The organism is Arthrobacter sp. MMS18-M83 (genome assembly GCF_026683955.1).
Classification (GTDB): Bacteria; Actinomycetota; Actinomycetes; order Actinomycetales; family Micrococcaceae; genus Arthrobacter.
On sequence record NZ_CP113343.1, the window covers coordinates 287,561 to 1,210,306 of the forward strand.

Genomic DNA, 922,746 nt, shown 5'->3' on the forward strand with positions numbered 1-922,746 from the left:
GTCTCGGCAGCCGCCTGGTAGATCGGGTCGTAGTGCTTGGTTCCAAGCAGGCCGGCCCCGAGCGGGAGAGCGATGGCACCAAATACGTGCTCGGCGGCCCGGCGCCGGATTTCTGCCGCAGACCACCCCGGATCCCCTGGCTGAACAACGATGACTGGCACGTTGTTGCCCGAGGACCAGTTGTCGCGGGCTAATGAGTTGAAGCCGGACAGGAACTCGGTGGCGGCGACTCCGTCGGCCCACCCGTTCACGGTGAGCGCCTGGTGTGGCATCAGGAGAACCTTGTCCGCCCCGGGCAGTGCGGCGGCAGAGACGGGTTCGTCGCCGAACCTGCTAGACACGCGTATGTGATTGCTCGCCTCGGTCACGGAGCCAAGGAACTCTTTGCGTTCGAAGTGCTTTTGCCAGGACTTGTCCAAGTACGCGAGCACGTCGCGGTAGTCAGTGACGGCGACGTGCCTGTCAGTGTCGATGATCATGGTTAACTGTCTTTCCTGCAATGTCATGGCTCAGAGCGTGACCGCGGTACGGAAGATCTTGTCGCCGAACACACCGAGTGCGTTTTCGTAGCACACGGCGCGACGCAACCTTTCGGGGATTTTGTTGTGCAATACGAAGAAGGGGTCGTCGGTGTCGTAGTGGGGATAGTCGGAGCTGAAGAGCAACACGTCCGAGACGCCGGCGGGCGAGAAGAGGGCATCCAGTTCAGCCTGGGTCTCAACCTCATCGAGAGGCTGGGTGGTGAACGTGATGTGTTCGCGAATGTACTCGCTCGGCTTCTTCTGGATCCGCAGCGCGGCACCCGGGTCGCGCTCCCAAAAGAGGTCGAGGCGGTTCATCAAAGAAGGCAGCCAGCTGAAGCCCCATTCCACAAAGATCACCTTGAGGCTGGGGAACATCTCAAACGTTCCATTGACGATGAGGTCGGCGACGTTGGCCGCACCGACCTGGGTGAGCACCGAGTGCCGCTCACCATAAGACCGCGGCACGCCGCCTGCAGGTCCCTGGGAGAACGTGTAGCAGCCCTCGGACCCACTCTGGTGGACGGCGATGGGCAGCCCGGCTTCGACGGCCGCCTCGTAAATCGGGTTGTACCAGGAATCCCCCAGCATCCGCTCCATGACGAGCAGCTGCACGGCGACAACACCAGGCGTACCTGCATGGCGTCGGATTTCCGCTGCGGCCTGGGCAGGATCGTGCGGTGAAACGGTGATGGCGAGGCCGAAGCGGGGGTCACGGTTGATCCAGGTCTCAACGAAGTAGTCATTGGTGGCGTTGACAAAGGCGTTCGCGGCATCAATGTCACCCCACGCGGTGGTGCCGTACGGCTGTTGCGGGAGCAGGAGCGCCGTAGTGATGCCGTACGGGTCCAGGTGCCGTTCAATGACGAGTTCCGGGTCTGACCCCGCGGGACCCCCGTCGGCGGGGTAGGCGTCCAGCCGCTGCGTGTCGGCAGGATGGTTGTACCGGTCGCGTGCCCGGGCGTAGGTACGTACGCCACGCTCCTCGAAGTGTCGACGCCAATCCGCCGTCAAATACGCATAGAAGTCTTCGGTGGTGCGCGCCATCGGATGCACATCACAGTCCACGATGGGATCCCTGCCGGGTGGATTCAACGCCGTTGTCATGATCTCAACCTCCGTGATTAGTCTATGATCATGATTATATTCAAATGGTAGGGAATTGCAATCATCTGAGGTGCTCGTCCAACGGCGAACGGTCTCGTGTGGGGATCATGCTCGCTATCTGAAAGAAGGAACTGATGAGCCTGCCGTCGATTACCTTCACCGGTCACGCCCAAAAAGAAGCGTGGCAGAACAAGGTGCTGCCTCCCGTGGAACAGATCTGTGAGGACGTGTGGTCCGTCCCGGTTCCGTTCCCAGGTAGTCCGATGCGCTATACCGTGAGTTACCTGCTCGTGGGGGACGGTGACGTGGTGCTGATCGATCCGGGCTGGGACAGTGATGCCGGTCTGCGGCTGGCAGGCCTTGGCCTCAGCGACCTGACCGGCATTGTGGTCACCCACTATCACTCGGACCATCTGGGAATGGCAGCCCGCCTGCGGGCGGCCTCGGGAGCCTGGGTTGCACTAGGCGACCTGGAAGTGCGCCGGCTCAGCGCCTGCGAGGATCTTGACCTTGTCCTGCACAACGACCGCGAGAAGATGACTTTGTGGGGCGTTCCAGCAGGCAGGCTGTCTGAAGTGGCCATGGACAAACCCACCCTCGTCCATTTGCAGGACCTCGCGGATCCGGATCTGCGGCTGACAGACGGCAGCCTGGTGCCCGGCAGGGGGCTCGACCTGAAGGTGGTCACGACTCCCGGCCATTCACCAGGGCATATTTGCATGGTCGACGAGACGCATAGCCTGATTTTCAGCGGGGACCATGTCCTGCCGCGCATCTCCCCGCAGATAGCCCTGGAACTGCCAGGGCCGCCTAACCCGCTTGCGGACTATTACGATTCACTGGACCTGATCGCGTTCGAGGACGAGATGGAGGTCTGCCCTGCGCACGAGTACCGGTTCAGCGGCATGCAGCGGCGGGTGGCAGAGCTAGTGAAACATAACCGCGAACGCTCCGCCGAGGTGCTGAGAGTGCTCGACAGGCACCGGGCCGAAACCGTATGGGACATCGCCCGCCACTTGACGTGGTCCCGTGGCTGGGACTCCCTGCAGGCCGTCTCGCTGCGCCTGGCGGTCTCCGAAACTGCCAGCCACGTGGTGTACCTGCGCTCACAAGGCCATGAAATCAACGTGCCTGTGACAGAGCCACGCCTGGGTGCGCTTCGTTGACGCCCTTCGTGTAGGGGTCGGCGGCGGGAGGACATCATTGAATGGCGGCTCGCCCCCGGCACCGTCCTCGCCGAAGTGGAACAATCCGAACGCCCGGGCGTGTCCCGCACACCCGTCCGGGAGGCGCTGAGCCGGCTCAGCGCGGAAGGGCCGACGACGGCGGCAGGCGGCCGCGGCGTCGTCGTCAACGATATCTCCCTGGACGGACATCGACGAACTCTTCGAGCTGCGCGAAACCCTGGACGGCAAGGCTGCCGCCCTCGCCGCCGTGCGCGGTGAACGCCCGGTGTTCGAGCAGCTCTATGCCGAGCTCCTCCGGGCCCCGGAGATGCTCCGCGACAGCGCGTACATTTTCAGCTGGCGATTGTTTGAGCATTCTCGGTGGCGGGCACTAGCGATTTGATTTGAGTTCAGCCCTGAGTATCAGTTGTTCCGGGGATACCCTCAACTCGAATCCGCTTGCTCGCTCCAATAGGCGGCGGGGGCCTGCTGCATCGGCTGCGATCCAGGCAATGGTCGAGTCTTCGGTCGCCGCGTCTATGATGCCGGTTCGTGCCAGAGCTCCTCGGAGCCAAACTTGGACTTCGGCTCCGGGGAGTCTTCGCCAGTTGTCGAATCTGATGAAAGTCATTGGTTACCTCACCTGGGCGGAGACCCAGGGCGCGGAAGCGGTGCATCCGACGCCCTGGGCTATTGAAGCAACTGTCTAGCTTGCGGTGGAGAGCTGCACGGCGACGTCGATGATCATGTCTTCCTGTCCTCCGACGTAGCCGGCTTTGCCGATTTCTTCGAGGATCTGCCAGGCGGGGACGCCGTAGCGTTCGGCGGCGCGTTCGGCGTGGATCAGGAAGGAGGAGTACACGCCGGCGTAGCCCTGCATAATGGACGCCCGGTCCATGACGGGCATCCGGGTGATGAAGGGCTTGACCACGTCTTCGGCGGCGGCCATGACACCGTGCACGTCAACCCCGGTGCGGATGTTCAGGCGTTCGAAAGCCGCCGCGAGGACCTCGGTCGGCGAGTTCCCGGCTCCGGCGCCGAGGGCCAGCAGGGTACCGTCGATCTGCTTGGCACCGGCACGGACGGCGTAGATGGAGTTGGCGACGCCGAAGCTGAGGTTCTGATGTCCGTGGAAACCGACCTGAGCGTCGTTGCCAAGTTCCGCGACGAGGGCGGAAACCCGTTCGGAGACGTCTTCCAGGATGAGCGCCCCGGCGGAGTCGACGACGTAGACGCACTGGCAGCCGGCGTCCGCCATGATTCGGGCCTGCTTGGCCAAGTTCTCCGGACTGGTCCGGTGCGAGAGCATCAGGAAGCCGACGGTTTCCATACCGAGCTTGCGGGCGTGCTGGAAGTGCTGGATGGAGACGTCGGCTTCGGTGCAGTGCGTGGCGATGCGGGCGACGGAGGCGCCGGCGTCGTGGGCCCGGTTGAGGTCGTGGATGGTTCCAAGGCCCGGGAGCATGAGCACGGCAATCCTGGCGTTCCGTGCCTCCTCGACCGCAGCACGGACCAGATCCAGTTCCGGGGTCAGCGAGAAGCCGTAGTTGAAGGACGAGCCGCCGAGTCCGTCACCGTGGCTGACCTCGATGACCTCCACCTTGGCGTCGTCCAGAGCGCGGACCACGGAGCGGACGTGGTCTTCGGTGAATTTGTGGCTCATGGCGTGGGAGCCGTCGCGCAGCGTGGTGTCCGTGAGCCGGACGCCGATCTCTTGTGACGTGGTCATGGTTATGCTCCTACGGTTGCTGCCGGGGTGGCGGCGTCGATGCGGTCTGCGAGCAGGTCCGCGGTGCGGGTGGCGGCGGCGGTGATGATGTCCAGGTTCCCGGCGTATTCGGGGAGGTAGTCGGCGGCGCCCTTGACCTGGATCCAGATCCCGACGCGGCCGTTGCCGTTCCAGTCGTCCCGAGCGGTGTCGAACTGCGGCTCTACTCGCAGTGCGTAGCCGGGGACGTAGTCCTGGATTTTCGCGACGGCTTCGTCGATGGCTGCGCGGATCCTGTCCTGCAGCTCGCCGTGTTCGGCTGCTTCGGCGGGGATGGCGCAGTAGACGGTGTTGCGCATGATCATGGGCGGTTCCACCGGGTTGATGATGATGATGGCCTTGCCGCGCTTGGCGCCGCCGACAACTTCCAGGGCCTTGGCCGTGGTTTCGGTGAACTCGTCCACGTTGGCGCGGGTGCCGGGCCCGGCTGATTTGGAGGCGATGGACGCAACGATTTCGGCGTAGTCCACGGGCACTACGGAGGACACCGCGGCGACGATCGGGGTGGTGGCCTGGCCCGCGCAGGTGATCATGTTGACGTTCAGGACGTCCTGAAGGGAGTCCAGGTTCACGACCGGGCAGAGGTAAGGCCCGACGGCGGCCGGGGTCAGGTCGATGGCGTGGATGCCTGCGGCCTTGTACTTCGGTGCATTGACCTGGTGTGCCTTCGCCGAGGTGCATTCGAAGACGAAGTCCGGGAGGTCGTCCTGGGCCAGGAGCCAGTCCACGCCCTCAGCGGAGGTGGTGACGCCGAGCCGGGCTGCCCGGGCAAGGCCGTCGGAGGCCGGGTCGACGCCGATCATGTACTTGACCTCGACGTTCTTGCTGCGGCGCATCAGTTTGAACATCAGGTCGGTGCCGATGTTGCCCGAGCCGACGATGGCGGCTGTTTTCTTTGCCATGGGGGTGTCCTTAGTCTGTGAAGTGGATGGTGAGGGAGCCCAGCGACCCGAAGTCCGCCACGGCGGTGCTTCCCGCGGTCACGGGTTCGGCTTTGGTGAAGGAACCGGGGAGGATCAGCTGCCCGGCCTCCAGCGCAACGCCCTGTTCGCCCAGGACGTTGGCGAGCCAGGCGAGCGGGGCGACGGGGTTGTCCATGACGTCGGCACCGGTTCCGGTCCCGAGTACCTGGCCATCGATCACGAGGGAACATTCGATGTCCAGCAGTGCGGAGGGGTCGACGTCAAGAGGTTGGGTCCCGACGGCGATAGCACCGCAGGAGGCGTTGTCCGCCACAGTGTCCACGAGTTTGATGTCCCAGTCGGTGATGCGCGAATCGATGATTTCGATGGCCGGGTACACCCCGCCGATGGCGGCCGCGGCCTGTTCCAGAGTGACACCGGGGCCCTGGAGGCGGGATTTGAGTACGAAGCCGAATTCCGGTTCCACCTTGGGCTGGATGAACCCGGACGCCGGGATCCGGGCGCCGTCGTGGTGGACCATGTCCTCAAAGAAGAACCCGAAGTCCGGTGAGCCCACGCCCAGCTGCTTTTGCATGGCCAAAGAGGTCAGTCCGACCTTCCGGCCAGCCAGTACCCGCCCCGCTGCCAGGTGGTGCTCCAGCTGGGCGGTCTGAACGTAATACGCGTCCGCCAGGTCCATGCCGTCAAGGCGGTCGCGCAGCGGCGCGACCGGGACCAGCGTTGTGGTGGCGTCCAGCAGCTCGGTGGCGAGCTGGTCCAGCAATTCGCGGCGGATCGTTTCCGCGCGGGCCGCCATCACTTCACCACCGCGGTGGTCACGCCGAAGCCGGCGATGAATTCCGGGATGGGGCGGTAGTACTCGGAGGTCACGGTGTATTCCCCAGCTGCGCGCAGTGCGTTGTAGGCGGCTACCCAGGTGCGGACTTCGTGGGCGGAGTTGCCGGCCGACGCCGCCATTTCTGCAGCGGTCCAGGTGTCCAGCTTCTCGAGTTCGCCGGATGCCAGGATGTCCAGGAGCTGGCGGTCCCATTCGGGGTTCAGGTCCATGATGTTGGCCTTTCCTTTGGCGAAGGCTGCGGCGGTTTCGATGACCCGCTGCTGTCGTTCATTGCGGGCGGCTGCGGTGGGGTGCCGGCCGTTGAGGAGCGTGGCTTTCTGTTCGGGGGTGGCGGTGGCGATCTGCGGTACGGGCGGATCGTGGGACAGGCCGCCGGAGCCGATCAGGAGGACCCTTTTGTCCAGGGTCTTGAGGTAGTTTCCGACGGCGGTGCCCAGCTGCCGCACCCGGCGCATGGAGGCGAAGGGCGGCGCGACGGAGTTGATGAAGATCGGAATCACGGGCTTGGCGGCGATGGAGCCGAAGAGCACTTCAAGGGGCTGGACGGCGCCGTGGTCGATTTCCATCTTGAGCGAGATTGCTGTGTCGAGATCGGCGTCGATGATGGCTTGGGCCAGATCCTTTGCGACGGCGGTAGGCACGTTGAGCGGGCCTTCCTCGCTGCCGTAGTCCCCCACGCCGACGGCTTCGTAGCCGACGCAGAACGGCGGCATGAGTTCGTAGAAGAAGCCGTTGTAGTGGTCTGGTGCGAAGGAGACCACCAGTTCGGGGTCGAAGTCCTCCACGAATTTCCGGGCGACGGCGAACGCGGCGTCGACATCCTTCTGGATTTCCTCCGGCGGTGTGGTGACCTCCAGCAGCGGGCTATGCGACATGCAGACGAGTGCGAGCGTCATTGCTTGCTCCTTCCTTGAAAGACATTGCGGTGAGAATGGCGTTGAGGGTTTCCGAGGCGTCCTGGGCCAGGCACGCGCCGGCTATGAAGCGGTCCGGGCGGACGAACACCACAGGGGTGGGACGGTCGTCGAACCATTTCTTGAGCTGGCCACTCGTATCACCGGCGACGACGACGTCTGCCGGGTAGCGATCTTCGGACCAGGCTCGCTGGCTTTCTGGGACCAGGCACACCAGCTGCGCGCCGAGCTCCTCGAGCCTGGCGAGGTCTTCGGTGGAGAAGACGTCTTTCGGGTTGTTGCCCCAGACCAGCACGGTCCACCATTTGCCGGTCACTTCGTCGAGCAGGATGTTGGATTGCTCGCGGGTGGTGACGCGGGGTTGCGGGAACTGGACACCGACCGGGGAGATCTTGGTGTTGGCTGTCAGGCTCGGGATCAGCCTGCCGGTGATTCTGGCGACGGCGGATCCCGGTTTGTGGCTGGTGGGATCGACCACGACGCCGCGGGTGTAGCGCGGCATCGGTTTGAATTTCATGTCGGCGAAGTAGGACTTGACCTGGGGAAGCAGGTTCAGGGCCGCCGCGATGGCGTCCCTGGAGGCCACCAGGGCGGGGTTGGTGACCTTGATGACGTTGCCCAGGGTGAGGGACAGGTCGACCATGGCCTTGGCGTGGTCCCGGCGTTCGATGTCGTACGTCTCCAGCAGGTCATCGGTGGCTTGGCCGCGGAGGATCGTGGCGAGCTTCCACGCCAGGTTGGTGGCGTCGCGGACTCCGGAGTTCCAGCCCTGGCCCATCCAGACGGGCATGAGGTGGGCGGCGTCACCGGCGATCAGGACCTTGCCGCGGCGGAATGAACTGGCGATCCGGGCGTGGTGGGTGTAGACGCGGCGGCGGATGAAGTCCAATCCGGCGGGATCCGGGACGTGATCGGCCAGGAGTCTGTTCACGAAGTCGGGGTCAGTCACCATGTCATCGGTCTCGCCGTCGAACAGCATGAATTCCCAGCGACGGATGGCGTGCGGCAGGCCGATGGACACGTAGGGCCGTTTCGGGTCGGCACCGAGGAAGACGTTGGGGGTGCCAAGGGGGTCGTTGTTGACGTCGACAACCAGCCAGCGGGTGGAGGGGGATTTTCCGTCGAACAGCACGCCCATCCAGAGCCGGGTGGCGGAGCGTCCGCCTTCGCAGCCGACCACGTACTTGGCGTGGATCTGCTGCAGGTCGGTCGTGCCGTCGGCCTCCGTGACATTGATTGTGGCGAGGACGCCGTTTTCGGTCTCGCGCAGCGAGAGGACCTCGTGGTTGAACCTGACATCCACGCTTGCGTGGCGTGCAAGGCCTTCCAGCATCGCCTGGTCTACCAGGGGCTGGATGAAGGCGTTTTTGCGGGGCCAGCCGAATTCGTCGGTGGTCGGGGCGTTGTGGGTGAGGATGCGGCCCTTGCCGTTGACGAGCCGCATGATGTGCTGGGGCGTGGTGTGCGGCAGGACGGTGTCCGTGAGTCCGGCGGTCTGGACGGAACGCAGGGACTCGTCATCAATGCCAACGCCGCGGGGGTAGTCGATGAGCCCGGGCAGGGCCTCCAGCAGGGTCACATTCTGCCCGTAGGTGCCCAAAAGGTTGGTCAGCATCAGGCCGACGGGGCCCGCGCCGATCACCAGTACGTCGGTGTCAAACTCCATGGTGGTTCTCTGTTCTGTGAAATACGCGGTGGTGGGCTTGGGGAAAGCCGGCGGCTCAGGGGGCGAGCATGAAGTCCAGGAAGATGCGGTTGAAGGTTTCCGGGTCCTCGTACTGGGGCCAGTGGCCACAGTTCTCCATCACCGCGAGTTCGCCGTCTGGAATGAGCCCGGCGATGCGGCGGCCCTCGTCCACGGGGCCGGAGGGGTCCTTGGTCGTCCAGAGCACCATTGCCGGTGCCTTGATCCGGGCCAGTGTCTCATCGGTCAGCATGCTGCTGCTGCGGGTTTCCGGGTCCTGCAGTGCCATGTTGGCCTGGCAGGCTTTGAGCCAGTCGGGCTGCTGGAAGATTGCCTGGCGGGTGCGGATGAGATCGTCCGTGACCATGGCGGGATCGGCCATGAGCCATTCGAGCCGGGCTTTGACCCGCTCCCACGAGGGATCCTTGGCTGCCTCCATGGAGAGCGTGTACAGGCGTTCCATCACGGCGGGGTTGGCCATGGTGCCGCCCATGGTGTTCAGCAGGATCCGCTCCACCTTTTCCGGGTAGTCGATCGCGAACCGGGCGGTGACCCAGCCGCCCAGGGACTCCCCCGTGAGGTACGCCTTTTCGACGCCGATGGCGTCCATGAAGCCCAGCAGCTGGGCGATGTAGTGTTTGATTTCCAGCGGATGGTCCGGCTTGGCACTGTAGCCGTGCCCGATGAAGTCGATGGCCCAGACGTCAAAGTGCTCGGACAAGGCCTTCAGGTTGCGGACGTAGGCCTCGGCGTGGCCGGTGATGCCGTGCATCGCGATCAGCGTCGGCTTCGATGAGTCCCCGGCGTGAAGGTACCGGGTGCGGTACGGCCCGGCCTGGATGAAGCCCTGGCTGAACTCAACCTGGGCAAGGTCGGACCAGACACTGGTGTAGGGGCGCTCTGTCATTGGTGGTTTCCTTGAAGTTGGCGAGGTGTGGGTCACGGGACTGCGATGACGCTGACGGCCGTTTCGCGGCGGCCGGAGAGTTCCGGGACGTCAAGGCCTGACTTGTCCGTGGCCAGCACGAACCGGTCCGGGCGCAGTACCAGGACGCGGGCGCCGTGTTTGACCGCCCACGGGGTCAGGACGTTGTTGAAATCCACGAGGTCTGTGTCCAGCCGCGGGGCCTGTGTGGTGGCGCGGATGGTGTGGAATCCGGCACCGAGCTGTTCCCAGCCGGTGGCCTGTTCGGGTGTCATGACGTCCCGCGGATCGGTGTTGAAGCCCAGGACGGCGAACCCGTCGCCGAGGGTGTCATCGAGTTTCACCTGGGCGCCTTCTGTGGTGGCCACCACCGGCTGCGGGATCATTCGCCCGACGGCGCTGCCGCTTGTGACCGTTCCGTTGATCAGCCCGGCGGTCACGGCTGGCTTGGGCTTGAAGCGGAATTCACGGATGATCGTGCCGATTTTGGGCAGCTTCTGCAGCAGGGGCAGCCCGTGGTTGCGGATCGCAACCTTTACCGGGTTGCTTTCCTCAATCATGAAGCCAAGGGTCTCGGCGAGTTTGGTCATTTCCCGTACGTGCGGTTCGCGTTCGGCCTGGTAGAGGTCCAACAGCCCGTCGGGCATCTGACCGTTCAGGACGAGCCGCAGCTTCCAGGCGATGTTGTGGGCGTCCCGCACGCCGGACTGCATGCCCTGCCCTGCCCACGGCGGCATCATGTGCGCCGCGTCGCCGACGAGGAAGACCCGGCCCTGGCGCCACTGCTTGGCCATCAGCGTGTGGTGCGTGTAGAAGGCATGCTGGAGGATTTCGACCTCGTTAGCGGTCACCCCGAACGGTTCGAGCAGCTTCCACAGTGCTTCACGGCTCTGGAAGTCTTCCTTGTTCTCATGGGAGCGCAGCGGCAGTTCCCAGCGGTGATGGCCGAGGGCCAGCGGGATGTCCACGACCGGGCGGATGGGGTCGGACCAGAATGTCAGCAGGTCACGCTCGGGCCACCACGTCTTGACCTTGGCGTCGACGATGACCCATTCGGTGGTCTTGCTCTTGCCGTGCAGCTCCATTTTCAGGGCTTCCCGCACCCGGCTGCTGCCGCCGTCGCACGCGAGAAGGTACCGGGCCCGCACGGTGCGCAGGGCGCCGGTTGCCTTGTTCTGGACGGTGATGGTGACGCCGTCGTCATCCTGGCTGATGGCCGTCATTTCCTCGCCGAAGTTCACGTCCACGACGCCGGGGTAGCGGCCGGCTCCTTCGCGCAGGGTCTTTTCGACGGCGGGCTGGTAGATCTGGGGACTGGCGGGCTGTCCGTAGCCGGAGGCTGACGGAGTCATCCGGAGGAACTCCTTGCCCGCGTAGGTTTTCCAACGCAGGACGGACCGGGGGTCCATGTCTGCCAGCAGTTTTTCGTCCAGGCCCGCCTGCTGGAAGATCCGCAGGGTGTATTCGTCCATGGTCACGGCCCGGGCGCGGGGGTAGATGTCCATGGCGCGTTCGAACACGCCTGTGCTGATGCCGTACTGGCCCAGGAAGTTTGCTGCGGTGACGCCGCTGGGGCCGTAGCCGACGATAGCCACGTCATAGTCAAAGGAGTCGGTGCTCATGGGACCTTCCTCACTGAAGGGTCATGTCCTCAGCTGAGGACGAAGGACGGGGATGGTGCCGGGACCGCAATGGCGCGGTCCCGGCATAGCGGCTGCTAGGCCCGCAGGGCTGCGAGCGAATGAAGGGGTGCTGAGTTGGTGGTCGGTGCCATGGAGTTGTCGGGGCCCATCTGCAGCGGGTCCCCGTACCAGGTCAGGCCGTCACCGACCGTGTTGGGAGTCCACTCGATGGCTTCCCAGTCCGGGTCGAAGATCAGGTAGCCGCCGGCGTAGAGCTCCACGCGGTGGCCGGAGCCCGGGTCGCGGACGTAGAGGTAGAGCGCCTGGCCGATGCCGTGTTTGCCCGGTCCGACGTCGAACTGCACGTCGTGGTCTTTGAGGACGTCCGCAGCCGTCATCAGGTCGGAGAAGTTCTCCAGGTTGAAGGCCACGTGGTGCAGCTGTCCGGACTTCTCAAAGGGGTTCGCGACGAGGGCCAGGTCATGGACCTGGGGGGTGACGGACATCCAGGAAGCCAGCAGTGTCTGGCTCTCCGGGATGTGGATGAATTCGCGGCGTTTGAAACCGAGGGTTTCGCGGACCCACTTCTCCGCGGCGTTCATGTCGCCCGGGGCGCACTGGACATTGAAGTGGTCGATCCGGCGGACGCCGAGTCCGCGGCGCTTGGAGCTGTTGGACGGCAGGTGGGAACGGATCTCCTCCGGAGCCAGCGGCTTATCGATGCCGTAGTAGAGCTCCAGCGGGTGGCCGGCTCCGGGCCAGATGAACCGCAAGGCCTCGCCGCGTCCGACCTCGTGCCCCGCGGGCAGTTCGATGGCCTCGATCTCCTGGGCCCGGAGCTCGTTGTAGAACAGCTCCACGTCTTCCGGGCGCTTGACGCGGAAGCTGTAGGCATCGACAACCGCCTCGTCCGAGCGGCGCAGGATCAGCGAGTGGTGGGTAAGTTCCATGTAGCCGCGCAGGTAGGCGACGTCGGCCGTTTCGTAGACGACCTCCATGCCGAGCAGGTCACGGAAGAAGCCCAGGGACTTCTCAAGGTCAGGGGTGCCGAGGGTGATTGCGCCGGCTTGGGCAATCTGCGGTCCGGGGTTGTAGATCGTCATGATATTTCGCTCCTAAGGAACTCGCCGGTGAGTCTGTTGAATGAGTTGAGTTGTTCGTATTGAGCCCAGTGCCCGCAGCGCGGAAACACGTGCAGCTCCGAGTTGGAAATCGCCTCAAGCCAGAGGATGGCCCAGCCCGGGAGGAGGAACCGGTCTTCGCGGCCCCAGATGATCAGGGTTCGGGCGGTGATGTTGCCCAGCAGTTCCGTCAGGTCTCCCATGTGGGGGACGCCTTCAATTTCCGGGTTGTTCTTCGCAGCGGCGTGGTAACGCTGTTCGACAAGTTCGTCGGTAACGAGCGCCGGATCGTAAACCATGGCCCCGGTGAATTCCCGCAGCAGCTCCCGGTCGACGCCCTGGGTCATCGCTTTGACGATGAGCTGGATGCCGTACGGCAAGTCCTCGGACTTCGTGACGTGCTTCGGCGTCAGCCCGCCCGGGGCCATCAGGATCAGTGAAGTCACCCGGTCCGGGGCGGTCGCCGCGATCCAGGCTGCGACGCCGCCGCCGTAGCTGTTGCCGATGAGGCTGAACTCTTGCACGCCCAAGGCGTCCAAGGCTTTCAGGATCCGCTCGCCGCTGTAAGGAATCAGCGCGCCTTCGATGTGAGGCCGCCCCGATGCACCAAAGCGGGGGTGGTCGATGACAAGGTTCCGGAAGTCCGGAAAGGCCTCCAGATTGGCCTGGAAGTTGGAAAGTCCGCTCGCGCCGGGGCCGCTGCCGTGCAGCCAGACCAGAGGAAAGCCCTGGCCAGAGATGGAAACGTGCAGGGTGGTGTCACCGACATCGACCTGTTGCGACGTGATCTCCAGTGTTGACGTCATCGTTGATCGCCTTTCTGTGTGGGTCATTCCAGATAGTACACTAGTGGTGATCACAGTCACAAGCGACGGAATAGGATGCTTCTCAAAATGAGGAACCAAATGAATCTGGTAGTGGCGTCATCCGTGGCGGGGGAACGTCGTTCGGCTGAGCCACAGGCGGCAGCAGCGGGATATTCTTCAGTAATGCCCGCCAAGAGAATGCCAATGCATAACAAACGTAAAGAACTGGGCGAGGTATCGCGCCAGACGATTATCGATACAGCAGCCAGGCTGATGGCTGAGCACGGCTACGACGGAACCTCCATGTCGCAGCTCGCCAAGGAATCCGGATTACCGTCCAGCTCCATCTACTGGCATTTCTCCAGCAAGGAAGGCGTCCTGGAGGCGGTCATGGAACGCGGTGCCCGACACTTTTTCGGCGCTTTCGATGATCCTGACTGGTTTGCGGGAACCCCCAGTGAGCGGCTCCACCAGATGTTCCTGCGCACAGGCCTTTCCCTGATCGGAGATCCCGAGCACGCTCAGTTTCTCCAGCTGCAGCTGATGTTCCGCCTGAACAGCCAACGGCACCGCGAGAAGGCATCCCATGACGTCGCCACTGCGGTGCGGACCGAGGGAGTAGCCTTCATGCACCGCTGGATCAAAGGCGCCTATGAGGAGTACGGGGAACAGGTCTCCGAACAGATTGCCTCTGAACTGGATGAATTTGCCGTCGCGATGATTGACGGGATCTACCTCACCATCAAAGCTGGCTCGCCGGTTACGCCGGCCGTGCTGCTTGATCACGCGGCCACGGCCCTTGTCGGTCTGGCCGAGGACGCCCTACGAGGCATCAATAGTCAACACACCTGATTGCGAACGTCGGGATCGACTCAATGAAGCCCGGCAAATGGAAAGGACCGGTCAAGAGAAGTTTCGGCATGGGAGGAAGACCCGAGGCGCGCCTTCGTTGCACGGAAGATAGCGTCGGGAGAGGACTCCTTGTCGGACTCCTACAACGTCCGAAGGCCAATACCACATCCTTGGGTCTGGACAGCGATCATCCACACACAGGGGAACCTGACGCGACTCTACAGACAATTGAACGCGGCCCCGGCCGAAGCGAGACCACCAGAACCTCACAAGTCATGTAGCCACGTCCTCGGCACATCATGAAGAAGCAAGAACACAGACATACCGCCCACCCCAAGGAAAGAGGCACCCGGCCACACCAACGGCCACCAACAACCACGGCCCCGAAGGGCCCATAAAAAGCTGATTTGTGCACAGCCAGAGGGCCAAATAGGCCCCTGACCTGCGGAAACACTGTGCCCGAGGTGGGACTCGAACCGCATTCCAGGCCGCGGAAACACAGGGAACTCGCGGAAACATGCTGAGTACGGGCCAGTCCGGCCCCGGTACGGCCGAGTCCGAAGCCCAAAGTGTGTATGTTGTACGCACCCGGTTTTTGGCCGTCGAACTCCCCCACCGACCGCACATCGGGAATTCCGAGCCGTAAGCACCGTCCCAGCCGTTACGGGATCGTCCCATACGCGGGCCTGCTGTTCGCAGCCACCGGTTGCTCCCCTGTTGTCACCATCGCCGACATATGCCCAGACTGCGAAGCATCATCTTGAATACATGGCCTACGGCTCCTGTCGAGGCTCGCCGTTCGCGGTTTCGCCAACCGGGATGACCTGCTCACCGAGCTGAACATGGACTGGCTGCAGAACAGCATGAGCCAGTCCAGGTCTTCCACCACGGCTGTCTCCCTGGACATGATGCGCAACTGGATCCGCAACGGCCCAGACAACTCTGGTTCGTAACATCACGATTGGTCGGCTGGGTCGCCCCTTCGGCGGGTCCCTGGCGGTATGCTCTAGCCTCAACTGGCCGGTGTCAACAACCGGCTCAAGCATTGGGGACGGTCAATGGGCTTCAGCGACTTCTCTGGCAGGTCGGCTGCCGTGCGTCTCACCCTAGCCGTGGGAATGTGTCTGTCAGTGGCAGGATGCTCCGGCCCGGAGCCATCGGCCATCGTCGGCAGTGGAGGCGCTGAGTCGCACGCCAGCGGCAGCATCATCGCGTCGCAGGCGGGCGTCCAGCCGGCTTCGGGCCTCATCCTCACCTGGACTGACTCGAGCGGAAACGCAGAGGTGGACGCCATCGACCCGGCCACTGGAGCCGCCGGCACCGTCGCGACGTTCGTCTCGCCCGACACGTCCATCTCCATCGATCCGGAGATCGTGGAGATGACATACGGATCCTCTCCGATGGGGCGAGCCATGTTCTCCCCCGACTTCCACCGCGTGGTCGCTGTGAAGAAGACATCGGCCGCCGCCGTGCACGTTGGTTGGCTCGACACCACAGGGACGTTCACTGACGTCAGTGCAGCAACGAACACGACCTCCGGTTCCGCCACAGTCACCGCTGATGACACGCCGATGTTCGGCACCGACGGGACGTTCTACTTCGCCCGCCGCGAGGCCGGCGTCGGCCCAAAGAAACAGCCCACAATCGTGAAAGTCCCAAACGGACTCACCGGTCCGGCAACTGCTATGAAAACCCTCTCACCCGATGAAGGGGTGAACTACTTCGTCAACCCTGACGGGACGCTCGTAGGGGTCCAGTACGGGGGCGGTACGTTTCAGGAAAACGGTGCGGGCGTCGGAGGCTTCGTTGTCCAGGACTGGATCAACTCGACCGAGTATGTAGCGGTCGATTTCAGCCAAAGCGGGATCTACCGGGTCAAGGCGAAACCTCGCAGCAAGTCCGACCTGATGGACTCGCCCACGGATGGCATCGCCCTGTTCCAGCCGACGGACCGGACCCCCTCCTACACCGTCGTGAGCCCTGACGGCGCCTCCGTTGCCTTCCTCTCGATGGCCCCCAACTCAGGCAGCCACGAGCTGTACACCGTCGGCTCCGCAGGAGGCGGAACACCGAAGAAGGTTCCAGCCAGCGCTGTACCTAACAAAGCCAAACTCATCGGCTGGAAATGACGGACAGCTTCGAACGGAACTGGAGGGCGTTTTAGTTATGCCCGTCTGCGGCGAATGCGCTTACGCCTCCTGGGGTCTTTCTCCTCGACGAGCCGCCAGGCCACCATGTCCAAGGCCCGCAAAGGCGTTACTTCCGGACCACCGGCCGGTGCGAGCGCTGCGATGTCCGTCCAGTGCTGCAAGCCGTCTTTGAGGTCTTTCTGGATGTGGGGCAGCCACGCGGTCATGAACTCCCCATTGGTGCGCCCCTTCACGCTAGCCATCCTCTTAGCCCCGAGCTTGCCGTAGCAGCGCCAGATGTTGTCGTCGTAAAGCGGCAGCAGGCCCGGCCGCTTCAGTTGCAGGATCTTGGCCAGTTTCACCAGGCGCAGCTGCGGTGTCTTCCTGCCGTCCAGGACCCCGAAGAGCTTGGTGATGGCCGACAAGGTTTCCGGAGCGGCGTGGTCCAGGGTGCCGGTCAGGTCCTCGTTACGCAGGAGCGGGTTGACGTCCTCCAGGATCCCCAGCAACGAGTATTGGGTTTTGAGCGGGTTCTGTCCGGCGTTCAGGAGGCCGGCTGCCAAGGCATCCTGGGGACCGACGGAATCACGGTCGCCATTCCCGGGGTAGCTGTCGTAGGCAGGGTAGGACCATTGGCCGGGCTGGTTCATGTACCCGCACGCCAGCTCTTTGGCATGCTCGACACTGACTTCCAGACCGCCCACGATAAGAGTCTCCGTCATGCGCCTGAGCCTACCGCCGCACGCACCAGGACATGAGCACATTCACTGACGTGACGGCCGGCTTGTCGGCCGGCACCCGCAAAGGACTGATCCGGCGATCGCGGGCGGCCGCTGCGGAAAGCATTCCAGGGCGGCCGTTTTCATGCCCGGAGACTCTCGAAATGACCTCCTGCAATGACTCGTTTCATCGCTTCGGGCGGTTCGAGTCGGCCTGAGCTGCCGCCTGCCGACCGAAACCGGGACGACCCTACAGGTCTGATCACGGACGGGTTGTGCGGCGGTGCGTCGGCGGGATTTATGCTTGGCGGTTTGGCCAAGCCTGCATCGTGATTGCAATTGACGATCGAAACGGGAACATAACGATCGGGCCAACCGAAACGGTAGGTTTGGGGATGCAGACTCCAACTGCCGAAGCCGATCTATCTGCGCAATACAGCACAGCCCGAACAGTTGACCAGTTGGGTGGCGCTCTCGGAGACGGTGGGCTAACCGCAAGGGACGTCGTTTCGGCGGGGGTCGGGATCTTCGGCGGCAAATGTAGTGATGCTCCAGGCGCCGGACTTCTGGACCTGGTCCGCGGCGAAGCCTACGACGTCGCCGCTGACTGGGCCCTCCGGCCCGTCGAACTGGTCAAAGATGAGGACGGCCGGCACTGCCTGGAAACCGTAGACAACCCCGTCGTCTAGCCTGCCAGGGGCTGCTTACCGGTTGGGCAACGGGGGGTTCGGGTGTTCACGCGGCTTTGACGAGGGGCAGTTCGTCCCAGTGGGTGGTGTGCCGGGGTGAGAGCATGTCCCGTTTCATGGTCCAGTCCGGGCCTCTCCGGATCCCGGCGTGTCCGGGCCCGATCGACCCCCTCCCGTAGCGTTTGCTGACGTCTTCCAAGAGTGTGCCGATCTCACGCTCCTCGTGGACGTTCGCAAACAGTTCCAAGGGTTTCTGGTTCCCGCTGGGCCGCAAGGGTTGCCGACCTCTGTAGCTCGGACCGGTTCCACGCCCTATGTGTTCGCGGGTTCTTCGCGCGCTTCGCGGGTCTGACCGTAGGGGACATCCTGGCTTACAGCGACGGTGTAGCTGGTGTAGCTGTGTTGGGTAACGAGGATGCCGTGGCGGCGTTCCTTCTTGGCTCGTTCGCGGGCGATATCGACGGCGGCGTTCAGATCGTTTTCGAGGGTGTTGGGGTCGTGGGCGATGATTTCCAGGACGATGTCCGAATGGTTTTTGATCATCGTGGTCTCTTTCTGGGCAGGGTGTGCCGAGCTATCAACCCCTGCGGGGCTTCCGGGGCCTTCGTTCGGGACTCGGCTGTTTTGATGGTTTAGTCGGCGTAAGGGTCCGCGATGCCGACGTACTGCGTGGTGAGGTATTCCTCGATGCCTTCGAAGCCGCCTTCACGGCCCAGGCCGGACTGCTTCACGCCACCGAAAGGTGCTGCGGCGTTGGAGATGACGCCGGCGTTGAGGCCGAGCATGCCGGTCTCGATCTTTTCGCTGACGCGCAGTCCGCGGTTGAGGTCCTTGGTGTAGACGTAGGCGACCAGTCCGTATTCGGTGTTGTTGGCCAGTTTGATGGCCTCGTCTTCGCTCTTGAAGGTGATGATCGGGGCCACCGGTCCGAAGATTTCTTCCTTCAGGATGCGGGCGTCGGCGGACACGTTCTTGAGCACGGTGGGCTGGTAGAAGTAGCCCGGGCCGTCCACCGGGGCACCGCCGGTGACGGCGATCGCGCCGTTGGCGACGGCGTCGGACACGAGGGCGTGTACGCCGTTGCGGGCCTTGCCGTCAATCAGCGGGCCGACCGTGGAGTCCGGGTCGGTACCGCGCGCAGTGTTGAGCGCCGAGATCTTGGCAGCGAACTTGTCGGCGAAGGCATCAGCGATGGAGTCGTGCACAATGAAGCGGTTGGCTGCGGTGCAGGCCTCGCCCATGTTGCGCATCTTGGCTGCGACGGCGCCTTCGACGGCCTTGTCCAGGTCGGCGTCCTCGAAGACCACGAACGGTGCGTTGCCGCCGAGTTCCATGGAGCTGCGCAGGACCTTGTCCGCGGCTTCGCGCATGAGGGACTGCCCGACGGCGGTGGAACCCGTGAAGGAGATCTTGCGCAGGCGGTCGTCCTTGATGAGGGGCCCGGTGACTGCGCCTGCCGTGGAGGTCTGGATGACGTTGAGCACGCCTGCGGGGAGGCCGGCTTCCTGCATGACCTGGGCGAAGAGCAGGCTGGTCAGCGGGGTCAGGTTGGCGGGCTTGAGCACCATGGTGCAGCCGGCCGCGACGGCGGGGGCAATCTTGCGGGTAGCCATGGCCAAGGGGAAGTTCCAGGGAGTAATCAGCAGGCAGGGGCCAACCGGCTTCTTCTGGACCAGGATGCGGTTCTTGCCGTCCGGGGCCGCGGAGTAGCGGCCGCTGACGCGGACGGCTTCCTCGGAGAACCAGCGCAGGAACTCGGCGCCGTAGGCAACTTCACCACGCGCCTCAGCCAGCGGCTTGCCCATTTCCAGGGTCATGAGCAGCGCGAAGTCTTCGGCACGTGCCGTGACCAGCTCGAACGCGCGGCGCAGGATTTCGCCACGCTCTCGGGGAGCGGTACGGGCCCATGAGGCCTGGGCGGCGGCGGCAGCGTCCAGGGCGGCGGCGCCGTCCTCTGCTCCGGCGTCGGAGATGCTCATGAGCACCTTGCCCGTGGCGGGGTCCTCGACGTCGAACGTCTTGCCGGATGCCGCAGGCAGCCACTGGCCGTTGATGAGCAGCCTCGTAGGGGTTGAGGCAAGAAGCCGGGTTTCGTTGTTCAAGGGAGAGGTCATGGTTTTCCATTCGTTCAGGGGAACCGGCAGCCGTTGGCGTTTGCAGTGCCGGGTTTGGCGGCGCCCGAGTCGACACCTGTCGCGACTGCGGAGGGTTACACCTTTGCGTGGTTCTTTGCGGTGTCAGGCAAGTGCGGGTAGATGGGGAAGGCGTCGGCGAGCGTGGTCGCCCGGGCGGCCAACTCCGCCTCGTCGCCGCCGATGAGTGTTTCGGCGACTATGTCGGCCACCTCAGTGAACTCGTCCTGGCCGAATCCCCGCGTGGCCAGTGCGGGCGTGCCGATTCGAAGTCCGGAGGTGACCATCGGCGGACGCGGATCGAAAGGTACCGCGTTGCGATTCACTGTGATTCCGACACGGTGCAAGGCGTCTTCGCCGTCGCGTCCGGTCAAAGGTGAGTCGCGCAGGTCGACCATGGCGAGGTGTACGTCGGTACCGCCGGTGAGGACGGCGATCCCTTTGCTCTGCACGTCGGTCTCCGACAGACGGGCCGCGAGCAGCCGTGCCCCCTCGACCGAGTTGCGCTGCCTGGTACGGAACTCCGCGGTGGCAGCGATCTTGATCGCAACAGCCTTGGCCGCAATGGCGTGCATTAGGGGTCCGCCCTGCTGACCGGGAAAGACGTTGCTGTCTATGGCCTTTGCATGCTCCGCCGTCGTGAGGATAACCGCGGAACGCGGGCCGCCGAGGGTCTTGTGCACCGTGGTGGTGACGACATCGGCATACGGAATCGGCGACGGGTGAAGTCCCGCGGCGACAAGCCCTGCGAAATGTGCCATGTCCACCCACAGCGTGGCCCCCACGTCGTCGGCCACAGCGCGGAATGCCTCGAAGTCAAGTTCTCGTGGATATGCCGACCATCCGGCGATGAGGACCCGCGGGCGTTCGGCGCGGGCAATGGTGAGCACCTTGTCCATGTCGATCCGCGACGTCCGAGGATCGACCTGATAGGCCGCCGCGCGATAGAGCTTGCCCGAGAAATTGAGCCGCATGCCGTGGGTAAGGTGACCGCCATGTGCAAGGTCCAGACCCAAGATGGTGTCCCCGGGTTGGGCGAAGGTGCTCAACGCGGCTGCACTCGCCTGCGCACCTGCGTGTGGCTGGACGTTGGCGTGCTCAGCTCCGAACAGCGCTTTGAGGCGGTCTATCGCGAGTTGCTCAACGACGTCGACGAATTCGCAGCCGCCGTAATACCTGCGCCGGGGGTACCCCTCAGCATATTTGTTGGTCAGAACTGAGCCTTGGGCCTCCAATACCGCACGCGGTACGAGGTTCTCGGAGGCGATCATTTCGAGCGTCGAGCGTTGCCGCCCGAGTTCGCCTGCCATCGCAGCGGCGAGCTCGGGGTCGACGTCAGCGAGTGGCAGGTCCATCACGGACTGAAGACGCGTGCTCACGCTTCGTCGCCGACGGTCGTGAACGTTGTCACCGAGCGGCTCTGCAGACGCGGAATGACCTCGCCGAGGACGAGCGTTTGAAACGGCTCGGAGGCGCGGTGTTCCTCGTAGCCGGTCGCGTCGGTGTAATGCTCGTAGACGACGAAAGTGTTCGGGTCATCGTTACTGACCTGCGCTTGGAAGTGGACCGTCTTCTCTTCGGCGCGGTTGCCCGGGGTCATTTTCTCGAGGATTGACCGGATGTAGTCGGCCTCGCCTTCTCTTGCGGTCCAGGTGGCGATGATGACGTGTCCCATGATGTGTTCCTTCCGGTGGGTGATGTCAGATGGTGAATCCGATGGCCTGCAGTTGCTCGCGGCCGTCGGCGGTGATGTCGGACGGCTTCCATGCTGGAACCCATTGCCACTCGATGCGGAAGTCGGAGACGAGCCGATTACCTTCTGCCGGCAGCAGCTCGGCGCGCATCTGGTCGGACATGATCTCGGTCAGCGGGCAGGCCGCGGACGTCAATGTCATGGTGATGATGGCCACGCGGCCCTGCTCGACCGCCACGTTTCGAACGAACCCCAGGTCCACGATGTTGATCCCGAGGTCGGGATCGATGACCTCGTACAAGAGTTCACGGACGGAGTCGGCCAGCGGATCACGGTCGGCAGGACTGCGGTCCGCCACGTCATCCTCGCGGCGTGAAACAGTCGGCGACGGAGCCGGCGCGACGTCGGCACCGGTAGCCTCGTAGAGGCCTCTCGGGGTCAGGTCGAACCGGATGTCGCTGGTGACGCTGGCGATCCAGTCGGCTTTCCCGTGCGCCTTCCGTCGTACCCGCACGATGTCCTCACCCGCGGTCACGGTTGCGGCGGTGACCACGAGCTGTCGCGGGTCGAGGCCCGAAGAGCGCGCATCCGACATCGCTTTGTCGATGATGCGGGCGACCGGTTCGCAGGTGTGGCCAGCTGCGAAGCGGAGCTTCTCCCGCGCCTGGGGTGCGGTGAGCCCAGTGACGGTGTCGAGTGCCGCACGCGCCTCGTCGCACGGCACGCGCACTTGCGACTCGGTAATTGTCAGTGCGGTCACGAGAGTCATGAGGTCCTCTCCTCTGCTGTGGCGCTGGCGGGCATGCGTGAGCGCAGTCGGTTGAGCGGCATCGCCTGGTCTCGCAGTTTGTCGGCCGTCACATCATGGTCGACGAACAGCAACCGGCGCACCGCAATCACGTCGCGCGGCTGGTTGAGCGAGATTACGCTGCGAATGCGCCCGTCCCGCAAGGCGAATGCCGAGAATTTCAGGTCGTCGAGCGAGCCACGGATGACGACTTCGTCCGAGCCCTCGGCGCGCCCCGTCCGCTGCAGGTTGTGTTCGTATTGATCGGACCAGAACCAGTGCGCCTCGAGGAACGGCTCGTCGTGGCCGAGAAGATTGCGCGCTGCCGCCGCGCCGTGCCGGGTGGCGGTGTCGTGGTGTTCGACCCGCAGGTGCTGGTTGTAGAAGGGGTGATAGGAGGAGGCGACGTCGCCGGCGGCGTACACGTTCGGCACGTTCGTTCGGCAGAATTGGTCGGTGACGATGCCGTTGTCGGTGACGATGCCGGCCTCGGCGGCCAGTTCTACGTTGGGCAATGAGCCTGCTCCGACGACGACGAGGTCGGCCTCGATGGAACCGTGATTGGTTCGCACGACAGCCGACGAACCGGTGTCGTGGACGCCGAGGACGACACTGTTAAGATGCAGCTCAACCCCTTTGGCGCGGTGTATGTCGGTGAAAATGGCGCCGATCGAATGGCCGAGTGCTTTGTTCATCAAGACGTCGGCGCGTTCCACGATGGTGGCGCGCTTCCCAAGACCCACGGCAGTTGCCGCGACCTCGCAGCCGATGAATCCGCCGCCGAGAACTGCGACGTGTTCGGCTGATGCGAGCCGAGAACGCAACAACTTGGCGTCCGCGAGTGACCGCAGCGTGAGTATTCGGTCGCTCGCGTCGCCCGGTGCCGGCCGGGCGCGGACTCCGGTCGCCAAGACGAGTCCGTCGTAGGACAGCGATTCGCCGGTCGAGAGTTTCAAGCGCCTTGCTCGTGGGTCGAGGCGTTGAGCCTTTACCCCGAGAAGGGTCTGTACTTGGTGGTCGGCGTACCACTGTGGCTCGCGAATCAGCGTCGGTGTCGGGGGTGAACCAGGTTCCAGGAAGTCTTTCGACAGCGGTGGTCGCTCGTAGGGCACAGTGTCGTCGTCACTGACGAGGACGAGTTCGCCGTCGAAGCCGCCGGATCGAAGGGTGGCCACGGTTGAGGCCGCCGCCACCCCTCCTCCGACGACGACGTGTCGTACGGTGCTCATTCGACGTCGACCTGGATTATGCCGTCGGCATTGACCCTGCACGGGAACGACTTCAGTGTGGTGTCGTCCGGGTTGATACCTGCGCCGGTATCGGCAGCGAAGGTCCACATGTGCCGGAGGCAGGTGATCGATTCACCGTCGAAGTCGCCTTCGTCGAGGAGCCATGCCTGGTGCGGGCATTTGTTTTCGAAGGCACGGACTGCGCCGTCGACATTCACCACGAGAACCTTTGTGCCGTCGATCTCGACACCGACCATGTCGCCTTCCCACAAGTCGTCGATGTGCTGAGTGTCCTGCCAGCGCCGGGTGGCGTCGTCTGTCATCATGTCGTGCTCACTTTCGCCACCGCCTCGGCTGGTGCGAGGATGCCGCGCAGGAAGCCTTCGCGTGCGGCCTTGGCACCGGCAGTGACGGCGTCGGCGTTGCGTGGGATTTCGGGAGTCTCGGCGAGGATCGTCGCGAGCCCGTGTGCAGCGGCGTCGGCGATCGGGGACCACTTGGCCACCCATTTGTCGATTGCTGATGCGCTGGTGGGCTGCTGAGTGATCGCGAACTGCGCCAGGGCGATGCTCCACCGGTTTCGTCGCTGGTTGTCCGCATCGAGGAAGCCGTGCAGAAGCCAGGTCAGTTCGTCGCCGTTGTCACGGGCTATCTCACCGAATTGGCGGCTCAGAACGTCGTCCAACGTCGGCAGCAACACGAGGTTGAGCGCAGTGAATGCTTCGCCCCAGTCGTAGGTGGCGAGCACGCTCTCGACTGCCTTGCGGGCGGGTTGCCATCCGGGGTGTGTCTCCCACACTCTGCGTTCGTGATCGGTGCCGATGTCGGAGCTCGGTTGTGCTAGTTGCAATTCCCGAGTGCGGTACGCGATCGTGGTGACCCGACGCAGGAAGTCCGCGGTGGCGAGACCTGCCGCATTCGTGACGTAGGACGTCGGTGCCATGTGGCCGATGTAGGCCTGGATTTGTTGAAAACCGTGCACGGGATAGCGCGACGGTGTGTACAGGGTGGCGAGCGTCTCGACCCAGCCCGGAGCAAGCGCCGCGGCGGAACCGGCCGCCGCGTACTCCTCAAGCACGCCGTGCACCTTCGACTCGGACTCCGCCTGGGCGTTGACGTACGTCCGATAGGTGTACTGGTCCGGGTCGCGAAACTGCTCCCAGTCGTTGGCTTGGAGGGCCGAGTTGTCCCGGTACGTGTTGAACCACATGTTGGGCGCAGAGGATGGATTCTGTTCGAACGCGGACGTACGGTTCTGCCGCGTTGTCCAGTTCTGTCCGTGCGTCACGATCTCGTATTCGCTCGGCATCTTGCGAATTTCACCGAACGCACTGAATGTGCGGCGGGCGCGTAGTTTGCGAACTTGTTCAGTCATGAGCGAGTACTCCTTCGGGCGCGGTGCGTTTGATGTTCTCCCACACGATTTCGTCGCTGTTGTTGACGACACGGCCGACGAAAGACGACATCATCGTTCCGAAGGAACGAATCTCGTAGTCTGCGCCCAGATATCCGCGAAGTGTGTTCTGCGTGAGACGAATTCGGTCATGTCCTTGGATCCGCACATACGACCCGCGGTCGACGATCTGGATGTCTTGGTCGGGATTGTCATCGCGGATGGCGGCGATGACTTCTTCGATCTGGTCACCCATGCGCAGGATGGGACCGACAACATTGTTCATGACGCTCCCTTGGGGACGAGGTACTCGACCGCGATGTGGTCGAGGGGTGCGAAGCCGGCATCGGCGACGGTCATCTCCGCGGGGACGATCCGACCGTTGTGGATGACGACCTTCTCATACGGAAGGGCACGCACACGTTTGCCCTCGACGTGATGGGCGACCGCCGCCGCCACTTCGGTCATGGTGTCAGCGGTGGTCACCGGCACCAGGATTTGGACGAAGTCCGTTGCGAAGATCGCGTTGAGCGGTACCAGCTCCGGTGCCCGGTCCGCGGGCCCCAGCTCGATTGTTTCTTGAGACTGTGTCATTGCGTCGCCCCCTGAACGGTTGCGGCAGCGATACCCTCGACCGCGCGGCCGATATAGTCGCGGGTCCAGGCGCCGTAGTCGGGGTCGTCGCCCATGGCGTCGGGCGTCATACCCATGTAGTTCAGGATCCCGCCGACATCCATCGGCTGGATCTGACCGGCCAGGAACCGGTCGATGAGCGTCTCGTGATTGACGTTGTCACGGTCTTTCCAGAAGATCTGCCGGCAGGCGTTGGTGCAGAAGTGGTATTTCTTGCCGTCGTAGTCGAGCTGCCACGTGCGAACCTTCCACTCCCCGTTGCGCGACGGGGTCGCGTTGCAGCACGGGAGATGGCAGGTGCTGCACAGCCACGGCAGTGTTTCGGGCAATGTCGCCTCGACATTGTTTGCGTTGACCTGGTCGATCATCACGTCCCATTTGTCGCCGTAGACGTTCTCCCAGTTGGGGTATTTGGAAGCGAGCCAAGCGCGTTCGTCTTTGCTGACGCCGGCCTTCGGACGCCACCACACGGTGGGACGCCAGTACCACAGACCCATATGCAACCCGTGGTGCCAGGTGTCGAGTCCAGTGATGAACTCATCCCAGTACCACGGCTTCTTCAGGCCATAGTCTTCGATCGTGTGGATGTACTGGTCGATGATCCACTCCTCCATGAACTCCCGGTAAGACTGCTTGCGGTGTTCGAGAGGGGTGTAATAGTCCATCGCCGGTCCGGTGAGCGCGGCGAAGGCTCGGGCCGAGCCCCAGAAGCTTTTGTCGATCACCCACTGTGCGCGGACCGGATCGTGCTCGACCAGGATCTCCATCGTGGGGCCACCCTGTTGGGAGTGGCGAGCTTCGTCGGTCTGGATCGAGGAGATCATGTTGGCGAAGTTCACGTCGCCGGATTCCAATGCGTCCGCCGAGAGAGCAATGAACTGCAGATTGGTGAAGCCGGTCTCGAAGGTGAACGGCAGCTCGATCGCGAGGTCGACGACGTTGGGTGCAACCATCATGCCGTCGAACAGATTTCGTAGCGCTATAGGTACCCAGTCGTTGGTGTGGAACGTTTTCTGGGTCCAGTCGTACTGTGCGTCTTGGCCGACGAACTCGTGTCCGAAGAACGTGGTGATCTGCGCGTGCCGCATCTCGTCGAGCTGACCGAACGTCGCCATGTTGCGCCAGGATCCATTCAGTCCGAACCGTGCCATCTTCAGTTCACCGATCACCGCAGCGTATTCGACCAGTGCGACCCCGCCGAAATGCATTTTGGTGGCCGACTTCCACCCCTCGTCGAGGTCTTGAAATGTATTCGAGCGCTGCAATGCGGCCTTGACCGCGTAGGTGGATGATTCCTTTTCACGTTGGGTTGCCACATATTCGGGGTAGCTAACTTTGTAGGACTCCTCCCATCCCTGCCACGCCTCGCGCGGTACTTTCCCTGTACCGCAATGCCATTCAGGATAGATTGCCTCGTAGTCGACGTACGTGGGCGTCCAATCGACGTCGCGGACGAATCCCTGCCACTCTTCCCGCTTCAATAGGGTCATAATGTTGTGCTCCTCTAGTCGACTTCCATGTGGCCGAGCTGTTGGCTGATTCCGGCGTTGTTCCAATAACCGGTCACCGATTCGATGAGACCGTCGCTGTTGAGCCGGAAGATGAATATGTGTGGTTCGCTGAAGGTCTTGCCTGCGGGGAGAACCAAGCCCCATGGCTGCTGCTGAGTTCCGCCGATATCGACCTGGACGACGACGTCGCCCTCGTCGTTGGCGTCGACGGAATGCACGACATTGGACAGGTTGGGAAACGCGTTGATCAGGCCCGTCCAGATCGGCTTGCCGACTGTTCCCACCTTGCCGTCGCCACGCAGTACGCGCTGTTTACCCCACACTTCGAAGGGCGGGTAGGAGAAGTCTGCGTTGATCGTGCAGAGATCCACCATCCCGTCGACGTCGTGTGCGCGGTACCGGTCGAAGAACTCAGTCACCACCGCAGCGTTCTGTTCTGCAGTGCGCGACGACACAATTACTGATGCATTGGACATGGGTGAGCTCCTCAGACGATTGCTATTTGGTCGAACCGCTTGACCCCGAGGCGGCGGTAGAGCTGCTGTTGGCACCAGTACGCGTCGATCTGCGTGATGCGGTCCTCGGCGACGACGAAACGCCACACTTCGTCCAAGTCGACGTGTTTCTCCTGGTTGATCGCGCCGGCGTAGGGGGCGGCTTGGGTGCCCTGGACGTTGATCACGGTGGTGACCACGTTGCCTGCTGTGATGATCCTTTTCACGGTGACGATCAGATCGGGGAAGGCTTCGACAATGTCGGCGAGGACGGTGCGCATGGTGCCACGCCCGGTATCATGGCGACCGAGTCCGTAGACGCTGACGTTGATGTCTTCGGCTGTGTTGCCGAGGGCTCCGTCGATGTCACGTACGGCGAAGTCATCGAGAAAATCGCTGACGACTTTCTGCGGGCTGCGACTGTTCACAGGGGTACTCCTTCTGGTCTTGCGCAGGAACGACAGCACCTCATGCTGCCTTCGCCGAGGGCGCGGCTTTCAGCGCTGAGATGACGGCGGCGGCGACGGCCTCGGTCGAACCCGGGTTCTGGCCCGTGATGACGTGCCGGTCGACAACAACGTGGCTTGCCCACGCGGCCGGGCCGTCGTCGAACACGGCGCCGGCATTCTTGATCGCGGTATCGACGTACCAGGGCAGGCCGAGGAGGCCCGGTTCGGTTTGGTTCTCCTCCTCGTCGGTGAAGCACGTCATCCGGTAGCCGTCGAAAAGCCATTGACCGTCAGCCCGTTCGGGCGCCGAGAGCATCAGCGCGGGGCCGTGACACAGAGAGGCGATCGGCGCACGCTTCTCGTGCAAGGCAACCAGCAGTCGCCCGACATCGGGGTTGTCTGCCAGATCTACCATCGGTCCGTGCCCACCCGGGGCGAACACCGCATCGAAGCCGGCAAGTTCGTCGTCGCCGAGGCTGCCCAGATCCAGTGGGTAGTTGAATCCTTCGATCTCGTCGAGTCGTGCTTTTCGTTCGCCGGCAAGTTCTTCACTCGCTGCGCGTTGTGCCGCGACGGCCTGGTGAATCTCTACTGGGCTCAGCCCTGCGGTCAGGCCGTCCTCCACCATTACATCCGCGAGGTGTCGATCATGGCGCCACGCGATCTTGGCTGCCTTGCTGACCTGATCGTGCGCCTGCGCCGGTGTCATGCCCTTGCCTTCAAGTGCCGCCGCAATCCGGCGACTGGCGGCAAGTCCTAGTTCGGTGTTTTGGTGCAGCGTAAATCGGATGTCGTCGACATCGTGGGCGAAGGTGCGCACGACGGAGTTGAGATAGTCCTTGTCTTCTTCCGGATAGTGGAAGTACCAGGTCAGTCCGTAGGGATCGGCTGTGGGTTTCTTGCCGTCGGGCGTAATGACGGCGACGTCGAAACCAGCCGCGGTGAAACTTTCGAAGGGCTTGATCGCTTCCTCTGCGAAGTACCCTGTCGGATGGGTGGTGCCATCGGCCATGGTGATCTCGGTTGCGCTCGAGACCAGGTAGGCAATGCGCGTCATCGGGCTTCCTCCTGCGTCGTTGGATGGTGAGAATGTGACTGCAATTACATCCCTCTCAAAGCAAACCCCACCCGCAACCGCAGCGGTACCGCGTTCCGACTCGATGTGTGCCCATTCCGAGCGACTCTGGAATACCGATATCGCAGACCGACGGACTTGTATCGGAATCGAACTCAGTAGCGACGATCTCAACCGTCTCGGGACGTAGCCCTGGGGTTGCGCGGCCTTCGGCAGGCCGCGTTGTCACCTACACCTGACTTGGCTCACGCAGTGGCGACTCGGGAGCTGACCGCCTTCTGACCTGCGGCGATGTGTTCCGATGGGTGCTTGTTCACGCACTGATGAAGGTGTTCTAGTGTCGACCGCCAGCGGATCGTCGAGCACGTCGGCTCGGCGCATACGCAGGCCAGCTCGGAGTGCTGCTCGAGTGCGCCCGCGAGCTGTTGGAGGACCATCGTGTTCACTACCTTGGCCGTCTCCCGTTCCGTCCAGAACAGGACAGGGCTCGCGATCGCCAACGTCGTCAAACAGCTCCGGCCCCTACGATCGGCGACGGTCGCCATCAACGGCACCAACAGGCCTTCGCCCCCGACATCCCCGCAGGGAAGCAATCCGTCCTCGACGCAGGCAACCAGGGTCTCCCCAGGTGACAGGCCTATGACCGTCGGCACCGGAACTGCATTCGGGCAGAGAAAAAGCCCGCAGGCGCTACTGTCCTACGGACCTTCTCAGTCTCGCCGACGAGGGACCCTGTCCTCTCCTCCTCTACTGATAGGGTAGTTCCGCTTCGCATTTGGACGACGAATGACTTGTGCGGGGACGAGGCGTAGCATCGATTAATATCCACGAGGAAACTAGGACCCCAGATCTCAACGAAGCGGCTGCTGCGGGCCCATATGTTGCGCTGCGGCGTGTGCTCGCTGACGGAAGGTCGGATCAATGACTGTTATCACTCAAATCGAGCACAGAATCACGTCCGGTGATCTTATTGCTGCGCTCGCCACGCTGGCGCCGCGGGTCGGTGGCAACGACGGCGGATGGCCAGGACTGACTATCTATCGATTCACCGAACCGATGGAGCCGCAGTGGGAAGAAATCCAGTCACTATCTCTGGGCATCGTCGCGCAGGGACGCAAGGCAGTGATCGTCGAGGGTAAGCGCTACGTGTACGACCAGTTCAATTACCTTGTGCTAAGCAGTAATCTGCATTTTCAAGCAGAGATCCTCGAGGCGTCGCCACGTCTGCCCTTCCTGTCGTTCGTTCTGCAGATCGACCCAGCGCTCGTCCGCAAGGTGTCAACGGACATGCTCGAGCGTCGAGTGGCCTCATTCCCGCCGGTACGCTTCGACGCAGAACCCGACAAGTGCATGGTATCGGCACTAGACCAGGACCTAATGGGCACGGTGCTGCGTTTCTTGCAAGCGCTGTCGGCGGGACCGGATCGCCGCGTGCTGGCTCCGCTATACATGCAGGAAATGGTGTATCGCGTCCTGCAGAGGGAGCAATTCTCGCGAATGTTGCATATCGCCGCACAGCAGGCGGCAGGCAATCCGGTCGCGGCTGCGTTGACCTACATCCGTGCCCATCTCGGCGAACCGATGACTGTCACCGATATGGCTGAGCAGGTGAGTCTGAGCCCGTCGGCATTTTCGCACCTGTTCCGCGAGGTGACAGGCCGGTCGCCGTACCAGTTCGTGAAGGAGATTCGCCTCGACCGCGCACGCGAACTGCTCGTTGACGGTCGACTCGCTGTCACCGAGGTGTCGCGTGCGGTGGGCTACTCCAGCGTATCCCACTTCATCAAGGAATTCCGGGGGCGATTCGGGGTGACGCCCAGAGCCTATGCAGATGCACAGGCCCTGGGCGAGGAAATACGGGCGATTCGCTCAGACGCGAGCTGAGAGCAGCGCCGCAACCAGCGCCTCCGCCAACGGCCTCGATGATGCTGGATTCTGACCGGTGTAGAGGTTGCCGTCCAGGGTGACATGCTCCTGCCACGGCGAGCCGCTCTCTTCGAACACGCCTCCGCTCTCAATGAGCCGGTTCTGTAGGAGCCACGGCGCCTTGTCTGCGAACCCCACCTGAGATTCCTCGGCGTTACTGAATCCCGTGACACGGCGGCCTTTGAACAGCCATGATCCGTCTCCGTTGCGGGCCGGCAACAGCGCTGCCGGTCCGTGGCACACCGCGGCGACGGGTTTACTCTGTGCAACGAATTCGCCGATGAGTGCGCCAAAAGTATCCGACACCGCAAGGTCTTCCATGGGCCCATGCCCCCCTGGGACGAAGACCAGGTCGAAGTCCTCCGCACGGACACCATTCAGATCGGCTGGCACCGAAAGGATCTCGGCAATGCCGTCGAGGTAGGAACGAAATCGATCTCCGGGTTCGGTTGTGCCGCCGTTCATTTCCGGCGAAAACCCAGCCTCGTCTGCTGCCGGGCGGACGCCGCCCGGAGTAGCGATCGTGATCTCGAACCCGGCGTCGGTGAACACTTCGTGCGGGACAGCTAACTCTTCGGGCCAGTATCCACAGGGGTGCAAAGTGCCGTCGGCCAGTGTCCAACTATCTGATCCGGTCACGGCAAAAAGTATGCGGGACATTGATGATCCTCCGTCGTGTAGGTGACAACGCGGCCGAAGGCCGCGCAACCCCCACGTTAGGTCCGAGATGGTTGAGATAGTCGCTACTGAGTTCGATTCCGATACAAGTCCGTCGGTCTGCGATATCGGTATTCCAGAGTCGCTCGGAATGGGCACACATTGAGTTGGAACGCAGTACCGCTGCGGTTGCGGGTGGGGTTTGCTTGAAGTGAGAGACAGTCCGACGCCGACCGGCGCCGCCGCTGGAGGGAGGTAAATCCGATGATGTCCCGTCGTGTTGCACACCAGCATTGGGTGGACTTCCGTGAGCGCGAAGCGGCAGCCGCTGCAAGTGGAGCGCAAACGAAGCTCTACGGACTGCGCCCGGTCTTCCGGGCCCTGGGAGATCTCCCTGCCCTTGTCTACGAATACATAGAACGCGCTCGGACTTCCCCCACCACAGCTGAGATCACCCGAGCCACCGGCATCAAAGAAACCGCAGTCAGCAAGGCTCTGGGCGACATGGCGTCCCTTGGCATGATCTATCACGATGGGCGGCCATGGAAGATTACCGCAGCGGCAAACCTGACTGAACTTGCAATCCGGTTGGGCGGCGCTGACGACGTCGCGGCGTAAGCGGCTCGGCCAGTCTGAGCCCGCCCATCGGCCCCACAGGGGTCGAGCGCTCCAAGACCAAGCAGGCGAGTCTGGTCCCCCGGATAAGAGAGCGGAGCCATCAAGAAGCTCTCGCGTCAGCCGGAGTTGAGCGAGGTCTCGATCCAGGCGAACGCGAGCACGCCGAAGGCGACAGCCAGCCGGGCTGCTTGCTTGAGTTTGTCGACCATCTGTTGAGTTCCTTCGTGGTAGTGACTCGGGGCGAGCGGACGCGTCCGGGAGGGGTGTGCTGGGTCCGGCACTGGCTGGGACAGTAGGCGGCCCAGATGGCAGCCCGCTAGGTTCGGCGGACCGGTTCCGTCGTAACCCGCACACATTGGCGCGGATCCCTCTATCAGGCGTCGCTCGGCGCGGCATGGTCCGCTGGTGTACTTCACCTGCCATGACCGCGGTGGGATGATGGGGAGAGAAAGGTACCCCGCCGATGACGCCCTTCATGCTCGCCGTCCAAGCTCTGCTCGACGGCAACCAGCCCCCGGAACCAGCGACCAAGCCGAGCCGACCTCGCCCGGTCGCGAAGGCCACGGACACGCACGTGATGATCCGCTCTCTCGCCGAGCAACTGGTGAGCGAGGCCAACGCGGTCTTGCGCGGACGCGGTGTTGGTATCAGCCTGGTCGACGACACCGGTCCCGGTGAACTGACCTTCACTCTGCGACACGGCGACACAGCTGCGCGCGTGCGGACGGTGGTGTCGGGTCATACCGCTCTGGGGCAGCTGGTGCGGGCCGACACGCCCGTCGAGGAGCCGCGCGAGCTCACGTCGGAGGACGAACTGCAAGCGTTGGTGCTCAGTCTGCTCGGAGACTGACGAGGAACCACGGGACGAGGACACGATCGTGCAGTACGAGTTGCGGCATCAAGTCATCCCCGCCAAGCGACAGACGTACCAGAACGTCATCGATCGGCTCGGAGACCAGCCGGTGAGCAGGTATCTCGAAGGCACCCTGGACGTGCAGCCTCGCGAGAACTTCCACTACCGGCCAACCTGGATGTCGAACCGCGAGCTGTACGACGAGCGGTTCTCGGCCTTGCGGCTGACCGACAGCTACCGGTTCACCGACCCGCGGCAGTACTACTACACGACGTATGTGGCCGCACGCGCAGGGCTGCACGACGACTTCGGCAAGACGCTGAGCTATCTCGAGGAGCGCGACCTGCTGGCCAGGATTCCCGCGGGCTGGCAGGCGGTGCTCTCCTCGGTCGTGGTGCCGCTGCGCCACTACGAGGCCGGCGCCCAGCTGGTCAGCGTGGCCGGCGCCCGGTTCGCCTACGGCACCTCGGTGGAGCAGTGCTGCAGCTTCGCGGCATTCGACCGGATCGGGAACGCGCAGATGCTGTCCCGTGTCGGGATCGCGCTCGGCGGCGGCACGCGGGACAGGCTCGAGGCGGCCAAACGGATGTGGGTGGACGGTGCGCACCTTCAGCCGCTCCGCCGGTTGGTCGAGGAGATCATGGTGCTTGACGACTGGGCCGTGAGCCTGTTGGCTATCGATCTCGTCGACTCGCTCGTGTATCCCCTGGTCTACCGCGGGCTCGACGAGCACGCGCTCCTGGGCGGAGCCGTCGCCTACAGCTTGGTCGCCCAGCACTTCAGCGCATGGTTCGAGGACCAGCGCAAGTGGATCGACGCGCTGGTCGCCACGTGGGCTACGGACCCGGAGGCCGGGCTGGCCAACCGAGAGGTCTTGGGTCACGTCCTCGAGACGTGGGCAGTGCGTGCGTACGCGGCGGTCGCGGCACTCGCCGCCGCTGTCGACTCCCACCTGCCGGGGGCCGAGACCGGCACCGAGCTGGCCGCGACGGCTGAGTCCCGGCGGTCTCCGTGGGCCAGTCTGATCGGAGGTGCTGCCTCGTGAACGCTGCGCATCGCCAGGTGTCAATCGACGTCCAGGAGTCGGAGGAGAACCGTGTGCTCATCGAGGCAATCGAGGCGGACAACCCGGAGGTGACGATCCGTCATCTGCCGGGCCTGATCAAGCTGCAGGCGCCGGGTCAGATCGTCATCAACCGGGAGAGCGTGGAGCAGCGGCTGGGTCACGAGTGGGAGACCGGTGAGTTTCAGCTGGCCATCGTGTCGTACACCGGCAACGTCTCGGAGTGGGACGACGACCAGATCATCGTGAAATGGGAGCACTGACATGAGCATCGAGTCGCCGAGGGCGGCTCCGCGGAAGAAGCTGCCGCTGAAGGAACGGTATGCGCTGCTCACCCGCGACCTCGACTGGGAGCCCAGCTACGTCGACCGTGAGCAACTGTACCCGTTCACACGCTACGAGGGCATCAAGGTCCACGACTGGGACGGCTGGCAGGACCCGTTCCGGCTCACCGTGGACGCGTACTGCAAGTACCAGGCGGAGAAGGACAGGCGGCTGTACGCCGTGCTCGACGGGTTCGCGCAGGGCCAAGGACACCTGACCCTGTCCGACGCCAGCTACCTGAACTCGATCAAGCTGTTCATCCAAGCTGTGACCCCGCTGGAGTATGCCGCCCATCGACACTTCGCATTCCTGGCCCGCCACCTCGAGGGCCCGGCGCCCCGGTTCGCGGCGCTGTGCCAGAGCATCGACGAGCTGCGGCACACCCAGACCCAGATCCACACGATCAGCAACTACAACAAGTACTACTCGGGGTTTCACAGCTGGTCGAAGATGCACGACCGGGTCTGGTACCTCGCGATATCGAAGTCGTTCTTCGACGACGCCATGAGCGCCGGACCGTTCGAGTTCCTCATCGCGATCTCCTTCAGCTTCGAGTACCTGCTCACCAACCTGCTGTTCGTGCCGTTCATGAGCGGCGCCAGCTTCAACGGCGACACACCGACCATGTCGTTCGGATTCTCCGCACAGTCCGACGAGAGCCGGCATATGACCCTCGGCCTAGAAGCCATCAAGTTCCTCCTCGAGCAGGACGAGGACAACGTGCCGATCATTCAGGACTGGGTCGACAAGTGGTTCTGGCGGGCATACCGGCTGTCGGGACTGGTCGCCGCCATGATGGACTACATGCTTCCCAAGCCGGTGATGAGCTGGAAGGAAGCCTTCGAGCTCTACTTTGAGGACCAGATGCTCGGCGGCCTGTTCCCCGACCTGGACTTTTACGGCATCCGGCCGCCGCGCCATGTCGACGATGCGATCGCGGAGAAGGAACACCTGTCCCACCAGGTGTATAAGATCCTCCACAATTTCTCCTCCGTCGCAGCCTTCACCACGAAGACCCCGGACCATGTCCACCTCGACTGGCTCTCCGAGCAATACCCGGGCACGTTCGACACTTACTACCGGCCCACGTGGGAGAAGCACCAACGCATCGAGGCCGGCGGCGGCCGCATGTTCTTCCGGGGCCTGCCCCAGCAGTGCCAGGTGTGCCAGCTCGCGATCTCGTTCACCGAGCAGGACGACCGGCGGAAGATCTCGTTCAGACGAAGCGAGTTCCGCAGCGAGACGTTCCACACCTGCAGCAACGGATGCAAATGGATCTTCGACCGAGAGCCCGAGAAGTACGTGCAGGCATGGCTGCCTGTTCACCAGATCCTCAAGGGCGACTGCGGCGGGCCGACCATTCCGGATGTCCTGGCCTGGTACGGGATCCAGACGGGCGACAACGGTGAGTACAACGGCTCCCCGGACGAGCAGTTCTGGCGGGCCTGGCATAACCCTTCGCTGAGGCATGGAGAGTGATATGAGCGTAAAGGCGCTGTACGACTACGAGTTCCCATCGATGGACCGTGCCAAGTTGTTCGGCGAGGACCTGCTGGTCTACGTGCATTGGGAAGGCAACCCGATCTTCTGCTCCGCGGTCTGCTTCCGGGTCCCGAAGACCATGCGGTTCGGCGAGTTCGTCACCAGCTTCGTCGTCCCCTGGGCTGAATCAGACCCCGACTTCGACCACGAGGCAATGAAGCACTGGCGCATCTTCGACGAACCGCTCGACGTCGCCGACGACAAGTCCCTGGCCGATCTCGGCATCGGACACAAAGCACTGCTTACCTTCGCCGGCTAGCTACCCGCTGCGCGGGCGCCCGGGTCTGGTGAACCATCGGTCACACGTCACGAGGAGATGAGCTGCAACGACGACCTACACCGTACGCGTCGAACCGCTCGGCACCGAGATCAGCTGCCGGGATGACCAAGCGGTGCTTGACGCCTGTCTGCGCGAGGGCATCTGGCTGCCACACGCCTGCACCCACGGCACCTGTGGGACCTGTAAGGCCATTGTGCTGGAAGGCGATGTCGATCACGGCGACGCGTCGCCGTACGCCCTGCTCGACAGCGAACGACAGGAAGGCTGCGCCCTGATCTGCGTCGCCAGGCCGCGCAGCAACCTGGTCATCGAGGGAGAGATCGACGCTGAGGAGGGCGTCGCGGTCCATCCGGTGCGCGACTACACCGGCACGGTAGAGTTGCTCGACGAAGTGGCACCCAATGTTCGACGCCTCCTCATCGCGCTCGACCGGCCGCTGAGCTTCAATCCCGGGCAGTACATCCAACTCGTCATGCCCGACGGAGACTCGCGTCCGTATTCGGTCGCGAGCACGCCCGCGGCCCCTGATCGCATCGAACTGCATATCAAGCGCACACCCGGTGGGGTGTGTACCGACGGCTGGGTGTTCAAACACCTGGCCGTCGGCGACGGCGTCTCGCTCTCCGGGCCGTACGGCCGCTTCTCGTTCCGCCCGTTGCGGTCGGAACCCGTCCTGCTCCTCGGGAGCGGCACCGGCCTGGCTCCGCTGAAGTCGATGGTCCAGCACGTCGCGGAGACCGGCGGCGAACATTCGGTGATTCTCTACCACGGCGTCGCGACGCAGACGGATCTTTATGACCACGAGCTGTTTGAGGCGTGGGACGCTGAAAATGACTGGTTCAGCTACCGACCGGCTCTCTCCCGCGACGACTGGAACGGCCGCACCGGCCGTGTGCCGGCGCTGCTTGCCGAGGACTATCCCAGGGCTTCCGGACACACCGCCTACGTCTGTGGAAGCCCCGCGATGGTTAACGACACTCTGAGAGCGCTGATGAAGGCGCGCTTGTTCCCGCGTGACATCTTCCGCGAAGACTTCTTCGACTCGAGAGACAGGGCCAGTGGCGCCCACATCGTCCGAAGCCCTCTTATCCGTCGGTGAACGACACCGCCAAGAAATGCCTCGTGACCTCTGGGTCATGGGGTCGGGGAGCAGACTCGCGAAAAGTGGCGCTTCAGAGTTACGGCAGATAGTGGCGTACTATCTGCCGTAGAGCGGAAGGCGGTTCGGTGGGATCGGTGAGCACGCTCCCGGCCCGGGCGGCCGGGGTCCGGTTGGCGGACGCGGCGAGGGCATTCCTCGGCACGTCCTCGGGAAAGTCCCGCGGTCCGCTCGCCGCTACTGTGGCGGCGTCCAACGTCCCCGCTGATGCTGACGTCACGACCATCGTCTCCTTCACGAACTCACCTGACCGCCGTGGGCTCCCTCTCGGGCCGAGCACACAGCTCGTATCCGGCCGGTTCGACGCCACCCGGCCTGGAGGCGGCCGTTGTTGGTGGAGTCCTTCCCGTCGCCTTTCGGCGTACCGGCGTTCGCTTCTCGGGTCATCCTGTTCCCGGCTGGGGATTGTGCCTTCCTTGCGGTCGGCCTACCAGCCATTGGGCTGGACCCAGACGGGGTTTCCACGTTCCACAAGCGTCGGACACGAACGGAGTGGGCGCCCTCTATACCCCGGGGACGATGGTGCTCCTCCGACCGCTTGCAGATCAGCGGCCAGCATCTGCCGGCATGCCATAGTAACTGATCGCAGAAGCGAGCACGGCGATGGCGAGAAAGCCGGCAACAAAGAGGATATTGGTGAGGACCTTCGCGAACATGATCACGTGGCCATTGGCTGTGACGGCTAGGTGGGTGTCGACTCAGACTCCAGCCGCCAATACTTTCTCTTGGCTCTGCATCGAGCTGCCGAGCGCTCCTCCGGGTGGCGTGGTGTGTCCATAGAGGCTTGAATCGTCGGGGAACAGAACCTCCCAATTGGCCGTCGAGGACGCTCTGGCTCCGAAACCTTCGAATTATGGCTGGACCAGTGCAATGGACGGTGGCTCGCAACGACCATGACCACTTTGTCGTCAGAAACGTCAAATGACAAGGGCGTACGGACTCGAGGAGTGCCGCCGCTTTCATGGCCAGTTGAGGATAGGCCTCCGCGCCCATGACCGTCGTTGCGGGGCGCGCCAAGGCGGAAGCGAGCAACCCGATGTCACGGAAGTGGAACCCGTACCGATCGATCACCTGCAGAGCATCCTCGATCTCAAGGTACGAACTCATGCATCCTCAAGGCGTTTAAGCAGCTCCGCGTCATGGCTCATCACGAAATCCAGACCCTCACTGATCGCCCGGCGGCGGCCGTGCCGCTGGAGAACCAGCTCAGCCCCCTGGAGAAGCAGCGCGGACTTGGACGTGTGCTCCTCGGCGGCAAGCGCATCGAGACGGCGGTCGAGGTCCTCGGGAACGCGCAGATTCACGGCCATACCCCGTGGTACCAAACCAGTACCAAGGAATGAGGTGACGAGATCCGGACTCTTGGCCTCGTCTCGTGGGAACGGCACATTTCATTGTCTCCAACTCTCAGCGACCTGAGAATCCGCGGAATCTAGCCATTTTCCGTGGGAGCCAAAGACCATTCCGGTGGCGAGGTCAGCATATGGCGTGGATCCGTTGCTCGGCGGCCGGAACCACGTCGGTCTGGTGACTCTTTTGTCTCTGCTCCTGGGATTCTGGCAATTCCGGACGGCCATCCTGCTGGCGGCAGTTGAAGTCATTGAAGTACGACGTCGGCAACTCGCCTTCGGTCGGTGGGCTGCGGTCATCTCGTGCTCGGCAGTGACGGCAGGATTTCTCACGAGCCGCGCCGACGCCACTGATCCCAACTTGCCTCTGACCTACGGCGACCAACCAGGGATGGCGGTGTTCCTCTGGAGCGGGTCCGCGTTCATCATGTGGATTTGTCTCGATATCGCACGGGTGTGCCATGACAATGTCCCCAGCATGCGGGCGCGTGCATTCCGATCTGCCTTCGTCCTCATCGCCATCGGATGCGTCCTCTTTGCTTTGGTCCTCGTCGACCGTCTGGTCTATGGAGTCCTAACGAAGATCGACGGCGCTGCCAGCCCATCTGCGGCCGTTCTGACCGCCCTCTACTGGGTGGGCGAAACGTTCGCGGTTCTACTTGTCAGCATCGGGCTGCTTCTCCTCCGGCTCGCAGGCCACCTCAAACACGGCAGATTCCTACTCCATGTCCGGCTCCTGCTCCTGGAAATCAAGCCCATCTGGAACCGTGTGGCTTTCACCCACCACGACTTGATCCTCGAGAAGCGACGGGCCAGCGCGCTCATCGTCCTCAGCCGGCACGCCGAAACACAGCTCCATCGCCGCCTGGTCGAAATCCGCGACTGTGAAATGGCCAGCCCCGCAACAGGCAGGCGCCTCGACGCCCACGACCGATCCGTCGTCGAACGCGCCGAACTCGCGCTTGAAAGGCGCGCCGGCGCCCGCCTGCGCAAAAGGTTCCCCGGCCCGGGATGAGGGCACCGCGGACCACAGCACTCACAATCTAAGAATCTCAGGCGCAGCACACTAGGCGTCGTCGTGCCACCAGCCTTCCCAGGCGCTAGATGTCAATTGACCGCTGGGGAATTTGGTGCTGGAGATGCCGTCACCACATTCGTGATCGTCGTCATCCCGGCGGGACTCCAGAAAGAGCGTAAGACTACTCCAAGGCAACATCGTTGTGTCCTTCCGTGCGTCGCTCGGACCACGGTGTCCAAGTGTGCAACAGCCTAGTCTTCAAATATTTCGCGGATTCGACACGAAGTTTCAGATTTGTATCCGGAATCTATCCCGGACGACCAAGGGTCCGTGCGTGCCGGTGGCACGATCAACCGGCTTCGGAAGGGACGTCCACCCGGCTGCCCCTCGGGTTGCGCGAAGGTCACAAGACTCGCCGGGTCATGCCGCGCCGCAACAACCCAGCCATGAATAGCCAGAAGAATCCTCGCTGTTTGTCATTCTGATGGTCGATCATCGCTGGGCGGGGTCCTCCGCGCAACCAGGGCGCTTTGCGCCGGCCTCAATCCAAAACTTCGCTCGGCGCTCCGCTTATTTCCTCGCGAACTTTTGGAGCGTTGCCGGTTCCCCAAGTTGCACTCCGGCCCCTCATGCCCAGCAGTGAATCCTCTATCAGAACGACGCCGAAAACTAACGCCCACGGCCAACGCCGCCTCTGAGGGAGAAAGATCATGGAAACGCTCACCATCAAAACCCCTGCCGATGTCCTCAGTTTCATCGGCCACACCCTGGGCTTCTGGCCGCAGGAAAGTCTCGTGTGCATCACCCTGGACACCAACCACATCGGCGTGACCCTCCGCGTAGATCTCCCCAAGCACGACGGCGGCGAACGCGCCTATGCCCGAACAGTCGCCGGATATCTCGCCAACGACACGAATGCCACCAGTGCTTTGTTTGCCGTCTACACCTCGGCCGCTCCAACAGGCGGCCAGGACAAACCATACGCAGCAGTCATCGCTGCCCTGACCGGGGCGCTCGCCGAGCGACACATCACCATCCGGGACGGCCTCCTCGTCGGAGACGAGACCGTTTCACCGTACGACGACGATCCACGCCTTGATCGTGCCCTACCCCTGTCGATGGTCGACTCCAGCGAAATCAACGCCGAGCTCGTGTACCGCGGAAGTGCGGTCGCACGAACCGGCCGGATCACTTTGCCGCCGTCAAACAAGGAGTCGGCGTTTCATGCCGTCGAGGATCGCGTCAAATCAATCGGGCAGTGCCATGACCACAGCGCGATCGAAAAGGCGCGAACGCTCTGGGCCGGGATCCTCGAGGCCAAAACCTACCCGACCGACGATCAGACCATCGCTTTGATCGCAAACTTCCAGTTTGCAGCCATCCGCGACCAGCTCATGGCGGACATCCCAGGCGTCGACGGCCCCATGGAACAAATCCTTCTAGCCCAAACTCCCGGCAAGCCGCAATGGACCCGCGTCGAATGGGCCCAGCAAATACTCCTCCACGCCTACACGCACAAAAGCACCCACCACTCAGCCCCACTCCTCACAGCCATCGGGTACATCAACTGGTGGGAAGGCCGCGGCAGCAAAGCCCACCAGTACATGCAACTCGCCCTGGAAGCCGACCCCGGCTACCGCCTAGCCAAACTCAGCGACCAACTCCTCAGCTACGGAATGCTAGCCGGCTGGAACAGGGACTAGAACACTGCGTATCGGACCCGAGGGCTTGGGACTTCGGATTGACCAGCGTCCGTTATCGGCGTCAACAGAGTTGCGCTGGACCAGTCATCTGGGTTATGTCAGGCCAGCACGCTGTGGAATCCGGAGCACACTTTCCAACGACCGGAGGGCTCGACCGGTTCCGCGGTAGATGCGATTGTGCGATCGTCTGAATCCACCGTGAGACGCTTCGTTGAAAATGATCCCTACTTCAGCGCCCAGATGTTCACCGACTTGGGCCGGAGTTAGGTGAGCAATCGAGGTATCGGCTGTGCAATGCTGTGGCCGATCGTATTCCGTGTCATCGCGAACGACCTGCCGGCAACGCCGAATACAAACCCGCCATCGCGGTGGAGCGTCCGTTCGCCATTTTTGGTGTAACAACGAGGAACCTCACCGCACGCCCAACAGAGGCCTCCTCCACATTGATACCAAACTTCTGAAGACTGCGGTCGGCAGCGAGCCTGGGTCCGGTCGAATCATCCACGATCATCGAGTTCCCTAAGCCGAGGCATCCGCGGCATAGCCCAACTACTTGCACTCTCTTCAAAAGCGAATTCCCGCTCGCACTTGAAACCGTGGAGCCCCGCTTTAGTCGCAGACGCCTATTGGTAGGCCGGTAATGTGCTGTTTTGCCCGGAATCTAGGGCTAAAGGTCAATGACAACCGATGAATAGCTGTCACTTGCCGTTGATTCAGGTGAGTTAAGGTGAGTCGGTTGCAATGGCCGACTTGCTGTCGGCCCTGCAATCGACACGGGATCCGTCAGGCTTCCCTCTCCCGTCTGCGATTGGACCTAGATGGTCCATTTAGTCCTTCATTGCGAGGGGGGGCGTGCAGGAGTGCATGATTACCCCGACGTCACAGCCAAGGGAAGGCCTGCAGAACGAGGCATCCGTAGGCTTGGGCCTCCGTGGAGAGCCCGCCCGTGTCGTATGGAGCGTGCTCACGCTCTGTGATCACGGGGGCAGAGAAAAACCTTCATGTCCTTCAATTCTTATTGAATCCATTCTTACCCGTTCTAGTGAGCAGACGCTTCACTAGAACCGTAAGCAGTTGATTCAAGTCCACTTGAATCCTTCCCTGTGTGTTCTAGTGGAAGCGCTCACTGCGAGCATCGGCGGCCACAGCCAGCGCGTCGTCGTGACAGAAGTCGCTGCAAGCCTTCGGGAGCTCAACGTGGACGGCGTGGCCCCGGTCCAGGATCTTCCCGCCGGCGCCCAGCCGCCGTGGTGCGCAGGCTGGGGGTTGGTCCAGTAGCCAAACCGGGTGTCTGGAGGCGCGTGGAGCTCCGACCGCCCGCCGTCGAACCGATGACGGCACGCGCAGATGCCTTCAACAGCGGCGAAGGACTGCGCTGGCTGGAACCCGGGGAGGCCTGGGAAGCCAGTTGGGGAATCCGGTACCGGCTGCCCGGACAGGGCCAGAGGCCCTAGCGCCTACCCCTCCGGCGCCAGCGTGACCGTGACGCCGTCGAGGTTCTGGCTGAAGTCGACCTGGCAGGAGAGCCTGGAGCCGCATTCCTGGTAGCCTTCGGCTTCGACCAGCAGTTCTAGTTCGTCGTCGCTGCGTTCCCCCAGGTTTTCGAAGACGTCCTTTTCCAGGAACACATGGCAGGTGGCGCAGGATGCGGTGCCGCCGCAAGAGGCCAAGACCGGGAGGTCGTTGTCCCGGAGCGCCTCCATGAGTGTCTGGTCCGGCTCCCATTCAAGGTCATGGGTGGCGCCTTCACGGTCGACGACGGTTACTTTGTTGTTGCTCATGGTGGTTCCTCTAAAGTGAGGGCTGCAATGCAGCGTCAGTCAACGGAATGCTGGGGTCCGCGGCGAGCGCGGGATCAATTGCCGCCGCTTGGGCGATGAGTTTCTTGGCGGGGCGGAAGTCGCTGAGCCCGCCCACGGTGTCGACGGCGGAGAGCCGTCCGTTCCGGAGATAGACCACCGAGAACTTTCCTTCCGAGGGCGTTCCCCGGACGATGACATCGTCGTCGGGGTGGCGCACTCCTGCGGTCTGCAGGCGGACGCCGTGCTGAACGGTCCAGAACCAGGGGATCTCGGGATCCGACGTCGGCTGGCCGGTGATCTGCGCGGCGACGCTGTCCGCTTGGGACATGGCGTTCTGGATGCACTCGAGCCGCTGGCTCTGGCCATCGATCCTGCTGGTGAAGCGGGTGACGTCACCAGTTGCGTAGATTTCCGGGTCCGAGGTGCGTCCGTCGTCGTCAACAAAGACGCCGTCCTTGCAGTGCAGTCCGGCAGCTTCGGCGATTTCCTGGTTGGGAATCACGCCTATTCCGGCGAGGACGACGTCGGCGGGGAACCGCGCGCCGTCGGCCGTCACCACCTGCTCGGCCCGGTCCGTTCCCTCGATGGCAGTAACCGCGGCGCCAAAGACGAAGCGGACGCCCTTTTGCTCGTGGACTTTCTCGAAGAAGCGGGAAACGGGAGCCGAGGTCACCCTGCTCATGACGCGGTCCTGGAATTCGAGGACGGTGACTATGCAGCCCCGCGCGGCCGCTGCAGCGGCGACTTCCAGGCCGATGTAGCCAGCACCGATGATGGCGACGCGAGCGCCTGGGACCAGGACGCGCTTGAGTTCGAGCGCGTCGTCCTTGGTCCTCAAGGCAAGGACACCCGGGAGATCGGCGCCGGGAACGGTCAAGGCCCGGGCCCGTGAACCGGTGGCAATGACGAGGCGGTGGTAGGCGTGGCGGCTGCCGTCGGAGAGGAGCACGGTCTTGCCTGGACGGTCTATGGACTCGACCGTGAGTCCCCCACCCGTTCGATACCTTTGTCTTGGAAGAACTTTTCCTTGCGCAGTGGCGTGGACTCGTTCGGCGCACCGGCCTTCAGGAGTTCCTTCGACAGCGGTGGGCGCTCGTACGGTGTCTCCTTTTCGACGTCGAGCAGGAGGATCCGGCCCTGCCATCCCCTGGTGCGGAGTCCCGCCGCGACAGCGACCCCGGAATGGCCGGCACCGATGATGACAACGGGCTGGTTCTCGTGTGGGATCTGCTGTTCAGGCATTGAGCTTCTCCAGTTTCACGTGCAGGTGTTCCGGGCCCGAGTTCGTGAGGTTGTTTCCGCGAACGTATTCAATCGGTTTGTCCTGATCGAGTATCAGGGAACCCAGTTTCTGCGCCAGGATTTCGATCGTCACCTGGGTTTCCAACCGGGCCAAGGGGGCGCCGAGGCAGCTGTGCACTCCGTGGCCGAAGCCCAGGTGACCGTCGTTGTTGCGGTCGATATCGAACGTCTCGCCGTCGGGATACTTGGCGCTGTCCCGGTTGGCGGCCGCGGGCAGGAGCCGGACGATGGCCCCGGCTGGCAGGGTTACCCCGGCAACTTCGATTTCTTCGGTGGTGATGCGGCTCACGCGCTGCACCGTTCCCCGGTAACGGGCCAGTTCCTCGAGGAAGAGGCTCGCATCCTCGGGACGCTCGCGGATCCGGTCCAGCAATTCGGGGTGCTCGCTGAAGAGCCTGAAAGCGTTGGCGAGCAGGATCGTCGTCGTGTCATGTCCTGCAACGAAGACGAACGCGCACAGCTCCTTAGCCTCCTTCTCGCTGAGCAGTCCGTCCTTCCACATCCTCGCGATGTGGCCGCCCACGGACTCGCTCTCCTCGCGGTAGAGGCGCTCCATGGTGTCCTTCAGATAGGCGAAGAACTCGAAGGTGCTTTGTTCATCCGTGCCGGTTCCCTCCGCATTGCGGGCGAGCCTGCCGAAGTAGCTGAACGTCTCATCGGACCAGAACTTCATCTTGTCGAAGTCCGCGGCCGGCACATCAAGCAGTGCACTGATGGTGGACATGCTCAGTGGAATGGCGTAGTCGTCCACGGCGTCGCCGCCGCCGGCGGCGATCATGGGGTCCAGGTACTTGTGGGCGTTTTCCCGGACGCGCTCCTCGAAGCGGCCGATCGCCTTCGGGGTGAAGGCTTGCGCCACTACTTGGCGCAGCCGGGTGTGGTTCGGAGCGTCGAACAAGGTCAGGAAGGTCAGCGGAACCGGCTCCACCACCTGGGAGGAGAAGACCTTGGGTGCCCGCATGGCCTTGCGGACGTCGTCGTACCGGGAAATGAACCAGACATCGGAGACCGGCGAGTAGGCCCGGAGCACGGGGGCGTGCTCCCTCATCCATTCATAGTGCGCGTAGGGATCTCCCTGGGATCCGTCGTCGACTACTTTGAAAGGCGCCATTCCTTCCGGCCAGTCCAATTCATGGGAATACGGAGGCAGCGCCGCTGGTCGGCCGGTTTTTTCTGTGGTGGGAGCAGACATCATTGTCCTTCTTTCCGGATAGTGATCCATGTCTCACCAAGAATGACGACGGCGGCCCGCCCCCGCCCACAGGACTTCCGTTCATCGGCCCAAATTGTCGAAACCCGCTAGCGGCGCGGGGAAGACCCCGCGGATTTCAGCGCGCGGGAAATGCCATGGGCAGCCGTCAGCAGCGCAGGGACGGTAAAGGGAATGTCCGCTTCGTCCCTCGGAACAATCGCGTTCAACGCCGCGGCAATCTCGTTGTGCGCCCCGAAAACCGGCACGGCGATGCCCGTCCACTCGGTGACACCGATTCCAGGCAACGCCACGTAGCCTCGCTGGCGGATCTCTGCCAGGTGCTTCCGAATCAGCAAGGGATCCGTGATCGTCTCAGGGGTTACCTTTGCCAGCGGGGCAGAGAGCACCTCGTCCTGGAAGGCTGGCGGAGAGTACGCGAGCAGCACCAGGCCGGAGGATGCCGCGTGGATGGGCATTCTTTGGGCGATGTGCGCCGCATTGAGTTTGGAATCCGGCGATGACAGACGCTCCACGTACAGCACGGTCCCCTGGTTCAACACCGCCAGGGTGGTGTGCTGATGGACGGTGGCCTGGACATCTTCCATGAACGGAAGTGCCAGTTCCTGGAGGTTCAGGGCCCGTGAAGCTCGCGCGGCGAGTTCCCACATCCGCATCCCCGGCCGCAGGTCGCCGTCGGGAAGCCGCTCAATCAGGCCATGCAGGACGAGATCTTCGAGCAGCCGGCGGGTGGTGGTCAGCGGCAGGTCGGCGCGGCGCGCGAGGCCGGAGAGCGTCATGCTCGGCACATCCCGGTCGAACGCGCTCAAGAGACGCACGACGCGGCTGATCACGGACTCGCCGGTTGGGGAATTCGCCATGATGAAATTCTCCTACGCGGCGCCCGCGGGCGGCAGCACCCGGACCGCAACACCCACGGACGCCCTTGTCCTCAGCGCGCCGCCACCCTGGAGACCCCACGCTCGGCAGCTAGCACTGCGATGTCACGGCCAGCCCGGTACCCGAACACAAGGGCCGGGCCGATATGCGAGCCGTAGCCCGGGTAGCCGCCGCCGAAGACGCTGACCGCTGCCGCGCCGACGGCGATGAGGCCAGGAACGGGGGTTCCTTCTGCCGTCACTACTTCGGAGCGTTCATTGACGCCGACGCCGGCAAAAGTCCCTAGGTCACCCATCTGGATCTTCGCCGCGTAGTACGGCCCCTTGCCGACGGGAGCAAGGTTGGGGTTCGGCTTGTGTTCCATGTCGCCCCGGAAGTGGTTGTACAGAGTGGAGCCGCGGCCAAAGGCCGGATCCTCGCCACGTTCTGCCGCCGGGTTGAATTCGGACACGGTAGCTTTCAGGCCTTCGGCGTCGATGCCGAGCTTGCCCGCGAGTTCTTCCAAGGTCTTCCCCTTGACCAAATATCCGGTCCGGTAGAAATAGCCGCACGGCATGGGCCAAGGCTTGGCGTAGCCGATGCCGTACTTGTGCATTGTCTTGGCATCGCCGATCACATAGCCGAAGGTCTTCTCCTCGCCTTTGTTATGCGCGATCATCGCCCCTCCGAAGTCGTGATAGCTAAGGGCCTCGTTTCCGAAACGCTTGCCATAACGGTCGACGGCGATCAGGCCCGGGAGTCCGATGGCGCGCAGGTGCGGGAAGAGTCGCTGGGCACCGTTGAGGTACTTGAAGACGGTCACCGGCGCCCAGGATCCCACGCTGACCACGGAATCGTCGATGTGTCCGCCGGCGCTGATCGCCAGGTTCGCCGCGTCCCCGCCGTGGCCAATGGTCGGTGTGAAGTGATCATCGCCATTGGCGTCGTGCGGGAAGTGCTCCTGCCGCAGTTTCTTGTTGCCGGAGAATCCGCCGGCAGCGAGGATGACGCCCATGCGGGCTGTCACGGTGGCGGCATGTTCTCCCCCGATGACCGCGCCGGTGATGGCGCCGTCGTCGCCACGGGTCAGGGAAAGCGCAGGAGAGGCGTTCCACAACCGCACCCCCAGATCAGCGGCGCTCTTCACCATGCGGGTCATCAACGCGTTGCCGTTCGAGCGCAGGACCGGGCGCTTGTAGCGGGCCGCGTCGACCCATGTCCGCAACAGCTTTTTCGCCACATAGACGAAGGACTTGATCGATTGGTTGACGTGGAAGAACTCGTTGATGTCCGGCCCAACCTGCGGCATGTAACCGAACACGGTGTAAGAACTCATATACGGCTGCATCAGGAGGCGCGTGTCCCCAAGCACCCGGGCATCAACGTCCCGTGGCAGGATCGCACGTCCCGAAAGTTTCGCTCCCGGAAGGTCCATCTGGTAGTCAGGCGCCTTCTCCGGGTAGGTGAATTGCACCTCGGTCTCGTTCTCGAAAAAGGAGATCGCTTCCGGCACGGTATCCAGGAAGTCCCGGACCCCTGCCGCGTTGAAGGTCTCCGGGGCGAGGTTCCTCAAGTAGGTTTCCGCATCCTCGCGGGTATCCCCTTGCTCCAGGCCCTGCTTGTTTCCGGGGACCCACGCCCAACCGGCGGAAATGGCCGTAGTGCCTCCGAAGTACCGGTCCTTCTCGGCAACGATCACGTTCAGCCCTTGGGACGCGGCCTTCAGCGCCGCGGCCATTCCAGCGACGCCGGAGCCGACCACTAGGACATCACATACAACGGTCTTACTCATGGTTCTTGCTCCATTCGCTCGGCTGCGCACTTCAATAGGCCGCCGCTTCAATCGGCTGACCGCTTCGATGCGGCCAGCCGGGCAGATTGCCAAGCTTCAGGACATACCTTGGAGGGGCGGACGGGGAGCATGATTACCATTGAGTGGGAATCCGGTCAGGAGGAAGTGTGGCCAACTCGGCATCGGGCGAGTCGATCATCAGGCGGTTCATCACGATCATCAGCGCTTTCGACGACAAACACACGTCCATGAGCGTCGCCGAACTCGGCCGCCGTACCGGGCTTCCCGTGACCACAAGCTACCGGCTGGTCAACGAACTCCTGCTCGAGCGCCTCCTCGAACGCGACACCAGCGGGGACATCCAACTGGGAACCCGGATGTGGGAGCTCGCCTCCCGGGGATCCAAAACGCTGGGCCTGCGGGAAGCGGCGTTGCCTTTCATGGAGGACGTGCAATCGGTGGTCCAGCACAGCACCACCCTGGGCGTGCTGGATTCGGACGAGGTCCTGTATATCGAAAGGCTCGGCAGCACTTCGACCATCGTGGACATCACCAAGATCGCCGGCCGCCTTCCCGTGCACGCCACGTCCTCCGGAATGGTACTGCTGGCCAATTCCCCTTCGGCCTACCAGGACATGCTCCTGTCGCGTCCCCTCACCAAGTACACCGAAACAACCCTGACCGACCCCGCCGTGCTGCGCCGACACCTGGCCGAGGTCAGGCAACGCGGTTTCGCTGCCATGCCCGGGGTGATCGTGCCCGAATCCAGCGGCATCGCCGTCCCTGTCTACGGTCCAGACAATACTGTGGTGGCCGCACTCAGCGTGGTGGTGCCGCGGGACGAGGAAAATGTCTCCGCCCGCGTGCCTGTCCTCATGGCCGCCGCCCGCGGTATCTCCCGTGCCTTGGGCTGGCGCGGCAAACTCAAGGGCACCCTCCGCCAAAGCCACTAAGGGATACATTTTCCGTTCATCGGCAATCCCGTGGTTCCCGTCACAGCTCCCCTGCGACTCTGCTAGGACGCAGCAAGAGGCCGCAGTGTCGCGGCAGGAGGAGCACCACAATGAACCACACACCACACCGCGTGGCCGGGAAGACCGCCGTCGTGACCGGCGGACGCGGAGACTTGGGAAGCGCCACCGCGGCGCTCCTCGCCCATCACGGCGCGAAGGTCGCGAGCCTTGACGTGGCGGGAATTCCTGCCACGGTGCGCCACGAAAACATCAAAGAGTACGACGTCGATGTCACCAGCGAGGACAGCGTCGCCGAAGCAATCCGCCGGGTCAGCGACGACTTTGGCGCTCCCGACATCCTGGTCAATGCAGCCGGCATCATCGGTCCGGCCGGCGCATCCCACACTGCCTCAGTGCCAGATTTCGACCTCATTTTCAACGTCAACGTCAAAGGCGTCTGGCTCATGACCAAGCATGTGGTTCCGGGAATGATCGGCAACGGTGCCGGGAGCATCATCAATTTCTCCTCCATCCACGGCATCACCGGTGGCAGGAACGTGCCGCTCTACCACGCAACCAAGGGCGCCGTCCGGCTCCTGAGCAAATCCGACGCGGCGGCCTACGGCGCCTACGGAATCCGGGTGAACTCCATCCATCCAGGCTCGATGAATACCCGCATGAGCCGCCGCTCCGCCGAGCAATCCGACATCGGGCCCGAGGCCTACTACAAGCAGTTGGTGGGCTCCAACCCCCTGCCGCGGCAGGGCGAGCCGAACGAGATTGCCTACGGGGTGCTTTACCTGGCCTCGGATGAATCCCGTTTCACCACGGGTTCGGAACTCGTGATCGACGGCGGCTACACGGCCGTCTGATTGCCGCTGCGGCACCTCGAACAATTCCTCTTTGAAAGGCAACAAAATGAAATTCGTCCATGGGACCGAGTCGGACAGCTACGACGTCGTCGTGGTCGGCTCCGGCGCCGGGGCCCTCACCGCGGCGGCCACGGCCGCGCGCGCGGGGAAGTCCGTCGTCGTCCTCGAAAAAAGCGCCCTGCTGGGCGGAACATCCGCGGTGTCCGGCGGCATGCTGTGGGTGGCCGACAATCATCACGCCCGCGACGCCGGAATCACCGATTCGAAAGAGGCGGCCGCCGAGTATGTGCGCGCCGTGGCCCGCGGCCGCGGCCGCGCGGAACTCCTGGACGCTGCCCTGAACTACGGCGACCAGATGCTGCGCTTCGTCGAGGAGGAATGTGGCCTTCGCTTCATCTTCCTCAACAACTTCCCGGACTACCGCCAGGATTTGCCTGGCGCCGTGGAAGGCGGCCGCACCGTGGAGCCGCAGTTGTTCAATAAGCAGGACGCGCTCGGCACTCTGAGCGATCACGTCCGAACCGATGGACGCGCGCCATTCACGATGCAGGAATACGAAGCCTGGGGCGCCTTCACTAAGTTCCCTTGGGAGGAACTGAACCGCCGCCAGGGTGACGGACTGGTCGCCAAAGGCCAGGCCCTCGTGTCCATGCTGCTCGCCAGCCTGGTGCGCGACGGTGCCGCTCTCGCCACCGGCGCGCGAGGGCACCGGCTCCTTACGGACGGAATCCGGGTGACCGGCGTCGAGCTCGAATCCGGGGAGCAGATCCGCGCGAACGACGCCGTGGTCCTCGCCACGGGCGGTTTCGAATGGGACAAGGCGCTGGCGGACTCGATGCTCGCGTCGCGGCTGTACACGATGTGCTCGCCCCCTTCGAACACGGGCGATGGCCTGCGGATGTCCCAGCGCATCGGCGGCCAGACCCGAGGCACCCGCGAAGCATGGTGGGCGCCCATGTCGATCACCGGCGACACCCGCGACGGGCAGCCCATCGGGACGCTCCTTCGCTTCGAACGGCAAGGACCGGGCTCGATCATGGTGAACCGCCACGGCCGCCGCTTCGCCAACGAATCGCAGAACTACAACGATCTTGCCCGCTGCCTCCAGTCCTGGGACTCCCCCAGGAACCAGACACTGAACACTCCCGCGCACGTGATCGTCGACCACGCCTACATGGAGTCCTACGGCATCCTGTCCCACCGCGTCGGCCAGCCCACGCCCGCATACCTCATCGAGGCACCGACCCTGGAGGAACTTGCCGCGAAGATCAACGTGCCTGCCGAGAACCTGACGGCGACGGTGGCCCGCTTCAACGAGTTCGCCGTCAAAGGCGAGGATCCGGACTTCGGCCGCGGCGAAAGCGCCTACGACAAGTACTGGGGCGAGGACGACAGCCCGTGGCCGAATCCGTCCTTAGGTCCGCTGAAGAGCGGCCCGTACTATGCCATGGAAGTGGTCAACGGAGCTTTCGGAACCAACGGAGGCGTCGCCACGGATGGACACGCCAGGGTCCTCGACGTCGACAACCAGCCCATCCCCGGTTTGTTTGCGGCGGGCAACACCACCGAAAACGCCTACGCAGCCGGTTATCCGGGCGCCGGCGCCACCCTCGGCCCGATCATGACCATGGGCTACATCGCCGGACGCACAATCGCCGGCCAGGATTTGGACTATGTCCCCGCCGCCGTATCATCCGCGGCACCGATTGGAGCCTGACATGATCCGACACACTGTGCTCTTCAAGTTCAAGCCCGGATTCCCGCCTGCCGACAAGCAGAGCTGGATCGACGGACTCGACACCATGAGGGGCAGGATCCCCGGCATGGTGAGCCTGACCCACGGTCCTGACGTCCTCAACCAAGAGCGCTCGTTCGACTACGCCATTGTGGCCGACTTCGAAAAGGTCGAGGACATCGCGGTTTACAACACCCACCCGCTCCACGAGCCGCTCAAGGCATATTCGTTCCCCAACAGCGAGCAGATTTTGTCTGTGGATTTCGCGTTGTAAGGATTCCCTGGGGATGACCGGAAGGAGTTGAGATGTCTATTGGAATCGACCACCACGCATTAAGTTGGCAACGCAGTCCTGATGCTCTAGAAGGACCCCCTGTGGAGTGTCCCGCCGCCGCGACCAGGACCGAACAGCTCCGCGATGGTGAGGAGTTTGTTTCCGCACCGTGGATGGGGCTCCACTACAAAATCGAACCTTGATGGAACCGAAAAGTTCAGAGGCTCTCCTTTAGCGCCAATACATGAAACCCTCCTTCCTGAACAAGTGCAAGGGGCGGCCCTTTGGCTCTACTCACGCCGCGGCAAAAGCAGGGTGACGACGCGGAAACGGCTCGCTGACACGGAGAAGGCCTGACGACACCGGACGGATGCTCGGGCGACTGTCCATTTCTGTCGAATCGCAAGTTTGATCAGACCTTTGCAGAGGAAGTCTAGTCCCGCATTTCTGCAGCTGGCGTGTCGAGAACGGAAGAAAGCAGGACCCGCGCTGACTTCAACTCATCACGGACGCGCTACTCGCAGAATCTAGCCGTTATCCGTGCGATGCAGGAACAATGACGTGTCACCCTATTTCATCGTTTCCGTGGGGTAAACGTGTGGCGCACGTAGACCAGATCGAGTTTCACCGGAGTCTAACGCCGCGGCCCCGGGCTGAATATATTCACTCACGACCACCTGCACACTTTTTGGTCCTTCCTGGGAATCGCGCCTCCGAACCTCATCGGAGCTCGCATTAATTCGACGGCTGGGCCACAGCGGCAGCTACCGTCGCAAGCCTCTCCAGTGCTCTTTCCGCATTGTTTAGAAGTACGAGCAGGTCATGTTCCTGCCTCTTTTCCTGCCACGCAGCCACTGTTGCTGCACTAAGGGCGAGCAACAAATGGGCCAGTTCCATGGTCTCTACCGCGGAGGCCTCGGAGAATTCCGGGAAGAACGCAGTTTGAGGAGAATCCGGTCCTGCAACATTCGCTGCTGTTCGCCAGCAACCCTGTCAGCCACTTCAGGCGCCCTCGCCGAAGCTTGCCTAAAGAGCGAGTAGCCTTCCAACCCCGCTTCTTCCACCTGATGGGTCATCCTGACCCAACAGCGCCAAAGGTTATTCAGAATGCCGGGTTCATTCGGATCTATCGCATCAAATTCAGCAAGAATTCGGGCATTCTTGCTCCGCATGAAGATGAGAAGCAGGTCCTCCTTCGTCGGAAACAGCCGGGTGACCGTCCGGATGGAACAGCCAGCCGCAGACGCGACCTGATCCATTGTCACGTTCGAGAACCCATGCTCGGCAAAGAGAATCCAGGCTTTCGTCTCGATATCCTCGGCCTTCCGCCGACGTGCAGGCGAGATCGCCAACTCCGCATGCTGCATGCCCGCTCCTTCCATCCGCTTAAAGCCGACCATACCAGCTCTTGACAGTTTTGACCGAGTCGGTCATTCTAAACTGACCGAGTCGGTCACTGTGAACTGGCTCATACCAAGATTGGATTGTTATGAACGAATTGACATGGATGCCGGCTACGGAGATCCGCGAAAAAATCGTAAGCGGGGAAGTGTCCTCGCGTGAGGTGCTGGAACACTTCATTGAGCGGATTGAACGGCTGAACCCGACGCTGAAAGCCTTCGTCCACCTGGACCTTGACGGTGCCCGTGCACGCGCTACTGAACTGGACGAATCTCTGGCCCGTGGGGAAACTCCGGGGCCTCTTCATGGCCTTCCGATCTCCGTCAAGGAGAACCTGAGCGTTGCAGGGATGCCTTACAGCTTCCCCCGCATGGGTGAATACGGTGTCGCCTGCTACGATGCCATCGCTGTCGAACGGCTGCGCGCAGCCGGGGCGATCATTGTCGGCACGAACACCATGATGGGAACGTCGAGGCCTAAAGGTGTGACCGCCCGACCTGAAGCGCCGGACCTGGGCGCGTTCAACTGGGACGCTGAGACGCGGAGCCCTTGGGACATCGACCGGGTTCCTGGCTGGTCGAGCTCGGGCGGTGCAGCTACCGCTGCCGCTCGTCTCCTCCCCTTGGCAATCGGCAGTGACGGCGGCGGATCAACGCGCCTGCCGGCCGCGTTCTCAGGGGTCGTCGGCGTTCATCCCACCCGTGGACTTGTTCCCTATGTCGACTACCGGCAACCAAAATTCCGCGTGTCCGCGACAAACGGTGCCCTCACGCGCAACGTCAAGGACGCAGCTCTGGTCACGCAGGCCCTGGCCGGGCCCGACGCCCGTGATTACCTTGCAATCCAGACCCAGCCCCAGGACTACATGAAGGAAATCTCCGGCGGCGTTCAGGGATGGAAGTTTGCTTGGACAGACACGTTCGGCAACACCGAACAGTACGCCCAGCCCCACAGCAGCGCCATCATAGACCAGGTCCGCCAAGCCGCATGGAAGCTTGCCGACATCGGAGCCAGCATCGACCACGCTGACATCAGCTTCGAAGCACTGGGCCGTGGCGGCGGACCCGGCGAAGGGGAACCATTCGTGTACGAAATCGAGATAGCTCCTGTGAACAAGACACCCATGCCCAAGGTCGACCCCGAGGCCTACCGCGCCAACGCCGAGTGGCGGGCCAGCACATGGAATGAAATGCACCGGGCCTTCGACAACTATGACCTGGTGCTCTCCGTCACCAGCCAGGAGGTCGCCCCAACCTTCGAGGACTGGAAGCAGAACTGGGAAACCGACAAATGGGGCAACAAGCGCGGCGGATACGCAGGGGTCTACACGAGCCACACCAGCTTCCTCAACGTCATCGGGCTCCCAGCCGTTTCCATCCCGTGCGGACTCCACAACGGCCTTCCCATCTCGTTGCAGATCATCGGCCCGGCCTCCAGCGAACACCGGATCTTCCAGGCCGCATCAGCGATCGAAGGCGCCGTTGGCTTCTCCCACCGGCCGGCCATCAGCTAACGCAGCCCCTTCCCGCGCACCTTCCTCCTTCTAACATTGATTGAGAGAACCATGAGTACTGCAACAATTAACAGGACCGGCGGCAAGACCGCCAGGCTCCAGCTCTTGGCGGCCAGCGTAGGCACCGTCGTTGAATCGTTCGACTGGATCATCTATGCCGTTCTGGCACCGTATTTCGCAGGCCAGATGTTCGCCGGATCCAATCCAGCAGCGCAACTCCTCTCGACCTACCTGGTCTTCGCTATCGGCTTTATTGTCCGGCCCCTGGGTGCTGTTATTATGGGCCGGTTAGTTGACAGGCGCGGGCGGCGTTTCGGGCTGATTCTGTCGGTATGGATCATCTCGGTCGGGTCCGTCATTATCGCTTTGACACCCACGGCATCGGTCATCGGCATCTGGGCGGCCATCATCATCGTCCTGACACGGATGGGCCAGGGAATATCCGTCAGTGGTGAGCAGGCTGCCGCCGGAACCTACCTCGTGGAGACAGCCCCGCGTAACCGGGTATACCTCTTCGGATCCATAGGAAGCTCGGCAACTTACATCGGACAGATGCTCGCCCTTGGAACCGTGGCAACCCTGCTGTCCGTCCTCGGCCAGGAAGCCCTTCAAAATGGCGGCTGGCGCTGGGGCTTTTCGATCTGCGGACTGCTTGGCATCATAGCTTCTTGGATCCGGCGCATCGCCCCCGAAAGCGAAGTCTTTGAGAAGGAAGCAAAGGCTGATCCCCAGCCGGTCCTGCCCGTTCTCAAGGCGCACTGGCGCCAATCGTTGGCGGTATTCATGATGTTGATTCCGGCGACCATGGGCTTGTACTTTGTCACCTCCTACATGCCGGTCTACCTCAACTCGACCGGAGCGGCCACCAAGGAGCAGGTGGCCGTCATTCTTCCCTGGCTGACCATGTTCCTCATCGCAGTGATCATCGTTGCAGGAGCGGTGGCTGACCGCGTCGGAGGACTTCGCATGGCGAGAGCGTCCTACATTTTCCTGGCCGTCTGCACGGTTCCCATCATTCTGGGCATGAGCAGCCGCACGTTGCCGGTAGTCGGCGGGTCGATTGTCTACCTTATCGGGCTAGGCGCTGTGACAGCGCCCTTCGCGGTCTTGGCTCCCCAGCTGTTCCCCGCCCGCGTCAGGGCCATGGGAGCCGCACTGCCTTCGATGCTGGCGGTTGCCGTCTTCGGAGGAACATTCCCCCTCGTAGCCCAGGCAATGCTTACCAATAACGCCCTGGGATTCCTTCCCTACTACATCGGTGCAGGGGCTCTTGTAGGGCTCATCGGGTCCTTCGTCATCCGTCACAAAGACCTTAAAGACATTCAGGTCGCTCCCAAAACGGAATCGGCCGTGCCAACACTTCCCTGACCTCAACTCAGGACACAGAACTGAGGATGGAGCGATCAGGATGCCGGTCCGTTGCCCTGAATCGTGTGCGGTAGAGGTGACCGGGTCCTTCCGTGTTGCGATGCGGAAGGACCCGGCGGCCTTGGAGTGAGCCGAGCCGCCTATCTAGTAGGCCTTGATGCATTGTTCCACTATGAGATGGATAAGTGACCTTGTCGTCATCGATCGCTTGCAGCGCTCTGTTGCGCGCCGCAGGTACATCACGGTCGTGTTCTATCCTGATGGCGAATCCTCCGAAGGCCTGACCATGAGAGAGAAGTCCGGCGCTCCCTGGGTGCCTCGGAGTGCTCGCCCCCGAGACAGATCGTGGTCCCCGACCTGCGGCCGGCCCTCGCGATCATCCCGTTCATCAGCGCCTAGAACGAGTACCTCCGGCCGTCGCTCATCATGCCGAAGTCGACCGCGCTCATCCAGGTCGGTGTCTCGGGCTTCCTCGGGGCCGAGGGCAAAACCTGGGGCGCCATCATGGCAGCGTACTCCCTCGCAGGGCTGCCGATCTTCCTCATCTACGTCTTCCTGCAGCGCTTCGTGCGGTCGGGGTTGAAGTAGAGGGACGAAACGACACACGATGCGACTGTTTGGGCGCCGAAAGGGGCCTTTGCAGGCGCGACTTGTCGCTACCGACCGCATGGCCTTGGAGGCGAACGCGTGTAGGGCGCCCACTCCGGGGACTACGCGCCATCGCGCATTTGACGCTCTCTGGACGGCGGGCGCTCGGGTGGCGATCATGAAGTAAGGCGCGAGGATCCGGCCCCCTAGGACCGCCCTGGGCGGCTCCGCGCGCCGGAGGCACAAGAGCATGCCACGCGAAACGCCGGCGGAGGGCTCCGCCGCGGACGGTCTATCGCAGACCGACGAAGAGTTCCTCGCTGCCTATTACGAGCACGTCACTGCCGAGGACATCCACGACTATAGTGTCGAGACGCTTGAGCTCCGCGCGCGGGAGCACCTCGCTCTGGCCGCGGTCCGCCCGCCGGGGACGTCCAAGGTCGCAGTCGTCAATGAGCGGAATGCCGCGATGCTGTTCGTGGTGGCCGATGACATGACGCACGTAGTTCGCTCGGTCACCGCAGAACTGACGCGTGAAGCGGTGTCGATCCGGCTCGTCGTCCATCCCACGTTTGAGGTTCTCCGCGATCCCGCAACCCATGAGCTCATCGAACTCCGTCATGGGCCCCAGCGTGCAGGGTTCGCCGCCCGCAGCGACGCATTGCGCGACGGCGATGCAATGGACGCCACGGCGGTTGCGCGTAGCACGGCGGAGATCTGGATTGCGTTGGAGATCGGCGGGCTGCCGGATTCCTCCGGCGCCGAGGATTTCGTGGCGGGCTTGCAGAGGGTCCTCGCCGATGTCCGCGCCGTTGCAGAGGACGCCGGCGGACTCCACGCCCAGGTGGTAGCCGCCGTCGAGTCATTGGATTGGTACCCCAGCGGGTGCCTGCCGCCCGTCGAACAGCTCAGGGACTTCCTCCCGTGGTTGGAGGGGGGAAACTTCGAGTTCCTGGGCTACTGCGAGTACGGGCTGACGACGGCGGGAGGCAACGAAGTCCTTCAGCTGAGGCCGGGGTCTGAGCTGGGTTTCCTGCTTGCCCACCAGCTGTCCAAGGGCGCAGACGATCCGACGACCCGGGCCAAAGAGGTCCTGACGCTTTCCACCTCCGGCCTCCGCTCCACCGTGGAGCGGGCCTCATATCTGGAGGAGATCCGCCTGACGATATTCGATGAAACGGGTGCTGTGGCGGGGGAACGCTGCTTTGTTGGCTTGTTCGCCCCGGGCGCGGCGGGCCAATCGGTGCGGGGGATACCGGTGATCCGGGACAAGGTCGCCGCGGTGCGCGGGCGGCTCGGTTTCGTCCCGGCGTCGCATCGGGCGACTGAATTGGTGGCCGTCCTTGAGTCGTTTCCCCTCGACGAGCTTTTTCAGGTCGACGTTGAGGAACTGACCCGGCTCGCGGCGGAGATCCTGCGGCTTCAGGAACGCCGGCAGACGCGGCTGTTCCTTCGCGCGGACAGCTACGGCCGGTTTGTGTCCGCGCTGGTCTTCCTTCCGCGACACCGCTACAGCACGGCCGTTCGCCTTCGCCTTGAGCAGGAGCTCAAGCAGGCCTTCAACGCCTCCTCCCTCGAGTTCGACGTCCGGCTGGGCGATTCGCCGATGGCCCGCGTCTTCTTCCGGATCCTCCTGCCGGCAGGGCGACGGCCCGACGCCGTCGATCCGACCGTGCTGGAGAGGAGCCTGATCAGCGCCACGCGGACCTGGGCCGAGGGACTGGATGATGCCCTCCGCGGCCGCTTTCCCGCCGCGCAGGCCGCCCGGCTGTCCTCCCTCTGGTCGGCGGCGTTCCCGGTCGGCTACCGGGCCGATGTCGATCTCGAGGACGCGGTGGAGGACATTACGCGGTTCGAGCAGTTCGATCTGGACGGCACCGGCGGACGCCCCCTGAACGACCCCCTGCTGGCTCTCACCACGCGGCCGGAATCTGCCCCCGCGCCGCCCGAAGGCGCCCCGGCTCGTGACTCGCGGATCCGGCTATACCTCACGAGCCCCCGGAGCCTGACGCAGATCCTGCCGTTCCTCCACAACCTCGGCCTTGAAGTGCAGAACCAGCGACCCTTCGACATCCTGCGCGGCACGGACAGACCGCTGTTCCTGTACGACTTAGGCGTGACGTACCCGGCAGACGTGGATCCCGCTCGAACCGCCCCCCTGCTCGCGGACGCCTTCGGAGCAGCCATGCGCGGTGACACGGAGTCAGACCGCTTCGACGCACTCGTCCTGCAGGAGGGCATTGATTGGCGGCACATCGTGATCCTCCGCGGCTATGCCAAGTATCTCCAGCAACTGGGAACCACGAACTCGTACGACTTCATCGCGGATACTTTCCTGGCCAACCCCGGGGCGACACACGCGCTGCTGGGCCTGTTCCGAGCCAGGTTCCGCCCAGGGCTCGGCATCGCCGAGCGTCTTCGGGATACCAAGGCCGCCCGGGAGGAGGTGGCCGAGGCGATCGACGCCGTTACCTCCTTGGACGCGGACCGCCTGCTGCGCACGTTCCTGAACCTCATCGAGGCCACGACGAGGACCAACTTCTACCGCAACCGGCCATACCTGAGCTTCAAGCTCCAGCCCTCCCACCTTCCCGGCGCCCCGTACCCACGTCCGCAGTTCGAGATCTGGGTCTATTCGCCCCGGGTCGAGGGCGTGCACCTTCGCTTCGGGCCGGTGGCGCGCGGGGGCCTGCGATGGTCGGACCGGCGCGAGGATTTCCGCACCGAAGTCCTCGGGCTCGCCAAGGTCCAGATCGTGAAGAATTCCGTGATCGTCCCCACCGGCGCGAAGGGCGGCTTCTACGCGAAGCACCTGCCTGATCCCATAGCGGACCGCGCAGCATGGCTCGCGGAAGGCATTGAGAGCTACAAGGACTTCCTCCGGGGCCTCCTCGATGTCACGGACAACCTGGCCCCGCCCGACGTCACTGTGTCCCCTGCGGCCCGCGGCACACGGGGCCAGGTGGGGCGCGTTATCCCGCCGCCGAACGTGGTGCGGCATGATGACGACGACTACTACCTCGTAGTGGCCGCCGACAAAGGGACCGCGGCGTTCTCTGACATCGCCAACGAGGTGGCCAAGGAGTACGGCTTCTGGCTCGGTGACGCGTTCGCGTCAGGCGGCTCCGTAGGTTACGACCACAAGCGGATGGGCATCACCGCCCGGGGCGCCTGGGAGTCAGTCAAGCAGCACTTCAGCGAGCTCGGCATTGACTCCCGGCGCGAAGACTTCACGGTGGTGGGCATCGGGGACATGAGCGGGGACGTCTTCGGCAACGGCATGGTGCTCTCGGACCACATCCGCCTCGTGGCCGCGTTCGATCACCGGCACATCTTCCTGGACCCGACGCCGGACGCGGCGTCCTCCCTCGAGGAACGCCGTCGCCTGTTCGCGTTGCCCCGTTCCTCGTGGGCCGATTACGATCCTCGGCTGGTCAGCCCCGGCGGCGGGGTGTACCCGCGCGCCGCCAAATCGATCCCCATCAGCCCAGAGGTGCGTTCGGCCTTGGGGCTGACCGCGGAGACGACGACGGCGATGACCCCGCCCGATCTCATCCAAGCAATCCTGCGCGCGCCCGTTGATCTGATCTACAACGGCGGGATCGGAACCTACGTCAAAGCCTCCACGGAGACCAATACCGAGGTGCGCGACAAAGCCAACGACGGGATCCGAGTCAACGGTAACGAACTCCGGGCGAGGACCGTGGTCGAAGGCGGCAACCTCGGAATGACCCAACGGGGACGGGTCGAGGCTGCACTGAACGGGGTCCTGCTGATCACCGACGCCGTCGACAACTCTGCCGGAGTGGACTGCTCCGACCACGAGGTCAACATCAAGATCTTCATCGACCGCATGATCGCAGCAGGCAAGATGCCAGCCGTCGAACGCGCCGACTTCCTCCACTCGCTCAGCGACGACGTGGCACGCCTCGTGCTGAAGAACAGCCGCGACCAGAACACCCTGCTCCTCAACGACCGCCAGCTCGTCCTGAACTGGAGCCCCGGCTTCGAACGGACCATGGACTGGCTCGAAAAGGCCACCGACCTGGACCGGAATCGAGACGCATTACCCACCACGGACCAGCTCCATGCACGGCTGCAGGCCGGCAAAGGGCTCACTCCCCCCGAACTGTCAGTACTGGCCGCCTACGCCAAAATCGCACTCGCCAAGGAACTAAACGACAGCGACATCGCCGACGACCCCTGGTTCGACCGCGTCCTTCGCAGCTACTTCCCGCCCCGGATCACGGAGCGCTTCGGAACCGAGCTCCAAACGCACCCCCTGCGCCGGCAGATCCTCTCCACCGTGCTCGCCAACGACATGATCAACCAGGGCGGGATCACCTTCGCCTTCCGTGCCATCGAAGAAACCACCGGGACCGCGGCGGCCCTCGCAAGGGCCTTCGTGGCAGTGCGAGAAGCCTTTGACCTGCAGTGGGTCGCGGACAGAATCGCCGAACTTCCGCCGACTTTTCCGGCCGAGCACGGCGCGGAACTGGCCGTGTATGTGCGAAGGATCCTCGACCGGTCTACCCGCTGGTACATGACCCATGACCATCGGGACCAGCCACTGGAACACGCCATCAGCAGGATCACGCCCGCCATGGAACTACGGCAGAACAGAAGCGTCGTCTACCTGCGCGGCGACGACCTCGACATCGCGCAGGACCTGCTGGCCCGCTGGGAGGCCGCCGGGATCCCGCCCGACCTGGCGCGGCGCGGAGTCGACATAGTCCTGGGCTTCAATTTGTTGGATATCTCCCTGATCGCGGAACAGATCGATGAGCCCCTCGAACAGGTTGCGGACATGTATTCCACCGTGCTCGAGCGCATCGGCGCCCTCAAATTGTTTCTGAAAATCACTGACCTTCCACGGGGCAGGCACTGGGAGGCGCTCGCTCGGGCCGCACTGCGCGCCGATGTGTACTCAGTCGCGGCCGACATGGCCATCTCAGTGTTGCGGAGCACACGGAGCCGCGATCCCCAGCGGGCCGACTCCCTCGAGCGCATCGTGGAATGGGAACGCGGGCGCCAAGAGCAGCTCGCCCGGATCAAAGACACCTTCGCCGAAGCAATGGCGCCGGGTCCGGCGGACATCGCGTCAATCTCCGTCGTCCTCAGGCTCCTCAGAACCCTCGTCCGCACTTGACCGGTGCTGATCGCAAGGAGCGGCGACCGCTTGACGGGCCGGATCCGCTGCAGTCCTGACCGACGACGAGCAGCTCCCACGAGCCCGCCCCACCGCCCCAGCCCATGCCCACACCGAGCAGCCGACCCGCGTTGCCCAATCCTTCGTGGATCGGCGCAACGCCCGGAGGAAGCACCCCGTCGAGCCGGTGGACTCCAGCGAAGCTCTACCTCATCGGCATGAGCGACCCACGACCCGCAGATCCCAGGTGCACAATCTGGGCTCCCATCTTGAACGAGAATGTTGGGGCAGGCCCAGACGAACACGCCATCGCGGAGCTGACGAGGGTGATACCCGATGTTCATGCCGACCTGAAGCATCTCGCCTCGCCGTTGGGGGTCAAAGGGACTCCATGATCGAGTAACCCCGGCCGCGGAAGAGCGACCCCGGCTCAAAACGCAGACCGTTCGCCCGCAGGAGTGCATTCAACGATACGCGTGCGTTCGTGCCGAAACCCCGGCCCATTGCTAGACGCAGTCTCAGATCCGATACTCCCGGAGGTCGTGGACCTGGCCTTATTGACGCAGCCAAGAGCTGGGCACTGTCGCAAGGCTCCGCCCGCGTCTCGCTAGCCAGCCGTCATGCCAGCTTGTTCTACCTCGCCCCCCCATGTGAGAACTCGCGAACTTCTTCCTGAGCGGATTTTCGCTGCGTTGGAACTCACTCCTCGGCGCTTAACCGCCTAATGAGGTTTCTGCCCGTCTCCACCGCCACGCAAGGTGCCGCCCAGACCGAGGCAGTGCGATGGATGTTGGACTCGTTGTTGCCCGTTGCCCGGCATCGTGGACCAGGACACGGCACCCCAAGTAGTCGATCGGCTAATGTCGCCGGAGATGTTCAATGACTGGGGTGTGTGCGCACCTTGGCTACTGACATGGGGGCGTACGACCCAGCGAGCTGCCACAACGGCTCGGTCTGCCCCGACAACGCAGTCATCATCGTGGACCGTTGGGCGGAACTTGCCAACGGCCAGTTGCCTGAGCTCTTCTGCGGCTTCGAGCGCGAGCAATTTGTCCACCCTGTCCCCTAACCACAGTTGCTCTCCCCAGACATGGGCTGCGACAACTCCGACGTGACCGGCCTGATGAGTTGTGGCGTCCAAGTCTCCCTAGGCGAACACTAACCCAGCGCGGAGTGCCATGTGTCTCAAGGCCGGCCAGGAATTGGCTGGCCGGTGGTGCCGCAGCCTGCGGCACCACCGGCCAAGTCCTAGAGGAAGGCGCCTACATCAACGGGGCCGTCCTGGAGCAGCACCCGCTCCTTGGTGGCCGGATCCCACTTGGTGATGTACACCTTGGTGTTGCGGAGCGAGGGCTGCAGCTTACCGGGCTTGGTGAAGTCGATCGTGCCGAATTGGTCAGCGTTGAGGCTGCTGGATGCGTTCAGGGCAGCAATCAGCTTCGCCCCGGTGATATCGCCGTCGATGGTCTTCGAGAGCCGTTCAATGATCCTCGGCCCCACCCAGCCCTGCTGGTCGCTGCTCAGCATCCCCTCAAGGGCGGCATTCGCATCTCCGGAATCCTCTTCAGCCTTCAGGTCCTTAACGAATTCCGCTACGGACGGATTGCTGGTGGTCGTGAGGGGGATCCATCCCGTGTTGACGACGTTGGATGCCGCGTCCCCCAAGTCCGTCAGGGCCGGCGCCTTCATCGTTCCGTCGGGGGTACACACCTTAATATTCGAGCCCTGGTCACGGATGGTCTTGAGCATTTGCAGGGCCTGCCCGGAGGGGAGGATCATCGTCACCCCGTCGGCGCCGCTGTCCTTGAGCTGCTGCACATACGGCGCGTAGTCCGTGGCGGTGATCGGAATTTTGACGATGACGCCGGATGAGGTGAGGCCGGCGCCCTTGACACCAGTGTCGGTCAGGGGCACCAGAGCCAAGGAGGCAGCCAGGTCCAGGGACACCGTTGCGGTCTTGGTCACGCCCGCCGCCTTAAGCGCCGGACCGCATGCGGCGAACTCCGACGTCGTGCCGCCATCGATGCTGTATGACAGCCGGTTGGTGTAGTCGGTTTTCGTCACCGCTGTTCCGGCGATCACCGGGATGTTCGCAGGATCGAGAACGGCATGGATCTTGTCCGCCGACTGCGGCGCCACGTAGGCGACCACTGCAGCAACGTTTTGCGCGACGGCGTCCCGGGCACACTTTCCCCGGCCGCCGCATCAGCCTTCTCGTTGCAGTAGATGAGCTCCACCTTTCCGCCCTTGATGCCGCCCCGGGCGTTAATCGCCCGCACCGAGGCATGAGCCGCAGCGAGCAGACCGGGGAAGTTCTGGACGCTGGTGCCCTGGGGGGCAATCGACATCAGCTTCACCGGGGCACCGGCCAGTTCCGCACCGCTGGCCGTAGTAGCAGCACCGCCGCAGGCGCTCAACGAAAAAACGCCGAGCAGACCGAACGCGAGGGCGCCGGGGATTTTAGATTTCATGGGTCTTCCAGTTCTGTTGCAGGGATGTGGTTCGAAAAAGGATGCTCCGGCGGTTGCCGGAATCCTCAGGCTGTGGCAAGGTACAGCTCTTCGATGGTCTGAAGGTTCTCGGCGGCATCAGCGGCCGTTCCGGTGAAGGCGACGGCGCCATGGCGCAGCACGTAGACGCGGTCCGCCTTTGCCAGGGCCTTGCGCACGTGCTGCTCGACCAGCAGCACGGCCAGGCCCTCATCCGCTGCCGCGCGAACCGCCTGCAGCAGGCGTTCCACCACCAAGGGCGCCAGCCCCAGGGAAAGCTCATCGGCCAGAAGGACTTTCGGCTTCCGGGCCAGGGCGCGTGCCAGGGTGAGCATTTGTTGTTCCCCGCCGGAGAGTAAACCGGCTTTGCGGCGCAGCAGGGCTTTCAGTTCGGGGAAGAGGTCCAGGGCGAAATCCGCATCGCAACGGCCCACGCGCAGGTTCTCATGCACGGACATGCTCGAGATAACGGAGCGCTCCTCGGTGACGAAGGCCATATCGCGCCGGCACCTCCGGTAGACAGGAGCCTTCGAGACGCGCCCGTTCACCCGCACCTCGCCCTGGCGGGCAGGAAGGGCTCCGGCGAGACCCAGCAGCGTCGTCGTCTTGCCCGCTCCGTTGGGGCCGAGCAGGGCCACGACCTCGCCCGCCTTCAGCGTCAGGTTCAGGCCATTAATAACCGGGGCCGATCCGTACCCGAGGTGGAGCTCATGGGCTGAGAGAATTGCGGTCATGCCGGGAGCCTTTCGGTGCCTGAGTTGGTGGGCTTGGGGTCTAGTTCGGTGTCATCGACGCCCAGATAAGCGGCGAGCACGGCTGGATCAGCCCGCACCACGGCGGGGATGCCTTCGGCGATCTTGTTCCCGAATTCCAGCACCACCACCCGGTTGCAGATACCCATCACAAATGCCATGTCGTGCTCCACGAGCAGCACGGCGATGCCCCACTCGTCGGCGAGACGGCGGACCATCCGGGCCAGTTCCGCGCTCTCGTCCTCGTCGAGGCCGGCCGCCGGTTCGTCCAGTAGCAGGACCGAGGGCGAGGTTGCGACAGTGCGGGCGATGGCGACGAGCCGCCGCCGCCCGTAGGGAAGTTCCGAGGGAAGCCGGCTCAGCACATCTTCAAGGCCGAATTCCCGGATCGCAGCGACTGCGGCAGGGGCGAGGATCGTTTTGCCCGGATAAACGAGGTTGGTCGCAAACGCGCCGATATCGCGGCGGTCTGCCGCCGCTAGGAGATTCTCGCGCACCGTGACATCCTCAAACAGCTCCAGGCTCTGGAACGAGCGGGAAATACCCTTGCGGGCCCGCCGGTAGGCCAGCATTGAGTCAACCCTTTCACCCCCGAGGGTGATTTCACCGCCGGCCGGTGCCACAAACCCGGTGATCGCATCGATGACGGTCGTTTTCCCCGCGCCGTTCGGACCGATCAGGCCAACGACCTCTCCGGGTGCGACGTTTAAGGAGACGCCATTCACGGCGACCACGCCGCCAAAGCGGACGGTCAGGTTCTTGACCGCGAGGGAAGCCGGGCGCGGGCGATACTGCGCTCCTCCATCCAGTTTCAGCAGCGGTGCCGCCGAGACGCGCCCCACCGTACCGTTGCGCGACCACCGCACGGCCAAGCGCTTCACGGCCTCCGTATTCATATGCGCCATCCCGTCCGGGGACTGGATCAGCATGGCGATCACCGACAAGCCACCAATCAGGGCAAGATACTGGACCGTTTTGTCCGACTCGATGCCGAGGGCTTTCACCACGGAATCGCCGATCAGTGAACCCACGCCGCCGGCAACAAGGAGTGAGCCGAAGATGGGCCCGTTGACGAACGCGAGGCTGCCGATCACCACAAACGCCACCATCATGATCGACTGGAGGGGGGTGAAGGTCAGGAACTGTACCGAGTACGCCTGGAAGGCCAACAGCACTCCGCCCAGCCCTGCAATCGCCGAGGACAGGCCGAAGGCATAGAATTTCGCCCCCACAATGTCGATCCCCAGGGATGTGGCGGCACGTTCGTTGGTGCGTACCGCGATCAGCCGGCGCCCGGCACGACCCCGCCGCAGATTGGCAACTCCCAGCCCCGCGATGACAAAGCACAGCAGGCTCAGCACTGTGTAGCGGGCCGGGTACAGCACCGGATCCATGGCCATGCCAAACAGGGTCTGCGGGCCCACGGCAACGCCGTCGAGTCCGCCAGCCAGGATGACGTTGTTGAAGAGGATAGCCTGGACTGCCAGGCCGAGCGCCAGGGTGACCACCGCGAGGTTGATTCCGCGTGTGCGTATGGCGGGGATCGCGAACAATAAGCCGAGCGGGATGGTGGAAACGATGCCCGCGACGAAGGCGAGTTCGAAGGGCCAGTGCAGGTCGCTGACCAGGCGCGCCGCGACCCAGGCGCCGAAACCGGCCAGCGAAAACTGTGCCAGCGACAGCTGTCCCGAGTAGCCGGTCAGCACGACGACGGAAAGCATCACCACCGAGGCCGTGAGGCCGGCGGTCAGTGCCACATTCCAGCTGACCGGGAAGATCGCCATGATGGCAAAGACCAGCGCTGCGGTCAGGATCGCCACCAGCCAGGTCCGCACGCGTCCGCTGCCGAGCGTGGGCAGGCGTTCAAGGATGGCGCTGCGGTCCGGCAGGGAACGTCCGCGGAAAACGAGGAACACCACGATAATCAGCAGTGGAACGGTCGCCGAGCTGCCGGTAACGTACTTGTCCAGGTAACGGGAGACCAAGGATTCGGCGACGCCGACTACGAGCCCACCCACCAGCACCAGCGGGAATGATTTAAAGGCGCCGATCAGAGCGACGGCGAGTCCGAAGATCACCACAAGGGTCAGGCGGCCGATTTCCAGGCCGGCGAAGATGGGAATCGTCAGAATGCCCGCGAACCCGGCCAGCCCGGTGCCGATGGCCCAGTTGATGGTGCCGATGGTCGCCGGGGAACGACCAAACGTGGCAGCAGCCAGGGGGTTCTCCGCCGCCGCCGCCGTCGCCAGACCGAAGATGGTCTTGTTGTAGACCAACCAGAGAACGCCGGTTAGGGCCACGGCGATGGCCAGCAGCCAGAGCCTGTCCGTGCTGACCTTCGTGCCCAGAACTTCGATCGTCTTGGCCGGCAGGATTTCCTTGACATATGTCTTCACGTCGGTCCCCCACCGGAGCGTGGCCGCCGCGTTCAGGACGATCAGCACCCCCAGGGTCGCGATGACTCTGGTGATGGGTGCCGCCCGGCGCAGCGGCTGCATAACCACCAGATAAGTCAGCACGCCCAACAGTGCCGTCAGCGCCACGGATACCCCGACGGCGGCCCACGTGTCGAGCTTGTATTGGTTCCGGAGCTCTACGAATACGTAGGAACCGACCATGGCATAGGAGCCGAGCGCGAAGTTGAGGATGCCCGAGCCCCGGTAGATGATGACCACGCCCTGCCCCAGCAGTGTGTAGATCCCCACTGCCCCCAGGCCAAGGATCGCGAATGTTACTAGATCGCCCAATGTTGGAGCCTTCCGAATTTGAGATGCGAGAGATAGAAATCGGCACGGGCCGGCAGCACCTCCATACCGATTTTTGGCCGCGCTGGAAGAACTGAGGTGTTGTCTGTTTGAGTTGCTCAGCGCCACGCGGCAGTTGTGCTTGGCGTGCTGACCCTTCCCTGGCCAGCGGCGGACCCACCGCCTCGGTACAAGCACCCACTGTCATGGCTGCGGCTGCCGGCGGACATCATCGTCCGTCACACGCTGCGAACTGCGGTCGATCTGTCCGGAGCAGATCTATCCACCATGCGTATCGGCGCATATCCGGCTTCTCGGTTATCACCTATGGGATTTGTTGGTGAAATCTGAAAACGACTGCACTTTTGAGATCCTCATCACGTTGCAGTCGTCCGAACGTAACAGCCGCATTCTCTGCGCACAAGGGTTTGAGAAAAAATGTCGGTAACTAAAGTACTCACAGCATCAGCGGGTCCTGATTTCACTTACCGACCCACACAGGCGGGAAACAAATACAGGCACGGGAAAAGCTTTTTTACTAAGCAGACGTTAGATCACGGTAGAGGGGTGATTCATTACAGCAATGCATCGCGCCATGGAAAAGGATGTGCACATAACCAAACAGATTATCCACCAACAGGGGGGTATGCCGACCGCCTTTAGGGCTTGATCGGTCCAATGGCCTCGCAGCCTATCCGGCGCCGGGGCTCGTTTGCTGTCGGCCGCCTGGGCCGAGTAAAACTGCACTGTTGCAGGCCTTGTGATATCTGCTACAGTCTGACAAACAGTAATACTTACTGGCAGCCTGCTGGTAACTCTCCAGCGTTCTGCCCCCCAATGATCACGCGAAATCCACACAGGAGGCATGGTGATTTTCAGTTCCCCGTCGGGTGGCCTACGAGCTTCGACGGGAAGGACTCGCACAGATCATGGGCAGTAGCAATTGGGGGAGGCGTCCCCGGTAGGAGTGGAACTGGAAAGGACTCGATCCCCAGATGGCAAGCGGACCTTCCCGCCCGCCACTGGTCAGACACCGCGACTATTCCGGCGGCGACAGGTCAGGCCGATCCTATTACCCGGCTTGAATTGCGTTCCGTTAATGACCGGTTTTTGTTGACGGAGTTTAGCTTCAGGGTCATAGGCCTTGATCCATGCCAAGTGGCACGCTGCAGGGAAATATTGTTAATCAATAAAATGCCCTAAACATATGAAACGTATGCCCGGACAGGACCGTGATTCGCATTAGAGGCAATGCGTAGATGAATGACCGGCAAAACGCCGGAGCGGAAAATAAAGCAAAGGCAGCGAGCGCGTACATATTCGACTAATCCCCTCCCCGAAGAGTTTACTTCCCCCGGGGGACATCTATGGCGTCTACCGACCCACGCCCCCTCCCCCGGTGCAGCTTGACCCGCCAAGGGTAGATTCCCCTGCCAGACATCGCGAGGCCACCATTTCGTCACCTCCGTGGGAGGGGTGGCAGTTTCTGTCATCGCCTGCTAGATTTGCCGTGAGCTACACCACACCGACGTGGACAGGCGGTTGACGCCAGTAGCAAGCTCCGGAAGGAACAGGCTTGAACATTCAGACCGCCCTCGTAGTCCCGCTTGTATCAGGTCTCGGGATGAACACCGCACTTCAGGTCTCGACTGCCGTTACGGAACTCTTTCTTCGGAGTAGTAGTGGCACGGCATTCACGGTCAAGGAACTTGCGACCTATGCCGGTATTTCCGAGCGCACGTTCTATCGGTATTTCCCACATAAAGAAGATGCTGTTAAGCCCTTCGTGACGGCTGGCCTCGAAGAGCTGGTGCGGGCAGTATCTGCGCGGCCGATCGACGAGCCCTTCGAGACGTCGCTGGCGATTGCCTGGGAAGGCACATGGTCGGCAGGGAATATGGAACGCGTGCAGGTTCTGCACCGAGTCTTAGGGGAAACAGCAAGATTTCAGTCCGTCTGGCTGCAGGTGATCACCGAAACCGAAGCAACGTGGACCGAGGCGATTGCTCGGCGATTGGGCATTGAGCCGTCATCGCGGCAGGCGGCTCTGGCCGCCGCTGCCGTCGTCGCCGTCCTCCGGCTTTCCACCGAGACGTTTTGCGACGCCGACGCCAATGAGGACCCAGCCACGATCCTCGCTGCCAATCTTGACCTCCTAGGAAATCGGCTGTTCAAGATTCGCCGCTAAATATAAGCCGCGGATCTGGGTGGACCTAGATGTCCCTAGCTGGCTATAGGTCGCGTCAAGTGGATGCCCAGGCATGGCGCGGTACGCCCGGGAGGGCGGGCGTCCCGAAGGGTCTGTGTTTGGCTGGGCCGGTTTGGTGGCTGGACCCGTGGTTCAAGGGCGCCCACGCTGACACCCCAACTCCGCGCCACTGCTGTCGGCAGGGCGCCGATGGTGTTGGACTGGTCGACGATCACAAGCACCCTGCCGTGCTGCTGCAGGCTGGTGAAGAGCTCGCGCAGCCGTGCTTCGTCTTTTGGCTGCGAGAGACCTGGCCCCCGGGGAAGGGACCTGCCGTATCCCTCCCAACAGTCAATGTGTGTCTCCGAACCCGGCGACAACACCCCCGGATCATCAATGACAAGGCAGGCTAGGTAACAGGGTGAATCCCCACCTTGGGTATGCCGCCCCCAGCGCCCAGGAAGCACTTGCAGTCCCTGACCCGTTCTTGCGCCGCCGAGCGGAAGCAGTTCATGCGCCAGGGCCGGTTCGCCGAACGCCGGAGCCACAATCAGAAGGTGAGAGCCTGCGCCCGCTCTGCGATGAACCGGCGAGAAGCCTCCGGGTTCGTGTGGACGCGCAGTTCACCTCTGGCCACGCCGTCGAAGATGATCCGGGCAGCATCGAGTGGGTCGAGCCCTGTCTGCTCCATCGACGTGGCGAGGATCCGCTTGCTCTCTGCCCCCACGCCGTCTTCGTCGGTAGCAAATGCGCTCTCGAAGATCTGGCTCTTGACCGATCCAGGCAGTACCGCCGTGACCTTGATATCAGGCGTCACCGCTTCGAGTTCTTTGGCCAGGCACTCGGTCAGGGCGAGGTTGGCATGCTTGGTGGCAGCGTAGGCGGATGTTCCCGGATTCGTCCGCAGCGCGGCCACGGAGGAGACGTTGACCACGTGTGATCGTGTCCCGCCATTGATCATTCGGGGCACGAAGGCACGGATGCCGTGAAACACGCCGTTGAGGTTGATGTCGATGACTCGCTGCCAGTGCTCGACCGGCAGTTCCCAGGTATTGCCGTGAAGCTCGATGCCGGCGTTGTTGACCATTACTGTCGTCTCTCCCCAACGGCCATACACCTCGTCAGCCAGGGCTTCAAGATCCTCCGGCTTGCGCACGTCGACCTGGCGCCAAAGGGCGTCGACACCCGCTGCGATCAGGTCCTCGGTTCGCTTCGCGATCGCCTCTGCGTTGATGTCGGCGAGAGCAACCTTCATTCCCAGTTCCGCCGCCCTGGTGACCAGGCCGGCTCCGATCCCTGATCCGGCCCCGGTGATCACCGCTACTTTTCCTATGAATTCCAAGATCGTGTTCTCTGCGTTCATGTCATCCGTCTCTTCATGGCCGTCGTGGTCAATTGATCGCTTCCCAGAGGAACCTGTCGCCCGAATCCAGCACCCGGCCCCAGGACATCCCAGTGAAGTGGGCCGCGGAGCACGGGATGTTACGGTCGACCAGCAGTGTCCTGACTCGAGCGATCGCATCAAGCGCTGCGTGGCTGTCGTGGTGAACGGGAAACCGCCAGCCGAAGAGCAACTCGTGGATCGAGTGGACAACATCTCCGAGCAGCATGGCGCTTTCCCCGTCCGATTCCAGGAGGAAGGCATTCGTCCCCGGGGTGTGGCCCGCGGCGTCGATCGCCGAAATGCCGGGGAGGATTTCGGCGTCCCCCTCCCAAAATTCCATCCGGTCAGCCAGGGGCCCGAGACGGACCTGTGCTGCGTCGAACTCCGGGTGGGTCGACGCAGCTTCCCAAGGCTCAATCTCGTAGTCGGGCGACATGAAGTAGTCCCAGTCGCGTCGATCGCAGCGGTAGGTAGCGTTCGGGAAGAACGGAACTCCGTTCTGTGTCGCCCAGCCGATGTGATCCGCATGCAGGTGGGTGAAGATGACGTCAGTGATCTCGTCCAGCGCAATGTTGCGCGCGAGGAGGCCCGAGCGCAGGGCTCCTCCAACAAAGGATCCTGTGGGCCGAGAGCCAACGCCGGCATCGAAGAGGACCAGGCGGTCCCCATAACGGACGACATAGGACCCGATCGTCATCACCAGCTCTCCCGTGATGACATCGTTGAAAGCCTCGGCCTCCGACCTCTCGGCGGCGGGAGCGTCCGGGTAGAGAAAGTCCACAGTGCGCCGGGTCTCGCCGTCTACGACAGTCTCGACCGTCATCGATCCGATTCGCAAGCCGCCATCCCCTTTCAGTTCGCAGCCTGGAAGACGCTGCGGTCGGAGTGCGACGGCGCGAGACCGCTCAGCTCGGCGCGCAATTGCATGGCCAGCAACGGGCTGAAGGTGCGGCAGTACTGGAAGCTCCCTGAACCGAACCAGAGGCCGGGCTGAGCAGTGGGCCGCCAAGTGTTCTTCACCTCGCGCTCCTCGTCATATCCGCCAATCCGTCCGATCCGATCGGCGATCTGCTCACCCAGTTGCTCCCGCGTTGCCGTCTCCTGGTTCTTGAATCCCGTGGCCATAATGACAGCATCGAAGTCATGGGAGGCGCCTTCGCACATGATCAACTGCGAGCCTTCGAAGCGATCGACGCCATCAGCCTGAAGGACCTTGACACGCCCGTCGATGATGAGCTGGGAGCCACCCACGTCGATGTAGTATCCCCCGCCGCGACTGATGAATTTTCGGACCCAGCCGGTGTGGTCCTCGCCGTCGTCGAGGCGCAAGCCCCCTGCGGTCAGCCCGGCGAGAAGATCCCGATCCCGCTCGTTGTTGCGCTTCGTTGCCGCTTGGAGGGTTTCGCGCTGCACGGGCCCGACCCATCCCAGGGCGGAGATCGTGTCAGCCTCAAGAACCGGAATACCGGTGGAGTAAAGGCCGAAGATATCGTTGGCGCTCTCGAGGCTCGTCACCGTAACGGCGCCGCGTTGGAGCATCGTGACGCCCGCGGCTCCGTGCAGATCGAGGTTGTACGCGATGTCGTGCGCGCTCGTCCCGGCCCCGACGACGAGCACACGTTTACCGCTGTATTCACTGCCGGAGACGAAGTCCTTCGAGTGGAGAACCGCCCCGGAAAACGACTCAATACCCGGAAGGTCCGGGATGTTCGGGACGACGCCGGTACCACCAGTTGTCATCACGAGGTGCCGTGGGTGGAGCGTCCGAGACTGGCCATCCTGGTTCAGTTCGACATTCCAGCGGGCGGAGTCGGCATCGTAGCGGGCACCAATGAAGGATGTGCTTGTCCAAAAATTGATTTCGAGGGCGTCCACATAGTCCTCGAACCAGTTCGCGAGCTTGTCCTTCGGTATGTACTCCGGAAAAATGCTGGGAAAGGGCAAGTACGGAAACTGCACGACGTGAGTCTGGTTGTGCAGCTGCAATGAGTCGTAGCGGGTGCGCCAATTGTCCCCGACCCGTGCGTGCGTATCCACGACGAGGTTGTCCACGCCGAGCCGGTTGAGATGAGCGGCGAGCATGACGCCGGCCTGCCCGCCACCGACGATGAGCACATCTGGCTCGCGGTCGGCAAAAGCTTGCTTCCAGGCTCGACGGCTGGCCCAGGTCACCCTACCGCCTTGCTTGTCGTAGCCGACGCCGCCTGGACGCTCGCCACCCCTCACGCTCGGGGAGCCGGCCACGGACTCGATCTGGGTGAGCAGCATCCAGGCGCGCACGCCGGTGCTTGACTGGTCGTCAGGGATGAGGCGTACGAGGCCGACTGCCGAACCGTATGCGACATCGAATTCGAAGAAGGCCTCGATCACTTCCCGCCTCGTGCGCGACTGTCGGGACGGCGCGCTGTACCCCGGTGCGAGACGGAAGTTCCTGGGGGTCGCCCACTCCGTCGAGGAGATCAGCCGGTCCACGAGCTCTGACCGTCCGCTAACCTGGCGAGTGTCCCAAGTGAGGGCCACGAGATCCCGCCAGTGGCTATCGTCAATGAAGAGCCGAAGGAGGGCACTCTCGTCGGGTTCGCCTTCGAGAGCGTTTCCGAAGGCGGCAATCCATTGCGCCGCAATTCTTGTTTCGGGAGGCGTTTCCGCGCGCTCAGTCATCCTTGACTCCTTTTCGTACATCTCGTTACGTACTCTCGTCGATCCGGCTCTCAGGGTTCCCCAGTGGTATCACTGTTGCAAGTGATGCGTGCCACTGAGCGAAACAATGCGATCGCGGACACGTCACGTCTCGACCAATGGAACGCTTCCCTTGTTTAAGGGTGGCCGCTGGCCGATTCTCATGGGGAACAAGCTCAACAAAGAGGAAGCAACCCGTTCATGCGCCTGCAGGTCAAGTCCATCGAGAGCCGGGCAGCCGGCGTGCTCGCCATAGAATTCTCGGATCCCAACGGCGCACGCCTGCCCGCTTGGCAACCGGGCGCCCACATCGACCTGCTGCTCGACGACGGCCTGATCCGGCAGTATTCGCTGTGCTCAAACCCGACCGACCTTTCGAGCTATCGCATCGGGGTTCTCCTCGAAGAAACAGGTCGGGGCGGCTCGCGCCACGTGCATTCGCGTCTCGCCGTCGGCGACATCCTCACCGCGCTCGGGCCGAGAAACCACTTCGAACTCGAGCCTGCGGAACACTATTTGTTCATCGCGGGCGGCATCGGCGTGACCGCGATCTTGCCCATGATGCAGCGCGTGGATAGTGATGGCGGCGATTTCTCCGCCATCTACCTTGGCCGCTCCCGGGCATCGATGGCTTTCACAGACGAGTTCGAGGCCTATGGCGACGCAGCCCGCGTGGCACCGAAAGAGGAACTCGGAAGAACAGCTGTCAACAGCCTGATCGACGGGCTGGCCCCGGGAACCCTCGTCTACTGCTGTGGACCCGAATCACTCATCGCCGACCTCGAGACCGCCTGCCAGCCACTACCACCAGACACGCTGCACATCGAACGATTCACAGTTCTGCCGCTTATCGAGCTCGATAACACGGCTGGGGTTGCTTTCGAGAAGGAGACATCCTTCGAGGTATACCTCGACAAGTCCGACGTCACCATTACCGTTGGGGCTGACCAGACCGTGCTCGACGCACTTGAGGTGGCCGGGGCCGACATATACAGCGACTGCAAAGAAGGCATCTGCTCGACCTGCGAGACCGTCGTGCTCCAGGGGACCATCGAACATCGCGACCACGTTTTGTCCGCGAAGGAACGGGACTCAAACAAACTCATGATGGTGTGTGTCTCCCGAGCCGCGAGTCCTCGGCTGGTGCTCGACCTTTAGTACTAAAAAATAACGAAACAAATTGAAAACAAAGAACCCGTTCTTCCGGTGGGCCGTCAGCGTGGCCACAGCACAGACGCTGATCAGGGCCGCCGACACGAAGGTCTGCGCCTCGAGGCACCCTTTACCGTTGATGTTACAGTAATATGCATCACAGCTGGGGTGGACTTCGCAGTTGCAACACTTGACTGCCCCAAACCAGAACCACAGTGTCGTCCGTTTTGCCAGTTCAAGGAGGAACTCAGATGAAGACGGATTTTGAATCTCGTCCAAGCAGCACTGTGGATGACCAGGAAGACATTGAGCTCCCCGTCGAAGACAAGTCCGTCATGGGACGAGGCCTGAGTCTGCTGGAGGCGCTCAGCCGCGCCGGCAGGCCACTTTCGCTTGCAGAGCTCTCGCGGGAGACGCGGCTTCCCAAGTCGACAGTGCACAGGCTCGCGGCCCAACTCGTGCAGCTCCGCCTCCTCGACCGCGTTGCCGATGGCTTCTGTCTCGGCCTGCGAATATTCGAATGGGGCAGCCATGCAGAACGGCAGTGTCACCTCAGAATGGCCGCGATCCCCTTCCTTACCGAGATGCACTCCCGCTTGCGGGAAACCGTGCACCTCGCGGTGCTCGACGGGCGGGATATCCTCTACATTGAGAAGATCGAGTCGCACCGGGCTGTACATTGCCCTACCTACGTCGGCGACCGGAAGCCCGCTCACGCAACCGCGCTTGGCAAGGCGATGCTCGCCTTCTCCCCACGAGAGACCCTGCATACGACCTTCAACAATCCCCTTACCCTCAGCACTCCGCGCACGATCATCACACCTGGCATGCTCAACCAGCAGCTGCAGAAAATCCGGGAAACCTGTGTCAGCGTCGAAATCGAAGAGTCGTTCCTCGGCGTCGCGTGCGTTGCTGCGCCGATTGTCGATAGAGCCGGAGTCGTTCTCGGAGCGATCTCAATCGTCACCCCGACATTCAGATTCGATCCGAAAAGGCTGGCCCCAGAAGTGAGGACCGCCGCGCGCAAGATCGCGGAGCATCTCGAAGTAACGCATCCCGCGATCGCATATTGATGCGCGTGCCGCTCACTGGACCGTTTCGCTTGGTTTGACGACCCGCATCCGGCACCATCGCCTGAACAGATGTCAACCAACAGGGAGAACCCAGCCACATGGCAAGCACCACATCGCCGCTGAAATTCGGGGCCTTCATCTCGCCGACCCACTCCAATCGGGTAAATCCGACCCTTGCCATGCAACGGGACGTCGAGCTCATCGAGCACCTGGAGCGACTCGGATACGACGAAGCGTGGGTTGGTGAACATCACTCGGCCGGCTGGGAGATCGTCGGATCACCGGAGATCCTCCTGAGCTTTGCGGCGGCCCGAACCAACCGCATCCGCCTTGGGGCCGGCGTCGTCTCGCTTCCTTACCACCACCCGCTCAACGTCGTCGAGCGCTTCGTCCTGCTCGATCACCTCTCGCGCGGCCGCGTCATCCTGGGCGTTGGGCCGGAGGCCCTGCCTTATGATTCCGAGGCGATCGGCGTGAGCCCCCTGGATACCCGAACCCGCATGGAGGAGTCGCTTGAGGCGATCCTCGGGTTGCTCGACGGCGAACGGGTATCAATGACGACCGACTGGTTCAAGCTCGACCGTGCAGCACTGCAGCTCATGCCGTATAAGGCGACCGGACTCGACCTGGCCATCGCCGGGACCATCACGCCGAACGGTCCTCGTCTCGCCGGCCGGCTCGGTGTTCCGCTCCTTTCCATGAACCGCGCATGCCCGGCCGGCTTTCCAGTGCTCGCCGAACATTGGAACATCATGGAGGAACAGCACCAGCGCCACGGGACGCCCATCGATCGCAATGACTGGCGCGTGGTCGGGCCAATGTACGTCGCAGAGACCGAAGTGCAGGCCTACCGGGATGTCGCAGACGGCATCGAGAAGTGGGCCTACTACAACGAGAAGGTGAGCACGCAGCCAATTCTCCCCATCGGGGGAAAGTCCGGCACCTGGGCCAGGACGCTCGTCGAGTCCGGGTTCGCCGTAATAGGGACACCTGAGCAGGCAGCCGCGCAGATCCAGCGCCTGCAGGACCAGTCCGGGGGCTTCGGCACCTACCTCATCTGGGCGAACGACTGGGCGAACCCCATGAACACGCATCGCTCGTACGAGCTGATAGCGAGCGAGGTCTTTCCACGGTTCAATCCCGGCTCCAGGGCCTTAATCAGAGGCGGAGGAGTGGGCGATCCACCGGCGCCCGGAGCTTACACCGAGCGTCCTGGCCTCGAGGGAGAAGGCTCGGCTGGAGTTCGAGATCGAGCAAGTTTCGACTCCGGTTTCGTGAACGAGGCAGACGGCCCGGTGCAGCTTCTGCAAACGCGAGCTTCCGGACTCACACCCTGAAGACAAATTCAGGTGATCCCTGGCGCGAGCCAGGGACACAGTAAACCCGATTCAACCAATCCGTACTCGAGCATCCGTCTCGGGATGAAAGGAGCGTGTTGGCATGACACACACGTATGCAGCGAAGGGAACCGCCTCCGGCGCCGGAACGGCCACAAAAGCCCCGCTCGAAGCAGATCGAGCAGTCCCTTGCGGCGATGCCGGAAACGACGTGAGCACGCTCTGGGAATCGCTGCTCGGCAGCGAGATCCGCATGCTGGATGCCGGCGGGTGGCAAACCCGCATACTGGAAGCGGGAAGCGGCGAACCCATCATCCTGCTTCACGGCACGGGCGGACACGTCGAGGCCTGGGCAAAGAACGTGCGCGAACTGGCCAAGAACTTCCGTGTGATCGCGATCGACATGGTCGGGCACGGGCTGACGGCCAAGCCCGATCTTGAGTATGTGCTGCCCGACTACACGACGCACGTGCGTGCCGTGATGGACGCCCTCGGCATCGCCCGTGCACATTTCGTCGGGCTTTCACTGGGCGCCTGGGTAGCGTCCTGGCTCGCCCTCGAGACTCCGGAACGGGTGCTGCGCATCGTCAACTGCACGGGCGGCGTGTTCCGTTGGCCGGAGGGCCAGGACGAGAACGAAGCTGCCGGGCGGAAACGGTTTGTCGGCACCAGCTCCGGGCTCTCCGAACTCACCCTCGACAGCGTGCGCAAGCGGCTGCACCTGCTGTTCCACGACCCTGCAAAATGTCCGGAGGAACTCGTCGCCGTGCGGCTTAGCCTCTATACACAGCCCGGGGCGGCCGAGACGATCCCGCTGCTGCACCATATGCTCGCCTACGACTCGCCCGACCGGGTGACGTACAGCCTCACGAAGGAGCGTCTGCAAGCCCTGCGTTCGCCTGTGCTGTACCTATGGGGCGAGTTCAACCCGGGCGGCTCGGTCGAGAACGCTGCGCGTGCCGCTGATCTCACTCCCGACGGCGAGCTCCAGGTAATCCCGGGCGCGGGCCACTGGCCGCAGTGGGAGACCGCAAGCCAATTCAACCAATCCGTGCTCGAGTATCTGTCTCGGGATGATGGATGACCCGCACGTATGTCGTGACCGGAGCTGCCTCCGGCATCGGAGCAGCGACGAAAGCCCTCCTCGAAGATCACGGGCACCGCGTGATCGACGTCGACCTTCACAATGCCGACGTCACCGGCGACCTCGCCTCGCCGCTAGGGCGCGCCGCGATCATCAAGCGCATCAAGAATGCCGCCAGCGACTCGCTCGACGGCGTCATCACCTGCGCAGGGCTGCGCGCCGCAGCCCCGGACACAATCTCGGTGAACTTCTTCGGCACGGTGGAACTCCTCGAGGGCCTCCGCCCGCTGCTCGCGAAGTCCCCAGCGCCGCGCGCCGCGGTGGTCAGCTCGCTTTCGTCAGTGTCGCCACAGGATCCTGCAATCGTCGATGCCGCCCTTGCCGGCAACGAGCCGCTGGCCCGGGCCGCCGTTGAAGCATCCCGGCCTGACCACACAGGCCGGCCGAGGGTCTACTCGTCGTCGAAGACCGCAGTGTCGCGATGGGTGCGCCAGAACGCCATCAAGGCCGAATGGGGTGGAGCGGGCATCCTGCTGAATGCGGTCGCGCCAGGCACTGTGAAGACGGCTATGACGACTGATGTCACGGCTTCCCCCGAAGCCACGGCAAGCTGGCTGGCCAACTTGCCGAATCCGCAGAACCGCATCGGCGAAGCGCGCGAGATTGCCGCTGTGCTCGTCTGGCTCGCGTCAGCCGAGAACTCGATGATCCTCGGCCAGACGGTCTTCGCCGACCTCGGCACCGAGACCCTGCTTCGTGGCGATTACGTCTGGTAAAGACGACCATTCGAAACCTGAGAGGAACCAATCATGACGGACACAATGGCGTTCTGCGCCTCGCACAGCCCTCTTATCGACACCGTGGACGGAGGGGCTGAGGGCGAGCGCTTTCTCGCCGCGCTCGAGTCAGGGAAGTCTGCGATCCAGGAGTTCGACCCGGAACTCGTCGTATTCTTCGGCCCGGATCATGCCAGGGCCCTGGACAACCTCGTGCCGGCCTTCACGGTCGTCACGTCTGCAGATGGCTACGGCGACTGGGGCACACCGAAGGACGCCTATGATGTGCCGGCCGAGGAGGCGACCGCGCTTGCTACGGCACTTCTCGGCCAGGGCTTCGACATCGCGCTCGGCAGCAACATCCACCTCGATCACGGCTTCAGCCAGACTTTCCTTCAGCTGTTTGGCTCCCTCGGCGCTATTCCGACGCTTCCGATCGTAATCAACTGCGCCCGTGCTCCCCAGCCGCCGGTCGAGCGGGTCGTGGACTTTGCGCGCGCCGTCGGCTCGTCGCTCGCCACCTCCGGCAAACGCATCCTGTTCGTCGGTTCCGGCGGCCTTTCACACACGCCGCCGTCGATGAGCAAGGAGATGCTAAGTCTGTCCGAGGAGGAGCGCGAAGCAGTTTCCCGCCGCACCGTGGAGAAGGCCGGCGAGCTCATCCGCCCTGAATGGGATGCCGGGTTCCTCCGGCAGATGTCTGCGTCGGACTGGGACTCGCTGCGTGCGATCACAGGCGCCGAACTCGATTCGATCGGTTCGGGAACCCACGAAATCCGCACCTGGCTCGCAGCGTGGTCCGCCGCCGATGCGCCGTCGGGGTTGTCCACGTATGAGTCCGTCGTGCCATGGATCACCGGCATGGGCTTGATCTACAGCGAGCCGATCCCCGCCCGCTGACATGTCGCACTGCGTCTTTGTTCCAGCCGGTGGAACAGCTTTGTTGCCGACCTGGCCCGTTGCGCGTGATGGTTGGCTCCTCAGAACACGACTCAACGAAGAAAAGGAAGATAATGACCGCAGCAGCCAGCACGCCCGCGTCCCCCGTGGCAGACCCGGAGATCGGCCTGGCGCTGGGCCACGGCCGATTCGCGACGAATTACCATGACCTCGGTTCCGGACCGGTAGTGTTGCTGTTGCACGGCTCCGGTCCGGGCGTCTCCGCCTGGGCGAACTGGCGGCTCGTCATGCCTCGGCTCGCAGAGAACCACCGGGTGATTGCGCCCGATATTGTCGGCTTCGGCTACACAGAGATCGACCACGACATCGTGCCCACTCTGCCGGTCTGGCTCGAGCACATCACCAGCTTTCTCAGCGCTCTGGATGTCGACCGTGTGCTCCTCGTCGGCAATAGCTTCGGCGGAGCGATTTCGCTCTGGCTGGCATCAGAGCACCCAGAATTGGTCGAGAAGATCGTACTCATGGGGAGCGTCGGATCTGACTTCAAGATCACGGAGGGTCTCGAGGCCGTGTGGGGTTACGAGCCCTCTATTGAAGGCATGGCGAATCTCCTCGATGTGTTCACCCACGACACAGCGAAACTGCCATCGACCCTCGCGGCTGCGCGCTTCGAAGCATCGAACAAGCCCGGCGCGGCAAAGCGCTGGAATTCGCTTTTCCCGGCTCCCCGCCAGCGCTGGATCGAAGCACTTGCGCTTGGTGCAGATCGCCTCGGCCGCCTCAAGCAGCCGACGCTGCTTGTGCACGGGCGAGAGGACAAGGTCATCCCGCTCGAGAGTTCGTACCAGCTGCTTGAGCACATTGACGATGCTCAGCTGCATGTCTACCCTCATTGCGGGCACTGGGTGCAGATCGAACGCGCAACCGACTTTACCGAGCTCGTGGCCGACTTCTTCGCGGCCACGGCGTCGGCACAATCGTGACTGCTGCGGCCGCGATCTCCGGGGTCGGGCTCGTCGTCGCTGAGCGCGACGACTTCTCGAGCGCGACGACCCTCGCGCTCAGGGCCATCGACGAGGCATGTGCCGACGCCGGAATCGCCATCGGGGACATAGACGGCTTGCTCCTTAACCACAACGAGCTTCTCGCGGAGGACAAGGTCACCCTTGACATCGGCAGGCAGGGCGCCTTCGGCGAGCTGCGGCTGCTCTACGAACTGAACGCAAAGGGTACAACGTTCTCTGTCCTCATCGACCTCGCCCGTCAGGCAATCTCCGCCGGACGCGCTAACACCGTGGTTGTGCTGTTTGCGGATGCCGCGATGCGGCCTGGCGTAGGGTCCGGCGCCGCGTTCGCCGCCATGGGCGGTTCCCGCGGCCAGCGTGGGTTGGAGCGGGCCGGCGGAATGCTAGGGGCGGTTGCCGCATACGCCTTCCTCGCCGCCCACTACCTGCAGGAGACCCAGGCCACGGCTGACGACCTGCGCGCGGTCGCCGTCGCTCAGCGCGAATGGGCCAAAGGCAACACGTTCGCCAGAACCCGCACGACCCTCAGCAACGAGGAATATTACGCCAGCCCATTCGTTGCCGAGCCGCTGCGCCGCCTCGATTGCGCCCGCCCCGTCAACGGCGCGGCAGCCGTCATAGTCACGACGGCTGACCGGGCGGGCTCCGGGCGGCACCGCGCCGTGCACGTCGCCGGGGCTGCGCAGCGCTCGATCGAAAGGCGCCGCCACGCCCCGGTCTCGCCGTGGGAGCCAGTCGGCGCAGCCGAGGCCTTCGCCGACGCGCTCGGCCAGTCCGGCATGACCGCAGCGGACGTGGATGTACTGCAGGTCTACGATCCGTTCACCATCGTTCCTCTCATTCTGCTCGAAGCGTTCGGCTATGCGGAGCGGGGAGGCGCGGGCGACCTCGTGAATGCCGGCCAGACCGGTCCCGGCGGATCGATCCCGACCAACACTGGTGGCGGGCAGGTCGCAAGCTATTACCTGCAGGGCGTTACGCCCGTCATTGAGGCCATCACCCAACTGCGGGGCACAGGCGGAGCACGGCAAGTGCGTGACGCGAGCGTCGCCGCGATCGCGGCGATCGGCGGCCGGCTCGAGCACCATTCAACCCTTGTACTGGATCTCGAGGTGCCATGGTGAACGCGGCCCTGGAGGACTGGCTGGTGCTGGATGCCGCTGCTCCCAGCATTGAAGAGCCGTTGCTCACCTTTCTGGATGGCACAGCGCGCGGCGAACTGGTCTTGCCTTTCTGCACCAACGGGCATCCGCTCGATTTCGATCAGGGCCGCTGCGAGCAGGACGGCTCAACCGAACAACCGGTGTGGAGAACAGTATCGAGCCGGGCGACCGTGATCGCGTCGATCGTGATGCACCGCACCGAGAAGACCTTCGTGAAGGCCGTGGTGCCGTACCCGGTGATCGAGGTCGAACTCGGCTCCGGGCATCGCCTGTATGTATCGACGGACCGGGAGCCCGAGCGGAATTACCAAGCGGGAGACCAGGTCGAGCTGACCTTCGTCGTCGTCGGAGAGACGCGTATCCCGCGGATCCAAGTTGAAGAACCGAAGAATAAAAGGAGTGGACAATGACTATGCGACTGGAGCAGGACCGCCTGGCGGCGGACGCCATCGATTACGAGAAACTCATCCAGCGCGACCGTGTGCACGGTTCGCTTTACACAGATGCCGACATCTTCCAGAAAGAGATGCGCGACATCTATGAGAGCCAGTGGGTGTTCGTCGCGCACGAGAGCGAGATCCCCGAGCCCGGCGACTACGTGCGCCGCCGCATTGGCGAGCAGCCTCTTATCGTCGCCTGCGGCAAGGACCTCAAAGTGCGCGTGATGCTCAATCGCTGCACCCACCGCGGCAACATGCTCTGCCAGTCCGACGCCGGCAACGCGACATTGTTCCGCTGTTCCTTCCACGGCTGGACCTTCAGCAACGACGGGCGCCTCCAGGGCGTCTCGTTCCGCGGAGGCTACGAGCAGTCGCTGGGCGAGCTGCGCAGCGAACTCGGCCTCGCCGAAGCTGCCCAGGTCGGCACCTACGGTGGCTTCATCTTCGCGAACCTCAGCGGCGACGCGGGCGACCTCGAGCACTACCTCGGCAACGCCAAGGATGCGATCGACCGTCTCGTCCGGATGTCGCCGGCAGGCGGGATCGACCTTTCCGCTGGCTGGATGAAGCACGACAACAACGCCAACTGGAAGGTCGTCAACGAGGTACAGGTCGACGGATACCACCCTCTGTTCGTACACGAGTCGCTGTACAAGGCCATCAAACCGGCCAAGGTGGACTACAGCTCCGACGAACTGCGCGTCGCTGTGCGCGACCTCGGCGGCGGGCACAGCGAGGTCGACTACACGGCCGAGTACCAGGCGCAGGACCGCGAGTTCATCTGGTTCTCCAGCATCCCCCGCAGCCGGGTCCCCGACTACATCGAAGCCATGGAAGCACTGCACGGCCCGGAGAGGACCCACGACATCCTCGTCGATGGCCCCCCGCATACGTTTATCTGGCCGAATCTCTTCCTGGCCGAAATGCAGGTCATGTTTATCGAGCCGCTGTCTGTCGAGCAAACGATCCAGTACACCGCGCCGATCAAGCTGCTCGGCGCAGAGGAAATGAGTGCGCGCATCATCCGCCAGACCGAGGGCGCGATGGGGCCAGCAGGCTTCCTGATCGCCGATGACGCGGAGATGGGCGAGCGCAACCAGGTCGGCCTGCATGCCCAGGAGCCGGAGTGGGTACTGTTCGGCCGGGGCTTCGAGAGCGAGAAGGTCGAGCCCCGTGGGATCACTTCGTACGACCGCACCTCTGAGACATCGCAGCGCGGCATGTGGCAGCACTACCGCACCCTCATGACGGAGACCACCAATGACTGAGATCCAATCGATCGCTACCCCTGCCGGCTCCGTGTCCGCGGAACTCGTCGACTTCGTCGTCCACGAGGCACGCCTCGCCGACGAGAACCGCTACGCGGAGTGGGAGTCACTGTGGGCGGATGACGGCATCTACTGGGTTCCGACCGGTGATCAAAAAGACCCACAGACTCAGGTGTCGTTCGTCTTCGACAATCGCCATCGCATCGGCTCGCGCATCGCCCAGCTGCGCTCCGGCCGGCGCCACTCGCAGACCCCGCCATCCAAGATGCGGCGCCAACTCTCCAACTTCGAGGTGCTGTCCGACGACGGCGGCGAGGTCGAGCTCGCGGCAAACTTCTCATTATTCGAACACCGGTACACGACCACGATCTGGGCCGGGCGCTACCTCTACCGCCTGCGATACACCGCCGACGGACTCTCACTAGTGAAGAAGACCGTGCTGCTTATCAATAACGAGAGCGCCATCAGGACCATCGCTTTCATCCTCTAGATAGGAATAGTCATGCTGGTTGGAGACATCCCCCGTCTCAATGCTCGCCGGTACGCAGGCAAGACTGCCGTCATCTGCGGTGACCGGGAGCTCACCTGGTCCGCCGTGAACGAGCGCGCGAACAGGCTCGGCGCCTACCTGCTGGGCGCGGGCCTGCAGCGCGGCGATCGCGTCGCCGTGATCGCCTCGAACATCCTCGAGTGGCCGGAAATCTCGTTCGGAATCTCCAAGGCCGGACTGGTGCTCGTACCTGTCAATGTGCGTCTCGCCGTGCCGGAGATCATCTTCCTGCTCGACGACGCAGGGGCGAAGGCGCTGATCTTCGATTCGGAGAGCGCCAACGTCGCCAGTGAGGTGATCGCAGCCGGCAACGGACTCGGCGTCGTCCTGCAGATCGGCGGCAGCGACCTCGCGCCGGAGTATGAGCGCGAGATCGACGCCGTCGGGTCGGCCACCCTCTCGTCGGCGGGCCTCTCCCCGGACGATTTGCGGGCGCTCATCTACACCAGCGGCACAACGGGCCTGCCGAAGGCCGTGACAAACACCCACCGTGCCATGATCTATGGCGCCATGGACCACGTGCAGACCGTGAATGCGAAATCGACGGATGTCGGGCTCGCCATCACACCGTTCTTCACCTCCGGCGGCGCGATGCGCACCCTCTCATGGGCCTACCTCGGGCAGACCATGGTGGTGCTGCCGAAGTTCAACGAGGAACAGATCGTGCACCACTTCAAGCGGTACAACGTCACCAACACCATCATGGTCCCGACCATGCTCAGCAGGCTGTGCACATACCTTCAGACCCAGCCGCACCAGGACTTCCCGGCCCTCGGCTCGATCGGCTATGGATCCGCTCCCAGCTCCCCCGCCCTCATCCGCAACGCGATGGACCTGCTCGGCTGCGACTTCTGGCAGCGCTACGGCCAGAGCGAGGTGGCCGGATTCGTGACCCATCTGTCACCGCAGGACCACCGGGAAATCGTCGCCGGGCGGGCGGAGATCGCCAAGTCGTGCGGCACCGAGTCCGCGTCCTCGGACATCACCGTGCTCGACGACGACGGGCAGGAGCTTCCGCCCGGTGAGATCGGCGAGGTGGTGATCAAGTCCGACGCCGTGAGCAATGGCTACTGGAACCGCCCGGATGTCACCGCCGAAAGATTCTGGAGAGGTGAACTGCACACCGGTGACATGGCCTATCGCGACCAGGACGGCTACCTGTACCTCGTCGACCGGAAGAACGATCTCATCATCAGCGGCGCTTTCAACATCTACCCCGGCGAGATCGAGCGGATCATCAACACCCACCCCGCCGTACGCATGGCGGCCGTTTTCGGTGTACCCCACCCCGCCTGGGGTGAGACGCCGATCGTCGCAGTTGTGCCTAGCGACGACTGGGTGGCGGGAACGCCCGCCCTCGAACAGGAGCTCAAAGACCTGTGCAGAGCCAACCTGGCCGGCTACAAACAGCCGGGAGGATTCGAATTCCTGGACGAGTTCCCGGTGAGTGCCGCCGGAAAAATCCTCAAGACAGAACTAAAGAAGCCTCACCAGAAGCAGGGCTCCTGATGCCGGCGCCGGAAGCATCCGTCCCGAGGGACGCCACGATCGCCCTGGCCGCGGTGGAGTTGCGCCGCTCGGAAATCAAAGCCGTGCCCGTCGGCGCCGTCAGCGGGGAACCGTGGTTCGTGCAGCCTGATGAGGCCTACCGGGTGCAGCTCGCCCAAGCTGCGACCCGCACAGAGGCCGGCGGCGTCCGTCGCGGCTTCAAGGTCGGTCTCACGAGCAGCGGCATGCAGAATCTGCTCGGAGTGACGGAGCCTGATTTCGGCCACCTCTTCGCGGACATGGAGGTGAAGAACGGGGGCACCCTGAACCCGCGGGAATTCATCCTCCCGAGGGCAGAGCCCGAACTCGCGTTCGTCCTTGGGGCTCGTCTCGGTGCAGACCGGGTACTCCCCGAGGACGTCATCGCGGCGACCGACTACGTCACGGTCGCGATCGAGGTGGTGGACAGCCGGGTTCGCGATTGGAAAATCACCTGGACTGACACCGTTGCCGATAACGGCTCGTCGTCACGGTTCGTGCTGGGTGGCACGCGGGTGTACCTGGCTGACGCGGCCGGCACTTTGCACTCCTTGCGTACCGAGCTCGTCAAGAACGACGAGCTCGTCGGCAAGGCACCGCTGTCGGAAGTCATGGGTGATCCGATCGCCTCAGTCTGCTGGCTGGCGGAGACCTTGTGGCGATTCGGGATCCAGATGCAGCCGGGGGATGTGATCCTTTCCGGCAGCCCGTGCGCCGCGACGAACCTCCTTCCGGGGGACCACGTGCTGGCCACCATCGAGAGTATCGGCTCCGTCTCTGTGACGGTCGACGACGAGAGGAAGGGGACGCCATGAGCGACCTGGACGGCGCCGACGAGGCCCTCATTTGGAACGAGTTCGCCGAGATCCGCATCAGCCTCGACTTCAAAGGCATAACCCCGAGACTCTTCCTCGAGAACCTTGAAACCGGCGCCTCAACCTACCTCGACCCGCTCGAGCTCGCAACCATCATCGACACCCCCGACGAGCTCAAATTCCGCTGGCTCAACATCGGCGCGTACAGCAATAACGATTGAACGGGCGGCCTACCGTGCCCCGTGCAGATCGTGCTGAGGGCGAACCCACTGGCTGGAACGCAACGCTTGCCGGGGGCCGAGCCCACCGCGAAGCTGATGCACACAGGAGTGGGCAAAGAGGCGCACTCCTGAACTCTGGAAGGAAAGACAGATGCTCCTCACCCGGAAGAAGCTTCGCGTGCAACGCGCCGCAGTCATTACGGCAAGCGCCCTGGGCATCACCCTCGCACTCACGGCATGTGGGTCGAATAGCTCGACAAGCTCGGCCACTGCAAGTGACACCTCGCCGATCAGGATCGGAGTCGATCTATCCCTCACCGGCCCGATCGCCTTCGCCGGCGTTCAGGAATACGCCGGATTCAAGCTGGCTGTAGCGGCCATCAACGACTCGGAGGCAAAGGTCCTCGGCCGCAAGATTGAACTCGTGCCGCTTGACGACAAGTCGACGCCTGACCAGTCGGTACTCAACATCCGCAAGCTTGTCCAGCAGGAAAAGGTCGTTGCGATTGCCGGGCCCGGCAGCTCGAACTCCACCGTGGTAGGTGCGCAGACGGCGACGACCCTCAAGATTCCTCTCATGGCAAGTCCCTCGACAACCGGGGATATCTGGGAAGGCCCGAACGTCGCCAAGTGGGGCTTCGGCGCCGCCGGCAACGGTTCGGCTCTCGGTAACGGCTGCATCAACTCGGTGGCGGCCGCCGAGGCTAAGAACGGCACCAAGGTCAAGACGATCGCCATCGGGGAGGAGACCAATCCCGGTCCTCAGTCTTACGTAGCCGGCGTCAAGAAATGGGCGGCACAGAACAACGTCCAGGTGCTGACAACGGTCGACTGGGCCAGTGACTCGACCAACCTCACGACGCAGATGAACCAGCTCCTGGCAGCCAAGCCCGACGTCATTTCCATCTCGGCGCTGCAGGCGACTGACACCCTCGCAGTGAAGGCGCTCGATCAGCTCGGTGCCCTCGGCACAACGCCGGTCGCAAATTGTTCGGCGATCACCCTCGGTACGTTCTACCAGGCGATGGGTGCGACGGCGGAGAAGCCGCACTTCTACACGCAGATCCTCCTCGCCGATGCCTACCCCGCTATCAAGACCGGTCAGGAGAATGACGCAGAGCGACAGAAGGTCGTCGACGCGTTCGCCAAGTACCCGGATGTCGCGGGTGTGCCCAACCTAAGCAACTTCGCCCACGGCGGCTGGGACGTCATCCAGGTGCTCGCAAGGGCCATCGAGAGTGCCAAGTCGACCGACCCGGACAAGATCAGGCAGGCGCTCGAGAAGACGAACTACGTAGGCGCGCAGAACACGATGGTCTTCAGTGACACCCAGCACAGGTCCACGTACGAGGACTACGCGAAGATCGCCAGCGTCGTTGTCTTCGGCGCCAACGGCTCCCTCTCCATTCCGAAATAACCGGAAGAACAGGTAAGCATTCTCATGGACTTGGCATTCTTCCTCCAGTTGGCCGTCACCGGCGTGACAACAGGGGCGATCTATGCGGCCGTGGCCATGGGCTTCGTTCTGGTATTCCGGGTGACCGGGATCCTGAACTTCGCCCAGGGCGAGCTACTGATGGTCGGCGGCATGCTCATCATCAGCTTCCGAGGTGCAGGATGGCCGCTCATCGCGGCCATCCCCGCCACCATCGCGCTGGTTTTCCTGCTTGGGTGCGCCGTCTACGCATTCGCACTCGGGCCGGCGATCAAACGGGGAACGAACATCTCCCTCCTGCTGATCACCCTTGGTCTCTCCCAGATCATGCAGGGGCTCGCACAGCTCGGTTGGGGCAGCGATCCGCGCTATACGCCCGACTTCACCCCGACCGATCGCCCGCTGGCACTCTTCAACGTCTCCATCACGTCGCAGTCCATCTGGATCATGGGAGGCGTGCTGGTAGCCCTCGGTGTTACCTACGTTGTGCTGGAGCGCACCGGGATCGGGCGGGCGCTCCGGGCGTCATCGATCGATCCGATGATGGCCAGGCTCTCCGGGATCAACGTACGGCTGGTCTCGCTGATCGCGTTCGGAGCAGCCGGAGCGCTGGCGGCGGTCGGCGGCTTGCTGCTCGCCCCCGTGATCGGCATGACCTATGCGACGGGAAGCCTCATCGGGGTGAAGGGTATCGCTGCGGCCGTCATCGGCGGCTTCGGGAGCATTCCCGGCGCTATCGTTGGCGGCATCGCGCTCGGGCTGCTCGAGTCGATCGCCTCCCTTATCTCTACCGGGCTGCAGACGGGCATATCACTGCTGGCAGTAGTGCTCGTGCTACTCGTTCTCCCGAACGGCATCCTCGGTGACCGGCGCATCAAGACAGCTGAGGGGGTCTGAGATGAAATCACCGCTAATGCTCAAGCGGCGCCGCCAACATTTCATCTGGCTTGGCGCTGTCGTGGTGGTGGCCCTTATCCCGCGCATCTTCGGCGACGGGTACTCGCAGACGGTCATCCTCACCATAGGCCTCTACGCCATCTTCGGAATCGGCCTGCAGATGACGATGGGCACTGGCGGCATCCTCAACATGGGACACGCGGCGTTCATCGGCATCGGCGCATACTCGTCCGGGATCGTGACCGTCCACGGCGGCACTGCCTGGGCCGGCATGCTTACCGGCATTGTCGTGAGCGGGGCACTAGCCCTCATAGTCGGGCTGCCAATCCTGCGGCTGCGTTCGCTGTACCTGGCGATCGCCACACTCTGCATTGCTCTCGCCATCACCAATATCACCGGGTTCTGGACGCCGGTGACCGGCGGCCAGAACGGCCTGTTCGGCATCCAGCCGTTCGCCGTCGGGGATTTCACCTTCACCGAACTGCCTTCGCAGATCTATCTGATCTGGGGCTTTCTGCTCTTTGCGGTCATGATCAGGATCAATCTGCGATACTCCGTCGTTGGGCGCGAGTTCGAGGCCATCAAAGACAGCGACCTCGCCACGTCGTCCCTTGGCATAAACCACGGCGCGCGCAGGCTGCAGATCTTCGTGATTGGATCCGTGATCGGTGCAGTGGGCGGCAGCCTCTACGCGACCTATCTGTCGGCAATAACGCCCGATCTGTTCGGTTTCCAGCTCCTCATCCAGATCTTCGTGCTGGTGTCGCTTGGCGGCATGCTCTCGCTGTGGGGGGCACCTATCGGCGCCATCGCCGTCGTTTGCCTGCATGAATTCCTGATCCCGGCGATCTCGGGCGGCGCTCCCGGGCCGATCGAACTCGTCATCTTCGGTGTGATCCTCGTGGTTGTCATGATCTTCGCCCCGAACGGCGTCACAGACCAGATAGTCATCACGGGGCGCCAGCTCCTTTATCTCGCCCGTCGCAAGCGCAGATCGGACGTCCCCGCCGAGCCCGAGACCACGGCAGTCAGCCCAAACGCGAAGAAGGTCGTTGTATGAGCGTTGCAGCAGCCCAGCAGGTCGACACGGCACTCACCGTCCGCGGGATCACCAAGAGCTTCGGCGGAAACCATGTGCTTCGGGGAGTCGACATGTCCGTCGCCCCCGGCAGCCTGCACTTTCTGATCGGGCCCAACGGCGCCGGCAAGACGACGCTGTTCAACGTCATCAGCGGCTTCATCCCTGCCGACGACGGCGAGGTATCGTTATTCGGCAGGGACGTGACCGGCGACCATGCTAGGACCATCGCCCGGCAGGGCCTCGCGCGAACCTTCCAGAACCTGCAGCTGTTCGACAGCCTCACAGTGGCCGAAAACGTGCTCATGGCGCTGCACGCCGACATGAAGGTCGGCCTACTGCGCTCGATGAGCGGCCTATTCGTGGACCGAGAAGAGAACCTGGAATACGCAAAGGCCTTTGAATGGCTCGACCGGTTCGGCCTCGCGAAGTACGCTGCGTCGATGCCCGCCGATCTCGCCTACGGCGATCGCCGCCTGGTCGAGATCATCCGAGCCTTCGCCACCCAGCCGAAGGTAGTGCTGCTCGACGAACCGGCCGCAGGGCTTGGCGTCAGCGCACGCGCGAACCTTTTTTCCGTGCTGAAAGACCTCCGCGCGGAAAACATGACAGTCGTGCTAATCGAGCACGACATGAAGTTCGGGATGGCCTTGGCCGACGAAGTCACCGTTCTCGACATCGGTGCCCGAATCGCCCACGGATCCCCGGCAGCGGTGCAGCAGGATGACGCCGTCATCTCCGCATACCTTGGCAAGAGAGCGACAAACGATGACTGAGCCGGCCGACACCATCCTTGAGATCGACTCCGTCGTTTCGGGCTACGGCGAACTGGAAATCCTGCATGGAGCGACGCTCGATGTCCGCGCCGGCGAGATCGTGGCGCTTATCGGATCCAACGGCGCAGGCAAGACCAGCCTGATGAAGACCATAGCCGGCCTGCTGAAAGTGCGCGGCGGCGACATCCGTTTGCGCGGGCAGTCGATCAGGGGGACAAGCGTCGAGGCGATCGTGCGGAAGGGCATCAGCCTGGTGCCAGAGGGCAGGCATGTCTTCGCGGGAATGAAAGTCGAAGACAACCTGTTGCTCGGCGCGTACGGGCTCGCCAAGTCCGAGCGCGACGCCAGACTCGAGGAGACGCTGGAGCGCTTCCCGCTGCTGCAAGAGCGTGCGAAGCAGGATGCAGGCTCTCTCTCCGGCGGGCAGCAGCAGTTGCTCGTCGTTGCGCGAGCACTGATGCGTTCGCCCTCCGTACTACTGCTCGACGAGCCTTCACTTGGCCTCTCACCGCTCATGGTGCAGACGGTGTTCGAGGTCATCGCTTCGCTTCGGCAGTCGGGCGTGAGCGTGCTGCTCGTCGAGCAAAACGTCGTGGCAGGCCTCGAACTAGCCGATCGCGCCTACGTCATCGAAAACGGCGCGATCGCGCGCTCCGGGCTCGCAAGTGACCTGCTCGCAGACCCGACGCTATCCAGCTCTTTCCTCGGAAGCGCGGCCCTGTGACAGCTCGCTGCTGCCAGGGCGTCCAAACCCCTCCTCATCCCAGTAAGGAAACATGGTGAAAACCAAGATAGCCATTATCGGCTCCGGCAATATCGGTACAGACCTGATGTTCAAGGTCATGCACAACTCAGAGTCGCTCGAGGTCGGCGCACTCGTGGGGATCGACCCGGAATCTGACGGTCTGCTCCGTGCCCATCGTCTCGGCATCCCGACAGTGTCGACCGGCGTCGCCGGTCTCCTCGAACTCGACACTTTTGACGACATCGCCATCGTGTTCGACGCGACGTCTGCGCAGGCCCACATCGCGAACGCCGAGTTGCTCGCACCATATGGCAAGCGGCTGGTGGACCTGACTCCGGCCGCGATCGGGCCGTACACGATTCCCACAGTGAACCTCGAACAGAACCTGGACGCCCCGAACGTCAATATGGTCACGTGCGGAGGGCAGGCCACCATCCCGATCGTCGCGGCCATCTCCATGGTCACACCCGTGCATTACGCCGAGATCGTCGCCACCATCGCGTCGAAGTCCGCAGGCCCCGGCACCCGCGCGAACATAGACGAGTTCACCGAGACGACGAGCCTCGCCATCGAGCGTGTCGGCGGCGCAAAGCGCGGCAAGGCGATCATCGTTCTCAATCCGGCCGACCCGCCGGTAGTCATGCGCGATACGGTGCTTGCACTGATCGATCTCGCGGACGATGCGGTACGGGAGCAGGTGACGAAGTCGATTGCCCGGATGGCCGAAGAAGTAGCCCAGTACGTGCCTGGCTACCGTCTAAAGCACACCGTTCAGTTCGCACATTTCGCGCCGGAAACGCCGATGCACACGCTCGTCGACGGAATCCCCGCGGAGGCACTCACCCAAGTCTCGGTCTTCCTCGCAGTGGAGGGCGCCGGCGCGTATCTTCCGTCCTACGCGGGCAACCTCGACATCATGACATCGGCGGCATTGCGCGTCGGCGAGCGGATCGCCGAGCAGGCCGGCGCCGTGTCCATCTCAACAGAAAAGGCGACAGTGCGATGAGCGACAGTCACAAGCTCTATATCCAGGACGTTACGCTGCGCGATGGCATGCACGCCGTCCAGCACCGCTACTCCGTCGACCAGGTCCTGGAGATCGCCGCGGCGCTCGATGCGGCGGGGGTCGACGCGATCGAGATCGCCCATGGCGACGGCCTCGGCGGCTCCAGCCTCACCTACGGTCCGGCCGCCCATACAGACGAAGAGTGGATCGCGGCCGCGGCATCCGTCGTCAAGAACGCGAAGCTCACCACCCTGCTGCTGCCGGGCATCGGCACAATTCACGACCTGAAGCGTGCACACAGCCTCGGGGTCGCTTCGGTGCGCATCGCCACGCACGCGACGGAAGCAGACATAGCGGCCCAGCACATCGAAGCTGCGCGGAACCTCGGCATGGATGTCTCCGGCTTCCTCATGATGAGTCACATGAGCGAACCGGCCGACCTTGCAGCCCAGGCAAAGAAGATGGAATCGTACGGGGCACACTGCGTCTACGTGACGGACTCGGGCGGCCGCCTCACCATGGATGGCGTCCGGGCCCGGGTGCGCGCCTACCGTAATGTCCTAGACGAGCGAACCCAAATCGGCATCCACGCTCATGAGAACCTGTCCCTCGCCGTCGCCAACTCGGTCGTGGCCATCGAGGAGGGCGCATACCGGGTGGATGCCTCGCTTGCGGCCCATGGTGCTGGGGCGGGCAACTGCCCGATCGAGGCGTTCACCGCCGTCGCGGGCCTCTACGGCTGGGACCACGGCTGCAACGTCTTCGCACTTCAAGATGCTGCTGAAGACCTCGTGCGCCCGCTGCAGGACCGCCCGGTGCGGGTCGATCGCGAGACTCTCACGCTTGGCTTCTCCGGGGTCTATTCGAGCTTCCTGCGCCATGCGGAGCGGGCAGCCGCTGCCTACAGCCTCGACGCCCGCGACATCCTCGTCGAAGTCGGCCGCAGGGGATACGTCGGCGGCCAGGAGGACCTCATCGTCGATGTAGCCCTCGACCTCGCGCATTCCGGCCGGTGACCGCGGTGCCGACCTCGATCTACTTCGTGCAGACCAACGCCGTCAGCGGCGAAGATGAGGCCTTCAACCAATGGTACGACGCTGTGCATATCCCGCAGATCCTGCAAATCCCCGGCTTCGTCGCCGCCCAACGGTTCGAGTTCGACCCCAAAGCGACGACGGCACCGGCGCCCGATTACCGGTATGCTGCGGTCTACGAGGTTGAGGGTAGTGGAGCGGATGCCGCTGCCGCTCTCCGCCGGGCGATCCCGTATCTGCAGATGAGCGAGACTCTCGACGCTAGCCGCTCCCTCGTTCTCTACAAGGCCATCACCGATCGAATAGTAGCGCCGTAAGAATTCGGTGAATCGTGTGCCGGCCTCTGGGACGGTGATGCGAATCACCGTGAACGGCCGGGCACAAGACGGTCACCGAGGATTGGTCCTCGATGTACCTGTTAAGTCCTAGCGGCACCCTGCTTCAGCAATGGAAACAGGCCACAAAATGGCACTGGGAACTGCGGGCGCACAACCACGCCCTACGATGCGTCCTTAGCGGTGGTCGATGGTGCGGCAGGCACGAGGTGACAGCGACGGCCCGCAGGACCGCGCAACGGTCGCAATGCTGCGCGCTGCGGCGCGCTGCGGCGCGCTGCGGCGCGCGGCGGCGCGCGGCGGCGCGCGGCGGCGCGCGGCGGCGCGCGGCGGCGCGCGGCGCAGGCCGAACCACCATAGCAAGACATATCGGAATCTGAAACCAGCAGGTCCGATTCTGCCTCGCGTATCTGTGGCGCATCCTCGTGCGGACGGCGCGGGGTCAAGGCCTCCCCCGGCTCATTACAGTAACGCTTACGGGTTGTTGTTAGACTGGCTGGAATATAAGGTTCTGCGCGCACATACGGGCCGCCCCATGCGGGGCTGTTGCAAGATTCAGGAGTTAAACATGAGCCAAAGCACGGTGAAGACAGGTGTCCGTCAGCGGCGCGAACGCGGATCGATCACCCCTGAGGAGATCATCAAGGGTGCCTTTGCCGTGGCCGACCGCGACTCGCTGGACAACCTCAGCATGCCGGAACTCGCGCGCCACCTCGGCGTGGGCGTAACCAGCGTTTACTGGTACTTCCGCAAGAAGGACGATCTGATCCAAACCATGAGCGATCAGGCCATCCGAACAGTGCACAGCCAATTGCCGGAACCAGAGGACCCCGCTCAATGGCGGGCCTATCTTGCAGGTTATTTCCGCAGGATGCGGCAAGTCTTCCTGGCGAACGACACGATTTCAGACTTGGTGCTTGTCCGGACGCGCTCGTACTCTCTCCCGGCAACACACCTGACGTACCAGGGGGTCGAGGACGCACTGGAGATGCTCGTCCGGGCAGGATTCACGCCGCTCACGGCATGGAACCTCTACAGCGCCCTGTCGATTTTCACGCGGGGAATAATCATCTCCGAACGGATCCAACGTATGAACAATGCACCCTCGCTGGACGACCGGCAGATCAAGCTCCTTGAACCTGAAAAGATGCCGCTGCTGACCACGCTGGTCGGAGAAGAGTCCATCTCCCTGTCCATGGTCGGCGACGACAACTTCGAATACGGGATTGAGGCCATGCTGGAGACGTTCGAGCGGCAGCTTCAGTCCGAGAAGTAGGCATCCGCCTCCCCAGACAGTCCCTCAGGGTATCGAAACTACTTTTGTAGGTCATACTGTAAGGCTTTCGGTTATGATGTGGAAACCATCCCAGTAAGACCTATCAGTAGGAGTGGATATGACCAGTACCGGAACGACCGAAACCATCGAGATCTTGCAGGACGTCATCGTTGAACGAGTCGGCCAGGTCAGCCTGATCACCATTAACCGGCCCAATGCCCGCAATGCCGTCAACCAGGCAGTCTGTATTGGTGTCGGCGAGGCCTTGGAGGCAGCGGAGCAGGACCCGGACATTCGCGCCATCGTCATCACCGGTGCAGGCGACAAAGCCTTCTGCGCCGGGGCTGACCTGAAGGCGATTACCCGCGGCGAGGCAATCCTCCCCCCGGGCCGGGAACACTGGGGACTTGCCGGTTTTGTGAACCATCCGGTCAGCAAACCCACCATTGCGGCCGTCAATGGGGCCGCACTCGGCGGCGGAACGGAAATCGTCCTCGCTGCTGATCTGGCAGTCGCCGCCGATACCGCTTCGTTCGGACTCCCCGAAGCAAAACGCGGCCTGGTGGCCGGTGCCGGCGGCGCGTTCCGCCTGCCGCGCCGGATCCCGCCGCTGGTGGCCATGGAACTCTTGCTGACCGGGGAACCGATCGACGCCAAGGCGGCCCTTGAGCTGCATCTGGTGAACAAAGTGGTGCCGGCGGCAGATGTAGTCGCTGCTGCCTTGGCCCTTGCCCAGACCATCGCGGCGAATGCCCCCCTGTCGGTTCGGGCCCATAAGCGGATCGCGCTGGGGCTCGACGGAAACAGCCGGAGTACTGCCGACGCCAGCGGGTGGGCCGTGACCTCCGAGGAAATCGCCCGCACCTCGGGCTCCGAGGACGCCAAAGAAGGTCCCCGCGCCTTCGCCGAAAAGCGCGCTCCCCGGTGGACTGGCCGCTAAACAAAAAAGTTCGTGCTGCCCGCCGAAAGCTGTTGCGGCTTCGGCGGGTAGCACGAACCTGTCGCACCTGGACCGCTAGATATTGAAGCGCAAACCGGCATCAATACGGATGACTTCACCGTTGAGGTAGTCGTTCTCCGCAATGTTCAGGGCCAGCTGGGCGTATTCGTCCGCCCGGCCCAGCCGCTTTGGGTTCGGAATACCGGCGGCAAAGCGTGCGTGCGCATCCTCTTCGGACATTCTGTAAGCGGGCGTGAAGAATGTTCCGGGAGCAATGCACATGACACGCACACCGATCGGAGCCAGGTCCCGGGCCGCGGTCAGGTTCAGGCCGATGACCCCGCCCTTGGCCGCGGAGTAATCGCTCTGGCCCACCTGTCCCTCATATCCGGCAATCGACGCCGTCGTGATGATCACGCCGCGCTGGTTCGAATCGAGGGGATCATTCTTCGCCATTTCGGCTGCAGCTTGGCTCAAGACGTTGAATGTACCTGTCAGGAAGATCTCCACCGTCCGCCTGAAAGTATCCAGTGAATAAGTCTTTCCTTCGCGGTTGACAATCCGCGCACCTGCCGCGGGCCCGCCATGGACAATCACCGTTGTCCGCAGCGGCCCCAGCTCGCTCGCAGCCTGGATCGCTGCGGCGACAGACTCCTCATTGCAGACGTCGGTTTTGATGTAGGTGACTTTGTCGCCCAGCGCCTCCGCCAGCGCCTGTCCCTTCTCGTCAGCAAGATCGGCGATGACGACCTTGACTCCTCTTTCGACCAGGCGCCGCACCGTTGCTTCGCCAAATCCTCCAGCGCCGCCGGTAACGAGGGCCGAACTTCCGGTCAGATCCATAGTCTCTCCTTCAAGTTGGTGTGTGCATTTCCTACCATATAGCCTACTGTTGGGTTTACGGTATAGACTTCAAGCGATCCATCGAGAACATCAGTGCAGCGTCACGGCAATCATCCGGCGTTGACCCGACGAGGAAGAGTGAAAAGACATGAGCAACCCGGTCATCGTCGGAGCGGCGCGCACCGCCGTCGGCACCGCAAACAGAGGCACCCTTGCCAACACTCCCGCGGAGGAACTGGCTGTCGCGGTCCTTAAGGAGACGGTCCGCCGGTCCGGCTTGGACCCGCAGCGATTCGATGATGTCATCTTCGCCGAGTCCATGTACGGCGGAGGCGTCCTGGCGCGCCACGCCGCCGTCGCGGCCGGCATGTTGTCGGTACCCGGCCAGGCCGTCAACCGCCACTGCGCCGGCAGCCTCACCGCCATAGGTGCGGCCGCCGCATCGGTCAAATCCGGAATGGAGAGCGCAATCATCGCCGGCGGCGTGCAGTCGAGTTCCCTGAGCCCGAAGCTGCGCCAGCGGGTGCCCGGGACGACCAACCACTTCCAGGACCCGTGGATGCCCGTGACCCACCCCTTCCAGGAAAATGCTCCGGCTGACGACATGTCCATCTCTGTGGGATGGAACACGGCTCAGCACGTCGGCCTCAGCCGGAACCAGATGGATGAATGGGCCTTCCGCTCGCACCAACGCGCCATCGAAGCCATCGACGGGGGATATTTCGAGGACGAGATCTTCCCTATCACCGTGAAGAACGCGCGGGGCGAACTGGTCCAGTTCTCGGTGGATGAGCATCCCCGCCGTGGGTCGTCGCTGGAGAAACTCGCATCACTGCGGCCCATCCATCCGGAAATCGAGGGCTTCTCCATTACCGCCGGCAACGCCAGCGGCGTGAACGACGCCGCGGCGGCAGTGGCCGTTACCAGTGCAGAACTGGCCAGGGACGAAGGACTCAGCCCCTTGGCCACCATCCGGGCCTGGACTGCGGTGGGCGTCGACCCGGCACTGATGGGCATGGGCGGTGTCCTCGCCATTCCCCGCGCCCTGTCCAAGGCGGGGCTCGAAGTAAAGGACGTCGACGTGTGGGAAATCAACGAGGCGTTCGCCGCTGTGCCGCTGGCAGCCTGCAAGGAACTCGGCATCGACGACGCAATTGTCAATATCCACGGCAGCGGATGCTCCATCGGCCATCCGGTCGCGGCCTCGGGCGCACGCATGGTCAATACGCTGATCCGCGATCTGCAGCGGCGCGGCGGCGGCATCGCCGTTGCTTCGATGTGCGCCGGCGGCGGCATGGGCGGTGCCCTGGTCATCGAGGTCTGAGGATGTCCATCCTGGCATCAGCCGCCTCCGGGACGACAGAGGACAGCGCATCATTCGCGGGACGCCTGACCGGACACTCTCCTCTGTCCCTGTTCGGAATCACCCGCACGTCAGCCGACGGGCAGCACGGCACCGGCATGAATCCAGGTCCGTGGATGACGGATGACGGCGGAAGCCTGCGTCCCGGATCGCTGGCGGTCCTGCTGGACCTGGAGCTCAGCTCACCTCTGTTCACCGGCCGGCCCTCGGCCCGGGCCGGACTCGCAACCTCTGAACTGTCCATCGATTTCGTGGCGGACGCCGCGCTGCTGGAGGGTCCTTTGACTGCTACGGCGTCCGTAATCCAAAAGGATGAGGACGGTGGACTCGTCCGAGGGCAGGCAGCCAACGACGGCGGAATCGTAGCTATCGCCACACTGGCCGGGCGGTATCTAAAGATGGCTGAGGATTACCGCGGTGCGGTTGACCTCAATCCGGGTAGACCCGATCCCAGCCTGACGATGCGGCAGGTCTTCACCCATCTGCCACATGTGACGGCGCAGGGGGCGGCCTTGAGCGTGCTGTCATCCCCGTGGCTGGCCAATCCCCGAGGGGTCATGCACGGCGGCATCCTGGCGGTTCTTGCAGAGTACGTCGCCTCAAGCGCCCTCGACGGCGGCGGCGGCGCATGGCAACCGTCATCGCTTCGGATCAACTACCTTCGGCCCTCGCCACTCGGTGAAGTCGTGTCGGTACGCGCGGTGCGCATCCAACAGGGGCGCAAACTGGCGCTCGTGAAGGTTGAGACGCTCAGGCCCGATGGCAAACACATCACCTCAGCACAGGTGTCCTTCACCAGGAAATCGGTGCCCGCAGATTCCCCGGGGCGGTCTCGGAATTGAAAACCCTAGAGCTGTATGAGGCAATCAGCCTCCCCAGCATGAACCCCTATTCCATCTTCGGAATAGACACGACCAAAGGAGCGATTCAATGAAGATCATCGTGCTTGTGAAGCAGGTGCCTGATACCTACGGAGAACGAAAGCTTTCCCCGAGCACCGGTGTGCTCGACCGTGAGGCGAGCGATACCATCGTCGACGAAATCAACGAGCGCGCCCTGGAAGTAGCCTTGCGCTACAAGGACAAGAACAAGGGCACGGAAGTTGTTGCTCTCTCCATGGGCCCCGCGTCCGTGACCGCAGCCCTGCGCAAGGCCCTCTCCATGGGCGCGGACTCAGCGGTCCACGTACTCGACGACGAGTTGACCGGATCCGATTTGGGGTGGACCTCTATCGCGCTGGCCGCGGCCGTGGCCAAAACCGGCTATGACTTGATCATTGCGGGCAACGAGTCCACCGACGGCCGCGGGGGCGTGGTCCCGGTGATGCTGGCCGAGCACTTGAACCTGCCGCACCTGAGCTTCCTCGATTCCGTTGATTTCAACGAGGACGTCATAAGCGGCGAACGCGGCACCGAAAGCGGCAGCCTGGCTGCGCATACACCCCTCCCCGCGGTAATCTCTGTAACCGAACGCGCTGCGGAAGCCCGCTTCCCGAATTTCAAGGGCATGATGACTGCCAAGCGGAAGCCGCTGGCCGTCCTGACGCTCACCGATCTCGGACTCGACCCGGCCCGGGCGTTCGCCGGAGTCGGGCGTTCAGTTATCAAAACCACCATCGAGCGCCCGGCGCGCACCGCAGGCAAGAAGATCATCGACGAGGGGAACGCGGGCGTCGAGCTCGCGGAGTTCCTCGCCGCTGGCCGCCTGATCTAAGGGAGGAACCGACATGTCAAACATCCTTGCATTCATCGAGATCTCGAACACCGGCCAGATCAGGAGGAGCGCACGCTCTCTGCTTACCGCGGCGGCCGCGCTCGGCAGACCGGTGGCAGTCGTGGCCACCGCACCCGGCACGGGCAACTCGCTCGTCGACGAGCTCGGCGCCCTGGGTGCCGAACAGGTCTACCTCGCCGAAAGCGACCAGCTCGGCACCTTGCTGGTCGCCGCACAGCTTGAGGCGCTCACCGCAGCCGCCGCCGAGCTGGCACCGACCGGCATACTGCTCTCGAATTCGATTGAAGGCCGCGACGTCGCCGGCCGCCTGGCCGTGCGGCTGCGCGCCGGACTCGTGGTCGACGCCGTCGATGTCCAGCTGGACGCCGGACAGATCCTCGCCACTCAGTCCGTCTTCGGCGGCGCATACACGGTGAAGTCGGCCGTTGAAGGCGGCCCGACCATCGTGACGGTCCGCCAGGGTGCAATAGAGGGACAAGCCCCCGCCGCGACCCCAACTGTGACCGCAACATCCGTGGCAACGAATGCCACCCAGTCGGCTGTGATCGACGCCGTCAACGACGCAACCACCACCTCGACCCGCCCGGAACTGCGGGATGCCCCGAAGATTGTCTCCGGTGGCCGCGGCCTGGGTTCGAAAGAGAAGTTTGTACTCGTCGAACAGCTCGCCGACGCGCTCGGTGCAGCAGTGGGTGCCTCGCGTGCCGCCGTCGACTCTGGTTTCATCCCGCAGACGTCCCAGGTAGGGCAGACGGGCGTGACGGTGTCCCCGCAGCTATATGTAGCTCTTGGGATTTCCGGTGCCATCCAGCACCGGGCGGGCATGCAGACCGCGAAGACGATTGTCGCAATCAACAAAGATGCCGACGCCCCGATCTTTGAGATCGCCGACTTCGGCGTCGTCGGTGACGTTTTCACCGTAGTACCGCAGCTCATCGAAGCGATGGCGGCACGCGCCAACTAAGTCCTATTCCCGGCCGGACCCTGCCCGGCCGGGGCGGGCGCCTCACCGCCTACCATCATCTAGTGGAGAAAACATGCAGTCACCAACGTCCACAGCGACAAAACCGCCGGCACGCGCCAAAAACAGGTGGGCCAAACTCGTATGGATCGTGCCCGCTGCTCTCGTGCTGCTCGTAGCACTGGTCCTCGCGGCCCGCTGGCTCCGCGAGCTGCCGTCCGTGCAGTCGTTCCTGACTGACTACCCGGGGGAATCACACCTCCCGGCGACCGCGCCGGTTGGGTTCCCGGCATGGCTGGCCTGGCAGCACTTCATGAATTCATTCTTGATCCTGCTGATCATCCGCTCCGGATGGCTGGTCCGCACCAGGAGCAAGGCACCTGCGCAATGGACGCGAAAGAACCAGGGCCTGATCAAAACCAAGGGCAGCCCGGTCAAGATCAGCTTGGACCTCTGGTTCCACTTGAGCCTGGACGCCCTCTGGGTGCTCAACGGGATTATCTTCTTCATCCTGATCTTCGCGACCGGGCAGTGGATGAGACTAGTCCCGACCAGCTGGGATGTATTCCCCAATGCCCTCTCTGCCGCGCTCCAGTACGCCTCTCTGGACTGGCCGGTCGAGAACGGCTGGGTCAGCTACAACAGCCTCCAGCTACTCGCGTACTTCACGACGGTCTTCATCGCCGCCCCGCTGGCTTTGGTCACCGGCCTGCGCATGTCGGGGGCCTGGCCGAAGAACGCCGAGAAGCTGAACAAGCTCTACCCGATCGAGGCGGCCCGGGCCATCCACCTGCCGGTCATGCTCTACTTCGTCGCCTTCATCCTGGTCCATGTCACCCTGGTGATGGCAACCGGGGCACTTCGGAACCTGAACCATATGTACGGGGTGCAGGACGGGGACAGCTGGGTGGGCTTCTGGTTCTTCGCAGGCTCACTGGTCACAATGGTCCTCGCCTGGACACTGGCCCGGCCGCTCTTCCTCCGTCCGGTCGCTTCCCTCACCGGGTCAGTGACCAAGAACTGAGTTATCGACAGACCCGGACTAGCCGCTGTCCTGGTGGCTGGCACCGCTGGCAGCCACCAGGACTGTCCCAATATGATCAGCACCCCATTCCAGATCTGCAGCGGCGAGGACGCGGCACCGGCGCTGCCATCATTTGCGCCGGCGCCAGGCCTGCGTCGTCATCGAAGCGCCGGGACCGTTCTTGCCGTTGCGCTGGCCGTCGTTGCCTCCGCCAAGGTCGGCTCCGCCATCACCAAGCGGGAACCCGGCGAGCAGTGAACGCCCGCAGTCTTTCCAGACCGAGCGGGCCGTACTCAAGCGCGCCTACCTTGGCGCTCATGAGTCTGTACCCCACCGGGACAGGCTGAGAACGCTGGTCAAACCAAGGCGGCGTTGAACGCATCCGAATCATCTGTGACGAACACGTGCCCACCAGCCGGAGATGAAAATCAGTTAAACCCATAACTTGACAGACCCACATCCTGCGTCCTGGGCACCTCGCTTTGTCTGCGTAGAAGCGATTGGGGGTCAGCGCACCATGAGTGTGCCGCCGTCGATGGAGATCACCTGGCCTGTTACGAAGCCGGCACCCTCGGACGCGTAGAAAGCCATGACGGGGACAAAGTCTCTGATGGCGTCGCCGAGCCGGCCACCAAGCGGGATGGCTTTGGAGAGCTGCTCGTCATGCGCGGCAAGCAGCTCAGGCGTCATTTCGGAACGGGTCTTGTCGTACATCGGGGTCCAGATAGCGGGGGCGATCGTATTGACCGTAATACCGTAGCGGGCCCATTCAGCGGCGATTGTACGGCTGAATGCCGCCACGGCGCCCTTGCTGGCGGCGTAGGCGGCTTTGTTCCGAAGCCCTGTGATACCGGCCGCGGAGGCGAAATTGATGATGGCGCCTCCCTTGTCCTTCAGCGCCCGGAACGCAGCCTGGTTGGTCAGGAGGGTTCCGAGCGAGTTGACCGTCAGGACCCGGTTCCACAGCTCGACGCCGGTGTCTTCGGCCGGAGACGAGGGGGCGATGCCGGCGGCGTGGACCAGGACATCGAGCCCGCCGAGGTCCTGGACGCCGGTGTCGAAGGCTGCGTCGACGGATTGCTTGCTGGTGACATCCACCTTGATGAACCGGGCGCCGGCTTCCGCTGCGATCCGGGTTCCGGATTCCTCGGCGACATCAAGGGAGACGACCTTTCCCCCGAGTGCGGGAAATGCGCGGACGAGTGCCTCGCCCATGCCGCTGGCACCTCCGGTAATGATGATGCGACGACCGTCGAGACGTGTGGTGCTCATTTCTGTTCCTTCTTTCTGCGCACTTTCTGGAAGGCATAGTGGTCATGCCCGTGATGGTTGGTGTGACCTGACGGGAACTGATTGTCTCCTCCGGGAGGAGCGGCCGGGCTGAAACTCCGTCGCCTGGCATTGGGGCGCTCTGCCGGGTCACGGTGTTGCGGACCGCCGCGATGCTCAGCGGTTCATTGCTGTTCGTGCACCACATCAATGATCGTTTTGCCAACTGACATCCGGTTTTCCACATTCCGCAAGGCCTCGTCGGCCTGGGAGAGCGGGAAACGCCGGTGGATCAGCGGACGGATCCGACCGGCATTCCAGAGAGCAGTGAATTCCTTGCGGTCGCGCGCCGCGGAGACCGGGTCATGGGCGGCAAAAGTGCGCATCTCCATCCCCTTCACTTCGGCACCTTTGAGCAGCACAAGGTTCAGGGGAATCCGCGGGATCTCACCGCTGGCATAGCCCAGGGTGATGAAACGGCCGCCCCAGGCCAATTCCCGCAGGGCGGACTCGGCATGGGGTCCGCCGACAGGGTCAAGAACGACGTCGAGCTTTCCCTGGCCGATCGCATCGCGCACCTTTTCGCGCAGATCGCCTTCGCGGTAGTTCACCGTCGCTGCAGCCCCCTTCAGGCGGGCCGCCTCCAGTTTGTCCTGCGATGACGCCGCCGCTATGACCTTGGCGCCGAGCAACGCGGCAATCTCCACCGCCGCAAGCCCCAGGCCGCCGCCTGCGCCGAGCACCAGAACGTTGTCACCCGGAGAGATGTTCGCTGCCGAACGGCAGGCGTGATAGGCGCCGAGGTGGCAAACCCAGGTTCCCGCGGCCTCGGCGAAGCTCACTTCTTCGGGAATCGGGACAGTGCTGGCCGCGGCCACGGTGACATACTCGGAAAATGCTTGCGCGCCGAGTACCGCCACGCGATCTCCCTCGCTGACGTCCTCGACCCCGCTTCCCAGTGCGACGACGATGCCGGCTCCCTCATGGCCGGGGATAAACGGGAGCGGCTGCTTCACCTGATACCGCCCGGCAATTGACAGGACATCCGGAAAGTTCACGGCCGCGGCGTGGATGGCCACCAGCACCTCACCGGGGCCCGGCCTCGGGATCGCGATCGAATCGATTCTGATGACTTCCGGGCTCCCGTAGCGGTGGACCCGTGCGGCGGACATCAAGGTAGGGGAAGGATGGAAGCAGGTGGCCATTTCGGCGGCTCCTCAAGGTCGTGTTGGGGCAGCAAAGGACGGCGATCAGAGAACGGCACCGGCATCTTTCATGGCGGCGATCTCCGTCCAGCTCAGGCCCAGCTCAAGCAGGAGCTCCTCGGTGTGCTCACCGTGTTCGGGTGCCCGGCCGATTGTCGCCGTCGACTCGTTGAATTGGATAGGCGGGGCGACCAGGCGGTATTCCTCGCCCGCTGCGTCGGACGTCGATGCAAGGTAACCGTTGGCTGCTGCCTGCGGATCGGAGAGGACACCCTGGGGTGAGGCGATGACGGACCACACGCCCGGTTCGTCGTGGAGGGACTGAACCCAGTGCTCTAGATCCTCGGCGGCGAAGGTCTCGCTCAGCAGCTTGACCGCTTCCTCGGCGTGCCCCACGAGGTGCTGGGCCGGGGTGAACCGGTCATCGTCGGCCAGCTCGTGCCGGCCGATCCGGGCGCAGAATCCTGCCCAGAACTTGTCTGGCTGCAGGAAGACCAGCTGGACCCAGCGGTTGTCCTTTGTCTGATAGGCATTGACCACAGGATTCATCGCTGAACCTGGGAGCGCCTTAGGGATCATGTCGATGCCGAAGAAATCGGCCGCGACAATGTCCGGGGCCATGGTCCACATGCCCTGCGCCATCAGCGACACATCCACGGTGGCCGCCTCGCCCGTGCGTTCGCGGTTGTACAGCGCACCAAGCACGCCGCCGGCGAGGGTCAGCCCACTGGGCAGGTCGCCGAAGGCCGGCCCCTGATTCAGCGGGAAACCGCTGTCGGGGGGAGTCAGCGCGTAGGACACACCGCTGCGGGCCGTAAAGCTGGAGGAGTCGTAGCCACCTTTGTTGCGGTCCGGTCCACGGGTGCCTTGGCCGGTGCCGCGGGCCACGATGATGTTGGGGTTGATCGCGCGGACTTGATCCAGAGCCAGATTGGCACGTTCCAACGGACCTGGCAGCCAGTTCGTCAAGAAGACATCAGCCGACTTCAGCAGTCCGGCCAGGACCTCAAAACCGGCTTCGGACTTCAGGTCCAAGCCGATGCTCCGCTTGCCGCGGTTGCCGATCTCCAGCATGTAGTTGGCATCGACCCTGGACTTGTCCCGGGTCAGGCCGGAGATCACCAGGGCTCGTCCGGGATCCCCTGCCCGTGTGTCCTCCACCTTGATGACATCCGCACCCCAGTCCGCCAGGGCTGCCCCTGCCGCCGGAACGAACGCCCATGACGCCAGTTCAACGACCCTGACACCATCCAAAATTCCTGCCATGTCCATCCCTCAGCTTCTGCCCCGGAACCGGGCGCCAACAACGGCCCCGCCTCCGGGACCTACCAATATCGTCATCCTTTGCGTGCCGACGCTGCGGCGGACGGCGTGTTTGCGGTTTGTCCGCCGGTTCCGGAGTGGCGGCCCGGACCCGGCGAACAAACTTAGCTCTTCGTCGCGAAGCCCAGGTCCGGCTCGTTGACGGCGTCCCCGGGAAGCATTGTCCGCGGCGTGCCGAAGCGCTTGCTGAACGGCAGGAGGATCACGACAGCCAGACTCAGCGCCCCGCAGATGCCCCAGATCACGTAGAACGACGCGAGGCTCGCGATCTTCGAGCCGGAGACGAACATGGCCCCCATGATCCCTGCGAACACGGATCCGCCGACGGCACCCGCCAGCGTTCTGGTCGTGTTGTACATCGCCCCGGCGATGCCCGAGGCACTCAAGGGCGCCAGTTGCACCACGATAGCCGGCAGCACGGCGGTGAAAACTCCCACCCCCAGTCCGCCAAGGCCCTGGACCGCGATAAAGAGGGGCAGATTGGTGGAGAACACGATGAGCAGGGCGAATTTGAGCACCACCAGCACGTTCGAGCTGATGAGGGTCGTCAGCTGGCCGAACCGGCGCACCAGGTGATAGCCAATGAACGAGCCAACCATCGACATGAGCACCCACGGCACAATCGTGAGCGACACGCCGAGGGAATCAAGGCCGAAACCGTACCCCACTTTCGCGGGCTTGGAAGCCGCGAACAATGAGGCGATCGGTCCGGACCCGAGCTGCTGGGCGCCGAACAGGAGCATCAGGATCAGGAAATAGCCGACCCCGCCGCGGGTGACCAGACTGATATCGATAAGAGGCAGACTGACCCTCTTCTCGACCTGGACGAAGACGATAAGGGATCCGATCCCGACAATGAACATGCCCAGGATGACCGATGAGAGCCAGCCCCATGAGTTGCCGTTCATGATGGCGTAGAGGGTGAGCGCGAGGCCCATCGCCAGCAAGGCGGCACCCTTCCAGTCCACGCGGCCCTCGCCGCGGACCGTCGTCTCCGGGACCGTGAAGATAATGAGTACCAGCGAGATGAACACGACCACGCCCGGGGCCAGCAGCACCCAGGTCAGGTCCAGGAAGGTGCCCATATACCCGGAGAGCAGAATACCGGCCACCCCGCCGGCACCCAGGCACCCAATGAGCAGCCCTATCCCCTTGGTGGCATGTTTCCCGGTCCGATCCCGGATAATGGCCATCTCCAGCGGCAGCAAAGCCCCTACGGCGCCCTGGACCAACATTGCGGCAAGGAAGACGGGGAAGGTGGCGGCGAACGCCGCGATGACCGCACCGACTGTCACGATGGCCAGCGAGATCACCACCATCCGCTTGTGCCCGTAGAGATCACCGAGCTTGGACAGCACCGGGATGAGGATGACAGAGGAGAGCAGATAGCTCGCACTGATCCAGTTCAGTTGGGCAGTATCTGCCTGAAGCCGGACTCCCAACTGGCTCAGCAGCGGTCCGTACACGGACTGCATATACGCACTGCCGAACTCGGAGAACGCCAGCCCCCCCACCAGCGCCACGAGCCCGGTACTAGCGCCGGCTCCCCCGGTCTTTTCCTTGCTACGTTGAAGACTCATTGCATATCCGTTCGAAGAGAGCCGGTGAAAGCGGCTGCGGTGAACTAAACAACTGGAGATATTTCATTGATGCGGGTGCTGGCTACGAGTTTCCAGGGCCCGGGATCATCACCATGTGCCTGGGGGCGGGTGGTCAGACGGCGGCCGGGGACAGCAATTCGGCCTCGGCTGCGGCGCGCCGCGTCGGGATGTGCATCGAGGGCCACATTCCCTCCGCGGGCTTGTAGCTGCGCAGGAGCTGGCGCGCGACAGTCATCTGGTGCACCTCGGTCGGTCCGTCCGCCAGGGCAAGCATGAGCCCGCTGGAGAACATGCGGGTGAGCGGCAGGTCGTAGGTGACTCCCAGGGCGCCGTGGATCTGGATCGCCCGTTTAGCCACGGCCTCCATGACCCGCGGTGTCTGGACCTTGATGGCGGAAATGTCCTTACGGACCCGCTTGTAGTCGTTGTACGTATCGATCTGCCAAGCGGTGTACATCACCATCAGCCGGAACTGGACAATGTCGATATACGAGTCGGCCAGCATGGCCTGCACGGCCTGTTTGTCAGCGAGCGTCTGACCCTTGGTGGTGCGTGACAGGGCACGCTCGGCCATCATGTCCAGGCACAGCTGGGCGTTGCCCACGGTGCGCATCGCGTGATGGATGCGCCCGCCGCCGAGCCGCGTTTGGGCGACACCAAAGGCATTGCCCTTTTCGCCCAGGAGCGCGGAGGCAGGCACGCGGACGTTGGCGTAGCGAACAAGGGCCTCGGAGCCGTCATGCTCCGGTTCGCCCAGATGGGCAAGATTGCGAACAATCTCGATGCCTGGCGTCTCGGCCGGGACCAGGAACATCGACATCCGATTCACGACAGGGGCCTCAGGATCGGTCACTGCCATCACGATGAAGAAGGAGGCCCACCGTGCATTCGAGGAGAAGAACTTCTCCCCGCTGATGACCCAATCGGAACCGTCACGAACAGCCTCTGTGGTGAAGATTCCGGGGTCAGCCCCGCCCTGTGGTTCCGTCATCGAAAAACAGGAGACAATCTCCCCGTCGAGGAGTGGCTGAAGGTACGCCGCTTTCTGCTCTGGCGTGCCGTAATGAGCGATGATTTCCGCGTTGCCGGTGTCAGGGGCCTGGGTGCCGAAGATCCGCGGACCCCAGATGGACTTGCCGAGGATCTCGTTGAGCAGCCCAAGCTTGAGCTGGCCGTAGCCCTTGCCGCCGAGTTCGGGGCCTAGATGGCAGGCCCACAGGCCCTGGTCGCGCACGGCCTGCTTGAGCGGGTCGACAATGGCCCGCTGCTGGTCGGTCATCGGCCGATAGACGTCATGCGGCCAGAGCAGGTCCACAGGCCAGACCTTTTCCCTGATGAAGGTATCGGTCCAGTCGAGTAATTCCTGGAATTCGGGTTCGACGGAAAAATCCCAAGCCATAGTGGTGCTCCTAATGAGAAATGTGAGGAAATACTGACAGAAAGTCCGGAGCCGGCTACTTCAGGCCGCCGTCGACCCGGATGGTCGCCCCGGTGGTGTAGCTGGACGCATCGGATGCCAGATACAGGGCCGCACCAACGATTTCGTGCGGCTGTCCGGCCCGCTGCAACGCTGTGGTCTTCTGGATCGTGGCGTTGAATACGTCCATATCCCAGGCCTTGGAGACGTCGGTCAGCATTGTCCCGGACATCAGTGTATTGACGCGCACAGTGGGACCGAACGCCTGGGCGAGGCCCTCGCTCATCGAGTTCAGCGCAGCCTTGGCTCCCGCATACGGGATGATGCCTTTGCTCGACCGGATAGAACCGCTGGAACTGACGTTGATGATCGATCCGCTGCCCGCCTTGACCATGCGCTCCCCCACCAGCGCGGAGAGCCGGAACGGACCCTTGAAGTTCAGATTGACCACGCTGTCGAAGAGTCGCTCGGAGACGTCGGAAAGTTCCCCATAGAGCGGAGACATTCCTGCGTTATTGATGAGCACATCGATCTTGCCAAAGCGCTCAAATACCGCATCGACCAGACCGTCGAGCTCATCCCAGCGTCCCACATGCACACCGTAGGCCAGTGCCTGCCGCCCGGTAGTTTCCTTGACCTCCTTGGCCACCAGCTCGCAGGTCTCGAGATTGCGGCTGGCGATCACCACGTCCGCACCCGCCCGGGCTGCGGCCAGGACGATCTTTTTTCCCAGGCCGCGGCTTCCGCCGGTAACCAGCACCACCTTGTCGGTGAGGTCGAACAATTCATTTACGTAACTCATGTCAGTTTCCTCTTGGTGTGAGCGTCCGCGACAGTTCCGCCGCTTTGCGCATAAGTTCCAGGATCATGGCGCCGAAGCTCTCGAATTTGGGATCGACAGTCCCGTCTGAGGCGTTACGCGCGTAACTCATTTCCAGCACAATGGCGAGCTTCCACCGCGCCAATATCACGTAGTAATCAATGTCTTCGGTGGAGCGTCCGCTGATCCGCTCATAGTGTTCAAGGAGATCATCGCGCGCGGGCATCCCGTCCAGGTTCAGGTAGCGGGAGGCGGTCATGTCATCGCCCTCCGGCCCCCAGGACATCAAAGCCCAGCCCAGGTCAAGCAGCGGGTCGCCAATCGTGGTCATTTCCCAGTCGATGACGGCCGCCAGGCTGGTCGGCATGTGATTGCTGAACATCACGTTGGCAAACTGGTAGTCGCCGTGCATGATGCCCGGTTCCCACTGCCGCGGACGGTTGCGGCGCAGCCACTCCGAGGTCTCCTCGAGCCCTGGCAGCTCACGAAACTGGTATTTCTTCAAGAAGGCCAGCCAGCGGTCAACCTGCCGATCGTGGAACCCATCCGGCCGCCCGAAGTCCGCGAGGCCACGTGCTTTCCAATCCACCCGGCTCAGCAGCGCGGCACCCTCAACCAGGCCGAAGGCCAAAGGTGCCTTGGCGTTTGAGTCCGAATTGAACGACGCCGGCCAGCCCTCAGATCCGCTGGGCGACCATCCGTCGATCTCCTTCATGAGGTAGAACGGAGCTCCCAGCACATCGGCATCATCGCAGCCGGCCACCAGTTCCGCATGCGGGACATCAGTGCCCTTCAAGGCTCGCAGCAGCGCGATTTCCCGCCGCAGCCCATCGTGGCGTTTGGCATCCGATCCCGCCGGCGGGGTGCGCAGTACGACCCGCTGGTCACCCTGGGTGACCAGATACAACTCGTTCTGCGAGCCGCCGCTAAGCCTAGAAAGATGCGGAACTTCGCCTGCACCGGGGAGGTTCTGTTCATTCATCCAGCGGGCGAGCCGTTGCGGCTCCACGGCCGGCGGGGCGGATGTTTCCAAGTCGTTGGTTGTCATAAGGACAGAATGACATTCTCGTTGTAAAGAATCAAGATCTGCTTCTAAAGAATATCTTTCTGAATGTCCCTGTAGACTGTTCTTCATGAGAGTGAATGACGCACCTTTTCCGGTCCGGGCAGCAGTGGATCGTGCACTAGCGAAACAGACGCAGGAAGCGACGCGGGATGTCGAGTCGATTCTTGATGCCGCACTCCGCGTGGCGCAGCGGTGTGCGCCCGAGGCCCCGCGCGTAGCGGATATCGTTGCCGAGGCGGGTATTTCGAACCAAGCCTTCTACCGGTACTTCGCAGGCAAGGACGAACTCCTGAATGCCGTCTTTGAACGCGGGATCCAGCGACTGCACACCTATCTGGTCCACCAGATGGAAAAAGAGTCGGATCCGCGGGAGCAGATCACAGCTTGGATCCGAGGGATTCTGACCCAGGTGACGGATCAGACGGCAGCCCATCAAAGTGCCGCAGTCGTCCGGCAAATCAATCGGGGCGGCCAGCCAGACAACGGGTCCGGGCCACTCACCGCCCTCGGCGGGATGTTGGTGGACCCGATCAGGCAAGCTGGCAGCCGGGAGCCAGAGCTGGACGCGCAGGTCATCCTGGAGGCTGTCACCGGCACTCTCCGCCGGCACCTGAGTGCACTGACCGCACCGGACCAGGCCGAGAGCGCCCACATCGTGGCCTTCTGCCTGCGCGGACTCGCCGTCTGAGCCGCAGTTGAAAAGGAACCGGCACCCCGATCCGGAATAACATCACAGCCGGCCCGGCTCAGCCGCACAATCCACAGAACCATGGCCAGGAGCACAATGAAAACGGTTGGAAACACCGTGCCGGCACCTATGGCACTGACGAATCTTCGTGACCTGGGGGGCCTGCCCGTCGAGGGCGGAATCACCGCACACGGGGTGGCCTGGCGGTCCGACGACGTATCCTGCGTCCCAGGCGATGAAGCAACCGTGCTCCATCGGAATGGGTTGCGTACCGTCATTGACCTGCGGTCCCCGCGGGAAGCGTCCTTTACCGGGCGTGGGCCGCTGGGGACACTCTCAGCAGTTTCTTACCACCACATACCGTTAACGGCCGACGTAGCTGTACCCAGACCGGGTGACAGCTCGGCGATGAGTCTAGCCAGCGGGGCGCAGGCCTTCGGCCGATGGTATGCCGCTCTGGTCGAAGAGCGGGCGGCAGAAATTGCCCTGGTCCTGAACATTATTTCCGCAAGCCGGGGCGCAACCCTGTTTCACTGTGCAGCCGGCAAGGACCGGACCGGCGTCGTGGCTGCCGTGCTCCTGAGCGCCATCGGCGCATCGGATGAGACCATAGTCGCGGACTACGTCCGGACCACCGACAATCTGGACGCCCTGCATGAGCGCCTGACCGTTGTCCTGGGTCCGCTCCTCGCCGCACTGCCGGGCAAGCGGCTCGCGCTTGGGGGCCGGGGTAGCGCCAGGATGGGCGCGCATGCAGAGACCATTATGGCCATGCTCACGACGTTGCGGCAACGGCACGGCAGCATTCTGGAACCCATGCATGCCGCCGGACTGGACCAATCAACCGTCCAAAGGCTACGATCGCGGCTGCTGATCGGGCAACCATGAGGGCCATAATCGGAGTACCCAGGTCACTGATTAGCGGAGACACAAACGCTGTTGATCAACATCGCCTCGGTGCTCTGGGCCATCGCGACGGTCGTCTTTGAGGACGGAACAGCGCTTGACTGATGGCAGACCGACGCACGGGGCAGCCTTTCGTTGAACCAACCTGTCACGGCTTCCGGGACTGTCCCCGGTTGCACTTCGGCATCCGACCGGTCAACGGTCACCGGACCGGGATGTCTTGGCCACCGAATCCGGGCAGCAGTCACCAGTCTCGATTTGGCGATGTTCTGGGCCATACAAGGGTCGCTCCGGCTCGGTGGCCGGACAGACTGGGATGAACACGAATATTGAATTCCCGCACCAAGCCGACAACAGATCCAGAATAAAGCGAGATTCATTCGGCACGGTGCAAAACTTTCCCTGGAACTGCAGAGTCAAATGCTGCGACCACCAGCCTCCGAACAAGACCGGCCCATCGATCCACCGCATGGAAATCGGACGGCACTACTGTTAACCATGGATAGTCACCGATGAATACAGGCAGCGAATACGTTGGACCGTCGGCAATAAGCACCACCTCAATGGCGGCATCCAGGTCCCGTAATTCCGAAAGCAGCACGGCGAGGGACCAACGCTCCTCCGGATCGTAACCAACCAGCACGACGCTTGGCAGCGGTACGCCTTGGCTCGCAGGCTGACCTTGCGCGGCATTGAGCCACTCCCGAGCAGCGTAGGTATCCTTGGCATCGATCAACGCCACGGGCCGGGACCGGCCCCCTATCCCCTGATTTACCACTGACTGCTGTGCGGCATCCGTATTTACGCAAAGGATATTCGAACCCTGCGGAAAGAACGGCGGAAGGCGTTCGACCTCGGCCATAGTGAACCCCGTGTTCTGCGTCAGCAAAGCTGTCTCATTTCGTTTGTGCCGAAGCGGGAGCCGGGCGCCAGCTCACGGCCAGCAGCACGGCCGCGCCGCCCACACCCAGGACGGCCGCTATGCCCGCGCCGACCCAGCCGGAGGACATGGCATCGATGCCCATCACATGGTCAACCGACAGCAATCCGGGACCGGCCACCGCGACGGCCGTGCAGGTCAACGCAAGGAGAAGAACGTATTCATACCCGTCCTTGAAAACAAAGAACCCGTTCCTGCGGTGGGCCGTTACCGTGGCCACAGCACAGACGCTGATCAGAGCAGCCGCCATCAGCGGCGTGAGCAGACCCAGGACCAGTCCCAGCCCGGCGGTAATCTCAACGGCCGCGGACAGGAACGCCTGCACCGCGGCGAATTTCATGCCCATGCTGTCAAACCAGCGGGCCGTGCCAGCCAGCCCACCAGGGCCGAAGGCGTGATTGTAGCCGTGGGCAATGAAGGTCCCCCCGACGGCCACACGCAGGATCAGCATAGCGACGTCCATGTCGTCCAAAGGGATCAGCTCCTCAATTTCTGTATCCGTGCGGTGGCACGGGGTGCAGTCGGGTTCGACAAAAACGGAATGACCGAATCGTGTCTTACCGTTGCCCTTACTGTAATATACTTCACAGCCAAGGTCCAATAACCAGGGCCGGAATATGTTAAGGAGATATTTGAATGACCATCATCGAAGTCGAAACACCGTTGTACGCATCTTCAGCTGTTCCGGTCGGCGCGCTAGGCATGGACCGGACTGCCGCCACGGCGGCTGTCGCAGACTTGATCAGGGCGCTTGGGCGTGATCCGGAAAGCGCGCACCAGGCTGAGACGCCGCGGCGCGTGGCGGATGCCTTCATTGAGCTCCTGACCCCCAGGCCCATGGTGCTGACCACCTTTCCCAACGACGAGGACTACGATGAGCTGGTACTGGTCCGTAACATCCCGTTCCGGTCACTGTGCGAGCATCATCTCCTACCCTTTTCCGGCGTCGGGCATATCGCCTATCTGCCCGGTGAGCGGATTGTCGGTCTGTCAAAGCTTGCGAGGATCCTGGAGCATTTTGCCAGTGACTTCCAGGTCCAAGAACGCCTCACTAAGCAGGTCGCCGATCTACTGCAGGAACGGCTGGCACCCCGCGGTGTCGGCGTTGTGCTGGAGGCCGAGCATATGTGCATGACACTGCGGGGTGTCCGCTCCAGCGGTTCAAGCACCGTAACCAGCGCCTTCTACGGAACCCTTCGGGAAGACGCCCGCACCCGGGCCGAATTCATGTCACTCGCCGGCGTCCGGAACTGATGAACCCGGAACTGGACAGCCGGCCCGGCATCAGCGGACCGGGGCGGGCTGCCAGGTGGAAACTATGTACTGGACCCCGTAGGGGTCACCGGCGTAGAGCAGCTCCGCTTCGAGCTGCCCCGGCAAGGTTCCGGCAGCCCCCGCGAGCGCCTGCCACGCGGCTCGGCCCTGGACCAGCAAGGCCACGGCAAGGTCCTCGTCCAGACTCAACAGTGCTTCCGCGTCGCCTTTACCCAGTGCGATGGTGACCTGATCGTCGTAGGAGGCTGCTCTCGGATCCAGATACCCCGGTGCTTTCGGTCCCCGCCGGGCACTTCCATCACCCATCACCAGCAGTGCTGTGCGCCCTGGTTCTTCGACCAGGGTCCGGCCGATCTTGGCATTTTGTTCGGCCGGCCGGTCAGAGCTGAGCGCCTGGAATCGGCGGGGCCCGTCCCATCCTGCTTCATCGAGCAGTCTCGCGCCGATGCCCAGGCTAAGTGGCAATCCTGGAGTCACCATGACCGCCTCCCGTTCGCGGGATATGCCGATGCTCCGGGCATAGCGGTCGACGAAAAACGGTGTTGATGCGCCGTATTGCTGTGTGGCCTCGCCACCCCCGATGACGACGACGAGATCCGGCGACTGTCGTAAAAGCCATTGCACTGCCCGCACACAGGCGTCCGAGACCTCCACGACGGGCTCCGGGCGGCTGCCAGACGGTAGCAGCTCAGTGATCAGCAGCGGCGGGTGCGGACACACGGCCGCGGCGATCATCATGCCAGGCCCCGCAGTGTGAGGGCAGGCTCCCGGGTCCCTCGTATTGCACCAACCATATCCAGGACCTGGCGCGTCGGAGCGACCTGGTGAACCCGGAAGACACTGGCACCGAGCCAGGCGCAGATGGCTGTGGCGGCAAGGGTTCCGGTCAACCGCTCTCCCACCGGCAGATTCAGTGTTTCCCCCACGAAGTCTTTATTGGACAGGGAGACCAGCACCGGCCAACCCGTCGCCGTCATCTCCCCGAGGCGCTGCGTCACTTCCAGGCTCTGCCGGGTGTTCTTCGCAAAGTCGTGTGCAGGGTCGATCAAGATGCTGCACGGGTCAACGCCCAAAGCAACACCCCGCTCCGCCAGCGCCACGGTGCGCTGGAGCACGTCCGCCATGACGTCGCCATAGGCGACGCGGTGGGGCCGAGTCCGCGGGCTGACGCCGCCCGCGTGGGCGCAGACCAACGCCGCACCGTACTCTGCGGCGACCTCGGCGAGCCGTTCGTCATACCCGCCCCACGCGTCATTGAGCAGATCCGCCCCAGCTTCGCAAACCGCACGGCCCACCTCATGGCGCCAGGTATCCACGCTAATGACGACGTCGGGGTGGGCCTGGCGCACGGCCGCGACAAATCCGACCGTGCGCCGCAGTTCCTCAGCCACGTCCACCTCGTCTCCGGGAGCCGCTTTGACGCCGCCAATGTCTATGATTTCCGCCCCGGCCGCCACCACCTCGTGCACGCGCTCCAGTGCAGCCTCAAAGGCATAGGTGGCCCCCCTGTCGAAAAAGGAATCAGGGGTGCGGTTGACGATAGCCATGATCAGCAGCTGGTCTCGGTCGAACTCCCTGTGCCCCAGCCTGAGCACGGCCCGGCCGCCGCTCAACTGAGCGCCGCCGACTTGCCGTAGGCAGGCATACTGGCTGCGGCGGGACGCTCGGCCAGCGGAATCGGCCGCGCGGCAGGAAGGACATCCTGCCCGTCGGCAGACCGTGTGTACTGGAGCAGCTGGCCAGTCGGATCCGTCCAGGCGCGGTCCGGCCGGCGTCGATCGCCGACGGCGAGCAGTTCCGCCGCCATCAGGGCCAGATCATGGTTGCTCTGGTGCTCATGCGCCCTGGACCCCAAATCAACCTGCGCTATGGCATCCAGACCGGAAATCGCATAGGCGTCAAGGACAGTAGCGAGTTCCACACCGTAGCCCACTGGGACCCGGATTGATTCCATCAGGCTGCGCCGCACCGCCCATTCACCGGCGAGGGGTTGAACCAGTCCGGCCAGATCCGGCCACCAGAGGTTAAGTAACGGGCGCGCCACCAGCTCCGTGACTCGGCCGCCGTCGGTCCCCGCCGGCTGCCCGAATGAGGCTGAGACGCGGTCGTAGAAGCCCTTGACCAGCCGGATATCCGTCCCATCTAGAAGAGGCCCCAGCAGCCCGGTGACGAAATGAGGTCCCCACAGCGTCAGATCCGCGTCCATGAAGACGATGATGTCTCCCGAAGTTACAAAGAGCGACTTCCACAGCGCCTCGCCCTTGCCCCGGAGGGGCGCCACGTCCGACAGGATGCCGCTCGCCGCATAGACCTCGGCGCCGGCGCTGGCCGCAATGGTGGATGTTTCGTCGGTGGAGTCTGAATCGATGACAACCAGCTCATCAATCAGCGGCACCCGCTCCATGAGCTCCCGCCGCAAAGTCAGGACTACGTCCGCAATCGTTCGTTCCTCGTTGTGGGCGGGGATCACGACGCTGATCCTGTGGTTCCCCGCTGCCTTTGCAGCCATCAGGGCCGGTAGCGGCCAATCGCTGCTGCGCGAAGTCCGCCGGCTGAACCATGCGGAGGCCTTGGGGGTCATATGGTCCATTGCTTCTCTTTCAATAGGGACACCAGCATGGCAAGTGGTGCCGCTAAAGACGTCCCTGTCCGCAGCGACACCACCCATTTAGAGCGTTATTAGTCCGTCAAACTCGAGCCGGGGCCGCTGTACCGCAGGAAGCCGGAGGAAATTTGGTCGTTAGCTGCAGCGCGGGAATTTCGGGCCGCCGATTCCTGCAGGCTGTTCAGCCGCGTGGTGGCGGATTCAATCAGGGCCAGCTTGGCGCCGTCGTCGGTGTCCGACTTAGCTAGCAGGTCAGCAAGGACCATCTGCGTTTTTTCAATCTCTTCCCGCAGCCGCGCGGCCGACTCATTGTACGTGAGCAGATCGTGATCGTCTTCAACTTCGCGCCCAAACAGCTCTTCGGTGTTCATGATGCCCCTTAATCCCGTTAGGTCTTCCACTATCGAAAGGTTATCTGTAAGCTCCACGGTATCTGATTTGGAGAATCAAATCTAGACAAATTAGCACTGCTACCCAGTGATAGGAGCCGAAGCAATGCCGCTTCAGGACCATATGCAGATCATCTCCGTCGATGACCACCTGATTGAACACCCGAAGGTCTTCACGGACCGCCTGCCCAAAAAGTTCATCGACCAGGGCCCCCAAATCATTGAGAACGAACAGGGGCACCATGTCTGGAAGATGGAAGGGGAAATCTACCCCTACATCGGCCTGAACGCGGTTGCCGGCAAGACTCCGGAGGAATTCGGGATGGAGCCGCTGCGCTACGAGGACATGATCCCCGGCTGCTACGACCCCATCGCCCGCGTCAAGGACATGGACACCGACGGCGTGCAGGCTGCTTGCTGCTTCCCGTCCTTCCCAGGGTTTGGCGGAGGTGTCTTCCACCGCGGCAAGGACAAGGCACTGATGCTCGAATGCGTCAAGGCGTGGAATGACTTCAGCATCGATGAATGGTGTGGCTCTGCGCCTGAGCGCTATGTGCCGCTGTCTATCCTCCCGACCTGGGACGTCGATCTGTGCGTTGCTGAAGCGCGCCGGACCGCCGAGAAGGGCGCCCGCACCATCTCCTTCCCGGACAGCCCGATCCCGCTAGGCCTACCGTCCTTCGCGAGCGACAAATGGGGACCCCTGTGGGACGTCTTCGAAGAGTATGACATCCCAGTCAGCCTACATTTCGGTTCAGGCAGCTTCGTCCCAGGCTTCCCGTACTCCGCCTCCGCGCTCTCCCCGGTCCCGTTCACCCCCGATGGTCCGTACGCCGTGGCCATCGCTTCCTTCGCCACTAACCTGATGTGGTCCGCCACGGAATGGCTCTTCTCCGGTCAGCTCCAGAAGCACCCCAACCTGAAGATCATGCTCTCTGAAGGCGGCATCGGCTGGATCCCCTACATCGCCGAGCGCGCGGACTACACCTGGGAACGCCACCGCTACTACCAGGACATCGACCGCACGACCCGCCCGTCGGATCTGCTCAAGAAGCACTTCTGGGGCTGCTACATCGATGACAACTTCGGCATCGAAAACCGCCACAAGATCGGCGTGGACCGGATCTGCCTGGAGGTCGACTACCCGCACTCCGACTCCAACTGGCCGAACAGCCGCAAGATCGTGGCCGACAGCCTGGTCAACGTTCCCGACGATGAGGCACACCGCATCGTGGAACTGAACGCCCGCGAAGTGTTCAACTTCCCGCGCTGACACCAACCAATAGCCGGGGGGCTTCTGGTCATCGAGACCAGGCGTCCCCCTTGTTATTGTCCCGGACCTGTCACGGATCAATGCGGGCGTGGGCGCTCCTGTCCCCGACTGTGACGCAGCTGTCATCCGGCAAGACAGCACCTGGGAATCTTCCCCTGGAAGATCGGCACTTCACTCAGCCGAATTCATCGGCTCTCTTCGAACGGATATTCAATGAGTCTTAAAGTTGGTAAAGACAAAGCTGGAGCAATCGGGGCCGGCTTCGGCATCATGACCATTGTGGGTGGGCTGGCCTTCTCGGAATTGGCCAGCGCCTACCTGCAGTCGACGTACGGTCCGCTGCTGAACCTGCTCGGGGTTCGTCTCGGTGCCGACGCCGCGCAACTGAACTGGATTAGCGCCGCATATTTGCTCTCCTCCGTCGTCTGTGTCCCGGTCCTGGCGAAACTCGGTGATCTTTATGGGCACAAACGGATGGTGATCATCACGCTAGCGATCGTGATCACCGGCACGGTAACCGCTGCCTTTGCCACGACATTCCCCCTTTTCCTATCCGCCATGCTCGTGCAAGGCGCGGTCAGCGCGCTGCTTCCCCTTGAAATGGCAATCGTCCGCGAGCGAGCCGGGGACCAAGCAAGCAAGGGAATCGGCCTCCTGATAGGGTTTCTGGGCGGCGGAGCCGTCGTGGGCATCCTCCTCACCGGGTTCTTGGGGACCTTCTTGGATCTCACCTTGGTCATGCTCGTCCCGGCCGCACTCTTGGTTCTCTCGCTGCTGATCATCATCCTGACAGTGCCGGAGACTGAGATCCGCAGCGAAGGCCGAATCGACTGGAAAGGCGCATCCCTGCTCGGTATTGGTCTGGCACTCGTGCTATACGCCATCGGCAACGGCAAGACGTTGGGCTGGCTCTCACCGGCGGTCCTGGGAATGATCGTTGTAGGGCTGGCTTTGCTGTTCCTCTTCGTGCGGGTCGAAAAAACGATGCGTCACCCGCTGATCGATATCAAACTCGTGACCCGTGGTGGGGTGGGCTTTTACCTGATCCTGATGCTCCTGTTCGGGATTCAGCAGTTGGGCTCCGGACCGGTCAATTCCCTCTACGTCGCTTCCAGGCCGAGCAAGGTCGGATACGGCTTCGGTCTTGACTCCATGGGCGTTTCCCTGACGCTCGTGCCCTACGCACTTATGTTGATGATCGGAGCCGTGGTCGGCCATGCCCTCGTGCGCCGCATGGGACAGATGCCGACCCTGATCTGGGCCAATGTCCTGGTCATAGCCAAGTACGCCATGCTCATAGTTTTCTCAAACAATCTGGCGATCTTCACGGCTGCCCAGTTCGTCGGCGGCTTGGGTGTGGGCATCTTTATGGCGGTGCTTCCTGCCATCATCCTCAGCCTTGCGCCGAAGGATGCCTCGGGCATAGCCGGCGCAATGTACAACACAACCAGAACGCTCGCCGGCGCCCTCGGCGGAACAGTATTCGCCGCCATAATGTCAGCGATGATCATGCCCATCAAGGTTCCCAGCTTGGATGCATTCCTCGTCATCTGGGCCGTCTGCGGCGGTCTGAGCGTCGTGATCATGGCGTTCCTGCCCTTCAGCAGGCACCTTGGACGAGTCCAGACGACGCTGTCCGATGAGACCCTTCAGGACCCGGATCTGGGACTCGTTTCACAGGATTAGGCCGGCAATCCTGTCCACCAGGTTCGTCCCCCAAGATCTGGAAGGGGCCTGAGCCAATCCTGATGATTCGGCCTTGTTGATGCACCGTTGGCGGCGGACCCCGCACTCGCAGTGTCCTGGCCCGCCGCCAACGGCGCGTGCATACAGAAAGCAGCCTTCGGGGCGGATGCCTCCTGCGGCTGGTGGGCGGTGGAGCTGCCAGAAGGTGTCCGGGGCGGTCCTCTGCAATTCCGCGGTCCGCGCGGTGAGCGCGGCTCAGTGCTACCGAGACACGTCGATAACCACTCGCCCCCGGACACTTCCCGCCAGAATATCTTCGGCAAGCTGCGGCAATCGGGACATCGGTTCGACAGTGGTGATAGATTCCAAGGATTTCACGTCCAGGTCGCGGGCCAGGCGGCTCCACGCCGAGCGGCGTTTCCCCATCGGAGCCATAACAGAATCGATGCCGAGCAACGCTACGCCGCGAAGAATATGCGGCAGTACGGTTGCCGGAAGGTCTGTGCCGGATGCCAGACCGCAGGCGGCAACGGCGCCACCGTATTCCGTCTGGGCCAAAGCGTTGGCCAGGGTGGTGCTACCGACTGAATCGACCACTCCGCTCCAGGTCTCCCGGTGGAGCGGCCCCGCTGGCTTCAGCAGGTCCGCCCTGTCAATGATCTCCGCCGTCCCGAGCTGCTTCAGGTATTCGTGGGTAACAGGACGCCCCGTGGACGCAGTGACCTGGTATCCGGATTGTGCAAGGAGGGCAACAGCTACCGAGCCGACCCCTCCTGCTGCGCCAGTGACAAGAACCCTCCCCTGGCCTGGCCGGATGTGTCCCCACTGTTCGAGCGCATCAACGCACAGCGCGGCGGTATAGCCTGCCGTGCCGATCGCCATTGCTTGAAGGGGCGTGAATTCCGCGGGCACTCGAAGCAGCCACTCGGACTTCACACGCTGGAAGCGGGAGTAACCGCCCCAGTGCACTTCCGAAAGTCCGAAGCCGTTCAATAGAACCTGGTCTCCAGGGCGCCAGAGGGGCGAGTCCGACTCTACAACCGTGCCGGCCAGATCTATTCCACCGACCATCGGAACTCGTCTGACCACCCTGTTCAGGTTCCCTGAAAGGGCCAAGCCGTCCTTGTAATTGAGCGAGGAATAAGCGACCTCAACCAGCACGTCATCATCGGGGAGGTCCGCCAGGGTGAATTGGCGGAAGACCGACACCGCCTTGCCGTCAATTTCATCGATCACTACGGCGCTAAACTCATTCATCGACTGTCACGTGCCCTCCCATGACCCAGTACGCCTGAGGGGACCCGGGACGAATCCATGCTTCGACCCCGTCAGACCTGAGGACCAGCTGCCTCTCGAAGACGCCGTCCCTGGCCAGCCATAGCACAGTTCCATCATCCGCCACCATATCTACCTGGCCCTCCCTCAGCGTACGACCACCTTCGGTGATCTGTACGTGCATGCTATGCAGCCTGGACCAGTCCTGAACCATGACTGGGGCCTGCGTTCCGCCATCGTCCAGCCCAAGGTCCCATAATGGGCTGGCCTGCTGGCCGGCGGCCGGATCAAGGTACTCCGTGTCTTCAGTCAATTCGCCCTCCTGGAGGCTCCACAGCATGTTGGTATGGACCGCGCGGTTCACACCGTCATGCCAACAAGCTTCACGTCCAGGTACTCGTCGATTCCCTGGGCCCCACCCTCCCGGCCGATGCCGCTGTTTTTCACCCCACCGAACGGTGCTGCCGCGGAGGTTGGGTTGATGTCATTTATGCCGACGATACCGAACCGCAGTCTTTCCGATACCCTCGTGGCCCGGGCCAGATCCGTGGTGTACACGTAGGATGCCAGGCCGTATTCGGTACTATTTGCCATCCGGATAGCCTCGTCCTCGTTGTCGAAGGGGATGACCGCGGCTACGGGACCGAACGTCTCCTCGGTGTAGATCTCCATGTCCGGGGTGACGTCGGCGAGCACGGTTGGAGCAAAGAAGTTTGTTCCGGTCAGGCCGTCGACGCTCACCCTGCTGCCGCCGGTCAGCAGTCGAGCACCCTTGCCCCGGGCATCGGCGACATGTCGTTCCATCTTCTTGGTGGCGGCGGAATCAATGAGCGGACCGATACTGACCCCGTCCTGGTGGCCGGCACCCACGGTGAGCCGACTGGCCCGTTGTGTGAACGCCTCGAGGAAGCGCTCGTAGCCGGATCTGTGGACGTAAATACGGTTTGGGCAGATGCATGCCTGTCCCGTGTTGAGGAACTTCGCCAGGACCGCACCCTTGGCCGCGTGGTCTATGTCCGCGTCTTCGAACACGAGGAAAGGCGCATGTCCGCCCAGCTCCAGGGAAACTCGCTTCATGGTCGACGCGGCGCGGGATGCGAGTCCCTTGCCCACGGCCGTAGAACCGGTAAACGTCAGCTTGCGGACGTCGCGGGACTCCAACAGAACACCTCCAACCGCTTCGGCGTCTGCCGTGGTGATGAGGTTTACCACTCCAGGAGGAAACCCGGCTTCTTCGAAGATCTCGAACATGGCAATGGCGCACAGGGGTGTCTGCTCGGCCGGTTTGAGCACAACGGTGCAGCCAGCCGCAACAGCCGGGGCGACCTTCCGGGCAATCATGGAAATCGGGTAGTTCCACGGCGTGATGGCAGCGACAACGCCGACCGGGTGACGCAGCACGGTCAGTCGCTGATTGGCGCGCGCCGAAGGAATCGTGGTGCCGTAGACCCTCTTGGCCTCTTCAGCGAACCAGCTGAGGAAGTCGGCCCCGTAAAGGACTTCGTTCTTCGCCGCTCTCAGCGGTTTACCCTGTTCCAGCGTCATCAACGCTGCGAGCTCATCCGCACGGCGGAGCATGATCCGGTGGGCCCGTTCCAAGGCTGCGGCCCGCTGGTACGCCGTCTGGTTTGCCCAGCCTTCGAAGGCCGCAGAGGCGGCGGCCACAGCGGCTCGGGCGTCGGCCGCATCGCCGTCGGACGCCCTCCCGATAACGGATTCCGTGCTCGGATCCAACACATCGAACAAAGAGCCGTTCGCTGCCGACGTCCATTCTCCGTTGATGAATAACGTCCGATCATCTTCTCGGGTCACCGCGAACAACCTTTCCCTGCGCCATTACTGGCAATCTGTTATCGTGTGCTTTACAGTAACACTTACTGGTGAGGCATTACCAGAGAATTAGCACCGGGCCAAGACAGCCTGATCATCACCCCGCGGCTCTTCAGCACGCTGCAGGCAACCGTCCCGCCGGTGCGGTCATGAGATACCCCCGAAGGAGAAAACGGCAAATGCAGATCAAGCGAGTGGCAGTTGTAGGGTGTGGCACCATGGGTGGCGGTATTGTTCAGACCGCGGCCCAGAACGGCTTCCAGACCGTGGGGGTTGAAACGTCCGAGCAGGCTGCGGAAGCCGCCCGCGCCCGAATCGCAGCGGGTTTGAACCGTTCCTTCACCCGGGGAAAGATCACCGAAGCCCAGCGGGACTCGGCCTTGGCCAACTTCACCGTCAGCTCGGACCTCTCCGACATCACTGACGCGGACCTGGTCATCGAGGCCGTCTTCGAGGACGTGGAACTGAAGAAGGAGATCCTCGGCCGGATCGACAAGCTCGTCGCCCCCGAAGCCTTCATCGCCTCCAATACCTCTACGATTCCGTTGGTCATCCTGGCCGCGGCGACGACCCGGCCGGAGCAGGTAGTCGGAGCGCATTTCTTCAATCCCGTGCCGTCCATGAAGCTGGTTGAGGTCATCAAGACGCCGGTGACCCTGCCCGAGAATGTCCAAACCTTTGTCGACTTCGCCAAGGCGCTGGGCAAGAGCCCCGTCGTCGTCAATGATGTCCCGGGGTTCATCGGCAATCTGCTGATTGTCCCCTACCTCACTGATGCGATCCGCGCCTTTGAACGCGGCGTCGCCGATATGGAATCGATCGACGAAGTGATCAAGCTGGGCTTCAACCACCCCATGGGCCCCTTCGCACTAAGCGATTTGATTGGCCTGGATATCGTTCACGATATGGCCGCATCCATGTACGAGGAGTACAAGGACCCGCGCTACTTTCCACCGACCCTGCTGAAGCAGTATGTGCGCCTGGGCTGGCTGGGACGCAAGACCGGGCGCGGCTTCTACACGTATGACGAAAACGGCGCGCGGTCGTGACGCAGGTTAGTGAACGGCTCGCCGAAGCTGCCGTGTCCCTCTCCTTCGCCGAAGAGTGGGATACGGACCTGCGGTCCAACAATCCGCTTTCGTTTGTGGGGTACGAACCACCGCGTGCAGAAGAGGAATCCGTCCGGGCAGGCCTTGTGGAGGGTGAGCTGGGTTCCTACGTTCTGATTTCCTGCGATTTCAGCAAATCTGGCGGCACCATGGGTGCCGTCGCCGGCGAGCGGATCGTCCGCGCCTACCGCCGGGCCACGGAACGCGGACTTCCCGTTGCCCAGCTGGTCGGCAGTGGCGGTGCGCGCCTGCAGGAGGGCATGGTCTCCCTGGTGCAGATGGCCCGCACTTCTTCGGCCGTTTCTGCTCACCGTGCGGCCGGACTCATGAGCGCCAGTGCCCTCCGCTCCCCTACCACCGGCGGTGTCTACGCTTCGTGGGCCTCCCAATCCGATGTCCGCACCGCGTCTCCTGCGGCCGTAATCGGATTCGGCGGACCCCGCGTGGTGGAACAGGTAACGGGCTCGCTGCCGCCCAAGACTTCGCATACGGCGGAATCGGCTTACCGCCACGGGCTCATCGACGCAATTACCCCCCTCACCGACCAGCGCACGTGGTTGGAGCAGGCGCTGGGGGTGACCGCGGCGCCGCCGCTTCAGGTCACCGCGGCGGCTCCCACGGGCTCCACGGCTCAACACACCGACGCCTGGCAGCTGCTGCAGGAAGTCCGCTCCCCTTTCCGTCCGTCCGGACTGGACTGGGCCGCCTGGCTGACGGATTCATGGGTTGAGCTGCGGGGCAGCGATCCGCGTATCCGTGCCGGGCTAGCCACCATGGACGGTCAGCGGCTGGTTGTCATCGCCATGAACCGGGCACGGTCGGAAGGGGAACACGCCCTCGCCGGGCCAGCGGCCTTCCGGTTGGCCCAGCGCGCGATCGAGCTTGCACGACGGCTGGGGTTGCCTCTGTTGACCATCATCGACACCCCGGGCGCGGACCCGTCCGCCCCCTCCGAGGCGGACGGTCTGGCGCGCGAGATTTCGGGGACCATCGGTGCGATGGCTGCGCTGCCAACCGTCAGCGTCGCGCTTTGTGTCGGCGAAGGCGGAAGCGGCGGTGCGATGGCGCTCGCCCACGCAGACAGTTTCCTGATGCTGAACGGCTCGGTCTTCTCCGTGATTGGACCGGAGTCGGGCGCCGCCGTGCTCTACCGGGACAACACCCGGGCGGCCCAGTTGGCCCGCGATCTGAAGATTTCTGCCGCGGACCTGTTCAGCATGGGGGCTATCGACGCCGCCCTGCCGGAGTCGATTCCGGCGGTTCGGGCCGCCGTGCTCAACGCGATCACAACAACACCGGCGGGCAAACGAAATGTCCGTGTCGACGTGCTTACCGCGCGCGCGCTGGCTATCTAGCCTCGCGCCTTCATCAGAAAAGGATCCGACCATGGCGAAATCATTGTTCATTGCCCTCACCAGCCCCGCTAGTGCCGACAGCGTGGAGGACTTCACCACTTGGTACGAAGAAACCCACATTCCCGAAGTACGTGCCGTCATTCCATCCGTCACCGAAGTTAGCCGTTATGTACTGGCTGGAGCCGACACCGCCGGAAACGAAATACCGCGCTTTCTGGCGGTTTATGAGATTGACGACGCCGACCCCACCGCGGCAGAAGCCGCCCTCGGTGCAGCCATGGAGGCCGGCCGGCTCACCATGACCAGCGCACTGGACGGCACCGTCAATCCCCCTGTCCTGCAGTTTTTCCGGGGCATCTAGCCGGCGCATACACGAATCACCACAACCGAGGAGAACCAGATGGAAAAGATAGTCAAGAAAACCGGTGATCACGGCATCGGCCTCATGATCCACATGGTCCACATGACCGACGATGTCCCCGCGCTGAACGCCTTCTACGAAGACGTCTTCGGCGGACTGATGTACATGGGAGTCGACGAACCCAACTTCCTGCCCGTGGAAGACCGGCTGGCCGGACTGCTCATGGTCTCGGACCTCTGCGTTGAAACCATGGCACCGAAGTTGCCGGTCAACGTGGAGAAGCCGGTCGGCAAGTTCTACGCCAAGTTCGGCCACCACCTGCACTCCGTGGGCTACAAGGTGGACGACCTCGAAGCGCTGGGCAACCGCCTGATCAACCAGGGCGTATACATCGGCAAGCCGGGCGGCGGAAAGCTCGACGTCATGGATCCGGACGAGATGTACTTCTACCCGAGCCCGCGCGACACCGCCGGCCTGATGGTGGAACTCTGCCGTATTGACATGCCCAATGATCCACGCCAGAACGAGACCTGGACCTCCCAGGTCAAGCTGTGGCGCACCCACCCTCTGACCATCGAGCGCCTGAGCTACATCACGCTCGGCGTCAAGGACCTCGAGGCTGCCGTGCACGCCTACGTCGATGTCATGCAGGCCGTTCCGGTAGACAAGGGAATTGACGGAGATACGCAGTTGCAGTACCAGACGGTCCAGCTCGGCGACAGCCTGCTCCAGCTGGCACAGCCGCTCGAAGATAGCTCCCCACTCGGCAAGCATGTCGCCAAGTGGGGCAATATGATCTACAGCGCGACGTTCAAGATCACTGACATCGATTCCGCCGAGAAGTGGCTCAAGTCCAAGGGCGTCCGGACCACCCGGATCCGCCCCACACTGCTGGCGGCCAACCCTGAGGACACCTTCGGCGCACCGTACTTCTTCAGCGTTGAAGACATCCTGAACGATCCCTTCGCCGGCTGACCTGCCCGGAGACAAAACGGCGGCGGCAGGACCCCTACGGTCCTGCCGCCGCTTCTGTTCGCCCGGTTGTTGGTCTGCTACCTAAAACCGGTGAGGTGCCAACTGCACCGTGGCCTTGCCCGGGGCAAGCTTCGCCCCGGATTCGTCCACGGTCCAGAGTTCCAGCTCCGCGTACTGCCCGTCCGCCTCGTCCCGCACCGCAGTGACAGTGCCGTGGGCGGTCACCGTTCCCTTGAGGTTTGGTTTGCGGAATTGGCAGGACAGTTCCACGATCCGGGCATCGTCCCCTGCCCAGTCCCGTACCAGGTTGTGCAGGTACGACCACTGAAGGTTGCCCATCCCGAAGGAGCCCGGCTGCCCGGCCGCCTTTCCGGCCTCGTCGTCCATGTGAATCGGTACGAATTCATCATTGACGGCCGCGAACCTGTTCCAGGCCGCAAACCCTGTTTCGCGCACAAAGGGACCGAGCTTATCGCCGACGCGGACCGTACGTACGTTGGTATCAGTCATGTGGTACTCCCTGCTTCTTGTTCATTTGTAAGTGGAGCCGTGTCCACGGCTAGTAGCGGATCAAAGTGAAGACGGTGCGCTTCACCAGCTCGTCATTCTGGTTGGTCCACACATCCTCGGTGGTGCTGAGCAGCATCTTTCCCAGCGACCCGGAGCGCTCGGTGTAGCTGCCGAGCCGGGACACGCTGGTGATGACGTCGCCGGGGCGGATGCGCGCTCCGTAGGAAGTGCTGAGCCCGCCGTTCATCTGGAAGCCCAGGCCGGGGCCCTGGATGCCCACCGTCCGCTCCGTTTTGTCCGGGTCATTCGCATCGATCGGCTCGGTGGCGGCCGAGCTCTGCGCGGCCACGGCCCAGGCGAACGGATTGAATTCCTCCGGAGCCACGATTCCGCCGTGGACCGTCGCGGCCGCGTAGCCGGGATCGGTGAACAGTGCTGGCGGCTCTGCCGGCCAGTACACCGCGATGGCCCATCTGCGGATATCCGATTCGGAGACGGGGAAGCTGGTCCGGCGTCCCATTTCGCGTCCCACGGCCGCTTCCATCGCTGCCGAGATGTTACTGTCAACTTCCTTGACTGTTTCAGTCATACCCTGCTCCTGTCGTGATTCATGATGCGGTGGTTGGTCTTTGGTATGGCCGAGCGGCGGAGGGTGCCGTCCGGCTCAGGCGAGCGACTCGACGAAGTTCTTCAGGTCGTTGATGTTGCGGCACTCGAACACTCCGTCGCAGTGCTCGGCATATTCGGCCACGACTGAATCGCCTTCGTTCCAGCTGACTCGCCGCTCGGGGTTCAACCAGAACACCCGGGCCGCGCGCCCATGCAGCCCGGCGAGGACCTCGGCGTGCGGCTCGCGGTAGTTCCCGCGGGCATCGCCAAGCAGCAGGACGGTGGTGCGCGAGTCGACGGCGTCGGCGTACTTCTCCTGGAACAACTGAAGGGCGTGGCCGTAGTCGGAGCGGCCGTCGAACCAGAAGCCGCGGCGTTCGTTGTTGATCCGCGCCGATGCGTCCCGGATCGTGGGGCCGGCGGTCAGCAGGTCCGTCACCTCGTCCATCCCGTCGATGAAGACGAAGGAGCGCAGCGAGGAAAACCGCGTCTGCAGCGCAGAGGTCAGCTGCAGGGTGAACTGCGCGAACGTGGCTACGGACCCGGAGATGTCAGCGATGACCACCAGCTTGGGCTTGCACGGACGCGGCTTGCGCAGGTGGAGCCGGATAGGGACACCGCCGGTGGACAGGGAGTCCCTGATGGTCGCCCGGAAGTCGAGGTGAGCGCGGCCGCTGCGCCGGCGCTTGGCGGTCAGCGCGTGGCCCAAGGCCCGCCCCAGGGGGTCCACCACCCTCCGCATGTGCTCAATGACGGGGGTCGATGCCGTCAGGAAGTCCGCGTCCGCCGGCAGCGGGGTGCGCAAGGTGGCCGCAACGGCTTCCGCGCCGCGGTCCTCCACAAGACGCCGCCGCACTTCGGTTTCGACCATCCGCTCGAAGCCGACGACGGCCCGGCCCGCACGCTCGCGGGCCAGCCGCAGGCTCAGCGACCGGGTGGGACCTTCGGCCGGTGGGTCCAGGGCCACTACATCGTCCGCCAGGGTATCGGCCTGGACCGAACGCAGGGCTCGGAAGACGTAGAACGTGCCCGCCACCGCCCGGCCGGGTTGTATGCCGGCATTGCGGTCCACAATCACCCGTGCCACCTCGCGCATGGCCGAGGTGCCGTCCTTGGCGAGTGACTGGAGCAGGATCCTCCGCAGCTCGTCGTCGGGCAGCTGCTCGAACAAACTCTCGCCGTCGGCTAGCCGCCTCCCCTCGGCATCATTCCGGGGCCAGAACAGGTCAAAGACAATGCCGAAGGCGTCTTGGTGGGGAACGGACTTGGCCAGGCAAGCGCCGACGGCGGCCCTCACGGCCTCGCGGTCCGCCAGCGGAACCGTGCGCAGGCTCCGGGCCGCGTCGATCAGTTCGCTGGTGGACACGGGGACGTTCATGCGGCGCAGTTCCGCCGCCACCCCTTCAATCACGTCCAGCATCGATCCACCCTTTCAAGGGATTTACGGTAATACATACCGAGCTACTTACAGTTTGTTCTAAACTTCGGGCATGAAACCAAAAATCGTGTTTGTCCATGGACTGGCCTCGAACTACGAATCCACTTGGGCCCGCTACGGCTGGCCGGAGCTCATCGAAGATCTGGGCGGCGAAGCGGTTCCGTTCGAGCTTCCCGGCCACGGCACCTCGCCCATTGAACCGGGCGACGACGACGCCGCCGTCGACGGCCTTCTCGCCTTCGCCGCCGAGAACGACGCGGACACCGCCGTCGGATTCTCGGCCGGTTCGCTGCTCCTGCTGCGCGCCGCGGCCCGGAAGCCCGACGCCTTTGCCCGACTGGTCCTCACGGGCGTGGGTGACGGAATGTGGAACGGCGGCGAGGGCCTGCGCCGCATCGCCGACGCCTTCGAGTCCAGTGAACCCATCGCGGATCCGGGCCTGCGGATGCTGGCCACGATCGCCCGCGCTGCCGGCAACGATCCCAAAAAGGTCGGCGCCTTCACCCGAGGAGTGCCGCGGCAGCCCTCCCCCGAGGCCCTGCGCGCCATCGAAGCCTCTGTACTGCTCGTCCTCGGCGACAAGGACGACGTCGGTCCCGCCGATGCGCTGCTGGGGAACCTGCCGACGGCGCGCCTGGCGAGCCTTCCCGGGACCGACCATTACAAGACTCCCTCGGATCCGCGGGCGTTCGACGCGGTTTCGCGATTCCTGTCCGAGTAGCCGGACCGCAGCCGGCCGGGCCGCCTGCGTGCTCACGAGCCGCCGATGCCCAGTTCGGCGGTGGCCCGTTCGATGTCGCTTCGGTGCTTGAGCAGCACCGGCAGGTGCTCGACGACGGCACCGGCGTCGAGCTCTTCGATGCCGAACAGCGCCAGGGTCCGGGCCCAGTCGAGAGTCTCGGAGACTGACGGGCTCTTCTTCAGCTCCATCGCGCGCAGCGATCCGACCGTCGCGCTGATCTGGCCGGCAAGGAAGTCCGAGATGCCGGGAACCCGCGACGCCACGATGTCACGCTCGCGGTCCATATCCGGGTAGCCCATATGCAGGAAAAGACAGCGCCGCTTCAGCGCTTCGGACAGCTCGCGGTTGTTGTTGGACGTCAGGAAGACCAGCGGACGCTGCGCGGCGGCCACGGTGCCCAGTTCCGGGATCGAGACCTGGAAATCGGACAGGATCTCGAGCAGGAGCGCCTCAGTCTCGACATCCAGCTGGTCAACCTCGTCGATGAGCAGTACCACGGGCCCCTCGGCCCGGATCGCCGCCAACAGCGGGCGCTCCAGCAGGAACTCCTCCGAGAAAACGTCTGCAGTCCTGTCCTGCGCTGCGGAGGACTCGGACGCCTGGATGGCCAGAAGCTGCTTGCGGTAGTCCCACTCATACAGAGCCCGCGATTCATCCAGCCCCTCGTAGCACTGCAGCCGGATGAGCCGGGCCCCTGTCATGGCGGCCACAGCCTTGGCAAGCTCGGTCTTGCCCGTGCCGGCGGGGCCCTCCACCAGCACCGGCTTCTGGAGCGCCGCGGCAATGTAGACGATGTTAGCCGTGGCAGCATCCGAGAGGTAGCCCTGTTCGGCCAGCGCCTGCCTGACCTGGCCGGCCGAGACCAACGCTTCCGTACTCCCGGTATCGATCACCGTTGTGTCGCTCATCCCAGACTCCCGCTCCAGCTATCGCCATTGGTTAACGTTTGATATACCGTTTAGCTTACCGTAAGCCGTTTGACATCGCGAGGGTTCGGGCGCATCCTGTTTTACGGCGACCTATGTGAGTCCGGCGTTGCCGGGACCAAGAACCACTTCGATACAGGAGGATCCGTGATGACGGTAGACACCGCGGCGGAACAGAAACTGTTCCGCGACACCACCGCTGATTTCATTTCAAGTGAAACCCCGCTGGCGATTCTCCGCGCGCTGAATGCGAGCGGAGAATCGTTCAACCGGGAGTGGTGGCAGCGTGCCACCGAGATCGGTTGGGCCACCCTGCTGGTGCCGGAGGAACTCGGCGGCGGCAGCGTCTCGGGCGAAGGAGTCCGCGACCTCGTCGAGGTAGCCACGGAACTCGGCAAATCGGTGGGACCGGGACCACTGCACCCGGTGAATGTTGTCCTGGCCGGACTGGTTGATGCCACCGACGGCCCCGACCACGGCGAGCTCGTCGACGCGCTCGTGTCCGGGGCCAGCATCGCAACCTGGGCGGTGTACGAACCCGGGTCCCCGTGGAATCCGACAGCACCGAGCCTGACGGCTTCGGCTTCCGGCGCCGGCTATGTGCTCAGCGGCGTGAAGGACCGCGTCGAAGCGGCTCCGCAGGCCGACGTTTTCTTGGTCACTGCCTCAACCGAAAGCGGTCCGCTGCAATTCATCGTCACCACCAGTTCCCCCGGCGTCAGCATCGAACTTTCCGGCTCGCTGGACTCCGTCAAGCAGTACGGCAGGGTGACCTTCGACAATGTGGAGGTATCCGCCGACGCCGTGGTCGGAAGCACCGCTTCAACGGCCGCGCTGATCGAACGGCAGGGCCAGATTGCCAACCTGCTGCAGGTTGCCGAGACCGTCGGCGCCCTCGACACGGTCTTCAACTTCACCGTCCAGTGGGCATTCGACCGATATTCCTTCGGCCGCCCGCTGGCCTCCTATCAGGCCCTCAAGCACCGTTTTGCGGATATGAGACTGTGGATCGAGGCCAGCCGCGCCACACTCGACGGCGCGACCCAGGCCGTCCAGGACCGGGCGGACAACGCGCCTTACGTGGTCAGCGTGGCCAAGTCTTATGTCGGCCAGCGCTCCGTCGAAATCGTCCAGGACGCCGTCCAGCTCCACGGCGGGATCGGTGTGACCTGGGAACACGATCTCCATCTCTTCCTCCGCCGGGTCACCGTGAACCGCCAGCTCTTCGGAACCCCCGGCGAACACCGCCGCCTCATTGCCTCCCAGCTCGGTCTGTGAAAGGAAACAACATCATGACGGAAACGGCTATCGAGACTGTTGAAGAATTCCGCCTGAGGGCCAGGACCTGGCTGGCGGCCAATGTGGCGCGCGTCGACCCGGAGGCCCCGCCGCCGTCGTCCGGTGACGACGACGCCGAATGGCTGCACGCGCGCGAGTTGCAGAAGCGGCTTTACGCCGGCGGTTTTGCCGGCATCTGCTTCCCGAAGGAATATGGCGGCCTGGGGCTGTCGCACGAGTACCAGGAGGCCTTCACCGAAGAAGCCGACGGCTACGAGATGCCACTGCTGCTGAACATCCCGACCTTCAGCATCTGCGCCCCGACCATCCTTGACATGGGCAGCGAGAAGCAGAAGAAGGAACACCTCGGCGCCGCTATCCGGGGTGACGAGGTCCTGGTCCAGTTTCTGTCCGAGCCCAGCGGTGGATCCGACCTTGCCGGCGTCCTGACACGGGCGGACCGCGACGGCGACGAGTGGGTCATAAACGGCGCCAAGATCTGGAGCACAAGCGCCTATGCCGGCGACTACGCACTGTGCCTGGCCCGGACCGACTGGAACGCGCCCAAGCACCGCGGCTTGACTATGTTCCTGATGAAGATCGATTCCCCCGGTGTTGATCTGCGCCGCATCAAGCAGGTCAACGGTTCGACCGAATTCTGCGAGGAGTTCTTCGACAACGTGGTGCTGCCAGCGGACGCCGTTGTCGGAGAGGTCAACGACGGCTGGACAGTCGCGTCCCGCCAGCTGTTCCACGAGCGCACCGCCGTCGGCGGCGGCTCGCAGTACACTAGCGGCCGTGGCGTGCGGGACACCCGCAAGGCATCCGACGACTTCGTGGCGCTGGCCAGGGAAACCGGCCAGGCGGACGATGTCCACGTCCGCGAACTCGTGGGCCAGGCCTACGCCCACCGCACCGTGCAGGAACAGCTGATCAAGCGCGTCGCGGCCGCCGTCGCGAGCGGCGAATTACCCGCTCCGGCCATGTCCCTGATCCGCCTGTTCCACGCTGAAACGGACTGGCTGAACACCGACATCGGGCTAGAACTGGCCGGCAGCTACGCCGTGGCAGGACCTGTGGGCCGCGGACCGCTGGAGCTGGGCACCGGGTACCTCTCCCGCCAGGCCGCCAGCCTAGGCGGCGGCAGCTCGGAGATGTCCCGCAACCTCATCAGCGAGCGTCTGCTCCAGATGCCGCGCGAGTACGCCGCTGACCGCGACGTGCCGTTCAGCGAGGTCAAGCACAGCGGCTGACCCGCGGCACGAACGAATGGCAGGCCCGCTCCGGCAGGCCTGCCATTCGTTCGTCTGTGGTCAATTGTTCAGGGCCATTTGTGAGGGCGCCGCCGTCGAATCCCTGCACGGCGCAGCAGACACAGGAAGACCGCCTGTTGCGGCAGGGGCCGTAACAGGCGGTCTGTGCGTCGGGGACGCTAGGAGGCTCCGGGCCTCTGTTGTGGCGTGTCTTCAAGCTGGTCCAGGAACGCCCCCACTGCATCGGCGAAACGGTCGTTGTCATCCCCGGCGACCATATGCCCGGCATTCTCCACCTCGACGACGGCGCTCTCTTGGAGTGCGTCCTGAAGTTCTTCGATTCCCGAAGCGTCGACGACGTCCGAGAGCGCCCCCCAACGATCAGTACGGGAACCTTGATCTTCGCGGCCAGCCGCAGCAAGTGTTCCGGATCAGGTGCGCCCGACTCCCGGTCGGCGCGCGTCATCATGGCCGGATCCCAGTGCCAGTACCATCGGCCGTCCTCGGACAGGCGCACGTTCTTGCGCATCCCCTCCGGGTTCGGCCGCCGCTTCCGGCCCGTGTAGGCAGCCACCGCTTCCGAGGCTTCCATCAAAGAGCCGAAGCCGCCCAGGTGGCCGGTCATGAACGCCCGGATGCGCTTCACTCCCGCGAGGCTGGTGCGCGGGACGATGTCGACCAGAACCAAGGCCCGGGCAAGTTCCGGATTCTCTGCCAGGGCCGTGAGTGCCGTGAGCCCGCCCATGGAAGCGCCGACCAGCACTGCTCCTTCTCCGAGTTCCCCTATGACCCGCCGAAGATCCGCCGCATGGGCCGGCAGTCCGTAGTCCGCACTGCGCGACCATGAACTGTCGCCGTGTCCGCGCAGATCTAGCGTCGTGCAGGTCCACCCCCGGGCAGCAAGTTTCTCCGCCGTCGCCCCCCACGAATGCCTGGTCTGGCCACCTCCGTGCAGGAAGACGACGTGGCGCGGCGGACCTGACGGGTCCGCGGCGGTCCACTGCTCGCCGGCGATTACGACGTCGCCGCAGTCAAAGTTCAGCTGCCTGCCGGCCATCTCCTCACCTGGCCGCTTCCATGGTGAGCGACCGCACCAAATCGCGACGCAGGATCTTGCCTGTGGGCGTTGTCGGCAACTCGGGGACGAAGTGCACCAAATCCGGGGTCTTGGAACTGCGCAGCTGCGAGCGGACCCAGTCTTTAAGCTCGTCCCCTTCCTCCGTGCGGCCCTCTTTCAGGACAACGAACGCGCCGATGCCCTGGCCCCATTCCTCGTGCGGAATCGCGGCGACGGCAACTTCGGCCACCGCCGGGTGCCGTGCAAGGACGTCTTCGATTTCCGCAGGGGCGATGTTCTCGCCGCCCCGGATGATTGTGTCATCCGAGCGGCCCTGAACGAAGATGAAACCCTCTTCGTCTACATGCCCAAGGTCGCGGGTGTGGAACCAACCCGCGGAATCGACCAGGCTTCCGGACTCCTTGTATTCCCCGGCAATCTGCGGGCCGCGGACGACGATGTCGCCGACCACGTCCGGGGCACACGGCTGGCCGAAGGGATCATGGATCTCGATTTCGACTCCGGGCAGCGCCCGGCCAACTGATGCCAGGCGGGCCCGGACATGCGGGTCCTCGCTGGCCAAGGCGTCGCGGTGGTCCTCAGGTCCGAGCACGGCAATCGATGATGCCGTCTCGGTGAGTCCGTAGGCGTTGACGAATCCGGTGGCGGGGAACAGGCGAAGGGCGTCGGCCAGGACGGTGGCAGAGATCTTGGCGCCGCCGTAGGACAGCCCGCGCAGGGTGCCGGGGCCAAGGGTTCCGCGCTTGTCGAGTTCGCGCACAATCCGGACGAGCATCGTCGGAACCACCATGGCATTGGTGATCTGTTCCTTGGTGACAATATCCAGCCAGTCGGCAGCTGTGAAATGGTCCAGATAGACCACCCGGCGGCCGGCATAGAGGTTGGAGATCAGGTTCGCCACAGCCGCGATGTGGTACGGCGGAACACAAACAATCGTTGCATCACCAGGTTCGGCCGAGGCAAACTCGACGGAGCCGAGCACATAGGACGTCAGGTGGCGGTGGCGCAGCACAGCGCTCTTCGGCGCCGCCGTGGTTCCGCTGGTCATCAGGAGGACAGCGATGTCCTCGCCGTCGGCCCCGCTCGGGCCGTGGGGGGCGCCGCCGGGTGCCGCACGGTTCAGGAACTCCTCGAGGGAGACCGCTCCGTGCCCGATCCGCATCGGGTCGTCGCTGATGAGGAAGGGTTTGGGCTGCCGGGCCAGGATCTCGTCAATCTGGTCCGCACTGAGCCGGTAATTAAGCGGCAGGAAGGGCACACCGGCATAGGCCGCTGCGAACAGGGCGACAGGAAATGCCGGACCGTTTCCTCCCAGATAGACCACTGTCTGGGACCCGGCATCCTGAATCAGCTTGGCACCGGCGCTCGCCCGCGCACGCAGCTCTTCTCCCGTGAGTCCCTGCTCTTTGCTGCCGATCAGCACGGTCTCACCGTTTCCGGAAGCGACCATCTCAAGCAATGTCGTGAGATTCATCTGTCCCCCTCAGTCCGACGCAGGGAGAGCTTTGGCTGCCTTCAGCGACAGCTCCCGCCCGTCGAAGCTCAAGGGGCCGGCACCTGGCTTGACCACCAGCACTTCAACACCGGATTCCGTATCGGTATAGCGCTTGCCAACAGGCAGGATGCTCCCGCCCGCGTCACCTGATGCGGGCTGTGCCGGGGTTTCCGTAACCATCTGCCCGCCGGCACACAACAGCGTGCCCTCCGCCTCGGTCCCCCGAACCACCACAACTTCGCAGCCGGAGGCGGACGTGCGCAATTGGCTTCCTGTCTTCAACGCCATCGAATTTTCTCCTTTTGAGTCACCGGGAACGCTTAGCAGTCTCCACTAAATTGTTTACCGTAAGCCATACCGTACCACTATACTGGGGTTTGCACGACGGGTTCTTTTGTACGCGTTTTCGGGAACCCCGGCGCAGCCGCGCCGACACGAATCACACACTAAATCTGTTCTTAGGAGAGCACATGGGTCTGGCGATCAATGAAGAGCACCAGCAGCTGGCTGAGGTAGCCCGGGTCTTCCTGAAGGATGCAGACGCCCACGGCGTTGTCCGGGGCGCCTTGGACGGAGACATGTCCGGTTTCGGCCAGCTCTGGTCGGGGATGGCCGAGCAGGGCTGGCAGGGTCTGCACCTTCCCGAAGAATACGGCGGCGAGGGGTTCGGCATCCCCGAGATTGCCATCGTTGTGGAGGAACTTGGCCGGACCCTGGCCACTGGAGCATTCACGGCCACCGTCGTTACCTCGGCGGTCATTGCTGCCCTGGGTTCCGACGAGGTCCGGTCCGGGCACCTGCCCGGACTGGCCGACGGCGGCACCGTAGGGTCCATAGGGCTGAGAGGATCACTGATCCGAAGCGAAGATTCGTATACCGGATCCACCGGTCCGCTGATCGGCGGACAGCTGGCATCGCTCGGCCTGTTCATTGCCGGCGAGGATGCAGTCCTGGTTCCGCTGGACGCCCCGGGTGTGACTGTCGCCCCAGTCCAGTCCTTTGACCCCACCATGGCCGTCGCCGAGGCCCGGTTTGAGGATCTGTCTGCCGCTTCCGTTGCCATTTTCTCCGGTGGCGCGCGTCTTGTCCGGCAGCTGGCCCGCACACTGGCCGCCGCCGAAGCCGCCGGCGCAGCCCGCGCTTCGCTAGACCTTGCGCTGGATTACGCGAAGATTCGCCATCAGTTCGGCCGAGCCATCGGCTCGTTCCAGGCAATCAAGCACCATCTGGCCAATATGTTAGTGCAGTCCGAGCTGGCCGTGGCCGCGGTCTGGGATGCGGCGCGGACAGGAGTCACCGATCACCAGGCGGAGCTTGCAGCCGACGCGGCTGCCGCCGCGGCGTTCAAGGCGCTGATCTTCAACGCCCAGCAGAGCATGCAGATCCACGGCGGAATCGGCTTCACCTGGGAACACGACGCCCACCTCTACATGCGCCGCAGCCGAGCCCTCCCCGCACTGCTCGGCCCCGAGCACGTCCTCAGCGACGCCATCTACGACCGCATTGCCACCGGCGAACACCGCAAGTTCACCTTGGACCTTCCGGAGGAAGCCGAGGAGTTCCGCGCTTCGTCCCGCGCCTTCCTTGCGAGCTACCGCTCGACACCGGAATCGGAGCGCCGGGAACTGCTCGCTTCCTCCGGATATCAGGTCCCGCACTGGCCACCCCCCTTCGGCCGCGGCGCGGGCGCAATCGAACAGCTCGTCATCGAAGAAGAACTCGTCGACGTCGAACTGCCCAACCTAGGTATCGGCGGCTGGGTTCTGCTCACGCTGGTGCAGCAGGCCAACCCCGAGCAGATCGAACGATGGATTCCGGCCAGCCTGCGCGGCGAGCACCAGTGGTGCCAGCTGTTTAGCGAGCCCGGCGCCGGCTCGGATGCGGCAGCCGTCAGTACTCGCGCCGTCAAGGTCGATGGCGGCTGGAGAGTCAACGGGCAGAAAGTGTGGACCAGCGGCGCACAGGACTGCAGCCGCGGCCTGGCGACGGTGCGCACCGACCGTGACGCCCCCAAGCACAAGGGCATCACGGCTATGGCGGTGGATATGCACGCCCCCGGCGTCACTGTCCGGCCGCTGCGCGAAATCACCGGAGAATTCCTCTTCAACGAAGTCTTCTTCGATGACGTGTTCATCCCCGACGCCGATGTAGTCGGTGCCGTCAACGAGGGCTGGACCGTGGCCCGGGCAACCCTGGGCAACGAGCGCGTCTCCATTGGCGCAGGCAGTCGGGAGGGCCTGACCGCCCAGTCGCTCACTGACATCCTCGCCAAGGAGAATCTGGCCGACGACGCCTCGTTCACCCGCCAGGTCAGCGAGCTGATCGTGGAGGAGCATGCGATGCGCCTGCTGAACCTCCGCAGCGTGGTCCGGGCCGTCATCAACGCCGGGCCGGGACCGGAGGGCAACCTCAGCAAGCTGTTGTCGGCCGAGCATGCCCAGCGCGTATCGGAGCTGGCGATCAAAGCAGGCGGTGCGACGGCAATCGTGGGCGGCCACGCGGAGACCACCTTCGAGTATCTCTTCGACCGCGCGCTGACCATCGCGGGCGGAACCTCGGAGATCACCCGGAACGTGATCGCCGAACGCCTCCTCGGCCTCCCGAGGGATCCGCTGAACAAATAGCGGGAAACAGCCTCAAGAGGAAAGGGGCGGCAATCCAAAGATTGCCGCCCCTCCTACGTTTGGGTCAGTGAGCCCCTAGGTCAGTTAGAGGACTGCGCCGGATTCCTTGGCAGCGGCGATCTCTTCGCTGCCCAGACCGAGTTCGAGCAGGAGCTCGACGGTGTGTTGACCGTGTCCGGGTGCCCGGCCGACGGGTTCCGCCGATTCACCGAATTGGATAGGCGGGGCGACCAGCCGGTATTCGTTGCCGTGAGGATCGGCAGAGCCGACCAGGTAGCTGTTGGCTGTGGCCTGGGGATCGGAGAGCACTTCCCGTGGGGACGCGATGACGGACCATACGCCGGGCTCGTCCTTGAGCGCCTCGGCCCAGTGATCCACGTTCTCCGAAGCGAAAGTCTCCTGCAGCAGCTTGATCGCTTCGTCGCCGTTGGCAACGAGGTTCTGTACCGGAGTGAACCGCTCGTCCACGGCCAGGTCGATGCGGCCGATCCGGACGCAGAAGCCGGCCCAGAACTTGTCCGGCTGGAGGAAGACCAGCTGGATCCAGCGGCCGTCCTTGGTCCTGTACGCATTCACCACCGGGTTCATAGCCTTACCTGGTGCGGCCTTCGGGATCCGGTCGATGTCGAAGAATTCGGCCGCGACGATGTCCGGGGCCATGGTCCACATACCCTGGGCCAGCAGGGACACATCCACGGTGGTCGCCTCGCCCGTACGTTCCCGGTTGTACAGGGCACCGAGCACGCCGCCGGCGAGGGTCAGGCCGCTGGGCAGATCGCCAAACGCTGGTCCCTGGCTCATCGGGTATTCGCTGTCGGCCGCGGTCATGGCGTACGAGACACCGCTGCGGGCCAGGTAGCTGGCCGCGTCGAAGCCGCCCTTGTTGCGGTCCGGGCCGCGCGTGCCCTGGCCGGTGCCGCGGGCAACAATGATGTCGGGGTTGATGGCGCGAACCTGCTCAAGGCTGAGGTTTGCGCGCTCCAGCGGGCCGGGCAGCCAGTTGGTCAGGAAGACGTCGGCGGTCTTGAGCAGCTTGACGAGAAGGTCGTGGCCCACCTCTGACTTCAGGTCCAGGGCCACGCTGCGTTTGCCGCGGTTGCCGATCTCCAGCATGTAGTCCGCATCGACGTTTGCTTTGTCCTTGCTCAGGCCGGATACGACCAGATAGCGGCCCGGATCCCCGCCACGGGTATCTTCGACTTTGATGACGTCGGCACCCCAGTCCGCGAGCGCAGCGCCAGCTGCCGGCACGAATGTCCAGGAACTCAGTTCAATAACCCTGATGCCTTCAAGGATCTTTGTCATGTCAACCTCTCACTTCGGCTCCGCACTGGGCGGGACGTAGGACTCCGCCGTTGGGGTCCATTCAATACCGTAACCCTTACCGTTACACTTACGCTAGTCCCCGGCAAGGCAACAGTTCCCGGACGCTGCCGCGGTACACGATCGTTCCAAAAAGGCTTCCCGTATGATAAACAGTATCCGGGAGCCGAAGCTCGACGATGACTCGGCGTTCCGCGAAAACTACGTGAGGTCAATCGATCGCACAACGAAGGGGTGACAATGGAAAAGCCAATGCCTGTACCCGACAGTTACAGCGCCTTCTACTGGGAACATGCGGCCAAGGGGCAGCTCGCGATCCAGGGTTTTGAAGGCAGCGATTACGTCCAGTACCCGCCCAACGCCGTCGCCGAGACACCGGACGTGGACGGGGCACCGATTCCCGTCGTCGTCGCCGGAACCGGCGTCCTGTACACCTACACCGTGCTTCATCAGGTGTTTCACCCGGCCTGGGCCGACTCGGTTCCCTATGTCATCGGACTGACTGAGCTCAGCGACTACCCCGGGGTCCGGATTCTGACCAACATTGTTGAGGCCGATCACGACAAACTGCGATCCGGCATGCCCATGGAAGTCACATTTGAAGAACGCGGGACAATGCGGCTGCCGCAGTTCCGCCCGGCAGAAATTGGAGACCGCGCATGAGCGCCGGACGTGCAACCGCCATTGTTGGAGTGGGGTACTCGCCCGTCTTCCGCGAGAAGGGAATCGACAGCCGGCCGCTGGCCGCCCAGGCAGCAAAGCAGGCAATAGCCGACGCCGGCCTCAACTCCGCGGACATTGACGGCATCTTCGAATATCCCGGCCTGCCGAACGAAGTATCAATCGCCATGCAGCGCATGCTCGGCATCCAAAACCTTGCCTCCTTCGGAGACTATGCCGGCTCCGGTCCCTCCGGGATGGCTGCCGCCCTGGGCGCCCACATGGCGGTCGCCTCCGGCGCCTGCGACGTGGCACTCGTGTACCGCTCCATCAGCCGGGAATGGGGTCAGCAGAGCGGACAGGTGGTGTTCCCGCCCGCCGATGGTCCCTCGCAGTACCAACTGCCTTACGGCGTCGCCGGCGCCGTCATCCCGGTCATGGGGATGAAGAAGCAGCGGCGGATTGCCGAGTTGGGCGGCAGCGAAGAGGACTACGGCTACATCTCGATCAATGCCCGGAAATGGTCCGCCCTGAACGAGCGTGCGGCGCTGCGTCAGGAGATTACGATGGACGACTACCTCTCTTCACGGTACGTAGCCGAACCCTTGCGACTGCTCGATTGCGACTATCCCATCACAGGAGCATGCGCCGTCATCATTACGACGGCCGAGCGCGCCGCCAGCCTGCAACAGAAGCCGGTGCTGATTGATTCGACGTCCTTGGGCACTGGCTCGAGGCCGGACTGGACCTTCACGGACGATTTCATTTTCGGCGGCACCCGGGATGCCAGCGACTTGCTCTGGAAGCGTTCCTCGGTGTCCCCCGCCGACGTGAACGTCGCCCAGCTGTACGACGGCTTCACGCACATCGCCATTTCATGGGTGGAGGCCCTGGGACTGTGCGGCATCGGGGAATTCGGCGACTGGGTGGACGGTGGCCGCACCATTGGTCCCGGCGGGTCCATGCCGATGAACACCACCGGCGGCCAGCTGGCCGAAGGCCGCATGCATGGGCTGAGCTTCGTGGCCGAGGCCGTGCTGCAACTCCGCGGCCAGGCCGGCGCTCGCCAGGTTCCGGACGCGAACGTGTCCGTCGTCGCCAACGCCCACGGCCCGCAGTGCGGCGCTATGGTTCTCACCACCTAGCCACACCATATAGTCTCCCGCCGCCGGTATGGACGTGATCCTGCTGGCGCCGGGCTCCAAACCAGCACTACCCCGAACGCCCGGCCGGAGACTTCCGGCCGGGCGTTCGGCGTGCCCGGCGGCCGAGGGATCCGCGGACAGGGCCTCGGGGGCTCAGGGCCTGCTTTCAATCCCGTCGATCAGGCCCCACCGCAGTGCCGTCGCCGCGTCCAAGGTGGCCCCGCTTACGCACAAGTAGAAGGTCCGCCAGCGGCCGATCCGCCGCGGAAGGCTCGTCGCCCCCCGGCTGCGGGGATCAGCCCCATGCCCACTTCCGGCAACCGGAAAAGCGTGTCCGGATCGGCGATCACCCGCCCGGCCAGTGCCGGGATTTCAATGCCTGCTCCCACGCAGTGTCCATGAAGACGGACCTCCGTCCGCCCTGCCAGCACATGCATCAGCCGTCCGGCACCACCTCGAGTCCGGATCAGATGGGCCGTCGCCGGATCCGGCGTCGTGCCGAACTCAGCCAGGTCCCCTCCGGCGCAGAATGACGGGCCGGCCCCGTCCAGCACCAGGTGGCGGACCGAGGGATCTGCAACGGCCACCTCCAGCGCGGCCACTAGCGCATCCCTGACTTCGGCCCCGTAGGCATTGCGCCTTTCGGGACGGTTCAATGTCACTATCAGGCGGTCGCCCTCACGCCGGATGAGGACGGCGTCGTGGGGAGCCGGCAGCGGCAGCGGCCGCGGTCCGCGGTGCTCCAGCCAGCGCCGGAATTCCGAACCGCCCAAAAGCGTGGAATAGGCCAGGGATTCGACATCCAACGCTGCCGGCACTGGCAGGGTTTCGGATGCCCTCAACGTCTGGCCGAGAATCATAGATGCCTGCGGATTCGCCCGCACGCGGGCGCAAAGCGCCTGCAACGCTTCCTCGGGGTTCACGGCCGGGACGACGGCCAGCGGTACGGTGGCTTCATCCCGCATCGCTGCGCTGCTGGCTGGCCCGATGGTGGCGTCAAACGCCCACAGCAGTTCCTGCAGTGCCGGCGAGGCCGCCTCGTTCGGTGCAGCCGACAAGATCCCGACCAGCAGCCTGCTGCCCTCGCGGGACCTGGCCGCCGCGCTTGTCAGCACCGCCTCATCAGCCGCCGGGTCGATGCGGACCACGATGAGCGGAGAATCCACTTCGCCGGCGCCCGATAACAGGGGGTAGTCCGCCTCTCCGTCGGCGAGTCCCTCGACAGTAATCCAGTCCGAATCCACAGCCATCACCGAATAACACCGTCCACTGTTTGAGATACCGTAGGAGCAACTAGTGACCTAGCGTAACATCAATGATGTGCCCGTCCATCCCTTCCCAAACGCCTCCGCCGGCGCGGCCGACGGGCTGGAATTCAGCCGGGATTGGGCCCAAAGCGGGGTCATGGCCCTGACCGGCCAACGCGGCGGTCCGCCAGTGCTGCCGCCCGGCAGCGCGGCCACCCTGGCCCGGAGACTGTCCACCTACATCGACGCGGCCGGCGCCCTGGGCGGCAGGCCCGTCCGGCTGGACGGGGCCAAGCTGCTCTCCGAGCGGGCGGCGTTCACCGGGCACCGCCCGAGCGGCCGGATCTCCCTTGGTGGCACCTGCAGGCTGCTGCCGACGGCGGACGGCTGGGCGGCGGTCTCCTGCGCCCGCGAGGACGACCCGTCCCTGCTCGGAGCCCTGGTGGAACAGAAGCTCGGCGACGATCCGTGGCCGGAGGTGTCCGGCTGGCTGCTGCGGCACCTAGGCCGGGAACTTGCGGAGCGGGCCGAACTCCTTGGAATCGCGGCGGCCCCCCTCGCGGAACCCGGCGACTCCGGCGCCGGTCCTTGGCTGGACCACACGGTCTTCTCCCGGCCGCCGCGGCCCGTCGCTGACCTGTTGGTCGTGGATTTCAGTTCGCTCTGGGCCGGGCCGCTTTGTGCCCACCTCCTGAGCCTGGCTGGCGCCCGGGTGGTAAAAGTGGAAACTCCCCAGCGCCCCGACGGCGCCCGGCGCGGAAATGCCGAGTTCTACCGGCTGCTTCACGCAGGCCACGCCTCCGTGGTGCTGGATCCGGAAACACCGGGCGGGCGGGCGGCCCTGGCCCGGCTCGTGGAGCAAGCGGACATCGTCATCGAAGCGTCCCGACCTCGGGCCCTGGCCCGGTTTGGCCTGGACGCCGATGCCGCAGCGGCGGCGGGACGCACCTGGATCTCCATCACGGCCAACGGGAGGGCCTCCGATCGCGTTGGGTTCGGCGACGATGTTGCGGCCGGAAGCGGGTTGGTGGCGGTCGATCCCGGGGGTCTCCCCCTCTTCGTCGGGGATGCCCTGGCCGATCCCCTCACCGGGCTCGCCGCGGCGGCCCTGGCCATGACCGCACCCGTTGCCGGGCGGGGAATTCTTCACGATGTGGCCATGTCCAGGGTCGTGGCATCCACGCTGCCGGCCGCCCCGCGAGTGGAATCCGCCGGGGCCGGGTACCCAATTGAGTCAAAGTATCCGGGTGCGGTACGCACTGCGGTGGTCCGGACCGCCGCCGGACGCTGGCTGCTGGACACCGGCTCCGGAAGCTACCCGATCGAAGAGCCGGCCGGCCGCAAGGTGGTTGGTGACGCACCGGCGAGCGGGGCCGATACGGCGACCGTGCTGCGGTCCCTCGGAATCGGCGTCCCGTGACCGCGCTGCTGATCCGCAACGTCGCCATCTATGGCACCCGGGGCACGGATGAGCGCACGGACGTGCGCATCGCCGGCGGCAGGGTCAGCGAACTGGGCACCAATCTGGCCGCTGCGGGCGACGATGTTATCAACGGACGCGGGGGCACCTTGCTGCCGGGCCTGTGCGACCACCACCTACATTTGCACGCGATGGCCGCGGCAGCCTCCTCGGTGTCGTGCGGTCCACCCAACGTGCGCACCGCCGTCGAACTGGCGCAGGCACTGGGAGCCGCCGGCGGCAGGCAGCAGGGCTGGATCCGCGGCACCGGCTATTTTGAATCGGTCGCCGGTGACCTGGACGCCGTTGCCCTCGACCGTCTGCATGATGCCGGGCCCGTACGGATCCAGCACCGCAGCGGCGCCCTCTGGATGCTCAATACGGCCGCGGTAGCAGCAGTCGGGCTGGACGCCGGGGAGCACCCCGGCATTGAACGGGACGCAAGCGGCCGCGCCACCGGCCGGCTTTGGCGCGCGGACGAGTGGCTGCGTTCCCGCCTGCCCGCTGCCGACCCGCCCTCTCTGGCCGGTGTCGGGGAGGCCCTGTCCAGGTTCGGGATTACTTCGGTCACCGATGCGACGCCAGAGCTCTCCGCATCCTCCGCCGCCGTCATCGCGGCGGACATGGCCGCAGGCAGGCTGCCGCAGCGGGTCCAGTTATTGGGCTCACCCGTGGCTGCCTCCACATCAGGCGCGGGCGCATTCCCGCCGCGACGAACGCCAACCCCCGGGCCTTACAAGATTGTCATCGCGGATTCCCAACTTCCGGCACTGGATGACCTTGCCGCACTTATTGCGCGTGCGCACGCTGCCGACCGGCCGGTCGCTGTGCATTGCGTCAGCCGCGTCGCGCTATTGCTGTTGCTGGCCGCGTTGGACGCATCAGGCGTCATGCCCGGGGATCGGCTGGAACATGCTGCCGTGGTGCCGGCAGAGACCATAGTGTCCCTGCGGCGGCGCGGACTCCGTGTAGTGACCCAGCCGGGCTTCATCGCCCAGCGTGGGGATGACTATCGGCGGCTGATGGAGCCCGAAGACCTTCCCGATCTATACCGCTTCCGGACCCTGCTGGCAGGTGGAGTGCGCGTTGGCCTCTCGAGCGACGCACCCTATGGGCCGCTGGACCCCTGGGCCGTCATGCAGGCTTCTGTCGACCGTCTGCCGTTGGGCGGCGGTCGCCCCCTTGGGCCCCACGAGCGGGTCACCGCTTCTGAAGCGCTTACAGGCTATCTTTCCGGACCTGCGGATCCGGGCGGCGCCCCGCGGCAGATCCGGGTCGGCAGCGCCGCGGATCTGGTCCTGCTTCACTGTTCTGAGCAGGAGCTGCTTGCCGGGCCGGATGCGGCCATGGTGCGGATGACCATCATCGCCGGAGAACCGGTCTTCGGACAGTAACAAGGTTGTGCCGGCAGCGTCAGCGGCTGCGCACATAGCGGAGCATCAACATATCCCCGGCGGTGAGGACATGGGCCAGCCGCATGGCGTGCAGCCCGGGCTCTGAACCTGCGGTGATCCGCCCGGCTCCTCCCCCGGCGAGGACCGGCGATAGGGTCAGGCACAGCTCATCCACCGCATCGGCCGCCACGAGGGAACCGAACAGGTGCGGGCCGCCTTCTGTTAGCACCTGGGTCAGGCCCCGGCGGATCAGGACAGCCCACATCGCAGCCACATCCAGGCTGCGCTCACCGCAGATCTCGACATCCGCGACAGCAGCCAGCCCCTCAGGGGGCCCATCGTGGAAGCCGCCCTGCGTGAAAACTAAAGGGCGGACCGGAGCCCGGCTGAAAACATCCGAGCTGTGATCCAGCTCCAGCCGGGCGGAAACGATCGCAAGCACAGGCTGCGGCGCCAGGCCATGCTCCACACGCCAGGCAACGGCGTCGTTGTCGAGGATCAGCGGACCGTAATCTTCCGTCCGCAACGTTCCCGCCCCGACCAGGACCACGTCGCTGAGCATCCGGAGCGTGTCAAAAACCTGTTTGTCGGCGGTATCGTTCAGTGGGCCGCTCACGCCGTCGAAGCTGGCCGCTCCATCCAAACTGGCGATGAAGTTGGCGCGCAGGTGGGGGGTGCCGCGGTCAACTACGATGTAGTTGCGGATCAGTTGCGAACGGTCGAACATGTGGTCCCCTCTCGATGCAGTTACGTTATACGCGGAGCGCTTTACCCAAGACATCCTCCCTGAAGTCAGGATGGATCTAAGACAGCGATTTCCGGTGGAAGGTCAGTAATTCAAATGTCACATATGCAGGGTTCCCCGAGCCTGCGCAGGCTTGTCCTCTGGCGGCACGGGCAGACCGATTGGAATGCACAGGATCGCGCGCAGGGGCATGCGGACATCACCCTCAATGAAACCGGCAGACAGCAGGCGAGGGAAGCGGCTCCGCTGCTGGCTAGCTACGCACCCGCTTTCGTCTGGTCCAGCGACCTGGCGCGGGCATGCCATACGGCCATGGAGCTGGTGGCCCTTACCGGGAGTCCGCTCGTACTCGACCGAAGGCTGCGCGAGTACAACGTGGGCATACGGCAAGGGAAGACCCTGGAGGAATTCCGGAACGAACATCCCGATCTGCATCAGCTGTTTTTCGCCGGGGACGATTTCCGAATGCCCGGCGCGGAGCTGCCCTCAGAAGTCAGTGCCCGCATGGGCTCTGTCATGCGGGACGCCGTTGACGCATTGGGCGAAGGGGAAACGGGTGTTCTGGTCGGCCACGGCGCGTCCCTCGCCAGCGGTCTCCTCGCATTCTTCGACGCCCCCGCACATATGCGTGAGATGTTCGCGGGGATGGCGAATTGCGCTTGGACAGTACTGGCGGAAAGCCCGGAGCGGGGCTGGCAGATCGTCGACTTCAATGCGCAGACCCTGACGAATTTTTCCGCACTGTCCGCCGACCGGCCGTCCGGCTAAGGATTTCACCGGGCGGTTCCCACCCGGGCTCCATCCCGCGGCGCCCGCGCCCGCTGTCCATACCGGTGGCGCTACACAGTGTGCGCATCGGCAATGTCCAGGACTTCATCCAGAATATCCAGGCCCTGCTGTGCCTCCGCCTCGGAGATGTTGCACGGGGGGACCACATGAATCCGGTTGACGTTGGAGAAAGGCAGCAGACCCCTGGCCTTGCATTCGGCGACCAGTTCGTCCATGACCGGGCTGGAGCTTCCATAAGGCGCCATCGGTTCCTTGGTCAAGCGATTCCTGACAAGCTCAACGGCCCAGAAAACACCGGTTCCGCGGACCTCACCTACCGATATGTGACGATCAGCGAAACGCCCCAGGGCGGGGCCGATGACAGACTCACCAATGCCGGCCGCGTTCTCCACCATTTTCTCGTCCCGCATCGTATTTATGGTAGCTACGGCTGCGGCCGTCGCCAACGGGTGCCCGGAGTACGTCAGGCCGCCGGGATAGATCCTTTTGCTGAAGGTTGCTGAAATCTCCGGGGAGATGGCGACGCCGCCCAACGGCACGTAGCCGGAGTTGACTCCCTTGGCAAAAGTCAACAAGTCCGGCACTACGTTGGAATGCTCGACGGCGAACCATTTTCCACTGCGTCCGAAGCCCGACATCACCTCGTCGGCGATGAAGACGATGCCGTGTCTTGTGGCCAGTTCACGCACACCGGCCAAATATCCGGGTGGGGGGATCATGATGCCGGCAGTGCCGGGGATGGCCTCAAGAATGATGGCCGCGATGTTGTCCGGACCTTCAAAAGCGATCAGCTGCTCCAGATGCTCAAGCGCACGGTCGGATTCCTCCCGCTCAGTCCCGGCGTGGAATGCAGTCCGGTACAGGAATGGGGCAAAGAAATGGACGGCCCCAGAATCGCCGTGGTCATTGGGCCAACGGCGTGGATCCCCGGTCAGATTAACGGCAAGGTGCGTCCCTCCGTGGTAGGACCTGAACGCGGACAAGACCTTGTAACGTCCCGTGTGAAGCCGTGCCATCCGCACGGCGTGCTCGACGGCGTCGGCCCCACCATTAGTGAAGAAGATTTTATTGAGATCGCCGGGCGTGACTTCGGCAATCAGTCTGGCTGCCTCGGACCGCGCATCATTGACGTACTCCGGCGCAATGGTGCACAGTTTTGCCGCCTGGTCCTGAATCGCTTGGACTACATGCGGGTGTTGGTGCCCAATGTTGGTATTGACGAGCTGTGACGAAAAATCAAGGAGCCGGTTCCCCCCGCCGTCCCAGACATATGAGCCCTGCGCCGCGGTTATGGTCATCGGCGTGATCAGGTCTTGCGCTGCCCAGGCGTGGAAGACATGCTGGCGGTCCAGCTCATAGGCTTGCGCTGCCGCGCGCAGGCTCGCTTCGCTGAGGGGCACGGCATCTGCCGTGGGAGAAGTCATGGTCATTTCCTTCTGATCCGTCCCTTTGGATCCAGGCAGGCGCTGCTACGTCGTACGAGACGGCGCGCATCTGGTCGAGGCCGTCGTCGGTGATCCGATCAGGACCCCACGGAGGCATCCACACCCAATTCAGCCGCCACTCGTTGACAATCCCCGCGAGGGCCCGTGCGGCCTGCTCCCCGATGACATCGGTGAGTTCGCATGCCGCCGTGGTGAGCGTCATATCGATCAGCAGTGTTCCGTCCTCACCAAAGCGGAGGCCATAGATCAGCCCTAGGTCGACAACGTTGACGCCGAGTCCGGGATCAACCACATCCCTCAGGGCCTCTTCGACATCCCCGAGGCTGGCTCGGACCGGGTCCGCGGCATTCACGACGTTTGACGCTGTCTCACCGGTATCGTTCATGATTCCCCCGAAGCTTGGGACTCGGCAGATTTTCAACTAGTCATTGCACCGTATCCGGCGCCCCGACGGCTCACTACACATCGCCAACGGACTGAGGGGCCGCCGCGGTATCCGGTGCCGTGGCTCGTTCCGTGCCACCTCCGTGACAAAGAAGCCAGCCCAACTGCCATACTTGCGATATCTATTATCGTAGACCAAACAGTAACACTTACTAGCGACATGTTAGTAGCCTCCTAAGTTGTGCCCCACCCCGTTGCCATGTGGATTCCAGCGACGCCGAGTGGCATGGTGGCTTGCAGGTCCAAGACGGACCACCACGAGCTGCGGCACGAAGGACTCATGCAGATCATGGGAATGGCAGCAGCGAATGCCGCGAGCCCGTCATCTCCGGCGGAGGGTGGCAGTTTCTGTCATAGCCTGCTAGATTTGCGCGTGAGCTACACCACACCGACGTGGAAGGGCGGTTTACTGCCAGTAGCAAGTGCCGAGAGGAACAGGGTTGAACATTCAGGCAGCCCCCGCAGTCCCGTTTCTGCCAGCTATCCGGGAGCAGACCGTGCTTCAGGTCTCAAAATCCGTCATAGAGCTGTTCCTTCACAGTAGAGGGACGGCCTTCACTGTCAAGGAACTTGCCACCTATGCCGGTATCTCCGAACGCTCCTTCTATCGGTACTTCCCTCGGAAAGAGGACGCCGTCAAGCCCTTCCTGACAGCCGGCGTTGAAATGATGGTGCAGGAAGTATCCGAACGGCCGATCGACGAACCCTTCGAGACGTCGCTGGCGATGGTCTGGGAAGGTTCATGGTCGGCAGACAATATGGAGCGCGTGCAGGTTCTGCATCGAGTCCTGGGCAAAACAGACAGATTTCGGTCCATTTGGATGCAGGTGATTACCGAAACCGAAGCCGCGTGGACGCAGATAGTTGCTCAGCGCCTGGGCATTGAGCCATCATCGCGCCAGGCGGCCCTCGCCGGGGCAGCCATCGTCGCCGTCCTACGGCTTTCCACGGAAACCTTTTGCGATGCCGAACCCGATGAGGACCCGGCCACGATCCTCGCCGCCAATCTCGACCTCCTGGGCAATCGGCTCTTTACCGTTCGCCACTAGAGATTTAAGGCAGCCGGGTCGCTGGAGCTGGAACCTCCTTTTCAAAACTTCACGGGGTTGCCTGCCACTTTTGGACCGGTAGGACCACAATTGAATTTTGAGGTTCTAGCTATGTTCGAGCGAGCAGGCGCCGGCCTGGATGTCCATGCCGGCTCCGGAGCCGCATGCGCTGAACGCGTAGACCGGCGAAATCATCGCATACCGGATAGCTCCGACCACGCCGAGATTCCTGCCTGGATCGCATCCATTCCCTCGCCGGCGCGGGGTGTCAGTGCCGCCCGGTTTCGGGTTGCGCAGGTTCCTCGAAGTACCGGCAACGGAAACCTCCAAGATCGGAGACGTTGCCACATAGAGCGCGGCCCCTGTTGTGGCCAGAATTCTTTTGGAGAGACTGCGAGAGAGTCCCCGCGAAGGCTCGTCGTCGTCAGGACTTGGCCCATTAGGGGCGGCACCGTGGGATGAATTGCCCACTAGAGCGTGCCCGCCATTTGGAATCTATGTATACACAGCACCCCACTTTCTCCTTAAACTAGAGTCATCTTGGATGATATCGCGATGCATGTATACACTGAGGACGTCCACCCAGCGAAGGAGGGTCCATGCGTGCCAGCGAGAGAGCCTATGCTGCCCTGCGCGAGGACATCATTGAGTGGCGTCTGGCACCCGGAACGGTCCTCGCGGAAGTGGAACAATCCGAACGCCTGGGCGTGTCCCGCACGCCGGTCCGGGAGGCGCTGGGCCGGCTCAGCGCGGAAGGGTTGACGACGGCGGCAGGCGGCCGCGGCGTCGTCGTGACCGATATCTCGCTGGAGGACATCGACGAACTGTTCGAGCTGCGCGAAACCCTGGAAGGCAAAGCCGCCGCCCTCGCCGCGGAACGCGGTGAACGCCCGGTGTTCGAGCGACTCCACGCCGAGCTCCTCCGGGCCCCGGAGATGCTCAACGACAGCGATCCCGCACGGCACGACTATTACGCCCTGGTGGGAAGGCTCGACGAAGCGATCGACGAGGCCATCTCCAATTCCTACCTCGCCCAGGCCATGCGCAGCCTGCGCGTCCACCTGGTGCGGGTCCGCCGCCTCGCGGCCGACGACGCCGAACGCCTCCACGCTGCCGCGGCCGAGCACGCCGCGATCGCCGAGGCCATCGCGGCGGGCAACCCCCGGCTCGCCGAAGCCGCCACCACCCTCCACCTCCACCGCAGCCTTTCCCACGTCAAAGCCACCCACACACCTCACTAGAAGGAGCACCATGGTGAAGAACAACCACGTCCGCGTCTACAAGAGCGAAGAGAACCTTGCCCGCGAGGAGCAGCTGGCTCACAAGATCGCCACGGTCGCCGCCGACCCCGTCGAGGTCCTTCCCCTGGTCACGGAGATGGTCATCAACCGCGTCATCGACAATGCCTCCGTCGCCATTGCCTCCCTTAACCGTGCTCCGATCATCGCGGCCCGGGCACAGGCCCTGACGCACGCGCCGACCACCAACGGCAAGGGCTCCAGTGTTTTCGGGATCAGCGACAAGGTCTCGACCGAGTGGGCTGCCTGGGCCAACGGCGTCGCCGTACGCGAACTCGACTACCACGACACCTTCCTTGCCGCGGACTACTCCCACCCGGGCGACAACATCCCGCCGATCCTCGCCGTGGCCCAGCACGTCGGTGCCAGCGGCAAGGACCTGATCCGCGGCATCGCCACCGGCTACGAGATCCAGGTGGACCTGCTCAAGGCCATCTGCCTGCACAAGCACAAGATCGACCACGTAGCCCACCTCGGCCCCTCCGCCGCCGCCGGCATCGGCACCCTCCTGGGCCTGGACGTCGAGACGATCTTCCAGTCGGTCGGCCAGGCCCTGCACACCACCACGGCCACGCGCCAGTCCCGCAAGGGCGAAATCTCCACCTGGAAAGCCCACGCCCCGGCGTTCGCCGGCAAGATGGCCGTGGAGGCAGTGGACCGGTCCATGCGCGGCCAGACCTCCCCCGTGCCGATCTACGAAGGCGAAGACGGCGTCATCGCCTGGATGCTGGATGGCCCGGACGCCTCCTACGAGGTCCCGCTGCCCGAAGCCGGGGAGCCCAAGCGGGCCATCCTGGACACCTACACCAAAGAGCACTCCGCCGAGTACCAGGCCCAGGCCTGGATCGACCTCGCCCGCAAACTGAACAACGAGCACCCCGAAGCCACGGACCCGGCCAACGTGGCCTCCGTCCTGATCAAGACCAGCCACCACACGCACTACGTGATCGGCTCCGGCGCCAACGACCCCCAAAAATACAGCCCCACTGCGTCCCGGGAGACCCTGGACCACTCCATCCCGTACATCTTCACCGTCGCCCTGCAGGACGGTTCCTGGCACCACGTCGACTCCTACAGCCCGGAGCGCGCCGGACGCCCCGACACCGTGGAACTATGGCACAAGGTCACCACCGTGGAAGACCCCGAATGGACCCGCCGCTACCACTCCCTGGACATCGCGGAAAAGGCCTTCGGCGGCACTGTTGTCATCACGCTCAACGACGGCACCGTCATCACGGATGAGATCGCCGTGGCCGACGCCCACCCGCTCGGTGCCCGGCCGTTCGCCCGCCAGCAATACATCGACAAGTTCCGCACCCTCGCCGCGGGGCTCGTCGAGGAAGCCGAGATCGAAAGGTTCCTCGCCGCCGCCGAAGCCCTTCCGGACCTGGGCCCGGGCGAGCTGGACCAGCTGAACATCACCGCCGCGCCCGGCATCATCGACCTCGCCGCCGCACCGAAGGGACTCTTCTAGATGCTCTACTCCAAGACCACCCCGGAACAGAAGCGCCTCGCCCTGCGCGGGATGCTCGCTTCCGGAACGATCCAGCAGTTCCCCGGCGCGTTCAACCCGCTCTCGGCACGCCTGATCGAGGAGAAGGGCTTCCCCGGCGTCTACATCTCCGGCGCCGTCCTCGCCAACGACCTCGGCCTGCCGGACATCGGACTCACCACCCTCACCGAGGTCGCCACCCGCGCCGGACAGATCGCCCGCATGACCGAACTGCCCTGCCTGGTGGACGCGGACACCGGCTTCGGCGAACCGATGAACGTGGCCCGCACCATCCAGGAACTCGAAAACGCCGGACTCGCCGGCTGCCACATCGAGGACCAGTTCAACCCGAAACGCTGCGGGCACCTGGACGGCAAGAACGTGGTCGACACCGACACCGCCGCCAAGCGCATCCGCGCGGCAGCCGACGCCCGCCGGGACCCGAACTTCCTCATCATGGCCCGCACCGACATCCGCGCCGTCGACGGCATCGAGGCCGCCCAGGAACGCGCCCGGGCCCTCGTGGAAGCCGGCGCCGATGCCATCTTCCCGGAAGCCATGAAGGACCTGTCCGAGTTCCAAGCCATCCGTGATGCAGTGGATGTGCCGATCCTGGCCAACATGACCGAGTTCGGCAAAAGCGAGCTATTCACCGTCGAGCAGCTCCAGGGCGTCGGCGTGAACATGGTGATCTACCCCGTCACCCTGCTCCGCATTGCCATGGGGGCTGCGGAATCCACCCTCGAGACGATCAAGAGGCTGGGCATCCAGGAAGTCCGGGTCCCGGCGATGCTCACCCGTGCGCGCCTCTATGACCTCGTGGACTACGAGGCCTACAACCACTTCGATACAAGCGTTTTCAACTTTGTGGTCCCAGGTGTCCGCTAAAGCCGTTGCCACTCCCTCAATCCCAGACAAGGACGTCTTATGAACACTGCAACCGTCGAAATCCGCAAGGGCCTGGCCGGCGTCGTCGTGGACTACACCGCCATCTCCAAGGTCAACCCCGACACCAACTCGCTGCTCTACCGCGGCTACCCCGTGCAGGAACTCGCCGCCAAGTGCAGCTTCGAGGAAGTCGCCTACCTGCTCTGGCACGGCGAACTTCCCACCGCGGAAGAGCTGGAGCAGTTCCGGACGGCCGAACGTGCCGGCCGCGCCCTGGACCCCAGCGTGAAAGCCGTGATCGACGCCCTCCCCGTCACCGCCCACCCCATGGACGTCTGCCGGACCGCAGCCTCAGTGCTCGGAGCACGACACCCGCTGGCCGAGGTATCCTCCCCCGAAGCCAACCTGGCCAAAGCGAAAGACCTCTTCGCTGCCTTCCCCGCCGTGGTCGCCTACGACCAGCGCCGCCGCCGCGGCCAGGAACTCGTCGAACCCCGCGGCGACCTTGGCTACTCCGCGAATTTCCTCTGGATGACCTTCGGCGAAGAACCCGCCGCCGAGGTCGTGGAAGCCTTCGATGTCTCGATGATCCTCTACGCCGAGCACTCCTTCAACGCCTCCACCTTCACCGCCCGGGTCATCACGTCCACCCTTTCGGACCTGCATTCCGCGGTCACCGGAGCGATCGGCGCCCTCAAGGGCCCGCTGCACGGCGGCGCCAACGAGGCCGTCATGCACACCTTCGAGGAAATCGGCATCCGCACCGAGGAATCCCTCGAGGAAGCCGCTGGCCGGGCGAAGACCTGGATGGAACACGCCCTGGCGCAGAAGAAGAAGGTCATGGGCTTCGGTCACCGCGTCTACAAGCACGGCGACTCCCGCGTGCCCACCATGAAGGCAGCACTCGACAAGATGATCGCCCACTACGGCCGGCCCGAGATCCTGGGCCTGTACAACGGGCTCGAACAGGCCATGGACGAGGCCAAGGCGATCAAGCCCAACCTCGACTACCCCGCCGGGCCCACGTACCACCTCATGGGCTTTGACACCCCGACCTTCACCCCGCTGTTCGTGGCCAGCCGCATCACCGGCTGGACGGCCCACATCATGGAACAGGCTGCTTCCAACTCCCTTATCAGGCCCCTCAGCGCCTACAACGGCACCGAAGAACGTTCGTTGGAGCGGGAACGAAACTGACGCCGCCCTAATCTGCGGTGGAGCACTGGATGGTCACACGGATCATCAATTATCGCAACGCTAGAGGTGCTCCACCGCACCCCCGTCAATCCAAGGGTCACCCTGCGGGCCCGGATGCCTACTGGCTCAAGATGGTTCGGCCACTCGATCCCCGCAGCAACTCAACAGCGAAAGGCATCTACTATGACGAGAATGTTGATCATCGGACCTCCGGGTTCAGGCAAAGGTACGCAGGCGGAACGCATTTCTGCACGCTTGGGCGTCGTTGCCATTTCCACCGGCGACATCTTCCGAGCCCACGTCGAAGGTGCGAGCCCGCTCGGCGTCAAAGCCAAGAAGTATATGGATTCCGGGGACTTCGTCCCGGATAGCGTCACCAACAAGATGGTCCGTGACCGCCTGAGCCAGAGCGACGTCAGCGGAGGCTTCCTACTGGACGGCTACCCGCGCACCGCTGCGCAGGTTGATTACCTTGACGAGGTTTTGGCCGAAGCCTGCCAGAAACTCGATGCCGTCCTCCAGTTGACGACCGAGGACGAGGAACTGGTTACACGCCTGCTCCGCCGCGCCAAGGAAACCGGCCGCAGCGACGACACCGAAACCGTTATCCGCCACCGCCTCGACCTGTACCACGAACAAACCGAAGCCGTTGTGGCCAGGTACGCCGAGCGCGGCATCCTCACTACAGTGGATGGCATGGGTTCTGTAGACGAAGTCACAAACCGAGCTGTCCTGGCGGGTCCAAGGCAGTTGTCCCGGGACTGAGAAACGGAACGTCGCTGATTCCTCCCCAATCAACGGCTGTGCCTACTGCCGGCCTGATCCACCGGAATGCGCTACAGGGACACTGTGGCCGGTAACCGCTCAGGAGACAGCGGCCTGCACGGCGTTCGTGGGCATATTCACGCCAGTCGTGGAGGGCCTTCCGTTCGACTCGACGGAGCCGGGAAATTTGCGACCCCGTGGGATGAGGGCGGTGCCAAGTGCGTTCTTCAGCGGCCGAGAATTCAGATGAAACCCCAGCGGGCCATCACATGCCGAGCCTCGAGTCGAAGGCACGCCGTATCCCATAGAACCTGCAAACGAAACCTTTGAAAACTCGTTGGCCCCCGGACACGGTCCAAATTCTGCTGGGCTGCCGTCCTCAGCCCGGCCGTCATGGTCGCCGCCATCTGGCTGGTACAGGCCCGCCGCCGTCGTGCGTGGCTTCTGGAAGCCAACGCCAAGTGGGGTCTCTTCGACGGAGGCTTTGCCGAGTATTGCCCATTGCCCGCCGGCAAGCTGGTGCGAGTACCCTTACAACGTCGACATTGCCTGTGCCGCAGTCGCGGCTGATTCAATTAAGACCGCCTATCCCACGGTGACACCTGCCGTGCGGGTGCGGTCAGGAGAGAGCGTAGCCATCATCGGCTTGGGCGAACTCGGGACGGGATATCGAAGTCATACCTTTGCAGACGTCAACGCTGGATATGATCGCCTGCGCAAAGGAGAAGTTAGGGGTCGACTCGTGGTTCATCCTTCGACGCTTGTCTGAGCAGGATGTTCTTGGCGCGCTCAGTCACCGGTCGGTCGACGAGCTGCCCTCGCACTTGCGCCGCCCCACCCTCGCTGTTCAGCACCTCGACCGCCCAGGCTATTTCTTCAGCCGACGGGGCGAAGCCCGTTACGATCGGGCCAATCTGCGCCGGATGGATCGCGAGCATCCCTCCGAAGCCGTTGCGCCTGGCGCGCCTTGCGGCCGAGAGCACCTTGTCTGCGTCTGCGATCTCCGTCGAGGGCGAGTCGATTGGGGCCGAGCCGCTACCGACGCGTGCCGCGATGACGAGGCTGGCGCGCGCATAATCGAGTATTTCAGCACCTAGCTCGGCGCCGACATCGAGCGAGAAGTCTACGGCCCCGAAAGCCAGCCTGGTGACACCTGGCAGTGCCGCGATGCTCTTGGCTGCTCGCAGTCCGCGGGCACTTTCGACCAGCGGGATGAGCGCGAGTCCGCCGGGCAACCGCCGTCGAACCCCACGTATCGCCACAGGATCCTCGGCCTTCGCCACCATGAGTCCCAGCAAACCGTGGCCGGTGACGCAAGACAGGCTGAGCAGAGCTGATAGCTGCGGCTCGAACATTTCCGAGTCGGTCGAGTGCACGCGAACCACCGCACGCACGTCGCCGCCTGGAACCAGCGCAGACAGGGCATTTGCAAGGGCCGCTTCGGTGTTTCCCGGTGCGACGGCGTCTTCGAGGTCGATAATGACCTCGTCCGCACCGGCAGCCATGGCCTTGCCGAAGCGCTCGGGCCGATCTCCGGGCACGAACAGAAAAGTTGTAGCATCGCGCGGTTGCGGACCAAATGAATGCTTCACACAACTACTATACATGGCTAACTATTTTTACTAGATTACAAGGTGGTACTGCTCTGCAGTCCGGATGCTCCAGCGCCGGTGCATTCAAACGGATACAAAGAGGGTGAGCCGCAGTGGCACAATCTGTCGTCGTAGTGGGGGCCAGCGGGCTGATTGGTTCAACGACCGTTCAGGAGTTCGCCGATCACGGCTGGCACGTTACCGCAATTTCGCGGCGCCGGCCGAACGTAGCTCCGGGGACTCCCTTCACCCACCTGCCGATAGACCTGCTCGATTCAGGCGCGACCACCGAGGCGCTCGAGCGGCTGGCACCGGTCACTCATGTCGTCTACGCCGCGGCTTTCGAAAAGCCGGGGCTGGTTGCTGGATGGTCGGACCCCGAGCAGATGGAGACGAACCTGCTCATGCTGCGAAACGTTCTCGAACCCCTCGCCCGATCGGGAAGTCTCGAACACGTCACGACAATGCAAGGCACGAAGGCGTATGGCGTGCATCTGCACCCTATCCCCATCCCCGCTCGAGAACGCTATCCTCGCGACGACCACCCGAACTTTTATTGGTTGCAAGAAGACTTTCTGAAACAATCGGCCGAGCAGTACGGCTACAACTGGACCATCTTCCGACCGGTTCAGGTCGTTGGGAGCGCATACGGCGTCGCGTATAGCACCCCGTCGGTCATCGGCGCGTACGCCGCGGTCTGCCGCCAGGAGAACTTGCCGTTCGGGTTTCCCGGCGGCCAAATCAACCCTGTGAGACAGTCAGTGGACGTCGCCCTGGTCGCCGCGGCGATACGGTGGGCAACCCACGCGCCGTCGGCCTGGGGAGAGCATTTCAACCTGACCAATGGCGAGGTGTTCTCGTGGCAGGAGTTGTGGCCGACATTCGCCGATATATTTCGGATAAAGGCGGCCGAACCGACTCCCGTCAGCCTCGCGCGCTTTCTGCCCGAGCACGATCAGACGTGGAAGCGCATCGTTGAGCAGTACGATCTTCTGCCCTTGTCAATACTCGATGTCGTTGGCAAATCCCACATGTACGCCGACTACACGTTCGGGTACGGCGTGGAGACACCCCCACCGCCCACACTCGTGAGCACTATCAAGGTGAAGCAGGCAGGCTTTACCGAAGTCCGCGATACCGAGGCCACCTACCGAAAAGCGATCGAATCGCTGATCGATCAGAGGGTTTTGCCTGGCGTCTCGCATCGTTCTGCGTAACGATGGCCGAGGCTGAAGGGTTCGCATCGCCTGACACTCCGCCATCGCCGCTCGGACCGATCTTGCGTCAGCTAACACCGTCGGTATTTCTGCCCGCCATGATCTACGAGATCGGGAACGGCGCAATCGCCCCAATCATCGCGCTGACAGCGATCGGACTCGGTGCCTCTCCCGCACTCGCGGCGCTGCTCGTGGGGCTTCTTGGTATCGGCCGCGTACTCGGCGACATTCCCGCCTCGTGGCTTGCGGAGCGCTTCGGCGACCGTCGGGCAATGGTGATGGCGGCAGGGCTCGAAACCGTGGCTCTGCTGGGCTGCTATTTCAGTCCATCGATTGCGATCTTCGCTGTCGCTCTGTTGCTCTCGGGCATGTCAACGGCGACATTCTATTTGGCCAGACAGTCGTACCTGGCCGACGTAGTGGCTCTCGCCCACCGGGCACGCGCGATGTCGACCCTCGGAGGATCTCATCGTATCGGCCTCTTCGTCGGACCGTTCATCGGTGCTTTGGTCGTGAGAGCAGTAGGCCTGAACGGCGCCTATCTCGTGGCCATCGCCGCGACGGTGTGCGCCGCTGTGCTGTTGCTGACGATCGCAGACATCGCCCCTCCACGAGGCCAGGGGGCAGCGATTCGGGGCGAGAAGTCCAGTCGAGCCGTTCTCGTCGAGCATCGAATCATCTTCTCCACCCTCGGCGTGACGATGATCGGCTGCGGCGCGGTGCTGGCTGCCCGGCAGACGGTTGTTCCCTTGTGGGCCGAGCATCAGGGAATCGGGGCCGCTGAGACGAGCCTGATCTTCGGCACGGCGGGAGCAGTGGAGATGCTCCTTTTCTATCCGGCCGGCAAGATCGCCGACCGTTTCGGCAGGCTAGCCGTCGCACTGCCTTGGATGCTCGTGCTCGGCGGCGCCATCGCGGCTGTTCCTTTCACCTCTGATCCCCCTTCTCTCACCGCCGTGGCGATCATCATGAGCATTGGCAGCGGCATAGGAGCGGGAACCCTCATGACGCTCGGCGCCGACGCGGCCCCTCTCGTGGGTCGCCTCCGCTTCTTGGGAATCTGGCGCGTGCTCAGCGATTCCGGATATGCAGCCGGGCCGGCTGTCCTGTCAGCCATCGCGGTCGGCACATCGCTCTCCGTCGGAATCACGGCGCTCGGCGCCATGGGCCTCGGCGCCGCCGCGGCCCTGAAGGTGTTCGTGCCGAAACACGCGGCCACTCGACCGAACTAAGGGCTATATCCCGATCCCCCACCCGTCGAAATCACCAGCGCGAGCGACTCCTAGTGTCGAGATGAGTCGGTTCGGGATGCACCCTCCCTCGATTGACCCCTATTGGAAAGTCGAGAGACGTCAGAAGGAGTGCTCGGGGCCGGGGAACTGGCCCGAACGCACTTCTTCTCCGTACGCCTTGGCGGCGTCGCTGAGTGCGGTCCGAACGTCCGCGTATTGCTTGACGAATTTGGCCATCTTTCCGCCGCGCAGGCCGGCCATGTCCGGCCACACCAGAACCTGCCCCGTGGTCGCATTCCCGGCGCCGATGCCGATCGTCGGAACCGGGACGGCGGCATCAACGGCCGCGGCGGTTTCCGCCGGCACCATTTCCATGAGTACACCGAAAGCGCCCGCCTCCGCCAAGGCCACGGCGTCCTCGATCAACCGCTGAGAGTCGTCCCCCGGCCCTGAACGCGGTAGCCGCCAAGAGCATGTTCGCTTTGCGGAGTGAAGCCGATGTGTGCCATGACCGGGATGCCGGCCTGGACCATTGCCCTGACCGTCTCCGCGTAAAAGCCGCCGCCCTCGATCTTCACCGCGTGGGCGAGACCCTCCTTCAGGAACCGGACACCCGTGGCCACTGCCTGTTGCGCGGAGACCTCATAGCTGCCAAACGGCAGGTCGGCGACCACGAGGGCGCGCTTTGCCGAACGCGCAACGGACCGGCACAACGGAAGCAACTCATCGACGGTGACGGGCAGGCTGGTCTCGTTTCCGAACACGTTGTTGGACGCCGAATCGCCAACGAGCAACACCTCAATGCCCGCCTGGTCGAAGATCTCGGCACTGTACTGTTCGTAGGCCGTGAGCATGGCAAAGCGCTTCCCGTCGGCCTTTGCCTGCTGCAGGTGATGGATGCGGATCCTGCCCACCGGCTTCTTAGCCTCATCCGGCCCAGGAAGGCCGGCCCCGGAAGGACCGTTTCCATAGGGGGCCGGAACTTCGGCGGACGGGCTTGGGCGAGGGTTGTTCCTTATCTCCATGATTAGTTCACCGAGCCGTTGTCTAGAGCGAAGGGCGGACGCATCATTCCTGGGGTGATGGCTTCGGCAGGGTCGGTGCCAAGCTGGACGATCCTGTTGTGATGATCAACGTGGACCACTCTGGGGTCGTAGGCCCCGGCTTCTTCGGTGGTCATGCTGGCGTAGCTGATGAGGATGACGACGTCGTTTACGTCGACTAGGTGTGCGGCGGCGCCGTTGATGCCAATCACACCGGAGCCGCGTTCACCGGGAATGGTGTAGGTCTCCAGACGGTTGCCGTTGGTGACGTCCACGATCGCGACGAGCTCGCCGGCCAGGATATCGGCCGCTTCCAGCAGATCCAGGTCCACTGTGACTGAGCCGACGTAATGCAGGTCCGCGTGAGTGACGGTGGCACGGTGGATTTTGGACTTGAACATTGTGCGGTTCATTTGCTGCTCCAGATCGAGATTTCGTTCATAGTCTTAGGAAGGCACGATCAGTGACTGCTTCTATGGGCACGCCGCCATCAATCGAAACGATAATGCCTCGCGTTGGAGTTCGTGTCAGCCGCTGCATCGCTCCAGTGTCCACTGTGCCGCTGGATTCACGGACAGTCTTTCCGCCAAGTCGTATCTCAACGTACTGCCCAAGGGCACGTTGCCAGTCCGGTTGCAGATGAAGGTCCATGCTTGATCCCCTTCTGTTCCCCGTGGCTCCTCGCCACCCCGCCATGTCCGGGCCCGCGTGGGCACCGGCGGCGGTCGCTGTCAGGCCGTTCACGCCACTCGTGTCATTCGGGCACCCTGTCTGATACCTCGCCGAGCCGACGGAGCTCGTCGGCCGTGAGTTCGATGTCAGCCGCCGCCAGCAGATCGGGCAGCTGTTCGACCGTGCGCGCCGAGGCAATCGGTGCCGCGATGTCCGGCTGGGCCAGCAGCCACGCGAGCGCGATCGAGCTGAGTGCGCACTCGCGCTCCGTGGCGATCTTGCGTAGTTCCGACACCACCATGAACGATTCGTCGCTGACGTAGCCGTTCAGGAAGCTTTGCCGCGATGTGCCGTGGATGTCGTCGGCGTTTCTGTATTTGCCGGTGAGCAGCCCGGCTGCGAGGGCGAAGTACGGGGTGACCGCGAGGTGATGCTGCGCCACGCGAGGCGCCAGTTCTCGCTCGTAGGGCACCCGTCTGACCAGGTTGTATTGCGGCTGCAGGACCACCGGCCGAGCGAACCCGTTCGCCTCCGCAACGGCGAACCACTCGTCGATTCTGTCGCCGCTGTAGTTCGACAACCCGATATAACGCACCGCGCCGCGCCTGACCAGCTCATCGAACGCGCCTGCCGTTTCCTCGAGTGGCACCGTAGGGTCGTCGTAATGCGCGTAGTAGATGTCGATGTAATCGGTGCCGAGCCGTGTGAGAGACGCGGCAGCGGCGGCGAGAACGTTGCTGCGGGACAGCCCTGGGAATGACGGGTGTCTGCTGACTTTAGTTCCGATGACAACGCTTTTTCTGTTGATCCGCTGCGCCATCCATTCGCCGATGATCGTCTCGGATTCACCGCCGGAATGCCCCGGCGGCCAGGCCGAATACACGTCGGCAGTATCGATGAAGTCGCCGCCGGCCTCTCGATAAGCATCGAGTACCTCGAACGATTGTTCTCGATCAGCGGTCCAGCCGAAGACATTGCCACCGAGAGATAAGGGAAATACGTCGAGCGTGCTCGAACCGACCAGCGCCATTTTGCCCTGCTTTCTTCCGAAAATATTACACGTAGCTAACTAATTTCTGTACACTGACTTACATGCCATTCCTCAACACCCACGGCGCCGAGCTCTACTACGAGACAGCCGGAAACACCCACCACCCGGTACTCGTTCTGCTCCACGCGGGCGTGGCGACGCTTCGCATGTGGGATGCCCAGATCGATGCACTGGCGACCGACCATTTCGTCGTCAGGTTCGACGCGCGCGGGTATGGCCTCACGACGAGCGACGGCACCCCGTTCACGAACCATGGTGACGTCGTCGCTCTGCTCGATCACCTCGGCATGCCGGCCGCAACTCTGGTCGGATCGTCAAGGGGCGGCATGATCGCCGTCAATACGGCTCTGGAGCACGCTGACCGGGTTGACGGCGTCGTTACGATCGGATCGGGCATCGAGGGTTTCCCACCCACCACCCCGACCGATTCCGAGAGCGCCCTCTTCGCAGGAATATCCGAACTGACTGCCGTCGGAGACAGGCCGCAAGCGAAGCGGCTCGAGGTGGAGCTGTGGGTCTTCGGGCCCCAGCGTGATGCGAAGGACCTCGACCCCGCGTTCGTCGCGCGCGCTTTCGAACTCAACCAGCCCAACGTCGAGCTGGGCGAGGAGCCTCCGAACTCAGTGCCGCTCCACCCTTCGGCATATAGCCGGCTCGCCACGATGACCGCACCGGCGCTGATCACGGTGGGTGACTTTGACGTGTCGCGCATGACGATCATCGCTGATGCTCTCGTCGATGCCCTTCCGTATGCTGAAGGGCATCGGTTCGCGAATTCCGCGCACTTGCCGAACGTCGAGGAGCCGCACGAGTTTCTCCGTGTGCTCAGGTCGTGGCTCGGGCGCCACTCCTTATGAACGGAGCGTTCGCCTGGCCAGGTCACCGCGCCTGCCAGACTGGCTGGCGCTTCTCGACGAATGCTTGCGCACCCTCGCCGGCATCCTCCGAGTCGAAGATCTCTGCCACCGTGGCACCGATATTCAGCCACGACTCATCCATCGTTCCAGACAGACTGATTGACGTTCTCATAGACCAATCGCTTCGACGCCTGCACGGCGAGCGGTGCATTGCCGGCGATGCCACGGGCGAGGTTCATCGCCACGTCCACGTGGGTTCCCGCGGGCGCAACCTTGTTCACTAGCCCCCAGCTCTCGGCGGTCTCGGCCGAAATGGGCTCGCCCGTGAGCAAGAGGTGAAGGGCTACCTTCTGCGGCAGCTGCTGCGCTATGCGCGGTGCCCCGCCTCCGGCAGCGAACAATCCGCGTGTCACTTCGGGCAGACCGAGTCGCGTGCCCTCTTCGGCAACGATCAGGTCGCAGGCGAGTGCGATTTCGAGCCCTCCGCCGAGGGCGAAGCCATGCACCGCGGCGATGATCGGCTTCGCTGAGAAATGCCGGACGAAGCCGGCGAAACCCCACTCGGGATGCTCGGGCAAAACCAGGCCCTCTCCGGCCGTGAGGGCCTTGAGATCTTGGCCGGCGCAGAACGCCTTGCCGGCGCCGGTGATGACGGCGACGCGAAGCTCATCGGTGTTGTTCAGCAGCTCGATGGCAGAGCCGAGTGCCGCAGCAAGCTCGAAGTTCACCGCGTTGCGTGCCTCGGGGCGGTTCAGGGTGATGAGCAGTACGTGACCGAGGTTCTCGGCTCGAACCACCCCGTCGAGCAAGACGGTCGAATCCGGAGTCTGGTCAGGCATGTTCGGCTTGTTTCGGGACTCGTATGATGAGCGCATCACCTTGGCCGCCTCCGCCGCAGAGCGCGGCGGCGCCGATTCCGCCGCCGCGTCGTTTGAGCTCGAGGGCGAGCGTGAGCAGAATGCGGGCTCCTGACATTCCGATGGGGTGACCGATCGCAATCGCTCCCCCGTTCACATTCACCCGGTCCAGGCCGATGCCGAGCTCGGCGGCGGAAGCAAGTGCGACGGCGGCGAACGCCTCGTTGATTTCGATGAGATCGAGATCGGCCGGTTTGATTCCCTCGCGTTTGCACGCCAGCGCTATCGCATTCGCAGGCTGTGACTGCAGGCTCGAATCCGGGCCGGCAACCATGCCGTGGGAGCCGATCTCGGCGAGCCAGGTGATTCCGGCGGCCTCCGCCTTGTCTTTGTCCATGATGATCAGCGCGCATGCGCCGTCAGAAATCGGCGAAGCGTTGCCTGCGGTGATGGTGCCGTCTGCCCTGAATGCCGGGCGCAGCTCTCCCAGCGTGGCGGTTGTGGTGTCGGGCCGGATGCTCTCGTCTCTGCTGAGGAGGATGGGTTCGCCCTTTCGCTGCGGTATCTTCACCGACACCACCTCGTCATCGAAGAGTCCGTTCTGCCACGCGGCTGCCGCACGCTGATGCGAGGCGGCCGCGAAGGCGTCTTGTGATTCGCGGCTCATCGGGTCCTCGTCGTTCACCCGCTCCGTGAGCAGCCCCATCGCTTCGGCCGTGAATGCGTCTTCGAGACCGTCGACGGCCATGTGGTCGACCATCGTGATCGGGCCGAACTTCGTGCCCTGGCGGGAGCCTGTCAGCAAGTGCGGCGCCTTTGTCATCGACTCCTGCCCACCTGCGACGATAACTCCGAAGTCTCCTGTACGAATGAACTGGTCTGCCATGATCACCGCCTGGATGCCCGAAAGGCACACCTTGCTCACCGTGGTGGAGGCGACCGACATGCTCACGCCGCCTTTGTTGGCTGCCTGTCGCGCGGGCAATTGACCCGCCCCTGCGGTGAGAACCTGGCCCAGGATGACATAGTCCACGGCTGAGGCCGGCACGGCTGCCCGCTCGAGGGCTGCAGCGATGGCAATCCCGCCCAGGTCGGCCGCGTCGAACGACGACAGGCCGCCGAGGAGTTTTCCGATGGGAGTCCTCGCTCCCGCCACAATGACCGAGCTGCTCATGCACGTACCTCTTTCACGTCTTGCGTTGATTCCCCTTGGGGCCTGACCGGTGACCCGAAGCTCACTGCGGCGCCATGCGCAGTGCGCCGTCCATGCGAATGGTCTCGCCGTTGAGGTAGTCGTGCTGCGCGATCATGACCACGAGTTGTGCGTACTCATCAGGGCGGGCGAGACGGTGCGGAAAGGGCACCCCGGCCGCGAGCGAGGCGTTGACCTCTTCGCCGAGCGCGGCCAGCAGCGGAGTGTCGACGATTCCCGGTGCGATCGTATTCACGCGAATTCCGTAACGGGAGAGGTCGCGCGCGGCGGGCAGCGTCATCGCGACGACGCCGCCCTTCGACGCCGCGTAGGCGATCTGTCCGATCTGGCCCTCATAGGCAGCCACCGATGCGGTGTTCACGATCAGCCCGCGTTGCCCCGTGTCGTCCGGCTCGGTGCCCGCGATCACCTCGGCCGCGAGTCGAAGCACGTTGAACGTACCGATGAGGTTGATCGAAATGGTCTTCTCGAAGAGGCCGAGTTCGTGGGCGCCCTTCGATGAGATGATCCGCCGGGCGGGTGCAATGCCCGCGCAGTTGACGGCAAGCCGGAGTGGTGGGTCGTCGTCGCGTATGGTCGATAATGCAGCGAGAACCGCTTCTTCGCTCGTGACGTCAGCCCCGACCATCCTGATGCCGGGTCGATCTTCACCAGCGTTCGCTTCGACCGCTCTCGGCAAGTCGAGGCCGATGACCGATGCGCCCTGTTTGGCGAGGGCCGAGGCTGTCGCCGCGCCCAGTCCTGATGCCGCACCTGTGACCAGCGCAGTGATTCCCGAGATCTGCATTTCTTCTCCATTTCAGTTCAGTGGTGTCACGTCGCCGCGAGCCACAAGGGTGCCCAGTGCATCCACGACCCGCACGCAACCGCTGCCGTGCTCGCCGGGCGGCTCGCCGATCGTGAGCGTCTGCGAAGCTGTCGCCGGCTTCAGCAGCCGATACGAGAACTCAGCACCGAATACATCTGTGCCGCGAGCACGGAGGGCCTCCGCCATCAGCAGAATCTGCAACGGACCGTGGATCACCAGGCCTGCATGCCCCTCCGATAACGCAAACGCCTCGTCGTAGTGGATTCGATGCGAGTTCGAGGTGTACATCGAGAAGAGGAACAGGGCAACCGGGTCGGCGGCGAAGTGCAGCTCGGGCGTGATCGATTCGTCAGGCGGCGCGGATGGGGCTGGCCGCGTGAGCTGCGGCGACGCGGCCGGCGTTGAGTCCCCCGGTTTCGAATCGACCGGCTTCGACGTCAGCGGCCTGTATACGATGTCGTGCTCCTCGCTGACCGCGAGTTCGCCGTTTTGCTCGAAGTCGTGCCGAACGGTCACGAATGTCAGCGGGCCCGAGGAGCCAACCTTCTGGGCCGTCCTTACCACCTGGCTCATCTTGGTGGTCTCGACGCCGAGTGCCAACGGCCGCAGGTTCCGCGTGCGGCCGCCGGCAAACATGCGCGAATGAGCTCCAAGCGGCGGTTCGGGCATTCCGTGCAGCGGATGTCCGTCGACCCCGAGCTCGTCTCTGCGCCACCTTTCGAGCAAATACACCGCGTGCCACATCGGCGGCAACCCCTTGCCGAAACCGCCCGGTTCGACACCGAGCAGTGCGCCAAGAGCGACAGCAGGCCCTTCCTCGAGCACCGCGTGGCGCGTCACAACCCGCGAGTGCATTTACAGCACGACACGCATCTCTAGGGGGGCACGCATTTTCACGCCTTCTTCGACGGGAACGAACCCGTCGGCGAGACGCATGCCGGGAAAGCGGTCGAGCAGCGCATTCATACCGATCTCGAGCTCGTTTTTCGCCAGCATCGCACCGACGCAGGCGTGCACACCGAACCCGAACGCGAAATGCTCCCCGGAGCCGCTGAAGGCCTTGTCGTGCTTGAAATCGGTGCGGTAGGGGTCGAAGGTCTCCGAGTGCGCGAAGCGGCGTTCGTCACGATTCGCTGATGCAATGACGAGGTGAACCAGCGAGCCGGCGGGAATGTGGATTCCCGACACCTCGACGTCTTCGGAGACGACCCGGCCGTTCATCTGCGACGGCGGGGTGACCCGCAGCGTCTCACTGATGACCGGGGTCACGAGGGAACGGTCATCCCGAACCGCTTCGAAGAACGAACGCTCAGAGAGAATGTGCCGAAAAATACTTCCGAAGGTCTTGTCGGTGGTTTCGGCGCCAGCGTTGAGCAATTGCGTCACGTGCGTCTTGACCTCCTCGTCTTCGAGCCTTTCTCCCTCGACCTCAGCGGTGGCCAGTGTCGAGATGAGATCGGTGCCGGGATTCGCGCGGCGCTCCTGGATGATCGGATCGAGGTATTCGCGCAATTCGACCCGTGCCTCGATGCCCTTGCGGTGCACCTCAGGATCTTTCGTGAGGTTCGCCAAGAAGGCGATCATGTGTCCGTACCAGTTGAGAAACCGGCTCTCGTCTTCCTTGGGCAGATCGAGCATCGCCGTGATCACCGAAACGGGCAGGTGGTGCGCGAAGACCTCGAGCAGATCGACTTCGTCGCCTGGTTTGAGCGGTTCGATCAGGCCGTCGACGCTCTTCTGAACGCCGCCGTCAAGGATCTGCCTGACATTCTGCCTGATCAGTGGCATCCAGCTCTCGAGGCCTTCGCCACGAAAGTTGGGGCTCACAAGGGCGCGCTTTCGGGCGTGCTCGCGGCCCTCGAGCTGCAGCAGGCTGCGACCGAAAACGGGCTCGAGTTGCCATTCGTAGTTTCTCGAAGTGAAAAGGGGATTTCGGTAGGCGGCGGCGACGTCTGCGTGCCGTGTGATGAGGTAGGACTCGGTGCTCTCGTCATAGTGCACGGGGTCCTCGGCCCGTAGCACGCGGTAAACGGCATACGGATCGGCCGACCCCTCAGGCGAGAGCAGCAGTGGAACGTTCGAAGCAGTGTTTGCCATGATCCCCCGATTCAGAATGCGGGAAGGAGCTTGATGTCTTCGCCCGAGCTGACGAACCACCGCGTGACGTGACGCTTGGAGAAGCGCCATTTGCCGTCGGCGCGGCGCTCGTACTCGTCGTCGTACGTTGCAGCTACGAAGCTGACCTTGCCGTCGTGGTGCTCACAGATCGCGAAGCAGTCGCTGCGGCCGGTCGCCGCGTCAGCCGACGTGAACTGGACCACGTGATTCGTCGTCCAATGGTTTGTGCTCTTCCAGGCCGCGTCGATGACGACCAGCGACTGGCGAATGCCATCGGTGTTGAAGAAGTCACCCCGGCCGCCCGGAATCAAGTAGGAGGCGTCATCGTGCCAGAGTGTCATGAATTTCTCGACGTTCTGGCGATCGACTCCCTCACAGTATGCCGCCACCAATTCGCTCAGTTCGGTGCGGCTCTCGAGCTCATCGAGGCGCTGTTCGAGGGTCTTCTGTACTGTCGTGCTGCTCATCTCATGCTCCCTTGTACTTTGCCGTGGTCCGCGGTGCGAGGATTCAGCGCAGACGGTCCGGGTAATCCGCCGGAAGGTCTTCGGCGTCGAGTGGTTCGATGCGACGATCGACCACGTAGCGGTCCTCACCGAGAGCCTTTTCCTCGTCGTCGAACTTCCAGAACACAACCGTTCGGCCCGACAGCATGTAGTGCCGGCTGCTCTCGTCGTCTTCTGCGACGAAGCCCAGTTCTTTGGCCACGGCCGAAGTGAGAATCTGACGGTAACTTCCATCAGACATGATCTCGTCGTCGGAGATCATGAGCCGGTCTTTGATCGACTCGATCACGTACGACCCGCTCTCGACCATGTGCTCATAGTTTGCCACGACCGCTTCCATACCCTTGGGCCCGGTGTCCCCGAGCACATTGGCGAACACGCCGTACTCGTGGTACTGGGGGTCGGCGCACAGCGACGGGATGACGAGTGACAAGTCCGCGAGGACCTCGCCCTTCGCGTGCAGAACGACGGCGTCGAGCTGGCGCCGTTGCCGCTCGTTCTGTGCCTTGTGCATGTGTGGTTCATAGCTCGTGTAGGTCAGACTTGCGTCAAAATTCATCATTGAACACTTCCATTAGAGGAGAAACCCAGGTGGTTTCTCGAACCGGAACTTACGGGGCCACATTCTCGCCTTGAGAACCTGGCTTCGATAAATACATTACGATGTAAACTAATTTTCATCAAGCCATTTGCATAGATTTTTATCGCAATTCAGCACGATCCCCTCGCGACGATTCCAGCGCCGATTCAACTCCTTCAGAGCGGAGCTCGCGCAAGAAGTTGTACTCGCCAGGCTGGAAGTGGATGTTGCTGAGCGAGGCACTCACGACCGTCGTGGCCGCGAACGAAAGGTCGACACCCATCTTCGCCAGCGAGGCGAAAACGGCGTACTTCTCACTCACGATTCCGTCGCGCATGATCGACGCGCACATGGTCGCAAGTTCTTCGACCTTGCCACTGCGGTCGGCCGACGAACCTGTCCAGTCGATCAGACCGTAGGCCAGGGCATCCTGAGCCGGCCAGTTCAGACCGAGAAACATGAGGTCTTTGGCGCGCTTGAGCCCGACCAGGGCGATCAACAGCGACAAGTCGCCATCGGCACCGATATTGCGCCACCTCGGGTTGCCGAACCGCGCATCGTGTGAGGCGACCACCAGATCACAGCACAGAGCAAAGTACAACCCTGTCTCGAGGCAATCTCCCTTCGCCTCGAGAATGGTGACCTTGCGACATTTCAGCAGCCGGGAGTAGAGCCCCTTCGGCCCCCACCAGTTCTCGTCGAGCGCAATGAGCCTGGCGCGCTGACTGGGGTGCTTGCGGACCGAGCCGCCCGGCGCGTCGAGGTACTGCCGCCAGACCTCCTCGACATCCCACCCCGTGCTCAGGTGATCGCCTTCTCCGCTCAGAACGACGACCTTGATGTCGTCTTCGCTCTCGACCTCATCGAGGTAGGTGCAGATTGCGGCAGCCATCTGTGCGTCGATGGCATTGCCCGCCTCCGGCCGGCGCAGAGTGATGCGCGCGATGTGCGATTCCCGGTCCAGATCAAGGGTGACGCGCGACTCACTCATGGGTTTCTCCGTGGCTCACGAGCAGGCCCGCCGAATAGAAGCTCGCCATATCAAATTCCCTTCCTACGCCCGATGCATCGAGCACCGCCTGTTGCAGCATTTTTGTCATGACCACGCCGTCGAGCGGCATCAGCGCCACCGAGGCGGCCATACCGAGCGCCGTTGCGCTCAGGTCATCGCGGTCGACGACCCGGTTGACCAGCCCGAACGCATCGGCTTGGGCCGCGTCGATCCCATAGTCGCGAATCACCCAGGCTTTGGCCCTGTTCAAACGAATGGTGAGCGCCGCCAGCACGAAGTTGGCTTCCGGATGATCTGCGAACGGCGAAGCGAACCGCGCGTCGCTGGCTGCCACCGTGAGGTCCGACGAGAGCACCAGCAGGCTGCCCGCCCCCGCGCATTCCCCCGCGACCTCGGTGAGAATCACCTTCTTCGAGAAGGTCATGCTCTGGTACAGCGCGGCCGCACCCGCGAAGTTGCGGCTCCACTCCGTGAAGATCACGGCGGCGCCAGGGTCGGGCGCCGGCTGGAAGGGAGCGAAGTCACCGCGGGCGCGCAGAACGATGACCTTCACCAAGTCGTCGTCGGAAAGGTCGACCACGGCGTTGCGCAGTGCGGCCGCGAAGGCCGCGTCGCCACGTGAGAGCGGTGAGAAGTCCTCAACCTCGATGACGCCCACCCAATTCTTGATCGTGATGTCCACGGCTCAGCTCCTCTCTGCTGCGGTGGTTGTGGCGGACGCGGCAGGTGCCGCCTTCGTGACCCGGGGATCGGCCGCCCCTTGCCGCTTCTTGTCGGCGTCGAGCGCGCCGCCCACACCGACCTCCTTCGCCGTTTTCCAGAAATCCAGCTCGTCAGGTGCGGTCTGCAGAAAGTGCGACACCAGAAGGCCCGTAATCGATGGCACGCTCGTGTCCATCACTCCCTCGGCGGCCTTGATTCGTGCCTTCAAATAGAGCAACTTCTGCAGAGGGTTCTGGGCAATCTCTTCGGCAACGCTCTGCGCGGCCGAGCCGAGGTCAGCCGCGGCGGCCGTCTGGTGCACCAAGCCGAGGCTTTTTGCCTCGATACCGGACATCGGCATGGCTGTGAATCCCGTGCGCCTGGCGGCCTTCGTGCCCAGAATACGGTTGATGTGCACACTCGCGACCGCGCCGGCCGGACCGAGAAAACGGGCCTCAAGAGCACCGATTTTCGCATCGTCGCTCGCAACCACCACGTCGCACTTGCAGGCGATCATGAAGTAAGCGGCAGCGGCGCAAAAGCCGTGGATCTGGGCGATCGTCACCTTCGACGAGCGCGATATCGCCTGGCTGAAACCGAGACGCCCCCACGCCATGTCTGCTCCGTATCGGTAGCCGACATTCAGCGTTCGACGCCGTTCGTGCGGCCGACGCTGGCCCCACTCTTCGTTGATCTCGTTGCCACTGCAGAACGACCGGCCATTGCCCCGAAAGATGATGACCTTGACGTCGGTATCGGTCTCGGCCTCTGCCATCAGGTCGACGATTCGATCACGCATCGGCACACTCATCGCGTTGTGCTTCTCGGGCCGGTTGAGCGTGATCGTCGCCACGCCGGTTCGTCGGTCAACCTCATAGAGCACAAGCTGCGGCGCGGCCGCGATACTCTCTTTTGTGCCGTAACGCGTCATCTGCCTTCTCCTGTTTCATTATCGTGTGAATGGATCTCGACGACGCCACGGGCCGCAAGGTCCGCGATCTGCTCGCGGGTCAGCCCGGCAATGAGGAGTTCCTCAATCGTGTCTTCACCGAGTTCAGGCGTCACGGTTCCCACCCTGCCCGGCGTTCGCTCGAGATGGAATGGCAGTCCCACCGTTTTGACGGAGCCCCATTTTCTGTCTTCTTGTTCCACGATGTACCCGTTGGCCAGGGCATCCGGGTCATCGGCAAGGTCGAGAAAGCTGTTCACGGGAGCCACTGGAACGTTGTTCGCCCGCAAGATCTTGACCCACTCGTCACGACTCTTGGTCAGAAATGTCTCTTCGATCATCGGTTCGAGAATGTCGCGTTGCTTTTCACGCACCCGGCTCTTCGCGAACCTCTCGTCGTCGAACAGGTCTTGGCGGCCGAGCGCCGCGGTGAGATGCACCCACAGCTTCTGGTCGGTCGCCGCGATCACCAGCCATTTGCCGTCGCCGGCCTTGAACGCGCCCGATGTGGAAGTGACTCGGCTGCCACCGAGCCTGAATACCTTGTTCTGGTCCAGTGCAATCGTCACTTCGGCCGTGTGCAGGCCGATCGCCGCACCCATCAGCGACGCATCCACTCGCTGGCCTTGCCCCGTTCGTTCGCGCACGAACAAGGCGGTGAGCACCGCCATGGCGAGAAACATGCCACCGGCTGTGTCGGCGAGGCCCCTGGTAGCGAGCCGGGGCTCGCCCTCGGTCCCGCGGTTGAAATCGGAGACCCCCGAAACCGCCTGTGCGACCATGTCAAACATCGGCTCGGCTGCGTTCGGCCCGTGCGGACCGTAACCCGATGCCGCGGCGAAAATGACCTTCGGATTCACGGCCCGCACCTGCTCGTAACCGAGCCCGAGCCGCTCCATCACACCAGGGCGAAAATTCTCGATCACGACATCGCAGGTGGCCGCCAACTTCAGAATGAGTTCACGCCCCTCGTCGGTGGTGATATCGACCGCCATCGAACGCTTACCCCGGTTGAGGCTGTGGAAGAACCCGCCGAAGCCGGCCGGTGAAAGGCGAAGGCGCCTGTCCCACTCGCCACCCGGGCGCTCTACTTTCACGACTTCGGCACCGAGGTCTGCGAAGATGCGCGTCGCATAGGGCCCCTGCATGAAGCGCGTGAAGTCGAGAACCCGGACGCCGTCGAGTGCCCCGGCAGGCAGCGAGCCGATTTTCGGGGCCTCGGTCGTTTCTTCAGTGGCCCCTTCGGCGATCTGTTCAGGCCTGGACACGGTCGACCTCCACGGCCTCGATCGTCGAAACCAACACATCGAGCCCCTCGACCCCGCGACTTGTGATGCGCAGCGGATTGACCTCGAGCGCCTCGAGCTGGTCGCCCAGGCAGAGGCCGGCGCGGCTGATCGCGAGAATGGCCTCGCTAAGCGCCTCGAGGTCGACCGGCGCCGTTCCCCGAGCGCCCTTCAGCAGAGCAGACCCCTTGAGTTCGTCGAGCATCTCGACGATGTCAGAGGCGACCACGGGAAGAACCCGGATGCTGCTGTCTTTAAGTGTCTCGACCCAGATACCGCCCAGGGCCACCGTGAGGACCGGGCCGAACGTCGGATCTGCCGTGACACCGACCAGCAGTTCGAGCCCCGGTTCGCGCATCGGTGACACCAGCACACCCCGGATGTCGGAGCCCGGTACGTTGACTGAAGACGACTCGATGATGCGGCCGAAAGCCGAGCGCGCGGCATCGGCATCTGTCACCCCGAGCACGACACCGCCGACGTCAGACTTGTGCGGAATGTCGCTCGAGCATACCTTCATCGCGACGGAACCGGTCATTTCCGCGACGGCCGACGCCGCCTCATCTGCGGTCGTCACGAGTCGCGCGGGCACCATCGGCACACCGGCCGATTCGAGAAGGGCACGCCCCGCCGCTTCGTCCCACGGGCCAACCGGGAAGACCTGCTGCGGGCGTTCGGGAACGGCGTCTGGAGCCTGCCGCCCGAGAATGCGCGCGCTCTGGTCGATCCAGCGCATCATGTAGCCGATCGAGGACATCGCCAGATCGACTCCCGGCAGAAGGTAGATGCCGTTCTTCTGCAGGAGGTCGCGCGGATACTCGTGAACATCGAGCGCGGTGTTCGAGGAGAAAAAGATGGGTACGGGCGATGCCTTCGCGATCTGTCCGATGATCTCCATGCGACTCTCGATGAAGACAGGATCACTGGGTTTCACCTGCGGCAGAGGCGTCATCATGGTGAAAATGAAGTCCATTCCGGGGTCTTCGGCAGCGATCTCCATCAGATCGTCTTCGGCTTTGGTGTGCCGCGGCCGTTCGCGAGCATGCCCGAAACCGGTCGTGTCCAGCGGATTGAGGGTCGAGGCGAACGGCGGAAGCATTTCCCTTAGACCGTCGACCGTCTCTTGCCCCCATGCGGGCAGGACCAGGTCATGGTTGCTCGCCAGGTCAGCGATCACGTTGCAGCCGCCGCCCGAGGACGTGACGACGCCCATGCGCCTGCCCTTGGGTCGACGGTCGGTGTAACCCAATAGCCCGACTGTTGAGACGAGCTGTTCGAGACTCTCGACACGCACGATTCCCGCCTGCTTGAAGGCAGCATCGACGACCGCATCATTCGTCGCCATCGCGCCCGTGTGGGCCATGGCCGAGCGCATCCCCTCTTCGCTTCGACCCGCCTTGTAGACCACGACCGGTTTACCCGCCTCGAGCGCCCGGTGAGCGACCTTGATGAAACGGTCGGGGTCGCGCACGGTCTCGAGAAAGAGCGCGATGGATTTCGTCGATTCATCGTCGATGAGGTAGTCGAGAACGTCCAGGGTGTTCATGACTGCGGAGTTGCCGAGCGAAGCCCATGTGCTGATGCCGACGGCATGCGCCTGAGCGAACTCGTAGGTGGCCCGTGAGATGGAGCCGCTTTCGAATACGGCGCTCACCGGCCCGGCGACCGGCGCATAGTGCGAGGCCACCGCCCAGGGCGCGATGCCGAGGGTGCCGTTGATGAAGCCGATGGTGTTCGGGCCCATGATCGTGATGTCGAGCTGTTCGGCCGTGCGCTGCAGTTCGAGCTGGCGCAGCCGGCCTTCTTCGCCGGTTTCGCCGTACCCGGCGGCGAGAACCACGGCATTGTGGATGCCCGCGACCGCCGCGTCTTCGAGAATCTCGATGACCCGGCCCGGCCCCACCATGATGAACGCCATGTCGACCGGTTCGGTCAGATCGCGCAGCGTCGGCACTGTGCGGTGCCCGAAGAGTTCAGGGTATTTCGGATGCACGAAAACAAGCTTTTCCACCCCGCCTCCGAGACGGAGGCTGTTCATCAGATTGATGGCCCAGCTTGAGCTGTTCGAAGCGCCGACGATGGCGATGCTGCGAGGCTCGAGGAACGCTCGAATGCGATCGGGGGTGACAAGTGCTCGGCGTGCGGTGAGTTCAGCGATGGCCATCAAGGCCTCCTTAGTGTGAATGCGCTTGTTCAATGGAATTTAGTTTACCATGTTCAGTATTTTTGTAAAGGAAAGCCCGCCCAGTGTTCGAGCGGAGGCGGGCTTTCCGTTTGGGGGCTGGTTACGGCTTGAAAGCGACCAGCAATTGTGTCGACGGGTCGTATTTCAGCGTGACCATTTCGTCTTTGAACGCCTGCGGACTGTTCGCGAACGACATGGTGCCGCCCGCTTTTCCGGAGACACCTTCGAACGGGGCGATCCCCTTGAGTGCGGCACTCAGGGCGTCGCCGTCAGTGACGCCCTTCGTCACATCGAGCGCCTTGGCGAGTGAGATGAATCCGTCGTAGGTTTGGCCCGCGGCTTCGGAAAGTCCCCCCGCCGCCTGGGCTGCGGTTCCACCGTACGCAGCAGCGTACTTCGCGGCGAAGTCGGCATAGAGCGGCTTGTCGGGCTGCTTGTTCTGGATGCTGTAGACGGGAACGGTGTTGTACGCGGCACCACCGATTCGAAGCGCATCGGGTGCAACGGGCGATGAAAAACCGATGAGGGGCACGACGAGTCCCTGTTCGTTCATCGTCTTCACCATCAGCCCGGCATCGGCGGCCGACGATCCGATGATGATCACTCCATCGGGCTTTTCAGCCTGCATGGCCGCCACCGTCGACGCGAGATCAGTCGCGTTCAGCTTGTAGCCGACAGGCGCCGCGGCGGTGATGCCCTTCGCCGTCAGAGCCTTGTCCACCGAATCGAACAGGGTCGACCCCGACGGTGAATCATCGTGTACGACGAGAACGTTCTTCAGCTTCAGGTCTGACGCCGCCTGGGCCATTTGGTTCGGATAGTCGGACTGGAGGTGCGTCGTACGGAAAACGTACTTCGATCCGTCAGTCAACGCAGGCGAAATGGTCGAGGTCGACATGTAGATGATTTTGCGCGGGTCGGTCAATTGCCGAATGGCCAGACCTTCGATTGTCGTGTACGCACCCGCGAAGATTTCGGCGCGATCGACAGTGAGGGCGCGCTGGGCCACCTGGGCTGAGGCGTCGGCGGTGAGCTGGTCGTCGTAGACCTTCAACTGCAGCTCACGACCACCAGCGCCGCCACCGGCGTTAATTTTGGAGACCGCAAGGTTGGCCGCGTTGACCATTTGCTGTGCCGTTGCCTTGTTTCCGCTCGTCAGCGGAACGGGGAACGCCACGACGAGAGGTTTACCCGTGAATGCAACGCCCCCGGATGAGCTCGATGCAGGGCTTCCCCCGCCGCAGCCGGCGAGCATCAACGCAGCAGCGACTGCCATCGCTGCTGGTACGAATGACTTCTTCATGTTCTCTCTTTTCTGAATGTGCAGTGCGGTGGTGGCGCGAGGTGAAGTTCTGGGGAATCAGCCGAAATAGGCTTTGTTCAGCGCGGCGCCGGTCAGGGTCTCGGGACTTCCTTCAGTCGAAATGCGGCCATCGCGCAGAACGATCAACCGCGAGCAGGCACGGGCGACCCGCTCGCTGTTCTGCTCGACGATCAACATCGACATGCCTCGTTCCCGGAGCGCTCCAAGGGATTGGTATATGCGGTCGATGATGAGGGGTGCGAGTCCCAGTGACGGCTCGTCGAGCAACAGCAGTTTCGGGTTCTGGACGATTGCCCGCGAAACCGAGAGCATCTGCTGTTCTCCGCCGGAAAGGAGGCCGGCGAGTTGGTTCCTGCGCTCAAGAAGCACTGGGAACAACTCATAGATGAGGTCGCGCACTTCGGAGAGGCGCTTTCGCACCTCGGCCGGGCGAAGCAACATCGTGGAAATCTGCAAATTCTCATCAACCGTCAATGGGCGGATGACGCGGTGCCCCTCTGGCAGAAGAACGATGCCTTTGCGCGCGAGCGCCGCCGTGCCCTTGCCCGCGATGTCTGTTCCCTCGAACAAGATCTGGCCCGAACTCGGCTTCAGTGCCCCGCTGATCGATGACATGAGCGTCGACTTGCCAGCCCCGTTCATCCCGACCAGGCCAACGACATCGCCGGCATTGACGGACAGCGAAATTTCTTTGAGCACGGGACTGTGCCGCCCGTACGCGACGGTGATGTTCTGAACGTCAAGCAACGGCGCGTTCACTTGGGCACTCCTAGGTAGGCAGAAATGACTTCGTCCTGCGCGAAGACCTTGGCGGGCACTCCGTGAGCGATGATCTTGCCCGTCTGCAACACGTAGATGCGGTCGCACGCTGCAGTGATGAGCGGCAAATTGTGGTCGACGAGCAGAACACCGATCTCTCGTTCCGAAAGCAACCTCACAATGGCGGCGACTTCGTCTCGTTCGAACTCAGTGAGCCCTGCCCCTGGCTCGTCAAGAAGCAGGAACGACGGCTCGAGCATCAGGTTGCGCGCGATCTCGATCATGCGCAGAACACCGTACGGCTGCGCGCCTGCCGGATGTTCGGCTCTGCCGGCGATGTTGAAGTCGGCGAGCAGTTCCATCGCCCGTGCCTGGATTCTCTTGTCATCGCGCCTTGCCTGGGGCGAATAGACCGTCTGGCCGAGCGCACCCGCCTTTGCCCGCCCGTCGCCACCCAGCATCACGTTCTCGATGACAGAGAGGTCGGGAATGTACTTCGGACTCTGGAAGGTTCGCCCGATGCCACGCCGGACGATGTCCGCCTGGCGTCTGCCGATCAGTTCCATTCCGTCGAGTTCGATCGAACCGCTCGAGGTGGGTACATCACCGGTGGCGGTGTTGAGAAGAGTGGTCTTGCCCGCTCCGTTCGGGCCGATGAGCCCAACGACCTCGCCGGTCGAGACTTGAATACTGGCATGATCGACAGCAGTGTTGCCACCGAACTTGACGCTGATGTCTGTCAGTTTGAGTTGCCGAACCGTGCTCGCTCGCTCGGTGAGAATCAAGCGCTCCACCCGCTCGATGACTGAAGCAGCCGCAGTCGCCAACCCCGCCGGTGTATCCGACGCGGTCACAACGGGTTCGACCAACCCGATCCTGCCCTTGATTCGCGCCCATTGATCGCTGAATGCACCGGCTATGCCGCCACGCGTCAAGATCACGAGAACGAGGATGCCGATGCCATATACGAGGTCTTGCGCAGAACTCGTCGCAAGTGAGACTTCATCCATCACCACCAGCGCAACGACGCCGAAGAGCGGCCCCCAGAAATAGCCGGCACCGCCGAGAATGACTGCCAGAAGCAAGGCGATGAGGCGGGTGAAGCTGAAGGTGTCCAGATCCATGACGAGCTGGAAGTGGGCGAAGAGCACTCCTGCAAGTCCGGCGAGTGCACCGGAGATCGCGAATGCGACGAGGCGGGTCGAACTCGATGAGATTCCGACTGCTGACAGGATGCGCGGCCCTTCCCGAAGGGCTGTGAACTTGCGTCGCATCGCCGAGCGCTGGATGCGCAGCATCAGCTCGAACACCAACCAGGCGAAGACAGCGATCAGCCAGTAGTACGTCGGCAGTCCGCCGATCAGCAGAACCCCGAAGAAATCCGGCGGCGGAATGAGAAAGATGCCGATCGTTCCGCCGCTGAAATCCTTCCAGTTCACAAGGACCTCCGCCAGCGCGAGGGCGAAGGCAAGAGTCTGGATGGCAAGAAAGACTTCGCTCAGGCGCCGGGTCGGCAGGGCGACCAACACCGACAGAATCGTCGTGGCCACCACGGCAACGACTAGCGCGATCCAGAAATTGAAACCGAATTTGACTTCAAGGAACACACTGGTGAACGCGCCAAGGCCATATGTCATGACCAGAGCCATGTTGAAGATTCCGGCGTAGCCATAGGTCAGGTTGAAGGACACGGTCAGGATGTAGGCGATCAGGCCCGCCGACGCGATGTGCATCAGATAGGCATCGCCCGAAACGCTCAAGCCGAGCAGCGCGAGGACAATCGGTGCGGCGATGCGCAGAGTCGCGGGGCCTGCCAGACGACGGGTGAACCTTGCGGTTTTCATACTCGTTCCGCCGTTCCTCTAAAGGTGAAAAGTCCATTGGGTCTGAACGTGAGCACGACGGTCAGAACGATGAAGAGGCCCGTCAGCTGCAGCCCGGGGCCGATGAATGTGTCCATCGCGGTGGCCGCGGCTCCCGCGACCACCGCCCCGCCCACGGCGCTGAACAATGAGCCGAGACCACCGATCACCGCACCCACCAGCGAGAAGAGCAACAGGGTCGGGGCTACTTCGACGGAGACGCTGGCCAGGCTGGCCTGAAACATTCCCCCGATGGCGAGGCAGATGCCCGCAACCACCCAGGCGAGCAGTTGGAACCGCTGGCCGTGAAGGCCGTAGATCGCGGCGAGTTCTTTGTCGTGCGAAACGGCCGTCAGCGAACGCCCGACAAGCGTGCGGTCGAGAAGGAACCAGAGCACCAGCAGCAGCAGCACTGCCAGTACGATCACGAGAATTCGTTGGGTGGCGGTCCGGTACCCAAAGATGTCGGTCGTGCCCGAAATCCACGGTTGTACGACCGTCGGCGCTCCGCCGAAGATCGAGCGGGTCACGAAATTCAGAATGAGACCCACTCCGAGCGACGCGAGCGTCAACCCGATCGGGGAGACGCCGCGCTTCTGCGCGGGCCGGATGGCGAGGTAGTAGGTAACCGCCCCGACGACGGCGCCCGCGATGAGGGTCATCAGAGCCCCGACGAGCGAATTGGTCGCCGTCGTCCATGACGCGCAGGCCGCCGCGGCGAAAACAGCGACATAGCCTGCGCCGAAATTGACGACGCCACCAACTCGATAGACGAGGCTCACAGATGCCACCAACGGCACCAGTACCGCCGAAACCGACAGCACGGCGATCACAAAAACGACCATTGACACTCACTCCTTTGTAAGTTCAAAACACTCTCCGACAAAACAGTTAGCGTCGTTAAGTGTTTGAGCAAATCTACATCAAAAAGATCCGGAGTCAATAGCCTTGGCGAAGGATTTTCGATATCAATCCGGGGGCAAATTCATGTCGACAGCCGCGTCGATCCATGTATAGTTAACCTAGTATACGAACGGTTCAGCGCGACACAAGGAGGTATCTCGTGGACTCATCCCAACGGGCCGCGGACGGACCCCTCGCCGACCTGCACATCGTCGATCTGTCGAGTTATGTAGCCGGCCCCTCCGCGACGATGACGCTGGCCCAACTCGGTGCCGACGTCATTCGCATCGACCCGCGAGGCGGCGCTCCCGACACCCGGCGCATGCCGCTCGCTCCCGACGGGAGCAGCCTCTACTGGGCCGGCCTCAACCGGGGAAAGAGGTCACTCGAACTCGACCTACGTTCAGAAGAGGGCAAGTCCACCGTGCGCCGGCTCTTGGCCGTCGGCGGGCAGGGCCATGGCATCGTCGTCACCAACGCGGTAGGGCAGAACTGGCTCTCGTACGAGGAGCTGCGCCGGGTTCGCCCCGATCTCATCCACGTTCACCTCGCCGGCCGAAGCGATGGATCCTCGGCAGTCGACTACACCATCAACGCCGAAACTGGCCTGCCCTTCATCACCGGCCCCGTGAACATGAAAGAGCCGGTCAACCATGTTCTACCCGCTTGGGATCTGCTCGCCGGGCTGCATGCCGCCCTCGCAGTTCTCACCGCTGAGCGAATGCGGCGCGCTACCGGACTCGGCCAATCGGTGAGCCTAAACCTCGCAGACGTCGCCGCGACCACCCTCGCCCAGCTCGGCTATGTGGCCGATGTGGTCGTGAACGGGGCCCACCGGCGTCGCGAAGGGAATTCCTTGTACGGCTCCTACGGCTGCGACTTCGCGGCGAGCGATGGCGGCCGATTCATGATCGTCGCCCTCACCGCTCGGCACTGGAAGGCGCTCGTTGCATTGACGGGTACTCAGCATGCCATCGCCGGCATCGAATCGAGTCTCGGCATCAACTTCGCCGACGAAGCCGTTCGGTACAAGTACCGCGATCTCGCCTCCGCGCTCTTTGCGCCTTGGTTCGCCCGCCTGAACAGCGACGAGACCCGCGCGCAGCTCAAGGCGAGCTCGGTGCTCTGGAGCGAGTACCGTTCGGTGGAACAGATGGCGACAGCCCCAGACGGCATCGTGCGGCAAAGCGCCCTTTTCGACGATGTCGACCACCCCGGCATCGGTGTCTACCCGGCGCCTCGCTCGGCCACCACGATGAGTGGATGGTCGGCCCCCGCCAGTCGCCCGGCGCCGCTGCTCGGCCAGCACTCCGACGAGATTCTTGCCGAGTGGCTCGGCACAATGACAACCGAAGCCGCAGCCGCATCCGATGCGCTGCAACTCAGCGCTGACGGATCCGGGAGATGAGTCCAATGTACGCCGTGCAATTCGACTTTCCGGGCGGCCGTGAAACGCTCAGCTACAGAGAGGCGCCTGAGCCGACCCTGGGCGCCGGTGAGGTGATGATTGGCTTCGAAGCCTCGAGTATCAACCCTGCCGATTTGAAAATCAGCGGCGGCCGCATCGCACCTCGGGCCGGAACGTCACCGTTCACGCTGGGCTGGGACGTGGCGGGAATCGTTGACCAGGTGGCGCCCGGCGTCGAAGGATTCAGGGTGGGCGACCGGGTCATCGGAATGTCGACGATGGCCTCGACCGGTCGGGGAACCTGGTCGCAGCTCGTCTCGCTGCCCGCGACCTCACTCGCCCTGGCACCCACAAGGATCGACCCCACCGTGCTCGCCCAGCTGCCCCTGGTTGGTCTGACCGCGCTGAAGGCGGTGGACGAACTCGGACCCCTGCCGGATCAGACTGTCCTGGTCGTCGGCGCGGCCGGGGCGGTCGGCAGTTGTGTCGTGCAACTGTTGGCAAGGCTCGGCGTCGAGGTTCATGCTCTGGTTCGAACCCGCGAGCGGGCCGACGCGCTCGCTTCGGAAGGACAGGTTACGGCGGTCTACACAGGCGAAGCTCCGACATCCACTTTCGACGCGATTATCGACGCGGCTGGAATCGACGCCGCCTATGCCCTTCGGCCGGGCGGAAGCTACGTGACCTGCGTTCCCGGCACGCTGCCCGAGAGCGTCGGAGCGGGCGGATCGATTGGCGCGACCGCGATCGTGCCGGAGTCGGGCGCGAACCTCGCCACGCTTCTCGGTTTCCTGGCCGACGGAAGCCTAAGCCTCGGCGAACCCTCCGTGTTCAGGCTCAGCGACATCGACGCCGCCTTGACAGCGTTCGAGAACCGACGCGCGCGTCGAACGGTGCTGATCGCATGAGCGGCGTTTCGCCGGCGTCACTGGAGTGGGGTATAAGGCGCACGTTCATCGAATACGTCTCGGGCCTCGACGACGGCGAGATCACCGCCGAGGAGCCAGCCACCGTTTCCGGGCTGGGCCGCTTTTCGTTCCCCGCGCAGCCCGGTTCAGAGCTCGACCCCAAAACTGGATTTGGTGTGCTCAAGTTCAGCGGCACGGCGCACGCCAGCGGCCATTTCGGCCTGATGAGCGTGACCATCACCGACCCTTGGATCGAAATCGGCCTCGATTGCGCGGCGCTGACTATTCCCGATCCCGACCGCGATCCCGTATCAGGAAAGCGCATCGCCTTGGCCACTCTGACTCTCAAGACGGAAGACGGATCAAACGTCTGGGTAGACATCGCCTCGACCCTGGCAGTCGAGGCGATCGGCATCTTCAATCGGCAATACGAAAGCGGCAGCGCGATGGACCCGGTCACCGTGGTCTACCCCCAGCGCTGAACTCACCACGAAACACCAGTCACATAGGAAGTAGGAATGATGGCAACTCTGGCAGAACACAGCACAGAGCGAGAGGCTCCGAACGACCCCAACGCCCGACTCACGCTCGTCGTAGCGGCCCGAACGGTCGAAGCAGACGGCGTCGTCTCGCTCACCCTCGTCGACCCCGAGAGGGGGGCCCTGCCAACGTGGACTCCGGGGTCGCACATCGATCTGCACCTCAGCGACGACTTGGTTCGGCAGTATTCGCTGTCGTCGAGTTCGGGCGACACTGAGAAGTGGCGGGTAAGCATCCTCAAGGAGAGTGAAGGACGCGGGGGTTCGCACGCCGCGCACGAGCGCATCGCCGTGGGCTCGCCGGTGACGGTCAGCATGCCGCGCAACCACTTCGTTTTGCATCCCTCAAAGAACTACGTCTTCGTCGCCGGCGGCATCGGCATCACGCCGATCGTTTCGATGATCGAAGCGGCCCAGCAGAGCGCCTCAAGCTGGAACCTCGTCTACGCGGGCCGCTCACGTTCGTCGATGGCGTTCGTCGAAGAGCTCGCCCACCACGGCGACAGAGTAAAGGTCGTGGCCGGTGACACCGATGGCCGCATGGACTTCGCCGCCTACTTCGCCGAGGTGCAGCCCGACACCCTAGTGTATGCCTGTGGCCCCGAGTCACTTCTCACCGCCCTTGAGGCCGCGATCACCCACTGGCCGGTCGATAGCCTGCACACCGAGCGCTTCGTAGGCAAAGGGGTCGACGAGTCAGCTGACGTCGACTTCGAGGTTGAATTCGCCGACAGCCACCTGAAACTGACCATTCCCGCCGGAAAGTCGATTCTCGAAATCGCCGAGGAGAATGACCTGCCGGTGATCTCGTCGTGCGGCGAGGGTACCTGCGGCACCTGCGAGACCGTCGTTCTGGCCGGGTTGCCCGACCATCGCGACTCGATTTTGACCGACAGCGAAAAGGCCGCCAACAAATCGATGTTCATCTGTGTGTCACGTTCGATCGCGGGATGCCCACTGAAGCTCGACCTATAGGGATTGGACAGACGATGGACATCTTCATATATTGTGGCCATAGCTACGCGGCCACGCGGGCACAAAAGTGAGTAAAACACCTTATGAACTATGGCGTGATCCAATGACACCCGACGCTCCGACCAGTGCGCACCCCGTCTCGCAGACGAACCTGATTCGCCTGCGCATGGCCCTCGGGCGGCTCGGCAGACTGCTACGCCAGCAGAACAACGACGGGCTACCCTACGCCCTGATCTCGCTGATCATGACCATTCACCGCCTGGAACCGGTCACAGCGAAAGAACTCGCCGAAAGCGAAGGTGTCACCCCACCCGCCGTCACGCGCTCCCTCAACCGCCTCTTCGAACTCGGCCTCATCTCACGCGAGGAGCAGGCCACGGACCGCCGCGCGCAGTCGATCCGCTTGGCAGACCTGGGCGAAGCCAAACGCATCGAACTGCTGCAGAAGCGCGAGATCTGGCTCACCGAACACATCGATCAACTCACTCCCGACGAGGTCGACAAACTCATCCAGGCTCTCCCCGCCCTCGAAAAGCTGACGACACTTCAGGTGAGTTCCCCGCCCTCCTCTGACGATTTACCGAAGACGGCATAACGACGATTACCGAAGATGGCATAACCCTCATTTGGCGTTATGTCTTCATCTCGCTGATCATGACCATTCACCGCCTCGAACCGGTCACAGCGAAAAACTCGCCGAAAGCGAAGGTGTCACCCCACCCGCCGTCACGCGCTCCCTCAATCGCCTCTTCGAACTCGGCCTCATCTCACGCGAGGAGCAGGCCACGGACCGCCGCGCGCAGTTGATCTGCTTGGCAGACTTGGGCGAAGCCAAACGCATCGAACTGCTCGAGAAGCGCGAGATTTGGCTCACCGAACACATCGATCAACTCACGCCCGACGAGGTCGACAAACTCATCCAGGCTCTCCCCGCCCTCGAAAAGCTGACGACACTTCAGGTGAGTTCCCCGCCCTCCTCTGACGATTTGCCGAGGATGGCATAACCCTCATTTAGCGTTCAGCACCAGCGGCAGCGTCAGGGGCGTCCTCAGCGATCGGCCGCCCCATTCGAACGAGTCTTCGGCCAGCGTCGCGTCGGGGAAGCGTTCCGCCATCTGGCGGAACAATGCGACGGCCTCCATGCGGGCCAGACCCGCCCCGAGGCAAGAGTGCGTTCCCATACCGAACCCGATGTGCATCCGGCTCTCTTTTCGCTGGATGTCGAGCGAATCCGGGTCAGTGAACACAGAGGGATCGCGGTTCGCCGCCGCGAGTACTCCAATGACCGTATCGCCGACCTCGATCTGCACCCCGTCGATGACCCTCGACTGCGCAGCAACGTACGGCAAGAAGTGGGCGGGTGTGACGAACCGGGTCAGCTCTTCGACTGCTTTCACGGCCAGGTCGGGTTCTGCGACGAGGGCGTCCCACTGGTCGCGGTGGGTCAGCAGGCTCAGCATGCCGATTGTCAGCAGATTGCTGGTTGTTTCGTGGCCGGCGAAGATCATCAACGCGACCATCGCCTTCGATTCGTCGTGGCTCATCAGACCCGAACGCTCGGAATCGATCAGCGCGGCGATGAGACCGGTGGTTGCCCCTGATTCCCTCTGGCGCTCGAGCAGTACCTCGATGTAATCCATCAGCCCCGCATACGCCTGGGCCCCCTCGATCGCCGACTCTTCCGAATCGGCGTTGAACTTGTTCTCTGCGATCCGCTTCGCCCACTCATGAATCTGCTCGAGATCGCCAAGCGGGATGCCCAGGAGGTCGCCAAGCACGGTGAGGGGCAGCGTGTACGCGAATCGTTTGAAGTCGACGACGCCATCGACAACAGCGAGTTCGTCGAGACCCTGCATGACGCGCGCCGTTACTTTCCCATCCATCTCAGCCTTCAGCGAGCGAATCGCGAACGGCGGCTGAACGAGCGCCTTGATGCGCGGATGATCGGGCGGGTCGAGTCGCACCAGCTGCTGGAACTCCTGGTCGAGCACGGAGTCGAATGCTTCACGCCCCTCAGGCGAGAACCGCTCGCGAGCCTCTTCGTACCGTCGCGAGTGCTTGGTCGCCGCCCTGCTGTAGAGCACGTTGTCGTCACCCAGCAGCTCACGTACATCCTTGTATCGACTCAAGACCACCGCATCGTGGAGTCGCCAGACCGGATGCTCCTCACGAAGCTGGTTCCAGGTGGGAAAGGGGTCGGCGAGCATTTCGGAGTCGCCAGCCAGGAGCAACTGGACTCGTTCGAGAAGCGGCAGACCTGATTTGGGAGTCATCCCTGACTTGAGTGTCATCGCCTGAACCTCATGCCGTCTTCGCGGGCAACGCAAACGGGTCTTGGAAGGGAACGCCGTTCGCCTCGGCTGCCTCGCGGATCCAGTCGCCGATCTCTGCGGCGATCTCGTGGGAAACGAGCTCGATCCACATACCGGGCGCTTCGTCGTTGTAGTGGAATGTCGCTCTGGCGATTCCGCCGTTCTCGTCGACGCCCGACAGCTCGCGACGGTATCCGCGGCGCTCGAGATCCGCGGCCGCACCCACCAGGTCATCGGTGAAGTAGCCGAGGTGGTGAACGCGCCGACCACCGGTGAGATTGAGGTAGGGTGTTGCGTCGATCTGCTCGAGAAGCTCGATGTAATGCGGGCCCTGCAGTGAATAAGTGAACCGCACCTCACGCCCGACGACGCCGTCAGGGCAGAGCATCGGGACCGTCGATGTGCGCGGCGGCGCCCACATCAGATCGAGTGCCGGTCCCATCGTGTCCATCGCATTCTGCAGATTGTCGACGATGATTCCGGTGTGATAGAGCTTCAGCATCGGCTTTGATGACATTGCTTCCTCCTGTGAAAAGCGCACGCTTAGTGGAGCGATAGACAAATACTACACATAGCTAACTAATACTTCCAGAGTGAGATTGCCGATCATCCGCGCACCAGCTGATTGAACGGCAGCCGGCGGTTGTCGTCCTTGTCGGCGGGCAACCCGAGAATCCGTTCGGTAATGATGTTTCGCTGACTCTCTGGGCGACCCTCGCGCGCCAACCCGACAAGCCGAGCAGCCTCGAGCCCCGGTTCGGCGCCGATCGAAACCCGCTCATTGCTGAGGGTATCGCTCACAACGCTCCATCCGCCCCCACACAACGCCGTCGAGGGGCAGTACAACGTCGTCGAGGAAGACTTCGGGGAAGTGTGAATCGCCCGTCATCTGGCGAAGCGGTCGAAGGGCCACCCCCGGAGCGGCCATGTCGACACCCCGCAAAATAGCGGACAATACGCGCGTTTCTACTCGGCGGCGCCATGGGCCAGAAGCACAGGGCCTATGCGAACGTGAACCACATGCACGCCGTGCGCCACGATCAGGGTTGGTGGGGTTCGCGAGCTTCGCGGCATCCGTCGTAGTCATCGCTGCAGCATGGGCCAGACTGCGACCAATCACCCTGCGGTGACTGGATTCGCTCGGGGCAAGGTCTCGCGCTGACCCCGAGACTCCGCAACCGCGGTGCGCCTAAGACCGCAACTCGGCGAATGCCGCATACGACGGATCGTCTGCGGTACGAGAGCTGCTCTCACCAATGGTGATGTCAGCGACCTTCTGTTCGTAGAAGAAGTCGCGGCGGTAGAAGCGACTGTCGATAGCCCAGCGACCATCGCGCTTGGAAAGCTTGTCGATGTAGCGGCCATAGACGCTGCGCACCATGTAGTCCCCGCCCTCCTGGCGAATGAGAGTGGCATTGACGTAGGTCTCACTCGCAGCAAGGTCGCCATTCACCTCAATCGTCGAGTTCGACATCTGATGATGACTCGTAATGAGGGTGCGGTTGTAAACATTCAGCCATTCGATGAGCTCGCGGCCAGGCCCCGAGAAGATACCCGGCCCGTAATCTCCAACCCCGTCATCGTGAAAGATCGAGTAACCGATCTCATTGCCCACGCGGTCCATGGCCCGAAAATAACGGAGCAGCACATTCTGAATTTCCTGCTGTGCGATCACATCGTCGAGAGTCATCACAGAATCCTTTCATCATTGTAAGGAGAGATGGTTCAGATCACACAACTACTTTACCTAGCTAACTACTGTCGGTAGAGTTATCTCCACACGCAAGTGGGACAACTGAGTTGCCTGGGTCGGCACGGGCGACAGAACGAGGAGACTACCCTAATGGGTTTGTGCGACAATTTTCCGGCTGAGGTAATAGCGATGGGCTTCCCCGGCTTGAGCGATCGCACGTCGAACGCGTATCTCGTCGAAGGCAGTCGATCGGAATATCACCTGATCGACTGCGGACCGGACACCGACGCAAATTGGGCACGGCTGGAGTCCACTCTTGCACGCCGTGGGGCGAGCGTCGCGAATGTCGGCAGCGTGACGGTCACCCACGGTCACTTCGATCACTCCGGCATGGCCACTCGGATCAGCAGAGCCTCGGGCGGGACGATCCGCGTCCACGAGGCCGATCTCACGCTCATGACACTGGGCCGGAGCTACGGCGGCAAGGACCCCGAGCGACTCTTGCGCGACTGGGGAGTCCCCTCCGACCGGCTCGCTGAGCTGATCTCTGTGAGCTCTTCGCATATCCCCCAGGGACCACCTGCTAACATAAAGCTGCTCCGCGACGGCGAGGATCTCGGAATCTCCGGTCGGACCCTCATCGTCCTCGCCACCCCCGGGCACACGCCCGGCCACGTATGCGTGATCGACCGTGAACATTCCATCGCATTTGTAGGCGACCACGTGTTGCCGGAAGAGAACCCGGGCGTCGGATTGGGAGGCATCTCGGACCGCAATCCCATGGTCGACTATCTCCGCGCTCTCGACGCTCTGGATGCTGAGAATGTGCGTCTTGGCCTGCCGGGCCACGGTTCGCCCATCAACGATCTCCCGGAGCGGACAGAAGCGATCCGCGCCCACCACTTGCGTCGAGGACGAGAGGTGGCGGCAGCATCGAAAACAACGGCCTCCGTATGGGAGATAGCACAGCGAGTGAGATGGTCTCGCGGCTGGTCGGCGCTTGGCGGCGTTCATCTGTTCTCCGCACTTCACCAGATCGCACAGCATATGGCAAGGAGCTCCGGAAACGCAGACGTCTACAACGCCACGCCAGCTTTGGACGAATTCTCGGATCTCGTCTCCCGGCGCACGCAAAATTTCTCTGATCAGCGCAAGTTTAACCGAAGTACCTCAGCAACCAGCGCGGACTGACGGTGCTGCCGACAGTGCACTCGCGCACGGAGCCGCTCCGGCTTTTCACCGCTGGGCCCAAGATCAATTGGGTTCCAGCGGCCTCCGTCGACTCGAGCACGCGCCCGTATCGCCATGCCTAGACTGCTTCACGAGCTCGCTCGAGCCGTCAATGAGGCCAGATACACACCGGTAGTCGCAATCCCCCACCCGTATGGGGCGTGACCGTCCCAACGTTCGCGACACTCTTTACCAATGAACTCGCACTCGGCTCGGGCAGCACCTCGGGCGCAAGCTCCTGAGGCTGGGCGGGGCGGAAATATTCCGTTTTTCGCAGCGCAGAGCTTCAGATTCGTCCAACGTGTTTTGCGGTGCGTCCTACCAAATCCTGGTAGCCGGCAACTAACATCGAGTCATTGGAACCGGATTTCCGAGGGAAAACCCTGTCGTCTTGCGCCAGCTCCGGCCGGACGCAAAGTCTGGCTGCTCCAATATTGGCCAACGCGGGCGCCGATATTTATGGACGTAGATGGAGTTCTGAAGTGGTCAGAAAGCAGTGCACGACTTACTCGTAGCTCGTCCCGGCGCCAGCCACGAAGCAGACAGCCAATGTCACGCGGGGAGCTTGCCAAGATGCATGGGCTATTGCAGCCGGACAGCAACCAGCCTCATCCCGCGGACGGATTAGTCAATCGATCCTCGACGCCCACTCTGCGGGCAAACACCCAAGTTTTCGCGGAAGGCCCGATCTGTGCAAGGCCGCTATCTCCGATTGCTACCAGAGTGAGCCCTGCGCCGGTACAGTCTCGACGTAGGCAGCCCTGCCGGGCGAGGGCAGAAGCCGGTCCAAGGGCAGGGACCCGATAAGTTTACCCGCAATCATTCCCAGCCCGTCTGCAGCACCCCGGTGTGACGCGAGAGAACGGCGCTCAAAGGATGCATCGTTTGCGCCGCTTTGCCCAGAGACCCGACGCCTCCCATATGCCAGCACCCCACCGCTGCACATTCTGGCGGCTCCCGCTCCTCTACAAAATGTCAGTTTTCGAAGTCGTCTGCATGGAATGTCCGAAGCCGACTGCACAACTTCGACACCCCTCAGCAGGTTCCTTTTTGGGACCCTTAGCTTCGATCCACCCGCGAGGCCGTGGCTGAGCGGCCACCGGTGCGTGGACCGCAGGCAGCGCACGACGGCGCTCCCGTCACCTGACCGACAGCACCCTGGTTTTTGTCGGCGTGTCGTTGACCGGCCGGCGATTACCAGCTTCTCTGTATCCACTGGTGTGTGCCGCGGCGGGCGTACCTCAACCGGCGGGCGTTCGTGATGCATCTGCGGCCTGGCGGCCTGTGGCAACCCCAGTTATATAACCAACTTATATAACTGTGGTATGTTGTGTTCATGCCTGCAGAAGATGCCGCCCTGATCACCCAGCTCATCAGCACCACCCACCGGGTGACCCGCATGGCCGCAACGCTCACGGGCGAGCCACGCAACTCCACGCACTACCGCACCTTGGGCCTCCTGCGCCAGTTCGGCCCCTCGCGCATTGGTGAAATAGCAGCCTACGAACGGATCACCCAGCCCGGCGCCACGAAGATTGTCACAGCACTCGAGGCGGAAGGTTTCGTCGCCCGTGAGAACGACCCCGAGGACGGCCGCGCCTCGGTGATTTCGATCACGCCCGCCGGAAACACCGCGGTAGAGGCCTGGCAGGAGCAAATCTCCGCCGTCCTCGTCCCGCGCTTCGGCAAATTCTCCGATGAAGACCGGGCCGCAATCGCACGGACCCTCATGCTTCTCGAATCCAGCCTCCAGAACTAATCCGGTCCCACTAACACCTCCCAAGAATTAAGGAAGCCCGAGTGAAATCAGCCCAGCTAGAAACACACCCCGACAAGGGATCCATCTTCCAGCAGCCCAAGGCCGTGTGGGCCCTGGCCTTCGCCTCGGTCATCGCCTTCATGGGGATCGGCCTGGTCGGCCCGATCCTCCCGTCGGTGACGAAGTCCCTGGGCGCCACCCAGACCCAGACCTCGTTCCTCTTCACGAGCTATCTGGTGATCACCGGCATCGCGATGTTCTTCACCAGCTGGGTGTCATCGCGCATCGGGGCCCGCAAGACCCTGCTCCTGGGCCTGGTCATCATCGTGGTCTCCTCCGGGCTGGCCGGCTTCGCCTCCTCCATCGAGGCGCTCATCCTTTACCGCGCCCTGTGGGGCCTGGGAAATGCCCTCTTCATTTCCACGGCTTTGGCCGCCATGATCAGCGCCGCCCGCGGCAGCACCGGCACCGCCATCATCATCTACGAGGCGGCCCTCGGCCTTGGTATCGCGGTGGGACCGCTGGTCGGCGGCCTGCTCGGCCAGATCGGCTGGCAGGCTCCATTCTTCGGCACCGCCACCTTGATCTTCATCGCCTTCATCTCAATCCTTGCCTTCATGCCCAAGCAGGAGATTCGTCCGGCCCGCGCCTCGGTCTCCGCCGCCTTCCGGGCCCTGGCGAACCCGGCGATCCTCGTTTTCGCCCTCGTGGCGTTCTGCTACAACATCGGTTTCTTCGTCCTGATGTCATACACGCCGTACGCGCTTGGCTTCACGGCCCTTGGTATCGGCATGGTCTTCACCGGCTGGGGCATCAGCGTGGCCATCACCAGCGTTGTCGGGGCACCTGTGCTCACTAGGCGCTTCCCCCGCGCCGGGTGCTCTGGATTCTCCTCATTCTGTTCGCCTCCGCCCTGGTGACCGCAGGCCTTGTGGTGCACAGCCCCACGGCCCTCGTGGTGATGGTGGTGGTCGGTGGCCTGATCATCGGCATGATCAACACCGTGCTGACCGAGTGCGTCATGGAGGCCAGCGATCTTCCGCGAGCGGTGGCTTCCTCGGCCTATTCGGGCGTGCGCTTCATCGGCGGCGCCATCGCACCGCCGATTGCCGCCTCGCTGGCCGCCACGTTCTCGCAGACCGCGCCCTTCCTCTTCGGCGCGTTCGGCGTGCTGGTTGCGGCGGTACTCGTGATCACCTTCGCCAGGCTCCTGAACAGGGCGGACCGCCGTTTCACCGAAGGCGCGGAGGTTGAAGCAGAGGCAATTACGCTCGGCGAGTAAGCTCCCGCCAGGGCGAGTGAATTGGTCCAGCGATTAAGGTCCGTCGACACCTCAAGGTGTCTGTTTGAAGACAACGCCAATATCAGTTCCGGTTGTCGGCCGTAGTGCGCAGTTTTCGTGCCACAAGAGGTCGGTAGATGCCCGCGTCAGCAACACACCTGGGTTCCTTACCGCGGGCTGGGTTGCATCCCGGAAAGCATCCCGTCCGTGCCATACGTGCGGCACGGACGGCACGGACGGCACGGACGGCCCCAGCATGCCGCCGGAATCCGTCTACTTCGTCTTGTGAACGAGGTAGATGGCGCCGGTGGTGACGTCTTCCTCAAGCGCTTCGAGCGTGCGCCCGCGGGTCTCGGGTACCTGCGTGTAGATGAACACGAGGGCAAGGATGCCGACCACGCCGAACATGAAGAAGGATCCGGTGATGCCGACGGCTGCGACGAGAGTGGGGAAATAGAGGCCCAGGAAGGCGTTAACGATCCAGAGGCAGAAGACCGAGACGCCGATCGCAAACCCGCGGATGTGAAGGGGAAAGATCTCGGACAGCATGACCCACACGGCGATGTTGGGGAAAGTCTGCACGGATCCGACGAACGCGACCACGAGGAAGAGGATAACGAAGGGACGGGCCGGGTTCCCGACGGGCAATGCAATTGAGGCGATACCGATAAGGAAATGGCAAACGGTGGTCAGAGCGAACCCTGTCAACAGGGTCCTACGGCGGTTCATGGTCTGCATAAGTCGAAGTGCGATCAGGCCGCCAATGACTGCAATGACGCCGGGAGCAATGTTGGCGACAAGCGCGGCGCTGGAGCTGAAGCCTGCCTCGACCAGCACGGACTGGCCGTAGTACATGATCGAGTTGATGCCGGTGAGCTGCTGGGCGACGCCGAGGCCGATACCGACGAGCAGGATGCGCAGCAGCCACTTGCTCCGAAGCGCACTCCAGCCCGACCACTTGATTTCCTTCTCCTCGTCGGCGAGGTGCTTGACGTCGGCAAGCTCAGCAGCCGCCCGCTCAGCAGAGCGGATCGACCTGAGGACGGCAAGGGCCTCCTGAGAGCGGCCTTGGGAGATGAGCCAACGAGGCGATTCCGGCATCCGCAGCATGCCGAAGAACAGCGCGAGAGCAGGCAGAGCTGCGACGGCGAGCATGATGCGCCAGACGCCGCCGAACTCGCTCCAGACATTGCCGATGATCGCGTTCAAGACGAATGCGGCCAGCTGGCCGATGACGATCATAAGTTCGTTGCGGCCCGCGAGCGAGCCGCGGATCTCGTAGGGAGCAAGCTCGGCGAGGAACACGGGAACAACGGTGGACGCGCCGCCAACGGCAAGGCCGAGGATAATACGGCCGAGGACCATTACCTCGAAGTTCGGTGAGAAAACGCACGATAGAGTTCCGACGAGGAACATGAGGGCAAGAAGGATTATGGTCTTTCGGCGCCCCCAGACGTCGGATAGCCGGCCGCCCCCGATTGCACCGACGGCAGCACCGAACAGGAGTGAACTGGTCACTATCCCCTCGGTGAGAGGGGTAAGGCCGAGTTCCGTGGTCATCGGCCGGAGTGCACCGTTGATGACACCGGTGTCGTAGCCGAAGAGCAGGCCGCCGAACGTCGCAGTGAGGGCCACCAGACCCAAGCGCTTGCGGTGTGGCCCGTCGGTCAGGGGCGGGAGCGGTGCCGGATTGGGTGCTCCGCGGTGAGCTTGGACAGTTGCCATGAAGACTCCTTTGTCGGGTGGGGCAGGTGATGCTCGCAGTGTCGAAAACAATGCGCAAATTCAGGAATGAAGGCGGGATTCGCTGATCGCTGGATAAAGGTCGACTGGTCCGAGGGGCGATTACCGTCCCTCCCCGGTCCGGTGGTCAGCGGTAAAGGTCAGGTTTAGCTTGCAGTTTCACGGTGACCTTTTCGCCCGACTTCTGGGCTTCGACGCCGGCTTCGCAGCAAACAGCGGTGGCGTAGCCATCCCAGGCGGTGGGGCCGCCGATTTCGCCGCGGCGGGCGGCGTCAACCCAGGCCTGGACCTCGACGTCGTACGCGGCACCGAAGCGCTCCTCGAAACCAGGGGTGACCTTGCCGCCCCAGCGGCCGGCGCTGCGGACGTAAGGACCGCCGTCGCCACCGATGCTCACGATGCCGTCCTCGAAGGACGCCTGGGTGGCGACTTCGTAGCCGAACTTGGCGTTCACGTAGATTTCGACGTCGGCCAGGACACCGGACTCGGTCTCGATCAGGACGTGCTGGGGATCGTGCTGGCTGTTCGGGGCGTTGCGCGTCGCCTTGCCCAGACGGACCTGCACGGAGGTGATTTCCTCGCCGGTGAAGAAACGGATGGCATCGAACTCGTGGACCACGGAGTCGTTGATGAGCATCTCGTTCGTGAAACCCTGGGGCGTGTCCGGGTTGCGGTGACATTTGACGCCGCGCTAGAACAGGCTGAACAGCTATCTACCGCCGCATCGACCGTCGGGACAGCTACCCAACCGATACTTCTGTTTTACGGGTTGTCGCAGCTGGGAAGGGCGATCGCCGCGGTGTCGCCCAAAATCGGGAATGACGAGTACCGACTGAGCGGACACGGAATAAAGGACGGGGATCTGCAGGGGGTGGCCTCGCAGGGCCTGGCTTCGCTCATGGTCCATGGGGAGCCTACGGGCGCGTTTCCCGTTGTGGCTCAAGCGCTTGAGTCCTCTCCTATGAGCGAGCCGGTTCCTCTCGGCACCATCTGGGGTCTACTTCCCGAGGCTGAGAAATTCCGTTTATCTGGCGGTGGCGGTCTGCAGCGTCTCATACTCGTTCCGGAGGATTCATACATTGTGGGGCCCCGGCGCCGGCCCGTGACAGACTTTACCCCCTCCCCGTCGACTTGCAGGTGAGCGCCAACGATCCTTCCGCGACCCGCGGCGTGGTCGAAGGCGAAGGCATCGAGAAAGAAAGAGAACTTCTCCGAGAGCACCTGGCCGATTACCCTCTCTAGCTGGATGGAGTCTGATAAATCCGGTCCAACCCATCCCGTACCAACATGGGTTCAACGGTTCGGAAAGGTGGCTGGACGTCCCACTCCAATTCCCCAAACCCGACACCGTGGCCGAAACAGTTACCTTGGCCGAGCGGGCTTCGGAATATCACGGGGTTCGCTATCTCTACCCCAAACTCGACGACACCGGTCTGCCCGCTCACCCGTTTCTGTTGTGGTGGGCCGTCTTGTTCAGCTCTCCCGTCTGGCCAGGTACGAGCCGAATGGATGGATGCAGCTCACATCTGTTTCGAGAGACGCCAGTGCTGTACCCGTCGAATACATTCTCGGCGAAGCAATCAAGGCGGTGCCGGAACTCGCACTTCACGCCATCACCCGCTCTGTCCGCGAGAAGATGACGTCTAACCATGGGTAGTCCGGTGCTGACTACGCTGGCAAACTACCCCACTTGCGGACAAGGGACATGCGCTCTTTCTGCGAAACACGATTCCGATAAGGCTGTGAGCCCGATGGCCATGGCTTGGCTCGCCCAGGCGCTCGGCGATAGCTACCTCAACGAATGGGGCTTTCAATACGCCGATCTATTTCGCAGACCTCCGCCTGGGACCCCCAAGCCATCCCAGCTCCCGAAAATCTGTACCCCTCGTTCTAGAATTGTCCTTGTGCGGAACACCGCCCAAGATCGCCGAGGAAAGGACCATCCAGATGGCCGACGAAGAGACCCGCCCTGCCCCGACTTTCGGACTCATCGAAAAGGGCTTCCTCACCGTCTCCTCCCATACGGAGATAGCGTCAAACCAGTCAGTCGCGGATATTATCGCCACCCTGACCAGCACCGCAGACACGAGCACCTCGGCGGGCTCTGACAACGACTAGTGCCAACTTCGGCATTCGGCGTCCTCGTATTCATCCTGGCCGTCGCACCCGGATTCTACTACGAACTGGTCCGCGGCCGGCGATACACTCGGACTAAAGAATCAGCCTTCTACGAGGCCAGCCGGGCAGTTGTCGCCTCCGTTGTTCTTGGTGTCTTCGCAGGAGCGCTGGCGTTCTTGTTTTGGCTCTATATCCTGAGCCCGGAAGACCCTCCCGACGTCACCGCCCTACTTAAACGCGACCCCCAGTACCTAGGCGCCCACACTCGACAACTAGTCGGCGGTCTGGCCGTCTACCTAGTGGCAAGCTTCCTATTTGCCCGCCTCTGGATGAAACTCCACGGGCTATACGACCGGGCCAAGGCAAAGTTCCCTTGGCTTTCCCAAGGGGTCACATCCTCTCACTCCCTTTGGACCGAAGTCCTCCAATCACGCGCGCCGAAAGGCCACATTTCGGTGGCAAGGGTCCGAATGAAGTCGGGTGAGATCTGGGTCGGCCCCGTCTTAGGTTTCAGTACTGAGCACGAGTTGGCTGATCGGGAACTGGTCCTCCACCAACCGATCCATTTCGCCAGCTCAAAGACCCCTACCGCTCTCTCCCCAACACCGTTTAGCTCCATCATTCTTAAGGGTCCCGAAATCGAGATGATCGCCGTCGTAGGTTGCGCGCTAGACGAAAAGCTTCCCAAAAGCCATCGGCGAAAACGCGGCAGAGCCAACCTACAGACTCCAGCTGCGGCGGCAAACGAAGCCTCCAATACTGCGGCCAACACACCTTGACTCATGCCAATCCCGTTAACCGCTGCCGCGACCGTCGGATGAATAACAACCTTGAACATATTCAAGGGCTCCGAGCTTGCTGATAGTCGCGAGCCCTAACCCGGGGTTTTCGTGGCCAGCTGGCGCGAGTGGCGCGTTAAAGCAGTGAAAGGGTGCTCTGAGCTGGGAAAATAGTGGTATTCGACGCCATATTTTCCTGATCGTGAGGAGCACCCTTTCGATGCATCATTTTACCCGGCTTTTCCCTGCTGCAGCGGTTGGCTTCACCGGCCAGTCACTGGTGTCCCACGCCGGAACGAAGATTCTGACGGAATTGATCGACGCGCTGGGTTTCCGCGGACTCTGCGAGGACCGGCTTGGCCAGTTCGCTCCTTCCGGCGCCCGACACCGGCCCGGCCGGCTCATCGCTTCCCTGGCCCTGATGCTCGCTGGCGGCGGCGAGCACGTCAGCGACCTGGACATGCTGCGTTCCTCGCCCGGGATCTTCGGGCCGGTGCCCTCGAACGCGACCGTGTCCCGGTTTTTCGAACGCACCGTCGCCAACCCCGAACTGTTCAGCTACGGCTTCGAGACCCTGACCCGGGAACTGCGGTCCAGGGCCTGGGACGCTGCAGGGAACTTCGAACCCGGCGGCCAGGCAACCGCCGCCGATCCCTTGATCGTTGACTTGGATGCCACGTTGGTGACCTCGCACAGTGACAAGGAACTGGCCGCGGGCACGTACAAAGGCGGGTACGGTTTCTCCCCGTTCATCGCCAGCATCGATTACGGCACGGGCAACGGCACCGGGGAAATCCTCGCCTGCGTGTTGCGGCCCGGCAGCGCGGGGGCGAACAGCGCCGATGACCATATCCGTGTCTTCGAGACCGCCACGGCCCAGTTGCCCGAGAGCTTCTTCCCCGATGGGAAGCTGGACGGGCAGAGGATCCTGGTCCGCACCGACAGTGCCGGCGCCTCGCGGAAGTTCCTCTGGCACCTGCACTCCTTGGGCGTGCAGTTCTCCGTCTCGTATCCGGTCCCGGCAGCCAAAGCCCACATGATCGACTGGATCAACGACAAACAGTACTGGCAACCGGCCCTGGACCAGCACGGGACCGACCGCACGAACGCGTGGGTCATCAACGCCACCGAAGTGATCCCGCTGAAGGACTACCCGCCGGGCACGAACATCTACCTGCGGGCCGAGCCGCTGCACCCCGGCGCGGCCCCGACCCTGCTGGATCTGGACGGGCACCGCATCACCGCGTTCCTGACGAACGCACCGCGCTGGCACGGACCGTTCCTGGATGCCCGGCACCGGGCCCGGGGCCGGTGCGAGAACCGGATCAAGACCCTGAAGAACACCGGCCTGGGCAAGCTGCCGTTCTACGATTTCGCCGCGAACCAGGCCTGGGCCAACATCGCCGCCCTGGCATTGAACCTCACCTCCTGGCTGCAGCTCACCGCCCTCCCGGAAGGCCACCACGCCAGGTCCTGGGACATCAAACGCTGGCGCTACCGGCTCTTCGCGACCGCCGGGAAAATCATCACCCGCGCCCGCCGGAGGACCTTGCTCCTGCCAGACAGGGCACCGGAGAAACAGCTCATCACCGTCCTGCTGGACCGGATCAAAGACCTCCCAGCGCGACTGAAAAGCGCCCCGGCAAAGCCTACGTAGCCAGGTCCAAGGTTCCAACCGCCACGACACAGAACAAACACCCAACGGAGAAGTGGAAATCCGCGCCGATCCCGGCGGCACCAGGGCCACTCCAGCCCCGCCAAAATCCAGATCACAGCCGATCAGCGATCAACGCCGCCCCCGGCCGGCCCACCAGCGGCAGATGAAAAATCTGGGCTAATTCCCAAATGCAGACAATTGGATCCACCTTGTGCCAATCAATCAAAAATCTGGTCGACGCATCCAGTGAAATTCATGATTCTCGGGCTTTGGTCGTTCCAAGTTGCTCGACTACAGTCACCCAAGTCTCTTGCGAAACCCATTCCCCTCCCGGTCAAAGGCCCGAAGCGCCGCCGAGCGGAGTTGGTCATCGTGCCAAAATAGAGCCATGTCCTCTCGCCTCTTCGACCTCAGTTCCAAATGGCACCTCCCCGCCACCCCTGAAGCCGTGTGGGCCATCATCGCAGACATCGACATGAGCTGGCCCAAGTGGTGGCCGCACTGCAGCTTCGCGGCACCGCTAGTCCGAACCGAGGCCAAGAGCAACTCTCAGGAGGACATCCTCAAAGCAACTACCGCCTACCTCAACTTCAAGGCATCCCTGGGTTACACCCTCACCATCAGCATCCACCCAACTGAGGTCACCGCCCCAAAGGAAATTGAGTTCGACGCCGGCGGCCATCTCGAGGGCACCGGCAAGGTCACCCTTATCCCGGAAGCAAACGACAAAGCCACGCGTTTGGACATCGAATGGCGGGTGCGCCCCACCCACCGTTGGATGCAGCTACTCACGCCGATCGCGGCCCCGGCCTTCACAGCAGCCCACACCCTCATGATGCGCCAGGGCGAAAAGGGCCTGCTCCGGGCCTTGGGCGAAGGTGCCCCAAAAAAGACAAAGTAGACCCGTCTACACGTTAACTAGCCACGCGATAGCAACGGTTCTACCATGGAATAGGTCCGCTTAGCTGGGGAGCTGGAGCCCAGCTTCGAACGCGGACTTCGGACACGGCGAACGGGGGCACTGTGAACATCAACACCACCCTCGCCGCGAGCCTCCACCGCCAGCAAACCGCCTCCCCCAGCGACTGGGAGACCACATTCCGCCAGGTGGCGCTCTTCGATCTCGCTGCGGACATGGAACTCGGGTTCTTCCTCGCGTACTACCGCAACTTCGCCATCCCAAGCATCGCAGCGACCCTCCATACCAATGCCGAGATCCAGCAGCGCCCCATGAAGCGCTCGTACGACACGGCCATCGTCATCTACGAGCTCATCGCCAGCGGCCTGGACAGCGACCGCGGCCGCACCATGGCCGAGTTGCTCAACCGTGTGCACCGCAACGTACCCGGAAGCAAGGACGACTTCCTCTACGTCCTCCTCACACTGCTGGTCGTACCGATCCGCTGGATCCAAAAACATGCCTGGCGTCAAGCCACAACAGCTGAGCTCGCGGCCGCCTCACACTTCTTCACGGAACTGGGCACCCGCATGAATATCACCGACATGCCGGCCACCTACGCGGAAGCCGAGGAATTCTTCGACCACTACGAGGCCACCCATATCGCTCCGTCGGCCGAAGGCCAACTCCTCATGGACAGCACAGTCCGGGTTTTCCAGAGCCGGCTACCAGCTCCCCTGCGCCCCCTGGCGAAACCGCTCATAAGCACAATGCTCGACGACGACCGCCTCACCGACGCGCTCGGCCTCCCCCGAGCGGGCCGGATCTCCCGAACAGCCCTCAAAACCGGACTCGCCGCACGCAACGCGATCCACCGCAGCCGTCCGCTGAAAACCAAACCACATTTCACCCCCGGTCACGCCGGCTCGAGCCTGTACCCCAGCGGGTACACACTGGACCAGATCGGCCCGGTCAACGTTCCGTCCTCACGTGTCCCGTCCGGCAATGAACTACCGTGAAGCCCGCAAAATAGCGAGGAAGGCAGAACACGCGTTCAGCTTGCCCAACGACGCCACGCTGCAGCTCATCCACGAGAAACTTGAGCAAAAACGCGGCAGGACCATCACGGTGGAAGAGCTTCCCGAATTAGCCGGTGAAGAACTCTGCGGGATCTGGCTTATCTGCGAGGACCAGGACATCGTCCTCCACGCACCGACTAGGTCCGACTGGCACCGGCAACAGATCATCCTCCACGAATTCAGCCACATGATCCTCGACCACGATCTTGATGGCCAAAGCAGCGAATTGGCCAAAAGCCTCCTCCCCGACCTCGACCCCGAACGGGTGCTGCGCGCCCTCGCCCGTAGCAGCTACACCGACAACGCAGAACTCACCGCTGAAGCCCTCGCCGATCAGCTGGCAACACGCATCATCAACAGCGACGCCGGTACGCCGCCGGAGCCGTTGGCGTTCCGCAAAGTGTTCGGCTGATGGAGTACGTCCCGGCAGCCACCCTCTGGGTATTGACGATCCTCCGGCTGCCGGCAGCGCTCGATCCACACCGCGGCAGCGTCTTCCGTGCGACCATCCTCGCTGCAGTCGCCTGCACCCTGTACATCCCGGCGGTCTACTACGGCGTGGATCCGTTGCTCGGCGGCCGGAACCACGTCGGTCTGGTGACTCTTTTGTCTCTGCTCCTGGGATTCTGGCAATTCCGGACGGCCATCCTACTGGCGGCGGTTGAAGACAGTGAAGTACGACGTCGGCAACTCGCCTTCGGTCGGTGGGCTGCGGTCATCTCGTGCTCGGCAGTGACGGCAGGATTTCTCACGAGCCGCGCCGACGCCACTGATCCCAACTTGCCTCTGACCTACGGCGACCAACCAGGGATGGCGGTGTTCCTCTGGAGCGGGTCCGCGTTCATCATGTGGATTTGTCTCGATATCGCACGGGTGTGCCATGACAATGTCCCCAGCATGCGGGCGCGTGCATTCCGATCTGCCTTCGTCCTCATCGCCATCGGATGCGTCCTCTTTGCTTTGGTCCTCGTCGACCGTCTGGTCTATGGAGTCCTAACGAAGATCGACGGCGCTGCCAGCCCTTCTGCGGCCGTCCTGACCGTCCTCTATTGGGTGGGCGAAACGTTTGCAGTTCTCCTGGTGGGCCTCGGGCTGCTTCTCCCCCGGCTCGAAGGCCAGCTAAAACACGGCAGATTCCTACTCCATGTCCGGCTCTTGCTATTGGAAATCGGGCCGATCTGGAACCGTGTGGCTTTCACCCACCACGACTTGATCCTCGAGAAGCGACGGGCCAGCGCGCTCATCGTCCTCAGCCGGCACGCCGAAACACAGCTCCATCGCCGACTGGTCGAAATCCGCGACTGTGAAATGGCCAGCCCCACGATAGACGGGCGCCTCGACGCACACGACCGCTCCGTCGTCGAACGCGCCGAACTCGCCCTCGAGAGACGCTCCGGCGCACGGCTCACACCATAGATTCCGTTCGTACGTCACGAGGCTCGAGCGTCATGCCGCGCTGCCCCGACGCAGCTATGAATAGCCAGAAGATTCTTCGCTGTTTGTCATTCTGATGCTCGATCATTGCTGGGCGGGACCTCCGCGCAACCAGGGCGCCACGCGCCGCTCCCAATCCAAAACTTCGCTCGGCGCTCCGCTTATTTCCTCGCGAACTTTTGGATCGTTCCCGGTTCCCCAAGTTGCACTCCGGCCCCTCATGCCCAGCGGTGAATCCTCTACCAGAACGACGCCGAAAGCTAACGCCCACGGCTGACGCTGCCGCCTCTGAAGGAGAAGGATCATGGAAACGCTCACCATCAAAACCCCTGCCGATGTCCTCAGCTTCATCGGCCACACCCTCGGCTTCTGGCCGCAGGAAAGCCTCGTTTGCATCACCCTGGACACCAACCACATCGGCGTGACCCTCCGGGTGGACCTCCCCAAGCACGACGGCGGCGAACTCGCCTACGCGCGAACCGTCGCCGGCTACCTCGCCAACGACACGAACGCCACCAGTGCTTTGTTTGCCGTCTACACCTCGGCCGCGCCAACAGCCGGCCAGGACAAACCATATGCATCAGTCATCGCCGCCCTGACCGGCGCGCTGGCGGAGCGACACATCACCATCCGCGACGGCCTCCTCGTCGGAGACCAGAAAGTTTCACCGTACGACGACGAGCCAAGCCTTGATCGTGCCCTACCCCTGTCGATGGTCGACTCCAGCGAGATCAACGCCGAGCTTGTCTACCGCGGAAGTGCGGTCGCACGAACCGGTCGGATCGTTTTGCCGGCATCGAACAAAAGGACAACAGCGTTTGATGCCGTTGAAGGCCACATTGAATCGATCGGAAGGTGCCACGACCACAGCGCAATCGAGAAGGCACGCACTCTCTGGGCAGGCATCCTCGGGGCCAAAACCTACCCGAGCGACGACCAAACCATCGCCCTGATCGCTAACTTCCAGTTCGCCGCAATCCGCGACCAACTCATCGCCGACATCCCAGGCGTAGACGGCCCCATGGAACAAATCCTTCTGGCTCAGACTCCTGGCAAGCCGCAGTGGGACCGCGTCGAATGGGCACAGCAAATACTGCTTCACGCCTACACCCACAGCAGTACCAAACACTCAGCACCTCTGCTCACCGCCATCGGCTACATCAACTGGTGGGAAGGCCGGGGAAGCAAAGCCCACCAATTCATGCAACTCGCCCTGGAAGCAGACCCCAGCTACCGCTTGGCAAAGCTCAGCGACCAACTCCTCAGCTACGGAATGCTCGCCGGCTGGAATATGGACAAGAACACGGCCTACCGGACTCGGGGGCTGGGAACGTCGGATTGACGAAAGGTCCATTACCGGGCCAGTTGACCAGGACGAGTTTCGTTTAATGCAAGAACTCGTGTCCGTTGTGGATTGCCACTCTAGTTGGCGAAGTGCCGGATGATTCTGCGGACCTTATCAGCTATCTGGCAACTCATCCTTGGATTGTCGGTCACATCTGGCACCGGCGGCTCTCTGTTGATCTCAACGAGCATCTGAACTTCGACACCGTCGCTAGGACAGTTCCCCAATCGACGCGCCTGGGCGACCTGTTGACTTGGCAGAACGAGGGATACGTCGTCATCGCCGTCCGGCCACACGGGCCGATGCTGCGCCGCCTTGCCGATACCGACACCGTATGGGTGGACGTGCCCTCCCTTACCCACGAAATCACTGTGGCTGACCGACCTGAGCCCGGTGACCAAGACCGATTTGGAAACCGCCTGCTGGTGGGTCGGACTCCGATGCATCGGGCGCAGTCCCCCGCCCCGGCTACGGTTCTGGCGCCTCCAAACAAAGCCGCGAAGCCCTCAAGGTCAGCGAGCTATCTGTCGCCGGCTATAAGGCATCCGTGCGTAGCGTTCAGCGGAAACAGCAGCAATATGCGAGGCACGGTGTCGACGGACTCACCGACCGCCGGATCCACACGCGGACTGATGATGGCCACGTCCACTCAAACAAGGGGCACCTGTAGAGCGTTCGGCCGGGCCGATAATGGACCTCAGCGCCGGCCAGGAGGCCGGGACGCCGCGTTAGCCATCTGCCGCGGCGACGCACCCCTGCCGGGCGTCCCGGCCTGACCCGGCGACAAGGTACGCATCGGCAGGACCCGAACCTCTCACGACAGAACTGTCTGCCGAACCTCCCGCGAACCTTGCATCCTCGGCAGTAGCTGGAACTTCCACACCTTCAAATGTGGCTCCAGGCCCTGATCGAGGGCCAGAACGACCCGGCAGCGCTGGCCGATCTCGCGAAACGGAGCACGCGACGGAAGATCCCCGCGCTGACGGAGGCGCTGACCGGCCGCTTCAACGCCCACCACGCATTCATGGCCCGGCTGTTCCTGAACCGGATCGACGCCCCCAGCAAGGACATCGCCACCCTCGACGCGCGGATCGATGAGCTCATGCAGCCTTTTAGCGCCGCCCGGGAACTGCTGGCGACAATCCCGGGCATCATCAGCCGAACCGCCGAGGTCATCATCGCCGAAACCGGGGCGGACATGTCCGTTTCCCCGCTGCTGCGCACCTGGCATCCTGGGCCGGCACCGCGCCGGGGGCCAACGAATCCGCCGGGCGGGTCAAATCGACCAAGACCAGGCCCGGGAACCGCTACCTGAAACGGGCCCTGGGCACCGCCGCAATGACCGCGGCCCGATCACAGACCACCTATCTCGGCGCGAAATACAGGCGCATCAAGTCCCGGCGCGGGCCAATGAAAGCACTCGTCGCCGTCGAGCATTCCATCCTCATCGCCATCTGGCACATGCTCAACACCGGCGAATGCTACGCCGATCCGGGCCCGGACTATTACACCCGACGCCAGCCCCTACGCAGCAAGGAAAGAGCCATCCAACAACTCGAAAGTCTCGGCTACCAGTTCACCCTCGAACCGCTCCAGCACACCGCATAACCCGCACACTGACGTCCAACCCCGGGCCACAGCCGCGACCACACAATTTTCGCGTCAGCTGACGGGGCTCAATTCGCTCGACAGGGCAGTGAATGCTTCGTGCCACTTGGCGACTGGTCGGCCGACCTCGTTGGCGACGTCAATGACCTGCTGCACCATCTCTGCGTTTGTCGTGCCGACTACGCGGAGCGGGTCTTCCTGGCCGGTGCGGATGTTGCCACCCTTTTCGATGGCGTACTTCAGCAGGTCGCTCTTCAGTATTTCTCCGCCCATTAAAGAGACGAACCAGGGGATGTTTGCTCCATCGATAAGGTCGAGGTAAAGGTCCAGGGCCTCTTTGGTGGGCGGCAGTCCGAAGGTTGATCCGGACCCCTTGGCGCCCCAGGCGGGCCCTCCCGCAAAGTAGAACTTCGCCACGGTACCAGGGGTGAATTTGCCGGCGGCTCCCAGCGAGCGTACCCAGGTCAGGAATCCTGGGTTGAAGATGCCGAGAGAGACCGGGACGCCGAACTTATGGGATAGTTCGACCATCTTGGTGGCTTGGCTGAATGTGGTTCCGCTGACGATGGACCCCGTCATTAGCCCTTCCTTATCGGCCCTGCCGTGTTCGGTGGTGCCTGGGTCGAAGGCAAACATGGTCATCTGTCCCGACTCGTGAAGCGGGCGCAGGTGGCGCATCTGTTCCTCGACTTTGTGTCCAGGCATGTACGCGGGGTAGAGCAGGGCGCCGGGGTGCTCGGAGAGGACGCGTCGGTTGATATCGATAACCTGGGCAATCGCGTCGTCCAGGCCGAGGCTGAAGTCGTGATGGATGTGGACGATCCCGGCTCCGGCTGCCAAGCAGTTCTTGGCCTCGGTTACGATGCCCGCGGTGGTCTGTTCTTCGCCGCCGGTGTTGGCGACGACGCCTGACATTGCCGTTTCGATGACGAGCGGGCGCTCGAGTTGCACGTTCTTGGACATGACTCATTCCTTACTTGTTATTCCGGGTGGACCGACGTTGGCCCATTATCGGGGTTGTTCTTATGGACAGGTTTGAGAGGTGGCGCCAGGTCCTGGTCGGCTGAGTCATCCAGCCCGAGCAGCTTGAGCCTCAGGCGTTAGCCAGCGCCCGCAGCGGGGGAGCGACCGTGCCCTCCGGGATGGGGCACAAGTATGGGGTACGGGCCGTACGTTCGGTGAACTCGTTTTGAGCCTGGGCCAATGCTTCGGGTGAGAGGAACAGCGTCAAAGCGGTTCCTGCCATAATCTTTGCCGCATGGATGAGGCCCTTGTGGGCGGCGGGGAGTTTGCCCTGCGCCACCGTTTGCCACGCATGGAACGGGGTGCCCACGGCACAGGTCGCGGAGTACATCTGCACAGTGGGGGCGATCCAGCTCACATCACCGACATCCGTGGAGGCAGTGACGATCCGTCGCGGGGAAGTGAACGACGGTGCAGGGAGCCCATCGTGCAGCGACTTCCCGGAGAGGGGGTCCATGCCGACAGCTTCCTTCTGAACCTGAATCTCGCGGGGTTCAAGGCTGGAGGCAATCACGGCGCCTCTCCTCTGATCCTCTGCGTCGAAGGGCACCGGGCCCACTTCTCGGACTACGTCGTACTGGAGCAGCTCCAGGGCGTCATTGTGCAGGATCTCCGAGCAGGCTCCGTCGAACTCTACGGTGAGCTCTGTGTCAGTCATCAAGGCTGCTCCTTGGGCGATTCGAAGTACACGTGCGTAGAGGTCGCGCATCTGTTCACCTTCCGGGGCGCGAACGATGTAGTAAACCGAGGCGTTGGCCTGGACCACGTTGGGGGAATGCCCGCCGCTGTCGGTGATGGCGTAGTGGATCCGCGCTGCATCCGGCATATGCTCGCGAAGGAAGTTCACGCCCACGTTCAGCAGTTCCACAGCATCGAGAGCGCTGCGTCCCAAGTGTGGCGAGACGCCGGCGTGGGCCGCGAGTCCCTTGAAGTGGAAGTACGCCTGGGTGTACGCGAGCGTCGAGTGCTGCCGGAACTTGGTGGCTGTGCCGGGGTGCCAGGAGATGGCCGCGTCGATTCCCTCGAAGGCTCCGCCCGCGACCATGTAGGTCTTGCCGGCAGCCGCTTCCTCGGCAGGGCAGCCGTAGAAGCGGACCCGGCCCGGCAGATTGTTCTCCTTCAGGTAGTTCGCAGTGGCGACTGCGGCCAGAAGGGAACCGGCGCCGAGGAGGTTGTGCCCGCAGCCCTGACCGTTCCCTGTTTGGTTTGCGTCGTCGGGTTCCGGAACCGCCGAACCCGAGGATTGGCTCAGGCCAGCGAGGGCATCATATTCCCCGAGGAACGCAATCACCGGGCCTCCCGTGCCCGCCTCAGCGGTGAACGCCGTGGGGATGCCTCCCACACCCCGCGTGATTTCCAGGCCGTGCTGCTGGGCAAGGGCCGTTAGCTTGTCCACGGACTTGTATTCCTCCCAGCGGAGCTCGGGCTCGTCCCAGATGGAATCGGAGGCCGCGATGAACTCGGGTGATAGCTCCTCCACTTGCCTGATGATGTCGCCGATGTGGGTCATATTGTTCCAATCTGTGAGATCGTTACCGCTGCTGGCCAGCCGGAGCTAGTGGCTGCTCTTCATCAATTCAGTGCTGTCGGATCTCTGGGGCTTGTTTCTGTAGATGACCATGGTGACGGCGACGGTTAGGACAACGCCGAAGAGCGGCACGTAGGGGGAGAACAATGGAAAGTGGTCCAGCAGCCCGAAGACAACGAGGCAGCCAACTGCCGCGCCGGCAATGAGTATGGGGTAGTTCTTCAGGTTTGTGAGCACTGCCTGGACTATGAATGCGCCCAGGATGGCCGGCACGACGAACGTGCTGACGGTGGAGAGCAAGGCGGGCGGCAAAACGCTGACGAGCAAGGTGCCGAAGATCCCCACAACTACGATGAGTGAGATCACGTGGACGATCGCCGCCGCGCAGATGGCGATCACTGCCGTCAACTGGGCCTTGGGCGTACCGGTCTTGGCGCCGATCCGGTTCTGGGCTGTTAGGACGGCTGGCAGCAGTTTGGTCGAGACGTTGCCGATCAGGAACGCCTGATACATGGAGGCGGGTCCGAGGATGGGGAAATAGGAGACAGGCTCCACGACCCACAGCACGCCCACCGCGATGGCGAGTGCGACGAATGCTACGAGTACCTGCTCGATTCGAACCTCAAATCCCCCGAAGATGGCGAGGAGCACCGGTCCGACAAACATGGACGCCATACCGGCGACCAAGGTGACGGGTCCCCAAAAGGACGTGGTTCGGTTGAATGCGGCCAGCGGTACCGCGATTGGGGGCGCCTCAGAGGCATCGATCTTCATAATTTTCGTTCCGTTCAGCGGTGGGTCGGTCAGCGGGTGAAGTACGCGGCAGCGATGGCCGCAATAATGGCCAGTCCGAGCGCCCATTCCAGGAACGCCGGTTTGTTGAACCTGCGGGCGACAAAGGTGCAGAGACCCATGACCCCGGCGGAAACAAGGAACACCATCAGGCTGGGACCTGAATGTGCAACTTCCTTGATACTCATGGTGAAGAAGACACCCACCAGGGCAGCAGTCGGAAGGAGCGCAGCCAAGGCCGAGGACTTGCGTTTCTTGGCGGATGTTGCCGTCCCGAGCCCCCGCTTCATGATTGGCGTGATGATGAGCGCAGTGAGCATCCAGCCGCAGGCACCGAGCGAAAGGACAATCAGAACCGTCACCAGAACCTCGGGGGTAAAGGTCTGGCCGCCCAGCTTGGCTCCCATCGTTTCTGCGCTGATCTTGGCGCCCACGGCGTCGAAGGCAGCGGAACCCACGAGACCGAAGCGCGCCATGGTGCTTGGAGCGCCGAAGATCGCCAGGAGGGCCATTGCCACGAGGCAGACCGCCAGCGAGGGACCTACAGCAGCCAAGCCTCCGGTGCGGAATGCTGTCCGGAAGTCTGTTGAGGTCATTTCGGCTTCGGGTGCGGCCCGGCGGGCGGCTTTGAGGTAGATGACGCATTGAGCGATGATGACGGCGAAGACCGCTGCCGCGCCGATCCACAGCACCGGCATCACGGCGACCTGTGAGGTCGTAGGAGCTTCATTCATAGTGGGACCTGTTCCAGAGTGGATTTCACAGCGGGAGATTCTCTCCCGATGACCGCGACGACGAGTGCGATGCCCAAGAGACTAGGGAAAGGGGATATCCGATGTGTAAAATTGCAGCAATTGTGGAAAAGAAGCACCAGGGATGAATGAATCTATGCTCGATGATCTAGATCACAGAATAATTAGTGCCCTCCAGATTGACCCCCGTATACCTTGGTCATCACTTGTGCCCGTGCTGGGTGTTGACGCCGTCACGCTCGGCCGCCGCTGGCGGAAGATGACGGAGGAGGGGGTGGTCTGGACGACGGGGCTCCCGGTGAACTTGCATCAGAGAATCGGCGCTATCCTCATCGTCAAGTGCAACCCGAGACATGTCACTGGCGTGGTGAGCGCCTTTTCGCGTATGCCGCAGGCGATGACCATTGATATAGGCATGGGAAATCTGGAGTTGGTGGTTACTGTCGTTGAACGGAGCGAGGAGCGTCTGGCAGGCTTCCTGTTCGATGTGGCACGGACTACTCGGCATGTTCGTTCGGTTCAAACTCATCTGTTGACCAATCCATGGAAGCACGGAGAGCAGTGGCGGCTCGGAGCGCTGACCCCTGAAGAGGTTAAGTCCATCCCCCCGGCGAAAACGGCCAGAAAGCGGGCCGCAAAATCGATCTCGCCCGAGCTGGAGAATGCCGTCTACCAGGCGCTTGGGCCCGACGCCCGGACACCGGCCACCCGGGTGGCTGAATTGGGGGGCGTCTCGGTCCAGCGCGCCCAGGACGCGATTGATGTCATGCGCAACCGCGGCCAGATCCAACTCCGCACGGATCTGGACAGGGCGTTTTCCGGCTGGCCGGTCCACCTCTGGTACTTCATGGACGTCCCGCCGGCAATGCTGGAAAAAGTGGGCACGGCTGTGTCAACCATGCAGGAGGTCCGTTTCGTCTCCTCCGTGGCAGGAAGCTACAACCTCATCTTCTCCGCCTGGATGCGACGGTTGGCTCAGGCACATACCTTCGAGCGCCTCCTGGATCAAAAGTTTCAAAACGTAGCGGTTGGCAGGCGGTCAATCATCCTCAAGACACCCAAACACTTGGGTCACCTATTCGACGACAACGGCCGGTGTACCGACACGTTTGTGCCGATGCCAACCTCAAAGATCGCCGACTTGGCTCCGTAGATACACTCCATCCGGCCTGGATTAATGGGACCTGCGCACGCAAGGCACCCCGCCAGGGGTTCGCCCGGGCTGGGTGCACTGTTGAGAGGGCAGGGTCAGGCCGCCGCGTCCTCGAGCGAGTTGGGGGCACGGCTGCGGCGTATGGTTGCACTCGTGATGGTCAGCATGAAGGTGAGGACCGGGGGAACTGCGGCCAAGAATGGGTGCTCGTGCGTTTGGCAGGTGTGTTTGGGCCGCGCGGCTCGTTTATCCGCAGGGGCGTGCCTCGAGGCAAACGTGCCGCGTTCTGACAGCCCACCTTCGGTGGCAACAGGACCACCGGCCCGGAGCGATCCATCCGCCTTCCCAGAGCATCCCTGGGATGACATACCGCAAGGAACGAGCACGATGCCGGACACAAAGCCGAAACCGTGCATCCCACAGGTGTTTGTGCAGTCCCTAAGTAGCGGCAGAGCGCACGAAAAGACACCCCAGCCGCTAATTGAATTACAAAGGTAACAAGGGCGTCCACCACCTCGTGTGGTGGACGCCCTTGCCGACCGATCCGCTTGTCATTGTCAATGGTGAACATCCAGGTTGGTGTTGCCGTGACCCGGAAGCACTGGTCACCTATCTGAGTCTGCATCTTGGGCGCAGCAACCCCGAAGAAACCTGGTACTACTTCCACCTTGCCGCCGATTTCCGCCCCGACCTGCGCAGGCTCGCCAACACGGACCTCGAATCTATTCTCCCGGAGGCATCTCGTGACATCCGATGACTTCTTGCGTCTCGTCCGCACCTGGTTGACCGTCCACCTTCCCCGATCACGAAGGGGCAGTCCGCACACCATCCGCCCCTACAAGACCGCGCTGAACATGTTGCTCGCCTATCTCCGCGAAACACGGCACCTGGAGCTTGCCGAGGTCACCTTCGACGCCATCAACCACACCACCACCATCGCCGGGTTCACCACCCGGCTGCTTAATACCAAGCACATGGCAGCCTCCTCAGCGAACCAACGGCCGGCCGCGATCAAGTCCTTCCTCTCCTACCGCGCCGCAGAGGACCCGGCACTCGTCGCGATCTGGCTGGACGTCAAATAAGTCCGGCCAGCACACGCACCGGTCCATGCCCCGACGCACTGACCATGCCCGCCGTCGAGGCGCTGATCCGAGCGCCAGGACAACATACCGGCCGTGGTCTGAGAGACACCACGATCATCCTGCTAATCTTCGATGCTGCCACGCGCGTCCAGGAAATCCTCGACCTGACACCTGCAGACATCGATACCACCCCCGGCCGCGGCCGCGTGACACTCACGGGGAAGGGCCGGAAGACCAGAACGATTCCCATCATGGACAATACCTGCCGCCACCTCGACCAATACCTGAACGCGTTCCACCCCGGCACGCCCGAACCGGACGTGTGCCTTGCGTCGGGTGCTGCTTTCATGGATTCGTTGGAGGTGGTGTGCGCCCAGGTCTTCGAAAACGGTCCCGTTGGTGAGCATGTACCAGATCGCCGTGATCAGTGAGTGCTCGACCGCTACCAGTGCTCTCATCGGTCCCCTGCTTGAGGTGAGCCTCTTGTAGCGGGCCTGGAAATAGGTGCCGTCGGTGCGTGATGCTGCCATCGCGGCTATGCCGAGGGCGGCTTTGAGATGGGAGTTTCCGGGCCGGGCGTGACTGGATTTCACTTTTCCGGCGGACTCGTGCCCCGGACACACTCCAGTCCACGATGCCAGCTGGGCCGGGGTGGGGAACTGTTTCATGTCGGCCCCGGTTTCAGCGATGATGATCTCGGCAATCCTCCGGCGCACCCAAGAACCCCGCGTCATACACTTCTACGGGCTCACCCGCACCAAAGTGAATAGACGTCGCCAAGCGGCACCACAATTCTCATCCCTCGGCCCGCGGAAGGAACTTCCGCATCAGTTACAGACCCGTGAATAACCCGATCAGGGCGTAGGTGACCCTCCGGAGGTGTGGCTCCGGGCAAATAGGTGGTCTGGATGTCAGGCGGCCGGGTCTATGACGACGGTGTGCCCGAGCCGTTCGAGTTGGGTGACCAAGCGCCGGGTTTGGGCCTGATCGTAGCGGCGGTGCATCCACTCCGGTCCTAGGTCCCGGTAGGGCTCGTTGCGGCTGAGCATGTAATAGGCGCTGTCCAGGATTGAATGCGCGGCCGCGACCTGTGCCCGTTTGGCGCCGCGGCGGGAAGCGATCCGGGCCTGCTGCGCCGAGAGGTAGGTGTTTTTACTGCGTGCCGCCGACGCGGCCGCCTCGACCAGTGCCGAGGTGAGCCACTTGTTTCCGTGCCTCGCACCAGCCGGAGTCCTGCGCCCAGCCGACTCGTGGATCGCCGGCGCGACACCTGCCCACGCCGCCAAGTGCGCCGCCGACGGGAACCGCGACATGTCACCGCCTGTTTCGGCGATGATGACCTGCGCGACTTTCAGCCCCACCCCCGGAATCGTCTGCAGCAACTCAACCTGATGGGCCCACGGACGTGAAGCGTCCGCAATGGCCGCATCAAGTGTCGCCAACGCGGCCTCGACCCGGTCAAGGCGACCCAGCATCGCCGCAGCCAGCCGGGCATGATCGGCATCGAAGTGGCCCGTCAACGCCTCGATCAGGTCAGGGATCTTGGACCGCATCTTTCCCTTCGCCAGTTGCGCCAAAACCTCCGGATCAGCTTCCCCGGCGATCAGCCCCGCGAGCATGGCGCGTGCGGAGACGGTGGTCACGGATGAGGCCACCGAGGAGATCTTGATGCTGGCATCTTCGAGCATCTTCTCCAACCGGTCGGCGTCCCTGGTCCGGTCTCCCATCAACTGCACCCGGTAACGCGTCAGCAGGCGCAGATGGCGGATCGGCGGAGGCGGCACGAACGAAGGCCGGAGCAGGCCATGCTCGAGCAATTGTGCTATCCACTCAGAGTCTTTGACGTCAGTTTTGCGGCCCGGAACCGCCTTCAAATGAGCGGCGTTGAGCAGCCAGCACTCCATCCGCTCTTCCAAGGCGTAAAACACAGGCTTCCAGTACGTGCTCGTGGACTCCATTGCCGCCAGCGTCACCCCCTGCCCGACCAGCCAATCCCTCATCAGCTCTAGCGAGCGCGTCATTGTCCGAAACGTGCGCGTCTCGCCGTGACGACCACCGTCCGGCCGGGGCGTGCGCACGCACACAGTCACCGATTTCTTCCCGATGTCCAGCCCGGCGACGCGTTCGAACATCACGTCCATCAGAATCACCCACCCTTTGAAGCGAGAATCAATATCAGCGCCGCTTGGAGGATCCTCTGATCAGGAAACAGACCCACGTGCTCTACGGCAACAATCCGGCTCACCCACGGACCCCGCGTCATACACGTCTACGGGCTCACCCGCACCAATGTGAATAGACGTCACCAAGCGGCACCACAATTCTCACCCCTCGGCCCGCGGAAGATACTCCCGCATGAGCTACACCTCTGGCATCCAAGGCGTGACTCACGCCTATAGACGGAAAAGTGACAGCCCAGCACCGGGGCCTGGGGTCTATTCTCTTATGTCCTGGTGCGGGGCCCGCGCGGTGATAGGCCTTCCTCGATCATGGTAACTTAAAGGTGACATCGTAAGATTTACGTATACACCATTGGGGGTAGGAGTGACCGAGGCTCCGGGATCGGCGCGGTTGATCCTCGTGGACGGAATCACCCACCTTGACGAGGAAATGGCCGTGTTCGAGGCGATGCTGACCGGGTGGGAGCGGCAGCAGAAGTCCCGCTTGCTGGCAGATACGACGATTGCTCCCCGGATGGCGTTGCTGCGGCGGTTCACGGAATTTTCCGGCTCCTATCCGTGGGAGTGGACCGCCGGCGATCTCGAGGATTTCACGGTCTCGCTGATGTCCGGCAGCGCCCGCCTGGCCCCCTCGACGATTCGCGGCTACCACTTCACCTTGCGGCTGTTTTGTGACTATCTGATCGACGGGCGCTACGGGTGGATCCAAGCATGCGCGGACCGGTTCGAGCAGATCCCCTCCCAGGTATGTCATGACTTCAATACCGTCGCGCATCTGCATGACTACGAAGGCCGGCCGGAACGGCGTCCGTTCACCTATGACGAGCTGCAGCACCTGTTCGATTTCCTGGACACCCGGGTGGAGCAGGTGGCACGCTCGGGCCGCAAGGGCGCATTGGCCGCGTTACGGGATGCGCAGATGATCAAAACGACCTACGCGTTCGGGTTGCGCCGCAACGAGTTGTGTCAGCTCGATGTTGCGGACCTGCGGCCGAATCCGCACATGCCGCACTGGGGAACCTACGGGTCCATCCACGTCCGCCACGGCAAATCGTCCAAGGGCGGGACCCCGAAGCGACGCACGGTGCTGGCCGTTCCCGAGTTCGATTGGGCGATCGAGGGTCTCAAGCAGTGGGTCGAGCAGGGCCGCCCGATCGTGCGCCCGAGGAACCATGCCGCGCTCTGGGTGAGCGAGCGGCTGAGCCGGGTCTCGGCCAAGCACCTGGACAAACGGTTCAGCCGGCTCCGTGCCGAGGCAGGCCTGGATGAGGCGCTGACGCTGCATTGCCTGCGGCACTCCTACGTGACGCATCTGATCGAGTTTGGCTACCCGGAACGCTTCGTCCAGGAACAGGTCGGCCATTCCTATGCCTCGACCACCGCGATCTACACCTCGGTCAGCAACGATTTCAAAAACAAGGCCCTCCAGGCCGCATTGAAACGCGTTTACACCCCGACCCCGACAAAGGAGCCGTAGATGGCACGGAAACTGAGCATGCAATGGAACCTGCGCCAGCTCATGGCCGCCAAGGGCCTGTTCCAGACCAGCGACCTGATCCCGCTGCTGGAAGAACGGGACGTCCACCTGAGCAGGCAATACGTCCACCGGTTGGTGACCAAGCCCCCGCAACGGGTCAACATCGAGCTGCTCGCCGCGCTCTGCGACATCCTCGGATGCACCGCCGCTGACCTGCTCGAGTTCCGCATCGAGGAAGTCCGCGAGTTGCGCCACGTCGCCGGCGAGGCCGGGCCCGGCATCGGTGAGCTCCGACCGATCCGGGCGAGGATCCGCAGGCCCCACGAGCCACAGTGACCGGCCCCGCACGGACGCCCGCCCCGTGTTCGCGATGCGGTATCAACCGGCCCGCGGCCATCAGCGTGCAAGGCAAAAACATCTGCCAGGGCTGCCGCACCCGGCTGCAACGCAACCCCGGGCCGTGCCCGGGCTGCCAGCAACACCGGGTGCTCGCGTTCCACGACCGGCAGAAGAGGCAGATCTGCGCCGGCTGTGCCGGAGAAAAGCCCACCTACTCCTGCCAGCGCTGCGGCCGGGAGGACAACTGCTACGGGCGCAACTGCGGCCCCTGCACGCTCGCCGAGCGTGCCACCGAGCTGCTCACCGACCCGGACACCGCCCAGATCCACCAGCAACTGCAGCCGGTGTTCAACGCGCTCATGACCGTGGACCGCCCGCAGACCACGCTCTACTGGTTCCGCCGCTCCGAAGGACCCCTAATCCTGCACCGGATGGCGACCGGCGAACTGCAGATCAGCCACAAAACGTTCCAACTGCTGCCCTCGAACAAGACCACCAACTACCTGCGCGACTTCCTCACCGCGCTCGGGGTCCTCCCCCACTACGAGGCCAGGATCGAGCGGATGCTGCCCTGGCTTGAGGACCAGCTGGACACCATCCCGAAAGCCGATGCGGACATCGTCCGGCGGTTCGCCCAATGGCGTGTCCTGCGCCACCTGCGGCAAAAGGCCGCGCGCGATGAACTCACCAAATCCATGGTCCTGCAAGGCCGTGCGCAGATCAAAGGTGCGGCCCGATTCCTGGACTGGCTGACCCGCCACGACACCACGCTCACCGGCATGGGCCAGGCCGATCTGGAACGCTACCTGATCACCCACCCAGGCAGCGAAACATCACAGCATGCCTTCATCGGCTGGGTCCGTACCAGCGGCATCAACACCAGCCTGCGTATCCCCAAGCAGCCCCGGCGCTTTTCCTCCGTCACGATGAGCGAGGAAGAACGGTGGGGCCACGTCCAGACCCTGCTCCACGACCAAACGATGCGCCATTACACCCGCATCGGCGGCCTGTTCATGCTCCTGTTCGCCCAGCCCCTGACCACGATCTGCCGCATGCACGCGGACCAAGTCACCCTCACCGACGACGGCCAGGTCACCGTCACGTTCGAGCGCACGCCGATTCTCATGCCCGAACCCCTCGACCGGATCATCATCGAGCACATGAACCGGCGCGGCCAGGCCTCCTACGCCAGCCGGAACAGCCGCTGGCTCTTTCCGGGCGGGATCCCGGGCAACCACCTGGCCACCGAAAACATCCGCGGACAACTCGTTGACCGCGGCATCAAACCCTACAACTCCCGCAAAGCAGCCCTGTTCCAACTCGCCGCCGAAATCCCGACGCCCATCCTGGCAGAGCTGCTCGGCATCTCCACGACCACCGCCCTCCGCTGGGCCGCACTCTCCTCCCGGAACTGGAACGCCTACATCGCGCAACGCTGAACTCGACCCAGCAGAATACGACCCCTCCGCCAGTACGCCGTGAGTAACAGCTCACGGGATGTCATGTAGCAGTTGTATCCAGCGTTGATGAACCGACGTGAGTAGAAAAGCTTGCGTCGAATGTCTTGAAGGCTTCGAGCCGTCTCGCGCCTCTCAACGGTTCTGCACGAGCCGGTGCGCCAACAGGCAACGTGACCGTCGACGGCGACACCGGATGCGGGGTGCAAGGGTCCAGCTGGCGACCAGCAAAGGCGCCGAAACGGAGTGCGTTTCGACGCTCACCACCCTCCAACCTGCCGCGAGCCAAGATTACGACGAACTCATCAATATCTACCTAAAGCGCATCGACACAGTTGAAACAGCCCTCCGATCCCAGTCTTCAGAACTCGAGTGCCTCGAAGAGCAGAACGCAGCACAACACGACCGCATCAGACTCCTCCAAAGCGAGCTTGCCCGCCTCAAACGCGCCCAACGAACGAATATCCAGGATCTGGCGCACGTCGCCGCCCGATTGGTTGCCGTCTCACACGCACAACGCGTCGCACTAGACCGCGCAACGTTGGACATCCTTCGCCGTCGCGGATGGAAACCAGCCCGTAAGCAATCCCCCGTCCCCCGGCCATGACCATGTCGATCGCCCGGCTCTCCGCACAGTCCGGCCTAAAGTACCTGTTCAAGACAACGATGATGGACGACGTCTCTCCCACTCCCAGGGACGCAACCACCTACTACTTGAAGGCCGGGACACCGCAAGGCCGCTGGCTCGGCTCCGGACTGGACGGCATCGGCCGAAGAACCGGTGACCTCGTCACGGAAACCGACGCGAAGGCCGTTTTCGACGACGTCATCAACCCGGATACCGGCGCTCCGTTGGGCCGGGCACATGGCCAACCCAGCATCGTCCAAAACAGTAGTGGGCAAACCGTTACTCGCCGCGCTGTTGCCGGATTTGACCTCACGTTCAGCGTCCCCAAGTCCGTGTCCGTGCTCTGGGCGCTGAGCCCGCGGACCCTCCAGGACCAGATCCTTCAAACCCACCATGACGCCGTCACTGCCACCCTAGAATGGTTGGAAGAGTCCGTCATCCACACCCGCGCGGGCCGCAACGGCGTCGCCCGCATCGGCACTCGCGGGGCCATCGCGGCCGCGTTTGACCATTGGGAGTCACGTTCCGGGGATCCGCAGCTGCACACGCATCTAGTCATGGCCAACCGCGTCCAGCGGATCACCGACGGCTCCTGGGTCACCATCGACTCCAGGACCCTCTACAAGACCGCCGTCGCAGCCAGCGAACACTACAACGGCCTGCTCTTCGACGCCCTCCACCGCAGCCTCGGGACCGACACCGACATCCGTCAGCCCACCGCAGCCACGCACAACCCCAGCCCGCAGCTCACGGGTGTCCACGACGCCCTGATCCGTGAATTCTCCCACCGCTCCCGCCTCATCGAGGCGGAAACCGACCGCCTCGTCGCCGAATGGACCACAATTCACGGCACTCCCCCGACCGCGACAACCACCATCAAACTCCGCCAACAGGCAACCCTCTCCACCCGCACCCCCAAACCGGACGCCATCGCGCCCCTGCATGAGCTGTCCGCCCAGTGGCGGGCACGCGCAGCGGCCAAGGGCTTCGAGCCCCGCTTCGTGCTGGCCAACACCATCCGGAGGTCACGGACCAATCCTTTCCGCTCGTCAGACTTCACCGCCGAGTGGGTGGACGCCGTCGCGTCGCTGACCAGGGAACAGGTTGCGGCGAAGCGCGCCACCTGGAACCGATGGAACCTCCTCGCCGAGGCCGAACGGGTCTGCGTCGCGATCCGCTGCCACACACCGGAGGATCGCAACGCCCTGATCGACGCCGTCGCTGACTCCGCCGAGGCCCAATCGGTCCCCCTCAACGAGTACCGCTACAGCGTCCCCGCGGACGCGCAGCCGGATCTCCGCCTCGGCAAGCAGAGCATCTTCGACTTCCACGGGTCACGTCTCTACACAGACGCGACCACTCTTGCCTGCGAGGAAGCCGTCATGGGGGCAAGGAACGACGACGGCGGCCCCGTTATCCGCGCAACCCTCGCCATGGAGGTACTCGCCGGATACAACCACCACGGTCGGTTCGGACTGCATGAGGACCAGCGGACCGCCGCGATCAAGGTGCTGCTGAGCGGGAACCGGCTCGACGCTGTCGTCGGTCCGGCCGGCACAGGCAAGACCACCACCCTCGGCGCAATCAAGGCAGCGTGGGAAGCAGAATTCGGACCCGGAAGCGTTGTCGGCCTCGCTCCCGCGGCGGCGAGCGCCGAGGTCCTGGGACGGGAACTCGCCGTGCTCACCGAGAACGTCAGCAAGTGGCTCTACGAGTCTGTCGGCGAGGGAGCCAGCCACAGGGCTGAGCGCTTCCTCGCGACCGAGGCGCGCCTGGGCAATTCAGTGGCTCCAAGCACCCTCCTAGCGCAGGAAGCTACCCGGCTGGCCGCAGAGCAAAATCAGTGGCGGTTCCATCGGAACCAGTTGGTTGTCGTCGATGAAGCCTCGATGGTGTCCACCGTTCAGCTTTCGGCCCTTGTGCACCAGGCCCGGGATGCCGGAGCCAAGGTCCTATTGGTGGGCGATCCCGGGCAACTGGACGCGATCGACGCCGGCGGCGTCCTCGGCTGGCTGGACCGACAAGGCAAAACCAGCCGGTTGAGCACCATCTGGCGCTTCGAACACGTCTGGGAACGCGAGGCTTCGTTGAAACTCCGCAGAGGGGACATCGCTGCGATCACTGACTACGACCAGCATCAGCGCATTCGGCACGGCGCTTATCTGGACATGGTCGACCAGGCCTACCTGAACTGGCAAGCCGACATCCTGGCCGGAAGGTCGTCCATCCTCATCGCAGCGGACAACGACACCGTCGGCATGCTCAACGAACGCGCCCAGGCAGACCGCGTGATCCAGGGTCATGTGGACGCCGAACATGCGGTACTTCTGGGCGACGGGATGCGTGCCGGGCGCGGTGACACGATCATCGCGCGCCGCAACGACCGCACCATTGACGACAGCAATGGCGACTTCATCCGCAACGGCACCCTGCTCGACGTCGTACGTGTCGGCAGGCGCGACGGCTCCCTTACCGCGGTCCGCAGGGACACCGGCGCCACCGTCATGCTGCACCGGGACTATGTTGAGTCTGCAGTGGAGCTGGGATACGCGACGACCGCCCACCGCTCCCAAGGGCTCACGGTGGAGGCCGGCCACAGCGTCGTCACACGGGGCCGCCTCACGCGAGAGCTTCTGTACGTGAGCATGACCCGGGGACGCATGGGAAACTACGCCTATGTCTGCGACGCTGACCCTACCGACGCCGAGCCTCTTGATCCCCCATTGCATGCGTCGTGGCGAGAGATCCTGGGAGAAGTGCTCGCTGCCGAAGGAGCCGAACGGACCGCTCACGAAGTCCGCGACGCCGAACAGCTCAGCGCCGACAGCTTGGAACGGCTCAGCGCCGAATACGACTACCTCGCACAAATCGCATCCGCCGAAGACCTGACTAAATTCCTCCAGGTGCACAGCCCCGGCAATGTTGGCGAACTCCAGCAATCCGCTTCGTGGGGCGCGACCGTCGCAGCGTGGCGCCGATCCACAGAAATCAGCCGATCAACTGCTCGGCGGATCGTTGCAAATGCGTTGGAGACAAGCACGAGAGCGAAAGACGCCACTGCCGTCATCCATGCCCGGCTCCGTAACTTCGTGGCAGGAATGCCCGAACCTGAACCTGCCCTTATCCCAGACCCGGTTCAAGCTGATCGGCCCGATCTCGCCAACATGCTCGGGCAGGTGACGGAACGGATCAACCATAGGGCCGATGAGGTTAACAGAAGAGCACTCATTACGGAACCCGAATGGAAGCGAAACCTCCTCGAGATTCTGCAGGCGGCAGGCGTGGACGACATACTCCACGTGGTTGGCAGAGTCGCTGTCTACCGAGACAGATGGGGCATCGAAAACTCGCCGCTTCCGCTCGGACCTATTCCAGTCGACTACGAGTGGGAACAGAAATCGCAGTACGAGAACATTCGGCGCTCAATTGACCAGGCGAGGTTCAGCTCCGTCGCGCACCACCAGCCTGGTCCGTGGGTGGAGGACTCGGTTTCCCGAGGGGCCAGCCTTATCAATGTCGGTTGGCAACTCTAAACTGGTCGGGAAGGCATGCCATGATCTCGAACCCAGTCATCAAGCCGAAGGTTGCGACGCCCGCTCTGATTCTCGCCAGTGCGGTGGTGGCACTCTGCGCCGAATACCTTCCTGGAAGGTTGGCGGCCGGTTGGCAACTTGATCCGGCCTATGTGCTTGGCTGGGCTGCTGTACTCAGCGCCGCCGTCATCGTCGGCAGAGTATGGATGATACGGTCCAGTCGCCGTCGTACGTGGATTCTGGAAGCCGATGCAAAATGGCGTCACCTCGAGGATGCGAAGCGAACACACGGCACGACCGCAGAAATCACAGTCCTCAGCGTCGACGCCCTCGAACCCACCGGCTCGTGGATCACAATCAATTGGAACCGCTTCGGTCACGTTCAGAGTGCATGGCTCGAAGCCCTGGCAGAACCCATCTGGGCAGGGTCCGTTCTGTTGATATCACCGGATCCAACCCAGATCAGGCCTGGTTCGCCATGGCCGGCCCTGTACTACGTACGGGCTTCGAATTTTCTTGCCTGGGCCCCCATAGCGAAACTCTCTCAAGATCGGATATCGGACCGGGCGGTAAATCGGTGAGCTTCAAGTAGCCAGAATCCCTTTTGCGCCCAGCTAAATTGATCGGAAGGCTTCTCGCCGGATCGGCTGGCTCTTGGCGCTCCCAATTAGAGTCCCTTGATCCTGTCCATCCTTTGCCGCCATTTCCGAAGCCCGTGTCCGCCGAGGCGTCACGGCGTCCAGGATCCGCCCCACTCACGACGGCGCATGGTGGCGCCCGACGCCGCAGGCAGTTGCGCAAGCGGCGTCGGGCGTTCCAGCCATAGCCGACATGGGACGTTATTTGTACCAGATGGCCACGCCTCCGTGGTGCGAGCACGTTCCGCTGTGGTTCGCGGAGAAGGACAGCGTGCCGTCGTTGCACAGTGCGGTCGCACCCCCGCCAGGAACCGGAACCGGAGCCGGAGCAGGGGCAGGAGCAGGAGCCGCCGGCGGTGCGGGCACTGGTGCCGCAGGAACTACCGGGGCCGGCGCTGCGGGCACCGGTGCAGGTACGGGAGCCTGCACTGGTGCTTCCGGTGCAGGTGCGGCGTCCTGTGCCGGGGCGGAAGGGGTGGGTTCAGGTGTTGCCGGTGGCTTCTGGTTGGTGGGGGCTGTCTCGTTCGGGCAGTCACCCAGGACGCGTGCCATGGCGTCGTGTTCGGCTTGGGTGACCCACAGGTTGTAGGTGGCCTTGACGGAGATCTGCCGGGCGACGTAATCGCAGCGGAAGCTCTTGTTCGGGTCGCGATTGAGGATGTCGTTGCGGGTGTCGCAGCCGTTGCGGTCGACATCGGCCCAGGCCTGGCCGAACTGGTCCCTGTCATACCCGGTCATCGGTGCCCGGCCCTTCACCGGCAGGGTAGCCAGCAGATCTACGGCTTTGGTGGAATAGCCCGGCTGGGATTTGGGCGCCGTGTAGCTGGCCGATCTGGACAGCTCGGTCACGCTGTCCGGATCCAGCGGTGTTCCTGTCTCGGTTACCGTCGGGGTAGGGGTCGGGCTGGAACTCGGGGAAGCTGCCGTTCCCGCGAGTTTCTGGCTGTCGGCGCTGGTCGGAGACGCTTGAAGGCCGTCGTTCGGCTTCGCCGGTGTAAGTGCGCCGCCGGAAATGAGGAGCACGAGCGCACCAGTCAGGACGATAGCCCCGGCTTTGCGGTCCCCGGGCACCATCGCCCAGGAACGCCGGCCCGTCACAACGACATAGAGACCTGTCAGGAAAGAGAAAATTCCGGCCATAATCAGGACCCCGCCGATCCCGGACCCGAAGGCGGCAGGAACAAGGAAAAAGAGCAGGAGGATGCCCACGACAATCGTGGACACGGGCAGCCGGAACCGGCGCTTTCCCGGTGGCGTGTGATTCGTCAAGACAAGATCCCCATTCAAATATCAAGCGGCGCATCTCGGCGCCGTCCGCCGGCGCTGCGGTTAGCGCTAACGGGGATTCTAGGTATTTGAATTACAAGGTTGTAATTCCCTTTGGATTATTACGTTCCGCGTTGGGCAGCGGTGGTCATGCACTAGTGGCCCATTGGCCTCAGTCTGGCCGGCGGATCTTACGGAACTGGCACCTTCGTTGAGAAGGCCACGACCGTTCTTCGCCCGGTTCAACCTGCCAATTCCCACGTCGGAACTCAACATTGCTGAGACCGGACACATTTCCTCGGCTCTCAAAACAAGCAACAAAGGTGTTCCCGCGCCCGGTCCCATCACCAATCCAGACGAGTTGCCCGTGCTAGTAGCTCATCTCACTCCCCTGTGCTGCCCCAAAAGGGGGCACCACCACCGGGCTCTTAGTCGCAATGTTGTACACGGGCGAGGCGGCTTCCGCTGAAGCCGACGCCTGCAGATCTGCCCCAATGCCAGCATCCGGCCCAGCAACGGCAGTGTGCGCCGATCGCTGATAGATAGCGGTGCCGAAGCGCAGGTCCGGGCCGATCGTGTCGGCCACGATGCGGCGCGCCTCTCGCTTCTCACCGTCCTTCTCGTAGGAGCGGAATTCGAGGTCGCCCGCCACAGTAACGGGATCGCCCTTTTTCAGTGAGTTCGATGCATTCTCAGCCAGAGCGCGGAAAGCCGAGACGTTGTGGAAGACAGGTTCGCCGTCTTGCCAGGTCCCGTCGGCTCCCTGGATTCGCTGGTTCACGGCGACGCGGAGCTTGGCGTGGGCCACTCCGGACTCGCCATAGGTGAGCTCAGGGTTGGCGACGAGGTTGCCGGCGATGCTGATTGGGATTTTGGTGCTCATTGTTTTTTCCTTTCCGGTCCCGGCAGGACTCTCCCGCCGGACAGATGGCTTGAGTCAGATTCCAGGGCCCGCGATTGTGGGCCCGTCTACGGACGCCGCGGGCTGCCCCACGCCGATGTAGGACACCGTCTGGTTGAGCCGAGGATCGGCTTCAACGGCGGGAACCTTGCCCCCGAAGCCAGGTGGATGGGTGACTTCGAGGATCCCCTGCGATGCTGCTGTGACTCGTCCGAGGACGGACTTCGCAATGTCAACGCGGGAGGCAGGAAGTTTGCGGTGGTCCTCGTCCTCCGCCAAAACACCACTTTCGGTCTCGATGACGGCATCTGCCCATCCGGCTAGGTAGGAGGCCGATTGTGGTCCGCGGTCGATCCCGTGAGCCCGCAGCACTGTGTAGGCGACAGACTCGGCTTCGACTTCGGCCAGCCCGCGGTGATCGGCACTGCTGCCGTAAAGCCGCCCGACGGCGTCGTCCGGGCCGTGGAGCAGCACGTGCCCGAGCTCGTGGGCGAGCACCGCGGTGCGCTCCTCGGTGCTCAGCCACGCTCCAACTTGGACCCGGTGTTTGGCGAAATCCGTGTAGCCGCTGGTGAGTCCGTATTGGGCGGCGTCGATGTGGACTTCGAAGCCGTGCCGGTGAGCGACCTCTGCCAACGATCCGAAAAGCTTTGAGGCGTCAACGCCGGGCCCGGCGCCGTCCCGCGGCACGAGCAGCGGAGTCCCTTGGGTTTGCGAGACATCAAAGACTGCCTGTCCGCGCCACCCGGTGATGACCGTCTTCTTTCCGTCGTCGACGGCGCCACGGGGAACCTTCTCTCCGACCGGTATCCGCTGCCGGGTTCCATCGGGAAGCGTGAATTCCTGGATGCGTGCTGTGCGCGGCGCAATCACCCACAGGGCGTGCTCACCCTTCAGCACTGCGCGGCCGTGGCGTTCCCATTCCCTGTACCCCGCGACGAGCGTGGGCTCTTCCGTACCGCGCTGTGCCATCTGCATCATGAGGAGGGCCACGTTCCCACCGGAGTATCGCCACAGCGTGGCCGAAGCGTCCAGCAGTACCTGCCAGTGGGAAGGTGATTCAACGGCTTGTTCCAGGATCGTGTGGAGGCCCTCCGTCAGGACGGAGATGCGTTCCCCCGGTGTCATCCGCGACTGGCCCAAAGCCACCAAGGCGGCCGCAGGATCCTGCGCCTCGGAGCGCGATGCGCCCTCACCTCTAGGAGCCACGACAGCCACCTCCATGCTTCTTGGAATCCGTAAACACGGATATCTGTTCATGTCCTCAGATGCGCGGACGGCATGACTTCAGAATTCGGCCCCGAGCTGATGGTGAGCTGCCTGCCACGCGATGAACTCTGGCCCATCCACCGTGAGGATTCTTGGAGTGGGTTCTTTGTGCGCCTGCAGGCCAACGCAGCCGGCCGTTCGGGTCTGGGTTCTGAGGCGTTCGACGGCGTGTGGGAGCCGCTCGTGAAAGGCCAACGGTCCGAAGCCAGCATCGTCGGCGGTGTAGGACGCCTGTTCTGCCTGCTGCAGGGCGTAGAGCTCGGCGACAATCTCTTGGTGCTTCCACCAGCAATCGGGCACCACTGACGTCGTCAGCTGATAGGTGGCCACCAGCCATCTCACCCAGTCTGCGAGCGCGGCCCAGACGCTTTCGGCCTGCTGAGGACTCATGTCCCGCCAGCGATAGGTCGTGCCCTGCGAACCGTTCGGGGCTCGGAAGGCCGAGCGGAACAGCTCGGCTGTCAGCTCGTCGTCGTCAGCTCCGGCCGAAGGGATGTCAAAGTGTTCGACGTCGTCATAGTTCCCCATCGCTGGTTCCTTCGGCTATTTGCTGTCGCAGCTTGTGCGCCTCGGTGAGGGCCCGTTCGGTCTCTGCCTTGGAGCGTCCAAGTTCGGCCGCGTCCTTGCGCTTGTGCCATTCGCGTAGGTCCAACAGGATCGGTCTGGTACGCCGGCCAAGCATGAGGGCCGTGCCGGCCGGCAAGCGGCGGATCTCATCGAGTGCGATGACCGGACTCTCCCGGATCTGCTCACCGTCCTGACGGCCTTGCGACGACCACGATCGGGTCGTCAGCGTGAGGCTCCGTTCCCCCAACAGCCCGGCGAGCGAACGGAGGTCACGTTCGTCGGAGCCGCCGCCGAAGATCACCTTGATGATGGCCGAGTCCCAGATAGTGGCGGCCTCATCAATGGACCACCCAGTCCGGGCCTGGGACAGCGACTGCAGCACGACGAGCGTTGAGATGCCGATTCCGCCGCCGTCCGAAAGGGCAATGGGCAAGCCGGGCCAGGGAGCAAGGTTGGCAATCTCGTCGAGGATCAAAGACAACGGTGGATCGAGCCGACCGCCCGGCGAGACGAATGCCATTTCCCGGGCGGCGTAGTCGATGTCGTCTATCAGCGCCGACAGATAAGGACCTGCCGCTGCGGCTCCTGCTCGCGTGCCGATCAGATAGAGCGTTCCGCGATCACGGATGAAGCTCTTCGGATCGAATTCCTCCGACTCGTCCTGAGGGTCCAGCGCAGCCAGGACTTTGGGCGAGGACAGCGGAGCCACGGCCGCCGAAACACCAATCCAGGAGTTGGATGTGTTCCTCGGGTCGTCTTCGAGGATTCCCATGAGGTCGGCCTGCCACCCAAGTGCAGCCCCCGGGCGGCTGAGAACTTCCAGAGCCTCACGGGCGAGCACCGGACTTGAGGACCAGCGCCGAAATGCGCGGACACCTTCGCCGCTCAATGCCGCCGCGTGGAGAAGGCACTGCAGGACTATCAAGGAGCGCTTCTGCCACGCCGCGTTATCACCCTTCATCTCCGTATCAGCGGTGATGACCAAGGCCCGGCGTGTGGCGATATCCGGATCCTGGCAGCCACGTACCGGAGACCAACGCAGCGTGGATGGCAGCCCCGACATTCCCTGCGGATCGAACACGGTCACAGGCCTGTCCCCCGTGGCGCGGGCTTTCATCGTGACCACGAGATTGTCGGCCCGGGTGGACGTCGTCACCACGGCGCCGGGCGCGTCCAGAATGGCATTGATCACCACGTAGAGTCCCTTACCCGAACGAGGTGCCCCCTGGATCACCATCGATTCTTCTGTTGAGACGTGAATCGTGATGCCGCGTGAGCGGCCGAGCGTCCAGGCCACGTCCTGAACAGTCGGGTTGCGCACTGCGGGACGGGTGAACTTCCCGCGCCTCCGAACCGCCCTGGCCCCGAAGTCATGCAGAATCTCGGAGCGGCGCGCGATGCCATCCCGGTTCAAGATCTCTTGCCGCAGCCAAGCCCCCGATTGCTCCCATCTTCGCCAAGCCGCGACCCCACTTAAAGCGAGCGCGGCGACCGCGACCAGTACCGGGGCGACCAACCACCAAACATCGCCCGTGCCGACGTCGCAGTCGGGAGTTCGGCGCACGATCCAATCGATCCGGCCAGTGAAGAGCCCGACGGCGGCCGCCGGGTTTGGGGGCGACGGCGGTGTGGCGCCGCACCGCCAAATGACGACGAGACGGGCTGCTCCCTGAACCAGGAAAGAAAGGCTGACGAAGCCAGAGAGCGTGACGAGTCCGGCGGTGGTGAGGGGGCCGGTGTTTCCTGCGCGCGGGTGCGTGAACATCAGATCATCCGGTCGTCGGTGCCGAAGACTTCCAGCTCGTCGGTGGTGACACGGTTGGCAACGATGAAGGAGCGGTTTCCGACTTTCCAGAGCCCTACGCCCTTGGGAAGGTTCTCCACGTGTTCGCATTCGGCTTCCGTTAGGCCGAGGGCTTCCTTGGTCAGGCGCATGGCGTCGTGCTTCTGGCGGTAAATGATCCGGGTGTCGGCCTCGGTGAGGAGCCCAAGGGCTTTCTGGCGGTGTCCGCTGGTGCTGTCACCGATCTCGTTGAGATCGGCCACCTTATGCATGATGAGCAGGTTCGCGATCCCGTAGGTGCGCGCTAGTCGCCACTGCTCGCTCATTTTGGCCAGCATGTAGGGATCGGCAAGCATCCGCCAACCCTCGTCGTAAACCACTAGCCGCTTGCCGCCATCGGGATTGGTGACCGCCGCCTCCAGCCAGGTCGCCCCACACGCGGCGGCGAGTGACAGCGCCTGCTCAGAAGCGCCAATCAGCGCCGATGTATCCATCACCATCATCGGCGCATCGGCGTCGAAGGCGACGGTGGAAGGAGCATCAAACATGCCCTCCAAGTCGCCTGACACCGTTCGCCGCAGCGAGTGGCTGACAGCCGTTCCGCCGTCCCTGCCGACGAGCCCGATCGTTTCCTTCGACGGGTTCAGCAGATGATCCAGGACCATGGGCAGCGTCGGGTTCGAGTTCTGCGCCACCGTCTCCATCAGCGCCATATCCAGCGCTGTGTGCTCCACAGGCCGGAGCGGCATCCCCTGCCGCATGAGCGACACCAAAGCCACCAGAAGATAGCGACGGCGCTGGCGGACCACGGCCTGCCACTGCGCCTCACTCAGCGCGCTGGAACGCGGACCCGCATCGAGGGGGTTCACGCGGGCTGAGCGGCCGGGGCCGACAGAAATGACTTTTCCACCAACAGCTTTTGCCACGGCAACCCATTCACCCTTGGGGTCAGAGGCTACAGCGGCCTTCCGCCCCAGCGTGATCGACCGGGCCACCAAGGATTTGCCGCACATGGACTTACCTGTGCCGACGGTGCCGATGACAACGATCGACGGGCCGCTGATGACGCCCTTGTCATAGAGAATCCACGGATCGTAGGAAAAGGCTCCGGATCCGAAGACGTCCGTGCCGATGTACGTTCCCTCGTGGCCCAGACCCGATTCCGTGATGAACGGATAGGCCGCAGCAAACGTCAGCGTGGAAGCGCGGTGCGGTGCCGGACGCAGCCGGTGCGGACCGCGCAAAGAGTTTGGTTCCCTACTTCCCCAGTCCCCACCGTGTTCGGTACCTTCCAGTCGGCCGTCGAGCCTCTCTCCGAAGCTCTGGAAGGCAGACAACCATGGTCCGCTCTCCCCCGCTCCGTCGTGCCGTCGTCGTTCCTTCCTTTGCCGGCGGTTCCCGCCCGACGGGAGGTATTGAACATTTTGGATGGTCCGCTTCATCGGAGCCCCCTCCCGAGCGGAAGGGCACCGGCAACGAACGCCGCCCATTGCTGCCCGGCCAGCAACCGCAATTCAACGAAGGCCCCTGCAGCCGCCGATTCAAGCTCCTGCCTGTGTCTCGCCAGATCCTCGAGCGTCGCTGCCGTAATCGTGACGTATGCAGCGGGCCGCACGTCACCGTGGCCTGCGACGATCTCTTCCTCCCGCTGGGCCACCTCCTCTTCTTCCGCCTTTTGCTCACGCGTGAGGGGCCTGTCGAACCTTGTGTTGATTCGACGCCGCGTTTCATGGGCTTCCTGGGCCGAGCGGATATCCCGCAGTGCCTCGGTTGTGGGCACTGCTCGGATCACTTCAGTCACCGTATGGCGGAAATCTCCCACGTAGATCAGTGGATGCAGGAAGCCCGGAAAGACCTTCTGCCGCGGCCACTCGGCGATCCAGAACGTTTGATGAAACCCGGAGTCGGTGCGCACATAGGTCCAGTGCTCCTCAACGGCCATAGGCCCCGACGGCAGTTTGGAATCCGAATCACTTTCAGGGTCAGGGTGCGCGCCAACTGGCGCCGGCCGCCGAACGGGAGCGGCGACTGCTGCCGGGTCGAAGGCACCGCGCAGGACGTCAAGGATTTCGCCCTCGGGGAGCCACTCCTCGACCTTGACGTTGTGTGTTCCCACTGCGGTGGTCATGGCCTCCACCTCCAGCCGGAGCACACGTTCAACGCCCACCAGTCCCCCGCCGGACTCCTTGATCCGCCGTCGGGCCTTGGCAGTGTCCACAACAAGAGTCAGAAGCAGATCGTGGCTCATCGCCGACCCAGCTGCGGAAATCAGATCCTCATACGAACGCTCGCCCCAGGTCAGTTCTCGTGTGTCTTCAATCCGGTGCAGTACGGCGTGTTCGTAGAAGTCACGCAGCGCCTGCGACGGATACGGCACCGTGTAGTCCTGGACAGCGATTCTCGCGACGGTGCTGCGCTGGGCCATCCCTGCCTGAACTCGGGACCAGGCCTGCACAACCCAGGCCTTGTCGTCCGTGTCCAAGAGCGCAAACGACCTTGTGCTGCACCGCAGTACCGCGATGGCCTCCTTGCCCCGGGCGTCAATGATGAAGGACTCGCCCCGCGAGGTTCGACGCAGCTCGAGGTTTCCCAATCCGCCCGGGAGTGCCAGACTGCCCGCAAGGACAGCCCGCTCGGGCCGGACGAGAAAGCGAGTCTGACTGACTAACGATCGATGGAAGAACAGGACAGCATGACTGGCCCATACCGGATAGGGAATACGTGAGTACTGCAGCAATCCGAGCAGCATTAGCCCGAGCCACATCGGTCCCGATGCGAATAATCCGACCGGTCCGTTAGTGGCCGACGCCACACTCGCCACAAGGGCGCCGCCCCCTAACAGGAGCAACTGATACCACTTCAAGCCCATGAACAAGCCGCGACGTTCGTAACGAGGAAACTTAACAGCCTCGAGGGTTCGCGAATTCTCAGACACGGGAATCACCGTCCTTCGGGGGCTGGACAATCGTTTGTGAGCGGACCGATGGTGGCACCGGCGGTACTATCGCTGGAGAGGTCTCAGGAACGGGCGAGGGACGGGACGCCGAAGGCCTCTGTCGATCGTCGATGATGCCGTGAGTTGATCCGTGGGCCTGCGCCCCAGACGTCGCGGGCGACGCATTCGTGCCACGCGCCCGAGGCGAGGCTGGACTGGGAGCCGATTTGCCGACGTCGAGCATCAAGGTAGGACCGCTTCCGACGGAAGCTCGCGGCGCCGTCGTGCCGGTCGACGTTCCCGGAAGTGGCACTTTGGGCGGCAACGTGGTGGTCGGAAATTGCGGACGACTTGACGGGATCGGGCGAGTTATCGACGAACGGGCAGCCATGCCAGCAAGCGTGAATCGGCCACCCGTTTGTCGGCTGATCTGCCTTGCAGTGAAGCTCGAGCTGCGCGAAAGAATGTGACCGCCGCCGGCAGTTTGGGCAGCCGCCGCCAGTTCCCCGCCGGCGAAACTTACAAGCCGCAAGGCCATCAGCGGAGCGCCACACGCCAGCGTCATTCCGACGACGCCGGCAGCCAGCCCAGCGAACGACTTCGACTCGGCGAAGAGCTTGATAGCGACCGCCAGAACGGTCGCGGCCAGAGGTTTGGCGAGGAGCAGAGCGACGACGATCTCGCACCACCGTCGTGCCCAGGATTTCGTCTTCTCCCACGGCATAAGCATGAGGGCGACCGGGGCGACGGCGGCAAGCACGATGAGCGCGAAGGACCGGAAGATCATCGAGCACATCAGGATGAACGCCAAAATCCAGACCACGACGACGGCCATCGCCGTCACGATCACTGCTCCGGCCGCACCACTACTCGAGCCCGGAGCCAAGGACACAACGTTCCAGTCCCGGCCCGATCCCGCAGGTGCCCGCTCGAAACCGAAGAGCCGCATGAACACCACGTAGGGATCCGTCCCCATCGAGTCGAGGATTGATTGCGACGCGGAGTCGCCGATGTGAGTGAGCTGGCGAGCTAGGAAAACGGCTCCTGCAACCATGGGAATGGCGGCTGCTCCGCCTACCAGCGCCCTCACCAAGCGGCGGGGTTGTTGGCTGATCAGGCCCGATAGAAGCTGAAGGATCATTGCCACGACGAGCGGCGTCATCATGACGACCACCCACCAATTCGTCAGCCCCTGCACGGCGATCCACTGCGAGTCATCAACGTTCGAGACGCTGAATGCCCCGGTGATAAATGACCAAATCCAGGAGGCGATGTTCTGGAGAATAATCGCAAAAAGGGCCGTGACAGCTCCGAGGAAACCATCGTTCGCCTGGGAGACGAGCCCGCACCCGGGCGGCCACCACCCATCCAGGTCACACTGAACCGGCATAACAGATCGGACCTAGAATCCGAGCGGGAATGCCGATTGGGACCAGAGAATGTAGCCGTTGATCCCACCCAGGATCGCAGCCACCGGGCCGGTCCAGAGCAAGATCATGCCACCGCCGGAGGCCAACCTCGACGACTGACTCAGCTTGCCGGCCAGAAGCATCGCCGCTCCGACGATCGCCACGATAGCGATCACAATGAAGGCACCGACGAGGATGCCACCACCGATCTCCTTCAGCGATGCAAGAAAAGGGAAGTTAGGATTCGGGGTAATCCCGGGATCTACCGCTGCTAGCAACATCGAATGCTCCGTCCGTCGACTTCCAGAGGAATGAGCTGCGTGGGCTCACGACTTCATGGAGGCGGACGGGTGGAGCGACATGACAATCTTTTCTGGCAGACGACACCCTCTCGAAGAAAGGCGTCGTTAGTCGAATGCAGCTATCGGACCAGTCAACGCTCCAGGCGGTTTGAGACGGCTGAGATATGACGAAAAGGCAAAGCTTCAAGCAAATGGAGGGAACTCACCGTCACCGAATCAAGCGTCACCGTCGGCTAGCGCGACCACAGTTACGAATGTTTCAATAATGACTACCTGCCGGGATCTCATAGGCACGGCCAATGACGGGCCGCTCTACAGAATGGTCAAGTTTGTCTCGACGATAACTGCCCAAAGCGCCCCGCCGAGTGCAGGTGATGTTGAGACTGCAAATGCGCTTGCCGAGTCGCTCGACCGTATCAACGCCACGGCAGACTCGAGCCTCAAATCTGATCTCGAGAGTTTTTCTGCGCCCGCGGACGATCTCGTTCGCCTCTCGAAGACCGGTGGTCAATACAACATACGTAACGCCAAATGGAAAACCGCTGCGACATCCGCCCTACCCCGATGTGCGACGGAGGCATCCACTCCGACTCCGACGCCAACTCCTGACCTCGCATCCACCATCAGCGCGAAGTTCCTTGGCTACCCCTTGATCGTGGACGTTTCAAGCCTCGACTACAGGGTCGCGAATTGGTATTCGGGGAAGCTGAATAATGGGAAAGTCGTCGCGTTGGTCCCAGGCGTTTACGCCCTCTACAACCCGAATGTGCCCGATCTGAAGAAGTACTACACGGCCGGCTCGGCCGATGGCGATACCACGATGAAAGATACCTATCTGCCTGATCTTGGAGGAGCCGGGTGGTCTGGTGTTCAATCTGGTTCACAGGAGCCAAAATAAGAGTCGTATCCCCCTTGCACTATGGTAGGTCTTTGCCCGTCGACGCGAACCCCCAATTGCGTCGACGGGTCTTGTTTTGCAGGACAAGTAGCTCACGTTCGCTCTGAGTAATCACCGATCCATCCCGCGTAGCCGACTCTCTAGCGTTTCGATAAACCCAGCGCCTTAATCATCGTCATGAGTGCCCAAATCAAGACTGTCCTCATCAAGACGGTAGAGATGCTTGACAGCTGGTCCGAAGGCCGTCGCCCGAGTCCAGTTGATAGTCGCCACATGATCGGTTCATGGGCCGCCAAGAGCCTGATTCAATACTTCGCCATCGAGTACATTGTGCACCTTACGATTGAGCACTATAGCTACTGGAACGATGTCGTAAGCAAGCTGGGTGCTTTGGCGTGCACCGGGACTGGGGACAAATTTACATGTCATGAGGCATCTGTCGTGACTGATTTGTCGTTCATAGGCATGGGCATCGGCGTCCTTGTCGCAGCCTGCCTCATAACGTCGACGGTCCTTCGGGTAGGCGGTAAGTACGACTGGTTCCTCAAAGAGTATGAAGACTCGATGAACGAATCCCGGAAAGGCCTAACTTACGAGCAGCGGCTGATCCGGCACCTTAACGGCGAGCACCGAGGGCGCGAGCTCACGAAAGCTCATAAGCAAGCTACTGTCGTACGCATTCTGTTGGGTATCACCGGCATCGCCCTAATCGGCATAGGCGCAATGCCAGACGACTTCGCTGGTATTGGGCACAATATCGTCACTGGGACGTTCGTTGTCACCTCGCTTCTGAGCATGATTGTTTTGGCCGATCTGTGGCGGCCTGAACGCAGGAAGGTCGCCGCGTTCCTCGACATCATCTCCGGCATAGGAATTTTCGGAGGAGTTCTATTTGGCATCAAGGCGCTTGGCGATGCTTATCAGTGGTCGATCGCCTCAGCCATTCCCATCGGTATTACTGAGCGACTTGTAATCTACGGCTTCATCGTCAACCTTGCCACAATGGGTTTCACGCTCAGCAGCGGCGCCCGTCGACATGCTCGGCGTCGTCTGCCGGCCAAAGCACCGCAAATGAGTCATCCCTGACGAACTTGTAGTGGTGGCTTCCTGGACTCCCGGATCCACCGGTAAAAGCGGCTCGCGGAGTGACGGATTGAATCATCTCTTCCGGTTGTCAGACCTGTGCCACGCACTGCAGTCATGGCAGGCCTCAACGAAGACGACGGTCTCATCCTTCAGCCGATCTCTATCCCCTCTGAGTCGGTTGACTTGGCGCACGCGAGCCGCCCAAAGGAGTCCCTCCCCGTCTGGGTTCGTGTGTCAGTTGACGACGGCTCCGAGAGAACCTAGCCAGGTTTTGCACAGGCCTGGACAAGCGCACATGTCCTGGTTCAGGTGCAGTGGCAGGCGGAGTACTACAAAGCGGCTCGTGAGTTCCGGGTCGAGGCAGAGCGGGTGAAACGACGCGTCATTGAGCCAACACGGTTCTGATAGACAGTTGGACGCTGGGGTCCATGTGATGGCTGGCAGAGGCGATATGTAACCGGCACGGCGTAGCGCAGCGAGTACTGTAAGGCGGTAACGGAGCAAATGAAAGGTGCGTGCGATGGGGGAACGCCTCACACTCGGTTCCTCCATGTCTGGGTTGTTGGTTGATGGCGTGGACGGCACTCCCTGGACGGCGGCGACGCTCTCAGTAACAGACCAGGGCGTTCAGCTCACCGTCCCGTTCGTCTACGGAGATTCGCAGTTTCAAGAAGTCTCCCGATGGCTTGATGCCGAAGACGGTAGGACCAATCTGATCTTCCGGTCGCATGAACTTAATGTCTCGCTGTTCGGTCTTCGAATCTCTAGCCGGCAAGTGCAGTTTGGGGGCGTATCTGAAGGCCAGCTCATTGCTGACGATGCGGTCATGATGCATCGCGACGGAGCGGTCGCTGATATCCTTTCCGTCGAAGAATTGCGATCTGAAATTGATGGACTCCTCGAATGGTCACGGCTTAGCTCCGTGAAGTTCGTCCCAACGAGCCTTGGTGAGAGGCGAGAGCGCCGGAACACCGTCACTGCAACGATCGAACAAGCTGAAGGTATCGAATGGAACCAGTCCGATGCACATATGCAGGTGGCAACCTCCTGGCAAGTCCGACCAAGTCGAGGTTTTCAAGTAGATGAATTCGGTGCGCTGACGACTGTCTTCTCCGACGCAAGACCAATCAAGGATCACCTGCACGAGCAGCGTAAGTTTGTACACCTCCTATCAATCCTGTTTGGTCACGGAATGTCGTTCCGCCGCCACGAGGTTCGCGACAAGCGATTCAACAATCGAATCAACGGGCAAGTGATTAGTGAGCCGTTTGTTGACCTGATCACCAGTTCGACGTTCAGGGAGACGCAGAGCGATAAACCATCACAAAAGGATTTGCTTTACCCGATGGTCTTCATGGGTCATCTCCAACCGTTCCATCTCGCTGCCTGGAGCAAGTCATATGAACAGATCGGCAGGGCTCTCCATCCGATCCTTGAGATCTTCCGATCACCAAATGCCGTTCTGGAGAACCGTGCCATCAACGCGGCGATGAGCCTGGAGGCCCTAGGCAAAGGGTTAGTTTCAAAGGTCGACGGTGAAGAGGCGACGTACCGCAACGGTAGGTACCCCAGCACGGGGACGTACGTTCTCCGGTGTCTCTCATATGCCAACCGGCCGTGCAAGCCTGAAACTCTTGAGAGACAAATTGCTTTTGCAAGAGCGATCGCAAGGAACTACAACTCGATCAAACACCCCGGCGAGATTGAATTCCCAGAGTTCCTGCACACCTTCATGCTTAGCCAACTTGCCGTATCCATTGCGCGCTATAGCATCGTAAGGCTCACCCTTGGTGACGACATCTATACCAATGTCGATCCCGACGCGCCGTTCCAGGAAGCCGAGGGGCTGCTTACCGCAAACGGCTTGACTATGGATTCCGATGGCAAGATATCCATTGTGGTCCCTGACCGCGAAGGAGACAGCGCCGAGGCATAAAAGGTGATCCAGCCCTTGCATGTCGCATCGCGGAAGTCGTCATTGATCGCGTTTCACCCATCGCTGATTTCCACGCTGGCACCGATTGTTTGTCCGGAAGAAGACGTGTAGCCCGCTCATCTCATAGCGTCGGCTGACACCGTTGATGTGCCATTCAAGGCGGCATTTCAGTCTCAATACTTCTCTCATGATTGCCTCCTCACCTCTTACGAGCTCTCGCCCATGAACTTCCGTACACGCCACGGGTGTGCCCGATGTGGTCGTTGTGACACCACTGGCACTTGAACGCGCCGATCCGCCCTCCTGTCTTCGCGGTCGCACGGGTAACTACATTCGCCAAAGAAGCCGTCCATCTGTTCGATGAACAGTTCGGTCAAGCGGAGATGGAGTCATGACCCACGAAACCACCTGGCGCATCGCCGCCGCGGCCGCCATCTCACTGGCACTGCTCAGCTCTGCCGCCCTGGCGATCACCCTGGTCGTCGCCTTCGAACGGTCGATGAGGCGATCCATCGGGCGACGACGGACTACGCGGCCACGGTGAGCGCCGACGCACCATGAGCAGCACGACAGCTGCTTACCGTAGGCGATGGATCATGATGATCAAGAACGGCATCGAAGTCCGTTGCGGGATCTGCGGCAAACCGATACTCCACAAGAAGAGTGATCCAAGTGGTCGCCTCTCCGTTGACCACATCGTCCCGGAGTCATGGTGTGGCAGCGATGACGCTAAGAACCTGCAACCATCGCACGTCAGGTGCAACGCAGTGAAGGGGAACAACACCGACAGGGTTATCGAGAGGGCGTGAGCTGTGTGGCAGCGCGCTCGGTTGATCCTTGAACATACAGGCTTTGACCCCACGCACCGGGATATGGTTGGACAAGTCTGATCGGCCCAAATGGGGGGAACACAATTGAAGAAGCTTGGTCTCATCGTTTCGTTGACATGTGTCGTTGCACTGACAGGTTGCGGGACCACGCAGACCCAGTCAGCGACCACTCCGACAGCGACACCCTCGACCGCATCGCCGTCACCGACACCTACTCCGACCCCGACCCCGATGACCAATCAGGCAGCCGGGAAGTACTACCTCGACACCATCTGTCCCGCGAACAAGCTCAGCGTTCCTCTCGACGCGGCGTTCCAGGCCAATCCTGTTGACCTTCAGACAGGCAAGGCGGCTGCGGCAGCGAACCGCGACGGACTCGCAAAATCGGCGAAAGAGCTTGCCAATCCGGCGCATCCGTGGCCGCCACTCGTCAAAGAGGACGTCGATGCGTTCGTCAACGACCTCTACACGGATATCTCAGAGGCCGACAATATAGCCGGCCAAGCGAACGTGAATGGTCTCGTCGCTGCCGCAAAGGCGTGGAAGGATTCGGGTGGTGCAGCGAAGGCCCAGGCGGTGCGAGTCAAGCTCGGACTTCCCTCTGACGCCAGAGCATCCTGCGGCATGTGATCAGGCCAGCACCTTTCCACTTATCCACATCTTGAAAATTTGAGGCCAATATCGCACACTAAACGCCAGGAGGCCAACTATCAATTTATGCGGCAAGGGGTTCAAATAGTCAACGCGAATGTTTATAATCAAGAGATAGATGAACAAAGCATTCGACATTGCAAGATATATGAAGAAAAGTACGCAATCAAGTGGAACTTCAATACATGCATCCGATCATGCGACCCTGATTAGGGTTCGTGAACTTGTTCTCCCTCACCTGAAGTAACTTTATAGACGATATCTCTGTATTCAGAGTTTGGAATCGTCAAAACAGTGGAAGCCATCTCTTTCGCTTTTCCGGGAAGTTCCACGCTAGAAGTTACGACTAGCTGACCGTCGGCGGCTGTCACAGTAGCCGAGGGATCATACATATTCACATAGGTCTGGACTACAGAGGACGGGTCACTGTTGTAGGCCTCCATGAGCGCCAACCAGGCTGCACCAACAGTCGCCACTTTACCCAAGGTTGACCCAACCCTACGCCCGAGAGTCGGTTGAGCCGAGCCCCGCTTCTGGATGTCCCGAACGATGTCGAGAACCTCTGCGACTACTTCGTCGACATCGCGCTTCGGCTGTGTGGGCGCAGGCTTCGCCTCATGGACTTCTTGGATCTTGGCGTCAAGCCTCTCCCACCAAACGTCGAATGTCTCCGCTACATCGCTATGCGTCTTTGGCTCGAGCAGGCTGTCGTTGATAGTGTTCGCCAACTCGAGCAGACCTTCTTTGTTCAGAAGGCAGAGGTGAAACTCGCGGAGTGGCCCGCTGTAGTCCGTCTTTTCAGCGAAGTCGATCAAGATGGGCGCCACTTTGGTCTCAACACCGTCTACCGCCTTGGAGATCGCGCCAGCTTCGAAGTTGATCCATGGTGCGTTCTGGTTGTCAGGTGTTATGCAGATGATCCCAATTTTGGTCTCTGCAAGCTCGTTTGTGATGCGATCAGACCATCGTGTGCCGACCTTGATATCGCTCTCGCTCACGAAGGCAGTGCTAGTCTGCGAAGTCTTTTCAATCCACCACTTCAGCACCTTGGCGATCTCTTTGCTCTTAGGACCTGACCAACTGATAAAGATCTTCAAGGCCCACCCCTGCTCGCTCCGATACTCAGGCAAGGGTACCAATGAAGCGCCACAGGACCCCGTTCATATCAGTCAGACAACGACACACCAGGGTGCTTGAATCGCCAGCTGCCGGGCGTCCTGCCTCCAGGGACAGCATCATCGTGAGCGCCCATGTTGCTTTCGCTGTCTCGCATCAGGGCCACGTTTATCTTCATGGGCTTGATTGAATGAAGAACCTCCAGTGCGACTTCGAGTTCGATCTCGTCTGATGCATGAAATAGAAGCATGTCCTGCGGCGTCAGCCCTCTTGCTGTTAGCCCAAGCGGTACTGCGCGTGGCCCGCTGATGATGACACCGTCACTTGGTCTCTGGAAGGAGACCGTCTGAAGTCCCGATGGAGCGGTCGCTGTTTCCATGGGAGGTACGACGTCCAGTTCAAACGTCTCACCCATAACCGTTATCCGTCCGCTCATTCCATGTGCCGGCAGCGTGACAATGTCACTACCGTTGTGTTCGATGTAGATCTTCAGCTGTCCGGTACATGTCAAAGATTCACCCCGGCCTGGGTAGGCGTTTATTGGAGGCACCGCTGGATGGGCCGCAGCGTAAAGGTCCGCTTCCAACACGACGATCTGCGGCAGACGAACAGCCGGTATCAACATGCGAAGTACCTCGTCCCGTCGTGCTGTCCTAGTACTGGTGCCTTCGCGGATCGGTATCTCAAGGGTGGGGTTCCCAAGGCCTGTCTTCACGACATACGGTGCTCGATCAGAGGCAAAGGCGACCGCTACGACATGCTCTCCCTTGTCACCTACTGGCACAGACAAGTGCCGAACCATCTCAGGAGGTGTCTGGTCGAATTTAGGGGTAATTTGTCCCCACCAGTCGCTGACCTCAGTACCAACAACTTCGAAGATCTCAGCAGTCTTCTCATCGATTCCGATTATGTAGATAACCGGATCTCCACCGGCCCGATTGAGGCTGGCAGCCAATTGGCGTGCCTTGCTCTCCTGAGGCCAGTCACGCTTGCACTCGATAAAGTCGTGCTCGACTTGCTGACCGGCACGAATTTGATCAACAGCTGTGATTACTTTGGTTTCCAGGTCGATCGCGCGCATGAACCAACGCTACCCGCCGTTAGCGCAAGAAGCGGGTTTCTAACTCAGTTCAGCACGGAAGAACTCACGGCCTGAGGCATAGCGCCATATGACGTGATCTAAGCGTCTCGCTTCAGTCGGGTACAGCTCGGCTACCTTCTTGATCAGTTCGGCAGTCTGCGTGGGCGTTACGGCCGTCGTGAGGCCCGCGTGTTCCTCAACGAAGCGGATCACCATGCGGTCAGGCTTTACTGACTGGAAGCCAGCCAAAATCAGGAAGTAGTTGAAGGTCACGCCAGAGGACTGACTCGGAAGCTTAAGCCAGGCCTTCTTCACGGGTGTGAGGTGATCGTCCACTGCGTGCAGCTCATGGAGCGCGGCAACCGTCGTGATGCCGAGATCATCAAGCACCTTCGTAGCCCGGTAGATGACTTCTGTCTTCGGTAGCGCACCAGGCTTCGTGTGAGCCGGCTTGTGGTTGTCTACCAGCTTCGCCCACCCAGCACTGCCGCCGACCTCTTCGAATGTCGCCAGGAGTTCCTTAGTGCCGTCGGTGTAAGGATCAGCGCCCTGATCTTTCCGGTACTTGCAGTACTCCGCCACGACGTTGATGACGCTCTGGTAGTGAGATCCGGTCGAGAAGATGGAATCGATGATGCAGAGGGCCAAGCTGTCCGGGTACCCGCCCGCTGCGATCCACATCGTCTGGTCACCGAAGATCTCTCGGCAAACCTCAGTCAGTTTGTTCACTTCTACGGTAAAGTCAGTCGTCATGGTTGGACTGTAACAAGATCCAGCGACAACCTGTCGAGATGCCACCGAAAGTTCGCATTTGGAGGCCGGTCACAACCCGGACTTCAGCCGCCGAGCGCTCCTAGGAGATAGCGTGGTGTGTCCCTATAGGCTTGAATCGTCCAGGAACAAGAGGCCACGGTGTGCCCGTGATGCCGCCCCGGGCCGCGGCAGGCCGGATCCACCGCCGATGATTGCTGCGGCGGTCGCGCTGTGATGGGAATTCTCAAAGGGCGGGCGACGCAAGAGCCGTACCGAGTCATCGTGAACAGCCGACAGCGAATGGATTGCCGTGACCTCCATGGCTTGCCGGTCCCCCAAATCCGGCAAGAGCCCCGGGAGCCGCTCGGCAAGCATCGTCTTGCCCGCACCGGGCGGACCGCAAAGCAGCACATGATGTGCCCCGGCTGCCGCGACCTCCAAAGCACGGCGGGCATCGCCCTGCCCCGAGACATCACAAAGATCCGGAACCACCGCGGCACCGACGTCCTGATCCCCCGTAACGTCACCGTCGGCCGGGTCATAATCCAGGGCCAGGTCCTGCGGAGCGGCCCCGAAATCAAACGCAAGACGAGCCAGGGTCTTGTAACCACGAACCACCGCCCCGGGAACCAACTCTGCCTCGGCGACGTTGGCCTGAGCCACAACAATCTCGGAGTGGCCTGCCTGAACAGCCGCCATGACCGCCGGCAAGATGCCGCGAACCGGCCTCAACCTGCCATCCAGCCCCAACTCGGAGATGAAGACCGTGCCTTCGGTAGAACGGATATCACCAGCAGCGCGCAACACTGCCATGGTGATCGCGAGGTCGAACCCCGAGCCGCGCTTCGGCAGCGAGGCCGGAATCAGGTTTGCAGTGATCTTTCGGCGACTCAGCGAGATGCCGGAATTCTGCACCACGAGACTAATGCGTTACTTGGTTTCGTCTGCGGAAGCCTGGGCACCTCTGGCTTCGGGCCAGAAGGCGGCCTTCCTACTCGACACCTGCCGACTCTAAGGCCGCCTTGACGCAATCGTCCACGCCGAGGAAGTGACGGTTGCTGTCCCCCGGCGCGCTAAGGCTCACCTGACTATCGTCGAAGGACGCCCGAACAACCCGCTGCTTTTGTCTAGCATATGCGCCGCATGACTGACGGCCACGACGTCAAGAGACCAACGCCAGGGCCGCCCCTGCGGAAATCCTTCTCCGGACCGATCAGGAACGAAAGAACAATCAGGAGCACGGCAGACACAGACAATCTTCAATACCTGGATGGCCGTCGTCGGCGCGCCTTGGCAATGGGTGAATCGTCGTTACGCTCGTCATTGAAGCCCTCAAAACGTTGGAGGAGCCGATCTGACCCATCTATTGAAAGGCTTAGACGGCCATCCCTCTGCAGGCGTCATTGACGCATAATCCCACCGCTGCGTTGGTATCGCCAATTGAGGTTCAAGGGGATCCGGTGTCGGCCGGCGTATCTTCGAGAGGCTCGGCTTGAAATTATCCCAACAAATCAAAGTAAGCCGTCCCCGCGTTCCAGTCGACAGGATGCCTCAACGTCCCAACAGCTGGGTTGAGTGCGCTGTACATCATGCCATCAGCGGCATAGATGCCGACGTGTCCCCAGTTGTTGGGCCCCTGCGGGTTCTGCACCACCAAGTCCCCTGGCTGGGGATTGTCAGTTTGGTGGCCCACGGTCCACTGATCTACTCGTGGGAGGTTGATCCCCGCCTGCCTATAGATCCATTGAACATAGCCCGAGCAGTCCCACGCTTTGAACGCCGTTCCACCCCACACGTAAGCCCCGCCGAGCCCTTCTTGAGCAAAGTGCAGAATGTCCTTCCGGATCTGACTCAAATTTTGCGGTATCCCCGGCGGCGCCGAACCGTTCGGAGGGCTATAGCAAGAAGCTGGTGCAGTGCCACCTGCGAGTGCGTCAACGATGGCCGTTGCCTCCGGTTCCCACCACGCGTACAGCTCAGGAAAGGCCGATACTTGAACAGCTTGGGCAGCCTTGCCTTTATCCATGGATTGCCAGGTAGGGACATCAAGCAGCCCGGGCGGGCTGCCGTGATTGGGACCGCTCGGGCCGCCGTAGAAGGCCCGGGCGTTGTAGTTAGGGTCCATCAGTTGATCGATGGACCCCCAGCCGACGGCTGGACGTTGCTGGGCGGTGCCAAGCGAGTCGTGGTCGCTGCCGACGCCGTCGTGCGGAATCAGGAGCGAAGCGGGAACGTTTGTGTTCGCCAGGACTCTTAATCCGGATTCCTGGAGGGCCACCATGATCGCGATGATTTGGCCGTCCCTCGAGATGCCCATTTGCTTTCCGACTGCAATATAGATCCGGGCGACTGACACCTGTCCCGAAGTTAGGGTGGTCGGCGCCTTGCTGTGTGGCTGAATCTCCAGACCACCGTCAGCTGGCGGCCGGCCGTTGCCCATCGCGCCGAACGAGCAAGCACCAGGAGTGGTCGCCGAGTTGGCGGCAAACACTGCCACTCCAGCGCAAAACGCGAAGGCACAGATCAGGATCAGTGCCATAATCGCAGCCGTCGACGCCCGCAGAATAGCTCGGCGCTTCGCCAATCCGGTCAGAACCGCGGTTGCAGGCATCAGTAGACGATCCTGCTCGGGGTCGCGTAGAAGCCAACGACTGCGCAATGATCGATCGGGGCTGTAGTGGCCGGTGGACAATTCACCATGACGCTCACGGGAGCGGCATAGGCGTTGCGGTCCGAGTTCGATTGATCCACAACGCGCAGAGTGGCTGTGCAGACGTGGAGGCCAACCCAGGGCGCCGGGTGGTCGCGCACCTTGGCCAGCTCGCCGTCGCACACAAGGGACTGGACCGTCGCCGAACGGCGTGCCTGTTCCCCCGCCAAGGTCGCAAAGGTTCCGGCGTTAACACCGGTCGCTTCGAACTCCTGCACAAACACCGTTAGTGGGTTGGACCCGTCCGGCAGAACGTCCCACCAGTCCCGGAGCCGGGAGTAGACCTCAGAGTACGACGCCGTTCGCGTATCCCAGGTATATATCGCCGTCGCTGCCGCGCCAGCGAGTCTGCGGAAGTCCGATGTGCGTGGTTCGCCGATCGCCTGTGGAGTTACCATCGCGGAAGCTGAGGTCGGCGATGCGGCTGGCGAGAAGGTCGACGACGTCGCGGCGCCGGTGGTTGCAGGGCCCGCCGTCGAAGGTGAAGCCGGCTCCGTTCGGGTCCCGCCTGCGGGAAGCGCAAGAATGAAAATCGCCGCCACCACGCTCAGAATTGCCAGGACGCCGATCCACCAGGACCGCCGTCTCCCTGAGCCAAGCGGTGTACGCCTCTGCAACAGCCCCATGTCTGCCTCCTTGTCCCCTTCATTGCAAGCAGTGCGGGCTCACGACATGACTCAAGAGGCCGTTGTCATTCCATTCCGGAGAATCCTCCACGACGCCTGATACAGCCGCCGGGCGAATCCAATCTGCACGGCCACATAGCGTTCGGTGACCCCGAGCTCCGCGGCCAAAGACTCCAGGGCTCGGTTCCTCTCCGGCCCACGAACACCTCGACGAACGATGCTGACCGCAACTCGGCGGAGCACTAGCGTCGGCAAGCATTCAGCTGCGGACTGGCAGAGATCTTCCATGCTGCGGATGTCTGCCGGCTCCACTTCCAAGGCACTTTGAACAGTCTTCGCGGTCTGGCGCACCACTGTCACCGCATGCCACCGGCGGCGATCCTGTGGCGAGGGCGGACCGTATCGACGCGGCGCAGTAAGACTCTCCATGGCTAGGCCCCAAACGCTTTCATTCACACTGGCTCGGGTCAGGGCAATAATCGCTCGCGCCCATTGCTGGTCTATTACCCCGTCGGCGCCTCTGTCCCAGTTCCGGTCGATAGCCAAGAGAGCGAGCGCGTCAGACGAGGCCGGGCAGTCACCGCAGCTTGGTTCGAGCAGTAGCGGCAGCGTCTGATGGGACAGCTCACGACGAATGTGTGCGGCGCATAGGTTGCCGGTCACTCCCTGTACCCACGCCTCAAAGCGAATACCGGGGAGTTGGCGATAGTGGCCGCGTGCGACTCCATCCCAGACGGCCAACCGGACGTCTTGCATGACATCGTCCACATCGCATGCTCGGCCGATCCTGGAGAGATGTGAAACGACGTAACGTCGTACTCCCTCGACGGCCACCATGATCTGGTCAACCGGGATTGGCACCGGATCGAGAGGCCTGGTCAGAGATACATCTATGGTCGCTGGTGTTGGTTGTTTTTGTTGGGCTTGATTCGCCCCGTCTTCGACACTCATTGTCTTCACCGCTTCGACAAAGCAGACTCCTGTAGTCCGACGCGGGTAACCCCGCACACGAGGGTGTCAGCCCAGAATCGACTCCACCCACAGTCGCAACAAAGCTATGCAAACTATTGTCAAGAATAATTAAAGTATCGTCAAGACTGCGAGTCTTACTTTTCTAGACTCGTTCGGTAAGAATGGTTCCATGCCAAGGATTACTCAGCCTCACGACGACGCCTGGTCGTCCGACGTCGAGGCTGCCGTCGCGACTTTTGGCAATAGGTCGCGGAACGAAATCCTCCGCTACCTTTCGGCGCACGGCCCGGCAACCCGCGGAGACATCGTGGATGCAGTGAGTGCCGGCGAGCCAAGCGTGGCCAAACACCTTTTAGCCCTCGAAGAGGCTGGAGCGATCAAAGTCGACGTCGAACCCGGCCGGAGGCACGGACGGTCACCTCGCTATTCAGCAAACTCTGTCCGCATTAAGGAACTTCTGGATGCTCATCTTCAGTATCTGATGGAGAGTTAGCGGCAGCCTCCTCGGCGGCGGGATGTCGGCTGATGTCCTTGTTGAGATACTCGGAGATCACTCGAAGGGTCTCCGGCGAGACATCTCCTAGAGTTCGGGCCGCGAAGGACTTCACCCGTGCCGCACGGAGGGACTTGACGAACTCAAGCTGGGAATCGATGCGCTCGGGCAAGTCAGCATTGCCGCCAACAAGAAGGTATGAGCGATCGACATTGAAGATGTCGCACAATGCGGTGAGCAATTCAGTATCGCTAACGAGGCGACCGCGCCCGTCCTTCATGTAGAACCAGCGGGCTCTGGAAAGCTTGATACCCCTTCCGGCTAGTTCATCCTGGACTTCGCGGAACGTGACCGGCTTCCCTCGCTCCGCTACCACCACGTCGAGGAGCAGATTCAGGCGCCGCGCAAGTTCCGCCTGAGGAGTCAGTGTCCCAGTCGAGCCCGTCTCTTCACTTGGCATGGACACCCCCTCGGGACTTACTGACGCGGTACGGCGGGATCAGAATTCGCGGCATTCACTGGTGTCCCCAGTATTTCGCGGGTGACCCTGCAGGGCAATGAGATACCCACGTCCACGAAGGCCTTCCCAACTTCAGAAAGCCGGCGTAGCCTGCTGCTGTAGACCCGTCTACAGCAGCACTTCTAACATTTCCCAGGCTATGGTCTCCATGTCGAACATCTTGATGAACCGAACACGAAGCCAAATCATCCGTTTCCTCCTCAGGAATGGGCCCACTACCTGCAGTGAAGTCGGAGCCGAACTCCGAATCTCGTCCTCAGCCGTCCGCCGGCAGATCGCACTCATGCGTCACGCCGGGCTCGTGGAATCGACGGATTCATCGAGGATTTCAGTCTCTCCCCAGAACGTCCAAGCGGCCGCCGAAGCCTTTTCGGCGACTTTGTGCAGCGAAGGTCTGCCCCAGACTCCCCGAATGCCCGCGAATTGACCGGTCAATGCGGCCACTTGGGCTTGGTCATGTCTATTCCTGCGTCCAGGATCATGAACTGCCAACTCCACTCACGAAATCGGGGACGGCAAATGGACCTTGAATTCTTCGAGCCGGCAGAGGCAGCTGCCCTTATGCGATGCACTGAGGCTTGGCTCCGCGACGGCGCTGCCACAGGCCGATTTCCTCACACATGCTGGGGCAAAGGAAAAATCATCTTCACCTCCGAGCACATCCTGGAAATCGCCCGACTGAGCGAGGTTCCGGCGCAGGCTGCACCGACGGCGGCCGCACGGCTCATCGGAACTCGCGCGAAAGGCCGACTGTCCCCGGTGAACTAATACACGAACCGCGCGGCTTCAGCGGCGCATTTCATCAGTGAACGAATCCGGTGATCGAACGCTCTGTGGCGTCAGCACCTGCCTGCAGCGCTTGTGGCATCAGGTGACCGTATACCTGTTCCGTTGTCCGGGTTGAAGCGTGGCCGAGGCGCCGTGAAATGGTAAATAGCGAGACTCCGTCTTGGATTAGCCACGACGCATGCGTGTGCCGGAGATCGTGAATACGTGGCGTCTTGCTCAGCCCAATCGCCTGCGCCGTCCGGACCGCCGGCACCCAGTAGTGATGCCAATACAACTTATGGACAATCCGCTGCCCTTTTGGAGTGGTGAACAGGAGTTCCTTTCCGGGGCGGCTGGCAACCAGAGGGATCAATATTTCTACAAGTGCCGGATTGAGCCCGATGGTGCGCTTTCCGGCGCCGGTCTTCGTGGCTCCAACGTAAAACTGCGACTGCCCGTCCCGTTTCCAGGCCTTGTTGATCCGTACCGTGGGCGGCTTGGACAAAAGGTCGACATCACCCACGGTTAGCGCTGTAGCTTCTCCGAACCTAGTCCCAGTCATGACCAGGAAGTTCGTAAACGCCTTGTACCGCTCCCCCATGCCTTCCATGATCAAGCTGAATTCGGCGTGAGTGAGAAACATCGCTTCATCCTCAGCCCGGTCAAGGCTGGGCAGCTGCACGCCGCGACAAGGGTTCCGCGGGATGTATTGCAGCATCTCGGCGGTGTTCATCGCCGCAGAGATAAGACCGTGAACGTTGTGGATGGTCTTTGGGGAACGGCCCTTGGCCAACATCGACTTCACCCAGTGATTCATGTGCCGGTAATCGAGCTTGTCCACCGGGATGTGACCGATGACGTTCCGCACATGAAGATCGAGCATCGTCTGGTAGGTCCGGGTGGTTCCACTTGATGGTCGAATCAGGAGGTCGATATGCTCCTGAATCACTTCGGCCACAGTTGGTACTTTGGACTTGTTCGCAAGGATTGCTTGCTGGGCAATTTCGAAGGATTGTCCGTTCGCATCCAACAAGCGTTTAAGGGTCTCGGCTTCGGATTCGGAGGTGACAGTCAGGCCTTGTTGCTCGCGGCTCTTCGGGTCGCGCCAAAGCACCATAAAGGAGGATGTTCCGTCCTTTTTCGTGCGTTTGCGGATGCTGGCCACACAAAAATGTTAGATCCGTGTCAACACTTTTGGGGTTTTTGTCAACAGTCAGGGGCCAAATAGGCCCCTGACCTGCGGAAACACTGTGCCCGAGGTGGGACTCGAACCCACACACCTTTCGATACCGCATTTTGAGTGCGGCGCGTCTGCCAATTCCGCCACTCGGGCGCGGAAACACTGGAACAAGACTATCCGACGTCGAAGTCTTTCCAGATCTCAACGCTCCCTGTTGCAGTGCGCGAAACTACTCTACATGCAGATAGGCTATTTTCCAGAACCGGCTCGGCCGAGCAATAAATCATACGCAAGGACCGGGTGCAACTAAGATGGTCATGAACCCGCCGTACGTCTTGAAGGAGATCCCGTGTCAGAACAGACGGAGACCAAGCCCGCATCCCAGCCGGCACGCCGTGTAGTTGTCGCAGAGGACGAGACCCTCATCCGCCTGGACATCATCGAGATCCTGAAGGGCGAAGGCTACGACGTCGTCGGCGAGGCCGACAATGGTGAGAAGGCAGTTCAGCTGGCCGAGGAGTTGAAGCCGGACCTGGTCCTCATGGACGTCAAGATGCCCGTCATGGACGGCATCTCGGCCGCTGAGAAGATCGTCAAGGCCAGGATCGCTCCTGTGGTCCTCCTCACGGCTTTCAGCCAGAAGGAACTCGTGGAGCGCGCCCGCGACGCCGGAGCCATGGCCTATGTGGTCAAGCCCTTCACTCCGGCCGACCTGATCCCCGCTATCGAGATCGCGTTGTCCCGCCACGAGGAGATCAAGGCCCTTGAAAACGAGGTGTCCGACCTCCAGGAGCAGTTCGCCACGCGCAAGCTCGTAGAGCGTGCCAAGAGCCTCCTGACGACCAAGATGGGCCTTACGGAGCCGGAAGCATTCCGTTGGATCCAGAAGACTTCCATGGACCGCCGCCTCAGCATGCGAGAGGTCGCCGAGACCATCATCAACCAGGTCAACTAGCCGCTGCCGCGAAGGGCGCCTGCTTTCCCATGGGATAGCAGGCGCCCTTCGTCGTCCCGGGAAGCGCGCTGCGGCGCCCTTCGCGGCCCTCGAGGCATCCGGAACCCGGAACCCGGAACAAGCTTCCCAAGCCGCCAAAAAGGAGGCCCCGCCAAAACGGCGGGGCCTCCTTAGTTGAACCGAGAGAGATCAGGCCTTGCCCGACTTCTTCTTCTTTTCCGGCCAGGGACCGACCTTTTCCTTGCGCGCGGACTCTTCCACGCGAGACGTGTCAGCCAGGTCGCCCACCCTGTGGACCTTCAGGGAGTTCGTCGAGCCGGCCTGTCCGGGAGGCGAACCGGCAGCAATGACCACGAGGTCACCGTTCTCGACGATCTTCATTTCCAGAAGGCTGCGGTCAACCTGGGCAGTCATGGCGTCGGTGTGCCCCACCATGGGAACCAGGACCGGCCGGATGCCCCACGTCAGCGCCAGCTGGTTCCAGACCTGCTCCACCGGGGTGAAGGCGAAGACCGGCTTGACTGGGCGCAGACGGGACAGGCGGCGGGCTGAGTCACCGGACTGCGTGAACGTACAGATGTACTTTGCGTCCAGCTGGTCGGCGATTTCGACGGCGGCACGCGTGATAGCGCCACCGCGGGTCTTGGGCTTGGTACCCAGCGGAGGAACGCGTTCGAGGCCGTGTTCTTCAGTGGACTCGATGATCCTGGCCATCGTCTTGACGGTTTCGATCGGGAACTTGCCCACGCTGGTCTCGCCGGAGAGCATGACCGCATCGGCGCCATCGAGCACGGCGTTGGCGCAGTCCGATGCCTCGGCGCGGGTCGGACGGGGGTTGTCGATCATCGACTCAAGTACCTGGGTAGCAACGATGACGGGCTTCGCCCAACGGCGTGCCAGCTCGATCGCGCGCTTCTGCACGATCGGCACTTCCTCAAGCGGAAGCTCCACGCCCAAGTCGCCACGGGCAACCATGATGGCGTCGAAGGCGTCGATGATTTCGTGGAGCTGGGCCACTGCCTGCGGCTTCTCGATCTTGGCGATCACCGGCACGCGGCGGCCTGCTTCGTCCATGATTTCGTGAACGCGCTTGATGTCCGATGCATCACGAACGAACGACAGCGCAACCATGTCGACGCCGCGCTTCAAGGCCCAGCGGAGATCGTCCTCGTCCTTTTCACTCAGCGCGGGGACGTTGACGGCAACGCCAGGCAGGTTGATGCCCTTGTTGTTGGAAACCCAGCCACCAACCGTCACCTTGGCAACTACCTTGACATCGTCAACCTCGATGGCACGAAGTGCAACCTTGCCGTCGTCGATCAGCAGTGCGTCGCCGACGTTGACGTCTTCCGTAAGGCTCTTGAGCGTCGTGGAGCAAATGTCCTTGGTCCCCGGAACGTCCGCGGTGGTGATGGTGAACGTGTCACCGACAGCGAGTTCGTGGGGACCGTCGACGAAGCGGCCGAGGCGGATCTTCGGGCCCTGCAAGTCGGCCATGATGGCAACGGGCTTGTGGAGCTGGGCGGCGGCTTTGCGGACGTTCTCGTACGTGTTGTCGTGTACCGAGTAGTCGCCATGGCTCATGTTCATGCGGGCGACGTCGACGCCGGCTTCCAGCACCGCGAGGGTGTTGTCAAAGCTGGAAATTGCCGGTCCGAACGTTGCCACGATTTTCGCGCGTCTCATATACCTACCCTAATAGTGTGCTGCAGTTGGAGTTGGGAAAGCGTCGTGCGCCGGCCCTTAGAGGACCGATATAGCCCGGTCGGTGGGAGCCACCGGCGCGGGGAGAATAGTGCTGCCCATCAGGAACTTGTCGACGGCGGCAGCGCAGGCGCGGCCTTCGGCGATAGCCCAGACAATCAAGGACTGCCCGCGGCCGGCATCGCCGGCCACGAAAACGCCCTCGGTGTTGGTCATGTAGTACCCATCTCGGGCCACGTTGCCGCGGCCGTCGAATTCTGCGCTGACCTGTTCGGTGATACCGGCAGGTTCCGCGCCCGTAAAGCCAAGCGACAGCAAGACCAGATCAGCCGGGATGACGCGTTCGGTGCCGGCCTTCGGCAGTCGCTTGCCGTCCACGAATTCGGTCTCGGCAACCTTGACCCCTGTGAGCTTGCCGTTTTCTCCGACAAATTCAACAGTGGAAGCAAGGTATGTGCGTTCGCCGCCCTCCTCGTGCGCGCTGGCAACCTCGAAGAGCGTCGGGAACGTCGGCCATGGCTGGTGCGAGGCACGTTCAAGCGGGGGCTGCTTGCCGATCGCAAGCGTGGTGACAGACGCGGCGCCATGTCGGTGTGCCGTGCCGAGGCAGTCGGCGCCAGTGTCGCCGCCACCGAGGATTACCACATGCTTGCCCTTGGCATCGATCTGGCCTTCCACGGTTTCACCCGCAACCACGCGGTTGGCGGGCACCAGGTAATCCATGGCGAAGTGGATGCCTTCAAGCTGGCGGCCGGGAATGGGAAGATCGCGCGGCACGGTAGCACCGGTGGCAATCACCACGGAATCGTAGCGTCGGCGCAGTTGCTCCCACGTCACGTCGCTTCCGACCGCCACACCGGTACGGAACCGGGTGCCCTCTGCCTTCATCTGCTCGACTCGGCGGTCGACCTGTTCCTTCTCCATCTTGAAATCGGGGATGCCATAGCGCAGCAGTCCCCCGATCTTGTCGTCGCGCTCATAGACGGCTACGGTGTGTCCGACGCGCGTCAGTTGCTGTGCAACTGCAAGCCCCGCGGGGCCCGAGCCGACGACGGCGACCGTCTTACCGGAGAGGCGCGTCGGCGGAAGCGGCTGTACCCAGCCGTTCTCAAAGGCGTCGTCAATGATGGAAACTTCAACCTGCTTGATGGTCACAGCGGGCTGGTTGATGCCCAAAACACAGGATGCCTCACAGGGTGCGGGACACAACCGGCCCGTGAACTCCGGGAAGTTGTTCGTAGCGTGCAAGCGCTCGATCGCTTCCTCGCCCTTTCCGCGCCAGGTGAGGTCGTTCCACTCAGGGATGAGGTTCCCCAAGGGGCAGCCTTGGTGGCAGAACGGAACGCCACAGTCCATGCAGCGGCCGGCCTGGCTCTTGAGCACGCCCTTGTCCTGGGCCTCATAGACTTCCTTCCAGTCCATGATGCGGACAGGAACGGGACGGCGTGGCTGCGTCTCGCGCTGCCGGACTTTCAGAAATCCGCGTGGATCAGCCACCGGTTACCTCCAGGATTCGAGACCATACTTCTTCGCCGTCGGGGTCAAGGCCCTCTTCGATAGCGTCGAGACGGGTTTGCAGGACTGCGGCGTAGTCGCGCGGCAGAACTTTGGTGATGCGGGCAGCTGTGTCGTCAAAGTTTTCGAGCAAGCGGCCTGCGAGGACGGATTCGGTTTCTTCCAGGTGCTTGACCAGGAGGCCGTGGACGATGGTGCGGTCCTCGTCGTCAAGCTCAAGCAACTGCAGCTCGCCGGTGTCCAAGGCTTGCTTGTTGACCCGGGCAGGCTGGAGGTCCAACACGTAGGCAGTACCACCGGACATGCCCGCACCGAAGTTGCGGCCCGTGCGCCCGATGATGAGCGTCTGGCCGCCGGTCATGTACTCGCAGCCATGGTCACCGATGCCTTCGACGACGGCGGTGGCACCCGAGTTGCGCACCAGGAATCGTTCGCCTACCTGGCCACGCAGGAACATTTCTCCGCTCGTGGCGCCGTAGCCGATCACGTTGCCGGCGATCACGTTCCGTTCCGCCTGGAAAACGTTGGTGCGGTCCGGACGGACGATGATGCGCCCACCGGAGAGGCCCTTGCCGACGTAGTCATTCGAGTCACCGAACATGCGGAGGGTAATGCCAGCGGGAAGGAATGCTCCCAGCGACTGCCCGGCGGTCCCCTTCAACGTGATATCGATAGTGTCAGTAGCGAGCACATCGATGCCGAACGTCTTGGTCACCACGTGCCCCAGCATGGTGCCCACCGAACGGTCCGTGTTGATGACGTCGACGGCGATCTTCACCGGCGTGCGGTCGCTCAATGCCTCCGCGGCCATCCCGATGAGGCGCTGGTCGAAGTGCTTGTCGAGTTCGTGGTTCTGGCCGGTGAGGTTCCGCAGGGGAACGTCGTCGTCGAACTCGAGGCCGTGCAGGATCGGGTCCAGGTCGAGGCCTTCGGCCTTCCAGTGGTCGATCGCTTCGCGGGTGTCCAGGAATTCTGCGTGGCCGATCGCCTCTTCGAGGCTGCGGAAGCCAAGCTCGGCCAGCAGTTCGCGGACTTCCTCGGCAAGGAACTCGAAGAAGTTGACCACGAATTCCGGCTTGCCGTTGAAGCGCGAACGAAGCTCAGGGTTTTGCGTCGCCACACCGACCGGGCAGGTGTCGAGGTGGCAGACGCGCATCATGATGCAGCCGGAAACCACCAGGGGCGCGGTCGCGAAACCGTACTCCTCAGCACCCAGCAAAGCGGCGATGACGACGTCGCGGCCGGTCTTGAGCTGGCCGTCCACCTGGACCACGACGCGGTCGCGGAGCCCGTTGAGCATCAGCGTCTGCTGGGTCTCGGCGAGGCCGAGCTCCCACGGGACACCCGCGTGCTTGAGCGAGTTCAGCGGCGAGGCGCCGGTTCCGCCGTCGTGCCCTGAGACGAGCACGACGTCGGCCTTCGCCTTGGTGACGCCGGCGGCCACCGTGCCGATCCCGACTTCGGACACAAGCTTCACGTGCACGCGTGCCGACGGGTTGGCCCGCTTGGCATCGTAGATGAGCTGCGCGAGGTCTTCGATCGAGTAGATGTCGTGGTGCGGCGGCGGGGAAATGAGCCCGACGCCGGGGGTCGAGTGACGCGTCCGGGCTACCCAGGGGTATACCTTCTGCGCCATCAGCTGGCCACCTTCACCGGGCTTGGCGCCCTGGGCCATCTTGATCTGGATGTCCTCGGCGTTGGTCAGGTACAGGCTGGTCACACCAAAACGGCCTGAAGCGATCTGTTTGATGGCGGAGCGGCGCTCAGGATCCAGCAGCCGGTCCACGTCTTCGCCGCCTTCACCGGTGTTGGACTTGGCGCCCAGGCGGTTCATGGCGATTGCAAGCGTTTCGTGGGCTTCCTTGGAGATGGAGCCGTAGCTCATGGCTCCTGTGGAGAAGCGCTTCACGATGCTGGAAACGGGCTCTACTTCCTCGAGCGGCACTGCGGGGCGCAGGCTGTCCTTGAACTTCAGGAGCCCACGGAGGGTCATCAGGTTCTCGGACTGATCGTCAATGCCCTTGGTGTAGGACTTGAAGATGTCGTAGCGGCGTTCGCGGGTTGCGTGCTGCAACCGGAAGACGGTCTCCGGGTTGAACAGGTGCGGCTCGCCGTCGCGGCGCCATTGGTATTCGCCGCCGCCGAGCAGCGGGCGGTGCGGCAGCTCGATGCCGCCTTCCGGGTAGGCCATCTGGTGGCGTGCGGAAACTTCGGCAGCGATGACATCCAGGCCCACGCCGCCGAGCTGCGAGTGGGTGCCGGAGAAGAATTCGTCCACGAGGTCCTGGGACAGGCCCAGGGCTTCGAACGTCTGGGCGCCGGTGTACGAGGCCACCGTGGAAATACCCATCTTGGACATGATCTTCAAGACGCCCTTGCCGAGGCCCTTGATGAGGTTGTAGACGCCGTCTTCCGGGGTCACACCCACTACCTCGCCAGTGCTGATCAGCTGCTCCACGGATTCCATGGCCAGGTACGGGTTCACCGCGGATGCGCCGAAGCCGACGAGCACGGCCACATGGTGCGTTTCGCGGACATCACCGGCCTCGACTACCAGGGCGGTCTTGGTGCGGTTGGCGCTGCGGAGCAAGTGGTGGTGCACTGCACTGACGAGCAGAAGGGACGGGATCGGTGCCCACTGGGCGTTGGAGTCGCGGTCGGACAACACGATGTACTGCACGCCACGGTTGATCGCGCCGGAAACCTGCTCGCAGATTTCGGTGAGGCGGCTGCGCAGGGCTGCTTCGCCGCCTTCCGGACGGTAGAGGCCCCGGACCTTCATGGCGACCTTGTCGCCGTCGGCGTTTTCGATATTGGCGATCTTGGCGAGCTGGTCGTTGTTGATCACCGGGAACGGCAGGGAGATCTGCGGCTGGCGCACCTGCCCGACGTCGAGAAGGTTGCCGTTGGGACCGATGGCGCACTTCAGCGAGGTAACGAGCTCTTCGCGGATGGCGTCCAGCGGCGGGTTGGTGACCTGGGCGAAGGACTGCACAAAGTAGTCGAAAAGCAGGCGCGGGCGCTTGGACAGGACGGCAACCGGGGTGTCGGAGCCCATGGCGCCGAGCGGTTCGGCACCGGTGCGGGCCATCGGCCCGAGGAGGATCTTCAGTTCTTCGGTGGTGTAACCGAAAGTCCGCTGGCGGATGTTCACGGACGCAGCCGTGTGCAGCACGTGCTCGCGCTCAGGGAGATCGTTCAGGTCGATCAGGTTGTCCTTGACCCACTCAGCCCAAGGATTCGCCGCGGCGACCTCGGCCTTGACCTCTGCGTCGTCGATGATGCGACCGGCTTCGGTGTCCACCAGGAACATCTTGCCCGGCGAAACGCGGCCCTTCTTGACTACCTTGGCGGCTTCGACGTCGATCACGCCGACTTCGGAGGCGAAGATGATCAGACCATCTTCGGTGATCCAGTAGCGGCCAGGGCGCAGGCCGTTGCGGTCAAGGGTCGCACCAACAAGATTGCCGTCGGTGAAGGACACGGCTGCGGGACCGTCCCACGGCTCCATGAGCAGCGAGTGGTACTCGTAGAAGGCACGGCGTGCGGGATCCATGGTGGCATGGTTTTCCCAGGCCTCCGGGATCATCATCATGATCGAGTGCGTAATGGGGCGGCCGGAAAGCCAGAGCAGCTCGGCAACCTCATCGAAGGACGCGGAGTCCGAAGCACCCGGAGTACAGATGGGGTACAACTCTTCAGGTGAATCGCCCAGCAGGGGGTTCGCGAGCTGGGACTGGCGGGCCCGCATCCAGTTCCGGTTGCCCTTGACGGTGTTGATTTCGCCGTTGTGGGCAATGGTGCGGAAGGGCTGGGCGAGGGGCCACGAGGGGAAGGTGTTCGTGGAGAAGCGCGAGTGCACGATCGCCAGCTTGGTCTTGAAGCGCTTGTCTGAAAGGTCCGGGTAGAACGGCTCGAGCTGGGCGGTGGTCAACATCCCCTTGTACACGATGGTGCGCGAGGACAGGGACGGGAAGTATACGCCGAACTTGTTCTGTGCGCGCTTGCGGATACGCCAGGCGCGGGAGTCCAGTTCGTTGCGGTCCAGCACCTCGCCCGTAGCGGAGGCAAAGAAGGGCTGAGAGAAGTAAGGCATGCAGGCACGGGCCATGGCGCCGACCAGGTCCCCTACTACCGGTACCTCGCGCCAGCCAAGGACCGTCAGGCCCTCGTCCACTGCAAGCGCCTCGATGCCGGCCTTCGCGGTCTCGGCTTCGCGGGTTTCGGCCGGCAGGAAGGCAGTGCCAACGACGTACTGGCCCGGTGCAGGCAGCTCGAATTCGGCGACGGCCCGGAAGAACTCGTCCGGAACCTGCATCAGGAGGCCGGCGCCGTCGCCAGTGCCTTCGTCGGCGCCGACGGCGCCGCGGTGTTCAAGGTTGCGCAGGGCAGTCAGGGCCGCTTCCACGATGTCGTAGCCGGGTTCACCACGCAGGGTGGCGATAATGGCCAGGCCGCAAGCGTCCTTCTCCTGCTCAGGGTTGTAGAGTCCCTGGGCTTCCGGGAGCGCAGCGAAACGCTTGAAGGGCGAGATGGCCCCCTGCGGTTCGACTGTTTCGGACCAACTTGGGTTATGAAGATGGGTCATTGAAGACGTCCTTCCTCGAGATCGTGCGAATGGAAGGGACAACGTTGGCCCCACCTTGCCTGCCGTGTGACGGGCATAACAAAGCGCTAGTTACTTGAAATTGTAGGTCAGCGGGCAAGACGCAACGAACAGTTACGCTTGTCCCTGACCCAAGCTTGACCGCGGAGCCTCTGTGTGCTGCCGGGCGACTGCCAAGGGGTGCCACGACGCTGTGGCCGGGGGCCTCTGGGCGGTAGCCCGGTTCCCCTGTGCCGTAGCGCTGGCTACTTGGTGCTGCCAGCTTCCGGCCCGGATCCGGGGGCGCTGCTGGCGGTGGTTTCGGTGGACGCGGAGCCGGAATCCGACGTGACGCCGGCGTGTGACTCCTCGGCCGTTTCCGTTGGCTCAGCAGTATGGCCCAGATCGCTTTGGTTATTCCGGAGATTACCATGCGCACCGGTATCTGAGACAGATCCGTCCGCATCATGGTCCGTTGTACCGGTCACAATTGTGCTGTTGGTCTCATCGTCCACGTCGCCGGAGTCATCCGTGCTTGAGTCATCTGCGCCGACGGCCACGGCAGCAGGTTCGCGGCCGGGAAGGTACGCAGTATCCGGCACTGGCCTGCCACGCAGGCTCAGCACGATAAAGACGATAACCGCCGCGACGAACACGAAGATGCTCGTCCATACGTTGAGCCGCGTGGTGATGCCGAAGAGGTTGATCTGCTCTGCGTCGTCAATCCGCAGGGCTTCGATCCACACTCGACCAAGCGTGTAGTAAATGGCGTACAACCAAAAGAGACTGCCGCGGCGGAATTGGAAGCGGCGGTCCAGAACAAGCAGGATCGCGACACCGATGAGGTTCCACAGGGATTCGTAAAGGAACGTCGGGTGGAACAGAGTGCTGCTGGCCATCCCGGCCGGGAAGTTCGGGCTATTGGGATCGATCTGCAGACCCCACGGCAAGGTGGTGGGGCCGCCGAAAAGTTCCTGGTTGAACCAGTTCCCCCAACGCCCGATTGCTTGCGCCAGCAACAGACCCGGGGCCGCGGCGTCGAGGAATGCAGTGAGCTTGACGCCGGAGCGGCGGCAGCCCAGCCAGGCACCGAAAACGCCGAGAACCACGGCACCCCAGATGCCCAGGCCGCCCCGCCAAATCTGCGGTATCAGGGAGAGGTCGCCGGTGCCGTTGAAACCAGGGCCGAAATACGCGTCGGGCGAGGAGAACACGTGGTACAGACGGCCGCCCACAATGCCGAACGGGATCGCCCAGATGGCGATATCCCACAGGCTGCCTTCTGGCGTGCCGCGACGCTTCCAGCGCACGGCTGTGAGCCACAGTCCCAGGATGATTCCCAGGAGAATGCACAGGGCATACGCGTGGATGCGGAGAGACCCCCACGGAAGCGGAATATCGAATCCGGACCATGAGGGGCTCGGAATGCTCATGGGAGCCATTGCCGCGGCGTGGAGGAGACTCTGCATTGTCTACGCTTTTCCTTTTCTAGGCCTGCGCTGTTGCCCGGCCGAGGCCGGCGCTGAGGTTCTTGGTGAGTTGCGCGACGGCGTCAACGCCGCCGTCGCGGATGGCCGCAACCAGTGCGGTACCGACGATCACGCCGTCCGCGTATGCCGCAATCTCGCGGACGTGGTCCGCGTTGGAGACTCCGAGCCCGACGCAGACCCGTTCGGCGCCGGCTGCATGGGTGTCCGCGACGACCTTCTCGGCGCTGCTGCTGACCGACTGCCGGGTTCCGGTGACACCCATGATGGACACGGCGTAGACGAAGCCGCGGCTCGCCTCCACCGTCATGGCCAGGCGTTCCGGCGTGGACGATGGTGCCACGAGGAACACCCGGTCCAGTCCGTACTTGTCGGATGCCGCAAACCATTCGGCCGCTTCGTCCGGAATGAGGTCCGGCGTGATGAGTCCGGCTCCCCCGGCTTCGGCCAGCCTGCGGGAAAACTCGTCAACACCCATGCGCATCACGGGGTTCCAGTAGGTCATGACCAGCACTGCGGCGTCCGTGGCTGCGGTGATGCCAGCCACGACGTCGAAGACACTGGCCACGCGGAATCCATTGGCGATTGCCTCCGTTGTCGCAGCCTGGATGACAGAGCCGTCCATGACAGGGTCCGAGTAGGGGACGCCGATTTCGATGAGGTCTGCGCCGTTGCGGGCCATGGCAATGCCGGCATCGATGCTTGACTGAACGTCCGGGTAGCCTGCGGGCAGGTAGCCGATCAACGCGGCCCGGCCTTGTGCCTTGGCGCGGTCGATCGCGGCCGCGGACTTGCTGGTCATCTGCTCAGTCATCAGTTCTGGTCCTTGCTTGCTTCTTCAATGCTGATCTCAAGGTTGCTGCGTTCCGCCGGACCCTTGGGCTTGCGGGTGGAGAGCGTGGTTCCCTTGACGTTGCCGTTTTCATCCAGCATGTCGAACCATGCCGCCGCCGTTTCCACGTCCTTGTCACCGCGTCCAGACAGGTTCACGATGATAATCGTGTCCGCCGGGTTCTCCTTGCCCTCAGTGAGCTTCTTGCCCACCTTGATGGCCCCGGCGAGGGCGTGGGAGGACTCGATGGCGGGGATAATGCCCTCTGTCCGGCAGAGCAGGCGGAACGCGTCCATGGCTTCGGTGTCGGTAATGGGCTCGTACGTCACGCGGCCGATGTCCGCGAGGTAAGAGTGCTCAGGTCCGACGCTCGGGTAGTCCAGGCCGGCGGAAATCGAGTGCGATTCGATGGTCTGGCCGTCCTCGTCCTGCATGAGGTAGGACCGGGCGCCGTGCAGCACACCGGGGCGTCCGAGGGTGATGGCGGCTGCGTGACGGCCGGTTTCCACCCCGTCTCCGCCGGCCTCAAAGCCGTAGATCTTCACGGAAGCGTCGTCCAAGAAGCTGTGGAAGATGCCGATGGCATTGGAACCGCCGCCGATGCAGGCGCAGACGGCGTCCGGCAGCCTGCCTGCCTGCTCGAGGATCTGGGCGCGGGCTTCCTCGCCGATGACTTCGTGGAAGAAGCGGACCATCGCCGGGAACGGGTGGGCTCCAGCCGCGGTGCCCAACAGGTAGTGCGTGTTGTCCACATTGGAGACCCAGTCGCGAAGGGCGTCGTTGATTGCGTCCTTGAGGGTCTGTGAACCGTTGGTCACAGGAACCACAGTGGCGCCCAGGAGTTGCATGCGGGCAACGTTGAGGGCCTGCCGCCGGCAGTCCTCAGCGCCCATGTAAACCACGCATTCCAACCCCAGGAGCGCAGCGGCCGTGGCGCTGGCAACGCCGTGCTGGCCGGCACCGGTCTCAGCGATGACGCGCGTCTTGCCCATGCGCTTGGCCAGCAAAGCCTGGCCCAGGACGTTGTTGATCTTGTGGGATCCGGTGTGGTTCAGGTCTTCGCGCTTGAGGAAAATGCGTGCCCCGCCAGCATGCTCGGAGAAACGCTTCGCTTCCGTGAGCAGTGACGGACGTCCCGAGTAGTTCTTGTTGAGATCCTTCAGCTGGGCGAGGAACTCAGGATCGGCCTTGGCTTTCTCGAACGTGTCCTGGACTTCGTCCAGCGCGGCGATGAGGGACTCAGGCATCCAGCGTCCGCCGTATGAGCCAAAGTACGGCCCTGCGGCGTTGCGCAGCGAAGCTCCGCCTTGTAGGAATGCGTCGGCCGCATTCTCTTCCGAGTTGGCTGTTGGTGCGTCCACCATCAGTCTCACCGTCCTGTTCAGTTGGTAGTTGAGTTTTTCCAGGAGCCGCAGGACAGCCGCCAGCCGCGTTGTCCGTTCCAGGCCGCGAATCAGGACAGTCTCAGGTCCTGACCGCCATGGCGGCAGCTCCAGCCGCCTTGAATTCGCCGATTCGCTCCCGCGGGGTGTTGTCGCTCACGAGTGCCTCGCCCACAAGAATCGCGTGGGCACCATTTCTTGCGTAATGCGCGACGTCGTCGGCGTTCCGCACCCCGGATTCCGCCACGACAACCGCTCCCGACGGAATGCTTCCGGCGAGAGAGGCAAACAGTGAGCGGTCGACGTCGAGCGTCTTGAGGTTGCGGACGTTCACCCCGATGATGCGTGCTTGGGCCGCGGCCGCACGTTCGATTTCCTCGGGTGTGTGCGTTTCCACGAGGACGTTCATGCCGAGTTCGTGGCTCAGCTCGCTGAACTCCCGCAACTGTGCATCGGAAAGCGCCGCGACGATCAGCAGGATGAGGTCCGCACCGTGGGCACGGGCTTCCCAAATCTGGTACTCGTCAACCGTGAAGTCCTTGCGCAGCAGCGGAATGTCGACGGCGGCCCGGACAGCGTCCAAGTCCGCCAAGGAGCCGTTGAAGCGCCTCTGTTCGGTGAGGACACTGATCACGGAGGCGCCGCCGTCGGCGTATTGGACTGCGAGTGCCGCCGGGTCCACGATGCTCGCGAGATCGCCCTTGGAGGGGCTGCGGCGCTTGATTTCAGCGATGACCTTCAGGTCGTCGCGGCTGGCTGACGGGCCACCCAGGGCAGCCCACGCGTCCAGCGCGGGCGCCGTGGAGGCGGCGCGCTCTTTCAGCTCGTCGAGGCCAACAAGGCGCCTGCGAGCCTCCATGTCCTGCCTGACACCGCCGATGATGTCATCAAGAACCGTCACAGTCAGTGGCCGGCGTTCTTCAGCTTGCTGCCGTCGACGCCGTAGCCGGCCTTGCGCATGGCCCAGCCCGCAATCAAGCCGGCCCCCATCACGACGATGCCGGCGATGAAAATGGGGGTGCTGGCAATAACAAAGGCGATGGAGGACACCAAGGCCCCTACCAGCATGACAATCACGCAGGTCCACGCGGCCGGGCTGTTGCCGTGGCCGATGGCGTCGCTGTGGCTCGCAGCGGTCACAGGGGCCTTGCTCGCGGACACTGTGGTTTTGCTCATGTGAAAATCTCCTCAGGATGAATACTGCTTACATTCTGCCATTTATTGACGGCGCCCGGGACATCGTCCGACCTCCGGACAGTCGAGTCTTACGTGGGGTCTTCTCCACGCGAAAGGCTGTCCCAACTGTCGATCTCGTCGACCGGACCGGAACCCGCGCGCGCTGTCCGGCTGGCGACGTCATACTTGGTGCGCGCCTTCCAGCGCCTGCCGGCGAGCGGCAGCAGGCCGCCACACAGGGCCAGCAAACCGGCAGCTACGACGGCGAGAATCGGGAACGCCGTGGACGACGCAGCTGCTCTACCACCCGAGATCCCGGTGGTTGCCGCAATGGTTCCTTGCGCCGCACCAAGGGGGTCTGCCAGGACCGTCACCGCGGCAATGATGATGCCTGCCGAGGCAAGCACGATGATCGTGGCGATGATCCAACGCGAAACCTTGCCCGCAATGGAAGATGCCAGTCCCCCGGCAAGGGCGACGAGCGCGAGTGCGGTCACCGCAGTGGCGGCCTTGCTCCCCTGAACGTGGAGGTCGGCATTCGCTGCGGCAGCGGGGTCGAGCCGGACGTTGATCCAAGTCTGCGTGGTGGTCCCGAAGACGGCGAGGGCAAGAATTGCCATGGCGAGCACGACATTGCCCTTCCGTGCCCACACGGGAGGCTTCTGAGGGGCAGCAGCGCTCACGGGGTGGGGTTCCCGTCCGCAGTTTCGGCCGACACCTCGGCGGCGGACACCGCGTCCGGTGAAATGTTGTGGAGCGATCCGGCGGTGTGCACAGCACGCAAGGGGGCCGCCGCCTTGTTGACGCTTTCCAGTGCCTCGGTTGGCTTGTGGGAATCGGCCACAATGCCGCCCCCGGCCTGGACATAGGCCCGCCCCTCGCGCAACAGAGCCGAACGGATGGCGATCGCCATATCCATGTCGCCTGCGAAGTCCAGGTAACCCACCACTCCGCCGTAAATGCCGCGGCGGTGCGGTTCGAGTTCGTCCAGGAGCCGTAGTGCGCGCGGCTTGGGCGCACCGGAAAGCGTGCCGGCGGGGAAAGTCGCCTTCAGCACGTCGTATGCCTTGGCGCCGGGAGCCAATTCGCCGACCACCGTGGACACGAGGTGCATGATGTGGCTGAAACGTTCGACTTCCATGAACTGCGTGACGTCCACGGTTCCGGCTACGCAGACCTTGGAGAGGTCGTTGCGTGACAGATCCACGAGCATCAAGTGCTCGGCACGTTCCTTCTGGTCCGCGAGCAGCTCGGTGGCCAGGGCCTTGTCTGCCTCAACAGTCTTGCCGCGGGGCCGGGACCCGGCAATCGGGTGCGTGATGACTTCATTGCCGGTCACTGTCACAAGCGCCTCAGGAGAAGAGCCGACAATCGTGTATTCACGGCCGTCCGCGTCTTCAAGGCTGAAGAGGTACATGTACGGGCTCGGGTTGGTGTTGCGCAGCACGCGGTACACATCCAGCGGGTCCGCGGCGCACTCCATTTCGAAGCGGCGCGAGATGACCACCTGGAAGACTTCGCCATCTACGATCGCTTCCTTGCCGCGATCGATCGCGTTCAGGTAATCCTTCTCGTCCCAGCGTTCCTGCACGCTCGAGGCGAAGTCGAGGGCCTCGGATTGCAAGACGGACACCGGCTGCTTCACGGGCGCGCTGATTTTGTCCAGCAGCCCCTTAACCCGGGCGACGGCGTCGTGCCAGGCTTCGTCCACGCGCTCCGAGCTGTTGTCGAAGTTGATCGCGTTGGCGATCAACAGGACGGTCCCATCCATGTTGTCGTGGACGGCCATGTCCGTGACGAGGTTCAAAGCCATTTCCGGTAGGTGGAGGTCATCCTCCGGCGGGCTGGTCAACTTCTCCCAATGCCGGACCGTTTCCCAGCCGAGGAAACCTACCAAGCCCGAGGTGAACGGAGGAAGATCCGGAAAGCGGTCGGTCTGCAGGGCCGCTACGGTGTCCCGGACCGCATCGACGGGGCTGCCGTCTACAGGCACGCCGACGGGAGGCTCGCCGATCCAGTGGGCCTGGCCGTCCTTGCTGGTCAGCGTGGCACGGGAACGGGCACCGATGAACGAATAGCGGGACCACGCTCCCCCGACGGCCGCCGATTCCAGGAGGAAGGTGCCCGGCTGGCCCTGGGCAAGCTTGCGGTAGAGCCCGATGGGAGTCTCGGCGTCGGCGAGTACCCTGAGCCGGACCGGGATGACCCGGCTGTGTGCGGCGAGTTCGCGGAACTCCTCCAGGCCCGGGCTGATGATTCCAAGGTCCTGCATGGTTTGTGTTCTCCGCCTCTTCTTGTTTTGCCTAAAGTGGATGGTGGGTTGTGGCCTAGTCCCGCTCGCCGGTCACGGCGCCAAGGCTCCGGTCATCGAAACATGTGCGCGTACCGGTGTGGCAAGCAGCTCCTACCTGATCGACGCGGACCAGGAGGGCGTCGCCGTCGCAGTCCAAAGCCACCGACTTGACGAACTGGACGTGCCCGGAGGTGTCTCCCTTGCGCCAGTATTCCTGGCGGGAGCGCGAGAAGAAGGTCACGCGGCCAGTGGTCAGGGTCCGATGCAACGCTTCGTCATCCATCCAACCGAGCATCAGCACTTCATCGGTGTCGAACTGCTGGATGATCGCTGCCACAAGGCCGGCAGAATCGCGCTTGAGCGCGGCGGCCAGCTCATGAGGGAGCGGACTTCCGGGTTCGACGACGGGCTCCGCGGCGGAAGCGGCAGCGGGCGTGGCTTGGGGTGTTGACTGCTCAGACATCAGATCAAGTCTAGTGCCTCCTGTAGACCCGAAATTCAGTGGCGGTTCCACTGCGCAACAGAGGGCGTCTCGTGCTAGTTTCACAAGTGATGCATTTCGTCGATCCCTCCCGCGAAGTACTGGCCGAAACACTCCTGGCGGCCGGACCTGACTCCCCCACGCTCTGCGAAGGGTGGCTGACCAGGGACCTCGCGGCGCACCTTTACCTGCGAGAACGCAAAGCGGCCGCCGGTATCGGCTTGTTCGTCAAGAGCCTTGCGAGGGCTTCGGACAAGGCCACGGCCAAACTGGCCTCGAAGCTCAAGACCACGGAAGATTACGCCGAGCTGGTCAACACTTTCCGCTCGGGGCCTCCTGCCTTGTCCCCCTTGAAAATCAAAGCCCTCGACGAGTCCTCCAACCTCATTGAATATTTCGTGCACACGGAAGACATTCGCCGGGCTGGAGACCGTTGGGCTCCGCGGGCCCTCGATGAGGAATACTCGGACGCCCTGTGGGACGAATTGATCAAGCGTGCTGCCATTCTCTACCGGGGCGTGGACCTCGGAATCGTCTTGGTACGCCCCACCGGTCCCCGCCATGTCGCCAAGCGCGCTCCCGTGTCCGTCGCCATCGTGGGCGAGCCCGGCGAACTGCTGATGCACGCCCATGGCCGCACGCATCACGCCTTGGTCACCTTTGAAGGCCAGCCGGACGCCGTCGCACTGCTCCAGTCAGCCGAAGTCGGCCTCTGACCCGTCCTTTAAACCCCAACTGACTCGCAGTTGTGGTCGTTATGAGGGCTCAAAACGACCTTAACTGCGAGTCAGTTGGGATGGACTGGGTTGGGCCCGCTAGCGGACCAGGAAACCTGCTTCGCGAATCGCGGCCTTGACCTGGGCGATCATGTCGTCCGGACCGAAGTGGAACACCGAGGCTGCCAGAACGGCGTCGGCACCTGCTTCCACTGCGGGCGGGAAATGCGCCGGCTCTCCCGCGCCCCCGGATGCGATGATCGGGATGTGCACCGCCGCCCGGACCAGGCGGATGAGCTCGAGGTCGAAACCGTCCTTGGTGCCATCGGCGTCAATGGAGTTCAGGAGGATCTCCCCCACACCACGGTCCGCGGCTTCCTTGGCCCAGGCAATGGCGTCAATTCCGGTGCCCTGGCGTCCACCGTGCGTGGTCACCTCGAAGCCGGAAGCCGTGGGCTCGGAGCCGGGCCTCGTCCGCCGGGCATCCACCGACAAGACAAGCACCTGCGATCCGAAGTGGCGGGTGATCTCGTCGATGACGTCCGGGCGTGCGACGGCCGCCGTGTTGATGGAGGCCTTGTCCGCGCCGAAACGCAGGAGCTTGTCCACTTCGGCCACGCCTCGGACACCACCGCCGACGGTCAACGGGATGAAGACTTCCTCGGCGGTGCGGCGAACGACGTCGAACGTGGTTTCCCGGTTACCGGAAGAGGCCGTGACGTCAAGGAAAGTGAGCTCGTCCGCCCCGGCGTTGTCATAGCGGTGCGCCAGCTCGACGGGGTCTCCGGCGTCGCGAAGGCCCTCGAAATTGATGCCCTTGACTACACGGCCGGCGTCGACATCTAGGCAAGGGATGACCCGTACTGCTACAGCCATTGCTACTCCTGGAATTGTCTCGTGTCAGATGCGGCAGGCGTGGATGCTGCCGACCAGGATGGCGCGGGCGCCGAGGTCGTAGAGCTCGTCCATGATGCGGTTGGTTTCCTTTTTCGGAACCATGGAACGGACGGCAACCCATTCGGAGTCGCGCAGCGGAGACACCGTGGGCGACTCGAGACCCGGGGTGAGGGTGGCTGCTTCTTCCACGAGGTCCTTGCGGATGTCGTAATCCATGAGCACGTACTGGCGGGCGACGAGCACGCCCTGCAGGCGCCGGATGAGGACCTCGATCTCCTTCGCGGTACCGTTCGCGGCGCCGCCCTCGCCGGTGCGGCGGATCAGGACGGCTTCGGACTTGAGGATCGGCTCGCCGAAGATCTCCATGCCGGCGGCTTTGAGCGTGTTGCCGGTTTCGACGACGTCGGCGATTGCGTCAGCGACGCCGAGACGCACGGAAGACTCCACGGCGCCGTCGAGACGGACTACTTTGGCTTTGACGCCGCGCTCGGCGAGGTAGTCGCGCAGCAGGCCGTCGTAGCTGGTCGCGAGGCGCTTGCCCTCGAGCTGCTCGACGGCGGAGAAGTCACCGACGGGACCGGCGAAACGGAAGGTGGACGCAGCGAAACCCAGGGGAAGCAGTTCTTCGGCTTCCACCTGGGCGTCCAGCAGGAGGTCGCGGCCGGTGATCCCGACGTCGAGGGTTCCCTGGCCGACGTACACGGCGATGTCGCGGGGACGGAGGAAGAAGAACTCAATGTCGTTGTCAGGATCGACCATGACCAGTTCGCGCGTATCACGGCGCTGGCGGTATCCCGCCTCAGACAGCATCGCGGAGGCGGCTTCGGACAGGGATCCCTTGTTGGGGACGGCTACTCGCAGCATGAGGGGACTTTCTTGGGGAGTGGAAGGGGATGTTTCAGGCATTGTGCCCACGGCTGTGTTCTCACACGGCACCGTGGGCGCGGGGGCCACGCTGGTGCTTCGTCAAACCTTTTCAGGCCCCGACGGAGCGGACGTGGCTAGAGATGCTTGTAAACGTCTTCCAGGCCCAGACCCTTGGCGAGCATCAGGACCTGCAGGTGGTAGAGCAACTGGGAGATTTCCTCGGCCGCGGCCTCGTCGGACTCATATTCCGCAGCCATCCAGACTTCGGCGGCTTCCTCCACGACTTTCTTGCCGATGCCGTGGATTCCGGAGTCCAACTCGGCGACGGTGCGGGAGCCTGCCGGACGGGTCGCTGCCTTTTCGCTCAGTTCTGCGAACAGCGTCTCGAAATTCTTCACGCCCTACAGCCTACTTGCTCGGGGCCGGAGACCGCCTGTCGGGGCATTGCATGACGAAAGGATGTGAGCGAACGCACTATGCAGTCCGGTACGCCCACACCCCTTTCGTCGATTTGCTACGCGTACTGCTTGAGCGTCAAAGCCGTGACCAGAGCGGCAGTCACGGCTTCGTGCCCTTTGTCCTCGGACGAGCCTTCCAGTCCGGCGCGGTCCAGTCCTTGCTGCTCGGTGTCACACGTGAGCACGCCGAAGCCCACCGGCACGCCGGTGCGGACGCTGACTTCAGTGAGTCCCGACGTCGCGGCCTGGCACACATAGTCAAAGTGCGGCGTACCGCCGCGGATGACGACGCCCAAGGCAACTACCGCGTCAAAATGCGTTGCCAGACGTGCTGCCGCTACGGGAAGCTCAAAGGCCCCTGGGACGCGCAACACCGTGGGCTCGGCGATGCCGGCTTCCTTCGCCGCGCGCAGTGCTCCGTCGAGGAGCCCGTCCATGATCTGGGTGTGCCAGCTCGCAGCCACAATGGCGAGCTTCAGCTGGTGGGTTTCCTCCGGGTTGAAGGTGGTGAGGTCGATGGTGGGCGCGCCGTGTCCGCTCATGGGTGTGTGGTAATCCATTCAGTCTTGTTAGAACAGTCAAGTCTTGTTAGTGCAGTTCAGTCTTGTTCGAGTTCAAAAGTGCCGGCACTTATATGGGTACCGGCCGGTTCGGTGTCGCCGAGTGTCAGCCGGTGGTCCATGCGGTCCTTCTTGGTTTGCAGGTACCGCAGGTTTTCTTCACGCGACGGGACCTCGGTGGGCACCATCTCGACCACCTTCACGCCAGCCGCTGCAAGCCGGTTCTGCTTGTCCGGGTTGTTGCTCAGGAGGCGGATTTCGTGAAGGCCCATTTCGGCCAGGATCTGGGCGGCGGCCTTGTAGCAACGGGCATCAACGGGCAGTCCGAGCTGTTCGTTGGCCTCAACCGTGTCGAATCCGGCCTCTTGCAGCGCGTAGGCCTTGATCTTGTTGGCCAGCCCAATGCCGCGGCCTTCCTGGCCTCGCAGGTAGAGCAGGGTGCCGCCCTCTTCGCGAATCAGTTCAAGGGCATAGGCCAGCTGTTCGCCGCAATCGCAGCGGTACGAGCCGAAGACATCCCCGGTAAGGCACTCGGAATGCAGGCGCACCAGTGGCGCCTTTCCTGCGCGCGGCGTGTTCGGGGAACTCACCGCCAAGTGCTCCGCCCCGGTCACATGGTCGGTCCAGGCCTGTGCCACGAACTCGCCGAAGGCAGTGGGCAACTGGACTATCGGCCCGCCGCTCACCGGATGGGGTGTGCGCGCCGCCCTGCCGCCGTCGTGCGTTGTCGATGTGGTCATCGCTGCTCCTCGTTTCCTGCTGGACTTGCAACCTGGTGTTCGCCCTCCGACGCCGCCACGTAAGCCACGAGGTCCTCGATCGAAATCAAAGGGCACCCATGCTCGGCAGCGAACTCCCGGAGGCTGTCCAAACGCATCATTTCACCATCGTCATGAACCAACTCAGCGATCACGCCCACCGGGGCAAGCCCCGCAAGCCGGCAGAGATCAACTGCCGCCTCGGTATGTCCCGGACGTTCACGCACTCCCCCTTAACGGCCCGGAGCGGAAAAATATGCCCGGGCCGGGTGATCGAGGACGGGGTGCTGCTGGAATCGGCCAGGATCCGGGCCGTAAGTGCCCTGTCCGTGGCGGAAATACCGGTACTCACTCCTACGGCGGCATCACAGGACACCGTGTAGGCCGTGCCCTTGGCATCTTCGTTGACTACGACCATGGGCGGCAGCGCGAGGGCGTCAGCCCTCGACTCCTCAAGGGGAACGCAGATCACTCCCGAGCTGTGGCGGATGGTCCAGCCCATGAGGGCAGGCGTCGCATGCTCGGCGGCGAAGATGATGTCGCCTTCGTTTTCGCGGTCTTCATTGTCCACGACAATGACGGGACGGCCTGCTGCCATCGCCTGCACGGCCTTCTCAACGGGATCCAGCCCCTGCCGGACCGCCGTCGCGCTGCCGTTGTGTTCGGCGCTCACAGGGCTACCTCCCCGGTCGCTGCCGGAATGCGGAAGGACAGCAGTCGCTCGGTGTACTTGGCGAGCACGTCCACTTCGAGGTTGACGCGACCGCCGGTGGCCTTCGCCCCAAGTCCCGTTTCGTCCAGCGTGGTGGGGATGAGGCCAACCTCAAACCATGGATTCTCTTCTTCCGCGGGACTGACGGCAGTGACCGTCAGCGAGACGCCGTCGACGGCGATTGATCCCTTTTCGGCGATGTACCGTGCAAGCGGGGCCGGGACAGCGAAGCGAAGGCGGTCCCAGTTGCCCAGCGACTCGCGCTCAAGAAGCTGCCCGACGCCGTCGACGTGTCCCTGCACGACGTGGCCGTCCAAGCGGCCGCCGGCTTCGACGCAACGCTCAAGGTTCACGGTGTCGCCGACGGTCAGCTCCCCAATCGTGGTCCGGACGAGGGTTTCGCCCATGACGTCAACGCTGAACTCCTGGCCGTCGATGTCCGTTGCGGTGAGGCACACACCGTTGACTGCGATCGAGCCGCCCAGGCCCAGTCCTTCGGCGGTCGTGGGGGCCATCAGGCGCAGCGTGGCACTGGCCTCGCCGTCGTGCTCGACAGACAGGACCGTGCCTTGTTCAGCAACGATTCCGGTAAACATCAGTGTCCTCCTATGGTGGTATCCGAGGCGTCCTTGCCCGGAAATGGTTCATGGTGTTCGGTGGGCGACTTAGTCCACGCCGGCTTGTTTCCGTCCGATGGTCCGGACCTCAAATGCAACCGGAGGTCACGGCCCAGTGCATGGACGGCGCCACCACCGGCGTCGTCCCAATTCCAATGCTGGGCGTCAGCCAGGGTGATGATCCCGAGGTCCATCAAGGCAGGTGTACCGGCGCCCAACAGCGTGGGCGCAAGATAGACGATCAATTCATCAACGAGACCCGCGGCGAGGAAAGCGCTTAGGATGCGGGAGCCGCCTTCCACCATGACGTGCCGGACGCCTTCGGCGAAGAGCAGTTCCAAGGCCTCGGCCGGGACGCGGGTTGGCAGCTGGATAAACTTGCCGTCGGTCCCCCGCACCGCCGCGTCAGCGGGAACTTCGCGCATCCCCATGACGGCTCGGAGCGGCTGGCTTTCCGATTCCTGGCCATCCGTTTCCCGTGCCGTCAGCCGCGGGTTGTCTACCAGGACGGTTTCCGTCCCTACCAGAATGGCGTCAATCAGGCGGCGCAATCCGTGATTGTCGGCCAGCGATTCCGGACTGGAGATCCATTGGCTGGTCCCGTCCGTGGCGGCAATCCTGCTGTCCAGGGTCTGTGCAATGTGAAGCGTGACGAACGGGCGCCTGGCCTCGACAGCCCGGAACCATTCGCGGTTCAGCTTCAGGGCCTCCGCCGCGGCCAGCCCGGACTGCACGTCCACTCCGGCGGCGCGCAGCGTGCCGGCACCTCCTGCGGCGGGATCGTGGGGATCGTCCACGGCGTAGACCACGCGGGATATCCCGGCGTCAATGATTGCCTTGGTGCACGGCCCCGTACGCCCGACGTGGTTGCATGGCTCCAAGGTCACCACCATGGTTGTCCCGGTGAGGTCCAAGCCCTTTGCCTGAGCCTTCGCGATCGCATCCGCCTCTGCATGCGCCGTGCCGGCGCCGCGGTGGTAGCCGGTGATGAGCTGCTGCCCGTTGGGCCCGAGCACCACGGCTCCCACCAACGGATTGGCGCCGCGGTGTCCCCGGAGGGCCACGTGCAAGGCAATGTCCATGGCTGCGGACTCAGCGTCAGAGAAGTCTCGGTTCGTTGCGTCACTCATGGGAGGGCTCCTACTGGTTCGGGCTCGGCCGTTGGCATGATTGCTTGGCTTTCACGTCGCTCTGCCCGCCACCACACGAAGAATCCAGCAAGCGTGAAGAAGCCGTAAAAGAGGTACATGAAAGCGCTGGCGAAGTAGCCTGCGCTGAAAAGCAGCGGGACTCCCACGATGTCCACGGCCACCCAGATCAACCAGAATTCGGTCCAGCCGCGTGCCATGCCGTAGGTCGCCAGGAGTGAACCCATGAAGGTCCAAGCGTCGGCCCATACGGGCGGGTAGGAACCCATGGAATCGAAGACGGGAGTCAGGGCGGCGGTTCCGGCAAACATGGCTGCCACCATGCCGATGCGGACTTTGGGGCTTGCCCAGCTGGGCACAATGGCCCGTCCTTGGGTGCCGGTTTGAAGGCCTTGGCGCCAGCGATACCAGCCATAGGCGGCGACGCTGATGAACATGATCTGGCGTCCTGCCTGGCCCCAGAGTGTTGCTGGCGAGGCCGCACCGAAGACGTTGCCAAGAAAGACCGTCAGCAGGAGCAGGTTGCCTGCGATCCCGATGGGCCATGCCCAGACTTTGCGGCGCATACCGCCCAGGGCGCTGGCGAGCCCGAAAATATTGCCTAGCACTTCGCGAAGAACCAGTACAGATCCACCTACGGGGATCTGTGCTTCGAAGAGCCATCGCAGAAAGTCCATGTCGTTCCTTCCCTCGAATGCCGCGATGGCTCCGGGGGTGTACGACAGCGCAATGCCGGGCGCACGAAACGCCAAGGCATGACTGTACGTGCTTCTCCCATCCAGACTTTAACTGTCGGTACCGGAATTCCACCAGTTCAACCGTCCGCCGTCGTGATTCCCGTGAAGGAAACGCGATGGCTCGCGGGTCGCGGACTATAACCGCCGGTTCGGAATTACACCGACCCCGGAGCACGTATGTGTGTTGCTATTCTGTCACAACTGGGGGCATTGCCGATGTATTCCCGGACCTATACGTAAGCAATTGCGTCATTGTTGTCACATTGCCGCCAGGCCCGCGGCGCGCAGCCGTTCAATAGCGGCAGCGGGGTCTTTATGGCCGTAGACGGCGGATCCGGCGACGAACACATTCGCACCTGCCTCGGCTGCCCGGACAATGGTTTCCTCCGTGACGCCGCCATCAACCTGGATTGCGACGCCAATTCCGGATCCGTCGATCGCGGCACGCGCCCGCCGGATCTTGGGCAGCGTAACGTCCAGGAAGGACTGCCCACCGAAACCCGGTTCCACGGTCATAATGAGGAGCATGTCGAGTTCGCTGAGCATGTCCAGGTATGGCTCCACGGGGGTCGCCGGACGAAGGGCCATGCCTGCCTTGGAACCGCGCGCGCGGAGCTCGCGGGCGAGCTTGATGGGAGCCATCGCCGCTTCCGCGTGGAAGGTCACGGACGCCACACCGGCGTCTGCGTAGGCCGGCGCCCAACGGTCGGCGTCGGCGATCATCAGGTGGGCGTCCAGCGGGACCGGGCTCACAGCCTGGATCCGCTCCACAACCGGCAGGCCGAGCGTCAGGTTGGGGACAAAATGGTTGTCCATCACATCGACGTGGACGGCGTCGGCGTTGCTGATTCTCTTCAGCTCGGCTTCCAGGTTCACGAAGTCCGCGGACAGGATGCTCGGGTTGATACAGCACTCGGTCAAGGCAGTTCCCTCAGTGTTGGTGGCGATCTGGTGGTTTTGGCAATTCTCCAGCTTAGGCACGCGGGGTCGTTTGGCCGGGGAACGGCCTCGAAGGTTACGGCTTCTTCCGGATCAGAGCAAGGAACATCGCGTCTGTTTGGTGCACGTGTGGCCACAGTTGGGCTGTCAAATCGTGACCGGCGCCTAGGCTGCCGGTCAGGCTGACAGCGTCCAAGGCCGCGCCGGCGTCGATCTGCTCCAAATCGTCCCGCTTACGCAGGACATCGCTGACGACGGCGGTGGTTTCGGCAGGGTGCGGAGAGCAGGTCACGTACGCCACCACTCCGCCCGGTTTCACGGCGTCGATGGCAGAGTTGAGCAGTTCACGCTGTAGCGGACCGAGATCGGCGAGGTCCTTCGGGGTCCTGCGCCAACGTGACTCCGGACGGCGGCGCAGTGCGCCTAGTCCGCTACAGGGAACGTCGACCAGCACACGGTCGAAGGTCTCCGCTTGTTCCTTGCCGACGTCGCGGCCGTCGCCGACCCGGACGGTCCAAGCATCGTCCGGAATCGCAGAAAGTGCCTGGCTGACCAGCCTTGCCCGGTGTTCGGCCGGTTCGTTGGCCAAGAGAGTCGCGCCTTCCTGATGGGCGAGGGCGGCCAGCAACGCGGCCTTGCCACCTGGGCCGGCGCAAAGGTCCAGCCATTTCTCGCCACCCTTGGCGACGTGCCCGAGGTCCACGCCCACGACGGCGCGGGCTACCAACTGGGATCCAACGTCCTGAACGCGCATGGTGCCTTCGCGGATGGAAGACATCCGGCCGAGATCGCCGCCGCTGGACAGCGCCGAGTCGATCACGAGTTCGCCGGGAGTAGCCCCGCTCTCAAGTGCTTCATCCAGGCTGCCGATGCCGGGCAGCGCCACCAGGTTCACCACAGGGGCTGCGTTGTCCGCTTCGAGCAGTTCGGTGATTTCACTCGCGGGGCGGCCGTGCATGACGAGCGACTGGCGCAGCGCCCTGACAATCCACTCCGGGTGCGCGTGGCGTATGGACGCGATCTTGGTTTCGTCGGTCTCGCCTTCCAGCAGGAAGTCGAGCCACTCCGGCAGCGTCCTGGCAGTGACTTTTCGGAGCACTGCGTTAATGAGCGACGACGGGCCCGCTCCGATGACCGCGCGGGCCAGCCCGACCGTCTGGTCGAGTGCGGCGTGGGCCGGAACGCGCATGGCGAGCAGCTGGTGGGCACCAAGGCGCAACGCATCAAGGACTGCCGGATCGAGTTGGTCGAGGGGTCGATCGACACATTTGGCGAGGACGGCGTCGTACATCCCCTGGCCGCGCAACGCGCCGTAACTCAGCTCGGTGGCGAATCCGGCGTCGCGCTTGTCCAGGTGATGATGGCGGATACGCGATGGCAGCACAAGGTTGGCGTATGCGTCTTCCGATGCGACCGCGCGCAGAACTTCGAAGGCAACCAATCGTGCCGGATCCGCGCGCCGCGTCCGCTGGGACGGTGCGTTTGCGGAGAAACCGCGCTGCGGACCCCGGTTGCGTTCGCGGCCCTGGGCGTCGCGTTTGCTCTCGCCGCGGGGACCGCGGTTGCCGTGACCTCCGCCGTCCCTGTTCCCACTGTTGTTAGGGCCGCGCCGGCCGGACTCACTCATTCGAATTCCACGCTTTCTGGTGTTGCCAAACCACGGGCCCAATCGGCCGACGGCATCATCTTCTTGCCTGCTGGCTGGATCCGCCCTAGCTGGACTGCATGGGATCCGGTCCCGACCAGGACGTTCTTACCGTCAACCCGGATCTGACCCGGCGCAAGATCGCGCGTGTCCGGGCGCATACCCACCGGCTCGAGCTTAACCCGTTGCCCATAGAGCATGGTCCAGGCTCCGGGTTCCGGCGTGACGCCGCGGGATCTGCGGTTAATGGCGAGGGCCGGTTGCGTCCAGTCGAGCCGGCCGTCGTCGAGCGTTAGTTTGGGGGCCAGCGAGACATCACCTTGTTGGGGCTGGGGCGTCGCTTTCCCGGCGTCGACGGCCGAGAGCGTCTGGCCCAGCAGGACCGCGCCGCTGAGCGAGAGCCGCTCCAGCAAGTCGCCCGCGGTGTCATCGGGCCTCACGGATTCCGTCAAAGTCCCGAAAATAGGTCCGGTGTCGAGTCCTTCCTCGAGGAGAAAAGTCGCGGCCCCGGTGATGTCGTCACCGGCGATGAGTGAACGCTGCACGGGTGCGGCACCCCGCCACGCAGGGAGGAGGGAGAAATGGAGGTTGATCCAGCCATGGCGCGGCACCCCGAGCGCGGCCTTGGGGACAAGGCCACCGTAGGCGACTATCGCAGCGACATCCGGCTCATAAGAAGCGATCCGCTCCGTGGTCTCGGCGTCCACCTTGGAGGCGTGGATGATGTCGATGCCAAGTTCGGCCGCACGTGCTGCCACGGGAGACGGCGTGAGGATGCGTTTACGACCCGTAGGAGCATCCGGCCTGGTCAGCACTGCTACGATCTCGAAGCCTGCCTTGATCAGCGCGTCAAGGGAAGGGACGGCGACAGCCGGGGTGCCGGCGAAAAGCACCCTCATTCAGCGGCTCCGAAGCTGCCGAAGCTGGAGCCCACAGTGTTGGCCCTCTTGGCGGTGGTCCGTTCAGTCACGGAGTGGTAGTTCGCCGCACGGATGGCCCGGAGTGCGGTTTTCCGGTCCTCACCCTCCAGGCGGTCGGTGAACAGAATCCCATCCAAGTGGTCGGTCTCGTGCTGGAAGCAGCGGGCGAGCATGCCCTCCGCCTCAACGGACACGGGGTTGCCGTTCAAGTCCACGCCGGTGGCGCGGGTAGTCCTGCGGCGGCGAACCGGGAAAGCGAGTCCGGGAATGGAAAGGCAGCCTTCTACTTCGTCAGGCTGGAAGTCATCGCTGTTCTCGAGGACAGGGTTGATGATGTGGCCTTCCACACCGCCGATCCGATAAGTGAAGACCCGCTGGCTGACGCCAATCTGCGGTGCTGCGAGCCCTGCGCCGTCCACGTCCTCCATGGTCTGGGTCATGTCCGACACGAGTTTGGCGAGCTCAGGCCCGAATTCCGTGACTGGATCGGCAACCGTGCGGAGCACGGGATCGCCGATGATACGGATACTCAAAATGGCCATGTGCTGTCTTTCCTCACGATCGGCGAAGCTTCGGTCCCAGCAAAAGGGGGCCTAGGCAAGTTTAGTTGAGCCGGCGGGCGCCGGGGCGGCAGGGTACGACGGCGGAGCTACAGGCAGCAGGGCTGTTCCGGCTGCGGCAACGTCGGCAGACATCTCCCACACCCTCTTCAAGGCGCAGAACTTCCACCAGTGGTGCTTGAGAACGTCCGGATTTGCCCGCTGGGGACGCACTTCGGTTTCGCCGATGGCCACTGCAAGCAGAACAGGGTTCTCTCCGTATTTCCACGGCTCCCACTCCCCTGCCACCGGGTCCACAAGGCTTTCCTCGGCCTTCATCCCTGCCACCAATTGCATCACCACTTTGTCGTCGAGGGGCTTAACGGTTCCATCCCGGGTGGTGCCTTTGGTTTTGTAGTCAATCAAGCAGATCCGGCCGTTGATTTCGGCCACGAGGTCAAGTGTCCCGGCGTAGCCGACGCTTGAGTTCCACACCGTGATTTCAGGTGCAATGGGCTCCACCCGGAACAACTCCCACCATTCGTCGAAGCGGGCCGCGAAGGCTTCTTCGCCGTTTGAGGCAAGCTCTTCGCGGGTTTCCTTCGCTCGGTGCGGGCGTCCGAGGGCACGGAGGGCTACTTGTTCGCAGTAGCTATGCACGCGGTCACCGCGGCGTGCGGCGTCGTCCCGGTAAACCTCGGCCGCTTTGGCTGCTTTGTTGACGGCCTGCCGCATCTTGGCAGGACTGGAGAGATGCTGCGGAAGTTCCGGGTCCTTCGCCAGACTACTTGCACCCATGTAGCCGAACCAGCCGTCCAAAGAGTGGGCCTGCTGGCCGATCACCGTGGTGATGGAAGGGACCGAGAAGGACTCAGACGTGGACCGGGCATACATCCGGCCGTATTCAGTGGCGTGGGCAAGCAGTGGATCTGTCATAGGAAAACTCTTTCACACACCACCGACAGGAAAATGCGGATCCGTCGTGACTAAACCGTGTAACGAACAAGGCACTCCTGCATGGCGCGCCGGGTTCCTTGACCCGCGATGCCATAATTGGTCACGTCCTCGGATACGGGAGCGAACAATGGGCCTCGATATAACAACACTGCGAGTGGCTCTTGGCGTGGTCGCTCTTACCCTGCTCCTCCTGTTCTACGCATCATTTCGGCGCACGCGGTCGTCCTACAACGGTTGGTGGTGCATCGCCCTCCTTCTCTTTCTTTCAGGGAACCTGGCCTTCCTTCTCAACGGGACACCGCATCAAGTCTGGGCAAATCCATCGGGAAACGTCCTCTTGGTGGGCGGAGCGTTCGGTGTGTGGACCGGTGCCCGTTCCTTGAGGAAGTTGCCGCCGCCAAGGTGGCAATTTGCCGCAGCATGCGGCGTCACCGCCCTCGCCTCTGCATTGGAAAGCCCCGGTTACAACACGTGGTCCGGAGGCTTGGTGTATCTGGGATTCATGACGCTGGGCATCGCACTGGCGTCCCGTGATCTGTGGTTGCTGGATTCCAGCTACTCCCATGTTCACAAATCGATGGCGCTGGCCGCGGCGTTCATGGCTGCATACTACTTCTGCCGCCTGTCCATGTACCTCGTCGAAGGTCCAACCGGCCCAAGTTTCCGCCTTTATTTTGGCCCGGCCATTGCCAGCCTGGTCACGCTGGTACTCCTCGTTGCCGTGTCCTTCAGCATGACCGCCCTCAGCAACGACCAGTTGATCAACCGGCTAAGCGAACGGGCTGCCCGTGACAACCTGACCGGGCTCCTCAACCGCGGCACCTTCCTGGACTTGGCCACCAAGGAACTGAAGCGCCTACACACCACAAGTTCAGTTGCTTCCCTGATCTTGGCTGACCTGGACCACTTCAAATCGATCAATGATGAGTACGGCCATCCTGCCGGTGACGCCGCGCTCCAAGCCTTCGCGGCTGCCTGCACGGAATCGGTGCGGTCCACCGACCTGGTCGGACGATACGGCGGGGAAGAGTTCATCCTTCTCCTGCCTGGGGCGAACCAGGAACGGGCTGAAAGCATAGCTGCCGACATCAGCCGCGCCCTTGCGGAAACCAAAAGCCTCCCCAGCATACAAATTCCAACGGCGAGCTATGGCGTTACTGCCAGCTCGCTCGCCCGTGTAGATCTGTCGGCGATGATTGCTGCCGCAGATACAGCCCTCTACCAAGCCAAGTCGCTCGGACGGAACCGCGTGGTCGGCGCAGCCCCTCATTCATGAGCGGGTCAGGTTCATGAGCGCGTCAAGGAACTCGCGGACAACGACAGGAGGCCCTGCTTGCAACATTGTTGATGTTGCAAGCAGGGCCTCCCTTGGTGGGCGATACTGGGTTCGAACCAGTGACCTCTTCGGTGTGAACGAAGCGCGCTACCACTGCGCCAATCGCCCGTGCACAAGAAGACTAACCGACCCCGGCCGGAATTCAAAAATCGGGAAAACGGAAGGAAAAGTCACTCGGAAACTCATCGGTCTCCATGACGCATCGGACGAGGCAAGCCAGCTTCTCCACCGCTCAACACAGCCCTCGACGAGCGCGAAACTGCCGATGAATCACAGTCATGTAACTCGATTAATCCGCGCCAATTCAAGGAACTTGGGTCCATTGCTTACGATTCGGACCAAACGATTTGGAGTTTCCCGGAACCTCCTATAGAGTTTTTACTCGTCGGAAAGCGACGGAATGCCCCCTGCGGGCAGCCCGCCGAATAAGGCTATGCGGACGTAGCTCAGCTGGTAGAGCACCACCTTGCCAAGGTGGATGTCGCGAGTTCGAATCTCGTCGTCCGCTCGCAGGACACTGTCACGGCACTGACTTCTTGGAACCCCAGGAATCGTGCTTACACGGTGGGTTGGCCGAGAGGCGAGGCAGCGGCCTGCAAAGCCGTATACACGGGTTCGAATCCCGTACCCACCTCGGTGAAAACCTTGGTTTCCGGTTCAGGCCGGATAGCATTTGGGCGATTGGCGCAGCGGTAGCGCGCTTCCCTGACACGGAAGAGGTCACTGGTTCGATCCCAGTATCGCCCACCAAGGCAAGGCAACTTGCTTGTTGATGAACGTCCGGCCCAGGCCGGAGTGGACATCATGTGCGGACGTAGCTCAGCTGGTAGAGCACCACCTTGCCAAGGTGGATGTCGCGAGTTCGAATCTCGTCGTCCGCTCTCGTATTTTAAGGTCCCGGCAACGGGCCGGCCGGCACATGCCGGATCCGGGCGATTGGCGCAGCGGTAGCGCGCTTCCCTGACACGGAAGAGGTCACTGGTTCGATCCCAGTATCGCCCACCAAGGCAAGGCAACTTGCTTGTTGATGAACGTCCGGCCCAGGCCGGAATGATCATCATGTGCGGACGTAGCTCAGCTGGTAGAGCACCACCTTGCCAAGGTGGATGTCGCGAGTTCGAATCTCGTCGTCCGCTCCAGTCCTTCGATCGCCGGCATTCAAAACCGCACCACCATCCAAGCAGCTCCGCGGAGCTGCTTTTTGTGCCCGCAGCCGCAGTCCGCGGCAGCCTCGCAGTGGAAAGATCGGCAGAACTGATCAATATCATTCAGCAAAAATCACTTTATCCAATGTGATTGAGATCGCATACTTTTCTTCAGGCCCAATTCGTCCACGCCAACAGCCAGGAGTACACGGTGAATCAACAAACACTCGTCCGTTCGATCATGAGGAAGAAACCGATTGACGACATCGAGGAGGAAAGCAAGCACAGCGGGCTCTTCAAGAGCCTGGGTCTCTGGCAACTGACGGCCATCGGCGTCGGCGGCATCATCGGCGTCGGGATCTTCTCCTTGGCCGGCCTGGTGGCCCATGGAAGCAAGGACACGCCAGGGGTGGGCCCCGCGGTGCTGATCTCGTCGTAGCAGGTCTTGCCTCGGCAGCCGCGGCACTTTCCTACGCAGAATTCGCCGGCATGATTCCTCGCGCCGGCTCGGCCTATACCTACGGCTACGTTGCCCTGGGCGAGGTCATCGGCTGGTTCATCGGCTGGGACCTCCTGCTTGAGTACATCGCGATTGTCGCCGTCGTCGCGATCGGAATTTCTGGCTACTTCGATGCGTTCCTTTCCGGGATCGGTATCCACATGCCCACCTGGATGACCTCAACGGTGGACGAAGGCAAGGGCGGCGTGATCAACTTGCCCGCCATCCTGGTGTGCCTGCTGGTCACCTGGATCCTGAGCCGTGGAACCAAGGCATTTGGCCGTTTTGAACTAGTGGCCGTGGCCATCAAGGTCGTCCTGATCCTCTTCATCATCGGCTTGGGCATTTTCTACATCAACACCAACAACTACAACCCGTTCATGCCCAGCGGCTTCGGTCCGGTCCTCGCCGGCTCCGCCACCGTGTTCTTCGCGGTGTTCGGGTACGACGCCATGAGTACCGCGGCGGAAGAGGCCACGGATGGCAAGAAACACATGCCGAAGGCCATTGTGCTATCGCTTGTCATCGCCATGCTCCTCTACGTTGCGGCGACCTTGGTGCTCACCGGAATGCAGAACTACAAGGACATCAACCCCACCGCAGGTTTCGCTTCCGCCTTCACCGGCGTGGGCCTGCCCGTCATAGCCACCATCATCTCGGTCTTCGCAGTCCTGTCCATCCTGACGGTGATGCTGACCTTCCTGTTGGGCGTCACCCGCGTCTGGTTCTCGATGAGCCGCGATGGCCTGCTCCCGGGCTGGTTTGCCGGAACAGACAAGCACGGAACCCCACAGCGCGTCACCTGGATCGCAGGCATCGCCTCGGCCTTGCTCGCGGGCGTTTTCCCCATCAAGGCTGTTGCTGACCTAACGAATATCGGCATCCTCGCAGCATTTGTGGTGGTGTGCTTGGCTGTGATCGTCTTCCGCTACAAGAAGCCCGACGCGCCCCGCACCTTCAGGTTGCCCCTTATGCCACTGGTTCCGGCCTTCGGCGTCCTCGCCTCAGCCTTCCTCATGATCCAGCTGCATTGGGAAACCTGGCTGCGCTTTATTGTGTGGCTGGTCATCGGTCTCGTGATCTACTTCAGCTACGGTCGGAAGCATTCGCTCATGAATCCGGACAGTCCCCGCCACCAGCAGGTGTGACCCCTTCGAAGAATCGTTGACATTCCAGTCAAATTATCCCTTGGCACCTCCAAAGATCTCGGGTTAGGATCGACAACGGAGGAGCGAACTGGCTCCGCGATTGAAGGGAGGTGCCCGTGGGATTACTTGACGATCTGAAGGGCAAGGTTCAGGACCTCATTGGTGGCAAAGAAGAAGCCATCAAGGACGGCATCGAATAGGTCGGCGAATTCATCGTCGACTAGATGCGGTTCATCGAGCCGCTTCCGATTTCGTGGGCAACCTCGACGGGGACGCTGACAAGGCTCCGGCCTAGACAGCACCCTCCACTAATGAGGCTCCGTAGCCGGTTTCACCGGCTCGAGTTCCCGAATACAGTTACGTCAACGGGGCACCGGTCCCGCCGCGAGGCGCCGCCGGTGCCCTTGGCGTTTAACCGCTGCTGCCTCGGCCGGGGGCTCGGCTCCGGTAAGCCCGATCCCTAGGAGGGTTCGTGGTTTTGGCCCTCACGCGCCAGGGCGGTCAGCCGGGACACTGCGCGGAAGTACTTCTTCATGTACCCGCCGGTCATCATGTCCTCGGTGAAGAGCTTGTCGAAAGGCACACCGCTGGCAAGGATCGGGACGTCCTTGTCGTACAAACGGTCTGCCAGCACCACGAAGCGCAGGGCAACGGCCTGCTCGGTGATGGTTTCCACATCCCGCCAGACGACGGCATCGATTCCTGCGATCAGCTTGCGATAGCGGCTGGGGTGGACACCGGCAAGATGGTCGATCAAGCCGCGGAAGTCGTCTACGGCCACGGTCTGGCCGTCGAATTCGGCGTGCATCTGACGCTTGAGGTCCTCGGTCTTGAGTGGTGCCGGCGCAGCGGGCAATCCGCGGTGCCGGAAGTCTTCGCCGTCGATCCTCACAACATCGAACTGATCGGCGAGGACCTGAATCTCCCGCTGGAAGTCGACGGCAGCAAATCGTCCCTCGCCCAGGGAACCCGGCAAAGTGTTGGACGTGGCCGCGAGCTTGACGCCGGCGTCGGCGAGTTCACGCATGAGGCGGGACATCAGTACCGTGTCGCCTGGATCGTCGAGCTCGAACTCGTCAATGCAGACCAGCTTGTAGCTGCTCAAGGCCTCCACGGTCTTGCGGAAGGACAGGGCGCCCACCAGGTTGGTGTACTCCACGAACGTTCCGAAGGCCTTCGGCCCCGGAGCCGAGTGCCACAGGGAAGCCAGCAGGTGGGTCTTTCCGACGCCGAATCCGCCGTCGAGGTAGATGCCGGCCCGGCCGTCGACCTTCTTGCCGAAAAGCCGCTTGAACAGCCCGTCGCCATCCCCGGCTCCTACCGTCGCCCCAAACGCCTCCAGGGCCTTGACTGCCGCCGCCTGGCTCGGCTGGTTAGGATCCGGCCGGTAGCTGTTGAAGGACACCTCTCCGAACCGCGGCGAAGGGTAGAAGCCCTTGAGAATCTCATCCACTGAGACCGCCGGGGTGCGCGCGGCGAGCTGTTCGATCTGTACCAAAGCGGTCCGTTCTTCGTGTCGTAAGTCCAGAGCAAGAATACCGGCAATGCCATGGCCCGGGCGGACACGTGATCAAGGCCATATTTCACCATATGAACGGGGTAGAGCTTTCCTCCCCTGCCCTCGATAATGTGGGATCAGTGCCGGGCACGTCCTATCGCCCGGCGCCGCCCGGTGTCAGTGAAAGTGTCAGTGAAAGGCCATACCAATGTCCTACCCCCTTGAGCAGAACGAGAAGTTCGCCGCGTACGCCCACCCCGAGCGCCTGGTGTCCACCGAGTGGGTCGCCGCAGCCATTGAAGGCGGTGCGCTCGGCGACGGCAAGCTGGTGGTTGTCGAATCCGACGAAGACGTCCTCCTGTACGAAACCGGCCACATTCCGGGCGCAGTCAAGATCGACTGGCACACGGACCTGAACGACCAAGTCACCCGCGACTATGTTGACGGTGAAGCATTCGCAGTGCTGGCCGCCGCCAAGGGAATCTCACGCGACACCACCGTGGTGATCTATGGCGACAAATCCAACTGGTGGGCCGCCTATGCCCTCTGGGTTTTCACGCTCTTCGGCCACGAAGACGTGCGGCTCCTGGACGGTGGCCGTGACAAGTGGATCGCTGAAGGCCGCGATATCACCACCGATGTCCCTCAGCCCACCCCGGGCGAGTACCCGGTGGTGGAACGGGATGATGCCCCGATCCGGGCATTCAAGGATGACGTCCTGGCTCACTTTGGAAAGCCGCTGATCGATGTCCGCTCCCCCGAGGAATACACGGGCCAGCGCACGCACATGCCGGCCTACCCCGAAGAAGGCGCCCTGCGCGGCGGCCACATTCCCACCGCGGCTTCCATCCCGTGGGCACGCGCCGCGGCCGAGGACGGCACGTACCGCAACCGCACGGAACTTGAGGCTCTCTACCTCGGCGAAGCAGGCCTCACCGAGGGCGACGACGTCGTGGCATACTGCCGCATCGGCGAGCGTTCCAGCCACACCTGGTTCGCCCTGAAGTACCTGCTCGGCTTCGAAACGGTCCGCAACTACGACGGTTCCTGGACCGAATGGGGCAATGCCGTCCGAGTCCCGATCGTCAAGGGCACCGAACGGGGCGCCGTCCCTGCTCTCGCCGGAAAGTAGTCCGATGTCTCCGGTCCGGCGCCATATTGAAGTAACCGGCGCCGGACCGGCCCGGACTTGCGTAAGCTGGAAGTGATGAGTACCAATACCTTGCCCGCCGCATTGGCGGAAATTGTCGATGACTTCCAGGCGCTGACCGAGCCGGACCGCCTGCAGCTGTTGCTCGAGTTCTCCCGTGGACTCCCGGCCCTGCCGGAACGGCTGCTGGACCACCCTGAGCTCCTGGAGCAAGTGGTGGAGTGCCAGTCGCCACTTTTCCTGACCATTGAACAGGAAAAGAACCCCGACGGCGTCGCTTACCGCTTGTTCTTCAAGGCACCGCCCGAAGCGCCAACCACGCGTGGTTTTGCGGGCGTCCTGCACGAAGGCCTGGACGGATTGACGGCCGCCGAGATCTTGGCAGTCCCGGATGACATGCCCGAACTGCTGGGCCTCACCCGCGCCATCACGCCACTGCGGATGCGCGGCATGACCGCCATGTTGGGACGCATCAAGCGCAAGGTCGCCGCGGCGGACCGCCTACTGTCCTGATCCGGGATACCGCCGAGAATGGCCAGGAAACAGACTTCACAGGGAACGCCGGCCACAGCCGTACTGGCTGCGGCCGGCGTTCCTTTCACGCTGCACCCGTACACGCACGATCCGTCGGCGGCCAGCTACGGACTTGAAGCGGCCGAGGTCCTGGGAATCGATCCCGACCGGGTGTTCAAAACCTTGATGGTGGACGTCGAAGGCAAGCTTGCAGTGGGCATCGTTCCGGTCAGTGGAAGCCTTGACCTCAAGGCGATCGCCGCCGCATTGGGATCGAAGAAGGCCACCATGGCCGATCCCAAAGCGGCCGAGCGACGCACCGGCTACGTACTCGGCGGGATTTCGCCGCTTGGCCAACGCCAGTCTTCACCTACGGTGCTCGACGAATCCGCATTGGCCTTCGGGACAGTCCTTGTTTCCGGTGGACGGCGCGGCCTGGACATCGAACTGGACCCTGCGGACCTCATCCGGCTCACGAACGCCCGGACTGCCCCGATCCGTAGCCACTAGCAAACGCTCGGGCACCCAAAGGCGCCTGAGCTCCCGGCTGCAGGTCAACCGGAGGCCGGCCCACCCCGAGGCGCGAGCCTCGGCGCCAACCACGAGCGCACCAGCCGCTCCCACTTCTGCGGATCCACATTCCACTCTTTGGTGTGTCGGGCCCCTTCAAACGCTTCAAAAGTGACCATCTCCGGATTCTTTTCGGCGAGACTGGCCGAAGGTCCGTACGGAACGTACTCATCGTCCACACTGTGGATCACCAGCGTCGGCGTCCGAAGTTCGACAGCACGTGAATCCCAGTCCATTGCCTTCAAGTCAACGGGAGCGGCCAGGCCGGTGAGGCGTCGGCCAAGGGGGTGCGCCAACATGAGCTGCCCATAGCGACCCACCGCGTAGGGAATCCTGTTGATTTGTGCGTGGTGCGCAAGGACGTTGACCCAATTGATCACCGGCGCGTCCAAAACCATGGCCCTGATGACATGGCGATGGTGGGAAAGGTCGGCCGTCTGCAGGCAGATTGCACCGCCCATCGACCACCCGAACAGGACCACCTCGTCCGCTCCACGGGCGAGTGCGTACTCAATGGCGGCATCGACGTCGCGCCACTCCGTAGACCCCAAGCCGTAACGCCCGTCCGGGGCAGACGGTGCCAGGCCGTCGTTCCGGTAGGAAACCAGCAGGCTGTCGAGTCCGAGTTCGCGCGCGCTGCGCACTGCACGCAAGCCTTCGAGGCGCGTAGCACCACGGCCATGGACCATGATGGCCCACAACTTCGCGGGCTTCCCCGCTCCGGAAGGGATCAACCATGCCGGGGCTTGGCCGCCCTCAACGTCAATCTGTACATCTTCGAAGTCCAAGCCAAGTGCCGCCGGGGAGTTGTAGACGGCACCGCTCCACCATCCACGACGGGCCGTACTCAGATCCCCGCTGTAGACTTCCTCGACTTCGCGCTGCACGGTGCGCTCTGCGGGCGAATATGACACGATCCGGCCGATCCGCGCGAACCCTGTCCCCCCGGCAAAAAAGAGGCTGAACACTCCGTCGATAGTGGTATCCGGGGTTGCTGCGAGGATGATCTGAAGTCCGTTGTCACCGCGCACCACCGCCAGTACTTCCTGATCCGCCTCGCGCACTGAAGGGGTGATGACGCGCCGGGCGAAATAGGCTGCGAGCGCCGAAGATCCCGCGCCCAGCAGGCCCGCAATACCGCTTCCAGCAATAATCCCCCCGACAGCCCATTTGGCGGAGGCAGACATTTTCGCACCGTTCACTACGGCCGGGGCAGGTGGGGTCTTGGATGCCATGTGACCATTGTCCCCGTTGCGGGGCTTTCACTTGAACAGCACCAACTGTCAGCGTTGCGTCCCGGCTGGCCCAGCCGCCGCGACGCCACGGCCAGAACAGAATTGCCGGCGCGAATCCGTGCCACCCCGCGCGCCTCAGGTCTACGCTGTAGCCATGAGTGATCCAATCGTCATCCTTACCGAAGAGCCGCTCGGCCCGGACGACCGCGTCAATATTGCCAAACTGATCGACGGCGGCGACTCGCCCCTGGTGGTGCTCGTACCGGCGAACACCGAAAGGCATTTGCTGGTCGATTTCCTCGAAAACCTTTCGATGCTCGAGGTAGCCAAAGCCTTTCGGGACCTTGTCGCGGAGGCACCGGATCCCCAGACGAAGCGGGCGCAGGCCGCGGAAGCCTTGTCGGCGTCGCTCGCTACCTTGGAGGGGCTAGGTGGCGGGGTAACAGGTGAAATCGTCGACGGCGGTGCGGTTGCCGGCCTGGTGTCCAAGGTCAAGGCGCTGAATGCGGCACAGGCAGTGGTGGTCACACGTCCACACGCTATTGCCGATACTTTTCACACAGACTGGGCGAACAAGGCGCAGGACCAGTTGGGCTTGCCCGTGCTGCATCTTTACGCGGGCTCGGGATTTATCGGTGACTCGTGAACGTTGAGAGAACATGAGCACTGCAGATAACAGGAAGTACTTCCAAGCCGCGGACCCCTTGGCCGGGGTTCCTCTCCAGGAAGTCCCGAAGGACGGGCAATGCGTGGAGAAAACAGAGGCGGAGTGGCGCGAAGAGCTGACCCCCGAAGAGTTCAGGGTCCTGCGCCAGGCCGGTACGGAACGCCCGTATACGGGTGAATATTGGGACACACATACCGCCGGCGTGTACCAATGCCGGGCCTGCGGCGCGGAGCTTTTCACCAGCAACGAGAAATTCGATTCGCATTGCGGTTGGCCGTCGTTCTGGGCACCTCTCGCCGAAGGCACCGTCCGGTACATCCATGACCGTACTTTGGGCATGGAACGCGTAGAGGTCCGTTGCGCCAATTGCGATTCTCATTTGGGCCACGTTTTCGACGGCGAGGGCTACGGTACGCCGACTGACCAGCGGTACTGCATTAATTCCGTTTCGCTCAAGCTCGTCGAGTCCCCCGCACCGCAGTAACGTCGGACACAGTGCAGTAAGGCGCCGGCGGTCCCCACGGCCAGCCCTCCCCGGGCTTGATCTTCCGGGGGCCGTCGGAACCACTTGCACAAGAGTTTCTTATGCTCGGGTTACTTTTGAATTAGTGACTCTGACCGCTTGCTACGCTCACCTCAGAACAACATTTCTTGAGGAAGGCACCGTCGACGATGACCACCACCGCTACCACCGCCCGTCCACGCATCACGTCCGATAACCGGGACTGGATCTCACTGAAGACCGCGGCGACCGCCCTCCAGGCGTTCCAGAGCCAGGACGGGTCCATTCAGGATTCCGGGCACCACCATGTTGCCCGGGAGTACACGGCCACCATCATCGAGGCCATCAAGAGCCTGGCTCCCGCATTCCCCCACGACTCTGCCTACCTTGAACTCCTGGTCACGGATTTCGGCCGCTGGGCCGACGCCGGCTTCGGAGTCCCGGACTTCCTCGACTCCCTCTTGGCTTTCCAGCCCCAGGAACACCGCGAAGACGGGCTTCAACACCTCGTCGTGTTCCCCATGTACACGCAGAACGGCAGCACCAGCCGCCTCGTGGAAGCTGTCCTGATCGAAGTGATCTGGCCTGAGTTCATCGGCGCATTGGAAGCCGGCGAGTACTCCAACAAGCTGTTCGTGCCCATCCGGTTCCTGGACTTCACCCCCGGCTACAACACCAATTCGGCCGTGCTGTTTCCCGAGACCGTCGCCGTGAGGCAGACGCCTGCCTTCACGTGGGGAGCCATCTTCGCCGACCGCGAGGCCGCACGCTTCCGCCGCGTCCTCAAGGCAGCCGCGGCAACAACATCGCTTGAGCTGCCAGCAGATGCAGCAGAGCTGTTGGATGACCAGGAACTCACGCAGCGGACTTTCGTCATGTGGGACCTGATCCATGACCGTACCCACATGCGCGGCGACCTCCCGTTCGACCCGTTCATGATCAAGCAGCGGATGCCGTTCTTCCTCTATTCGCTCGAAGAGCTCCGATGCGACCTGACAGCATTCCGTGAATCCGTCCGGATCGAGAAGGACGAGGAAGCTTCCCCTGACGCCCGACGCCACGCGAAGCTCGTCCAGTACGCCGTCATCTTCGACCGGATTTTCCGCTTCGCCATCACAGGCAACCGGGTCCGCAACTACGACGGGCTGGGTGGCCAGCTCCTCTTCGCCTGGATGCACCAGCACCACGTCCTGCACTGGACCGACAGCAAGCTCAGCATCGACTGGGACGAGGCCGCCGCCGTCGTCGTCGAGCTCGGCGCCCGGATCGAGGAACTGTACTGGCGTTCCATCGACCGGCCCAAGGCTGCCCACTGGCTCGCGGCGTATAAGCTCATTTCCGGTACGGTTACTCCGCACCCGGCTTCGGTCTGGGCGAAGGGACCTGAGGCACTGCCACTCGACGGGCCGCCCCGCGGCCTTACCGACCAGGTCCTCGACGACGAATTCCCCCTGTCCATGTTCTACGAAGCGCTGGAGAAGAAAATGCGTCCAATCATCGAGTCAACCAGCGGCATCACCGGAATGACCACAGCCTGATGGCCGAGGAAACGCTGACGGTCGTCGTCACAGGTGGCAGCAACTCTTCCGGCATTGCAGTGGCCCGCGCCTTCGCGGCCGCCGGGCACCGGGTCTTCACCGTCGGTTCGGATGAAACGCGTATCAAGGCCGCGGCGGCTGAAGCGGGCGACGGCGTCGTCCCGCTCGTCTGCGATCTTTCCAAGCTGGAGTCCGTGCGGGAGCTCGCCTCGACAATCCACGGGAGCACGGAACGGATCGACGGCGTCGTCCACCTTGTGGGCGGATGGCGGGGTGCCAAGGGTATCGAGGACCAGCCCGACGAGGACTGGGACGCCCTTGAACAGAGTGCCATCACCACGCTGAGGAACGTTTCGCGGATCTTCTACAAGGATCTTGAGGCCTCCCCCGGGGACGCTTTGCCATGGTGAGTTCGACGGCGGTCGCCGCACCTACTGCCGCAGCCGCGAGCTACGCGGCGGCCAAGGCTGCTGCAGAGACGTGGACCCTGGCCATGGCCGACGGATTCCACCGCGCCCAGTCGGGCAACAAGGACGAACCGACGAATCAGCACAGCGCGGCCGTCGTCTTTGTGGTCAAGGCACTGCTGGACGCGGCGACGCGGAGGGAACATCCCGAGCGGAAATTCCCCGGATACACGGACGTGGAGGAACTGGCGGCGGCCGCCGTCGGGCTCTTCGACAAGCCGGCAGCGGAACTGAACGGACAGCGCCTCCTCCTGGCCAAATAGACTGAAAGCGTGAATGAACAAGTGACGAGCACCACAGAAGAATTCCCGGCTGCCCTGGAAACGGAAGCCGCAGGGCGTCTCCACGATCCCTCCGTACGCGGTTTCGCCTCGGACAACTACTCCGGAGTCCACCCTGAAATCCTGGCCGCCCTGGCAGCAGCCAACGGCGGCCACCAGGTCTCCTACGGCGAGGACCAGTACACGGAACGCCTCCAGGAAGTCATGGAGCAGCACTTCGGCTCAGGGATCGAGTGTTTCCCCGTGTTCAACGGCACCGGGGCCAATGTCTTGTCCCTGCAGTCGCTGCTGCCGCGCTGGGGTGCCGTCATCTGCGCCTCGACCGCCCACATCAACATGGACGAAAACGGTGCCCCCGAGCGCATCGGCGGCATCAAGCTCCTCCACGTCCCCACCCCGGACGGCAAGCTGACTCCCGAGCTGATCGACCGCGAGGCCTGGGGCTGGGGCGACGAGCATCGTGCGCAGCCGCTTGCGGTTTCGATCACCCAGACAACTGAGCTCGGCACCTGCTACACGCCCGAAGAAATTCGGGCGATCGCCGACCACATCCACGCCAAGGGCATGAAGCTGCACATGGATGGTGCCCGTCTCGCCAATGCCGCCGCCCACCTAGGCGTGCCGCTGCGGACCTTCACCCGCGACGCCGGCGTGGACATTTTGTCCTTCGGAGGGACCAAGAACGGGTTGCTGTTCGGCGAGGTGGTGGTTGCACTGAACCCAGAGGCCGCACATGGGCTGAAGTTCCTCCGCAAGATGAACATGCAGCTGGCCTCAAAGATGCGCTTCATTTCGGTCCAGTTCATCGCGCTCCTGGAGTCCGGGCTGTGGCTGCGTTCGGCGGAGCACGCTAACGCCATGGCCGCCCGGCTGCGTGCCGCGGTAGATTCCATCGACGGTGTGGAGCCCACTCAGGCCACCGAGTCCAATGGGGTTTTCGCAGTGCTTCCGGCCGGCGTCGCCGACCGCCTGCGTTCCTCCTTTAAGTTCTACGACTGGAACGAAGCGAACCGCGAAGTGCGCTGGATGTGTTCTTTTGACACCACGGAAGAGGACATCGATTCGTTCGTTGCCGCAATCAAGCGCGAGCTGGCCTCGGCGTAGGCCGTGGGACGGGGCGGCGTGGCTTCAAGCTTTCGCCGCCCCGGACGCATAATCTGCGAAGGTGAACGCACTCGCACAGGTTCCCGCGGATTTCTTGCATGCGTTGGGAACGCTACGAAAAGCACAGTGCCGGAGTGAGCTGCGGCTCGCGGAGATTCCGGCGCCCTCCCGCTTGGCTCCCTATGCCGTGGCCTTGGGGGCAGAAGTCTTCAGCCGCTCGACGCGTCCTGGCCGAACCCCTGTCCATGGCCCCGCGGCCATGGCATTCACCAAAGAAAACACTCCCGGCGCCTACGGTTCCCCTGGTGCTGCCGATGACGAAGACGATGAACTCGCGACAGGCAGATTCATCCTTCTCCATGATCCGGACGGCTCGGCAGTGTGGGACGGGGAATTCCGGATCGTCACCTACATCAGGGCCCAGCTGGAAGCCGACATGGGCAACGATGCCATGCTCGGTTCCGTGGCCTGGACGTGGCTCGTGGACGCTCTCGAGAGCCATTCGGCCCAGTACCGGGCGGCGGGCGGGACAGCCACCCGGATCCTGTCAGAGAGCTTCGGCACCTTGGCCGAAAGGCCGGAAACCATCGACATCGAACTCCGCGCCTCGTGGACACCGGCGTCTTCCGACGCCCAGGCGCACCTGGAGGCGTGGTGCGACATGGTGTGCACGTTCGCGGGGCTCCCTCCCCTGCCTCCCGGCGTCACACCGTTGCCAAATAGGCGGCTCACATGAAAACCGTGGGAGCCCGTTGGAACCCCGGCCGGACCGGCCCCAACAGAGTCGGTAAACTGAAGGCACCATGACCCCTGAAAATCTGGAACCCACCACAGCCGGCGCCCCGGCTGCTGATCACACCCCACACATCACGGTGGACGGCTTTGAGGGCCGGATACCCGAAATAATCGATTTAGATGCCCCACGCGAAGGCGTACCCCTTGTCATCGACACCATCTCCGGCCTGGAGCGGTGCGCAGCAGCCATCGCGGCAGGAACCGGCCCCGCCGGGGTCGACGCAGAGCGTGCCTCCGGCTTCCGTTACGGACAGCGCGCCTTCTTGGTACAGATCCGGCGTGACGGCGCAGGTACCTGGCTGATCGACCCCGAGCCCTTCGATGACTTGAAGATCGTCAACGAAGCGCTCAGCGGCGTCGAGTGGATTCTGCATGCCGCGACTCAGGATCTTCCGTGCCTGGCCGAACTCGGCATGTGGCCGGACAAGCTCTTCGACACCGAACTCGCCGCACGGCTTGCCGGACTGCCCCGAGTCGGTCTCGCAGCCGTCATCGAGCAGCTCCTGGGCTTTGGCCTCGCCAAGGAACATTCAGCGGCTGACTGGTCCACCCGTCCCCTCCCCGAACCGTGGCTGCGATACGCAGCCCTCGACGTCGAGGTCCTCGCTGAGCTGCGCGAAGAACTCATCGAACTCCTGGAAGCGGATGGCAAGCTCGAATTCGCCGAACAGGAATTCGCCGGCATCCTCGCGGCAGGGCTCCCGGCCCCCCGGGTCGATCCGTGGCGCAAGACCTCCGGCCTGCACCAGATCCGTGATCGCCGCCAACTGGCAGCCGTGCGCGAGCTGTGGCATGAGCGGGACCAGCTGGCACGCAAGCGGGATGTTGCTCCCAGCCGCCTGATTCCCGATTCAGCCTTGGTCGCCGCCGCAAAGGCCATGCCGACCACCGTTCCGCAGCTGCTGGCCACCAAGGGCTTCCACGGACGGGCCGCACAGCGGGAAGCACCGCGCTGGCTGCGCTGCATTGCCGCTGTAAGGAATGCCGAAGATCTTCCCCCGCTGCATCTTCCAACGAATGCTCCTCCGCCACCGCGCGTCTGGACGGACCGCGACCCCGAAGCCGCAGCGCGCCTCGGGACTGCCCGGCCACGACTTCAGGCAGCCGCCGACGAGCTCAAACTTCCCGTGGAGAACCTGCTCACTCCGGATTACATGCGGCGCGTGCTGTGGCGGCCGCCGTCGGACATCACAGTCGAGTCCATAGCGGAAGAACTGCGCACCCTCGGCGCCCGGGAATGGCAAATCGCTATTACGGCACCGATCATCACCGAGGCCTCATTGAGTCCGCAACCGCTCCCGCCTAAAGAACCCAAAGAGCCGCGGATCCCGGCCCCGAAGTCCCAGGACCAAAGCCAAGATATCAACCGAGACCAGCAGGACAGTGCAGGTTCCTGATCAACTTGCCCGCCGAGGGCGCGGAAGGCCTGCCGCCGGACCGAATGGTCCGGAGGCGGGCCTTTTCCGTCCCCTTCTGACGCTCGCTCACATATCGGCCCCTCTGGCATGACCCTCGCTCACATAAGTGCTCTTGCAAAGGCATTCGGTGAGTGATCCGAGCGAGGATCGGTCGAGGGCCGGTCATATATGAGCGAGGATCCGGCGGCGAGGCGCTATATGCGAGCGAGCATCGGAAATGGATCGCCTTGCGCTCTAAGTTACCCGCTAGTAACATAGCCGTAATCGACACCGGCCTCCCGCACGCGGGCGTCCGGCATTCATGTCTCAACGAGGAGCCACACATGAGCCATACCGGGAACAGCGCCAGGCCGCGGGCAGTCCGCGAGGTCGTCTTCGTGGACGGCGTCCGGACGCCCTTCGGCAAAGCGGGCGAAAAGGGGATCTATGCAGGCACCCGTGCCGACGACCTCGTGGTCAAGTGCATCCGCGAACTGATGCGGCGCAATCCGGCCTTGCCTGCCGATCGGGTTGACGAAGTCGCCATCGCGGCCACCACACAGACCGGCGACCAAGGCCTGACTATCGGACGCACCGCCGCGCTTCTGGCTGGCCTCCCCCGCAGCGTGCCCGGCTTTGCCATCGACCGCATGTGTGCCGGGGCAATGACCGCTGTTACGACGACGGCGAGCGGCATCGGTTTCGGCGCATACGACGTCGTGATTGCCGGTGGCGTGGAGCACATGGGCAACCACCCCATGGGGTCCGGCGCCGATCCGAACCCGCGGTTCATGTCCGAGCGGATCGTGGATCCAGCCGCGCTGAACATGGGCAACACGGCCGAAAACCTTCACGACCGCTTCCCCGCGATAACCAAAGAGCGCACCGACACCTATGCGGCGGTATCCCAGGCGAAGCTTGCGGCCGCCTACGGCAAAGGCCAGATCCAGCCGGACCTGGTCCCTGTCGCCACGATGAAGCCCGGACAAGGCTGGACAGTGAACACTGTTGACGAGCCGCCGCGCCCGGGGACCACAGTGGACGATCTCGCGGAGCTGCGCACACCGTTCCGGGCCCACGGCCGCGTCACCGCGGGAAATGCCGCCGGCTTGAACGACGGCGCGACCGCGGCACTCCTGGCCTCGGCGGAAGCTGCCGAAGAACTCGGCCTTTCCGTGAAGATGCGGTTGGTCTCCTTTGCCTTCGCCGGCGTCGAACCCGAAGTCATGGGTATCGGACCGGTCCCGGCCACTGAGAAGGCCCTCAAGAACGCTGGACTTAGCATTGAGGACATCGGTCTCTTCGAGATCAACGAGGCCTTCGCCGTGCAGGTCCTGAGCTTCCTCGACCACTTCGGAATCGCCGACGACGACCCCCGCGTCAACCGGTACGGCGGGGCGATCGCCGTCGGGCATCCCCTCGCATCCTCCGGTGTGCGGCTCATGAACCAACTGGCGCGCCAATTCGAAGAAGATCCGTCAGTCCGTTACGGCATCACCACAATGTGCATTGGCTTGGGCATGGGCGCCACGGTGATCTGGGAGAACCCGCGTCACGTCAACTACAACAGCTACGGCAGCGAAACAGAGACCTCCGCTGTCACCGAAACCAAGGGAGCCGCAGCATGAGCGCCGCCGAATTCCAGAAACTGGCTGGACTTTTCCCGGATGAGACCGTGACCCACTCCTACGTCCAGGACATCGACCTCCCCGGCAACGCCGGAACGTTCGCCCTGATCACCCTGGACAACGGACTGGACCACTCCAAGCCCACCACTCTTGGACCCAATACCCTTGTGGAGCTCGGCACGGTCCTTGAAGGACTCAAGGGGCGCGCTGGGCGCGGCGAGATCGTCGGCGTCGGCATCACTGGGAAGCCGTACTTCCTCGTGGCCGGCGCGGATCTCTCCGCGGTCAAGCAGCTCGAAGAGCGGGACCACGGCCTGTGGATGGCACAGCTGGGCCATGACGTCTACGCGACGCTCGCCGATCTGGGTGTCCCCGGCTTTGCCTTCATCAATGGCCTCGCCCTCGGTGGTGGCCTCGAGATCGCGCTCCAGTCCACCTATCGCACGGTCTCCACCGGCGCTGGCGCTCTCGGCTTGCCTGAAGCGTTCCTCGGGCTTGTCCCGGGTTGGGGCGGCGTCTACATCCTGCCGCGCCTCATCGGCCCGGAAAACGCCGTCAAGGTCATGATCGAGAACCCGCTCAGCAACAACCGGACACTCACCGGTCCCCAGGCTTTTCAGCTCGGTATTGCCGACGCCATCTTCGAGCCAGCGGATTTCGTGGAGCAATCCATCGCCTGGGCAGCGAAAGTGATTGCCGGCGAGACCGTCCTGGAGCGGAGCAACGCAGTGGATCCCGCGGATCCCGCCGTTGCCGAACGCTGGGCTGGGGCCGTGGCGGCAGGACGTGCCTTCGTGGAAGCCAAGACCTCGAACGCTTCGCCGGCACCCGCGAAGGTGCTTGATATCCTCGAGGCCAACCGCACCATGAGCAAAGCCGAATCCGCAGCCTTGGAATGCGAGACGCTCGCTGAGTTGATGCAGACGGACGAGTTCCGTTCCACTGTCTACGCTTTCCTGGACCTCGTGCAGAAACGGTCCAAGCGGCCCGCGGGCGCGCCGGACCGCAAGCTCGCGCGCCCGGTAACGAAGATCGGCGTCGTGGGTGCCGGGCTGATGGCGAGCCAGCTCGCCCTGCTGTTCGCGCGCCAGCTCAAGGTGCCCGTTGTCCTGACGGACATCGACCAAGAGCGCGTGGACAAAGGTGTCGCCTACGTCCACTCCGAGGTGGACAAGCTGCTCGGCAAGAAGCGGATCAGCTCCGACGCCGCCAACCGGACCAAAGCCCTCGTCAGCGGCTCTGTCTCCAAAGAGGCATTCGCCGACGCCGACTTCGTCATCGAAGCCGTATTCGAGGAACTCAACGTCAAGAAGCAGGTCTTCGCCGAAGTGGAGGCGATCGTCTCCCCCGAGTGCATCCTCGCGACCAACACCTCCTCGCTGTCCGTGACAGCGATGGCTGAAGGCCTGCAGCACCCGGAGCGCTTGGTCGGTTTCCACTTCTTCAACCCGGTTGCGGTCATGCCGCTTCTGGAGATCGTGCGCGCCCCAAAGACCGACGACGCCGTGCTGGCCACCGCGTTCGAGCTCGCCAAGGGCTTGAAGAAGACAGCCGTTTTGGTCAAGGACGCCGCCGCATTCGTGGTCAACCGGATCCTTCTGCGGCTCATGGGCGAGGTCATTGCCGCGTTTGACGAGGGAACCCCGGCGGAAGTCGCCGACTCGGCGCTGCGCCCCATGGGCCTGCCGATGAGTCCGTTCACCCTCAGCGCGATGGTGGGCCTTCCGGTGGCCCAGCACGTCCAGGAATCGCTGCGCGCAGCCTTCGGTGAGCGTTTTGCGGTATCCCAGAACCTGCAGAAATTGGTTGACAACGGTGTCAAGTCCCTCTGGGTCCCGGGCCCTGACGGGAAGCCGGTCATCCCTGCAGAGACGCTGGCGCTCATGTCCTTCGGCACCGAGCCGTCCACGGCCGAGGAAGTACTGCGCCGAACCCAGGACGCCCTCGCCGAGGAAATCGGATTCATGCTCGCCGAAGGCGTGGTGGCCGGGCCGGAAGACATCGACCTCTGTGTGATCCTCGGTGCCGGCTGGCCGATGTTCCTGGGCGGGATCACGCCTTATCTGGACCGCGTGGGCGCTTCCGAGCGCGTCAACGGCAAACGCTTCCTGGCTCCCGGAATTGCTTCTAGGCCGGCCACGAGCTAGCTAACCGGCTTCAGGGGCGTTCCTGTCGTACCGGTTTCCCAGCCGACGGCCGAGGCCGCCCAGCGAGCGCACCAATTCGGCAAAAGCCTCCTCTGGATGGTTCTCCGAGACGATGCGCGCGTTGGGCGGCTCGCCCCAGAGCCCGCGAAAATCCGCCACGGTGGTTCCAATGAGCCTGGGGGCCGCGGTCTCGACGTGCACGGTGGCAGTGCGGGTGCGGAATCCGGCGGTCCCGGCGGCGACGGACGCGGCGAAGTAATCGTGGATGTGGGCCACGTAGCCCTGGCCGTAGCGGCGGTGGAACTCGAAGTAGAAGCGCAGCATGTCACTGACATGCCGAACGAGTTCGTTGGAAGCGGTGCTGCGCCGCCCTTCCGGCTGATCCGGCAGGATAAGTTCGGGCTCCGTGCAGCCTGCCTCCACGGCCAAGGCGGCCACGTGTTCGGGCTTCATTTCGATCCGTTCCGTGGTTTCCAGGGCGCACACCACGGGCAGCCGATCCTCAGGAAGTCCGGAGAAAGCAGCGAACACTTCGGCCGCGGCGTGAGGATCAACGTGGGTGTTCCACTCCGCGGTGGGAGTCGTATTGCCTTGGTAGTAATAACTGCCGCCCATGATCACGACGCCACGTAGCAGTTCCGGCAGCCGCGGTTCGGCACGCAGGGCAAGTGCAAAGTTGGTGAGCGGCGCTGTCAGCAGCGCAGTCAGCTCTCCCGGCCGTGCGCGGGCTGCTTCCACCCAGAGTTCGACGGCGTAGCGACCGTGCACCTTCCCGCGCGGTTCCGGCAGCTCGGCGTAGCCGATGCCACAGGGACCGTGCGTTTCGGGCGTCGTGACCAGAGGGATCCGCAGCGGCGCCAGGGCACCGATGGCAACGGGCACCTCAGGGCGGCCGCATAGCTCGAGCAAAGACAGGTTGTTGCGCGCAACTTGTTCCGCAGCGACGTTGCCCGGGGTGCAGCTTACGGCCACGAGTTCGACATGTGGCTGGCTGCACAGGTAGGCCAGCGCCAGGGCGTCGTCGATTCCCGTGTCACAGTCCACCAGCAAGCTCACGGGCTCCCTGAAGCCAGCCACAGGCGTCGGATCCTCCCTCACGGCGAATTCCTCAGAAAAGGGCAACCTTGGGCGAACGCGGGAAGATGTCATCCAATTCGGCGCGCTCTTCCGCCGTCGGCGCCCAGCGCACTGCTTGCGCATTTTCTGCGATTTGCTCGGGGCGTGTAGCTCCTGCAATGACGCTGCTGACGGCAGGCTGGGCGGCCAGCCAGGAGAACGCCAGCTGCAGTTCGCTCAGGTCCCTTTCCTTGGCGAATTGGCTGAAGCGTCCCAACTGGACCCAATCGGCGTCGTTGACCAAGTTGGTCCTGGTGTGGCTGAGGCGCGAACCCTCCGGGGCACTGCCTGGCGCATACTTGCCGGTGAGCAGGCCGTTTGCCAGAGGGAAATACGGCAGGACACCGAGCCCAAAGGCTTGGGCGGCCGGCAGCACTTCGAGTTCTGCGCGGCGATCCAGGAGGTTGTAGTGGTTTTGCGTCGAAATGAACCGGGCACCGCCCCGGATCCGGGCGACGTATTCGGCCTCGGCGATTTGCCAGCCGGCACGGTTAGAGTGGCCGATGTACCGGACCTTGCCGCTCGTGACAAGGTCATCGAGGGCCGCGAGGGTCTCCTCCACAGGGGTGAGCGGATCCGGGGTGTGGTACTGGTACAGGTCAATCCAGTCGGTGCCAAGGCGGCGCAGCGACGCCTCTGCGGCCTGGATGATGTAGCGTCGTGATCCGCGGGCACCGAAGTCGTTGCCGTTGGCGCCGCGCATGTCCATGCCGAACTTCGTGGCCACGATGGCGTCGTCCCGGCGGCCCTTCAGTGCGACGCCGAGCATGGTCTCGCTGAGGCCAGGCTCGCGGCCGTAGGTGTCGGCAACGTCGAAAAGGGTGACGCCGGCATCCAAAGCGGCATGCACCACCGCGTTCGTGCCATCTTGCGATTCTGTGGCCGTATTGGCCCGCCCGAGGTTGTTGCACCCCAAACCGACTACTGAGACGGTCAATCCGGAATTTCCAAGACGGCGATATTCAGTCATGATTTCACCCTACAATGCCCGCGGAGGACAGTTGGCAATTCTTTGGCCACTCAAGATCCGAACGCGATGCCTGCCTCTTCCATCGCGTCGTGCAACTGGGCCATGACCTTCGGACCCATGCCGTGCAAAGCTGCCACCCGCAGCTCACCGAAATCGGCGAGCTGCTCCAAGGTTTCCAGCCCTTCGTGGGCAAGCGCCCTGCGCGCCGGAGCGGACAAGCCCTTCGGCAGCGGAGTGTGCCCGGGCCAGTTGCTCTTGGGCGCCATGGTTGTCCCTTCCAAGCGGTGGTGTGGTCTTTAGAGGGTAAAGCCCGCGCCGGTTTTCGGCGAGTGTTTTACTTTGAAGGAAGTAGGTTCGGCATGGGGTGCCGCTGCGACGCTCAGCTTGGTGAAGTCGAGGTCTTCTCCGCGGATACACACCTTGATCGCGTTGACGGCCTTGTTGACATCCGGGCACAAGCAATAGATGTTGAGCTTCGAATCGCCGATTTCGGAACGGTCCACGGTCCCCAGGCCCCGCCAGGCCAGTTCGCTGGTCAGAGCAGCCTTGGCCTTCCGTTCAAGGTAGCGGTCGCGCTCGGTGCCGTCCTTCGTCTTCAGCGCGATCTGGGCGACCACCCAGAACTGCTCAGTCTCCGGGATCTCCGCGTAGCCATCCTCTTCGCATTGCGCTGCAAAGGCCGTCATGAGTCCTTCGACGGCGGCCTCGTCTTCGACGTCGGATTCGTCACTGCTGCTCTGGTGCCCGACGACTCCGTGGTTGATCACGAACTGCTTGAATTCGTCGTCGTACCAGGCCTCCCGGAAATGCAGGACTGTTTCGTCGTCGCGCTTGTAGGTGCGAATAATGCCGCTCATGCCCGTCCTTTTCTGAACCATTCGACGCAGGTACTGCTGGGTCCTGTGCCGTCGAGGGGTGCCTGCTTATTGAATACTGCCTTGTGAAGCACACCGCATTCTCGCCGCGATGCGTCCCCTATCAAAGCTTGGGAAGGCTGCCTGTGGTGGGGTGTTCCTGTCCCGGCAGGGGACGCGCGAAAGGTACCTTTGTCCCTAGAACCTGCGCGACGACATCGTGCGTTATCTGTTGGGCGGTAAGCCCGACGCGCTCAAGCACTTGGCTTCTGGTTCCATGGTCGAGGAATTCGACCGGAAGGCCCACCTCGTTGAGGGCAGTGTCCACACCGGCCGCCCGCATCTCCTGGCGAATCCGGGATCCGACGCCACCCGCACGCACGCCGTCTTCGATGCAGATCACCAAACGGTGCCGGGCGGCGAGGGCAATGATGGATTTGCGAACCGGTAGGACCCAGCGCGGATCCACCACTGTGGAACTGATGCCTTGGGAACCGAGCCGGGATGCGACGTCGAGGGCGAGCTCGGACATGGCGCCCACGCTGACAATCAGGACGTCGTTCTCGGTGGAGCCTCCGGGGCGGCGCGCCAACACATCGACGCCGTCGGAAAGCCGTTCGATCGCGTCGATCTCGCTTCCGACGCTGCCCTTGGAGAAGCGCACCACGCTGGGCGCGTCGCCGATCGCGACGGCCTCGCGGAGCTCTTCGCGCAGGCGGCTGGCATCGCGCGGAGCCGCGAGATGAAGCCCGGGAACAATCTGGACCATGGCCATGTCCCACATGCCGTGGTGGCTGGCGCCGTCCGGGCCGGTCACGCCGGCGCGGTCCAAGACAACCGTGACTCCGGCCTTGTGAAGGGCAACGTCCATGAGGAGCTGATCGAACGCGCGGTTGAGGAAGGTGGCGTACACGGCGACTACCGGGTGCAGTCCCCCGAAGGCCATCCCTGCGGCCGAGGTGAGGGCGTGCTGTTCAGCGATGCCGACGTCGATCACCCTTTCCGGGTGCCGTTCGGCGAACTTGTGCAGGCCAACGGGGATCAGCATGGCCCCGGTGATGCCCACAATGTCCTTGCGTTCGTCGGCAATATCCGCGATTTCCTCGCCGAATACCGACGTCCAGGAGCGGGCTCCACCGGCCTCAGTGGGTTCGCCGGTCTCCGGGTCGATGATGCCGACGGCGTGGAACTGGTCTGCCTCATTGGCAAGGGCGGGCGCGTAGCCGTGGCCCTTTTCGGTCATGGCGTGGACGATCACCGGTCCGCCATAATTGCGGGCCGTGGTGAGAGCGTGCTCCAGGGCGCGCATGTTGTGGCCGTCGACTGGGCCGATGTACTTCATGCCGAGGTCTTCAAACATGCCTTGCGGAGCCCACCAATCCTTGATGCCCTTCTTCATGGCATGCAGGCTCCTGTAGGTGAACTGGCCGATCGGACCGCCGTTCTGCAGCTTCTTCTTCCACCAATCCAACACAACCTCATAGGTGGGAGCAGCCCGGAAGGAGTCGATCGTGGGACGCAATGAAGCAAGGTAATCTGCCAAACCGCCGACGGTAGGGGCATAGGAGCGGCCGTTGTCGTTCACCACGATCACCACGCGGCGCCGTTTGTCCGCGGCAATGTTGTTGATCGCTTCCCAAGCCATGCCACCCGTCAGGGCGCCGTCACCCACGACGGCGACGACGCAGCGATCGCCTTCCCCTGTCAATTGCCGGGCGCGGGAAATGCCGTCGGCCCAGGACAGCGAGGATGAGGCGTGGGAGCTCTCCACGATGTCGTGCTCGGACTCGCCACGATCGGGATACCCGGACATGCCGCCTTGCTGCCGAAGGGTGCTGAAGTCCTGCCGTCCTGTCAGCAATTTGTGGACGTAGGACTGGTGGCCGGTGTCGAAAACGATGCTGTCGCGCGGTGAATCGAAGACCTTATGGATGGCCATGGTGAGTTCCACCACGCCAAGGTTCGGCCCGAGGTGTCCACCCGTTTGAGCGACGTTGGTGATGAGGAAAGTCCTGATCTCGCCTGCAAGCTGCTCCAACTGGTGAACGGTGAGCTTGCTCAGGTCCTGCGGGTTCCGGATTGTCTCCAAAAGTCCCAACGGCCCCTCCTTAGGGTGATTGACGTGCTATACAACTCTAACGCCTTGGCCGGCACCAAGCCGCAGGAAAGGCTACAGCCCCGGTTGGTCAATGACCATCCGGGGCTGTAGCTGTTGCCTTTTGGCTCAGGCGGAGTCTGCGCTAAATACCGCTAGTGCGCGGAGATCTGGCGCAGGACATACTGCAGGATTCCGCCGTTGCGGTAGTAGTCGGCTTCGCCCGGGGTATCGATGCGCAGCACGGCATCGAAGGACTTGGTGCTGCCGTCCTCGGCCGTTGCAGTGACCTTGAGCGTCCTCGGCGTCGTGCCGTTGTTCAGCTCGGTGACGCCCTCGACGGAGAACGTTTCCGTGCCGACCAGGCCTAGGGACGCTGCGGATTCGCCGGCCGGGTACTGCAGCGGGAGGACGCCCATGCCGATGAGGTTGGAGCGGTGGATACGCTCGTAGCTTTCGGCGATGACAGCCTTCACGCCCAGCAGCGCGGTGCCCTTGGCAGCCCAGTCGCGGGACGAACCGGAACCGTACTCCTTGCCAGCCAGGACAACCAGCGGTGTGCCGGCGTCCTGGTAGTTCTGGGCGGCGTCGTAGACGTACGCCTGGGGGCCGTCCGCCTGGGTGAAGTCCCTGGTGAAGCCACCCTCGACGCCGTCAAGCAGCTGGTTCTTGATGCGGATGTTCGCGAACGTACCGCGGATCATGACCTCGTGGTTGCCACGGCGTGAGCCGTAGGAGTTGAAGTCCTTGCGCTCCACACCGTTGGCCAGAAGGTACTGGCCAGCAGGGGTGTCTGACTTGAAGGAACCGGCCGGGGAGATGTGGTCGGTGGTGACGGAGTCGCCGAGCTTCAGTAGGACGCGGGCGCCGGTGATGTCCGTTACCGGATCCGGCTGTGCCTTCATGCCTTCGAAGTACGGGGGCTTCCGGACGTATGTGGACTTGGCGTCCCAGGCGAAGGTGTCGCCTGCCGGGGTGGCGAGCGCCTTCCAGCGGTCGTCGCCGTCAAAGACGCCCTCGTAGCCGCGGGCGAACATTTCCTTGTCGATCGAGGAATCGATGACCTTCTGGACCTCGACGGGGTTCGGCCAGATGTCCTTCAAGAAGACATCGTTGCCGTCCTGGTCCTGGCCCAGCGGGTCAGCCTCGAAGTCGAAGTCCATGGTTCCGGCCAGGGCGTAGGCGATGACCAGCGGCGGGGAGGCCAGGTAGTTCATCTTGACGTCCGGGTTGATGCGCCCTTCGAAGTTGCGGTTGCCCGAGAGGACAGCGGTGACGGAAAGGTCGTTGGCCTGGATCGCCTCGGAGATTTCGGCGTCGAGCGGCCCGGAGTTGCCGATGCAGGTGGCGCAGCCATAGCCGACAATGTAGAAGCCGAGCTTCTCCAGGTAGGGAGTCAGGCCGGACTTCTCGTAGTAATCGGTGACAACCTTGGAGCCGGGAGCGACCGAAGTCTTGACCCACGGCTTGGAGGCGAGTCCCTTGTCCACGGCGTTGCGGGCCAGCAGCGCGGCAGCCAGCATCACGGAGGGGTTGGACGTGTTGGTGCAAGACGTGATCGAAGCGATCGAGACGGCACCATGGTCCAGTTCGAATTCGCGGCCGTCAGCTGTTGTGACGCTCACCTTGTTCGACGGACGACCGTTGGACTTCGGGCCGTGTGCGTGCGGCGCTACGTCAGCCACGTGCGTCGCGGAGGCAGTGAACGACGGCGAGTCCGAGGCCGGGAAGCTCTCGTCAATCGCTTCGTCCAGGCTTCCGTCGGCCAGGTCTTCCTTCACGTAATTGCGCAGGTCCTCGCGGAACTGGGCCTTGGACTCCGTGAGGATGATGCGGTCCTGGGGACGCTTCGGGCCCGAGATCGAGGGAACAACCGTGGACAGGTCGAGCTCAAGGTACTCGGAGAACTTGATCTCGTGCGAGGGATCGTGCCAGAGGCCCTGTTCCTTCGCGTAGGCCTCGACCAGGGCGACGTTCTGATCGGAGCGGCCGGTGAGGCGCAAGTACTCGAGCGTGACGTCGTCGATCGGGAACATCGCTGCCGTGGAGCCGAACTCCGGGCTCATGTTGCCGATGGTGGCGCGGTTGGCCAGCGGCACCGCCGCAACGCCTTCGCCGTAGAACTCCACGAACTTGCCGACCACGCCGTGGTTGCGCAGCTGCTCGGTGATGGTCAGGACGACGTCCGTGGCGGTGGCACCGGCAGGGATGGAACCAGTGAGCTTGAAGCCGACGACGCGCGGGATCAGCATGGAGACGGGCTGGCCGAGCATGGCAGCCTCGGCTTCAATGCCGCCCACGCCCCAGCCCAGCACGCCCAGGCCGTTGACCATGGTGGTGTGGGAGTCGGTGCCGACGCAGGTGTCCGGGTACGCACGGAGGACGCCGTCAACTTCGCGGGTCATGACGGTGCGAGCCAGGTATTCGATGTTGACCTGGTGGACGATGCCGGTTCCCGGGGGAACAACCTTGAAGTCGTCAAAAGCAGTCTGACCCCAGCGCAGGAACTGGTAACGCTCGCCGTTGCGCTGGTATTCGATCTCCATGTTGCGCTCAAGGGCGCCGGAGTTGCCGAAGGCATCGATCTGGACGGAGTGGTCGATGACCATCTCGGCCGGTGCCAGCGGATTGACGCGCTTGGGGTCGCCGCCGAGGTCCTTGACGGCTTCGCGCATGGTGGCCAAGTCGACGACACACGGAACGCCGGTGAAGTCCTGCATGATGACTCGAGCCGGCGTGAACTGGATTTCGGTGTCTGGCTGGGCATTCGGGTCCCAACCGGCCAGGGCGCGGACGTGATCGGCCGTGATATTGGCGCCGTCTTCCGTCCGCAGGAGGTTTTCAAGCAATACTTTAAGGCTGAACGGAAGGCTGTCAGCGCCTTCAACGGAGTTCAACCGGAAAATTTCATAATCGGTGCCGGCTACATTCAGTACGCCTTTGGAACCGAAGCTGTCCACAGTGCTCATGGCAGGACTCCTCTCGCAACAGCTTTCATCTTTGTCGCGCGGTTGACCGCTAGCCAGTTAGGCAAGCCTAATCTGAGCGGCTGCCGTTGGTCGGTGGAGAAGTGAAGCGCGACTTGGAACTTCTCCACCATCGTAGTGGCGGCTACGCCGCGGGCACCAGCAACGCAACGGTCTCCAAGTGGTGCGTGTGCGGATACAGGTCAAAGGCCCGGAGTGCTTCAAGCCGCCAGCCGCCGTTGCGGAAGTACCCCAGATCACGCGCGAACGAGGCCGGATCACACGACACATAGGCGATTGCCCGCGGTCCGGACTCAATCAGCTGGCTGACAACGGCTTTGCCCGCACCGGCCCGTGGCGGATCGATCACCAAGGAGTCGAAGTTGCGGGGCCGTTGCCGCAGGACGCGTTCCACCCGGCCCTGGACGATCTCCACATGCGGTTCGCCGTGCAGGTTCTTCCGGGCATCCCGGCTGGTGCCGGGCGATCCTTCCACGGATAGTACCGAACCGGTAACCCCCACCGCGTCCGCCAGGGGCGCCGTAAACAATCCGGCTCCCGCGTAAAGATCAGCCACGGCCGATCCCGGAAGAAGGTAGCCGCCGTCGCGCAGGAATCCCGTCACCGCCCCCACCAGAGTGTCCGGAGCGTCTTTATGGATCTGCCAGAAGCCCTCTCCTGTGACTCGGTATTCATGACCGGCTGCCGACTCCTGGACCCAGGTCCTACCGCGCAACTGCAACACTTCGCCGCGGGCCGGGTCGAAGCTCGCCACGGAAACATCGTGCGGGAGCTGCCCTAGTATCCGGTTGAGGCGCCGGGCGTCGGTCCCCTCCTCCGGGGCGAGGAGGACCAGCGGACGTGATCCGTTGGCAGGTGCTGCAACTTCCACCCGTGAAATACCGTGCAAATCGATGTCCCACAGCCGCAAGTCATTGATGCCCGGAAGCGCGAGCGGCATCTCGCGAACCGGAATGACGACGTCGGAGCGGTGGGCGTGCATTCCCAGGCGGCCGCCCGGGGTGACGGTAAAACTGGCCCGCGTTCGCCAGCCGAGGCCTGGACCGCCGTCGGAAGTTGGATCATGTCCGGCGGCGGGCTCCACCTCGACGTCCAGCTCGACGCCGGCGAGCCGCTTCAGCTGCTCGGCGAGGACTTCGGATTTGAGCAGGCGCTGCCGTTCCAGCGTCACGTGGCCGAGTTCGGCACCCCCCACCGGCGGTCCACCCTTCCGCCAGGCGGCAAGGGAGTCGGCGATTGGCCAGAAATGGCGTGTCCGGTCGTTCGACGCCTCTAGGACGTCGACGACGTCGGCGCGCCAGAAACGGGAAGACTCGCCGGAATCCGTCAACCGGACCCGGACCTTCTCCCCCGGGATGCCGTGCCGGACGAAGATGACCCTGCCTTCGTGCCGAGCGACAAAGTGGCCGCCGTGGGCGATGGGACCGACGTCCACCACCAGTTCCTTGGCAGCTCCGTCCTGGGCCGCGGGCGTGCTGGATTCGGTGTTGCTGGGGTGGGTCATCAGGTATCCTGCAGTGCCTTTGCTTCTTCGGACGACTTCAATTGCCAGGGAACACTTGCCACCATCACGCCGGGTTCAAAGTGAAGCCGGGCCTTGATGCGCAGCGCGGTCTGGTTGTGGACAAACTGTTCCCACCACTTGCCGACGACATACTCCGGGATGTACACGACGATCAAGTCGCGCGGCGAGTCCCGGCGCATGTTCTTGACGTAGTCCAGGATGGGCGTGACGGTTTCCCGGTATGGGCTCGCCAACACGGTCAACGGGACCGGGATGTCGAGCTTGTCCCAGGCCTGCACGGTGTGGGTTGTCTCTTGATGGTCGATATCGACAATGATGGCGTCCAACCTGGACGGCCGCGACGCCCTTGCGTAGGCGAGTGCGCGCAGCACCGGTTTGCGGACATGGGACACCAGCAGCACGGCGTGGACCCTGGTGGGCAGCGCCCGCGGGGAGGAGTCCTCGTCAACGGCCAGTTCCTTGGCCACGTTGTCGTAGTGGGCGCGGATGCTCCACATAATGAGGAACAGCACGAACATGGCCAGGAGTGCGATCCAGGCGCCCTGTTCGAACTTGGTGATGAGCACGATGGTCAGCACCAGCGCCGTCATGCAGAAGCCGAGCATGTTGATAGTGCGGGACTTCAATATTCTGAGCCGGACGGCTGTGTCCTGGGCAAGTTTGAGTTCCCTGCCCCAGTGCCGCACCATGCCCAGCTGGCTCATTGTGAAGGAAATGAAGACACCCACGATGTAGAGCTGGATCAGCTTGGTGACGTCGGCATTGAAGGAAATGATGAGGACCAGGGCCCCGCCCGCAAGCGCAAGGACGCCGTTGCTGAAGGCGAGGCGGTCTCCGCGTGTGCGCAGCTGGCGGGGCAGGTATCCATCCTGGGCGAGGATGGAGCCCAGGACGGGGAACCCGTTGAAGGCCGTGTTGGAAGCGAAGACGAGGATGACGCCCGTGGCTGCGACGACGATATAGAACGGGAGGGATCCCGAGCCGAAAATAGTTTCCGCGATCTGGCTGATGGCCGGGTTCTGGATGTAGTCGTCCGCCAGCGGTTGGCCGTTGAGGAGAAATTCCTTGGCCGGGTCCAGCACGATGTGGACCTTGGTGGCGTTGGCAAGGTAGATGATGCCCGCGAGCATGGCCGAGGCGATGACACCCAACAAGAGAAGGGTCGTGGCAGCGTTCTTGCTCTTGGGCTTCTTGAAGTTCGGCACACCGTTGCTGATGGCCTCCACGCCGGTCAGGGCGGCTGCCCCTGAGGAGAAGGCCCGAAGGAGCAGGAACGCCCCGGCCAAGCCGACCAGCCCTTGGTCGAATCCCTCTTGCGGGACGATCGTAAAAGCGGCCGACGGCGCTTCGCCCAGTTGGCCTGTGACCGCCTGGAAGATGCCTACAGCCGTCATGCCCAGGATGGAGAACATGAAGATGTAGGTGGGAACCGCAAAGACACTCCCGGCCTCCTTGATGCCGCGAAGGTTCACCAGGGCCAAGATCACGACGCCGACTGTGGCAATGAGTGCCTGCTGCCCATGCAAAGAGGGGATCGCAGTGGTCAGGTACGCCGCCGCGGAGGACATCGACACGGCGACCGTGAGGACGTAGTCCACCAACAAAGCGGCCGCGACGGTCAGGCCCGCGAACTTCCCGAGGTTGACGTTGGCGATTTCGTAGTCGCCACCGCCGGAAGGATAGGCGTGGACGTTTTGCCGGTACGAGGCAACAACCGTGAGCAAGACCACCATGACGGCGAGGCCGACCAGCGGCGAAATGGCCACGGCACTCACGCCCGCGAGGGCCAGCGTCAGCAGGATTTCGTCGGGGGCATACGCCACAGAGGACAGGGCATCCGAGGCGAAAATCGGCAGCGCAATGCGCTTGGGAAGCAGGGTATGGGCCAGCCGATCGTTCCGGAACGGCCGCCCCACCAACACCCGCTTCGCGGCGTTGAGAATTGTCAGCACTCCGCAAAGCTACTCTGAATCCAACGCGATGTCATGACGGCGGACTGGCTTCCACGACTTGCCCCGGTAGAGTCTTACCGAGCGGCATGCATAAGAGTGAAGGAGAAACCGTGGCTCACTTTGTGATCATGGGTTGCGGACGAGTGGGCGCAACGTTGGCGCACACCTTGGAAGACGCCGGCCATTCAGTGGCAATCATCGACCAGGACGACCGTGCTTTCCGTCGCCTGCGGAGCGGATTCACCGGCCGGAAAGTCACCGGCGTCGGCTTTGACCGGGACACGCTGAAGCAGGCGGGTTGCGAAGAAGCGTACGCCTTCGCCGCCGTTTCCAGCGGTGACAATTCCAACATCCTCGCCACCCGGGTAGCCCGTGAAACTTTCCATGTTTCACATGTAGTTGCCCGCATCTACGATCCCGGCCGCGCCGAAATCTACCAGCGCCTGGGCATCCCCACGGTTGCCGCGGTGCGCTGGAGCGCGGACCAGGTCCTGCGCCGCATCCTGCCCGAACAACACCTGGCTGGCGATTACCGCGAGCCTTCCGGCCGACTGGTCTTGTCTGAAGTTGACCTGGACGAAGGCTGGATCGGGCACCCGCTGACTGCCATCGAAGCAGCTTCCGGGATCCGCATCGCTTTCCTCACCCGTTTCGGAGAGGGCGTCCTGCCCCAGGCCGGAACGGCGTACCAGGAAGGTGACACTGTGCACGCCATGTTGAGCCTGGACCGCAGCGCCGAGGTGGCACGCGTCCTCGCCAGCGCACCTGCCAAGGAGTCTGAGTGAAAGTCGTTATTGTCGGCGCGGGCAGCGTCGGTTCATCGATCGCGCGCGAATTGCTCGCCCACAACCACGAGATCATGCTGATCGACCTCAAGCCTGAGGTCATCGGGCGGAGCGGCCTCCGCGGGGCGCGTTGGCTGGTGGGCGATGCTTGCGAATTGAGCACGCTCCAGGAAGCGAAACTGGAAGGGGCCGACGTCGTCGTGTCCGCGACCGGTGACGACAAGGTCAACCTTGTGGTGTCCTTGCTGGCCAAGACCGAGTTCGGCGTGGGCCGTACGGTGGGCCGTGTGAACAACCCCAAGAACGACTGGATGTTCAACGATTCCTGGGGAGTCGACGTCGCGGTCAACACTCCGCAGCTCATGACGGCCCTCGTGGAAGAAGCCGTGGAAATCGGTGACCTCGTCCGCCTGCTGACTTTGCAGACGGGTGTGTCCTCGCTCGTGGAGTTCACGGTCCCCCACGATTCGCACATCATGGGCAGCACGGTAGGCGGCATTGAATGGCCCGAAGACGCCACCCTGGTGGCGATCCTGCGCGATCACGCACCCATCACGCCCAGCCGTGATGACGTGATCGACGGCGGCGACGAGCTGTTCTTCGTCACAACCATTGCTGCCGAGGATGGGCTCAGGGCCCTCTTGTCCCCCTCCGCGGCCGACCACGGATCAGTTGGGGTCGAGGAAGAGTTTTCGGATCAGTCCGACGACGACGGCTTCGACGGCTGAGGATCCTTGTTTGGCTCCTCGCTTGGCGTCGGCCGGGTCAGGAGCCAGGCAATCCAGAGGCCAAGGATGTACAGCGGGGCGCCCATGATCAGCCTCATGGTAGCGAGCGCGGCCAGTCCGGGCTCGCCCATGAAGTACAGGGGAACCTGCACCACAAGCCGTAGAGCCAGGACAGCGATGACCACCCAGGTGCCGATGGTGTAGGCCCGCAAGCGCTCCGGCTCCTTCCGCCAATCGAAGCCTTCGTTGCGGACAAAACCGAAGAGCAGGCCGGCAATGGGCCACTTGAGCACAACGGACAGCACCATTCCCACGATGTAGGCGATGTTCGTGTAAAAGCCCAGGACGTAGAAGTCCTCGGCCTTGCCTGTGGTGTTGGCGAGCCAAGCGGAAATTGCGACGCCGGCGATCCCGGCAAGTGCCTGGGTCAACGGACGCCGCTGGACAAGCCGCACCACGGTAAAGACAGCCGCCGCCGCGAGGGATGCAATCAGGGACGCTGGAAGGTCGCGGGTGACCATGAAGGCGATCAGGAATACGAGGCCCGGCACGATGCTCTCGGCTATCCCTTGGATACCCCCTGCCGACTTGAGGATATCCACGTGCCCGTGGCTGTTCCTTTGGAGTCCGGCCTTTTCCGCGTAGCCTGCGGCGATGTCCGCAATACTTGGCCCCTGCGTCTCCTGGCGGAACCCCTCTGCCTGGCCCGGCTTTTCCTGCGCTGGTTTTTCGTGGGGACCGGGTCCGTTGGCGACGGTCATTGGTGCTCCTGACGGGAGAGGATTTCATAGCGCGGATTAAACATGGTGGGCAGCCCGTCCCGCAGCGTGACCATTCCTTCGAGGCGAAGGACGGTCCCGGGTTCGATGCCCGGAACCTTACGGCGGCCCAGCCAGATGACGCGCAAGCGGGCCAATGGACCGGTTTCTCCCCTGTGCGCGATCCGGTCGACGACGATTGCCGAGAAATATGCTTGCTCGTTGGCCGGTTGGTAGGTTACGGACTCAATAAAACCCGTGCAGTTGACTCTGCCACGCAAAGGGAGCTCAGTCAGGGGCAAGGATGCTCGGCTACCATCGGCGGCAGCGGCGCGGGGCGCTTTATCAGCCAATCTGGGTGATCTCCGGGCCGCGTTCGGGTTGCTGAAGTTCCGGTGTTTCCTGCGGAGCGCCGTGGTGTCCGGGGGCTGCGGCGTCCTTGGGGAGCCTCAACTGGAGCAGTTCACGTGGCGGCATGGGGTTGTCTCCGCGAATGACCACGACCTTGCGGAAGAGATTCTCCAGGCCTTCGGCAGCGACCCTGTCCAAGGCTGCCTGGCCACCGATGACGCCGCGGAGGAACCAGCGGGGCCCATCCACCCCCATGAACCTGGCCGCCCGGAAGCCGCGTCCGCCGTCGGCAGATTCGGTAGGAAGCTTGGCGATGAGTTCGGTGCCGAAGGTGCCGGGGATCTCCTCAACTTCGCCTCCTTGGCTGGACACCGACTGGCCGATCTGTTCGCGGATCTCGTCCCAAAGTCCTTCGGAACGGGGAGCGGCGAAAGCTTGGAGCTGAAGGCTCGAGCCGTCCAGGTCCATGGTGACGGCCACTACCCGCTGGGTCGCTTCTTCCACCTCGAGACGCAGTTGAAGGCCCTCGGAAGGCTCTATGAGCAATGCGCCAAGGTCCACGTAGCCGTCTTGGCTATCGATTTCGCTCGCATCGAATGGCCCCTTGGACAGCCGGAAGTCGCCCTTGGCGATTCCACTGGCTACCGTTCCGGCATCCTGCCGCGACGTCGCGGCTTTGGCCTGCTCGGTATTCTTGTCTTCCGGCTGCTCGGCCTTGGACTTCTTTCCGCGCCCAAAAAGCATCGGGTTGTCTCCTTAGTAGTGGTCTATCCCCCAGTAAACCGCAGACTGCCCGTCAACTCGCGGGCAGCATGGCAATCAGCTCCATGTGGCGTCGATTGCCGAGGGTTGTTAGCTCACGGCCGGCGCGAAGCCTCCGGTGGATCCAAAACCGCCGGTACCGCGTGCGGTGTCGGACAATTCCTCCACCGCCACGAACTGCGCATATTCGACGCGCTGGATCACCATTTGGGCAATTCTATCGCCGCGCTTGAGTTCGATTGCCTGGTTTTGGTCCGTATTCAAAAGCGTCACGGAAATTTCACCTCGGTAGCCGGCATCGACCGTGCCCGGGGCATTGACCACGGTGAGTCCGTGCTTGGTGGCCAGCCCCGATCTCGGGTGGATCAATGCGACAAAGCCGTTTGGCAGCGCGATTGAGACTCCTGTAGGAACCAGCTTCCGCTCCCCCGGGGCGAGGGATACGTCCGTGCGGGCCCGCAAGTCGGCACCGGCGTCCCCCGGGTGGGCGTACGACGGCGCTTCCAGGCCGCCGTCGAGCATTTTCAGTTGGATCTGAAGGGTCGGCGCGCCATATTCGGCGGAAATGTCTGCGGGGCTGGCTACTGCTGTCTCATGGCTCACAGTCAGATATTCTATCGTCCGCGGGATGCTCCCATGGTTGCTGGCGCAAGCGGCTGCCGCGGCAATTGCTGCGCGTTAATTCCGGGGGTCGCTGTCCCGATAAGCTGGTTGCATGCCTGAATCGACTGCATCCGTACCCACGCCGAACCACTCCTCAAGTGGAACGGGCGTCCTGTATGCGGAAAAGCTCTGGCCATCCCCTTGGATCTGGATTGTTGTGGTCGGCTTGTCTGCCGCCGGCATCCTGATGTTTGCGCCGATCAGCATCACCGCCGGCATCATCGCCGCGCTGGTTCTCTTCGCGATCATGACCACCATGCTGGTGTTGTCCACCCCGGCCATTGTGGTGGACCGGGATACCGTCCAGGTGGGCCGCGCCAGCATTCAGCGCGAATTCGTCGGCGCCGTCACGGCATTCCGTAAGGAGGAAGCCACGGCAGAGCGTGGAATCCGGCTTAATGGCCTCGCGTTCATGTGCCTCCGTGGCTGGATCGACCCCGTGGTGCGCATTGAAATCACCGACCCTGCTGACCGCACCCCGTACTGGCTGACGTCTACCCGCCGCCCTGAAGAACTGCTGGCGGCCCTGTCCAAGTAGGCAGGTCCGTTCCCCCAGGTCAGCTCTCGCACTCCTTGCAGTAAAGATGCCCGTCTTTCTCCCTTGCAATCTGGGAGCGGTGCTTGACCAGGAAGCAGTTGAAACAGGTGAATTCGTCCGCCTGCGGAGGCAGCACACGGACCAGCAGCTCTTCGCCAGACAAGTCCGCCCCGGGGAGCTCGTAGGCGTCGGCCAGGTCAGTCTCGTCGATGTCAACCGCCGATGACTGCTTCTCGGTGCGATGCGACTTGAGTTCCTCGATCGAGTCCTCGGTGTCTTCTTCTGTCTTCCGAGGGGCATCGTAGTCCGTTGCCATGGTCCCTTCTTCGTTCTCCCTTGTGCTTCACGCAGGGCTCGCGGTCCTGTCAACCGGAACCTGCTCCGGTCTAAGGATGTAACGCAGCAGGCCGCATTTTTGTGCCCGATATCGGGCAGATTGTCCTCCCAGCCGCACCAAATGTCCATAGCCCCGTGGGAACGGTTGCGCGGGAAAATCGCGGAAAATCGCGGAATATCGCGGCGCGCCCTTTGTCCTAGTAGGAAAAGGCTGCACCGGGTGGCAGAGTTTCGAATGTCAGATAGGCCATGGTGGAGGATTTTATGCGGGATCTACGGCTGGTTGGCGTCCACGACGACGGCGGACATCTCCTGTTGAGCGGTACCGGCGGCGAAATGTTCCAGCTTCCGATTGACGAGGCGTTGCGTGTTGCCGCGAGCCGGACACCGGCCCAGGTGGCCGCCCGCGCTTCGATCACGCCCGTCGCCATGTCCCCGCGTGACATTCAGTCGCGTATCCGTAGCGGTGCGACGGCCGCGGAAGTAGCAGAGCTGTCAGGATTGCCGCTCGCCAACGTGCAGCGCTATGAGGGCCCGGTGCTGGCCGAGAGGGAATACATCGCGCAGCAAGCCCGCAAAGTGGAAGTCGCTTCCCCCGCACCCGGCCACGATACGTACCGCGCAGCATTCGGCGACGAGCCTGCCAGTCTTGGCGAGATGGTTGCGCACCGACTTACGGCCCACGGCATTGACTCCTCAGCGGTTGAGTGGGACTCCTGGCGCCGCAGCGATGGTGCGTGGACCGTCGTCGCGCGCTTCGAAACCAAGCCAGGCAGCCTGGAAAGCATCGGCGAAGAGCCACCGGCGATGTGGACCTTCAATCCCGCCCGGAAATCCCTCCAGAACGCCAACCGCTGGGCCCAGCAGCTCAGCGAACTGGAGCCGCTTGATGGCCCCGTACCGGCGCGGCGGCTCGCCGCCGTTTCCGACCGGCCTTTTGATTTTGAGGCCGACGGCGGCGCCGCGGCCCGTGCGGCCGCCGCAGCCACCAAGGAAGCCGATGGACTCCTGGACATGCTGCGCTCTCGCCGCGGACAACGGCTGGGCCTCGACGAAGACAGCGACGACGCTTTGGCGCTGCTTCTGAGCAGCGGTGTTCCAGCCGCCCATCCCCGGCCCAGCGACGTCGAAGACGGCCATTCGGATAAAGAGTCAACCGACACGGACGAACCGACCGAGGCCGACCCCGCCGCGACCCGTCGTGACGCTCGCGCCTCCATGCTGTCGCGACTGAGCCTGGCTCCGCAGCATGACGACAAGGAAGACGATTCCCTCCGGCTGCACGACGGCGTCAGCACGGATACCCGGGAAATCACCGTGATCCCGGGCCCGCTTCGCCCCGTGACCCTTCTGCGCGGCAGGCCTGACAACGATGCGCAGGCCCCCAAGGACGAGACGCAATCCCAGGAAGCGGCATCACCGCGGGCCGGCCTGGACGAATTGCTCGGCGGAGCTCCCCGGCGGGAACGCGAGGAGCCAAAAGTCACCCGTGCCGGGCTGAAGGATTCCTGGTACAAGGCCACACCATCCACTTCGTCGGAGCGCGTGGTTTCAGAGTCTGACAACCGGCCCCACGGTGACGAGTCTTCCGACGCAGCGCCTGCCGAACGCCAGCCGTCACGGCCCAAGCGCTCCAGCATTCCCAGCTGGGATGAAATCGTCTTCGGAACGCGCGGGGACTAGCGGTTCAAATTCGCGCAGCTTCGGTTCGCGGAAGGCTTCAGTTCGCGCCGTGCCAGAGGCAAGCGTCGACGTCGAACGGCAGCAATTGGTCCCGGCTCGCCATGAGATTGGCCCCGTGGGCAGTGACCCGTCGCATGTAGTGCCGCCGGCAGAGGGTCTCGTATCCGACTGCGGGTAGCAACGCATCGGCTGGGTCGCGGACCGCCTCTCGACCGCCGTCGCCCGCGGGCCCGCCTTCAATGCGGCCGTCCTCGATGCGTCCATCCATCGCGACGTCGCCCACCACCACTTGCTCGCCTTCGACCACCATGATGCCGTCCACGGTCCGCGCATTGTGTGTTGCGCGGCGGCCGCACCAACAGAGCGCTTCGACCTGCAGGACCTGGACCCTGTCCGCGAGTTCCACGAAGCGCTGGGATCCAGGAAACAGCCTGGTACGGAAGTCCGATGTGATCCCGAAGGCGAACACGTCGACGTCCATTTCATCGACAACGCGCGCCAGCTGTTCCACTTGCCCCGGCGAGTAGAACTGGGCCTCGTCACAGATGAGGTAGTCCACCCGGAGGCCGGTGGTCCGGCGTCGGACCACTTCGTCCCAGAAATCGGTGGTGTCAACAACCTCAACGGCGTCCGTCTGGAGACCGAGCCGGCTGGAGATGACGGAGCCTCCGGCGCGGTCGTTGCAGCTGAATCGGACGCCGCCGCGGCCACGCGCACGATGGTTGTGGTCCATCTGCAAAGCAAGTGTGGACTTGCCGCAGTCCATGGTTCCAGAGAAGAAGATGAGCTCAGCCACGGCGGCCTTTGGGACCTCCGGACTGGAAGCAGAGCAGCGGAACTTCGCGCTCCGCCTTGGTCAGCGAACCATGCTGCCCGACGACTTCCATGGCGGTGGGGCGGACCCGGCGGACATCGTAGAGTGCCAATGTGTCCCGGGCGGCAATCATGACGTCTCCGATCCGCGGGGAGACCTCTGGGCGCAGCCGGCCGAAGAGACCTGCCGCAAGGCCCTGCTCCCGGGTGAAGGCCCAGATCCGGTCGCCGAAGCGGGCACGCCAGGCGTCCAGCAGGGCTTCCCGGTGAAGCTCTCCGGCGTCGGGTTCCAGGTACAGGTGGACCATGCGTGGTTCGCCTGCTGTATGCCGGACACCGGCAATGAGAGCGGCATCGGCTGAGTAGTCGATCCGCTGTGACTCCGGAACGTCAAGCATCCCGTGGTCCCCGGTGACCAGGATCGTGGTACCTGCCGGAAGTGAGGCGGATAGCCTCTTGACCGTTGAATCTATCTCTTCGAGCTGGTGTTCCCAGCGATCGGACTGGCAGCCGTAGCGGTGGCCGGCTTTGTCGAGCTCGTTGACATAGAAGTACATGAGCGAACTGGTTCCTGGTGCCATCGCTTCCCCCGCAGCTGCCGTGCGGGAATGCAGCGAGCTGCCTCCCACGAAGCGGCTTCCCCGAAGCGCCGCCCGGGTCATGGGTGACGAACCGAACTGAGGCAGGCTCACCGTAACCACGTCAGTCTCAGCAGCAACGCGTTCGAAGATCGTCGGGAACGGTTGCCAGCTCAGGGGATCGACTCCGGCGTCCCAATTGCCGAGCAGGTTGACCACCTTGTCCTGGGCCGGATCCAGGACGTCGTAGCCCACCATGCCGTGTTCGCCAGGCGTACGGCCCGTGCCCAGACTTGCCAAGGACGACGCCGTGGTGGAAGGGAAGGCTGAATCCAGCCAGACTGGAACGGCTCCCTGCCCCGAATTCGCAACGGACCTCAGGAACGGCGTGTGGGCGGCTTTCTGCTTGAGCAGGTTGCGGCCCAGACCATCGGCGAGTACCACGCACACGCGTTGCGACGCGGGCAATTGGAGCTTGTTCTCAAAGCCCGGCAGGCCCATGCTCGCGGCGGCGCTGGTGAAGACCTCGGCGATCGACTTGCTGCCATACAAGGGAGCGCCGGGAAGCTCGGGGACGGTGCTGGCGGCGGGGGCGGTTTCCTGGGCGAGATGTTCCGAGGTCACCATCAGCGCTGGTGCCCGCGGCTCAACCGGTTTCCGAAGACGCCCGAGCGGAGCCGCGGTGCGGGGATGGAACCCGAATGTGCAGCAGGCCCGGGACCCCCTGTGTTCACGGCCCGCAGCGCTCGGGCAAAGATCTTCGCATCCTGCACGGCCCTGGGGCCGTCTGCCTCCGAGCTGATCCGAAGGACGATGTCCTCCTGGGAAATAGTGCCTGTATACCCATGATCGGCTTCGCATTGCGGGTCCCCGCAACTGGCCGGTCCCACATCCAGGCGTTGGCCACCAGACCAGGCGATGGACAGGGTCAGCTCCCTGACGGGGTCGCTTGGAGTGTAATTCTGCGGCTGTGCATACATGTAGCTGAGCACCACCGAGCGGATTTGTGCCACCGGCACGGACTCGGTGGAAATCTGGGCGACAATCTGCTCGCCGGCCTCGTCAAGTTGCTGGTCGTCAACGTGGGTGATCACCAGCATGTCCTCCGTGAGGACCAGGACGGTGATGTGGCGCCGGACCTCGGCACGGTCGAAATGTGTTTCCAAGTGCACCAGGTGTGCAAGGCAGTCCCGCCCGTCCAAAGCGTCGGCCACAACATCGGCAACGAGGACAGGGTAGAACCCGGCCCGCTGTAGAGCCTGGTCCAGGCTCTGCCCCTGCGAGCTGTGGTTGTGCGCTGCATGGTGCCCGGTGGTAGCCGGACCGGACGGAGGCGTCGGGGACTTCGAGCTCATTCCCCCATTTTCACAGATCGGCTGTGGACTTCATAACCACCCGGTTCCCCGCCCGGTCAGCTGAGCATCGCGCGACGGGCGCTGTCCGTACGCCGTGCAGCGTTCCCGATCCATACCTCGGCGGCAAGGATCTTCGCGCCCCGCGGTCCCGCGAGGACGGGATTGAATTCCACGAGGGCAATCCCGGGGTGTTCATCCTTAAGGCGGACCAGCCGTGCGCCGAGGTCCTCAAGGGCCGCCACGTCGACCGCCGGCAGCCCCTGGTAGCCAAAAAGTTTCAGCGACGCCCGGGGCGCCCTGATGAAGTCGTGAAGATCGGCTGCGGACAAAGGGGGGACCCGATGGGCCCAATCGTCCAGCAGGTTCACGGCGTCGCCTGCCAAACCGAAGGAAACCACCGGGCCCAGGAGCGGATCTTCGATGGCGCGGAAAGTGCAGGCCTGTCCCACAGGTGCCATCGCCTGTACCTCGATGGCCGGTGACCCATAGGGTTCAAGGACCCGCCGCATCTGTTCGATGTTGCGTCGCAACGAGTCCGCGTCCTCGATGTCCAGCCGCACGCCACCTAAGTCCAGGCGGTGCCGGAGCGCAGGATCCGTGGTCTTGAGCACTACGGGCCAGCCAAGCCGTTCGGCGGCGGCCACCGCCTCGTCGTCGCTCTCGACTGCGGCTGATGGCACCACCGGGATGCCGTACCGGGATAGCAGTGCGGCGCCTTCGGCGTCGTCGAGCCGGACCAGCTGCTCCCCCGGGACGGAAGACAGGAGCCGCTCGATGTGTTCCCGCGCTCCCTCCCGGTCGCAACCCCCAGGCTCCACGAACATGCCCTGGTCCCGGTCCAGCCACTTCGCGTAACGGACTACGGCCGCCAAAGCTGCCACGGCGCTCCCGGCGCTTGAGTAGCAGGGAAGGGATGGCCCGGATTCTCCGCTTGGAGCAAGCAATCCGTCCAGCTGCACGGAACTGTCAAGGATCCCCGTGAAAGCCGCCACCACGGGCTTACCCGCCTCTGCCGCGCATTCGGAGAGGACTCCGGCGATCGCCTCCATCGTGAGGCTCCGGGACGGCACCATTGCCGCCACCACCGCGTGCACGGCGTCGTCCGCAAGATTCTGCCGGAGGCTGCGCCGCAGTCCTTCCAAGGCCACCGACATCCCCACATCCAGGTCGACGTCGGTGACGATCCTGTCGACGACCAGTCCCTGGGGGGCCGCGTTGTCGGCCACGACCTTCCCAAAGGCCGCGGAATTGCTGTAGACCGCGAGCGCGGGACCCTTGGGCAAGGGCTGGCTGGAAACGATCTGCGCCACATCCATGAGCTGCTCGATGGTTTCGACTGCGATGACCCCGGCCTGGCGCATCATCGCGTCCAGTGCCGCCGCCGGCGCCAGAGTCGTCCTGACCACGTGTCCTGGCGGAAGTCGCAACCCGGTGACATCGGACTTGGCAACGATGACGGGCTTGCTGCGCGACAAGCGGCGGGCCAGGCGGGAGAACTTGCGCGGGTTGCCGATCGACTCCAAATAGAGCCCGACGGCGGCGGTATCGGGATCGTCTTCCCAGAACTGCATGACGTCGTTGCCGGAGACATCGGCACGGTTGCCGGCGGACAAGAACGAGGAAAGGCCTAGGCCCCGGCGGCTCGCTGCGGCGTAGACGGAAACACCGATGGCGGCAGATTGCGAAAACAGTCCCAGTCCCCCGCGCCGGGGCAGGCTCGGGGCCATCGACGCATTGAGGGAGACCTCGGGATTCGTGTTCACGATCCCCAACGACTCGGGGCCAATCACGCGCATCCCATAGGACCTCGCCCGGCGCACGAGGTCCCGTTGCCTCCGCAGTCCTTTCTCGCCGTCGTCGGCATAGCCTGCAGTGGCGACCACCAGCCCTTTGACTCCCGCAGCACCGCACTCGTCCACGACTTTCGGCACTTCTTCGTAAGGCACTGCGATAATTGCAAGCTGCACCGGCCCGGGGACATCGGCGATCCGGGCGAAGGACTTCATCCCGGCCAGCTCGAACGCCTCGGGGTTGACCGCATAGACCGCGCCGGTGAAGCCTCCCTCCAGGATGTGCTCAAGCAACTGGTGCCCTACAGTCCCCCACCGGCGGCTTGCGCCCACCACCGCGATCGACGACGGCGCCAGCAAGTCCCGCACACTGCGGGCCTCGGCGCGGTGTTCCCGCGACTCCATGACTGCCAGGGATTTTTCGGTGGGGTCGATGTTGAACTCGACACTGACGACGCCGTCGTCGAATTTGCGCGCGAGCTCGTAGCCCGCGTCGGCGAAGACCCGGAGCATTTTGCGGTTCTCCGGCAGGACCTCGGCGGTGAACCGGCGGATGCCGTTTTCGCGGGCGGCCGCCGCCAGGTGTTCCAGCAGGATCGAACCGATCCCTCGGCCCTGCTGGACATCGGAGATATTGAACGCAACTTCGGCCTCGGTGGGGTCATCGAGCCGGTCGTAGCGTCCGACGCCAACGATTTCACCGCCGATGGTGATGACGAATGCCACCCGGTCTTTATGGTCCACTTCGGTGAAGCGGCGCAGTTCCTTGCTGGAAAGCCTCGATTTGAACGAGAAGAACCGCATGTAGATGGACGTCTCCGACTGCGCCGTGTGGAAAGCCTGGAGGGCGTCCGCGTCCTCGGGTGAGATGGGTCTCAAATGCGCCGTTCCGCCGTCACGAAGCACGACATCGGCCTCCCAATATTCCGGATATACGCCGGCGCCGGGCTGATCCACCATAGGCTTAGCCTAGCTAAGTCTTCCGCAGTACACGTTTAAGGATCCACCGACTCCATGGCACGCAGCCAAAGTCCCTCCCGCGCGAACGCAGCAACGGCCGCCGTCGACGGGGACTTCACAGAGAACATCATCGATATCGACGTCACTTCCGAGATGGAAGGCTCCTTCCTGGAGTACGCGTATTCGGTGATCTATTCCCGCGCGCTCCCCGATGCGCGCGACGGCCTGAAGCCGGTTCAACGGCGCATTCTGTACATGATGAGCGACATGGGCTTGCGCCCGGACCGCGGACATGTGAAGAGTGCCCGCGTAGTGGGCGAGGTCATGGGAAAGCTGCACCCCCACGGTGACGCCGCCATCTATGACGCCATGGTGCGCATGGCCCAGGACTTCTCCCTGCGCTTGCCCCTCATTGACGGGCACGGCAACTTCGGCTCGCTCGACGACGGCCCGGCCGCACCGCGTTACACCGAAGCCCGGCTCGCCGCGGCCGCCATGACGATGACCGAGCACCTCGACGAAGACGTAGTGGACTTCGTTCCCAACTACGACAACCAGCTCACCCAGCCGGACGTCCTGCCCGCCGCTTTCCCCAACTTGCTGGTCAACGGCACCACGGGCATCGCCGTCGGAATGGCCACCAACATGGCCCCCCACAACCTCGTGGAAGTCATCGCCGCCGCCCGGCACCTCATCGCCCATCCGGACGCCACCCTGGACGACGTCATGCGATTTGTGCCCGGCCCGGACTTGCCCACGGGCGGCAGGATCGTGGGTCTGGATGGAATCCGTGATGCTTACGCCACGGGGCGCGGGTCATTCAAGACCCGCGCCAAGGTGGAGATCGAGCAACTGACCGCACGCCGAACCGGCCTGGTGGTGACCGAGCTGCCCTACATGGTGGGTCCGGAGAAGGTCATCGAGAAGATCAAAGATGCGGTCAACGCCAAGAAACTGACCGGCATCAGTGATGTCATGGACCTGACTGACCGCAAGCATGGACTGCGGCTCGTGATTGAGATCAAGAACGGTTTCAACCCCAACGCCGTGCTGCAGCAGCTCTACCGGTTCACGCCAATGGAAGACTCGTTCGGCATCAACAACGTGACCCTGGTGGATGGGCAGCCGCAGACTTTGGGCTTGCTCCAGCTCCTTCAGGTGTACGTCGGCCACCGGATTTCGGTCGTGCGCCGTCGCACCGCTTTCCGCCTGGGCAAGAAGAAAGACCGCCTCCACCTGGTGGAGGGCCTCCTGGTCGCGATCGTGGACATCGACGAGGTCATTCAGATCATCCGTTCCTCGGACGAGGCCGCGGCGGCCCGCGAACGGCTCATGTCCATTTACGACTTGTCCGAGATCCAGGCCAACTACATCCTGGAACTTCGCCTGCGCCAACTGACCAAGTACTCGCGCATCGAACTCGAAAAAGAGCAGGAAGAACTGCGCCTCGAGATCGCCGAGCTTGAGGCGATCCTGGCGTCCGATGTTCTGCTGCGCGAGCTGGTGTCCGGGGAATTGGCCGAAGTGTCCGAGAAGTACGGCACGCCGCGACGCACCGTCCTTCTTGAGTCCGAGGCTGTCTCTCCCACTGTGGCCGCGGCGTTGGCCGCCGCCGTGCCGGCGGGCAAGGGCAAGGCTGCTGCGCTCCCGCTCGAAATCCCGGATGATCCCTGCTGGGCAATCCTGAGCACCTCCGGCCAGATCGCACGAACGTCCAACCAGGAACCGCTGGCGGAATCCGGTCCTCGGAGCAAGCACGACGTGTACCGCTCCGTGGTCAAGACAACCGCGCGGGGCGAAATCGGCGCGGTCACTTCGCAGGGCCGCATGCTCCGGGTACAAGTCATGGACATGCCGGCGCTACCACCGATGTCCGGGCTACCCAATCTTGCAGGTGGCGTGGCCGCGAAGGATTTCATCACCCTGCTCAAGGGCGAGACGCTTGTTGCGTTCGTACCGTTGGATGCCGTGTTGGCCATCGGAACGGTCCAAGGCGTGGTCAAGCGCGTTCAGCCGGATTACCCGCTGAACCGTGAAGACTGGGAGATCATTGCGCTCAAGGACAAGGACACCGTGGTGGGCGTCGAGCCTGCCCAAAACGACGACGTCGAACTCGTCTTCTTGACCCGGCTCGCGCAGCTTTTGCGGTTCAGCGCCTCTTCTGTTCGGCCGCAGGGCCGGACGGCCGGCGGCATGGCCGGAATCAAGCTTGCAGCCGGCGACGACGTCATCCACTTCGGCACGGTGCGCGCCGACGACCCCTCCGCCGTCGTCGTGACCATCGCGGGCAGCAACGGCGCGTTGCCGGGGACGGCTCCGGGCACAGCGAAGATCACGCCGTTCGAGGAGTATCCGGCCAAGGGCCGCGCCACGGGAGGCGTGCGGGCCCACCGCTTCCTTAAAGGCGAAGACACACTGCTGCTCGGCTGGGCAGGTCACGGCCCTGCGAAAGCAACGTCTAGCGCCGGGGTCGCGCGTGCCCTCCCGCAGGAGCACGGCCGCCGCGACGGCTCCGGTGTTCCCCTCTCCCAGCCCGTGGACGCGATTGGTGCGAGCATGACATGGCAAAACGGGAGCGGCGAGGAAAACTGACCGGACACCGCCGTTGAAGACTGGTCCGAATGCTCCCGTTACATCGTGGCGATGCTGAGGATATTTCCTTCCGAATCGAGGAACCAAGCTCCCCTTTCGCCGTCCGGCAAGGTGGCTATGCCGTTCTCGGTCTTCAGGCCAGGGAAGTCATACTCTTCGAAGACGACTCCGCGCGCCCTGAGGTCGGCCATGTCCTGGTCCAAGTCGGTGCTCTGGAATCCCAACTGGGTGTTCTTGGCGGTCCCTGCGTTGGGTGTCTCGTAGAGCAGGAATGCGGTGCCGTTGGCGCACTTGTACATCAGGTTGTCTGAGGCTTCCGGGTTGTCCGGTTCGAGGCCTAGCTTGTCGCGGTAGAAATCGCGGGCGCGAGCGATATCGCTGGCAGGGAGCACGCCGGCGACGTTTAGATCCTTAAGCATGGCAATTTCACTTTCCAGGCTTCCCCACAGCACCTAACTTTACTCCTGATAGGCCATTTGGAGGCGTGCACGGACGCCCGCATTCCGCGGTGCGGCCGGATCGCGAACGCGGGCCCTAGACTACTGCCATGCCGATCATTCCCGATGACAAGGACTGGACCTGGGTCCTGTCCAAGCCTTGCCCCGAATGCGGTTTCGACGCCGCCACCGTGACCCCCTCCACCGTGCCGGGAACGGTCCTGAACATGTTGCCGCGCTGGCGCGCCGTGCTGCGGCGCGAAGACGCCTCGGTCCGCCCGGACGACCACACGTGGTCGCCCTTGGAGTATGCCTGCCATGTGAGGGATGTCTTCGACCTCTTCGACCAGCGCCTGAACCTGATGCTGCGCGAAGACGACGCCCGTTTCGCCAACTGGGACCAGGACAAGGCTGCGATCGACGGCGACTACGCCAACGCGGATCCCGCCGAGGTGTCCGCGCAACTGGCTGCCGAGGGCGAACAGATCGCGAATTCCTTCGCCTCCGTCCAGGAAGATGAGTGGCCGCGCACGGGTGTCCGGAGCAACGGCTCCACCTTCACCGTGTTGACGTTTGCCCAGTACTTCCTGCATGACGTTGTCCATCACCTGCACGACGTCGACGGCTAGGCCCCGCCGTGACGTGGAAAGATACACGGGCCACCCGCCTCTTCAATATTGAACTGCCAATCGTCCTTGGCCCGTTCGGCGGTCTCTCATCGGTGGAGCTGTCGGCCACGGTCAGCGAGGCCGGCGGACTCGGTTCGTACGGGCTCTACGGCTACGAGCCGGAACGGATCGCCGCCACAGCCCGCGAACTCAGGGAAGCCAGCGGGAAACCATTCGCGCTGAATCTCTGGCTCCCCATCGAGGGCGAGGAACCGCCGTCTGCGGATGCTGAGCAATTCGCCGCCTACGTGGACGTCCTCCGGCCCTATTTCGAGCAGGTGGGCGTGGAGCCTCCTACGCAGCCTGAAATTTATCTCCCTGATCTGGACGGTCAGATCCAGGCGGCCATCGACGCCCAACCGGCCGTGTTGAGCTTCGTGTTCGGTGTTCCGTCCGAGTCTGTGATCGAGCAAGCCCACCGGAACGGCATTGTGGTGGTGGGTACGGCGACCACCGTGGACGAAGCCGTAGCCTTGGATGCGGGCGGAGTAGATGCCATCGTTGCCACGGGGATGGAGGCCGGCGGCCACCGGGTTTCATTCCTGCGTACTCCCGAGGACTCGCTCGTTGGAACCCTGGCCCTTGTGCCGCAGGCGGTGGATGCGGTCTCGGTTCCGGTCATCGCGGCCGGCGGTATCTCTGATGGGCGTGGGGTCGCTGCCGCCCTGGCACTCGGTGCTGATGCGGTCCAGATCGGTTCGGCTTTCCTTGCCACGCGCCAATCGGCCATCAGTCCAGCGCACCTGGCCGCGCTGCACGGACCCGACGCCGCCCACACTGTCCTGACCCGCGCCCTCAGCGGTCGTTTGGCGCGCGGCATCCCCAACCGGATCACCGCTGAGCTCGCCGACCCCGCCGTCCACGCCCCGTTCCCTATCCAGAACTGGCTGACGGGCAAGTTCCGGCCCGCTGCGGCCATCCAGGGAATCCCGGGTCTCATGTCCATGTGGGCCGGACAATCGACTCCGCTCATCCGGGAAGACGATGCGCGGAAACTCGTGGACAATATCGTGGACTCGGTGGACGCCATCTTTGGGCGGCTCGGCAGCTAGCCCTCCCCCGCTAGTTTCCGTGCACCAGCGCCGGGAGGCCCGATGGCGAGCCGAGGTCCAGCAGGGAGTCTCCGGCGCTGATATCGGCGGGGTTGTGGGTCACGAGAACTACTGTGACGTCTCCCAGTCCGCCACGAAGTTCGGCCATCATCAAACGGGCCGCATCGGCGTCGAGATGAGCCGTCGGCTCGTCCAGGAGGAGCACTGTTGCTCCGGTCAGGAGCGTGCGGGCCATGGCGAGACGCTGGCGTTCGCCGCCACTCAGGAACGAACCCGAAGGGCCTATGCGGCTATCCAGCCCGGCAGGAAGCCCCGATACCAGTCCGGATAGCCCGACGGCGCCCAGGGCCTGATGCATGTCCGTTTCGGAAGGTCTGCGGCCGGCCGGGCGGGCGAGCAGCAGGTTGCCGCGGATGGTGGAGTCGAAGAGGTGGGCCTCCTGCGGACACCACGCCGCGTTTCCGGTGACGTAGGCCGCGCCGGACGATGCCGGCAGGAAACCGAGCAGCACCGAGAGCAGTGTCGATTTGCCGGAACCGGACGGACCCGTGACGGAAAGCCACTGCCCGGGGGCAGCCTCGCCGCTCATTCCGCTGAACACCGCGGTGCCGCCGGGCCAAGACGCTTCGAGTCCGTCCAACAGCAGCCCCGGAGCACCGCCGGGGCGCTCCGGTAAGGCCAGTACACCGCCGTCGTACGCAGCTGACGTGTCAAACGCTCCCGACTCGGCGATTCGCCGCAATACCGCGGCCAAGGCGGGGGCCTGCCGTACGGCAGACACTACCGCCCCGTAAGGTTCCGCGAGCGCCAGTTGCATGAGCACGACGACGGAAAGCACGGCTGGCGCAACAGTTCCGGCTTGCACCGATGGTGCAGCGAGAATACCCGCGGCCAAGGCTCCGAGGGTGCAGGCGAGCACGGTCAATCCTTGGCCTACGCCCTCGGCCCATGCCGAACGCTGCGCCGCCGCTGTGGCTTCGTTGTCCCGCCGGGTCAGGGACGATAGCACGGCAGGGGCCACGCCGTTGGCGCTGAGTTCGGCACGGGCGTCGAGGGCGGAGGCAACGTCGCTCAGCACCAGTGAGCGCAATTGCTGCTCAGCGCGCGCGGCGTTGCGGTCGGCCAACAGGGCAAGCAGGGGGGCCAGAACAACCCCGGCCACGGCGGCCGCGATCACGGCCGGCACCGCTGCGGGCACGAGCAGTGCCGAGGCGGTCACCGCCGACGCCGCGACGGCAAGGGCCGAAAGCGGCGGAAGCACGACGCGCGGCAGCAAGTCCCGCAGCGTATCGACGTCGTCGACCACAGCCCCGAGTACGTTGCCGCCTTGCAGGAGCCGTCGGAGGGACAGTGCCCGCGCGCTGAGCGCCGCCCACAGCCCACCGCGGAGCCTTGTCATGGCGGCGAAGACGGCGTCGTGAACGAGGAGCCGTTCAGCGTAGCGGAGCACTGCGCGGCCAATGCCGAAGAACCGCACTCCCACGATGGCCCCAAGCAAGTACAGGATGGGCGGTTGCTCGCTGGCGCGGATAATGAGCCAGCCCGACAATCCGGACAGGGCCACGGCGAACAAGGCTGCGAGCGCGGCAACTAGCACGGCGCCGGCGAACTTGTAGCGAACGGGAGCGAGGATACTCGCCAGGGCCTTAAGGGTGGAGATGGCGGTGGGGGGTTCTAATCCCCCGGCCGGGCCGCCCCGAAGTTGGCTGTCCTGCTTGATCGCTGTTCCAGGTGCGGCTGCCGCGGGCTCGGGATTGGCCGTGCGGGCTTGCTGCTCTGCCGTCCCGCCGGCGAGCCGCACCACGTGGTCCGCAAGTTTCCGGGTTGCGGCATCGTGGGCCACCAGGATGACGGTCGCGGCCCCTTGCAGGCCCCGGATGGCCGCGCGGATGGCATCTGCGGAGGCGGCGTCGAGATGGGCGGTGGGTTCGTCGAGCAGGAGGACCGTGGCTCCGGCTTTGAGGCGCGCCAGGCCGCGGGCGACGGCAACGCGCCGCAATTCGCCAGGGCTGAGCTCCGCGGGGTGTTTGAGTGCGAGGTGTTCCGCGGCAGCCTTCTCCAGGCACTCCATTGCGGTCGTGCTGTGGGCCTCCGGCGTGGATTCGGAGTCGGTTGCCGGGAAGCCCCGGCTGCCGCCGTTGACGTAGAGGACGATCTCGTCCAGCACCGTTCCAGCCACCATGACGGGATGCTGCGGCACCCAGGCCACGGCACCGGCGCCCAGTCCGGCAACGGTACCGCTTACGCGCGCCTGCGGACTGTCGCCGATCGTTCCGGCCAGAACGCCCAGTACGGTGCTCTTTCCCGAACCGCTGCGGCCGTCAAGGGCTGTGATCTGCCCCGCGGGGGCGTGGAAGTCGATGGGCCCGACGGCGGCCGCGGCCCGTCCCGCATAGCTCACCGTTAGTCCGGTGACCACGACGTCGGCGAGCGGCTTGTTCGTGGCGTCCGCGCCGACGTCGTACGCCTCTGTGCTGGAAACTTCGCTCAGGGGGTGGCCCGCCGGCGACTCCAGCACGGCGTTAGCGGCAGCCAGTGCTTCGCGGCCGTCGTCGCTGGCGTGGTGGGCCGTGCCAAGCTCGCGCAGGGGAAGGTAGCAATCGGGGGCGAGGATAAGGGCCAGCAGGCCTGCTTCCAGGCCCATCTCACCTGCCACGAGTCGTACGCCGATGAAGACGGCAACCACGGCCACGGAAATGGTGGCGATGAGCTCTAAGGCGAGGGCGGACAGGAAGGCCGTCCGCAGGGTTCCCATCGTGCGGGAACGGTATTCCTCGGAGAGGTCTTCGAGCGCTGCGCGTTGTTCGCGGGCGCGGCCCAGTCCCACGAGCACCGGAAGCCCCTTGGCCAGCTCCAGGATGTGCCCCGAGAGCCTCCTCAGGGTGGATTGTGCCTCGTGGACCCTCTCCTCGGTGTGCCGGCCGATCAGCACCATGAAAAGCGGTACCAGAGGCAGGGTCAAAACCACAACCACGGCACTGACCCAGTCCGCGAAAAGGATCCGGACGCCCAGGAGCAAAGGTACCGCGGCGCAATTGACCAAGGCCGGCAGGAACTGGGTGTAGTAGTTGTCGAGCGCATCAAGTCCGCGCGTCGCGAGCACCGCCAGCGCGCCGTCGTTCACTCCGCCGACCCGTCCCGCGGCCCCGGCACCGAGGGATCGGCCCAGAAGCCTGGACCTCAGCTCTTCCTTGACCCCGAGGGCCGCCCGGCGCGCCGCGACTCCTTGGCCCCAGACCGTCAGCGACCGCAGGACCGCGCCGATGGCACCCCAGAGGAGTCCTTCCCGCCACCCCATGCCGCCCGCGGCAAGTCCGGACAGCATCCCCGCGACGGCCTGTGCAATCAGGACCAGGGACAAGGCCTTGAGCGATGACAACAAGCCAAGGGCGTACAGGGCGGATCGGGTGGCGGGTCCGGCTGGCAACTGGGGCTTCATCCGCTACTCTCTCGCGTTGTGGCGTGCGTGTTTTGCAGCCGGGCCGCCCGACGCCGCGTGACCGACCAGCACCTTGGCAGCGATGGCCGGCAGGAAACCATGTGCTGCCGGAATGTGTGCCGCGCTGACGCGCCGGCGGAACACCCAGTAGGTCCACGCCTGGTAGGCGACGACGAGGGGCAGGCCGACTGCCGCAACGATGCTCATCAGCCCCAAGGTGTAGGCGGAGGATGAGGCGTTGGAAATGGTGAGGTTGAAGGCGGGATCCAAGGTCGAAGGAATCACCACAGGGAAGGCTGCACCGAAGATGGATGCTGTGGCGCACACCAGGAACGCACCCAGGGCACCGAACGCCCTGCCCTCGGCTCCCTTGCGGGCGAGAACCCAGGCCGCTGCGGCAGCCAGGAGTCCCACGATCACGAGTGACCAGGTCCACGTCTTGCCGCTAATGAGTTGCACGGCCACCATCCATCCCAGCAACGGCAGCAATGCGACCGGCGAGAGCCGCACGAACCAGCGGCGTGCGCGGTGGCGCACCTCGCCGTCGGTCTTCAGGGCCAGGAACGCCAAAGCATGCACCAGAGCGAACGCGACGACGGCGAAGCCACCTAGCACGGCATAACCGCTGAACCAGGAAAAGGGGCCGCCCTGGCGGTCGCCGTTAGCGTTGAGCGGCAGCCCGGTAGTGGTCAGTGCCAGGGCTGCGCCGATACCGAACGCGGCCGTGAACGAACCAATGGCAATGGCCCAGTCCCAGATGGTCCGCCAGCGCGCGGTGTCCACCTTGCCCCGGTACTCGAATGCAACAGCCCGGAAGATCAAGGCCACCAGGACAAGCAGCAGTGGCAGGTAGAGGGCCGAGAACAGCGAGGCGTACCAGAGCGGGAAGGCCGCGAACGTGGCACCGGCCGCGGTCAGCAACCAGACTTCGTTTCCGTCCCATACCGGGCCGATCGTGTTCAGTAGAACCCGGCAGTCGGTGTTGTTCCTGGCGAAGAGCTTCATGAGCATTCCTACGCCTAGATCGAATCCCTCCAGGAAGAGGTAGCCGGTCCACAACACGGCGATGGCTATGAACCAGACGGTTGGCAACAGTTCCATGCGAAAGATCCCTCTGCTTCCTAGTAGGCGAATGCCAGGACGTCGTCGCTGTCGCCGGGCTGGCCCGGGGCACCCGGGGTCCCGCCGTCGTCCTTCTTTTCGTGCTTTTCGCCGTGGCGAGCCTCAGCGAGCTCCGGCATCGCGGAGGCCACGCCACCGCGGGCATATTTGACCAGCAGTCGGACTTCCACCACCAACAGGACCGCGTAGATCGAGGCCAACACCACCAATGAGGTAATGAGCTCAGCGGCGGACACTCCGGGCGAGACGGCCGCGGCCGTGAACATGAACACCTGGTCGATGCCGCTCGCGTCCGGATTGGGCGCGACGACGAATGGCTGCCGGCCCATTTCCGTGAAGATCCAGCCGGCGGCGTTGGCCCCAAAGGGAGCAAGGATCCCGAAGACTGCAAGGCGCATTATCCAACGGGATTGCGGCACCACTCCCCTGCGCGTCACCCACAAAGCAAGCAGCGCGGCAAAAGCGGCAAGCCCACCGAAGCCAATCATCATGCGGAAGCCCCAATAGGTGACTTCCATGACCGGCACGTACTGGATTTCCTGCCCTGCGCGATCGCCGTACAGGGGATCGTTGGGCAAGTGCGTGCCGTACTTGGCCTTGTACTCGTCCAGGAGGCTGTTGACGCCCTTCACCTCTGTGCTGAAGTCGCCCTTGGCCAGGAAGGAGAGAATGCCGGGAACCTCGATCACGGCCACAATGTCGTTGCAGTTCTTGGAGCCGACATTGCCGACACTCAGCACGGAGAATCCGGTGCCGTCGTGGCATGCGGCTTCAGCTGCGGCCATCTTCATGGGCTGCTGTTCGAACATCAACTTGCCCTGCAGATCGCCCGTGAAGGCGGTCCCGGCGAAGGAGATCATGGCAACGACGGCGCCGATCCGCAAGGAATTGATCCACACTTTGTAGTCTGCCTTGTCCCGTCCTGGGATGTTGGCTTCCCCGGGAATGGCGCGGCCGTCCGCATCGACGGTGTCAATGCCGTCGTGGCGGCGCCGCCAGAGGTGGTACCACGCGATGCCCAGAAGGAACGCACCGGCGACGCCCAAAGCACCGAAGAGCGTGTGCGGCACAGCCACCAAGGCGGTGTTGTTGGTGAAGACGGCCCAGGCGTCGGTCATGACGGGGCGCCCGTTGACCATCTCGATGCCGACCGGGTGCTGCATCCAGGAATTGGCGACGATGATGAAGTAGGCCGAGAAGAGCGAGCCGATCACTGCGATCCAAAGGCACGCGAGGTGGACGCCCCGCTTGAGCTGCTTCCAGCCGAAGATCCACAGCCCAAGGAAAGTCGATTCCACAAAGAACGCCAGAAGCGCTTCCAGGGCCAGGGGCGCGCCGAAGATGTCTCCAACGAAGCGGCTGTACTCACTCCAGGCCATCCCAAACTGGAACTCCTGCACAATGCCCGTGGCCACGCCCATGATGAAGTTGATGAGGAAGAGCTTGCCCCAGAACTTGGTCATCCGCAGGTATTCAACTTTTCCGGTGCGGTACCAAAGTGTCTGGATGACGCCCACAACGAGCCCCAGCCCGATGGTCAGCGGCACCATCATGAAGTGGTAGACCGTGGTGATTCCAAATTGCCAGCGTGCGATTTCCAAGGCGTCCATGGCTGTCCTTATTATCCGGCTGCCCGCGATGCGGCGTCCATTTTCTACGTTGTGTAGAAACTTCTTCTTCTACGCAGTGTAGAACAAATCCGTCCGATGTGGTCACCACTCTTCCAGCGGCGTAACAGTGCCGCAAGGACACGCCGCGCCGCATGTTCTACTTCACGTAGAATCGCGCTCCAAAAAGCGGTAGATTGATGGTGGAATGTTGGATCATCGCACTCCCCGGGCCTTATCGCGGCGGGGAACTGCGGAAAGTAGGGATGCATTGATGGCAAGTCTTGGTGAACTGGAACGGGCGGTCATGGATCTGCTCTGGGCAGGCCAGGGGGCTGCGACAGCCAACAAACTTCGTGACCTGCTGGCGCAGGACTCCGCAGCCGCCGATGGCATCGCAGGGCACCAGGGCAAGGACCTCGCCGTCACCACAGTGTTGACGGTCTTGTCCCGCCTTGAGAAAAAGGGTCTTGTGGAGCGCGAACGGGGTACCCGTCCGCACCGCTACCAGGCCGTGTCGAGCCGCGCTGACCACACGGCAGACCTCATGCATGAGGCACTGGGGTCGGCCCCGGACCGCGAAGCCGTGCTGGCCCGGTTCATTGGTTCCGTAAGCGAAAGTGAAGCTGCCACGCTGCGCAAACTGCTCGGCAAAAACTAAGCACCCATGTTCTGGACCTCATATTTTCTGGCGGTCCTTGCTTTGGTGCTGGCGTGGCCGGTTCCGGTTCTCTTGTCGCGCGCCGAGTGGCCGGCGCGCGCGCCTTTCATGGCCATGGTCCTCTGGCAGGCAATCGCACTTGCCGGTGGCCTCTCCATGATCGGGGCCATGCTCGTCTACGGACTTGAGCCCATCGGCGACAACCTCATTGCCGGGCTGCGTTCGTTGACCGGCATGGTGCTTCACAACGAGCCCACTACGGCGCTGGGCTTCTGGCATTTGTTCGCGCTGTCCGCAGCGGCGCTGCTGAGCGCCCATCTGGTGTTTACCTTGCTGCTGACCTACGTCAAGATTGAGCGGCAGCGGCGGCGGCACCGTGAACTCCTCGCGCTTCTGGCCTCACCCTCCGACGACGGTCCGGGCACCGTGGTCATCAACCATGACTCACCCGTTGCCTACTGCCTTCCCGGCGGAGCAAGGTCCGTGACCGTGCTGTCCGATGGCCTGATGGCCGCACTGGAACCTGCTGAGCTCAGGGCCGTCCTGATCCACGAGAACGCGCATCTCTCACAGCGCCACGACCTCCTCTTGTGGGCCTTCGCCGCGTGGCGCCAGGCGCTGCCCTGGTTCCCCACCACTCGGCTCGCCCAGGTGGCGGTCAACTCCCTGATCGAGATGCTCGCCGATGACGTAGCGCTGCGCACCGAGAGCAAGGGAACCCTCATCAAGGCGATCGCGATCGTGGCCAGCGGTTCCGCCCGTCCCGCTGAGCGGGTCTCGCTGCCCGGAACAAGCGCCCAGGACTCTTCCCCTGAAAGCAGCACGTTGAGCGGCACCGGCGGCGCCGATTCACCGCGTACGACGGCGTCGCGCGTCAGCCGGCTTCTTTCACCAAAGCCTCCGCTTCCGGCAGGGCTTCGCGCCTTGGTCCTCGCGGCGTCGGCCATGTTGCTTGCCGTGCCGACAGGCCTGCTGATCGTGCCGGGCCTGCTGGGCTGAACTGGACCTGCCGCACAGCGTGCGGCTAATCAGGCGTCGATGCGTTCCCGGTCCAGGTCTGCGGCGCCCGCAATGATGAAGTCCTTGCGCGGGGCGACGTCCGAACCCATCAACAGGTCAAAGGTGTCCTCCGCCATCTTGGCATTCTCAATCCCCACCTTGCGGAGAGTGCGGTGGCGCGGATCCATAGTGGTCTCGGCGAGCTGCTCGGCATCCATCTCGCCCAGGCCCTTGTAGCGCTGGATCGGTTCCTTGTAGCGCTTGCCTTCCTTGGCGAGCCTTGCCAGCAGGACGTGCAGTTCGGCCTCCGAGTACGTGTAGATCATCTCGTTGGCCTTCTGGCCCGCGTTGATGACCTCCACCCGGTGCAGCGGCGGTACTGCCGCGTACACCCGGCCCTCGTCGATCATCGGGCGCATGTACCGGAAGAACAAGGTGAGCAGCAGCGTGCGGATGTGGGCGCCGTCGACGTCTGCATCGGTCATCAGGATCACCTTGCCGTACCGGGCGGCGTCGATGTCGAAGCTCCTGCCCGACCCTGCACCGACTACCTGGATGAGGGCGGCGCACTCTGCGTTGGAGAGCATGTCCCCCACCGAGGCTTTCTGCACGTTCAGGATCTTTCCACGGATGGGCAAGAGCGCCTGGAAGTCCGAGGACCGTGCAAGCTTGGCGGTGCCAAGGGCGGAGTCACCTTCCACGATGAACAACTCGGAGCGTCCGACGTCGTCCGTGCGGCAATCAGCCAGCTTGGTTGGCATCGACGACGTTTCCAATGCATTCTTCCGGCGCTGCGTTTCCTTGTGGACCCGGGCCGAGATGCGGGACTTCATCTCGCTGACGATTTTCTCGAGCAGCAAGGTGGACTGGGCTTTGTCATTGCGGTTCGCCGAGTTCAGGCGTGCCGTGATCTCGTCTTCCACCACTTTGGAAACGATCGCCCTGACCGCCGATGTGCCCAGGATTTCCTTGGTCTGGCCCTCGAACTGCGGCTCTGCCAGGCGGACAGTCAGCACTGCCGTCAGGCCTGCCAGCACGTCGTCCTTCTCGATCTTGTCGTTGCCCGCTTTGAGTTTGCGTGAGTTCGTTTCCACGGCCTTGCGGAAGGTCTTCAGGAGTGCCTGCTCAAAGCCGGCCTGGTGTGTTCCGCCTTTGGGCGTGGCGATGATGTTGACGAAGCTCCGCATGGTGGTCTCGTAGCCGATCCCCCAACGCAGCGCGACGTCAACTTCACAATCGCGCTCCACTTCGGCGATCTTGCTGTGCCCATTCTCGTCAAGGACCGGAACGGTTTCCTTGAACTTGCCCGCACCATGGAGCCGCCAAATGTCAGTGACACCCGAATCTGCCGCGAGGAAGTCGACAAACTCGGAAATGCCGCCGTCGTGGTGGAAGACCTCTTCGTGCGGACCGTCCGCACCGGGCGTGCCGGGGAGTCGGCGCTCATCGCGCACGGTGAGCTTGAGGCCCGGAACCAGGAAGGAGGTTTGGCGGGCGCGGGCAGCGAGGTCCTCGTGCGAGAACTTCGCGTCCGGGGTGAAGATCTGACGGTCCGCCCAGTAACGGATGCGGGTGCCGGTGACACCTCGTTTGGCTTTGCCGACGACGTCGAGCACTGAATCTTCGACGAACGGTTCAAAGACCGACGTCGGGCTGGGCTTGGAACCGGTGTCCTTGAACCGCCCGGGTTCCCCCCGGCGGAAGGACATCTGGTAGGTCTTGCCGCCGCGGTCCACCTGTACGTCAAGACGGGCAGAGAGCGCATTCACAACGGATGCCCCAACGCCGTGCAAACCACCCGAAGCCGTGTAGGAGCCGCCACCGAACTTTCCGCCGGCGTGCAGTTTGGTGAAGACGACCTCGACGCCGGTCAGCCCGGTTTTGGGTTCCAAGTCAACGGGGATGCCGCGGCCGTCGTCGTGGATTTCCACCGAATTGTCAGCGTGCAGGATGATTTGGATGTCGTGACCGAAGCCCGCCAGCGCTTCGTCGACTGAGTTGTCGATAATCTCCCACAGGCAATGCATGAGGCCACGGGAGTCGGTGGAGCCGATATACATGCCCGGACGCTTGCGGACCGCTTCGAGGCCTTCCAGGACTGAAAGGTGCCGGGCGTTGTATTCAGAACTCGGTGCCACGGGCGGGGCGCTCCTTCGGGGTGTAACAGACGCAAATTAAGGCTTCTCCTAGGCTAGTCGCCTCGGAGCCAAGACGAGTGCTGCCACTCCCAATCGTGCCGGACGCCACTTCCCAGTGTTACGCACATGTGATACGCGGACAGCGAACGTGACCCATCCTTGCCATGGTTTCGCTTCGAATGCTGGTTATATGGATACACAGAACTACTAAGGAGGCCGAACATGACAACAGCAGTTGCAGACCGCACACTCAATGCACTCGACCGGTGCGACCGTTGCGGGGCCCAGGCATATGTCCGCGTTGTACTCGAGTCCTCCGGCGGTGAGCTGCTCTTCTGCGGCCACCACGCACGTGCAATAGAGGCCACGCTGCGGCCGATGACCTCGGACTGGCATGACGAAACGGGTCGCCTTCAGGAGAAGGAACCCGTCCTGGCCGACTAGCCATCCATGGCCGGCCACTGGCCCGCCCGGTTGACAAAATTTCACAGAGATAGCGAGGCCCCTCCGGATGGAGGGGCCTCGCTGCGTTAACCTCGCTGCGTTAACCTTGCTGCGTTAACTCAGTGGCGGCATAGAGGAAGCGCCGCTTAACAGGGAAGCTGTCTCCATGCCCTACGCGGAGCCGGCGTCCGGGCGCGATCTTTCCTGTCTGGCTCGCGCTACGTCGGCGGAGGCCTCTGCTTGCCCGCATGCCTCAAGGCCGGCAATCACGCCATCAATGTCCGTGTCAGGTCGGTTTTGGCTGAGTTTGGTTTTTGCTTCGATCCTCGTGATCAATAATTCGACGCCAACGATGGCCCGCAACTGACCTGCGACGTAACGCTCCGGCGCATCGTCCACGGACCACGGTCGCTCAAAGGGGGCTTCGTTGCGCTTGGTCAGCCGCCGCACCTGGTTGCCGAGCCAGGCCACGTCGTCATGGACGGCGAGCGTTCCGTAGACGTGGGCTGTTGAGTAGTTCCACGTCGGGACGACACGTCCGTGTTCGGCCTTCGAGGCGTACCACGAAGGCGAGACATAGGCATCCGCACCCTGGATGATGACAAGTGATTCTCCGATCGCCGGCTCGGACCATTGCGTGTTGGTTCGGGCGAGGTGTCCGTGCAACGCGCCGTGTTCGCCGATCGAAGGATCGTAGACGAAGGGCACGAAACTGGCGAGCAGGCCTCGCTGGGTCATGGTGACCAAGTTTGCAGCGCCCGGCCGCATGAGGAGGTCATGTATGGCGTCGGCGCCGGCTTGAAAGTGCGCTGGAATGTACATGGGTTTCTTCTTCTCCGGGGTAGGGGGATCTTGGTGTCCGTTGGTCGTTAGCGATTCTGGTTCGCAGGTTGCGGATTGAGTCGGACGCGGACAGCGACGCCGGCGCAAAGGATGACGGCGATTCCACCGACGATTGTGGTCCAGCCCAGGGTTTCGCCGAGCAGCAGTCCGGCCCAGCAGATGCTCAGCACGGGCTGGACGAGTTGTATCTGGCTGACCTTGGCCATGGGTCCAATGGCGAGCCCCCGGTACCAGGCGAAGAAACCGAGAAACATGCTAGCGATTCCGAGGTATGCAAAAGCAGCCCACTGAACCGGTGAAGCTGACGGTGGCTGCTGGGCCATGGAGAGCGCCGACAGGCCGGCCATCAACGGCAATGCCAGCACGAGCGCCCAGGATACGGTCTGCCATGCGCCGAGTTCGCGTGCGAGCAGGCCTCCTTCGGCGTAACCGATAGCTGCGGCAATGACGGCACCGAGGAGCAGCAAGTCCGCCCAGTTCAGTAGCCCGAGGCCGCCGGACTGCGCTGGGTGACCTGCCTGCGATAGGGCGAATGCAATGGCCGCAATGGCTCCCACGGCCGTGACCAGCCAGAAAGCGATTGGCGGTTGCTCACGTCCGCGCAGCACTGCCGCGGTTGCCGTCGCGGCCGGTAACAGAGCGATGACGACGGCACCGTGACTGGCCGGCGTCGTCATGAGGGCGAATGAAGTGAGTAACGGGAAGCCGACAACAATCCCGGCAGCGACCACCGCGAGACGCACCCATTGTTTGCCCCGAGGAAGTCGCTGCTCGGTGAGCGAAAGGGCACACGTCGCGAGAATCCCTGCGACGACGGCACGACCCGAGCCGATGAACAGGGGCGACAGGCCACCAACCGCTACTCGGGTGAAGGGAACAGTGAACGAGAACGCCGCTACTCCCAGAAGGCCCCACCAAAGACCCTTGGCGGAACGTGGCGGTATCACTGGGCGAATAAGTGTAGTAGCGCTACTATTGTCTCTCATGAACAACGATAGCAGTTCCCGGATTGCGACACGACTGCGCGAATGGATCGCAGGGGCGGCGCCGGGATCCCGGCTTCCGTCCACGCGGTCGCTGGTTGCCGAGTACCAGGCCAGCCCCGTGACGGTGCAGAAGGCCCTGCAAGCGCTCACTTCCCAGGGCTTGATTGAGAGCAGGCCAGGCGTCGGGACCTTTGTGCGGGCCGTCCGGACTGCGCGGCCTTCGGATTACGGCTGGCAGACTGCGGCGCTGCGCGCACCGCAGGCACCTCCCCGCTCGGCCTCCTCAACGATGCGCAGCACTTCGAACGACGTCATTGCTTTCCACTCCGGCTACCCGGACCGTGAACTCCTGCCGGAGCGCCTTGTGCGGGCCGCGCTCGCCCGGGCTGCCCGGGGGGACGCGGCGTTGTCTCGACCGCCCGCGGCGGGGCTTCCCGAGTTGCAGTCCTGGTTCGCGCACGAACTAGGCTCCGCGACTCCGGCAGGGCTCACCCCGCCAACGCCGAGCGACGTCATCGTGCTGCCAGGAAGCCAAGGCGGTCTCAGCTCGATATTTAGTGCGTTGGTGGGCCACGGGCAACCACTGCTCATGGAATCCCCGAGCTATTGGGGAGCCATTCTGGCCGCGACGCAAGCGGGAGTCCGCATAGTTCCGGTGCCCAGCGGGCCCGATGGGCCCGACCCGGAAGAATTGGCCAGGGCCTTTGAGGAGACCGGCGCACGTCTGTTCTACGCACAACCGAATTACGCGAACCCCACCGGAGCGCAATGGCCCGCCCGACGAGGCGAGCAGGTTCTGGACGTGGTGCGCGCGAACGGCGCGTTCCTGGTGGAGGACGACTGGGCGCACGATTTCGGCATCACTTCGGCTCCCATGCCCATCGCCGCACATGACGATTCCGGGCATGTCGTCTATCTGCGCTCCCTCACGAAAAGCGTTTCCCCGGCCATCCGCGTTGCTGCCGTCATCGCCCGCGGCCCGGCCCGCGAACGCATCCTTGCAGACCGGGCCGCAGAGTCGATGTATGTCAGCGGGTTGCTCCAGGCTGCAGCACTCGATGTCGTCACACAGCCGGCCTGGCAGACGCATTTACGCAGCCTTCGCCATCAGCTTCAATCCCGCCGCGACCTTCTGATCACGAGCCTGCGCGAACACGCCCCGCAGGCCCACATCAGCCAGATCCCCAAGGGCGGGCTGAACCTCTGGGCACGCCTGCCCGACGGGACCGACCTCGAAAAGCTGACCTTGGATTGCGAGAGTGCCGGCGTGATGATCGCCGTCGGCAACGAGTGGTTCCCGGCTGAACCGACAGGTCCGTTCATCCGGCTCAACTATGCCGGCCCCAACCCGTCCGCCTTCCCGGAAGGCGCAAGGATCCTCGGCCAAGCGCTCGAACGAAACAAACGTTAGGAACAAGAAAATGGACCCCCGGAAGATCTTCCGGGGGTCCATTTTCGTGAAAGCCTTGCGCCGCTTAGGGCAGGGCGTCCGTTGCTTTAGTCGAGGTAGTCCCGCAGAACCTGCGACCGTGAGGGGTGGCGCAGCTTGGACATCGTCTTGGATTCGATCTGACGGATGCGTTCACGGGTGACTCCATAGACCTTGCCGATTTCGTCTAAAGTCTTCGGCTGGCCGTCGGTGAGACCGAACCGCATGGCTACCACGCCTGCTTCACGCTCGGACAGGGTATCGAGTACCGAGTGCAACTGCTCCTGGAGCAGGGTGAAGCTCACGGCATCCGCCGGTACCACGGCTTCCGAGTCCTCGATGAGGTCGCCGAACTCTGAGTCACCGTCCTCGCCAAGCGGGGTGTGCAACGAGATGGGCTCGCGGCCGTACTTCTGGACCTCGACGACCTTCTCGGGGGTCATGTCCAGTTCGAGGGCCAGTTCTTCAGGCGTGGGTTCGCGCCCGAGATCCTGCAGCATTTGGCGCTGGACGCGTGCCAGCTTGTTGATGACTTCCACCATGTGCACCGGGATGCGGATGGTGCGGGCCTGGTCAGCCATGGCGCGGGTGATGGCCTGGCGGATCCACCAGGTGGCGTAGGTGGAGAACTTGAAGCCCTTGGTGTAGTCGAACTTCTCCACTGCACGAATCAGGCCCAGGTTTCCTTCCTGGATGAGGTCCAGGAACAGCATCCCGCGGCCCGTGTAGCGCTTGGCAAGGGAGACCACAAGGCGCAGGTTGGCTTCGAGGAGGTGGTTCTTTGCGCGCTTGCCGTCGTGGATGATGAACTCAAGCTCACGCTTGAGCTTCGGGTCCATGGAACCGTCGTCAGCGTTGATCTTCTCCTCTGCGAAGAGGCCGGCTTCAATGCGGAGCGCAAGGTCAACTTCCTGCTCCGCATTCAGGAGGGCGACCTTACCGATCTGCTTCAGGTAATCCTTGACGGGGTCGGCGGTTGCTCCGGCAGACATAACCTGCTGCACAGGAGCGTCGTCGTCATCGGCATCCGAGTAGACAAAACCCGAACCTGTCGGGGCAGGTTTCTTGCCCTCTTCGCCTTCTTCGACTTCCTCGGTGAGCTCTGCTTCATCGGGAACGACGGCGTCAAAATCCTCGGCTTCTTCGGAGTCCTCGTCGGCGCCGGCGGACTTGTTGGCTGCTTCGGCAGCGGCCTTGGCGCCGGGCTTGGGCCCGCGCTTCTTGGGTGCCGGCTTCTCTGCACCTGCAGTTGAAGCATTGGCAGCACGCGTTGCCGCACGCTTCGCAACTGTAGCCGCCTTCTTTTCTTCGGCGGACAGTTCGGCCTGGGCGGCGGGTTCCTTCTCGGCGGAAGACGGGGTCACAGAAAACCTTTCTAGCGGCGGTCTGTGGAATCACCATGGGGGCAACACCACTATGACCCTGTCAAGTCCGCGATGAATATCAAGTGCCATCGCCGACCGCAGAGTCTTTAGGTAGAACTCCCGACGACGCCTAAATGTTCCCTAGGTTCAGGGACATTCGGGGCACTTGAAACACGGACCCAACCGGGTCTCGGCAACCATTGTCTCACGGTTTTGGATTCCGGGGGTCGACATGGGCTTCCTTGCGGACAATTACGCGTCGGCGGATTTCCCGCGGTGACACGCCCCGGAGTCTTCAGGTCGGATGCCGGTCTTCACGTCGGGCCCCTTCTTCAGGTCGGGTCTGCCTTCACGCCGCGTCTTTGCATCATGGCTTCTCGTCACGCCGCCGCCCCGCCGAACTTCCGCCACGCGGAGGTCCTGCTTTTCGCCCAGCCGCACACTGTGCCGCGCTGCACCACCTCCGAAAGTAGTTCCGCGAGTCGATAGCCCTGTTGTTCGGCGTCCGCTCTGGAAAAGAACTCGTCGGCGAATGAACCGCTCCCCTGACACCATTGAATCCACCCCCGGATCGTGAGCGCGGCAGCGCGTCCCTCGCCACCGCCGCGCCGCGAGAGCCTCGCCAAAACCAGGTCCAAGGCGGTCAGCCGTTCCCAGTCCGGGTTATCCGGGTAGAGTCCCAGCAACACGTCTCCGTACCGCAAGGCGTTAATATCGGCAGCCGCGGTCCTCGGAGGCTTCCCTCCTGATGCCCCGTGACCCTTCCCTGCAGCCGGCGACGTCCCTGCTGCCTGCGAGAGGGGACGAAGTCCAGGCGGAATGAGCAAGGCCTCTTCGTCATCGCTCTCGGGAGAAAAGAAGCGGAAGGCCTCCGCACCGCCGCGGGCGACGCCTCTCCCGGCAGCTGCCAGGACCACTACGGCGTCGCGCCACGCCGGGACCCGCAGGCTCGCCCGGAGGAACGCCGCTGCCTCAAGGTCGATTTCTTCGGGAAGACCGGAGTCGAGGACACGTGTCCACACATCCAGCATTTCTTCGAAGGTCTTTTTGCTTTTCCACCTTCGAAGCATCTCCTCAAGGGTGGCGGCTTCCGCACTCAGGAACTCCGGATCAACGGCCGGTTGGTCCTCCGGCCGCAGCAACCGTGGTGACTCCTTGACGCTACTCCCCCTGAAAACCATTTCGGCGTTGAGCCGGCTGTCGAGGATCTGGTCCACGGGACGGCCAGGGATGGGGCAGCACGCGACGTCGGTGCAGAACGCGCTGCGCCAGTAGTCAGAACCAATAAACCAGGCGTCCCGGAGCGCTAGGCCGCGGCGGGCCAGCACGAGTTCCAGTGCCTCCAGCAGCGGAACGTTGCCCCTCACAACGCCTCCATCTTCCCAGCCATCGTCACTGAAAACTGCCAAGAGTGCTCCGTCGGCGTCATGGTCCGCGTCCAAATATTCGGCGATCCTCCGTGAGTACACCGCGAGCACCCTTTCGGATCTGTCAGGCGGAAGGTCCACTCGCAGGGTGGCGCCTAGCGTCTGGCCGCGCAAAGTGATGGCCACGAGACTCTCCTTTGGCCGGTGGCCCAAGGCATGGGGAATGAAGCCCAGAATGTCCTCGGGCAGGGAGATGGTTACACGGTTGTCTGCTGTCATGAATCCAGCATCGGCAGCAACAGGCGTCGACGGCAGGCCTCATTTGCCATATGTGGACAAAAGGTCCCAGTGACTGCCTGTGGAGGAACACTTCCGCAGTCCGCACTACGACGCCTCCCGACGAAAGGCGGGCCACCGCGAAAGGAAGCCAGGGCGGAAGCAGGCTATCCCGCTGAGCTTCGCTGCTTCGCGAGCCGTTCGCGTCGCAATTCCACGCGGCGCCGGCGCTGATTTGCCAATGACACGAGGAGCGGTGGAACGTGCACGCCCTGCGCCGCCATCTGGCGGCGCACCTTGCGGCGGGTCATGACGATCAAGACTGTACCCACAAGAAGGAAGAGGAATTGCACACTCAATGCGATGCGGAAGGACGCCAGGCCGTACAGCTCCCCGCCTGAGAAACCGCTGGTGTGGAGAATGTCGAGGATGAGCCCCACCAAGTAGATCGTCAGGAGCGCCGCAACGAAGCCGCCCACGTTGACGATGCCCGTGGCAGTACCGATCCTGTGGGAAGGATTGAATGTCCGGGCAAAATCAAAGCCGATCATGGACCCGGGGCCACCGATAGCGAGAGCGATCACCAACAAGGCAAGCAACCATAAGGGCGCCCGGTTTGGCAGCAGCAGAACCGCACCCCAGGCAAGTGCGGTGGCCGCAGTAATCAGGAGGACCATGGCCGAGCGCCGCATCGGGTGCCTGGCCACGAAGGTTCCAAACAGAGGCCCCACGAGAATGCTGGTGACCACAAAAAGTCCCATCAGGGCGGACACGGTGGCCGCGTTCAGGCCCTGCGCCGACACCAGAAACGGGTAGCCCCAGGACATGGCGAAGACGTTGCCGCTGAACTGGACAGTGAAGTGGCACCAGAGCCCCAAGCGCGTTCCGGGCTGCCGCCACGCACGCGCCAAGGTCACGCCCGTGGCGCGCAGGCCTTGGGCGCTCTCCCGGGGCGGATGACCGGGCGGCACGTCCCTAAGCAAGGCGAGGACAAGGACAACGGCGAGTGCGGACAGGGAACTCAGAGCCAGGAAGGCCGTATTCCATCCCGCGGAATGAAGGACCAGCGCGAACGGCACCACGCTGATCAGCTGGCCGAGCTGGCCCGACATTCCTGTCAGCTGGGTGACGAGCGGAACCCGGGCCGGCGCGAACCAGATTGGCACGAGCCGGATCACGGAGACGAAGGTCATGGCGTCGCCTGCGCCGACGAGCACCCGGCCGAGCACGCCGCCCGGAACAGTCTCGGCATAAGCCAGTTGGAGTTGGCCGAGCCCCATGAGCACGGCCCCGCTTGCAATCATGGCGCGGGAACCGAAGCGGTCAACAAGCAGCCCGACCGGTATCTGGAGGCCGGCGTAGACCAGCAATTGCAGCACGGTGAAGAAGGAAATAGCAGCCGCGCTGGCATGGAATCGCTCAGTCGCTTCAAGTCCGGACACACCAAAGGATGTGCGCTGGGCCACTGCCACCAGATAGGCGAGCACCCCGATCGTCCATATGAGCCAGGCGCGGGGTGCGTTCACCCTTCCATTATGCCCGGGGCTGCATTAAAGCTGCTTTATGGGCGCGCATCTTTACGCGCGAGGTACGCCTCAACCGCGGCGCCCAAGTCCTCGGCGTTGGGCAGCTCGTCGTTCTCGTCAGCGAGCAGGGATCGACGGACGGTCCCCTCGGCTTTGTCGTCATAGCGGGATTCCAGCTTCGACACCACCTGCTGGACGTCCTCGGATGCCTCCACCTGTTCTGCGATCTGCCGGCCCACTTCCCTGCCGGCCTCACGGAGGCGGTCCGTGGGCAGCATCAGGGACGTCGCCGCACCCAGGTATTCAAGACCTGCGACCGCTGCTGGCGGGTACTCCGCATCGGCGAGGTAGTGCGGAACGTGGATAACGTAACCGGCCACTTTGCGCCCGGCTTCGCTCAGCCGCAGTTCGAGAATGTGGCCAATGGCCGAAGGAACGTCGACAGTCGGCTTCCATGTTGAGATCCCTTCGATGAGTTCCGGGCGGTTGCCGTGCACCGTGACGCCCACCGGCCTGGTGTGCGGAACCGGCATGGGGATCGAGTGGATCCACGTCACCAGATTGACCTCGAGTTTTTCCACGATCCCGACGACGGCGCGCGAGAACCGCTCCCACTGGAGGTCGGGTTCAAAACCGGCAAGCAGCAGGAAGGGCTCGCCCAGACCGTCCTTCAGCATGTAAAGCGCCAACTGAGGAGCCTTGTAATCCTCCAAATGGTCCTCGACGAAGCTGATGTGGGGACGGCGCGTGCGGTAGTCAATGAGCTGGTCGGCATCGAAGACGGCCACGGTTTCGACCTCAAGGGTGTCCAGCAGTTCCCGGTTGATCTGGTGGACCACGTGGCCGGCATCGGCAAATCCCGTGAAGCCCATCAGCATGTTGAGCCCCCTGATTTCCGGGCCGTGGAAGAGCTCGGTGTTGCTCGCGTACAGCGACTCAGGGTCAAGGAGTGAGCCGGAAATCCGTTCAAACACGGCGTGTTCCTTTCGCAGTTGCAAATTCTAGGAGGAGCAGGCGGCTGCACACCGCGGCAAGTGCCTTCGGCGGCCGGCCACGCTCCATGTATTGGTACAACGCCCCGGACCGGCTAGGCATTCCTGTCTGCTTGTGTGCTGCAACTCTCACTTAATTGCTATCCGGCGCAACAGACAGACTACGATCGAGACGTGCCGCCATATGCGGACCGAAGCAACCACAAACGTTGTCACAAGCGGACAACCGACGGGTACCAGGGCCGGGCGCCTAACATGCAGCCCGGCCAATCCATGCAGAGAGAAATGAGGACGGATCCTCGTGGTGAAGACTACAGACATCACCCTTGGCACCATCGCCAAGGACCTGAAAAAGTCGCCCAGCGACGCACTCGTGATAGGCATCGGGCAGGGTCCTGACGGACCGGTTCTGCTCGGGAACCCGCTGAGCGCCAAGGCCGCGGAATCCCTCGCCGCCTCACTGGGACTCCTGGGCATCACGGGAGCACCCGATCAGGTTCACCGTCTGCCAGGTCTTCCGGAGACCGGCTCGGGCGTTCTTGTCCTGGCGGGTGTCGGCAAAGTGGCCGACGACGCTCCCCTCGCTGATGAAGCCCTGCGCCGCGCTGCGGGATCCGCCGTCCGCCAACTGGCTGGCCTGTCTTCCGTGACGCTCGCCCTCCCGACGGCGTCCCTCGCCGATGTCGCAGCTGTCGCCGAAGGCGCCGTGCTCGGTTCCTATTCCTACACCGAGCACCGCTCCAGCAAGGACGGCCTCAAGGATCCGGTCGGCAAGGTCCTGATCCACACTGCCCTTGACGGCAAGGAAGTCCAGACCTCGCTTGACCGGGCGTTGCTCGTGGGACGCGCGGTCAACGCCACCCGTACGCTGGTCAACCAGCCGCCAAGCCACCTTTACCCGGAGTCCTTTGCCGAAGCTGCCAAGGAACTGTCCAAGGGACTCCCCGTCAAGGTGACCGTGTGGGACGAGAAGCGCCTTGAGAAAGACGGCTTCGGCGGAATCCTGGGCGTCGGAAAGGGTTCAACCCGCCAACCGCGCCTCGTCAAGGTGGAGTACGCGCCGGCGAAGGCCACCAAGAAGATCGCGCTCGTGGGCAAGGGCATCACATTCGACACTGGCGGCATTTCGATCAAGCCGGCCCTCGGCATGGGCGACATGAAGAGCGATATGGCGGGAGCCGCCGTCGTACTTAATACTGTCTTGGCCGTCGCGGGACTCGGGTTGCCGGTCAAGGTGACCGCTTGGCTCTGCATCGCCGAGAACATGCCGTCCGGCGCTGCACAGCGCCCGGCGGATGTCCTCACGGTCTACGGGGGCAAGACGGTTGAGGTCCTCAACACCGACGCCGAGGGACGCCTGGTCATGGCCGACGGCCTGGTCGCGGCTAGCCTCGAACAGCCGGATGCCATCATCGACGTCGCAACGCTCACCGGTGCACAATTGATCGCCCTCGGCGACCGTACTGCAGGCGTCATGGGCTCGGATGCTGTCACCGGTGCGCTCAAGTCCGCCGCCGACCGCGCAGGCGAGCTCGTCTGGCCGATGCCGCTGCCGGAAGAACTGCGGGCAAGCCTCGATTCGCAAGTGGCGGACATTGCCAACATCGGCGAACGCCACGGCGGAATGATGACCGCGGCCGTTTTCCTGCGCGAGTTCGTCGGCAAGGACGCAGAGGGCAAACAAATCCCCTGGGCACACGTCGACATCGCCGGCCCGTCCTTCAACAACGGAAGCCCTTACGGCTACACGCCCAAGCAAGGCACCGGTTGCACCGTCCGGACGCTGCTCGCCTACGTCGAAGACGTGCTGGCAACCGCCTGAACCAGCCTCCACGTGGGGCCGGTTCATGACCGGCCCCACGGCCCGACGTGAGTCTGGCCACAAGCGCCCCACAAAAGCCTCGGCAGGGTGGAGCATGGATAAGTGGTTCGCTAAGGTGAACCACGGTAGTCACAAATGCAAGAGAACTTCGGTGCTGGCATAATCGCGGCAGTACAAGTTCCAAGACCAGATGACGCGTAGTCGCGTGTCATCGCTCACGCGAGGGAGCGTCCTAGTGGCCGATCAGGCAACTGCGCAAGAATTCGACATCCTGGTACTCGGTGGCGGCAGCGGCGGCTACGCCACGGCTCTGCGTGCCGTTCAGCTTGGTTTCACCGTTGGTCTCGTCGAGAAGGCAAAGCTCGGCGGCACCTGCCTGCACAACGGGTGTATCCCCACCAAGGCACTGCTGCACTCTGCCGAACTGGCCGATCACGCACGCGATTCCGCCAAGTACGGCGTCAACGTCACGTTGGACAGCATCGACATCACCGCCGTGAACGCTTACAAGGACGGAATCGTCGCCGGTAAGTACAAGGGCCTGCAGGGACTCATTAAGTCCAAGGGCATCACGGTCATCGAAGGCGAAGGCAAGCTCCAGGGCACCGACACCGTAGTAGTCAACGGCACTGCGTACAAGGGCAAGAACATCGTTCTCGCCACCGGCTCGTACTCCCGTTCGCTGCCCGGCCTCGAAATCGGCGGCCGCGTCATCACTTCCGACGAAGCGCTGACCATGGACTACATCCCGAAGAGTGTCATCGTCCTCGGCGGCGGCGTCATCGGTGTCGAATTCGCTTCTGTATGGAAGTCCTTCGGCGTCGACGTCACGATCGTTGAAGGCCTCCCTTCCCTGGTTCCCAACGAAGACACCGCCATCGTCAAGAACCTTGAGCGCGCCTTCAAGAAGCGCGGCATCAAGTTCAGCACCGGCGTCTTCTTCCAGGGCGTGGAGCAGGACGACAACGGCGTGAAGGTCACCTTGGTTGACGGCCAGACCTTCGAAGCCGATCTCCTCCTGGTTGCCGTAGGCCGCGGCCCGGTCACCGCCAACCTTGGCTACGAAGAAGCAGGTATCACCCTCGACCGAGGCTTCGTCATCACCAACGAACGCCTGCACACCGGCGTCGGCAACGTCTACGCCGTCGGCGACATCGTCCCCGGCGTCCAGTTGGCCCACCGCGGGTACCAGCAGGGCATCTTCGTCGCCGAAGAGATCGCGGGCCTGAACCCGGTGGTCGTTGAAGACGTGAACGTCCCGAAGGTCACTTTCTGCGAACCTGAAATCGCCACCGTTGGCTACACCGAAAAGGGGGCCAAGGAGAAGTTCGGCGAGGACCAGGTCCAGACCCAGGAATACAACCTGGCCGGCAACGGCAAGAGCTCCATCCTGGGCACCGGCGGTATCGTGAAGGTCGTCCGCCAGAAGGACGGCCCCGTCGTCGGTATCCACATGATCGGCTCCCGCATGGGTGAACAGATCGGCGAAGCACAGCTGATCGTCAACTGGGAAGCACACCCGGAGGACGTGGCTCAGTTCATCCACGCGCACCCGACGCAGAACGAGACCCTGGGCGAAGTCCACCTCGCCCTGGCGGGCAAGCCGCTCCACGGCTAAGTCTTCACGCAAGACACCCGGTCCTCCGCCCGCACGGACTGCGGGCGCAGGACCCCAGCAGGCACCACTCATCCGCACTAAAGATCAATAAGGAGAACGGGGACGACATGTCTGAATCCGTTAACTTGCCCGCCCTTGGTGAAAGCGTCACCGAAGGCACCGTCACTCGCTGGCTCAAGCAGGTTGGTGACCGAGTGGAAGTCGACGAGCCCCTGCTCGAAGTTTCCACCGACAAAGTAGACACTGAAATCCCGTCTCCTATTGCCGGCATCATCGAAGAGATCCTCGTAGCTGAAGACGAGACCGCCGAAGTCGGCGCTCCCTTGGTCCGGATCGGCAGCGGCAGCAATGGCGCAGCAGCTCCCGCAGCAGCACCTGTGGCAGAAGCACCGGCCGCCCCCGCAGCCGAGCCGGCTGCGGCATCCGCAGCAGCTCCTGCCGCCGCATCGGGCCACGATGTGACCCTCCCGGCCCTCGGCGAAAGTGTCACCGAAGGCACGGTAACCCGCTGGCTCAAGGCCGTCGGCGACACCGTCGAGGTCGACGAGCCCCTCCTCGAGGTGTCCACCGACAAGGTCGACACCGAAATCCCCTCCCCTGTTGCCGGTACCCTGCTGGAAATCCGCGTCAACGAAGACGACACCGCTGAAGTCGGATCAGTCCTGGCCGTCATCGGCTCCGGCGCCCCCGCCGCCGCTGCACCGGCACCCGAAGCTGCTCCCGCACCAGCCGCAGCCGCTCCGGCCGCCGCCCCCGCTTCTGCTGCCCCCGCGCCCGTTGTTGAGGCAGTACCGGCAGCAGCACCCGCCGCCCCGCCAGCTCCGGCCCCGGTTGCCGAGTCCGCAGCAGCCGCAGCTCCGGCCCCGGTCACAACAGAATCCGGATACGTCACCCCCCTCGTCCGCAAGCTTGCCAACCAGAACGGTGTCGACATCACCACCGTGACGGGCACCGGCGTCGGCGGCCGGATCCGGAAGCAGGACGTGCTCGCCGCGGCCGAGGCAAAGAAGGCAGCAGCTGCCGCTCCCGCGCCGGCCTCCGCAGCTCCTGCGGCCCCCAGCAAGCCTGCCGCCGCTCCCGTGGTTGCCTCTTCGCTGCGCGGGACCGTGGAAAAGGCTCCGCGCATCCGCCAGGTCATCGCCCGCCGCATGCGCGAGTCACTCGAAACCTCCACGCAGCTGACCCAGGTGCACGAGGTCGACATGACCAAGATCGCCAAGCTCCGGCTCAAGGCCAAGGGTTCCTTCGAAGCCCAGAACGGCGTCAAGCTCACGTTCCTACCGTTCATCGCCAAGGCCGTCGCTGAAGCACTGAAGCAGCACCCCAAGCTGAACGCTGCCTACGACGAAGCCAAGCAGGAAATCACCTACCACAACGCGGAACACCTCGCGATTGCTGTAGACACGGACAAGGGCCTCCTGGTCCCGGTTATTTCCGACGCCGGCAACCTGAACCTTGCAGGCCTGGCCAGCAAGATCGCCGACGTCGCCGGCCGCACCCGCCAGGGAAAGATCGGTCCTGACGAGCTGTCCGGCGGCACCTTCAGCATCACCAACATCGGTTCTGTGGGCGCCCTGTTCGACACGCCGATCATCAACCAGCCGCAGGTGGGAATCCTCGGCACCGGTGCCATTGTCAAGCGCCCGGTGGTGGTTGCCGACGAGAACGGCGATGACTCGATCGCCATCCGCTCCATGATGTACCTGTCCCTGACGTACGACCACCGCTTGGTTGACGGCGCCGACGCCGGCCGTTTCCTGCAGACCCTCAAGGCCCGCCTTGAGGAAGGTTCCTTCGAAGCTGACCTGGGTCTCTGATTCCAGTCATGACGTAGCGTCGAACCGCCTAACGGCGCGGATCACGACGACGGGGCAGGCTCCGGTGGGAAACCGCCGGAGCCTGCCCCGCTTTGTGCTCGCACTTTGCTCCGTGGCTTTGCTACGGCACGTAGAAGATTCTGGCTAAGCTGGAGCCATGAGTATTCTCTTCAACGTCCTGCTGTTCTTGCACATCGTCGGCGCAGCCATGATTGTGGGCTTCTGGATCGCCACCATGAAGCAGCCGACCGTCCACCCACGTCAGCGGGATGGCGCATTCGTGCAGCTGATCACCGGCATTGCCATGATGGGAATCCTGCCCATGCTGCCCAATGCCCACCCTGATTACTTCAAACTCGGTATCAAGTTCGCCATCGGCCTCGCCGTGGCCGTGCTCGCCGTCATTGGCTCGCGCAAGGTCAAGAAAGGCGAACCGGTCTCCACCGGCCTGGCACATGGCGTCGGCGGACTGGCCTTGATCAACATCGCCATCGCCACGATCTGGCAGTAGTTCCCGATCGATAAGCGGCCGTCTGGACCCACCGTCCAGGCGGCCGTTGCCGTTTGGCCGTGGCGGTCACAATCCTCTGAGAGCGGACAAGCGCTGCGCCGCCGTCGTCGAATCCTTAGGATTGAACCCGGTGGCATCCGGCATCCGGATGCCAATTCGCAACGACGCTGAGGAGTGGACATGGCTACAACACGCACCGCACACACCGTATGGAACGGCAACCTGATCGAAGGCGCCGGCAACACCACGCTGGACAGCTCCGGACTCGGAAACTTCGACGTCACTTGGAAGGCCCGCGCGGAGTCCGCAGAGGGTAAGACCAGCCCGGAAGAGTTGATTGCTGCAGCACACTCGGCATGCTTCTCGATGGCCTTCAGCAACGGCGTGGCAGGCGCAGGCTTCACCCCCGAAGAGGTCAACACCAAGGCCGACGTCACATTCCAGCCAGGTGTTGGCATCACCGGCGTCCACCTCACTGTGAGCGCACGCATCCCGGGTGTCTCCGAGGAAGAATTCCAGCGCCTGGCCGAAGACGCCAAGGTGAACTGCCCGGTCTCACAGGCACTCCGAGCAACCCCGATCACGCTGGAAGCCTCTTTGGCTTCCTAGCACTAAGCGCGAAAGGCCCCGCCAACTCCCCGTCTCAGGGGTTGGCGGGGCCTTTCGCGTTTGCCGATCCAGGGCCTTTGCCAGGCGGGTTGGTTCAGCCCTGTTGCGGCCTGGCGGGCAGTGCGCCCGGACGGACCTTACGGTAGCCTTCGCGCAGCGGAGGCCGGTCAGTGGGCAATTCCTGGACCATTTCCTTGAGCGCGCCGATCCCGTACTCCAACTGGGGATCCATGCCCGCTGCGTAAGCGTGCGGCGGGAACACTACTTCGATGTCGGGCTCAACCCCGAAGTTCTCCACGCTCCAGCCGATGCCGCCGGAGAACCACGTGGCATAACGCGGCTGGGTCACACCCGTGCCGTCAGCCAAGGAGAAGCGGTTGTCGATGCCCACAACGCCACCCCAAGTCCGCGTGCCGATGACGGGGCCGATGCCGCGGAGCTTGGACACCTGCGTGATGATGTCGCCGTCGGAGCCCGCGAATTCGTCGGCGAGGATAATGACCGGTCCCCGCGGAGCGTGTTGGGGGTACGTTCGTGCCTTTTCGCCCCGGGGCATGCTCCAACCCGTGACCTTGCGGCCGATCAGCTCAGCCACCAGTTGAGACGTGTGGCCGCCGCGGTTGCGCCTGACATCAACAATCAACCCGTCCAGGGCGGTCTCGGTATCGAGATCCCTGTGAAGCTGTGCCCAGCCATTGGCCATCATGTCCGGCACGTGCAGGTAGCCGAACTTTCCATCCGAGGCCTCGCGTACGGTACGCCGGTTGGCATGTATCCATTCCTGGTACCGCAGGCGTTCCTCGTCCTTCACCGGAACCACGGCAATACGCCGCTGCCGACCGGCCGCGTCCCCGTGTCCATCTCCATTGAGGAGCGTGAGTTCCACGGTGCGGCCAGCAGCGCCCACCAGTTGTTTTGCAGGAGTGCGGTCCGCTGAAAGCCCGACGCCGTCAATCGCCAAGACGACGTCGCCCACCTTCGCGTCGGCTCCGGGTCGCGTCAACGGCGAGTTGGACAGGGGGTCTGAGGAGTCTCCCGCGAGGATGCGCGTGATCTTCCAGCCAGCCTCCGTGAACTTAAGATCGGCACCGAGTCGGCCCTGTCCGTTGCTTCCGGGTTCACCCGCAGCCGCCGGACGTACATAGGCGTGGGAGGTGCCGAGTTCGCCATGGAGTTCCCACAGGAGGTCCACCAGGTCGTCGTGCGATCCCAGGCGTTCGACGACGGGACGGTACAGGCGGTGCACCCCTTCCCAGTCCTGGCCGGCCATGTCCTCGGTCCAGAAGAAGTCCCGCTGCAGCCGCCATGCTTCGTCGAACGCTTGCCCCCACACAGCCAGCGGATCCATGATGACCCGGATTCGGTTGAGTTCAACGTTGACGCGCTCACTTGAGTCATCATCAACCTTGGTGTCCGAGGGCACGGCAATAACATGCTTGTCGTTGACGAAGACCAGTTTCTTGCCGTCGCCCGACACCCGGTAGCGCTCAACCGCCGAAGCCAAGGTGACCTGCTTTTGCTTCGAAAGCTCGTAGCGGACCAAAGCGGGAGCCGGTGCCTTGTCCTGCACCTTCCCCCGGCCCTCCCCTGTAACACCTGAAAGCGGGGTGTCGAACCACAACAGCGCCTCGCCGGCTGCAGAAAGATCCGAGTAGTTGCCTTGCGGGACCGGGACGCCGATGACGCGCAGTGCCAGGCCATCAAGGTCCACCCGGACACGGACAGTCGAACCCGCACCGTCCTTCGCGCCGCCCGTCGCACCGTCCTTCGCATCGGCCGTCGTCTCTGCGGCAGCCTCGGCCTCCTCAAACAGGTCTACGACCGGCCCGAAGGGAGAGGGAGTGCCCGCCGCGAGAGCCACGAGGTACGGCTTGATCGGGCTGGGGAAGGACAAATCGAAGGCGTGGCCGTCGTAGACGGGATCAAAACTGCGATTCGACAGGAACGCCAGGAACTTGCCGTCGGGGGTGAATGCCGGTGATTCGTCACAGAAACGGCCGTCGGTGACATCCACAATGTCTTCCGGGCTGGCTGTATTGACCATCCGCAGCTTGCTCCGCGACCCAAACGACGTCACAGGTTCGGACCACGCAAGCCATTGTGAGTCCGGCGACCACGCGAGTCGGTCAATGCTGCCATCCCCCACGCTCACAACCAGCGACAAAGTGCCGCTGTCCGTGTCGGCAAGGTAGACGTCACCGAATGCTGTACCGACAGCAAGCCGTCGGCCGTCAGGGCTGGCCTCAAGGGCGCTTGGGCGGGCTGCCCTGGGGAAGTCGATCCGCTGGAAATCAACCCGCAGCTCGTCCGCCTGGCCCCCCGGAACGACGTCGAACGCTGCTGTGCTGCCCTCTGAAGCCGGAGCGGCTTCCGTGTGCGGCTTCGCATGCCGAACCGCGGGCACCACCGGCTGTCCCGCGATGGCTGACGCCGAGACGGGGCGGGGCAATTGATCGGCGCCGGCCTCGTCGGATGCGGGCGGCACGTCGGTTCCGGGCGCCACTGTGGCGGCGTCCTGGACCGGGGCTGCGAGGGCCGGTCGCGGGACACGCGGGGCGATTCTTTTGATGTAAATGGAGTCGACGCCGTCGTGGTCCGCCACATAGGCGATACGACCGTCGATGAGGGGCCGCGGAAGCCTTGCCCGCACGCCGGGAGTCGCTTCGACCACCCGCGACGGCCCGTCCTTGTGGCGCAGCCAATGGATGGTTCCGTGGGATTCCACCGCGCTGGCCGAACCAGAGGCATTCGGGAACACTTCGCCCAAGTGGGCGGCTACCTTCAGTGGTGCCGGCTGGCGCGACTGCGATGCCGAGCCGAGCGTAATGTCGACCCGTACCGCCTCTGCATCGGCCTCGAGCGTCGGCAGGATCCACAACTCGCCGGCCGATTCGAAGATGACCCGCTTGCCGTCGCTCGCAGCGTGCCGGACATAGAAATCTTCATGATCGGTGTGCCGGCGCAGATTGGTTCCGTCGGGCTGCACGGAGTAGAGATTTCCGTAACCCTCGTGGTCCGAAAGGAAGGCAATCCGGCCACCTACCCACAGCGGGTCCGCGAGATTCCCGTCGAGTTCGGGGACCATGCGGGCAAACTCTCCGTTCCCGTCGGCGTCGATCCACAGCTTTCCAGCTGTACCGCCGCGATACCGTTTCCACCAAGCGGGCTCGCGGGAGAGCACGCTGGCGAGGACAACGGGACGCTCATCTCCCACTTCCGGACCGAACACCAGCGATTCCACCGGACCGAAGGGAAGTTCGACGGCGGGGCCGCCGTCAAGCGGCAAGGCGTAGGCGTGGGTGTGCCGCCCCTCGGCCTGTTCGAAAGCGGAGGTGACCACAACGTCGCCCTGGGAGGTGAATCCTTTGACCCGGGTAGTGCTGTGGCCAAAGTAGCTCAACTGCCGGTACCCGCCGCCGTCGACCTCTGCTGTCACCACCTCGGGAGCCGCGCCGACGATCGTCGTCCAGACAAGCCGCTTGCCGTCCGGGCTGAAGCGCGGATTGCGTGCGGGCAACTGCTGGGCTGAAATCCGCCACGCGCGGCCTCCGGCCACGGGCGCGATCCAAACGTCGTCTTCGGCCACGAAGGTGAGTAGATCACCATGCAAATGCGGGAAACGGAAGTAGCTGGAGGAGGTCATTGTTCGATCATAGTCAAACGAGAAGCAAGCTCCCTGAGGCCTGCCGGAGTGCCGAAGTGACGCTCGCCATGATGTGATGAGGCATGCGAATCGTGATTTCGGGTGCATCGGGATTTATCGGAACCGCGCTGACCGAGCGTCTTCTTAGCAAGGGGCACGATATCGTCCGGCTAGTTCGCCGCCCACCAACAGGAACCGGCGAGGCACAGTGGGGTCCTGGAGCGGGGCAATTGGACGAGGCGGTCCTGGACGGTGCAGACGCGGTGGTGAATCTCTCCGGGGCAGGCATCGGGGACCGTCGCTGGACCAAAGCACGTGTGCAGGAAATCATCGACTCACGCCTGCGGTCAACTAAAACACTCACGGCTGCGATGGGACGGCTTGGAACTCCGCCCGGAACGTTTCTGAGCCAGTCGGCGTCGGGTTATTACGGCTCGTCCCGTGCCGGTATGCTCCGCGAGGAAGCGGGACCGGGCAAGGGCATGCTAGCCACCCTGTGCGTTGATTGGGAGGCTGCCGCCCGCACGGCCCCTGCGGGGGTGCGGGTCGTGACCCCGCGCACCGGCGTAGTCCTCAGCCCTGACGGCGGGGCGCTCGGGCCACTTCTGCCGTTGTTGAAGTTGGGCGTGGGTGGTCCGCTAGGAAATGGCAGGCAATACTGGCCATGGATTTCCTTGGTGGATGAAGTCTCCGCTTTCGAATACCTGCTCGACTCTCCCCTCGAGGGTCCCGTCAATGTCTGCGCCCCCGAAAGTGCCGACGTCAACGCGATCGTTGCCCAGCTGGCGGCAGCGCTCCACCGGCCCGCGTTCCTCCGCGTACCTGCTCCGGCGTTGCGCCTCGTGTTAGGCGGCCATCTGGCAGAGGAACTGGTTCTTGCCAACCAGCGCATGGAACCGGCCAAGCTCATGGCCGCCGGCTTTGACTGGCAGCACCCCGCACTGGCTGACGCGGCCCGATGGGTGGCAAGCGGCGGCAACTGATGACCCTTTTCCACTCACGTCTGCCTGGCCAGGATCTCGGCGATCTTCCACCCCTCGCCGTCCCGCAAAAGGACCACCCTGAGTTCCTGGGGTTTGCCGGCGGGACGCACATGGACCACTTGCCCACTGGCGTCCCGTTCTTCATATGCCGAGGTCTCCAGCGTGACGGCAACCGTCGCGCGGTCCCGGCCGGCAGCACCTTCCACGCCCGTGCTGATCAAGGTGGTGGAGAAACCCGAAAGAACGACGCCGGCCCTCTCCAGTCCGTCCCTGATTTTGCCGTCGGCAACAGCTGCCGCAGAGCCCTCCACGTTGATGTATTCCAGTAGTTCAAACTTGCCGATACTGAACGCCCTGTCCCGGAGGGCCGATAGTCCCCTGATGGCTTCCTCGGGGTTTTGGGAGCGGATCTGCACTTGTAGGGCGGCGGGAACGCCGTCGAGGGCGGTACCCATGTGTCTGGGTTCATCCCGCCCCGACGCCTGTGCCGGCCTCTGCGCTTGCTGCGCAGCTCCCGGTCCTCGATCACCCGTCCACCACACCGCGGTTGCTGATCCGGCCGCCACCAGTGTCCCGAGAGCGAGCACGATGGGCGCCGCCCGCCGTCGTGCGGAAACGAGCGCAGCTGCCGGCCGGCCTGTTCGCCCTCCCCATGGCGAGCGAAAGCGGCCGAAAAATGCCTTGATGGGGGTCCGTTTCGCGCGAGGACGAGAAGCCCGACGCCGGGTCAGCAGTTCCGGAACAACCGTCGCGTGCACCGCATCCGAAAGGTCCACAGCCGCCGGGGCCGCGCTCCGGTAGATGGCGATACCAAGTTCCGCCGCGGAAGGCCTTTGCTGCCCCTCTGGATGAAGTCCGGCCTCGATGGCAGCGGCGAGGGCAGCGGGGACTGCCGGCACCAGGAGCGTCAGCGGTGGCCTGCGGGCCGCACTGTCCGGGGCGGAGCCGGTGAGGCAATACCAGCCAAGGGCGGCAAGGGCGTAGGTATCTCGCTCAGGGTGGAGTTCCGCAGCCCCACTGACCATCGGTCCCGGATCCGCGAAGCCGGGCGTTCCGGAATCCGGGACGCCGGCACCATCCCCCACCATGCGCGAAACCCCCAGATCCGACAAAAGCGGTTTCCCCTGGGCAGTGAAAAGCACGTTCCCGGATGAAACGTCGGAATGCGTCATGCCCTGGTGGTGCAGATAGGCCAAAGCCTGCGCGAGGGGAGTCAGGATAGTCACTGTCTCCCCCACGCTGAGGCGCCCCCTGCTGGAGAGCAACTGCCCCAGCGAACCCCCGGGAGCGTAATCCATGACCAAGCCCAGGCCGCCGTCGAACGCCCCTCCCAATTGGACGACGCCACGCACCTTGACAAGATGCTTGTGGTCCAGCCGCGACAGAAGGTGCAGCTCGCGAAGCATGGAAGACTCGGCGTCGCCCGGGTCCCGCATCTCTGGTATCCGGGGAAAGCATTTCACGGCGAAGCTGCTCCCCGAACGCATCTCCGTGGCGAGCCATACCGTGGCGCTTCCGCCGCGGCCAAGCTCACGGACGGGCACAAAGCCGGGAATCACAGGTTCGGCAGGGTTGGTCTCCTTGGAGCGCATGGCGCCCGAGTCGTCCTGACCACCCGTGCCGGGCGCAAAATTCTCCATGCCTCAACAGATACCGGATTTCCCGGATTGACGCAGAAGTTATCCACAGGCAGGGTGGCCGACGTCGCACGACCTAGCCGAGTACAACTGAGAGCTTGGCCACAAAATCATGGCCTTCGTCCAGCGGGGTCTAAGCTTGTCCCCATGACTCTTGAGTTTTCACAGCTGGGTCTTGCCCCGGATTTCGTTGACTATATGCAGGGCTGGGAAATCCAGCGCGAACTCCACAACAAAGTTGTTGTCGGCGAGAAACCCAGCACCGTCCTGCTCCTCGAGCATGCGGCGGTCTACACGGCAGGCAAGCTCACGGAGGACCACGAGCGTCCTTTTGACGGCACTCCCGTTGTCCCTGTTGATCGGGGTGGCAAACTGACTTGGCACGGGCCGGGTCAGCTGATTGCCTACCCCATCCTCAAACTGAAAAACCGCGCCGGCATCCGTGACTACGTCGAGCGTCTCGAAGAGGTCATGATCGCGATCATGGAGGAGTACGGGATCAAAGCCAGCCGGGTCAAGGGCCGGGCGGGCGTCTGGGTCCTGGCAGATGACAAGGGTCCGGACCGCAAGATCGCCGCGATCGGCATCCGCGTCCTGGACGGCGTCACCATGCACGGCGTGGCCATCAACTGCAGCAACGATCTCGCGCCTTACGCGCAGATCATCGCATGCGGCATCACGGATGCCAGTGTCACCACCATGTCCATCGAGACCGGGCGGACCATCAACCCCGCCGACATTGCTGAGCGCTTCAAGGAAGAGTTCCGCAAGCACGAAGAAGCACTCGTATCCAGCCCCGAAGGAGCAATCCAGTGACCCTGGCACCTGAAGGCCGTAGGCTGCTGCGCGTTGAACAGCGCAACAAAGCCGTCCCGGTCGAACGCAAGCCCGAGTGGATCAAGGCCAAGGTCCAGATGGGCCCGGAATTCGTGGGCCTGAAGAACCTCGTGAAAAAAGAAGGCCTGCACACCGTCTGCGAGGAAGCCGGCTGCCCGAACATCTTCGAATGCTGGGAAGACAAGGAAGCAACCTTCCTGATCGGCGGCTCCGAATGCACCCGCCGCTGCGACTTCTGCCAGATCGACACCGGCAAACCCTCCCCCGTGGACATGTTCGAACCCACCAAGGTCGCCCGCTCCGTCCAGGCCATGGCCCTCCGCTACGCCACCGTCACCGGCGTCGCCCGGGACGACCTCGCCGACGAGGGCGTCTGGCTCTACGCCGAAACCGTGCGCAAGATCCACGAACTGAACCCCGGCACCGGGGTGGAACTGCTCATCCCGGACTTCTCCGGCAAACCCGAACACATCAGCGCGATCTGCGACTCCGCCCCCGAGGTCTTCGCGCACAACGTCGAGACCGTGCCCCGGATCTTCAAGCGCATCCGCCCCGCGTTCCGCTACGACCGCTCCCTGGACGTCATCACCCAGGGCCGGGACGCCGGCATGGTCACCAAATCCAACCTGATCCTGGGCATGGGCGAAACCCGGGCCGAAATCTCCGAAGCCCTTACCGACCTGCACGCCGCGGGCTGCGACCTGATCACCATCACCCAGTACCTGCGCCCCTCCGAACGGCACCTGCCCGTGGACCGCTGGGTCAAACCCCAGGAATTCGTCGAGCTCGCCGCCGAAGCCGAGGACATCGGCTTCCTCGGCGTCATGTCCGGACCCCTGGTCCGCTCCTCCTACCGCGCCGGACGCCTCTGGGCCACCGCGATGCGCAAAAAAGGCCGCGACATCCCCACCCACCTGGCCCACATCGCCGACGGCATCCAGGACTCCGGCACCACCCGCCAGGAAGCCAGCACCCTCCTCGCACACCACGCTTAGCACCCGAGCAAAGCACGGTCGAGGACCGGACCCCGGACAAATCCGGCGTCCGGTCCTTTGGCATAAATCACGTAGAATTAAGGCACTATGGCGAAATCCCCTGATTCCAGCAACTCGACAACATCGGCTGCCGACGCTCCCAAGCGCGGCTTGTTTTCCCGCAAGCCCAAGGAAGCCAAGGCCAAGAAGCCGAGCCAGCTGAAGCAGATCGGCGAGGTCTTCAAGATGACCCGCCGCAATGACCCCACCGTTGTGTGGCTCATGCTGCTGGCTTTCCTGGGTGTCGTTGCCGTCAGCCTCGTCGTCGGTCTCCTCCTGAACAACTGGGTCACGGGCCTGATCATCGGCATTCCCCTGGGCCTGCTGGCAGCGGTCTTCATCCTCTCGCGCCGCGCGGAGCGGGCAGCCTTTGCGCAGATCGAAAACCAGCCTGGAGCCTCAGGTGCGGCTCTGGGAACCCTGCGCCGCGGCTGGATCACGGAAGACCAGCCGGTCGCCGTCAACCCGCGCACCCAGGACGCGGTCTTCCGCGCCATCGGCCGCCCCGGCGTCGTACTGGTCAGCGAAGGACCTTCGCACCGCGTCAAGCCGCTGGTTGACGCCGAGCGCAAGAAGCTCGCACGTATCCTGCCGAATGTGACGGTCCACGTGATCGAAAGCGGTCGCGGCGAGGGCCAGGTGCCAATCAGCCAGATTGCAAAGACCATGAACAAATACAAGAACGAGCTCACGAAGGTTGAGGTCAGTGCCGTGAGCAAGCGGATCTCCTCGCTCGGCAACCGTCTGTCGATCCCGAAGGGCATCGACCCGTACAAGGCACGCCCGGACCGCAAGGCAGCCCGCGGACGCTAAACACGACAGACAAAGAACCGCCCGGTTCCCGGACTTATCCAGGAACCGGGCGGTTCTTTGTCTGCAGAAAGTTACATCCGGATGAGAATCGTGTTCATGGCTTTGTCATGGAGGCCGCGCTGATCGGGATCAAAGACAACCGCGGGAATCACGAGGCACAGGAGAAGCGTCCTTACCACGGCGGCCAAAGGCCCTGCCGGCCCTCCACCGAGCCGCACCACGTGTATGCCCGCAACCCGGTGTCCGATGCTGTAGCCGAGCGTACCGATGAGAAGTATCTGTTCCACCGCAAAGACTGCGAGGGTTGCCCACTGGTTGCCGCCGAAGGCAAAGTTGCTGATCGCCAAGGCAATGACCCAGTCGATGCAGATCGCCAGGATACGGCGGCCGGCCCGGGCGATAGAGCCGGGGCCGGACTCGGGCAACCCGAGCCGCTCTCCCGGGTACTTGGAGATTCCGGACGTATCCGGCCCTGTGAGCCATGAACCAATGTCTTTTCGATCTACCACTGTTCAAGCTTACGGCTTCGCCATTGCATGCCCGACGGCGGGTGGTGGCGCCCGGCGGGACGTTCGCCGCGTTCACAAGGAAACAGACACACGGAAGAAAGACATAGACTGGCACTGCAGTGGACCAGTAGCGTTTACACGGCAGGCAGTTCTGTAACCTGCACGAAACAATACTGACACTCCGGGGAAATCCCATTTCCCTATGGTTGGAGAAGTTGCTAGCCGCCGACGCAGGGACACTTTTTTGTTTCCCTGCCTTCGGTTTGCGCTGGATCAGACGGCCTGAAGGCCTGTTACCTGTTATGCGATAGGAGCATAGATGTTCAAGACTGCGGACGAAGTCCTCAAGTTCATCAAAGACGAAGACGTAAAGTTCGTCGATATCCGCTTCACCGATCTTCCGGGCGTCCAGCAGCACTTCAATGTGCCGGCCAAGAGCGTCGACGCTGACTTCTTTGTCAACGGTCAGCTCTTTGACGGATCTTCCATCCGCGGTTTCCAGGGCATCGCCGAGTCCGACATGCAGCTCATCCCGGACGTCACCACGGCCTTCATCGACGCTTTCCGCGTCGAGAAGACCCTCGCTCTGAACTTCTCCATCGTGAACCCGCGCACTGGCGACCCGTACCACCGCGACCCGCGCGGCGTGGCCGAAAAGGCCGAAGCCTACCTGGCCTCCACCGGCATTGCGGACACGGCATTCTTTGCTCCCGAAGCTGAGTTCTACGTCTTCGACAATGTCCAGTTCGAGTCCTCCCCCCAGGGTTCCTTCTACAAGGTCGACTCGATTGAAGCCCCTTGGAACACGAGCCGCGAAGAAGAAGGCGGAAACCTCGGTTACAAGACCCCCTTCAAGGGCGGTTACTTCCCGGTATCCCCGGTTGACCACCAGGCTGACCTCCGCGACGCCATGTGCCTCGCCCTGGATGAAGCAGGCCTCGAAGTCGAGCGCTCCCACCACGAAGTCGGCGCCGCAGGCCAGGCCGAGATCAACTACAGGTTCACGACGCTGGTGCACGCTGCCGACGACCTGCAGAAGTTCAAGTACGTCGTCAAGAACACCGCGTGGGAGTTCGGCAAGTCGGTAACCTTCATGCCGAAGCCGATTTTCGGTGACAACGGCTCGGGTATGCACTGCCACCAGTCCCTGTGGAGCAACGGCGATCCGCTGTTCTACGACGAGAAGGGCTACGCCGGCCTGTCCGACACCGCACGCTGGTACATCGGCGGTCTGCTGAAGCACTCCTCGGCTGTGCTCGCCTTCACCAACCCGACGGTCAACTCCTACCGCCGTCTGGTCAAGGGCTTCGAAGCTCCGGTCAACATGGTCTACTCGCAGGGCAACCGCTCCGCCGGTATCCGCATCCCGATCACGGGCTCCAACCCGAAGGCCAAGCGCATCGAGTTCCGCGCCCCGGACGCCGCTTCCAACCCATACCTGGCGTTCGCTGCCCAGCTGATGGCTGGAATCGACGGCATCCGCAACCGCATCGAGCCCCCGGCGCCGATCGACAAGGACCTGTACGAGCTGCCCGCCGAGGAAGCCAAGGACATTCCCAAGGCTCCGGGTTCCCTTGAGGAAGCACTGGCCGCGCTGGCTGAGGACAACGAGTTCCTGCAGGCCGGCGGCGTCTTCACCCAGGACCTGATCGACACCTGGATTGAGTACAAGTACGAGAACGAGATCCGTCCGCTTTCCCTGCGCCCGAACCCGTACGAGTTCGAGCTCTACTACGGCGTCTAAGTAACACCGCAAAAAGCATAAGAAGGGGTCATGGGCAAGCGCCCATGACCCCTTCGGCGTTAACGTTCGCAGGGTAATTCCCACAAGAAAACAGGACCCGAAGAAGCCTGTCGCCGCAGTAAAGGTAGTGGTACGTTCAGCGTGATCAGGATGTCTCAGGCGAGTCCTCGCTCATCCAGCTCCTGACGCAACTTCTGAAAGCAGAGGCAAACGATGACAACACTAATGATCTTCCATGAGGTCGACGACGTTGAGCACTGGCTCCGCTCACCGAAGCGGGAAGAAATCTTCGGACCCCTGGGCTTCACAGTTCGAACGTTCATCGACCCAGGAAAAACCAACCGCGTTGGTTTGATCGTCGAAGTCCCGGACATGGAAACGTTCCAGCGAATGATGGAGTCCGAGGCTGCGGCCGACGCGATGAAATTCGACGGCGTGCGCCCGGAAACAATCGTGACGCTCGTCGAGTCCTAGGTACCGCTCAGTCGCCGAAACCCCTGTACATCGTCCATTGCGGCCCGACTGAGCCACCCAGGTACCTGCCAGTCTCGGCGAAGCCCGCCTTTGCGTATGCGGCTTTGCCGGCAGGATTGCGCTCGTTGACAGAGAGCACGACGCCGGCCTGGCCGCCACCGAGCCTCGCCGTCAGCTTGACCGCTTCCCGGGCAGCTGCGGCTGCAGCCTGGGTGCCCAAGCCTCTCCCTTGGTGCCGCCGGTCGATCAGGAACCCTCGCAAAAGCCAGGCGGAATCGTCGTCAGGCCAACCTGCCAGGGTTGCTGCACCGGCCTGCAAAGTGAAGACTCCGACGGCGGCACCGTCCGCTTCGATCACATATGGCAGGCGGCTTTCGTCCTCCAGGCCCATGAGCATCATCTTGAAAGGGTCGCCGACGAAGTCTTCCTGCCCCGCGGCCAATTCCATACCCGCGATGTCGCCGAGTTTGATGGCTCGGGCGTCGTCGTCGAGATTCTTCAAGGGAATGAGCCACACCGTTTCAAGCATCTTTCGAGCTTAGCTGTCCCGGCGCTGCGCCCGGCGACGCGAACCTGAGATCACTGGCCGTAGAAGTCCTTTACAAACACGGCCCGGGTCCGTCGGCTTAGGCGCAGGTAATCCTCTTCGAACACTGCAGCTTGGCCAGGAGCGTAACCACACCACCGGGCAACAGCCTCCAGGTCCCGCCGGGAAGCAGGGAGGAGATCAGAGGCACGCCCGGTGCAGACCACATTCGCGGATCGGATACGGCTCGCGAGCCGCCACGCTTCACGGAGCAACACGATGTCGCTCTTGTCGATCAGGCCCAACGACTCAATCGCGTCGAGGGCCTGCAGGGTGGAAGTGGTCCGGAGCTGCGGATGCTCGCCTGCGTGCTGGAGCTGCAGCAGCTGCACAAGCCATTCGACGTCGCTGAGTCCGCCCCTGCCCAGCTTCACATGCCTCGCGGGATCGGCCCCCCTGGGGAGCCGTTCGGACTCGACCCGCGCCTTGACCCGCCGGATCTCCCGCACATCCGTCTCGTCGAGATTCTTCGGGTAACGGATGGGGTTGATGAGCCAGAGGAATTCCGCTGCCAATTCGTCGTCGCCGGCCATGGGTTGGGCCCGCAGCAGCGCCTGGGCTTCCCAGATAAGGGACCACCGGCGGTAATACTCGGCATAGGACTCCAGGGAACGGACCATGGCGCCGCTCTTCCCTTCGGGGCGAAGATCGGCGTCAACCGTCAGGACCCGCTCCGCCAGGATGGCCGGCTTGAGGGGCTGGGTCAGCAGGGTGGAAATGTGACCAACAATGGCAAGCGCCTGATGCTGGGCTTCGGATTCACTCGCTCCGGGAAGGGCGCGATGAACGTACATGACGTCTGCGTCCGAGCCGTAGCCGATCTCGCGTCCGCCTTGCCTGCCCATGGCAACCACCAGGACCTGCGTCTTGAGAGGCCCCTCTGAGCCTACGATGGCTTCCGCGACGTGCAGGGCGCCTAGAACCGCCGCACGGTCGGCGTCGGCCAATGCCGTACCCACTGCATCCTGTTCCAGGAGGCCGGAACTGTCCGCGATGGCAATACGGAGGATCTCCCGGCGCCGGATAAGCCTGATGAGCCGCATTGCATTCTCGGGATCCGCATGCCGTGACATCTTGGATTGGATTTCCTGCCACTGAGCTTCGAAGCTGAGGGGCATGAGTTCCTTGTCCGCACCAAGCCAGGCAACGGATTCCGGGGAAACCTCCAGGAGGTCCGCGATCAGCCGTGAATTGGAAAGCACGTGGCATAGACGCTCGGCTGCCGCTTGGGAATCCCGGAGCATTCCGAGATACCAATGGGTGGTTCCGAGGGCTTCGCTGACACGACGGAAGGCGAGCAGGCCGGCGTCGGGGTCTACTCCTTCGGCGAGCCAGCCGAGCAGGATGGGAAGCAGTTGCCGCTGCAAGGCGGCGCGGCGACTGACTCCCGCCGTGAGAGCCTCTATGTGGCGCATGGCGCCCTGCGGGTCGCGGTAGCCAAGCGCCGCCAGACGGCCTTGTGCGGCTTCAGGGGTGAGCCGCGCATCCTCGCTGCTCAACTTCGCGGCAGTGTTGAGTAGGGGCCGGTAGAAGATTCGGTCGTGCAGTTCCCGAACGGACCGCTTGGTCTTCTGCCAGGTTTCGATCAGGGCATCAGGGTGGGGCCTGCCCGTGGAAAACGGGCCAAGGACGGCCTTGGCGAGGAAACGCAGCGATTCCTGGCTAGTAGGCATGAGGTGCGTGCGACGCATCTGGAACAACTGGATCCGGTGCTCAAGAACCCGCAGATAGCGGTAGGCCGCGTCGAATGCTGCGGCATCGACCCGGCCAATGTAGCCGCCTGCGGACAGGGCGGAGATTGCCGACGTCGTATCCCGGCAACGGAGCGTTTCGTCGGACTTTCCGTGGACGAGTTGCAGGAGCTGCACGGTGAACTCGACATCCCGCAGCCCGCCGGGACCGAGCTTGATCTGGCGCTGTTCCTCCGCCGGGGCAATGTTGTTGGTGACCCTGCGGCGCATCGCCTGCACGGATTCCACGAAGCCTTCTCTGCCCGCCGAAGCCCACACGAGGGGCTGGACGGCTTGCTCGTACCGTGCCCCGAGGTCCTTGTCACCCGCGATGGTCCTGGCTTTGAGAAGTGCCTGGAATTCCCAGCTTTCTGCCCATTTCGCGTAATAGCTCAAGTGCGAGGGAAGCGTCCTGACCAGCGGACCCGACTTTCCTTCAGGCCGCAGGTTCGCGTCGACCTCCCACAGCCCGGGTTCGGGCGCAGTAGAGGAAATCGCGCGGGAGATGCCGGCGGCGAGGACCGTACCGATGGTCGCGGCCTCGGAGTCCTCCAGGTCCGGCGCCTCGATCACGTAGATGACGTCGACGTCGGAAATGTAGTTGAGCTCGCGGGCACCGCATTTGCCCATGCCAATGACGGCCAGCCCGACGCCGGCGATATCGGCGGCGTCGAAAGCCGCCGCGGCTTCCGTCCGGGCCACCGCCAGGGCGGCCTCTATCGCCGCACCGGCGAGGTCTGCCAGTTCGGCGCCGACGGCGGGCATGAAGTCCTGGGGGCTGGCGGCGCAGAGGTCCTTGATGGCCAGTTCGGTCAATCCCCGCCGGTAGGCCGTCCTAAGAGCGGTGTATGCGGCCGGTCCCGATATTCCCGCGACGGGCCGGGGAGAGTTGGGGTCCGCTTTGACCGAACGGAGAAGTTTCGTCCGCAGTTCACCGGCGTCGGCAGACAACGGCTCGGGGCTGACGCGGACATCGAAGACGTCCAGGTGTTCCGGATGCCTGATGAGGAACTCCCCCAGGGCCTCGGATGCCCCCAGCAGGCGGTATAGCGGTTCGCTGCGATCCTGGTGCTCCCCCGCGAGTTGTTTGAGTGAGGGGTGCTTCTCAATGAGGCGGACAAGCGACTGGAGAGCGGTGTCCGGGTTGGCGCTGAGGTGCAACCCGGCAAAAATTGTCTCTTGGTCGATGCCGTCGAGTTCACGGGCGGCAAGAAACCGTTCACCCTTCTCAAGGTCGCTGAAACCGGCCGAGATGAGCCGGCGGGCCAGGCTCACACCCACAGCCTAGAGAATGCCGAGGTTGCGCTTGAGCTCGTAGGGTGTGACCTGGAGCCGGTAGTCCTGCCATTCCGCACGCTTGTTGCGCAGGAAGTGGTCAAAGACTTGCTCGCCAAGGATGTCCGCCACCAGCTCTGAATCTTCCATGGCGCGGATGGCATCATGGAGGCTCGCCGGCAGCGGGGTGTGGCCCATCGCTCTGCGTTCGGCCGAAGTCAGCGACCAAACGTCGTCCTCCGCGGCAGCCGGAAGTTCGTAGCCTTCCTCGATGCCCTTGAGCCCGGCGCCCAGCAACACGGCGTACGCCAGGTAAGGGTTGGTGGCAGAGTCGATCCCGCGGTATTCGATCCGCGCGGACTGGCCTTTGCCCGGCTTGTAGAGCGGCACACGAACCAGTGCGGAGCGGTTGTTGTGTCCCCAGCTCAGGTAGCTCGGGGCTTCGCCGCCACCCCAGAGACGCTTGTAGGAATTCACGAATTGGTTGGTGACGGCCGTGAATTCCGGGGCGTGCCGGAGGATGCCGGCAATGAACTGGCGTGCGGTCTTGGACAGCTGGAATTCGGCGCCGGCTTCGTAGAAGGCGTTGGTGTCACCCTCGAACAGTGAGAAGTGCGTGTGCATGCCGGAGCCCGGGTGATCCGTGAAGGGCTTGGGCATGAACGTTGCATACGTGCCCTGCTGCAGGGCCACCTCCTTGATGACCGTGCGGAAGGTCATGATGTTGTCCGCAGTCTGGAGGGCGTCCGCGTAGCGGAGATCGATCTCATTCTGGCCGGGACCGCCCTCGTGGTGGCTGAACTCCACCGAAATGCCCACGGATTCAAGCATGGTCACGGCAGTGCGGCGGAAATCCTGTGCCACGCCACCGGGTACGTGGTCGAAGTAGCCGCCCTCGTCAACGGGAACAGGGACGCCGTTGGGGTCAAGATCCTGGGACTTCAGGAGGTAGAACTCGATCTCGGGATGCGTGTAGCAGGTGAACCCCATGTCCGCAGCTTTGGCAAGGGTGCGCTTGAGTACGTTCCGGGGATCGGCAGCGGACGGCTCGCCGTCGGGGGTCAGGATGTCACAGAACATTCTGGAGGTCTGCTCAGTCTCACCGCGCCAGGGCAAGATCTGGAACGTCGAGGGATCTGGCTGGGCCAGCATGTCCGATTCGAACACCCGGGCGAGGCCTTCGATGGCCGAGCCATCAAAACCCAGGCCTTCTTCGAAGGCGCCTTCCACTTCTGCAGGGGCCAGTGCCACTGATTTCAGGGAACCGACGACGTCGGTAAACCACAAGCGTACGAAGCGCACGTCACGCTCTTCGATAGTTCGCAGAACGAACTCTTGCTGGCGGTCCATGGGGCCTCATTTCCGGGTCAACGTCCATGCCGCGGGTTCGAGGGTTCGAAGCCGACGGCAACTCAGCATTCACTCTACTAAGCATTGGCCCGGAATGGCTGCACCCCCGGTTCGCGTAACACAGCGTTTACAAATGTGGCGCTCCTCATGCGCCGGTGGCTAGGACGGTCCGTACCGCATACGCTCTATTCATGGCCCCAAGCAACAGTTCCGATTCCAGCATGCCCGCCGATGTTCCTGCTCCTTACGGAACCGGGCCTGCTGCTGCAGGTCCAGCGGCTGCTTCCGCGCCGAAGGCTCCTGCCAGGATCCGGACGCACCACCTTCAACAAGCCAAGGCCAAGGGTGAGCGCTTTGCGATGTTGACCGCCTACGAGCAGTACACGGCTGAAATCTTCGATCAGGCCGGCATCGAGGTCCTGCTGATTGGCGATTCGGCTTCCAACAATGTCTTCGGAAACGAAACCAGCCTCCCCGTAACGGTCGATGAACTCCTCCCGCTTTGCCGAGCGGTGGCCCGGTCCGCCAAGCGTGCTCTGGTAGTGGCCGACCTTCCCTTCGGCAGCTACGAAGTCTCGCCGGAGCAGGCAGTGGCAACAGGTGTTCGTTTCCTGAAGGAAGGGCTGGCTCACGCCGTCAAGATCGAGGGGGGCGCTTTCTACGCGGGAACAGTCCGGGCCATGGTCCAGGCAGGCATTCCCGTCATGGCGCACATCGGCTTCACACCCCAGAGCGAACATTCGTTGGGCGGCTACCGCGTCCAAGGCCGGGGCGACGACGCCGCCCGCTTGGTCGAAGACGCAGTTGCCCTGGCCAACGCCGGAGCGTTCTGTGTGCTCATGGAGATGGTCCCCGCGGAAACTGCAGCCGCCGTCGACGCCGCCATTGAAGTGCCAACCATCGGGATCGGCGCCGGCAATGCAACTACTGGCCAGGTGCTGGTATGGCAGGACATGGCCGGTCTGCGTGGCGGAAAGATGGCCAAGTTCGTCAAGCAATACGCTGATCTGCGCACCACACTCAGCGACGCGGCCAAGGCGTACGCCGACGACGTCAGGTCCGGCCAGTTCCCCGGCCCGGAACACTCTTTCTGACGGGTCAGTCCTCGTCGTCCTTGTCCCAGGCTTCGTTGCGGGCTTTGACCTTTTCCAAGGCGTGCTCCGCTTCCTCACGGGTCTTGTAAGGACCGATCAACTGGGTCCAGTCAGACAACGCGTCCTCTTCGATCTGGTGTGTCTGAACGTTGTACCAGTACTCCGCCACGGTTTCTCCTCTGCGAATCCCGCCGAGGCATTGGCGGGGGTTGTAGCCCTTCGACCGGGCCGTTATTTAGCAACTTAGTTACTTGCGTCTCGTGCGTCCCTTATATGATCAATCTATGCCTTCTCCCGCCCTGACCGCACCCATCGGCACGCTCACCCGAGGAACTGTCAGCCCACAGCTACCCGTACCGGCGTCCATCCCGCGTCCGGAGTATGTCGGCAAGCCTGCACCGGCAAAGTTCACCGGCTCAGAGGTCAAATCGGCGGAAACCATTGAGAAGATCCGCGTCGCAAGCAAGATCGCAGCCCTGGCGATCGTCGAGGTCGGAAAGCACGTCGAGCCCGGCGTCACCACGGACCAGTTGGACCGGATCGGCCACGAGTTCCTTCTGGACCACCACGCCTACCCGTCAACTCTTGGCTACCGCGGCTTCCCCAAGTCCCTGTGCTCATCCCTCAACGAGGTCATCTGCCACGGCATTCCGGACAGCACCGTAGTGCAAGACGGCGACATCCTGAACATCGACATCACGGCCTACATCAACGGCGTCCACGGTGACACCAACTACACCTTCTTGGTGGGAGACGTGGACGAAGAGTCACGCCTGCTGGTTGAACGCACCCAAGAGTCTCTCAACCGTGCCATCAAGGCCGTGGCTCCCGGCCGCGAAATCAATGTGATCGGCCGTGCTATCCAGTCCTACGCGAAGCGCTTCGGCTATGGCGTGGTCCGCGACTTCACCGGCCACGGTGTTGGTGAGGCCTTCCACACCGGACTGATCATCCCCCACTATGACGCCGCACCCGCCTACAACACAGTGATCGAGGCGGGCATGGTCTTCACGATTGAGCCCATGCTCACCCTCGGAACGATCGAATGGGACATGTGGCCCGATGATTGGACCGTAGTCACCCGCGACCACAAGCGGACCGCGCAATTTGAACACACCCTGTTGGTCACCGAGACCGGCGCCGAAATCCTGACTCTTCCTTAAGCTCTCCGGAAGGTCACCTGCAGCCGTTCGTGCTGCGACCTGCCCACCCCTCCTGCCATGAACGGAAACGCATTGACCAAGAAGGATGAGAAGATCCACAAGAATGGCCCGCTGATCGGCATCGACGTCGGTGGTACCGGCATCAAGGGCGGCATCGTCGATCTCAAAAAGGGCAAACTGCTCGGAGACCGCCTGCGCATTCCCACGCCGCAGCCCGCGACGCCCGAAGCTGTCGCCGAGGTGATCGCGCAAATCGTCGACGAGCTGTCTGCCCGTGAGGACGCCCCTGCCGAGGGTTCGCCCGTTGGAGTAACCTTCCCGGGAATCATCCAGCATGGCGTGGTCCGCTCGGCCGCCAACGTGGACAAGTCCTGGCTCGACACCGACATTGATTCGCTTCTCACCAAGCGTCTGGATCGCCCCGTCGAGGTCATCAACGACGCCGACGCAGCCGGTCTTGCGGAAGCCCGCTACGGTGCGGGCGAAGGCGTCGATGGCACCGTCCTCGTCATTACGCTCGGCACCGGTATAGGTTCGGCATTCATCTTCAACGGGCACCTGGTGCCCAACGCCGAACTCGGCCACCTCGAGGTGGACGGCCACGACGCTGAAACGAAGGCCTCCGCCGTCGCGCGTGAACGCGACGGCTTGAGCTGGGAAGAGTACAGCGTGCTGCTGCAGCGCTACCTTTCCCACGTCGAATTCCTGTTCTCCCCGAGCTCTTCATCATCGGTGGCGGTATTTCGAAGCGCTCGGATGAGTACTTCCCGCACTTGCACCTGCGCACCCGCATCGTCACGGCGGAACTGAAGAACGACGCCGGAATCGTGGGAGCGGCCCTGGACGTCGCCCTCCACCACAAGCTTGCCAAGTAGCGCGGCAGCATTCCGGATGGACGACGGCTACATCACCGGAGCTGTGCTCCCGGTATCCGGCGGACGATAGTTGGTGCCGGTGGTGGCTGCGGCTTCCCCTCCGCTGCCACCACCGGAGCTAGAGGGAGCTCTTCTCGGAGCTCTTGCCTTTGGCCCCCTTCGCCGCGTTTTCCGCGGCGGCAGTTTCAGCCTCGTGGCGTAGGAGCGAAATGGCGGATTCGAAGTCCTCTAGGGATTCGAAGGCTTGATAGACACTGGCAAAACGAAGGTAGGCCACTTCATCCAGTTTCTGGAGCGGTCCGAGGATGGCCAAACCGACCTCATGGGCGTCAATTTCGGCTGCACCGGATGAGCGGATGTTCTCCTCGACTTCCTGGGCCAGCATGGCGAGGTCGTCCTCGGTCACGGGCCGGCCTTGGCAGGCCTTGCGCACGCCGTTGATGATCTTTATCCGGCTGAAGGGTTCTCCCACCCCGGATCGCTTGATGACAGACAGGCTGGTGGTCTCCACCGTGGTAAAACGGCGTCCGCATTCAGGGCATTGCCGCCGACGGCGGATGGCGGAACCGTCGTCGGCCATTCGACTGTCCACGACGCGCGAGTCGGGGTTACGGCAGAACGGACAATACACGCTGGGCCTCCCCCGCTCGGTTCCGGCCCCGGCGTCCTCACGGCAGCATCGGCCGGGAACGCAAAAGGTGCCGGAAGTTTGACTTCCGGCACCAGTTTACGGCTACATAAGGGCTAATGACAAGACTGTAATTACTATATGTAGTGGTTGTTACCCATACATGTAGTGGTTAGGCACCCGCAAAGCGGATCTTGACCGCGTCGCCGTGGCCGGGAAGGTCCTCGGCATCAGCAAGACTCACAATGTGCTTGCTGACCTCCTCCAAGGCAGCCTTGTTGTAGTTGATGACCTGGACAGCGCGGAGGAATGTTGTCACGTTCAGGCCCGAAGAGAAGGCAGCGGTACCACTCGTGGGCAACACATGGTTGGAGCCTGCACAGTAGTCGCCGAGGCTGACTGGGCTGTAGTCCCCCACGAAAATCGCCCCCGCGTTGCGGATTCTTGCCGCGACGGCGGCTGCATCCGCCGTCATGATTTCCAAGTGTTCGGCTGCGTACGCATCGCAGACCGCAATGCCCTGCTCGAGATCGTCAACCAACACCACGCCTGATTGCGGTCCGGACAATGCTGTGCGTACCCGTTCGCCGTGTTTGGTGGTGCCTGACTGGAATGCGAGTTCCCGCCGCACGGCCGAGGCGAGTTCCTCGGAATCGGTGATCAGCACGGAGGCCGCTTTGGGGTCGTGCTCAGCCTGGCTGATGAGGTCCGCAGCCACGAGCGCCGGGCGGGCGGACGCGTCAGCCAAGATGGCGATCTCCGTGGTGCCCGCCTCCGAGTCGATCCCCACGACGCCTTTGACCAGACGCTTGGCGGTGGCCACGAAGATGTTGCCGGGGCCCGTCACAACATCCACGGGTTCGATGGACTGTTCATGGCCGGCTCCCGGGATCCCGAAGGCAAACGAAGCGATCGCCTGGGCACCTCCGATGCCATAAACTTCGTCAATTCCCAGCAGTGCGGCAGCGGCCAGGATGGTTGGGTGGGGCAAGCCGCCAAAGTCCTTCTGGGGCGGGGAGGCCAATGCGATGGATGTGACTCCGGCAGCCAGCGCCGGAACGACGTTCATGATCACGGAGGACGGGTACACGGCCAACCCGCCCGGAACGTACAGTCCCACCCGGCCCACGGGTACCCAATTCTGGCTGACGACGGCGCCGTCCCCCAGTTCCACGTGGACGCTCGCCGGCCGCTGGCCGTCGGCGAAACGACGGGCACGGCTGATGGATTCCTCCAGGGCGGCACGGACAGCCGGATCCAGGTTTTCGAGGGCAGCGGCGAGGGCGGCAGCGGGCACGCGGGGGTGGGACTGTTCCACGCCGTCGAACGCCAGGGCCAACTCACCAAGCGCTTCAAAACCCCGGGAGCGGACGGCGCTGATGATATCCAGGACCTTTTGCTCTGCGTCCGCCATGGTCTGATGCTCCGCCCGGGGCACCGCGGCGCGCAGTTCCGCCAAGCTCAGCGACCGTCCGCGCAAGTCGATACGACGGAAGTCCAGGGGCTGGGCAGGGGTGTCGGCAGAATTCTCCGGAGAAATGGTCACCAGATCATTTTACGGGGCGTGGGGCGATGCCTCCGGCTGCTTTCCCATCAGCCCGAAAAGAGTCAGGAGAAAAGTCACCAGGGCCGTCGCTCCCGGCCACAGCAAAAGCACCGCCATTGCCCGCAAGGTGAAGCCTTCACTTCCACTCGTTGCGGCGCTGGAAGGGGGGCCCCACCACTGCGCCGCGAGCAGGCCAACTTGCCAAGCCACCAGCGCGCCAGCCAAGCCACCGAGAACAGCGAGGAAAGTCCTCATGCCCTGGCCCGGCATCAGTACCTTGCTGTCCAGCAGGACCGCCGTGAAGCAGCCGGCAAGAAGCAGAAGCCCGGCCAAGACCAAGTCCCTCGGAAATCGACCCGCAGCAGCGGAGGGATCGGCGAGGGCGGAATTTCCGGAAATCAGGTTGAGTCCGCCCGGAGCCAACAGCCACCATGCCAGGCCCAGTCCGATGCCCGAGGCGGCCGGCACGGCGAGCCATAACCACCATCTGCGGTCTCGCGGGTCCGTGTCCGCCGCGGGGACGGATTCGAGGAGGTTCGATGTTGGCTTGGTCATGACACAAACATTAACAAACGTTTCTGGACGCTCAACAAGCGAGCACCCCGGCAGGTGGCGGAATACGCTGAACCCACCAGCGTTAATACCAATACGTCATGCAGGAGATCGAGCAAAGTGGCTTCGGAAGAATCGGCTTTTGAAGGAACCTTCAAGCAAATGTTCCGCCGGCATGCCGCCGGGGTTGCCATCATCACTGCCGACTTCAATGGCAAGCCTTTCGGATTCACCGCGACGTCGGTGGCGTCACTGTCGGCAGAGCCCCCGCGTTTTACGTTCAACATGTCGCGCAGTTCCAGTTCCTGGCCCGCGGTGGCGAATTCCACGTACATCGGCCTGCACATGCTGGGCCTTGAGAACCAAGCGCTTGCCGACCGTTTCGCGCGCACCCAGGAACGGTTTGAAGGCGATCACTGGGAACCTGGACCCTTCGATGTCCCCATCCTGAAGAACGTGGCCGGTTGGTTGATCGGCAAGATCCAGATGCGCCTGTCCTTCGAAAACAACGCGATCGTGGTGGTGGAGGTTGTCGACGGGCTTGTTGGCGACGACGACGCTCCCCTGCTCTACCACTCCGGCTCTTACAGCCAACCGGTCCCGCTCGACTACGAAATCTGAGTAGCCAAGCGTCGCCGGCTGGCCGGTTCAGGTGGTCGCGCGCAATCAGGTGTCCAAGCAGGTTGGACCGAGAAGGACCTTGAGATCGCCGAAAAGGGATGGGGTGGGATTGACCCGCAAGTGCACGGGCAGGCCCATCACTTCGACTTTTGAATCACCCTGCAAGTGGAGCCTGACCTCGGAATTCCCCCGGTGGGTTGTGAGGACATCGCGAAGATCCGTGACCACAGCTTCGGTTGCCTTGTAAGTGGGCATCGTAATGACCAGTGGCCCGTTGGTGCTTTCGCTCAGGTCCGGGACCGAGAGCTCCATGCAGTTCAGGGTGACCGCTCCGTCGTCGCGCCGCTGCAGGCGGCCCTTGACGACGACAATCAGGTCCTCCGCGAGGACCGAAGCGATAGGACCATAGACCTGTCCGAAGAACATGACCTCGATGGAAGCGCCCAGGTCTTCTATCTCCGCCCGCGCGTAGGCATTGCCGCTCGCCTTGGCAATCCTGCGGCTGAGCGAAGTGATCATGCCCGCAATGGTGACGATAGCGCCGTCGTGCGGGCCGTCTTCTCCCAGGATCGAAGTGATCGACTGCTCCGCATGCTGGCTCAGGACGCCCTCAAGCCCTTGCAACGGATGGTCAGACACGTAGAGCCCCAGCATGTCCCGTTCGAAGGACAGCTTGTCCTTCTTCTCCCATTCCGGCAGATCCGGGATCTCGATGCTCAGGGACGCCTCGGATTCGGCTTCGTCAAAGCCGGCGAAGAGGTCGAATTGCCCGATCGCCTCGTTCCGCTTGAGCGTGATGACGGAGTCGATGGCTTCTTCATGGATCATGGCCAGGGCCCGCCTGTGGTGGTTCAGCGAATCGAACGCGCCGGCTTTGATCAGTGATTCGATGGTGCGCTTGTTGCAGACCACCGCGGGGACTTTCATGAGGTAGTCCTTGAAGGAAGTGTAGGCGCCTTCCTTTTCACGGGCCGCGACCATGGCTTCGACGGCGTTCACGCCAACGTTGCGGATGGCGCCCATGCCGAAGCGGATGTCGTTGCCGACAGGGGTGAAGTTCAGGGCCGACTCGTTGACGTCGGGCGGCAGCACCGTGATGCCCATCCGCCGGCACTCGTTGAGGTAGATCGCGGACTTGTCCTTGTCGTCGCCCACCGAGGTCAGCAGCGCGGCCATATACTCCGGCGCATAGTGCGCCTTGAGGTAGGCGGTCCAGTACGAGATCACGCCGTAGGCGGCCGAGTGCGCCTTGTTGAAGGCGTAGTCGGAGAACGGCAAAAGGATGTCCCAGAGCGTCTTGACGGCGGCCATGGAGTATCCGTTGTCCTGCATGCCCTGGGAGAAGCCGGCGAACTGCTTGTCCAATTCCGATTTCTTCTTCTTGCCCATGGCGCGGCGCAGGATATCGGCCTGGCCCAGCGTGTAGCCGGCGAGCTTCTGCGCCACGGCCATGACCTGCTCCTGGTACACGATCAGCCCGTACGTTCCGCCGAGGATTTCGGCGAGCGGTTCCTCGAGCTCCGGGTGGATCGGGATGACTTCCTGGATTTTGTTCTTGCGCAGGGCGTAGTCGGTGTGGGCGTTGGCGCCCATGGGACCGGGCCGGTAGAGGGCCAGGACAGCGGAGATGTCTTCGAAGTTGTCAGGCTTCATGAGCTTGAGCAGCGACCGCATGGGCCCGCCGTCGAGCTGGAACACGCCCAAAGTGTCACCGCGCGCAAGGAGGTCATACGACGCGGCGTCGTCCAACGCCAGGTTCTCCAAATCAAGGTCAACGCCACGGTTCATCTTGATGTTTTCCAAGGCGTCGGAAATGATCGTCAGGTTCCTCAGGCCGAGGAAGTCCATCTTAATCAGGCCAAGGCCCTCGGACGTGGGGTAATCGAACTGCGTGATGACCTGGCCGTCCTGGATACGGCGCATGACAGGAATGACGTCGATAATCGGGTCCGAAGACATGATGACGCCGGCGGCGTGCACGCCCCACTGGCGCTTCAGTCCTTCGATGCCCAGTGCGGTCTCGAAGACCTTGGCGGCCTCGGGGTCCGTGTTGATGAGCTGTCGGAAGTCCCCGGCCTCGCCATAGCGCTTGGCCTCCGGGTTCTGGATGTCCGCAAGCGGGATGTCCTTGGCCATCACGGCGGGCGGAAGGGCCTTGGTGAGCTGCTCACCCATGCTGAACGGGTACCCCAGCACGCGGGAGGAGTCCTTGAGCGCCTGCTTGGTTTTGATGGTGCCGTAGGTGACAATCATGGCCACGCGCTCGTCGCCGTACTTCCGGGTGACATAGTCGATGACCTCGGAGCGGCGGCGATCATCGAAGTCGACGTCGAAGTCAGGCATGGACACACGGTCCGGGTTGAGGAAGCGCTCGAAAATCAAGCCGTGTTCAAGGGGATCGAGGTCGGTGATACGCATGGCGTACGCCACCATGGAGCCCGCTCCGGAACCACGGCCCGGGCCCACCCGGATGCCATTGTTCTTCGCCCAGTTGATGAAGTCCGCCACCACCAGGAAGTAGCCCGGGAAACCCATGGAAGTGATGACATCAAGCTCATAGTCGGCTTGCTTGCGCACCTTGTCCGGGACGCCCTTGGGATAGCGGTAGTCGAGGCCTGTGGCTACTTCCTTGACCAGCCAGGACGTCTCGTCCTCGCCGGGAGGGCAAGGGAACCGCGGCATGTAGTTCGCACCGGTGTTGAAGGACACTTCGCAGCGCTCCGCGATCAACAAAGTGTTGTCGCAGGCCTCAGGATGATCGCGGAACAGCTCACGCATCTCTTGGGGCGACTTCAAGTAGTAGCCGCTACCGGAGAAAGCGAATCGGGAGCCGCCGTTGTCATAGGTGGGCTCCAGCAGGGTAGAGCCGGACTGGATGGCCAACAAGGCCTCATGGGCCTTGGCGTCATGCTCATGGGTGTAGTGGAGGTCGTTGGTGGCCACGAGCGGAAGCTTCAGCTCCTTGGCCAGGCGCAGCAGGTCGCCGGTGACCCGCCGCTCGATGTCCAGGCCGTGGTCCATGAGTTCGCAGAAGTAGTTTTCCGCACCAAAGATGTCGCGGAACTCCGAAGCCGCCGCGAGGGCCTCACGGTACTGCCCCAAGCGAAGGCGGGTTTGCACTTCACCGGAAGGACAGCCCGTGGTCGCAATGAGGCCTTCGGAGTAGGTGTTCAGCAGTTCGCGGTCCAACCGGGGCCATTTGCCGAACACTGAGTCGAGGGAAGCAATCGAGGACGCCCGGAACAGATTGCGCATGCCGACGTTGTTGTAGCTCAGCAGCGTCATGTGGGTGTACGAACCACCACCGGACACGTCATCTTTGCGTTGGCTCTCGTCGCCCCAACGGACGCGCTCTTTGTCGCCGCGGGCCGTTCCCGGCGTGACATAGGCCTCGACGCCGATGATCGGCTTGATGCCTTTGTCAGTGGCCTTCTTCCAGAAATCGAAGGCACCGAAGAGATATCCATGGTCCGTGGTGGCAAGCGCAGGCATCCCCAGCCGCTCGGTCTCATCGAACAATTCAGTAAGACGGGCCGCACCATCCAGCATGGAGTATTCAGTGTGGGTGTGCAGATGGACGAACGAGTCATTGCTGGAAGTCACCACGACAGTCTACCGGCAGGGGTCGCGCAGATGGACTGGAATCCTCGCTACGCGTTGCCGCTTTCGAGAAGCTTCAGCGCGTACTGCAGGTCATCCGGGTACTGGCTGGTGACTTCCACCCATTCGCCAGTGCGGGGGTGGTTGAAACCGAGGCGGCGCGCGTGCAGCCACTGCCGGGTGAGTCCCAGGTTTGCTGCCAGGCGAGGGTCTGCCCCATAGGTCAGATCGCCAGCACAGGGATGCCGCAGGGCCGAGAAATGAACCCGGATCTGGTGTGTCCTGCCGGTCTCAAGGTGAATTTCCACGAGGGTCGCCTTGCCAAACGCTTCGAGTACCTCGTAGTGCGTCACCGAGGGACGGCCATCCTCGATGACCGCAAACCGCCAATCATGCCCGGGGTGGCGTCCGATGGGGGCGTCGATGGTGCCTTCCAAGGGATCCGGCAGGCCTTGGACGACGGCGTGGTACACCTTGTCCACTGTGCGTTCCTTGAAGGCCCTCTTGAGCACCGTGTAAGCATGTTCTGTCTTCGCCACCACCATGACGCCTGAGGTTCCGACGTCGAGACGGTGGACGATGCCGGCCCGTTCAGGGGCACCTGAGGTGGAGATCCGGTATCCGACACCAGCGAGGCCACCGACCACGGTGGGCCCGACCCACCCCGGCGATGGATGCGCCGCCACGCCAACAGGCTTGTCGATGACAACAAAATCCTCATCGTCCAACAGGATCTTCAGGCCTTCCACGACTTCCTCCACGACTTCCAAGGGATCCCGGCGTTCGGGAACGGTCACTTCCAGCACGGACCCGGCAAGCAGCTTCGCCGACTTGCCGATTGCAGCCGATTTGCCCACTGTGCTTGCAGAGACGGTCACGTTGCCCTCGGCAATCAGCAAAGCAGCCGCGGAACGGGAGATATCCATGAGTTTCGCCAGTCCAGCATCCGCCCTGGCCCCGCCTAGTTCTTCGGGAACAACGAATTGCTCAGACATCGCCCGGCTCCCCGCCTTCGGGCGTCGTAGCGCGGGATCCGGCGGAGTGCTGGCGCGAGCCATCCAAGCCGATCCCCCGCAGGGTCAGCAGGCAGATGATCACCACGCCGGAAACCACCGCTGAGTCGGCGATGTTGAAAATAGCGAAGTTGGGCAGTTGGATGAAGTCCACCACGTGGCCCATGGCGAAAGAGGGTTCGCGGAAGAGCCGGTCCGTGAGGTTTCCGAGCGCCCCACCCAGAAGCAGTCCGAGGGCAAGCGCCCACCAGGCGGATCCCAATCGACGCAGTTGGAAGAGGATCGCCACGGAGACAGCAGCCATGACGATCGTAAAGACCCACGTAACATTCTCACCGATTGAGAAGGCAGCCCCGGAGTTGCGGATGTAGTACCAATGCAGCAGCGGAGGCAAGGCGGGGATACGTTCGCCTTCCACCATGGTGCTTGTGACCCAGAGTTTGGTCAGCTGGTCGAAGGCGTACGCGAAGACGGCGAAGCCTGCGAAAACCCAGAGCAATGCGGGACGCCACGTGTGGATTTTGGTGCGGAGCGGCTCCGTGGTGCCGTCTGTTTGTTCGTCGCTCATAGTACTTTCATTCGGTAACCGTAGGCTTCGGGCGCCTTAACAGGCGAAAGCCGGTGGCCGGGAATCCCCAGCCACCGGCTTTCAGAATACTTGCTAGACCTCTGCGGCGGCTTCGCCGACCTCGGGGGCCGCAACGGAGCCGCGGGCATCCAGGTCGCGCAGCTGGCCCTCGATGTAGGCCTTCAGGCGGGAGCGGTAGTCGCGCTCGAAGCCGCGGAGCTGCTCCACCTTGCGTTCGAGAACGGAGCGCTGCTGCTCGAGTGCACCGAGGATCTTACGGGACTTGTCCTGAGCGTCATTGACAAGGCTGGAGGCTTCGATCTGTGCCTCGGCAATGATCTTTTCCTTCTGCTGCTCGCCGTCAGCCACGTGCTTGTCATGCATCTGCTGCGCCATGGCCAGCAGGCCAGCTGCAGACTCGGCGGAGGGAGAGCCGGCGGAAAGTGCGGCCGGGGCCGGAGCGGCGGCAACGGCCGGTTCCTTCTTCTTGTCGGCATCGGCTGCCTTCGCTTCGGCTTCTGCCTTGGCCTGCGCGTCCTTGTCGGCCTTAACCGGTGCGGGCACCTTCTCGACCACGGGTGCCGCGGCTGCGCTGGCAGGAACCGGGTTTCCGCCTTCGGCGAGCTTCTTGCGGAGCTCGTCGTTCTCTTGGTTCAAACGCCGCAGCTCGACGACGATTTCGTCGAGAAAGTCGTCGACCTCGTCCTGGTCGTAGCCTTCGCGGAACTTGGTCGGCTGAAAGCGCTTGTTGACAACGTCTTCTGGCGTCAAAGCCATCTGGTCACCTCGTTGGTCTAGTTAGTCAGTAGGCCTTCCGGCCGTTCAAAACTACGGTACCTAAATATCATCTGATTCCCCCAATTCAACACCATCGTGTTGGACCGAAGGATTGCAGTCCCCGTGCCGAAGAAAAAATGATCGTCGGACACTCGGACTGCGGAAAAGCTACGCCAGCGTGTAGACGAAACCCATCGCGATGCTGACGACAATAAACATGATCAAAAACGCCAGGTCAAGGGATACCCCACCAAGCTGCAAAGGTGGAATCAGCCGACGAATCCGTTTCAAGGGCGGATCAGTCACAGAATAGACCACATGCGCGGCCACCAGGGCAGCGCCACGGGGGCGCCACTGCCGCGCGAACATCTGCACCAGATCAAAAACGAGCCTGATGATGAGGGTGACCAGGAACAGCAGCAATGCAATGTACAAAAGGCCGAAAACTATGCCCACGGGTTAGCTCAGATCTCCTAGTTCGCCACTTTTCTCGGTCAGTCCCTCTATTGCAACACAGATGCCAGGCAGATCGCTCTGCCTGGCATCTTTGTTGACTGGGCTAGCTCTGGTTGAAGAACGTTGCCTGTGCTTCGCTGACCTTTTTGTCATCGCCAAGAACTTCGACGTACGACGGCGACAACAGGAAAACCTTGCTGGTAACACGCTCAATGCTGCCATGGAGTCCGAAGACCAGGCCGGCCGAAAAATCGACGAGGCGCTTGGCATCTCCTTCCCCCATGTCCGTGACGTTCATGATCACGGGGATGCCGTCCCGGAAACTTTCGCCGATGATCTTGGCGTCATTGTAGGAGCGGGGATGGACGGTGGTGATCTGCCTCAGTCCGGAGGCGTCTTCGCGGCTAGAAGCCGCACGCTTGATAGGTGTCACGGGTGCGCGGTATTCCTCTTCGGCGACAGGGGGGACTTCACGAACTACTTCACGTACAGGTGCAGGGGCGCCGCGCTCATCACGATTGTGGTCGACAGACCGGTCCTCGTCCGTGTGCTGCACGTGCTGCTCAGACTCGTAGTGTTCATCGCCATCGGCGAGCCCAAGATAAACCATTGTCTTGCGCAGTGCGCCAGCCATGCTGGACTCCTATCGTGTCTGCAGTAGGCGGGCCGCCCATGACTTGACATAGCTGAAATCCCGGCCCGTCGCTTCCAATACTTCGACGCTACCCCACCCGCGGACGCGAACCGAGAATATCCGAGCCAATTCGCAGGTGTGTCGCACCGAATTGCACGGCAGCTTCGAGGTCCTGGCTCATCCCGGCTGAGATCCCCACAGCTTCCGGATGCAGTCCCCGCAGATCCGCGGAAATGGCGGCGAGCTTCTCAAATGCTTCCGCGGGAGGCGCGCCCAAGGGGGCAACGGCCATCACCCCGGCCAAGCGCAGCCCGAAAGCGATGGCGATCGATTCGGCGAGGCGCTCGACGTCGGCTGGCGCGGCACCGCCGCGGTGGGCTCCGGCGTCGTCCTCAAGACTGACCTGGATGTAGCAGTCAAGGTCCGGCCTGTCGGACTCTTCCTGCTCCCGCGCAATAGCCTTGGCCAGGGCCTCGGCGAGCTGCGGACGGTCAATCGACTGGACCGAAAACGCGTACTTCGCCACAGACTTGGCTTTGTTGCTTTGCAATTGACCGATGAAGTGCCAACGCATAGCGAGTCCGGTAAGCTCCGCGGACTTCGCAGCCGCTTCTTGATCGCGATTCTCACCGACGTCGGTCACGCCGAGGGCCGCAAGGCGGGCGACGTCCGCTGCCGGATGGAACTTGCTCACGACTATCAGTTGCGGCTCTTCGCTTCGCCCAGCCGCCACGGTTGCAGCCGAAATCCGCCGGCGGACGGCTGCGAGCCGTTTCCGCAGTTCGGCTGTCCGCGGATCGACGTCGGCGGTTCCGGCTGCCGGGAGGGTCTCACTCATGCGTCCACACCAAACCTGCAAAGCGCCCGGTTTGCTGACTGCGCCGGTAAGAGTAAAGCCGTGCGGTCTCCCGCGTGCACTCCCCCGAGTATTCGACCACGACGCCGAGCGCCTCCAACTGGGCGCGCACGCCAGCCGGCAGGTCCAACGCGGGCGTACCCCACGAGGTAGTGGACCAGGCTTCAGGCACGACCGCCGTTACGTCGTCGCGCAACTGTTCAGGAACTTCGTAACAATCGCCGCAGATGGAAGGGCCAACCCAGGCGCTGATGGTCGCCGCACCACGGCTTCGCATTTCAGCGACCGTGGCCGAAACGAGGTCCGCTGCAACGCCGGGTCGGCCAGCGTGGGCTACGGCCAAGACAGGTTCCATGTTGCTCTGCCCCTCGCCCAACAACACAATGGGGACACAATCTGCCACCATGACCGCAAGCGGCTGTCCCATCGACACCATAGCGTCAGCCGTTGGGCCGTCGCCGTGCGCATCGATGAATTCGACGGTTTTTCCGTGCACCTGGTTCATGTACTGAAAATGCCGTTCGCCGAGCCCCGCTGCTGCTTCCAGCCGGGCCCGGCGCGCCATCACATCTTGAGGATTGTCCGCCACGTGCAGTGCAAGGTTGCCCGCGTCGACATCGGTGAAGGCGACCGAAATTCCCGGTCGCACTTCTTTTCGCCACCAAAACACTATTGACTAACTCTCCTGAACGGCTTGATATGGACTGCCTACTTCAGGAAGTCCGGAACGTCGAGGTCGTCGGTACGACTGCCTGAAAGGTCCGGTTCGACGACGGCCGGGAGGTCGACGTCGAAGCCGGAGTCCGCCGGCAAGGCAGAGTGGCGTTGCTGGCCCCAGTTGCTCAAGCCTGAAGTACCGACGCGGGCGGCAACGTGCTGCGGCGCGGCATAGGCCGGGGCAGCTGAAGGTGCGGCAGGACGCTCCGGAGCCGCAGGGGCCTGGTGCTGGCCCGCTTGCGGGGCCGACTGGTTCATCGACGGCGATGTGGCCTTGACGTCGTCAAACCCGGCGGCGATGACCGTGACGCGCGCTTCGTCGCCAAGGGCGTCGTCAATGACGGCACCGAAGATGATGTTGGCCTCGGGGTGGGCCACTTCCTGGACAAGCCGCGCAGCTTCGTTGATTTCGAACAAGCCGAGGTCAGAGCCGCCCTGGATGGAGAGCAGCACACCGTGGGCGCCGTCGATCGACGCTTCGAGCAGAGGCGAGGCAATGGCGAGCTCAGCAGCCTTGACAGCACGGTCTTCACCGCGTGCTGAGCCGATACCCATGAGGGCCGAACCTGCACCCTGCATGACGGACTTGACGTCGGCGAAGTCGAGGTTGATGAGGCCAGGGGTGGTGATGAGGTCCGTGATGCCCTGGACACCCGACAGGAGTACTTGGTCAGCGGAACGGAAAGCGTCCAGGACGGAGACGTTACGGTCGCTGATGGAGAGGAGACGGTCGTTGGGGATGACGATGAGGGTATCGACCTCGTCGCGCAGGGCGTCAATTCCGGCCTCGGCCGAACCGGCGCGTCGGCGGCCTTCAAAGGTGAAGGGCCGGGTGACGACACCGATGGTCAGGGCGCCGAGCGAGCGTGCGATCCGGGCCACGACGGGGGCGCCGCCGGTTCCGGTGCCGCCGCCTTCGCCAGCGGTGACGAAGACCATGTCGGCTCCGCGGATAACTTCTTCGATCTCGTCGGCGTGGTCTTCGGCTGCCTGGCGTCCGACGTCGGGGTTGGCGCCGGCTCCCAGACCGCGGGTGAGTTCGCGTCCGACGTCGAGCTTGACGTCCGCGTCACTCATGAGCAGAGCCTGGGCATCGGTGTTGATGGCGATGAACTCGACGCCGCGAAGGCCGACTTCGATCATTCGGTTAACTGCATTCACGCCACCGCCGCCGATGCCGACGACCTTGATGACGGCCAAGTAATTCTGCGGTGCTGCCACGTTTCGTGCCCCTTGCTTGTGTCCTATAGCGAAACAGATCGAGTCCAACTTGAATTCTTGGACCTTAACCCTCTAGTTGAAGGTTATAGTTATGTCAAGTAACTCTTAAGTGACCGTATGGGCTATGAATCCGACATTCAATAACCGCCTCCGCGTGTCGCATGAAAGTCCCAAAAATAGCCCCGAACGCCAGCGAAGTTCCTTCTTGAAACGGCCTACTTGGTAAATGGATGCCTCGGTGCGCTCACATCATAGACATTCACCGGAACTTTCGGATTGGCCGGCGCCTTCAGCAACGCTTCCAGGACGCGTGCCTTCAGCTCTTTCTCGTCCGCGTTTCCCCAGACAACGATCTTGCCGTCCGTTAGCTTGAGCTCGACTGCATCGGGCGACTTCGCGGAGGCGCTGGCCATCTTTGCCAGGACGTCGGCTGGCAGCGTCGCCAGGACAGCAGTGATCGCCTTGAAGAGGTCCTGGTTGGCCCCCTGCCCGTCGATGACGGGCAAGGGTACCGATGCGTTATCAGGAGTCGAACCAAGCTTGACGCCGTCGACGTCAACCAACAGGTAGCTGTCACCGTTCTTGACCAGTGCCACAGGCACCCGTTCGGTAATGTGCACCAACAGTTCGGACGGAGGACGGGCCTCCGTGCTGACAGAGCGTACCTGGACCAGAGGCTTGAGCAGCGCCGCGATCTCGGCGTCGTTGATTTGCGGAAGCGGTTTTCCCTTCACCGGCTCAAGTGCTTTCTGGACCGCAGCCGGCTGGAGCAACTTGGCTCCGTCCACCGTCACAGTGCGGACTGCGAACACCGGTGAATAGATGGCCGCAGCCATGATGCCGGCAACCAGGGCAACAATGATGGCGAGCGCGGCAAGAACCGTCCGCCGGCGCTTGCGCCCTTTCGGTTCCGGAAAGGCGAGCACATTGCTGTCCTTTCCGGTTGCGGCCCCTGAAGGGACCTCAACAGGATCGTCGAGGCTGCGTTCAGCACTGACGGTCCCAGGCCGGGTTCCCGCCTGCGGCTTGAAAGTGGGCTTCCGGGTATCAGCCATCCAACAACTCCACGATTCGGGGCCCGTAAGCCGTCACGTCACCGGCTCCGACGGTCAAGATAATGTCGCCGTCGCTGGCCGCGGAGAGAACCGCATCCAAGGCCTCCTGCCCGTCCGCCACCAGCCTGCCGCTCTTCATGCGCTCCGTGATCAAGGTGCTCGTGACCCCGGGAATGGGGTCCTCGCGCGCAGGGTAGATGTCCAGGACAAGGGCGGTATCCGCTTCCCCCAGCGCCTCTGCAAACTGCTCGGCGAATTCGCGGGTGCGCGAAAACAGATGCGGCTGGAAGAGCACGTGCACCTTGTTACCGCCTGCCACCGAGCGGGCAGCCGACAAAGCAGCCCGGACCTCCGTGGGGTGGTGGGCGTAGTCGTCATACACCCGGACGCCCCTCCCCTGCCCCTTGAACTCAAATCGCCGCGACGCTCCCGTGAAGTGGCCTAGGGCGGCCGCGGCAGCCTCAGGTGCCACGCCGAGTTCGACGGCGACGCCGAACGCTGCAGCCGCGTTCAGGGCGTTGTGCCGGCCGGGGACTTGAAGGTCGAGGCGGTGCCGCTGTCCATCGGCGGAGACCCAGACATCACCCGGACCGCCATCGTGCAGGCGGATGTCGGCGTCCGCTGCCGTCCCATAGCTCAGCACACGGGTATTGTCCGCTGCGCGGGTCCGCTCCGCGAGGGCACAGGCGCCGTCGTCGTCCGCGCAGGCGAACAGGACTCCAGAGGTTGGCAGCAGGGCTACGAAGCTGTCGAAGGAGGCATAGACGGCCTCAGGCGTGCCGTAGTAGTCGAGGTGGTCGGCCTCGACGTTGGTGACAACGGCAATGAGGGGCCGGTAATTGAGGAAGGAACCGTCCGATTCGTCGGCCTCGGCAACGAAGATATCCGAGGTGCCGTGCGCCGCGTTGACGCCGAGGGCAGGCACATTGGCACCGATGGCGAAGGATGGATCCAGGCCCGCTTCCCTGAGCACCACAGCCACCATGGAGGTGGTGGTGGACTTGCCATGGGTACCTGCCACGGTCACGACACGATCGGAGCCCATCGTCGCCGCGAGGGCCTCGGAGCGGTGCAGCACCGGGATCCCGGCCGCGCGGGCGGCCTCGAGCTCCGGGTTGTCAGCCTTGATGGCCGAACCTGCAACAACAGTTTGCGCCTCACCGAGATTTCCTGCGGCGTATCCGACGGCGATCCGGGCGCCCGCGGCCTGGAGGTCAGCCATGACGGGCAGGTCCTTGGCGTCCGAACCACTCACCACAACGCCCCGGGCCACCATGATGCGGGCGACGGCGGACATGCCTACGCCGCCGATACCGATGAAATGGACCCGGCCAAGGGAATCGAGGTCTGCGAGGGGCTGGGTCATTCGGATACCGCTTCCAGTACAAGATCAGCCATCCGCTGATCAGCATTTCTAATGCCGAGTTCCTTTGCCTTGCTGGCCATGTCATCGAGGCGGGATTGATCAGTGAGCAAAGGAATCAACTCGGCTTTGAGCCAATCCGCGGTCAGGGCCGCGTCATCGACCAAGAGGGCAGCACCGGCCTTGACCAACGCGGAGGCGTTCATGGCCTGCTCGCCGTTTCCAATGGGCAGCGGAACGAATACCGCGGGGAGCCCGACGGCGGCTACCTCACTGACCGTTGCCGCTCCGGAGCGCGCGAGGAGGACGTCCGCTGCTGCGTAGACGTTTTCCATGCCGTCCACGTATTCCACCTGATGGTACCCATCGGCCGCGAGTGGGGCGCCGTCGTCGTTCTTGACTGCCTTGCCACGGCCGGTGATGTGCAGTGTTTGGACTCCAGCTTCCGCCAAAGCGGCAACTGCACCGGCAATGGTTCGGTTGATGCTCTGGGCACCGGAAGAGCCGCCCGTCACGATGAGCGCAGGTTGTTCGGCGTCCAAGCCGAGCGATTGCCTGGCATCCGCGCGACCAGCCGCCCGGTCCAAGCCGGCGATGGCCTTGCGCATCGGCATGCCAACGTGACGGGCATGCCGCAACCGGGTCTCCGGGAAAGCCACGCCAACATGTTTGGTGAACATGGCCCCGACCCGGTTGGCGAGTCCGGGGCGCGTATTGGCCTCATGGATGACGATGGGGATCTTCCGGCGCCACGCCGCAAGATACATCGGCGTGCAAACGTAGCCGCCCACGCCCAGCAGGACGTCGGCGTGCGCGTCGTCGAGTATGCGGCCGGCTTGTTTGACGGCGGCGGCGAGCTTGCCGGGCAATTTGAGCAGATCCGCGGAAGGCTTTCGGGGAAACGGAACCCGATCAATGGTGGCCAGCTCATAGCCAGCGGCGGGAACGAGCCGGGTTTCCATACCATTGGGCGTGCCGACGGCAAGGATGCTGGCATCCGGACGCATCGACTTGAGGGCGTCGGCGATGGCGAGCAGCGGGCTGATGTGTCCTGCGGTCCCGCCACCGGCGAGGACCACGGACAGTGGCTTGGGCTGGGAATTCATGGAGTGCTATGTACGCTTTCGTGCAGTTTTCGCAGGCCGCCCGCGCCGTTTGGAAGGGCTGGCAGAAGTCATTTGGGCGCGGGCCAAAGACAACACTACGCCCACGCCGCATAGGGACATCACCAGTGCTGAACCGCCGTAGGAGATGAAAGGCAGCGGAACGCCGATCACGGGCAGTAGACCGGCCACCATGGCCATGTTGATGGCCGCTTGCCCGAGCATCCACGCCATGATCGAGCCGCCCAACACCCGGGCGAAAAGGTCTTCCTGATGGCTGACCACGCGATAGATGGCCACAGCGAGCAGTGCGAAAAGCACCAGTACCACCAAGGTACCCACGAGGCCGAGTTCCTCCCCGATGACGGCGAAGATGAAGTCATTGTGGGCCTCGGGAATCCACTGGTACTTCTGCCGGCTTTGACCAAGCCCCACGCCAAGCCAGCCCCCGGAAGCAAGGGCGTTCAGCCCCTGTTCGCTCTGGAAACCGATGTCGCTTGCTCCCGCACAGCTCTGCCCCATCCACGAAGTGATCCGGCACATCCGGTTGCCGCTGGTAAACGCGAGTATCAGCGCGGCGGCGGCGGCAACGCCACCTGCCCCGGCGAAGAGCTTCAGGTTGACGCCGCCGAAAAACAACCCGGCAGCCATGATGAGCATGACCACCAGCGACGTTCCGAGGTCATGGCCCGCCACGATCAGTCCAATGATGCAGAACGAGACAGGGACGATCGGGATCAGTGCGTGCGTCCACCTATCAAGAAGCTTTGCCTTGACGGAAAGGACGGTGGCCATCCAGAGCACCAGTGCGAACTTGGCGTATTCCGAAGGTTGGAAGGTGAAGCCGCCGATCTCGATCCAGTTTTGGTTTCCCAAGACCCGCTTGCCAATGACCAGGACGAGCACCAACAAGGCAACCGCGAGAACGATGGCTGGCCACGCGAATCGCTTGAGCCAAAGGACATTGACCCGCGAAAGCACCAACATCAAGACGATGCCGATACCCGCGAAAATGCCTTGCTTGGTGGCGATCGAGTAGGGAGATTCGCCGGCCGCAATCGCTTCAACACTGGATGCCGAAAGGACCATGATGATCCCGATAGCCGTAAGTGCAAGCGATGCGCCAAGAATCAGGTAGTAAGTGGACCCGTTTCTCGATTTACCGCTTCCCTCAAGCGTTGACCAGAAACCGCCTATGCCAGAACGAATGCGCGACGGCAGCGACGGCCGAGCATCGCCGGCCGCGCGTCCGGCGGGAGCTGCCTTGCCGGCCCGGGTCCGCCCGGGCCCGGTGCGCGTGGGCGTGCTGACCATTGTTACTCCTCGGTGGTCTGTGCCTGGCCTTCCACTAGCTCGCGAACTGCCCGGATGAAAGCGTCGCCACGGTGAGCGTAGGAAGAGAACTGGTCCATGGAAGCAGCCGCCGGGGCCATCAACACAGTGTCGCCGGGCACGGCGACACTTGCTGCCGACGCGACAGCATGGGCCATGACGGTGTCGCCGAAGATCGGAGACGGTTCCGGGGCGGCACCAGCTGAATCGGCGGACTGCACCATTTCAGTGTCGCCCTTGGGCTGCCCGATTACAGGCACATCCGCTGCGTGTCGCTTGAGGGAGGCTTCCAGATCCGCTGTGTCGGTTCCGATCAGGACCACGGCCTTGAGCCTGCGCGCGTTGCTTTTGACCAGCTCGTCATAGTTGACGCCCTTGGACAAGCCGCCGGCGATCCAGACGACGCTATCGAACGCGGAAAGGGCCGCCGAGGCCGCGTGCGGATTGGTGGCCTTGGAGTCGTTGATCCAAAGCACGCCGTTCAGCTTGGCCACGGGCTGGATGCGGTGATCTCCCGGGAGGTAGTTCCTCAGTCCTTCGCGCACTGCCGCGGAATCGACGCCGTAGGCGCGCACCAGGGCGGCAGCAGCCAGGGCGTTGGCGACCATATGCCGCGGGGCAGCCGGCCCCAGGTCCGCCAAGGACGCAAGTTCCTCGGCTGAGCTCCTGCGTTCTTCAATGAACGCACGGTCCACGAGCAACCCCTCGACGACGCCAAGCATGCTGACCGCCGGCGTCAAAGTGGTGAATCCGATCGCCCGGCAACCCTCGACGACGTCGGCGCTCTCCACCATGCGTTCGGTCTCGATCTGCTCAGCGTTGTAGATACACGCCTTCTGCGTATGCTCGAAGATCTTTGCCTTGTCCGCGAGGTAAGACTCGTAGGAGCCGTGCCAGTCAACGTGGTCTTCTGCCACATTGAGGCACACACTGGCCACAGGAGAGAGCGATTCACTCCAATGCAGCTGGAAGCTGGAGAGTTCAACCGCAAAAGCATCGTATTCCACCGGGTCCCGGAGGGCGTCGAGGATTGGAGTCCCGACGTTCCCGACAGCAATCGCCTTGAGGCCCGCCGCCTGCAGCATGGCCTCGGTCATGCCCACCGTGGTGGTCTTGCCGTTTGTACCCGTGATCGTGAGCCAGTCCGCCGTCTTGCGGCCCTCGCGTTCGCGCACCCGCCAAGCGAGTTCGACGTCGCCCCACACCGGTACATGGGCGCGTTTGGCAGCTGCCAGGAGGGACTGGTCCGGCCGCCAGCCCGGTGACGTCACCACGAGTTCAGCCTTCTCGCCGTCCACCAAAGGCAGTGTTTTCACGGCGTCCTCGCCCAGGAGGACGTCGGCCGCGCCGACGATCTTCAGGGTGTCCGCCTGGGCGAGTGCCTTGGCGCTCGTGGCGGCGTCAACCACCACCACCCGCGCGCCCAGCTCGATCAAGGTGTCGGCGGCAGCGAAACCCGAGACGCCAATGCCCGTCACCACAACGCGAAGGCCCTTCCAGTCCGAGTCCCAACTGACGAGATCCCGGAGCCGGTCATTGGCCGAAGGCTTGGTTTGAGGACTTGCGCTCACAGCAGCACCACCCATTCAGCATAGAAAATACCAAGGCCTGCGGCCACGAACAGGCCACAGAGAATCCAGAATCGGACAACCACCGTGATCTCGGCCCAGCCCTTGAGTTCGAAATGATGTTGCAGGGGGGCCATCTTGAAGACCCTCTTGCCCTTGGTGACCTTGAAGTAGCCCACCTGGATGATGACCGACAGCGTGATGAGGACGAACAGGCCGCCGATGATGCCCAACAAAAGCTCAGTGCGGGAGAGGATCGCAAAGCCGGCGACCGCGCCGCCGATTGCCAGCGAACCGGTGTCCCCCATGAAGATCTTCGCCGGGGATGTGTTCCACCAGAGGAAGCCCACCAGCGCAGCACTGCAAATGGCCGCCAAGAGGGCAAGATCGAGCGGGTCGCGGACCGAATAGCAGCCGCTGCCGGCCTCACGTGGCGAACCGCAGGCCTGGTTGTTCTGCCAGATTCCCATGAGGGTGTACGCCCCGAAGACCATGATGGAGGCGCCCGCGGCCAAGCCGTCCAGGCCATCCGTCAGGTTGACGCCGTTGGTCGCCGCAGTGACGATCAGGTTCGACCAGATGACGAACAGGATGGCGCCGAGGACCGTGCCCCCGAAGGCCAGGTTCAGCCAGGGAATGTCGCGGACGAGGGATATATGCGTGGATGCCGGAGTGATGCCGTCCGCGTCGGGGAAGTTCAGGACCAGCACGGCGAAGACAATGCCAACGAAAGCTTGAAGGATCAGCTTGGCTTTGGCGTTGAGCCCGAGGCTGCGTTGCTTGGAAATCTTGATGAAATCGTCGAGGAAACCAACGAATCCCATGCCAACCATCAGGAACAACAAAAGCAGGCCCGAAGCGGACGGGCCCGGTGAACGCGGATTCATCATCCACATGATCATATGGGTTAACCCGTAGCTGATGAGCACGGCCGCAACCACCACGGCCCCGCCCATGGTGGGAGTACCACGCTTGGTGTGGTGGGAAGTGGGTCCGTCGTCCCGGATGAACTGGCCATAGCCCTTGGTCACAAGGAACCGGATGAAGAGCGGTGTCCCGATCAAAGCCACGAGGAGGGCGACGCCGGCGCCGATCAACAGTGCAATCACAGGAGCTCGTTCCCTTCATTGGCGGCGGTTACAGCCGCGGTGTTCGCACTCGTCCCGGCCTGTGGGGGTAATGCTATCCGATCCCCCAAATGCCGGAGGCCCACCCCGTTCGAGGACTTGAACAGCACCAGATCACCTGGCTCAAGCTCAGCCTGCAGGAGTTCATAGGCCTCGTCAGCCGTCTCAGCGAAACTGCACTCGTTGCCCCAGGACCCTTCCTGGATCGCGGAAATGTACAGCGACCGGGCTTCCCGGCCAACCACCACCAGACGGGAAATGTTCAAGCGAACCACTTGGGTCCCCACCGCCGCGTGTTCGCGGATGGAGTCTTCGCCAAGTTCCAGCATCGCGCCAAGGACCGCCCAGGTGCGACGACCTTGGCCTAGATCGGCAAGAGTGCGGAGGGCGGCACGCATGGATTCAGGATTCGCGTTGTATGCGTCGTTGATGATGGTGATACCGTCTGCCCGCTCGGTGCGTTCCATCCGCCATCGGCTGGCCGGCGACTGCTCGCTCAGCGAGGCGGCGATGTCGGCCGCGGGGACGCCTGCCGCAAACGCCGCGGCCGAGGCGGCAAGCAGGTTGGTGATGTGGTGCGCACCGATCAGCTTACTGTGGACCGTATGGGAGGCCCCGCCGTCGGGCAGGATCAGATCGAATTCCGGGTGGCCGCCCTCGTCGATATCGGCGCCCCTGGCTTCAACAGCCGACCCGGAAGCGCCGGTAGCCGTGGTTCCGAGCACCTTGGCCTGGGTGCGTGAAACCATCGCCGCGACCCGGTCGTCGTCGAGGTTGATGATCGCCGTTCCGTCCTGCCCCAGCGCTTCGACGAGTTCGCCCTTGGCCTTGGCGATGTTCTCCACGCCACCGAACTCGCCAGAGTGGGCGGTGCCGACGCCAAGAACGACCCCAATGTCCGGTTGGACCATCTCGGCGAGGTACTTGATGTGGCCAACGCCGGTGGCGCCCATTTCGATCACGAGAAAGCGGGTGCCGGCATCGGCCCGGAATACGGTGAGGGGTACACCGACTTCACCGTTGTACGAACCTTGCGGGGCAACTGTGGTCCCGGCCCGGGACAGAATCCCCGCCAGCAGGTCCTTGGTAGTGGTCTTGCCTGCCGAGCCCGTGATGCCAATGACGGTAAAAGGCTCCCCTTGTGCCGCGCGGGCCGCACGGATGCGGCGAACGGACTCGGCGGCCAGCGCACCCATGGCGAGCACGGCGTCATCGACGACGACGGCGGGGTATGTCCGGCCGTCGTCGTCGGAAACGTCGCGCTCAGTCAGCGCCAGAACGGCACCGCACTCAAACGCCGCTCCCACAAAAGCATGACCGTCCGCGTTCTCCCCCGGCTTGGCCACGTACATCGATCCGGCAGCCACCTCGCGGGAGTCGGTGACGATGGACACCGGAACAATGCCGGGGTCCGCTGCCAATCGGCCGTTGGTGATATCGGCGATTTCCGCCGCAGTAAGTGCAATCATCTCGGTCTAGGACTCTATCCGCTCGTCCGTGGAAACTCTGAATCCCCTGGCTGTCAAGGCAGCCCGCAGTTCTACCCGGTCATCGAGTGCAAGGTTGACACCCTTCACTTCTTGCCAGACTTCATGGCCGCGGCCGGCGATCAGGATGGTGTCCCTTTCTGTGGCCATTTCCACGGCCTGGCGAATGGCAACATCCCGTGGATACGCTTCCAGGATCTCGCAGTCAAGATGCTCCGACTCGCGGGCAGCGCGGGCCCCGGCGATGACTTCCGAACGGATGGTCGCCGCGTCTTCGTCGTGGGGGTCGTCGTCGCTGACAATGACGACGTCGGCGAGCCGGGCCGCTATGGCTCCCATGGTCGGCCGCTTGCCCTGGTCCCGTTGGCCTGTGGCACCGAAAACGACGATTACCCGGGATCCGGGCTCCGGGGAGCGTACCGCCTTCAAGGCCCTCGCCAGCGCGTCCGGGTTGTGGGCGAAATCAACCACGGAAGCCGGGGCGTCCGAGATCAACTGCATCCGGCCCGGTACGGAAACGGTGAAGGGATCGTCACTGTCCAGCGCCGCCTGCAATGCCCGCGGATCGATGCCGGAAGCCAGCACCATGACGGTCGCCAGGGCCGCGTTGGCGACATTGAAGTCCCCGGGCAGTCCTGTGTGGACGCGCAGCACTGTTCCGTCACGGTGGCGGAGCTCGAAGTCGGTTCCAAGCCCGCGTTGCGTGGTGGAGACCACAGACCAGTCAGCATCCGTGCCGGGTACGGCGGACAACGTGGTCACGGGAATTCCGGCCTCTTCGGCCAGCAACATCCCCCACTGATCGTCCACGGTCACCACGCCCCGGCGTGCGCGGGCGGTGGTGAAGAGTTCCGCTTTCGTCCGGAAGTACTCATCCATGTTGCCGTGAAGGTCCAGGTGGTCCTGGGTCAGGTTAGTGAAGCCGGCGACGTCGAACGTCACCGAGTCGACCCGGTGGAAGGACAGGGCGTGGGAGGAGACCTCCATGGAAGCCGCATCCAGCCCGCGCTCACGCATGAGGGCGAGCAAGGCATGGACGTCGGTCGACTCCGGCGTTGTCAGAAGGCTCGGGATGGCTTCGCCTCCCGCAAGGATTTCGATCGTCCCAATCAGGCCAGGATTCAAGCCCAGCGCGCGGAGAAGCGAATTGATGAAGTAGGTGGTGGTGGTCTTGCCGTTTGTACCCGTGACGCCGAAAAGTGTCGGCGAAGCCGCGTCGTGGGGTTGGCTGCCATAAATCAAGGCAGCGAGAGGCCCGACGGCGGCGCGGGGACTCCTGACGATCAGCACTGGAACAGCGAGGTCGTCGCTGAGCGCCAGTTGGCGTGCGCCGTCCTCATCACTCAAGACGGCTACGGCGCCGGCGGCCACAGCTTGGGGGACAAAGTCGGCTCCGTGGCGTGTGGCTCCGGGCAGGGCCAAGTACAGGTCTCCAGGTTCCACGGTGCGCGAGTTGAGGGACACACCAGTCACCGACGTACCGCCGGAGTCCGGAGGAAGCGCGATTCCCAGGGACGCGGCGATGGCCTCAAGAGGGACCGCGGTCACGACGGCGGGACGGAAGCCGGGTTTGTCCGTAGCCGACGGGTTCCCTGTAGGGATCGAAACGGCGTCATTCTGCTCTGACAAGTGGGTCTCCGTTGGTACTCGTAAAACTGGCCGCGCGGGAACGGGGGCTCCCGGAATCGGCATGGGTGGATCGTAATTTGGCCGGACAGATGCCCAACAAGCTTACTTGGCGAAACTGACTTACTTGGCGTACTGCGGGAACCGTGCCGGAGTGCCGGTGGACGGGGGGACGTTGTAGGTGCGCAGGACCTGGCCCATGACCGAGCGGAAAATCGGACCCTGGGTGATGCCGTAGATGTTCCCTTTAGGGCGCTGGACAACTACCTCAACGATGAACCGTGGATTTTCAATGGGCGCCATTCCAATGATGGAAGCGGTGAACCCGTCGAAGCCAGGCAGCCCGTCTTCACGGGGTGCCTCGGAGGTTCCAGTCTTCGCACCGACCCGGTATCCGTCGATGCCGGCATCTTTCACCTCACCCATGGTGACGTTGCTCTCAAGGATGTCACGGACCTGCTGTGCAGTCTCCTTGGAAACGACTTGCCTGGGATCCTTGGCAGGAACTTTCGCCTCAACACCGTCAGCGCCGACGTAGCCGTCGATAAGTCGTGGCTGCAGCATCACGCCACCATTGGCTACGCTTTGGTAGGCCCGGACCGTCTGGAGGGTGGACTGGGAAACACCTTGGCCGAACAGCACGGTGTACTGCTGCCGGTCGTCCCATTGCTCAGGCTTCGCGAGGATGCCCGTGGCTTCAGCGGGAAGACCAATGTCCGGAGCTTCGCCGATGCCGAAGCGCTTGAGGTAGTCGTAGCGCTGTTGCTTGGTCAGGCGGCTGCCGACCATCACGGTACCGGTGTTCATCGAATAGCCGAGGATACCGGCAAGGGTTCTCTGTTCGGTTCCGTGTGGGAAAGCATCGGTAAACGTCTGACCGTCAATAGTTACAGCTGGCGGAATGGTGAACGTGTCCAGCGGGCTGGACTTTCCTTCATTGATCGCTGCCGAGGCGGTAATCATTTTCTCTACCGAACCAGGCTCGTAGGCCGCCGTCACCGACCGCACTCCACGGTCCGCGGCCGCAACCTTGCCGGGGTCATTGGGGTCCGGGGCGTTGGTATCCGCCATCGCGATGATGTTTCCGGTCTTGATGTCCTCGACGACTACCGAGCCCCACTGGGCGTTGAGCTGATTGACCTGCGTCTGAATGGCCTGTTGCGCAAAGTACTGGATATCCGTGTTCAAAGTCAGCTTGACGTCTTTGCCATTCACGGCCGGGGTCAGCAGGTCGGTTGCCACGGGAATGCGAAGACCGTCGGCACCGATCTCAAATACCCTCTTTCCGTCCTTCCCGCGGAGGAGCTCGTCTTGAGTCTGTTCAAGGCCTGCCTGGCCAGTGGTGCCGTCCTTGAGGAATCCGATGACGCCCCCGGCAACGCTCCCATTCGGGTAGACGCGTTTGCTGATGCCTTCGGATCCAACACCCGGGATGTGCAGTTGGGAGATCTGGTCCTCGACCTCGGGCTTCACTTCCTTGGCCACGACGTTGTATTTCTTCTCCCCGCTCACAGCTTGCGTGACCTGGCTGACGTCCATCCCCAGGGCGCTGGCGAGCTCCGCAATGCCCTGGGTCCTGGAGATCTTGTCGATGCCTTGGGTCCGGGCGTTGTAGCGCGAAAACTCAGTGGTGGCGGTGTTGACCGTCTGGTCAACCACGATGTTGTAACGGATCACGCTGCTGGCGAGCACTGTGCCGTTGGCGTCAAGAATCTTGCCGCGTTCGGCGGGCAGAATCGTGGATTTCAGCCGGTTGTTATAGGCGGCCTCGGCCATGCCGCCGACGTCCAGTCCCTGGACGAGGAACAACTTGCCCCCGACCACGAGGAGCAGCGTCAGCATGATTCCGAGGCCGATGCGAAGGCGCTTCTTCGCCGCCGGCGTTCTCTTGTTCTTCGATTTGCCGGTTTTCTGCACCACGTCGATTCCTTGCTGCTTGCCTTGCTGTTTACCCTGAAATCAGGTCGGCTGGAGGCTAATGCCCGGGCACCTTCTGCTGTGGAGCGGGGACCGAACCACCGTGGAGATCCACAACCGGCGGCTTGGGTGCCACAGGGGCCGCGGGCGCCTCCGGCTTGGCCGGTGTGGAGTCAGCAGTTCCTGTTGGTTTAGGGTTTTCCAACGGATCCTTGGCGGTTGCAGGAGGTACGACACTGAGCTGACCTGCAACCGCAGGAGCAGCTATGACAGCACCAGGATTCTGTCCCTTGACTGCCGGCGTCGCCTTACCTGTGACCGCCAGGTTGTCCAGATCGATCTGGCCCGTGGCAGTGGAAGCTACCATTCCCAATTCTGCGGCCTTGGCCGCCAGATTCTGCGGAGCTTCGAAGTTCTGGACCTGCTGTGTCAGATCCTGGTTCTGCTTGTTCAGGGATGCAGCATCGTTCCTGAGCTTCACGAGGTCGTACTGGGCCGTGGAAACCGAGATGTTTAGCACGAGAACTGTCAGCAGTGCTGCCGCGAGCACGCCAAAGCAGAAGACGACGAACGGAGTGCGTCGTCTTCCGGGAACGCTCTGAACGAGCGAGAGCGGCGTCCGCGCCTTGCGGGGTGCGTCGCGCTCCGGGCCGCGGACGGGCAAGGCGCGCGCCGTGTTGCCCACAGTGGTCGGCAGGATCTTCGCGGCGGCAGTGCTCATGCTGTTTTCCTCGCTTTGATGCGTTCCACGGCCCGCAAGCGGGCGGATGCCGCACGCGGGTTTTCGGCGATTTCTTCGGGCGTCGGCACTTCCGTGCCCTTGGTCAGCGTCTTGAATTCCGGTTTGTGTTCCTCGAGTTCCACCGGGAAACCGAGAGGAGCTGAGGACTTGGACCGTGACTGGAATACTGACTTGACGATCTTGTCTTCGAGCGAGTGGTAGGACATCACCACCACACGTCCCCCCATTGCTGAGGCCGATAGAGCAGCAGGTACTGCCCGTTCCAGGACATCGAGTTCCTCGTTGACTTCAATCCGCAAAGCCTGGAACGTCCGCTTTGCCGGATGTCCTCCGGATTTTGCCGCCGATGCAGGAACCACGCCGCGAATCTGCTCTACCAGTTCTCCCGTGGTGGCAAAGGGCTTGTTGGCCCGCGCCGCGACGATGCGATTGGCGATCCTGCCGGCGAACTTCTCCTCGCCCCATTTGCGGATGATCCGAACCAAGTCTTCTTCGGAATAGTTGTTGACAACGTCAGCGGCCGTCTGGCCGCGGCTCGTGTCCATGCGCATGTCCAGTGGTGCGTCGTAGGAGTAGGCGAAGCCGCGCTCCCGCTCGTCCAGCTGCAGGGAAGACACCCCGAGGTCCATGAGGATGCCATGCACTTCGGGGATGCCAAGGTCCGCAAGGACGTCTTCAATCTCGTCATAGACGGCGTGTACAAGATCAGTGCGGGCCTCGAACGGCTCCAGTCGCGCTCCTGCGAGGGTGAGGGCCTCTTCGTCCCGGTCTATTCCAACAAGGTGGAGATCGGGGAAACGTTGGAGCATCGCTTCGGAGTGGCCGCCCATTCCCAACGTTGCGTCGATGGCGACGGGCGTCTCTCCACGGCTGCGGGCCGCTTCAAAACCGGGTGCCAACAAATTGATGCACCGGTCCTTCAGGACCGGTACATGGCGCTCCGAGGTTGGTTTTGGCGCGTCTTGCTCCTCCATGCGGCCTCCTCAGTGCTGAATTGTTCGGTGCATCTGCCGGTCAGTTGGTTGCTTCTTGGGTCGGATCCCCATCCGCGCCTATCGCAGTGTCCGCCTGGCTCCGGGGAAGGTGAGCCAGGAAAACAACGTGATGGGCGGCTGGAGATCCCATCCAAGAAGCCTTGCTGCTTCTTGGCCCGGCTTCTACAAGAACCCGGGGAGATTGTCGTCGTCGGTCTCCGAGAAGGCGGCTTCCTTCTCGGCCAGGTACTCATCCCAAGCTTGGGCATCCCAGATCTCCGCCCGGGTTCCGGCGCCGATTACCGCCAGTTCCCGATCGAGACCTGCGTAGGTCCGGAGCGCCTGCGGAATTGTCACGCGCCCCTGCTTGTCAGGTACCTCGTCAGAGGCTCCGGACAGGAAAACCCGGATGTAGTCACGTGACTGCTTGGAGGAGATGGGGGCCTCCCGCATGGATTCGTGAATACGTTCGAATTCCCGCTGGCTGAAGACGTAGATGCAACGCTCCTGGCCTCTTGTGAGCACCAAGCCGTCAGCAAGTTCCTCGCGGAACTTGGCGGGGAGGAAGATCCGGCCCTTTTCGTCCAGACGCGGCGAATGCGTGCCAAGAAACACTGGCCCACCGCCCCATCTGTCAAAGGTGCCCGTACCTGCCCAACGCCGCCACTACCCTCTTACTTGCTCCACTTTACTCCACAAGCCCCCACAGTCAACGCAATCCGGCGTGTTTCTGCCCCACTTTCGAATGAGGGCGCCTGAAAACACGGCGATTTCGTGCGTGGTGGAATGTGGAGCGGATTCTGCGGTGGCCTTCTCGGAGGGCGCGACGGCGGAGCCAAGGCCGTGCTCGAGCCCTCCTGATACGCGGCGAACCGGGCGTTAAATGCGAAAAGACCCGAAATTCGGGTCTTTTCGCAATCAGGCCAGCGCCTGGTGGTGCAATGTGGAGGGCCCCGGCTTCCTGCGGAAGCCAAGCGCTAAATAAGGGCTCTCAATTACTCTTCGCCGCGGCGACGCTCGTCCCAACGCTCCTCAAGACTGCTCATGAATGAATTCCTGGCCTTACCGGGTTTGGCACTCTTCGTCTTGCCGCCGATAACCCTTCGCAGGGTCGCGAAGTAAACGCCGGCGCCCATCACAATGAAGCCCAGCACACCAAGGAAGATGTTCTGCAACGACACACCTACCAACAACAGGAGGATCCCGGCGATAGTGCCTAGAACGCCAATAACGATGTGCCTGGTCGACCATGAACGAATGGGGTCAGAGCCCATTGAATTGGCAAACTTTGGATCGTCCTCATGCAGTTGCTTCTCGAGTTGCTCGAGGAGCTTCTGTTCGTGCTCCGAGAGGGGCATCGCGACCTCCTTTAGTCGGCCAGCGTCTGGATACGCCGCGGCCGTTGCCTCTGTTCCTTTGAACGGACGAATCCAAAAAAGGGTTCCCGAAGACCGGGTCTTGTGAACACGGTCTCACGGAACAGACACAACGGAGCAATTTATCCAGACGGTCTAAATCTGTGTATCTCTAGGATAGTTTGTTGGCCGCTGTTCTGAAAGACACGCCGGAGGCACACTAGGAGCTCTTCGACAGCTAAGGAGATCCCGGCTCATTAGGCTCGGTCTGCGGTTCCAGAAGCCTCGCCGGAAGAACGGTTTTACTGCCGAATCGCTCGCTGACCCGGTCCAGCGCCTGCTCAGCCGCCCGCCAGTTGTCGTCCCTGCGATCCAGGCTCAACTGCAGCGAGGCGTGTTCGGCCGGCTCGAGCTGCTCGGCCCGTACGCCCACAAGGCGCACGCTCATGGGCCTGTCCCCCAAGGATGCCAGCAGCTGGCTCGCCACTTGATAGATCAGCTGGGCGCTGTCCACCGGTGTGTGCATCGTCTTGCTGCGGCTGATTGTCGAAAAATCGGCATAGCGCAGCTTCAACGCGATTGTCCGGGCCAGCATCCCGGCAGTCCGTAGCCGTGAAGCGGTGCGGTGGGAGAGCCTGAGCAACTCGCGGTGCAGCAGTTCATCGTCCGGGGTATCGACCGCGAACGTTTCTTCGGAGCCAATGCTCTTTTCCAAGCGTGTGGGCGTAACCGGCCGAGAATCCAAACCCATGGACAATCGGTGGACGTGTTCTCCCGAAGCTCCGAGGACCCTTTTCAAGGAAGAAAGGGGCGTTGCCGCAACATCGGCCACGGTGCGGATCCCCAGCCTGGCAAGGACATCGGCAGTCTTGGCCCCGACTCCCCACAAGGCGTTTACGGGAAGACTGTGCAGGTACGCTACGGTCTGGTCCGCCTCAATGAGTAGCAGTCCGTCGGGCTTGCAGCGCGTGGATGCAATTTTGGCAACGAACTTGTTGGCGGCAATCCCGACGGACGCCGTAATTCCCAGCTCCGAGGCGACGCGGCGCCGGATCAAGTGTCCGATCTGAAGTGGCGGACCCAATCTCCTGATCGCCCCGCCGACGTCCAGGAAAGCTTCGTCGACGCTCAGGGGCTCCACGAGGTCAGTTATCGATTCAAAGATTCCCATCAACTGCCGGGAGACCTCGTAGTAGAGGCTGTGACGTGGTTCAATGATGACCGCTTTGGGACACATCCGCATGGCGTTGGCCATGGGCATGGCAGACCTTACGCCCAAGGCGCGCGCTTCGTAGGAGGCCGAAAGCACAACGGAGCGATCCACCGGGAAGCCCACAATGACCGGTCTTCCGCGGAGTTCAGGACGGGTGCGCAATTCAACCGTGACAAAGAAGGCATCCATGTCCACGTGGAGGATGCTGGTGCGCCTCAGCTCCCGCAGCGCAGCGGGATCCGGGGTGAATCCTTGCCCTGGGTCCTCCGCATGTGGTTTCACAAGGAAATCCTATGCCGCTGTACCCGTTAAACTGGAGCCAGCTTCCGGCACCCTAAGCTGGAAGCAGCATCCGGCGTCGTCCCCAGGAGGAAATCCCTGTGAAGCTCTTTGGAAAGCCTCAACCCGTCAGCCTGGCCCTGTTGGCCACGGGTGTCGCGTTGACCATTTCGGCTTGCGGGTCGTCCCCTGCGAGCACGGTATCCCAAGGGCCGGCGCCAACATCGTCCGGGGCGGCAGCTGCTTCCGCAAGCCACGCGCCGACTACTTCTTCCACGGCTATCGCGGGGGCGTCCGCGACGGTCGGAGCCCTCGTACCGGGGTTCCCGCAACAACTGATTCCCTTGATGCCCCAGGCAGCCGTGGAGTCCAGCAGTTTCGACAAGAACACCTCCCCGGCTTCGGTGGCATTGGTCGGCACCATTGCATCGCCTGCCGACTCCGTGGTGGCGTTTTATACATCTGCGCTCACGGCACAGGGTTTCAAGGAAGTTCCCGGAAACACCGTGGGAAGCATCAAATCAAAAGACTTCCTGCGTGGGGACAACGAAACGGTAAACATCTCGGTGGTGGAAAACGCCGGTAAATCCACATTCACCATCGGCGCCAACGTGGCCGCCGGGTCCGTCAAGTGACTACGGAAAGCCTCGGTGCTGAACAGGGCCGCTTTGTTGCCGACGTCGCCGCCAAACTTAGCGGCTTCCTTGGTGCGCAACAAGAGACCATGTCGACCATATCCTCCGATGTCATTCCCCTCATGGGCTCCATCACGAACCTCGTGACAGGCGGGAAGCGCCTCCGGGCATTGATGTGCTACTGGGGATGGCGAGGTGCCGGCGGTGAGTCTGCGCATCCGGACATCATCACGGCCGGCTGCGCCTTGGAACTCTTCCAAGCCGCGGCCCTGATTCACGATGACATCATCGACCGCTCTGATACCCGGCGCGGGGGGCCCAGCGTCCACAAAAGGTTCAGCCAACTCCATGAGCGCGAGGGCTGGGCACTCGACAGTGAACGTTTCGGGCATGCTGCCGCTATTCTCACCGGGGACCTGTGCCTGTCCTTCAGCGAGGAGGCGTTCACGCAGATCGGCGCCAGGGCTGCTTCCGGGACTTCTGCGCGGCGGATCTTCAACCTGATGCGCGCGGAGGTCATGGCCGGGCAGTATCTGGACATCCTGGAGGAAGTAGCAGGTCCAGTTCGGGACCGTGCGGGTGCCGTCAAGCGAGCCCAGTCCATCATCCGTTTCAAGTCGGCAAAGTATTCGACAGAACACCCCCTGGCGCTTGGGGGCGCCTTGGCCGGCGCAAGCAAAGAGCTCCTTCAAGGCTATTCCGCCTTCGCGCTGCCACTTGGTGAGGCATTCCAGCTGCGCGACGACGTCTTGGGCGTGTTCGGCGACCCCGGGACGACTGGAAAGCCAGCGGGCGATGACCTACGCGAAGGCAAGCGGACCGTGTTGGTCGGCTTTGCCATCAACCAAGCCGGAGCTGCGGATTCCGCCTACATCGACTCCATGCTCGGCAGGCAGGACCTCGGTGAGGCCGAGGTTGCCGAGATCAGGCGCATCATCGTGGATTGCGGAGCCCTCGAAGCCACGGAGGCAATGATCGAAGAGCTCAGCAACGAAGCTTTCGAAGCGCTGGACCGCCTACCCCTGGCTGAACTCCCACTCACTGCACTCCGGCAGTTGGCCGAAGCCGCTGTCAGCCGGGCCGCATGAAATCTTGATTACATCCAGGTGAATAGCCGCCTGAATACGGCTTAATACAGTGGTGGCGGCAGTTTCCTGCCGCCACCACTGTATTAAAGGCGGGTCTTTTACCAGGCCAGCGATTGGGCCCTGCGTCTGATTTCAGTCTTGCGCCCTTCACGCAACGCATCGACAGGGCGGCCACGCAGCGACTCGTCCGGGGTGAAGAGCCATGCAATGAGCTCCTCATCCGTGTACCCGGCATCGCCAAGCACGGCAATGGTGCCCTTCAGGCTGTCCACCACATGACCGTCCTGGATGAAGAGAGCGGGAATCGAACGGATGTTCCGTTCGCCCACTCTCACAGCCACAACTGCACGCTCATCCAGAAGACCGTGGACTTTGGTGATTGAAACGTTCAGCAGCTCTGCGACATCGGGCAGCGGCAGCCAATCGGAAACGAGACTTTCTACATTACTCACGGATCAAGATTGCCACGCCTGTGCGCTTTGCGCCTAGCCAGCCTGGCTGCAAGGGCAGGATTTAGGGCCGTGAATGCCCAAGAATCGCAAACCTCGGGATTTCTTGTGCGGAAACGAAAAATGTGAGACATTCACATTGATCACATTTGCATCACTACCCACTTTAGTAACACAGGTATCACTGGCAACAGCGGCATTCCCAAAATGTCCGCTGCTGAGATGAGGATTGCTCCCATGACGACGCCCCGCTCGCCCAAGAAGACAACGAGCATGCCGAAAATTGCGGCCACTACAGCGGCTCTGCCCGTCGTCATGCTCTCTTCGCTGGCGCTTGCCCAATCGGCAACTGCGCTACCGGCGGTACAGCCTCAGCGGATGCCTGCCACCCTGGCCGCCGCCATGAAGGCCCAGGCTTCGGCCGTGGCCGCCAACGTCATTCCGGCGTCTGCCGTTGCCTCGACAATCCCGGCTTCCATGCAACCGATGGCTCCGGCCGTTCCGGACATGTACACGATCGTTCGGGGCGATACCATCAGCGGCATCGCTGCCCGCTACGGGCTGAACACCAACACAGTGCTGCAACTCAACGGGCTCTCGGCCAACACCATCATCTACCCGGGGCAGCAGATCAAGCTGTCCGGTTCAGGGACTGCCGCGCCGACACCGGCCCCCAGCACGTCATCGTCAGCCGGGGCGGCGACTTACACCGTCAAGTCCGGCGATACCTTGAGCGGTATTGCCGCCCGCAATGGAGTGGCCCTGTCCGATGTCTTCAGCTGGAATGGCCTCGACGGCCGGTCCATCATCTACCCGGGACAGCAGATCAAGGTCGGGCCGGGAACAAACGCACCAGCTCCTGCGGCGCCGGCACCTGCTCCGGCTCCCGCGCCGTCAGCACCGGTGCTTGCCGCCACCGGCGCTTACACCATCAAGTCCGGCGACACTTGGGGGGTATCGCTTCCCTCGTTGGCGTCTCCCTCTCGTCGCTGCTCTCGGCAAACCACTTGTCCATGAGTACCATCATCTACCCGGGCCAGAAGCTCGCCATCCCCGGCGCCCCCGCCGCTCCGGCTCCCGTCACTACCCCCTTGGTCCCGAGCACATTCCTGGGCTACACCTACCCGGCGGCTGTCGTCAGTTCAGCCAACGCGAACAAGGCGCTCCTCAATGCTTCTCCGGTTCCCAGCACCGCCCAGATGAAGGGGATCGTGGCCGACACTGCGCGCCGCATGGGCGTAGACCCCTCCTTGGCTCTGGCATTCGCCTTCCAGGAATCCGGATTCAACCAGCGTGCGGTCTCCCCTGCCAACGCCATCGGCACCATGCAGGTCATTCCCTCGTCCGGCGAATGGGCCTCCCAACTGGTAGGACGCAAGCTCAACCTTCTCGACCCGTACGACAACGTCACTGCCGGAGTCGCGATCATTCGGGCGCTGGTGAACACCAGCAAGGACGTGAACACGGCCATCGCAGGTTATTACCAGGGCCAGTACTCGGTGAGCAAGTACGGCATGTACAACGACACGAAGGCCTACGTGGCCGCAATTCTGGCGCACAAGAAAAACTTCAGCTGAACCACGCCGCAAACACGGGCCCGGATCGGATGCCGATTCGGGCCCGTGTTTTTGCTCAACTAGGATCGTAGGGTGCAGGAACAAGTTTCGGACCATCTCCTCGGATCCCTCGTGGACGGGCGCTACCTCGTCCGATCGCGCCTGGCGGGCGGCGGAATGTCGACTGTCTACCTCGCCACTGACGAGCGACTCGACCGCGAGGTGGCGCTCAAAGTGCTGCATCCGCATCTGACCAACGACCAAAACTTCCTTGACCGCCTTCGGCGCGAGGCTCGGGCGGCCGCCAGCCTGTCCCACCCGCATGTCGTCGGCGTCCTCGACCAAGGACAAGACGGCCACGTTGCTTACATCGTCATGGAGTACATCAAAGGGCATACGCTCCGCGACGTCCTCAATGAAAAGAGCGCGCTTCCGCCCCGGCTGGCCTTCGCACTGATAGATCCCGTCATCGAAGGACTGGCTGCCGCCCACGCAGCGGGGCTGATACACCGCGACGTGAAGCCGGAGAATGTCCTGATCGCCGACGACGGCCGCATCAAGGTGGGCGATTTCGGCTTGGCCCGGGCGGTAACGGCGACCACGAGCACTGGTGCCCTGATCGGCACGGTTGCCTACTTGGCTCCCGAACTGGTCTTAGGCAAGCCCGCCGACGCCCGGAGCGACATTTACTCGGCCGGCATCATGCTTTACGAGATGCTTACCGGCGAGCAACCCTATTCCGGCGACGTTCCAATCCAGGTGGCTTACCAGCACGTCAACGCGAGCGTCGTGCCGCCGTCGCTCGCTGTTCCCGGACTCGCTGCGGACATTGACGAACTCGTCCAGTGGTGCACCGCAAAGGAACCCGAAGAGCGTCCTGTGGACGGTTCAGCGCTCTTGTCGGAATTGCGGCATATCCGGACAACCCTGAGCGACGCACAGCTGGACATCAGCCCGCCTGCCGCCAAGGCGCTTGCCGCAGGGGCCGAAAGAGGACAAGAGACAGGGGCCACCGCGGTAGTCGCCCCCTTCCATGCCGAACGCACGGAGACTTTGGAAAGGATCGGCCGCCCGACCGAGATCATCTCAAGCCAGCGCAATCCGACCACGGTGCTGCCGCCGTCGGGCTTCTCCCCCGGCGAGACGACGGTTCAAGCTGTATTGCCCACGGAGCGGCCTGCACCGACGAGCAAACGCGACATCAAGAGAATGGCGCGACAGGAGGAAAAGGACCGAGCCCGTGCCGCGGCCACCCCGTCGCGCTCTTTGCAGGAAGGCAATCCGCGCCGCCGTGCCGTGATCTGGACGGTTGTCGTGATTGTCCTCGCAATCCTCGCCACCGCCGCGGGCTGGTTCTTCGGCATGGGGCCAGGCTCGCCCGGAACCATTCCGGACACGAAGAACAAGACGGTTGCGGAAGCCCAGCAGCTACTGAGAACCGCCGGCTTCCAGTCTGAGCCGAGGGACGTATTCGACGACCAGGTCACGGCCGGGTTAGCGGTTGGAACGGAGCCCGCTTCCGGCCAGGTCATCCGGAAGTTCCAACCGGTCTCGCTCTTCGTTTCGAAGGGTCCGCAGTTGTTTCCGCTCTCTGCAATGACAGGCCTGACGCTGGACCAGGCCAAGAACGCCCTTGGCACGGCCGGAATGACGCTCGGCAACGTCACCGAGCAGTATGACGACAAAGTGCCTTCCGGATCGGTCATCTCACAGTCCCCAGCCCGGGACACGGCAGTCCGCCACGGCACCCCAGTGGCATTCGTGGTTTCCAAAGGACCCCAGCCCCTGCCCGTCCCCGATGTCCGTGGCATGACCCAGCAAGCAGCCGTCAAAGCGATCAGCGACGCCGGGCTGACCGCCAAAATTTCGCCGGAACCCGTCAATGACAAAAAGGTTCCCGCGGGGGCCGTGGTCAGCCAGGCCCCTGCCAACGGCACTTTGACCCGTGGCGAGTCCGTGACGTTGACCCTGTCCAAGGGACCGAAGCTGGTGCACGTTCCCAGCTTCATCGGGAAGCAGGCGGACGCCGCACGCAAAACCTTGGAATCGCTGGGATTCGACGTCAAGATCAACAACGTCCTGGGTGGCTTCTTCGGCACCGTCCGGGACCAGAACCCCGTGGACAGTGATGCCCCGGAGGGTTCCGTCGTCACCCTGACCGTCGTGTAGGACCCATGCATTCAGGAAAGGCGATCCGGAATGTTCCGGATCGCCTTTCCTGAATTCGGCCTGCTCGCTACCGCTTCGTGAGGGCTCCGGCCACCAGGAATGCCATCTCGAGGGACTGCATGTGGTTCAGGCGGGGATCGCACACGGACTCATAGCGGTCCAGGAAAGCGTCCTGGTCAATGGGATCGGCACCGCCCAAGCATTCAGCGACGTCGTCCCCGGTCATCTCCATGTGCAAGCCACCCGGTACTGTGCCCAGGGCGTGGTGTACCTCGAAGAAACCGCGGACTTCGTCCACGACGTCGTCGAAGTTGCGGGTCTTGTAACCGTTGGGCGAGGTGACAGTGTTCCCATGCATCGGATCCGTGACCCAGAGAACCTGCGCGCCAGAGGCAGTGACCTTCTCGACGACGGCGGGCAGCTTCTCCCGGATGTTCTTTGAACCCATCCGGGTGATGAAGGTGAGGCGGCCTGGCTCGCGGTTAGGGTCCAGCTTGTCAATGAGCCGCAGCGCGTCGTCTCCGGTGGTTCCGGGACCGAGCTTGACGCCGATGGGATTGCGGACACGGGACAGGAAGTCCACGTGCGCATGATCGAGCTCACGCGTACGCTCTCCGATCCAGAGGAAATGGCCGGAGGTGTCGTACGGAAGTCCCGTGCGGGAGTCGATGCGCGTCAGGGCACGTTCGTAGTCCAGCAGCAAGGCCTCGTGGCTAGCGAAAAACTCCACGCGCTTAAGGGCTTCGAAGTCGGCACCGCACGACGCCATAAACTTGATGGCACGGTCGATGTCCCTCGCCAAGGACTCGTACCGTGCGTGGGCGGGGTTTTCCGTGAAGCCCTTGTTCCAGAGGTGCACCAGGCGAAGATCGGCGAAGCCACCCTGCGTGAAGGCGCGGATGAGGTTCAGCGTGGAGGCCGAGGTGTGGTAGGCCTTCAGCATGCGGCTGGCGTCGTGGGCCCGGGACTCCGGAGTGAAGTCGTAACCGTTGACGATGTCGCCACGGTAGGCAGGCAGCGTCACACCGTCGCGGGTCTCATCGTTCGAGGATCGCGGCTTGGCGAACTGGCCGGCCATGCGGCCCATCTTTATGACGGGCATGGCCGCGCCATAAGTGAGGACAACGGCCATCTGCAGGATAGTACGGACGCGGGCGCTGATCTTGTCAGCTGTGGCGTCCTCGAAAGTCTCCGCGCAGTCGCCACCTTGAAGAAGGAAAGCCTTGCCCTGGGCTGCTGCGGCCAAACGCTCGCGCAATATGTCGACTTCGCCGGCGAAAACCAGCGGCGGAAGCACGGAGAGTTCTTTGACGGAGGCATCGAAGACGCCCCTGTCGGTCCAAGTGGGCTGCTGCGAGATAGGCAGTTGGCGCCAATCGTCCAAGCCGGGATAGTTTGCCGCGCCACTTTGCGCGGTGCTGGTCAGGGGGCTGCCCAGGGAACTAGTCAGGGTGCCGGTCACGGACGGTGCGGGGTTCGCGGATAGCTCAGTCACTCTCCAAGACTAGTTGCCTTGCCCGCTGTTCGGCGCACGGCCGCCGTAACCGATATTCACCGGGCCGTCACACTTTTCCAGACACTCCGTCGTCGCCGTCGTCCGGCCCCGATCCGCCGGCGGACCCGGGCTGCTCTTCAGTTCCGGTATCGGCAGGAATTGTTTCGCTCCCGCTCTCCGGGCTTGGAAGCTGCCCGGCCAGTCGCTGCTTGACGACGGCGGCGTATTCGTCCACGTATTCCTGCCCGGAGAGCCGCATGAGCTCATACATGATTTCATCGGTCACGGCCCGTTGGACGGCGCGGTCTTCCTCTTGGCCGTAGTACCGGCTGAAGTCGAGCGGCTCGCCGAAAATGATCCCGATGCGGCGGATATTGGGCAAACGCTTGCCGATGGGTTGGACTTTTTCGGTTCCGATCATCGCTACGGGAACAACGGGCACCCGCGTCTGGAGCGCAAGTTTGGCGACACCCACTTTGCCCCGGTACAGCTTGGCATCGGGACTGCGGGTGCCCTCAGGGTAGATCCCCAACAGGCCGCCAGCAGCCAGGACATCCCTGCCAGCTTGCAAGGAGTGCTCGGACGCCGCCCCACCCGACCGGTCCATGGGCAACTGGTTGGTGAGCCGGAAGAACATGGCCGTGAGCCTGCCCTTGAGTCCCGTGCCCGTGAAGTACTCGGACTTTGCCAGAAAGCTAACGGGCCGAGGCACCATCACCGGCATGAAGATCGAGTCCGAAAAAGACAAATGATTGGAAGCGAGAATCGCGGGACCATCGTGGGGAACATTGTCGAGGCCCTTGACCCAAGGGCGGAACAGCAATCTGAGAACCGGACCCAAAAAGATCCGTTTCATGACCCAATAGAACACTTTGGTTCCTCTCCGGGGCGGCGTCTGCTAGGCGTCCGGACGGTCCCGGCCGGCACTCAGAAGCCACCCTACTCCAGTGAGAAATGTCCCGAACAGTGACACGATGGACTCATGACTGAAAGCAGTGCCGCCAACAGAGTAGCCTCGGAGTCATCATGAACACTCTCCCTGATCCTTCCCCGTACGCCAGCAGTTTCACCGGTAGTGGACCGAGCATCGGCGTGGTGATGAGCCACGGTTTTACGGGCAGTCCGCACAGCATGCGCCCGTGGGCGGAGCATCTTGCAGCGGAAGGCTACGCCGTGCGGCTGCCTTTGCTTCCGGGCCATGGGACCACGTGGCAGGACATGGCTACGCGGCACTGGCAGGAGTGGCACCATGCTGTTGATGCGGCGTATCTCGAGCTCCAGGCCGAGTGCGATTTCGTTTTCGCTGCCGGCCTGTCGATGGGCGGGACGCTGGCGCTCCGGATCGCGGCCACTCGGCCCGTCGCCGGCACGGTCGTCGTCAACCCTGGCTTGGTGATTGACGACCCCCGCGCGGCAGTGGTGGGCGTCCTCAAGCACGTCATGAAATCCACCCCGGCCATTGCCAATGACATCCTCAAACCAGGCATGGACGAGGGCGCCTACCCAAGGACTCCGGTCGCCGCTGCCCATGAGCTGAAGAAGATGTACAAGGACACCGTCACTCTCCTCCCCCGGATTTCCGCCCCCGTGCGCGTCTTCCGCTCTTCCGTGGACCATGTGGTTTCGGACCGAAGCATCAAGCAGTTGAAGGAGCGCGTCACAGCTCCGATGGAGTTCAGCACCCTGGAGAACAGCTACCACGTGGCCACATTGGACAACGATGCCCTGGAAATCTTCCGCGGCTCGGCCGAATTCATCCGGAAAACGATGGCCGGATTGGCCAACAGTTCCGCCCCTGCCCGCCCGTCCGGCGCCGAACTCCGGGACTTTCCCCATGAATAGGCCTGGACCGGACTCACCGGACCAGAGCGCCAACAAGGACGACGACGCCGTCTGGCTGGATCTGGTGGCGCGGCTTGAGTCGATGCCTTCCTCGCCGCTCGACGAACCGCGGCTGGCGGAAGAGCCCCCCAAGGATCCCGGAACAGAACCGGGTCCAGGACCGGACGCGGTTCCTGGTACCTCGACGTCCCGCTCTTTCCAGGACTTCGATCCCCTTGGATTGGCCAGGAGGGGCGCTGCCGATGAACCCGGCGCACGCGAAGGCGACGGCAGCGGTGCGACCGGTCCGCGTGACTTCGACGTCGAGGACGAGGGCGGGTTCGTGCCGGAGGACCCACCGAGCCTGGCCGGTACCGAACCGCTGACCATGCTCGCCTGGCTCGGAGCTGTGGGCGGTCCCCTTGCCCTGCTGTTTACCGCAATGTTCTGGCGCTCGGCGCCCCTCCTGGCCGTCATGGGCATCTTGGCGGCATTTCTGGCTTCGGTGGTGTACCTCATCATGAAACTGCCCCAGGAAAAAGACGAGAACGACGACGGCGCCCGTGTCTGAGAGGGTTGCCGCACCGCGGATTACCGGGCTGCGGAGCTTGTACTAGCCGCGCGCCCTGCCGCTGACCCGCGACAGGTCGGCGGCACCGATCATCCCCGCCCGGGGTCCGAGGGCCGCAAGCTTGATGGCTGCAGCCGGCCGGAAGCCGCGGCCCGTGAGGTTCCGGGTGAATGCGGTCCGCGCGGGGCCCACCAGAAGCTCGCCGGCATCGCACAGGCCACCGCCGATAACAAACGTCCCCGGGTCCAGCGCTGCCGCGAGATTCGCAAGGCCGAGCCCGAGCCAGTGCCCCACCTCTTCCAGGAGCTCCCTCGAGGCCGAGTCCCCCGCTTGGGCTCGTTCCGTCACGGTGACGCCCGTAATGTTCTCCGCAGCGCCTCCCGCGGCCTTGAGCAATTCGTAGGCAACCGGGGAATTCCGAAGGGCCAGCTCCCGGGCTTCCCTGCCGAGGGCGTTCCCGGACGCGTATTGCTCCCAGCAGCCCCGGTTGCCGCATTCGCAGCGATGCCCGCCAGGCACCACGATTTGGTGCCCGAACTCCCCGGCTACTCCGAATCGCCCACGTTCCACGCGTCCGTCCATGACCATGGCACCACCAATGCCGGTGCCAAGCGTGATGCAGACAAGTCTGCTCTCCCCCTGCCCTGCGCCGAAGCGCCATTCAGCCCAGGCGGCAGCGTCGGCGTCGTTGGTGACAAGAACCGGACGCCGCAGCAAGCTCTGCAGGTTCTCCCGCAGCGGTTCGTTGCGCCAAGCGAGATGCGGGCTGAACAGCACCGTGCCGCCGTCGAGGTCCATCCAACCGGCGGCACCGATCCCCACTGAAGCAATCCGGTGGCTTCTGCTCAACTCTTGGACAAGCTCGACGATTACCTGCTCCACGGCCCGGGCGTCATTGCCCGGGGTGGAGCGCCGCGCTTCGTCGACTACATGGCCTGAGGGATCCACAACACCGGCAGCAACTTTCGTGCCGCCGATGTCGATCCCGATAGCCAATCCCCTACGGCCGAGATGGGAGCGTCGGGCAGCCCATGGAACCGACTCCCAGCGAATGCCGCCTTGGGTGGGGCCGGGGCGTCGGCCGGTTGCGGTTGAACCGGACCAGGAAATCTTCCGAACGCGCGCCGTTGTCTGGTCGTTGGATGAATTCAGAGGCATGCCGCCATCCTATTCCGAGTGCCGCATATGTACGGACATGCGTCTTGTATGAACGGGCGTTGAACCCGGCCGCATTGGAGGAATGACCCGCGTCACGTAAAGTTACTCGTCAGTAACATGAAATTGGTGAATTGCGACACACCCGTTACTTGGCCGTATAGAGTTAGAGCAGCCCCGCAATGGTCTGTTGATATCGAAGGAGCTATCGTGCGTGAATTCAGTGTTCCGCCCTTGGTGAATGTTGCCCCCGAAACCAACATCACGGACCTCGTGGTTCGCCAGGCCGCCAAGCCATCCAACCCCGCCCTCTTTGCCAAGCTCAACGGCGCCGGCCAATGGCAGGACATCAGGGCAACGGAGTTCCTCGAAGACGTCTCGGCGCTGGCAAAAGGCCTGATCGCCAACGGTGTAGGCCTAGGCGACCGGGTGGGTATCATGTCCAGGACCCGGTACGAATGGTCCCTCGTGGACTTCGCTGTGTGGTTTGCGGGCGGCGTTTCCGTGCCGATCTATGAAACGTCATCGCCGTCGCAGGTGGCTTGGAACCTCGGTGACTCCGGCGCTGTTGCGGCATTCGCCGAGTCCGCACACCACGAGGACATCATCCGCCAAGCCGTCACGGCTGAAGGCCTCAGCTCAGTTGCCCATGTCTGGCAGCTCGACGGCGGCCTTGATACCCTCCGCGCCGCCGGTAGCGGGATCAGCGACGAGGAACTTGAGTCTCGCCGCCGCAGCGCCGTGCTTGCCGACGTCGCCACCATCATCTACACCTCGGGCACCACGGGCCGCCCCAAGGGTTGCGAACTCACGCACGGCAACTTCGTGGAACTTTCAGAGAACGCGCTGGCTTCCCTTGGTGACGTGGTCAATGAGGACGCCAAGACCATCATGTTCCTCCCGCTCGCCCATGTCTTTGCCCGCTTCATCTCGGTCCTGGCCGTTGCAGCCGGCTCCCAGGTCGCCCACACCCCGGATATCAAGAACCTTCTCGGAGACCTCCAGAGTTTCCAGCCGTCGTTCATCCTCGCCGTTCCCCGCGTCTTCGAAAAGGTCTTCAACTCGGCCCTCACCAGGGCGGAGGACGGTGGCAAGGGCGCCATCTTCCACAAGGCAGTGGACACGGCAATCGCCTACTCGAAGGCGCAGCAGTCCGGCTCCGTCGGGCTCGTGCTGAGGCTCAAGCACGCCGTCTTCGACCGTTTGGTGTACGGGAAACTCCGCGCGGCAATGGGCGGCCACGTCAGCCACGCCGTCTCCGGTGGTGGCCCCCTGGGCGAACGGCTAGGCCATTTCTTCCACGGTATCGGCTTGCAGATCCTGGAAGGATACGGGCTGACCGAGACCACGGCGCCCATCTCAGTCAACACCCCGTCCCTGATCAAGATCGGCACGGTAGGGGCACCGCTCCCGGGCAATGCGGTCAAGATCGCCGACGACGGCGAAATCCTAGCCAAGGGCGTCTGCGTCATGAAGGGCTATTACAAGCGCGATGACCTTGCTGCAGACACCTTCGTGGACGGCTGGTTACGCACAGGTGACATCGGCGAACTGGATGAACAGGGTTTCCTGAAGATCACCGGCCGCAAGAAGGAAATCATCGTCACGGCCAGCGGCAAGAACGTGGTGCCGGCCCTCCTCGAGGACCAAATCCGGGCGGACGCCCTGGTCTCACAGGTCCTGGTGGTCGGCGACAACCGACCCTTCATCGGCGCGCTGGTCACCCTCGACGAGGAAGCCCTGCCCGGCTGGTTGGAACGCCATGGCCTTCCAACGTCCACCACTCCGGCAGACGCTGCGGACAACACTTTGGTCAGGGCAGCCGTCCAGGAACTGATCAGCCACGCGAACCAGTCCGTCTCCCACGCGGAGGCCATCAAGTCCTTCCGGATTGTGCCGTCCGACTTCACCGAGGCCTCCGGCCACCTCACACCGTCCTTGAAGGTCAAGCGCGCCCAGGTCATGAAGGACTTCGACTCCGTGATCGAGGAGATGTATTCGGCGCCCAAGGCGTCCTGACACCCCGCAGCCTGACATATCCGGAAACCAAAAAGGAAGGTCCCGGGCTCACGAGCCCGGGACCTTCCTTCATGCCTGCTCCGCGAAGAAGCGAGCTGTTATTCGACGACGATCAACAAATCGCCGCCCTGAACCTGCTCCACCTTGTTGATGGCGAGGCGCGAGACCGTGCCGGCCACCGGCGTCGTGATGGATGCCTCCATCTTCATCGCCTCAATCGTGGCGACGGTGTCGCCCGCCTTGACGGCGTCGCCGGCTTTGACGGTCAGCGTCACGGCACCGGCGAACGGCGCTGCAACCTGACCGGGCTGGGACGCATCAGCTTTCTCCGCAGCCTTCACGTTGCTGACGACCGACTTGTCGCGAACCACCACGGGGCGGGACTGGCCGTTGAGCTTGCACATGACCGTGCGCATGCCCTTTTCGTCCGGCTCCGAGACTGCTTCGAGGGAGGCGATCAAGCGCACGCCCTTCTCGAGTTCCATGACGTGTTCCGCGCCGAGCTGGAGACCGTAGAGGTAGTCACGGGTGTCAAGGACTGACAGGTTGCCGTAAGTGTCCACGCTCTTGAGGTAGTCCTTCGTGGGACCGTCGAACAGCAGCCGGTTCAAGGTCCTCTGGCGGGACTTGGAATCGCCCTTGAGGGCCGCACTGTCCTCGGCGCTCAGTTCGACGTCGCGGACCTTGATGCTGCGGCCTTGGAGCGCCTTCGTGCGGAACGGCTCGGGCCATCCTCCGGGAGGATCTCCCAGTTCACCCGACAGGAATCCGATGACGGAGTCCGGGATGTCATAGTTCTGCGGGTTCTCGTTGAAGTCCGCCGGGTCCGCATTGAGTCCAACGAGATGCAGCGCGAGGTCGCCCACCACCTTGGAGGACGGGGTCACCTTGACCAGGCGGCCCAGAATACGGTCCGCTGCGGTGTACATGTCCTCGATGGCCTCAAAACGCTCGCCGAGCCCCAGCGCCATGGCCTGCTGGCGCAGGTTGGACAACTGGCCACCAGGGATTTCGTGCTGGTAAACCCGGCCTGTGGGACCCGGAAGCCCTGATTCGAACGGCGCGTAGACGCGACGGACAGCTTCCCAGTAGGGCTCCAGCGCGCTGACGTTCGCCAGGCTGAGGCCGGTATCCCGCGGGGTGTGTGCCAGCGCGGCCACAAGGGCCGACGCCGAAGGCTGGCTTGTCGTGCCGGCTAGCGACGCGGACGCGACGTCGACGGCGTCCACGCCGGCGTCCACGGCTGCCAGCAAGGTGGCCAGCTGGCCGCCTGCGGTGTCGTGGGTGTGCAAGTGGACCGGGAGGTCGAAACGCTCACGCAAGGCGCTGACAAGCTTGGCAGCGGCCGCAGGGCGAAGCAGGCCAGCCATGTCCTTGATGGCGAGGATGTGTGCACCGGCGTCGACGATCTTCTGGGCGAGGCCCAGGTAGTAGTCGAGGGTGTACAGCTTCTCGTCGGGGTCCAGGAGATCGCCCGTGTAGCAGAGCGCGACTTCGGCTACAGCGGTGCCGGTGGCACGCACGGCCCGGATTGCCGGAGCCATCTGGTTGACGTCATTGAGGGCGTCGAAGATGCGGAAGATGTCGATGCCTGTAGCCGCGGCCTCGTTGACGAATGCCTCGGTGACTTCTTCCGGGTACGGCGTGTACCCAACAGTGTTCCGTCCACGGAGCAGCATCTGGATACAGACATTGGGCAAGGCTTTGCGCAAAGCGGCGAGGCGGTCCCAAGGATCTTCGCCGAGGAAGCGCAGCGCGACGTCGTATGTGGCACCACCCCAGGCTTCGACCGACAGCAGTTCGGGCAGCAGCGCGGAAACGGCAGGGCCGGCTGCGACGAGATCGCGGGTACGGACGCGTGTGGCAAGGAGGGACTGGTGTGCGTCACGGAAGGTGGTGTCCGTGACCGCAACGGCGGTCTGCTCGCGCAGGGCCTTGGCGAATCCTTCCGGACCCAATTCCCGGAGCCGCTGGCGGGATCCCGCCGGTGCTACGACGCCGGAAACCGGAGGCAGCTTGGCCGCGGGGTCGGAGTGGACCTTGAGTTCCCCGTTGGGCTTGTTGACGGTGACGTCGGCCAGCCAGGTCAACAGTTTGGTTCCGCGGTCCGCGGAAACGTGGGACTTCAGCAACTCGGGGCGCTTGTCGATGAAGTCGGTGGCAACGTTTCCGGCAATGAAGTCCGGATCAGCAAGAACAGCCTGGAGGAAAGGGATGTTGGTCGATACGCCACGGATTCGGAACTCGGCCAGGCCGCGCCGCGCGCGGGCTACGGCGGCCGGGTAGTCGCGGCCGCGGCACGTCAGCTTGACCAGCATGGAGTCGAAGTGCGGACTGATCTCGGCACCCGAGTAGACCGTACCGCCGTCGAGACGCACACCGGCGCCGCCTGCGGAACGGTAGCCGGTGATCTTTCCGACGTCGGGGCGGAAGCCGTTGGCTGGATCTTCCGTGGTGATGCGGCACTGCAGGGCCGCGCCCTTGATGGATACCGACTCCTGGCTCAGGCCGAGGTCTGCAAGGGTCTCGCCCGATGCGATGCGCATCTGTGCCTGGACTAGGTCAACGTCGGTGATTTCCTCGGTGACTGTGTGCTCTACCTGGATGCGCGGGTTCATCTCGATGAAGACGTGCTGGCCGGCGCGTTCGCCCTCGGTATCCACAAGGAACTCGACCGTTCCGGCGTTGACGTAGTTCAGGGCCTTCGCGAAAGCCACGGCGTCGCGGTAGAGGGCCTGACGGATGGACTCATCCAGGTTAGGGGCAGGAGCGATCTCCACGACCTTCTGGTGGCGGCGCTGCAGGGAGCAATCGCGCTCGAAGAGGTGCATGACGTTGCCTTCGGCATCAGCCAGGATCTGCACCTCGATGTGACGAGGACGCAGGACGGCCTGCTCCAGGAACATGGTGGGATCGCCGAACGCAGCGTCCGCCTCGCGCATGGCCGCTTGAAGTGCCTCCGGAAGATCCTCGCGGGTCTCCACCCGGCGCATGCCGCGGCCACCGCCACCGGCAACGGCCTTGGCGAAGATCGGGAATCCGACCTCGTCCGCTGCAGCAATGAGCTCGTCAATGTCGCGGGACGGCGCGCTGGACTTCAGCACCGGTACCCCGGCCTTGCGGGCGGCCTCGAGGGCGGCAACCTTGTTACCGGCGAGCTCCAGGACCTCCGCCGGCGGGCCGATAAACGTTATGCCTGCATCTTGGGCGGCCCGGGCGAGGTCCGGGTTTTCGGACAGGAATCCGTACCCTGGGTAGATCGCGTCTGCACCCGATTCTTTGGCTACACGGACGATTTCGTCCACGTCGAGGTAAGCACGGACCGGGTGACCCTCTTGGCCAATCAGGTAGGCCTCATCAGCCTTCTGCCGGTGGATCGAGTTGCGATCCTCATATGGGAAGACCGCTACGGTCTTGGCGCCCAGTTCATAGCTAGCGCGGAAGGCCCTGATCGCGATTTCGCCGCGATTAGCCACCAGAATCTTGGAAAACATGCTTCTCCTGCATCATTGCGGGTGTAACGGTCGGTGGTCACAGTGTGTAAGACCTCCATACCCAAACACAAATCTTTGTGGTGACAGTCACACGGGGATTCGTCACGAGCAGTGTACCTTCGCGCACGATACGGATTCACGTGCTAATGACCGGAGAAGTAACAAGCCATCCAGGCCGTTCAGGGCTGATAAGGCAGGAATCGGTGGCCACTCAACATATGATGTTGAAGGGCGGCGGCAGAGCCCCGGTTCCGGCGCAGCCGGAACGCAAGCACCGCGACACGGCAACCGGCGTTAGGTTTTGGGTTTTCAAGTGCAAGTAGTCAGCATCAGCAGCCTTAAAGGCGGCGTGGGAAAGACATCCGTAACCACTGGGTTGGCCTCGGCCGCACTGGCCGCAGGCATCCCCACCCTTGTTGTGGACCTGGATCCGCACGCCGACGCCACCACAGCCCTCGGCGTCCAGGCCGGCGACCAGCTCGACATTGGCCGGATGCTCAAGAATCCCCGCAAGGCCAGGCTCCTGGACAACGTGGTCAGCAGCGGCTGGGTTGAACAGGCCCGCCGCAATGGCGGAGGGACCACCCTTGATGTCGCCGTCGGATCCGCCTACACCGGAATCTACGATCGGCCGGACCTCGGACGCCGCGATCTCCGCCGACTTTCTGCCGTCCTCGCTCCCGCCGAAAAGTATGAGCTGGTGCTTGTGGATTGCCCACCATCGCTCAACGGGCTGACCCGCATGGCCTGGAGCGCGAGTGACCGCGTTGTGCTGGTTGCCGAACCCGGACTCTTCTCAGTGGCAGGCACCGAACGCACCATGCGTGCAATCCAGCTGTTCCGCCAGGAATTCGCCCCCCAGCTGGCCCCTGCGGGCATTGTGGCCAACCGGGTCCGTCCTGCCTCGTCCGAGCACACGTTCCGGCTCGCCGAGATGGAATCGATGTTCGGCGAGCTCCTGCTGACGCCACAAATTCCAGAGCAGGCGAACTGGCAGCAAATCCAGGGTGCGGCGCACGCTGTGCATCACTGGCCCGGTGATTCCGCCAAGAACACGGCCAAATTGTTTGACACCCTCTTGGAGAACATGCTGTCCTCACGCAACGGCACGCGGGAACGCCGCCAGCGCTGACCCAAGGTTCGGTGCCCACGCCAAGCTGCGTCGTTGGAGAGAATGCGATGAAGCCGCCTTCCTCTCGGAAGACGGCCTCATTGGTCTTTGGTAGCGGTTCGCGGGGATCCCGACGGCGGGTCGGAAGGTAGAACGTTCGGTTTAGCCCGTGCGGCGTGCCGTACGGCGTTTGCTCAGTTCGTCGTCCGGAAAGGGTTGTTCTGCCGCGTGCTCGCTCGGAAGGGCAGCGAGGCTGCCCTCGACTTCGCGCCACACCCGGCCAACTGCAATGCCGAAGACGCCCTGGCCTCCCTGGACCAGATCAATGACTTCGTCTGCAGAAGTACATTCATAAACGCTAGCGCCATCGCTCATGAGCGTGATCTGGGCCAGGTCTTCCACTCCGCGTTCGCGCAGGTGCTCGACGGCCGTGCGGATCTGCTGGAGGGACACGCCTGTGTCCAGGAGGCGCTTGACGACTTTGAGGACCAGGATGTCACGGAAACCATAGAGCCGCTGCGATCCGGAGCCAGCTGCGCCCCGCACAGCTGGCTCTACAAGTCCGGTGCGCGCCCAGTAGTCCAGTTGGCGGTAAGTGATCCCTGCTGCCTTGCACGCGGTGGGACCGCGGTAGCCGGCATCTTCATCCAGGACCGGAAGGTCCTCGGTGAAAAGCAGACCCTGGGCACCGCTTGCGGGGACAGCAACGCCTGCCGAGGCCTGCTTTAGCTCGCCTGCTTCGCCTTTGGGACTCACGTGACCCTCCTTGTCAGAAGTTCCCTTGGGGATGGTGCATATGGCGGCCAACACGAAAGGGAAATGCAGTCGTGTAATTTCAACGCGTCCGCACCTTTCAGTGTGACTTGCGCGGGTCCCGGATGCAACGAGAACTTGATACCTTCGACGTTAGGCGTGCCGAGGCCTGAGGTCAAAGACGTTCGGACCATTTTCAGGTCGTGTCGAAACTTTCACCCTCAACTTTAACCTTAGGTGGCCGTCAACCTTCGAAATCCTCAGGCTCCACGTCGTCCAGAAACTCCCGGAAACGGCGCAATTCACGCTCTTCGTCGACTTCGGGGCCGGGCTCGGTATCTTCGCCTTCATCGTGTTCGGTGATCCGGACTCCGGCTTCATCCATCACGGCATCGGCACACCAGATGCGGCATTTCGCCCGTAAGGCAAGCGCCAAGGCGTCGGACGCACGGGAACTGACCACTGTGCCGTCGTCGAACTGGAGCTGGCCGTAGAAGATGTTGTCCTCAACCGCCACGATATTCACGCTGATGATCGTGTGGCCTAGAGCCTCAACGACGTCGATCAGGAGATCGTGGGTCATGGGCCGGGGCGGCACCACACCCTGCTGGGCCAAGGCGATGGCGCTGGCTTCGGGCGTGCCGATCCAGATGGGAACATGGCGTTCCCCGTGCATCTCCCGCAGGAGAACCAGAGGCTGGTTTGAAGGCAGTTCAATCCGCACTCCAACAATCTCGACCTCGATCATCATGCTTCCATACGGGAGATACGGTCCTGCACCAAGGCACGGTGCAGGCTGAGGCAGAGTTCGCTGATTTCGCGGGCGGCTTCTGCCGCCCGCGACTGCGACGCCGCATCCTTGCGCGAGGTCAGCGGAGCAACGACCCGTTCCACCAGGCCGAATTCACGTTCGGCTGCGGCTTGGAAGGGCCGGAGGTGCCGGGGCTCAAGTCCATGGCTTTCAAGTTGGACACATGCCCGGGCCACTTGGAGGGCGTGTTCGTCGAATTTTCCATTGACCTGGCTGATGAGTCCGAAGCTGAGGAGGGACCGCAAAAGCGGGACGCTGGCTCCCGATTCCGTTCGAAGCTGTTCCTCGCTCAAGGCGCGTGCGTGGCCCTGCAATTCAGCGGCCAGTTCGTCTGAGACTATCCGGGGTGAAACGGAAACGCCGGGCGGAAGGTTTTCGGGACGCTCGCCGCGGTCGATCGCGTCCAGATAGTCCTTGATGACTTTGAGCGGCAGGTACTGGTCGCGCTGGAGCGCCAACACGAATCGCAAACGCTCGACGTCGCTCTCGGCATACTGCCGGTATCCGGCAGGAGTGCGCTTCGGATTGATCAGTCCCTTTTCCTCAAGAAAACGGATCTTGGATGCCGTCATGGTGGGAAAGTCGTCGCTGAGTTGAGCGAGGACCTCTCCGATGTTGAGGACCTGCGGTCCGCGCCGTTCCGGCTGGGCCATTGCCACAGGCGTACCCGGAATCAGTCTTGGCCTGCAGCGCGGGCAGGGCTCAGGTAGTAGGTGAGGCGGAACTTCCCGATCTGGACCTCGCTGCCATTCTTGAGCAGCACATTGTCAACCCGGTCTTGGTTGACATAGGTGCCGTTGAGGCTTCCCGTGTCCACCACTTCGAACCCCTCGGGGGTGCGCACGAACTCGACATGCTTACGCGAAACCGTCACATCATCCAGGAAGATGTCCGCATCCGGGTGGCGGCCGGCCGTGGTGGTGTCCGAGTCCAGGAGGAACCGCGCACCGGCGTTGGGGCCGGTGTGGGCAATCAGCAACGCCGATCCTGGAGGCAACGCTTGAACTGCCGCGCGCTCTTCGGGTGCCAATGGCGGGCGGACATCCGAGTCATGGTGCCGCACAGGCGTGAGGTGGATTGACGTGGTCTCCGACGTTGGCTGTCCTACTGCACCGTGCTCGTCCCGGGCTTGGTTCTGCTTGCCGCCAACCATGGAAATCCTCCTCATCCGCCAGCAATTGTTACGAACTGCCGGTTACGCATCTACCCGGTTCTGCCGGGCCAAACGGGTCGCTGGCCCGCCGCAACCGCTCCCCCGTTTCGAGGAGAACCGACTTGGCGGGCCAGATACCTTTTAGCCTACCTGTTGTTCGTACTCTGATGCACTGAGCAGGGTCTCGATGGCGTCAGCTTCCGAAAGCTTTACCTCGAACAGCCAACCGTCACCGTAGGGATCCGAGTTGATCAGGGCAGAGTCAGTATCGAGAGCCTCATTGCGGGAGACAATTTCGCCGCTGACCGGGGCGTAAATGTCGCTCACGCTCTTCGTGGACTCAACTTCACCCACGACGTCGTTTCCCTTCACCGTGGTGCCGGGCTCCGGCAGCTGGGCGTAGACAACGTCGCCGAGTGCATCCTGGGCGAAGTCCGTGATGCCGACGCGCACGACGCCGTCTGCATTCGGGGCACTGACCCATTCATGTTCGGCGGTGTAGGAAAGATCGGCAGGAATAATGCTCATGAGTCGCCTTTCATCGGGACATTACGGACCACGACGGCGGCCCGGAGGTCCGGCCACCGCTGAAAGTATAAGCACATACAGCCCTCCTCCCCACAGGTGTCTGGGATGATTGGAACCAGACTCGAGCCGCATAGTCCTGCAACGCCGTCGAAGGAGCGCGATCATGCCGGAACTGCCCGAACTCACTGCCCTGACCGATTTCTTGGACGAGCGGCTGTCCGGTGCACGGCTCACCCAGTTGCTACTGCCATCGGCGTTCGCCCTGAAGGTTGCTGAGGTTCCCTATGAATCGCTGATCGGGCGGACAATCGATTCCGTCGGTCGACACGGAAAATTCCTGGCCTTCAAAATCGCCCCTTCCGCTGAAGGACCTGCGGGAGGAGACTCAACAGAGCCGCTCTACCTGATCGTCAATTTCGCGAAGGCCGGCTGGCTGCGGTTCTCGGACAAGCCGCCCGGTGCCGAAGCCACTGGTGCGGGCGGCTATTTCGCCGCGCAGCTGGGCTTTTCGAACAGCGGCCACGATTATGGTGTCACCCTGACCGACGCAGGAGCGTGGAAGGGATTGGCCATCTTCATCGTTCGCCAGCCTGTGGAGGTCCATGGCATCGCGGAATTGGGACCGGATCCCCTCGACCTCGGCTTCGGCTTGGACGAGTTCAGCAGGCTCTTTCGCAACAGGCAGCAGATCAAAGGGATCCTGAAGAATCAGAAGCTCATGGCGGGCATCGGGAACGCCTATAGTGACGAAATCCTTCACGCAGCGAAGCTGTCTCCGGTCGCTACCGCCTCTTCCCTTGAGCCGGACGCAGTGGAACGTCTCTTCACAACGATGAAGGGCATTCTCAGTGGCGCCGTCCAGGAGTTCTCGGGAAAGAAACCCAGCGAGCTGAAGCCGGCAAAGAAAGCCTCCATGCGGGTGCACGGCCGGACCGGAGAGGCTTGCCCCGTCTGCGGGGACACCGTGCGGGAGGTTACTTTCGTGGGCACCTCGATGCAGTACTGCCCCACATGCCAGACCAACGGCAAGATCCTGGCCAAACGCGGTTCGGGCGACGACGGCTGATTCCCGACCGAAGCCCGCCACCCTTCTGTGGCGGGCTTCGGTGCGTTTCACTTAGGGGACCGGCGACTCTTCCGGTTCGCGTACGACGTCGGGGGCTACTTGCCGTGGGGAAGCAGCCTGCGCGGCTCCCCCGCCCCGTGCGGCCCCAGCGGCCGCGATCATCACGAGAAGGGCCGCGACGGTGATGGCGGCCCCGGCCCAGATGGGCGAGGTGTAGCCCAAGCCCATGGTGATGGTGACGCCGCCCAGCCAGGCACCGAGGGCGTTGCCAAAGTTGAAGGCGCCGATATTCGCGCCGGAGGCAAGGGTGGGCGCGGTGGTGGCAAAGTGCATGACGCGCATCTGCAGGCCCGGGACTGTGGCGAAGCCGAATCCACCCATGAGCGCCAGCGAGAACAGGGTGGCCACAGGGCTCGCGGCGGTGAGTGCGAAGAAGACGAGCACCAGCACCAGGCCCGCAAGGATGACCACAAGGGTTTTGTCGATGGATTTGTCGGCCGCCTTGCCGCCGGCAATATTGCCGACGAACAGTCCGGCGCCAAACAGGACCAGGAGCCACGGGACGGCGCGGGGATCAAATCCGGAGACTTCGGTCAGGGTGAAGGCGATGTAGGTGAAGGCGCCGAACATGCCGCCAAAGCCAAGGAGGGTGACGATGATGGAGAGCCACACCTGACCGGACTTGAAGGCACCAAGCTCACGGCGGAGGCTGCTGGTAGCGGCGCCCTCCTTGGTGCGCGGGACCATGAGGGCAATGCCGACGAGCGCCACAACACCGATGATGGTGATGGCCCAAAAGGTGGAACGCCAGCCGAGGTTCTGGCCGAGGAAGGTGCCGAAGGGCACGCCCAGCACGTTGGCGGCAGTGAGGCCGGTGAACATGATGGCGATGGCTCCAGCCTTCTTGTGGGCCGGGACCAGGCCGGCTGCGACCACGGAGCCGATGCCGAAGAAGGCTCCGTGACAGAGGGCTGCGACGACTCGCCCGATCAGCATGGCCGGGTAGCTGTCCGCGATGGCGGAGAGGAAGTTGCCGGCGATGAACAGAACAAGAAGCCCGATCAGCACGGGCTTACGGGGCAAGCGCGTCACGGCCGCTGTAACCAGGAGGGCTCCGACAACGACGCTGAGCGCGTAGCCGGTGATGAACCAGCCGGCGGCTGCTTCGCTGACTCTGAAGTCGGTGGCGATCTCGGGCAAGAGGCCCATGATGACGAACTCGGTCAAGCCAATGCCGAATCCGCCCAGGGCAAGGGCGATCAACCCTGCGGGCATGTTGTGCTCCTTTGTGGGGATGGATTCCCGTGAGACTGGAAGTGCGTCGCCGAGAACCGTAGAATATTAGTTGCAGACGCTGTATATATAGTTGCATACGCCATCTATTTGCGCAAGCAACTACTTTGAACGCATCTGGTTATCTTCATCAATGGCAGGAGTTACGGGAGACATGGGCATCAAGGACGACGCCGTTGAGGTGCGCGCACAGGGGTGGCGGACTCTCGCTGCGCTGCATGGCAACATCGAGACAGCGCTCGAGAAGGCGTTGCAGTCGGCCGCGGATCTTTCGGTGGTCGAATACACCGTGCTGGACGCGCTGAGCCGCCAGGACGGCTGGCACATGCGCATGCAACAGCTGGCCAGGGCGACTGCACTATCCAGCAGCGCCACCACTCGGCTGGTGAACCGGCTCGAGGACCGTGCGCTGCTGACCAGGATCCTGTGCGCAGACGACCGGCGCGGGATTTACACCGAACTTACTGAGGCCGGCCAGAAGTTATTGCTGGCGGCGAGGCCGGTACACGACGAAACACTGGCCGAGTCCCTGGCTGCCGCAGAATTGGTGCCGGAGCTTGAGCCGCTGGTCAAGGCGCTGGGGGCGCTGCAGGGGGTCTGAGGCTTTGCCTTGTTTCGTGGGGCGCGCGCCCTGCGTCGTGCGGTGGCGTGCAGCGGCGCCCGCCCCGCGGCGGGGCGTCAGACTTTCTTGACGACGCTGGATTTGAGCTGCATGGGGCCGAAGCCATCCACTTTGCAGTCAATGTCGTGATCCCCCACGCCGTTCACGAGGCGTATGTTGCGGACCTTTGTGCCGACCTTAATGGCCGTAGCGCTCCCCTTGACCTTGAGATCCTTGATCACGCTGACGGTATCGCCGTCCGCGAGCACGTTGCCGACGGCGTCCTTGATCTCCGTCGACTCTGACTCCGCTTCATCGGACGCGGCCTGCGACCATTCGTGGGCGCACTCGGGGCAAACCAGCAAGGCGCCCATCTCGTAGGTGTATTCGCTGGCGCATTCGGGGCAAGGGGGAAGGATTTCGCTCACCGTCCAATGATAGACGGGGTGGCCGTGCACCGGTCTCGGCGCTTGGCTCGGCCTCGCCCTGTCTGACATGGACGACGCGCATCTCGTTTGACGACACCCATCTTGACCCCGGACTCCGGAATACACGCGTCCCATGTCCGTTTCCGAGTCGTGGATCGGTTTCCGCGTCACGGGTCCTTTGCGGCGTCGACCGCGATCAGGCAGCATCCTGGAACAAGCAACTTAAACGCAAGAGTCCCGGGAACCCTTAGGCTCCCGGGACTCTGTTATCGATACCTTGCGGTCGGGCTGACAGGATTTGAACCTGCGACCCCTTGACCCCCAGTCAAGTGCGCTACCAAGCTGCGCTACAGCCCGTCAGTTCTGCCGTTCTCCGCCTAGATTTTCACCTAAGCAGTCCGGCCGAACCACCTCAAAAAGCTTACACGATGTTCGAGGTTTCCAATGACACCTCGGCGGGTGTCACCTGTGATGCGCGTCTCAATTAGCGCTTCTTGCCGCGCTTTTCGCGGACGCGCATGTTGACCTCGATCGGCGTGCCGTCGAAGCCAAAGGTTTCGCGCAGGCGACGGGTGATGAATCGGCGGTATCCGGGGTCCAGGAAGCCCGTGGTGAAGAGCACGAACTTCGGCGGACGGCTGGATGCCTGGGTGCCGAACAGGATGCGCGGCTGCTTGCCGCCACGGACCGGGTGCGGGTGGGCAGCCACGAGCTCGCCCAGGAACGCGTTGAGGCGTCCTGTGGGGATGCGCTTGTCCCAGCTCTCCAAGGCGAGGTCCAATGCGGGTACCAGGCGGTCTTTGTGCCAGCCGGTCTTGGCCGAGATGTTGACGCGCGGGGCCCACTCCACGTGTGCCAGGTCCTGCTCGATTTCACGCTCAAGGTAGCGGCGACGTTCGTCGTCGAGCAGGTCCCACTTGTTGAACGCGAGCACCAGCGCGCGGCCCGACTCGATCGCCAACTGGAGGATGCGGACGTCCTGTTCGCTGAGGACTTCGTCAACGGCGAGGAGCACGACGGCGACCTCCGCCTTTTCGAGCGCGGCCTGCGTACGCAGGGAAGCGTAGAAGTCTGCGCCCTGGGCCATGTGCTGGCGGCGGCGGATGCCTGCCGTGTCCACGAAGCGCCAGGTGCGGCCGCCGAGTTCGATGAACTCGTCCACGGGGTCGCGGGTGGTCCCGGCGAGGGTATCAACCACAACGCGCTCGGAGCCCGCCAACTTGTTCAGCAAGGAGGACTTGCCGACGTTCGGACGGCCGATGAGGGCAATACGGCGGGGTCCGCCGGAGCGCTCCACACCTTCCACCGTGGAGAACTCGGGCAAGGTATCCATGACGTGGTCCAGGAGGTCGGCAACGCCGCGTCCATGAAGGGCGGACACGGGGTACGGCTCGCCGAAGCCAAGGCCCCAGAGCGCGGCTGAGTCGGCTTCCTGCGCAAAGTCATCAACCTTGTTGGCCACCATGATGACCGGCTTCTTGGACTTGCGCAGCATCTTCATGACGCCTTCGTCCGTCGCGGTTGCGCCGACGGCGGAGTCCACCACGAAGAGCACGGCGTCAGCGAGTTCCACGGCCATCTCGGCCTGCTCGGCGACGCGGGCGTGGATGCCCCTGGCGTCGTGCTCCCAGCCACCGGTGTCCACCAGTGTGAAGTTGCGTCCGTTCCAGTGTGCCGAGTACATGACACGGTCACGGGTGACGCCCGGGGTGTCCTCGACGACTGCCTCGCGGCGGCCAAGGATTCGGTTCACCAGGGTGGACTTGCCGACGTTCGGGCGTCCAATGATGGCCAGTACCGGGTCAAGCTTGAGCGGACCGTCTTCGCCTTCGTCGTCGTAGAGCCCGCTCAGCAGCGCTGCGTCGTCCTCGTCGAGGTCATAGTCGTCCAGGCCTGCCCGGAGGGAGGCTGCACGAAGTTCGGCTTCATCGTCGTCCAGGGCGGCGAGGTGTTCAGCCACCTGGTCGGTGCCGGTGGGCGTGTATTCGTCGTCGCCGGCTCCGATGTTGCCGGATTTTTGAGTCGTATCGCTCATTGCACTTTCCTTAGTGGTGATCTGCCGGCGTCCCGGCTACTTCTTCTTGGCGGTGCTGCATTGGCTGTGGGCCGGTTCATTTAGTCCCCCGGAAGGGACTGACCGGTGGTCTTGACGGCATCCTGGACGTGTCCAGCCAGCGCAGCGCGGATCTCCGCAGCCGCCCTGTCCATTGAAACACGCCCCGACTCGCCATTTCTGCGGGTCACATTGAAGGGAGCTCCGAAACTGACATGCAGGCGGCGGCGCGGCCTCGGAATGGAATCACGGTGTTCGTCTCCGATCCGCGTTCCGAGGATCGCCACCGGAATGACCGTGGCCCCGGACATCAGGGCGAGCCACGCAACGCCGTTGCTGATGCTGCCGGCGGTGCCGCTCCCCCGAGTTCCTTCAGGGAGAATCCCGACGCAACGGCCGGCGTCGAGCACTTGCTTTCCGAGCTGGAGCGCCGCGCGGTCGCCGGAACGGTCAACGGAAATCTGCCCCGAAGCACGGAGCACACGTCCCAGGAAACCCTTGAACATCTCCTTCTTGACCAGGATGTGCATGGGCCGCGGAGCAGCGCCGAACATCACCGGCCCGTCCAGGAAGCTGATGTGGTTGCCCGCGAAAATGACCGGACCGGACTTGGGAACGTTGGAGCGCCCCGTGATCGCGGTCCGGTACAGGACATGATCAAGCAGCCAGCCCACAGGCCGGCTCCAGAGCATGGTCCAGCGTGCCGGGAGGCGGGTTTCAGTCACCGTAGATGACCTTACCCACAATGTTCAGTGCTGTTTCGACCGTTTCTTCGAAGTCCAGGTCCGAGGAATCAAGGGCGACGACGCCGTCGGCCGCCTGCGTGAAGTTCACCACAGTGGAGTCTTTGGCGTCGCGGTGGATCACTTGGGCGGCGAGTTGCTCTTTGCTCTGCGTTCCGCCGAGCTGGAGGCCGCGGCGCCGCAGCCGGGCTTCCTCGCTTGCGGTCAGCAGCATGCGGACCTCCGCGTTGGGCGCGACGACGGTGGTGATGTCCCGCCCTTCCACCACCATGCGGCGGTGGTGCTTTTCGATCAGCTGGCGCTGGCGGCGAATCAATTCGTTGCGGGCACCCAAGGTGGTTGCCACCGCGCTGACGGACGACGAAATCCTGGGCTCGCGGATTTCCTCCGTGATGTCCACTCCGGCAACGCTGACGTACTCGGCGTTGGCGCTGGTGCTAAGTTCCAGCGGCAGATCCTTCGAGGCTTGCTCGACGGCGGCACTATCCGTGAGGTCGATGCCGGTCTTGAGGCAGTACCAAGTCAATGCACGGTACATGGCACCCGTGTCCAGGTAGGCGAGCTTCAAGCGCCGGGCAACTTCCTTGCTGACGCTGGACTTGCCGGAGCCGGACGGGCCGTCGATGGCGACAACGAGTGGCTTGCCCGGGCGTACTACGGTCTCCGGGCCGAAAAGGTCACGTGTCATTACTGGAGTACCCGCCATCCACGGTCGGTCAAGGCTTCAACAAGGAGGTCATGCTTGTTGGGCATGACGGAAAGTTCCACCATGCCAACGTTCTGCCCGGACGAGTGATCCAGACGGAGGTCTTCGACATTGACGCCGATCTCACCGATCTCCGTCAGCAGCCTGGCAATCTGCCCGGGCCTGTCGTCTACCAGAACTGTAAGCCATGAATATGCCTGCGGGGGTCCGCCATGCTTCCCCGGGATCCTGGCCTGCCCGGCGTTGCCCTCGCTGATGAGTTGCGCAAGGTCCAGGCGGGCACCGGGGGCCGTGGGATCCTCCAAGGTACCGATCAAACGGTTGAGGTCCTCACGGACACCATGGAGAATATCCACCATCTTGGCCGCGTTGTTGCCAAGGATCTGCACCCAGAGGGTGGGATCGCTGGCAGCAATCCTGGTGGTGTCCCGCAGCCCGTTGCCCGCCAAGGACAGCGCATGAAGGGGCGTTCCCTGCAAGCGGCTGGCGAGAAGCGATGACATCACCTGGGGCAAATGGGACACCAAAGCAACAGCTTCATCGTGTTCCTCCGCCGTGAACTGGGAAACTATTGCCCCCAGGTCCCCGGCAAGGGAACGCGCGGTCTGAAGCGCATCGGCGCTGGTCTCCTCGGACGGACAAAGGACCCACGGCATGGAGGTGAAGAGCTCGCCACGGGCGGCAACCGGCCCGGACTTCTCGCGCCCAGCCATCGGGTGCGTCCCGACGTAGCGGGACATGTCCACCCCACGGCCCCGGAGGTCAGCCTGGATTGCCAGCTTGACGCTGGCAATGTCCACTACGACGGCCTCCGGGTATTCGCCCAGGGCACGCTGAACGACGTCGGCAGTCACATCCGGCGGCGCGGCAACGACAACCAGCTGTGGAGAGGCGTCGAGCTCCGACAACGGCCTGCCCGCACCGATATCCACGGCGACGGCCTGGTTGGTTGGCGAGGTGTCCGAAAGGAACACGGAGACACCCCGGCCACGCAGGCCGAGACCGATGCTGGCTCCGAGCAGGCCGGTGCCGAAAACGACCACCGGCCCGTCAAGGTGGCCCCGGCCGTGCGAGTGGAATGCCGACATTCCTTACAGTCCTACGGAGGCCAGGAGGTGTCCGACTTCCTGCTTGCCGAGGTTGCGGATGCTGCCCTGTCGCTGGTCACCCAGGCCGATGGGACCGATCTTGACGCGTACGAGGCGCAGCACGGGGAAACCCACGGCTTCGAACAAACGGCGAACAATACGGTTCTTGCCGGAGTGCAGCACAACCTCGATCAGCACGTGGCCCGGAGTGGAATCCACGAGCTTGAAGGAGTCGACGGAAGCAATGCCGTCTTCGAGCTCGATGCCGGCCTTCAGCTGCGCACCGACACCCTGCGGGAACGGACCACGGACCTGTACCAGGTACGTCTTGGGCACCTCATAGGAGGGATGCGTCAAGCGGTTGGCAAGTTCGCCGTCGTTGGTCAGCAGCAGCAGGCCCTCGGTGGCGACATCAAGGCGGCCCACGTGGAAGAGGCGCTCACCCTTGTTCTTGGCGGACTTGAGGAAGTCGCTGATGCAGGGACGACCCTCGGGATCTTCCATGGTGGAGACGACGCCCTTGGGCTTGTTGAACACCATGTAGAGCATGGTGTCATCGAGCTGGATACGAATGCCGTCGACGTGGATCACGGCAGACGTCGGGTCCACGCGCATGCCAAGCTCGGTGGTGAGCTGGCCGTTGACCTCGACGCGGCCTTCCTGGATCATTTCCTCGCAAACACGGCGGGAAGCCACGCCAGCCTGGGCCATGACCTTCTGCAGGCGAACGCCATCAGCGTCGTGCTGCTCGGACTGAAGAACTTCGCCGCGGCGTCCGCGGGGCTTGCGGATCGGACCAAGGTTCTGGCCGAAGCGCTCACTGCCGAAGGCGCGGGAAGCATACTGTTTCTTGTTGCTGGCCTTCGGCTTCAACGCGCCCGGCGTACCCGGAGCCTTGCCGAAGCCGGGCTTGTTGGAGCCTGGCTTACGGGGGGCCTTTGCCGGCCTCGCGTCTTCACGGCGCTCGTAGCCTCCCACCGAGGTGGGGTTGTCCGGATCAAAGGGGCGCTCTTCACGCGGACGGGTTGGCTTGAAGGGGCGGTCTCCGCCCGGGGAGAAGCTGCGCTTGCTGCCTCCGGAAGCGCCGCCTGCACGGCCTGCGCCTCCGCGGCCGGCGCCGAAGCCGCTGCCTCCTGCGCGGCCAGCGCTACTGCGGCCTGAGTCTTGCGACTCATTGCGTCCGGAACCGTTTCGTCCCGAACTATTACGTGGTGAACCCTGGCGTCCCGCCTGTGTCATGACCCGTCCTTTTGTTATTGTGGCCGGCTTGTTCTTTCTCAACATTAGCCAGCCGGACAGAGAATATCTGCCCTGTGAACTCTGCCCGCTACTAGCCGGGCGTTGGTAGATCCTTGCAATATCGAGTTGTTTCTCGCTGCCCTGCCTGCGGCCTGCTTGCGTCCCGCGATTACATGCGTTCGGCGTCGAAGAACTCCTCGATCCCCTCCAACCCCGGAAGGTGGGGGACAATTGAGGCAGTTCCGCCACCGAGCCAATGCCCATTCGCTCGAGGAAGTACGAGGTAGTCCGGTAAAGGATGGCCCCCGACTCAGGATCGGTACCTGAGTCCTCGATCAGCCCGCGTTGGACAAGGGTCCGTACGACCGAATCGACATTGACGCCGCGGATAGCCGACACCCGCGCCCTGGAAACCGGCTGCCGGTACGCGATGACCGCCATGGTTTCGAGAGCTGCCTGCGTCAGCCGCGCGGTCTGGCCTTCGAGAACGAACCTGACCACGACGTCGGCAAATTCCGCGCGTGAATAGATCCGCCACCCTCCGGCAACGTTCCGCAACTCAAAACCCCGGGGTGCAGCGCTGGCACTTGCATCGGTGTGCAAGTCATCAGCGTCCCTGCCCGGGGCTTTAACAGTATAGCCGCTATACTCCTGCTTCAGTCCCGCCAGTAAATCCTCGACGACGGCGACCGTCACGTTGAGCCCGGCGGCGAGCTCTTCCGCGGTGGCCGGTTCGTCGATCACCATTAGGACGGCTTCCAGAGCCGCACGGGCGCCACCGGGTAGGCCTTCCAGCTCGGCGAGGCCGTCCCCGCCTGTCTCCTGCTCGCTCACAGCGGCTCCTCTGCTTGGTCGATAGTGTCGGCGTCTGTTTCGGCGGCGACGTCCGGTTCATGGTCGACAGGGCCGGACTCGTACTCGTCGCTCAAGCTGTCGCTGCTCCAGCCTTCGGGCCGCCCGGTCCATCGCACTGTGAGTTCAGCGAGGGGACCCGGCTGTTCAAAGGCCACGACGCGGTCGCGGAACAGCTCCAGGAGCGCCAGGAACCGGGCGACGACAACTAGCGTGGACTCCGCGTCGGCTATGAGGGCCCTGAAGGACTGTGGCAGGCCGCGTTGCAGCCGGTACCCGAGGATCTCGGCCTGTTCCTTGACGCTGACGGGCGTTCCGTGGAGGTGGTCGAGCCCGACTTCCTCGGGCGTGTTGTCCTTCGGCGCCAGGGTCTTGGCAGCAAGCGCAGCGAATTGCTCAGGCGTGTGGCGCCAGATCAGTTCGGGCAGCAACGCCGCAAAATGCCCTTCCAGTGCAACTTGCCGCGGGAAGCGCCGGGCTTCGGACTCCAAAGTGCCGGACATGATCGCGGCCACCTGCTTGAAAGCCTTGTACTGCAAAAGCCGGGCGAAGAGGAGATCCCGGGCTTCCAGCAAGGCGATGTCCTCGGCATCTTCGACTTCGCCGGCCGGCAGGAGCCTTGCGGCCTTGAGGTCCAGGAGCGTCGCGGCAATGACCAGGAATTCGCTGGCTTCATCCAGCGCCCAGTCCTCCCCCAGTTCCTGAAGGCGCCGGATGTACTTGATGAACTCGTCCGTGACGGTGGCCAGTGCAACTTCCGTGATGTCCAGTTTGTGCTTTGAGATCAAGCCGAGCAGGAGATCGAAGGGCCCGGTGAAGTTCGCCAGCCGTACCTCGAAGCCGGCCTTCCGCGCGGTGGGCGGGACTCCGGCGTCGTCCGCGCCGCTTGCGGAGGAGGACGACGGCGGGGCGACACCGGACTGTGCGAGCTGGGCGGGCTGGGCCGCAGGGGTGAGTGGCTCTGCCACGCCGGCTAGGGCGCGCCGCCGCGCGAAATCAGTTCCTTGGCCAAACGACGGTAGGCGTCGGCACCAATGTGGTTTCCGGCGTAGCTGGTGATGGGCTCCGCGGCAACCGTGGCGTCGGCGAACTTGATGGAGCGCTTGATGACGGTCTCGAAGACCTTTTCTCCGAACGCCTCCACCAGGCGCGAGATGACTTCACGGCTGTGCAAAGTGCGGGCGTCGTACATCGTGGCGAGCACGCCGTCCACCTGCAGGCGCGGGTTCAGCCGATCCTGGACCTTTTCGATCGTTTCGACGAGCAGGGCAACGGCGCGAAGTGCGAAGAATTCGCAGATCAGCGGAATGATGACGCCATGCGCGGCCGTCAGGGCATTGACCGTCAGGAGGCCCAGGGACGGCTGGCAGTCGATGAGGACAACGTCGTAGTCGTCCTCGACGCTCTTGAGGGCGCGGTCCAGCACTTGCTCGCGGGCCACCTCGTTGACCAGCTGGACTTCGGCGGCGGAGAGGTCGATGTTTGCCGGCAGGAGGTCGATGCCTTCGACGCCGGTCTTCTGGATGGCGTCGCGGATGTCCACTTTGCGGTCCATGAGTACGTTGTAGACAGTGAGGTCGAGCTCGTGCGGGTTCGCACCCAGGCCCGCGGAAAGGGCTCCCTGCGGATCAAAATCTACGAGCAGGACGCGCCGGCCGAATTCTGCGAGCGCAGCGGCCAGGTTGATGGTTGACGTGGTCTTGCCCACGCCACCCTTTTGGTTGACCATGGCGATGACCCGGGCCGGACCATGGGAGGCCAGCGGCGCGGGTTCAGGGAAGTCGCGGTGCGGGCGGCCCGTGGGCCCCATGACGGCGTCTTCCAGATCGAAATCCGTGTCCTCCAGCGTAGTTGCTCCCCGTTCGCTGCTCACGTATCTATCCACTCTCTCCACGACGGCCATTTCCTGCGACTGTTTCCAGCACCAGCACTGCTCCCCACCTAGGCTACAGCGCCCGACACGGCATTCCGCGGAACTTGACATTGCCCGCAATTTGAGCCTTTACCTTCTAGCTGAGGTAGAAGGTTTGTTCTCCGGGCCGCCAAAACGCGAGCAAGGCAGGTCCCGCCAGGGGTCCTGCCTTGCTCGCGTTGATGCATCTAGGCTGCATGCCGCACTAAGCAGCCACGGCCTCTTTCACCACTGGTTCCGTGTGGTGGCTGATCATGGTCAGCTCGTCGAACGGCTTCGCGCCGGACAGGACGTTCGTGACCTGGTTCCGGTCGATTTCCTTGACCCACGTGCCGATCAACACCGTGGCGACCGCATTGCCCGTGAAGTTGGTAAGGGCGCGGGCTTCGGACATGAAGCGGTCGATGCCCACGATCATGCCTACGCCGCCCAGGAGTTCGGGACGGTGGGCCTGCAAGCCCGCCGCGAGGGTGGCCAAGCCGGCACCGGAAACGCCGGCCGCTCCCTTGGACGCGATGATCATGAAGACCAGCAGCGAAACCTGGGCGCCGAGGTCCAGCGGGATGCCCATTGCGTTGGCAACGAACAGGGAGGCCATGGTCAGGTAAATCGCGGTTCCATCGAGGTTGAATGAGTAACCGGTGGGAACGGTGACACCGACAACCGGCTTGGAGATGCCCAAGTGCTCCATCTTGGCGATGAGCCTCGGCAGCGCTGCTTCCGAGGAGGACGTGGAGAAGATGAGCAGGTACTCACGGGCCAAGTACTTCATCAACTGGAAGATGCTGACGCCGGCCACAACCCGGAGCAAGGAACCGAGGACCACCACGATGAACAGCGCACAGGTGATGTAGAACGCGACCATCAGGGTGAGCATGCCGAAGATAGCCTTCACTCCGGTGGCACCGACCACTGCGGCGATCGCACCGAAGGCACCGACTGGCGCCAGCCACATGATCATGATGAGGATGCGGAAGACGAGAGCCTGCCCGTGCTGGATGGCTTTAAGGACCGGCTGCCCCTGCGAGCCCATGCGCTGCAGCGCGAAGCCCACCAGAATGGCGGCCAAGAGCGTCGGCAACACGGGAATGTCTCCGGGGATAATACCCAGCAGGAAGTCAGCGGTACTGTTCGTGGCAGCCTTCGCGTTGGGGTCGTACGGGATCAGCTTCAGGCCCTCGCCGGGGTGGATGATATTGCCCACCACCAATCCAATGGCGAGCGCGAAGGTGGACATCACCAGGAAGTACACCAGTGCAAGCCCGCCGACCTTGCCGACGGTGGCTGCCTTGGCGATCGAGCCGATACCCAGGACGATGGTGCAAAAAATGACCGGGGCGATCATCATCTTGATGAGCTTGATGAAGCCGTCACCCAGCGGCTTGAGGGATTTTCCGACTTCAGGGAACATCAGGCCGACGACGGCGCCGAGAATAACTGCGGCGATCACGGCGATATAGAGGTAATGCGACTTGTCCAGCCCCTTGCGCCCGGCCTTTGCGGGTGCAATCTCTCCTCTTTGAGAGGTCATGGCTTTGCTCCTTTTAGATACTCTGGAAAGCGCCGTGGTTCCTGCAAAATGTCCCTGCGTCGCTCTGCTGTGATATCCATCATTCGGGGCAAGGTGACATGTATCACTGTTGCGTTCATATTGGTCGCAGAATTGATCAAAAGGAGGAGCGCGTGATCCGACGCTGGAGCATTGCCCGGAGACTTTTTATGGCGAACCTGCTGTTCATCCTGGTGCTCACCGCGATCGTGGGGACGGCCGCCTTCGTGGATGCCAGGGACCGGGCCTACAACGACGCCGGCCAACGCATGCAGGCCGTGGCCGCGGCGATCGCAGCCAACCCCCTCGTACTTCAGGCCGCCGCCACGCCGAATCCCTCGGCGACACTGCAGCCGTACGCGCAGGTAGTGATGGCCAACGCGCACGCCGACTTCATCACCATCATGGCGCCGGACCGGACCCGGTGGACCCACGCGAACCCCGACGAAATCGGCAAACCCTATATCGGCACGATTGACCCGGCATTGCACGGACAAACCTTCACGGAAGTCACGGCCGGCACCCTTGGCCCGTCGGTGCGCACCATCGTTCCGGTGGAAGATTCTTCCGGAACCGTTCGGGCCTTGGTAGCCGCGGGCGTCACGGTTCGAACGGTGGACGTCGCAGTGTCGGCGCGGCTCACAGCAATCATCGCCATCTCCCTGGCCATGCTCGCCGGCGGCTCCTTGGCCTCCTGGTTGTTGGGCCGATACCTGAGCTCCGTGACCCGGGGCTGGGGGCCCGAGCAATTGGCACAGCTGTTCGCGTACTACGAGTCGGTCCTGCACTCAGTCCGCGAAGGCGTGGTGCTCATCGACACCGGAGGCAGGGTGGTCATGTATAACGACCAGGCCGCGGAACTGCTGGGACTGGAACGGGCCGACGTCGACCCCTCAGCAGGAGCGGCCCCGCGCCTTTCGGACCTGCCCCTCGATGCCAGCCTCCATGGCCTCTTCGAATCCGGCCGCACGGCGCACGACGAAATCCACCTCACCGGGTCACGGATCCTGGTGGTGAACCAAGCGCCAGCGGTGGGGCCACCGGGAATGACGGGTCGGCAGCGCCCCGCCGTGTTCGGCACAGTAGCCACGCTCAGGGATCGCACGGAAATCGAGTCCCTGGGCAGCGAACTGGAGACCATGAAGACACTGTCCGACGCCTTGCGGGCCCAGACTCACGAGCACGCCAACAGGTTGCACACCATTGTTTCCCTGATGGAACTCGGGCGTACTGCCGACGCCTTGGATTTTGCCACCAAGGACCTTGAGCTAAGCCAACAGTTGACCGACCATCTGGTGGCATCAGTGGACGAACCTGTCCTGAGCGCACTGATCATGGGGAAATCGGCAGAGGCACACGAACGCGGAGCGGAGCTCATTGTCACGGTGTCCGGCGGGGACGGCCTTCAGGGCTTGGCCGTCCAGGATTTGGTGACCATCTTGGGAAACCTGCTGGACAACGCGCTCGATGCCGCAGCCGCCGCTCCCCCGCCGCGGAAAGTGGAACTGGGAATCGCGTCGGGACCTGACGGAACCACATTCACGGTTGTCGATTCCGGCCACGGCATCGATCCCGGCATTGTGGATGACGTCTGGCAATACGGATACAGCACTAAGGCAGCCGGCATCGGACAGAGCGCGGGCCCGGGGGCTCCGTCCCGCGGCGTTGGCCTGGCACTGGTGCGGCAAGCGGTGCAACGGCTGGGCGGTACGCTGTCCATCAGCGAATCCACCAGCGACTTGGGCGGTGCGTTGTTCCGTGTGGTGCTCCCCGCGCCGGACTCCAGGAAAGAAGCCGAATGACCGATATCCGCGTCCTCGTTGTCGAGGACGAACCCATCGCCGCAGATGCCCATGGCGTCTACGTCGGCCGAATTGACGGTTTCACTGTTGCTGGGACAGCCCCGGACGGACAGTCGGCCTTGCGGCTGCTCAACGATTTCGCCGCGGCGGGGCAGCCGGTGGACCTTGTCCTGCTGGACATGAACCTGCCGGACCTTCACGGACTGGACGTCGCCCGCCGGATGCGCGCATCCGGCCTTCTGGCAGACATCATCGCCATCACCGCCGTCCGGGAAGTGAACATCGTCCGCAGCGCGGTGTCGATCGGCGTGGTGCAATACCTGATCAAGCCGTTCACCTTCGCGACGTTTGCGGACAAGCTCGCCAGCTACCGCTTGTTCCGCGAACAACTTGCCGCGCCGGGGTCGGGCGCGCGTGCCAGCGGGGCCTCGCAAAGCGATGTGGACCAGGCCTTCGCGAGCCTCCGCGCGCCCACCGAGCTCCCACTGCCCAAGGGACTTTCCGCCCACAGCCTGGACTCTGTCAAAGACCTTCTCGCAAGCCTCGGCCGGGCCGTCTCCGCAAGCGAGGCGACCGAGGCCCTTGGTATGTCCCGGGTCACCGTGCGCCGCTACCTCGAGTACTTGGCCGACGCCGGATTGGCTACCAGGAATCCGCGCTACGGCACTCCCGGACGGCCGGAGAACGAGTACCGCTGGAATCGGAGCTAAACGCCCCAGTAGCAGGTTCAGAGCGAAACTATGTATACATAGATCAAATCTTTGATGGGTTATTTGGAAAGAATCTAGGCCGAATCGAGGTTTATGTATACACTGAGGGAATCCGGACAGCAGAGGGAGGATCCATGCGCGCCAGCGACAAAGCCTATGCTGCCCTGCGCGAGGACATCATTGAATGGCGGCTGACCCCCGGCACAGTCCTCGCCGAAGTGGAACAATCCGAACGCCTGGGCGTGTCCCGCACGCCGGTCCGGGAGGCGCTGGGCCGGCTCAGCGCGGAAGGGTTGACGACGGCGGCAGGCGGCCGCGGCGTCGTCGTCACCGATATCTCGCTGGAGGACATCGACGAACTGTTCGAGCTGCGCGAAACCCTGGAAGGCAAAGCCGCCGCCCTCGCCGCCGTGCGCGGAGAACGCGCGGTGTTCGAGCAACTCCACGCCGAGCTCCTCCGGGCCCCGGAGATGCTCAACGACAGCGATCCCGCACGGCACGACTATTACGCCCTGGTGGGAAGGCTCGACGAAGCGATCGACGAGGCCATCTCCAATTCCTACCTCGCCCAGGCCATGCGCAGCCTGCGCGTCCACCTGGTGCGGGTCCGCCGCCTCGCGGCCGACGACGCCGAACGCCTCCACGCTGCCGCGGCCGAGCACGCCGCGATCGCCGAGGCCATCGCGGCGGGCAACCCCCGGCTCGCCGAAGCCGCCACCACCCTCCACCTCCACCGCAGCCTTTCCCACGTCAAAGCCACCCACACACCTCACTAGAAGGAGCACCATGGTGAAGAACAACCACGTCCGCGTCTACAAGAGCGAAGAGAACCTTGCCCGCGAGGAGCAGCTGGCTCACAAGATCGCCACGGTCGCCGCCGACCCCGTCGAGGTCCTTCCCCTGGTCACGGAGATGGTCATCAACCGCGTCATCGACAATGCCTCCGTCGCCATTGCCTCCCTTAACCGTGCTCCGATCATCGCGGCCCGGGCACAGGCCCTGACGCACGCGCCGACCACCAACGGCAAGGGCTCCAGTGTTTTCGGGATCAGCGACAAGGTCTCGACCGAGTGGGCTGCCTGGGCCAACGGCGTCGCCGTACGCGAACTCGACTACCACGACACCTTCCTTGCCGCGGACTACTCCCACCCGGGCGACAACATCCCGCCGATCCTCGCCGTGGCCCAGCACGTCGGTGCCAGCGGCAAGGACCTGATCCGCGGCATCGCCACCGGCTACGAGATCCAGGTGGACCTGGTCAAGGCCATCTGCCTGCACAAGCACAAGATCGACCACGTAGCCCACCTCGGCCCCTCCGCCGCCGCCGGCATCGGCACCCTCCTGGGCCTGGACGTCGAGACGATCTTCCAGTCGGTCGGCCAGGCCCTGCACACCACCACGGCCACGCGCCAGTCCCGCAAGGGCGAAATCTCCACCTGGAAAGCCCACGCCCCGGCGTTCGCCGGCAAGATGGCCGTGGAGGCAGTGGACCGGTCCATGCGCGGCCAGACCTCCCCCGTGCCGATCTACGAAGGCGAAGACGGCGTCATCGCCTGGATGCTGGATGGCCCGGACGCCTCCTACGAGGTCCCGCTGCCCGAAGCCGGGGAGCCCAAGCGGGCCATCCTGGACACCTACACCAAAGAGCACTCCGCCGAGTACCAGGCCCAGGCCTGGATCGACCTCGCCCGCAAACTGAACAACGAGCACCCCGAAGCCACGGACCCGGCCAACGTGGCCTCCGTCCTGATCAAGACCAGCCACCACACGCACTACGTGATCGGCTCCGGCGCCAACGACCCCCAAAAATACAGCCCCACTGCGTCCCGGGAGACCCTGGACCACTCCATCCCGTACATCTTCACCGTCGCCCTGCAGGACGGTTCCTGGCACCACGTCGACTCCTACAGCCCGGAGCGCGCCGGACGCCCCGACACCGTGGAACTATGGCACAAGGTCACCACCGTGGAAGACCCCGAATGGACCCGCCGCTACCACTCCCTGGACATCGCCGAAAAGGCCTTCGGCGGCACTGTTGTCATCACCCTCAACGACGGCACCGTCATCACGGATGAGATCGCCGTGGCCGACGCCCACCCGCTCGGTGCCCGGCCCTTCGCCCGCCAGCAATACATCGACAAGTTCCGCACCCTCGCCGCCGGGCTCGTCGAGGAAGCCGAGATCGAAAGGTTCCTCGCCGCCGCCGAAGCCCTCCCGGAACTGGGCCCGGGCGAACTGGACCAGCTGAACATCACCGCCGCACCCGGCGTCATCGACCTCACCGCCGCACCGAAGGGACTCTTCTAGATGCTCTACTCCAAGACCACCCCGGAACAGAAACGCCTCGCCCTGCGCGGGATGCTCGCTTCCGGAACGATCCAGCAGTTCCCCGGCGCGTTCAACCCGCTCTCGGCACGCCTGATCGAGGAAAAGGGCTTCCCCGGCGTCTACATCTCCGGCGCCGTCCTCGCCAACGACCTCGGCCTGCCGGACATCGGGCTCACCACCCTCACCGAGGTCGCCACCCGCGCCGGACAGATCGCCCGCATGACCGAACTGCCCTGCCTCGTGGACGCGGACACCGGATTCGGCGAACCGATGAACGTGGCCCGCACCATCCAGGAACTCGAAAACGCCGGACTCGCCGGGTGCCACATCGAGGACCAGTTCAACCCCAAGCGCTGCGGGCACCTGGACGGCAAGAACGTGGTCGACACCGACACCGCCGCCAAGCGCATCCGCGCCGCTGCCGACGCCCGCCGGGACCCGAATTTCCTCATCATGGCCCGCACCGACATCCGCGCCGTCGACGGCATCAAGGCCGCCCAGGAACGCGCCCGGGCCCTCGTGGAAGCCGGCGCCGATGCCATCTTCCCGGAAGCCATGAAGGACCTCAGCGAGTTCCAAGCCATCCGTGATGCAGTGGATGTGCCGATCCTGGCCAACATGACCGAGTTCGGCAAAAGCGACCTCTTCACCGTCGAACAACTCCAGGGCGTCGGCGTGAACATCGTGATCTACCCGGTCACCCTGCTCCGCATTGCCATGGGGGCTGCAGAGCGTACGCTGGAAACGATCAAGGCCACAGGAACGCAGGAGGCGCAGGTGGAGAACATGCTCACCCGTGCGCGGCTCTATGACCTCGTGGACTACGAGGCTTACAACCACTTCGACACGAGCGTTTTCAACTTCCAGATTCCTGGGCTCAGCCGGTAACTGGATCAATCAAGGGATGCAGGCGCTCCGGCCATTCCGGAGTTCTTGCCGACGAACGAAGGAGTTCAGCATGGCTGCTGAAGAGATCAAGAAGGGCCTGGCCGGCGTCGTGGTTGATTACACCGCGATCTCCAAGGTCAATCCGGACACCAACTCGCTGCTGTACCGCGGCTATCCCGTGCAGGAACTCGCCGCCAAGTGCAGTTTCGAGGAAGTTGCCTTCCTGCTGTGGAATGGTGAGCTGCCCACGCCGGAAGAACTTGCAGAGTTCACAGCCCGCGAGCGCGCGGGCCGAACCCTTGACCCTGTGGTGAAGCAGGTTGTCGACACGCTGCCCACTACGGCCCACCCCATGGATGTGTGCCGCACGGCCGCCTCTGTACTGGGAGCACGGCACCCGCTGGCCGACGTTTCCACGCCGGAGGCCAATATGGCCAAAGCAATTGACTTGTTCGCCGCGATGCCCGCGGTGGTCGCCTACGACCAGCGCCGCCGACGCGGCCAGGGAGTCGTGGAACCCCGCGAGGACCTGGGCTATTCTTCGAACTTCCTGTGGATGACCTTCGGCGAGGACCCTGTCGACGAGGTCGTCAAGGCGTTCAACGTCTCGATGATCCTTTACGCCGAGCACTCCTTCAACGCGTCCACGTTCACGGCCCGCGTTGTCACCTCGACCCTCTCGGACCTGCACTCCGCCGTGACCGCGGCGATCGGTGCCCTCAAGGGCCCGCTGCACGGCGGCGCCAACGAGGCGGTCATGCACACCTTCGAGGAAATCGGCATCCGCACCGAGGAATCCCTCGATGACGCCGCCGCTCGGGCGAAGACCTGGATGGAACAGGCGTTGGCGCAGAAGAAGAAGGTCATGGGATTCGGTCACCGCGTCTACAAGCACGGCGACTCCCGCGTGCCCACCATGAAGGCCGCGCTGGACAAGATGATCGCCCACTACGGCCGGCCCGAGATCCTGGGCCTGTACAACGGCCTTGAACAAGCCATGGACGAGGCCAAGGCGATCAAGCCCAACCTGGACTACCCCGCCGGGCCCACCTACCACCTCATGGGCTTCGACACCCCCACCTTCACCCCGCTGTTCGTCGCCAGCCGCATCACCGGCTGGACCGCACACATCATGGAGCAGCTCGGATCGAACTCCCTGATCCGCCCGCTCAGCGAATACAACGGCGTGGACGAACGGCACCTGCCGTAATTTCAGGGCGTACGACGGCGGGCCGGTCACCCGAGGTGACCGGCCCGACGTCGTACTGCAAGCTATTGAGTGAGCTGCAGGCTGGTGATCATCCGCTTGAGCTTCTGGTATTCAGGTGTCTGCATGTACTGCGTGGCTTCCGCCATGGTGCTGAAAGTGCGGGAGCCAGGGGCTTGGGCGTCGCTCGTAGCGAAAGACAGCGTGCCCTTGGGCGCACCAGCCACGAAAGAGTACATCAGGCAGCTATCCCGGACTTCGCCGCTGGACTTGTCCACCAAACCGATCTGGTAGCCGATCCCGCCGCCTTGGGCTGTCTGATCCAGCACGCGAAAAGAGAACCGGGCTTGCGACGTGGTGACCCACTGCCCCGTCAATGAGGTGGCGGCTTTGTCGAGCTCCGTTTGTTTGTATGTGCCGGGCCCGCAGGCCCCGCCTACGCCGCCGCCCGCGCCATGGTAGAACTTGGCCAAGACGCGCCCCGCCTCGTCCTTCACCTGGATCCCGGACGCGGGATTGCTGGCGGTACCTGCGGGAACATCAGTGGCCGTCCAGCCCATGGGGAGGTCGAACTGCGCGTGTGCGCTGGCACTGACGAAGCTCGTCCACCTGAGGTCGGGCGTAGCTGTTGTCGATGCTCCTGGTTCCGCGGTGGCCACCGTAGTGGCCGGAGCCGTGGCCGACGCTGTTGGCGTGGCAGTAATCGTTGCAGGTGCCGTCGTGGCGGCTGGCGTCTGCAACGGACTTCCGCTCTGCGCCTGGCCCTGGGACCCAAGGTTGCTCGCAACGAGGACTCCCGCGGCCAGGACCGCTGCGGCCAAAGCCACCAACACGATGATTCTCAGCCTCCACATCTTCCTTTTCCGTTCAACGTCTGCTGAGTCCACGCCCAACATGTTCCCGTCGATCTCAGGGCGGTATGAACGCTCCATGCTTTCATCGTGCATGGACAGTCCGTGGCCATCGTGGCGCTTAGAATCCACCATTCCCCCTTTGTCGGTAAGCGCCCCTAACTGGGCGTCTATCGTGTTAGTTTCCGGTAAACGTCTTGAGGTTACAGCCCAGGTACCCAATTCTGAGCAGGCACACCCGCTGCTGATCCGTCGTCGGTCCAGTCGGAGTGGAAGACTTCAGCCACGTTCTCGTTGTCATCGGCGAGCACTACGCGGACGTCCATGCGGCGGCCATTCATCATCGCGGGAAGCCAGTGTTCGGCATCGGCCCACATGTGGGCTACCGGCAGTTCCTCCGCCGGGTACCACTGCGGCGTGATCTCGTCGCTCTCCGTGGGCTCTCCCACCCACGATTCTGCGAGGAACACAGTGGTGTACATGTTCCATTCGGGTTTGGCAGGGAAGACAAAGTCCACAGTGCCCGCGGCCACCAGGTCGTCCGGCTCAACTTGGACGTAGACTTCTTCGCGGACTTCCCGGCAAACAGCCTCGATGGCGGTCTCCCCCTCCTCCACATGGCCGCCGACGCCCACTACCTTGCCCTTGCCGAAGCCGGTGCGCTTGCGTCCAAGGAGGACCTCCCTACCGGCATCGACCTCGCGGAGGAGAAAACAGAGGGTCACATGGGCGGCTGTCATGGGATCAAGCCTACGACTGCCTCGGCCCTGAAGAACGACGCCGGGCCGGTCACCTGAGTGGGCCCACGCGAGCAGGGTTCCCTGGCCAAGCTTGCGAGGTCAGGGGGCTCGCGGGGTACTGGCCCGGCGTCGTGGCTCGTCGCTAGCCCGGGGTTTTCGTGGCCAGCTGGCGCGAGTGGCGCGTTAAAGCAGTGAAAGGGTGCTCTGAGCTGGGAAAATAGTGGTATTCGACGCCATATTTTCCTGATCGTGAGGAGCACCCTTTCGATGCATCATTTTACCCGGCTTTTCCCTGCTGCAGCGGTTGGCTTCACCGGCCAGTCACTGGTGTCCCACGCCGGAACGAAGATTCTGACGGAATTGATCGACGCGCTGGGTTTCCGCGGACTCTGCGAGGACCGGCTTGGCCAGTTCGCTCCTTCCGGCGCCCGACACCGGCCCGGCCGGCTCATCGCTTCCCTGGCCCTGATGCTCGCTGGCGGCGGCGAGCACGTCAGCGACCTGGACATGCTGCGTTCCTCGCCCGGGATCTTCGGGCCGGTGCCCTCGAACGCGACCGTGTCCCGGTTTTTCGAACGCACCGTCGCCAACCCCGAACTGTTCAGCTACGGCTTCGAGACCCTGACCCGGGAACTGCGGTCCAGGGCCTGGGACGCTGCAGGGAACTTCGAACCCGGCGGCCAGGCAACCGCCGCCGATCCCTTGATCGTTGACTTGGATGCCACGTTGGTGACCTCGCACAGTGACAAGGAACTGGCCGCGGGCACGTACAAAGGCGGGTACGGTTTCTCCCCGTTCATCGCCAGCATCGATTACGGCACGGGCAACGGCACCGGGGAAATCCTCGCCTGCGTGTTGCGGCCCGGCAGCGCGGGGGCGAACAGCGCCGATGACCATATCCGTGTCTTCGAGACCGCCACGGCCCAGTTGCCCGAGAGCTTCTTCCCCGATGGGAAGCTGGACGGGCAGAGGATCCTGGTCCGCACCGACAGTGCCGGCGCCTCGCGGAAGTTCCTCTGGCACCTGCACTCCTTGGGCGTGCAGTTCTCCGTCTCGTATCCGGTCCCGGCAGCCAAAGCCCACATGATCGACTGGATCAACGACAAACAGTACTGGCAACCGGCCCTGGACCAGCACGGGACCGACCGCACGAACGCGTGGGTCATCAACGCCACCGAAGTGATCCCGCTGAAGGACTACCCGCCGGGCACGAACATCTACCTGCGGGCCGAGCCGCTGCACCCCGGCGCGGCCCCGACCCTGCTGAATCTGGACGGGCACCGCATCACCGCGTTCCTGACGAACGCACCGCGCTGGCACGGACCGTTCCTGGATGCCCGGCACCGGGCCCGGGGCCGGTGCGAGAACCGGATCAAGACCCTGAAGAACACCGGCCTGGGCAAGCTGCCGTTCTACGATTTCGCCGCGAACCAGGCCTGGGCCAACATCGCCGCCCTGGCATTGAACCTCACCTCCTGGCTGCAGCTCACCGCCCTCCCGGAAGGCCACCACGCCAGGTCCTGGGACATCAAACGCTGGCGCTACCGGCTCTTCGCGACCGCCGGGAAAATCATCACCCGCGCCCGCCGGAGGACCTTGCTCCTGCCAGACAGGGCACCGGAGAAACAGCTCATCACCGTCCTGCTGGACCGGATCAAAGACCTCCCAGCGCGACTGAAAAGCGCCCCGGCAAAGCCTACGTAGCCAGGTCCAAGGTTCCAACCGCCACGACACAGAACAAACACCCAACGGAGAAGTGGAAATCCGCGCCGATCCCGGCGGCACCAGGGCCACTCCAGCCCCGCCAAAATCCAGATCACAGCCGATCAGCGATCAACGCCGCCCCCGGCCGGCCCACCAGCGGCAGATGAAAAATCTGGGCTAGCCCGCTTTGGTGATGGTGAGCGAGGTGATGACCGCCTTGAGGTCCTTGTAGCCTTGCGTCTGGGTGAAGGCCGAGGCCTCTTCCATTGTGTTGAATTTGTAGAGGCCCCAGGACGGTCCGCCCAATGGACGCCGGTCGGTGAAGCTAAAGAACTTTAAGGCGCCGGGTCCTGCGACAGCAAGATCAAGGACGCAGCCAATCCCATCCTGTCCAGCAATGCGGTTGGTGATTCCAATCCCCGCCTGAACGGGACCTCCGTCATTTGCGGCTGATGTCATGGCGACGTAGACGAATCTTGGTGTTCCTTGACCTGGCAATGCCGGGTCGACTGGCAGTCCGGGCATGGGCTGGCTGTCGAGGATCTTGTAGGGCGCCTTGTTGAGGCAGCCGCTGGTGCTCCAGTCGTTGGTTTCCCCCAAGGCGAGCCGTGCCATGGACTGGCCATTGGAGTCCGTGAGCGCAGTCCCAGGACCGCCTGTTAGGGAAAGGCTCCCTGGGTCACCCAATTGCCACGCAGCGGGATAGTTGAAGCTAACTTTGTAGCCCGTGGACCGGTCCTCGTAGGTCTTGATGCCAAGCGCTGCCAGGGATCCCGGTTCGGGGGAACCGACGAGCGCAGGACGAAGCTCGACTGGGATTCCATTGGTGACAAACGCTTTGTCCATGAATTGCTCAGCCGTCAGGCGATCGTTGTTGGACGCAGCGGCTGACCAGTTCACAAGGCTGGTTTCCTGCACGTACGTCCCGTTGACAAGTCTGGCGATCCAGAACCAGTCCCCTGGTTCCGGATTCGGGTTGTCGCTTGGTGCGGGCGCCATGATGCTCATCCATCCGGCTTTGCAACCCACAAGCCGGAGAACCGGCTTCAGCCGCTCCAATGAAGTCATGGCGCCAGTCAGGTTCTCAATCGTGCATTCACCATGGCCAACGGCGGCGAGGGACGAAGGCGTCGCCGTGGAGCTTGCCGTCGCGGTGGCGGTCGGGCTCGCCGTGCCGGCCGCCGAAGCAGTCGCCGTCGCCGACGCGCTCGGCGCCACCGTGGTTGTACCGGCCGGAACCGGCACAGCACTGATCGAACCGAGATGGGTTGCCACGAGCACTCCGGCGGTCACTGCGGCGGCGGCCATCGTCAGCAACCCCGCAATCCTGGCATTCCGGAGCCGTCGCGCGGCCGCCAACGAGCGTACATTCGGCGGCAATTTATCAGCGCCGCCGACCGGCGCAGCCAGCACCCGGGCCAAAGCCGCCTCTGCATCCGGCACGGGCTCCCCTCCACCGCGCAACGGATCGGCACCCTCAATCAATTCCTTGATCGGATCCATCTCTATGCCCCCAATTTCTGCGCCACGGCACCGGTACTGGCCGGCAGTAACTTCCGGAAGGCTTCACGCGCCCGGTGCAACCGCACCTTCGCGGCCGACTCACCGCATTGCAGGACCGCCGCGATCTCGGCGACCGTCAGTTGATCCCAATATGCCAACTGCAGAATGTCCCGGTCCTTCTCCCGCAAGGAATCCAACACTTCGTCCACCAGTGAATACCTGCTCCCGGCGCCATCGCCGGGGACCACGGACTCACGAAGCCGCTCATGCAGCGCTAGCTGGCGCTGATGACTCCGATAAGCATTTCCCAGAAGATTCCTCGCCACCGTGAACAACCAGGCCACATCCACGGACGACGCTTCATCCCATTTCTGCCAAGCCACACGAAACACGTCCGCGGCCAACTCCTCAGCCACCTGCGGGTCATCCACCCGCCGCCGCACAAACCGGAATATGCGCGGATACGTATCCCGGTGCAAGGCGATGAACGTCGATTCCCCTTCGGAACGCACAATCCCCCACTCTCAATCCGAAACCAAGCCCAAAACCTGACTAACTGTATAGTTTCCGGCACAAGCCCGCAGGTTACAGCTCTGGCACAAAATGGACCTGCGGCAACCAGAGTGTCGCGTTGAGCGACAAGGGGGCAGAGGCCGGAGTCGCGTTCAGTGCAAGGTATCAGCCGAGCGCCCGAGGATGCGCCGCAGCGTACACTTCCCGCAAGGTATCGGCGGTGACCAAGGTGTACACCTGCGTGGTGGTCACTGAGGCATGGCCCAGGAGCTCTTGCACAACACGGACGTCCGCGCCGCCCTCAAGCAGATGCGTGGCAAACGAATGCCGGAGCGTGTGCGGCGAGACATCCTTGGTTATGTTGGCCTTCTCCGCCGCGGCCTTCAGAATTGTCCAGGCACTCTGCCGGCTGATCCGCCCTCCGCGAGCGTTCAGGAACAGCGCCGGAGTGCCTTTTCCTTTGGCGGCCAACGCGGGCCTTCCACGGACCACATAGGACCCGACGGCGCGGGCACCATAGGATCCCAGCGGCACCAGGCGTTCCTTGGAGCCCTTTCCGAAGAGCCGTACGATCGCGGGCCCATCGGCTTCCGCTTCGAGCGAGACATCGTCAACGTCAAGCCCCACAGCTTCGCTGATGCGGGCACCCGTGGAATAGAGGAACTCCAGGAGTGCCCGGTCCCTCAGGCCCGTGGCGGTATCCGCACCGGCCGCTTCGAGGATCCGGGTTACTTCGCCGACGCTAATGGCCTTCGGCAGACGCCTGCCGGGCATTGGCGGGTGGACATCGCTGGCGGGGTCCGCCGTCGTCGTTCCCTCCAAAGCCCAAAACTTGTGGAGCCCGCGCACGGCAACCACAGTGCGCGCCGCAGAGCGGACGCCCAGTGCTGCTGCGCCGTCCGAGCCGTCGGCGAGTGCCTGCACAAAGGCTGTGACGTCGTGGCGGGAGATGTTGCCCGGTTTGTCGACGCCGGAGGCAGCCAGAAAGTTCGAATAGCGGGACAGATCCCGGCGGTAGGCGGACAATGTGTTGCTTGCGAGGCCACGTTCCACGCCGAGGTGCTGCAGGTAGTCCGTGACGGCCCGGTCAATGGCTGTTTGAATCCGGGCCTCCGCTAGCTGGGGCATGGTCAGCGCTGGCTCGGGTGGGCTGGCCAGGGGGCATTGGCCGGGCGCAGGCTCCTGAAGCCGTCGGCGCGTGCCGCCGCGGCGGCGAGGATCCCGACGACGGCGGACGGGTTATGAAGGCGGCCTTCCAGCACCGCCACAACCGCTTCCTCGAGAGGCACCCACACCAGCTCGATTTCGGATTCCTCTTCCGTGCGGACGTGGCGTTCGGCCTCGGGCACTTCTCCCAGTCCCCGCGCCAGATAAATTCGGATCGCCTCGCTCGAGGATCCGGGTGAATTGAAGAAGTCCACCAGGACGTTCCACGTGGCGGCCGTAAGATCGGCCTCCTCAGCCAACTCCCGGGCTGCACCCACCACAAAGTCTTCTCCAGCCACGTCTAGAAGCCCGGCGGGAATCTCCCACAAATCCATGCCGACCGGGTGGCGATATTGCTTGAGCAACAGGATTTCGCCGTCGACATTCATCGGTAACACCGCGACGGCGCCAGGATGGTCAATGTAGTCGCGGACCAAAGTACCGGTATCTTCGCCCAGCTCGAAGGCGTCGCTGACGACGTCCCAAATGCGGCCTTCGTAGACCTTGTTGGACGACAAAAGACGGCGCGGGCTCGGCATGTCCGAAACCTTCCGAAAAGTACTGGGGGTTTCAGAAATACCGGGCATCGCGCCGTCCTTAGTTGTGTGAGCGATTACTTCGCAGCTACCTTGCGAGCCGACTTTGCAGCCGAATCAACGCCTGCCTGGCGCTCCAGCGCAGCCTTCACGAGGCCCGCAAACAGCGGGTGCGGGCGCGTGGGGCGGGAGCTGAGCTCCGGGTGGGCCTGCGTTGCCACGTAGTACGGATGTACTTCGCGCGGCAGTTCCACGTACTCAACCAGCTTGCCATCGGGAGACGTTCCGGAGAACACCAGTCCCTCGGCCGCGATCTGCTCGCGGTACTTGTTGTTGACCTCGTAGCGGTGGCGGTGACGTTCGCTGACCGTGGTTGTCCCATAGGTCTCTGCAACCACGGAGCCTTCGTCCAGCTTGGCTTCATAGAGACCCAGGCGCATGGTGCCGCCCAGATCGCCCTTGCCGTCCACGATGTCCAACTGCTCTTCCATCGTGGCGATGACAGGGTATTTGGAGTCGGGCTCGAACTCGCTGGAGGATGCGCCTTCGAGGCCGACCACGTTGCGGGCGTACTCGATGACCATGCATTGCAGGCCCAGGCACAGGCCCAGAACCGGAAGCTTGGTTTCGCGGGCGAACTTGAGCGCACCCAGCTTGCCTTCCAAGCCACGGATGCCGAAGCCGCCCGGAACACAAATCGCATCGACGCCGGCCAAGGACTTGGTGGCGCCCTCGAGGGTTTCACATTCGTCCGACGGGACCCAGCGGATCTTGACCTTGGTTTCGTTGGCGAAGCCGCCGGCACGCAAGGCTTCGGTCACGGACAGGTAAGCGTCCGGGAGGTCGATGTACTTGCCCACCAAGGCAACTTCCACCTGGTGCTTGGGGTTGTGGACTGCTTCGAGGAGCTTGTCCCAGCTGGTCCAGTCGACGTCCTTGAACGGGAGATCCAGGGCCCGGACGACGTAGGAGTCAAGGCCCTGGGAGTGCAGCGTCTTGGGGATGTCATAGATGCTGGGAGCATCGGCGGCGTTGACCACTGCGTCAATATCGACGTCGCACATGCGGCCGATCTTTTCGCGCATGGCATCGGGCACTTCGCGGTCCGAACGGATCACGATCGCTTCCGGCTGGATGCCGAGGGACCGCAAGGCGGCAACTGAGTGCTGCGTCGGTTTGGTCTTCAGTTCCTGCGACGGACCGATGTAAGGCACCAAGGAGACGTGGAGGAAAAAGACGTTGTTCCGGCCGATGTCCTGGCGGACCTGGCGGGCCGACTCCAGGAAGGGCTGGGACTCGATGTCGCCAACCGTGCCGCCGATTTCGGTGATGATGACGTCCGGAGCGTTCTTGCCTTCAGCGGGGAGGCGCATGCGGCGCTTGATCTCATCCGTGATGTGCGGGATAACCTGGACGGTGTCGCCGAGGTACTCGCCACGCCGTTCCTTGGCGATGACGGTCGAATAGATCTGGCCGGTCGTAACGTTGGCGGAACCCTCGAGGTTTTCATCGAGGAAGCGCTCGTAGTGTCCGATGTCGAGGTCGGTTTCGGCGCCGTCGTCAGTGACGAAGACTTCGCCGTGCTGGAAGGGGTTCATCGTGCCCGGATCCACGTTCAGATAGGGATCGAGCTTCTGCATAGTTACAGACAAACCGCGTGCCCGCAGCAGGTGGCCGAGGCTCGAAGCCGTCAGTCCCTTACCGAGCGAGGACGCCACACCGCCAGTGACAAAGATGTGTTTGGTCGTCTTGGACGAGCCCGGGAACCGGGAATTTACACGGGAATTTGATCGCTGCACCACGGAATTCGAGCCTATCATCAATTGCGCCTCCAAAGGATCCGCTAGCCGTTTTCCCAAATGCTCAATAGTCCCCTGCGATGGGGCAAGGATCAAGAGTAAAGTCCACCCGAAACGGCAAAACAGCTCAGCCGCCCGGGAATCCGCTACCTGGCGGGGCCCTCCACGTGAGCCGGCTCCCGGCCCGTCAAGCCAGGATGTGACTGATGTCCTACCGCTGGAGCTGGCCGGCTAGGCCTGCTGGGGCAGGAGCTTGGCGTCGTCCAGCAATTCCTGGGCATGCGCGCGCGCAGACTCCGAGTCTTCCTGCCCCGCCAGCATCCTGGCAAGCTCCTTCACGCGTTCTTCGTCATCGAGGAGCTGGACGTCGCTGGAGGTGAAGCCAGTGGCGGTCTTGCCGTCGCTCCCCCTGACGGAGGTCTTGGTGACGCGGATGTGCTGGTCCGCGAACGCGGCGACCTGTGGCAGATGGGTTACCACCAGCACCTGGACGTGGCGCGCCAGCATGGCGAGCCGGCGTCCGATCTCGACGGCTGCACGCCCACCTACTCCGGCGTCCACTTCGTCAAAGACGAACGTCGGCACGGGGTCCACAGCGGCAAGGACCACCTCGATGGCGAGCATGACCCTGGACAATTCACCGCCGGACGCTCCCTTGCCGAGAGGACGGGCAGGGGCCCCTGAGTGTGGCTGCAGCAGGAAAGAGATGTCGTCGACGCCGTGCGGACCCAACTGCCCTTCGCTGTCTACCTCGATCACCAGGGTGGCGTCGGCCATCGCAAGGGCGGTGAGTTCCGCACTCACGCGCGCGGCGAGGTCCTTGGCGGCCTTCGACCGCGACTTGGAGATCCGGGCGGCCTGCTTCCGCAGTGTGGACTCTGCGGAAGTCACCTCAGCGTCGAGGGCTTCGATCCTGCTGGAGTCGTCCTGCAGTTCGTCCAGCCGGATCCTTGAGGCTGCCGCCCATTCGAGCACCTCGTCGATGCTCGGGGCGTACTTCCGGATGAGTTTGGCCAGCGCCCCACGCCGGTCCTCAATCTCGGCAAGGCGTTCCGGGCCTTCGGAGTCCAAGGAGGCCTGGTAACTGGACAGCTCCGCCGCGATGTCGTTGATGAGGAAGCCAATCTCGGCAAGCCGGGTGGCCGCGCCTGCCAAGGCTTCGTCATGCTCGGCAACCTGTTCCAAGGTCCGTTTGGCCGAGTCGATCAGAGTCGTGGCATCGGCCGCTTCGCCGAATTCCTCAGAGATCAGCGCTTCATGTGCTGCCGCGGCGGCAATGCGGAGCTCTTCGACGTTGGCCAGTTTCACTGCCTCGGCCTTGAGGGAATCGTCCTCTCCCGGCTGGGGGTCGACGTCGTCGATTTCCTGGAGCGCGACGGCCAGCGATTCTGCCTCCCGTAGCCGTTCCCGGGCCTCGCTTCGGAGGGTATCGAGTTCCGCCTGGCTGGACTTCCAATGACTGTAAAGGTCCTGATAAGCAGTGAGCGCCGCGGCGAGGTCCGCCCCGGCGAAACGGTCCAGTGCGTGCCGTTGCGCCGCGGCGCCCTTGAGCCGGATCTGGTCCGACTGGCCATGCACCACCACCAGGCTTTCGCCAAGTTCTGCCAGGACGCCCACGGGCGCCGACCGGCCGCCCACGAAGGCGCGGCTGCGGCCGTCCGCGCCCACGGTGCGGGCCAGCAAGAGCTGAGTGCCGCCGTCGTACTCTTCAGCGTCGCCGCCGGCCTCCACGGCCCGTTCCACGGCGGCGTGCGCCGGATCAAGCAAGAGCCGAGCCTCCGCGGAGGCTGACTTGGCGCCAGAGCGTACCGCACCGGCGTCGGACCGTGCTCCCAGGAGGAGGCCGACGGCGGTAACCACCATGGTCTTGCCGGCGCCGGTTTCGCCCGTGACGACGCTCAGGCCCGGCCCCAACGGCAACGTGGCGTCGGTGATGACGCCGAGATCCCGGATCCGGAGTTCCTCGATCATGGTTTACATCTCCTTGGTGGGGTCGGCCGCTCTGCCTGTCCGCACGTCCTGGGGCGTTGGCAAAGGGCTGGGCTTGAAAGTCCTGACCACGGGGGTAGGACCGGTGTGGATGTCCGCCGAACGGGGTGCCGGTCCCCGCCAGCCGTGGATGGGGAGCTCGAACTTCCTGACGAGTCGTGCGGAAAACGGAGTCTGGTGGGTGCGGGCAAGCCGTACGGGCCGGGTGGACCGGGTCACTTCGATCCGGGCGCCCGGCGGGAGGTCCACGGAGCGTCGACCGTCGCACCAAAGCACGCCTTGGGCGTCCGTGCGGGTGAGGATCTCCACCGCAAGCCTGGACCGCGGTGAAACGACGAGGGGTTTGGCGAAGAGGGCATGGGCGCTGATGGGCACGATCACCAAGGCTTCCACCTCGGGCCACACCACCGGCCCGCCGGAAGAGAAAGCGTAGGCCGTGGAACCCGTGGGGGTAGCGAGCACCACTCCGTCGCAGCCAAAGGACGTCAGGGGACGTTCATCCACTTCGGTCACTACTTCGATCATGCGCTCCCGGTCAGCCTTTTCAATGGCGGCCTCGTTGAGGGCCCAGGTGTGCCAGATCTTCTGGCCACGGACCCACACCTGGACGTCGATTGTCATGCGCTCTTCCACCGTGTATTCGCGGCTGGCGATCCATTCAACGGTCTGGGCAAGATCGGCCCGTTCGCTCTCCGCGAGGAATCCGACATGTCCAAGGTTGACGCCCAGGAGGGGAACGTCGACGTTACGGACCAGCTCAGCTGCCCGCAGGATGGTGCCGTCGCCGCCAAGAACCATGACGAGTTCGACGTCCTCCAACCGGACATCCTCGTGGAGGATTTCGATCGGCTTATCCACCACACCGTAAAACCGTTCGATGTCGTCCAGTTCCGATTTCTGCATCACGGGAATCAGACCTGAGTAGTGGAGCTGCCCGCAGGCATCCCAGGCCGCGCGAAGGGAGTCCTCACGCCCGGTGTGGGCAAGGACCAAAACGCGCCTGCTCATGGTGTTCTGCTTTCTAGTGGGTGGTCCAGATTCGTTCCATCAGTGCAGCAACTTCCTCGTCCCGCTCTTCGATCTTAGGCAAGTCCGCCTGAATCCTGCGTCTTATCCACAGGAAGTACTCCACATTTCCGTCCTGGCCCGGCAGGGGGCTCGGTGCCAGGCCGCAGAGTTCAAGGCCGGCATCCACGGCCGCCTTGGCAACCTGGGCTACAGCCCGCCGCCGTTCATGATCGGATGTGACCACTCCTGTGCGGCTCAGCCGTTCCTTGCCCACCTCGAATTGGGGCTTCACCATGAGCACAAGGTCTCCCCCGGGTTCGGTGCATGCCGCGAGCGGGTGCAGAACCAGGGTGAGGGAAATGAAGGACAGGTCCGCCACAGTGAGCGCGGCCGGGCCGCCGATTTGTTCCGGAGTCATGTAGCGGACGTTGAGGCCCTCGTGGACAGCGACGCGCGGATCGTTCCGCAAGGACGGCACCAACTGGTCATGCCCGACGTCGACCGCCACCACGTGCGCGGCACCTTGCCGGAGCAGCACGTCCGTAAAGCCGCCGGTGGAGGCTCCGGCGTCGAGGCACCGTTTTCCTTCCACGACAACGGAAGGAAACGCCACCAGGGCTCCGGCCAGTTTGTGGCCGGCGCGGCTGACGTAAATGTCCTCGGCATGGGCCAGGACATCAAGTTCGGTCGCTTCTGAGACCTGTTGTGCCGCCTTGGCGAGAACGCTGCCCCCGGAGCTGACTTTTCCGTCCGCAATAAGCTTCGCGGCATGGGTCCGCGATCTCGCCAAGCCACGGGTGACGAGTTCCTGGTCGAGTCTGGCCATGCTCAGCGTTCTTCGGCGTCGAGGGCCGCCATCAAGGAGTCGTGGATCTCGGCGTACATGCCGCTATGCTCGGCCACCGGCACGGAGGGGATGTCCGCCAGCCGTTCCAGGGTCGAATCCACGGCTGCATCACCGGTGGGGGCAGTGTCGTCCGGCCATGGAGCATCGTGCGGTTCGACGGCGCTCAGTTCGACGGCGCTCTCCGGGAGATCGTTCAACTCGCTCATTGCACCAGTCTAGTTTTCCAGCCATTCGAGCCGCGGCGATGTAGCCTCTGCCGCGTCCGGGTTGGCGGCCCACCAGGCCGCACACGCAGCACGCCAGGCGTCCAGGTCCTTCTCGGACCCGGAGATGGTGATCAGGCCATCTTGGACCTCGGCAGTTGCCTTTCCGCAACGGAACGTGCTTTCTTCCTCGACGATCTCGGGGTACGGCTCGTACAGTTCAGTGAGATCAGCGAGCAAGTAGCCGGGGCGTTCCGAACTGCGCGCAGCAAGGATGGACTCGGGCGTGTCGACGCCGGTGAGGACCGCCGCCGTCGCGAAGCCGGCACGGTTGCCGCCGAGGATATCGGTGTCCAGACGGTCGCCGACGACGATCGGGCGTTCGGACTTCAGCCGCCGCGCAGCGGAGTGAAATAGAGGAGCCTCGGGCTTGCCTGCGACACGCGGTTGCTTGCCCGTGGCAGACGCGACGGCGGCTACCAGGGTCCCGTTTCCGGGTGCAATGCCCCGGGCTTGGGGAATGGACATGTCCGTATTTGTGGCGACCCAAAGGGCACCCGAAGCGACAACGTAGGACGCCTCGGCCAGGTCCTTCCACGCGATTTCCGGATTGAAGCCCTGGACTACTGCCACGGGCTTCTCTTCGGCGCTGTGGACCGGAGTGAGGCCAACGAGTTCTATTTCGTGAGCCAAGGCCGCGCTACCGGTGATCATCACGCGCGAACCGGGAGCCAGGAGACCGGCGAGAAGGTCGCCAGCGGCCTGCGAAGAGCTGACCACCTGATTGTCCTCGGCCGGCGCCCCAAGCTCACGAAGATGCGCCGCAACCTGGGCAGGGGTGCGCGAGGCGTTGTTGGTTACATACCCAAGCCGCACCCCCACCGACTCAAGCCGCTGCAGGGATTCCACCGCACCGGGAATGGCGTGGGGGCCCGCATACACGACTCCGTCCAGATCGGACAGAACAGCGTCGAATTGCGAAACCAGCGAGGCCTCAGTCATTCTTGGTCTCTTCGCCGTCCCCGGAAGTCTTTTCCTGGTCTTCGTCTGCCTCGTCTTCCTCGGTGGAATCGGGATCCGATTCGGCGTCATCGGACTCGAAGTAGTCAGACTCGACGTCGTCGAGTTCCACTTCGTGCTGTTCCGAGTCTTCAGAATCGATGACCTTCTCCGCGCGCGGCGGTGCAGCCTCGGTGCTTGACTCTTCAGCCCGTTCGGTGCCCTCCTCGACGTTCCGGAAGCGGGGCTTGGGAGCTTCGCGCTCGTCGCCTTCGCCGAGGTCGATAATGTCCGGGTCCTCGAACTCTCCCACGCCGAGGGCATTTTCAGCCACGACTGCCTGGCGCTGCCACTTGCCGGCTTCCTCTGTGCGACCCACTGCCATCAGGGCGTCTGCGTAGGCACGGAACAGGCGCGGGCTGTAGGAGAAGGCGCGGTTGATGTCGAGCTGGATGATCTCCAGCTCGGCCACAGCGGCGTCCAACTGGCCAAGGTCGGTCCTGGCTCCCGACGCCACAATTGCGAGTTCAACCTTGCCGGGGGCGTCGAGATCCTGTGCTTCGGGAGAGCGGACGACGTCCAGCGCGCGGTCCGGCCGCCCCAGGCCGCGTTCGCAGTCGGCCATGAGCGGCAAATGGACGTTGGATCCGCTGATCCGACGGTAGGTGCGAAATTCGCGAAGTGCCTCGCCATAGTGGCCTGCAGCGTAGGCGGTCAGGCCCACGGCTTCACGGACAGCTGCCAAGCGTCCACCACGGCGGCTGGCAGCCAGGGCGTGCTGGAAAGACAGCTCAGGGTCGATATCGATGAGGCGGCCGGCCATGACTAGGTGCTTGGAGACCCAATCGGCATTAGTGCCTTCAAGGGTCTTGATCTGGTGCTTGGTGACGCGGTCGAGTTCCTGGCCCGTAACGTCGTCGTCGATCTCGGGGGAACGCTCGCGGTCCGGGCGGTTGGCGCTGCGCAGGTCCGCGGCGTTCGGAACCCGCGCGGGACGATCCTCCCAGGATCCGCCGCCGAAGCTACGTCCCTCGGTACGTGGGCCATCGAACTTGCGGGGACCGCGTTCGGGGCGATCGCCGAAGCTGCGGCGCTCTCCCTCTCCTTCGCGGCGCGGACGGTCGCCAAAGGGCTTACGGTCACGATCACCAAAACTCGGGCGCGCATCGCGCTCACCGCGTGGACGATCACCAAACGGCTTACGGTCACGGTCACCAAAACTCGGGCGCGCATCGCGCTCACCGCGTGGACGATCACCAAACGGCTTGCGGTCACGATCGCCCTCGCGGCTCGGACGGTCGCCAAAGGGCTTACGGTCACGGTCACCAAAGCTCGGGCGCGCATCCCCATCACGACGCGGACGATCACCAAACGGCTTACGGTCACGGTCACCAAAACTCGGGCGCGCATCCCCATCACGACGCGGACGATCACCAAACGGCTTACGGTCACGGTCACCAAAGGGCTTACGGTCACGATCGCCCTCACGGCTCGGACGGTCACCAAAGGGCTTACGGTCACGATCACCAAAACTCGGGCGCGCATCCCCATCACGACGCGGACGATCACCAAACGGCTTACGGTCACGCTCACCAAAGGGCTTGCGGTCACGATCGCCCTCACGGCTCGGACGGTCACCAAAGGGCTTACGGTCACGATCGCCAAAGCTCGGGCGCGCATCGCGCTCACCGCGTGGACGATCGCCAAAGGGCTTGCGGTCACGATCACCAAAGCTGCGGCGCTCACCGTCACCGGCTGGCTTACGATCACCAAACGGCTTGCGGTCACGATCACCGCCGGGAGCGCCGGCAGTGCCGTCACGGTTGTCCCTGGAACGGAATCCTCGCGGGTCGCCCCCGGAATTGTTGTTGGCGCGGAACGGGCCGCGATCGCCTCGGCCAGCGCCGAAGTTGCCGCGATTGCCGCCGTTGTGCTCAGCCATGATGGATTCCTCCTGTTGTGAGCTGACCACTGGCGCATGCGCAGCCGCTCTTATCCGTATTTTGTTCTCACGCCGCCGGGATCCGGCTCGTATCTCTTATGCAATTCTAGGTGACCGGCCATCCGCGGACGCATTCGAGGACCGCCTAATCAGCTTCCCGTGGGAAGCATCACAACTTTCGGCCCGCCCGGCAGTCTTGCAGCTGGCTCCCAAAACCAGATCCCGGGGGTCGGAATTTTGACGCTCCTGCAGTTTTGGGGCCTTCCGGCCGGACGCTCGCTCACCTATGGCCGGTCCTGACGGGACGCTCCTGCAGTTTTGGGGCCTTCCGGCCGGACGCTCGCTCACCTATGGCCGGTCCTGACGGGACGCTCCTGCAGTTTTGGGTGCGGGGGTACCGGTCAGGGTAGGGCGCGTGTGTGATGGAGGCGAAAGTTGTCAAGCTGTGTGGAGTCACTGGGCTGGTTTTTGGGGTGTTTTGGTCTGGGGGAGGTTGATCCCGGCGTGTGTGGCGGGGGCCGGTGTGGTGGGTCGTTGGCGGAATCTTCCTGGGTGTCGTTCGTAGTAGTCCTGGTGGGCTTTGTCTCGCTTGTTCCAGAGTTCTTTCCACGAGCCGTCGTGGACTTGTGATGGTGAGAACAGTGCGATGCCGGAGTGTTTGTGATCGGTGCTGTACCAGTGCACGTAGCAGGTGAGGTAGTCCCTGGCGGCCTCGAGATCGTTAAAGATCCGGGGGTAGCCGGGCCGGTATTTCATCGTGCGAAAGCCTGACTCCGAGAAGGGATTGTCGTTGGAGACGTAAGGGCGGTTGTGGCTGAGTTCCACGCCGTGGGCGGTGAGGGTGTCACGGAGCAGGGTTGATCTCATGGCCGGGCCTGAATCGGCATGCACGATGCGCGGGGCGCCGTGCCGGGCGATCGCTGTCTTGAACATCTCCGCGGCGAGGTGGTCGGACTCGCGTTCCTCCACCCGCCAGCCGACGATCTCCCGGGAGAAGATGTCCATGATGGAGTACACCTTGAAAGCCTTGCCCTGCCACGTGGAATAGATGTCGGTGATGTCCCAGGACCAGACCTGGCAGGGTCCGGTGGCCTTGAGGACCGGCTTTTCAGAGGAACCACGCGTGCCCCCACGCTTGCGCGGGATGGTCGGGCGGGCCTGCTGGTCCTCGTACTCTGCCGCGATCCGCCACCACGAGCGGTTGGAGGCGAGCAGCACGCCGTTGTCCCAGGCCGTGGCGAAGGCATGGTCAACGGAGTTGCCCTTCTCCCAGCTGGCCAGGATGAGCCCCAGGATCCGGTCCTGATGTGCGGTGCTGATCCGGGATTCGTAGGCCCGGTCGGTCTGGTGGATCGGGTGCTGATCCGGGATTCGTAGGCCCGGTCGGTCTGGTGGATCGGGTGCTGCACCGCCGGACGGGGATTGGACCGGTAATGCCAGGTCCCGCGCGAGACGCCCGCCAGCTTGAGCGCCGTCCGCCGGGAGCCGATGATCACATGCAGCTCCAGGACCAGAGTGTTCTCGGCCGCTATGAATCGTTGTGAGCGCTCGTCGGGGTTGTATCGGGCTCTGGCACGCTCAACTCGTGCAAGAGCCCGATAGCTTTTCCCAGGACGGAATTCGTGTCCTCCAGCTCCTGCACCCGCTTCTGGAGTTTTTCGACTTCGGCACGGTGGGCAGCCATTTCCTTCGCGCGTGCTTTTTCAAACGCGGAGAGTTCACGATTCGTTGGGACCATGCCTCCATGCTCCCGCGGAATCAGGCCACGGTCGATATCGCCCTGGACCATCATCTTGCGCCACCTGCGGAACGTCCATTCGGAAACGGACGTCGAGGCCATCCATTCCTTCCTCGTCCCGTGCGGCTGCAAATAGTACTCATGCATGAACTCACGGATCTCTTCACGCGTAAAACCCTTGTTATCAACGGCCATCGCCGGCTCCTTCAATCAACAGGTAATGAATGACTCACAACCAGCTTGACGATGAGGGAGGGTCCGTGGTTTCCGGCGTGTACGTGATGGGGCGTCCGGGATTTCCCGCCCATAGGTGATGGAGGGTCCGCGGTTTCCGGCGTGTATGTGGTGGAGGGTTTGGGGAAAGGGGCGTGTATGTGAAGGAGCGTCCGGGGTGGCGGGGTGTGTGTTTAAATGCGGGAGACCCCCCAACCACCGTGGTGGCTGGGGGGTCTCGACCTGAATGGTTGTCCGGCGGTGTCCTACTCTCCCACACCCTCCCGGGTGCAGTACCATCGGCGCTGTGGGTCTTAGCTTCCGGGTTCGGAATGGGACCGGGCGTTTCCCCCACGCTATGACCGCCGTAACCCTGTTACCCCGTCACCGCCGCCCCGGGGGGTGGTGGTGTGGGAAGACTGGTTACAACATTGTGGTGTTGTTATTCAGTTGTGTTTTGTTCCGGAACGGTTTGTTGTTCGGGAACCACATAGTGGACGCAAGCAGTGTTTGTTTGTGTGGTGTAAGTTGTCGGCCTATTAGTACCGGTCAGCTTCAACAGTCTTTGGTCCTGTCTTCCACATCCGGCCTATCAACCCAGTGGTCTGGCTGGGGGCCTCTCACACACAAGGTGCATGGAAATCTCATCTTGAAGCGAGCTTCCCGCTTAGATGCTTTCAGCGGTTATCCCATCCGAACGTAGCTAATCAGCGGTGCACTTGGCAGTACAACTGACACACCAGAGGTTCGTCCGTCCCGGTCCTCTCGTACTAAGGACAGCCCTTCTCAAATTTCCTGCGCGCGCAGCGGATAGGGACCGAACTGTCTCACGACGTTCTAAACCCAGCTCGCGTACCGCTTTAATGGGCGAACAGCCCAACCCTTGGGACCTACTCCAGCCCCAGGATGCGACGAGCCGACATCGAGGTGCCAAACCATGCCGTCGATATGGACTCTTGGGCAAGATCAGCCTGTTATCCCCGAGGTACCTTTTATCCGTTGAGCGACGGCCATTCCACAATGTACCGCCGGATCACTAGTCCCGACTTTCGTCCCTGCTTGAGATGTCTCTCTCACAGTCAAGCTCCCTTGTGCACTTACACTCGACACCTGATTGCCAACCAGGCTGAGGGAACCTTTGGGCGCCTCCGTTACTTTTTAGGAGGCAACCGCCCCAGTTAAACTACCCATCAGGCACTGTCCCTGACCCGGATCACGGGCCGAAGTTAGATGTCCAAAGTGACCAGAGTGGTATTTCAACGATGACTCCACCCGAACTGGCGTCCGGGCTTCAACGTCTCCCACCTATCCTACACAAGCCACTCCGAACACCAATACCAAACTATAGTAAAGGTCTCGGGGTCTTTCCGTCCTGCTGCGCGTAACGAGCATCTTTACTCGTACTGCAATTTCGCCGAGTTTATGGTTGAGACAGCGGGGAAGTCGTTACTCCATTCGTGCAGGTCGGAACTTACCCGACAAGGAATTTCGCTACCTTAGGATGGTTATAGTTACCACCGCCGTTTACTGGGGCTTGAATTCTCAGCTTCGCCTTGCGGCTAACCGGTCCTCTTAACCTTCCAGCACCGGGCAGGAGTCAGTCCGTATACATCGTCTTGCGACTTCGCACGGACCTGTGTTTTTAGTAAACAGTCGCTTCCCCCTGGTCTCTGCGGCCCCGATCCCCTCCCACCAGCAAGTGGTGTTCAAGGTTGGGGCCCCCCTTCTCCCGAAGTTACGGGGGCATTTTGCCGAGTTCCTTAACCATAATTCTCTCGATCGCCTTGGTATTCTCTACCTGATCACCTGTGTCGGTTTGGGGTACGGGCGGCTGGGACCTCGCGTCGATGCTTTTCTAGGCAGCATAGGATCACCGGATCCCCCCTCGCGGGGGTCCCGTCAGATCTCAGGATCGTCATCAAAGACACAGCGACGGATTTGCCTATCGCTGACCCTACATCCTTAGACCGGGGCAACCATCGCCCGGCCCGGCTACCTTCCTGCGTCACACCTGTTAATACGCTTACCTCCCGGGATCAGGTCCCGCGCTCGGCCAAAACCCGCACACCACAAGGGTGCTTGGGCAGGCTCCGGGCGGTTAGTATCCCCCGCTTGGCATGGGCGGTCCTTCGCCGGTACGGGAATATCAACCCGTTGTCCATCGACTACGCCTGTCGGCCTCGCCTTAGGTCCCGACTTACCCAGGGCAGATTAGCTTGACCCTGGAACCCTTGATCATTCGGCGGACGGGTTTCTCACCCGTCTTTCGCTACTCATGCCTGCATTCTCACTCGTGTAGGCTCCACCGCTGGTTTACACCGCGACTTCACCGCCCACACGACGCTCCCCTACCACTCCAGACGACTGAACCACGAAGGCTTGTCTACTATCTGAAATCCACAACTTCGGCGGTGTACTTGAGCCCCGCTACATTGTCGGCGCGGAATCACTTGACCAGTGAGCTATTACGCACTCTTTCAAGGATGGCTGCTTCTAAGCCAACCTCCTGGTTGTCTTCGCAACTCCACATCCTTTCCCACTTAGCACACGCTTAGGGGCCTTAGTTGGTGGTCTGGGCTGTTTCCCTCTCGACTATGAAGCTTATCCCCCACAGTCTCACTGCTGCGCTCTCACTTACCGGCATTCGGAGTTTGGCTGACGTCAGTAACCTTGTAGGGCCCATCGGCCATCCAGTAGCTCTACCTCCGGCAAGAAACACGCAACGCTGCACCTAAATGCATTTCGGGGAGAACCAGCTATCACGGAGTTTGATTGGCCTTTCACCCCTACCCACAGCTCATCCCCTCCATTTTCAACTGAAGTGGGTTCGGTCCTCCACGACGTCTTACCGTCGCTTCAACCTGGCCATGGGTAGATCACTCCGCTTCGGGTCTAGATCACGCCACTACGATCGCCCTGTTCAGACTCGCTTTCGCTACGGCTACCCCACACGGGTTAACCTCGCGACGTAACACTAACTCGCAGGCTCATTCTTCAAAAGGCACGCCGTCACAGTTACTTGTGATTACTCACGACTGCTCCGACGGATTGTAAGCACACGGTTTCAGGTACTGTTTCACTCCCCTCCCGGGGTACTTTTCACCTTTCCCTCACGGTACTGGTCCGCTATCGGTCATTAGGAAGTATTTAGGCTTATCAGGTGGTCCTGACAGATTCGCACGGGATTTCTCGGGCCCCGTGCTACTTGGGATCCTCTCCAGGCGGCACACAACATTACGGTTACGGGGCTCCCACCCTCTACGGCCGGCCTTTCAAGACCGTTCACCTATGTCCATGCTCTCACCCCACCGGTCCGGCAGAACCAGCACGGAAAGTCCCACAACCCCGCCCATGCAACGCCCGCCGGCTATCACACATGGAACGGTTTAGCCTCATCCGCGTTCGCTCGCCACTACTAACGGAATCACTCTTGTTTTCTCTTCCTGCGGGTACTGAGATGTTTCACTTCCCCGCGTTCCCCCCACGCACCCTATGTGTTCAGATGCGGGTCACCAGATCACGCAAGCGCGCCTGGCGGGGTTTCCCCATTCGGACATCCTGGGATCAACGTTCGGTTATCAACTCCCCCAGGCTTATCGCAGATTCCTACGTCCTTCTTCGGCTCCTAATGCCAAGGCATCCACCGTGTGCCCTTAAAACTTGACCACACAAAGATCAAAAACATTTCGAGAGAACCACGGAAACCAACCACCCCGCACACCCCCGAAGGATGCACAACACGGCCGGATCCAGGTTCATCAAAAAGAAATTGCTGTAGACACAAACAAGCCCGAAAGCCTGCCCGTGTCAGATGCTCGCGTCCACTATGTAGTTCTCAAACAACAACCCCGTACCACACCCCCGCACCAACCACCCCCACAAAAGAGGACAGCCGCCACGCACGGCAAATGCAGCCAGGAAACCAGAAACACCAAACCCGCACCCCCGCACCCCCCGCAAGGGGGCCCGCGGGCCGCGGCCCTGTTGCCTCAGGACCCAACAGTGTGCCAAACACGAAAACCGGCCCTCCCCCGACCCGCACCGTTCCAGGACACCCCGCCCCGCAAAAGGACAAGACAACCGTACTAGGGGCGGAAAAGGAAACCACCGGCCGCTATCTGCTGATATTCCACCCATGAGCACCCACCGCAGAACAGACGCCTGCGCAATGGGCTTTGCTTCCACCCACCCCCGCACCATCCATGCGGACAGCGACAAGAGGCGGAGATGGTGCTCCTTAGAAAGGAGGTGATCCAGCCGCACCTTCCGGTACGGCTACCTTGTTACGACTTAGTCCCAATCGCCGGTCCCACCTTCGACGGCTCCCCCCACAAGGGTTAGGCCACCGGCTTCGGGTGTTACCAACTTTCGTGACTTGACGGGCGGTGTGTACAAGGCCCGGGAACGTATTCACCGCAGCGTTGCTGATCTGCGATTACTAGCGACTCCGACTTCATGGGGTCGAGTTGCAGACCCCAATCCGAACTGAGACCGGCTTTTTGGGATTAGCTCCACCTCACAGTATCGCAACCCTTTGTACCGGCCATTGTAGCATGCGTGAAGCCCAAGACATAAGGGGCATGATGATTTGACGTCGTCCCCACCTTCCTCCGAGTTGACCCCGGCAGTCTCCCATGAGTCCCCACCACTACGTGCTGGCAACATGGAACGAGGGTTGCGCTCGTTGCGGGACTTAACCCAACATCTCACGACACGAGCTGACGACAACCATGCACCACCTGTAAACCGACCGCAAGCGGGGCACCTGTTTCCAGGCGTTACCGGTTCATGTCAAGCCTTGGTAAGGTTCTTCGCGTTGCATCGAATTAATCCGCATGCTCCGCCGCTTGTGCGGGCCCCCGTCAATTCCTTTGAGTTTTAGCCTTGCGGCCGTACTCCCCAGGCGGGGCACTTAATGCGTTAGCTACGGCGCGGAAAACGTGGAATGTCCCCCACACCTAGTGCCCAACGTTTACGGCATGGACTACCAGGGTATCTAATCCTGTTCGCTCCCCATGCTTTCGCTCCTCAGCGTCAGTTAATGCCCAGAGACCTGCCTTCGCCATCGGTGTTCCTCCTGATATCTGCGCATTTCACCGCTACACCAGGAATTCCAGTCTCCCCTACATCACTCTAGTCTGCCCGTACCCACTGCAGAACCGGAGTTGAGCCCCGGTCTTTCACAGCAGACGCGACAAACCGCCTACGAGCTCTTTACGCCCAATAATTCCGGATAACGCTTGCGCCCTACGTATTACCGCGGCTGCTGGCACGTAGTTAGCCGGCGCTTCTTCTGCAGGTACCGTCACCCGAAAGCTTCTTCCCTACTGAAAGAGGTTTACAACCCGAAGGCCGTCATCCCTCACGCGGCGTCGCTGCATCAGGCTTCCGCCCATTGTGCAATATTCCCCACTGCTGCCTCCCGTAGGAGTCTGGGCCGTGTCTCAGTCCCAGTGTGGCCGGTCACCCTCTCAGGCCGGCTACCCGTCGTCGCCTTGGTAGGCCATTACCCCACCAACAAGCTGATAGGCCGCGAGTCCATCCAAAACCGCAAAAGCTTTCCACCAACACACCATGCGGTGGCCGGTCGTATCCGGTATTAGACCCAGTTTCCCAGGCTTATCCCAGAGTCAAGGGCAGGTTACTCACGTGTTACTCACCCGTTCGCCACTAATCCCCCCGGCAAGCCAGGGATCATCGTTCGACTTGCATGTGTTAAGCACGCCGCCAGCGTTCATCCTGAGCCAGGATCAAACTCTCCGTTGAAGTAAAACAAAAACAGACACAACCACAACCACCGGAAATAACGGCGGAAGAGCTGCACAAAATTTGAAACCAGCTGTAAAAAACCAGCCCCGCACCACGGAGGTGACACGGAACCAGCCAAAACAACCAATTCATAAAAACAAATCGGTATCAACAAACTTGGCACACTATTGAGTTCTCAAACAACAGACACAATCCGAATACTTCTCGGAACAAATTCAACTGAATTCGACGTTCCGCATTTCTTCGCTGCGATGTTTCTACTGTATTTCATTCATTTTCACTTTGCAAATCCAGGATTTCTCCCGAAATTCATCAAAAATGAATCGAATATCCCCAAAGGGTCGATAAATTATCCGATTTCCAGACTTTCGTCCAAACCGGATCATTCACAATTCAATGGGATTTTGTTGCAATTTGTCCGCATCAGCGGCAGCAACTCAGAAAACGATACACGCTCCCCCGGAGCCGCGCAAGTCGGCCTCGGAGGAGCGTGCAATAGTCAGCATTGGCGCGTCTGCATCACGGCACACAGCGGAAGAAACCCGCCCCCCCACCGTGGGGTCAAGGAACCGTCAGACCGTCACTTCGACGGTGGCCAAATTCTTCTTTCCGCGGCGCAACAACAGATACCGGCCGTGAAGCAGTTCCGCCTGGTCGATCACGGCGTCGGGGTCGGTCACCTTGCTGTTGTTCACGTAGGCGCCGCCCTCCCCCACCGTGCGTCGAGCAGCGGACTTGCTCTCGGACAGTCCGGAAGCGACCAAGAGGTCAACGATACCCAGGCCATCTGCGCCGATCGAGGCTGACGGCAGCTCGGCCGTGGCGGACGCCAAGGTGACTTCATCCAGAACCGAGAGATCGCCATTGCCGAACAGGGCGGCGGAAGCAGCGATCACCTTCTCCGTTGCCTCGACTCCGTGCACCAGCGACGTAACTTCATAGGCGAGCCTGCGCTGGCCCTCGCGAGCGAACGGGCGCTCGGCAACAGCGGCTCCAAGTTCCTCAATTTCGGCACGGCTAAGGAAAGTGAAGACCTTGAGGCGATCAACGACGTCGGCGTCTGCAGTGTTGAGCCAGAACTGGTAGAAGGCATACGGGCTGCACATGTGGGCGTCCAACCAAATCGCGTTACCCTCGCTCTTACCGAACTTTGTGCCGTCCGAATTGGTAATGAGGGGCGTGCCCAGGGCGTGGACAACCTTGCCGTCAACCTTACGGATCAGCTCCGTGCCACTCGTGAGGTTGCCCCACTGGTCCGAGCCACCGGTTTGCAACACGCAGCCGTAATCGCGGTTGAGTTGGAGGTAGTCCATGCCCTGCAGGATCTGGTAGCTGAACTCGGTGTAGCTGATGCCTTCGTCGGAACTGAGACGGGAGGCAACGGCATCCTTGCGAAGCATGGTGCCCACGCGGAAATGCTTCCCGATTTCACGCAGGAAATCGATGGCACTCAGGGGCGCGGTCCAGTCAAGGTTGTTCACCATGCGTGCGGCATTGTCGCCCTCGAAGCTGAGAAAGCGGCGGACCTGGGCCTGAAGGTAGCCAACCCACTCCGAAACCGTGTCCTTGGTGTTCAAGGTGCGTTCCGCCGTCGGGCGCGGGTCGCCGATCAGTCCGGTGGAGCCGCCCACGAGGCCGAGCGGCTTGTGACCGGCCAGCTGGAGGCGGCGCATGAGCAAAAGCTGGACCAAGTTGCCGAGGTGCAGGGACGGTGCCGTGGGGTCGAAGCCACAGTAATACGTGATCGGGTCCCCGGCGAGCAGCTTTTCCAATTCCGTTTCATCAGTGGAAACGTGGATAAGGCCGCGCCATTTGAGCTCTTGCCAGATATTGGCAAAGCCCGGGTCGTTGTGCTGGGACTCGAGGTTGTTTACGTGTGACACGAGTTCTAAGTTAGCAGGATTGCCATTCAGCTTGCTTGTTTCCCTCAGCGCTCGATGCCCGCGGGCAGCGGGGCGGCGGTGATGAGCCGGAGTCGCTGCGTCGGACGGGTCATGGCGACGTAGAGATCGCCCACCTTGCCGTGCTCGTGATTGAGCATGGCAGCGGGCTCCAGAACCACGACGCCGTCGAACTCGAGGCCCTTGGCTTCCTTCGGGCTGATGACCACGATGTCCTGGGAGTAACTCCCCGCTCCGGTGCCCACGCGGTGGCCGTAAACGCCACGGAGGGCGGCTGCAGCGCGCGGCAGGAGCGCGCCATCGGCAATCACGGCGAGGAGGCCGCCGTCGATCGCTTCCAGTTCCTCAGGAAGTATCGCAACGAGGCGGTCCACCATGTCCGCTTTGTCCACGCGGTCCACGATGGGCGACCATTTGCCTTCGCGGACGGCCTTGGGAGCCGAAACAACCAGGCCTGCACGGTTCGCCATCCGGACCGCCGCTTCGGCGATCTGCGAGGGGGTGCGGTAGTTGACGGTGAGTTCTTCGAGTTGCCAGCGGTCCCCGAACGACGGCGCGAGCGCACTCTGCCAGGAATTCGCACCGGCAGAGGAACTCGTCTGGGCGATGTCGCCGACGATCGTGAACGACTTCAACGGGCAGCGGCGGACCAAAAGCCGCCACTGCATGGGCGAGAGCTCCTGGGCTTCGTCCACCACGATGTGCCCAAACGCCCACGAACGATCGGTCGTGGCACGTTCTGCCGCCGTCAGGCGCGTCTCGCGCTCCTGGTTCTGATCGGCGAGTTCCTCAGCCGTCATCAGTACGTCGACGCCCATGGCCTCCATGTTGACCAGGGTCTGCTTGGCGTTGGCGATGTCGCGGGCGCGGTCGTGCTCTTGCTGCGCCAGTCCCCTGCCGGCGGCAGGATCCAGCTCGCCCAGAAGCTCAGCGGCCTCGTCGAGCAGCGGAACATCGGCTTCCGTCCACGGGGCATCCGCAGGCCGCAGCAGCAACGCACGCTGCGCCGGTGTGAGGTGCGGTGTGCAGGCTTCCAGGATGGCGGGCTTGCTGAAGAGCTCGGACACGAGCTTCTCGGGCGTCATGGGCATCCAGCACAGGTTCAAGACGATCCTGACGTCGCGCGCCGAGCGGACGTCTTCGGCGAGGTAGGAACGGTCGGCGTTGTTGCCGATGTTCGACTCCTCGACAATCTCCGTCAGCTGCTCCGTGAGCTCGCGCAGCAGGATCTTCACAAACGTCACGCGTGCCTCGTTGTGGGGCTTGCCCGTGGCGCGCGCCCTGTCGCGGGCACGGCGTACCTGCCGGACAGACAGCGTGAGCTTGCGGGAATCTACCTCGAGGATGCGGTCCTCCGCGGGAGTCCGCTGCCGGTTGGCCACGGCATTGGCGATGACGCCCGCCATGTCCAGCTTGCCCTTGAGCGCTGCGACATCGGGATCCTGTTCAGGCACGGCATGGATCCCGGGCATGAGGCGTCCGAGGCTGGCCATGACGACGCCGGTCTCGCCGAGGGAAGGCAGGACCCGCTCGATGTAGTGCATGAACGACGACGACGGGCCAACGAGCAGCACGCCCGCGGACTTCAGGCGGTCACGGTGGGTGTACAGGAGGTAGGCGGCGCGGTGGAGCGCGACGGCTGTCTTGCCAGTACCGGGACCGCCCTGGACAACCAAGGCACCCGAGATGGACGACCGGATAATGCGGTCCTGCTCGGACTGGATAGTGCCCACAATGTCCGACATACGGCCGGTGCGCTTGGAATTCAGGGCCGCAAGCAGCGCGCCCTCGCCTTGGAGAGACGCGTTGTCAGCCAGCATGCTGGCATCCAGGACATCGTCTTCGATTGCCTTGACCTCGCGGCCTTGCAGTATCAGGTGACGACGACGGCGGACGCCTTGCCGGTCGAAGGCGGTCGCCTGGTAGAAATGGCCGGCTTCCGGGGCGCGCCAGTCGACCATAAGCCGCTGGAGATCCGCAGTGGAGAGGCCGATGCGGCCAATGTACTGCGCCTCTCCGGTGTCCAGGTCAAGGCGCCCGAACACGAGACGGTCGTCGACGGCGTCGAGCTGGGCGAGGCGGTCCTCGTACAGTGCCGCGAAGGCGTCGCGTTCGGAAACGTTCTGCATGGTGCCCACCGCTCCGGCGCGCCGGACTTGCGCTAGCTGCTGGCGCTTTTCCTCCCGCAACTCATCCAGTCGCGAGTAAAGACCGGCCACGTACTCCCGTTCGTGGAGCAAATCAGCGTCGTGCATCGAAACGTTCCCCTATCGAAAAAGACGGACCGTCCATTCTACAGCGGTTTTGCTTGACGTGTGTGAAACGGCCCCCACGCCGGTACGTCACGCAATGTTCACTCAGAGCTAACCTGCTGAGCTTTTCTGTCCGTACCCGGTGGTGCTTAAATGCTGCAATGCAGCACGACGTTGCCCTGACCCGACACGGCATCAGCCTGGTCCCGCTCTCCCCCGCCCACGCCGGCCCACTGTTTGACTTCGTGGACTCCGGGATGTGGTCCGGCATGGCCGCCGAACAGCCTTTGAGCGCCGCGGAACTGGCCGAACTCTTCTCGGCCCGGCTCGAAGATCCCGCAACCATTCCGTTCGCCGTCGTCGAGCAGCGGACAGGAGCTCTGCTTGGAACCACCTCCCTGTGCGACTACAGTCCCCGACAGCAGCGCCTGGAGATCGGTGGGACCTTTTACGGGCGCCCGTTTTGGGGCAGCCACGTCAATCCGGCGGCGAAACAGCTGCTGCTGGCCTACTCTTTCGAAGTGCTGGACGTCCACCGGGTCGGGTTCCGCTGCGACGCGCGCAATACGCGCAGCGCCTCGGCCATTCAGCGGCTCGGCGCCAGCTACGAGGGCACTCTGCGCGGGCACCGCTTCGCTCCAGACGGCAGCCGCTGCGACACGGCCGTGTTCTCGATCCTGCAGGAGGAATGGCCCCAGGTGCGCGAGTCTTTGCTTGGTCGCCTGGCGCCCTTCGAACTGCCCGACAACCACTGCGCCTATGTGGCCGAGCCAACCCGTACCGAACACGCCGCTTGAGGGATACCTCCGGAGCTAGACGGCGCGGCTGCGGCCCGGCTTGTAGCGGGACACTGTGGGGTCCCCGGAGAGCCAAAACCGCCACGGGTAGTCGGCGGAACCGCCGTCGCCTGATACTCCCACCCGGAGACCGCTAGCGACTGCTGATTGCGCTGCCGGGGTAGCCGGAAGTTCGAGGCCGAACGGCTCAGCCAAGGCATCGCGGCCGCTGTCCGCCGTGGTCAACCCCAAAGCGGAGGCTAGCCGGGCGGGCCCGCTGGCGAGGTCGGTCAGGGATCTCGACGCCGGACGGCGGGACTGTGCCAGGGCGTGCCCGGCCACCACCTCGCCTGCCCGCAACAGCAGCGCGGACGCAACGCCGTCGGGACCGCAGACAATGTTGGCGCAATAGTGCATGCCATACGTGAAGTACACGTAGAGATGGCCGGCCGGACCAAACATGGGCGCGTTCCGGGCCGTGGGGCCGCCGAAGGTGTGGGATCCAGGATCGGGTTGGGCAGAGTCCCGCGGACCCAGATAGGCCTCGACCTCGCTGAGCCGGACGGACACCGTGCCCTCAGGAGTCCGGTGGCTCAGCACAGCGCCAAGGAGCAAAGGCGCTACATCCCGCGGATCTCCGGAAAGGATGGCCCTGATGGCTTCCGGAGCTGCACCCTGCATTGTCATGCCCAGACCCTAGCAAGAATCCGCCAACTGGATCCGCCGCGGGCAATGTCCGATTTCCGCTAGAACGGGCCTTCCGATGCTGCAAGGATGGAGCAATGGACTTTTGGCAACGCTACCGCGCCATCGATGCGCGGGATCCCCGGTTCGACGGCCAGTTCTTCACTGCCGTCCGCTCGACCGGCATCTACTGCCGGCCGTCGTGCCCGGCCCGGACGCCGAAGGCCGAGAACGTGACGTTCTACGAAACCTCTGCCGCGGCGCACGAGGCCGGTTACAGGGCGTGCAAACGCTGCCTTCCGGAGGCCGTTCCGGGCACGCCCGCTTGGAACCTGCGCTCGGACGTCGCCGGCCGGGCGATGCGGCTCATCAACGATGGCGCGATCTCCCGGATGGGCGTCGAAGGACTCGCCACCAGGCTGGGCTACTCTTCCCGCCAGCTCAGCAGGATACTCAGCCATGAGCTCGGTGCCGGTCCGCTGTCCTTGGCACGGGCCAGCCGGGCGCAGACGGCCAGGACGCTCCTGGTGTCCACCTCGATGAAGCTCGCAGACGTGGCGTTCGCCGCCGGATTCAACAGCGTCCGCCAATTCAACGACACCATCAATGAAGTCTTTGCCCTGACCCCGACAGCGGTGCGGGCCACCGCGAAGCCTCTTGGCCATGAGGGCAAACAGGCGGAGGCTACTTCGCTGACTCTCAACCTCCCGTTCCGGGAGCCTTTCGACACGGGGATTTTCGATTTCCTTGCCGCCCGCGCGGTTCCCGGCGTCGAACTGGCGAGTCCTACCACCTACGCGCGAACCATCCACCTGCCCCGCGGAAATGCCGCGTTCACTGTGGAGTACGACGCCGGGGCGCGCGGCGGTGGGCTGACTCTCGCCGTCAGTGCCCTGGACCTCCACGATCTTCCAGTCCTCCTGAGCCGCGTGAGACGGTTGTTCGATCTCGACGCCGATCCCGTAGCCGTGGACGAGGCGCTGGCCGCCGATGCCCGGCTCCGCCCATCAGTGCGGGAGATCCCCGGGATCAGGGTCCCGGGCGCCGTGGACCCCCAAGAACTGCTCATCCGGGCGATGATCGGCCAGCAAATCACGGTGGCGGCCGCGCGCACGGCTTTGACCCAACTGTCCGACGCCGGAACCCGCCTGCCGGAAGGGCACGCCGGACATGCACTTGGCCTGGATCGTTTGTTCCCCACGGCGGAGGAAATCGCCCGCTCGCGCACGGGATTGCTGAGAGGGCCGCAGCGCCGCATTGATTCGGTGCTGTCCGCGGCGGGGGCCATGGCCAGCGGGGAACTCGACTTCGACTATGGCGACGGCCCCCAAACCCTCGCCGACAAGCTGTTGCCGCTGCCCGGCGTCGGGCCCTGGACCGTGGGCTATGTCGCGATGCGGGTGATCGGCGATCCGGACGTTTTCCTGGCCAACGACGCCGCGGTCCGAAACGGACTCAAGAACCTGGCGGCCGCGGAGGGACTGCCTGCCGACTTCGGCAATGTGAGCCCGTGGCGTTCCTACGCCACGATGCACCTCTGGAGGGCAGCAGCGAGCAAACGCAGGAGCGCTAGTGCACCGCTGGAACGCTCGATGGCCACGGCAGCAGCTCCGGCAAATCAACACCGTCCGCATCGGCAGAAGCCCGCAGGCTCCCCAGGGTAGGCGTGCGGCCGGCGAGCCACGCCGCGATATCCGTGATCATGCCGTTGATGGCGACCGACTGGCGCCCCGAGCCTAAGACCAGCTGTGGGAGGCCCAAAGGCTGAAGCACGAATTTCTGGTCCGTCGGGACTCGGGCCGAGAGGAAATCGAAGAGGTGCTCGCAGAACTGCCTGCTCCAGGTCTCCGGGCCGCGACCCATTCCCAGATCCGTGGCGTGAATGACCAGTTCGCGCCAAAGCGCCCGACCGCCGTCGAGCACAGTTCCGTTCCGGAAGCTGATCCGGGTGTTCCAGCCGGACTCCACGAGCCCGTCGAAGCCCCTCAGTGCCCGGGCGAGGGCGGCTTCCGTGGCGGCACGGTGTTCGGCGAGGCTGTGGCTCGCGGCGAGCTCAATGGCCTTCGTACGGCCCTCGTAGCCGCCGTCGTAGATGTCGATGGTCTCGCCGCGGGCGGCGTATTCCAGCTGCCGGGCCATGGCGTTGGAGATGCCGGCAATATGCGCCAGCACGTGGCCGCGGGTCCATCCGGGCAGTTGGGAGGGAGCTTTGACATCGGCGTCGTCGAGCTTGGAGACGACTTCGGTGACAGTGCCGGCTGCTTTGTGGAGCTCGGCAAGAAGCGCTGAGGTAGTGATCTCGGTCATAGCGCCATAGTATCCGACAGAGTTAATCGCGCTGTTAACGGGGATTAACTGACAACGCCCCCTCAGCTTTGGCGTGAAAATCACCAACGTTCCTGCACTTTACTGAAGGAGCGTTGGCCGAAATCATGCCAAAGCTGAGGGAGCGTCTTGGACGCTAGCCCGCGTACTCGCGCACGCGGTCGAGTTCAGCCGCGAGCACCGTCAGTTGACGTTCGACGGCGGCCGGTGCAGTGCCGCCCTGCGAGTTGCGGCTGTTGAGCGAACCTTCCGTGCTGAGCACGGAGCGGACCTCGGGTGTCAGGTGTTCCGAAATGCCCGCGTACTCCTCGTCGGTCAGGTCCCAGAGCTCAACGCCGCGTCCCTCAGCCAGCTTCACCGCTGCACCGGAAAGCTCGTGGGCTTCCCGGAACGGCACGCCCTGGCGGACAAGCCACTCGGCGATGTCCGTGGCAAGGGCGAAGCCCTGCGGTGCCAGGGATGCCATGCGCTCAGTGTTGAAGGTGAGCGTCGCGATCATCCCGGAGACTGCAGGGAGCAGCACCTCCAAGGTGTCCGCGGCGTCGAAGACCGGCTCCTTGTCTTCCTGCAGATCGCGGTTGTACGCGAGCGGCAGGCCCTTGAGCGTCGCCAACAGGCCGGCCAGGTTGCCGATGAGGCGCCCTGCCTTGCCGCGGGCGAGTTCGGCGACGTCCGGGTTCTTCTTCTGCGGCATGATCGAAGACCCCGTGGAGTACGAATCATGCAGCGTCACGAAGGAGAACTCCTTGGTGGCCCACAGAATGACTTCCTCGGAGACCCTCGACAAGTCGATGCCGATCATCGAGCAGATCCACGCGAACTCGGCGAAAACATCGCGCGAGGCTGTGCCGTCGATCGAGTTGTGCACCGCCGAGAAGAAGCCAAGGTCCGCAGCGACGGCCTCGGGATCCAGGCCCAGCGAAGAACCCGCCAAGGCACCGGAACCGTATGGCGAGATGCCGGCCCGCTTGTCCCAGTCCTGGAACCTCTGCACATCGCGCAGCAGCGCCCAGGCATGGGCCAGCAGGTGGTGGCTCAGCAGGACGGGCTGGGCGTGCTGGAGGTGGGTCCGGCCAGGCATGGCAACGCCTTGGTGGGCCTTGGCCTGCTCTACGAGGGCATCGATCGTGGCGAGCACGCCGCGGGCAATGATGCGGGCGTGGTCGCGCAGGAACATCCGGCCCAACGTGGCCACCTGGTCGTTGCGCGAACGCCCTGCCCGGAGCTTGCCGCCCAAGTGGGTCCCAGCCCGCTCGATGAGTCCGCGTTCCAGGGAACCGTGGACGTCTTCGTCGGATTCGGCAGGCTGGTAGGCGCCGCTCGCGACGTCGTCATCCAGCTGGCTGAGCGCTGCGAGCATGCCTTCGAGCTCGGCGTCGTCCAGCAGCCCCGCCTTGTGCAGCACGCGGGCATGCGCCTTGGAACCGGCAATGTCGTAGCGGGCCAGCCGCCAGTCAAAATGCGTGGACTTGCTCAATGCGGCAAGGGCATCTGCGGGGCCACCGGCGAACCGGCCACCCCACAGAGCGCCTTCATTTGTTGCCGAGGTCATTACTGGCCTGACACGCGCAGGTCGCGGCCTGCGGCAACCTTGGAGGACATGCCCCACAGCTCGATGAAGCCCTTGGCCTGCGACTGGTCGAAAGTGTCGCCGGTGTCGTACGTGGCGAGGTCGAAGTCGTAGAGCGAGGTTTCCGAGCGGCGGCCGTTGACGATGGCCTGGCCACCGTGCAGGACCATGCGGATGTCGCCGGAAACGTAGCGCTGGGTGTCCTCGATGAAGGCGTCCAGGGAACGCTTGAGCGGGGAGAACCACTGGCCGTCGTAGACCAGTTCGGACCAGCGCTGGCCGACAGTGGCCTTGAAGCGGGCCTGCTCGCGCTCGATGGTGACGTCTTCGAGGTGCTTGTGCGCGGTGATAAGGGCCATTGCACCCGGAGCTTCGTAGATTTCGCGGGACTTGATGCCAACGAGGCGATCCTCGACGACGTCGATGCGGCCGACGCCTTGGGCACCGGCACGGCGGTTCAGTTCCTGGATGACCTGGAGCGGAGTGCGCTTGACGCCGTCGACAGCCACGGGCACGCCGGCTTCGAAGGTAATGGTGACCTCGTCCGGTGCCGGCGGGAACTCCGGGGTGGCCGTGTAGTCGTAGATGTCCTTGGTGGGAGCGTTCCAGATGTCCTCGAGGTAGCCGGTCTCGACGGCGCGTCCCCAGACGTTCTGGTCGATCGAGTACGGGTTCTTCTTGGTGGTCTCGATCGGCAGTCCCTTTTCCTCGGCGAAGGCAATGGCCTTATCGCGGGTCAGGGCGAGGTCGCGGACTGGGGCGATGCACTTCAGGTCAGGGCCGAGGGTCTGGATGCCCACTTCGAAGCGGACCTGGTCGTTGCCCTTGCCGGTGCAGCCGTGCGCCACGGTGGTGGCACCGAATTCACGGGCGGCCTTGACGAGGTGCTTGACGATCACCGGGCGGGAGATGGCCGAGACCAGCGGGTAGTGGCCCTGGTAGAGGGCGTTGGCCTTCAACGTGGGCATGGCGTATTCGTTCGCGAACTCGTCGCGGGCGTCGGCCACGTAGGCCTCGACGGCGCCGCAGCCGAGGGCACGCTGCCGGATGGTCTCCAGCGACTCGCCGCCCTGTCCGACGTCGACCGCCACGGCGATGACCTCGGCACCGGTGGCTTCACCGATCCAGCCGATGGCTACGGAAGTATCAAGGCCACCGGAGTAGGCCAGAACAATGCGCTCAGTCACGAGAGTGCTCCTTTGTTGTTGCTTGGTTCTTTTGAGTCAAATGCTTGGGACCGACCAGAAGGCCGGAATAGTTCAGTTACTGGGCCGGGTTAGTTTCCCGGTCCGGCTTCCTGGGCCAGTTGGAGGAACCGGGCTGCCAATTCGGCCCCGCCGTCGGGATCCCTGGCAACCAAAAGCAAGGTGTCGTCGCCTGCGATCGTACCCAATACAGACGGCATCACCGAGTGGTCGATGGCCAGGGCCAGGAAGTTGGCGGCACCTGGCGGCGTCCGCAGCACCACGATATTGCCCGAAGCCTCCGCGGTGACCAGCAGCTCCCCGCAGAGCCGCGACAGGCGCGCGTCCAGGATTTCCTGGGTGATACCGCTCTTGGCATTGCGGTCACCACCCTCGCCGGGCACCGCGTAGACCAGTGCGCCGTCCTTGCCTCGCACGCGAACCGCCCCCAGTTCCACCAGGTCCCTGGAGAGGGTCGCCTGGGTGACCTGGACGCCGTCGTCCGCCAGAAGGGCTGCGAGCTCTGCCTGCGAGCGCACGGACTCACCGGTCAGGATCGAGGTGATCCGCGCCTGCCGGGCAGTCTTGGTGGCGGGGCTGGCGCCATGCGACGCCGGATGGGTGGACACTAGAACGTGCTCTCCGCAGCGCCTTTTCCAGGAGAAACAGCGCCTTCAACGGGGGAAAGCCCGTCGACGAATGCGAGTCCCGATCTGTGCATGAGCCAGGCCATGAGCGCCTTCTGGGCGTGCAAGCGGTTCTCTGCTTCGTCCCAGACGATGGACTGCGGCCCGTCGATAACACCGGCGGAGATCTCGTAGCCGCGGTAGGCGGGCAGGCAATGAAGCACGACGGCGTCCGGTGCGGCTAGCTCCATGGCGGCCTCGTTCACGGAGTACCCGCGGAAGAGCTGCATCCGGGCTTCCTTTTCGGCTTCCTGGCCCATGGACACCCATGTGTCTGTGGCGACGACGTCGGCCCCCCGAAGGGCTTCTGCGGCGTCAGTGGTGATGAGCACGGAACCACCGGTCTCTGCGGCCCGTTCCTCGGCTGCAGCCACGATGTCAGCGGCCGGCAGATAGCCTTCCGGCCCCGAGATCCTGACGTGCATCCCCGCCGTGACGCCCGCCAGGAGGTACGAGTTGGCCATGTTGTTCGCGGCGTCGCCGAGGTAGGCCATGGTGAGTCCGGCAAGTTCGCCTTTGTGCTCCTTGACCGCCAGGAGGTCCGCCAGGAGCTGGCACGGGTGGTAATCGTCGCAGAGAGCGTTGATGACGGGAACCTTGGAGTTCTCGGCCATCGCCACGAGGCCGGAGTGCGCGCCGGTGCGCCAGACGATGGTCGAGACCATGCGTTCGAGTACCTTCGCGGTGTCCTCAACGGACTCCTTGTGGCCGATCTGCGCCTCGCCCGGATTGATGATGAGCGCGTTGCCGCCCATGTCCGCGATGCCAGTGGCAAAGGACACCCGGGTACGGGTGGAGGTCTTGTCGAAGATGACGGCGACGGTCTTGCGTCCGTTGCCGTCCGCTGCGAACGGTTGGACGCTATACGGTGCGGCCTTCATCCGGACTGCGAGCTCCAGCACCTCGGCTTGCTCGGCCGGTGTGAGGTCCGTGTCCTTGAGGAAGTGACGGGTGGTATTCACTGTGCGTCCTTAGCGGTCAGGGGTGCAGCGGTCTGGGGAGCAGTGGTCAGAGATGCAGCGGTCTGGGCGGCTGCCGCCCGGATGATGCCCGGCAGCGCCTCAAGGAAACGGTCGGCTTGTTCCGTCGTCAGGATGAGTGGCGGAGCCAGCCGGATGGTGCGCGGGCCGGGGCTGTTGATAATGAAACCAGCGTCGAGCGCGGCGGTCACCATGGCGGGCGCGATCTCGGCGTCGAGATCGAAACCGATCAGGAGGCCTTCCCCGCGGACTTCCGCGACGCCGTCGACGTCGGACAGGCCGGCCCGCAGCCGCGCGCCGACGGTGAGCACGTTTTCCAGTACGCCCTGGCTTTCGATGGCATGCAAGGTGGCGAGGGCGGCGGCCGTGGCCACCGGGTTCCCGCCGAAAGTAGTGCCGTGCTGGCCCGCTGTCAGGAGCGACGACGTCGGCGCTCCGAAGGTGATGAGCGCGCCAACCGGGAAGCCGCCGCCCAGGCCCTTGGCGAGGGTCACGGCGTCGGGGACGATTCCGGCGTCTTCGCTGGCCAGCCACTTGCCGGTGCGCCCGATGCCGGTCTGGACCTCGTCCAGGATCAGCAGCGCGCCGGCAGCGGTGGTGGCTTCGCGGGCCGCGAGAAGGTATTCGACGCTGAGCGGGCGGACGCCCGCCTCGCCTTGGATGGGCTCGAGGAACACGGCAGCCGTCGTTTCGTCGACGGCGGCGCGGAGGGCTTCGATGTCGCCGAACGGGATGTGGACCACGCCGCCGGGCAACGGTTCGAACGGCGTCCGGTAGGCTTCCTTGGCGGTCAGGGCCAAGGCGCCCATCGTGCGGCCGTGGAAGGCGCCTTCGAGTGCGATGATCTTGGTGCGCTTTGCTGATTTTGCACCGGCGGGCGCTTCACTGTTGCGCCGAGCCAGCTTGAAGGCGGCCTCATTGGCTTCGGTTCCGGAGTTGGCGAAAAATACCTTGGAACCCGCGGGAGCGTTGGTGATGGACAGGAGCTTCTCAGCGAGCGCGATCTGCGTAGGGCTCGTGAAGAAGTTGGAGACGTGCCCCAGAGTGGCGAGCTGGCTGGAGATGACCGACGTGACGAAGGGGTGGGCGTGGCCCAGGGCGTTCACGGCAATGCCGCCCAGGAGATCGAGGTATTCCTTGCCGTCGGCGTCCCACACAAGGGCCCCTGCACCGCGGACCAAAACACGCTGCGGGGTGCCGAAGACGCCCATGAGGGACGAAGAATAGCGGGCCAGCCAGTCGGATCCCGTGCTGTGCCCGGCTATAGCGTCTGCGGGCGTCTCGACCAGTTCTGCTTCGTTGGCGTTCATGAGTTCACTTCCTCGTCGGGGACAACCTGGGTTCCGATGCCCGCGGTCGTAAAGGTTTCCAGGAGCATGGAGTGCGGCAAGCGGCCATCCACGATGTGCGCCCGCTCCACTCCTTCATCAATGGCCTTCAGGCAGGCCGCCATTTTGGGGATCATGCCGGACTCCAGTCGGGGCAACATCTCCCGCAATTCCGTGGCCGTCAGCGAAGAGATGAGCGATGACTTGTCCGGCCAGTTGGCATAGAGTCCTTCGACGTCGGTCAGGATAACGAGCTTTGACGCGCCCAGCGCAGAGGCGACCGCAGCTGCAGCCGTGTCCGCGTTGACGTTGAGGACCTGGCCAGTGGTGGAGCCTGTGCCGTCCCCTTCGTCAGTGATCTCGGGGGCAACCGTGGAAATCACCGGGATGCGGCCGGCGTCGAGGATGTCCTCGATACCCGTGGGATCAACGCCCACTACCTCGCCCACCAGGCCGAGGTCTATTTCCTCGCCGTCCACCACCGTGCCGGTGCGCACGGCGCGCAGCAGACCGCCGTCTTCACCGGACATCCCGACTGCATAGGGTCCGTGGGAGTTGATGAGACCAACGAGTTCGCGTCCCACTTGTCCGGTGAGCACCATGCGGACCACGTCCATGGCCTCGGGGGTGGTGACGCGCAGGCCGCCCTTGAATTCGGATTCAATGCCGAGCCTGCTGAGCATCGAATTGATTTGCGGGCCACCACCGTGAACCACGACGGGGTGGATGCCCACGTGGTGCAGGAAGACGATGTCCTCGGCGAAGGCGCGGCGGAGTTCTTCGTTGACCATGGCGTTTCCGCCGTACTTGATCACCATGGTGGTGCCGGCGAAGCGCTGGATCCAGGGCAACGCCTCAATCAGGGTCGCCGCCTTGTCCTGGGCATCACTCATGGACGTGTTTTCGCGGGTGTGCGCAGTCATGGTCATCCCCGTCTAGCTCGAGTAGGCGCTGTTCTCGTGCACGTAGTCGTGCGTGAGGTCGTTGGTCCAGATGGTGGCCTCCGCGTCGCCGGCCTGCAGGTCGATTTCCACAAGTACCTCGCGGGGCTCAAGATCCACGAGGCTGCGGTCCTCGCCGATGCCGCCGTTACGGCAGATCTGGATGCCGTTCATAGAGACGTTGAGCTGGTCCGGTTCGAAGACGGCGTCCGTGGTGCCCACCGAGGACAGGACCCGGCCCCAGTTCGGGTCCTTGCCGAAGATGGCGGTCTTGAACAGATTGGAGCGGGCCACGGAACGGCTGACGATTTCGGCGTCACGTTCGCTGGCCGCGTTGAACGTACGGATGGCAATGTCGTGGCTGGCACCTTCGGCGTCGCCGATCAGCTTGCGGGCAAGTTCGGCACACACCTGGGTGATGCCGGAACCAAGCTGTTCAGCGGACGGGATGGCCTCGGAGGCCCCGGAGGCCAGCAAGACCACGGTGTCGTTCGTGGACATGCAACCGTCCGAGTCCGTGCGGTCGAAGGTGACGCGCGTGGCGTCGCGGAGCACGACGTCGAGCTCTTCCGCCTGGACCTGGGCATCCGTGGTGAGCACCACCAGCATTGTCGCGAGGCCCGGTGCCAGCATGCCGGCCCCCTTCGCGATGCCCCCGACCGTGAAGGTCTTGCCTTCGGCGTCGGTGCCGGCGAAGACAGCTTCCTTGGCAACGCTGTCCGTGGTCATGATCGCCGTAGCGGCGGCCAGGCCGCCGTCGTCGGAGAGTTCCGCAAAAGCTGCGTCAATGCCCGGGATGATCTTGTCCATGGGAAGTTGCTCACCGATGAGGCCGGTGGAGCAGACCACGACGTCGGAGGCGGAGATCCCGAGGACAGCCGCCACTTTTTCTGCGGTTGCGTGCGTATTTTGGAATCCCTGTGGCCCGGTGCACGCGTTTGCCCCGCCGGAATTCAGTACCACTGCATCCACCCGCCCGTCGGAGACCACTTGGCGGGACCAATGCACGGGAGCCGCGGCCACGCGGTTGGATGTGAAAACGGCTGCTGCCGCTTTGAGAGGGCCGTCGTTGACGACCAAGGCGAGGTCAGGATTGCCCGACGCCTTGATGCCTGCTTTGACGCCGGCGGCCCGGAATCCCTGGGGGGCGGTGATGGTCACGGTGCAACTCCTTGGACGTTGAGGCCTGCGGATTCGTCAAGGCCGAGGGCGATGTTCATGGACTGCACAGCGCCGCCGGCGGTCCCCTTGGTCAGATTGTCGATGGCGCACGTGACAATTACGCGGCCGGAGTGTTCGTCGAAAGCCAACTGCATGACTGCATGGTTGGAACCCTGCACCGACTTGGTGGTGGGCCACTGGCCTTCAGGAAGCAGGTGGACGAAGGGTTCGTCGTCGTAGGCTTCGGACCAGGCACTGCGGAGTTCGGCTGCGGTGACGCCTGCCTTGACCTTGGCCGTTGCCGTGCTCAGTATGCCGCGGCTCATGGGCGCAAGGGTGGGAGTGAAGGACACGGTGACTTGTTCACCGGCGGCATTGGAAAGCCCTTGCTCGATCTCGGGGGTGTGGCGGTGGCCGCCTCCCACACCGTAGGGACTCATGGAGCCCATGACTTCGGAGCCGATGAGGTTGACCTTGGCTGCCTTGCCCGCACCCGAGGTGCCGGAGGCCGAAACAATCACGACGTCGTCCGGCTGGAGGAGCTTGTTGGCGAAACCGGGAGTGAGGGCGAGAAGGGCCGACGTCGGGTAGCACCCGGGTACCGCAATGCGCTTGGCGCCTTTGAGGGCTTCACGCTGGCCGGGGAGTTCCGGCAGCCCATAGGGCCAGGTGCCCGCATGGGCCGAGCCGTAGAACTTTTCCCACGCAAGGGGGTCTTCGAGCCGGTGGTCCGCGCCGGCGTCGATCACCAGCGTGCCTTCCGGCAGTTGCGCGGCGATCTCGGCGGAAGCTCCGTGCGGGAGCGCCAGGAACACGACGTCGTGGCCGGCGAGGTTCTCCACGCTGGTGTCTTCGAGAATCCGGCTGGCCAAACCATGGAGATGCGGCTGCAACTCCCCTAGTCTGGAACCGGCATTGCTGTGCGCGGTGATGGCACCGATGGTGACGTCCGGATGGCCTGCCAGGAGGCGCAATACCTCACCACCGGCGTAGCCGCTGGCACCGGAGACGGCAACAGAAATAGTCATGGCAAGACTATACAGCAAAAATATTCATGGTTGCCGATATTTATGCACGCCTTTTCCGATGCCTCACCGAAGCCGGGTCGTGCCGGCACAGCTCCTTTGGGGGCGTATGCTGAATAGAGGGTGATCTAGACCGTGCAGCCGATCGTCGGTTGCATCGTTGCCCGTTATTGTTACGGGGCAACTGCATATGTCACCGACTTCCACCACTGAACGTCCCATTAGGAGCGTCCGGCAGCCAAACGCTGTCGTGCTCAGCTATTCCGAACTCCTCAAGACGGTCCGCGCGGAAGGGCTTTTGAAGCGCCGCGTTGGCTTCTATATCACCGTTTTTGCGGCCCTGGTCCTCTTGCTGACCGGCACCTGGTTTGGCTTCGCGCTGATCGGCCCCAGCTGGTACCAACTCCTCATCGCCGCAGCCCTGGGCATCCTCTGCACCCAGTTGAGCTTCCTGGCCCATGAGGCCGGTCACCGTCAGATTTTTGCCTCCCGCAGAGCCAATGACTGGTCCGCCCGCATCCTGGCCACTTCGGTTGCCGGCATCAGTTACTCCTGGTGGGAGCAGAAGCACGGCGCACACCACAACAACCCCAACGTGATTTCCAAAGACCCGGACATCAAGACCGGAGCCTTGGCTTTCCACGTTGAAGCCGCTGCCGGCAGGCAAGGACGCTTCGCGTTCCTCACCCGCAGGCAAGGCTGGTTCTTCTTCCCGCTCCTCATGTTGCTGGGCATCAGCCTGCAGTGGGAGTCCCTGATGTACATCCTCCGGCCCGGAGCCATCAAGCACCGCTGGGTGGAGACCCCCATCCTTCTGGCACGGCTCCTCGCACTCCCGGCCCTCGCGTTCACCTTCCTCCCTGTGGGCATGGCCTTCGCCTTCCTAGGCGTCCAGATCATGGTGTACGGCTTCTACATGGGCGCTTCCTTCGCGCCCAACCACAAGGGAATGCCGGTCCTGCCTACCGACTCCCGCGTCGATTTCCTGCGTCGCCAGATCCTGACTGCCAGGAACATCTCCGGCGGACCCTTCATGAACATCCTGCTGGGCGGCCTCAACCACCAGGCCGAACACCACCTGTTCCCGGACATGGCCCGCCCCCACCTGCGCCGCGCCTCGGAGATCGTTCGAAGCTACTGCGAAGAGCACTCCATTCCCTATACCGAAACCACCCTGATGCAGTCATACGGAATCGTCGTGCGCTACCTCAATGAGGTGGGACTCGCCGCCGGCCGCGGCTTTGACTGCCCAGTGGCTTCCGCGCACGGCAGAGGCTGACACTCCGAGGACCGCAGGGGCACATTAGGGCGAAACACAGGCCTGTGCCCCTGAGTGGACGCTCGACGGACTCCGCTCCCTAGGATGGTTGTGTGAATGCGGGCGCGAAAGTGCCTCGACGGAGAAGGAGACCCATGACGCATGCGATCATCGCCCGGCAGGCCGGAGGACCCGAAGTCCTCGAACTCACCGAAGCAGAGGTTCCGGCCCCGGGCCCACGTCAGTTGCTCGTCAAGGTCGGAGCCGCCGGGGTGAACTTCATTGACACCTATCAGCGTGGCGGCATCTACAAAGTTGAATACCCGTTCACTCCCGGCTCTGAGTCGGCGGGCACCGTTGAGGCCATCGGCTCGGACGTCGCGGACTTCGCCGTTGGGGACAGGGTCGCCACCGCTGAAGGATCGCGCAGCTACGCCGGGTACACCCTCGTAGACGCCGACAAGGCGCTTCCGGTGCCGGACGGCGTCGACGACCATACAGCGGCCGCCCTTCCGCTCCAGGGAATGACCGCGCACTACCTGATCAACTCTTCCTTCCGCGTGGAACCGGGCCACACCGTCCTGACCCATGCAGGTGCCGGCGGTGTGGGGCTCATCCTGACGCAACTGCTCAAGGCCCGCGGCGCTCGTGTCATCACCACAGTCTCCTCGGACGAGAAGGAAGTCCTTGCCCGGGAAGCCGGCGCGGACGAGGTCCTGCGTTACGCCGGATTTGCGGACAGGGTCCGTGAGCTCACGGACGGCGAAGGGGTCAACGTGGTGTACGACGGCGTCGGCAAGGATACTTTTGACGGTTCCCTTGCGAGCCTGCGAATCCGCGGCTCGCTTGTCCTCTTCGGGGCAGCTTCCGGGCCGGTGCCTCCCTTTGACCCCCAACGGCTGAACGCGGGCGGATCGTTGTCCCTGACACGTCCGACCCTTGGCCACTTCCTCCAGAACCCGCAGGAACGGCGCTGGCGCTCGGCCGAGGTCTTCGGCGCCGCCGCCAGCGGCGAGCTCAAAGTCCGGATCGGCGGGACGTACCCTCTCGCCGAAGCGGCCCAGGCCCACCGCGACTTGGAAGCCCGCAAGACCACGGGCAAGCTACTTTTGATCCCATAATCGAAGGAACGGCACGCTGTCTTTTCAATTAACATTGTCTTTTCAATTAACATTGGGCTAAGCCAAAGCAACGGCCAAGCGCTCACACTTTTTGTTCACCTCAATCCGAGAAGCTTCGAACGTGACCCAGGAACATGAAATCCCGGCAGACCGCCTGGAACTCCAAGCTGTGCACCTGCCCCAGCTGCAAGGCGCAGGAGCCGCGCCGCCGACGCGCACGCTCATCGAAATCATCGATGACACGGCCCGAACGTTTCCGGAAGCCTCGGCCCTCGATGACGGGCGCAAGTCGCTAAGCTACTCCGAACTCATGGCGCAAGTGCGCGGTTTTGCCGCCACGCTCAGTGCGGCTGGACTGGGCCCCGGTGACAAGATCGGCGTCCGGATCCCGTCCGGCACGAATGATCTCTACATTGCCATCCTGGCGATCCTCTCGATTGCGGCCGCCTATGTGCCAGTGGACGCGGACGATCCCGAGGAACGCGCGCGGCTGGTTTTCGGAGAAGCCGAGGTGTCCGCCGTTGTCACAAAGGGCCGCATGATCGACGTCTCCGGGGAGCGGCTAACGCCGCACCCGGCCCCGCGTGCACCGGGCCTGGATGACGATTCCTGGGTCATCTTCACGTCAGGCTCCACGGGCACACCCAAGGGCGTGGCGGTGCAGCACCGTTCATCCGCAGCATTTGTTGACGCCGAAGCCCGGCTTTTCCTCCAGCAAGATCCCATCGGGCCGCAGGACCGGGTCCTCGCCGGTCTTTCCGTGGCGTTTGACGCTTCGTGCGAAGAGATGTGGCTGGCGTGGCGGCACGGTGCCTGCCTGGTCCCGGCTCCGCGTGCCCTCGTGCGTTCCGGTATGGATCTTGGCCCGTGGCTCATCAACCATGGAATCACGGTGGTGTCCACCGTTCCCACGCTCGCAGCGCTATGGCCCGCCGAAGCCCTCGAGAACGTGCGCCTGCTCATTTTCGGCGGCGAAGCGTGCCCACCCGAACTCGCCGAACGGCTCGCAGTGGACGGCCGCGAAGTGTGGAACACCTACGGCCCCACGGAAGCAACCGTCGTGGCCTGCGCAGCTCCACTCGGTGGCACCGGTCCCGTACGCATAGGTTTGCCGCTGGACGGCTGGGACCTCGCCGTCGTCGACGCCGCAGGGATTCCCGTCGAGGAGGGCGAGACGGGTGAGCTGATCATTGGCGGCGTAGGTCTGGCCCGCTACCTCGATCCCGCGAAGGACGCAGAGAAGTATGCGCCGATGCCCTCCCTGGGGTGGGAACGCGCGTACCGATCCGGCGACCTCGTCCGTTATGAAGAAGCCGGTCTCATCTTCCAAGGCCGCGCGGACGAACAAGTCAAACTTGGTGGCCGGCGGATCGAGCTGGGCGAGATCGACGCCGCACTTCAGGCCCTGCCCGGCGTTGCCGGAGCGGCCGCTGCCGTCCGTACGACGGCGGCCGGCAACCAGATACTTGTCGGCTACCTGGCTCCCGCGGGACCCGAGGACATCGACCTCGCAGCTTCCCGGGAGTTGCTCACCGAAAGCCTTCCCGCTGCGCTGATCCCACTGCTGACGGTGGTGGATTCCCTACCGACGAAGACCAGCGGCAAAGTGGACAGGCATTCGCTGCCCTGGCCGCTGGCGGGCGCGGGAGCTGCCGATGCCGAAAAGGCACCGCTCAATCTTCCCGAGGATGCCCAATGGGTGGCTGAGCAATGGGAAAGCGTCCTAGGCTCCCGGGTCACATCGCTCGACGCCGATTTCTTCGCCTACGGTGGCGGCTCCCTCGCCGCGGCCCAACTCGTCTCGGCCCTGCGAGTGCGTTACCCCACCATCACGGTGGCTGAGATCTATGCGACCCCCCGTGTGGGTGCCCTGATCGATGCCGCGCGGCAGTCACTGCCGGAAGGCGGCATCCAGGGGCCGGCAGCCGAACGCACGGTTCGCCCGACCTCCCGGAAATCGCAGATCTTCCAGACCCTGATGGGTATTTTCCTCAACATCCTAGTGGGCATGCGTTGGCTCACCTACCTCATGGCCGCCAACCATTTGTTGGCCGACTTCGCCGGTTTCTCAGCCGCCCCAGTGGTGTCATGGTGGTGGATCCTGGCGTCCTGGCTGGTGTTCGTCAGCCCGCCCGGACGCATGGCCATTTCGATTCTGGCTGCGAGGACCCTCCTCCGTGGCCTCCAGCCCGGAACCTACCCGCGCTCGGGCAAAGTTCACTTGAAGTTGTGGCTTGCGGAACAGATCCAAGACCTCTCGGGCGCCATCAGCCTCGCCAGCGCGCCGTGGGTTCCGTACTACGCCCGGGCGCTGGGGGCGAAGATCGGGAACAACGTCCATTTGCATTCCCTGCCTCCGGTCACAGGACTGCTTTCCCTGGGCAGCGGCTGCAACATCGAACCCGAGGTGGATCTCTCCGCCTGGTGGATCGACGGTGACTACGTCCACATCGGAGCCATCCATGTAGGTGCCGGCGCGACCGTGGGCTCCCGCAGCACGCTCATGCCGGGAACCAGCATCGGCGCCGGCGCGCGTGTGGAGCCCGGCTCCGCGGTCTTGGGCAAGGTCAAGGCCGGACACCTCGTTGCCGGCTCCCCAGCCGAACGCCGTGGCAAAGCCAAGAATGGATGGCCGGAGACTCCGTCGTCGCACCATCTGATCGGCAGGCTTTGGTTCGCGGCGTTCGCTGCAGCTTCCGCACTGCTCGCCCTGATCCCCTATATCTCGGCGTTCGCCGGTGCCTGTGTGGTTCTGGGCTTCATCCAAGGCAGGAGTTCCCTCCAGGATGCCTTCCCGGAGCTCTTGCTTGCCATCCCCTTGGCCGCACTGGCCTGGTTCCTCTGCAATCTCCTGTTGATCCTGGCGACCACCCGGATGCTCGGCATCGGTCTCGCCGAGGGGTACTACCGCGTTCGCAGCCGCGTTGGCTGGCAGGTTTGGGCCACTGAACGCGTGCTGGACATGGCGCGGGATCTGCTTTTCCCCATCTACGCCAGCCTCTTCACCCCAGTGTGGCTACGCCTGCTGGGCGCCAAAGTAGGCCGGAATGTAGAGGCCTCCACGGTGCTTCTGCTTCCGCGCATGACGACCATCGGTGAAGGTGCATTCCTCGCGGACGACACCATGGTGGCCTCCTACGAGCTCGGCGGCGGCTGGATGAAAATTGGACCGGCCAAAATCGGCAAACGCTCGTTCCTCGGCAATTCCGGCATGACCGCCGCGGGCCGCAGCGTGCCCAAGAATTCGCTGGTCGCAGTGTTGTCGGCTACGCCGGCCAAGGCAAAATCGGGCACCTCCTGGCTGGGCAGTCCACCCGTCAGGCTGCGCCGGACCGCCGTCAATGCCGATCAGAGCCTCACCTTCAATCCCCCGTTAGCCCTCAAGACCAAACGCGCCCTATGGGAATTGTGCCGTCTGGTGCCGGTCATCCTGACGGTGGCGATCGCCGTCGGCATCATGCTGGTCCTCGACTGGATCGCTACGGAGACCTCTTACTGGCTGGCGGCCTTATTGGGCGGCGTCGTGGTCCTCGCCGCAGGTGCCGTGGCCGCGGCAAGTTCGGTTGCCGCGAAATGGATTCTGGTGGGCCGCATCAAGGAGGGCGAGCATCCCCTGTGGAGCTCGTTCATCTGGCGGAACGAAGTGGTTGACGCCTTCATCGAGATGGTCAGTGCTCCATGGTTCGCGCGTTCGGCATCCGGGACGCCGGCGCTGGTGTGGTGGCTCAGGGCACTCGGTGCGAAAATCGGCCGGGGCACCTGGTGCGAAAGCTACTGGTTGCCCGAGGCCGACCTTGTCACGCTCGGCGAAAGTTCCACAGTCAATCGCGGCTGCGTGGTCCAGACTCATCTCTTCCACGACCGCATCATGAGCATCGATACGGTAGTTCTCGGGGACGGCGCCACGATGGGCCCGCACGGGGTGATCCTGCCGCGCGCCAGCATCGGGGCGGGCGGAACGGTTGGACCGGCGTCGCTCGTCATGCGCGGCGAAACTGTTCCTGCGGGCACCTACTGGATGGGCAACCCCGTCAGCCCTTGGTCCGGTCCGTAGCGTAGATTGGCGAGACGACCCGTGAAAACCACCAGCCGATGACAACAGCAGCACAGCAAGCTACACGGAGGCAGCCAGCGCACATGAGCCGCAGCGAACCAGGAACAACCAGAACTGCTGCCGATCCCTATACCCTGCACCACGGGAGTACGGCATTCCAGGTGTTGCGATATGAGTTGGATCTGGACTACAGCTTGGGCAGCAACAGGCTCAACGGCCGCGCGACGCTTCGTTGCATGGCGCTCGAAGACACAGACTCCGTAGTCCTGGATCTGGTGGGGTTGAAAGCTTCCAAGATCATCGTGGACGGCAAGAAGGTGCCGAAGTTCAGCCCTCGCGGCGAGCACGTTGTTGTCACCGTAAAGGACCGGTTGCGGGCCGGCCAGGCCTTCACTGTCGAACTCCGCTACGACGGCAATCCGAAGCCGCGCCGGGGCCTGTGGGGCGAAGTCGGTTGGGAGGAGCTCGACGACGGCGTCTTGGTTGCGGGCCAGCCGAACGGTGCCGCTTCCTGGTTCCCCTGCAACGACCACCCGCGGCACAAGTCCAGCTACTTGATCAGCATCACCACCGACGACAACTATCGCGCCATCTGCAACGGCCGCCTCGTCTCGCACAGCCGGAAGTCAAGCCGTGAGACCTGGGTTTATGAACAGAGCGAACCGATGGCCAGCTATCTCGCCACGGTTCAGATCGGCCGCTACCGGCTCCACCGGCTGAGCCCCTCACTCAACAAGGCCGACGCAGGAACGGCCCACCACGCCGACGGGGCGAGGCACACTCCAGTGCCCCAGTTTGTCGCCGTCTCCTCCGGCTTGTTGTCCGAGGCCAAAGAAGGCCTGGCAAGGCAAACCGACATGATGCGGACGTTTGTGGAGTGTTTCGGTCCGTATCCCTTTGCGGAATACACGGCCGTGGTCACCGACGATGAACTCGAAATCCCCCTTGAGGCACAGACGCTCTCCATCTTCGGCCGCAACCACATGGAGCAATCGTGGGAGGCGCAGCGCCTGATCGCCCACGAGCTGTCCCACCAATGGTTCGGCAACTCGCTCACCGCGAGCAGTTGGCGGGATATCTGGCTGCACGAGGGCTTCGCCTGCTATGCCGAATGGATCTGGTCCGAAGAAGCCGGCGTCATGTCCCTAACCAACCGAACGAGGGCTGCGTGGCGAAAGCTCGACGCCGGCACGCAGGATCTGGTGATCGGCGACCCCGGGCCGGAGCGAATGTTCGATGACCGCGTCTACAAGCGCGGGGCCTTGGCCCTTCACGCCATTCGTCGTGCATGCGGTGACACGGCGTTCTTCGGTTTGTTGCGGCATTGGACCGAGACCAAGCGCCATGGCTCGGTCTCCACGGCGGAATTCATCGTCACGGCCAACGCCTACGTTCCGGGGCTCGACGCCGCCAGCGTGCTGGAGCCCTGGCTGTACCAGGCAAGGCTCCCCGCTTTCAGCTAATGCACCGGTCCAGCTAAGGGGCTGTCAGCGCGACGGCACCAGCCAGTCCGGCCGGAAGATCCTGGCCGTCAGCGCTGGCCGGGAGTTCGACGTCCCATAGCCCTGGCCTTTCCAGTACGTCGAGGGAATTCGGGTCCACCCTGAGCCCAACACCCGCCATCTTCAACCAGGCCTCCTTGCGAGCCCATAGTCGCGCCCGCTCCAGCGCACGGTGGCCGGCGTCCAGGGCATCGAGGTGGCGACGCTCGCGCGGGGTCAGCGCGACGCCGTCGAAGCCGGCGAACTCCGTGCCTGCCGCGCTTTCCAGATCGGCTCCCAGCCGGAGCCCGGGTTCGGGATGTACGACGGCGGCAAACAGCACCCAGCCCGACGCCCGCGAGGCGCTGAGCACTAGGGGTGCGGGGCCGCCGTCGAGCAGGTATCCGGGCCGGCCATGCACAATGTGCGGACCGGACCCACAGTCCGGGCACTCATAGGCCGCCCGGAGTTTCGAGGCCGGGAGACCCAGAAGGGTTGCGGCAAAGTTCTGCTGGGCCACCCTGGACGCCAGGAATTCCGAGCGTAAGAGCGGGGCCATGGCGTTTCCGCGAAGGATCTCGGCCGGAGACAGCAAATCCGCCGCTATCTGCGCGATGGCGGCGGACTGCGCGGGTCCGAGGGGCTGGATGTGAACAGCCAGCCCCTCGATACCGGTGTTGATGCGGGTCAGCGCTGGACTGCTCCGAATCGCTCTGCGGCGACGGCGACGGCGGCCTCACGGGCCTCCGATGCCTCATCGGCCGTCAGCGTGCGGTCGGTTGCACGGAATCGCAACCCGAAGGCGAGCGACTTCTTGCCGTCCTCGATGCCCTGGCCGGCGTAGACATCGAACAAGGCGACGTCCTCGAGGAGTTCCCCGGCCCCTTCGCGGAGGGCAGCCAAGACGGCGTCCGCCGGAACGTCCCGCGGTACCACAAGGGCAACATCCTGCGTGGCCACCGGGAACCCGGAAATGTGCTTGGCAACAATAACGTCCGGAGCCGCGTCGAAGATCGCGTCCGCGTTGAGCTCGAGCGCCACGGAGCGGGCCGGCATGTCATGGGCAGCGAGCAGTTTCGGGTGTAGTTCGCCCGCGTAACCCACGACGTCGCCCGAGCGGAGCGCCAACTGTGCAGCACGGCCCGGATGGAACGCCTGGTGGCTGCCTTGGCTGACCACGAGCTCCACACCGAGGACGTCGCCTATGAGCCGGGCGACATCGAGGGCGTCCGCCCAGTCCCATGCACGCGGCGCGTGGGCCGCGGCAGCGGGGGAATCATGGCCCGTCAAAACAGCGGCGATGTGCAGCGGCTGGTCCGGGACGCCGTCGTACAGTCCGTCAAGTACTTCCTCGGACGGCTTGACACCCAGCGGAGGGATGGACGCAGTGCCCAGCTGCCCGTCGGGAAGGAACACCGAGCCGGCCTCGAAGAGGGCAAGGTCGCGGAACCCACGGGAATGGTTGCGGCGGGCAACCTCGATCAGGCCGGGAAGAACGGAGGTACGCAGGTAGCCGTGTTCCTCGCTGATCGGGTTGGCCAGTTTGAGGGCGGCTCGTGCCGCGCCTTCCTCAGCGACACCAAAGGTGTCATTGGACGACTTGGAGACGAACGGATACGAGAGGACCTCTGTCAGGCCGGAATCTGCGAGGGCCTGGACCATCCGGCGCTTTTGCTGTTGGGTCCGGGTCAAGCCGCGGCCCGGTGGGGCCACGGGCAGGGTGGCCGGGATGTTGTCGTAGCCCACCAGCCTTGCAATTTCCTCGGAGAGGTCTTCTTTGGTTTCCAGGTCATTGCGCCAGCTCGGTGCCGTGACCACATAGGAGCCGCTCACGTCGCCCTTCAGGACGATGGCTCCCAGGTCCTTGAGGGAACCGGTGATCTGTTCTTCCGTGAAGTCGATACCAATCCGGGAGGCCGCGTAGCCAGCCGGCAACTCGATGGTCACAGCGTCGGGCGCGGTCCCGACGTCGGTCCCGGCTTCGTCAGCGGTGCCCCCTGCCAGCTCCACGAGGAGGTCAACGACGCGTTGGCCGGCAATGTTGGCAACCTGCCAATCCACGCCACGCTCGAAGCGCTTGGACGCCTCTGACGGCAGCTTGTGACGGCGACGGGACCGTGCGATCGAGACCTCATCGAAGTGCGCAGCTTCGACCAGGATGTTGGTGGTTGAATCGGAGACCTCCGTGTTGGCTCCGCCCATGACGCCGGCGATGCCGATTGCCCCGGAGCGGTCGGTGATCAGGAGGTCCTCGACGTCGAGCGCACGCACTTTGCCGTCAAGGGTGGTGATCTTCTCCCCTGCCACGGCGCGGCGGACCACGATGTCACCCGAGAGCTTGTCGAGGTCGTAGCAGTGGTTCGGCTGGCCGAGCTCGAGCATCGCGTAGTTGGAAATGTCCACGGGCAGCGAAATGGAGCGGATGCCGGCCAAACGCAGCCGGGAAACCATCCACGGCGGGGTGGGGCGGGTGGCGTCGACTCCGCGGACCGTGCGGGCCACAAAGCGGTCGCAACCGGGCTTTCCGTAAATCGGAGCGTCGTCGTTGAGCTTGACGCCATAGCCGCCGGAGAGTGCCGCAGGGGCATTGACCTTGGCGGCCGGATCCGTGAAGACAGTTCCGGTGGCGTGGGCATATTCGCGGGCGACGCCACGGATCGAGAACGCATAGCCGCGGTCCGGGGTGACGTTGATTTCGGCGGCTTCGTCGTAGAGGCCCAGCAACGTCATGGCGTCAGTGCCGACCTCGGGATCCAGGCCGATGCGGGAGAGCACCAAGATGCCGTCGTGGTCCTCGCCGATGCCGAGTTCGCGTACCGAGGCGATCATGCCGGCGGACAGGTGCCCGTAGGTCTTGCGTGCGGAAATGTGGAAGTCCCCCGGCAGTACGGCGCCCGGAAGGGTAACAACTACCTTGTCTCCCTCGACGAAGTTGTGGGCACCGCAAATGATGCCCTGCACGCCGGAGGGGTCGATGCCCTCACCGGTGAGAATCTGCTCCTGCCCCTCGGGGACCACGCGGACCTGGCACCAATTGATGGTCTTGCCGTTGCTCTGCGGTTCCTTGACCAGGCTCAGGACCTGGCCCACCACGATGGGACCCTTGAGTTCGTCCGTGGGACGGTGGACGGCTTCTTCTTCAAAACCGACCTTGACGAGTTCCGCCATGACGTCTTCGGCCGTGGCGTCGGCCGGAACCTGCGCGAATTCGCGCAGCCAGGAAAGTGGGATACGCACTGTTAGATCTCCATCCCGAAGTGCTCGCTGAAACGTACATCGCCTTCGATCATGTCGCGCATGTCGCCGACCTCGTTGCGGAACATGAGCGTACGCTCGATGCCCATGCCGAAGGCAAAACCTGAATACTCGTCCGGGTCGATGCCCGCAGCGCGCAGGACGTTGGGATTGACCATGCCGCAGCCGCCCCATTCGATCCAACGGGGGCCGCCCTTGGCGCCGGGATGCCAAATGTCCAGCTCCGCCGACGGCTCCGTGAACGGGAAGTAGTTGGGCCGCAGGCGAATTTGCGCCTCGTCACCGAACATTTGCCGTGCGAAGTGCTCCAAAGTGCCGCGGAGGTCCGCCATGCTCAGTTTCTTGTCGATGGCCAGGCCCTCGAACTGATGGAACACGGGCGTGTGGGTGGCATCGAGTTCGTCGGTGCGGAATACCTTGCCCGGGCACAGCACGTAGATGGGCACGTCGCGCTCCAGCATGGAACGGACTTGCACCGGGGAGGTGTGCGTGCGCATGAGCAGGTGCGCCTCGGGAGGTTCAACGAAGAAGGTGTCCTGCATTTCGCGGGCAGGGTGGTCCGGCTTGAAGTTGAGGGCGTCGAAGTTGAACCACTCGGATTCAACCTCCGGGCCTTCGGCGATTTCCCAGCCCATGCCGACGAAAATGTCCGCCACGCGATCCTGAAGCGTGGACAGGGGGTGGCGGGCACCGGCGCGGCGTCGCCTCGGTGCTGCCGTGACGTCGACGGTTTCCTCCACGAGGATACGGGCGTCGTTTTCGGCTTCGAGCACAGCGGTCCGTGCTGCGAGCGCCTGGTTGACGCGGCCGCGCGAGGAGCCCATGAGCTTGCCCGCAGCGGCCTTCTGCTCCTTGGCCAGACCACCGATTTCACGGTTGGCAAGGCTCAAAGGCGACTTCTCGCCGGTGTGCGCCAAGCGGACGGCCTTGAGTTCTTCGAGGGAGGATGCAGCGGCAATCGCGGCGACTGCTTCCTCAACGGCAGCGGTGATGGCGGCTTCATCCAGAGGGTTCGGGATGGCAGCGCCCGGCAAAGTGTCAGTCATCTACTGTTCTTAGCTACGAGTCGGAAATGGTCTTCACCCGGCGGGGCCATGGCAAAGGCAGGAGCAATGCTCGCCGGAAGCGTCCGGCGGGCACTAACTCCCAGTCTAGTTGAAGGCTTCGGCCCGGATTTAACCCGTGACGCCGTCCGGACGCCCGGGACTAGCATGGCCTCATGACACCGGTCCGCACCATAACTGTCACCGGGGAGGGAACGGCCGAAGCCGTTCCCGACCTTCTCACGCTGACGCTCGCCGTCGAGGTCAGGCGTGATGCCGCCGGAGAGGCCTATGACGACGCCGGAGAGGTGACCTCGGCGGTGATTGATGCCTTGCGCGGGCACGGGGTGGCTGAGCGTGACCTGCGGACCAGCGGCCTCAATCTGCGGGCGGAGCTCGTCTGGGCCGAAAACCAGGGACAAAAGGTCACTGGATATGTTGCTTCAACCACCTTGGTTGCCCGGGTCAGCCCGCCGTCTGCGGCCCCCGTCGCCATATCCGCAGCCGTCGCTGCCGGTGGCGACAGCCTCCGCATCAATGGGATCGAACAAGGATTCACGGATTCGTCGGCCGTCGCAGCGCAGGCGCAGGAGGCCGCGTGGCGGGAGGCCGAGGCGAAAGCCACCCGGTTTGCCGCACTCGCCGGCGCCCGGCTAGGTCAGGTCTTGTCCATCGATCAGCGGCCAGAGCGTGGGTTGCCCGTGCCGATGGCGGGTGACATTAAGCGCGCCGTTGCCGCCCAGGGCGTGGCCATCGAAACAGGAACCGTGGCAGTTTCGGCAAGCGTGGTGGTGCAGTGGGAGCTGGAGTCTCCGGAGCGCAGCGCCGGCTGATCCTGCTCTCCAAGTGGGCGGCGCCAGCCTAGTGAACAGTTCCCGCGGAGAGCTTCGCGTCCACGCGAGTCTCGAGAGCGGTACGCACGACGACGGCGATCCCCTCGCCCATGTCCCGCGCCGCCATGGACGGTGCGGCACTCCCCCGACGCAGTTGGGTTTCGTCGTAGGGCACGTGGATGAAGCCGCCGCGGGCATGTGCCGCGGTGCCAGCACGTGAGAGTTCGTGCATCAGGGCATAGAACACGTGGTTGCACACATAGGTTCCAGCCGTTTGTGAGACCTCCGCGCGGATTCCCGCGATCTGCAAGGCTCGGAGCGCGGACTTCACCGGCAGGGTACTGAAGTACGCCGCAGGACCTGCCGGAATGACAGGTTCGTCGATGGGCTGGTTTCCCGCATTGTCCGGACTTCTGGCGTCATCGCAATTGATGGCCACCCTCTCCAAGGAAAGTCGATCCCGGCCGCCGGCAAGCCCGGCGCAGATGACCAGCTCCGGCCGCAGCCGCCCGATGGCCTCCCGCAGAACGGCAGCGGATTCACCGAAAACGCAGGGTAGCTCGAGCGCCTCCACCTCATGCCCTTCAGCGCGCAAAATTTCCTGCGCCACGAGGACGGCGGTCCACGAAGGATTGCTGGAGTCGCCGCCGAAAGGCTCGAATCCTGTCAGCAGAATCATGAACCCCACCCTAGCAACAGCCGACCCGGCGTCCCGGTCCCAGCTCCGATCTTTCGGCAGACCTTGACAATCGTTCGAACATATATTCGAATGGAGGCCATGAGATGGGACGCACAGGCACTTTCACCACAACGTGGTCCGGCACCCGGAGACAACAGCAACAGCATCCTGTCCGGAGCCGCCCCAGCTCCGGACGCCCTGCTGCCGCTGGCCGGGCTTGTGCGTTCCGTCTCAACCCCCGAATTCTCCGGAGTCACCTTTCATGAGGTCACCGCCAAATCGGTGCTCAACAAGGTGGCGTCCGGTTCCCAAATGCCCTTCGAATGGACCGTCAACCCATACCGCGGATGCAGCCATGCCTGCGTCTACTGCTTCGCCCGCAAGAGCCACACCTATCTGGAGTTCGACGCCGGACACGATTTCGATTCCCAGGTGATAGTGAAAATCAACGCGGCAGAAGTCTTGCGCAAGGAACTCTCCAAGCCGTCTTGGGGACACCATCATGTCGCCCTGGGCACCAACACAGATCCATACCAGCGCGCCGAGGGCCGTTACGAGCTGATGCCTGGAATCATCCGCGCCTTGGCTGATTCCGGCACGCCGTTCTCCATCCTCACCAAGGGAACCCTGCTGGGCCGCGACATCCCCCTGCTCAAGCACGCCTCCAGCCAGGTACCCGTGGATTTGGGCATCTCCTTGGCTATGACAGACGAAACCCTTGCCTCGGCTGTCGAACCGGGGACCCCGGCGCCCCGTGCCCGGCTCAAACTCATCCGCCGGCTGCGCGAGGCAGGCCTGCCCTGCGGAGTCATGGCCATGCCCATCCTGCCTTGGCTGACGGACAATGATGACGCCTTGGAGTCTCTCTTCACCGCTCTGTCCGGGGCTGGTGCCACGGGAGTGACTGCCGGGGCGCTGTACCTGAAGCCGGGCACCCGCGAATGGTTCATGCAGTGGCTGGCGGCCAACCACGCCGGCCTCGTCGGGAAGTACCGGCGTCTCTACGGCCAAGGCTCGTATGCCCCGAAGGAATACAGGACCTGGCTGAGCGGCCGCATCAACTACTTCAAGGCCCGCCACGGCTTTTCCGGGAGCAGCGGTTTCAGCCACAGGAACGCCGCTGCAGGCAAGGAAGCGGCTGCTTCCCTCCCACCGGCTGGCCAGTCAACGCTTTTCTAGCCAGGCAGCCCTGAACCCGCCCGTTCCAGCAGGGCCCGGACAATCGGCAGGTCAGCGGGAATCCAGGGCAACGCGAACGCCTCGTCGCCGTTGCCGAGGGGGACCCAGCGAAGTTCATCGTGGTCCTGGAGCGGACGCGGTTCGCCGTCGAGCAGTTCAGCGAACCACACCCTCATGACGGCACGCTCGCTCAAAGGCCACCCGGCATCGTCGTCCGCCACCACTTCGGCCCCGAGGCGGACGGTGATCCCGAGTTCTTCGATCAATTCCCGGTGCAGCGCGTCTTCGAAGGACTCTCCGGTCTCGAGCTTGCCGCCCGGGAACTCCCACATTCCGGCGAATTGCGGCGGAGCGCTGCGCCTGGCGACCAGCAACCGGCTCGGGTTTTCAAGGGAATCGACGACGGCGGCGCCCGCCACACTTATCAGTCCAGTCACCGCAACAGTCTATTGGCCGCGAGTTCAGGGATCCTGATTATGGAAGTTGTCACATACCGGGACATTCGCCGGAGCCTCCCACTAAGCTTGAAAGTCGGATTTAATCCCTTTCGTGCGGCCTCCCGCTCACTCCCAGAAACAGGACAATGACCACCACCGCAGTCCGCAAGACCTCCAAAAAGACCGGAAGCCGCCACGTGGCCCTGGCTATCTTTGCCCTCGCCATGGGTGGATTCGCCATCGGGACCACGGAATTCACCATGATGGGCTTGCTCAAGGAGATCGAGCAGGGACTCAACATCAGCACTCCCGAGGCCGGGAACCTGATTTCCGCCTACGCTTTGGGTGTAGTGGTGGGTGCGCCGATCTTCGCGGCGTTGGGCGCCCGGCTCCCCCGCAAGCAACTTGCCCTGGGACTCATGCTGTTCCTGTCCATAGCGAACCTGACGTCCTTCATTGCGCCGGACTACGGAACCATGTTGATCACGAGGTTTGCCTCGGGACTGCCCCATGGTGCCTTCTTCGGGATCGCTGCCGTCATCGCGGCGAGCCTGGTTGCCCCCACCAAGCGTGGCTGGGCGATTTCGATGGTCATGGGCGGGCTCACTATCGCCAACGTCATCGGCGTTCCCGCTGCCACCTGGCTTGGTCAGACCTTCGGTTGGCGCTTGCTCTTCGTGGTGGTGGGCATCCTCGGTCTGGCCACCAGTGTGCTGCTATGGAAGTTCGTCCCCTTTGAGCCCGCGCACCCCGAGGCGAGCATTCGCCGGGAACTTGGCGCCCTCAAACGCATCCAGGTGTGGCTGGCACTGCTGATCGGAATCATCGGTTTTGGCGGCTTCTTCGCCACCTATACGTACATCGCCCACACGATGACTTCCGTGGCCGGCATCCCGCAGTCGCTGATACCCCTGGTGGTGGCCCTCTACGGACTCGGTATGGTGGCGGGAAACATCCTGGGCGGCCGGATCGCCGACAAATCCGTCATGGGAACCATCTACCGGGTCCTTCCGGCCATCGCACTCGCCTTGGTGGTCTACGCCATCGCGGCCCACTGGGCGTGGTCGGCATTCATCATGGTCTTCGTCGTGGGCGGCATCGGCTCCATGCTCGTTCCGCCCTTGCAGACCCGGCTCCTCGACGCTTCGCCCGACGCACCGTCTCTGGCATCTTCGCTCAACCATTCCGCGCTCAACATCGCGAACGCCCTTGGCGCGTTCCTCGGCGGCGTGGTCATCGCATGGGGCTGGGGCTATGTGGCCCCGGCCCTCGTAGGCGCTGTCCTGGCAGTCCTGGGCCTCGGCGTCGCCGGCATCAGTGGCTGGTTGGAACGCAAGAAGCCGCTGGGCGGATAGGCGGTAGGCCGCTTAGACCTGGACCCGCTCCACGTCCGGTTCAAGGTAGATGACCCGGGCAATCGGCGCCGCGGTGCGGATCCTGAGTTCGGCGTCGTCGATCGCTTTGGCGATGGCCTGGCCGGTATCTGCCGCGCCAACACTGATCTTCGCCGCAACCAGCAACTCTTCCGGACCAAGGTGCATGGTCTTCAGGTGGATGATGCGCGTGCCATCGGACTCAATGGCTTCCGTGATGCGTGCATTGTCCTCTTTCGTGGCTGATTCGCCGAGCAGCAAGGACTTGGTTTCCACCGCGAGCACTACGGCGATTGCAACAAGAAGCAGGCCGATCATCCCTGTGCCCGCAGCATCCCAAAGGCCGTTGCCCGTGATGAGGGTCAGGCTGACTCCGAACAGCGCGAAGACGAGGCCCAGGAGGGCTCCGAAATCCTCCAGGAGGATCACGGGCAATTCCGGTTGCTTGGCATTGCGGATGAACTTGACCCAGCCTTGGTTGCCGCGCAAAGGATTGGACTCGTGGATTGCGGTGCGGAAAGAGAACGATTCCGCCACGATCGCACCGAGCAGCACAGCGAGCGGCACCCACCAGAAATCGCCCTCAATGGCATGCGGGTGCTGGAACTTCTCCCAGGATTCGTAGAGCGCGAAAAGGCCGCCAACGCTGAACAGCACGATCGAAACGATAAACGCGTATATGTAACGCTCACGGCCATAGCCAAACGGGTGTTCGGGACTCGCCGCCCGTTGTGCCCGCTTCCCGCCAAGCAGCAGGAGCAACTGGTTGCCGGAGTCGGCCACGGAGTGGATCGCCTCGGCCAACATGGACGATGACATGGTCAGGACGAATGCGACGAACTTGAGCACAGCGATCGCCAGGTTGGCACCCAATGCCGCCACGATTGCCTTGTTACCGCCATTTGCAGCCACGAAAGCTCCACCTCTTCTTCGGTTCAGGGGATGAGAGTGAATTGCGGGAACGGACCGCGGCGTCACCTTCCTGCAAGCAATACCGTACCTTGGCGAAATTGTCAGGAAGCCTGCTGGGAGCGTGCGCTGGCGTAGAGGCATACAGTAGCGGCTGTGCCGAGGTTCAAGCTTTCAGCCGAGCCGTAGACGGGTACCGCAACACGATGGTCCGCGAGTGCCAGTTCGGAGTCTGAAAGCCCTTGTGCTTCGTTGCCGAACAACCAGGCCGTCGGCGCCTCGAGTGCGTAGTCAGAGGGAGCTACCGACGCACCCAGCCGGCGTGCGGCGTTCTCATCCTGAAGCTTGTCCAGATTGAGGGTGCCGTAACCGTCCGCCGCCAGGATCCCGATGCCATGCTCCTTGCAGAGGGCCACGAGCTCCTCGACGTCCACACCCAGGACAACCGGCAAATGGAAGAGGGAGCCCGCGGTGGACCGCACGGCCTTGGGGTTGTAAATATCCACGCTGGAGGCCGTCAGGACCACAGCATCCGCCCCGGCAGCATCTGCGGCCCTCAGCACTGTTCCCGCGTTGCCAGGGTCCCGCACCTGGCACATGACGGCGATCAGCCGCGGTCCGGCGTCGAGCACCGATTCAAGGCTCACGTCCACAAAACTGCAGACGGCCACTATGCCCTGGGGATTGACCGTGTCCGCCATGGCGGCCAGGACATCGTCATTCGCCAGCCGCAAGGCAACACCATCGGCGAGCTCGCCCAGTTCAGGGAGCCGGTCCAGGCAGCTTTCGCTTGCGTAAAGTTCGTGCACGACGCCGGGCTCCCCCGCCGCCGTCCGCTCCCGATGCAGGACCAGTGCTTCCCGAACAGCTTGGGGGCCCTCCGCGAGGAACCTGCCGCGCTTTAAACGGGCCGGGCGCCCTGCAAGCTTTGCGACATCCCTGACCCGATCAGCTCGGGGGTTGGACATCGGAAGTTCTTGCGGGCGCCCGGTTTCGTTCATATAAAGAACTTTAGTGGCTATTGCCACTGTCCCTTGAACTGCGGTTACGCGTACTACTCAGCAGCCTCAACGGCCGGCTTCTTCGCAGCCTTGGCCTTGGGAGCCTTGGCAGCAGGTTCGTCCTCGGAAACGGAAGCCTTGGCGGCCGGAGCGGAGGTGTCGGCAGGCAGGGAGTCCTTGGCGACCTTGACCAGCGCGGCGAAAGCGTTGGCGTCAGAAACGGCCAGCTCTGCCAGCATGCGGCGGTCAACCTCGACCTCAGCGGCCTTCAGGCCCTGGATCAAGCGGTTGTAGGTCAGGCCGTTGGCGCGGGATGCAGCGTTGATTCGCTGGATCCAGAGGCGACGGAAGTCGCCCTTCTTCTTGCGGCGGTCGCCGTAGCTGTACACAAACGAGTGCAGCAGCTGCTCTTTTGCCTTGCGGTACAGGCGAGACCGCTGACCGCGGTAACCCTTGGCCCGTTCAAGGACAACCCGACGCTTCTTGTGGGCGTTTACCGCCCGCTTCACACGTGCCACGTGCGTACTCCTTCAAAATTCTTATCCCAAGCTGCTACTGCCGGAAACCCGGCCGGCCTGAGAAGGCTTTGGTGTAGTCGGCGGCTACCGGATGGCAGCAACCAGAAAACTTGGAACTTAGATGCCGAGCATCTTCCTGATGACCTTGGCATCGCCCTTGAAGACGATCTTGTCGCCGGCAAGGCGACGGGTCAGGGTGGAGGACTTGTGCTCCAGGTAGTGGCGGCGGTTGGCCTGCTGACGCTTCAGCTTGCCGGTACCGGTCAGCTTGAAGCGCTTCTTAGCACCACTGTGGGTCTTCATCTTCGGCATGGGAACCGATCTCCTTACGTATCCGCAGACTGGGTCTGCAGTTCTTTCGTGCAACCACCCCATAGGGGGTGACCGCTGCTTTCGTGCCGGGCGGAGGGGATGCCTCCTGCGGCGTGACTAGTTGGTCTTGCGTGCCGCAGGCTTGGGAGCAGCCTTAGGGGCTGCCGGTCGAGCTGCAGGCTTCGGAATCGCAGGCTTCGCCATCGGCTTCGGCACCGGTGTAGCAGCAGGCTTCGGGGCAGCCGGTACAACAGGCTTCGAAGCTGCCTGCTCAGGAGCCTTTGCCGGAACCGGAGCATTTGCTGGCGCGGGAGGCTTTACTGGCGCCGGTGCGGCAACCGGAGCTGCTTCGGCAACCGGAGCTGCTTCCACAACCGGAGCCTCTACGACTGCGGGAGCCTCTTCAACGACCGGGGCCTCTACGACAACCGGTGTCTCTTCAACAGCAACCGCTTCCTCAACAACAGGAGCAGCCTCTTCAGCTTCGGCAACCTCGGCCTCAACGGACTCCGGCGCGGTTTCCACTGCCACCGTGTCCTCGGCCTGGTTTTCCTCTACCTGGGTCAGGAGTTCCGCCGGAACCAGGTCCGCGAGGGACTGCGTCAGGGGAGCATCCTCGCCTGAAAGGTCGATCCGGCCAGCAGCCTTGGCTTCATTCTGGGCCTTGGCTTCTGCGCGCTGCGCCGCACGGCGGGCCTCGGCCTTTGCCTCGGCTTTGTTCTTCAGCGGGCCGATCACCATGACCATGTTGCGGCCATCGATGCGCGGGCTGGACTCAATCACGCCAACTTCGGCAACGTCCTCGGCAAAGCGCTGCAACAGGCGGATGCCCATTTCGGGGCGCTGCTGCTCACGTCCACGGAATTGGATCATGGCCTTCACCTTGTCACCAGCGCCCAGGAAGCGAAGCGCGTGGCCGCGCTTGGTCTCATAGTCGTGGGTATCGATCTTCAGGCGGAAGCGGATTTCCTTCAGAACCGTGTTGGTCTGGTTCTTGCGGGCTTCACGGGCTTTGACAGCGGCTTCGTACTTGTATTTGCCGAAGTCCATCAGCTTGCACACCGGAGGCTTGGCCTGCGGTGCAACTTCAACGAGATCCAGATCAGCCTCGGCAGCAAGACGCAGGGCGTCCTCGATACGGACGATTCCAACCTGTTCGCCGGCAGGGCCGACCAAACGCACCTCGGGGACGCGGATACGCTCATTGATTCTTGGCTCGCTAATGTCAAAGCTCCTGTTGTTGTGATGAGTATTCCACCGGCAAATAGAGAAGGCCCCCAATTGCTGGCGCAATCGAAGGCCTCGAAAGATCGGATACAGCCCCTCGATGGAGGCGTTCGCACCATCCAAGGCATACCTTGAACGGTGTCCGACCAGGTACCCGGCAACTTACATCCCCGAAGGGAAACGGCTGACGCGGGTGGGAGAGAACTCCGCTTGCAAACTGAAAACCAATTCTACAGAAATCGTCCGCCAACCGCACATTAACGATGGGTGGCCGAATACTGCGTGAGCCATAGAAAAATGGCGACTTCCAGTCGGTCTGTGACAAGCTTACCAGCATGAGCACTTCAGACAGCAATTCCCTCGACCACGAGCCCACCGGTACTGACGCCGGAGTAGGCCAGCAGATCCGCGACATTTCGGAAGTTCCGGCTGTTGAGGTCATCACCACCGGCGCCGTTCACCTCATGAGCGCAGCGGCTGTCAAGGTGGGCTTGGCCGACGACCCCGAGGCTGAGGAGCTCAAGGACCTGGACGAAGCCCGCAAACTGATCACCGCCTTGGCCGGGCTGGTCACGGCCGCGGCACCGGAAATCGGTTCACAGCACGCGGGCCCTTTGCGCGATGGCCTGCGTTCCCTCCAGCTCGCATTCCGCGAAGCTTCGCTGATCCCGGACGAGCCAGGCAAGGGCCCGGGCGAAAAGTTCACCGGCCCGGTCAACTGACCCGGACTCACCTGTTAGACCGCAGCGGCGGGCTGGCCTTCCTGGCCAGCCCGCCGTCGTCGTATCCTGGCGGTTTAGGCGCCACAGCCGCGTTAGCGGCGCAACTCAGTTGGCGCGATCCCCAGCGCCGGCCTGGGCGATGGCCACGATCCGGCGCCGACGCAGCTGGAGGAACAGTCCGGCGAGGCACAGCACCACTCCAGCCGTTCCGATGGCCACGAATCCGGCCCACGGTCCCACCCCGTCGATAAAAAGCCCGGCGACCGGCGAACCGAAGGCCACGCCCGCAGTCAGGGCCGAGCCATACCAGCCCATTGCCTCGCCGCGCCGATCCTCATCCACGATGTCTGCGACCTTTTCAGAGGCTGCGGACAGCACCGGCGCGCATAACAGACCCGGTAGAAGGGACAGCAAGGCAAGGGTCCACGTGTCCCCGGCGAAGCCCATCGGAATGGTCAGGGCCGCCATGCCCAGCAGGAGCAGGATCGGTGAGACGGGCCGGTGCATCGCTCCGTAAATGAGTCCGCCGACTACCGATGAGGCGCACCAGAAGAAGAAAACAATCCCGATCTCGCTCTCGTGCCCGCCGCGCTGCAATACCGCCACGATTCCGACGTCGGTTCCGCTCAGGACCATGCCCGATCCTGCGGCAACGGCGAACACCGCGGCCACTGCCGCAGTGAACCATGTGAAGTTCCTCGCCATCTTTCCCCGCAGGCCGGAAGGTTGCGAGACCGTCGGAGCCATCTCTGAAGCAGCTTCCTGGAGATGTGCCGGCGCTGATGCCACCACCGCAGCTTCGGCAGCGTGGAGCTCGTCGGCGTCGCGGTCAGCCGTTTGGCTGGCATCCAGGACATCATCGCTGCGGGTGGGCGGGTTGAACCACAGAAGGAAAAGCCCGGCAGCCGACGTGCAGACGCCCACGATGGTCAGTCCCAGGACGGTGAACCCGCTCGTTGCCACAACCGCGCCAACTGCGGGGCCGATCATGAAGACCACTTCGGTGGCAATCGAGTCCAAGGCGTACGCGGAACGCCGTTGCTCGCCATCTACCAGGACGCCGAGCGACTGGCGGATGACACTGAAGATCGGCAGCGTCAGAAGGCCACCGACAAAGACGAGCGGCAGGATCCATTCGTAGCTCACGTGCGGGACAACGGACCAAATGACCAGCTCCGAGACCACGGAAGGGATGAGCGCCTTGCGCAGGCCGACAGTGTCCACGCGGCGCCCTCGCCACGGAGCGCCAATCGCGATGCCGATGGTGAATACCGCGGCGGCAGCACCGGCGGCGGCGTAACCCTTGCCCAAGGTCAGCACGATGTGCAGGGTGAGCAGAACCCCGGCTGCCGAGTGCGGTATTCGGGCAACCATGCCCACCAGCAGGAGACGCCGCACGGACGTGATGGACAGCATCTCCCGGTAGAGAGAGAAATTCACGAGCTACATCCCCTGTTCTGCCGACGGCAGGACAAGGAAGTTCCCCCTGTGCCTTCGGCTACTGTGCCGCCCGCTGCAAGCTGACCTCGATCGAGTCAACCCGCTCGGCGAACAATTCGTTCTGCGCCCAACGCCCGTTCAGCCCGGAGACCAGATCCTGGATCGCAGCGGCATCCAGACCGTCTTCGAGGTACAGCACCACGCGCAGTTCTGGTCCCGGTCCTCCGCCGGCCATAGTCGATCCATCGGCCGTGAGCGAAGCTACCCCCGCACCTGGCCGGATCTCTAGGCGCCGCACTGCCGGGTACGTCCCCGCCAAGGAATTGAGAGCAGACTCCAGTTCATCATCAAGGTACGACGGCGTCCAGTCGCGCTGCTGTGCCAGTGACCACATGGCAGGCCGGCGCACCACGAAGGTGACATCCGACCCCGGATCGATGACGAGAAGCTGCGCTCCCTCCGAGACGGCAGACAACGCCGCCCGGGCGGCATAAACGGCGACGGGACGAGCCTGTGGGTGCCAGGCTTCCAACGCCGCGGCCGACGTGAAGACAGGCATCGCCGTGCGGCCATCCGGCGCCTTCAATGTCACGAGCGCCATGTCGGCCTGCTTGTCGGCATGGAAACCGTCGACGCCCTCGGCTTCCTCAGCGAGCTGGGCCACCACAGGGACAAAGACCCTGGCCGTTGCCAACGAAGCCACTACACCAGCCTCGCTACCGGTGCCGGCGAGCAGGGCCGCGACGGCGGCGAGGTACCCGGCGTCGGCCGTTCCGTCGTCATCCTCGAAATTATGGATCTTGGCGGCATCACCGCTGAGGTTCCGTCCCGCCCAGGACTGGCCGGCAGAGTCGCCTACTCCCCCGGCGCCCGCTAGGGCCGCCGCGATGTGCCCGGGCAATTGCCGCGGGGCCGGGGTTGAAGCCTTGCCGGCAGCCGGGGACTGTGGATCCTGCGACATCAGCGGCGGCCGGCGACGTCCAGGGCTTCCGGGAGCGTGAAAGCACCGGCGTACAGCGCCTTGCCAACGATCGCTCCCTCGACGCCGAGCGGCACGAGCTCCCGCAGGACCCGCAGGTCTTCCAAGCTCGAGATGCCGCCGGACGCAACCACCGGCTTGCCCGTCTTTTCCACCATCTGGCGCAAGAGTTCGACGTTGGGGCCCTGAAGCGTTCCGTCTTTCGTGACGTCGGTGACCACGTAGCGCGCGCAGCCGGCGTCCTCAAGGCGCGCCAGTACCTCCCAGAGATCTCCGCCTTCTTTGGTCCAGCCGCGGCCCGCGAGCGTTGTGCCGCGGACGTCGAGCCCGACGGCGATCTTGTCACCGAAGCGGTCGATGGCCCGGCGGGTCCATTCCGGGTTTTCCAAGGCGGCGGTACCGAGGTTCACACGGGCGACGCCGAGCTCCAGCGCACGCTCTAGGGATTCGTCGTCGCGCAGTCCGCCGGACAGCTCCACTTTGACGTTCAGCTGCGAGACGACCTCGCTGATGAGGTCAGCATTGTTGCCGCGGCCAAAAGCGGCGTCCAGGTCCACCATGTGCACCCACTCGGCGCCGGCGTTCTGCCAGTTCAGGGCTGCTTCCAGCGGGGTGCCGTAACTGGTCTCCGAGCCGGCTTCTCCCTGAAGGAGGCGGACGGCCTGGCCGTCCACGATGTCGACGGCGGGCAGGAGTTCCAGAACGGGCAGTTCGGAGGCGGTGGTCATTGAAGTCCTCGGTGTTGTGGGAACGGGCGTTAGTTGCCCGGCAAGGTGAAGAGGTAGGCCGCCAGCAGTGACAGACCGGCCAGGATATAGAACGAAATGGAGACCCAGGCAGGGCGTTTCTGCTGATGGAAGGAGATTCCTCCGCCCACCAGCAAACCGGCCAGGCCCATGAAAATGATTGACCACATGTCAGGCAGTTGTGCCCGTCTCGGGTGCCGGAGAGTGCGGACGCAGGCTTTCGACCCAGTTGCGCAGGAGGCGGGCTCCAGCGTCGCCGGACTTCTCCGGGTGGAATTGGGTGGCACACAAAGGACCGTTTTCCACGGCAGCGATGAACGGGGCGCCGTGTTCGGACCAAGTCACCTTCGGCGGTGCCATGCGGGGCTGGACGACGTCGAATTCCCACTTCTGCACGCCATAGGAGTGCACAAAGTAGAACCGTTCGTGCTCGACGCCGGCGAACAGCTTTGAGCCTTCCGGCACGTCCACGGTGTTCCAGCCCATGTGCGGGACAACGGGTGCAGGGAGGAGCTCCACCTTGCCGGGCCACTCGCCCATGCCTTCGGCCTCCGTTCCGTGCTCTACGCCCGCCTCGAACAGGACCTGGAGCCCAACGCAGATGCCTAGGACCGGCCGGCCGCCGGCAACGCGACGACCGATCATCCGGATGGCATCGACTGCTTTGAGTTCACGCATGACCGTCTCGAAAGCACCGACGCCCGGGACCAACAGGCCGTCGGCATTGAGGACGTCTTCAGGCTTGGCGCTCAGCGTGACATCCGCGCCGGCACGTTCAAGCGCCCGAACGGCAGAGCGGACATTTCCCGACCCGTAGTCCAGGACAGTTACTGTCGGCTTTCCCTCAGGCGAGACAATGCGGCTTGCAGCCTTCGGGTTCACGATGGCGCCATCCTTGAGGATCTGCCCACTCACAAGGCGCCCTTGGTGGACGGAATGCCTTCGACCCTGGGATCGGACTCGACGGCGGAACGGAGTGCACGTGCGAAGGCCTTGAACTGTGCCTCCACGATGTGGTGCGGGTCCCGGCCTGCCAAGACGTTCATGTGGAGGCAGATGCCGGCGTGCAGGGTGATCGCTTCAAAGACGTGGCGCGTCAGCGAACCGGTGAAGTGTCCGCCGATCAGGTGGTATTCCTGGCCAGCGGGCTCCCCGCTGTGGACCAGGTACGGACGTCCGGAAACGTCGACGACGGCGTGGGCCAGCGCTTCATCCAACGGAACGGTTGCCTCACCGAAGCGCCGGATGCCGGCCTTGTTGCCCAGCGCGGTGCGCAGCACCTCACCGAAGGTGATCGCAACGTCCTCCACCGTGTGGTGGGCGTCGATCTGGGTGTCCCCGGCGGCCTTGACGGTCATGTCGATGAGCGAATGCTTGCAGAGCGCCGTCAGCATGTGGTCGTAGAACGGCACCGTGGTGCTGATGTCCGAGACCCCGGTGCCGTCGAGATTGATTTCGACCAGGACGGAGGACTCACTGGTGGTGCGTTCCATGCGTGCTGTCCGGGCGGCCGCCGTGCTGGCGCCGTTTTCGCTCATTGAGATGTCCTTAGGAGGAAGGAGTGGTGGGACTGGTTCAAGTCTAGGCCGGTGCGGCGACTTGGCCGTCCAGCAAGGCTTCGAGCGCCTCGAGGAAAGCGGTGGTCTCCGGCTCGGTACCGGCCGTGACCCGGAGGTGGCCCGGTATGCCGACATCACGGATGAGGACTCCACGCTCCAGCAGGCCTTGCCACAAGGCGTGCGGATTCTTGAGCCCGCCGAAGAACACGTAGTTGGAATCCGAAGCGGCCGGCTTGAGCCCCATCCGGGTCAACTCGTTCACAATGCGGTCCCGCTGGATCTTGATGTCTTCGACGTCCGCCATGAGGGCCTCGCGGTGCCGCAGTGCGGCCAGCGCGGTTGCTTGGGTGATCGCCGAGAGGTGATACGGGAGGCGGACCAAGCGGATCGCGTCGGCAACCTCGGGGGCCGCCGCCATGTAGCCGATGCGGGCACCAGCGAGGGCGAAGGCTTTGCTCATGGTCCGGGAAACGATGAGACGCTCACGGCCGGGGAGAAGCGTCAACGCGCTCGGAGTGTTGTCGTGGGCGAACTCGTGGTACGCCTCGTCCACGATCACAATCGCCTGGCTTGCTTCTCCGGCCTCGTAGACGGCCTCCACGACGTCAAGGCCAAGCCCCGTGCCGGTGGGATTGTTCGGAGAACACAGGAACACGACGTTCGGCTGGATCTCGCGAACCTGCGCGGCGGCGGACGCTGCGTCAAGGCCGTAGTCTTCAGCCCGAACCCCGGCAATGTAGGCAGTGTCCGTCCCACTGGCGAGCAGGGGGTACATGGAGTATGTGGGCGGGAAGCCAAGAGCAGTGCGCCCAGGGCCGCCGAAGGCCTGGAGGATCTGTTGCAGAACCTCGTTGGAGCCGTTCGCCGCCCAGATGTTCTCGGCAGCCATTCCGTGGCCCAGGTACTCGGCGAGGGCCTCGCGCAATTCGGTGAACTCGCGGTCAGGGTAGCGGTTCAGTCCCGAAGCGGCCGCCGCCACGGCCTCGGTGATGGCCGCTTGGACATCCGCGGGCACGCCATGGGTGTTTTCATTGACGTTGAGCAAAATCGGCACATCAAGCTGCGGCGCGCCATAGGGGCTCAGGCCGCGCAGGTTGGTCCGGAGGGGAAGTCGGTCAAGTCGCTCAAGCTGGTCACTCACCATGACAGTTTAAGGTGCGGCGGCTGATGCCCTGAAACTGTGACGGCTAAGCGCCCGCTCAAAGGACCTCTTAGTGCGGTCAGAGTCGCGGTTAAGTGGCAGGAATGAACAGTTGCTGACCCGGCACGATGTGGCCGTCCTCCAAGTTGTTCAGTTGGATAATTTCGGCAACGACGTCGCGCGGATCCCGGGAAGGTGCGGCAGTTCCTGCAATCCCCCATAGGGACTGACCGGTTTGCACCGTGACGCTGATAGTGGAAGTGGGCTGCAGCTGGGCCGCCGAATCCGCAGCCTTGGCAGGCGAATTCAGGAATCCCGCCAGACTCAGCAGCGCTGCAACCAAGAGCATTCCTGGAACACCGAAGAAGACCATGCGGCCCCGGCGGGTCAAGCGAAGCCGGCCCGGTGCCGTACGGCGGCCGGATGGGTGGTTGATGGTGATAGCGGACATGAGCTGAGCCCTTCTGAACAATGCCGCGTTCCAGAACCTCTGGAGTGCGGCTGCTAATTCTTGCCTTCAGTCAGTGCTAACAGGGCGGCTGTTCGTTCATGTCTTCGAACGATTCGAACGAACACCCGGACCAGCTGCACTTTTATAGAACACATATTCGAACCTTGCTATGACATTTTTAGCACTTATCAACGAACGATGTCGAGACTCGCTAGAACAAATGTTTGATAAACGCCTGTGCCTGCCCTACGTTTGAGTGAAGAAACAAGCACTGAATCAGTGCAACAGGAGGGTCTGACATTTCAGGCCAACAGTCCCGGCAAGCGCCTCAGCGCAGATCGGGCGGAACGGAAGGGCGTTGGCGAACATGGCAGCGAAAGCCACTGGCAGCGGATCGGCCTCACCGCGGAGCCCTCAGCCGCAGAAGGCTCCCAAGAGCCTGACCGTCCGCCAAAAGAAGATCCTGGAGACCATCCAGCGTTCAGTGAACGATCACGGCTACCCGCCGTCAATGCGCGAAATCGGGGACACTGTTGGCCTGGCCAGCTTGTCCAGCGTCACGCACCAGTTGTCGCAGCTCGAAAAGCTCGGCTATCTTCGTCGCGATCCCAAGCGTCCGCGGGCGATGGAAGTCCTCATGCCATTGACCTTGGATGGCGGCTCTGTCATACCGGGCGTTGACGCGCCGTCGAAACTCCGCAGCGCCGGCGGCTTGGCCGTCACTGAGCTTGCCAGTGCCAGCGATACGGCCATGGTGCCGCTCGTTGGCCGCATCGCCGCTGGTGGACCCATCCTGGCGGATCAGACAGTTGAGGACGTCCTGCCGCTGCCCCGCCAGTTGGTAGGCCATGGCGAGCTCTTCATGCTGAAGGTCGCCGGTGATTCCATGATCGACGCCGCCATCTGCGACGGAGACTGGGTAGTAGTACGGCGCCAGAATGATGCCATCAACGGCGACATCGTGGCAGCTCTCCTAGACGACGAAGCCACCGTCAAGACCTTCCGGCAGCGTGACGGCCACACGTGGCTGCTCCCCCAGAACACTCAGTACGAACCCATTTTGGGCGACCATGCCACGATCATGGGCAAAGTCGTCTCGGTGCTGCGCTCACTTTAGGACGCGCCCGCTTAGGACGCGTCCGCTTCCAGGACATCCGATTCAGGCCTTGGCTGACTCGGCGTAAAGCCGTTCGAGCGCGCCGCGCACAACAGTGCGGTCCGTGGTGGCCCAGAAGGGTGGCAAGGCTGCCCGGAGGAAGTTGCCGTAACGCTCGGTCGAAAGGCGTGAATCAAGTACTGCCACCACGCCTTTGTCACCGTTCGAACGGATGAGACGGCCAGCGCCCTGGGCAAGCCGGATGGCCGCGTGCGTGGCAGACACCGCCATGAAACCATTGCCCCCGGCCTGCGCTACGGCGCGGGACCGTGCTGTCATCAGGGGATCGTCCGGACGCGGGAACGGGATCCGGTCAATGACCACCAACCGGCATGAACCGCCCGGAACGTCCACGCCTTGCCAAAGAGACATGGTGCCGAACAGGCAGGTGTCATCTTCGTCGGCAAACTGCCTCACCAACGCGGCCATGGTCGACTCACCCTGGCACAGGATCTCGACGTCCAAGCGTGACCGCATCGCCTCCGCGGCTTCCTCCGCTGCACGTCGGGAAGAAAAGAGGCACAAGGCTCCGCCGTGGGAGGCCTTGATGAGCTCTTCAAGTTCGTCAAGTGCCTCGGGCGAGGTCCCGCGTCCGGGCTTAGGCAGGTGCCTGGCAACGTACAGCATGCCCTGCTTGGGGTAATCGAACGGCGAGCCGACGTCCACGCCAGTCCAGCTCGGAGCGCCTTGCCCGGTCAGTCCCAGTCCTCCCGCGGTGGCCTCGAAAGCGGAACCGATAGCCAAGGTGGCTGAGGTCAACACCACGGTATGGCCCGCGAAGAGCCCTTCCCGGAGCCGTCCTGCCACGCTGAGGGGAGCGATGTTAATGAGCACAGGCGAATCCTCGTCAGGCGCCGTGTATCCCTGCTGCGGATCAAAGGTACTGTTCCGGGATAGCCAAACGACTTCCTTGTTTTCCTTGGCGGAGAGCAGCCGTTCGCAGAGTTCAAGGATCAACATCAGCCGTGAGCGCGCGAGCTGGCGTCCGCCGTCCACCGCGTTGGACGAATCCCCCTTCGAATCGGAAATCGCCGCCCGGCAGGCTTCCCGGAGCTGGTCCACGCAATCAAGCTGTTCGTCGTTGAGCCCGTTGGGCAGGAGCCCGGAAGGCGCGCCGGCAATTGCAAGCTCTAGGCGGTCTGCTGCGGCGTTCAATGCGTCCACGGTGATGGCGGTGTGTTTGCGGGCGCTGGAGGCGGCAGCATGGATCATTGCCACCGACAGCTGCCCCGAAACGGCACCCGTGACGCGGTCCTGGAGCTCGTGGGCCTCGTCGACCACCACGACGTCGTACTCGGGCAGCACGGCCAGGCCTTCGAAAGCACTGACGGCGAGCATCGCGTGGTTGGTGACTACGACGTCGGACTCCGCGGCGCGGTGGCGGGCCAGCTCGCTGAAGCACTCCTCCGCCATCGGACACTTTTGCGCCCCAAGGCACTCCATGGACGTGACGGACACCTGGCGCCAGGCCCGGTCCGTCACGCCCGGCATGAGCTCGTCGCGATCCCCGGTCGTGGTCTTCCCGGCCCACTCCCGCAGCCTCAGCACTTCCTTGCCGAGCTGAGACGGGGGGCCGCCGATCGCGGCCGCGAGATGGGGAACGCTGGTGTCCTCGCCGAGGGAGAACAATTGCCCTTCGGCAGGTTCCTCGCTGGGAAATCCGCCCTCCAACTTGTGCTTGCACACATAGTTGGCCCTGCCCTTGACCAACGCGATGCTGACCGGCCGCTCCAGCTCTGGATTGATGGTTTCCAGGAGCCGCGGCAGGTCCCGGCCCACGATCTGCGTCTGGAGGGCGAGGGTGGCCGTGGACACGAGCGCGGGCTTGTTGCTCTCCATCGCGTGCGCGATCAAGGGAATCAAGTACGCGAGGGACTTGCCTGTGCCCGTTCCCGCCTGCACTAGAAGGTGTTCACCGGTCTCGATCGCCCGTGCCACGTGTTTGGCCATCTGGTGCTGGCCCGTACGGTTTTGGCCGCCCATACCGGCGACGGCTTTGTCCAGGAGTTCAAGGGCGGTCCGTTCACGCACGGTTTCGCCGCGTTCCCCTGCTTCCGGATCAACCATTGCTGACGAACGACTCCAACTCGGCGGCCAGGTTCTCATGGACCATGGCCACCACTCGGGTGCCTTCTTCCTCGTGCTCAAGGCTCAGGATTTCGGCATCGGTGTTGTGCAGCTTGTTGATGAGTTCCCCACGGTTATACGGAATCAGAACCTCAAGGCGCACACCGGGACGCGGAATGGCCGTGCTAATGGCGCCAAGAAGCTCGGCGATGCCCTGTCCTGTGCGGGTAGACACCACCACATGGCGTGGCTCTTTCTGCTTGAGCCTCTCGACAACGAAGGGATCGGCGACGTCTGCCTTGTTCAAGACGATGATTTCCGGGATTTTCCGGGCATCCACTTCGCTGAAGACCGTCCGGACGGCCGCGATCTGGCCCTCCGGATCCGGGTGCGAGGCGTCCACGACATGGAGGATCAGATCGGCCTCCGCTACCTCTTCCAGCGTGGAGCGGAACGCCTCCACGAGCTGGGTGGGCATCGAACGCACGAAGCCCACCGTGTCCGATAGCGTGTAGCCGATCCCGTCCGGGGTCTGGGCTTTGCGGACCGTTGGATCCAGCGTGGCGAACAGGGCGTTCTCCACGAGGACGCCCGCGTCCGTCAGGCGGTTGAGGAGGGAGGACTTTCCCGCGTTCGTGTAGCCGGCAATGGCGACCGAAGGAACGGCATTACGACGGCGGTTGGCCCGCTTGGTCTCACGGGCCGGCTTCATCGCGGCGATTTCACGCCGCAGCTTGGCCATCCGAGTGCGGATTCGACGACGGTCCAGTTCGATCTTGGTTTCACCGGGACCTCGCGAACCCATACCTGCTCCGGCACCGCCCACCTGGCCACCGGCCTGGCGGGACATGGAATCGCCCCAACCACGCAGGCGCGGCAACAGGTATTCCAGCTGCGCCAGTTCGACTTGGGCCTTGCCCTCGCGGCTCTTCGCATGCTGCGCGAAAATATCGAGGATCAACGTGGTGCGGTCCACCACCTTGACCTTGACGATGTCCTCCAGGCCGCGCCGCTGGGACGGCGCCAATTCGGCGTCGACCACCACGGTGTCCGCACCGGTGGACGACACGATGTCCTTCAGCTCCAGGGCCTTGCCTGAGCCAAGGAAGGTGCCGGGGTCCGGCTTCATGCGCCGCTGGACGATCCCATCCAGGACTTCCGAGCCGGCAGTCTCGGCCAGCGCCGCGAGTTCCCTCAAGGAGTTCTCGGCGTCGGCCAGGGTGCCTTCGGTCCAGAGGCCTGCCAGCACCACGCGCTCCAGGCGCAGCTGCCGGTATTCGACCTCCGTGACATCTTCAAGTTCCGTGGACAGACCCGCGGTGCGGCCCAAAGCCCGGCGCTCGGCCAGATCCTCTTGATCGCCGTCGTAGATGCTGTGTTCTTCGTCCAGGCGGGAAATCGCCTGGGCCTTGCCAAACACGCCCCTGGGCTCGTCGCGTTCCTGCACTATGGCAGGTGCGTCCTTGGAGAGAATCCGGTCGATGACAGCCTGGATTTCTTCAGGACTCATGTCCTGGGCGTCGGAATCGGGTCCGGTGTTCTTCTGCGTGGTCATGGTCTCCTTTAGGGGTTCGGCATTTCCAGAATAGTGCCGATTCGGGTCTTGTGGCGCGGAATTCGCGCAGGGCTGATGCCTTGCAAGGCTCTGCCGATGGTCGGAGCTCTCCACCCGGGGCGGCGTACGCGGATTGCGTGCACCGGACCCAAGGCGGGAAGGGGACGATCTGCTGAGTGTCCAGACGTCAATAGGGAAGGTCTGGAACGGACTTGCCAAGGCGGAATGGCGCTGCAAATGAAGCAGGCCTACGTCGCGGGCGGTGCCGACTACTCAAAGATCAAGAACATGCGGACCACACTATCAGGCAATGTCAAGCTCGGCTTGGGCGCCCCGCGGTTTCCCTTGCCCGCTGCTGGCCACTAATCTGGCAAGCTATGGAGTCTGCACACTATTTCAGCGCACAGCCCGCGGGGCCGTTCACCCGCAAGCCCCTCACGGTGGAACTGGCCGGCGCGACCCGCCGGCTCCAGACATCGGGCGGCATCTTCAGCCCCGACGGGATCGACAAGGGAACAGCGGTCCTGCTCTCCGAAGTTCCGCCCCCTGCCCCGCAGGGAAACCTGCTGGACATCGGCTGTGGCTGGGGACCCATCGCGTTGACCATGGGGCTCATGGCTCCGCACGCGCGCGTCCACGCGGTTGATGTCAACGAACGCTGCATCACTCTGACAAACGAGAACGCCGCCCTGCTGGACCTCCGGAACGTTACCGCCAGCCTGCCGGACGACGTCGACCCCGCGGTGACGTTTGACACCATCTGGTCCAACCCGCCCATCCGTATCGGCAAGGATGAACTTCACAATCTGCTGCTTACGTGGCTGCCGCGGCTTGCGCCGGGTGGAAACGCCTGGCTCGTGGTCCAGAAAAACCTCGGCGCGGATTCACTTCAGCGTTGGCTTGCCGACACTCTCGACGATTCTTTCTCCGTCTCGCGGGAAAGTACGTCGAAATCGTTTCGCATCCTGCGAATCAGGAAAGCGTCCCGCTAGCAACAATCACGGCCGGGCCGCTCAGCTCCACGTGTTCCCGTCCGCTCGTGCCCGGGAAGAACCGCACCCGGACGACGCCGCCCGGCACGTTGACGCGCCACGTGTCGGGAGCGCCTTCCCCGGCCCAGTGACGGATTGCGACGGCGGCCGCGCAGGCACCCGTGCCACACGACTGGGTTTCGCCGACGCCCCTCTCGTGGACGCGCATCGTGATGTTGCCTATCCCGTCGTGCACGAGAGGCTCTGCGGGAACCACGAATTCGACATTCGTACCGTTCACCGGCTTGGGATCCACAACGGGTGCCTTGAAGAGCTGCGTAGCCTTAAGCTCCGAAAGCTCGGCGAGTGCCACCACAGTGTGCGGGTTGCCCATGCTGACGGACAGGGCGGGCCGGGCAACTTCCAATCCGTCGGCACTGACGAGGGAGTCCATGGCCTTACTGGTGGCATCCTGGGGGAAAATGAACTCCCAAGGGCCCATGTCAACCGCGTAACCGTCAGCTGTGCGGACGATCTTTTTGATGCCGCCGCGGGTTCCGATCGTCAAGGACTCACCAGCGTTCAGGGCGACAAAGCCCTGTTCGACGAGGAAATGGACGAATACGCGGACGCCGTTGCCGCACATTTCGGACAGCGAACCGTCGCCGTTGCGGTAGTCCATGAACCATTCGGCATCAGGGTCTGCGTCGAGGAGCTGGCGGCCTTCAGCGAGGAAACGCGACGGGACGGCGCGGATGAGCCCATCCCCACCCACTCCCAAGTGGCGGTCACAAAGCGCTGCAACCTGCTCCGGAGAGATTTGGTGCGCGTCCTCGGGGTCCGCGATCAGGACGAAATCGTTGCCCGTACCGTGCCCCTTGGAGAAGGCCAGCCCGTGAAGACCGGAGGCGGGAACGGTACCGCCGGCAGCGGCAGGCTGCGGGGCGGAAAATGCAAGGGTTTCGTCCATGGATCAAGGCTACCTGTACCGCGGGTTGCGCCTAAATCGCCGACGCCTGGCTTGCGCAGATTTCTGCGGCCTTCGCCACCAAATCGGGGTCCCGCCAGTCAAGCCAGTGGATCCGGGGGTCGGCACGGAACCAAGTGAGCTGGCGGCGGGCGAACTGGCGAGTGGCCACGATGGTCTCTTCGGCCGCCCTGGCCGCGTCCGACTCGCCGCCGAGAACCCTGAGGAACTGGGCGTAGCCGAGCGCACGCGAGGCCGTCTTGCCCCGCCGCAGCCCGGCGGCGTCCAGCCGCGCAACCTCCTCGAGAAGTCCGGTGTCGACCATCCGGTGGACCCGTTCGGCGAGCCGATCGCGCAGTACGTCCCGATCGACGTCGAGCCCTATCTGCACGGCCGGCTGAAAGTACTCGCGCTGCGGCATGAAGGAACTGAACGGGCGTCCTGTGAGCTCGAAGACTTCCAGCGCCCGGATGACGCGGCGCGCGTCCCCTAGCCTGCCTGCGGAAACGGGATCGACACGTTCCAAGCGCTCCTGAAGGACAGGGAGACCGGATGTTTCGTGCTCCTGCTCCAGCCGTCGCCTGACGTCGGGATCCGTGCCCGGGAATTCCAGCACGTCGAGCGCTGCCCGAACGTAAAGTCCTGAACCGCCGACCAGGATGGCCCGCCTGCCGCGGCTATGAATATCTCGGATAGCCGATCGGCATTCGGCCTGGAAATCGGAAACGCTGGCTTCCTGGGTCACGTCCATGGTGTCCAGGAGGTGGTGGGGCACTCCTCTGCGTTCCGCGACACTGATCTTGGCCGTGCCGATGTCCATGCCCCGGTAAAACTGCATGGCATCAGCGTTGATGACCTCGCCGTCAAGCTCCAGGGCGAGGTCGACGCCAAGATCGGACTTGCCGGACCCTGTAGGCCCGACGACGGCGATCACGGGCGGCCTCGGATCAGCTGATCCGGCCGATGCTTCTGTCATGTCCAGCTAGCCGCGCCGCACCGGCAGCGACGGCATGCCGAGGGAGACGCCTTTCATGCCAGCTGACCCGGCACCTGCACCAGTCGCTGGAGCGCCACAGGAATCGGCCTGCGAGCGGTCCCAGGCGTCCCCGGCACGGGAGCGCCTGAGGCTGTAATCCGCCGTCGTGACCGGGTCTGAAACAAGGTGGAATGCTGCTGCCTCGGTGATGGTCACCGTGACAAAATCGCCTGGCCGTGGCGCCTCTGCGCCCTCCGGCACGGAGAAGTGCACCAGCCGCTGATCCTGGGAGCGGCCGGACAAGCGGTGCGTTTCCTCGGCCTTACGACCTGATTGGGCCGTGACGAGGAGCTCAACCCGCCGCCCAAGCTGCTTCGCGTTCTCCTCGGCTGCGATGCGGTCCTGGAGGTCCGTCAGGCGCTCGTAGCGCTCCTGGACAACCGCCTTGGGCAGCTGGTCCGGAAGGTCCGCGGCCGGGGTGCCCGGGCGCTTGGAGTACTGGAAGGTGAACGCCGAGGCGAAGCGTGACTTCTCGACGACGTCAAGCGTCGCTTGGAAGTCCTCTTCAGTCTCGCCGGGGAAGCCCACGATGATATCGGTGGTGATCGCGGCATGCGGGATCTTGTCCCGGACCTTGTCAAGGATGCCCAGGAACTTGGTGGAGCGGTACGAACGGCGCATGTCCTTGAGCACCTTGTCCGATCCGGACTGGAGCGGCATGTGCAACTGCGGCATGACATTGGGGGTCTCGGCCATGGCGTCGATGACGTCGTCGGTGAAGGCAGCCGGGTGCGGGCTCGTAAAGCGCACGCGCTCAAGGCCTTCGATGTCTCCACAAGCGCGGAGCAACTTGGAAAAGGCCAGGCGGTCACCGAATTCCACGCCGTAGGAGTTCACATTCTGGCCAAGCAGGGTGACCTCGACGGCGCCGTCGTCCACCAAGGCCTGGATTTCAGCCAGGATCTCGCCCGGACGACGGTCCTTCTCCTTGCCACGCAGCGATGGGACGATGCAGAACGTGCAGGTGTTGTTGCAGCCTACGGAGATTGAAACCCAACCCGAGTACACGGAGTCACGCTTGGTGGGAAGGGTGGATGGGAAGACGTCCAACGATTCCAGGATCTCCAACTGGGCCTCGTTGTTGTGTCGGGCCCGGGCCAACAATGCCGGGAGGGCGCCCACGTTGTGGGTACCGAACACGGCATCCACCCAGGGCGCCTTGCGCACGATGGTTTCGCGGTCCTTCTGTGCCAGGCATCCGCCCACCGCGATCTGCATCCCGGGGTTCGCCGCCTTGACCTGCTTGAGCTCTCCGAGGTTGCCGTAGAGCTTGTTGTCCGCGTTCTCGCGGACTGCGCAGGTGTTGAAGACTACGACGTCGGCGACGCCGCCGCCGACGGGCACGTAACCTGCATCTTCGAGAAGTCCGGCCATACGCTCAGAGTCATGGACATTCATCTGGCAACCGAAGGTGCGGACCTGGTAAGTGCGCTGCGCCTCCTGGGCGGGCGCGGCGTCGCTCGCAGGGGACGGGCTGGGCTGCTCAAGGGAGGCTGGTGCTGGTGCTACGGAAGGGGAACTCACCAATCTAGGGTAGCCCCTCGGGCTAGTACCAGTTGAAGCCCATCTCGTGCTGCCACGCGTTGCAGGGAGAACCGTAGCGGTCGCGGATGTAGCCAAGTCCCCAATCGATCTGGGTCCGGTAGTTGCTGAGCCAGTCGCTACCTGCGGAATAATACTTGTCCGGCGGCAGCGCCTGCGCAATTCCATAGGCACCACTGCTTGGATTAGTGGCATCTGTCATCCAGCTTGATTCCTGGGTCCATAGCTGGGACAAGCACTGCATTTGTTCCTGGCCCCAGCCATAGGCGCCGAGCCGCGAGGAAGCATACTGACGCGCCCCTGCCGGATCGTTGACGACGCTTCCCCCGCCACCGGCTCGGGATCCGGAACCGGTTCCGCCGCTTACGGAACCTCCTCCGCCGCCGAGTCCGCTGCTGATGGGTTGTTGGGCTTGCTGAGCCTGCTGGGCTTGCCTGTTGGCTTCCGCCGCGGCGGCCTCCGCTTGGCGCTGTGCTGCCTCCCTCTTTGCCTCCTGCGCTGCCTGATAGGCGGCCAGCGCCACTTGGCCCTCTTGGTACTTTTGCGCAACGGCGGCGGAAGTGGAGGTCAGGGACGCGAGCTGGGCAACGAGAGTCGTACGCTGACCTTCCGTGGCGGCGACACTGTCTTCGGCAGCGCGCCTGGCAGACTCTGCAGCCTGGGCCTTTGCCGCGGCGTCGCTGTCCAACTGTGCCAGGACGTCCCGGGCAGCTTGTTCCTGGGCCGTTGCGGCCGCAGATGCCTGGGCCGCGCTGAGGGCATCCGCGTGGAGTTTCGCCGTACGATCCAAAACCCGGTTCAGCAGAGCGTAACTCTGGACATTGTCAGGTTCGACGGCGGCATTCGCGAGGGACCACGGGCCGGGATCAAAGCCGCCAGACTCGTATGCCTTCACCACAAGGGATGAGGTGGCCTTCTTCAAGGAATCCGATTTGGCCCTGGCCTGCTGGGACGCCTCAACCAGCTTCTGAGTCACTTCCTGCTGATGCACCAGAGCGTCATGGGCCTTGGCGTACTCGGTTCCCGCTTTGATGGCGGCTGCACCAAGTTCGCCGGACTTCTGCTGCAGTCCCACCAGCAATTGGTTGATGCGTGCCACTTCGGCACTCGCGTCCGCCTCATTTCCCTGGGCTCGTTGTACCTCCGCCCAACTGGGATAGCCCGAAGGCGGAGCGTCGTCGGCCGAGGCCGGTACTGCTTGGAGCAACGACGCGACAAGCAAAGGCACAACGACTGCCGAAAGCCGCCACGGCAACGGTTTCATTGGATCTGACCTGCTTCCGAATCGGAACACTAGTCCAGAACCTTAGCCGACGGTCACCAAAGCACATACCCAACGTCGCCGCCGGGCAGGACACTCACAGGTAGCTCTCAGTGTGCCGGCTCCCCGTCTAAGTGGTCTGGTTCGTCTCCGGCGCGGTGGTTTCCCAGCCACCACGGAGCTCCGATTCGCCTGCCAAAGCTTCGTCCAGGACCTGGCCAACGATCCGGAAAGCCGCTGATGGTTGGTAGCCCTTTCGTGCGAGCATCGAGGCAAGGCGACGGGTCTGCTTATCGCGTTCGGCCCTGTCCGAAAGGTCGACGCCGGCCCTCAGCCGACGCGCGACCAGATCCTTGGCCGCGTTCCGCTCGTCGTCATCGCTCAGTTGTGCCAGGGCAACCTCAGCCGTCTCAGCATCGATTCCTTTGTCCGCCAATTCGCGCCGCAAGGCGCCCCGGGCAAGCTTCCTCGACTGAGCGCGGCTACGGACCCACATCTCGGCAAATTCGGCATCATCAATGAGCCGGACTTCCACGAAACGGTCCAATACAGCTTCGGCTACGACTTCCGGCACATTCCGCTCAGCCAGTTTGCGCGCAAGCTGAAGCCTGCTCTTGGGCGAGTTGGTCAGTTGGCGGAGCACAATGGCCCGCGCAACTGCTTCCGGATCGGCTTCAGGGTCCGCCGCCACGGGCGAATCCGCGGATGGACCCCAGGGCCGGGCGGACCGGGCGGACTCTGAAGACGGGGAAGACCCGAAGGACCGAGCAGAACCCGATGACTGAGAGTGGCCCTGGCGCTTAGCCGTCAACGGCCTTCAGCTTCGGCGACGCCTCGGTCTCGGCAGGCTTGACTCCGACACCGAGTTTTTCCTTGATGAGCCGCTCGAGGTCCGCGGCCAACTCCGGGTTGTCGCGCAGGAAGCGGCGGGAGTTCTCCATACCCTGACCCAGCTGGTCACCGTCATAGGTGAACCATGAACCGGACTTCTTGATGATGCCGTGCTCGACGCCCATGTCGATGATGCCGCCCTCACGGGAAATGCCCTGGCCATAGATGATGTCGAACTCAGCGATCTTGAAGGGCGGAGCCATCTTGTTTTTGACGATCTTGGCCTTGGTGCGGTTACCTACCGAATCCGCGCCTTCCTTCAGCGTCTGGATGCGGCGGACGTCGATGCGGATGGAAGCATAGAACTTCAGGGCCTTACCACCTGTAGTGGTCTCCGGGGAGCCGAAGAAGACGCCGATCTTCTCACGGAGCTGGTTGATGAAAATAGCGGTCGTCTTGGTCTGGCTCAGCCGGCCGGTGATCTTACGCAGGGCCTGGCTCATAAGACGGGCCTGAAGGCCGACGTGGGAGTCGCCCATTTCGCCTTCGATTTCCGCGCGGGGAACCAAGGCGGCGACGGAGTCGATCACGATGACGTCCAAGGAGCCGGAGCCGATCAGCATGTCCATGATCTCGAGCGCCTGCTCACCGGTATCCGGCTGCGAAACCAGGAGCGCGTCGGTGTCGACGCCCAGTTTCGCCGCGTATTCGGGATCGAGGGCGTGCTCGGCGTCGATGAAGGCTGCGATGCCTCCCTGACGCTGCGCGTTGGCCACAGCGTGGAGCGCGACAGTGGTCTTACCCGAGGATTCCGGGCCGTAAATCTCAACGACACGGCCACGAGGCAGGCCACCAATGCCAAGAGCGACATCCAGGGCGATGGAGCCGGTCGGAATGACCTCGATGGGCGCCCGGACTTCGTCACCCAGGCGCATGACCGAGCCCTTGCCGAATTGCTTGTCAATCTGGGCAAGCGCTGCCTCGAGCGCCTTCTCGCGATCCTGATTTGCCGCCATGGTTCACACCTCTGATGCTTTCTCGCTGTGGACTGGCCTGAACGGCCGCTTTCCTGTCTCATCCGACGCTAGTACGGGCCGCTGACAATTTTGCGTGCGACTTCGTCTATGTGGAAAACCACAGGGTTCGGATGATGCGAAAACCGGTCCGCTAGGGTCAATTTTCCTCTGAAAGGAGCATAGCCTCATCCGAACAGATATTCGAACAAATTTGTTGGCGTGTCCCCCGGGAACTGGAAGTCAGAACGTCCCTGAGCCCTTGTCGGCAGGTTTGACGTCCCTGCCGAGCCGTCGCTCCGGCGGAACGTCCTGGACGTCGCACAGGGCAAGCCAGACGTCGCGGGGGCTGTAGCCCGCAGCCAAGGCGTCGTTTGCCGTACGGCCGCCGACGCCGGCCAATACAAGGGAGCTGCTGAGGACCCGGGAGTAGCCAGCCCCGAATTCATCGTCCATCAGCCGCCAGAAGTCACTGATCCGCACCAATAGAGTCTCTCACGGGACCGGACTCTAGAATGGTTGTCATGAGCAACACTCCCGACGACGCACCAGAGATGGTGGAGGCAGGCGACAACGTCGACGCCGCCCTCCAGCAGGTGGAACACCAGCTGAGCATGTTCTGGCGACGCGCACGATCGCTGTCCCACCAGTTATCCCGGCAGGTCCATCCCGACATGGAACCAGCTGCTTACGGACTGCTGTCGATCATCCGGAAAGAGGGCCCCATTCGCCTGACGGAACTCGCCTCGTGCATCGGCGTCGGGAAACCGTCGGTGAGCCGCCAGATCGCGTTCCTCGAGAGCATCGGCATGGTCTACAAAGAGGCCGATCCCCAAGATGGCCGCGCACAGTCGATCCGGCTCACCCCTAAGGGCGAAGAAAAGATGCACCAGGTCCAGGACGCACGACGGCAGGTATTCCGGGAACGGCTGGGTGAGTGGCCGCTGGAGGAAATCCAGACGCTGGCAGACTACATTGAGCGGCTCAACGCCGCTTACGGCGAAGGAATCGGCAAGGACTGACCCCAAGCCACACAGACCCAAGAAGGAGGACCTCCAACTGGAGGCCCTCCTTCTTTACTTCAAGTATTCGGCTATGTCTCACCGCACGGATCCCGGCATTCCGGGCGTGAACGTGCTGGATCGCGCTCCGGTAACGGCTTACCGGAGGGCAGGGTCCGTCTAACGGGCTCCGGAGAGCATGCCCTGGGTGAAGTCACCGTTCAATTCGGCGCTGAGCTCACGGTCGAGATCGCGGCCATAGCGCTGGGCGAATTCCTGTGGGACGGTGTCCGGAACAGCGACGCCTTCGGCGACGGCAACCCGGTCACTGACTTCGCGGAGCATGCCGGACAACGGAACGTCCAGGGCCGAGCAGATTGAGGACAGCAACTCTGAGGATGCTTCCTTCTGACCACGCTCAACTTCGCTCAGGTAGCCAAGGGAAACGCGGGCGCTGTGCGAGACTTCGCGGAGCGTACGGCCCTGACGCTGGCGGACATCGCGCAGAACATCACCGATTTCGTGACGCAGTACAACCATTTTGCGCTCCTTCTGTTCGCTCGGTGCCTTCTCGGCCAAGCCCACATCCTTCCAGCGGACAACGCCGTTTACGGATACGGGCTGCTTAACCATCTGTATCGCCTTGCTCCCTCGTGAGTCCGGTTCACCGCGCAGGTGCACCGGTTGTTTCTACATCCTAGGCGCCCCGGCCATTCCGAGGCGACACAATGTAACAACTATTGAGCTTCGGTTTTTGTTCCCGGCTACTTTACGCGTGGTAGGTCGGTGCGGACAAGGCACTCCAGCAAGCGCTCCAGCGCGGCCACATTTGCCTGCGCGCGGATGGCTGGGCGATCCCCGTGGAAGGAGTAGGCGTGCGCCGTAGTTCCGCTCGACGTCGCGACGGCGATGAAGACGGTTCCCACCGGTTTTCCGTCGTGCGGCAAGGGCCCGGCAACTCCCGTTGTGGACACTCCGACGTCGGCCCCGCATGCGCGCCTGGCGCCGTCGGCCATGGCCACCGCCACCGCGGCGTCAACGGATCCGACCGCGGAGAGCAGCTCCGGCGAGACCCCCAGAACCGCCGCCTTCACTGAATTCTGATACGCGACCACGCCGCCCTGGAGCATGCCTGAGGCGCCCGGCGTATCAGCGAGGGTCGCAGCAACCAGGCCGGCCGTCAGCGATTCCGCGGTAGCCACCGTGAGGCCCCGCTCGATGGCGAGGGCGACGGCGGCCGCGGCCACCTCGTCAGCGGTCCGGCTCATGCGGCCCGCCTTCCTGCGGCGCGGAGCTTAACGGCCTCGATGACGTACTCGACGCCGGTCCACACCGTGATGGCGAGGGCGACGAGCATGACCCAGAACGCAAGGCTCCCGAGCCATGGCGCGAGGGAATACAACGGCAGGATGTAAAGGAAGATGGCGACGGTCTGGATGACGGTCTTAAGCTTGCCGCCACGCGAGGCCGGCATGACGCCATAGCGGATGACAAAGAAGCGCAGGGCAGTGATCCCCCATTCGCGCACGAGAATGAGGATGGTGATCCACCAGGGCAGCTCGCCCAGGGCTGACAGAAGAACCAGCGCGGATCCAATGAGCAGCTTGTCGGCAATGGGGTCGGCTATCTTCCCGAAGTTGGTGACGAGGTTGCGGCTCCGGGCGATGTCGCCGTCGAGCTTGTCCGTGTAGATGGCCACAGCGAAGGCGACCACGGCGGCCCAGCGCCAGATCCCGTTCTGGCTGTTGTCCGCGAGGAGAAACCAAACGAAGAACGGGACCAGGACAATTCGGAGCATCGTCAGGATGTTTGGCAGGTTCCAGATGTCCGATCCGTTGGAACCGGCTTTGCTGCCCTCGGATGTAGTCACTCCCCTAGGCTACCGTCCGGTCAGTGACCAGGCGTCCTCGCCACCGTCTTCCTCGTCATCGGAACTGTCCGCCCCGTCGTGGTAATCCGTCACCTGCTTGCGGCGTTCGAGATCGGAGGCGACCAGGTCTTCGGCATAGCCCCCGACGGCGATGTTCGCGTTCGCGTTGTCGCTGAGGGCTGCGGTGTGCGCATCAGGCGTAGCGGGAGCCTCCTGGCCCTTCATCGCCGCCAGCACGGGAGCGAGGTCGTCCGGCTTGACCAGGACATCGCGGGCCTTGGAGCCTTCCGACGGCCCCACGACCCCGCGCGATTCCAGAAGATCCATGAGGCGGCCGGCCTTGGCGAAGCCGACGCGGAGCTTGCGCTGCAGCATCGACGTGGAGCCGAACTGCGTGGTGACCACGAGTTCTGTAGCCTGCAGCAGGACTTCGAGATCGTCTCCGATGTCGTCGTCGATCTGCTTCTTCTGCGCCTCGGGCGCGACGTCGTCCCGGTAGACGGCCTTGAGCTGGCCCTTGACGTGCTCCACCACCCGGTGGATTTCGGATTCGGTGACCCAGGCGCCCTGCACACGCATCGCCTTCGAGGCCCCCATGGGAAGGAAGAGCGCGTCACCTTGGCCAATGAGCTTCTCCGCGCCGGGCTGGTCCAGGACCACGCGGGAGTCGGTGACAGAGGACGTCGCAAAGGCCATCCGGGAAGGAACGTTGGCCTTGATCAGGCCTGTCACAACGTCCACCGAAGGACGCTGGGTCGCCAGAACCAAGTGGATACCGGCGGCGCGGGCAAGCTGGGTAATTCGGACGATGCAGTCTTCGACGTCCCGCGGGGCCACCATCATGAGGTCGGCGAGCTCGTCAACGATCACCAGCAGATAGGGGTACGGCTTGATGACGCGCTTGGAGTCAACCGGCGGAACCACTTTCCCGGCACGGACGGCCTTGTTGAAGTCATCGATGTGCTTGAAACCATAGTTGGCAAGGTCGTCATAGCGGGCGTCCATTTCACGGACCACCCATTGCAGCGCCTCAGCAGCTTTCTTGGGGTTGGTGATGATCGGAGTGATCAAGTGTGGAACGCCCTCGTACGCGGTGAGTTCCACCCGCTTGGGGTCCACCATGACCATGCGGACCTCGTCCGGCGTGGCCCGCATGAGGATGGACGTAATCATGGAGTTCACAAAGGACGACTTACCGGCACCCGTGGCACCCGCCACGAGCAAGTGAGGCATTTTGGCGAGGTTTGCGACGACGTAGCCGCCCTCGACGTCCTTGCCGACGCCCATCACCATGGGATGGTCTGTGCGCCTCGCGTTTTGGCTACGCAGGACATCGCCGAGGGACACGGTCTCGCGATCCGTATTGGGGATCTCGATGCCGATTGCTGACTTGCCGGGGATCGGGCTGAGAATACGGACATCGCTCGACGCCACCGCGTAGGAAATGTTCTTGGACAAGGCCGTCACGCGCTCCACCTTGGTGCCCGGCGCAAGTTCGATCTCGTAGCGGGTCACGGTAGGCCCACGGCTGAAGCCGGTGACCGTGGCGTCCACGTTGAACTGCTGCATGGTGTCCGTCAGGGCAGCCACTACGGCGTCGTTCGCTTCCGTGCGCTCCTTCGGGATGGAACCGGGAGTCAGGTTGTCCGACGACGGCAGCGTGTAGGTCACGTCGCCGGCGAGCGAAAGTTGTTCGGTGCGCTGCGGGATCGGTGTCGGGGGCGGCGGCGGACTGACAGGCGCCGAAGGCACAATGACGGGCGGCACGGCCGACGAAAGGGCCGCGGCCGGCGCAATCAAGGGGATCGCTTCTGTGGCGTTGTCCGCATCTGCCTTCGGGCTTCCAAGTCCCTGCGCGGCCTTGATCTTCTCGACGGCGATTTCGGCCTGGGTCGGGCGGCGCACCCCAGGCGGCACGGAAGGGGCGCCCTTCGCGGGAGGGGCGTCGTCGTCGACGATTGCGTGCTCGAACGCCTCATCGCCGACATAGCCTTCAAGCCCGGTGTCGTCGTCGTGGTCCCTGCCGAAGAAGCGCTTGCGGCGTTTCTTCTTCGGCTCCACGGCCGCCTCGTTTTCGTGGAGGTAACTGCGATCGTGCGAATCGCCGTGTCCGGCGTCGGCATCCACCAGGTCGACGCCCATGAGGTGCTCGTACGCGCCGCGGATACGTCGGGGAATGGCGCCGAAAGGCGTGGCCGTGACAATGAGGAGGGAGACGAACGCCAAGGCGCCGTAGACGATGACCGGTACTACGGGATGGATGGCGGCAAGAGGCGACGCCGCGAGGAAGCCGAGCATTCCCCCGGCTCGCCGGAGACCGTCGAAGCCATCAGCGACGGTCGGCTGGCCCCCGATGATGTGGGCCAAACCCGTCCCGGCGAAAGTCATGATCAGGAAGCCTATGCCCACGCGGTTGTTGCCGCGGCTGTCCCACGGCTGCCGGAAGAGCCGGAATGCGCAGACGAAAAGCATGAGCGGCAGAATCAGCGACACCCAGCCGAAGGTCCCGTTCACGATGCCGTAGACGACGTCGGGGAACCAGCCCTTGAAGCCCCACCAGGCGAAGGTCGCGATGAAGACACCGAGCGCCAGGTTGAAAAGCGCGGCGCCGTCCCGGCGATCCGAGGGATCAAGGTCGCTGACGTCGTGGCCGATCCGGCGAATGCCTGCACCGACCACGTGCCCGATTCCCAGCCATGCTCCGGCAAACGCACGCAGGATCCAGGGTTGTTGGGGTTCGACGACGGCAGCCTGCTTGCCGCGGGCCGTCGCTGTGCCGCTCCTCCCGGACTTGGCCGGGGTCCGGCCGCTGCCCGAGCCGCCGGATTTGTTATTGGAGCTGCCTCTAGGCGCGGAGGTAGTACGAGTCGCCATATCCGCCACGCTACCCCAGTCCGTGCGGAATCCCGCGGATTTCAGGGGCGCGGGGAAACCATGTTGCCCCTGTTGAACAATCAGCGGGCTCGGTGTCACCTGGACCTGGGCCCCAACACACGAACGGCCCGGTTCGTAAGAACCGGGCCGTTCGGAGACTGGCTCCGGGGTCCGTGCTGGCTATGCCGCTGGAAGCTAGGCCTCTAGAAGCTAGGCCTCCAATACCAGCGGGATGATCATGGGCCGCCGGCGGAGCTTGCGGTTGACCCACGTGCCGATCACGCGACGGACCACCTGCTGCAGCTGGTGGTTGGTGTGGTCCGCGTGGTGGAGCACTGCGTCTTCAAGGGCCGCGTTGATCTTGGGGATGATCTCATCGAACACCGAATCGTCCTCGGCCACGCCGCGGGCGTGGATCTCCGGGCCTGAGACAATCTTGCCCGTGGTGCGGTTGATCACGGTGATGACGGAGATGAAGCCCTCGTCGCCGAGGATCCTGCGGTCCTTGAGATCGGCGTCGGTGATTTCACCCACGCTGGAGCCGTCCACGTAGACGAAGCCCACTTCAACTTGGCCTACCACGTTGGCCTTGTGGTCCCTGAGGTCGATGACTGTGCCGTTATCGCTGAGGATCACGCGGTCCGAGGGGACGCCGGAGTCCTCCGCCAGGTTGCCGTTGGCGATGAGGTGGCGGGTTTCGCCGTGCACGGGCATGGCGTTCAGCGGTTTGAGGATGTTGTAGCAGTAGAGCAGTTCGCCCGCGGCCGCGTGGCCGGAAACGTGCACCTTGGCGTTGCCCTTGTGGACGACGTCGGCGCCGAGTTTGAGCAGCCCGTTGATGATCCGGTAGACGGCATTCTCGTTACCCGGGATGAGGCTTGAGGCCAGAATGACTGTGTCGCCCTCTCCAACCACTACACGGTGGTCGCCATTGGCCATGCGGGAAAGCGCTGCCATGGGCTCACCTTGGGAGCCCGTGGACATCAGGACTACGCGGTGGTCCGGCAATTTTTCGATGTTCTTGATGTCCACGAGGATTCCCGGTGGGACGTCAAGGTAGCCCAGCTTTGCCGCGATGGCCATGTTGCGCACCATCGACCTGCCCACAAAGGCGACGTTGCGGCCGTGCTTGGCGGCGGCGTCGAGAACCTGCTGGACACGGTGAACGTGCGAGGAGAAGGACGCAACGATGATGCGCTTTTTGGCCTGACCGAACAGACGGTCCAGCGTGGGACCGATTTCCTTCTCGGCCGTGGTGAAGCCTGGGACATCCGCGTTGGTGGAGTCGGCCATGAACAGGTCCACTCCTTCTTCGCCGAGGCGGGCGAAGTGGCGCAGGTCCGTGATGCGGCCATCCAGGGGCAGCTGGTCCATCTTGAAGTCGCCCGTGTGCAGCACATTGCCGCCGGCGGTTCGGATGAAGACAGCCAAGGCGTCCGGAATCGAGTGGTTGACTGCAACGAATTCACATTCGAACGGCCCGAACTGCTCCACTTGCCCTTCGGCAACCGTGAGCGTGTACGGCTTGATCCGGTGTTCCTGGAGCTTGGCCTCAATGAGGGCAAGGGTCAGCTGGGAACCGACCAAGGGCAAGTCCGGGCGCAGGCGCAGAAGGTACGGCACAGCGCCGATGTGGTCTTCGTGGCCGTGCGTCAGGACGATGGCAACGACGTCGTCGAGCCTGTCCTCGATGTACGAGAAATCGGGCAGGATGAGGTCAACACCCGGCTGTGTCTCTTCAGGGAAGAGCACGCCGCAGTCGACAACCAGCAGCTTGCCGTTGATTTCGAAAACGGCCATGTTGCGGCCAATCTCCCCGAGCCCCCCAAGGGGCACAATCCGGAGTGTTCCCTGCGGAAGTTTGGGCGGGGTGGCAAGTCCGGGAAGGGCGGTTTGGGTCATAATGCGCTACTTTCCGGCGGAATCCTTCTAGACAGTGAAGTCCATTCCAGCTTCCGCCAAGTCCTCGCGGATGGTTGCGATCTCGGCGGCGTCCGGCTCCACGAGGGGCAAACGGACAACCGAGTTGGGCAGGACTCCCTGCCATTAAGAATTTGTTTGGCGGCGACAGCGCCTTGGACCCGGGTCATGGTTGCACGGACCACAGGCTCCAGTTCGAAATTGATCTTGCGCGCCGTGCCGAGGTCGTTCGCGTTGATGGCGTCCACCAGCTCACGGAATCGGCGGGTGACGACGTGCGTCGTGACGCCTACCAGGCCGACTGCGCCCAGGGCCATCCACTGGAGGGTCAGGCCATCGTCCCCCGAGTAGAAAAGAAGGTCGGTTTCAGCCATGACGCGCGTTGCAGCGGCAAAATCGGCTTTGGCATCCTTGACCGCGACGATGTTGGGGTGGGCGGCAAGACCGATCATGGTCTCCGGTGCGATCTGGATGGAAGAACGCCCGGGAATGTCGTACAACATGACGGGCAGCTCGGTGGCCGACGCAATGGTCTCGAAATGGGCCCGGACGCCGGCCTGGCTCGGCTTGTTGTAGTACGGCGTGACGATCAGGAGGCCATCGACGCCGAGTTTCGCGGCTTCCTGGGAGAGGTGCACCGAGTGTGCGGTGTCATTGGTCCCGGTTCCCGCGATGATTGCGGCGCGACCGCCGACGGCTTCCTTCACGGCGCGGAACATGCCGAGGTTTTCAGCATCCGTGAGCGTTGACGTCTCTCCGGTTGTTCCCGTGACAACCAAGCCATCGCAGCCGTCGTCGACGAGCTTGACTGCCAGTTCCGCTGCCTGCTTGTAATCGACTTCGCCGTCCTTCGTGAACGGGGTGACCATGGCGGTCAGAAGGGTACCGAGAGCAGGAACGTTCGCACGAGAGTCAGACATATGAAAAACGTTACCCTGTCAGCTGCAGGATAGGAGAATGGCGGCGTCGTGATTGTCGTCAAATTCAGCGAAATGGGAGCTAGGCCTCAAGCTGAAGCGTCGCGAGGGCGATTGCCGAACGTCGCTGTGTGGTCCGGGTTCTTCCCGTCGGGCTTCGCAGCCGTCTCCGGCGAGCAATACCGGGCAACCGCCGATTCCCGCATGCGGTCCGCCCACGCACACAGCCGCTGCGCGGCACGCACGTAGTCGAACAGTTCAACAGGGGTCAACGATTCGAGGTCAGTCTCCGCAAGCCGCCTGGCAAGCTCGGCTCCCGGTTGCTGATCGCCCAGAACGGTTCCCTCGCGCCGCCAGTGCACATCTTCCGGCGGCTCCCCCGCGACGAGTTGCCGGAAGAGGAAATCGACGACGCCCGGGCTCATCGCCTTCATGGGCCCGTCCAGGCCTTGGGGGTACGCGTTCGGCCGCTTCGAAGGATCGTTCATGCAGCCATGGTATTCGAACATATATTCGAATACAAGATTCCGACGAGACTCACCTATAGTGCTCGCGAAATGGGGTGCGTGCCTCATTTGGGAAACGCTCGCGAAATCACCGGGCCGCCACGGGCGCGGCGGTGACGATGAGGGATGGACCTGTCGTTGGGAACGCGTAGGGATATCACGAAGAAGTACGCCACCGGTTACGCGAAGTCATCGAAGACGGCCAAGGGTCTGATTTTGGACGAGCTCGTGGCTGTTACGGGGTGGTCCCGGGCCAACGCCCGCAGGGCGCTGGCCACGGCGCAAGCGGAAGGGCCCTGCGAAGACGGTGGCGCGGAAGCCGCGGGGGCGGTCCTACGGCTATGACACCCTCAAGGTCCTGATCAGTGTGTGGCGGTTGGCCGGGATGCCGTCGGGCAAATACCTGGCCGTGACCATGGGTCTGTGGCTGCCCAAGCTCGAGACCTTCGGGGAACTCGATGCCAGGCGGCTAACCCCGGCGGTGAGGGCGCAGTTGCTGACGGTCTCCGGAGCGACGATCGACCGGCTACTCAAGCCCACGAAGGACGCGGACAGGCCCAAGGGGCTGTCCGCGACGAAGGCCGGGCCGCTGCTGCGGAACTCGATCACGGTCCGCAAGGCCGGGGATGAACACGAACAGGCCCCGGGGTTCATCGAGGCGGACATGGTTGTGCACTGCGGGCCCACCCTGGCCGGTGAATTCGCCAGGACACTGACCGCCACGGATGTGTTCACCGGCTGGACGGAGAACGTCGCGGTCCGAAACGGTGCGCACAAATGGGTGCTGGAAGCCATGGACGAGGTCGTGTCCCGGTTACCGTTCCCACTGGTTGGCCTGGACACGGACAACGGTGGGGAATTCATCAATTACGCCTTGATCAGATGGGCCGGCGAGAGGGATATCTACTTCACCCGCTCCCGGCCCTACAAGTCCAACGACAACGCCCATGTCGAGCAGAAGAACGGCGACGTGGTCCGCCGGCACGCCTTCCACTACCGCTACGACACCGCCGCGGAGCTGCAGCTCCTCAACGCCCTCTACGCCCTCGTCCGGGTCCGGCTGAACCTGTTCACCGCCACCACCAAAGCAACCGGATGGCGCTCGAACAAACACGGGAAAAAGACCCGCGTCTACGACAAGCCCCGGACCCCGTACCAGCGCGTCATCGACTCTGGAATCCTCACCGAAGCCAAAGCCGCTGAACTCGCCCAACTGATGGAGACCACCAACCCGGCCGACCTCACCCGGGGCATCACCAAAATTCAGACCCAGCTGATCGCCCTCGCCGCAGCGAAAACACAGGCCCTGGAAGCATCATCCACGCGAGCACAAATAGATGAGGCACGGGAACTCATTTCGCGAGCATCTTGACCTGAGGCATTACGGATTCTTCCGTTCGGACCGACCGCGGCTACTGCTCCGCCGCGGTGGGCTGGGCGCGGAAGAGGCGCACGGCGTCGCGCATCGATTCCCTGGCACGCTTGCGGTCGCCGGCGGCATCGTAGGCGCAGCTAAGCCGGAACCAGGAGCGCCAGTCCTCGGGCGCAGCCTCCGCCTCCACGCGGTACTTCTCGAACTCGGCGTCCGCAGCGGCGCGGACGATGCGCCCACCAGGCGTACGCGGCAGGTTGTCCACCGGCAGCCCGCCCTCGGCTTCGAGCACCTTGGCCATTTTCTCGGTGCGGGCACCAAAGAGCAGTTCGCGGATCAACGCCCAGGCTCCGATGATGGGGAGCACCAAGTAAGCCGCGCCGATTCCCTTGGCTACCAGGTTCTGGTCGCTGAGCAGGAGGATCGAACGCTGGAAGGTGACCACCAGGTAGAGAACCAGCAGCAGTGTGACAGCACCCACCCAGATCTTGGTGCGGTTCTTCTTGAATGCGTTCCAGAGCGAACCCATGCGCCTAGAGCCCCAAGTCCAGGTAGCCGTCCAGGCCGACTGTCAGCCCGGGGTGGGCCGCAACGTTGCGCAGCCCCAGCAACACGCCGGGCATGAAGGAAGCCCGGTCGAAGGAATCGTGGCGGATGGTCAGTTGCTCCCCCGGACCACCGAGCAGCACTTCCTGATGCGCCACGAGCCCGCGCAGGCGGACGCTGTGGACGCGGACACCGTCCACGTCGCAACCGCGCGCACCGTCGAGGGCGGTGTCCGTAGCGTCCGGGCTGACCGGGACGCCGGCTTCTTCGCGGGCCGCCGCAATGAGCTGGGCCGTACGGACGGCCGTACCCGAAGGCGCGTCCACCTTGTTCGGGTGGTGAAGCTCGACGATCTCGACCGATTCAAAATATTTGGAGGCTTTAGCGGCAAATGCCGAGGCGAGGACGGAACCCAGGGCGAAGTTCGGTGCGATCAGGACCCCTGAGCCGGGGTTCGCGGCAAGCAACTCGCGCAAGGCGGCAAGCCGTGCGGCGTCCCAGCCGGTAGTGCCGACAACAGCGTGCATACCGTGTTCGACGGCGAAACGGACGTTAGCTTCGGTGCTGTCCGGAACGGTGAGGTCCACAACATACTTGGCACCGGCGTCGAGCAGTGCATCAAGGGAATCGCCGCGTCCGAGTGCCGCGACAAGCTTCATGTCTGCGGCCGCCTCCACCGCCTTGACGGCTTCGATACCCATGCGCCCGTGGGCGCCCAGCACGGCGACAGCAAGTTGTTCGGTCATGCCCTTAACCCTACCGGGCGGAGCGCGCCGGGATCGCCCGGCGCCAACCCCCAGCTACTCCCCGGCGCCGCCGACTACTCGTCCGCCCCGACCCATTCCACCGTGCCGTCGCTGAAGAACTGTTCCTTCCAAATGGGCACCTGCGCCTTGATCCTGTCCACAAGCTCCGAGCACACGGCGAAGGCCTGTCCACGGTGGGCAGCGGCAACAGCACAAACGAGCGCAGGCTCACCGATCTCCAGCATGCCGATCCGGTGGGCCGCCCAAATGCGGACAGGCTGGGCAGCCTCTCCCGAGTGCTCCGCCACGAGCTGCGCCACGACGTCGGCCATGACCTGGTGGGCGGTGGGATGGGCGCTGTAGCTGAGCCTGTCCACGGGCTTGCCGCCGTCGTGGTTGCGGACCACGCCGCTGAAGCTCACCACCGCTCCCGCCGTGTCGGATTCCACGGCTGCGATGGCTTGATCCACGGAAATCGCTTCAGCGCTGAGGATCGCGCTGATTACTTCGAAGTCGGTTTCAGTGGTCATGGTTTCCCTCCAACTGATCGCACAGGTGGGCGATGACGGGATCAAGGACGGCAAGCCCGTCCATCACGCCCTTCGGCGAACCCGGTAGATTCACGATGAACGTCTTGCCTGCAGTTCCCGCATGCCCCCGGCTCAGCATGGCCATAGGCGTTTTGGCGGCTCCGGCGCGGCGGATGCCTTCCATGAGGCCCGGTATTTCGCGATCCAACAGAGGCAGCGTGACTTCGGGAGTTCGATCGTCGGGGCTGAGGCCCGTACCTCCGCTGGTAATCACGACGGCGGGTTCCTGGGTCAGGAGCGCACGGATTGCCGCACCGACTGGCTCGCCGTCCGGCACTACCATGACCGGGAACGTCTCGTAGCCGTGTTCGGCCAGCCAGTCCAGGATCACGGGACCGCTCTTGTCCTCGTAGATTCCTGCCGCGGCACGGGTGGAGGCAATGACGACGCCGGCCTTCCGCGGGCCGCGCTGGGGTTCGCAGGCGCTCATGCGTGTGACCCATCACTGGGCGTTGCGGACGAGGTGGGAAGGGCCCAGTCGCCGCTCTTTCCGCCACTCTTGGCGAGCACCTGGATCCCGCTGATCACGGCGTGCTTGTCCACTGCTTTGATCATGTCGTAGACGCTGAGCGCGGCCACGGATGCCGCAGTCAACGCTTCCATCTCCACGCCGGTGACGCCCCTGGTCTTGACCGTCGCCAGCACCACCACGGTGTCCGGACCGAGTTCGAAGTCCACGGTGACCTTGGAAATCGGCAACGGGTGGCACAGCGGGATGAGTTCGGGGGTCTTCTTGGCAGCCATGATCCCGGCAACGCGCGCCACGGCCAGGGCGTCCCCCTTGGGAAGCTCACCGGCGCCGAGCAGGGTAAGGACCTCGGAGGTGCTGTGGACGGTGGCGGTGGCGGTAGCCTCGCGCGTTGTCACTGCCTTCTCGGAGACATCGACCATTTGGGCAGTTCCATCCTGGCGCAAATGCGTAAGGGCGCCGCCATCCTGGCGTAAGTGGGTGAGGCCGCCAACCATGCCGGCGGAGTCTGAAGTGTCATTCACAACATCCATACTTCCACTTCCGCCCCGGCGTCGAGTTGCGTGACGTCTGCCGGAACCTGGACCAGCGCGTTCGAGTTGGCCAGCGCATGGATGAGATGGGAACCGACTCCGCCCTCCAGCCGGACTGTTCCACCCGGAAGCAGGGTTCCGCGGCGCACCTGGTGCTTTCCCGCGGGAGAGGTGAGCGACTCAGTAAGGCGCGCCTGCAGGCTGAGCCGCAATGCCGGGATTCCCACGACGGCGGCGAGCGCGGGGCGAAGGAACATTTCGAAGGACACGAGGCAGCTCACCGGGTTGCCGGGAAATCCGAGGAGGGGCACGCCATCGAACGTTCCGATTCCTTGGGGGCCGCCGGGCTGCATGGCCACGGACACGAATTCGACCGCTTTGCCATTCATGGCCTGCCTCACCACTTCGTAGGCTCCCTTACTGACTCCCCCGGTGGTCACGATGAGGTCGATTGCACCGAGGTGGGCGTGCAGGAGTTCTTTCAGGGCAGCAGGATCGTCACCGCTGATTCCCGTCCGCGTAACCCGCAGACCGGATTGCACCATGGCGGCTTCCAGCAGGGTTCCATTGGAATCGTAGATCTTGCCCTCCGGTAGGGACGTGCCGGGTTCCACGACTTCATCGCCCGTAGTCACCAGAAGCGCGCGCACCGGCGTGCGGACCGCGACGGCGGTCATCCCCAAGGCCGCGAGCAGCCCCAACTGTCCGGGCCCAAGGACAGTTCCGGCCCGCAAGGCAACGGTGCCCTCGGTGATGTCGCTCCCGGCGTCGCGGACGAACGTTCCGGGCTCGGTTGTCGGGAGGCGGACGGTTGCTACCACCCCGGGCGCGGGGAAGACATCAGGCACAGCCTGTTCGATGGGCACGACGGCGTCGGCACCCTCGGGCATCATGGCGCCGGTCATGATGGGAGCCGCGGTGCCGGGCACTAGCCGCGCCGGGAACGCGCCCGCCGGAACCGGGTCCACGACTGTCAGCTCCGCTCCGACGTCGCTCGCTGAGTGAGGTGCGAGGTCCGCCGAGCGGACGGCAAATCCGTCCATCTGGGAGTTGGCGAACGGCGGCAGGCTGAGGGGCGCCAGAACATCATCGGCGAGGACGCGGCCGAGCGCTGCCATCAAGGGCAATACCTCGGTGCTTCCTTGGCGCGCAAGGCCGGACAGAAGCTCCTTGACGGCTTCGCGGTGGGCTGCGACGGATCTGGCCACGGTGTTCCTCCCGATTGTTTTCGCTCAGACCTACACAGCCTAGTGTCAGTTGACGGTGATCCGGATGGTGTGGAATCCTGTGGCCCCGTCCGGAGCCACGGGAGTGCGGGCTTCGGGCTGGGGTGTGCCGGTAGCATCGGTGGCACGGACCTGGACCTCATGGCCTCCAACACCCAATTCAAGGCCTAGCTGCCACTGGTACCACGTGTCCGTGGAGATTCCCGGTGCGAGCTTGGCTTCCTGCCAATTGCCCCGGTCTACCCGTACCTCCACCTTGGCGACACCGCGGTGTTGAGCCCAGGCGACCCCGCCGAACTGGATCATTCCGGCCTTGACCGAGCGGCCATCCCGCGGCACGTCGATGCGGGACTGCGTCTTGATGGGTCCATGGTCGCTCCAACCGCGCGGCGTCCAGTAGCCCTGGTCGTCCGCGAAGCGGGTGACTTTCAGCTCCGTCAGCCATTTGGTAGCCGAGACATATCCATAAAGGCCGGGCACGATCATCCGGACCGGGAAGCCGTGTTCCAGGGGCAAGGGCTCACCATTCATCCCGACGGCGAGGATGGCGTCCCGATTGTCGGTGAGCGCTTCGAGGGGAGTTCCGGCAGTCCAGCCGTCGGTGCTGCGGGACAGCACCATGTCGGCACCGGGCTTAGGCCCTGCCATGGCCAGGAGCTCGCGGACGGGCCAGCCCAGCCAGAGCGCATTACCGATCAGGCCTCCGCCAACCTCGTTGGATACACACGCTATGGTCACATGGCGCTCGATCATCGGTTTGCTCAACAGAGTGGCGAAATCCAGCTGGACTTCGCGCTCCACCAAACCCGTCACCTTGAGGATCCACTCCGGTGGATTCACGGCCGGGGGAATCAGGGCGGTGTCGATCCGGTAGAAGTCGGGGTTCGGCGTGACAAGCGGTTGCAGTCCCGCCAAGGTGAGTGCTGCGCCGTCGGGGACCTTCTGGGCCGGCGTCGCCGGCGCTGGCAAGGCAACCCCGCGGCGGAAATCGGAAACCACGGTTCCAGCCCTGCGCGCCACGGTCGTCACGATTCCCGCGACCACAGCTGCTATCGCCGTTCCTCCCAACAATTGCACGAAGCTCCGGCGGGCCAAGGGCATATCGCTGGCCTCCGGTCCAGGGCGCCAGGTTTCGAGCCGTTGGGTCAGGAGGCGGAGGAACAGCATGGTGACCATCGTGGCTACGACCGGCGCGATGGCTGCGGTGGGCGCCGCTTGGGCGCGGGTCAGAACGGCAGCCAGTCCGGCGGCTCCGGCGAGCAAGGCGAGCACGAGGCCCGCTCCTTTTCGCCGGTACTCCAGGAACCCGGCGAGCGCGGCAAGGACCAACGTCACCAGGGCAATGCTGACAAGCAGGGCGATTTTGTCCGCGGTGCCGAAAAGGCTGACGGCCAGTTCCTTGGCCCAACCCGGCACGGCGTCGATCACCACGCCGCCAAGTGCTGTGACGGGTGAGACGGTCGGGCTCAGGAAACCGGCCAACAGCTCTCCGGCGGCCACCCCGAGCCCGATGGCCACCACGCCGCATGCCGCAGCCCAACGGGCCGCCGTCCTGGTACTGCGTTTCTCTGCCTTCGGAGTGGTACTGCTCATGACTTGCCTGCCTGTTTGATGCCCGCCGACGGAATTGTGTCGGCGGGAGCTATTTCTGTCGGGTATGCACCGGTGTCGGATGCAGCTGCTTGTGCTCCCGAAGGAAGGCGCAGAGTGAACCTGCAACCCTCCCCGGTATTCGCCACGGTGACGCTGCCGCCATGGGCCTTGACGATGCCTGCCACCATGCTGAGCCCCACACCGGCTCCGCTGTAGCGCGGTGGTCCTGCTTCGAACCGCATTCCTGCGCTCCTGGCGCGGTCCTTTTGCCATCCGGTTTCAAAAACGTGTGCCAGATCTTCGTCGTCGATGCCCCCGCAACTGTCCGCTACCTCGACGACGGCGTCGCTGCCTTCGCGTCCGACGCTGACCCGGACCTCGCCGCCGGGCCGGCTGTAGATGATGGCGTTCAGAAGCACGTTGCGGACAGCCCTGCCCAAGCTGGGCCCATCCGCGACCGCCATGCACTCCCGGTCGCCACCGCCGTCGAGCTGGATACCGCGCTGCGCGGCAAGCGGGGCAAGATCGGCGATGGCGTCGCTCACCAAGTCGTAGAGGTCCAAGGCTTCCGCGCTTAGACGGAGCGTTCCCGCCTGGATTTTGGACAGTTCAAGGAGGTCGTTGACCATCACCGCCATTTGATCCGTCTGCCCGATGATCTTGCGGTAGTAGGCGGGAACGTCGGCCGCCATGCCGTCTTCCAGTGCTTCGGCCATGGCCCGCATGCTTGCCAAGGGAGTCCGGAGGTCGTGCGAGATCCAGGAGACCAGTTCGCGGCGGGCAGTTTCGACGGCGGCTTCCCGCCTCCGGGATTCCTCCAGTTTGAGGCTGCTCGCTTCGAGTTCCTGGGCCAGCTGGGCCAACTCGGAGTTCATGGCCGGCGCGGTCCGCCGCGATGCCGATGGTGGCAGGACGGATCCGTCGAGGGCTTCGCCGCTGCCGAGGCGGCGCGTGGCGGCCACGAGCCGGATGACGTTGCGGGATACCCCGGCGCCGAGGACCAAGGAGATGGCAATTGCCACCGCTGAGGCCACCGCGAGGATGTACCACATGACTTCGAGGTCCCGGGCCGAAATGAACATGGCGTTGAACGCGCTCACCATGCCGGCCACGAGAACGCCAACAGTGGCGACCACGACGAGACAGATCTGCACCAGGATCGAGGCACCGCGCAGGAATCGCAGTAGGGCGAGGGTCAAGGTGCCGATGGAGACAGCCCATAGGAGCATCCAGGCCAGGATCGTGAACATTTCAGATGCCTGCATGTCCACCTTCCTTAGCGTCGAAGCGGTAACCGACTCCCCAGACAGTCTTGAGAAGCACCGGGGTTGTCGGGTTGTCCTCGATCTTTTCGCGCAAGCGGCGGACATGCACCGTCACGGTGGACAGATCCCCGAAGTCCCAGCCCCACACCGCCTTGATGAGGTCCTCACGGCTGAATACCTGGTTGGGCCGGCGGAGCATGAAAGCCAGCAAATCGAATTCACGCACCGTCAACGTCAGTGGCTTTCCATGATGGAGCACCGTGCGCGAGGCCGGATCCAATTCGAAGCCGGCAAGTTCCACGGGAGGTTCCGGGCTGAATTCCTTGATGCTCCGGCGCAACACGGATTTCACCCGGAGAACCAGTTCGCGCGGTGAGAAGGGCTTGGTGACGTAGTCGTCCGCCCCGGTTTCCAGCCCCAGGATGCGGTCGTCCTCCGTGCCGAGGGCGGTGACCATGATGATGGGAACGCTCATGGCCAGCCGCAACCTGCGGCACACTTCCACCCCGTCGAGTCCGGGCAGCAGGCGGTCCAGGATGACTAGGTCAGGCCGCCTGGCGGCTGCGAGGCTCAGGGCTGTGAAGCCGTCGCCCGCGAGATCGACCTGGAAGCCTGCCTGGACCAGATAGTCCCGGACGACGTCGGCGATGGTCTGTTCGTCTTCGACCAAGAGAATGCGGCGGTTGCCAGGTTCGGCAGCGTGCGGGGCGGGCTGCATGTTCACACCTTCAGCATAGATTCGCAATGCGCCCGTGGTGCCTGATCCGGCCGCCCGTGGGCGAACCGTACGTATTCCGTAAGAACTCACTCTTTGCGCCGCGCCACGGCGAGCGGCCGACGAACGTGGCCAGTGGGCGATATCACGCTTGGGCCCTCCCTGGCGTAGCCTGAATCCATGAGTGTTCAGCTAGGCATGCCGTTGCCCGCTACGGGCGATGGGACAGGGAGCAACGCGTCCGCGCCCCCGCCGCGCCCTGCCGGGACCCCTGAGGGCCTGTTCGACCGCTACGGACGCCGGGCCACCGACATGCGCCTGTCCCTGACCGACAAATGCAACCTTCGGTGCACCTATTGCATGCCCGCCGAAGGGCTCGAATGGCTATCCAAACAGGCCGTCATGACCGCAGCCGAGATCGTCCGGATAGTGCGGATCGGCGTCGAACAACTCGGAGTCCGCGAACTGCGCCTCACCGGCGGCGAGCCCTTGGTGCGTGCCGACCTCGTGGACATCATCTCCGCCCTCCGTAAGGCACACCCCGATCTGCCGATCTCCATGACGACCAACGGCGTCGGCCTGGACAAGAAGGCGGCCGCGCTCAAGGAAGCCGGGCTCACACGCATCAACGTCTCCCTCGACTCGCTGCACGAAGAGACATTCACCAAGCTGACCCGGCGACCCTTCCTCGGCAAGGTGCTTGCCGGCGTCGACGCCGCCTGGGCCGCGGGCCTGGGACCGGTCAAAATCAATGCCGTGCTCATGCGGGGAATCAACGACGCCGAGTCCCCGGACCTCCTGGCCTGGGCTTTGGACCGCCGCTATGAGCTGCGCTTCATCGAGCAAATGCCGCTGGACGCCGATCACGGTTGGACCCGGCGGAACATGATCACCGCAGCGGAGATCCGCGAACTGCTCTCGCGGGACTTCGTGCTCAGCCCGGACCCTCGTGAACGCGACGGCGCACCTGCCGAACGATTCGAAGTACGACGCCGGGACCCTGCTTCCGCGGAAGCCAACGGCGCTGTTCTAGGCACCGTCGGTATTATCGCCTCGGTCACTGAGCCGTTCTGTTCCGATTGCCGGCGCACAAGGATCACCGCCGAAGGCAAGATCATGAGCTGCCTGTTCTCCCGCGAAGAATTCGATCTCCTCGGCTTGCTCCGGCAAGGCGCCAGCGACGACGAACTCGCCCAACGCTGGCAGGACGCCATGTGGATCAAACCCAAGGCGCACGGGATGGACCACACCGGCCTCGGCGCACCGGACTTCGTCCAGCCGGACCGCAGCATGAGCGCCATCGGAGGCTGAAACTGTGCTTGTACGTTACTTCGCTGCCGCACGCGCCGCGGCAGGCGTCGAAGAGGAACACCACGATCTTCCGGAAGGAACCAGCCTGGACGGGCTCATCGCCGCCCTGCTCGCCGTCGAACGGCCGGAACCTCCGGCGGGAACGCCCACCCTGGCCCGGATTATTTCCCGCAGCAGTTTCCTGCGCAACGAGGTGGCGGTCCGCAACCGTTCGGCCGCCCTCGGTGCGGACGACGTCGTCGACGTCCTTCCGCCATTTGCCGGGGGCTGAGCCGACCCCAATCCAAGGGTGGTCCCGGACGCCCAAGGAGCCTACGCTGTGCCTATCCGCGCAACAGCAAAGGAACAGCCATGTACACCCTCCAGATCGAACACGCTGTGAACGATTTCGCCGCATGGAAGCAGTCATTCGACTCGGATCCGGCAGATCGTGCTGGCTCCGGCGTTGTTTCCTACCGGGTCTTCAGGCCCGTGGACGATTCGCAGCGCGTCCTGATCGAGCTTGATTTCGCCGAGCGGGAGCAAGCTGAATCAATGCTGAACACCTTGCGGACAAAGGTGTGGAGCGGCCCTGGAAGGCCAGCCTCGCTCGACGGCGCGCCAGCCACCCGGATCGTGGAATCCGTGGAGGCTAGGACGCTCTGACTGTTGTACCTGCGGGACCGTACCTGCTGGACGTCGGCCTTAGACGCGCCTGCAGACGGAGATCATGAACGGGCTGAATGTCGCGGCATCGCCGAGCCGGAGTTCGGCCATGTGCGTCAGCACCCCGCCGTCTACTTTGAAGGTGTGTCTCGCGGTCCCGCGAGGGCTATGCCGCTCAAGCCTCAGCGTGCCGTCCTGCCAGTGGCCACGGGCCGGCGCTTCCGGCGGCCGGCCCATGCTGTCCACGTAGTACCACAGGGTGTCTCCGTGGTCCGGGTCAACCGTGAACACACCGTGCCCCTCGAAGTGCGTACCGTCAGGCTCGACGTGCCGGTAGCTCTGCACCAAGGCGTATCCTCCGGCCGCGCGGGAAAAGGTGACCTCGGCGTCGGCGGTCCGGGCCGGGCCCCACGGAGAAGCGGCAAGCTCGGTGCTCCCCCGCCAATGGCCCAGGAACGCCTCCAGCGCAGTGTTTGCATGACTCTTCAATGGCTCGTTCATGGCGACTCCTGCGCATCGACGATGGATACGTCACCATCATGTTCCCGATCCAGCAGGCGCGTCCAGCCTTCCCCACCGGACATGCCCCCTGTTCCAAGCCAGGAATGGACATATCAGGATCATGTCCGCACCTTGGCTCCAACGGGGGGCATGTCCCTAGGGAGGGGCTGAGCCTAGAGGCCGAAAGTCTCCGTCTCCTCGAAAGGCCCGACGACGGTCACCGTGCGTGGGGCAGCGGCGAGCACGACGGCGAGCTCCTGCACTTGCTCGGCGGTGACGGCTTTGATGCGGCGGAGCGTTTCGTCAATGTCCTGGAATTCGCCGGAGACTAGTTCGGCGCGGCCAAGGCGGGACATCCGGGAACCGGTGTCCTCTAAGGCCAGGACGATTCCGCCGCACAATTGGCCTACGGCCTTGCGCAATTCCTCGTCCGTGATCCCGTCAGCAGCAAGTTTGTCCAGTTCAGCGCCCAGAAGTTCCAGAACCTGCTTGACCTTCGACGGCGTGCAGCCGGCGTACATACCGAAGTAGCCTGCATCCGCGTAGGCGGAGGCAAAGGAGTAGGTGGAATATACGAGGCCGCGTTTTTCGCGGATCTCCTGAAAGAGCCGCGAGGACATCCCGCCACCCAAGACTGCGTTCAGGACGCTCATGACAAAGCGACGGTCATCGGTGGCAACGATCGAGGGGCAGCCCATGATGATATTTGCCTGTTCCACGGGGCGCTTGACCACATGGAGCCCCGACGTACCCGTGATATCCGCACGTGCGGTGGAACGGCGATCAACCGGGGCGGCGCCGTCTTTCAGCTCCCAGCCGGCTGTCCGCAACGCATCGAGCACCAGCCGGCAAACGACGTCGTGGTCCAACCCGCCTGCTGCGGTGATGACGATTTCGTCAGGCCGGTAGTAGCGGCGGTAGTGCTCCCACACGGAATCGCGGGACACGGCCTTGATGGCAGCCGGGGTGCCGCCGATCGGGCGTCCCAGCGGGTGAATGCCGAGTACCGCGGCCACGAATTTCTCGTGGGCCACATCGGTGGGGTCATCGCTGTCCATGGCGATTTCTTCAAGGATCACGTCGCGTTCCTGCTCAAGTTCCGACGGATCCAGCACCGCGCCGGTAATCATGTCGGCGATGACGTCGATGGCCATGGGCAGGTCGGTATCCAGCACCCGGGCAAAGTAGCAAGTGCTTTCCTTGGCTGTGGCCGCGTTCGATTCTCCGCCCACCTCGTCAAAAGCAGAGGCGATCTCGAGGGCCGTACGCCGTCTGGTCCCCTTGAACAAGAGATGTTCGAGGAAGTGGGTGGAGCCGTGCTGGCCGTCTGCCTCGTCGCGGGAACCGACCCCCACCCAGAATCCGATGGTTGCCGAGCGCTGACCGGGCATGGCCTCGGTGAGCACGCGAACGCCCCCCGGTAGCACCGAACGCCGGACAACGGAGCCACCTTCGGCACCATGGATCAGTTCGCCGCCGGGCACGGTCTGCGCCAGAGGGAGGGGTACGACAGTCATCAAGACCTTTCAGTTCTACGGGAAATCGCGGGTGCCAAATCTGGCTGCAATCGTACCAGCGGGCACATCGCCCTTGGGGCGGGAATTCGTTGTTAACCGGGCAGGACCGGTGGACATGTCCACCGGTCCTGCCCGTGCAGTGCCGGTTCAGGCTACTCTGCGGATACGTCAGCCTCTTCGGCGGGAGCTTCCTCAGAGGCCGCGCCTTCTTCCTCGGCCACAACCGGGGAGAGTGAGAGCTTGCCGCGGTCATCGATCTTGGTGATCTCGACCTGGATCTTCTGGCCCACGGAGACGACGTCGTCGACGTTGTCCACGCGCTTGCCGCTGGCCAGCTTGCGCAGCTCGGAGATGTGCAGCAGACCGTCCTTGCCCGGGGTCAGGGAAACGAACGCGCCAAAGGTGGTGGTCTTGACGACCGTGCCCAGGTAACGCTCACCGATTTCCGGGATCTGCGGGTTGGCAATGGCGTTGATCGCGGCGCGTGCTGCTTCGGCAGACGGACCGTTGGTGGCGCCGATGTAGACAGTGCCGTCGTCTTCGATGGAGATGTCGGCGCCGGTGTCTTCCTGGATCTGGTTGATCATCTTGCCCTTGGGGCCGATGACCTCGCCGATCTTGTCAACGGGGATGTTGACGGCGATGACGCGCGGTGCGAACTCGGAGAGCTCGTCCGGGGTGTCGATGGCGGCGTTGATGACATCCAGGATGTGCAGGCGGGCTTCGCGGGCCTGCTTCAGGGCTGCTGCCAGGACCGATGCCGGGATGCCGTCAAGCTTGGTGTCAAGCTGGATAGCCGTGACGAACTCGGAGGTACCGGCAACCTTGAAGTCCATGTCGCCGAAAGCGTCTTCGGCGCCGAGGATGTCGGTCAGGGCTGCGTAGCGGGTCTGACCGTCAACCTGGTCGGAAACCAGGCCCATGGCGATACCGGCAACAGCTGCCTTCAGCGGCACACCTGCGTTGAGCAGGGACAGCGTTGAGGCACAAACGGAACCCATCGACGTCGAACCGTTGGAGCTGAGGGCCTCAGACACCTGGCGGATGGCGTACGGGAATTCCTCGCGGGACGGCAGCACCGGCATGATGGCGCGCTCTGCAAGGGCTCCGTGACCGATTTCGCGGCGCTTCGGGGAGCCGACGCGGCCGGTCTCGCCGGTGGAGTACGGCGGGAAGTTGTAGTTGTGCATGTAGCGCTTGCGCGTGACGGGAGACAGCGAGTCGATCTGCTGTTCCATCTTGAGCATGTTCAGTGTGGTAACACCCATGATCTGGGTTTCGCCGCGCTCGAAGATGGCGGAACCGTGAACGCGGGGCAGGACCTCTACCTCGGCAGTCAGCTGGCGGATGTCCGTCAGGCCACGGCCGTCGATGCGGATCTGGTCCTTGAGGATGCGCTGGCGCACAACCTGCTTGGTCAGGGAGCGGAAGGCTGCGGAGAGCTCCTTCTCGCGGCCTTCGAACTGGCCGCCGAGGGCGCCAAGGACTTCGTCCTTGAGCTCGTCGGAGGCGTTGTCGCGGTCCTGCTTGTCGGCGATCTGGAAGACAGCAGCAAGCTTCTCGGCGGCGGCGGCTTCGACAGCGGCGTAGACGTCGTCCTGGTAGTCCAGGAAGATCGGGAACTCAACCGTGGGCTTGGCAGCGCGGGCGGCCAGGTCGGCCTGGGCCTCGCACAGGGCCTTGATGAAGGGCTTGGCGGCTTCGAGACCCTCGGAAACAACCTCTTCGGTGGGAGCGGTAGCGCCCTGTTCCTTGATGAGGTTCCAGGAGTTGTCCGTGGCTTCGGCTTCAACCATCATGATGGCGACGTCGTCACCGGCAATGCGTCCGGCGACAACCATGTTGAAGACGGCGTTTTCGAGCTGGGAGTGCTTCGGGAACGCAACCCACTGCGAACCCTGTTCGTCGGCGACGAGGGCAACGCGGACGCCGCCGATCGGGCCGGAGAACGGGAGGCCGGAGAGCTGGGTGGACATGGACGAGGCGTTGATGGCCACGACGTCGTAGAGTTCGTCCGGGTTGATCGCCAGGACGGTGACGACGATCTGGACCTCGTTGCGCAGGCCCTTGACGAAAGCGGGGCGCAGGGGGCGGTCCATGAGGCGGCAAGCCAGGATGGCTTCGGTGGACGGGCGGCCTTCGCGGCGGAAGAACGAGCCCGGGATGCGGCCGGCGGCGTACATGCGCTCTTCGACGTCGACGGTCAGCGGGAAGAAGTCGAAGCCTTCACGCGGGGATTTGCCCGCGGTGGTTGCGGACAGCAGGGCGGTGTCTTCGTCGATGTAGACCATCGCTGCGCCGGCTGCCTGCTTGGCAAGGCGGCCGGTTTCGAAGCGGATAACCCGCTTGCCAAAGCGGCCGTTGTCGATGTTGGCTTCTGAGAACTGGATTTCGGGACCCTCCATTGAGAGTCACCTCCGTTTCTTGGTTTAGCGGAAGTTCGTCCGCATCGACCCAGGCCAGCGTCTGTTCCTGGCCTGTACGACACCCGGTCATCGATCGAGACCCACGGGCGGCGCCTTCATCACAGAAGGCTTTTCCCGGGGATCACTACCGAGGACCGCGAATGCGCGATGCGGTTGAACTCCTGTTAAGTGTTGGATTTAGTTATGGAGAAAAGGCGGCCCGGTCCGCGGAGGATCGGGCCGCCCGAAGTCAAACTAGCGGCGCAGGCCGAGGCGCTCGATGAGCGCACGGTAGCGGGCAATGTCAGTCTTCTTGAGGTAGCCCAGCATGCGCTTGCGACGACCAACCATAGCCAGCAGACCGCGCTGGGTGTGGAAGTCGTGCTTGTGCTCCTTCATGTGCTCAGTCAGATCCTTGATCCGCTGAGTCAGGACTGCAATCTGGACCTCCGGCGAACCAGTGTCGCCCTTGGACGTTGCGTATGCCTCGATGATGGACTGCTTAACAGCGGCTTCAAGTGCCACGTGAACTCCTAGAGTTGTGCCGTGCGTCCCGATTCAGCGCCTCGCTGCCGGGTTGTGATGTGCCAATGACCGCACACAAAACAGGTCCAGCCGCCACGGACTGCAGCCGGATCCATCCCTCAGTTTACCGGCAGCCTGGCAATCTTGTCGAAAGCTGCTGCGTGACCCTCCTCAAAGACGGGTTCCGGTCACTTCCCGATCTCAGTTCGGACGGCAAACAGCTCGGGGAAGAACGTCAGGTCAAGTGCCTTCTGGAGGAATGAAACTCCGCTTGAACCTCCGGTTCCGGTCTTCATGCCGATGGTCCGCTGGACAGTGCGCAAATGCCTGAAGCGCCACAGTTGGAAGTTGTCCTCAAGGTCCACCAGTTCCTCGCAGGCCTCGTAGGCCGCCCAGTTGTCTGCGGCATGTTCATAGATGTGCTTGAAGAGCGGCAAGAGCCCAGGGGCGAACTGGTGTGCCTGGGAGACGTCCCGGTCCAGGACGGACGCCGGAACGTCGTAGCCATGGCGGTGAAGATAGGCCAGGAATTCGTCGTAGATACTGGGCGCGTGCAGGAGTTCCTCCAGCATGGCCCGCGATTCCGGATCCGAATCGAACACCGGCAGAATCTTCGCGTTCTTGTTGCCAAGGATGAACTCGACGGCACGGTACTGGCTCGACTGGAAGCCGGACGCGTTCCCCAGGAAGCCGCGGAACTGCGAGTATTCCGTGGGAGTCAGGGTGGCCAGCACCGACCATTGCTCGGTGAGGGTCTTCTGGATGTGCTTGACCCTTGCGATGCCCTTGAGCGCGGAGCCAAGATCGTCCTGGCGCAGCCACGTCGCGGCACTGCGGAGCTCGTGGAGGACCAGCTTCAGCCAAAGCTCCGTGGTCTGGTGCTGGATGATGAATAAGAGTTCGTCATGGTGCTCCGGCTGGCTGACAGGTTGCTGCGCACTGAGCAGCAGGGGAAGCTGCAGGTAGGAGCCGTAGCTCATGCGTGTGCTGAAATCCTTGACGATGCCTTCGTCGAGTGGCCGGGTGTTCTTCTCAACGCTCACGATACATGCCCTCCGAATCCCTGCTAACGCATGGGGCTACTTGTTCAGCAAAAGATCGTGGGCCTGGACGACGTCGAGCCGCATCTGCCCAACAAGGGCCTCTGGTCCACGGTATGCCACCATGCCCCGCAGCCGCGCGGCAAATTCCACCACGACGGTTTGTCCGTAGAGATTGAAGTCCTCCACGGCCTCTTCCGGGCGGTCGATGACGTGGGCTTCCACCTGGCGGCTCACACCGTCGAAGGTGGGATTGGAACCCACGGAAATCGCGGCGGGCCAGCGGGTTCCGGACCCGTCGATCAGCCAGCCTGCGTAGATTCCATCTGCGGGCACGTAGCCGGTGGCGCCATGGTCAAGGTTTGCCGTGGGAAAGCCAAGGGCGCGTCCGCGAGCTGCGCCGTGGACCACTTCGCCCCGCATGCGGTGCGGGCGGCCAAGTACCGCGGCCGCGGTCTCGACGTCGCCCTCGGCAAGGGCTTCACGCACCCAGGTGGAGGAACAGCGGCGGTCCGTGCCGCCGTCGTCGTGGACTGGAAACCCCTCCGCGCCAAACTCGTTGACTACGTGGACGCCGAATCCCAGGTCCTTGCCCAATTCCTGCATGGTGCCGACGTCGCCGGAATTGCCTGCACCGAAACGGAGATCGTGGCCCACCACGACGTGCGCTGCGTGAAGCCCGTCGAGCAGGACGGTGCCGACGAATTCCCCGGGAGTCATACCTGCCAGCGCGAGGTTGTATTTCATGACCAGGACGGCGTCCACGCCCGCGTCGACCAGGGCATCGAGCTTGTCCTGCAGCCCCATGATGAGCTCAGGTGCCGAATCGGGCCGGTGGACCAGGGCCGGGTGCGGATCGAAAGTCACGACGACGGACCGCGCACCGTGCTGCTTAGAAGTGCGCAGAAGCTGCGTCAGCACCTGCTGGTGTCCACGATGGACGCCGTCAAAGTTCCCGATGGTAACGACGCTGGGACCGAAATCCTCGGGGACCTCGGTGGGATCGTTCCAGATGTGGACCATCAACCTCGCCTTTTACTGCTGGTATTCACTATGCCCGGCGGCCTGGTCCGGCGCCGGAATTCTCTAAGGTTACCTGCTGTCCCGGGCTCTCCTGCCCGGGAACCGAGGCCCGCCCGGCCTACTCCGGAAGCCGTGCCGGGCGTCGCCGGTAGAGCCAAAGCAGGCCCAGGACCGGCAGGATCAGCGGCACAAAGCCGTATCCGCGGCCGAACAAGGACCAGACGGTGTCGTGCGGGAAAGCCACCGGATCGAAAAGGCTGATGGCACCAACCACAATCACGCCGAGCATTTCCACGAGGACTGCCGCCAAGGACACCTTGAACCAGGTGCGGCCCGGCTTGGCGAGGGAGACCGTGGCCACGACGTACACCACAGCCGCGAAAGCCGAGAGGATGTGGGCCAAGGGAGCATCCGAGAACTTGGTCAGGATCTGGTATCCGGCACGGGCCGTCGCCGAGATCGCGAAAACCGCATAGACCGCAATCAGCAGCCTTCCCGGACCGGTGTTGCGGGTGTCCCGGTTCTTCTTCTGGGTGGTCTCAACAGTCACTTCGTGTGCTTCTTCCAATGTCAGTACCAGATCTGGTTCATGCGGGCCGCCATGACCAATGCGGTGACGCCCACGGCGCCCATGACGAAATTGCTCCAACGGGTCCGCTCCAGGATGGACCAATACACGGCCACGATGGGAAGCATGAGCGCGGTGATGATGTAGCCCCAGAACTCCCACGGCTCCCCCGCAATCTTTTCACCCATCGCCACGCGGATGATCGATCCGACAAGATACACCAGCAGGACAAGTTCGACGGCGGCAACGGACAGAATCGTAATGTCGTTAGGGGCCTTTTTCATCAGGCCCGCCACGACGCAGATGATCGTGGACAGCAGCCCGACGACGAGGACAGCGTAAAAGTATCCGTCCATGGCTAGTCTGCCTGCTTTTCGTTGTCCGGCGCGAACACCAGCACAGGCTTGGCGAAACTCCCCGCGTCGGCCAGCAACGCCACCAGTTCCCCTGACGGCGAGAACGCGGCAGCGGGGTTCTCGGCGGTGGCAGCCTCCGCCGTGCCCGCATTTGGCCCGGCGGCGATCCTGCGGCCAAAGGAAATCTCTGTGGTTTCGGCGTCGCTCAGCTCCCGGTTCGGCATGAGCGCGCGGGCAGCCGCAGACATTTCGAGGACTTCCAGTTCCTCGGCGAGCTGTTCGAGGGTGCGGGCCTGCTCAAGGGAGTATGGCCCCACTTGCGTGCGGCGCAGCGCCGTGAGGTGTCCGCCGACGCCGAGGGCCTCGCCAAGGTCGCGTGCCAAGGCACGGATGTACGTACCGGAGGAGCACTCAACGGTGACATCGACGTCCACTACCCTGCCGTCGTCGATCCTGCGGATGGTATGGATCTCGAAACGGTGGATGGTCACGGGCCGGGCGGCGAGCTTGACTTCTTCACCCGAACGGACGCGCGCGTAGGACCGTTCGCCGTTGACCTTGATTGCGCTGACGCTGCTGGGAACCTGCTGGATATCCCCGGTGAGCCGGGCGACGCCGGTATGGATGGATTCCTCAGTGACCCCGGCGGCACTGCGGCTCGCGGTGATGTCGCCTTCGGCGTCGTCGGTGATGGTGGATTCGCCGAGCCGGATGGTGGCGGAGTACGTCTTGGAGGTACCCACGATGTACGTCAACAATCGTGTTGCCTTGTTGATCCCCAGCACCAGGACACCGGTGGCCATGGGGTCCAAAGTTCCAGCGTGGCCTACTTTCCGGGTACCGGCCAGTCGCCGCATCCGTCCAACCACATCGTGGCTGGTCCATCCTTGCGGCTTGTCAACGATTACCAGTCCAGAAAGCACGCCTCCCAGTATATCCGCGCCAGGGCATGCATCCTGCGAGGCAGCGTCCCGGAACGGTGGGGCACCGCGGCTAAGATGGCTCCCATGCCAGAGCTTGCCGCGCACGTCCGCGAAGTCCCCGTGAACCAGATCCGCGAGATCACCGAGGCCGCTTGGGCGACTCCCGGGGCGATTGTCCTCAGCATCGGCGAGCCCGGCTTTGCGCTGCCCCGTCACATCCTGGACGCGGGGATCGCTTGCCTTGACAGGGACGAGACCAACTACACCCCCAATGCCGGGATCCCTGCCCTGCGGGAAGCCTTCGCCGACCGATTCCGCGCCCACAACAAGGTGGACGTCGGCACAGAGCGCGTGTACGTCGTGGACGGGGCCCAACAGGGCCTTCATTTCGCCATGAGCCTGCTCCTCTCCCCCGGCGACGAGATCCTGATTCCGAATCCTGGCTATCCCACCTTTGCCATGACTGGCCACCTGCTGAACGCCGTCCCGGTGCAGTACCCGCTCTACCCGGAGCACGAGTTCCAGCCGCGCATCGAGGACATCGAGGCACTGATCACGCCCCGGACCAAGGTGTTGGTCTTGAATTCGCCGTCCAATCCCTTGGGCGCGGTGATCGGCGCGGAAGTCACCCGTCAACTGGTGGAAATGGCCGTCAAACACGATCTCTGGATCATTTCGGATGAATGCTACGAAGCGTTCACGTTCGATGTTCCGCACACGAGTCCGGCCTGCTTCGACAGCACCGTCCCCGGCGAAGCGCGGGTCTTCACGTCCCTGACCCTGTCCAAAACCTACGGACTGACGGGACTGCGGATCGGGGCGCTCATTTGCCCTCCGGGCCTGGAGCGGAAGATGAACAACGTCATGGAGGCAATCGTTTCCTGCGTGGCTTCGCCATCCCAGTACGCCGCCGTCGCGGCGCTGACCGGCCCCCAGGACTATGTGGACACCGCCAGGGAGCACTACCGCTCCAACCGGGATGCCGCGTCAGCAGTGCTGGCGGAGAAGGGCATTCCCTTTCTGGGCGCCCAAGGAGCTTTCTACCTTTGGGCCGACGTCTCGCATGTGAGCGGCGGCGACGTGCGCGCCTGGGTGCGCGCGTTCCTCGCGGAGTTCGGAGTTGCCGTGGCGCCGGGTACCGCGTTCGGTTCCATCGGCGAGGGGTGGATCAGGATCGCGCTGTGCGGCGATCACCAGCAGTTGCTCGACGGCGTCAGACGGCTCCCGGCGCGGTCTTGAGGCCCGGCGGCTTGGCAGTTGGCGAAGTTGGGCTCAGTATTTGGTCCGGTTCTTGTGCCCGCGCCATGCATCGAAAGGAGCCTCCGATGCCGGAACCTCCGCGTGGTGGACGGGCATCAGTTCCGGGCGGATGCCGTTGAAGTACTCGTAGAAGACCGCGTCGTCGAAGCCAGCAGCCGCGGCCCCGTGCCGGTCCGCGGCAAAGTAGACCCGGCTTACCCGGCCCCATAAGGCCGCCGAGAGGCACAAGGGGCACGGTTCGCAGCTTGAATAGAGCACGGAGCCGCTGAGATCGAAGCTTCCAAGTTCCGACGCCGCCCGCCGGATCGCGACCACTTCGGCGTGCGCTGTGGGGTCGTTGTCGCGGGTGACCCGGTTGACGCCGTCATGGAGCCGTCCGTCCGGGGTGACCACGACGGCGCCGAAAGGCCCGCCGCCGTCGGCCACGTTTTGCACTGCGAGCCGCAGGGCGTATTCAAGGTAGTTCTCGGGACTCTGAGCTGCATCGTGCGCCGCCATGCTCCGATCTTAGCCATGGCCCATCAATTTGGCCCGGCTTTTCACGGTTAACAAGAAGGACCGGATCCGGCAGCCCTAAGAGCTGCGGATCCGGGCCCGCGAGGACGTCGGTGGACTACTTGCCGCCGTCTTCGTCGATGTCTTCATCGGCGCGGAGGTCGATGTCTTCTTCGTCAAAATCGTCTTCGTCGATGTCCGCATCCTGCGGGGCATCGCTCTTGTACGGATCTGCATCGCCAGCGTGCTTGGCTCCGGCGGCCAGCGCGGCCACCTCGGCGTCGCGCTCCTTGGCTGTGCGCAGCAGCTGCTCAAGGTTCGAAGCGTTGACCGGGATAAGGTCAGCGACGAACTCCAGCGTAGGAGTCAGGCGCACGGTAATATTGCGGCCCACTTCCTGACGCAAAACACCCTTGGCCTTCTCCAACGCCCTAACAGCATCGGAATGAGCGGCCTCGTCACCGAAGACGGTGTAATACACGGTGGCGTGCTGAAGATCGTTGGTGACGCGGGCATCCGTGATGGTGATGCCCTCAACCCGAGGATCCTTGATCCGCCGGCCCAGTGCCTCAGCAACAACAACCTTAATCCGCTGCGCCAACTTGGCAGCGCGTGCCGGATCAGCCATTTCTACTCCTAAATTTCGCGTACGACGGCGCGTTAGCAACTTGCGTACTTAAGTTCTGTATAGTGCGACTCGCCCAAGGCAAGTCACCGACGGACCGTGAGGTCCCACGGAGGCCCGTGGAGCCGATATGGGGGCCCGGGAGTGGCATCGGGCCTGCCGAAGCTGGGCGGCAAAGGATCGCAGATCCTTTGCCGCCCAGCGTAGGGGCGGGGCCCCCCTGTCGGCGGAACGGGCCGGGCGGGGCCTCCATATCGGCGGAACGGGCCGGGGCCGCCGGAAGAATCCAACGGCCCCGCCTCTATTTTCCGTGCTTAGACGCGCGGCTTTTCGCGCATCTCGAAGGTCTCGATGATGTCACCTTCGTTGATGTCGTTGTACGAGCCAAGACCGATACCACACTCGAAGTCCGTGCGGACCTCGGTGGCGTCGTCCTTGAAGCGCTTGAGCGTCTCAACGGTGAGGTTGTCGCCGATGACCTTGCCATCGCGGCTGACGCGTGCCTTCGTGTTACGGCGGATAATGCCCGAGCGGACGATGGAACCGGCGATGTTTCCGAACTTGGAAGAACGGAAGACTTCGCGGACCTCGGCGGTACCGAGCTGGACTTCCTCGTACTCCGGCTTGAGCATGCCCTTGAGGGCCAGCTCGATGTCATCGATTGCCGAGTAGATGACGGAGTAGAAGCGCATGTCCACGCCTTCACGATCGGCAAGGTCGGCCACACGCTCGGCGGGCTTGACGTTGAAGCCGATGATGATGGCGTTGTCCACCGTGGCGAGGTTGACGTCGTTCTGCGTGATGGCACCCACACCGCGGTGGATGACCCGCAGCTGAACGTCTTCGTCGCCGACGTCGATCTTGAGCAGGGCGTCTTCGAGGGCTTCGACGGCACCGGAAACGTCACCCTTGAGGATGAGGTTGAGGGTGTCGATCTTGCCTTCGGCCACAGCCTTGTCGAAGTCCTCGAGGCTGATGCGCTTGCGGCGCTTGGCCAGTGCCGCGTTGCGGTCGGCTGCTTCACGCTTTTCAGCGATCTGGCGGGCCGTACGCTCGTCGGAGGTCACCAGGAAGGTGTCACCTGCACGCGGTACGTTGGACAGGCCCAGGACCTGGACCGGACGGGACGGAAGCGCGATGTCGAGGGCGTTGCCGTCTTCATCGAACATGGCACGGACGCGGCCGTGGGCCGTACCGGCCACGATCGTGTCACCGACGGCCAGGGTACCGGACTGGACCAGGACGGTGGCCACGGAACCGCGGCCCTTGTCCAGGTTCGCTTCGATGGCAATGCCTCGAGCGTCCTTGTCCGGGTTGGCGCGCAGGTCCAGGGCGGCGTCTGCGGTCAGCAGGACGGCGTCGATCAGTTCGTCGATGTTGATGTTCTGGCGGGCAGAAACCTCAACGAACATGGTGTCGCCACCGTATTCTTCGGGAACCAGACCGTACTCGGTGAGCTGGCCCTTGACCTTGTCCGGGTTCGCACCTTCCTTGTCGATCTTGTTCACCGCGACGACGATCGGCACGTTGGCTGCCTGTGCGTGGTTGAGTGCTTCCACCGTCTGCGGCATGACGCCGTCGTCGGCTGCGACAACCAGGATGGCGATGTCGGTGACCTTGGCACCACGGGCACGCATGGCGGTGAACGCCTCGTGGCCGGGGGTGTCAATGAAGGTGATGTCGCGCGGAGTGCCTTCGTGGATGTGGCTGATCTGGTAGGCACCGATGTGCTGCGTGATGCCGCCGTGTTCGCCTGCAACCACGTTGGTCTTCCGGATGGCGTCGAGCAGTCGGGTCTTACCGTGGTCAACGTGACCCATGACGGTGACAACCGGGGGACGCGGTTCGAGGACGTCGTCGCCTTCGGCTTCCAGCTCGGCATCGAGGTCGATGTCGAAGGAGTCGAGGAGCTCGCGCTCTTCGTCCTCCGGAGAGACAACCTGGACCTTGTAGCCGAGTTCAGCGCCGAGCAGGCCGAAGGTGTCCTCGTCCAGCGACTGCGTAGCCGTTGCCATTTCACCAAGGTGGAACAGCACGGTCACCAGTGCGGCGGGGTTCGCCTCGATCTTGTCGGCAAAGTCCGTGATGGACGAGCCGCGACGGAGCCGGACCACGGTGTTGCCGTCGCCACGGGGTACGGATACCCCACCCAGCGACGGAGCACTCATCTGCTCAAGTTCCTGACGCTTTGCACGCTTCGACTTGCGCTGCTTGCCGCGTCCTGCGCCACCCTTGCCGAAGGCACCCTGGGTGCCGCCGCGTCCGCGGCCGCCCTTGCCGAAGCCACCGCCGGCGGGAGCTCCGCCACCAGTGCCAGCGCCAGGAGCGCCACCCGGGCGGCCGGGGCCGCCACCGGGACGGCCTGCGCCACCCGGACGGCCTGCGCCACCGGGAGCGGGACGCTCGGTACGGTTGGGCATCATGCCCGGAGTGGGACGGTTTCCTGGAGGTCCGCCTGCGGGACGCGGTGCACCCGGACGGGGAGCACCGGGGCGCGGTGCACCCGGACGCGGTCCACCGGCACCGGCTGCGGGACGGGGACCGCCTGCACCGGCTGCGGGACGAGGACCGCCTGCGCCGGCCGCGGGACGCGGACCACCGGGACGTTCGCCTTCAGTGCGAGCGCCACGGGGCATACCCTGCGAAGCCGCAAAGGGGTTGTTGCCCGGACGAGGCGGACGCTCGCCGTCGCCACGGCCGCGGGGCATGCCCTGCGAAGTCGCGAACGGGTTGTTGCCCGGACGGGGACCGCCGGGACGCGGAGCCTGGCCACCGGAACGTGCCGGGGCCGGAGCTTCGGCCTTGGGCGCCGGACGGGCGCCCGGCTTGGCGAAAACAGGGCTAGCGGGAGCTGCGGGAGCCGCAGGCGCTGCCGGGGCGGGGGTCTCAGCCTTGGGAGCCGGAACCGGAGCCTTGGGCGCTGCAGGGCCCGGAGCCGGGCGGGATGCTGCGGGTGCAGCAGGGGCAGCGGGTGCCTTGGGGGCTGCAACGGAAGCCGTTGCAGAGGCAGCGGCCTTTGCAGCGCCGGCACCCGGGTAGGCGTCGCGAAGCTTCTTCACGACGGGGGCCTCAATTGTCGAAGAGGCGGAGCGAACGAATTCGCCCAATTCCTGCAGTTTTGTCACTGCATCTTTGGAAGTAATACCGAGCTCTTTAGCGAGCTCATGTACGCGGACCTTGGCCACATTTCTCCTGTCTCGGTCCGCACCGAGCCAGGCACGAACCGTCTACTTCTTACTGCGGGCCCCAGCCGCGAACGCGGCGGAAAGGCCCTGTGCTGAGCGCAACAAAGTTGTCATCGTTGCGCACTCATCGCTGGGAACTCATCGGGTTTCCATCAGTTTTCTGACCCGCTTTCAGGTTTGGACGGTTTTCCTGCTTTCACGGGGTGTCCGCAGGGGGTATGACTGCCGCCAGGTAGCGTTCGACGGCGGTGACTTCACTTGCGCCCGCGAGGGCCCTTGCGAAAGCACGCCGTTTGGTTGCCAGCGCCAGGCATGTGTTGCTGGGGTGCAGCCACGCACCCCGGCCAGCCATCCGGCGTCGTTCATCCACCAGGACGACGGGTGACCCGCCGCCTTCGGCGACGAGCCGGATCAACTCACTCCGGCTGCCTTGTTTCCGGCATCCGATGCAGGTACGCACAGGCTCGCGCCTGGTGTGAAGCAGTTCAGCCACTGGGTGTATCAACCTGCCTCAGTGCCTTTTCCTGCCTTTGCGGTTCTGCTTTCCTTGGCGCTCGCCCATGCCTTGTTGAGATTGTTGCCTCCACAAGTCACGAGCACGCCAAAGCGCACGGACACCGGACATAGGCCCGGTTCCATCCAGTCTAAGCCCCCGGGGGCCCGGCCACCGAATCCAAGGCGCAAGGATCCGGGGGCGGGCGCCCCTGGGCCGGTTTAGTTGCCCTTGGCCGGCGCGGCGTCGGAGACGATGTCGATGCGCCAGCCGGTGAGCTTGGCGGCAAGGCGGGCGTTCTGGCCTTCTTTGCCGATGGCAAGGGACAGTTGATAGTCGGGAACAACGACGCGTGCGGACCGAGTGGCCTCGTCGGTGATAGTGACCGAATTCACGCGCGACGGCGAGAGGGAGTTGGCGATGAACGTCGCCGGATCGTCGCTGAAGTCGACAATGTCGATCTTTTCGTCGTTGAGTTCGGTCATGACTGCGCGCACGCGCGAGCCCATTTCACCAATGCAAGCGCCCTTGGCGTTGATGCCGGGGGTGTTCGCCTTGACAGCCATCTTGGTCCGGTGCCCGGCCTCGCGCGCCAGGGCGACAATCTCGACCGAACGGTCCGCGATTTCCGGTACTTCCAGTTCGAAAAGCTTCCGGACGAGGCCCGGGTGTGAACGCGAGAGCGTGATGGAAGGTCCCTTGGCGCCGCGGTGGACATCCACCACAAAGGCGCGCAGGCGGTTGCCGTGGGTGTACTTCTCCCCCGGCACCTGCTCGGGCGGCGGTAGCAAGGCTTCCACGGAACCGAGGTTCACCTGGATCATGTGCGGGTTGGTGCCCTGCTGGATCAGGCCAGCGACCAGTTCACCTTCACGGCCCTTGAATTCGCCCAGGACATTGTCGTCCTCAACATCGCGCAACCGCTGCAGGATGATTTGCCGTGCCGTGCTCGCCGCGATGCGGCCGAACCCCGCAGGGGTGTCCTCGAACTCGCCGATGGCTTCGCCGTCGTCGTCGATTTCCGTAGCCCAAATGGTCACGTGTCCGCTCTTGCGGTCAAGTTCTGCGCGGGCCTTCTCGAAAGCGCCCGGCGTCTTGTGATATGCCACCAGAAGCGCCTGCTCGATGGTGGGGATCAGGAGGTCCAGCGGGATTTCACGCTCACGCTCCAGGAGTCTCAGCGCACTCATGTCAATATCCATTAGGCCTCCTCGGAAGGTCCGTTGTGCTCGTCTTCCAGCCCGGCCTCGTGGAGGTGGCTGAACTCTATCTCGACTTTTCCTTGGCGGATCCTGTCGAAAGGAATCTTCACGGGGTCACCCTGTTTGGGCTTCATCCCCTTCTTGACCTCTTGCTCTGGAACCAGCGTGACGCCGTCGTCGTCGACGGACTGGATCCGGCCCGTCAGGTTGTCGCCCTGGATCACGTTGACCTTGGCCATGCGTCCGCGGGCGCGGTGCCAGTGGCGTGGTTCCGTGAGCGGCCGTCCGACGCCGGGCGAGGAGACCTCGAGGTCGTAGGGGCGGGCGTCAGTATTGGGATCGTTGTCCAGAATGTCCGAAAGGGCCCTGGAGATGTCCGCGATGACGTCCAGGCTGACGCCCCCGGTCTCTTCCTGGGGCAGGTCGATGACCACGTGGACTACCCGATGGGAACCGGCAACCTGGATGGCAACATCCTCAAGGTAGAGCCGGCTTGCCTGGACTGCAGGCTCAAGAAGGGCCCTCAGCCTGCTCTCCTCCGGGTTGCGGACCTCGTGTTGTGGTGGATTCGTCGGATCCATTCCAGCCTGGTCTGTTGAAGTCGTGGCTTCCGAATGACTCACTGGCCAGCCGCCTCCCGATAGATGATGTTGTGACTACTAGCTTAACGATATTTGCGGCGCCGTGGTGCACGGGGCGGTGCGATCGCGCTGATAGCCCCCGAAAATGGGTGGTCACCCGGTGCCCGCCCAGGCGTACTGGCATCAGATTGCCCGCGAGCGTGACACCATGGTCTGTTGTGAACCACGAGACTGCTGAAAAACCACGAAGCCACGGCTGGACGAGAGCCCTTCTTCTGGCTTTGCTGGCAGTCCTCGTGGTGGGAGTCGGAGCCGTGCTCGTTCCCAGCGAAGCCGGAAAACCGCGAGCGGTCCCGTTTTCCGAAACCGCCCGTTCCGAAGCCCTCTCCGCGACCGAGGCGCTCCTGGGAAGCGCATCCCTGCTGGAGGGCACGACGGCGGGTGGCGCCGCGGCGGGCGAGGCGTCCGTTGGGAGTGGACTGGCGGATTCTGTGACGTTGCTGACAAGTCAGGCGCGGGCCTTGCTGCCCGCTTCCGGACAGCAAGCGTCGTCGACTTCCCGCACACCTGGTGGCGCGTCCCCTAAACCAGCGTCCCCAGGTTCCGCATCCCCAAGTCCCGCTGCCACCCCGGACACCACGACTCGGACCGCTTTCGTCTCAGCACTCTCCTCGAGCGCTTCCCGTCGCTTGGCGGACGCCGCACAGGCCGACGGCGGCACGGCACGGCTGCTTGCCGCCGTCGGGACCTCCCAACTGCTCGAGGCATCCAGGCTGGCCACAATCTGGGGTCTGCCGGTACCGGAGGCCACCGTCGGGGCGACTCCCGCCCCGACACCGGCCGCGGGCTGCCCCGCTTTGCCCGGAATGTCAGCTACAGCGGTACCGACACCCGGGACATCTTCCTCCCGGGCCGATCTCCCCGCTGCCGTTGCCGCCGTCGTCAGCTCCGAACAAGAGGCGATCTACGCCTACCAGGTGGCCCTGACCAAGCTGGACGCGAAGGCATCTGCGACCGCTGCCAGGTGGCTGGCCCGCCATCAAGAGCTGCTCCGCGGAGCGGAAGCCCTAGGCAGGCTGCACTGCGCTGCCACCCCGCCGCGGGAAGCCGGCTACCGCCTGCCTGCCAGCTTCGCCGCGAAACCCGGGGCCGCGCTGGGAGGCATGGAGGCCAGCTCACTGACCGCTTATGCCGACCTCGTGGCGTTGTCAGAGGGTGAGACGCGGCAATGGGCCATCGACGGACTGGTCGATGCCGCCAAGCGCAGCCAGGCTTGGGGAACTCCTGTTGGACCTTTCCCAGGACTTTCGATTGATAGCGCCGCCTTGCCTTCGCTTCCATCGAGCACTCCGGCTCCGTAGGAAAGCCTTTCTTTGCTGGCGGCTGCGGCCCCCAAGTGCTTGGCTTGTTCCATGGCTTCTACAGAAACTGCAGCCCTGCACGACAACGAACCACACGACAACGACCTCGCCCACCGGCTCAACTGGCTCCGGGCGGGCGTCCTTGGCGCCAACGACGGAATCGTCTCCGTTGCCGCGATCGTGGTTGGCGTCGCGGGGGCAACGACCAGCACCGGCGCCATCCTCGCGGCCGGCGCAGCCGGACTCGTAGGCGGCGCAGTGTCCATGGCACTGGGCGAGTACGTGTCCGTCAGCAGCCAAAGCGACAGTCAGAAGGCACTCATTGAGAAGGAGCGCCGGGAGCTGGCCGAGCAGCCTGACGAGGAGCTTGCCGAACTCACTGCGATCTACGAAGCCAAGGGCCTGCAGCCCGAAACCGCGCGGAAAGTGGCCGTCGAGTTGACGGAGCACGACGCCTTGGCCGCCCACCTTTCCGCGGAACTGAACATCGACGAAGACGACATCGTCAGCCCATGGCATGCGGCCTTCGCCTCGGCGATTGCCTTCACTTTGGGCGCGGTGCTGCCCCTGCTCGCGATCTTGCTCCCGCCCCCGGGGCTGCGTGTGCCACTGACCTTCATTTCCGTCTTGCTCGCGCTGGCAATTACAGGAGGCCTCGGAGCCTGGATCGGTGGCAGCTCGAAGACCCGGGCCGCCGTGCGCGTCGTCATCGGCGGGGCCCTTGCCCTCGCCGCGACGTTCTTCATCGGAAGCCTCCTGGGCTCTACCGGAGTGGTCTGAACCGCTCCAGGACCGGCTTGGGTAGGCTGGCGGTGATGACTACCTTCGTTTCCATCCCTGGCGATCTCCAGGCTCGCTACTCCCGAACAGCGGAGGGGCGGGCATGGCTCTCAGGGCTGCCCGGATTGATCAACAGCAGCTTGGAGCGTTGGCAGTTGTCCGTTGACCTGGAACCCGGGGTGGAACCATGGAACGGCCACGGCGGCATCGTCATTCCGGTCATCTACAACGGCGCCCGTTCGGTGCTCAAAATAGCGTTCCCGCACGCGGAGGCACTTGTTGAACGGCACGCGCTGGCCCTCTGGGGCGGTACCGGGGCGGTAAAGCTGCACGACGCCGATGCGGCGTCCTGCGCGATGGTACTGGAGCGGCTCGACGCTGACCGCTGGCTGTACAGCGCCCCGATGGACGAAGCCCGCGACGTCTGGGGAACGCTCCTGAGGGAACTCAGCATCGAACCGGACGAGCGGCCCGAGTGGAAAGCGTTCGAGCACATCGCCGCACGGGCCGAGCGTTGGAGCGATGAGTTGCCCGCGGACTGGGAGCAACTCGGCCAACCCTTCCCCCGCTGGCTCCTGGAAGCCGCGCTTGAGGTGTGCCAGACGCGGGGCGCTGTTGGACGCCGCGCAGGCAGGGACGTCCTGGTGCATTGCGATCTGCATTTCATGAACATCCTCCCGCATCCCGACAGCCACCAGTCCGTCAGGAAACGCAGATACGTAGCCATCGATCCCCAGCCGATGGTCGGGGAGGCAGAGTTCGCCGTCGCCCCGATCCTGTGGAACCGTATCCGGGATCTCTCCAGAACGGCTCCGGAACTTGCGCTCCTTGAGCGCTGCGCAGATTTCAGCAGCGCGGCGGGCTTGGACGGCGAAGCAGCCCGGGAATGGAGCCTGGTCCGCGAGGTCGAAAACGCCCTGTGGTATGCCGGAAAGCCACGGCATGAAGGCGATCTGGCCCGCTCCTTGTGGGTTGCCAGCACCCTCGCGGGGCGGCCCCTCGACGGGCTACCCGCCGCGCACGACCTGCCCGAACCAGGCCTGGCTGGATCCGATTAGGGTCTTGCGGCTCATGAGGGCTCTGGGCAAAGAGGGCTCTGCGCCAAACCACCGCGCTCAGGCTGTTGCCTCCAACGCATTCTCGATGGCTTGCACGGCAATATCCAGGTCCGCCGAATCCGTGGACCAGTTGGTGACCGAAACGCGCAGGATGTCCCGGCCTTTCCATCGCGAACCGGACATCCAGACTCTCCCGTCGGCCATGATGAAGTCCGTGACGGCCCGAGTCCTCTCGTCTGAACCGAAGGCCAGGGACAATTGCGTGAACACGACGTCGTTGAGCACTTCCACGCCCGGCATTTCCGCAAGCCGCCGGGCCAACTCCGCAGCACATTCCGCACGTCCTGCGACAAGCTGCCGCACGCCGTCGCCACCCAAGGAACGCAATGTCGCCCACACCGGCACTCCCCTGGCCCGGCGGGAAAGCTCGGGGACTTTTTCCATGGGGTCTCCGGGGCCGTGATCGTCCTGGATGAGGTATTCGGCGTGCATGCCGATGGCCGATCGAAGGGCGGCAACGTCGCGCACCACCACAATTCCGGCGTCGTAGGGCACGTTGAGGGTCTTGTGGGCATCGGTCCCCCAGGAGTCAGCCAACTCAACCCCCTCGACCAGGTGCCGTAGTCCAGGTACGGCCGCTGCCCACAGGCCGAAGGCGCCGTCAACGTGGACCCACGCGCCGTACTCCTTGGAAACCGAGATCGCCTCGGGGAAAGGATCGAAGGCTCCCGAGTGGAGGTTTCCGGCTTGGAGGCACACAATCGCGGGACCGGAGCCGGCCTCCAGCGCGGCCCTGAGCGCGGCAGGATCGATCCGTCCTTGGCCGTCGGCGCGGACAACTTCAGGAGTCCCCAATCCCAGGAAGCGCAATGCCATGTCGAGGCTCTCGTGCCGCTCGGCTCCTACGAGGACCCGCAGTTTCGGTGCGCCTTGGAGTCCTCCGACATTGATGTCCCACCCGGCTGTGGTCAGCTGGCGCCAGCGGGCCGCGGCGAGTGCCGTGAAATTGGCCATGCTCGCCCCGGTGGCGAATCCGACGTCGGACCCTTCCGGAAGGCCGAGCAGTTCTAGCAGCCAGTGCCCGGCGGCCTCCTCGATTCCGGCTGTGGCGGGTGTGGCGAAACGCAGCCCGGTGTTCTGGTCCCAGGCGGAGACCATCCAGTCCGCCGCCATGGCCGCCGGAACCGTACCGCCGATGACCCAACCGAAAAAGCGCCCCGACTGCATCGCCATGAGCCCCGGTTCGGCGTGCTCGGCGAGGAAATCGATGACCGCGGCCGGGTCCAGTCCACTGGCGGGAAGGGGGCCGCCGAAGATCGCGGTGACGTCATCGGCGGTGTTGCTTGGCCGCACGGGCCTCCCAGGCAGGGCCCTCAACCACTCCCGGGTGTGCTCCCATGCACGTTCGAGAGCCTGCTCATACCCGCTGGAATCGACCCACATGAGTGCATGCTACGCCCGAGGCTTCCCTCCGGCCATCGCTGGCGACATCCGGGGCGCTACTTGGCGAAGTTGTCGTTCCAGACGTCCATGCCGAGTTTGATGATCAACGCGCCGACAACGATCAGGAACACGATCCGCACAAAGGCGCTGCCCTGTTTCGCGGCGGTCCGGGCTCCCAGGTAGCCGCCGGCCATGTTGGACAGGCCGAGCACAGCGCCAACGCCCCACAGCAACGATCCGTGCGGCAGGAAGAACAACAGGGCACCGGCGTTCGTGGCCATGTTGACGATCTTCGCCTTGGCGCTGGCCTCCAGGAAGGCATAGCCCATGGCGGAGACGAGGGCGATAACAAGGAACGAGCCTGTTCCGGGACCGATCAGGCCGTCGTAGAAACCGATCACTGCACCGATGGCGCAGGCCACGACGTAGTGCGTGTGGCCGTCATGACGCAGCGCTGTCAACTCGCCCGCATTGGGCCGCAGCGCCGTGAAGAGAGCGACGGCGATCAGCGCCACCACGATGATGGGTTTGAAGACACTCGAGGGAAGGTTGGCCGCCAGGACGGCTCCGCCGAAGCTGCCGGCGAGGGCAATCACCGCCATGGGTATGGCCGTCTTGAGGTCAGGGCCAACCCTGCGGTAATAGGTGACGGCACTGGTTGTTGTGCCGAAGATGGAGCCCATCTTGTTGGTGGCCAACGCCTGGACCGGGGTGATCCCTGGAACCAGGAGCAAGGCGGGGAGCTGGATCAGTCCCCCGCCACCCACCACTGCGTCTATCCAACCGGCTGCGAATCCAGCCACCACGATCATGATGAGCGTGGTGAGCTGAACCGACTCGAAGCCGGAGATCACTTCTGGCGTACGGCGTTGACCACGTAGTCGGCAGCCTTCTCGACCGCCACGTTTTCGGCCTCACCGGTGCGACGGTCCTTGATCTCCACAACACCGTCCACCAAGCCACGGCCGACTGCCACGATGGTGGGTACGCCCACGAGCTCCGCGTCACCGAACTTCACGCCTGGGGAAACCTTGGGGCGGTCGTCGTAAATCACGTCGAGGCCGGCAGCCTCGAGTTCGGCCGAGAGCTTCTCGGCTGCTGCGAAGATTTCCTCACCGCGTCCGACGGCGACCACGTGGACGTCCGCCGGGGCTACCGAGCGCGGCCAGATCAAGCCACGGTCGTCGTTGTTGGCCTCGGCCAGCGCAGCCACGGCACGGGTCACGCCGACACCATAGGAGCCCATGGTGACCACCACCTGCTTGCCGTTCTGGTCCAGGACTTTCAGGTCCAGCGCCTCGGCGTACTTGCGGCCGAGCTGGAAGATGTGTCCCATTTCGATGCCGCGTGCGGTCTCCAGGGGGCCGGAGCCGTCCGGAGCTTCGTCTCCGGCGCGGACTTCGGTGCATTCGATGACCCCGTCCCAGGTGAAGTCGCGGCCGGCCACGAGACCGAAGACGTGCTTCCCGTCCTTGTTCGCTCCGGTGACCCAGCTGGTGCCGGAGACGATCCGAGGATCCACCAGGAAGAGCAGCTTGGACGTGCCTTCGAGTCCCAGTACGGCTTCGCCGAGCGCCGGTCCGGGGCCGATGTAGCCCTTGACGAGTTCCGGGATCTTCTTGAGGTCTTCCTCGTTGGCCGCTTCCAGTCCGATCTCTCCGGCGATAGGCAGGAAGGAACCGATATTGGCTTCGACGCGCTTGAGGTCCACGGCGCGGTCGCCGGGAACACCGATGACCACAATCTGGCGCTCGCCGGTGGGCAGCGTCACGGCGAGGACCACGTTCTTGAGGGTGTCCGCGGCAGTCCAGGCGCCGCCGTCGGAATCGCTGCGGGGAGCGAGCTGGTTGGCAGCTGTTACGAGGGTTTCGATGGTGGGTGTGTCCGGAGTGTCCAGGACGCGTGCAGCGGGGGCGTTGCTGAAGTCGATCTCTGGCGGGGCCACCGTGGTCACAGCTTCGACGTTGGCCGCGTAACCGCCGGCCGAGCGCACGAAGGTGTCCTCGCCGATCTCGGTCGGGTGCAGGAATTCCTCGCTTTTGGATCCGCCCATGGCGCCGGCCGTCGCGGCAACAGGGATCACCTCGAGTCCAAGGCGCTCGAAGATTTTCAGGTACGCCCCGCGGTGGGCGGCGTAGCTGGCGTCCAGGCCGGCGTCGTCGACGTCGAAGGAGTAGGAGTCCTTCATGATGAATTCACGGCCTCGGAGGAGGCCTGCCCGGGGGCGTGCTTCGTCGCGGTACTTGTTCTGGATCTGGTACAGGCTCAACGGCAGGTCCTTGTACGAGGAGTACAAGTCCTTGACCAGGAGGGTGAACATTTCCTCGTGCGTGGGGGCGAGCAGGTAGTCGGCACCCTTGCGGTCCTGGAGGCGGAACAGCCCCTCGCCGTATTCGGTCCAGCGGTTGGTGGCTTCGTACGGTTCGCGCGGCAGCAGCGCCGGGAAGTGGACTTCCTGGGCGCCAATGGCTGCCATTTCCTCGCGGATGATTGCCTCGACCTTGCGCAGGACGCTCAATCCCAAAGGCAGCCACGTGTAGATGCCCGGTGCGGCCCGGCGGATGTAGCCGGCGCGGACAAGAAGCCTATGGCTGGCGACTTCGGCGTCGACGGGATCTTCACGCAGGGTGCGCAGGAATAGCTGGGAGAGGCGAAGGACCACGGGTCAGAATCCGTTTCTATGGCAAGAGCTGGCAAAATCTACTGCGTACTAATCTACCGGCTTACAGCCGGGCCACTCGCCCGGCCCCTCCCCCGGGTCCCTTCCCGAAATCAGAATCCTGCCCAACGCAGATGAGCCACGCCATGGTGGGTGGAAGCCCCTGGCCGCTGGGCGGCTGGTCATCCTGCCATGGCGTGGCTCAGCGGCTGGTCGGCCGCAGGCGCTGGTCTGAACATATGTGATCGCGGACACTTAATTCAAGGGCTTGGACTAATCAATATTTGTTGACCGGGACTGGTACCGGGACTACCTTTTATTCATCACCTGATGAATAAAATACCCCGGAGGCGACGATGTCCCATAGCGCATCAGGAAATACCACCCCAGACATGCCCCCGGCGGTCAAGGCGGAGGGCCTGCACGTCACCCGCGGCCACAAAAAGATCCTGCGCGGCCTGGACTTCGCCATGGAGCCCGGCCGCATCACGGGCTTGCTCGGCCCCTCCGGGAGCGGCAAGACAACCCTCATGCGCGGAATCGTCGGAGTCCAACGGCTCACTTCAGGATCCATAGAAGTGCTGGGCCGTCTGGCCGGCACACCATCGTTGAGGCACGACGTCGGGTACGTCACCCAAGCGCCGAGTGTGTACACCGACCTCAGCGTCGAAGCGAACGTCAGGTATTTCGGAGCCATGCACAGCGCCTCGGTCGCGGACACTGCGGAGGCGATTGCCGCCGTCGGGCTCGAAGCACTGGCACGTCGGAAGACTGCAGACCTGTCCGGCGGTGAATTCAGCCGGGTCTCGCTGGCATGCGCGCTCGTCTCGCACCCCCAGCTGCTGGTCCTCGACGAACCGACGGTTGGCCTGGATCCGGTACTGCGCGCCGAATTGTGGGAACGGTTTGCCGCGATGGCCGAATCGGGCACCACCCTGCTGGTGTCCAGCCACGTGATGGAGGAAGCCTCGCACTGTTCGTCCCTGCTCTTGCTTCGCGACGGCCTGCTGCTTGCGCAGCTCAGTCCGGCCGAACTCAGCGAACGTGGCCACAGCAACGACCTGGAAAAGGCCTTCCTGCACATCATCCAGGAGACGAGCGCCGCTTCGAACCGCCGGAGTGCCAATGAAAGCCAGGTGGCGTCATGAATCCGCGGATGATGTTTGCCACGACCAGGCGGGTTTTAGAACAACTGCGGCATGACCACCGCAGCGTCGCGCTCATCATGGTGGTTCCCGCCCTGCTGCTCACCGGCGTCTACTATCTCTTCGAGAACGAAACCTTGCCGCCCGGATTCCCCGGACCTTTGACCGCGTGGGACTCATGATGCTGGCCATCTTCCCGTTCGTGGTGATGTTCCTGGTCACGTCGATCACGATGTTGCGTGAGAGGACCTCGGGGACGCTCGAACGGCTCCTCACGACGCCGATCCACAAGGCCGATCTCCTGTTCGGCTACGCGTTGGCGTTCTCGATCATGGCCGCACTCCAATCGCTTGTAGCCACGGCGGTGGCCTATTGGATCTTCAATCTGGATATCAAGGGGAGTCCCGGTTATGTGGTGTTGATCGCCGTCATCAACGCTGTGCTGGGGGTCGCCCTGGGCCTGCTGTGCTCGGCCTTTGCCCGGACCGAATTCCAAGCAGTCCAGTTCATGCCAGTAGTGGTGATCCCGCAGATCCTGTTGTGCGGGCTCTTCGTCGCCCGGGACCACATGAACGGCCTCCTGGAGGGCATTTCGAACGTGCTGCCGCTGACGTTTTCGGTTGATGCGCTCCAACAGATCGCCGGCAACGCCGAGGCGACCCAGGCCATGTGGCAGGATGCAGGGATCATGGCGGCGATTGTGGTGGGAGTTTTGGTCCTGGCTTCGTTTACCCTCCGACGGCGGACCTCATGAGCGACGCGTTGCCTCCCCTACGGCGGGGACGCCGCGGCGGCGGCAGCGACTCGCGCGAACTGATCCTGGCGACGGCCCGCCGGCTATTCGCCGAGCATGGTTTCGACGGCACAAGCCTTCGGCAAGTGGCCCGCGAAGCAGAGGTGGACCCGGCCATGGTCCACCATTTCTTCAAGGGGAAAGACGAACTCTTCGCCCAGAGCGTGGAGCTCCCGGCGGATCCTGCGGAGGTGCTTGCCGGCGTCGAATCACTGGATCCGGCGCAGCGTTCGGAGACGATTGTCCGTGCCGTGCTGCGGTTGTGGGAAGGCCCGGCACAGCACGGACTCGTGGCGTTCGTCAGGGGAACCATTGGCTCCAAGGCCAAGACCGCCTTGCTGCGGGAGATGGTTGCCCGGACCATCCTCTCGAGGATCACATCCGGACTTTCCGGCTCTCACGAAGAGGCCAGGATGCGCGGAAACCTTGTTGCCACGCAGATGGTGGGGCTCATGCTGATGCGCTACGTAGTCCGGCTCGAACCACTGGCTTCGGCCTCGCAGGACGAGGTGGTGCGGCTCGTGGCGCCGAACGTCCAGCACTACCTCACAGGCGAACTCGATCTCCCCAAGTGACTCGCAGTTGTTGTCGTCATCAGGGCTCATAACGACAACTACTGCGAGTTAGTTGGGCCGGTCAGTACAGAACAGTGGCGAAGGTTCCGAGCCGTTGGAAACCGACCCGCTCATACGTCGCGCGCGCCCTGGTGTTGTATTCGTTGACGTACAGGCTTGTGATTGGCGCGAACTTCTGGGCCAGGACAACCACGCCAGCCATGTACCCGGCGCTGAGTCCTTGGCCGCGGAACTCGGGGTTCATCCAGACGCCTTGGACCTGAGTTGCCTGCGCCGTGACGGCACCGAGTTCGGCTTTGAACTTCACGGTTCCACCGTCGATGTGCACCAAGGAATGGCCTTGCCGGATCAGCCCGGCCACCCGGCGGCTGTAGAAGTCTTCGCTCCCCAGAAAGGGCGAATAACCCACTTCTTCTTCGAACATGGCCGCACAAGCGGGCAGAATGCGGTCAAAGTCGGCGATGTCTCCAAAACAGAGCTGCGGGTTGGCTTGGACAGCGGGCGGGCCCGATATTGCCAGAAGCGGCTGGTCGGCGCGAACCTCGTGAGCGAAATGACCCAGTTGCTCCAACCGGGAGTGAAGTGCCAGCACGGACTCCGCGGGCCCGAAGATGGAGGCATAGCGACGGCCCGCCCGGTGCGCAGCTGAGGCGACGCGGGCAGCCAATTCCGGGTCGAGCTGCACCGGAACCAGATTGGCACCGGCCCAGCAGGCACCCACCAGGGTGTCGCCGTCGAACACTCCGAACACGCTCGCGCCGCCGGAAGTAGGGGCGGCGCTCCCCGACGAGTCAAGGTGCGCCAAAATGAAGACATTCGCTACTGCGTCTTCCATCGCGAGCGCGCGAAGGGACCGGGTGTCGGCGGCGCCGAGCACCCGGACGGTGACACCGTCCAGCCCGGTTGCATCTTTACTACGAGACGCTAACCACGGGGCTACCCTTGACAGCACCTTCGCCATCGGCCTCCCCCATCTCTTCAGCGATACGCATGGCCTCTTCGATCAGTGTCTCAACAATCTGGCTCTCGGGAACAGTCTTGATGACTTCACCCCTCACAAAGATCTGCCCCTTGCCGTTTCCGGAAGCAACGCCCAGATCGGCCTCGCGAGCCTCACCCGGACCGTTCACCACGCAACCCATGACGGCGACGCGAAGCGGAATCTCCATTCCTTCAAGCCCGGCGGTGACCTGCTCCGCGAGCGTGTAGACGTCCACCTGGGCGCGTCCGCAGGAGGGGCAGGAGACGATTTCCAACTTGCGCGGGCGCAGGTTGAGGGACTGCAGGATCTGGTTGCCTACCTTGATTTCCTCAACGGGCGGCGCAGACAGGGACACGCGGATGGTGTCCCCGATGCCCCGGGACAGAAGTGCACCGAAGGCCGTTGCGGACTTAATGGTTCCCTGGAACGCCGGTCCGGCCTCGGTCACGCCAAGGTGCAGGGGCCAGTCGCCCTTTTCGGCAAGCATCTCGTAGGCCGCCACCATAATCACGGGGTCGTTGTGCTTGACCGAGATCTTGAAATCGTGGAAGCCGTGTTCTTCGAACAGGGAAGCTTCCCAAACTGCCGATTCCACGAGGGCTTCCGGTGTGGCTTTGCCGTACTTCTTCAGGATGCCGGGCTCCAGGGAGCCCGCGTTGACGCCGATCCGGATGGAAGTCCCGTGGTCCTTGGCGGCCTTGGCGATTTCCTTCACCTGGTCGTCGAACTTGCGGATGTTGCCCGGATTGACCCGTACCGCTGCGCAACCGGCCTCGATCGCGGCGAAGACGTATTTGGGCTGGAAGTGGATGTCCGCGATGACAGGGATCTGCGACTTGCGGGCAATGATCGGCAGCGCCTCGGCGTCATCCGCGGAAGGGCAAGCGACACGCACGATGTCACAGCCGGACGCCGTCAGCTCCGCGATCTGCTGCAGCGTGGCGTTGATGTCCGTGGTAGGGGTGGTAGTCATCGATTGCACGCTGATGGGTGAATCGGAGCCGACGCCCACCGAACCCACCTTGATCTGGCGGGTCTTGCGGCGGGGCGCGAGAACGGGGGGCGGGGCTGATGGCATTCCCAGGCTGACCGAGGTCACGTGGACTCCTTGGGTTGAAGTGGGTGGATCGTGGGGCTGGGTTCCGGGCCCCGTCCGGTCAAGCGGCTAGGAAGCGTGGGCGGAGAGCACTCCGATAATGGGATTCCACTCCGACGTCCGGATTCCTGCAATCCCTTGCACGGCGGCGAAGGGGTCCTCCTTCAACGTGGCGTTCAGCTCGGACTCGTCTGCGGCTTTGAGCAGCAAAAGCGCCCCCGCACCGTCGGTGTAAGGGCCGCTTGCCAGCAGGGTCCCCTGTTCGGCAAGGCCGGCGAGCCAGGCGCGGTGGGCGGGGCGGTTCGCGTCGCGCACCTCGGCGGACTCGGCGTCGTACACGTACTCAACAGCGAAAACAGTCATACGGATAGCCTATCCCCCCAGTACAATTCAGGGGCCGGCCCAATCCGGGGCGTCCACCGCGCGCCTCCGGCGCCTGCCGGACCGGACAGATCAGCCAAAGATATTGACGGGCTTGACGATGTCCGCGTAGATCAGCAGCACACTCATGGCAATGAGCACGCTGGCCACGACGTACGTCAGCGGCAGAAGCTTGGCGATGTCGAAAGCGCCGGGATCCGGCTTGCCGCGCAGCTTGGCGATTCGGCGCCGGGCTCCCTCATAGAGCGCGCCGGCCACATGTCCGCCGTCGAGCGGCAGCAGCGGAACCAGGTTGAAGATGGCGAGGGCGAAGTTCAGTCCTGCCAGCAGTCCAACGAGAACCGCGATGCGCGATTGCAGCGGAACCTGATCCATGGCAGCGACTTCACCAGCTGCCCGGCCGACTCCCACCACGCTGATGGGACCGTTGGGATCGCGCGGCTCCGAGCTGAAGGCCGCTTGCGCCACGCCGACCACCCTGGCGGGCAGGTTGAGGATGACTCCGGCGATTTGCTTGATGTTCTCGCCGGCCATCGGAAGAACGGTCGACGCCGGCTGGGGCACCATGGCGGTCTGGGCGCCGATGCCGAGGAACCCGACTTCCTCATATAACGGCTTGCCGTCCGCGCCTTTGGCCTGCTGACCGTTGTCTCCAATGACAGGGCGTGCGGAAAGGACCGGGGTTACTTGGGAGGTGACGCTGTTGCCGTCACGCTCCACGGTGATCTGGACGGCCTTGCCGGCGGAAGCCCGGATCCAGCCGCTCATTTCAGCCCAGCTGGTGACAGGTTTTCCGTCGAAGCTGGTGACAACGTCGTTGGGCTGGAGCTTGGCCGCTGCCGCCGGGGTCAGCCGGCAGTTCGGTGAATTTGGATCAACAGTCTCTCCCGCTTTCACCTGGCACTTGGACACGTTGGCAATGGTGGTAGTGGCGGTGGATACACCGAAGCCCATGAGCAACACCGCGGTCAGCACAAGGCCAATGAGCAGGTTCATGGCCGGGCCGCCCAGCATAATAATGATCTTTTTCCAGACCGGCAGCTTGTAGAAGACCCTGTTCTGGTCGCTCGGTCCCACGTCCTCATGCGCCGCGGACCGGGCCTCCGTGGCAAGGGTTTGGAACATGCTGGTACTGGACGGACGCACGCTGCCATCGTCCTGGTTGGGCGGGTACATGCCGATCATGGCGACGTAGCCGCCGAGCGGAATGGCCTTGAAACCGTATTCGGTCTCGCCCTTCCGTGTGGACCAGAGGGTGGGGCCGAAACCGATCATGTACTTCGTGACGCGCACTTTGAAAAGCTTGGCGGGCACGAGATGCCCCACCTCGTGCAACGCGATGGAGACGGCCACGCCGATCGCGACGAAGACGACTCCGAGAATGAACAGGATGACGGGATTCATGCCTTAAGTGCTGCTTCCTAAAGGGTGCTGCTGGCTAAACGATCGTGGGTGCGCGTGCGTGCCCATCTCTCAGCATCCAACACCGAGTCCACCGTCAGCTCCAAGGATCCTGAATGTTCGCTGAGGACGGACTCCACCGTGTCCACAATATCCGTGAATCGGATCCTGCCGGCATGGAAGGCTTCAACGGCTTCCTCGTTGGCCGCGTTGAAGACAGCCGGGAAAGTACTGCCTTGCTTCGCGGCGTCCTTGGCCAGTTCCACCGCCGGGAATGCTACCGAGTCAAGGGGTTCGAACGTCCAACTGGTGGCCTGGGTCCAGTCGCAGGCCTTAGCGGCGCGGGGCACGCGATCCGGCCACCCGAGTCCAAGGGCGATGGGCAACCGCATGTCCGGCGGCGAAGCCTGGGCGATGATGGAGCCATCCACGAACTCCACCATGGAATGCACCACTGACTGCGGGTGCACCACGACGTCGATCCTGTCCAAGGGGACGTCGAATAGAAGATGCGCTTCGATGACTTCCAGGCCTTTGTTGACCAGGCTGGCTGAGTTGGTGGTGACCATCAGGCCCATATCCCACGTGGGGTGGGCAAGAGCCTCGGCCGGCGTAACGTCGCGGAGTTGCTCGCGGTTCCGGCCCCGGAACGGACCGCCGGAAGCTGTCAGGATGAGTTTCTCAACCTCGTTGTCAGATCCCGCGCGGAGGCACTGGGCAATGGCCGAGTGTTCGGAATCCACCGGCACGATCTGGTCAACGGCTGCCGCGGCTTTCACAAGGGCACCGCCCACAATCAGGGATTCTTTGTTCGCCAAGGCGAGGGTAGCGCCGGACTTCAGTGCTGCCAGCGTAGGGGCCAAGCCGATGGAACCCGTGATGCCGTTGAGTACGACGTCCGCTTCGATCGCGGCAATCTTGGTGGACGCGTCCGGCCCTGTGATGATCGCCGGATCATAGTTCCTGAGTCCGGCGGCGGAGGCGGCAGCGCCTATGAGTGTACGGAGTTCATGGGCGTCGCCATAGGCGATGCCCACTGCCTGCGCCTTGGTGTGGACGGCCTGGTGCGCGATCAGTTCCAGGTTGCCGCCACCTGCGCTCAGTGCCACGACCTCGAACAGGTGGGGAGCGGCGTCGACCACCTCAATCGCCTGTGTGCCAATGGAACCAGTGGACCCGAGGAGAATGATCTTGCGCGGCTGCATTGCTTAAGTATCCCGCACCCCAGGCGTAGCGTTGGTTTGTGGACTGGGTCTCGTGGTTCGAGGCGCCGGACTATGAATTCGCCCGGCAGGTGCTCCAACGCGGCACGGCCGCGCTCTACTTCATCGCGTTCCTCTCCAGCCTCAACCAATTCCCGGCGCTCCTCGGTGAACACGGGCTTCTCCCTGTGCCGCGGTACGTTGGCGGTCACAGGATCTTGCGCAGGCCCAGCCTTTTCCGGTGGAAGTATTCGGACTCCTTGCTCCGGGCAGTCTGCGCCACCGGACTCGTCATTTCCTTGACGCTCTTGGGCGGGCTGCCGCAGCTTGGCCCACCGTGGCTTCCGCTGGCCGCGTTCCTGGCACTGTGGCTGCTCTACATGTCGATCGTGAACGTTGGCCAGACCTTCTATGGCTTCGGCTGGGAGATGCTGCTGCTCGAAATGGGATTCACGGTTGCATTCCTCGGTTCGGACCAGACTCCCCCGCCAAAGACCATCCTCGTTCTGCTCGTGTGGCTGTTGTTCAGGCTGGAGTTCGGCGCCGGCATGATCAAGATCCATGGCGGAAGCGAGTGGCGTGATTTAACCGCCCTGTACTACCACCACGAGACGCAGCCCATGCCCGGACCGTTGAGCCGCCAGGCGCACCTCCTGCCCAAACCGATGCACCGCATGGAAGTGCTCGGCAACCACTTCGCCCAACTGGTGGTGCCGTTCTTCCTGTTCGCTCCACAGCCGCTGGCCAGCATTGCCGCCGGAATCGTTGTCTTCACGCAGCTTTGGCTTGTTGGGAGCGGGAACTTCGCGTGGCTCAACTGGTCCGGGATCGTGCTTGCCTTCGCTGCGGTGAGTGACCCGGTCGCCCACGCTGTGCTGCCTTTCATACCGCAACGGACGGTCCCGGCTGCGCCGGTTCCGCAGACCCCGGTGTGGTGGCTCGCCGTCGTACTTTCAGTGACGGTGCTTCTCTTGGTGCTCAGCTATTGGCCTATCCGCAATTTACTCTCGCGGGAGCAGCTCATGAACGCCAGCTTCAACCGATGGCAGTTGGTCAACACCTATGGGGCGTTCGGTACGGTGACCCGGCACCGGGTGGAAATCGTGGTGGAAGGCACGCAGGCCGACGTTCCCGTCGATGAGGCCGACTGGCGCGAATACGGCTTCAAGGGCAAACCCGGCGACGTCCGCAGGCTCCCCCGCCAATGGGCGCCGTACCACCTGCGCCTCGACTGGTTGATGTGGTTCCTGCCCCTGCGCACCGTTCACGAGGAGTGGTTCTACGCGTTCTTGGGCAAGCTGCTCGACGCCGACCGGCCCACCTTGCGCTTGTTGCGTCAGGACCCGTTCGACGGCGCACGACCGCGTTGGGTGCGGGCGCGCAGCTTCCTGTACCGCTTCGCCACGAGGGCCGAGTTCCGCGAAACGGGCCAGCGTTGGATCCGGATGGAGCTCTACGAGGTCATTGCCCCCTTGGGCCATCCGGCGTCGCGGCGGCAGGGACGCTAGATCCTGTGGGACTGAACCTTCAGGAAAGCCGGGCCCTGTGCAGCGTCGATTCGGCGTGTTTGAGGATGGGACCGTCCACCATTTTGCCTTTGTACTGGAAGACCCCGGTTCCGGCCGCAGCGGCTGCTTCAAGCAGCTCCCGTGCCTCAGCGACGGCGTCCGGCGAGGGTGCGTAGGCTTCGCGGACAACGGCAACCTGGTTCGGGTGGATGCAGGCCTTGGCACCGAAACCACTAGCGACTGCGTCTGCGGATTCCACGGCCAATCCGGCAAGATCGGGAATGTCGACGTAGACCGAATCGATGGCTTCCTTGCCCGCAGCCTTGGCGGCGAGCAGCACCGCGGAACGGGAGTGCATGGCGACGGCCCGGTAGCCGCCGTCATTCTTGCGGCTGGAGGTGCCGCCCATGGAGGCGATCAGGTCCTCGGCACCCCACATTAGCCCGACGACGTTGGGTGCCTGGGCGATCGCACTCGCGTTGAGGATCCCTTTGGCCGTCTCGCACAAGGCAATGACGTGGTAACCCTCGAGTGCCTTCAACTGTTCGCCGGACTCGGCCTTGGCCAGCATCACGGTGCGGTACGGCGTGTGCGTGAGGCAGTGCAGGTCCTTCTCGAAGTCCGGGGTGCCCACCGGGTTGACGCGCACAATCGTACGGCTGGGGTCGAGCTCGGCGGTCTCGCCACCCGAGCCAAGCTGGGCGAGGATGGCGCCCCGGGCGCGTTTCTTGTCCGCGGGGGCGACCGCGTCCTCGAGGTCCAGGATCACGGCGTCGGAACGCTCGGCGGCCTTTTGGTACCGTTCCGGACGGTCGGCGGGGCAGAAAAGCAGTGCGGGGCCCATCGTGAAGGTCATGTATTGATTGTCCTCTGTTGCGCCTCGAGATGCGCGGTCCGGGTCCACATGAGGCAAGCCCTCGTGGCCAAGGCCACAACCGTTCCGTCTTGGTTGCGGCCGGTGTGCTTCATGGTCACGACGCCCTGACCGGGACGCGACGACGACGCCCGCTTCCCTGTGACCACAGTCTCGGTGTAGAGGGTGTCGCCGTGGTAGAGCGGGTGCGGAAAAGAGACGTCCGTGAGGCCAAGCTGGGCAATGATGGTGCCCTGGGTCAGCTGCGTGACGGACTGCCCCACCATGGTGGACAACGTGAACATCGAGTTCATGAGCCGCTGGCCGAAGGGCTGGGTGGCACTCCAGGCCGCGTCCAAGTGGAGGGCCTGGGTATTCATGGTCAGTGTGGTGAACAGGACGTTGTCCGTCTCCGTGACGGTCCGGCCGGGCCGATGGGCGTAAACAACGTCTTCCTCGAGCTCGTCGAAGTAAAGCCCGCGCTGTTCGATAATTCGGGGTTCGGAGACTCGGGGTCCACCGTTGCCCGGGGTTTCAGGGCCCGCTGTCATACAGTCAGCTCCTGGTCTTCTTCGAAGAGCTCGACGCCGGTCGCAGCCGCAACGTCCTCCGCAGACACATTCGGCGCCAACTCGCGCAGGACCAGCCTCGATGCCCCACCCTCGGAGACGACGTCGATCACGGCGAGATCGGTGATGATCCTGTCCACGCAACCCTTCCCCGTCACCGGCAACGAGCATTCCTTGACGATCTTGGGCTTGCCGTTGCGGTCAACGTGCTCCATCATCACGATCACCCGCTTGGCGCCGAAGACGAGATCCATGGCGCCGCCCATGCCTTTGACCATCTTTCCCGGGATCATCCAGTTGGCCAGGTCCCCGTTGGCCGCAACCTCCATGGCGCCCAGCACGGCCACGTCTACATGGCCGCCGCGGATCATCCCGAACGATGTTGCCGAGTCGAAGAACGCGGCGCCCGCATTGACGGTGACCGTTTCCTTGCCTGCGTTGATCAGGTCGGGGTCCACTTGATCGTCAGCGGGATAGGGGCCGACGCCCAGGATGCCGTTCTCGGAATGCAGGATCACTTCGACTCCGGCAGGGATGTAGTTGGGAATCAGGGTAGGCATGCCGATCCCCAGGTTGACGTACTGTCCGTTGCGGAGCTCGCGGGCCACGCGGGCGGCCAGTTCGTTCCGCGTCCAGCCCTTGCCTTCGTGATGTTCGACGTTGGCCCTGCGGTACTCGTGCCTGACCGCCTCGGGACGCGGCGGCACATCCTGGGTGATGTTCGATTCCATGGCTACGCTCCTGCCTGATCGGTAGTGCCGGCAGCTTCCGTAGTGCCCGCAGCAGATGCCTGGGTCAACGCAACTGTCCGCTTTTCGATGCGCTTCTCCGTGTCCGGTGCAAGGACGACCCGCTGGACGAAAATGCCTGGAGTGTGGATGTTTTGCGGATCGAGTTCGCCGGGCTCCACGAGCTCTTCTACCTCGGCGATGGTGATCCGGGCCGCCATGGCGCACAACGGGTTAAAGTTCATGGCCGTCGCGTGGAAGACGAGGTTCCCGTGGCGGTCGCCCTTCCAGGCATGGACCAGTCCGAAATCGGGCGTCAGCGACTCCTCCAGGACATAGTCCGCGCCGTTGAAGGTACGCACTTCCTTGGGAGAGGATGCGATCGCAACGTTCCCGTCGGCGTCGTACTTTTGCGGAAGGCCGCCTTCCGAGACCTGGGTCCCGACGCCGGCCGCCGTGAAGAACGCGGGGATGCCGGCGCCCCCGGCGCGCAGTTTCTCCGCGAGCGTCCCTTGCGGGGTGAGAACCACCTCGAGCTCGCCGGCCAAATACTGCCGCGCGAACTCCTTGTTCTCACCAACATAGGAACTGATGGTCCGGCGGATACGCCCGTCCCTTAGCAAAATACCCAGGCCCCAGTCGTCCACGCCGCAGTTGTTGCTGACCGTTTCAAGGTCCTTGGTGCCTTGATCGTGGAGCGCATCGATCAGCGCCACGGGGATACCGCACAAGCCGAATCCGCCGACGGCGAGCGAGGCACCGTCGTGGATGTCCTTCACCGCTTCCGCGGCGCTGGCAACAACTTTGTCGATCATCGTTTACCTTCCCTGACGGTTAAAGGCCCAGCTCGCGGGCGATGAGCATCAACTGGACCTCGGTGGTTCCTTCCCCGACTTCCAGGATCTTGGAGTCGCGGTAGTGCCGTGCCACCGTGAATTCGTTGATGAAGCCATAGCCACCGAACACCTGGGTGGCGTCCCGTGCGTTGTCCATGGCTGCCTCGCCTGCGACCATCTTAGCGATGGCTGCTTCGGTCTTGAACGGCTTGCCGGCCAGCATCCTCGCGGCCGCATCATAGTAGGCCAAACGTGCCGTGTGGGCCCGTGCCTGCATGCGGGCGATCTTGAACTGAATGGCCTGGTACTTGCCGATGTGGTGCCCGAAAGCCATACGTTCCTTGGCGTATTTCACGGACAATTCGACGCAGCCCTGTGCCGCGCCGGTGGCGAGCGCGGCGATGGCGATGCGGCCCTCGTCCAGGATGGACAGGAAGTTGGCGTAGCCCCGCCCCTGGACACCGAGCAGGTTCTCTTCGGGCACGCGGACGTTGTTCAGCGTGAGCGGGTGGGTGTCGGAGGCGTTCCAGCCCACCTTGTTGTAGGCCTTTTCCGCGGTGAAACCGGGCGTGTCGGTGGGAACCAGGATGGTGGAGATTTCCTTCTTGATGCTCCCGTCCTTGCGTTCATGCTGTCCGGTGACGGCGGTGACGGTGACCAGGCGCGTGATGTCCGTACCGGAGTTGGTGATGAACTCCTTGTTGCCGTTGATGACCCAGCGGCCGTCTTCAAGGTGTGCGTTCGTCTTGGTGCCGCCTGCGTCCGAGCCAGCCTCTGGCTCGGTCAGGCCGAACCCGGCGAGTGCTTCGGCGGAGGTCAGCTGCGGCAGCCACTGTTCCTTTTGCGCTTGGGTGCCGAAGCGGTACACAGGCATGGCGCCCAGCGATACGCCTGCTTCAAGGGTGATCGCCACGGACTGGTCCACCCGGCCTAGCTGTTCCAGCGCGAGAGCGAGGGCGAAGTAGTCTCCACCCATTCCGCCGAACTCTTCAGGGAAGGGCAGGCCGAAGAGGCCCATCTCGCCCATCTGCTTGACGACTTCATAGGGGAAGCTGTGTTCCTCGTCGTGTTTGGTGGACACCGGGGCCACTACCTCGTCGGCAAATTCCCGGACGGAGTTGCTCAGGTCCTGGTATTCCTCGCTGAGTTCAAAACTTGCCATGGCTAGACTTCCTCGTCTTTCTGGTTTTCTGTCGGTTCCCCCGTGGGTTCCGGGGTAGGTTCTTGAGTGGCTTCTGCCACCACGTGGATGGTGGCGAGGACTTGGTCCGCCTTGACGAGGTCCCCGGTTTTGCTGCTGAGGTGCACGGTGCCGGACACCGAGGCCAGCAATTGGTGCTCCATCTTCATCGCTTCCACGGCAAGGAGGACCTGGCCGGTTTCGACGTGGTCGCCGTTGTGCACCGAAACGGAGACGACGGTTCCCGGCATAGGAGACCGGACTTCCGGATCCGCGGCGCCTTCCTCGCGCTGGATGCCCGCGAGGACGCGTTGGAGCCGGGCCTCGCGGTCCAGGATCTCCAGCCGGCAGGACCAGCCGTCGCTGCCGAGCCAAAGCTCGCGCGGCTGGCCAGATCCGGCGCCTCCCGGAGAAGGCGAGCCGTGCGCGAAATGGTGCTCGACGCCGTCGAGCACCAGCGCGGCTTGTTCCGCGGTTCCCGTCAGCATCTCTGCAGTGTGCACGACGCCGCCATCCACTTGCGCCGTGATGCTCGAACCGTTCCCGGTGAGCGCAATGGTGGCCAGGCCGGCGTCGGGAAGACCGATGGTGGTCTTCCACGGCGCGCGGGCGCCGACGCGCCAGCCATCGGCGGTGTTCCAGGGCGATTCCGTCCCGACACGCGCCTGGACTTGGCGGTTCAGCAGCTCCGAACGGCTGAGGATCGCTGCGGCGATCAACTCCACGTCCGTGATCCGACGGAACTCCAGCCCCTCCAGCTTTCGCTCGATCAAACCGGTGTCGAGGCGCCCGGCGCGGACGTCCTCGTCGTTGATCAGAAGCCGCAGATACTCAACGTTCGTGTGAATGCCCAGCAGGGTGTAGTCCCCCAATGCGTGGTCAAGGGTGTCCAACGCCGCCTTGCGGTCCGGTCCCCAGGCAATGACCTTCGCCAACATGGGATCGTAGTCGCCGGTGATGGACAGTCCGGGCCGCATGGCGGAGTCAACGCGGACATGGGGATCGTCGCCGGCGCGTTCCCGGAGCGTCACGATCTCGCCGATCGACGGCATGAAACCGCGTTGGGGTACCTCCGCGTAGACGCGCGCCTCTATCGCATGGCCGTCAAGCACGACGTCGGACTGTGCGACCGTGAGGACCTCACCTGCCGCTATGCGCACTTGCCATTCGACAAGGTCGACGCCAGTCACCATTTCCGTGACCGGGTGTTCCACCTGGAGGCGGGTGTTCATCTCCATGAAGAAGAAGTGCTCCGGATCCTTGTCCGAGACAAGGAACTCGACCGTTCCCGCGCCGCTGTACTTGACGCTTCGGGCGGCCTGGCAGGCGGCCTCACCGATCCGCGCCCGGACTTCGGCACCATTCGCGAGGGACTCCAGCAAGGGGGACGGCGCCTCCTCGATGACTTTCTGGTGGCGGCGCTGAAGCGAACATTCGCGCTCGCCAAGGTGGATCACGTTGCCATGGTTGTCCGCAAGGACCTGGACCTCGATGTGCCGGGGCGACTGGATGAGCCGTTCCAGGAACAGGGTGTCATCACCGAAGGCGCTCGCCGCCACACGCCGGGCTGTCAGCAGCGTGGACGCCATATCCTCCAGCCGCTCCACGATGTGCATCCCTTTGCCGCCACCGCCGGCCGAGGGCTTGATGAGCAGGGGGAAGCCGACGCCGGGCGCAGCCTTGATCAGTTCCGCATCGCTCAGGCCCGGTTCGGCGATGCCAGGAACGCAGGGGACGCCATAGGACATGACGTGGTTCTTGGAACGGATCTTGTCGCCCATGATCTCGATGGCGTCAATGCCGGGGCCGATGAACGCAATCCCTGCGGCGTCCAAGGCCTTGGCGAACTCCACGTTCTCGGCCAGGAATCCGTATCCGGGGTGGACGGCTTGTGCTCCGCTTTGCAGGCACGCCTCGATGATGGCGTCTATCCGCAGGTAGCTGTCCGCTGCCGCGGCTGTGCCGATCCGTACGGCAGTGTCCGCTTCACGCACATGCCGGGCTCCGGCGTCGGCGTCTGAATAGACCGCCACCGAGCGGATGCCCATGACCTTGAGGGTGCGGATGACACGGCAGGCGATCTCGCCGCGGTTGGCGACAAGGACGGTGTCGAAAGAGTTGATTGTCATGGGGTCACATCCGGAAGAGGCCGAAGGAGGTTTCCGGCAGGGGTTGGCGGGACACAGTATCGAGGGCCATACCCAGGACGCGCCGGGTGTCGGCCGGGTCGATGATGCCGTCGTCCCAGAGCCGGGCGGTGGAGTAATAGGGGCTGCCTTGGTCCTCGTATTGCTGCTTGATGGGCGCCTTGAACGCTTCCTCGTCTCCCGCGGACCATTCCTCGCCGCGGGCCTCGTACTGGTCCCGTTTGACGGTAGCCAGCACGCTGGAGGCCTGGTTCCCGCCCATGACCGAAATACGGGATGCGGGCCACATCCAGAGGAACCGCGGTGAGTAGGCGCGGCCGCACATCGAGTAGTTTCCAGCGCCGAAGGAACCGCCGATCACCACGGTCAGCTTGGGCACCCGGGCGGTGGCGACCGCGGTGACCATTTTGGCGCCGTTCTTGGCGATGCCGCCCTGCTCGACGTCCTTGCCCACCATGAAGCCGGAGAGGTTCTGCAGGAAGACCAGCGGGATGCCGCGCTGATCGCAGAGCTCAATGAAGTGCGCTCCCTTGAGGGAGGACTCACTGAACAGCACCCCATTGTTGGCCACGATGCCCACGGGGTGGCCGTGCAGCTTCGCGAACCCGGTGACCAGGGTGGTGCCGTAGTTCTTCTTGAATTCATGGAACCTGGAGCCATCCACCAGACGGGCGATGACTTCGCGGACGTCATATTGCGCGTTGACGTCCGTAGGAACGGCACCATAGATCTCGCCCGGATCAACAACGGGCTCGACGGCGGCGTCCACGTCCCATGCCGGATCTGCCGGCTTGGGCAGCGTGGACACGATGTCGCGGACGATCTGCAGGGCATGCTCATCGTTTTCGGCCAGGTGGTCGGTCACGCCCGAAATCCTGGAGTGGACGTCCCCGCCGCCGAGTTCCTCTGCCGTGACGATTTCACCGATGGCGGCCTTCACGAGGGGCGGCCCGCCGAGGAAGATGGTGCCCTGGTTGCGGACAATAACCGTCTCGTCACTCATGGCGGGTACGTAGGCACCACCGGCGGTGCAAGACCCCATGACCGAGGCAATCTGCGGGATCTTAGCGGCAGACATCTTCGCCTGGTTGAAGAAGATCCGGCCAAAGTGCTCCTTGTCCGGGAACACCTCGTCCTGCTTGGGCAGGAACGCTCCCCCGGAATCGACGAGGTAGACGCACGGCAGTCTGTTCTCCAGGGCTATTTCCTGGGCCCGGAGGTGCTTCTTCACCGTCATGGGGTAATAAGTACCGCCCTTGACCGTGGCGTCGTTGGAGACCACCATCACCTGGCGGCCATGGACCAAGCCGATCCCGGCAATGACCCCTGCGCCCGGCGAATCGTCGTTGTACATCCCGTTGGCCGCCAACGGGGCGATCTCCAGGAACGGGCTTCCCTCGTCCAGCAAATAGTTGATGCGCTCGCGCGGCAACAACTTCCCCCGGGAGATATGCCGCTCACGCGATTTTTCCGGTCCACCGAGGGCGGCCACGGCAAGTCGCTTCTTCAACTCCTGCACCAGCGAAAGCTGCGCTTCCGCGTTGGCCGCGAACTGGTCGCTGCTGGTATCCAGCTGGCTGGCGAGTGTCTCCATCGGCTGTGTCCCATCCCGGCCAAAAGGCCCATCTCAGTTAGTACCGCATAACTGGAATTTAGGTTAGTCTCTATTAACTGTGTTGTCCATCACCTCGGCACTGGGCTTGCCCCGGTATCGACGCTGAATTGGACGCTTGCAAAAGGAGGAATTGTGGTCACCTTCCAGCGGAGCTCCCAGCAGGACGGCCCTACCCAGCGGAGCCCCAAGCAAGACAGCCAGACCCAGCGAAGCCAGGCTAAGGAAACCCGGCGCAAGGCGCTCCTCGTGGCGGCTGCCGGACTGTTTGCCGCAGACGGCTTCAACCGCGTGTCGCTGGAGGACCTCGGAGCGGCCGCAGGCGTCAGCGGACCGGCCGTGTACCGGCATTTCCCGGGAAAACAGGCCGTCCTTGCCGAGCTGCTGCTGAGCGTGAGCCGCAATCTGCTCGACGGCGGCCGCAGCGTAGTGTCCGAGGCCCCCGACGCCGAAACCGCGTTGCGCGGGCTGGTGGAATTCCATGTTGACTTCGCCCTCAGCAATCCCGATGTCATCCGGGTCCAGGACCGCGATTTCAGCAACCTCAGCGATGCCGACCAAGCCGAAGTCCGCACCCTGCAGCGCAACTACGTGGAACTGTGGGTAGGAGTGCTCGGCGTACTGCATCCCGACACGGATCCTGCCGAACTACGGGTCCGCGCCCACGCAGCCTTCGGCCTCATCAACTCGACGCCCCACTCGGTTCGGCACCACGGACGACGCATGGCGGTCAAAAGCGCCCGGCCCATCCTCGAACGGATGGCTTTGGCGGCACTGACCGTTCGCTAATTCCCTGCCCCAAAGACCCAACTAACTCGCAGTTGTTGTCATTATGAGCCGTTGTCATGTCTCGGGACCTCGTGGACAGTTCATGTCTCATGACCTTGTGGACGGTTGATGTCTCATGACTTCGTGGACACTTCGTCCGTGGGTGGTTTGAGGCGCGGGTAGCGTGTCCGTTTCCGGCGTGCTCCGGCGGGGTCTGCTGCGATGCCTGAGGGTTTGCCGTTGCCGACGTAGCGGGTGCCTTTGACAGGCAGGGGGTGGGTGGTGATCTCGGTGCCGCGGGTGTCGAAGAACATGATCTCGGCGTGGTCGTAAACGATGTGCACGGTGCTCCCGGCCAGGTCCTGGCCGATGTTGAACGCGGTTCCCAGCACGGTAACGCGGCCGTCGTTCCTGACGAGCCGTTGCGTGCTCCGTGCCGGTGCCGGGACGGTCATGGCGGGTTCCGGGAGGGCCGGTGCGGGTGTTTTCGGGGTCGCGTCCCAGGCTTCCTGCGGGGTCAGGGCCCCGGGCAGGGCCTGGTGTTCGCGTTCGGTGTTGTAGTAGTGGTCGAAGGTATCGATCTGGGCTTGCAGGACGGGAATCGACGGGGCCGGCGGCTGGCGGTGCAGGTACTGGTGCAGGGTGCGGTGGAAGCGTTCGTTCTTGCCCTGGGTGGTGGGTTTGCCCGGTCTGCCGGTGATCGGTTCCACACCGTGGGATTTGAGGAACTCCACGAGTGCGCCGGTGCGTCCGCGGCGGGTCGGGTTCAGGGCCGCGCCGTTGTCGGAGAGGAATTTCTCCGGCACGCCGTGGCGTTCGATGGCCAGGGCGACGACGGCGATCGCGGCCTCGCTCGTTTCCCCGGTGGCCGCCAGGGAGGCCAGGGCCAGGCGGGAGTGGTCATCGAGGAGCTGGAAGACCGCCACGGTCTTCCCGTCGGCCAGCCGCCACTCGGTCGCGTCGATCTGCCAGCACGCGTTCGGTTGCGGGTAGACGAACCGCTGGTAGGCGCTGCGGGGCTTCTTCCGCGGCTCGGGCACCACGACACCGGCCCGGTCGAAGATCCTGGCCACCGTCGCCCGGGACGGCGGGGCGAAGCCTTGCCGGGACAGCTTTGCGATTACCGACAACGGGCCGTGATCCAGCCCCTTGGCCTCAAGATCCGCCCGGGTGGCCAGCAGGAGTTCGACCATCGCCGGTGCCGTGGCTTTCGGGCTGGTCAACGGCACCGGGCGCTTGATCTCCAGGGCCTTCACCGGCCCGACGCGTCCGGCCGCCGTGCGGACCTTGTAGAACCAGGCACGCGAGACACCGTGTTCGGTGCAGAACGCGCTCACGGCACCGCGTGGCGCATCGGCCGGCCACGTAGCAACGGCATGACGGACACTGATCTTCGGGGCGGGTTTGCTCATGAACCAGAGCAAACCCGCCCCGTCTGTCTACGAGGTCCTGAGACACACTGTCCACGAAGTCATGAGACATAAGTGTCCATTAAGTCATGAGACTCCACAGTCATTATGAGCCGTCAAAACGACAACTACTGCGAGTCAGTTGGGCCTGAGAGCGCTTTCGGACACGCGGCTAGATCATGGTCATGACTGTTGCCGGATCGGACAGGATCGCGCCCAGATCGGCCAGGAATTTCGAACCCTGCTCGCCGTCCACGAGCCGGTGGTCGAAGGACAGGCTCAGGGACATCACCTGACGCACCGCGAGTTCGTCGTTGTGCACCCAAGGAGCCTTCCGCACCGATCCCAGCGCCACGATGGCAGCCTCGCCCGGATTCAAGATGGGAGTTCCTGCGTCGATGCCGAAGACGCCGATGTTCGTGATCGAGATAGTGCCGCCCGCCAGATCCGCCGGAGAGGTCTTGCCCGAGCGTGCCGTGTCCGTGAGCTCGGACAACGCGGTGGACAGTTCCAACAGCGTCATCTTGTCCGCGTCTTTGATGTTGGGAACAGTCAGTCCCCGCGGCGTGGCTGCCGCGATGCCCAGGTTCACGTAATTGAACTGCACGATCTCCTGCGCGGCCTCGTCCCAGCGGGAGTTCAGCGTCGGGTTCCTGCGCAGGGCAATAAGCACAGCCTTGGCCGCGATGGTCAACGGCGTGAGCTTGTAGCCGGCAAATTCGCGGCTGGCCTTGAGTCGCGTCAGCAATTCCATGGTGGGCGTGACATCAACGGTGAGGAACTCCGTCACGTGTGGCGCCGTGAACGCACTTTGCACCATGGCGGCGGCCGTGAACTTGCGGACTCCCTTGATGGGCGTGCGAGTCTCGCGTTCAGCGGAGATCCCGACGGCGGGCACGGCAGTCGGGGCGGTAGGAGCACCGACGCGGCCCAATATCTGGACCTGTGGACCAGCCGCGAAGTCCTGCACATCCGAACGGGTGATGAGCCCCGCCGGCCCGGTTCCCTTCACCAGCTCAAGGTCAATTCCAAGATCCCTAGCCAACTTGCGCACCGGAGGGGTGGACCTCGGCCGCTCTTGTTCAGCAGTCGGTTCGCTTTGAACCGCGAGCGGCGTGGTGGGTTCGACGACGGGAACCGATTCCCGGACCGGCTCGCGTTCGGCGACGCCTCCGTCAAAGCCTCGCTGGCGTCGCGCCGGGCGTCCGGACCTTTCGACGACGGCGCCATAGCCTACGAGGTTCGGCTCACGTTTCACCGCGGCCTCCACCGGGCTGCCCGCCGGCGCGACCCCACCGGAAGCGCCCGCAACGGAACCTTCAACACCTGAAGGGGAGGCTCCGGCGTCGTCGACTTCAAAGGAGACGATCGGCTTGCCGACCTCCACAACCGAACCGGCCTGTTCATGCAGGACGGCTACGGTTCCCGCGAAAGGCGAGGGAAGCTCAACCACGGCCTTGGCCGTTTCCACCTCGGCAATGACCTGGTTCAAGGCCACGGTGTCCCCCACCGCAACCTTCCAGCTGAGAATCTCCGACTCGGTGAGTCCCTCGCCGAGGTCCGGAAGCCTGAATTCCTTGATCATCGTGGCGCTCATCCTTCCAGGCCGCTCAGGGAGTTACCGCGGCCGAGCGCCCGGTCCACGCCGTCAAGGATTCTGTCCAGATCCGGCAGATGGTGCATCTCGAGCTTTGAGTACGGGTACGGGATGTCGAACCCCGTGATCCGGACCGGCGCCGATTCAAGGTAGTTGAAGCAGCGCTCGGTGATGCTCGCGGCGATTTCCGCGCCAAGCCCGCCGGACTGAGCAGCCTCATGGGTGATGACCAGCCGGCCGGTCTTGCGGACAGACGCCTCCACTGCCGGGAAATCGATCGGGGCCAGCGAGCGCAGGTCGATGACCTCCACGGAGATTCCTTCGTCGGAGGCGGCCATGGCCGCGTCACTGGCGGTCTTCACGAGCGGGCCGTACGCCACCAAGGTGACGTCACTGCCTGGGGAGACCACCCTGGCCTTTTCCATGGACAGCGCGGTGAAAAGATCTGCGGTCTCATCCACTTCGCCCTTGTCGTGGTAGCGGCGCTTAGGCTCGAAGTACAGCACCGGATCGTCCGAGGCGATGGCCTGCTGGATCATGGTGTAGGCATCCTGCGGGTTGGAGACGCTGATGACGCGCAGTCCCGAGGTGTGGGTGAAGTAGGCCTCCGGAGATTCGGAGTGGTGCTCGGGTGAGCCAATCCCGCCACCAAAAGGAACCCGGATGGTGATGGGCATCTTCACGCGGCCCTGTGTCCGGTAGTGCATCTTGGCGACCTGGCTGACAATCTGGTCGAACGCCGGGTAAATGAAACCGTCGAATTGGATTTCACAGACCGGTCGGTAGCCGCGGTAGGCCAGCCCCACAGCCGTACCGATGATCGCGGATTCGGCCAAGGGGGTGTCAACCACCCGGTGCTTGCCGAAGTCCTTCTGGAGGCCGTCGGTCACCCGGAAAACACCACCGAGGGCCCCGATGTCCTCACCCATGAGGACAACTTTGGGATCGTTCTCGAGGGACTTGCGCAGGCCGGCGTTGATGGCGCGGGCGAATGTCAGCTTGCTCATCAGAGTGCACCTTCCTGAGTGGATCCGCTGAAGCTTTCGAGATAGCGGGAATAGTGGTCCTTCTGGCGTTCGATCCAGGAGTTGGGCGTGCTGTAGACGTGGTTGAAGAGGTCCAACGGCGCGGGATCCGGCATGTTGATGACGCCTGCCCGCAGGTTCCTGGCCACCTCGTCTGCTTTCGCCTGGGTCTTGGCTTCGACCTCTTCCGTCAGCAGGCCCTTGGTGCGAAGCAGCGCCTTGAGGCGGGCAATCGGGTCCTTGGCCGCCCAGTCCTCAAGCTCATTGGCGTCGCGGTAGCGGGTGGGATCATCCGCTGTCGTGTGCGGGCCCATGCGATAGGTCACCGCTTCAATGAACGTAGGTCCTCCGCCCTTGCGGGCCCGGTCCAGCGCAATCCGGGTGACGGCCAAAACAGCCAGGACGTCGTTCCCGTCGACCCGCATGCTGGGGATTCCGAAGCCTGAGGCTCGGTCGGCGATCTGGATGTGGGACTGAATCCGGACGGGCTCGGAAATGGCCCAATGGTTGTTCTGGCAGATGAATACCACGGGCACTTGGAAGCTCGCTGCGAAGACCATTGCCTCGCTGACGTCGCCTTCGCTCGTGGCACCGTCCCCGAAGAACGCGACCGCCACGGAATCGGAGCCATCGTGCTGGATGCCCATGGCGTAGCCGGTTGCGTGTAGTGACTGCGAGCCAATGATGATCTGCTGGGTGGCAATGTTGTGGCGGTACGGGTCCCAGCCGGAGGACGCATTGCCGCGCCAGGCACGGACCAGGTCCATCGGCTCCACGCCGCGGCAGTAGGCCACGCCGTTGTCCCGGTAGCTGGGGAAGACGAAGTCGTCATCCCGGAGGGCCCGGCCCGAACCGATCTGCGATGCTTCCTGCCCCAGCAGCGGCGGCCACAAGGCCAACTCGCCCTGACGCTGCAAGGCGGTGGCCTCGGCGTCTATGCGGCGGATGACTGTCATGTCCTCATACAGCGAGCACAACTGCTCGTCGGTGACATCGCTGACCCAGAGATCGAACTCCGGGTGGCTGATGCGTTCCCCCTCGGGGGAAATCAGTTGGACCAGGTTTCCGCCGGTCCGACGAGGGTTTTCTGCACTGATTCCGGGACTCGGAGCCTTGTAGGCGTCCTGGCCGGCTTTGTCCGTCAACACAGTTGATCGCACCTTTCAGCTCGTGCTCGCAGGCCTGGGATGGACTTGTGATCCAGCCGCGGGCCAGCATCCTGGCGTCTTCGCCTGGATTAATTGTGACCATACTCACAATGCTCATTGGGTACAACCACCGTTGAAAATTCTGCGCATTCTGCCCTGTCTTGGTCGCCTGCACCGTGCTAACGTTGCGCATTATGCAAGCTTTGGATGGCACAGACACCCGCCTGCTTTCGGCCATGGCGAAGGACCCCCGCGGCACGGTGGTGGCCTTGGCGCAGAAGCTGGGACTATCACGGAATACGGTGCAGGCAAGGATGGCCCAACTGGAGAAGAAGCACGCGTTCCTCTCCTTCGAACGGCGGATCAACCCTGCTGCCCTCGGCTATCCGCTCATGGCCTTCATCTCCGTGCACGTGCAGCAGCGGAAGCTCGGCCAGCTCGCTTTGGAACTCGCCGAAATCCCGGAAATCCTGGAGGGGTACGGGCTCACCGGATCGGCTGACCTCTTGCTGCGGGTTGTAGCGCTCGACGCCGAGGACCTGTTCCGGATCAACGGCAAGATCCTGGCGTGCGACGGTGTGGAGAGAACCGATACCGCGATGTCCATGGGGGAATTGATTCCGTTCCGAGTGCAGCCGTTGCTGAACCGCACAACAAAGACGGCGCTCCGCACCAACTGAGCGCCGAAAAAATAGTCACCACCCACCCATCCACGGCGCCGCATGGTCCGAATCTCTGGTTGAGAGCCCCGTCCGGGGTTTCGAACACAGGCCGGATTCAAACCCGGCCATACCGGAAGGTTTGGACCATGCGCACTTCGCCCAACCGCCTGATCGCCACCATCTTTGGAGCCGTCTACCTGCTCGTGGGTGTCGTTGGATTCTTCGTCACCTCGGGGATTGGATTCTTCGCTACCGAGGGTGCCAACCTGATCATCTTTGCGGTAAATCCCCTGCACAACATCATTCACCTCGCCATCGGTGGAGCGCTGCTCTACGCGGGCATGAACAGCACGGTGCTGTCCAAGACAATCAACACCACGGTCGGCGGCGTCTATCTGTTGGTCGGCATCCTCGGCCTGTTCCTCGTGGGTTCTGCGCTGAATATCATTGCCCTTAACGGCGCGGACAACGTCCTGCACCTTGCCAGCGCCGTGGTTCTTCTCGGCGTCGGTCTTTCCCAGGACAAGGTTCCGGCCAACAGCGCCAGCGCCCACGCCTAGAAGACCCCGAACCCCGGAAGGAGTCGTCCGTGTCAGCTCAAGCAGCGACCTCGGTAGGACCGACCACCGGAGCATCCGTCACCCTGTTTTCGTGTTTCGCGGGAATGGGGGCCGGTCTCGTGGAGCTTTCCATCGCATCAAGCTATATTTCAAGCCGGGGGCCCCTGATGTGGGCGGGCGGAATCTTCGCGGTCTGGGGCCTGGCCCTGCTCGCGGGATCGATTGCGAGCTTGCAACGCGGACGGCTCCGGTTCCGTAAAGCAACAACCATGGGACTGATCGCGGCCGTGCTGGTCCACGTAGCCGTGCTAGTGGCCGGAGTGGCCCAAAGATTGCTCGACGGCGGGCACCTGGCTGCTCTCTTCCTGGTCCTTATGGCGCTGGGATCGTCAGCTTGGCTGGCCCGGAGGTACCGCGACGACGCCGGCGGAATGGCAGCGGCTCCCCCGCGGACCGGTGCGCTTGTAGGAGCAGCCTTTGCCGCCGCCGTCGTGGTCGCAGCAGTGACGACGCCGGGGCTGGCCGCCTCGGTGGCCGGACAGCATGCCGTCCCGCACGGATCGCACTCAATACCGAGCGGGCACAACCACTGACCCTCTCAGGCGACGGCCGCAGCAAGAATCCTTCCCACACAACGTGTGGGAAGGATTCTTGCTTTGTTGGGCTTGCAGGAAATTCCTAGTGGTTCACCGCTTTCTCAGCTCCGATCCCGGTCAGTGACCTGACCTCCATCTCGGCTTGTTTCGCCGCGTCTTCACGCCTCTTGTCCAGCATGGTACCGAGCCAACCAAGCAGGAACGCGAGCGGGATGGACACGATTCCGGGGTTGCTCAACGGGAAGATCGCGAAGTTGGCCCCCGGGATCATGGACGTCTTGGCACCGGAAACCACTGGCGACAACGCGATCAGGATGACGGCCGCCGCGAGGCCGCCATACATGCTCCAGGTCGCTCCCTGGGTGGTGAACTTCTTCCAGAACAGGGAGTAGACGATGGTCGGCAGATTGGCCGATGCCGCCACCGCGAAGGCGAGCGCCACGAGGAAGGCGACATTCTGGCCGTTGGCGAAGATGCCTCCGAGAATCGCGAGGACCCCAATGACCACCACAGTCCGGCGAGCCACTTTGACCTCGGCCCCGGAGTCGGCCTTGCCCTTGGAGATGACGTTCGCATAGATATCGTGGGCGAACGACGCCGCCGCCGTGATGGTCAAGCCAGCCACCACCGCAAGGATCGTGGCAAACGCGACAGCGGAGATGAAGCCCAGCAGCAATGGCCCGCCCAAGTGGAACGCGAGGAGCGGTGCGGCGGAGTTGACGCCGCCCGGAGCGGACTTGATGGTGTCAGCCCCAACGAGTGCCGCGGCGCCGTAGCCGAGGACAAGAGTAAACAGGTAGAACAACCCAATCAGCCAGATGGACCAGACCACCGATTTGCGGGCTTCCTTGGCAGTGGGCACCGTGTAGAAGCGCATGAGCACGTGCGGCAGGGCAGCTGTGCCCAAAACGAGCGCCAGGCCGAGGGACAGGAAGTCCAGCTTGGAGGTCTCGGTCTTGCCGTACTGCAGGCCGGGGTTCAACACGTTGGGGTTCTTGGCGGAATCCGCGGCGGCACCCAACAGGTTCGACAGGTTGAAGCCGTAGATGGACAGCACCCAAAAGGTCATGACTGCCGCACCGCAGATGAGCAGCACGGCTTTGATGATCTGGACCCACGTGGTGCCCTTCATCCCTCCGATCAGCACGTACATGATCATGAGGGCGCCTACGACGACGATCACCAGGGCTTGCCCGCCCCAGTCGCTGATGCCCAGGAGCAGGGAAATGAGGCTTCCGGCGCCTGCCATCTGTGCCAGCAGGTAGAAGAAGCAGACGGCTAGGGTGGACAGGGCCGCGGCGATCCGCACCGGGCGCTGCCGCAACCGGAAGGAAAGCACGTCGGCCATGGTGAACTTGCCCGTGTTGCGCAGCAATTCAGCGACAAGCAGCAATGCCACAAGCCACGCCACGAGGAACCCGATGGAGTAGAGGAAGCCGTCGTAGCCGTTGACGGCGATTGCCCCGGTGATCCCCAGGAAAGAGGCGGCGGAGAGGTAGTCGCCGGCGATGGCGGTGCCATTCTGCGAACCGGTGAAAGAGCGTCCGGCCGCGTAATAGTCGGCAGCCGTTTTGTTGTTCCGGCTGGCCCGGAACACGATCACCATGGTGACCAGGACGAACAGGGCGAAGATGCCCATGTTCAACAGCGTGGTGTCTTTCAGGGCGGCGACGTTGACCATCGGGACCATGGCGTTCATTTTGTTGCCCCTCTCACTGCGCTGCCCTTGTCGAATTCATGGCCCTCGATCTCATTCCGGATTTCCGCGGCGATCGGGTCCAGCTTCCGATTGGAGTAGTGGACGTACCAGGCCGTAATTCCGAAAGTTGAGACGAACTGGAGCAGGCCCAAGACCAGGCCGACGTTGATGTTGCCCCAGAGCTTGGTGGACATGAAGCCCACTGCATAGTCAGCCAGCAGGACATAGGCGAAGTACCAAAGCAGGAATGCGATGGCCATTGGAAAGACAAAACTGCGGTGGCGCTTGCGGAGCTCCTGGAACTGCGCCGTTTGCTGGACTTCCTGGAAATCCACGGACGCCGCTGCGTCCGGTGTCTGGGCCTCGTTACCCATGGCTTCCTCCTGGTTGTGAATGTCTACAGTGACCACACACTCCTAGCCAATGTGACTGGAATCACTATCCGCCCGGCTTCTGCACCACTTCCAGAGCCATGGGCACAGGCGTCGCCCAGCGGACTCGTTGCTGCGCCGAACGGCGGGTTCGCTAGTCTTGCTCCATGCCGGATTCCCCGCTAGTCACCGCCGCCGCTATTGCGGTCATCGTGCTCGCCGTGGCAGTCGTCGTCGGGGTGGGCCTCAAAGTGGTCCGCTCCTTCCGCGAGCTGGGCACGGACGCAGAGAGGGCCACCTACCAAACGCTGCACGCGGCGTCGCGCGCTGGGCAGCACCTGAGCACGGGACTCCACGCGGCCGGGGCGGCCAAGGCGAGCAAGCAATTGCGTTCCCTGCTCGGCTGCGACGCCCTCGCCATCACTGATACCGAGTCCGTCCTGGCGTGGGATGGATCAGCGGAAGAACTGAAAGCTGTCCTCATGGAGCTCGCCGCGGGGGTGCTCTCCGATGCGCGGACGGTGGTTGTGTCCGCGTCGCGCGAGCTGAACGCCGTGATCGCGCCGATCCGGGCCGGGAACCGCGTGGTGGGAGCCGTTGCCGCCTTCGCCCCGCAAGCTGGTGCTGGCCTGGTCCGGGCAACCAGTGAACTGGCGGACTGGGTGGCCGTGCAAGTGGAACTGGCCGAGCTTGATGCTTCCCGTACTTTGCTCATGGAGGCTGAAGTCCGGGCCTTGCGCGCGCAGATCAGCCCCCACTTCATCTACAACTCACTCAACGCCATCGCCTCGTTCATCAACACCGACCCCGCGAGGGCCAGGGAGCTGGTGGTGGAGTTCGCGGACTTCACGCGGTACTCCTTCCGGCGCCACGGCGATTTCACCACCCTGGCCGAGGAACTTCGGAGCATCGACCGCTACCTGCTGTTGGAAAGGGCGCGCTTCGGAGACCGGGTTCAGGTGAGCCTCAGGATCGCGCCGGAAGTCCTGAGCACGGTGATTCCCTTCCTGAGCCTGCAGCCGCTGGTCGAAAACGCGGTGCGCCACGGGCTTGAAGCGAAGGAAGGACCGGGTCACATCACCATCTGTGCCAACGATTCCGGAGCCTTCGCCGAAGTCACTATCGAGGACGACGGTGTGGGCATCGATCCGGAACACCTGCGCTCCGTGCTGGCGGGCCACGCCGACGGCGACCACGTTGGACTGCGAAACGTCGATTCCCGCCTTCGGCAGGTCTATGGCGACGAACACGGCCTGGTCATCGAGACCGCGCCGGGCGAAGGTACGTTGATCACCATGCGAGTGCCGAAGTCCCAGCCGAGCCATGATGCCTGAGGCTAATCTATAACCATGATCAACGTACTCGTCGCCGACGACGAGCTCCCCGCCGTTGAAGAGCTCGCCTTCCTGCTGGGAAAGGACGAGCGCATCGGTACCGTCCACCGGGCGGCATCGGGCGCGGAAGCCCTCCGCGCGCTCGAAACAGAATCGGTCGATGCCGTCTTCCTGGACATCCATATGCCAGCGGTTTCCGGCCTGGACATCGCCCGCGCCATCTCGCACAGCGCCCGCCCTCCCGCCGTCGTCTTCGTCACTGCCGACGAAGACTGTGCGCTCGAGGCGTTCGAACTGGCCGCCGTCGACTACCTGCTGAAGCCGGTCCGTGCCGAGCGCCTGGCCCGGTCCATCAGCCGCATCAGTGAACTCATCAAGGACGGAAGAAAGGCCCCGGAGATGATCACGGTCGACCAGGGCGGGACCACACGGATGATCCGGCGTGACGACGTCAGCTACGTCCAGGCCCAGGGCGACTACGCCCGGTTGCACACCGCAGAGGCGAGCTACTTGATCCGGGTCCCGCTGAGCGACCTCGAACAGCAATGGGCAGAGGCCGGATTCATCCGCATCCACCGCTCCTACCTGATGTCCCTCAATCACGTGGGTCACATGAAACTGGCTGCGGCACGGCCCAGTGTCACGGTGGCCGGGGCCGAACTGCCGATCAGCCGCAGGCATCTTCCGTCCGTGCGGGACAAGCTCGAAACCACACGGATCCGGCCGCAGGGATGACCCGGGTCAGGGTCACCGCCCCACAGTCGGCGGCCAGGTTAGCGCCCACGCGTCCATACCATTCGCGCGAGGCGGCCGAAGACTCCGACGTCGGACAAGTCTTCGTCCGGTCCCTGATCCGTTCGCAGTTGCGCCTTGCAGTGGTGGTGGCCTCGGGTTTCCTCCTGGTGCTGGCCGCCTACGGCTTCATGGTGGCTCTGGTCCCGGACCTCGCCCAAATGCGGATTCTCGGCATCCCCGTCAATTGGATCATCCTCGGCGTAGCGCTCTATCCGGTGATCGGGCTGAGTGCGTGGCTGTACAACCGATCAGCAGCAAGGAACGAGGCCCGCTACCGCGATCTTGTGGGGGAGAAGTGAATCCCGCCGTCGGCCTCGCGGCCTTTGTGGGGGTCGCACTCGCGACGGCGGCGATCGGCTTCTACGGGCTCCGCATTTCGCGGACAACGGGCGACTTCTACGTGGCATCACGCACTGTGCGGCCTTGGTGGAACGCCTCGGCGATCGGCGGTGAATACCTGTCCGCAGCGAGCTTCCTGGGCGTTGCGGGGCTGATCCTGTTGACGGGAACAGACGCCCTCTGGTTCCCGGTAGGTTACACCGCCGGTTACCTCATGCTGCTACTGTTCGTCGCCGCTCCCTTGCGCCGATCAGGCGCCTACACGATCCCGGATTTCACGGAAGCCAGGCTTCAGTCCAAAGCCGTCCGCCGCGTCACGAGCCTCGTGGTGGTGGCTGTCGGATGGCTCTACATAGTGCCGCAGCTGCACGGCGCCGGGCTCACCATCCGGATAAGCACGGGTTTGCCTTCGTGGGTAGGCTCCATCGCCGTTATCGTGGTGGTCTGCCTCACTGTGGTTGCCGGTGGCATGCGGTCCATCACGTTCGTCCAGGCTTTCCAGTACTGGCTCAAACTGACGGCTTTGGCTGTCCCGGTGGTGTTCCTATTGATGCATCAGGCAGACGCCGGCATGCCAGCCCTGGCGGAGGCATCCAGCAATCCCACGGGCCTTCCTGCGGCAGGCCTTTATCAGACCGTCTCGCTCCTGGTGGCGCTGCTCTTCGGAACGCTGGGGCTCCCCCACGTCCTGGTCCGGTTCTATACGAACCCTGACGGCCAATCGGCGCGCCGGACAACCCTCATCGTTCTGGGCCTGCTGTCTGTCTTCTATTTGTTCCCGACGGCGTCCGGACTCCTGGGCCGGGTCTTCGCACCCGAGCTTGCGCGCAACGGACAACCCGATGCGTTGGTCCTCCTGCTGCCCGGAAAGCTGCTGGGCGGCGTGCCTGGCGATCTGCTCTCGGCACTGGTCGTCGCCGGAGCGTTTGCGGCGTTCCTCTCGACGACGTCAGGACTGGTGGTTTCGCTGGCTGGCGTCATCAGCCAGGACCTTCTGGGCGGGAGCGTGCGCGGATTCCGGGTCGCAGCACTCCTCGCCGCCGTCGTCCCCTTGTCCTTTGCGTTCACCACGGATTCGACGGCCCTGGCCGGCAGCATAGGGCTGGTCTTCGCCTTCACGGCGTCCACTCTCTGTCCCGTCCTCCTGCTGGGCATTTGGTGGCGTGGCCTGAGCGACACGGGCGCGATTGCAGGCATGTCGACCGGAGCCGTCCTCTGCGGGGGTGCGCTGGTGGCGAGCACTTTCATGGGTTCGTCCGTTGCGCCCGGCTGGCTTGCCCAGCCTGCAGCTTGGACCGTGCCAGCCGCGTTTGGCGTGATGGTACTGGTCTCGCGGGCAACAAAACACCGGATTCCCAGTACCGTGACCCGGCTGATGACCCGGCTTCACGTCCCGGAACGGCCGCTTGCCACGAAACGGCCCCCGGGCACGAAACGCCAGCTCCGCTGAAAGCGGACGGCTCGCGTCCGGGCGTTTTTGCTCGAAGCTAGTCGATGGCCGCCATGAGTTCGACAACCCGGTCCAGGAACGCATCAACCTGGGCCTCTTCGTAGCCGTCGTGCCCTCGTGCCTCGGAGAACGCGGCGCGTCGGACATTGTCGACGCTCAGCGGTTTGTCATTCTCCAGGTAACCGATCAGGGAAACGCACAATGCGTCGACCTCGGCGATGTTGTAGCTGCGCGCACGCTTCCTCTCCGGCCGGCGGAAGCGTTGGCCATCTGGTCGGTGCAGACGTCCTCGCAACACTCCGGAGAGTTTGCCGATCTTCAGCAGCCAGGCTTCCTCGCCTTCTGCCGCTATCAGTTCGTCACGTTCCCGGCGGGCGAAGGCATCTTCGAGGCGGTCCAGGGCGGCGTCCACAGCGGTGGCGTCGTAGCCGCCTTTGACAGGATCGAAGGAAACAGCGCGGACATCGCTGCTGGCGATCCTTTCCGGTGCCTCAGCCCTGTTTTCAAACGACATCCGGGCGCGCTGGAAGAACTGGTCTACTTGCTTCGCGTTGTAGCCGTACTTGCTACGCTCCGCGCGCTCAAATGCTGCGGGGATCTGGCGACGAATGTCCACTGCCACTGCTTTCCTTCTGGGTGGTTGTCAGGCGCCGCTCAACAGCGCGAAAAGAATAAATGCTGCCGGTGCAGCGAAGACGATCGAGTCGAGGCGATCCATGATTCCACCGTGCCCGGGCAGGATGCTGCTCATGTCCTTGACGCCCAGCTCCCGTTTGACCATGGATTCGGCGAGGTCACCGGCGGTGGCCGCAGCCACCATCCCTACGGCCAGCACCACGCCGACCCACCAGGGCCTCCCTAAAACGAAAACGCTGGCCAGTATCCCGATGACCATGGCCCCTGCCACCGAGCCTCCGAAACCTTCCCAGGACTTTTTGGGGCTGATCTTGGGAGCCATCGGGTGCTTGCCGAACAACGAGCCGACGAGGTATCCAAAAGTGTCGTTGGACACCACCAGCAACAGCATGACGGCAATCTGCCAAGCACCTGCCGGAACCTGTCCAGCGGGCCAGAGTCCCGCCGTCGTCGCTCCCCCGCTGGTGTGGAGCGGCAAGATGGCAAAGCTGATCAGGAAAGGCACCCAGGCAAGCGTGAAAATTCCGGCAAAGACGCTACGGGGAGCGCCGGCGGCGCTTTCAAGGGAGCGCCAGAGGAGGACGGCCGCGCTGCTGAGCAGCATGGCAAAGAGCAGGCTCTCAGGGCCACCGAAGTAGGCCGCCAGGGGCATCGCCACAGTGCCGGTCATCACGGGGATAATCGGCATCCGGGTTCCCTGGCCTTCGAGCGCGCGGAAAATCTCCCACACACCAAAAACCGCAAATGCGGTGGTCAGGAGGACGAACCCCAACGGCAGGAACAGCAGCCCGCCGAGAACGGCAAAGAGCATGGCAAGCCCGACGCCGATGGCGGCCGGAAGATTCCTTCCCGCCTTAGGCGTCGGGTTGCCCCGGAGGCGCCTGGCGCGTGTGGGGATTCCCTGCGCGGGCGCCGGCTCAGCCTCGCTCATCAGACCTCGAGCAGCTCGGCTTCCTTGCGCTTGAGGAGCTCGTCGATGCCGTCGACGTGGGCCTTGGTGATGGCGTCGAGTTCCTTTTCGCCACGGGCGCCCTCGTCTTCGCCGGCTTCGCCATCCTTGACGAGCTTGTCCAAGGAGTCCTTGGCCTTGCGTCGGATGCTTCGGATGCTGACCTTTGCGTCCTCACCCTTGCCCTTGACGATCTTGACATATTCCTTGCGGCGTTCCTGCGTCAGCTCCGGGATGGTGATCCGGATGACGTTGCCGTCATTGGACGGGTTCGCGCCCACCTCCGAGTCGCTCAGGGCCCTTTCGATGTCGCGCATCGCGGTCTTGTCGTAAGGCGTGATGAGGATGGTCCTGGCGTCCGGAATGGCGAAAGAAGCCAGCTGCTGCAGCGGCGTTGGGGTACCGTAGTATTCCACGATCACCTTGCTGTAGAGCCCGGGGTTGGCACGGCCGGTACGGATCGTCGCGAAATCCTCTTTGGCTACCTCGACCGCCTTGTCCATCTTTTCGACGGCTTCGAGCAAGGTTTCCTCGATCATGGTTTCTCCTCAGAAATAGTCGCGCCCCGTTCCACGGGCCGCGATGCACAGTAAATTTCCGCCCCTGCGGGCGGAAGAGTCCTAGAAATATCCTAGCCCTTGCTAGGGAGTGACCAGGGTGCCCAGTTTTTCGCCGAGGATGGCCCGGGTGACGTTCCCTTCGCCTTCCATGCCGAAGACCACCATGGACAAATCGTTGTCCTTGCACATGGTCATGGCGGTCTGGTCCATCACGCGGATGTCACGGCGCAGGGCCTCGTCAAAGCTGAGCTTTTCAAGCTTCTCAGCCGTAGGATCCTTCTTGGGATCTGCCGTGTACACGCCATCCACACCGCTCTTTGCCATCAGGACGACGTCGGCATGTACTTCGAGCGCACGCTGGGCGGCGACGGTGTCGGTGGAGAAATATGGAAGTCCGGCGCCTGCGCCGAAAATGACCACGCGGCCCTTCTCCATGTGGCGGATAGCCCGCCGCGGGATGTAGGCCTCGGCCACCTGGCCCATGGTGATGGCGCTCTGGACACGGGTCTCGACGCCCGCTTGCTCCAGGAAATCCTGCAGCGCCAAGCAGTTCATCACGGTGCCCAGCATGCCCATGTAGTCGGCGCGGGAGCGGTCCATGCCGCTCTGGGACAGTTCGGCGCCGCGGAAGAAGTTGCCGCCGCCTACCACGATTGCCACCTCGACTTCGGAAACGGCTGCGGCGATCTGCTTGGCGATAGCGCGGACGGTCTCCGGGTCTACACCGAGCTTTCCGCCGCCGATGACCTCGCCGGACAGCTTCAGCAGCACACGGCGGCGGGTCTTTCCGGGCTGGATTGCAGTGTTCTCGGTTTCCATGGTGCCTTCCCGTTTGTGGACTCTGGCTAGATTATCTTGCTGTGGGCCGGGCAGAAAGCCACCGACTGTAGATGCATGCGATGCGTGCCTGCCGTTGCATGCAAAAGGGGCGGCCACCGCAGTGACCACCCCTTTTGAAGTCTTACTAGTTTCCTACCCGGAAACGAGCGACTGCGGTCGCCTTGACGCCGGCCTCTTCGAGAACCTGGGCAACGGTCTTCTTGGAGTCCTTGGCGAATGCCTGGTCCAGGAGAACCTCACCCTTGTAGAAGCCGGTCACGCGGCCTTCCACGATCTTGGTGAGGGCGGCTTCCGGCTTGCCTTCAGCCTTGGCGGTCTCTTCCGCGATGCGGCGCTCGGACTCGACCAGTTCGGCCGGGACGTCTTCGCGGCTCAAGTAGTTCGGAGCCATGGCTGCAACGTGGACGGCAACGTCGTGGGCTGCGGTAGCAGCGGCGTCGCCCTCGCCCTCAACGGCGAACAGTACGCCGACCTGGGCCGGGAGGTCCTTGGAGGTCTTGTGCAGGTAAGCGTCAACCGTGCCGCCTTCAATGCGGGCGATGCGGCGGACGACGACCTTCTCGCCGAGGACTGCGCCTTCTTCGACGACAACCTCGGAAAGGGGCTTGCCGTCGACGTCGATGGCCAGCAGGGTCTCGAGGTCCGCAGCGCCGGACTCGACAGCGACGGTCAGGACTTTGTCAGCCAGCTGGATGAACTTGTCAGCCTTGGCGACGAAGTCGGTCTCGCAGTTGACCTCGATCATTACGCCGACGCCGCCGGTAACCTTGGCTGCAACCAGGCCTTCAGCCGTGGAGCGGCCTTCACGTTTGGTAGCGCCCTTGAGGCCCTTGATGCGGATGATCTCGATGGCCTTCTCGGCGTCGCCGTTGGCCTCGTCAAGAGCCTTCTTGACGTCCATCATGCCGGCGCCGGTGCGCTCGCGCAGGGCCTTGATGTCAGCAGCAGTGTAGTTCGCCATGTGAACCCCTCTGTCTAGAAATTTATGTGTTTACGGACTGACAGGACGGCAGCCCACCTAGTGGGCCGCCATCCTGTCAGTAGCTCCCCGCACCGATATGAGGCGCAGGAAAGATCCGGATTTACTTGTCTGCTTCGGCTTCGCCGGCAGCAGCTTCGGTGGCCTCGGCGGCCGGGGCTTCAGCGGCTTCCGCTGCTGGGGCTTCAGCAACCGGAGCTTCGCTTGCGGGAGCTTCAGCGGCTTCGGACTTGCTGCCTTCGAGGAGCTCGCGCTCCCACTCAGCCAGCGGCTCTTCCGGAGCCTCTGCAGCACCGGTTGCGCGCTGGTTACGGGCGATAAGGCCCTCAGCAACAGCGTCAGCAACCACGCGGGTCAGCAGGTTTACGGAGCGGATGGCGTCGTCGTTACCCGGGATCGGGAAATCAACTTCGTCGGGGTCGCAGTTGGTGTCCAGGATGGCAACAACCGGGATGTTGAGCTTCTTGGCTTCGTCAACGGCCAGGTGTTCCTTCTTCGTGTCAACAACCCACAGAACGGAAGGAGCCTTGGTCAGGTTGCGGATACCACCCAGGTTGGTTTCCAGCTTGGTGAGTTCACGCTTGAGGAGCAGGAGCTCCTTCTTGGTGTAACCGGAGCCTGCAACGTCCTCGAAGTTGATCTCTTCGAGTTCCTTCATTCGCTGGATGCGCTTGGCAACGGTCTGGAAGTTGGTGAGCATGCCACCCAACCAACGCTGGTTGACGTACGGCTGGCCAACGCGGGTAGCCTGCTCAGAAATTGCTTCCTGGGCCTGCTTCTTGGTGCCGACGAACAGGACGGTGCCGCCGTGGGCGACAGTAGCCTTGACGAATTCGAAAGCGCGGTCGATGTAGGACAGCGACTGCTGAAGGTCAATGATGTAGATGCCGTTGCGCTCCGTGAAGATGAATCGCTTCATCTTCGGGTTCCAACGACGGGTCTGGTGTCCAAAGTGGACGCCGCTGTCAAGCAGCTGGCGCATAGTTACGACGGGCATGCCGACGCTCCTTCCGGCAGGTCATTCATGAGAACGCCACACGGGCCGCTCTTACCCTGCCAATAGTTGACGGTTGATTAGCCGAACCCGAACGGGCTCTGGCTCCTGGCATCCATTGCGCTTCTCATCCGGCCAATGACTCGCCGGACCGCAAGAGGCACAATCCTCCGCAGCGTTGAATCCGCAAGGATTCGCAGTTGGAGGGGTGGATACGCGTAGTCAGCCTGGAGCCCCCGCGCAACTGAATGAGAGGCGCTTCTAAACAAGCTTGAGGGCACAGCAAACTGCTCCACCAAGTGTACTACAGCGCCCCCACCCTCTTGACCGCAATGCACGGCGTTCAGGCTCCGCATTCCCGCGCTTCCTCGTCGGGTTTTCCACATAGTCAGTCTTGCGGCTTCCGAGACTCACCAAGCTGACGAAGGCTTGTTCCATGAGAACGGCAAATCTTCTGGTCCTTCTACCCTTGGTCCTGGCTTTGGGCGCGACGCCCGCCGCTTCCACTCCGGGATCCGGCGCAACCGCCGCCAGTCCCCGCCCGGACTGGGCGTGGCCGCTCTCCCCCAAGCCCGTCGTAGCGCGAAGTTTCGACCCTCCGGACAAGCCCTGGCAAAGCGGGCACCGCGGCGTAGACCTGCAAGCAGCCGGCGACGGCGCCCCGGTCACCGCTCCTGCCGACGGCTCCGTGAGCTTCGTAGGCGTCGTGGTGGACAGGCCGGTGATCGTGATCGACCACGGCGACGGGCTCCGCAGCAGCTTTGAACCCGTGAGCAGCGAACTCAAAGAGGGCGCCACCGTAATCAGGGGCCAATCAATCGGTATGGTCACCGCCGGCCACTGCTCCGAAACACCTTGCGTCCACTGGGGAGTGCGGCATGGGGAGGACTACGTGAACCCGCTTGCCTTCGTCACGGATCTCAGGCCGTCCGTGTTGCTGCCGCTAGACGATGGCGGAAATCCCCGTGATGGCCCGCCCAGTGACGAGGGTGTTGATTTCGTGGGTGCCTTCGTAGGAGTAGATTGCCTCGGCGTCGGCGAAGATCTTGGCCATCTCAAAGTCCGTGACAATGCCGTTGCCGCCCAAGATGCCGCGGCCCAGGGCAACGCTTTCGCGCATGCGGGCTGTGGTGAAGGCTTTCGCCAGCGCGGATTGCTCGTCCTTGGCCACGCCGGCATCCTCAAGCTGCGCGAGCCGGACCATCATGCCCATGGAGCTGACCGTGTTGCCCAGGATCTGCACGAGTTGTTGCTGGACCAATTGGAACGAAGCCAGGGGCCTCCCAAATTGGAGACGCTCTACCGCGTAGCGGCGTGCAACGTCGAATGCCGCAAGCTGCTGCCCCACCGCTTGCCAGGCAACCGAGAGCCGCGTGACTTTGAGGACCTTGTTGGTATCCCTGAATCTGTTGGCATTGGCCAGCTTGAAGAAGTCGGGAATCACGACATTTTCGAGAGTGATATCGGCGTTCTGGACTGTGCGCAGCGAAATTTTGTTTTCGATCTTGGCGGCCTTGAATCCCGGGAGGCTAGTGTCCACCATGAAGCCTTTGACCTGGTTGTCGGCGAGGTCGCGGGCAAAGATCACCACCCAGTCGGAAAACGTGGCATTGCCGATCCAGCGCTTGGCTCCGTTGAGGATCCAGTTGTCGCCATCGCGCAGCGCGGTGGTCCGGGTGCCGCCCGCGACGTCCGAACCGCCCAGCGGTTCAGTCAGCCCAAAAGCTCCGATCTTCTTGAGCGAGTAGATGTCGGGCAGCCAGGCGTCCTGCTGCTCCTGGGACGCCAGGGCCTCGATGGACCCTGTGAACAAACCGTCGTGGACGCCCATGAACGTAGCAATCGAGGCATCGGCGCGGGTTGCCTCCGCATGGACGAGGCCCGCAAACACATTGGAATAGCCTTGCCGTCTCACGGGGCTCACGAGGTCGATCTCAGCCAATTTGGGGATCAGCTCCATGGGGAACTCTCCCCGGTTCCAGCAGTCGACCGCAATCGGCTTGACCTCTCGGGAGAGGAAGGCCCTAATTTCGGCCAGCCGATCCTGCTCCTTGTCTGTGAGCAGTTGCTCGAAGCCATAGAAGTCGCCATCGGCGTACGGGAGGTTCTCGAGGTCGATTGCTGCCTTGGACATGGCGCTCCTTTGCGTAAGTTACTGATGAGTAACATACCTCAACGCCAGCCTCAGCACAAGCAACCCATCCCGCCATGCAACGCCTCCACGAAGCAGGCGGGAGACCGATTCCCGGGCAATATCGCGGCCCCAGTCCCCCAGTTCCCGCTCCCCCTTGACAGTTCCCGTTAACCTCCATGCCCCCGGGTGTTGGTGGTTTGCACGGTGCGCTCCCAGCCCGCTCCCCTAGGTTGGCAGGGACATCGTTTCCCCAATCTAAGGACGATTTTCAATGGCTGTTACACCCAACAAGCTCAAGCGCACCTCGATGGTACTGATGGGCGCGGCTGTTGCTGCCTCCACGATTGTGTCCGTGACATTGCCGGCCTCCGCTGCGGATGAGGGTGAAGGTCACGCCGCGCCGAGCGGTTACACCGTGAAGACCTTCTCCCCGGTCGGCACCGAGTCAGCACCTGACGACGTCACCCGGATGGGCGATTCAGTGTACGTATCGTTCCAGAATGGCGTTGGCCCTTTGGGTGAGCCGTCCGCAACCGGGATCACGGCCAGCACCGTGCAGCAGTTCAGCCTCGACGGCAAGCCCGGCAAGTCCTGGCAGATCACCGGCAAGGTTGATGGTCTTACAGCCGATCCGGAACATCACCGTCTCCTCCTCACCGCCAACGAGGACGGCAACTCGAGCTTCTCAACCCTCAGCCCGGACCAGGCGAAGCCGCTGGCCACGTACACGTATTCGGGCCTCACCCACGGCGGCGGAACCGACGCGGTATCAGTCGTCAACGGCAAGATTCTCGTCAGCGCCTCGGCTCCTGCAGACACTTCGGCTCCTGCTGCCTATTCCGTGGCGCTGGAAGGCACCACGGCCAAGCTGACGCCCCTTTTCAGCGACAATGCCACTGCGAAGGCGGCGAACGGCCCCCGAGCCGGAAAAGAAACCACGCTGGCCCTCACGGACCCGGACTCCAACACCCTGGTTCCGGCTTCCGCTCCGCGGTTCAAGGACTCCTTCATGCTTGACGCACAAGGTGACCAACAGCTGATCTTCGCCTCCAACCCGGGCAGTGGCAAGCAAACTCTCCAGGTACTGTCGGTTGCCCAGCCCCTGGATGACACCGTGTTCGCGGCCCATTCCAACCAAACCCTGTTGGTCACCGATCCGAAGGACAACAAGGTGTTCTCCGTGACGGGTCCGTTCAAGGCAGGCCAGGCCGTCTCCACAGTGGTACCCGATGCGGGCCCGGCGTACCTGGCAAACCTTGACCTGAGCACTGGCACTCTCGCTCCTATCAAAGAACTGGCCGCCATTCACCCCAAAGGATTGATGTTCACCGACGGCGCTGAGGACAACTCGCACGACGGCCAGCGCTCCGAATAACGGTTACATCAAAGGAACCCCTGATCTGCGTTTCCGCAGGTCAGGGGTTCCTTTTCGGCAAGCTACCCGGGCCATGCAGGTTCACGTCGCCAGCTACTCCGGGACTCCGCGGCCTCGGCCGGCATAGCGACGATGACAGGGGATATCGGGGCCCATCCACGCTTCAGCTGTACCATTCCTATCCGGGCGGAACCCAGCCGGAAGGAACCCGGTGGCTGTCGGTTTGGCCACATCTTGGGCAGGTATAGCTTGCCGATGGCGACCGGAGCCCGCTGCCGTCGACGGCGTAAACCGCGGGTACATACCCATGGACGATCAGGGAATAGCCGGGGCCGCAGCGCCCGCACGCCGGTACCCTGGGCGGCGCGGCGGGGACCCGGGAATGATGGGTTGTCGGTCGATGTTCTGCACGTGCAAGCGTCATTGTCCCTCACGTTCTCTTCGTCCTATTCAAGAATCCGCTGTCGACAAGGTTTTTTGGGCGCTTGCCGGACCGGTTATCGCCCCACGAGGGCAAAACAGGGACGCGGGCGCTCCGATGAAGGAGACCGCCGGCGTGTGGTGGCCATCACCATACGTCAGGAATTCTTCAAAGGACATACCTCGGATAAAAGCGATGGTCCGCGATCAGTTAGCACGTGAAACGGTGGGGATGAAACTGGACCCTAGGTGCGGTGCCTCGAGAGCCGTCTAGGATACCGTGCACGCCCCGGATAGTTTGGACAAGGTACAGGCCAGGAATGAAGGAGAACACATGAATAGCGCACCGTCAGTCGTAGTTTTTGACGTGAACGAAACGCTCTCGGACATGTCTCCAATGGGGGAGCGTTTCGCCGAAGCCGGCGCCCCCGCCGAGTTGGCTAAAATCTGGTTCGCCACGCTGTTGCGAGACGGCTTCGCCCTCACCGCCGCCGGCGACAAAGGCACCTTTGCCGACATCGGTGCGGAGGCCCTGCGCGGGCTCCTCGCCGGCGCAGGCATCGAGAAGGATCCGGAGATGGCGGTGAAGCACGTCATGGCAGGGCTGGCTGGGCTCGGCCTCCACCCTGATGTCCAGATCGGAGTCCGGGAACTACGGGCAGCGGGGTACCGGCTGGTCACCCTAACCAACGGCTCCGTCCAAGTCGCGGAAAAACTCTTCGGCGCAGCCGGGATGCGGGACCAGTTCGAACGGCTGCTTTCCGTGGAAGACGCCCCGGCCTGGAAGCCTGCCCGGGCCGCCTACGACTACGCCGCCGCGGCCTGCGGAGTGACCTCCGAGCAGATGCTGCTGGTGGCCGTGCACCCCTGGGACATCCACGGCGCAGCCCGTGCCGGCCTCAGCACGGCATGGATCAACCGGACCGGGGCAAGGTACCCGAATTATTTCGCCTCCCCCGACTACACGGTTGCTTCCCTGGAAGAACTCCCGGCCGCCCTGAGGACACCGGGAGCCTGACCGTCCCTCCCGACGGGGCCCGCCCGGCCCCACGGTGGAAGGTGCAGACTGGGGGCAGACCCATACATGAGGCACCGCTGCCGGCATGGCGCGGTGGTTCATTCGTACGACTTTGGAGGATTTCATGGCTGAAACACCGTTCGATCTGGCCGTCATCGGCTCCGGCGGCGGAGCCTTCGCGGCCGCCATCCGAGCCACCAACCTCGGCAAAAGTGTCCTGATGGTTGAGCGTTCCACCGTCGGCGGCACCTGCGTGAACACCGGATGTGTTCCCTCCAAGGCACTCCTCGCGGCGGCAGAGGCCAGGCATGTTGCTCTGAACGCATCCGGTCGGTTCCCCGGCATCAGCACCTCCGCCGTGGAAGTGGACATGGCCGGGCTGATCGGCGGGAAGCGTTCACTGGTGGAGACGATGCGTTCGGATAAATACATAGACCTGATCGAGAACTACGGCTGGGAGCTGCGCCAGGGAAATGCCGTATTCGCCGGCGGCCACGACGATCCGGTTCTGGAAATCACCGGGCCGGACGGGGCGCGTGAATCGATCGGGGCGGCACACTATCTGGTGGCCACCGGTTCGGCCTCCTGGGCGCCCCCGATCGAGGGACTGGCGGACCTGGACTATCTGACGTCCACCACGGCGATGGAACTGGAGGAGGTGCCCGAATCCCTGCTGGTCATCGGCGGTGGCTACGTGGCCCTCGAACAGGCCCAACTCTTCGCCCGCCTCGGGTCCAAGGTCACCATGCTGGTCCGCTCCCGTCTGGCCTCGGCGGAGGAACCAGACGCTTCCAGGGCCCTGAGGGAAGTTTTCGCCGATGAGGGCATTCGGGTCGTTCGCCGGGCGGCTGTGTCCTCCGTGCGCGTGGACCCCTCCACTGGCGGGATTGTCGCGAGCGCGACAGTGTCCGGCCGGCAGGAGGAATTCCGTTCCGCAAGGCTGCTTGTCGCCACGGGGCGGCGCCCTGTGACCGCGGGACTGAACCTGGCCGCCGTCGGCGTGAAAACCGGGGACGGCGGCGAAATTCTGACGGACAACCGGCTTAACAGTTCGAATGCGCGGATATGGGCGGCCGGAGACGTGACCGGACACCGCGAATTCGTCTACGTCGCAGCCGCCCAGGGCTCCGTGGCGGTGGAGAACGCGTTCAACAACGCGGGTCGAGAGATCAACTACCGGAACCTGCCCCGGGTCGCTTTCACCACCCCGGCCTTGGCAAGGGTGGGCATGACGGACAAGGAAGCCAACGAGGCCGGGATTCGGTGCGAGTGCCGGGTCCTGCCCCTGGAATACGTGCCCCGGGCCCTGGTGAATAGGGACACCCGGGGATTCATCAAGATAGTTGCTGACGCCGACACCGGACGGATCGTGGGAATCACCGCCGTCGCGAAGGACGCCGGGGAACTGGCCGCGGCCGGCGTCTACATCCTCGAGGCCGGGATGACCGTGGAGCAGGTCGCGAACTTGTGGAGCCCTTACCTGACGATGGCCGAAGGCATCAAGATCGCAGCCCAGTCCTTCACCACGGACGTCTCCAAACTCTCCTGCTGCGCCTGACCCCTACCCCGTTCACACCGGAAGACCTGGAGCGCGTCGCTTAATGGCGGCACCTTCAGTCTGAAAGGCCGGGGCATCCTCGCCACAGATAGTGCGTTATAAGCGCTGTGGCGAACAGAGGGAGACTGCCGGAGTCACCGGAGACGTCCTGGGCTCGCAGCGGTGCGACTGCGGGCCTCAACTCCGCGAAGCGGCCGAGAGGATCACTGTCGAGGGTGGCTTCCTGCTGTACCTGAGGCAAGAAGGAAGGAGCATCGGGCTCTACGAGAAGCTTGACGCCTACTCCCTCCAGGACCGGGGGCTGGACACCTACGCCGCCAACCTCGCTCTTGGCCACGGCGAAGACGAGCGGGACTACCGTGCCGCAGCCCAGATGCTGCTCGCTGTCGGGGTGGATCGGATCCGGTTGCTGAGCAACAACCCCGACAAGGCCATCCAGCTCGAGGCAAACGGCATCGCCGTGGCCGAGCGCGTGCACACCGCTGTCCACCTCTCCCCCGCAAATGCCCGGTACCTGACCGCGAAGCGCGACCATACCGACCATACGATTGACCTCGGGCCAGTCCAGTAGCCCTTGACGGTAGCCTTGTCCGCGCAGGCCACCGCTAGACGCGTTCCGGAAAGGATTCGACTTTGGCGGGGTCCCGCCGGCTGGCTCCCCCGATCGCGGCGGACACGTTGGGGTTGGCCAGGACCCAGGCCACGGCCAGCGTGGCCAGCGGCACGCCGAGGTCTTCAGCTATCGGTTTGAGCTTCTCCACCCGCTCCAGGACGAGTGGCTGAATGAACTTGTGCTCCGTCTTCAGCGCGCCGTCCTCGGAAGTGAAGCGCGACGACGACGGAACGGAACGGCCGCCGTCGTACTTTCCGGTCAGGGCGCCCTGGGCCAGCGGGGACCAGCACACTTGCGTGATCCCGAGTTCTTCGCATACGGGAACCACTTCGGCCTCGATGACACGCCACAGCATGTTGTACTGCGGCTGGCTGGAAACCAGCTGGATGCCCAGCTCGGACGCCAGCGCCGCTCCAGCCCGGATTTCCTCCACGGTCCACTCGGAGACGCCGCTTTCCAAGGCCTCGCGGTAGCCGATGAGCCGTTGCAAGGGGGGCACACCCCCAAAGTTGCTGTTTTCCTCATCGCGGATGCCGATGAACGCTATCCGCTCGTGGCCCAGGTTCAGCAGGTGCCTCGCGGCGTCCCGCCCGGCCCCGACGTTGTCCACGGACACGGATCCGATGCCGTGTCCTTCTGCACCGAGCAAGGCCACCGTTGTCCTTGGGAGGCGAGCGATTCCAGTTCTTTCCCGCAGGGCCGAAGAGCCATGATGATGGCTCCGTCCGAGCGGCCGTGCAGGCGCGGGGATCCGAAGAATCGCTCACGCTGTCCAGGGGTGGCGAGCTCATAGAGAAGAACGTCATACCCGGCGTCGCGAAGCGTGTGTGTGGCCGCGCCCGGCCTTCCTGTCCGTACTCATCGCGCCGTCCCCGGCCACCGGCACCTGCGCCTATTGTCCGGTGGCCTCTTTGGCACCTAACTTGCCGCCTTGTCCCGAAGGATCCCTGGCGCGTTGCGGGAGATGTTGCTCAGGGAACAGGGCGTTTCTGTAGTGTTGGTCTTCGAGACCGAACGAAGGCGGGATGCTCTTTGAGCCGCAAGACACTTGTTGACGATGTTGTCGACGGGCTGCTCGATGACATCCTTGAGGGGAAACTCGGCCCCCACGATGCAATCCCCAGCGAGTTGGAGATCGCCGCCGCCTACGAGGTCAGCCGACTTACTGTGCGTGAGGCGCTCAAGGCGCTGCGGGCACAAAACATCCTGTACGTGAAGGCCGGCCGCGGTACGTTCGTGAACCCGGCCGACGCCTGGACGGGTCTCGGCGCGATTTTCAAGGCCGCCTCCCACGGAAGCGGCGCAGACCAGGTGTCGGTGGGCTTGATCGAGGTGCGGCGGATGGTGGAGACCGGGGCGGCAGGGCTCGCGGCGACGCGACATTCCCCGGAGGATGCGGACCGGATGCGGCAGTGCATCGCCGACATGAAAATCTCCCACGCCGCGGGTGACCTGGACCGCTTCGTGGCGGCCGACATCGGATTCCACGACGCCGTGCTCAAGGCGTCCGGCAATCCATTTGTCCGGGCACTCTTCGCCCAGTTGGGCCAGCTTCTGTACGCGGCCCGACGGGAAACCTCCGCCGTCCCCGAGATCCAGCTCCACGCCATCGACTACCACCAGCGCGTGCTGGACAGCATCCTCACCGGCGATTCCGAACTCTCGCGGCGCGTCATGGACGAGCACATGGACCAGACGTACGAGGACTACGAGCGCTACGTGCACGGTACCAAGCCCGGACACAGGCAGTAGCTCCACGTCCAGGCCGCCACGCGAAAACTGTATTTCGATCCGAGTATTGACCCCCTGCTCACGGCATCGTATGATTTTCGTCATATCAGATGTCTGACATCTGACTCAATTAGATCGAATGATTCCCTCACATCCCCTGGATTCCCCGCTGAGCGCAGTTGCCGGTGCGGATCCGACAGACAGAAGGTCAAAGATGACTTCCCTCACGATGCGCTCCCCCGCCCTTGGTGAACTGGGTGAACACACGCTGCGCAAGGTGCGCCGCCGCATCATGCCCCTCATCGTGCTGCTGTACTTCGTCGCGTACCTGGACAGGAACAACGTAGGTTTCGCCAAGCTGACCATGAGCGCGGACATCGGCCTCAACGCCGCCGCCTACGGGCTCGGCGCCGGGATCTTCTTCCTCGGATACGCGCTGCTCGAAGTTCCCAGCAATGCGGGCATGTACCGATTCGGCGCACGCAAATGGCTGGCCCGGATCCTCATCACCTGGGGCCTGCTCGCCGCCGCCATGGCCCTGGTGAACGGCGAATCCAGCTACAACATCCTCCGCTTCCTCCTGGGAGCGGCCGAGGCCGGATTCTTCCCCGCCATCCTGTTCTACCTGACGCTCTGGTTCCCCGCCGCGCAACGCGTTACCGTGCTGGGGATCTTCATCCTCGCGCAGCCACTGTCCAACGCGCTAGGCGCTCCGGTCTCCGGCCTGCTGCTGCAAATGGACGGCGTCCTGGGCCTCCACGGCTGGCAGTGGCTCTACATCCTTGAGGGCATCCCTGCAGTCCTGCTGGGCCTTCTCACACCGATTCTCATGACAGACCGGCCTCGCGACGCCAAATGGCTCAAAGACGACGAGCGCGAATGGCTCGCCAACACCATGGACGCGGAACTTGCCCTCAAATCGAAGTCCGGACACCACAACTTCCTGGCCGGACTCAAAGACAAGCGCACCCTCGCATATTCCGCCCTGTATTTCGGTCTGGTCTGTGGCATTTACGGACTGGGCCTCTGGATGCCCACCATCGTCTCGGCACTTGGCAAGTTCTCGACGACGGAAATCGGATTCATCGTCTTCATTCCGTACGCCATCGCCGCGGTGTTCGTGTATTGGTGGAGCAAGCGCGCGGACAAGACCGGCAAGCGCGCATGGCACACCGCAGCCAGCATGATTCTCGCCGGCGCGGGCCTGCTTGCAGCCGGCTTCCTACTCCCGGTCAACCCCTTCCTCGCAATGGTGGGCCTCATTGCCTCGGCCATGGGCATCTACGGGGCCATCGCGCCCTTCCTGTCCATGCCTTCGGCCGCGCTCACCGGCGCTGCGGCAGCCTCGGGCCTTGCCCTCATCAACTCGCTGGGCAACTTGGGCGGCTTCGTGGCCCCATACGCGGTGGGCCTCTTGAAGGACGCCACCGGCAACAACCAGAGCGGCCTCGTTTTCCTCTCCCTATGCCTGGCCGCCACCGGCATAGCCACCTACCTTTACGCACGCAAACGCCCCGAAGGCGACGCCACGCTTGCCCAAACAGCTGAGCCTTCCGACCCCTCCTGATCCCGCACTACCGAAGGAAACCAAGCAATGACCTCCACCAATTTCCCCACTGCCCGCACAGTTGTGCTCACCGGAGCCGCCTCGGCCCGAGGCATCGGCCGCGCTGCTGCGGACCGGATGGCCAGTGAAGGCTGGGCCGTGGCCATCCTGGACATCAACGGCGTCGATGCGAAGGCAGCAGCCGACGAGATCGCCGCAAAGCACGGCGTCCAGACGATCGGGCTGGGCGCCGACGTCTCCGACAAGGACTCGGTGGACACCGCAATCGCCCAGGTGGAGGCAGAGCTGCCGCCGATCGTCGGGCTGGCCAACATCGCCGGTATCAGCAACCCCACCCCGTTCATGGAAGAGACCGTCGAAGGATGGGACCGAGTGTTCGACATCAATATGCGCGGCACATTCTTGGTCAGCCAGGCCGTACTCAAGGGCATGATCGAACGCAAGGTCGGGCGCATCGTCAGCATCTCCTCCATCTCCGCCCAGCGCGGCGGCGGCACATTCTCCAAGGTCGCCTACAGCGCATCCAAGGCAGGCGTCATCGGCTTCACCCGCGCCCTGGCCCGCGAAGTCGGCGAGCACGGCATCACCGTCAACTGCGTCGCACCCGGCCCCATCGACACCGACATCATGGGCGGCACCCTCACCGAGGAACGCAAAGCCGAAATGTCCCAGGGCATCATGATGGGCAGAGTGGGCACCCGCGAGGAAGTAGCCGCGCTGATGAGCTTCCTCCTCGGCGAGGACGCAGGCTACATCACCGCGGCAACGTACGACATCAACGGCGGCCTCCAGGTCTCCTGACCGTTCACCAAGCACCTAAAGGAGCGTGCCCCCGCGGCTCCGGCTGCCGGGGGCGCGCATAAGTATGCGGGGCCGCCGCGTCAACACGAGCAAAAGAGCCCCTGACCTACGTTTCCGCAGGTCAGGGGCTCTTTTTGGGTAGGGACTTCGGCGACTACGGTTTCGGTGTCCAAGCGTGGCATGTCAGAGAACCGCTCGGCAAGGTTGTTGATGACAGCCACAAGGGCCCGTGCTTCAATCTTCCCTTGTCATCGGGCTGGCAGGCGGCTGCTAGCACGAAGGGATTCCGCGGCGGAAGTTCAGTCGCCGACAGCTATCCGGCCTCGGCGCACGATCAGCGGGTCGGGGTCGTGGACCACCGCGGTGTTTTTGCCGTCGTAGTCGAACTGGTTGAGGAAGTAGCGCATGGCGTTGATGCGTCCGCGCTTCTTGTCGTTGGATTTGATGGTGATCCAGGGCGCGTGGTCTGTGTCGGTGCGGAGGAAGGTTTGTTCCTTTGCCTCGGTGTAGGCCTCCCACCGGTCGAGGGAGGCAAGGTCCACGGGCGAGAGTTTCCAGCGCCGGACGGGGTCGATCTGGCGGATGGCAAAGCGGGTGCGCTGCTCGTGGCGGGTCACCGAGAACCAGAACTTGTTCAGGTGGATCCCGGAATCCACCAGCATCTTCTCGAACAAGGGCGCCTGCGCCATGAAGGCCTGGTATTCCTCGTCGGTGCAGAATCCCATGACGCGTTCGACGTTCGCGCGGTTGTACCAGGAGCGGTCGAACATCACGATTTCACCTGCCGTGGGCAGGTGCTGGATGTATCGCTGGAAGTACCACTGGCCCTGTTCACGGTCGGAGGGTTTTCCCAGGGCGACGGTCCGGGCGGAGCGTGGATCGAGGTGCTCGGTGAAGCGCTTGATCGTCCCCCCTTTGCCGGCCGCGTCGCGGCCCTCGAAAACGATCACGTTCTTGTAACCGTGGTCCTGGCCCCAGTACTGGAATTTGAGCAGTTCGATCTGCAGGAGGTATTTCTCCGCTTCGTATGCGTCGCGGGTCATGCGTTCGTCGTAGGGGTAGTCCTCCCGCCACGTCTCCACAGCCGAGCCGCCGGGGTCGATAAGCTCCGGGTCCTCGCCTTGGCCGCCGCGGACCGTGTATCCCAGCTCAACGAGGCGGTCGATGGCGGCGCGAAGATTGTCCCTGACCCACCAAGGGTCCTCGGGGGTCCACGATTTCTCTGCCTCCCCCATCCGGGCCTCCTCTTGGCGCCGCGAAGTGTCGCCCGCAGTCTAACAGGACAATAGGCATGCCAGGCAGGTTATTTTTCGGCCCGGCATGCCTGCCTGACATCCCGATCAAGTCCACCATGGTGGCGCTGTTAGCGTTGTTCGGATCGGACCAGCGGGAGCGGTTCTGTCAGGGAAACTGCTCCAACATCGGTCATCCGGGGCCGGCCCCCGTCCCGGAGGAAATGGTTGATGACTGTGATAACCGCTTCCCTACGCCTCCCCATCCCCCCGTTGGAACGCCCTTACTGCTGCGCTCACTGTTGGGTAGAAATGTTCGGAAGAGAAGCGGGCGCCCATGCCGTATTGCAACAATTTGTCTTTGACCGGGCCTTTGAGCTCGGCGAACACAAGGTCCACGCCGTGCCGGTCTAGCCATTCGTCAAGCTGCACCAACTCGTCCAGCGCAGTCGTGTCGATTCCTGTCACGGGCTCTGCCGCCAGCACCACGCGTTCTATGCCGCCCGGCGCCTGGTCCAGTTCGTTGCGCACGAAGGACCCCAGCAAGGCTCCGTTGCCGAAGAACAGCGGTGCGTCGAAGCGCAGGATCAACAAGCCGGGGATGCGTTCCCCTTCCGGATGCCGGCGCACGTCGTGATACCCCGGTACCCCCGGCACGTCCACAAGTTCAGTACGGTAGGGGTCCCAAGCCCGCCGTAGGAAGTCCAGAATTGCCAAGCCGATGGCAACGGCGATGCCCGGGAGGACGCCCAGTATGGTGACCCCAAGAAATGCCGCGAGCATCACCAACGATTCACTGCGGCTCATGCCGATAAGCCGTCGCACACCGGCCGGGTCGGCTATTCCTGCGGCTGCGGCGATGACAATGGCGGCAAGGGTTGCGGCGGGCAGGAACTCGGTGACGCCGGGCGCCACGAGCATGAATCCGAGCACCAGTACTGCGCCTACGGCCCCTGTGAGCTGGGATTTCGCCCCGGACTCGACTGCCACCGGCGTGCGGGACGTACTTGCCGACACCGGGAAGCCACCCAGTAGCCCGCTGGCAGCGTTCGCGGCACCCAAGGCTGCCATTTCATGGTTGCCGGATACCCTGCCGCCCTCTGCGGCCGCCAGGGATTGGGACAGGGTTCCGGTATCAACGAAGACGATGAGGGCGATCGCGGCTGCGGCGGGCAAAAGTGCCAGGACGTCGGCCCAGCCAATTCCGCCCAGGGCTGGTGCGGGGAGCCCCTGCGGGAGGGCACCTGTGACCTTCAAACGCTCGTGGAGTCCCAGCAGGGCCACTGCGATGCAGGCCACAACTACCGCAATGAGCACGCCCGGAACCTTCCATTTCAGCCAGCGGGGAACCCAGATGAGGGCCAGCGAGACCAAGCCGAGCAGCAATGCCGTCAAATTGGACTCGCCGGCAAACACCTTCGGCACGGCGGCGAAGAGTTTTTCCCAAGGTGTGCCGCCTGCCACGGACATCCCCAGGAGGGTGGGAAGCTGGGACACAGCTACCAGCAAGGCGATGCCGTTGAGATAGCCGAGCCGGATGGGCTTCGACAACAGTCCCGTGACGATTCCCAGCTTCAGTGCCGACCCGAACAGCAAGATGGCGCCGATCAGTATGGCCAGGAGACCCGCCAGCGCAACGGATTTCTGCTTGTTATCCGCGGCCAGGGGAATCAATGCTGCAACGATCATCGGCGCGAGCGCGGAATCCGGCCCCAACACCAGCACACGCGATGGCCCGACTGCTGCGTAGACAATCAGAGGCACTACCGTCGCGTACAGGCCGGTCACCGGTGGAAGACCGGCGGCCTGGGCGTATGCCATGCCCGCGGGGACCAAGATCGCGAAGAGAGCGGCGCCGGCCACCAGGTCGTGGCGCAGCCACTCGCTCCTGTAGCCACGCAGGGCTGGAGGGACCGCCCAGAATGGAGTCTTTCCGGATCGGCGCATATTCCGATCATGTCCCATCATGCCCCTGCTCGCCATCTGTAATCGGGCGAACCCAGGGCCCAGCCAGTCTCCGTCTACGGGATCACGAGCAGGTGGTCGATCAGTTCCTCGGGCACGGTCTCGGGTTGGCCAGCGGCGCCTGGATCTCCCGCAGCCGGTCCGGGCCCTGGGGGATCTTCAGGTACCACCCGCGGTCGGTTCCGCCGGTGCGCCGCCGCAGGGTGATGCCCCGGGAGGCCAGGTCCAGGCCGGAGGTGTGGAAGGTCATCGCGGATCCGTCGTCAGAGCGAGGCGTTGTCGGCTTCGTAGACCTGGGAGGCGAATTCTTCGAGTGTCACTGCGCACCGGGCGAGCTCATCGGCCACCTTTTCGGCCATGGGCGCACCGAGGACGTCGCGGGCTTTGACCTTCTCGAACCACCCGCGGAGTTTCCCGAGGTCCTCCTCGTTTTCCTCCAGTTCGCCATAGGTGAAGTGCTCTTCCCTGACCTCTTTTTCCACCCCGGCGTGGAAGTCGCGGCACTTGTCGAGAATCTCCTCGTATTCGTCGTTACGGGCTTCGTTGAACATGTTCACGAGGTCGTTCTCGCCGATGAGGGATGCCGCGTTGACCAGGAATGCCTTGCCTGCCATCGATTCGACGATCTCGTTGCGCAGGGCGCGCATGGCCCGCTCGTTTTGGGGTGTGCGGGGCGCGGCGGCCGCGGAATTCTGCATATAGACGGCGCCCAGATTGCGCAGCCGGCGCCAGACCGCCGCGCGCAGGCGCGTGGGTTCGCTGGGTACCCGGTAGATCAGGATGAGCCAGGTGATCGGGTCCTGGCTCCCGGTCCGCGCCGGCCGTGGTGCTTCCGTCTCAGGGCCCGGCCCGGTGGGCGTGTTCGTTTCGACGTTCATCAGGTCTCCTCTTGTTGCCAAGGCCCATCGTACCGTCTGCCGCTCGCGGGACGGGTGACGTCCGGTGTTTTGAATACATGACGGTCGGCTATCTTCCGCTCGTGAGTGGTTGCATCCAAGGTGAGAGGTTCCCGATATCCGAAGCTATAACATCATCAACCTGCCACAGGTCATCATGTTGCATATGGGATATAACGATGGTTACTATGGATAACGAACGTATGGCCAAAAGGATTCGAAAGGGTGGTAGTCATGGGTTCAAGTACCGATTGGGGCTTGGCCATTTCCGTGTTTGTGGCCGCCATCGTAGAGATGGTCGAGGCATTGACTATTGTGCTCGCGATGGGCATGACCCGGAGCTGGAAGTCGACGCTGGTCGGCATTGGGGCGGCGCTTGTGGCGCTGACCGGATTCACTACAGTTACGGGGTATGCCCTGGCGACCTGGCTGCCGCGCTCGAGCCTGCAGCTCGTGATAGGCATCCTGCTGCTGGTCTTCGGGCTGCAGTGGCTGCGCAAGGCAATTCTGCGCTCCTCCGGGCGCAAGGCCCTGCACGATGAAGCGCTAATCTACGAGAAGCAGGCCAAGGCCGCCGCCGCGGCCGGGAACGAGACCCGGTTCGGGCTCGACTGGTTCTCGTTCGTCATCAGCTTCAAGGGCGTGTTCCTCGAAGGTGTCGAGGTGGTCTTCATCGTCATCACCTTCGGCCTCAACGCCCATAACATGCCTGTCGCGATCCTGGGTGCGGTTGCCGCCGTGGTCGTGGTCCTGCTCGCCGCGGTTGTCGTCCACGCGCCGCTGACCAAGGTGCCCGAGAACACCCTCAAGTTCGGTGTGGGCCTCCTGCTCGCGACGTTCGGCACCTTCTGGGCCGTCGAGGGCCTGGGAAGCCTCACCCCGGACCGGACCAGCCTTGAGTGGATCGGCTCGGACTTCGTCCTGCTGCCGATCCTGGCCGGCTGGCTGCTGCTCTCGGTCGTGCTGGTCCGGGTCCTCAGGGTCCCGGTCGCTGCCCCGAAGGCCTCAACAGCCCTCGTCGACGCCCGAGGGGAGGTCTAAGCAATGAAATTCCTCAAGGGATTCGCCCAGTTCTGGTACGACTTCATCATTGGAGACGACTGGAAGATCGCCGCCGCGGTGGTGTCCGTGCTCGCCGTCGGCGCCGGATTCGTCCTGAACGGTTTCGAGCACTCCCAGCTGCTCCCGCCGATCCTGGCAGTTGCCCTGGGGGCAGCCTTCGTCGTCGCCCTCGCCATCGACATCAAACGGCACCCGAAAAACTAATATGTAGTTCGTTCTGTCAACGGGCAGGAAGAAGCGGTCCCGGGTATTTCCGGGACCGCTTCTTCGCGATCCGGGGAAATCCGGGCACCGGATGCTCCGGCGTGTCGTTGTCGACGGCGTGACCAGTCGAATATGCGCCGGTTGGTTGCCGCGATCCAGGGGCTCCCTCTCGCCGCCCCTCCGGCGTCGAGACGGCGCTTGACGCATGAGCCCGCCATATCCGTTGGCGCACAGCGAAGGCCGCCCGCTGTTCACGCACCGTCCACCTGCGCCTTGCCTGCACTTTACGTTCGCCTGTGCATCTAACAGTTGTCACTCCAAAGAATGACAGCCGAGATATTTTCATCACATCAGAAGTTCGTTGTGCCTCACCCACGTCGCCCCATTGCTCTAGCTCTCGGTTCTCTCCTCATCGCCGCCACAGTGTCGGCCTGCGGTGCGGCTGCCGGCGATTCCGGCACCGGATCCGCCTCGGTCTCCGCGGAAGGGTGCAGGCAATCTCTTTCATTGTCGCCATTGACGTGAAAGGCGACCGACTCAGGTCGTCGCTGCAGGACGCGAACGACCGCATTGAAGAGTCCGCTCGCCGCCCGTGGGCTATTCCGGGATACGAAAGCGCCGTGAATGTGGTCATCCATGGGTTAACCCCGCACACCTTCAGAAAGACGGTGTGAACCCTGCTGGAGGCCTCGTCAGACGTGGCTGTCGCTTCCGCACAGCTTGGCCACTCGAGCGAAACGTGACAAAAAAGCACTACGTCCAGAAAACCCACGAGGCCCCAGATAACACATCGCTTCTTGAGGCGTTCGGATCAGATCCAAAGGCGGCTTTCAAACAGGAGTGAGTCCTGCTCAGTACGATATGGCATGAGTCCATCAAAAACCGTCGGAGCATTTACTTCCTGCGAAGGGATTTCGGCCGGAACTGCGCCCAGGCGAGAAGGAACTGTGCCCGGGAGTCGGATCCGCGCTGTTGTTCGAGGGCATGCAGACGCCCATAGCTGAATCCGTTCGCTCCTTCCGAAGGGGCCGTCGCGCCCAGGTCTCGGAGCACCTCGCGAGTGACCAGGCTGTCCTGGTGCTCGCCGAGGACCTGTTGAACGTGCTCCGCGGCCCGTGCCAGCCGGCGGGCCCGCTTCCCGTGGATCGCGGCCGCCGCCTCGGCCGCATACCGCAGTCGTTTCGCGGACTTGCGTACCTCGTGCAGTGCAGCATCGGCCGGCGCCCCCTCCTGTGCGCCGTCTACGGCGTCGACGGCATGCTTCAGGCGGGACCGGTCGGCCGCTACCCGGTCTGCCACGCACTTCCCGGCCGGCTTGCGGGCGCGGTCCGAAAGCGGCGGATTGGTGACGAAGGAGTCGAGGGAATCGAGCAGTCGGAAGTACCTGTCACTGTCAAGGGCTGCCAGTCCGGCCGCCCGTGCGTCGTGGTGTCTGGCGCCGAGGTGTTCCTCTATCCGCTGTTGGACAGGGCCCACGAGAAGCTCCGTCGGTTCAGCGCCGATCATATCCCTGAGTCGCTGGAGGATGACCTCCGTGTCGCGGGCAGCACCCACAGCCCCTGCCAGCCACTTCAGTTCTTCCCGCAGACTCCGGGCGACCGTGAGGTCGGTGAGTTTGCCATAGGTGGCCAGGGCCGAGCGCATGCTGCGTGCGGCGACCCGAAGCTGGTGTACGGCGTCCGGCAGGTCCTCTCGCACGCCGGGGTCATGCGTTTTCAGAGCCTGCAACAGGGCGTGCATGTAGGCCATAAGCACTGCCGAGGCCGGGCCTTTGCGCGTCGGTTTTGGCGGGGGTGCGGGCGTGTCAGGGTAGCTGGCGCCCAGGGCACGTGCAAGCTTCGAGGGCAGTGCCGCCGGGTGCTGGCCGGACCCCGCCAGAAGCGTGTCTGCCGCGTCGAGCAGGTCGGGGCGCCCGTCAACAAGTTCGATCTCCCACTCCCGCCAGCTGCTGGATTCGGGCGTGCCAAGGAACGTGCGGGCGTCCACCCGGTCATCGCAGAAGTCGGCCAGGACCGTGTTGGCCGGCCCGTACAGGGACAGGACCGTGCGCCGTGTGCTCAGTTGTGCGACGGGGACCAGGACACGGTCACGTGTGTGAACGAGCACGAGCCTCCGCAGGCGTTCCGGTGCGCTGTCGGGGTCGCTTCCCACGGGCTCGGTCATCTCCCGACGTTCACCAGGTCCGAGAGGCAATTTCAGGTGCCAGCCGGCGTCGTCTCCGCCGCTGCGCCGCCGCAGCGTAATTCCCTGGGCCGCCAGCGTCAGATCCCCGGTATCAAAATAGACCGCATCCAGGTCTTCTTCTTCAGGCGCCCCGACCCGGTCCACCCCCGCGAGCATGGCCAGTTCCGGCAACGGGGCACCCTGCTCGACTTCGTACTTTCGTTCCACCTCTACGGTGTCTTGCCCGGTCATGATCAATTCTAAGTCCGCGGCCCCGTTCACAACGGGGCCGAGAGTCCCGACTTTGGCCTAACGGAACTTGAGATCAAGCGCGAACGGATCGCCGTCAGCGTCAGTCACCAAAACCCCGGATTTTTGCCGGCTGGCGGTTCAAGGCGTAATGGCGGCGGCGGCTTGGTCGAGTTCGCCATGGCAGCGGGCGAGCCAGGCTTCGCCCCAGAAGAAGTTGCAGCTGGTCTGGGCTTGGAGGAGATGGCGGCGGGCCAGCTCGAGGCCGGGGTCGGACCGGTCGGCCCGGTTGGCGGCGGCATGAAGTTGCCCGCTGACCTGCCGGACACGCGCGAGGGCCTCGCGCTGGGCGGGGCTGCCGGTCCACTGCGTGAAGCCGCTGCCGTCGTGCCAACCGGTGTTCCAGGCCCCGTCGCGCACTACTACTTCGCCGTAGGGTGGGTGGCGGTCGAGGTGGTCGGCTATGAAGGTGGGGGCGATACCGCCTGCGGTGCCGCTGCGGGCCCGTTCGAGGAAGGGCTGGTAGAAGGCAGTCCAGAAGTTGACGCCGGCGGTCGTGTTTCTGAACCATCCGCCGTTGTCGCCGTCGGTGGCGGTAGTGACCAATGGCGTGAAGTCGCAGTGCCGGGTGCGGGCGTTGACCTCGCGGATGAACCAGTCGGGGTCCATTCCGGACTGCTGTGCGTCGGAGAGTTCCCTGTCGCGCACGACCACGGTGATCTGGGCGCCGCCGTGGCGGGCGACATGCGTTCGGTAGCGCAGTTCGTCCCAGCGCATCGCATCGACCGCCTCGACGTTGTTGGAGTCGACGAGCACGTACTTGTAGCCCATTGCCTGCAGGAGGGGGATGAGCTCCATGGTGAAACCCATCTCGGGCGGCCAGAACCCACCCATGTGGGGGCGGGCGAAGAGCCGTTCGCCCGTTTGGCGCCACGCTTGGAGCTGGCCGGGCCAGTCGTGGGCGGGTATGAGGGGCAGGACGGGGTGGTGGTAGCCGGTGGCGAGGACGTCGATGATGGCGGTGTTCTGCAAGTGCCAAAGCAACGATCCGCAGTCCACGATCCCATACACGCGGGACTGGAAGGCCGGATCCGCGAGGGTCTCGAGCAGGGTGCCTGAGATCGACAGGTGGACCCGGCCGATGTCCTCATATGGCCAGAGGGACCTTGGGATGCGGTCGAGGGCGTAAAGGATCTCTCGGGCGGCCCACGGGTCGGCCTCGAGCAGGTTCTCGAGGTTGCCGGCGGGCTGGTGCAGGTTGAGCACCAGCGCGAAGTCGATCTGCCCGGCCATCAGGCGGCCTCGCAGGCTTCGATGGCGCGGCGGGCGAGTTCGGCGCCATAGTCGGTCCAGATTCCCTGACCCCAGTAGCGGTAGCAGCTGGTCTCACACGCCAGCAGGTAAAAAAGCGCCCGGCGGTAGGCGGGATCGCTGCTGGGCACCCCGGCGGTGAGGAATCGCTGGTTGAAAAGGGCGCTGGCCCGCTGCATCGGGGCAAGGACGCTGTCATAGCCGGACACCCAGGAAATGTTGTTGGTCCAACTGCCGCCGTCCATGTGGAACCTGCCGTCCTCTCCGGAGAGCTTGTCGATCACTTCTTCGAGCCGCTCGGGTCCCTCGCCCGGGGCGAGCCGCTCCCAGACCCGGTGCTGGCCCGCCGGCTGGATCGGCGGCAGGTCCGCCGGGTCGACACCGAAGGCAGTGAGGGCTTCAAGATACTCCGAAACGTTCAGAGCGGGGCTGGGCGAGCCGGAGGACTCGGCGATGGCATCAAAATATTTGGGGGAAACTCGTTCATCATCACGCCCCCGTTCTCGCCGTCCGCGATCTGGGTCACCAGCGGCGGGACCATGCGGCCGGCCAACTGCACGGGTGCGAGATCCCTGGCCTCGTAGTAGGGCTGCATCTGGCCGACCAGTTTGGTGTCGCTGCCTTGTGTTTTGACGATCGCGGTGATCGAGGCGGTCTCACCCCTGGAGCTGGTGCAGGTGAGCCGATGCGGCAGGTGCGGATGGTCTAATGGACGGCCGTCGGGGCGTTCGACGGTGTGCTCTTGGACCAGAACCCAGCTATAGCCGCACTCAACCAGGGTGCGCACAAACTCATAGGCGACATCAGGCTGGTTCGGCAGAGCCATCTCGGCCGGCGAGAAACCCCGAACTCTGCTAAGCGCCTCGGTGCCGAAGATGGCGGCGAAGTGGTGCTGCCAGGCGCGCACATGCAGACGGAAGTCCTGGACGGGAGTGGAGGGGGCCACCGCGTGCCCCCAGGTCGATCCCAGCCACTCCACCGCACCCCGCCAGGGGTCTTCGCAGGTGATCCGGGCCAGTGCGTCGAACACGTCATTGCGGCCCATCTGACGCATACCGTGCAGCAGGGTGCCTGAGTAGTCCAGCATCACGCGGGGTGCCAGTCCCTGCTCCAGGAGTTGCGGGATGAACTCGCCCATCCGCTTGTAGCACCATGCGAAAGTCGGAGCGTTGTGGTTGTCGCCCTGGTCGGGGTGGTCCATCATCCACGCAAGGTTCGAGATCACCGCCGCGCTTTGCAAGTCCGGCCCGCCGGCGGGTATCAACGGTTGGTGCATGTGCAACGCCACGGCGAAGCCGCTGCCCAGCCGGGCGAGGTCCATCTCGTTGAACGCTCGCTGTTCCCGGCCGGCTGCGATCGCCTGGGCGATCATGGTCTCCTCCCCGCAGATATTCGGCAGGCCGTCCACGTACTCGTCCATGATGTCCATCGGCTTCCTTCCCCCGGGGTCGGGCTACTTGTGGCGGATGTGGTCGTAGATGTTGAGATAGTCCTGGCCCGGGCCGGCCCAGGAGTAGTCGCTGCGCATCGCGTTGAGCATCAGCTCGCGGAACTCGCCGGGGAAGTCGGACCACAACCCGAACGCCCGTTCCAGCGCCGACTCGATGGCCGTGTTGTCGGTCTGGTGGAACACGTATCCGTTGCGCTGCCAGCCCGGACGGTCCGAGAAGTCCCGGTCGAAGACGGTGTCGACCATGCCGCCCACCGCCCGCACCACCGGAATGGTCCCGTAGCGCATGGCGATCATAGGGGTCAGCCCGCACGGCTCGAACATTGATGGCACCACCACCATGTCCGCCCCTGCGTAGATCAGGTGCGCCAGTTCCTCGCTGTATCCGATCTCCAGGTGGCAGTCCGGGTTGTCGTTGAGGTAGTGCTTGAGATGCCGGAAGTGTCCGTTGATTCCGTTGTGCAGGCCGTCACCCAAGAGCACGAACTGAGCCCCCCTCTGAAGGGCGTAGAACAGGGCGTGATGCACCAGGTGCATCCCCTTCTGGTCGTCGAGGCGTCCCACATAGGCGACGATCGGGCTGAAGGTGTCCCGCATCCAGAGCCGTTCCCGCAGCCGTCTCTTCGACTCGTACTTGCCCTCCATCCGCTCCGCCGTGTAGTGGGCGGGCAGGAAAGGGTCGATCTCGGGGTTCCAGGTCTCGTAGTCCACGCCGTTGAGCACCCCGCCGAACTTGGCCTGATGTGTCGACAAGGTGTGTCCCAGCCCGTCCCCGCCGTCGCCGTGGCGGGCCTCGGCGGCATGGTTGGGTGAGACCGTGGTGGTGAAGTTCGAGTAAACCACCCCGCCCTTCATCAGATTCACCGCGCCGTACCGATGGTCGTCACCGAGGCGGACACGGTCCAGGAAATAGTCGGGCCGGCCCAGTTGGGTGCTCCAAAGCTCCTGGGCACTGGTCACACCCTGGTGGCGGAAGTTATGGATGGTGTAGCACACCCGCTGGTCGGGCATCACATGCCCGTACTGCTCATACAAGAGGACCGGGACCAGTCCGGTCTGCCAGTCGTGGCAGTGAATCACGTCCGGGCGTTTCCCCACCTTGTACAGGTATTCCATGGCGGCCTTGGAGAAGAACGTGAAGCGGTCCACGTCGTCGGGGTAGCCGTACATGAGCTCCCGGTCGAAGAATCCTTCGCCCGAGTGCGGCTCGATGAAAAAGCACTTCCGCCCGTGCACGTAGCCGAACCACACGGTGCAACGGACCGCGGACCCGTGCCACGGCACCCATAGGTCGTGGTAGTCGATTGTCAACCCCCACACATCCTCATACCGCATGCCCGCATACTTCGGCAGCACGATCTCCACCTCGTGCCCCCGGATCTCCAGCTCACGGCTCAGCCCGAAAACCACATCGCCCAGACCGCCGGCCTTAGCCACCGGCGCGCACTCGCTGGCCACCATCACTACATACATGCCCACACCCCCGCCGTGATCCAGCCGGCCTCCACGCTTCGTGCAAACGAAGCGTGGAGGCGTCGGCGCTCTTCCAATGTGAACCGTACCGCGTATCAGGCAGCGGGTGACCGTTCGGACCCCGTCCGTGGCTGCACTACGCCAAGGCTTTCACTACCGTTAACTTCACCGCCATTAAGTTTCATCGCCGTCGCCATTACGTTTCACCGCCATTAAGAACGATGTCGAAGTGACTGGCGTGGATTCCGCTGGGACGACATCGGGGAACTTCCGCGCGGGGGTTTCGACCGCGCGGATCCGTTCGGCCCGGAGATTGTGCGCAACGGCCCGCCATGCGGCCAGGAAAGGCCCGTTGAGCCTCTCGGTCTGTTCATCCCCCGGCGCGACCGGCAGTGGCGGGGACGTCGGGGAAGGGACCGGGGGCGAGATCAGGGAGCCCTGGGCGGTATCGCAGGCCATATCGCGCAACGCGGCCAGCTGGGTGGTTCGTTCGACGCTTTCGGCGGTTGTCTTGATCCCTACGGACTGCAGGGTACGGATAAGCCCTCTGACGATAGCGGCTGCACGCGGGTCGGTATCGATCCTGTCGATGAAGTTCTTTGCGATCTTGACCCTCGTCAAGGGCAGTGCGAGGAGCGTCGCGAGGGAGGCCTGGGCGGTTCCATAGTCGTCCAGGACCACGCCAAGGCCCGCGTCGATCAGTTGCTGCAGTTGTGTCGCCGCCCCGGGCAGGTCGAGTATCGCGGTTCCTTCCGTGATTTCGATTTCCAGCAGCCCTGCCGGGATCCCATGCAGCTCCAGTGCACCCATAATGTCGGCATCCAGCGTTCCTGCCGCCAGTTGCACCGGAGAGACATTCACCGCGATCTTCAACGGCGTTCCCGCATCGGCCCACGACCGCGCCTGCGCACAGGCCCGGTCAATGACCCAGGCGCCGATCCTGAGGATCTCTCCTGTGTGTTCAGCCACGGGGACGAATTCCGCCGGCGGGACCGGCCCGAGTTCGACGTCGGTCCAGCGCAACAGCGCCTCGACGCCGTGGTCCACCCCGGTGGCCAGGTCGCGGAGCGGCTGGTAATGCAAGGTCAACGCGCCGTCCTCAAGGGCACGGGGAAGCCGGCGGCGGATGAGCGCATCCCGAACGAAAGACGACGGCGCCCGGCCGCGGCGGATCCGGCCGACACGGCGCTTGCCGGCGAGTTTGGCGTGGAGCATCGCACCGTCCGCGTGCCGGAGGAGGGCGTCGAGCCGACTTAGTGCCTCCTCGCCGGTGACATCGCCGGCCATGGCCAGACCCAGCGTGGCCGTGACGTCGATGCGGAACCTGTCGACGACGAATGGCTCGTCCATGCATTTCAGCACCCGGCCGGCGACAGTTCCGGCCTCGTTTTCGTCCACACCCACCAGGAGGACGGCAAATTCGTCCCCTCCAAGTCGGACGATGCCGTCCTCGGGCCGGACGCACCCGGAGAGGCGCGCGGCGAACTCGGCAAGGACCGCATCCCCGGCCCGGTGGCCGTAAGTGTCATTGACGCCTTTGAAATCGTCCAGATCGATGAAAAGGATCCCTATACGAGACAGGTCGGTGTCCCTCGTCAGGGCCGTGGCCTGCGCCTCGAGCATTCGCCTGTTGGGCAGGCCTGTCAGCGGATCATGCATGGACGCGTGCCGGAAGACGTCCGACAGACCCTCGAAGACCTCCGAGACGGGCACGATACGGGGACTGCCTGCGGCGAGAACGAGAATGTCTTGGTAACGGGTCGCTTCTGGTCGTTCCAGGATGGCCGCAACCGCTTCCGACATCCCCAGTTCGGCGGACACAACCAGGTCGTCTGCGGCCAGCATATCTGCAGCCTCCGAACGGGCGTTCAGGGCACGCCCAAACCCAAGCCGGCCCGACATCTTGAATTCCAATTGTTCGCGGGTCAACAATGCCGGACCCTTCGCGCCTTCTATGACGACCCCGCGCAGGTTCCGGTCAGCGCGGAAGAGTTCGTCAATCTCGAGCGCCCGCGTGGAACTCGGCAGAACCATCGCCTCAACCCCGAGCTTGCCCAGGATCAGGACATCCTGCGGGCTGTACGGCATCGCAACACTTTCAGTGTTCGTCACGGACAGTTCATATCAGACCAAAACAACCAACGGCCGCAACCAACGCCGTGTCCACATGAACAACAGGTAGCGTCCCGGCAACGCGGCCGTGTACACGACATCGCAGCGCGGGAATCCCGTCCGGTATGGTGTGCCCGTGGACTTCCCTGTTCCAAAATGAGCGAGCCCCTGATCCGCGTTTCCGCAGCTCAGGGGCTCTTTTCGGGTAGGGCTACTCGGACTTGAACCGAGGACCTTAGGAGAATGATTTCGCGTTTTTCATTAGTATGCGGTGGATGCCAAAAGTGCCTAGATTCCGGGGCAAAACGGGTCAAAACGGGCGGCGAGCTTGTCATCATTTTTCGTTACGCGCCGTTGTTTCCGGTGGGTAAACGGTGGGCGAATCGCGTTATAAGGTTCAACCCGCGCCAGCCGTCATGCCGTCTCGTCGTCGCGCCTCCAACCGGACAACGGTCATGCCGACGACCTTATCCGTGTCCATGAACGGGAATACAGCTGGCGCCTTCGCCGGCCCCGATCAAACCGCGGACACGACGGAGATACCGATGACTGCTAGACCAGAAGGCAGCGGTGCGGCGGAAGCTGCAGCGGAACAATGGCTGACCCCGAAAGACATCTGCAGCCAATTACAGATTCCCGAGCAGACGTTCTATCAATGGCGCGCGAAGCACGTCGGCCCCCGCGCCTACCGAATCGGCCGTCATCTCCGGATCAGCCAGAGCGACTTCAACTCGTGGTTGTCCTCACACTTGGAAGAATAGAGGACACGGCTTGTCCGGGTCCTCTAGATTGCTCGTTTTCGGCGCTTAGGGTTCACAATGCAATCGGAACGAGTGTGACCTGCCTTTCGTTGAACGGACCGCTGGCTCCGGACCGAGTAACCAGTGGAACTGTGAAACATGCGACCGCACTAGCCGGCCGTAGAGAGGATTACCGTCGGTAAACCAAGAATCTGAGTCGATTATTTTACGTTGTGTAGCCGTTAGGTTCGGCCAATTCAACCGGCGTTCGTGGCTGCAGTCAGGCCGATCGGCTTCATCAGACAAACCAATTTCCATTAACACGTCCTTTTGCTTAGTGACCTTCCGCCGAGACGAGATGCCGGACGGCACCCCGTTGGCCCGTGGCAGCGATAAGAAATATCTCTCTTTGTCATTCCGATCTTCGATCGTCGCTGGGCGGAACCTCCGCGCAACCAGGGCGCTACGCGCCGCTCGCAATCCAAAACTTCGTTCGGTGCTCCTGCCTCGCTTATTTCCTCGCGAACTTTTGGACCGCTCCCGGTACCCCAAGTTGCACTCCGGCCCCTCATGCCCAGCAGCGGATCCCCTATCAGAACGACTCCGGAAACTGCTGACCCGCTGGCCCCGACCTCCCCGGCCCGGTTGCCGAATCACCCCAACTGCATGACGTGCCAAACCCCGCCCTGATAACTTACCTATCGGCGCCGGGGCCTGGAGCAGGCGCAGGGGAACTATGAAGGCGACCGGCGGAAATGTTCAGATTCCGACGCTTTTCAACATCCTCAGGGGACCGGTAACCGCGAATGGCGGCCAACGGTGCGAACCCGGCGCTCGCGAGCATCCGGAGTGAGGAAGGATCGGGATCGATGGAGACCCACGAGCCGACGGCCACGGGCCTGCCCCGACACGTCCATCCAGACCGGCACCCCCCATAGCGGTGGCGGCAAAGAACACGCTGCACACCCAGCTGGACTGGGTACGATGAGCCCTAGATCCACGCCGGGCGCTCCTGGACGGTCATCGTCCGGTTCACGCGTTCAGGTCTCAGCCGGATCACTCAACCGAACGGAACGGAACACAGCCATGCTGCTAAAGGACAAGACAGTCATCGTGACGGGCGGCAACAGTGGAATCGGTGAGGCGATCGTGCTCGCCGCCGCGGCTGCGGGCGCCAACATTGTCATCGACTACGTGGCGCATCCCGAGGAGACCTCATCCCTGATCGCCCGCGTCCAGGCGGCCGGCGGGAAGGCCGTCGGACTGGAAGCGGACATCAGCTCGGTTGCGGGTCTGCAGGCGCTCGTGCAAAAGGCCGTCGAGGCCTTCGGTGGCTTGGATGTGCTCGTCAACAACGCGGGGATCGAAACCCGGACCTCTGTGCTGGAGACCTCGGAAGAGCAATACCAGAAAGTACTCGACATCAACCTCAAAAGCGCGTTCTTCGGCACCCAGCTGGCGGCGAAACAATTCATCCTCCAAGGCCACGGCGGCGTGATCTTGAATATTTCCTCCGTCCACGAGGATTGGCCGATGCCCGGCAATACCGCCTATTGCGTAGCCAAGGGCGGGATGCGGATGCTCACGCGCACGGCCGGCGTCGAACTTGGCCAGCACGGTATCCGCGTCCTCAACCTGTGCCCTGGCGCGGTGGAGACACCCATCAATGCCTCCACCATGGCCGACGCCGGGAAGCTGAAGTCCCTGGATGCTGCCATCCCTCTCGGACGCATGGCAAAGCCGGAGGAAATCGCCCGCATGGCCGTCGTGCTTGCCTCCGACACCTCCGCCTATATGACCTCCACCTCGGTCTTCGTCGATGGCGGCATCATGCAGGGAAGCGTCGGCCTGTGAACACGCACTCCAGCGACGCGGGGGACGCGTACGACGTCGTAGTCATCGGCAGCGGTCCCGGCGGCGGAAGCCTGGCCGGCAGGTTGGCCCAGACCGGCAAGCGGATCCTGCTTCTGGAACGCGGGGACTACCTCAAACGCGAGCGGGCCAACTGGGACTCCCGCGAAGTGTTCGCCAAGGGTCGGTACACAGTAGCCGAAACCTTCTATGACCGGGCCGGTAAACCGTTTCATCCCGGGCTGCACTATTACGTAGGCGGCAACTCAAAGGTCTACGGCGCCGCACTATTCCGGCTTACCCCGGCAGATTTCGGACAAATCCGCCACCATGGCGGTATCTCACCGGCATGGCCGATCAGCTATGCCGAGCTGGAACCCTACTATGTCCAGGCCGAACACCAGTTCATGGTCCACGGGCGCCACGGGGAGGACCCCTTCGCCGGGGCATCCAGCCACGACTACGCGCACGCGCCGGTGAAACACGAAAAACGGATTCAGGAGCTCTCTGATGGGCTCGAAAAACTCGGACTCCATCCCTTCCACCTGCCTTTGGGCATCAATCTGGACCAGAATCCGGACGGCACTGCCACCGTCGGTTCGGCGTGCATCCGCTGTGACCGGGTCGACGGCTTCCCCTGCCTTCTGGGTGCTAAGTCGGATGCGGAAACAGCGGCGGTGAACCCGGCCCTGGCCTCCCACCCGAACCTGACCCTGATCACCCGGGCCACCGTCCAACGCCTCATAACCGATGAGTCCGGCCGCACAGTCACCGCGGTCCAGACCACCATGGAGGACGGAAGCTCCCGAACCTTCGCCGGAGACATCGTGGTCCTCTCCGCCGGGTCGATCCTCTCATCGGTTCTGCTGCTGCAGTCAGCCAACGACCGGCACCCGCGCGGGCTGGGGAACAGCTCCGACGTCGTCGGCCGGCACTACATGCGGCATAACAACGTCGGTTTGATGGCTGTGTCCAAAGAACCCAACCCCACCGTGTTCCAGAAGACACTTGCCTTGAACGATTTCTACGGCCCCAGTGCGGAATGGGAGTACCCCATGGGGAACATCCAAATGCTGGGAAAGTCCGACGACTGGCAGATCAAAGCCGAAGCGCCCAAACCGTTCGGGCTCGGACCGACCTCCGCCTTCGGGGCGGTCGCCTCGCACGCCCTTGATTTCTGGTTGGCTGCTGAAGATCTTCCTTTGCCCGAGAGCCGGGTGACGCTGCAAGCCGACGGGTCCGTCCGGCTGGCACTTCAGCCCGAAAACAATACCGAGGGCGTCAACCGACTTCGGAAAACCTTCGACGGCGTTTTGAACCGGCTCGATGCCCGTTCGACTTCCTTCGCGCGAAGCATCTACCCCCACAAAGACATGGACATCACAGCCACCGCCCATCAGGCAGGAACCGTCCGGTTCGGAACCGATCCCACGGCTGCAGCTCTGGATCTGGACTGCAAAGCCTACGACCTTGACAACCTCTATGTCGTCGACGGCAGTTTCATGCCTTCCATCGGTGCTGTGAACCCGACCCTGACCATCATCGCCAACGCTTTGCGCGTCGCTGACCGTATCGCTGAACGCATCCTCTGACCTGGGTCGCCGCCTGGCGCCGCCAACGCCCGGAATCGCAATAGTGCTTGGCCGTCCATGGCTCAGCCGCGGAGGGTCCCCTGGGCGGCCCTTTCGGCTGCGGCCTCCCCGCCCCGGCCCCGCAGGACCCGCGCTATGGCCACTGCGAGGAGGGAGCCTGCGACCGGGCCGGTGGCATAGATCCAGAACCGGCTGAAATCTCCAGTGATCAGGTCAGGAGCAAACGACCTGATCGGGTTCATTGACGCGCCGCTCACGGGGCCTGCCCACAGGCCGGCCATGACAATGTACGCGGCGATTCCGAACGCCGACAGGGCGCCCACGTTCTGCGCTCCGGAGGCGACGGCGAGAACGGTGCTGACGAGCCCCGCGGTCAGCAGGACTTCCACGGTGAATGCCTGGTAGTCGGAGAATTCCGGGCCGGGAACGGTCATCCCGTCCTTGCCGTAGTGGCCAAACACGGCCAGGAGCGTCGCTGAGGCGAGCATCGCTCCGGCAGCCTGGACGAGCACATAGCCAGGGACTCGTGGCCAGGGAAAGTCCCGACGCAGCGCGAACGCCAGGGTCACGACGGGGTTCAGATGAGCCCCGGAAATGGGGCCGATGAAGAGAACGACGGCGATGATCATCAGCGCCGGCGTCATCACCATGGCTGTGTGCCCGAGCCCTCCGTGTGTCGCGGTGTTTACCACGTCGGCACCGGCCGCGGCCAACACCAGAAGGTAGGTCCCGAGGAACTCACCGAAAAGGCGCCGTGATCCGTTGCCGGGTTGGCTGAAGGCCCGAATCATGCGATGGTCCTCGAGGGAGAGGCCCGGGTGCCTCCGCCGTCCGGGCCGTCCTGCCGTGCCGCGTGTCGGCATCCGTGCGGCCTAGAATCCGGCGATACGCGCGGAAACGACAGTGTCTTCGCTCAGATGATAGGACGCACAGATCCGATGGTAGCCGTCGGCGATCCTGGCAGCAGTACCGGCTTTCTTGCCGCCGCGGATCACCAGGCACGGTGAGAGCGCCGTACCGGCCCTGACCCGGCCCAGTTCCTTGGCAACGTCCGGGTCATCGGCCGGCAACAGAGGCAGCCCGGCGGCACGGAGAAGGTCCTTGGCCTTAAACGACACGGTATCCGCCTGTTCCAGGGCCTTGACCGCCCGGCTGACGGCTTTGGGGCCGGCGATAAGGGAGAGATACGAGGCCGCGGCCGGATAGTCGTGTTGTTCTGGTTTGTCCAGCCACTTCACGGTCGGCCCGGAGTGGTCTTTGGCTTTGGAAAGTCCGCTGTGTTTGGTCATGATGCTCCTTCTGATCCGCTGATGGAGGGCGTCCGGTGTTGCAGGTGGTCCGGATTATCCTCTTCATGGCCGGGAACGGCCAGCACAGGCAATGCGCCGTGGTTGACTTGCAGGCATGTCAATCGAGGACAGCCCAGCCGACCCGCCGCGGCAGCATGCGGATGAACGCGGGTGGGGTATCCGCTTCCCGGGCGAGGGCTGCGCCAGGTCGATCGCGGCGTTCAGCTCTGCGGTCATCGCTGTGACCTGCCGGTCTAAAAGTTGTTGGAGAGTATTTCCGGTAGCGATCTGGGCTGCGACCGTTGACCCTGCAGACGTCCCGAGCAAAGTCGTCGAGTGGGTCAGGAGACGCCGCACCAGGCCGGCATCCTGGTGGCCGAGGAGGAAACCGGCCTGCCAGGCGATTCCCGCCACTCCGCCTCCGGCGAGTACAAGGGAGCGCTCCGTTGAAATCATGCGTTCTCCTCAGATCTAACGGTCGCCAGCTTCGACCGGACTCGCACGAGCGGTGCGTTCGGATCCTGCGGTTGGGGGATAGCGGTGAGCGCGAACTGGTCGATGACACCGGGCCGGAAGACGAGGCACTCCGTCGAGCCGCCGAACTGGAAGCACCCCAGATCGTCGCCCTTGTTCACATGGTGGCCCGGGACGATCTCCGGAGCGATGACGCAGGACGAGACCTCGACCATGCCCACCGGGATCACCGCCATGAGACCGATGACGGGGTCGTCGGCCTGGATCAGGATGATCGCGCGGGCCGCGAGATGGGCCAGATATGACTGCGAGAGGGTTGCCTCGACGGCGTTGGCCCCCTCTGACTCCGCCTCGGAGAAGTAGGTGCCGTCCTTGAGGTACGCCCGCACGATCGTTCCGGCGACGGGAGCGTGCCAGCGGTGATAGTTCAGCGCGCTCAGGAACGCCTGGTACACCGTTCCGCCGACAAAATGATCCACCGACTCGTCGCGGGCGAGCAGGTCATCGAGCGAGTAGGGCTGGTTCTTGACCCAGAACCGGCTCTGGCGTTGAACGTGGGAGCTTATCTTGTACGGGGTCGACTCGCAGGCGCTGACAATGACCTTGTCGTCTTCGGGTGCAGCGACTGGCCTGGAGGTCGATGTGAGCCGGCGGGCGAAGAAGTCGTTCCACGACGTGAAGCCCCAGTGCTCGGCGAGGGCGTCGTGTTGGTAATCGTCCATCCCGACAACCTGCCGCGCCTTCTGCGACATCCACCCGGACGGCGAGTCATTAAGCACATACAGCGAGTCCTCGCTGGTCAGGAACACGCACCAGGCGTCCAGGATCTTGCGGAACATGGCGACGATCCGCGGGTCGCGGTGGGCCGCGAACCCGGCCTTGGTTCCCATGGTCCAATCGAGGATCGCCGTCAACGGCGTGGTGACCATGCCGCCTTCGCTGAACTCGGGTGCAGTCGTCAGGACCTCGTTGATCAGTAGAAGCATCTGGTCAACGCTCGTGAGGTGCCGTTTGCGGTAGGGCTTCGACGTCGGAACCTGCTCGATCATCTCCGTCATGTAGAGGCGGACAACCGGATCGCTCGCGATCAGTTCCTTGAATTCCACGATCACAGGATGCAGAAGAGCATCTTCTCCCCGGGCCTCCGCCCGTTCCCGGTGACCGGCAATCCATTCCTCAAGGTCGTCTTGTCGCTCGGGCAGCCAGCCACCCAGTCGTCGGACACGGTCGGATGAAGCGTTGATTGTCATAGTGCCGAGCCTACGCGCCTCCAAACCAGCTTCGGAGACATATGAACGGCAGACGGCAAAGACATGGTCATCGGCGCCACAAGCGCCGTCGCACCTCTCTGGGCAGCACTCGTCACCCTGCTGACCCAGTCAACGAACCGTCGTATCGGTCTGATCCAGCCCCCGCTTTACAGCCGGACTTCCGGGTTCCATGACGTCACCACAGGAAACAACGGCACCTACCAGGCCGCGGCCGGTTGGGATCCCTGCACCGGGCTAGGCACCCCCGACGGGACAGCGCTGCTGGCGGCGATCACGGCCGGTCACTAAGAGTCACCCGGGCCGCCCTTACCTGCCGGCACGTCTGCCGTCAGCGAGCCGTTCTTCCAGGCCTTCGTCGCGGCCGAAGAGGGCTTCATCACCGACCCGCGTCTGCGCGGCCAGGTTCGGTTCCTGGGTCTTGGGTGTGGATTCGGCGGTCATCTGCCAGCCGCGGACGACATTGGCGAGGTTGTCGAACTCCTCGGCGTCCCCGGTGTTTCCGGCGGCCCGCTACTCTTCAGCTTTGCGGGACGCAGGGAAGGCCTTGTTTGGGGACTGATACCAGCGACCAGCTCGCCGCCTCGATCCCGTCAGCGGAGCTGATCCCATGCTTACGTCCGGAGCGGCGGATGTTCACGCCGCGTGTGACCAAGCGGCCAAGGCGGCGCGGATCGCCTCGGACCGGTTGAGGTCCTCGCGCTCGGCGCGTGCCATCACCGCTGCAAGCTCGTCGACCGTCAGCCGTACGGGAACGACCTGAGATGCCTCCGCCCCCGGGCAGGGCGCCTCATCCGCGCCTTCAGCTCCTCAAGCTCGTAACCGGCCTCGGCTTCCTCGACCCACCGATCGATCTCGGTCTCCGAGACTTCCCGTCCGTGCATCTTGCGTTCCATGCACTAATCGGATTACGAATGTCTCCGGGCGACCAGAGGAATTGACCGTTGTCCGTAAGGATACCCAAACGTGCTGTGATGATAGCGGGATCGGAGGCTCAGGTGGGATGCTGGACACATGAGCACGATCGAATTCGATCTTGAGACAACTGCAAGTCCAGACAAGGTGCGCACGGCGCTGATCGAGTTCTCTGAACGGCGCCCCCAGGTGTGGCCGGGCATCGAGCCTTCGATGTATGAGGTCTACTCGGTCGGCGAGACCACCGCGGAAGTGCGCGAGGGCACCAAGGTTCCAGGCGGGAAGGTCTGGGCGCGCGAGCACTACGACTGGTCTGACCCGCACACCGTGCGCTGGACGGTCCAGGAGAGCAACTTCTCCGCGCCGGGCAGCTACGTCGCAGCCACGGTCCGCCCCGCCCGCGACGGTGGCAGCGTCGTTCACGTCACCTGGGACCGCACCGGCAGCACTGTGCTGGGGCGGCTGATCTGCACGATGATCCGCAAGTCCAAGGGCAAGCCGGTCGCTGCATCATTCAATCGAGGTCTGGCGGTGCTGGAGAGGGACTAGGCCCAGACCGAGTGGTCGGAAAAAGAATCGTCGCCGCGAGGGGGCGCTGCCCCCCGAAAGACCACAACGTCTTGACTAGGACGCCTGGAGACCTGGTGGTTCGACCAGGCCTGGTGATACTCACCGCCGAAAGCCCTGTATGGGATCCCTCAACGGACGCCTTCAAAGCCGGCTTCGATGATCCGGGTTGTCGACTTCGGAAACTGACAGCTGATCGGCGGGGAAGGTCCCACAGGGCGGGTCCCGGTCCGACCCTTTCGAGACACTGCCCGGACGTCCTGCCGTACGGTTTTTCCGCTATCTGTGGTCTCCTCAAAACGGGCTGGCTACCCGGAACCACGTGGCTCCGGGCAGCCAGCCCGACGTAACTTCGCTCTGGTCTCCGATGATTACGTTGACTTCACCGGCGTGAGCGCCCTCGCGATGATCTCGTAGTGGCGGAACTCAACCACCATGGCGCCAGCGTCGTTAGTTGCGCTGCGGATCTTCTCTGCGGGAGCGAGCGAGGCTTCGAGACTCGAGGCGGAGTCGAAGAGTGTCACCCCAGTGGCTTGGTTGGAGTCGCGATTGATCAACCAGAATCCGCCCTGGAAACCGGGGAGCTGGCGAGCCGCCGGGATGACGTTTTCTTTGATCTGTTTGGCGGCTGTCTCAACGGCATCTGCGCTGCCGCTGGTTTCCGCAAGGCGAGCATGAGTTGCGGTCTCGTGCACCTTTTCGCCGGTGTTCGCCAGTACGTCAAAATGGTCCACCGATACCACCTCGGCGCCGATCGCCTGGGTGGCATCGGTCCGGATCTGGTCCGCTGCCGGTCGGCTTGTCTCGAGCGCCTCCTTGTTGTCGAAGAAAGTGAACGAAACACCGTCTCCGGTACCGCGGTCAGCGAGCCAGTAGCCGCCCATGAATCCCGGGATTCCTTGGGCAGCGGGGATGACTTGCTCCTGGACGATCTTGATCGCGGTATCGAGCCTATCGGGTGAGGCCTTGGTAACAGTCCTTCTCGCGTAGAACATGGATCCTCCTTCTCGAACGCGTGCCCAGCCGGGTACCCGTTTGGTTTAGCACAGGACCCGAGAGACCTTCAAGGGCTTCAGAAAACGGAAAAATCGGACGCTAAGGGCGCATGGAGGGAAGTGGCGGCTGGACCGCAGCTTGTCAATGGAATCCAGCCACAGCCCGTCCGCCTGGCGAATACTCAAAGCGACGGTCGCGAGTCCACTTCGCGGGTTTTGCCTTTATCTGAAGAAGTCGGGAGACGGTCACCACCTTTGTTTCCGTCCACGAAACCAAGGACCTTCCAGGGCATGCTGACGCCCGACGCTGCCTCCCCAACGGTGATTTCCTTTGCAGGAACCGTGGCGGCCAAGCGCGCGTTGCCGAAGGGCTCGAGGCCATCGACCTGCGGTCCATGGGGCTGTGATGGGCGTCAGGTGGCACCCGACAACGACTATGTAGACGAAGGAGCCGGAGCGGCCACGGCGCAGCTGGCACGTCCTCGATCCGAGTTTCATTCCCTACTCACACCGCCGGAGTGGTCACAGCGGGGTCCCCGTTTGCCGCACTGGGCTCCTTCCTGTCCGCCGGCAGCTTCGTGGCCATGTGCCTTGGCGCGGTGCTCTGCTTCAGCGTTGCACTCACGGCCGTTCCCTGGACCGCCCGGGCCCGGCAACACACCATCAAGACCGCGCCATGATCATCACCCTTTCCACGACCGGCGGAACGCCGGCAGAACAGATACACGACCAGATCCGGGGCCTCATCACCACCAGGGTACTCGCCGCAAACGAACGCCTCCCACCGGTCCGACGGCTCGCCGCGGATCTCCGGGCCGCCCCTGGACACAACAGCCAAGAAACTGCGCCATGACGGAGTCCCCGGTGGAGAATCCCTCACCGGATGGTCGTTTGCGGAGGGGAGTTAGTCTTCAAGGTTTTGCAATCCGACCGTCACGTGGCCACGATCGTCCTGGATCGGCCGAGGGAAAGTGAAATCGTCCGAGACGTCCAGTTCCGACAGCACCTTCGATTTCCACGACGACTCCACTATCGACTCCAGAGTCCTTCGAAGAAAATCCGGTCTCGACATTTACCCTGACTACTGGGGCTACCCGGATACCCGTGTATTCGTTATGCGGACTTACAAACCAGAACGAAGGCGCTTTGCGGTCACCGCGCGGGAGGAATCACGACATCCTGGGGACCGGCGCCGACCATGACTGTGGCTACGACGGTGTTGGTGGCAGTGTCGGTGACGGAGATCTTGCCGTCCTCGCACAGGGTGGAGTAAACGTAGCGACCGTCGCTGGTGATCGAGATCCCGTATGGCTCGATGCCGGCAACCGGCACTGTTCCCACGACCGAGTTTGTCCCGGTATCGATGACCGAGATGGTGTGGTCCACCGCGTTCGTGATGTACGCCAGAGTCCCCGCGCGATTAACCACGACGCCGTACGGTGCAGTTCCGATCGGGACGGTCGCCACGACCGAGTTGGTACTGGTGTCGATCACCGAGGCGGTGCTGTCCGCGTCGTTGGCCACGTAGACGGTGGACCCGTTCGGTGTGATCGCGATGCCGTAGGGATCTGCCTGCACGGGGATGGTCGCAACGGCTCCAAGGGTGGCTGTGCTGACCACCGAGACGGTGCGGTCGACGGTGTTTGTCACGTAGAGGTTTGCCCCGTCCGGGCTGACAACAAGGCTGTGCGGGTTGGTGCCCACCAGGACCGTATTCGTCACCGTGCCTGACGCCGTGTCGATGACGAAGACAGTGTTCTGCGCCGTCGTCGCATACGCCTCGCTGCGCATATCGGCGTCGCTGCGGTAAAACGGGGGCGCTGCCGCGCCCGTTCCCCCGGCCACGGGTCCGTAGCCGGCGACGTAAAGGCGCTGGTTGTCCGGTGAGACGGCGACGCCGAAAGGACCGGTGCCAACCGGCAGTGAAATGGTCTGGGAGACCAGAGCCGTGCCGGTGTCGATGACCGAGATCGAATCGCCCACGTTGTTCGCAGTGTAGACATGCGCGCCGTCGGGCGACGCAGCGATCCCTACCGGGTAGGGATCCGTAGCGATCGTCGCCACCACGGTGTTGGTAGCGACGTCGATGACCGAGACCGTGTCGCTGGCGCCATTGGCGACGTAGGCCTTCTGCGTCGAAGCGGCAAGAATAGTGGTCAGCGGGCCCCGGATGGCCAGCTGGGCTCCGCCCAGAATCAGCATAAAGAGCAGTACTACTTGGCCGGTAGCCCCGAGGCGCAGCAATCGGGGCGTACCGGCACGCGGGAAGGGAAAGTTGCGCATAACATCCCTCAATCGTCACATTCGCGGTACCCGCGGCAGTCTTGTTCCATGACTGCGGGGTAGGTGGATTGGTACTTTTGCCGGTTTAGTACAGCGGTGCGGGACGTAAAACTATCGTCACGGCTCGGGGCAACCCATGCAAACAATGTTCCCCCTTCTTACGAGGCCCGGACGCTGGCCAAAACCCGTCGGATTCCGCCGGGGACCGTTACCGCTTTTGCTCGATGCCCCGGTCCGGCGATAGTACTGGGCCGAAACCGTCCCGACACGAGTGAGCGTTACCCGGTTGATCCTCCACGCACACCGGTGATTAAGAGTGGTTACACGCGGTTCCCGCCATGTCACAGAACCACGCCGTGAGCGAGGGGACATAAACGACGGATTAAAAATCCCGGCATATGGCTGTCGCCCGCTCAGCGCCTGAGGAGATTGGCTAGATGGTCCTGTGGCGAGGTGGCGGTTCTTGAAGGACTTAGAAGAGGGCGGGGAAAGGAACCGGGAAACGGGGCAGCCCCGGTCAGTCACAGGTGTCTGCCATGGTCCTAGGTGAAAAGAGTTGCGCCGAGATGGCCGTCCGGGCTAGTGACGCCGGGCAGCGCGATGAAGTACCCGCCGCCGAAGGGCTGGACATAGTCCGTCAGGGGTTCGTTGATCAGTCTTATCTGGGTGGCTTCAAACTGGTGCTGGATGTTCTGTTGATAGGCGGCAAAAATCAGACCCGAATGGAGGTTCCCGTCGGGGTCCAGGCCAAGGTCGTAGTTGTAACCGCGGCGCAGGAACCGTGACCGGTCGGTGTCTTTGGTGCGAGGGTTGGCGAGGCGGATGTGCGCGTCCAGGGGTATTATTCGGCCTTTCGGGTCGTTGGCGTAGTCGGGGGTGTCGGTCTCGTTGGCGGCGCCCAGGGGCGCGCCGGTGGCGCGGTGCCTGCCGATCATGTTGTCCTGTTTGCGCAGTCCGACACGGTCCCAGAGTTCGACGCGCATGCGGATCAGACGTACGACCAGAAAGGTCCCGCCCACGGCCCAGTCGGGTTGGCCTGAGTCCTTGGTGAGCCAGACCAGGGATTCCTCCGGAGCAGGGTTGACGATCCCGTCCTTGTATCCGAAGAGGTTCCGCGGGCTGCCAGCGGGGCGGGGCGCGGAATGGAAGCCGTTGATTTTCCATTGCAACTGCATCAGCCCCCGAGTGGCTCTGGCGATGTCCCGTAGCGCGTAATGGATCATGTCGGTTGAGTCGGCGCAGAGCTGCAGGATCAGATCTCCGCCAGTCCACGCGGGGTCCAGGATGTCGTTGCGGAAGACTTTCATCGAGGTCAGGCCCACGGGCTTCTGATGGGCCAGACCGAAAGATGGGTTGTCGAAGACACTGCCGGCCAGACCGACGGTCATGGTGAATGAATCTGCCGGGACATCCTCTCCCAAGACACCGGAGTTGGCTGGCAGTGCGCCGGCGGCCCGTCCGATGGCCAGTTGGGAGCCTTTGACGGTGAGGATCTGAAGCAGGCCCTTCAGCTCGCTCCGGCCCCGTACCAGGACCTTGAAAGAGGCGAAGCAGGCCTGGGCCTGTTGGACGGCGGGCCGGTAAATACCTGCCTGGTTGGCGCCGCGGAAGTCCACGACGCGTGACCCAGCCTGAACCGGGGCACCGTCCGTGCGGTGGTTTGCCGCGTTCAACCCCGTGGCGGTCACAGCGGTCCCCGCACCTGCACCAATGAGGAAGGAACGCCTCCCGAAACTGTGCCCCGGGCCGCTGATCCGGTCAGTTCCCGGGGCAGTCAAGAGATCTCCTTGTAGAAGTGGCTGGCCCGGGCGACGTCGCTGAATGACGAGCCGGCGGTGCAATGATTGCAGGCTTGCCGGTCGAAGGGTAGACGAATGCGGCCTTCGCCTCCTGCGGGGCGCTCCGGGTAACCGCGGCCAATGAAAGCAAGGGCATCACGGCCGGCTCGCCCAACCTTTTCGATTCCATCCCCAAAACCCCTTCACCCAGGTTCGCTGCACAGGTCGAGGCTCATGCGAACACATGCTCAGGACCTTACGAGACAACCAGCCTATGCACGCGCGGCAGCCCAAACACGAGTGGGCGCCACCCATCTCATTTGCACAGCACTCAACGGTGGGTTGCCCAACCACCCGACTACCCGGATCCAGCTACTCGCTTACGCCGAGTCCCTCGGCCGAGGCCGGGCGGGGCCGCCTGAATAATGTGTGTAGGGTCCGGCCTGATCCGAAAAGAGACACCCGGATCGGAGTCCACGACCAAGATGTAAAGGGTGATGATCGATCCTGTGACGGGAGAGATCATCGATCAGCAGGAGCTTGCCGAGCGGTTGCTCGCACAGGACAGGGATCAGGGCGTGAGCCTGGAAGGCCCCGGCGGGCTGCTGAACCAGCTCACGAGGAACGTGCTGGAGACCGCGCTGGAACCGGAACTGACCCAGCACCTCGGGCACGAGCATGGCCAGAGACCGATCGCAGCGAACAGGCGCAACGGCACCCGGTCCAAGACCGTGTTGGCCGAGATTGAGGTGCCCCGGGATCGGGACGGCTCGTTCGAGCCGGTGATCGTGCCCACGCGGAAACGACGTCTGGACGGGATCGACCGGATCGCGCTCTCGCTCTTCCTCTGGGGGCTGACCACCGGCGAAGTCGCCGCGCGAGCACGACGTGGAGATACGGCTGGTGATCTGCACACGCGATCGTCGATCGCGTTCGAGTCGATCAACGCCCGGTACCGTACGGGGCAGTGAGGGCCCGCGGGCACTTTTCCGAACGAGGCCGCTGCCCTGAAATGCCTGTATCTGGTCACCAGGGCCTTTGATCCTGCCCACGGCGGTCGGGCACGCTGGGTCACGGGGTGGAAGCCTGCGCTGAACGGCTTCGCGATTACCTTCGCCGTCCGGTTTGAAAGAACCACTCACTAATGAAAACCGGCCGGACCCACACACCGTTTTTCGGACGGTCCCGAGCCAGATCGCAGGGTGTTCATTTCACCGGGTGCCTGAGCCGGTCCCGATCCACCTGCTCGGATTGGCGCGGGCCGGATTCCGGTCGGGGCAGGTATCTGACCTCGTGTCCGGGGGTGTGCGGGTGTCCGGATTCAGGTGGTGGCACTCGTGCGGAACCCATCGGCTGGCTTCTATGCTGGGGCATCGGTTATCGGGGGCGGCACAGCCATGGATCGGTCCGGGAGGCTAAGGATGGAGCAGGTTTGGGGGGACAGGTTTTTATCCGGGCAGCGTGTGCTGGTCATCGCACCGCATGCCGATGACGAGAGCTACGGCTGTGCCGGAACGATCGCGAGAATCAAGTCCCTGGGCGGTGAAGCCTATGTGCTGCTGGGGTCCCCGGGCGGCGTTGATCATTATGGCCCGGCGGGTCACGGCGAGATGATGCACCGTGTCAGCGCGCAGACACGGCTGCGGGAATTCGCCGCGGTAATGGAACTGTTGAAGGTCGATGACTGGGAAGTGATGTACACCGGGGAATCGATGCACCTGGCCCTTGACACCGTTCCCCGCAAGGACCTGGTCAGGCTGATCGAACGTGATGCCCGTCTGGCGGTGGAGAATGTCCAGCCCACGATGCTGTTCATTCCTTCCATGAGTTACAACCAGGATCATGAGGCCCTGTTCCGTGCCTGCATGACCGCGGCCCGTCCCGGGCTGCGGTCCGAACGCCATTTCATCCCCTTCGTGCTCGGCTACGACAACACCAGCCTGTTCTGGGCCCCAGAGCCGAACGGTTCCACCCGAGCCTGTACATCGATGTCAGCGATTTCCTGACCGTCAAGCTCGATGCCCTGCGCGCCCATGCTTCCCAGCTCAGGGGGCCGCTCTTCCATGGAAGCCCCGAGGGCCTGGAACTGCAGACCCGGCTGCGGGGCCGGGAAATTTCCGCCGAGGCCGCCGAAGGATTCCTCCCCCACCGGGCGGTGTTCTGATGGTGATTGTCTCGGTCCACCAGCCCAACTTCATGCCTTGGCTCAAACTCATGGCCAAGGTCCTAGGCTCCGACGTGTACGTCGCGTACGACAGTGTCCAGTTCACCCGGCAGGAATTCCATGCCCGCCAGCTGCTCAAGTCCCGGGCCGGGACCCAGGAATGGCTGACGGTGCCGGTGATGAGCACCGGCACCCGGCAGATCCTGAACAATGTCCGCGTCGCGGAAAACGGCTGGCCAAAACCTGCGGGGTGGACCCGTCGGATTGCAGCGCCGAATGCGTCAACCAGTTCGGGGGGTGCCGACGCCGCGAACATGGTGGGCAAGAGGGCGTCCACCAATTTGTCGGAGGCAAGCTCGGACAACGCCAGGGCCTGCTGCAGGCGCTGCTGGGCCGCTTCACGGGGCAGCGAACCCGCCCACCCGGCATAAGCGGACGCAAGAACCAGACTCGCCGGGACACTTGGGTGGCGCCGGCTAAACTCAATTGCTAGTGCTCCGCCGAAGGACAACCCGACGATGTCCGGATTCCGCAGATTGAGACGATCGATGAATTTGGCTAAACAGTCCGCGTACCCGGCGATGCCGAAGTCCTCCGGAGGGTCGGTGGACCGCCCGGCCCCGGGAGCGTCCCAGGCGACCACCATGAATTCATCCGAAAGATCTTCAAGCTGGCGCTGCCAGGTAGTGGGGCCGTCTCCGACATAGCCATGCAGCAGGACCAGCGGTGGCCCATTGCCAGAGCATTCGTATGCCACGCTCAGGCCGTCGAGATCGACCGAGTCCCCTACCGACACCACCCCAAATAAGAGCTAGCCTGACCCCGGTAACAATACTCCAACTCGAAGCCATGCGAGGCAAGAGACGGACCGGTGTCATGGACGCTGGCAAGTGACCCTAGACGGACCATTTGTGTTCGGTGGAGGATCCCTCGCCGGGACACGGTGAGGGACTCGTTGGAGCCGCGCCCAGCATGACAATTGGTGGATCTCCGGAGATTGGGTTGGCTGCCGTCTGTTGCGGTCAGGGTGTTGGTTTGGCCGTCGCGATCGTCTCACCCCCGGCGGCGATTACATTTCTGGTCCCGAGCGGGGCCCTCAGCGTGAGGGTGATGTCATGGTTTTTGGCTATCTGACAGGTGCTCGAGGAATCCGGTTCTCGGTGCACGGTGATGGTGATGGTGACGGAGTCTGCCTGTTCCTTGGCTTCTGCGGATTTGAACGTGTCGCATGCACCGTAACCGGCAGTGACGGTGATCGAGTTCGATGTCGGGTCGGTCCGATAGGTGAACAGCAGCGCGATGTAGTCGGCCGGGCTGTTCGGGGGGACGGTACCGGTTGGGGTTGGCGGCTGGGTGGGCGTGCACCCACCGGACAGAAGCCCTATCAGGAGCAGCAACCCTGCGCGCGACGCTGGCCGGATCAAGGTGTGCAGCCATCCCGGATAAACCCAGTGCACCGCCACGGCGGCCGCCGCTGCGGCGACGCCTCGAAGGTATCGGGTTGCCATGCGCCAAGCCTCCCTGTCGACAGCTGCCCGGTCAAGGACCTCCTGGATAGGGGCGTTGCGGTTTCGGGACCGACGCGCGGATTACACCCGATGTGGAGGTCTGAGGACTCCAGTTGCGGCTCCCTGGCATCTCGGCCGCGGCAGAACTGTTGTTTTCTTGAAGACGGACAGAGGCGTCATTGAAGTAAGTGGTTCGGTCATTGGCCTGAAGGCCGCTGGCGCCTACCCGACGGAGGCCGCGTAGGAAGCACGCCGAGAAACAGCATTGAGACGTCGGCTATAGTTGCCGCCCCGACGGTCCCACTCGGCCCTGTGGGCTTCCTCCTCATCCCATAAGTGCTTGTCGTGGCGGCGAACGTAAAACAGATACGCAAGACCCGCCACGGCTGCACAGTGGCGAGCGACAGATAGTTGCCCACGACCCAGCCTCTCCCCTCAGCACCTCTGAGAACCAGAAAGATCACCTGTGTCACGGCTATGAAAGTCCAGACGACAAACAGGCCGCGGAAGCCTCCACGCGTCATCCTTGACGCCAAGCGCTTTGGTCTTTCAGGGCCCTTCATGGACCGACCGTACTAGGCCCAGCTCGACTTCGTAACAGGCACATCGGGCATTGGCTAGGAAAATTCGTCCAGACCCGTTTGAGAGATGGCCAATCCAGCCATAACGAATGGCCGATACTGAATATTGACGACCGACAGATTGAAGCATCTTAGGACAGTGAGTGGGCCCCAGGTAGCCTCGACGCTTAGCGCCACAGGTGTCCGGTGAAGGATCGACTAACGGATTCCATGGCTGTCTCGGTTCGCCCGAGCGGGCGACCGTCAGAAACCGGTGTCCTCGTCTTTCGAATGGGCTAATAGGTCAATTCGTCCTGCTCTTCAAGCCATCGTCGACCCGTCGCCGTGAGGTGTCCGGCGAACGATCCTCCATACATGAGCGAGCCCTGAATAAAATTGCGACCCAGGAAAACACGGATTATTGTCCGCACAAGAACATCCGGAACCGTGTCGAGGGCCGAAACCGAGCCCTGTTCGTCGATTGTTTTCAGTAGTCTGCGCTGTTCCGCGCCGACGTCGATTCCCTTCGCTTCGTACCTCTTCAGAATCTCGTGGTCGGACATGCCCGTGACAAGCCACCCGCCGCCGAAAAAAAGCTTGCGCGTAATTTGGCCGCGGGCGGCCAAAATATCAACGGAATCGTTAGCCTGCTCAGGATCCAGGCTGTCAATCCTGACGACAAGATCTTCGCGTGAGATGCTCTCGAGTCCAGTCTCGTCGAACGCTCGGAAGATCGCGTCCATAACGCACTCATCGCGCTCCGCACCATTGCCAGTCATTGCTGCCCCCTTCAATGAGCGCTCCCCCAATTAGAGCGCGGGTAGCACGAACACTAGCGCAGCCACGAGTCTGATGATAGACGCCCGGTCGTGTAAAGGAAGGCCGTGTGGATGCGCGAGGTGGACCAAGCATCCGGCAGCCACATCACGCCGGTCGAAAGCGAGATGCCCACTGTGCGTAGCGTCTAACCCGTCACCACGCACCTTCTGGATGATGAGTGCCGGGTGACGGAACCCTCACCCGGCACCGGAAACCCGCTACGAGCTAGTCCTTACCTTCGCCTAAAGCAGCCGGTATTGCCGCTCTCAGAAACGCGAATCAAGAATCGCGTTTATCTCCGAGACCTTCTCAACCAGCGCTTCGAGGGTCTCTGCTTCGCGTGCCGTGTTCAGCTTTCGCAGGGCCGCCTCGGCTCGGGGACTGTTTCCGCTCTGGTAGATGGCCTCGATGACCATGGCCGCCGGCGTGCCTTGTTTGTAGACCATGATGATGTCGTTCTGGTCAGATGGAAGCTCCAACGGCAGGTGGCCGAGGCCCAGACCCGCGAGACGCCTGCTTATCTCCGTTCGGACGTGAACGCCCAAGCGTCCCTTATCCTGCAGGTCTCGGAGCAACCACATCGCCACCCGAGACACATCTCCGTTTGCCGTAACGACATGACGCAGAGAGTCCCAGTCGGTTACGAGGTCCGCGGCTCCGCCGCTCGTCAGATCCACGGACCGCTCAGGCATTTCGACACCCATTCAACCAAAGAAAATATTTTCCTTAAAAATATCATTGTCGATATGTTTGCGTCCAGAGTTCAGGATGCCGCACGTGCGATGAGGGATCCAATGCGGACACTCGAGCCAGGGAACATCACCGACGTTGTCAGGGACTTCCTCCATGTGTCCAGCGGGGAGCAGCCGAGCAAGACCATCCGCTCGCGCAGCTGGGATTACGGCTACAACTGCGCGGATCGACATACCTGTTTGCCGAAACGAACATGTACCACTACGCCAAAGCGGTCCATGTGATTGAGGACTTCAACCCGACCATGTGCGGGATTGACGCGGATAGCTACCTTGATCCGAGTGCCCGTGCGGAGATTATCGGCGCATATCAGGCGTTGCGGAAGGCACTTGTGCCAGATGGCATCGAAATTTTGAAGTGGACACCAGACACGTAGACATGCGTCTGGCGCGCCCATAGAGTCGATATTGCTCCAGCACAGCGGCAGGGGCTGGGTATTGGAATGAGTCCTCATGACCAGCGCGCAAGTAGCTCTAACGCTCATCTTCATCGTCGGCGTACTGATGAGTGTCCCCTACGCCGTATTCGCGTCCCGCCACCCGCGTCAGGAAGGCGAGCCGCTGGGTTCCCGCCGGATCGCCCTTATTAGCCTGGCATTCACGGGCATCATGCTGGACGTAGGTCTAAGCGCTGCAATGTTTTCGATGTTGAGGCCTGGGGAGTGAAGGCCCGTTCGGTGGCGGTGCGCAGCAGGGACTGCCCATCCATGACGAACTGCGGATAGTTGGCCACTCGCCCCTGAGCCAAGGAGACAGCCGGGTCTTGGCGCGCCGGCTCCGCCCGGCCAGAGGTCCTCATCCTTGGCCGCGAACAGTCAAAGGAACCACGATTGATCGGTTCAACCGCGACGCGTCGCCGGTCGATCTGACACTCGTTGAGCCGATCGTCGTTGAAGTTGCCGCTGACGCTGCATGGTCTGGCGGGGCCTTCCGCCATGCTTTGCGCTTCCGTCGAGTCCGTCCGGAGTTGCATCCGGATGACGTCTCTTCACCCTTTGATACCGCCTGAATTCCGGGGTTCTTCAGTTCGAGGGTGGAAGCCCGGTCTTTGCCCTGCAAAGCAGACCTTGTGCAATTACTCACTGTTGTGAGCGGAGAATACTCACATGAGGATTGAACTGCTGTACATCAACGAGTGCCCGAACTCGGACGAAGCAGCCCGGCGCCTCGGCGTGGCTCTGGCCGCTTTGGGCCATCGAGGAACCACAATCCACATGCGGTTGATCGACTCTTCGGAGGACACCGTCGGCACCGGCTTCGCCGGATCCCCGACGATCGCCGTCGACGGAGCCGACATTTTCCCAGGCGGCGCAGTAGTCAGCGATCTCGCGTGCCGGATCTACCGAACCCCAAGCGGTCTGGCGGGCCTGCCGACCATTGACCAAATCAAGGAAGCCCTCACTAACCACGGACTTTAGGGGTCGCTGGGTGGACCCCAGCGGCTCGCCCGGGTTCCGGCGGCGCGCCGGTTCTTTTCTGTGGATGGCCGGGCGCTGGTTGTCCACAGTCCGCGGCTGGTCGGTCCGTGTGGTTGTGGGTATCGGGTGCGCAACGCACCGGGGCTGCGCGGGAGGGCCGGGTGGGTGTCGTTCCTGGCTTCTAGGATGGTTTCCCCACTGGGCGAAGGGGAAGGGGAAGCATGGAGGATGGACGGCGGCCGCGAGCCAGTGCCTGGCAGATTGCAGGCGTCTGGATCGCGGCTGCGGCGTTGCTGGTGACGGCGGCAAGGTTGGGTCTGGATGTGTGGCAGATGGCAGGTCATAGTCAGGGGTGCTGCTTGGTTAAGCAACCAGGGGCCGGCATGTGCCGGCCCCTGGTTGCTTCCTCTGCAAGGGAAATCTGTGGGTTCAGCTTAGCTGAACGGGTTGTTTCGTCCCGGCCTGCGGGCCGGCCCTGGTTCGGTAGTGCCGCCGGTCGGCAGGGGGTCCGGAGCTCTGCGACGGCACGCCCTGAACCCAACAGCTGTCCGCGCCAGCGGACGCCCGCCAACTGCTTGAAGCGCAGTGGAAACCAGCGCGAGCACAGCGAGCATGCACTTGGCCCTGAGTAGGGTGGGGGCATGAGCGATCCAGCTCCACACGCTGGTCAATGCCGCTCGCGTCAGATCAAGGAAGTGGTCCGCCCACCAGGCGTCCGGATCACTTCCGCCCGTCCCGGAGCAGATCCCGCTAACCCGAGAAGCCCGACGCTCAGAATCCGCAGTGCCGCCGACAGAGGCCGGGCTCGCCGACACGGTATGCCGCGCACGCGAAGTATGTCGACGGCGATCTTGTGTTTTACAGTGCCAGTTCCACCCTGTTCCGCCCGGCCGCCTTGGCGGCGTAGAGGGCCTTATCGGCCTCACCCAACAGGGTGTCGGCGTCGGCCCTGTGCCCGTCGGTGAACGCCGAGATCCCGGCACTGAGCGTGAGGTGCCCCGTCGGATCCCCGGAATGGGCTATTTTCAGCTCCCGGACCGTGTCCAGTGCGCGTTCCATAAACGCCTTGGCGCCTGGCTGCGACTGGTTGGGCAAAACCAGCAGGAACTCCTCGCCGCCGTACCGGTACAGGCCGTCGCTGCTGCGTGCCGCGGCGGCCAGTGCATCCGCTACGGACCGCAGCGCCACGTCGCCCGCCTGATGGCCGTAGATGTCGTTGTAGCTTTTGAAGTTGTCCACATCGCACATGGCCACGCAGTATTCCTCGGTATAGCGCTGGCTGCGGGCGTGCAGCTGCTCGAGGTCTTCAGAGAGCTTGAGCCGGTTGTGCAGGCCGGTGAGCGGATCGGTCCGCGCCTGCCGCGACAGCACTTTCCGGTAGTGCGCCAGATCGGCGTGCAGCGTGGTCACCCGCAGTGCCACCAGCAGCCGCGCATGCATGACGAACGGGTCAAGTGGCTTGGTGACGTAGTCGTCCGCTCCGGCCTCAAGCCCGGCCAGCACGTCGTCCCGGGACCCCTGCGAGGTCAGCAGCACGATGTACGTGTACCGATCCCCCTCCAGCGCCCGGATGGCCCGGCACAGCGCCAGCCCATTCAGGCCGGGCATCATCCAGTCCGTGACCACCACGTCCGGCTGCCGTTCCAGGTACAGCGCCCACGCCTCGTCGCCGTCCGTCGCTGTCAGGCAGTCGTGACCGGAACGCTCGACGGCGGCCCTGGCCACCAGGAGCGAGCCCGGATCGTCATCTGCTACCAGGACCTTCATGGTGCCGCTTCCAGCGCGGTGTCCAGTTCAGCATTTACCTGAACGAGTTCCGCCTCCACCTGGCTGACCAGTTGGGGGCCGCCGCCGGGCTTTCCCGTCGCTCCCATTTCCTCAAGTTGGCCGCACAGGGCTTCGACGACCGTGGCCCCGATATTGGCCGCGGAACCCTTCAGGGCGTGCGCGGCCTGTGCCAGGGCCGGTCCGCCGTCGTTCACGGCAGCGCGCAGTGCGGCGAGCCGGGAAGGTACATCCTTCCGGAACGCCTCCGTGGCAGCTGGCAGCAGGCCCAGGCCATCGTCGGGGCCGAGGTCGCGCAGGATGGCCAGCCGGGCCGGATCCAACGCCGGGGGACGCCCGCCCGTGAGCGCCAAAGGTTGCGGCGGCAACGCCTGCGCAGCCTGGATCGGGAATTCCGGGACCCAGTGGGCAAGGGTGGCCTCCAGTTCCGCGGCATCCACAGGCTTGGAAAGGTAGTCGTCCATGCCTGCGGCCAGGCAGCGTTCCCGGTCCCCGTCCAGGGCACCGGCGGTCATGGCAATGATGGGAACGATGTTGCGCATTCCATCCCGGTTGCGGATGATCCGGGTGGCGTCGAATCCGTCCATCACCGGCATGTGGCAGTCCATCAGGACGGCGTCGTAGCTTGTCCTTGAGGTGGCGGCCACGGCTGCGGCGCCGTCGGACACCACGTCCACCGCGTATCCGAACTTGGTCACTGTTGCCCGGGCCACCAGCTGGTTGACTTCGTTGTCCTCCACCACCAGGATGCGGCCACGGGACAGTTGCCGCGAGGACACCTGGGCGGCGGACTGTTCAACTGAGGCCGCGTGGGAGGCCTGGGGGGAAGCGGGGCGGCCGGCTGTTCACGGGTGGACATCAAACGGACCAGACGGTTATAGAACTCGGAGCTGCGGACCGGCTTCATGAGCCATTCCCGGACGCCGGCACCTGCGATGGCCGACGCATCGACCTGCATGGTGGACGTCAGAATGATCAGCTCGATGTCGGCCAGGCCGGGGTCGGCCTTGATGGCGCGGGCCAGTTCCAAGCCATCGGTGTCTGGCATGCAGAGGTCCAGCACGGCGAGGTCGAAAGGTTCCCCGGCCTTTGCCGCCTCGTGTGCCCGGAGCAGGGCTGCCCTCGCGTCCGGCACCGCCTCCGGCCGTAACTTCCAGCCGCGCAGCTGGGATTCCAGCACCAGCCGGTTGGTGGCGTTGTCGTCAACCACCAGGACGCGCAGTCCCGTGAGGAAGCCTGCCGCCGGGACCGGGTCAGTGGAGGGCGGGGCCACCGGCAGGGGAACCCGGAACCAGAACGTGCTGCCCTCACCCGGTGCGCTGTCAAGCCCGATCTCGCCCGCCATGGCCTCGGTGAGCCGACTGCAGATGGCCAGGCCCAGCCCGGTGCCGCCGTACCGGCGGGTGGTTGAGGCGTCCGCCTGCGAGAACGATTCGAACAGCCGGGCGTGGTGCAGGGGGTCGATGCCGATTCCGGTGTCCCGGACCTCAAAGTGGACCATGGCGGTGGCGCCGGGTTCGACGTCGGGTGCATCCACCTTGACCCGGATGGACACCTCTCCGGACGCCGTGAACTTCACGGCGTTGAAGGCCAGGTTCAGCATGATCTGGCGGATCCGGCCGTTGTCGCCCTCCAGCCTGGCCGGCACGCCGGGTTCGCAGTAGGCAATGAGCTCAAGGTTCTTGGCCTGCGCGGGCTCCGTCACCAGGGCTGCCACTTCCTCGACGAGGATGCGGGGGTCGAAGGGCCGCACATCGAGGTCCACCTTGCCGGCCTCAAGCTTGGAAAAGTCCAGGATGTCGTTGATGAGGGTCAGCAGCGCCTCACCGGCGCCCTTGACACCTTGCGCATACTGCGTCTGGGTTTCGTCCAGGGAGGTCTCCAGCAGCAGGGCGGTCAGTCCCACCACGCCGTTCATGGGCGTGCGGATCTCGTGGCTCATGGTGGCCAAGAACTCTGACTTGAGCCGGCTGGCTTCCAGTGCGGCTTCACGGGCCGCCCTCAGCTCGTCCTCGGCGGCCCGGCGCAAGGTGATGTCCCTGGAGATGACCGCGACGCCACGGAGGGCTCCATCTTTGAGGATGGGGGAAATGGTCAGGGACACCGCAATGACGGTCCCGTCCTTCCGCATGTGTTCGGTCTCGAAGTTCACCGCTTCGCCGCTTTCGCGAAGCTGCTTGAACACCGCCTCATCGTCGATGCTGCTCCCCGGGGGCAGGACGAAACGCCCGTCACGGCCGATTGCCTCCTCAGCCGTGTAGCCATACTGCCGCTCCGCTCCCGGGTTCCAGCTGGTGATGATGCCTTCCGGTGTCGTGCTCAGGATGGCATCGCTGGAAGCGTTGACGATCGCGCCCAGGCCCTCAAGCTCCGCCGTGCGGACCCCTACCTCCCGCTCCAGGCCGGATGTGAGCGTGATGTTTTCGAAGATGATCAGCACCTGGCGGACCAGCACGATGACCAGCACCGCGGCGCCGACCACCAGGATGAACGGGGCGAGTTCGCTGACATGGGGAGCGGCGGCGAGAAACATGGCGGCCGTGACGGGCACGTACGGCAGGAGTTCCAGTGCCAGGGTGTACGTCTTGCGCTCCGGGGCCGTGCCCTCCACATTGGGGGCCAGCGGCGCGAGGGCGATCAGCAGGAATGCCGCGATCCAGCCCAGTGCCAGCGGCGAACCGGAGACGCCCGTGACGCCCTCGAACGTCAGCCGGACATAGATGCTGTCAGTCACGGTGAGAACCAGCAACCCCCCGCCGAGGCAGATCCAGGGCAGGCGCTCCCCGGGCTGACGGCGCATTGCCAGCGACAGGACCAGCGATGTGATGACCACGTCCACCACGGGGTAGGCCATTCCTGTCAGGTGTGTCAGGAAATCGCCGTTGTCGGAGCTGATAGCCGAGCCGAGTACCGTGAACCAGCTGACCACCAGTACAGAGCCTGCTATCACGGCGGCGTCCATAACTGTCCGGAGCACCGCCGTCCGGCTGGCGCGCTGCCGTTTGAAGCTGAAAAGTGCGATGACCGTAGGCACCGCATAGGCCAAATAAAGGGCATCGGCCAATGACGGGAAGGGGTACACATGGTTGTTGCTCAGGCCGAAGTAGGTCCACAACACCTGGCCGGCCGCCCACGTGAAGGCTGCCGCGGCCATGAAGCCCCAGCCTTTGGCGTTCACGCCGCCGCGAAGCGCAGCCCGGCCGCAGCTGGCGCCTGCAAGCAGGCCAGCGAAGAGGATCGAAAAATCACCGGTCACCAACGCCGGAGGAGTGCCAGGGTTGGCGGCTAAGTAAAGCCCAAGCGGGATCAGCGCCACAGCAGCAAGCAGGACCAGCCAACCCATCGTGGCCTTGCTCCCGCCTACTGCGGGCCGATGTTCCAGGAGACCGTTCTGAGACACGTGGAGCCCTCCCCATAGGTGCGCCCGTAACCCACGCGAAGCTGAGACCCGGGGCCGCCCGAGACCTGGGCGGAAAGCGCACCCTTATGCTAACCCTCACGACTCAAGAACGTGATGGGCCATGTCCTCCGTGCCGATGGAGGGTGGTGCTGCGCACAGGCTGGATCGGACCATGGGAACTGCATCACCCGGTCCGCGTAAGTAGTTGGGGCGGGACAACGTATTCACTGAGGATTTTTTCTCGCACCGAAATTTTAGCCCCCGGTGCTGCGGTTCATCAAAAGCCGCGGAGCAAGCCTCGTGCGGGCAAAGGCGGCAGCGCATAGTAGCCCCTAAACCAGCCAGCTGACTTGAGAGTGGCCGCAGGGGGATGTCTTTCCCAAATCCTGTGGCTTCTCGGCGTTAAAGCTGGGGCGATGCTGCGGCCAGCCGGGGATGATGGGGGGAGCCCATGCAAAAGCGTCGGGCGTCCCGAAAAACAAAAGAACCGACAGCAGGGGAACTGCATGCGCTCCGCCAATACTGCCGAACATACCCGCGTTCCGGCGCGTATCAGAAGCCGGCGGTCCCTCGCCGCCAAGGATCTGTCCAGGGCCGGCCTCGCAGGCTGGGTCATGCAGATGGGAGCCCCTTCAGTTGAACCGGTCCGGTCACGGCGGATGGCGCGCATCGGCGGGGTGACCGCCGTCGTCGCCCTGATCATGTACCTGACGTGGCGGGCGGTATTTACGCTCCCGGCCGGAGACTGGAACATGGCCATCGCAGAGATCCTTTTGAGTTTCGAGGCACTTCCTCTGGCGGGCATGATCCTAAACGTCATCACGCTGTGGAGCATCGACAGTCCTGCGCCCGCTCCCGTCACGGAGCCGACCGCCGGCATGCGGGTCGCGGTGCTCATTCCGACGTACAACGAACCACTGGAGGTCATTGCCCCGACCATCGCAGCTGCCTGCGCCTTGGCGCCGGTCCACGAAACGTGGGTCCTGGATGACGGCGACCGGGACTGGGTCCGGCAGCTCTGCCGGAGCTACGGAGCCCGGTACGTCCGGCGCGACGTTCACGACCATGCCAAAGCCGGCAACATGAACCATGCGCTGGACCTGATGGCCCGCGAAGAGGCCGGCGGCGCCCCGGCCATCGACATCATCGCCGTCCTGGACTGCGACCACGTGCCGCTGCCCGCGTTCCTGACGGCCACCCTCGGCTGGTTCAACGACGAAGAAATCGCCCTCGTTCAGGGACCGCAGTCCTTCTACAACGGCGGGGCGTTCGACGACGACGGCGTCACCGGCGAGCAGGGCCTGTTCTTCAACGTCCAGATGCGCGCGCGCAGCGCCTCCGGGGAGGGACCCTTCTGGTGCGGCTCAACCTCGTTCCTCAGAGTCAGTGCATTGCGTGAGGTGGGGGGCGTTGCCACCGACACCATCACCGAGGACATGCACACCACCCTGAAACTGATCCGCGCCGGCTGGAAGACCGCGTATCACCACCAGACACTCGCCCTGGGGCTGGCGCCGGACACCCCCGAACAGTACCTGCTGCAGCGCCGCCGCTGGGGCATGGGTGCCATGCAGATCCTTGCCCACGAGCGGCTCTGGACTGCGAAGAGCTGGATGTCGTGGCGGACCTACCATGAATACCTCAACGGCACCCTGTGGTGGCTCGAGGGAATCGCCACCCTGGTGGCCTTCTTCATCCCGGTGCTCATGCTCGCCTCCGGGGCGCAGACCTCCACGGCGCCGCCCCTGATGTTCGCCGCAGTCTTCCTGGCCACGTTTTCGGCCCGTCTGTGGGGCGCAAAAAGGCTGATGCGCCACCAGATCCACTGGCCCACAGCATTCGCCCTGCGGATCTTCCGCATCCCGGTAGGCATCGCCTGCCTCTGGTGGCTGATTTCGCGGAAGACGCTCAAGTTCGAGGTCACCCCCAAAGGCGCAGCCCACGCTCGCCTGAAAGGAAGCGCACCCCGCATCCTCATTGTCCTGCTGGCCATCGTCGGCGCGGTCCTGCTCTACGCCGGTGCGGGGTCCCTCGGCTGGGTCCCGTGGCGGACCGGCCCGGCGTCCACCGCCGCCGCGTGCTCCTGGCTGATCCTGGCCGCGGTCGTGCTCGCCCTCGGCATCCGCCGGATCCACGCTGCCAAATACTCGACGTCACGCCGCAACGCACACCGGATCAGCGTCCCCGTTACTGTAAAAGTCAACGGGGTCGCTACGGAACTGAGGGACATCTCGGTGGGCGGAGCATCCGTGGTGCTCCCGCTCCCGATGCTGTCCGGAGGGGCACATACCGTCCGGTTCCAACTTCCGGGGGCAGATGTCCTCGACCTCGAGGTGGTTTCGCTCACCCAGGCCGGCGACGGCTCCCAAATCGTGACCCTTAAGACGACGGACCGCGACTGGGACGCCTACCGGACGCTGTCGATGTGGCTTTTCCACACACCTGAGGGCGCCATACCCCACTTCCCGGCCGGCGTCCCCGCCGTGGCCTCCACACTCACCGCCCCGCCCCCACTGCCAGGCATGGCGATGAACGAAGCTGTCAAGGGCCCCACGACGAACTCCCGCTGACGGATAACAGGATGCGCACACACGCGCACAGTGTCACCTCGGACTAACCGCTTCGATCGAATACTCAGACGTTTCGGAAACACACGACGGAACGCCCGTTACTAGATCCCCTGCGGGCTGTCGGGTGTCATCCGCTGGGGAGGATCGACATGTCCGTCGACGGGTGGGAGAGTGTGCAATGTCATTCTTTCCGGAGGTTGAACGGGCGGTGGAACCGCGTCCAAGTCTTTGGTGTGTACCCGGGCAATAGACGGGATGCTGCACTGGTCGCGTTCTAATTCATAGACTGATGGGCAATCGGGGTGGAAAGTGTGAAGCCTAAGGTTCTAATTTCACTTGGGTGCGCGCTGGCACTGATTGCGGTGGCAGCTCGCACCAGAACCCGGACAAAACCAAGGGGGAATTGTGTCCCATATCAGGGCTTGGCGTAGCCACCAGATACCCATTCCGGCAATCCGACCTCAACCCTCACGATGTGCGCTTGAGGATCCTCCACCGGGACGGGGGACTGATCGTTTCGGTGACGGCGCCGCGCGTGCTCGACTAGTCGCCAGTGTCCACTCGTGGCGCGAGCCGCTTCGAATCAAGCCACTCCTCGTCATTCCAGAGGACAGGTGTGGCGCCGACTGGATCAAAACTAATCCTGGGATCATTGCTCTGCGCAAGGCAGACCATCCTGTGCCCGAATAGAGCCGCTTCGCGGGAGCGCTGGGCGATGATATCCAGAAGGGTCTGCGCCGCCCGGGGACAAGCCAATGCGAAGGCGTCGTATCCGAGGAACGCCAGCACGAAGTCATGCGAGATGACATCCCGAAGGCAGTCATTCAGGGCGTCTAAGTTATGGCCGTAGTAGCTCGGGAAATCAAGCGTCTCGGAGATCGCCCCGTGCATTTCCGCCTCGCTTGACCACGATGATGCGTCCAAAATAGTGACCTGGTAGCCTTGTTCGGCCAGCCATGTGGTTGTCTCATCGAACACATGCCGCCGATAGAACAACGAGACCGCCGTATTAATCAATAGGCGGAAGTCTAGATCGTGCTCAAGATCTGCCTCGGAGTCGAAAGCATTCATGCAGAGATCTTACGGTCCTTCGCCTGATGGCCAGCCTCGAGGAATTGGAGACGACCCCGGCGAGTCGAGAGACACGGGATCGGCACCGACCGAGTCATAAAATGGCCAAGTCCGCCCGGTAGCCGATCCCTTACCGGACGCTCAGCGGAGAGGATGACATTTGCGTCCGAAGCGCCCTCAAAGCCCTGCGTGAATCGTCCCCACAACTTGCCCTCTGAGGTCACCTTGCTCATGCTGACACTAGGCATCTGAAATTAGGAGTGCTGCGCCAGTTGCGGGAACTTGCTCTCCCACAACTCCCTACAACGCACAGGCAACATCAGCTCGTTCCACACCCGCACCAAAAGGCCGGCGTTCATCAGCTCAACCTGGTCCGCTCGTGCACCCTCCCGCAGGATCGCCTGAAAAGCCTTGATCACGCCCTCCGGTTCGCTTAGATCACACTCGGCCTTAGGACCCCAGTACACATGCTGCGGCAGGGTCAGGATGCCTTCTGCCGGGCCGCGCAGGTCTTCGAGGCGTTCGGGCGCTTCGTAGGAGATCACGTCCTGGATGAGGACCCGCGGTTCGCTGTGGTGCCCCGCGGTCCTGGGCTTGAGGGTGGTCATTTCGTGTCTCCTACTAGCGCGTCGCATCTCCTATTAGCGCGGCTGGTTGTTCCCGCTGGACTCAGGTTACCAAGCTGCACGAAACTCAATACAGATCCGCATCGTTCGCTTTCCGGTTTCGTGCAGTGTTTCGTGCAAACGCAGTCAATCTGCTTCCCCGGATTTCCGGGGCCTCGAAAAACGCTCCCGGACCCCGGTGGTGCCTGCACGTAAACGACCGTTACTGGTCACGCTCACTGACTTAGGGTGCCTCGTCCTGCAGCAGCTCATCGATCACTGCTCGCGCCATCTCCCGGCTGCCCCAAATCCACTCGGCCGCGAACTCATGGATGCGTGGATCATCCCAGTTTGCTGCCATTACCCCCAGCGCCGGACGGGTCTTGGCCCTGCGTGCAACATCGGACTTACTTAGGCCGGCGAGCTCTGCGACAGCCCGCTGACTCATTCCCGAGTCAAGTAACAAAGCCACAGCCTGGGACTGGGCAACATCCGCTAAGAGGTTTGCCCTGATCCTCAAAAGCCGGGCCTGGGTAATCGCACGGGCCGCTACCGCTTCAAAATCCAATTTCTGAGTCATATACCCACCGTACCAGAAGTGCCCCAAGTTTGGGGCACTTCTGGTACACGTTGCACGGGTGGTTGTAGTAACCCCCCGTCTCCGTGCATTTGATCGCGCGGGTCTTACGTAAATGGTCGCAACCAGCAATTCGCGCGGGGCCCGGCCGGCGGGCTACCACGGCACTGCGATCGCCTGCCTAACGGGCCTTCTGCTTTCTTCCCGCTTAGGCGTTTCCTGCGTTCTAGCTAGGTATCGCGCTGCATTTCCGGGCCTATGAGGTCTTTGATGAAGCCGCGTCAGCGCTAGAAAGCAACTCGTTTCGGCGTGTAAGCAGCTGCCAAAAAAGCATCACGGCGGTAATCCACAGGACTGGAACGTAAACGGCGAGGATGATCCATGACCAGTTGCTGGCCGTGTCAATCAGATGGCCGCTGATCCCTACCATCGTGGCGGACACCAGATCCGCGGTCCCTATGATCGCCGTTGCCCAAACTAGGACCCTAGCCGCTCCTCCCAACTCACGGCGTAGTGCCGCAATCGAGATCAGAGCCAGCACGGCAGTGACCAAATCTCCGAACGCGATCGTCTGCAGCGTTCCGCTGCTTGCGTTCAGGCCTCCCACGGCGCCTGCGCTGAAGATTTGCAGCGCGACGTAGCGGAAGGCATGGAACCAAAGCAGGATGGTGAGCGCCCCGGCGAGTGGTTTCCGCTTGAGGGCAGGAGCAAGATACCAAAGCGCGACCAGGGTGAACGCGATAAGAGTGAGTAGCGAGGCGATGAGGTTGGCAGCGAGAAGGTCCATCGGAGTCAGCCCACCAGCCATTTCATGGCACTCTCTCGGGTCCGGAACCATTGGGTGGGAAATTGGGCGGCCGGCCCATCGAAGACAGGGGCAGCGCCGGATTCAGCTGTCGGTCCCGGGTATCCCTCGGGCATCACGAAGGCGAACTTCTGCACACCAGCGTTGTTATAACGCGGGATGACCCTTGCGTCCCGCCAGGACATCGCGGCCTCCCGGTCTTCAAAGCCATGACGGAAAGAAGTGGCATCGATCAGGATCGCGGTTACGTCGGCGGCCGCTGCCTCTGCTGCCAGCATCATGAGGCCGGTCATCCAGTCCTCGTCGGACATGGCAGAACTTGTCTGCAGCCAAGTCAGTTCCAGGACGGGATGCTGCGCATGCCTGACAACATATCCAAATCTGTAGCGGGCCAATTCCTCAGGGGCGTTGATTTCAGTATTCACATTCTCGACGTTATGTCCCTGCCACCCTCGTCGGCCAGTGTCCAATCAGACAACCTTGGGGCCTAATCGGACACGACTTTGTCCTGCCGTCATGTGCCCCTGTAGGCGGTGGTTGAATGAAGGAATGGTTCGTGTAGTTGTGATTGCCCCCGCTGAGACCGCGTCAATCACCATGACGGGGCTGTTCGATGTCATCGGCAAAGCCGACAGGGCTTTCGGCGCGTTGGAAGGCCGTCCGGGAAGGGACACTGTCTTCGACGTGAAACTGGCGAGCCTCGACGGGAGACCAGTCCATTACCAAGACAGGGTGACGGTCAACGTGGACCTCGCCGCTGAGGAAGTTAACGCCCCGGATCTAGTGATTGTCCCGGGCCTGGATGACGATCTCGGCCCTTCGTTCGCGCTCAACGCCGCATGGGCTCCATGGCTGGCCCGATGGCACGCCGCCGGGTCCGTCGTCGCCTCCAGCTGCAGCGGGGCCTTCCTGATCGCAGAAGCCGGCCTGCTCAGCGGCCGCACGGCCACGACACACTGGCTCTACGCTGACGAGTTCCGTCGCCGGTTCCCGGCAGCGCGGCTCGCCGTCCAACGCCTGATCATCGACCACGGCGACGTGATTACCAGCGGCGGAGCGACAACCTTCCTTGACCTTGCCCTCTACTTGGTTGAGCGGTTCGCCGGCCGGGAGCGGGCTAACGCGGCCGCCAGGGTTCTGTTGATCGACGGCGCCCGCACCAGCCAGCTGCCCTACGTGACGAACGGAGCGGGGTACCGGGACCACGACGATGATTTGGTCCGCAAGGCCCAAAACCTCATCGACGCCAAATTGTCAGGATCAATTCGGGTCGAAGACCTGGCCGGGAACGTCGGACTCAGCAGCCGCACGCTCGCCCGACGCTTCCACGACGCCGTCGGACAGGCACCACAGGCGTACATCCAGTACTGCCGCGTCGACACTGCCCGCAGGCTCCTCGAGACCGGCGACTCGCCGATAGAGAACATCCGACGCCAGGTTGGCTATAGCGACCCCACGGCATTCCGGCGCGCATTCAAAGAACAAACCGGCCTCGCCCCCTCCGAATACCGGGACCGATACGGCTGGACCGCCGATGCGGGCACAGACCACTTGACCTAGACCCTTTATTGGACCGAGGTCAGCAAGCTTCTGAGCGTCCGATGAGTGAAGCCCCTGCATGATGGCGTTGACCCCATCCCCGCGTTTGATGAGGTCCGGGCTTTCCCCGCAGCCGCTCTCATCACCGCAGCCATTCACTGCCAGGACAATGGCGGTAGTTCGCGGAATCGAAGGCGCCAACGCTGAACCGTGTCCGGCCCCTCGGCACGAAGCGCCGCTTGTCCCTCAGAGCCCGTGACTCCTGAGGGCTTCCTTGATTTGATCAACCGTCGGCACGCCCACCAATCCGCGCGGGGTCCGGTATAGCCTGCAAGTGAGGTCGTTGGCTGCTGCACCATCGGGGAAGATGTCGGTTCCGTCGATGGTGATCGTTGGTGATCCTGCGAAGGCGGTCCCGATGGTGTCCTCCGAGGATTCCATCAGCCGCCTGTGGATTGCTGCGCCGCCGTGACCCAAGGCGGTCAGAGCGGCACCCAGGTGCCGTGCTGCTTCATCCGTGTTGGGGCAATCACTGATGTGAAGCAGTTCGATCTCCATGGAACCATTCTCCAGCTCTCAGTGTGCCCGTGGAGCGTGCGGATTATCGACCGGTCGGTTCCCGGCACAGGAACCGACTCCTGCGGAGTCGGTTCCATAGGTTTCATGTTGCCGGAATGCAACCTATTGTTCATCCGCCGGCAGTGAACCCGGTGTCCGTGCGCGGCCCTGGCGTGATAACAACAGTCAGTGAGGGACACTGAAAGCACTGCGACGCCGTACAGCCAGCAAAATGTCCTAGTGCTCGGGCAGCTCGGGTTTGAGGCGATTGTTCTGCCAGGTTCCACCCAGGCCCTTGACGTCGACGAACTCTTCCGGGCCGACAGCAGCCTCCGTGGTGTAGTGATAGATGGCCCGGCCGGTCCGGCGTTGCTGAGCCGGGATCAGCTCGAATACAAGATGTCAGGCCGTCTTGGGTTCGGCCGCGCCCTCCATGCCCGCGCCACGGCCGCGGACATGCTGGGCGCGTCCCATTTCTCGGTCCCGGACGCGCTCGGGATGTCCGAGGCGGTCGCGGTCATCCTGGAAAGGCCCGAAGCGACCCGTTACCAGGATCTGCTCGTCGTCGGCGAGGGCGCACCCCGGATCGTGCCCGTCTCGGAAGTCTTCGAAGGCCTGTCGGCTGTTTTCCGGCATGCTTCCCTGCATGATCCGCTCACGGGCCTGCCGAACAGGCGCATGCTCGAGCTCGAAGTGCCGGCCCTGACCCGGGACACGCCCAGGTCCCGGGTAGGGATCCTCTTCATCGATCTGGACGATTTCAAGGGCGTCAACGACACCTACGGGCACCGGGCCGGGGACATCGTCCTCGCCGAATTCGCCGCCCGCCTCTCCGGATGCGTCCGGGACGGAGACACCGTGGTCCGGCTTGGCGGCGATGAGTTCGCCGTGCTGTTGGTCGGTGTGGATGAAGACGAGGCCGGAGCCGTCGCCGACCGCGTGCTCGAATGCATGGACGAGCACTTCGTCGTGGACGGCCAGCACCTGGACGTCACCGCCACGCTCGGCCTGGCCATGGGCAGTGATGTCCCCGACGATGATGCCTTGAGCCGGCTCGAGGCAGTCCTGCGGCACGCCGACGATGCGATGCTCAACGCCAAACAGGCCGGCAAACGCCGCGTCGGACGGATCTGCCCCACGGTCGATGCGGCCGGGATAACCCGCGAAGCGCTCATCCGCAGACGGCTTCCCGATGCTCTTCGGGACGGCACGCTGAGCCTGCAGTACCAGCCCCTCAGGGACCTGGCCACGGGCGAGGACCATGGCGTCGAGGCCCTGGTGCGCTGGACGGACCCTGAACTGGGCCAGGTCCCGCCGACCGAGTTCATTCCCGTCGCCGAACATACCGGGGAGATCCTCAGGATCGGTGCCTGGGTCATCGACCGGGCCTGCGCGCAGGCAAGGCTGTGGTCCGATGCCGGAACTCCGCTGAGGATCGCGGTGAATGTTTCACCCCTGCAATTGGCATCGGGCACGCTGGTCGGCGACGTCCTGGACGCACTGGCCAAGCACGGTGTCCCGGCCGACCTCCTGGAAATCGAAATCACCGAAGGGACCGCCATAGAAGATATGCCCGGGGCCGCGGCGCAACTGCAGCAACTGATCGACGCCGGTGTCGGGGTAGCCCTGGATGATTACGGGACCGCGTACTCCACCCTCGCGCTGCTCCGGGCCCTTCCCCTGACGACCGTCAAGATCGCCAAGTCCTTCATCGACGAGATCGACACGGACGCACGGGCAGCGGCCATCGTCAACGGACTCATCCATGTCCTGCAAGCCGCAGGAGTCAAAACAACAGCCGAGGGCGTGGAGCGGACCGCGCAACTCACCGCACTTCGCGGAATGGCCTGCGACACCGCCCAGGGCTACCTGATCTCACGCCCGGTAGCACCGGCCGACGTCCCCGCAGCCAGTTGCCGTCGATGAACTTCAGCCTGACCTGCATCGCGGGCGCGTGCGCTGCCGCGTCACGGACCAGCCCCCAAAGTCTCTGACGCCCGCTGCCGAGTCTCACAAACCGTAGGTGGTGGCTCATTGCGTTCCACCTGGCTGTCGGACATTTTGCTGCGCCGTCAGGAGGCATGGGAAGGGGCCGGACGCCGATTCCGGCGCCCGGCCCCTCGAGGCGGGGTTAGCCGCCGATGATGCCGGTGCTGGTGCCGTTCGTGCTGTTCTGCACGGTGCTGGCGATGCCGGCGTTGGCTCCCAGGTTCAAACCGAGGTTCGAGGCCGAAGCGACGGACCCGCGGTCAGTGCTGGTGCCGTTCGTGCTGTTCTGCACGGTGCTGGCGATGCCGGCGTTGGCTCCCAGGTTCAAACCGAGGTTCGAGGCCGAAGCGACGGACCCGCGGTCAGTGCTGGTGCCGTTCGTGCTGTTCTGCACGGTGCTGGCGATGCCGGCGTTGGCTCCCAGGTTCAAACCGAGGTTCGAGGCCGAAGCGACGGACCCGCGGTCAGTGCTGGTGCCGTTCGTGCTGTTCTGCACGGTGCTGGCGATGCCGGCGTTGGCTCCCAGGTTCAAACCGAGGTTCGAGGCCGAAGCGACGGACCCGCGGTCAGTGCTGGTGCCGTTCGTGCTGTTCTGCACGGTGCTGGCGATGCCGGCGTTGGCTCCCAGGTTCAAACCGAGGTTCGAGGCCGAAGCGACGGACCCGCGGTCAGTGCTGGTGCCGTTCGTGCTGTTCTGCACGGTGCTGGCGATGCCGGCGTTGGCTCCCAGGTTCAAACCGAGGTTCGAGGCCGAAGCGACGGACCCGCGGTCAGTGCTGGTGCCGTTCGTGCTGTTCTGCACAGTGCTTGACAGTCCAGCGCCCGCACCGAGGTTCAGACCCAGGTTTGAAACGCTCCCGAAGTTCCCGCGGCTGCCGTTCCAGCCGTTGGTGCTGTTGGTGTTGTTCTGCACCATGCTGGACAGGTCAGCGCCGGCGCTAAGGTTTACGCCCAGGGCAGAGGCAAAGCTGTCCCGGTTGTTCGTCATGGAGTGGGAGCTGACGCTGGACCCGGCACGGGTGCTCAGGTTCTGGTGTGTGCCGGTGTCGGCCGACGCCATTCCGGCTCCGGCGCCGAGCACAAGGACTCCGCCGGCGAAAGCGGTGCAAAGGGTTTTACGGACGAATGATTTCATGGTGTTTTTCCTCACGTGAAATGAATGGTGAACCGGCATGGTGCCGGTCTGCCTGCAGGCGTGCCGCGGAAAGCAGGGCGCGGACGCTTGGGCGTCATCAATCGGGTGAGAAACCGGTCTCCTGCGCAGGTGTCCCCGGTAGGACGAAGCTGAAAACGGAGCCGACCCCGTCCCGGGTCACGGGCAGAACGAAGCGGTAGCCGAGATCGGCAACAGCCATCTGGCCGGCCGGGGCTGTATTGCCGGCCCCGGATTGGCCCTGGCTGCCCGTGTTGGACACTGGCGCGGGCAAAACGAAGGGATCGTCCCCGCCCCGAGCCGGGGACGGGCGCTGAAGGGGGCTGCCCTGACCTGTCATGGAAAGCAACGGGGCCGAGTGGCCGCGTGTGGAAGTGAGAGGGAACGACGCCGGAAGAGAGCCCGTCGGGACCGCAGCTGGACCGCCGGCGGCGGGCTGCCGGGGCGTCAAAGCACCCTCAGCGGTCCCGCTGACAGGGGTTTCGACAGCCCCGGCCGAAGCGGGAAGCGAGGTCACCGGCGGGGCAGTCACGCCGGTAAGCGGAACTTGAACAAGCGGTTGTTCAAGGGGAGGCAGCAGGCTCAATGCGCTGCCCGTCAGGCTGTTCGCCGGGCCGGAGACCGGCTGAATGGCATCCGTGACCAGTTGCGTGACCGGGGCAATCGGTGCCGTAAGTGCACTGGGAAGGGGAGGAATCACCTGCGTTGCCTGCTTGGTCAGTTCTGCCACGGGTGCCAGGACCGGGGTAACGGCGTCCGTCACCGGCGTTGTGGCTACCGGGTTCTGCAAGATCGGGGCCAGGAGTGCAGGGGCCTGCGCGGCGGGGACGGGCGGTGCCGGGGGGTGGGCCGGGGTGACGAGCGATGTGACCGGTCCGGCAAGGGAAGGCAGGAGGCCGCCGGCTGCTGCAGGTTGCGGCTGGCTCAAGGAGCCGGTGGCAGGGGATGATTCAGCGGCCTGGGCTGTGCCGGCGCCGAAAATCAGCCACATCACCACGAACAGTCCGCTGACCAAAAGCAAGCGAACAGCCGAAAGAGGATTGATGCCTATCCGGTCCATTCCACCTCCAATCAGCCCGCCGTCGCGATAGCCGTTGCCGTCCTCCGACACCCTGGAACTCGCAAAAAGCGTCGTGAGTTGCTCGCTGTTTCATAAGGGATTCGGTGACACACGCCGCCTGGATGGGTCACTCTTCAAATAAACACACAGGCTTGACCAGGAGTTGCTGATGCTCTGGTCCGTTTCTGTTGCGCCCGGCGGGGTCCGCGAGCACGGGAGCAGGGCGTGGGGTCGGGGAACCCGCTTAGGCCTTGTGGCGGGATAGTTCGTCTTTGGTGCGCCGGCCGGTGCGGGCGCTCCCCGGCGGTTGCGGTTCCCAGGGTTTGCCGTTGTTGTGGCGGCGCTGCATCCGGCGGACTTCTTTGAGGGTTGCGGCTTCGATGAGTTCCGAAATGGACGCGTACCCTTCGTCTTGGCCGGCGGCCGTGAACGCTGCCCGGACCTGGCCGGCGTCTTCGGCGGTGAAGTATGGGGAAAAGCTTTCGGGTTTGGCTTTGCTCACGGAGACTTACGCCTCGTTCCCCTTCGGCCACGGGTACAACGTCGTGAGATGTGTGAAGGCTTTCGGTGTGCCCGCCTCATCGAAGGTCATGCCTGAGTGCTCGTGGCTTCCGCCGGCGTGGGACACGGCGGCAAGCACGAGCTCCAGGTTGTCTCGGTCCAGGCCGGGCAGGACGTCGGAGAGGATCACCGGCTCTCCCCCGCCAAGGGAAGCGGCGAGCAGCAGGAATCGCCGTTCACCGCCGGAGAGCGCACCTACGTGCTCGGGAATCGAATCGAAGTCGATCCAGGCACGAATCTGATGGGGTCCTTCTGGTGTCTTGCTGGCGCCGATCCAGGGGTTGCCCGGGGCGGCGAAACGACCATTGAAGGCACGGAGGAGCAGCTCGGTGCCGGCTTCGATCGCGTACACGCCTTTTGCCCAGGCGCGGAGGTCATCTGCATGCGTCATGGTCTTGTCCTTCTGGCAGTTATTGTGCGGCGCGGGTGAGGGCGGTTTTGGCCTGGTTCCTGTCGTCGCCGGCTCGATGGCGGCTGTCAGGGCCAGCATATGCGCCGGCCCCGACGTTTGGAGGGTTTAGAACGGAGGTTCGGAGTCGGGGCCGTTGCCCCAGCCACCGGCTCCAGCAGTGGTTTGCGGGGTTGCCCAGGGATCGTCTTGCGGGAACGATTGGGCCGCGCCCTGGTTGCTGAACCCGCCGGCAACCGCGCCGCCCTGGGCGGCGGAGCGCTGGGTGCGGTTGACTGCCGTGTAGCGGAGAGATAGGGCAACCTCGTCGACCTCGAGCTCCACCACGGTCCGCTTCTCCCCCGCTTTCGTCTCATACGTCCGCGGCTTCAACCTGCCGGAGACGAGCAAAGATTTGGGAAGGTACTTCCCGGACCTTGTGGCGGCGGCCGCCGCGCAGATCCCTCCGGGGTGTGTGGTCGATGGTGAGGTGGTCATCTGGTCCGGGGGTCGGCTGGATTTCGATGCGCTGCAGCGGCGCCTTGTCACGTCAAAGGCGGCACTGCCTGGGCTGGTGCGGGAGCTCCCGGCCTCGTTCGTGGCGTTCGATGTGCTTGCCGTTGCGGGGCATGACACAAGGATGGCGCCGTTGTCGGAGCGCCGCGCGCTGCTCGAGGAGCTGGCACGGGACTGGTCTGCCCCGTTGAACCTCTCCCCCGTGACCAGGGACCGGGACGTGGCGGTGACCTGGTTCGAAGAGATGACGGCCGCCGGCATTGAAGGGCTCGTGGTCAATTCCCTGTTGAATGAGCGTGTTGATGCTGTTCAAGAGGGGTGTGTTTGGTGCAAGGATGGCGTGTTTTCTGGGTTCCGGCGGGGCGCTCAGTCGAGTCGAAACGATTGTCGGTCGTGGGTGGTTGGGATGGCCTGGCGGAGGACGAGGAGCGGGCCGGTGTCCGTCCGGGGACGCCGATCCTGCTTTCGCCGGACTGCCAGATCGACGGAAGGTTGGCCCGGTTTCTGGTCCGTTCCTCCTTCGCCAGGCTGGAGCAGGAGACGAAGCGGAATTATGCGACGGACTACTGCGTTTTCTTCGACTTCCTGTGGCGTCGAGACAAGGACTGGGACGGGGCCACCCCCGACGATCTGTGGGATTTCGAGGACTGGCGCACGAGGTCGCTGAGCAACCCGCGGCGGGTCGGCGGTGCCCGTTGGAATCGGGGCCTTGCGGCTTTGGGCCGCCTGTACTCGTGGGCGGTCAAGCAGGGTTACGTGTCCGCGAGCCCGGTTGAAACGCGGGAGGCGGTCGGCCGGCACGGGCAAGCGCTGGAGGTGCCGGCCGCCCGGGCGAAGAATGCGAGGTCCAGCGATGTGCGCTGGCTGACGCCAAGGATGTTCCGGCGTTGGGTGGATGTCGGCTTGCGCGGATTCTCCGCCGACGGTGTGCCGGGCGCGGCATGGGGCGGGCGGATGGAGGACCGGAATTCGGCTTTCGCCGATCTGTTGTTCTCATCGGGTCTGCGGCTGACCGAGGCCGCTTCGCTTCTCAGTCTCGAGGTCCCACAGTCCGAGGTGGGAGACCGCAGGTACTATTCGGGCCGGCTGGCTCCGGTGGTGACGAAGTCGAAGCGGGCCCGCACGTTCTATGTGGCGGCACCGGTGGTGGGCGAGATCGAGGCGTACTCCGATGCGGGCAGGGCCCGGGTGATCCGCCGTGCGCAGCGGCAGGGCCGGTATGACGTGTTGCCACGAATGCGTCTGGTGACGTCGGTCTCCGGGCGCCGAATGAAGGTCCTTCACTGGCGCGATCGTGACGGAATGCTTGGCGAGACGGCCCTGGCCCGGGCAAGTGTCGAGGAGCGGGCAATTCTTTTCACTGAGGGGCCCGAGGGTCCGGAACCGCTTTGGCTGTGGCTGAACGAATCCGGTCTGCCGTTTCGGCCAGCGTCCTGGGAGGGCGTGTTCCGGACGGCCACGGAACGGTGCGCGATGGCCCTCTCGGGAGAAAAGGGTGATGCTCCGTTCTGCACGCCGCATATGTGTCGGCATTCGTTCGCGCTCTTTATGCTGGTCGCTCTCCACCACGCGACGGATGTCCGGCTTGGCCTGACACCGAAGGAGCGCCGCGATTTCCGCCTCCTCTACGGGGATCCGTGGCGGATGGTCCAGGACCTTCTCGGGCACGCGGACGTCGAAACCACCCGCAGGATCTATCTGGCCCCGGTCTCCGATCTCCAGCTGCACTCGCTGATCTCCTCGCCTGTGCCTGGTTCGGGGGACCCGGAGGGCGGGGCAGCCGATGATGTCTCCTGGATTCTGACACGGCTCGCAGCCGAGACAGGCACGATCCAGGACCTGGTTGAAGACGAGGCGGTCCTGTGAGCGGCCGAGGACAGCGGGCGGTCCTGCCGCCGGAGCCGCACCACCGGCCGGTTCCGCGGCCCCATGATGGGCTGAAGGTCGAGCACCGCGACAGGAAAGGGCGCGTGGGCACGTTCAACTTCGAGGAACTCCCGGTCAGCGTGGAGCTCCAGCGCGCCTTCGCGCGGTGGTTCGCCGAGAAGTGCGCTCCGGGCGGCGGCTGGGACTCGCTCCCGTCCAGCAAAGCCATGTGGTTCCGTCTTACCGCATTTGGGCGCTTTTGCGCCGAACAGGACAGTCCGCCCCAGCTCCTCGCCGACATCACCCCGGCATTGTGGAACAGGTGGCGGATGCGGCGGCCGGAAGGCATCCACGGCTACTCACAGGTGACCTCACTGGGCGGCTTTTTCAGGAGACACGGCGAGCTGAGCGAGCCTACGAGGTCCGCGATGGCCCGACGGCTTCCCCTGGTCACGTCCACGGTACGGGCATTGGCCCCGGATGAATTCGAGGAGGTGCGCGCAGCGGCCCGGAGGATGTTCCGTTCCGCCCACCTGAGAATCCGGACCAACACAGAACATCTAAAACGATGGCGTGAGGGATCCTTCGAGCATCAAAGCCGCGATTGGCTCCTCGGAGAGGCCCTGGACTCGCTTGCCAGCACCGGATATGTCCCCTACATGCTTCGTGAAAGCGGGACCAAACGTACTATTCACCGTTATGTCGCAGTCCTCGGCGGGGAGGCCCCGCAGTACACGTGGATGCGTCTCTTCCTGACGCGGTCCGAAGCATACGCGCTGGCCGTGCTACTCGTGGTGGAGTTCGGGCTTAACGCGACCGTGGTGTCGGAAATGCGCGCCCCTCGGGCCTTGCAGGACGGCGGATCCGGGGGCTTCCCGATCTATCGGTTGGAGTTGGAGAAGCGGAGGCGGGGAGCCGGCCGTCACTTCGAGACCCGGAATGTCCCGGACACCGGTGCCGACACGCCAGGGCGGCTGATCTCGAAGGCTCTCGAGGCGACTTCCCATGCGCGTGCCTTTGTCGCCGCCGCCGACAGCACCCTGGACTTCCTGCTCATCTGGCGGAACGCCCAGCCGGGACCCAGGAACGTGTCCCCCGTGGCGCCGTTCGGGATCGGCCTGACGAAGAACGCGGCCGACTCCTGGCTCCGGGAAACCGGCCTGACCGGCGCTCCCCTGCAAAGACTGCGGAAAACAGTCAATGTGCTGCACCGAAGGGAACCCGGCCAGAACAGCCAGGACACCCACGACGCGGTCTATGTCCTTCCCGAACCCCAGGTGCAGCAGGCATCCGTCCCGATCATCGCCGAGGGCGCCGAGAGCGCCCTCGCACATGCCCGGCACACCGTCCTGCGCGCCCAGCTTGCCGACACGACCAGCCCGGGTTCCCTGGAGACCCCCACCGCCGCCTGCTGCGGCTACAAGAACAGTCCGTTCAGCGCCCAGGGAACGGGATGTCGGGCCTCGTTCCTGATGTGCACGGCGTGCCCGAACGCGCGGATACACCCGAAGCACCACCCGCGCCTGGCATACCTGTACCTCGCGCTGGCCAGCCTGCGTTCGGTCCTGGATGACGAGATCTGGGCAGCGGACTGGGTAAACCCGTTCATGCGTCTGGAGGACCTCAAGCGCAGGCTCGGTGACCAGGTCTGGGCGACCGCTCTCGCCGGCGTGAGCTCCACAGACAGAACAACCATCGGCAGTCTTCTGGAAGGACAGTACGACCTATGACCCTCGCAACCGAAGAGACGGCGTCGCGCCCGGGACCGAATGCCTACGCCATCCTGCCCGGCCTGGTCGAGGAGGGCTTCTCGGGCCCGGTCCCCCTGTTCGGGGACCCGTCTTGGAGCCTGGACGCCCTGGCGCACGGCCCCGGCGTGTCACGCGCGACGATCCACTGGAAGACTGTGCCCGCGGCATTCAGGGAGGAACTGCGGCACCTGACATGGCTGCTGATCAACACTTCGCTGCCCGCCAGCTTCCTGATCGGCAGACACCCCCGGTGGCGGACCACCGTGTCACCCCGGCACGTGTATCCCACCGTGGCGATATGGAGGGCATTCTGCCAATGGCTGGAAGAGAGGGGAGGCCCATCCCTCCGTGCCTGCACTCCGGCAGATCTGCAGGCCTACGCCCTCCACCTTGCAACAGACCGGGCAATGACGCGTAACCCCGCCCAGAAAGTCCTCGCAGCCCTGACCCGGCTCTGGGCACTGGACTCCTCGAACCCCTTCCCGGTCGGCTTCTGCGAACCGCCATGGCTGACAGAGGGCGCCGATGATTTCCTTCCGGCCGGCTCCTCCGCGGGCGAGAACTCAACAGAACCGATCACCCCGGAAACCATGGGACCACTGCTGATCTGGGCCCTGCGCGTGGTCGACGACTTCGCCGAAGACATCCTCACCGCCGTCCAACGTAAAGAAGAAATACTCGCCAGAAGCAAGCAGAACTCGGCCACTCCAGAAGGCCAGGCTGCGCTCGAGGACTACTTGGGAGCCCTCATTGCAGCCGGCACATCGCCACCGAGCATGGCAGCCGGGAACAAGAGCGGACTCGCCGCGACGTACATCTCCTACGTAACGGGGGCGGCGGTTCATCAGGTCCACCATCAGGTATTCGCAGGGCGCTGGCGGGAACAGCTCTTGTCCGCCGGTGGTCCCGCTCCCGTCTTCACCGAGATCTCGGGCACGGTCGATGGCCGCGCCTGGAAGGAATTCATTGACTACTCCGAGGCGGGGACTCTCAAGACCCATCTGACGACCGCGGCCTACATTGTGGTGTCGTACTTGACGGGAATGCGGCCCCGCGAGCTCCAGGGACTCGAAAGGGGCTGCTGCCCGGAGCCGGAATCGGGGCGCTACCTGATCTACGGCCGCGTTTACAAGACGGCCATCAACGACGACGGGAACCACGTCCCGCAGGGAACCCTCCGCGACGTTCCCTGGGTTGCCATCGAACCGGTGGTACGGGCCATCCGCACCCTCGAAAGGATCAACCCCGACGGGTATCTATTCGGAGACCTGCCCCCCGGCACCATAAACATGCGCATCGAAAAATTCATTACATGGGCGTCGAACCTCGCCAAGAGCCTGGACCGCCCCCACGACAATCCCCGGGGACAAGTACGGCTCGATCGGGGTCTCGCGGTTCCGCCGGACGCTGGCCTGGCACATCGGCCGCCGCCCCGGCGGACTCGTCGCCCTCGCTGTCCAGTACGGCCACCTGCGCACCGCCATCAGTGGCGGCTACGCGTCCCGCAGCCGGAACGGAATGCACGACCTGCTCGACCTGGAAGCGGCTCTCGCCACCGCCGACACCCTCGCCTCGCTCAACGAAGACCTGGGCAACGGCGCAGGCATCTCAGGCCCGGCGGCACGCAGAGCCATCAACGCCGCCCGGCATGCCCCCGAATTCGCAGGCACCATCGTCAACGCGAGGCAGGCCCGGGAGCTCCTGGAGAACCCATCGCTGACCGTCTACGAGAACCCGTCCGCGATGCTCATGTGCGTCTACAAACCGGACCGCGCCCTCTGCAACCGCCTCACCGAACGCGAAACACCGCGCCTGGACCGCTGCGTCCCCTCCTGCGCGAACATCGCACGAACCGATGACCACGCACACCTGATGCGACAAGAGGCCGAATCCCTGGAGAACCAGGCTCCGAAGTCCCCCGAGCCCCTCGGACACCGGCTGGAAGCCCGGGCACGGCGGCTGCGTCAGGAAGCCGACCAACACGACCGTTCCCGCATCGTTATCGAGGAGCGACAATGAGCCCCGCGCACGACGAACGCGCCCGCATCCAGGCGGCCATGGAGCGAATCCTGGCCGGGAACCCGGAAAGATCCAACGGGGCCCTGACCATCATGGCCCTCGCCGCAGAAGCAGGCGTCCCGCGAAACGCGCTCACCCAGCGGCACGTCGACCTGAAGAACCTCTTCTACGAGAAGGTACGGGCTCGCGGCGGGACACCTGACGGCGAACTGCGCCTCCGGCGCGAGACGGCCAGGTTGAAACGGTTGCGGGAGGACGACAGAAGAGTGATCCAGCAGCTGAAAGCAGACAACGAAACCCTGATAGGGGCACTCCACCTCGCACAACTCCAAAATGAAGAAATCCGACGGCGACTGGCAGAGTCCGGAAGCACGGTCCATGCCATCGGCAGAGGTTGATGCAAGGACTAGAAAGGAGGCGCCCTCCTCATGAACTGCGCCTTCGCCTGGAAACCGGGGCAATCCCACAATCTGATATCGTCTGCAGTCCTTTCGTGGGAGCGTAGCTCTTACGGGTTGCCGCCCGGGTGCAGCCCTACCCTGCGGCGGCGCAAGAAGGCCAATGTCTTTACGGCCAGGCGGGCAGGCCCGGCCGTGGCGCGTTCGCGGACGTCTGCGATGGCTGCGTTCCAGATCCCGTCCGAGTAGGTGGGGTAGGCGTGGGTGGTGCGGGCAATATCGGCCGTTGTCAGGCCTTTTTGGACGGCCAGTGCCAGTTCGGCCAGGGATTCCCCGGCCCGGGGGCCAACGATCGTGCCGCCCAGGATTTTTCCGCCCCTGCCCAGGGTGAGGCTGGTGAACCCGTCGGTGCGCTCGTCAGTGACGGCGCGGTCCACGTGCCGGTGCGTCACCGTCCGTGTCCTGTGCCGAGGGTGATCCGTCTGGGAGGATCCGACGGCGGCCAGTTCGGGCGAGGTGTAGGTCACCCTGGGCACGACGGGGCTGACGCGCCGGTTCAGACCCAGGACCGCGTTGGTGGCCGCGGTGCTGGCATGGACCCCGGCGACGTGGGTGAACCGGGGGTTGGCGGTCACGTCCCCCGCGGCCCAGACCAGGGGGTTGCTGGTGCGCATCCTCTCATCGGTGAGCACTTGGCCGCGCTCATCCAGATCCACACCGATCCGGTCCAGACCCAGGCCTTCGGTGCGCGGTATCCGGCCGGCGGCGAACAGGACGGTCCCGGCCTCGATGGACGTCCCGTCGTCCAGAAACAGACGGTACCCGGCGGTGGTGTCCTCAGCATGTGTCACCGCAGCTTGTTCCCTGATGTGCACGCCGTCCGCTTCGAGGCTTCGCCGCACGATGGCTACCGCGTCCGCGTCTTCCTTGGGCAGCAGTCGCGAGCGGATGATCATCCTCACCTCGGATCCGAGGCGGGCGAAGGCCTGGCTGAGTTCGCAGGCGACCGGGCCGCCGCCGATGACGGTGAGCCTGTCCGGGAGCGTTTCAAGGTCCCAGATGGTTTCGGAGGTGAGCACCGAAGCCTCCGGCAGGCCGGGGACCGCGGGCCGGGCCGGTGCCGCGCCGACGGCGATCAGCGCCTGCCGGAACCGGATGGTCCTGCCGCCAATCTCCGCCGTTCCCGGCCCAGTGAAGGCGGCACTGCCGGCGATAACCTCAACCCCTGCCGTTTCCAGGGCGGCAGGAGAGTCCGCGGGTTCGATGGTTCTGATCGCACGGGCGATCCGCTCCCGCACTCCGGTAAAATCCGCATCATCATCCGTGTCACGATCCGTGGGGTTCCGGGCGGGGCTGCGGCGGGTTTTGGCCAGTGCCGCCGCGGAGAGGATCGTCTTTGACGGCACGCATCCTGTCCACAGGCAGTCCCCGCCGGTCCGGTCCCGTTCCACCAGGATGGTGCTCGCGCCGAAACCAGACGCCGTCATGGCTCCGACGATGCCTGCCGTTCCACCGCCGATCACCAGGAAATCGACGAGGCCGTCACTATTTACCATCAGGGCGCTCCTTCACACAGGGTAGGGAATGCAGGGATCTGTCAGGACAGCGTGGAAACCTTATCCTCAGGCGCCAGCGTACCGCTCCGTTCCCCCCGGGCCGGGCGCGGCCGGCGTCAAGGTCAGGAGAGGAACGAGCATGGCCGATGAAATGGCCGCTAAAGCCGCCGACAGGTACGCGGTCTTTGCCCGTTTCTATGATGTGCTCTCCGCCGAGTACCCGGTGTACCGGGCAGGGCGGCGGCTGGGCATCAACGCCCTCGGGCTCCGGCCCGGACAGCGGGTCCTGGACATCGGCTGCGGCACCGGGCTGAATTTCAGCCTGCTCCGGGACCGGATCGGCCCGACCGGAACGATCATCGGCATTGACCGCAGCGCGGCGATGCTCGAGCGGGCCCGGCACCGTGCCGCAGCCCATGGTTGGGCCAACATCATCCTCATCCGGGCCGACCTGCTCACCCTGGACCCGGGCGCCGTCGGTAGGGACATCGCCGGTTCAGACGCGGCAGGAACCGCGCAGGCGGCGCTGGCCACCTATTCCCTATCCCTCATGCCGGACCGGCAGGCCGCGTGGAACACCATGGTCTCCTTGCTGGAAGACGGCGCGCGGGTCAGCGTCGTGGACATGCAGGACCCCGTCGGCCCTGCGCGCTGGCTGACCCCCCTGGCACGCTTCGCCTGCCGTCTGGGCGGGGCGGACATCACAGCGCACCCCTGGACTCTGGTCGAGGAACGCTGCACCGGCATCGTCAGCGCCTCGACCCGGGCAGGACACATCCAGGTCCGCGCCGGCACACTTCGCCCCGCCTCCTAGCGGGAGTGGCTTCAGAGGTAGCTGCAGATCCGGCCGGCGTCGCAGGCATCCGGGTCCGCCGCGGCCGCGACGGCGTGGTACTCCGCGACGGTGGCGCGCAGCGCGGCAAGTTCGGCGATCTGCGCGTCGAGCTCGGTCAGTTGTCCGGCCAGGAGGTCCCGGACATGGGTGCAGGGGGAGCGACCTGCGTCGTGCAGGCGCAGGATTTCCCGGATCTGCGCCAGCGCCAGCCCCGCGGCGCGCCCGCGGCGGATGAAGTCGAGCCGGCTGATGGTTTCGCCCGTGTAGTCGCGGTATCCGTTGGCGGTGCGCTCCGCAGCCGGCAGCAGCCCGTTCTCTTCATAGAACCGCAGGGTCTTGCTCGTCATGCCCGCGGCCTGGGCTACTTCACCGATTCGCACCATGTACCTCGTCTTCCCATCCTCCGGGCCTTCCAGTATAGGAGAAGGTTTTCATGGGGCAAAACCGGGGAGGCGGCCCCGGTTCGCCGGGCACCGTCGGCGGCTTGTCTGCCGTTTCCGGGTGGCCTCTTGACCTTCCTGCGCGGGGCAACGTGCAGACTGGGGGAAGGACCGGTACACCAAACTACACAGTGCAGCTGCGTGGCCGGCAACGACTTTGGAGGTCTTATGAGCGCAGCATCGGTTTTTGATTACGATCTGGCGGTGATCGGTTCCGGCGGGGGCGCGTTTGCGGCCGCGATCCGGGCCAGCAACCTGGGCAAACGGGTGCTCATGGTTGAGCGCTCAACGGTGGGCGGCACCTGCGTGAATACCGGGTGCGTGCCGTCCAAGGCCCTGCTGGCCGCGGCCGAAGCCCGCCACGTGGGCCTGGACGCCACGGGACGCTTCCCGGGCATCAGCACCTCCGCCGGACCGGTGGACATGCCGGCGCTGATGGAGGGCAAACGGATGCTGGTCGAGGGGATGCGCTCGGAAAAGTACGTGGACCTGATCGCCGACTACGGGTGGGACCTGCGCCAGGGAACCGCCTCGTTCGCCGGAACCCCCGCCGACCCGGTCCTTCAGATCAGCTACCCCGACCGGCCCGTGGAGTCCGTCACAGCTGCCCACTATCTGATCGCTACCGGCTCCGCTCCCTGGGCACCCCCGGTACCGGGGCTGGAAGAGACCAGATACTTGACCTCCACGAGCGCGATGGAACTGCAGGAGGTACCCGAATCCTTGCTGGTGGTCGGCGGCGGCTATGTGGCCCTGGAACAGGCCCAGCTCTTCGCCCGGCTCGGTTCGAAGGTGACCATGCTGGTCCGCTCCCGGCTCGCCTCCGCGGAAGAACCGGAAGCGTCCCTGGCGCTCATGAGCGTGTTCGCCGACGAGGGCATCCGTGTCATCCGCCGAGCCGTGTTGTCCTCGGTGCGCAAGGATGAGTCCACCGGCATGATCATCGCGACCGCCGACGTCGCCGGCGGGCAGGAAGAGCTGCGGGCGCACCAGCTGCTGGTCGCCACAGGCCGCCGCGCCGTCACCGACGCCCTGGACCTGGACACGGTCGGGGTCAAGACCGGAGACCGGGGCGAGGTCCTGGTCCAGCCCACCCTGGCCAGCTCGAACCCGAGGATCTGGGCCGCCGGGGATGTCACCGGCCACCGCGAATTCGTCTACGTCGCCTCCTCCCACGGGGCCCTGGTCGTGGAGAACGCGTTCAACGACGCCGGCCGCGAGGTCGACTACCGCCACCTGCCCCGCGTCACGTTCACCAGCCCGGCCCTGGCCGCGGTCGGGCTCACCGACAAGGAAGCCAACGGCCAAGGCATCAGCTGCCAGTGCCGGATCCTGCCCCTGGAATACGTGCCCCGGGCACTGGTGAACAGGGACACCCGGGGATTCATCAAGATCGTTGCCGATAACGACACCGGGAAAATCCTTGGCCTGACCGCCGTGGCCAAAGACGCCGGAGAGCTCGCCGCCGCGGGCGTGTACATCCTCAAAGCCGGAATGAGCGTGGAGGACGTTGCCAACTCCTGGGCCCCGTACCTGACGATGGCCGAAGGCATCAAGATCGCCGCCCAGTCCTACACCACCGACGTCTCACGCCTTTCCTGCTGCGCCACCTGAACAGGCACGGGCCAAAGGACGCGAGCCGGCAAGGAGCAGGAACAGAGCGCACCGTGTCGCCACGACGGCTGGGGTCGCCGCAGCCACCGGTTCGCCTGGTTTCTTTCGCTGTTTCCGCTGGCCGCTGCGGTGTGGATGTGAATTCGCCGAATATCCAACTGCCTGGGCGGTGTCGGTAACCAAGGATTCCAGCCAAACCGGCTTCCTCTGCGCAATGCCCTCCCATCTCCTCCAGGGTGTACGGGGCCGCAGGTTGGCCCTGCTATGAATTCTGTGTTTCCCGCAGCCTCGGTGCCTCCAGGGGCGCGGTGGAGGGTGGCCGGCGGAACAGGATCAGGAACGCGATCGCACCGGCGAGGAAGATCAGCGCGGCGACCCAGGTGTTCACGCGCAGTCCCAGGATCAGGTTTGCGTAGTCCGAGCGCATCAGTTCGAACACGAACCGCCCGGCCGTGTAGGAGGCGACGTAGAGGGCGAAAACACTCCCGGCGCCGAGGCGGAACCTCTTGTCCAGCAACAGGATCAGCAGCCCCACGACCAGGCACCACAAGGACTCGTACAGGTACGTCGGCTGGAAGTATCCCAGGACCACGGGCGCCCCGGAGGCGTCCGTGAGGGCAGCCCCGGTCTGCGGGTCCATGGGGTGGATCTGCAGTTTCCACGGCAGGGCCGTCGGGTCACCGTAAAGTTCGTTGTTGAACCAGTTGCCCCACCGGCCCAGCCCCTGGGCGAAAACAACACCCGGTGCCACAGCGTCCAGGAACCCGACGAAGGAGACCCCGGCCCTCCGGCAGCCGATCCACGCGCCCAGACAGCCCAGGGCGATGGCACCCCAGATCCCCAGCCCGCCGTCCCAGACCGCGAAGGCGTTCCACGGGTTTTTTCCCGGCAGGAAGTACAGTTCCGGGTCGGTGATCACATGGTAGATCCGGCCGCCGATGATCCCGGCGGGAATGGCCCAGATGCAGATGTCCAGTACCTGGCCGGGCCGGCCTCCGCGCGCCTGCCAGCGCCGTGACCCAAGCCAGAGGGCCAGGCCGATGCCGGCCATGATGCACAGTGCGTAGAAGTGGATCGTCAGCGGTCCCAGATGGAACGCGCTAACGGTCGGGGACGGAATGAAAGACTCGGTAGGGGGCACGGTGGACATGGCATCCTGTCAGGAAAACAGCGGAACATGGAAGGCATTGAAAGCGGGCACGGGGCACGGATACGCAGGCGCGTCGCGGGAGTCGGTCATCACCGGCGCCGGCACCGGCATCGAGTACCGGTGCGCCCCGGCCGCGCTCCGGGCAGCCCATACGGTCCGGGACGCCGGGCGTGTCCCTGGTTTACGGCAGCGGGGTGATGAGGCTGTTGTGCCACGTCAGACCGAGTGTTCCGGGAGTGGGTCCGTGGGGCTTTCCGTCGCTGTGCCAGATGATGACTGCCGCTTCGCGGTTGCCCAGACAACCGGAGACTGTGTTCGTTGCCGTCGCGGCACCGTTGGCGTCGGCGGTGAAGTTATTGGTGGTGCCCTGGCTGTCGCCCCAGGGGGTGAAGCGGCCCGGGCCCTGGACATCCAGGTGGACCACGAAGGTGCTGTAGGAGCCGTTGGGGACCAGGCCCGTCAAATGACTCACGGCGTTTTCACCGCCGGCGGTGCAGCTGAAGGACACCGTTCCGGCGGCTTTCTCCCATTGCCCCAGGGTGATATTGAGCGCCGAGCCGTCCGCTGCCACCAGCGCTGTCCCGGGGTCCGCGGCCTTGGCAGCCGGTACCGTTCCGGCAGCATGGGTGATGCCCTGCGGCCCGGAGCCGGCCGGGGCCCCGGGGAACTCTGGAACACCTGGGGATCGATCACGGAGCCAAGCTTGGATTCGTGGGAGAAAAAGTCCATGTGCAGCTGATAGGTTGCCTGCGCCGGGGCGGAGGACGCGGCCGTTGTGGGCGGAGCCGACGGCGAACCCTGTTGGGTGGTGGCTGCGCTGCAGCCGGCCAGCGCGGCCATGGTCACAATACCGGCGAGTGCTACCGGGCCACGGCGCAGGTGCCGCTTGAATCCTGACGTTAAACCTCTGTTGGTCATCATCTCTCCTGGACGTCGACATAAGGGGTGCGTTCCCCTCCATGAGCATGGCCGCACACCTGAACCACGTACACAACATACCGATCGTTCCGTCGTAGTACGGGCCCCCGCGGAAACCCCGCGACATGCCACTTTCTGCTGCATTCGGTAATGATCGTTCGCACGACACCGTTTGAGATCCTTCACGGACCAAGGAATAAAAGGGCTTGCCGTGCAACGGCTGCCGCGTACGCACCCTCGCAACGGGTACCGCCCTTCGCAATACACCAAATGTGCGAGGGCTTCGCGGCTTCTAACAGGCCAGGCCGCCATGGCCCTCGGCTGATTTTTGGTGAAATATTCACGCTGGCGTCGGACCCTTCACTTTTTTACGAGCCTGTGTTTATCGGTCTTTGACCGCATCCGGTCTCCCCGGTACCGGCTGCGACCCTTGCGCTCAGGTGCTTCTGCCGGCCAGGACGTCGGGAAGTTCGGTCAGGGTTGTGACCGTGTGGTCCGGTGGGGTGAAGTAGTCGGGGTAGCGTGCGCCGGCACGGTTGATCCAGGCCGTTTGCAGGCCTGCTTTGGCTGCTCCGTGGATGTCCCAGGGGTGTACGGCGACCAGCAGCATCTGCGAAGGGGCGGTGTCGCTGGCCTGCGCGGCGTAGCCGTACGAGGCCGGGGCCGGTTTCCAGGCCGGGGCGTGTTCGACCGAGAGCAGGGCTTCGAACTCCCCGCGGATGCCGGCAGGTTCGAAGAGCTTCTCAGCGACCGTGGTGGAGCCGTTCGTCAGGGTGATCAGACGGTACCCGGCCTGTCGCAGTGCCCGGACACCGTCGGGGATCTCGGGGTGCAGGCCCAGCGCGGCCATGCCTGCCATGATGTGCTCCACGGCCTGGCCCGGCTCGCGGTTGAGGCCGGTGCCGGCGAGCAGGCCGCGCAGCGCCTCGGCCCCGATCTCGGCGAACGTGCCGTTGTCTCCGGCCACGGTGAGGGCGAATCCGTCTCTGAGGAGAGTGGCGAACCAGAGCTTGGCCAGGGCCGCGGGGGCGCCGACCTCCGTGAAGCGCTCCGTCATCGGCGACATGTCCGAAAGGGTTTCATTCACGTCAAAGACAATGACCAAGGGGTTCGTGCTCACAAGGTTCTCCTTCAAAGCATGGGGCCGGGGGTTCAAGGAACCGACTCTGTCGGATTCCCGGCCCGGATGGTAGGCGGCTGAACCGGTTACCGGGGGGCGGGTGCCGGTCAGCGCAGGTAGTCGGCGAATTCCTTTTCGAAGTACTGCTTGGGTCTGGCGCCGATGATGGAGATTTTTCGTTCGCCGTCTTTGAACAGGAACACGGACGGAATGGAGGTGATCCCGAAGGCGCCGGCGGTTTCGGGGTTTTCATCGACGTTGACTTTCACAACGTCGATTTTGTCGGCGTATTCTTCGGCGAGCTGTTCCAGGACCGGGGAGAGCTTGGTGCAGGGTCCACACCAATCGGCCCAGAAATCCACGACGACGGGTTTGGCTGACTGCAGGACGTCGGCGTCGAATGAGGCGTCGGTGACCTCTTTGGTGGTTGTCATGATTTTTTCCTTTCCTGAATGGCCTGATGTTGTTGTCCGGGCATGTTCCCGGTCTGATCAGCGGGTCAGGCCTTTGTCCTTGAGCCAGGCTGCGGCTGCGTCGGCCGGGTTTTGTTTGGCGTTGCCGGAGACCTGTTCGTTGAGCCTGAGCAGGTCTCCGGTGGTCAGTGCGCGGGAGACCTTGTTGAGCACCTCGGCTGCTTTGGCGTCGACCCGGTCCGCCCGGACCAGGGGAACCACCTGCTGGGCGGCGAAGTTGTTCAAAGGATCCTCCAGGGTGAGCAGATGGTTCTGGCTGATCAGCGGCGACGTGGTGAACACGTCGGCGGCCTGGATCGTGTCATCGAGCAGCGCTTTGACGGTGAGCGGACCCCCGCCGTCGCTGAAGGGGACGAACTGTTTGGGCACGCACCCGTACTTGGTTTTCAGGCCGGGCAGGCCCTGCGGACGGTCCTGTGCCTCCGGTGGCATGCCCAGGGCGATCCTGTCGCAGACACGGCCCAGGTCGGTGAGGGTTTTGAGCCCGTATTTCGCCGCGGTCGCTTCGGTGACGACGATGGAATCCTTGTCCTCGGCACTGGCCGCGTCCAGAACCGCGAGCCCTGCGGGAAGTTTTCCGGGAAGGGCTTTCATCACGTCTGCCGCGCTGACGGCGGCGGCGTTCTTGTCCGCGTAACGCAGCAGGTTGCCGCTGTAGTCCGGGACCAGGTCGATGGAGCCGTCCTGAAGGGCCCTGACATACACTTCGCGGGATCCGATACCGGGTTTGGTCGTCGCGTTGATGCCTGCCGCGTTCAGTGCACCGGCATAGATATTGGCCAGGGTCTCGCTCTCGGGGAAGTTCGCGGAGCCGACCACGAGCGGGCCGCCCTGGGCCGCGGTCCCGGTGGAGGCGTTGGACAGCGGGCTGCCGCCCGTGCCGCAGGATGCCAGGGCCAGGGTCAACAGGGTCCCGGCGGCCAGGACTGCCAGGCGGGCGACCGCCGGTCGGGGGTGCGGGGTATTCATGGTGGTGCTCCTTCCCCGGCCGCAGGGGCGGCCGGTCTTGATCCAAGGGTCCATGCCGCCCGGCGGCGCGCTGCCGGCCGGTCCAGGGTTGGCGATTCCGGTTTCTCAGGCGGTCAGTGGTTCCGCGGACGGGAGGTCCAGGTCGGTGCGGGCGTAGTGGTTGAAGTAGTTGGTGAACAGGTTCGCCGCGATATGGGCGAAGGCTTCGGCCAGTTCCGACTCGGTCCAGCCGGCTTCCAATGCTGCCTGCCAGAGGGCGTCGGAGACGTCGCCGGTTCGGGCGGCGGCCTGGCGTGCCACCTCGGTGATGGTCTCGAGTTTCGCATCGAAGTCTATTTCGCCGGCACGGATCGCGAGGATCTGTTCCTCCGTCAGCCCGGCTTTACGGCCGGAGACAGTGTGGGCGGCCTGGCAGTAGTCGCAGCCGTTCTGGTTGCCCACGGCCAGTGCGATGGCTTCCTTCGTGCGGGCGTCGAAGGTCCCGTGGGCGGCGATGGCCTGGGAAATGCCGTGGTAGGCGGCGATCACCACGGGTGAGTGGGCCATTTCGGCGTGGATGTTCAGCAGTTTGCCCATGCGTTTTTCCAGTTTCCCGGCGATCTCTTTGGATTCCTCGGGGGCGCTGGCGACGGTGTGGACGGGAATGCGGGCCATGGTGTCTCCTTCTGTTGGTTCATCGATGCTGTGGCTGGTTCACGGTGCGTTGGTCCCGGGCGGCAGGATGGTTCGGGGCCGGTTCTGCTCAAGACCGGATCCTGTCCGCTGCCAGTGTGGTCGGGTTGCCGGGGACTTCCGTGGACGTGCCGCACAGGGGTTTGCTGGCGGTGATCAGGGTGTAGCCGATGGCTCCGGCGTCCACTGCCCGGCGCACGGCCGCAAGGTAGGGGCGGATGGCGGCGGGGTCGGCGTTCGCTGCCTCCAGGAGGGTTGGGGCGGTCATGGCCAGCGCGTTGAGGCGGGCCTCGATCCGGTCCAGCATGCCGGCCAGGGCATGGTTGTGGTCTTCGATCCGCTCCACCACCAGCCCGGCGCCGGTGAGCAGCGCACCGTAGTCCGCGGTGCTGCGGGCATCGGCGATGCAGGCGATCCATGAGGTGAGCGTGCGCAGCTCCGGCGGAAGGACGCCCGTGACGGTGACGTCCGTGATGCCGGCCCGGCCCCCGGGTGCCAGGACACGTGCGAATTCGCGGGCGGCCTGTTCCTTGTCGGGGAAGGTGCAGAACGCGCATTCGCAGATCAGCGCATCGAACGTGCGGTCCGGGAAGGGGAGGTTTTCGGCGTCGGCGAGGGTGAACGACACGGACCCGCCCAGGCCGGCTTCGGCGGCCGCGCCGGTGGCCTGGTTGATTTGCCGGGCGCCGAGGTCCACACCGTGGACGGTGCACCCGTGTTCGGTGGCCAGGAGCAGCGCGCTGGCGCCCCGCCCGGAGGCCACATCAAGAACGACAGAGGATGCGGCCAGGTCCAGGGCCCGGGCGAGGCGGCGGGTGAGCCCGGCGCCGCCCGGATGATAACTTTCCCCCAGAAGCAGGGTGACCGCGTCTGCCCCGTAACCGGCCGCGCAGCAGGCCTTGACCACCTCGGCATTGACTTCCCGGGCATTTACGGGAATATCGGTGGTCATCGTCGCACCGCCGGCATACCCAGATTCGTCTGCCCGGTACCCGAGGTTTCCCCGCTGCTCAAGGCGGCCCCGGAGGGGCTGCCTGCGGCGGTTTTGGACCCGTAGACGGTGGGGGCGAGGAGGTTCTGGATGCCGGCGGCGTTGGGGGCGACGTCGGCGACCTGGACGCCGGACATCGCGGAGCGGACCTGTTCGCGGTAGCCGACGGAGTTGTAGGCGCAGAACGGGATGAGCCGGCCGTCGGGGGTGATTTCCTCCACGCAGCACTTCATGAGTTGTTTCACGTTCAGGGTGTAGGGGTCCTGGAAGTCCTGGATGACGATCATGAACGCCTTGTCGTTGAGGTCCTTGACCGCGGCCGGAAGGTCGATCCCGCAGCTGGCGCACTCCAGTTCCGCGGTCGCGGCGGCCAGGGACCGTGCGGTGGTCTCCGACCCCATCCCGGCCGAGGCGCTCCACAGGGTTTCGAGTGCGGCCCGGACCCGCGGGTCGGGCATGACCCGGTTGGTGACGTAGTCCAGGTAGTCGTCCAGGTCGATCAGCCGCGGGATGGGCACCACCGTGGTCCTGTCTTCTGTCTTGTCGACGAGCAGGTAGGTGATGGAGCGGCAGGTGGGGAAACAGCACGGGACGGGGAAGAAATCGTCCTTGACGAACCAGTCCGGGCACTGGCCGGTGAGGAATCCGATGACGTCGGGGTTGGTCAGCCGGGTCAGCGGGTCGAATTCGATGTGCCGGCCGGAGTGGGTGACGGGCTGGAACGCAACGGAGCGGACGGCGGGGTGCTCGATGCCGTACCGGACGATGTCGCCGACCTCGTGTTCGTTCAGGCCCCGTTCGATGGCCGCGACCAGGGTGACGGACAGGCCGGCGTCGGCGCAGTTGTCCAGGGCGCGGCGTTTGCGTTCACGCAGGTCCTTGCCGCGGATCTGCAGGTGGGTGCGTTCGTTGAACCCGTCGAATTGGAGGTAGATGTTCACGCTCTTGCCCGGGGTCCGGTTGCGTTCTCCCAGGGCCTGGACGAATTTGCGGTCGGTGGCCAGGCGGATGCCGTTGGTGTTCAGGTTCACCGTGTTGATGGGGCGTTGCTGGGCCAGATCGATGAAGTCAAGGATGTTCTTGTGGATCGTCGGTTCCCCGCCGGAGAACATCACCACTTCCGGTTCGCCCTCGGCCTCGACGAACACGTCGAGCATCCTGGCACACTGCTCGAGGGTGATGGAGTACCCGTCGGGCTGGTGGCCGGAATCGGCGAAGCAGATCGGGCAGTCGAGGTTGCAGTTGGTGTTGACCTCGATCACGCCCAGACAGGCGTGTTGCTTGTGGGCCGGGCAGAGCCCGCAGTCGGTGGGGCAGCCGTCCACGATTTCGGTCTGGGTGGTCAGGGGCAGGGTGCCGGGTTTGTTGTATTTGGCGGAGGCCAGGTAGGCGTCGGCGTCGCTGTAGACGAGGGCCTCGAACTCACCATGCTCCCGGCAGCGCTTGCGCAGGTACACCTTCGCGTCGCGGATGTTCACCTCTGCGTCCAGAACCACCTTGCACACCGGGCAGATGCTTTTGGTGTATTCGATGAAGACTTCATTGCGTGTGGTGCGTTCGATGCTCATGAGGCGAAGTGTCCTAACCAGGTCGTGAACCAGTAAAGGCAAACATAAGTGGCCACGCCGGTGAGGCCGGCCGCAGCGATGCGTTTCCACGCGCTTTTGACCCCTGCGACCGTGCAGGCTTTCCGGCGGTGCAGAACCCACCAGACCAGAGCACCGGTGACCGCGAGTCCGGCCAGCCGGAACGCCCAGTTCCAATGGTCGTAAAGGTCATTGGCCAGGGTGAAGGCGGTCGCGGCGCTGATCGCCCCGATCAGGGCCAGCACCGTGGGCCCGACGCAGCACAGGATCGCCGTCACACCCCCGGCCACACCGGCCCACCACCATCCCGGGCCACCGGACCCACTCTCGCGGCCGGGGCCGGGGCCAGTCCTGGTGCCGGTCTGCCCTTTCCGCCCATCGGCCTGCTTGGGGTCCGTTTGCTTGATGTGCCGTACCGGGGCCTCCTTCGACGCTGACTTTAGGTCGTTAATGCCGATGCCATCCGATTCGGTGCCGTTCATGCCGGGTCTTCGCGGATGAGGATCCCGGCGGCCGGGTCGAAGGCGACCATGTTCCTGATCTTCCGGGCCAGCGGGGACGGTGTGGGGTAGGCCCAGGCGGCGTTGCTGATCCGGTGCCCGTCCACCTGGACGTGGTAGTAGCGGGCGATGCCCTTCCAGTAGCACAGGGTCCGCACCCAGCTCTTTTCCAGGACGCTATCGTCCACTGTTTCGCGCGGGAAGTAGTGGTTTCCTTCCAGGAACACGGTTCTCTCCGCACGGGCCAAGACGGTCCCTGCGTAGCTTGCGGTGACCGTCGTGGCCGCGGGCCCGGCCGCGTTCGGGTGTGTCGTGCTCATTGGGTGCTCCGTGCCATGGTTCTGAGGGCCGCGGTGTTCTGGAGGCTGATCCGCCCCCGGCCCTGCCTGATGATGCCGCGGGCGGCCATTTCGGCGAGGATCCTGCTGGTAGCCTCCCGGGTGGCCCCGAGCAGCCCGGCGATCTGTTCATGGGTCAGCCGGATCTGTCGTCCGTGCCCGAAGCGTCCGGCCGGTGCGGTTTCGGCGAGGCTCAGGAGGGTCGAGGCGACCCGGGCCGCCAGCGGCCGCAGGGCCAGATCGGTGAGGCGTTCCTCGAGCCGGGCTACCTGTTCGCCGAGCAGGCGGGAAATCCTGATCGCGATCCGCGGGTCCGAGAGCAGGAAATGCTCCACATCGATCGAATCGAGCCGGCAGATCGCCGAGTCCTCGATCGCCTCGGCGTAGTTGTCATACATCCGCTGACCGAGCAGTGTCATCTCCCCGAACACGGCACCGGGTTCCAGGATGGCCATCGTCAGGGCCTTGCCATCCTCCGTGACACGGAACACCCGGACCCGGCCGCTCTTGAGGATGAACAGGGCGGTCACCGGCTGGGCCTGGCTGAACACGAGTTCCCCACGGCGGAACATCCGGGCCGGGGCCATCAGATCCATCGCCTGGATTTCAGCCTCGGTGAGGTCCGCGAACAAGTCCACCTCGTTCAGGCAACTGAACCCATCGGATAGGCCGAAAGCCGGGGAGAGCGGAGAAACGTCACGCTCCTGCGGGGACCAAGGGCGGCGGTCGCCGGTCAGCGCCGACGCCACATCCTCGCCGCAGTCTTCGTTCACGCCCGGACCTTCAGGATCCGCACCGCGACCACGGCCAGGAGCACGCCGTAGATCATGTGGCCCATCAGCGACAACATAACCGTCAGATTGAAGGTGAGCAACGGCATGCCCAGCATCATCGGCATGATCAGCAACGGTCCGATGATCCACAGAAGAACCCCATACACCAAGCCCGTCACCGTGGCCCGGCCGTAGGAGGCGAGGAAACGGCCGGCGAAGAACAGGGTCAGCACCAGACCGTAGGCGATGGAGATTACCAGGTGGATCCCCCAACCGACCCAAGGCGACTGGGAGCCGACCATGGACGCAATCATGCCCATCATTCCCATCATGGTCATGAGCATCCCGAACACGATGCCGCCGGCCAGACCACCGGCCACACCGGCGATGGCCCGCCGCCCAAGAGGAGTTGCAAGCACGTTCGGGCGGTGTGCTGCGCTTGATGAAGTGGACATCAGGTCCTGCCTTTCCTTGGAGAATACTGCCGACACCTGAAATCTAGGGCTCCCGCTGAAGCATGTTCTGTGCGCCAGCACACAGAACGACCGGAAAGAAACATCTTTCCCTAACCCTCCCGGTCGCGGTGGGACACCCGTACCGCACGAAATCCCGGACCTGAGTGAATATCCCGATCGGGTGCAACGGACCTCTGGACCGCTTCCGTCAGCGCAATCGTTCGTGAAAGCCTGCGGGTCGCTCACGAATGCGTCGCAGCAGCCGTGGGAGCAGAAGGACTACCTGGTTCCGTCATGGACATGCGCGGCGGCCGGACGGGCGGTATCCACCTCCATCCCGCACACCGGATCCACCGCCGTATCCTTGTCTGCACCCTTGCTCGCGCCGGCGGCTCCTGTTTCGGTGCCGGGCTGGTTGATGTAGTTCTCCGGGTCGTTGGTGAATTTTTCGTGGCAGCGGTCGGAGCAGAAGTAATAGGTGGCCCCGCCGTGGAGATGGGTGGCGGGGGCGTGGGCGCGTTCGACCTGCATCCCGCAGACGAGGTCCTTGGCGTATTTTTCCATCCCGCCGAAGCGTTCCCTGTTCCGGTACAGCCAGTACACGACAGCGGCCACGATCAGAGCGGCGATGTTCAGCCAGGTGGTGTAGTTCCACTCGAAGGAGGTGTGGGCGATCTCCACCGGCCGGGCCGGGGCGGGGATCCCCAGTGCACGGAAGAGCAGGTCCACGACCAGCCCGGAAACGCTCATCACGGCCCAGAACGAGAACAGGATCCGGACCGCGATCCGGCGGCCGTAAAACTTGCCGTAGATGATGACCAGCGGCAGGGCGATCAGGTCCGCGAACACGAACGCGACGGTGCCGCCGAAACCCAGGCCGCCCTTGAACAGGGCCGCGGCCAGGGGCACGTTCCCGATCGAGCAGACGAAGCTGATGAATGCCACGAACGGGCCCGCGATCACGTTCTCCAGATCCGTCCAGAACCCGTGGCCGGAGAAGAAGACCACGTCGTAGGCCGAGGCCGGGACTGCGACGGCGAGGATGCCCGCGACCAGGTAGCCGATGAGCAGTTCGCGGCGGAGCATGCTCAGATCCGAGACGGCGTACCCGGCCGCGTCGGCCCAGCCTGCCTTCGACCGCAACCGCTGCCACAGGTTTACTCCGTGACGTCCGGCCTCGTCGGATTCCCCGGAACGCCCCTTGACGGAAGCGCGGGCGTTCAACCGTTCCCTGGCCTGTTCGAGTTCGGCGGCGGGGAAGACCCGCGGGGCGATGAGTACGAATAAGGCGATCATGATCGCCCCGCCGACGAATTCGGCCAGGGCGAACTGCCAGCCGATCAGCAGCCACAGCACGATGCCCAGTTCAACCACGAGGTTGGTGGAGGCGATCATGAACACCATTGCTGTGGTGAAGTCCGCGCCGCGTTGGAACAGCGATTTCGCCAGCGCGGTCGCCGCGTACGAACAGCTCGACGAGGCGGCGCCGAGGAACCCGGTGCGCACCACAGTCCCGGCCCGGTGATCGCCCATGGCTTTCTGCATCTCGTGCCGGGACACAAACGCCTGGACCGCACCCGAGAGCGTGAACCCGAGGATCAGGGCCCACAGGGTCGCCCAGAACATGAAAAATGCCTCCAGGAGGCTTTGCCCCGCTGTCTGCAGCAGCATCATCCGCGCTTTCCTTTCCGGTCCTTGTTGCTCCGCCCGAGGCCTTCGGATTCGGCCGCAGCCCCGGAAACGGTCTGGGTTGCTTCAGTGCGGGTTCCGCTGGTTTTCCGGGCCCGTAAACGGGCCAGGGCGTGGCGGATTTCCCGGACCACGAACGCCGCCCGCCCGGCAGGTCCGGCATCACAGCCCGGGAGCCCCTCAACGATCGAACACCCCTCGCCGGCATTCCCGGCCTCAAAGGTGGAGTGCGGTGCCGGCGGGCCCGGAACGCTTGTCCCGTTCATCGTCCTTGTCTGCTTTGTCATGTTCCCTTCCCTCCGGACCTCTTCCGCCCCGCAGTCTTGGCTTTCCCCGCTGACCGGACGAACGCTTGCCGTGGCGGTCGGAATCGTCCACCCCATCCTAAAACCTTGCCCGGGGGTCAAAGTCAAGGGGTTTTTGGTTCTCGGCCCTTCCGTGGGCCTCCCCTTCGGGCTTTGACGCTGCGGATGGCGTCGAAGAGCAGGGCGGGCCGGGTGCCGATGGAGTTCAGGAAGATTGCCGTGACGGAGGCGGCCATCGCGATCATGGCCCAGACCGGGTAGACCAGGCCCGTTGCGGCCAACGGGACGCCGATGCCGTTGAAGAGGAAGGCCAGGGCCACGTTGGCCCGGGTGCGGCGGTAGGAGGAGTCGCTGATCCGGCGGGCTTCCATCACCCCGGCGACGTCTTCGCGCAGGAGGACGATGTCCGCGGATTCGACGGCGATGTCCGTGCCGGCTCCCGCGGCGATGCCGACGTCGGCCTGCATCAGGGCCGGTGCGTCGTTGATCCCGTCACCGACCATCGCGACCCGGGTACCTCCTGCCTGCAGTTCGCGCACGATCACGGCTTTGCCCTCGGGCCGTACCCCGGCGCGCACGTCGCTGATTCCGGTCTGTTCGGCTACGCGGCGGGCGGCTCGTTCGTTGTCCCCGGTGACCAGGACCGGTTCCAGGCCCGCGGCGCGCATCGAAGCAACTGCCGCGGCGGCGTCGGGACGGAGCCGGTCGGCCAGGGCGATCACCCCGACGGCACGCCCTTCCCGGGCAATGCCGATGACGGTGTTCCCTGCCGCTTCCCATTGATCGATCCGGTGCTCCAGGCCCGACACGTCTACGCCTTCACCGGTCAGGAAGGCCGGTGACCCGGCCAGGACCACGGCGCCGCCTATCACGGCCCGGACCCCGGAGCCGGTGACCGATTCGAACTCCGCGGCAGGGGCCGGTGTGATGCCCCTGTCCCGGGCAACGTTGACAATGGCGCGGCCCAGGGGGTGTTCGGAGTGCTGTTCGCCCGCCGCGGCCAGCGCGAGCAGATCATCGGCGGTGCCGGTGGCCGGTTCGACGGCGGTGACGACGGGTTTGCCTTCGGTGAGGGTCCCGGTCTTGTCCAGCACGATGGTGCGGACCTGGCGGAAGGTCTGGAACGCTTCCCCGGTGCGCATCACGATCCCGTTATCCGCGGCGGTCCCGGCGCCGCGGACGATCGCCAGCGGTGCGGCGATGCCCACCGCGCAGGGGTAACCCATGACCAGCACGCTCAGGGCCGCGAACACGGCCCGGCGCACATCCGGTTCCCCGGTCAGGGCCCAGCTGCCAGCCAGCCAACCCACCAAGGCAAGGGCGGAGATGGCCAGGATCGCCGGGGTGTAGACACGCAGGATCCTGTCGACTAGATGCAGGATCCCGGGCTTGAGGGCGCGGGCGTCCTCAACGTGGCGGATGACCTGGGCCAGGAACCCTTCGGCCCCCGTCGCGGTGACCTGAACCAACAGGGCCCCGGTGGCATTAATAGAACCGCCGACCACCTGATCTCCGGGACCGACGTCGGCCGGGACCGGTTCACCGGTAACCAGGGACACATCCACAGCTGAGACCCCGTCCCGCACCTGCCCGTCCAGCGGGATCCGTTCCCCGGGGCGGACCCGGACCAGGTCCCCGACGTGGACTTCTTCGACCGGGACCTCGGACTCGGTCCCGTCACCGGCGAGCAGGCGGGCCAGGTCCGGCTGGAGATCCAGCAGTTTGCGCACCGACTGACTCGACCGGGTCTTGACCAGCAGCGAGAGCCACTCGGAGAAGATGTGGTAATTCATGATCAGCACGGTCACCGCGAAAAACGCGGCGGTCGGGTAATCCGGCAACACACCGGTCAGACCGACCAGTCCGCCGGCGATCCCGGCGAACGCGCCGATCTCCAGCAGCACGTGCTGGTTCAGGATGCCCCGCCGCCCGGACTGGTAGGCCATCCGCAGGATGTGCGGGCCGATCACGAACACCGCGGAAGCCGCCAGCACCCCGGCGGCGAAGCTGATCACCGGCTCCGCCAGCACCCCTGTTGCCCGCAGGGCCAGGGCCGCGACCCCCGGGGCGGCGACGACGGCGGCGCCGGCCAGGGCCCGGCCCCTGCCCGAGGGGCGCAGCAGCGCGTAGGAGAGCGGGACCATCAGTGCCACGACCGTGGCCGGGACCAGGACCGAGAGCACACCGGTCACGGCCGCTATCAGCCCGATCGCGGTCAAGCTTGCTGCCACCGCGGCCAGCAGCCGGAGGCCTTCCCGGACCAGGGCTGCTTCCTCTTCCTCGAAGGGGCGCAGCTTGCGCGGGTCGTAGAGTTCGTACCCGATGTCGCGCAAGGTGCCCAGGATCTGTTCCGGGCCCACCAGCGCCGGGTCGTAGTCGACCAGAGCCTGCTCGTGGGTCAGGGACACCGCGACCGTGCCGACCCCCTCCATCCGGCCCAAAGCTTTCTCGATCGTTCCCGTGCACAGCGAGCAGTGCAGACCCGCGATCCGGGCCCGGATCCGCTCATGACCGGGCTCAGCGCCCGGCTCCGAAGCCCATAACTGTGGGCTGTCCTTCGTCGCGGTGCTCATCACAACTCCTCTCCGGGGCCCGTGTCCGTGCCGGTTTCCGCGTCCGTCACTGTGTAACCGGCCGCAGCGATCTTCGCCGCCAACGTCTCCGGTTCCACTCCCGGGCCGACGCGGACCCGGACCCGACCCGTGGTGTGATCGGCCGTGGCTTCCCGCACCCCCTCCACCCGGCGCAGCGTGTTGCCGATCCGGTGCTCGCACCCGGTGCACGACATGCCCTCCACCTGCAAAGTGATGACCGCCGGCCCCGGGTTCCATGTGCTCTCACTGTTGGTGCCCATGTCTGTCTCTCCTGTGCCACGAGGGCTTGTTCCCTGTCGTGCAACCATGCTAAAACCTTGACCGAGGGGTAAAGTCAAGGGGTAGCGAAACCTGGCCGGGAACCCGGTGGGCATGGGAGGAAACAATCGAAAATGAAGGTAGGAGAAGCGGCAGAAGCCGCCGGGGTAACCCCGAAAGCCGTAAGGCTCTGGGAATCAAAAGGTCTGCTGCCCCCGGCCGGAAGAACCGCCGCCGGATACAGGATCTTCACCGACGAAGACGTGCAGATCCTGCGGTTCATCCGCCAGGCCAAATCCCTGGACCTGACCCTGGACGAAATCGGTGACGTGCTCGACCTCCAGCGCGACGGCGCCGTGACCTGCGGCCGCGTCACCGCACTGCTCGATGCCCACATCGAACGCCTCGACCGGACCATGACCGAGCTGCGCCGGCTACGCACATCTCTGGACCGGGTCCGGCGCACCGCCAGGGAAGGACAGGCCCGCGGGGAAGAGGCAATGATCTGCCGCATCATCGAAAGCGTTCCCTTGCCCGAGCCGGCGACAGCCGGCTGACAGACATCCCCGGCGCCAACCCTCCGGCGGCGCCGACGCCCCGCAGCATGGGAGACAGGGCACCGTGGCGAGTCGCCCCCGGACCTCGGATGCGGGCCTCACCGCCGCGCCTCGGCCCTCGGTTCTGCAACGCAGATCACAGACCAGCCCCGGTCCGCAGGCTACGTTTGGCCCAACAGGATGAAGGAGGAACACGATGTCCGCCCCGCACAAGACCTATCAGGCGATCTGGAACGGCACTGTAGTCGCCGAATCGGACCGGACCGTCGAGATCGAAGGGAACCAGTACTTCCCACCCGGCTCGATCAACCCCGAGTACTTCCGCCCAAGCGGGCACACAAGCGTCTGCTTCTGGAAGGGGACCGCCAGCTACTACACGCTCGAGGTCGACGGCAGGACCAACCGCGACGCCGCCTGGTACTACCCGGCCCCGAGCCCGACGGCCCGCGAGATCAAAGACCACATCGCCTTCTGGAAAGGCGTGCGGGTTCTCGAGACTGGAAAGCCCGAACCCGCAAACGAGACACCGGTCAGGGGCCTCGTGGCCCGGATCCTCGGCCGAACCTGAGACCGGCCATGACCACCCCGGTCACTTCACGAGAAGCCCCAACCCGAAGACGGCACCCGGAGCGGCCCGTCCGCACAGCACAGGCGAGAGGAACTGAACATGGCAGAAAAAGCTGACGTCATCGTCATCGGCATGGGACCCGGAGGAGAGGCCGCCGCAGCGCAGCTGGCCCAAGCCGGGCTGTCAGTGGTCGGGATCGAGAAGAACCTGGTCGGCGGGGAATGTCCCTACTACGGCTGCATCCCGACGAAGATGATGGTCCGCGCCGCGGATACTCTCGCCGAAGCACGCCGGGTCGCATTCTTGGCCGGGACCGCCGACGTCACGGCGGACTTCGGCCCGGTCGCTGAGAGGATCCGGGATGAGGCCACCGACAACTGGGACGACACGGTCGCCGTCGAACGCTTCGAAAAGGCAGGTGGACGCTTCGTCCGCGGGACCGCCAGGATCGCCGGCCCCAAGACGGTCAGCGTGGACGGGCGCGAATTCGAAGCCAGCAGGGCGATCGTGGTCAACACCGGAACGGAACCGGCTCTCCCGCCGATCCCCGGTCTTGCCGGCGCTCCGTTCTGGACGAACCGTGACGCCGTCGCCGCCAAAGAGGCACCCGAATCGCTGATCGTCCTGGGCGGCGGCCCGATCGGGCTCGAACTGGCCCAGGCGTTCGCGCGGTTCGGCACCCGCGTCGAGGTCCTCGAAGCCCTCGACCGCCTCCTCCCCCTCGAGGAGCCCGAAACCAGCCATCTCGTCGAAGAAGTCCTCACCTCCGAAGGGATCGTAGTCCACACCGGAACCGCGGCCGAAACCGTCAGCCACGACGGGGCCCGGTTCACCGTCCAGGCCGGCGGATCCTTACTCACCGCCGAACGGCTGCTGGTCGCCACCGGCCGGCGCAGCGACCTCGCCGCGCTCGGGCTCGCCTCCATCGGCGTGGACACCAGCGCCCGCACCCTCGACACAGACCCGCAGCTGCGCATCGCCGAGGGCGTCTACGCGATCGGCGACATCACCGGGCACGGCGCCTTCACCCACATGTCCATGTACCAGGCCGGGATCGCCGCCCGCCACATCCTCGGCGACACTGCCGCCAAGGCCGAATACCATGCCGTGCCCCGGGTGACCTTCACTGACCCGGAAGTCGGATCGGTCGGGCTGACCGAGCAGCAGGCCCGGGAAGAGGGCATGACCGTCGCCACCGGGATCTCGCAGATACCCGACTCGGCCCGCGGCTGGATCCACAAGGCCGGCAACCACGGAATCATCAAGCTCGTCGCCGACACCGACCGGGGCATCCTCGTCGGCGCCACCTCAGCCGGCCCCAACGGCGGCGAGGTGCTCTCCATGCTCACCCTCGCCGTCCACGAACGCACATCCCTGAACCGGCTGCGGGAGATGATCTACGCCTACCCCACCTTCCACCGCGCCATCGAAGACGCCCTCCGAAAGCTGACATGAACAACGAACCCGAGCTCATCGCACAGCGGCACGAGAAGCGCGAGGACACCCCGTGAGCCCGCTCGCCATACCCGCGTACCTGCCCTCGCATACGGTCAACGCGATCAGAATCGGACCGCTGCCCATCCACTTCTACGCCCTGTGCATTCTCGCCGGCATCGGCGTGGCCATCTGGCTCGCGCCGTCGCGTTCACCCTCGCCATGAGGCGCGCCGGCCGGACACTCCCGATCCGCCCCTACAGTGCCGAAACGCCGGTGTTAGAAGACACAGGGTCCGTGTAGGGCGGCCCGGACCGCCGCCCCGACGCCGGTCCCCGCATCTCGGGATGCGCAGACAAAGTAACAAGCCTCGGAAAGGAAGGACTCAGACCATGTCGATTCGAATGGAAGACGAGATACGCAAGCTCCGGGAGCAGCTGCGCTACGAACCAACCGCCAAGAGGATCCGCGCGGAAGCGGCCGGCCGTACCCTCGTGGACTCCCAGCGCGCGGTGCTCGTCTGGGAAGCACACCACGTCATCCCCGTGTACGCGGTACCGGAGACTGACATCGCCGCCGAACTGATACCCGTCGAGGGCGCCGGTAAAGATTCGGGATCAGCATTCCGCCGCCACCCCGGCCAGGGGCAAGAGCTCACCCTCAGGGCCCACGGACTCGAGCTGCCCGTTGCGGCCTTCAGGCCGTCCGATCCGGACCTATCCAAGTACCTGCTGCTGGACTTCGCTTCCTTCGAAAGGTGGAGGGAGGACGAGCAGGTCGTCGAAGGCCACCCCCGCGACCCGTTCCACCGCGTCGACGCCCGGGCCAGCTCGCAGGGGATCCGGGTCGAGTTCGACGGGCAGGTGCTTGCCGAGAGCACCAGTCCGGTGTTGGTTTATGAGACCATGCTGCCCGTGCGCACCTACATCCCGCGCACCGACGTCGACTTCACGCTCCTGGAGCGCTCAGAACGCCAGAGCATCTGCCCCTACAAGGGCCGCGCCTCTTACTGGTCCGTCCGCGGCGCCGGCGCCCGAGGACGGAACGTGGCCTGGAGCTACGAGAACGCCCTGCCCGACGCCAGCCAGCTCAAGGACCTGATCGCCTTCTACGACGAGCGCACCGAAATCAACGTGGAAGGCAGCCCGCCGCAGTGACAGACCCCCCGCTGGACATCCTCGCGCGGCCCCGGCCCGTATCACGCGATCCCAGGCCGCAGAGCCATCTGCGCCTGGGTTGGCCGGTGCCAGCACAGGTAGCGGAACCACGGCCCCGCCGGACCCAACGGCCGATGATGTTCCGGTCCCAGACACCGCGGACAATGGAGAACATGGGGATCTGGATGCTCCAGCCAGCCGGCGGGAGGCCGTCGAGACGTGGCCGTCCCCGGAGGGAACCGGGACCGTCGGCCTCCCGGCCGGACCGATGACCTCGGCCGAAGCACCCCGGCCTGAAACCGACCTTCCAAGGCCAGCGACACCCGGCCGGTCCAGGCCGCCACGTGCCGCCGGAAGAGCACCGGGTCAAACGGCGGACCGCCTCTGCGTCGAATCCCGCAGCCGCTCCGCTACCGATGAACTCCTCCGGGGCCTGCGCGACGAGGGCTGGGGAATCACCGCATGGTCGCACTTCCTGGGCAGGGCAACGCTGCGCTCGATCCGACAGGCCATCCACCACGCGCCCGCACTCGCCGAGGCAACCGCCCTCCACGCGGGCCTCGCGGTCGCCGCACACCCACGCCATCGTCGCTGGGTGGCCGCAAGCTGGCTCCTGACAGTCACCCATCTGGGCATGCTCGAGAACCGCCGCACCCTCGGGCCCGCCAACGTCTTGACCCTCATACGCGCAAACCTCCCGGCGATGGAGGACCGCCTCGGGCCCTCGCTGCCGATGCTGGCACTCGCCACGGACTTCCTGGACGGGCGGATCTCCCGGGCCACAGGCACCGAAACCCCGTTCGGGCGCTACGCAGACTTCCTGGCCGACGCTGCCCTGTGGAACTGGTACGCCGCCCGGCACGAGCCCAGCCGATGGCTGCGGATCGCGGGCCTTGCCGCGTGGGTGCTCCCGATCGCCGCAGTGGCCACGTCCAGCTTTGCCGGCGCCAGGATGAAGGACGTCCCGCGTTCACCATGGATCCGGCCCGCCGCAGCTCTGGAGATCTTACTCGGAGCACGGGCCCTCCAGAGGACCATCCGATCACGGCAGACAGGGCGGCTCGACATCTCTCGCAAGGGAATCGGTATCCGCCCGATCCGGGCCAAGTAACCGGCAAGGCGGGTGCGTGGACAGAAGGCTCTTTTTGCCGCGACAAGTCGATCGCCGGCAGGGATCAACACGCTGAACTTGACAGGGAAGGTCAAGGGTGCGTCCCAACCATACGCGGGTGGCAAGAGGCAGTGGTTGAAGGTGAAGACCCGCCAGTCTGTGGACGTCGTGTGCGCTGCGGTCATCGGCCCGCGCACAAAACCGACCGCCGCGGTGGTTGGTCTTCCGGTTGGTGGGCGGCTGCGGATTGTCGGCCGCTCCACTCCCCTGGCCGCGCATGCCGCCAGATCCCTTGCCATGCATTTGCGGGCACCTCGCGGGGATCATCCGTGGCCGGAAGAGATCACCGAGACGATGTTGGACAGGTTCAGCAGGGAACGGGGCACGGTGCGTCTGACGTTGGTGGAGCCGGTTGTCGTGGAAGTTTCTGCGGACGTGGCTTGGTCTGGCCGCTCGTTCCGCCATCCGGTGCGCCTGCTGCGGGTTCGGCCGGAGTTGAATCCGGACGAGATTTCGTCACCCGTTGATGCCCAATGAATTCCGGGAGAGTTGAGAACAAGCTGGGGCCGCGAACGGGAGCCACAGCGAGATGTCCGCGGCTCGGGTCAATGTCGGGACGTCTCAGACGCTCCAACTAGTCGTCGTCGAAGTCGACGTCCTTACCGCGAAGGGCGGCGATGGCTTTGAGGATCAACCGGATCGCGGCGATCATGATCACCGCTGAGACGACGAGTGCCAGGACCGGATCGAGCCAGTAGAGGCCCTGAGTGAGCAGGATGACGACACCGGCGATGACGATCGCCGCAGCGATCGCGGCATCCGCCAGGGCATCGAGGAGCACCGAGCGCATGTGGAGGTCCTCATCGGCCGAGGACATGCCCAAGACGAACGCGCCGGCGAGCATCACGATTAGAGTGATCAGGCTGACGATCACGACCGGGAGCCCAGCCACCGGCGGGGAGCCCTCCTGCAGCCGGGAGACTGCCTCGAATACCACCGAGACGGTGACCCCGAGAAGCAAGGTGCCGTTGATGAGCGCGGCAATCGCAATCGGGCGATGAGAATGCGGATGGTCCGGGTCGCGGTCACGTAACGTGATCGCGACTAGTCCCAGAATCAGGCCGAGACAGTCCGCGATGGTGTCCCCGGCGGCGGCGAGCACACTCACGGAGTTCGCCGCGATCCCGACGATCACCAACCCGGCAATGAGCGCAATGTTGAAGCAGAGGACGATGAGCACTCGTCGTCGCTGGCTCCACCTGGACTTCTTCGACGGTTGCTTGACGGCCAAGGGCTCAGTACTCACCCACAGATTGTTTCACGGCTGCGTGGCACGAAAGACCTTGGCGGCGCGCCCGGGTTCCGACGGCGCGCGGGGTCTTTTCTGTGGATGGCCGGGCGCTGGTTGTCCACAGCCCGCAGCCGGACGGCCCGGGTGGTTGTGGGTATCGGGTGCACAACGCATCCGGGCTCCGACGGGGGCCGGTTTGCTGTCGTTCCTGGCTTCTAGGATGGTTTCCCCACTGGGCGAAGGGGGGAAGGGGAAGCATGGAGGATGGACGGCGGCCGCGGGCCAGTGCCTGGCAGATCGCCGGCGTCTGGATCTCGGCTGCGGCGTTGCTGTTGACGGCGGCAAGGATGGGTCTGGATCTGTGGCAGATGGCAGGGCGTTGACCACGGGGGTTCTGTTAAGTAACCAGGGGCCGGCATGTGCCGGCCCCTGGGGTTTTTCCCTCTGCAAAAGGAAATCTATGGGTTCAGCATAGCTGAACGGGTTGTTTCGTCCCCTGGCGACGGTGCGGGTCCGGGTTCGGTAGTGCCACCGGCCGGATTCCTGATGGCCCTTTCGTGTGGGCGTTGGCCGGGTCTGGAACCCAGCCTGAATGCTGTCTCTGACATTGAGGTGGCGCGCGGCACCTTGGGGGCCGCTTGGTGGTGGCGTTGAACGGCGGGCCGCCGCTGGTGACCAGCTGCGGTTGGTTCGCCCTGGTGGCGGAGGCCCGCCCCGACATTTCACGGTTCCCGGGCTGCGGGTGGTGAGTGGCCGGGGGCCGTGCCGGGCGGTGGGGGTTCCGCCCGGCACGGCGGTGTTATTCCGTTGTTTCCTCTCCGGTTTCGGTGGTGGTGTGCTTGTCGAGGATGATCTGTTCGACCTCGGCGGGGGGTGTATCTTCCCATGCCACGAGCTGGCCGAGGTAGTCGGCGTGCCGTTCGCTGGCCGAGCGCCACGAGTCCTTGACGATCGTCTTCTCGTATCCGGCGCAGACGAGCGCGATCAGGGAGATCTCGGGCCGTGCCTTGCTTCCGGCGACGTGGTCCCGGAGCGGGTTCCACGCCCAGCGGTCGCTGTCTTCGAACTTGGCTCCGATCATTTCGGCGGCCACCTTGCCGTCGTAGCCGCTGGCTACTTCGGGGTGGTGGGTGATCGCGTGGACGGTGAAGTACTGCCATCCCTTCGGCGCGGTCTTGCGGGACAGCAGGGTCTTGACCCAGTCGCGGCGCACGGTCAACAGGACCGATTCCATGGCCTTGTTGTTGGCGATCAGGGTTTTCCGTTCGGCCTTCTGCTCGTCGGTCATCGGGCCTTTCGGGGCCGGAGTGCCGCCGTCGTAGCGTTCGTATTTCGGGGTGAATCCCTGTTCCTTCCAGCCGGTGATGACGGGCTTCGCATTGTGCTGGCCCCGGTAGTCGGTGCTGATCAGGTAGGCGTTGGCGTCCTCCTCGGTGGCCGGTTCTCCATCTGCCCGGTTTGCCGCCGAGATGTACAGGTTCTCTTCGTCTGCGTAGTTCCCCGCGTCCTCCACGATTCTCTTGCCTTGGGCTTCCAGTTCCGCGATCAGCGCCGCGAGGGCGGCGGCCCGCTCGCGCTCGTCACGCAACTGCTGGGCTACGTGGAACAGCTGCTCGGGTTTGTCCATGATGACCGATTCCAACTCGGCGATGGCTTCCTCGTCCGACTCAAACTCGGCGAGGATCAACGCTTCCTCGATGGTGCATCCCTTGCCCAGGGCGGTGGCTCCGGCCTCGGATGCTTTGGCCTTGAGCGCTCCCTCGACGGTGGTCTTGGTGCGTCCGGTTTTCTTGGCGATCTGGGCGGCGGACACGCCGATGAGGGAGAGCTGGTGGTAGGCGTCGGCCTCGTCCGCTTCGGTCAGCTCGGCGCGCTGGATGTTCTCGACCACTTGCGTGAGGATGCGGTCGGCCTCTTCGGGTGACTCGATGATCATGACCGGGATGCTGTCCAATCCGGCTTCGACGGCGGCGCGGGTGCGGCGCTGTCCCATCAGGACGTGCACGGTGCCGTCGTCCTTGCGGTGGGCGATCACTGGTTCCATCACACCGTGTTCCTTGATGCTGGCGATGAAGTCAGCGGTCAGGGCGGCGTCCTTGCGGACGTTGGTGTCCACGGTCAGGGTTGAGGGGTCGAGCATTTCCAGTACGGGTGTCTGGGTTGCGTTCATGGTTTTGGTGTCCTTTGCAGAGGATGTCGGTGAGGGAGCGGCGTGACCCGGCCAGCTACTTGTCTTTCCTCCCCCGACGCTTCTATGTCTGTCAAGCGGCTGGAAACGGGTGCGGGCAGAGTTGTTTTGCCGGTGGGTGGGGCGGCCTTGGTGACCGGCCAGTTTCCCCTCTCCCCCCGTTGTTTTGGCTGCTGGCGAAGCTTGCGAGCTGTGGCCGACGGAGGCCTGTCTACCCGCAGGGCAAGGGGCGGGAAATTCCCGGAGGAAATCAGCGACGAAGGAGCGCCGCAGGGACATTTCCTGAACCGCAGGCCCCGACGAAGGAGGGGCTAGACGGGCCGGAGCGGACACGTACAATCCGACAGGACAGCAGCCAAAACGGTAATACTGGAACAGTCCTTGAGCCGGCGTGACCCAGCCAAAAACTGACGTGCCGGGCGGCACTGTCTTTCCGACGATCTGTCCGCCGGCTCAAGGTCAGTTAAAAGGGGTGTCGAGCCAGGCGGACATGACCTCATAGGAGCCTGATACGACCAGTCCCATTACCGTTTTGTCTGCCCACCTGGCCCGCACCGATCAATCAGCATTCGACGCGACTGAGGGGCAATTTCCATCTTGGCAAGCGAACCAACAAAAGTCATTGCGGGTATCGATACCCACGCCGACACACACCACGTGGCCGTGATCAACGAGCACGGCAAACCCCTCGCGGACAAGGAATTCCTGGCCGTGGGATCCGGATACCGGAAAATCATCGACTTCATCACCTCCTACGGCACCGTCATTGCCGTCGGGGTCGAAGGAACCGGTTCCTACGGCGCCGAGATCGCCCGAACCCTGCGGGGTGAAGGGCTCACTGTGCTGGAGGTAAACCGCCCGAACCGGTCCGCCCGCAGACTAAACGGAAAGTCCGACCCGCTCGATGCCTACCAGGCCGCCAAATCGGTGCTCGAGGGGCGGGCAAAGGCGATCCCGAAGGCCAAAGACGGACCCGTTGAATGCCTGCGGATCGTACGTTCCGGGCGCGCCTCAGCGATCAAGGCCCGGACCGCGGCCATCAACCAGATCAAGGCGCTCCTCGTTTCGGCACCGGACAAGATCCGGGCGAAATACCGGGCGATGGCCACCGCCGCGCTGATTACTGCCCTGCAGCGCACAAGACCTTCAGGGCACCTGGCTGACCCCGAGTACGTGACCCTGATGACGCTCAAGGCGTTGGCAGCACGCTGCCAGGCACTGGGAACAGAAATTGAAGCTGCTGACGCGGCACTCAAGGAAATCCTCGATAGCTATGCTCCGATGCTTTGCGATCTCCCGGGAGTCGGGACCGAAGTAGCCAGCCAGCTGTTGATCACCGTCGGGGACAACCCGGACCGGATGGGCAACGAAGCCCAGTTCGCCTCCCTTGTCGGGGTCGCCCCCGTACCGGCGTCATCCGGCAAAACAACCCGTCACCGGCTAAGTAGAGGCGGCGACCGCAACGCCAATAACGCTTTGCACCAGGTGGTGCTGGTCCGCATGCGATCGTGCCAGCGGACCAAGGATTACGTCGTCAAACGGACGACCGGGGGTAAGAGCAAACGCGAAATCATGCGCTGCCTCAAACGCTACGCAGCCCGGGAAATCTACCGCCAGATCACCAACCCCTGGCCCGCACCAGACAACTCCGACCTCCGCCGCATTCGGACCGAGCTCGGCCTGACCATCGCGACCGTAGCCGGCGAACTCGGCCAATGGGTATCCATCCTTTCGCGTCTGGAACGCGGACACATCCGTAATGATGACCTCGCGAGAACCTACCGCCAATGGTTGACAGGCCAGCGTAAAAGAGGGGGTATCGAGCCGGTCTTTACGCCACCTGGGGGCGTAAGCTTAGCGTCCGTCGATCAGGCGGGCCGCCGTCTTCCATGATGAGCAGGGAACGCAGAGCCACCTCAGAAGCCCTTACCTGTTCCGCCGCCGTGCCCCGCGGACATGCTTCCTGTCTTCTCCTCTGTTCTAACGGCGTTTGACGATCACGGCGACCGCCGTCCCGATGCTCACGGCGACCGCAAGGACTCCGGGTCCTGTTACGGGCTGACCAGGCCACCCTGCCCACGGTGCGGCGTTGGGGAGAAGCACCACCGCAGCGATCGCGGCCGGCACGAGCACCGCTACGTTGACAGCCAGCCGCATCCGGCGTCTCGGTGGCTCGGATGCGGGCGCGTTCTCTTGCTTCTGCCGGCGGATGCGCTGGTGCCAGTCCTGGGCTATCAGTGCCGGGACACGGCGTACGTAGGCAACGACATGCACTGCGAGAGTGGCGAGCCAGACCAAGAAGCTGACAATGTGCATCCGCATCAGTATGTCGGGGGCAGGTCCGGTGATTGCCAAGGCGATACCAGTGCCGATCAGCGTGAGCGTGGAGGCAACGAGCAATGGAGCTATCATGCGCAGCAACGGCCGGGGCGGGCCCTTGCGGCGGTATGCGGGATCCCTGGTGTAGTAGCGAATGAATCGCCAGCCGGTGCTTGCGGTCTTGGCCACGACCGGACCTGCCAGGAGCACGCCGACGAAGAAGTGCGCCACCATCAGGCTGCCCAGCGTCGGAACGGTGGCGACCTCGGCCACCGACAACACCAACACCACAGCCCCTGCCAGGGCGGTCAGGCGCTCGTTGCCGGCGACGCCAGTGGGCTCAACTCCCACCCCGTGTTTGTCCGCCCCGAACTGGCAGAGCTGTCCATCCTGGCTCACATCCGGGTTCTGTTCAGGTTGCTGTGCGGACATCCCCCGCTCCCTCCTGTCAGGCCTTGACATCCTGGCGTGGGAACACAGAGGCGCTGGCCAGGACGAAGCCGACAATCCACAGGAGGGCGGCGGCGAGGGCCGCTGGATAACCTTGGGGTGGCGTCGGACCCACCAGGGGCACGGCCGCCCCCACGATGGTGTTGAACACCCGGCCGGGGAACCACTGGGTCACCTGTGGCAAAACCACCGCGATGATCCCTTCGACGACCAGCATGTACGCCAATGCGATCCCGACGGCGGCCGCGACCGAACGAGTGAGCACTGCGATGACCATGCCCAGGGCGCAGACCCCGATGAGGCACAGCACCTCGTTGCCGACAAACGCGAGGAAGACGCGTATTCCCTCCGCTGAGGTCCAGGGGGTCGTCTGGATGCCTTGTCCTTGGGCAAGGATGAGGATGAACGTGCCGCTGATGAGCAGGGTGAGCAGCATCGAGAGCAGCACGAAGAGAACCAGCGCCAGCATTTTGCCTGCCAGCCACCGCAGGCGGCGCGGCTCGCGCACGAGCAGGTTGCGCAGTGTCCCCTGTGACCATTCCGCGGCGAGATTGGCGGTCACCATCACCAGCGCGATGGCAATGATCACAGAGCGGGCCTGACCGATGATGGAGACCAATCCTTGCGGGGTATCGAATGCCGCGATGAGGCCCGTCATTTCTTTGCCGGTGGCTCCGGAGGCGATCTGGTGGAAGGTCAAGTACGCGATGAAGGTACTCAACGCCAGCATTACCACGGCCCCGGCCAGGACGCTCCTGCGCCGAAGTTTGAGCACTTCGCTGAGGAAAGCGCGTATCACTGAAATCACGAGCGGTCTCCTTTCACCAAAGCAAGGAACAATTTTTCGAGGCTGGCTTCTTTTACCCGGATTATCAAGTCCGGGACGCCGGCTTCCTTGGCGCGCCGGCCCAAAGTCTCGGCAAACCGGGCGGGACAGGCGATGCGAAGGGCGTGATCCTCCCGTGTGACCGCATAGCCGGCCTCGGCCACGATCCTGGCCACCACATCCAACTGCACCGCGTCGTCAGCTTCGACCATCACGTCGACCCGATGGGCCAGCAGCTCGCGGGCCGGGCCACAAAACAGGACCTTCCCCTGATTGAGCAGGATCAACCAGTCCGCGACCTGTTCCAGCTCTCCGAGCAGGTGGCTGCTAAGCAGGATGGTCTTCCCCTGCGCGGCCAGGCGGCGCAGCAGCTCACGCATCTCGATGATGCCCAGGGGATCGAGGCCATTGGCTGGTTCGTCGAGAATGAGCAGCTCCGGATCCGGCAACAGTGCCATCGCCAACCCAAGACGCTGTTTCATGCCCAGCGAATAGGTTCCGACCCGATCACGCGCCCGATCGGAAAAGCCCACCACCTCCAGCACGTCGCTCACGCGGGAACCGGGAAGGCCACCAAGCCGGGCGAGCACCTCCAGATTGGTTCGCCCGGAGAGGCCTGGATAGAACGCGGGCGCCTCGGTGAGCGCTCCGATGCGCGGCAGGTAGCGTTCGGGCCCGGTGAGGGGGTGGCCCAGAATCGTGGCACTGCCCGCGTTGGGTCGTACCAGTCCCAGGAGCAGGCGGATGGTGGTCGTCTTGCCTGCTCCGTTGGGACCGATAAAACCCGCGATGGATCCGACAGGCACACGGATAGACAGGTCATCGACTGCGGCATGCGCACCAAAATGCTTGCTCAGGCCGTGGGTTTCAATGGCGAAACCCCTTGCGGGATCAGAGGAAAGGGCCATGGCTGCCTACTCGTAGCGCAGCGAATCGATGGGGTTTTGGCGTGCCGCCCGCCACGCCGGCCATGTTCCTGCGATGAAAGCGATGGCCATGACGAGGAGGACGACGGCGGCGACCGGGCCTGGTGCAAAGGCCAGGATGTGGAGGCCGGCGAGGTCACTGAGCGGGCCGCGGGCGAGGGCGCCGCTGACTGCTGTGCCCAGGCCGATGGCTGCGGCTGAACCGATCAGGCTTCCGAGCAACCCGATGAACGCCGCTTCAGTGCTGAAGAGCGCGAACACGGAACCGCTGCCCATGCCCATGGCTTTCATGAGGCCGATCTCCCGGGTGCGTTCTTGGACGGACATGAGCAGCGTGTTGACGATGCCGAATCCTGCGGCCAGGAGGGCGATGACGGCGAAGGCGTCCAGGACCCCAATGATTCCATTGATCACGGTCTTGACGGTGCCGATCCGGTCATCGAGGGTCTGGGCGGTGTAACCGGCCGCGGAAAGGTTGGATTTCATTTCGTTCACCTGGGCCGGTGACGAAGGGGCGAAGGTCGCCGTTGCGTTCGTCCATGCGCTGGTAGCCGTGGAGGGGGCGCCGCTGGCCTGTGCCTGCGTCAGGGCGGTGGAGAGTGATTTGTTCACCGCTATCCCTGAGCTGCTGAGCAGGCTGTCTTGCTCAACGCCGGTGACGTGGCCGGCCACTGTATGCATAGCGCCGGTTGCGTCGGTGATGCCGATGGTCACGTCCTGGCCGATCGCCTGGTTGTTGTCGGCGAAACCGAGCGGGCCGATGTAGCCGATGGGCAGGAGCAGCTGGGCTTGGCTGCTGGCCTCGTCCAGGCTGGTGCCGGAGGCGAGCTGGGGCTGGGCGCCGGCGAGGGTGCTGACGGAGAGCTGGTATTCGTCGTGACTGCTCCACTGGATGTAGTCCGGGTTGATCCGGGTGACGGGGGCGACGCCCGTGATCCCGGAAATCGCGCCGATTTTATCCAGGTCGTTCTGGTCCATGGTGAGCTGTGAGGAACCGGGCCTGCCACCGGCGGCCACACGCTTGATGGTCGGATCGTATTTCTTGGGTCCGCTACCCGGGTTGCTGCTGGTATCGGTTTTGCTGACCGTGAAGGCGTTGCCTGGTCCGGCGGCCGCGAGCTGGGAATCGATATAGTTCGAGATTCCTGTGCCCAGCCCGTTGGTGATGGTCAGGGTGAATGCGCCGACGAAGATCGCCAGGACGGTCAGGGTAGTGCGCAGTTTGCTGCGGAAGCTGTTCACGATGGCGGTGTTCAATATCTCGAGCGGTTTCATGCCGCGTGCTCCTCGTCGGTGGTGATCAGCAGGCCGTCCCGGATGTACAGGCGGCGCTGGAAACGCTCCGCCAGGTCATGGTCGTGCGTCACGACGATCAGGGTGATGCCGTGGTTCTGGTTCAAGTCGAACAGGATGTCTTCCACAATCCGCCCCGTGGCGGTGTCGAGGTTTCCTGTGGGTTCGTCCGCGAAAAGGACCTGGGGCTTGTTCACCAAGGCGCGGGCAATCACCACCCGCTGCTTCTGTCCGCCGGAAAGATTCGCGGCCTTGTTCCGTGCCTTGTCCGCCAATTGGAGCTGCTCCAGGACTTCCATGCCCCGGCGGCGCCGTTCCCTGGCGCTCACCCCTGCAATTTTCAGGGGCAGCACCACGTTTTCGAGCACGCTCGCGGCTGGGTTGAGGAAGAACTGCTGGAAGACGAATCCGAACATCGCGTTGCGCAGCCCGTTGAGTTTGCGCCCGTTCAGGCTCCGGGCCTCCGTGCCGTCCACCGTGATCGTGCCGCCCCCGGGGGTGTCCAGAAGGGCGAGAAGGTGCATGAGCGTGGATTTGCCCGATCCGCTTTTGCCGACGATCGCCACGGATTCGCCGTGATGGATGTCCAAGGAGACACCTTTGAGGGCGTCGAAGCGGTCAGGTCCTCGTCCGTAGGTCTTCGTCAGCTCGCGTGCAGTGAGAATAGGTACGGGCATGCGGGTTCCAATCGGTAGGTCGTGTTGGTTGTGGCGCAGAGATTAGACGGAGGCCGGCCGCCCCAGCCAAGCGGAGGACGCTGAATAAACCAGAACGGAGATACTTCACCCGCTATCTCCCGACAGCGGCTGGTCGCCGGAAGAATCAGACCCCGAGTCCGGCGTGTAGAACTGGGCGACGATCCGCTCGAAGAAATCTCCCCCCGGAACCGCGTTGTCCTCGAACCGCTGGAACTGCAACAAAGCCAACGGCAGCATCGCCAGCAGGTCCACGTCGGTGCTGGTGGGCAGTTCGCCCCGATCCACGGCACGCTGAATGAGGCGCCGCAGGGACACTGTGAGCTCCCCGGAGACCTTTGCCCGCCACGCCTTGCGCAGGTCGGGATTGCTGGCAATTTCCCCGCTGAGGGCCGACACCGCCCGGCTCGCCGCGCCCCGGCTGCGGACCAGATCCTCGAGGAATCTTCGCATGTCGGCAGGGAGCGAGCCATGGTCCGGCAGTTCCGGTACCGGACTGGCGCGGAACCCGATCGCATCAGCGACCAGGGCTGTCTTGTTCGGCCAACGAAGATACACGCTGGCTTTGCTCACTCCGGCACGGGCCGCAACCAGCTCCATCGTCAGGCGCGCGAACCCGGCTTCCCCAACAGCTCTGCCGCTGCGGCAAGAACCGCAGCATCCACCCTGCCCTCTCGTGGGCGCCCCCGCAGCTTCCGGCCGGCGGTAACAGTGTCCCGGCCTTCCGGTCGCGACCCTTCGCGCTCCTCCAAAATGTGTTCCGTTCAAATCGCCAAGACCGCTTTTACTGAACGTTCTCGTTCAGTAAAAAGGAACATAGCATGCCAAACTGAAGAGCAGACTCAGGGACGGCGGCGTACCTCTCGACGAGATCCGGCACTCCCTTCGAATGCGTTCCCTTAGGCAACACGCGTGACCTCAAAAAACTGACGGATGCAGGCCCCAATACGAGTGAGAACCCCCCGCAATAAACCAGTTTGACGACTATAGGAGCATCGTCGTAGACAAGACAGGGCCAGGGCGGGCCGGAGCCCTGCGACGGACAGCGCTGGACCCAACAGCCGGCCGCGCCAGCGGACGCCCGAACGGGTGCGAGCCCTGCGAGCATGCCTTGAGCGCGCGGGCCTAGATTGATGGTGTGAGCGATGAACTGGTGATCAGGCAGGTCTGGCCGGTACCGCGCGGGCATTCGGTGCTCTCGCCGTTTGAGGCATCGGAGGACTTCACGCAGGCCTGCTGGCAGGCGAACGAAGTCATCGTTGCCTCCCCCTCGGACCTGTTCTACACCTTCACCAGGGCCGGGGAGGAAGTCGTCCGCCTGATCGTCGTCGATCACCCGGACGTGGATCCCGGCTACGGCGTCCCGGAAGCGGCGGAAGGTCTGGAGATTGATTTCATGGAAGTCGCCGAAGGCCGCCGCCGCCAAGGTTTTGGCACACAGGCCATCGAGCTGCTGCGCCGGCAGCATCCCGGCCGTCTCGTGTTCGCCAGGCCGCCTGAAAGCGAGGACGCGTTCTGGCAGTCCCTGGGCTGGGACCACGTACGCCATTCCCGGAATGGGGACTATCCCCCGCTGTTCCTGAAGCGCTGACCACAACCGGCGGCCAGCCTAAGTCGCGTTGTCCGGGTTGTGCCCATTGGGGTCAGGTGGAGCCCTCCGCGCAGCTCAAAGCTGTCCCCATTGTGCACAACCCGCCCCGTGCCGGGGCCGAGCGGGAACGCAGGTGCCTTGAATGTCCGGGCCAGGGGCTACACTGAATGAATCGAACATATATTCGAATAAAAGGTGTGTTGTGGGCGTTATTGTCGGTCCCCGCGTGATAGAGGCGGGTGTGTCGTTGTTGTCGGTACTGGTCTCTCCGGTGCCGGTTGCGGCGGGGTTCCCGTCGCCGGCGCAGGACTACTTTGATGGCCGGATCGACCTGAACGAGCATCTGATCAAGGACATCACCAGCACCTATGTGGTGCGGGTGTGCGGGGAGTCGATGGAAGGCGCCGGGATCAGCGACGGCGATGAGCTGATCGTGAACCGTGCTCTGGAACCGGTGGACGGGTCCGTGGTCGTCGCGGTTCTGGACGGGGAGCTGACGATCAAGCGGCTGCGGATCACCCCGGCCGGGGTGGTGCTTGTAAGCGGCAACTTTAAACTGACCGGAGACGGCAAAACTGATTGACCGTTCGCGGCAGTGGTTTTGACCAGCGGCGGCAAGCATTTTTGAACAGCAGTCGGCCACTACGGGTGGCTTGGCGTGCCGGGATTCCCCCTTGTCCATTCCTCGTGTCGTTACGGGGAGAGCCCCTTCCTTCCGCGGTGAAATGGCGATGCCAATCGTGTATTTCACCCGTTGCGGGAAGGAAGGGGCTCGTTATGAAGTCTCCAGGAGAGTTCATGGAAATTTTAGCTGCTTACGATTTGACCCGGTCCTACCGGGATGCCGCGAAGATCTGCGGCGTTTCACACAATACGGTGCGCTCTTATGTGAAGGCCCGTCAGGAAGGCGCGCAGGCGCCGGTGGCCCGGCACCGCGGCCGGATGACCGACCCGTTCCTGCCGCAGATGATCTCCTGGGTCGAGCAGTCCCGTGGGAAGATCCGCGGTGATGTCGTGCATGAGAAGCTCCTCGCTCTAGGGTTCACCGGGTGTGAGCGGACAACCAGGACAACGCTGGCTGAACTGAAGGCCAAATACCGGGCCCGGAACGTGCGCGTGCACCGGCCCTGGACGCCGGAGCCGGGTCTATGGCTCCAGTTCGACTACGGGGATGGCCCCGTGGTTGACGGTGTGAAGACCGTGTTGTTCGTCGCTTGGCTGGCCTTCTCGCGGTTCCGGATCGTGATCGCCTTGCGGGACAAGACCATGCCGAGCGTCTTCGCCGCCCTGGACCGGACGTTTAGGCTGATCGGCGGGATCCCGACCTACATTTTGACTGACAACGAGAAGACGGTCACGATCGAGCACGTCGCCGGAATCCCCGTGCGGAACGCGCAGATCGTGGCGTTTTCCAGGCACTATTCGACGTCCATGCAGACGTGCATCCCGGCCGACCCGGCCTCCAAGGGCGGGGTCGAGAACGCGGTCAAGATCGCCAAAGCCGACCTCGTCCCCAAAGAGACGAACCTGCTGCCCGAGTACCGGTCCTTCGCCGAGCTGGAGGCTGCGTGTGAGGCGTTCATGGAGGAGGTGAACTCGCGGGTTCACCGGGCCACTCTGGAGATCCCCAAGGACATGCTCCGCGTTCTCGAACGTCCCCGGCTGCACCCGGTCCCGGAAACCCCCGTCACGGCCAGTTTCGGCCACACCCGCCAGGTCCCGCCGAACACGCCCATGATCACCTTTCAGCAGTCCCGGTACTCCGTCCCGCACACCCTGATGGGTGAGATGGTCTGGGTCCGCGGCACCGAGACCGAGGTCGTCATCGTCCACGTCGGGGACGCCGGCCCGGTGGAGGTCGCACGGCACCAGCTCACCCGCCCAGGGACCCCGGCGATCATCGACGCCCATTTCCCGCCGGCCCCGTCCGGTGCCCTCGAACGGGTCATCCGCCCCACCAACAAGGCCGAGGAAGAGTTCCTGGCCATCGGCGCCGGCGCCGCGCTCTGGCTCAAGGAAGCCGCCGCTGCCGGAACCCAGAAGATCCGGCACAAAATGGAACGCGCCGTCACCCTGGCCAAGGTCCTGGGCGCCGGCGAGGTCGACAAGGGCCTCGGGGCGGCAGCGGTGCACCAGCGCTTCACCCACGAGGACCTGTGCTCCATCGTCAATACCGCCGGCGGCACAGGCCACACAACCGGCACCACCCGCACCGTCACCGACCAGGGCCAATGGTTGAGCCAGGGCACCGGCTCCTGGGCGAATTTCGGCACGACACCCACGACCGCCCCGACCACCGATCCAGTCGTTGACGGCGATTTTGAAGGAGCCCTCGATGAGCGCTGACACCATGTCCCCGCCCCTGACCGACGCGGCGGTGGAGCAGGTGATCGCGCTTATGCGCACGACCCGGATGCCGCACGCCCGCGCCGTCGTCGCCGATGTCCTGGCCACCGCGAAAGCCCAGCGCTGGGACCCCACCGAGGTCGTCCGTGTCCTGCTCGAAGCCGAAGCCACCGGTCGGAACGCCTCGATGCTGGCCACCCGGCGCAAACGCGCAGGTTTCCCCTCCGGGAAGACCTTCGATGTCTGGGACGAGGCTCTGTCCACCCTCCCGGCCGCAACGACATCGTTCCTGCGGACGCTGGAATGGGTGCGGCGGCGGGAGAACCTGATCGCGTGCGGGCCCTCCGGCACCGGCAAAACCCTGCTGCTGGAGTCCTTGGGCCAGCAGGCCATCGACCAGGGCATGTCCGTGTCCTGGCTGAGCATGGAAGACCTCGGTGCGCTCGTGCGCCGGCACCGCATCGATGACAGCGTGAACAAAGCCATCACCCGGGCCACCAACGTGGATTTGATCTGCATCGATGACATCGGCCTGCTGCCGGTTTCCGCGGACTCGGCCGAGGGCTTCTACCGCGTCGTGGAGGCCTCCTACGAGAAGCGGTCCCTGGCGATCAGCTCGAACATCCACCCCTCCGGGTTCGATGAGCTCATGCCCAAAACCATCGCCACCGCGACCGTTGACCGGCTTCTCCACCACGCCCACCTCTGCCAAACCAGCGGCGAGTCCGTCCGGCTCATGCAAGCCCAGAACGGGAAAGGAACCCGCCCCATGAACTAACCCCAAACCCTGGTCAGGCGCACTGAAACCCGGCATGCCCGGGGCGCCTGACCCTGTCCAAAAATACTTGCCGCGACCGGTCAATCACTTGCCGCCAGCGGTCAAACCAACATGCCGCCACCGGTCAAACCAACATGCCGCCACCGGTCACTTCTAAGTTGCCGTTGACAGGTGCTGCAGGCGGAGAATCCTGCCTATCCGGACATCCGCGTCCCGGCGTTGTCGGACCTGGTTATTTGGGGTGTGGCCACCCGATGCCTTCATTACGTTTAGGGCGGGGCCATGTCTAAGCCGGCTGTGATGCGGCGGATGCCGCAGATCGCGCATGTGGATGTGAATTTTCACTTCCCTCAAGAGTGTTGTTGTACGGCGCAACGTCCAAAGGGCGTCAGGTCGGGATCGGGGTCTAACGAGAGCCTCTCGCAGGCCGGCTCCTCGCAATACCAGCGGTACTTGGACCATAGGACCTCCACGGGTCCGGCGACGGGAATGTCCCGGATCCGCTGAAGCGGCGTTCCTTACGCCGTGACGCGACCGACCCCGCACGTGGGGCAGCCCGGCGGCTGGCCGGTCTCAGCGATGATCTGCCGGCATCCGGCAGTGATGGTGGTGGAGATGACAGGGTAGTCAGGCAGGTTGAAGAAGATGGTGGCAGCATCGGCCGCGACCCCGATAGCCTCGTTCAAGGCTCGTGGTCCTGTTCCAGGTTGAATGCTTAGACACACTCATCCCAGCAGGGCCACGGGCACTCTTGTCTTCAACGACACGAACTCAATTCCCCACGACCCACGAAGAGCCCATATAAGGCCTTTTTCGACATGATGGCTTCATGGTCACTAACCCTTCCCCGCTCAATAAGAAGCAAGTCGAAGCCCTGCAGTGGATCCGTAATGGCCGCCTGAAAGGCATTTACGCGACGGGGTACCATCACAGGATCATTGCGAGGGCACTTGAGCGACGATGTCTGATGGAGATCAACGCGACCTCAGGATGGACTCTTTGTACGAAGTCTCATGATTCCGACGATCGTGAAAACTATGCCAAAGAGCACCGTTGACAGTCCAGGCATAATTTTTCCGGTTGACAAGATCTGAGCAGTGCCGCTGATAATTCCGACAGCTGAAAGACAGATGAACCCATACCCAATGATGGTGTTCTGTCGTGAACGCTTAGGAGGCTGGTCCAAACCTTTTCCCTTCTCTGGTGGAGATGTAATGCGTCCGCTGATCATGAGGAACAGTCCTGAGATTGTTGGTATAACTCGTACGCGAAATCGATTCCGGCCAAAACAAAATCGGTTTCAGCCGGTATTAGCAAATCACCTAGCAGTCCAGATGCTACATCTGCGAGAATAGCGCCAGCGGCAAATAGAACGACGCCTCCAGCAACTAATGCAGACAGCGCCGCGAACCCACAGTCAATCGAGTCCAAACCTGTCGGGTCTGTCGAGTTGACAGGGTTGCATTGAACATAACCGTATCGGTTGGCCTCTCGGTTGCTTGGATCTGCCTGGGTGAAGCGGCCTACTGAGGCGTCATAGTAGCGGGCTCCGAACTTCGTGTATCCGGTGGTGGCGTCTTTGTACCCGGCGGCGTATTGCCATGGATTTACTCCCGCTTGTGTGCCTGTCGCGCTGGTGTTTCCCCAGGAGTCGTAGGCGTAGCTCGCGGCGGAGGCCTGGGTGCTGTCGGTCAAGAGGATGGTGGAGCCGAGGGCGTCGGTCGTGTAGTAGAAGCTTGCCCCGCTGCTGCTGTTCCTCATGCTGACTAGTGTGCCGTTGGGGTCGCGGATGAAGGAAGTGGTTGCGCCGCCCGTTGTTTGTTGGGTGATGCCGAGGGTTCCGTTGAGGAAGCTGGTGGCTCCGGCGGTGAGGCGTTCGTCGTTGCGTGGTCCGGCGTAGCTGAAGTTGGTGGTGGTTCCGTTGGTGTAGCCGGTGAGTTGGTCGAAGGTGTTGTAGGACTGTGTGGCGGCGCCCGCTGTGGTGGTGTTGCCGTTGGCGTCATAGGCGTAGCTCGTGGCCCCGGTGGGGGCTGTGGTGCAGGTGCCGGTGCTGGCGCCGGTCCAGCAGAGCTGGTCGGCGGCGTTGAACGCGGCGTACACGGTTGCGGCGCCGGTCTTGGTGGCCTGGGTGCGGTTGCTGTTGGCGTCGTAGGCCCAGGTTTCGGTGGTGGTTCCGGTGATGGCTGAGGTGAGGCGGTTGAGTTTGTCGTAACCGTAGGTGGTCGCGAGGCTGCCGTTAGGGGTCATCGTGGTGCGCAGGGCCCCATTCCCGCTTTGGGTGTAGGTGTAGGTGCTGCTGGCCAGGGTGGTGGCGCTGCTGTTCTTGGCCGAGATGGACAGGATCTTTCCTGCGTTGTCGTACACGGTGGTGTTGGTGACCCCATTGGGGTACTGGGTGGTGGTGCGCCGGTTGGCGTTGTCGTACCCGAAGCCGGTGCACATCGTGGCGTTCGGGAAGGCCGGGCTTGCCGGGCAGGACCCGCCGGGTTCGGCCAGGGAGATCAGCCGGTTCGCGGCGTCGTAGCCGTAGGTTACGGTGCCGAGCGGATCGACGTAGGTGAGGATGTTCGAGGCTCCGTCGTACGTGACCGTGGTGGTGGTCCCGCCGATGGCCTTGCTCGTGGGCCGGTTCTGGGCATCCCAGGCGTACGTGGTGGTCCCGGCTGCGTCGACGCGTGTGGTGAGGTTGCCGGCGGCGTCGTAGGTGTAGGTGACGCAGGTTGCGGCCACGCAGGTGGCGCCGTAGCGGATTTGGGTGAGGCGGTCGTTGGCGTCGTAAGTGTAGGTGGCGGTCTGGCTCTTGCCGTCCGTGGCGGTGGCGATCCGTCCTGCAGCGTCGTAGGTGTAGGTGATGGTGCCCAGCGGCGCGGGCCTGGTCACTGTGATCGGGTTGCCGGCACTGTCGTAGGTGTAGCTGGTGGTGTTGCCGTTGCCGTCCGTGGACCGGCAGAGCTCGCCGGCTTTGGCGCCGCAGTATGTGGGTACGCTGTCTTGCTCGTAGAAGCGCTGCGGGGTGCCCCCGAGGTTATCCGGGGTAAGGATCTTGGAAGGCTCCTTGGTGTTCGCGTCGTACTGGATCGTGCTCGTGTTGCCTTCACTGTTGGTAGTCGTAGCGGGCCGGTAATTCAGCAGCGGGTCCCCGGTCGCCGTCGGATAGGTGAAGGATACGGACCCTGCCGTGCCGCTGGAGCCGGCCAGCGGGGAGGTGATCTTGGTGATGCTGTTGTTCGCGTTGTACGTCGTCGTGGCGGTCTGGCTCATCCCGTTGACGCTGGTGAGCCGGTTGTCGTGGCCATCGAAGGTGAATTGGTTTGTGTGTCCATTCGGGTCAGTGACCGTCGTGACGTGGGTTTTACTCGCGTCGAGGGTATAGGTGGTTTGCTTGCTGTTCGGGTCGGTGAGGTAGGACAGGGTCGGGCCGGTGTTGTGGGTGAGGGTCCAGGTCGCGGCTGCTGGGGATCCTTGGCCGTAGGTGATGGTGTTGACCCAGTTGTCAGCCGCGTACGCCAGAGCGGTGACGTTGCTGCGGCCGCCGGTGATGGAGGTCAGTTTGCCGTTGGTGTAGGTGAAGGTGGTGACCGCGCCGGTCGCGTCGGTGATCTTGGACATTTGGCCCTGCCCTCCGCCGTATTCGATGTTCACGGTCCGGTTCAGCGAGTTGTCCGTGATCGAGGAGGGCTGGTTCAGGTTCCGGGTGTCGTTGTAAGCGTAGGTGAAGAACCTGCCCTGGGTGTCCGAGGTCTGATTGAGCAGACCGTTGCTGTAGTAGTAGTCGACGTGGTTCGGGTTCAGTGCTTGCGAGTCGAAGGACTTGCCCAGCTCGAAGTTGCCGCTGTTGTCCCAATATTCGTTGGTGATGCCGGTGTCATTGAACCGCAGATCGAACACACCGCTCTGGGTCTGGGTGAGGGAGGCGTTCAACCCGGGGGCCATGGTGTAGGTGGAGCCGGAGAGGACGAAGGTGTACCAGCCGCCGTCCGGGGCGATATAGATCATGTTCCCCGTGGACGGATCGGCCCGCATTCCGGATTCGAGCTTGCCCATGGACAAGGTGGGGCGCTGGTCGTATTTGCTGTTGTACCGCCAGGCGACATTCACGTCCTGGCCGATGCCCCGGACGTTGAACAGCCGACCGGTGAGTACGACGTTGCCATTGGTCGGGTTCACCTCGAGCTTGGAAGAGTCGGTAAGGGAATGGCTGACCATGGAGGCCGTGGCACGGGATCCGGAACCTGTCCCGTCGGAAGTGACTGGTGGCAGCAGGTTCGCGTTGCTGAACCAGCCTTGGGAATCGATGATGATGTTCACGGAACTGCTGCCGGCATTGAAGACCTTGATTTTGCCCGTGGTGGCGCTGGGCCGGACTATCACGACGTTCGAGGCGGAGTCCGAGCTGTAATTGACCGTGCTCAGGTTCGGTTCAGGCTCGTCCGAGGGCCAGACGCGCAGGTACCCGAAGCCGGAAGAGAGCGGGGTGATGTTCATCATGACGCCGGCGACGTTGGTTGAGGCGGCGGGCAGTCCGCCTACTCCGGCGATCTGGACCTCGATCGTGGTGTTGGCGGGGATTGCGGTATTCGGGGCCAGGCGGGAATCGTAGAGCCGTGATTCGACCGTGGTGAAAGAGCTCGACGAAGAGACCTGGCCATCGAAGTACCCTTGGATGTCGATGAGAACGTTCACTCCCGGGGTGACGGATGCCCAATGCTTGATGTCCGTCACGCCCGCGGCGTTCAGATTCAGGACCGCGCCAATTGCCGTGGTCTGGTTGCCGCGGAAGTTGATCGTCGTCCCCGGATCGCTTCCGTTGGCGAACCAGCCCCCTGGAAGTGTTGCGAAGATGGGGTTGGAGGGGTCGGTGCTGATCACTGTGATGTTGGCGAAGACAGCGGTCGCCGTGTCCGGGACCCCGCCTTTGCCTTTCAAGGTCACGGACTTGACTGCCGTCCCGGTCCAGGCGCCGGCCGGAAAGCCGGTCCCGTTACGGGTATCGACCACCCGCGACGTCGGCACGGACACGAAACCGCCCGGGGCCGGAGTGCTGCCCGAGGTGAAATAGCCCTGCACGTCAACAATGAACTGCTGCGAGGTGCTGGAGTAGAGAGCGAGCTTCCCGTCGCTGCCTACCGCGATGGCGGCTGAGTTCGAGATCGTGTCCCCGGTGCCGGAGAACAGTACGGTGGTGTCATGGTGGCGTCCGCTGTTGGGCACGAGCTGCGCCGCGTTGGGCTGGGTTCCATTCACGATGGTCAAGCTCACCAGGACAGTGGCGACACCTGTGACCGGGACCCCTGCCTGGCCCAGGATCTGAAAGGGATACCAGGTACCTGCGGCCACAGGGCCGGTGATCCCGCCCAGCCCGCTGCGGGTGTCCACGGCACGGCCCTGGCCCTCCACCGGGTAGAACACGCCGGCCTGTACTGAGGGGGTCGACTGCATCGGCGCTAGGGCTGGCGCTTGGGCTGAGGCCAGCCCAAGCGGCCCCGATTGTGTGGAAGCGGGTGCGGCGAATGCCGGGGCGCTGAGCCCGTACACGCCAAGCGCGGCCGCAACAATTGCGGCAATAAGGATCCTGAAGGTCAGGAAAACGACGGACATAGGCTGGAAAAAGGCAGGCTCGCGCCGGCTCCTGGCAATGGACATCCCCCACGGACTTTCTACGAAAAAGCCCCCACTGCGTTCATCAACGAAAAGCCAGGAGCCTCGAGACCAATGATGGGACGAGGCTAAATTACCCGCGAATAGTAAGCAAGCTTTTTATTCATGACAAAAAGTGTAAAGTTGATCGGCGAAAGCGGTCTCAAAGCTGAGAACGGGCCAGATCTCTCGCTGAAAAATGCTCTACTGCGACCTTCGGTTCGAACATGCCGTGCCCGCGCAGACTCGCCGGCGCGCAAAATGGTCTAAGGTCAGGCGTTCTCAAAGTCTTTGGGATTGCCATGGCCAGGCCGACCTCCCGGACGCAGTGGCGTGACGTTGCCGGAGGACCGCAGCCGGTCCAGTAGCCGGTCGCGTTCTTCGGTGACTGCCAGCAATGCCGCGGCGTAGTTGCGCAGTTGTCGGGCCAGCGCGTCGCGTTCCTGGGCGAGTCGGCCTGCGCGTTCTCGCTCCTCGGCGAGTTGCGTGCGTAGAGCATCGACTTCAGGTTTGCTCCGATTGATCTGCCGCGCACGTTCTTGGAAGGCTGCGTTGATGTCCGGGTTGGCGAGGGTTAATCGGTGCCGTTTGACCCCTGCCAGTTCGGCCAGGCGAACGCCGGTCAGCGGCCCGGTTGCGCGGCCTTCCAGGAGGTCGTCGGCGGCTTTCTGAAGTGCTTCGCGGATGGTGTTGGGATCAGCGTGTGTCATCCTCGTCCTTGCTCGTGGTCGTTAATGATTCCGTTGAGGCGGTCACTAACCTGCCGGGTGCGTTCGTAACGGATCGGGGGCGCGAGTCTGTCTTGGGCGAGCCGGTCCAGGGTGGCTTGGAGTTCGAGGATGTCGTTGTCGGTGCGGGCGATGTTGGTGCAGGCGCTGCGGCACTGGCCGAGGTTCGGGCTGTTCGCTTGCCGCGCACAGAGCGCTGTTGCCTGGTCGAAGACGCAATGCAGTCCATCGCCTTTGAAGATCTGCAGTGACGGGTCCTGAAGGAGCTTCTCGGCTTGGCGGCGGGTGGGGAGGGTCCGGCCGGCGAACTTCGCGGCGGCACCGCTGGTGCGTTCGCGTAGCTTGTCTGCGGCGGGGCCGCTGACGTTCCCGCCGGCCTTGAGGTAGCCATCGATGTTCGTGATCCGCTCGATGCGCTCCAGCCATCGCTCCATGGCGAGCTCATTGGGGAACCCGGAGTCGTAGCTGCCGGAGTATCCCTGCGTCACGAGGTCGGCAACATGACCGTATTGGATGGCAGCGGCCACCAGGCCACGGGGGCGCCGGACGATGTGCCAGGCGAGGGTGCGGCGGAAGCGGCTGGGAGTGATGCGACCATCCGGATCCTCCGGGATGCGGTCCCTGCGCTGACTATCCTGACAGTACTCGTTGACCCAGCGGACGAAGGAGGCGATGTCACAGGTGGTCTTCGCGGTGGTCTGCCCGTTGCCGGCACGTCCGTCGGTTCGCCCGGTGGTCCAGCGCACGGCCTGCGGGCGCAAGGTACGCGGGAAGAGCAGGTCCATGGAATGGAGTCGTTCGAGCACGTCGACAGCGTGGGCGGCCAGCGGGTGGACGATCCAGGGGTTGTGCCGTGGCTGCCCCTCGGGGGCTTTGCTTCCTTCAGGGGTGCGCGCGCCCTTCCATCTGGTGCCGTGTAGTTCATGCAGGTTCGTCCGAGGATCCTGTCGGTGGCATTGTCGCTGTAGGTTCAGCACCTCGCCGGGGCGCATGCCGGACAGGTAGGCGATGACGATGAAGCAGGCGGTCTGCAGGTGCACTGCCAGCGGAACGGCTTCCTCCCAGGCGATGAAGGGGTCGTGCCAGAGGCGTCCGTCCAGCTGCGCCGTGCATCTGACCGTGAGGTAGCTTCCGGCGTCCACGGTCAAGCCGCTGCCCTCGACGATCTCTCGATCGTAGAGGGTGTGGGTGGAGCCTACGAATCCGGTGAGCCTGGCCAGATGGGTCCAGTTGATGATGGGTTCACCGTCGGGCCCGGGCTGTCCAGGCAGACCCAGCCCCTGTTCCCGCAGGCCCTCGAGGACGGCGCGCAGGATTGGTTTGCGGGACCCTGTGGCTGGCGTTTGGCGGGCTGCTGCTGGGGTATGCCGGTGCCCGCTGCCGAGCAGTGCACAGTACTGGTGGTAGGCGGCGGTGATGTCGGGGGCGAAGTCCTCGATGAAGCGGATGGCCCAGGACAGCAGCGGGATGAGGGTCTTGTCGCCGATGCGCGGAGTGAGGTTTCCCGGTCTCTTGTGTCGGTGGGCAAGCAGGTCCCCGGCCGTTTCTTCCTGCCACGGAGAACCATCCGGCAGTCGGAGCCGGGGCGGCACGAGGTCCCGGTAGGCCCAGAGCCGTCTGGTTTCGGTGATGACCCGGCGCTTTTGGGCGAAACCGAGATCCGTTTCGCCCAGCTCGGCCAGGAACCGATCAAGCAATTGCGGGCTCGCGGCCTGGAGGGAGTTGTGGCCGTGCTCGTTGAACCAGGAGACGAGGCGCCGCAGGTGCGTCGGGACGTGGGAGATGCTGGAGAGGGCCAGAGGCCTGGGTGCGCTGGGTCCACCCTGCACGGCTCGAGGCGTCTCGTCGTTGATCAGAATCCAGAAATAGGCCTTCACCGGCTGCTGCCAGGCGGACGGGAAGTGGCGGAAATTGACGCTGTATTTCTGCGAATGGTCTTCGAAGATGGCTGGGGTGAGGTCCCAGACGGCGTCTGCGAAGCGGGAGAGCACAGCAGGGGAGGTACCTTCGCGGAGGGGGCGTCGGGCGAGTACCACGTCATCGTCGACCGGACTTGGTCGCTGCAGCAGATCGGGAATCATCGCAGGTCCAATCCGCCGTCCAGCACCATCTCGACCAGACGGCGGTCCTCGTTACTGGCTTGCTCGGCTGCAACCATGGGTCCGGTGTGCTGCCGCTCGAGCAGATCGGTCAGCTGCTCCGAAGGGATGGAGAAGCGTTCCTCCCACTCCGCGGCGGGAATCTCGGCGCGGCGCCGGGTGATGCTTTCGAGCATCACGGCCTGGATCGGAATGTGCCTGGGTTCGGAGCGTGCGTTCGGGCAGCCAAGGCACAGCAGGAACGAGGCACTGCACGCGGTCCCGGACGGTGTGTAGGGGCTGTTCGTGTGGTCGATGCAAGCGGCGGCCACCGTGTCCAGACGGCCTTCAAGCAGCAGCCGCAGGCGCTCCACGGTTGTTCCAAGCCTCCGCGCCGCCGGCTCGGGATCGTCCGACGCTTCCCGCGCTTCGGCGTCGGTGAGAACGAGGATGCTGTGGCTGACGCGGATGCGTTCCACCTCGCCGTGCAGCGCCTTGTCGACGATGACCTGGTATTCGGGCAGAGCGGTGGCGTCTTTGGCAAGGTATTGCGCCGCGAGCGTCGTCGCACTGTGGGCGACCGGGCGCTGATGGCGCTGCACGAACGCCAGCCTGAGTCGGCGCGAGTCCACCCGCGCGAGGAGGTCCCCGTCAGGGGTCCTCCCGCGCCACCACTCCAATGCGTGAGTGGGCAGCGCCCGGATCCGGGCCCCGCCTGGAATGCGGTCGGCCGGGCCCGTGGCGTGGAACACCAGAAGAGCGTCCGTGCCTGCCGGAGGTGTCGATCTTGCCGTCGCGGACCCGGGGCACATCCCCGGTGCGTGCCACCAGTGCGAGCAGCGCGCCACGGCGTCCAGCCTCCGCATCCGCGCCCGGCCCTGCTGTCTCCCATTCCTTGAGCTCCGCCTCCGCCTCCCGGATTCGGGTCAGCGCGGCACGGACCTCGGCTCGCGCGGCCCGCTGGATACGGCGCACTTCGGAATCGGTGTACGCGGACAGGGTCCGTGCCTGGGACGCTGGCCGGTGGGGCGCGTAGAGTGCTTCGCGGAATGCGGTCGGGAGGCCTTCGACCGGCCGGAAAATGACCCGGAGCACCTGAAGCAGGGAGTCCGCATAACGGGTATGCCGGATTCTGAACGGTGCGATGTGCGCAGGCGTCAGTGCACTGAGCGACTGCGGTGGGGTGGGCAGTTCCTTCAGACTGCGGGCGAAGATCCGGGCACCTGCGTACAGGGTCTTCACGGACTCCACGGTCTTTCGGGTCCCGGCCGGGCCGCAGGCGCGGGCGAAGCCCTTCGCGATGGCCCACTCGATCTCGGGTGCGAGACCGAGCCGACGGAATTCGAAGTCCTTTGCGGTTCCGCCGGACTCGGGCACAAAGCGGACAATGAGGCGCTCTCCCGCGTCGATGACGGCTTCGGGCCGCGTATACGGTCCCTTCGGCAGCGAGGCACGCATCCTCAGAGCTCCTTTTCGGTCTCATCGAGCAGCCGCACCCTGGGGTCGCTGGAGAGGACTGCGAGCAACGACTCCGCATCGAGAACCGATCTGCCGTACTCCAGCAGTAACCGGGCCTCCAGCCCCCGGAACGGCTCAAGGTAAACATTCTTCGTCGTGTTCACATCCGAGTGGCCCAGCATCGTCTGCACCAGCGACCAGGTATCGCCGAACTGCTCGCGCAGATCGCGTTGATGCTCGGCCTCCAGCCCGTCGACCTGCCGGGACCAGATGAGCCGTCCGACGGCGAACCAGCGCAGAGCGAAGCTGTGCCGCAACATATGGGGTCGGCATTCGAGCCGGTCGATGCCGGCCTTCCTCACGCGGGTGTTCGCGCGCGCAAAAGACTTATGCCACGCAGTCTTTGGCCTGGGGCTGCCGTCTTCGTTAAGCCACAGCATGGCCGGTTCAAGCCCGTCCGTGGTGCGCACCATCAGGCGAAGTCTCTCCCTCGGGGTCAGATCGTTGACCTGGACCGCCGAAAGGAAGGACTTCCCGCCACGAAATGTGCTCACTCTCAACACCCCGCGCCGGACCTCCTCGACGACCATCCGCCCACTCATCACCTCGTATAAGCCGCTCGCCCGGGCAGAGCGCACCGCTGTTGCACGCTCCGTCTCCCGGTAGGCTGCCACTTGCTCCAGCACGTCGCCCCGCAGCCAATAGGGATGCCCGTGCATCCCCTTCGCGCAGGCATCCGCCAGCCGGAACGACGCGTACTGGCTGTTCGGGACTTCGCGGTCCAGCTCAAGCACCAGGACGCTGCTCCATTCCTGCAGACGAAGCCCGCCACCGTACAAGCCGTCTGCGAAAGCCGCGTCCCGCGACTGGGAACGGGGACGCCACCTCGCACGCTCCGACCCCAGCGGCGTCAAACCGTGAATCCCGACATCGCGCCAGCGGCGGTATGCCCGCGGCGAAAGCCATTTGACGTCCGCTCCGCGGATTGTCGATGGCCGCAAATCCGTGCCGCGGGCGCCTCGTCCGGCCGAGGCCATCCGGAAGGCGCCTGCGTCAGCGGCGGGAATCAGCGGCGGGCCACCCATGACTCGGCTGGACCAGTCGTAGAACATGGTCAGCGCTGCGAGATCGCTGGCCCACGCCGAGCCGGAAATGCGGCGCGGGTTGCGTGGGTCGCTGCGGCGCCAGAACTTGAAATCCATGACATCGTCTTCGACCGTGGAATCCCAATCCTTGCCGCGCGCCGCGAGGAAGTTCACCCACACCGACAGTGAGTACGCGTACCTGCGATTCGTCGCTGCGGCGCGGTTGCGCATCTTCGCCCCGGCGAAGAATCGGTTCAAGGCCGCGTGGGGGGCTCCGGTCTTGTCGAGGAAGATCGGACGACCCGCCCACGGTAGCCATGCGCCCGACGCATCATGATCATCCGCCGATGCACCCAGCGCACGGTCAAGAAGTTTATCGCCTGCCCAATCGATCCGATCGGGGGCGAAGAAGACCTGCCACAACGTCCGCTCATCCGTCATGCGCCCATGATGTCGGCGGGATCTGCCAAAGATGGGCAACACGCCCAAAGGGGGTGGAGAATGAACTGCTTCTACGCCTCGGCCGAGCGGGCGTTCGACCCGTCCCTTGAGGGCCGGCCCGTCATTGTGCTGTCCAACAATGACGGCTGCGCGGTCACCCGCTCCCCCGAGGCCAAAGCCCTGGGCATCCCGATGGGTGAGCCGTGGTTCAAGCTCGCCCCCAGGGCGAAGGAATGGGGACTTGTTGCCCTGTCGAGCAATTATGAGCTCTACGGGGACATCAGCGCCCGGGTGATGGAGCTGCTGGGCCGGTACTCGGCATGGCTGGAGGTCTACAGCATCGACGAGGCCTTCCTCGGCGTTAAAGGCACCCCGGCCGAGCTACTGGCTCTTGGTCGGTCCATGAAGGCTGCCGTGCGGCGGAACGTCGGGGTTCGGTCTGTGTCGGGATCGCCGCCACGAAAACCCTGGCGAAGCTGGCGAACAAATGGGCGAAGAACAACCCGGCGTTCGGCGGGGTCTGCCACTGGGACTCCGTCCCGTTGCCCGAACGGGAGGCTCTGATGGGGCGCCTGTCCGTGGTGGAGATCTGGGGTGTCGCGACCCGGCTGACCAGGCGGCTGAACGTGATGGGCATCTTTTCGATCCTTGACCTGTCCCGGGCCGATCCGGTGATGATCCGGGACCGGTTCTCCGTGGTCATGATGCGCACCGTCCTGGAACTGCAGGGCACCCCCTGCATTCCGATGGAGGAAGAACGGATCGGGCGGGATCAGCTGATCTTTTCCCGTTCCTTCGCCAAGCCCATCACCACCGCGGCCGGGATGCGGCAGGTTTTGAGCGTGTATGGGCAGCAGGCCTCGGCGCGGCTGGCCAAACATGACCTGCAGGCCAAAGTCCTCACCGCGTTCGCCGGCACCTCACACTTCAATCCCAAAGACACCTCCTACCCCTCGGTGTGTGTCCCGCTGCCGATGCCCACCGCGGACCCAGTCATTCTCACCAAGGCTGCTCACGCGCTCCTGCCCCTGATCAATGAGGGAATCCGGTACGCCAGGGCCGGGATCATGGTCACAGACCTGCGCCCGACCGGCAAACAGGCGCCGCTGTCCCTGTTTGAGAACCCGCACGAGCCCCGGTTCTCCTGAAGCTGTCATGAGGTGCCAAACGCTAGAGTGAGGGGCATGTCTTCGGGAATGCCTGCTGATGCGATCTTGACGGATTGGACTCTGGTCGAGGCTGACTGGGCCCTGGTTGGCGCGAAGACAGGGTCTACTCGCCTCGGGTTTGCGTTGCTCCTGAAGTTTTTTGAGCGAGAGGCGCGTTTCCCCCGCTATCCGGGAGACTTTGCCGCCGAGGAGGTTCAGTACGTTGCAGAGCAGGTCAGGATCGCACCGGATTCGCTGAAAGACTTTGATTTTTCCGGGCGTACGGCCAAGAGGTTCCGCGTCCAGATTCGTACTTCGTTTGGGTTTCGTGAGTTCGCGGCAAAAGACGAAGCCGGGGTGGCAAGTTGGCTGGCAGAGCGGGTGTGCCCTTCCGAGGTCCGTGACTCCGCCTTGGTTGAGGCCCTGCTCCTTCGGTGTCGTCAGGAACGGCTGGAGCCACCGGCAAGGATCTCGCGAATCGTCGGAAGTGCACGGACTCTATTCGAACAGCGGCTTTGTTCTTCGGTGCTCGAATGCCTTGACGCTGATGGTGCCAAGCGGCTTGAAAGCTTGTTGGACGGCGATGCGTCGGGGTCCTTGTTGTCAACGTTGAAGGCTGATCCGGGACCGGCCGGGCTTGAGGCTCTTCTTTCTGAAGTGGGGAAACTTGCTGCGGCCCAGGCTTTGGAGCTGCCAGGTGCGCTGTTTGACGGTGTCTCGGAGAAGGTCGTGAGCGCGTGGAGGGCGCGGGCTTCCCGGATGTATCCGTCGGATTTATGGGAAGCGCCGCGACCGGTGCGTCTGACGTTGTTGGCTGCGTTGTGTCATCAGCGCACGGCGGAGATCGCTGACAGCTTGGTTGATCTGTTGCTCGTTTTGGTGCTGAAGATTAACACCAGCGCCGTGAGGAAGGTTGAAAAGGAACTCACTGCGGACTTGCAAATGGTCCGCGGTAAGACGGCTCTGCTGTTCCGTCTGGCCGAGACTGCTGTGGGGAATCCGGATGAAACGGTGAGGAACGCGGTCTTTCCGGTGGTGAGCGAGAAGACGCTTCGGCAGCTGGTGCGGGAATCCAGGGCAAACGAATCGGCATTCCAAGGCAAGGTCCGGGTGGTCCTGCGCGGATCCTACTCAAGCTATTACCGCCGGATGTTGCCGGCGTTACTGTCGGTACTGCGGTTCCGGTGCCACAACACGGCGTTCAGGCCGGTGATGGAGTCGATCGATCTCTTGAACAGGTACGCGCTGGCGGGAAGCAAGGCGCAATACTTCAGCCCGGAGGACGACGTTCCTATTGCCGGCGTGGTTCCGAAGAATTGGGTCACGGCAGTCCGGGACGAAAAGGGCAGGGTCGAGCGGATACCTTACGAGCTGTGCGTGCTCGTTGCTTTACGGGATGCGTTGCGCCGGCGCGAGGTTTTCGTCGACGGTGCCGGTAAATGGCGGGATCCGGAGGACGATCTGCCCCCGGACTTCGAGGCCTCCCGTGAACTCCACTACGAAGCCCTGCGCAAGCCCTTGGACCCGGCTCAATTCATCGCAGACCTGCAATCCAGGATGGCCCAATCGCTGCACACGCTGGACCGTGCTCTCCTGACGGATACCGCCGGAGGAGTCAGCATTACCCGGCGGAAGGGCGCACCCTGGGTGAAGGTTCCCAAGCTCGAGAATCTCGAAGAGCCTGCCAACCTTGGCCGGCTCAAAGACGAGGTACTGGCCAGGTGGGGAACTTTGGACCTTCTGGAGGTCCTGAAGGAGGCTGACTTCCTGGCCGCGTTCACGCCGGGATTTACCTCGATCGCGTCAAGGGAAGTTCTCGGCAAGGACGCGCTCCGCCGCCGGCTGCTGCTGTGTCTGTTCGGGCTGGGCACGAACATGGGCATCAAAGCGATCGCTGACGCCGGCGGTCACTCCGAGACCGAACGGGAACTACGGCACGTGCGCAGAACCTACATCACCAAAAGACAACCTGCGGCAGGCCATCGTGAATGTCGTCAACGCAACCTTTGAAGCACGAAACCCTGAATGGTGGGGAGAAGGAAACGCCTGCGCCTCGGACTCGAAGAAGTTCGGCTCCTGGGAATCGAACCTCATGACCGAATGGCACAACCGCTACGGAGGGCCCGGGGTGATGATTTACTGGCACGTCGACAAGAAATCGACCTGCATCTACTCGCAGCTGAAGAACTGCTCCTCATCCGAAGTCGCTGCCATGATCGAAGGGGTCCTTCGGCATAACACTGACGCCGAGATCGAGGCGAACTACGTCGATACCCATGGCGCCTCGATGGTGGGCTTCGCCTTCACCGAGCTCCTCGGATTCAAGCTCTTGCCCCGGTTGAAGAACATCGGATCGATCAGGCTTTACCGGACAGACAACGAGGTCAACCACTCAGAGATTGGCCCGGTCCTCAGCCGCGCCATCAACTGGGACATCATTGCCCAGCAGTACGATCAGATGGTCAAGTACGCCACGGCCCTCAAACTCGGTACTGCGGAGTCGGAAACAATTCTGCGCCGCTTCACCCGGGGAGGACCAAAGCATCCGACGTACCAGGCGCTCGAGGAACTCGGACGCGCCGTCCGGACCATCTTTGCCGCCGACTACCTCGCCAGCGAGAGTCTGCGCCGGGAGATCAACTCGGGTCTGCAGGTAGTGGAGAACTGGAACAGCGGCAACGACGTGGTGTTCTACGGCAAGAACCGTGATCTGACCGGCGCCGACCGGGAAACCACCGAAGTGTCCATGCTCGCCCTGCACCTGCTGCAATCATCCCTGGTGCTGGTGAACACCCTGCTGCTGCAAACCATCCTGGAAGAGAAGGAATTCAACGACCTGCTGGGCCCCGAGGACCGCCGCGGTCTCACGCCGCTCTTCTGGACGCACATCAACCCTTACGGAAGCTTCAAGCTCGACATGACCAGCAGCCTCGAACTCGGCCCACCAGCTCCGAAGCCAGCGCAAACAGGCGTCCCGCCACGGGTACCGGTCCCATAACATCACGGTTCCTTTCGCGGTCGGTGATCCCTGTGGCCGCGGACGTCTTGTCCACGAAGGTGTGTCCCCGGTTGATGCGGCGGCCGCGCGTGAGCTGCCGACGGGGACGGCCCAACGGCAGCGTGGACCGTGTGCCGGCCGGTCTGGAACCGGGTGGGTGCGTTGCACGTTGACAGTGAAAGCAAGCACGCGTGAGGGTCGCTTGCCGGTTCGGTGGCTGAAGGCCGAGGGAAAGGAACTTGCAATGCCGCTGTCGGACTACGAGCGCAAGCGCCTGCAGGAGCTCGAAATGGATCTGGCGGCCGAGGACCCGGTCCTGGCCCGTGAACTTGCGTCGGGCACGCCTCCCGGGCGGCGGCTCCGGAGGATCGCCGGCGTCAGCCTGGCACTGGCGGGGACCGGCCTGTTGATCCTGGGCGTTGCCGTGCAGCTTCCGGCTCTGGGCGTGCTGGGATTTCTGATGATGTGCGGCGGCGCCTCCGGGTACCCCTGGCGCCGGGCGGCCGGCTCCTGAACGGGAACGCCGGGGAAAGGCCAAGTACTCTCGAGCTTCGGTGGGAGCGCTGGTTGCAGGCGCCCGGTTCGTCTCATCCTGACCGGGCCCTGGCGTTCGCGCGCTCAGCGGTGGCGGAACGGAGTTCCCGCTGGAGGCGCCGGTTTTCGGCTTCGAGGCGCAGGACCATCCCGATGCCTGCCAGGTTCAAGCCCAGGTCCAGCAGCTCACCGATCCGCCGCAAGGTCGCCAGATCCTCCTCGCTGTACTGGCGGGTCCCGCCCAGTGTCCGGCCGGGTTCGATCAGGCCCCTGCGTTCGTACAGGCGCAGGTTCTGCTGCCCCATGCCCACCAGCTCTGCCGCGACGGAAATCGCGTACACCCCCCTGCCCGCGTTGTTACCGCCTGCCATCAGCCACCTCCAAATCTTCCCAAAATCAGGCTTGCCACGACCCAGTCGCAGTGCTATAAGAAATATATACCAGCCGCAACAGATCGGCTGGGTTGACAACAAAAAAGCTGCGATCTGCAAGGAGTGACACACCATGCTGATGCGAACGGACCCCTTCCGTGAACTCGACCGGCTGGCCGAACAGGTCCTCGGAACAACGGCACGGCCTGCGGCGATGCCGATGGACGCCTGGCGAGAAGGCGACGATTTCGTGGTCGCCTTCGACCTGCCCGGAGTCACCGTGGACTCGGTGGACATCGACGTCGAACGCAACGTGCTGACCGTCAAGGCCGAACGCCCGGACCCCGTCGGCGAGGGCACGGAACTGATTGCCTCCGAACGTCCCCGCGGCGTGTTCAGCCGCCAGCTCATCCTCGGCGACGCGCTTGATACCGACGGAGTGCAGGCAAGCTACGACGGCGGGGTCCTGACCCTGCGCATCCCGGTGGCGGAGAAAGCAAAGCCGCGCCGGATCGAAATCGAAACCACGGCGAACCAGCGCCAGGAGATCAGCGCCTGAGCACCGGCACGGCTTTCCGGACCGGGAGCGCCTCGGCGGCCAACACGTAATTGGGTGATGGGTTTCACAGACCACGCCACGGCGCGGGTAGCGCACAGATACAGGCCCCCGAGGATGACTCCCGCAACGATGGTCCCCGGCTGAACGGACCGGGGACCATCCCTGTCCCCCAAATGAACACACAGCACCACCAACGATGAAGACCAACAGCCCGGACCCCTACGAGATCCTGCACATTGACCCGACCGCCACGGCGCGGGAGGTGAGCCGTGCCTACCGCGCGCAGATGCGCAGCCGGCACCCCGATACCCGGCCGTCCCGCGAACCCGGCACCGGCACCGGCCCGACGACGCCCGAATCACAAAAGGAGCTGCAGGACGTCATGAACGCCTATGCCATCCTGGGCAACGCGGAAAAGCGGGCAGCCTACGACAGGGACCACCCGCGGCCCGCTCCGACCGAACCGCACCCCCGGGAACCCCTGGCACGGCCGCCGGCTCCGCTGCTTCCGGCCGCCTCACTGCTGATCGGACCGGTCATCTGGGAGCCGGCCGCCGGACTGTCCCGCGCGGTCCCGGCGTGGCCGGGCCCGTATCCGCCCGGTTACACATTGATCCGGCGAATCCCGCATTGACCACCGTCCGCACCACATCGCAATGACGAAGGAGACCCGATGAGTGCCTGGCGTCCGTACGACAGCCAGTTGATGCCCGCGTTCTACGAACGTTTCGAGAAGCGGTGGGGCAAAGGAACAGCGCCGTTCCTGGACCCCGAAACCCACGAACAACCCATGCCCCGGGCCCAGTGGATCAACCCGGACACCGGCGCCGCGGTCGCGGTCGTCCCCATCTGGACCGCGGACCCCCGGCACCGCTCCTTCGGGGTGTTCTACCTGCCCCCGTCCGGCGACATCTGGGTCCTGCGGCCCGGGTACACGAACTACCTCGAAACCGACCCCAAAAACCCTGAGCAAGTAACCCTGCGCAACGACGCCTTCCGGAAAGCCGTCGCGCACGCCAAGGAATTCATCTACGGAACCCAACCCTGAAAACCGCCCCCGACCACCCGGATCAGGCAACCGGCAAGCCCGGCGGTGAACCGTCCATCGGATCCGCCCCGGGGACCGGCCCCTCCGCCGCGGCCCGGGCCCTGACAGACATTCCCGGAGTACCCAGTGACCCCTCAACAGATCTGCCAGTTCCTCCAGGACTGCAGCATCCGCGCAGCCGCCGGCAATGCACGCCTCGAGGCCGATGCGTCCTACCTCCTCTACGTCAGCTGGTGCGGCCTGAACCGGAAAGTCCCCGTCCCCCATCAGGCCTTCCGGACCGCCCTGCGCATGGCTGGCCTGCGCCCTGCAAAGAAGACCCCGCACCACTGACCCGCAACGAGACATGTGGAAATGGAGGAGATGACAATGACGTCAACGGCCCTGAAAACAACACACAGTGACCATGCGGGCGGGGACCGTCCGTGGTGCGGGACGTGCGACAGCGACGAGTTCCTGATCTTCGAAACCGCTGCGTTCCCGGCCGGCGGTCCGGCCGGTGAACTGGACGTCAGCTACACCTGCACCGAATGCGAGGGCTACTACGCCCACCAGGTCCCCGCGGGCGCCCTGGACCCGAAGGTCCTGGCCGGGATGCTGCCCGTCCCGGGCGATGAGCAGCCCGGCATCTACACGCACTGCGGCGAGCCCATGACCCTGGGCCGCCCGGCCGGCCGGAGCGTCGCTTCGGAGGCGGCGAAAAACACCGGGCGCAGGCTCCTGGAGGTCTATCTCCAGACCCGGGTGCTGCATTGCCGCTGCGGTTTCCAGATGGAACTTCCCCGCCCCCGGGCGGCCTGAGGGGCCCGGTGGAGGGATCTCGATGCCTTTGTCCGACTCTGAACGCAGGCGGCTTGAGGAACTCGAATCGGATCTGGCAGCCCAGGATCCGGTTCTCGCGCGGGAACTGAGCACCGGCAGGCCGGCCCTCCGGTGGCTTCGCCGTTCCGCCGGCCTGGCCCTGACCGTCGCGGGCATTGAACTGATCATCATGGCCATGGCCGCCCGGCTTCCAGGCATCGGCTTCCCGGGATTCATCCTGCTGCTGGCAGGTGCCTGCGTGCTCCTCACCCGCCGCGCCGGCCGCCGCAGCGGATAGCGCCGCACCGCACCGTGGCCTGCGCCGCCATCGGCCGCCGGGGCAGATTCTCCGCTGCTGCCCGGCCGGAAGCCCAGGTTCCGGAAGCGGTGAGCGGACTTCCAGGACGCCGCCGGCATGGGAGAAGCTACAGGGTCCCCGGATCCGGGGAGTACTACGCTGAAGGAGCGCCGGGCCGGCCGGGCCCGGGAGTCCATGGCTTCCTCCGGGCCAAGGGGGCACGTGCGGGGCACGCCGGGCCCTTGGTTGCGGCGAGCAGGGACCCCGAGCGCCCGGGCAAGCGGGTTGTGCCAGTCCTCGGGCACCATCACGGACGCGTCCGTGTTCAGCCAGACGATGTCCGGAAGCGGCTGGCCTTCCCTGCGCTTGACCGGACGCCCTTCAAAAAACCTGTTCCGCCGGAAGGTCGCATGGTCCCGCCGCAGCCGGACGGCCGCGGCGGCGAACTCGGTCAGCGGCTTGTCCGTGCTTTCCCAGTTGATCCAGCTCAGCTCCGAGTCCTGGCAGTATGCGTTGTTGTTCCCTTCCTGGGTGCGGCCCAGCTCGTCACCGTGGAGCAGCATCGGGACGCCTTGGGAGAGCATCAGGGTGGCAATGAAGTTGCGTTGCTGGCGGGCACGCAGTGCGAGCACGCTTTCATCGTCGGTGCGTCCCTCGGCGCCGCCGTTCCAGGACCGGTTCTGGGTCTCGCCGTCGTTGTTGCCGGCCCCGTTGGCCTCGTTGTGCTTCTCGTTGTACGAGACGAGGTCATGCAGGGTGAAGCCGTCGTGAGCGGTGACGAAGTTGACGGAGGCCACCGGACGCCGGCCTGATGACCCGTACAGGTCCGCGGAGCCGGCAAGCCGGGCGGCGAATTCGCCAAGGGTCGAGGGCTCGCCGCGCCAGAAGTCACGCACCGCGTCCCGATACTTGCCGTTCCATTCGGTCCACAGCGGCGGGAAATTTCCCACCTGGTAGCCGCCGGGGCCCACGTCCCAGGGCTCGGCGATCAGCTTCACCTGGGACACGACCGGGTCCTGCTGGACCAGGTCGAAGAAGCTAGACAACCGGTCCACCTCGTAGAACTCCCGGGCCAGGGTGGCCGCCAGATCGAAGCGGAACCCGTCCACATGCATCTCCGTCACCCAGTAACGCAGGGAATCCATCAGGAGCTGCAGGACGTGCGGGTGGCGCACGTTGACCGTGTTCCCCGTGCCCGTGTAGTCCATGTAATACTGCTTGTCGCCCGCGACCAGGCGGTAGTAGGCTTGGTTGTCGATACCCTTGAACGACAGGGTCGGGCCGAGGTGGTTCCCTTCGGCGGTGTGGTTGTAGACGACATCGAGGATGATCTCCATCCCGGCGGCGTGCACGGAACGGACCATGGCCTTGAAGTCCTGGACCTGCTGCCCGGGCACACGCGTGGAGCTGTAGCCGTGGTGCGGGGCGAAGAACCCGACGGTGTTGTAGCCCCAGTAGTTGGACAGGTCCTTGTCCCTGAGCACGCTGTCGTGCACGAATTGGTGCACCGGCATCAGCTCGATCGCGGTAACGCCGAGTCTTTGCAGGTGCTCGATCACGGCCGGGTGCGCCAGGCCCGCGAAGGTGCCGCGTTCCTCCACGGGCACCTCGGGGTGGAGCATGGTCATGCCTTTGACATGGGTTTCGTAGATGAGCGAGTCGCTGTACGGGACCCGCAGGGGGCGGTCGCCCTGCCAGTCGAAGAACGGGCTGATCACCACCAACCGCATCGTCGAGCCGGCCGAATCGCTTGTATTCAACGAGAGCGGATCGCCCGGATCGTAGGAGAACATGGCTTGCCCCCAGGCGATGTCCCCGCTCACCGCTTTCGCGTACGGGTCCAGCAGCAGCTTGGCCGGGTTACATCGCATCCCGTTGGCCGGGTCATAGGGCTCCTCCACCCGGTAACCGTACGACTGTCCCGGGAGCATATGGGGCAGGTAGCAGTGCCAGACGAACGCGTCCACAGCCTCCAGGGCAATCCGCTGCTCGGTCCCTCGCTCATCGAACAGGCACAGATACACCGCACTGGCCGCTTCGCTGAAGACGGCGAAGTTGGTGCCGCTGCCGTCATACGTCGCCCCCAAGGGATAGGCACTGCCCGCCCAGACTTCCATGAGCCCTCCGATACGGAAAAAGCACCACCCACCACACCGGACAGCCCGGGAGCACCGTGCCCCGACGCATCAAACGCGAAGATTTGACGCATTCAGCCCCGGGCACCCGAGGCAGACCCGCGTTTCGCTGCAGCCACCTCGTCGTGGCCGTGAGGCGGATGGGAATGCCGGGCCCAGGCACCGGGACGGCGGCGGGAATCGCTTCCGGGCAACATGCGCGTCATGCCGGAGGTCCCGGAGGGCCCGTCCGAGCCCGGGCCTGTCGGTCCGTGCCGTGGACGGCCAGGCTGCCGCGCTTCTAGACTGGGCATACCCTGCTGCGGAGGGCCAACGAGGTGACGCGCGGGCCGCTGCCGCCGGGGACGGCAACGGACCATCTACATCTGGTTGGAGGTCTGTCTGCGCATCACGGGCACTGCACGTCCTGGTGCAGGAACACAGAGGAGACCGTTATGCAGACAGACCCCCGGCCCACAACAGAGGCCGTGCGTTCGGTGACCGTGGAGGCCTCCAGCACCCGTCCCGGGGACTGGGGGCGGGCCATGGCCCTGGCCTTGGACCGGCTGATCCAGGAGATCATCGCCTCCACCGGCACGAACCCGTGCCGTGATCCCGGGGGCCTGGACGTCTCCTTGCATATCCAGGCCGTTCCCGATGGTGAGGCCATCACGGTCATCTGGCGCCGCTGAGCTGCCGATCACCGCCGCTGTTCACAGCCAAAAGTCCCGCGGATACGGCCCCGGCCGCACCCGCAGTCCGGACCCTCGGCCTGCTCGTTCCCGGCGGTGTCGTCGGCCAGCCCAGGCGGGATGCGGGCGAGGGGCCCGGACCCTTGGTGCTCCCGGCATTTCCTGTCAGTGCTTTTTGAAGGCGTCCTTCACTTTGTCTGCGGCCTGCTTCAGCTCCGCTTTGGCTTGTGCGGCTTTGCCTTCGGCTTTCAGCCTGTCGTTATCCGTGGCATCGCCGGTTGCTTCTTTGGCTTTGCCGCCGACCTTTTCGGCGGCGTGCTTGATTTTGTCACCCAGACCCATGACGGCTCCTCTCAAGGTGGACGGGCCGGCCCGTGCGGGCCGGACATTTTTATCGTAGACCCGGCCGGTCCCCTTCATCCACGGTTCTGCCCGGCTCCGGCCGGGGCACAGGTGGTTCTGCCCGGGCATCTGGCTGCTCGCGGGACCGGAGCCTGCCGGGATACGCCGGACGGCCGGGGTTTATGCTGTCGTCCATGGATTCGTATGGGGGCCGTGCGCTGATCTGTGCAGGGCCGGAAACGGTGTGGACCGTCATCACTGATTCGGCCGGCTACCCGGAGTGGGATTCGGGGATTGCCGGGCTGATCGGGGACATCGGCCACGGGCAGAGCATCCGGGTCCGGCCCGCCGGCCTGGCCAGGCCGGTCAGGGTGGCGGTCCACCGGTATGGGGACGGCGCCATGTCCTGGACGTTCCGGTTGCCGGGGAGATTGTTCAAAGCGGTCCGGACCATCACCGTGACGGCTGAGAACGGCGAGACCCGCCTGGTGGTGAGGGATGATTTCACCGGCTCCCTCCGGACGCTCATCCAAAAACACAACCCGGGACTGTCCCGGTCCGCGGACCGGTTCGCCGGCGGGGTCAGGGCCCGGGCCGAAAAGCTGAGCTGACACCGGATACGCCGGCGCTGCGGTGGTGCCCGGGGCATGGCGGCTCCGAGGGCGGGACCAAGCAGCTCTGCCTCCAGGGCCTTGGCTGCGGAACCACGGGTGGAGCAGCATGGAAGGTAAGGCGTTTCAGTGAGTCGGCCGGTCCGCATCCGTAGCTCAGTGGTCAGAGCAGGGGACTTTTAATCCTCGGGTCGTGGGTTCGAACCCCACCGGATGCACCAGTCCCGGAGGCAAACCCTTCCCGGCATCGCGTTGTCCGGGCGCGGCCTGCCCAGGATCACGGGTTCTCCCAGGCTGGCAGGAATGATCAGCGCGGTCGGTTTCCTTTCCATCTTTTCGTCATCTTCGAGGTAAACGGAACAGCAATCCTGGCTGTTCCAGTCCGTGGGGCCGGTCATCTTGTCCGCTCCCGTGGATCGTTTTAGCGTGGAAGCGAGGCCGATGGCCGGCGACCCCCGGCGGCCGGGCCCGTCCTTGAGGAAGGAGTGAGCAGTCATGGCCACCGTGCGGGAAACCGTCGTTGTGAACATGCCCTTGAGCCAGACTTACAACCAGTGGACCCAGTTCGAGGAATTTCCCCGCTTCATGACCGGGGTCGAGTCCGTCCGCCAGGTCGATGAAACCACCGTGCACTTCCAGACCCGCATCGCCGGGGTCGGGCGCGGCTTCGACGCCAGGATCATCGCCCAGATCCCGGACGAACTGATCAGCTGGGAGAGCGTGGAGGGCCCGCACCATTCCGGAACCGTCACCTTCGAGGCGGTGAGCACCGTGGAAACACGGGTCACCGTCGAAGTGGACTGGGAACCCCGGACCGTGCTGGAACGGGCCGGGGCCACGGCTCATCTGGAGGACCGGCAGATCAAGAAGAACCTGGAACAGTTCAAGGAATTCATCGAGGGCCGGGAAGTGGAGACCGGCGCCTGGCGCGGAAGCATCGCCGGGGGCAAGGTCGAAGGCCGCAGCTAGACCACCCTGGCGCCCGGGCCTGCTATGGGCTCCGTGTCAGCCGGTGCCCGCCCGCCGGATGAAGCCCGTCCCGGCCATGCCTTCCACGCAGCCCTCCGTCCTGCAGGCCTTCGTCCGGCCGGTTTGCCGGAATCAACACCGGGGTTCCGGCGTTGATTTTCTTGTCGCAGATGTGCGGCAGGAAGGAAGAGGATGAAAAGGAGGAACAGGAACATCGAAACGGTCGAGGACGATGCCGGTATGACCACCACCTACCACCGGCACCCGAACGGAGGCGGGCTGCTTGGTCCCGGCGCACGGGTGGAGGCGGATTCCTTCATCGGTGCAACGACCTATGTCGAGGCCGGCGCACGTATCGGTTCCGGGTGCCGGATCGGCCGCGGGAGCTGGATCGACCAGCGGGCAACGGTCGGGGACCATGCCTTCATCGGTGACGACGTGTACGTGGGTCGGGGAACGGTCCTGGGCAGCTGGGTCCACGTCGGCAGCCACTCCCGCATCGGGGCGTGGGCACTCATCGGCCACGGGGTCCGGCTGCACGGTGACACCCTGGTGCCCGACGGCGCACGCATCCCGAACGCCGGATCCTCCCGGGGCGCTTCGTCCCGTACCCGGAAATCCCGCGGCCCGGAGTCCCGGATGGCCGCCTAGACCCCGCCCGCGGCCCCCGGGGTCCGTCCAGCGCTCTGACTGCTACGACATTCGGTTCTACCCTGCGAGTCCGGCGCGGGCCGGTCACCGTCACGGGCCATGGCGCGGACGGGCACCGCAGGGGCAGTATGGGGGGATGAACGTTCCCGCAGCCGGGGCTTCGGAGGATGGCTCCGCGGGTTCCGGGGCCCGCCTGCACCCGTGGAGCCGTTATGTGGCCATGGGTGATTCCTTCACCGAAGGGGTCGGGGACCCGGAACCGCGCAGCCCGGGGGGCCTGCGGGGCTGGGCGGACCGGGTCGCGGAAGAACTGAGCGCCGGACACGAGGATTTCGCTTACGCGAACCTGGCTGTCCGAGGACGGCTGCTCCACCAGATCCTGGACGAGCAGCTCGGTCCTGCCCTGGCCCTGCAACCGGATCTGATCACCCTCAACGGCGGCGGCAACGACCTGATCTTCCACCGGACCGACCCTGACACGCTCGCCGCCCGGATGGACGCCGGCGTGCAGCTCCTGGCCTCGACCGGGGCCACGGTTGTACTGTTCGCCGGACCGGACTGGGGCGCGACCCCCGTGCTCGGACACGTGCGGGGCAAGGTGGCGATCTTCAACGAGAACCTGCGCACCATCGCGGCCCGCCATGACGCCGTGATCGCTGATCTTTGGGCCCTGCGCCAGCTCACCCACCCCCGGATGTGGGATCCGGACCGGCTGCACTTCTCTCCCCTGGGCCAGCACACCATCGCCATCATGGTCCTGGAAACCCTCAACGTTCCCCACTCCCTGGAGCCGATGACCTCCAAAGAGCTGCCTGCGCGCAGCTGGCGCGAAGCACGGGCCGATGACATCATCTGGACACGCGAACACCTGGTCCCCTGGGTCCTGCGGCACCTCACACACCGCAGCTCCGAGGAAGAGCGCCGTGCGAAGCGGCCGGACCCGGGCCCCGTGTTCGGCGCCCGGGATGCCGCCCGGGACGTTCATCGGAAACGACCCCCGGAACAAATAGCAGGGACGCGCCCCCTGGCCTGGCGCACCTCGCGGAAGGCCTTGCCCTTGACTATCTCAAGTGATATAAAAAATCTGTATCAACCAATTTAGATAGCGGGACGTGTGATCTCCTCCGGCGTTCCCCGGCGCGGTCGTCCGGGGACCCGCCGAGAAGATCCTGCCCGGCAAGGAAGGGATGAGAGTGGAATGAGTGCGGAGCTGGAGCGCCTGAGCGCCCTGGCCGGCGCCATCGAGGCCGCGGAAGAGGAGCTCGCCGCCGCCTATCTGACCCTGCGGCAGGTGGCCGCGGCGATCCTGCGTTGCGGGGAAGCCACCGTGGCCGAAGTCAGCGAAGCCTCCGGACTGGGCCGGGGCGAGCTGCTGGAGCTGGCCGCCCCTCCACGCCCGCACCGGGGCCGTCCCGGAACCGGGGCCTGCGCCGGGTGTCATCGGCATCACGAGGCCAGCCGCCGTCCCGGCATCCGGAGAACGGGCAACAGATGACGGCGCCCCTCCCTTGTTCTACACCCGCCTTTTCAGCACCGCCAAGCTCCCCGGAGGGACGCCGGCCCTCTTCCGCCCGCGGGTCGGAGGAAACGGCAGGAGCCGGGGGTCGCGCGCCGGTCCGGTTCCGGGGACCATCCAAAAAACCCGGACAGCCCTCTTGCGGCGGTTTCATTCCAGTGCTATAAAAAATCTATACCAGCCAGCATAGGAAATAGGTGGTTGGGATGGAAGGATCGTACCGATCTGTAAGGAGTGAGGAGACCATGTTGATGCGTACCGACCCGTTCCGCGAGCTCGACAGGCTGGCCCAGCAGGTCCTGGGCACTGCGGCCCGGCCGGCGGCCATGCCGCTGGATGCCTGGCGGGAAGGCGGGGAATTCGTTGTCGCCCTGGATCTTCCCGGGGTCGAGGTCGATTCGGTGGACATCGACGTCGAACGCAATGTCCTGACCGTGAAGGCCGAACGCAAGGCCCCGGCCGGGGAGAACACCGAGATGATCGCCGCCGAACGGCCCCGGGGTGTCTTCAGCCGCCAGCTCGTCCTCGGCGAGGCCCTGGATACCGATGCTGTGAAGGCCAGTTACGACGCCGGGGTGCTGACCCTGCGGATCCCGGTTGCCGAGAAGGCCAAACCGCGCCGGATCGAGATCGCGTCGGAGTCGACCCCGCGTCAGGCGATCAACGCCTAGGACCGGGGCCGGCACCGCTGGACCGGGAGCATTGGACCGGCCGCCGGCAGTGAAGGGCGATGCAGATCAGCCACGCCACCGCGCGAGTAGCGCACCGAAAAAGCGGCCCCCGACGATGCCTCCCGCACCGATGGTCCCCGGCCCGCCCGGCCGGGGACCATCCCGACACCCGGCGCCCGAACCTGGAAGGAGCCTGCCATGAGCGCCTGGCACCCCTACGATGACCTTCTGATGCCGGCGTTCCATGAACGTTTTGAACAACGCTGGGGCAAAGGGACCGCCCCTTTCCTGGACCCCGGGGTCCAGATCCACCTCCAGCCCCTGCCCCGGGCCCAATGGATCAACCCGGACACCGGCGCGGCCGTCGCCGTAGTGCCCATCTGGGCCACGGACCCCCGGCACCGGTCCTTCGGTGTCTTCTACCTGCCCCCGTCCGGGGACATCTGGGTCCTTCACCCCGGGCACACCGCCTACCTTGAACCCGGCAAGAACGGCACCGAAGAACAGATCACGCTCCGTAACGACGCCTTCAGGAAAGCCGTCAACCACGCCAAGGAATTTATCTACGGCACGCAGCTCTGAACCGGAGAACCCTTCCGCCTGGACGCTCCGGTGAAGTTCGGGCCGCGGGCCTGCAGTTCTCCCGGGACTGCAAAAGAGGAAATTGGAAAGGAGACGTCCATGTCCATCCTGTACATGGACAAGGGCTTCGGCCCGCATGTGGACCGCGGCTTCGAGTCCGCATCAACGCGTCTGGAACACAGCGGCCTGCACCCGGAACCGGCGGGCGAGACCGAACGGCACTCCCGCGAACTGGTCCGGCACATCCTCAGCCTTGAATCAGAACGGGTCCCCGCCGTCACGGCCGAACTGTTCGCCGAAGCCATAGCCATCGCAGACACCATCCGCGAAGCCCAGGGCCGCGGACCCGTCACCTCGTACCGGGCCCGGGACTTCTGGGAAATCCTCAAGGAACTCATCGACAGCGTCCTGGACCAATAGCCCAACATCTGCCTGCCTGCGGAGGAGCCGGCGACGGGGCCTCCGGCTCCTGTCACGCCCGGGGCTGCCGTGGCCTCACGTGCCGGGGTCTTCGGCGGCGTCCGGGTACTCGTCCTCGGCGCCTGGGGAAAGATCCGTGGCCTGGTCGATGAGGTCAGCTTCGGCGGCCTCCGCTTCCGTGGCCGCGATCCGCCCGTAGCCTGCACCGCCGGGCTGGACCTCCGTGCGCTGTTCGATGACGTCCGCTTGCGGGACGTCACCGGGCAAACCGTCCATCTCCGTCAATTCCCCCGTGCCCTCGGGCAGGACCGGTGTGCGCTGCTCGAGAGCATCGGCTTCGGGTACTTCGGGACCGATTTCCTCTTTCATTTCCCCGTCAACCTCCTGTGACCGGTGCGAACGGTCCGCAGGGCGTCTCCCGGACACTGACGCGCCCGGGAGACGCCCCTGCCGGGAAACCACCGCCACCGTTGGGTCCGGACCCAGGACCGGATCCGCCGGCCGAGGTTTCCGCTGTCCAGTAACCGTTATCCGATGTCCCCCCTAGTGGGTGCTGCCCTTATTCAGGTTTTCAGCACTTCAGTGCGAGGGGCTGACCCTGTGGTGCCGGTGTTCCTCGGTGCTGGGTTTGATCGCGGTCGCGGTGACGACGAGCGCCACCAGACCCGTGATCCAGGACGTCCAGGCGACGCCTGTTTGCATGGTGTAGGAACCGAACCACGGGGAAAGGAACAGCAGGGCGCCGAAGGCCGCCTGGATCCATTCCATGGCCGGGGTTCCGGGCATGGCCAGATTGATGACGCCGCTGATGACCAGCAAAGCGCCGAACACGACCATCAAGGCAGCCGACGAACCGGCCGCCGTGGCCCAGATGACCGACAGGGCAGCGTAGAGCCCGGCGGCGACCGCGACCCAATCCTGCCATCGCGTCCATTTCTTCATTGAAACCACCTCTGTGATGTGGACTGCACCCCGGCGTTCCTCTGACGTCACGCCGGAGGAGTTTTATGAGGATTCTTATTGTATTTGACGCTGACTTCCCGTGAAAGTACCGCTTCCGGGGGCCGCGAAAACGGGCCGGGCGCCGTTCCCGGCGGCTGTCCGCTGTCCTCGCCGCACGGGTACTTTTGCAACAAAATCCGTGCGCTGCTGCTTCCCGGCAAGCGGCTCCCGGCCGGGCCGGCGGGGCAAGGAAACGCGCCAATGCCCGGTGTCACCCGGTGCCGGGCATTGGCGCAGCTACCGCCGGAGCATCTTCCACGGAAAACGCTCCTGCGCCGATCGTAGGCCCCGGAACCGGGCCGCCACCCGAGTACCGGCTACCTGTTTTAAGGGCCGGTACGAGGGTCCACTTGGCCGGACACCTCAGGGCTGCAGCTGGCGGGGACGGCCGGCGGCTGCGCGGGCGAGGGTCCCGGCCGGTTCCAGCGCGGCCGTGCGCTGCGGGGCGTGGATCCTGCCGGCCAGGTGGGGGACCTTCTGCGGGGCGGGCGTGGAAGCGGGCCCCGGGCGGGACGTGGTCGAGGGGCGTTGGTGGTCTGTGCGCCCGGTGCCTCCGGCGTCCGCTGCGCGGAGGGGGACCGCCGGACACTGGTCGGTGATCAGCCCCATGCCCGCGTACTCGCGCACGGCTTCGATGCCATCTACCGCTGAGCGTTTGTCCGGGAAATCCCTGGAGAGGGCCATCACGGCCCCGTCGGGGGCCGTGATCCTGAACCTGAAGCAGCCACGCTCATCTTCGAAGAGTTCGAACGAACCGGTCATGGAAGTCCTCCTTCACGCCCGGCCGCCAGCCGGACGCTCGACGTATCCCCGGGGCCCGGACGCGGCGCTGCGTCGGGGCCCCTGGGCCGGGAATGAATGCGTGTTCCAAAGAACATGTGAGTCACGCCACATGAGGTCAGGCGTCAACCTTACCGGAGGGGACCCGCGGTGGCCAGTGCCCTTGCGCACGAACCCCGTCACGACGCAGGCCCCGGTCTTATCTCATGCGCACCCGCTGCGGCGTGCGTCGCAGCCAGCAGTCCGGAGCCTCTGCTCACCGATCGGTCCGGCACGCTCCCGTGGCCGGCCCCCGCAAGAGCCGGTGTGGACGGCGTCCTCAGTGGCGTACGGTTGTTCTGGCGGCTTCGCATATCCCCCATTTGCGCAGCCGCCGGGAACCCCCGCGCTGGAGTCGCTCCCGACTCGCGCGAGGGTTCCTTATCAGGCCCTGTCTTTCCCCATCCGCCCGGCGTACCCTGATCACGTCCCCGGTACCGGCCCGGCCCGGGTTCTTCGCCTCCGGATTCAAACAGTTAGGCATCATCAATGGAGATGAACATCAGGGACCACTGGGACGGCCTCAGCCCCGGAACCCGGCAATGGCTCACCGAGAACCCCGGGTGCGTCGTGCTGCCCCGCACCATCACCGAGATCATCCATCAGGAAACCGGAATCACCGCGGACTCGGACCAGCACGACCAAGCCAGCCTCTCCCCCGAAGACCTCGACTTCCTCCGGGCCCGGGCCGAAGGAACGCCCGCCCCGCCCGGCCACCGGATCTTCGACGCAAAACAGCCCGGATAACGCTGACGCCGACCGTCGAAGGACAGAGGAGTCCCCATGGACGCAGAACAACATCCGGCCCCGGAGCCCGCACCCGCACCCGGGGCGTCCCCGCCGGCAGGAGGACGCCGCCCGGTAGTCACCCGCGCCGGAAGGGCATGGACGGCCACCATCGCAGCCCTCGTACTCCTGATCCTGCTCATCGCGTTCATCGTGCAGAACCAGGACGCCGCCAGGGTCAGGTTCTTCGGCCTGAACGGGACCATCTCCCTGGGCATCGCCCTGCTCATCGCCGCGGTCGGCGGCGGGGCCCTGGTCGCCGTAGCCGGTGCCGTGCGCATCATCCAACTCAGATCCCGCAACCGCCACACACCAACACCCCCGCCCTGACACCCACGCCCGGCCGGGAACCGGCCTCGGCACGCCTGGATTGCGAGGATAATGCCGGCCCGTAGCCTGAAGTGAGCAGCCTGGCCCAACGCCAAAGGAGCAACCGATGACCCTTCCGCCGCAACACGAACCCGAACCTTTCCCTCCCGACCCCGGTCCGGCACCTGCCCCGGACCCGGCCCCGCCGTTTCCCCCTCACCCGGCCCCCGACCCGAACCCGGCGCCCGGGCCCCTCCCAATCCCGGACCCCGGGCCGGTACCGCCGCCGCACCCCGATCGGACCCGCAGCCGGTAACCGGCCGCACCCATCCCGGCATGTCCGACACACGGATGTGCTGCAGCCAAGGTCCCGGCCTCGTATCGGCCCCCCCAACCCGCTCCGGAAAGGATGACCATGACCGGATTGAACAAATCCACGCACGACATCCAGCACCGCACCGCCGCTTGGATCAGACACGCCATCGAGGATCCCTCGCCCCAGACCGAAGCCGCGATCCGGTGGGCCCTGGCCAGGCTCGGGGAAGCCAATGTGCCCGACGTGGTCCACGCCGTGGTCCTGACCCTCACCGGGAAGAAGAAGGCCGCCAAACAGGCCCGGAAATCAGCCGAAGCAACCCTCCGCCGGGCGGAACGGAAACTCAGGCCCACAGGCCACCGCAAGGCCTGGCTGGCCGCCGGCATCCTCGCCGCGGCCGCCGCGGCAGCAGCCCTGGCATGGCAGCGCCGGCAGGACCGGGCCGCCACCACTGAACCCAAGACCGGACCGGCAGCGGACACGGCTGAATAGGCCCCTCGGGACACTTATGCCTCGCCCCCGCTCCGGCCGGCACCCTGACGGACGGTGGCCCGCGCCGCTGGAGCCCGTCCGGCAGGCCATCCTGTTTCGGAAGCGGCATCTGGGCCTCTGAATCCTCCAGCAGCCTTGGCCAGTGCATGAAGCACCGCGGAACGCGTGCGGACCGCATCGGGCCAGGACCGGCACGATCGGGCTGGTGCGCCCGAGGCTCTTTGGAGAGATAATTTCCGTGCAGCCCGTTGCCTGGAGCCACAAAACGGAAGCCGGGCCGGCAACGGGCAGGGGCCAAGGGCAGCCGAGGGAAGGGAACAAGGATGTTCGGCTTCAGGTTCAGGAACGGCCAAGCGGCCGCGGTTCTCGCCGCAGCGGTGCTGCTCACGGTTCCGGGTTGCACCGGACCCGGCGCCGGGCAAGCCCCGGCCACCTCAGGTCCGGCTTCCGGTGGCGGGTCCTCCGCCGGAACTGCTTCGCCTGGCCCGCCCGGCGTGCTCCCGGTGCCGGCGGCGACCCTGTCGATACCGCAGGTGGTGAAGGAAGTCGAACCTTCGGTGGTGACGATCACCACCCAGACAGGAATCGGCAGCGGCGTGATCTACCGCGGGGACGGCAGCATCGTGACGGACGCGCACGTGGTCGAAGACCAGCAAAGACAGCCCTTCAAGAGCGTCCGGGTCCAGTTGGCCGACGGCACCCAGACGACTGCGTCAGTCATTGCCGTCGATGACCCCACGGACGTGGCGGTCATCAAGGCGGACCGTTCAGGTCTTCCCGCGGCACGGTTCTCCACAGCCACTCCGGAGGTCGGGGATCTGACCGTCGTGATCGGCACCCCGCTGGGCCTGGAGGAAACCGTCACCTCAGGGATCGTCTCCGGGCTCCACCGCAACATGCCGCCCTCCCGGGAACAGCCGCAAGGAGCGCTGGACCTGATCCAGACCGATGCCCCCATCTCGCCCGGAAATTCCGGCGGCGCCGTCGCCGACGCAACAGGAGCGGTCATCGGGCTCTCCGAGGCATACCTGCCCCCGAGCTCCGGAGCCGTGGCCATCGGATTCGTCACGCCCTCGGCCACGGTGACGAACGTCGCGGACCAGCTGCTGAAGAACGGGAAAGCCTCCCACGCGGTCCTCGGGCTGGTCCCTGCCGATCTGAGCCCGGAAATCGTGCAGCGGTTCAACCTGGCAACCACAACGGGCGCACTCGTCATCCAGGTTTCCCCCGCAGGCCCGGCGGACAAGGCCGGCATCCGGGCAGGAGACATCATCACCTCCTTCGCCGGGCAGAAAATCACCCAGGTCACCGACCTTCTCGCCGCCCTGCGCAAGGCCCAACCCGGCCAACAAGTCGACCTCACCGCCCGGCGAGGACCAGATACCAAGACCTTCACCGCCACCCTGGCAAACACCTCAAACACCGGCTGACCCCGAATACTCCCGGCCGCCGAGGACCTCATCACCCGCTCCCGGCCCGCCCGGGCTTCGAAAACATGTCGCGTGCAAAACCGGCAACAAGAACCGACAGGAAGAAGGAGTGGTTCACATGGTAAGGATCGCCGTCGTGGTCGGCAGCACCCGGCCCGGGCGCCGGAGCAGGCAGGTAGCGGACTGGGTCCTGGCGCGGGCAACCGCGCACGGAGGCGCCGACTTCGAGATCCTGGACCTGGCCGACTACAAGCTGCCGCTGCTGGACGAGCCCGTACCCCCATCGCTCGGGGACTACAAGCACGAGCACACCAAGGCCTGGGCCCGGACCATCTCGGGGTTCGACGGGTTCATCTTCGTCACCGCCGAATACAACCACTCCGTTCCCGGGGTTCTGAAGAACGCCCTGGACTTCCTCTACGCGGAATGGAACAACAAAGCCGCCGGCTTCGTCTCCTACGGAAGCTCCGGCGGGGTCCGCGCCGTCGAAAACCTCCGCCTCATCGCCGGTGAACTCCAGATCGCCGACGTCAGAGCCCAGGTCGCCTTGCCCTTCGCCACCGAATTCGAAAACTTCACCACCTTCACCCCAAGCGAAACCGCCGAAGAGGCCCTGAACCCCCTCCTGGACCAGCTGATCTCCTGGACCACAGCACTGAAAACCCTCCGCACCTGACCGCGGCCCGACGCCGCACCTTCGTGTCTGGATCGGCCGGAAAGCCAGCGCTTACTTAGAGCGCCAGTTTCCTGGACCCGGTGACGGGTCAACCGGGAAGCCATGATCCACCCGGTGGAGAGCCGGGCTTTCCGCGGCCCCGGAGTCTCCGGAACAACACCAGGAACGGCAACGCCACCAGCTCCAGAAAGCCCGCCGCAAGCAGCAGAACAACCAAAAGAACCAGGAAGGGCAGGTACAACAGGAACACTGTGGCCGCCGCTGCGACATAGCCGCCGACAAAGCCGACCATCCACTGCGCATCCATCATGACTCCCATCAACCGGCCGCCCGGGACCGCCGATACAACGGTCATAGCAGCACCCGGCCGCGTTGACAACGGTCCCACCTCCCCGGCCGGGTCGGCGTCTCAGTGTGCCCCTGAGCGGTTGAAGAGCCGGCGCCGTGCGACATGGCTGCGCACGTTCAGGGCCCGCAGCTTGGGTTGCGGAAAGCCCTACCAGAGATCCATGGCACTGGCCGTGGGTTCTCCTCCGCCGCATGCTTGCCCGATGGGAATCACTGAGGACCCGATCGAGGAGCTTCGAGCCGGCATCGACGCGTTCAACAGGGCCCATTCCAGGGTCATCGCATACGACGATCCTGGGTGGCACACCGGCTGGAAGAAATTGCCGCCCAGGCCGAGGAACGGCTCGAGGCCCTGCAAAGCCGGATGAACTATTAGCCGATCGGGAATCACCCCGCACACCGCCCCTTTCACGGCTGCAGTCTGCAGCGCGTCCGCCGTGGCCCGGCTCCGTACGGTGGGGTCGGGCCCGCCCGTTTCTCCGTGGGTGCGTTCAGTGGATCAGTCCAGAAACGAGGTTGATGGTCGTGGCCAGCACTATGGCTCCCAGCAGATAGGACAGGAGCGCCTGGCGCAGCACGGTGGTGCGGATCGCGTCGGTCTTCAGGTCGGTATCGGAAACCTGGAAGGTCATCCCGACCGTGAAGGACAAATAGGCGAAGTCCAGGAAACGGGGCTGTGTGTCCTCGTTGAAGTCCACCCCGGCCCTGTCCCGGTAATAGATCGACGCGTAGCGAAGGGCAAAAAGCGTATGGACCAGGAACCAGGACAAGGCAACGCTGCCCAGGGCCACGGAGATGATCGCCGCCTTCGCACCCCCTTGGGCATTGGAAGCCTCCAGCAGGATGAGCGCCACCCCGCCGAAGCTGGCCACGGTGGCGGCCAGCACCAACACGTCCGAGACGCCCCGGCCCGGATCCTCGCGCCGTGCATGGGCAGCCGTGGCTTCGGCAGGCAGCCGCCCGACAACCGCCCAGACCCAGACAAGATACGTCAGGGAGGCCACCGCCCAGCCCAGCGCCGGCGCGTACGCCCAGGAATTCAACATTCCAACAGCCAGGGCGGTACCCAGACCCAAAACGGCCATCACCAGAACCCGAAGCCGCGAATGATGCGCCACGGAATTGAAACCCTTACCCGGGGCACCCGGGACGCCACTAAGACTCATGGACCGATGATCCCATTCAAGCAGCCCGCCGGTCCCGACTTCGACCAGCAGCCGGCGAGTCGACCTGTGTCAGGCGGCAGCGGTCCGGCTGCGCCGGCGGCACCGTTCCGCGTCCGACGTTCGGCCGTCTCCCAAGGCGCGCCTGACCGACGGCGGGGACAATATCGAATACCTCACCTAACGCCAAGTGAAACTCAGCATCGGCGGATCCATCCAGGACACCACTGACCTGCCGGCAGATACTGTTGAACGATGGGGCCAGATTCGCCAGTGAACCGCCCCGCCCGGTGCCTTGGCCGGCGCACGCCTCTCACTTGGTCTTGAGCCACACAGACGGATGTCTGCTGTAGCGCTAAAGAACGAAAGACCCGACTTTCGGGGGTGCAGTTCACTTAGGCCTCGCCATTTTGTCGGCGCCCCAACCGGAAGGATCCCCATTGATGCGAGGCAACCCCCTCCTCAGAGTCGCGTCAACGCACCCGTTTCACCGGTCGGGTCCGATCACTGATGATCCACACACGGAAGCCGGTCTGCAACAGCAGGTCCAAGCGGATGACGGTCCGCAGGAACGACTCCCGTTATCAGAGCTGTCAGCCCGGGCAGTTGCCGAGCCGCCGCGGGCCGCCGACCTTGCCGATCCCTCGTGGGGGCAGCAGGAAGCGGGTCCAAGGGACGTGCCCCCGACCGGAACGGGTGGCAGCAGCGTGCAAGGTTCGGCAATCCTGCTCCATGATCGACTCTTGGCCGAGATCGAAGACCTGGTTCGAAAACTGAAAAAGAAGGTGGCTCGGTTTGGGATGCTACGGGCGGTCCTGTCCTGCGATCTGCCGAGGGACCGAGCAAACGAGACCGCGGTGACCTGGATTCACGACGCCTTGGAGGATATTTCGGCAACCGCCCTGGGGATCGAGACCGCGTCAGGCAAGCTGTTCCTTCGTGTCGCCTCGGCCGAGGCGCTGGAGCCAAAAGAAATGGCCGAGACACCGAATCTTAAGGAAACAACGGTAGGAACCGCGGAATGAATAGCACGATCGAGCCCGGACGGACCTATTTCGTCGAGGCCAACAAGCCAGACCTGATTGATAAGGACCTGAACGAGGCTGTGGACTTAGCACTGGAGTACGCGATGAAGGCGGGACAGTACGGCATTCTGGTGACACGGCACGGGCATTCAACCTTTACCGTGGCTGTCAGTGCCGAAGTGCCGTTCCGGCAGACAAGAGAGGAGAACAGTCCTCTTGCATGAATTCTCAGCGAGACACGTCTGACTTGAGCCCGCTGCCGGACCGGTGGACCGGGCCTTGCCGCACCTGGCGTCCTTGCGCAGAGCCATGGATTGCCGGCCGGGCAACTCCCTCGATTACAAGGTCTCGGCACGGTGAGACCTATACGTACCACTGCCAGCCGGGCGGGGCCCAGTCGTCCGGGGTCTGGTGGGAGTAATGGTTGCCGCAGCGCTTGCAAATGTAGCTGACGGCAGGGGGCCGCAGGGTTTCGGGGTCGGGAGCGTACGAGGCCGGCACATACCGGGTGAATTCCAGATGCGCATCGGTACCGCATTGGGGGCACCCCGGCAGAGCCGGTGGCTGAGCGGGAATGCGGTGCCGCTGGTTTTGCTTCCGGCTGGTTTGAGCTGAGATTGCCATACGGGCCTGCACTTTCTCGCCAACCTGATGCCCTTGCGGGGTCCCGGGACCAGGTTGGAGGGTCGTGGCATCGTCTAGTTCTGCGGATGTGAGAGATCCGGCATTCAGCCCGTCACCGGGCCACGTTCGACTGAACGCTTCCGCGTGCGCCATTGGCACACCGGAGCGGGGGGTGCGAGTCATTCTACTCTTTTGAAAGCCGGCCAGGGGTCCGGATAGAGATCGGGGTTTCCGCGCTCCCCTTGACCGGCCGCGCCGGTCCGCGGAGGTTCAGGGCTGTTTCCTTTCGAGGAACCGGTGTTCGCGGCGGAGGGCGGCGGCGTCGCCGGACTTGAGCGGATGAAGGAGCGGTCCTCCTTCGAGAGTGTAGTCTCGCCGTGCCGGTCACCTTCGTCGGTGCCTGTCTCCTGTGACCGCCGTCCTGTCGCTGGAAAAGGCTGCGAAACTGAACGCTAAGCCTTGAGAATGTCAGTTTGGGGTACACCCCAGACTGACGTCAGGCATGATCTCATGCCACATGTCAGAATGAAGTCCGTATTTCTATTTATTGACATGCGTTGGCGGGGGTCTTAGATTTCACCCTGACAGTTTCGATCGTGGAGGTAGCGTGAACGGCCAGCGTCTGGGATACGTCAGGGTCAGCAGCCTGGATCAGAACACCCGGCGTCAACTCGAGGACATCGAGCTGGGCACGTGTTCACCGACAAGGCACCGGGCAAGGACACGAAACGGCCCCAGCTGGAAGAACTCCTGAAGTTCGCCCGCGCCGGGGACACCGTGATCGTGCACAGCATGGACCGGCTGGCACGCAACCTCGATGACCTGCGATCCGTGGTGCAGAAACTGACCGGCCGGGGCGTACGCGTCGAGTTCGTCAAGGAAAACCTCACCTTCACCGGGGACGACTCACCCCTGGCAAACCTCATGCTCTCCGTCATGGGCGCCTTCGCGGAATTCGAGCGTGCCCTAATCGGTGAACGCCAAAGAGAAGGGATAACCCTGGCCAAACGACGCGGAGCCTACCGGGGACGGAAGAAAGTCCTAACCACCGAACGGGCGGCAGACCTGGCCCGGCGCGCCGCAGCGGGGGAGCCAAAAGCGGCCCTTGCCCGCGAGTACGGCATCAGCCGCCAAACCGTCTACGAATACATCCGTAAGGCCGACCCTAGGAACTAGACAAAATTTGGCGGCACGAGTACGGCGACGCCTGTGGGGTTTGGCACCTTATGACAGCTTCAGGAGTACTGGGCCGTTAACGCGCACCCCGGCACCGGATCAGATGATGGCGGAGATTCACAAAAGGCTTGCGCTCAAGGAGGCGGGGACCAGGGCGCCTTGGACCAGCCGCCACAAGCATACCGGCGATACTTGCAGGACGACTGCATTCTGTAATATCAGGGCCGATCACCGGCGGCTGGAGATCGGTTCGACCTGATTGGCCAAGAGCGTCACCGCGCCGCCGCGAACACCGAAAGCCAAACCGCTCAAGCTCACCCACGCCTTCGAACCCCTTGACTGCATCGCGGTGAAATTCAGAACCATCTGGCACAACCCGGCTTCGCGCCAGGCTGTCTCCGGCCTGCGTGCCAAGCAGGACCGAATCCCGCGCAACAAGGACCTGTGGCGCGACGGTACGATGCGCTACGTCGTGGTGTTCCGATGAGCCTACTGGGCAGGCGCCGAATTCCGGCCAGATAATTTCCGAAGAATGCCCGCTCCCAGCCGTTGCAACTCGATTTTGGGCGCTGGCGGTAGCCGCCGTGCCGATCGGCTTCATCAGACAAATCAATTTCCATTAACACGTCCTTTTGCTTAGTGACCTTCCGCCGAGACGAGATGCCGGACGGCACCCTGTTGGCCCGTGGCAGCGATAAGAAATATCTCTCTTTGTCATTCCGATCTTCGATCGTCGCTGGGCGGAACCTCCGCGCAACCAGGGCGCTACGCGCCGCTCGCAATCCAAAACTTCGTACGGCGCTCCTGCCTCGCTTATTTCCTCGCGAACTTTTGGACCGCTCCCGGTACCCCAAGTTGCACTCCGGCCCCTCATGCCCAGCAGCGGATCCCCTATCAGAACGACTCCGGAAACTGCTGACCCGCTGGCCCCGACCTCCCGGCCCGGTTGCCGAATCACCCCAACTGCATGACGTGCCAAACCCCGCCCTGGTAACTTACCTATCGGTCGCCGGGGCGCGAAGCAGGCGCAGGGGAATTATGAAGGCGGCCGGCGAAAATGTTCAGATTCCGACGCTTTTCATTCCCGCCGGATCGTAGCGTTCCCCCGATGCCTCCGGTACGACATTGGAGATGTGTTCTAATGTGTCCTCGTCTAATGTGATCCGGGCGGCAGCGACATTGTCGGCTAGATGTTGCGGATCGGTGGTGCCGGGAATGGGGACGATACCCGGGTCCTGATGTAGGAGCCACGCGAGCGCAAGTTGGGCAGGGGTAATGCCGTTCTCTGCCGAGAGTACCCGGATCGCCTCGACCAGCGCGAGGTTGTTGGCTCGGTGTTCCGGGGCGAACCGGGGCAGATTACGGCGCACGTCTGAGGGGTCCAGGCATGAAGGATCGGTGTGGCTGCCGGGAAGGAACCCGCGTCCTAAAGGCGCGTACGCCACCAGGCCGATACCTAGTTCCTGCAGGGTGGGCAGCACTGTGTCCTCCACGTCGCGCGACCACAGCGAATACTCCTGCTGCACCGCCGCGATCGGGTGGACGGCGTGGGCGCGACGAATCGTTTCCGGCGACGCTTCGCACAGACCGAGATGGGCGACTTTGCCCTGCCGGACCAAGTCAGCCATCGCTCCCACTGTTTCCTCGATCGGAACGGAAGGATCCACCCGGTGCGGGAAGTAGACGTCGATCCGGTCCACTCCCAGCCGGCGCAGGGAGGCCTCGCAGGAGGCGTAGACGGTGGCAGGACGACCATCCACCGTGCGCCGCATGGTGACGGGATCCATCCGGATACCGAACTTCGTGGCCACCACGATTTCCTCACGCCGCTGGGCCAACAGCCGGCCGAGCAGTTCCTCATTGGTGTATGGGCCGTACGCGTCTGAGGTATCCAGCAACGTACAGCCCAGATCCAGGGCACGGTGCAGGGCCCGCAGTGAGACCGTCGGGTCGGGGGCGCCGTAGAAGCCTCCGGTCATGCCGATGCACCCGAGGCCTATCGCGGACACAACGGGACCGCTGCTTCCGAGCCTGCGTCCCGGCATTGGAGGAGTGCGCCCGGCCTCCGAGGCCCGGTTCACCGCGCTCACGCTCGCACCGGCAAGACGCGCTTCCCGGTCTCGATCAGGACCACTCTCCCGACGGCGAAGGCCCCGGACGCAGAGCGGGAGTGAGAAAGAAAGGTCCTACGAATAATCTGATGAGCTGTCCTGTGCATGGAATCCTCCGTACGAAGCGCCGGGCTGTTCCGGCTCTGGTCAGAAATCGCCCGGGCGGGCGCTTCCCTCCAGTGTGCGGCACGGATGCCGGGTATTTCGTCGGAGAAACGCCCCCCTTCCGGGTCAGGGGTTGCTGCAGGCGCCAGGGGAGCCCGTCCGCTCAGTGCGGATGCCTCCGCCCTGTTGCACATACCAAGTTTGGCCAGGAGCCGGCCGAAGTGATGTTCGACGGTCTTGGGCGAGATGCAGAGCCGACGGCCGATCTCGGGATTAATCAGGCGCTCGCACAACAGATCCAGCACCTGCCGTTCCCGGCACCATCAGAACGTCCACTTGGCGGCTGCCATTCGTCGCGGTATACGACCTGTTTACGCATGCGTTCCTCGGCGGTGTGCAACCGGACGGGCGAGTCCTTCATCAAGCCCGCATTAATCATGGAGCCTCGATGGCCCTCGATGTGATCCGCTGTCCCAATGCTCAGGGCAACGGCAGCGGAGAACCCCGTGGGCACGATGTTTTACTTCAGTCTTCGGGCCGGGCTGAAGAATGCCTGCCGTAGGCCACGGTCATGAACCACCCGTCCAGGGTGTCCATAAGATACATGCCCGCGGCGAAGATCGTCCGCCCCAAACCGAAAAGCGGGCCAACACATACATCTGCCAAGGCCTGGTGATGCTCGCTACCGGCAGCAGGATACGGGCCATCAGATCCGTGGCGAACAGGCCGCAGCGAATCCCAGGGCTTCTCTCAACGGCGAGGTGTCCTCCCCGAGCAGGCCTCCCAGGTACTGTGCTCCGCCGGCCAGCAGGGCGCACAAACGGAAGACAACGCTGGAATGGCAAGCAAAAACCATAAACCGACCGAGAGCGGCCTGCGGCATCCCCGATGAGCTACGCGTAGTGCAGTAAATGCCAGCAATATGGTCGACATCGAAAACGCGCCTAATCCCGAGCACAAACGCGCCCGCACCGGCCCCCGCACCGAAGACCTGCGTGGAGCTGATGTGCAGGCACTGCGGAACAACACCGAACACCCCGGCCCGCCACGCGCAACACGATGACGGTACCGGCTATCGCACCGGCCGGAGACAACAATTTCCGGCCCCTAAGGACGTTGCCGCCGGATTTCGGGCGCGCACGCGAAGCAAGGATTCCCATGCCCCGCTCCTGTCAGCCCATTGGAGGTGTCAGCCCGTACCGGGCGATGATGTCCGGCAGCCAGGGCGGCTGGCCGAAATGAAGGCCGTATTCGGCGGCCAGCTTGCCGATCACCTCGGGATCCGGCGGCCCCGCTTCGAAATGATCTGCGAGCCCCCAGAAGAAATGCTCAAATCCCGCGGGGCTGATGATCTCGATCATTCGCGCCGGGACTTTTCCGGCGTTCCACATCGTGTGGAGCTCACCGCGCGGTTTCGTGATGTAGCCACCGGCGCCGAGCACGGCCTCACGATCGCCGGAACGGAACCCGATCTCGCCTTCAATGACGATCGAGTACTCATCCTCCCTGGTGTGGGTGTGCGGGGGGACCAGAGCCCCGACAGGAAACGGGTGCTCCACAATCGAGATCTGTTCATCGGTGTGCTCCCCGAAGAGCTTGAAGACAACCCCGATCGATCCGAGACTGCCCTCCCGCCCCTGGCCCGGTTGCACTACTGTCAACCGCGGAGCATTATCCATGTCCATGAAAGGCCACCTTCCAATTTTCAATATACAATGGTGTGTATCGAAATTGTGCGCCCGGGAAGGACCAGAGTCAATACATTGAGTGAACACCAGCGTTCATCCAAGAGTCGGCGCTACGAGATGAGCAAAAGGACCGAACAGATCAGCGGCACGCACCAGCGCATCGTTGACGCGGCCGTGACACTGCATGGGTCCGTCGGGCCGGCCCGCACCACGATCGCGGGCATCGCCGAGAAAGCCGGTGTCACGAGGCTGACGGTCTACCGGCATTTTCCCGACGAGGAAGCACTCTTCTCTGCCTGCTCCTCGCACTGGCTTTCACAGCAGCAACTTCCGGACCCCGCGGCCTGGTCCGGGCATGCCGATCCCGTCGAGCGCCTCACCGTTGGCCTGTCCGACCTGTATCGGTTCTATCGCGACGGCGAGGCCATGCTCACCCGAATCTATGCGGACTGGGACGCTCTCCCGCAGACCCACCGCTCAGAGCTCGAATCCAGAAACGCCTATTTCCGGGACGTTTTACTCGAGCCGTTTTCCGAAGCAGACAGGAACCCCAGGCTGATCGCCACCCTCAGTCACGGGATCTCTTTCTGGACATGGCGATCGCTATGCCATGACAACGGCCTTTCGAACCCCGATGCGGTCGAAATCATGTCCACCCTGATCACAACAACAGTCGGCGCCTCGGAAACATCCGTCCCAACCTTGCGAGTGAACGCCGGCGTCCCTAGACCCTGACCCGCCTAAGCCGGTCGGCACATGGCATCCATGAGCCGGACGGGCACCACGCGCCCGCCCCTCACCGCGGCGCGGCAAGCACCAATACAACGTCGATGCCGGCAAGGGCTCCTCCCGGGGCCACCATTACCGGAGTCGCGTTCGCGACGCTGCCATCGCCGCCGTAGTACCGGGACACAACGGGCGTCCCCTTCCCCACGAAGTAAACCTTGTAGGAACCGGCAGCTAGTCCGACAATCGTGTACGTCCCGTCGGACTGGACAGCGGCCCCGCCGCCGAAACCGGACGCACTGGACGTTGCGGAGACAAAGATCTGGCTCACATCAACGCCGTCAGGCACCGTCACCGTGCCGCTGATCGTTGCGCCAAGCGCCAACTCCACGTCGGTGCCTTCCTTGGCTTCCCCGGCCGCCACCACCACGGGGGTCGCGTTCGCGAAGCTTCCGTCGCCGCCGTAGAACCGGGACACAACATTCTGCGGCATTTCCTTTTGGGAGCCGAAGTTGAGCTTGTAGGACCCGGCCGGCAGTCCGACGACCGTGTAGCTCCCGTCTGCCTTGACAGCCGCACTGCCCCCGACGCCGGCGCCCGGCCCGCTTGGGAGTGCGACCGCAAAGATCTGGCTCACGTCGATGCCCTCAGGCACCGTCACCGTGCCGCTGATGGTCGCGCCCAGTGCCATTTGGACGTCAATGCCTGCCCTGGCCTCCCCTGCAGCCACGGCCACCGGTGTCGCGTTCGCGAAGCTTCCATCGCCCCCGTAATACCGCGGCACGACGTTCTGGCGCACGCCGTTCGGATCCGCGGGGAAATTGCCGAAATTGACCCTGTATGTACCGGCAGGCAGCCCGACAACCGTGTATGTTCCGTCGGAATCCACGGCCCCGAACGAAGGACTGAAGGACCCACCCGACAACGAAAAGGCAGTCGCGCTGATCTGGCTGACGTCAATGCCCTCGGGCACGGTTACCATGCCACTGATGGTGGCACCAAGCACCAACTGCACGTCAATACCGGCCTTCGCCTCGCCCGCGGCCACGTTAACCGGGGTCCCGAGACCGCTTCCGTCGCCGCCGTAAAACCGGCTCACAACGTTCTGCCTGACGCCATACCCATCCGGCCCAGCCTGGAAACTCACCGGGTACGAACCGGCAGGCAACCCGGTGACGGTGTAAGTCCCATCAGCATCTGGATGCGTTGGGTTAACTACATCCGGCGCATGGAAGACGACCACCGCGATCTGGGTCACGTCTATGCCGTCGGGCACCGTCACCGTGCCACTGATGGAACCGGTGCCGGCGGCCTGAGCCGGGACAGCACTGACCAGCGCTGAAAGGAAGAGGAGAAGAATCGTGACCAGCGCGAGAAATCCGCGTCTTGCTTTGGTTTCCATGGGTTTCCCCCAATGTGGAATATGCGATTCCTAGAGCGCCTGCAGGCACGGGTCTGCAGGCGATCGGCCGCTCAGCGAGCTGGCGCCGGCCGGGACAAGAGCCATGACCGGAGTGTACGCGTCCGGGACCAGCACGGCACGAGTGGGCGATACCTATTTCCGGGAAACGCCACTCTGTCGACCCACTCGTTCTTACTTACATCGAGTGGCAAATTGACACCGCGCGGGCCACCTCCGGTACTTCGTTCGTCCTCGGGGCGCCACAGGCTTGGGAATAGCCCTTGGATTCCGTGGTTTTTACTGATCTTGGTCCTAACCCTCCCTGGCCCAATTCGGAGGCTTGGGGTACCCAGGGGTGGAATAGTCGCACTCTCCGTTGGTGCACAAATAGGGAATGTGCGTTCCGTTGGCCGCCATCATTCCCATAGCGGGAAGTTCAACCCACTTGTTGACAACAAGACTATTGCACCGCGTGCAGACATAATTCATGGTCTTCTTCCCCAGAGGTCTGGCCCGTATATCCAACGACTATCTGTGCTGTGATGCTCACGGCCTACTTCCAACGCTTGGCAACAGACTCTCAGAGGCCGCTGGCCCGTGCCACCTCGACGAGTCCTTTATTTGCCTGGTCCGAAGACAACCCGCCGGGCGCGTCCGTCGTGTAGTCCAGTTTAAACTCATAGACCCAGGAACCTTTCCATACCACCAAGAGCATGCTCGTCTGCGGCATCGATACCCTTGGTGACGGCAAGGATTCACCGGTCCGAGGAGGAAGCGTCACCGGCGGGGGCATGTGCAGCTCACGGAGGACCGCGCTGTCTCCAAGCCCGGACACCGGAGTGCCAATCGCCTTTCCCGGGTCAGGCATTCCACCCGCAGGCGGATGCCCGGGATCCAGGGAGAGGGGGTGGAGTTGGTACGTCCACGCGTACGCCGATCCTGGCAGCTGCGTGTCGGCAGTGAAAATGCAGCCAGACGGCCCTTGAGCCGGAGGTGCGGGGAGTCTTCCATAACCGTCGGCCACATGGGTGTCCAAACCGAACGCGGTCTTGACTGAGGCAGCCGTGAGTCGACTGCATGGATCAACGCCCGCCGGGGCATTGTAGTCCGGTGGCACGCATGCCCCGAGAAGAATCAGGAGGGACGTCCCGGCCAGCGCCAGAAGGAAGGGTTTCTTCTTGATGCGTGACATTTCATCGGCCCTCCTATGCGAAGCCCCCAGACTGCAGTTCAATTATTCAACTTGTCGCAAACGAAACGAAGCCAATTGACGTTACTGATTTGAAGCGACATGCCTGACCCCCGGAGCGGACAGCCGCAGCCACAACGCGGACAAGAGGGCCAACGGGCACAAACGGGATATCGCCGCCGACACGATTGCCGCCTCCTGCCAATGCTCTCGGTCGTTCGAATTCCGGTCCGCAACATCGGCCTGAACTGTGAAAAGCCAAGAAGTCATGGCAGGTTGCGGCTCCTGCGGCTAACATCGGGATCGGGAGGAAGTGCGATCATCTGTGCTGCCATCTGGATTCTTTTGCACTTGGACTGTTCATGGCCGGATGCACAGCCCCGCAGACCGTTGCCTGCATACGTCAACCAGTTGGCCACCGATTGTGCGCGCTGGACGGCAACTACAAGGAATTCACCCACCCGAGCCTGCCCAATTACTTGGCCCTGACCAGTGGCATCAACGCCTGCACGGCGGATAACTGCGCTCCGGTGGTGAGTGCAAAGCAAGAGTGCCGAGCGCCATCACGTCCGGTCAACGACCCTTGCAAGACCGCACTCAGCTAAGGTCAGGCATGCGCCCGCTTCGCGAGCACTTAGGGTGAGCCTCGTCCGCCCTGCTGACAGAGACCCCGCCGCGAGCCCATACTATGAACATGGCAGGGGATCCGTTCGAAGTCACCGGGCACTTCACGCTGGCCGATACAACGCTCGCCTACCGCGAAAAGGGCGCCGACGGGACGCCTGTCGTATTCGTGCACGGGGGTCTGAGCGACCTGCGCACCTGGGAAAAGCAGCTCCAGGCAATCAGCGCCTCGTACCGCACGATCAGTTATAGCCGCCGCTATGCGCGTCCCAATGATGACGTCCCCGCGGGGGCCGATGACCAGATGTTCCCGCATGCGGATGATCTTGCCGCAATCCTTCAGGGCCTGGACGGCGGCCCGGCGACACTGGTCGGGAACTCCTGGGGCGCCTTCATCTGCCTTCTCACCGCGATCGGCCACCCCGGCCTCGTGGCAAACCTGGTGCTTGAAGAGCCGCCGGTCCTTCCCCTGTATGTCAGCACACCCCCTCGGCCGGCCGAACTCCTCCGGCTCGCCCGCAAACCCCGGACTCTTGCAAGCATCCTCGGTTTCGGAACCAGGATCGCCCGGGTGCAGAAAGCTTTCCGCAACGACAACGACGAGGAAGCCATGCGTCTGTTCGTCAACGGAGTCCTCGGCAAAAAAGGCCTCGATGGCGTCCCGGCGCCCCGCCAGCAACAGATGAGGGAAAATCTTGGTGCCCTGAAAGCCCAGATGCTGGGTGCCGGTTTTCCGCCCCTCCACGATCAGGACGTCCGGGAAGTCACCATCCCCGTGCTCCTGCTCACCGGAGAGCAAAGCCCGGCTTTCCTGCACCGCCTGACCGAGCGGCTCAACGACCTGCTACCGAACGCGCAGACAATCCGCATACCCCGTGCCTCCCACCTCATGCACGAGGTAAACCCCGCCGCCGTCAACACGGCGATCCTCGAATTCCTCACCGCCCAGGCCATTGCAACAAGCTAGCTAGAACCGGACCGGCCAGGAAGGATCAGCCAGCCGGCTGGCCGGTGGAGGGTTTGATGTTCTGGTTGGAGCTGAAAACATTGCCAGGGTCGTAGTCGGCCTTGATCTGCGCCAACCGCACGTAGCCCTTGCCGTAGGCAGCCCGGATCCGGGCCTCCCCCTCGTCATTGTGCAAAAAGTTCACATACACGCCGCCGGTGGCGTGCGGTTCCATCGCGGCGAAGTACTCCCGGCACCAGGAAATGTCAGCATGATCCGGACCCCCTGCCGGCCACGCAGCGTTGATGTTCATCGCATGCGCCGCGTCCCTGCCCGATGCCGCAGAGCCGCCCCCAGGCCCGTCGGCCATGGCACCGCCCATATGAAAAAGCAGCGTGTAGGACGCGGGCGAATTCTTGGCCCAGGAACGCTCGATCAGAACCTCAATCGCGTCATCGCTCAACGGGGGAAGGTAGTGCGACTTCCAGTAATAACCCCAGTGGTGCGGCACCCCGGCGTCGAACATCGACTGATGCTCCACATACGGTTTACGCCTGACCAGATCCGCCGCGGGAGGCCCGAAGCTCCGAAGCGGCCGCAACAACGCCTCTCCCTCATCAAGGTCACCGGAATAACACGGAATCACGAGCAGGACATCGGTTCCGCGCAGGTCCTCGGGAACCCACTCCAGCGCCGGAGCGGTCCGCAGGTTCAAGTACACCGCGAGCTCCTCCGGCGCCCCGGCAATGAACTCACGATAGAAGGAAAGCACCTCACGCGCCTGTTCGGCCCTGAACAGGATCGGCCCGGCCAGCACCGTCCTGCCCAGTTGGTGGAGTCCGAACTCGAACTCGGTCACAATCCCGAAGTTCCCGCCCCCACCCCGGACCGCCCAAAAAGATCCGCATTCTCATCCGCCGCCACACGGACCCGGCTCCCGTCCGCCAACAGCATCCGCACCGAGAGCAGGTTATCCGACGTCAGGCCCCACCGGCGGCTGAGCCAGCCGAACCCCCCACCCACGGTCAGCCCGGCAACGCCCGTGTGCGTCACGATCCCGCCAGGCGTAACCAGACCATGCGCCTGCGTGGCAGCGTCAACATCACTCCACAACGCTCCCGGCCGGACCCGCGCTACACGGGCACCCGGGTCGACCTCAACACCACGCAACGCCGAGAAATCGATCACCACCCCGCCCTCACACAAAGCCGAGCCCGAAACGTTGTGCCCGCCACCCCTGACAGCCACCGACAGACCCTCCCGGCGCGCATACGCCAACGCCAACGCAGGGTCCTCCACCCCGCCGCAACGCGCGATCAGGGCAGGCCGCCGGTCAATCGCGCCATTCCAAATCCGCCGCGCCTCCGCATAATCAGGATCCCCAGGCACTAAAACCGTTCCCCGAAAACCATCCAGAACAGCACTCATAAACGCATCATGCCTCCACACCGCCGCCGCTGGCAACGATAAATCCGCCCCAACACCGCCCCCAGCACCCAATCCCCACTTCCGACCCCGCCGCCTTGGGAGTGTCCGCCGGATCAGCGGTTGGCATTTAGTTGATTCTCCGTCGAAGGTGATGGCGCAGGCATTCAGTGCCGGCTTCCCCGTGCGGCCCATCGTGCCCTTCCGTTGCCCGTCGGGTCCAGTGCCCTGCTTGCCAGGCACAGGCGCCTGCACTGGACTTCTGACAACCCGATGTTCCTCTGCACGCGCCCCGTAATTCCGCGGGATCCAGTGCAGACGATTTCGGCCTCGATCCGAGCCAGACCTCTTTGTCGGTCCATTGACGTTGCAGGGCCAACGTCATGACGATTCATAGGGTAAGTGACCGGAATTTCCTTGCAGATACTCACTGGCGGCCTGGCGCTTCCTCCGTGCGGTAGAGGTTTTCGATGACGATGTCGGCGTCCAGGGGGCTGATCTTGGGATACATGGTGCGTAACTCCCTCACGGCCGCTTCATGTCCGCGCTTGATATGGATCACTCTCAACCAGCTGATCTGCAGACCGGACAGGTGCACCCCGGCCTTTGCAAGCTGGCGGTGTTCTATGATGCGCCAGACGCTCACGGTCGCTTGGGCAAGGGCCAGGACGATGATCAGCGGTGTGAAGGCGTCAGATCGCCGTGGATAGGTAAAGAACATGGCTGTATAGAAAATCGAGAGTAGCAAGGTACTGGCGCCGAAGTTCTGCCATCTGAGCCAGTCCAGATAACGTCCGGGACGCAGGGGCGGGATCTCCGAGGCCGCCGCCTGTTCTGCCGGCGCTGCTGAAATGCCGGCCGACGCCAGAACCAGACCGGCCATCCACAGGTACGGACGGGCAGGATCTGCGAGCTCGGGCACGGACAGAAGGGTGGATGCGAACACGGCCAGAGGCAGGAGTCCGGGAAGGGTGTCCGCGGCCTGTATTCGGAGCAAGGTCGTGGGCTGTGACCGTCGCTCCCAGGACAGTATGACGACGCCTCGGACCAAGGCAAAGACTGCGAAGAAGAAAGAAAACCCGATATTCCTGCCGTCCTGTGGTCCGCTCGAAAGCACGGCCGCATGCCACATGCCCAAGCATCCGGCCAACACGACACCACCGCCGATCATCACGGACACCGGTTTAGGGTTCTTCACCACCCGCATGGACGGTCCTTCCTCATCGACAGGTGTGACCCTCTGCGATCATCGAACGCCTGCGCTCCTCCCGTGTCAATGATTCCCGCTTTGCGCCCGAACCCCGTCACGACGCAGGCCCTGGTCTTATCTCATGCGCACCCGCTGCGGAGGGCGTCGCAGCCAGCAGTCCGGAGCCCCTGCTCACCGATCGGTCCGGCACGCTCCCGTGGCCGGCCCCCGCAAGGGACGGGGTTGATGGCGCCCGTGGTGGCGTGCGGTTGTTCCCGGCGGCTTCGCATATCCCCCCTTTGCGCAGCAGCCGGGAACCCCTGCGCTGGAGTCCTCCCGACTCGCGCGGGGGTTCCTTATCGGCCCCCTGTTGCCTCACGTCAATACCTCCGGGAACGTTGATTCCTTGTGCACTTTCCCTCCGGACAGCTACCCTGAGCGCAGTTCCTTGGCTCTATCGATTTGACGCACCACACTTATGCCGTAAATCTGAGGTCCACGGGGGCCATGTAAATCATGCGAAAGCGGTTTGGCGTTATCGCAGTGCCGTTGCTCTGCATTCTCCTGACGTCCTGTGCGCCTGTCCCTTACGGGCCGTCGACATTCCCTCCCATAACTTCATTCCCTCCGGCAAGCACCACGCCGCCGGTGACCTACTTGTCCCGTCCGGCAAGCACCACGCCCATGCCGGGTCCTTCGTCCCGAGGCTCTACCCAGCCGACTGTCGAGTGTGCCGAGTTCCTGCCCTCGACACCGTGTGGATTATATTCCAGCGTCCGCGGTGCGTCCGGCCGCCAGGATGTAGCCTGGGCCGGTTCCGGCAGCATCACGGCCAGGCTCGAATCCGTTTCCGGCTCCCTGTATCTGACCGTCACAACCCCGTGCGCCCCACTGAGTGGGGCTGCATCCATCACTGGGAACATTCTGCAGGTCCGGAGTATCGCCGTCGGCGCCATGTCGTGCCCGGGCGAACCCGCTTCACAGGAAGCTTGGGTCCTGGAGTTTCTCAGGCGCCCGATCAAGCTGGCGTATGCCAGCGGGACACTGACATGGCTCAGCGGCCCGGACACCCTGGGATTCAAGAGTCACTGAACCACAGCAAATATCGCAACTCATCACACAAATGAAATTGGGGGACAGTAATGCCATCATTCTTACGCGCCGTGCGCATCTGTGCGGTATTGCTGCTAGCAGTCGTTCATGCCCTGGCCACAGTCCGCGCCGTGTAAATCTCCTCAACCATTGGGGAAACGGTCATGTTCGAAGACGTACTCGACGGCAAATACAACGACACCACCGCAAGGACCGGAGAATAAGCCAAACTTGTCTCAGACTTCACCGGCCCTGACTGGAGAACTCCCCCGGAAGCCGTGCCGGCCAGCCTGACCCGACACTGATGATTGCCGCCGGCCGGACCGTCAATGAAGATGGAGTTGCGGCCGGAGCCGCAACTCCATCTTCATTGTTTATCGGACAGTCCCCCGTGCGGTGATGAGTCCCACTTTGGCAGCCCAGCCTCTTGGCAAGGTGCTGAAATTCCGGACTACGGGATGGCAGGTCCAAGGAAGAGTCGCGAAATTCCTTGGCTATGGGGGTGGCTTATGGCCGTTCAAGCCGGCCTGATCAGCCGTGACGACGCGGACATTGGCCCTGGCAAGTGCTTTTGCAATCGCCGGGGGCAGGGGCGAATCGGTGACAAGGGTGTCGACGGCATCGAAATCCATCAGATGGACGATTGCCAGGTGGTTCATCTTGCCGCTTGTCGCGACAACGACTACATGGTCAGCGGCCCGGATCAAGGCTCTTTTCACGGGTAGTTCCAAGTCTCTGTCTACATACAGTCCGTCTGCGTGGAGTGCCTCGATGCCGCAACTGCCGCCATGGATATGGGTGTCGATGGCCGCCGCCATCGTCCTTGGACTCTTCGCTGGCGAAGCCCTCGCCAAACGAATGCCCGCGAAATCGGCGAGGCGGCTCATGGTCCTCCTGGCCTATATCGGTTCAATCGCCGCAGCAGCCAGGGGCATCTGGGAACTGCTTGGGCTCTGATATCCGCTCAAGGCTGTACCCGCTCGATTCAAGCCGGGCATTCTCTCTTGACGGCGGGGACCCATTCCGGTTCAAGACCGAGGATTTGCCGTGCCGGCTCGCGCGATTGGGGCCCGGAATCCCTCCCCGTTCCAGGGCCAGACCGCTGTGTTCCAGAGCCGTAGACACGGACTCGAAGCCGCGGTCCATGTGCGGCCCGAAGCCCTCGTCCATGTACAGGACGGGGATGTCGGCATCCTTGGCAATCTCCCCTAGTGGTTGCCGAGGAACGAGCGGAGGGTGTGGGCGTTACGGACCGCATTGCCGCCGCCGTCGTTATTGAAATAGACGAAGACCTCCTTACCCGCCGCCTCCCATTCCACAATTCGCTCCGCCCACCAGCGCAGGTCCTGCTCGGAGTATGAGCCTGCGTATAGGTGCTGGTGATCCGGCCCATGCATCCTGATGTAGACAAATGGCGCCGTGGCCCTCAGCACGCACGGGAGATCCGCTCCGCTCATGATGCAGTAGGCCGTTTGGTGCCTTTCGAGCAGTTCGTAGACAGCCTCGTGATACCAGCTGTGATGGCGGAATTCGACGGAGACCTTCATCCACGCAGGGAGGAGGTCAAGGAAATAGGCCAGCCGGTCGTCGTCGCGCTCCATTCCCGGCGGAAGCTGGACCAGCAGGACTCCGCGCCTGTCCCCGAGTTCATGCCACGCCGAAGTAATCCTGCCGATCCAGGCTTCGGGGGCATAGAGACGTTTGCCGTGTGTGAGCCCACGGGGCGCTTTGACCGAAAACACAAAGCCTTCGGGTAGCCGGCGTCGCCAGCTGGCGAACGATGCATCGCGCGGCCAACGATAGAAACTCGCGTTGAGTTCAACGGTGTCGAATTGCTGCACGTAGTAGCCGAGGCGGTCGCGCGAGGAAGTGCCGGCGGGATAGAGCACGTCGGTCCAGTGGTCGTAACTCCACCCTGAGGTACCTACATGAGTTTCCACCCGGCCAGCCTATGGTCGACGCCACTGAATAAGTAAGCTGATGATATTCGGAATCGATGAGAGGTTGGTCGATGGCCATGCGATTCGGGTCGATTTTCGGGCTGATCATGGTGATCTGGCTCATCATTGGAGCGGTAGCCGCCGGCCAGCGCGGCTACTTCAACGCAGTCCCCGCACAATGCTCCCAGTTCGCGACAATCTCCTTGAACATTATTGCCGGTCCGCTCAACTACATGGGACTGAACCCTGTAGCCGGCTGCGAACTGCCTCGGCCGTCGTGAGCCGACCGGAAGATCCGCCGCTCCCCGGGCCGGAGGCCGACACCAGGCACGAGTCCGAGGACCAACGGATGGACCGCAACTAGAATGAGCTGCTCCAAGAAATGCGCGTCCTCCAGACGGGGGTCCAAATTATCGGCGGCTTCCTGCAGACCCTGCCGTTCCAGCAGAGATTCGGCACCCTGACCGAGGCGCAGAAGTGGTGGTTTCTCCTGCTGGTCGTTCTGGCGACCATGACCACAGGCCTCATGCTGGTTCCCGTCAGTCTGCACCGGCGACTTTTCCAACACCACGTCAAAGACCGGTTGGTCGCTGCAGGGGACATGATCGTCAAGACCGTCGTAGCGTGCGTATCCCTCCTGATCGCAGGATGCGCCGGACTGATCTTCAGCGTTGCCGTGGACCCCGAAGCAGGCCTCGCCGCCGGCGGCAGCATTCTTGCCGCTCTCGCCGCGCTCGTACTCATATACCCCCTGCTTTCCTGGTCACCCCGGCGTAAAAAGCCAAAGCGGGAACACGCATCGGGCAAGGCGTCCAAAAACCCGGAACCGTAGTTCGCTGACCGAAATCCGCGCTAGCCCAGGCCGTTTCGATCAATATCGTAAGTTTGCTGATCAATTTCCTGGAATCCATGGACAAGGGACCATCCGGGCTACTAATTTCGATGAGGTAGCAGGCTCACGCAAGCGTCGAAGGACCGACGAAGTAGGTGATCATGTACCAGTCAGAACCGCAGCAAAGCGAAGCGGAACAACCAGGTAGTGCCCAGCTTTTTCCACCGAGGGATCCCCGTTCCGGCTATTACACAGGATCTTTTCCCCAGCAAGAACAGAAGCAGCCGGGATTGACCGCGTCAATGGATCCCCTGCCTGACCACGGCGAACTCTCGTACACTGGCCATGGCCGCCTGAGGGGCAGGGCAGCCCTCATAACAGGGGGCGACTCCGGGATCGGAGCGGCTATTGGCATTGCCTTCGCCCGCGAAGGTGCCGACGTCGCGTTCACGCACCTGCCTGAAGAGTCCGAAGACGCGCGGAGCACTGCAGGCTGGATCCACGAGGCCGGGACCCGAGCCTTGTGCCTGCCGGGTGACGGCCGTTCGGAAGAGTTCTGCCAGTCCACGGTCGAACGCACAGTGGCCGAGCTTGGCCGGCTGGACACCTTGGTGCTGAACGCAGGGTACCAAAAAAACCGGGAAAGCCTCGATACCCTGCCGAGCGAGGAAATGGACAGGGTTTTCAAAACCAATTTGTACTCCTTGATGTGGACTGCCCGCGCGGCAATCCCCCACCTCAATCCGGGCGCATCGATCATTGTCACGGCCTCCATCCAGGCATTCAACCCTTCACCCGAACTTATCGACTACGCCATGACCAAAGCGGCGCAAGTGGCCTTCACCAAGGCGCTCGCCCAGGAGCTGGGACCGAAGGGCATCAGGGTGAACGCAGTGGCCCCCGGACCCATTTGGACGCCGCTGATTCCCGCGACGGAGTGGCCGGACAAGCTTACGGAGTTCGGGCAGGACACGCCGCTCGGCCGGGCGGGGCAGCCAGCGGAATTGGCTCCGGCCTATGTGCTTCTCGCTTCGGACGAAGGTTCCTACATCTCGGGAGCAGTTCTCCCCGTCACTGGCGGGAAAGGCCTCTAGCGGCCGATCTTTGATTATCCATCACGGGTTCAAGCGCGCGGAGGGGATGGTATGGACATCGACGTGGACAAGCAACACGCAAAAGCCGTCGAGAATCTCGCCTTCGGCGGCCGAGGTGTGGGCTCCATCGTCGAAACACTCTTCGTCAACCCGCTCACGCGCGCACTCATGTCGGCTGACAAATTCACTCCCGTGATGATGGCCGGCCCACTTCGGCATCTGGAGTCATCATGGGAACTGACACTGACCAGCGCAGAAGACATTCAGCCGCTGACTGCTAGTAGCCTTTCACTCGGGTAATGATCGGTTCACGGTGCTTGCCTTTGTCGATGGCGGCCTGAGGTCCTTCATGATCGCTTCGTCAAATGACGGCGCGCCGCTTTGCTGTCCCTCGAATGCGCGCTGAGCGGCACGATTCACGTAGCGGGTGGCCCGCCTCACATCGCTGATAACGACTGCCCATTCCCCAGGTCAAATGCGTCTCGGAAAATCCCGATTTCATGTTCAAGAAGCTCCTGTCACTACAGCGACTCGATCAGTGCACTCAGGAGCCCGGCGACTTCCTCCGCGTCCTGTAAATTCCGTCGTTGAAAACGAGGGGCGCCCCTCGGCGCGCCAAGGCTCCGAATACTTCACGTGCGGCCTTCGCCCAGGTCACGTGGTCATCGCGTGGAATCGTCCGTAGCAGGTCCGCATGGGCAGCCGCGTTGCGGGTGTATTCTACCCACGCTTTCGCCGGCGATGTTGCGTTCTCGAGGCCGGTCCTGGAGACCTTGTGCTTGTTCCGGGCCGCGGCGTTCTATTCGGGTGCGGCACCCACGAACACCCTCCCGCACCTCGACGGGCTCACCCGCACCAATGTGAATAGACGTCGCCAAGCGGCACCACAATTCCCGCTCCTCGGCCCGCGGAAGATACTTCCGCATCAGCCACACCTCTGGCACCCAAGGTCCGACTCACGCCTATAGACGGAAAAGTGACAGCCCAGCACCGGGGCCTGGGGTCTATTCTCTTATGTCCTGGTGCGGGGCCCGCGCGGTGATAGGCCTTCCTCGATCATGGTAACTTAAAGGTGACATCGTAAGATTTACGTATACACCATTGGGGGTAGGAGTGACCGAGGCTCCGGGATCGGCGCGGTTGATCCTCGTGGACGGAATCACCCACCTTGACGAGGAAATGGCCGTGTTCGAGGCGATGCTGACCGGGTGGGAGCGGCAGCAGAAGTCCCGCTTGCTGGCAGATACGACGATTGCTCCCCGGATGGCGTTGCTGCGGCGGTTCACGGAATTTTCCGGCTCCTATCCGTGGGAGTGGACCGCCGGCGATCTCGAGGATTTCACGGTCTCGCTGATGTCCGGCAGCGCCCGCCTGGCCCCCTCGACGATTCGCGGCTACCACTTCACCTTGCGGCTGTTTTGTGACTATCTGATCGACGGGCGCTACGGGTGGATCCAAGCATGCGCGGACCGGTTCGAGCAGATCCCCTCCCAGGTATGTCATGACTTCAATACCGTCGCGCATCTGCATGACTACGAAGGCCGGCCGGAACGGCGTCCGTTCACCTATGACGAGCTGCAGCACCTGTTCGATTTCCTGGACACCCGGGTGGAGCAGGTGGCACGCTCGGGCCGCAAGGGCGCATTGGCCGCGTTACGGGATGCGCAGATGATCAAAACGACCTACGCGTTCGGGTTGCGCCGCAACGAGTTGTGTCAGCTCGATGTTGCGGACCTGCGGCCGAATCCGCACATGCCGCACTGGGGAACCTACGGGTCCATCCACGTCCGCCACGGCAAATCGTCCAAGGGCGGGACCCCGAAGCGACGCACGGTGCTGGCCGTTCCCGAGTTCGATTGGGCGATCGAGGGTCTCAAGCAGTGGGTCGAGCAGGGCCGCCCGATCGTGCGCCCGAGGAACCATGCCGCGCTCTGGGTGAGCGAGCGGCTGAGCCGGGTCTCGGCCAAGCACCTGGACAAACGGTTCAGCCGGCTCCGTGCCGAGGCAGGCCTGGATGAGGCGCTGACGCTGCATTGCCTGCGGCACTCCTACGTGACGCATCTGATCGAGTTTGGCTACCCGGAACGCTTCGTCCAGGAACAGGTCGGCCATTCCTATGCCTCGACCACCGCGATCTACACCTCGGTCAGCAACGATTTCAAAAACAAGGCCCTCCAGGCCGCATTGAAACGCGTTTACACCCCGACCCCGACAAAGGAGCCGTAGATGGCACGGAAACTGAGCATGCAATGGAACCTGCGCCAGCTCATGGCCGCCAAGGGCCTGTTCCAGACCAGCGACCTGATCCCGCTGCTGGAAGAACGGGACGTCCACCTGAGCAGGCAATACGTCCACCGGTTGGTGACCAAGCCCCCGCAACGGGTCAACATCGAGCTGCTCGCCGCGCTCTGCGACATCCTCGGATGCACCGCCGCTGACCTGCTCGAGTTCCGCATCGAGGAAGTCCGCGAGTTGCGCCACGTCGCCGGCGAGGCCGGGCCCGGCATCGGTGAGCTCCGACCGATCCGGGCGAGGATCCGCAGGCCCCACGAGCCACAGTGACCGGCCCCGCACGGACGCCCGCCCCGTGTTCGCGATGCGGTATCAACCGGCCCGCGGCCATCAGCGTGCAAGGCAAAAACATCTGCCAGGGCTGCCGCACCCGGCTGCAACGCAACCCCGGGCCGTGCCCGGGCTGCCAGCAACACCGGGTGCTCGCGTTCCACGACCGGCAGAAGAGGCAGATCTGCGCCGGCTGTGCCGGAGAAAAGCCCACCTACTCCTGCCAGCGCTGCGGCCGGGAGGACAACTGCTACGGGCGCAACTGCGGCCCCTGCACGCTCGCCGAGCGTGCCACCGAGCTGCTCACCGACCCGGACACCGCCCAGATCCACCAGCAACTGCAGCCGGTGTTCAACGCGCTCATGACCGTGGACCGCCCGCAGACCACGCTCTACTGGTTCCGCCGCTCCGAAGGACCCCTAATCCTGCACCGGATGGCGACCGGCGAACTGCAGATCAGCCACAAAACGTTCCAACTGCTGCCCTCGAACAAGACCACCAACTACCTGCGCGACTTCCTCACCGCGCTCGGGGTCCTCCCCCACTACGAGGCCAGGATCGAGCGGATGCTGCCCTGGCTTGAGGACCAGCTGGACACCATCCCGAAAGCCGATGCGGACATCGTCCGGCGGTTCGCCCAATGGCGTGTCCTGCGCCACCTGCGGCAAAAGGCCGCGCGCGATGAACTCACCAAATCCATGGTCCTGCAAGGCCGTGCGCAGATCAAAGGTGCGGCCCGATTCCTGGACTGGCTGACCCGCCACGACACCACGCTCACCGGCATGGGCCAGGCCGATCTGGAACGCTACCTGATCACCCACCCAGGCAGCGAAACATCACAGCATGCCTTCATCGGCTGGGTCCGTACCAGCGGCATCAACACCAGCCTGCGTATCCCCAAGCAGCCCCGGCGCTTTTCCTCCGTCACGATGAGCGAGGAAGAACGGTGGGGCCACGTCCAGACCCTGCTCCACGACCAAACGATGCGCCATTACACCCGCATCGGCGGCCTGTTCATGCTCCTGTTCGCCCAGCCCCTGACCACGATCTGCCGCATGCACGCGGACCAAGTCACCCTCACCGACGACGGCCAGGTCACCGTCACGTTCGAGCGCACGCCGATTCTCATGCCCGAACCCCTCGACCGGATCATCATCGAGCACATGAACCGGCGCGGCCAGGCCTCCTACGCCAGCCGGAACAGCCGCTGGCTCTTTCCGGGCGGGATCCCGGGCAACCACCTGGCCACCGAAAACATCCGCGGACAACTCGTTGACCGCGGCATCAAACCCTACAACTCCCGCAAAGCAGCCCTGTTCCAACTCGCCGCCGAAATCCCGACGCCCATCCTGGCAGAGCTGCTCGGCATCTCCACGACCACCGCCCTCCGCTGGGCCGCACTCTCCTCCCGGAACTGGAACGCCTACATCGCGCAACGCTGAACTCGACCCAGCAGAATACGACCCCTCCGCCAGTATCGCCGTGAGCCACGCCTCCCGGCAGGTCATGTAGCGGTTGCGCTCTCAGTCGATGAATCGAGGTGAACGGGAAAATTTGCGAGGAGTGCGGGGATGGGTTCGAACCGTCCCCAATCCTGCGGCGTCGTGGATGGACGCCCAGCCTTCGGCTACCGACCGTGCCCCGGCCATGACCATGTCCATCGCCAGGCTTTCTGCCCAGTCTGGCCTGAGGTACCTGTTCAAGACCACGATGATGGACGACGTCTCGCCCACTCCCCCGGATGCAACCCGCTACTACATGAAGGCCGGGACCCCGCAGGGGCGCTGGCTTGGCTCCGGTCTGAACGGCATCAGCCGGGCCCGCGGCGACGCCGTCACCGAAACCGATGCTAAAGCCGTCTTCGACAGCACCATCCATCCGGACACGGGCGCGCCCCTCGGCCGACCGCACCACCAGCCTGCCGTCGCCCAAAACACCGAAGGACAAATCGCTACGCGTCGGGCCGTGGCCGGTTTCGACCTGACTTTCAGCGTGCCCAAGTCCGTGTCCGTGCTCTGGGCGCTGAGCCCTCGGGCCCTCCAAGACCGGATCCTTCAAACCCACCACGACGCCGTCGACGCCACCCTTCAATGGCTCGAAGAATCGGTCATCCACACGAGGGCGGGGCGCAACGGCGTTGCCCGGATCGGCACCCGAGGCGTGATATCTGCCGCGTTCGACCATTGGGAGTCGCGGGCTGGGGACCCGCAACTGCATACGCACTTGGTCATCGCCAACCGCATCCGGCGCATCACCGACGGCGCCTGGGTCACTCTGGACTCCAGGAGCCTCTACAAGGCCGCGGTCGCTGCCAGCGAACACTACAACGGACTGCTCTTCGACGCCCTCCACCGACACCTCGGGACAGACACCGACATCCGCGACCCCGCAGCCACGACTCGAAACCCCAGCCCTCAGCTCACCGGCGTCGACGACGGCCTGATTCGCGAATTCTCCAAACGTTCCCGCCTCATCGAGGCGGAGACCGACCGCCTGGTGGCCGAATGGACCAAAGCCCTCGGCACTCCTCCTACCGCGACCACCACCATCAAGCTCCGCCAGCAGGCAACCCTTTCCACTCGAAAGCCCAAACCCGAGACGGTCACGCCACTGCATGAGCTCTCCGCACAATGGCAAGCACGGGCCCTCGCCAAAGGCTTCGAACCCCGCCTCGTGCTGGCCAACACTGTGCGACGCGCGCATGCCACCCCTTTCCGAGGTTGCGACTTCGAAGAGTCCTGGCTCGACGCCGTCGGATCACTGACCCGGGAACGTGTCGCGGCCAAGCGCTCCACATGGAACCGGTGGAATCTGTTGGCCGAGGCGGAACGTGTGTGCGCTGCGATCCGCTGCCACACGCCGGAGGACCGCAATGCCCTGATCGATGCCGTCGCTACCGCCGCCGAGACCCAGTCGGTCCCTCTGAACGAATACCGTTACAGCGTCCCAGCGGACGCGCTTCCCGATCTCCGCCTCGGCCAGCAGAGCGTCTTCGACTTCCATGGCTCCCGCCTCTACACCGACATCACGACCCTCGCCAGCGAGGAGACCGTCATGGAAGCAAGGAACGACGACGGCGGCCCCTCCATCCCCGCCACCCTTGCGATGGAGGCACTCGCCAGTTACAAACACCAGGGCAAATTCGGGCTGCACTTTGACCAGCGGGCCGCCGCTGCCGAGATACTGCTGAGTGGGAGCCGGCTGAACGCCGTCGTCGGCCCGGCCGGAACCGGCAAGACCACCACGCTCGGCGCGGTCAAGGCCGCCTGGGAAGCGGAATTCGGGCCCGGCAGCGTGGTCGGATTGGCTCCTGCCGCGGCGAGCGCCGAAGTCTTGGGACGGGAGCTGTCCATGGCCACGGAGAATGTGGCTAAGTGGCTCTACGAATCCGTTGGTGCGGGAGCCGGCCATAGGGCTGAGCGCTTCTTCGCCGCCGAGCAGGGCCTCGGCAACTCCCCGGCTCCAAGCTCCCGCCTGGCACAGGAAGCTACCCGGTTGGCCGCCGAACAGGACCGGTGGCGGTTCCATCCGAACCAATTGGTCGTCGTCGACGAAGCTTCCATGGTGTCCACTCTTCAGCTCTCAGCGCTGGTGCACCAGGCCAGGGATGCCGGGGCGAAGGTTCTGTTGGTGGGCGATCCCGGGCAGCTAGATGCGATCGATGCCGGCGGCGTCCTCGGCTGGCTGGACCGGCAAGGCAAGACCGCGCGGCTGAGTACCATCTGGCGGTTCGAGCACGGTTGGGAACGCGAGGCCTCGCTGAAACTCCGCGCCGGGGATTTTTCAGCCATCGCCACCTACAACGCGCACCAACGGATCCGGCACGGCGCGTACCTGGACATGGTCGACAAGGCCTACCTGAACTGGCAGTCCGACATCCGGGCCGGTGAATCGTCTATCCTTATCGCCGCGGACAACGACACCGTGAGCATGCTCAACGAACGCGCCCAGGCAGAACGCGTGATCCAAGGTCTAGTGGACGCCGAACAGGCGGTACTTCTGGGCGACGGGCTGCGCGCCGGACGCGGGGACACGATCATCGCACGCCGCAACGACCGCACCGTTGCTGACAGCAACGGTGACTTCATCCGCAACGGCACCCTCCTGGACGTCGTACGTGCCGGCAGGCGCGACGGCTCCCTCACCGCGGTCCGCAGGGACACCGGCGCCATCGTCACCCTGCACCGCGAGTATGTTGAGTCTGCAGTGGAGCTGGGATACGCGACGACTGCCCACCGCTCCCAAGGAATCACGGTCGACACCGGCCATACCGTCGTTACCCAAGGACGTCTCACGCGCGAGCTTCTCTACGTCAGCATGACCCGCGGCCGTTCAGGCAACCACGCGTACGTCAGCGAAAACGACCCCACCGACCACGAACCGCTGGACCCCTCCTTGCAACCGCAATGGCGTGAGATCCTCGCCGAAGTGCTCGCGGCTGAAGGTGCCGAACGGACCGCCCACGAAGTTCGCGACGCCGAAGAATCCAAAGCAGACAGCCTGGAACGGCTCAGCGCTGAATACGACTACCTCGCCCAGATCGCTGCCGCCGAGGACCTGACCAAGTTCCTTATCAGCTACGCCCCGGGAACGGCAGAGGAACTGCAACAATCCCCGTCGTGGGGAGCGACCGTGGCAGCCTGGCGCCGATCGACAAGTGTTAGCGTGCCAGGTGCACGACGGATTGTCGTCAATGCGTTGAAGACAAGCGGGTCCGCTAAGGACCCCACCGCAATCATCCACTCCCGGCTCCATCACTTCTTGTCCGAGATGCCCGTTGCCGCGCCTGATCCCCTATTTGAGGTCATCAACACCGCCCGGCCCGACCTTGCCAACACAATCAGCCAGGTACAGAAGCGAATACAACGCCGGGCCGACAAAGTCACCTTCGAAGCACTCATGCATGACTCCGGATGGAAACGAAACCTCCTAGAGGCTCTGCCGCCAAACACGGGCGCAGAGGACAAAAGCCGCGCGATTGGTGCAGTCGCCATCTACCGGGACAGATGGGGCATCGACGACTCACCGCTTCCGCTCGGACGTGTCCCGGCGGAGTACGAATGGGAGCGGAATTCTCAGATCGTGTGCGTTCAGCAACTCATCGAGGCCGCCGGAAGCAGGGCAGTCGCCAATCAGCAGCCCGGCATGTGGCTTGACGAGCCGCCCACCCGAGAGCCCAGCCCAATGAATGTCGGCTGGCAGCTTTAAACTGAGCTCGAGCAGGGCAATCGGGCGAGAAGGGAGCACTCGCAATGTCTAGGCCACCGCTCCAAATCGGCACCTGGGGCAAGATCAGCCGAGATGTGGTATCGCCAGGGGTCTGGCGCGCAATGGCCAGATTCCGGGACTTCGACGGCGTCACGCGCAAAGTGGAGGCCCGGGCAGCGGCCACGTCGAAGAACGACAAAGGAGGAAAAGCCGAACGGCTGCTGATTGCGTCGCTCACTGACCGCGCGATGCCCGCAGGCGAAAACATCACGTCGGACACGCGGATCTCCAAGCTCGGTCTGATTTGGTGGGCGGAATTTGAGGACGCTGATCGCGCCATCAACACGCGCACTCGTTACAGGGACATCTTGGACAACTACGTTTCTCCCGGAGTCGGGAGCTTGCGCATTCGCGAAGCAACAGTCTCCACTTTGGATCGTTTCCTCAAGACCATGCGCATCAAGCATGGCAACGGAACGGCGAAGCAGTGCAAAACAGTGCTGTCTGGAATGCTCGGGCTCGCAGCGCGCCACGGCGCACTCGACGGGAACCCCTTGCGGGACGTGGCGACGATCCCGAAAAATCACAAGGAAGTCCGGGCGCTAACCGTGACAGAGGTTGGTGCATTGCGTGCGGGTCTCAGGCAATGGGAGGCCGACAAAAAGCAGGCCGGCCGATACCCGACCGTGGACATCCTAGACGTCATCGACATCATGCTCGCCACGGGCGCCCGCATTGGTGAGGCCTTGGCCATACGGTGGAAGGACGTCGATCTGAAATCCGAGAAACCAACCGTCACGGTGAACGGAACGATTGTCTACGTGCCCAAGAAGGGGCTGACCATCCAGGACCACCCTAAGAGCGCCAATTCCCGGCAAAAGTACTTCCTACCGTCGTTCGCCGTGGAAATGCTCCTGAGACGGCAAATTGGGCAACTGGCGGCCAACCCATGGGACGTCGTGTTCCCCTCGGCCGTCGGTTCGCTGCGCGATCCCAACAACTTCCGCCGGCAGTGGCGTTCTGCGAGTTTGGATCTTGGATTCCAATGGGTCACCCCGCACACCTTCAGAAAGACCGTTGGAACCTTGCTGGAGGCCTCGTCAGGCGTGGCTGTCGCTTCCGCCCAGCTTGGCCACTCCAGCGAAAACGTGACCCGAAAGCACTACGTCCAGAAGACCCACGAGGCGCCGGATAACACCTCGCTGCTCGAGGCTTTCGGCAACTAGCTCAAAACGTTTCCGGTGGGTTTCCGGTGGATCGCTACCTCAGAAGGCAAAAACGAGAGTGCCCCTTCCCGGCGTTTCCGCAGGTCAGGGGCACTTTTCGGGTAGGGCTACTCGGACTTGAACCGAGGACCTTAGGATTATGAGTCCCGCGCTCTAACCAGCTGAGCTATAGCCCCGAGTCGGCCAGGCGGCCGCTTTGTCAGCGTCCTTCCCGGCCAAAACACTCTAGCAAAACAATTCGGCTCCCGATGCCAACCGGGACCCAAGCCGGAGCCGGATGACTAGACGACTTTGTCCTCATAGGACGCGCCGCGATACAGGTCTTCGAAAGTCTGCAACGTGCCCTGGATGCTGTGGGGCTCCACCATTGCGCGGCTGGCGTTGCCCATGGCTTCGAGCTCCTCGGCCGGCAAACGCAGGAGCTCGGTGATCCGGGCTGCCAGCTCGTTGCTGTCGCCCGGCGTAAACAGGTGCCCGTTCTCGCCTTCGCGTACCAGATGTGGCAGCGCCATCGCGTTGGCAAGGAGTACCGGAGTCGACGCCGACATCGCCTCAAGGGTCACGAGGGACTGCAGTTCGGCAGTTCCGGGCATGCAGAACAGGTCGGCGCGAATGTACGCCTTCCTGAGGTCCTCATCGCTCGCCAAGCCCAGGAAGTTGACCCGCTCCCCCAAGCCAAGCCGCTTGGCTTGGGCCTCCAGTGCTGAGCGGACCTCGCCGCCGCCCACGACCTCGAGGTGCACATTGAGTTCGGCGGGCGTCTTGGAAATGGCGTCGATCAGCACGTCCACGTGCTTTTCTTCTGCAAGGCGGCCTACGAAGAGAACGGTGGGGCTGGCATGCGGCTCGATTTCTTCGCCCGGCTTCAACTCGTAGGCAGCGGCGTCGATTCCGTTGGAGAGCGGGAGGACCTTGCGAAGGAACGCGTGCTGGTGCATTGCCTTGGCTGCAAGCGGGGTGGGCGTGGTGACGACGTCGGCCTGACCCATGACCTTGCCCATGTCCTTCCACGAGACACGCCCGATGATGTCCTTGAACCACTGTGGGAACGGGAGGAACGGGTTCAGGTTTTCCGGCATGAAGTGGTTGGTGGCTATGATTCGGATGCCGCGCTTCTTTGCCTCGTAGAGAACGTGCTCACCGATCATGTAGTGGCTCTGGATGTGCACGACGTCGGGCTGCACCCTGTCGAAGAGCAGCGCAATGTCCTTCTTGATTTCCCATGGGTAGGAGATGCGGAAGTACTCGTGCGTAAAGACCCCGTGGGACTTCAAACGGTGCACCGTGCCTTCATCCCCGAACTCGGTGAAGCTCTTGCCGTTGTCCGCCCGGCAGGCCAGCACGTGTACGTCGTGTCCCCGCGCCTTCATGCCTTTGGCAAGCCTGTACCCGAACTGAGCAGCACCGTTGACCTGCGGGCGGTAGGTGTCCGCCGCAATCAGGATGGTGAGGGGTTTGTTGGTTTCGGGAATGGTCACGTGGAGAACTCCTGATTGTCACGGTGCGAACATCGCAAGGCGTCTGGCCTTACGATGTCTTCGCCGGTTGCCTGCCGCGGGTGTGCGGGGCACGGTTGTCGAGCGTTGCCCTAGGCCTTCCGGCTTGCTGCCGCCTTCGCGTCACGTTTCCGCTTGGTGACCTCGGGATGGTGCCGGCTCAGGGCAATAACCCCCACGATAGCAAGGGATGCGGCCACAGCCATGCCGATTGCGAGCACGGCGTGGACATCGGGACGAAGCTCACCCAAAATGGTGATCCCGATGGCGATCCCGACAATGGGGTCGACCACCGTCAGGCCTGCGATCACCAGATCGGGCGGCCCACCAGAGTAGGCACTTTGCACGAACCAGGAACCGAGCCCGCCGGCGGCGGCGATGGCCACCACGGTGTACCACTGCACGTTAAGCAAAGAGTGCCCGTTCGGATCCAGCAGGTGTCTGCCGATGATGCGCGTCAGCACCGCGACGAATCCGAACAACACCCCGGCACCCAGGATGTACACAAAGGCGCTCAACCGGTGCCGGAACATGACAGCCAAAGTTCCAAACAGCCCGACGGCGAGGGTCAACAGGAGCACGATGGTTATTTCGTCCTCGCCGCTGACGTGATGGTTCTCCTGGGTGGCGTAGACGGCCAGCAGGACGAAGAGCGCCGAGCCCGTCACACAAGCCGAGATCGCCACGACGGTACCGCGATTGATGCTGAGGCCCTGGTCCTTGGCGTTGACCACCGTGGTGATCACCAAAGCGATGGCACCAATCGGCTGAACCACGGTCAGGGGAGCTGACACCAAGGCGATGGCGTTCATGCCCATGCCCATGGCAAGCAACAGCAGGCCCAACACCCATCGTGGATTCCTGAGAAGTCTCAAGAATCCTTTGGAACTCAAAGCGAGTCCACCGGTATCGGCTTTGACCGCGCTGCCCTGGCGCTGGGCACCGATGGCAAGGCAGAAGGCGCCAAGCACCGCAAGAAGGACCGCAAACCAGACCATCAGCTACGACCGCCGTCGTTGGCTTTGAGCTCTTTGCCCTTGCGGAGGATCGCCCAGAAATAGTTGTACGCAGCCACCCAATGGCCCACAAGGCCCAAACCCAGGCAGATCCAAGCGATGACGAAGTAGACGCCGGTGAAAGGAATCGCGAGTTTGGAGAGGACCAGAAGCGGCGTGCCCAGGAGCAGGAACGCCGTCCGGATCTTGCCGATCCGGCTTACCGGGAGGTCGGGGTGACTGTGGAAATAGAACAACGAGGCGGTGGCGAGTACGACGTCGGGCACCACAAGGGCGGCCAGGTACCACCAGTCCACTACCCCAGCGATGACAAGCGTGACAGCGACAGTGATGAGTGCCAGGCGGTCCGCTACCGGATCGAGGATGCGGCCCAGCTTGGAAGTCTGGTTGAAGCGCCGGGCGACGTAACCATCCACCCAGTCGGTGCCGCCCATGATGGCAAGAACCAACACGGCGAAACCGTATTCCCTCTGCCACAGCACCAGCCACACAAACAGCGGAACGCCCATGAAGCGCAGGACCGTCAGGAAATTGGGAACGGTGAAGATGAGATCATGGTCGATCTGCGGCTGCCCCGGGCGGGCGCCTGCACCGATGAACTTCATCGTCCCCCTTTCCTTGGTCCGCGGCTGATGTGGTTGCTTGCCGTCCCGATTACTTCTTGAACAGTTTCCGTAGTCCCACTGCAGCCACCGTGGCGGACGCGGCAAAGAGCAGTAGCTCCTTCCAGCGTGCTGCGAGCTGCTCCGGCAGCCCCGCCGGAACCTTCTCAGCGAGATCTGCAAGCTTGTCGGCCGCAAACTTGCGTCCGTCGTCGACCTTGTGACCGGCAACGTCCAGGAGGACCTTCCCTTGGGTCTTGACATCGAGCTCGACGCCGAGCTGATCGCGAACGTCCGCGAGGTGTTCGCGGCGCTGCTCAAGACGGCGGAGCAGTTCGGCCTCGCTCGGGGCGGGGGCAGCTCGGCCTTGTGTGCCTCTTCCTTGGCGGCCTTCTCGGCCTTGGCCTTCTCGGCTGCAGCCGCTTTCGCTGCTTCCGCAGCCTTATAGGCCTCCGACGACGGGTCCAGGATGCTGGCGTCGAAGGACGTCCCTTCTTTGATGATGCCGAGATCGTGCTTGATACCGCGGATGGTCTTCTCAGGCGCAAGAGGCATGGCCCTCTTGAAGGCGAGGAATGCCACGAGGCCTCCAACAAGAATGATCAGGAGGAACACTGCAGCAACCACAAGCGCAGCCAGCCACGCCGGCATAACCGTGGCCAAGCCGAGGATGGCTGCAACCACCAAGGCGATGACGAGCAAAGAGAGGAAGATCAGGGCGACGCCGACGAATGCACCGGCAACCCCCAGATGCTTGCCTTTGCCCTTGAGCTCAAGCTTGGCCATGCTGATTTCGTCATTGAGTTGCCGCGGCGCAAGCCGGGCGGCAAGTTTGAGGGTGTTCGGCAATGCCGAAATGCCCGGGCGTTGGCTAGCCCGGCCGCTGTGACGTCCACTCATTGGTTCCGCCTCACTGCTTCCTACTTGCTCCTACCCGGCACTGGCACGGGGCGAAACAACCGCCCACGCGCACCTGTCCACAAAACTACCATTCAGCTTCAGCCTCAACTTCCGGGACAGACCTGCGGCGCGCCCCCGCCATCCCTGATAAATATGATCTGTCGCACATAGGATTGATAATCGTGAACACTCCCCCTGTACCGGGCGATTCCCTCAGCCGACGCGAAAAACTCCTCTACATCCTGCTACTTGGCGCGTTGACCGCCCTGGGTCCATTTACGGTAGACCTCTATCTACCGGCATTCCCCGCACTGGAACACCACTTCGACGTGTCGGCGGCTGCGATCCAACTCACACTGACCGGTACAACGGTGGGCTTCGCCGTCGGACAGTTGGTGGTGGGGCCGTTCAGCGACAAATTCGGACGGCGGATGCCGTTGATCCTAGCAACGGCCCTGCACATCGGCTCCTCCCTCGGCGCCGCACTGTCCACGGACATCAACACACTCGCACTGTTCCGCGTCCTCATGGGCGTCGGAGCAGCCGGCGGCGGCGTGGTGGCCATGGCCATGGTCCGGGACCTCTTCGCGGGCTACGCCATGGTGCGGATGTTCTCCCGGATGTCACTGGTCAATGGCCTCGCACCGATCCTGGCCCCGATCATCGGCTCCCAACTGCTGCTGGTGATGCCATGGCCCGGCATCTTCTACTTCCTGGCGAGCTACGGAATCCTTGTGTTCATTGCCGCGGTGTTCCTTATCCGGGAAACGTATCCTGCCGAACTTCGCCGGCAGACCACATCGACGGCGGGCCAGCGCTACAAAGCCGTTTTCGCCGACCGGATTTTCGTCGGGATGCTGCTGGTGGGCGGGTTCAACTTCGGCGGGCTGTTCGCGTACCTCTCGGCATCGACTTTCCTGTTCCAGCAGGTCTACGACTTCTCCCCACAGCAATACGGCCTGTTGTTCGGCATCAACTCCCTTGGCATCGTCGCCGGCGTCCAGATCAGCTCCAGGGTCATCAAACGCGTGGCACCCCAATGGATCTTGGCGTTCGCCACAGCCTGGATGCTGCTGATGGCGATGCTGATTGTGGTGTTCGATCTCCTGCACTTCGGACTGTGGGGAGTCATGGTCCCGTTGTGGTTCTACATCCTTGCCACCGGGTTCATGTTCCCGTGCGTCCAGGTAATTGCCCTGGCCAACCACGGCGCACAGGCGGGAACCGCGGCCTCCCTGCTGGGTGCGTCGAACTTCCTGATGGCCGGTATCATTCCGCCGGTGGTGGGCTGGTTGGGCGTTGGCTCGGCCGTGCCAATGGGAGCCGTCCAGGCGGCGTGCCTCGCATGCTCCGTTGCGGCCCTCTGGCTCATCGTGCGGCCCCGCACCGTCCCTTCCATCCACTGATGCGCGAGTCGATCCGCTGATCCACAAAGACCGCACCTCCCTCGCGGGCAAGTAGGCTCGATTCATGACGCGCAAACCACACCGCAACGGCCGGGGCCTCTTCCTCGGGGCGGTGCTGGGCGCCGTCGTCGGCTTCTTGCTGGGCCGCGGCGCCGGCAACCCCGTGTTCGGAGCCCTGCTGGGCGCCGTCGTCGGCTCTGCGATTCTTTACCGGATCAATCCCGGGCCCTGGAAGCGAGACTAAGCGGGCCGCTGGGTGGGTCGAGACTGTTGCAGGGCATGGCCCGGCGATAAAGTTGAGATGTGCCCCGTTGGCAGGAACTGCAACCTATTCCAGCCCCATGGCAGCGCAGGGATGACGGCATCCTGCCGCTGTGGTGGGATCGCCTGTGCACCGTAACCAGCCCCCAGTCTGCAGCCCTCTACGCGGCCGGACTCTTCACGGAAGACCGGCGACGCCCGATCGCCCAATGGTTCAATCCAACCAATGGCGCGGCCTTGCTTGTGGCTCCGGAAACCTCACCCGAATGGCCGGTCCAACGCTTCGGAATCTTCTACGCACCCCCTGGCGGCGGATTCACGCGCGTTCACTCCGCTGCCCACGAATGGCATCCGAGGGAACCGAGGACGCCACCCACCGAGGATGACGCCTTCCAGTCCGCCGTGGCCGAAGCGGCCAGATTCTTGCAAGTGGAGATGGATTTCGTCTGAATGGTCGCGCGAAATCCGAACATATTGAAGCGAAAAAATTAGGCCCCACACCGATCAATACCGGTGCGGGGCCTTCGCGCTCCTCCGACTGGACTTGAACCAGTAACCCTTCGATTAACAGTCGAATGCTCTGCCAATTGAGCTACGGAGGAATGAAGCGGTTATGACTTTAGCAAAGGTTTTGCCGCAAGTGAAATCGACGCAGGATCACCGCGGAAAGCGAGCAAGATACCCCTCCGGGGTATCGCCCGCGCCTCAGACGTGGCGTCCCTCCGGAGGTAGGATGGTCCGGCTCCTACGATTGGAAGGAAACATGTCGAAGAAGTGGTCCCCTGAGGACAACGTGAAGGAAGTTGCCCAGGACGTATTCTTCGTCGAAGGCCCCGCAGTCAACTGGACCATCCTCAGGCGTGGCAGGGAATTCACCCTTATTGACACGGGCTATCCCGGGAACTGGCCATTGCTCCAATCGAGCATCAATTTCCTGGGACTGGCCATCGAAAATGCCGCGGCGGTTCTCTTGACGCATGGCCACTCCGATCACATCGGCAATGCCGCGAGAATTTCCGCACTGGGCATCCCCGTATTTGCGCACCATGCGGAATTGCCAAATGTCCGCCGGGAGCTCCTCGAACAAATCAGCGTCAAGGATCTCGGCTTGCGCGTCCTCCGTCCCAGAGTGGGCGCCTGGGCCGTACATGCCGTCCGATCCGGAGGTTTGTCCGACGTCGCCGTCCCGGAGGTGGCAGCAATGACCCAGGGTACTTTGGACGCGCTCCCGGGGCTTCCCCAAATCATTGTTACCGGCGGTCACACCAGCGGGCACGCGTCCTTCTTGGTTCCTTCCGCCAGGGCAGTCGTTACAGGGGATGCCCTGATCTCAGGTCATGCCATCAGCCCGGTCTGCGGGCCGCAGATGCTGCCCGCCGTCTTCCATCACCACCCCGCTGAGGCCTGGGCCAGTTTGGAGGTCATCAGGCAACTGGGCGCAGAGACCATCCTGCCAGGCCATGGCCCGATGGTGACTCCAGCCCAGGGGATCATCGAGCTCGTCTCGGACGGCTCCTACCCACCTTTCGGTTGAGTCCCCGGCCTTCCAGTCCAGCACCCGTATCGGAGCCTGAGTGAAGAGCGCCGGGACCGCTCTAAGACAGGTACCGCCCACTCTTAACCCGTGCAGTGCCGAGCCCATAGGCTCCGGACCTGGGGATACTGATCCGGTCTGTTCAGCCAAAGGGGAAGCCGATGCGGCTCCTGACCATACTGTTCCGGCGGCCCATACTGTTCCGGCAGCCCAGGTTGTTGTTACAACAGCTGCGGCGCGCTTCGGGAGGGCGCGAGAAGGTACCCGGCCTTCGCAACGCGTGGTTCCGCTGGGCAACTGCCGCGTCCGTCCTGCTGTTGTTTGCCTTCTCCATGGTCTACATCGGAGCCCCGGCCCGGGCGCTGCCGAAGACAATCATCAGCCTGACCTTCGACGACGGCAATGACGATCAACTCGCGGCCGAACAGGTGCTGAATTCCCATGGACTGCACGGGACCTTCTTCATCACGACCAGCTGGATCGATAATCCGTCTTGGCTTACCCGAGCCAATTTGAACAGCATTGCTGCGGACGGCAACGAGATCGGTGGCCACACCGTCACCCACCCGGACCTCACCACCCTTTCCACGTCGGCAGCCACAAACGAGGTTTGCGGCGGACGGAACACCCTTGCCAGCTGGGGGTTCAACGCTTCCAACTTTGCGTATCCCTTCGCCGCCGAAAACTCTTCGGTCGAGCAAATCGTGAAGAATTGCGGTTTTGCCAGTGCGCGCAATTTGGGTGACATCCGTTCCCCCGCAAGTTGCTCGGGATGCCCGTTCGCAGGGACCCTTCCCCCGGCCAATCCTTACAACACAGCGGCGCCGGATGAAGTGGACAGCACGTGGACGCTGCAGAACCTCGAGGACCTGGTGACCAATGCTGAACCCGGAGGCGGATGGGTACAACTGACCTTCCACCATATTGCCGTCGGAACAGACCCCACCCTGACCATCAGCCCCTCGCTCTTCAACACCTTCATTACTTGGCTCGCGGCGAGAACAGCCAACGGGACAACGTCCGTCCAAACGGTTGCCCAGGCCCTGGGAAATACGCCGAACCAGCCGCCGACCGCCTCCTTCACATCCTCGACGTCAGGCCTGACGGCGACGTTTGACGGTTCAGCTTCGACCGATCCGAACGGGACTGTCGTCTCGTACAGCTGGGACTTCGGAGACGGGTCCCCGGCAGGAACCGGCGTGAACCCGTCCCATACCTACACCTCTGCGGGAACCTACCAGGTGAAGCTGACGGTGACTGATAACGGCGGCCTGACAGGGACGGTCACCCACCCGGTAACTGTCGCAGCCGCTGCGACGGCGCCCGCGGCACCAAGCGGGGTGACCGCGACGGCGGGGAACACTTCTGCGGTGGTGTCGTGGACGGCACCGGCTAACGGCGGTTCTCCGATCGCTTCGTATGCCGTGACGCCTTCGTCTGGTGGCACCGCGCTGGCCCCGATCACCGTCACCGGCACACCCCCGGCGACCACCACCACCGTGACAGGGCTCAGCAACGGCACGGCCTATACGTTCACCGTCACGGCGACGAACGCCGTCGGGACGTCCACGCCGTCTGCCGCCTCACCACCCGTCACCCCGACGGCTCCAACCGTTCCCGGGGCTCCCACAGGGGTGACCGCGACGGCGGGGAACACTTCTGCGGTGGTGTCGTGGACGGCACCGGCTAACGGCGGTTCTCCGATCACTTCGTATGCCGTGACGCCTTCGTCTGGTGGCACGGCTTTGGCTCCGGTGACGGTCTCCGGAAGTCCGCCCTCAACTACGGCGACCGTCACTGGGTTGACCAACGGCACGGCGTACACGTTTACCGTGACGGCGACGAACGCCGTCGGGACGTCAGCGCCGTCGGCCGCATCGGCGCCCGTCACGCCTACAGCGCCTGTTCCCGGCATCGCCAACGGCGGGTTCGAATCAGGACTCACCTCCTGGATCACCGGCGGCGTCAGGGCGCCGGTGGCCTCCACCACCGCCCACACCGGAACCGGCTCTGCGCTCCTGGGCCTGGCTTCGGGAACGGAGCCTTTGGGGGACAGCAGCCTGTCCCAGACCATCACCGCGCCGGCCACCGGGACAACGATCCTGTCCTTCTGGTACCAGCCCCACACGAATGACGACACCTGCAGCGGCACCACGTGCCAGTACGACTGGATGGAAGCCCAACTCCGCTCCACGAGCGGCACGGTTCTCGGCAGCCTGTTCAAACTCAGCAGCAACTCCGGTGCCTGGACCCAGCTCAGTGCCGACCTCTCCGCCTACGCCGGCCAGACCATCACGCTCTGGTTCAACGTCCATCTCGACGGGTCCAGCCCGGCGGACGACACCTGGATGTACCTCGACGACGTCACCCTCACCACGGGGTAAGAATCAGACGCCAAAAATCCCCGCCTTCAGCCGAGGACGGGGATTTTTGAGTAGCGCTCCTCCGACTGGACTTGAACCAGTAACCCTTCGATTAACAGTCGAATGCTCTGCCAATTGAGCTACGGAGGAATGAAGCGTGTACCAGCCTAACAAAGGGCTGCCGGGAAACGAAATCGGCGCCGCGAAAGGCCCTCAGCTATCCATCCGGAGAGCACGGCGCTGCATTTCAAGCTGCATGAGTTCCCGGTTGAGGCGTTGGAATTCCTCCGGCTGGGCCGAGGCATCGAGACGCTGCAACTGGCCCATCTTGTCCGCCTTGACACGGGTGATCTGCAGTTCGAACAGCCGGGCCAGGATGTCGCGGCAGTACCGCTGGAGAGCTTCAGGCGTGCTGGCTGGCAGCGGAACCACAGCAAGCTCGGAGACCAAGCCCTGGAGCGGTTCCGGAACCTCCCTGCGGATCCCTTCCACCCAGGCCACAGGGTCGCCCACGTGAGCCAGTCCGGCGGCCCGAACCGCCGTGTGTACCGCAGAGTAGGCCGGAGTGACGAGGTGGCAGGCCTCAAACCGTTCCCATGCTCCACCGGTAAGCGCAGCTTCGCCTCCAAGGACGGCAGGGTTCTGGATGACCACCTCGAGGGCCTGGCGTTCCATCGCGGCAATGGGGTCCCGAGGATCGGGGCGCATAAAGGCGATGGGAGCGTCCGACGGCGGTGCTGCCGCCGGCCGACCGGCCTGGCCCGGCGCTGTGCCCTGCCCGGCCCCAGGGGCTCCAGCAGTGTCCGCGGCGGGAGCGCCGGACGCGGCGCGCTTGGCCGCCAATCCCACTGCCCGGCTGACCTCCTCAATGGGCATGCCAAGCCAGCCCGCCAACTCGCGGACATAGGCCGGGCGGATCCCGGCATCGCGGATCTGCGCCACCACGGGGGCCGACTCACGCAGCGCGGCCACTCGGCCTTCCACGGTGTCCAGGTTGTGGCGTTTGAGTGAGGCCCGGATGGCGAATTCGAAGAGCGGCTTGCGGGTGTTGATCAGGTCGCGGACAGCCGCGTCCCCCTTGAGCTGGCGCAAATCGCAGGGATCGGCTCCGGTGGGCTCTACGGCCACATAGGTCTGGGCGACGAAACGCTGGTCCTCCTCGAAGGCGCGCAGTGCCGCCTTCTGCCCGGCGGCATCGCCGTCGAAGGTGAAGATGACCTCTCCCCCGGTGCCGTCGTCGGACAGCAAGCGGCGGGCGATCTTGATGTGGTCCGTACCGAATGCTGTACCGCAGGTGGCCACAGCGGTACCGACGCCGGCCAGGTGGCAGGCCATGACGTCCGTATACCCCTCCACCACCACCAATTGCCGGTCCTTGGCGATGTTCCGCTTGGCAAGGTCGATGCCGTAGAGGACCTGTGATTTCTTGTAGAGCACCGTCTCCGGGGTGTTCAGGTATTTAGGGCCCTGGTCGTCCTCGTAGAGCTTGCGGGCACCGAAGCCGATGGTGTCTCCGGCTATGTCCCGGATGGGCCAGATGAGCCGCCCGCGGAAGCGGTCGTAAATGCCCCTATTGCCTTCGGAAAACATCCCCGTCAGCTTCAGTTCGGCGTCCGTGAACCCGCGGCCGCGCAGGTGTTTCAGGAGCGAGTCCCACCCCTGCGGCGCATAGCCGACCCCGAACTGTTCGGCTGCGGCCCGATCGAAACCGCGGCCGTGCAGGAAGTTGCGGCCCTCGGCGGCGCCTGCCGTGAGGAGCTGGGCACGGAAGAACTCGTCGGCGATCTTGTGGGCGTCGAGCAGCCGTTGGCGCTTACCGACCTCTTCGCGGTTGGGGCCCGTGCCACCGTCTTCGTAACGCAGCTCGTAGCCGATCCGGGCTGCAAGTTTTTCCACGGCTTCGTGGAAGGAGCTGTGGTCCATCTTTTGAACGAAGGAGATGGCGTCGCCGTCTTCGCCACAGCCGAAGCAGTGGTACCGGCCTACTTGGGGACGGACAGTGAACGACGGCGAGCGCTCGTCGTGGAAGGGGCACAGGCCTTTGAAGGTGCCCAGGCCAGCCCCCTTCAGGGTGACGTAACCGTCCACCACTTCCTTGATATCGGTGCGCTGGCGTACTTCGTCGATATCTTCACGTTTGATCAGGCCAGCCACGTCACCATCCTAGTCGCTCCGCACGGGCGGACCCGGGCCGGAGATTACCGGGGCGGCTACCAGAGCGACGGCAAACTACCCACCAGGCGTTCGTACATCGCCAGCGCCGAAGCGTCCGTCAGGGACGCCACTTGGTCGATGACGACGCGAAGCCGGGCGGCGTCGTCGGGGGCGTCCCGCCAGTCGGCAGCGAACATCGGTTCCAGATGCCGGTCTCCGCTCGCATTGAGTACGCCGACCAGGGCGTGCAGGACTTCCCGTTGGCGTTCATAGACAGGTTGCCGGTGGTCGGTGGAGATCACGAATGTCGTGGCAAGGCCCTTCATGGCCGCGATCTCCGTGGTGGTTCCTTCCGGAACCATGAGTTCCGCGCCGTACCGGGTGAGGTGGTCCGGGCCGAAGTGGGCCCGTGTGGTCTCCAAGGCGCTCTGGCAAAAGCGGCCGATCAGCTGGCTGGTCATGTCCTTCAGCGCGGCCATCGACTTGCGGCTGCCGTCAGCCTCACGGACCCAGACGCTGGTGGCTTCGAGGCGGGCGAGGGCGGCATCGATTTCCGCGGGGTCGTTGTGGGGCAGGTACCACTGCTTGGTGTACCCCACTACCCGTGCGCGGTGATCCGGGTTGTCCAGCCACTTCAGCTGGAAGTGACCGGCAACGATGGCGTCTTCCACGTCGTGGACCGAGTAGGAGATGTCGTCAGCGAGGTCCATCACTTGGGCCTCGATGCAGGAGCGGTTCCCGGGCGCACCGTCCCGAAGCCAGGTAAATACCGGCAGATCGTCCTCGTAGGCGCCGAACTTGCTGCTCCGCTGTCCGTGAATGACAGGGGCGTCGACGGCGGACCACGGGTATTTGGAAGCCGCATCAAGGCTGGCGCGGGTCAGGTTCAACCCGGCGGGCAGGCCGTCGGGGGTGAGGACCTTTGGCTCAAGCCGGGTCAGCAGGCGAAGGGTCTGTGCGTTGCCTTCGAAGCCGCCGATTCCGTGGGCTACCTCGTTGAGGGCGGATTCACCGTTGTGGCCGAAGGGCGGGTGGCCAAGATCGTGGCTCAAGCACGCCGTGTCCACAACATCCGGATCGCAACCAAGCGCGCGGCCCAACTCGCGGCCTACCTGGGCCACTTCAAGGCTGTGCGTCAGGCGGGTGCGGACGAAATCGTCGGTATCCGGGGCAACCACTTGGGTCTTCGCCCCGAGGCGCCGGAGCGCGGAAGAATGCAGCACCCTCGCCCGGTCCCTCTCGAAGTCCGAACGGTAGGTGTTCTTCCGGGGCTCCTGGACCCAGCGTGCCGAGTCGGCCTCCACATAGCCTGGAATGACCGCTCCGTTTTCGGCAGTGCGTGCCGCAGACATCGCTTCAATTCCCATGGGTATCCGCCTCCTCCGCTTGCCGTCCACCAGCGTCTCTTCAGCCGGTGCCTATGCAGCCAGTTTTCCACGACTCGGGCCGTGCGCGTGTACGGGTCGAGGCCAGGCCGCGCTTTAGCCGCCTGAGACGTCGAGTTCGGCCGCGGCGATGTCGCGGGTCTGGTCCGCGTCCATTTGCCGGCTGAGGAGCCAATCCTTGGGCAAGGCCGGCTTCTTGGGTGAACCTGCACGGCCGCGCGGGCCCTCCGAGTCGATGCCCGGATACGGCAGGTCCATGTCCAGCTGGTCCAGCAGCTCGCGCAGGACCTCGAGGGTCGGTACGGTGGCCAGTTTGGCGCGCAGTTCCCCACCCACCACGTAGCCCTTGAAGTACCAAGCCATGTGCTTGCGGATTTCGCGCAGGGCCTTGTATTCATCGTTGCCGAAGGTCTCGATCATGAGTTCGGCGTGGCGGTAAACGCCGTCGGCAACTTCCCGCAGGCCCGGGCGGTGGCGCTGATCGCTGCCTTCAAAGGCCGCCTGGAGGTCACCGAAGAGCCACGGGCGTCCCTGGCAGCCGCGGCCGACAACGACCCCGTCGATCCCGGTTTCACGGACCATGCGCACTGCGTCTTCGGCGGACCAGATATCGCCGTTGCCAAGCACCGGAATGTCCGGAAGGGCCTCACGCAGGCGGGCGATGGCGGACCAGTCGGCTTGGCCGGAGTAGAACTGTGCCGCGGTGCGGCCGTGGAGCGCGACGGCGGCAACACCGGAGTCGCGGGCGATCCGGCCGGCGTCGAGGTACGTGAGGTGGTCCTCGTCAATGCCCTTGCGCATCTTGATGGTCAGCGGGATATCGCCTTTGGAGGCTTCCTTGACGGCAGTCTGGACGATGGCAGTGAAGAGGTCGATCTTCCAGGGAAGGGCGGAACCACCGCCGCGCCGGGTGACCTTGGGTACGGGGCAGCCGAAGTTGAGGTCGATGTGGTCCGCGCGGTCTTCTTCGACAAGCATGCGTACGGCCTGGCCCACGGTGACGGGGTCCACGCCGTACAGCTGCACGGAGCGGACCTTTTCGTCGTCGTCGTGGGAAATGATGCGCAACGATTCCGGCGTGCGCTCCACCAGGGCACGGGAGGTCACCATCTCGGCGACGTACAAGCCGCCGCCGTATTCACGGCACAGCCTGCGGAACGCCGAGTTGGTGATTCCGGCCATCGGGGCCAGGATCACGGGAGTGTCCACCGTGATCCTGCCAAGCCGCAACGGGGGCAGCTCGAGCTTGGGCGAAGGGGGTGTTGCTACTACAGTCACCCGTCCATTGTCTCAAAGCGGGGCAAATCGGCCCGCACCCAAGCGCTCAAGCCGGGACGCTAGAGCAGCCAGCCGTTGTCCTCGGCGATCCGCACGGCCTCAGCACGGGTCCGCCCGCCGGTCTTGGACATGGCCGCGGACAGGTAGTTGCGGACAGTCCCTTCGGAAAGCATCGCCGACTTCGCGATATCGGCGACCGTTCCGCCGTCGGACGCCGCTTTGAGCACCTCCCCCTCGCGTTCGGTCAAAGGACTGTCTCCGGCGGTCAATGATTCCGCGGCGAGCACTGGGTCCACCACCCTGAGGCCCTGGTGGACACGGCGTACGGCTTCGGCCAGTTGCCGCGCCGGGGTGTCCTTGACGACGAACCCGGAGGCTCCTGCCTGCATGGCGCGCTTGAGGTAGCCGGGCCGTCCGAAGGTGGTGACCATGAGGACCCGGCACGTTGGCGCGGCCTGCCGAACGGCCGCTGCCGCGCTGATGCCGTCCAGGCCTGGCATCTCGACGTCGAGCATTGCCACATCGGCGGAGTGCTCGACGACGGCGGCCGCCACCCCGGTCCCGTCGCCCAGTTCTGCGACCACCTCGATGTCCGGCTCCAGACCCAGCAAAGCTGCCAGCGCTCCGCGCACCAGCGCCTGATCGTCTGCGATCACCAATCGGATGCTCATACCTCAACCGCCAATCTAAACCCTCCCAGGTCACTCGGGCCAATACTGACAGTTCCTCCGGCGGCCCCCACGCGTTCGCGGATCCCGGCCAGTCCATTCCCCGAGCGGCCCCCGGATGCCGGGCCGACGCCGTCGTCCTCCACCAGAACGCTCGACGCCGTCAACCGGACGCGGCAGCGCGCGGCGCCGGAGTGCCGCACGACGTTGGTGATCCCTTCGCGCAACACCCAGCCGAAGAGTTCCCGGTGCCTTGCCGGAACCTGTTCAACGGTCCCCGGCAATTCGGCGTCGATCCCGGCCGATTCCAATGCCGTCCGGGCGACTGCGAGCTCCGCCAGGACGTTGACGCCGCGGTAACCGGACACCGTGGCCCGGACATCGGCAAGCGCGCCGCGGGCAAGGTCCTGCACCGCGGCGATCTCGGCAGCGGCCCTGTCCCGGGCAGGGTCACCGGGGACCGCGTCCAGCATCCGCCCGGCCAACTCGGCCTTGACGGCGATCACCGTCAGGGAATGCCCCAGGATGTCGTGCATGTCCCGGGCCACTCTGCTGCGTTCGGCAGCGACCGCGGCATCAGCCAACTCGGTCTGCGCTTCCCGAAGCCGTGCCGTCTGCCTGATGAGGCGCCCAAAGGCGGACATCATGAGGCCGAGGGACAGGATGAGCCCGGACTGGAGCAACGCCTGCTCCGCGTTGCCCGTCAACAGCTGGGTGGAGAGGGAGGAAAGGGACAAGGTGACGATGAGGAAGAAATCCGCGCGCGGCGGAAGGGTGGTCATGGCGATAGCGCAGGCGAGGAAAGTCCAGGTCCACAAGGCATCCCGTCCGATGAAGAAGATGATCACGCCGTTCAGCGCCAGCAGGATGCAGACGGACACGATGCCTGTCCTGACGCCAAGCCGCCAACTGATCGGGGGCACGAAGGCGTAGGCCGCGAAAAACACGAGCAGGGACGCCGACCCAGCCACTTTCCAGGCCAAGGGCTCGTCCACGGACCACACGGTGTTCCAGGTCGGCCAGGCCCAGAGCAGGACGGAGAGTCCCGCACCGATGAACCACCCCCGTGGCCCCGGCCCGCGGAACATCGTGCCGGTTAACACGTTTCCGGTGAACACATCCCTGGGGGAAGTGCCGCCTGCGTTGCTGGTCATGGTGCTTACCCTAGCGGCCTGTTCAGACACGTTTCGTGTCGCGGCGGAAAGCCAACGCAGCCCCGGCCACGAAGATCACGAGCCAGAGAACCACGTTGACGATCCACGCCCAGTCGAAGGTGCCGGTGATGGGACTCCGGGCCAGTTGCCCGATCCCGTATGCGGGCGTGAACTTGGCGATGTTCCCGAAGGTCTCCCCCATGATCTCGATCGGCATGAACAGTCCACCGAGCATGGCAAGGATGGCCAGGGCCGGGCCGAGGATCTGCATGACGTTCTGGCTCGGCATGAGGTATCCGACGAACAAGCCGAGGGCCGCGAAGACCAGGGAGCCCAGCCAAGCTACCAACCCCGCTGTCAGCCAAGTCTGCGCGTCCATGGTGACCCCGGCGAGGGCACCGATGACGAATTGGGCGACGACGGCAACGAGGGACAGCGTCAGCGCGGCCAGGGCTTTCACTGCGATGTATGCACCGGGCAGGAGGGGCGTGAGGCGAAGCTGGCGGCTCCAGCCTTGGGCGCGTTCCACTGCCACTTGGCTGCCCGCGCCCGTGGCAGCGGTCATGGCCGCGTAAACCGTCAGGCTGATGAGGATGTACTGGCCGTAGCTGTGCCCGTTGGGCAGGAGCTTGTCTTTGTTGGACAGGCCGAAAATGAAGAAGAAGACGGCCGGCATGAACACCGTGAAAATGATGGTCCGGCGGTTCCGGAGCATCCGCTTGATCTCGATCCAGAGGAACGTGCGGTTGACCCCGCCCGCGGACGGCTTCCGGTCCTGGATGACTGTTGCCGCGCTCATACGAGGTCTCCTTCAAAAGTGATGCTCGTGGATTCCGGTGCGGCGTCGTCTCCAGTGAGGGCGACGAAGGCCTCCTCGAGGTTGTTGGCTGCCACCTCGACGTCGTGCGCCCCGGTGTTGTTCAGCAAGTAGCGGACGACGGCGTCCGAGTCGCCGGTGCGGACGGTGAGGCGCCCGCCGTCGTAATCCATGCTTTCCACCGGCGGCATCCCGGCGAGCAGCCCGCGCTCTATTGCAGGAAGTGAAGCCTTGACGGTGCGGCCGGAGGCCAGGTTCTTGATTTGGGCGGCGGTACCGTCGGCAACAATGCTGCCCTGCCGGACCAGGACAATCCTGTCCGCATAGGCGTCGGCTTCTTCGAGGTAATGGGTAGCGAAGATGACGGTCCGTCCGCGCAGTGCGTCGGCCCTGATGGCGCTCCAGAAGTCGCGCCGCCCGGCGACGTCCATGCCTGTAGTGGGCTCGTCCAGGATGAGCAATCCAGGATCGGAGACGAGCGCCATGGCGAACCGCACGCGCTGCTGCTGGCCGCCCGAGCACTTCTCGACCTTGCGGTCCGCGATCTCCAGGATGCCCGCCCGGGCCAGGACTTCGTCCACCGGGCGGGAGGAATCGAACATGGCTGCGTTGAGCTGCACGGTCTCGCGGACGCTGATGTCCCGCAGCAAACCGCCGGTCTGCATCACGGCTGCCACCTGGCCGCGGGCTATCGCACCCCGGGGAGTGTGCCCGAAGATGGAAACGCTTCCCTGGTCCGGGGCGCTCAATCCGAGGATCATGTCGATAGTGGTGGTCTTGCCCGCCCCGTTGGGACCGAGGAACGCCACCACCTCCCCCGGCTGCACGGTCAAGTCCAGGCCGCGGACGGCGTGGACCTTCCCGAAGCTCTTGTGCAGTCCGGCTGCGTGGACGGCCGGCACACTCGTTGTTGTCATGACGCTCCTTGGCTGATGGTTTGCTCCACTACCCATCAAAGCCTGGATCCGTGGACCATGCCCGGGCGTGTGTCACCAATGAGGGATGACAAATGTCATCGAGAGCTAGCGACGTTCTGCTTCCCTGCGTGCCCGCCTGGTCATGACGACGGCGGCGAGCTCGCCTGTGTCGAACGATTCGAAGGCGTCCGCGGACTCTGCGGTTTCAAGCTCACGAACGTTGCCGTCGTCGTCAGCTGCTTGCGGACCCGCGGCGTCGGCTGCCGCGAGCCGCCTGGGACCGGTCGCCTTGACCACCAGGACCGCGATCAACGTGGTCACGGGGATGGCCAGCACCAGGCCGATGGAGCCCACCAGCGTCCGGATGACTTCCTCGGACAACTCTGCACTGGTGAGCGCATCTACCAGCGGGCGGTCGTACAGCATGACAATGATCAGGATAGGAAGCGCGGCGCCAGCGTAGGCAAAGGCGATGGTGTAGACCGTGGAGGCGATGTGGTCACGGCCAATCCGCATGGCGGACGTGAACAGCGTGCGGGCACTCGTCTCAGGCGCGAGTTCATAGAGTTCCCACACGGCCGAAGACTGGGTGATGGTGACATCGTTCAGGACGCCTAGACCGGAGATGATGAGCCCGCACAAGATGATCCCGGAAATGGAGATCTTGTCCGACATGTTCACCAGCGCAGCGGCGTCATGGCTGCCGACTCCGGTCAGGTTGGCCGCGTCTGTGGCCCAGGCTGCCAGCAGCGCCGTGATGCTGAGGCCGAAGATGGTGCCCAGCAAGGCGGTGGATGTCCTGGCCGAGAAGCCGTGGGCGAAATAGAGCACCCCCATCATGATGGCGGTGGAGCCAACCAACGCCACGAGCAGTGGCGGCTTGCCCTCCACGAGTCCTGGAAGCATGAAGCTGACCAGCACCACGTAGGCTCCGGCCAGTCCAAGCAGCGCCCTGAATCCGCGCCAGCGCGCGACTGCGATGACCACCACTGCGTACAGGATCGCCAAGAGGGCCATGGGCACGTTCCGCACGAAATCCAGGAAAACGTACGACGGCGAGCCGTTGCCCGCCGCTGCGCCCTGCACGCCGGAGAGGTTCAAGTACCGGATGCTATCCCCGACTTTCACGCCGTGGGATTTCGCGACGTCAGGGTTGATAACCACCTTGACGGGACTGCCGCCATTGTCCGGCTGCGTGGACGCGAAGGTGCACTGGGAACCTTGCTGCTGCGCACCGTTGCTTTGGTCCGTCCCCGGAGCCTGGGCACCTTGGGCTTGCGCACCTTGGGAGCAGTTCTCCTGCGTGACGGCTTGGATCTTGCCCGTATCGAACGTCACGCCCGGGGCAGCCTGGTAGGGGCTCGCGAGGGATATGCCGGCCTTGCTCCCCGACGGCCACATGACCAGCATGGCAACGATCGTGAGCGCGGCAAGCGGCGCCAGCACGGCTACGAGGAGCCAGTTGGCCCGTTTGCGCGCCACCAGCGCCTGTGGGCTTGGCGCCAAGTGTTCCGTGTGACCGTGTGAATGACCGTGACCCATTAGCTGCAAAACCTCATGCCTACAACCCTACGTGGGCCGGCGCGGCGTCCCACCCAACTGACTGGCAGTTGTTGTCGTTTTGAGCCGTCAAAACGACTGTGGAGTCTCATGACTTAATGGACACTTATGTCTCATGACTTCGTGGACAGTGTGTCTCAGGACCTCGTAGACAGACGGGGCGGGTTTGCTCTGGTTCATGAGCAAACCCGCCCCGAAGATCAGTGTCCGTCATGCCGTTGCTACGTGGCCGGCCGATGCGCCACGCGGTGCCGTGAGCGCGTTCTGCACCGAACACGGTGTCTCGCGTGCCTGGTTCTACAAGGTCCGCACGGCGGCCGGACGCGTCGGGCCGGTGAAGGCCCTGGAGATCAAGCGCCCGGTGCCGTTGACCAGCCCGAAAGCCACGGCACCGGCGATGGTCGAACTCCTGCTGGCCACCCGGGCGGATCTTGAGGCCAAGGGGCTGGATCACGGCCCGTTGTCGGTAATCGCAAAGCTGTCCCGGCAAGGCTTCGCCCCGCCGTCCCGGGCGACGGTGGCCAGGATCTTCGACCGGGCCGGTGTCGTGGTGCCCGAGCCGCGGAAGAAGCCCCGCAGCGCCTACCAGCGGTTCGTCTACCCGCAACCGAACGCGTGCTGGCAGATCGACGCGACCGAGTGGCGGCTGGCCGACGGGAAGACCGTGGCGGTCTTCCAGCTCCTCGATGACCACTCCCGCCTGGCCCTGGCCTCCCTGGCGGCCACCGGGGAAACGAGCGAGGCCGCGATCGCCGTCGTCGCCCTGGCCATCGAACGCCACGGCGTGCCGGAGAAATTCCTCTCCGACAACGGCGCGGCCCTGAACCCGACCCGCCGCGGACGCACCGGCGCACTCGTGGAGTTCCTCAAATCCCACGGTGTGGAACCGATCACCGGCAGACCGGGCAAACCCACCACCCAGGGCAAGAACGAACGCTTCCACCGCACCCTGCACCAGTACCTGCACCGCCAGCCGCCGGCCCCGTCGATTCCCGTCCTGCAAGCCCAGATCGATACCTTCGACCACTACTACAACACCGAACGCGAACACCAGGCCCTGCCCGGGGCCCTGACCCCGCAGGAAGCCTGGGACGCGACCCCGAAAACACCCGCACCGGCCCTCCCGGAACCCGCCATGACCGTCCCGGCACCGGCACGGAGCACGCAACGGCTCGTCAGGAACGACGGCCGCGTTACCGTGCTGGGAACCGCGTTCAACATCGGCCAGGACCTGGCCGGGAGCACCGTGCACATCGTTTACGACCACGCCGAGATCATGTTCTTCGACACCCGCGGCACCGAGATCACCACCCACCCCCTGCCTGTCAAAGGCACCCGCTACGTCGGCAACGGCAAACCCTCAGGCATCGCAGCAGACCCCGCCGGAGCACGCCGGAAACGGACACGCTACCCGCGCCTCAAACCACCCACGGACGAAGTGTCCACGAAGTCATGAGACATCAACCGTCCACAAGGTCATGAGACATGAACTGTCCACGAGGTCCCGAGACATGACAAGCCGTCAAAACGACAACTACTGCGAGCCAGTTGGGCTTGGTGCTGGGGTTCAGGCGGGCTTGATGTTTTGGTTCACGTGGAAGAGGTTTTCTGGATCGTATTTGCCCTTGATGGCTTGCAGCCGCTCGTAGTTGACCCCGTAGTTCTCACTGATCCTGCCCTGATCATCACCGTCCATGAAGTTGATATAGCCTCCCGGCGAGGAGTACGGGCGCAATGCCGCGGAGTAACTGCGGACCCAGTCGATATTCGCCGCGTTGTCTGCGGGGTCGTTCCACATGCAGGCGATCACCGGAGAGAACTTGACGCCGCGGTTGACGAATGCGGTGTCCGTCTGGCCCACGCGTTGCACCGCACCGTCGATCGGGTAGACGTGGACGGACGTCTGCACGCTCGGAACTTTGCTTCCGTACTCAAGATGGGCCGCAATGGCGCCGTCGTTGAGCTCGGAGAGGAAATCCGCTTTCCAGTAGGCCTGCATTCCTTTCGGAAGCAGCGGATCAAATGCCGAGTTGAGTGCCGGGTACGGCATGGGCCCCACCAGCGAACCCGCCACGGGGGCGACATCCAGGAACGGCTGCCAGCGGGCCGGTCCTTCTCCAGGATCACCGGTCCACATGCCAATGACCACGCAGACTGGTTTTCCGTGCCACTCCTCCGGCAGGAACGGTACGGGAGGCCCTTGGTGGAAGCCCAGGAACGCCCCGAATTCCTCAGGGGCAGTGTCCATGTAGTCGCGGTAGAACTTCGCAACGGTCTCAGCGTGCTCCATGCCGTAGATGATGATCGCAGCGTGGACCATGTCCACGGGGTGCAGCTTGTACTCCAGGGACGTCACTACTCCGAAATTTCCTCCGCCTCCCCGCAGCGCCCACAAAAGATCCTCGTTCCGGGTCTCGCTGACGGTCACGAACTTGCCGTCCGCTGTCACCACGTCAGCGGAGATCAGGTTGTCACACGACAGTCCGTGCTTGCGGGCAAGATAGCCGATGCCGCCACCCAGGGTCAGGCCTGCGATGCCGGTGGACCCCACGATCCCGCCGGTGGTGGCCAACCCGAAGGCATGGGTGGCGTGGTTGAAATCTGCCCAGGTCGTTCCCGCTTCGGCACGGGCTGTACCGGCTTCGGGGTCCACACGCACTCCGGTGCGGTTGACGAAATCGATGACAAGGGCATCGTCCCAGGTCCCGAAACCGGGAGCGCTGTGGCCGCCGCCGCGGATGGCCAAGGGCAGGGAATTGTCCCGGGCGAAATTCACGCTTGCAATGACGTCCGCTACCTGGGCCACACGGACAACCCCTGCCGGACGTTTGTCGATCATCCCGTTATAGACGGCACGGGCGGAATCATAGTCAGGATCGCTTGGGGTGACGAGTTGCCCACGGAGCTGTTCTCGCAGTCCGTCCAGGGCTGTTCCATTCATGGGTGTTACCGCCGATTCTCTTCATGAGACCGGAATAGTTCCACCCGCCGCTGCCCCACCAGACCAACGGCCGGGGCTTACGTCGTCATGCCTACACCCAGGGCAGCGGCGGCGTCAAGGGTTCACCCAACTGACTGGCAGTCGTTGTCGTTATGAGGGCTCACAACGACAACAACTGCGAGTTAGTTGGGCTAGCCGCCAGCTATTCGCTGACTACCAACGTGTCCGGACCACGGAGCTTCGCTTTGCCCAGCTCGAGCAGCGGATCCACGACTGCGCGCACAGCCGTCATGGAATCGTCCACTTCAAGGAGCACCGGATGCTGGTAGGCAATAAGCGCCAGCAAATCACGGACTGCCTCGCGGGCCTCGTCATCCTGCAAACGCGGTTCGTGGCCCAGGAACACTTCCGAGGGTTCATCCGAGCTGCCCTGGGCATAGCTGATGGCGAAGGCCTGCAACTTGCCCTTGCGGGTGGCCGGAACGCCCGAACCAAAAGCACTGGCCTTCGGAGCGCGCAGCACGACGGCACCGTGCGCCCCCGTCAGCTCGTCAAGGAACAGCCGCTGCACCGTGGGGATGCCGAGTTCGCCCGGGCTGTCCCAGTGGTGGACTGCGGTGTAGTACCGGCCGACGAGGTCGCTCAGTTCCACGGATCCCGTGGCGAGGTCTTCAATCTGCTCGGAAGCCGCTTCCTCGGAACCGTCGCCAAACACCGGAAGCCTCAACGGCTCCGGATCCACCACCACAAGCTGTGAGCGCTGGATGGGCGCGAGCCCTGCCCACTCGGCGAAAGCGGCACCGGAAGTGCCGGGCTCCACCTTGCTGCGCAGCTTGGTAACCCCCGACGGCGACTGTTCGGCCTCGCGTCGCAGCATGGTGAGGAGCGTGGCCCCTATCCCGCTCCGGCGGTGATCCTTGGCAACCTCGATGTAGGCCCAGAGGCGTTCCGGGTGCAGGGAAGCTTCGTGGACCACGCCGGCAGCCACCGGGATGCCGATGCCGTCAACAACGTCTTCCGCCACGATGCACCGGCGCCAAGGCTGGCCTTCGCCGCCGTTGCCCGATGGCGCCAGTGCTGGCCGGAACTGCTGGACCGGCAGGGTCTCTGGCCCACCCCACATTTCCAGGAGCGCCAGATCGTCGCCATCACGCCATTCGCGGTACTCGATTGACACGCTTAAGCGCCGATCAGTCGTGCGGCCAAGTAGCCCTCAACCTTGTCGAGCGAGACGCGTTCCTGGCTCATGGTGTCACGCTCACGGATCGTGACCGCCTGGTCGTCAAGGGTGTCGAAGTCCACTGTGATGCAGAACGGAGTACCGATCTCGTCCTGGCGACGGTAGCGGCGGCCGATTGCGCCGGCGTCGTCGAAGTCGATGTTCCAGTTCTTGCGCAGCTGGGCGCCCAGGTCCTTCGCCTTCGGGGACAGATCCTCGTTCCGGCTCAGGGGAAGCACGGCTGCCTTGACGGGGGCAAGTCGCGGGTCGAGCCTCAGGACAGTGCGGACGTCGACGCCGCCCTTAGTGTTGGGGGCCTCGTCCTCTGTGTAGGCGTCAATCAAGAAGGCCATGAAGGAGCGGGTCAGGCCGGCCGCGGGCTCGATTACGTACGGGGTGTAACGCTCATCGGTGGCCTGGTTGAAGTAGCTCAGATCCTGGCCTGATGCTTTCGAGTGAGTGGTCAGGTCGAAGTCGGTCCGGTTGGCGATGCCCTCGAGCTCGCCCCACTCGGAGCCCTGGAAACCGAAGCGGTATTCGATGTCCGTGGTGCCTTTGGAATAGTGGCTCAGTTTGTCCAGAGGGTGCTCGAAGAAGCGCAAGTTCTCTGGCCGGATGCCCAGATCGGTGTACCAGGACATGCGTTCCTTCATCCAATACCGGTGCCATTCCTCGTCCGTGCCTGGCTCGACGAAGAATTCCATTTCCATCTGCTCGAACTCGCGGGTACGGAAGATGAAGTTGCCCGGCGTGATCTCGTTGCGGAAGGACTTGCCGATCTGGCCGATGCCGAACGGCGGCTTCTTGCGCGACGTGGTAAGTACGTTGCTGAAGTTCACGAAGATTCCCTGCGCGGTTTCCGGGCGCAGGTAGTGCAGGCCTTCTTCGCTGGTCACCGGCCCGAGGTAGGTCTTGAGCAGGCCGGAGAACTCCTGCGGTTCGGTCCATTCGCCACGGGTGCCGCAGTTGGCGCAGGCGATGTCCTTGAGGCCGTTTTCGGCCGGACGGCCCTTCTTTTCCTCGTACTCTTCTTCGAGGTGGTCTGCGCGGTAGCGCTTGTGGCAGGAAAGGCACTCGACCAGCGGGTCCGAGAACACCTCCACGTGGCCGGAAGCTTCCCATACCTGGCGCGGCAGGATCACGGAAGAATCCAGGCCAACAACATCCTCGCGGCCACGGACCACGCTCTGCCACCATTGGCGCTTGATGTTTTCCTTCAACTCGGCACCCAGGGGGCCGTAGTCCCACGCAGAGCGGGAGCCACCATAGATTTCACCGGCCTGGAACACGAAGCCCCTCCGCTTGGAGAGGGAAATGACCTGGTCGAGGACGGATTTTGCTGCCATGGGTACTCCAATGTTCTACAGGGCCGCTGGGTGCGGTCCGCGGTTGTGCGCGAAGGTAGTGCTTTGCAGGAAGCTGCGTGTCCTAGCCTACCGGCCTTTGGCCGCTGTCCTTCTTCCGGGATTGGCCTGCCTGCCCCCGGACGGAACCGCGGGAAGCGAGCGCACCCCTCGGCCAAGGCAACGTGGCCACGATAATGGCGGACAGCGTCAACAAGGTGCCGAGGACCGTGGGCAAGGCCACCACCGTTCCGGGTGCCGGGACGACCAGGTCCAGCGCGAGCGATCCGAGCAACTGCCCGGCGATCATCCCCAGCCCCGTCACCAGGACACCCAGGCTGCGGACCAGCAAGGCCGCGAGCCCGATGAAGACGCACCCCATGGGCCCGCCCAGGTAGTACCACCATTCAGCAGGCAGGGCGTGGCCGGGACCTACCAGAAGCAGTTTGATGAGCCAGGCGACCCAGAGGATGACTGCTCCGGCGACGAAGTTCACCAGAGTGGCGGCGATGGGGCTGCCGTAATGCACGGTCGCTGTGCCGTTCATGGCTTGCTGGAAACTCATGAGGCAGCCCGCCACGACCGGCAACAGGATGGGGAGCACCAAGGATCCGACGTCGGTGGCCGCCCCGAGGCGCGGCGAGACGGCCCAGACGACGGCGGCAATCGTCAGGACGCTACCGAGGATCCGGACACCGGTGATCGAACGCTTGCCGCCCGGCCCGATGCCGAGCCGGTCCACGAGCAGTCCGCTAAGGGTTTGACCCGTCACTGCGGCGACCGTGAAGAGGGCCACCCCGAGCAAGCCAACGGTGAACGATTGGGCAAACACGAAAAGGGCGCCGATCCCGCCTGCCAGGACGTAGAACCGCGGGAAGCTGCGCTCCTTGAGGGCGGGCAGGATCTGCCGCAGGGCGGCGCGGCCCTTGGGGACCGCCAGTCCGATCGCGGCGATCAGTACCAGCCCGGTGGTGAAGCTCACGACGGCGGCCGCGATCCCGTCGTCGAGCGTTGCTCCCAGCGCCCCGTTGATCCGGCCCTGAAGGGGAATCACAAGTCCAGTGGCCACGGCAAGTAGCAGGCCGGTGAGCAAGGGAAGGGAAGTTCGGGAGGTACTTCGGGAAGTACTTCGGGAGGCAGGGCGGGACGATGGCGGCACTTTCACCACCCTACTTCAGGCATCATTGCTTGTATGAGCAACCCGGAAATTCAAGAAATCCCCATCCGCGACGACATGATCCGCCTCGGCCAGCTCCTGAAGCTCGCCAACCTGGTGGAGGACGGCGTGGAGGCCACCGAGCTCATCAAAAACGGGCTGGTCAAAGTCAACGGAGAGATCGACGATCGACGCGGCCGCCAGCTCCATGCAGGCGACACTGTGACCGTCAACGGACAAACCGTGCGGATCATCACGGAGTCCTAGGCAACGCGGGGTCACTTATGGCCCATTACGTGCCTCAGAATGGGCCATAAGTGACCCCGCGTTGCTTTCAGAGGGACGTGAGGACCTTGTGCTCCAGGAATTCGCCCACGTGGCCGATTTCCTGCTGGTTGATGCCGTGCCACATGCCGGTGTAGAGCACCTTGGTAAGGTCCGTGTGCTTCCGGACCCACCCTATGGTGTATTCGATCTTGTCCGGGGTAATGACTGGATCCTGCTGGTCCCTTCCCCAGAAGAGCGGCACCGAACCGTCCAGTTCGGCGTCGCGGAACGTGGGGTCGGCATCGGCGTCGACCGCGAAGCCTGAAAGCCCGACGACGGCGGCAAAGTCCGCCGGCCGCTGCCGGAGCAGTGAGGTGGCCATAGCCATGCCCATGGAGAACCCGAGGAGCGTCACCGAACTGTGGTTGGACTTGAACGGGTCCAACCAGGAAAACACATACTCGGCTGCGGCCTTGACGGCGTCGAGCGAGTAGTCGATGGACGCAGTGAGCGGGAACCACGTGAAGCCCGGGCCGGTGGCGATCGGGGCGCGGAGCGAGGCGACGACGAACTCCTGGGGCAGCAGGCTTGCGAGGCTAAAAAGGTCTTGCTCGTTGGATCCATAACCGTGCAACAGGACCAGCAACGGCTTTCCAGCCCGTTCCTCCTCTTCGTGGGACCACAAAACGACCGGGGCGGGAAAGGCGGAAGCTTGACTCATGGGACTATTCTTACAGTTACCCATGAGTAACAAGCTACGGGCGCGTAGCGTTGCAGCAAAAGGCGGGATATGGACGTGAGTGACACTGATTCCACGGTGGGGCATGGCTCGGATGAGCGGATTCATCCGTGGACCCGCTACGTGGCTTTGGGTGATTCGTTTACCGAGGGCATCGGCGACCCCGAGCCCAACAGTCCGGGCGGACATCGCGGCTGGGCTGACAGGGTGGCCGAGGAACTGAGCCGCGGTCACAGCGATTTCGCCTACGCCAACCTGGCGATCCGGGGGCGCCTGCTCCAGCAGATCGTGGACGAACAACTTGGCCCGTGCATGGACCTCAAGCCGGACCTCGTAAGCATCTCCGCAGGCGGCAACGACCTCATTCGTCCCGGTGGCGATCCCGATGCCCTGGCCGAGAAACTCGACGCCACGGTACAGACCCTGAGTTCCGAAGGCGCCACCGTGGTTCTATTCAACGGCCCGGACACCGTGTCGTCGGTTCTTGGGCGGATCCGCGGCAAGGTTGCCATCTACAACGAGAACCTGCGGACTGTAGCCGCACGCCATGACGCCGTGGTGGCGGATATGTGGTCCCTGCGGCAACTTTCCAACTCGCAGATGTGGGATGAAGACCGCCTTCATTTCTCGCCACTTGGCCACCACACGATCGCCACCATGGTCCTCGATTCCCTCAACGTTCCGCATAATCTCGAGCCGCTCCAGCCCAAGCCGCTCCCACAGCGCAGCTGGCGGGAAGCGCGCTCCGGCGACTTCGTGTGGGCACGGGAGTATTTTGTTCCGTGGGTCATCCGCCGGATCCGGCACCAATCCTCCGGCGACGGGATCCTGCCAAAACGCCCGACGCCGGGACCCGTCTTCGGTCCGGCCGACTCCGTTTTGCCCCGAAACTGACGGAGGACCAGGACGCTGCCACAGGGGCCGGGGATAAGCTGGAGAAAGACCTAGGAGGCCTCCACCGTGAACAATTTGATCTTCTGGATCATCGTCTGCTCTTGGCTAATTCCCATGGGGATCCGCATGTACAACCGTTCGCGCCAACGTAGGATCAGGGACTTCCCTCCGCAGAATTACCCAGGACAGAACTACCCTGGTCAGAACTACCCGGGCCCTCCGCAGAACTACCCCTACGGATACCCGGAGCAACCCCCGGTAATCATCCCGGCTGAGCCGCAGCCTCCGGTGGCGACGCCCGCACCACAGGCCGCTCCGCCGTCGTCGGCCATTCCCCAGCCGGACACGGCACCCCATGGCTACCGGGCCCGGAAACTTGCCGAACTGGACCAGCAGTACAGCGACGGGAAAATTGCCATGGAGGACTACATGAAGCTCCGCCAGGAGATCATGAACGGCTGATTCGGCCGAAGAAGGCCTCCCGCAGTTGGGGGCCGAGCTGGCCGATCTCAGTGAGGAACCCGTCGTGGCCGATGGGCGCTTCGATGACGTGCACGCAGACGTCGCCGGGCAAGGCCTTGGCCAGTTCGTGGGATTGCTCCGGAAAGTAGAGCCGGTCCGAGTCCACCGCGGCAACAAAGAACGTGGCAGTGGCCACGGACAGGGCATCCTCCAGGGCACCCCGGCCGCGGGTGATGTCGTGGCTCATGAGCGCCTCGGTGATGGCGATGTAGCTGTTGGCGTCGAAGCGCTGGACCAGTTTGCTTCCCTGATGGTCGAGGTAGCTCTCCACCTGGTACCGGCCCCGGTCCCCCAACGCGGGAGCCTGGAGGGGCGCTTCACCGCCCTGTGCATTCCGGCCGAAGCGGAAATCCAGTTCTTCCGCTGAGCGGTAGGTGATGTGGGCGATCCGCCGGGCGAGGGCCAATCCCGCCTCGGGCGCGCGCTGGCCATAGTAGTCACCACCGTTGAAATCGGCGTCCTGCCGGATGGCGAGCGTCTGGGCCTGCGCGAACGCGATCTGCTCGGCAGTGCTGTACGCCCCGATTGAAATCACGGCACATCGCTTCACGCGGTCCGGATAGCTGACCGCCCATTCCAGGGCACGCGCACCGCCCATGGATCCGCCCACCACCGTGTGCCAGCTATGGATCCCCAAGGCGTCGGCCAGCCGGGCTTCCGCCGTGGTGCTGTCCCGCAGCGTCACCAGCGGGAAACGGGAACCCCACGGCTTGCCATCGGGCGCGCTCGACGACGGCCCGGTGCTGCCGTAGCAGCCTCCCACGATGTTGACGGAGACGACGAAGTAGTGGTCCGTGTCAATGGTTGCCCCGGGTCCAACGAGTTGCTCCCACCAGCCTTCTTCGTCGCTTTCGCCACGGGCCACATGCGTGCTGCCGGTCAGGGCATGTTCTACCAGCACGGCGTTAGAAGCATCCGCGTTGAGCCGCCCCCACGTCTCGTACGCAAGGACGACGTCCGGGAGAAAACCTCCGGCCTCCAGTTCGAGTCCACCCACGGAAACATACTTGAGCTTTCCGTCCTGGGTGCCGGAAAGGGGTATGGCTGTTGCAGCAATTGTCATTCGTTGACACCTCACATCGCGCTTGCCCGCCGCCAACAAAGCGAAGGGCCAGGTCTTCACCCGGGGCACCCCACCGCGAGAGGAGGGTTGCCGGCCAGCAAGCCGGGGCTGTCACTGGCACTCATGACCTAATACAAAGAGTCTAGGAAAACCGGACCCCTTCTGACGAAGATTATGACATCTATGTGACACTTGGCCGCGTTTTGTTCATGGAAGCGGGCCCGGAGAGGCCAGTTACCGAAGGGGAGCATGATGCGCGTGTGACTCGATAGAATCAGGTACGGCAGTCTGCATATGGTCCATGCCAACAACACGCAAGGCAATTTCAATCTCAGGAGGATCCATGCGCTTCGCCCAGCGCCTGGCCATAGCTACAACGGCGCTCCTGATGGTGCCTCTGGGCTTATTACCACCAGCCGCGGCCCAGGCCGCACCCGCCCGGCAGGCCAGCGTTGAAACGAACCCGTCCAGCGACGTCAGCGTGGACTCACTCGAGCCCGACACGACCGCCGGCGAAGCGCGCTACATTGTGCGGTACACCGACGGGTCCGATGTTGCGGGAGAGACGGCATCGTTGCGGTCTCAAGGCGTCCGTGTTGGGAAGACGTTCTCACATGCGGTCAAGGGCGCAGTCGTGGCGGCCACCGCCCAGAAAGCCGCAGAATTGTCCAGGTCCGCCGGTGTTGCTGCCGTCGAACGTGACACGCCAGTGAGGATTGACACTACGCAGGACGGTGCTCCTTGGGGTCTGGATCGCAGCGATCAGCGCACGCTTCCCTTGTCCGGAACCTACACGCCCCCCGCCAGCGGCGCAGGCGTCGCCGTCTACGTGGTTGATACCGGCGTGCTGGGAACCCACGTGGATTTCGGCGGACGAGTGACATCGGGATGGAGCGCCTTCGCCGGGGAACCGGCTACGGATCCGTGCACCAGCGCTCCAACGCCGGAGGCTGGTCACGGTACTCATGTGGCTGGCATCGCCGCGGGAAGTACCTATGGTATTGCCAAGTCGGCAACGATCGTCCCGGTTCGTGTCCTCAACTGCAGTGGCGGCGGAAATGCCTCGGACGTCATCGCCGGCCTGAACTGGGTGGTGCAGGATCATCAGGCCCACCCCGGGCAGCCTGCCGTCGCCAACCTCAGCCTGTCGGGCGACCCGAACCAAAGCCTGGACGCCGCCGTGCAAAATGCCATCGACAATGGCATCACCGTGACCTTGGCCGCGGGTAATTCGAGCGTCGACGCCTGTACCTTGTCCCCAAGTCGTGTGCCAGCGGCCATCACAGTGGCCGCCACCGATGCATTTGACCGACAGGCTACCTTTTCCAATTTTGGTTCCTGTGTCGATTTGTACGCACCAGGGGTTCAGATCACCTCCGACTGGAACACGTCGAACACTGCCACCAACATCCTCCAAGGCACGTCGATGGCGGCGCCCCACGTGGCGGGGGCCGCCGCCATGCTCCTCTTCCTGCACCCCTCATGGAGCCCTGCGCAGGTGGCTGCGACTTTGACGTCTTCAGCCACGCCGGGGGCAATCGCGGCTCCCGCAGGGCAGGGAACCCCGAACCGTCTTCTTTACGTAGGCCCAAGCGACAACAACGGGGCCGTTGTGTCGGCCGGTGGCTTCGTCTCCCGTGCACCGTACCGTGTTCTGGATACCCGTGACGGTACCGGCGGAGTCACCGGGCCAATCGCGCCCGGACAGACCGTCAGCCTCACCGTCACAGGCCGGGGTGGAATCCCTGCCACCGGCGTCTCCGCCGTCGCCATGAATATCACAGTCACCGCCCCGACGGCGGCCGGCTACATCACCGCCTACGCCGGAGGGACCGCCAAGCCTGATACCTCCAACGTCAACTACGGACCAGGACAAACCGTCCCCGACTTCGCCATTACCCCCGTCGCCGCCGACGGAACCGTCTCCTTCACCAACAGTTCCAGCGGCACGGTCCAACTGATCGCCGACACCTCCGGCTACTACCTCGCCGGCACGCCCACCCAGTCCGGAACATTCAAATCCCTTGACGTGCCGCGGAGGCAGCTGGACACCCGAAACGGCACCGGCGCCATCAACGGACCGATCGGGCCCGGGCAGACCATCAAGGTGAAGCTCGCCGATGGCGGCTACGTTCCCACCGGCGTCTCCGCCGTCGCCATGAACATCACCGTCACCGCACCGACCGCCGCCGGCTACATCACTGCCTACGCCGGAGGGACAGCCAAGCCTGGCACTTCGAACGTCAATTACGGGCCGGACCAGACCGTCCCCAACTTCGCCATCACTCCAGTCTCCGCCGACGGAACAGTTTCCTTCACCAACAGCTCCAGCGGCACTGTCCAGCTAATTGCCGACACTTTCGGCTATGTCATCGGCGGCGCCGCTCCCAGCCAGCCGGGCGCGTTCGGAGTGCTGGTCCCGCCACAGAGGCAGTTGGACAGCCGAACCGGGGGCGGTCCCGTCGCCCCTGGACAGACCATCAGGGTCCAGATCACGGGTCAGGGCGGCGTTCCCGTCTCCGGAGTCTCTGCTGTGGCTCTCAACATCACCGTTACGGAGCCGACATCAGCCGGCTTCATCACCGCCTTCGCCGGCGGGACGGCGCCCAATACCTCGAACTTGAACTACGGGCCGGGCCAGACGGTCCCCAATTTCGCTATTACGCCCGTCGGGGCCGATGGCACGGTGAGTTTCACGAACAGCTCAAGCGGCACCGTCCAGCTCATCGCCGACACTTCGGGTTACTACCTCGCCGGCTGAGCCGCCAGGCGGCCGTTCCCAAACGGCATTGCGGGCTCCGGAAGCTTTGTGACGAACGCAGTATTTTTCCGTCCTCGCCCGTCCCGAAGTGACTCTGAGCTGCCTTTTCGATACATCCCACCTTGGTTAGGCTTGACTTAGCTGAGAGCTCCATCACAAAGTGCCAAGATGAAGCCATGCGCATGGATCACGTCTCTTACGCTTGTGAACGAGATGGCCTCTTGGCCACCACCGAGCGGATTTCCGCAGCATTGGGAGTGGACGCAGTCCGGGGCGGAGTGCACCCGCGCTTCGGTACCCGGAACATGATCATTCCCCTTGCTGACCACAAATACCTGGAAGTTGTCGAGGTCCTAGACCACCCGGCATCCGACAAGGCACCCTTTGGACAAGCCGTCCGTGCACGCTCCGCCGCAGGAGGTGGTTGGATGGGCTGGTGCGTCGCTGTGGACGACCTGAGCCCGTTCGAACAACGGCTCGGACGCGCCGCCGTCCCCGGCAACCGCAAGTTTCCGGACGGCCGCGAACTCGTCTGGTCGCAAATCGGCATCCTGGGGCTCATCGCCGATCCCCAGGTCCCCTACTTGCTCCGTTGGGAAGGCGACCCCGCGCTTCACCCGTCCCTCGTCTACCCAAGCGACGTCAAGATGTCCAGCCTCACCATTGCTGGTTCGGCGGAGCGGGTCACCGAGTGGCTCGGGGAACCCGTGGAGAAACCCCTTGAGGACGTTGCGGTCCAATGGATGGCTCCCCACGGAACGCCTGGAATCATGTCGGTAACGTTCGAAACCGCCAACGGAGCCGTCACCATCTGACGGATTATCGGGCTGGGAAGGCCCTCAAAACTTCGGCCGCCATGGGCGGGTGCCAATGACGTCACCCGCGATGGCGGCCGAATCCTTTTAACGGCGCCGCCTACCCAAGCCCGATCGCCTTGCCGAAGATGCTGAAGCCGACGAATGCCACGATGTCCAGGAGTGCATGCGCCACCACGAGTGGCATGACCCGTTTGGTCCTGGTGTAGATCCAGCCGAATACCAAACCCATGACCGCGTTGCCGATGAAGGGCCCAAAGCCTTGGTACAGGTGGTAACTGCCGCGCAGGATCGCACTGAGCCCGATCGCCAGCGGCGTGCTCCATCCGAACTTCCCGAAACGGTCCAGGAGGTAGCCCACCACGATGACTTCTTCGACGACGGCGTGCCGCACCGCGGACAGGACCAGTACAGGCACTGTCCACCAGTAGGAGTCCAGGCCGCTGGGGATGATCGCCGTCGTGATCCCCAAGGCGCGGCCCGCCGCATAGAGGCCCAGCGACGGGATTCCGATCAGCGCGGCGAGACCCAGTCCCTGGAGCCCGTCGCGGCCCGGGCGGGCGAAGTTGAAGCCCAGACGCGTGAATCCCGAAGCACTCTCTGCCGTTTGGCGGTGGATCGACAGGAAGTAGAACACCAGCACCACGGGGACCAGGGCGAAGGCAATATCGAGCAACTGGTACGTGAGATCGAAGTACTCACGGGTGTTCTGGGAACGATTGAGGGTGGAGGTTGCTTGGGACAGGGGCGCCCGAGTCATCTTGTCCAACAACTGCACCACTGAGTACACGGCCGATTGGCCCAGGGACAGGCCAAGGACTATCAGCACTTCGGCGCGCAGCCGGCGCGTTGAGGCAAGGAGCATGCTCCTATCTTGCCTGCATTTGGCTGATGTTTTCCCGGGAGTTCATTCTCCGGGGGTCGCCTGCACGGCAGGGGCGGCAGCGGACCCTATGCTTGGTGGGATGAGCGCGCCAGCACGAATCTTCATGATCCGGCACGGCCAGTCCGCCGCCAACGCCGACACTTCCATCTACAACCGTGTCCCCGACTACCGCATCCCGCTGACGGAGCTCGGGGTCGAGCAAGCCAGGGCCGCGGGTGAGGAGCTGCGCAAGAAGCTCGACGGCGAGCCCGTGTGCGTTTACGTCTCGCCGTACCTCCGGGCATACCAAACTCTTGAGGCATTGAATCTGGGCAACCTCACGGAAAGGGTGATCGAGGAACCCAGGCTGCGTGAACAGGACTGGGCCAACTTCCAGATCGCCGGAGACATCGGGGACCAAAAGGAGCTTCGCAACCTCTACGGCCACTTCTTCTACCGGTTCCGGGAAGGCGAATCAGGTTCCGATGTCTACGACCGCATTTCGTCCTTCATGGAAACCCTGTACCGGCATTGGGAAAAACCCGATTACGCGCCCAACACCCTGCTGGTGACCCACGGCCTCACGATGCGTCTTTTCTGCATGCGGTGGTTCCACTGGTCGGTGGAGTACTTCGAGTCCCTCAACAACCCGGGCAACGCGGCGCTACGGACCCTTATCCTCAACGATCAGGGCAAGTACGATCTCGACACACCGTTCAGCCAATGGGTGCAGCGCAGCACGGACGAAACCGTGCTGAACGCTCCACCGATGGTTTTCTGACGGGCACAGCTACGCGTCCTTCGCCACGATCACTTCGGTGCCGCTGGCTTCGAATGCGGCCTTGTCCTCGGGAGTGATCCCGGAATCGGTGATGAGCCGGCGGAAATCGTACCCGGCCATCGCCGCGAACGCGCGCTTGCCGATCTTCGTGGAATCGGCGAGGACATAGGAATCCGTGGCACGGCGCGCCATGACGGTATTCACCATCGCCTCGCCCTCGTCCGTGATGGTGGGGCCGATCTTCGGATCAACCCCGTTGACGCCGATGAAGGCGATATCCAGGGCAACCTTCTGCATGATGACATCGGTGTAGGGCCCCACAAGTTCGTAGGAACGCGGGTTCAGGATGCCACCGGTGACCATGATCTTGATGTTGGGGCGCACGGCAAGCTGGGCGGCGATATTGATGGCGTTGGTGACCACCGTCAGCATGGGCCGGTTGGAGGGTGCGTTCAAGTCTTCGCGGGTGGACAGGACTTGGGCCAGGGCCGTGTTGGTGGTCCCGCCGCTGAGTCCGATCACGGCCCCGGGCACGATGAGTTCCGAAGCGGCCAGGGCAATCTGCTGCTTCGCCTCCGCGTGGTCATCCCTGTTGTAACGCCCCGGGAGCTCGTAGGACACTGATCCCGTGGTTGCACCGCCGCGGGTACGGCTCAGGAGGCGTTGCTTTGCGAGGCTGTCGAGATCACGGCGCGCCGTGGCCGGTGAGACGCCCAGGCGGGTCACGATATCCTCGACCTCAACATGCCCTGACTCGGCGAGGAGATCAAGGATGGCTGTCAGTCGATCGTTGCGGGTCATCACGAACCTTCCGGAAATTGAGGCTAGTTCACTTTCGCGAACAGCGTCAGCAAACGTGCGGTTTCCAACACCAAGGCATCCCGTCCGGCCTTGATGTACTTGCGGGAGTCCACCACGGACGGGTTGGCATCCAGGTACTCACGGACGGCGCGGGTGAAGAACCCGTTCAAGTGTGTGGATACGTTGATCTTAGTCATACCGGCCCGGATTGCCGCCACCAAGGTCTCATCTGCTACGCCCGACGAACCATGAAGGACGAGCGGAAGCTGGACGGCCTGCTTCAGCCGCGTGATCAGGGCCAAGTCCAGGGTGGCACTCCGTTCTGTCATGGCATGCGATGAACCGACCGCGACGGCAAGGGCATCGACGCCGGTGGTGTCCACGAAGGACCGGGCCTCGGCCGGATCCGTCCGGACTCCCGGGGCGTGGGCGCCGTCCTTGCCTCCTACCTTTCCTAGTTCGGCCTCAACGTAGACGCCGTGTTCCTGGGCGTAGTGGGCGACCCGTCGCGTGACTTCAACGTTCCAGTCATAAGGCAAGTGCGCGCCGTCGTACATCACGGAACCGAAGCCGAGGTCGACAGCCTGCAGGGCCAACTCTTCGGATTCGGCGTGGTCCAGGTGCAAGGCCACAGGCACCGAAGAGTCCCGGGCAATCGACATCGCACCGCGGGCAATCGGCACGAGTCCGCCGTGGAAGCGGACGCAATTCTCCGAGATTTGCAGGATCAGCGGGACCCCGGCGGCTTCCGCCCCGGCCACCAGGCCCTCTGCGGTTTCGAGGTGGATGACGTTGAAGGCGCCTTGGCCGATGCCATTGGCCGCGGCGGCGTCCATGAGTTCCCGTGTGCTGACGAGGGTCACAGGGTCTCCTTCCAGCTGAGAATGAGTTGATTTTCGAGGTCCGCGTAGAGCGGCGAGATCTCGCCGGCTGCGGGCATGAGCACCGCGGCGGCCGACCAGGCTGTCGCCCTGCGCAGGATCGTGGGAATGTCGGAGACCCCGCTCGCGAGCGCGACGGCGGCCGCCGCCACTCCGGCGTCGCCGGCCCCGGTGGGGTTGCCGCTGAGTGGCTCCGGGAGCCGTGCGCACCAGTAGCCGCCCGGGGCCAAATGGTGGAAGGCAAGCATGCCTTCGGCGCCGGCACTGACCAGAACCGTCTTGGCACCCAAAGCGATCAATTGCCGTGCGGCGGCTTCCAGGTTGTTCTCCCCTGTTGCTTCGAGGAGTTCGTGGTTGTTGGGCTTGAGCAAGTCCGCCCCGGCCCGCGCGGCGGCGATGATTCCGGGACCTGAGGTATCGACGACGGCGGGGATCCCGGCGTCGTGCGCCAGACGCACCAGCGCGGGGTAGAAGTCCGCAGGAGCGCCCGGCGGCAAGCTGCCGGAGCCCACAAGCACTCCGGCGCCTTGCCCGTCGAGGGCCTCGACGACGGCGGCAGCAAGAGCCTGCCATTCGGACGGTTGGAGGGGGCTCCCCTGTTCATTGAAGATGGAGGTTTCACCGCCCACCGTGTCCACGAGGGCGATGCTGCGTCGAGTTTCCGCGGCAACCGAAACCAGGCGATGCGGCACGCCGCTGCTGCGGAGTTCAGCGGCGAATTCCGCACCGGCGGCGCCGCCGGAGGGAGCGAGGGCCAGCACGGGATGGCCCAGCTGGTGCGCCACCCGGGCAACGTTGAGGCCTTTTCCCCCTGCGCGGCTAAGGGGTGCGGCTACGCGATGGCTTGCGCCGGGGGTGATCCCGGCGACGTGGTAGCTGAGGTCGATGGCCGGATTGGGCGTGACCGTGATGACCCTCTTCATGGCCTGTTTCATCGCCCCGTCCCCGTACCCGAGGCGGCCTTCGCCGCCGGGAGCAGGGCCCGGGCCCTCATCGCAGCACCGAGCAACCCTGCGTCCTGGCCAAGTTGGGCGCGCATGATGATTGGCCGGCGTTGGAAATCGAGCAGCTCGTCAAGGCGCGAGCGCAGCGGCTGCAGGAGTCCCTCCCCTGCTTCGGCAAGACCGCCGCCCACCACCACCGCTTCCGTGCCGATGATGCTGACGCACTGGCTAAGGCTGAAGGCGAGGGCGTCCACGGCGTCAGCCCAGATCCTGGCTGCGAGCGCATCGCCCGCTTTGGCACGCTCCAGAACTTCACGGGCGCCGGCGAGGGGGGTTCCGGCCTTGTCGCTGTAGCGCCGGGCGATCGCTCCAGCGGAGCCGACCCCTTCGAGGATTATGGTCCCGGGACCGTCTGGGTCCGGAACAAGGGCGTGGCCCAGTTCCCCGGCGAAGCCACCTGCGCGCACGGGGTAGCCATCGGAGATGACGGCGGCGGCGATCCCGGTGCCAACCACCATCACCACGACGTTTCGAAAATCCCGGGCGGCTCCGAAGCGGAATTCGGCCTCGGCCGCCGTGCTGACATCGTGGCCGAAGGAAACCGGGAGTCCCAAGCGTTGCGTGGCTTTTTCGCCAAAGGGAAAATTACGCCAGCCCAGGTTTGCCGAGTAGATCCCCACTCCAGTGTCGGAGTCCACGATTCCTGGAACAACAATGCAGGCTGCCTTTGCCGGGTGGCCGGGGAATTCGGCGGCAAACTCAGCAGCCAGCGCGGCGATGGTGTCCAGGATCGCATCGCCCGGCCGCAGGGAATCACGTGGCGTTGCGACGCGGCGCAAGCCGCGGACGTTCCCGGCGGCGTCGACGAGACCTGCCTTCAGGTCCGTTCCGCCGACGTCGAAGGCCAGGACCGCGGATTCGGCGGCTCCGAGAACCATGGGAAGACCTAAGCCGTGGTGTTCAGGACGACCGAGCGTGTGAGGTTGCGCGGCAGATCCGGGTTGAGCCCGCGCACGCGCGCCCGCTCCAAAGTGACTTTATGGACGCGTGCCAGCTCCGCGAGCGGGTGCTTGCCGGTGTTGACGTACAGGGCGCCGGTCCGGGCCATATCCGCATCCAATCCCTCAGGCTGCGTGCCGAAGAGCCACGTCACCCGGCCAGGGGCAGCAATGGAAATGGGGCCGTGCCGGTATTCCATCGCAGGATAAGACTCGGTCCAGCCCTGCACTGCCTCGCGCATCTTGAGTCCGGCTTCGTGGGCCAGGCCAACCGTCCAGCCGGTGCCGAGGAAGGTGAACTGTTCGGCGTCGAGCAACTCCTGGGAAACGGGGTCCGTCACCGCGGTACGGGCGTGATCGATGGCGGTGCCGAGTTCGATGCCCAGGCTCGTGAGAAGGTACACCAGCGCGGTGGTGGCGAAGCGGGTCTGGACCACGGACTTCTCGTCGGCGTAGGGAAGTCCGATCACGGCGTCGGCCAAGGCGGTGATGGGTGAATTCACGTCGCCGATCACTGCAACCGTCCTGGGTTTTCCGCTTACGGCCTTTCCGCGCAAGGCTTCCAGCAGCTCCAGTACCTCCGTGGTGGTGCCGGAACGGGTGATGGCGATGACTGCGTCGTACTGGCGATCGGCGCTGTTGTGATTGAGGAAGGCTTCCGACGCTGCGAATGCGTCCGTGACGCCCTTGCCCGCGGCTTCGCGGGCAGCCGCATAGCTTTGTGCCATGAACCAAGAGGTACCGCAACCGACGACGGCGATCCGCTCGCCATCGGCGGGCAGCAAGTGTTCCGCCTTCGATTGCTCGATGGCCCGCTGCCAGACCTCGGGCTGCGAGACAAGCTCTTCTTCCATGAAGGCCCCGAGGGTGTTGTTACTCATCGCACTTACCATTCCTGTCCGCGCTTCTTCGACGCACTTTTCGAACTCAACGCTTTGACGTTTTCTGATCTATAGAAACACTAAACGATCATCTTCAATCGCACAAGGATCGCGGAGAGCTGTGGGCTCGTCGAAAGAAAAAGCAGGGCCCCTCCATCTGGAGAGGCCCTGCTTGATGTCGCGGAGATGGCTTTACAGCGCGCGGACTCCAGCCCGCCATACCGCGAAGGTCAGCGGGATACCGGGGCGGTAGGCCAAGTGGGTGGCCGACGGTGCCTTGAGCATGTGGAGGTCTGCACGGTGCCCGACGGCGATCGAGCCCACCGCCCGCTGGCCGTCGACGTCGTTGCCCCACTCCCTGCCGAGCGCGAGTGCGCCGCCGTAGGTTGCGGCCCGGACAGCTTCGTGGACGCTCAGGCGCATCTGCAACACCGCCGTGGTGACGCAGAAGGCCATCGAGCTCGTATAGGAGGTGCCGGGGTTGCAGTTCGCGGCCAAGGCAATCTGCACCCCGGCGTCGATCAACGCACGGCCCGGGGCGAGCGGCTGGCGGGTGGAGAGATCGCAAGCAGGCAGGCAGGTAGCCACGGTGCCGCGGGTGCCCGTTCCGGTCGCAGCGTCCCAGCCGCTCCACGTCCCCGCGAGCGCCTGGATGTCGGCCTCGGAAAGGTAGTTGACGTGGTCGACGCTGGCCGCGCCGAACTCCACGGCCAACTGGACACCGGGCCCTTCACCCAACTGGTTGCCGTGGACGCGCAGGCCCAGGCCCGCATCCCGGCAGGCCGACAGCACGCGGCGCGACTGTTCCTCGGTGAAGGCCCCTCGCTCGCAGAAAACATCGGCCCAGCCCACGTAGGGGCGGACGGCGTCGAGCATCGGGCCGCAGACGAGGTCCGTGTACTCCTCGGCATCGGTTCCGGCCGGCACCAGGTGGGCGCCCAGATAGGTGACTTCGTCCACGGTGGCAGCGGCGATGCGGGCGCTGCGGGCCTCGTTCTCCAGGTCCAGTCCGTAGCCGGTCTTGCTCTCCAGGTAGGTGGTGCCTTGGGAGACGGCTTCAGCTACGCGTCCGGCGGCTAGGCGGGTCAGTTCCTCGTCGCTTGCGGCACGAGTGGCGCCGGTAGTGACGGCGATGCCACCGGCGCTGTAGCTCTGGCCGGCCATCCTGGCCTCGAATTCGGCGGTGCGGTCTCCAGCGAAAATCAGGTGCGAATGCGAATCCACCCAGCCCGGAAGCACGGCGCGGCCCTCAGCGTCCACGTGCTCGTCAGCGGCGGGAGCCTCGGCCGCGGGGCCGATCCAGGAGATCCGCTCACCGTCGATCACCACGGCGGCGTCTTTGAGGACGCGATGCTCCACGTCCTGGGTCATCAATTCGCCGATGTTGCTGATCAGTGTGCTCGTCTGCCCGCTCATGAACCTATTGTTCAACGGCGGATGGACCAACGGGCAGCGGCAAGCTCCCTAGGTGTCCGGGATACCGGACTGACGCCGGATATGGAGCCCAGGATCTCGGCGGCCGCCAGCTCGGCAATGGCCGAGGAAGTCTGGAAACCATAGCCGCCTTGGCCCGCGAGCCAGAAGAAGCCGGGAGCCTCGGCATCGAAACCCACCACCGGGACGCCGTCGGCGGCCTCCGTGCGCAATCCGGTCCAGGCCTTGGCCACGGAGCGAATGCCCATTGATGTCAGCGAGTTCAGCCGGGCAACGAGCTCTTCCACGTCCCCCGGCCGCGGCTGCGCGTCTTCCGGGCCGCTCGGCACCGTCTCCGACGGCGAAATAAGCACCTGCCCGCCTTCCGGCCGGAAATAGTAGGAATCATCCGCTGCCGCCACCATGGGGCTTCCCGGCGGAAGGGGGCGTTCGACGTCGACAATCGCCGCCGTGCGGCGGAACGGCTGCAAGCCCAGCTTTTCCACCCCGCTGAGCACCGCGAGTTCGTCCGCCCAGGCACCGGCGGCGTTGACGACGACGGCGGACTGGAAGCCTTCCAGCCCGGCGCCCAGTTGCCAGCCAGAGCCCAGGCGTTGGGCCGAATGGACCCGGGCGCCGGTGATGATGTCCGCTCCCCCGGCTTCGGCACGTTGCCGATGGTCCTCCAGCAACACGGGCGCATTGCAGGCGAATGATCCGGTATCCAGACCTGCGGCAGTGAAGGACTCCGGGTTGAGGGCCGGGCACAGTTCAAGGGCTTCGGCGTGCGTGATGGCATGCATATGGCCACTGGCCTCTGCCTTGACCGTTGCTTCGTCGCCCACCAACATGAACGAGCGCGGGGCCAGCACCGGCACCGGCAACACGGCGTCGCGGGCCGCCAACAGTTCCAGAGTTCGGACGGTGAGTTCCTGCACGACGGCGGGTCCGTAGCTCGGAATCAGCTGCCGGGCCGAGCGGGACGACGTGTGGTAGGCCAGCGTTTGTTCGGCCTCCACGAGGGCCACCGAACAGTGACCGGCCAGCGCCGAGGCCAGGGACAATCCGGCGATGCCGCCTCCGACAATTACCACGTCATAGTTTGCAGCCATCCCTCCATCCTGTCAGCGCGGAGGCTCGGACGCGAGGGGAGCAGTTGCGAGAGGATCAGTTGCGAGGGGAGCGGTTGCGGGCGTCCAGCCGCACTACTCCACCGCGGACGGCTTAATCCCGCTGTACGGCGTCCACCAGGTCAGCGGCTCCGTGACTGTGAAGCGCCGTCCCGAGATCGAGTCCGCCGGAATCCGGACGAAGTGGTCCTTCCGGCCGGCTTCCCACGGAAACAGGGGCAGCGAGAACGAGTTGACGACGTCGTCGATCTGTTTGACGGGCGCTGCTTTGCCATGGAGCACGACCCTCCATGCGACTCCGGTGTTCGCATCGACGCCGTCCACCTCCATGGCCACCGGGAATTCGCCCATGGCTGCGGTGAGCTTGGTGCCCGCCCCGGTTCTGAAGACAACCGTCCCCTGGTCCACGGCGTAGTTGATGGGGAAAATGTCGGGGTGGTCTCCAAGCCACACCGCCAGCCGGCCGACGGACACGCCCCTCAAGAGACTCCAGCATTGCTGGGAATCCAACACCTCGGTGCGAGGTTGTGCTGCATCTTTGTCCATGCTGCCGATCCTAGGCCTCTGGCCCTTCCCGGGACAGGGCTTTGGGGGTTCAGCGCAGGTATTGGAGCTGACTGAAGTGGCTGATGTAGCTATCCAAAAGCTCTTGCGCCACTCTGACCGAGTCCACCAAGGGGTTCATGGCCAGCGCCTTGTAGGCCGAGCGCCGGGAACCGGTGAGCGCAGCGTCGATTGTGGCGCGTTCCACGGCCTTTGCGTTGATGACGAGTCCCCGGGCGTAGTCCGGCAAGGCCTTCGCCGGGAGCAAGCGGACTCCACCGGCATCCACCAAGCAGGGTGCCTCGACGACGGCGTCGGCGTCGAGCTCAGCCAAGGTGCCGTTATTTGGGACGTTCAGGATCAGGCGCGCAGTTTCCCCCTGGCTGATGGCCCGCATAATGCCCAGGGCAACGGTCTCGTAGCCGCCGGACACCAGGTCCGCGGCGTCGCGTTCGAAGGTACCGGCCGCGTCCCTGTTGCTCTGCATATACGTCTCTTCGCGATCCAGCTTGGTCTTCTCCCAGAGCCGCAGGGCAGCCTTCGAGGAAGGCTCCCGCAAAGTTGGCCCCGCACCGCCGTCGTTCGCTTCCCCTAGCCCGCCGTAAAACGACGATTGCTGCCGCGCCAAGTAAGCGCCGCGGCTGCTCGCGGCGCGTCGATCGGCGTCGAGCGCTTCGCGCGTGAAGTAGTAGTAGTGCAGATACTCGTTGGGAACCGCGCCAAGGGCCTGAATCCACGGCGCGCCGAACAACCGGCCCTCTTCAAAGGACTCGATGGCGTCCGGGTCGGCCAGGAGGCGCGGCAAGACGTCCTCACCGTCAACCACTAGCCCACGCAGCCAGCCCAGGTGGTTCAGCCCGATGTAGTCGATCCCCACGGATCCATCGCGGAAGGCCATGGCGCCGCGGTGGATTCCGGCCGCACTCAAGGCGCGCCGGGCCAGCCCCACCGGCGAATCGCAGATCCCCACCACTTTGCGGCCAAGGACTCCCATCATGACCTCGGTGATGACGCCCGCCGGATTGGTGAAGTTGATGAACCAGGCGTCCGAGGCATGCTTCTTCACCGCCTCGGCAATGTCCAGGACAACCGGAATGGTCCTGAGAGCGTAGGAAATTCCCCCGGCGCCCACGGTCTCCTGCCCGATGACCCCATGCTCGAGCGCAATCCGCTCATCGGCGGCGCGTCCCTCCAAACCACCTACCCGAATGGCGGAAAAGATGAAGTCCGTGCCCGGAAGCGCCTCCGACAACTCCGTGAACCTGCGGACTGCCGGCGCATCCGGCACCCCCTCGGCCATGTCGGCGAGGACCCTGGCCATCACGCCTAGGCGCGCGGGGTCGGCGTCGAACAGCCTGAGTTCCGTGACGCGGCCCGGTTCATAGTCCGCCAGCAGTGCCGAATAGACCAAGGGAACCCGGAATCCCCCGCCGCCCAGGATGGTGAGGATCATCGGAACTCAGAGCCCCGCGGCGGCGCGGCTCTTCACGAAGGCCTGGACACACGCCTCGACGTCCTCGGAGCTGTGCGCTGCCGAGAGCTGCACACGGATCCGGGCGGCTCCCTTGGGTACCACGGGATAACTGAATGCCGTGACGAAGACTCCGTGGTGGAGCATTTCGTCGGCTACCTTCGCGGCCACCACGGCGTCGCCGAACATCACCGGAATGATGGCATGTTCGCCGTCGAGGAGTTCGAAGCCTTCCTCGCTCATGCGACGGCGGAACAGGGCGGCGTTGTCAAAGAGCCTGGAGCGGAGCTCGCCGGAGCCCTGGACGAGTTCAATGGCCTTGATGGTGGCTGCAACGATTGCCGGCGCCAAGGAGTTGGAGAACAGGTACGGGCGGGCCTTCTGACGCAGCATGGCGACGATTTCGCGGCGGCCGGAAACGTAACCGCCGGAAGCGCCGCCGAGGGCCTTGCCGAACGTGCCGGTGTAAATATCGACCCTGCCGGAGACGCCTGCGTGTTCCGGGGTTCCGGCGCCGGTGGCTCCCATGAAGCCGACGGCGTGGGAGTCGTCCACCATGACCAGTGCGTCGTGCTTTTCCGCGAGATCGCAGACGGCCGCAAGCGGGGCGAGGTAACCGTCCATGGAGAAGACCCCGTCCGTCACAATGATCTTGCGGCGGGAACCCGCGGCCTCAAGCAGTTTGGCTTCGAGATCGGCCATGTCCCGGTTGGCGTAGCGGAAGCGCTTGGCCTTGCTGAGCCGGATGCCGTCGATGATGGAGGCGTGGTTCAGGGAATCCGAGATGATGGCGTCCTCAGGCCCGAACAGGGACTCGAACACTCCCCGTTGGCGTCGAAACAGCTGGAGAACAGGATGGTGTCCTCGGTTCCCAGGAACTCGGAGACCCGGGCTTCCAGCTCAAGGTGCAGGTCCTGGGTGCCACAGATGAAACGGACGGAGGCCATGCCGAAGCCGCGCTCGTCCATGGCGGCCTTGGCGGCGGCAATGATGTCCGGGTGGTCCGCCAGTCCAAGGTAGTTGTTGGCGCAGAAGTTCAAGACGGTATTGGCGGGCTGGCCGAGCTGGCCGGCCGAGATGTGGCTGGCCTGCGGCGAGTCAATGTGGCGTTCGGTCTTGAAGAGTCCCGCAGCGCGGATCTCTTCCAGCTCGCCCTGCAGCTGGTCTTTGATGCTTGAGTACATTGGTGGCTCCTGGTACTGGGTCTTGGGGAGGACTTTACGGCGTCTTAGATTTCGGTCCAGTCGAGGACTACCTTGCCGCCTGAGCCGGCACGAGCGATCTCGAAGCCCTTTTCCCAGTCGGTAGCGGACAGCTTGTCCGTCACGACGGCGGAAATGTTGCGGTGCAGTATGGGATTGGAGGACAGCATGGCACTCATGGCGTACCAGGTCTCGTACATCTCGCGGCCGTAGATGCCCTTGAGGGTCAGCATGTGGGTGACCACTTTGGCCCAGTCGATGTCGATGGACTGGCTGGGCAAGCCAAGCATGGCGATGCGTCCGCCGTGGTTCATGTTGTTGATCATCTCAGGCAGGGCCGTGGGATGCCCGGACATTTCCAGGCCGATGTCGAATCCTTCGCGCATGCCAAGCTCGCGCTGGGCATCCTTGACGCGCATTTTGGAGACATCCACGGCGAGGTCAACGCCCATCTTCCGGGCCAGCTCAAGCCGCGGGGCGGACACGTCAGTGATGGCAATCTTGCGGGCACCGGCGTGGCGCGCGACGGCGATTGCCATGAGTCCGATGGGTCCCGCACCGGTGATGAGCACATCCTCGCCGACCAGCGGGAAGCTCAGGGCGGTGTGGACGGCGTTGCCGAAGGGGTCGAAGATGGCGCCGAGCTCCGGGGTGACGGAGGGATCGTGGTGGACCCAGACATTGGTCTCCGGGATGACGACGTATTCGGCGAAGGCGCCATCCCGCTGCACGCCGACGGACACCGTGTGGATGCACATCTGCCGGCGCCCGGCGCGGCAATTGCGGCAGATTCCGCAGACCACGTGGCCTTCACCGGAAACGCGGTCGCCGACCTTGACGTCGCGGACGTCCTCTCCCACGGCCACCACTTCGCCGTAGAACTCGTGGCCCGCAATCAGCGGCGCCTCGATGATGCCCTGTGCCCAGGCGTCCCAGGACTGGATGTGCAGGTCCGTTCCGCAAATACCGGTAGTCATGACGCGGATCTTGACGTCGCTGGGGCCGGCCTCCGGCTCGGGACGTTCGACGAGTTCAAAACCGGCGTGTGCTCCGGACTTGTAGAGAGCCTTCATGGGTCTTCCTAACTCAGGGGGTGGGCCGTTTGTGTGCCGTTTCACTTCATTGAAGCCCCACGAACGGTTTAGCACAACTAGGTTTTTCTCAATCAACGATTTAGCATTTACTAAATGGAAGTACACCAGCTCCAGATGCTCAGGGAACTAGGAGATCTCGGCAGTGTCAAGGCCGTAGCAGAGACCCTCATGGTCACACCGTCTGCCGTCTCCCAACAGCTCGCGCTCCTGCAGAAGTCCGTCGACGTGCCCCTGACGCGCAAGGAGGGCCGGGCCTTGGTGCTCACGGATGCGGGCAGGGTTCTCGCCGACGCCGGAGCCGCCGTCGTGAACGCGCTCGCCGACGCCCGGGCTGCGATCGGCGCTTACCACGACTCCCCGGGTGCCACCGTGACCGTGAGCGCCTTCCACAGTGCGGGGCAGGCCCTGTTCGCTCCGCTTGCGGCCTTGCTCGCCACTGCCGGCAGCGCGGGTGCGGAACGCGGCGTCCCCCGCTTGAAACTCGCCGACGAGGACGTCGCACAAGAGGACTTTCCCGGACTCGCGGCGCGGTACGACCTCGTCCTCGCGCATCGGATGGAGAACAGTCCGGAGTGGCCCACCGACAAGGTGGCTGTGATCCCGCTCGCCGACGAACCGCTCGACGTCGCGTTGCCCGCCGGGCACCCGCTAGCCGCACGCCGCGAACTCAGGCCGGCCGACGTCGTCGGGCAGACTTGGGTGACCAGCCGCGCAGGCTACTCCCCCGCAGACGTGCTGGCCGCCGTCGTCGCCGTCAGCGGGCGCCCCGCGGACGTCCTCCACCGCATCAACGACTACTCCACAGTGGCCTCGCTCGTGGCAGCCGGTGGGGCGATTGGTTTGCTCCCCGGTTCACTGCCCGGCGCGTGCTGGATGCGGGGGTGGTCCTGCGTCCGCTGGCCGGGGTCAATTCCGTGCGGAAAATCGACATCCTGGCAAGGCCGGAAACCCTGAAGCGGAAATCGGTCATAACGGTCTGCGAAGCGCTCCAGACCGTCATGACCGAACTCGCCGGGTCTACTTAGCCCAACTGGCAGGCAGTTGTTGTCGTTATGAGGCCGTATAACGACAACAACTGCGTGGGCCCACGCCGCCAGGGTTCCCTGGCCGAGCTTGCGAGGCAAGGGTGGTGGTGGGGATTACTTGGGCACCAAGGCAGGCTGGCCGGCTTCGAAATACTCCACGAGGTCCTGTGGCAGGGCCGGAATTTCGCGGGCGGAACCGTCGCCGCGCAACGACTCTGTGGCCAGGACGCCGGCCGCGACGGCCTGGCGGGCCGCAATCGGGTTGGTCTGGGTCTGTCCACCCTCTGCCGCGAAGCGGAGGAATTCGGCGATCAGGCGTGGATCGGCGCCGCCGTGGCCGCCTTCGCCGTCCCGGATCACGATCACGTCATCGGGCTCCGCGAAACCCTGCGTCCGCGTGGTCCAGACCTTGATCAGTTCGCCGGGACCGTCTCCGAAGTTCTCGATCCTGCCCTTCGTCCCGATCACGGTGTAGTTTCGCCAGTAATCCGGCGTGAAATGGCACTGCTGGTAGGACGCCAGAACACCGTTGTCGAGGACCATGTTCATCATGGAAATATCCTCGACGTCGATGGCCTCCGCGAGGTCCTGCTGCTCGGTTGGCGGCCAGTTGTCGATCGAAAACCAGTCACCCATGCGCTTGCCGCTGTTGTCGCTGCGCCCCGACACCGAGCCGTAGACGGCCAAATCCCCGACGGCGGACACGCGCCTGGTGTACCCCTTGGCGAGCCAGTGGATGACGTCGATGTCATGCGCCCCCTTCTGCAGCAAAAGCGAGGTGACGTTCTTGCGCTCGGAGTGCCAGTCCTTGAAGTAGTAGTCTCCGCCGTGGCCCACGAAGTGCCGACACCACACGGCCTTGACCTCGCCGATCCTGCCTTCCTCAATGAGCTCGCGCATTTGGACCACCACGGGCATGTGCCGCATGTTGTGGCCGACGTAGAGCCTAGTGCCGGTTTCGTGCGCGGTCCGCAGGGTCCGGTCCGCGGCCTCGATGGTGATGTCAAGGGGCTTCTCGCAGAAAGTCGGGATTCCTGCCTTGAGGGTACGGACCGCGACGGCGGCGTGCTGGTTGTCCGGAGTCAGGACCAGGACGGCGTCGATGCCGCTGTTCAGGAGCTCCTCGAGATCGGCCGTAACGCGGGCCGTGGGGATCCGTTCGGCCGCATCCGCGCGGCCACGTTCGCTCGTGTCGCACACAATGGTGACTTCCGAGCCTTGGCCCGGCTTATGCGCGTGGCGCCACAGCCCCGAGCGCAGGCCGAAGCCCACCAAGCCAATCTTCATGTCAACCGTTTCCATTTGCTGGTGAATCCTTCTGTTGGTTCTCAAAAAAGTCGTGTTGTGGAAGTTCGATGCGGTGCCGATTCCCGCACGAACAATTGCCACGGGAAGTCCATGACCGTAGGACCGGAAGCTGCTCCGCCGCGGGAAGCACCGCCGTCGACGGCTCGTTTCAGGAGAAGCCGCGCAATCCGGTCGAAGAAGTCCACCGGACCCACTGTGCTGAGGGAGGGCGACATCCGCTCGCCCTCAATGGTGTTGCCGACACCGATGATGTCCACGTCCAGGCCGACGGTCAGTCCAAGGCGCTGTGCGGCGTTGATGGCACTGACGGCGGCAAAGTCCGTCACCGCGTAGACCGCGGTGGGCCTGTCCTTCAGGCTGAGCAGGCGCATGGTAGCGGCATAGGCACCGAGCGTGGTGCCGTCGAAGGTTCCCACGAAGTCCTCGTTCAAGGGGATACCGGCCTCTTCCAGCGCCGAGGTGTAGGCGCGGTACCGCGGGCCGCCCAAGGGCCGCCCGGCACCCGAGGGCACCAGGCACGCCACCTCGCGGTGGCCGTTCAGGAGATGCTCCACGGCAAGCTTGCAGCCGGGACCAGCAACGGATCGAATGACATCGAAACCGGCAGGCTCGAGGACCTCGTCGAAAACCACCAGGGTGGTGCCGCGTCCGGCCAGTTCCTCGAGGACGCCCCGGTCCTGTTCGCGTACGGCGTCAACGAACACTGCGTCGGCGTCATGGCTTTGCAGGACCCTGGCCCAATCTGCGTCGCCGAGGATCAGGGGTGTGATGCCCAGGGGGGCGGCGGCTCGCTGCACGGCTTCGATCACGGACAAGGACCACGGATCGGAGAGCATTGTCAGGGAGAGAATGACCGTGTTGGTCCTTCCGGTACGGATGGCCCGGGCCGCCTGGTTGGGGTGGTAGCCGAGCCGTTCAGCGGCCGACTTCACCCTCTCCACGGTGGAATCGGACACGCCGGGCCCGCCCTCGCCCCTGCGTCCTGACATCACATAGGACACCGTGGCCGTGGAGACCCCTGCCTCCGCCGCAACCATGCGGATAGTGGGACGCACTCCGGCGCCCGTGGCCTTGACCATGTCTCCCCTTCTTCGGCGGTGGCGGCACGTGTGCCGCCACCGCTGGCGATCATTCTAGAAGTGTGGCCCCGTCAGGCGCCGAAGACCGGGACGTCGGACGGCAATGCCGCCTGGTACTCGTCCCGGATCTTGTCGCCGCCGTCGGACTTCCAGCGCTTCAGCGCGTCCTTCAATTCGTCCATCTTGGCGCGTCCGGTGATGATGTCCACCACCTTGTCCCGGAATGGCGCCTGGATTTTCGCCCCGACCTTGGAGTTGGTGTCCGAGTAGGTGCCGTTGGTCGGATTGCGCCACGCCAGGTCCAGGAGTTTCTGCTCCTGCTGGATGATGTACTTGGTGTCCTCGTCGAAGCCCGGGTTGAAGATGACGTTTTCGGGGCTCGACATGATGTTCAACGCCGAGGCAAGTCCGGGGATGTTGGTATTTCCGGACTCGGTCATCTGCGGGCTGCCCTTCTGGTCCAGGGTGTAGTCCTTGCCGAGCTCGCCGTAGTTCTTCTGCATGTACTCGACGGTGCCGAACGGGGCGGACAAGTAGTTGATCAGGGACAGCAGTTCGCGGATCTTGCTTTCGTCTGCCTTCTTGAATGGCGTGAATCCGACCGTGCCATAGCCCATGTCGTACGTCGGCTTGGCTTTTCCGTCCGCGCTGAACGGCACCAGGATGTCGAACTTCGCCGTTTCGCTCAGGGCCCGGTACTGGCGCATGCCGTGCGGACCGACGATGACCTGTGCGCCGACTGTGCCGTTGACCACCCGGTTGCGGATGTCCGTGGCTTTCGTGTCCGGGTAGAAGACTCCAGCGGCAAACATCTTCGCGGTGAACTCGACGCCGGCCGCGTAGGCATCCGTTTCATACAGATGCTTCAGGGTCCGGTCCTTGCCCACGGCCCAACCGTTCGGGGCGCCGAACCACTCGGCGACCATGTGCAGGGCATTGATGTACGCCGGTTCAAGGGCGTAACGCTGCTCCCCCGGACGCGTGATTTCCTTGGCTTTCGCCAGGAACTCCTCCGCATTGCCGGCGTTGAATCCGCCTACTTTGTCCCAGGTTGCGTGGTTGCCGAGGTAGACCTGGCCGAAGGGAGTGCTCGGGATCGGAGCACCCCAGATCTTGCCGTTCACGACGGCGGTCTTCCAGGAGTCCGGCTTGAGCGCCGCGAGGTTGGGGTACTCAAGCACCGCATCGCCGGAGAGGTGCTTGGTGAGGTCCTGGAACTTGGCTTCGAGCATCGGACCGACATTGGGGATTCCCTGGTTCGGCGGAACCCACATCATGTCCGGGAGATCGTTGCTGGCCAGGACGGTGGCGAACTTGGCGGGGTAGCCGTCACCGATGTCCTCGGCAATCTGCAGCTCCAGGTCTCCGCCGAGCTTGGCATTGAGGCGTTGCCAGAAGGCGTTGTCCCTCATGCCCGGGCTCATCGTGTCGAAGGTCTCCGTCAGGCCGGTGACCTTGCCCTTGAGCGGGGCGGAGGTGACGGATTGCACCGGTGTGGGGAGCTTGAAGTAGGCGGACTGCAAGCCCTTGGCGTTGCCAGGGAGGTCCGGGGTCAGGCCGGTGAACTCCTTGTACGTCGGCAGTTTGACGGAAGCAGAGGCAGCGGCGCCCCCGTTTCCGGCCCCGCCGGCTCCCCCGCCACAAGCGGCGAGCCCAACGGTAGCGACGCTCAACCCGGCGAGGCCGAGGAATCCGCGCCGGCTGACGCCGGAAGTGCCTGGGATGGTACTGGTCATGGCAGAACCCTTTCTGAGGTGGTGTGGGTGGTGCAGTGTGGTGGTTTGGCTGGCGCCAGGCTCGCGGCGCTAGCCCTTGACCGCGCCGGTAATGACGCCCTTGGCGAAGTGCTTCTGCAGGAACGGGTAGACCATGAGGATGGGGACCAGTGCCACCACCACTACGGCCATCTGGATGGATTGTGGTGGCGGCGCTGTGGTGATTCCCAGCTGGTCCGCGGCGCCGCTGCCCTGCACGACGAAGTTGCGCAGGAGCAACTGGATAGGCCACTTGCTGTGATCGTTGATGTAGAGCAGCGCGTTGAAGAATGAGTTCCAGAAACCCACCGCATAGAACAGCCCGACGACGGCGATCACGGCTTTGGACAGCGGCATCACGATGCGCCACAGGATCTGCCAGTCGGTGGCGCCGTCGATCCGCGCACTCTCGATCAGTTCACCGGGGATGTTCATGAAGAAGGACCTCATGACCACGAAGTTGAAGGCCCCGAAAATGCCGGGCAGAATCAGCGACCACAAGGAATCCAAGAGGTTCAGCTGGCGGATCATCAGGAACGATGGGATGAGCCCGGGGGCAAAAAGCAGCGTAAACAGCACCGCGAGGATCACCGGCCGGCCAAACAGCACGGTTCGGCTGGTGGCGTAGGCCATGGTGATGGTGACGAAAAGCGCCAGGACCGTGCCAATGGCGGTGACAAACAGGGACACCCCGAGTGACTGGATGACCATGGGGCCCTTGAAGATGGTGACGTAGGCGTCCAGGGTTGGCCGCTCAGGCCAGAGGACGAATCCACCCGCCCGCATTAGCTGATCGTTGTCCGCCAAGGAGGTGGACACGACCAACAGAATGGGCGTCAGGATGGAGACGCTGAAGACAATCAGGACCAGCGCCTTGATGGTTTGGTAGAGGGGCGAAGGCCGCTCTTTCCAGACGGGCCGCTTGGGGTTGTAGCTCAGTTCCTTGACCTTGCGGGCGGCAAGGGTCTTTGTGGCGGTCAGTGTGGTTGCCATAGTGTTCTCCTCGTGCGAAATCCGGACCAGCGGGGAATAGCCCGGGCTAGCCCGCGCGCTTTGCAAAAATTCCGTCTTCGCCGAAGCGGTGGGCAAGCTTGTTGGCGGCATAGATCAGCAGGGCGCTGACCACTCCCTTGGCGAGTCCGGCGGCAGCGCCGGAACTCCATCCGCCGCCGATGACGCCGGTGTAATACGTGAAGGTGTCCAGGACTTCCGCGGCTCCGGCCCCGACTGCGTCGCGTTGCAGGATGAACTGTTCGAAGCCCACCGAAAGGATGTCGCCGATCCGCAAGATGAGCAGCAGGACTATGACAGGACGGAGCCCTGGGAGCGTGATGTGCCACATGCGCCGCCAACGGCCTGCGCCGTCGGCCGCTGCCGCTTCATACAGCGAGGCATCGATGCTGGCGAGAGCGGCCAGGAAGATGATCATGGCCCAACCGGCGTCCTTCCAGATCATCTGAGCGACCACCAGGACAGGGAAAGACTCGGGGTTGGTCATGAATGGCACGGCTTCCATGCCGAACTGCCGCAAGGTGTTGTTCACAAACCCCGCGCCGCCGAGCATCTGCTGGAAGAAGGCGATGACCAGCACCCAGGACAGGAAGTGCGGCAGGTAGGCGATGCTCTGGAATACCTTCCGCACCCGGGCGCTCACCAGCGAGTCCACGATCAACGCCAACACCAGGGGCACCGGGAACAGGAAGACCAGTTGCCAGACGGCCAGGTAGAGGGTGTTCCAGAAGGCGTGGACGAAGTCCGGGTTGCCGAACAGATCAACGAAGTTCTGCAAACCTACCCAGAGGCTGTCGCCTATACCGAGGTAGGGCTGGTAGTCCTGGAACGCGATCACGTTGCCCAGGATGGGAACGTAGAAGAACAACAGCAGGAACGCGATGCCCGGGAGCATCATCAGGAGCATCTGCTTGTCGCGGCGCAGGCGGGACCTGAAAGACTGCGCCGTAGGAACGGGAGGCTTGTTCCGATTCAGCCTGTCTCTGCCCAGCCGCTTCCCTTCGGCATGGGCCGGGACGCGGTCTGCCTCCGGCAGGGCCGGGGCTTCTTCCGTCGTCGAGTTCATGCGTTCTCCTCGTGTCTTGGTGGCGCGTGGTGGGTTCGCTGGGAACCGGGGCAACGTTTTGGATGGCCATGTGATGGCGACCACGCTCGTTAACCGTTTAACAAACCATAAGTGACGCCCATCTCTTTTGCAAGATCATGATTGAAACTTGACCGGAAGATCAGATTTCGTCATAAGACGCGAGAATTGCGGACACGGCCGCGTGCGCGACAGAACCAAGAGCAAGCGTCCCAGCGGGACTCTGCTCCCGGCGTCGTCGTGGAAAAGTTGCTTCAGATTTGGCGCGCACGCATGGTGGAGTGCTCGCGGCGGCCGCTTCCTAGACGCTGCCTCCGTAGCCCAGCCGACGTCCGCCGCCATCAAGCATCGCCGGCACGGTACCTGCAATGATGCGGTTGGCGGTCACTGTGGTGCCGCTCTTCGTACCGGAGACTGCAACGGTGTCGCCCGCTTTCAGGTCAGTAGCCTTGATGGTCTGAAGGGATGGCCTCCGGCCTTGCGTACCCGTTCCTGCCGCAGGGAACTTGACGATGCTTGTTGACGATGTGATCGCGTAGCTCTGCGTGAAGCCGTCATCGCTCTTCACGGAAATGTTCGAATCGCTGACCGACTGCACGGTGCCACGCTGCGTCACCATGGTCGTGAACGTGCCGTCCTTGTTCTTGACGGTGAACTCACCGTGGATGTCCGGGCCTGCGAAGCTGCGCGGCAGGACGGGAAAATGCTTGGCGTTACCGGGCGGCGTTGTGGCGGGCGGCGTTGTTCCGGGCGAAGCCGTGCTAGTAGGCGTCGCGCTCAACACGTACGTAGGGATGATCTGGCCGGCAGCCCAGACTGCGGCCACACCACCGCCGCTCAGTACGACGGCGATGCCGCCGGCGATGAGGGCCTTACGAAGGCCCGGAGTCATGGTGGACATGGCCGAATCCTTTCTCCGCTCCTCCCCGAACCGGTAAGGAGCGGGCCGCAAAGAACTGATGACTCCATAATGTGCCTTTAAGCTGTGTGCCTGCTGTGGATCCAGACACAACTAGGTCGCAGTTGTTGTCGTTTTGAAAGCGCATAACGACATTAACTGCGACCTAGTTGGGTGAGGCGCGTGTGCGCTAGCCTTCGACGCCGAGCCTCTCCAGGATCAGCTCGCGCACGCGGGCGGCGTCGGCCTGACCGCGAGTGGCCTTCATGACCCCGCCGACGATCGCGCCGATGGCCTGAAGCTTGCCGCCGCGGATCTTCTCTGCGACGTCGGGCTGGGCCGCCAGTGCGGCGTCGATCGCTTCCAGCAGGGGGCCGTCGTCGGACACGACGGCGAGGCCGCGCTTCTCGACGATCTCGGCCGGAGTGCCCTCGCCGGCGAGGACGCCGTCGAGCACTTGGGAAGCCATCTTGTTGTTGATCTTGCCGCTCTCGACGAGCTTGTTGAGCTCGACGATGGTCTGGGAGGTGACGCCGAGCTCGGAGGGATCGACGTCGGCCGTCTTGGCACGTCCGACGATCTCGCCCATCCACCACTTGCGGGCCACTGAGGCGCTGGCCCCGGCCGCGATGGTTTCCTCGATGGAGTCCATGACGCCGGCGTTCACGACATCGCGGAACTCGAGGTCCGAATAGCCCCAGTCAGCCTGGAGCCGCTTGCGGCGGGCCGCGGGCGGTTCGGGCAGCGTGGCGCGGAGTTCTTCCACCCATTCACGGGACGCGAGGACCGGAACGAGGTCCGGCTCAGGGAAGTAGCGGTAATCGTCGGCGTCGGACTTTGCCCGGCCCGACGTCGTCGTGCGCGTGTCCTCGTGCCAGTGGCGCGTTTCCTGGATGACCGGCTCGCCGGAGTCCAGGACGGCGGCGTGGCGCTGGATTTCGTAACGGACAGCGTGCTCGACGGCGCGCAGCGAGTTCACGTTCTTCGTCTCCGAACGGATGCCGAACCGTTCGCGGCCGTGCGGGCGCAGCGAAACGTTGGCGTCGCAACGGACGTTGCCGCGTTCCATCTTGGCGTCGGAAACCCCGAGGTTCTTCACGATCTCGCGGACAGCGGCGACGTACGCCTTGGCGAGCTCGGGTGCACGGCTGCCCGCGCCCTCGATCGGCTTGGTAACGATTTCCACGAGCGGAACACCGGAACGGTTGTAGTCCACCAGCGAGTAGTCGGCACCCTGGATGCGGCCCGTGGCGCCACCCATGTGGGTGAGCTTGCCGGCGTCTTCCTCCATGTGCGCGCGCTCGATCTCGACGCGGAACACGGTGCCGTCCGAGAGCTCGATGTCCAGGTAGCCGTCGTACGCGATGGGCTCGTCGTACTGGGACGTCTGGAAGTTCTTGGGAGTGTCCGGGTAGAAGTAGTTCTTCCGGGCGAAGCGGCAGTACTCGGCGATCTTGCAGTTCAGGGCAAGGCCGATCTTGATGGAAGATTCCACTGCCGTCTTGTTCAGCACAGGCAGGACGCCGGGCATGCCAAGGTCAACCTCGTTGACGTTGGTGTTCGGCTCGTCGCCGAAGACGTTGGGTGCGGAGGAGAACATCTTGGTCTTGGTGTTGAGCTCCACGTGGACCTCGAAGCCAAGGACGGGATCGTACTTCTCCATGGCCTCTTCGAAGCTGAGGATGGCGTCGGTAGACATCAGTTGGAACCTCCGGCGATGGTGGAGCGGGAACCGAGAACGGGGGCGCGGTCCAGCAGCGGGCCACCCCACTTCTCTTCGAGCAAGGATTCAAGGACGGCACCCACGCGGTACAGGCGGGCATCCTCGCGGGCAGGAGCCAACAGTTGGATGCCTACGGGCAGTCCGTCTTCGTCAGCCAGGCCGCCCGGCAGGGACAAGCCCGGGATACCGGCCATGTTCGCCGGGATGGTAGCGACGTCATTGAGGTACATGGCGAGCGGATCGTCCAGCTTCTCCCCCAGCTTGAAGGCCGTGGTGGGAGCCGTAGGCGAAATCAGGACGTCCGCCTGGGCGAACGCAGCGTCGAAGTCGCGCTGGATGAGCGTGCGGACCTTCTGGGCCGAGCCGTAGTAGGCGTCGTAGTAGCCGGCGCTCAGGGCGTAGGTGCCCAGGATGATGCGGCGCTTGACCTCATCGCCGAATCCGGCGGCGCGGGTAGCCGCCATGACGCGTTCGATCGTCATCGGGCCGTCCTTGGGCAGGACCCGCAGACCGTAGCGGACGCCGTCGAACTTGGCCAGGTTGCTGGAGACCTCGGACGGCATGATCAGGTAGTAGGCGCCCAGCGCGTACTTGAAGTTGGGGCAGGAAACCTCCACGATTTCCGCGCCGGCCTCCTTGAGCAGCTCAAGGGACTCGTTGAAACGGGTCTCGACGCCGGCCTGGTAGCCCTCGCCGTGGAGTTCCTTGATGATGCCGATCTTCATGCCCGTGACATTGCCGGTCTTCGCCGCGGCAACAAGGGTGTCGAAAGGATCCGTCAGCGAGGTCGAGTCGAAGGGATCGTGCCCGCCGATGACTTCCTGCAGGAGGGCCGAGTCCAGCACGGTCCGCGAAACGGGGCCGATCTGGTCAAGCGACGACGCCATGGCGATAGCGCCGTAGCGGGAAACCGCGCCGTACGTGGGCTTCATGCCAACCGTGCCGGTGACGGCGCCTGGTTGGCGGATGGATCCACCAGTGTCCGTACCGAGGGCCAGCGGAGCTTCGAAAGCCGCGACGGCGGCAGCGGAGCCACCGCCCGAGCCACCGGGAATGCGGTCCAGGTCCCAAGGGTTGCGGGTGGGGCCGTACGCCGAGTGTTCCGTGGAGGAACCCATGGCGAATTCGTCCAGGTTGGTCTTACCCAGAATGGGCATCTTCGCTGCGCGCAGCTTCTTGATGACGGTGGCGTCGTAGGGGCTGTGCCATCCCTCGAGGATCTTGGAGCCGGCCGTGGTGGGCTGCCCGATCGTCACAATAAGGTCCTTGACGGCGATGGGTACGCCGGCGAGTTCGTGCAGCGCTTCAGCCTCGGCACCGCCGGCGGCGCGGATCGCGTCAACCTCGGCGGCGACGGCGAGCGCTTCTTCACTGTTGACGTGCAGGAAGGCGTTGACCTGCCCGTCAACGTCGGCGATGCGGTCCAGGTAGGCCTGTGTGACCTCGACGGACGTGACCTCGCGCGCGGCCAACTTGGCGGCCAGTTGCGCTGCGGACAGGCGGATGAGTTCGGTGTTGTTCAATTCAGCCATTCGCTTAGTCCTCATCCAGGATTGCCGGAACCTTGAAGCGGCCCTCGAAGGAATCCGGAGCCCCGGACAGCGCCTGCTCAGCGGTAAACGTGTGGCCCACAACGTCCTCACGGAACACATTGCTCAACGGAATCGGGTGGGACGTAGCCGGGACATCGTCTCCGGCCGCTTCGCTGACGGACTTCACCGAATCCACGATGACGGCAAGCTCGCCGGCCATCCTGTCCAGCTCTTCGGCACTCATTTCAATGTGAGCCAGACGCGCAAGATGCGCGACGTCGTCACGGTTGATCGCAGCCATGGATCTCCCCTGCAAAGTTCAAATGGTTTTCCGGACTAGTCTACGTGGGTTGGAGGACGAACAACGCGGGGTCACTTACGGCCCATCTGGAGGTCCGGAATGGGCCGTAAGTGACCCCGCGTTGCTGATTGGTGTCTTACCCGATGCCGATTGCTCCTGTCAGCATGCCTACTGCGAGCATGACGATCGAGATGACCGCTGTGCGCCACAGGACCTTTTGTGGTGGTCTCCGAGTTCCACCTTGGCCAGGGAGACGAGAAGCAGGATCGCGGGGACCAGGGGGCTCTGCAGGTGGAAGGGCTGGCCGGTAATGGAGGCCCGCGCCATTTCTGCGCCGCTGATGCCATAGTGCGCGGCGGTTTCGCTCAGGACCGGGAGGACGCCGAAGTAGAAGGCGTCGTTGCTCGTGAAGAACGTCATCGGAATGCTGAGCAGGCCCGTGATGACGGCCACAAAGGGACCCATCTCGGCGGGGATGATATGGACCAGCCACGCGGACATTTCCTTGACCATGCCGGTGCCGTTGAGGACACCGGTCAGAACAGCTGCGGCCATGACCATGCTGACCACGGCGACAATGGACGGTGCGTGGGCCACCAGCTGCGCGCCTTGTTCCTTGACCTTGGGGAAGTTCACCAACAGGGCGATGGCCGAACCCACCATGAAGACGTACGGCAACGGCACCACAGGCCGCCCGGAACATCGCTGCGGCGTCCCCGCGCGAACCTCACCCAAGTAGCTCGCAGTAGATGCCGTTACGAGGCGTCATAACGGCATCTACTGCGAGTCAGTTGGGCTTCTTAGGCGCTCTTCTGGGCTACGAGTTCGATTTCAACCAGCATTTCCGGGTCGAGGAACGGCAGGACGTGGACCAGGGAGAGTGTGGGACGGATCTCGCCGAAGACCTCGCCGTGAGCGCGGCCTGCTTCTTCCCACTTGCTGATGTCCGTCAGGTACAGCTTGGACTGTACGACATCCTCGTATGAGAACCCTGCGTCGGCCAGGACCGCACCCAGCTTCTCGAGGATGTATTTGGTCTGCGAGTAGAAATCATCGCCCACGATGCCATCAGGCCCGGACGCCGCCGTGGCCGAAATAAAGAGGGTATTGTCCACCTGGACCGCACGTGAGTATCCGAGGGTCTGTTCCCAGACCGAACCCGTGCCGAATGTCTTGCGCATGCCGCGCCTTTCTCAGTTTCCGCACCCGGCCCGATAGCCGGGGTTTACGAGGAAACTTTATGGCTGGCGGACATCCTGCCGGTAAACGAACAGCTTTATGTCGGTCCCGGGCACGAACCAGTCGCGTTCGGGCTCGCGCTCGAAACCGGTCTTGGCGTAAAGGGCGTTAGCGCTTTCCCAAGTGGCGCCCGTAGTGAGGGAAACGGCTTTGATGCCTTCCATGGACCGTGCCTGTTCAACAACTGCCTGCACAAGTGCCCGTCCCGCTCCGGAGCGCTGCATTTCGGGGTCAACCACCAAAGTACGCATTTCGAGTTCGTCCGGGAACCCGATGTCCGAAAAGTCGCCGCCTGCCTTGGCCGAGGTGACAGAGCCGATAACTTGGCCGTCGCGCTCGGCGACGAAAACATCCGCGTGCCGGGCACGGCCGTCCACATCGCGGAGCTTCTGCAGATACGGGTGGTCCGGGCTGCCGTAGTAGCCGGCTGTCACGTAGGAGGCCATCGTGATGCGGGCTACGGCGTCGTAGTCTTCTGGCAGGGCGGGACGGACGGTAATCTGCGAATGCACTGATCCATGGTAGTCGCGTCCGAGGTGCCACGGGTGCCAAAGCGGCGTTTCCGTGACGGAACTATCACCCGAGGACCTCAGTTCCGGTTGCGGCACCTGCCCCCGGACGCCCCTGCAGATATGCACCCCGAGCCCCCGGCGCTCGCTCAGATACATGTGAAGGAGCGTTCAGGAAAAACCCCACATAAGTGAAGGAGCGTCGAGGAAAAGCTCGCCAGGACCCGGAGCTACAGCGGGAACTTGCCCGAGAGTTCCAAGGTTCCAGCGCAGGTCCAGGCTTCCAATCGGTCGGCGTCCGTGGGTCCGCCGTCCAGCGGGCTGGTCAACCGGGGGCGGCGGACCCAGCAACCGGCTTCCTCGGCAATCAGGGCACCCGCCGCGTAGTCGTGTTCGTTGAGCCCGCGTTCTCCGAAGGCATCGTGGGTTCCATCGGCCACGAGGCAGAGATCCAGCGCGGCGGAGCCCAGCCGGCGGAGATCGACGAAACCTTCCATGAGGGTCCCGAGTCCGGCGAACTGCTCGGCCCTCGTGACGGGATCGTAGCTGAACCCGGATGCCACGATCAGCCCGGTCCGGCCCAGCAACGGCCCGCTCAGCTGGGTGCGCTGGCCATTTTCCTCAAGCCACGCTCCGTGGCCGCGTGCGGCCGAGTAAATGCGTCCCAGTGCCGGGGCGTTGACTACCCCGGCCAGCCACACGCCGTCGGCATCCGCAACGGCCACGGACGTTGCGTAGTAGACGATGTTCCGGATGAAGTTGGTGGTGCCGTCCAGGGGGTCGATGGACCATCGGTAGCCACTGGGCTGCTCGGGCCGGGTGGTCCCGTGCTCTTCGCCCGTGATGGCGTCGTGCGGGCGGGCCGCGGTAATGGCGCCCCGCACTGCGTTCTCTGCTGCGACGTCGAAGGCGGTCACCCAGTCGCCGGCGTCACCCTTGTTGACGACGCCGAGACTCCCGGCCGAGTTGCCGCCGGCCGGCCGGCGGGCAAGCACCTCTGCTCCTGCCTCAGCTGCTGCGCGTGCGACGGCGAGAAGCTCCAAAACGTCGGCCGTCATTCGGAAGCTTCCGTGTCCGACGCGGACGCCAATTCGGCTACGGCGGCATTTTCCATCGCGGCAAGGGCTGAATCTTCTGCGTCTTCATCATCTGTCTCCCCGCCGCCGGCAGGTTCCAGCACGCCGTCGAGCAATGCCCTGAAGCCGTCCTCGTCGAGTATACGGATGCCGAGCTGTTCGGCCTTGTCCAGCTTGGAGCCGGCGTTCTCGCCCGCAACCACGTAGCTGGTGTTCTTGGATACCGAACCGGCGGCCTTGCCGCCCCTGATGATGATGGCTTCCTTGGCTTCGTCGCGGCTTAGCGTGGGCAGCGATCCCGTCACCACGATGGTGAGGCCTTCCAGGTTCCGCTGGATGCCGGCGTCGCGTTCGTCAACCATGCGGACCCCGGCGGCTGCCCAGCTGTCAACGATTTCCTGGTGCCAGTCCACGGCAAACCATTCCTTGAGTGCCGCGGCAATGGTGGGGCCGACACCGTCAACGTTGGCCAACTCCTCTTCGGAAGCGGCCCGGATGGCTTCCATGCTCCCAAGGGCCGTAGCCAGCGCCCGCGACGCCGTGGGGCCCACATGCCGGATGGACAGGGCAACCAGGACGCGCCAGAGGGGTTGGGTCTTGGCTTTCTCGAGTTCCTTGAACAGCTTGTCCGTGGTGGCCGTGGGTTTTGAGGGGGTCTTCGCGGTGGCCTTGGAGTAGAAATACGGCACCAATTCGAAGGTTCCCGTACCTACACCCTTGGAGCGCTTCTCCCGGTGGATCCGTACCTCGGCGAGGTCCTCCGCCTTGAGGCTGAACAAGGCCGCCTCGCTACGAAGGGGCGGGGTTTCCGGCTCCGCGGGCTGGGTGAGCGCGATGGCTGCTTCCCACCCCAAAGCCTCGATGTCGAAGGCGCCGCGGCTCGCCACATGGAAAACACGCTCGCGCAGCTGTGATGGGCAGGACTTGGCGTTGGGGCAGCGGATGTCCACGTCCCCTTCCTTGGACGGAGCCAAGGGCGTGTGGCAGGACGGGCATTCAGTCGGCATCACGAACTCGCGCACGGGAGGATCCTGCTGATCGCGCAGCGCAAGGACCGGACCGACAATCTCAGGAATAACATCGCCGGCCTTGCGAAGCACCACGATGTCGCCGATCATGACTCCCTTGGCCTTGACCACATCCTGGTTGTGCAGGGTGGCCATCTCCACGGTGGAGCCGGCAACCTTGACCGGCACCATCACTCCGTAGGGCGTCACGCGGCCAGTGCGGCCAACGTTGACCTGGATGTCCAGCAGCTTGGTGTGGACTTCCTCCGGCGGGTATTTGTAGGCCACGGCCCAACGAGGCACGCGGGAGGTGTAGCCGAGGGCACGCTGCGTGGCGAAGTCGTCGATCTTGACCACGATGCCGTCGATCTCGTGCAGGAGGTCGTGCCGATGTTCACCGAAGTGCTTGATGAAGTCCAGGACCTCCTCGAAGGAGTCCAGGACCTTCAGGTACGGGCTGACCGGCAGGCCCCACTCTTCCAGCAGCTTGTACGTTTCAGACTGGCTGGTGGAGTCGAGGCCTTCGCGCGCGCCGATGCCGTGGACAAACATCCGCAACGGACGCTTGGCTGTTTCTGCGGGGTCCTTCTGCCGCAACGAACCGGCCGCGGCATTGCGGGGGTTGGCCAGCGGCGCCTTGCCGGCCTCGATCAGGGCCGCGTTGAACTCCGCGAAAGCCTTGGACGGAATAAAGACTTCCCCGCGGATTTCCACCTCGGAGGGATATCCGCTGCCGCTGAGCTGGCGCGGGATCTCCTTGATGGTCAGCACGTTGTGGGTGATGTCCTCGCCGGTGGTGCCGTCTCCGCGCGTGGCGGCACGAACCAGTTTGCCGTCGCGGTAGAGCAGGTTCACCGCCAGGCCGTCGATCTTCAGCTCGGTCAGCCACGCAATGCGGGAAACCGTTGTGCCCAGCTTCTCGACCGACGCCTCGGCCTTGCGGACCCACGCCTCGAGCTCGTCCAGCGAGAAGACATCCTCCAGGCTGTACATCCTCTGGAGGTGCTCGACGGCGGCGAACGCGGCCGACACTTCGCCGCCCACTTCCTGCGTGGGGGAATCGTTGGAAACGAGCTCGGGGTGCAGTGCCTCGAGTTCCTCAAGGCGGCGGTACAGGGAATCGAACTCGGCATCCGAGACCGTCGGCGCGTCTTCTTGGTAGTACGCGTAACGGTACTTGCGGACGAGGTCTGCGAGGTTTTCGTACTCTTCCCGCACGGATTCGGCCGGAACTGCGGTTTCGCTCTCTGCTGTGCTCACGTACCTATCTTGCCGTAAAGCCGCGACAAAATAAGGCCGCTGGACGACAAGCAGGAATCAGTGCGAGAACCGGTTCCGGCTCCACAGAGCGAACGCTATGCCGCCTGCCGCCACCAAAACCACACCGCCCATGATGGCAATGACGCCGAACATGTCCGAACCCGGACCCTTGGCGCCACTGACCGCAGCCGCCGGAGTGGCCTTGAGTCCCTCCTGGACAGGAGTATCCCAATTGGACGACGCCGACGGCGAGGCGCTGCCCGTCGTCGGGCTTGCCGATGGGGTCGCCGAGTTGGAAGCTGCTGGGGCCTCCGACGGCGCGACGCTGGGTGCCGGTTCGACGGTCACCTGCGTCATGGGAGCCGGCGCGGGGGCGGATTCGGCGGGTACGGGTGCCACCGGAGCGGGCTGCGCCGGGGCGACGACGGGTGGCTTGGAGGGCGCGGGATCCACCACTTTCGGCTGCGTCGGCGTGGGCTCAGTTGGTACAGGTGCCGGCGCCGGGGACGTGGGGGAAACTCGTCCCTGGCCGGGAGCGACGACGGTCTCGGCGTGGGCCGAAAGCAATGGGAAAGCGCACATCACCATGGCCATGGCAATGCCCGCGAGGACGACGGAAAACGGGCGTCGCACAGCGGCACGGGGCGCGCCGCCAGAGTGCGCGGAGGAGCGTTGGGTCATGTTTACCTCTGCAGGACGGCGCAGGCCGCCCGGAGTTGGGGTGGTATTGACGGGAATCTTCCTACAAAGTCCGGGCGTGTCGCAAATTCCGCCCCCAAAAGCGTTGCCGGCATGAGCGATTACCTGCGCCTCCGGCGTCGTTCTATGTAATCCTGGCGTCCACCACGATCACGGTGACGTTGTCCCGTCCGCCGCTGCGCAACGCCTCCTGGATGAGGGCATCCACCGCCTCCTGCGGCTGCCCCACGGTGCTCAGGATCCGGAACATATGGTCGTCGCTTAGCTCCCCGGTGAGTCCGTCCGAGCAGATTAGCATCCGGTCCCCTTCCTGGACGGGCAGCAACCAAAAGTCCGCTTCGTTTTCGCCGCCGGTGCCGAGGGCCCGGGTCACCACATGGCGGCGCGGATGCACAGTGGCCTCTTCGCGCGTGATCCTGCCTGCGTCGACGAGTTCCTGGACTTCCGAATGGTCCACGCTGATTTGGCTGAAATCGCCCCGGCTCAAGCGATACGTCCGCGAGTCACCGATGTTCATGACCAGCCAATAGAGGACACCCAATTGCTCGGCGACGACGACTCCGGACAGCGTGGTTCCGGCCCGCCCACCCGTGGCATTGCGGATCTGGGAGTCGGCGGCAAGGATACATTCTTGCAGGGTGACGGCCGTCGCTGATCGGACGCCGGCCGCCAATTGCGGCATGCTGCCAAGAGTACGCACGCACAATGCGCTGGCAATCTCGCCTGCCTCATGCCCACCCATGCCGTCAGCCACCGCGAAGACCGGATCCACAGCAATGAGCGAGTCTTCGTTGATTTCCCGACTGAGTCCACGGTCCGTCCCGTAGCCATAGCTCAGCGTGAATCCTGGCTCAGGGGCGGTCGCTGCGGACTGTGGATTCATTCTTGTCCTCGGTGGAAGGCACGGTTAGCAAAGTGGGCTCTAGGGTGGCGGAGACGACTATGCCACGGTCCGAGAGTTAACTCCAAGGACGGTGTCCACGGGATCAGTCGAGAACCAGCCCTTTGCCAAGCCCGCGTGCAAGCCGGACCGGGAGGATTTCCCCGAAGCCGCGAACGTTTTCAGCGGTTTGGGGAACCAGGACGAAACGTTCGTCCTGGCCCAGGGCCGCCGCCGTCATCTCATCAACCAAGACCGTGCCCGGTTCCGCCAACGCGGTGAGGCGGGCTGCCAGGTTGACGGTAGGGCCGTAGATGTCGCCGAGCCTGGAAAGGATGCGTCCCCAGACCATGGCCACGCGGGCTTCCGGCAGGATTTCGTCTTCGGTGAAGGCTTGGGCGAGCGCCAAGGAGATCTCAGCGCCTGCGGTGGGCGTCTCGGCGATGTAGAGGACTTCGTCGCCGACCGTTTTCACGAGGCGTCCGCCGCCGATGGAAATAATCTCGGCGCACTTGTTCTCGAAGCGCTGGACCAACTGGGCCAGCGTCTTCTCGTTCATGCGGCGGGAGAGGCTCGTGTAGGAGACAAGGTCCGCGAAGCCCACGGCGCGCGCCAGCGGCAGCGGGGCATCGTCTTCATCGCCCTCGCGGCCCGCCTCGCTGGCCTGCAGGCCCGCTTCGGCGCGGACGGCCAAGCGCTGCACGCCGGCGTTCATTTGGCGGCGCCACGAGTACAGGAGGATCTCCTCCATGGCATCCACGAGGTTGGGCAGTTCATTGACCAACTGTTTGCGTGCAACGGCGTCGGGAATGCCTTGCTGCATCACCATGTCTTCGATCAGTGCCTCGACTTGCCACACCACCATGCGGTCAGTCATTTGGCCGATGGCACGGGTCACGGAAATGGCGGCTTCCTCGGTGAGCTTTCCGGCACGGACTAGGTCAAGAATGGTGGACAGTGCGCCGAGGTCGCGCTCAGTGAACGCTACGTCCTGGTCTCCGAAGTTGGGGAAACCCAGGGCGCGCCACAGTTTGCGGGCGGACAGCAGGGAGACACCTGCGCCGGCAGCCACTTCACGTCGCCGGAGTTTGCGTTCGCCGCCTAGCAGCCTGCTTTCAAGCGCCTTGATGGCCAGCCGCTCGGATGACAGGGCCCCGGTGGGCGGGGACACGACGGGGAGGACTCCCGTAGGTGCGGGGTCCACGGAAGGTTCGGGCACGGCGTCGGGCTCGTGGTCCATGTACTCAGGCTCCTGCTCGTCAACGCTCATCTCTTCCACCTTCTCTCACATCCCAGGGCAACGCTTCATTCGGGTAGCCGCCAGGCCCATCAAAATCGCCGGCTCCGTCACCGAACCTGACGCTCGCAGGAAGCTCGGCCATGGCTTCCAGGATGAAACTCCTGAATTTGCCGACCTCCGGGACATCCGCGAGAACGGCGTCGCCAGGGTGCCCGGTATCCAAGGATATATTCCCGGAGCGCAATATCCGTTGGAGCAGCGATTGTTTGATCCCCACGCTGCGCACCGCGGCCAGGGGCACCTGCCAGTCGCTCCGGCGAAGCATTCCAAAACGGGCAACTATCCGTCCGCTGGTCAGGATGTACCGAATGCAACGCCAGCGGATGAATGCGGGGAGGCTGTAACTGAGCAGCACGATCGCCACAATGGCCAAGCACGCGCCCTCCAGCCATGGGGTCCACTCACTTGTGATGAGGGGAAGCACCTTGCCCGGTCCACCCTTGACGATCCAGGCACACGCGAAAGCCGCCGCAGCCGGGACGAGTATGAATGCCAGGACGGGACCAAAGAGCATCCTTGGCTGCTGCCGCGTGATCACGATGACTTGCTCCCCACGCAGGAGCTCTCTACGCATAACCGCTTTCTGTAGCCCTCAGGTGGACGACGTCGCCGGCGGTCACCACGTGCTCGCGGCCGCCATGGTCCACCACCAAAAGGGAACCATACTCATCCAACCTGGACGCATACCCCACCAATTCGTGGTCGCCCGGCAGATGAGCTTTCACTTCGCGTCCCAACGTGACCATGACAGCTTCCACGCGTTTGTGCAGGGACGAGCCGCCGGCCAGTCCCGCGGTGGGATCGCCGTCGGCATTGCAGAAACTGCGGTACAGGGCTGCAAAGCGGGAAAGGTAGCTCCGGAGAAGGACTGTGCGGTCCGTGGTGATTGCGCCCTCGAGCAGGAGGGACGTCGCCGTGGGGACAGGCAATTCATCCTCACCGAGCGTCACGTTGAGGCCGGTCCCCAGGATCACGGCGGGAACCGATCCGTCCCCCATCGGCCCCATCTGGGCCAGGATGCCGGCGATCTTCTTGCCCCGGACCAGGACATCGTTGGGCCATTTGATCTCGGCGGGAAGGCCAGCCGTTTCCAGGAGTGTCTCCCGCAAGGCGAGCGCCCCCAGCAGGGAGAGCCACGAGTAGCTCTGGGTCGCGACGGGCAGGCCTTGGGCATTGACGGGACGCAGGACGATCGAAACGGAAATCGCCGAGCGGGCCGGAGACTCCCAGTGGCGGTCGAGCCTGCCCCGCCCCGCTGTCTGGTGCTCTGCGGTGAGGACTGCGAGGTCGGCCCACTCCTTGGGTTCCGTAGTGACGGCACGCAGCAGATCGGCATTGGTGGAGCCTGTGGTCTCGACAATCTTCAGTTGCGAAATACCAGCCGCCGCGAGGAAGTCAGGATGAAGCAGGGCATCGCGGTCCAGGCCCAAGCGCGGGTCACGTGGTTCGCTGCTGACAGGCTGTTCGACGTCCATAGACAGAATCCTATCCAGCCAAGCTGGTCCCGGAAGAAGATGTCCGCTCAGAGGAAGATGTCAGCCACGAGCTTCTCCTCCGGGGCACCCAGGCTGTAGGGCCTGAAGTCCGTGACCCCTGCGGCCCTCAGTACCTGTTCGTCGGTGTAGAAGTTGCCGGTCTTGCTGGTTGAACCGGCCGAGTCTGCGGTCAGGTGCGCCCCGGTGAGCACAGCATGGGCGGCGTCGGCCATGATTTCCGGGCCTCGGGCGGCTCGCACGATCTGTTCCCCGCCAGGCATGTTTCGGATGGCGGCGGTGTCAATCAGCGTGCAGGGCCACAGCGAGTTGACCGCCACGCCGTCGTTCTTGAGTTCTTCGGCGAGACCCAGCGTGGTGAGGCTCATGCCGTATTTCGCCATGGTGTACGCCAAGTGCATGCCTGCCCACTTCGGGTCGAGGTTCAGCGGCGGGGAAAGGGTCAGGATGTGGGCGTTGGTCGATTTCCGCAGGGCTGGAAGCGCCAGCTTGGACAGCAGGAAGGTGCCGCGGACGTTGATGTCCTGCATGAGGTCATAGCGCTTCATGTCAATCGCGTCAGTGCGGGAGAGGTCGATCGCCGAAGCGTTGTTGACCACGACGTCGATCCCGCCGAAGCGTTCGACGGCGGCGGCAACCGCCGCGGCAACGTCGCCGTCGTTGCGGACATCCCCGACGAGCGGCAGCGCCTGGCCACCGGCTGCTTCCAACTGCTCGGCAGCCGTGAAGACCGTGCCCTCCAGCTTGGGGTGGGGTTCTCCGGTCTTGGCCATGAGGACGATGTTGGCGCCGTCGCGGGCCGCGCGGGTGGCGATCGCCAAGCCGATGCCTCGGCTGCCGCCGGACATCAGGATGGTGCGGCCCCTCAGTGATCCACGTGCCTGGTAGGGATGGGCAGGGTTTGCAGAAGCGTCGTTGCTTGAGGTCATGAGGACACTGTAGCCCAACGATGTTACCGAAGAGTAACATAGCTTGATGCTCGACTTGAAGTCGGAAAATTGTAGGGTTTCTACAGAGGTCTGTGGCTTTTGCGTCATTAGACTAGCCAACAGGGCCCGCATTTTGTACGGATGCTACTTAAGAGCGCATGCCTAACGAAGCAGTGCCAGCGTAAATCAGCTACAGAGCCGGAGACATTTGATGAGCCACGATCTGACAACGACAGCGGGAAAGATTGCCGACTTCCGCGACCGCCAGGCCCGTGCAGAACAACCATCCGGCCCCGAAGCCATCGAAAAGCAGCATGCCCGCGGCAAGAACACAGCCCGCGAACGCATCGACATGCTCCTCGACGAGGGCTCGTTCGTAGAGTTCGATGCGTTGGCCGTACACCGCTCCACAGCTTTCGGCATGGAGAAGAAGAAGCCACTGGGTGACGGCGTCGTCTCCGGCTACGGCACCGTTGATGGCCGCTTGGTTGCCATCTACAGCCAGGAGTTCAGCGTCTACGGCGGCTCCCTCAGCCAGGTCAACGGCGAGAAGATCGTCAAGGTCCAGGAATTCGCCCTCCGCAATGGCTGCCCGATGGTGGGCATCAACGACGGCGGCGGCGCGCGCATCCAGGAAGGCGTGGCCTCGCTGGCCATGTTCGCCGACATCTTCCGGAACAACGTTCACTCCTCCGGCGTCGTCCCCCAGATTTCCCTCATCATGGGTCCGTGCGCCGGCGGTGCGGCCTACTCCCCCGCCCTCACCGACTACGTGGTGATGGTGGACAAGACCTCCCACATGTTCATCACGGGCCCGGACGTCATCAAGACCGTCACCGGGGAAGACGTGGACATGGAAACCCTCGGCGGGGCGCGCCAGCACAACGCCACTACCGGCACTTCGACTTACCTTGCCAGCGACGAAGCCGACGCGATCGAATTCGTCCGCGAACTCCTGGACTTCCTGCCGTCCAACAACCTGTCCGAGGCCCCTGTCCTGGAGCACGAGCAAGAACTAGAGCTCGACGACGACGACCTCGCCTTGGACACGCTGATCCCGGACTCAGCCAACCAGCCCTACGACATGCGCAAGGTCATCGAGCAGATCGTTGATGACGCCCATTTCCTCGAAATGCAGTCGCTCTACGCCCCCAACGTGATCATCGGCTACGGCCGCGTTGAAGGCCACACTGTCGGCATCGTCGCCAACCAGCCCATGCAGTTCGCCGGCACGCTGGACATCTCCGCTTCGGAAAAGGCCGCCCGCTTTGTCCGCCACTGCGATGCTTTCAACGTTCCCATCATCACGCTGGTGGACGTCCCCGGCTTCCTGCCGGGCAAGGACCAGGAATTCCAGGGCATCATCCGCCGCGGAGCCAAGCTGCTTTACGCCTACGCCGAAGCCACCGTGCCCAAGCTGACGGTCATCACCCGCAAGGCCTACGGCGGAGCGTACATCGTGATGGGTTCCAAGAAGCTCGGCGCCGACCTCAACCTGGCCTGGCCCACGGCACAGATCGGCGTCATGGGCGCCCAAGGTGCCGTCAACATCCTGTACCGCCGCGATCTTGCCGCGGTCGCCGAAGCCGGCGGCGACGTCGAAGGCAAGCGTGCCGAGATCATCCGCCAGTACGAGGAAGAACTCCTCAACCCCTACCAGGCAGCGGAGCTCGGCTACGTCGACGCCGTCATCGCGCCGTCGGAGACCCGCCTGCAAATCATCAAGGGCCTCCGCGCCCTTCGCGACAAGCGCGCCAGCCTGCCCACCAAAAAGCACGGAAACATCCCCCTGTGAGCGCCGAACAGAACCTTCCAGACTCCACGGACACGGCACCGGCCGAGCCCTTGCTTTCGGTGGTCAAGGGAAACCCGACGCCGGAAGAGCTCGCCGCGCTTGCCGCCGTCGTCGCCTCCCTCGAAGCGCCGGAGGAAGCCGAAACCGCACCGCCCAGCACGCGGCACTGGCTACGGCGGCAGCAACTGCGCCTGGACCCCACGCCGGGGCCGGGCGCTTGGAAGCGCAGCCGGGGCTAAGTTCTGTGGTGACCCAACTGGGTCGCAGTTAACGTCGTTTAGACGCCTTGTCATGTCTCGGGACCTCGTGGACAGTTCATGTCTCATGACCTTGTGGACGGTTGATGTCTCATGACTTCGTGGACACTTCGTCCGTGGGTGGTTTGAGGCGCGGGTAGCGTGTCCGTTTCCGGCGTGCTCCGGCGGGGTCTGCTGCGATGCCTGAGGGTTTGCCGTTGCCGACGTAGCGGGTGCCTTTGACAGGCAGGGGGTGGGTGGTGATCTCGGTGCCGCGGGTGTCGAAGAACATGATCTCGGCGTGGTCGTAAACGATGTGCACGGTGCTCCCGGCCTGGTCCTGGCCGATGTTGAACGCGGTTCCCAGCACGGTAACGCGGCCGTCGTTCCTGACGAGCCGTTGCGTGCTCTGTGCCGGTGCCGGAACGGTCATGGCGGGTTCCGGGAGGGCCGGTGCGGGTGTTTTCGGGGTCGCGTCCCAGGCTTCCTGCGGGGTCAGGGCCCCGGGCAGGGCCTGGTGTTCGCGTTCGGTGTTGTAGTAGTGGTCGAAGGCATCGATCTGGGCTTGCAGGACGGGAATCGACGGGGCCGCCGGCTGGCGGTGCAGGTACTGGTGCAGGGTGCGGTGGAAGCGTTCGTTCTTGCCCTGGGTGGTGGGTTTGCCCGGTCTGCCGGTGATCGGTTCCACCCCGTGGGATTTGAGGAACTCCACGAGTGCGCCGGTGCGTCCGCGGCGGGTCGGGTTCAGGACCGCGCCGTTGTCGGAGAGGAATTTCTCCGGCACGCCGTGGCGTTCGATGGCCAGGGCGACGACGGCGATCGCGGCCTCGCTCGTTTCCCCGGTGGCCGCCAGGGAGGCCAGGGCCAGGCGGGAGTGGTCATCGAGGAGCTGGAAGACCGCCACGGTCTTCCCGTCGGCCAGCCGCCACTCGGTCGCGTCGATCTGCCAGCACGCGTTCGGTTGCGGGTAGACGAACCGCTGGTAGGCGCTGCGGGGCTTCTTCCGCGGCTCGGGCACCACGACACCGGCCCGGTCGAAGATCCTGGCCACCGTCGCCCGGGACGGCGGGGCGAAGCCTTGCCGGGACAGCTTTGCGATTACCGACAACGGGCCGTGATCCAGCCCCTTGGCCTCAAGATCCGCCCGGGTGGCCAGGAGGAGTTCGACCATCGCCGGTGCCGTGGCTTTCGGGCTGGTCAACGGCACCGGGCGCTTGATCTCCAGGGCCTTCACCGGCCCGACGCGTCCGGCCGCCGTGCGGACCTTGTAGAACCAGGCACGCGAGACACCGTGTTCGGTGCAGAACGCGCTCACGGCACCGCGTGGCGCATCGGCCGGCCACGTAGCAACGGCATGACGGACACTGATCTTCGGGGCGGGTTTGCTCATGAACCAGAGCAAACCCGCCCCGTCTGTCTACGAGGTCCTGAGACACACTGTCCACGAAGTCATGAGACATAAGTGTCCATTAAGTCATGAGACTCCACAGTCGTTTAGACGCCTCATTACGACATTAAATGCCAGCCAGTTGGGTTGGCCGAAGAGTGCAACAACCCTTTCACAAGAGTCTTGTCGCCGTTAGGCTCTTGGGGTGACTACTGAAAACACCACTCCGGTACGTTCCCAGACCGCCATCGACGCCGTAGCTGACGCGTACACCGACACGCTTCTGGCATTGAACCCGAGCCTCGCCACCACCCTCGGCCTGCCCGGACACGAAACCGAATACCAGGATTTCTCGCCCGCGGGCGCGGCTGCATTCGCCAAGGCAGCACGCGATACCCTCGACGAACTGGCCACGCTCGAACCCACGGACGCCTCCGACGTCGTTACCCTTGACGCGATGCGCGAGCGGCTCGGCCTGGCGCTCGAGATCCACGAGACCGGCTGGGACGCCGCGGACCTCAACAACATCGAGTCCCCGGCCCAAACCATCCGCGCGATCTTCGACCTCATGCCTACCGATACTGCCGAACACTGGGAGCACATCGCGGGCCGCGCGGCCAGTGTCCCGAAAGCGATCGACGGATACATGGTGTCACTTCGTTCCGCGAGGGACGCAGGGAAGGTCTCCGCCGTCCGCCAAGTCAAGATCGTCATCGAACAAACCACCAAGTACGCGGCCGAGGACGGCTTCTTCGCCAAGCTAGCCGCCGAAGCCGCCATCGACGGCCAGCCGCTGCCCGCACAACTGCAGGAAAAGCTCGACGCCGGTGCCGCCGTCGCGCGTTCCGCTTACTTACGCCTGGCCGCCTTCCTCGAAACGGAGCTTCTCCCCTTTGCTCCTGAAAAGGACGCCGTGGGCCGCGAGCGCTATGCCCTGGCCTCACGTTCCTTCCTCGGCGCAACCGTGGACCTGGAGGAAACGTACAACTGGGGTGTGCAGGAACTCGACAGGCTCATCTCCGAACAGGAACGAGTGGCCGAGCAAATCAAGCCCGGCGCTTCCATTGAGGAGGCCAAGGCCATCCTCAACAACGATCCAGCCCGGCAGATCAAAGGCACTGATGCCCTCAAGGCCTGGATGCAGGAGCTCTCCGACCGTGCGGTGTCCGAACTGGCCGACGTCCATTTCGACATCCCGGACATCATGAAGACGCTCGAGTGCCGCATCGCGCCCACCGACGAAGGCGGCATCTACTACACCGGCCCGTCGGACGATTTCTCCCGGCCCGGCCGCATGTGGTGGTCCGTCCCCGCAGGCGAAGACACCTTCACCACCTGGGCCGAAACCACCACGGTGTTCCACGAGGGGGTGCCGGGCCACCACCTCCAGGTGGCCACCGCCGTCTACCGCCGTGAGCTCCTCAACAACTGGCGGCGCAATGTCTGCTGGGTCTCCGGACACGGCGAAGGCTGGGCCCTCTACGCCGAGAAGCTCATGCTGGAGCTCGGCTACCTCAAGGATCCGGGCGACCACATGGGCATGCTGGACATGCAGCGCATGCGTGCGGCCCGCGTCGTGTTCGATATCGGCGTCCACCTTGAGCTCCAGGTACCGGAACGTTGGGGCAGCGGCAAATGGACCTCGGAAAAGGGCTTCGAATTCCTCAAGGCCAACCTTCCCATCAGCGCGGGCCAGCTCCAGTTCGAATTCACCCGGTATCTCGGCTGGCCAGGGCAGGCTCCGTCGTACAAGGTGGGGCAGCGGCTGTGGGAGGAGATCCGGGCCGAACTCGAACGCCGCGACGGGTTCGACCTGAAGTCCTTCCACACGGAGGCGCTGAACATCGGCTCCGTTGGGCTGGATACTCTTCGCCGGGCGCTGCTGGGGTAACCTAACTGACTCGCATTTGTTGTCGTTTTGAGGGCTCATAACGACAAGGGAAAGGCTTTCGCTGCTGAGGACAACGGAGGTTCTCCGGAGCCTGCCGAGTCGCGAACTCGCGGACGCCAACGCCTAGCGGCGGCCAACCATCGCGGACCGCCATCGCGGACCGCCATCGCGCGGACGAATCCCCGGGGAATGCCCTGGGGATTCGTCCTTTAGCAGTGAGAAGTGGTGCATTCTGGATAGGCTCTGTCCATGCTGATTGTCACCTCAAACAAGATTCCGGGCCACAGGATCGACGCCGTCTTTGGCGAAGTCATGGGCCTCACCGTCCGCTCACGGGATATCGGCTCCCAAATGTTGGCCGGTTTCCGCTCCCTCGGCGGCGGAGAGCTGCCTGAAATGACCAAGGCACTCTATGAAAGCCGCCAGGAAGTCATGGCCCGCATGGTCAACGAGGCACAGCAGCGCGGTGCCAACGCGATCGTGGCCATGCGCTTCGACACGTCCGAGATGGGCGGCAACTGGACCGAAGTGTGCGCCTGTGGCACGGCGGTCTTCGCCATCCCCCTGGCCGAAGGCGAGCCCGGCGCCACAGGCCAATCGATCTACCTGACCAGTGCCGCAGGTCAGCAATCAGCACAACAGCCCGCGACGCCGGGAGCAGCGCCGGGAGAGTACCAGCAGCCCGCTCCGCACTCTCCCCAGCAACCTTTCCAGCCGTAAGGCAGTCAGCAACGGCCGGCAACGCATAAGCGTTGCCGGCCGTTTGGTTTTGATGAACCAAGATTTAACTTGCCCGGAGTGCAAAGTTGCACTTAGTGTAAATAAGTGACAATTTCCGAAACCACTGCCATTCCCTCGCGCCGGGAACAGAACAAAGTGGCCACCCGCCAAGCGATCGCGGACGCAGCCCTCGCCGTGTTGCGCAGCAGGGGCGTTGGCAATTTCACGGTGGAAGACATCGCGGAAGCGGCCGGCGTATCCCGGCGTACCTTCTTCAACTACTTCCCCAGCCTCGAAGCCGCTTTGGCGTCGGTGACTGAAGGTTTCCTGGACCACGCCCTGGAACAATTCCGCCTGCGCCCTTCCGACGAACCCATCCTCGATTCCGCCCGGGCCGCCCTCATGGCGCTGGCTGACCCCATGACGGTCTCTCCCATGGCCGAGCTCTTCAGCCTCACCCACGACAACCGTGCCCTGGTACGTTCCGAACTCGAAGCCTGGGACCACTGCACCACGCAGATCATCGACGCCGCCCGCCATCGCCTCGGCCCGGATGTCAATGAGCTCTATTTGCGGGCCCTCGCCGGATCCATCATTTCGTGCGGCAAGGCAGCCATGAGTGTCTGGTTCGAGCAACGCGGCCCGGATCTTTCCCCCGAATCCCTGGCGAGCCTGCGGCAGCACCTGATCGACGCCATTGGCCTGCTCGGTTCAGGCTTCACAGCGCCCGGCCCTCAAAGCCCGGCGTCGCATGACCCGGCTTCCCACGCCACCCAGCCCTCGGCTGACCCTCAACACTCGGCATAACCACACACCGACAGATCGGTTCCGATATGGCACTCCTGCTCTACCGTCTTGGTAAGTTCTCCTACCGTCACCGTTGGCTGGTGATATCCCTCTGGCTGGCCGTGCTCGTCGCCGTCGGCGGCTCCGCAGCTGCCTTCCACGGCACCATGTCCAACAACTTCCAGATCCCAGGCACCGAGACCCAGCAGATGCTGGACAAACTCAAAAAGGAACTTCCGGCCTCCTCGGGTGGTTCCGCGGGGATCGTCTTCGAAGCCAGCGACGCCGGATTCAACCAAGCCGGCAAGGACGCCATTGCGTCGGCCCTCGCCAAGCTGGAAAAACTGCCGGATGTGCAGTCCACCGTCAATCCCTTCACAACTCAAGCCACGTTGGACAAGGCACCGTCCGATCTTGCTGCCGGCGAACAGAAAGCCGCCGCCGGGCAGGCTGAGTTGGACAAGGCCCGGGCCACCCTCGATGCTGGCGATGCCCAGATCAAGGCCGCAGAGCAGCAAATGACCGCTGCGGGTATGCCTGCCGCACAGATCCAGGCCCAACTTGCCCCGCAAAAGGCCGAACTCCTGGCCGGGCGCCAAAAACTTGAAGCAGGCCAGAAACAAGCCGCTGATGGTGCCGCCGCCCTTGCCCTGGCCAAACGCCAGGTCGCGGCGTCCCAAGGCATGCGATTCGTCTCCGCAGACGGCAAAGCGGCGATCGCCCAGGTCCAGTTCAAGACCTCCATCAACGGCTTGACCCCCGCCGTCCGGCAGCAAGTCCAGGACATCGTCCACGGAGTCTCCTCAGCGGGTGTCACAGCACTGGCAAGCAAGGAAATCACCGAAGACGTCTCACAGTTGTTCGGTGTGTCGGAAATCATCGGCATCGCAGTGGCGGCCATCGCCCTCATCGTGATGCTTGGGACGCTTGTCGCCGCAGGCTTGCCCCTCCTCATGGCGATCATTGGCGTGGCCGTGGGCGTAGGGGGAACGTTTGCCCTTACCGGCGTCGTCGACATGAGTTCCATTTCCCCGATGCTCGCGCTCATGCTGGGCCTCGCCGTCGGGATTGACTACTCCCTCTTCATCGTCAACCGGCACCGCGGCCAGCTGCTTTCGGGGATGGACGCTGAGGAGTCCGTAGCCCTCGCCACCGGCACCTCAGGCAACGCAGTCCTTTTTGCCGGCCTCACCGTCGTCATCGCCCTTGCCGCATTGGTGGTTCCCGGGCTTCCGTTCCTGGCCGTCATGGGCCTGTCTGCCGCCGCGACCGTGGCAGTCGCCGTCGTCGTTTCCCTCACGCTGACCCCGGCAGTCCTCTCGCTGGTCGGCCGGAAGCTGATCTCCAAGCCGGCCTGGGCCAAAGCCGAGCGCCACAACGCCGAACCGGACCACGCCTCGGCGGACCGCGCCGAGGACCAGCGCCGGAGCAGCCGCGGTTGGGGCGGCCTCGTGACCCGCCATCCGGTCATCTCGCTGCTTGCCGGAGTGGTGCTCCTCGGGGTGCTGGCCCTCCCGGCCTCCCAGCTGCGCCTCGCGTTGCCCGACGGCGGTTCGGAACCGGTCGACTCGCAAGCGTTCAAGGCCTATGACCTCACCCGCCAGAGCTTCGGCGAGGGCATGACCGGACCCATCGTGGTTGTCGGCACGTTTCCGTCAGGACTGAGCGACGACCAGGCTAAGACCAAGCAGTTCGACGTAGCGGACAAGCTGCGCAGCGTCGACAACGTCGTGGCGGCCGTCCCGGTGGCCCTCAGCCAAGATCACCGCACCGCCGTTTTCCAGGTCATCCCCAAGGACGGGCCTGCCAGTGCCAGTACCGTCCAGGTGGTTTCGGAATTGCGCGCCAAGGGTTCCGAAATTCAGCAGGCTACCGGCGCCATCATTGGATTGACCGGGCAGACGGCCGGCAACATCGACGTCTCCGCGAAGCTCGGCGCCGCGTTGCCCCCGTACTTGGCGATCGTCGTCGGGCTCTCGCTGATCCTGCTCCTGCTGGTGTTCCGTTCCATCGTGGTCCCGCTGCTCGCCACGGGAGGCTTCCTGCTCTCGCTCGCGGCAGCGTTCGGCGCCGTGGTGGCCGTGTACCAGTGGGGCTGGCTGGGCACCGTATTCGACGTGCCCAATCCCGGAGCCGTGCTGAGCTTCCTGCCGATCATCCTGATCGGTGTTCTGTTCGGCCTGGCCATGGACTACCAGGTGTTCATCACCTCAGGCATGCGTGAATCGTTCATGCACGGTGAGAACGCGAAGCAGGCGGTCCGAAGCGGCTTCAGCCACGCCGCAGCGGTGGTCACGGCCGCTGCCATCATCATGGTCAGCGTGTTTGCCGGCTTCATCTTCAGCCACCTGACCATGGTGCGGCCGCTCCGTTTCGCCATGGCGTTCGGCGTGCTCGTGGATGCGTTCGTGGTGCGGATGACCATCGTTCCGGCCGTGATGTACCTCTTGGGCGAGAAAGCCTGGTGGCTGCCGCGGTGGCTGTCCAGGATCCTGCCCGACGTCGACGTCGAAGGCGCCAAGCTGGAGCGCACGACGGCGGCAGGCGGCGCCAAGGAGCTGGTCCACTAAGCGTCTGGTTGGGTCAGAGCGGGCGGCGGTTCTGGGTTCAGAAGCGACGCCCGCTCACCTTTAGCGCACTTTCCCGAAACCCTCGCTCACCCATGGCGCCTTTTCTAAAACCCTCCCTCACCTTTAGCGCGCTTTTCCCAAACCCTCCCTCACCTAGGTTCAAGGAACATGTCCACCCTGGGGTCATATCTGAAGGAGCGTTGACCGGATGGGCGGGCATAAGTGAGCGAGCGTCGGGCCAAACACCCACATAAGGGAGCGAGCGTCGGGTGGAACACGTCATAAGGGAGCGAGCGTCGGGGTGGGGCGTCGCGTACTACGCTTGAGCCGTGACCCGATTGATCCTGGCTTCCCAGTCCCCCGCCCGCACCAAGCTCCTCACGGACGCCGGCATCCACCACGAGGTACTCGTCTCGGACGTGGACGAGGACGCCGTGCAAGCCCGGTACGGGGTGACCGACGCGCACGACACCGCGCTCCTCCTGGCCCGCGCGAAGGCCGAGGCTGTCGCCTCCATGCCCGACGCCGAGGGGGCGCTGGTGATCGGTTGCGATTCCGTGTTCGAGTTCGACGGCGAATCGCATGGGAAGCCGTACACGGTGGACGTGGCCAGGGAACGGATGCTGCGCATGAGTGGGTCCAAGGGAGTGCTCCACACCGGGCACTGGCTGGTGGACTGTCGCGATACCGCAGCGGACTTGGACGACGACGGCGGGACGGCCGACGGCACAGGCGCAACGGTCGGGGCGGTATCCAGCGCAGAAGTCCACTTTGTGGAAATGAGCGAGGAGGACATCGACGCCTACATCGCGACGGGCGAGCCCTTGCACTGCGCGGGTTCGTTCACGATCGACGGCTTGGGCGGGGCGTTCATTCGCAAGGTCGACGGCGACCCGCACGCCGTCGTCGGGCTCTCCATCTCGACTCTCCGCGATCTGCTCGGACAAGCGAACGTTGGAATCACCGAACTTTGGACTCAGAACGGCTCCGCTGCGATCAGCGAATAGAAGTCGGTCCGGGTCGCCGGCCCCGCGGCCGATTTCCAGACTTTGTAGCAACCCTACAAAGACAGGCCCTCTCACACACGGAATCCCCCATCAATATGGGCGGAACCCTCAAAATCACGCTAGGCTCCCTGAAGGACAGAAGGAGTCAACTTGTCAGCTAATCCGGCGCAGCCCATTTCCAGCCCTCTCACCAAGGTCTTGATTGCCAACCGAGGCGAAATCGCGGTCCGCATTATCCGCGCAGCCCGGGACGAAGGCATCGCCTCCGTGGCCGTCTACGCAGACCCAGATCGCGACGCCCTGCACGTCCGGCTGGCAGATGAGGCGTACGCGCTGGGCGGCAACACGGCTGCTGAGTCGTACCTCGTGATGGACAAGTTGATCGAGGTCGCCAAGCAGTCCGGTGCGGACGCCATCCACCCCGGCTATGGCTTCCTCGCCGAGAACGCGGAGTTCGCCACCAGGGTCATCGACGCCGGCATCACCTGGATCGGCCCGTCTCCGGAGGCCATCTCTGCGCTCGGCGACAAAGTACAGGCGCGCCACATCGCCGAAAAGGTTGGCGCTCCCCTGGTCCCCGGTACTGCCGACCCGGTGGAATCCGCTGACGAGATCCTGGCCTTCGCCAAGGAGTTCGGCCTTCCGATCGCCATCAAGGCTGCCTACGGTGGTGGCGGTCGCGGGATCAAGGTTGCCCGGACCATCGAGGAAATCCCTGAGCTTTTCGAGTCCGCAGTGCGCGAGGCCATTGCCGCCTTCGGCCGCGGCGAGTGCTTCATTGAACGCTTCCTTGACTCCCCCCGCCACGTCGAGACCCAGTGCCTGGCCGACGCCTACGGAAACGTTGTGGTGGTCTCCACCCGCGACTGCTCCCTCCAGCGCCGCAACCAGAAACTCGTTGAAGAGGCTCCGGCACCGTTCCTGAGTGCCGAGCAGAACGAGCGCCTGTACGAGTCCTCCAAGGCCATCCTGAAAGAAGCCGGCTACCTTGGCGCGGGAACCTGCGAGTTCCTGGTGGGCCAGGACGGCATCATCTCGTTCCTCGAAGTCAACACCCGCCTTCAGGTGGAGCACTGTGTTTCCGAGGAAGTCACGGGCATCGACTTGGTTCGTGAGCAGTTCCGCATCGCCCGCGGCGAAAAGCTCGGCTATGGCGATCCTGTGGTCCGCGGCCACTCCTTCGAATTCCGGATCACCGGCGAAGACCCGGGCCGTAACTTCATGCCTGCACCGGGAACCATTAGCACCCTTAAGAACCCGACGGGTCCGGGCATCCGCATCGACTCCGGCGTCGAACAGGGCGACGTCATCAGCGGAAACTTCGATTCCATGCTGTCAAAGCTGATCGTCACAGGCGCCAGCCGCGAACAGGCCCTGCAGCGTTCCCGCCGAGCCCTCGAGGAAATGGTGGTTGAAGGCATCCCCACCGTCATCCCCTTCGACCTCGCGGTGGTAACCGATCCTGCGTTCGCTCCGGCCGAAGGCCCGTTTAAGGTGCACACGCGCTGGATCGAGACCGAGTTCGTCAACGACATCCCCGCATGGACGCCCACTGGAGGCGGAACAGAAGCCGCCGACGCCGGTGAGCGCCAGCGCGTCGTCGTCGAGGTTGGCGGCAAGCGGCTGGAAGTTGTCCTTCCGGCGACGCTGGGCTCCGTCTCCTCGGTTGCCAGCACGGGCGCCAAAGGCGCGAAGATCAAGAAGCGTTCCCGTTCCGCGGGAGCCACGGCCGCTGTGGCGGGCGGCAACGCCCTTACCTCGCCGATGCAGGGAACGATCGTCAAGGTAGCAGTGGCTGCCGGCGATGTGGTTGCCGAAGGCGATCTGATCGTGGTGCTCGAAGCCATGAAGATGGAGCAGCCCCTTACCGCCCACAAGGCCGGCACCATCCACGGGTTGGTGGCAAAGGCAGGCGAAACCGTCTCTGCAGGCGCCGTCATCGCGACGATCGAAGACTAAGTAACGGCTTAAATGGCTCCGGCCCCGCACCATTAGTGCGGGGCCGGAGCCATTTAACGCGAGTCAGTTAAGACAGGGTCAGGCCACGTTGTTCGCGTAGTCCGTGTCCTTGGTTTCCTTGGACAGGAACAAGGCCACGAGCGTCAGCACTGCCATGGCGCTGAGGTAGACGCCCACCAGGAACGTGCTGCCCTTGGCCGATTCCCAAAGCCAAACTGCGATGAACGGGGCCACTGCTGCGCCGAGAATGCTGGACATGTTGTAGCTGACTGCGGATCCGGTGTAGCGGACGTTCGTCGGGAACAGTTCCGGGAGCAAGGCGCCCATCGGTCCGAAGGTGAGGCCCATCAGTGTGAATCCGATGATCAGCAACCCCATGGTCCCCACAAAGCCGCCGCTAAACAGAGGCACGAACAGCAAGCCGAACACCAGGATGCAGGCCGTCACAGCAAGGAGCATCTTGCGGCGGCCGTATTTTTCGGCCAGCGGACCGGCCACCAGGGTGAAAATGCCGAAGAAGACGACGCCGGCAATCAGCATCCAAAGGAAATCGTTCCGGCTGAAACCCAAGCCCGGGACGAACGCCGCGACGGCCGCATCGGTCATGGGCTTTCCGGCCTTCACCGCAGCGGCTTGAGCGCCCGCCAAGGTGGGCTTGGTGCCGTAGGTCAGCGTGAACGTGGTCATCAGGTAGAACAGGACATACGTCGCCAGCATGATGAAGGTACCGAGGATCAGCGGGCGCCAGCTTTTCTTGAAAACACGTCCGATGGGCAGCTTGGCCACTTCGTTCGACTCCAGCACCTTGGTGAATGCGGGAGTTTCAATGAGCCTGAGGCGCACGTAGAGGCCGAGGATTACCATGACGGCGCTGAGCAGGAACGGCACGCGCCAACCCCAGGCGGCGAAGGCCTCGGGAGTCAAGGTGTAGCTGAAGACCAGGAAGATGATGTTGGCCAGGATGAAGCCGATCGGAGCACCCATCTGCGGAAAAGTTCCGAAGATGGCGCGTTTGTTGGCCGGCGCGTTCTCGGTTGCGAGCAGCGCGGCACCGCTCCACTCACCGCCGAGGGCCAGGCCCTGGGCGAAGCGCAGGACAACCAGCAATGTGGGGGCCAGGAAGGTCCAGCCCGGGACTTGGGCGGTGGGGAGGCAACCGATCAGGAACGTGGCAATACCCATGGTCAGGAGGGAGGCAACCAGTGTTCCCTTGCGACCGAACTTGTCACCGAAGTGGCCGAAAATTATGGAGCCAAGTGGCCGCGCGACGAAGGCGACACCGAACACCGCGAAGGAGCTCAGCAGCTGAGTAGTCTCGTCAGCCGTCGGGAAGAACAGTTTGGGAAAAACGAGCACGGCGGCCGTGGCATAGACATAGAAATCGTAGAACTCGATGGACGTTCCGATGAGGCTGGCGAAGATCACCCGTCCCCGCGAGTTGGCCGGCTTGACTGACTCGCTTTCCTTGGATTCAGCGATGGAAGACATGTAGCGGTTGCTTTCGTTAACGCCGGCCCGGCGTTCCTGAGCCTGCCGGCAAAGATTATCTGAGAGTTCAATAATAGTTCCTGGCATCCAACAAATGGACAATCAAGTCCAATATGCGGACACTTTGGAAAATCTCACTCTGTGGTCTACGCCACAACAACCTCACCGCCATCTCACGCAGTGGTGACCCCCTCCGATAGGCAAATGTCACAGCACGTTTACAAACCGCGACGGTCCGCGAAACGAGCCTTCCCTAACGTGGAAGTACAACGTCCCCACAAAGGAGGCACTCCGTGACAGTTGACCGAAGCACCGAAATCCTCACCAACGAGCAGGCGCCCACCGCCCTCGTCCCCGAACTCGAACACCGCCCTGGCCGCTGGATTGCCAACTGGGATGCAGAGAACAAGGAGCAGTGGGAAGTTGCCGGCCGTTCCATCGCCAAGCGCAACCTCTACTGGTCCATCTTCGCCGAATTCCTGGGCTTCGTCGTCTGGCAGCTCTGGTCGATCGTCGTCGTCCAGCTCCCGGTGGCTGGCTTCAAGTTCGACACGAACCAGATCTTCTGGCTCATCTCGATCCCCAGCCTGGTCGGTGCCACGCTGCGCATCCCCTACACCTTCATGGTCCCGAAGTTCGGTGGCCGCAACTGGACCATCGTCTCGGCCCTCCTGCTGCTGATCCCGACAGCCGGCCTCGCTCTTTGCGTCTCCAACCCCTCGACCCCCTTCGGAGTCATGCTGTTGGTAGCGGGACTCGCAGGCTTCGGCGGCGGCAACTTCGCCAGCTCGATGGCAAACATCACCTTCTTCTACCCTGCCCGTGAAAAGGGCTGGGCACTCGGCCTGAACGCCGCGGGCGGAAACCTCGGTGCCGCCGTCGCGCAGCTCGTTGTCCCGATCGCCGTCACCCTCCTGGCCGCCGGCACCGTCAACCTGCCCATGGCCGGACTCGTCTGGATCCCGCTGATCCTTGTCGCCGCATTCGGCGCCTGGAAGTACATGAACAACCTCACCAGCGCCAAAGGTGACGTGGCAGGCTCCATCGCCGCGTTGAAGGAACCGCACCTGTGGATCATGGCTTTCCTCTACATCGGCACGTTCGGCTCGTTCATCGGCTTCTCCGGCGTTTTCCCCAAGCTCATCAAAGACTACTTCCCGGCTTTCTCCTCCATGCACCTCGGCGCAGTGGCTCTCTCGCTTGCCTTCCTCGGCCCGCTGGTCGGCTCGCTGGCCCGCCCCTACGGTGGACGAATGGCTGACCGCATGGGCGGGGCCCGGATGACCGTCACGGCGTTCGCAGCGATGGCGATCATCACCCTGACCATGATCTGGACCCTTCCGCTGAAGAACTTCTGGCTCTTCCTGGTCCTGTTCCTATTCCTCTTCACGGCAAGCGGCTTTGGAAACGGCGCTACCTACCGCATGATTCCGGTCATCTTCGCCACCTCCAGCCGGGCCGCGCGTTCCGGGGCCAGCAGCGCCAGCACGGCACGCCTGGCTTCGTCCTCCCTCGGCCTGATCTCGGCGATCGGCGCCTACGGCGGATTCGTCATCCCCCAGGTGCTCAACGCATCCAGTGCTTCCGGCTCCTACACTCCCGCGTTCTATGGCTTCGTCGGCGCCTACGTGCTGATGCTGGTCGTCTGCTGGGCCTGCTACCTCCGCAAGGTCAACGGCAAAGCGATGGGACACATCTAATATGCCCAATGGCGCCAACACCCACTGCCCGTATTGTGCGCTGCAGTGCGCCATGACCCTGACCCCGGCCGCGCCCTCGGCGCAGCCGGGGTCAGACCCCGCTCCCGCGGCAAAGGCACTTCCACTACTGGAAGTGTCCGGCCGCGACTTCCCCACCAACCGGGGCGGGCTGTGCCGCAAGGGCTGGACATCGGCGTCGTTGTTGAACCACACGGGACGAGTCACGGAACCCATGCTCAAAGGGTCCGACGGCGTCCACCGGCCGGTCACCTGGGACGAAGCGCTCATGCTTGTCACGGCAGCCGTCAAACAGACCCGCGAACAGTATGGAGCGGACGCCGTTGGCGTGTTCGGCGGCGGCGGACTCACCAATGAGAAGGCCTACCAGTTGGGCAAGTTCGCCCGCCTGGCGCTGGGAACCTCGCGCATCGACTACAACGGACGCTTCTGCATGTCCTCCGCTGCGGCAGCCGGAAACCGCGCGTTCGGCGTGGACCGCGGCCTCCCGTTCCCCGTGGAGGACCTTGATTCGGCAAGCGTCATCTTCCTTCTCGGCTCCAATGTTGCCGAGACCATGCCTCCGTTCGTCCAGCACCTGCAGGGCGCGCGTGATTCCGGCGGGCTGATCGTAGCCGATCCCCGCCGTTCCGCGACGGCCGCATTCACCGGCGACGGCGGCGGCATCCATTTGCAGCCGACCCCCGGTACGGACCTCGCCCTGCTGTTGGGTATCTCCCACGTAGTGGTCCACGAAGGCCTCACCGACACCGAATACCTCCAAAGCCGCACCACCGGGTACCCGGCGATCGTCCGCAGCCTCGCAACTTTCTGGCCGGAGCGCGTCCAGTCGATCACCGGCGTGCCCGCCACGCTCATCCGCGAGACCGCACGCCGCCTCGCCGACGGCGCCCGGCGCGGCGGCAGCTACATCTTGACCGGCCGCGGAGTCGAGCAGCACGTCGACGGCACGGACACCGCCACTGCCGCGATCAACCTCAGCCTTCTCCTCGGCCTGCCGGGCTCCTCCCGCAGCGGCTACGGCACGCTGACCGGCCAAGGCAATGGCCAGGGGGGCCGCGAGCACGGCCAGAAAGCCGACCAGCTCCCCGGGTACCGCAAGATCACCGATCCCGCCGCCCGCGCCCACGTTGCCAAAGTGTGGGGTGTGGACGAGTCGCTCATCCCCGGCCCCGGGCTGCCAGCCGTGGAACTGTTGAAGTCTTTGGGACAGCCCGACGGCGTCCGTTGCCTTTTCGTGCATGGCGCCAATGTTGCGGTATCCGCCCCGGACGCCAGCGCCGTGATCGAGGGCTTGCGCAGCCTGGACTTCCTGGTGGTCTGCGATTTCTTCATGTCCGAGACTGCGCTTGAGGCCGACCTCGTCCTCCCCGTCACGCAGTGGGCCGAGGAAGAAGGCACCTTGACCAACCTCGAGGGCCGGGTCCTCCGCCGTCGGAAGGCCCTCACCCCTCCCCCGGGCGTCCGCAGCGAATTGTGGCTCATGGCCCGGCTCGCCGAATCCCTCGATGCTCCGTCAACGTTCAGCGACGATCCGGAGACCGTGTTCGAGGAACTCCGGCTCGCCTCTGCAGGGGGCTTGGCCGACTACTCCGGGATCGACTACGCCATGCTGGATCGCGGAGAAGCCGCCTACTGGCCCTATCCCACCGGCAGCTCGGGAACGCCGCGACTCTTCCTCGACAGCTTCGCGCACGCCGGCGGACGCGCGGTGATGGTCCCGGTGGCACCCCGGAAGCGGTCCCGGCGCTCCGCCGTCGTCGGCTCCGATCCTGATCCGCTGACCCTCGTCACCGGACGACTGCTGGAGCACTACCAGTCGGGCGCCCAGACCCGCCGTGTGGCCGAACTCGCGGCCGCCCAGCCGGAGGCCGTCCTGCAGATGCACCCGGCGACGGCGGTGGTCAGGGACATCTCCGACGGCGACTTTGTCCGGGTCTCCAACGAGCGCGGAGAGGTCCTGTGCAGGGTGGAGCTCAGCAACTCCATCCGCACGGACACCGTCTTCCTTCCTTTCCATTTCCCTGGGCTGGGCAGCGCCAACCGGCTCACTGAGGCGGTCACGGATCCTATTTCCGGCATGCCGGAGTTCAAGGCCAGCACGGTCTGGGTCCGGAAGGCGGCACTACCAGAGGTCGAACCGGCGTTGGCTGTCCCAGTGGCGGCCGGCTTGTCAATGCACGTCAAGGAGGCATCGTGAGCGAGCGAATTGTGGTGGTCGGATTCGGGCCGGTCGCGGCCAGGCTGGTGGACGACTTGTTGCCCGCCGTGCGCAGCGGCCTTGTCCAGCTGCTCGTCGTGGGGCAGGAGGCCGAAGCCGCGTACAACCGCGTCATGGTGGCGGAACTCGGCGTAGGCCGGACCACTGCAGAGGCACTCGCGATGGCGGACGCCACCGATTTGGTGGCCGACGGCGTCGAGGTCCGGCTGGGGGTCACGGTCAAACGCATCGACCGCGCCCGCCAGCAGGTGGTCCTCTCGGACGGAACCACTCCAGGCTACGATCGCCTGGTGTTCGCCACGGGCTCGCGGCCCGTCATTCCCAACCTCACCGGTGTCAACCCTGATCCTTCGCACCCGGTGCTCCCGTTAGGCGTGACGGCCCTCCGGGATCTCCGTGATGCCGCACAACTGCGCGACGCCGTGATTGCCGGTAAGCGCGTGATCGTCCTCGGCGGCGGCGTGCTGGGCCTTGAAACGGCCCTCGCCGCTGCGGAAGAAGGCGCCCTGACCACGGTGGTGCACAACGGTTCCTTCCCGCTGGGCCGCAATATCGACCGCGGCGGCGGCGCCGTTCTCGCGGCGAGCCTGCGCAACAGCGGGATCACCATGGTGGGCAACGCCCGTTCCACGGCCGTCGAGCACAACGGCCCCGACGGCATGTTCTCCGCCCTGGTGCTCAACGACGGGTCGAGAATCGAGGGCGACCTCTTGGTCCTCTCCTGTGGTGTCCGTCCGCGGATCGAATTGGCCGAAGGTTGCGGACTGCCCGCGGCCACTGGCATCCTCGTCGATCACCACCTGCGCACATACCACGAGCCGCACATGTTCGCGATCGGCGACTGTGCCGAAGTCCGTTGTGCCGACGCCGAATGCCTTGAGTGCCGCACCGCGCTGGGCCCTTCCGGCCTGGTAGGTCCGGGCTGGCGCCAGGCCGAGTGGCTTGCCGAGTACCTGATCCTTCTAGCCGAGGGCGGCCAGGACGCTGCCGACACCTTGGCACCGCTGCCGCAGGAGAAGCCCGGCGTCGTGGTCTTGAAGGCACGTGGCATCAATCTTGCGGTTGCTGGCGACAATAGCGCCGAGCCGTGGGATGACGAGCTCCTCTGCGCTGGGGTTGCCGACGGCAGGCCGCGGCGCCAGGTTGCGCAATGGGCTGATCCGGAACACGGCCGCTACGTCAAGATGACCACGCGGGGCGGCGCGCTCGAAGGCCTCGTGACCGTGGGCATGCCGCGCACGGCCGCAGAGCTCGTGATGCTGTTCGAACGCGGATCCGAACTGCCGGCCGACCGTTCGCTCCTGCTCCGCCTGGACGGCCCCGACCAGCTGGATTCCGCCGGTGCCAACACCGACCCCCAGCGCACGGTGTGCCGCTGCGCAGGCGTCAGCGGTGCGAGCATCGAGGAAGCCGTGCTGGATGGCTGCTCCTCCGTACCGGAGGTTTCCAAGGCGACCCGTGCGGGGACTGGGTGTGGCGGGTGCCACGGGGACATCAAGGGGATTATTGAAAAGCACTTCCAGGGGGTCGCGGCATAGGGAATTTAGGCGTCTTCTTACAGTTGCAGCAGCAGGGTGTCCGAGCCGCCGTTCCGGCCGACCCGAACGAACCCGAGCCGCTCGTATAGATCCCGGGCGCGATTGCCGTCCTCGACGCTGAGGCTGATACCTCGCAGTCCGCGGGAGCGTCCTAGGGCGATGAGTCCAGTCATGAGCGCTGTACCGGTACCTGCTCCGCGAAGGCCGGGCACGACGCCGATAGTTAGTTCCGGTATGTCCGTCGCCACGAAGCCGTACCCGGCGTCGTCGGCGGCGAAGGTACGGCACCATGCGGCGCCAATTCCATCTCCGTTCCCGGTCACGGCGACAACACCGAAGTCCCCCGGACGGGGCCAGCCTTCGACGTAGTGCGAAAATTCCGGGTCGTTCATGACCTGTTCGCGCGTGAACCGGTCACTCCCGCGCCAATTCGCTGCGTCAAAGCAAGCCGCCCACAGCGTCAACGTGTCTTCGGCGGTCGCTTCCCGGACTTTGATTGCCGCGGTTTCCATGATTCCCACCCTATTCCGCCGGGTTTGCGGGTGTGATCCCGCCGCGCCACGTGAAGAGGCGCTCCCGGTCCTCGTCGGTGAGCTCCGCGGCGTGGAGGAAGGCTTTGAGATCGAATTTTGCCAAGGCATCCCGGAACGCGTCTTCGGTTGAAGTGCCGTGTTTCCGGCACAGTTCCTCGAGCATGGGTTCAGCGTTGTTTCGGTTGCTGCTCGCCGCCCGCAGATCACCCAACCTGACGGTTTCCAGATAATCGTCGACGATGCACTCGGGGTCGGTGCCAATTGCACGAAGCAGAGCCATGGCAAGTAAGCCCGTCCTGTCCCTGCCTCCCATGCAATAGATGAGGACCCCTCCTGCCGGGGCGTTGACCACAGCGGATATAGCGGCGCCGGCCCGTTCGGGCATGGCTGCAAGGTGCGGGAGGAAGTAGAGCGCTGTGCCCACTAGACCGTTGTCCCACTAGTCAGCCCAGAACTCTTTGTCTTCCAAGCCATCAAGGTCAACGTGGATCGTGGTGAGCCAGCTGGGCCGTTCCTGGGTATCTTTCTTGCGTTCCGTTTGCTGACGGAGGTCGACCACCGTGCGGATCCCGGCATCATGGATCTGTTGCCATCCGTTCCCAGTGATCCAATCGACGTTCTCGCTCCGGAAGAAGACGCCCCTTGGAGTGACCGTCCCATCTTCGCGCCGTAGACCACCAAGGTCGCGTCCGTTGACCAAGCCGTCAACTTTGAGTGTGCGATCACCGTCTTTTATCAGATCCCCCATGCCCCCTAGTTAACCGCGCCGAACGCAATCATGTCGAAGTGATCCATGGCTGATCCTCCTTCGAGGGCAGCGCTGCACCAGCAGGTGCTGCGGGTCGGTCGCGACACTCTACCTTGACCACATGTGGGGCGCCGGAACCATAATTGGCTGGCAACAGAGCGGTGCCGCAGAGGATAGGCGGCCGGAGCAGAGGAGTCCTCAAATGACCAGGTACCTGATCTCGTTCCCCGGTGAGGCCATGGTGTTCCCCGAGGAGGACTTCGAGGCGGTGGTCGAAGCATCGCATGCTGTCATTGACGGGGCCAAGGCTGCGGGGGTGTACGTGTTCGCCGGCGGGATCGATGAGGACGTAGACCCGGTGCTCGTGGCCGGAGACGGCACAGTCACCGAGGGCACGTACCCAGGCCACAAGGTGCCCAACGGCGGCTACACCGTTCTCGAGCTCCCTTCGCGGGAGGCTGCACTCGAGTGGGCCGCGAAGATCGCCGTCGCCTGCCGCTGCGCGCAAGAGGTCCGGCAGTTCCGGTACGACCCGGCCACCTGACGAGGCAACCTCAGCCGGAGGCAACAACGACCGAACTTGGTCACACCTGGAAGTAGTGGTTCTTGCGTGGTTGTTGACGTGGGTCGAAGTGGGGAGGCGGGATGAACCAGGGCACGCCTGCTTGGACTTGGGTGTGCCATTCTTCCTTGTGGATCAGATGGTGGTGGTGGCTGCAGAGTAAGACGCCATTGTCGGTGCTGGTGGATCCGCCGTGGGACCAGTACGTGATGTGGTGGGCTTCGCACCACGGGGCCGGCATCGTGCACGAAGGAAACGCGCAGCCTTTGTCCCTGGCGGTGATCGCTTTGCGGATGTGGGCCGGGAAGATCCGGGAGGCCCGGCCGATGTCCAGCACCTGGCCTTCCCCGCCAAGGACGACCGGGATGATGTCGGCGTCGCAGGCGATCTTCCGCAACGTGGCCGCCGGGACCGGCCCGGTGAACGTAAAGTTCCCCGTGCCTGGTTGCGACTGCGAGTGCCCGGTTTCTTTAAGTGACGCCAGAAGGTCCCGGTAGTCGATGGTGGCCATGATCTGGGGGCGCTGGCCTCCGGCCGCGGGCAATGCCCCTGTGGCGAGGGCAATCTTGCAGGCGCCCAGCAACCCGTCCAGGAGCTTCTGCGCCCTGGTGCGGCGGTCCAGGGACGCGGCATCATCGCGTGAACCACCTGGCGGATCGTTTGCCAGCCCGTTCGTCAGCTCGCTCTCGCCGCCCACGTCCGCCTGGTTGTCCCCGAGTCCGGACTCCTGGGCTGTGCGAGTCCGGGGATTGGTGGCCGTGTTCATGACCGTGAGCAGGTGTTCGTATTGGTCCTGGGTGGCGAAGATCTCCAGATGCTGCAGACCGTGTCTGGGTCGCCGGAGGAAGGCGCCCTGGAGGTGGCGCAGCGCTTCTTCGCGTGGCTCGGTACCATCCTGATCGATGGCTTCGGTCCAGCGTCGGGCGATCCTAGCCAGGAAGTCGGCATCGTTCTCGCCTGCTGTCGTAGTCAGCGCGTGTTCGATGTCCACGGCCACTTCGGGGCTGCACAGGGGCCGGACGCGTTCCAGGGCCATAGTGATGGTGGTGGCCGGGCGGGAGGCGATGCTCCCGGAGGCGAAGGCTGCGGCCACTTCTCCGTATCTCGGCTGTATCGTTTGGCCCGTCAGCGAGCGGCCGGGAAGCAGATTCTCCGCGAGGGCAAGGCGGCGGCGGGCTTCGGCAGCGCTGATCCGCAGTAGCGAGCGCAAGTGCTCACCGGTGTTCCTGAACTCCCGAAACCCGGTGTGGGCGGCCCGCCCACCGAGGCCGCCGTCCTCGACGTCGGTACAGGTACCGGCTGCCTCAGCATCCGCTCCGGGGTTGCCAGCATCAGCTTTGGAACCGCCCGCCAGGCCCTCGGCTTCCCAGCCTGTCATCCAGCCCGTCGTGCTGGCCGGCTCCTGCTGCCGCACCCGGTTCAGCTGCCCCGCGGCGACGACCTGCAAATAATCCAAGGTGCGGGACAGCTCCTCCACGCCCGAGGCAAACGCAGCGGAGTCCTGCAACCCCAGCGACCCGACGTCGTCGACTGCCGTCCGCGCCAGTGACCGCAACGCCGCAAGAGAACTCGCCAGAACCCGCTGCGGACCACCGCGATCGCCGGCACGGTCCTCGTGCGGATCCAGGAGCGCGAGCCGGCGCAGCCCCGGAGCTTGACGATCCGCACCCACCATCCGCGGCTCGCGCACCCTATGGGACACAGCGAACCGGCCACCGGGCGCAGCGCCATGCCGCGTGGTGAGGTGTTCGATCGCTTCCATGGAAACACTCTGCCAGCAAGCTACGACAAAATAGCCCGCCCACCCGCGTCAGTGGCGCGTGATCCTCAAAGTGCTTGATTCACCGACAGCAACTTCGGCCCCGCCACCTTTCGGGAAGGTGAAGATAGGCGAGGTGTGGTCGTCCCCGCTTTGAACGGCAACGTGTCAGATCCAACGACTAGGCTTATTTCCGTGAATGATCCCGTTTACAGCCTGTCGTGGCCACGTCCCCTGTTCGCATGGGAGGCCTCGCGCATCCTTACAACAGCTTCGGATGCTGACCTCCTTCCGTGGACTAAACATCTGCTCAGGGAAGCCTTTGAAGACGAGGGAGTGGCCGAGGCGTTCGAAGCAAAGATTTCAAGTCAGACGGCGGCCACAACATGGGGCATGCCGGCTCCGACGGCACATCCCGTGCGGCTCTGGCTTCAGGCCCTTCTTACAGACGAAGCCAGACTGGCGGCCTACCAGCCGCCGGTGTACTTTGCAGAGCGCCACTCTGGCGGGCATATCGACATCGAGCCAGACAGCCGTTTCACTTTCGCAGAGGACTTCATCGAGCTTCTGAACACGATGTCCACGGAGGGCTACTTCCCAAAAATCCTGCCCAAGGTGTGCGAGGACCGTTGGACGGAGCCAATCGACGTCTCGCGGGAACTCCGTCGAGCAACGAAGCAGGTAGTTGAATGGCCTCTTACCTCAGCGGCAGCCAAAATGTTGCCTGAAATGACTGTCTACTCATTAGTCGAGTACTTCAACGACCGTGCGCAGCGACCAAGAGCGGCCGAGTGGCACAACTGGAATGACTGCGGCTACGACTATTCCGACTTCAACCGTGAGTCAGGCGGTGCGGTTTACCGCTGGCGTGTCAACGCCTTACTCAGTTATCACAAAGCACCATTGAGGTTGGGCTCCGTTGGGGCGGAGCGAGGGCGCCTTATCCATTCATTCAGCCGAGAGCAGGATGCCCTGCTGACTCAGGAGGTTGAGAACCGGGTTGGAAGGCCCGCTGACGAGGTTGCGCACGCAATACGGATGTTTCGCGCCCGCGACGCTAACAACATTGACAAGCGAGCGGCCTTGGCCCTCCTCTACAAAAGACTGGAGCCCAAAAGAAAGTATCTGGAGGGGAAGACGACTAAGGGAGATCTAGAGGACATCTTCAATATCGCTAACAGGTACCACATCCGCCACAGCGTAGGGAAACAATTCAGCGAAGAACGCGAGGAGTACCTCGAATGGATGTTCTGGAACTTCCTTTCAATGGTGCGGCTTCTGGACGCCCTTGAGGCCAAACAAACGGCGGCAGAAAAGTCCCCATGATGTGCCTTCTAGTCGACAACGGCTGGCCAAAATCGGCGTTGGCGAGTAGCAGGCTACGACAAAATAGGCCGCCCACCGTCGCACTTACGTTATCGGTTGTTCTGTACGCTACGTACATTTTGCCGCATTTGCCGTAGCATCGAGTGCATGACCGACATAGCCATCACCGAAGCCCGGAACCATCTGGCAACCATTGTGGACACCGCACATCGCGAGCACGAACCGGTATTCCTCACGCGCCGCGGAATTCGGGTCGCCGCAGTGATTGATTCCGCCGAACTGGAGCGCCTTCGTGAAGCCGCGGAAGAACTTGAAGACATCCGGGCCGTCGATTTGGCATGGGAAGAGATGGAACAGACCGGTCAGACGCCGATCCCTTGGGAGGACGTCAAGCGCGACCTGGGTCTGACGTGAGATACAACGTCGTGGTCCTGCCGGCGGCCCTTCGGCAGTTGCGCAAGCTTCCGCCCGAGGCGCGTCGACGGATCCAAGCAGCCATCGAGTTGCTTGCCGAGACACCGCGCCCCCCTGGCGCCAAAAAGCTAACAGGACGGGTCGAATGGCGGGTTCGTACCGGGGATTATCGGGTGCTCTACCGGATCGACGACGGCCGGCTCGTCATCGTCGTCGTTCAGGCCGGTCATCGCCGCGAAGTCTACCGGGAGTGAGTCCAGTTACAGATTTCGCCCTGGTCATTCGGTTTGCTACTGAAAGGGACCTATCAGCCGCCCACCCAGTCACATATGAACGTGCAACCGGCGCGCCGCTTCCGAGATTGACCCGGTCAGCGAGGGGTACACCGTAAAGGTGCTCGCGACGTCGTCCACGTGCAGTTTTTGCTTCACGGCAACGGCGATCGGGAAGATCAGCTCCGAAGCGTTCGGCCCAACGACGACGCCGCCGATCACAGTGCCCGAACCCTTGCGCGCGATGATCTTGACGAAGCCGTCCTTGGTGTTGCGCATCTTGGCGCGGGCGTTGCTCAGCAGAGAGAGCGTGACAACGTCGCCCTGGTACTTGCCCGATTCGAGGTCGGCTTCCGAGACGCCCACCGAAGCGATTTCCGGTGAGGTGAAGATGTTGGACGCTACTTGGTGGAGCTTGATCGGCATCACGGCGTCGCCCAGGAAGTGCGCAACCGCAATGCGGCCCTGCATGGCCGCGACAGAGGCGAGGGCCAAGATCCCCGTGCAGTCGCCCGCAGCGTAGATGTTCGGCGCCGTGGTGCGGGAAACGCCGTCCACCTTGATGTGGCCGGACTCCGTGACAGCCACACCTGCCTCTTCCAACCCGATTCCGGCGGTGTTGGGGATCGAACCCACGCAGACCAAGCAGTGGCTGCCCGTCACCACGGAACCGTCGCCCAAGATGACCTGGACGCCGGCGTCGGTCCTTTCCACAGCTTCCGCGCGGGAGCGGGACAGAACACGCACGCCGCGGCGCTTGAAGACACCTTCGAGGACCTGGGCCGCGTCGGTGTCCGAGCCGGGTAGCACCTGGTCGCGGCTCGAAATGAGGGTGACGTTGGAACCAAGGCCGTTGTAGGCAGAGGCGAACTCGGCGCCCGTGACGCCGGAACCAACGACGATCAGGTCTTCCGGAAGTTCGTCGAGGTTGTAGATCTGCGCCCAGTTGAGGATGCGCTCTCCGTCGGGCTTGGCTGTGGGGAGTTCGCGGGGATGCGCACCGACGGCCAGGAGGATGGCGTCGGCGGTGATCGTCTTGGTGCCGTCCGAGGTGACGACCTCGATGGTGTGATTGTCCAAGAGCCTTCCCGAGCCCATCAGGATTTCCACGTCAAGGTGCTCGAGGCCCACCCGGATGTCGTCGGACTGCTCCCTCGCGAGGTGCAGGACGCGGTCATTGATGTGGCCCAGATCCGCGCGCATGCCTGGCGCTACATCGCTGCCGTCGACGGCGAACTTGACTCCCAGCTCCCCCGCCTCTGCGACGCGGGTCATGAGATCCGCCGTCGCGATCAGGGTTTTGGAAGGCACGACGTCGGTAAGTACGGCAGAGCCGCCGAGCCCCGCGCGTTCGATGAGGGTGACCCGCGCTCCCAAGTGCGCTGCGACCATTGCCGCTTCATATCCGCCTGGACCTCCGCCCAGGATCGCGATTCGTGGTGAGCTGAAGTCAGGATGCATGGTCACAATGGTCAATTCTTACTTAATGCCAGCGGACCTGCCACTAAGCCCCACCTGAGAACGCCCGCAGGGCAGTTTGCCCCGCCCAACAGCGCCCTGTTCAACAGCGCGGCCGGCACTGTAGTTTGTACCAGTGAGTAACACAGAGCTGATCAACACAGACCCATTCGAGGCCGCCAAAGCTGCGGCCGACTACATCGCGGCGGAGACCGGCGTCGAATCCCACGACGTCGCACTCGTGCTCGGCTCAGGCTGGGGCGCGGCTGCGGATCTCATAGGCGAAACGACGGCGACCCTCACGGCGTCGGAGGTTCCCGGCTTCCACGCTCCCGCCGTTGAGGGCCATGTGGGCACCATCCGCTCGGTTCTGACGAAGGAGGGCAAGCGGGCCCTGGTCCTGGGCGCGCGTACCCATTACTACGAAGGCAAAGGCGTTCGTGCGGTAGTCCACGGCGTGCGCACTGCTGCGGCCGCAGGATGCAAGACCCTGGTGGTGACCAACGGCTGCGGCGGCTTGAACGAATCCTGGACCCCCGGCACTCCCGTGCTGATCAGTGACCACATCAACCTGACAGCGGCTTCTCCCCTTGAAGGCGCCACGTTCGTCGACCTCACGGACCTATATTCCGCGCGCATCCGAGGTTTGGCCCGGGAAGTGGATCCCACGCTCGACGAAGGCGTCTACGCCCAGTTCACCGGCCCGCACTACGAAACTCCGGCCGAGGTCCAATACGCCAAGCGAATCGGCGCGGATCTGGTGGGCATGTCCACTGCTTTGGAGGCCATCGCCGGCCGGCACTCGGGCATGGAGGTCTTCGGCATTTCCCTGGTGACCAACCTGGCCGCAGGCATCAGCCCGGTACCGCTGAGCCACCAGGAAGTGATCGAGGCAGGCCAGACTGCAGGCGCGCGCATTTCCCGGCTCCTGGCGGACATCATCGCCAAGCTCTGATCCAGTAGCCCGGCGTTTGGGCGCGGATACCGCGACTAGCGGAGAACGCCGTCGAGCAGTAACTCTGCTCGACGGCGTTCGGCGGGCGGCGGCAGGCGGGCGGCGGCAGGCGGGCGGCGTTCGGCTGGCGGCGGCAGGCGGCAGGCGGCAGGCAGTAGAATCTGTGTAACTCTCCGCCATTGCGCTAAGAACCGGAAGGAACGCAGATGATCACATCCGCCTCTTTCCGGCTCCTCCGAACGGGCCTGATCGGTTCAATCATTCTGGGCTTGGCCGCGGGCGGGCACATGGCCGGTGGCGGCAAGCTACCCGAGCCCGCCATCCTCACGGCCCTGTGCGCCCTGACGATCCTCCCGGTAGCCATACTCACGCGGTTCCGCCTTTCCGTGCCGGTCATCGCCGGACTCTTGGGCGCCGGGCAGTTCTGGCTGCATTGGGCTTTCTGTGCCCTGTCGCCCGGGGTTTCGTCCGCGGCACCATTGCAGTCCGGGCATTCAGGACACGTCCCGGCCCTGCTCCCCGGGACGCTAATTTCAGCGCTGCCTGCCCATACTGCCGCAAGCGATTGGCAAATGTTCGCTGCCCATGCTGCGGCGACCCTCGGCACAACCTTGCTATTGGCTCGCGGGGAACAGGCACTTTGGGCGCTGGCGGCATGGCTGCGCCCCCTGGTCCAACTGCCCGCCCCAGCACCCATCCAGCCATCTCGCGGCCAAGCCCCTTGCGCGGTTCCTGCTGTGCTTCCCGATGGTCTTCGCGGACTTCGACTTCCTTCCCGGCGCGGTCCGCCAGCCCTGGTTCCTGCCGCCTGAGTCCACCCCCTTTCGCATACGGGCTTGGGACCCTGCGGCACATTGCTGCTTTCACCGGCCGGACAGACTTCCGGCCCGTTCCAGTCCAAGAATTTCCCTTGTGAAAGGCACCATTGCCATGAAGACCTCCCACCGCCGTGCCCTCAAGACCGCCTGCGCAGCCACGATGGCCGCCGGGCTGCTCGCATTCGGCGTCTCAGCCGCTTCTGCACACGTTCACGTCAACCCCGACGACCCGGCAGCCGGTGGCTATACCCACCTGACCTTCAATGTCCCCAACGAATCGCCCACGGCAAAAACCGTCAAACTCGAAGTGTCCCTCCCCACCGACGCTCCGTTCAACTCGGTATCCGTGAAACCCGTTGAGGGCTGGAAAGCCGAACTCATCACGTCCACTCTCCCCAAACCTGTCACGGTGGCGGGAGCGACGGTCACGAAGGCCGTCACGTCAGTGGTGTGGACTGCTGACGCGACACACCAGATCGGACAGGACGAATACCAGGCGTTCTCGATCTCGGTTGGTGTCCTGCCGGATGCCGGCACCATCATCATGCTGCCCGCAACCCAAACCTACACAGATGGCACCGTGGTGAAGTGGGACGAGAAGACCGTCCAAGGCCAGCCTGAGCCCGAACACCCCGCTCCCTCGTTCGTGACCACCGCCAGTGACTCCGCCGCACCGGAGGCGCCCACGTCCTCCCCCTCAGCGACGCCCGCACCGTCAGCGGCATCGGCGACAACCAGTGACTCAGGCTCCACAGCTGGTTGGTTCGGCCTGGCAGCGGGCCTGATTGGCCTGGCGGCAGGCGTCACCGCGCTAGCGCGAACCCGGTCCACCAAAGCCAACTAGCCGACCCGCCAGAAACAAAGGAACTGCCCGCGCCGGACCCCGGCGCGGGCAGTTCTGCGTCACCCGCCCCCGGCCAGATCACCCGCCTCCAATCTGGCCGAGCCCATCACGCGACAGATCTCGTCACGCTAATTTTCCAGTCCCTGTCAAGTCAATTCGCTCCCGTGTTAATGGCGTGTGAACTTTTCGAATAAATCAGATTTATTCAGAAATATTTGACCCGTCACCCTTTCCATGGCACGCGCGCGCTGTAAAAATGTAAGCGCTTGCGCAAAAGATGTCTGACATGTGCGCAAGCGCTTACAGTGCGTCCGAAACACGGTTTGCAGCGGCATTCCTAGCACGTCTAGCTTGGAACAGTCCCGGCAAGTCGACGTGCCAGGACCGAAGGATGAGGGCCTCGCAAAAGCCCTCATCCACCCGACACGATGGCGTTCCGGATGACGCCAGCGGTGTTATCGGGAACGCCGGAGTTCGGATCCAGGGCTTGCGCCCCATTCCACGAAGTCCAACCTCCGCGAGAAGAGCAAGCATGAAATCTCACTCAACCCCCAACGGGCCACGCCGCCGTCTGCGGTCGGCAGCCGCGTTCGCGGCCGCTGCCGGCGTTGCCGCCACGGTGCTCATGGCATCCCCGGCAGCGCAGGCGAACCTGCCTGCCGACAAGCCGGCGACCACGATGCCGGCTCCTACACCGGGATTCCCACTGCCGAGCGTCCACACGCAGGATGCATTTGATCCTGCGGCAAACTTCACGTCCAAGTGGACGCGAGCGGATGCCAAGCAGATCATGGCCCAGAGCAATCCCAACGTGACGCCGGGCCAGAACTCCATGAGCCCCAACGTCACCATGCCGGAAATCCCGAAAGACTTCCCGGCAATGAACGACGACGTCTGGGTCTGGGACACGTGGTCCCTGACAGACGAAAACGCCAACCAGATCAGCTACAAGGGCTGGGACGTCATCTTCTCCCTCGTAGCTGACCGCCACGCGGGCTACGGCTTCGACCAGCGCCACTGGAACGCCCGAATCGGCTACTTCTTCCGCAAGACCAACGCAGACCCTGCGAAGGACAAGTGGAACTACGGCGGACACCTGTTCCTGGACAACACCTCCATCGGAAACACCGAATGGTCCGGCTCCACGCGCCTCATGCAGGGCGACCACGTCAACGTGTTCTACACGGCCACCACGTTCTACGACCGTGCAGAGCGCAACGCGGGCGGCGGCGGTATCGCTCCCGATGCAGTCATCGCCAAGGCCCTGGGCAACATCCAAGCGAACAAGGACGGCGTCACGTTCGACGGTTTCCAGCACAACAAGCTGCTTGAGCCGGACGGAAAGCTGTACCAAAACAAGGCCCAGAACGCAGGGTTCGCCTTCCGCGACCCGTACACCTTCGAGGACCCGGCCCACCCGGGCCAGACCTTCATGGTCTTCGAAGGCAACACCGCCGGAAAGCGCGGCGACTACAAGTGCACGGATGCTGATCTTGGCTACCGCCCGGGCGATCCCAACGCCGAAAACACCAACACGGTGAACACGACCACCGGTTCCTGGTACCAGACCGCGAGCGTCGGACTGGCCGTCGCAGACAACAAGGACCTGACCCAGTGGCATTTCCTGCCGCCGATCCTGTCCGCCAACTGCGTCAACGACCAGACTGAGCGCCCGCAGATCTTCATCCAGAACGAAAACGGCAAGAGCAAGTACTACCTGTTCACCATCAGCCACCAGTTCACCTATGCCGACGGCATGCGTGGCCCTGACGGCGTCTATGGCTTCGTGGGCAACGGTGTCCGTTCGGACTTCCAGCCGGTCAACAACAGCGGCCTTGCCCTTGGCTCGCCGACCGACCTGAACCTGCCGGCAAACAACCCGAGCGGCAACCAGTCGGCACAGCAGAACGGCCGGCAGTTCCAGGCCTACTCGCACTACGTGCAGCCTGGCGGCCTGGTGCAGTCCTTCATCGACAACGTTGACGGAGTCCGTGGAGGGTCGCTCTCCCCCACGGTAAAGATCAACTTCGCCGGTGGCGTCACCCAGGTTGACCACAGCTTCGGCAAGAACGGCCTCGGTCCGTTCGGTTACCTCCCCACCAACGTCCGCGTCGGCGGGGAAGGCCTCTACAAGTAGGCCACGTCAAAACCCGCTGGGCAGGCAAAGCATGCCGCCTGCCCAGCAAACGCGGGGCGTCCGGTTCCACCCGGGCGCCCCGCTCCCCAACCCAGGAAGTCCCATGCTCCACTCCCCTGACCGCCCGTTCCACACCGCTCGCAAGGCGGTACTCGCCGTCGTCGCCGTCGTCCTGACAGTGTTCACGAGTTCCTGCACCCCGACGCCGGATGCCTCGCCGTCCGCAGGGAGCTCGCCGTCCGCCGTCGGAATACCCGCCCCGGCGGCGTCCGAATCGGACCCGTGGCGGCCCGCCGCGCATCTGACTGCGTCGCAAAACTGGATCAACGACCCCAACGGGTTGGTCTACGAAAACGGGACCTATCACGCGTTCTACCAGCACAATCCGCACGGCAACTTCTGGGGAGACATGTCCTGGGGCCACTCCACCAGCACCGACCTAGTGCACTGGACCCAGCGGCCGGTGGCCATGGAGGGCTCCGCCAGCGAGGAAATCTTTTCAGGCGCCATCGTTCCGGATACGGGGAACGCCTCGGGACTGGGCACCGCAGACAACCCTCCACTAGTGGCGCTCTACACCAGCTCATACGGCGACGGCGGGGCGTTGCCAAAAGGCAGCCAGGCCCAGTCCGTGGCCTACAGCCTGGATCACGGGACGTCTTGGACCAAGTACAAGGGCAACCCGGTGCTGAGCCTGCGGCCGGCGTCGAACAACTTCCGCGACCCCAAGATCACCTGGTACGAACCCGGCAAATACTGGGTCATGACCACGGTGGTAGCCGATGCGCAGGTGGTGAAACTCTTCAAGTCCACGGACCTGCTGCACTGGAACTTCCTCAGCGATTTCACGGGAGTGGGTGCCCAGGGCGGACTCTGGGAAGTTCCGGAGCTGCTTCAGATGGACGTCGACGGCGGCAACGGCCTGAAAAAATGGGTCATGATCCTGAGCATCAACCCAGGAGGCATTGCGGGAGGCTCCGGGATGCAGTACTTCGTGGGCGAGTTCGACGGCACTCGGTTCACGGCGGAGCACGCCGCAAAGCCCGGCAACCCGCTGACGGACTCGCAATGGCTGGACCACGGAGCCGACTTCTACGCCGCCAACACCATCGCCTCTGCCCCCGGCGGAAAACCCGTGCTGCTCGGCTGGATGGGGAATTGGGACTATGCGCAGTCCGTACCGAGCACCCCGTGGCGCGGATCCATGGCCATCCCGCGCCAACTCAGCCTGGTAGCCACAGGAGACCGTTTCGAGCTCCATTCGACCATCGCCCCCGCCGCGGAGGGCGCGCTCACGGACGCCAAGAGCAGTGAAGTACATGGCAAAAACCTCACCGTCACCGATTCCACGGACTCCCTCGGCACCGACTTTGGTTCACGAACCCAGCTGATCGACGCCGAAATGGATGTTGCGGCCTCAGCTGAAGCTGGCATAGTGCTGCGGGCTTCGGCGGACGGGAAGGCAGGCCTCCGGATCTCGTACAACCGCGCAACCCAGACCCTCAAAGTGGATCGCTCGGCGGCAGGCACCTCCAACTTCTCGCCGAAATTCAGCCCCTACCACCAAGCCTCCGTCCCAACGAAGGACGGCAAGGTCCGCCTCCGCATCCTCTTGGATTCCTCCTCGGTAGAGGTGTTTACGCAAGACGGCTCGGTGGTCATCTCGGACACCTTCTTCCCGCAATGGGGCAACACAGGCGCGGCCGCCTCCAGCACGGGAGGCACCACGAGCTTCAAATTCAGCAGCACCCGGCAGCGACCCTGAAACCCGGCAGCCCAACTGACTCGCATTAGTTGTCGCTAAAACGCCTCATAACGACAACAAATGCGTGGGCCCACGCCGCCAGGGTTCCCTGGCCGAGCTTGCGAGGCGAGGGTGGCGGTGGGGACTAGTTGGGCGGGGCGGCAGGACTGTGACTGCCGACACAACCCTGCACCTCGGCATCCCTGCTCTTTGACGATAGCTTTATCCCTATGACATCGAGCGATGCCGAACTTGAAAAGCTGATATCCGACGCCGGCGAGTGGGCTGCCCAGGACCCGGACCCGATCACGGCAGCAGCACTGACCGAACTGGCCGGACTCGCCTCCAGCGGCGTCGCTGCAGCCCGCCAACAGCTTGAAGACAGCTTCAGTGGAACGCTGCAGTTCGGTACCGCGGGACTCCGCGCCGCCCTCGGTCCGGGCCCCAACAGGATGAACCGCGTGGTGGTGCGGCGGGCGGCAGCGGGTTTGGCGGCTTTCCTGAAGGACGCCGTTGCGGCGGCCTCCCCCGGAACGCGGCCGCGCGCCGTCGTCGGCTATGACGCGAGGCACAACTCGGAGGTCTTCGCGGCAGAGTCAGCCGCGATCTTCACGGCGGCCGGATTCGACACCTTCCTGATGCCTTCGGCGCTTCCTACCCCGCTTCTGGCTTACGCGGTCCGGGCCCTTGATTGCGACGGCGGCGTCATGGTCACTGCGAGCCACAACCCGCCGCAGGACAACGGTTACAAGGTGTACTTGGGCGGCAGTGCCGTGGAGGAAAGCGGCCGGGGGTCCCAGATCGTGGCACCCTACGATTCGCAGATCGCCGCAAGCATCGAAGCCGTGGGCCCTCTCGACTCCATCGCCTTGGCTGAATCCGGCTGGACGGTGCTGCCCGGCTCCATCACGGGAGAGTACCAGGCCGCTATGGCTGGCCTTGCCGACCCCGTGAATTTCCCGGCACGGGAGCTGAAGATTGTGTTGACTCCCATGCATGGCGTGGGCGGTGAAACCGCGGTCTCGGTACTGAACGCGGCCGGCTTCACTGACGTCTCACTCGTGGAAGAGCAAGCAGAACCGGATCCGGACTTCCCCACTGTCAGCTTCCCCAATCCGGAAGAGCCCGGCGCACTGGATCTGGCTTTGGCGGCAGCGGCGCGCTCGGGTGCCGACATTGTGCTGGCCAACGACCCCGACGCCGACCGCGCGGCTGTGGCGGCAAAGGACCCTGATACGGGTGCTTGGCGGATGTTGCGGGGCGACGAAGTAGGCGCCCTTCTGGGCGCCCACGTGGTCGCCCGCCATGCCGCCGACGCCCGGCAAAGCGATGGCACCCGCGGCGTTTTTGCCAATTCGATCGTCTCCTCCCGGCTGCTCTCCCGCATTGCCGCAGCGGCCGGCTTCGCCCACGAGGAAACGCTGACGGGATTCAAGTGGATTTCGCGTGTGCCGGGACTCGTCTACGGCTACGAGGAAGCCCTGGGTTACTGCGTGGCGCCGGAGCTCGTGAGGGACAAGGACGGCATTTCCGCCTCCCTGCTCATCGCCGAACTGGCGGCGGCGGCCAAGGCTGAAGGGAAGACGATCTTCGACACCTTGGACGAGATCTACCTGGTGCACGGCCTGCATGCGAGCGACCAACTCAGCATCCGGGTGGCGGACCTCGGTTTGCTGGACGCCATGATGAACCGGCTCCGGGCAGACCCGCCCGAGTCGTTCGGCGGCTCCGCCATCGAGACTTTCGTGGACCTGGCCGAGGGAAGCGAACAACTGCCGCCGACGGACGGCCTCCTCTACCTCACCAAAGACCAAAGCCGCGTCATCATCCGGCCCAGCGGCACGGAGCCAAAGCTCAAGTGCTACCTGGAGGTCATCAAGTCGGTCGGTTCCGCGGCGGAACTCGCAGAAACCCGGCACGCCGCACGGACCACCTTGGACCACATACTGGCCGACGTCCGCGAGGCGCTGGGGCTCTGAGGCCGAGGCTGTAACGCTTAGCCTACACTTCGACTTCGATGAAGCCGTCAACCATGCGGGTCTTGAAAGCAGCAAGCCGGAGCTCGGGGTTGGAATAGCACTCGCCGGTTTGAAGATCGTAGACCTCCTTGTGCAACGGCGAGGCGATGGTAGGACGGCTGCCCCGGGAACCGGTGATGCCGCGGGCCATGACATTCGCCAAAGTTGCGGGGTCCTGCTGGGCAACTGCGTACACCTTTTCGGGGTCGACGCGGAAGAGCGCCACCTGCACGCCGTCAATCAGGGCTGCCTCGCCCCAGGCCACCTCAAGCTCGTCCAACGGGCATACACGGTGCCAGCCGGACGCCGCCGGCGCGCCCATCAGTTGTTCTTCCCGTTCCAGAATGACGGTCATGTCAACCCCTTTCACTGTGCCAAGGGCCGGACGAATCCTGTCCCGGCCTTCGTCCTTGCTTTCAGGCGCGGGCCGTCTAGCGGCCACACTTTCAAGGTAGGCCGGGAGTGTTTCACCGGAATGCAGTCAATGTGTCCGCTGCGTAAAAGAGACCTCACACTCAACGACATCCAATCGTGACCCAGAAGTTAAGACCACGAAACAAAAGGGAAACTGAGGCGAAACTGCCCGTCCGTAGTCTGAAGTGACAAGTTGCGGAGCACGTTCTGCGGCGCATGCGAAAGGCCACCAGTGACCGGACACACTTCCAACCCAGAAAACCTGCGCCGTATTGTTGTCGCCGGTGGAGGCCCAGCGGCCCACCGATTCGCCGACGCCATGCACACCCGCGGTCTTGAGGGCTGGCACGTCACGGTCCTGACCGAGGAGGCGCACCTCCCGTACGACCGCGTCACGCTCAGCAAGGCCCTCACCGACGTGGGCTATGACCTCACCTTGGGCGACATGTCCATGTGGGAGCACGAATCCATCTCCCTGCGCACCGGCGAGCGAGTGGTCAAGATCAACGCTGAAGCTAAATCAGTGGAAACCGCGGCCGGCAACAGCTACCCCTACGACCACCTGGTGGTCGCCACCGGCTCGGACGCGGCACAACTCCCGTTCCCCGGCGGCGAGCTCGCCCATGTCTACCGCACCCTCGACGACGTCTGGGCCATCAACAAGGCCATTGCCGAACTCACGGAGAAGCTCGGCCGCACTGTCCGGACCGTGACCATCGGTGGCGGACTTCTCGGCTTGGAGGCAGCGGCCGGCACCATGGAGCTCGGAGCGCAAGCCACCGTCATCAACGGTTCACGCTGGCTCATGAACGCCCAGCTTGATGAAGGCGCAGGCCAGGCATTGGGCCGGCTCGTCTCTGCCAAGGGGCTCGAAGTTCTTACGGGAACCTATCCCGCCGAAGTATTGTCCGACGACGACGGCCAGGTCACGGGTGTCCTCATGAAGGACGGCCGTATCGTCCCCGCTGACATGGTCATCGCGTCCATCGGCATCCGTCCCCGCGACGAACTGTTCCGCGACGGCGAGGATCCCGCCGATGGCAGCGAACCGCTTTTCGAACTGGGCAAGAAGGGTGGCGTGGTCATCAACGACCACTGTGCCACTCCAGTCCCCGGCATTTGGGCGATCGGTGAGGTCGCCAACTTCGATGGCATGTGCCTGGGGCTCGTCGCTCCCGCGAACACGATGGCCGAGATCGTGGCCGACCGCCTGCACGGCGGACAGGCGACCTTCCCCGGCTTCGACACCGCCACCAAGCTCAAGCTCTCCGGCGTGGACGTGGCCAGCTTCGGGGACGCGTTCGCCAGGACCGAGCACTCCCTGGAAATCGTCTACGCGGACCCGGCCCGGGGCGTGTACCAGAAGATCGTCACCACCGACGACGCCAAGACCCTGCTCGGCGGCATCTTCGTCGGCGACGCCACCCCCTACATGAGCCTGCGCCCCATGCTCGGCCGGGAACTGTCCGCCGAACCCGGCGCCTACCTCACCGCCGCAGGCGGCGGGGAAGCCCCCGAAACCGAGCTCCCGGACGACGCGATCCTGTGCTCGTGCAACAACGTGCCCGCCGGATCCATCCGGGACGCCATCAACGGCTGCGGCTCCTGCGAGGGCAACGCCCCCGTCCAGGAGCTGGGCGAACTGAAGACCTGCTCCCGGGCCGGCACCCAGTGCGGGTCCTGCGTGCCGATGCTCAAGAAGCTCCTCGAAGGGGAACTGAAGAAATCCGGCATCGAGGTCTCCAAGGCCCTCTGCGAGCACTTCAGCCTCTCCCGCCAGGAACTCTTCGACGCCATCCGGGTCCTGGAACTGACCTCCTTCGAGGACATCCTGGCCAAATACGGCACCGGCGCGGGCTGTGACATCTGCAAACCCACCATCGCCTCCATCCTCGCCTCCCAGAACAGCGAATACGTCCTGGGCGCGGGCCGGGGCACCCTGCAGGACACCAACGACCGCGCCCTGGCCAACATGCAAAAAGACGGCACCTACTCCGTGGTCCCGCGCATCGCCGGCGGCGAAATCACCCCCAAGGGCCTGGGCGTCATTGCCCGCGTCGCCGAGAAATACGGCCTGTACACGAAGATCACCGGCGGGCAGCGCATCGACATGTTCGGCGCCCGCCTTGAGCAGCTCCCGGACATCTGGAAGGAACTGGTCGAGGCCGGCTTCGAGTCGGGCCAGGCGTACGGCAAGAGCCTGCGCACCGTGAAATCCTGCGTCGGCTCCACCTGGTGCCGCTTCGGCGTCCAGGACTCCGTGGCCATGGCCATCAACCTCGAGCTGCGCTACCGGGGCCTGCGCAGTCCCCACAAACTCAAGATGGGGGTCTCCGGCTGCGCCCGCGAATGCGCCGAAGCCCGCGGCAAGGACGTCGGCGTGATCGCCACCGACAAGGGCTGGAACCTGTACGTCGGCGGCAACGGCGGCTTCCAGCCCGCCCACGCCCAGCTCCTGGCCCAGGACCTCGACGACGACACCCTGATCAAATACATCGACCGCTACCTCATGTACTACATCCGCACCGCCGACCGGCTCCAGCGCACCGCCCGCTGGCAGGAAGAACTCGACGGTGGCCTCCAACACATCCAGGACGTCATCATCCACGACTCCCTCGGCATCGCCGAGGACCTCGAAGCCGCCATCGCCCGGCACATCGACACCTACCAGGACGAATGGGCCGAAACCCTCAAGGACCCCGAACGGCTTCGCCGCTTCCGCTCCTTCGTCAACGCCCCCGACCAGAAAGACGAAGCCATCACCTTCGTCCCCGAACGCGGCCAAATCCGCCCCGCCACCAACGAGGAAAAGGGCGGCGTCCTCATTTCTTCCGCAAGCATCTCCGTCCGGTCCGGCAATGAATCCGCAGGTGAAGGGAAATGACAACCGTGCAGCTCTCTATTGATCTCACCGGCCGCGACGTTCTGGTCACCGGTTCGGCCCACGCCGCCCGGCAAGCCGTCCGCCGCTACGAAGCCGCCGGCGCCGTCGTCTACCGTCTCAGCACGCCGGACGGTGCCGAAGGTGACGGCCCGCTGCCAGAGCGCCCGTTCCTCGTCGCAGCCGTCGACGACGGCGAGCCCGGTTGGGAGCCGCTGCTCGAACGTTGCCGGGAAGCCGGGATCCCCATCGCCATCGAACCGGCCGCCGGCGAGCCTGGCCACGTCACGCTGGTCGGCGGCGGTCCCGGCGCCCTGGATCTGCTCACCGTCGGCGCGGTCAACGCGCTGCGCGACGCCGACGTCGTCTTCTACGACCGCCTGGCCCCCTACCAGGAACTGGTGCGCCTTACCTCCGCGGAACTGGTGGACGTCGGCAAGCGCCCCGGCCATCACAAAGTGGCCCAGTGCGACATTGAGAAGCTCATGGTCGAGGCCGCCTTGGCAGGCAAGAACGTTGTCCGGCTCAAGGGCGGTGACCCCTACGTGTTCGGCCGCGGCGGCGAAGAAGTCGCCGCGTGCACCCAGGCAGGTGTCCCAGTCCGCGTCATCTCCGGAGTCACCAGCGCCATCTCCGTCCCCGCGGCCGCCGGCATCCCCGTCACCCACCGCGAGGTCAGCCACATGTTCACCGTGGTCTCCGGCCACGCCCCGTTGACAGAGAAGGAACACACCCATCTGGCAGGCCTCGGCGGGACCATCGTGGTGCTGATGGGCATCGGGACCCTCCCGCAGTTGGCTGCCGGCCTGCGCCGGGCGGGAATGGATGCCGGAATGCCCGTGGCCGTCGTCGAGCGCGGCTACCGTCCCGGCCAGCGCACCACCATCGCCGAACTCGGCACCATCGAATCCGCAGCCTCCGGCTGCAGCAACCCGGCCGTCCTGGTCATCGGCGAGGTGGTCCGGGTGGCCGAAGCCAACCACAATCATGCCGAAGCCTCCGCAGAACTGAGCCGGCTCGCGGCTTCGCTCCTTGAAGCCTGAAGGAAGTCCAATGACCACTCTGAACGCCCTTGATTCCGTTGACGCAGGCTCGCCGCTGGCCACTCCTGGACCAAACGACGATGCGCCACTGGACGGTTTCCGCATCGGAGTGACTTCCCACCGGCGGTCGCGCGACCTGATCGAGGCCCTCGAACGGCGCGGCGCCTCAGTGCTGCATGCCCCCGCATTGAAGATCGCACCGGTCCAGGAAGACATCACGCTCATCGAGGACACGAAGAAGATCATCGCGGCCAAGCCCGATATCTGCATCGCCACGACTGCCTACGGAATGCGGCGCTGGTGCGAGGCCGCGGACTCTTTCGGCATCGGCGAGCAGCTTCTCGATGTCCTGGGTGCCTGCCGCATGTTCGTGCGGGGACCGAAAGCCCGCGGTGCCGTCCGCGCTGCCGGCCTTGCCGACGTCGGGATCAGCAGTGACGAAACCACCGCCACATTGGTGGACATGCTCCTTCAGGAAGGCGTCCGGGGAAAGACTGTCGCGGTGCAATTGCATGGCTACACCGACGTCCGCCAGCTTGAGCGCCTCCGCATGTCCGGCGCGACGGTCCTCACCGTCACGCCGTACCGCTGGGTGAAGCCCGACGGCGAAGACAAACTGCCGCGCCTGATCGAAGCCGTCTGCAGTGGAGACTTGGACGTGCTCACCTTCACGAGCGCGCCGGCGGTGGACGCCATGTGGAGCACGGCCCACGAAATGGGCATGTACCGCCAGCTGATCGAGGCCCTCAAGACCCGGGTGACCGTTGCCGCCGTCGGGCCCGTCACCGCACAACCACTGATCGACGCCGGGCTGTCACCCCTCATCCCGGACCGCTACCGTATGGGTGCCCTCATCCGGCTCGTCACGGAGCATCTTGCCCTGAACCATGTGCGCCGGCTCGATACGCCTGCGGGGCATATTGAGCTGCGTGGCCGCTGCTTGAGGATCGATGGTTCCCCAGTGGAACTGGCCCCGGCTCCGTTGCTCCTGCTGCGAGCCCTCCTGGGGGCAGGCGGTGCTGTGCTGTCCCGCGAAGCACTGTCCGACCTTTTGGAATTGCGGGGCTCGGTCCACGCCTTGGACATGACAGTGAGCCGTTTGCGGTCCTCCCTGCCGGACGGAACGCTCGTGGAAACCGTGGTGAAACGAGGCTACCGGCTCCGCGTCTAAGTCCGCGATCCTCGCTCACTCTTGGGCCGGTTTTGGCCGATCCTCCTGCGGATCTTCCCGCAAAAAGACGAACCTTTGTTCACATCAGGTGCAAGAGCGTCCGGCGATTTGGGCCCATAAGTGAGCGTGCGTCGTAAAGCAATGCGAGCAATAACTCCACATCATGGACAGATTCGCGGCCCGGTGGGAACATGGGGCCATAGTCCACGGAGGCATCGTCCGGCTACGTCCGGGTGACTCCGGGTCAGCTCTCCTGTGAGAGGAACGGCCATGGTTCGTCTGGGGACCAGGGAAAGTGGTATCGAGACCGTCGACGCCGTGGTGGTGGGTTCCGGTTTCGGCGGATCCGTCGCTGCCCTGCGGCTGGCAGAGGGCGGCAAATCCGTAGTCCTCATGGAACGCGGCAAGGCTTATCCTCCGGGGAGCTTCGCCCGCACCCCCGCGGAAATGGGCCGCAATTTCTGGGACCCGGACCGTGGCCTCTACGGATTGTTCGACGCCTGGACGTTCCGCGGGACGGAAGGCCTGGTGTCCAGCGGATTGGGTGGCGGCTCCCTCATCTACGCCAACGTCCTGCTGCGCAAGGACCCCAAGTGGTTCGTCAAGGAATCGCCGGTGCCTGGCGGCGGCTATGAGAACTGGCCGTTCAGCTATGAGGACCTGGAACCGTTCTATGGCGACGCCGAAAAAATGCTCCAACCGGTCCCCTACCCCTACCGGGACACGCCCAAGACCAACGCCATGGAGTCGAGCGCTGCGGCCTTGGGTTTGGCCATCACGCGGCCTCCCATCGCCGTGACGTTTGCTACCGGTCCAGGCGCCGAGCCCCGCAGCAACCAGCCGCTGCCTGCCGCTCCCTATGGCAGCGTCCACGGCGATGGCACCGTCAGAACAACCTGCCTTCTCTGCGGCGAATGCGATATCGGCTGCAACGTCGGCGCCAAAAACACCCTGGACCACACCTATCTGTCGGCGGCGAAACGCGCGGGAGCAGATCTGCGCACCTTCCACGATGTGCGCGGCATCCGCCCGCTACCTGGCAATGGATTCCAGCGCGGCGGCTACGAGGTCCGCTACGTTGTCCATGATCCCCAGGAACCCGGAGCGCTGCTACGCGAGCGGTTCATCCGCTGCCGTCGACTAATCCTCGGGGCAGGCACCTTTGGCAGCAACTTCCTGCTCCTGCGCAACCGGGCTTCCCTGCCAGGGCTCAGCGAAACCCTCGGCACGAGGTTCAGCGGCAATGGAGACCTCCTGACCCTCATCATGGATGCGAAAACCGGGGAGGCTGGCCCGCCGAACGGTCATGGCGGCACACCGGGGGTCCGGACGCTTTCGGGCAGCCGTGGCCCGGTCATCACCACGGCCATCCGCATTCCGGATACGGTGGACGGCGGTTCCGGCCGCGGGTATTACGTGGAGGATGCCGGATATCCGGCTTTCATCAACTGGTTGATCGAAACCGCCCAGCTGGGCCAAGTGGCCCGCCGCACCGCCAGGATGGCTGGCCAAATCCTCAAGGACCGGCTGTTTGAAGGCCACCATTCCAACATCTCTGCCGACCTGGCTGCGGCGCTGGGTGACGGACACCTCTCGAGCAGCTCTGTTCCGTTGCTGGGTATGGGGCGCGACATCCCCGACGGCGTCATGAGCCTGCAGGATGGCAGGCTCGCCGTCGACTGGACCCTTTCCTCGTCCAACAGCTACTTCAGCAGGGTGCAGAAAACGATGGAGGACATCGCGGGGCAGCTGGATGGAAACTTCGTGGACAATCCACTGTGGTGGGCCAAGAGGGTCATCACGGTGCACCCGATCGGGGGTTCCCCCTCCGGAAGGAATCCCTCGGAGGGCGTGTGCGATGAATACGGGGAAGTGTTTGGCTACCCGGGCCTGCACGTGGCGGACGGTGCTGCGATGCCCGGGCCGGTGGGGGCGAATCCTTCCCTGACTATTGCGGCCTTCGCGGAGCGGGCGTGCCGGCACATCCTTGAGGCGGACAGCCGGGGGGCCGTCACCGGAGCCGCAGTTTCCGGGGAGCGCGGAGGGATCGCGCCGGTGCAGGGCCCGCCCGTTGCCGGCGCCGCCGTCGTCGACCAAGCCGAAACCGCGCCCCGTTCGCTTGCCCCCGACGCCACCAAAGGCATCTCGGGTCGCAAGGAAAAGCCTGCCTACGCGGCGGGATCCGCCACAACCCAGCAGGCTCGCGGGCTTGATCCACACGCTGCGGGCACGGCGGAAAGCAACGCCACCTCGGTCAGCTTCACAGAGCAGATGCACGGCTGGTTCAGCCCTGGCCTCTCCGACCCCGAAAAGGGCCGCAACCTGGGCCGCGACCGGGGGCGGCGGATCATGTTTGAGCTGACCATCACGGCGAAGGACATCGACGCGTTCGTCGCAGATCCGGCCCACCCGGCCGCAGCCGAAGGTTATGTGCTGGCCGACCAGTTCGGCGGACGGCTCCCGGTGGAGAAGGGCTGGTTCAACCTCTTCGTGGAAGACCAGTCTCCAGACGGCACGCAGAGCAGGCGCATGCTGTACCGGCTCTGGCTGCGCGATCCGGGGGGCACCCCGCTGACGTTCACCGGTTACAAGCTCATCCACAACGGGTCCGGCTTCGACGTCTGGCCGGACACCACCATCCTGTATGCCACGATCCTCAGGGGACATGTCCCGCCGCCGGAACCGGCCGCACCGGCGAGGAAGTACGACGACGGCGACGATCCCGCCGTCGTCGGCGCCGGGATACTACACATCCGGCCGCTGGACTTTGCCCGGCAGCTCACCACTTTCCGGGCTGTGGGCCCGGCTCCGGCGGCTGGGCTCACGGCGTTTGGGAAATTGTTCCTGGGCGAGCTCTGGCAGGTCTACGGGCGCACTGCCTCCAAGATTCCGTACCCCTTCCGGCAACGATCATGAAGCACTGGGAGCTGGCACAACACAGCGCCGAACTAGGGTTCACGCCCCGCGATGCTGTCCGCTGGCTCTCGCCCATCGCCCTGGGCCGCACCGGACTCAAAGTCGCGGCGGCAACCCTCTTCGCCGATTTCGGCGACAAACGCGAGCTCGAAGCCGGACTCCCCGGTGAGCCCCTCTATCTTGATCGGCTCCCGCTGCCCGGCCAGGCAGCGCAACCTGCCGTCATGGACAAAGGCCTGCCCGCACCAGACGAACTTCGGAGCCGGGGCGAAGCGCTGGCACAAATGGCCGGAACGCAGGCCAAGGAATTGTGGCTCGATTTCACCGCCGACCTTGGCGACGGCTTCGACGCGACCTACTCGGTGGCTCTTCTGCTCGCCCAGGAGAGGCTCGAGGTAGCCGGAGACACGCTGCCTCGGGGCAACGTCCTGGTGCTTGGCGGCGACGAGGTCTATCCAGTGGCTTCGCCGGAACGCTACGAGGACAAGATGGTGGGTCCCTACCGCAAGGCGTTCCCCACTCCCGCGCCCGGAGACTCGGACACTCCGCCTCCCGGCACCTGTCCGCCTGCCACGTTGATGCTGGCGTTGCCCGGCAACCACGACTGGTACGACGGGCTCACTTCCTTCATCCGGCTGTTCACGAGGCAGCGCAGCATCGGAGCATGGCGTACGGTCCAGAGCCGCAGCTACTTCGGCGTGCGGCTCACCGGCGGCCCCGGCAGCCCTGGCTGGTGGGTGCTTGGCCTGGACAGCCAACTTGGCCAATACATTGATGAGCCCCAACTGGAGTACTTCTACCGGAACGTCACCACGCAACTGCAGCCGGGCGATGCCATTATCTTGTGCCTGGCTTCGCCGTATTGGGTCTATTCCGATTCCCCGTCGGCGAGCGCCTTCCGCCAAGTCAACTTCTTCGAGCAGGACTACTTGCGCCGTCGCTTCAACCCGACCACGGGCCGCTTCGAAGACACCGGCGCCTCTGTCCGCCTCTGGCTCAGCGGGGACCTGCACCATTACTCGCGCTTCGAGCAAGACGTGCCCGCCTATGGAAGCGGTGCAGCTCCGGAAGGGTTGAGGACGCAGCTCGTCACGTGCGGGCTCGGCGGCGCCTACCTCGCTGACACTTCCGAACTTCCCGAGGAAATCATCCTGCCGACCCCCATCACATCGCCGAACGTTTCGGCGTCGCTCCCGACGCCGGACCTCGGCTCGGCCGGCCGGAAGTTCAGCCGGACCCCCGTCAGCTATCCCAGCTGTGACGACGGCCGGAGAATGGGGCGCCGGCTCGCCAACCCGTTGTCACCGTTTTGGCTTCCTGCCCGGAATCCAGGCTTCGGACCGCTTTTGGGACTGATCCACGTGCTCTTCTTCCTGGCTGGATGGACTGTCTTCAGCAGCTTCCGCGGCCGGTCGCTCATGGACACACTGGGTTCCCTTGAGGGGGCCGGCCTGGCCAGGCCGTTGATCTTCGGCGTGTTGGGACCGCTTGTACTGCTCGGCGCGCTGGCATTGCTCTGGAAATTGTTCGGCACTTCATCGGTTGTCCGGGACCGCAAGGGCCTTGTCACCTTCTTGCGCGGAGTGCTGTACCAACTCGCGGCCATGGGAGTGGGCCTGGTGGTTGTCGCAGTCCTGCACTGGCCTCCCGGCTGGCCTCAATTCCTGGGTGCCCTTTTCGCCCTCGCGGTCACGTTCGTGAGCGGCTGGGTCCTCGGCAGTGAGGCCTTTGCCCTCTTCATCCTGGGCACCCGCGGTGGTGAGGTGGCCACCTGGATGATGTCCGGCCAGTCGGTGGAGGACCACAAGGGTTTCCTGCGCATCCACTTGGCTCCCGACGGCGCGCTCACGGTGTACCCGCTGGCCATCGATGAAATCTGCCGCGATTGGGCGCTGGAAACCACGTCCGACGGCGTCCGTCCGGTGCCGGCCAAGGGCGCCACTGCCGCCGGGCTCCCGGCAGTCCGGCTACTTGAAACGCCCATCTCCATCTCCCGGGAAGGAATTTCACCATGACTGTGACCCGGGCCGAGCACCACACCGAGGTCATCCCTTTCCGGGCACGCGACGACACGCCGCTCAGCCTTGTGCACGTGACTTCTCCGGTCAACCGCGGCAAGGGGCCTGTGCTGCTGGTCCATGGATCGGGAGTACGCGCAGAACTCTTTCGGCCGCCGGTCCCCACCACCGTGGTCGATGTGCTGCTGGAGGACGGTTGGGACGTCTGGATGCTCAACTGGCGCGCCTCGATCGACCTCGACCCCCTCTCGTGGACGCTAGGTGACGCCGCGGTCTACGACCATCCTGCCGCCGTCGAGCACGTACTCCGGGCCACCGGCGCCGAGACCCTCAAGGCCGTGATCCATTGCCAGGGCTCCACGTCGTTCGCCATGTCTGCCGCGGCGGGGCTGCTGCCGCAAGTGGACACCATCATCTCCAACGCGGTGTCCCTGCATCCGGTGGTTCCGGCGTTCTCGCGGCTCAAGATCGACTACCTGACGCCCGTGGTGAAGCTGTTCACTCCCTACTTGTCGCCGTCGTGGGCCTACAAGTCGGAGGGCTATTTCACCCGCCTCATCCGTTTCCTGGTCAAGGCCGGCCACCACGAATGCAACAACACGGTCTGCAAGATGGTCAGCTTCACCTACGGCAGCGGCAGGCCGGCGTTGTGGTCCCATGAAAACCTCGACGACGCCACCCACGAATGGCTCAAGGGCGAGTTTGCCGAGGTACCGGTGAGCTTCTTCGAGGAAATGGGCCGCAGCATCAAGGCCGGACACATGGTGGCGGCCGGCAACCACCCCGAACTCCCGGAGAACTTCGTGGCCCAGGCTCCACAAACCGACGCGCGGTTCGTCTTCATGGCGGGCAAGGACAACCTCTGCTTCCTGCCGGAAAGCCAAGAGCGCACCTTCGAGTTCTTCCAAGCCCACAGGCCTGGCAAGGATTCGCTGCACCTCATTCCCGGCTACGGCCATCTGGACGTCTTCTTCGGCGCCCGGGCGTGGCGGGATACCTTCCCGATCATCGTCCAGGAGCTGAACTCATGAACAACTTCGCCCAACTGCATGCAGCGCTGCACAGATCCGTGCAGAAAATCCTCCCTTCCCCGGTCCCCCGCCGCCAAACCGAACTCACCGGCCAGTACGCCAAAGTGGACGGGATCAAGTACGTCATGCCAGTCAATTCGGACGATTCCCCTGTGCTCATGGCGGCCTTCCCCATCAACAAGCGCGCCGCCGCCGCACTGCTCCCAGGCAAGGAAATGCGGCCATTCAGCCTGGGCGGCAAGGGCCTGCTTGTGGTCACGGTGGTCAACTACAAATCGACGGACATCGGCAAATACATCGAATATTCCCTGGCCATCGCCATCACCCACGGCAGCCGGCCCGTCCCGCCGATCCTGCCGCTCATCTTCCAAAAGACGTTCAAGCTGGGCCAGTTCGTGGTGGACCTGCCCGTCAGCACGGAAATCTCGGTCAAGGGCGGGAAGGGAATCTGGGGCATGCCCAAGCACCAAGCCAACCTCGACTTCGTGGTCACGGACACCACGGTCTCGGCCCAGTACGATCAGGACGGAATGCTGGGCTGCTACATCGAAATCGAACAGCCCGCTCCCATCGGGCTCCCGGTGAGGCTGGCCGCCTCAAACTACTGCGCCTTCCGTGGAATGCTCTGGAAATCGGACATCTATTTCGAGGCCACCGCGAATGTCGCTTTCGGCAGGCAGGCCAAGGCGCGCCTCGTCCTGGGGGACGCTCCCGGCGTCGTACCCCTCAAGACCCTGCAGGTGGGAAACAAGCCCTTGTTCACCGCGTGGCTTCCCGAAGCCCATGGAGTGTTGGACGACCACTACGAAGCGTGGTTCCTCACGGCCACGACGGAAGCGGAAGCTGCAGCCCTCCGCGGCGGAGACATGATGGACAGCGTGGTGGGCCTTGGCCAAAGCCAGGAGTGGCTGGCACCTCCGGACCGCTCCCGCGTCGCCGATTCCCAGCCTGCCCAAGGGCGGGCATCATGAACTGGCTCCTCCTCCTGAACGCCTTGTACTTCCTCTTCGGATCCACCATGTACGTGGGCACTATGTGGGTCCTCAAATGGTTCCTCTACCCCACCTGGCGGTCCCTCTCCCGCGACAACGTGGACATGCACTTCGGCATCCCCACCCGCGCAGCCACCAAATTCTTCACGGTAGTAGTGCCGATCATGTTTGTCTCCGGGGCCATCCTGGTGTGGACGGAATGGGGCAGCATCCGGGTCATCCCAGCCATCATCTGCCTGCTGGGCATCATCGCGCTGACAGTGGTTGGCCAGGGAATCATCATCCCCATCAACATCAGGATCCGCGGCGGCGATTTCAAGGACGACGCAGAACTCCGCCAATTGCTACTGCGCTGGATGTTCCTCAACGACATCCGCTTCTATGTCTCCACCCTGACCTGGCTGTCCATGGTCTGGTTGCTCGTGGACCGCGGCCGGCTGCTGGCAAGCTACACGTGAGATTCCCATGAGCACAGCACACCCGCGCCCACAGCCGCAGCCGCGCCAGCACCCGCGTCCACACAAGGAACACGCTCCGGGGGTCCTGAATTGGGCTGCCGCCGATCCGTTGCGGGCCGTCCTGGCCGCCATCGCCATCATCACCGTCTTTTCCGGGGCAGCGCAGATTCCGTTCGGCGGGGCCATTCTCCAGCTGATCGGGGCAGAGCCAACGCCTGAGGCCCACCAACTCTTCGGCACCGTGGGGATGTTCATGGTGGTGGTCGGCGGACTGCTCCTGCACACCCTGCTCAACGCCGTGGCTTCGCACGAAGTGGTCCTGTGGTCCGGAGTGCAAAAAGCAGGCGCGTTTGCCGCCGTCGGGATCGGGGTCTTGAACGGCGTCTTCGCGCCACTAGCGCTGACTGTTGCCTTCTTTGACCTTGCGACGGCGGTGCTCTGCTTCATCTATTGGCGGGGCATTACCGTCGCCGGAAGAGTGAGTACGTGATGCGTTCCCTGGTGCTGGCCGGAGGCGGCATGCGTGTGGCCTGGCAGGCCGGAGTGGTGCGGGCGCTCGCTGAGGAAGGTCTGGCGTTCGATCATGTGGACGGAACGTCCGGCGGGATCCTGACAGCCGGGATGATGCTCTCCGGGGTGTCCCCGGAGGACATGTGCAACAACTGGTCCGGCGTCAACGTCAAGGATTTCGGCTCGGCCCTCCCCCTGGGCGACTACCTGAAGGGACCGTGGTCCTTGCCCGCCATTGGCGATGCCGACGGCCTCCTCAACAAAGTGTTCCCGGCGTTGGGGATCGACGCCACCGGGATCCGTCGCCGCGCGGCGGAACCGGGCGCCGTCGGAGGCTCCTTCAACGTGGTGGAGTTCGTGGAAAAACGCTGCCACCCGATCGACGCGACGGAGATCGATCCGGAGCTCATGGCAGCGGGGATGTCGCTGCCCATCTTCCTCACACCGCTGCGCAGGGACGGCAAGATCTGGACCGACGCCGTCTGGGTCCGCGATGCCAACGTCCAGGAAGCGCTGAGGCGGGGTGCGGACGAAATCTGGCTGATCTGGTGCATCGGGAATTCCCCGTACTGGGGCGACGGTCCGCTGGAGCAGTACGTCCATATGATCGAGATGAGTGCCATGGGCGCGCTCCTTGCGGATTTCGAGGCGGCCAAGGCCACTGGACGCGAGTTTGTTCTCCATGTGGTGCGTCCGGAGCATCCCCTCCCGCTCGATCCCGAGTTCTATCTGGGCAGGATCAACGCGGACACCTTGATCGGCATGGGTTACAGGGACGCACGGAAGTACCTGGACTCGATGACCAGCGGCGGCTTGGCGAAGGATTCCTCGTGCACGGCCATGACGGAGCCTCCTGCCGGCGTCCGTTTCAACGACACTCTCCGCGGTGAAGCAGACGGCGAACCGCTGACGCTGACCGCCACCGTGGTGCTGCCATCCGCCGACGCCGGAGCCGCGCCTCAGGTGTCCGGTTTCCTCGACCACGGGCCATTCGGACCCCGGTTGTTCCTCGCGGGCGGGCGCGTTGAAACCCAGGGGGAAACCGTCAGTTACCGTGCGCACGTGAGGCTCGACGGCGGCTGGCAGGACGTGTCGGTGACCCGCACCTTCCACGATGACCCCGGACCCGACGCGTGGTCCGATTCCCGCCGAGCCCGGTTGGTGGTGGAGGGGCGGCTGGATACCGAAGTCCGCATGAGCCTGGGCGATGCCGCAGGGCTGATCGCCTCCGTGGAACCCGTGGGCGCCCACGGCTTCCTCGACCGGACCAAGGCGGCGGAGACCTTCGTAGCCAACGGGCTTCGGGAGCTCCTGCGGCGGTACTGACTAGCAGCGATTTCCACATGTGACCCAGCTCATTACCGGCGGGTAACCATCAGGGAACAGGCGCCTGCGAAATGGCAACAACAGGGAAACACCACCGAAAAACCCAACGCCTACGCTGGGGACAGGCACGTACCCACAGGTCAATCCAGCGAAGGGACCCACCATGTCCATCACCCCGTCCGCAGACTCCGTCCACCTCGTCATCGCAGGAGCCGGGCCCGCAGCCCAGGCCCTCATTCGTCGGCTGGCGGGGGTAAGCACACCTTCGCAGCAGCCGGGAACCGCAGCCTTCCACGGCACCATCACCGTTCTGAGCAACCGCGACGATTGTTCCGATGCGCTCCTGGAACTTGCTGTGCTCCCCCAGGTTTCCGTTCGCTTCGGCCAGGCCGCGAGTTTCATTGACGCCCAGGCACGCACAGTGACCACCACCGAGGGCATGGAGTTCCCGTACGACCAATTGGTTATCGCCACCGGCTCCGCGCCGATGTTTCCGCCGGTCCAGGGCGCTGCGCGCGGCTTGAGCTACTCCACCATCGACGATGCTGAGCAGATCGGCACCGCGGTCAACGACATTACCCGGGTCCTGGGCCGTCGCCCCCTGGGAATCCTGGTGGGCACTGGTCCCGCGGCCGGCCAGGCGGAGGCTGTGCTGCGGTCCCGCGGAGTCCGGCCAGTCCGCACCACCCTGCGCCCCGCTTCCGTCATGCCTTCCGTGGCCGGTTCGGTGTTCCCGGCCACCGGGATCGTCTTCGAAGACGGAAGCAGCATGAACGGCGACCTTGTGGTCCTCGCCGAGGAACGGCTCCCCCGCAACGAGCTCGCCGAAAGCGCCGGCCTGCAAACAGCTCCCGACGGCGGCATCCGGGTAGGGCGCGACTTCACCACTTCCGTGCCGGGCATCTGGGCGATCGGCGACGCCGCCTCCTGGGACGGCATGCGCTTGGGGCTCGTCTTGTCTTCCGATGCGGCAGCGGCCCATTGCGCCGCCCGGCTTGAAGAAGACGCCAGGTTCCGCGCTCCGAGGGCTGGGCGGACCGCCGTCGCCGCTGCCTGACACTGGCCCGACACTTGGTATCCCCCCGTTTCAGGACAGCCTCCACGGCGGTCCGGCAGTGTGGCAAGATGGTCATTTGACGAGCCGCGACCCATGCGGCGCGAAGCCACCGGGCCCGCCACGGAAGGACCTCCATGAGCAACGAAGCCTCTACCGCACTGGACAATAGTGCAAGCATCGCTTCCTACATCGACCACACTCTCCTCAAGCCGGAGGCCAGCGAGGCCGAGGTGCGCCAGGTCTGTGCGGAGGCCGCCGAGTACAAGTTCAAATCGGTGTGCGTCAATCCGATTTGGGTCAAGACTGTCACGAAGGCACTCAAGGGTTCCGGCGTGCTCACCTGCTCGGTGGTTGGCTTCCCGCTGGGTGCTACCCCCAGCGACGTCAAGGCTTTTGAAGCCCGCGGTGCCGTGCTGGACGGAGCAGATGAAATCGACATGGTGATCAACATCGCCGCAGCCCGGGCCGGGGACAAGGGCGCATTGGTGGATGACATCACAGCGGTGGCGGAGGCGGTCCACGCGGGCGGGGCCATCCTGAAGGTCATCATCGAGACCGCGCTGCTGAATGACGAGCAAAAGGTCCTGGCTTGCGAGGCTTCCGTGGAGGCCGGGGCGGACTTCGTCAAGACATCAACCGGCTTCAACGGTGGCGGCGCAACGGCCGAGGACGTTGCCCTCATGCGCAAGACAGTGGGCCCTGACATCGGGGTCAAGGCCTCCGGCGGAGTGCGTTCCCTGGCTGATGCACAGGCTATGATTGCTGCTGGTGCAACACGTATCGGTGCGAGCTCCGGGATTGCCATCGTCAAGGGTGAACAAGGTTCATCCGCGTACTGAATAGCCCCGCAGCCGCCAAAGTTTTTGAGCCCCTAGGGGCCGAGGAGGAAAGCATGTCCCAGAACGCCAGCAAGCCCATCGAAAAAGAGAACAACCTGGGCCAGAGCATTTTGATCTTCGCGGTCATCATGGTCCTATTCCTCGGGGCGATGTATTCGCTGTCCTTCCTGACGCTTAGCAACCCGTGGCCCATGGCCGTGTGCCTCGGCCTCTTTGCCCTTGCATTCTGGATTCCGCAAACCATCCTCGGCCGCTCCAACTCGGCCGGCGAAAGCTAAGACTTAACCCCAATTACTGTGGCCCCGGACCTGGTCCGGGGCCACAGTGATTTAAGTGTGGTTCCGCCACTTTTGACCTCCTTTCAACGCGAACGACGGCGACTCGCCCCGAGGAACCGCCGAAAGGGCGTGTCGCCGTCGTTGTCCCACCAAGAAGGTCAGAGGGATTTTTACCCAAATTGGGAGCTCGCAGCCGATACCAACGTGGCAATCCTGCGCACGCAGAGCGGACGCAATCCTTTCGACAAACGTTTAGCAGACCTCGTCGGAGAATTGTCCATGCGCAGCGAAGAATTCCGAACCCGCTGGCGAACTCGCCTACGAATCCATGGACCTTGCTGAAGACCCTGGCTTCAAACTTACGGTCTACCCGGCAGTACCTGGATCCCCGTCCGATGAACGCCTCCGCTTGCTTGCCAGTTGGGCCGCTACCGAGAGAATCCAGGATCTCGCCGGTACAACCCAGCCACTTGGGGTCGACCAGCCTTGAACAAGCAGCCGGGCCCCCATTGGCGATTTCCCACAGATGGATCGCAAACCAAGTAGTACCACTCGTTTTTGTTGGGAAAGACGGGTAGCACCACTCGTTGTTAGTTAAAGACTGCCCATGCCAGCATTTGGTCATCAAATGAATGGGCAGTCCAAGCAGGATTGGTATTTCCGAATTCCTTGCCGCCGTCGCCTATTCCGGGGAATACCAATTAACAAGGAGTCTCACCATGCGTAAATTGAGCAAAAAGGGAAAAGTATACGCGGTAGCAGCATCCGTTGCGCTCGTAGCGGCAAGCGGCGGAGCAGCCTTCGCATACTGGACCAACACCGGTAGCGGTGTCGCCTCCGGAGCAACAGGCACAAATCTCCCGATCACTGTCGTGCAGACCAGCTCCGTCACCGATCTAAAGCCGGGCGGCGCACCTCAGGTCTTGAGCGGCAACTTCAACAACGGCAACACCAGCCCGGTTTATGTTGCCAGCGTGACGGCAAGCATCGCGAGCGTCACCCAGGCCGCTGGTGCAGTCGGGGCCTGCGACGCGACCGACTTCACCCTCGCCTCACCGACAGTGACCGTCGCCCACGAAGTGGCCAGCGGTACGGGTGTGGGCAGTTGGGGCGGTGCGACGCTCGCGTTCAACGACAAGCCCGGCACCAACCAGGACGGCTGCAAGGGCGCCACCGTCAACCTCACCTACACCAGCAACTAGCCATTGAGCTGGTGGGCCCGCAACGGCCCACCAGCTTGTGCTGTCCTAACAGAGACGCAGAACAAACCCAGAGGAGGAACCGGTGCCACGCATTCCGGAGTTATTCCGATCGCCGATCCGCACCGTTCGCACGGGAGCCAAAATGCTCCTGGCAGGCCTCCTTTTGACGATCCTCACATCGGGCGTCGTGCTTGCCGCCGGTACTAATGGCAACGGCAACCAAAACCCGCCAAAAGGCATCACGCTGCAGCTTGCACCCACCAGCAGGTCCGTCACACAGGGAACCTCGGCAAGCTACAACGTCATGGTCCAGCCCACAGGCGGGTTTGCTGGCAACGTCTCACTGTCAATCTCGGGACTGCCGGCAGGCGCCACGGCAGCGTTTTCGCCTGCAGTCCTCGCCCCCGGGCCAGGGTCGGCGTCAGCGGACCTCAACGTCTCCACTACATCCGCCACACCTCTTGGAACCTACTCCCTGAGCCTCAAGGGCACCAGCGGGACGGTACAGTCCGCCGTCGTCGTCGTTTCCTTGACGGTGACCGCCGGGCAGCACCAACCGTTCACCATCTCAGGCGGTCCCGCCGGACTCCTGACGCCAGGCTCGGCCGTGTCGATTGATCTTCAGTTGGCAAACCCTGGTAATTCCAGCCTCAACGTCACCGGCCTGACTGTTTCGGTCACGGGAGTTACCCGGACCGCACAAGCCGTGGCGAACAACCGGCCCTGCAATCCTTCGGACTACGTCATCACCCAATTCAGCGGCAGTTATCCGATCTCTGCCCCGCCAGGCAATTCCTCGCTCTCGACGAGCGGCATCCCGGCGGCTCGGTGGCCACAGATAAGAATGCTGGACACCTCGCTCAACCAGGACGGTTGCAAAGGCGCAACCATCCAGCTTTCCTACTCCGGAACGGGACAGGGCAACTGAAATGCGGGCAGCTGACATGAAAGCGAACAGGTGGATGAAGACCGGCTCCTTGGCGGCAGCCAAAGCGGCCGTGACGGCTGCCCTGCTGAGCCTGTTGTTGGGAGTCGGATCGGCCTACGCCTATTGGTCAACCATCGGGATCGGCAGCGGCTCGGCCGCCAACGGCACCATGCAGACGGTGACCGTGGACGCTTTGGTGGCCGGTGACAGTCCCGCAACCACCCTTGTCCCGGGAGGTACCGCGGACGTCATCGTGCGGGCGAGCAATCCAAATGCCTTCACGGTGCAGGTGTACAGTTTCACCGCCAACGGAGCCGCTACCGCGGATTCATCCCACCCGCTGTGCACCACCACGGGCGTGACGTTCAACGCCCCGGCCGCGCCTCTCACGCCGACGGTGTCCATACCAGCGAACACTTCCGTTCTGATCACCCTGCCCGCAGCCGCATCGATGTCGACGGCTTCGCAATCCAGCTGCCAGGGCGCCGTATTCCACCTTCCAGTGACGATGGCGGTCCGCAAATGAACAGGCCCAAGCACTCTGCAGGACTCGGATCCAGGTATGCACTCCGCCGTCGCGTGACGTGGACGCTATTGGCAGTCCTGTTCATTTCCTGGGGCGGCCCGGCGGCCAGCGCCTTCTGGCAATCGCTGAGCAGCAGCAATTTCGGCGCGGCCAAAGCAGACACCATGCCGCAGGGCGGCGCTCCGGTGGCCTCACTGAACGGTACAAATACCACGGTCAACTGGGCGGCCGTGGCCACACCGGGCGGACACGCAGTAGCGGGCTACACCGTGGCCCGCTACTCGTCGCCCTCCGGCGGTACCAAAATCGCCGCTGGAGGAGGCTGCGCAGGAACGGTGTCCGGCCTCAGCTGCGTAGAACAAAACCTGCCCGGCGGGACCTGGTATTACACAGTCACACCAGTCATCTCTTTGTGGACAGGTGCGGAGAGTGTACGGAGCGCAGGCGTAACTGTTGATACGACTCCGCCCACCGTCGGCGTGACTTCAATTTCCCCGGCGCCGAATGGCGCGGGCTTCAACCGCACCAGTACTGTCACCGTCAACCTCGCCGCCGTTGACAATACAGGCGGTTCCGGTGTTGCAAACATCAAGTACTCGGTCGACGGCGGCACCACTGTGACGGTCAACGCGGCCACAGCCGCGGTGAATGTCAGCGGCGGCGACGGCACCCACACGGTGTCCTACTTCGCCACGGACGTCGCGGGGAACGCCAGCACACCGCAGACCCAAACCGTCAAGATCGATACCATTTTGCCCGTCGTCGGGGTCACCTCAATCTCGCCAACGCCAAACTCCCGGGGCTATTACGCCACCAGCCCGGTGACAGTGAACCTCGGTGCGACGGACGTCGGCGGTTCGGGCGTAGCATCCATCACCTACCAGGTGGACACCGGCACCCAAGTCACCGTCGCCGGCGCAACCGCCTCCGTGAGCGTCACGGGGGAGGCCGCCCACAACATTTCCTACTTCGCTACCGATGCGGCCGGCAACTCCAGTGGCAGCCAAACGCAGGCCATAGCCATCGACTTTCCCCCGACGGTCAGCTCCGTTACCTTAGGCAGCGGCGGCGCCACCGCAAAGAAGGCCGACGCGGGAGACACGCTCACCATCGTCTTTTCGACGGACATGGACCCACACACTCTGTGCAGCGGCTGGAACTCCTCGTCCCCCAACCAGACCGTGGACGGGACCGCTAGTATCGGCACGGACGAAGTACTGAGATTCACCAGCACGGGCAGCACAACCTGCACGGCACCGTCATTCGGCAGCGTGGCCCTTGTCGCCGTCTACAACACCAGCACCACGTCGCCCCTGAACTTCACAGCGTCCACCATGGCCTGGACCCAGTCCACCGGGACACTTGTCATCACCCTCGGCGGGAGCGCTTCGGGGGGCGGTGTCGCAGGAACGAACGTCCAACAGAAAACGCCGACCTACACCCCCTCGTCAGGCGCTGCGGATAAGGCAGGCAACCCTCTGACCGGGACCTTCACGGCTAGCTCTCCCTCGAAGTTCTGAGATCCACCGTCAGCCGCCCAGGCCCAGCACGAGGGCCTGGACGGCTGGCCACTGGTTCCGGACCAGTGTCCAGGCCGCCAAGGCAAGGCCAACCATGGCGTAGCCGCCCACCGGAATCAGGACCAGCCACTCCCGCCGCGAACCGGCCTTGCCTAGCAGCGGAATGGAGAATGCGCCATTGGCCCGCCAGATCCCGCTGACCAAGGGCAGTTTGCGCCAGAACTTCGGCGGCTTGATGACGATCGGCCACAGCAGCGGCACTCCTCCGGTGGTGATCATGTCACCCACAATGTGGACCGTGACGCCGGTCAGCATGGACAAGGGCAGCCAGCTCCACTGATGCGGAGCGAACCACGTGACCAGACCGGCCATGGCTAGGCCGAAAACCCAGTTGGCGATCCAGCCGGTATTCGGGAACAGCTTGAGGGCCTTCGCTGCCAGGTTGATCATGAACATACATAACAGCCCGGCGCCCACGGATAACCGGCCCACGGGTGTATCCAGCTGGAACTGGGCAGCCATGGCCGCGAGCACCACAAAGGCCGAAGCGCCCAAAAGTGAATGGGTTCCCTGCCGGTGCCCTCCGCTGGCCTTCTCAATCCCGACGGCGATCACGTTGGACAGCGGCGGCAGCGAGTGGGCAATGGTGCTGGCACGGTGGTCCCAATCGCACACCAAGGCAGTCCCCGCCGTCGTCATCGCTCCAATGAGGATTCCGGTGGCGTCCAAGGGGTACCAGCCCAAGGCGTACGGGCCGGTTGACGCAATAGCTATCCACGCCGCGGCCCCGGACGCGGCGTGGTGTCCTCCCATCATCGCTTTAGCCTGCGGTCTGCGAAGCGGGCGAAGCCGCGAAGATAGCTTCAATCACGGTGTTGGCCCACTCCAGGATCTCGGCGTCCTGCAGGTCCCGGCCACCGATCCTCGCCGTCTTGGGCTTGGGGATCAGCACGGCGTCGAGGGCCGGCTTGGTCTGCGAGCCCGGGTACATGCGGTTAAGGCGCATGACTTTGGACTCGGGCAGCTGGGCGGGCGAGAAGCGGATGAAGTTGCCTTGGAGCGCGATGTCGGACAGCCCGGCTTCGCGGGCCCCCACCCGGAAGCGGGCGACGGCGATCAAGTTCTTCGCGGGCAGCGGCGGCTCACCGTAACGGTCCACGAGTTCCGCCAGGACCTCGTCGATGGCCTCGTTGGTGATGGCTGCGGCCAGCTTCCGGTAGGCCTCGAGGCGCAGGCGCTCTCCCGGCACGTAGTCGTGCGGCAAGTGCGCGTTGACGGGCAACTCGATCTTCATGTCGGCGGCCTTCTCTTCGGCCTCCCCGCGGTACTCGGCCACGGCTTCACCGACAAGGCGGATGTAGAGATCGAAGCCAACGCCCTGGATGTGTCCGGACTGTTCTCCGCCCAGCAGGTTGCCTGCGCCGCGGATTTCGAGGTCCTTCATGGCCAACTGCATGCCTGCGCCGAGTTCGTTGTGGGCGGCGACGGCTTTGAGCCGTTCGAGGGCCACCTCGCCCAAGGGCTTCTCCGAGGGGTACAGGAAGTAGGCGTAGGCGCGTTCGCGGCCCCGGCCCACCCTGCCACGTAACTGATGGAGCTGGGAGAGGCCATACTTGTCCGCACCGTCCACAATCAGGGTGTTGGCATTGGAAATATCCAGGCCGGTCTCAATGATGGTGGTGCAGACAAGGACGTCAAAGCGCTTCTCCCAGAAGTCCACGATGATCTTTTCCAGGCGGCTCTCGGACATTTGCCCGTGCGCCACTTCCACCCGGGCTTCGGGGACCAGTTCCCGGATCTGGGCGGCGATGCGTTCAATCGAGGACACGCGGTTGTGGACGAAGAACACCTGGCCTTCGCGCATGAGTTCGCGCCGGATCGCCGCCGAGGTCTGCTTATTGGTGAACGGCCCCACGTACGTCAGCACCGGGTGCCGCTCCTCCGGCGGTGTGGCCAGCGTGGACGTTTCGCGGATACCTGTCAGCGACATCTCGAGCGTCCGCGGGATCGGCGTCGCACTCATGGCGAGGACGTCCACATTGGTGCGCATCTTCTTGAGGGCTTCCTTGTGCTCCACCCCGAAGCGCTGCTCCTCATCGACGATCACCAAGCCAAGGTCCTTGAACTCGAAGTCCTTGGACAGCAGGCGGTGCGTGCCGATGACCACATCCACGGAGCCGTTCTTGACCCCCTCTATGGTTTCCTTGGCTTCCTTCGCACCTTGGAACCGGGACAACGGCTTGACGCGCAGGGGGAATCCGGAGAAGCGCTCGGTGAACGTTTCATAGTGCTGCTGGGCGAGCAGCGTGGTGGGAACCAGGACTGCAACCTGCTTGCCGTCCTGCACGGCCTTGAACGCGGCGCGGACGGCGATCTCGGTCTTTCCATACCCGACGTCGCCCGAGACCAGGCGGTCCATCGGGATCTCGCGCTCCATGTCGGCCTTGACCTCGTTGATGGTGGTGAGCTGGTCCGGCGTCTCCACATACGGGAACGCCTCCTCCAGCTCCCGCTGCCACGGGGTGTCCGGCGCGAAGGCATGTCCGCGCGACGCCATGCGTGCCGAGTACAGCCGGATGAGTTCCCCCGCGATTTCCTTGACGGCTTTGCGAGCCTTCGACTTGGTGCTCGCCCAGTCCGCCCCGCCCATCTTGCTCAACGACGGCGTGTCTCCGCCAACGTAGCGGGTCACCTGGTCCAGCTGGTCCGTCGGGACGAAAAGCCGGTCGCCGGGGGCGCCGCGCTTGGACGCCGCGTACTCGAGCACGAGGTATTCCCGGAGACCTGCATCTCCCCCGGAGGGACCTGCAGAGGACCCCGCCACCTTGCGCTGGATCAGCTCCACGAACTTCCCGATTCCGTGCTGTTCGTGGACCACGAAATCGCCGGCGTGCAACTGGAGGGGATCGACGGCATTGCGCCGCTTGGAGGGCATGCGCCGCATGTCCTTCGTGGACCCGGCCGATGTGCGGCCCAGGAGGTCCGCTTCCGTAAGCAGCCCTAGCTTGAGGCCGTCCAGGACAAAACCGCGGCCGACGGCGGCCGTAGTCACCTCAATGATGCCTGCCTGGGGTTCGTGCGCCAGGGATTCGACGCGGGAACACGGAATGTCTGCATCATGGAACAACTCGGCGAGGCGCTGGGCCGGGCCCGGTCCGTCCGTGGCCACCACAATGCGCCACTGGTCGCGCACGTGGGACCCGATGAATTCGAGCATCTCCGCGACGTCGCCTTGGTAGCCGCGCGGTTCGCGGGCGTGCAGGTTCAAGACGTCGATGTCGAGAACCAGCTCTTCGTCCGTCGCCAAGGACGTAATGGACCACCAGGAGACGGAGTGGGCCAGAGCCGCACTCCGGGTGTCCGTCAAAGACTGGAAGCTGGCCGCGTGCAGATCCGTCGCGGCCTGCGAGGCCAGATCGAGAGGCGCGGTCCCGCCGTCGGACGCTGTGGACCATGCCGCCTCAAGGAACTCCTCGTTGGTGGCCGCGAGGTCGTGCGCGCGGGTACGGACCTTCTCCGGTTCGATGACCACACCGATCGAGCCGGCGGGCAACTGGTCCACGAAAGGCACCATCGCGTCCACGAGGACGGGGGCCAATGACTCCATGCCCTCGACGGCGATGCCGCCTGCGATCTTTTCCAGCATGTCCGCGGCTGCCGGCATGTCAGCCTTGAGCCTGGCGGCCCGGGACATGACGGACGGCGTTATGAGGATTTCCCGGCACGGCGGGGCGTGCAGTTCGGTGGGGTGGTGCACGGCCGGACCGGAGAGCGAACGCTGGTCGGCCACAGCGAACCAGCGCATTTGGTCCACCTCGTCACCGAAGAATTCCACCCTGATCGGGTGGTCCTCGGTAGGCGGAAAAACGTCCAAAATACCGCCCCTGACGGCGAATTCACCCCGGTGGGTAACCATGTCCACGCGCGAATAGGCAGCGTCGGCAAGGCGCCGTACCACGTCGCTGAAGGGCATTTCCTGCCCTACCCTCAACGTCACCGGAACCAGTTCCCCCAGGCCCGCCACGACCGGCTGGACCACAGCGCGAACCGGCGCCACGACCACCCGCAGGGGACCCGCCGTCGAGGTTTCCGGGTGGGCCAAACGGCGCAGGACTGAGAGCCTGCGGCCCACCGTGTCCGAGCGGGGCGAGAGCCTTTCGTGTGGCAAGGTCTCCCAGCTGGGGAAGGCCACCACCGAATCCGCCGGAAGATAGGCCGCCAGTGCCGCCGTCAGATCCTCGGCTTCGCGTCCCGTGGCCGTCACAGCCAAAACCACCGCGCTGTCTTCAAAGCCTTGGGAGGCGAGGCCATCGGCCATTTCCGCCAGGAGCGCCGCCCTCAAGCCTGCGGGGGCGCTGATCTGGTAGTCAGAGCTGCGTTCGGTGAAGGCCCGCGAAGCCTCGGGCCTGACCCGCGCGAACGTCCGGTCCTCGCCCAGGGCACGCCGCAATCCGTCGAGGGATGCGACAGCGCCGGGGTGGCTGATTCCGGAGTTAACCGTTGACGGATGGCCTTTAGGGCTCATGGATGGCACTCCTCGGAAGAGGGAAGTCGGATGGGGGAAGGCAACACGAAAACCCGAAATTCTCTCGAATCCCGGGGCGTTCCTAGCCTACCTCGCCCACACCGTAGGATGTTTGGGAGCCGCAAGAGCTTTCAACCGAGATATTCACGGAGGACCCCCATGGCCCTGAACGCATCCACCACCCTGCCCTACGGCGTCGACCGCGTAGCCGCTACTTTCATCGACGAAGACTTCCTGCGCCATACGAGCGAGTATGTCGGCGGCACTTTGGAATCATTCCAGATCGACGGCGATGTCGCCGGCGCCTTCACCACCATCACGGTCCGCACCCTGCCCACCACGCGCCTCCCGGAGATCGCCCGCAAGTTCGTGGGCGAGAAGCTCACCGTCACCCAGACCGAGAAGTGGGATGCCCCGACGGCCGATGGCTCCCGGACCAGCAACATCTCCTTGAAGATCTCCGGCGCCCCGCTCGATGTCACCGCGGTGCAGAACCTGGTGGCCGACGGCGGCAACACCCGCGTCGAGCTCGAAGGTGCCGTCACGTCGTCGGTTCCGTTCCTCGGCGGCAAGATAGCCGAAGCGGCCGAACCGATGGTTGGCAAGGCCTTGAACATCCAGTCCCAGCAGGCGCAGGCCTGGCTCGAAAGCCACTAGCGTGAAGCTGGCAGCCGGGCTCTCCATTGTGCTGATCGTCGCGGGGGCGTGGTCCCTGATCGTTTGGCCGCAGTTCCTGCGCCGCGTCACGGCAGACCCGCGTGCCCGCGACGCCAACGGGAAAGCCACGAAGTTCCTCACGGTCCATGTCGTCCTGGTCACCATCTCCATGGTGCTTGGACTCGCGACGGCGGTCATCGGAGTAGCGGGCCTGCTCGCCTAACGCCCCTCCGAGCCCAACTAGCTCGCATTTGTTGTCGTTATAAGCCCTTGTCATGTCTCGGGACCTCGTGGACAGTTCATGTCTCATGACCTTGTGGACGGTTGATGTCTCATGATTTCGTGGACACTTCGTCCGTGGGTGGTTTGAGGCGCGGGTAGCGTGTCCGTTTCCGGCGTGCTCCGGCGGGGTCTGCTGCGATGCCTGAGGGTTTGCCGTTGCCGACGTAGCGGGTGCCTTTGACAGGCAGGGGGTGGGTGGTGATCTCGGTGCCGCGGGTGTCGAAGAACATGATCTCGGCGTGGTCGTAAACGATGTGCACGGTGCTCCCGGCCAGGTCCTGGCCGATGTTGAACGCGGTTCCCAGCACGGTAACGCGGCCGTCGTTCCTGACGAGCCGTTGCGTGCTCCGTGCCGGTGCCGGGACGGTCATGGCGGGTTCCGGGAGGGCCGGTGCGGGTGTTTTCGGGGTCGCGTCCCAGGCTTCCTGCGGGGTCAGGGCCCCGGGCAGGGCCTGGTGTTCGCGTTCGGTGTTGTAGTAGTGGTCGAAGGTATCGATCTGGGCTTGCAGGACGGGAATCGACGGGGCCGGCGGCTGGCGGTGCAGGTACTGGTGCAGGGTGCGGTGGAAGCGTTCGTTCTTGCCCTGGGTGGTGGGTTTGCCCGGTCTGCCGGTGATCGGTTCCACACCGTGGGATTTGAGGAACTCCACGAGTGCGCCGGTGCGTCCGCGGCGGGTCGGGTTCAGGGCCGCGCCGTTGTCGGAGAGGAATTTCTCCGGCACGCCGTGGCGTTCGATGGCCAGGGCGACGACGGCGATCGCGGCCTCGCTCGTTTCCCCGGTGGCCGCCAGGGAGGCCAGGGCCAGGCGGGAGTGGTCATCGAGGAGCTGGAAGACCGCCACGGTCTTCCCGTCGGCCAGCCGCCACTCGGTCGCGTCGATCTGCCAGCACGCGTTCGGTTGCGGGTAGACGAACCGCTGGTAGGCGCTGCGGGGCTTCTTCCGCGGCTCGGGCACCACGACACCGGCCCGGTCGAAGATCCTGGCCACCGTCGCCCGGGACGGCGGGGCGAAGCCTTGCCGGGACAGCTTTGCGATTACCGACAACGGGCCGTGATCCAGCCCCTTGGCCTCAAGATCCGCCCGGGTGGCCAGCAGGAGTTCGACCATCGCCGGTGCCGTGGCTTTCGGGCTGGTCAACGGCACCGGGCGCTTGATCTCCAGGGCCTTCACCGGCCCGACGCGTCCGGCCGCCGTGCGGACCTTGTAGAACCAGGCACGCGAGACACCGTGTTCGGTGCAGAACGCGCTCACGGCACCGCGTGGCGCATCGGCCGGCCACGTAGCAACGGCATGACGGACACTGATCTTCGGGGCGGGTTTGCTCATGAACCAGAGCAAACCCGCCCCGTCTGTCTACGAGGTCCTGAGACACACTGTCCACGAAGTCATGAGACATAAGTGTCCATTAAGTCATGAGACTCCACAGTCGTTATAAGCCCTTATAACGACAACAAATGCGAGCCAGTTGGGGGGCTTCGGCTAAAATGGAGTTCAGGTGCGCCGGGAAGTCTGGTCGGCAATAGTTTTGTCGACCGAGCTTCCCAACCTCCACAGGAGCCACCATGGCGAATCGCCCACTCCCTGCTGCCTCTTCCAGGGTTTTCAGCCGCTCCAGCTTCCCCGAGTACCAGCGGGTCCTGGCCATCCTTCGCACCGAAACCGTTGGTGGCGCGCTCCTGCTAGCCGCCACGGTGGCCGCCCTCGTCTGGGCCAATTCGCCACTTGCCGATGGCTACTTCGCCCTGCGCGATGTCAAGATCGGCTACGCCCCATGGCATCTGGAGCTGAGCCTGGGCCACTGGGCGTCTGACGGACTCCTGGCCGTGTTCTTCTTCATCGCCGGACTGGAGCTGAAGCGCGAATTCTTGGCCGGGGAATTGCGAAGGCCTGCAAAAGCGATCGTCCCAGTAGCGGCGGCTGTGGGCGGAGTGGCCCTTCCCGCTCTCATTTACGTGCTCCTCAATCTCGGCTCGGGCGCGGAAACGCTCAAGGGCTGGGCCATCCCTACTGCCACGGACATCGCCTTCGCCTTGGCCGTCCTTGCCGTCATCAATACGCATCTGCCAGCGGCCTTGCGAACCTTCTTGCTGACGCTGGCCGTGGTGGACGACTTGATCGCCATCGGCATCATCGCGTTTTTCTATTCGGGCGGCCTCGAGCCCCTCATGCTGCTGGCCGCCGCCGTGCCGCTTGCCCTCTTTGCCTTCCTCGTGAACAAGCCTGTCCAGAAGCGCGTCCGCAGTTGGTACCTGCTGCTCCCCCTTGCCGCGGCCACCTGGGCCATGGTCCATGCTTCGGGAATCCACGCCACCGTGGCCGGGGTCCTGCTAGCCTTCGCCGTACCGGTGAGGGCCTCAGGAAAGGAGGGCGAGCCCGCGGCCGGACTCGCGGAAACCTTCGAGCACAGGCTGCGTCCCTTGTCGGCAGGCTTTGCCGTGCCCGTGTTCGCCTTCTTTTCTGCTGGCGTGGCGCTGGGCGGCGGCGAGGGACTGGGCGCTGCCTTGCGCGATCCGGTGGCGGTGGGCATCGTGCTGGCCCTTGTAGTGGGCAAGACGGCGGGCGTCTTCTGCACCACATTCCTCATCACCAAGACCACCCGCGCGCGCCTTGACGACGGCCTCGCGTGGATCGACGTCGCAGGGCTGGCCACGCTGGCGGGTGTCGGTTTCACCGTTTCGCTCCTGATCGCCGAGCTCGGCTTCGGTACCGATTCCCCGCACGATGACCACGCGAAAGTGGCCATACTGGCCGGTTCCCTGGTCGCGGCGGTGCTTGCCGCCGTCGTGCTCAAAGCCCGTAACCGGCACTACCGCCGCGTGGCGCGGGAGGAACAGGCGGACGACGACGGCGACGGCGTGCCGGACGCCTTTACCCGCGCCCAAGACGCCCGGTCCGCAAACGAGTAGCCGATATTTCAAATGGAGTAATGAGGCTTCCAAGTAGGGTGGTTGGCACGCTATTTGAGCGGTATCGGCAGGAATACCTTGCTGATATGGACGCGAATAGTATGGAACGAGTGTGGCATGGGGCCCACAGGAAAGCCCAAGAGAAGAACTGGTCATTGATCTTTGTTTGGGCGATTCTCGGTCTCATGTCGATTTCGGTGCTCATCGCAGCGGTACCCAAATGATGCGATGACTAGGCCAACGGTACAAAAAAGCTCGGGCCGGTTTTAGCGGGTCCGAGCTTTTCTTTGTCTCCTGCATTTCCAAGGTTGCGCGGCCATGCCCAGCCGCTATCGCCGAGCTTGACTGCGTTATGGCCTTCGGCCTTTAGTGCATCGCGCCCATGGAGGCGGAAAGAATCGTCACCGCGACGAGCGCGAGCAACAATCCCACAACCACAAATTCCGCCCTGCGGACCCGATGCTGGCTCCGGCGCCATTCGCGCCTGCTCTCCAAGGTGATCATGGTCCGAGGCTAAATCCGGGCCACGAGTCCAAAATAGAGTGGACGCTACTCGACCTGGGCCCAGCCGCGCTAGAGAACCCGGGACACCTCTTGGCCTGCCTCAGCCTGGCGTAGCGCGTCTTCCGCAGCCACCCACGCGAGCATGGCGCACTTTACCCGGGCCGGATACTTGGCAACCCCGGCCAGCGCGGCAGCATCCTGTAGGAGTTCCTCATCCGCTTCCAGCTTGCCGCGCGAGCGCATCAATTCGCGAAAATGATCAATGGTCCTTCGAAGGGACGCCGCGGACATTCCTGGTGCCATTTCACTGAGTATGGAGGCTGACGCCATCGAAATGGCACAGCCATCGCCACTCCAGTGGATTTCAGTGACGCCCAGTCCGTCTCCGGCAGCACCGACACTGAGCCGCAGGGTGATTTCGTCCCCGCAGATGGGATTGAGCTGGTGACTCTGCCCCGTGCCGGCCGTACCCATCGCGGCGGCCGGCAGTTCAGCCAGGTCTCCCCCGCTGCGGGTCTTGGAGTGCTCCAGGATCAGCTGTTGGTACAAGGAGTCCAGACCACTCATGACTTGGCTCCAGGCGCCGCTACCCCGAAGTATGGGCGAATCCCGGCAACCGCCCCAATCAACAGGTCTACTTCCTCGGATGTGGTGTACAGGTAAGTACTGGCCCTGGTAGAGGCAGTCAGGCCTAGCCTGCGGTGCAGGGGCTGCGCACAATGGTGGCCGACCCGGACTGCGATGCCCAGATTATCGAGGTACTGCCCCACATCGTGGGCGTGCACTCCTGCGACGTCGAACGCGGCAAGCCCGGTCCGTTCTTCTCCTGGCCCTGGTCCCAGCACGCGCACGCCGTCGATGGCGCTGAGGCCCGTGACAAGCCTTTGGCCAAGCTCCGCCTCACGAAGGGCCACCCGCTGCATCCCTGTTTCAGCGAGGTAGTTCACCGCCGCGGCCAGGGCCACAGCCTGCGAAATGGGCTGCGTTCCGGCCTCGAAACGCTGGGGCGCGGGCAAGTACTGGGCTTGTTCCATCGTCACCGTGGTGATCATGGAACCACCAGTCAGGAACGGTGGCATCGCGTTGAGCAGCTCGCTGCGGCCGTAGACCGCGCCGATTCCCGTAGGTCCCAGCATTTTGTGGCCGGAAAACACGGCGAAGTCAACGTCCAAGGCCTTGAAATCCAAGGGGAGGTGCGGCGCGGACTGGCAGGCGTCCAGGACCACCAAGGCACCCACTTCCCGCGCCATCCGGACCAATACGTCCACCGGGTTGATGTTGCCGAGCACGTTGGAAGTGTGGGTGAAGGCCAGGATCCTGGTGCGCGCGGTAACCAGGCGCGATGCTTCCTCAAGCCTCAGCACACCGGCGTCGTCAATGGGAATGTACCTGAGGGTGGCGCCGGTGCGCCGGCACAGTTCCTGCCATGGGATCAGGTTGGCGTGGTGTTCCATTTCGGTGACAAGCACTTCGTCGCCCGGCTTGAGGGCAAAGGGCCCGGCTTCCGCACCCGACCGGCCCACGCTGGCGTTCGAAAACGAGTAGGCCAGTAGGTTCAGCCCTGCGGTGGCATTAGTCGTCCAGATCAGCTCATCATCCTGCACGCCCACAAAACGTGCCACGGTAGCCCGTGCGTCTTCGAAAGCGTCCGTTGCTTCGACGGCGAGGTGATGGGCACCCCGATGGACAGCGGAGTTTCGCTGCTCGTAGAATTCCTGCTCCGCCTCCAGCACACTTCGAGGGTTCTGCGAAGTGGCACCCGAATCCAGATAGACCAGGGGTTTGCCATTGATTTCCTGCTCAAGAACAGGGAAATCATTGCGGATACGACGGACTTCGTCGTCATCGAGTGCGGAAACCTGGGCATCTCCCCGCGCGGGGGTGGAAACCATCGTCAAAACCGGTGCTCCTTGTTAGGAATACGTGGCAATCGCCAGCGGCTGACCGCCAGGAGTGGCGGCGTCACCTAGTAATTGTCCCACCATTTGGCTTCGCTGCCTCATCCGCGGAGCTGCCCAGCCTACTCCTCCGGCTTCGCCAACTCGTCCCATAGCTCCGAGAGCTTCTGCCGGCGTGAGACGCCGAGCTTCCCGTAAACCCGCTGAAGGTGCGCATTGACAGTATTTACCGCGATACCCAAACGAGCGGCCACCTCCGCGCTGCTCAACCCGGAGGCGACCAAGGCAGTCACCTCGCGTTCGCGCTGGGAGAGCTTGACGATCCCTGGAAGAATAGAGGACCTGGACTCCGGACCTTCCAGTCCGAGTTCGTCGTGAGCAAACACGTCCTCTTGGTCAAAAGCCCGGTCTTGTTGCGGCGCACCCGTGCTCGCTTCTTCTTCTTCTGCACCCAGCCCTGGTCCGTGTCCCATTTCCTGTCCTCCTTCCTGTCCTGGCTGCCCTCCGGGCTCGACACTCCACACAACCTCGGACACCCCTGGACCCATCTGCCGGTAGCCTCGGCTGCCGGTACGCGCGGCCAAGCCCAGGTTCAGCATTTCGAGTGCCCGGTGTCCCTTCTTTGCAGCCGAACCCGCAAGTTGAAGGAGCTTCCTGTGTGAATGTTCCGCACCAATCAGCACTGACCGTGCTGCGGATGAATAGCTTTCAGCGAGCTGCGATGCCAGGTAATTTCCTGAACTGCGGCGCGAATCGTAGGCCGCCAGGGCGCGACGCACCTGGTTGACATCTCCCAGCAGCCAGGCAGCTGCGGCAAGTCCACCGAGGGCCGGTGGCAGAAGCCCCTCAGGATCAGCTTCGTCCAGCCGGGCCTTGGCCTGGCGGAACTGTTCACAAGCCAGTTCCAAGCTCCCCTGCCTGGCGAGCACCAGCGCCCTGTAAAGGTGGGCAGCCCCGCCGAAATAGCTCATCCGGTTGCTGTAGCTGGAACTGCCGACGCAGAACATTTCGGAGCCGCCCCATTGCCCGCGCCAGATCAAATTCGATCCGTGGATGGTCAAGACGGCGGAGAGGAAGTCCACAGGGCACCGGGGCAGCCTCCCCAAAGCTTCGAGGGCCGACGTCGAGAGAGCGACGGCGTCCGAGAACCTCCCGCTGACGGCGAGCCCTTGGGAGACAAGCGCCATCAAAAGCACCGCGGCCTGGGTAGGCGGTGGCGGATGGTTCTCCGAACGCAGTCCAGGGTCGATCAATTGGCCACGGCAAAGCCTCTGGAACAGCTCGCTACCGGCCGAAGGCCAGCTTCCGTTCTGCGCATCCAGATACAGCTGGAGGACGTCCAGTTCGTCCCGGACGGCCGTCTGGCCTAGATAGGCCGGCTCGCCCGGCTGGACCCCGACGGCGGCAGTCTCCAGCCGCCGTCGGGCATCCTGTAGAACCGACTGCAGCACATTTGCCCCCGGCGAAGTCGGCATGAGGGCACGCAGCAGGAGCCACACGGCGTGGGCGAAGTCCGCGGTCAAGACGTCAGGGGTGTTCGCGACCAAACCTTTCAGGACCGTGACAGCCCCGGGGAAATCCCTAGCGTGATACAGGGCCCTTGCCAGCTCCACTCTTGCGACCAGCCCGAGTTCCGGTGCCCGCACCGCATCCGCAGACCGCCGGGCCCGCCCGTTATCGTGAATGTCGTTCGCCGCAATCGCCACGGCCAGAAGGTCAGCGTCGGCTACCGGCAATCGGCTTTCCTGTTCGAGCTCCACCCGGCGGAACAGCGTCCAGAGCGAGTCATCCGCAACCGGTATGGAGATCTTGTAGATGCTTCGCCGAAGTTCCAAGATCCGGGCTGGCCCCAGCTGCTGCCGGGCGAGCCTCCCTTCGTTCGCGTGGCTGAGGGAAGCCGTCTCCTGGTTGTCTTTCTGGACACGGACCGTGCCGTCACCCGTGAGTGCTTCCATGGCCCGCTTTTGGCCAAGCTGTTCGAGGATGGCCATCGGTATCGGCTCCCCCGCCGCCAAAAGGTCCACAACCTGACGCTGCGGCACGGAATATCCCTCAAGTCGGTGCCGGGTCAGCTCAAGCGCCTGCGAACCATCCGGGCGGATCGGTCCGGACAGCATCCAGGAATCAGCCTGCTCCACGATCTCGCCACGCGCTGCGGCTTCGTCCAAGAGCAACTTCGCGGCCTGCAGGTTTCCTCCGGTGGCGGCATGGATGTCCCGGACCAGGCTCCGCGCGGCGTGCCCTCCGAGACGGTCATCGAGGAACTCGCGAAGCTGGTCCTGGGTGAGATCGTCCAGGGTCACCACCGAAAGCTGCCGCGAAACGACGGATTCCATCAGTTCCATTCTCAGCGGCCGGTCTGAGCGGTGGGTCGCGATCATGCGGATGTCGGGATCACCAAGGAGCTGGCTCAAGAGCCAAAGGGACATGTCGTCCAGAAAATCGATGTTGTCCAGCACCAGCAGGGCAGAGGATCCGGGTGTGGAAACGCTGCGCACCGCTTTGCGGCAAGCCGCCACGATGGAACCCGGCCACACCTTGGAGCTGGCTGGCAGGTCCGGAACAAGGGCCATGGCGATTCCAAACGGGATGTCCGCGAACGACTCGGACACGTTGCGGGCGATCACGCTGAACGACCCGCGAAGCACTGAAGCCGCTGCGTCCAAGAGGGTAGTCATTCCCGAGCCGCTCGGGCCTGAGATGACGATCCCTGCTGGTTCCGGCCCTGACAAGGCAATGACAATCTCTTGAAGCTCTGCTGCCCGAATAATCGGGGGCGAGGTGTGGGTCCCTTCAGTATCGTCCATGGTCCTGTCTTATCTTCGGGCCGCCGGACACGCGTTCCTGACGGCCGCGGCACGGACCGGTGTCATTTCAAAACGTTACCCGCGGGTTTCTGTCCTGGATTGAGTGGTAACTACTTGGTTTTCCAGGGCCACTTGCACCACATCCAGGGGCTCCACGCAGGCTTGCGAAGGGGAACCTTTGCCCGGCTTTCGAGGCCGGATGTATAGCCCCTGTTACCGTCCTGTGATCTGACTGTGTAAGCTGGTGCCGCAAGAGTAAGTTCTGGCTGGCTACTTCTGGGGAGTCGAAGCGCAGCCTTTTTTCACAACAACTCTGTCGCCACACACCATTTGGCCGTGTACGACCCTGCGGCATTTTTTGCCTGCAGATCGCCCTACCGGTTGCCTAGGTCTCGTATGTCTATGTCCCCAACAGATATGTCACCCAAAATATGAAACACCTGTTCACAGCACTCATCGCCGTGGCGCTACTGGCCTTCGGCGGGCTGGCCACCATCTCCGCCGTCCAGTCGTCACACAAATCCTCCTACCAGGCAGACGACCGGGATTCGAGCACGCCTACAAGCCCCTCGCTTTCCGCTTCCTCCGCCCCCCAGCGCATTTCGACGCCGACACCGACGCCGACGCCGAGCAATGTTCCGGCCGAGACGTCGGCCGCCACTCCCGCCCCTGCCGCCGCGGCGGCGCCGGCTCCCGCAGCAACAGCCGCTAGTGCACCCGTTGCCGCGCCTGCTCCTTTGGCTGCCACGGGCGGGAACTACCCCCTGCACACCAATATCGTGAGCACCAGCTTCTGGGTCGGCGAAATCTTCAATGCCAGCCTCTCGGACGGCTCACAAGTCTGCTCCACTTTCAATGGCCAGTGGGCACTCCAGCACACCGGCGTTAACCTCGGGACCACCCCTGCAAGCGCCAGCGGCTGCCCGGGCAGCCCCTACGGCGGTTGCGATGGTGTCACTTCCGGCACCGGCACGAGCTTCCAGTGCGTCACGGAAAAGCGCGTGGCCAGTAATGGATACTTCCCGCTGCACCAGCCCAAGCCTTTGCAGAACCCGTTCTACCTGGATCTGCCCTACGACGACGTCAATGACAGCGTCGCTTTCGCTGAGCGTTGCAACGTCATTCCGTGGGCGGCAGCAGACAACGCCGCAACGGGCGTCAACCACTGCGCGGACTCGAGCTACAGCTACATGAAGAACGCATGGGTTCAGATCACCGGCCCCAATGGCGGCGTTTGCTACGGGCAAGTTGAGGATGCGGGACCTTCCAGCGGTTCCCTCTACCACGACTCCGCCTACGTGTTCGGGGCAAACAACGCCCGTCCCGCCAACAAGCAGTTCTCCGGCGACCCGAGCCAAGGCGCAGGCATGGACGTGTCCCCTGCCCTGAACGGCTGCCTGGGCTTCGCTGAGTTGAACGGCGACAATGACCACGTATCGTGGCGCTTCGTGGATCGCGCCAGCGTGCCCGCCGGACCGTGGCTCACCGTTGTCACCACCGCGGGAGTCACCAACTAAGGAACAACCCGCTTCCACGGCCTCTTAGTCAGCGGGCCTCTTGGTCCGCAAAAAGAGGCTATCCCTGGAACGGGTGGACGCCCATGTCCCGGCTGTCATGGCTGCGTGGCATGGGCGTCCGCGTGTCCAGGACTTGTCACCTCGGCGGTCAGTAGCCCTAGCCGACCCTTGCCACCGGCGATCCGGCCGCCCCCATTTCCTGGGACGGGCGTTGGATCCTTCGAACCGGGCTGACCCAAACTCCCGACGAACGTGACGAGTACGCCCTCGGCAATACCTGGAGGCAAATGATTGCATCCAGGATCCGCATCAGGGGAAACAGGGGAGCCATCAGCAAGAGGCGCGGGCTACGCATCGAGACGGCGGCAAGGATTGTCAGGAAGAAGTCCGGCAGGAAGACTCCGATGAGAACGTCCTGGGGCCGCAGGACACCTGATAGGAAGACGAATATCTCAGATCGATCGCCAAAGATCCAGACCTCGACGGCGGCGACGAACGATAGCAGGAAAGCCGGCACCAGCAGCACCAAGAAAAGGGAACTGGCTACGAGCTCAACAATGTATAGCCCAAGGACGAACCAGAATCTGCTGAACTTCAGGCCGTGCCGCCTGACCGTCTGCCAGAAGCCGAGGATCCACCGCCTCACCTGCTTGACGTAGTCCTTAAGATTGTCCGGATCCTGCGTGTACGCGACAGCCGCGGACGGATGGAATGCGATCCGTCCCAGCTTCTTCGCATGGATTTCAAAGGTCATGTTGAAGTCTTCAATCACCAGTCCCGGCGCCAGGACCTCTATTTTGCTGAGCGCGCTGGTTCTGTACATGCTGGCAAATCCCGGAACGATCGAAACGACATTGGCGCCCCGTGCTGCTTGGCCGTATTTGAGCAGCAGTTGGACCACGATGTACAAGCGCTCCCGGTAGGCCACCAGGAAGCGGCCAATCGCCGTCGGAGATTGCGGACTCATGATTGACTTGGCGCGTCCCGCGACTGCGACCACGGTGGGATCGGAAAACAGCGGCAGCCCCGTTTCGAGATAGTCCGGGGCCGGGCGGGTGTCCGCGTCCAGAAGCATGACCACCTTGAACCGCTTGCACAGATCGAAATGGGCGATTCCCGCCGCGAGCGCGCCTGCCTTACCCCGGTTCGGTTCAAGCTCCAGCACTTTTACCCCTGCGGACCGCGCAATGGCTGCGGTGTCGTCAGTGGACATGTCCGAGACGACGTGGATGTTGCGTCGAGGGACCAAAGCGGACGCGGCAAGGATTGTCTCTTTGATGACGAGCGCCTCATTATGGGCGGCTACGAGGACTGCGACATTCGAAGGGTAGATTCGGACTCCCTTTGAACGATGACGGCCCCGCTGACGCTGAGGGATCGGCGCCTTGCCGCCACGCAGCGAGGCGATCCACCCACGGACCCGGTAGGACAATCCGCGAGCCCGCCACGACTCCTCACCTGCGAGACGTACCAGCCCGGCGAGGGACCAGAAAATCGTGCTGACCCCCAGAACCAAAAGGATCGAAAGAACTATCACGGCGACGGAGCTCCCACTGTGTCGTACATTTCGTAATCATCGGTAGCAAGCTGGCCATCGCTGAAGAGGTTCAATCCAAAGCTGAGGGCCTCGGCTCCTGCCGGAACGGGTGGCGTTTCCCAGATTGCCTGCTCGTAACTGGTGTTGGCCGCAAACCAGGGACTGGCCGTCCAGTACGTCCACGTGCCCAGCTTGTTGCGGTAATACACTTCGAACTGCGTCTTCGCAGTGGACTGGTACCACGCCCGGAGCGAATAGCTGTGGCCGGTACCCACGCTCGGGGCACATGCCCCGAGATCGAGGACGGGAAGCAATTTGGCGTCACCAGACGAATATTCGCTCACGTCCAGACGACGGGCCACCGCACCAGTGTGGCCCGGGGTCAATGTGCTGAGTACTGCAGCGTTCTTGCCGTAGGACGAAACCTGCCAGCATTGCGGTAGGCCATACTTTCCCGCGATTTCCAGCCCCGGATTCAGGATGGCGTTCTTGCCTGGTGCGGCGGGTGCGGCCACCGGACCGTTCACCACTGATTTCGCCACGCCACCGATTACGTCATGTACCGTGCGCACGGCCATGGTCCCTTGTTGGGTCTTGGCCGCCAACCAGGTGGCGAACTGTTCGAACAGCGCGGGACTGACGGAGCGGGGACTACCGCTGTTGTCAATGTCGTAGAAGGTCAGCTGTAACCAGCCCCCGGCCTTTTCGGCCTGCACTACTGTCTCCTCTAGGTCGGCCAACGTCCAGTTGCTGCCGACCTCCGATGTTGCGCGCGTCCGGAAGACGTCGGCGGGGCGGACAGTCTCTGCTGCAGCGCAACCCACGCAGTCAACGGGCGTGTTTATCTCGCCGAGACCTCGCGCGCTGTTGTAGCCGCATCCAGCAACGAGCTCCTCCGACTTGGCCGTTGAAGCCGCAAACGGATAGGCAAAGGACGTGACCTTAAAGCCCCAATCCGTGAGGTTCACTCGATCGTTGCAAATCTGCCTCGACGCTTCGTCCGGTTCCACCGAAGTCACATCGGCAAGAGTGATTGTGTGGCCACCGATCTCATTTTGATTAGTGGCCAGACTGTGGAGATTCTCGATCGTCATGAAACCGGGTGCGCCCACAAATCCTGAATCGATGAAGAAAGTGCCCCGGAGGCCGTGGTCCTTGAGGATCCGGGCGGCCTCCATCTGGTTTGCCCGGCCTGAATCAAACGTCAGGCTGACAGAAGAAAGCGGGGCGGCTGAAGCCGTGGGGTCAGGCTGGGAGGAGTCAACCGGAGTCTGGCTTCCTTTGAGCAGCGACGTTGCGCCCGTCAACAGGAGCAACACTGAGACCCACGAGACGGCCCACAGGCCTACCCGTTTCCTGGACGTCCGGACCGGACCGGACGCGAAGTCCTTCCCCCCGGAGCTCATCGCCGAGCCTCAGCGAGTAGGTTCCTGAAGGGGCCGGTGGCGACTGGGGGAAGCCTCGGTCTCAAAGGCTTATTCACCACCGGCCCCCGCTCAGGGGCCCTCTCTATGAGGGCGCGCTGCCAGGAGGCAACGCCATCAATTGGCGATGGATCGTTGGGAGGGAACGCGCTGGAACCCTCGAGGACTGACTCGAATCCGAGGCAATCGCCTTCTCGGATCAACCCGTTGGGTCCTGATGCCGCTCGGACCAGAGCGTCCTTTTCCATTTTGAGACCTGTCTCTCCCCCGTTGCCCTCAACCAACCGACACCATCAGCCTATGGAGTCGGCAGACGACGGACACGAGTACGCTCTACCCGTCTTTACACTCAACCTTTGGCTTCTGAACAACGCGACTACTCGTGCGCCACGTACCGGATCCGCCGGATCAAACACCAATCCGGAAGCACGGGCGAATCCGATATGTTCGTGGTCAAATGGTGCATCAAAGCAGTTATCAAGGATGGCGGAAGAGAGTGTCCAAGAAACGGGGAGCCGGCGCTTCCGTTGCGGCAGAGGCAGGCAACGCACGGGACGTCCGTGGCTTGTCCGGCCCGCCCCGTGGACGCCGCCGCCAGCTGTCAAGCCTTGCACGGGTCTGCGTCGCCGCAGGCCTGGTCGTGGCCGGGGTCGGGGGCTTTCTCGCGTGGCGCGTAGCCACGAACGCAAACGGCGCGTTCCAGCCGCCATGGTTTTCCGGTTACGTCGATGTCACGGTAGTCCCTCAGTACCCCTTCGACGCGCCCCTGGGGGAGGCCACCAAGAATGTCACGCTGGCGTTTGTGGTGGCAAACGCCGGACAGGACTGCACGCCTAGCTGGGGTAGCACATACAGCCTCGACGCCGCGAAAGCTTCGCTCAAGCTCGAGGAACGCATCGCCAAGCTTCGGTCAAACGGTGGCGCGATCGCGGTGTCCTTCGGCGGTTCGGTGAACAGTGAGCTCGCCAACTCCTGCCAGAACGTCGCGGAGCTGGAAGGGGCCTACCGGACAGTCCTGGAGCGCTATGACCCCGCGACCATCGACTTTGATATCGAAGGCACCAATCTCACCGACAGCGCTGCCTGGCAGCGCCGCGCCGCAGTTGTCGCCGCATTGCAGAAGGAGCGAAACAACGCGGGACACTCCCTTGCTGTCTGGCTGACACTTCCAGTCACGCCGCAAGGATTGACCGACGTCGGAACCTCCGCCGTCGATCAAATGCTATCCGCCGGTGTTCAGCTGGCTGGCGTTAACATCATGACGATGAACTACGGCTCAAGCCGAAGTACGTCGCAGAGCATGCTTGATGCCGGTACGTCGGCAGCCCAGGCCACCCACGAGCAACTCAGCATCATCTATCAGCGTGCAGGAATGAACCTCGACGGCGAGCAGATCTGGAGGAAGATGGGGTTGACCCCGATGATCGGCCGGAACGATCTCCCGGGCGAAGTGTTTGACCTGGATGCGGCGCGCGGGTTGAACTCCTTTGCCCTCAGCAAGGGAGTGACACGGGTGTCCATGTGGTCCCTGAACCGGGACATGTCCTGCGCGCAGGCCACCTCGGAAGGACCGGCCAGCCACATATGCAGCGGGATCAACCAAGGAAGCCAACGCTTCTCCGATGTGCTGGGTGCAGGTTTCCAAGGCAGACTGCCCTGAGCCTGCCGCTCAACACCTGCCGCCCAAACAAAGGTTCAGACCAGGCCAGGATGTTCCGTTCCGGCCCTGTTTTTGGCTTCGGCCGGGCGGGCAAGGTGCCGGCCGTTACCGCGCCTGAAAAGCCTCTTAAGCCATTCCATGGATACCTCCAGTTTTCAAGGGATTGTTAGAGGGATTGCCCGGACCTGATTGTTTCGGACCGCCCGGGCCAGGCCGCCTGGCCTACTTCACTTGGCTGACCGTGACGATGTCCAGCCACGGCCCCGACGGAACCTGGTCCCGAGGCACGAACTGCCAATCGACTTTGTCCGATTCACCGTCGAGCTCGGAAAAGCCGAGACACCCATTGAGCGCCGGCGAGACGTCCATGCCGGCCCCGTTGAACTTTGTGTTGACAGGCCGGGCGTCTTTGGAGCCAAAAACGTAGTTCTTGTCGTGGTATTGGCCGGGGCCGGCGTCTTCGATCTGCCCGTAGCATTCATGGCCGCCCTTGCGGATCCTGACCCACTGGTTCTTCATGTAACTGAAGGAGCGGTTCTTCTCATTGCCCGCAAAGCCAGGGTCGTTGGCCCATGGAATCACACTGGCTCGTTCGGCAAAAGCTGTGGCATCGTTGACGTCGTCATAGGGAAGATCCAGGTAAAACGGGTTCTCCTTCGGAGTCATGTTGGTCGGCGCAAACCCCTTGGCCTGCGTTCTCGCCTCGGTAGTGCAGCCGTTCTTGATGACACCGTCACAGCCTCCATAGCTCTGCATCCACTGGGAGTCGTAAGTGGACGTCACCTGGCTGCCATCAGCCGCCTTGGGGTCGAAGATCTCCCCTACCCAAAAGGTTGTTGCCACGATTCCCGTGTGCCACGGGAATCGCCCGGCGGCCGTGGATAAGGGACTCGGCCCCGGGGCCGGCCCAGTGCACGCTGCAGTCAGCAGGGCCAGGACCGCAGCCACTCCAGCGAGACCAGGGCGCCCGGGTCCGGATCCTGAGGGATTCACATCGTGCTCCTGGGAGTGGGTTCGGGAGGTCGTTCGTCTGACGCGGGCGGGCGGCCGGTTAGCGGATCCTCCACCTACCCGGCCACCTGTCCATACGATGTAGGCAATCTTGCTCCCTCGCTCAAGAGGCCAGGGTGACCTTCCAACCCGAAGGATCCAGGACTTTCGCCGGCTTGTAGTCGGCGGCGACGTTAAGGATGATTTCATCGAGGGTAGTCTTCGGGTTGAAGCCAACAAGCTCGCGGGACCTGCTGTTGTCCGGAACGCGCCGGCGCATGTCCTCGTACCCCTCGGAGTAGGCCTCCTCATAGGGAACCAGGGTGATGGGACTTTCGCTCCCCAGGAGTT

832 protein-coding genes, 13 tRNA genes, 3 rRNA genes, 36 pseudogenes and 2 riboswitches (2 of these 886 only partly in view) are annotated in these 922,746 nt (G+C 63.7%); of the genes and pseudogenes, 367 read left to right on the forward strand and 517 right to left on the reverse strand.

Annotated features, from left to right (window positions below):
* A protein-coding gene (locus OW521_RS01340; protein ID WP_268022286.1) for an amidohydrolase family protein crosses the window boundary here: on the reverse strand, positions 1-479 show its 5' portion. Its footprint begins 535 nt before the window's first position; 479 of the gene's 1,014 nt are visible here — the first part of the coding sequence; its start codon is at positions 477-479; the stop codon falls past the left edge of the window.
* 30 nt (positions 480-509) lie between these two features.
* On the reverse strand, positions 510-1,628 hold the full coding sequence (locus tag OW521_RS01345) for an amidohydrolase family protein (RefSeq protein ID WP_268022287.1): 1,119 nt from the start codon (positions 1,626-1,628) through the stop codon (positions 510-512).
* Between the two features lie 134 nt (positions 1,629-1,762).
* Here OW521_RS01345 and OW521_RS01350 point away from each other — a divergent pair, with 134 nt between their 5' ends.
* Complete coding sequence (locus tag OW521_RS01350) at positions 1,763-2,794, forward strand: MBL fold metallo-hydrolase (RefSeq protein ID WP_268022289.1); 1,032 nt, start codon at positions 1,763-1,765, stop codon at positions 2,792-2,794.
* 33 nt (positions 2,795-2,827) lie between these two features.
* Positions 2,828-3,128, forward strand: a pseudogene (locus OW521_RS01355) (GntR family transcriptional regulator); the annotation flags it as partial.
* Between the two features lie 372 nt (positions 3,129-3,500).
* Here OW521_RS01355 and dmpG (OW521_RS01360) read toward each other — a convergent pair.
* The 9 genes from dmpG (OW521_RS01360) to OW521_RS01400 form a co-directional block, all read right to left on the reverse strand.
* The gene (gene dmpG / locus OW521_RS01360; RefSeq protein WP_268022291.1) at positions 3,501-4,523 is read right to left on the reverse strand and encodes a 4-hydroxy-2-oxovalerate aldolase; all 1,023 of its coding nucleotides are present in this window, start codon (positions 4,521-4,523) and stop codon (positions 3,501-3,503) included.
* A 2-nt stretch (positions 4,524-4,525) separates the two neighbouring features.
* A complete protein-coding gene (locus tag OW521_RS01365; RefSeq protein WP_268022293.1) occupies positions 4,526-5,464 on the reverse strand; it encodes an acetaldehyde dehydrogenase (acetylating) in 939 nt (312 codons plus the stop codon).
* A 10-nt stretch (positions 5,465-5,474) separates the two neighbouring features.
* Positions 5,475-6,281 carry a 2-keto-4-pentenoate hydratase gene (locus OW521_RS01370; protein ID WP_268022295.1) on the reverse strand — a complete coding sequence of 269 codons (807 nt, stop codon included), beginning with the start codon at positions 6,279-6,281 and terminating at the stop codon, positions 5,475-5,477.
* The gene (locus tag OW521_RS01375; protein ID WP_268022297.1) at positions 6,281-7,219 is read right to left on the reverse strand and encodes a 3-carboxyethylcatechol 2,3-dioxygenase; all 939 of its coding nucleotides are present in this window, start codon (positions 7,217-7,219) and stop codon (positions 6,281-6,283) included. Before OW521_RS01375 ends, OW521_RS01370 begins: the two co-directional genes overlap by 1 nt.
* Entirely contained in the window at positions 7,188-8,903 is a 1,716-nt protein-coding gene (locus OW521_RS01380) for a bifunctional 3-(3-hydroxy-phenyl)propionate/3-hydroxycinnamic acid hydroxylase (RefSeq protein WP_268022298.1), read from the reverse strand. Before OW521_RS01380 ends, OW521_RS01375 begins: the two co-directional genes overlap by 32 nt.
* 55 nt (positions 8,904-8,958) lie before the next feature.
* Complete coding sequence (locus tag OW521_RS01385) at positions 8,959-9,828, reverse strand: alpha/beta fold hydrolase (protein WP_268022299.1); 870 nt, start codon at positions 9,826-9,828, stop codon at positions 8,959-8,961.
* A gap of 32 nt (positions 9,829-9,860) precedes the next feature.
* Complete coding sequence (gene mhpA / locus OW521_RS01390; protein WP_268022300.1) at positions 9,861-11,468, reverse strand: bifunctional 3-(3-hydroxy-phenyl)propionate/3-hydroxycinnamic acid hydroxylase MhpA; 1,608 nt, start codon at positions 11,466-11,468, stop codon at positions 9,861-9,863.
* 95 nt (positions 11,469-11,563) lie between these two features.
* Positions 11,564-12,571 (reverse strand): VOC family protein, encoded by a 1,008-nt coding sequence (locus OW521_RS01395; RefSeq protein ID WP_268022301.1) that lies wholly within the window; start codon positions 12,569-12,571, stop codon positions 11,564-11,566.
* Positions 12,568-13,395 carry an alpha/beta fold hydrolase gene (locus OW521_RS01400; protein ID WP_268022302.1) on the reverse strand — a complete coding sequence of 276 codons (828 nt, stop codon included), beginning with the start codon at positions 13,393-13,395 and terminating at the stop codon, positions 12,568-12,570. The genes OW521_RS01395 and OW521_RS01400 overlap by 4 nt, the downstream gene beginning before the upstream one ends.
* Before the next feature lie 204 nt (positions 13,396-13,599).
* Between OW521_RS01400 and OW521_RS01405 the strand changes: the two genes are divergently transcribed.
* Both OW521_RS01405 and OW521_RS01410 read left to right on the forward strand, forming a co-directional pair.
* The gene (locus tag OW521_RS01405) at positions 13,600-14,247 is read left to right on the forward strand and encodes a TetR/AcrR family transcriptional regulator (protein WP_268022304.1); all 648 of its coding nucleotides are present in this window, start codon (positions 13,600-13,602) and stop codon (positions 14,245-14,247) included.
* A 1,130-nt stretch (positions 14,248-15,377) separates the two neighbouring features.
* Positions 15,378-16,376, forward strand: coding sequence for a hypothetical protein (locus tag OW521_RS01410; RefSeq protein ID WP_268022306.1), 999 nt, complete (start codon positions 15,378-15,380; stop codon positions 16,374-16,376).
* A gap of 35 nt (positions 16,377-16,411) precedes the next feature.
* Here the strand turns inward: OW521_RS01410 and OW521_RS01415 are convergent, their stop codons facing one another.
* From OW521_RS01415 to OW521_RS01505, 18 genes and pseudogenes are all read right to left on the reverse strand, one after another.
* Positions 16,412-17,098: a DUF6308 family protein gene (locus OW521_RS01415; protein WP_268022308.1), complete on the reverse strand. Its 687-nt coding sequence runs from the start codon at positions 17,096-17,098 to the stop codon at positions 16,412-16,414.
* Positions 17,099-17,583: 485 nt separating this feature from the next.
* Positions 17,584-17,751: a hypothetical protein gene (locus OW521_RS01420; protein WP_268022310.1), complete on the reverse strand. Its 168-nt coding sequence runs from the start codon at positions 17,749-17,751 to the stop codon at positions 17,584-17,586.
* A gap of 79 nt (positions 17,752-17,830) precedes the next feature.
* Positions 17,831-18,058 (reverse strand): annotated as a pseudogene (locus tag OW521_RS01425) (DUF4113 domain-containing protein); the annotation flags it as partial.
* 38 nt (positions 18,059-18,096) lie between these two features.
* Positions 18,097-18,327: a hypothetical protein gene (locus OW521_RS01430; protein WP_268022312.1), complete on the reverse strand. Its 231-nt coding sequence runs from the start codon at positions 18,325-18,327 to the stop codon at positions 18,097-18,099.
* An 89-nt stretch (positions 18,328-18,416) separates the two neighbouring features.
* Entirely contained in the window at positions 18,417-19,898 is a 1,482-nt protein-coding gene (locus OW521_RS01435; protein WP_268022314.1) for an NAD-dependent succinate-semialdehyde dehydrogenase, read from the reverse strand.
* Positions 19,899-19,993: 95 nt separating this feature from the next.
* The gene (gene glyA / locus OW521_RS01440; RefSeq protein WP_268026098.1) at positions 19,994-21,271 is read right to left on the reverse strand and encodes a serine hydroxymethyltransferase; all 1,278 of its coding nucleotides are present in this window, start codon (positions 21,269-21,271) and stop codon (positions 19,994-19,996) included.
* A gap of 20 nt (positions 21,272-21,291) precedes the next feature.
* Complete coding sequence (locus OW521_RS01445) at positions 21,292-21,591, reverse strand: putative quinol monooxygenase (protein ID WP_073358024.1); 300 nt, start codon at positions 21,589-21,591, stop codon at positions 21,292-21,294.
* 25 nt (positions 21,592-21,616) lie between these two features.
* The gene (locus OW521_RS24115; RefSeq protein ID WP_326493998.1) at positions 21,617-22,378 is read right to left on the reverse strand and encodes an iron-sulfur cluster assembly protein; all 762 of its coding nucleotides are present in this window, start codon (positions 22,376-22,378) and stop codon (positions 21,617-21,619) included.
* On the reverse strand, positions 22,375-23,625 hold the full coding sequence (locus OW521_RS01460) for an NAD(P)/FAD-dependent oxidoreductase (protein WP_268022320.1): 1,251 nt from the start codon (positions 23,623-23,625) through the stop codon (positions 22,375-22,377). The genes OW521_RS24115 and OW521_RS01460 overlap by 4 nt, the downstream gene beginning before the upstream one ends.
* Positions 23,622-23,951, reverse strand: coding sequence for a Rieske 2Fe-2S domain-containing protein (locus OW521_RS01465; RefSeq protein ID WP_268022321.1), 330 nt, complete (start codon positions 23,949-23,951; stop codon positions 23,622-23,624). The genes OW521_RS01460 and OW521_RS01465 overlap by 4 nt, the downstream gene beginning before the upstream one ends.
* Entirely contained in the window at positions 23,948-25,000 is a 1,053-nt protein-coding gene (locus OW521_RS01470; RefSeq protein ID WP_268022322.1) for a hypothetical protein, read from the reverse strand. The genes OW521_RS01465 and OW521_RS01470 overlap by 4 nt, the downstream gene beginning before the upstream one ends.
* The gene (locus tag OW521_RS01475; protein ID WP_268022324.1) at positions 24,993-25,304 is read right to left on the reverse strand and encodes an MmoB/DmpM family protein; all 312 of its coding nucleotides are present in this window, start codon (positions 25,302-25,304) and stop codon (positions 24,993-24,995) included. The genes OW521_RS01470 and OW521_RS01475 overlap by 8 nt, the downstream gene beginning before the upstream one ends.
* Positions 25,301-25,612 (reverse strand): toluene-4-monooxygenase system B family protein, encoded by a 312-nt coding sequence (locus OW521_RS01480; protein ID WP_268022326.1) that lies wholly within the window; start codon positions 25,610-25,612, stop codon positions 25,301-25,303. Before OW521_RS01480 ends, OW521_RS01475 begins: the two co-directional genes overlap by 4 nt.
* Complete coding sequence (locus OW521_RS01485; protein ID WP_268022328.1) at positions 25,609-27,132, reverse strand: toluene monooxygenase; 1,524 nt, start codon at positions 27,130-27,132, stop codon at positions 25,609-25,611. Before OW521_RS01485 ends, OW521_RS01480 begins: the two co-directional genes overlap by 4 nt.
* 23 nt (positions 27,133-27,155) lie before the next feature.
* Positions 27,156-27,638 carry a nuclear transport factor 2 family protein gene (locus OW521_RS01490; RefSeq protein WP_268022330.1) on the reverse strand — a complete coding sequence of 161 codons (483 nt, stop codon included), beginning with the start codon at positions 27,636-27,638 and terminating at the stop codon, positions 27,156-27,158.
* 11 nt (positions 27,639-27,649) lie between these two features.
* Positions 27,650-28,084, reverse strand: coding sequence for a nuclear transport factor 2 family protein (locus OW521_RS01495; RefSeq protein ID WP_268022332.1), 435 nt, complete (start codon positions 28,082-28,084; stop codon positions 27,650-27,652).
* A 40-nt stretch (positions 28,085-28,124) separates the two neighbouring features.
* Entirely contained in the window at positions 28,125-29,162 is a 1,038-nt protein-coding gene (locus tag OW521_RS01500; RefSeq protein WP_268022334.1) for a DJ-1/PfpI family protein, read from the reverse strand.
* A gap of 263 nt (positions 29,163-29,425) precedes the next feature.
* Complete coding sequence (locus OW521_RS01505) at positions 29,426-29,833, reverse strand: hypothetical protein (protein WP_268022336.1); 408 nt, start codon at positions 29,831-29,833, stop codon at positions 29,426-29,428.
* Between the two features lie 268 nt (positions 29,834-30,101).
* Between OW521_RS01505 and OW521_RS01510 the strand changes: the two genes are divergently transcribed.
* Positions 30,102-31,064: an AraC family transcriptional regulator gene (locus OW521_RS01510; protein ID WP_268022338.1), complete on the forward strand. Its 963-nt coding sequence runs from the start codon at positions 30,102-30,104 to the stop codon at positions 31,062-31,064.
* Here OW521_RS01510 and OW521_RS01515 read toward each other — a convergent pair.
* Positions 31,050-31,766 carry a type 1 glutamine amidotransferase domain-containing protein gene (locus OW521_RS01515; protein ID WP_268022340.1) on the reverse strand — a complete coding sequence of 239 codons (717 nt, stop codon included), beginning with the start codon at positions 31,764-31,766 and terminating at the stop codon, positions 31,050-31,052. The genes OW521_RS01510 and OW521_RS01515 overlap by 15 nt on opposite strands.
* 261 nt (positions 31,767-32,027) lie before the next feature.
* On the opposite strand from OW521_RS01515, the gene OW521_RS01520 reads away from it, so the two are divergent.
* The 7 genes from OW521_RS01520 to OW521_RS01550 all read left to right on the forward strand — a co-directional run bounded on the left by OW521_RS01520 (position 32,028) and on the right by OW521_RS01550 (position 37,542).
* Entirely contained in the window at positions 32,028-32,381 is a 354-nt protein-coding gene (locus OW521_RS01520) for a hypothetical protein (RefSeq protein ID WP_268022341.1), read from the forward strand.
* A gap of 463 nt (positions 32,382-32,844) precedes the next feature.
* Positions 32,845-33,231: a hypothetical protein gene (locus tag OW521_RS01525; RefSeq protein ID WP_268022343.1), complete on the forward strand. Its 387-nt coding sequence runs from the start codon at positions 32,845-32,847 to the stop codon at positions 33,229-33,231.
* A 28-nt stretch (positions 33,232-33,259) separates the two neighbouring features.
* Positions 33,260-34,279, forward strand: coding sequence for a hypothetical protein (locus OW521_RS01530; protein WP_268022345.1), 1,020 nt, complete (start codon positions 33,260-33,262; stop codon positions 34,277-34,279).
* Entirely contained in the window at positions 34,276-34,560 is a 285-nt protein-coding gene (locus OW521_RS01535; protein WP_268022347.1) for an MmoB/DmpM family protein, read from the forward strand. The genes OW521_RS01530 and OW521_RS01535 overlap by 4 nt, the downstream gene beginning before the upstream one ends.
* Before the next feature lies 1 nt (position 34,561).
* Positions 34,562-36,100: a YHS domain-containing protein gene (locus OW521_RS01540; protein WP_268022349.1), complete on the forward strand. Its 1,539-nt coding sequence runs from the start codon at positions 34,562-34,564 to the stop codon at positions 36,098-36,100.
* A 1-nt stretch (position 36,101) separates the two neighbouring features.
* Positions 36,102-36,422, forward strand: a complete 321-nt coding sequence (locus OW521_RS01545) for a phenol hydroxylase subunit P4 (protein ID WP_268022351.1) — start codon at positions 36,102-36,104, stop codon at positions 36,420-36,422.
* A 133-nt stretch (positions 36,423-36,555) separates the two neighbouring features.
* Positions 36,556-37,542: an NADH:ubiquinone reductase (Na(+)-transporting) subunit F gene (locus OW521_RS01550; protein ID WP_268022353.1), complete on the forward strand. Its 987-nt coding sequence runs from the start codon at positions 36,556-36,558 to the stop codon at positions 37,540-37,542.
* 79 nt (positions 37,543-37,621) lie between these two features.
* On the opposite strand, the gene OW521_RS01555 is transcribed toward OW521_RS01550, so the two are convergent.
* Positions 37,622-37,822: a hypothetical protein gene (locus OW521_RS01555; protein ID WP_268022354.1), complete on the reverse strand. Its 201-nt coding sequence runs from the start codon at positions 37,820-37,822 to the stop codon at positions 37,622-37,624.
* 883 nt (positions 37,823-38,705) lie between these two features.
* Positions 38,706-38,912, reverse strand: a complete 207-nt coding sequence (locus tag OW521_RS01560; protein ID WP_268026102.1) for a ribbon-helix-helix protein, CopG family — start codon at positions 38,910-38,912, stop codon at positions 38,706-38,708.
* Positions 38,913-39,069: 157 nt separating this feature from the next.
* On the opposite strand from OW521_RS01560, the gene OW521_RS01565 reads away from it, so the two are divergent.
* The 4 genes and pseudogenes from OW521_RS01565 to OW521_RS01580 all read left to right on the forward strand — a co-directional run.
* Positions 39,070-39,966 carry a hypothetical protein gene (locus OW521_RS01565; protein ID WP_268022355.1) on the forward strand — a complete coding sequence of 299 codons (897 nt, stop codon included), beginning with the start codon at positions 39,070-39,072 and terminating at the stop codon, positions 39,964-39,966.
* A 713-nt stretch (positions 39,967-40,679) separates the two neighbouring features.
* The gene (locus tag OW521_RS01570) at positions 40,680-41,672 is read left to right on the forward strand and encodes a DUF4192 family protein (RefSeq protein ID WP_268022356.1); all 993 of its coding nucleotides are present in this window, start codon (positions 40,680-40,682) and stop codon (positions 41,670-41,672) included.
* Between the two features lie 1,089 nt (positions 41,673-42,761).
* Positions 42,762-42,950 carry a hypothetical protein gene (locus OW521_RS01575; protein ID WP_268022358.1) on the forward strand — a complete coding sequence of 63 codons (189 nt, stop codon included), beginning with the start codon at positions 42,762-42,764 and terminating at the stop codon, positions 42,948-42,950.
* A 41-nt stretch (positions 42,951-42,991) separates the two neighbouring features.
* Positions 42,992-43,126: pseudogene (locus tag OW521_RS01580) on the forward strand (aldose epimerase); the annotation flags it as partial.
* 3 nt (positions 43,127-43,129) lie between these two features.
* Here OW521_RS01580 and OW521_RS01585 read toward each other — a convergent pair.
* The 6 genes from OW521_RS01585 to OW521_RS01610 form a co-directional block, all read right to left on the reverse strand.
* Positions 43,130-43,453 (reverse strand): 2Fe-2S iron-sulfur cluster-binding protein, encoded by a 324-nt coding sequence (locus OW521_RS01585; RefSeq protein ID WP_268022360.1) that lies wholly within the window; start codon positions 43,451-43,453, stop codon positions 43,130-43,132.
* Between the two features lie 10 nt (positions 43,454-43,463).
* The gene (locus tag OW521_RS01590) at positions 43,464-44,423 is read right to left on the reverse strand and encodes an NAD(P)/FAD-dependent oxidoreductase (RefSeq protein WP_268022362.1); all 960 of its coding nucleotides are present in this window, start codon (positions 44,421-44,423) and stop codon (positions 43,464-43,466) included.
* 17 nt (positions 44,424-44,440) lie between these two features.
* Positions 44,441-44,716, reverse strand: coding sequence for an FAD-dependent oxidoreductase (locus tag OW521_RS01595; RefSeq protein ID WP_268022364.1), 276 nt, complete (start codon positions 44,714-44,716; stop codon positions 44,441-44,443).
* Positions 44,709-45,887 carry a cytochrome P450 gene (locus OW521_RS01600; protein WP_268022366.1) on the reverse strand — a complete coding sequence of 393 codons (1,179 nt, stop codon included), beginning with the start codon at positions 45,885-45,887 and terminating at the stop codon, positions 44,709-44,711. Before OW521_RS01600 ends, OW521_RS01595 begins: the two co-directional genes overlap by 8 nt.
* 188 nt (positions 45,888-46,075) lie before the next feature.
* A complete protein-coding gene (locus OW521_RS01605) occupies positions 46,076-46,846 on the reverse strand; it encodes an IclR family transcriptional regulator (RefSeq protein ID WP_268022368.1) in 771 nt (256 codons plus the stop codon).
* Between the two features lie 71 nt (positions 46,847-46,917).
* Entirely contained in the window at positions 46,918-48,636 is a 1,719-nt protein-coding gene (locus tag OW521_RS01610; RefSeq protein WP_268022370.1) for an FAD-dependent oxidoreductase, read from the reverse strand.
* A 167-nt stretch (positions 48,637-48,803) separates the two neighbouring features.
* On the opposite strand from OW521_RS01610, the gene OW521_RS01615 reads away from it, so the two are divergent.
* The 4 genes from OW521_RS01615 (at position 48,804) to OW521_RS01630 (ending at position 52,470) form a co-directional block, all read left to right on the forward strand.
* Positions 48,804-49,589, forward strand: a complete 786-nt coding sequence (locus OW521_RS01615) for an IclR family transcriptional regulator (RefSeq protein ID WP_268022372.1) — start codon at positions 48,804-48,806, stop codon at positions 49,587-49,589.
* A gap of 110 nt (positions 49,590-49,699) precedes the next feature.
* The gene (locus OW521_RS01620; protein WP_268022374.1) at positions 49,700-50,461 is read left to right on the forward strand and encodes an SDR family NAD(P)-dependent oxidoreductase; all 762 of its coding nucleotides are present in this window, start codon (positions 49,700-49,702) and stop codon (positions 50,459-50,461) included.
* Positions 50,462-50,507: 46 nt separating this feature from the next.
* A complete protein-coding gene (locus tag OW521_RS01625) occupies positions 50,508-52,178 on the forward strand; it encodes an FAD-dependent oxidoreductase (protein WP_268022375.1) in 1,671 nt (556 codons plus the stop codon).
* Between the two features lies 1 nt (position 52,179).
* A complete protein-coding gene (locus tag OW521_RS01630; protein WP_268022376.1) occupies positions 52,180-52,470 on the forward strand; it encodes a Dabb family protein in 291 nt (96 codons plus the stop codon).
* Between the two features lie 902 nt (positions 52,471-53,372).
* Here the strand turns inward: OW521_RS01630 and OW521_RS01635 are convergent.
* On the reverse strand, positions 53,373-53,837 hold the full coding sequence (locus OW521_RS01635; RefSeq protein ID WP_268022377.1) for a TetR/AcrR family transcriptional regulator: 465 nt from the start codon (positions 53,835-53,837) through the stop codon (positions 53,373-53,375).
* Positions 53,838-53,959: 122 nt separating this feature from the next.
* On the opposite strand from OW521_RS01635, the gene OW521_RS01640 reads away from it, so the two are divergent.
* From OW521_RS01640 to OW521_RS24290, 5 genes and pseudogenes are all read left to right on the forward strand, one after another.
* The gene (locus OW521_RS01640; protein ID WP_268022378.1) at positions 53,960-55,384 is read left to right on the forward strand and encodes an amidase; all 1,425 of its coding nucleotides are present in this window, start codon (positions 53,960-53,962) and stop codon (positions 55,382-55,384) included.
* Between the two features lie 51 nt (positions 55,385-55,435).
* Complete coding sequence (locus tag OW521_RS01645) at positions 55,436-56,752, forward strand: MFS transporter (protein ID WP_268022379.1); 1,317 nt, start codon at positions 55,436-55,438, stop codon at positions 56,750-56,752.
* Positions 56,753-57,178: 426 nt separating this feature from the next.
* Positions 57,179-57,340, forward strand: a complete 162-nt coding sequence (locus OW521_RS01650) for a hypothetical protein (RefSeq protein WP_268022380.1) — start codon at positions 57,179-57,181, stop codon at positions 57,338-57,340.
* 250 nt (positions 57,341-57,590) lie between these two features.
* A complete protein-coding gene (locus OW521_RS01655; protein ID WP_268022381.1) occupies positions 57,591-62,489 on the forward strand; it encodes an NAD-glutamate dehydrogenase in 4,899 nt (1,632 codons plus the stop codon).
* Between the two features lie 803 nt (positions 62,490-63,292).
* A pseudogene (locus OW521_RS24290) lies at positions 63,293-63,598 on the forward strand (glycogen debranching N-terminal domain-containing protein); the annotation flags it as partial.
* Between the two features lie 139 nt (positions 63,599-63,737).
* Here the strand turns inward: OW521_RS24290 and OW521_RS01665 are convergent.
* From OW521_RS01665 to OW521_RS01680, 4 genes are all read right to left on the reverse strand, one after another.
* Positions 63,738-64,628, reverse strand: coding sequence for an ABC transporter substrate-binding protein (locus OW521_RS01665; RefSeq protein WP_268022383.1), 891 nt, complete (start codon positions 64,626-64,628; stop codon positions 63,738-63,740).
* Positions 64,568-64,960: a hypothetical protein gene (locus tag OW521_RS01670; protein ID WP_268022385.1), complete on the reverse strand. Its 393-nt coding sequence runs from the start codon at positions 64,958-64,960 to the stop codon at positions 64,568-64,570. The genes OW521_RS01665 and OW521_RS01670 overlap by 61 nt, the downstream gene beginning before the upstream one ends.
* A 65-nt stretch (positions 64,961-65,025) precedes the next feature.
* Positions 65,026-65,712 (reverse strand): ABC transporter ATP-binding protein, encoded by a 687-nt coding sequence (locus tag OW521_RS01675; protein ID WP_268022387.1) that lies wholly within the window; start codon positions 65,710-65,712, stop codon positions 65,026-65,028.
* The gene (locus OW521_RS01680; protein WP_268022389.1) at positions 65,709-68,477 is read right to left on the reverse strand and encodes a branched-chain amino acid ABC transporter permease/ATP-binding protein; all 2,769 of its coding nucleotides are present in this window, start codon (positions 68,475-68,477) and stop codon (positions 65,709-65,711) included. The genes OW521_RS01675 and OW521_RS01680 overlap by 4 nt, the downstream gene beginning before the upstream one ends.
* Positions 68,478-70,098: 1,621 nt before the next feature.
* Between OW521_RS01680 and OW521_RS01685 the strand changes: the two genes are divergently transcribed.
* The gene (locus OW521_RS01685; protein WP_268022391.1) at positions 70,099-70,662 is read left to right on the forward strand and encodes a TetR/AcrR family transcriptional regulator; all 564 of its coding nucleotides are present in this window, start codon (positions 70,099-70,101) and stop codon (positions 70,660-70,662) included.
* Positions 70,663-70,817: 155 nt separating this feature from the next.
* Here the strand turns inward: OW521_RS01685 and OW521_RS01690 are convergent.
* The 4 genes and pseudogenes from OW521_RS01690 to OW521_RS01705 all read right to left on the reverse strand — a co-directional run.
* Positions 70,818-70,961, reverse strand: a pseudogene (locus OW521_RS01690) (IS110 family transposase); the annotation flags it as partial.
* A gap of 251 nt (positions 70,962-71,212) precedes the next feature.
* A complete protein-coding gene (locus tag OW521_RS01695) occupies positions 71,213-72,025 on the reverse strand; it encodes an SDR family oxidoreductase (protein WP_268022393.1) in 813 nt (270 codons plus the stop codon).
* Positions 72,026-72,053: 28 nt separating this feature from the next.
* Positions 72,054-72,869 (reverse strand): MBL fold metallo-hydrolase, encoded by an 816-nt coding sequence (locus OW521_RS01700; RefSeq protein WP_268022395.1) that lies wholly within the window; start codon positions 72,867-72,869, stop codon positions 72,054-72,056.
* A gap of 29 nt (positions 72,870-72,898) precedes the next feature.
* A complete protein-coding gene (locus OW521_RS01705) occupies positions 72,899-74,707 on the reverse strand; it encodes a flavin-containing monooxygenase (protein ID WP_268022397.1) in 1,809 nt (602 codons plus the stop codon).
* 219 nt (positions 74,708-74,926) lie between these two features.
* Between OW521_RS01705 and OW521_RS01710 the strand changes: the two genes are divergently transcribed.
* The 24 genes from OW521_RS01710 (at position 74,927) to OW521_RS01825 (ending at position 97,578) form a co-directional block, all read left to right on the forward strand.
* Positions 74,927-75,883, forward strand: a complete 957-nt coding sequence (locus tag OW521_RS01710; RefSeq protein WP_268022398.1) for a PDR/VanB family oxidoreductase — start codon at positions 74,927-74,929, stop codon at positions 75,881-75,883.
* Between the two features lie 245 nt (positions 75,884-76,128).
* Entirely contained in the window at positions 76,129-76,950 is an 822-nt protein-coding gene (locus OW521_RS01715) for an IclR family transcriptional regulator (RefSeq protein ID WP_268022399.1), read from the forward strand.
* 98 nt (positions 76,951-77,048) lie between these two features.
* Positions 77,049-78,287, forward strand: coding sequence for an LLM class flavin-dependent oxidoreductase (locus tag OW521_RS01720; protein WP_268022400.1), 1,239 nt, complete (start codon positions 77,049-77,051; stop codon positions 78,285-78,287).
* 103 nt (positions 78,288-78,390) lie between these two features.
* Entirely contained in the window at positions 78,391-79,371 is a 981-nt protein-coding gene (locus OW521_RS01725) for an alpha/beta fold hydrolase (protein WP_268022402.1), read from the forward strand.
* Positions 79,368-80,147 carry an SDR family oxidoreductase gene (locus tag OW521_RS01730; protein WP_268022404.1) on the forward strand — a complete coding sequence of 260 codons (780 nt, stop codon included), beginning with the start codon at positions 79,368-79,370 and terminating at the stop codon, positions 80,145-80,147. The genes OW521_RS01725 and OW521_RS01730 overlap by 4 nt, the downstream gene beginning before the upstream one ends.
* 33 nt (positions 80,148-80,180) lie before the next feature.
* Positions 80,181-81,047 (forward strand): hypothetical protein, encoded by an 867-nt coding sequence (locus OW521_RS01735; RefSeq protein WP_268022406.1) that lies wholly within the window; start codon positions 80,181-80,183, stop codon positions 81,045-81,047.
* Positions 81,048-81,160: 113 nt separating this feature from the next.
* Complete coding sequence (locus OW521_RS01740; RefSeq protein WP_268022408.1) at positions 81,161-82,030, forward strand: alpha/beta fold hydrolase; 870 nt, start codon at positions 81,161-81,163, stop codon at positions 82,028-82,030.
* Positions 82,027-83,196 (forward strand): thiolase family protein, encoded by a 1,170-nt coding sequence (locus OW521_RS01745; RefSeq protein WP_268022410.1) that lies wholly within the window; start codon positions 82,027-82,029, stop codon positions 83,194-83,196. Before OW521_RS01740 ends, OW521_RS01745 begins: the two co-directional genes overlap by 4 nt.
* Complete coding sequence (locus OW521_RS01750; RefSeq protein WP_268022412.1) at positions 83,190-83,645, forward strand: OB-fold domain-containing protein; 456 nt, start codon at positions 83,190-83,192, stop codon at positions 83,643-83,645. The genes OW521_RS01745 and OW521_RS01750 overlap by 7 nt, the downstream gene beginning before the upstream one ends.
* A complete protein-coding gene (locus OW521_RS01755; protein WP_268022414.1) occupies positions 83,642-84,943 on the forward strand; it encodes an aromatic ring-hydroxylating oxygenase subunit alpha in 1,302 nt (433 codons plus the stop codon). The genes OW521_RS01750 and OW521_RS01755 overlap by 4 nt, the downstream gene beginning before the upstream one ends.
* The gene (locus tag OW521_RS01760; RefSeq protein ID WP_268022416.1) at positions 84,936-85,433 is read left to right on the forward strand and encodes an aromatic-ring-hydroxylating dioxygenase subunit beta; all 498 of its coding nucleotides are present in this window, start codon (positions 84,936-84,938) and stop codon (positions 85,431-85,433) included. The genes OW521_RS01755 and OW521_RS01760 overlap by 8 nt, the downstream gene beginning before the upstream one ends.
* 12 nt (positions 85,434-85,445) lie before the next feature.
* Positions 85,446-87,002, forward strand: coding sequence for a class I adenylate-forming enzyme family protein (locus OW521_RS01765; RefSeq protein WP_268022418.1), 1,557 nt, complete (start codon positions 85,446-85,448; stop codon positions 87,000-87,002).
* Positions 87,002-87,835 carry a 2-keto-4-pentenoate hydratase gene (locus OW521_RS01770; protein ID WP_268022420.1) on the forward strand — a complete coding sequence of 278 codons (834 nt, stop codon included), beginning with the start codon at positions 87,002-87,004 and terminating at the stop codon, positions 87,833-87,835. The genes OW521_RS01765 and OW521_RS01770 overlap by 1 nt, the downstream gene beginning before the upstream one ends.
* Positions 87,832-88,056: a hypothetical protein gene (locus OW521_RS01775; RefSeq protein WP_268022422.1), complete on the forward strand. Its 225-nt coding sequence runs from the start codon at positions 87,832-87,834 to the stop codon at positions 88,054-88,056. The genes OW521_RS01770 and OW521_RS01775 overlap by 4 nt, the downstream gene beginning before the upstream one ends.
* A 151-nt stretch (positions 88,057-88,207) precedes the next feature.
* The gene (locus tag OW521_RS01780; RefSeq protein WP_268022424.1) at positions 88,208-89,473 is read left to right on the forward strand and encodes an ABC transporter substrate-binding protein; all 1,266 of its coding nucleotides are present in this window, start codon (positions 88,208-88,210) and stop codon (positions 89,471-89,473) included.
* Between the two features lie 24 nt (positions 89,474-89,497).
* Positions 89,498-90,388, forward strand: coding sequence for a branched-chain amino acid ABC transporter permease (locus OW521_RS01785; protein WP_268022426.1), 891 nt, complete (start codon positions 89,498-89,500; stop codon positions 90,386-90,388).
* 1 nt (position 90,389) lies between these two features.
* Positions 90,390-91,448: a branched-chain amino acid ABC transporter permease gene (locus OW521_RS01790; protein ID WP_268022428.1), complete on the forward strand. Its 1,059-nt coding sequence runs from the start codon at positions 90,390-90,392 to the stop codon at positions 91,446-91,448.
* Positions 91,445-92,242 carry an ABC transporter ATP-binding protein gene (locus tag OW521_RS01795; RefSeq protein ID WP_268022430.1) on the forward strand — a complete coding sequence of 266 codons (798 nt, stop codon included), beginning with the start codon at positions 91,445-91,447 and terminating at the stop codon, positions 92,240-92,242. The genes OW521_RS01790 and OW521_RS01795 overlap by 4 nt, the downstream gene beginning before the upstream one ends.
* Positions 92,235-92,966: an ABC transporter ATP-binding protein gene (locus tag OW521_RS01800; protein ID WP_268022432.1), complete on the forward strand. Its 732-nt coding sequence runs from the start codon at positions 92,235-92,237 to the stop codon at positions 92,964-92,966. Before OW521_RS01795 ends, OW521_RS01800 begins: the two co-directional genes overlap by 8 nt.
* 52 nt (positions 92,967-93,018) lie before the next feature.
* Positions 93,019-93,993 (forward strand): acetaldehyde dehydrogenase (acetylating), encoded by a 975-nt coding sequence (locus OW521_RS01805; RefSeq protein ID WP_268022434.1) that lies wholly within the window; start codon positions 93,019-93,021, stop codon positions 93,991-93,993.
* On the forward strand, positions 93,990-95,009 hold the full coding sequence (dmpG, locus tag OW521_RS01810; RefSeq protein ID WP_268022435.1) for a 4-hydroxy-2-oxovalerate aldolase: 1,020 nt from the start codon (positions 93,990-93,992) through the stop codon (positions 95,007-95,009). Before OW521_RS01805 ends, dmpG (OW521_RS01810) begins: the two co-directional genes overlap by 4 nt.
* A 5-nt stretch (positions 95,010-95,014) precedes the next feature.
* Positions 95,015-95,344 (forward strand): DUF4286 family protein, encoded by a 330-nt coding sequence (locus OW521_RS01815; protein WP_268022436.1) that lies wholly within the window; start codon positions 95,015-95,017, stop codon positions 95,342-95,344.
* Positions 95,345-95,930: 586 nt separating this feature from the next.
* Positions 95,931-96,638, forward strand: a complete 708-nt coding sequence (locus OW521_RS01820; RefSeq protein ID WP_268022437.1) for a TetR/AcrR family transcriptional regulator — start codon at positions 95,931-95,933, stop codon at positions 96,636-96,638.
* Positions 96,639-96,756: 118 nt separating this feature from the next.
* A complete protein-coding gene (locus tag OW521_RS01825; protein WP_268022439.1) occupies positions 96,757-97,578 on the forward strand; it encodes a crotonase/enoyl-CoA hydratase family protein in 822 nt (273 codons plus the stop codon).
* Positions 97,579-97,653: 75 nt separating this feature from the next.
* On the opposite strand, the gene OW521_RS01830 is transcribed toward OW521_RS01825, so the two are convergent.
* Positions 97,654-98,421 (reverse strand): SDR family NAD(P)-dependent oxidoreductase, encoded by a 768-nt coding sequence (locus tag OW521_RS01830; RefSeq protein ID WP_268022441.1) that lies wholly within the window; start codon positions 98,419-98,421, stop codon positions 97,654-97,656.
* A gap of 148 nt (positions 98,422-98,569) precedes the next feature.
* Between OW521_RS01830 and OW521_RS01835 the strand changes: the two genes are divergently transcribed.
* The 6 genes from OW521_RS01835 (at position 98,570) to OW521_RS01860 (ending at position 103,761) form a co-directional block, all read left to right on the forward strand.
* Entirely contained in the window at positions 98,570-99,745 is a 1,176-nt protein-coding gene (locus OW521_RS01835) for a thiolase family protein (protein WP_268022442.1), read from the forward strand.
* A 2-nt stretch (positions 99,746-99,747) separates the two neighbouring features.
* The gene (locus OW521_RS01840; RefSeq protein WP_268022444.1) at positions 99,748-100,626 is read left to right on the forward strand and encodes a PaaI family thioesterase; all 879 of its coding nucleotides are present in this window, start codon (positions 99,748-99,750) and stop codon (positions 100,624-100,626) included.
* Positions 100,627-100,714: 88 nt separating this feature from the next.
* Positions 100,715-101,497, forward strand: coding sequence for an electron transfer flavoprotein subunit beta/FixA family protein (locus OW521_RS01845; RefSeq protein ID WP_268022446.1), 783 nt, complete (start codon positions 100,715-100,717; stop codon positions 101,495-101,497).
* Positions 101,498-101,510: 13 nt separating this feature from the next.
* On the forward strand, positions 101,511-102,482 hold the full coding sequence (locus tag OW521_RS01850; protein ID WP_268022447.1) for an electron transfer flavoprotein subunit alpha/FixB family protein: 972 nt from the start codon (positions 101,511-101,513) through the stop codon (positions 102,480-102,482).
* A 73-nt stretch (positions 102,483-102,555) separates the two neighbouring features.
* A complete protein-coding gene (locus tag OW521_RS01855) occupies positions 102,556-103,503 on the forward strand; it encodes a cytochrome b/b6 domain-containing protein (protein ID WP_268022449.1) in 948 nt (315 codons plus the stop codon).
* Between the two features lie 72 nt (positions 103,504-103,575).
* Positions 103,576-103,761 carry a hypothetical protein gene (locus tag OW521_RS01860; RefSeq protein WP_268022451.1) on the forward strand — a complete coding sequence of 62 codons (186 nt, stop codon included), beginning with the start codon at positions 103,576-103,578 and terminating at the stop codon, positions 103,759-103,761.
* Positions 103,762-104,010: 249 nt separating this feature from the next.
* Here OW521_RS01860 and OW521_RS01865 read toward each other — a convergent pair whose 3' ends face one another.
* The 7 genes from OW521_RS01865 to OW521_RS01895 all read right to left on the reverse strand — a co-directional run bounded on the left by OW521_RS01865 (position 104,011) and on the right by OW521_RS01895 (position 112,273).
* Entirely contained in the window at positions 104,011-104,775 is a 765-nt protein-coding gene (locus OW521_RS01865; RefSeq protein ID WP_268022452.1) for an SDR family NAD(P)-dependent oxidoreductase, read from the reverse strand.
* Between the two features lie 182 nt (positions 104,776-104,957).
* Entirely contained in the window at positions 104,958-105,851 is an 894-nt protein-coding gene (locus OW521_RS01870; RefSeq protein WP_268022454.1) for an NADPH:quinone oxidoreductase family protein, read from the reverse strand.
* A 171-nt stretch (positions 105,852-106,022) separates the two neighbouring features.
* A complete protein-coding gene (locus tag OW521_RS01875; protein WP_268022456.1) occupies positions 106,023-107,243 on the reverse strand; it encodes a CaiB/BaiF CoA transferase family protein in 1,221 nt (406 codons plus the stop codon).
* Positions 107,244-107,404: 161 nt separating this feature from the next.
* Positions 107,405-108,880, reverse strand: a complete 1,476-nt coding sequence (locus OW521_RS01880; protein WP_268022458.1) for an MFS transporter — start codon at positions 108,878-108,880, stop codon at positions 107,405-107,407.
* Between the two features lie 133 nt (positions 108,881-109,013).
* Positions 109,014-110,300, reverse strand: coding sequence for an acyl-CoA dehydrogenase family protein (locus tag OW521_RS01885; protein WP_268022460.1), 1,287 nt, complete (start codon positions 110,298-110,300; stop codon positions 109,014-109,016).
* Between the two features lie 55 nt (positions 110,301-110,355).
* Positions 110,356-111,120, reverse strand: a complete 765-nt coding sequence (locus tag OW521_RS01890; RefSeq protein ID WP_268022462.1) for an SDR family NAD(P)-dependent oxidoreductase — start codon at positions 111,118-111,120, stop codon at positions 110,356-110,358.
* A 1-nt stretch (position 111,121) separates the two neighbouring features.
* Positions 111,122-112,273 (reverse strand): phosphotransferase family protein, encoded by a 1,152-nt coding sequence (locus tag OW521_RS01895; RefSeq protein WP_268022464.1) that lies wholly within the window; start codon positions 112,271-112,273, stop codon positions 111,122-111,124.
* On the opposite strand from OW521_RS01895, the gene OW521_RS01900 reads away from it, so the two are divergent.
* Together OW521_RS01900 and OW521_RS01905 are read left to right on the forward strand one after the other, a co-directional pair.
* A complete protein-coding gene (locus OW521_RS01900; RefSeq protein ID WP_268022465.1) occupies positions 112,272-112,892 on the forward strand; it encodes a TetR/AcrR family transcriptional regulator in 621 nt (206 codons plus the stop codon). The genes OW521_RS01895 and OW521_RS01900 overlap by 2 nt on opposite strands.
* Positions 112,893-113,021: 129 nt before the next feature.
* Complete coding sequence (locus OW521_RS01905) at positions 113,022-113,780, forward strand: tyrosine-protein phosphatase (protein ID WP_268026104.1); 759 nt, start codon at positions 113,022-113,024, stop codon at positions 113,778-113,780.
* A 394-nt stretch (positions 113,781-114,174) separates the two neighbouring features.
* Here the strand turns inward: OW521_RS01905 and OW521_RS01910 are convergent, their stop codons facing one another.
* Together OW521_RS01910 and OW521_RS01915 are read right to left on the reverse strand one after the other, a co-directional pair.
* Positions 114,175-114,687 (reverse strand): hypothetical protein, encoded by a 513-nt coding sequence (locus OW521_RS01910; RefSeq protein WP_268022467.1) that lies wholly within the window; start codon positions 114,685-114,687, stop codon positions 114,175-114,177.
* Between the two features lie 7 nt (positions 114,688-114,694).
* On the reverse strand, positions 114,695-115,189 hold the full coding sequence (locus tag OW521_RS01915; protein ID WP_268022469.1) for a DoxX family protein: 495 nt from the start codon (positions 115,187-115,189) through the stop codon (positions 114,695-114,697).
* A 185-nt stretch (positions 115,190-115,374) separates the two neighbouring features.
* Here OW521_RS01915 and folE point away from each other — a divergent pair, with 185 nt between their 5' ends.
* Positions 115,375-115,992 carry a GTP cyclohydrolase I FolE gene (gene folE, locus OW521_RS01920; protein WP_268022471.1) on the forward strand — a complete coding sequence of 206 codons (618 nt, stop codon included), beginning with the start codon at positions 115,375-115,377 and terminating at the stop codon, positions 115,990-115,992.
* A gap of 30 nt (positions 115,993-116,022) precedes the next feature.
* Here folE and OW521_RS01925 read toward each other — a convergent pair whose 3' ends face one another.
* From OW521_RS01925 to OW521_RS01940, 4 genes are all read right to left on the reverse strand, one after another.
* Entirely contained in the window at positions 116,023-116,751 is a 729-nt protein-coding gene (locus OW521_RS01925; RefSeq protein ID WP_268022473.1) for a hypothetical protein, read from the reverse strand.
* On the reverse strand, positions 116,748-117,560 hold the full coding sequence (gene folP / locus OW521_RS01930) for a dihydropteroate synthase (protein ID WP_268022475.1): 813 nt from the start codon (positions 117,558-117,560) through the stop codon (positions 116,748-116,750). The genes OW521_RS01925 and folP overlap by 4 nt, the downstream gene beginning before the upstream one ends.
* Positions 117,561-117,622: 62 nt before the next feature.
* Positions 117,623-118,603, reverse strand: a complete 981-nt coding sequence (locus OW521_RS01935) for a glucosyl-3-phosphoglycerate synthase (RefSeq protein WP_268022477.1) — start codon at positions 118,601-118,603, stop codon at positions 117,623-117,625.
* An 89-nt stretch (positions 118,604-118,692) separates the two neighbouring features.
* Entirely contained in the window at positions 118,693-118,989 is a 297-nt protein-coding gene (locus OW521_RS01940) for a hypothetical protein (protein WP_268022479.1), read from the reverse strand.
* Between the two features lie 124 nt (positions 118,990-119,113).
* Here OW521_RS01940 and OW521_RS01945 point away from each other — a divergent pair, with 124 nt between their 5' ends.
* Complete coding sequence (locus OW521_RS01945) at positions 119,114-120,280, forward strand: amidohydrolase family protein (protein WP_268022481.1); 1,167 nt, start codon at positions 119,114-119,116, stop codon at positions 120,278-120,280.
* Positions 120,281-120,493: 213 nt separating this feature from the next.
* Entirely contained in the window at positions 120,494-121,966 is a 1,473-nt protein-coding gene (locus OW521_RS01950) for an MFS transporter (RefSeq protein ID WP_268022483.1), read from the forward strand.
* Positions 121,967-122,227: 261 nt separating this feature from the next.
* Here OW521_RS01950 and OW521_RS01955 read toward each other — a convergent pair whose 3' ends face one another.
* Genes OW521_RS01955 through OW521_RS01965 form a run of 3 tightly spaced genes read right to left on the reverse strand, consistent with a single transcriptional unit; the run spans position 122,228 to position 125,053 of the window.
* Positions 122,228-123,223 carry an MDR family oxidoreductase gene (locus OW521_RS01955; protein ID WP_268022485.1) on the reverse strand — a complete coding sequence of 332 codons (996 nt, stop codon included), beginning with the start codon at positions 123,221-123,223 and terminating at the stop codon, positions 122,228-122,230.
* Positions 123,216-123,554 (reverse strand): hypothetical protein, encoded by a 339-nt coding sequence (locus OW521_RS01960; RefSeq protein WP_268022486.1) that lies wholly within the window; start codon positions 123,552-123,554, stop codon positions 123,216-123,218. The genes OW521_RS01955 and OW521_RS01960 overlap by 8 nt, the downstream gene beginning before the upstream one ends.
* A gap of 47 nt (positions 123,555-123,601) precedes the next feature.
* Positions 123,602-125,053 (reverse strand): NAD-dependent succinate-semialdehyde dehydrogenase, encoded by a 1,452-nt coding sequence (locus OW521_RS01965; RefSeq protein ID WP_268022488.1) that lies wholly within the window; start codon positions 125,051-125,053, stop codon positions 123,602-123,604.
* Between the two features lie 197 nt (positions 125,054-125,250).
* Between OW521_RS01965 and OW521_RS01970 the strand changes: the two genes are divergently transcribed.
* Genes OW521_RS01970 through OW521_RS01985 form a run of 4 tightly spaced genes read left to right on the forward strand, consistent with a single transcriptional unit; the run spans position 125,251 to position 128,871 of the window.
* On the forward strand, positions 125,251-126,120 hold the full coding sequence (locus OW521_RS01970) for a 3-hydroxyacyl-CoA dehydrogenase family protein (RefSeq protein ID WP_268022490.1): 870 nt from the start codon (positions 125,251-125,253) through the stop codon (positions 126,118-126,120).
* Positions 126,117-127,535, forward strand: coding sequence for a carboxyl transferase domain-containing protein (locus OW521_RS01975; RefSeq protein WP_268022491.1), 1,419 nt, complete (start codon positions 126,117-126,119; stop codon positions 127,533-127,535). The genes OW521_RS01970 and OW521_RS01975 overlap by 4 nt, the downstream gene beginning before the upstream one ends.
* Positions 127,536-127,566: 31 nt before the next feature.
* Positions 127,567-127,896, forward strand: coding sequence for a hypothetical protein (locus OW521_RS01980; protein ID WP_268022492.1), 330 nt, complete (start codon positions 127,567-127,569; stop codon positions 127,894-127,896).
* A gap of 39 nt (positions 127,897-127,935) precedes the next feature.
* Positions 127,936-128,871, forward strand: coding sequence for a VOC family protein (locus OW521_RS01985; protein WP_268022493.1), 936 nt, complete (start codon positions 127,936-127,938; stop codon positions 128,869-128,871).
* 81 nt (positions 128,872-128,952) lie between these two features.
* Here the strand turns inward: OW521_RS01985 and OW521_RS01990 are convergent, their stop codons facing one another.
* The 3 genes from OW521_RS01990 to OW521_RS02000 all read right to left on the reverse strand — a co-directional run bounded on the left by OW521_RS01990 (position 128,953) and on the right by OW521_RS02000 (position 131,410).
* The gene (locus OW521_RS01990; protein WP_268022494.1) at positions 128,953-129,381 is read right to left on the reverse strand and encodes a MaoC/PaaZ C-terminal domain-containing protein; all 429 of its coding nucleotides are present in this window, start codon (positions 129,379-129,381) and stop codon (positions 128,953-128,955) included.
* 49 nt (positions 129,382-129,430) lie between these two features.
* Positions 129,431-129,970 carry an FAS1-like dehydratase domain-containing protein gene (locus OW521_RS01995; RefSeq protein WP_268022495.1) on the reverse strand — a complete coding sequence of 180 codons (540 nt, stop codon included), beginning with the start codon at positions 129,968-129,970 and terminating at the stop codon, positions 129,431-129,433.
* Between the two features lie 75 nt (positions 129,971-130,045).
* Positions 130,046-131,410, reverse strand: coding sequence for a VWA domain-containing protein (locus tag OW521_RS02000; protein WP_268022497.1), 1,365 nt, complete (start codon positions 131,408-131,410; stop codon positions 130,046-130,048).
* Positions 131,411-131,480: 70 nt separating this feature from the next.
* Here OW521_RS02000 and OW521_RS02005 point away from each other — a divergent pair, with 70 nt between their 5' ends.
* Positions 131,481-132,149 carry an alpha/beta fold hydrolase gene (locus OW521_RS02005; RefSeq protein ID WP_268022499.1) on the forward strand — a complete coding sequence of 223 codons (669 nt, stop codon included), beginning with the start codon at positions 131,481-131,483 and terminating at the stop codon, positions 132,147-132,149.
* 32 nt (positions 132,150-132,181) lie between these two features.
* Here the strand turns inward: OW521_RS02005 and OW521_RS02010 are convergent, their stop codons facing one another.
* Positions 132,182-133,078, reverse strand: a complete 897-nt coding sequence (locus OW521_RS02010; RefSeq protein WP_268022500.1) for an AAA family ATPase — start codon at positions 133,076-133,078, stop codon at positions 132,182-132,184.
* Between the two features lie 168 nt (positions 133,079-133,246).
* Between OW521_RS02010 and OW521_RS02015 the strand changes: the two genes are divergently transcribed.
* Both OW521_RS02015 and OW521_RS02020 read left to right on the forward strand, forming a co-directional pair.
* A complete protein-coding gene (locus tag OW521_RS02015; RefSeq protein WP_268022501.1) occupies positions 133,247-134,374 on the forward strand; it encodes an acyl-CoA dehydrogenase family protein in 1,128 nt (375 codons plus the stop codon).
* Positions 134,375-134,388: 14 nt separating this feature from the next.
* Positions 134,389-135,627 carry an acyl-CoA dehydrogenase family protein gene (locus tag OW521_RS02020; protein ID WP_268022502.1) on the forward strand — a complete coding sequence of 413 codons (1,239 nt, stop codon included), beginning with the start codon at positions 134,389-134,391 and terminating at the stop codon, positions 135,625-135,627.
* Here OW521_RS02020 and OW521_RS02025 read toward each other — a convergent pair.
* The 3 genes from OW521_RS02025 to OW521_RS02035 are packed head-to-tail and all read right to left on the reverse strand — an operon-like array spanning position 135,611 to position 138,488.
* Positions 135,611-136,684, reverse strand: coding sequence for an alpha/beta fold hydrolase (locus OW521_RS02025; RefSeq protein ID WP_268022504.1), 1,074 nt, complete (start codon positions 136,682-136,684; stop codon positions 135,611-135,613). The genes OW521_RS02020 and OW521_RS02025 overlap by 17 nt on opposite strands.
* Before the next feature lie 4 nt (positions 136,685-136,688).
* A complete protein-coding gene (locus OW521_RS02030; RefSeq protein WP_268022505.1) occupies positions 136,689-138,179 on the reverse strand; it encodes a class I adenylate-forming enzyme family protein in 1,491 nt (496 codons plus the stop codon).
* Between the two features lie 9 nt (positions 138,180-138,188).
* Positions 138,189-138,488, reverse strand: coding sequence for a hypothetical protein (locus OW521_RS02035; RefSeq protein WP_268022507.1), 300 nt, complete (start codon positions 138,486-138,488; stop codon positions 138,189-138,191).
* Positions 138,489-138,670: 182 nt separating this feature from the next.
* Here OW521_RS02035 and OW521_RS02040 point away from each other — a divergent pair, with 182 nt between their 5' ends.
* Positions 138,671-140,824, forward strand: a complete 2,154-nt coding sequence (locus OW521_RS02040) for an acyl-CoA dehydrogenase (RefSeq protein ID WP_268022508.1) — start codon at positions 138,671-138,673, stop codon at positions 140,822-140,824.
* Between the two features lie 84 nt (positions 140,825-140,908).
* Here OW521_RS02040 and OW521_RS02045 read toward each other — a convergent pair whose 3' ends face one another.
* Positions 140,909-142,129, reverse strand: a complete 1,221-nt coding sequence (locus OW521_RS02045; protein WP_268022509.1) for a CaiB/BaiF CoA transferase family protein — start codon at positions 142,127-142,129, stop codon at positions 140,909-140,911.
* A gap of 270 nt (positions 142,130-142,399) precedes the next feature.
* Here OW521_RS02045 and OW521_RS02050 point away from each other — a divergent pair, with 270 nt between their 5' ends.
* Both OW521_RS02050 and OW521_RS02055 read left to right on the forward strand, forming a co-directional pair.
* Positions 142,400-142,810, forward strand: a complete 411-nt coding sequence (locus OW521_RS02050) for a Zn-ribbon domain-containing OB-fold protein (RefSeq protein WP_268022510.1) — start codon at positions 142,400-142,402, stop codon at positions 142,808-142,810.
* Complete coding sequence (locus tag OW521_RS02055) at positions 142,807-143,952, forward strand: thiolase family protein (protein ID WP_268022511.1); 1,146 nt, start codon at positions 142,807-142,809, stop codon at positions 143,950-143,952. Before OW521_RS02050 ends, OW521_RS02055 begins: the two co-directional genes overlap by 4 nt.
* 224 nt (positions 143,953-144,176) lie before the next feature.
* On the opposite strand, the gene OW521_RS02060 is transcribed toward OW521_RS02055, so the two are convergent.
* The gene (locus OW521_RS02060; RefSeq protein ID WP_268026106.1) at positions 144,177-145,202 is read right to left on the reverse strand and encodes an enoyl-CoA hydratase/isomerase family protein; all 1,026 of its coding nucleotides are present in this window, start codon (positions 145,200-145,202) and stop codon (positions 144,177-144,179) included.
* A 70-nt stretch (positions 145,203-145,272) separates the two neighbouring features.
* Between OW521_RS02060 and OW521_RS02065 the strand changes: the two genes are divergently transcribed.
* Together OW521_RS02065 and OW521_RS02070 are read left to right on the forward strand one after the other, a co-directional pair.
* Positions 145,273-146,619, forward strand: coding sequence for a CoA transferase (locus OW521_RS02065; protein ID WP_268022513.1), 1,347 nt, complete (start codon positions 145,273-145,275; stop codon positions 146,617-146,619).
* On the forward strand, positions 146,616-148,052 hold the full coding sequence (locus OW521_RS02070; RefSeq protein WP_268022515.1) for an amidohydrolase family protein: 1,437 nt from the start codon (positions 146,616-146,618) through the stop codon (positions 148,050-148,052). Before OW521_RS02065 ends, OW521_RS02070 begins: the two co-directional genes overlap by 4 nt.
* A gap of 19 nt (positions 148,053-148,071) precedes the next feature.
* Here OW521_RS02070 and OW521_RS02075 read toward each other — a convergent pair whose 3' ends face one another.
* Complete coding sequence (locus OW521_RS02075; RefSeq protein ID WP_268022517.1) at positions 148,072-148,779, reverse strand: pyrimidine reductase family protein; 708 nt, start codon at positions 148,777-148,779, stop codon at positions 148,072-148,074.
* Between the two features lie 114 nt (positions 148,780-148,893).
* Between OW521_RS02075 and OW521_RS02080 the strand changes: the two genes are divergently transcribed.
* The gene (locus tag OW521_RS02080) at positions 148,894-149,565 is read left to right on the forward strand and encodes a histidine phosphatase family protein (RefSeq protein WP_268022519.1); all 672 of its coding nucleotides are present in this window, start codon (positions 148,894-148,896) and stop codon (positions 149,563-149,565) included.
* Between the two features lie 71 nt (positions 149,566-149,636).
* On the opposite strand, the gene OW521_RS02085 is transcribed toward OW521_RS02080, so the two are convergent.
* Both OW521_RS02085 and OW521_RS02090 read right to left on the reverse strand, forming a co-directional pair.
* Positions 149,637-151,016 carry an aspartate aminotransferase family protein gene (locus OW521_RS02085; RefSeq protein WP_442781202.1) on the reverse strand — a complete coding sequence of 460 codons (1,380 nt, stop codon included), beginning with the start codon at positions 151,014-151,016 and terminating at the stop codon, positions 149,637-149,639.
* Positions 151,017-151,056: 40 nt separating this feature from the next.
* Positions 151,057-151,416 (reverse strand): annotated as a pseudogene (locus OW521_RS02090) (metal-sulfur cluster assembly factor); the annotation flags it as partial.
* Between the two features lie 499 nt (positions 151,417-151,915).
* Here OW521_RS02090 and OW521_RS02095 point away from each other — a divergent pair.
* The 6 genes from OW521_RS02095 to OW521_RS02120 all read left to right on the forward strand — a co-directional run bounded on the left by OW521_RS02095 (position 151,916) and on the right by OW521_RS02120 (position 158,164).
* Positions 151,916-152,524, forward strand: coding sequence for a TetR/AcrR family transcriptional regulator (locus OW521_RS02095; protein ID WP_268022529.1), 609 nt, complete (start codon positions 151,916-151,918; stop codon positions 152,522-152,524).
* 599 nt (positions 152,525-153,123) lie between these two features.
* Positions 153,124-153,765, forward strand: coding sequence for a GntR family transcriptional regulator (locus OW521_RS02100; protein ID WP_268022531.1), 642 nt, complete (start codon positions 153,124-153,126; stop codon positions 153,763-153,765).
* Positions 153,766-153,775: 10 nt separating this feature from the next.
* The gene (locus OW521_RS02105; RefSeq protein ID WP_268022533.1) at positions 153,776-155,296 is read left to right on the forward strand and encodes an MmgE/PrpD family protein; all 1,521 of its coding nucleotides are present in this window, start codon (positions 153,776-153,778) and stop codon (positions 155,294-155,296) included.
* A complete protein-coding gene (gene prpB, locus OW521_RS02110; protein WP_268022534.1) occupies positions 155,297-156,202 on the forward strand; it encodes a methylisocitrate lyase in 906 nt (301 codons plus the stop codon).
* Positions 156,203-156,241: 39 nt separating this feature from the next.
* A complete protein-coding gene (locus OW521_RS02115) occupies positions 156,242-157,399 on the forward strand; it encodes a bifunctional 2-methylcitrate synthase/citrate synthase (RefSeq protein WP_268022535.1) in 1,158 nt (385 codons plus the stop codon).
* Positions 157,400-157,591: 192 nt separating this feature from the next.
* Complete coding sequence (locus tag OW521_RS02120) at positions 157,592-158,164, forward strand: adenylate kinase (protein ID WP_268026107.1); 573 nt, start codon at positions 157,592-157,594, stop codon at positions 158,162-158,164.
* A 728-nt stretch (positions 158,165-158,892) separates the two neighbouring features.
* On the opposite strand, the gene OW521_RS02125 is transcribed toward OW521_RS02120, so the two are convergent.
* Complete coding sequence (locus OW521_RS02125) at positions 158,893-159,756, reverse strand: HpcH/HpaI aldolase/citrate lyase family protein (protein ID WP_268022536.1); 864 nt, start codon at positions 159,754-159,756, stop codon at positions 158,893-158,895.
* A gap of 113 nt (positions 159,757-159,869) precedes the next feature.
* On the opposite strand from OW521_RS02125, the gene OW521_RS02130 reads away from it, so the two are divergent.
* Together OW521_RS02130 and OW521_RS02135 are read left to right on the forward strand one after the other, a co-directional pair.
* Positions 159,870-160,973 (forward strand): NAD-dependent epimerase/dehydratase family protein, encoded by a 1,104-nt coding sequence (locus OW521_RS02130; protein WP_268022537.1) that lies wholly within the window; start codon positions 159,870-159,872, stop codon positions 160,971-160,973.
* A gap of 62 nt (positions 160,974-161,035) precedes the next feature.
* Positions 161,036-162,205 (forward strand): MFS transporter, encoded by a 1,170-nt coding sequence (locus OW521_RS02135; protein WP_268022538.1) that lies wholly within the window; start codon positions 161,036-161,038, stop codon positions 162,203-162,205.
* Positions 162,206-162,325: 120 nt separating this feature from the next.
* On the opposite strand, the pseudogene panB (OW521_RS02140) reads toward OW521_RS02135, so the two are convergent.
* The 3 genes and pseudogenes from panB (OW521_RS02140) to OW521_RS02150 form a co-directional block, all read right to left on the reverse strand.
* Positions 162,326-163,230 (reverse strand): annotated as a pseudogene (gene panB, locus OW521_RS02140) (3-methyl-2-oxobutanoate hydroxymethyltransferase).
* Positions 163,231-163,232: 2 nt separating this feature from the next.
* Positions 163,233-163,661: an aspartate 1-decarboxylase gene (gene panD, locus OW521_RS02145; RefSeq protein ID WP_268022539.1), complete on the reverse strand. Its 429-nt coding sequence runs from the start codon at positions 163,659-163,661 to the stop codon at positions 163,233-163,235.
* 341 nt (positions 163,662-164,002) lie between these two features.
* A complete protein-coding gene (locus OW521_RS02150) occupies positions 164,003-164,950 on the reverse strand; it encodes an aldo/keto reductase (protein WP_268022541.1) in 948 nt (315 codons plus the stop codon).
* A gap of 62 nt (positions 164,951-165,012) precedes the next feature.
* On the opposite strand from OW521_RS02150, the gene OW521_RS02155 reads away from it, so the two are divergent.
* Positions 165,013-165,828, forward strand: a complete 816-nt coding sequence (locus OW521_RS02155; protein WP_268022543.1) for an alpha/beta fold hydrolase — start codon at positions 165,013-165,015, stop codon at positions 165,826-165,828.
* Positions 165,829-165,962: 134 nt separating this feature from the next.
* Here the strand turns inward: OW521_RS02155 and OW521_RS02160 are convergent, their stop codons facing one another.
* The 13 genes from OW521_RS02160 to OW521_RS02220 form a co-directional block, all read right to left on the reverse strand.
* A complete protein-coding gene (locus OW521_RS02160; RefSeq protein WP_268022545.1) occupies positions 165,963-166,667 on the reverse strand; it encodes an enoyl-CoA hydratase-related protein in 705 nt (234 codons plus the stop codon).
* Positions 166,660-167,859, reverse strand: coding sequence for an acetyl-CoA C-acyltransferase (locus tag OW521_RS02165; RefSeq protein ID WP_268022546.1), 1,200 nt, complete (start codon positions 167,857-167,859; stop codon positions 166,660-166,662). Before OW521_RS02165 ends, OW521_RS02160 begins: the two co-directional genes overlap by 8 nt.
* Positions 167,860-167,920: 61 nt before the next feature.
* On the reverse strand, positions 167,921-168,685 hold the full coding sequence (locus tag OW521_RS02170; protein WP_268022547.1) for an SDR family NAD(P)-dependent oxidoreductase: 765 nt from the start codon (positions 168,683-168,685) through the stop codon (positions 167,921-167,923).
* Positions 168,686-168,697: 12 nt separating this feature from the next.
* Positions 168,698-169,546, reverse strand: coding sequence for a mesaconyl-C4 CoA hydratase (locus OW521_RS02175; RefSeq protein ID WP_268022548.1), 849 nt, complete (start codon positions 169,544-169,546; stop codon positions 168,698-168,700).
* A 15-nt stretch (positions 169,547-169,561) separates the two neighbouring features.
* Complete coding sequence (locus tag OW521_RS02180; protein ID WP_268022550.1) at positions 169,562-170,803, reverse strand: cytochrome P450; 1,242 nt, start codon at positions 170,801-170,803, stop codon at positions 169,562-169,564.
* An 11-nt stretch (positions 170,804-170,814) separates the two neighbouring features.
* Positions 170,815-171,291 carry a nuclear transport factor 2 family protein gene (locus OW521_RS02185; protein ID WP_268022552.1) on the reverse strand — a complete coding sequence of 159 codons (477 nt, stop codon included), beginning with the start codon at positions 171,289-171,291 and terminating at the stop codon, positions 170,815-170,817.
* A gap of 43 nt (positions 171,292-171,334) precedes the next feature.
* On the reverse strand, positions 171,335-171,892 hold the full coding sequence (locus OW521_RS02190) for a hypothetical protein (RefSeq protein WP_268022554.1): 558 nt from the start codon (positions 171,890-171,892) through the stop codon (positions 171,335-171,337).
* A 139-nt stretch (positions 171,893-172,031) separates the two neighbouring features.
* On the reverse strand, positions 172,032-172,901 hold the full coding sequence (locus OW521_RS02195; RefSeq protein WP_268022556.1) for an enoyl-CoA hydratase/isomerase family protein: 870 nt from the start codon (positions 172,899-172,901) through the stop codon (positions 172,032-172,034).
* Positions 172,894-173,604 carry an enoyl-CoA hydratase/isomerase family protein gene (locus tag OW521_RS02200; protein ID WP_268022558.1) on the reverse strand — a complete coding sequence of 237 codons (711 nt, stop codon included), beginning with the start codon at positions 173,602-173,604 and terminating at the stop codon, positions 172,894-172,896. The genes OW521_RS02195 and OW521_RS02200 overlap by 8 nt, the downstream gene beginning before the upstream one ends.
* 3 nt (positions 173,605-173,607) lie before the next feature.
* Complete coding sequence (locus tag OW521_RS02205) at positions 173,608-174,555, reverse strand: enoyl-CoA hydratase/isomerase family protein (RefSeq protein ID WP_268022560.1); 948 nt, start codon at positions 174,553-174,555, stop codon at positions 173,608-173,610.
* Positions 174,552-175,841, reverse strand: a complete 1,290-nt coding sequence (locus tag OW521_RS02210; RefSeq protein ID WP_268022562.1) for a CaiB/BaiF CoA transferase family protein — start codon at positions 175,839-175,841, stop codon at positions 174,552-174,554. The genes OW521_RS02205 and OW521_RS02210 overlap by 4 nt, the downstream gene beginning before the upstream one ends.
* Entirely contained in the window at positions 175,828-178,023 is a 2,196-nt protein-coding gene (locus tag OW521_RS02215; RefSeq protein WP_268022564.1) for an acetate--CoA ligase family protein, read from the reverse strand. Before OW521_RS02215 ends, OW521_RS02210 begins: the two co-directional genes overlap by 14 nt.
* A 121-nt stretch (positions 178,024-178,144) precedes the next feature.
* Positions 178,145-179,170, reverse strand: a complete 1,026-nt coding sequence (locus tag OW521_RS02220; RefSeq protein WP_268022566.1) for an ABC transporter substrate-binding protein — start codon at positions 179,168-179,170, stop codon at positions 178,145-178,147.
* A 67-nt stretch (positions 179,171-179,237) separates the two neighbouring features.
* Here OW521_RS02220 and OW521_RS02225 point away from each other — a divergent pair, with 67 nt between their 5' ends.
* Positions 179,238-179,363, forward strand: coding sequence for a hypothetical protein (locus tag OW521_RS02225; protein WP_268022568.1), 126 nt, complete (start codon positions 179,238-179,240; stop codon positions 179,361-179,363).
* A 41-nt stretch (positions 179,364-179,404) separates the two neighbouring features.
* On the opposite strand, the gene OW521_RS02230 is transcribed toward OW521_RS02225, so the two are convergent.
* The 3 genes from OW521_RS02230 to OW521_RS02240 are packed head-to-tail and all read right to left on the reverse strand — an operon-like array spanning position 179,405 to position 182,834.
* The gene (locus OW521_RS02230) at positions 179,405-180,127 is read right to left on the reverse strand and encodes an ABC transporter ATP-binding protein (RefSeq protein ID WP_268022570.1); all 723 of its coding nucleotides are present in this window, start codon (positions 180,125-180,127) and stop codon (positions 179,405-179,407) included.
* Positions 180,124-181,971 carry a branched-chain amino acid ABC transporter ATP-binding protein/permease gene (locus tag OW521_RS02235; protein WP_268022572.1) on the reverse strand — a complete coding sequence of 616 codons (1,848 nt, stop codon included), beginning with the start codon at positions 181,969-181,971 and terminating at the stop codon, positions 180,124-180,126. The genes OW521_RS02230 and OW521_RS02235 overlap by 4 nt, the downstream gene beginning before the upstream one ends.
* Positions 181,968-182,834: a branched-chain amino acid ABC transporter permease gene (locus OW521_RS02240; RefSeq protein ID WP_268022574.1), complete on the reverse strand. Its 867-nt coding sequence runs from the start codon at positions 182,832-182,834 to the stop codon at positions 181,968-181,970. Before OW521_RS02240 ends, OW521_RS02235 begins: the two co-directional genes overlap by 4 nt.
* 218 nt (positions 182,835-183,052) lie before the next feature.
* On the opposite strand from OW521_RS02240, the gene OW521_RS02245 reads away from it, so the two are divergent.
* From OW521_RS02245 to OW521_RS02270, 6 genes are all read left to right on the forward strand, one after another.
* A complete protein-coding gene (locus OW521_RS02245) occupies positions 183,053-184,300 on the forward strand; it encodes a CoA transferase (RefSeq protein ID WP_268022576.1) in 1,248 nt (415 codons plus the stop codon).
* The gene (locus tag OW521_RS02250; protein WP_268022578.1) at positions 184,297-185,208 is read left to right on the forward strand and encodes an NADP-dependent oxidoreductase; all 912 of its coding nucleotides are present in this window, start codon (positions 184,297-184,299) and stop codon (positions 185,206-185,208) included. Before OW521_RS02245 ends, OW521_RS02250 begins: the two co-directional genes overlap by 4 nt.
* A complete protein-coding gene (locus OW521_RS02255) occupies positions 185,205-185,690 on the forward strand; it encodes an HtaA domain-containing protein (protein ID WP_268022580.1) in 486 nt (161 codons plus the stop codon). The genes OW521_RS02250 and OW521_RS02255 overlap by 4 nt, the downstream gene beginning before the upstream one ends.
* A 36-nt stretch (positions 185,691-185,726) precedes the next feature.
* A complete protein-coding gene (locus tag OW521_RS02260) occupies positions 185,727-186,722 on the forward strand; it encodes a PDR/VanB family oxidoreductase (protein WP_268022582.1) in 996 nt (331 codons plus the stop codon).
* Positions 186,723-186,825: 103 nt separating this feature from the next.
* A complete protein-coding gene (locus OW521_RS02265; protein ID WP_268022584.1) occupies positions 186,826-187,317 on the forward strand; it encodes a MarR family winged helix-turn-helix transcriptional regulator in 492 nt (163 codons plus the stop codon).
* Between the two features lie 31 nt (positions 187,318-187,348).
* Positions 187,349-187,726 (forward strand): MarR family winged helix-turn-helix transcriptional regulator, encoded by a 378-nt coding sequence (locus OW521_RS02270; protein ID WP_268022586.1) that lies wholly within the window; start codon positions 187,349-187,351, stop codon positions 187,724-187,726.
* Between the two features lie 3 nt (positions 187,727-187,729).
* Here the strand turns inward: OW521_RS02270 and OW521_RS02275 are convergent, their stop codons facing one another.
* From OW521_RS02275 to OW521_RS02290, 4 genes are all read right to left on the reverse strand, one after another.
* Positions 187,730-189,013 carry a cytochrome P450 gene (locus tag OW521_RS02275; protein ID WP_268022588.1) on the reverse strand — a complete coding sequence of 428 codons (1,284 nt, stop codon included), beginning with the start codon at positions 189,011-189,013 and terminating at the stop codon, positions 187,730-187,732.
* 10 nt (positions 189,014-189,023) lie between these two features.
* Positions 189,024-189,551 carry a VOC family protein gene (locus OW521_RS02280; protein WP_268022590.1) on the reverse strand — a complete coding sequence of 176 codons (528 nt, stop codon included), beginning with the start codon at positions 189,549-189,551 and terminating at the stop codon, positions 189,024-189,026.
* An 89-nt stretch (positions 189,552-189,640) separates the two neighbouring features.
* Positions 189,641-189,835 carry a hypothetical protein gene (locus OW521_RS02285; protein ID WP_268022592.1) on the reverse strand — a complete coding sequence of 65 codons (195 nt, stop codon included), beginning with the start codon at positions 189,833-189,835 and terminating at the stop codon, positions 189,641-189,643.
* Between the two features lie 388 nt (positions 189,836-190,223).
* Positions 190,224-190,724: a nuclear transport factor 2 family protein gene (locus OW521_RS02290; protein WP_268022594.1), complete on the reverse strand. Its 501-nt coding sequence runs from the start codon at positions 190,722-190,724 to the stop codon at positions 190,224-190,226.
* Between the two features lie 207 nt (positions 190,725-190,931).
* Here OW521_RS02290 and OW521_RS02295 point away from each other — a divergent pair, with 207 nt between their 5' ends.
* From OW521_RS02295 to OW521_RS02310, 4 genes are all read left to right on the forward strand, one after another.
* On the forward strand, positions 190,932-191,918 hold the full coding sequence (locus tag OW521_RS02295; protein WP_268022596.1) for an MBL fold metallo-hydrolase: 987 nt from the start codon (positions 190,932-190,934) through the stop codon (positions 191,916-191,918).
* A gap of 1,375 nt (positions 191,919-193,293) precedes the next feature.
* Positions 193,294-193,716 carry a MarR family winged helix-turn-helix transcriptional regulator gene (locus tag OW521_RS02300; RefSeq protein WP_268022597.1) on the forward strand — a complete coding sequence of 141 codons (423 nt, stop codon included), beginning with the start codon at positions 193,294-193,296 and terminating at the stop codon, positions 193,714-193,716.
* A gap of 41 nt (positions 193,717-193,757) precedes the next feature.
* Positions 193,758-194,636, forward strand: a complete 879-nt coding sequence (locus OW521_RS02305) for an MFS transporter (RefSeq protein ID WP_268022598.1) — start codon at positions 193,758-193,760, stop codon at positions 194,634-194,636.
* Positions 194,633-194,998 carry a hypothetical protein gene (locus tag OW521_RS02310; protein WP_268022600.1) on the forward strand — a complete coding sequence of 122 codons (366 nt, stop codon included), beginning with the start codon at positions 194,633-194,635 and terminating at the stop codon, positions 194,996-194,998. Before OW521_RS02305 ends, OW521_RS02310 begins: the two co-directional genes overlap by 4 nt.
* Before the next feature lie 273 nt (positions 194,999-195,271).
* Here the strand turns inward: OW521_RS02310 and OW521_RS02315 are convergent, their stop codons facing one another.
* Both OW521_RS02315 and OW521_RS02320 read right to left on the reverse strand, forming a co-directional pair.
* On the reverse strand, positions 195,272-196,723 hold the full coding sequence (locus tag OW521_RS02315) for a sugar porter family MFS transporter (protein ID WP_268022601.1): 1,452 nt from the start codon (positions 196,721-196,723) through the stop codon (positions 195,272-195,274).
* 145 nt (positions 196,724-196,868) lie between these two features.
* Positions 196,869-197,417: pseudogene (locus OW521_RS02320) on the reverse strand (Gfo/Idh/MocA family oxidoreductase); the annotation flags it as partial.
* On the opposite strand from OW521_RS02320, the gene OW521_RS24295 reads away from it, so the two are divergent.
* The 11 genes and pseudogenes from OW521_RS24295 to OW521_RS02370 all read left to right on the forward strand — a co-directional run.
* Positions 197,415-197,882, forward strand: coding sequence for a YaaC family protein (locus tag OW521_RS24295; RefSeq protein WP_442781292.1), 468 nt, complete (start codon positions 197,415-197,417; stop codon positions 197,880-197,882). The pseudogene OW521_RS02320 and the gene OW521_RS24295 sit on opposite strands and share 3 nt — an antisense overlap.
* A gap of 372 nt (positions 197,883-198,254) precedes the next feature.
* Complete coding sequence (locus tag OW521_RS02325) at positions 198,255-198,398, forward strand: hypothetical protein (protein WP_268022603.1); 144 nt, start codon at positions 198,255-198,257, stop codon at positions 198,396-198,398.
* A 290-nt stretch (positions 198,399-198,688) separates the two neighbouring features.
* A complete protein-coding gene (locus tag OW521_RS02330) occupies positions 198,689-198,859 on the forward strand; it encodes a hypothetical protein (protein WP_268022605.1) in 171 nt (56 codons plus the stop codon).
* Positions 198,859-199,638: a DUF6338 family protein gene (locus OW521_RS02335; protein WP_268022607.1), complete on the forward strand. Its 780-nt coding sequence runs from the start codon at positions 198,859-198,861 to the stop codon at positions 199,636-199,638. Before OW521_RS02330 ends, OW521_RS02335 begins: the two co-directional genes overlap by 1 nt.
* 220 nt (positions 199,639-199,858) lie before the next feature.
* A complete protein-coding gene (locus OW521_RS02340) occupies positions 199,859-201,295 on the forward strand; it encodes an IS1380 family transposase (RefSeq protein WP_268020240.1) in 1,437 nt (478 codons plus the stop codon).
* Positions 201,296-201,683: 388 nt separating this feature from the next.
* Entirely contained in the window at positions 201,684-202,196 is a 513-nt protein-coding gene (locus OW521_RS02345; protein ID WP_268022609.1) for an SRPBCC family protein, read from the forward strand.
* 122 nt (positions 202,197-202,318) lie between these two features.
* Positions 202,319-203,212 (forward strand): oxygenase MpaB family protein, encoded by an 894-nt coding sequence (locus OW521_RS02350; protein ID WP_268022611.1) that lies wholly within the window; start codon positions 202,319-202,321, stop codon positions 203,210-203,212.
* Positions 203,199-203,684, forward strand: a complete 486-nt coding sequence (locus OW521_RS02355; protein ID WP_268022613.1) for a hypothetical protein — start codon at positions 203,199-203,201, stop codon at positions 203,682-203,684. The genes OW521_RS02350 and OW521_RS02355 overlap by 14 nt, the downstream gene beginning before the upstream one ends.
* Positions 203,684-204,688 (forward strand): hypothetical protein, encoded by a 1,005-nt coding sequence (locus tag OW521_RS02360; protein ID WP_268022615.1) that lies wholly within the window; start codon positions 203,684-203,686, stop codon positions 204,686-204,688. Before OW521_RS02355 ends, OW521_RS02360 begins: the two co-directional genes overlap by 1 nt.
* Before the next feature lie 322 nt (positions 204,689-205,010).
* Positions 205,011-206,048, forward strand: a complete 1,038-nt coding sequence (locus OW521_RS02365) for a DUF4192 family protein (protein ID WP_268022617.1) — start codon at positions 205,011-205,013, stop codon at positions 206,046-206,048.
* Positions 206,049-206,946: 898 nt separating this feature from the next.
* Positions 206,947-207,659 (forward strand): annotated as a pseudogene (locus tag OW521_RS02370) (transposase); the annotation flags it as partial.
* Positions 207,660-207,713: 54 nt separating this feature from the next.
* Here OW521_RS02370 and OW521_RS02375 read toward each other — a convergent pair.
* The 4 genes from OW521_RS02375 to OW521_RS02390 all read right to left on the reverse strand — a co-directional run bounded on the left by OW521_RS02375 (position 207,714) and on the right by OW521_RS02390 (position 211,736).
* Complete coding sequence (locus OW521_RS02375; RefSeq protein ID WP_268022619.1) at positions 207,714-208,622, reverse strand: 3-keto-5-aminohexanoate cleavage protein; 909 nt, start codon at positions 208,620-208,622, stop codon at positions 207,714-207,716.
* 130 nt (positions 208,623-208,752) lie between these two features.
* A complete protein-coding gene (locus tag OW521_RS02380) occupies positions 208,753-210,192 on the reverse strand; it encodes an amidohydrolase (protein ID WP_268022620.1) in 1,440 nt (479 codons plus the stop codon).
* A gap of 45 nt (positions 210,193-210,237) precedes the next feature.
* Positions 210,238-210,984, reverse strand: coding sequence for a hypothetical protein (locus OW521_RS02385; protein ID WP_268022621.1), 747 nt, complete (start codon positions 210,982-210,984; stop codon positions 210,238-210,240).
* Between the two features lie 29 nt (positions 210,985-211,013).
* Entirely contained in the window at positions 211,014-211,736 is a 723-nt protein-coding gene (locus OW521_RS02390; RefSeq protein WP_268022622.1) for a DUF5058 family protein, read from the reverse strand.
* A 142-nt stretch (positions 211,737-211,878) separates the two neighbouring features.
* Between OW521_RS02390 and OW521_RS02395 the strand changes: the two genes are divergently transcribed.
* The 4 genes from OW521_RS02395 to OW521_RS24300 all read left to right on the forward strand — a co-directional run bounded on the left by OW521_RS02395 (position 211,879) and on the right by OW521_RS24300 (position 214,420).
* On the forward strand, positions 211,879-212,907 hold the full coding sequence (locus tag OW521_RS02395; protein WP_268022623.1) for an Lrp/AsnC family transcriptional regulator: 1,029 nt from the start codon (positions 211,879-211,881) through the stop codon (positions 212,905-212,907).
* A gap of 532 nt (positions 212,908-213,439) precedes the next feature.
* The gene (locus OW521_RS02400) at positions 213,440-213,664 is read left to right on the forward strand and encodes a hypothetical protein (RefSeq protein ID WP_268022625.1); all 225 of its coding nucleotides are present in this window, start codon (positions 213,440-213,442) and stop codon (positions 213,662-213,664) included.
* Complete coding sequence (locus OW521_RS02405) at positions 213,651-213,989, forward strand: site-specific integrase (RefSeq protein WP_268022627.1); 339 nt, start codon at positions 213,651-213,653, stop codon at positions 213,987-213,989. Before OW521_RS02400 ends, OW521_RS02405 begins: the two co-directional genes overlap by 14 nt.
* A 44-nt stretch (positions 213,990-214,033) precedes the next feature.
* The gene (locus OW521_RS24300; RefSeq protein WP_442781293.1) at positions 214,034-214,420 is read left to right on the forward strand and encodes a tyrosine-type recombinase/integrase; all 387 of its coding nucleotides are present in this window, start codon (positions 214,034-214,036) and stop codon (positions 214,418-214,420) included.
* A gap of 111 nt (positions 214,421-214,531) precedes the next feature.
* Here OW521_RS24300 and OW521_RS24305 read toward each other — a convergent pair.
* Together OW521_RS24305 and OW521_RS02415 are read right to left on the reverse strand one after the other, a co-directional pair.
* Positions 214,532-214,723: pseudogene (locus OW521_RS24305) on the reverse strand (transposase); the annotation flags it as partial.
* A 177-nt stretch (positions 214,724-214,900) separates the two neighbouring features.
* A complete protein-coding gene (locus OW521_RS02415; RefSeq protein WP_268026109.1) occupies positions 214,901-216,130 on the reverse strand; it encodes an IS110 family transposase in 1,230 nt (409 codons plus the stop codon).
* 469 nt (positions 216,131-216,599) lie between these two features.
* Here OW521_RS02415 and OW521_RS02420 point away from each other — a divergent pair, with 469 nt between their 5' ends.
* The 5 genes from OW521_RS02420 (at position 216,600) to OW521_RS02440 (ending at position 224,184) form a co-directional block, all read left to right on the forward strand.
* Positions 216,600-217,646 (forward strand): tyrosine-type recombinase/integrase, encoded by a 1,047-nt coding sequence (locus OW521_RS02420; RefSeq protein WP_268025690.1) that lies wholly within the window; start codon positions 216,600-216,602, stop codon positions 217,644-217,646.
* Positions 217,647-217,982: a helix-turn-helix domain-containing protein gene (locus OW521_RS02425; RefSeq protein WP_268020851.1), complete on the forward strand. Its 336-nt coding sequence runs from the start codon at positions 217,647-217,649 to the stop codon at positions 217,980-217,982.
* Between the two features lie 65 nt (positions 217,983-218,047).
* Positions 218,048-219,424: a hypothetical protein gene (locus OW521_RS02430; RefSeq protein WP_268020850.1), complete on the forward strand. Its 1,377-nt coding sequence runs from the start codon at positions 218,048-218,050 to the stop codon at positions 219,422-219,424.
* 627 nt (positions 219,425-220,051) lie between these two features.
* Positions 220,052-223,603 (forward strand): MobF family relaxase, encoded by a 3,552-nt coding sequence (gene mobF / locus OW521_RS02435; RefSeq protein ID WP_268022629.1) that lies wholly within the window; start codon positions 220,052-220,054, stop codon positions 223,601-223,603.
* 20 nt (positions 223,604-223,623) lie between these two features.
* Positions 223,624-224,184 (forward strand): hypothetical protein, encoded by a 561-nt coding sequence (locus OW521_RS02440; protein ID WP_268022631.1) that lies wholly within the window; start codon positions 223,624-223,626, stop codon positions 224,182-224,184.
* Between the two features lie 258 nt (positions 224,185-224,442).
* Here the strand turns inward: OW521_RS02440 and OW521_RS02445 are convergent, their stop codons facing one another.
* The 9 genes from OW521_RS02445 to OW521_RS02485 form a co-directional block, all read right to left on the reverse strand.
* A complete protein-coding gene (locus tag OW521_RS02445; RefSeq protein ID WP_268022633.1) occupies positions 224,443-225,510 on the reverse strand; it encodes a DUF3761 domain-containing protein in 1,068 nt (355 codons plus the stop codon).
* A gap of 367 nt (positions 225,511-225,877) precedes the next feature.
* Positions 225,878-226,390 (reverse strand): single-stranded DNA-binding protein, encoded by a 513-nt coding sequence (locus OW521_RS02450; protein ID WP_268022635.1) that lies wholly within the window; start codon positions 226,388-226,390, stop codon positions 225,878-225,880.
* Positions 226,391-226,444: 54 nt separating this feature from the next.
* A complete protein-coding gene (locus OW521_RS02455; protein WP_268022637.1) occupies positions 226,445-227,617 on the reverse strand; it encodes an ArdC-like ssDNA-binding domain-containing protein in 1,173 nt (390 codons plus the stop codon).
* A gap of 78 nt (positions 227,618-227,695) precedes the next feature.
* Entirely contained in the window at positions 227,696-228,205 is a 510-nt protein-coding gene (locus OW521_RS02460) for a hypothetical protein (RefSeq protein WP_268022639.1), read from the reverse strand.
* Positions 228,192-230,009: a type IV secretory system conjugative DNA transfer family protein gene (locus OW521_RS02465; protein ID WP_268022641.1), complete on the reverse strand. Its 1,818-nt coding sequence runs from the start codon at positions 230,007-230,009 to the stop codon at positions 228,192-228,194. The genes OW521_RS02460 and OW521_RS02465 overlap by 14 nt, the downstream gene beginning before the upstream one ends.
* Complete coding sequence (locus OW521_RS02470) at positions 230,009-231,469, reverse strand: ATP-binding protein (protein WP_268022643.1); 1,461 nt, start codon at positions 231,467-231,469, stop codon at positions 230,009-230,011. The genes OW521_RS02465 and OW521_RS02470 overlap by 1 nt, the downstream gene beginning before the upstream one ends.
* Positions 231,466-232,896: an SCO6880 family protein gene (locus OW521_RS02475; protein ID WP_326494047.1), complete on the reverse strand. Its 1,431-nt coding sequence runs from the start codon at positions 232,894-232,896 to the stop codon at positions 231,466-231,468. Before OW521_RS02475 ends, OW521_RS02470 begins: the two co-directional genes overlap by 4 nt.
* A 58-nt stretch (positions 232,897-232,954) precedes the next feature.
* On the reverse strand, positions 232,955-234,352 hold the full coding sequence (locus tag OW521_RS02480; RefSeq protein ID WP_268022647.1) for a type IV secretion system protein: 1,398 nt from the start codon (positions 234,350-234,352) through the stop codon (positions 232,955-232,957).
* A gap of 12 nt (positions 234,353-234,364) precedes the next feature.
* Positions 234,365-234,652, reverse strand: coding sequence for a hypothetical protein (locus OW521_RS02485; RefSeq protein WP_078108165.1), 288 nt, complete (start codon positions 234,650-234,652; stop codon positions 234,365-234,367).
* Positions 234,653-234,938: 286 nt separating this feature from the next.
* On the opposite strand from OW521_RS02485, the gene OW521_RS02490 reads away from it, so the two are divergent.
* The 6 genes from OW521_RS02490 (at position 234,939) to OW521_RS02515 (ending at position 240,053) form a co-directional block, all read left to right on the forward strand.
* Positions 234,939-235,571, forward strand: a complete 633-nt coding sequence (locus tag OW521_RS02490) for a hypothetical protein (protein WP_268022649.1) — start codon at positions 234,939-234,941, stop codon at positions 235,569-235,571.
* Between the two features lie 177 nt (positions 235,572-235,748).
* Positions 235,749-236,657, forward strand: coding sequence for a DUF998 domain-containing protein (locus tag OW521_RS02495; RefSeq protein WP_268022651.1), 909 nt, complete (start codon positions 235,749-235,751; stop codon positions 236,655-236,657).
* Positions 236,658-237,177: 520 nt separating this feature from the next.
* Complete coding sequence (locus OW521_RS02500; RefSeq protein WP_268022653.1) at positions 237,178-238,593, forward strand: hypothetical protein; 1,416 nt, start codon at positions 237,178-237,180, stop codon at positions 238,591-238,593.
* Between the two features lie 391 nt (positions 238,594-238,984).
* Positions 238,985-239,137 (forward strand): hypothetical protein, encoded by a 153-nt coding sequence (locus OW521_RS02505; protein WP_268022655.1) that lies wholly within the window; start codon positions 238,985-238,987, stop codon positions 239,135-239,137.
* Positions 239,138-239,189: 52 nt separating this feature from the next.
* Complete coding sequence (locus OW521_RS02510; protein WP_268022657.1) at positions 239,190-239,402, forward strand: HNH endonuclease; 213 nt, start codon at positions 239,190-239,192, stop codon at positions 239,400-239,402.
* Between the two features lie 252 nt (positions 239,403-239,654).
* Positions 239,655-240,053, forward strand: a complete 399-nt coding sequence (locus OW521_RS02515; protein WP_268022659.1) for a hypothetical protein — start codon at positions 239,655-239,657, stop codon at positions 240,051-240,053.
* Between the two features lie 230 nt (positions 240,054-240,283).
* Here the strand turns inward: OW521_RS02515 and OW521_RS02520 are convergent, their stop codons facing one another.
* From OW521_RS02520 to OW521_RS24310, 7 genes and pseudogenes are all read right to left on the reverse strand, one after another.
* The gene (locus OW521_RS02520; RefSeq protein ID WP_268022661.1) at positions 240,284-241,171 is read right to left on the reverse strand and encodes a toll/interleukin-1 receptor domain-containing protein; all 888 of its coding nucleotides are present in this window, start codon (positions 241,169-241,171) and stop codon (positions 240,284-240,286) included.
* Positions 241,172-241,239: 68 nt separating this feature from the next.
* Positions 241,240-242,271 carry a hypothetical protein gene (locus OW521_RS02525; protein WP_268022663.1) on the reverse strand — a complete coding sequence of 344 codons (1,032 nt, stop codon included), beginning with the start codon at positions 242,269-242,271 and terminating at the stop codon, positions 241,240-241,242.
* A gap of 39 nt (positions 242,272-242,310) precedes the next feature.
* Positions 242,311-243,024 (reverse strand): hypothetical protein, encoded by a 714-nt coding sequence (locus tag OW521_RS02530; protein WP_268022665.1) that lies wholly within the window; start codon positions 243,022-243,024, stop codon positions 242,311-242,313.
* Positions 243,025-243,156: 132 nt separating this feature from the next.
* Positions 243,157-243,954, reverse strand: a pseudogene (locus OW521_RS02535) (ATP-binding protein); the annotation flags it as partial.
* Positions 243,955-244,522: 568 nt separating this feature from the next.
* Positions 244,523-245,635, reverse strand: coding sequence for a C40 family peptidase (locus tag OW521_RS02540; RefSeq protein WP_268022667.1), 1,113 nt, complete (start codon positions 245,633-245,635; stop codon positions 244,523-244,525).
* Complete coding sequence (locus tag OW521_RS02545; protein WP_268022669.1) at positions 245,635-246,360, reverse strand: hypothetical protein; 726 nt, start codon at positions 246,358-246,360, stop codon at positions 245,635-245,637. The genes OW521_RS02540 and OW521_RS02545 overlap by 1 nt, the downstream gene beginning before the upstream one ends.
* Before the next feature lie 51 nt (positions 246,361-246,411).
* Complete coding sequence (locus tag OW521_RS24310; protein WP_442781203.1) at positions 246,412-247,311, reverse strand: sigma factor; 900 nt, start codon at positions 247,309-247,311, stop codon at positions 246,412-246,414.
* 190 nt (positions 247,312-247,501) lie between these two features.
* Here OW521_RS24310 and OW521_RS24315 point away from each other — a divergent pair, with 190 nt between their 5' ends.
* On the forward strand, positions 247,502-247,825 hold the full coding sequence (locus OW521_RS24315; RefSeq protein ID WP_442781204.1) for an ArsR/SmtB family transcription factor: 324 nt from the start codon (positions 247,502-247,504) through the stop codon (positions 247,823-247,825).
* Here the strand turns inward: OW521_RS24315 and OW521_RS02550 are convergent.
* Positions 247,779-248,285 carry a hypothetical protein gene (locus tag OW521_RS02550; RefSeq protein WP_268022671.1) on the reverse strand — a complete coding sequence of 169 codons (507 nt, stop codon included), beginning with the start codon at positions 248,283-248,285 and terminating at the stop codon, positions 247,779-247,781. The two genes, OW521_RS24315 and OW521_RS02550, sit on opposite strands and share 47 nt — an antisense overlap.
* Before the next feature lie 223 nt (positions 248,286-248,508).
* Between OW521_RS02550 and OW521_RS24320 the strand changes: the two are divergent.
* A pseudogene (locus OW521_RS24320) lies at positions 248,509-248,604 on the forward strand (hypothetical protein); the annotation flags it as partial.
* Between the two features lie 29 nt (positions 248,605-248,633).
* Here OW521_RS24320 and OW521_RS02555 read toward each other — a convergent pair.
* Positions 248,634-248,789 (reverse strand): hypothetical protein, encoded by a 156-nt coding sequence (locus tag OW521_RS02555; RefSeq protein ID WP_268022673.1) that lies wholly within the window; start codon positions 248,787-248,789, stop codon positions 248,634-248,636.
* A gap of 75 nt (positions 248,790-248,864) precedes the next feature.
* Between OW521_RS02555 and OW521_RS02560 the strand changes: the two genes are divergently transcribed.
* Entirely contained in the window at positions 248,865-249,113 is a 249-nt protein-coding gene (locus OW521_RS02560; protein ID WP_268022675.1) for a hypothetical protein, read from the forward strand.
* Positions 249,114-249,147: 34 nt separating this feature from the next.
* Here the strand turns inward: OW521_RS02560 and OW521_RS02565 are convergent, their stop codons facing one another.
* Positions 249,148-250,278, reverse strand: coding sequence for a tyrosine-type recombinase/integrase (locus tag OW521_RS02565; RefSeq protein ID WP_268022678.1), 1,131 nt, complete (start codon positions 250,276-250,278; stop codon positions 249,148-249,150).
* 86 nt (positions 250,279-250,364) lie between these two features.
* A tRNA-Leu gene (locus OW521_RS02570) sits at positions 250,365-250,446 on the reverse strand.
* A 196-nt stretch (positions 250,447-250,642) separates the two neighbouring features.
* On the opposite strand from OW521_RS02570, the gene OW521_RS02575 reads away from it, so the two are divergent.
* Positions 250,643-251,248, forward strand: coding sequence for an ANTAR domain-containing response regulator (locus OW521_RS02575; RefSeq protein ID WP_265980727.1), 606 nt, complete (start codon positions 250,643-250,645; stop codon positions 251,246-251,248).
* Positions 251,249-251,437: 189 nt separating this feature from the next.
* Here the strand turns inward: OW521_RS02575 and pyk are convergent, their stop codons facing one another.
* The 11 genes from pyk to hisI all read right to left on the reverse strand — a co-directional run bounded on the left by pyk (position 251,438) and on the right by hisI (position 266,685).
* Positions 251,438-252,934, reverse strand: coding sequence for a pyruvate kinase (pyk, locus tag OW521_RS02580; protein ID WP_268022682.1), 1,497 nt, complete (start codon positions 252,932-252,934; stop codon positions 251,438-251,440).
* 57 nt (positions 252,935-252,991) lie between these two features.
* The gene (locus tag OW521_RS02585) at positions 252,992-254,449 is read right to left on the reverse strand and encodes a glutamate synthase subunit beta (RefSeq protein WP_268022684.1); all 1,458 of its coding nucleotides are present in this window, start codon (positions 254,447-254,449) and stop codon (positions 252,992-252,994) included.
* Positions 254,442-259,055: a glutamate synthase large subunit gene (gene gltB, locus OW521_RS02590; protein ID WP_268022687.1), complete on the reverse strand. Its 4,614-nt coding sequence runs from the start codon at positions 259,053-259,055 to the stop codon at positions 254,442-254,444. The genes OW521_RS02585 and gltB overlap by 8 nt, the downstream gene beginning before the upstream one ends.
* A gap of 263 nt (positions 259,056-259,318) precedes the next feature.
* Positions 259,319-260,521, reverse strand: a complete 1,203-nt coding sequence (gene lgt, locus OW521_RS02595) for a prolipoprotein diacylglyceryl transferase (protein ID WP_268022688.1) — start codon at positions 260,519-260,521, stop codon at positions 259,319-259,321.
* A 19-nt stretch (positions 260,522-260,540) separates the two neighbouring features.
* Entirely contained in the window at positions 260,541-261,353 is an 813-nt protein-coding gene (trpA, locus tag OW521_RS02600; protein ID WP_268022690.1) for a tryptophan synthase subunit alpha, read from the reverse strand.
* The gene (gene trpB, locus OW521_RS02605) at positions 261,353-262,735 is read right to left on the reverse strand and encodes a tryptophan synthase subunit beta (RefSeq protein ID WP_268022692.1); all 1,383 of its coding nucleotides are present in this window, start codon (positions 262,733-262,735) and stop codon (positions 261,353-261,355) included. The genes trpA and trpB overlap by 1 nt, the downstream gene beginning before the upstream one ends.
* Before the next feature lie 100 nt (positions 262,736-262,835).
* Positions 262,836-263,654, reverse strand: a complete 819-nt coding sequence (gene trpC / locus OW521_RS02610) for an indole-3-glycerol phosphate synthase TrpC (protein ID WP_268022694.1) — start codon at positions 263,652-263,654, stop codon at positions 262,836-262,838.
* 2 nt (positions 263,655-263,656) lie between these two features.
* Positions 263,657-263,929, reverse strand: a complete 273-nt coding sequence (locus tag OW521_RS02615) for an HGxxPAAW family protein (RefSeq protein WP_268022696.1) — start codon at positions 263,927-263,929, stop codon at positions 263,657-263,659.
* 89 nt (positions 263,930-264,018) lie between these two features.
* A complete protein-coding gene (locus OW521_RS02620; RefSeq protein ID WP_442781294.1) occupies positions 264,019-264,549 on the reverse strand; it encodes a Trp biosynthesis-associated membrane protein in 531 nt (176 codons plus the stop codon).
* A 59-nt stretch (positions 264,550-264,608) separates the two neighbouring features.
* The gene (locus tag OW521_RS02625) at positions 264,609-266,201 is read right to left on the reverse strand and encodes an anthranilate synthase component I (RefSeq protein WP_268022699.1); all 1,593 of its coding nucleotides are present in this window, start codon (positions 266,199-266,201) and stop codon (positions 264,609-264,611) included.
* 55 nt (positions 266,202-266,256) lie between these two features.
* Positions 266,257-266,685 carry a phosphoribosyl-AMP cyclohydrolase gene (gene hisI, locus OW521_RS02630; protein ID WP_268022700.1) on the reverse strand — a complete coding sequence of 143 codons (429 nt, stop codon included), beginning with the start codon at positions 266,683-266,685 and terminating at the stop codon, positions 266,257-266,259.
* Between the two features lie 89 nt (positions 266,686-266,774).
* Here hisI and OW521_RS02635 point away from each other — a divergent pair, with 89 nt between their 5' ends.
* The gene (locus tag OW521_RS02635; protein WP_265980752.1) at positions 266,775-267,419 is read left to right on the forward strand and encodes a TIGR03085 family metal-binding protein; all 645 of its coding nucleotides are present in this window, start codon (positions 266,775-266,777) and stop codon (positions 267,417-267,419) included.
* Between the two features lie 99 nt (positions 267,420-267,518).
* Here OW521_RS02635 and hisF read toward each other — a convergent pair whose 3' ends face one another.
* The 14 genes and pseudogenes from hisF to OW521_RS02705 all read right to left on the reverse strand — a co-directional run bounded on the left by hisF (position 267,519) and on the right by OW521_RS02705 (position 279,152).
* Positions 267,519-268,295 (reverse strand): imidazole glycerol phosphate synthase subunit HisF, encoded by a 777-nt coding sequence (hisF, locus tag OW521_RS02640; protein ID WP_236817181.1) that lies wholly within the window; start codon positions 268,293-268,295, stop codon positions 267,519-267,521.
* Positions 268,296-268,319: 24 nt separating this feature from the next.
* On the reverse strand, positions 268,320-269,180 hold the full coding sequence (gene hisG, locus OW521_RS02645; protein WP_268022705.1) for an ATP phosphoribosyltransferase: 861 nt from the start codon (positions 269,178-269,180) through the stop codon (positions 268,320-268,322).
* Between the two features lie 137 nt (positions 269,181-269,317).
* Complete coding sequence (locus tag OW521_RS02650) at positions 269,318-269,581, reverse strand: phosphoribosyl-ATP diphosphatase (protein ID WP_078105460.1); 264 nt, start codon at positions 269,579-269,581, stop codon at positions 269,318-269,320.
* A 116-nt stretch (positions 269,582-269,697) separates the two neighbouring features.
* Positions 269,698-270,183, reverse strand: a complete 486-nt coding sequence (gene ribH, locus OW521_RS02655) for a 6,7-dimethyl-8-ribityllumazine synthase (RefSeq protein WP_268026113.1) — start codon at positions 270,181-270,183, stop codon at positions 269,698-269,700.
* A 56-nt stretch (positions 270,184-270,239) separates the two neighbouring features.
* Complete coding sequence (gene ribA / locus OW521_RS02660) at positions 270,240-270,941, reverse strand: GTP cyclohydrolase II (protein WP_268022709.1); 702 nt, start codon at positions 270,939-270,941, stop codon at positions 270,240-270,242.
* Positions 270,938-271,557: pseudogene (gene ribB / locus OW521_RS02665) on the reverse strand (3,4-dihydroxy-2-butanone-4-phosphate synthase). The gene ribA (OW521_RS02660) and the pseudogene ribB overlap by 4 nt, the downstream one beginning before the upstream one ends.
* 71 nt (positions 271,558-271,628) lie before the next feature.
* On the reverse strand, positions 271,629-272,267 hold the full coding sequence (locus OW521_RS02670; protein ID WP_268022712.1) for a riboflavin synthase: 639 nt from the start codon (positions 272,265-272,267) through the stop codon (positions 271,629-271,631).
* Positions 272,267-273,418, reverse strand: coding sequence for a bifunctional diaminohydroxyphosphoribosylaminopyrimidine deaminase/5-amino-6-(5-phosphoribosylamino)uracil reductase RibD (ribD, locus tag OW521_RS02675; RefSeq protein ID WP_268022714.1), 1,152 nt, complete (start codon positions 273,416-273,418; stop codon positions 272,267-272,269). Before ribD ends, OW521_RS02670 begins: the two co-directional genes overlap by 1 nt.
* Positions 273,415-274,113, reverse strand: coding sequence for a nicotinamide riboside transporter PnuC (gene pnuC, locus OW521_RS02680; RefSeq protein ID WP_268022716.1), 699 nt, complete (start codon positions 274,111-274,113; stop codon positions 273,415-273,417). Before pnuC ends, ribD begins: the two co-directional genes overlap by 4 nt.
* An 84-nt stretch (positions 274,114-274,197) precedes the next feature.
* Positions 274,198-274,352, reverse strand: a riboswitch (FMN riboswitch).
* Positions 274,353-274,431: 79 nt separating this feature from the next.
* On the reverse strand, positions 274,432-275,094 hold the full coding sequence (rpe, locus tag OW521_RS02685) for a ribulose-phosphate 3-epimerase (protein WP_265980754.1): 663 nt from the start codon (positions 275,092-275,094) through the stop codon (positions 274,432-274,434).
* A gap of 94 nt (positions 275,095-275,188) precedes the next feature.
* Positions 275,189-276,739: an RsmB/NOP family class I SAM-dependent RNA methyltransferase gene (locus OW521_RS02690; RefSeq protein ID WP_268022718.1), complete on the reverse strand. Its 1,551-nt coding sequence runs from the start codon at positions 276,737-276,739 to the stop codon at positions 275,189-275,191.
* Positions 276,736-277,656, reverse strand: coding sequence for a methionyl-tRNA formyltransferase (gene fmt, locus OW521_RS02695; protein WP_268022720.1), 921 nt, complete (start codon positions 277,654-277,656; stop codon positions 276,736-276,738). Before fmt ends, OW521_RS02690 begins: the two co-directional genes overlap by 4 nt.
* A complete protein-coding gene (gene def, locus OW521_RS02700; RefSeq protein ID WP_268022722.1) occupies positions 277,653-278,219 on the reverse strand; it encodes a peptide deformylase in 567 nt (188 codons plus the stop codon). The genes fmt and def overlap by 4 nt, the downstream gene beginning before the upstream one ends.
* Before the next feature lie 51 nt (positions 278,220-278,270).
* Positions 278,271-279,152: a cytochrome gene (locus OW521_RS02705; protein ID WP_268022724.1), complete on the reverse strand. Its 882-nt coding sequence runs from the start codon at positions 279,150-279,152 to the stop codon at positions 278,271-278,273.
* 148 nt (positions 279,153-279,300) lie between these two features.
* Here OW521_RS02705 and OW521_RS02710 point away from each other — a divergent pair, with 148 nt between their 5' ends.
* Positions 279,301-280,449: a GGDEF domain-containing protein gene (locus OW521_RS02710; RefSeq protein WP_268022725.1), complete on the forward strand. Its 1,149-nt coding sequence runs from the start codon at positions 279,301-279,303 to the stop codon at positions 280,447-280,449.
* A gap of 93 nt (positions 280,450-280,542) precedes the next feature.
* Here the strand turns inward: OW521_RS02710 and OW521_RS02715 are convergent.
* Positions 280,543-280,617: transfer RNA gene (locus OW521_RS02715), tRNA-Val, on the reverse strand.
* A gap of 327 nt (positions 280,618-280,944) precedes the next feature.
* Here OW521_RS02715 and OW521_RS02720 point away from each other — a divergent pair.
* From OW521_RS02720 to OW521_RS02750, 7 genes and pseudogenes are all read left to right on the forward strand, one after another.
* Positions 280,945-281,017 (forward strand) — tRNA-Gly (locus tag OW521_RS02720).
* Positions 281,018-281,072: 55 nt separating this feature from the next.
* Positions 281,073-281,143 (forward strand) — tRNA-Cys (locus OW521_RS02725).
* A gap of 41 nt (positions 281,144-281,184) precedes the next feature.
* Positions 281,185-281,259: transfer RNA gene (locus OW521_RS02730), tRNA-Val, on the forward strand.
* Positions 281,260-281,317: 58 nt separating this feature from the next.
* Positions 281,318-281,390, forward strand: a tRNA-Gly gene (locus tag OW521_RS02735).
* A 49-nt stretch (positions 281,391-281,439) separates the two neighbouring features.
* Positions 281,440-281,514 (forward strand) — tRNA-Val (locus OW521_RS02740).
* Between the two features lie 58 nt (positions 281,515-281,572).
* Positions 281,573-281,648: transfer RNA gene (locus OW521_RS02745), tRNA-Gly, on the forward strand.
* Positions 281,649-281,895: 247 nt separating this feature from the next.
* Positions 281,896-283,301, forward strand: a pseudogene (locus tag OW521_RS02750) (amino acid permease).
* A gap of 460 nt (positions 283,302-283,761) precedes the next feature.
* On the opposite strand, the gene zapE reads toward OW521_RS02750, so the two are convergent.
* On the reverse strand, positions 283,762-284,799 hold the full coding sequence (gene zapE / locus OW521_RS02760; RefSeq protein ID WP_268022727.1) for a cell division protein ZapE: 1,038 nt from the start codon (positions 284,797-284,799) through the stop codon (positions 283,762-283,764).
* 208 nt (positions 284,800-285,007) lie between these two features.
* On the opposite strand from zapE, the gene OW521_RS02765 reads away from it, so the two are divergent.
* The 3 genes from OW521_RS02765 (at position 285,008) to ybaK (ending at position 286,972) form a co-directional block, all read left to right on the forward strand.
* Complete coding sequence (locus OW521_RS02765; protein ID WP_268022729.1) at positions 285,008-285,931, forward strand: sulfurtransferase; 924 nt, start codon at positions 285,008-285,010, stop codon at positions 285,929-285,931.
* Between the two features lie 75 nt (positions 285,932-286,006).
* Positions 286,007-286,462 (forward strand): SufE family protein, encoded by a 456-nt coding sequence (locus OW521_RS02770; protein WP_268022731.1) that lies wholly within the window; start codon positions 286,007-286,009, stop codon positions 286,460-286,462.
* An 18-nt stretch (positions 286,463-286,480) separates the two neighbouring features.
* Positions 286,481-286,972 carry a Cys-tRNA(Pro) deacylase gene (gene ybaK / locus OW521_RS02775; RefSeq protein WP_268022733.1) on the forward strand — a complete coding sequence of 164 codons (492 nt, stop codon included), beginning with the start codon at positions 286,481-286,483 and terminating at the stop codon, positions 286,970-286,972.
* 44 nt (positions 286,973-287,016) lie between these two features.
* Here ybaK and OW521_RS02780 read toward each other — a convergent pair whose 3' ends face one another.
* Entirely contained in the window at positions 287,017-288,267 is a 1,251-nt protein-coding gene (locus OW521_RS02780) for an alpha/beta hydrolase family protein (RefSeq protein ID WP_268022735.1), read from the reverse strand.
* Between the two features lie 154 nt (positions 288,268-288,421).
* Here OW521_RS02780 and OW521_RS02785 point away from each other — a divergent pair, with 154 nt between their 5' ends.
* The 9 genes and pseudogenes from OW521_RS02785 (at position 288,422) to OW521_RS02825 (ending at position 298,793) form a co-directional block, all read left to right on the forward strand.
* Positions 288,422-288,913: a hypothetical protein gene (locus OW521_RS02785; protein ID WP_268022737.1), complete on the forward strand. Its 492-nt coding sequence runs from the start codon at positions 288,422-288,424 to the stop codon at positions 288,911-288,913.
* A gap of 13 nt (positions 288,914-288,926) precedes the next feature.
* Complete coding sequence (gene msrB / locus OW521_RS02790; protein WP_268022739.1) at positions 288,927-289,418, forward strand: peptide-methionine (R)-S-oxide reductase MsrB; 492 nt, start codon at positions 288,927-288,929, stop codon at positions 289,416-289,418.
* Positions 289,419-289,606: 188 nt separating this feature from the next.
* Positions 289,607-290,974: a DUF6421 family protein gene (locus tag OW521_RS02795; protein WP_268022741.1), complete on the forward strand. Its 1,368-nt coding sequence runs from the start codon at positions 289,607-289,609 to the stop codon at positions 290,972-290,974.
* Positions 290,974-291,704, forward strand: a pseudogene (locus OW521_RS02800) (SDR family oxidoreductase). The gene OW521_RS02795 and the pseudogene OW521_RS02800 overlap by 1 nt, the downstream one beginning before the upstream one ends.
* A 21-nt stretch (positions 291,705-291,725) precedes the next feature.
* A complete protein-coding gene (locus OW521_RS02805; protein ID WP_268022743.1) occupies positions 291,726-292,826 on the forward strand; it encodes a threonine aldolase family protein in 1,101 nt (366 codons plus the stop codon).
* A gap of 61 nt (positions 292,827-292,887) precedes the next feature.
* Positions 292,888-293,562 (forward strand): DUF3000 domain-containing protein, encoded by a 675-nt coding sequence (locus OW521_RS02810; RefSeq protein WP_268022745.1) that lies wholly within the window; start codon positions 292,888-292,890, stop codon positions 293,560-293,562.
* Between the two features lie 67 nt (positions 293,563-293,629).
* Positions 293,630-295,018, forward strand: a complete 1,389-nt coding sequence (locus OW521_RS02815) for an HRDC domain-containing protein (protein ID WP_268022747.1) — start codon at positions 293,630-293,632, stop codon at positions 295,016-295,018.
* Positions 295,019-295,362: 344 nt separating this feature from the next.
* Positions 295,363-296,646, forward strand: coding sequence for a thiolase family protein (locus OW521_RS02820; protein ID WP_268022749.1), 1,284 nt, complete (start codon positions 295,363-295,365; stop codon positions 296,644-296,646).
* On the forward strand, positions 296,643-298,793 hold the full coding sequence (locus OW521_RS02825; protein WP_268022751.1) for a 3-hydroxyacyl-CoA dehydrogenase NAD-binding domain-containing protein: 2,151 nt from the start codon (positions 296,643-296,645) through the stop codon (positions 298,791-298,793). The genes OW521_RS02820 and OW521_RS02825 overlap by 4 nt, the downstream gene beginning before the upstream one ends.
* On the opposite strand, the gene OW521_RS02830 is transcribed toward OW521_RS02825, so the two are convergent.
* The 8 genes from OW521_RS02830 to OW521_RS02865 form a co-directional block, all read right to left on the reverse strand.
* A complete protein-coding gene (locus OW521_RS02830; RefSeq protein ID WP_268022754.1) occupies positions 298,794-299,891 on the reverse strand; it encodes a nucleoside hydrolase in 1,098 nt (365 codons plus the stop codon).
* A gap of 10 nt (positions 299,892-299,901) precedes the next feature.
* Positions 299,902-300,879: an aldo/keto reductase gene (locus OW521_RS02835; RefSeq protein ID WP_268022757.1), complete on the reverse strand. Its 978-nt coding sequence runs from the start codon at positions 300,877-300,879 to the stop codon at positions 299,902-299,904.
* Between the two features lie 50 nt (positions 300,880-300,929).
* The gene (locus OW521_RS02840; RefSeq protein WP_268022759.1) at positions 300,930-301,145 is read right to left on the reverse strand and encodes a hypothetical protein; all 216 of its coding nucleotides are present in this window, start codon (positions 301,143-301,145) and stop codon (positions 300,930-300,932) included.
* 30 nt (positions 301,146-301,175) lie between these two features.
* A complete protein-coding gene (locus OW521_RS02845; RefSeq protein WP_268022761.1) occupies positions 301,176-301,736 on the reverse strand; it encodes a hypothetical protein in 561 nt (186 codons plus the stop codon).
* 121 nt (positions 301,737-301,857) lie between these two features.
* Positions 301,858-303,831 carry a 1-deoxy-D-xylulose-5-phosphate synthase gene (gene dxs / locus OW521_RS02850; protein WP_268022763.1) on the reverse strand — a complete coding sequence of 658 codons (1,974 nt, stop codon included), beginning with the start codon at positions 303,829-303,831 and terminating at the stop codon, positions 301,858-301,860.
* Between the two features lie 152 nt (positions 303,832-303,983).
* Positions 303,984-306,797: an aconitate hydratase gene (locus tag OW521_RS02855; protein WP_268022765.1), complete on the reverse strand. Its 2,814-nt coding sequence runs from the start codon at positions 306,795-306,797 to the stop codon at positions 303,984-303,986.
* A gap of 142 nt (positions 306,798-306,939) precedes the next feature.
* Entirely contained in the window at positions 306,940-308,319 is a 1,380-nt protein-coding gene (locus tag OW521_RS02860; protein ID WP_268022767.1) for a class I SAM-dependent RNA methyltransferase, read from the reverse strand.
* Entirely contained in the window at positions 308,319-310,292 is a 1,974-nt protein-coding gene (locus OW521_RS02865) for an APC family permease (RefSeq protein WP_268022769.1), read from the reverse strand. Before OW521_RS02865 ends, OW521_RS02860 begins: the two co-directional genes overlap by 1 nt.
* 110 nt (positions 310,293-310,402) lie before the next feature.
* On the opposite strand from OW521_RS02865, the gene OW521_RS02870 reads away from it, so the two are divergent.
* Positions 310,403-311,077, forward strand: a complete 675-nt coding sequence (locus OW521_RS02870; protein WP_268022772.1) for a potassium channel family protein — start codon at positions 310,403-310,405, stop codon at positions 311,075-311,077.
* Positions 311,074-311,805 (forward strand): potassium channel family protein, encoded by a 732-nt coding sequence (locus OW521_RS02875; RefSeq protein WP_265978964.1) that lies wholly within the window; start codon positions 311,074-311,076, stop codon positions 311,803-311,805. The genes OW521_RS02870 and OW521_RS02875 overlap by 4 nt, the downstream gene beginning before the upstream one ends.
* On the opposite strand, the gene OW521_RS02880 is transcribed toward OW521_RS02875, so the two are convergent.
* The 4 genes from OW521_RS02880 to dut all read right to left on the reverse strand — a co-directional run bounded on the left by OW521_RS02880 (position 311,775) and on the right by dut (position 314,279).
* Complete coding sequence (locus OW521_RS02880) at positions 311,775-312,566, reverse strand: DUF3159 domain-containing protein (protein WP_268022775.1); 792 nt, start codon at positions 312,564-312,566, stop codon at positions 311,775-311,777. The genes OW521_RS02875 and OW521_RS02880 overlap by 31 nt on opposite strands.
* Positions 312,563-312,916: a hypothetical protein gene (locus OW521_RS02885; protein ID WP_268022777.1), complete on the reverse strand. Its 354-nt coding sequence runs from the start codon at positions 312,914-312,916 to the stop codon at positions 312,563-312,565. Before OW521_RS02885 ends, OW521_RS02880 begins: the two co-directional genes overlap by 4 nt.
* On the reverse strand, positions 312,909-313,658 hold the full coding sequence (locus tag OW521_RS02890; protein ID WP_268022778.1) for a DUF3710 domain-containing protein: 750 nt from the start codon (positions 313,656-313,658) through the stop codon (positions 312,909-312,911). The genes OW521_RS02885 and OW521_RS02890 overlap by 8 nt, the downstream gene beginning before the upstream one ends.
* Positions 313,659-313,766: 108 nt before the next feature.
* Positions 313,767-314,279: a dUTP diphosphatase gene (gene dut, locus OW521_RS02895; protein ID WP_268022780.1), complete on the reverse strand. Its 513-nt coding sequence runs from the start codon at positions 314,277-314,279 to the stop codon at positions 313,767-313,769.
* A 112-nt stretch (positions 314,280-314,391) separates the two neighbouring features.
* Between dut and OW521_RS02900 the strand changes: the two genes are divergently transcribed.
* Positions 314,392-314,877 (forward strand): DUF3093 domain-containing protein, encoded by a 486-nt coding sequence (locus OW521_RS02900; protein WP_268022782.1) that lies wholly within the window; start codon positions 314,392-314,394, stop codon positions 314,875-314,877.
* A 19-nt stretch (positions 314,878-314,896) separates the two neighbouring features.
* Here OW521_RS02900 and OW521_RS02905 read toward each other — a convergent pair whose 3' ends face one another.
* Positions 314,897-315,193 carry a DUF4193 domain-containing protein gene (locus OW521_RS02905; RefSeq protein ID WP_268022785.1) on the reverse strand — a complete coding sequence of 99 codons (297 nt, stop codon included), beginning with the start codon at positions 315,191-315,193 and terminating at the stop codon, positions 314,897-314,899.
* Positions 315,194-315,477: 284 nt separating this feature from the next.
* Here OW521_RS02905 and sepH point away from each other — a divergent pair, with 284 nt between their 5' ends.
* A complete protein-coding gene (sepH, locus tag OW521_RS02910) occupies positions 315,478-316,896 on the forward strand; it encodes a septation protein SepH (protein ID WP_268022787.1) in 1,419 nt (472 codons plus the stop codon).
* A gap of 37 nt (positions 316,897-316,933) precedes the next feature.
* Here the strand turns inward: sepH and OW521_RS02915 are convergent, their stop codons facing one another.
* The 4 genes from OW521_RS02915 to OW521_RS02930 are packed head-to-tail and all read right to left on the reverse strand — an operon-like array spanning position 316,934 to position 322,392.
* Positions 316,934-317,692: a thymidine kinase gene (locus tag OW521_RS02915; protein ID WP_268022789.1), complete on the reverse strand. Its 759-nt coding sequence runs from the start codon at positions 317,690-317,692 to the stop codon at positions 316,934-316,936.
* The gene (locus OW521_RS02920; protein WP_268022791.1) at positions 317,685-318,914 is read right to left on the reverse strand and encodes an alkaline phosphatase family protein; all 1,230 of its coding nucleotides are present in this window, start codon (positions 318,912-318,914) and stop codon (positions 317,685-317,687) included. The genes OW521_RS02915 and OW521_RS02920 overlap by 8 nt, the downstream gene beginning before the upstream one ends.
* A complete protein-coding gene (locus tag OW521_RS02925; protein ID WP_268022793.1) occupies positions 318,914-319,642 on the reverse strand; it encodes a DUF5998 family protein in 729 nt (242 codons plus the stop codon). Before OW521_RS02925 ends, OW521_RS02920 begins: the two co-directional genes overlap by 1 nt.
* A 56-nt stretch (positions 319,643-319,698) precedes the next feature.
* Entirely contained in the window at positions 319,699-322,392 is a 2,694-nt protein-coding gene (locus OW521_RS02930; RefSeq protein ID WP_268022795.1) for a bifunctional acetate--CoA ligase family protein/GNAT family N-acetyltransferase, read from the reverse strand.
* A gap of 54 nt (positions 322,393-322,446) precedes the next feature.
* On the opposite strand from OW521_RS02930, the gene OW521_RS02935 reads away from it, so the two are divergent.
* Complete coding sequence (locus tag OW521_RS02935; RefSeq protein WP_268022797.1) at positions 322,447-324,984, forward strand: DNA gyrase/topoisomerase IV subunit A; 2,538 nt, start codon at positions 322,447-322,449, stop codon at positions 324,982-324,984.
* 38 nt (positions 324,985-325,022) lie between these two features.
* Here OW521_RS02935 and OW521_RS02940 read toward each other — a convergent pair whose 3' ends face one another.
* Positions 325,023-325,403, reverse strand: coding sequence for a VOC family protein (locus OW521_RS02940; RefSeq protein ID WP_268022799.1), 381 nt, complete (start codon positions 325,401-325,403; stop codon positions 325,023-325,025).
* A gap of 128 nt (positions 325,404-325,531) precedes the next feature.
* Here OW521_RS02940 and OW521_RS02945 point away from each other — a divergent pair, with 128 nt between their 5' ends.
* Together OW521_RS02945 and OW521_RS02950 are read left to right on the forward strand one after the other, a co-directional pair.
* Positions 325,532-326,050: a DinB family protein gene (locus tag OW521_RS02945; protein ID WP_268022801.1), complete on the forward strand. Its 519-nt coding sequence runs from the start codon at positions 325,532-325,534 to the stop codon at positions 326,048-326,050.
* An 8-nt stretch (positions 326,051-326,058) separates the two neighbouring features.
* Positions 326,059-327,141 carry an NAD(P)H-dependent flavin oxidoreductase gene (locus OW521_RS02950; RefSeq protein WP_268022803.1) on the forward strand — a complete coding sequence of 361 codons (1,083 nt, stop codon included), beginning with the start codon at positions 326,059-326,061 and terminating at the stop codon, positions 327,139-327,141.
* A 10-nt stretch (positions 327,142-327,151) separates the two neighbouring features.
* On the opposite strand, the gene cydD is transcribed toward OW521_RS02950, so the two are convergent.
* Genes cydD through OW521_RS02965 form a run of 3 tightly spaced genes read right to left on the reverse strand, consistent with a single transcriptional unit; the run spans position 327,152 to position 333,312 of the window.
* Positions 327,152-330,580 carry a thiol reductant ABC exporter subunit CydD gene (gene cydD / locus OW521_RS02955; protein WP_268022805.1) on the reverse strand — a complete coding sequence of 1,143 codons (3,429 nt, stop codon included), beginning with the start codon at positions 330,578-330,580 and terminating at the stop codon, positions 327,152-327,154.
* Between the two features lie 3 nt (positions 330,581-330,583).
* Entirely contained in the window at positions 330,584-331,681 is a 1,098-nt protein-coding gene (cydB, locus tag OW521_RS02960; protein ID WP_268022807.1) for a cytochrome d ubiquinol oxidase subunit II, read from the reverse strand.
* A 20-nt stretch (positions 331,682-331,701) separates the two neighbouring features.
* Positions 331,702-333,312, reverse strand: coding sequence for a cytochrome ubiquinol oxidase subunit I (locus tag OW521_RS02965; RefSeq protein WP_268022809.1), 1,611 nt, complete (start codon positions 333,310-333,312; stop codon positions 331,702-331,704).
* A 271-nt stretch (positions 333,313-333,583) separates the two neighbouring features.
* On the opposite strand from OW521_RS02965, the gene OW521_RS02970 reads away from it, so the two are divergent.
* Positions 333,584-333,970 (forward strand): BlaI/MecI/CopY family transcriptional regulator, encoded by a 387-nt coding sequence (locus tag OW521_RS02970; protein ID WP_268022811.1) that lies wholly within the window; start codon positions 333,584-333,586, stop codon positions 333,968-333,970.
* Positions 333,971-333,976: 6 nt separating this feature from the next.
* Positions 333,977-334,969, forward strand: a complete 993-nt coding sequence (locus OW521_RS02975) for a M56 family metallopeptidase (RefSeq protein WP_268022813.1) — start codon at positions 333,977-333,979, stop codon at positions 334,967-334,969.
* 29 nt (positions 334,970-334,998) lie between these two features.
* On the opposite strand, the gene OW521_RS02980 is transcribed toward OW521_RS02975, so the two are convergent.
* Positions 334,999-337,107, reverse strand: a complete 2,109-nt coding sequence (locus OW521_RS02980) for a DNA gyrase/topoisomerase IV subunit B (RefSeq protein WP_268022815.1) — start codon at positions 337,105-337,107, stop codon at positions 334,999-335,001.
* Between the two features lie 222 nt (positions 337,108-337,329).
* Between OW521_RS02980 and OW521_RS02985 the strand changes: the two genes are divergently transcribed.
* Positions 337,330-337,551 carry a DUF7455 domain-containing protein gene (locus tag OW521_RS02985; protein WP_265978992.1) on the forward strand — a complete coding sequence of 74 codons (222 nt, stop codon included), beginning with the start codon at positions 337,330-337,332 and terminating at the stop codon, positions 337,549-337,551.
* Between the two features lie 171 nt (positions 337,552-337,722).
* Here OW521_RS02985 and OW521_RS02990 read toward each other — a convergent pair whose 3' ends face one another.
* Together OW521_RS02990 and OW521_RS02995 are read right to left on the reverse strand one after the other, a co-directional pair.
* Positions 337,723-338,373 (reverse strand): FMN-binding negative transcriptional regulator, encoded by a 651-nt coding sequence (locus OW521_RS02990; RefSeq protein WP_268022817.1) that lies wholly within the window; start codon positions 338,371-338,373, stop codon positions 337,723-337,725.
* Between the two features lie 47 nt (positions 338,374-338,420).
* A complete protein-coding gene (locus OW521_RS02995; RefSeq protein WP_268022819.1) occupies positions 338,421-339,380 on the reverse strand; it encodes a DMT family transporter in 960 nt (319 codons plus the stop codon).
* Between OW521_RS02995 and OW521_RS03000 the strand changes: the two genes are divergently transcribed.
* Positions 339,379-340,791 carry an aminotransferase-like domain-containing protein gene (locus OW521_RS03000; protein WP_268022821.1) on the forward strand — a complete coding sequence of 471 codons (1,413 nt, stop codon included), beginning with the start codon at positions 339,379-339,381 and terminating at the stop codon, positions 340,789-340,791. The genes OW521_RS02995 and OW521_RS03000 overlap by 2 nt on opposite strands.
* An 86-nt stretch (positions 340,792-340,877) precedes the next feature.
* Here the strand turns inward: OW521_RS03000 and OW521_RS03005 are convergent, their stop codons facing one another.
* The 4 genes from OW521_RS03005 to OW521_RS03020 form a co-directional block, all read right to left on the reverse strand.
* On the reverse strand, positions 340,878-342,173 hold the full coding sequence (locus tag OW521_RS03005) for an RNA polymerase sigma factor (RefSeq protein ID WP_268022823.1): 1,296 nt from the start codon (positions 342,171-342,173) through the stop codon (positions 340,878-340,880).
* A gap of 380 nt (positions 342,174-342,553) precedes the next feature.
* Positions 342,554-343,819, reverse strand: coding sequence for a DUF4192 domain-containing protein (locus OW521_RS03010; RefSeq protein WP_268022825.1), 1,266 nt, complete (start codon positions 343,817-343,819; stop codon positions 342,554-342,556).
* Positions 343,820-343,983: 164 nt separating this feature from the next.
* A complete protein-coding gene (locus OW521_RS03015; RefSeq protein ID WP_268022827.1) occupies positions 343,984-345,342 on the reverse strand; it encodes an MFS transporter in 1,359 nt (452 codons plus the stop codon).
* A 35-nt stretch (positions 345,343-345,377) separates the two neighbouring features.
* Complete coding sequence (locus OW521_RS03020) at positions 345,378-346,316, reverse strand: proteasome assembly chaperone family protein (RefSeq protein WP_268022829.1); 939 nt, start codon at positions 346,314-346,316, stop codon at positions 345,378-345,380.
* A 319-nt stretch (positions 346,317-346,635) separates the two neighbouring features.
* Between OW521_RS03020 and OW521_RS03025 the strand changes: the two genes are divergently transcribed.
* From OW521_RS03025 to OW521_RS03045, 5 genes are all read left to right on the forward strand, one after another.
* A complete protein-coding gene (locus OW521_RS03025) occupies positions 346,636-348,156 on the forward strand; it encodes a leucyl aminopeptidase (RefSeq protein WP_268022831.1) in 1,521 nt (506 codons plus the stop codon).
* A 235-nt stretch (positions 348,157-348,391) separates the two neighbouring features.
* The gene (gene lpdA / locus OW521_RS03030; RefSeq protein ID WP_268022833.1) at positions 348,392-349,774 is read left to right on the forward strand and encodes a dihydrolipoyl dehydrogenase; all 1,383 of its coding nucleotides are present in this window, start codon (positions 348,392-348,394) and stop codon (positions 349,772-349,774) included.
* Positions 349,775-349,881: 107 nt separating this feature from the next.
* Positions 349,882-351,591, forward strand: coding sequence for a 2-oxoglutarate dehydrogenase, E2 component, dihydrolipoamide succinyltransferase (gene sucB, locus OW521_RS03035; protein WP_268022834.1), 1,710 nt, complete (start codon positions 349,882-349,884; stop codon positions 351,589-351,591).
* Positions 351,592-351,748: 157 nt separating this feature from the next.
* Positions 351,749-352,102, forward strand: a complete 354-nt coding sequence (locus OW521_RS03040) for a hypothetical protein (protein WP_265979002.1) — start codon at positions 351,749-351,751, stop codon at positions 352,100-352,102.
* A 180-nt stretch (positions 352,103-352,282) separates the two neighbouring features.
* Positions 352,283-352,711, forward strand: a complete 429-nt coding sequence (locus tag OW521_RS03045) for an OsmC family protein (protein ID WP_268022836.1) — start codon at positions 352,283-352,285, stop codon at positions 352,709-352,711.
* Positions 352,712-352,805: 94 nt separating this feature from the next.
* Here OW521_RS03045 and OW521_RS03050 read toward each other — a convergent pair whose 3' ends face one another.
* Complete coding sequence (locus OW521_RS03050) at positions 352,806-356,354, reverse strand: S41 family peptidase (RefSeq protein WP_268022837.1); 3,549 nt, start codon at positions 356,352-356,354, stop codon at positions 352,806-352,808.
* An 83-nt stretch (positions 356,355-356,437) separates the two neighbouring features.
* Between OW521_RS03050 and OW521_RS03055 the strand changes: the two genes are divergently transcribed.
* Positions 356,438-357,337, forward strand: a complete 900-nt coding sequence (locus OW521_RS03055) for a TIGR01777 family oxidoreductase (RefSeq protein WP_268022838.1) — start codon at positions 356,438-356,440, stop codon at positions 357,335-357,337.
* Between the two features lie 14 nt (positions 357,338-357,351).
* Here the strand turns inward: OW521_RS03055 and OW521_RS03060 are convergent, their stop codons facing one another.
* A complete protein-coding gene (locus OW521_RS03060; RefSeq protein ID WP_268022840.1) occupies positions 357,352-358,977 on the reverse strand; it encodes a serine/threonine protein kinase in 1,626 nt (541 codons plus the stop codon).
* 144 nt (positions 358,978-359,121) lie between these two features.
* Here OW521_RS03060 and lipB point away from each other — a divergent pair, with 144 nt between their 5' ends.
* From lipB to OW521_RS03075, 3 genes are all read left to right on the forward strand, one after another.
* A complete protein-coding gene (gene lipB / locus OW521_RS03065; protein WP_268022841.1) occupies positions 359,122-359,790 on the forward strand; it encodes a lipoyl(octanoyl) transferase LipB in 669 nt (222 codons plus the stop codon).
* Positions 359,787-360,806 carry a lipoyl synthase gene (gene lipA, locus OW521_RS03070; RefSeq protein WP_268022842.1) on the forward strand — a complete coding sequence of 340 codons (1,020 nt, stop codon included), beginning with the start codon at positions 359,787-359,789 and terminating at the stop codon, positions 360,804-360,806. Before lipB ends, lipA begins: the two co-directional genes overlap by 4 nt.
* Positions 360,807-360,893: 87 nt before the next feature.
* Positions 360,894-361,658, forward strand: a complete 765-nt coding sequence (locus OW521_RS03075; protein ID WP_268022844.1) for a DUF4191 domain-containing protein — start codon at positions 360,894-360,896, stop codon at positions 361,656-361,658.
* Between the two features lie 71 nt (positions 361,659-361,729).
* Here the strand turns inward: OW521_RS03075 and OW521_RS03080 are convergent, their stop codons facing one another.
* Positions 361,730-362,167, reverse strand: coding sequence for an RDD family protein (locus OW521_RS03080; RefSeq protein ID WP_268022847.1), 438 nt, complete (start codon positions 362,165-362,167; stop codon positions 361,730-361,732).
* A gap of 319 nt (positions 362,168-362,486) precedes the next feature.
* Between OW521_RS03080 and glnA (OW521_RS03085) the strand changes: the two genes are divergently transcribed.
* Together glnA (OW521_RS03085) and OW521_RS03090 are read left to right on the forward strand one after the other, a co-directional pair.
* Positions 362,487-363,911 (forward strand): type I glutamate--ammonia ligase, encoded by a 1,425-nt coding sequence (glnA, locus tag OW521_RS03085; RefSeq protein WP_268022849.1) that lies wholly within the window; start codon positions 362,487-362,489, stop codon positions 363,909-363,911.
* Positions 363,912-364,124: 213 nt separating this feature from the next.
* Positions 364,125-364,385, forward strand: coding sequence for a hypothetical protein (locus tag OW521_RS03090; protein ID WP_268022851.1), 261 nt, complete (start codon positions 364,125-364,127; stop codon positions 364,383-364,385).
* A gap of 7 nt (positions 364,386-364,392) precedes the next feature.
* Here OW521_RS03090 and OW521_RS03095 read toward each other — a convergent pair whose 3' ends face one another.
* From OW521_RS03095 to glnA (OW521_RS03105), 3 genes are read right to left on the reverse strand one after another with little or no spacing between them, the layout of a single operon-like run.
* Entirely contained in the window at positions 364,393-364,914 is a 522-nt protein-coding gene (locus OW521_RS03095; protein WP_268022853.1) for a GNAT family N-acetyltransferase, read from the reverse strand.
* A 50-nt stretch (positions 364,915-364,964) separates the two neighbouring features.
* Positions 364,965-367,976, reverse strand: a complete 3,012-nt coding sequence (locus tag OW521_RS03100) for a bifunctional [glutamine synthetase] adenylyltransferase/[glutamine synthetase]-adenylyl-L-tyrosine phosphorylase (protein ID WP_268022855.1) — start codon at positions 367,974-367,976, stop codon at positions 364,965-364,967.
* Between the two features lie 9 nt (positions 367,977-367,985).
* Positions 367,986-369,326, reverse strand: a complete 1,341-nt coding sequence (gene glnA / locus OW521_RS03105) for a type I glutamate--ammonia ligase (protein ID WP_268022857.1) — start codon at positions 369,324-369,326, stop codon at positions 367,986-367,988.
* Between the two features lie 191 nt (positions 369,327-369,517).
* On the opposite strand from glnA (OW521_RS03105), the gene panB (OW521_RS03110) reads away from it, so the two are divergent.
* On the forward strand, positions 369,518-370,420 hold the full coding sequence (gene panB / locus OW521_RS03110; RefSeq protein ID WP_268022859.1) for a 3-methyl-2-oxobutanoate hydroxymethyltransferase: 903 nt from the start codon (positions 369,518-369,520) through the stop codon (positions 370,418-370,420).
* Positions 370,421-370,424: 4 nt separating this feature from the next.
* Here panB (OW521_RS03110) and OW521_RS03115 read toward each other — a convergent pair whose 3' ends face one another.
* The gene (locus OW521_RS03115; protein WP_268022860.1) at positions 370,425-370,589 is read right to left on the reverse strand and encodes an SPOR domain-containing protein; all 165 of its coding nucleotides are present in this window, start codon (positions 370,587-370,589) and stop codon (positions 370,425-370,427) included.
* Positions 370,590-370,704: 115 nt separating this feature from the next.
* Here OW521_RS03115 and map point away from each other — a divergent pair, with 115 nt between their 5' ends.
* Together map and ppgK are read left to right on the forward strand one after the other, a co-directional pair.
* Complete coding sequence (gene map, locus OW521_RS03120) at positions 370,705-371,583, forward strand: type I methionyl aminopeptidase (protein WP_268022862.1); 879 nt, start codon at positions 370,705-370,707, stop codon at positions 371,581-371,583.
* 72 nt (positions 371,584-371,655) lie between these two features.
* Positions 371,656-372,458 (forward strand): annotated as a pseudogene (gene ppgK / locus OW521_RS03125) (polyphosphate--glucose phosphotransferase).
* Between the two features lie 118 nt (positions 372,459-372,576).
* Here the strand turns inward: ppgK and nrdR are convergent.
* The 3 genes from nrdR to OW521_RS03140 all read right to left on the reverse strand — a co-directional run bounded on the left by nrdR (position 372,577) and on the right by OW521_RS03140 (position 375,187).
* Positions 372,577-373,089, reverse strand: a complete 513-nt coding sequence (nrdR, locus tag OW521_RS03130) for a transcriptional regulator NrdR (protein WP_268022864.1) — start codon at positions 373,087-373,089, stop codon at positions 372,577-372,579.
* A 169-nt stretch (positions 373,090-373,258) separates the two neighbouring features.
* Positions 373,259-374,632 carry a histidinol dehydrogenase gene (hisD, locus tag OW521_RS03135; protein ID WP_268022866.1) on the reverse strand — a complete coding sequence of 458 codons (1,374 nt, stop codon included), beginning with the start codon at positions 374,630-374,632 and terminating at the stop codon, positions 373,259-373,261.
* Positions 374,633-374,641: 9 nt separating this feature from the next.
* Positions 374,642-375,187, reverse strand: coding sequence for a hypothetical protein (locus OW521_RS03140; RefSeq protein ID WP_268022868.1), 546 nt, complete (start codon positions 375,185-375,187; stop codon positions 374,642-374,644).
* 117 nt (positions 375,188-375,304) lie between these two features.
* Here OW521_RS03140 and OW521_RS03145 point away from each other — a divergent pair, with 117 nt between their 5' ends.
* On the forward strand, positions 375,305-375,805 hold the full coding sequence (locus OW521_RS03145; protein WP_268022870.1) for a flavin reductase family protein: 501 nt from the start codon (positions 375,305-375,307) through the stop codon (positions 375,803-375,805).
* Between the two features lie 45 nt (positions 375,806-375,850).
* On the opposite strand, the gene dnaE is transcribed toward OW521_RS03145, so the two are convergent.
* From dnaE to dinB, 23 genes are all read right to left on the reverse strand, one after another.
* Positions 375,851-379,408, reverse strand: coding sequence for a DNA polymerase III subunit alpha (gene dnaE, locus OW521_RS03150; protein ID WP_268022872.1), 3,558 nt, complete (start codon positions 379,406-379,408; stop codon positions 375,851-375,853).
* 47 nt (positions 379,409-379,455) lie between these two features.
* The gene (locus tag OW521_RS03155; protein ID WP_268022874.1) at positions 379,456-380,400 is read right to left on the reverse strand and encodes an RluA family pseudouridine synthase; all 945 of its coding nucleotides are present in this window, start codon (positions 380,398-380,400) and stop codon (positions 379,456-379,458) included.
* Positions 380,393-380,986 carry a signal peptidase II gene (gene lspA, locus OW521_RS03160; protein WP_268022876.1) on the reverse strand — a complete coding sequence of 198 codons (594 nt, stop codon included), beginning with the start codon at positions 380,984-380,986 and terminating at the stop codon, positions 380,393-380,395. Before lspA ends, OW521_RS03155 begins: the two co-directional genes overlap by 8 nt.
* A 93-nt stretch (positions 380,987-381,079) precedes the next feature.
* A complete protein-coding gene (locus tag OW521_RS03165; protein ID WP_268022878.1) occupies positions 381,080-381,763 on the reverse strand; it encodes a DivIVA domain-containing protein in 684 nt (227 codons plus the stop codon).
* 168 nt (positions 381,764-381,931) lie between these two features.
* On the reverse strand, positions 381,932-382,219 hold the full coding sequence (locus OW521_RS03170) for a YggT family protein (protein WP_265979036.1): 288 nt from the start codon (positions 382,217-382,219) through the stop codon (positions 381,932-381,934).
* 103 nt (positions 382,220-382,322) lie between these two features.
* Positions 382,323-382,853 carry a cell division protein SepF gene (locus OW521_RS03175; protein WP_268022880.1) on the reverse strand — a complete coding sequence of 177 codons (531 nt, stop codon included), beginning with the start codon at positions 382,851-382,853 and terminating at the stop codon, positions 382,323-382,325.
* Positions 382,854-382,941: 88 nt separating this feature from the next.
* On the reverse strand, positions 382,942-383,691 hold the full coding sequence (locus OW521_RS03180) for a YggS family pyridoxal phosphate-dependent enzyme (protein WP_268022882.1): 750 nt from the start codon (positions 383,689-383,691) through the stop codon (positions 382,942-382,944).
* Entirely contained in the window at positions 383,684-384,379 is a 696-nt protein-coding gene (locus OW521_RS03185; protein ID WP_268022884.1) for a polyphenol oxidase family protein, read from the reverse strand. Before OW521_RS03185 ends, OW521_RS03180 begins: the two co-directional genes overlap by 8 nt.
* A gap of 38 nt (positions 384,380-384,417) precedes the next feature.
* Positions 384,418-385,647 carry a cell division protein FtsZ gene (gene ftsZ / locus OW521_RS03190; RefSeq protein ID WP_268022886.1) on the reverse strand — a complete coding sequence of 410 codons (1,230 nt, stop codon included), beginning with the start codon at positions 385,645-385,647 and terminating at the stop codon, positions 384,418-384,420.
* Between the two features lie 215 nt (positions 385,648-385,862).
* Positions 385,863-386,702 (reverse strand): cell division protein FtsQ/DivIB, encoded by an 840-nt coding sequence (locus OW521_RS03195; RefSeq protein WP_268022888.1) that lies wholly within the window; start codon positions 386,700-386,702, stop codon positions 385,863-385,865.
* A complete protein-coding gene (gene murC / locus OW521_RS03200) occupies positions 386,695-388,068 on the reverse strand; it encodes a UDP-N-acetylmuramate--L-alanine ligase (protein WP_268022890.1) in 1,374 nt (457 codons plus the stop codon). The genes OW521_RS03195 and murC overlap by 8 nt, the downstream gene beginning before the upstream one ends.
* The gene (gene murG, locus OW521_RS03205; protein ID WP_268022892.1) at positions 388,065-389,171 is read right to left on the reverse strand and encodes an undecaprenyldiphospho-muramoylpentapeptide beta-N-acetylglucosaminyltransferase; all 1,107 of its coding nucleotides are present in this window, start codon (positions 389,169-389,171) and stop codon (positions 388,065-388,067) included. The genes murC and murG overlap by 4 nt, the downstream gene beginning before the upstream one ends.
* 6 nt (positions 389,172-389,177) lie before the next feature.
* Positions 389,178-390,482, reverse strand: coding sequence for a putative lipid II flippase FtsW (gene ftsW, locus OW521_RS03210; RefSeq protein WP_268022894.1), 1,305 nt, complete (start codon positions 390,480-390,482; stop codon positions 389,178-389,180).
* A 2-nt stretch (positions 390,483-390,484) separates the two neighbouring features.
* Positions 390,485-392,086: a UDP-N-acetylmuramoyl-L-alanine--D-glutamate ligase gene (gene murD, locus OW521_RS03215; RefSeq protein ID WP_268022896.1), complete on the reverse strand. Its 1,602-nt coding sequence runs from the start codon at positions 392,084-392,086 to the stop codon at positions 390,485-390,487.
* Positions 392,068-393,177 carry a phospho-N-acetylmuramoyl-pentapeptide-transferase gene (mraY, locus tag OW521_RS03220; protein WP_268022898.1) on the reverse strand — a complete coding sequence of 370 codons (1,110 nt, stop codon included), beginning with the start codon at positions 393,175-393,177 and terminating at the stop codon, positions 392,068-392,070. Before mraY ends, murD begins: the two co-directional genes overlap by 19 nt.
* Positions 393,174-394,664 carry a UDP-N-acetylmuramoyl-tripeptide--D-alanyl-D-alanine ligase gene (locus OW521_RS03225; protein WP_268022900.1) on the reverse strand — a complete coding sequence of 497 codons (1,491 nt, stop codon included), beginning with the start codon at positions 394,662-394,664 and terminating at the stop codon, positions 393,174-393,176. The genes mraY and OW521_RS03225 overlap by 4 nt, the downstream gene beginning before the upstream one ends.
* 6 nt (positions 394,665-394,670) lie before the next feature.
* Positions 394,671-396,311: a UDP-N-acetylmuramoyl-L-alanyl-D-glutamate--2,6-diaminopimelate ligase gene (locus OW521_RS03230; RefSeq protein WP_268022902.1), complete on the reverse strand. Its 1,641-nt coding sequence runs from the start codon at positions 396,309-396,311 to the stop codon at positions 394,671-394,673.
* Between the two features lie 120 nt (positions 396,312-396,431).
* The gene (locus tag OW521_RS03235) at positions 396,432-398,228 is read right to left on the reverse strand and encodes a peptidoglycan D,D-transpeptidase FtsI family protein (RefSeq protein ID WP_268022904.1); all 1,797 of its coding nucleotides are present in this window, start codon (positions 398,226-398,228) and stop codon (positions 396,432-396,434) included.
* Positions 398,229-398,283: 55 nt separating this feature from the next.
* Positions 398,284-398,946 (reverse strand): hypothetical protein, encoded by a 663-nt coding sequence (locus OW521_RS03240; RefSeq protein WP_268022906.1) that lies wholly within the window; start codon positions 398,944-398,946, stop codon positions 398,284-398,286.
* The gene (gene rsmH, locus OW521_RS03245) at positions 398,943-399,941 is read right to left on the reverse strand and encodes a 16S rRNA (cytosine(1402)-N(4))-methyltransferase RsmH (RefSeq protein WP_268022908.1); all 999 of its coding nucleotides are present in this window, start codon (positions 399,939-399,941) and stop codon (positions 398,943-398,945) included. Before rsmH ends, OW521_RS03240 begins: the two co-directional genes overlap by 4 nt.
* A 183-nt stretch (positions 399,942-400,124) precedes the next feature.
* Positions 400,125-400,556 (reverse strand): division/cell wall cluster transcriptional repressor MraZ, encoded by a 432-nt coding sequence (mraZ, locus tag OW521_RS03250; RefSeq protein WP_268022910.1) that lies wholly within the window; start codon positions 400,554-400,556, stop codon positions 400,125-400,127.
* Positions 400,557-400,936: 380 nt separating this feature from the next.
* The gene (locus OW521_RS03255; protein WP_268022912.1) at positions 400,937-401,299 is read right to left on the reverse strand and encodes a DUF3040 domain-containing protein; all 363 of its coding nucleotides are present in this window, start codon (positions 401,297-401,299) and stop codon (positions 400,937-400,939) included.
* Positions 401,300-401,534: 235 nt separating this feature from the next.
* Positions 401,535-402,791, reverse strand: coding sequence for a DNA polymerase IV (gene dinB / locus OW521_RS03260; protein WP_268022914.1), 1,257 nt, complete (start codon positions 402,789-402,791; stop codon positions 401,535-401,537).
* Positions 402,792-402,889: 98 nt separating this feature from the next.
* Here dinB and OW521_RS03265 point away from each other — a divergent pair, with 98 nt between their 5' ends.
* Positions 402,890-403,423 carry a hypothetical protein gene (locus OW521_RS03265; RefSeq protein ID WP_268022916.1) on the forward strand — a complete coding sequence of 178 codons (534 nt, stop codon included), beginning with the start codon at positions 402,890-402,892 and terminating at the stop codon, positions 403,421-403,423.
* Positions 403,420-404,511: a polyprenyl synthetase family protein gene (locus OW521_RS03270; RefSeq protein ID WP_268022918.1), complete on the forward strand. Its 1,092-nt coding sequence runs from the start codon at positions 403,420-403,422 to the stop codon at positions 404,509-404,511. The genes OW521_RS03265 and OW521_RS03270 overlap by 4 nt, the downstream gene beginning before the upstream one ends.
* Before the next feature lie 98 nt (positions 404,512-404,609).
* Here the strand turns inward: OW521_RS03270 and OW521_RS03275 are convergent, their stop codons facing one another.
* Positions 404,610-404,963 carry an Rv2175c family DNA-binding protein gene (locus OW521_RS03275; RefSeq protein ID WP_028266705.1) on the reverse strand — a complete coding sequence of 118 codons (354 nt, stop codon included), beginning with the start codon at positions 404,961-404,963 and terminating at the stop codon, positions 404,610-404,612.
* A 234-nt stretch (positions 404,964-405,197) separates the two neighbouring features.
* Here OW521_RS03275 and OW521_RS03280 point away from each other — a divergent pair.
* Together OW521_RS03280 and pknB are read left to right on the forward strand one after the other, a co-directional pair.
* A pseudogene (locus OW521_RS03280) lies at positions 405,198-406,537 on the forward strand (LysM peptidoglycan-binding domain-containing protein).
* A gap of 72 nt (positions 406,538-406,609) precedes the next feature.
* Positions 406,610-408,685: a Stk1 family PASTA domain-containing Ser/Thr kinase gene (pknB, locus tag OW521_RS03285; RefSeq protein WP_268022922.1), complete on the forward strand. Its 2,076-nt coding sequence runs from the start codon at positions 406,610-406,612 to the stop codon at positions 408,683-408,685.
* 67 nt (positions 408,686-408,752) lie between these two features.
* Here the strand turns inward: pknB and OW521_RS03290 are convergent, their stop codons facing one another.
* Entirely contained in the window at positions 408,753-410,180 is a 1,428-nt protein-coding gene (locus OW521_RS03290; RefSeq protein ID WP_442781206.1) for a class II 3-deoxy-7-phosphoheptulonate synthase, read from the reverse strand.
* A gap of 67 nt (positions 410,181-410,247) precedes the next feature.
* Positions 410,248-411,051, reverse strand: coding sequence for a lysophospholipid acyltransferase family protein (locus OW521_RS03295; RefSeq protein WP_268022924.1), 804 nt, complete (start codon positions 411,049-411,051; stop codon positions 410,248-410,250).
* A 155-nt stretch (positions 411,052-411,206) separates the two neighbouring features.
* Between OW521_RS03295 and OW521_RS03300 the strand changes: the two genes are divergently transcribed.
* Complete coding sequence (locus OW521_RS03300; protein WP_268022926.1) at positions 411,207-412,022, forward strand: alpha/beta hydrolase; 816 nt, start codon at positions 411,207-411,209, stop codon at positions 412,020-412,022.
* The gene (locus OW521_RS03305; RefSeq protein WP_268022928.1) at positions 412,015-412,572 is read left to right on the forward strand and encodes a hypothetical protein; all 558 of its coding nucleotides are present in this window, start codon (positions 412,015-412,017) and stop codon (positions 412,570-412,572) included. Before OW521_RS03300 ends, OW521_RS03305 begins: the two co-directional genes overlap by 8 nt.
* Before the next feature lie 42 nt (positions 412,573-412,614).
* On the opposite strand, the gene OW521_RS03310 is transcribed toward OW521_RS03305, so the two are convergent.
* Positions 412,615-413,730 (reverse strand): ROK family glucokinase, encoded by a 1,116-nt coding sequence (locus OW521_RS03310; protein ID WP_268022930.1) that lies wholly within the window; start codon positions 413,728-413,730, stop codon positions 412,615-412,617.
* A 207-nt stretch (positions 413,731-413,937) separates the two neighbouring features.
* On the opposite strand from OW521_RS03310, the gene OW521_RS03315 reads away from it, so the two are divergent.
* The gene (locus OW521_RS03315; RefSeq protein ID WP_268022932.1) at positions 413,938-415,746 is read left to right on the forward strand and encodes an AMP-dependent synthetase/ligase; all 1,809 of its coding nucleotides are present in this window, start codon (positions 413,938-413,940) and stop codon (positions 415,744-415,746) included.
* A 98-nt stretch (positions 415,747-415,844) separates the two neighbouring features.
* Here OW521_RS03315 and OW521_RS03320 read toward each other — a convergent pair whose 3' ends face one another.
* A complete protein-coding gene (locus OW521_RS03320) occupies positions 415,845-419,240 on the reverse strand; it encodes a pyruvate carboxylase (RefSeq protein ID WP_268022934.1) in 3,396 nt (1,131 codons plus the stop codon).
* A gap of 313 nt (positions 419,241-419,553) precedes the next feature.
* Between OW521_RS03320 and OW521_RS03325 the strand changes: the two genes are divergently transcribed.
* Complete coding sequence (locus OW521_RS03325) at positions 419,554-420,372, forward strand: ParA family protein (RefSeq protein WP_268022936.1); 819 nt, start codon at positions 419,554-419,556, stop codon at positions 420,370-420,372.
* Positions 420,373-420,513: 141 nt separating this feature from the next.
* On the opposite strand, the gene OW521_RS03330 is transcribed toward OW521_RS03325, so the two are convergent.
* The 5 genes from OW521_RS03330 to gcvH form a co-directional block, all read right to left on the reverse strand.
* On the reverse strand, positions 420,514-421,107 hold the full coding sequence (locus OW521_RS03330; RefSeq protein WP_323054716.1) for a MerR family transcriptional regulator: 594 nt from the start codon (positions 421,105-421,107) through the stop codon (positions 420,514-420,516).
* A gap of 241 nt (positions 421,108-421,348) precedes the next feature.
* Positions 421,349-421,852 (reverse strand): bifunctional nuclease family protein, encoded by a 504-nt coding sequence (locus OW521_RS03335; RefSeq protein ID WP_184739384.1) that lies wholly within the window; start codon positions 421,850-421,852, stop codon positions 421,349-421,351.
* Entirely contained in the window at positions 421,852-422,568 is a 717-nt protein-coding gene (gene ftsR, locus OW521_RS03340; protein WP_268022938.1) for a transcriptional regulator FtsR, read from the reverse strand. Before ftsR ends, OW521_RS03335 begins: the two co-directional genes overlap by 1 nt.
* A 20-nt stretch (positions 422,569-422,588) precedes the next feature.
* Positions 422,589-423,068, reverse strand: coding sequence for an FHA domain-containing protein (locus tag OW521_RS03345; RefSeq protein ID WP_268022940.1), 480 nt, complete (start codon positions 423,066-423,068; stop codon positions 422,589-422,591).
* A gap of 141 nt (positions 423,069-423,209) precedes the next feature.
* On the reverse strand, positions 423,210-423,596 hold the full coding sequence (gene gcvH, locus OW521_RS03350) for a glycine cleavage system protein GcvH (protein ID WP_265979079.1): 387 nt from the start codon (positions 423,594-423,596) through the stop codon (positions 423,210-423,212).
* A 163-nt stretch (positions 423,597-423,759) separates the two neighbouring features.
* Here gcvH and OW521_RS03355 point away from each other — a divergent pair, with 163 nt between their 5' ends.
* Complete coding sequence (locus OW521_RS03355; RefSeq protein ID WP_268022943.1) at positions 423,760-424,662, forward strand: DNA-formamidopyrimidine glycosylase family protein; 903 nt, start codon at positions 423,760-423,762, stop codon at positions 424,660-424,662.
* Positions 424,663-424,713: 51 nt separating this feature from the next.
* Here OW521_RS03355 and OW521_RS03360 read toward each other — a convergent pair whose 3' ends face one another.
* Entirely contained in the window at positions 424,714-425,937 is a 1,224-nt protein-coding gene (locus OW521_RS03360) for an MFS transporter (protein ID WP_268022945.1), read from the reverse strand.
* A 172-nt stretch (positions 425,938-426,109) separates the two neighbouring features.
* Here OW521_RS03360 and OW521_RS03365 point away from each other — a divergent pair, with 172 nt between their 5' ends.
* A complete protein-coding gene (locus OW521_RS03365) occupies positions 426,110-426,556 on the forward strand; it encodes a MarR family winged helix-turn-helix transcriptional regulator (protein ID WP_268022946.1) in 447 nt (148 codons plus the stop codon).
* 77 nt (positions 426,557-426,633) lie between these two features.
* Here OW521_RS03365 and OW521_RS03370 read toward each other — a convergent pair whose 3' ends face one another.
* The 11 genes and pseudogenes from OW521_RS03370 to OW521_RS03420 form a co-directional block, all read right to left on the reverse strand.
* Positions 426,634-426,984, reverse strand: a complete 351-nt coding sequence (locus OW521_RS03370) for a zinc ribbon domain-containing protein YjdM (protein WP_326494000.1) — start codon at positions 426,982-426,984, stop codon at positions 426,634-426,636.
* Between the two features lie 283 nt (positions 426,985-427,267).
* Positions 427,268-427,341: transfer RNA gene (locus tag OW521_RS03375), tRNA-Pro, on the reverse strand.
* Between the two features lie 127 nt (positions 427,342-427,468).
* A complete protein-coding gene (gene der, locus OW521_RS03380; RefSeq protein ID WP_268022948.1) occupies positions 427,469-429,019 on the reverse strand; it encodes a ribosome biogenesis GTPase Der in 1,551 nt (516 codons plus the stop codon).
* Between the two features lie 80 nt (positions 429,020-429,099).
* Positions 429,100-429,729 carry a lysophospholipid acyltransferase family protein gene (locus OW521_RS03385; protein ID WP_268025663.1) on the reverse strand — a complete coding sequence of 210 codons (630 nt, stop codon included), beginning with the start codon at positions 429,727-429,729 and terminating at the stop codon, positions 429,100-429,102.
* Between the two features lie 25 nt (positions 429,730-429,754).
* Entirely contained in the window at positions 429,755-430,468 is a 714-nt protein-coding gene (gene cmk, locus OW521_RS03390) for a (d)CMP kinase (RefSeq protein WP_268022950.1), read from the reverse strand.
* Positions 430,468-431,574: a prephenate dehydrogenase gene (locus OW521_RS03395; protein ID WP_268022952.1), complete on the reverse strand. Its 1,107-nt coding sequence runs from the start codon at positions 431,572-431,574 to the stop codon at positions 430,468-430,470. Before OW521_RS03395 ends, cmk begins: the two co-directional genes overlap by 1 nt.
* 3 nt (positions 431,575-431,577) lie before the next feature.
* Complete coding sequence (locus OW521_RS03400) at positions 431,578-432,813, reverse strand: pseudouridine synthase (protein ID WP_268022954.1); 1,236 nt, start codon at positions 432,811-432,813, stop codon at positions 431,578-431,580.
* A 169-nt stretch (positions 432,814-432,982) separates the two neighbouring features.
* Positions 432,983-433,647 (reverse strand): annotated as a pseudogene (gene scpB, locus OW521_RS03405) (SMC-Scp complex subunit ScpB).
* Entirely contained in the window at positions 433,644-434,492 is an 849-nt protein-coding gene (locus OW521_RS03410; protein ID WP_268025665.1) for a segregation and condensation protein A, read from the reverse strand. The pseudogene scpB and the gene OW521_RS03410 overlap by 4 nt, the downstream one beginning before the upstream one ends.
* A 146-nt stretch (positions 434,493-434,638) precedes the next feature.
* Positions 434,639-435,538, reverse strand: a complete 900-nt coding sequence (locus OW521_RS03415) for a ParA family protein (protein ID WP_268022956.1) — start codon at positions 435,536-435,538, stop codon at positions 434,639-434,641.
* 244 nt (positions 435,539-435,782) lie between these two features.
* On the reverse strand, positions 435,783-437,108 hold the full coding sequence (locus OW521_RS03420) for a cation:dicarboxylate symporter family transporter (RefSeq protein WP_268022958.1): 1,326 nt from the start codon (positions 437,106-437,108) through the stop codon (positions 435,783-435,785).
* A gap of 152 nt (positions 437,109-437,260) precedes the next feature.
* On the opposite strand from OW521_RS03420, the gene OW521_RS03425 reads away from it, so the two are divergent.
* The 6 genes from OW521_RS03425 to OW521_RS03450 all read left to right on the forward strand — a co-directional run bounded on the left by OW521_RS03425 (position 437,261) and on the right by OW521_RS03450 (position 444,064).
* Entirely contained in the window at positions 437,261-438,928 is a 1,668-nt protein-coding gene (locus OW521_RS03425) for a sensor histidine kinase (protein WP_268022960.1), read from the forward strand.
* Complete coding sequence (locus OW521_RS03430) at positions 438,925-439,638, forward strand: response regulator (RefSeq protein WP_268022962.1); 714 nt, start codon at positions 438,925-438,927, stop codon at positions 439,636-439,638. The genes OW521_RS03425 and OW521_RS03430 overlap by 4 nt, the downstream gene beginning before the upstream one ends.
* A gap of 134 nt (positions 439,639-439,772) precedes the next feature.
* The gene (locus OW521_RS03435) at positions 439,773-440,414 is read left to right on the forward strand and encodes a GntR family transcriptional regulator (protein WP_268022964.1); all 642 of its coding nucleotides are present in this window, start codon (positions 439,773-439,775) and stop codon (positions 440,412-440,414) included.
* Positions 440,415-440,424: 10 nt separating this feature from the next.
* Positions 440,425-441,945 carry an MmgE/PrpD family protein gene (locus OW521_RS03440; protein ID WP_268022966.1) on the forward strand — a complete coding sequence of 507 codons (1,521 nt, stop codon included), beginning with the start codon at positions 440,425-440,427 and terminating at the stop codon, positions 441,943-441,945.
* On the forward strand, positions 441,946-442,854 hold the full coding sequence (prpB, locus tag OW521_RS03445) for a methylisocitrate lyase (RefSeq protein ID WP_268022968.1): 909 nt from the start codon (positions 441,946-441,948) through the stop codon (positions 442,852-442,854).
* A gap of 70 nt (positions 442,855-442,924) precedes the next feature.
* Positions 442,925-444,064, forward strand: a complete 1,140-nt coding sequence (locus OW521_RS03450) for a bifunctional 2-methylcitrate synthase/citrate synthase (protein WP_268022970.1) — start codon at positions 442,925-442,927, stop codon at positions 444,062-444,064.
* A 62-nt stretch (positions 444,065-444,126) separates the two neighbouring features.
* Here the strand turns inward: OW521_RS03450 and OW521_RS03455 are convergent, their stop codons facing one another.
* Both OW521_RS03455 and OW521_RS03460 read right to left on the reverse strand, forming a co-directional pair.
* Entirely contained in the window at positions 444,127-445,047 is a 921-nt protein-coding gene (locus OW521_RS03455; RefSeq protein ID WP_268022972.1) for a hypothetical protein, read from the reverse strand.
* 68 nt (positions 445,048-445,115) lie between these two features.
* Positions 445,116-445,652, reverse strand: coding sequence for an NUDIX domain-containing protein (locus tag OW521_RS03460; protein ID WP_268022974.1), 537 nt, complete (start codon positions 445,650-445,652; stop codon positions 445,116-445,118).
* A 267-nt stretch (positions 445,653-445,919) separates the two neighbouring features.
* Between OW521_RS03460 and OW521_RS03465 the strand changes: the two genes are divergently transcribed.
* A complete protein-coding gene (locus OW521_RS03465; protein ID WP_268022976.1) occupies positions 445,920-447,356 on the forward strand; it encodes an IS1380 family transposase in 1,437 nt (478 codons plus the stop codon).
* Positions 447,357-447,533: 177 nt separating this feature from the next.
* Here OW521_RS03465 and OW521_RS03470 read toward each other — a convergent pair whose 3' ends face one another.
* The 11 genes from OW521_RS03470 to OW521_RS03520 all read right to left on the reverse strand — a co-directional run bounded on the left by OW521_RS03470 (position 447,534) and on the right by OW521_RS03520 (position 458,782).
* Entirely contained in the window at positions 447,534-448,859 is a 1,326-nt protein-coding gene (locus OW521_RS03470; protein ID WP_268022978.1) for a hypothetical protein, read from the reverse strand.
* 2 nt (positions 448,860-448,861) lie between these two features.
* Positions 448,862-449,371 (reverse strand): RNA polymerase sigma factor, encoded by a 510-nt coding sequence (locus OW521_RS03475; protein ID WP_268022980.1) that lies wholly within the window; start codon positions 449,369-449,371, stop codon positions 448,862-448,864.
* Positions 449,372-449,537: 166 nt separating this feature from the next.
* The gene (gene xerD, locus OW521_RS03480; protein ID WP_268022982.1) at positions 449,538-450,500 is read right to left on the reverse strand and encodes a site-specific tyrosine recombinase XerD; all 963 of its coding nucleotides are present in this window, start codon (positions 450,498-450,500) and stop codon (positions 449,538-449,540) included.
* Between the two features lie 2 nt (positions 450,501-450,502).
* A complete protein-coding gene (locus tag OW521_RS03485; RefSeq protein WP_268022984.1) occupies positions 450,503-451,165 on the reverse strand; it encodes an NUDIX domain-containing protein in 663 nt (220 codons plus the stop codon).
* A 26-nt stretch (positions 451,166-451,191) separates the two neighbouring features.
* Entirely contained in the window at positions 451,192-452,934 is a 1,743-nt protein-coding gene (locus OW521_RS03490) for a CTP synthase (protein WP_268022986.1), read from the reverse strand.
* A 210-nt stretch (positions 452,935-453,144) separates the two neighbouring features.
* Positions 453,145-454,884 carry a DNA repair protein RecN gene (recN, locus tag OW521_RS03495; protein ID WP_268022988.1) on the reverse strand — a complete coding sequence of 580 codons (1,740 nt, stop codon included), beginning with the start codon at positions 454,882-454,884 and terminating at the stop codon, positions 453,145-453,147.
* Between the two features lie 3 nt (positions 454,885-454,887).
* Positions 454,888-455,910, reverse strand: coding sequence for an NAD kinase (locus OW521_RS03500; protein WP_268022990.1), 1,023 nt, complete (start codon positions 455,908-455,910; stop codon positions 454,888-454,890).
* 13 nt (positions 455,911-455,923) lie between these two features.
* The gene (locus OW521_RS03505; protein WP_268022992.1) at positions 455,924-456,736 is read right to left on the reverse strand and encodes a TlyA family RNA methyltransferase; all 813 of its coding nucleotides are present in this window, start codon (positions 456,734-456,736) and stop codon (positions 455,924-455,926) included.
* Positions 456,737-456,738: 2 nt separating this feature from the next.
* A complete protein-coding gene (locus tag OW521_RS03510) occupies positions 456,739-456,963 on the reverse strand; it encodes a hypothetical protein (RefSeq protein ID WP_268022994.1) in 225 nt (74 codons plus the stop codon).
* 9 nt (positions 456,964-456,972) lie between these two features.
* On the reverse strand, positions 456,973-457,962 hold the full coding sequence (locus OW521_RS03515; protein WP_268022996.1) for an HAD-IIA family hydrolase: 990 nt from the start codon (positions 457,960-457,962) through the stop codon (positions 456,973-456,975).
* Positions 457,955-458,782, reverse strand: a complete 828-nt coding sequence (locus OW521_RS03520) for a hypothetical protein (RefSeq protein WP_268022998.1) — start codon at positions 458,780-458,782, stop codon at positions 457,955-457,957. Before OW521_RS03520 ends, OW521_RS03515 begins: the two co-directional genes overlap by 8 nt.
* Positions 458,783-458,788: 6 nt before the next feature.
* Here OW521_RS03520 and OW521_RS03525 point away from each other — a divergent pair, with 6 nt between their 5' ends.
* The gene (locus OW521_RS03525) at positions 458,789-459,922 is read left to right on the forward strand and encodes a hypothetical protein (RefSeq protein ID WP_268023000.1); all 1,134 of its coding nucleotides are present in this window, start codon (positions 458,789-458,791) and stop codon (positions 459,920-459,922) included.
* Between the two features lie 432 nt (positions 459,923-460,354).
* Here OW521_RS03525 and OW521_RS03530 read toward each other — a convergent pair whose 3' ends face one another.
* From OW521_RS03530 to OW521_RS03560, 7 genes are all read right to left on the reverse strand, one after another.
* Positions 460,355-461,119, reverse strand: coding sequence for a DDE-type integrase/transposase/recombinase (locus tag OW521_RS03530; RefSeq protein WP_268023002.1), 765 nt, complete (start codon positions 461,117-461,119; stop codon positions 460,355-460,357).
* A gap of 310 nt (positions 461,120-461,429) precedes the next feature.
* Positions 461,430-461,834, reverse strand: coding sequence for a hypothetical protein (locus OW521_RS03535; RefSeq protein WP_268023004.1), 405 nt, complete (start codon positions 461,832-461,834; stop codon positions 461,430-461,432).
* 271 nt (positions 461,835-462,105) lie between these two features.
* Positions 462,106-462,222 (reverse strand): 5S ribosomal RNA (gene rrf, locus OW521_RS03540).
* Between the two features lie 147 nt (positions 462,223-462,369).
* Positions 462,370-465,519: ribosomal RNA gene (locus OW521_RS03545) — 23S ribosomal RNA — on the reverse strand.
* Between the two features lie 574 nt (positions 465,520-466,093).
* Positions 466,094-467,618, reverse strand: a 16S ribosomal RNA gene (locus tag OW521_RS03550).
* The 16S, 23S and 5S rRNA genes sit together here, the layout of an rRNA operon.
* A gap of 575 nt (positions 467,619-468,193) precedes the next feature.
* Positions 468,194-469,504 carry a tyrosine--tRNA ligase gene (gene tyrS / locus OW521_RS03555; protein WP_268023006.1) on the reverse strand — a complete coding sequence of 437 codons (1,311 nt, stop codon included), beginning with the start codon at positions 469,502-469,504 and terminating at the stop codon, positions 468,194-468,196.
* 44 nt (positions 469,505-469,548) lie between these two features.
* Positions 469,549-471,777: an AAA family ATPase gene (locus tag OW521_RS03560; RefSeq protein ID WP_268023008.1), complete on the reverse strand. Its 2,229-nt coding sequence runs from the start codon at positions 471,775-471,777 to the stop codon at positions 469,549-469,551.
* 158 nt (positions 471,778-471,935) lie between these two features.
* Here OW521_RS03560 and OW521_RS03565 point away from each other — a divergent pair, with 158 nt between their 5' ends.
* The gene (locus OW521_RS03565) at positions 471,936-472,571 is read left to right on the forward strand and encodes a GNAT family N-acetyltransferase (protein ID WP_265978308.1); all 636 of its coding nucleotides are present in this window, start codon (positions 471,936-471,938) and stop codon (positions 472,569-472,571) included.
* Positions 472,572-472,586: 15 nt separating this feature from the next.
* Here the strand turns inward: OW521_RS03565 and OW521_RS03570 are convergent, their stop codons facing one another.
* On the reverse strand, positions 472,587-473,231 hold the full coding sequence (locus OW521_RS03570) for a DNA-3-methyladenine glycosylase (protein WP_442781260.1): 645 nt from the start codon (positions 473,229-473,231) through the stop codon (positions 472,587-472,589).
* Positions 473,232-473,332: 101 nt separating this feature from the next.
* Here OW521_RS03570 and OW521_RS03575 point away from each other — a divergent pair, with 101 nt between their 5' ends.
* Positions 473,333-474,898, forward strand: a complete 1,566-nt coding sequence (locus OW521_RS03575; RefSeq protein ID WP_268023010.1) for an AlkA N-terminal domain-containing protein — start codon at positions 473,333-473,335, stop codon at positions 474,896-474,898.
* On the opposite strand, the gene OW521_RS03580 is transcribed toward OW521_RS03575, so the two are convergent.
* The 9 genes from OW521_RS03580 to argC all read right to left on the reverse strand — a co-directional run bounded on the left by OW521_RS03580 (position 474,804) and on the right by argC (position 484,437).
* A complete protein-coding gene (locus OW521_RS03580; protein WP_268023011.1) occupies positions 474,804-475,541 on the reverse strand; it encodes a maleylpyruvate isomerase family mycothiol-dependent enzyme in 738 nt (245 codons plus the stop codon). The genes OW521_RS03575 and OW521_RS03580 overlap by 95 nt on opposite strands.
* Before the next feature lie 154 nt (positions 475,542-475,695).
* A complete protein-coding gene (argH, locus tag OW521_RS03585; protein WP_268023012.1) occupies positions 475,696-477,111 on the reverse strand; it encodes an argininosuccinate lyase in 1,416 nt (471 codons plus the stop codon).
* Positions 477,111-478,316 carry an argininosuccinate synthase gene (locus tag OW521_RS03590; RefSeq protein ID WP_265978315.1) on the reverse strand — a complete coding sequence of 402 codons (1,206 nt, stop codon included), beginning with the start codon at positions 478,314-478,316 and terminating at the stop codon, positions 477,111-477,113. The genes argH and OW521_RS03590 overlap by 1 nt, the downstream gene beginning before the upstream one ends.
* A gap of 89 nt (positions 478,317-478,405) precedes the next feature.
* The gene (locus OW521_RS03595; RefSeq protein WP_268023015.1) at positions 478,406-478,942 is read right to left on the reverse strand and encodes an arginine repressor; all 537 of its coding nucleotides are present in this window, start codon (positions 478,940-478,942) and stop codon (positions 478,406-478,408) included.
* Positions 478,942-479,961, reverse strand: coding sequence for an ornithine carbamoyltransferase (gene argF, locus OW521_RS03600; protein ID WP_268023017.1), 1,020 nt, complete (start codon positions 479,959-479,961; stop codon positions 478,942-478,944). Before argF ends, OW521_RS03595 begins: the two co-directional genes overlap by 1 nt.
* A complete protein-coding gene (locus OW521_RS03605) occupies positions 479,958-481,289 on the reverse strand; it encodes an acetylornithine transaminase (protein ID WP_268023019.1) in 1,332 nt (443 codons plus the stop codon). The genes argF and OW521_RS03605 overlap by 4 nt, the downstream gene beginning before the upstream one ends.
* Positions 481,286-482,230 (reverse strand): acetylglutamate kinase, encoded by a 945-nt coding sequence (gene argB, locus OW521_RS03610; RefSeq protein ID WP_268023021.1) that lies wholly within the window; start codon positions 482,228-482,230, stop codon positions 481,286-481,288. Before argB ends, OW521_RS03605 begins: the two co-directional genes overlap by 4 nt.
* 12 nt (positions 482,231-482,242) lie before the next feature.
* Positions 482,243-483,409 carry a bifunctional glutamate N-acetyltransferase/amino-acid acetyltransferase ArgJ gene (argJ, locus tag OW521_RS03615; RefSeq protein ID WP_268023023.1) on the reverse strand — a complete coding sequence of 389 codons (1,167 nt, stop codon included), beginning with the start codon at positions 483,407-483,409 and terminating at the stop codon, positions 482,243-482,245.
* On the reverse strand, positions 483,406-484,437 hold the full coding sequence (argC, locus tag OW521_RS03620; RefSeq protein WP_268023025.1) for an N-acetyl-gamma-glutamyl-phosphate reductase: 1,032 nt from the start codon (positions 484,435-484,437) through the stop codon (positions 483,406-483,408). The genes argJ and argC overlap by 4 nt, the downstream gene beginning before the upstream one ends.
* Positions 484,438-484,624: 187 nt before the next feature.
* Between argC and OW521_RS03625 the strand changes: the two genes are divergently transcribed.
* The 4 genes from OW521_RS03625 to OW521_RS03640 all read left to right on the forward strand — a co-directional run bounded on the left by OW521_RS03625 (position 484,625) and on the right by OW521_RS03640 (position 492,330).
* Entirely contained in the window at positions 484,625-485,713 is a 1,089-nt protein-coding gene (locus tag OW521_RS03625) for a fatty acid desaturase family protein (RefSeq protein WP_268023027.1), read from the forward strand.
* 134 nt (positions 485,714-485,847) lie between these two features.
* Entirely contained in the window at positions 485,848-486,813 is a 966-nt protein-coding gene (locus OW521_RS03630) for a quinone oxidoreductase family protein (protein WP_268023029.1), read from the forward strand.
* Positions 486,814-486,934: 121 nt separating this feature from the next.
* Positions 486,935-490,867 (forward strand): Pls/PosA family non-ribosomal peptide synthetase, encoded by a 3,933-nt coding sequence (locus OW521_RS03635; protein ID WP_268023031.1) that lies wholly within the window; start codon positions 486,935-486,937, stop codon positions 490,865-490,867.
* Positions 490,868-490,950: 83 nt separating this feature from the next.
* A complete protein-coding gene (locus tag OW521_RS03640; protein ID WP_268023033.1) occupies positions 490,951-492,330 on the forward strand; it encodes a M1 family metallopeptidase in 1,380 nt (459 codons plus the stop codon).
* 13 nt (positions 492,331-492,343) lie between these two features.
* On the opposite strand, the gene OW521_RS03645 is transcribed toward OW521_RS03640, so the two are convergent.
* The 3 genes from OW521_RS03645 to pheS all read right to left on the reverse strand — a co-directional run bounded on the left by OW521_RS03645 (position 492,344) and on the right by pheS (position 496,649).
* Positions 492,344-492,907 (reverse strand): 4'-phosphopantetheinyl transferase family protein, encoded by a 564-nt coding sequence (locus OW521_RS03645; protein ID WP_268023035.1) that lies wholly within the window; start codon positions 492,905-492,907, stop codon positions 492,344-492,346.
* Positions 492,908-493,035: 128 nt separating this feature from the next.
* Positions 493,036-495,585: a phenylalanine--tRNA ligase subunit beta gene (gene pheT, locus OW521_RS03650; RefSeq protein ID WP_268023037.1), complete on the reverse strand. Its 2,550-nt coding sequence runs from the start codon at positions 495,583-495,585 to the stop codon at positions 493,036-493,038.
* A gap of 2 nt (positions 495,586-495,587) precedes the next feature.
* Positions 495,588-496,649, reverse strand: a complete 1,062-nt coding sequence (gene pheS, locus OW521_RS03655; RefSeq protein WP_265978332.1) for a phenylalanine--tRNA ligase subunit alpha — start codon at positions 496,647-496,649, stop codon at positions 495,588-495,590.
* A 173-nt stretch (positions 496,650-496,822) separates the two neighbouring features.
* On the opposite strand from pheS, the gene OW521_RS03660 reads away from it, so the two are divergent.
* The gene (locus tag OW521_RS03660) at positions 496,823-497,479 is read left to right on the forward strand and encodes an SIMPL domain-containing protein (protein WP_268023040.1); all 657 of its coding nucleotides are present in this window, start codon (positions 496,823-496,825) and stop codon (positions 497,477-497,479) included.
* Between the two features lie 28 nt (positions 497,480-497,507).
* Here the strand turns inward: OW521_RS03660 and pcp are convergent, their stop codons facing one another.
* The gene (gene pcp, locus OW521_RS03665) at positions 497,508-498,158 is read right to left on the reverse strand and encodes a pyroglutamyl-peptidase I (RefSeq protein ID WP_268023042.1); all 651 of its coding nucleotides are present in this window, start codon (positions 498,156-498,158) and stop codon (positions 497,508-497,510) included.
* Positions 498,159-498,257: 99 nt separating this feature from the next.
* Between pcp and OW521_RS03670 the strand changes: the two genes are divergently transcribed.
* Positions 498,258-499,337 carry an Rv2578c family radical SAM protein gene (locus OW521_RS03670; protein ID WP_268023044.1) on the forward strand — a complete coding sequence of 360 codons (1,080 nt, stop codon included), beginning with the start codon at positions 498,258-498,260 and terminating at the stop codon, positions 499,335-499,337.
* Here OW521_RS03670 and OW521_RS03675 read toward each other — a convergent pair.
* Positions 499,334-499,774: a (deoxy)nucleoside triphosphate pyrophosphohydrolase gene (locus tag OW521_RS03675; protein WP_268023046.1), complete on the reverse strand. Its 441-nt coding sequence runs from the start codon at positions 499,772-499,774 to the stop codon at positions 499,334-499,336. The genes OW521_RS03670 and OW521_RS03675 overlap by 4 nt on opposite strands.
* A 146-nt stretch (positions 499,775-499,920) precedes the next feature.
* Between OW521_RS03675 and OW521_RS03680 the strand changes: the two genes are divergently transcribed.
* Positions 499,921-501,129 carry an MFS transporter gene (locus tag OW521_RS03680; protein WP_268023047.1) on the forward strand — a complete coding sequence of 403 codons (1,209 nt, stop codon included), beginning with the start codon at positions 499,921-499,923 and terminating at the stop codon, positions 501,127-501,129.
* A 12-nt stretch (positions 501,130-501,141) separates the two neighbouring features.
* Here OW521_RS03680 and OW521_RS03685 read toward each other — a convergent pair whose 3' ends face one another.
* The 5 genes from OW521_RS03685 to infC form a co-directional block, all read right to left on the reverse strand.
* Entirely contained in the window at positions 501,142-502,059 is a 918-nt protein-coding gene (locus tag OW521_RS03685; RefSeq protein WP_268023048.1) for a cation diffusion facilitator family transporter, read from the reverse strand.
* 101 nt (positions 502,060-502,160) lie between these two features.
* On the reverse strand, positions 502,161-503,057 hold the full coding sequence (locus tag OW521_RS03690; protein ID WP_268023049.1) for a TrmH family RNA methyltransferase: 897 nt from the start codon (positions 503,055-503,057) through the stop codon (positions 502,161-502,163).
* A gap of 53 nt (positions 503,058-503,110) precedes the next feature.
* A complete protein-coding gene (gene rplT, locus OW521_RS03695; RefSeq protein ID WP_268023052.1) occupies positions 503,111-503,575 on the reverse strand; it encodes a 50S ribosomal protein L20 in 465 nt (154 codons plus the stop codon).
* A gap of 117 nt (positions 503,576-503,692) precedes the next feature.
* Positions 503,693-503,887, reverse strand: coding sequence for a 50S ribosomal protein L35 (gene rpmI, locus OW521_RS03700; RefSeq protein WP_265978344.1), 195 nt, complete (start codon positions 503,885-503,887; stop codon positions 503,693-503,695).
* A gap of 117 nt (positions 503,888-504,004) precedes the next feature.
* A complete protein-coding gene (infC, locus tag OW521_RS03705) occupies positions 504,005-505,069 on the reverse strand; it encodes a translation initiation factor IF-3 (protein ID WP_268023054.1) in 1,065 nt (354 codons plus the stop codon).
* Positions 505,070-505,449: 380 nt separating this feature from the next.
* Between infC and OW521_RS03710 the strand changes: the two genes are divergently transcribed.
* Positions 505,450-505,836, forward strand: coding sequence for a DUF1844 domain-containing protein (locus tag OW521_RS03710; protein ID WP_078105657.1), 387 nt, complete (start codon positions 505,450-505,452; stop codon positions 505,834-505,836).
* 105 nt (positions 505,837-505,941) lie between these two features.
* Here OW521_RS03710 and OW521_RS03715 read toward each other — a convergent pair whose 3' ends face one another.
* The 8 genes from OW521_RS03715 to OW521_RS03750 form a co-directional block, all read right to left on the reverse strand.
* The gene (locus OW521_RS03715) at positions 505,942-507,276 is read right to left on the reverse strand and encodes an MFS transporter (RefSeq protein WP_268023059.1); all 1,335 of its coding nucleotides are present in this window, start codon (positions 507,274-507,276) and stop codon (positions 505,942-505,944) included.
* Between the two features lie 58 nt (positions 507,277-507,334).
* Complete coding sequence (locus OW521_RS03720; RefSeq protein ID WP_268023061.1) at positions 507,335-508,237, reverse strand: SseB family protein; 903 nt, start codon at positions 508,235-508,237, stop codon at positions 507,335-507,337.
* Complete coding sequence (gene priA / locus OW521_RS03725; protein WP_184735761.1) at positions 508,237-508,983, reverse strand: bifunctional 1-(5-phosphoribosyl)-5-((5-phosphoribosylamino)methylideneamino)imidazole-4-carboxamide isomerase/phosphoribosylanthranilate isomerase PriA; 747 nt, start codon at positions 508,981-508,983, stop codon at positions 508,237-508,239. Before priA ends, OW521_RS03720 begins: the two co-directional genes overlap by 1 nt.
* Before the next feature lie 29 nt (positions 508,984-509,012).
* Positions 509,013-509,171: a hypothetical protein gene (locus tag OW521_RS03730; protein WP_268023065.1), complete on the reverse strand. Its 159-nt coding sequence runs from the start codon at positions 509,169-509,171 to the stop codon at positions 509,013-509,015.
* A gap of 1 nt (position 509,172) precedes the next feature.
* Positions 509,173-509,916, reverse strand: a complete 744-nt coding sequence (hisH, locus tag OW521_RS03735; RefSeq protein WP_268023067.1) for an imidazole glycerol phosphate synthase subunit HisH — start codon at positions 509,914-509,916, stop codon at positions 509,173-509,175.
* Positions 509,913-510,539, reverse strand: coding sequence for an imidazoleglycerol-phosphate dehydratase HisB (hisB, locus tag OW521_RS03740; protein WP_268023068.1), 627 nt, complete (start codon positions 510,537-510,539; stop codon positions 509,913-509,915). The genes hisH and hisB overlap by 4 nt, the downstream gene beginning before the upstream one ends.
* Before the next feature lie 43 nt (positions 510,540-510,582).
* Positions 510,583-511,701, reverse strand: coding sequence for a histidinol-phosphate transaminase (locus tag OW521_RS03745; RefSeq protein WP_268025667.1), 1,119 nt, complete (start codon positions 511,699-511,701; stop codon positions 510,583-510,585).
* Positions 511,702-511,792: 91 nt separating this feature from the next.
* Complete coding sequence (locus tag OW521_RS03750) at positions 511,793-512,152, reverse strand: LysM peptidoglycan-binding domain-containing protein (RefSeq protein WP_268023070.1); 360 nt, start codon at positions 512,150-512,152, stop codon at positions 511,793-511,795.
* Between the two features lie 367 nt (positions 512,153-512,519).
* Between OW521_RS03750 and lexA the strand changes: the two genes are divergently transcribed.
* Positions 512,520-513,269, forward strand: coding sequence for a transcriptional repressor LexA (gene lexA, locus OW521_RS03755; RefSeq protein ID WP_268023072.1), 750 nt, complete (start codon positions 512,520-512,522; stop codon positions 513,267-513,269).
* Between the two features lie 42 nt (positions 513,270-513,311).
* Here lexA and OW521_RS03760 read toward each other — a convergent pair whose 3' ends face one another.
* Positions 513,312-515,375 (reverse strand): ATP-dependent DNA helicase, encoded by a 2,064-nt coding sequence (locus tag OW521_RS03760; RefSeq protein ID WP_268023074.1) that lies wholly within the window; start codon positions 515,373-515,375, stop codon positions 513,312-513,314.
* Complete coding sequence (hflX, locus tag OW521_RS03765; RefSeq protein WP_268023076.1) at positions 515,368-516,930, reverse strand: GTPase HflX; 1,563 nt, start codon at positions 516,928-516,930, stop codon at positions 515,368-515,370. The genes OW521_RS03760 and hflX overlap by 8 nt, the downstream gene beginning before the upstream one ends.
* 225 nt (positions 516,931-517,155) lie before the next feature.
* On the opposite strand from hflX, the gene OW521_RS03770 reads away from it, so the two are divergent.
* Both OW521_RS03770 and OW521_RS03775 read left to right on the forward strand, forming a co-directional pair.
* A complete protein-coding gene (locus tag OW521_RS03770) occupies positions 517,156-517,296 on the forward strand; it encodes a hypothetical protein (RefSeq protein ID WP_268023078.1) in 141 nt (46 codons plus the stop codon).
* Positions 517,297-517,307: 11 nt separating this feature from the next.
* Entirely contained in the window at positions 517,308-517,922 is a 615-nt protein-coding gene (locus OW521_RS03775; protein ID WP_268023080.1) for a class I SAM-dependent methyltransferase, read from the forward strand.
* Here the strand turns inward: OW521_RS03775 and dapF are convergent.
* From dapF to OW521_RS03810, 7 genes are all read right to left on the reverse strand, one after another.
* Positions 517,903-518,871, reverse strand: a complete 969-nt coding sequence (gene dapF, locus OW521_RS03780; protein WP_268023082.1) for a diaminopimelate epimerase — start codon at positions 518,869-518,871, stop codon at positions 517,903-517,905. The two genes, OW521_RS03775 and dapF, sit on opposite strands and share 20 nt — an antisense overlap.
* Before the next feature lie 31 nt (positions 518,872-518,902).
* A complete protein-coding gene (gene miaA, locus OW521_RS03785) occupies positions 518,903-519,844 on the reverse strand; it encodes a tRNA (adenosine(37)-N6)-dimethylallyltransferase MiaA (protein WP_268023084.1) in 942 nt (313 codons plus the stop codon).
* A gap of 6 nt (positions 519,845-519,850) precedes the next feature.
* Complete coding sequence (gene miaB, locus OW521_RS03790) at positions 519,851-521,302, reverse strand: tRNA (N6-isopentenyl adenosine(37)-C2)-methylthiotransferase MiaB (protein ID WP_268025669.1); 1,452 nt, start codon at positions 521,300-521,302, stop codon at positions 519,851-519,853.
* Between the two features lie 148 nt (positions 521,303-521,450).
* Positions 521,451-522,710: a lytic transglycosylase domain-containing protein gene (locus tag OW521_RS03795; RefSeq protein WP_268023085.1), complete on the reverse strand. Its 1,260-nt coding sequence runs from the start codon at positions 522,708-522,710 to the stop codon at positions 521,451-521,453.
* A gap of 127 nt (positions 522,711-522,837) precedes the next feature.
* A complete protein-coding gene (locus OW521_RS03800; RefSeq protein WP_268023086.1) occupies positions 522,838-523,398 on the reverse strand; it encodes a regulatory protein RecX in 561 nt (186 codons plus the stop codon).
* Between the two features lie 109 nt (positions 523,399-523,507).
* Positions 523,508-524,554, reverse strand: coding sequence for a recombinase RecA (gene recA, locus OW521_RS03805; RefSeq protein WP_268023088.1), 1,047 nt, complete (start codon positions 524,552-524,554; stop codon positions 523,508-523,510).
* Between the two features lie 240 nt (positions 524,555-524,794).
* Positions 524,795-525,034: a DUF3046 domain-containing protein gene (locus tag OW521_RS03810; RefSeq protein WP_234753123.1), complete on the reverse strand. Its 240-nt coding sequence runs from the start codon at positions 525,032-525,034 to the stop codon at positions 524,795-524,797.
* Between the two features lie 41 nt (positions 525,035-525,075).
* Here OW521_RS03810 and OW521_RS03815 point away from each other — a divergent pair, with 41 nt between their 5' ends.
* On the forward strand, positions 525,076-525,573 hold the full coding sequence (locus OW521_RS03815; RefSeq protein ID WP_184735788.1) for a MarR family winged helix-turn-helix transcriptional regulator: 498 nt from the start codon (positions 525,076-525,078) through the stop codon (positions 525,571-525,573).
* 159 nt (positions 525,574-525,732) lie between these two features.
* On the opposite strand, the gene OW521_RS03820 is transcribed toward OW521_RS03815, so the two are convergent.
* The 7 genes and pseudogenes from OW521_RS03820 to OW521_RS03850 all read right to left on the reverse strand — a co-directional run bounded on the left by OW521_RS03820 (position 525,733) and on the right by OW521_RS03850 (position 533,621).
* Positions 525,733-526,185, reverse strand: a complete 453-nt coding sequence (locus OW521_RS03820) for a helix-turn-helix domain-containing protein (RefSeq protein ID WP_265978371.1) — start codon at positions 526,183-526,185, stop codon at positions 525,733-525,735.
* 131 nt (positions 526,186-526,316) lie between these two features.
* Complete coding sequence (locus OW521_RS03825) at positions 526,317-526,820, reverse strand: CinA family protein (RefSeq protein ID WP_268023093.1); 504 nt, start codon at positions 526,818-526,820, stop codon at positions 526,317-526,319.
* On the reverse strand, positions 526,817-527,422 hold the full coding sequence (pgsA, locus tag OW521_RS03830) for a CDP-diacylglycerol--glycerol-3-phosphate 3-phosphatidyltransferase (protein ID WP_268023094.1): 606 nt from the start codon (positions 527,420-527,422) through the stop codon (positions 526,817-526,819). Before pgsA ends, OW521_RS03825 begins: the two co-directional genes overlap by 4 nt.
* A 9-nt stretch (positions 527,423-527,431) precedes the next feature.
* A complete protein-coding gene (locus OW521_RS03835; protein WP_268023101.1) occupies positions 527,432-530,296 on the reverse strand; it encodes an FtsK/SpoIIIE family DNA translocase in 2,865 nt (954 codons plus the stop codon).
* Between the two features lie 210 nt (positions 530,297-530,506).
* Positions 530,507-532,198 (reverse strand): ribonuclease J, encoded by a 1,692-nt coding sequence (locus OW521_RS03840; protein ID WP_268023103.1) that lies wholly within the window; start codon positions 532,196-532,198, stop codon positions 530,507-530,509.
* 27 nt (positions 532,199-532,225) lie between these two features.
* Positions 532,226-533,136 (reverse strand): annotated as a pseudogene (gene dapA, locus OW521_RS03845) (4-hydroxy-tetrahydrodipicolinate synthase).
* A gap of 86 nt (positions 533,137-533,222) precedes the next feature.
* Positions 533,223-533,621 (reverse strand): hypothetical protein, encoded by a 399-nt coding sequence (locus OW521_RS03850; RefSeq protein ID WP_268023105.1) that lies wholly within the window; start codon positions 533,619-533,621, stop codon positions 533,223-533,225.
* A 156-nt stretch (positions 533,622-533,777) separates the two neighbouring features.
* Between OW521_RS03850 and OW521_RS03855 the strand changes: the two genes are divergently transcribed.
* Both OW521_RS03855 and OW521_RS03860 read left to right on the forward strand, forming a co-directional pair.
* Positions 533,778-533,984 carry a hypothetical protein gene (locus tag OW521_RS03855; protein WP_268023107.1) on the forward strand — a complete coding sequence of 69 codons (207 nt, stop codon included), beginning with the start codon at positions 533,778-533,780 and terminating at the stop codon, positions 533,982-533,984.
* On the forward strand, positions 533,947-535,011 hold the full coding sequence (locus tag OW521_RS03860; RefSeq protein ID WP_268023108.1) for a DDE-type integrase/transposase/recombinase: 1,065 nt from the start codon (positions 533,947-533,949) through the stop codon (positions 535,009-535,011). Before OW521_RS03855 ends, OW521_RS03860 begins: the two co-directional genes overlap by 38 nt.
* 40 nt (positions 535,012-535,051) lie before the next feature.
* On the opposite strand, the gene OW521_RS03865 is transcribed toward OW521_RS03860, so the two are convergent.
* The 9 genes from OW521_RS03865 to OW521_RS03905 form a co-directional block, all read right to left on the reverse strand.
* Complete coding sequence (locus OW521_RS03865; RefSeq protein ID WP_268023110.1) at positions 535,052-535,540, reverse strand: hypothetical protein; 489 nt, start codon at positions 535,538-535,540, stop codon at positions 535,052-535,054.
* A gap of 4 nt (positions 535,541-535,544) precedes the next feature.
* Positions 535,545-536,303, reverse strand: coding sequence for a 4-hydroxy-tetrahydrodipicolinate reductase (gene dapB / locus OW521_RS03870; RefSeq protein ID WP_268023112.1), 759 nt, complete (start codon positions 536,301-536,303; stop codon positions 535,545-535,547).
* Positions 536,304-536,377: 74 nt separating this feature from the next.
* Entirely contained in the window at positions 536,378-536,833 is a 456-nt protein-coding gene (locus tag OW521_RS03875; RefSeq protein WP_265978384.1) for a molybdenum cofactor biosynthesis protein MoaE, read from the reverse strand.
* Positions 536,823-537,323, reverse strand: coding sequence for a MogA/MoaB family molybdenum cofactor biosynthesis protein (locus OW521_RS03880; RefSeq protein ID WP_265978385.1), 501 nt, complete (start codon positions 537,321-537,323; stop codon positions 536,823-536,825). The genes OW521_RS03875 and OW521_RS03880 overlap by 11 nt, the downstream gene beginning before the upstream one ends.
* Positions 537,320-537,859 (reverse strand): cyclic pyranopterin monophosphate synthase MoaC, encoded by a 540-nt coding sequence (gene moaC, locus OW521_RS03885; protein ID WP_326494033.1) that lies wholly within the window; start codon positions 537,857-537,859, stop codon positions 537,320-537,322. Before moaC ends, OW521_RS03880 begins: the two co-directional genes overlap by 4 nt.
* A 23-nt stretch (positions 537,860-537,882) precedes the next feature.
* Complete coding sequence (locus tag OW521_RS03890; protein WP_268023115.1) at positions 537,883-539,103, reverse strand: molybdopterin molybdotransferase MoeA; 1,221 nt, start codon at positions 539,101-539,103, stop codon at positions 537,883-537,885.
* 45 nt (positions 539,104-539,148) lie between these two features.
* Entirely contained in the window at positions 539,149-540,714 is a 1,566-nt protein-coding gene (locus OW521_RS03895) for a molybdopterin-dependent oxidoreductase (protein ID WP_268023116.1), read from the reverse strand.
* Positions 540,711-541,979, reverse strand: a complete 1,269-nt coding sequence (locus OW521_RS03900; RefSeq protein WP_268023118.1) for a sensor histidine kinase — start codon at positions 541,977-541,979, stop codon at positions 540,711-540,713. The genes OW521_RS03895 and OW521_RS03900 overlap by 4 nt, the downstream gene beginning before the upstream one ends.
* Complete coding sequence (locus OW521_RS03905; protein WP_268023119.1) at positions 541,966-542,697, reverse strand: response regulator transcription factor; 732 nt, start codon at positions 542,695-542,697, stop codon at positions 541,966-541,968. The genes OW521_RS03900 and OW521_RS03905 overlap by 14 nt, the downstream gene beginning before the upstream one ends.
* 177 nt (positions 542,698-542,874) lie before the next feature.
* Between OW521_RS03905 and moaA the strand changes: the two genes are divergently transcribed.
* The 3 genes from moaA (at position 542,875) to OW521_RS03920 (ending at position 544,650) form a co-directional block, all read left to right on the forward strand.
* On the forward strand, positions 542,875-544,005 hold the full coding sequence (moaA, locus tag OW521_RS03910; protein WP_268023120.1) for a GTP 3',8-cyclase MoaA: 1,131 nt from the start codon (positions 542,875-542,877) through the stop codon (positions 544,003-544,005).
* 4 nt (positions 544,006-544,009) lie between these two features.
* Positions 544,010-544,276, forward strand: coding sequence for a MoaD/ThiS family protein (locus OW521_RS03915; RefSeq protein ID WP_268023122.1), 267 nt, complete (start codon positions 544,010-544,012; stop codon positions 544,274-544,276).
* A gap of 80 nt (positions 544,277-544,356) precedes the next feature.
* A complete protein-coding gene (locus OW521_RS03920) occupies positions 544,357-544,650 on the forward strand; it encodes a hypothetical protein (protein ID WP_268023124.1) in 294 nt (97 codons plus the stop codon).
* 39 nt (positions 544,651-544,689) lie between these two features.
* Here OW521_RS03920 and OW521_RS03925 read toward each other — a convergent pair whose 3' ends face one another.
* The 9 genes from OW521_RS03925 to truB all read right to left on the reverse strand — a co-directional run bounded on the left by OW521_RS03925 (position 544,690) and on the right by truB (position 553,508).
* On the reverse strand, positions 544,690-545,151 hold the full coding sequence (locus OW521_RS03925; RefSeq protein WP_268023125.1) for a DUF1579 family protein: 462 nt from the start codon (positions 545,149-545,151) through the stop codon (positions 544,690-544,692).
* Positions 545,152-545,324: 173 nt separating this feature from the next.
* Positions 545,325-546,668: a M16 family metallopeptidase gene (locus OW521_RS03930; protein ID WP_268023126.1), complete on the reverse strand. Its 1,344-nt coding sequence runs from the start codon at positions 546,666-546,668 to the stop codon at positions 545,325-545,327.
* A gap of 152 nt (positions 546,669-546,820) precedes the next feature.
* Positions 546,821-549,073, reverse strand: coding sequence for a polyribonucleotide nucleotidyltransferase (locus tag OW521_RS03935; RefSeq protein WP_268023128.1), 2,253 nt, complete (start codon positions 549,071-549,073; stop codon positions 546,821-546,823).
* A gap of 255 nt (positions 549,074-549,328) precedes the next feature.
* Entirely contained in the window at positions 549,329-549,598 is a 270-nt protein-coding gene (rpsO, locus tag OW521_RS03940; RefSeq protein WP_028266602.1) for a 30S ribosomal protein S15, read from the reverse strand.
* A gap of 188 nt (positions 549,599-549,786) precedes the next feature.
* A complete protein-coding gene (kynA, locus tag OW521_RS03945) occupies positions 549,787-550,641 on the reverse strand; it encodes a tryptophan 2,3-dioxygenase (protein ID WP_268023133.1) in 855 nt (284 codons plus the stop codon).
* 36 nt (positions 550,642-550,677) lie between these two features.
* On the reverse strand, positions 550,678-551,661 hold the full coding sequence (locus OW521_RS03950; RefSeq protein ID WP_268023135.1) for a bifunctional riboflavin kinase/FAD synthetase: 984 nt from the start codon (positions 551,659-551,661) through the stop codon (positions 550,678-550,680).
* A gap of 118 nt (positions 551,662-551,779) precedes the next feature.
* Positions 551,780-552,229 carry a hypothetical protein gene (locus tag OW521_RS03955; protein ID WP_395801761.1) on the reverse strand — a complete coding sequence of 150 codons (450 nt, stop codon included), beginning with the start codon at positions 552,227-552,229 and terminating at the stop codon, positions 551,780-551,782.
* Positions 552,230-552,231: 2 nt separating this feature from the next.
* Entirely contained in the window at positions 552,232-552,585 is a 354-nt protein-coding gene (locus OW521_RS03960) for a hypothetical protein (RefSeq protein WP_265978413.1), read from the reverse strand.
* 2 nt (positions 552,586-552,587) lie between these two features.
* Positions 552,588-553,508 (reverse strand): tRNA pseudouridine(55) synthase TruB, encoded by a 921-nt coding sequence (truB, locus tag OW521_RS03965; protein WP_268023140.1) that lies wholly within the window; start codon positions 553,506-553,508, stop codon positions 552,588-552,590.
* Positions 553,509-553,592: 84 nt separating this feature from the next.
* On the opposite strand from truB, the gene OW521_RS03970 reads away from it, so the two are divergent.
* A complete protein-coding gene (locus OW521_RS03970) occupies positions 553,593-554,747 on the forward strand; it encodes a pyridoxal phosphate-dependent aminotransferase (protein WP_268023142.1) in 1,155 nt (384 codons plus the stop codon).
* A gap of 33 nt (positions 554,748-554,780) precedes the next feature.
* Here the strand turns inward: OW521_RS03970 and OW521_RS03975 are convergent, their stop codons facing one another.
* The 6 genes from OW521_RS03975 to rimP all read right to left on the reverse strand — a co-directional run bounded on the left by OW521_RS03975 (position 554,781) and on the right by rimP (position 561,391).
* Positions 554,781-555,266, reverse strand: coding sequence for a nucleoside deaminase (locus tag OW521_RS03975; RefSeq protein ID WP_268023144.1), 486 nt, complete (start codon positions 555,264-555,266; stop codon positions 554,781-554,783).
* Between the two features lie 115 nt (positions 555,267-555,381).
* The gene (gene rbfA / locus OW521_RS03980; RefSeq protein ID WP_265978418.1) at positions 555,382-555,891 is read right to left on the reverse strand and encodes a 30S ribosome-binding factor RbfA; all 510 of its coding nucleotides are present in this window, start codon (positions 555,889-555,891) and stop codon (positions 555,382-555,384) included.
* Between the two features lie 311 nt (positions 555,892-556,202).
* Positions 556,203-559,073 (reverse strand): translation initiation factor IF-2, encoded by a 2,871-nt coding sequence (infB, locus tag OW521_RS03985; RefSeq protein WP_268023146.1) that lies wholly within the window; start codon positions 559,071-559,073, stop codon positions 556,203-556,205.
* Positions 559,074-559,269: 196 nt separating this feature from the next.
* On the reverse strand, positions 559,270-559,566 hold the full coding sequence (locus OW521_RS03990) for a YlxR family protein (RefSeq protein ID WP_326494002.1): 297 nt from the start codon (positions 559,564-559,566) through the stop codon (positions 559,270-559,272).
* 221 nt (positions 559,567-559,787) lie between these two features.
* Positions 559,788-560,768 (reverse strand): transcription termination factor NusA, encoded by a 981-nt coding sequence (nusA, locus tag OW521_RS03995; RefSeq protein WP_268023148.1) that lies wholly within the window; start codon positions 560,766-560,768, stop codon positions 559,788-559,790.
* Positions 560,768-561,391, reverse strand: coding sequence for a ribosome maturation factor RimP (gene rimP, locus OW521_RS04000; RefSeq protein WP_268023150.1), 624 nt, complete (start codon positions 561,389-561,391; stop codon positions 560,768-560,770). Before rimP ends, nusA begins: the two co-directional genes overlap by 1 nt.
* Before the next feature lie 176 nt (positions 561,392-561,567).
* On the opposite strand from rimP, the gene OW521_RS04005 reads away from it, so the two are divergent.
* Genes OW521_RS04005 through OW521_RS04015 form a run of 3 tightly spaced genes read left to right on the forward strand, consistent with a single transcriptional unit; the run spans position 561,568 to position 564,548 of the window.
* A complete protein-coding gene (locus tag OW521_RS04005) occupies positions 561,568-562,710 on the forward strand; it encodes a DUF4439 domain-containing protein (RefSeq protein WP_268023153.1) in 1,143 nt (380 codons plus the stop codon).
* 51 nt (positions 562,711-562,761) lie between these two features.
* A complete protein-coding gene (locus OW521_RS04010) occupies positions 562,762-563,490 on the forward strand; it encodes a VIT1/CCC1 transporter family protein (RefSeq protein ID WP_268023155.1) in 729 nt (242 codons plus the stop codon).
* A gap of 35 nt (positions 563,491-563,525) precedes the next feature.
* Positions 563,526-564,548: an aminoglycoside phosphotransferase family protein gene (locus OW521_RS04015; RefSeq protein WP_268023157.1), complete on the forward strand. Its 1,023-nt coding sequence runs from the start codon at positions 563,526-563,528 to the stop codon at positions 564,546-564,548.
* A 57-nt stretch (positions 564,549-564,605) separates the two neighbouring features.
* Here OW521_RS04015 and OW521_RS04020 read toward each other — a convergent pair whose 3' ends face one another.
* The 3 genes from OW521_RS04020 to OW521_RS04030 are packed head-to-tail and all read right to left on the reverse strand — an operon-like array spanning position 564,606 to position 568,653.
* On the reverse strand, positions 564,606-565,991 hold the full coding sequence (locus OW521_RS04020) for a pyridoxal phosphate-dependent decarboxylase family protein (protein ID WP_268023159.1): 1,386 nt from the start codon (positions 565,989-565,991) through the stop codon (positions 564,606-564,608).
* Between the two features lie 56 nt (positions 565,992-566,047).
* On the reverse strand, positions 566,048-566,845 hold the full coding sequence (locus tag OW521_RS04025; RefSeq protein ID WP_268023161.1) for a sulfite exporter TauE/SafE family protein: 798 nt from the start codon (positions 566,843-566,845) through the stop codon (positions 566,048-566,050).
* The gene (locus OW521_RS04030; RefSeq protein WP_268023163.1) at positions 566,842-568,653 is read right to left on the reverse strand and encodes a proline--tRNA ligase; all 1,812 of its coding nucleotides are present in this window, start codon (positions 568,651-568,653) and stop codon (positions 566,842-566,844) included. The genes OW521_RS04025 and OW521_RS04030 overlap by 4 nt, the downstream gene beginning before the upstream one ends.
* 353 nt (positions 568,654-569,006) lie before the next feature.
* Between OW521_RS04030 and OW521_RS04035 the strand changes: the two genes are divergently transcribed.
* The 3 genes and pseudogenes from OW521_RS04035 (at position 569,007) to OW521_RS04045 (ending at position 571,163) form a co-directional block, all read left to right on the forward strand.
* The gene (locus OW521_RS04035; RefSeq protein ID WP_268023165.1) at positions 569,007-569,798 is read left to right on the forward strand and encodes an ABC transporter ATP-binding protein; all 792 of its coding nucleotides are present in this window, start codon (positions 569,007-569,009) and stop codon (positions 569,796-569,798) included.
* 8 nt (positions 569,799-569,806) lie between these two features.
* Positions 569,807-570,549 (forward strand): annotated as a pseudogene (locus tag OW521_RS04040) (ABC transporter permease).
* Positions 570,546-571,163 (forward strand): TetR/AcrR family transcriptional regulator, encoded by a 618-nt coding sequence (locus OW521_RS04045; protein ID WP_268023167.1) that lies wholly within the window; start codon positions 570,546-570,548, stop codon positions 571,161-571,163. Before OW521_RS04040 ends, OW521_RS04045 begins: the two are co-directional and overlap by 4 nt.
* Before the next feature lie 61 nt (positions 571,164-571,224).
* Here OW521_RS04045 and OW521_RS04050 read toward each other — a convergent pair whose 3' ends face one another.
* From OW521_RS04050 to dxr, 5 genes are all read right to left on the reverse strand, one after another.
* Positions 571,225-572,124, reverse strand: coding sequence for a GNAT family N-acetyltransferase (locus OW521_RS04050; protein ID WP_268023169.1), 900 nt, complete (start codon positions 572,122-572,124; stop codon positions 571,225-571,227).
* The gene (ispG, locus tag OW521_RS04055) at positions 572,078-573,244 is read right to left on the reverse strand and encodes a flavodoxin-dependent (E)-4-hydroxy-3-methylbut-2-enyl-diphosphate synthase (RefSeq protein ID WP_268023171.1); all 1,167 of its coding nucleotides are present in this window, start codon (positions 573,242-573,244) and stop codon (positions 572,078-572,080) included. The genes OW521_RS04050 and ispG overlap by 47 nt, the downstream gene beginning before the upstream one ends.
* Before the next feature lie 66 nt (positions 573,245-573,310).
* The gene (locus tag OW521_RS04060; protein WP_268023172.1) at positions 573,311-573,604 is read right to left on the reverse strand and encodes a YciI family protein; all 294 of its coding nucleotides are present in this window, start codon (positions 573,602-573,604) and stop codon (positions 573,311-573,313) included.
* Positions 573,605-573,694: 90 nt separating this feature from the next.
* On the reverse strand, positions 573,695-575,026 hold the full coding sequence (locus OW521_RS04065; RefSeq protein ID WP_268023173.1) for a M50 family metallopeptidase: 1,332 nt from the start codon (positions 575,024-575,026) through the stop codon (positions 573,695-573,697).
* 17 nt (positions 575,027-575,043) lie between these two features.
* Positions 575,044-576,228 carry a 1-deoxy-D-xylulose-5-phosphate reductoisomerase gene (gene dxr / locus OW521_RS04070; protein WP_268023175.1) on the reverse strand — a complete coding sequence of 395 codons (1,185 nt, stop codon included), beginning with the start codon at positions 576,226-576,228 and terminating at the stop codon, positions 575,044-575,046.
* Positions 576,229-576,266: 38 nt separating this feature from the next.
* Here dxr and OW521_RS04075 point away from each other — a divergent pair, with 38 nt between their 5' ends.
* The gene (locus OW521_RS04075; RefSeq protein WP_268023177.1) at positions 576,267-577,733 is read left to right on the forward strand and encodes a lipase maturation factor family protein; all 1,467 of its coding nucleotides are present in this window, start codon (positions 576,267-576,269) and stop codon (positions 577,731-577,733) included.
* 19 nt (positions 577,734-577,752) lie between these two features.
* Here OW521_RS04075 and OW521_RS04080 read toward each other — a convergent pair whose 3' ends face one another.
* From OW521_RS04080 to OW521_RS04110, 7 genes are read right to left on the reverse strand one after another with little or no spacing between them, the layout of a single operon-like run.
* Complete coding sequence (locus OW521_RS04080) at positions 577,753-578,589, reverse strand: HpcH/HpaI aldolase/citrate lyase family protein (protein WP_268023179.1); 837 nt, start codon at positions 578,587-578,589, stop codon at positions 577,753-577,755.
* The gene (locus OW521_RS04085) at positions 578,586-579,137 is read right to left on the reverse strand and encodes a MaoC family dehydratase (protein ID WP_268023181.1); all 552 of its coding nucleotides are present in this window, start codon (positions 579,135-579,137) and stop codon (positions 578,586-578,588) included. The genes OW521_RS04080 and OW521_RS04085 overlap by 4 nt, the downstream gene beginning before the upstream one ends.
* A complete protein-coding gene (locus tag OW521_RS04090; protein WP_268023183.1) occupies positions 579,134-579,886 on the reverse strand; it encodes a CoA transferase subunit B in 753 nt (250 codons plus the stop codon). Before OW521_RS04090 ends, OW521_RS04085 begins: the two co-directional genes overlap by 4 nt.
* 2 nt (positions 579,887-579,888) lie before the next feature.
* Complete coding sequence (locus tag OW521_RS04095; protein ID WP_268023185.1) at positions 579,889-580,698, reverse strand: CoA transferase subunit A; 810 nt, start codon at positions 580,696-580,698, stop codon at positions 579,889-579,891.
* A gap of 19 nt (positions 580,699-580,717) precedes the next feature.
* Positions 580,718-581,881 (reverse strand): acyl-CoA dehydrogenase family protein, encoded by a 1,164-nt coding sequence (locus OW521_RS04100; protein ID WP_268023187.1) that lies wholly within the window; start codon positions 581,879-581,881, stop codon positions 580,718-580,720.
* Between the two features lie 2 nt (positions 581,882-581,883).
* Entirely contained in the window at positions 581,884-584,028 is a 2,145-nt protein-coding gene (locus tag OW521_RS04105; protein WP_268023189.1) for an acetyl/propionyl/methylcrotonyl-CoA carboxylase subunit alpha, read from the reverse strand.
* 4 nt (positions 584,029-584,032) lie between these two features.
* Positions 584,033-585,640, reverse strand: a complete 1,608-nt coding sequence (locus tag OW521_RS04110) for a carboxyl transferase domain-containing protein (RefSeq protein WP_268023190.1) — start codon at positions 585,638-585,640, stop codon at positions 584,033-584,035.
* Positions 585,641-585,793: 153 nt separating this feature from the next.
* On the opposite strand from OW521_RS04110, the gene OW521_RS04115 reads away from it, so the two are divergent.
* Positions 585,794-586,447, forward strand: a complete 654-nt coding sequence (locus OW521_RS04115) for an SACE_7040 family transcriptional regulator (RefSeq protein WP_326494003.1) — start codon at positions 585,794-585,796, stop codon at positions 586,445-586,447.
* Between the two features lie 113 nt (positions 586,448-586,560).
* Here OW521_RS04115 and OW521_RS04120 read toward each other — a convergent pair whose 3' ends face one another.
* From OW521_RS04120 to pdhA, 4 genes are all read right to left on the reverse strand, one after another.
* Complete coding sequence (locus OW521_RS04120; RefSeq protein WP_268023191.1) at positions 586,561-587,838, reverse strand: DDE-type integrase/transposase/recombinase; 1,278 nt, start codon at positions 587,836-587,838, stop codon at positions 586,561-586,563.
* 169 nt (positions 587,839-588,007) lie between these two features.
* The gene (locus OW521_RS04125) at positions 588,008-589,432 is read right to left on the reverse strand and encodes a dihydrolipoamide acetyltransferase family protein (RefSeq protein WP_268023192.1); all 1,425 of its coding nucleotides are present in this window, start codon (positions 589,430-589,432) and stop codon (positions 588,008-588,010) included.
* Positions 589,429-590,439: an alpha-ketoacid dehydrogenase subunit beta gene (locus tag OW521_RS04130; RefSeq protein ID WP_268023193.1), complete on the reverse strand. Its 1,011-nt coding sequence runs from the start codon at positions 590,437-590,439 to the stop codon at positions 589,429-589,431. The genes OW521_RS04125 and OW521_RS04130 overlap by 4 nt, the downstream gene beginning before the upstream one ends.
* A complete protein-coding gene (gene pdhA / locus OW521_RS04135) occupies positions 590,439-591,605 on the reverse strand; it encodes a pyruvate dehydrogenase (acetyl-transferring) E1 component subunit alpha (RefSeq protein ID WP_442781207.1) in 1,167 nt (388 codons plus the stop codon). The genes OW521_RS04130 and pdhA overlap by 1 nt, the downstream gene beginning before the upstream one ends.
* Positions 591,606-591,799: 194 nt before the next feature.
* On the opposite strand from pdhA, the gene OW521_RS04140 reads away from it, so the two are divergent.
* The 3 genes from OW521_RS04140 to OW521_RS04150 all read left to right on the forward strand — a co-directional run bounded on the left by OW521_RS04140 (position 591,800) and on the right by OW521_RS04150 (position 593,420).
* Positions 591,800-592,285 carry an Lrp/AsnC family transcriptional regulator gene (locus OW521_RS04140; RefSeq protein WP_268023195.1) on the forward strand — a complete coding sequence of 162 codons (486 nt, stop codon included), beginning with the start codon at positions 591,800-591,802 and terminating at the stop codon, positions 592,283-592,285.
* A 128-nt stretch (positions 592,286-592,413) separates the two neighbouring features.
* Entirely contained in the window at positions 592,414-592,827 is a 414-nt protein-coding gene (locus tag OW521_RS04145) for a DUF4383 domain-containing protein (RefSeq protein WP_268023197.1), read from the forward strand.
* Positions 592,828-592,856: 29 nt separating this feature from the next.
* Complete coding sequence (locus OW521_RS04150; RefSeq protein ID WP_268023199.1) at positions 592,857-593,420, forward strand: hypothetical protein; 564 nt, start codon at positions 592,857-592,859, stop codon at positions 593,418-593,420.
* 85 nt (positions 593,421-593,505) lie between these two features.
* On the opposite strand, the gene OW521_RS04155 is transcribed toward OW521_RS04150, so the two are convergent.
* Positions 593,506-595,122, reverse strand: coding sequence for a solute symporter family protein (locus OW521_RS04155; RefSeq protein WP_268023201.1), 1,617 nt, complete (start codon positions 595,120-595,122; stop codon positions 593,506-593,508).
* The gene (locus tag OW521_RS04160; protein ID WP_265978458.1) at positions 595,119-595,496 is read right to left on the reverse strand and encodes a DUF485 domain-containing protein; all 378 of its coding nucleotides are present in this window, start codon (positions 595,494-595,496) and stop codon (positions 595,119-595,121) included. The genes OW521_RS04155 and OW521_RS04160 overlap by 4 nt, the downstream gene beginning before the upstream one ends.
* A gap of 164 nt (positions 595,497-595,660) precedes the next feature.
* On the opposite strand from OW521_RS04160, the gene OW521_RS04165 reads away from it, so the two are divergent.
* The 4 genes from OW521_RS04165 to OW521_RS04180 are packed head-to-tail and all read left to right on the forward strand — an operon-like array spanning position 595,661 to position 599,411.
* Positions 595,661-596,827, forward strand: a complete 1,167-nt coding sequence (locus tag OW521_RS04165) for a sensor histidine kinase (protein ID WP_268023203.1) — start codon at positions 595,661-595,663, stop codon at positions 596,825-596,827.
* 15 nt (positions 596,828-596,842) lie between these two features.
* Entirely contained in the window at positions 596,843-597,562 is a 720-nt protein-coding gene (locus OW521_RS04170; RefSeq protein ID WP_268023205.1) for a LytR/AlgR family response regulator transcription factor, read from the forward strand.
* Positions 597,559-597,921 carry a hypothetical protein gene (locus OW521_RS04175; RefSeq protein ID WP_268023206.1) on the forward strand — a complete coding sequence of 121 codons (363 nt, stop codon included), beginning with the start codon at positions 597,559-597,561 and terminating at the stop codon, positions 597,919-597,921. Before OW521_RS04170 ends, OW521_RS04175 begins: the two co-directional genes overlap by 4 nt.
* Positions 597,918-599,411 carry a sodium/solute symporter gene (locus tag OW521_RS04180; protein ID WP_268023207.1) on the forward strand — a complete coding sequence of 498 codons (1,494 nt, stop codon included), beginning with the start codon at positions 597,918-597,920 and terminating at the stop codon, positions 599,409-599,411. Before OW521_RS04175 ends, OW521_RS04180 begins: the two co-directional genes overlap by 4 nt.
* 37 nt (positions 599,412-599,448) lie before the next feature.
* Here the strand turns inward: OW521_RS04180 and OW521_RS04185 are convergent, their stop codons facing one another.
* From OW521_RS04185 to rpsB, 6 genes are all read right to left on the reverse strand, one after another.
* Positions 599,449-600,033 carry a DivIVA domain-containing protein gene (locus OW521_RS04185; protein WP_268023209.1) on the reverse strand — a complete coding sequence of 195 codons (585 nt, stop codon included), beginning with the start codon at positions 600,031-600,033 and terminating at the stop codon, positions 599,449-599,451.
* Between the two features lie 21 nt (positions 600,034-600,054).
* Complete coding sequence (locus OW521_RS04190; RefSeq protein WP_268023211.1) at positions 600,055-600,978, reverse strand: phosphatidate cytidylyltransferase; 924 nt, start codon at positions 600,976-600,978, stop codon at positions 600,055-600,057.
* The gene (gene frr / locus OW521_RS04195; protein ID WP_265978468.1) at positions 600,978-601,535 is read right to left on the reverse strand and encodes a ribosome recycling factor; all 558 of its coding nucleotides are present in this window, start codon (positions 601,533-601,535) and stop codon (positions 600,978-600,980) included. Before frr ends, OW521_RS04190 begins: the two co-directional genes overlap by 1 nt.
* A gap of 102 nt (positions 601,536-601,637) precedes the next feature.
* A complete protein-coding gene (pyrH, locus tag OW521_RS04200; RefSeq protein WP_268023215.1) occupies positions 601,638-602,375 on the reverse strand; it encodes a UMP kinase in 738 nt (245 codons plus the stop codon).
* 145 nt (positions 602,376-602,520) lie between these two features.
* Complete coding sequence (tsf, locus tag OW521_RS04205; RefSeq protein ID WP_268023217.1) at positions 602,521-603,357, reverse strand: translation elongation factor Ts; 837 nt, start codon at positions 603,355-603,357, stop codon at positions 602,521-602,523.
* A 121-nt stretch (positions 603,358-603,478) separates the two neighbouring features.
* Positions 603,479-604,372, reverse strand: a complete 894-nt coding sequence (gene rpsB, locus OW521_RS04210; RefSeq protein WP_268023219.1) for a 30S ribosomal protein S2 — start codon at positions 604,370-604,372, stop codon at positions 603,479-603,481.
* 433 nt (positions 604,373-604,805) lie between these two features.
* On the opposite strand from rpsB, the pseudogene OW521_RS04215 reads away from it, so the two are divergent.
* Positions 604,806-605,210: pseudogene (locus OW521_RS04215) on the forward strand (M23 family metallopeptidase); the annotation flags it as partial.
* Positions 605,211-605,312: 102 nt separating this feature from the next.
* On the opposite strand, the gene OW521_RS04220 reads toward OW521_RS04215, so the two are convergent.
* A complete protein-coding gene (locus OW521_RS04220) occupies positions 605,313-606,503 on the reverse strand; it encodes an acyl-CoA dehydrogenase family protein (RefSeq protein WP_268023221.1) in 1,191 nt (396 codons plus the stop codon).
* A gap of 271 nt (positions 606,504-606,774) precedes the next feature.
* Here OW521_RS04220 and OW521_RS04225 point away from each other — a divergent pair, with 271 nt between their 5' ends.
* The 4 genes from OW521_RS04225 to ribA (OW521_RS04240) all read left to right on the forward strand — a co-directional run bounded on the left by OW521_RS04225 (position 606,775) and on the right by ribA (OW521_RS04240) (position 611,445).
* The gene (locus OW521_RS04225; RefSeq protein ID WP_268023223.1) at positions 606,775-607,878 is read left to right on the forward strand and encodes a hypothetical protein; all 1,104 of its coding nucleotides are present in this window, start codon (positions 606,775-606,777) and stop codon (positions 607,876-607,878) included.
* Between the two features lie 754 nt (positions 607,879-608,632).
* A complete protein-coding gene (locus OW521_RS04230) occupies positions 608,633-609,316 on the forward strand; it encodes a haloacid dehalogenase type II (RefSeq protein WP_268023225.1) in 684 nt (227 codons plus the stop codon).
* 124 nt (positions 609,317-609,440) lie between these two features.
* The gene (gene merA / locus OW521_RS04235) at positions 609,441-610,874 is read left to right on the forward strand and encodes a mercury(II) reductase (protein ID WP_268023227.1); all 1,434 of its coding nucleotides are present in this window, start codon (positions 609,441-609,443) and stop codon (positions 610,872-610,874) included.
* A 91-nt stretch (positions 610,875-610,965) separates the two neighbouring features.
* The gene (ribA, locus tag OW521_RS04240; RefSeq protein ID WP_268023229.1) at positions 610,966-611,445 is read left to right on the forward strand and encodes a GTP cyclohydrolase II RibA; all 480 of its coding nucleotides are present in this window, start codon (positions 610,966-610,968) and stop codon (positions 611,443-611,445) included.
* Between the two features lie 34 nt (positions 611,446-611,479).
* Here the strand turns inward: ribA (OW521_RS04240) and OW521_RS04245 are convergent, their stop codons facing one another.
* Positions 611,480-612,142: an aldo/keto reductase gene (locus OW521_RS04245; protein WP_268023232.1), complete on the reverse strand. Its 663-nt coding sequence runs from the start codon at positions 612,140-612,142 to the stop codon at positions 611,480-611,482.
* A 377-nt stretch (positions 612,143-612,519) separates the two neighbouring features.
* Here OW521_RS04245 and OW521_RS04250 point away from each other — a divergent pair, with 377 nt between their 5' ends.
* From OW521_RS04250 to OW521_RS04260, 3 genes are all read left to right on the forward strand, one after another.
* Positions 612,520-613,239 carry a FadR/GntR family transcriptional regulator gene (locus OW521_RS04250; RefSeq protein WP_268023234.1) on the forward strand — a complete coding sequence of 240 codons (720 nt, stop codon included), beginning with the start codon at positions 612,520-612,522 and terminating at the stop codon, positions 613,237-613,239.
* A 193-nt stretch (positions 613,240-613,432) separates the two neighbouring features.
* The gene (locus OW521_RS04255; RefSeq protein ID WP_268023236.1) at positions 613,433-614,785 is read left to right on the forward strand and encodes an MFS transporter; all 1,353 of its coding nucleotides are present in this window, start codon (positions 613,433-613,435) and stop codon (positions 614,783-614,785) included.
* Positions 614,786-614,812: 27 nt separating this feature from the next.
* Positions 614,813-615,586: an SDR family NAD(P)-dependent oxidoreductase gene (locus OW521_RS04260; RefSeq protein ID WP_268023238.1), complete on the forward strand. Its 774-nt coding sequence runs from the start codon at positions 614,813-614,815 to the stop codon at positions 615,584-615,586.
* Positions 615,587-615,885: 299 nt separating this feature from the next.
* On the opposite strand, the gene ppk2 is transcribed toward OW521_RS04260, so the two are convergent.
* The 4 genes from ppk2 to OW521_RS04280 form a co-directional block, all read right to left on the reverse strand.
* Entirely contained in the window at positions 615,886-616,821 is a 936-nt protein-coding gene (ppk2, locus tag OW521_RS04265) for a polyphosphate kinase 2 (RefSeq protein ID WP_268023240.1), read from the reverse strand.
* Positions 616,822-617,070: 249 nt separating this feature from the next.
* The gene (locus tag OW521_RS04270) at positions 617,071-618,765 is read right to left on the reverse strand and encodes a SulP family inorganic anion transporter (protein WP_268023242.1); all 1,695 of its coding nucleotides are present in this window, start codon (positions 618,763-618,765) and stop codon (positions 617,071-617,073) included.
* 100 nt (positions 618,766-618,865) lie between these two features.
* A complete protein-coding gene (locus tag OW521_RS04275) occupies positions 618,866-619,033 on the reverse strand; it encodes a hypothetical protein (protein ID WP_268023244.1) in 168 nt (55 codons plus the stop codon).
* Positions 619,034-619,046: 13 nt separating this feature from the next.
* Positions 619,047-619,661, reverse strand: coding sequence for a Chromate resistance protein ChrB (locus OW521_RS04280; protein ID WP_268023246.1), 615 nt, complete (start codon positions 619,659-619,661; stop codon positions 619,047-619,049).
* A gap of 252 nt (positions 619,662-619,913) precedes the next feature.
* Between OW521_RS04280 and OW521_RS04285 the strand changes: the two genes are divergently transcribed.
* Both OW521_RS04285 and OW521_RS04290 read left to right on the forward strand, forming a co-directional pair.
* Positions 619,914-620,720, forward strand: coding sequence for a COG4280 domain-containing protein (locus OW521_RS04285; RefSeq protein WP_268023248.1), 807 nt, complete (start codon positions 619,914-619,916; stop codon positions 620,718-620,720).
* A 3-nt stretch (positions 620,721-620,723) separates the two neighbouring features.
* Positions 620,724-620,945 (forward strand): hypothetical protein, encoded by a 222-nt coding sequence (locus tag OW521_RS04290; RefSeq protein WP_268023250.1) that lies wholly within the window; start codon positions 620,724-620,726, stop codon positions 620,943-620,945.
* An 894-nt stretch (positions 620,946-621,839) separates the two neighbouring features.
* Here the strand turns inward: OW521_RS04290 and OW521_RS04295 are convergent.
* The 6 genes from OW521_RS04295 to OW521_RS04320 all read right to left on the reverse strand — a co-directional run bounded on the left by OW521_RS04295 (position 621,840) and on the right by OW521_RS04320 (position 629,703).
* Positions 621,840-623,360, reverse strand: coding sequence for a CYTH and CHAD domain-containing protein (locus OW521_RS04295; protein WP_268023251.1), 1,521 nt, complete (start codon positions 623,358-623,360; stop codon positions 621,840-621,842).
* A 138-nt stretch (positions 623,361-623,498) separates the two neighbouring features.
* Complete coding sequence (locus tag OW521_RS04300; RefSeq protein WP_268023252.1) at positions 623,499-624,650, reverse strand: hypothetical protein; 1,152 nt, start codon at positions 624,648-624,650, stop codon at positions 623,499-623,501.
* A complete protein-coding gene (locus OW521_RS04305; protein WP_268023253.1) occupies positions 624,650-624,952 on the reverse strand; it encodes a hypothetical protein in 303 nt (100 codons plus the stop codon). Before OW521_RS04305 ends, OW521_RS04300 begins: the two co-directional genes overlap by 1 nt.
* A 134-nt stretch (positions 624,953-625,086) precedes the next feature.
* Positions 625,087-626,097: a hypothetical protein gene (locus OW521_RS04310; protein WP_268023254.1), complete on the reverse strand. Its 1,011-nt coding sequence runs from the start codon at positions 626,095-626,097 to the stop codon at positions 625,087-625,089.
* A 24-nt stretch (positions 626,098-626,121) separates the two neighbouring features.
* Positions 626,122-627,579, reverse strand: a complete 1,458-nt coding sequence (locus tag OW521_RS04315) for a glycogen synthase (RefSeq protein WP_268023256.1) — start codon at positions 627,577-627,579, stop codon at positions 626,122-626,124.
* A 186-nt stretch (positions 627,580-627,765) separates the two neighbouring features.
* On the reverse strand, positions 627,766-629,703 hold the full coding sequence (locus tag OW521_RS04320) for a putative bifunctional diguanylate cyclase/phosphodiesterase (RefSeq protein WP_268023258.1): 1,938 nt from the start codon (positions 629,701-629,703) through the stop codon (positions 627,766-627,768).
* A 545-nt stretch (positions 629,704-630,248) separates the two neighbouring features.
* Between OW521_RS04320 and OW521_RS04325 the strand changes: the two genes are divergently transcribed.
* The 3 genes from OW521_RS04325 to OW521_RS04335 all read left to right on the forward strand — a co-directional run bounded on the left by OW521_RS04325 (position 630,249) and on the right by OW521_RS04335 (position 633,886).
* Positions 630,249-630,464 carry a helix-turn-helix domain-containing protein gene (locus tag OW521_RS04325; RefSeq protein WP_268023259.1) on the forward strand — a complete coding sequence of 72 codons (216 nt, stop codon included), beginning with the start codon at positions 630,249-630,251 and terminating at the stop codon, positions 630,462-630,464.
* A gap of 1,065 nt (positions 630,465-631,529) precedes the next feature.
* On the forward strand, positions 631,530-632,297 hold the full coding sequence (locus tag OW521_RS04330) for a glucose 1-dehydrogenase (protein WP_268023260.1): 768 nt from the start codon (positions 631,530-631,532) through the stop codon (positions 632,295-632,297).
* Positions 632,294-633,886, forward strand: a complete 1,593-nt coding sequence (locus OW521_RS04335; protein WP_268023261.1) for a GMC family oxidoreductase — start codon at positions 632,294-632,296, stop codon at positions 633,884-633,886. The genes OW521_RS04330 and OW521_RS04335 overlap by 4 nt, the downstream gene beginning before the upstream one ends.
* Before the next feature lie 62 nt (positions 633,887-633,948).
* Here OW521_RS04335 and OW521_RS04340 read toward each other — a convergent pair whose 3' ends face one another.
* From OW521_RS04340 to OW521_RS04355, 4 genes are all read right to left on the reverse strand, one after another.
* Entirely contained in the window at positions 633,949-634,677 is a 729-nt protein-coding gene (locus OW521_RS04340) for an MIP/aquaporin family protein (RefSeq protein ID WP_268023264.1), read from the reverse strand.
* Positions 634,678-634,758: 81 nt separating this feature from the next.
* Entirely contained in the window at positions 634,759-635,175 is a 417-nt protein-coding gene (locus OW521_RS04345) for a hypothetical protein (protein WP_268023266.1), read from the reverse strand.
* Positions 635,176-635,238: 63 nt separating this feature from the next.
* Positions 635,239-635,631, reverse strand: coding sequence for a patatin-like phospholipase family protein (locus OW521_RS04350; RefSeq protein WP_268023268.1), 393 nt, complete (start codon positions 635,629-635,631; stop codon positions 635,239-635,241).
* A complete protein-coding gene (locus tag OW521_RS04355) occupies positions 635,628-636,899 on the reverse strand; it encodes a phosphatidylserine decarboxylase family protein (RefSeq protein ID WP_268023270.1) in 1,272 nt (423 codons plus the stop codon). Before OW521_RS04355 ends, OW521_RS04350 begins: the two co-directional genes overlap by 4 nt.
* A 63-nt stretch (positions 636,900-636,962) precedes the next feature.
* Here OW521_RS04355 and OW521_RS04360 point away from each other — a divergent pair, with 63 nt between their 5' ends.
* Complete coding sequence (locus OW521_RS04360; protein WP_268023272.1) at positions 636,963-637,208, forward strand: hypothetical protein; 246 nt, start codon at positions 636,963-636,965, stop codon at positions 637,206-637,208.
* A gap of 18 nt (positions 637,209-637,226) precedes the next feature.
* On the opposite strand, the gene OW521_RS04365 is transcribed toward OW521_RS04360, so the two are convergent.
* The 3 genes from OW521_RS04365 to OW521_RS24120 form a co-directional block, all read right to left on the reverse strand.
* Positions 637,227-637,361 (reverse strand): hypothetical protein, encoded by a 135-nt coding sequence (locus tag OW521_RS04365; protein ID WP_268023274.1) that lies wholly within the window; start codon positions 637,359-637,361, stop codon positions 637,227-637,229.
* Positions 637,362-637,553: 192 nt separating this feature from the next.
* Positions 637,554-637,634 carry a hypothetical protein gene (locus tag OW521_RS24325; protein ID WP_442781261.1) on the reverse strand — a complete coding sequence of 27 codons (81 nt, stop codon included), beginning with the start codon at positions 637,632-637,634 and terminating at the stop codon, positions 637,554-637,556.
* A gap of 23 nt (positions 637,635-637,657) precedes the next feature.
* Positions 637,658-637,801, reverse strand: coding sequence for a hypothetical protein (locus OW521_RS24120; protein ID WP_326494004.1), 144 nt, complete (start codon positions 637,799-637,801; stop codon positions 637,658-637,660).
* A 130-nt stretch (positions 637,802-637,931) separates the two neighbouring features.
* Here OW521_RS24120 and OW521_RS04375 point away from each other — a divergent pair, with 130 nt between their 5' ends.
* Positions 637,932-638,381: a hypothetical protein gene (locus OW521_RS04375; protein WP_268023276.1), complete on the forward strand. Its 450-nt coding sequence runs from the start codon at positions 637,932-637,934 to the stop codon at positions 638,379-638,381.
* Between the two features lie 389 nt (positions 638,382-638,770).
* Here OW521_RS04375 and OW521_RS04380 read toward each other — a convergent pair whose 3' ends face one another.
* A complete protein-coding gene (locus OW521_RS04380; RefSeq protein ID WP_268023277.1) occupies positions 638,771-639,394 on the reverse strand; it encodes a hypothetical protein in 624 nt (207 codons plus the stop codon).
* A 676-nt stretch (positions 639,395-640,070) separates the two neighbouring features.
* Between OW521_RS04380 and OW521_RS04385 the strand changes: the two genes are divergently transcribed.
* On the forward strand, positions 640,071-640,247 hold the full coding sequence (locus tag OW521_RS04385; protein ID WP_268023279.1) for a GntR family transcriptional regulator: 177 nt from the start codon (positions 640,071-640,073) through the stop codon (positions 640,245-640,247).
* Positions 640,248-640,546: 299 nt separating this feature from the next.
* Here the strand turns inward: OW521_RS04385 and OW521_RS04390 are convergent, their stop codons facing one another.
* Positions 640,547-641,677: a YncE family protein gene (locus OW521_RS04390; RefSeq protein ID WP_268023281.1), complete on the reverse strand. Its 1,131-nt coding sequence runs from the start codon at positions 641,675-641,677 to the stop codon at positions 640,547-640,549.
* A gap of 542 nt (positions 641,678-642,219) precedes the next feature.
* Positions 642,220-643,455 carry a Dyp-type peroxidase gene (locus OW521_RS04395; RefSeq protein WP_268023283.1) on the reverse strand — a complete coding sequence of 412 codons (1,236 nt, stop codon included), beginning with the start codon at positions 643,453-643,455 and terminating at the stop codon, positions 642,220-642,222.
* Positions 643,456-643,952: 497 nt separating this feature from the next.
* Here OW521_RS04395 and OW521_RS24330 point away from each other — a divergent pair.
* The 4 genes and pseudogenes from OW521_RS24330 to OW521_RS24340 form a co-directional block, all read left to right on the forward strand.
* Positions 643,953-644,273: pseudogene (locus OW521_RS24330) on the forward strand (transposase); the annotation flags it as partial.
* Positions 644,274-644,334: 61 nt separating this feature from the next.
* A pseudogene (locus OW521_RS24335) lies at positions 644,335-644,600 on the forward strand (transposase); the annotation flags it as partial.
* Between the two features lie 276 nt (positions 644,601-644,876).
* Positions 644,877-645,461, forward strand: a complete 585-nt coding sequence (locus OW521_RS04405; protein ID WP_268023285.1) for a PIG-L deacetylase family protein — start codon at positions 644,877-644,879, stop codon at positions 645,459-645,461.
* A 208-nt stretch (positions 645,462-645,669) separates the two neighbouring features.
* A pseudogene (locus OW521_RS24340) lies at positions 645,670-645,798 on the forward strand (WbqC family protein); the annotation flags it as partial.
* A gap of 50 nt (positions 645,799-645,848) precedes the next feature.
* Here OW521_RS24340 and OW521_RS24345 read toward each other — a convergent pair.
* The 4 genes and pseudogenes from OW521_RS24345 to OW521_RS04425 all read right to left on the reverse strand — a co-directional run.
* Positions 645,849-646,418, reverse strand: a pseudogene (locus OW521_RS24345) (alpha/beta fold hydrolase); the annotation flags it as partial.
* A 223-nt stretch (positions 646,419-646,641) separates the two neighbouring features.
* Positions 646,642-647,127 (reverse strand): hypothetical protein, encoded by a 486-nt coding sequence (locus OW521_RS04415; protein WP_268023289.1) that lies wholly within the window; start codon positions 647,125-647,127, stop codon positions 646,642-646,644.
* Between the two features lie 856 nt (positions 647,128-647,983).
* Positions 647,984-648,466, reverse strand: a complete 483-nt coding sequence (locus OW521_RS04420) for a hypothetical protein (RefSeq protein ID WP_268023290.1) — start codon at positions 648,464-648,466, stop codon at positions 647,984-647,986.
* Between the two features lie 306 nt (positions 648,467-648,772).
* Positions 648,773-649,198, reverse strand: a complete 426-nt coding sequence (locus OW521_RS04425; protein WP_268023292.1) for a hypothetical protein — start codon at positions 649,196-649,198, stop codon at positions 648,773-648,775.
* Between the two features lie 513 nt (positions 649,199-649,711).
* Between OW521_RS04425 and OW521_RS04430 the strand changes: the two genes are divergently transcribed.
* Complete coding sequence (locus OW521_RS04430; RefSeq protein ID WP_268023294.1) at positions 649,712-649,924, forward strand: hypothetical protein; 213 nt, start codon at positions 649,712-649,714, stop codon at positions 649,922-649,924.
* 440 nt (positions 649,925-650,364) lie between these two features.
* Positions 650,365-650,676: a thioredoxin family protein gene (locus OW521_RS04435; protein ID WP_268023296.1), complete on the forward strand. Its 312-nt coding sequence runs from the start codon at positions 650,365-650,367 to the stop codon at positions 650,674-650,676.
* 858 nt (positions 650,677-651,534) lie between these two features.
* Here OW521_RS04435 and OW521_RS04440 read toward each other — a convergent pair.
* Genes OW521_RS04440 through OW521_RS04450 form a run of 3 tightly spaced genes read right to left on the reverse strand, consistent with a single transcriptional unit; the run spans position 651,535 to position 655,861 of the window.
* Positions 651,535-652,443 carry a GGDEF domain-containing protein gene (locus tag OW521_RS04440; protein WP_268023298.1) on the reverse strand — a complete coding sequence of 303 codons (909 nt, stop codon included), beginning with the start codon at positions 652,441-652,443 and terminating at the stop codon, positions 651,535-651,537.
* Positions 652,440-653,204, reverse strand: a complete 765-nt coding sequence (locus OW521_RS04445) for a response regulator (protein ID WP_268023300.1) — start codon at positions 653,202-653,204, stop codon at positions 652,440-652,442. Before OW521_RS04445 ends, OW521_RS04440 begins: the two co-directional genes overlap by 4 nt.
* Positions 653,156-655,861: a PAS domain-containing hybrid sensor histidine kinase/response regulator gene (locus tag OW521_RS04450; protein ID WP_268023302.1), complete on the reverse strand. Its 2,706-nt coding sequence runs from the start codon at positions 655,859-655,861 to the stop codon at positions 653,156-653,158. The genes OW521_RS04445 and OW521_RS04450 overlap by 49 nt, the downstream gene beginning before the upstream one ends.
* Positions 655,862-656,367: 506 nt before the next feature.
* Here OW521_RS04450 and OW521_RS04455 point away from each other — a divergent pair.
* On the forward strand, positions 656,368-658,431 hold the full coding sequence (locus OW521_RS04455; protein WP_268023303.1) for a glycosyltransferase family 2 protein: 2,064 nt from the start codon (positions 656,368-656,370) through the stop codon (positions 658,429-658,431).
* A gap of 543 nt (positions 658,432-658,974) precedes the next feature.
* On the opposite strand, the gene OW521_RS04460 is transcribed toward OW521_RS04455, so the two are convergent.
* The 5 genes from OW521_RS04460 to OW521_RS04480 all read right to left on the reverse strand — a co-directional run bounded on the left by OW521_RS04460 (position 658,975) and on the right by OW521_RS04480 (position 661,914).
* A complete protein-coding gene (locus OW521_RS04460; protein ID WP_268023304.1) occupies positions 658,975-659,502 on the reverse strand; it encodes a barstar family protein in 528 nt (175 codons plus the stop codon).
* A 254-nt stretch (positions 659,503-659,756) separates the two neighbouring features.
* The gene (locus tag OW521_RS04465) at positions 659,757-660,110 is read right to left on the reverse strand and encodes a transcriptional regulator (protein WP_268023306.1); all 354 of its coding nucleotides are present in this window, start codon (positions 660,108-660,110) and stop codon (positions 659,757-659,759) included.
* Positions 660,111-660,351: 241 nt separating this feature from the next.
* Positions 660,352-660,555, reverse strand: a complete 204-nt coding sequence (locus OW521_RS04470; protein WP_268023308.1) for a hypothetical protein — start codon at positions 660,553-660,555, stop codon at positions 660,352-660,354.
* Positions 660,556-660,940: 385 nt separating this feature from the next.
* Entirely contained in the window at positions 660,941-661,471 is a 531-nt protein-coding gene (locus tag OW521_RS04475; RefSeq protein WP_268023310.1) for a hypothetical protein, read from the reverse strand.
* Between the two features lie 5 nt (positions 661,472-661,476).
* Complete coding sequence (locus tag OW521_RS04480; protein ID WP_268023312.1) at positions 661,477-661,914, reverse strand: hypothetical protein; 438 nt, start codon at positions 661,912-661,914, stop codon at positions 661,477-661,479.
* A 124-nt stretch (positions 661,915-662,038) separates the two neighbouring features.
* Here OW521_RS04480 and OW521_RS04485 point away from each other — a divergent pair, with 124 nt between their 5' ends.
* Positions 662,039-663,049, forward strand: a complete 1,011-nt coding sequence (locus tag OW521_RS04485; protein ID WP_268023314.1) for a GlxA family transcriptional regulator — start codon at positions 662,039-662,041, stop codon at positions 663,047-663,049.
* A 225-nt stretch (positions 663,050-663,274) separates the two neighbouring features.
* On the opposite strand, the gene OW521_RS04490 is transcribed toward OW521_RS04485, so the two are convergent.
* Complete coding sequence (locus tag OW521_RS04490; RefSeq protein ID WP_268023316.1) at positions 663,275-663,586, reverse strand: thioredoxin family protein; 312 nt, start codon at positions 663,584-663,586, stop codon at positions 663,275-663,277.
* Positions 663,587-663,775: 189 nt separating this feature from the next.
* Here OW521_RS04490 and OW521_RS04495 point away from each other — a divergent pair, with 189 nt between their 5' ends.
* Entirely contained in the window at positions 663,776-665,512 is a 1,737-nt protein-coding gene (locus tag OW521_RS04495; RefSeq protein ID WP_268023318.1) for a putative bifunctional diguanylate cyclase/phosphodiesterase, read from the forward strand.
* A 205-nt stretch (positions 665,513-665,717) separates the two neighbouring features.
* On the opposite strand, the gene OW521_RS04500 is transcribed toward OW521_RS04495, so the two are convergent.
* The 5 genes from OW521_RS04500 to OW521_RS24125 form a co-directional block, all read right to left on the reverse strand.
* A complete protein-coding gene (locus OW521_RS04500) occupies positions 665,718-666,710 on the reverse strand; it encodes a beta strand repeat-containing protein (RefSeq protein ID WP_268023320.1) in 993 nt (330 codons plus the stop codon).
* Positions 666,711-666,807: 97 nt separating this feature from the next.
* Complete coding sequence (locus OW521_RS04505; RefSeq protein ID WP_268023322.1) at positions 666,808-667,788, reverse strand: hypothetical protein; 981 nt, start codon at positions 667,786-667,788, stop codon at positions 666,808-666,810.
* A gap of 244 nt (positions 667,789-668,032) precedes the next feature.
* A complete protein-coding gene (locus tag OW521_RS04510; protein ID WP_268023323.1) occupies positions 668,033-668,290 on the reverse strand; it encodes a ParB family protein in 258 nt (85 codons plus the stop codon).
* A 6-nt stretch (positions 668,291-668,296) separates the two neighbouring features.
* Complete coding sequence (locus OW521_RS04515; protein WP_268023324.1) at positions 668,297-668,740, reverse strand: hypothetical protein; 444 nt, start codon at positions 668,738-668,740, stop codon at positions 668,297-668,299.
* Positions 668,741-668,866: 126 nt separating this feature from the next.
* Positions 668,867-669,085: a hypothetical protein gene (locus OW521_RS24125; protein WP_326494005.1), complete on the reverse strand. Its 219-nt coding sequence runs from the start codon at positions 669,083-669,085 to the stop codon at positions 668,867-668,869.
* Positions 669,086-669,176: 91 nt separating this feature from the next.
* Between OW521_RS24125 and OW521_RS04520 the strand changes: the two are divergent.
* The 5 genes and pseudogenes from OW521_RS04520 to OW521_RS04540 all read left to right on the forward strand — a co-directional run.
* Positions 669,177-669,476: pseudogene (locus OW521_RS04520) on the forward strand (ATP-dependent DNA ligase); the annotation flags it as partial.
* Positions 669,477-669,646: 170 nt separating this feature from the next.
* Entirely contained in the window at positions 669,647-671,119 is a 1,473-nt protein-coding gene (locus OW521_RS04525; protein ID WP_268023325.1) for a tyrosine-type recombinase/integrase, read from the forward strand.
* Between the two features lie 104 nt (positions 671,120-671,223).
* Positions 671,224-672,849: a hypothetical protein gene (locus tag OW521_RS04530; protein WP_268023326.1), complete on the forward strand. Its 1,626-nt coding sequence runs from the start codon at positions 671,224-671,226 to the stop codon at positions 672,847-672,849.
* Between the two features lie 1,539 nt (positions 672,850-674,388).
* Positions 674,389-674,889, forward strand: coding sequence for a hypothetical protein (locus OW521_RS04535; protein WP_268023328.1), 501 nt, complete (start codon positions 674,389-674,391; stop codon positions 674,887-674,889).
* Positions 674,886-675,287 (forward strand): hypothetical protein, encoded by a 402-nt coding sequence (locus tag OW521_RS04540; protein WP_268023329.1) that lies wholly within the window; start codon positions 674,886-674,888, stop codon positions 675,285-675,287. The genes OW521_RS04535 and OW521_RS04540 overlap by 4 nt, the downstream gene beginning before the upstream one ends.
* A 110-nt stretch (positions 675,288-675,397) precedes the next feature.
* Here the strand turns inward: OW521_RS04540 and OW521_RS04545 are convergent, their stop codons facing one another.
* Positions 675,398-676,843, reverse strand: coding sequence for a dihydrolipoyl dehydrogenase family protein (locus OW521_RS04545; RefSeq protein ID WP_268023331.1), 1,446 nt, complete (start codon positions 676,841-676,843; stop codon positions 675,398-675,400).
* Positions 676,844-676,982: 139 nt separating this feature from the next.
* On the opposite strand from OW521_RS04545, the gene OW521_RS04550 reads away from it, so the two are divergent.
* Positions 676,983-677,657 carry a class I SAM-dependent methyltransferase gene (locus tag OW521_RS04550; protein ID WP_268023333.1) on the forward strand — a complete coding sequence of 225 codons (675 nt, stop codon included), beginning with the start codon at positions 676,983-676,985 and terminating at the stop codon, positions 677,655-677,657.
* A gap of 11 nt (positions 677,658-677,668) precedes the next feature.
* On the opposite strand, the gene OW521_RS04555 is transcribed toward OW521_RS04550, so the two are convergent.
* Positions 677,669-678,058: a heavy metal-responsive transcriptional regulator gene (locus OW521_RS04555; protein ID WP_268025680.1), complete on the reverse strand. Its 390-nt coding sequence runs from the start codon at positions 678,056-678,058 to the stop codon at positions 677,669-677,671.
* A 228-nt stretch (positions 678,059-678,286) separates the two neighbouring features.
* Between OW521_RS04555 and merA (OW521_RS04560) the strand changes: the two genes are divergently transcribed.
* Positions 678,287-679,732, forward strand: a complete 1,446-nt coding sequence (gene merA, locus OW521_RS04560; protein WP_268023335.1) for a mercury(II) reductase — start codon at positions 678,287-678,289, stop codon at positions 679,730-679,732.
* A gap of 262 nt (positions 679,733-679,994) precedes the next feature.
* Here the strand turns inward: merA (OW521_RS04560) and lgt (OW521_RS04565) are convergent, their stop codons facing one another.
* From lgt (OW521_RS04565) to OW521_RS04640, 16 genes are all read right to left on the reverse strand, one after another.
* Entirely contained in the window at positions 679,995-680,882 is an 888-nt protein-coding gene (gene lgt / locus OW521_RS04565) for a prolipoprotein diacylglyceryl transferase (protein WP_268023337.1), read from the reverse strand.
* 181 nt (positions 680,883-681,063) lie between these two features.
* Positions 681,064-681,453, reverse strand: coding sequence for a hypothetical protein (locus OW521_RS04570; RefSeq protein ID WP_268023338.1), 390 nt, complete (start codon positions 681,451-681,453; stop codon positions 681,064-681,066).
* 783 nt (positions 681,454-682,236) lie between these two features.
* Complete coding sequence (locus OW521_RS04575; RefSeq protein ID WP_268023339.1) at positions 682,237-682,920, reverse strand: haloacid dehalogenase type II; 684 nt, start codon at positions 682,918-682,920, stop codon at positions 682,237-682,239.
* Between the two features lie 107 nt (positions 682,921-683,027).
* Entirely contained in the window at positions 683,028-683,354 is a 327-nt protein-coding gene (gene trxA / locus OW521_RS04580) for a thioredoxin (protein WP_268023340.1), read from the reverse strand.
* Between the two features lie 57 nt (positions 683,355-683,411).
* Positions 683,412-684,362: an ABC transporter substrate-binding protein gene (locus OW521_RS04585; RefSeq protein WP_268023342.1), complete on the reverse strand. Its 951-nt coding sequence runs from the start codon at positions 684,360-684,362 to the stop codon at positions 683,412-683,414.
* Positions 684,363-684,467: 105 nt separating this feature from the next.
* Positions 684,468-685,016 (reverse strand): carboxymuconolactone decarboxylase family protein, encoded by a 549-nt coding sequence (locus tag OW521_RS04590; RefSeq protein ID WP_268023344.1) that lies wholly within the window; start codon positions 685,014-685,016, stop codon positions 684,468-684,470.
* A gap of 88 nt (positions 685,017-685,104) precedes the next feature.
* Entirely contained in the window at positions 685,105-685,986 is an 882-nt protein-coding gene (locus OW521_RS04595; RefSeq protein WP_268023346.1) for a methyltransferase domain-containing protein, read from the reverse strand.
* Positions 685,983-687,593, reverse strand: coding sequence for a radical SAM protein (locus tag OW521_RS04600; RefSeq protein WP_268023348.1), 1,611 nt, complete (start codon positions 687,591-687,593; stop codon positions 685,983-685,985). Before OW521_RS04600 ends, OW521_RS04595 begins: the two co-directional genes overlap by 4 nt.
* A complete protein-coding gene (locus OW521_RS04605; RefSeq protein WP_268023349.1) occupies positions 687,590-688,093 on the reverse strand; it encodes a hypothetical protein in 504 nt (167 codons plus the stop codon). The genes OW521_RS04600 and OW521_RS04605 overlap by 4 nt, the downstream gene beginning before the upstream one ends.
* On the reverse strand, positions 688,090-688,431 hold the full coding sequence (locus OW521_RS04610; RefSeq protein WP_268023350.1) for a DUF427 domain-containing protein: 342 nt from the start codon (positions 688,429-688,431) through the stop codon (positions 688,090-688,092). Before OW521_RS04610 ends, OW521_RS04605 begins: the two co-directional genes overlap by 4 nt.
* The gene (locus OW521_RS04615) at positions 688,428-689,222 is read right to left on the reverse strand and encodes a Crp/Fnr family transcriptional regulator (protein ID WP_268023352.1); all 795 of its coding nucleotides are present in this window, start codon (positions 689,220-689,222) and stop codon (positions 688,428-688,430) included. The genes OW521_RS04610 and OW521_RS04615 overlap by 4 nt, the downstream gene beginning before the upstream one ends.
* On the reverse strand, positions 689,219-689,677 hold the full coding sequence (locus tag OW521_RS04620; protein ID WP_268023354.1) for a hypothetical protein: 459 nt from the start codon (positions 689,675-689,677) through the stop codon (positions 689,219-689,221). The genes OW521_RS04615 and OW521_RS04620 overlap by 4 nt, the downstream gene beginning before the upstream one ends.
* 279 nt (positions 689,678-689,956) lie before the next feature.
* A complete protein-coding gene (locus OW521_RS04625; RefSeq protein WP_268023356.1) occupies positions 689,957-691,351 on the reverse strand; it encodes a permease in 1,395 nt (464 codons plus the stop codon).
* Positions 691,348-691,653 (reverse strand): hypothetical protein, encoded by a 306-nt coding sequence (locus OW521_RS04630; protein ID WP_268023358.1) that lies wholly within the window; start codon positions 691,651-691,653, stop codon positions 691,348-691,350. Before OW521_RS04630 ends, OW521_RS04625 begins: the two co-directional genes overlap by 4 nt.
* Before the next feature lie 122 nt (positions 691,654-691,775).
* The gene (locus OW521_RS04635; RefSeq protein ID WP_268023360.1) at positions 691,776-694,244 is read right to left on the reverse strand and encodes a heavy metal translocating P-type ATPase; all 2,469 of its coding nucleotides are present in this window, start codon (positions 694,242-694,244) and stop codon (positions 691,776-691,778) included.
* On the reverse strand, positions 694,244-694,525 hold the full coding sequence (locus tag OW521_RS04640) for a heavy-metal-associated domain-containing protein (RefSeq protein ID WP_268023362.1): 282 nt from the start codon (positions 694,523-694,525) through the stop codon (positions 694,244-694,246). Before OW521_RS04640 ends, OW521_RS04635 begins: the two co-directional genes overlap by 1 nt.
* 132 nt (positions 694,526-694,657) lie before the next feature.
* On the opposite strand from OW521_RS04640, the gene OW521_RS04645 reads away from it, so the two are divergent.
* The 7 genes from OW521_RS04645 (at position 694,658) to OW521_RS04675 (ending at position 699,887) form a co-directional block, all read left to right on the forward strand.
* Positions 694,658-695,080 (forward strand): heavy metal-responsive transcriptional regulator, encoded by a 423-nt coding sequence (locus OW521_RS04645; protein ID WP_268023364.1) that lies wholly within the window; start codon positions 694,658-694,660, stop codon positions 695,078-695,080.
* A gap of 196 nt (positions 695,081-695,276) precedes the next feature.
* Positions 695,277-695,648, forward strand: coding sequence for a DUF427 domain-containing protein (locus OW521_RS04650; protein ID WP_268023366.1), 372 nt, complete (start codon positions 695,277-695,279; stop codon positions 695,646-695,648).
* 99 nt (positions 695,649-695,747) lie between these two features.
* Positions 695,748-697,103 (forward strand): dihydrolipoyl dehydrogenase family protein, encoded by a 1,356-nt coding sequence (locus OW521_RS04655; RefSeq protein WP_268023368.1) that lies wholly within the window; start codon positions 695,748-695,750, stop codon positions 697,101-697,103.
* A 52-nt stretch (positions 697,104-697,155) separates the two neighbouring features.
* A complete protein-coding gene (locus OW521_RS04660; RefSeq protein ID WP_326494006.1) occupies positions 697,156-697,308 on the forward strand; it encodes a hypothetical protein in 153 nt (50 codons plus the stop codon).
* A 166-nt stretch (positions 697,309-697,474) separates the two neighbouring features.
* Positions 697,475-698,239: a DUF427 domain-containing protein gene (locus tag OW521_RS04665; protein WP_268023370.1), complete on the forward strand. Its 765-nt coding sequence runs from the start codon at positions 697,475-697,477 to the stop codon at positions 698,237-698,239.
* A 268-nt stretch (positions 698,240-698,507) separates the two neighbouring features.
* Complete coding sequence (locus OW521_RS04670; protein WP_268023372.1) at positions 698,508-699,350, forward strand: CDP-alcohol phosphatidyltransferase family protein; 843 nt, start codon at positions 698,508-698,510, stop codon at positions 699,348-699,350.
* Positions 699,351-699,485: 135 nt separating this feature from the next.
* A complete protein-coding gene (locus OW521_RS04675; protein WP_268023373.1) occupies positions 699,486-699,887 on the forward strand; it encodes a hypothetical protein in 402 nt (133 codons plus the stop codon).
* Positions 699,888-699,984: 97 nt separating this feature from the next.
* Here the strand turns inward: OW521_RS04675 and OW521_RS04680 are convergent, their stop codons facing one another.
* A complete protein-coding gene (locus OW521_RS04680; protein WP_268023374.1) occupies positions 699,985-700,656 on the reverse strand; it encodes a cation diffusion facilitator family transporter in 672 nt (223 codons plus the stop codon).
* Between the two features lie 242 nt (positions 700,657-700,898).
* On the opposite strand from OW521_RS04680, the gene OW521_RS04685 reads away from it, so the two are divergent.
* Positions 700,899-701,024: a hypothetical protein gene (locus tag OW521_RS04685; RefSeq protein ID WP_268023376.1), complete on the forward strand. Its 126-nt coding sequence runs from the start codon at positions 700,899-700,901 to the stop codon at positions 701,022-701,024.
* Between the two features lie 416 nt (positions 701,025-701,440).
* Here the strand turns inward: OW521_RS04685 and OW521_RS04690 are convergent, their stop codons facing one another.
* Positions 701,441-702,811, reverse strand: coding sequence for a ParB/RepB/Spo0J family partition protein (locus tag OW521_RS04690; protein WP_268023378.1), 1,371 nt, complete (start codon positions 702,809-702,811; stop codon positions 701,441-701,443).
* A gap of 615 nt (positions 702,812-703,426) precedes the next feature.
* On the opposite strand from OW521_RS04690, the gene OW521_RS04695 reads away from it, so the two are divergent.
* Positions 703,427-704,722: an IS110 family transposase gene (locus tag OW521_RS04695; protein WP_268023380.1), complete on the forward strand. Its 1,296-nt coding sequence runs from the start codon at positions 703,427-703,429 to the stop codon at positions 704,720-704,722.
* An 87-nt stretch (positions 704,723-704,809) separates the two neighbouring features.
* Here OW521_RS04695 and OW521_RS04700 read toward each other — a convergent pair whose 3' ends face one another.
* The 6 genes from OW521_RS04700 to OW521_RS04725 all read right to left on the reverse strand — a co-directional run bounded on the left by OW521_RS04700 (position 704,810) and on the right by OW521_RS04725 (position 709,938).
* Positions 704,810-705,580, reverse strand: a complete 771-nt coding sequence (locus OW521_RS04700) for a hypothetical protein (RefSeq protein WP_268023382.1) — start codon at positions 705,578-705,580, stop codon at positions 704,810-704,812.
* A gap of 16 nt (positions 705,581-705,596) precedes the next feature.
* Complete coding sequence (locus OW521_RS04705) at positions 705,597-706,406, reverse strand: ABC transporter permease (RefSeq protein ID WP_268023385.1); 810 nt, start codon at positions 706,404-706,406, stop codon at positions 705,597-705,599.
* Positions 706,403-707,332 carry an ABC transporter ATP-binding protein gene (locus OW521_RS04710; protein WP_268023387.1) on the reverse strand — a complete coding sequence of 310 codons (930 nt, stop codon included), beginning with the start codon at positions 707,330-707,332 and terminating at the stop codon, positions 706,403-706,405. The genes OW521_RS04705 and OW521_RS04710 overlap by 4 nt, the downstream gene beginning before the upstream one ends.
* Positions 707,333-707,338: 6 nt before the next feature.
* On the reverse strand, positions 707,339-708,625 hold the full coding sequence (locus OW521_RS04715) for an ABC transporter permease (protein WP_268023389.1): 1,287 nt from the start codon (positions 708,623-708,625) through the stop codon (positions 707,339-707,341).
* On the reverse strand, positions 708,622-709,320 hold the full coding sequence (locus OW521_RS04720) for an ABC transporter ATP-binding protein (RefSeq protein WP_268023391.1): 699 nt from the start codon (positions 709,318-709,320) through the stop codon (positions 708,622-708,624). The genes OW521_RS04715 and OW521_RS04720 overlap by 4 nt, the downstream gene beginning before the upstream one ends.
* 105 nt (positions 709,321-709,425) lie before the next feature.
* Positions 709,426-709,938: a TetR/AcrR family transcriptional regulator gene (locus tag OW521_RS04725; protein WP_268023393.1), complete on the reverse strand. Its 513-nt coding sequence runs from the start codon at positions 709,936-709,938 to the stop codon at positions 709,426-709,428.
* 538 nt (positions 709,939-710,476) lie between these two features.
* Here OW521_RS04725 and OW521_RS04730 point away from each other — a divergent pair.
* The 5 genes and pseudogenes from OW521_RS04730 to OW521_RS04750 all read left to right on the forward strand — a co-directional run.
* Positions 710,477-710,929, forward strand: coding sequence for a hypothetical protein (locus tag OW521_RS04730; protein WP_268023395.1), 453 nt, complete (start codon positions 710,477-710,479; stop codon positions 710,927-710,929).
* Positions 710,930-711,131: 202 nt separating this feature from the next.
* The gene (locus OW521_RS04735) at positions 711,132-711,512 is read left to right on the forward strand and encodes a LexA family protein (RefSeq protein WP_268023397.1); all 381 of its coding nucleotides are present in this window, start codon (positions 711,132-711,134) and stop codon (positions 711,510-711,512) included.
* Between the two features lie 194 nt (positions 711,513-711,706).
* On the forward strand, positions 711,707-713,275 hold the full coding sequence (istA, locus tag OW521_RS04740) for an IS21 family transposase (protein WP_268020404.1): 1,569 nt from the start codon (positions 711,707-711,709) through the stop codon (positions 713,273-713,275).
* Positions 713,265-714,053 (forward strand): ATP-binding protein, encoded by a 789-nt coding sequence (locus OW521_RS04745; protein ID WP_326493961.1) that lies wholly within the window; start codon positions 713,265-713,267, stop codon positions 714,051-714,053. Before istA ends, OW521_RS04745 begins: the two co-directional genes overlap by 11 nt.
* Positions 714,054-714,224: 171 nt before the next feature.
* Positions 714,225-714,326, forward strand: a pseudogene (locus OW521_RS04750) (LexA family transcriptional regulator); the annotation flags it as partial.
* 245 nt (positions 714,327-714,571) lie between these two features.
* On the opposite strand, the gene OW521_RS04755 reads toward OW521_RS04750, so the two are convergent.
* The 7 genes from OW521_RS04755 to OW521_RS04785 form a co-directional block, all read right to left on the reverse strand.
* Positions 714,572-714,739, reverse strand: coding sequence for a hypothetical protein (locus OW521_RS04755; RefSeq protein WP_268023398.1), 168 nt, complete (start codon positions 714,737-714,739; stop codon positions 714,572-714,574).
* A gap of 541 nt (positions 714,740-715,280) precedes the next feature.
* Positions 715,281-719,696: an RHS repeat domain-containing protein gene (locus tag OW521_RS04760; RefSeq protein ID WP_268023399.1), complete on the reverse strand. Its 4,416-nt coding sequence runs from the start codon at positions 719,694-719,696 to the stop codon at positions 715,281-715,283.
* A gap of 266 nt (positions 719,697-719,962) precedes the next feature.
* The gene (locus OW521_RS04765) at positions 719,963-720,400 is read right to left on the reverse strand and encodes a hypothetical protein (RefSeq protein WP_268023400.1); all 438 of its coding nucleotides are present in this window, start codon (positions 720,398-720,400) and stop codon (positions 719,963-719,965) included.
* A complete protein-coding gene (locus OW521_RS04770; protein WP_268023401.1) occupies positions 720,397-722,499 on the reverse strand; it encodes a hypothetical protein in 2,103 nt (700 codons plus the stop codon). The genes OW521_RS04765 and OW521_RS04770 overlap by 4 nt, the downstream gene beginning before the upstream one ends.
* Entirely contained in the window at positions 722,496-723,098 is a 603-nt protein-coding gene (locus tag OW521_RS04775) for a hypothetical protein (protein WP_268023403.1), read from the reverse strand. The genes OW521_RS04770 and OW521_RS04775 overlap by 4 nt, the downstream gene beginning before the upstream one ends.
* A 49-nt stretch (positions 723,099-723,147) precedes the next feature.
* On the reverse strand, positions 723,148-723,954 hold the full coding sequence (locus OW521_RS04780; protein WP_268023405.1) for a hypothetical protein: 807 nt from the start codon (positions 723,952-723,954) through the stop codon (positions 723,148-723,150).
* A gap of 2 nt (positions 723,955-723,956) precedes the next feature.
* Complete coding sequence (locus OW521_RS04785; protein WP_268023407.1) at positions 723,957-725,480, reverse strand: site-specific integrase; 1,524 nt, start codon at positions 725,478-725,480, stop codon at positions 723,957-723,959.
* 9 nt (positions 725,481-725,489) lie between these two features.
* Here OW521_RS04785 and OW521_RS04790 point away from each other — a divergent pair.
* The 3 genes and pseudogenes from OW521_RS04790 to OW521_RS04805 all read left to right on the forward strand — a co-directional run.
* Positions 725,490-726,619: pseudogene (locus tag OW521_RS04790) on the forward strand (Y-family DNA polymerase); the annotation flags it as partial.
* Positions 726,620-726,676: 57 nt separating this feature from the next.
* A pseudogene (locus OW521_RS24350) lies at positions 726,677-729,626 on the forward strand (Tn3 family transposase).
* Positions 729,627-729,870: 244 nt separating this feature from the next.
* Entirely contained in the window at positions 729,871-730,140 is a 270-nt protein-coding gene (locus OW521_RS04805; protein ID WP_268023413.1) for a DUF3040 domain-containing protein, read from the forward strand.
* Between the two features lie 73 nt (positions 730,141-730,213).
* Here OW521_RS04805 and OW521_RS04810 read toward each other — a convergent pair whose 3' ends face one another.
* Positions 730,214-730,531, reverse strand: a complete 318-nt coding sequence (locus OW521_RS04810) for a MerR family transcriptional regulator (RefSeq protein ID WP_268023415.1) — start codon at positions 730,529-730,531, stop codon at positions 730,214-730,216.
* 133 nt (positions 730,532-730,664) lie between these two features.
* Between OW521_RS04810 and OW521_RS04815 the strand changes: the two genes are divergently transcribed.
* The 4 genes from OW521_RS04815 to OW521_RS04830 all read left to right on the forward strand — a co-directional run bounded on the left by OW521_RS04815 (position 730,665) and on the right by OW521_RS04830 (position 732,471).
* Positions 730,665-731,090: an Hsp20/alpha crystallin family protein gene (locus OW521_RS04815; RefSeq protein WP_268023416.1), complete on the forward strand. Its 426-nt coding sequence runs from the start codon at positions 730,665-730,667 to the stop codon at positions 731,088-731,090.
* 196 nt (positions 731,091-731,286) lie between these two features.
* The gene (locus OW521_RS04820) at positions 731,287-731,724 is read left to right on the forward strand and encodes a J domain-containing protein (protein ID WP_268023417.1); all 438 of its coding nucleotides are present in this window, start codon (positions 731,287-731,289) and stop codon (positions 731,722-731,724) included.
* A 39-nt stretch (positions 731,725-731,763) separates the two neighbouring features.
* Positions 731,764-732,138, forward strand: a complete 375-nt coding sequence (locus tag OW521_RS04825) for a hypothetical protein (protein ID WP_268023419.1) — start codon at positions 731,764-731,766, stop codon at positions 732,136-732,138.
* Between the two features lie 126 nt (positions 732,139-732,264).
* Positions 732,265-732,471, forward strand: a complete 207-nt coding sequence (locus OW521_RS04830; RefSeq protein WP_268023421.1) for a hypothetical protein — start codon at positions 732,265-732,267, stop codon at positions 732,469-732,471.
* 42 nt (positions 732,472-732,513) lie between these two features.
* On the opposite strand, the gene glgX is transcribed toward OW521_RS04830, so the two are convergent.
* Positions 732,514-735,354, reverse strand: coding sequence for a glycogen debranching protein GlgX (gene glgX / locus OW521_RS04840; RefSeq protein WP_442781211.1), 2,841 nt, complete (start codon positions 735,352-735,354; stop codon positions 732,514-732,516).
* A gap of 452 nt (positions 735,355-735,806) precedes the next feature.
* Between glgX and OW521_RS04845 the strand changes: the two genes are divergently transcribed.
* Entirely contained in the window at positions 735,807-736,043 is a 237-nt protein-coding gene (locus OW521_RS04845; RefSeq protein ID WP_268023423.1) for a hypothetical protein, read from the forward strand.
* Between the two features lie 165 nt (positions 736,044-736,208).
* Here OW521_RS04845 and OW521_RS04850 read toward each other — a convergent pair whose 3' ends face one another.
* Complete coding sequence (locus OW521_RS04850; RefSeq protein ID WP_268023425.1) at positions 736,209-736,385, reverse strand: CsbD family protein; 177 nt, start codon at positions 736,383-736,385, stop codon at positions 736,209-736,211.
* Positions 736,386-736,579: 194 nt separating this feature from the next.
* Here OW521_RS04850 and OW521_RS04855 point away from each other — a divergent pair, with 194 nt between their 5' ends.
* The 9 genes from OW521_RS04855 (at position 736,580) to OW521_RS04895 (ending at position 741,805) form a co-directional block, all read left to right on the forward strand.
* Positions 736,580-736,996 carry an SRPBCC family protein gene (locus OW521_RS04855; RefSeq protein WP_268023427.1) on the forward strand — a complete coding sequence of 139 codons (417 nt, stop codon included), beginning with the start codon at positions 736,580-736,582 and terminating at the stop codon, positions 736,994-736,996.
* A gap of 145 nt (positions 736,997-737,141) precedes the next feature.
* Positions 737,142-737,217, forward strand: a tRNA-Lys gene (locus OW521_RS04860).
* A 274-nt stretch (positions 737,218-737,491) separates the two neighbouring features.
* Entirely contained in the window at positions 737,492-737,965 is a 474-nt protein-coding gene (locus tag OW521_RS04865; RefSeq protein ID WP_268023429.1) for an SRPBCC family protein, read from the forward strand.
* Between the two features lie 192 nt (positions 737,966-738,157).
* On the forward strand, positions 738,158-738,616 hold the full coding sequence (locus OW521_RS04870) for a DapH/DapD/GlmU-related protein (protein ID WP_268023430.1): 459 nt from the start codon (positions 738,158-738,160) through the stop codon (positions 738,614-738,616).
* Positions 738,617-738,752: 136 nt separating this feature from the next.
* Positions 738,753-739,718 (forward strand): SGNH/GDSL hydrolase family protein, encoded by a 966-nt coding sequence (locus tag OW521_RS04875; protein WP_268023431.1) that lies wholly within the window; start codon positions 738,753-738,755, stop codon positions 739,716-739,718.
* A gap of 96 nt (positions 739,719-739,814) precedes the next feature.
* Positions 739,815-740,111, forward strand: a complete 297-nt coding sequence (locus OW521_RS04880) for a hypothetical protein (RefSeq protein WP_268023433.1) — start codon at positions 739,815-739,817, stop codon at positions 740,109-740,111.
* 266 nt (positions 740,112-740,377) lie between these two features.
* The gene (locus OW521_RS04885; RefSeq protein WP_268023434.1) at positions 740,378-740,803 is read left to right on the forward strand and encodes an Hsp20/alpha crystallin family protein; all 426 of its coding nucleotides are present in this window, start codon (positions 740,378-740,380) and stop codon (positions 740,801-740,803) included.
* Positions 740,804-741,001: 198 nt separating this feature from the next.
* Entirely contained in the window at positions 741,002-741,385 is a 384-nt protein-coding gene (locus OW521_RS04890; RefSeq protein ID WP_268023436.1) for a hypothetical protein, read from the forward strand.
* Positions 741,386-741,484: 99 nt separating this feature from the next.
* A complete protein-coding gene (locus OW521_RS04895) occupies positions 741,485-741,805 on the forward strand; it encodes a hypothetical protein (RefSeq protein ID WP_268023438.1) in 321 nt (106 codons plus the stop codon).
* A gap of 75 nt (positions 741,806-741,880) precedes the next feature.
* Here the strand turns inward: OW521_RS04895 and OW521_RS04900 are convergent, their stop codons facing one another.
* From OW521_RS04900 to OW521_RS04910, 3 genes are all read right to left on the reverse strand, one after another.
* Positions 741,881-742,174, reverse strand: a complete 294-nt coding sequence (locus tag OW521_RS04900; RefSeq protein WP_268023440.1) for a hypothetical protein — start codon at positions 742,172-742,174, stop codon at positions 741,881-741,883.
* Positions 742,175-742,384: 210 nt separating this feature from the next.
* Positions 742,385-742,747, reverse strand: a complete 363-nt coding sequence (locus OW521_RS04905; RefSeq protein WP_268023442.1) for an SPW repeat protein — start codon at positions 742,745-742,747, stop codon at positions 742,385-742,387.
* Between the two features lie 423 nt (positions 742,748-743,170).
* Entirely contained in the window at positions 743,171-743,569 is a 399-nt protein-coding gene (locus tag OW521_RS04910) for a YegP family protein (RefSeq protein ID WP_268023444.1), read from the reverse strand.
* A 546-nt stretch (positions 743,570-744,115) separates the two neighbouring features.
* Between OW521_RS04910 and OW521_RS04915 the strand changes: the two genes are divergently transcribed.
* From OW521_RS04915 to OW521_RS04935, 5 genes are all read left to right on the forward strand, one after another.
* Positions 744,116-744,373, forward strand: a complete 258-nt coding sequence (locus OW521_RS04915; protein WP_268023446.1) for a hypothetical protein — start codon at positions 744,116-744,118, stop codon at positions 744,371-744,373.
* A 36-nt stretch (positions 744,374-744,409) separates the two neighbouring features.
* Positions 744,410-744,742, forward strand: coding sequence for a LapA family protein (locus tag OW521_RS04920; protein ID WP_268023448.1), 333 nt, complete (start codon positions 744,410-744,412; stop codon positions 744,740-744,742).
* A 394-nt stretch (positions 744,743-745,136) separates the two neighbouring features.
* Complete coding sequence (locus tag OW521_RS04925) at positions 745,137-745,529, forward strand: hypothetical protein (RefSeq protein ID WP_268023450.1); 393 nt, start codon at positions 745,137-745,139, stop codon at positions 745,527-745,529.
* 323 nt (positions 745,530-745,852) lie between these two features.
* A complete protein-coding gene (locus OW521_RS04930) occupies positions 745,853-746,959 on the forward strand; it encodes a S1C family serine protease (protein ID WP_268023451.1) in 1,107 nt (368 codons plus the stop codon).
* Positions 746,960-747,077: 118 nt separating this feature from the next.
* On the forward strand, positions 747,078-747,635 hold the full coding sequence (locus OW521_RS04935; protein ID WP_268025686.1) for an NADPH-dependent FMN reductase: 558 nt from the start codon (positions 747,078-747,080) through the stop codon (positions 747,633-747,635).
* A gap of 88 nt (positions 747,636-747,723) precedes the next feature.
* Here OW521_RS04935 and OW521_RS04940 read toward each other — a convergent pair whose 3' ends face one another.
* Together OW521_RS04940 and OW521_RS04945 are read right to left on the reverse strand one after the other, a co-directional pair.
* Positions 747,724-747,990 carry a hypothetical protein gene (locus OW521_RS04940; protein WP_268023452.1) on the reverse strand — a complete coding sequence of 89 codons (267 nt, stop codon included), beginning with the start codon at positions 747,988-747,990 and terminating at the stop codon, positions 747,724-747,726.
* 484 nt (positions 747,991-748,474) lie between these two features.
* On the reverse strand, positions 748,475-749,068 hold the full coding sequence (locus OW521_RS04945) for a DUF1345 domain-containing protein (RefSeq protein WP_268025688.1): 594 nt from the start codon (positions 749,066-749,068) through the stop codon (positions 748,475-748,477).
* 821 nt (positions 749,069-749,889) lie between these two features.
* On the opposite strand from OW521_RS04945, the gene OW521_RS04950 reads away from it, so the two are divergent.
* Both OW521_RS04950 and OW521_RS04955 read left to right on the forward strand, forming a co-directional pair.
* A complete protein-coding gene (locus tag OW521_RS04950; RefSeq protein WP_268023454.1) occupies positions 749,890-750,171 on the forward strand; it encodes a hypothetical protein in 282 nt (93 codons plus the stop codon).
* Positions 750,168-750,395: a hypothetical protein gene (locus OW521_RS04955; protein ID WP_268023456.1), complete on the forward strand. Its 228-nt coding sequence runs from the start codon at positions 750,168-750,170 to the stop codon at positions 750,393-750,395. Before OW521_RS04950 ends, OW521_RS04955 begins: the two co-directional genes overlap by 4 nt.
* A gap of 139 nt (positions 750,396-750,534) precedes the next feature.
* Here the strand turns inward: OW521_RS04955 and OW521_RS04960 are convergent, their stop codons facing one another.
* Positions 750,535-750,795, reverse strand: coding sequence for a hypothetical protein (locus tag OW521_RS04960; RefSeq protein WP_268023457.1), 261 nt, complete (start codon positions 750,793-750,795; stop codon positions 750,535-750,537).
* 607 nt (positions 750,796-751,402) lie between these two features.
* Here OW521_RS04960 and OW521_RS04965 point away from each other — a divergent pair.
* Positions 751,403-751,971: pseudogene (locus OW521_RS04965) on the forward strand (recombinase family protein).
* A gap of 259 nt (positions 751,972-752,230) precedes the next feature.
* Positions 752,231-752,458, forward strand: coding sequence for a hypothetical protein (locus tag OW521_RS04970; protein WP_268023459.1), 228 nt, complete (start codon positions 752,231-752,233; stop codon positions 752,456-752,458).
* Positions 752,459-753,032: 574 nt separating this feature from the next.
* On the opposite strand, the gene OW521_RS04975 is transcribed toward OW521_RS04970, so the two are convergent.
* Both OW521_RS04975 and OW521_RS04980 read right to left on the reverse strand, forming a co-directional pair.
* Entirely contained in the window at positions 753,033-754,016 is a 984-nt protein-coding gene (locus OW521_RS04975; RefSeq protein ID WP_442781262.1) for an aldo/keto reductase, read from the reverse strand.
* 41 nt (positions 754,017-754,057) lie between these two features.
* Entirely contained in the window at positions 754,058-754,492 is a 435-nt protein-coding gene (locus OW521_RS04980) for a response regulator transcription factor (RefSeq protein ID WP_268023463.1), read from the reverse strand.
* A 617-nt stretch (positions 754,493-755,109) separates the two neighbouring features.
* Here OW521_RS04980 and OW521_RS04985 point away from each other — a divergent pair.
* Entirely contained in the window at positions 755,110-755,250 is a 141-nt protein-coding gene (locus tag OW521_RS04985; protein ID WP_268023465.1) for a hypothetical protein, read from the forward strand.
* A gap of 109 nt (positions 755,251-755,359) precedes the next feature.
* Here OW521_RS04985 and OW521_RS04990 read toward each other — a convergent pair whose 3' ends face one another.
* A complete protein-coding gene (locus OW521_RS04990) occupies positions 755,360-755,872 on the reverse strand; it encodes a cupin domain-containing protein (RefSeq protein WP_268023467.1) in 513 nt (170 codons plus the stop codon).
* 120 nt (positions 755,873-755,992) lie between these two features.
* Between OW521_RS04990 and OW521_RS04995 the strand changes: the two genes are divergently transcribed.
* The gene (locus OW521_RS04995; protein WP_268023469.1) at positions 755,993-756,610 is read left to right on the forward strand and encodes a TetR/AcrR family transcriptional regulator; all 618 of its coding nucleotides are present in this window, start codon (positions 755,993-755,995) and stop codon (positions 756,608-756,610) included.
* 61 nt (positions 756,611-756,671) lie between these two features.
* Here OW521_RS04995 and OW521_RS05000 read toward each other — a convergent pair whose 3' ends face one another.
* Entirely contained in the window at positions 756,672-758,003 is a 1,332-nt protein-coding gene (locus tag OW521_RS05000) for a carboxypeptidase-like regulatory domain-containing protein (protein ID WP_268023470.1), read from the reverse strand.
* Positions 758,004-758,583: 580 nt separating this feature from the next.
* Entirely contained in the window at positions 758,584-759,195 is a 612-nt protein-coding gene (locus OW521_RS05005; RefSeq protein WP_268023472.1) for a hypothetical protein, read from the reverse strand.
* Positions 759,196-759,880: 685 nt separating this feature from the next.
* Here OW521_RS05005 and OW521_RS05010 point away from each other — a divergent pair.
* Positions 759,881-760,783 carry an alpha/beta fold hydrolase gene (locus tag OW521_RS05010; RefSeq protein ID WP_268023473.1) on the forward strand — a complete coding sequence of 301 codons (903 nt, stop codon included), beginning with the start codon at positions 759,881-759,883 and terminating at the stop codon, positions 760,781-760,783.
* Between the two features lie 25 nt (positions 760,784-760,808).
* Here OW521_RS05010 and OW521_RS05015 read toward each other — a convergent pair whose 3' ends face one another.
* From OW521_RS05015 to OW521_RS05025, 3 genes are all read right to left on the reverse strand, one after another.
* Positions 760,809-761,621 (reverse strand): BBE domain-containing protein, encoded by an 813-nt coding sequence (locus tag OW521_RS05015; protein ID WP_268023474.1) that lies wholly within the window; start codon positions 761,619-761,621, stop codon positions 760,809-760,811.
* Positions 761,618-762,382, reverse strand: a complete 765-nt coding sequence (locus OW521_RS05020) for an FAD-binding oxidoreductase (protein ID WP_326494034.1) — start codon at positions 762,380-762,382, stop codon at positions 761,618-761,620. Before OW521_RS05020 ends, OW521_RS05015 begins: the two co-directional genes overlap by 4 nt.
* Before the next feature lie 232 nt (positions 762,383-762,614).
* Entirely contained in the window at positions 762,615-763,394 is a 780-nt protein-coding gene (locus OW521_RS05025; protein ID WP_268023476.1) for a hypothetical protein, read from the reverse strand.
* Between the two features lie 666 nt (positions 763,395-764,060).
* Here OW521_RS05025 and OW521_RS05030 point away from each other — a divergent pair.
* Positions 764,061-764,468 (forward strand): META domain-containing protein, encoded by a 408-nt coding sequence (locus OW521_RS05030; RefSeq protein WP_268023477.1) that lies wholly within the window; start codon positions 764,061-764,063, stop codon positions 764,466-764,468.
* A gap of 494 nt (positions 764,469-764,962) precedes the next feature.
* Here the strand turns inward: OW521_RS05030 and OW521_RS05035 are convergent, their stop codons facing one another.
* On the reverse strand, positions 764,963-765,286 hold the full coding sequence (locus OW521_RS05035) for a hypothetical protein (protein ID WP_268023478.1): 324 nt from the start codon (positions 765,284-765,286) through the stop codon (positions 764,963-764,965).
* Between OW521_RS05035 and OW521_RS05040 the strand changes: the two genes are divergently transcribed.
* A complete protein-coding gene (locus OW521_RS05040) occupies positions 765,267-765,425 on the forward strand; it encodes a hypothetical protein (RefSeq protein WP_268026134.1) in 159 nt (52 codons plus the stop codon). The two genes, OW521_RS05035 and OW521_RS05040, sit on opposite strands and share 20 nt — an antisense overlap.
* Before the next feature lie 251 nt (positions 765,426-765,676).
* Here OW521_RS05040 and OW521_RS05045 read toward each other — a convergent pair whose 3' ends face one another.
* The gene (locus OW521_RS05045) at positions 765,677-766,408 is read right to left on the reverse strand and encodes a DUF72 domain-containing protein (protein WP_268023479.1); all 732 of its coding nucleotides are present in this window, start codon (positions 766,406-766,408) and stop codon (positions 765,677-765,679) included.
* Between the two features lie 71 nt (positions 766,409-766,479).
* Between OW521_RS05045 and OW521_RS05050 the strand changes: the two genes are divergently transcribed.
* The 9 genes from OW521_RS05050 (at position 766,480) to OW521_RS05090 (ending at position 777,330) form a co-directional block, all read left to right on the forward strand.
* On the forward strand, positions 766,480-766,689 hold the full coding sequence (locus OW521_RS05050; protein WP_268023481.1) for a hypothetical protein: 210 nt from the start codon (positions 766,480-766,482) through the stop codon (positions 766,687-766,689).
* 101 nt (positions 766,690-766,790) lie between these two features.
* A complete protein-coding gene (locus OW521_RS05055) occupies positions 766,791-767,240 on the forward strand; it encodes a DUF6328 family protein (protein WP_268023483.1) in 450 nt (149 codons plus the stop codon).
* Between the two features lie 161 nt (positions 767,241-767,401).
* Complete coding sequence (locus OW521_RS05060) at positions 767,402-768,334, forward strand: SDR family oxidoreductase (RefSeq protein ID WP_268023485.1); 933 nt, start codon at positions 767,402-767,404, stop codon at positions 768,332-768,334.
* Positions 768,335-768,385: 51 nt separating this feature from the next.
* Positions 768,386-768,634 (forward strand): hypothetical protein, encoded by a 249-nt coding sequence (locus OW521_RS05065; RefSeq protein ID WP_268023487.1) that lies wholly within the window; start codon positions 768,386-768,388, stop codon positions 768,632-768,634.
* 879 nt (positions 768,635-769,513) lie between these two features.
* Entirely contained in the window at positions 769,514-770,560 is a 1,047-nt protein-coding gene (locus OW521_RS05070; protein WP_268025690.1) for a tyrosine-type recombinase/integrase, read from the forward strand.
* Positions 770,561-770,896, forward strand: coding sequence for a helix-turn-helix domain-containing protein (locus OW521_RS05075; RefSeq protein ID WP_268020851.1), 336 nt, complete (start codon positions 770,561-770,563; stop codon positions 770,894-770,896).
* Positions 770,897-770,961: 65 nt separating this feature from the next.
* Complete coding sequence (locus OW521_RS05080) at positions 770,962-772,338, forward strand: hypothetical protein (RefSeq protein WP_268020850.1); 1,377 nt, start codon at positions 770,962-770,964, stop codon at positions 772,336-772,338.
* A gap of 166 nt (positions 772,339-772,504) precedes the next feature.
* The gene (gene mobF / locus OW521_RS05085; RefSeq protein ID WP_268023488.1) at positions 772,505-776,104 is read left to right on the forward strand and encodes a MobF family relaxase; all 3,600 of its coding nucleotides are present in this window, start codon (positions 772,505-772,507) and stop codon (positions 776,102-776,104) included.
* Positions 776,105-776,148: 44 nt separating this feature from the next.
* Entirely contained in the window at positions 776,149-777,330 is a 1,182-nt protein-coding gene (locus tag OW521_RS05090) for a tyrosine-type recombinase/integrase (RefSeq protein WP_268023490.1), read from the forward strand.
* Positions 777,331-777,432: 102 nt separating this feature from the next.
* On the opposite strand, the gene OW521_RS05095 is transcribed toward OW521_RS05090, so the two are convergent.
* From OW521_RS05095 to OW521_RS24355, 5 genes and pseudogenes are all read right to left on the reverse strand, one after another.
* A tRNA-Ile gene (locus tag OW521_RS05095) sits at positions 777,433-777,506 on the reverse strand.
* Between the two features lie 105 nt (positions 777,507-777,611).
* A complete protein-coding gene (locus OW521_RS05100; RefSeq protein WP_268023492.1) occupies positions 777,612-778,808 on the reverse strand; it encodes a glycosyltransferase in 1,197 nt (398 codons plus the stop codon).
* Positions 778,809-778,918: 110 nt separating this feature from the next.
* On the reverse strand, positions 778,919-779,824 hold the full coding sequence (locus OW521_RS05105; RefSeq protein ID WP_268023494.1) for a DMT family transporter: 906 nt from the start codon (positions 779,822-779,824) through the stop codon (positions 778,919-778,921).
* A complete protein-coding gene (locus tag OW521_RS05110) occupies positions 779,824-780,447 on the reverse strand; it encodes a CDP-alcohol phosphatidyltransferase family protein (RefSeq protein WP_268023496.1) in 624 nt (207 codons plus the stop codon). The genes OW521_RS05105 and OW521_RS05110 overlap by 1 nt, the downstream gene beginning before the upstream one ends.
* Before the next feature lie 49 nt (positions 780,448-780,496).
* Positions 780,497-781,344, reverse strand: a pseudogene (locus OW521_RS24355) (phage holin family protein).
* 176 nt (positions 781,345-781,520) lie between these two features.
* Between OW521_RS24355 and OW521_RS05120 the strand changes: the two are divergent.
* The 3 genes from OW521_RS05120 to OW521_RS05130 all read left to right on the forward strand — a co-directional run bounded on the left by OW521_RS05120 (position 781,521) and on the right by OW521_RS05130 (position 783,461).
* A complete protein-coding gene (locus OW521_RS05120; RefSeq protein ID WP_268025691.1) occupies positions 781,521-782,750 on the forward strand; it encodes a multidrug effflux MFS transporter in 1,230 nt (409 codons plus the stop codon).
* Between the two features lie 64 nt (positions 782,751-782,814).
* Positions 782,815-782,994: a glycine zipper domain-containing protein gene (locus OW521_RS05125; protein ID WP_059387861.1), complete on the forward strand. Its 180-nt coding sequence runs from the start codon at positions 782,815-782,817 to the stop codon at positions 782,992-782,994.
* Positions 782,995-783,053: 59 nt separating this feature from the next.
* Positions 783,054-783,461, forward strand: a complete 408-nt coding sequence (locus OW521_RS05130; RefSeq protein WP_234750734.1) for a hypothetical protein — start codon at positions 783,054-783,056, stop codon at positions 783,459-783,461.
* Between the two features lie 79 nt (positions 783,462-783,540).
* Here OW521_RS05130 and OW521_RS05135 read toward each other — a convergent pair.
* A tRNA-Asn gene (locus OW521_RS05135) sits at positions 783,541-783,613 on the reverse strand.
* A gap of 161 nt (positions 783,614-783,774) precedes the next feature.
* Here OW521_RS05135 and OW521_RS05140 point away from each other — a divergent pair.
* Together OW521_RS05140 and OW521_RS05145 are read left to right on the forward strand one after the other, a co-directional pair.
* Positions 783,775-784,545 carry an MBL fold metallo-hydrolase gene (locus OW521_RS05140; protein WP_268023502.1) on the forward strand — a complete coding sequence of 257 codons (771 nt, stop codon included), beginning with the start codon at positions 783,775-783,777 and terminating at the stop codon, positions 784,543-784,545.
* Positions 784,546-784,706: 161 nt separating this feature from the next.
* Positions 784,707-786,929, forward strand: a complete 2,223-nt coding sequence (locus OW521_RS05145) for a fibronectin type III domain-containing protein (protein WP_268023504.1) — start codon at positions 784,707-784,709, stop codon at positions 786,927-786,929.
* A 56-nt stretch (positions 786,930-786,985) separates the two neighbouring features.
* Here the strand turns inward: OW521_RS05145 and OW521_RS05150 are convergent.
* The 9 genes from OW521_RS05150 to OW521_RS05190 all read right to left on the reverse strand — a co-directional run bounded on the left by OW521_RS05150 (position 786,986) and on the right by OW521_RS05190 (position 796,823).
* Positions 786,986-787,058 (reverse strand) — tRNA-Asn (locus OW521_RS05150).
* A 63-nt stretch (positions 787,059-787,121) separates the two neighbouring features.
* Positions 787,122-789,062 carry a DNA primase gene (dnaG, locus tag OW521_RS05155; RefSeq protein ID WP_268023505.1) on the reverse strand — a complete coding sequence of 647 codons (1,941 nt, stop codon included), beginning with the start codon at positions 789,060-789,062 and terminating at the stop codon, positions 787,122-787,124.
* A 56-nt stretch (positions 789,063-789,118) separates the two neighbouring features.
* The gene (locus OW521_RS05160; RefSeq protein ID WP_442781213.1) at positions 789,119-790,429 is read right to left on the reverse strand and encodes a deoxyguanosinetriphosphate triphosphohydrolase; all 1,311 of its coding nucleotides are present in this window, start codon (positions 790,427-790,429) and stop codon (positions 789,119-789,121) included.
* A gap of 114 nt (positions 790,430-790,543) precedes the next feature.
* On the reverse strand, positions 790,544-791,725 hold the full coding sequence (dusB, locus tag OW521_RS05165; protein WP_268023507.1) for a tRNA dihydrouridine synthase DusB: 1,182 nt from the start codon (positions 791,723-791,725) through the stop codon (positions 790,544-790,546).
* A 59-nt stretch (positions 791,726-791,784) separates the two neighbouring features.
* Positions 791,785-792,396 carry a response regulator transcription factor gene (locus OW521_RS05170; RefSeq protein WP_268023509.1) on the reverse strand — a complete coding sequence of 204 codons (612 nt, stop codon included), beginning with the start codon at positions 792,394-792,396 and terminating at the stop codon, positions 791,785-791,787.
* Positions 792,393-793,547 carry a sensor histidine kinase gene (locus OW521_RS05175; RefSeq protein WP_268023511.1) on the reverse strand — a complete coding sequence of 385 codons (1,155 nt, stop codon included), beginning with the start codon at positions 793,545-793,547 and terminating at the stop codon, positions 792,393-792,395. Before OW521_RS05175 ends, OW521_RS05170 begins: the two co-directional genes overlap by 4 nt.
* A 22-nt stretch (positions 793,548-793,569) precedes the next feature.
* Positions 793,570-794,346, reverse strand: coding sequence for an ABC transporter permease (locus OW521_RS05180; RefSeq protein WP_268023513.1), 777 nt, complete (start codon positions 794,344-794,346; stop codon positions 793,570-793,572).
* Positions 794,343-795,281: an ABC transporter ATP-binding protein gene (locus tag OW521_RS05185; protein WP_268023515.1), complete on the reverse strand. Its 939-nt coding sequence runs from the start codon at positions 795,279-795,281 to the stop codon at positions 794,343-794,345. Before OW521_RS05185 ends, OW521_RS05180 begins: the two co-directional genes overlap by 4 nt.
* A gap of 105 nt (positions 795,282-795,386) precedes the next feature.
* Positions 795,387-796,823, reverse strand: a complete 1,437-nt coding sequence (locus tag OW521_RS05190) for a YibE/F family protein (protein WP_268023517.1) — start codon at positions 796,821-796,823, stop codon at positions 795,387-795,389.
* Positions 796,824-797,019: 196 nt separating this feature from the next.
* Here OW521_RS05190 and OW521_RS05195 point away from each other — a divergent pair, with 196 nt between their 5' ends.
* Positions 797,020-798,297, forward strand: coding sequence for a DDE-type integrase/transposase/recombinase (locus tag OW521_RS05195; protein WP_268023191.1), 1,278 nt, complete (start codon positions 797,020-797,022; stop codon positions 798,295-798,297).
* A 111-nt stretch (positions 798,298-798,408) separates the two neighbouring features.
* On the opposite strand, the gene OW521_RS05200 is transcribed toward OW521_RS05195, so the two are convergent.
* The 4 genes from OW521_RS05200 to OW521_RS05215 form a co-directional block, all read right to left on the reverse strand.
* A complete protein-coding gene (locus OW521_RS05200; protein ID WP_268023519.1) occupies positions 798,409-799,782 on the reverse strand; it encodes an FAD-binding oxidoreductase in 1,374 nt (457 codons plus the stop codon).
* Between the two features lie 202 nt (positions 799,783-799,984).
* Positions 799,985-800,959 (reverse strand): GNAT family N-acetyltransferase, encoded by a 975-nt coding sequence (locus tag OW521_RS05205; RefSeq protein WP_268023521.1) that lies wholly within the window; start codon positions 800,957-800,959, stop codon positions 799,985-799,987.
* Positions 800,960-800,961: 2 nt separating this feature from the next.
* A complete protein-coding gene (locus tag OW521_RS05210; protein ID WP_268023523.1) occupies positions 800,962-802,347 on the reverse strand; it encodes a glycine--tRNA ligase in 1,386 nt (461 codons plus the stop codon).
* Between the two features lie 82 nt (positions 802,348-802,429).
* Positions 802,430-803,512 (reverse strand): DMT family transporter, encoded by a 1,083-nt coding sequence (locus OW521_RS05215; RefSeq protein WP_442781214.1) that lies wholly within the window; start codon positions 803,510-803,512, stop codon positions 802,430-802,432.
* 24 nt (positions 803,513-803,536) lie between these two features.
* Here OW521_RS05215 and OW521_RS05220 point away from each other — a divergent pair, with 24 nt between their 5' ends.
* Positions 803,537-803,767 carry an RNA-binding S4 domain-containing protein gene (locus tag OW521_RS05220; RefSeq protein WP_268023527.1) on the forward strand — a complete coding sequence of 77 codons (231 nt, stop codon included), beginning with the start codon at positions 803,537-803,539 and terminating at the stop codon, positions 803,765-803,767.
* Between the two features lie 67 nt (positions 803,768-803,834).
* Here OW521_RS05220 and OW521_RS05225 read toward each other — a convergent pair whose 3' ends face one another.
* A complete protein-coding gene (locus OW521_RS05225; protein ID WP_268023529.1) occupies positions 803,835-804,488 on the reverse strand; it encodes an alpha/beta hydrolase in 654 nt (217 codons plus the stop codon).
* Between the two features lie 69 nt (positions 804,489-804,557).
* On the opposite strand from OW521_RS05225, the gene OW521_RS05230 reads away from it, so the two are divergent.
* Entirely contained in the window at positions 804,558-805,400 is an 843-nt protein-coding gene (locus tag OW521_RS05230) for an SGNH/GDSL hydrolase family protein (RefSeq protein ID WP_268023531.1), read from the forward strand.
* Positions 805,401-805,466: 66 nt separating this feature from the next.
* Positions 805,467-805,862, forward strand: coding sequence for a hypothetical protein (locus OW521_RS05235; RefSeq protein WP_268023533.1), 396 nt, complete (start codon positions 805,467-805,469; stop codon positions 805,860-805,862).
* On the opposite strand, the gene metX is transcribed toward OW521_RS05235, so the two are convergent.
* Entirely contained in the window at positions 805,849-806,985 is a 1,137-nt protein-coding gene (gene metX / locus OW521_RS05240) for a homoserine O-acetyltransferase MetX (protein ID WP_268023534.1), read from the reverse strand. The two genes, OW521_RS05235 and metX, sit on opposite strands and share 14 nt — an antisense overlap.
* Positions 806,986-806,998: 13 nt before the next feature.
* Positions 806,999-807,114: riboswitch (SAM riboswitch) on the reverse strand.
* A 214-nt stretch (positions 807,115-807,328) separates the two neighbouring features.
* Between metX and OW521_RS05245 the strand changes: the two genes are divergently transcribed.
* Positions 807,329-809,746: a S8 family peptidase gene (locus OW521_RS05245; RefSeq protein WP_268023535.1), complete on the forward strand. Its 2,418-nt coding sequence runs from the start codon at positions 807,329-807,331 to the stop codon at positions 809,744-809,746.
* Between the two features lie 176 nt (positions 809,747-809,922).
* Positions 809,923-810,561: a VOC family protein gene (locus tag OW521_RS05250; RefSeq protein ID WP_028266517.1), complete on the forward strand. Its 639-nt coding sequence runs from the start codon at positions 809,923-809,925 to the stop codon at positions 810,559-810,561.
* A 100-nt stretch (positions 810,562-810,661) separates the two neighbouring features.
* Here OW521_RS05250 and OW521_RS05255 read toward each other — a convergent pair whose 3' ends face one another.
* A complete protein-coding gene (locus OW521_RS05255; protein WP_268023538.1) occupies positions 810,662-811,426 on the reverse strand; it encodes a CPBP family intramembrane glutamic endopeptidase in 765 nt (254 codons plus the stop codon).
* Positions 811,427-811,526: 100 nt separating this feature from the next.
* Between OW521_RS05255 and OW521_RS05260 the strand changes: the two genes are divergently transcribed.
* Positions 811,527-812,207, forward strand: a complete 681-nt coding sequence (locus OW521_RS05260) for a histidine phosphatase family protein (RefSeq protein WP_268023540.1) — start codon at positions 811,527-811,529, stop codon at positions 812,205-812,207.
* Between the two features lie 9 nt (positions 812,208-812,216).
* Here OW521_RS05260 and OW521_RS05265 read toward each other — a convergent pair whose 3' ends face one another.
* The 11 genes and pseudogenes from OW521_RS05265 to tdh form a co-directional block, all read right to left on the reverse strand.
* Positions 812,217-813,008, reverse strand: a complete 792-nt coding sequence (locus OW521_RS05265) for a DeoR/GlpR family DNA-binding transcription regulator (protein WP_268023542.1) — start codon at positions 813,006-813,008, stop codon at positions 812,217-812,219.
* Positions 813,009-813,031: 23 nt separating this feature from the next.
* Positions 813,032-813,871 carry a class II fructose-bisphosphate aldolase gene (locus OW521_RS05270; RefSeq protein ID WP_268023544.1) on the reverse strand — a complete coding sequence of 280 codons (840 nt, stop codon included), beginning with the start codon at positions 813,869-813,871 and terminating at the stop codon, positions 813,032-813,034.
* Entirely contained in the window at positions 813,868-814,824 is a 957-nt protein-coding gene (locus OW521_RS05275; protein WP_268023545.1) for a 1-phosphofructokinase family hexose kinase, read from the reverse strand. Before OW521_RS05275 ends, OW521_RS05270 begins: the two co-directional genes overlap by 4 nt.
* On the reverse strand, positions 814,821-815,771 hold the full coding sequence (locus tag OW521_RS05280; RefSeq protein WP_268023547.1) for an ROK family protein: 951 nt from the start codon (positions 815,769-815,771) through the stop codon (positions 814,821-814,823). Before OW521_RS05280 ends, OW521_RS05275 begins: the two co-directional genes overlap by 4 nt.
* Positions 815,772-815,779: 8 nt before the next feature.
* The gene (locus tag OW521_RS05285; protein ID WP_268023548.1) at positions 815,780-816,712 is read right to left on the reverse strand and encodes an SIS domain-containing protein; all 933 of its coding nucleotides are present in this window, start codon (positions 816,710-816,712) and stop codon (positions 815,780-815,782) included.
* 192 nt (positions 816,713-816,904) lie between these two features.
* A complete protein-coding gene (hutI, locus tag OW521_RS05290) occupies positions 816,905-818,128 on the reverse strand; it encodes an imidazolonepropionase (RefSeq protein ID WP_268023549.1) in 1,224 nt (407 codons plus the stop codon).
* An 11-nt stretch (positions 818,129-818,139) separates the two neighbouring features.
* A complete protein-coding gene (locus tag OW521_RS05295; protein WP_268023550.1) occupies positions 818,140-819,237 on the reverse strand; it encodes an NAD(P)/FAD-dependent oxidoreductase in 1,098 nt (365 codons plus the stop codon).
* Between the two features lie 93 nt (positions 819,238-819,330).
* Positions 819,331-819,801 carry a pyridoxamine 5'-phosphate oxidase family protein gene (locus OW521_RS05300; protein ID WP_268023551.1) on the reverse strand — a complete coding sequence of 157 codons (471 nt, stop codon included), beginning with the start codon at positions 819,799-819,801 and terminating at the stop codon, positions 819,331-819,333.
* Positions 819,802-819,850: 49 nt separating this feature from the next.
* On the reverse strand, positions 819,851-821,251 hold the full coding sequence (locus tag OW521_RS05305) for a 6-phospho-beta-glucosidase (protein ID WP_268023553.1): 1,401 nt from the start codon (positions 821,249-821,251) through the stop codon (positions 819,851-819,853).
* A gap of 6 nt (positions 821,252-821,257) precedes the next feature.
* A pseudogene (locus OW521_RS05310) lies at positions 821,258-822,453 on the reverse strand (glycine C-acetyltransferase).
* A 44-nt stretch (positions 822,454-822,497) separates the two neighbouring features.
* A complete protein-coding gene (gene tdh, locus OW521_RS05315) occupies positions 822,498-823,544 on the reverse strand; it encodes an L-threonine 3-dehydrogenase (RefSeq protein ID WP_268023554.1) in 1,047 nt (348 codons plus the stop codon).
* A 114-nt stretch (positions 823,545-823,658) separates the two neighbouring features.
* Between tdh and OW521_RS05320 the strand changes: the two are divergent.
* A pseudogene (locus OW521_RS05320) lies at positions 823,659-824,590 on the forward strand (LysR family transcriptional regulator).
* Between the two features lie 114 nt (positions 824,591-824,704).
* On the opposite strand, the gene OW521_RS05325 reads toward OW521_RS05320, so the two are convergent.
* From OW521_RS05325 to OW521_RS05420, 20 genes and pseudogenes are all read right to left on the reverse strand, one after another.
* A complete protein-coding gene (locus OW521_RS05325) occupies positions 824,705-825,892 on the reverse strand; it encodes a Gfo/Idh/MocA family protein (protein ID WP_268023555.1) in 1,188 nt (395 codons plus the stop codon).
* Between the two features lie 26 nt (positions 825,893-825,918).
* Complete coding sequence (locus tag OW521_RS05330) at positions 825,919-826,977, reverse strand: LacI family DNA-binding transcriptional regulator (protein WP_268023556.1); 1,059 nt, start codon at positions 826,975-826,977, stop codon at positions 825,919-825,921.
* Between the two features lie 71 nt (positions 826,978-827,048).
* Positions 827,049-828,713, reverse strand: coding sequence for a sugar ABC transporter substrate-binding protein (locus tag OW521_RS05335; RefSeq protein ID WP_268023558.1), 1,665 nt, complete (start codon positions 828,711-828,713; stop codon positions 827,049-827,051).
* A 69-nt stretch (positions 828,714-828,782) separates the two neighbouring features.
* A complete protein-coding gene (locus OW521_RS05340; RefSeq protein WP_268023559.1) occupies positions 828,783-829,724 on the reverse strand; it encodes a carbohydrate ABC transporter permease in 942 nt (313 codons plus the stop codon).
* A 46-nt stretch (positions 829,725-829,770) separates the two neighbouring features.
* Positions 829,771-830,808, reverse strand: coding sequence for an ABC transporter permease (locus tag OW521_RS05345; protein WP_268023560.1), 1,038 nt, complete (start codon positions 830,806-830,808; stop codon positions 829,771-829,773).
* 319 nt (positions 830,809-831,127) lie between these two features.
* Positions 831,128-831,727: a hypothetical protein gene (locus OW521_RS05350; protein WP_268023562.1), complete on the reverse strand. Its 600-nt coding sequence runs from the start codon at positions 831,725-831,727 to the stop codon at positions 831,128-831,130.
* Positions 831,728-831,914: 187 nt separating this feature from the next.
* A complete protein-coding gene (gene gatB, locus OW521_RS05355; protein WP_268023564.1) occupies positions 831,915-833,423 on the reverse strand; it encodes an Asp-tRNA(Asn)/Glu-tRNA(Gln) amidotransferase subunit GatB in 1,509 nt (502 codons plus the stop codon).
* A complete protein-coding gene (gene gatA / locus OW521_RS05360) occupies positions 833,423-834,979 on the reverse strand; it encodes an Asp-tRNA(Asn)/Glu-tRNA(Gln) amidotransferase subunit GatA (RefSeq protein WP_268023566.1) in 1,557 nt (518 codons plus the stop codon). Before gatA ends, gatB begins: the two co-directional genes overlap by 1 nt.
* 4 nt (positions 834,980-834,983) lie before the next feature.
* On the reverse strand, positions 834,984-835,280 hold the full coding sequence (gatC, locus tag OW521_RS05365; protein ID WP_078105822.1) for an Asp-tRNA(Asn)/Glu-tRNA(Gln) amidotransferase subunit GatC: 297 nt from the start codon (positions 835,278-835,280) through the stop codon (positions 834,984-834,986).
* A 136-nt stretch (positions 835,281-835,416) separates the two neighbouring features.
* Positions 835,417-835,967, reverse strand: a pseudogene (locus OW521_RS05370) (SLC13 family permease); the annotation flags it as partial.
* 113 nt (positions 835,968-836,080) lie between these two features.
* Positions 836,081-836,461 carry a RidA family protein gene (locus tag OW521_RS05375; RefSeq protein WP_268023570.1) on the reverse strand — a complete coding sequence of 127 codons (381 nt, stop codon included), beginning with the start codon at positions 836,459-836,461 and terminating at the stop codon, positions 836,081-836,083.
* Between the two features lie 57 nt (positions 836,462-836,518).
* Complete coding sequence (locus OW521_RS05380) at positions 836,519-837,031, reverse strand: GNAT family N-acetyltransferase (RefSeq protein ID WP_268023572.1); 513 nt, start codon at positions 837,029-837,031, stop codon at positions 836,519-836,521.
* 227 nt (positions 837,032-837,258) lie between these two features.
* Positions 837,259-838,086: an inositol monophosphatase family protein gene (locus OW521_RS05385; RefSeq protein ID WP_268023574.1), complete on the reverse strand. Its 828-nt coding sequence runs from the start codon at positions 838,084-838,086 to the stop codon at positions 837,259-837,261.
* Positions 838,083-840,371, reverse strand: coding sequence for an NAD-dependent DNA ligase LigA (ligA, locus tag OW521_RS05390; protein WP_268023575.1), 2,289 nt, complete (start codon positions 840,369-840,371; stop codon positions 838,083-838,085). The genes OW521_RS05385 and ligA overlap by 4 nt, the downstream gene beginning before the upstream one ends.
* A 57-nt stretch (positions 840,372-840,428) precedes the next feature.
* Positions 840,429-841,052: a hypothetical protein gene (locus OW521_RS05395; RefSeq protein WP_268023577.1), complete on the reverse strand. Its 624-nt coding sequence runs from the start codon at positions 841,050-841,052 to the stop codon at positions 840,429-840,431.
* Positions 841,053-841,194: 142 nt separating this feature from the next.
* A complete protein-coding gene (locus OW521_RS05400; RefSeq protein WP_442781215.1) occupies positions 841,195-841,953 on the reverse strand; it encodes a PP2C family protein-serine/threonine phosphatase in 759 nt (252 codons plus the stop codon).
* 103 nt (positions 841,954-842,056) lie between these two features.
* The gene (locus tag OW521_RS05405) at positions 842,057-843,220 is read right to left on the reverse strand and encodes an adenylate/guanylate cyclase domain-containing protein (protein WP_268023578.1); all 1,164 of its coding nucleotides are present in this window, start codon (positions 843,218-843,220) and stop codon (positions 842,057-842,059) included.
* Entirely contained in the window at positions 843,210-843,824 is a 615-nt protein-coding gene (locus tag OW521_RS05410; RefSeq protein ID WP_268023580.1) for a PH domain-containing protein, read from the reverse strand. The genes OW521_RS05405 and OW521_RS05410 overlap by 11 nt, the downstream gene beginning before the upstream one ends.
* A complete protein-coding gene (locus OW521_RS05415; RefSeq protein ID WP_268023582.1) occupies positions 843,817-844,725 on the reverse strand; it encodes a biotin--[acetyl-CoA-carboxylase] ligase in 909 nt (302 codons plus the stop codon). The genes OW521_RS05410 and OW521_RS05415 overlap by 8 nt, the downstream gene beginning before the upstream one ends.
* A 47-nt stretch (positions 844,726-844,772) precedes the next feature.
* Positions 844,773-845,672 carry an SDR family oxidoreductase gene (locus OW521_RS05420; RefSeq protein WP_268023583.1) on the reverse strand — a complete coding sequence of 300 codons (900 nt, stop codon included), beginning with the start codon at positions 845,670-845,672 and terminating at the stop codon, positions 844,773-844,775.
* A gap of 211 nt (positions 845,673-845,883) precedes the next feature.
* On the opposite strand from OW521_RS05420, the gene OW521_RS05425 reads away from it, so the two are divergent.
* Together OW521_RS05425 and OW521_RS05430 are read left to right on the forward strand one after the other, a co-directional pair.
* Positions 845,884-847,467, forward strand: coding sequence for an acyl-CoA carboxylase subunit beta (locus OW521_RS05425; RefSeq protein WP_268023584.1), 1,584 nt, complete (start codon positions 845,884-845,886; stop codon positions 847,465-847,467).
* Positions 847,464-847,706 (forward strand): acyl-CoA carboxylase epsilon subunit, encoded by a 243-nt coding sequence (locus OW521_RS05430; protein ID WP_268023586.1) that lies wholly within the window; start codon positions 847,464-847,466, stop codon positions 847,704-847,706. Before OW521_RS05425 ends, OW521_RS05430 begins: the two co-directional genes overlap by 4 nt.
* A gap of 109 nt (positions 847,707-847,815) precedes the next feature.
* On the opposite strand, the gene OW521_RS05435 is transcribed toward OW521_RS05430, so the two are convergent.
* Entirely contained in the window at positions 847,816-849,093 is a 1,278-nt protein-coding gene (locus OW521_RS05435) for a DDE-type integrase/transposase/recombinase (RefSeq protein WP_268023588.1), read from the reverse strand.
* A 202-nt stretch (positions 849,094-849,295) separates the two neighbouring features.
* Between OW521_RS05435 and OW521_RS05440 the strand changes: the two genes are divergently transcribed.
* The 6 genes from OW521_RS05440 to OW521_RS05465 all read left to right on the forward strand — a co-directional run bounded on the left by OW521_RS05440 (position 849,296) and on the right by OW521_RS05465 (position 858,023).
* Positions 849,296-850,981 (forward strand): DUF885 domain-containing protein, encoded by a 1,686-nt coding sequence (locus tag OW521_RS05440; RefSeq protein WP_268023589.1) that lies wholly within the window; start codon positions 849,296-849,298, stop codon positions 850,979-850,981.
* Between the two features lie 249 nt (positions 850,982-851,230).
* Positions 851,231-851,701 carry a YbjQ family protein gene (locus tag OW521_RS05445; protein ID WP_268023590.1) on the forward strand — a complete coding sequence of 157 codons (471 nt, stop codon included), beginning with the start codon at positions 851,231-851,233 and terminating at the stop codon, positions 851,699-851,701.
* A gap of 105 nt (positions 851,702-851,806) precedes the next feature.
* Complete coding sequence (locus tag OW521_RS05450; protein ID WP_268023592.1) at positions 851,807-852,508, forward strand: TetR/AcrR family transcriptional regulator; 702 nt, start codon at positions 851,807-851,809, stop codon at positions 852,506-852,508.
* A gap of 26 nt (positions 852,509-852,534) precedes the next feature.
* The gene (locus OW521_RS05455) at positions 852,535-855,057 is read left to right on the forward strand and encodes an MMPL family transporter (protein WP_268023594.1); all 2,523 of its coding nucleotides are present in this window, start codon (positions 852,535-852,537) and stop codon (positions 855,055-855,057) included.
* Between the two features lie 329 nt (positions 855,058-855,386).
* Positions 855,387-856,064 carry a Maf family protein gene (locus tag OW521_RS05460; protein ID WP_268023596.1) on the forward strand — a complete coding sequence of 226 codons (678 nt, stop codon included), beginning with the start codon at positions 855,387-855,389 and terminating at the stop codon, positions 856,062-856,064.
* A 150-nt stretch (positions 856,065-856,214) separates the two neighbouring features.
* Positions 856,215-858,023, forward strand: coding sequence for an acetyl/propionyl/methylcrotonyl-CoA carboxylase subunit alpha (locus OW521_RS05465; RefSeq protein WP_268023598.1), 1,809 nt, complete (start codon positions 856,215-856,217; stop codon positions 858,021-858,023).
* A gap of 78 nt (positions 858,024-858,101) precedes the next feature.
* Here the strand turns inward: OW521_RS05465 and OW521_RS05470 are convergent, their stop codons facing one another.
* Positions 858,102-859,511: an MFS transporter gene (locus tag OW521_RS05470; protein WP_268023600.1), complete on the reverse strand. Its 1,410-nt coding sequence runs from the start codon at positions 859,509-859,511 to the stop codon at positions 858,102-858,104.
* 293 nt (positions 859,512-859,804) lie between these two features.
* Here OW521_RS05470 and OW521_RS05475 point away from each other — a divergent pair, with 293 nt between their 5' ends.
* From OW521_RS05475 to OW521_RS05485, 3 genes are read left to right on the forward strand one after another with little or no spacing between them, the layout of a single operon-like run.
* Positions 859,805-861,211 (forward strand): MFS transporter, encoded by a 1,407-nt coding sequence (locus tag OW521_RS05475; protein ID WP_442781216.1) that lies wholly within the window; start codon positions 859,805-859,807, stop codon positions 861,209-861,211.
* A 1-nt stretch (position 861,212) separates the two neighbouring features.
* Positions 861,213-863,429, forward strand: coding sequence for a molybdopterin oxidoreductase family protein (locus OW521_RS05480; RefSeq protein ID WP_268023602.1), 2,217 nt, complete (start codon positions 861,213-861,215; stop codon positions 863,427-863,429).
* A complete protein-coding gene (locus OW521_RS05485; RefSeq protein WP_268023604.1) occupies positions 863,426-864,988 on the forward strand; it encodes an FAD-dependent oxidoreductase in 1,563 nt (520 codons plus the stop codon). The genes OW521_RS05480 and OW521_RS05485 overlap by 4 nt, the downstream gene beginning before the upstream one ends.
* Before the next feature lie 17 nt (positions 864,989-865,005).
* Here OW521_RS05485 and OW521_RS05490 read toward each other — a convergent pair whose 3' ends face one another.
* Together OW521_RS05490 and OW521_RS05495 are read right to left on the reverse strand one after the other, a co-directional pair.
* Positions 865,006-865,500 (reverse strand): GNAT family N-acetyltransferase, encoded by a 495-nt coding sequence (locus OW521_RS05490; RefSeq protein ID WP_268023606.1) that lies wholly within the window; start codon positions 865,498-865,500, stop codon positions 865,006-865,008.
* Positions 865,501-865,510: 10 nt separating this feature from the next.
* A pseudogene (locus tag OW521_RS05495) lies at positions 865,511-866,269 on the reverse strand (tyrosine-protein phosphatase).
* Between the two features lie 202 nt (positions 866,270-866,471).
* Here OW521_RS05495 and OW521_RS05500 point away from each other — a divergent pair.
* Entirely contained in the window at positions 866,472-866,813 is a 342-nt protein-coding gene (locus tag OW521_RS05500) for a YciI family protein (protein WP_268023609.1), read from the forward strand.
* A 40-nt stretch (positions 866,814-866,853) separates the two neighbouring features.
* Here the strand turns inward: OW521_RS05500 and OW521_RS05505 are convergent, their stop codons facing one another.
* Positions 866,854-868,593 (reverse strand): HNH endonuclease signature motif containing protein, encoded by a 1,740-nt coding sequence (locus OW521_RS05505; protein ID WP_268023610.1) that lies wholly within the window; start codon positions 868,591-868,593, stop codon positions 866,854-866,856.
* A gap of 135 nt (positions 868,594-868,728) precedes the next feature.
* On the opposite strand from OW521_RS05505, the gene OW521_RS05510 reads away from it, so the two are divergent.
* The 3 genes from OW521_RS05510 (at position 868,729) to OW521_RS05520 (ending at position 870,584) form a co-directional block, all read left to right on the forward strand.
* Positions 868,729-869,916 (forward strand): hypothetical protein, encoded by a 1,188-nt coding sequence (locus OW521_RS05510; protein WP_268023611.1) that lies wholly within the window; start codon positions 868,729-868,731, stop codon positions 869,914-869,916.
* A 147-nt stretch (positions 869,917-870,063) separates the two neighbouring features.
* Positions 870,064-870,330, forward strand: coding sequence for a type II toxin-antitoxin system Phd/YefM family antitoxin (locus tag OW521_RS05515; protein ID WP_268023613.1), 267 nt, complete (start codon positions 870,064-870,066; stop codon positions 870,328-870,330).
* The gene (locus OW521_RS05520) at positions 870,327-870,584 is read left to right on the forward strand and encodes a type II toxin-antitoxin system RelE family toxin (protein ID WP_268023615.1); all 258 of its coding nucleotides are present in this window, start codon (positions 870,327-870,329) and stop codon (positions 870,582-870,584) included. Before OW521_RS05515 ends, OW521_RS05520 begins: the two co-directional genes overlap by 4 nt.
* Before the next feature lie 69 nt (positions 870,585-870,653).
* Here the strand turns inward: OW521_RS05520 and OW521_RS05525 are convergent, their stop codons facing one another.
* Positions 870,654-872,069, reverse strand: coding sequence for an NAD(P)H-quinone dehydrogenase (locus OW521_RS05525; protein ID WP_268023617.1), 1,416 nt, complete (start codon positions 872,067-872,069; stop codon positions 870,654-870,656).
* Between the two features lie 127 nt (positions 872,070-872,196).
* Between OW521_RS05525 and OW521_RS05530 the strand changes: the two genes are divergently transcribed.
* The 6 genes from OW521_RS05530 (at position 872,197) to OW521_RS05555 (ending at position 880,537) form a co-directional block, all read left to right on the forward strand.
* A complete protein-coding gene (locus OW521_RS05530) occupies positions 872,197-873,015 on the forward strand; it encodes a purine-nucleoside phosphorylase (RefSeq protein WP_268023619.1) in 819 nt (272 codons plus the stop codon).
* A gap of 206 nt (positions 873,016-873,221) precedes the next feature.
* Complete coding sequence (locus tag OW521_RS05535) at positions 873,222-873,827, forward strand: hypothetical protein (protein WP_268023621.1); 606 nt, start codon at positions 873,222-873,224, stop codon at positions 873,825-873,827.
* Between the two features lie 118 nt (positions 873,828-873,945).
* Positions 873,946-874,677 (forward strand): YcnI family copper-binding membrane protein, encoded by a 732-nt coding sequence (locus tag OW521_RS05540; protein ID WP_268023623.1) that lies wholly within the window; start codon positions 873,946-873,948, stop codon positions 874,675-874,677.
* Between the two features lie 532 nt (positions 874,678-875,209).
* Entirely contained in the window at positions 875,210-876,814 is a 1,605-nt protein-coding gene (locus OW521_RS05545; protein ID WP_268023625.1) for a glycoside hydrolase family 68 protein, read from the forward strand.
* Between the two features lie 103 nt (positions 876,815-876,917).
* A complete protein-coding gene (locus tag OW521_RS05550; RefSeq protein WP_268023627.1) occupies positions 876,918-878,579 on the forward strand; it encodes a glycoside hydrolase family 32 protein in 1,662 nt (553 codons plus the stop codon).
* Between the two features lie 209 nt (positions 878,580-878,788).
* On the forward strand, positions 878,789-880,537 hold the full coding sequence (locus tag OW521_RS05555; RefSeq protein WP_268023629.1) for a phospho-sugar mutase: 1,749 nt from the start codon (positions 878,789-878,791) through the stop codon (positions 880,535-880,537).
* A gap of 22 nt (positions 880,538-880,559) precedes the next feature.
* Here OW521_RS05555 and nirD read toward each other — a convergent pair whose 3' ends face one another.
* Complete coding sequence (nirD, locus tag OW521_RS05560) at positions 880,560-880,931, reverse strand: nitrite reductase small subunit NirD (RefSeq protein ID WP_268023631.1); 372 nt, start codon at positions 880,929-880,931, stop codon at positions 880,560-880,562.
* A gap of 291 nt (positions 880,932-881,222) precedes the next feature.
* Between nirD and nirB the strand changes: the two genes are divergently transcribed.
* The 18 genes and pseudogenes from nirB to OW521_RS05650 all read left to right on the forward strand — a co-directional run bounded on the left by nirB (position 881,223) and on the right by OW521_RS05650 (position 901,686).
* Entirely contained in the window at positions 881,223-883,874 is a 2,652-nt protein-coding gene (gene nirB / locus OW521_RS05565; RefSeq protein WP_268023633.1) for a nitrite reductase large subunit NirB, read from the forward strand.
* 5 nt (positions 883,875-883,879) lie between these two features.
* Complete coding sequence (gene cobA, locus OW521_RS05570; protein WP_268025694.1) at positions 883,880-884,914, forward strand: uroporphyrinogen-III C-methyltransferase; 1,035 nt, start codon at positions 883,880-883,882, stop codon at positions 884,912-884,914.
* A 10-nt stretch (positions 884,915-884,924) separates the two neighbouring features.
* On the forward strand, positions 884,925-886,085 hold the full coding sequence (locus OW521_RS05575; protein WP_268023635.1) for a uroporphyrinogen-III synthase: 1,161 nt from the start codon (positions 884,925-884,927) through the stop codon (positions 886,083-886,085).
* 270 nt (positions 886,086-886,355) lie between these two features.
* Positions 886,356-889,001 (forward strand): GMC oxidoreductase, encoded by a 2,646-nt coding sequence (locus OW521_RS05580; protein WP_268023637.1) that lies wholly within the window; start codon positions 886,356-886,358, stop codon positions 888,999-889,001.
* Positions 888,998-891,016: a hypothetical protein gene (locus OW521_RS05585; RefSeq protein ID WP_268023639.1), complete on the forward strand. Its 2,019-nt coding sequence runs from the start codon at positions 888,998-889,000 to the stop codon at positions 891,014-891,016. Before OW521_RS05580 ends, OW521_RS05585 begins: the two co-directional genes overlap by 4 nt.
* Positions 891,013-892,050 (forward strand): alpha/beta fold hydrolase, encoded by a 1,038-nt coding sequence (locus tag OW521_RS05590; protein ID WP_268023640.1) that lies wholly within the window; start codon positions 891,013-891,015, stop codon positions 892,048-892,050. The genes OW521_RS05585 and OW521_RS05590 overlap by 4 nt, the downstream gene beginning before the upstream one ends.
* Entirely contained in the window at positions 892,047-893,021 is a 975-nt protein-coding gene (locus OW521_RS05595; protein WP_268023641.1) for an acetoacetate decarboxylase family protein, read from the forward strand. Before OW521_RS05590 ends, OW521_RS05595 begins: the two co-directional genes overlap by 4 nt.
* On the forward strand, positions 893,018-893,500 hold the full coding sequence (locus tag OW521_RS05600) for a hypothetical protein (protein ID WP_268023642.1): 483 nt from the start codon (positions 893,018-893,020) through the stop codon (positions 893,498-893,500). The genes OW521_RS05595 and OW521_RS05600 overlap by 4 nt, the downstream gene beginning before the upstream one ends.
* Positions 893,501-893,507: 7 nt before the next feature.
* On the forward strand, positions 893,508-893,990 hold the full coding sequence (locus tag OW521_RS05605) for a hypothetical protein (protein WP_268023643.1): 483 nt from the start codon (positions 893,508-893,510) through the stop codon (positions 893,988-893,990).
* Positions 893,990-895,336 (forward strand): patatin-like phospholipase family protein, encoded by a 1,347-nt coding sequence (locus OW521_RS05610; RefSeq protein WP_268025695.1) that lies wholly within the window; start codon positions 893,990-893,992, stop codon positions 895,334-895,336. Before OW521_RS05605 ends, OW521_RS05610 begins: the two co-directional genes overlap by 1 nt.
* A gap of 163 nt (positions 895,337-895,499) precedes the next feature.
* The gene (locus OW521_RS05615; RefSeq protein WP_268023645.1) at positions 895,500-896,393 is read left to right on the forward strand and encodes an FAD-dependent oxidoreductase; all 894 of its coding nucleotides are present in this window, start codon (positions 895,500-895,502) and stop codon (positions 896,391-896,393) included.
* A gap of 134 nt (positions 896,394-896,527) precedes the next feature.
* Positions 896,528-897,232, forward strand: coding sequence for a deoxyribose-phosphate aldolase (deoC, locus tag OW521_RS05620; RefSeq protein ID WP_268023646.1), 705 nt, complete (start codon positions 896,528-896,530; stop codon positions 897,230-897,232).
* Between the two features lie 53 nt (positions 897,233-897,285).
* Positions 897,286-897,510 (forward strand): hypothetical protein, encoded by a 225-nt coding sequence (locus OW521_RS05625; protein WP_268023648.1) that lies wholly within the window; start codon positions 897,286-897,288, stop codon positions 897,508-897,510.
* A gap of 162 nt (positions 897,511-897,672) precedes the next feature.
* Positions 897,673-898,000: pseudogene (locus OW521_RS05630) on the forward strand (MmyB family transcriptional regulator); the annotation flags it as partial.
* 229 nt (positions 898,001-898,229) lie between these two features.
* Positions 898,230-898,712 carry a hypothetical protein gene (locus OW521_RS05635; RefSeq protein WP_268023650.1) on the forward strand — a complete coding sequence of 161 codons (483 nt, stop codon included), beginning with the start codon at positions 898,230-898,232 and terminating at the stop codon, positions 898,710-898,712.
* Between the two features lie 82 nt (positions 898,713-898,794).
* Positions 898,795-899,640: a COG1470 family protein gene (locus tag OW521_RS05640; protein WP_268023651.1), complete on the forward strand. Its 846-nt coding sequence runs from the start codon at positions 898,795-898,797 to the stop codon at positions 899,638-899,640.
* A gap of 1 nt (position 899,641) precedes the next feature.
* Positions 899,642-900,166, forward strand: a complete 525-nt coding sequence (locus OW521_RS05645) for a hypothetical protein (RefSeq protein WP_442781217.1) — start codon at positions 899,642-899,644, stop codon at positions 900,164-900,166.
* The gene (locus OW521_RS05650) at positions 900,163-901,686 is read left to right on the forward strand and encodes an OmpL47-type beta-barrel domain-containing protein (protein WP_268023653.1); all 1,524 of its coding nucleotides are present in this window, start codon (positions 900,163-900,165) and stop codon (positions 901,684-901,686) included. Before OW521_RS05645 ends, OW521_RS05650 begins: the two co-directional genes overlap by 4 nt.
* 9 nt (positions 901,687-901,695) lie before the next feature.
* Here OW521_RS05650 and OW521_RS05655 read toward each other — a convergent pair whose 3' ends face one another.
* Together OW521_RS05655 and mfd are read right to left on the reverse strand one after the other, a co-directional pair.
* Positions 901,696-902,502, reverse strand: a complete 807-nt coding sequence (locus OW521_RS05655) for a metal-dependent hydrolase (protein WP_268023655.1) — start codon at positions 902,500-902,502, stop codon at positions 901,696-901,698.
* Between the two features lie 4 nt (positions 902,503-902,506).
* Entirely contained in the window at positions 902,507-906,211 is a 3,705-nt protein-coding gene (mfd, locus tag OW521_RS05660; RefSeq protein WP_268023658.1) for a transcription-repair coupling factor, read from the reverse strand.
* Between the two features lie 159 nt (positions 906,212-906,370).
* Here mfd and OW521_RS05665 point away from each other — a divergent pair, with 159 nt between their 5' ends.
* Together OW521_RS05665 and OW521_RS05670 are read left to right on the forward strand one after the other, a co-directional pair.
* Positions 906,371-906,868 carry a DUF2505 domain-containing protein gene (locus tag OW521_RS05665; RefSeq protein ID WP_268023660.1) on the forward strand — a complete coding sequence of 166 codons (498 nt, stop codon included), beginning with the start codon at positions 906,371-906,373 and terminating at the stop codon, positions 906,866-906,868.
* A 1-nt stretch (position 906,869) separates the two neighbouring features.
* Entirely contained in the window at positions 906,870-907,091 is a 222-nt protein-coding gene (locus OW521_RS05670) for an SCO4848 family membrane protein (RefSeq protein WP_268023661.1), read from the forward strand.
* Positions 907,092-907,200: 109 nt separating this feature from the next.
* Here OW521_RS05670 and OW521_RS05675 read toward each other — a convergent pair whose 3' ends face one another.
* Positions 907,201-908,478, reverse strand: a complete 1,278-nt coding sequence (locus OW521_RS05675) for a DDE-type integrase/transposase/recombinase (RefSeq protein ID WP_268023191.1) — start codon at positions 908,476-908,478, stop codon at positions 907,201-907,203.
* A 236-nt stretch (positions 908,479-908,714) separates the two neighbouring features.
* Here OW521_RS05675 and nhaA point away from each other — a divergent pair, with 236 nt between their 5' ends.
* Entirely contained in the window at positions 908,715-910,058 is a 1,344-nt protein-coding gene (gene nhaA / locus OW521_RS05680; RefSeq protein WP_268023663.1) for a Na+/H+ antiporter NhaA, read from the forward strand.
* 366 nt (positions 910,059-910,424) lie between these two features.
* Here the strand turns inward: nhaA and OW521_RS05685 are convergent, their stop codons facing one another.
* The 4 genes from OW521_RS05685 to OW521_RS05700 all read right to left on the reverse strand — a co-directional run bounded on the left by OW521_RS05685 (position 910,425) and on the right by OW521_RS05700 (position 915,267).
* On the reverse strand, positions 910,425-910,562 hold the full coding sequence (locus tag OW521_RS05685) for a hypothetical protein (protein ID WP_268023665.1): 138 nt from the start codon (positions 910,560-910,562) through the stop codon (positions 910,425-910,427).
* A gap of 69 nt (positions 910,563-910,631) precedes the next feature.
* On the reverse strand, positions 910,632-911,129 hold the full coding sequence (gene sufU / locus OW521_RS05690; protein WP_268023666.1) for a Fe-S cluster assembly sulfur transfer protein SufU: 498 nt from the start codon (positions 911,127-911,129) through the stop codon (positions 910,632-910,634).
* Positions 911,126-912,460, reverse strand: a complete 1,335-nt coding sequence (locus tag OW521_RS05695; protein ID WP_268023668.1) for an aminotransferase class V-fold PLP-dependent enzyme — start codon at positions 912,458-912,460, stop codon at positions 911,126-911,128. The genes sufU and OW521_RS05695 overlap by 4 nt, the downstream gene beginning before the upstream one ends.
* Positions 912,461-912,582: 122 nt before the next feature.
* Positions 912,583-915,267, reverse strand: coding sequence for a helix-turn-helix transcriptional regulator (locus OW521_RS05700; RefSeq protein WP_268023670.1), 2,685 nt, complete (start codon positions 915,265-915,267; stop codon positions 912,583-912,585).
* A 431-nt stretch (positions 915,268-915,698) separates the two neighbouring features.
* Here OW521_RS05700 and OW521_RS05705 point away from each other — a divergent pair, with 431 nt between their 5' ends.
* Entirely contained in the window at positions 915,699-916,784 is a 1,086-nt protein-coding gene (locus OW521_RS05705) for a hypothetical protein (protein ID WP_268023672.1), read from the forward strand.
* Between the two features lie 157 nt (positions 916,785-916,941).
* On the opposite strand, the gene OW521_RS05710 is transcribed toward OW521_RS05705, so the two are convergent.
* Both OW521_RS05710 and OW521_RS05715 read right to left on the reverse strand, forming a co-directional pair.
* On the reverse strand, positions 916,942-918,321 hold the full coding sequence (locus OW521_RS05710; protein ID WP_268023673.1) for a glycosyltransferase family 2 protein: 1,380 nt from the start codon (positions 918,319-918,321) through the stop codon (positions 916,942-916,944).
* A complete protein-coding gene (locus OW521_RS05715; protein WP_268023675.1) occupies positions 918,318-919,727 on the reverse strand; it encodes a polysaccharide deacetylase family protein in 1,410 nt (469 codons plus the stop codon). The genes OW521_RS05710 and OW521_RS05715 overlap by 4 nt, the downstream gene beginning before the upstream one ends.
* A gap of 514 nt (positions 919,728-920,241) precedes the next feature.
* Between OW521_RS05715 and OW521_RS05720 the strand changes: the two genes are divergently transcribed.
* Positions 920,242-921,405, forward strand: coding sequence for a chitinase (locus OW521_RS05720; RefSeq protein WP_268023677.1), 1,164 nt, complete (start codon positions 920,242-920,244; stop codon positions 921,403-921,405).
* 222 nt (positions 921,406-921,627) lie between these two features.
* On the opposite strand, the gene OW521_RS05725 is transcribed toward OW521_RS05720, so the two are convergent.
* Both OW521_RS05725 and OW521_RS05730 read right to left on the reverse strand, forming a co-directional pair.
* The gene (locus OW521_RS05725; RefSeq protein WP_268023679.1) at positions 921,628-922,248 is read right to left on the reverse strand and encodes a hypothetical protein; all 621 of its coding nucleotides are present in this window, start codon (positions 922,246-922,248) and stop codon (positions 921,628-921,630) included.
* 271 nt (positions 922,249-922,519) lie between these two features.
* Positions 922,520-922,746: the 3' end of a dTDP-glucose 4,6-dehydratase gene (locus OW521_RS05730; RefSeq protein ID WP_268023681.1), read on the reverse strand. 778 nt of this gene lie beyond the right edge of the window; the window shows 227 of its 1,005 coding nt (coding positions 779-1,005); its start codon lies beyond the right edge, outside the window; its stop codon occupies positions 922,520-922,522.

Excerpts from the sequence above, each read along its gene's own strand:
- OW521_RS01345 (WP_268022287.1), bottom strand. The coding sequence starts at position 1,628 with ATGACAACGGCGTTGAATCCACCCGGCAGGGATCCCATCGTGGACTGT.
- OW521_RS01350 (WP_268022289.1), top strand. The coding sequence starts at position 1,763 with ATGAGCCTGCCGTCGATTACCTTCACCGGTCACGCCCAAAAAGAAGCG.
- dmpG (WP_268022291.1), bottom strand. The coding sequence starts at position 4,523 with ATGACCACGTCACAAGAGATCGGCGTCCGGCTCACGGACACCACGCTG.
- OW521_RS01365 (WP_268022293.1), bottom strand. The coding sequence starts at position 5,464 with ATGGCAAAGAAAACAGCCGCCATCGTCGGCTCGGGCAACATCGGCACC.
- OW521_RS01370 (WP_268022295.1), bottom strand. The coding sequence starts at position 6,281 with ATGGCGGCCCGCGCGGAAACGATCCGCCGCGAATTGCTGGACCAGCTC.
- OW521_RS01375 (WP_268022297.1), bottom strand. The coding sequence starts at position 7,219 with ATGACGCTCGCACTCGTCTGCATGTCGCATAGCCCGCTGCTGGAGGTC.
- OW521_RS01380 (WP_268022298.1), bottom strand. The coding sequence starts at position 8,903 with ATGGAGTTTGACACCGACGTACTGGTGATCGGCGCGGGCCCCGTCGGC.
- OW521_RS01385 (WP_268022299.1), bottom strand. The coding sequence starts at position 9,828 with ATGACAGAGCGCCCCTACACCAGTGTCTGGTCCGACCTTGCCCAGGTT.
- mhpA (WP_268022300.1), bottom strand. The coding sequence starts at position 11,468 with ATGAGCACCGACTCCTTTGACTATGACGTGGCTATCGTCGGCTACGGC.
- OW521_RS01395 (WP_268022301.1), bottom strand. The coding sequence starts at position 12,571 with ATGACGATCTACAACCCCGGACCGCAGATTGCCCAAGCCGGCGCAATC.
- OW521_RS01400 (WP_268022302.1), bottom strand. The coding sequence starts at position 13,395 with ATGACGTCAACACTGGAGATCACGTCGCAACAGGTCGATGTCGGTGAC.
- OW521_RS01405 (WP_268022304.1), top strand. The coding sequence starts at position 13,600 with ATGCATAACAAACGTAAAGAACTGGGCGAGGTATCGCGCCAGACGATT.
- OW521_RS01415 (WP_268022308.1), bottom strand. The coding sequence starts at position 17,098 with ATGACGGAGACTCTTATCGTGGGCGGTCTGGAAGTCAGTGTCGAGCAT.
- OW521_RS01430 (WP_268022312.1), bottom strand. The coding sequence starts at position 18,327 with ATGATCAAAAACCATTCGGACATCGTCCTGGAAATCATCGCCCACGAC.
- OW521_RS01435 (WP_268022314.1), bottom strand. The coding sequence starts at position 19,898 with ATGACCTCTCCCTTGAACAACGAAACCCGGCTTCTTGCCTCAACCCCT.
- glyA (WP_268026098.1), bottom strand. The coding sequence starts at position 21,271 with ATGGACCTGCCACTCGCTGACGTCGACCCCGAGCTCGCCGCTGCGATG.
- OW521_RS01445 (WP_073358024.1), bottom strand. The coding sequence starts at position 21,591 with ATGGGACACGTCATCATCGCCACCTGGACCGCAAGAGAAGGCGAGGCC.
- OW521_RS24115 (WP_326493998.1), bottom strand. The coding sequence starts at position 22,378 with ATGACTCTCGTGACCGCACTGACAATTACCGAGTCGCAAGTGCGCGTG.
- OW521_RS01460 (WP_268022320.1), bottom strand. The coding sequence starts at position 23,625 with ATGAGCACCGTACGACACGTCGTCGTCGGAGGAGGGGTGGCGGCGGCC.
- OW521_RS01465 (WP_268022321.1), bottom strand. The coding sequence starts at position 23,951 with ATGATGACAGACGACGCCACCCGGCGCTGGCAGGACACTCAGCACATC.
- OW521_RS01470 (WP_268022322.1), bottom strand. The coding sequence starts at position 25,000 with ATGACTGAACAAGTTCGCAAACTACGCGCCCGCCGCACATTCAGTGCG.
- OW521_RS01475 (WP_268022324.1), bottom strand. The coding sequence starts at position 25,304 with ATGAACAATGTTGTCGGTCCCATCCTGCGCATGGGTGACCAGATCGAA.
- OW521_RS01480 (WP_268022326.1), bottom strand. The coding sequence starts at position 25,612 with ATGACACAGTCTCAAGAAACAATCGAGCTGGGGCCCGCGGACCGGGCA.
- OW521_RS01490 (WP_268022330.1), bottom strand. The coding sequence starts at position 27,638 with ATGTCCAATGCATCAGTAATTGTGTCGTCGCGCACTGCAGAACAGAAC.
- OW521_RS01500 (WP_268022334.1), bottom strand. The coding sequence starts at position 29,162 with ATGACGCGCATTGCCTACCTGGTCTCGAGCGCAACCGAGATCACCATG.
- OW521_RS01510 (WP_268022338.1), top strand. The coding sequence starts at position 30,102 with ATGACTGTTATCACTCAAATCGAGCACAGAATCACGTCCGGTGATCTT.
- OW521_RS01515 (WP_268022340.1), bottom strand. The coding sequence starts at position 31,766 with ATGTCCCGCATACTTTTTGCCGTGACCGGATCAGATAGTTGGACACTG.
- OW521_RS01520 (WP_268022341.1), top strand. The coding sequence starts at position 32,028 with ATGATGTCCCGTCGTGTTGCACACCAGCATTGGGTGGACTTCCGTGAG.
- OW521_RS01525 (WP_268022343.1), top strand. The coding sequence starts at position 32,845 with ATGACGCCCTTCATGCTCGCCGTCCAAGCTCTGCTCGACGGCAACCAG.
- OW521_RS01540 (WP_268022349.1), top strand. The coding sequence starts at position 34,562 with ATGAGCATCGAGTCGCCGAGGGCGGCTCCGCGGAAGAAGCTGCCGCTG.
- OW521_RS01545 (WP_268022351.1), top strand. The coding sequence starts at position 36,102 with ATGAGCGTAAAGGCGCTGTACGACTACGAGTTCCCATCGATGGACCGT.
- OW521_RS01560 (WP_268026102.1), bottom strand. The coding sequence starts at position 38,912 with ATGGCCGTGAATCTGCGCGTTCCCGAGGACCTCGACCGCCGTCTCGAT.
- OW521_RS01570 (WP_268022356.1), top strand. The coding sequence starts at position 40,680 with ATGGAAACGCTCACCATCAAAACCCCTGCCGATGTCCTCAGTTTCATC.
- OW521_RS01585 (WP_268022360.1), bottom strand. The coding sequence starts at position 43,453 with ATGAGCAACAACAAAGTAACCGTCGTCGACCGTGAAGGCGCCACCCAT.
- OW521_RS01595 (WP_268022364.1), bottom strand. The coding sequence starts at position 44,716 with ATGCCTGAACAGCAGATCCCACACGAGAACCAGCCCGTTGTCATCATC.
- OW521_RS01600 (WP_268022366.1), bottom strand. The coding sequence starts at position 45,887 with ATGGCGCCTTTCAAAGTAGTCGACGACGGATCCCAGGGAGATCCCTAC.
- OW521_RS01605 (WP_268022368.1), bottom strand. The coding sequence starts at position 46,846 with ATGGCGAATTCCCCAACCGGCGAGTCCGTGATCAGCCGCGTCGTGCGT.
- OW521_RS01610 (WP_268022370.1), bottom strand. The coding sequence starts at position 48,636 with ATGAGTAAGACCGTTGTATGTGATGTCCTAGTGGTCGGCTCCGGCGTC.
- OW521_RS01620 (WP_268022374.1), top strand. The coding sequence starts at position 49,700 with ATGAACCACACACCACACCGCGTGGCCGGGAAGACCGCCGTCGTGACC.
- OW521_RS01625 (WP_268022375.1), top strand. The coding sequence starts at position 50,508 with ATGAAATTCGTCCATGGGACCGAGTCGGACAGCTACGACGTCGTCGTG.
- OW521_RS01630 (WP_268022376.1), top strand. The coding sequence starts at position 52,180 with ATGATCCGACACACTGTGCTCTTCAAGTTCAAGCCCGGATTCCCGCCT.
- OW521_RS01635 (WP_268022377.1), bottom strand. The coding sequence starts at position 53,837 with ATGCAGCATGCGGAGTTGGCGATCTCGCCTGCACGTCGGCGGAAGGCC.
- OW521_RS01640 (WP_268022378.1), top strand. The coding sequence starts at position 53,960 with ATGAACGAATTGACATGGATGCCGGCTACGGAGATCCGCGAAAAAATC.
- OW521_RS01645 (WP_268022379.1), top strand. The coding sequence starts at position 55,436 with ATGAGTACTGCAACAATTAACAGGACCGGCGGCAAGACCGCCAGGCTC.
- OW521_RS01650 (WP_268022380.1), top strand. The coding sequence starts at position 57,179 with ATGCCGAAGTCGACCGCGCTCATCCAGGTCGGTGTCTCGGGCTTCCTC.
- OW521_RS01655 (WP_268022381.1), top strand. The coding sequence starts at position 57,591 with ATGCCACGCGAAACGCCGGCGGAGGGCTCCGCCGCGGACGGTCTATCG.
- OW521_RS01670 (WP_268022385.1), bottom strand. The coding sequence starts at position 64,960 with ATGAAATCTAAAATCCCCGGCGCCCTCGCGTTCGGTCTGCTCGGCGTT.
- OW521_RS01675 (WP_268022387.1), bottom strand. The coding sequence starts at position 65,712 with ATGACCGCAATTCTCTCAGCCCATGAGCTCCACCTCGGGTACGGATCG.
- OW521_RS01685 (WP_268022391.1), top strand. The coding sequence starts at position 70,099 with ATGAACACCGCACTTCAGGTCTCGACTGCCGTTACGGAACTCTTTCTT.
- OW521_RS01695 (WP_268022393.1), bottom strand. The coding sequence starts at position 72,025 with ATGAACGCAGAGAACACGATCTTGGAATTCATAGGAAAAGTAGCGGTG.
- OW521_RS01700 (WP_268022395.1), bottom strand. The coding sequence starts at position 72,869 with ATGACGGTCGAGACTGTCGTAGACGGCGAGACCCGGCGCACTGTGGAC.
- OW521_RS01705 (WP_268022397.1), bottom strand. The coding sequence starts at position 74,707 with ATGACTGAGCGCGCGGAAACGCCTCCCGAAACAAGAATTGCGGCGCAA.
- OW521_RS01710 (WP_268022398.1), top strand. The coding sequence starts at position 74,927 with ATGCGCCTGCAGGTCAAGTCCATCGAGAGCCGGGCAGCCGGCGTGCTC.
- OW521_RS01715 (WP_268022399.1), top strand. The coding sequence starts at position 76,129 with ATGAAGACGGATTTTGAATCTCGTCCAAGCAGCACTGTGGATGACCAG.
- OW521_RS01720 (WP_268022400.1), top strand. The coding sequence starts at position 77,049 with ATGGCAAGCACCACATCGCCGCTGAAATTCGGGGCCTTCATCTCGCCG.
- OW521_RS01725 (WP_268022402.1), top strand. The coding sequence starts at position 78,391 with ATGACACACACGTATGCAGCGAAGGGAACCGCCTCCGGCGCCGGAACG.
- OW521_RS01730 (WP_268022404.1), top strand. The coding sequence starts at position 79,368 with ATGACCCGCACGTATGTCGTGACCGGAGCTGCCTCCGGCATCGGAGCA.
- OW521_RS01735 (WP_268022406.1), top strand. The coding sequence starts at position 80,181 with ATGACGGACACAATGGCGTTCTGCGCCTCGCACAGCCCTCTTATCGAC.
- OW521_RS01740 (WP_268022408.1), top strand. The coding sequence starts at position 81,161 with ATGACCGCAGCAGCCAGCACGCCCGCGTCCCCCGTGGCAGACCCGGAG.
- OW521_RS01750 (WP_268022412.1), top strand. The coding sequence starts at position 83,190 with ATGGTGAACGCGGCCCTGGAGGACTGGCTGGTGCTGGATGCCGCTGCT.
- OW521_RS01755 (WP_268022414.1), top strand. The coding sequence starts at position 83,642 with ATGACTATGCGACTGGAGCAGGACCGCCTGGCGGCGGACGCCATCGAT.
- OW521_RS01760 (WP_268022416.1), top strand. The coding sequence starts at position 84,936 with ATGACTGAGATCCAATCGATCGCTACCCCTGCCGGCTCCGTGTCCGCG.
- OW521_RS01765 (WP_268022418.1), top strand. The coding sequence starts at position 85,446 with ATGCTGGTTGGAGACATCCCCCGTCTCAATGCTCGCCGGTACGCAGGC.
- OW521_RS01770 (WP_268022420.1), top strand. The coding sequence starts at position 87,002 with ATGCCGGCGCCGGAAGCATCCGTCCCGAGGGACGCCACGATCGCCCTG.
- OW521_RS01775 (WP_268022422.1), top strand. The coding sequence starts at position 87,832 with ATGAGCGACCTGGACGGCGCCGACGAGGCCCTCATTTGGAACGAGTTC.
- OW521_RS01780 (WP_268022424.1), top strand. The coding sequence starts at position 88,208 with ATGCTCCTCACCCGGAAGAAGCTTCGCGTGCAACGCGCCGCAGTCATT.
- OW521_RS01785 (WP_268022426.1), top strand. The coding sequence starts at position 89,498 with ATGGACTTGGCATTCTTCCTCCAGTTGGCCGTCACCGGCGTGACAACA.
- OW521_RS01790 (WP_268022428.1), top strand. The coding sequence starts at position 90,390 with ATGAAATCACCGCTAATGCTCAAGCGGCGCCGCCAACATTTCATCTGG.
- OW521_RS01795 (WP_268022430.1), top strand. The coding sequence starts at position 91,445 with ATGAGCGTTGCAGCAGCCCAGCAGGTCGACACGGCACTCACCGTCCGC.
- OW521_RS01800 (WP_268022432.1), top strand. The coding sequence starts at position 92,235 with ATGACTGAGCCGGCCGACACCATCCTTGAGATCGACTCCGTCGTTTCG.
- OW521_RS01805 (WP_268022434.1), top strand. The coding sequence starts at position 93,019 with ATGGTGAAAACCAAGATAGCCATTATCGGCTCCGGCAATATCGGTACA.
- dmpG (WP_268022435.1), top strand. The coding sequence starts at position 93,990 with ATGAGCGACAGTCACAAGCTCTATATCCAGGACGTTACGCTGCGCGAT.
- OW521_RS01820 (WP_268022437.1), top strand. The coding sequence starts at position 95,931 with ATGAGCCAAAGCACGGTGAAGACAGGTGTCCGTCAGCGGCGCGAACGC.
- OW521_RS01825 (WP_268022439.1), top strand. The coding sequence starts at position 96,757 with ATGACCAGTACCGGAACGACCGAAACCATCGAGATCTTGCAGGACGTC.
- OW521_RS01830 (WP_268022441.1), bottom strand. The coding sequence starts at position 98,421 with ATGGATCTGACCGGAAGTTCGGCCCTCGTTACCGGCGGCGCTGGAGGA.
- OW521_RS01835 (WP_268022442.1), top strand. The coding sequence starts at position 98,570 with ATGAGCAACCCGGTCATCGTCGGAGCGGCGCGCACCGCCGTCGGCACC.
- OW521_RS01840 (WP_268022444.1), top strand. The coding sequence starts at position 99,748 with ATGTCCATCCTGGCATCAGCCGCCTCCGGGACGACAGAGGACAGCGCA.
- OW521_RS01845 (WP_268022446.1), top strand. The coding sequence starts at position 100,715 with ATGAAGATCATCGTGCTTGTGAAGCAGGTGCCTGATACCTACGGAGAA.
- OW521_RS01850 (WP_268022447.1), top strand. The coding sequence starts at position 101,511 with ATGTCAAACATCCTTGCATTCATCGAGATCTCGAACACCGGCCAGATC.
- OW521_RS01855 (WP_268022449.1), top strand. The coding sequence starts at position 102,556 with ATGCAGTCACCAACGTCCACAGCGACAAAACCGCCGGCACGCGCCAAA.
- OW521_RS01860 (WP_268022451.1), top strand. The coding sequence starts at position 103,576 with ATGATCAGCACCCCATTCCAGATCTGCAGCGGCGAGGACGCGGCACCG.
- OW521_RS01865 (WP_268022452.1), bottom strand. The coding sequence starts at position 104,775 with ATGAGCACCACACGTCTCGACGGTCGTCGCATCATCATTACCGGAGGT.
- OW521_RS01875 (WP_268022456.1), bottom strand. The coding sequence starts at position 107,243 with ATGGCAGGAATTTTGGATGGTGTCAGGGTCGTTGAACTGGCGTCATGG.
- OW521_RS01880 (WP_268022458.1), bottom strand. The coding sequence starts at position 108,880 with ATGAGTCTTCAACGTAGCAAGGAAAAGACCGGGGGAGCCGGCGCTAGT.
- OW521_RS01885 (WP_268022460.1), bottom strand. The coding sequence starts at position 110,300 with ATGGCTTGGGATTTTTCCGTCGAACCCGAATTCCAGGAATTACTCGAC.
- OW521_RS01890 (WP_268022462.1), bottom strand. The coding sequence starts at position 111,120 with ATGAGTTACGTAAATGAATTGTTCGACCTCACCGACAAGGTGGTGCTG.
- OW521_RS01900 (WP_268022465.1), top strand. The coding sequence starts at position 112,272 with ATGAGAGTGAATGACGCACCTTTTCCGGTCCGGGCAGCAGTGGATCGT.
- OW521_RS01895 (WP_268022464.1), bottom strand. The coding sequence starts at position 112,273 with ATGAAGAACAGTCTACAGGGACATTCAGAAAGATATTCTTTAGAAGCA.
- OW521_RS01905 (WP_268026104.1), top strand. The coding sequence starts at position 113,022 with ATGGCACTGACGAATCTTCGTGACCTGGGGGGCCTGCCCGTCGAGGGC.
- OW521_RS01915 (WP_268022469.1), bottom strand. The coding sequence starts at position 115,189 with ATGCTGATCCTGCGTGTGGCCGTCGGGGGGACCTTCATTGCCCACGGC.
- folE (WP_268022471.1), top strand. The coding sequence starts at position 115,375 with ATGACCATCATCGAAGTCGAAACACCGTTGTACGCATCTTCAGCTGTT.
- OW521_RS01925 (WP_268022473.1), bottom strand. The coding sequence starts at position 116,751 with ATGATGATCGCCGCGGCCGTGTGTCCGCACCCGCCGCTGCTGATCACT.
- folP (WP_268022475.1), bottom strand. The coding sequence starts at position 117,560 with ATGGCTATCGTCAACCGCACCCCTGATTCCTTTTTCGACAGGGGGGCC.
- OW521_RS01935 (WP_268022477.1), bottom strand. The coding sequence starts at position 118,603 with ATGGACCATATGACCCCCAAGGCCTCCGCATGGTTCAGCCGGCGGACT.
- OW521_RS01940 (WP_268022479.1), bottom strand. The coding sequence starts at position 118,989 with ATGAACACCGAAGAGCTGTTTGGGCGCGAAGTTGAAGACGATCACGAT.
- OW521_RS01945 (WP_268022481.1), top strand. The coding sequence starts at position 119,114 with ATGCCGCTTCAGGACCATATGCAGATCATCTCCGTCGATGACCACCTG.
- OW521_RS01950 (WP_268022483.1), top strand. The coding sequence starts at position 120,494 with ATGAGTCTTAAAGTTGGTAAAGACAAAGCTGGAGCAATCGGGGCCGGC.
- OW521_RS01955 (WP_268022485.1), bottom strand. The coding sequence starts at position 123,223 with ATGAATGAGTTTAGCGCCGTAGTGATCGATGAAATTGACGGCAAGGCG.
- OW521_RS01970 (WP_268022490.1), top strand. The coding sequence starts at position 125,251 with ATGCAGATCAAGCGAGTGGCAGTTGTAGGGTGTGGCACCATGGGTGGC.
- OW521_RS01980 (WP_268022492.1), top strand. The coding sequence starts at position 127,567 with ATGGCGAAATCATTGTTCATTGCCCTCACCAGCCCCGCTAGTGCCGAC.
- OW521_RS01985 (WP_268022493.1), top strand. The coding sequence starts at position 127,936 with ATGGAAAAGATAGTCAAGAAAACCGGTGATCACGGCATCGGCCTCATG.
- OW521_RS01990 (WP_268022494.1), bottom strand. The coding sequence starts at position 129,381 with ATGACTGATACCAACGTACGTACGGTCCGCGTCGGCGATAAGCTCGGT.
- OW521_RS01995 (WP_268022495.1), bottom strand. The coding sequence starts at position 129,970 with ATGACTGAAACAGTCAAGGAAGTTGACAGTAACATCTCGGCAGCGATG.
- OW521_RS02000 (WP_268022497.1), bottom strand. The coding sequence starts at position 131,410 with ATGCTGGACGTGATTGAAGGGGTGGCGGCGGAACTGCGCCGCATGAAC.
- OW521_RS02005 (WP_268022499.1), top strand. The coding sequence starts at position 131,481 with ATGAAACCAAAAATCGTGTTTGTCCATGGACTGGCCTCGAACTACGAA.
- OW521_RS02010 (WP_268022500.1), bottom strand. The coding sequence starts at position 133,078 with ATGAGCGACACAACGGTGATCGATACCGGGAGTACGGAAGCGTTGGTC.
- OW521_RS02015 (WP_268022501.1), top strand. The coding sequence starts at position 133,247 with ATGACGGTAGACACCGCGGCGGAACAGAAACTGTTCCGCGACACCACC.
- OW521_RS02020 (WP_268022502.1), top strand. The coding sequence starts at position 134,389 with ATGACGGAAACGGCTATCGAGACTGTTGAAGAATTCCGCCTGAGGGCC.
- OW521_RS02025 (WP_268022504.1), bottom strand. The coding sequence starts at position 136,684 with ATGGCCGGCAGGCAGCTGAACTTTGACTGCGGCGACGTCGTAATCGCC.
- OW521_RS02030 (WP_268022505.1), bottom strand. The coding sequence starts at position 138,179 with ATGAATCTCACGACATTGCTTGAGATGGTCGCTTCCGGAAACGGTGAG.
- OW521_RS02035 (WP_268022507.1), bottom strand. The coding sequence starts at position 138,488 with ATGGCGTTGAAGACAGGAAGCCAATTGCGCACGTCCGCCTCCGGCTGC.
- OW521_RS02040 (WP_268022508.1), top strand. The coding sequence starts at position 138,671 with ATGGGTCTGGCGATCAATGAAGAGCACCAGCAGCTGGCTGAGGTAGCC.
- OW521_RS02045 (WP_268022509.1), bottom strand. The coding sequence starts at position 142,129 with ATGACAAAGATCCTTGAAGGCATCAGGGTTATTGAACTGAGTTCCTGG.
- OW521_RS02050 (WP_268022510.1), top strand. The coding sequence starts at position 142,400 with ATGCCTGTACCCGACAGTTACAGCGCCTTCTACTGGGAACATGCGGCC.
- OW521_RS02055 (WP_268022511.1), top strand. The coding sequence starts at position 142,807 with ATGAGCGCCGGACGTGCAACCGCCATTGTTGGAGTGGGGTACTCGCCC.
- OW521_RS02060 (WP_268026106.1), bottom strand. The coding sequence starts at position 145,202 with ATGGCTGTGGATTCGGACTGGATTACTGTCGAGGGACTCGCCGACGGA.
- OW521_RS02075 (WP_268022517.1), bottom strand. The coding sequence starts at position 148,779 with ATGTTCGACCGTTCGCAACTGATCCGCAACTACATCGTAGTTGACCGC.
- OW521_RS02080 (WP_268022519.1), top strand. The coding sequence starts at position 148,894 with ATGTCACATATGCAGGGTTCCCCGAGCCTGCGCAGGCTTGTCCTCTGG.
- OW521_RS02085 (WP_442781202.1), bottom strand. The coding sequence starts at position 151,016 with ATGACCATGACTTCTCCCACGGCAGATGCCGTGCCCCTCAGCGAAGCG.
- OW521_RS02100 (WP_268022531.1), top strand. The coding sequence starts at position 153,124 with ATGCGTGCCAGCGAGAGAGCCTATGCTGCCCTGCGCGAGGACATCATT.
- OW521_RS02105 (WP_268022533.1), top strand. The coding sequence starts at position 153,776 with ATGGTGAAGAACAACCACGTCCGCGTCTACAAGAGCGAAGAGAACCTT.
- prpB (WP_268022534.1), top strand. The coding sequence starts at position 155,297 with ATGCTCTACTCCAAGACCACCCCGGAACAGAAGCGCCTCGCCCTGCGC.
- OW521_RS02115 (WP_268022535.1), top strand. The coding sequence starts at position 156,242 with ATGAACACTGCAACCGTCGAAATCCGCAAGGGCCTGGCCGGCGTCGTC.
- OW521_RS02120 (WP_268026107.1), top strand. The coding sequence starts at position 157,592 with ATGTTGATCATCGGACCTCCGGGTTCAGGCAAAGGTACGCAGGCGGAA.
- panD (WP_268022539.1), bottom strand. The coding sequence starts at position 163,661 with ATGAACCGCACAATGTTCAAGTCCAAAATCCACCGTGCCACCGTCACT.
- OW521_RS02150 (WP_268022541.1), bottom strand. The coding sequence starts at position 164,950 with ATGGCGCTGGTCGGTTCGAGCACGCTCGACGTATTTCCCTTATCTCTC.
- OW521_RS02155 (WP_268022543.1), top strand. The coding sequence starts at position 165,013 with ATGCCATTCCTCAACACCCACGGCGCCGAGCTCTACTACGAGACAGCC.
- OW521_RS02160 (WP_268022545.1), bottom strand. The coding sequence starts at position 166,667 with ATGCCTGACCAGACTCCGGATTCGACCGTCTTGCTCGACGGGGTGGTT.
- OW521_RS02165 (WP_268022546.1), bottom strand. The coding sequence starts at position 167,859 with ATGAGCAGCTCGGTCATTGTGGCGGGAGCGAGGACTCCCATCGGAAAA.
- OW521_RS02170 (WP_268022547.1), bottom strand. The coding sequence starts at position 168,685 with ATGCAGATCTCGGGAATCACTGCGCTGGTCACAGGTGCGGCATCAGGA.
- OW521_RS02180 (WP_268022550.1), bottom strand. The coding sequence starts at position 170,803 with ATGGCAAACACTGCTTCGAACGTTCCACTGCTGCTCTCGCCTGAGGGG.
- OW521_RS02185 (WP_268022552.1), bottom strand. The coding sequence starts at position 171,291 with ATGAGCAGCACGACAGTACAGAAGACCCTCGAACAGCGCCTCGATGAG.
- OW521_RS02190 (WP_268022554.1), bottom strand. The coding sequence starts at position 171,892 with ATGATGAATTTTGACGCAAGTCTGACCTACACGAGCTATGAACCACAC.
- OW521_RS02195 (WP_268022556.1), bottom strand. The coding sequence starts at position 172,901 with ATGAGTGAGTCGCGCGTCACCCTTGATCTGGACCGGGAATCGCACATC.
- OW521_RS02205 (WP_268022560.1), bottom strand. The coding sequence starts at position 174,555 with ATGACGCGTTACGGCACAAAAGAGAGTATCGCGGCCGCGCCGCAGCTT.
- OW521_RS02215 (WP_268022564.1), bottom strand. The coding sequence starts at position 178,023 with ATGGCCATCGCTGAACTCACCGCACGCCGAGCACTTGTCACCCCCGAT.
- OW521_RS02220 (WP_268022566.1), bottom strand. The coding sequence starts at position 179,170 with ATGGTCAACGCGGCCAACCTTGCGGTCTCCAAAATTAACGCCGGTGGC.
- OW521_RS02235 (WP_268022572.1), bottom strand. The coding sequence starts at position 181,971 with ATGAAAACCGCAAGGTTCACCCGTCGTCTGGCAGGCCCCGCGACTCTG.
- OW521_RS02240 (WP_268022574.1), bottom strand. The coding sequence starts at position 182,834 with ATGGTCGTTTTTGTGATCGCCGTGCTGTCGGTTTCGGCGGTACTGGTG.
- OW521_RS02250 (WP_268022578.1), top strand. The coding sequence starts at position 184,297 with ATGAGTCCAATGTACGCCGTGCAATTCGACTTTCCGGGCGGCCGTGAA.
- OW521_RS02255 (WP_268022580.1), top strand. The coding sequence starts at position 185,205 with ATGAGCGGCGTTTCGCCGGCGTCACTGGAGTGGGGTATAAGGCGCACG.
- OW521_RS02260 (WP_268022582.1), top strand. The coding sequence starts at position 185,727 with ATGATGGCAACTCTGGCAGAACACAGCACAGAGCGAGAGGCTCCGAAC.
- OW521_RS02265 (WP_268022584.1), top strand. The coding sequence starts at position 186,826 with ATGACACCCGACGCTCCGACCAGTGCGCACCCCGTCTCGCAGACGAAC.
- OW521_RS02275 (WP_268022588.1), bottom strand. The coding sequence starts at position 189,013 with ATGACACTCAAGTCAGGGATGACTCCCAAATCAGGTCTGCCGCTTCTC.
- OW521_RS02280 (WP_268022590.1), bottom strand. The coding sequence starts at position 189,551 with ATGTCATCAAAGCCGATGCTGAAGCTCTATCACACCGGAATCATCGTC.
- OW521_RS02290 (WP_268022594.1), bottom strand. The coding sequence starts at position 190,724 with ATGACTCTCGACGATGTGATCGCACAGCAGGAAATTCAGAATGTGCTG.
- OW521_RS02300 (WP_268022597.1), top strand. The coding sequence starts at position 193,294 with ATGCCTGCAGAAGATGCCGCCCTGATCACCCAGCTCATCAGCACCACC.
- OW521_RS02315 (WP_268022601.1), bottom strand. The coding sequence starts at position 196,723 with ATGGCAACTGTCCAAGCTCACCGCGGAGCACCCAATCCGGCACCGCTC.
- OW521_RS02325 (WP_268022603.1), top strand. The coding sequence starts at position 198,255 with ATGCAGCTCACATCTGTTTCGAGAGACGCCAGTGCTGTACCCGTCGAA.
- OW521_RS02330 (WP_268022605.1), top strand. The coding sequence starts at position 198,689 with ATGGCCGACGAAGAGACCCGCCCTGCCCCGACTTTCGGACTCATCGAA.
- OW521_RS02340 (WP_268020240.1), top strand. The coding sequence starts at position 199,859 with ATGCATCATTTTACCCGGCTTTTCCCTGCTGCAGCGGTTGGCTTCACC.
- OW521_RS02345 (WP_268022609.1), top strand. The coding sequence starts at position 201,684 with ATGTCCTCTCGCCTCTTCGACCTCAGTTCCAAATGGCACCTCCCCGCC.
- OW521_RS02355 (WP_268022613.1), top strand. The coding sequence starts at position 203,199 with ATGAACTACCGTGAAGCCCGCAAAATAGCGAGGAAGGCAGAACACGCG.
- OW521_RS02360 (WP_268022615.1), top strand. The coding sequence starts at position 203,684 with ATGGAGTACGTCCCGGCAGCCACCCTCTGGGTATTGACGATCCTCCGG.
- OW521_RS02365 (WP_268022617.1), top strand. The coding sequence starts at position 205,011 with ATGGAAACGCTCACCATCAAAACCCCTGCCGATGTCCTCAGCTTCATC.
- OW521_RS02375 (WP_268022619.1), bottom strand. The coding sequence starts at position 208,622 with ATGTCCAAGAACGTGCAACTCGAGCGCCCGCTCGTCATCGAAACGGCA.
- OW521_RS02380 (WP_268022620.1), bottom strand. The coding sequence starts at position 210,192 with ATGACCCACATCGGCGACATCATCAGGCAAGTGGAGGAGCTATCACCC.
- OW521_RS02385 (WP_268022621.1), bottom strand. The coding sequence starts at position 210,984 with ATGAAGATCGATGCCTCTGAGGCGCCCCCAATCGCGGTACCGCTGGCC.
- OW521_RS02390 (WP_268022622.1), bottom strand. The coding sequence starts at position 211,736 with ATGAATGAAGCTCCTACGACCTCACAGGTCGCCGTGATGCCGGTGCTG.
- OW521_RS02395 (WP_268022623.1), top strand. The coding sequence starts at position 211,879 with ATGAATGAATCTATGCTCGATGATCTAGATCACAGAATAATTAGTGCC.
- OW521_RS24300 (WP_442781293.1), top strand. The coding sequence starts at position 214,034 with ATGCCCGCCGTCGAGGCGCTGATCCGAGCGCCAGGACAACATACCGGC.
- OW521_RS02415 (WP_268026109.1), bottom strand. The coding sequence starts at position 216,130 with ATGGACGTGATGTTCGAACGCGTCGCCGGGCTGGACATCGGGAAGAAA.
- OW521_RS02420 (WP_268025690.1), top strand. The coding sequence starts at position 216,600 with ATGGCCGTGTTCGAGGCGATGCTGACCGGGTGGGAGCGGCAGCAGAAG.
- OW521_RS02425 (WP_268020851.1), top strand. The coding sequence starts at position 217,647 with ATGGCACGGAAACTGAGCATGCAATGGAACCTGCGCCAGCTCATGGCC.
- mobF (WP_268022629.1), top strand. The coding sequence starts at position 220,052 with ATGTCGATCGCCCGGCTCTCCGCACAGTCCGGCCTAAAGTACCTGTTC.
- OW521_RS02440 (WP_268022631.1), top strand. The coding sequence starts at position 223,624 with ATGATCTCGAACCCAGTCATCAAGCCGAAGGTTGCGACGCCCGCTCTG.
- OW521_RS02450 (WP_268022635.1), bottom strand. The coding sequence starts at position 226,390 with ATGAGCACCAAAATCCCAATCAGCATCGCCGGCAACCTCGTCGCCAAC.
- OW521_RS02460 (WP_268022639.1), bottom strand. The coding sequence starts at position 228,205 with ATGGGGAACTATGACGACGTCGAACACTTTGACATCCCTTCGGCCGGA.
- OW521_RS02465 (WP_268022641.1), bottom strand. The coding sequence starts at position 230,009 with ATGTTCACGCACCCGCGCGCAGGAAACACCGGCCCCCTCACCACCGCC.
- OW521_RS02470 (WP_268022643.1), bottom strand. The coding sequence starts at position 231,469 with ATGAAGCGGACCATCCAAAATGTTCAATACCTCCCGTCGGGCGGGAAC.
- OW521_RS02475 (WP_326494047.1), bottom strand. The coding sequence starts at position 232,896 with ATGGGCTTGAAGTGGTATCAGTTGCTCCTGTTAGGGGGCGGCGCCCTT.
- OW521_RS02480 (WP_268022647.1), bottom strand. The coding sequence starts at position 234,352 with ATGCCGGTTCAGTGTGACCTGGATGGGTGGTGGCCGCCCGGGTGCGGG.
- OW521_RS02485 (WP_078108165.1), bottom strand. The coding sequence starts at position 234,652 with ATGTTGCTAGCAGCGGTAGATCCCGGGATTACCCCGAATCCTAACTTC.
- OW521_RS02490 (WP_268022649.1), top strand. The coding sequence starts at position 234,939 with ATGACTACCTGCCGGGATCTCATAGGCACGGCCAATGACGGGCCGCTC.
- OW521_RS02495 (WP_268022651.1), top strand. The coding sequence starts at position 235,749 with ATGAGTGCCCAAATCAAGACTGTCCTCATCAAGACGGTAGAGATGCTT.
- OW521_RS02500 (WP_268022653.1), top strand. The coding sequence starts at position 237,178 with ATGGGGGAACGCCTCACACTCGGTTCCTCCATGTCTGGGTTGTTGGTT.
- OW521_RS02505 (WP_268022655.1), top strand. The coding sequence starts at position 238,985 with ATGACCCACGAAACCACCTGGCGCATCGCCGCCGCGGCCGCCATCTCA.
- OW521_RS02510 (WP_268022657.1), top strand. The coding sequence starts at position 239,190 with ATGATGATCAAGAACGGCATCGAAGTCCGTTGCGGGATCTGCGGCAAA.
- OW521_RS02515 (WP_268022659.1), top strand. The coding sequence starts at position 239,655 with ATGACCAATCAGGCAGCCGGGAAGTACTACCTCGACACCATCTGTCCC.
- OW521_RS02525 (WP_268022663.1), bottom strand. The coding sequence starts at position 242,271 with ATGCGCGCGATCGACCTGGAAACCAAAGTAATCACAGCTGTTGATCAA.
- OW521_RS02530 (WP_268022665.1), bottom strand. The coding sequence starts at position 243,024 with ATGACGACTGACTTTACCGTAGAAGTGAACAAACTGACTGAGGTTTGC.
- OW521_RS02540 (WP_268022667.1), bottom strand. The coding sequence starts at position 245,635 with ATGCCTGCAACCGCGGTTCTGACCGGATTGGCGAAGCGCCGAGCTATT.
- OW521_RS02545 (WP_268022669.1), bottom strand. The coding sequence starts at position 246,360 with ATGGGGCTGTTGCAGAGGCGTACACCGCTTGGCTCAGGGAGACGGCGG.
- OW521_RS24310 (WP_442781203.1), bottom strand. The coding sequence starts at position 247,311 with ATGAGTGTCGAAGACGGGGCGAATCAAGCCCAACAAAAACAACCAACA.
- OW521_RS24315 (WP_442781204.1), top strand. The coding sequence starts at position 247,502 with ATGCCAAGGATTACTCAGCCTCACGACGACGCCTGGTCGTCCGACGTC.
- OW521_RS02550 (WP_268022671.1), bottom strand. The coding sequence starts at position 248,285 with ATGCCAAGTGAAGAGACGGGCTCGACTGGGACACTGACTCCTCAGGCG.
- OW521_RS02560 (WP_268022675.1), top strand. The coding sequence starts at position 248,865 with ATGGACCTTGAATTCTTCGAGCCGGCAGAGGCAGCTGCCCTTATGCGA.
- pyk (WP_268022682.1), bottom strand. The coding sequence starts at position 252,934 with ATGAGACGCGCGAAAATCGTGGCAACGTTCGGACCGGCAATTTCCAGC.
- gltB (WP_268022687.1), bottom strand. The coding sequence starts at position 259,055 with ATGACCCATCTTCATAACCCAAGTTGGTCCGAAACAGTCGAACCGCAG.
- lgt (WP_268022688.1), bottom strand. The coding sequence starts at position 260,521 with ATGCAGAGTCTCCTCCACGCCGCGGCAATGGCTCCCATGAGCATTCCG.
- trpA (WP_268022690.1), bottom strand. The coding sequence starts at position 261,353 with ATGACTGAGCAGATGACCAGCAAGTCCGCGGCCGCGATCGACCGCGCC.
- trpB (WP_268022692.1), bottom strand. The coding sequence starts at position 262,735 with ATGGTGGACGCACCAACAGCCAACTCGGAAGAGAATGCGGCCGACGCA.
- OW521_RS02615 (WP_268022696.1), bottom strand. The coding sequence starts at position 263,929 with ATGAGCAAAACCACAGTGTCCGCGAGCAAGGCCCCTGTGACCGCTGCG.
- OW521_RS02620 (WP_442781294.1), bottom strand. The coding sequence starts at position 264,549 with ATGGCAATTCTTGCCCTCGCCGTCTTCGGGACCACCACGCAGACTTGG.
- OW521_RS02625 (WP_268022699.1), bottom strand. The coding sequence starts at position 266,201 with ATGCAGGACCTTGGAATCATCAGCCCGGGCCTGGAGGAGTTCCGCGAA.
- hisI (WP_268022700.1), bottom strand. The coding sequence starts at position 266,685 with ATGTCTGAGCAGTCAACACCCCAAGCCACGCCCGCTGCCGCTTCCGCC.
- OW521_RS02635 (WP_265980752.1), top strand. The coding sequence starts at position 266,775 with ATGCATTTCGTCGATCCCTCCCGCGAAGTACTGGCCGAAACACTCCTG.
- hisF (WP_236817181.1), bottom strand. The coding sequence starts at position 268,295 with ATGGCTGTAGCAGTACGGGTCATCCCTTGCCTAGATGTCGACGCCGGC.
- hisG (WP_268022705.1), bottom strand. The coding sequence starts at position 269,180 with ATGCTGCGAGTAGCCGTCCCCAACAAGGGATCCCTGTCCGAAGCCGCC.
- ribH (WP_268026113.1), bottom strand. The coding sequence starts at position 270,183 with ATGAGCGGACACGGCGCGCCCACCATCGACCTCACCACCTTCAACCCG.
- ribA (WP_268022709.1), bottom strand. The coding sequence starts at position 270,941 with ATGACCACATCGACAACGCACGACGGCGGCAGGGCGGCGCGCACACCC.
- OW521_RS02670 (WP_268022712.1), bottom strand. The coding sequence starts at position 272,267 with ATGTTTACCGGAATCGTTGCTGAACAAGGCACGGTCCTGTCTGTCGAG.
- ribD (WP_268022714.1), bottom strand. The coding sequence starts at position 273,418 with ATGAGTGACGCAACGAACCGAGACTTCTCTGACGCTGAGTCCGCAGCC.
- pnuC (WP_268022716.1), bottom strand. The coding sequence starts at position 274,113 with ATGGACTTTCTGCGATGGCTCTTCGAAGCACAGATCCCCGTAGGTGGA.
- OW521_RS02690 (WP_268022718.1), bottom strand. The coding sequence starts at position 276,739 with ATGAGTGAGTCCGGCCGGCGCGGCCCTAACAACAGTGGGAACAGGGAC.
- fmt (WP_268022720.1), bottom strand. The coding sequence starts at position 277,656 with ATGAGGGTGCTTTTCGCCGGCACCCCGGCTGTCGCCGTCCCTTCCCTT.
- def (WP_268022722.1), bottom strand. The coding sequence starts at position 278,219 with ATGGCCATTTTGAGTATCCGTATCATCGGCGATCCCGTGCTCCGCACG.
- OW521_RS02705 (WP_268022724.1), bottom strand. The coding sequence starts at position 279,152 with ATGACAGATCCACTGCTTGCCCACGCCACTGAATACGGCCGGATGTAT.
- OW521_RS02710 (WP_268022725.1), top strand. The coding sequence starts at position 279,301 with ATGGGCCTCGATATAACAACACTGCGAGTGGCTCTTGGCGTGGTCGCT.
- OW521_RS02765 (WP_268022729.1), top strand. The coding sequence starts at position 285,008 with ATGTCCTACCCCCTTGAGCAGAACGAGAAGTTCGCCGCGTACGCCCAC.
- OW521_RS02770 (WP_268022731.1), top strand. The coding sequence starts at position 286,007 with ATGAGTACCAATACCTTGCCCGCCGCATTGGCGGAAATTGTCGATGAC.
- ybaK (WP_268022733.1), top strand. The coding sequence starts at position 286,481 with ATGGCCAGGAAACAGACTTCACAGGGAACGCCGGCCACAGCCGTACTG.
- OW521_RS02780 (WP_268022735.1), bottom strand. The coding sequence starts at position 288,267 with ATGGCATCCAAGACCCCACCTGCCCCGGCCGTAGTGAACGGTGCGAAA.
- OW521_RS02785 (WP_268022737.1), top strand. The coding sequence starts at position 288,422 with ATGAGTGATCCAATCGTCATCCTTACCGAAGAGCCGCTCGGCCCGGAC.
- msrB (WP_268022739.1), top strand. The coding sequence starts at position 288,927 with ATGAGCACTGCAGATAACAGGAAGTACTTCCAAGCCGCGGACCCCTTG.
- OW521_RS02795 (WP_268022741.1), top strand. The coding sequence starts at position 289,607 with ATGACCACCACCGCTACCACCGCCCGTCCACGCATCACGTCCGATAAC.
- OW521_RS02815 (WP_268022747.1), top strand. The coding sequence starts at position 293,630 with ATGACCCCTGAAAATCTGGAACCCACCACAGCCGGCGCCCCGGCTGCT.
- OW521_RS02820 (WP_268022749.1), top strand. The coding sequence starts at position 295,363 with ATGAGCCATACCGGGAACAGCGCCAGGCCGCGGGCAGTCCGCGAGGTC.
- OW521_RS02825 (WP_268022751.1), top strand. The coding sequence starts at position 296,643 with ATGAGCGCCGCCGAATTCCAGAAACTGGCTGGACTTTTCCCGGATGAG.
- OW521_RS02835 (WP_268022757.1), bottom strand. The coding sequence starts at position 300,879 with ATGACTGAATATCGCCGTCTTGGAAATTCCGGATTGACCGTCTCAGTA.
- OW521_RS02840 (WP_268022759.1), bottom strand. The coding sequence starts at position 301,145 with ATGGCGCCCAAGAGCAACTGGCCCGGGCACACTCCGCTGCCGAAGGGC.
- OW521_RS02845 (WP_268022761.1), bottom strand. The coding sequence starts at position 301,736 with ATGAGCGGCATTATTCGCACCTACAAGCGCGACGACGAAACAGTCCTG.
- OW521_RS02855 (WP_268022765.1), bottom strand. The coding sequence starts at position 306,797 with ATGAGCACTGTGGACAGCTTCGGTTCCAAAGGCGTACTGAATGTAGCC.
- OW521_RS02860 (WP_268022767.1), bottom strand. The coding sequence starts at position 308,319 with ATGACCCACCCCAGCAACACCGAATCCAGCACGCCCGCGGCCCAGGAC.
- OW521_RS02880 (WP_268022775.1), bottom strand. The coding sequence starts at position 312,566 with ATGACCGTCGCCAACGGACCCGGTCCCCACGAAAAACCAGCGCAGGAA.
- OW521_RS02890 (WP_268022778.1), bottom strand. The coding sequence starts at position 313,658 with ATGCTTTTTGGGCGCGGAAAGAAGTCCAAGGCCGAGCAGCCGGAAGAC.
- OW521_RS02900 (WP_268022782.1), top strand. The coding sequence starts at position 314,392 with ATGCCTGAATCGACTGCATCCGTACCCACGCCGAACCACTCCTCAAGT.
- OW521_RS02905 (WP_268022785.1), bottom strand. The coding sequence starts at position 315,193 with ATGGCAACGGACTACGATGCCCCTCGGAAGACAGAAGAAGACACCGAG.
- sepH (WP_268022787.1), top strand. The coding sequence starts at position 315,478 with ATGCGGGATCTACGGCTGGTTGGCGTCCACGACGACGGCGGACATCTC.
- OW521_RS02920 (WP_268022791.1), bottom strand. The coding sequence starts at position 318,914 with ATGGTGACCTCGGAACATCTCGCCCAGGAAACCGCCCCCGCCGCCAGC.
- OW521_RS02925 (WP_268022793.1), bottom strand. The coding sequence starts at position 319,642 with ATGAGCTCGAAGTCCCCGACGCCTCCGTCCGGTCCGGCTACCACCGGG.
- OW521_RS02930 (WP_268022795.1), bottom strand. The coding sequence starts at position 322,392 with ATGGTGGATCAGCCCGGCGCCGGCGTATATCCGGAATATTGGGAGGCC.
- OW521_RS02935 (WP_268022797.1), top strand. The coding sequence starts at position 322,447 with ATGGCACGCAGCCAAAGTCCCTCCCGCGCGAACGCAGCAACGGCCGCC.
- OW521_RS02940 (WP_268022799.1), bottom strand. The coding sequence starts at position 325,403 with ATGCTTAAGGATCTAAACGTCGCCGGCGTGCTCCCTGCCAGCGATATC.
- OW521_RS02945 (WP_268022801.1), top strand. The coding sequence starts at position 325,532 with ATGCCGATCATTCCCGATGACAAGGACTGGACCTGGGTCCTGTCCAAG.
- cydD (WP_268022805.1), bottom strand. The coding sequence starts at position 330,580 with ATGAAGCCCCAGTTGCCAGCCGGACCCGCCACCCGATCCGCCCTGTAC.
- cydB (WP_268022807.1), bottom strand. The coding sequence starts at position 331,681 with ATGGAACTGTTGCCAACCGTCTGGTTCATAGCCATCGCCGTGTTGTGG.
- OW521_RS02965 (WP_268022809.1), bottom strand. The coding sequence starts at position 333,312 with ATGGACGCCTTGGAAATCGCACGCTGGCAATTTGGAATCACCACGGTC.
- OW521_RS02970 (WP_268022811.1), top strand. The coding sequence starts at position 333,584 with ATGGCAAGTCTTGGTGAACTGGAACGGGCGGTCATGGATCTGCTCTGG.
- OW521_RS02975 (WP_268022813.1), top strand. The coding sequence starts at position 333,977 with ATGTTCTGGACCTCATATTTTCTGGCGGTCCTTGCTTTGGTGCTGGCG.
- OW521_RS02985 (WP_265978992.1), top strand. The coding sequence starts at position 337,330 with ATGACAACAGCAGTTGCAGACCGCACACTCAATGCACTCGACCGGTGC.
- OW521_RS02990 (WP_268022817.1), bottom strand. The coding sequence starts at position 338,373 with ATGTACATTCCAGCGCACTTTCAAGCCGGCGCCGACGCCATACATGAC.
- OW521_RS03000 (WP_268022821.1), top strand. The coding sequence starts at position 339,379 with ATGAACAACGATAGCAGTTCCCGGATTGCGACACGACTGCGCGAATGG.
- OW521_RS02995 (WP_268022819.1), bottom strand. The coding sequence starts at position 339,380 with ATGAGAGACAATAGTAGCGCTACTACACTTATTCGCCCAGTGATACCG.
- OW521_RS03010 (WP_268022825.1), bottom strand. The coding sequence starts at position 343,819 with ATGACAGCAGACAACCGTGTAACCATCTCCCTGCCCGAGGACATTCTG.
- sucB (WP_268022834.1), top strand. The coding sequence starts at position 349,882 with ATGTCTGAATCCGTTAACTTGCCCGCCCTTGGTGAAAGCGTCACCGAA.
- OW521_RS03040 (WP_265979002.1), top strand. The coding sequence starts at position 351,749 with ATGAGTATTCTCTTCAACGTCCTGCTGTTCTTGCACATCGTCGGCGCA.
- OW521_RS03045 (WP_268022836.1), top strand. The coding sequence starts at position 352,283 with ATGGCTACAACACGCACCGCACACACCGTATGGAACGGCAACCTGATC.
- OW521_RS03050 (WP_268022837.1), bottom strand. The coding sequence starts at position 356,354 with ATGACCTCCTCCAGCTACTTCCGTTTCCCGCATTTGCATGGTGATCTA.
- OW521_RS03055 (WP_268022838.1), top strand. The coding sequence starts at position 356,438 with ATGCGAATCGTGATTTCGGGTGCATCGGGATTTATCGGAACCGCGCTG.
- OW521_RS03060 (WP_268022840.1), bottom strand. The coding sequence starts at position 358,977 with ATGGAGAATTTTGCGCCCGGCACGGGTGGTCAGGACGACTCGGGCGCC.
- lipB (WP_268022841.1), top strand. The coding sequence starts at position 359,122 with ATGACTCTTGAGTTTTCACAGCTGGGTCTTGCCCCGGATTTCGTTGAC.
- OW521_RS03075 (WP_268022844.1), top strand. The coding sequence starts at position 360,894 with ATGGCGAAATCCCCTGATTCCAGCAACTCGACAACATCGGCTGCCGAC.
- glnA (WP_268022849.1), top strand. The coding sequence starts at position 362,487 with ATGTTCAAGACTGCGGACGAAGTCCTCAAGTTCATCAAAGACGAAGAC.
- OW521_RS03090 (WP_268022851.1), top strand. The coding sequence starts at position 364,125 with ATGACAACACTAATGATCTTCCATGAGGTCGACGACGTTGAGCACTGG.
- OW521_RS03095 (WP_268022853.1), bottom strand. The coding sequence starts at position 364,914 with ATGCTTGAAACGGTGTGGCTCATTCCCTTGAAGAATCTCGACGACGAC.
- glnA (WP_268022857.1), bottom strand. The coding sequence starts at position 369,326 with ATGGACCGCCAGCAAGAGTTCGTTCTGCGAACTATCGAAGAGCGTGAC.
- panB (WP_268022859.1), top strand. The coding sequence starts at position 369,518 with ATGGCCCCAAGCAACAGTTCCGATTCCAGCATGCCCGCCGATGTTCCT.
- map (WP_268022862.1), top strand. The coding sequence starts at position 370,705 with ATGCCTTCTCCCGCCCTGACCGCACCCATCGGCACGCTCACCCGAGGA.
- OW521_RS03140 (WP_268022868.1), bottom strand. The coding sequence starts at position 375,187 with ATGACCAAGCCAACATCGAACCTCCTCGAATCCGTCCCCGCGGCGGAC.
- OW521_RS03155 (WP_268022874.1), bottom strand. The coding sequence starts at position 380,400 with ATGTCTGAGCAATTCGTTGTTCCCGAAGAACTAGGCGGGGCCAGGGCG.
- lspA (WP_268022876.1), bottom strand. The coding sequence starts at position 380,986 with ATGAGCGACGAACAAACAGACGGCACCACGGAGCCGCTCCGCACCAAA.
- OW521_RS03165 (WP_268022878.1), bottom strand. The coding sequence starts at position 381,763 with ATGGCTTTGACGCCAGAAGACGTTGTCAACAAGCGCTTTCAGCCGACC.
- OW521_RS03175 (WP_268022880.1), bottom strand. The coding sequence starts at position 382,853 with ATGGCTGGCGCACTGCGCAAGACAATGGTTTATCTTGGGCTCGCCGAT.
- OW521_RS03180 (WP_268022882.1), bottom strand. The coding sequence starts at position 383,691 with ATGAGTGAGACCCTCCCGGCAGCCGGAACCGCCGACGTCGATCCGCGG.
- OW521_RS03195 (WP_268022888.1), bottom strand. The coding sequence starts at position 386,702 with ATGGCTGATACCCGGAAGCCCACTTTCAAGCCGCAGGCGGGAACCCGG.
- murC (WP_268022890.1), bottom strand. The coding sequence starts at position 388,068 with ATGACCCAGCCCCTCGCAGACCTCGATTCCCTTGGCCGGGTCCATTTC.
- murG (WP_268022892.1), bottom strand. The coding sequence starts at position 389,171 with ATGAATTCCCAGCCCAAGCCACTGTCCGTGGTCCTCGCCGGTGGCGGG.
- ftsW (WP_268022894.1), bottom strand. The coding sequence starts at position 390,482 with ATGGTCAGCACGCCCACGCGCACCGGGCCCGGGCGGACCCGGGCCGGC.
- murD (WP_268022896.1), bottom strand. The coding sequence starts at position 392,086 with ATGGGTGGTGCTGCTGTGAGCGCAAGTCCTCAAACCAAGCCTTCGGCC.
- OW521_RS03225 (WP_268022900.1), bottom strand. The coding sequence starts at position 394,664 with ATGATTGCACTTACTGCGGCGGAAATCGCCGATATCACCAACGGCCGA.
- OW521_RS03240 (WP_268022906.1), bottom strand. The coding sequence starts at position 398,946 with ATGAGCACTGCCGCCGCGAAGATCCTGCCGACCACTGTGGGCAACACG.
- rsmH (WP_268022908.1), bottom strand. The coding sequence starts at position 399,941 with ATGGAGGAGCAAGACGCGCCAAAACCAACCTCGGAGCGCCATGTACCG.
- OW521_RS03255 (WP_268022912.1), bottom strand. The coding sequence starts at position 401,299 with ATGCCCCTCTCGGAGCACGAACAGAAGCTCCTCGAGCAACTCGAGAAG.
- OW521_RS03300 (WP_268022926.1), top strand. The coding sequence starts at position 411,207 with ATGAACACTCTCCCTGATCCTTCCCCGTACGCCAGCAGTTTCACCGGT.
- OW521_RS03305 (WP_268022928.1), top strand. The coding sequence starts at position 412,015 with ATGAATAGGCCTGGACCGGACTCACCGGACCAGAGCGCCAACAAGGAC.
- OW521_RS03310 (WP_268022930.1), bottom strand. The coding sequence starts at position 413,730 with ATGCCTCTGAATTCATCCAACGACCAGACAACGGCGCGCGTTCGGAAG.
- OW521_RS03320 (WP_268022934.1), bottom strand. The coding sequence starts at position 419,240 with ATGTTTTCCAAGATTCTGGTGGCTAATCGCGGCGAAATCGCGATCAGG.
- OW521_RS03335 (WP_184739384.1), bottom strand. The coding sequence starts at position 421,852 with ATGATCGAGGTCGAGATTGTTGGAGTGCGGATTGAACTGCCTTCAAAC.
- ftsR (WP_268022938.1), bottom strand. The coding sequence starts at position 422,568 with ATGGCCCAGCCGGAACGGCGCGGACCGCAGGTCCTCAACATCGGAGAG.
- OW521_RS03345 (WP_268022940.1), bottom strand. The coding sequence starts at position 423,068 with ATGGTTGGCGGCAAGCAGAACCAAGCCCGGGACGAGCACGGTGCAGTA.
- gcvH (WP_265979079.1), bottom strand. The coding sequence starts at position 423,596 with ATGAGCATTATTCCTGCCGATCTTTCCTACACCGCCGAACATGAATGG.
- OW521_RS03355 (WP_268022943.1), top strand. The coding sequence starts at position 423,760 with ATGCCGGAACTGCCCGAACTCACTGCCCTGACCGATTTCTTGGACGAG.
- OW521_RS03360 (WP_268022945.1), bottom strand. The coding sequence starts at position 425,937 with ATGCCCGCAGGGTTGATCGCCCTTGCCCTGGGCGGATTCGGCATTGGC.
- OW521_RS03365 (WP_268022946.1), top strand. The coding sequence starts at position 426,110 with ATGGGCATCAAGGACGACGCCGTTGAGGTGCGCGCACAGGGGTGGCGG.
- der (WP_268022948.1), bottom strand. The coding sequence starts at position 429,019 with ATGAGCGATACGACTCAAAAATCCGGCAACATCGGAGCCGGCGACGAC.
- OW521_RS03385 (WP_268025663.1), bottom strand. The coding sequence starts at position 429,729 with ATGCTCTGGAGCCGGCCTGTGGGCTGGCTGCTTGATCATGTCCTGTAC.
- cmk (WP_268022950.1), bottom strand. The coding sequence starts at position 430,468 with ATGACACGTGACCTTTTCGGCCCGGAGACCGTAGTACGCCCGGGCAAG.
- OW521_RS03395 (WP_268022952.1), bottom strand. The coding sequence starts at position 431,574 with ATGTCGGCATTCCACTCGCACGGCCGGGGCCACCTTGACGGGCCGGTG.
- OW521_RS03400 (WP_268022954.1), bottom strand. The coding sequence starts at position 432,813 with ATGACACAGGCGGGACGCCAGGGTTCACCACGTAATAGTTCGGGACGA.
- OW521_RS03420 (WP_268022958.1), bottom strand. The coding sequence starts at position 437,108 with ATGACCTCTCAAAGAGGAGAGATTGCACCCGCAAAGGCCGGGCGCAAG.
- OW521_RS03430 (WP_268022962.1), top strand. The coding sequence starts at position 438,925 with ATGACCGATATCCGCGTCCTCGTTGTCGAGGACGAACCCATCGCCGCA.
- OW521_RS03435 (WP_268022964.1), top strand. The coding sequence starts at position 439,773 with ATGCGCGCCAGCGACAAAGCCTATGCTGCCCTGCGCGAGGACATCATT.
- OW521_RS03440 (WP_268022966.1), top strand. The coding sequence starts at position 440,425 with ATGGTGAAGAACAACCACGTCCGCGTCTACAAGAGCGAAGAGAACCTT.
- prpB (WP_268022968.1), top strand. The coding sequence starts at position 441,946 with ATGCTCTACTCCAAGACCACCCCGGAACAGAAACGCCTCGCCCTGCGC.
- OW521_RS03450 (WP_268022970.1), top strand. The coding sequence starts at position 442,925 with ATGGCTGCTGAAGAGATCAAGAAGGGCCTGGCCGGCGTCGTGGTTGAT.
- OW521_RS03455 (WP_268022972.1), bottom strand. The coding sequence starts at position 445,047 with ATGGTGGATTCTAAGCGCCACGATGGCCACGGACTGTCCATGCACGAT.
- OW521_RS03460 (WP_268022974.1), bottom strand. The coding sequence starts at position 445,652 with ATGACAGCCGCCCATGTGACCCTCTGTTTTCTCCTCCGCGAGGTCGAT.
- OW521_RS03465 (WP_268022976.1), top strand. The coding sequence starts at position 445,920 with ATGCATCATTTTACCCGGCTTTTCCCTGCTGCAGCGGTTGGCTTCACC.
- OW521_RS03470 (WP_268022978.1), bottom strand. The coding sequence starts at position 448,859 with ATGGATCCGATCAAGGAATTGATTGAGGGTGCCGATCCGTTGCGCGGT.
- xerD (WP_268022982.1), bottom strand. The coding sequence starts at position 450,500 with ATGCCCCAGCTAGCGGAGGCCCGGATTCAAACAGCCATTGACCGGGCC.
- OW521_RS03485 (WP_268022984.1), bottom strand. The coding sequence starts at position 451,165 with ATGCCCGGTATTTCTGAAACCCCCAGTACTTTTCGGAAGGTTTCGGAC.
- OW521_RS03490 (WP_268022986.1), bottom strand. The coding sequence starts at position 452,934 with ATGATAGGCTCGAATTCCGTGGTGCAGCGATCAAATTCCCGTGTAAAT.
- recN (WP_268022988.1), bottom strand. The coding sequence starts at position 454,884 with ATGATCGAGGAACTCCGGATCCGGGATCTCGGCGTCATCACCGACGCC.
- OW521_RS03500 (WP_268022990.1), bottom strand. The coding sequence starts at position 455,910 with ATGAGCAGGCGCGTTTTGGTCCTTGCCCACACCGGGCGTGAGGACTCC.
- OW521_RS03505 (WP_268022992.1), bottom strand. The coding sequence starts at position 456,736 with ATGGCCAGACTCGACCAGGAACTCGTCACCCGTGGCTTGGCGAGATCG.
- OW521_RS03510 (WP_268022994.1), bottom strand. The coding sequence starts at position 456,963 with ATGAGCGAGTTGAACGATCTCCCGGAGAGCGCCGTCGAACTGAGCGCC.
- OW521_RS03515 (WP_268022996.1), bottom strand. The coding sequence starts at position 457,962 with ATGACTGAGGCCTCGCTGGTTTCGCAATTCGACGCTGTTCTGTCCGAT.
- OW521_RS03520 (WP_268022998.1), bottom strand. The coding sequence starts at position 458,782 with ATGGCCGGCCGCCTCATCGATATCGACCCTGAGCTGTCTTTCCAGCAC.
- OW521_RS03535 (WP_268023004.1), bottom strand. The coding sequence starts at position 461,834 with ATGGCCGTTGATAACAAGGGTTTTACGCGTGAAGAGATCCGTGAGTTC.
- OW521_RS03560 (WP_268023008.1), bottom strand. The coding sequence starts at position 471,777 with ATGCACGACGCTGATTTGCTCCACGAACGGGAGTACGTGGCCGGTCTT.
- OW521_RS03565 (WP_265978308.1), top strand. The coding sequence starts at position 471,936 with ATGCAGCACGACGTTGCCCTGACCCGACACGGCATCAGCCTGGTCCCG.
- OW521_RS03570 (WP_442781260.1), bottom strand. The coding sequence starts at position 473,231 with ATGCAGGGTGCAGCTCCGGAAGCCATCAGGGCCATCCTTTCCGGAGAT.
- OW521_RS03575 (WP_268023010.1), top strand. The coding sequence starts at position 473,333 with ATGGACTTTTGGCAACGCTACCGCGCCATCGATGCGCGGGATCCCCGG.
- OW521_RS03580 (WP_268023011.1), bottom strand. The coding sequence starts at position 475,541 with ATGACCGAGATCACTACCTCAGCGCTTCTTGCCGAGCTCCACAAAGCA.
- argH (WP_268023012.1), bottom strand. The coding sequence starts at position 477,111 with ATGACCTCGGCAACAAATGAAGGCGCTCTGTGGGGTGGCCGGTTCGCC.
- OW521_RS03605 (WP_268023019.1), bottom strand. The coding sequence starts at position 481,289 with ATGAACGCCAACGAAGCAGAACTGGTCGAGACGCCCGCAGACGCTATA.
- argB (WP_268023021.1), bottom strand. The coding sequence starts at position 482,230 with ATGACTGCGCACACCCGCGAAAACACGTCCATGAGTGATGCCCAGGAC.
- argC (WP_268023025.1), bottom strand. The coding sequence starts at position 484,437 with ATGACTATTTCTGTTGCCGTCTCCGGTGCCAGCGGCTACGCCGGTGGT.
- OW521_RS03625 (WP_268023027.1), top strand. The coding sequence starts at position 484,625 with ATGTCACCGACTTCCACCACTGAACGTCCCATTAGGAGCGTCCGGCAG.
- OW521_RS03630 (WP_268023029.1), top strand. The coding sequence starts at position 485,848 with ATGACGCATGCGATCATCGCCCGGCAGGCCGGAGGACCCGAAGTCCTC.
- OW521_RS03640 (WP_268023033.1), top strand. The coding sequence starts at position 490,951 with ATGAGCCGCAGCGAACCAGGAACAACCAGAACTGCTGCCGATCCCTAT.
- OW521_RS03645 (WP_268023035.1), bottom strand. The coding sequence starts at position 492,907 with ATGGCCCCGCTCTTACGCTCGGAATTCCTGGCGTCCAGGGTGGCCCAG.
- pheS (WP_265978332.1), bottom strand. The coding sequence starts at position 496,649 with ATGACTGACACTTTGCCGGGCGCTGCCATCCCGAACCCTCTGGATGAA.
- OW521_RS03660 (WP_268023040.1), top strand. The coding sequence starts at position 496,823 with ATGACACCGGTCCGCACCATAACTGTCACCGGGGAGGGAACGGCCGAA.
- pcp (WP_268023042.1), bottom strand. The coding sequence starts at position 498,158 with ATGATTCTGCTGACAGGATTCGAGCCTTTCGGCGGCGACTCCAGCAAT.
- OW521_RS03670 (WP_268023044.1), top strand. The coding sequence starts at position 498,258 with ATGAGATGGGACGCACAGGCACTTTCACCACAACGTGGTCCGGCACCC.
- OW521_RS03680 (WP_268023047.1), top strand. The coding sequence starts at position 499,921 with ATGACCACCACCGCAGTCCGCAAGACCTCCAAAAAGACCGGAAGCCGC.
- OW521_RS03690 (WP_268023049.1), bottom strand. The coding sequence starts at position 503,057 with ATGAACGAAACCGGGCGCCCGCAAGAACTTCCGATGTCCAACCCCCGA.
- rpmI (WP_265978344.1), bottom strand. The coding sequence starts at position 503,887 with ATGCCGAAGATGAAGACCCACAGTGGTGCTAAGAAGCGCTTCAAGCTG.
- OW521_RS03710 (WP_078105657.1), top strand. The coding sequence starts at position 505,450 with ATGAGCACTTCAGACAGCAATTCCCTCGACCACGAGCCCACCGGTACT.
- OW521_RS03720 (WP_268023061.1), bottom strand. The coding sequence starts at position 508,237 with ATGTCGCAGGATCCACAGTCCCCGGCTGCCGGCAAGGCTTCAACCCCG.
- priA (WP_184735761.1), bottom strand. The coding sequence starts at position 508,983 with ATGACCACCGCCTCCGAACTGCCCGTTCTGGAACTCCTGCCCGCCGTC.
- OW521_RS03730 (WP_268023065.1), bottom strand. The coding sequence starts at position 509,171 with ATGTGGTCAATCATTTTCATGGGCCTGGCCGGTTTGCTGGTGGGCGGA.
- hisB (WP_268023068.1), bottom strand. The coding sequence starts at position 510,539 with ATGAGCGAAAACGGCGCCAGCACGGCGGCCGCCCGGACAGCACGCATG.
- OW521_RS03750 (WP_268023070.1), bottom strand. The coding sequence starts at position 512,152 with ATGTCCGCTATCACCATCAACCACCCATCCGGCCGCCGTACGGCACCG.
- lexA (WP_268023072.1), top strand. The coding sequence starts at position 512,520 with ATGGCAGCGAAAGCCACTGGCAGCGGATCGGCCTCACCGCGGAGCCCT.
- OW521_RS03760 (WP_268023074.1), bottom strand. The coding sequence starts at position 515,375 with ATGGTTGATCCGGAAGCAGGGGAACGCGGCGAAACCGTGCGTGAACGG.
- hflX (WP_268023076.1), bottom strand. The coding sequence starts at position 516,930 with ATGACCACGCAGAAGAACACCGGACCCGATTCCGACGCCCAGGACATG.
- OW521_RS03770 (WP_268023078.1), top strand. The coding sequence starts at position 517,156 with ATGGCGCTGCAAATGAAGCAGGCCTACGTCGCGGGCGGTGCCGACTAC.
- OW521_RS03775 (WP_268023080.1), top strand. The coding sequence starts at position 517,308 with ATGGAGTCTGCACACTATTTCAGCGCACAGCCCGCGGGGCCGTTCACC.
- dapF (WP_268023082.1), bottom strand. The coding sequence starts at position 518,871 with ATGGACGAAACCCTTGCATTTTCCGCCCCGCAGCCTGCCGCTGCCGGC.
- miaA (WP_268023084.1), bottom strand. The coding sequence starts at position 519,844 with ATGACAGAAGCATCGGCCGGATCAGCTGATCCGAGGCCGCCCGTGATC.
- miaB (WP_268025669.1), bottom strand. The coding sequence starts at position 521,302 with ATGAATGTCCATGACTCTGAGCGTATGGCCGGACTTCTCGAAGATGCA.
- OW521_RS03795 (WP_268023085.1), bottom strand. The coding sequence starts at position 522,710 with ATGAAACCGTTGCCGTGGCGGCTTTCGGCAGTCGTTGTGCCTTTGCTT.
- recA (WP_268023088.1), bottom strand. The coding sequence starts at position 524,554 with ATGGCGGCAAATCAGGATCGCGAGAAGGCGCTCGAGGCAGCGCTTGCC.
- OW521_RS03815 (WP_184735788.1), top strand. The coding sequence starts at position 525,076 with ATGAGCAACACTCCCGACGACGCACCAGAGATGGTGGAGGCAGGCGAC.
- OW521_RS03820 (WP_265978371.1), bottom strand. The coding sequence starts at position 526,185 with ATGGTTAAGCAGCCCGTATCCGTAAACGGCGTTGTCCGCTGGAAGGAT.
- OW521_RS03825 (WP_268023093.1), bottom strand. The coding sequence starts at position 526,820 with ATGAGCCGGACCGCTGACGAGGTGGCCGCGGCCGCCGTCGCCCTCGCC.
- OW521_RS03835 (WP_268023101.1), bottom strand. The coding sequence starts at position 530,296 with ATGGCGACTCGTACTACCTCCGCGCCTAGAGGCAGCTCCAATAACAAA.
- OW521_RS03840 (WP_268023103.1), bottom strand. The coding sequence starts at position 532,198 with ATGACCCAAACCGCCCTTCCCGGACTTGCCACCCCGCCCAAACTTCCG.
- OW521_RS03850 (WP_268023105.1), bottom strand. The coding sequence starts at position 533,621 with ATGAACGATCCTTCGAAGCGGCCGAACGCGTACCCCCAAGGCCTGGAC.
- OW521_RS03865 (WP_268023110.1), bottom strand. The coding sequence starts at position 535,540 with ATGGGTTCGCTCTGGAACGCATTCAAGAAGAACCGCACCAAGATCTGG.
- dapB (WP_268023112.1), bottom strand. The coding sequence starts at position 536,303 with ATGACCGAACAACTTGCTGTCGCCGTGCTGGGCGCCCACGGGCGCATG.
- OW521_RS03875 (WP_265978384.1), bottom strand. The coding sequence starts at position 536,833 with ATGACCACTGAAACCGACTTCGAAGTAATCAGCGCGATCCTCAGCGCT.
- OW521_RS03880 (WP_265978385.1), bottom strand. The coding sequence starts at position 537,323 with ATGAGCGCCTGCGAACCCCAGCGCGGCCCGCGGAAGGCCGGCGTCGTC.
- moaC (WP_326494033.1), bottom strand. The coding sequence starts at position 537,859 with ATGGTTGGCGGCCTCACCCACTTACGCCAGGATGGCGGCGCCCTTACG.
- OW521_RS03895 (WP_268023116.1), bottom strand. The coding sequence starts at position 540,714 with ATGAGCAGTACCACTCCGAAGGCAGAGAAACGCAGTACCAGGACGGCG.
- OW521_RS03900 (WP_268023118.1), bottom strand. The coding sequence starts at position 541,979 with ATGCAGGCATCTGAAATGTTCACGATCCTGGCCTGGATGCTCCTATGG.
- OW521_RS03905 (WP_268023119.1), bottom strand. The coding sequence starts at position 542,697 with ATGCAGCCCGCCCCGCACGCTGCCGAACCTGGCAACCGCCGCATTCTC.
- moaA (WP_268023120.1), top strand. The coding sequence starts at position 542,875 with ATGAGTGTTCAGCTAGGCATGCCGTTGCCCGCTACGGGCGATGGGACA.
- OW521_RS03920 (WP_268023124.1), top strand. The coding sequence starts at position 544,357 with ATGTACACCCTCCAGATCGAACACGCTGTGAACGATTTCGCCGCATGG.
- OW521_RS03925 (WP_268023125.1), bottom strand. The coding sequence starts at position 545,151 with ATGAACGAGCCATTGAAGAGTCATGCAAACACTGCGCTGGAGGCGTTC.
- OW521_RS03930 (WP_268023126.1), bottom strand. The coding sequence starts at position 546,668 with ATGACTGTCGTACCCCTCCCTCTGGCGCAGACCGTGCCCGGCGGCGAA.
- OW521_RS03935 (WP_268023128.1), bottom strand. The coding sequence starts at position 549,073 with ATGGAGGGTCCCGAAATCCAGTTCTCAGAAGCCAACATCGACAACGGC.
- OW521_RS03950 (WP_268023135.1), bottom strand. The coding sequence starts at position 551,661 with ATGGTCCACATCTGGAACGATCCCACCGAGGTCCCCGAGGATTTCGGT.
- OW521_RS03960 (WP_265978413.1), bottom strand. The coding sequence starts at position 552,585 with ATGGACGGATACTTTTACGCTGTCCTCGTCGTCGGGCTGCTGTCCACG.
- OW521_RS03970 (WP_268023142.1), top strand. The coding sequence starts at position 553,593 with ATGCCAGAGCTTGCCGCGCACGTCCGCGAAGTCCCCGTGAACCAGATC.
- OW521_RS03975 (WP_268023144.1), bottom strand. The coding sequence starts at position 555,266 with ATGGCGGCGCACGATGCAGCTCAGAGTCCCGAGAACTACCTTGAATAC.
- rbfA (WP_265978418.1), bottom strand. The coding sequence starts at position 555,891 with ATGGCTGATCCGGCACGCGCTGCCAAGTTGGCGCAGCGGATTAAGGTT.
- nusA (WP_268023148.1), bottom strand. The coding sequence starts at position 560,768 with ATGGATATTGACATGAGTGCGCTGAGACTCCTGGAGCGTGAGCGTGAA.
- OW521_RS04010 (WP_268023155.1), top strand. The coding sequence starts at position 562,762 with ATGGCTTCTACAGAAACTGCAGCCCTGCACGACAACGAACCACACGAC.
- OW521_RS04015 (WP_268023157.1), top strand. The coding sequence starts at position 563,526 with ATGACTACCTTCGTTTCCATCCCTGGCGATCTCCAGGCTCGCTACTCC.
- OW521_RS04020 (WP_268023159.1), bottom strand. The coding sequence starts at position 565,991 with ATGTGGGTCGATTCCAGCGGGTATGAGCAGGCTCTCGAACGTGCATGG.
- OW521_RS04035 (WP_268023165.1), top strand. The coding sequence starts at position 569,007 with ATGTCCCATAGCGCATCAGGAAATACCACCCCAGACATGCCCCCGGCG.
- OW521_RS04045 (WP_268023167.1), top strand. The coding sequence starts at position 570,546 with ATGAGCGACGCGTTGCCTCCCCTACGGCGGGGACGCCGCGGCGGCGGC.
- OW521_RS04050 (WP_268023169.1), bottom strand. The coding sequence starts at position 572,124 with ATGGCGAAGGTGCTGTCAAGGGTAGCCCCGTGGTTAGCGTCTCGTAGT.
- OW521_RS04060 (WP_268023172.1), bottom strand. The coding sequence starts at position 573,604 with ATGACTGTTTTCGCTGTTGAGTACGTGTACGACGCCGAGTCCGCCGAG.
- OW521_RS04065 (WP_268023173.1), bottom strand. The coding sequence starts at position 575,026 with ATGAATCCCGTCATCCTGTTCATTCTCGGAGTCGTCTTCGTCGCGATC.
- dxr (WP_268023175.1), bottom strand. The coding sequence starts at position 576,228 with ATGCAGCCGCGCAAGATCATTCTCCTCGGGTCCACTGGTTCCATTGGC.
- OW521_RS04080 (WP_268023179.1), bottom strand. The coding sequence starts at position 578,589 with ATGACCTTCACGATGGGCCCCGCACTGCTTTTCTGCCCCGCCGACCGT.
- OW521_RS04085 (WP_268023181.1), bottom strand. The coding sequence starts at position 579,137 with ATGACAGCGGGCCCTGAAACCCCGGGCAACGGTGGACCCCGAGTCTCC.
- OW521_RS04090 (WP_268023183.1), bottom strand. The coding sequence starts at position 579,886 with ATGGAATCGAACATCACCCAGGATGTGCCGCCGCGTCCCGAGGCGGTC.
- OW521_RS04095 (WP_268023185.1), bottom strand. The coding sequence starts at position 580,698 with ATGATCGACAAAGTTGTTGCCAGCGCCGCGGAAGCGGTGAAGGACATC.
- OW521_RS04100 (WP_268023187.1), bottom strand. The coding sequence starts at position 581,881 with ATGGCAAGTTTTGAACTCAGCGAGGAATACCAGGACCTGAGCAACTCC.
- OW521_RS04105 (WP_268023189.1), bottom strand. The coding sequence starts at position 584,028 with ATGACAATCAACTCTTTCGACACCGTCCTTGTCGCCAACCGCGGCGAG.
- OW521_RS04110 (WP_268023190.1), bottom strand. The coding sequence starts at position 585,640 with ATGGAGACACTCGCCAGCCAGCTGGATACCAGCAGCGACCAGTTCGCG.
- OW521_RS04120 (WP_268023191.1), bottom strand. The coding sequence starts at position 587,838 with ATGAGCAAACCCGCCCCGAAGATCAGTGTCCGTCATGCCGTTGCTACG.
- OW521_RS04125 (WP_268023192.1), bottom strand. The coding sequence starts at position 589,432 with ATGAGCGCCACGATGATCAAGGAATTCAGGCTTCCGGACCTCGGCGAG.
- OW521_RS04130 (WP_268023193.1), bottom strand. The coding sequence starts at position 590,439 with ATGAGCAAGCTGACATTCGCCCGCGCCATCAACGCCGGCCTGCGCAAG.
- OW521_RS04140 (WP_268023195.1), top strand. The coding sequence starts at position 591,800 with ATGCAAGCTTTGGATGGCACAGACACCCGCCTGCTTTCGGCCATGGCG.
- OW521_RS04145 (WP_268023197.1), top strand. The coding sequence starts at position 592,414 with ATGCGCACTTCGCCCAACCGCCTGATCGCCACCATCTTTGGAGCCGTC.
- OW521_RS04155 (WP_268023201.1), bottom strand. The coding sequence starts at position 595,122 with ATGAACGCCATGGTCCCGATGGTCAACGTCGCCGCCCTGAAAGACACC.
- OW521_RS04160 (WP_265978458.1), bottom strand. The coding sequence starts at position 595,496 with ATGGGTAACGAGGCCCAGACACCGGACGCAGCGGCGTCCGTGGATTTC.
- OW521_RS04165 (WP_268023203.1), top strand. The coding sequence starts at position 595,661 with ATGCCGGATTCCCCGCTAGTCACCGCCGCCGCTATTGCGGTCATCGTG.
- OW521_RS04170 (WP_268023205.1), top strand. The coding sequence starts at position 596,843 with ATGATCAACGTACTCGTCGCCGACGACGAGCTCCCCGCCGTTGAAGAG.
- OW521_RS04175 (WP_268023206.1), top strand. The coding sequence starts at position 597,559 with ATGACCCGGGTCAGGGTCACCGCCCCACAGTCGGCGGCCAGGTTAGCG.
- OW521_RS04190 (WP_268023211.1), bottom strand. The coding sequence starts at position 600,978 with ATGAGCGAGGCTGAGCCGGCGCCCGCGCAGGGAATCCCCACACGCGCC.
- frr (WP_265978468.1), bottom strand. The coding sequence starts at position 601,535 with ATGATCGAGGAAACCTTGCTCGAAGCCGTCGAAAAGATGGACAAGGCG.
- pyrH (WP_268023215.1), bottom strand. The coding sequence starts at position 602,375 with ATGGAAACCGAGAACACTGCAATCCAGCCCGGAAAGACCCGCCGCCGT.
- tsf (WP_268023217.1), bottom strand. The coding sequence starts at position 603,357 with ATGGCGAACTACACTGCTGCTGACATCAAGGCCCTGCGCGAGCGCACC.
- rpsB (WP_268023219.1), bottom strand. The coding sequence starts at position 604,372 with ATGCCCGTCGTAACTATGCGCCAGCTGCTTGACAGCGGCGTCCACTTT.
- OW521_RS04220 (WP_268023221.1), bottom strand. The coding sequence starts at position 606,503 with ATGTCCAAGGCAGCAATCGACCTCGAGAACCTCCCGTACGCCGATGGC.
- OW521_RS04225 (WP_268023223.1), top strand. The coding sequence starts at position 606,775 with ATGGCTGTTACACCCAACAAGCTCAAGCGCACCTCGATGGTACTGATG.
- OW521_RS04230 (WP_268023225.1), top strand. The coding sequence starts at position 608,633 with ATGAATAGCGCACCGTCAGTCGTAGTTTTTGACGTGAACGAAACGCTC.
- merA (WP_268023227.1), top strand. The coding sequence starts at position 609,441 with ATGGCTGAAACACCGTTCGATCTGGCCGTCATCGGCTCCGGCGGCGGA.
- OW521_RS04255 (WP_268023236.1), top strand. The coding sequence starts at position 613,433 with ATGACTTCCCTCACGATGCGCTCCCCCGCCCTTGGTGAACTGGGTGAA.
- OW521_RS04260 (WP_268023238.1), top strand. The coding sequence starts at position 614,813 with ATGACCTCCACCAATTTCCCCACTGCCCGCACAGTTGTGCTCACCGGA.
- ppk2 (WP_268023240.1), bottom strand. The coding sequence starts at position 616,821 with ATGGGGGAGGCAGAGAAATCGTGGACCCCCGAGGACCCTTGGTGGGTC.
- OW521_RS04270 (WP_268023242.1), bottom strand. The coding sequence starts at position 618,765 with ATGCGCCGATCCGGAAAGACTCCATTCTGGGCGGTCCCTCCAGCCCTG.
- OW521_RS04275 (WP_268023244.1), bottom strand. The coding sequence starts at position 619,033 with ATGACCTTCCACACCTCCGGCCTGGACCTGGCCTCCCGGGGCATCACC.
- OW521_RS04280 (WP_268023246.1), bottom strand. The coding sequence starts at position 619,661 with ATGAACGTCGAAACGAACACGCCCACCGGGCCGGGCCCTGAGACGGAA.
- OW521_RS04285 (WP_268023248.1), top strand. The coding sequence starts at position 619,914 with ATGGGTTCAAGTACCGATTGGGGCTTGGCCATTTCCGTGTTTGTGGCC.
- OW521_RS04290 (WP_268023250.1), top strand. The coding sequence starts at position 620,724 with ATGAAATTCCTCAAGGGATTCGCCCAGTTCTGGTACGACTTCATCATT.
- OW521_RS04295 (WP_268023251.1), bottom strand. The coding sequence starts at position 623,360 with ATGACCGGGCAAGACACCGTAGAGGTGGAACGAAAGTACGAAGTCGAG.
- OW521_RS04300 (WP_268023252.1), bottom strand. The coding sequence starts at position 624,650 with ATGGCCGGGCAGATCGACTTCGCGCTGGTGCTCAACCTGCACCAGCCC.
- OW521_RS04310 (WP_268023254.1), bottom strand. The coding sequence starts at position 626,097 with ATGGACATCATGGACGAGTACGTGGACGGCCTGCCGAATATCTGCGGG.
- OW521_RS04315 (WP_268023256.1), bottom strand. The coding sequence starts at position 627,579 with ATGGTGGCCAGCGAGTGCGCGCCGGTGGCTAAGGCCGGCGGTCTGGGC.
- OW521_RS04325 (WP_268023259.1), top strand. The coding sequence starts at position 630,249 with ATGACTGCTAGACCAGAAGGCAGCGGTGCGGCGGAAGCTGCAGCGGAA.
- OW521_RS04330 (WP_268023260.1), top strand. The coding sequence starts at position 631,530 with ATGCTGCTAAAGGACAAGACAGTCATCGTGACGGGCGGCAACAGTGGA.
- OW521_RS04340 (WP_268023264.1), bottom strand. The coding sequence starts at position 634,677 with ATGATTCGGGCCTTCAGCCAACCCGGCAACGGATCACGGCGCCTTTTC.
- OW521_RS04345 (WP_268023266.1), bottom strand. The coding sequence starts at position 635,175 with ATGACCAAACACAGCGGACTTTCCAAAGCCAAAGACCACTCCGGGCCG.
- OW521_RS04350 (WP_268023268.1), bottom strand. The coding sequence starts at position 635,631 with ATGATTTCAACGGAGCGCTCCCTTGTACTCGCCGGAGGCGGAGTGGCG.
- OW521_RS04355 (WP_268023270.1), bottom strand. The coding sequence starts at position 636,899 with ATGACAATCAACGCTTCATCCGACCGTGTCCGACGACTGGGTGGCTGG.
- OW521_RS04360 (WP_268023272.1), top strand. The coding sequence starts at position 636,963 with ATGGTCATCGGCGCCACAAGCGCCGTCGCACCTCTCTGGGCAGCACTC.
- OW521_RS04365 (WP_268023274.1), bottom strand. The coding sequence starts at position 637,361 with ATGACCGCCGAATCCACACCCAAGACCCAGGAACCGAACCTGGCCGCG.
- OW521_RS24325 (WP_442781261.1), bottom strand. The coding sequence starts at position 637,634 with ATGGCACGCGCCGAGCGCGAGGACCTCAACCGGTCCGAGGCGATCCGC.
- OW521_RS24120 (WP_326494004.1), bottom strand. The coding sequence starts at position 637,801 with ATGCACGGACGGGAAGTCTCGGAGACCGAGATCGATCGGTGGGTCGAG.
- OW521_RS04375 (WP_268023276.1), top strand. The coding sequence starts at position 637,932 with ATGAGCACGATCGAATTCGATCTTGAGACAACTGCAAGTCCAGACAAG.
- OW521_RS04380 (WP_268023277.1), bottom strand. The coding sequence starts at position 639,394 with ATGTTCTACGCGAGAAGGACTGTTACCAAGGCCTCACCCGATAGGCTC.
- OW521_RS04385 (WP_268023279.1), top strand. The coding sequence starts at position 640,071 with ATGATCATCACCCTTTCCACGACCGGCGGAACGCCGGCAGAACAGATA.
- OW521_RS04390 (WP_268023281.1), bottom strand. The coding sequence starts at position 641,677 with ATGCGCAACTTTCCCTTCCCGCGTGCCGGTACGCCCCGATTGCTGCGC.
- OW521_RS04405 (WP_268023285.1), top strand. The coding sequence starts at position 644,877 with ATGGAGCAGGTTTGGGGGGACAGGTTTTTATCCGGGCAGCGTGTGCTG.
- OW521_RS04415 (WP_268023289.1), bottom strand. The coding sequence starts at position 647,127 with ATGGCAACCCGATACCTTCGAGGCGTCGCCGCAGCGGCGGCCGCCGTG.
- OW521_RS04420 (WP_268023290.1), bottom strand. The coding sequence starts at position 648,466 with ATGACTGGCAATGGTGCGGAGCGCGATGAGTGCGTTATGGACGCGATC.
- OW521_RS04425 (WP_268023292.1), bottom strand. The coding sequence starts at position 649,198 with ATGCCTGAGCGGTCCGTGGATCTGACGAGCGGCGGAGCCGCGGACCTC.
- OW521_RS04430 (WP_268023294.1), top strand. The coding sequence starts at position 649,712 with ATGACCAGCGCGCAAGTAGCTCTAACGCTCATCTTCATCGTCGGCGTA.
- OW521_RS04435 (WP_268023296.1), top strand. The coding sequence starts at position 650,365 with ATGAGGATTGAACTGCTGTACATCAACGAGTGCCCGAACTCGGACGAA.
- OW521_RS04440 (WP_268023298.1), bottom strand. The coding sequence starts at position 652,443 with ATGAAGGTCCTGGTAGCAGATGACGATCCGGGCTCGCTCCTGGTGGCC.
- OW521_RS04455 (WP_268023303.1), top strand. The coding sequence starts at position 656,368 with ATGCGCTCCGCCAATACTGCCGAACATACCCGCGTTCCGGCGCGTATC.
- OW521_RS04460 (WP_268023304.1), bottom strand. The coding sequence starts at position 659,502 with ATGAATGCTTTCGACTCCGAGGCAGATCTTGAGCACGATCTAGACTTC.
- OW521_RS04465 (WP_268023306.1), bottom strand. The coding sequence starts at position 660,110 with ATGACCACCCTCAAGCCCAGGACCGCGGGGCACCACAGCGAACCGCGG.
- OW521_RS04470 (WP_268023308.1), bottom strand. The coding sequence starts at position 660,555 with ATGAGTCAGCGGGCTGTCGCAGAGCTCGCCGGCCTAAGTAAGTCCGAT.
- OW521_RS04475 (WP_268023310.1), bottom strand. The coding sequence starts at position 661,471 with ATGGACCTTCTCGCTGCCAACCTCATCGCCTCGCTACTCACTCTTATC.
- OW521_RS04485 (WP_268023314.1), top strand. The coding sequence starts at position 662,039 with ATGGTTCGTGTAGTTGTGATTGCCCCCGCTGAGACCGCGTCAATCACC.
- OW521_RS04490 (WP_268023316.1), bottom strand. The coding sequence starts at position 663,586 with ATGGAGATCGAACTGCTTCACATCAGTGATTGCCCCAACACGGATGAA.
- OW521_RS04500 (WP_268023320.1), bottom strand. The coding sequence starts at position 666,710 with ATGAAATCATTCGTCCGTAAAACCCTTTGCACCGCTTTCGCCGGCGGA.
- OW521_RS04505 (WP_268023322.1), bottom strand. The coding sequence starts at position 667,788 with ATGGACCGGATAGGCATCAATCCTCTTTCGGCTGTTCGCTTGCTTTTG.
- OW521_RS04515 (WP_268023324.1), bottom strand. The coding sequence starts at position 668,740 with ATGACGCATGCAGATGACCTCCGCGCCTGGGCAAAAGGCGTGTACGCG.
- OW521_RS04535 (WP_268023328.1), top strand. The coding sequence starts at position 674,389 with ATGCACGACCTGCTCGACCTGGAAGCGGCTCTCGCCACCGCCGACACC.
- OW521_RS04540 (WP_268023329.1), top strand. The coding sequence starts at position 674,886 with ATGAGCCCCGCGCACGACGAACGCGCCCGCATCCAGGCGGCCATGGAG.
- OW521_RS04545 (WP_268023331.1), bottom strand. The coding sequence starts at position 676,843 with ATGGTAAATAGTGACGGCCTCGTCGATTTCCTGGTGATCGGCGGTGGA.
- OW521_RS04550 (WP_268023333.1), top strand. The coding sequence starts at position 676,983 with ATGGCCGATGAAATGGCCGCTAAAGCCGCCGACAGGTACGCGGTCTTT.
- merA (WP_268023335.1), top strand. The coding sequence starts at position 678,287 with ATGAGCGCAGCATCGGTTTTTGATTACGATCTGGCGGTGATCGGTTCC.
- lgt (WP_268023337.1), bottom strand. The coding sequence starts at position 680,882 with ATGTCCACCGTGCCCCCTACCGAGTCTTTCATTCCGTCCCCGACCGTT.
- trxA (WP_268023340.1), bottom strand. The coding sequence starts at position 683,354 with ATGACAACCACCAAAGAGGTCACCGACGCCTCATTCGACGCCGACGTC.
- OW521_RS04585 (WP_268023342.1), bottom strand. The coding sequence starts at position 684,362 with ATGAATACCCCGCACCCCCGACCGGCGGTCGCCCGCCTGGCAGTCCTG.
- OW521_RS04590 (WP_268023344.1), bottom strand. The coding sequence starts at position 685,016 with ATGGCCCGCATTCCCGTCCACACCGTCGCCAGCGCCCCCGAGGAATCC.
- OW521_RS04595 (WP_268023346.1), bottom strand. The coding sequence starts at position 685,986 with ATGACCACCGATATTCCCGTAAATGCCCGGGAAGTCAATGCCGAGGTG.
- OW521_RS04600 (WP_268023348.1), bottom strand. The coding sequence starts at position 687,593 with ATGAGCATCGAACGCACCACACGCAATGAAGTCTTCATCGAATACACC.
- OW521_RS04605 (WP_268023349.1), bottom strand. The coding sequence starts at position 688,093 with ATGAACGGCACCGAATCGGATGGCATCGGCATTAACGACCTAAAGTCA.
- OW521_RS04610 (WP_268023350.1), bottom strand. The coding sequence starts at position 688,431 with ATGAGCACGACACACCCGAACGCGGCCGGGCCCGCGGCCACGACGGTC.
- OW521_RS04620 (WP_268023354.1), bottom strand. The coding sequence starts at position 689,677 with ATGTCCACTTCATCAAGCGCAGCACACCGCCCGAACGTGCTTGCAACT.
- OW521_RS04625 (WP_268023356.1), bottom strand. The coding sequence starts at position 691,351 with ATGATGCTGCTGCAGACAGCGGGGCAAAGCCTCCTGGAGGCATTTTTC.
- OW521_RS04630 (WP_268023358.1), bottom strand. The coding sequence starts at position 691,653 with ATGACAAAGCAGACAAGGACGATGAACGGGACAAGCGTTCCGGGCCCG.
- OW521_RS04635 (WP_268023360.1), bottom strand. The coding sequence starts at position 694,244 with ATGAGCACCGCGACGAAGGACAGCCCACAGTTATGGGCTTCGGAGCCG.
- OW521_RS04640 (WP_268023362.1), bottom strand. The coding sequence starts at position 694,525 with ATGGGCACCAACAGTGAGAGCACATGGAACCCGGGGCCGGCGGTCATC.
- OW521_RS04645 (WP_268023364.1), top strand. The coding sequence starts at position 694,658 with ATGAAGGTAGGAGAAGCGGCAGAAGCCGCCGGGGTAACCCCGAAAGCC.
- OW521_RS04650 (WP_268023366.1), top strand. The coding sequence starts at position 695,277 with ATGTCCGCCCCGCACAAGACCTATCAGGCGATCTGGAACGGCACTGTA.
- OW521_RS04655 (WP_268023368.1), top strand. The coding sequence starts at position 695,748 with ATGGCAGAAAAAGCTGACGTCATCGTCATCGGCATGGGACCCGGAGGA.
- OW521_RS04665 (WP_268023370.1), top strand. The coding sequence starts at position 697,475 with ATGTCGATTCGAATGGAAGACGAGATACGCAAGCTCCGGGAGCAGCTG.
- OW521_RS04670 (WP_268023372.1), top strand. The coding sequence starts at position 698,508 with ATGACCTCGGCCGAAGCACCCCGGCCTGAAACCGACCTTCCAAGGCCA.
- OW521_RS04685 (WP_268023376.1), top strand. The coding sequence starts at position 700,899 with ATGGAGGATGGACGGCGGCCGCGGGCCAGTGCCTGGCAGATCGCCGGC.
- OW521_RS04690 (WP_268023378.1), bottom strand. The coding sequence starts at position 702,811 with ATGAACGCAACCCAGACACCCGTACTGGAAATGCTCGACCCCTCAACC.
- OW521_RS04700 (WP_268023382.1), bottom strand. The coding sequence starts at position 705,580 with ATGTCCGCACAGCAACCTGAACAGAACCCGGATGTGAGCCAGGATGGA.
- OW521_RS04710 (WP_268023387.1), bottom strand. The coding sequence starts at position 707,332 with ATGGCCCTTTCCTCTGATCCCGCAAGGGGTTTCGCCATTGAAACCCAC.
- OW521_RS04715 (WP_268023389.1), bottom strand. The coding sequence starts at position 708,625 with ATGAAACCGCTCGAGATATTGAACACCGCCATCGTGAACAGCTTCCGC.
- OW521_RS04720 (WP_268023391.1), bottom strand. The coding sequence starts at position 709,320 with ATGCCCGTACCTATTCTCACTGCACGCGAGCTGACGAAGACCTACGGA.
- OW521_RS04725 (WP_268023393.1), bottom strand. The coding sequence starts at position 709,938 with ATGGAGCTGGTTGCGGCCCGTGCCGGAGTGAGCAAAGCCAGCGTGTAT.
- istA (WP_268020404.1), top strand. The coding sequence starts at position 711,707 with ATGAAGTCTCCAGGAGAGTTCATGGAAATTTTAGCTGCTTACGATTTG.
- OW521_RS04745 (WP_326493961.1), top strand. The coding sequence starts at position 713,265 with ATGAGCGCTGACACCATGTCCCCGCCCCTGACCGACGCGGCGGTGGAG.
- OW521_RS04760 (WP_268023399.1), bottom strand. The coding sequence starts at position 719,696 with ATGTCCATTGCCAGGAGCCGGCGCGAGCCTGCCTTTTTCCAGCCTATG.
- OW521_RS04765 (WP_268023400.1), bottom strand. The coding sequence starts at position 720,400 with ATGACACACGCTGATCCCAACACCATCCGCGAAGCACTTCAGAAAGCC.
- OW521_RS04770 (WP_268023401.1), bottom strand. The coding sequence starts at position 722,499 with ATGATTCCCGATCTGCTGCAGCGACCAAGTCCGGTCGACGATGACGTG.
- OW521_RS04780 (WP_268023405.1), bottom strand. The coding sequence starts at position 723,954 with ATGCGTGCCTCGCTGCCGAAGGGACCGTATACGCGGCCCGAAGCCGTC.
- OW521_RS04785 (WP_268023407.1), bottom strand. The coding sequence starts at position 725,480 with ATGACGGATGAGCGGACGTTGTGGCAGGTCTTCTTCGCCCCCGATCGG.
- OW521_RS04805 (WP_268023413.1), top strand. The coding sequence starts at position 729,871 with ATGCCGCTGTCGGACTACGAGCGCAAGCGCCTGCAGGAGCTCGAAATG.
- OW521_RS04810 (WP_268023415.1), bottom strand. The coding sequence starts at position 730,531 with ATGGCAGGCGGTAACAACGCGGGCAGGGGGGTGTACGCGATTTCCGTC.
- OW521_RS04815 (WP_268023416.1), top strand. The coding sequence starts at position 730,665 with ATGCTGATGCGAACGGACCCCTTCCGTGAACTCGACCGGCTGGCCGAA.
- OW521_RS04820 (WP_268023417.1), top strand. The coding sequence starts at position 731,287 with ATGAAGACCAACAGCCCGGACCCCTACGAGATCCTGCACATTGACCCG.
- OW521_RS04825 (WP_268023419.1), top strand. The coding sequence starts at position 731,764 with ATGAGTGCCTGGCGTCCGTACGACAGCCAGTTGATGCCCGCGTTCTAC.
- glgX (WP_442781211.1), bottom strand. The coding sequence starts at position 735,354 with ATGGAAGTCTGGGCGGGCAGTGCCTATCCCTTGGGGGCGACGTATGAC.
- OW521_RS04845 (WP_268023423.1), top strand. The coding sequence starts at position 735,807 with ATGCAGACAGACCCCCGGCCCACAACAGAGGCCGTGCGTTCGGTGACC.
- OW521_RS04850 (WP_268023425.1), bottom strand. The coding sequence starts at position 736,385 with ATGGGTCTGGGTGACAAAATCAAGCACGCCGCCGAAAAGGTCGGCGGC.
- OW521_RS04855 (WP_268023427.1), top strand. The coding sequence starts at position 736,580 with ATGGATTCGTATGGGGGCCGTGCGCTGATCTGTGCAGGGCCGGAAACG.
- OW521_RS04865 (WP_268023429.1), top strand. The coding sequence starts at position 737,492 with ATGGCCACCGTGCGGGAAACCGTCGTTGTGAACATGCCCTTGAGCCAG.
- OW521_RS04870 (WP_268023430.1), top strand. The coding sequence starts at position 738,158 with ATGAAAAGGAGGAACAGGAACATCGAAACGGTCGAGGACGATGCCGGT.
- OW521_RS04875 (WP_268023431.1), top strand. The coding sequence starts at position 738,753 with ATGAACGTTCCCGCAGCCGGGGCTTCGGAGGATGGCTCCGCGGGTTCC.
- OW521_RS04880 (WP_268023433.1), top strand. The coding sequence starts at position 739,815 with ATGAGTGCGGAGCTGGAGCGCCTGAGCGCCCTGGCCGGCGCCATCGAG.
- OW521_RS04885 (WP_268023434.1), top strand. The coding sequence starts at position 740,378 with ATGTTGATGCGTACCGACCCGTTCCGCGAGCTCGACAGGCTGGCCCAG.
- OW521_RS04890 (WP_268023436.1), top strand. The coding sequence starts at position 741,002 with ATGAGCGCCTGGCACCCCTACGATGACCTTCTGATGCCGGCGTTCCAT.
- OW521_RS04895 (WP_268023438.1), top strand. The coding sequence starts at position 741,485 with ATGTCCATCCTGTACATGGACAAGGGCTTCGGCCCGCATGTGGACCGC.
- OW521_RS04900 (WP_268023440.1), bottom strand. The coding sequence starts at position 742,174 with ATGAAAGAGGAAATCGGTCCCGAAGTACCCGAAGCCGATGCTCTCGAG.
- OW521_RS04905 (WP_268023442.1), bottom strand. The coding sequence starts at position 742,747 with ATGAAGAAATGGACGCGATGGCAGGATTGGGTCGCGGTCGCCGCCGGG.
- OW521_RS04910 (WP_268023444.1), bottom strand. The coding sequence starts at position 743,569 with ATGACCGGTTCGTTCGAACTCTTCGAAGATGAGCGTGGCTGCTTCAGG.
- OW521_RS04915 (WP_268023446.1), top strand. The coding sequence starts at position 744,116 with ATGGAGATGAACATCAGGGACCACTGGGACGGCCTCAGCCCCGGAACC.
- OW521_RS04920 (WP_268023448.1), top strand. The coding sequence starts at position 744,410 with ATGGACGCAGAACAACATCCGGCCCCGGAGCCCGCACCCGCACCCGGG.
- OW521_RS04925 (WP_268023450.1), top strand. The coding sequence starts at position 745,137 with ATGACCGGATTGAACAAATCCACGCACGACATCCAGCACCGCACCGCC.
- OW521_RS04930 (WP_268023451.1), top strand. The coding sequence starts at position 745,853 with ATGTTCGGCTTCAGGTTCAGGAACGGCCAAGCGGCCGCGGTTCTCGCC.
- OW521_RS04935 (WP_268025686.1), top strand. The coding sequence starts at position 747,078 with ATGGTAAGGATCGCCGTCGTGGTCGGCAGCACCCGGCCCGGGCGCCGG.
- OW521_RS04940 (WP_268023452.1), bottom strand. The coding sequence starts at position 747,990 with ATGACCGTTGTATCGGCGGTCCCGGGCGGCCGGTTGATGGGAGTCATG.
- OW521_RS04945 (WP_268025688.1), bottom strand. The coding sequence starts at position 749,068 with ATGGCCGTTTTGGGTCTGGGTACCGCCCTGGCTGTTGGAATGTTGAAT.
- OW521_RS04955 (WP_268023456.1), top strand. The coding sequence starts at position 750,168 with ATGAATAGCACGATCGAGCCCGGACGGACCTATTTCGTCGAGGCCAAC.
- OW521_RS04960 (WP_268023457.1), bottom strand. The coding sequence starts at position 750,795 with ATGGCAATCTCAGCTCAAACCAGCCGGAAGCAAAACCAGCGGCACCGC.
- OW521_RS04975 (WP_442781262.1), bottom strand. The coding sequence starts at position 754,016 with ATGCCGGGACGCAGGCTCGGAAGCAGCGGTCCCGTTGTGTCCGCGATA.
- OW521_RS04985 (WP_268023465.1), top strand. The coding sequence starts at position 755,110 with ATGGTCGACATCGAAAACGCGCCTAATCCCGAGCACAAACGCGCCCGC.
- OW521_RS04990 (WP_268023467.1), bottom strand. The coding sequence starts at position 755,872 with ATGGACATGGATAATGCTCCGCGGTTGACAGTAGTGCAACCGGGCCAG.
- OW521_RS04995 (WP_268023469.1), top strand. The coding sequence starts at position 755,993 with ATGAGCAAAAGGACCGAACAGATCAGCGGCACGCACCAGCGCATCGTT.
- OW521_RS05000 (WP_268023470.1), bottom strand. The coding sequence starts at position 758,003 with ATGGAAACCAAAGCAAGACGCGGATTTCTCGCGCTGGTCACGATTCTT.
- OW521_RS05005 (WP_268023472.1), bottom strand. The coding sequence starts at position 759,195 with ATGTCACGCATCAAGAAGAAACCCTTCCTTCTGGCGCTGGCCGGGACG.
- OW521_RS05010 (WP_268023473.1), top strand. The coding sequence starts at position 759,881 with ATGAACATGGCAGGGGATCCGTTCGAAGTCACCGGGCACTTCACGCTG.
- OW521_RS05020 (WP_326494034.1), bottom strand. The coding sequence starts at position 762,382 with ATGGGCCGCACGGGGAAGCCGGCACTGAATGCCTGCGCCATCACCTTC.
- OW521_RS05025 (WP_268023476.1), bottom strand. The coding sequence starts at position 763,394 with ATGCGGGTGGTGAAGAACCCTAAACCGGTGTCCGTGATGATCGGCGGT.
- OW521_RS05030 (WP_268023477.1), top strand. The coding sequence starts at position 764,061 with ATGCCGGGTCCTTCGTCCCGAGGCTCTACCCAGCCGACTGTCGAGTGT.
- OW521_RS05035 (WP_268023478.1), bottom strand. The coding sequence starts at position 765,286 with ATGGCGGCGGCCATCGACACCCATATCCATGGCGGCAGTTGCGGCATC.
- OW521_RS05050 (WP_268023481.1), top strand. The coding sequence starts at position 766,480 with ATGGCCATGCGATTCGGGTCGATTTTCGGGCTGATCATGGTGATCTGG.
- OW521_RS05055 (WP_268023483.1), top strand. The coding sequence starts at position 766,791 with ATGCGCGTCCTCCAGACGGGGGTCCAAATTATCGGCGGCTTCCTGCAG.
- OW521_RS05060 (WP_268023485.1), top strand. The coding sequence starts at position 767,402 with ATGTACCAGTCAGAACCGCAGCAAAGCGAAGCGGAACAACCAGGTAGT.
- OW521_RS05065 (WP_268023487.1), top strand. The coding sequence starts at position 768,386 with ATGGACATCGACGTGGACAAGCAACACGCAAAAGCCGTCGAGAATCTC.
- OW521_RS05070 (WP_268025690.1), top strand. The coding sequence starts at position 769,514 with ATGGCCGTGTTCGAGGCGATGCTGACCGGGTGGGAGCGGCAGCAGAAG.
- OW521_RS05075 (WP_268020851.1), top strand. The coding sequence starts at position 770,561 with ATGGCACGGAAACTGAGCATGCAATGGAACCTGCGCCAGCTCATGGCC.
- mobF (WP_268023488.1), top strand. The coding sequence starts at position 772,505 with ATGGACGCCCAGCCTTCGGCTACCGACCGTGCCCCGGCCATGACCATG.
- OW521_RS05090 (WP_268023490.1), top strand. The coding sequence starts at position 776,149 with ATGTCTAGGCCACCGCTCCAAATCGGCACCTGGGGCAAGATCAGCCGA.
- OW521_RS05105 (WP_268023494.1), bottom strand. The coding sequence starts at position 779,824 with ATGGTCTGGTTTGCGGTCCTTCTTGCGGTGCTTGGCGCCTTCTGCCTT.
- OW521_RS05110 (WP_268023496.1), bottom strand. The coding sequence starts at position 780,447 with ATGAAGTTCATCGGTGCAGGCGCCCGCCCGGGGCAGCCGCAGATCGAC.
- OW521_RS05125 (WP_059387861.1), top strand. The coding sequence starts at position 782,815 with ATGACGCGCAAACCACACCGCAACGGCCGGGGCCTCTTCCTCGGGGCG.
- OW521_RS05140 (WP_268023502.1), top strand. The coding sequence starts at position 783,775 with ATGTCGAAGAAGTGGTCCCCTGAGGACAACGTGAAGGAAGTTGCCCAG.
- OW521_RS05145 (WP_268023504.1), top strand. The coding sequence starts at position 784,707 with ATGCGGCTCCTGACCATACTGTTCCGGCGGCCCATACTGTTCCGGCAG.
- OW521_RS05160 (WP_442781213.1), bottom strand. The coding sequence starts at position 790,429 with ATGGGAATTGAAGCGATGTCTGCGGCACGCACTGCCGAAAACGGAGCG.
- OW521_RS05170 (WP_268023509.1), bottom strand. The coding sequence starts at position 792,396 with ATGAGCATCCGATTGGTGATCGCAGACGATCAGGCGCTGGTGCGCGGA.
- OW521_RS05175 (WP_268023511.1), bottom strand. The coding sequence starts at position 793,547 with ATGACCAGCAACGCAGGCGGCACTTCCCCCAGGGATGTGTTCACCGGA.
- OW521_RS05180 (WP_268023513.1), bottom strand. The coding sequence starts at position 794,346 with ATGAGCGCGGCAACAGTCATCCAGGACCGGAAGCCGTCCGCGGGCGGG.
- OW521_RS05185 (WP_268023515.1), bottom strand. The coding sequence starts at position 795,281 with ATGACAACAACGAGTGTGCCGGCCGTCCACGCAGCCGGACTGCACAAG.
- OW521_RS05190 (WP_268023517.1), bottom strand. The coding sequence starts at position 796,823 with ATGGGTCACGGTCATTCACACGGTCACACGGAACACTTGGCGCCAAGC.
- OW521_RS05195 (WP_268023191.1), top strand. The coding sequence starts at position 797,020 with ATGAGCAAACCCGCCCCGAAGATCAGTGTCCGTCATGCCGTTGCTACG.
- OW521_RS05200 (WP_268023519.1), bottom strand. The coding sequence starts at position 799,782 with ATGAATGGAACAGCCCTGGACGGACTGCGAGAACAGCTCCGTGGGCAA.
- OW521_RS05210 (WP_268023523.1), bottom strand. The coding sequence starts at position 802,347 with ATGGCAGCAAAATCCGTCCTCGACCAGGTCATTTCCCTCTCCAAGCGG.
- OW521_RS05220 (WP_268023527.1), top strand. The coding sequence starts at position 803,537 with ATGAGCAACCCGGAAATTCAAGAAATCCCCATCCGCGACGACATGATC.
- OW521_RS05225 (WP_268023529.1), bottom strand. The coding sequence starts at position 804,488 with ATGAGTCAAGCTTCCGCCTTTCCCGCCCCGGTCGTTTTGTGGTCCCAC.
- OW521_RS05230 (WP_268023531.1), top strand. The coding sequence starts at position 804,558 with ATGGACGTGAGTGACACTGATTCCACGGTGGGGCATGGCTCGGATGAG.
- metX (WP_268023534.1), bottom strand. The coding sequence starts at position 806,985 with ATGACAATTGCTGCAACAGCCATACCCCTTTCCGGCACCCAGGACGGA.
- OW521_RS05245 (WP_268023535.1), top strand. The coding sequence starts at position 807,329 with ATGCGCTTCGCCCAGCGCCTGGCCATAGCTACAACGGCGCTCCTGATG.
- OW521_RS05250 (WP_028266517.1), top strand. The coding sequence starts at position 809,923 with ATGCGCATGGATCACGTCTCTTACGCTTGTGAACGAGATGGCCTCTTG.
- OW521_RS05255 (WP_268023538.1), bottom strand. The coding sequence starts at position 811,426 with ATGCTCCTTGCCTCAACGCGCCGGCTGCGCGCCGAAGTGCTGATAGTC.
- OW521_RS05260 (WP_268023540.1), top strand. The coding sequence starts at position 811,527 with ATGAGCGCGCCAGCACGAATCTTCATGATCCGGCACGGCCAGTCCGCC.
- OW521_RS05265 (WP_268023542.1), bottom strand. The coding sequence starts at position 813,008 with ATGACCCGCAACGATCGACTGACAGCCATCCTTGATCTCCTCGCCGAG.
- OW521_RS05275 (WP_268023545.1), bottom strand. The coding sequence starts at position 814,824 with ATGAAACAGGCCATGAAGAGGGTCATCACGGTCACGCCCAATCCGGCC.
- OW521_RS05280 (WP_268023547.1), bottom strand. The coding sequence starts at position 815,771 with ATGGTTCTCGGAGCCGCCGAATCCGCGGTCCTGGCCTTCGACGTCGGC.
- OW521_RS05285 (WP_268023548.1), bottom strand. The coding sequence starts at position 816,712 with ATGAGTAACAACACCCTCGGGGCCTTCATGGAAGAAGAGCTTGTCTCG.
- hutI (WP_268023549.1), bottom strand. The coding sequence starts at position 818,128 with ATGAGCGGGCAGACGAGCACACTGATCAGCAACATCGGCGAATTGATG.
- OW521_RS05295 (WP_268023550.1), bottom strand. The coding sequence starts at position 819,237 with ATGGCTGCAAACTATGACGTGGTAATTGTCGGAGGCGGCATCGCCGGA.
- OW521_RS05300 (WP_268023551.1), bottom strand. The coding sequence starts at position 819,801 with ATGGACAAAGATGCAGCACAACCTCGCACCGAGGTGTTGGATTCCCAG.
- OW521_RS05305 (WP_268023553.1), bottom strand. The coding sequence starts at position 821,251 with ATGATCCTCACCATCCTGGGCGGCGGGGGATTCCGGGTTCCCTTGGTC.
- tdh (WP_268023554.1), bottom strand. The coding sequence starts at position 823,544 with ATGAAGGCTCTCTACAAGTCCGGAGCACACGCCGGTTTTGAACTCGTC.
- OW521_RS05325 (WP_268023555.1), bottom strand. The coding sequence starts at position 825,892 with ATGGAAACGGTTGACATGAAGATTGGCTTGGTGGGCTTCGGCCTGCGC.
- OW521_RS05330 (WP_268023556.1), bottom strand. The coding sequence starts at position 826,977 with ATGGTCAAGGCCACGGGCGCCGGAGTGCGTCCCACTATCCGCATGGTT.
- OW521_RS05335 (WP_268023558.1), bottom strand. The coding sequence starts at position 828,713 with ATGACCAGTACCATCCCAGGCACTTCCGGCGTCAGCCGGCGCGGATTC.
- OW521_RS05340 (WP_268023559.1), bottom strand. The coding sequence starts at position 829,724 with ATGGCAACCACACTGACCGCCACAAAGACCCTTGCCGCCCGCAAGGTC.
- OW521_RS05345 (WP_268023560.1), bottom strand. The coding sequence starts at position 830,808 with ATGAACTCGACGACGGAAGAAGCCCCGGCCCTGCCGGAGGCAGACCGC.
- OW521_RS05350 (WP_268023562.1), bottom strand. The coding sequence starts at position 831,727 with ATGTCCACCATGACTCCGGGCCTTCGTAAGGCCCTCATCGCCGGCGGC.
- gatB (WP_268023564.1), bottom strand. The coding sequence starts at position 833,423 with ATGTCTACCGACGCCATCCTCAGCTTCGAAGAGGCCATGGAGAAGTAC.
- gatA (WP_268023566.1), bottom strand. The coding sequence starts at position 834,979 with ATGGCTGAATTGAACAACACCGAACTCATCCGCCTGTCCGCAGCGCAA.
- gatC (WP_078105822.1), bottom strand. The coding sequence starts at position 835,280 with ATGGCTGCGATCAACCGTGACGACGTCGCGCATCTTGCGCGTCTGGCT.
- OW521_RS05375 (WP_268023570.1), bottom strand. The coding sequence starts at position 836,461 with ATGCGCAAGACATTCGGCACGGGTTCGGTCTGGGAACAGACCCTCGGA.
- OW521_RS05385 (WP_268023574.1), bottom strand. The coding sequence starts at position 838,086 with ATGACGGCCGACGTTTTGGAGCTTCTCGCCGTCGCACGCGCAGCAGCT.
- OW521_RS05395 (WP_268023577.1), bottom strand. The coding sequence starts at position 841,052 with ATGACCCAACGCTCCTCCGCGCACTCTGGCGGCGCGCCCCGTGCCGCT.
- OW521_RS05400 (WP_442781215.1), bottom strand. The coding sequence starts at position 841,953 with ATGAATCCACAGTCCGCAGCGACCGCCCCTGAGCCAGGATTCACGCTG.
- OW521_RS05405 (WP_268023578.1), bottom strand. The coding sequence starts at position 843,220 with ATGAGCGTTGACGAGCAGGAGCCTGAGTACATGGACCACGAGCCCGAC.
- OW521_RS05410 (WP_268023580.1), bottom strand. The coding sequence starts at position 843,824 with ATGCGTAGAGAGCTCCTGCGTGGGGAGCAAGTCATCGTGATCACGCGG.
- OW521_RS05415 (WP_268023582.1), bottom strand. The coding sequence starts at position 844,725 with ATGGACGTCGAACAGCCTGTCAGCAGCGAACCACGTGACCCGCGCTTG.
- OW521_RS05420 (WP_268023583.1), bottom strand. The coding sequence starts at position 845,672 with ATGACCTCAAGCAACGACGCTTCTGCAAACCCTGCCCATCCCTACCAG.
- OW521_RS05425 (WP_268023584.1), top strand. The coding sequence starts at position 845,884 with ATGAGCCACGATCTGACAACGACAGCGGGAAAGATTGCCGACTTCCGC.
- OW521_RS05435 (WP_268023588.1), bottom strand. The coding sequence starts at position 849,093 with ATGAGCAAACCCGCCCCGAAGATCAGTGTCCGTCATGCCGTTGCTACG.
- OW521_RS05445 (WP_268023590.1), top strand. The coding sequence starts at position 851,231 with ATGCTGATTGTCACCTCAAACAAGATTCCGGGCCACAGGATCGACGCC.
- OW521_RS05455 (WP_268023594.1), top strand. The coding sequence starts at position 852,535 with ATGGCACTCCTGCTCTACCGTCTTGGTAAGTTCTCCTACCGTCACCGT.
- OW521_RS05470 (WP_268023600.1), bottom strand. The coding sequence starts at position 859,511 with ATGTCTTCCATCGCTGAATCCAAGGAAAGCGAGTCAGTCAAGCCGGCC.
- OW521_RS05480 (WP_268023602.1), top strand. The coding sequence starts at position 861,213 with ATGCCCAATGGCGCCAACACCCACTGCCCGTATTGTGCGCTGCAGTGC.
- OW521_RS05490 (WP_268023606.1), bottom strand. The coding sequence starts at position 865,500 with ATGGAAACCGCGGCAATCAAAGTCCGGGAAGCGACCGCCGAAGACACG.
- OW521_RS05500 (WP_268023609.1), top strand. The coding sequence starts at position 866,472 with ATGACCAGGTACCTGATCTCGTTCCCCGGTGAGGCCATGGTGTTCCCC.
- OW521_RS05505 (WP_268023610.1), bottom strand. The coding sequence starts at position 868,593 with ATGGAAGCGATCGAACACCTCACCACGCGGCATGGCGCTGCGCCCGGT.
- OW521_RS05515 (WP_268023613.1), top strand. The coding sequence starts at position 870,064 with ATGACCGACATAGCCATCACCGAAGCCCGGAACCATCTGGCAACCATT.
- OW521_RS05535 (WP_268023621.1), top strand. The coding sequence starts at position 873,222 with ATGATCACATCCGCCTCTTTCCGGCTCCTCCGAACGGGCCTGATCGGT.
- OW521_RS05540 (WP_268023623.1), top strand. The coding sequence starts at position 873,946 with ATGAAGACCTCCCACCGCCGTGCCCTCAAGACCGCCTGCGCAGCCACG.
- OW521_RS05545 (WP_268023625.1), top strand. The coding sequence starts at position 875,210 with ATGAAATCTCACTCAACCCCCAACGGGCCACGCCGCCGTCTGCGGTCG.
- OW521_RS05550 (WP_268023627.1), top strand. The coding sequence starts at position 876,918 with ATGCTCCACTCCCCTGACCGCCCGTTCCACACCGCTCGCAAGGCGGTA.
- OW521_RS05555 (WP_268023629.1), top strand. The coding sequence starts at position 878,789 with ATGACATCGAGCGATGCCGAACTTGAAAAGCTGATATCCGACGCCGGC.
- nirD (WP_268023631.1), bottom strand. The coding sequence starts at position 880,931 with ATGACCGTCATTCTGGAACGGGAAGAACAACTGATGGGCGCGCCGGCG.
- OW521_RS05575 (WP_268023635.1), top strand. The coding sequence starts at position 884,925 with ATGACCACTCTGAACGCCCTTGATTCCGTTGACGCAGGCTCGCCGCTG.
- OW521_RS05580 (WP_268023637.1), top strand. The coding sequence starts at position 886,356 with ATGGTTCGTCTGGGGACCAGGGAAAGTGGTATCGAGACCGTCGACGCC.
- OW521_RS05585 (WP_268023639.1), top strand. The coding sequence starts at position 888,998 with ATGAAGCACTGGGAGCTGGCACAACACAGCGCCGAACTAGGGTTCACG.
- OW521_RS05590 (WP_268023640.1), top strand. The coding sequence starts at position 891,013 with ATGACTGTGACCCGGGCCGAGCACCACACCGAGGTCATCCCTTTCCGG.
- OW521_RS05595 (WP_268023641.1), top strand. The coding sequence starts at position 892,047 with ATGAACAACTTCGCCCAACTGCATGCAGCGCTGCACAGATCCGTGCAG.
- OW521_RS05600 (WP_268023642.1), top strand. The coding sequence starts at position 893,018 with ATGAACTGGCTCCTCCTCCTGAACGCCTTGTACTTCCTCTTCGGATCC.
- OW521_RS05605 (WP_268023643.1), top strand. The coding sequence starts at position 893,508 with ATGAGCACAGCACACCCGCGCCCACAGCCGCAGCCGCGCCAGCACCCG.
- OW521_RS05610 (WP_268025695.1), top strand. The coding sequence starts at position 893,990 with ATGCGTTCCCTGGTGCTGGCCGGAGGCGGCATGCGTGTGGCCTGGCAG.
- OW521_RS05615 (WP_268023645.1), top strand. The coding sequence starts at position 895,500 with ATGTCCATCACCCCGTCCGCAGACTCCGTCCACCTCGTCATCGCAGGA.
- deoC (WP_268023646.1), top strand. The coding sequence starts at position 896,528 with ATGAGCAACGAAGCCTCTACCGCACTGGACAATAGTGCAAGCATCGCT.
- OW521_RS05625 (WP_268023648.1), top strand. The coding sequence starts at position 897,286 with ATGTCCCAGAACGCCAGCAAGCCCATCGAAAAAGAGAACAACCTGGGC.
- OW521_RS05635 (WP_268023650.1), top strand. The coding sequence starts at position 898,230 with ATGCGTAAATTGAGCAAAAAGGGAAAAGTATACGCGGTAGCAGCATCC.
- OW521_RS05645 (WP_442781217.1), top strand. The coding sequence starts at position 899,642 with ATGCGGGCAGCTGACATGAAAGCGAACAGGTGGATGAAGACCGGCTCC.
- OW521_RS05650 (WP_268023653.1), top strand. The coding sequence starts at position 900,163 with ATGAACAGGCCCAAGCACTCTGCAGGACTCGGATCCAGGTATGCACTC.
- OW521_RS05655 (WP_268023655.1), bottom strand. The coding sequence starts at position 902,502 with ATGATGGGAGGACACCACGCCGCGTCCGGGGCCGCGGCGTGGATAGCT.
- mfd (WP_268023658.1), bottom strand. The coding sequence starts at position 906,211 with ATGAGCCCTAAAGGCCATCCGTCAACGGTTAACTCCGGAATCAGCCAC.
- OW521_RS05665 (WP_268023660.1), top strand. The coding sequence starts at position 906,371 with ATGGCCCTGAACGCATCCACCACCCTGCCCTACGGCGTCGACCGCGTA.
- OW521_RS05675 (WP_268023191.1), bottom strand. The coding sequence starts at position 908,478 with ATGAGCAAACCCGCCCCGAAGATCAGTGTCCGTCATGCCGTTGCTACG.
- nhaA (WP_268023663.1), top strand. The coding sequence starts at position 908,715 with ATGGCGAATCGCCCACTCCCTGCTGCCTCTTCCAGGGTTTTCAGCCGC.
- OW521_RS05685 (WP_268023665.1), bottom strand. The coding sequence starts at position 910,562 with ATGATCACCTTGGAGAGCAGGCGCGAATGGCGCCGGAGCCAGCATCGG.
- sufU (WP_268023666.1), bottom strand. The coding sequence starts at position 911,129 with ATGAGTGGTCTGGACTCCTTGTACCAACAGCTGATCCTGGAGCACTCC.
- OW521_RS05700 (WP_268023670.1), bottom strand. The coding sequence starts at position 915,267 with ATGGACGATACTGAAGGGACCCACACCTCGCCCCCGATTATTCGGGCA.
- OW521_RS05705 (WP_268023672.1), top strand. The coding sequence starts at position 915,699 with ATGAAACACCTGTTCACAGCACTCATCGCCGTGGCGCTACTGGCCTTC.
- OW521_RS05715 (WP_268023675.1), bottom strand. The coding sequence starts at position 919,727 with ATGAGCTCCGGGGGGAAGGACTTCGCGTCCGGTCCGGTCCGGACGTCC.